This window comes from Pseudonocardia halophobica (assembly GCF_050948485.1).
GTDB classification, from domain to species: domain Bacteria; phylum Actinomycetota; class Actinomycetes; order Mycobacteriales; family Pseudonocardiaceae; genus Pseudonocardia; species Pseudonocardia halophobica.
This window is the reverse complement of record NZ_CP192046.1, coordinates 6,178,408-7,087,306: the sequence shown is the minus strand read 5'-3', so window position 1 is coordinate 7,087,306 and position 908,899 is coordinate 6,178,408. Positions and strand designations below refer to the sequence as shown.

Annotated in this window: 856 protein-coding genes, 8 tRNA genes and 4 pseudogenes (2 of these 868 running past the window's edge); 538 read left to right on the top strand and 330 right to left on the bottom strand. The window is 73.8% G+C overall.

From position 1 onward, the window contains the following. On the top strand, nt 1–345 hold the 3' portion of the coding sequence (locus ACQP04_RS33835; protein WP_433504505.1) for a transglycosylase family protein. It extends 222 nt beyond the left edge of the window; the window shows 345 of its 567 coding nt (coding positions 223–567); its start codon lies beyond the left edge, outside the window; the stop codon is at nt 343–345. A gap of 28 nt (nt 346–373) precedes the next feature. On the opposite strand, the pseudogene ACQP04_RS33830 reads toward ACQP04_RS33835, so the two are convergent. Further along, a pseudogene (locus ACQP04_RS33830) lies at nt 374–1,353 on the bottom strand (molybdenum cofactor biosynthesis protein MoaE). Next, complete coding sequence (gene moaC / locus ACQP04_RS33825) at nt 1,350–1,829, bottom strand: cyclic pyranopterin monophosphate synthase MoaC (protein ID WP_433504504.1); 480 nt, start codon at nt 1,827–1,829, stop codon at nt 1,350–1,352. Before moaC ends, ACQP04_RS33830 begins: the two are co-directional and overlap by 4 nt. A gap of 411 nt (nt 1,830–2,240) precedes the next feature. On the opposite strand from moaC, the gene ACQP04_RS33820 reads away from it, so the two are divergent. Then, nucleotides 2,241–2,840: a transglycosylase family protein gene (locus ACQP04_RS33820; protein ID WP_433504503.1), complete on the top strand. Its 600-nt coding sequence runs from the start codon at nt 2,241–2,243 to the stop codon at nt 2,838–2,840. A gap of 81 nt (nt 2,841–2,921) precedes the next feature. Here the strand turns inward: ACQP04_RS33820 and ACQP04_RS33815 are convergent, their stop codons facing one another. Both ACQP04_RS33815 and ACQP04_RS33810 read right to left on the bottom strand, forming a co-directional pair. After that, on the bottom strand, nt 2,922–3,509 hold the full coding sequence (locus ACQP04_RS33815; RefSeq protein ID WP_433504502.1) for a nucleotidyltransferase family protein: 588 nt from the start codon (nt 3,507–3,509) through the stop codon (nt 2,922–2,924). Further along, nucleotides 3,509–3,688, bottom strand: coding sequence for a hypothetical protein (locus ACQP04_RS33810; RefSeq protein WP_037048688.1), 180 nt, complete (start codon nt 3,686–3,688; stop codon nt 3,509–3,511). The genes ACQP04_RS33815 and ACQP04_RS33810 overlap by 1 nt, the downstream gene beginning before the upstream one ends. Nucleotides 3,689–3,784: 96 nt before the next feature. Between ACQP04_RS33810 and ACQP04_RS33805 the strand changes: the two genes are divergently transcribed. Continuing rightward, on the top strand, nt 3,785–6,028 hold the full coding sequence (locus tag ACQP04_RS33805; RefSeq protein ID WP_433504501.1) for a helicase-associated domain-containing protein: 2,244 nt from the start codon (nt 3,785–3,787) through the stop codon (nt 6,026–6,028). Nucleotides 6,029–6,085: 57 nt separating this feature from the next. Here the strand turns inward: ACQP04_RS33805 and ACQP04_RS33800 are convergent, their stop codons facing one another. The 4 genes from ACQP04_RS33800 to ACQP04_RS33785 all read right to left on the bottom strand — a co-directional run bounded on the left by ACQP04_RS33800 (nt 6,086) and on the right by ACQP04_RS33785 (nt 13,742). Beyond that, nucleotides 6,086–6,688 carry a GTP-binding protein gene (locus tag ACQP04_RS33800; RefSeq protein WP_037048822.1) on the bottom strand — a complete coding sequence of 201 codons (603 nt, stop codon included), beginning with the start codon at nt 6,686–6,688 and terminating at the stop codon, nt 6,086–6,088. 34 nt (nt 6,689–6,722) lie between these two features. Further along, nucleotides 6,723–7,409 (bottom strand): DUF742 domain-containing protein, encoded by a 687-nt coding sequence (locus ACQP04_RS33795; RefSeq protein ID WP_433504500.1) that lies wholly within the window; start codon nt 7,407–7,409, stop codon nt 6,723–6,725. Nucleotides 7,410–7,489: 80 nt separating this feature from the next. After that, nucleotides 7,490–7,912, bottom strand: coding sequence for a roadblock/LC7 domain-containing protein (locus ACQP04_RS33790; protein WP_037048693.1), 423 nt, complete (start codon nt 7,910–7,912; stop codon nt 7,490–7,492). 67 nt (nt 7,913–7,979) lie between these two features. Then, nucleotides 7,980–13,742: a nitrate- and nitrite sensing domain-containing protein gene (locus ACQP04_RS33785; protein ID WP_433504499.1), complete on the bottom strand. Its 5,763-nt coding sequence runs from the start codon at nt 13,740–13,742 to the stop codon at nt 7,980–7,982. A gap of 538 nt (nt 13,743–14,280) precedes the next feature. Between ACQP04_RS33785 and ACQP04_RS33780 the strand changes: the two genes are divergently transcribed. The 10 genes from ACQP04_RS33780 to ACQP04_RS33735 all read left to right on the top strand — a co-directional run bounded on the left by ACQP04_RS33780 (nt 14,281) and on the right by ACQP04_RS33735 (nt 23,555). Further along, nucleotides 14,281–15,942, top strand: a complete 1,662-nt coding sequence (locus tag ACQP04_RS33780) for a DNA repair helicase XPB (protein WP_433504498.1) — start codon at nt 14,281–14,283, stop codon at nt 15,940–15,942. A 117-nt stretch (nt 15,943–16,059) separates the two neighbouring features. Next, nucleotides 16,060–16,278 (top strand): hypothetical protein, encoded by a 219-nt coding sequence (locus tag ACQP04_RS33775; protein WP_358203370.1) that lies wholly within the window; start codon nt 16,060–16,062, stop codon nt 16,276–16,278. Between the two features lie 75 nt (nt 16,279–16,353). Further along, nucleotides 16,354–16,605 (top strand): PspC domain-containing protein, encoded by a 252-nt coding sequence (locus tag ACQP04_RS33770; RefSeq protein WP_433504497.1) that lies wholly within the window; start codon nt 16,354–16,356, stop codon nt 16,603–16,605. Nucleotides 16,606–16,684: 79 nt separating this feature from the next. Continuing rightward, entirely contained in the window at nt 16,685–17,878 is a 1,194-nt protein-coding gene (locus ACQP04_RS33765) for a GAF domain-containing protein (protein WP_433504496.1), read from the top strand. A gap of 14 nt (nt 17,879–17,892) precedes the next feature. Further along, nucleotides 17,893–18,498 carry a response regulator gene (locus ACQP04_RS33760; RefSeq protein WP_433508488.1) on the top strand — a complete coding sequence of 202 codons (606 nt, stop codon included), beginning with the start codon at nt 17,893–17,895 and terminating at the stop codon, nt 18,496–18,498. A gap of 136 nt (nt 18,499–18,634) precedes the next feature. Then, nucleotides 18,635–19,444 carry an ABC transporter ATP-binding protein gene (locus ACQP04_RS33755; protein WP_037048834.1) on the top strand — a complete coding sequence of 270 codons (810 nt, stop codon included), beginning with the start codon at nt 18,635–18,637 and terminating at the stop codon, nt 19,442–19,444. Then, a complete protein-coding gene (locus ACQP04_RS33750; RefSeq protein WP_433504495.1) occupies nt 19,441–20,250 on the top strand; it encodes an ABC transporter ATP-binding protein in 810 nt (269 codons plus the stop codon). The genes ACQP04_RS33755 and ACQP04_RS33750 overlap by 4 nt, the downstream gene beginning before the upstream one ends. Beyond that, complete coding sequence (locus tag ACQP04_RS33745) at nt 20,247–21,125, top strand: branched-chain amino acid ABC transporter permease (RefSeq protein ID WP_037048703.1); 879 nt, start codon at nt 20,247–20,249, stop codon at nt 21,123–21,125. The genes ACQP04_RS33750 and ACQP04_RS33745 overlap by 4 nt, the downstream gene beginning before the upstream one ends. Next, nucleotides 21,118–22,290: a branched-chain amino acid ABC transporter permease gene (locus ACQP04_RS33740; protein ID WP_433504494.1), complete on the top strand. Its 1,173-nt coding sequence runs from the start codon at nt 21,118–21,120 to the stop codon at nt 22,288–22,290. The genes ACQP04_RS33745 and ACQP04_RS33740 overlap by 8 nt, the downstream gene beginning before the upstream one ends. Then, the gene (locus tag ACQP04_RS33735) at nt 22,287–23,555 is read left to right on the top strand and encodes an ABC transporter substrate-binding protein (protein ID WP_037048707.1); all 1,269 of its coding nucleotides are present in this window, start codon (nt 22,287–22,289) and stop codon (nt 23,553–23,555) included. Before ACQP04_RS33740 ends, ACQP04_RS33735 begins: the two co-directional genes overlap by 4 nt. 232 nt (nt 23,556–23,787) lie before the next feature. Here the strand turns inward: ACQP04_RS33735 and ACQP04_RS33730 are convergent, their stop codons facing one another. Then, entirely contained in the window at nt 23,788–24,369 is a 582-nt protein-coding gene (locus tag ACQP04_RS33730; RefSeq protein WP_433504493.1) for a TIGR03086 family metal-binding protein, read from the bottom strand. Between the two features lie 62 nt (nt 24,370–24,431). Between ACQP04_RS33730 and ACQP04_RS33725 the strand changes: the two genes are divergently transcribed. The 3 genes from ACQP04_RS33725 to ACQP04_RS33715 all read left to right on the top strand — a co-directional run bounded on the left by ACQP04_RS33725 (nt 24,432) and on the right by ACQP04_RS33715 (nt 27,225). Continuing rightward, nucleotides 24,432–25,484, top strand: coding sequence for a helix-turn-helix transcriptional regulator (locus ACQP04_RS33725; protein ID WP_433504492.1), 1,053 nt, complete (start codon nt 24,432–24,434; stop codon nt 25,482–25,484). Nucleotides 25,485–26,105: 621 nt separating this feature from the next. Then, a complete protein-coding gene (locus ACQP04_RS33720; RefSeq protein WP_433504491.1) occupies nt 26,106–26,579 on the top strand; it encodes an endonuclease domain-containing protein in 474 nt (157 codons plus the stop codon). A gap of 226 nt (nt 26,580–26,805) precedes the next feature. Continuing rightward, the gene (locus tag ACQP04_RS33715; protein WP_433504490.1) at nt 26,806–27,225 is read left to right on the top strand and encodes a hypothetical protein; all 420 of its coding nucleotides are present in this window, start codon (nt 26,806–26,808) and stop codon (nt 27,223–27,225) included. Between the two features lie 69 nt (nt 27,226–27,294). On the opposite strand, the gene groL (ACQP04_RS33710) is transcribed toward ACQP04_RS33715, so the two are convergent. Continuing rightward, on the bottom strand, nt 27,295–28,923 hold the full coding sequence (gene groL, locus ACQP04_RS33710; protein WP_037048718.1) for a chaperonin GroEL: 1,629 nt from the start codon (nt 28,921–28,923) through the stop codon (nt 27,295–27,297). A gap of 198 nt (nt 28,924–29,121) precedes the next feature. Here groL (ACQP04_RS33710) and moeA point away from each other — a divergent pair, with 198 nt between their 5' ends. The 4 genes from moeA (at nt 29,122) to ACQP04_RS33690 (ending at nt 35,137) form a co-directional block, all read left to right on the top strand. Next, the gene (moeA, locus tag ACQP04_RS33705; RefSeq protein WP_433504489.1) at nt 29,122–30,369 is read left to right on the top strand and encodes a molybdopterin molybdotransferase MoeA; all 1,248 of its coding nucleotides are present in this window, start codon (nt 29,122–29,124) and stop codon (nt 30,367–30,369) included. Between the two features lie 456 nt (nt 30,370–30,825). Beyond that, complete coding sequence (locus ACQP04_RS33700) at nt 30,826–31,731, top strand: phosphatidylserine decarboxylase (RefSeq protein WP_433504488.1); 906 nt, start codon at nt 30,826–30,828, stop codon at nt 31,729–31,731. Continuing rightward, the gene (locus tag ACQP04_RS33695; RefSeq protein ID WP_433504487.1) at nt 31,728–32,732 is read left to right on the top strand and encodes a CDP-alcohol phosphatidyltransferase family protein; all 1,005 of its coding nucleotides are present in this window, start codon (nt 31,728–31,730) and stop codon (nt 32,730–32,732) included. Before ACQP04_RS33700 ends, ACQP04_RS33695 begins: the two co-directional genes overlap by 4 nt. Before the next feature lie 62 nt (nt 32,733–32,794). Further along, the gene (locus tag ACQP04_RS33690; RefSeq protein ID WP_433504486.1) at nt 32,795–35,137 is read left to right on the top strand and encodes an AAA family ATPase; all 2,343 of its coding nucleotides are present in this window, start codon (nt 32,795–32,797) and stop codon (nt 35,135–35,137) included. Nucleotides 35,138–35,212: 75 nt separating this feature from the next. Here the strand turns inward: ACQP04_RS33690 and ACQP04_RS33685 are convergent, their stop codons facing one another. Further along, the gene (locus ACQP04_RS33685; RefSeq protein ID WP_433504485.1) at nt 35,213–35,878 is read right to left on the bottom strand and encodes a LytR C-terminal domain-containing protein; all 666 of its coding nucleotides are present in this window, start codon (nt 35,876–35,878) and stop codon (nt 35,213–35,215) included. A 39-nt stretch (nt 35,879–35,917) separates the two neighbouring features. Next, on the bottom strand, nt 35,918–36,226 hold the full coding sequence (locus ACQP04_RS33680) for a DUF3263 domain-containing protein (RefSeq protein WP_037048722.1): 309 nt from the start codon (nt 36,224–36,226) through the stop codon (nt 35,918–35,920). 159 nt (nt 36,227–36,385) lie between these two features. Between ACQP04_RS33680 and ACQP04_RS33675 the strand changes: the two genes are divergently transcribed. Both ACQP04_RS33675 and ACQP04_RS33670 read left to right on the top strand, forming a co-directional pair. After that, nucleotides 36,386–36,958, top strand: coding sequence for a peptide deformylase (locus ACQP04_RS33675; protein ID WP_433504484.1), 573 nt, complete (start codon nt 36,386–36,388; stop codon nt 36,956–36,958). 368 nt (nt 36,959–37,326) lie between these two features. After that, the gene (locus ACQP04_RS33670; RefSeq protein ID WP_433504483.1) at nt 37,327–38,226 is read left to right on the top strand and encodes a S1C family serine protease; all 900 of its coding nucleotides are present in this window, start codon (nt 37,327–37,329) and stop codon (nt 38,224–38,226) included. Nucleotides 38,227–38,286: 60 nt separating this feature from the next. Here the strand turns inward: ACQP04_RS33670 and ACQP04_RS33665 are convergent, their stop codons facing one another. Continuing rightward, the gene (locus tag ACQP04_RS33665; protein ID WP_433504482.1) at nt 38,287–38,721 is read right to left on the bottom strand and encodes a nitroreductase family deazaflavin-dependent oxidoreductase; all 435 of its coding nucleotides are present in this window, start codon (nt 38,719–38,721) and stop codon (nt 38,287–38,289) included. Nucleotides 38,722–38,794: 73 nt separating this feature from the next. Between ACQP04_RS33665 and thiD the strand changes: the two genes are divergently transcribed. The 5 genes from thiD to ACQP04_RS33640 all read left to right on the top strand — a co-directional run bounded on the left by thiD (nt 38,795) and on the right by ACQP04_RS33640 (nt 44,266). Further along, the gene (thiD, locus tag ACQP04_RS33660; protein ID WP_433504481.1) at nt 38,795–39,655 is read left to right on the top strand and encodes a bifunctional hydroxymethylpyrimidine kinase/phosphomethylpyrimidine kinase; all 861 of its coding nucleotides are present in this window, start codon (nt 38,795–38,797) and stop codon (nt 39,653–39,655) included. A gap of 182 nt (nt 39,656–39,837) precedes the next feature. Then, nucleotides 39,838–42,117, top strand: coding sequence for a xanthine dehydrogenase family protein molybdopterin-binding subunit (locus ACQP04_RS33655; protein WP_433504480.1), 2,280 nt, complete (start codon nt 39,838–39,840; stop codon nt 42,115–42,117). Next, nucleotides 42,114–42,662 (top strand): (2Fe-2S)-binding protein, encoded by a 549-nt coding sequence (locus ACQP04_RS33650; protein ID WP_433504479.1) that lies wholly within the window; start codon nt 42,114–42,116, stop codon nt 42,660–42,662. Before ACQP04_RS33655 ends, ACQP04_RS33650 begins: the two co-directional genes overlap by 4 nt. Then, complete coding sequence (locus ACQP04_RS33645; RefSeq protein WP_433504478.1) at nt 42,659–43,486, top strand: FAD binding domain-containing protein; 828 nt, start codon at nt 42,659–42,661, stop codon at nt 43,484–43,486. The genes ACQP04_RS33650 and ACQP04_RS33645 overlap by 4 nt, the downstream gene beginning before the upstream one ends. 159 nt (nt 43,487–43,645) lie before the next feature. Next, on the top strand, nt 43,646–44,266 hold the full coding sequence (locus ACQP04_RS33640; protein WP_433504477.1) for an antibiotic biosynthesis monooxygenase: 621 nt from the start codon (nt 43,646–43,648) through the stop codon (nt 44,264–44,266). A gap of 264 nt (nt 44,267–44,530) precedes the next feature. Here the strand turns inward: ACQP04_RS33640 and ACQP04_RS33635 are convergent. The 4 genes and pseudogenes from ACQP04_RS33635 to mftM form a co-directional block, all read right to left on the bottom strand. Next, nucleotides 44,531–44,920, bottom strand: a pseudogene (locus ACQP04_RS33635) (carboxymuconolactone decarboxylase family protein); the annotation flags it as partial. Further along, a complete protein-coding gene (locus tag ACQP04_RS33630; RefSeq protein ID WP_433504476.1) occupies nt 44,920–45,270 on the bottom strand; it encodes a hypothetical protein in 351 nt (116 codons plus the stop codon). The gene ACQP04_RS33630 and the pseudogene ACQP04_RS33635, both read right to left, overlap by 1 nt. Continuing rightward, nucleotides 45,201–45,485 carry a VOC family protein gene (locus ACQP04_RS33625; protein ID WP_433504475.1) on the bottom strand — a complete coding sequence of 95 codons (285 nt, stop codon included), beginning with the start codon at nt 45,483–45,485 and terminating at the stop codon, nt 45,201–45,203. The genes ACQP04_RS33630 and ACQP04_RS33625 overlap by 70 nt, the downstream gene beginning before the upstream one ends. 67 nt (nt 45,486–45,552) lie before the next feature. Then, entirely contained in the window at nt 45,553–46,251 is a 699-nt protein-coding gene (gene mftM, locus ACQP04_RS33620; RefSeq protein WP_433504474.1) for a mycofactocin oligosaccharide methyltransferase MftM, read from the bottom strand. A 247-nt stretch (nt 46,252–46,498) separates the two neighbouring features. Between mftM and ACQP04_RS33615 the strand changes: the two genes are divergently transcribed. Continuing rightward, nucleotides 46,499–47,461, top strand: coding sequence for a zinc-binding alcohol dehydrogenase family protein (locus ACQP04_RS33615; protein WP_433504473.1), 963 nt, complete (start codon nt 46,499–46,501; stop codon nt 47,459–47,461). 63 nt (nt 47,462–47,524) lie between these two features. On the opposite strand, the gene ACQP04_RS33610 is transcribed toward ACQP04_RS33615, so the two are convergent. The 4 genes from ACQP04_RS33610 to ACQP04_RS33595 all read right to left on the bottom strand — a co-directional run bounded on the left by ACQP04_RS33610 (nt 47,525) and on the right by ACQP04_RS33595 (nt 53,082). Next, nucleotides 47,525–49,066: a VWA domain-containing protein gene (locus tag ACQP04_RS33610; RefSeq protein WP_433504472.1), complete on the bottom strand. Its 1,542-nt coding sequence runs from the start codon at nt 49,064–49,066 to the stop codon at nt 47,525–47,527. After that, nucleotides 49,067–50,287 (bottom strand): AAA family ATPase, encoded by a 1,221-nt coding sequence (locus ACQP04_RS33605; protein WP_433504471.1) that lies wholly within the window; start codon nt 50,285–50,287, stop codon nt 49,067–49,069. A gap of 183 nt (nt 50,288–50,470) precedes the next feature. Next, nucleotides 50,471–51,763 carry an NDMA-dependent methanol dehydrogenase gene (mdo, locus tag ACQP04_RS33600; protein WP_433504470.1) on the bottom strand — a complete coding sequence of 431 codons (1,293 nt, stop codon included), beginning with the start codon at nt 51,761–51,763 and terminating at the stop codon, nt 50,471–50,473. A 185-nt stretch (nt 51,764–51,948) separates the two neighbouring features. After that, on the bottom strand, nt 51,949–53,082 hold the full coding sequence (locus ACQP04_RS33595; protein WP_433504469.1) for a GNAT family N-acetyltransferase: 1,134 nt from the start codon (nt 53,080–53,082) through the stop codon (nt 51,949–51,951). Nucleotides 53,083–53,272: 190 nt separating this feature from the next. Between ACQP04_RS33595 and mftA the strand changes: the two genes are divergently transcribed. The 6 genes from mftA to mftE all read left to right on the top strand — a co-directional run bounded on the left by mftA (nt 53,273) and on the right by mftE (nt 59,959). Beyond that, nucleotides 53,273–53,374: a mycofactocin precursor MftA gene (mftA, locus tag ACQP04_RS33590; RefSeq protein WP_037048757.1), complete on the top strand. Its 102-nt coding sequence runs from the start codon at nt 53,273–53,275 to the stop codon at nt 53,372–53,374. Next, nucleotides 53,364–53,675: a mycofactocin biosynthesis chaperone MftB gene (gene mftB / locus ACQP04_RS33585; protein ID WP_433504468.1), complete on the top strand. Its 312-nt coding sequence runs from the start codon at nt 53,364–53,366 to the stop codon at nt 53,673–53,675. The genes mftA and mftB overlap by 11 nt, the downstream gene beginning before the upstream one ends. Before the next feature lie 22 nt (nt 53,676–53,697). After that, on the top strand, nt 53,698–54,921 hold the full coding sequence (mftC, locus tag ACQP04_RS33580; protein ID WP_433504467.1) for a mycofactocin radical SAM maturase: 1,224 nt from the start codon (nt 53,698–53,700) through the stop codon (nt 54,919–54,921). Nucleotides 54,922–54,985: 64 nt separating this feature from the next. Beyond that, nucleotides 54,986–57,322: an FAD-dependent oxidoreductase gene (locus ACQP04_RS33575; RefSeq protein WP_433504466.1), complete on the top strand. Its 2,337-nt coding sequence runs from the start codon at nt 54,986–54,988 to the stop codon at nt 57,320–57,322. Continuing rightward, on the top strand, nt 57,322–59,187 hold the full coding sequence (locus tag ACQP04_RS33570; protein WP_433504465.1) for a mycofactocin system FadH/OYE family oxidoreductase 2: 1,866 nt from the start codon (nt 57,322–57,324) through the stop codon (nt 59,185–59,187). Before ACQP04_RS33575 ends, ACQP04_RS33570 begins: the two co-directional genes overlap by 1 nt. 22 nt (nt 59,188–59,209) lie before the next feature. Beyond that, complete coding sequence (gene mftE / locus ACQP04_RS33565) at nt 59,210–59,959, top strand: mycofactocin biosynthesis peptidyl-dipeptidase MftE (RefSeq protein ID WP_433504464.1); 750 nt, start codon at nt 59,210–59,212, stop codon at nt 59,957–59,959. Between the two features lie 110 nt (nt 59,960–60,069). Here the strand turns inward: mftE and ACQP04_RS33560 are convergent, their stop codons facing one another. Then, nucleotides 60,070–61,221: an alkaline phosphatase family protein gene (locus tag ACQP04_RS33560; protein ID WP_433504463.1), complete on the bottom strand. Its 1,152-nt coding sequence runs from the start codon at nt 61,219–61,221 to the stop codon at nt 60,070–60,072. A gap of 62 nt (nt 61,222–61,283) precedes the next feature. Between ACQP04_RS33560 and mftF the strand changes: the two genes are divergently transcribed. The 7 genes from mftF (at nt 61,284) to ACQP04_RS33525 (ending at nt 69,757) form a co-directional block, all read left to right on the top strand. Then, nucleotides 61,284–62,714 (top strand): mycofactocin biosynthesis glycosyltransferase MftF, encoded by a 1,431-nt coding sequence (gene mftF / locus ACQP04_RS33555; RefSeq protein ID WP_433504462.1) that lies wholly within the window; start codon nt 61,284–61,286, stop codon nt 62,712–62,714. 276 nt (nt 62,715–62,990) lie between these two features. Continuing rightward, a complete protein-coding gene (locus tag ACQP04_RS33550; protein WP_358208967.1) occupies nt 62,991–63,503 on the top strand; it encodes a (2Fe-2S)-binding protein in 513 nt (170 codons plus the stop codon). Nucleotides 63,504–63,506: 3 nt separating this feature from the next. Beyond that, a complete protein-coding gene (locus tag ACQP04_RS33545) occupies nt 63,507–65,987 on the top strand; it encodes a xanthine dehydrogenase family protein molybdopterin-binding subunit (RefSeq protein ID WP_433504461.1) in 2,481 nt (826 codons plus the stop codon). Next, complete coding sequence (locus tag ACQP04_RS33540; RefSeq protein WP_433504460.1) at nt 65,984–66,835, top strand: FAD binding domain-containing protein; 852 nt, start codon at nt 65,984–65,986, stop codon at nt 66,833–66,835. The genes ACQP04_RS33545 and ACQP04_RS33540 overlap by 4 nt, the downstream gene beginning before the upstream one ends. 120 nt (nt 66,836–66,955) lie before the next feature. Next, a complete protein-coding gene (locus ACQP04_RS33535) occupies nt 66,956–67,678 on the top strand; it encodes an SRPBCC family protein (RefSeq protein ID WP_433504459.1) in 723 nt (240 codons plus the stop codon). A 581-nt stretch (nt 67,679–68,259) separates the two neighbouring features. Next, on the top strand, nt 68,260–69,288 hold the full coding sequence (locus tag ACQP04_RS33530) for a P1 family peptidase (protein ID WP_433504458.1): 1,029 nt from the start codon (nt 68,260–68,262) through the stop codon (nt 69,286–69,288). Nucleotides 69,289–69,403: 115 nt separating this feature from the next. Next, nucleotides 69,404–69,757, top strand: coding sequence for a hypothetical protein (locus ACQP04_RS33525; RefSeq protein WP_433504457.1), 354 nt, complete (start codon nt 69,404–69,406; stop codon nt 69,755–69,757). 11 nt (nt 69,758–69,768) lie between these two features. On the opposite strand, the gene ACQP04_RS33520 is transcribed toward ACQP04_RS33525, so the two are convergent. The 4 genes from ACQP04_RS33520 to ACQP04_RS33505 all read right to left on the bottom strand — a co-directional run bounded on the left by ACQP04_RS33520 (nt 69,769) and on the right by ACQP04_RS33505 (nt 73,062). Next, entirely contained in the window at nt 69,769–70,038 is a 270-nt protein-coding gene (locus ACQP04_RS33520; protein ID WP_433504456.1) for a MoaD/ThiS family protein, read from the bottom strand. Nucleotides 70,039–70,052: 14 nt separating this feature from the next. Next, nucleotides 70,053–71,114 (bottom strand): GTP 3',8-cyclase MoaA, encoded by a 1,062-nt coding sequence (gene moaA / locus ACQP04_RS33515; RefSeq protein WP_433504455.1) that lies wholly within the window; start codon nt 71,112–71,114, stop codon nt 70,053–70,055. A gap of 176 nt (nt 71,115–71,290) precedes the next feature. Beyond that, the gene (locus tag ACQP04_RS33510; RefSeq protein WP_433504454.1) at nt 71,291–71,611 is read right to left on the bottom strand and encodes a hypothetical protein; all 321 of its coding nucleotides are present in this window, start codon (nt 71,609–71,611) and stop codon (nt 71,291–71,293) included. A 248-nt stretch (nt 71,612–71,859) separates the two neighbouring features. Continuing rightward, nucleotides 71,860–73,062, bottom strand: a complete 1,203-nt coding sequence (locus ACQP04_RS33505) for an acyl-CoA dehydrogenase family protein (RefSeq protein WP_433504453.1) — start codon at nt 73,060–73,062, stop codon at nt 71,860–71,862. Between the two features lie 105 nt (nt 73,063–73,167). Here ACQP04_RS33505 and ACQP04_RS33500 point away from each other — a divergent pair, with 105 nt between their 5' ends. The 6 genes and pseudogenes from ACQP04_RS33500 (at nt 73,168) to ACQP04_RS33475 (ending at nt 77,672) form a co-directional block, all read left to right on the top strand. Next, complete coding sequence (locus tag ACQP04_RS33500; RefSeq protein WP_433504452.1) at nt 73,168–73,572, top strand: TOBE domain-containing protein; 405 nt, start codon at nt 73,168–73,170, stop codon at nt 73,570–73,572. After that, on the top strand, nt 73,569–74,354 hold the full coding sequence (gene modA, locus ACQP04_RS33495) for a molybdate ABC transporter substrate-binding protein (RefSeq protein WP_433504451.1): 786 nt from the start codon (nt 73,569–73,571) through the stop codon (nt 74,352–74,354). The genes ACQP04_RS33500 and modA overlap by 4 nt, the downstream gene beginning before the upstream one ends. A gap of 16 nt (nt 74,355–74,370) precedes the next feature. After that, a complete protein-coding gene (locus tag ACQP04_RS33490) occupies nt 74,371–75,213 on the top strand; it encodes an ABC transporter permease (protein ID WP_433504450.1) in 843 nt (280 codons plus the stop codon). Between the two features lie 50 nt (nt 75,214–75,263). After that, nucleotides 75,264–75,695: pseudogene (locus ACQP04_RS33485) on the top strand (ATP-binding cassette domain-containing protein); the annotation flags it as partial. Between the two features lie 39 nt (nt 75,696–75,734). Further along, entirely contained in the window at nt 75,735–76,307 is a 573-nt protein-coding gene (locus ACQP04_RS33480; protein ID WP_433508487.1) for a TOBE domain-containing protein, read from the top strand. 141 nt (nt 76,308–76,448) lie between these two features. Then, nucleotides 76,449–77,672: a S8 family serine peptidase gene (locus tag ACQP04_RS33475; protein WP_433504449.1), complete on the top strand. Its 1,224-nt coding sequence runs from the start codon at nt 76,449–76,451 to the stop codon at nt 77,670–77,672. A 66-nt stretch (nt 77,673–77,738) separates the two neighbouring features. Here the strand turns inward: ACQP04_RS33475 and ACQP04_RS33470 are convergent, their stop codons facing one another. From ACQP04_RS33470 to ACQP04_RS33450, 5 genes are read right to left on the bottom strand one after another with little or no spacing between them, the layout of a single operon-like run. Beyond that, the gene (locus ACQP04_RS33470) at nt 77,739–79,169 is read right to left on the bottom strand and encodes an aminobutyraldehyde dehydrogenase (protein WP_433504448.1); all 1,431 of its coding nucleotides are present in this window, start codon (nt 79,167–79,169) and stop codon (nt 77,739–77,741) included. Nucleotides 79,170–79,197: 28 nt separating this feature from the next. Further along, entirely contained in the window at nt 79,198–80,244 is a 1,047-nt protein-coding gene (locus ACQP04_RS33465) for an LLM class flavin-dependent oxidoreductase (RefSeq protein WP_433504447.1), read from the bottom strand. A gap of 27 nt (nt 80,245–80,271) precedes the next feature. Beyond that, nucleotides 80,272–80,532, bottom strand: coding sequence for a hypothetical protein (locus ACQP04_RS33460; RefSeq protein WP_433504446.1), 261 nt, complete (start codon nt 80,530–80,532; stop codon nt 80,272–80,274). Next, nucleotides 80,529–82,082, bottom strand: a complete 1,554-nt coding sequence (locus tag ACQP04_RS33455; RefSeq protein ID WP_433504445.1) for an FAD-binding oxidoreductase — start codon at nt 82,080–82,082, stop codon at nt 80,529–80,531. Before ACQP04_RS33455 ends, ACQP04_RS33460 begins: the two co-directional genes overlap by 4 nt. Beyond that, complete coding sequence (locus ACQP04_RS33450; RefSeq protein ID WP_433504444.1) at nt 82,079–83,455, bottom strand: (Fe-S)-binding protein; 1,377 nt, start codon at nt 83,453–83,455, stop codon at nt 82,079–82,081. Before ACQP04_RS33450 ends, ACQP04_RS33455 begins: the two co-directional genes overlap by 4 nt. A gap of 202 nt (nt 83,456–83,657) precedes the next feature. Here ACQP04_RS33450 and ACQP04_RS33445 point away from each other — a divergent pair, with 202 nt between their 5' ends. Both ACQP04_RS33445 and ACQP04_RS33440 read left to right on the top strand, forming a co-directional pair. Then, nucleotides 83,658–84,395, top strand: a complete 738-nt coding sequence (locus ACQP04_RS33445; protein WP_433504443.1) for a FadR/GntR family transcriptional regulator — start codon at nt 83,658–83,660, stop codon at nt 84,393–84,395. Next, entirely contained in the window at nt 84,392–85,099 is a 708-nt protein-coding gene (locus ACQP04_RS33440; RefSeq protein WP_433504442.1) for a cache domain-containing protein, read from the top strand. Before ACQP04_RS33445 ends, ACQP04_RS33440 begins: the two co-directional genes overlap by 4 nt. Nucleotides 85,100–85,152: 53 nt before the next feature. Here the strand turns inward: ACQP04_RS33440 and ACQP04_RS33435 are convergent, their stop codons facing one another. From ACQP04_RS33435 to ACQP04_RS33420, 4 genes are all read right to left on the bottom strand, one after another. Continuing rightward, nucleotides 85,153–85,440, bottom strand: coding sequence for a hypothetical protein (locus tag ACQP04_RS33435; RefSeq protein WP_433504441.1), 288 nt, complete (start codon nt 85,438–85,440; stop codon nt 85,153–85,155). A 7-nt stretch (nt 85,441–85,447) separates the two neighbouring features. Then, nucleotides 85,448–85,918: a (2Fe-2S)-binding protein gene (locus tag ACQP04_RS33430; protein WP_433504440.1), complete on the bottom strand. Its 471-nt coding sequence runs from the start codon at nt 85,916–85,918 to the stop codon at nt 85,448–85,450. Nucleotides 85,919–85,928: 10 nt separating this feature from the next. After that, the gene (locus ACQP04_RS33425; RefSeq protein WP_433504439.1) at nt 85,929–88,289 is read right to left on the bottom strand and encodes a molybdopterin cofactor-binding domain-containing protein; all 2,361 of its coding nucleotides are present in this window, start codon (nt 88,287–88,289) and stop codon (nt 85,929–85,931) included. A gap of 275 nt (nt 88,290–88,564) precedes the next feature. After that, the gene (locus ACQP04_RS33420; protein ID WP_433504438.1) at nt 88,565–89,608 is read right to left on the bottom strand and encodes an isopenicillin N synthase family dioxygenase; all 1,044 of its coding nucleotides are present in this window, start codon (nt 89,606–89,608) and stop codon (nt 88,565–88,567) included. 90 nt (nt 89,609–89,698) lie between these two features. On the opposite strand from ACQP04_RS33420, the gene ACQP04_RS33415 reads away from it, so the two are divergent. Beyond that, entirely contained in the window at nt 89,699–90,298 is a 600-nt protein-coding gene (locus ACQP04_RS33415; RefSeq protein ID WP_433504437.1) for a helix-turn-helix domain-containing protein, read from the top strand. Between the two features lie 194 nt (nt 90,299–90,492). On the opposite strand, the gene serS is transcribed toward ACQP04_RS33415, so the two are convergent. Continuing rightward, the gene (gene serS, locus ACQP04_RS33410) at nt 90,493–91,761 is read right to left on the bottom strand and encodes a serine--tRNA ligase (RefSeq protein WP_433504436.1); all 1,269 of its coding nucleotides are present in this window, start codon (nt 91,759–91,761) and stop codon (nt 90,493–90,495) included. 150 nt (nt 91,762–91,911) lie between these two features. Between serS and ACQP04_RS33405 the strand changes: the two genes are divergently transcribed. Together ACQP04_RS33405 and ACQP04_RS33400 are read left to right on the top strand one after the other, a co-directional pair. Then, a complete protein-coding gene (locus ACQP04_RS33405; RefSeq protein ID WP_433504435.1) occupies nt 91,912–93,570 on the top strand; it encodes an AMP-binding protein in 1,659 nt (552 codons plus the stop codon). A 220-nt stretch (nt 93,571–93,790) separates the two neighbouring features. Next, nucleotides 93,791–94,177, top strand: a complete 387-nt coding sequence (locus tag ACQP04_RS33400) for a cold-shock protein (protein WP_197040872.1) — start codon at nt 93,791–93,793, stop codon at nt 94,175–94,177. Between the two features lie 67 nt (nt 94,178–94,244). Here the strand turns inward: ACQP04_RS33400 and ACQP04_RS33395 are convergent, their stop codons facing one another. The 10 genes from ACQP04_RS33395 to ACQP04_RS33350 form a co-directional block, all read right to left on the bottom strand. Then, nucleotides 94,245–94,577 (bottom strand): EthD family reductase, encoded by a 333-nt coding sequence (locus tag ACQP04_RS33395; RefSeq protein ID WP_433504434.1) that lies wholly within the window; start codon nt 94,575–94,577, stop codon nt 94,245–94,247. Nucleotides 94,578–94,618: 41 nt separating this feature from the next. Then, nucleotides 94,619–95,461, bottom strand: coding sequence for an endo alpha-1,4 polygalactosaminidase (locus ACQP04_RS33390; RefSeq protein WP_433504433.1), 843 nt, complete (start codon nt 95,459–95,461; stop codon nt 94,619–94,621). Next, nucleotides 95,458–96,123: a spherulation-specific family 4 protein gene (locus tag ACQP04_RS33385; RefSeq protein ID WP_433504432.1), complete on the bottom strand. Its 666-nt coding sequence runs from the start codon at nt 96,121–96,123 to the stop codon at nt 95,458–95,460. The genes ACQP04_RS33390 and ACQP04_RS33385 overlap by 4 nt, the downstream gene beginning before the upstream one ends. After that, entirely contained in the window at nt 96,120–97,589 is a 1,470-nt protein-coding gene (locus ACQP04_RS33380) for a hypothetical protein (RefSeq protein WP_433504431.1), read from the bottom strand. Before ACQP04_RS33380 ends, ACQP04_RS33385 begins: the two co-directional genes overlap by 4 nt. Continuing rightward, nucleotides 97,586–99,610 carry a GT4 family glycosyltransferase PelF gene (pelF, locus tag ACQP04_RS33375; RefSeq protein ID WP_433504430.1) on the bottom strand — a complete coding sequence of 675 codons (2,025 nt, stop codon included), beginning with the start codon at nt 99,608–99,610 and terminating at the stop codon, nt 97,586–97,588. Before pelF ends, ACQP04_RS33380 begins: the two co-directional genes overlap by 4 nt. Continuing rightward, the gene (locus ACQP04_RS33370) at nt 99,607–101,625 is read right to left on the bottom strand and encodes a hypothetical protein (protein WP_433504429.1); all 2,019 of its coding nucleotides are present in this window, start codon (nt 101,623–101,625) and stop codon (nt 99,607–99,609) included. Before ACQP04_RS33370 ends, pelF begins: the two co-directional genes overlap by 4 nt. Before the next feature lie 3 nt (nt 101,626–101,628). Beyond that, the gene (locus ACQP04_RS33365; protein WP_433504428.1) at nt 101,629–102,561 is read right to left on the bottom strand and encodes an NAD-dependent epimerase/dehydratase family protein; all 933 of its coding nucleotides are present in this window, start codon (nt 102,559–102,561) and stop codon (nt 101,629–101,631) included. A gap of 254 nt (nt 102,562–102,815) precedes the next feature. After that, complete coding sequence (locus ACQP04_RS33360) at nt 102,816–103,301, bottom strand: DUF2771 family protein (RefSeq protein WP_433504427.1); 486 nt, start codon at nt 103,299–103,301, stop codon at nt 102,816–102,818. A gap of 10 nt (nt 103,302–103,311) precedes the next feature. Beyond that, nucleotides 103,312–105,078: an MFS transporter gene (locus ACQP04_RS33355; RefSeq protein WP_433504426.1), complete on the bottom strand. Its 1,767-nt coding sequence runs from the start codon at nt 105,076–105,078 to the stop codon at nt 103,312–103,314. A 61-nt stretch (nt 105,079–105,139) separates the two neighbouring features. Continuing rightward, nucleotides 105,140–105,934 (bottom strand): glutaminyl-peptide cyclotransferase, encoded by a 795-nt coding sequence (locus ACQP04_RS33350; RefSeq protein ID WP_433504425.1) that lies wholly within the window; start codon nt 105,932–105,934, stop codon nt 105,140–105,142. A 72-nt stretch (nt 105,935–106,006) separates the two neighbouring features. On the opposite strand from ACQP04_RS33350, the gene ACQP04_RS33345 reads away from it, so the two are divergent. The 6 genes from ACQP04_RS33345 to ACQP04_RS33320 all read left to right on the top strand — a co-directional run bounded on the left by ACQP04_RS33345 (nt 106,007) and on the right by ACQP04_RS33320 (nt 113,966). Next, entirely contained in the window at nt 106,007–107,221 is a 1,215-nt protein-coding gene (locus ACQP04_RS33345; protein WP_433504424.1) for a DUF3027 domain-containing protein, read from the top strand. A 20-nt stretch (nt 107,222–107,241) separates the two neighbouring features. Continuing rightward, on the top strand, nt 107,242–110,160 hold the full coding sequence (locus ACQP04_RS33340) for a sacsin N-terminal ATP-binding-like domain-containing protein (RefSeq protein WP_433504423.1): 2,919 nt from the start codon (nt 107,242–107,244) through the stop codon (nt 110,158–110,160). Between the two features lie 30 nt (nt 110,161–110,190). Beyond that, complete coding sequence (gene mshA, locus ACQP04_RS33335) at nt 110,191–111,510, top strand: D-inositol-3-phosphate glycosyltransferase (RefSeq protein ID WP_433504422.1); 1,320 nt, start codon at nt 110,191–110,193, stop codon at nt 111,508–111,510. Nucleotides 111,511–111,542: 32 nt separating this feature from the next. Beyond that, a complete protein-coding gene (locus ACQP04_RS33330) occupies nt 111,543–112,013 on the top strand; it encodes a YbjN domain-containing protein (RefSeq protein ID WP_037053045.1) in 471 nt (156 codons plus the stop codon). A 156-nt stretch (nt 112,014–112,169) separates the two neighbouring features. Beyond that, a complete protein-coding gene (locus ACQP04_RS33325; RefSeq protein WP_433504421.1) occupies nt 112,170–113,123 on the top strand; it encodes a DUF4349 domain-containing protein in 954 nt (317 codons plus the stop codon). Between the two features lie 81 nt (nt 113,124–113,204). Further along, nucleotides 113,205–113,966 (top strand): GntR family transcriptional regulator, encoded by a 762-nt coding sequence (locus tag ACQP04_RS33320; protein ID WP_433504420.1) that lies wholly within the window; start codon nt 113,205–113,207, stop codon nt 113,964–113,966. Between the two features lie 15 nt (nt 113,967–113,981). Here the strand turns inward: ACQP04_RS33320 and ACQP04_RS33315 are convergent, their stop codons facing one another. Next, entirely contained in the window at nt 113,982–114,482 is a 501-nt protein-coding gene (locus ACQP04_RS33315; RefSeq protein WP_433504419.1) for a VOC family protein, read from the bottom strand. Nucleotides 114,483–114,566: 84 nt separating this feature from the next. On the opposite strand from ACQP04_RS33315, the gene ACQP04_RS33310 reads away from it, so the two are divergent. The 17 genes from ACQP04_RS33310 (at nt 114,567) to ACQP04_RS33230 (ending at nt 131,102) form a co-directional block, all read left to right on the top strand. Continuing rightward, the gene (locus ACQP04_RS33310) at nt 114,567–115,070 is read left to right on the top strand and encodes a MarR family winged helix-turn-helix transcriptional regulator (RefSeq protein WP_433504418.1); all 504 of its coding nucleotides are present in this window, start codon (nt 114,567–114,569) and stop codon (nt 115,068–115,070) included. Between the two features lie 41 nt (nt 115,071–115,111). Continuing rightward, nucleotides 115,112–115,846, top strand: a complete 735-nt coding sequence (locus ACQP04_RS33305) for a phosphoglyceromutase (protein WP_433504417.1) — start codon at nt 115,112–115,114, stop codon at nt 115,844–115,846. 131 nt (nt 115,847–115,977) lie between these two features. Next, nucleotides 115,978–117,186 (top strand): sensor histidine kinase, encoded by a 1,209-nt coding sequence (locus ACQP04_RS33300; protein WP_433504416.1) that lies wholly within the window; start codon nt 115,978–115,980, stop codon nt 117,184–117,186. 1 nt (nt 117,187) lies between these two features. Continuing rightward, complete coding sequence (locus ACQP04_RS33295; RefSeq protein WP_037052966.1) at nt 117,188–117,877, top strand: response regulator transcription factor; 690 nt, start codon at nt 117,188–117,190, stop codon at nt 117,875–117,877. A 55-nt stretch (nt 117,878–117,932) separates the two neighbouring features. Continuing rightward, nucleotides 117,933–119,471: a glutamate synthase-related protein gene (locus ACQP04_RS33290; RefSeq protein WP_433504415.1), complete on the top strand. Its 1,539-nt coding sequence runs from the start codon at nt 117,933–117,935 to the stop codon at nt 119,469–119,471. A 567-nt stretch (nt 119,472–120,038) separates the two neighbouring features. Beyond that, nucleotides 120,039–120,347 carry a gas vesicle protein GvpJ gene (gene gvpJ, locus ACQP04_RS33285; RefSeq protein WP_433504414.1) on the top strand — a complete coding sequence of 103 codons (309 nt, stop codon included), beginning with the start codon at nt 120,039–120,041 and terminating at the stop codon, nt 120,345–120,347. 5 nt (nt 120,348–120,352) lie between these two features. Then, nucleotides 120,353–120,913, top strand: coding sequence for a gas vesicle protein (locus tag ACQP04_RS33280; RefSeq protein WP_433508486.1), 561 nt, complete (start codon nt 120,353–120,355; stop codon nt 120,911–120,913). Nucleotides 120,914–121,432: 519 nt separating this feature from the next. Beyond that, nucleotides 121,433–122,716, top strand: coding sequence for a hypothetical protein (locus ACQP04_RS33275; protein ID WP_433504413.1), 1,284 nt, complete (start codon nt 121,433–121,435; stop codon nt 122,714–122,716). A gap of 104 nt (nt 122,717–122,820) precedes the next feature. Further along, nucleotides 122,821–123,831 (top strand): hypothetical protein, encoded by a 1,011-nt coding sequence (locus tag ACQP04_RS33270; RefSeq protein WP_433504412.1) that lies wholly within the window; start codon nt 122,821–122,823, stop codon nt 123,829–123,831. Continuing rightward, a complete protein-coding gene (locus ACQP04_RS33265; RefSeq protein WP_433504411.1) occupies nt 123,828–125,357 on the top strand; it encodes a hypothetical protein in 1,530 nt (509 codons plus the stop codon). The genes ACQP04_RS33270 and ACQP04_RS33265 overlap by 4 nt, the downstream gene beginning before the upstream one ends. Beyond that, on the top strand, nt 125,354–126,214 hold the full coding sequence (locus ACQP04_RS33260; protein WP_433504410.1) for a sugar phosphate isomerase/epimerase family protein: 861 nt from the start codon (nt 125,354–125,356) through the stop codon (nt 126,212–126,214). Before ACQP04_RS33265 ends, ACQP04_RS33260 begins: the two co-directional genes overlap by 4 nt. A gap of 50 nt (nt 126,215–126,264) precedes the next feature. Next, the gene (locus ACQP04_RS33255) at nt 126,265–127,104 is read left to right on the top strand and encodes a thioesterase family protein (protein WP_433504409.1); all 840 of its coding nucleotides are present in this window, start codon (nt 126,265–126,267) and stop codon (nt 127,102–127,104) included. A gap of 50 nt (nt 127,105–127,154) precedes the next feature. Beyond that, complete coding sequence (gene proC / locus ACQP04_RS33250) at nt 127,155–127,967, top strand: pyrroline-5-carboxylate reductase (RefSeq protein WP_433504408.1); 813 nt, start codon at nt 127,155–127,157, stop codon at nt 127,965–127,967. A 172-nt stretch (nt 127,968–128,139) separates the two neighbouring features. Beyond that, entirely contained in the window at nt 128,140–128,373 is a 234-nt protein-coding gene (locus ACQP04_RS33245; protein ID WP_037052988.1) for a helix-turn-helix domain-containing protein, read from the top strand. 246 nt (nt 128,374–128,619) lie between these two features. Beyond that, nucleotides 128,620–128,721 (top strand): 30S ribosomal protein bS22, encoded by a 102-nt coding sequence (locus ACQP04_RS33240; protein ID WP_010241351.1) that lies wholly within the window; start codon nt 128,620–128,622, stop codon nt 128,719–128,721. A gap of 97 nt (nt 128,722–128,818) precedes the next feature. After that, the gene (locus ACQP04_RS33235; RefSeq protein WP_433504407.1) at nt 128,819–129,904 is read left to right on the top strand and encodes an NAD-dependent epimerase/dehydratase family protein; all 1,086 of its coding nucleotides are present in this window, start codon (nt 128,819–128,821) and stop codon (nt 129,902–129,904) included. Between the two features lie 25 nt (nt 129,905–129,929). After that, nucleotides 129,930–131,102, top strand: a complete 1,173-nt coding sequence (locus ACQP04_RS33230) for a lysophospholipid acyltransferase family protein (protein ID WP_433504406.1) — start codon at nt 129,930–129,932, stop codon at nt 131,100–131,102. A 10-nt stretch (nt 131,103–131,112) separates the two neighbouring features. Here the strand turns inward: ACQP04_RS33230 and ACQP04_RS33225 are convergent, their stop codons facing one another. The 3 genes from ACQP04_RS33225 to ACQP04_RS33215 all read right to left on the bottom strand — a co-directional run bounded on the left by ACQP04_RS33225 (nt 131,113) and on the right by ACQP04_RS33215 (nt 134,532). Beyond that, nucleotides 131,113–131,985 (bottom strand): HAD-IB family hydrolase, encoded by an 873-nt coding sequence (locus ACQP04_RS33225; protein ID WP_037053058.1) that lies wholly within the window; start codon nt 131,983–131,985, stop codon nt 131,113–131,115. A 347-nt stretch (nt 131,986–132,332) separates the two neighbouring features. Next, a complete protein-coding gene (locus ACQP04_RS33220; RefSeq protein ID WP_433504405.1) occupies nt 132,333–133,721 on the bottom strand; it encodes a DUF5667 domain-containing protein in 1,389 nt (462 codons plus the stop codon). A 193-nt stretch (nt 133,722–133,914) separates the two neighbouring features. Further along, entirely contained in the window at nt 133,915–134,532 is a 618-nt protein-coding gene (locus ACQP04_RS33215) for a sigma-70 family RNA polymerase sigma factor (protein ID WP_037053070.1), read from the bottom strand. 666 nt (nt 134,533–135,198) lie between these two features. Between ACQP04_RS33215 and ACQP04_RS33210 the strand changes: the two genes are divergently transcribed. The 8 genes from ACQP04_RS33210 to ACQP04_RS33175 all read left to right on the top strand — a co-directional run bounded on the left by ACQP04_RS33210 (nt 135,199) and on the right by ACQP04_RS33175 (nt 144,450). After that, nucleotides 135,199–136,773: an AMP-binding protein gene (locus tag ACQP04_RS33210; protein ID WP_433504404.1), complete on the top strand. Its 1,575-nt coding sequence runs from the start codon at nt 135,199–135,201 to the stop codon at nt 136,771–136,773. Then, a complete protein-coding gene (locus tag ACQP04_RS33205; protein ID WP_433504403.1) occupies nt 136,770–137,009 on the top strand; it encodes a glutaredoxin family protein in 240 nt (79 codons plus the stop codon). The genes ACQP04_RS33210 and ACQP04_RS33205 overlap by 4 nt, the downstream gene beginning before the upstream one ends. Nucleotides 137,010–137,049: 40 nt before the next feature. Continuing rightward, nucleotides 137,050–138,627 carry a molybdopterin-dependent oxidoreductase gene (locus ACQP04_RS33200; protein ID WP_433504402.1) on the top strand — a complete coding sequence of 526 codons (1,578 nt, stop codon included), beginning with the start codon at nt 137,050–137,052 and terminating at the stop codon, nt 138,625–138,627. 92 nt (nt 138,628–138,719) lie between these two features. Next, complete coding sequence (locus tag ACQP04_RS33195) at nt 138,720–139,391, top strand: fasciclin domain-containing protein (protein WP_433504401.1); 672 nt, start codon at nt 138,720–138,722, stop codon at nt 139,389–139,391. A gap of 310 nt (nt 139,392–139,701) precedes the next feature. Continuing rightward, a complete protein-coding gene (locus ACQP04_RS33190; protein WP_433504400.1) occupies nt 139,702–140,487 on the top strand; it encodes a redox-sensing transcriptional repressor Rex in 786 nt (261 codons plus the stop codon). After that, nucleotides 140,484–141,911 (top strand): glutamyl-tRNA reductase, encoded by a 1,428-nt coding sequence (locus ACQP04_RS33185; RefSeq protein WP_433504399.1) that lies wholly within the window; start codon nt 140,484–140,486, stop codon nt 141,909–141,911. Before ACQP04_RS33190 ends, ACQP04_RS33185 begins: the two co-directional genes overlap by 4 nt. Beyond that, nucleotides 141,908–142,912: a hydroxymethylbilane synthase gene (gene hemC, locus ACQP04_RS33180; RefSeq protein WP_433504398.1), complete on the top strand. Its 1,005-nt coding sequence runs from the start codon at nt 141,908–141,910 to the stop codon at nt 142,910–142,912. The genes ACQP04_RS33185 and hemC overlap by 4 nt, the downstream gene beginning before the upstream one ends. Continuing rightward, nucleotides 142,909–144,450, top strand: coding sequence for a uroporphyrinogen-III synthase (locus ACQP04_RS33175; RefSeq protein WP_433504397.1), 1,542 nt, complete (start codon nt 142,909–142,911; stop codon nt 144,448–144,450). The genes hemC and ACQP04_RS33175 overlap by 4 nt, the downstream gene beginning before the upstream one ends. Nucleotides 144,451–145,043: 593 nt before the next feature. Here ACQP04_RS33175 and ACQP04_RS33170 read toward each other — a convergent pair. Then, a complete protein-coding gene (locus ACQP04_RS33170) occupies nt 145,044–145,949 on the bottom strand; it encodes a hypothetical protein (protein WP_433504396.1) in 906 nt (301 codons plus the stop codon). 345 nt (nt 145,950–146,294) lie between these two features. Here ACQP04_RS33170 and hemB point away from each other — a divergent pair, with 345 nt between their 5' ends. The 10 genes from hemB to ACQP04_RS33120 all read left to right on the top strand — a co-directional run bounded on the left by hemB (nt 146,295) and on the right by ACQP04_RS33120 (nt 156,550). Then, nucleotides 146,295–147,269 carry a porphobilinogen synthase gene (gene hemB / locus ACQP04_RS33165; protein WP_433504395.1) on the top strand — a complete coding sequence of 325 codons (975 nt, stop codon included), beginning with the start codon at nt 146,295–146,297 and terminating at the stop codon, nt 147,267–147,269. Between the two features lie 4 nt (nt 147,270–147,273). Further along, nucleotides 147,274–147,564 carry a DUF4282 domain-containing protein gene (locus tag ACQP04_RS33160; protein ID WP_037053007.1) on the top strand — a complete coding sequence of 97 codons (291 nt, stop codon included), beginning with the start codon at nt 147,274–147,276 and terminating at the stop codon, nt 147,562–147,564. Nucleotides 147,565–147,581: 17 nt separating this feature from the next. Continuing rightward, the gene (locus ACQP04_RS33155; RefSeq protein WP_433504394.1) at nt 147,582–148,235 is read left to right on the top strand and encodes a hypothetical protein; all 654 of its coding nucleotides are present in this window, start codon (nt 147,582–147,584) and stop codon (nt 148,233–148,235) included. A 65-nt stretch (nt 148,236–148,300) separates the two neighbouring features. Beyond that, complete coding sequence (gene hemL, locus ACQP04_RS33150; protein WP_433504393.1) at nt 148,301–149,623, top strand: glutamate-1-semialdehyde 2,1-aminomutase; 1,323 nt, start codon at nt 148,301–148,303, stop codon at nt 149,621–149,623. Next, the gene (locus tag ACQP04_RS33145; protein WP_433504392.1) at nt 149,620–150,300 is read left to right on the top strand and encodes a histidine phosphatase family protein; all 681 of its coding nucleotides are present in this window, start codon (nt 149,620–149,622) and stop codon (nt 150,298–150,300) included. Before hemL ends, ACQP04_RS33145 begins: the two co-directional genes overlap by 4 nt. Next, nucleotides 150,297–150,899, top strand: coding sequence for a TlpA family protein disulfide reductase (locus ACQP04_RS33140; RefSeq protein WP_433504391.1), 603 nt, complete (start codon nt 150,297–150,299; stop codon nt 150,897–150,899). Before ACQP04_RS33145 ends, ACQP04_RS33140 begins: the two co-directional genes overlap by 4 nt. A gap of 181 nt (nt 150,900–151,080) precedes the next feature. Beyond that, nucleotides 151,081–151,857, top strand: coding sequence for a cytochrome c biogenesis CcdA family protein (locus tag ACQP04_RS33135; RefSeq protein WP_433504390.1), 777 nt, complete (start codon nt 151,081–151,083; stop codon nt 151,855–151,857). A gap of 23 nt (nt 151,858–151,880) precedes the next feature. Continuing rightward, nucleotides 151,881–153,545 (top strand): cytochrome c biogenesis protein ResB, encoded by a 1,665-nt coding sequence (gene resB, locus ACQP04_RS33130; RefSeq protein ID WP_433504389.1) that lies wholly within the window; start codon nt 151,881–151,883, stop codon nt 153,543–153,545. Next, complete coding sequence (gene ccsB, locus ACQP04_RS33125) at nt 153,545–154,564, top strand: c-type cytochrome biogenesis protein CcsB (protein WP_433504388.1); 1,020 nt, start codon at nt 153,545–153,547, stop codon at nt 154,562–154,564. The genes resB and ccsB overlap by 1 nt, the downstream gene beginning before the upstream one ends. 657 nt (nt 154,565–155,221) lie before the next feature. Next, nucleotides 155,222–156,550 carry a MinD/ParA family ATP-binding protein gene (locus tag ACQP04_RS33120; RefSeq protein WP_433508485.1) on the top strand — a complete coding sequence of 443 codons (1,329 nt, stop codon included), beginning with the start codon at nt 155,222–155,224 and terminating at the stop codon, nt 156,548–156,550. A gap of 18 nt (nt 156,551–156,568) precedes the next feature. On the opposite strand, the gene ACQP04_RS33115 is transcribed toward ACQP04_RS33120, so the two are convergent. Beyond that, nucleotides 156,569–156,796 (bottom strand): hypothetical protein, encoded by a 228-nt coding sequence (locus ACQP04_RS33115; RefSeq protein WP_433504387.1) that lies wholly within the window; start codon nt 156,794–156,796, stop codon nt 156,569–156,571. A 171-nt stretch (nt 156,797–156,967) separates the two neighbouring features. Next, on the bottom strand, nt 156,968–157,189 hold the full coding sequence (locus ACQP04_RS33110) for a BldC family transcriptional regulator (RefSeq protein ID WP_037053018.1): 222 nt from the start codon (nt 157,187–157,189) through the stop codon (nt 156,968–156,970). A gap of 328 nt (nt 157,190–157,517) precedes the next feature. Here ACQP04_RS33110 and ACQP04_RS33105 point away from each other — a divergent pair, with 328 nt between their 5' ends. Further along, on the top strand, nt 157,518–157,949 hold the full coding sequence (locus ACQP04_RS33105) for a DUF4229 domain-containing protein (protein ID WP_433504386.1): 432 nt from the start codon (nt 157,518–157,520) through the stop codon (nt 157,947–157,949). Here the strand turns inward: ACQP04_RS33105 and ACQP04_RS33100 are convergent. The 5 genes from ACQP04_RS33100 to ACQP04_RS33080 all read right to left on the bottom strand — a co-directional run bounded on the left by ACQP04_RS33100 (nt 157,905) and on the right by ACQP04_RS33080 (nt 163,182). Beyond that, nucleotides 157,905–158,786 (bottom strand): 1,4-dihydroxy-2-naphthoate polyprenyltransferase, encoded by an 882-nt coding sequence (locus ACQP04_RS33100; RefSeq protein ID WP_433504385.1) that lies wholly within the window; start codon nt 158,784–158,786, stop codon nt 157,905–157,907. The two genes, ACQP04_RS33105 and ACQP04_RS33100, sit on opposite strands and share 45 nt — an antisense overlap. Before the next feature lie 9 nt (nt 158,787–158,795). Beyond that, nucleotides 158,796–160,553, bottom strand: a complete 1,758-nt coding sequence (locus ACQP04_RS33095; protein WP_433504384.1) for a hypothetical protein — start codon at nt 160,551–160,553, stop codon at nt 158,796–158,798. Nucleotides 160,554–160,686: 133 nt separating this feature from the next. After that, nucleotides 160,687–161,838, bottom strand: coding sequence for an o-succinylbenzoate--CoA ligase (gene menE / locus ACQP04_RS33090; protein ID WP_433504383.1), 1,152 nt, complete (start codon nt 161,836–161,838; stop codon nt 160,687–160,689). A gap of 88 nt (nt 161,839–161,926) precedes the next feature. Then, nucleotides 161,927–162,847, bottom strand: a complete 921-nt coding sequence (locus tag ACQP04_RS33085) for a 1,4-dihydroxy-2-naphthoyl-CoA synthase (protein ID WP_433504382.1) — start codon at nt 162,845–162,847, stop codon at nt 161,927–161,929. Between the two features lie 2 nt (nt 162,848–162,849). Continuing rightward, nucleotides 162,850–163,182, bottom strand: a complete 333-nt coding sequence (locus ACQP04_RS33080) for an ANTAR domain-containing protein (protein WP_156068117.1) — start codon at nt 163,180–163,182, stop codon at nt 162,850–162,852. Between the two features lie 225 nt (nt 163,183–163,407). On the opposite strand from ACQP04_RS33080, the gene ACQP04_RS33075 reads away from it, so the two are divergent. From ACQP04_RS33075 to ACQP04_RS33035, 9 genes are all read left to right on the top strand, one after another. Beyond that, nucleotides 163,408–164,133, top strand: coding sequence for a GntR family transcriptional regulator (locus tag ACQP04_RS33075; RefSeq protein WP_037054602.1), 726 nt, complete (start codon nt 163,408–163,410; stop codon nt 164,131–164,133). Between the two features lie 106 nt (nt 164,134–164,239). After that, nucleotides 164,240–165,052, top strand: a complete 813-nt coding sequence (locus tag ACQP04_RS33070) for an N-acyl homoserine lactonase family protein (protein ID WP_037054600.1) — start codon at nt 164,240–164,242, stop codon at nt 165,050–165,052. Continuing rightward, a complete protein-coding gene (locus ACQP04_RS33065; RefSeq protein ID WP_037054598.1) occupies nt 165,049–166,338 on the top strand; it encodes a hydroxyacid-oxoacid transhydrogenase in 1,290 nt (429 codons plus the stop codon). The genes ACQP04_RS33070 and ACQP04_RS33065 overlap by 4 nt, the downstream gene beginning before the upstream one ends. A 92-nt stretch (nt 166,339–166,430) precedes the next feature. Next, nucleotides 166,431–166,946: an FmdB family zinc ribbon protein gene (locus ACQP04_RS33060; RefSeq protein ID WP_433504381.1), complete on the top strand. Its 516-nt coding sequence runs from the start codon at nt 166,431–166,433 to the stop codon at nt 166,944–166,946. 34 nt (nt 166,947–166,980) lie between these two features. Next, nucleotides 166,981–169,860: an FAD-binding and (Fe-S)-binding domain-containing protein gene (locus ACQP04_RS33055; protein WP_433508484.1), complete on the top strand. Its 2,880-nt coding sequence runs from the start codon at nt 166,981–166,983 to the stop codon at nt 169,858–169,860. 142 nt (nt 169,861–170,002) lie between these two features. Beyond that, entirely contained in the window at nt 170,003–170,755 is a 753-nt protein-coding gene (locus ACQP04_RS33050; RefSeq protein ID WP_433504380.1) for an ATP-binding protein, read from the top strand. An 82-nt stretch (nt 170,756–170,837) separates the two neighbouring features. Then, a complete protein-coding gene (locus ACQP04_RS33045) occupies nt 170,838–171,584 on the top strand; it encodes a DUF998 domain-containing protein (RefSeq protein ID WP_433504379.1) in 747 nt (248 codons plus the stop codon). A gap of 29 nt (nt 171,585–171,613) precedes the next feature. After that, the gene (locus tag ACQP04_RS33040) at nt 171,614–172,447 is read left to right on the top strand and encodes an aldo/keto reductase (protein ID WP_433504378.1); all 834 of its coding nucleotides are present in this window, start codon (nt 171,614–171,616) and stop codon (nt 172,445–172,447) included. Nucleotides 172,448–172,490: 43 nt separating this feature from the next. Beyond that, complete coding sequence (locus ACQP04_RS33035) at nt 172,491–172,796, top strand: adhesin (RefSeq protein ID WP_037053146.1); 306 nt, start codon at nt 172,491–172,493, stop codon at nt 172,794–172,796. Nucleotides 172,797–172,889: 93 nt separating this feature from the next. On the opposite strand, the gene ACQP04_RS33030 is transcribed toward ACQP04_RS33035, so the two are convergent. The 6 genes from ACQP04_RS33030 to ACQP04_RS33005 all read right to left on the bottom strand — a co-directional run bounded on the left by ACQP04_RS33030 (nt 172,890) and on the right by ACQP04_RS33005 (nt 177,045). Continuing rightward, nucleotides 172,890–173,780, bottom strand: a complete 891-nt coding sequence (locus ACQP04_RS33030; RefSeq protein ID WP_433504377.1) for an oxidoreductase — start codon at nt 173,778–173,780, stop codon at nt 172,890–172,892. A 33-nt stretch (nt 173,781–173,813) separates the two neighbouring features. Beyond that, nucleotides 173,814–174,107: a YciI family protein gene (locus ACQP04_RS33025; protein ID WP_433504376.1), complete on the bottom strand. Its 294-nt coding sequence runs from the start codon at nt 174,105–174,107 to the stop codon at nt 173,814–173,816. Then, on the bottom strand, nt 174,104–174,613 hold the full coding sequence (locus tag ACQP04_RS33020; RefSeq protein ID WP_433504375.1) for an SRPBCC domain-containing protein: 510 nt from the start codon (nt 174,611–174,613) through the stop codon (nt 174,104–174,106). The genes ACQP04_RS33025 and ACQP04_RS33020 overlap by 4 nt, the downstream gene beginning before the upstream one ends. Further along, entirely contained in the window at nt 174,610–174,936 is a 327-nt protein-coding gene (locus ACQP04_RS33015; RefSeq protein WP_231498437.1) for an ArsR/SmtB family transcription factor, read from the bottom strand. Before ACQP04_RS33015 ends, ACQP04_RS33020 begins: the two co-directional genes overlap by 4 nt. Further along, nucleotides 174,933–175,307, bottom strand: coding sequence for a VOC family protein (locus ACQP04_RS33010; protein ID WP_433504374.1), 375 nt, complete (start codon nt 175,305–175,307; stop codon nt 174,933–174,935). The genes ACQP04_RS33015 and ACQP04_RS33010 overlap by 4 nt, the downstream gene beginning before the upstream one ends. Nucleotides 175,308–175,413: 106 nt before the next feature. Further along, the gene (locus ACQP04_RS33005) at nt 175,414–177,045 is read right to left on the bottom strand and encodes an ABC-F family ATP-binding cassette domain-containing protein (protein WP_433504373.1); all 1,632 of its coding nucleotides are present in this window, start codon (nt 177,043–177,045) and stop codon (nt 175,414–175,416) included. A 32-nt stretch (nt 177,046–177,077) separates the two neighbouring features. Between ACQP04_RS33005 and ACQP04_RS33000 the strand changes: the two genes are divergently transcribed. The 3 genes from ACQP04_RS33000 (at nt 177,078) to ACQP04_RS32990 (ending at nt 180,833) form a co-directional block, all read left to right on the top strand. Next, nucleotides 177,078–177,794, top strand: a complete 717-nt coding sequence (locus tag ACQP04_RS33000) for a PIG-L deacetylase family protein (protein ID WP_433504372.1) — start codon at nt 177,078–177,080, stop codon at nt 177,792–177,794. 61 nt (nt 177,795–177,855) lie between these two features. Further along, a complete protein-coding gene (gene menD, locus ACQP04_RS32995) occupies nt 177,856–179,535 on the top strand; it encodes a 2-succinyl-5-enolpyruvyl-6-hydroxy-3-cyclohexene-1-carboxylic-acid synthase (RefSeq protein WP_433504371.1) in 1,680 nt (559 codons plus the stop codon). A gap of 353 nt (nt 179,536–179,888) precedes the next feature. Next, nucleotides 179,889–180,833, top strand: coding sequence for a hypothetical protein (locus ACQP04_RS32990; protein WP_433504370.1), 945 nt, complete (start codon nt 179,889–179,891; stop codon nt 180,831–180,833). 55 nt (nt 180,834–180,888) lie between these two features. Here the strand turns inward: ACQP04_RS32990 and ACQP04_RS32985 are convergent, their stop codons facing one another. The 5 genes from ACQP04_RS32985 to ACQP04_RS32965 all read right to left on the bottom strand — a co-directional run bounded on the left by ACQP04_RS32985 (nt 180,889) and on the right by ACQP04_RS32965 (nt 185,103). Next, nucleotides 180,889–181,443 carry a calcium-binding protein gene (locus ACQP04_RS32985; RefSeq protein ID WP_433504369.1) on the bottom strand — a complete coding sequence of 185 codons (555 nt, stop codon included), beginning with the start codon at nt 181,441–181,443 and terminating at the stop codon, nt 180,889–180,891. Continuing rightward, a complete protein-coding gene (locus ACQP04_RS32980; RefSeq protein WP_433504368.1) occupies nt 181,440–181,793 on the bottom strand; it encodes a hypothetical protein in 354 nt (117 codons plus the stop codon). Before ACQP04_RS32980 ends, ACQP04_RS32985 begins: the two co-directional genes overlap by 4 nt. 594 nt (nt 181,794–182,387) lie before the next feature. Continuing rightward, nucleotides 182,388–183,827: a hypothetical protein gene (locus ACQP04_RS32975; RefSeq protein WP_433504367.1), complete on the bottom strand. Its 1,440-nt coding sequence runs from the start codon at nt 183,825–183,827 to the stop codon at nt 182,388–182,390. 51 nt (nt 183,828–183,878) lie between these two features. Continuing rightward, the gene (locus ACQP04_RS32970) at nt 183,879–184,433 is read right to left on the bottom strand and encodes a TasA family protein (RefSeq protein ID WP_433504366.1); all 555 of its coding nucleotides are present in this window, start codon (nt 184,431–184,433) and stop codon (nt 183,879–183,881) included. Nucleotides 184,434–184,548: 115 nt separating this feature from the next. Then, entirely contained in the window at nt 184,549–185,103 is a 555-nt protein-coding gene (locus ACQP04_RS32965; protein WP_433504365.1) for a TasA family protein, read from the bottom strand. A gap of 194 nt (nt 185,104–185,297) precedes the next feature. Between ACQP04_RS32965 and ACQP04_RS32960 the strand changes: the two genes are divergently transcribed. The 3 genes from ACQP04_RS32960 to ACQP04_RS32950 all read left to right on the top strand — a co-directional run bounded on the left by ACQP04_RS32960 (nt 185,298) and on the right by ACQP04_RS32950 (nt 188,117). Continuing rightward, nucleotides 185,298–185,918: a signal peptidase I gene (locus ACQP04_RS32960; RefSeq protein WP_433504364.1), complete on the top strand. Its 621-nt coding sequence runs from the start codon at nt 185,298–185,300 to the stop codon at nt 185,916–185,918. 154 nt (nt 185,919–186,072) lie between these two features. Beyond that, entirely contained in the window at nt 186,073–187,476 is a 1,404-nt protein-coding gene (locus ACQP04_RS32955) for a sensor histidine kinase (RefSeq protein WP_433504363.1), read from the top strand. Continuing rightward, on the top strand, nt 187,473–188,117 hold the full coding sequence (locus tag ACQP04_RS32950) for a LuxR C-terminal-related transcriptional regulator (protein WP_433504362.1): 645 nt from the start codon (nt 187,473–187,475) through the stop codon (nt 188,115–188,117). The genes ACQP04_RS32955 and ACQP04_RS32950 overlap by 4 nt, the downstream gene beginning before the upstream one ends. On the opposite strand, the gene ACQP04_RS32945 is transcribed toward ACQP04_RS32950, so the two are convergent. After that, on the bottom strand, nt 188,114–189,316 hold the full coding sequence (locus tag ACQP04_RS32945) for an isochorismate synthase (protein ID WP_433504361.1): 1,203 nt from the start codon (nt 189,314–189,316) through the stop codon (nt 188,114–188,116). The two genes, ACQP04_RS32950 and ACQP04_RS32945, sit on opposite strands and share 4 nt — an antisense overlap. A gap of 79 nt (nt 189,317–189,395) precedes the next feature. On the opposite strand from ACQP04_RS32945, the gene ACQP04_RS32940 reads away from it, so the two are divergent. After that, the gene (locus ACQP04_RS32940; RefSeq protein WP_433504360.1) at nt 189,396–189,881 is read left to right on the top strand and encodes a DUF3592 domain-containing protein; all 486 of its coding nucleotides are present in this window, start codon (nt 189,396–189,398) and stop codon (nt 189,879–189,881) included. Here the strand turns inward: ACQP04_RS32940 and ACQP04_RS32935 are convergent. Next, a complete protein-coding gene (locus ACQP04_RS32935) occupies nt 189,860–190,657 on the bottom strand; it encodes an inositol monophosphatase family protein (RefSeq protein WP_433504359.1) in 798 nt (265 codons plus the stop codon). The two genes, ACQP04_RS32940 and ACQP04_RS32935, sit on opposite strands and share 22 nt — an antisense overlap. A 156-nt stretch (nt 190,658–190,813) precedes the next feature. On the opposite strand from ACQP04_RS32935, the gene ACQP04_RS32930 reads away from it, so the two are divergent. Together ACQP04_RS32930 and ACQP04_RS32925 are read left to right on the top strand one after the other, a co-directional pair. Next, complete coding sequence (locus ACQP04_RS32930; protein ID WP_433504358.1) at nt 190,814–191,965, top strand: glycosyltransferase family 4 protein; 1,152 nt, start codon at nt 190,814–190,816, stop codon at nt 191,963–191,965. A gap of 1 nt (nt 191,966) precedes the next feature. Further along, nucleotides 191,967–193,064, top strand: coding sequence for a glycosyltransferase (locus tag ACQP04_RS32925; protein WP_433504357.1), 1,098 nt, complete (start codon nt 191,967–191,969; stop codon nt 193,062–193,064). A gap of 123 nt (nt 193,065–193,187) precedes the next feature. Here the strand turns inward: ACQP04_RS32925 and bla are convergent, their stop codons facing one another. Then, nucleotides 193,188–194,075: a class A beta-lactamase gene (gene bla, locus ACQP04_RS32920; protein WP_433504356.1), complete on the bottom strand. Its 888-nt coding sequence runs from the start codon at nt 194,073–194,075 to the stop codon at nt 193,188–193,190. A gap of 87 nt (nt 194,076–194,162) precedes the next feature. Here bla and ACQP04_RS32915 point away from each other — a divergent pair, with 87 nt between their 5' ends. The 18 genes from ACQP04_RS32915 to ACQP04_RS32830 all read left to right on the top strand — a co-directional run bounded on the left by ACQP04_RS32915 (nt 194,163) and on the right by ACQP04_RS32830 (nt 215,311). After that, a complete protein-coding gene (locus ACQP04_RS32915; RefSeq protein WP_433504355.1) occupies nt 194,163–194,738 on the top strand; it encodes a hypothetical protein in 576 nt (191 codons plus the stop codon). Between the two features lie 417 nt (nt 194,739–195,155). After that, nucleotides 195,156–195,848 carry a demethylmenaquinone methyltransferase gene (locus ACQP04_RS32910; protein WP_433504354.1) on the top strand — a complete coding sequence of 231 codons (693 nt, stop codon included), beginning with the start codon at nt 195,156–195,158 and terminating at the stop codon, nt 195,846–195,848. An 879-nt stretch (nt 195,849–196,727) separates the two neighbouring features. Further along, nucleotides 196,728–198,110, top strand: a complete 1,383-nt coding sequence (locus tag ACQP04_RS32905; protein ID WP_433504353.1) for a geranylgeranyl reductase family protein — start codon at nt 196,728–196,730, stop codon at nt 198,108–198,110. 138 nt (nt 198,111–198,248) lie between these two features. Further along, entirely contained in the window at nt 198,249–198,614 is a 366-nt protein-coding gene (locus ACQP04_RS32900) for an NADH-quinone oxidoreductase subunit A (RefSeq protein ID WP_037053122.1), read from the top strand. Between the two features lie 10 nt (nt 198,615–198,624). Further along, nucleotides 198,625–199,176: a NuoB/complex I 20 kDa subunit family protein gene (locus tag ACQP04_RS32895; RefSeq protein ID WP_433504352.1), complete on the top strand. Its 552-nt coding sequence runs from the start codon at nt 198,625–198,627 to the stop codon at nt 199,174–199,176. A 2-nt stretch (nt 199,177–199,178) separates the two neighbouring features. Next, the gene (locus ACQP04_RS32890; protein WP_433504351.1) at nt 199,179–200,033 is read left to right on the top strand and encodes an NADH-quinone oxidoreductase subunit C; all 855 of its coding nucleotides are present in this window, start codon (nt 199,179–199,181) and stop codon (nt 200,031–200,033) included. After that, nucleotides 200,030–201,352, top strand: coding sequence for an NADH-quinone oxidoreductase subunit D (locus ACQP04_RS32885; RefSeq protein WP_433504350.1), 1,323 nt, complete (start codon nt 200,030–200,032; stop codon nt 201,350–201,352). The genes ACQP04_RS32890 and ACQP04_RS32885 overlap by 4 nt, the downstream gene beginning before the upstream one ends. Nucleotides 201,353–201,383: 31 nt before the next feature. After that, the gene (nuoE, locus tag ACQP04_RS32880) at nt 201,384–202,202 is read left to right on the top strand and encodes an NADH-quinone oxidoreductase subunit NuoE (RefSeq protein WP_433504349.1); all 819 of its coding nucleotides are present in this window, start codon (nt 201,384–201,386) and stop codon (nt 202,200–202,202) included. Between the two features lies 1 nt (nt 202,203). Beyond that, the gene (gene nuoF / locus ACQP04_RS32875) at nt 202,204–203,562 is read left to right on the top strand and encodes an NADH-quinone oxidoreductase subunit NuoF (protein WP_433504348.1); all 1,359 of its coding nucleotides are present in this window, start codon (nt 202,204–202,206) and stop codon (nt 203,560–203,562) included. Then, a complete protein-coding gene (locus ACQP04_RS32870; protein ID WP_433504347.1) occupies nt 203,559–206,024 on the top strand; it encodes an NADH-quinone oxidoreductase subunit G in 2,466 nt (821 codons plus the stop codon). The genes nuoF and ACQP04_RS32870 overlap by 4 nt, the downstream gene beginning before the upstream one ends. Before the next feature lie 26 nt (nt 206,025–206,050). Then, nucleotides 206,051–207,319 (top strand): NADH-quinone oxidoreductase subunit NuoH, encoded by a 1,269-nt coding sequence (gene nuoH / locus ACQP04_RS32865; RefSeq protein ID WP_433508483.1) that lies wholly within the window; start codon nt 206,051–206,053, stop codon nt 207,317–207,319. Between the two features lie 3 nt (nt 207,320–207,322). Next, nucleotides 207,323–207,880 (top strand): NADH-quinone oxidoreductase subunit NuoI, encoded by a 558-nt coding sequence (gene nuoI / locus ACQP04_RS32860; protein ID WP_037053108.1) that lies wholly within the window; start codon nt 207,323–207,325, stop codon nt 207,878–207,880. Further along, entirely contained in the window at nt 207,877–208,755 is an 879-nt protein-coding gene (locus ACQP04_RS32855; RefSeq protein ID WP_433504346.1) for an NADH-quinone oxidoreductase subunit J, read from the top strand. The genes nuoI and ACQP04_RS32855 overlap by 4 nt, the downstream gene beginning before the upstream one ends. Next, nucleotides 208,752–209,051: an NADH-quinone oxidoreductase subunit NuoK gene (nuoK, locus tag ACQP04_RS32850; RefSeq protein WP_037053106.1), complete on the top strand. Its 300-nt coding sequence runs from the start codon at nt 208,752–208,754 to the stop codon at nt 209,049–209,051. Before ACQP04_RS32855 ends, nuoK begins: the two co-directional genes overlap by 4 nt. A gap of 11 nt (nt 209,052–209,062) precedes the next feature. Further along, the gene (gene nuoL / locus ACQP04_RS32845) at nt 209,063–211,030 is read left to right on the top strand and encodes an NADH-quinone oxidoreductase subunit L (RefSeq protein WP_433504345.1); all 1,968 of its coding nucleotides are present in this window, start codon (nt 209,063–209,065) and stop codon (nt 211,028–211,030) included. Beyond that, nucleotides 211,027–212,670 (top strand): NADH-quinone oxidoreductase subunit M, encoded by a 1,644-nt coding sequence (locus ACQP04_RS32840; RefSeq protein WP_433504344.1) that lies wholly within the window; start codon nt 211,027–211,029, stop codon nt 212,668–212,670. Before nuoL ends, ACQP04_RS32840 begins: the two co-directional genes overlap by 4 nt. Then, nucleotides 212,667–214,283: an NADH-quinone oxidoreductase subunit NuoN gene (gene nuoN, locus ACQP04_RS32835; protein WP_433504343.1), complete on the top strand. Its 1,617-nt coding sequence runs from the start codon at nt 212,667–212,669 to the stop codon at nt 214,281–214,283. Before ACQP04_RS32840 ends, nuoN begins: the two co-directional genes overlap by 4 nt. A 29-nt stretch (nt 214,284–214,312) precedes the next feature. After that, nucleotides 214,313–215,311, top strand: coding sequence for a polyprenyl synthetase family protein (locus ACQP04_RS32830; protein ID WP_433504342.1), 999 nt, complete (start codon nt 214,313–214,315; stop codon nt 215,309–215,311). A gap of 215 nt (nt 215,312–215,526) precedes the next feature. Here ACQP04_RS32830 and rarD read toward each other — a convergent pair whose 3' ends face one another. Further along, nucleotides 215,527–216,462 (bottom strand): EamA family transporter RarD, encoded by a 936-nt coding sequence (gene rarD, locus ACQP04_RS32825; protein WP_433504341.1) that lies wholly within the window; start codon nt 216,460–216,462, stop codon nt 215,527–215,529. Nucleotides 216,463–216,602: 140 nt separating this feature from the next. Between rarD and ACQP04_RS32820 the strand changes: the two genes are divergently transcribed. Together ACQP04_RS32820 and ACQP04_RS32815 are read left to right on the top strand one after the other, a co-directional pair. Then, the gene (locus tag ACQP04_RS32820) at nt 216,603–217,154 is read left to right on the top strand and encodes an OmpA family protein (RefSeq protein WP_433504340.1); all 552 of its coding nucleotides are present in this window, start codon (nt 216,603–216,605) and stop codon (nt 217,152–217,154) included. Nucleotides 217,155–217,209: 55 nt separating this feature from the next. Beyond that, on the top strand, nt 217,210–217,734 hold the full coding sequence (locus tag ACQP04_RS32815; protein ID WP_433504339.1) for a hypothetical protein: 525 nt from the start codon (nt 217,210–217,212) through the stop codon (nt 217,732–217,734). A gap of 79 nt (nt 217,735–217,813) precedes the next feature. On the opposite strand, the gene ACQP04_RS32810 is transcribed toward ACQP04_RS32815, so the two are convergent. From ACQP04_RS32810 to ACQP04_RS32800, 3 genes are all read right to left on the bottom strand, one after another. After that, entirely contained in the window at nt 217,814–218,887 is a 1,074-nt protein-coding gene (locus tag ACQP04_RS32810) for a 2-oxoacid:ferredoxin oxidoreductase subunit beta (RefSeq protein ID WP_433504338.1), read from the bottom strand. Then, nucleotides 218,884–220,845, bottom strand: a complete 1,962-nt coding sequence (locus ACQP04_RS32805; RefSeq protein ID WP_433504337.1) for a 2-oxoacid:acceptor oxidoreductase subunit alpha — start codon at nt 220,843–220,845, stop codon at nt 218,884–218,886. The genes ACQP04_RS32810 and ACQP04_RS32805 overlap by 4 nt, the downstream gene beginning before the upstream one ends. 144 nt (nt 220,846–220,989) lie before the next feature. After that, complete coding sequence (locus ACQP04_RS32800; protein WP_037054337.1) at nt 220,990–221,748, bottom strand: enoyl-CoA hydratase; 759 nt, start codon at nt 221,746–221,748, stop codon at nt 220,990–220,992. Between the two features lie 38 nt (nt 221,749–221,786). On the opposite strand from ACQP04_RS32800, the gene ACQP04_RS32795 reads away from it, so the two are divergent. Further along, nucleotides 221,787–222,281, top strand: a complete 495-nt coding sequence (locus ACQP04_RS32795) for a hotdog domain-containing protein (protein ID WP_433504336.1) — start codon at nt 221,787–221,789, stop codon at nt 222,279–222,281. 87 nt (nt 222,282–222,368) lie between these two features. After that, the gene (gene htpX / locus ACQP04_RS32790; RefSeq protein ID WP_433504335.1) at nt 222,369–223,250 is read left to right on the top strand and encodes a zinc metalloprotease HtpX; all 882 of its coding nucleotides are present in this window, start codon (nt 222,369–222,371) and stop codon (nt 223,248–223,250) included. 46 nt (nt 223,251–223,296) lie between these two features. Here htpX and ACQP04_RS32785 read toward each other — a convergent pair whose 3' ends face one another. After that, entirely contained in the window at nt 223,297–224,946 is a 1,650-nt protein-coding gene (locus tag ACQP04_RS32785; RefSeq protein ID WP_433504334.1) for a class I adenylate-forming enzyme family protein, read from the bottom strand. 85 nt (nt 224,947–225,031) lie between these two features. Here ACQP04_RS32785 and ACQP04_RS32780 point away from each other — a divergent pair, with 85 nt between their 5' ends. The 6 genes from ACQP04_RS32780 to ACQP04_RS32755 all read left to right on the top strand — a co-directional run bounded on the left by ACQP04_RS32780 (nt 225,032) and on the right by ACQP04_RS32755 (nt 228,859). Continuing rightward, the gene (locus tag ACQP04_RS32780; protein WP_433504333.1) at nt 225,032–225,841 is read left to right on the top strand and encodes an AraC family transcriptional regulator; all 810 of its coding nucleotides are present in this window, start codon (nt 225,032–225,034) and stop codon (nt 225,839–225,841) included. A 51-nt stretch (nt 225,842–225,892) separates the two neighbouring features. Then, nucleotides 225,893–226,390 (top strand): PaaI family thioesterase, encoded by a 498-nt coding sequence (locus tag ACQP04_RS32775; RefSeq protein ID WP_433504332.1) that lies wholly within the window; start codon nt 225,893–225,895, stop codon nt 226,388–226,390. Between the two features lie 53 nt (nt 226,391–226,443). After that, nucleotides 226,444–226,620 carry a hypothetical protein gene (locus ACQP04_RS32770; protein WP_433504331.1) on the top strand — a complete coding sequence of 59 codons (177 nt, stop codon included), beginning with the start codon at nt 226,444–226,446 and terminating at the stop codon, nt 226,618–226,620. Between the two features lie 103 nt (nt 226,621–226,723). Then, nucleotides 226,724–226,978, top strand: a complete 255-nt coding sequence (locus ACQP04_RS32765; protein ID WP_433504330.1) for a hypothetical protein — start codon at nt 226,724–226,726, stop codon at nt 226,976–226,978. A 301-nt stretch (nt 226,979–227,279) separates the two neighbouring features. Continuing rightward, nucleotides 227,280–227,639, top strand: coding sequence for a YciI family protein (locus ACQP04_RS32760; protein WP_433504329.1), 360 nt, complete (start codon nt 227,280–227,282; stop codon nt 227,637–227,639). Then, on the top strand, nt 227,636–228,859 hold the full coding sequence (locus ACQP04_RS32755; RefSeq protein WP_433504328.1) for an RNA polymerase sigma factor: 1,224 nt from the start codon (nt 227,636–227,638) through the stop codon (nt 228,857–228,859). The genes ACQP04_RS32760 and ACQP04_RS32755 overlap by 4 nt, the downstream gene beginning before the upstream one ends. On the opposite strand, the gene ACQP04_RS32750 is transcribed toward ACQP04_RS32755, so the two are convergent. Then, a complete protein-coding gene (locus ACQP04_RS32750; RefSeq protein WP_433504327.1) occupies nt 228,843–229,712 on the bottom strand; it encodes an LLM class flavin-dependent oxidoreductase in 870 nt (289 codons plus the stop codon). The two genes, ACQP04_RS32755 and ACQP04_RS32750, sit on opposite strands and share 17 nt — an antisense overlap. A gap of 107 nt (nt 229,713–229,819) precedes the next feature. Here ACQP04_RS32750 and ACQP04_RS32745 point away from each other — a divergent pair, with 107 nt between their 5' ends. From ACQP04_RS32745 to ACQP04_RS32730, 4 genes are all read left to right on the top strand, one after another. Beyond that, nucleotides 229,820–230,389, top strand: coding sequence for a TetR/AcrR family transcriptional regulator (locus ACQP04_RS32745; protein WP_433504326.1), 570 nt, complete (start codon nt 229,820–229,822; stop codon nt 230,387–230,389). 83 nt (nt 230,390–230,472) lie between these two features. Next, nucleotides 230,473–232,263, top strand: coding sequence for a thiamine pyrophosphate-requiring protein (locus tag ACQP04_RS32740; protein WP_433504325.1), 1,791 nt, complete (start codon nt 230,473–230,475; stop codon nt 232,261–232,263). A 53-nt stretch (nt 232,264–232,316) separates the two neighbouring features. Further along, nucleotides 232,317–233,159, top strand: coding sequence for an MEDS domain-containing protein (locus tag ACQP04_RS32735; RefSeq protein WP_433504324.1), 843 nt, complete (start codon nt 232,317–232,319; stop codon nt 233,157–233,159). Next, nucleotides 233,156–234,097: an anti-sigma factor RsbA family regulatory protein gene (locus ACQP04_RS32730; protein ID WP_433504323.1), complete on the top strand. Its 942-nt coding sequence runs from the start codon at nt 233,156–233,158 to the stop codon at nt 234,095–234,097. Before ACQP04_RS32735 ends, ACQP04_RS32730 begins: the two co-directional genes overlap by 4 nt. A gap of 6 nt (nt 234,098–234,103) precedes the next feature. Here the strand turns inward: ACQP04_RS32730 and ACQP04_RS32725 are convergent, their stop codons facing one another. The 3 genes from ACQP04_RS32725 to ACQP04_RS32715 all read right to left on the bottom strand — a co-directional run bounded on the left by ACQP04_RS32725 (nt 234,104) and on the right by ACQP04_RS32715 (nt 234,975). After that, the gene (locus tag ACQP04_RS32725) at nt 234,104–234,481 is read right to left on the bottom strand and encodes a hypothetical protein (protein WP_433504322.1); all 378 of its coding nucleotides are present in this window, start codon (nt 234,479–234,481) and stop codon (nt 234,104–234,106) included. 84 nt (nt 234,482–234,565) lie between these two features. Continuing rightward, complete coding sequence (locus tag ACQP04_RS32720) at nt 234,566–234,727, bottom strand: hypothetical protein (protein WP_433504321.1); 162 nt, start codon at nt 234,725–234,727, stop codon at nt 234,566–234,568. After that, nucleotides 234,724–234,975, bottom strand: coding sequence for a hypothetical protein (locus ACQP04_RS32715; protein ID WP_433504320.1), 252 nt, complete (start codon nt 234,973–234,975; stop codon nt 234,724–234,726). Before ACQP04_RS32715 ends, ACQP04_RS32720 begins: the two co-directional genes overlap by 4 nt. Nucleotides 234,976–235,181: 206 nt before the next feature. On the opposite strand from ACQP04_RS32715, the gene ACQP04_RS32710 reads away from it, so the two are divergent. Both ACQP04_RS32710 and ACQP04_RS32705 read left to right on the top strand, forming a co-directional pair. Beyond that, nucleotides 235,182–240,797: a SpoIIE family protein phosphatase gene (locus ACQP04_RS32710; RefSeq protein ID WP_433504319.1), complete on the top strand. Its 5,616-nt coding sequence runs from the start codon at nt 235,182–235,184 to the stop codon at nt 240,795–240,797. A gap of 123 nt (nt 240,798–240,920) precedes the next feature. Beyond that, entirely contained in the window at nt 240,921–241,196 is a 276-nt protein-coding gene (locus ACQP04_RS32705) for a DUF4242 domain-containing protein (protein ID WP_433504318.1), read from the top strand. 4 nt (nt 241,197–241,200) lie between these two features. Here ACQP04_RS32705 and ACQP04_RS32700 read toward each other — a convergent pair whose 3' ends face one another. Next, entirely contained in the window at nt 241,201–243,783 is a 2,583-nt protein-coding gene (locus ACQP04_RS32700) for an AAA family ATPase (protein WP_433504317.1), read from the bottom strand. Nucleotides 243,784–243,853: 70 nt separating this feature from the next. Beyond that, complete coding sequence (locus tag ACQP04_RS32695) at nt 243,854–244,594, bottom strand: DUF899 domain-containing protein (RefSeq protein ID WP_433504316.1); 741 nt, start codon at nt 244,592–244,594, stop codon at nt 243,854–243,856. 93 nt (nt 244,595–244,687) lie between these two features. Between ACQP04_RS32695 and ACQP04_RS32690 the strand changes: the two genes are divergently transcribed. Beyond that, nucleotides 244,688–245,146 carry a winged helix-turn-helix transcriptional regulator gene (locus ACQP04_RS32690; protein WP_433504315.1) on the top strand — a complete coding sequence of 153 codons (459 nt, stop codon included), beginning with the start codon at nt 244,688–244,690 and terminating at the stop codon, nt 245,144–245,146. A gap of 316 nt (nt 245,147–245,462) precedes the next feature. Here the strand turns inward: ACQP04_RS32690 and ACQP04_RS32685 are convergent, their stop codons facing one another. Then, nucleotides 245,463–245,954 (bottom strand): YajQ family cyclic di-GMP-binding protein, encoded by a 492-nt coding sequence (locus ACQP04_RS32685; RefSeq protein WP_433504314.1) that lies wholly within the window; start codon nt 245,952–245,954, stop codon nt 245,463–245,465. Between the two features lie 91 nt (nt 245,955–246,045). On the opposite strand from ACQP04_RS32685, the gene ACQP04_RS32680 reads away from it, so the two are divergent. After that, nucleotides 246,046–246,127, top strand: a tRNA-Tyr gene (locus ACQP04_RS32680). 136 nt (nt 246,128–246,263) lie between these two features. Then, nucleotides 246,264–246,623, top strand: coding sequence for an MmcQ/YjbR family DNA-binding protein (locus tag ACQP04_RS32675; protein WP_433504313.1), 360 nt, complete (start codon nt 246,264–246,266; stop codon nt 246,621–246,623). A gap of 19 nt (nt 246,624–246,642) precedes the next feature. Here the strand turns inward: ACQP04_RS32675 and ACQP04_RS32670 are convergent, their stop codons facing one another. The 3 genes from ACQP04_RS32670 to ACQP04_RS32660 all read right to left on the bottom strand — a co-directional run bounded on the left by ACQP04_RS32670 (nt 246,643) and on the right by ACQP04_RS32660 (nt 248,533). After that, nucleotides 246,643–247,305: a VC0807 family protein gene (locus ACQP04_RS32670; protein ID WP_433504312.1), complete on the bottom strand. Its 663-nt coding sequence runs from the start codon at nt 247,303–247,305 to the stop codon at nt 246,643–246,645. After that, entirely contained in the window at nt 247,302–247,898 is a 597-nt protein-coding gene (locus ACQP04_RS32665) for a TetR/AcrR family transcriptional regulator (RefSeq protein ID WP_433504311.1), read from the bottom strand. Before ACQP04_RS32665 ends, ACQP04_RS32670 begins: the two co-directional genes overlap by 4 nt. Nucleotides 247,899–248,032: 134 nt before the next feature. Continuing rightward, a complete protein-coding gene (locus ACQP04_RS32660; protein WP_433504310.1) occupies nt 248,033–248,533 on the bottom strand; it encodes a GNAT family N-acetyltransferase in 501 nt (166 codons plus the stop codon). A 42-nt stretch (nt 248,534–248,575) separates the two neighbouring features. Here ACQP04_RS32660 and ACQP04_RS32655 point away from each other — a divergent pair, with 42 nt between their 5' ends. Together ACQP04_RS32655 and ACQP04_RS32650 are read left to right on the top strand one after the other, a co-directional pair. Further along, nucleotides 248,576–249,289, top strand: a complete 714-nt coding sequence (locus ACQP04_RS32655) for a carbon-nitrogen hydrolase family protein (protein ID WP_433504309.1) — start codon at nt 248,576–248,578, stop codon at nt 249,287–249,289. A 42-nt stretch (nt 249,290–249,331) separates the two neighbouring features. Next, nucleotides 249,332–249,730 (top strand): TOBE domain-containing protein, encoded by a 399-nt coding sequence (locus tag ACQP04_RS32650; RefSeq protein ID WP_037046016.1) that lies wholly within the window; start codon nt 249,332–249,334, stop codon nt 249,728–249,730. On the opposite strand, the gene ACQP04_RS32645 is transcribed toward ACQP04_RS32650, so the two are convergent. Beyond that, the gene (locus ACQP04_RS32645) at nt 249,690–250,490 is read right to left on the bottom strand and encodes a putative protein N(5)-glutamine methyltransferase (protein WP_433504308.1); all 801 of its coding nucleotides are present in this window, start codon (nt 250,488–250,490) and stop codon (nt 249,690–249,692) included. The two genes, ACQP04_RS32650 and ACQP04_RS32645, sit on opposite strands and share 41 nt — an antisense overlap. Nucleotides 250,491–250,509: 19 nt before the next feature. Here ACQP04_RS32645 and ACQP04_RS32640 point away from each other — a divergent pair, with 19 nt between their 5' ends. Next, entirely contained in the window at nt 250,510–250,953 is a 444-nt protein-coding gene (locus ACQP04_RS32640) for a protein-tyrosine phosphatase family protein (protein WP_433504307.1), read from the top strand. A gap of 344 nt (nt 250,954–251,297) precedes the next feature. On the opposite strand, the gene ACQP04_RS32635 is transcribed toward ACQP04_RS32640, so the two are convergent. The 3 genes from ACQP04_RS32635 to ACQP04_RS32625 are packed head-to-tail and all read right to left on the bottom strand — an operon-like array spanning nt 251,298 to nt 252,984. Next, nucleotides 251,298–251,522 carry a hypothetical protein gene (locus ACQP04_RS32635; RefSeq protein ID WP_358211107.1) on the bottom strand — a complete coding sequence of 75 codons (225 nt, stop codon included), beginning with the start codon at nt 251,520–251,522 and terminating at the stop codon, nt 251,298–251,300. A 46-nt stretch (nt 251,523–251,568) separates the two neighbouring features. After that, a complete protein-coding gene (locus ACQP04_RS32630) occupies nt 251,569–251,883 on the bottom strand; it encodes a hypothetical protein (protein WP_433504306.1) in 315 nt (104 codons plus the stop codon). A gap of 18 nt (nt 251,884–251,901) precedes the next feature. Continuing rightward, a complete protein-coding gene (locus tag ACQP04_RS32625) occupies nt 251,902–252,984 on the bottom strand; it encodes a patatin-like phospholipase family protein (protein ID WP_433504305.1) in 1,083 nt (360 codons plus the stop codon). 46 nt (nt 252,985–253,030) lie between these two features. Here ACQP04_RS32625 and ACQP04_RS32620 point away from each other — a divergent pair, with 46 nt between their 5' ends. From ACQP04_RS32620 to ACQP04_RS32595, 6 genes are all read left to right on the top strand, one after another. Then, the gene (locus ACQP04_RS32620) at nt 253,031–253,786 is read left to right on the top strand and encodes an enoyl-CoA hydratase/isomerase family protein (protein WP_433504304.1); all 756 of its coding nucleotides are present in this window, start codon (nt 253,031–253,033) and stop codon (nt 253,784–253,786) included. A 157-nt stretch (nt 253,787–253,943) separates the two neighbouring features. Next, the gene (locus tag ACQP04_RS32615) at nt 253,944–254,867 is read left to right on the top strand and encodes an alpha/beta hydrolase (protein ID WP_433504303.1); all 924 of its coding nucleotides are present in this window, start codon (nt 253,944–253,946) and stop codon (nt 254,865–254,867) included. Continuing rightward, nucleotides 254,864–256,324: a flavin-containing monooxygenase gene (locus ACQP04_RS32610; RefSeq protein WP_433504302.1), complete on the top strand. Its 1,461-nt coding sequence runs from the start codon at nt 254,864–254,866 to the stop codon at nt 256,322–256,324. The genes ACQP04_RS32615 and ACQP04_RS32610 overlap by 4 nt, the downstream gene beginning before the upstream one ends. 122 nt (nt 256,325–256,446) lie before the next feature. Then, the gene (locus ACQP04_RS32605; RefSeq protein ID WP_433504301.1) at nt 256,447–257,727 is read left to right on the top strand and encodes a PucR family transcriptional regulator; all 1,281 of its coding nucleotides are present in this window, start codon (nt 256,447–256,449) and stop codon (nt 257,725–257,727) included. Between the two features lie 20 nt (nt 257,728–257,747). Further along, nucleotides 257,748–258,983 (top strand): serine hydrolase domain-containing protein, encoded by a 1,236-nt coding sequence (locus ACQP04_RS32600; protein WP_433504300.1) that lies wholly within the window; start codon nt 257,748–257,750, stop codon nt 258,981–258,983. A gap of 73 nt (nt 258,984–259,056) precedes the next feature. After that, nucleotides 259,057–259,476 carry a phage holin family protein gene (locus ACQP04_RS32595; RefSeq protein WP_433504299.1) on the top strand — a complete coding sequence of 140 codons (420 nt, stop codon included), beginning with the start codon at nt 259,057–259,059 and terminating at the stop codon, nt 259,474–259,476. Between the two features lie 45 nt (nt 259,477–259,521). Here ACQP04_RS32595 and tenA read toward each other — a convergent pair whose 3' ends face one another. Continuing rightward, nucleotides 259,522–260,190 carry a thiaminase II gene (gene tenA, locus ACQP04_RS32590; RefSeq protein ID WP_433504298.1) on the bottom strand — a complete coding sequence of 223 codons (669 nt, stop codon included), beginning with the start codon at nt 260,188–260,190 and terminating at the stop codon, nt 259,522–259,524. A gap of 244 nt (nt 260,191–260,434) precedes the next feature. On the opposite strand from tenA, the gene ACQP04_RS32585 reads away from it, so the two are divergent. Further along, nucleotides 260,435–260,653 (top strand): hypothetical protein, encoded by a 219-nt coding sequence (locus ACQP04_RS32585; protein WP_037046035.1) that lies wholly within the window; start codon nt 260,435–260,437, stop codon nt 260,651–260,653. Nucleotides 260,654–260,668: 15 nt separating this feature from the next. Here the strand turns inward: ACQP04_RS32585 and ACQP04_RS32580 are convergent, their stop codons facing one another. The 7 genes from ACQP04_RS32580 to mrf form a co-directional block, all read right to left on the bottom strand. Further along, nucleotides 260,669–260,887: a hypothetical protein gene (locus ACQP04_RS32580; protein ID WP_433504297.1), complete on the bottom strand. Its 219-nt coding sequence runs from the start codon at nt 260,885–260,887 to the stop codon at nt 260,669–260,671. A gap of 486 nt (nt 260,888–261,373) precedes the next feature. After that, the gene (locus ACQP04_RS32575) at nt 261,374–263,011 is read right to left on the bottom strand and encodes a class I adenylate-forming enzyme family protein (RefSeq protein WP_433504296.1); all 1,638 of its coding nucleotides are present in this window, start codon (nt 263,009–263,011) and stop codon (nt 261,374–261,376) included. Beyond that, complete coding sequence (locus ACQP04_RS32570) at nt 263,008–264,300, bottom strand: cytochrome P450 (protein WP_433504295.1); 1,293 nt, start codon at nt 264,298–264,300, stop codon at nt 263,008–263,010. The genes ACQP04_RS32575 and ACQP04_RS32570 overlap by 4 nt, the downstream gene beginning before the upstream one ends. Nucleotides 264,301–264,352: 52 nt before the next feature. After that, complete coding sequence (locus ACQP04_RS32565; protein ID WP_433504294.1) at nt 264,353–267,469, bottom strand: helix-turn-helix transcriptional regulator; 3,117 nt, start codon at nt 267,467–267,469, stop codon at nt 264,353–264,355. A 58-nt stretch (nt 267,470–267,527) separates the two neighbouring features. Then, complete coding sequence (locus tag ACQP04_RS32560; protein ID WP_433504293.1) at nt 267,528–267,713, bottom strand: hypothetical protein; 186 nt, start codon at nt 267,711–267,713, stop codon at nt 267,528–267,530. Between the two features lie 91 nt (nt 267,714–267,804). Then, on the bottom strand, nt 267,805–267,987 hold the full coding sequence (gene rpmF / locus ACQP04_RS32555) for a 50S ribosomal protein L32 (protein WP_433504292.1): 183 nt from the start codon (nt 267,985–267,987) through the stop codon (nt 267,805–267,807). Beyond that, nucleotides 267,987–269,246, bottom strand: coding sequence for a ribosome hibernation factor-recruiting GTPase MRF (gene mrf / locus ACQP04_RS32550; RefSeq protein ID WP_433504291.1), 1,260 nt, complete (start codon nt 269,244–269,246; stop codon nt 267,987–267,989). The genes rpmF and mrf overlap by 1 nt, the downstream gene beginning before the upstream one ends. 100 nt (nt 269,247–269,346) lie before the next feature. On the opposite strand from mrf, the gene rpmG (ACQP04_RS32545) reads away from it, so the two are divergent. The 10 genes from rpmG (ACQP04_RS32545) to ACQP04_RS32500 all read left to right on the top strand — a co-directional run bounded on the left by rpmG (ACQP04_RS32545) (nt 269,347) and on the right by ACQP04_RS32500 (nt 272,266). Next, nucleotides 269,347–269,496, top strand: coding sequence for a 50S ribosomal protein L33 (gene rpmG, locus ACQP04_RS32545; protein ID WP_269323010.1), 150 nt, complete (start codon nt 269,347–269,349; stop codon nt 269,494–269,496). Nucleotides 269,497–269,504: 8 nt separating this feature from the next. Next, nucleotides 269,505–269,759: a 30S ribosomal protein S18 gene (gene rpsR, locus ACQP04_RS32540; protein WP_433504290.1), complete on the top strand. Its 255-nt coding sequence runs from the start codon at nt 269,505–269,507 to the stop codon at nt 269,757–269,759. Between the two features lie 4 nt (nt 269,760–269,763). After that, complete coding sequence (gene rpmB, locus ACQP04_RS32535) at nt 269,764–270,000, top strand: 50S ribosomal protein L28 (protein ID WP_433504289.1); 237 nt, start codon at nt 269,764–269,766, stop codon at nt 269,998–270,000. Next, a complete protein-coding gene (rpsN, locus tag ACQP04_RS32530) occupies nt 270,000–270,305 on the top strand; it encodes a 30S ribosomal protein S14 (RefSeq protein ID WP_433504288.1) in 306 nt (101 codons plus the stop codon). Before rpmB ends, rpsN begins: the two co-directional genes overlap by 1 nt. A 391-nt stretch (nt 270,306–270,696) precedes the next feature. Next, nucleotides 270,697–270,772 (top strand) — tRNA-Thr (locus tag ACQP04_RS32525). A gap of 27 nt (nt 270,773–270,799) precedes the next feature. Continuing rightward, nucleotides 270,800–270,872 (top strand) — tRNA-Met (locus ACQP04_RS32520). 48 nt (nt 270,873–270,920) lie between these two features. Next, entirely contained in the window at nt 270,921–271,088 is a 168-nt protein-coding gene (gene rpmG, locus ACQP04_RS32515; protein ID WP_037046058.1) for a 50S ribosomal protein L33, read from the top strand. Nucleotides 271,089–271,093: 5 nt separating this feature from the next. Beyond that, nucleotides 271,094–271,531, top strand: coding sequence for an FAS1-like dehydratase domain-containing protein (locus ACQP04_RS32510; protein WP_358209690.1), 438 nt, complete (start codon nt 271,094–271,096; stop codon nt 271,529–271,531). Continuing rightward, on the top strand, nt 271,528–271,959 hold the full coding sequence (locus tag ACQP04_RS32505; RefSeq protein ID WP_433504287.1) for a MaoC family dehydratase: 432 nt from the start codon (nt 271,528–271,530) through the stop codon (nt 271,957–271,959). Before ACQP04_RS32510 ends, ACQP04_RS32505 begins: the two co-directional genes overlap by 4 nt. A gap of 97 nt (nt 271,960–272,056) precedes the next feature. Then, nucleotides 272,057–272,266 carry a hypothetical protein gene (locus ACQP04_RS32500; protein ID WP_433504286.1) on the top strand — a complete coding sequence of 70 codons (210 nt, stop codon included), beginning with the start codon at nt 272,057–272,059 and terminating at the stop codon, nt 272,264–272,266. A gap of 60 nt (nt 272,267–272,326) precedes the next feature. Here ACQP04_RS32500 and ACQP04_RS32495 read toward each other — a convergent pair whose 3' ends face one another. Further along, nucleotides 272,327–273,565, bottom strand: coding sequence for a pyridoxal phosphate-dependent aminotransferase (locus tag ACQP04_RS32495; RefSeq protein ID WP_433504285.1), 1,239 nt, complete (start codon nt 273,563–273,565; stop codon nt 272,327–272,329). Between the two features lie 199 nt (nt 273,566–273,764). Between ACQP04_RS32495 and ACQP04_RS32490 the strand changes: the two genes are divergently transcribed. From ACQP04_RS32490 to rplA, 5 genes are all read left to right on the top strand, one after another. Then, a tRNA-Trp gene (locus ACQP04_RS32490) sits at nt 273,765–273,840 on the top strand. Nucleotides 273,841–273,901: 61 nt separating this feature from the next. Continuing rightward, entirely contained in the window at nt 273,902–274,252 is a 351-nt protein-coding gene (gene secE / locus ACQP04_RS32485; RefSeq protein ID WP_037046065.1) for a preprotein translocase subunit SecE, read from the top strand. Between the two features lie 64 nt (nt 274,253–274,316). Next, nucleotides 274,317–275,231, top strand: coding sequence for a transcription termination/antitermination protein NusG (gene nusG / locus ACQP04_RS32480; protein ID WP_433504284.1), 915 nt, complete (start codon nt 274,317–274,319; stop codon nt 275,229–275,231). A gap of 65 nt (nt 275,232–275,296) precedes the next feature. Further along, nucleotides 275,297–275,728: a 50S ribosomal protein L11 gene (rplK, locus tag ACQP04_RS32475; protein ID WP_345383506.1), complete on the top strand. Its 432-nt coding sequence runs from the start codon at nt 275,297–275,299 to the stop codon at nt 275,726–275,728. A 64-nt stretch (nt 275,729–275,792) separates the two neighbouring features. Continuing rightward, nucleotides 275,793–276,509 (top strand): 50S ribosomal protein L1, encoded by a 717-nt coding sequence (gene rplA, locus ACQP04_RS32470; RefSeq protein ID WP_433504283.1) that lies wholly within the window; start codon nt 275,793–275,795, stop codon nt 276,507–276,509. 60 nt (nt 276,510–276,569) lie between these two features. Here rplA and ACQP04_RS32465 read toward each other — a convergent pair whose 3' ends face one another. After that, the gene (locus tag ACQP04_RS32465) at nt 276,570–277,664 is read right to left on the bottom strand and encodes a CaiB/BaiF CoA transferase family protein (RefSeq protein WP_433504282.1); all 1,095 of its coding nucleotides are present in this window, start codon (nt 277,662–277,664) and stop codon (nt 276,570–276,572) included. Between the two features lie 88 nt (nt 277,665–277,752). Then, nucleotides 277,753–279,261, bottom strand: a complete 1,509-nt coding sequence (locus tag ACQP04_RS32460; protein WP_433504281.1) for a PLP-dependent aminotransferase family protein — start codon at nt 279,259–279,261, stop codon at nt 277,753–277,755. Between the two features lie 33 nt (nt 279,262–279,294). Between ACQP04_RS32460 and ACQP04_RS32455 the strand changes: the two genes are divergently transcribed. Beyond that, entirely contained in the window at nt 279,295–279,519 is a 225-nt protein-coding gene (locus ACQP04_RS32455; protein WP_156067626.1) for a hypothetical protein, read from the top strand. Here ACQP04_RS32455 and ACQP04_RS32450 read toward each other — a convergent pair. From ACQP04_RS32450 to ACQP04_RS32440, 3 genes are all read right to left on the bottom strand, one after another. Then, nucleotides 279,488–279,799 (bottom strand): hypothetical protein, encoded by a 312-nt coding sequence (locus ACQP04_RS32450; protein WP_433504280.1) that lies wholly within the window; start codon nt 279,797–279,799, stop codon nt 279,488–279,490. The two genes, ACQP04_RS32455 and ACQP04_RS32450, sit on opposite strands and share 32 nt — an antisense overlap. A gap of 109 nt (nt 279,800–279,908) precedes the next feature. Continuing rightward, complete coding sequence (locus ACQP04_RS32445) at nt 279,909–280,319, bottom strand: sterol carrier protein (protein WP_433504279.1); 411 nt, start codon at nt 280,317–280,319, stop codon at nt 279,909–279,911. 101 nt (nt 280,320–280,420) lie between these two features. Then, nucleotides 280,421–281,080 carry a response regulator gene (locus ACQP04_RS32440; protein WP_433504278.1) on the bottom strand — a complete coding sequence of 220 codons (660 nt, stop codon included), beginning with the start codon at nt 281,078–281,080 and terminating at the stop codon, nt 280,421–280,423. 232 nt (nt 281,081–281,312) lie between these two features. Between ACQP04_RS32440 and ACQP04_RS32435 the strand changes: the two genes are divergently transcribed. From ACQP04_RS32435 to rplL, 17 genes are all read left to right on the top strand, one after another. Next, nucleotides 281,313–282,659 (top strand): sensor histidine kinase, encoded by a 1,347-nt coding sequence (locus tag ACQP04_RS32435; protein ID WP_433504277.1) that lies wholly within the window; start codon nt 281,313–281,315, stop codon nt 282,657–282,659. A gap of 184 nt (nt 282,660–282,843) precedes the next feature. Beyond that, the gene (locus tag ACQP04_RS32430; protein WP_433504276.1) at nt 282,844–283,950 is read left to right on the top strand and encodes an NDMA-dependent alcohol dehydrogenase; all 1,107 of its coding nucleotides are present in this window, start codon (nt 282,844–282,846) and stop codon (nt 283,948–283,950) included. A 42-nt stretch (nt 283,951–283,992) separates the two neighbouring features. Next, nucleotides 283,993–284,949: a R2-like ligand-binding oxidase gene (locus ACQP04_RS32425; RefSeq protein ID WP_433504275.1), complete on the top strand. Its 957-nt coding sequence runs from the start codon at nt 283,993–283,995 to the stop codon at nt 284,947–284,949. Continuing rightward, nucleotides 284,946–285,905 (top strand): oxygenase MpaB family protein, encoded by a 960-nt coding sequence (locus tag ACQP04_RS32420; protein ID WP_433504274.1) that lies wholly within the window; start codon nt 284,946–284,948, stop codon nt 285,903–285,905. The genes ACQP04_RS32425 and ACQP04_RS32420 overlap by 4 nt, the downstream gene beginning before the upstream one ends. A 257-nt stretch (nt 285,906–286,162) precedes the next feature. Further along, on the top strand, nt 286,163–287,332 hold the full coding sequence (locus ACQP04_RS32415; RefSeq protein WP_433504273.1) for an ATP-binding cassette domain-containing protein: 1,170 nt from the start codon (nt 286,163–286,165) through the stop codon (nt 287,330–287,332). Nucleotides 287,333–287,444: 112 nt separating this feature from the next. Then, complete coding sequence (locus ACQP04_RS32410; protein WP_433504272.1) at nt 287,445–288,236, top strand: MlaE family ABC transporter permease; 792 nt, start codon at nt 287,445–287,447, stop codon at nt 288,234–288,236. Nucleotide 288,237: 1 nt separating this feature from the next. Next, nucleotides 288,238–289,065 (top strand): MlaE family ABC transporter permease, encoded by an 828-nt coding sequence (locus tag ACQP04_RS32405; RefSeq protein ID WP_433504271.1) that lies wholly within the window; start codon nt 288,238–288,240, stop codon nt 289,063–289,065. Between the two features lie 37 nt (nt 289,066–289,102). Beyond that, the gene (locus tag ACQP04_RS32400) at nt 289,103–290,494 is read left to right on the top strand and encodes an MCE family protein (RefSeq protein ID WP_433504270.1); all 1,392 of its coding nucleotides are present in this window, start codon (nt 289,103–289,105) and stop codon (nt 290,492–290,494) included. Next, the gene (locus ACQP04_RS32395; protein WP_433504269.1) at nt 290,491–291,672 is read left to right on the top strand and encodes an MCE family protein; all 1,182 of its coding nucleotides are present in this window, start codon (nt 290,491–290,493) and stop codon (nt 291,670–291,672) included. The genes ACQP04_RS32400 and ACQP04_RS32395 overlap by 4 nt, the downstream gene beginning before the upstream one ends. Further along, a complete protein-coding gene (locus ACQP04_RS32390) occupies nt 291,672–292,643 on the top strand; it encodes an MCE family protein (RefSeq protein WP_433504268.1) in 972 nt (323 codons plus the stop codon). Before ACQP04_RS32395 ends, ACQP04_RS32390 begins: the two co-directional genes overlap by 1 nt. Continuing rightward, a complete protein-coding gene (locus ACQP04_RS32385; protein WP_433504267.1) occupies nt 292,643–293,986 on the top strand; it encodes an MCE family protein in 1,344 nt (447 codons plus the stop codon). Before ACQP04_RS32390 ends, ACQP04_RS32385 begins: the two co-directional genes overlap by 1 nt. Continuing rightward, nucleotides 293,983–295,290, top strand: a complete 1,308-nt coding sequence (locus tag ACQP04_RS32380; protein WP_433504266.1) for an MCE family protein — start codon at nt 293,983–293,985, stop codon at nt 295,288–295,290. The genes ACQP04_RS32385 and ACQP04_RS32380 overlap by 4 nt, the downstream gene beginning before the upstream one ends. An 11-nt stretch (nt 295,291–295,301) precedes the next feature. Beyond that, nucleotides 295,302–296,528 (top strand): MCE family protein, encoded by a 1,227-nt coding sequence (locus ACQP04_RS32375; RefSeq protein WP_433504265.1) that lies wholly within the window; start codon nt 295,302–295,304, stop codon nt 296,526–296,528. 62 nt (nt 296,529–296,590) lie between these two features. Beyond that, a complete protein-coding gene (locus tag ACQP04_RS32370; protein ID WP_433504264.1) occupies nt 296,591–297,181 on the top strand; it encodes a hypothetical protein in 591 nt (196 codons plus the stop codon). A gap of 57 nt (nt 297,182–297,238) precedes the next feature. Further along, nucleotides 297,239–298,225, top strand: coding sequence for a hypothetical protein (locus ACQP04_RS32365; RefSeq protein WP_433504263.1), 987 nt, complete (start codon nt 297,239–297,241; stop codon nt 298,223–298,225). Nucleotides 298,226–298,539: 314 nt separating this feature from the next. Then, nucleotides 298,540–299,109, top strand: coding sequence for a 50S ribosomal protein L10 (gene rplJ, locus ACQP04_RS32360; protein ID WP_433504262.1), 570 nt, complete (start codon nt 298,540–298,542; stop codon nt 299,107–299,109). Nucleotides 299,110–299,157: 48 nt separating this feature from the next. Continuing rightward, nucleotides 299,158–299,550: a 50S ribosomal protein L7/L12 gene (rplL, locus tag ACQP04_RS32355; protein ID WP_433504261.1), complete on the top strand. Its 393-nt coding sequence runs from the start codon at nt 299,158–299,160 to the stop codon at nt 299,548–299,550. Nucleotides 299,551–299,660: 110 nt separating this feature from the next. On the opposite strand, the gene ACQP04_RS32350 is transcribed toward rplL, so the two are convergent. Further along, nucleotides 299,661–301,325, bottom strand: coding sequence for a class I adenylate-forming enzyme family protein (locus ACQP04_RS32350; RefSeq protein ID WP_433504260.1), 1,665 nt, complete (start codon nt 301,323–301,325; stop codon nt 299,661–299,663). Nucleotides 301,326–301,333: 8 nt separating this feature from the next. Further along, nucleotides 301,334–302,308 (bottom strand): cyclase family protein, encoded by a 975-nt coding sequence (locus ACQP04_RS32345; protein WP_433504259.1) that lies wholly within the window; start codon nt 302,306–302,308, stop codon nt 301,334–301,336. 663 nt (nt 302,309–302,971) lie between these two features. Between ACQP04_RS32345 and rpoB the strand changes: the two genes are divergently transcribed. Further along, the gene (gene rpoB / locus ACQP04_RS32340; RefSeq protein WP_433504258.1) at nt 302,972–306,481 is read left to right on the top strand and encodes a DNA-directed RNA polymerase subunit beta; all 3,510 of its coding nucleotides are present in this window, start codon (nt 302,972–302,974) and stop codon (nt 306,479–306,481) included. A gap of 36 nt (nt 306,482–306,517) precedes the next feature. After that, nucleotides 306,518–310,420 (top strand): DNA-directed RNA polymerase subunit beta', encoded by a 3,903-nt coding sequence (locus tag ACQP04_RS32335; protein ID WP_433504257.1) that lies wholly within the window; start codon nt 306,518–306,520, stop codon nt 310,418–310,420. A 920-nt stretch (nt 310,421–311,340) separates the two neighbouring features. Here the strand turns inward: ACQP04_RS32335 and ACQP04_RS32330 are convergent. Further along, nucleotides 311,341–313,674: an alpha/beta hydrolase fold domain-containing protein gene (locus ACQP04_RS32330; protein ID WP_433504256.1), complete on the bottom strand. Its 2,334-nt coding sequence runs from the start codon at nt 313,672–313,674 to the stop codon at nt 311,341–311,343. A 512-nt stretch (nt 313,675–314,186) separates the two neighbouring features. Between ACQP04_RS32330 and rpsL the strand changes: the two genes are divergently transcribed. The 31 genes from rpsL to ACQP04_RS32175 all read left to right on the top strand — a co-directional run bounded on the left by rpsL (nt 314,187) and on the right by ACQP04_RS32175 (nt 334,404). Then, nucleotides 314,187–314,561: a 30S ribosomal protein S12 gene (rpsL, locus tag ACQP04_RS32325; protein WP_037046087.1), complete on the top strand. Its 375-nt coding sequence runs from the start codon at nt 314,187–314,189 to the stop codon at nt 314,559–314,561. Further along, complete coding sequence (gene rpsG / locus ACQP04_RS32320; protein WP_037046089.1) at nt 314,561–315,031, top strand: 30S ribosomal protein S7; 471 nt, start codon at nt 314,561–314,563, stop codon at nt 315,029–315,031. The genes rpsL and rpsG overlap by 1 nt, the downstream gene beginning before the upstream one ends. Before the next feature lie 48 nt (nt 315,032–315,079). Further along, nucleotides 315,080–317,179, top strand: coding sequence for an elongation factor G (gene fusA, locus ACQP04_RS32315; protein WP_433504255.1), 2,100 nt, complete (start codon nt 315,080–315,082; stop codon nt 317,177–317,179). Nucleotides 317,180–317,310: 131 nt separating this feature from the next. After that, on the top strand, nt 317,311–318,504 hold the full coding sequence (gene tuf, locus ACQP04_RS32310) for an elongation factor Tu (protein ID WP_037046092.1): 1,194 nt from the start codon (nt 317,311–317,313) through the stop codon (nt 318,502–318,504). Nucleotides 318,505–318,936: 432 nt separating this feature from the next. Continuing rightward, nucleotides 318,937–319,242, top strand: a complete 306-nt coding sequence (gene rpsJ / locus ACQP04_RS32305; RefSeq protein WP_003938093.1) for a 30S ribosomal protein S10 — start codon at nt 318,937–318,939, stop codon at nt 319,240–319,242. A 7-nt stretch (nt 319,243–319,249) separates the two neighbouring features. After that, nucleotides 319,250–319,903, top strand: coding sequence for a 50S ribosomal protein L3 (rplC, locus tag ACQP04_RS32300; RefSeq protein ID WP_433504254.1), 654 nt, complete (start codon nt 319,250–319,252; stop codon nt 319,901–319,903). Continuing rightward, nucleotides 319,900–320,577, top strand: coding sequence for a 50S ribosomal protein L4 (gene rplD, locus ACQP04_RS32295; protein ID WP_433504253.1), 678 nt, complete (start codon nt 319,900–319,902; stop codon nt 320,575–320,577). Before rplC ends, rplD begins: the two co-directional genes overlap by 4 nt. Further along, nucleotides 320,574–320,873: a 50S ribosomal protein L23 gene (gene rplW, locus ACQP04_RS32290; protein WP_433504252.1), complete on the top strand. Its 300-nt coding sequence runs from the start codon at nt 320,574–320,576 to the stop codon at nt 320,871–320,873. The genes rplD and rplW overlap by 4 nt, the downstream gene beginning before the upstream one ends. Nucleotides 320,874–320,889: 16 nt before the next feature. Beyond that, the gene (rplB, locus tag ACQP04_RS32285; protein WP_358203664.1) at nt 320,890–321,723 is read left to right on the top strand and encodes a 50S ribosomal protein L2; all 834 of its coding nucleotides are present in this window, start codon (nt 320,890–320,892) and stop codon (nt 321,721–321,723) included. A gap of 16 nt (nt 321,724–321,739) precedes the next feature. Beyond that, nucleotides 321,740–322,021 (top strand): 30S ribosomal protein S19, encoded by a 282-nt coding sequence (rpsS, locus tag ACQP04_RS32280; RefSeq protein WP_020622935.1) that lies wholly within the window; start codon nt 321,740–321,742, stop codon nt 322,019–322,021. Between the two features lie 39 nt (nt 322,022–322,060). Next, nucleotides 322,061–322,480: a 50S ribosomal protein L22 gene (rplV, locus tag ACQP04_RS32275; protein WP_358203667.1), complete on the top strand. Its 420-nt coding sequence runs from the start codon at nt 322,061–322,063 to the stop codon at nt 322,478–322,480. Further along, a complete protein-coding gene (gene rpsC, locus ACQP04_RS32270; RefSeq protein ID WP_232868962.1) occupies nt 322,480–323,304 on the top strand; it encodes a 30S ribosomal protein S3 in 825 nt (274 codons plus the stop codon). The genes rplV and rpsC overlap by 1 nt, the downstream gene beginning before the upstream one ends. Nucleotides 323,305–323,307: 3 nt before the next feature. After that, nucleotides 323,308–323,727 (top strand): 50S ribosomal protein L16, encoded by a 420-nt coding sequence (gene rplP / locus ACQP04_RS32265; RefSeq protein ID WP_037046105.1) that lies wholly within the window; start codon nt 323,308–323,310, stop codon nt 323,725–323,727. Continuing rightward, on the top strand, nt 323,727–323,963 hold the full coding sequence (gene rpmC / locus ACQP04_RS32260) for a 50S ribosomal protein L29 (protein ID WP_037046106.1): 237 nt from the start codon (nt 323,727–323,729) through the stop codon (nt 323,961–323,963). The genes rplP and rpmC overlap by 1 nt, the downstream gene beginning before the upstream one ends. Then, complete coding sequence (gene rpsQ / locus ACQP04_RS32255; protein WP_037046108.1) at nt 323,960–324,232, top strand: 30S ribosomal protein S17; 273 nt, start codon at nt 323,960–323,962, stop codon at nt 324,230–324,232. The genes rpmC and rpsQ overlap by 4 nt, the downstream gene beginning before the upstream one ends. Beyond that, a complete protein-coding gene (gene rplN / locus ACQP04_RS32250) occupies nt 324,229–324,597 on the top strand; it encodes a 50S ribosomal protein L14 (RefSeq protein ID WP_037046109.1) in 369 nt (122 codons plus the stop codon). Before rpsQ ends, rplN begins: the two co-directional genes overlap by 4 nt. A 3-nt stretch (nt 324,598–324,600) precedes the next feature. Beyond that, nucleotides 324,601–324,930, top strand: coding sequence for a 50S ribosomal protein L24 (rplX, locus tag ACQP04_RS32245; RefSeq protein WP_037046110.1), 330 nt, complete (start codon nt 324,601–324,603; stop codon nt 324,928–324,930). After that, nucleotides 324,930–325,493 carry a 50S ribosomal protein L5 gene (gene rplE, locus ACQP04_RS32240; RefSeq protein WP_037046112.1) on the top strand — a complete coding sequence of 188 codons (564 nt, stop codon included), beginning with the start codon at nt 324,930–324,932 and terminating at the stop codon, nt 325,491–325,493. Before rplX ends, rplE begins: the two co-directional genes overlap by 1 nt. Before the next feature lie 3 nt (nt 325,494–325,496). Continuing rightward, a complete protein-coding gene (locus ACQP04_RS32235; RefSeq protein ID WP_433504251.1) occupies nt 325,497–325,682 on the top strand; it encodes a type Z 30S ribosomal protein S14 in 186 nt (61 codons plus the stop codon). Nucleotides 325,683–325,760: 78 nt separating this feature from the next. Beyond that, entirely contained in the window at nt 325,761–326,159 is a 399-nt protein-coding gene (gene rpsH, locus ACQP04_RS32230; protein ID WP_232868958.1) for a 30S ribosomal protein S8, read from the top strand. A gap of 15 nt (nt 326,160–326,174) precedes the next feature. Continuing rightward, on the top strand, nt 326,175–326,714 hold the full coding sequence (gene rplF, locus ACQP04_RS32225; RefSeq protein WP_433504250.1) for a 50S ribosomal protein L6: 540 nt from the start codon (nt 326,175–326,177) through the stop codon (nt 326,712–326,714). A gap of 3 nt (nt 326,715–326,717) precedes the next feature. After that, nucleotides 326,718–327,122 (top strand): 50S ribosomal protein L18, encoded by a 405-nt coding sequence (gene rplR / locus ACQP04_RS32220; protein WP_433504249.1) that lies wholly within the window; start codon nt 326,718–326,720, stop codon nt 327,120–327,122. Nucleotides 327,123–327,153: 31 nt separating this feature from the next. Then, complete coding sequence (rpsE, locus tag ACQP04_RS32215; RefSeq protein WP_412831940.1) at nt 327,154–327,774, top strand: 30S ribosomal protein S5; 621 nt, start codon at nt 327,154–327,156, stop codon at nt 327,772–327,774. Nucleotides 327,775–327,779: 5 nt separating this feature from the next. After that, nucleotides 327,780–327,968: a 50S ribosomal protein L30 gene (rpmD, locus tag ACQP04_RS32210; RefSeq protein ID WP_433508482.1), complete on the top strand. Its 189-nt coding sequence runs from the start codon at nt 327,780–327,782 to the stop codon at nt 327,966–327,968. Further along, entirely contained in the window at nt 327,968–328,417 is a 450-nt protein-coding gene (gene rplO, locus ACQP04_RS32205; protein ID WP_233308030.1) for a 50S ribosomal protein L15, read from the top strand. The genes rpmD and rplO overlap by 1 nt, the downstream gene beginning before the upstream one ends. A 159-nt stretch (nt 328,418–328,576) precedes the next feature. After that, nucleotides 328,577–329,887 (top strand): preprotein translocase subunit SecY, encoded by a 1,311-nt coding sequence (gene secY / locus ACQP04_RS32200; protein ID WP_433504248.1) that lies wholly within the window; start codon nt 328,577–328,579, stop codon nt 329,885–329,887. A 156-nt stretch (nt 329,888–330,043) separates the two neighbouring features. Continuing rightward, nucleotides 330,044–330,595: an adenylate kinase gene (locus tag ACQP04_RS32195; RefSeq protein WP_433504247.1), complete on the top strand. Its 552-nt coding sequence runs from the start codon at nt 330,044–330,046 to the stop codon at nt 330,593–330,595. A gap of 22 nt (nt 330,596–330,617) precedes the next feature. Next, complete coding sequence (map, locus tag ACQP04_RS32190; protein ID WP_433504246.1) at nt 330,618–331,442, top strand: type I methionyl aminopeptidase; 825 nt, start codon at nt 330,618–330,620, stop codon at nt 331,440–331,442. Between the two features lie 102 nt (nt 331,443–331,544). Further along, nucleotides 331,545–332,657: a Re/Si-specific NAD(P)(+) transhydrogenase subunit alpha gene (locus ACQP04_RS32185; RefSeq protein WP_433504245.1), complete on the top strand. Its 1,113-nt coding sequence runs from the start codon at nt 331,545–331,547 to the stop codon at nt 332,655–332,657. Further along, complete coding sequence (locus ACQP04_RS32180) at nt 332,657–333,010, top strand: NAD(P) transhydrogenase subunit alpha (RefSeq protein WP_433504244.1); 354 nt, start codon at nt 332,657–332,659, stop codon at nt 333,008–333,010. The genes ACQP04_RS32185 and ACQP04_RS32180 overlap by 1 nt, the downstream gene beginning before the upstream one ends. Beyond that, the gene (locus ACQP04_RS32175; protein ID WP_433504243.1) at nt 333,010–334,404 is read left to right on the top strand and encodes an NAD(P)(+) transhydrogenase (Re/Si-specific) subunit beta; all 1,395 of its coding nucleotides are present in this window, start codon (nt 333,010–333,012) and stop codon (nt 334,402–334,404) included. The genes ACQP04_RS32180 and ACQP04_RS32175 overlap by 1 nt, the downstream gene beginning before the upstream one ends. A gap of 50 nt (nt 334,405–334,454) precedes the next feature. Here ACQP04_RS32175 and ACQP04_RS32170 read toward each other — a convergent pair whose 3' ends face one another. Further along, on the bottom strand, nt 334,455–335,735 hold the full coding sequence (locus ACQP04_RS32170; protein WP_433504242.1) for an MFS transporter: 1,281 nt from the start codon (nt 335,733–335,735) through the stop codon (nt 334,455–334,457). A 326-nt stretch (nt 335,736–336,061) separates the two neighbouring features. Between ACQP04_RS32170 and infA the strand changes: the two genes are divergently transcribed. From infA to truA, 8 genes are all read left to right on the top strand, one after another. After that, nucleotides 336,062–336,283: a translation initiation factor IF-1 gene (gene infA / locus ACQP04_RS32165; RefSeq protein WP_010228514.1), complete on the top strand. Its 222-nt coding sequence runs from the start codon at nt 336,062–336,064 to the stop codon at nt 336,281–336,283. Nucleotides 336,284–336,307: 24 nt separating this feature from the next. After that, nucleotides 336,308–336,421: a 50S ribosomal protein L36 gene (rpmJ, locus tag ACQP04_RS32160; RefSeq protein ID WP_015883600.1), complete on the top strand. Its 114-nt coding sequence runs from the start codon at nt 336,308–336,310 to the stop codon at nt 336,419–336,421. Between the two features lie 167 nt (nt 336,422–336,588). After that, nucleotides 336,589–336,969, top strand: coding sequence for a 30S ribosomal protein S13 (gene rpsM / locus ACQP04_RS32155; protein WP_037046145.1), 381 nt, complete (start codon nt 336,589–336,591; stop codon nt 336,967–336,969). Then, a complete protein-coding gene (gene rpsK / locus ACQP04_RS32150) occupies nt 336,969–337,376 on the top strand; it encodes a 30S ribosomal protein S11 (protein WP_013677438.1) in 408 nt (135 codons plus the stop codon). The genes rpsM and rpsK overlap by 1 nt, the downstream gene beginning before the upstream one ends. Before the next feature lie 21 nt (nt 337,377–337,397). Next, a complete protein-coding gene (gene rpsD / locus ACQP04_RS32145; RefSeq protein WP_433504241.1) occupies nt 337,398–338,003 on the top strand; it encodes a 30S ribosomal protein S4 in 606 nt (201 codons plus the stop codon). Between the two features lie 103 nt (nt 338,004–338,106). After that, nucleotides 338,107–339,156: a DNA-directed RNA polymerase subunit alpha gene (locus tag ACQP04_RS32140; RefSeq protein ID WP_358203704.1), complete on the top strand. Its 1,050-nt coding sequence runs from the start codon at nt 338,107–338,109 to the stop codon at nt 339,154–339,156. Between the two features lie 2 nt (nt 339,157–339,158). Further along, nucleotides 339,159–339,800, top strand: a complete 642-nt coding sequence (gene rplQ / locus ACQP04_RS32135) for a 50S ribosomal protein L17 (protein ID WP_433504240.1) — start codon at nt 339,159–339,161, stop codon at nt 339,798–339,800. Between the two features lie 16 nt (nt 339,801–339,816). Beyond that, on the top strand, nt 339,817–340,683 hold the full coding sequence (truA, locus tag ACQP04_RS32130) for a tRNA pseudouridine(38-40) synthase TruA (RefSeq protein ID WP_433504239.1): 867 nt from the start codon (nt 339,817–339,819) through the stop codon (nt 340,681–340,683). Here the strand turns inward: truA and ACQP04_RS32125 are convergent. Then, on the bottom strand, nt 340,661–342,547 hold the full coding sequence (locus tag ACQP04_RS32125) for a hypothetical protein (RefSeq protein WP_433504238.1): 1,887 nt from the start codon (nt 342,545–342,547) through the stop codon (nt 340,661–340,663). The two genes, truA and ACQP04_RS32125, sit on opposite strands and share 23 nt — an antisense overlap. Before the next feature lie 86 nt (nt 342,548–342,633). Here ACQP04_RS32125 and ACQP04_RS32120 point away from each other — a divergent pair, with 86 nt between their 5' ends. Continuing rightward, nucleotides 342,634–343,083, top strand: coding sequence for a nucleoside deaminase (locus ACQP04_RS32120; RefSeq protein WP_433504237.1), 450 nt, complete (start codon nt 342,634–342,636; stop codon nt 343,081–343,083). Between the two features lie 171 nt (nt 343,084–343,254). After that, a complete protein-coding gene (gene eccB, locus ACQP04_RS32115) occupies nt 343,255–344,583 on the top strand; it encodes a type VII secretion protein EccB (RefSeq protein WP_433504236.1) in 1,329 nt (442 codons plus the stop codon). On the opposite strand, the gene ACQP04_RS32110 is transcribed toward eccB, so the two are convergent. After that, the gene (locus ACQP04_RS32110; RefSeq protein WP_433504235.1) at nt 344,580–345,452 is read right to left on the bottom strand and encodes a LysR family transcriptional regulator; all 873 of its coding nucleotides are present in this window, start codon (nt 345,450–345,452) and stop codon (nt 344,580–344,582) included. The genes eccB and ACQP04_RS32110 overlap by 4 nt on opposite strands. 89 nt (nt 345,453–345,541) lie before the next feature. Here ACQP04_RS32110 and ACQP04_RS32105 point away from each other — a divergent pair, with 89 nt between their 5' ends. Further along, complete coding sequence (locus ACQP04_RS32105; protein WP_433504234.1) at nt 345,542–346,126, top strand: hypothetical protein; 585 nt, start codon at nt 345,542–345,544, stop codon at nt 346,124–346,126. Here ACQP04_RS32105 and ACQP04_RS32100 read toward each other — a convergent pair. Further along, nucleotides 346,065–347,237: a S8 family serine peptidase gene (locus tag ACQP04_RS32100; RefSeq protein WP_433504233.1), complete on the bottom strand. Its 1,173-nt coding sequence runs from the start codon at nt 347,235–347,237 to the stop codon at nt 346,065–346,067. The genes ACQP04_RS32105 and ACQP04_RS32100 overlap by 62 nt on opposite strands. Next, nucleotides 347,231–348,571, bottom strand: a complete 1,341-nt coding sequence (eccD, locus tag ACQP04_RS32095) for a type VII secretion integral membrane protein EccD (protein WP_433504232.1) — start codon at nt 348,569–348,571, stop codon at nt 347,231–347,233. Before eccD ends, ACQP04_RS32100 begins: the two co-directional genes overlap by 7 nt. A gap of 130 nt (nt 348,572–348,701) precedes the next feature. Here eccD and eccCa point away from each other — a divergent pair, with 130 nt between their 5' ends. From eccCa to glmM, 7 genes are all read left to right on the top strand, one after another. Then, nucleotides 348,702–352,370: a type VII secretion protein EccCa gene (gene eccCa, locus ACQP04_RS32090; protein ID WP_433504231.1), complete on the top strand. Its 3,669-nt coding sequence runs from the start codon at nt 348,702–348,704 to the stop codon at nt 352,368–352,370. After that, a complete protein-coding gene (locus ACQP04_RS32085) occupies nt 352,355–353,515 on the top strand; it encodes a type VII secretion-associated protein (RefSeq protein ID WP_433504230.1) in 1,161 nt (386 codons plus the stop codon). The genes eccCa and ACQP04_RS32085 overlap by 16 nt, the downstream gene beginning before the upstream one ends. Before the next feature lie 91 nt (nt 353,516–353,606). Beyond that, nucleotides 353,607–353,936 carry a WXG100 family type VII secretion target gene (locus ACQP04_RS32080; protein ID WP_433504229.1) on the top strand — a complete coding sequence of 110 codons (330 nt, stop codon included), beginning with the start codon at nt 353,607–353,609 and terminating at the stop codon, nt 353,934–353,936. Between the two features lie 11 nt (nt 353,937–353,947). Beyond that, nucleotides 353,948–354,235: a WXG100 family type VII secretion target gene (locus tag ACQP04_RS32075; protein WP_433504228.1), complete on the top strand. Its 288-nt coding sequence runs from the start codon at nt 353,948–353,950 to the stop codon at nt 354,233–354,235. A 258-nt stretch (nt 354,236–354,493) separates the two neighbouring features. Next, entirely contained in the window at nt 354,494–354,937 is a 444-nt protein-coding gene (gene rplM / locus ACQP04_RS32070; protein WP_037046201.1) for a 50S ribosomal protein L13, read from the top strand. A gap of 32 nt (nt 354,938–354,969) precedes the next feature. After that, the gene (gene rpsI, locus ACQP04_RS32065) at nt 354,970–355,515 is read left to right on the top strand and encodes a 30S ribosomal protein S9 (protein ID WP_063739773.1); all 546 of its coding nucleotides are present in this window, start codon (nt 354,970–354,972) and stop codon (nt 355,513–355,515) included. A gap of 12 nt (nt 355,516–355,527) precedes the next feature. Beyond that, complete coding sequence (gene glmM, locus ACQP04_RS32060) at nt 355,528–356,874, top strand: phosphoglucosamine mutase (RefSeq protein WP_433504227.1); 1,347 nt, start codon at nt 355,528–355,530, stop codon at nt 356,872–356,874. A 34-nt stretch (nt 356,875–356,908) separates the two neighbouring features. On the opposite strand, the gene ACQP04_RS32055 is transcribed toward glmM, so the two are convergent. The 3 genes from ACQP04_RS32055 to ACQP04_RS32045 all read right to left on the bottom strand — a co-directional run bounded on the left by ACQP04_RS32055 (nt 356,909) and on the right by ACQP04_RS32045 (nt 358,371). Beyond that, nucleotides 356,909–357,217, bottom strand: coding sequence for a hypothetical protein (locus tag ACQP04_RS32055; RefSeq protein ID WP_433504226.1), 309 nt, complete (start codon nt 357,215–357,217; stop codon nt 356,909–356,911). Between the two features lie 5 nt (nt 357,218–357,222). After that, nucleotides 357,223–357,471 carry a hypothetical protein gene (locus ACQP04_RS32050; protein WP_433504225.1) on the bottom strand — a complete coding sequence of 83 codons (249 nt, stop codon included), beginning with the start codon at nt 357,469–357,471 and terminating at the stop codon, nt 357,223–357,225. Nucleotides 357,472–357,540: 69 nt separating this feature from the next. Next, nucleotides 357,541–358,371, bottom strand: a complete 831-nt coding sequence (locus ACQP04_RS32045; RefSeq protein WP_433504224.1) for an alpha/beta hydrolase — start codon at nt 358,369–358,371, stop codon at nt 357,541–357,543. 200 nt (nt 358,372–358,571) lie between these two features. On the opposite strand from ACQP04_RS32045, the gene ACQP04_RS32040 reads away from it, so the two are divergent. From ACQP04_RS32040 to ACQP04_RS32010, 7 genes are all read left to right on the top strand, one after another. After that, nucleotides 358,572–358,871, top strand: a complete 300-nt coding sequence (locus ACQP04_RS32040; protein ID WP_433504223.1) for a DUF4333 domain-containing protein — start codon at nt 358,572–358,574, stop codon at nt 358,869–358,871. Nucleotides 358,872–358,901: 30 nt separating this feature from the next. Then, on the top strand, nt 358,902–360,380 hold the full coding sequence (locus ACQP04_RS32035; RefSeq protein ID WP_433504222.1) for an NAD(P)H-hydrate dehydratase: 1,479 nt from the start codon (nt 358,902–358,904) through the stop codon (nt 360,378–360,380). Between the two features lie 818 nt (nt 360,381–361,198). Next, nucleotides 361,199–362,311 carry an alanine racemase gene (alr, locus tag ACQP04_RS32030; RefSeq protein WP_433508481.1) on the top strand — a complete coding sequence of 371 codons (1,113 nt, stop codon included), beginning with the start codon at nt 361,199–361,201 and terminating at the stop codon, nt 362,309–362,311. Nucleotides 362,312–362,313: 2 nt separating this feature from the next. Beyond that, complete coding sequence (locus ACQP04_RS32025) at nt 362,314–363,426, top strand: alpha/beta fold hydrolase (protein ID WP_433504221.1); 1,113 nt, start codon at nt 362,314–362,316, stop codon at nt 363,424–363,426. Next, a complete protein-coding gene (tsaE, locus tag ACQP04_RS32020) occupies nt 363,423–363,878 on the top strand; it encodes a tRNA (adenosine(37)-N6)-threonylcarbamoyltransferase complex ATPase subunit type 1 TsaE (RefSeq protein WP_433504220.1) in 456 nt (151 codons plus the stop codon). Before ACQP04_RS32025 ends, tsaE begins: the two co-directional genes overlap by 4 nt. Continuing rightward, the gene (locus tag ACQP04_RS32015) at nt 363,875–364,591 is read left to right on the top strand and encodes an HAD family hydrolase (RefSeq protein ID WP_433504219.1); all 717 of its coding nucleotides are present in this window, start codon (nt 363,875–363,877) and stop codon (nt 364,589–364,591) included. The genes tsaE and ACQP04_RS32015 overlap by 4 nt, the downstream gene beginning before the upstream one ends. 69 nt (nt 364,592–364,660) lie before the next feature. Further along, nucleotides 364,661–367,531 (top strand): BTAD domain-containing putative transcriptional regulator, encoded by a 2,871-nt coding sequence (locus ACQP04_RS32010; RefSeq protein ID WP_433504218.1) that lies wholly within the window; start codon nt 364,661–364,663, stop codon nt 367,529–367,531. On the opposite strand, the gene ACQP04_RS32005 is transcribed toward ACQP04_RS32010, so the two are convergent. Then, nucleotides 367,470–368,510: a class I SAM-dependent methyltransferase gene (locus tag ACQP04_RS32005; protein WP_433504217.1), complete on the bottom strand. Its 1,041-nt coding sequence runs from the start codon at nt 368,508–368,510 to the stop codon at nt 367,470–367,472. The genes ACQP04_RS32010 and ACQP04_RS32005 overlap by 62 nt on opposite strands. A 138-nt stretch (nt 368,511–368,648) precedes the next feature. Between ACQP04_RS32005 and ACQP04_RS32000 the strand changes: the two genes are divergently transcribed. From ACQP04_RS32000 to tsaD, 4 genes are read left to right on the top strand one after another with little or no spacing between them, the layout of a single operon-like run. Then, nucleotides 368,649–368,792, top strand: coding sequence for a hypothetical protein (locus ACQP04_RS32000; RefSeq protein WP_433504216.1), 144 nt, complete (start codon nt 368,649–368,651; stop codon nt 368,790–368,792). A gap of 24 nt (nt 368,793–368,816) precedes the next feature. Beyond that, nucleotides 368,817–369,500 carry a tRNA (adenosine(37)-N6)-threonylcarbamoyltransferase complex dimerization subunit type 1 TsaB gene (tsaB, locus tag ACQP04_RS31995; protein WP_037046216.1) on the top strand — a complete coding sequence of 228 codons (684 nt, stop codon included), beginning with the start codon at nt 368,817–368,819 and terminating at the stop codon, nt 369,498–369,500. 14 nt (nt 369,501–369,514) lie between these two features. Further along, on the top strand, nt 369,515–369,964 hold the full coding sequence (gene rimI / locus ACQP04_RS31990) for a ribosomal protein S18-alanine N-acetyltransferase (RefSeq protein ID WP_433508480.1): 450 nt from the start codon (nt 369,515–369,517) through the stop codon (nt 369,962–369,964). Nucleotides 369,965–370,020: 56 nt separating this feature from the next. Beyond that, nucleotides 370,021–371,004: a tRNA (adenosine(37)-N6)-threonylcarbamoyltransferase complex transferase subunit TsaD gene (tsaD, locus tag ACQP04_RS31985; protein ID WP_433508479.1), complete on the top strand. Its 984-nt coding sequence runs from the start codon at nt 370,021–370,023 to the stop codon at nt 371,002–371,004. A 94-nt stretch (nt 371,005–371,098) separates the two neighbouring features. On the opposite strand, the gene ACQP04_RS31980 is transcribed toward tsaD, so the two are convergent. Then, nucleotides 371,099–371,812 (bottom strand): ArsR/SmtB family transcription factor, encoded by a 714-nt coding sequence (locus tag ACQP04_RS31980; RefSeq protein WP_433504215.1) that lies wholly within the window; start codon nt 371,810–371,812, stop codon nt 371,099–371,101. Between the two features lie 65 nt (nt 371,813–371,877). Between ACQP04_RS31980 and ACQP04_RS31975 the strand changes: the two genes are divergently transcribed. Next, entirely contained in the window at nt 371,878–373,272 is a 1,395-nt protein-coding gene (locus ACQP04_RS31975; protein ID WP_433504214.1) for an MFS transporter, read from the top strand. Here the strand turns inward: ACQP04_RS31975 and ACQP04_RS31970 are convergent. After that, nucleotides 373,217–374,143 (bottom strand): aldo/keto reductase, encoded by a 927-nt coding sequence (locus ACQP04_RS31970; protein WP_433504213.1) that lies wholly within the window; start codon nt 374,141–374,143, stop codon nt 373,217–373,219. The two genes, ACQP04_RS31975 and ACQP04_RS31970, sit on opposite strands and share 56 nt — an antisense overlap. Nucleotides 374,144–374,329: 186 nt before the next feature. On the opposite strand from ACQP04_RS31970, the gene groES reads away from it, so the two are divergent. Then, on the top strand, nt 374,330–374,623 hold the full coding sequence (gene groES / locus ACQP04_RS31965) for a co-chaperone GroES (RefSeq protein ID WP_093077482.1): 294 nt from the start codon (nt 374,330–374,332) through the stop codon (nt 374,621–374,623). Between the two features lie 100 nt (nt 374,624–374,723). Further along, nucleotides 374,724–376,340: a chaperonin GroEL gene (gene groL / locus ACQP04_RS31960; RefSeq protein WP_433504212.1), complete on the top strand. Its 1,617-nt coding sequence runs from the start codon at nt 374,724–374,726 to the stop codon at nt 376,338–376,340. Between the two features lie 97 nt (nt 376,341–376,437). On the opposite strand, the gene ACQP04_RS31955 is transcribed toward groL (ACQP04_RS31960), so the two are convergent. Beyond that, complete coding sequence (locus ACQP04_RS31955; protein ID WP_433504211.1) at nt 376,438–376,758, bottom strand: WhiB family transcriptional regulator; 321 nt, start codon at nt 376,756–376,758, stop codon at nt 376,438–376,440. Between the two features lie 145 nt (nt 376,759–376,903). Between ACQP04_RS31955 and ACQP04_RS31950 the strand changes: the two genes are divergently transcribed. From ACQP04_RS31950 to ACQP04_RS31930, 5 genes are all read left to right on the top strand, one after another. After that, nucleotides 376,904–378,058: a MerR family transcriptional regulator gene (locus ACQP04_RS31950; protein ID WP_433504210.1), complete on the top strand. Its 1,155-nt coding sequence runs from the start codon at nt 376,904–376,906 to the stop codon at nt 378,056–378,058. Nucleotides 378,059–378,122: 64 nt separating this feature from the next. Further along, nucleotides 378,123–379,481 (top strand): hypothetical protein, encoded by a 1,359-nt coding sequence (locus tag ACQP04_RS31945; RefSeq protein WP_433504209.1) that lies wholly within the window; start codon nt 378,123–378,125, stop codon nt 379,479–379,481. Nucleotides 379,482–379,669: 188 nt separating this feature from the next. Further along, complete coding sequence (locus ACQP04_RS31940; protein WP_037046231.1) at nt 379,670–380,266, top strand: response regulator transcription factor; 597 nt, start codon at nt 379,670–379,672, stop codon at nt 380,264–380,266. 661 nt (nt 380,267–380,927) lie between these two features. Beyond that, a complete protein-coding gene (locus ACQP04_RS31935; RefSeq protein WP_037046233.1) occupies nt 380,928–381,500 on the top strand; it encodes a sigma-70 family RNA polymerase sigma factor in 573 nt (190 codons plus the stop codon). Then, on the top strand, nt 381,501–382,655 hold the full coding sequence (locus ACQP04_RS31930) for an anti-sigma-D factor RsdA (RefSeq protein ID WP_433504208.1): 1,155 nt from the start codon (nt 381,501–381,503) through the stop codon (nt 382,653–382,655). Between the two features lie 63 nt (nt 382,656–382,718). Here the strand turns inward: ACQP04_RS31930 and ACQP04_RS31925 are convergent, their stop codons facing one another. Continuing rightward, the gene (locus ACQP04_RS31925; RefSeq protein ID WP_433504207.1) at nt 382,719–383,096 is read right to left on the bottom strand and encodes a DUF5319 family protein; all 378 of its coding nucleotides are present in this window, start codon (nt 383,094–383,096) and stop codon (nt 382,719–382,721) included. Between the two features lie 248 nt (nt 383,097–383,344). On the opposite strand from ACQP04_RS31925, the gene guaB reads away from it, so the two are divergent. Both guaB and ACQP04_RS31915 read left to right on the top strand, forming a co-directional pair. Next, the gene (gene guaB / locus ACQP04_RS31920; RefSeq protein WP_433504206.1) at nt 383,345–384,850 is read left to right on the top strand and encodes an IMP dehydrogenase; all 1,506 of its coding nucleotides are present in this window, start codon (nt 383,345–383,347) and stop codon (nt 384,848–384,850) included. Between the two features lie 32 nt (nt 384,851–384,882). Beyond that, the gene (locus ACQP04_RS31915; protein ID WP_433504205.1) at nt 384,883–386,007 is read left to right on the top strand and encodes a GuaB3 family IMP dehydrogenase-related protein; all 1,125 of its coding nucleotides are present in this window, start codon (nt 384,883–384,885) and stop codon (nt 386,005–386,007) included. Between the two features lie 9 nt (nt 386,008–386,016). Here ACQP04_RS31915 and ACQP04_RS31910 read toward each other — a convergent pair whose 3' ends face one another. From ACQP04_RS31910 to ACQP04_RS31900, 3 genes are read right to left on the bottom strand one after another with little or no spacing between them, the layout of a single operon-like run. Then, nucleotides 386,017–386,385, bottom strand: coding sequence for a DUF488 domain-containing protein (locus ACQP04_RS31910; RefSeq protein WP_433504204.1), 369 nt, complete (start codon nt 386,383–386,385; stop codon nt 386,017–386,019). Next, nucleotides 386,382–387,005: a LuxR C-terminal-related transcriptional regulator gene (locus ACQP04_RS31905; RefSeq protein ID WP_433504203.1), complete on the bottom strand. Its 624-nt coding sequence runs from the start codon at nt 387,003–387,005 to the stop codon at nt 386,382–386,384. Before ACQP04_RS31905 ends, ACQP04_RS31910 begins: the two co-directional genes overlap by 4 nt. A gap of 54 nt (nt 387,006–387,059) precedes the next feature. Next, the gene (locus ACQP04_RS31900; protein ID WP_433504202.1) at nt 387,060–387,275 is read right to left on the bottom strand and encodes a hypothetical protein; all 216 of its coding nucleotides are present in this window, start codon (nt 387,273–387,275) and stop codon (nt 387,060–387,062) included. A 62-nt stretch (nt 387,276–387,337) separates the two neighbouring features. Between ACQP04_RS31900 and ACQP04_RS31895 the strand changes: the two genes are divergently transcribed. Further along, the gene (locus ACQP04_RS31895) at nt 387,338–387,832 is read left to right on the top strand and encodes a pyridoxamine 5'-phosphate oxidase family protein (RefSeq protein WP_433504201.1); all 495 of its coding nucleotides are present in this window, start codon (nt 387,338–387,340) and stop codon (nt 387,830–387,832) included. A 147-nt stretch (nt 387,833–387,979) separates the two neighbouring features. Here the strand turns inward: ACQP04_RS31895 and ACQP04_RS31890 are convergent, their stop codons facing one another. Both ACQP04_RS31890 and ACQP04_RS31885 read right to left on the bottom strand, forming a co-directional pair. After that, entirely contained in the window at nt 387,980–388,777 is a 798-nt protein-coding gene (locus tag ACQP04_RS31890; protein WP_433504200.1) for an ABC transporter permease, read from the bottom strand. Beyond that, nucleotides 388,777–389,736 carry an ATP-binding cassette domain-containing protein gene (locus ACQP04_RS31885; protein WP_433504199.1) on the bottom strand — a complete coding sequence of 320 codons (960 nt, stop codon included), beginning with the start codon at nt 389,734–389,736 and terminating at the stop codon, nt 388,777–388,779. The genes ACQP04_RS31890 and ACQP04_RS31885 overlap by 1 nt, the downstream gene beginning before the upstream one ends. 96 nt (nt 389,737–389,832) lie before the next feature. Here ACQP04_RS31885 and ACQP04_RS31880 point away from each other — a divergent pair, with 96 nt between their 5' ends. Continuing rightward, nucleotides 389,833–390,591, top strand: a complete 759-nt coding sequence (locus ACQP04_RS31880; protein WP_433504198.1) for a TetR/AcrR family transcriptional regulator — start codon at nt 389,833–389,835, stop codon at nt 390,589–390,591. On the opposite strand, the gene ACQP04_RS31875 is transcribed toward ACQP04_RS31880, so the two are convergent. The 3 genes from ACQP04_RS31875 to ACQP04_RS31865 are packed head-to-tail and all read right to left on the bottom strand — an operon-like array spanning nt 390,576 to nt 394,896. Beyond that, nucleotides 390,576–391,580 carry a zinc-binding metallopeptidase family protein gene (locus tag ACQP04_RS31875; protein ID WP_433504197.1) on the bottom strand — a complete coding sequence of 335 codons (1,005 nt, stop codon included), beginning with the start codon at nt 391,578–391,580 and terminating at the stop codon, nt 390,576–390,578. The two genes, ACQP04_RS31880 and ACQP04_RS31875, sit on opposite strands and share 16 nt — an antisense overlap. Nucleotides 391,581–391,588: 8 nt before the next feature. After that, nucleotides 391,589–392,455 carry a transglutaminase family protein gene (locus tag ACQP04_RS31870; RefSeq protein ID WP_433504196.1) on the bottom strand — a complete coding sequence of 289 codons (867 nt, stop codon included), beginning with the start codon at nt 392,453–392,455 and terminating at the stop codon, nt 391,589–391,591. Continuing rightward, nucleotides 392,452–394,896, bottom strand: coding sequence for a circularly permuted type 2 ATP-grasp protein (locus tag ACQP04_RS31865; protein WP_433504195.1), 2,445 nt, complete (start codon nt 394,894–394,896; stop codon nt 392,452–392,454). The genes ACQP04_RS31870 and ACQP04_RS31865 overlap by 4 nt, the downstream gene beginning before the upstream one ends. A gap of 143 nt (nt 394,897–395,039) precedes the next feature. Between ACQP04_RS31865 and guaA the strand changes: the two genes are divergently transcribed. After that, entirely contained in the window at nt 395,040–396,590 is a 1,551-nt protein-coding gene (gene guaA / locus ACQP04_RS31860; RefSeq protein ID WP_433504194.1) for a glutamine-hydrolyzing GMP synthase, read from the top strand. A gap of 57 nt (nt 396,591–396,647) precedes the next feature. Here guaA and ACQP04_RS31855 read toward each other — a convergent pair whose 3' ends face one another. Together ACQP04_RS31855 and ACQP04_RS31850 are read right to left on the bottom strand one after the other, a co-directional pair. Then, nucleotides 396,648–396,878, bottom strand: coding sequence for a hypothetical protein (locus tag ACQP04_RS31855; RefSeq protein ID WP_433504193.1), 231 nt, complete (start codon nt 396,876–396,878; stop codon nt 396,648–396,650). Next, nucleotides 396,871–398,139, bottom strand: coding sequence for a PspC domain-containing protein (locus ACQP04_RS31850; protein ID WP_433504192.1), 1,269 nt, complete (start codon nt 398,137–398,139; stop codon nt 396,871–396,873). Before ACQP04_RS31850 ends, ACQP04_RS31855 begins: the two co-directional genes overlap by 8 nt. Here ACQP04_RS31850 and ACQP04_RS31845 point away from each other — a divergent pair. Then, nucleotides 398,102–399,532 carry a PspC domain-containing protein gene (locus ACQP04_RS31845; protein ID WP_433504191.1) on the top strand — a complete coding sequence of 477 codons (1,431 nt, stop codon included), beginning with the start codon at nt 398,102–398,104 and terminating at the stop codon, nt 399,530–399,532. The genes ACQP04_RS31850 and ACQP04_RS31845 overlap by 38 nt on opposite strands. Next, nucleotides 399,529–400,209 (top strand): response regulator, encoded by a 681-nt coding sequence (locus ACQP04_RS31840; RefSeq protein WP_037046288.1) that lies wholly within the window; start codon nt 399,529–399,531, stop codon nt 400,207–400,209. The genes ACQP04_RS31845 and ACQP04_RS31840 overlap by 4 nt, the downstream gene beginning before the upstream one ends. A gap of 372 nt (nt 400,210–400,581) precedes the next feature. Here ACQP04_RS31840 and ACQP04_RS31835 read toward each other — a convergent pair whose 3' ends face one another. The 3 genes from ACQP04_RS31835 to ACQP04_RS31825 all read right to left on the bottom strand — a co-directional run bounded on the left by ACQP04_RS31835 (nt 400,582) and on the right by ACQP04_RS31825 (nt 403,911). Further along, a complete protein-coding gene (locus ACQP04_RS31835) occupies nt 400,582–402,888 on the bottom strand; it encodes a hypothetical protein (protein WP_433504190.1) in 2,307 nt (768 codons plus the stop codon). A 313-nt stretch (nt 402,889–403,201) separates the two neighbouring features. Continuing rightward, the gene (locus ACQP04_RS31830) at nt 403,202–403,510 is read right to left on the bottom strand and encodes a hypothetical protein (RefSeq protein WP_037046294.1); all 309 of its coding nucleotides are present in this window, start codon (nt 403,508–403,510) and stop codon (nt 403,202–403,204) included. A gap of 101 nt (nt 403,511–403,611) precedes the next feature. Then, nucleotides 403,612–403,911 carry a chorismate mutase gene (locus ACQP04_RS31825; RefSeq protein ID WP_037046297.1) on the bottom strand — a complete coding sequence of 100 codons (300 nt, stop codon included), beginning with the start codon at nt 403,909–403,911 and terminating at the stop codon, nt 403,612–403,614. 235 nt (nt 403,912–404,146) lie between these two features. Between ACQP04_RS31825 and pcrA the strand changes: the two genes are divergently transcribed. After that, complete coding sequence (gene pcrA, locus ACQP04_RS31820; RefSeq protein ID WP_433504189.1) at nt 404,147–406,486, top strand: DNA helicase PcrA; 2,340 nt, start codon at nt 404,147–404,149, stop codon at nt 406,484–406,486. 202 nt (nt 406,487–406,688) lie between these two features. Here pcrA and ACQP04_RS31815 read toward each other — a convergent pair whose 3' ends face one another. Together ACQP04_RS31815 and ACQP04_RS31810 are read right to left on the bottom strand one after the other, a co-directional pair. Beyond that, a complete protein-coding gene (locus ACQP04_RS31815) occupies nt 406,689–407,483 on the bottom strand; it encodes a M23 family metallopeptidase (RefSeq protein ID WP_433504188.1) in 795 nt (264 codons plus the stop codon). Nucleotides 407,484–407,798: 315 nt separating this feature from the next. Then, nucleotides 407,799–408,773 carry an esterase/lipase family protein gene (locus ACQP04_RS31810; RefSeq protein WP_433504187.1) on the bottom strand — a complete coding sequence of 325 codons (975 nt, stop codon included), beginning with the start codon at nt 408,771–408,773 and terminating at the stop codon, nt 407,799–407,801. A 532-nt stretch (nt 408,774–409,305) separates the two neighbouring features. On the opposite strand from ACQP04_RS31810, the gene sucC reads away from it, so the two are divergent. From sucC to ACQP04_RS31770, 8 genes are all read left to right on the top strand, one after another. Further along, nucleotides 409,306–410,493, top strand: coding sequence for an ADP-forming succinate--CoA ligase subunit beta (gene sucC, locus ACQP04_RS31805; RefSeq protein WP_433504186.1), 1,188 nt, complete (start codon nt 409,306–409,308; stop codon nt 410,491–410,493). A gap of 5 nt (nt 410,494–410,498) precedes the next feature. Further along, nucleotides 410,499–411,386: a succinate--CoA ligase subunit alpha gene (gene sucD, locus ACQP04_RS31800; RefSeq protein ID WP_433504185.1), complete on the top strand. Its 888-nt coding sequence runs from the start codon at nt 410,499–410,501 to the stop codon at nt 411,384–411,386. A 140-nt stretch (nt 411,387–411,526) separates the two neighbouring features. Then, on the top strand, nt 411,527–412,450 hold the full coding sequence (locus tag ACQP04_RS31795) for a DUF5336 domain-containing protein (protein WP_433504184.1): 924 nt from the start codon (nt 411,527–411,529) through the stop codon (nt 412,448–412,450). Nucleotides 412,451–412,704: 254 nt separating this feature from the next. Next, nucleotides 412,705–414,822, top strand: coding sequence for a cell division protein PerM (locus ACQP04_RS31790; protein ID WP_433504183.1), 2,118 nt, complete (start codon nt 412,705–412,707; stop codon nt 414,820–414,822). A 156-nt stretch (nt 414,823–414,978) separates the two neighbouring features. Next, nucleotides 414,979–415,629, top strand: coding sequence for a phosphoribosylglycinamide formyltransferase (gene purN, locus ACQP04_RS31785; protein WP_433504182.1), 651 nt, complete (start codon nt 414,979–414,981; stop codon nt 415,627–415,629). Continuing rightward, complete coding sequence (gene purH / locus ACQP04_RS31780; RefSeq protein WP_433504181.1) at nt 415,626–417,185, top strand: bifunctional phosphoribosylaminoimidazolecarboxamide formyltransferase/IMP cyclohydrolase; 1,560 nt, start codon at nt 415,626–415,628, stop codon at nt 417,183–417,185. Before purN ends, purH begins: the two co-directional genes overlap by 4 nt. A gap of 630 nt (nt 417,186–417,815) precedes the next feature. Next, nucleotides 417,816–418,775, top strand: coding sequence for a hypothetical protein (locus tag ACQP04_RS31775; protein WP_433504180.1), 960 nt, complete (start codon nt 417,816–417,818; stop codon nt 418,773–418,775). A 252-nt stretch (nt 418,776–419,027) separates the two neighbouring features. After that, nucleotides 419,028–420,860, top strand: a complete 1,833-nt coding sequence (locus ACQP04_RS31770) for a DNA polymerase Y family protein (RefSeq protein ID WP_433504179.1) — start codon at nt 419,028–419,030, stop codon at nt 420,858–420,860. A gap of 101 nt (nt 420,861–420,961) precedes the next feature. Here the strand turns inward: ACQP04_RS31770 and ACQP04_RS31765 are convergent, their stop codons facing one another. Both ACQP04_RS31765 and ACQP04_RS31760 read right to left on the bottom strand, forming a co-directional pair. Further along, complete coding sequence (locus tag ACQP04_RS31765) at nt 420,962–422,407, bottom strand: M28 family peptidase (protein WP_433504178.1); 1,446 nt, start codon at nt 422,405–422,407, stop codon at nt 420,962–420,964. Nucleotides 422,408–422,740: 333 nt separating this feature from the next. Continuing rightward, entirely contained in the window at nt 422,741–423,679 is a 939-nt protein-coding gene (locus ACQP04_RS31760; protein ID WP_433504177.1) for a M28 family peptidase, read from the bottom strand. A 161-nt stretch (nt 423,680–423,840) separates the two neighbouring features. Here ACQP04_RS31760 and ACQP04_RS31755 point away from each other — a divergent pair, with 161 nt between their 5' ends. Genes ACQP04_RS31755 through ACQP04_RS31745 form a run of 3 tightly spaced genes read left to right on the top strand, consistent with a single transcriptional unit; the run spans nt 423,841 to nt 427,979 of the window. Continuing rightward, nucleotides 423,841–424,236 (top strand): MerR family transcriptional regulator, encoded by a 396-nt coding sequence (locus ACQP04_RS31755; RefSeq protein WP_433504176.1) that lies wholly within the window; start codon nt 423,841–423,843, stop codon nt 424,234–424,236. Further along, on the top strand, nt 424,233–424,580 hold the full coding sequence (locus tag ACQP04_RS31750; protein WP_433504175.1) for a thioredoxin family protein: 348 nt from the start codon (nt 424,233–424,235) through the stop codon (nt 424,578–424,580). The genes ACQP04_RS31755 and ACQP04_RS31750 overlap by 4 nt, the downstream gene beginning before the upstream one ends. Nucleotides 424,581–424,607: 27 nt before the next feature. After that, nucleotides 424,608–427,979, top strand: coding sequence for an error-prone DNA polymerase (locus ACQP04_RS31745; protein ID WP_433504174.1), 3,372 nt, complete (start codon nt 424,608–424,610; stop codon nt 427,977–427,979). 49 nt (nt 427,980–428,028) lie between these two features. Here the strand turns inward: ACQP04_RS31745 and ACQP04_RS31740 are convergent, their stop codons facing one another. The 3 genes from ACQP04_RS31740 to ACQP04_RS31730 all read right to left on the bottom strand — a co-directional run bounded on the left by ACQP04_RS31740 (nt 428,029) and on the right by ACQP04_RS31730 (nt 430,290). Further along, nucleotides 428,029–428,685 (bottom strand): GPR1/FUN34/YaaH family transporter, encoded by a 657-nt coding sequence (locus ACQP04_RS31740; RefSeq protein WP_433504173.1) that lies wholly within the window; start codon nt 428,683–428,685, stop codon nt 428,029–428,031. A 382-nt stretch (nt 428,686–429,067) separates the two neighbouring features. Next, nucleotides 429,068–429,712: an acetate uptake transporter family protein gene (locus ACQP04_RS31735; protein WP_433504172.1), complete on the bottom strand. Its 645-nt coding sequence runs from the start codon at nt 429,710–429,712 to the stop codon at nt 429,068–429,070. Nucleotides 429,713–430,074: 362 nt separating this feature from the next. Continuing rightward, nucleotides 430,075–430,290, bottom strand: a complete 216-nt coding sequence (locus ACQP04_RS31730; protein WP_433504171.1) for a hypothetical protein — start codon at nt 430,288–430,290, stop codon at nt 430,075–430,077. Nucleotides 430,291–430,305: 15 nt separating this feature from the next. Between ACQP04_RS31730 and ACQP04_RS31725 the strand changes: the two genes are divergently transcribed. After that, a complete protein-coding gene (locus ACQP04_RS31725) occupies nt 430,306–430,548 on the top strand; it encodes a DUF3017 domain-containing protein (RefSeq protein WP_344741194.1) in 243 nt (80 codons plus the stop codon). Between the two features lie 9 nt (nt 430,549–430,557). Continuing rightward, nucleotides 430,558–431,874, top strand: a complete 1,317-nt coding sequence (locus ACQP04_RS31720) for a DUF2252 domain-containing protein (RefSeq protein WP_037046327.1) — start codon at nt 430,558–430,560, stop codon at nt 431,872–431,874. 60 nt (nt 431,875–431,934) lie between these two features. Here ACQP04_RS31720 and ACQP04_RS31715 read toward each other — a convergent pair whose 3' ends face one another. Further along, nucleotides 431,935–434,148, bottom strand: a complete 2,214-nt coding sequence (locus ACQP04_RS31715; RefSeq protein WP_433504170.1) for an NADP-dependent isocitrate dehydrogenase — start codon at nt 434,146–434,148, stop codon at nt 431,935–431,937. A 204-nt stretch (nt 434,149–434,352) separates the two neighbouring features. Here ACQP04_RS31715 and ACQP04_RS31710 point away from each other — a divergent pair, with 204 nt between their 5' ends. From ACQP04_RS31710 to ACQP04_RS31700, 3 genes are all read left to right on the top strand, one after another. After that, the gene (locus tag ACQP04_RS31710; RefSeq protein ID WP_433504169.1) at nt 434,353–434,697 is read left to right on the top strand and encodes a hypothetical protein; all 345 of its coding nucleotides are present in this window, start codon (nt 434,353–434,355) and stop codon (nt 434,695–434,697) included. Nucleotides 434,698–434,758: 61 nt separating this feature from the next. Next, nucleotides 434,759–435,541 carry an exodeoxyribonuclease III gene (locus ACQP04_RS31705; RefSeq protein ID WP_433504168.1) on the top strand — a complete coding sequence of 261 codons (783 nt, stop codon included), beginning with the start codon at nt 434,759–434,761 and terminating at the stop codon, nt 435,539–435,541. After that, nucleotides 435,538–436,320 carry a protein kinase domain-containing protein gene (locus tag ACQP04_RS31700; protein ID WP_433504167.1) on the top strand — a complete coding sequence of 261 codons (783 nt, stop codon included), beginning with the start codon at nt 435,538–435,540 and terminating at the stop codon, nt 436,318–436,320. Before ACQP04_RS31705 ends, ACQP04_RS31700 begins: the two co-directional genes overlap by 4 nt. Before the next feature lie 132 nt (nt 436,321–436,452). Here ACQP04_RS31700 and ACQP04_RS31695 read toward each other — a convergent pair whose 3' ends face one another. Together ACQP04_RS31695 and ACQP04_RS31690 are read right to left on the bottom strand one after the other, a co-directional pair. Beyond that, complete coding sequence (locus tag ACQP04_RS31695) at nt 436,453–436,941, bottom strand: YbaK/EbsC family protein (protein ID WP_433504166.1); 489 nt, start codon at nt 436,939–436,941, stop codon at nt 436,453–436,455. A gap of 315 nt (nt 436,942–437,256) precedes the next feature. After that, a complete protein-coding gene (locus tag ACQP04_RS31690; protein ID WP_433504165.1) occupies nt 437,257–438,084 on the bottom strand; it encodes an alpha/beta hydrolase family esterase in 828 nt (275 codons plus the stop codon). Nucleotides 438,085–438,185: 101 nt separating this feature from the next. On the opposite strand from ACQP04_RS31690, the gene ACQP04_RS31685 reads away from it, so the two are divergent. Both ACQP04_RS31685 and ACQP04_RS31680 read left to right on the top strand, forming a co-directional pair. Then, the gene (locus ACQP04_RS31685) at nt 438,186–440,801 is read left to right on the top strand and encodes a bifunctional FO biosynthesis protein CofGH (RefSeq protein WP_433508478.1); all 2,616 of its coding nucleotides are present in this window, start codon (nt 438,186–438,188) and stop codon (nt 440,799–440,801) included. A 10-nt stretch (nt 440,802–440,811) separates the two neighbouring features. After that, the gene (locus ACQP04_RS31680) at nt 440,812–441,015 is read left to right on the top strand and encodes a hypothetical protein (protein ID WP_433504164.1); all 204 of its coding nucleotides are present in this window, start codon (nt 440,812–440,814) and stop codon (nt 441,013–441,015) included. On the opposite strand, the gene ACQP04_RS31675 is transcribed toward ACQP04_RS31680, so the two are convergent. Beyond that, nucleotides 441,012–442,307 (bottom strand): GGDEF domain-containing protein, encoded by a 1,296-nt coding sequence (locus ACQP04_RS31675; protein ID WP_433508477.1) that lies wholly within the window; start codon nt 442,305–442,307, stop codon nt 441,012–441,014. The genes ACQP04_RS31680 and ACQP04_RS31675 overlap by 4 nt on opposite strands. Before the next feature lie 1,952 nt (nt 442,308–444,259). Here ACQP04_RS31675 and ACQP04_RS31670 point away from each other — a divergent pair. The 4 genes from ACQP04_RS31670 (at nt 444,260) to yhjD (ending at nt 449,055) form a co-directional block, all read left to right on the top strand. After that, nucleotides 444,260–445,486: an MFS transporter gene (locus ACQP04_RS31670; protein WP_433504163.1), complete on the top strand. Its 1,227-nt coding sequence runs from the start codon at nt 444,260–444,262 to the stop codon at nt 445,484–445,486. Between the two features lie 95 nt (nt 445,487–445,581). Beyond that, on the top strand, nt 445,582–446,913 hold the full coding sequence (locus ACQP04_RS31665) for a winged helix-turn-helix transcriptional regulator (protein WP_433504162.1): 1,332 nt from the start codon (nt 445,582–445,584) through the stop codon (nt 446,911–446,913). Between the two features lie 12 nt (nt 446,914–446,925). Then, nucleotides 446,926–447,954, top strand: coding sequence for a tryptophan--tRNA ligase (gene trpS / locus ACQP04_RS31660; RefSeq protein WP_037046362.1), 1,029 nt, complete (start codon nt 446,926–446,928; stop codon nt 447,952–447,954). A 12-nt stretch (nt 447,955–447,966) separates the two neighbouring features. Further along, nucleotides 447,967–449,055, top strand: a complete 1,089-nt coding sequence (gene yhjD / locus ACQP04_RS31655) for an inner membrane protein YhjD (RefSeq protein ID WP_433504161.1) — start codon at nt 447,967–447,969, stop codon at nt 449,053–449,055. 70 nt (nt 449,056–449,125) lie between these two features. Here the strand turns inward: yhjD and ACQP04_RS31650 are convergent, their stop codons facing one another. Further along, complete coding sequence (locus ACQP04_RS31650) at nt 449,126–450,343, bottom strand: D-alanyl-D-alanine carboxypeptidase family protein (RefSeq protein ID WP_433504160.1); 1,218 nt, start codon at nt 450,341–450,343, stop codon at nt 449,126–449,128. 91 nt (nt 450,344–450,434) lie between these two features. Then, nucleotides 450,435–450,881: an SRPBCC family protein gene (locus tag ACQP04_RS31645; RefSeq protein WP_433504159.1), complete on the bottom strand. Its 447-nt coding sequence runs from the start codon at nt 450,879–450,881 to the stop codon at nt 450,435–450,437. A gap of 43 nt (nt 450,882–450,924) precedes the next feature. On the opposite strand from ACQP04_RS31645, the gene ACQP04_RS31640 reads away from it, so the two are divergent. From ACQP04_RS31640 to murJ, 3 genes are all read left to right on the top strand, one after another. Beyond that, nucleotides 450,925–451,302, top strand: coding sequence for a cytidine deaminase (locus ACQP04_RS31640; RefSeq protein ID WP_433508476.1), 378 nt, complete (start codon nt 450,925–450,927; stop codon nt 451,300–451,302). 52 nt (nt 451,303–451,354) lie between these two features. Further along, nucleotides 451,355–452,644 carry a thymidine phosphorylase gene (locus ACQP04_RS31635; protein WP_433504158.1) on the top strand — a complete coding sequence of 430 codons (1,290 nt, stop codon included), beginning with the start codon at nt 451,355–451,357 and terminating at the stop codon, nt 452,642–452,644. 898 nt (nt 452,645–453,542) lie between these two features. Continuing rightward, nucleotides 453,543–455,258, top strand: coding sequence for a murein biosynthesis integral membrane protein MurJ (gene murJ / locus ACQP04_RS31630; RefSeq protein ID WP_433504157.1), 1,716 nt, complete (start codon nt 453,543–453,545; stop codon nt 455,256–455,258). A 52-nt stretch (nt 455,259–455,310) separates the two neighbouring features. On the opposite strand, the gene ACQP04_RS31625 is transcribed toward murJ, so the two are convergent. Both ACQP04_RS31625 and ACQP04_RS31620 read right to left on the bottom strand, forming a co-directional pair. After that, a complete protein-coding gene (locus ACQP04_RS31625; protein ID WP_433504156.1) occupies nt 455,311–457,071 on the bottom strand; it encodes a solute symporter family protein in 1,761 nt (586 codons plus the stop codon). A gap of 264 nt (nt 457,072–457,335) precedes the next feature. Further along, complete coding sequence (locus ACQP04_RS31620) at nt 457,336–458,448, bottom strand: PA containing protein (RefSeq protein ID WP_433504155.1); 1,113 nt, start codon at nt 458,446–458,448, stop codon at nt 457,336–457,338. A 171-nt stretch (nt 458,449–458,619) separates the two neighbouring features. Between ACQP04_RS31620 and ACQP04_RS31615 the strand changes: the two genes are divergently transcribed. Further along, nucleotides 458,620–459,693, top strand: coding sequence for an adenosine deaminase (locus ACQP04_RS31615; protein ID WP_433504154.1), 1,074 nt, complete (start codon nt 458,620–458,622; stop codon nt 459,691–459,693). 63 nt (nt 459,694–459,756) lie between these two features. On the opposite strand, the gene ACQP04_RS31610 is transcribed toward ACQP04_RS31615, so the two are convergent. Then, nucleotides 459,757–461,082, bottom strand: a complete 1,326-nt coding sequence (locus ACQP04_RS31610; RefSeq protein WP_433504153.1) for a primosomal protein — start codon at nt 461,080–461,082, stop codon at nt 459,757–459,759. A gap of 259 nt (nt 461,083–461,341) precedes the next feature. Then, nucleotides 461,342–461,578 carry a hypothetical protein gene (locus ACQP04_RS31605; RefSeq protein ID WP_037046372.1) on the bottom strand — a complete coding sequence of 79 codons (237 nt, stop codon included), beginning with the start codon at nt 461,576–461,578 and terminating at the stop codon, nt 461,342–461,344. A gap of 398 nt (nt 461,579–461,976) precedes the next feature. Between ACQP04_RS31605 and ACQP04_RS31600 the strand changes: the two genes are divergently transcribed. Both ACQP04_RS31600 and upp read left to right on the top strand, forming a co-directional pair. After that, nucleotides 461,977–463,512, top strand: a complete 1,536-nt coding sequence (locus ACQP04_RS31600) for a metallophosphoesterase family protein (RefSeq protein WP_433504152.1) — start codon at nt 461,977–461,979, stop codon at nt 463,510–463,512. Between the two features lie 61 nt (nt 463,513–463,573). Further along, nucleotides 463,574–464,197, top strand: a complete 624-nt coding sequence (gene upp / locus ACQP04_RS31595) for a uracil phosphoribosyltransferase (RefSeq protein WP_037046374.1) — start codon at nt 463,574–463,576, stop codon at nt 464,195–464,197. Nucleotides 464,198–464,204: 7 nt separating this feature from the next. Here upp and ACQP04_RS31590 read toward each other — a convergent pair whose 3' ends face one another. The 3 genes from ACQP04_RS31590 to ACQP04_RS31580 form a co-directional block, all read right to left on the bottom strand. Beyond that, a complete protein-coding gene (locus ACQP04_RS31590; RefSeq protein ID WP_433504151.1) occupies nt 464,205–465,530 on the bottom strand; it encodes an FAD-binding oxidoreductase in 1,326 nt (441 codons plus the stop codon). 54 nt (nt 465,531–465,584) lie between these two features. After that, on the bottom strand, nt 465,585–468,290 hold the full coding sequence (locus tag ACQP04_RS31585) for an ATP-binding protein (RefSeq protein ID WP_433504150.1): 2,706 nt from the start codon (nt 468,288–468,290) through the stop codon (nt 465,585–465,587). Nucleotides 468,291–468,371: 81 nt separating this feature from the next. Then, a complete protein-coding gene (locus ACQP04_RS31580) occupies nt 468,372–468,956 on the bottom strand; it encodes a TetR/AcrR family transcriptional regulator (protein ID WP_433504149.1) in 585 nt (194 codons plus the stop codon). A gap of 180 nt (nt 468,957–469,136) precedes the next feature. Between ACQP04_RS31580 and ACQP04_RS31575 the strand changes: the two genes are divergently transcribed. After that, nucleotides 469,137–469,934, top strand: coding sequence for an SGNH/GDSL hydrolase family protein (locus ACQP04_RS31575; RefSeq protein WP_433504148.1), 798 nt, complete (start codon nt 469,137–469,139; stop codon nt 469,932–469,934). On the opposite strand, the gene ACQP04_RS31570 is transcribed toward ACQP04_RS31575, so the two are convergent. Genes ACQP04_RS31570 through ACQP04_RS31555 form a run of 4 tightly spaced genes read right to left on the bottom strand, consistent with a single transcriptional unit; the run spans nt 469,924 to nt 474,498 of the window. After that, entirely contained in the window at nt 469,924–470,376 is a 453-nt protein-coding gene (locus tag ACQP04_RS31570; protein WP_433504147.1) for a flavodoxin family protein, read from the bottom strand. The genes ACQP04_RS31575 and ACQP04_RS31570 overlap by 11 nt on opposite strands. Before the next feature lie 10 nt (nt 470,377–470,386). Continuing rightward, complete coding sequence (locus ACQP04_RS31565; protein WP_433504146.1) at nt 470,387–471,985, bottom strand: phospho-sugar mutase; 1,599 nt, start codon at nt 471,983–471,985, stop codon at nt 470,387–470,389. A gap of 1 nt (nt 471,986) precedes the next feature. Further along, nucleotides 471,987–472,766, bottom strand: coding sequence for a purine-nucleoside phosphorylase (locus ACQP04_RS31560; protein WP_433504145.1), 780 nt, complete (start codon nt 472,764–472,766; stop codon nt 471,987–471,989). Nucleotides 472,767–472,785: 19 nt separating this feature from the next. Then, complete coding sequence (locus tag ACQP04_RS31555) at nt 472,786–474,498, bottom strand: protein kinase domain-containing protein (protein ID WP_433504144.1); 1,713 nt, start codon at nt 474,496–474,498, stop codon at nt 472,786–472,788. Between the two features lie 346 nt (nt 474,499–474,844). On the opposite strand from ACQP04_RS31555, the gene ACQP04_RS31550 reads away from it, so the two are divergent. Then, the gene (locus ACQP04_RS31550; protein ID WP_433504143.1) at nt 474,845–476,080 is read left to right on the top strand and encodes an amidohydrolase; all 1,236 of its coding nucleotides are present in this window, start codon (nt 474,845–474,847) and stop codon (nt 476,078–476,080) included. A 184-nt stretch (nt 476,081–476,264) separates the two neighbouring features. Here ACQP04_RS31550 and ACQP04_RS31545 read toward each other — a convergent pair whose 3' ends face one another. The 3 genes from ACQP04_RS31545 to ACQP04_RS31535 all read right to left on the bottom strand — a co-directional run bounded on the left by ACQP04_RS31545 (nt 476,265) and on the right by ACQP04_RS31535 (nt 477,892). After that, nucleotides 476,265–476,498 carry a DUF559 domain-containing protein gene (locus ACQP04_RS31545; protein WP_433508475.1) on the bottom strand — a complete coding sequence of 78 codons (234 nt, stop codon included), beginning with the start codon at nt 476,496–476,498 and terminating at the stop codon, nt 476,265–476,267. A 12-nt stretch (nt 476,499–476,510) separates the two neighbouring features. Further along, complete coding sequence (locus ACQP04_RS31540) at nt 476,511–477,212, bottom strand: hypothetical protein (protein WP_433504142.1); 702 nt, start codon at nt 477,210–477,212, stop codon at nt 476,511–476,513. A 230-nt stretch (nt 477,213–477,442) separates the two neighbouring features. After that, a complete protein-coding gene (locus tag ACQP04_RS31535; protein WP_037046394.1) occupies nt 477,443–477,892 on the bottom strand; it encodes a gamma-glutamylcyclotransferase in 450 nt (149 codons plus the stop codon). A gap of 156 nt (nt 477,893–478,048) precedes the next feature. Here ACQP04_RS31535 and ACQP04_RS31530 point away from each other — a divergent pair, with 156 nt between their 5' ends. Both ACQP04_RS31530 and ACQP04_RS31525 read left to right on the top strand, forming a co-directional pair. Further along, nucleotides 478,049–479,452 (top strand): NAD(P)H-quinone dehydrogenase, encoded by a 1,404-nt coding sequence (locus tag ACQP04_RS31530; RefSeq protein ID WP_433508474.1) that lies wholly within the window; start codon nt 478,049–478,051, stop codon nt 479,450–479,452. A gap of 58 nt (nt 479,453–479,510) precedes the next feature. Continuing rightward, nucleotides 479,511–479,858, top strand: a complete 348-nt coding sequence (locus ACQP04_RS31525) for a hypothetical protein (RefSeq protein ID WP_037046400.1) — start codon at nt 479,511–479,513, stop codon at nt 479,856–479,858. A 50-nt stretch (nt 479,859–479,908) separates the two neighbouring features. Here the strand turns inward: ACQP04_RS31525 and ACQP04_RS31520 are convergent, their stop codons facing one another. The 13 genes from ACQP04_RS31520 to ACQP04_RS31460 all read right to left on the bottom strand — a co-directional run bounded on the left by ACQP04_RS31520 (nt 479,909) and on the right by ACQP04_RS31460 (nt 491,640). Continuing rightward, the gene (locus tag ACQP04_RS31520) at nt 479,909–480,412 is read right to left on the bottom strand and encodes a hypothetical protein (RefSeq protein ID WP_433504141.1); all 504 of its coding nucleotides are present in this window, start codon (nt 480,410–480,412) and stop codon (nt 479,909–479,911) included. 222 nt (nt 480,413–480,634) lie between these two features. Beyond that, nucleotides 480,635–481,057, bottom strand: a complete 423-nt coding sequence (locus tag ACQP04_RS31515; protein ID WP_433504140.1) for a GNAT family N-acetyltransferase — start codon at nt 481,055–481,057, stop codon at nt 480,635–480,637. A gap of 64 nt (nt 481,058–481,121) precedes the next feature. Then, a complete protein-coding gene (locus ACQP04_RS31510) occupies nt 481,122–482,894 on the bottom strand; it encodes an acetyl/propionyl/methylcrotonyl-CoA carboxylase subunit alpha (RefSeq protein WP_433504139.1) in 1,773 nt (590 codons plus the stop codon). A 182-nt stretch (nt 482,895–483,076) separates the two neighbouring features. After that, nucleotides 483,077–483,499, bottom strand: a complete 423-nt coding sequence (locus ACQP04_RS31505; RefSeq protein WP_433504138.1) for a hypothetical protein — start codon at nt 483,497–483,499, stop codon at nt 483,077–483,079. Further along, complete coding sequence (locus ACQP04_RS31500; protein ID WP_433504137.1) at nt 483,496–484,386, bottom strand: DUF692 domain-containing protein; 891 nt, start codon at nt 484,384–484,386, stop codon at nt 483,496–483,498. The genes ACQP04_RS31505 and ACQP04_RS31500 overlap by 4 nt, the downstream gene beginning before the upstream one ends. Continuing rightward, on the bottom strand, nt 484,370–485,314 hold the full coding sequence (locus tag ACQP04_RS31495; RefSeq protein WP_433504136.1) for a TIGR04222 domain-containing membrane protein: 945 nt from the start codon (nt 485,312–485,314) through the stop codon (nt 484,370–484,372). Before ACQP04_RS31495 ends, ACQP04_RS31500 begins: the two co-directional genes overlap by 17 nt. 144 nt (nt 485,315–485,458) lie before the next feature. Then, nucleotides 485,459–485,896, bottom strand: coding sequence for a SufE family protein (locus ACQP04_RS31490; RefSeq protein WP_433504135.1), 438 nt, complete (start codon nt 485,894–485,896; stop codon nt 485,459–485,461). Then, the gene (locus ACQP04_RS31485; protein WP_433504134.1) at nt 485,893–486,786 is read right to left on the bottom strand and encodes a sulfurtransferase; all 894 of its coding nucleotides are present in this window, start codon (nt 486,784–486,786) and stop codon (nt 485,893–485,895) included. Before ACQP04_RS31485 ends, ACQP04_RS31490 begins: the two co-directional genes overlap by 4 nt. Nucleotides 486,787–486,830: 44 nt before the next feature. Continuing rightward, nucleotides 486,831–487,463 carry a Maf family protein gene (locus tag ACQP04_RS31480; RefSeq protein WP_433504133.1) on the bottom strand — a complete coding sequence of 211 codons (633 nt, stop codon included), beginning with the start codon at nt 487,461–487,463 and terminating at the stop codon, nt 486,831–486,833. Between the two features lie 62 nt (nt 487,464–487,525). Next, nucleotides 487,526–488,173, bottom strand: a complete 648-nt coding sequence (locus tag ACQP04_RS31475; protein ID WP_433504132.1) for a response regulator — start codon at nt 488,171–488,173, stop codon at nt 487,526–487,528. Then, a complete protein-coding gene (locus tag ACQP04_RS31470; protein WP_433508473.1) occupies nt 488,170–489,288 on the bottom strand; it encodes a sensor histidine kinase in 1,119 nt (372 codons plus the stop codon). The genes ACQP04_RS31475 and ACQP04_RS31470 overlap by 4 nt, the downstream gene beginning before the upstream one ends. Beyond that, nucleotides 489,288–489,800 (bottom strand): hypothetical protein, encoded by a 513-nt coding sequence (locus ACQP04_RS31465; protein WP_433504131.1) that lies wholly within the window; start codon nt 489,798–489,800, stop codon nt 489,288–489,290. Before ACQP04_RS31465 ends, ACQP04_RS31470 begins: the two co-directional genes overlap by 1 nt. An 88-nt stretch (nt 489,801–489,888) precedes the next feature. Then, nucleotides 489,889–491,640 carry a hydrogenase maturation protein gene (locus tag ACQP04_RS31460; RefSeq protein WP_433504130.1) on the bottom strand — a complete coding sequence of 584 codons (1,752 nt, stop codon included), beginning with the start codon at nt 491,638–491,640 and terminating at the stop codon, nt 489,889–489,891. Between the two features lie 823 nt (nt 491,641–492,463). Here ACQP04_RS31460 and ACQP04_RS31455 point away from each other — a divergent pair. The 4 genes from ACQP04_RS31455 to ACQP04_RS31440 are packed head-to-tail and all read left to right on the top strand — an operon-like array spanning nt 492,464 to nt 496,166. Further along, nucleotides 492,464–494,833 (top strand): ATP-binding protein, encoded by a 2,370-nt coding sequence (locus tag ACQP04_RS31455; protein ID WP_433504129.1) that lies wholly within the window; start codon nt 492,464–492,466, stop codon nt 494,831–494,833. Then, nucleotides 494,830–495,231, top strand: a complete 402-nt coding sequence (locus ACQP04_RS31450) for a roadblock/LC7 domain-containing protein (RefSeq protein ID WP_433504128.1) — start codon at nt 494,830–494,832, stop codon at nt 495,229–495,231. Before ACQP04_RS31455 ends, ACQP04_RS31450 begins: the two co-directional genes overlap by 4 nt. 1 nt (nt 495,232) lies before the next feature. Further along, entirely contained in the window at nt 495,233–495,616 is a 384-nt protein-coding gene (locus ACQP04_RS31445; protein ID WP_037046423.1) for a DUF742 domain-containing protein, read from the top strand. After that, entirely contained in the window at nt 495,600–496,166 is a 567-nt protein-coding gene (locus ACQP04_RS31440) for a GTP-binding protein (protein ID WP_433504127.1), read from the top strand. The genes ACQP04_RS31445 and ACQP04_RS31440 overlap by 17 nt, the downstream gene beginning before the upstream one ends. Nucleotides 496,167–496,306: 140 nt before the next feature. Here the strand turns inward: ACQP04_RS31440 and ACQP04_RS31435 are convergent, their stop codons facing one another. Both ACQP04_RS31435 and ACQP04_RS31430 read right to left on the bottom strand, forming a co-directional pair. Further along, nucleotides 496,307–496,570, bottom strand: coding sequence for an acyl-CoA carboxylase subunit epsilon (locus tag ACQP04_RS31435; RefSeq protein ID WP_433504126.1), 264 nt, complete (start codon nt 496,568–496,570; stop codon nt 496,307–496,309). After that, nucleotides 496,567–498,204, bottom strand: coding sequence for an acyl-CoA carboxylase subunit beta (locus tag ACQP04_RS31430; protein WP_433504125.1), 1,638 nt, complete (start codon nt 498,202–498,204; stop codon nt 496,567–496,569). Before ACQP04_RS31430 ends, ACQP04_RS31435 begins: the two co-directional genes overlap by 4 nt. Nucleotides 498,205–498,426: 222 nt before the next feature. Here ACQP04_RS31430 and ACQP04_RS31425 point away from each other — a divergent pair, with 222 nt between their 5' ends. The 3 genes from ACQP04_RS31425 to ACQP04_RS31415 are packed head-to-tail and all read left to right on the top strand — an operon-like array spanning nt 498,427 to nt 500,701. After that, nucleotides 498,427–499,269, top strand: a complete 843-nt coding sequence (locus ACQP04_RS31425; RefSeq protein WP_433504124.1) for a biotin--[acetyl-CoA-carboxylase] ligase — start codon at nt 498,427–498,429, stop codon at nt 499,267–499,269. A 21-nt stretch (nt 499,270–499,290) separates the two neighbouring features. Beyond that, complete coding sequence (locus ACQP04_RS31420) at nt 499,291–499,776, top strand: PH domain-containing protein (RefSeq protein WP_433504123.1); 486 nt, start codon at nt 499,291–499,293, stop codon at nt 499,774–499,776. Continuing rightward, nucleotides 499,769–500,701, top strand: coding sequence for a hydroxymethylglutaryl-CoA lyase (locus ACQP04_RS31415; RefSeq protein WP_433504122.1), 933 nt, complete (start codon nt 499,769–499,771; stop codon nt 500,699–500,701). The genes ACQP04_RS31420 and ACQP04_RS31415 overlap by 8 nt, the downstream gene beginning before the upstream one ends. 97 nt (nt 500,702–500,798) lie before the next feature. Here ACQP04_RS31415 and ACQP04_RS31410 read toward each other — a convergent pair whose 3' ends face one another. Both ACQP04_RS31410 and hisN read right to left on the bottom strand, forming a co-directional pair. Continuing rightward, entirely contained in the window at nt 500,799–501,275 is a 477-nt protein-coding gene (locus ACQP04_RS31410; RefSeq protein ID WP_433504121.1) for a MaoC family dehydratase, read from the bottom strand. A 26-nt stretch (nt 501,276–501,301) separates the two neighbouring features. Continuing rightward, nucleotides 501,302–502,120, bottom strand: coding sequence for a histidinol-phosphatase (gene hisN, locus ACQP04_RS31405; RefSeq protein WP_433504120.1), 819 nt, complete (start codon nt 502,118–502,120; stop codon nt 501,302–501,304). A gap of 54 nt (nt 502,121–502,174) precedes the next feature. Between hisN and ACQP04_RS31400 the strand changes: the two genes are divergently transcribed. The 3 genes from ACQP04_RS31400 to ACQP04_RS31390 all read left to right on the top strand — a co-directional run bounded on the left by ACQP04_RS31400 (nt 502,175) and on the right by ACQP04_RS31390 (nt 505,691). Next, entirely contained in the window at nt 502,175–502,831 is a 657-nt protein-coding gene (locus tag ACQP04_RS31400) for a response regulator transcription factor (RefSeq protein ID WP_037046442.1), read from the top strand. Nucleotides 502,832–502,834: 3 nt separating this feature from the next. Next, nucleotides 502,835–504,106, top strand: coding sequence for an ATP-binding protein (locus tag ACQP04_RS31395; protein ID WP_433504119.1), 1,272 nt, complete (start codon nt 502,835–502,837; stop codon nt 504,104–504,106). 640 nt (nt 504,107–504,746) lie between these two features. Further along, a complete protein-coding gene (locus tag ACQP04_RS31390) occupies nt 504,747–505,691 on the top strand; it encodes an alpha/beta fold hydrolase (RefSeq protein ID WP_433504118.1) in 945 nt (314 codons plus the stop codon). A gap of 6 nt (nt 505,692–505,697) precedes the next feature. On the opposite strand, the gene ACQP04_RS31385 is transcribed toward ACQP04_RS31390, so the two are convergent. Beyond that, nucleotides 505,698–506,231 carry a GtrA family protein gene (locus tag ACQP04_RS31385; protein WP_433504117.1) on the bottom strand — a complete coding sequence of 178 codons (534 nt, stop codon included), beginning with the start codon at nt 506,229–506,231 and terminating at the stop codon, nt 505,698–505,700. Between the two features lie 82 nt (nt 506,232–506,313). Here ACQP04_RS31385 and ACQP04_RS31380 point away from each other — a divergent pair, with 82 nt between their 5' ends. Together ACQP04_RS31380 and purE are read left to right on the top strand one after the other, a co-directional pair. Beyond that, on the top strand, nt 506,314–507,552 hold the full coding sequence (locus tag ACQP04_RS31380; RefSeq protein WP_433504116.1) for a 5-(carboxyamino)imidazole ribonucleotide synthase: 1,239 nt from the start codon (nt 506,314–506,316) through the stop codon (nt 507,550–507,552). Beyond that, entirely contained in the window at nt 507,549–508,055 is a 507-nt protein-coding gene (gene purE / locus ACQP04_RS31375; RefSeq protein ID WP_433504115.1) for a 5-(carboxyamino)imidazole ribonucleotide mutase, read from the top strand. Before ACQP04_RS31380 ends, purE begins: the two co-directional genes overlap by 4 nt. A 279-nt stretch (nt 508,056–508,334) precedes the next feature. On the opposite strand, the gene ACQP04_RS31370 is transcribed toward purE, so the two are convergent. Next, on the bottom strand, nt 508,335–508,733 hold the full coding sequence (locus tag ACQP04_RS31370) for a DUF1801 domain-containing protein (protein WP_433508472.1): 399 nt from the start codon (nt 508,731–508,733) through the stop codon (nt 508,335–508,337). A 56-nt stretch (nt 508,734–508,789) separates the two neighbouring features. Then, entirely contained in the window at nt 508,790–509,470 is a 681-nt protein-coding gene (locus ACQP04_RS31365; protein WP_433504114.1) for a TetR family transcriptional regulator, read from the bottom strand. Nucleotides 509,471–509,556: 86 nt separating this feature from the next. Between ACQP04_RS31365 and ACQP04_RS31360 the strand changes: the two genes are divergently transcribed. Further along, nucleotides 509,557–510,714, top strand: coding sequence for an acyl-CoA dehydrogenase (locus tag ACQP04_RS31360; protein ID WP_433504113.1), 1,158 nt, complete (start codon nt 509,557–509,559; stop codon nt 510,712–510,714). Nucleotides 510,715–510,789: 75 nt separating this feature from the next. On the opposite strand, the gene ilvA is transcribed toward ACQP04_RS31360, so the two are convergent. The 3 genes from ilvA to ACQP04_RS31345 are packed head-to-tail and all read right to left on the bottom strand — an operon-like array spanning nt 510,790 to nt 514,985. Then, the gene (gene ilvA, locus ACQP04_RS31355; protein ID WP_433504112.1) at nt 510,790–512,049 is read right to left on the bottom strand and encodes a threonine ammonia-lyase IlvA; all 1,260 of its coding nucleotides are present in this window, start codon (nt 512,047–512,049) and stop codon (nt 510,790–510,792) included. 52 nt (nt 512,050–512,101) lie between these two features. Further along, nucleotides 512,102–512,818: a TIGR03089 family protein gene (locus ACQP04_RS31350; RefSeq protein WP_433504111.1), complete on the bottom strand. Its 717-nt coding sequence runs from the start codon at nt 512,816–512,818 to the stop codon at nt 512,102–512,104. Nucleotides 512,819–512,843: 25 nt separating this feature from the next. Continuing rightward, entirely contained in the window at nt 512,844–514,985 is a 2,142-nt protein-coding gene (locus tag ACQP04_RS31345) for an LCP family protein (RefSeq protein ID WP_433504110.1), read from the bottom strand. A gap of 263 nt (nt 514,986–515,248) precedes the next feature. Here ACQP04_RS31345 and ACQP04_RS31340 point away from each other — a divergent pair, with 263 nt between their 5' ends. The 8 genes from ACQP04_RS31340 (at nt 515,249) to ACQP04_RS31305 (ending at nt 522,723) form a co-directional block, all read left to right on the top strand. Further along, the gene (locus tag ACQP04_RS31340) at nt 515,249–516,139 is read left to right on the top strand and encodes a tetratricopeptide repeat protein (RefSeq protein WP_051737522.1); all 891 of its coding nucleotides are present in this window, start codon (nt 515,249–515,251) and stop codon (nt 516,137–516,139) included. A 74-nt stretch (nt 516,140–516,213) separates the two neighbouring features. Then, a complete protein-coding gene (locus ACQP04_RS31335) occupies nt 516,214–517,101 on the top strand; it encodes a glycosyltransferase family 2 protein (protein WP_433504109.1) in 888 nt (295 codons plus the stop codon). Between the two features lie 67 nt (nt 517,102–517,168). Further along, entirely contained in the window at nt 517,169–518,239 is a 1,071-nt protein-coding gene (locus tag ACQP04_RS31330; RefSeq protein WP_433508471.1) for a sugar phosphate nucleotidyltransferase, read from the top strand. A gap of 76 nt (nt 518,240–518,315) precedes the next feature. Beyond that, complete coding sequence (locus ACQP04_RS31325; protein WP_433504108.1) at nt 518,316–519,233, top strand: DNA-3-methyladenine glycosylase family protein; 918 nt, start codon at nt 518,316–518,318, stop codon at nt 519,231–519,233. A 25-nt stretch (nt 519,234–519,258) separates the two neighbouring features. Further along, nucleotides 519,259–519,750, top strand: a complete 492-nt coding sequence (locus ACQP04_RS31320) for a glutathione peroxidase (RefSeq protein WP_037046746.1) — start codon at nt 519,259–519,261, stop codon at nt 519,748–519,750. 51 nt (nt 519,751–519,801) lie between these two features. Further along, nucleotides 519,802–520,797: a 2-phospho-L-lactate transferase gene (cofD, locus tag ACQP04_RS31315; protein ID WP_433504107.1), complete on the top strand. Its 996-nt coding sequence runs from the start codon at nt 519,802–519,804 to the stop codon at nt 520,795–520,797. After that, the gene (locus ACQP04_RS31310; protein ID WP_433504106.1) at nt 520,794–522,161 is read left to right on the top strand and encodes a coenzyme F420-0:L-glutamate ligase; all 1,368 of its coding nucleotides are present in this window, start codon (nt 520,794–520,796) and stop codon (nt 522,159–522,161) included. Before cofD ends, ACQP04_RS31310 begins: the two co-directional genes overlap by 4 nt. A 28-nt stretch (nt 522,162–522,189) precedes the next feature. Further along, complete coding sequence (locus ACQP04_RS31305; protein ID WP_433504105.1) at nt 522,190–522,723, top strand: NUDIX hydrolase; 534 nt, start codon at nt 522,190–522,192, stop codon at nt 522,721–522,723. A 15-nt stretch (nt 522,724–522,738) separates the two neighbouring features. Here ACQP04_RS31305 and ACQP04_RS31300 read toward each other — a convergent pair whose 3' ends face one another. Beyond that, nucleotides 522,739–523,509 (bottom strand): site-2 protease family protein, encoded by a 771-nt coding sequence (locus tag ACQP04_RS31300; protein WP_433504104.1) that lies wholly within the window; start codon nt 523,507–523,509, stop codon nt 522,739–522,741. 250 nt (nt 523,510–523,759) lie between these two features. Between ACQP04_RS31300 and ACQP04_RS31295 the strand changes: the two genes are divergently transcribed. Then, on the top strand, nt 523,760–524,014 hold the full coding sequence (locus tag ACQP04_RS31295) for a WhiB family transcriptional regulator (RefSeq protein WP_197040660.1): 255 nt from the start codon (nt 523,760–523,762) through the stop codon (nt 524,012–524,014). A 315-nt stretch (nt 524,015–524,329) separates the two neighbouring features. On the opposite strand, the gene ACQP04_RS31290 is transcribed toward ACQP04_RS31295, so the two are convergent. After that, complete coding sequence (locus tag ACQP04_RS31290) at nt 524,330–524,809, bottom strand: metallopeptidase family protein (RefSeq protein WP_037046466.1); 480 nt, start codon at nt 524,807–524,809, stop codon at nt 524,330–524,332. A 142-nt stretch (nt 524,810–524,951) separates the two neighbouring features. On the opposite strand from ACQP04_RS31290, the gene ACQP04_RS31285 reads away from it, so the two are divergent. The 6 genes from ACQP04_RS31285 (at nt 524,952) to ACQP04_RS31260 (ending at nt 530,456) form a co-directional block, all read left to right on the top strand. Next, on the top strand, nt 524,952–525,326 hold the full coding sequence (locus ACQP04_RS31285; RefSeq protein ID WP_433504103.1) for a DUF3499 domain-containing protein: 375 nt from the start codon (nt 524,952–524,954) through the stop codon (nt 525,324–525,326). A 97-nt stretch (nt 525,327–525,423) separates the two neighbouring features. Then, complete coding sequence (locus ACQP04_RS31280) at nt 525,424–526,785, top strand: phosphomannomutase/phosphoglucomutase (RefSeq protein ID WP_433504102.1); 1,362 nt, start codon at nt 525,424–525,426, stop codon at nt 526,783–526,785. A gap of 126 nt (nt 526,786–526,911) precedes the next feature. Continuing rightward, a complete protein-coding gene (locus tag ACQP04_RS31275; protein WP_433504101.1) occupies nt 526,912–527,121 on the top strand; it encodes a Trm112 family protein in 210 nt (69 codons plus the stop codon). Beyond that, a complete protein-coding gene (locus tag ACQP04_RS31270) occupies nt 527,118–528,212 on the top strand; it encodes an SIS domain-containing protein (protein WP_433504100.1) in 1,095 nt (364 codons plus the stop codon). The genes ACQP04_RS31275 and ACQP04_RS31270 overlap by 4 nt, the downstream gene beginning before the upstream one ends. A gap of 33 nt (nt 528,213–528,245) precedes the next feature. Further along, nucleotides 528,246–529,460 carry a mannose-6-phosphate isomerase, class I gene (gene manA / locus ACQP04_RS31265; protein WP_433504099.1) on the top strand — a complete coding sequence of 405 codons (1,215 nt, stop codon included), beginning with the start codon at nt 528,246–528,248 and terminating at the stop codon, nt 529,458–529,460. A 69-nt stretch (nt 529,461–529,529) separates the two neighbouring features. After that, nucleotides 529,530–530,456 (top strand): cation diffusion facilitator family transporter, encoded by a 927-nt coding sequence (locus ACQP04_RS31260; RefSeq protein ID WP_433504098.1) that lies wholly within the window; start codon nt 529,530–529,532, stop codon nt 530,454–530,456. A 7-nt stretch (nt 530,457–530,463) separates the two neighbouring features. Here ACQP04_RS31260 and ACQP04_RS31255 read toward each other — a convergent pair whose 3' ends face one another. Both ACQP04_RS31255 and ACQP04_RS31250 read right to left on the bottom strand, forming a co-directional pair. Next, nucleotides 530,464–530,958 carry a DUF2505 domain-containing protein gene (locus tag ACQP04_RS31255; RefSeq protein ID WP_433504097.1) on the bottom strand — a complete coding sequence of 165 codons (495 nt, stop codon included), beginning with the start codon at nt 530,956–530,958 and terminating at the stop codon, nt 530,464–530,466. Between the two features lie 21 nt (nt 530,959–530,979). Next, on the bottom strand, nt 530,980–531,489 hold the full coding sequence (locus tag ACQP04_RS31250) for an Lrp/AsnC family transcriptional regulator (RefSeq protein ID WP_037046479.1): 510 nt from the start codon (nt 531,487–531,489) through the stop codon (nt 530,980–530,982). A gap of 113 nt (nt 531,490–531,602) precedes the next feature. Here ACQP04_RS31250 and ald point away from each other — a divergent pair, with 113 nt between their 5' ends. The 6 genes from ald to ACQP04_RS31220 all read left to right on the top strand — a co-directional run bounded on the left by ald (nt 531,603) and on the right by ACQP04_RS31220 (nt 536,881). Continuing rightward, on the top strand, nt 531,603–532,718 hold the full coding sequence (gene ald, locus ACQP04_RS31245) for an alanine dehydrogenase (RefSeq protein ID WP_433504096.1): 1,116 nt from the start codon (nt 531,603–531,605) through the stop codon (nt 532,716–532,718). A gap of 119 nt (nt 532,719–532,837) precedes the next feature. After that, entirely contained in the window at nt 532,838–534,340 is a 1,503-nt protein-coding gene (locus tag ACQP04_RS31240) for an amino acid permease (protein WP_433504095.1), read from the top strand. Between the two features lie 67 nt (nt 534,341–534,407). Then, on the top strand, nt 534,408–534,983 hold the full coding sequence (locus ACQP04_RS31235; RefSeq protein WP_433504094.1) for a hypothetical protein: 576 nt from the start codon (nt 534,408–534,410) through the stop codon (nt 534,981–534,983). Between the two features lie 65 nt (nt 534,984–535,048). After that, entirely contained in the window at nt 535,049–535,561 is a 513-nt protein-coding gene (locus ACQP04_RS31230; RefSeq protein ID WP_433504093.1) for an MSMEG_0572/Sll0783 family nitrogen starvation response protein, read from the top strand. A 124-nt stretch (nt 535,562–535,685) separates the two neighbouring features. After that, complete coding sequence (locus ACQP04_RS31225; protein ID WP_433504092.1) at nt 535,686–535,949, top strand: hypothetical protein; 264 nt, start codon at nt 535,686–535,688, stop codon at nt 535,947–535,949. Nucleotides 535,950–536,053: 104 nt separating this feature from the next. Continuing rightward, nucleotides 536,054–536,881: a carbon-nitrogen hydrolase family protein gene (locus tag ACQP04_RS31220; RefSeq protein ID WP_433504091.1), complete on the top strand. Its 828-nt coding sequence runs from the start codon at nt 536,054–536,056 to the stop codon at nt 536,879–536,881. A gap of 1,216 nt (nt 536,882–538,097) precedes the next feature. Here the strand turns inward: ACQP04_RS31220 and ACQP04_RS31215 are convergent. Further along, nucleotides 538,098–538,781 carry a TetR/AcrR family transcriptional regulator gene (locus tag ACQP04_RS31215; protein ID WP_433504090.1) on the bottom strand — a complete coding sequence of 228 codons (684 nt, stop codon included), beginning with the start codon at nt 538,779–538,781 and terminating at the stop codon, nt 538,098–538,100. A gap of 55 nt (nt 538,782–538,836) precedes the next feature. On the opposite strand from ACQP04_RS31215, the gene ACQP04_RS31210 reads away from it, so the two are divergent. Further along, on the top strand, nt 538,837–539,277 hold the full coding sequence (locus tag ACQP04_RS31210) for a VOC family protein (protein ID WP_433504089.1): 441 nt from the start codon (nt 538,837–538,839) through the stop codon (nt 539,275–539,277). 91 nt (nt 539,278–539,368) lie between these two features. On the opposite strand, the gene ACQP04_RS31205 is transcribed toward ACQP04_RS31210, so the two are convergent. Next, nucleotides 539,369–540,994: a long-chain fatty acid--CoA ligase gene (locus tag ACQP04_RS31205; RefSeq protein WP_433504088.1), complete on the bottom strand. Its 1,626-nt coding sequence runs from the start codon at nt 540,992–540,994 to the stop codon at nt 539,369–539,371. Between the two features lie 118 nt (nt 540,995–541,112). Here ACQP04_RS31205 and ACQP04_RS31200 point away from each other — a divergent pair, with 118 nt between their 5' ends. The 3 genes from ACQP04_RS31200 to ACQP04_RS31190 all read left to right on the top strand — a co-directional run bounded on the left by ACQP04_RS31200 (nt 541,113) and on the right by ACQP04_RS31190 (nt 544,839). After that, nucleotides 541,113–542,462: a glutamate mutase L gene (locus tag ACQP04_RS31200; protein WP_433504087.1), complete on the top strand. Its 1,350-nt coding sequence runs from the start codon at nt 541,113–541,115 to the stop codon at nt 542,460–542,462. 219 nt (nt 542,463–542,681) lie between these two features. After that, nucleotides 542,682–544,184 carry an adenosylhomocysteinase gene (ahcY, locus tag ACQP04_RS31195; RefSeq protein WP_433504086.1) on the top strand — a complete coding sequence of 501 codons (1,503 nt, stop codon included), beginning with the start codon at nt 542,682–542,684 and terminating at the stop codon, nt 544,182–544,184. A 172-nt stretch (nt 544,185–544,356) separates the two neighbouring features. Next, nucleotides 544,357–544,839, top strand: coding sequence for an NUDIX domain-containing protein (locus tag ACQP04_RS31190; protein WP_433504085.1), 483 nt, complete (start codon nt 544,357–544,359; stop codon nt 544,837–544,839). A gap of 55 nt (nt 544,840–544,894) precedes the next feature. Here the strand turns inward: ACQP04_RS31190 and ACQP04_RS31185 are convergent, their stop codons facing one another. Then, a complete protein-coding gene (locus ACQP04_RS31185) occupies nt 544,895–545,530 on the bottom strand; it encodes a dTMP kinase (RefSeq protein WP_433504084.1) in 636 nt (211 codons plus the stop codon). A 107-nt stretch (nt 545,531–545,637) separates the two neighbouring features. Between ACQP04_RS31185 and ACQP04_RS31180 the strand changes: the two genes are divergently transcribed. The 8 genes from ACQP04_RS31180 (at nt 545,638) to secA (ending at nt 558,255) form a co-directional block, all read left to right on the top strand. Beyond that, a complete protein-coding gene (locus ACQP04_RS31180; protein WP_433504083.1) occupies nt 545,638–548,706 on the top strand; it encodes a DUF3427 domain-containing protein in 3,069 nt (1,022 codons plus the stop codon). A gap of 66 nt (nt 548,707–548,772) precedes the next feature. Then, entirely contained in the window at nt 548,773–548,922 is a 150-nt protein-coding gene (locus ACQP04_RS31175) for a hypothetical protein (RefSeq protein WP_433504082.1), read from the top strand. Nucleotides 548,923–548,999: 77 nt separating this feature from the next. Further along, nucleotides 549,000–549,677: an MtrAB system response regulator MtrA gene (mtrA, locus tag ACQP04_RS31170; RefSeq protein WP_037053966.1), complete on the top strand. Its 678-nt coding sequence runs from the start codon at nt 549,000–549,002 to the stop codon at nt 549,675–549,677. Between the two features lie 27 nt (nt 549,678–549,704). Next, the gene (gene mtrB / locus ACQP04_RS31165; RefSeq protein ID WP_433504081.1) at nt 549,705–551,468 is read left to right on the top strand and encodes an MtrAB system histidine kinase MtrB; all 1,764 of its coding nucleotides are present in this window, start codon (nt 549,705–549,707) and stop codon (nt 551,466–551,468) included. Beyond that, nucleotides 551,465–553,189 carry an LpqB family beta-propeller domain-containing protein gene (locus ACQP04_RS31160; protein ID WP_433504080.1) on the top strand — a complete coding sequence of 575 codons (1,725 nt, stop codon included), beginning with the start codon at nt 551,465–551,467 and terminating at the stop codon, nt 553,187–553,189. The genes mtrB and ACQP04_RS31160 overlap by 4 nt, the downstream gene beginning before the upstream one ends. A gap of 144 nt (nt 553,190–553,333) precedes the next feature. Beyond that, the gene (locus ACQP04_RS31155) at nt 553,334–554,218 is read left to right on the top strand and encodes a ComF family protein (protein ID WP_433504079.1); all 885 of its coding nucleotides are present in this window, start codon (nt 553,334–553,336) and stop codon (nt 554,216–554,218) included. A gap of 141 nt (nt 554,219–554,359) precedes the next feature. Continuing rightward, nucleotides 554,360–555,052 (top strand): ribosome hibernation-promoting factor, HPF/YfiA family, encoded by a 693-nt coding sequence (gene hpf / locus ACQP04_RS31150; protein ID WP_433504078.1) that lies wholly within the window; start codon nt 554,360–554,362, stop codon nt 555,050–555,052. Nucleotides 555,053–555,303: 251 nt separating this feature from the next. Next, a complete protein-coding gene (gene secA, locus ACQP04_RS31145; protein ID WP_433504077.1) occupies nt 555,304–558,255 on the top strand; it encodes a preprotein translocase subunit SecA in 2,952 nt (983 codons plus the stop codon). Between the two features lie 580 nt (nt 558,256–558,835). Here the strand turns inward: secA and ACQP04_RS31140 are convergent. After that, the gene (locus ACQP04_RS31140) at nt 558,836–559,258 is read right to left on the bottom strand and encodes an Rv3235 family protein (protein WP_433504076.1); all 423 of its coding nucleotides are present in this window, start codon (nt 559,256–559,258) and stop codon (nt 558,836–558,838) included. Nucleotides 559,259–559,856: 598 nt separating this feature from the next. Here ACQP04_RS31140 and ACQP04_RS31135 point away from each other — a divergent pair. After that, nucleotides 559,857–560,273 (top strand): MarR family winged helix-turn-helix transcriptional regulator, encoded by a 417-nt coding sequence (locus ACQP04_RS31135; protein ID WP_433504075.1) that lies wholly within the window; start codon nt 559,857–559,859, stop codon nt 560,271–560,273. Beyond that, nucleotides 560,270–560,644, top strand: a complete 375-nt coding sequence (locus ACQP04_RS31130) for an HAD-IA family hydrolase (protein ID WP_433504074.1) — start codon at nt 560,270–560,272, stop codon at nt 560,642–560,644. Before ACQP04_RS31135 ends, ACQP04_RS31130 begins: the two co-directional genes overlap by 4 nt. A gap of 49 nt (nt 560,645–560,693) precedes the next feature. Here the strand turns inward: ACQP04_RS31130 and ACQP04_RS31125 are convergent, their stop codons facing one another. The 3 genes from ACQP04_RS31125 to ACQP04_RS31115 all read right to left on the bottom strand — a co-directional run bounded on the left by ACQP04_RS31125 (nt 560,694) and on the right by ACQP04_RS31115 (nt 563,126). Then, nucleotides 560,694–560,921 (bottom strand): antitoxin, encoded by a 228-nt coding sequence (locus tag ACQP04_RS31125; protein WP_433504073.1) that lies wholly within the window; start codon nt 560,919–560,921, stop codon nt 560,694–560,696. 44 nt (nt 560,922–560,965) lie between these two features. Beyond that, nucleotides 560,966–562,186, bottom strand: a complete 1,221-nt coding sequence (locus ACQP04_RS31120) for an alpha-hydroxy acid oxidase (RefSeq protein ID WP_433504072.1) — start codon at nt 562,184–562,186, stop codon at nt 560,966–560,968. Nucleotides 562,187–562,370: 184 nt separating this feature from the next. Further along, entirely contained in the window at nt 562,371–563,126 is a 756-nt protein-coding gene (locus ACQP04_RS31115) for a TrmH family RNA methyltransferase (RefSeq protein ID WP_433504071.1), read from the bottom strand. A 36-nt stretch (nt 563,127–563,162) separates the two neighbouring features. Between ACQP04_RS31115 and ACQP04_RS31110 the strand changes: the two genes are divergently transcribed. Both ACQP04_RS31110 and ACQP04_RS31105 read left to right on the top strand, forming a co-directional pair. After that, complete coding sequence (locus ACQP04_RS31110; protein WP_433504070.1) at nt 563,163–564,575, top strand: WS/DGAT/MGAT family O-acyltransferase; 1,413 nt, start codon at nt 563,163–563,165, stop codon at nt 564,573–564,575. A gap of 16 nt (nt 564,576–564,591) precedes the next feature. Continuing rightward, nucleotides 564,592–565,104, top strand: coding sequence for a DUF6912 family protein (locus tag ACQP04_RS31105; protein ID WP_433504069.1), 513 nt, complete (start codon nt 564,592–564,594; stop codon nt 565,102–565,104). Between the two features lie 814 nt (nt 565,105–565,918). Here the strand turns inward: ACQP04_RS31105 and ACQP04_RS31100 are convergent. Together ACQP04_RS31100 and ACQP04_RS31095 are read right to left on the bottom strand one after the other, a co-directional pair. Further along, nucleotides 565,919–566,731 (bottom strand): crotonase/enoyl-CoA hydratase family protein, encoded by an 813-nt coding sequence (locus tag ACQP04_RS31100; RefSeq protein ID WP_081924629.1) that lies wholly within the window; start codon nt 566,729–566,731, stop codon nt 565,919–565,921. A 12-nt stretch (nt 566,732–566,743) separates the two neighbouring features. Further along, complete coding sequence (locus tag ACQP04_RS31095) at nt 566,744–567,511, bottom strand: enoyl-CoA hydratase/isomerase family protein (protein WP_433504068.1); 768 nt, start codon at nt 567,509–567,511, stop codon at nt 566,744–566,746. A gap of 63 nt (nt 567,512–567,574) precedes the next feature. Between ACQP04_RS31095 and ACQP04_RS31090 the strand changes: the two genes are divergently transcribed. From ACQP04_RS31090 to ACQP04_RS31040, 11 genes are all read left to right on the top strand, one after another. Further along, entirely contained in the window at nt 567,575–568,831 is a 1,257-nt protein-coding gene (locus ACQP04_RS31090; protein WP_433504067.1) for an acyl-CoA dehydrogenase family protein, read from the top strand. Further along, nucleotides 568,831–569,757 carry a cyclase family protein gene (locus ACQP04_RS31085; protein WP_433504066.1) on the top strand — a complete coding sequence of 309 codons (927 nt, stop codon included), beginning with the start codon at nt 568,831–568,833 and terminating at the stop codon, nt 569,755–569,757. The genes ACQP04_RS31090 and ACQP04_RS31085 overlap by 1 nt, the downstream gene beginning before the upstream one ends. A gap of 87 nt (nt 569,758–569,844) precedes the next feature. Then, nucleotides 569,845–570,486, top strand: coding sequence for a TetR/AcrR family transcriptional regulator (locus ACQP04_RS31080; RefSeq protein ID WP_433504065.1), 642 nt, complete (start codon nt 569,845–569,847; stop codon nt 570,484–570,486). A gap of 16 nt (nt 570,487–570,502) precedes the next feature. Then, nucleotides 570,503–571,900 (top strand): phosphotransferase family protein, encoded by a 1,398-nt coding sequence (locus ACQP04_RS31075; protein WP_433504064.1) that lies wholly within the window; start codon nt 570,503–570,505, stop codon nt 571,898–571,900. Between the two features lie 66 nt (nt 571,901–571,966). Continuing rightward, entirely contained in the window at nt 571,967–573,517 is a 1,551-nt protein-coding gene (locus ACQP04_RS31070) for a class I adenylate-forming enzyme family protein (RefSeq protein ID WP_433504063.1), read from the top strand. A 64-nt stretch (nt 573,518–573,581) separates the two neighbouring features. After that, complete coding sequence (locus ACQP04_RS31065; RefSeq protein WP_433504062.1) at nt 573,582–574,544, top strand: SMP-30/gluconolactonase/LRE family protein; 963 nt, start codon at nt 573,582–573,584, stop codon at nt 574,542–574,544. Continuing rightward, nucleotides 574,541–576,217 (top strand): class I adenylate-forming enzyme family protein, encoded by a 1,677-nt coding sequence (locus ACQP04_RS31060; RefSeq protein ID WP_433504061.1) that lies wholly within the window; start codon nt 574,541–574,543, stop codon nt 576,215–576,217. Before ACQP04_RS31065 ends, ACQP04_RS31060 begins: the two co-directional genes overlap by 4 nt. Beyond that, nucleotides 576,214–577,005, top strand: coding sequence for an enoyl-CoA hydratase/isomerase family protein (locus ACQP04_RS31055; protein WP_433504060.1), 792 nt, complete (start codon nt 576,214–576,216; stop codon nt 577,003–577,005). The genes ACQP04_RS31060 and ACQP04_RS31055 overlap by 4 nt, the downstream gene beginning before the upstream one ends. Then, on the top strand, nt 577,002–578,051 hold the full coding sequence (locus ACQP04_RS31050) for a phosphotransferase family protein (RefSeq protein WP_433504059.1): 1,050 nt from the start codon (nt 577,002–577,004) through the stop codon (nt 578,049–578,051). The genes ACQP04_RS31055 and ACQP04_RS31050 overlap by 4 nt, the downstream gene beginning before the upstream one ends. A gap of 94 nt (nt 578,052–578,145) precedes the next feature. Further along, nucleotides 578,146–578,379 carry a DUF7661 family protein gene (locus ACQP04_RS31045; protein WP_433504058.1) on the top strand — a complete coding sequence of 78 codons (234 nt, stop codon included), beginning with the start codon at nt 578,146–578,148 and terminating at the stop codon, nt 578,377–578,379. Between the two features lie 164 nt (nt 578,380–578,543). After that, on the top strand, nt 578,544–579,161 hold the full coding sequence (locus ACQP04_RS31040; RefSeq protein WP_433504057.1) for a GNAT family N-acetyltransferase: 618 nt from the start codon (nt 578,544–578,546) through the stop codon (nt 579,159–579,161). A gap of 72 nt (nt 579,162–579,233) precedes the next feature. Here ACQP04_RS31040 and ACQP04_RS31035 read toward each other — a convergent pair whose 3' ends face one another. The 12 genes from ACQP04_RS31035 to ACQP04_RS30980 form a co-directional block, all read right to left on the bottom strand. After that, the gene (locus ACQP04_RS31035; RefSeq protein WP_433504056.1) at nt 579,234–579,917 is read right to left on the bottom strand and encodes a GntR family transcriptional regulator; all 684 of its coding nucleotides are present in this window, start codon (nt 579,915–579,917) and stop codon (nt 579,234–579,236) included. A 24-nt stretch (nt 579,918–579,941) separates the two neighbouring features. Next, nucleotides 579,942–581,663 carry a gamma-glutamyltransferase family protein gene (locus ACQP04_RS31030; protein WP_433508470.1) on the bottom strand — a complete coding sequence of 574 codons (1,722 nt, stop codon included), beginning with the start codon at nt 581,661–581,663 and terminating at the stop codon, nt 579,942–579,944. A gap of 32 nt (nt 581,664–581,695) precedes the next feature. Further along, on the bottom strand, nt 581,696–582,775 hold the full coding sequence (locus ACQP04_RS31025; RefSeq protein ID WP_433504055.1) for a Glu/Leu/Phe/Val dehydrogenase dimerization domain-containing protein: 1,080 nt from the start codon (nt 582,773–582,775) through the stop codon (nt 581,696–581,698). After that, nucleotides 582,772–583,695: an alpha/beta hydrolase fold domain-containing protein gene (locus ACQP04_RS31020; protein ID WP_433504054.1), complete on the bottom strand. Its 924-nt coding sequence runs from the start codon at nt 583,693–583,695 to the stop codon at nt 582,772–582,774. Before ACQP04_RS31020 ends, ACQP04_RS31025 begins: the two co-directional genes overlap by 4 nt. Before the next feature lie 2 nt (nt 583,696–583,697). Beyond that, nucleotides 583,698–584,921 carry an acyl-CoA dehydrogenase family protein gene (locus tag ACQP04_RS31015; protein ID WP_433504053.1) on the bottom strand — a complete coding sequence of 408 codons (1,224 nt, stop codon included), beginning with the start codon at nt 584,919–584,921 and terminating at the stop codon, nt 583,698–583,700. Further along, nucleotides 584,918–586,348 carry an APC family permease gene (locus ACQP04_RS31010; RefSeq protein ID WP_433504052.1) on the bottom strand — a complete coding sequence of 477 codons (1,431 nt, stop codon included), beginning with the start codon at nt 586,346–586,348 and terminating at the stop codon, nt 584,918–584,920. The genes ACQP04_RS31015 and ACQP04_RS31010 overlap by 4 nt, the downstream gene beginning before the upstream one ends. Continuing rightward, nucleotides 586,345–586,749 carry a hypothetical protein gene (locus ACQP04_RS31005; RefSeq protein WP_433504051.1) on the bottom strand — a complete coding sequence of 135 codons (405 nt, stop codon included), beginning with the start codon at nt 586,747–586,749 and terminating at the stop codon, nt 586,345–586,347. The genes ACQP04_RS31010 and ACQP04_RS31005 overlap by 4 nt, the downstream gene beginning before the upstream one ends. A gap of 150 nt (nt 586,750–586,899) precedes the next feature. Continuing rightward, a complete protein-coding gene (locus tag ACQP04_RS31000) occupies nt 586,900–587,481 on the bottom strand; it encodes a TetR/AcrR family transcriptional regulator (RefSeq protein WP_433504050.1) in 582 nt (193 codons plus the stop codon). Between the two features lie 101 nt (nt 587,482–587,582). After that, nucleotides 587,583–589,148: an ABC transporter substrate-binding protein gene (locus ACQP04_RS30995; protein ID WP_433504049.1), complete on the bottom strand. Its 1,566-nt coding sequence runs from the start codon at nt 589,146–589,148 to the stop codon at nt 587,583–587,585. Continuing rightward, nucleotides 589,145–590,701, bottom strand: coding sequence for an ABC transporter substrate-binding protein (locus tag ACQP04_RS30990; RefSeq protein WP_433504048.1), 1,557 nt, complete (start codon nt 590,699–590,701; stop codon nt 589,145–589,147). The genes ACQP04_RS30995 and ACQP04_RS30990 overlap by 4 nt, the downstream gene beginning before the upstream one ends. Next, the gene (locus tag ACQP04_RS30985; RefSeq protein ID WP_433504047.1) at nt 590,698–592,224 is read right to left on the bottom strand and encodes an ABC transporter substrate-binding protein; all 1,527 of its coding nucleotides are present in this window, start codon (nt 592,222–592,224) and stop codon (nt 590,698–590,700) included. Before ACQP04_RS30985 ends, ACQP04_RS30990 begins: the two co-directional genes overlap by 4 nt. Continuing rightward, entirely contained in the window at nt 592,221–593,804 is a 1,584-nt protein-coding gene (locus ACQP04_RS30980) for an ABC transporter substrate-binding protein (RefSeq protein WP_433504046.1), read from the bottom strand. Before ACQP04_RS30980 ends, ACQP04_RS30985 begins: the two co-directional genes overlap by 4 nt. 437 nt (nt 593,805–594,241) lie before the next feature. Here ACQP04_RS30980 and ACQP04_RS30975 point away from each other — a divergent pair, with 437 nt between their 5' ends. From ACQP04_RS30975 to ACQP04_RS30960, 4 genes are read left to right on the top strand one after another with little or no spacing between them, the layout of a single operon-like run. Further along, on the top strand, nt 594,242–595,186 hold the full coding sequence (locus ACQP04_RS30975; protein ID WP_433504045.1) for an ABC transporter permease: 945 nt from the start codon (nt 594,242–594,244) through the stop codon (nt 595,184–595,186). Next, complete coding sequence (locus ACQP04_RS30970) at nt 595,183–596,076, top strand: ABC transporter permease (RefSeq protein ID WP_433504044.1); 894 nt, start codon at nt 595,183–595,185, stop codon at nt 596,074–596,076. The genes ACQP04_RS30975 and ACQP04_RS30970 overlap by 4 nt, the downstream gene beginning before the upstream one ends. After that, entirely contained in the window at nt 596,073–597,065 is a 993-nt protein-coding gene (locus ACQP04_RS30965; protein ID WP_433504043.1) for an ABC transporter ATP-binding protein, read from the top strand. Before ACQP04_RS30970 ends, ACQP04_RS30965 begins: the two co-directional genes overlap by 4 nt. Next, nucleotides 597,062–598,081 carry an ABC transporter ATP-binding protein gene (locus tag ACQP04_RS30960; protein WP_433504042.1) on the top strand — a complete coding sequence of 340 codons (1,020 nt, stop codon included), beginning with the start codon at nt 597,062–597,064 and terminating at the stop codon, nt 598,079–598,081. Before ACQP04_RS30965 ends, ACQP04_RS30960 begins: the two co-directional genes overlap by 4 nt. 69 nt (nt 598,082–598,150) lie before the next feature. Here ACQP04_RS30960 and ACQP04_RS30955 read toward each other — a convergent pair whose 3' ends face one another. Both ACQP04_RS30955 and ACQP04_RS30950 read right to left on the bottom strand, forming a co-directional pair. Further along, nucleotides 598,151–599,293, bottom strand: a complete 1,143-nt coding sequence (locus ACQP04_RS30955) for an acetyl-CoA C-acetyltransferase (protein ID WP_433504041.1) — start codon at nt 599,291–599,293, stop codon at nt 598,151–598,153. A 105-nt stretch (nt 599,294–599,398) separates the two neighbouring features. Beyond that, nucleotides 599,399–600,019: a TetR/AcrR family transcriptional regulator gene (locus ACQP04_RS30950; RefSeq protein WP_433504040.1), complete on the bottom strand. Its 621-nt coding sequence runs from the start codon at nt 600,017–600,019 to the stop codon at nt 599,399–599,401. A gap of 105 nt (nt 600,020–600,124) precedes the next feature. Here ACQP04_RS30950 and ACQP04_RS30945 point away from each other — a divergent pair, with 105 nt between their 5' ends. The 4 genes from ACQP04_RS30945 to ACQP04_RS30930 are packed head-to-tail and all read left to right on the top strand — an operon-like array spanning nt 600,125 to nt 604,162. Further along, nucleotides 600,125–601,342 carry an acyl-CoA dehydrogenase family protein gene (locus ACQP04_RS30945; protein WP_051738102.1) on the top strand — a complete coding sequence of 406 codons (1,218 nt, stop codon included), beginning with the start codon at nt 600,125–600,127 and terminating at the stop codon, nt 601,340–601,342. Continuing rightward, nucleotides 601,339–602,439 carry an acyl-CoA dehydrogenase family protein gene (locus ACQP04_RS30940; RefSeq protein ID WP_433504039.1) on the top strand — a complete coding sequence of 367 codons (1,101 nt, stop codon included), beginning with the start codon at nt 601,339–601,341 and terminating at the stop codon, nt 602,437–602,439. The genes ACQP04_RS30945 and ACQP04_RS30940 overlap by 4 nt, the downstream gene beginning before the upstream one ends. A gap of 11 nt (nt 602,440–602,450) precedes the next feature. Then, on the top strand, nt 602,451–603,248 hold the full coding sequence (locus ACQP04_RS30935) for an enoyl-CoA hydratase/isomerase family protein (protein ID WP_433504038.1): 798 nt from the start codon (nt 602,451–602,453) through the stop codon (nt 603,246–603,248). Next, on the top strand, nt 603,245–604,162 hold the full coding sequence (locus ACQP04_RS30930) for a crotonase/enoyl-CoA hydratase family protein (protein WP_433504037.1): 918 nt from the start codon (nt 603,245–603,247) through the stop codon (nt 604,160–604,162). The genes ACQP04_RS30935 and ACQP04_RS30930 overlap by 4 nt, the downstream gene beginning before the upstream one ends. Before the next feature lie 19 nt (nt 604,163–604,181). On the opposite strand, the gene ACQP04_RS30925 is transcribed toward ACQP04_RS30930, so the two are convergent. The 5 genes from ACQP04_RS30925 to aroA form a co-directional block, all read right to left on the bottom strand. Next, the gene (locus ACQP04_RS30925) at nt 604,182–604,709 is read right to left on the bottom strand and encodes a DUF1707 SHOCT-like domain-containing protein (protein ID WP_433504036.1); all 528 of its coding nucleotides are present in this window, start codon (nt 604,707–604,709) and stop codon (nt 604,182–604,184) included. A 548-nt stretch (nt 604,710–605,257) separates the two neighbouring features. Beyond that, a complete protein-coding gene (locus ACQP04_RS30920; RefSeq protein ID WP_433504035.1) occupies nt 605,258–606,679 on the bottom strand; it encodes a protein kinase domain-containing protein in 1,422 nt (473 codons plus the stop codon). A gap of 37 nt (nt 606,680–606,716) precedes the next feature. Continuing rightward, a complete protein-coding gene (locus tag ACQP04_RS30915; RefSeq protein ID WP_433504034.1) occupies nt 606,717–607,556 on the bottom strand; it encodes a hypothetical protein in 840 nt (279 codons plus the stop codon). Nucleotides 607,557–607,591: 35 nt separating this feature from the next. Next, nucleotides 607,592–608,617 carry a ribosome small subunit-dependent GTPase A gene (gene rsgA, locus ACQP04_RS30910; protein WP_433504033.1) on the bottom strand — a complete coding sequence of 342 codons (1,026 nt, stop codon included), beginning with the start codon at nt 608,615–608,617 and terminating at the stop codon, nt 607,592–607,594. After that, nucleotides 608,614–609,918, bottom strand: coding sequence for a 3-phosphoshikimate 1-carboxyvinyltransferase (aroA, locus tag ACQP04_RS30905; protein ID WP_433504032.1), 1,305 nt, complete (start codon nt 609,916–609,918; stop codon nt 608,614–608,616). Before aroA ends, rsgA begins: the two co-directional genes overlap by 4 nt. 91 nt (nt 609,919–610,009) lie before the next feature. Here aroA and ACQP04_RS30900 point away from each other — a divergent pair, with 91 nt between their 5' ends. Next, the gene (locus ACQP04_RS30900; protein WP_433504031.1) at nt 610,010–610,822 is read left to right on the top strand and encodes an SOS response-associated peptidase; all 813 of its coding nucleotides are present in this window, start codon (nt 610,010–610,012) and stop codon (nt 610,820–610,822) included. Continuing rightward, nucleotides 610,819–611,511, top strand: a complete 693-nt coding sequence (locus tag ACQP04_RS30895; RefSeq protein WP_433504030.1) for an alpha/beta hydrolase family protein — start codon at nt 610,819–610,821, stop codon at nt 611,509–611,511. Before ACQP04_RS30900 ends, ACQP04_RS30895 begins: the two co-directional genes overlap by 4 nt. Before the next feature lie 65 nt (nt 611,512–611,576). Here the strand turns inward: ACQP04_RS30895 and ybaK are convergent, their stop codons facing one another. Beyond that, on the bottom strand, nt 611,577–612,056 hold the full coding sequence (gene ybaK, locus ACQP04_RS30890) for a Cys-tRNA(Pro) deacylase (protein ID WP_433504029.1): 480 nt from the start codon (nt 612,054–612,056) through the stop codon (nt 611,577–611,579). Between the two features lie 257 nt (nt 612,057–612,313). Between ybaK and ACQP04_RS30885 the strand changes: the two genes are divergently transcribed. Both ACQP04_RS30885 and rsrA read left to right on the top strand, forming a co-directional pair. Further along, nucleotides 612,314–612,937 carry a sigma-70 family RNA polymerase sigma factor gene (locus ACQP04_RS30885; RefSeq protein ID WP_037051817.1) on the top strand — a complete coding sequence of 208 codons (624 nt, stop codon included), beginning with the start codon at nt 612,314–612,316 and terminating at the stop codon, nt 612,935–612,937. Beyond that, nucleotides 612,934–613,269 carry a mycothiol system anti-sigma-R factor gene (gene rsrA, locus ACQP04_RS30880; protein WP_037051758.1) on the top strand — a complete coding sequence of 112 codons (336 nt, stop codon included), beginning with the start codon at nt 612,934–612,936 and terminating at the stop codon, nt 613,267–613,269. Before ACQP04_RS30885 ends, rsrA begins: the two co-directional genes overlap by 4 nt. 71 nt (nt 613,270–613,340) lie before the next feature. Here rsrA and ACQP04_RS30875 read toward each other — a convergent pair whose 3' ends face one another. Continuing rightward, complete coding sequence (locus ACQP04_RS30875; protein ID WP_370467464.1) at nt 613,341–613,415, bottom strand: 50S ribosomal protein bL37; 75 nt, start codon at nt 613,413–613,415, stop codon at nt 613,341–613,343. A gap of 63 nt (nt 613,416–613,478) precedes the next feature. On the opposite strand from ACQP04_RS30875, the gene ACQP04_RS30870 reads away from it, so the two are divergent. Beyond that, on the top strand, nt 613,479–614,978 hold the full coding sequence (locus ACQP04_RS30870; protein ID WP_433504028.1) for a sensor histidine kinase: 1,500 nt from the start codon (nt 613,479–613,481) through the stop codon (nt 614,976–614,978). Nucleotides 614,979–615,207: 229 nt separating this feature from the next. Here the strand turns inward: ACQP04_RS30870 and ACQP04_RS30865 are convergent, their stop codons facing one another. Both ACQP04_RS30865 and ACQP04_RS30860 read right to left on the bottom strand, forming a co-directional pair. Next, on the bottom strand, nt 615,208–615,459 hold the full coding sequence (locus ACQP04_RS30865; RefSeq protein WP_037051753.1) for a WhiB family transcriptional regulator: 252 nt from the start codon (nt 615,457–615,459) through the stop codon (nt 615,208–615,210). 437 nt (nt 615,460–615,896) lie between these two features. Further along, entirely contained in the window at nt 615,897–616,847 is a 951-nt protein-coding gene (locus tag ACQP04_RS30860; RefSeq protein ID WP_037051751.1) for a diacylglycerol/lipid kinase family protein, read from the bottom strand. A gap of 36 nt (nt 616,848–616,883) precedes the next feature. Here ACQP04_RS30860 and ACQP04_RS30855 point away from each other — a divergent pair, with 36 nt between their 5' ends. Then, the gene (locus ACQP04_RS30855) at nt 616,884–617,321 is read left to right on the top strand and encodes a hypothetical protein (RefSeq protein WP_433504027.1); all 438 of its coding nucleotides are present in this window, start codon (nt 616,884–616,886) and stop codon (nt 617,319–617,321) included. On the opposite strand, the gene ACQP04_RS30850 is transcribed toward ACQP04_RS30855, so the two are convergent. Next, the gene (locus ACQP04_RS30850) at nt 617,307–617,795 is read right to left on the bottom strand and encodes an N-acetyltransferase family protein (RefSeq protein ID WP_433504026.1); all 489 of its coding nucleotides are present in this window, start codon (nt 617,793–617,795) and stop codon (nt 617,307–617,309) included. The two genes, ACQP04_RS30855 and ACQP04_RS30850, sit on opposite strands and share 15 nt — an antisense overlap. Before the next feature lie 110 nt (nt 617,796–617,905). Here ACQP04_RS30850 and ACQP04_RS30845 point away from each other — a divergent pair, with 110 nt between their 5' ends. Continuing rightward, nucleotides 617,906–618,418: a L,D-transpeptidase gene (locus ACQP04_RS30845; protein ID WP_433504025.1), complete on the top strand. Its 513-nt coding sequence runs from the start codon at nt 617,906–617,908 to the stop codon at nt 618,416–618,418. 26 nt (nt 618,419–618,444) lie between these two features. Here the strand turns inward: ACQP04_RS30845 and ACQP04_RS30840 are convergent, their stop codons facing one another. After that, a complete protein-coding gene (locus ACQP04_RS30840) occupies nt 618,445–619,032 on the bottom strand; it encodes an acid phosphatase (RefSeq protein ID WP_433504024.1) in 588 nt (195 codons plus the stop codon). 231 nt (nt 619,033–619,263) lie between these two features. On the opposite strand from ACQP04_RS30840, the gene ACQP04_RS30835 reads away from it, so the two are divergent. From ACQP04_RS30835 to ACQP04_RS30820, 4 genes are all read left to right on the top strand, one after another. Beyond that, nucleotides 619,264–619,779, top strand: coding sequence for a hypothetical protein (locus ACQP04_RS30835; protein ID WP_433504023.1), 516 nt, complete (start codon nt 619,264–619,266; stop codon nt 619,777–619,779). Nucleotides 619,780–620,020: 241 nt separating this feature from the next. Beyond that, nucleotides 620,021–621,178, top strand: coding sequence for a globin domain-containing protein (locus ACQP04_RS30830; protein WP_433504022.1), 1,158 nt, complete (start codon nt 620,021–620,023; stop codon nt 621,176–621,178). A 68-nt stretch (nt 621,179–621,246) separates the two neighbouring features. Next, a complete protein-coding gene (locus tag ACQP04_RS30825) occupies nt 621,247–621,600 on the top strand; it encodes an ArsR/SmtB family transcription factor (protein ID WP_433504021.1) in 354 nt (117 codons plus the stop codon). After that, entirely contained in the window at nt 621,578–622,060 is a 483-nt protein-coding gene (locus tag ACQP04_RS30820) for an SRPBCC family protein (protein WP_433504020.1), read from the top strand. Before ACQP04_RS30825 ends, ACQP04_RS30820 begins: the two co-directional genes overlap by 23 nt. Before the next feature lie 31 nt (nt 622,061–622,091). Here ACQP04_RS30820 and ACQP04_RS30815 read toward each other — a convergent pair whose 3' ends face one another. Together ACQP04_RS30815 and ACQP04_RS30810 are read right to left on the bottom strand one after the other, a co-directional pair. Beyond that, the gene (locus tag ACQP04_RS30815) at nt 622,092–622,946 is read right to left on the bottom strand and encodes an SDR family NAD(P)-dependent oxidoreductase (protein WP_433504019.1); all 855 of its coding nucleotides are present in this window, start codon (nt 622,944–622,946) and stop codon (nt 622,092–622,094) included. After that, nucleotides 622,946–624,397 (bottom strand): flavin-containing monooxygenase, encoded by a 1,452-nt coding sequence (locus ACQP04_RS30810; protein WP_433504018.1) that lies wholly within the window; start codon nt 624,395–624,397, stop codon nt 622,946–622,948. The genes ACQP04_RS30815 and ACQP04_RS30810 overlap by 1 nt, the downstream gene beginning before the upstream one ends. 97 nt (nt 624,398–624,494) lie before the next feature. Here ACQP04_RS30810 and ACQP04_RS30805 point away from each other — a divergent pair, with 97 nt between their 5' ends. Beyond that, complete coding sequence (locus tag ACQP04_RS30805) at nt 624,495–625,523, top strand: AraC family transcriptional regulator ligand-binding domain-containing protein (protein ID WP_433504017.1); 1,029 nt, start codon at nt 624,495–624,497, stop codon at nt 625,521–625,523. 39 nt (nt 625,524–625,562) lie between these two features. Here the strand turns inward: ACQP04_RS30805 and ACQP04_RS30800 are convergent, their stop codons facing one another. Continuing rightward, nucleotides 625,563–625,961, bottom strand: coding sequence for a hypothetical protein (locus tag ACQP04_RS30800; RefSeq protein WP_433504016.1), 399 nt, complete (start codon nt 625,959–625,961; stop codon nt 625,563–625,565). Nucleotides 625,962–626,082: 121 nt separating this feature from the next. Between ACQP04_RS30800 and ACQP04_RS30795 the strand changes: the two genes are divergently transcribed. The 3 genes and pseudogenes from ACQP04_RS30795 to ACQP04_RS30785 all read left to right on the top strand — a co-directional run. Further along, the gene (locus ACQP04_RS30795) at nt 626,083–627,747 is read left to right on the top strand and encodes a CocE/NonD family hydrolase (protein WP_433504015.1); all 1,665 of its coding nucleotides are present in this window, start codon (nt 626,083–626,085) and stop codon (nt 627,745–627,747) included. Between the two features lie 74 nt (nt 627,748–627,821). Further along, nucleotides 627,822–628,400: a helix-turn-helix domain-containing protein gene (locus ACQP04_RS30790; RefSeq protein WP_433504014.1), complete on the top strand. Its 579-nt coding sequence runs from the start codon at nt 627,822–627,824 to the stop codon at nt 628,398–628,400. 62 nt (nt 628,401–628,462) lie between these two features. Beyond that, nucleotides 628,463–628,597: pseudogene (locus ACQP04_RS30785) on the top strand (group 1 truncated hemoglobin); the annotation flags it as partial. A 123-nt stretch (nt 628,598–628,720) separates the two neighbouring features. Here ACQP04_RS30785 and ACQP04_RS30780 read toward each other — a convergent pair. The 6 genes from ACQP04_RS30780 to ACQP04_RS30755 all read right to left on the bottom strand — a co-directional run bounded on the left by ACQP04_RS30780 (nt 628,721) and on the right by ACQP04_RS30755 (nt 633,531). Further along, nucleotides 628,721–628,894: a hypothetical protein gene (locus ACQP04_RS30780; RefSeq protein ID WP_433504013.1), complete on the bottom strand. Its 174-nt coding sequence runs from the start codon at nt 628,892–628,894 to the stop codon at nt 628,721–628,723. A 139-nt stretch (nt 628,895–629,033) separates the two neighbouring features. Then, complete coding sequence (locus tag ACQP04_RS30775; protein WP_433504012.1) at nt 629,034–629,831, bottom strand: SDR family NAD(P)-dependent oxidoreductase; 798 nt, start codon at nt 629,829–629,831, stop codon at nt 629,034–629,036. A gap of 24 nt (nt 629,832–629,855) precedes the next feature. Then, nucleotides 629,856–630,653, bottom strand: a complete 798-nt coding sequence (locus ACQP04_RS30770) for an SDR family NAD(P)-dependent oxidoreductase (RefSeq protein WP_433504011.1) — start codon at nt 630,651–630,653, stop codon at nt 629,856–629,858. A 34-nt stretch (nt 630,654–630,687) separates the two neighbouring features. Continuing rightward, the gene (locus ACQP04_RS30765) at nt 630,688–631,587 is read right to left on the bottom strand and encodes an alpha/beta hydrolase (RefSeq protein ID WP_433504010.1); all 900 of its coding nucleotides are present in this window, start codon (nt 631,585–631,587) and stop codon (nt 630,688–630,690) included. A gap of 50 nt (nt 631,588–631,637) precedes the next feature. Further along, nucleotides 631,638–632,684: a helix-turn-helix domain-containing protein gene (locus tag ACQP04_RS30760; protein WP_433504009.1), complete on the bottom strand. Its 1,047-nt coding sequence runs from the start codon at nt 632,682–632,684 to the stop codon at nt 631,638–631,640. A 175-nt stretch (nt 632,685–632,859) separates the two neighbouring features. After that, nucleotides 632,860–633,531, bottom strand: a complete 672-nt coding sequence (locus ACQP04_RS30755) for a class I SAM-dependent DNA methyltransferase (protein ID WP_433504008.1) — start codon at nt 633,529–633,531, stop codon at nt 632,860–632,862. A gap of 92 nt (nt 633,532–633,623) precedes the next feature. On the opposite strand from ACQP04_RS30755, the gene ACQP04_RS30750 reads away from it, so the two are divergent. After that, nucleotides 633,624–634,457, top strand: a complete 834-nt coding sequence (locus tag ACQP04_RS30750; RefSeq protein WP_433504007.1) for a class I SAM-dependent methyltransferase — start codon at nt 633,624–633,626, stop codon at nt 634,455–634,457. A gap of 61 nt (nt 634,458–634,518) precedes the next feature. On the opposite strand, the gene sodN is transcribed toward ACQP04_RS30750, so the two are convergent. Continuing rightward, on the bottom strand, nt 634,519–634,932 hold the full coding sequence (gene sodN / locus ACQP04_RS30745) for a superoxide dismutase, Ni (protein ID WP_037051713.1): 414 nt from the start codon (nt 634,930–634,932) through the stop codon (nt 634,519–634,521). Between the two features lie 76 nt (nt 634,933–635,008). Between sodN and ACQP04_RS30740 the strand changes: the two genes are divergently transcribed. The 11 genes from ACQP04_RS30740 (at nt 635,009) to ACQP04_RS30690 (ending at nt 647,752) form a co-directional block, all read left to right on the top strand. After that, nucleotides 635,009–635,344 carry a S26 family signal peptidase gene (locus ACQP04_RS30740; protein ID WP_433504006.1) on the top strand — a complete coding sequence of 112 codons (336 nt, stop codon included), beginning with the start codon at nt 635,009–635,011 and terminating at the stop codon, nt 635,342–635,344. A gap of 170 nt (nt 635,345–635,514) precedes the next feature. Next, nucleotides 635,515–636,729: an NAD(P)-dependent malic enzyme gene (locus ACQP04_RS30735; RefSeq protein ID WP_433504005.1), complete on the top strand. Its 1,215-nt coding sequence runs from the start codon at nt 635,515–635,517 to the stop codon at nt 636,727–636,729. A gap of 193 nt (nt 636,730–636,922) precedes the next feature. Further along, nucleotides 636,923–639,766: a putative bifunctional diguanylate cyclase/phosphodiesterase gene (locus tag ACQP04_RS30730; protein WP_433504004.1), complete on the top strand. Its 2,844-nt coding sequence runs from the start codon at nt 636,923–636,925 to the stop codon at nt 639,764–639,766. A 131-nt stretch (nt 639,767–639,897) separates the two neighbouring features. Next, a complete protein-coding gene (locus tag ACQP04_RS30725; RefSeq protein ID WP_433504003.1) occupies nt 639,898–640,968 on the top strand; it encodes an ABC transporter ATP-binding protein in 1,071 nt (356 codons plus the stop codon). Further along, nucleotides 640,968–641,618, top strand: coding sequence for an ABC transporter permease (locus ACQP04_RS30720; protein WP_433504002.1), 651 nt, complete (start codon nt 640,968–640,970; stop codon nt 641,616–641,618). Before ACQP04_RS30725 ends, ACQP04_RS30720 begins: the two co-directional genes overlap by 1 nt. Next, the gene (locus ACQP04_RS30715) at nt 641,615–642,373 is read left to right on the top strand and encodes an ABC transporter permease (protein WP_433504001.1); all 759 of its coding nucleotides are present in this window, start codon (nt 641,615–641,617) and stop codon (nt 642,371–642,373) included. The genes ACQP04_RS30720 and ACQP04_RS30715 overlap by 4 nt, the downstream gene beginning before the upstream one ends. Continuing rightward, nucleotides 642,370–643,302 carry an ABC transporter substrate-binding protein gene (locus tag ACQP04_RS30710; protein ID WP_037051705.1) on the top strand — a complete coding sequence of 311 codons (933 nt, stop codon included), beginning with the start codon at nt 642,370–642,372 and terminating at the stop codon, nt 643,300–643,302. Before ACQP04_RS30715 ends, ACQP04_RS30710 begins: the two co-directional genes overlap by 4 nt. A 2-nt stretch (nt 643,303–643,304) precedes the next feature. After that, nucleotides 643,305–644,117 (top strand): MOSC domain-containing protein, encoded by an 813-nt coding sequence (locus ACQP04_RS30705; protein WP_433504000.1) that lies wholly within the window; start codon nt 643,305–643,307, stop codon nt 644,115–644,117. 668 nt (nt 644,118–644,785) lie between these two features. After that, entirely contained in the window at nt 644,786–645,229 is a 444-nt protein-coding gene (locus ACQP04_RS30700) for a hypothetical protein (protein WP_433503999.1), read from the top strand. Nucleotides 645,230–645,383: 154 nt separating this feature from the next. Further along, entirely contained in the window at nt 645,384–646,967 is a 1,584-nt protein-coding gene (locus ACQP04_RS30695; protein ID WP_433503998.1) for a multicopper oxidase family protein, read from the top strand. Between the two features lie 125 nt (nt 646,968–647,092). Then, entirely contained in the window at nt 647,093–647,752 is a 660-nt protein-coding gene (locus ACQP04_RS30690; RefSeq protein ID WP_433503997.1) for a DUF5134 domain-containing protein, read from the top strand. Here ACQP04_RS30690 and ACQP04_RS30685 read toward each other — a convergent pair. After that, entirely contained in the window at nt 647,749–649,050 is a 1,302-nt protein-coding gene (locus ACQP04_RS30685; protein WP_433503996.1) for an Nramp family divalent metal transporter, read from the bottom strand. The two genes, ACQP04_RS30690 and ACQP04_RS30685, sit on opposite strands and share 4 nt — an antisense overlap. Before the next feature lie 178 nt (nt 649,051–649,228). On the opposite strand from ACQP04_RS30685, the gene ACQP04_RS30680 reads away from it, so the two are divergent. From ACQP04_RS30680 to ACQP04_RS30665, 4 genes are read left to right on the top strand one after another with little or no spacing between them, the layout of a single operon-like run. Next, nucleotides 649,229–649,489: a hypothetical protein gene (locus ACQP04_RS30680; RefSeq protein WP_037053182.1), complete on the top strand. Its 261-nt coding sequence runs from the start codon at nt 649,229–649,231 to the stop codon at nt 649,487–649,489. Nucleotides 649,490–649,517: 28 nt separating this feature from the next. Continuing rightward, a complete protein-coding gene (locus tag ACQP04_RS30675) occupies nt 649,518–649,766 on the top strand; it encodes a hypothetical protein (protein ID WP_037053183.1) in 249 nt (82 codons plus the stop codon). 2 nt (nt 649,767–649,768) lie between these two features. Then, nucleotides 649,769–652,504: an FtsK/SpoIIIE domain-containing protein gene (locus ACQP04_RS30670; RefSeq protein WP_433503995.1), complete on the top strand. Its 2,736-nt coding sequence runs from the start codon at nt 649,769–649,771 to the stop codon at nt 652,502–652,504. After that, nucleotides 652,501–652,878, top strand: coding sequence for a hypothetical protein (locus ACQP04_RS30665; RefSeq protein ID WP_037053185.1), 378 nt, complete (start codon nt 652,501–652,503; stop codon nt 652,876–652,878). Before ACQP04_RS30670 ends, ACQP04_RS30665 begins: the two co-directional genes overlap by 4 nt. A gap of 55 nt (nt 652,879–652,933) precedes the next feature. On the opposite strand, the gene ACQP04_RS30660 is transcribed toward ACQP04_RS30665, so the two are convergent. The 5 genes from ACQP04_RS30660 to ACQP04_RS30640 all read right to left on the bottom strand — a co-directional run bounded on the left by ACQP04_RS30660 (nt 652,934) and on the right by ACQP04_RS30640 (nt 660,766). Next, the gene (locus ACQP04_RS30660; RefSeq protein ID WP_197040876.1) at nt 652,934–653,107 is read right to left on the bottom strand and encodes a DUF6104 family protein; all 174 of its coding nucleotides are present in this window, start codon (nt 653,105–653,107) and stop codon (nt 652,934–652,936) included. Nucleotides 653,108–653,114: 7 nt separating this feature from the next. Next, the gene (locus ACQP04_RS30655) at nt 653,115–656,879 is read right to left on the bottom strand and encodes a multifunctional oxoglutarate decarboxylase/oxoglutarate dehydrogenase thiamine pyrophosphate-binding subunit/dihydrolipoyllysine-residue succinyltransferase subunit (protein WP_433508469.1); all 3,765 of its coding nucleotides are present in this window, start codon (nt 656,877–656,879) and stop codon (nt 653,115–653,117) included. 220 nt (nt 656,880–657,099) lie between these two features. Beyond that, nucleotides 657,100–657,891, bottom strand: a complete 792-nt coding sequence (locus tag ACQP04_RS30650; RefSeq protein ID WP_433503994.1) for a hypothetical protein — start codon at nt 657,889–657,891, stop codon at nt 657,100–657,102. A gap of 201 nt (nt 657,892–658,092) precedes the next feature. Beyond that, nucleotides 658,093–659,124 carry an LLM class F420-dependent oxidoreductase gene (locus ACQP04_RS30645; protein WP_433503993.1) on the bottom strand — a complete coding sequence of 344 codons (1,032 nt, stop codon included), beginning with the start codon at nt 659,122–659,124 and terminating at the stop codon, nt 658,093–658,095. A 73-nt stretch (nt 659,125–659,197) separates the two neighbouring features. After that, nucleotides 659,198–660,766 (bottom strand): long-chain-fatty-acid--CoA ligase, encoded by a 1,569-nt coding sequence (locus tag ACQP04_RS30640; RefSeq protein ID WP_433503992.1) that lies wholly within the window; start codon nt 660,764–660,766, stop codon nt 659,198–659,200. A 154-nt stretch (nt 660,767–660,920) separates the two neighbouring features. On the opposite strand from ACQP04_RS30640, the gene ACQP04_RS30635 reads away from it, so the two are divergent. The 5 genes from ACQP04_RS30635 to glmS all read left to right on the top strand — a co-directional run bounded on the left by ACQP04_RS30635 (nt 660,921) and on the right by glmS (nt 669,088). Further along, entirely contained in the window at nt 660,921–661,829 is a 909-nt protein-coding gene (locus ACQP04_RS30635; protein WP_037053191.1) for an ATP-binding cassette domain-containing protein, read from the top strand. Beyond that, nucleotides 661,826–662,677 carry a hypothetical protein gene (locus tag ACQP04_RS30630; protein ID WP_433503991.1) on the top strand — a complete coding sequence of 284 codons (852 nt, stop codon included), beginning with the start codon at nt 661,826–661,828 and terminating at the stop codon, nt 662,675–662,677. The genes ACQP04_RS30635 and ACQP04_RS30630 overlap by 4 nt, the downstream gene beginning before the upstream one ends. A 67-nt stretch (nt 662,678–662,744) precedes the next feature. Then, nucleotides 662,745–666,626 carry an ABC transporter ATP-binding protein gene (locus ACQP04_RS30625; protein WP_433503990.1) on the top strand — a complete coding sequence of 1,294 codons (3,882 nt, stop codon included), beginning with the start codon at nt 662,745–662,747 and terminating at the stop codon, nt 666,624–666,626. A gap of 285 nt (nt 666,627–666,911) precedes the next feature. Next, nucleotides 666,912–667,217 (top strand): hypothetical protein, encoded by a 306-nt coding sequence (locus ACQP04_RS30620; protein WP_358200409.1) that lies wholly within the window; start codon nt 666,912–666,914, stop codon nt 667,215–667,217. Between the two features lie 32 nt (nt 667,218–667,249). Further along, entirely contained in the window at nt 667,250–669,088 is a 1,839-nt protein-coding gene (gene glmS / locus ACQP04_RS30615) for a glutamine--fructose-6-phosphate transaminase (isomerizing) (RefSeq protein ID WP_433503989.1), read from the top strand. Nucleotides 669,089–669,156: 68 nt separating this feature from the next. Here glmS and ACQP04_RS30610 read toward each other — a convergent pair whose 3' ends face one another. Then, entirely contained in the window at nt 669,157–669,810 is a 654-nt protein-coding gene (locus tag ACQP04_RS30610; protein ID WP_433503988.1) for a Clp protease N-terminal domain-containing protein, read from the bottom strand. Nucleotides 669,811–669,870: 60 nt separating this feature from the next. Here ACQP04_RS30610 and ACQP04_RS30605 point away from each other — a divergent pair, with 60 nt between their 5' ends. After that, nucleotides 669,871–670,893, top strand: a complete 1,023-nt coding sequence (locus tag ACQP04_RS30605; RefSeq protein WP_433503987.1) for an alpha/beta hydrolase fold domain-containing protein — start codon at nt 669,871–669,873, stop codon at nt 670,891–670,893. 11 nt (nt 670,894–670,904) lie between these two features. Here ACQP04_RS30605 and ACQP04_RS30600 read toward each other — a convergent pair whose 3' ends face one another. Together ACQP04_RS30600 and ACQP04_RS30595 are read right to left on the bottom strand one after the other, a co-directional pair. Next, nucleotides 670,905–671,591, bottom strand: coding sequence for an MSMEG_0567/Sll0786 family nitrogen starvation N-acetyltransferase (locus ACQP04_RS30600; protein WP_433503986.1), 687 nt, complete (start codon nt 671,589–671,591; stop codon nt 670,905–670,907). Continuing rightward, nucleotides 671,588–672,775 (bottom strand): MSMEG_0568 family radical SAM protein, encoded by a 1,188-nt coding sequence (locus ACQP04_RS30595; RefSeq protein ID WP_433503985.1) that lies wholly within the window; start codon nt 672,773–672,775, stop codon nt 671,588–671,590. The genes ACQP04_RS30600 and ACQP04_RS30595 overlap by 4 nt, the downstream gene beginning before the upstream one ends. A gap of 63 nt (nt 672,776–672,838) precedes the next feature. Here ACQP04_RS30595 and ACQP04_RS30590 point away from each other — a divergent pair, with 63 nt between their 5' ends. Further along, nucleotides 672,839–674,023, top strand: a complete 1,185-nt coding sequence (locus tag ACQP04_RS30590) for an MSMEG_0565 family glycosyltransferase (RefSeq protein ID WP_433503984.1) — start codon at nt 672,839–672,841, stop codon at nt 674,021–674,023. Between the two features lie 96 nt (nt 674,024–674,119). On the opposite strand, the gene ACQP04_RS30585 is transcribed toward ACQP04_RS30590, so the two are convergent. Beyond that, a complete protein-coding gene (locus ACQP04_RS30585) occupies nt 674,120–675,643 on the bottom strand; it encodes a GAF domain-containing protein (protein WP_433503983.1) in 1,524 nt (507 codons plus the stop codon). Between the two features lie 175 nt (nt 675,644–675,818). Between ACQP04_RS30585 and ACQP04_RS30580 the strand changes: the two genes are divergently transcribed. Continuing rightward, nucleotides 675,819–676,592 carry a LuxR C-terminal-related transcriptional regulator gene (locus ACQP04_RS30580; RefSeq protein ID WP_433503982.1) on the top strand — a complete coding sequence of 258 codons (774 nt, stop codon included), beginning with the start codon at nt 675,819–675,821 and terminating at the stop codon, nt 676,590–676,592. Here the strand turns inward: ACQP04_RS30580 and ACQP04_RS30575 are convergent. Together ACQP04_RS30575 and ACQP04_RS30570 are read right to left on the bottom strand one after the other, a co-directional pair. Then, complete coding sequence (locus ACQP04_RS30575) at nt 676,589–677,014, bottom strand: DAK2 domain-containing protein (RefSeq protein ID WP_433508468.1); 426 nt, start codon at nt 677,012–677,014, stop codon at nt 676,589–676,591. The genes ACQP04_RS30580 and ACQP04_RS30575 overlap by 4 nt on opposite strands. Nucleotides 677,015–677,172: 158 nt before the next feature. Then, complete coding sequence (locus ACQP04_RS30570) at nt 677,173–677,574, bottom strand: GlcG/HbpS family heme-binding protein (RefSeq protein ID WP_433503981.1); 402 nt, start codon at nt 677,572–677,574, stop codon at nt 677,173–677,175. A 253-nt stretch (nt 677,575–677,827) separates the two neighbouring features. Between ACQP04_RS30570 and ACQP04_RS30565 the strand changes: the two genes are divergently transcribed. From ACQP04_RS30565 to ACQP04_RS30540, 6 genes are all read left to right on the top strand, one after another. Then, entirely contained in the window at nt 677,828–678,583 is a 756-nt protein-coding gene (locus ACQP04_RS30565; protein ID WP_433503980.1) for an MIP/aquaporin family protein, read from the top strand. Between the two features lie 157 nt (nt 678,584–678,740). After that, a complete protein-coding gene (locus ACQP04_RS30560) occupies nt 678,741–679,190 on the top strand; it encodes a diol dehydratase small subunit (protein ID WP_433503979.1) in 450 nt (149 codons plus the stop codon). Further along, nucleotides 679,190–680,884 (top strand): propanediol/glycerol family dehydratase large subunit, encoded by a 1,695-nt coding sequence (locus ACQP04_RS30555; protein ID WP_433503978.1) that lies wholly within the window; start codon nt 679,190–679,192, stop codon nt 680,882–680,884. The genes ACQP04_RS30560 and ACQP04_RS30555 overlap by 1 nt, the downstream gene beginning before the upstream one ends. Then, nucleotides 680,884–681,459: a propanediol/glycerol family dehydratase medium subunit gene (locus ACQP04_RS30550; protein WP_433503977.1), complete on the top strand. Its 576-nt coding sequence runs from the start codon at nt 680,884–680,886 to the stop codon at nt 681,457–681,459. The genes ACQP04_RS30555 and ACQP04_RS30550 overlap by 1 nt, the downstream gene beginning before the upstream one ends. A gap of 29 nt (nt 681,460–681,488) precedes the next feature. After that, nucleotides 681,489–683,306 carry a diol dehydratase reactivase subunit alpha gene (locus ACQP04_RS30545; RefSeq protein ID WP_433503976.1) on the top strand — a complete coding sequence of 606 codons (1,818 nt, stop codon included), beginning with the start codon at nt 681,489–681,491 and terminating at the stop codon, nt 683,304–683,306. Continuing rightward, a complete protein-coding gene (locus tag ACQP04_RS30540) occupies nt 683,303–683,638 on the top strand; it encodes a glycerol dehydratase reactivase beta/small subunit family protein (protein ID WP_433503975.1) in 336 nt (111 codons plus the stop codon). Before ACQP04_RS30545 ends, ACQP04_RS30540 begins: the two co-directional genes overlap by 4 nt. A gap of 127 nt (nt 683,639–683,765) precedes the next feature. Here the strand turns inward: ACQP04_RS30540 and ACQP04_RS30535 are convergent, their stop codons facing one another. After that, the gene (locus tag ACQP04_RS30535) at nt 683,766–684,194 is read right to left on the bottom strand and encodes a GntR family transcriptional regulator (RefSeq protein WP_433503974.1); all 429 of its coding nucleotides are present in this window, start codon (nt 684,192–684,194) and stop codon (nt 683,766–683,768) included. An 89-nt stretch (nt 684,195–684,283) separates the two neighbouring features. Between ACQP04_RS30535 and ACQP04_RS30530 the strand changes: the two genes are divergently transcribed. Both ACQP04_RS30530 and ACQP04_RS30525 read left to right on the top strand, forming a co-directional pair. Further along, entirely contained in the window at nt 684,284–684,877 is a 594-nt protein-coding gene (locus ACQP04_RS30530; RefSeq protein ID WP_433503973.1) for a helix-turn-helix domain-containing protein, read from the top strand. Then, nucleotides 684,874–685,836, top strand: a complete 963-nt coding sequence (locus ACQP04_RS30525; protein ID WP_433503972.1) for an AIR synthase related protein — start codon at nt 684,874–684,876, stop codon at nt 685,834–685,836. Before ACQP04_RS30530 ends, ACQP04_RS30525 begins: the two co-directional genes overlap by 4 nt. Nucleotides 685,837–686,032: 196 nt before the next feature. Here the strand turns inward: ACQP04_RS30525 and ACQP04_RS30520 are convergent, their stop codons facing one another. Continuing rightward, nucleotides 686,033–686,458: a hypothetical protein gene (locus tag ACQP04_RS30520; protein WP_433503971.1), complete on the bottom strand. Its 426-nt coding sequence runs from the start codon at nt 686,456–686,458 to the stop codon at nt 686,033–686,035. A gap of 135 nt (nt 686,459–686,593) precedes the next feature. After that, nucleotides 686,594–687,619 carry a 6-phosphofructokinase gene (locus ACQP04_RS30515; RefSeq protein ID WP_433503970.1) on the bottom strand — a complete coding sequence of 342 codons (1,026 nt, stop codon included), beginning with the start codon at nt 687,617–687,619 and terminating at the stop codon, nt 686,594–686,596. Between the two features lie 129 nt (nt 687,620–687,748). Here ACQP04_RS30515 and ACQP04_RS30510 point away from each other — a divergent pair, with 129 nt between their 5' ends. Together ACQP04_RS30510 and ACQP04_RS30505 are read left to right on the top strand one after the other, a co-directional pair. Further along, on the top strand, nt 687,749–688,222 hold the full coding sequence (locus tag ACQP04_RS30510; RefSeq protein WP_037044658.1) for a hypothetical protein: 474 nt from the start codon (nt 687,749–687,751) through the stop codon (nt 688,220–688,222). 156 nt (nt 688,223–688,378) lie between these two features. Continuing rightward, nucleotides 688,379–690,454, top strand: coding sequence for a PhoX family protein (locus ACQP04_RS30505; protein ID WP_433503969.1), 2,076 nt, complete (start codon nt 688,379–688,381; stop codon nt 690,452–690,454). 125 nt (nt 690,455–690,579) lie between these two features. Here the strand turns inward: ACQP04_RS30505 and ACQP04_RS30500 are convergent, their stop codons facing one another. The 12 genes from ACQP04_RS30500 to ACQP04_RS30445 form a co-directional block, all read right to left on the bottom strand. Beyond that, entirely contained in the window at nt 690,580–691,383 is an 804-nt protein-coding gene (locus tag ACQP04_RS30500; protein ID WP_433503968.1) for a hypothetical protein, read from the bottom strand. 189 nt (nt 691,384–691,572) lie between these two features. Beyond that, nucleotides 691,573–692,652 carry a DUF3616 domain-containing protein gene (locus ACQP04_RS30495; protein ID WP_433503967.1) on the bottom strand — a complete coding sequence of 360 codons (1,080 nt, stop codon included), beginning with the start codon at nt 692,650–692,652 and terminating at the stop codon, nt 691,573–691,575. Between the two features lie 33 nt (nt 692,653–692,685). After that, nucleotides 692,686–693,441 (bottom strand): hypothetical protein, encoded by a 756-nt coding sequence (locus tag ACQP04_RS30490; protein ID WP_433503966.1) that lies wholly within the window; start codon nt 693,439–693,441, stop codon nt 692,686–692,688. A gap of 1,022 nt (nt 693,442–694,463) precedes the next feature. Beyond that, nucleotides 694,464–694,661, bottom strand: a complete 198-nt coding sequence (locus ACQP04_RS30485; protein ID WP_231498172.1) for a hypothetical protein — start codon at nt 694,659–694,661, stop codon at nt 694,464–694,466. A gap of 1,032 nt (nt 694,662–695,693) precedes the next feature. Continuing rightward, nucleotides 695,694–696,272, bottom strand: a complete 579-nt coding sequence (locus ACQP04_RS30480; RefSeq protein ID WP_433503965.1) for a DinB family protein — start codon at nt 696,270–696,272, stop codon at nt 695,694–695,696. A 17-nt stretch (nt 696,273–696,289) separates the two neighbouring features. Next, nucleotides 696,290–697,831 carry a lipopolysaccharide biosynthesis protein gene (locus tag ACQP04_RS30475; protein WP_433503964.1) on the bottom strand — a complete coding sequence of 514 codons (1,542 nt, stop codon included), beginning with the start codon at nt 697,829–697,831 and terminating at the stop codon, nt 696,290–696,292. Then, on the bottom strand, nt 697,828–699,063 hold the full coding sequence (locus ACQP04_RS30470; RefSeq protein ID WP_433503963.1) for a hypothetical protein: 1,236 nt from the start codon (nt 699,061–699,063) through the stop codon (nt 697,828–697,830). Before ACQP04_RS30470 ends, ACQP04_RS30475 begins: the two co-directional genes overlap by 4 nt. Nucleotides 699,064–699,185: 122 nt before the next feature. After that, nucleotides 699,186–703,253, bottom strand: coding sequence for a molybdopterin-dependent oxidoreductase (locus ACQP04_RS30465; RefSeq protein ID WP_433503962.1), 4,068 nt, complete (start codon nt 703,251–703,253; stop codon nt 699,186–699,188). A 158-nt stretch (nt 703,254–703,411) separates the two neighbouring features. After that, nucleotides 703,412–706,300, bottom strand: a complete 2,889-nt coding sequence (locus tag ACQP04_RS30460) for a SpoIIE family protein phosphatase (RefSeq protein WP_433503961.1) — start codon at nt 706,298–706,300, stop codon at nt 703,412–703,414. A 113-nt stretch (nt 706,301–706,413) separates the two neighbouring features. After that, nucleotides 706,414–706,485, bottom strand: a tRNA-Arg gene (locus ACQP04_RS30455). Between the two features lie 57 nt (nt 706,486–706,542). Next, the gene (locus ACQP04_RS30450) at nt 706,543–707,271 is read right to left on the bottom strand and encodes a DUF305 domain-containing protein (RefSeq protein WP_433503960.1); all 729 of its coding nucleotides are present in this window, start codon (nt 707,269–707,271) and stop codon (nt 706,543–706,545) included. Next, nucleotides 707,268–708,080, bottom strand: coding sequence for a DUF3105 domain-containing protein (locus ACQP04_RS30445; RefSeq protein ID WP_433503959.1), 813 nt, complete (start codon nt 708,078–708,080; stop codon nt 707,268–707,270). The genes ACQP04_RS30450 and ACQP04_RS30445 overlap by 4 nt, the downstream gene beginning before the upstream one ends. Before the next feature lie 114 nt (nt 708,081–708,194). Here ACQP04_RS30445 and argS point away from each other — a divergent pair, with 114 nt between their 5' ends. From argS to ACQP04_RS30390, 11 genes are all read left to right on the top strand, one after another. Beyond that, nucleotides 708,195–709,838 carry an arginine--tRNA ligase gene (argS, locus tag ACQP04_RS30440; protein WP_433503958.1) on the top strand — a complete coding sequence of 548 codons (1,644 nt, stop codon included), beginning with the start codon at nt 708,195–708,197 and terminating at the stop codon, nt 709,836–709,838. Between the two features lie 10 nt (nt 709,839–709,848). Further along, nucleotides 709,849–711,297 (top strand): diaminopimelate decarboxylase, encoded by a 1,449-nt coding sequence (gene lysA, locus ACQP04_RS30435; RefSeq protein ID WP_433503957.1) that lies wholly within the window; start codon nt 709,849–709,851, stop codon nt 711,295–711,297. 138 nt (nt 711,298–711,435) lie between these two features. Next, on the top strand, nt 711,436–712,800 hold the full coding sequence (locus ACQP04_RS30430; RefSeq protein ID WP_433503956.1) for a homoserine dehydrogenase: 1,365 nt from the start codon (nt 711,436–711,438) through the stop codon (nt 712,798–712,800). Nucleotides 712,801–712,840: 40 nt separating this feature from the next. Then, on the top strand, nt 712,841–713,920 hold the full coding sequence (gene thrC / locus ACQP04_RS30425; protein ID WP_433503955.1) for a threonine synthase: 1,080 nt from the start codon (nt 712,841–712,843) through the stop codon (nt 713,918–713,920). Beyond that, nucleotides 713,920–714,966: a homoserine kinase gene (gene thrB, locus ACQP04_RS30420; RefSeq protein WP_433503954.1), complete on the top strand. Its 1,047-nt coding sequence runs from the start codon at nt 713,920–713,922 to the stop codon at nt 714,964–714,966. The genes thrC and thrB overlap by 1 nt, the downstream gene beginning before the upstream one ends. A gap of 328 nt (nt 714,967–715,294) precedes the next feature. Further along, nucleotides 715,295–717,472 (top strand): transcription termination factor Rho, encoded by a 2,178-nt coding sequence (gene rho / locus ACQP04_RS30415; RefSeq protein ID WP_433503953.1) that lies wholly within the window; start codon nt 715,295–715,297, stop codon nt 717,470–717,472. A gap of 170 nt (nt 717,473–717,642) precedes the next feature. Then, nucleotides 717,643–717,861: a 50S ribosomal protein L31 gene (rpmE, locus tag ACQP04_RS30410; protein WP_037044689.1), complete on the top strand. Its 219-nt coding sequence runs from the start codon at nt 717,643–717,645 to the stop codon at nt 717,859–717,861. A 92-nt stretch (nt 717,862–717,953) separates the two neighbouring features. Then, on the top strand, nt 717,954–719,039 hold the full coding sequence (prfA, locus tag ACQP04_RS30405) for a peptide chain release factor 1 (protein WP_433503952.1): 1,086 nt from the start codon (nt 717,954–717,956) through the stop codon (nt 719,037–719,039). Between the two features lie 7 nt (nt 719,040–719,046). Next, nucleotides 719,047–719,907 (top strand): peptide chain release factor N(5)-glutamine methyltransferase, encoded by an 861-nt coding sequence (gene prmC / locus ACQP04_RS30400; RefSeq protein ID WP_433503951.1) that lies wholly within the window; start codon nt 719,047–719,049, stop codon nt 719,905–719,907. Between the two features lie 113 nt (nt 719,908–720,020). Beyond that, on the top strand, nt 720,021–720,680 hold the full coding sequence (locus tag ACQP04_RS30395) for an L-threonylcarbamoyladenylate synthase (RefSeq protein WP_433503950.1): 660 nt from the start codon (nt 720,021–720,023) through the stop codon (nt 720,678–720,680). Between the two features lie 166 nt (nt 720,681–720,846). Next, nucleotides 720,847–721,803, top strand: coding sequence for an endonuclease domain-containing protein (locus tag ACQP04_RS30390; RefSeq protein ID WP_433503949.1), 957 nt, complete (start codon nt 720,847–720,849; stop codon nt 721,801–721,803). On the opposite strand, the gene ACQP04_RS30385 is transcribed toward ACQP04_RS30390, so the two are convergent. Continuing rightward, complete coding sequence (locus ACQP04_RS30385) at nt 721,793–722,491, bottom strand: TetR/AcrR family transcriptional regulator (RefSeq protein ID WP_433503948.1); 699 nt, start codon at nt 722,489–722,491, stop codon at nt 721,793–721,795. The genes ACQP04_RS30390 and ACQP04_RS30385 overlap by 11 nt on opposite strands. A gap of 170 nt (nt 722,492–722,661) precedes the next feature. Here ACQP04_RS30385 and glyA point away from each other — a divergent pair, with 170 nt between their 5' ends. The 17 genes from glyA to ACQP04_RS30300 all read left to right on the top strand — a co-directional run bounded on the left by glyA (nt 722,662) and on the right by ACQP04_RS30300 (nt 739,022). Next, entirely contained in the window at nt 722,662–723,972 is a 1,311-nt protein-coding gene (glyA, locus tag ACQP04_RS30380) for a serine hydroxymethyltransferase (protein WP_433503947.1), read from the top strand. A gap of 22 nt (nt 723,973–723,994) precedes the next feature. Continuing rightward, entirely contained in the window at nt 723,995–725,233 is a 1,239-nt protein-coding gene (locus ACQP04_RS30375; protein WP_433503946.1) for a glycosyltransferase family 4 protein, read from the top strand. Nucleotides 725,234–725,268: 35 nt separating this feature from the next. After that, nucleotides 725,269–725,715: a hypothetical protein gene (locus ACQP04_RS30370; protein ID WP_051737277.1), complete on the top strand. Its 447-nt coding sequence runs from the start codon at nt 725,269–725,271 to the stop codon at nt 725,713–725,715. A gap of 271 nt (nt 725,716–725,986) precedes the next feature. Further along, nucleotides 725,987–726,226: an AtpZ/AtpI family protein gene (locus ACQP04_RS30365; RefSeq protein ID WP_063739738.1), complete on the top strand. Its 240-nt coding sequence runs from the start codon at nt 725,987–725,989 to the stop codon at nt 726,224–726,226. A gap of 57 nt (nt 726,227–726,283) precedes the next feature. Next, nucleotides 726,284–727,066: a F0F1 ATP synthase subunit A gene (atpB, locus tag ACQP04_RS30360; RefSeq protein ID WP_433503945.1), complete on the top strand. Its 783-nt coding sequence runs from the start codon at nt 726,284–726,286 to the stop codon at nt 727,064–727,066. A 75-nt stretch (nt 727,067–727,141) separates the two neighbouring features. After that, complete coding sequence (gene atpE / locus ACQP04_RS30355; RefSeq protein ID WP_037044700.1) at nt 727,142–727,348, top strand: ATP synthase F0 subunit C; 207 nt, start codon at nt 727,142–727,144, stop codon at nt 727,346–727,348. Nucleotides 727,349–727,387: 39 nt separating this feature from the next. Continuing rightward, a complete protein-coding gene (locus tag ACQP04_RS30350) occupies nt 727,388–727,930 on the top strand; it encodes a F0F1 ATP synthase subunit B (protein WP_433503944.1) in 543 nt (180 codons plus the stop codon). Then, nucleotides 727,930–728,760 carry a F0F1 ATP synthase subunit delta gene (locus ACQP04_RS30345; protein ID WP_433503943.1) on the top strand — a complete coding sequence of 277 codons (831 nt, stop codon included), beginning with the start codon at nt 727,930–727,932 and terminating at the stop codon, nt 728,758–728,760. The genes ACQP04_RS30350 and ACQP04_RS30345 overlap by 1 nt, the downstream gene beginning before the upstream one ends. A 39-nt stretch (nt 728,761–728,799) precedes the next feature. After that, nucleotides 728,800–730,446, top strand: a complete 1,647-nt coding sequence (atpA, locus tag ACQP04_RS30340) for a F0F1 ATP synthase subunit alpha (RefSeq protein WP_433503942.1) — start codon at nt 728,800–728,802, stop codon at nt 730,444–730,446. A gap of 13 nt (nt 730,447–730,459) precedes the next feature. After that, on the top strand, nt 730,460–731,473 hold the full coding sequence (locus ACQP04_RS30335; protein ID WP_433503941.1) for a F0F1 ATP synthase subunit gamma: 1,014 nt from the start codon (nt 730,460–730,462) through the stop codon (nt 731,471–731,473). Next, nucleotides 731,473–732,909 (top strand): F0F1 ATP synthase subunit beta, encoded by a 1,437-nt coding sequence (atpD, locus tag ACQP04_RS30330; RefSeq protein WP_433503940.1) that lies wholly within the window; start codon nt 731,473–731,475, stop codon nt 732,907–732,909. The genes ACQP04_RS30335 and atpD overlap by 1 nt, the downstream gene beginning before the upstream one ends. Nucleotides 732,910–732,956: 47 nt before the next feature. Further along, nucleotides 732,957–733,340 (top strand): F0F1 ATP synthase subunit epsilon, encoded by a 384-nt coding sequence (locus tag ACQP04_RS30325; protein WP_433508467.1) that lies wholly within the window; start codon nt 732,957–732,959, stop codon nt 733,338–733,340. A 33-nt stretch (nt 733,341–733,373) separates the two neighbouring features. Beyond that, nucleotides 733,374–733,811, top strand: coding sequence for a DUF2550 domain-containing protein (locus ACQP04_RS30320; RefSeq protein ID WP_433503939.1), 438 nt, complete (start codon nt 733,374–733,376; stop codon nt 733,809–733,811). Nucleotides 733,812–733,867: 56 nt separating this feature from the next. After that, complete coding sequence (locus ACQP04_RS30315; RefSeq protein ID WP_433503938.1) at nt 733,868–734,449, top strand: cob(I)yrinic acid a,c-diamide adenosyltransferase; 582 nt, start codon at nt 733,868–733,870, stop codon at nt 734,447–734,449. Between the two features lie 26 nt (nt 734,450–734,475). Then, the gene (gene murA / locus ACQP04_RS30310; RefSeq protein ID WP_433503937.1) at nt 734,476–735,744 is read left to right on the top strand and encodes a UDP-N-acetylglucosamine 1-carboxyvinyltransferase; all 1,269 of its coding nucleotides are present in this window, start codon (nt 734,476–734,478) and stop codon (nt 735,742–735,744) included. Nucleotides 735,745–736,004: 260 nt separating this feature from the next. Further along, nucleotides 736,005–736,847 (top strand): DUF1206 domain-containing protein, encoded by an 843-nt coding sequence (locus ACQP04_RS30305; protein ID WP_433503936.1) that lies wholly within the window; start codon nt 736,005–736,007, stop codon nt 736,845–736,847. Nucleotides 736,848–737,006: 159 nt separating this feature from the next. Further along, a complete protein-coding gene (locus ACQP04_RS30300) occupies nt 737,007–739,022 on the top strand; it encodes a protein meaA (RefSeq protein ID WP_433503935.1) in 2,016 nt (671 codons plus the stop codon). A 320-nt stretch (nt 739,023–739,342) separates the two neighbouring features. Here the strand turns inward: ACQP04_RS30300 and ACQP04_RS30295 are convergent, their stop codons facing one another. Beyond that, nucleotides 739,343–740,623: a hypothetical protein gene (locus ACQP04_RS30295; protein WP_433503934.1), complete on the bottom strand. Its 1,281-nt coding sequence runs from the start codon at nt 740,621–740,623 to the stop codon at nt 739,343–739,345. A gap of 270 nt (nt 740,624–740,893) precedes the next feature. On the opposite strand from ACQP04_RS30295, the gene ehuB reads away from it, so the two are divergent. Genes ehuB through ACQP04_RS30275 form a run of 4 tightly spaced genes read left to right on the top strand, consistent with a single transcriptional unit; the run spans nt 740,894 to nt 743,984 of the window. Continuing rightward, nucleotides 740,894–741,805, top strand: coding sequence for an ectoine/hydroxyectoine ABC transporter substrate-binding protein EhuB (ehuB, locus tag ACQP04_RS30290; RefSeq protein ID WP_433503933.1), 912 nt, complete (start codon nt 740,894–740,896; stop codon nt 741,803–741,805). 19 nt (nt 741,806–741,824) lie between these two features. After that, nucleotides 741,825–742,553, top strand: a complete 729-nt coding sequence (gene ehuC / locus ACQP04_RS30285) for an ectoine/hydroxyectoine ABC transporter permease subunit EhuC (RefSeq protein ID WP_433503932.1) — start codon at nt 741,825–741,827, stop codon at nt 742,551–742,553. Then, entirely contained in the window at nt 742,553–743,209 is a 657-nt protein-coding gene (gene ehuD / locus ACQP04_RS30280; RefSeq protein ID WP_433503931.1) for an ectoine/hydroxyectoine ABC transporter permease subunit EhuD, read from the top strand. The genes ehuC and ehuD overlap by 1 nt, the downstream gene beginning before the upstream one ends. Before the next feature lie 13 nt (nt 743,210–743,222). Next, the gene (locus tag ACQP04_RS30275; protein WP_433508466.1) at nt 743,223–743,984 is read left to right on the top strand and encodes an amino acid ABC transporter ATP-binding protein; all 762 of its coding nucleotides are present in this window, start codon (nt 743,223–743,225) and stop codon (nt 743,982–743,984) included. Between the two features lie 9 nt (nt 743,985–743,993). Here the strand turns inward: ACQP04_RS30275 and ACQP04_RS30270 are convergent, their stop codons facing one another. After that, nucleotides 743,994–744,881: a transporter substrate-binding domain-containing protein gene (locus tag ACQP04_RS30270; RefSeq protein WP_433503930.1), complete on the bottom strand. Its 888-nt coding sequence runs from the start codon at nt 744,879–744,881 to the stop codon at nt 743,994–743,996. 35 nt (nt 744,882–744,916) lie between these two features. Beyond that, the gene (locus tag ACQP04_RS30265; RefSeq protein WP_433503929.1) at nt 744,917–745,687 is read right to left on the bottom strand and encodes an enoyl-CoA hydratase-related protein; all 771 of its coding nucleotides are present in this window, start codon (nt 745,685–745,687) and stop codon (nt 744,917–744,919) included. 52 nt (nt 745,688–745,739) lie between these two features. On the opposite strand from ACQP04_RS30265, the gene ACQP04_RS30260 reads away from it, so the two are divergent. Together ACQP04_RS30260 and ACQP04_RS30255 are read left to right on the top strand one after the other, a co-directional pair. Further along, entirely contained in the window at nt 745,740–746,441 is a 702-nt protein-coding gene (locus ACQP04_RS30260) for a TetR/AcrR family transcriptional regulator (RefSeq protein WP_433503928.1), read from the top strand. A 4-nt stretch (nt 746,442–746,445) separates the two neighbouring features. Beyond that, a complete protein-coding gene (locus ACQP04_RS30255; protein ID WP_433503927.1) occupies nt 746,446–747,684 on the top strand; it encodes a cytochrome P450 family protein in 1,239 nt (412 codons plus the stop codon). A 124-nt stretch (nt 747,685–747,808) separates the two neighbouring features. Here the strand turns inward: ACQP04_RS30255 and ACQP04_RS30250 are convergent, their stop codons facing one another. Continuing rightward, the gene (locus ACQP04_RS30250) at nt 747,809–748,345 is read right to left on the bottom strand and encodes an NUDIX domain-containing protein (RefSeq protein WP_433503926.1); all 537 of its coding nucleotides are present in this window, start codon (nt 748,343–748,345) and stop codon (nt 747,809–747,811) included. Nucleotides 748,346–748,377: 32 nt separating this feature from the next. On the opposite strand from ACQP04_RS30250, the gene ACQP04_RS30245 reads away from it, so the two are divergent. Both ACQP04_RS30245 and nucS read left to right on the top strand, forming a co-directional pair. After that, a complete protein-coding gene (locus ACQP04_RS30245) occupies nt 748,378–749,346 on the top strand; it encodes a helix-turn-helix transcriptional regulator (protein WP_433503925.1) in 969 nt (322 codons plus the stop codon). Between the two features lie 6 nt (nt 749,347–749,352). Beyond that, on the top strand, nt 749,353–750,012 hold the full coding sequence (gene nucS, locus ACQP04_RS30240; RefSeq protein WP_433503924.1) for an endonuclease NucS: 660 nt from the start codon (nt 749,353–749,355) through the stop codon (nt 750,010–750,012). Here the strand turns inward: nucS and ACQP04_RS30235 are convergent. After that, complete coding sequence (locus ACQP04_RS30235) at nt 749,974–750,630, bottom strand: TetR/AcrR family transcriptional regulator (RefSeq protein ID WP_433503923.1); 657 nt, start codon at nt 750,628–750,630, stop codon at nt 749,974–749,976. The two genes, nucS and ACQP04_RS30235, sit on opposite strands and share 39 nt — an antisense overlap. A 256-nt stretch (nt 750,631–750,886) precedes the next feature. Here ACQP04_RS30235 and ACQP04_RS30230 point away from each other — a divergent pair, with 256 nt between their 5' ends. From ACQP04_RS30230 to ACQP04_RS30220, 3 genes are all read left to right on the top strand, one after another. Next, a complete protein-coding gene (locus ACQP04_RS30230) occupies nt 750,887–752,380 on the top strand; it encodes an aldehyde dehydrogenase family protein (protein ID WP_433503922.1) in 1,494 nt (497 codons plus the stop codon). 110 nt (nt 752,381–752,490) lie between these two features. Beyond that, nucleotides 752,491–754,275, top strand: coding sequence for a 3-hydroxyacyl-CoA dehydrogenase family protein (locus ACQP04_RS30225; protein ID WP_037044751.1), 1,785 nt, complete (start codon nt 752,491–752,493; stop codon nt 754,273–754,275). 136 nt (nt 754,276–754,411) lie between these two features. Further along, nucleotides 754,412–754,648, top strand: coding sequence for a hypothetical protein (locus ACQP04_RS30220; RefSeq protein WP_433503921.1), 237 nt, complete (start codon nt 754,412–754,414; stop codon nt 754,646–754,648). A gap of 54 nt (nt 754,649–754,702) precedes the next feature. On the opposite strand, the gene ACQP04_RS30215 is transcribed toward ACQP04_RS30220, so the two are convergent. The 3 genes from ACQP04_RS30215 to mce all read right to left on the bottom strand — a co-directional run bounded on the left by ACQP04_RS30215 (nt 754,703) and on the right by mce (nt 758,070). Further along, nucleotides 754,703–755,803, bottom strand: coding sequence for a hypothetical protein (locus ACQP04_RS30215; RefSeq protein WP_433503920.1), 1,101 nt, complete (start codon nt 755,801–755,803; stop codon nt 754,703–754,705). A gap of 212 nt (nt 755,804–756,015) precedes the next feature. After that, nucleotides 756,016–757,347 (bottom strand): crotonyl-CoA carboxylase/reductase, encoded by a 1,332-nt coding sequence (gene ccrA / locus ACQP04_RS30210; protein WP_433503919.1) that lies wholly within the window; start codon nt 757,345–757,347, stop codon nt 756,016–756,018. A 249-nt stretch (nt 757,348–757,596) separates the two neighbouring features. Beyond that, nucleotides 757,597–758,070, bottom strand: coding sequence for a methylmalonyl-CoA epimerase (gene mce, locus ACQP04_RS30205; protein ID WP_037044762.1), 474 nt, complete (start codon nt 758,068–758,070; stop codon nt 757,597–757,599). 142 nt (nt 758,071–758,212) lie between these two features. Here mce and ACQP04_RS30200 point away from each other — a divergent pair, with 142 nt between their 5' ends. Together ACQP04_RS30200 and meaB are read left to right on the top strand one after the other, a co-directional pair. Beyond that, nucleotides 758,213–759,397, top strand: coding sequence for an acetyl-CoA C-acetyltransferase (locus tag ACQP04_RS30200; protein ID WP_433508465.1), 1,185 nt, complete (start codon nt 758,213–758,215; stop codon nt 759,395–759,397). 4 nt (nt 759,398–759,401) lie between these two features. Next, nucleotides 759,402–760,349 (top strand): methylmalonyl Co-A mutase-associated GTPase MeaB, encoded by a 948-nt coding sequence (gene meaB, locus ACQP04_RS30195; protein WP_433503918.1) that lies wholly within the window; start codon nt 759,402–759,404, stop codon nt 760,347–760,349. Between the two features lie 77 nt (nt 760,350–760,426). Here the strand turns inward: meaB and ACQP04_RS30190 are convergent, their stop codons facing one another. Then, the gene (locus ACQP04_RS30190) at nt 760,427–760,930 is read right to left on the bottom strand and encodes a MarR family winged helix-turn-helix transcriptional regulator (protein WP_037044766.1); all 504 of its coding nucleotides are present in this window, start codon (nt 760,928–760,930) and stop codon (nt 760,427–760,429) included. A 60-nt stretch (nt 760,931–760,990) separates the two neighbouring features. On the opposite strand from ACQP04_RS30190, the gene ACQP04_RS30185 reads away from it, so the two are divergent. Continuing rightward, on the top strand, nt 760,991–761,302 hold the full coding sequence (locus ACQP04_RS30185) for a thiamine-binding protein (RefSeq protein WP_037044769.1): 312 nt from the start codon (nt 760,991–760,993) through the stop codon (nt 761,300–761,302). After that, on the top strand, nt 761,295–762,005 hold the full coding sequence (locus tag ACQP04_RS30180; RefSeq protein ID WP_433503917.1) for an alpha/beta fold hydrolase: 711 nt from the start codon (nt 761,295–761,297) through the stop codon (nt 762,003–762,005). Before ACQP04_RS30185 ends, ACQP04_RS30180 begins: the two co-directional genes overlap by 8 nt. A gap of 49 nt (nt 762,006–762,054) precedes the next feature. On the opposite strand, the gene ACQP04_RS30175 is transcribed toward ACQP04_RS30180, so the two are convergent. Then, a complete protein-coding gene (locus tag ACQP04_RS30175; protein ID WP_433503916.1) occupies nt 762,055–762,342 on the bottom strand; it encodes a hypothetical protein in 288 nt (95 codons plus the stop codon). A 247-nt stretch (nt 762,343–762,589) separates the two neighbouring features. On the opposite strand from ACQP04_RS30175, the gene ACQP04_RS30170 reads away from it, so the two are divergent. From ACQP04_RS30170 to ACQP04_RS30160, 3 genes are read left to right on the top strand one after another with little or no spacing between them, the layout of a single operon-like run. Next, nucleotides 762,590–763,528, top strand: a complete 939-nt coding sequence (locus ACQP04_RS30170; protein ID WP_433503915.1) for an SCO6745 family protein — start codon at nt 762,590–762,592, stop codon at nt 763,526–763,528. A 56-nt stretch (nt 763,529–763,584) separates the two neighbouring features. Then, on the top strand, nt 763,585–764,592 hold the full coding sequence (locus tag ACQP04_RS30165) for a tetratricopeptide repeat protein (protein ID WP_433503914.1): 1,008 nt from the start codon (nt 763,585–763,587) through the stop codon (nt 764,590–764,592). Between the two features lie 50 nt (nt 764,593–764,642). Continuing rightward, the gene (locus ACQP04_RS30160; protein WP_433503913.1) at nt 764,643–765,875 is read left to right on the top strand and encodes a glycosyltransferase family 87 protein; all 1,233 of its coding nucleotides are present in this window, start codon (nt 764,643–764,645) and stop codon (nt 765,873–765,875) included. Nucleotides 765,876–765,910: 35 nt separating this feature from the next. On the opposite strand, the gene glgB is transcribed toward ACQP04_RS30160, so the two are convergent. The 9 genes from glgB to ACQP04_RS30115 form a co-directional block, all read right to left on the bottom strand. Continuing rightward, nucleotides 765,911–768,280, bottom strand: a complete 2,370-nt coding sequence (glgB, locus tag ACQP04_RS30155) for a 1,4-alpha-glucan branching protein GlgB (protein WP_433503912.1) — start codon at nt 768,278–768,280, stop codon at nt 765,911–765,913. Nucleotides 768,281–768,533: 253 nt separating this feature from the next. Further along, a complete protein-coding gene (locus ACQP04_RS30150) occupies nt 768,534–769,952 on the bottom strand; it encodes a maltokinase N-terminal cap-like domain-containing protein (protein ID WP_433503911.1) in 1,419 nt (472 codons plus the stop codon). Then, complete coding sequence (gene treS, locus ACQP04_RS30145; RefSeq protein WP_433503910.1) at nt 769,949–771,688, bottom strand: maltose alpha-D-glucosyltransferase; 1,740 nt, start codon at nt 771,686–771,688, stop codon at nt 769,949–769,951. The genes ACQP04_RS30150 and treS overlap by 4 nt, the downstream gene beginning before the upstream one ends. 60 nt (nt 771,689–771,748) lie before the next feature. Then, nucleotides 771,749–772,411, bottom strand: a complete 663-nt coding sequence (locus ACQP04_RS30140; protein ID WP_433503909.1) for a GOLPH3/VPS74 family protein — start codon at nt 772,409–772,411, stop codon at nt 771,749–771,751. A gap of 26 nt (nt 772,412–772,437) precedes the next feature. Then, nucleotides 772,438–772,671 carry a hypothetical protein gene (locus ACQP04_RS30135; protein ID WP_433503908.1) on the bottom strand — a complete coding sequence of 78 codons (234 nt, stop codon included), beginning with the start codon at nt 772,669–772,671 and terminating at the stop codon, nt 772,438–772,440. Between the two features lie 4 nt (nt 772,672–772,675). Further along, nucleotides 772,676–773,608, bottom strand: coding sequence for an SPFH domain-containing protein (locus tag ACQP04_RS30130; protein ID WP_433503907.1), 933 nt, complete (start codon nt 773,606–773,608; stop codon nt 772,676–772,678). Between the two features lie 149 nt (nt 773,609–773,757). Then, nucleotides 773,758–775,731, bottom strand: coding sequence for an alpha-1,4-glucan--maltose-1-phosphate maltosyltransferase (locus ACQP04_RS30125; protein ID WP_433503906.1), 1,974 nt, complete (start codon nt 775,729–775,731; stop codon nt 773,758–773,760). Nucleotides 775,732–775,853: 122 nt separating this feature from the next. Continuing rightward, on the bottom strand, nt 775,854–776,372 hold the full coding sequence (locus tag ACQP04_RS30120; protein WP_433503905.1) for a MarR family winged helix-turn-helix transcriptional regulator: 519 nt from the start codon (nt 776,370–776,372) through the stop codon (nt 775,854–775,856). After that, nucleotides 776,369–777,046, bottom strand: a complete 678-nt coding sequence (locus ACQP04_RS30115; protein WP_433503904.1) for an alpha/beta hydrolase-fold protein — start codon at nt 777,044–777,046, stop codon at nt 776,369–776,371. The genes ACQP04_RS30120 and ACQP04_RS30115 overlap by 4 nt, the downstream gene beginning before the upstream one ends. Between ACQP04_RS30115 and ACQP04_RS30110 the strand changes: the two genes are divergently transcribed. The 3 genes from ACQP04_RS30110 (at nt 777,002) to ACQP04_RS30100 (ending at nt 780,857) form a co-directional block, all read left to right on the top strand. Next, nucleotides 777,002–777,589 carry a hypothetical protein gene (locus ACQP04_RS30110; protein WP_433503903.1) on the top strand — a complete coding sequence of 196 codons (588 nt, stop codon included), beginning with the start codon at nt 777,002–777,004 and terminating at the stop codon, nt 777,587–777,589. The two genes, ACQP04_RS30115 and ACQP04_RS30110, sit on opposite strands and share 45 nt — an antisense overlap. 49 nt (nt 777,590–777,638) lie before the next feature. Continuing rightward, on the top strand, nt 777,639–780,149 hold the full coding sequence (glgP, locus tag ACQP04_RS30105) for an alpha-glucan family phosphorylase (protein WP_433503902.1): 2,511 nt from the start codon (nt 777,639–777,641) through the stop codon (nt 780,147–780,149). 270 nt (nt 780,150–780,419) lie between these two features. Then, a complete protein-coding gene (locus ACQP04_RS30100; protein ID WP_433503901.1) occupies nt 780,420–780,857 on the top strand; it encodes an SgcJ/EcaC family oxidoreductase in 438 nt (145 codons plus the stop codon). A gap of 36 nt (nt 780,858–780,893) precedes the next feature. Here the strand turns inward: ACQP04_RS30100 and ACQP04_RS30095 are convergent, their stop codons facing one another. The 6 genes from ACQP04_RS30095 to glgX all read right to left on the bottom strand — a co-directional run bounded on the left by ACQP04_RS30095 (nt 780,894) and on the right by glgX (nt 786,839). Next, complete coding sequence (locus tag ACQP04_RS30095) at nt 780,894–781,115, bottom strand: FmdB family zinc ribbon protein (RefSeq protein ID WP_433503900.1); 222 nt, start codon at nt 781,113–781,115, stop codon at nt 780,894–780,896. 109 nt (nt 781,116–781,224) lie between these two features. Next, nucleotides 781,225–782,004 carry a PadR family transcriptional regulator gene (locus tag ACQP04_RS30090; RefSeq protein ID WP_433503899.1) on the bottom strand — a complete coding sequence of 260 codons (780 nt, stop codon included), beginning with the start codon at nt 782,002–782,004 and terminating at the stop codon, nt 781,225–781,227. Then, on the bottom strand, nt 782,001–782,951 hold the full coding sequence (locus ACQP04_RS30085) for a ParA family protein (protein ID WP_433503898.1): 951 nt from the start codon (nt 782,949–782,951) through the stop codon (nt 782,001–782,003). Before ACQP04_RS30085 ends, ACQP04_RS30090 begins: the two co-directional genes overlap by 4 nt. Nucleotides 782,952–783,131: 180 nt before the next feature. Further along, nucleotides 783,132–784,466 carry a hypothetical protein gene (locus tag ACQP04_RS30080; RefSeq protein WP_433503897.1) on the bottom strand — a complete coding sequence of 445 codons (1,335 nt, stop codon included), beginning with the start codon at nt 784,464–784,466 and terminating at the stop codon, nt 783,132–783,134. Next, nucleotides 784,459–784,656 carry a hypothetical protein gene (locus ACQP04_RS30075; protein WP_433503896.1) on the bottom strand — a complete coding sequence of 66 codons (198 nt, stop codon included), beginning with the start codon at nt 784,654–784,656 and terminating at the stop codon, nt 784,459–784,461. The genes ACQP04_RS30080 and ACQP04_RS30075 overlap by 8 nt, the downstream gene beginning before the upstream one ends. 155 nt (nt 784,657–784,811) lie before the next feature. Continuing rightward, nucleotides 784,812–786,839 carry a glycogen debranching protein GlgX gene (glgX, locus tag ACQP04_RS30070; protein WP_433503895.1) on the bottom strand — a complete coding sequence of 676 codons (2,028 nt, stop codon included), beginning with the start codon at nt 786,837–786,839 and terminating at the stop codon, nt 784,812–784,814. 100 nt (nt 786,840–786,939) lie between these two features. Here glgX and ACQP04_RS30065 point away from each other — a divergent pair, with 100 nt between their 5' ends. From ACQP04_RS30065 to ACQP04_RS30040, 6 genes are all read left to right on the top strand, one after another. After that, nucleotides 786,940–787,704: an ABC transporter ATP-binding protein gene (locus ACQP04_RS30065; protein ID WP_433503894.1), complete on the top strand. Its 765-nt coding sequence runs from the start codon at nt 786,940–786,942 to the stop codon at nt 787,702–787,704. A 76-nt stretch (nt 787,705–787,780) separates the two neighbouring features. Continuing rightward, nucleotides 787,781–788,560, top strand: coding sequence for an enoyl-CoA hydratase/isomerase family protein (locus ACQP04_RS30060; RefSeq protein WP_433503893.1), 780 nt, complete (start codon nt 787,781–787,783; stop codon nt 788,558–788,560). A 92-nt stretch (nt 788,561–788,652) separates the two neighbouring features. Next, on the top strand, nt 788,653–789,573 hold the full coding sequence (locus tag ACQP04_RS30055; RefSeq protein WP_433503892.1) for a ribonuclease Z: 921 nt from the start codon (nt 788,653–788,655) through the stop codon (nt 789,571–789,573). A 426-nt stretch (nt 789,574–789,999) separates the two neighbouring features. Next, a complete protein-coding gene (locus ACQP04_RS30050) occupies nt 790,000–790,953 on the top strand; it encodes a class I SAM-dependent methyltransferase (RefSeq protein ID WP_433503891.1) in 954 nt (317 codons plus the stop codon). Nucleotides 790,954–791,036: 83 nt separating this feature from the next. Continuing rightward, the gene (gene macS, locus ACQP04_RS30045) at nt 791,037–792,173 is read left to right on the top strand and encodes a MacS family sensor histidine kinase (RefSeq protein ID WP_433503890.1); all 1,137 of its coding nucleotides are present in this window, start codon (nt 791,037–791,039) and stop codon (nt 792,171–792,173) included. A gap of 11 nt (nt 792,174–792,184) precedes the next feature. Beyond that, a complete protein-coding gene (locus ACQP04_RS30040; RefSeq protein ID WP_433508464.1) occupies nt 792,185–792,817 on the top strand; it encodes a response regulator in 633 nt (210 codons plus the stop codon). On the opposite strand, the gene ACQP04_RS30035 is transcribed toward ACQP04_RS30040, so the two are convergent. The 3 genes from ACQP04_RS30035 to ACQP04_RS30025 all read right to left on the bottom strand — a co-directional run bounded on the left by ACQP04_RS30035 (nt 792,814) and on the right by ACQP04_RS30025 (nt 794,640). Further along, nucleotides 792,814–793,389, bottom strand: coding sequence for a helix-turn-helix domain-containing protein (locus ACQP04_RS30035; protein ID WP_433503889.1), 576 nt, complete (start codon nt 793,387–793,389; stop codon nt 792,814–792,816). The two genes, ACQP04_RS30040 and ACQP04_RS30035, sit on opposite strands and share 4 nt — an antisense overlap. Before the next feature lie 100 nt (nt 793,390–793,489). Further along, nucleotides 793,490–794,419 carry a nucleoside hydrolase gene (locus tag ACQP04_RS30030; RefSeq protein ID WP_433503888.1) on the bottom strand — a complete coding sequence of 310 codons (930 nt, stop codon included), beginning with the start codon at nt 794,417–794,419 and terminating at the stop codon, nt 793,490–793,492. A gap of 17 nt (nt 794,420–794,436) precedes the next feature. Next, a complete protein-coding gene (locus ACQP04_RS30025) occupies nt 794,437–794,640 on the bottom strand; it encodes a hypothetical protein (protein ID WP_433503887.1) in 204 nt (67 codons plus the stop codon). A 96-nt stretch (nt 794,641–794,736) separates the two neighbouring features. Here ACQP04_RS30025 and ACQP04_RS30020 point away from each other — a divergent pair, with 96 nt between their 5' ends. Continuing rightward, on the top strand, nt 794,737–795,483 hold the full coding sequence (locus ACQP04_RS30020; protein WP_433503886.1) for an acyltransferase: 747 nt from the start codon (nt 794,737–794,739) through the stop codon (nt 795,481–795,483). Here the strand turns inward: ACQP04_RS30020 and ACQP04_RS30015 are convergent. After that, nucleotides 795,470–796,726 (bottom strand): glycosyltransferase family 4 protein, encoded by a 1,257-nt coding sequence (locus ACQP04_RS30015; RefSeq protein WP_433503885.1) that lies wholly within the window; start codon nt 796,724–796,726, stop codon nt 795,470–795,472. The two genes, ACQP04_RS30020 and ACQP04_RS30015, sit on opposite strands and share 14 nt — an antisense overlap. Before the next feature lie 124 nt (nt 796,727–796,850). Between ACQP04_RS30015 and ACQP04_RS30010 the strand changes: the two genes are divergently transcribed. Then, nucleotides 796,851–797,615 carry a trypsin-like serine peptidase gene (locus ACQP04_RS30010; protein WP_433503884.1) on the top strand — a complete coding sequence of 255 codons (765 nt, stop codon included), beginning with the start codon at nt 796,851–796,853 and terminating at the stop codon, nt 797,613–797,615. A gap of 37 nt (nt 797,616–797,652) precedes the next feature. Here the strand turns inward: ACQP04_RS30010 and ACQP04_RS30005 are convergent, their stop codons facing one another. The 3 genes from ACQP04_RS30005 to ACQP04_RS29995 all read right to left on the bottom strand — a co-directional run bounded on the left by ACQP04_RS30005 (nt 797,653) and on the right by ACQP04_RS29995 (nt 800,265). Beyond that, a complete protein-coding gene (locus ACQP04_RS30005) occupies nt 797,653–799,125 on the bottom strand; it encodes a 1,4-alpha-glucan branching protein domain-containing protein (RefSeq protein WP_433503883.1) in 1,473 nt (490 codons plus the stop codon). Further along, the gene (locus tag ACQP04_RS30000) at nt 799,122–799,868 is read right to left on the bottom strand and encodes a methyltransferase domain-containing protein (protein ID WP_433503882.1); all 747 of its coding nucleotides are present in this window, start codon (nt 799,866–799,868) and stop codon (nt 799,122–799,124) included. Before ACQP04_RS30000 ends, ACQP04_RS30005 begins: the two co-directional genes overlap by 4 nt. Nucleotides 799,869–799,950: 82 nt before the next feature. Further along, nucleotides 799,951–800,265 (bottom strand): hypothetical protein, encoded by a 315-nt coding sequence (locus ACQP04_RS29995; RefSeq protein ID WP_433503881.1) that lies wholly within the window; start codon nt 800,263–800,265, stop codon nt 799,951–799,953. Nucleotides 800,266–800,736: 471 nt separating this feature from the next. Here ACQP04_RS29995 and ACQP04_RS29990 point away from each other — a divergent pair, with 471 nt between their 5' ends. The 6 genes from ACQP04_RS29990 to mnmA all read left to right on the top strand — a co-directional run bounded on the left by ACQP04_RS29990 (nt 800,737) and on the right by mnmA (nt 807,235). After that, a complete protein-coding gene (locus ACQP04_RS29990) occupies nt 800,737–801,522 on the top strand; it encodes an electron transfer flavoprotein subunit beta/FixA family protein (protein ID WP_433503880.1) in 786 nt (261 codons plus the stop codon). Between the two features lie 40 nt (nt 801,523–801,562). Then, a complete protein-coding gene (locus ACQP04_RS29985; protein ID WP_433503879.1) occupies nt 801,563–802,510 on the top strand; it encodes an electron transfer flavoprotein subunit alpha/FixB family protein in 948 nt (315 codons plus the stop codon). Nucleotides 802,511–803,120: 610 nt separating this feature from the next. Continuing rightward, nucleotides 803,121–803,882 (top strand): GNAT family N-acetyltransferase, encoded by a 762-nt coding sequence (locus ACQP04_RS29980; protein WP_433503878.1) that lies wholly within the window; start codon nt 803,121–803,123, stop codon nt 803,880–803,882. 32 nt (nt 803,883–803,914) lie between these two features. Then, nucleotides 803,915–804,817, top strand: a complete 903-nt coding sequence (locus ACQP04_RS29975; RefSeq protein WP_433503877.1) for a lysophospholipid acyltransferase family protein — start codon at nt 803,915–803,917, stop codon at nt 804,815–804,817. Between the two features lie 119 nt (nt 804,818–804,936). Beyond that, nucleotides 804,937–806,148, top strand: coding sequence for a cysteine desulfurase family protein (locus ACQP04_RS29970; RefSeq protein WP_433508463.1), 1,212 nt, complete (start codon nt 804,937–804,939; stop codon nt 806,146–806,148). Nucleotides 806,149–806,158: 10 nt separating this feature from the next. Then, nucleotides 806,159–807,235 (top strand): tRNA 2-thiouridine(34) synthase MnmA, encoded by a 1,077-nt coding sequence (mnmA, locus tag ACQP04_RS29965; RefSeq protein WP_433503876.1) that lies wholly within the window; start codon nt 806,159–806,161, stop codon nt 807,233–807,235. A 3-nt stretch (nt 807,236–807,238) separates the two neighbouring features. Here mnmA and ACQP04_RS29960 read toward each other — a convergent pair whose 3' ends face one another. After that, nucleotides 807,239–808,033, bottom strand: a complete 795-nt coding sequence (locus tag ACQP04_RS29960) for a hypothetical protein (RefSeq protein ID WP_433503875.1) — start codon at nt 808,031–808,033, stop codon at nt 807,239–807,241. 164 nt (nt 808,034–808,197) lie between these two features. On the opposite strand from ACQP04_RS29960, the gene ACQP04_RS29955 reads away from it, so the two are divergent. After that, a complete protein-coding gene (locus ACQP04_RS29955; RefSeq protein ID WP_433503874.1) occupies nt 808,198–809,445 on the top strand; it encodes a methionine synthase in 1,248 nt (415 codons plus the stop codon). A gap of 62 nt (nt 809,446–809,507) precedes the next feature. Here the strand turns inward: ACQP04_RS29955 and ACQP04_RS29950 are convergent, their stop codons facing one another. Both ACQP04_RS29950 and ACQP04_RS29945 read right to left on the bottom strand, forming a co-directional pair. Beyond that, nucleotides 809,508–810,872, bottom strand: a complete 1,365-nt coding sequence (locus ACQP04_RS29950; protein ID WP_037044846.1) for an MFS transporter — start codon at nt 810,870–810,872, stop codon at nt 809,508–809,510. Between the two features lie 110 nt (nt 810,873–810,982). After that, nucleotides 810,983–811,606, bottom strand: a complete 624-nt coding sequence (locus tag ACQP04_RS29945; RefSeq protein WP_433503873.1) for a TetR/AcrR family transcriptional regulator — start codon at nt 811,604–811,606, stop codon at nt 810,983–810,985. A 109-nt stretch (nt 811,607–811,715) separates the two neighbouring features. Here ACQP04_RS29945 and ACQP04_RS29940 point away from each other — a divergent pair, with 109 nt between their 5' ends. The 7 genes from ACQP04_RS29940 to ACQP04_RS29910 all read left to right on the top strand — a co-directional run bounded on the left by ACQP04_RS29940 (nt 811,716) and on the right by ACQP04_RS29910 (nt 820,808). After that, on the top strand, nt 811,716–812,546 hold the full coding sequence (locus ACQP04_RS29940) for a MaoC/PaaZ C-terminal domain-containing protein (protein WP_433503872.1): 831 nt from the start codon (nt 811,716–811,718) through the stop codon (nt 812,544–812,546). Further along, nucleotides 812,543–813,364, top strand: a complete 822-nt coding sequence (locus ACQP04_RS29935) for an alpha/beta fold hydrolase (protein WP_433502874.1) — start codon at nt 812,543–812,545, stop codon at nt 813,362–813,364. The genes ACQP04_RS29940 and ACQP04_RS29935 overlap by 4 nt, the downstream gene beginning before the upstream one ends. Next, complete coding sequence (locus ACQP04_RS29930; protein ID WP_433503871.1) at nt 813,361–815,034, top strand: AMP-binding protein; 1,674 nt, start codon at nt 813,361–813,363, stop codon at nt 815,032–815,034. The genes ACQP04_RS29935 and ACQP04_RS29930 overlap by 4 nt, the downstream gene beginning before the upstream one ends. A gap of 50 nt (nt 815,035–815,084) precedes the next feature. Then, nucleotides 815,085–817,418: an NAD-dependent DNA ligase LigA gene (gene ligA / locus ACQP04_RS29925; protein WP_433503870.1), complete on the top strand. Its 2,334-nt coding sequence runs from the start codon at nt 815,085–815,087 to the stop codon at nt 817,416–817,418. 166 nt (nt 817,419–817,584) lie between these two features. Next, complete coding sequence (locus ACQP04_RS29920) at nt 817,585–818,307, top strand: 3-keto-5-aminohexanoate cleavage protein (RefSeq protein ID WP_037044851.1); 723 nt, start codon at nt 817,585–817,587, stop codon at nt 818,305–818,307. Between the two features lie 154 nt (nt 818,308–818,461). Continuing rightward, complete coding sequence (locus tag ACQP04_RS29915) at nt 818,462–819,550, top strand: ferredoxin reductase (RefSeq protein WP_433503869.1); 1,089 nt, start codon at nt 818,462–818,464, stop codon at nt 819,548–819,550. Nucleotides 819,551–819,614: 64 nt separating this feature from the next. After that, nucleotides 819,615–820,808 carry a fatty acid desaturase family protein gene (locus ACQP04_RS29910; protein ID WP_433503868.1) on the top strand — a complete coding sequence of 398 codons (1,194 nt, stop codon included), beginning with the start codon at nt 819,615–819,617 and terminating at the stop codon, nt 820,806–820,808. A gap of 3 nt (nt 820,809–820,811) precedes the next feature. Here the strand turns inward: ACQP04_RS29910 and ACQP04_RS29905 are convergent, their stop codons facing one another. Together ACQP04_RS29905 and ACQP04_RS29900 are read right to left on the bottom strand one after the other, a co-directional pair. Further along, nucleotides 820,812–821,969, bottom strand: coding sequence for a PucR family transcriptional regulator (locus ACQP04_RS29905; protein WP_433503867.1), 1,158 nt, complete (start codon nt 821,967–821,969; stop codon nt 820,812–820,814). A gap of 5 nt (nt 821,970–821,974) precedes the next feature. Next, entirely contained in the window at nt 821,975–822,634 is a 660-nt protein-coding gene (locus ACQP04_RS29900) for an ACT domain-containing protein (protein ID WP_433503866.1), read from the bottom strand. A 255-nt stretch (nt 822,635–822,889) separates the two neighbouring features. On the opposite strand from ACQP04_RS29900, the gene gatC reads away from it, so the two are divergent. From gatC to gatB, 3 genes are read left to right on the top strand one after another with little or no spacing between them, the layout of a single operon-like run. Further along, a complete protein-coding gene (gene gatC, locus ACQP04_RS29895; protein ID WP_037044859.1) occupies nt 822,890–823,201 on the top strand; it encodes an Asp-tRNA(Asn)/Glu-tRNA(Gln) amidotransferase subunit GatC in 312 nt (103 codons plus the stop codon). After that, the gene (gene gatA / locus ACQP04_RS29890; protein ID WP_433503865.1) at nt 823,198–824,703 is read left to right on the top strand and encodes an Asp-tRNA(Asn)/Glu-tRNA(Gln) amidotransferase subunit GatA; all 1,506 of its coding nucleotides are present in this window, start codon (nt 823,198–823,200) and stop codon (nt 824,701–824,703) included. Before gatC ends, gatA begins: the two co-directional genes overlap by 4 nt. Then, nucleotides 824,700–826,205 (top strand): Asp-tRNA(Asn)/Glu-tRNA(Gln) amidotransferase subunit GatB, encoded by a 1,506-nt coding sequence (gatB, locus tag ACQP04_RS29885; protein ID WP_433503864.1) that lies wholly within the window; start codon nt 824,700–824,702, stop codon nt 826,203–826,205. The genes gatA and gatB overlap by 4 nt, the downstream gene beginning before the upstream one ends. 73 nt (nt 826,206–826,278) lie before the next feature. Here gatB and hepT read toward each other — a convergent pair whose 3' ends face one another. The 3 genes from hepT to ACQP04_RS29870 all read right to left on the bottom strand — a co-directional run bounded on the left by hepT (nt 826,279) and on the right by ACQP04_RS29870 (nt 828,299). Next, on the bottom strand, nt 826,279–826,689 hold the full coding sequence (gene hepT, locus ACQP04_RS29880; protein ID WP_433503863.1) for a type VII toxin-antitoxin system HepT family RNase toxin: 411 nt from the start codon (nt 826,687–826,689) through the stop codon (nt 826,279–826,281). After that, the gene (gene mntA, locus ACQP04_RS29875) at nt 826,686–827,063 is read right to left on the bottom strand and encodes a type VII toxin-antitoxin system MntA family adenylyltransferase antitoxin (RefSeq protein WP_433503862.1); all 378 of its coding nucleotides are present in this window, start codon (nt 827,061–827,063) and stop codon (nt 826,686–826,688) included. Before mntA ends, hepT begins: the two co-directional genes overlap by 4 nt. Nucleotides 827,064–827,135: 72 nt before the next feature. Beyond that, on the bottom strand, nt 827,136–828,299 hold the full coding sequence (locus tag ACQP04_RS29870) for a PQQ-dependent sugar dehydrogenase (protein WP_433503861.1): 1,164 nt from the start codon (nt 828,297–828,299) through the stop codon (nt 827,136–827,138). Between the two features lie 52 nt (nt 828,300–828,351). On the opposite strand from ACQP04_RS29870, the gene ACQP04_RS29865 reads away from it, so the two are divergent. After that, nucleotides 828,352–829,263 carry a 2-hydroxyacid dehydrogenase gene (locus tag ACQP04_RS29865; RefSeq protein WP_433503860.1) on the top strand — a complete coding sequence of 304 codons (912 nt, stop codon included), beginning with the start codon at nt 828,352–828,354 and terminating at the stop codon, nt 829,261–829,263. 2 nt (nt 829,264–829,265) lie between these two features. On the opposite strand, the gene ACQP04_RS29860 is transcribed toward ACQP04_RS29865, so the two are convergent. After that, nucleotides 829,266–829,706, bottom strand: a complete 441-nt coding sequence (locus ACQP04_RS29860) for a PPOX class F420-dependent oxidoreductase (RefSeq protein WP_433503859.1) — start codon at nt 829,704–829,706, stop codon at nt 829,266–829,268. A gap of 94 nt (nt 829,707–829,800) precedes the next feature. Here ACQP04_RS29860 and ACQP04_RS29855 point away from each other — a divergent pair, with 94 nt between their 5' ends. Both ACQP04_RS29855 and ACQP04_RS29850 read left to right on the top strand, forming a co-directional pair. After that, nucleotides 829,801–830,382 (top strand): DoxX family protein, encoded by a 582-nt coding sequence (locus ACQP04_RS29855; RefSeq protein ID WP_037045111.1) that lies wholly within the window; start codon nt 829,801–829,803, stop codon nt 830,380–830,382. Further along, nucleotides 830,379–831,251: a phosphotransferase gene (locus ACQP04_RS29850; protein ID WP_433503858.1), complete on the top strand. Its 873-nt coding sequence runs from the start codon at nt 830,379–830,381 to the stop codon at nt 831,249–831,251. The genes ACQP04_RS29855 and ACQP04_RS29850 overlap by 4 nt, the downstream gene beginning before the upstream one ends. Nucleotides 831,252–831,282: 31 nt before the next feature. Here the strand turns inward: ACQP04_RS29850 and ACQP04_RS29845 are convergent, their stop codons facing one another. From ACQP04_RS29845 to ACQP04_RS29835, 3 genes are read right to left on the bottom strand one after another with little or no spacing between them, the layout of a single operon-like run. Continuing rightward, complete coding sequence (locus ACQP04_RS29845) at nt 831,283–832,260, bottom strand: aldo/keto reductase (protein WP_433503857.1); 978 nt, start codon at nt 832,258–832,260, stop codon at nt 831,283–831,285. 40 nt (nt 832,261–832,300) lie between these two features. Further along, nucleotides 832,301–834,142: a dihydroxy-acid dehydratase gene (gene ilvD, locus ACQP04_RS29840; RefSeq protein ID WP_433503856.1), complete on the bottom strand. Its 1,842-nt coding sequence runs from the start codon at nt 834,140–834,142 to the stop codon at nt 832,301–832,303. Between the two features lie 5 nt (nt 834,143–834,147). Continuing rightward, nucleotides 834,148–834,642, bottom strand: coding sequence for a PH domain-containing protein (locus ACQP04_RS29835; protein WP_433503855.1), 495 nt, complete (start codon nt 834,640–834,642; stop codon nt 834,148–834,150). A 321-nt stretch (nt 834,643–834,963) separates the two neighbouring features. Between ACQP04_RS29835 and ACQP04_RS29830 the strand changes: the two genes are divergently transcribed. The 7 genes from ACQP04_RS29830 to ACQP04_RS29800 all read left to right on the top strand — a co-directional run bounded on the left by ACQP04_RS29830 (nt 834,964) and on the right by ACQP04_RS29800 (nt 846,140). After that, nucleotides 834,964–836,913 carry an acetolactate synthase large subunit gene (locus ACQP04_RS29830; protein WP_433503854.1) on the top strand — a complete coding sequence of 650 codons (1,950 nt, stop codon included), beginning with the start codon at nt 834,964–834,966 and terminating at the stop codon, nt 836,911–836,913. Next, nucleotides 836,906–837,415 (top strand): acetolactate synthase small subunit, encoded by a 510-nt coding sequence (gene ilvN / locus ACQP04_RS29825; RefSeq protein WP_037044872.1) that lies wholly within the window; start codon nt 836,906–836,908, stop codon nt 837,413–837,415. The genes ACQP04_RS29830 and ilvN overlap by 8 nt, the downstream gene beginning before the upstream one ends. Before the next feature lie 76 nt (nt 837,416–837,491). Next, a complete protein-coding gene (ilvC, locus tag ACQP04_RS29820) occupies nt 837,492–838,496 on the top strand; it encodes a ketol-acid reductoisomerase (protein WP_433503853.1) in 1,005 nt (334 codons plus the stop codon). Between the two features lie 176 nt (nt 838,497–838,672). Next, a complete protein-coding gene (locus tag ACQP04_RS29815) occupies nt 838,673–839,659 on the top strand; it encodes an LLM class flavin-dependent oxidoreductase (RefSeq protein WP_433508462.1) in 987 nt (328 codons plus the stop codon). 151 nt (nt 839,660–839,810) lie between these two features. After that, nucleotides 839,811–841,418 (top strand): phosphoglycerate dehydrogenase, encoded by a 1,608-nt coding sequence (serA, locus tag ACQP04_RS29810; RefSeq protein ID WP_433503852.1) that lies wholly within the window; start codon nt 839,811–839,813, stop codon nt 841,416–841,418. A 289-nt stretch (nt 841,419–841,707) separates the two neighbouring features. Further along, nucleotides 841,708–844,851 carry a S8 family serine peptidase gene (locus ACQP04_RS29805; protein WP_433503851.1) on the top strand — a complete coding sequence of 1,048 codons (3,144 nt, stop codon included), beginning with the start codon at nt 841,708–841,710 and terminating at the stop codon, nt 844,849–844,851. Nucleotides 844,852–845,087: 236 nt separating this feature from the next. Next, nucleotides 845,088–846,140 carry a 3-isopropylmalate dehydrogenase gene (locus ACQP04_RS29800; protein WP_433503850.1) on the top strand — a complete coding sequence of 351 codons (1,053 nt, stop codon included), beginning with the start codon at nt 845,088–845,090 and terminating at the stop codon, nt 846,138–846,140. Nucleotides 846,141–846,202: 62 nt separating this feature from the next. Here the strand turns inward: ACQP04_RS29800 and ACQP04_RS29795 are convergent, their stop codons facing one another. Next, nucleotides 846,203–846,517, bottom strand: coding sequence for an EthD family reductase (locus ACQP04_RS29795; RefSeq protein ID WP_433503849.1), 315 nt, complete (start codon nt 846,515–846,517; stop codon nt 846,203–846,205). 281 nt (nt 846,518–846,798) lie between these two features. Here ACQP04_RS29795 and cimA point away from each other — a divergent pair, with 281 nt between their 5' ends. Beyond that, on the top strand, nt 846,799–848,418 hold the full coding sequence (gene cimA, locus ACQP04_RS29790) for a citramalate synthase (protein ID WP_433503848.1): 1,620 nt from the start codon (nt 846,799–846,801) through the stop codon (nt 848,416–848,418). Between the two features lie 4 nt (nt 848,419–848,422). Here the strand turns inward: cimA and ACQP04_RS29785 are convergent, their stop codons facing one another. Next, complete coding sequence (locus tag ACQP04_RS29785; protein ID WP_433503847.1) at nt 848,423–849,700, bottom strand: FAD-dependent oxidoreductase; 1,278 nt, start codon at nt 849,698–849,700, stop codon at nt 848,423–848,425. 55 nt (nt 849,701–849,755) lie between these two features. Between ACQP04_RS29785 and gltX the strand changes: the two genes are divergently transcribed. The 4 genes from gltX to ACQP04_RS29765 all read left to right on the top strand — a co-directional run bounded on the left by gltX (nt 849,756) and on the right by ACQP04_RS29765 (nt 851,614). Continuing rightward, entirely contained in the window at nt 849,756–851,228 is a 1,473-nt protein-coding gene (gltX, locus tag ACQP04_RS29780) for a glutamate--tRNA ligase (protein WP_433503846.1), read from the top strand. Between the two features lie 66 nt (nt 851,229–851,294). Beyond that, nucleotides 851,295–851,366 (top strand) — tRNA-Gln (locus ACQP04_RS29775). 37 nt (nt 851,367–851,403) lie between these two features. After that, nucleotides 851,404–851,476: transfer RNA gene (locus ACQP04_RS29770), tRNA-Glu, on the top strand. A gap of 65 nt (nt 851,477–851,541) precedes the next feature. After that, a tRNA-Glu gene (locus ACQP04_RS29765) sits at nt 851,542–851,614 on the top strand. Between the two features lie 435 nt (nt 851,615–852,049). Here the strand turns inward: ACQP04_RS29765 and ACQP04_RS29760 are convergent. Beyond that, the gene (locus tag ACQP04_RS29760; protein WP_433503845.1) at nt 852,050–854,005 is read right to left on the bottom strand and encodes an Hsp70 family protein; all 1,956 of its coding nucleotides are present in this window, start codon (nt 854,003–854,005) and stop codon (nt 852,050–852,052) included. An 86-nt stretch (nt 854,006–854,091) separates the two neighbouring features. Continuing rightward, nucleotides 854,092–854,793, bottom strand: coding sequence for an IclR family transcriptional regulator (locus ACQP04_RS29755; RefSeq protein ID WP_358208503.1), 702 nt, complete (start codon nt 854,791–854,793; stop codon nt 854,092–854,094). A 76-nt stretch (nt 854,794–854,869) separates the two neighbouring features. Between ACQP04_RS29755 and leuC the strand changes: the two genes are divergently transcribed. The 3 genes from leuC (at nt 854,870) to ACQP04_RS29740 (ending at nt 857,610) form a co-directional block, all read left to right on the top strand. Next, entirely contained in the window at nt 854,870–856,282 is a 1,413-nt protein-coding gene (gene leuC / locus ACQP04_RS29750) for a 3-isopropylmalate dehydratase large subunit (protein ID WP_433503844.1), read from the top strand. Next, a complete protein-coding gene (gene leuD, locus ACQP04_RS29745) occupies nt 856,282–856,872 on the top strand; it encodes a 3-isopropylmalate dehydratase small subunit (RefSeq protein WP_433503843.1) in 591 nt (196 codons plus the stop codon). Before leuC ends, leuD begins: the two co-directional genes overlap by 1 nt. Before the next feature lie 150 nt (nt 856,873–857,022). Continuing rightward, nucleotides 857,023–857,610, top strand: coding sequence for an HU family DNA-binding protein (locus ACQP04_RS29740; protein WP_433503842.1), 588 nt, complete (start codon nt 857,023–857,025; stop codon nt 857,608–857,610). Between the two features lie 4 nt (nt 857,611–857,614). On the opposite strand, the gene ACQP04_RS29735 is transcribed toward ACQP04_RS29740, so the two are convergent. Then, nucleotides 857,615–858,535 (bottom strand): NUDIX hydrolase, encoded by a 921-nt coding sequence (locus ACQP04_RS29735; RefSeq protein ID WP_433503841.1) that lies wholly within the window; start codon nt 858,533–858,535, stop codon nt 857,615–857,617. A gap of 15 nt (nt 858,536–858,550) precedes the next feature. Continuing rightward, nucleotides 858,551–860,896 (bottom strand): RNA degradosome polyphosphate kinase, encoded by a 2,346-nt coding sequence (locus ACQP04_RS29730; RefSeq protein WP_433503840.1) that lies wholly within the window; start codon nt 860,894–860,896, stop codon nt 858,551–858,553. A gap of 218 nt (nt 860,897–861,114) precedes the next feature. Between ACQP04_RS29730 and ACQP04_RS29725 the strand changes: the two genes are divergently transcribed. After that, nucleotides 861,115–862,329 carry an FAD-dependent monooxygenase gene (locus tag ACQP04_RS29725; RefSeq protein WP_433503839.1) on the top strand — a complete coding sequence of 405 codons (1,215 nt, stop codon included), beginning with the start codon at nt 861,115–861,117 and terminating at the stop codon, nt 862,327–862,329. Here the strand turns inward: ACQP04_RS29725 and ACQP04_RS29720 are convergent. The 3 genes from ACQP04_RS29720 to cofC form a co-directional block, all read right to left on the bottom strand. Continuing rightward, nucleotides 862,271–863,527: a GNAT family N-acetyltransferase gene (locus ACQP04_RS29720; RefSeq protein WP_433503838.1), complete on the bottom strand. Its 1,257-nt coding sequence runs from the start codon at nt 863,525–863,527 to the stop codon at nt 862,271–862,273. The genes ACQP04_RS29725 and ACQP04_RS29720 overlap by 59 nt on opposite strands. A 159-nt stretch (nt 863,528–863,686) precedes the next feature. After that, the gene (locus ACQP04_RS29715) at nt 863,687–864,724 is read right to left on the bottom strand and encodes a slipin family protein (RefSeq protein ID WP_433503837.1); all 1,038 of its coding nucleotides are present in this window, start codon (nt 864,722–864,724) and stop codon (nt 863,687–863,689) included. 56 nt (nt 864,725–864,780) lie between these two features. Continuing rightward, nucleotides 864,781–865,422 (bottom strand): 2-phospho-L-lactate guanylyltransferase, encoded by a 642-nt coding sequence (gene cofC, locus ACQP04_RS29710; protein ID WP_433503836.1) that lies wholly within the window; start codon nt 865,420–865,422, stop codon nt 864,781–864,783. Between the two features lie 94 nt (nt 865,423–865,516). Here cofC and ACQP04_RS29705 point away from each other — a divergent pair, with 94 nt between their 5' ends. The 5 genes from ACQP04_RS29705 to ACQP04_RS29685 all read left to right on the top strand — a co-directional run bounded on the left by ACQP04_RS29705 (nt 865,517) and on the right by ACQP04_RS29685 (nt 869,975). After that, nucleotides 865,517–866,275: a lysophospholipid acyltransferase family protein gene (locus ACQP04_RS29705; protein WP_433503835.1), complete on the top strand. Its 759-nt coding sequence runs from the start codon at nt 865,517–865,519 to the stop codon at nt 866,273–866,275. Continuing rightward, nucleotides 866,272–867,279 carry an NAD(P)H-dependent glycerol-3-phosphate dehydrogenase gene (locus tag ACQP04_RS29700; protein ID WP_433503834.1) on the top strand — a complete coding sequence of 336 codons (1,008 nt, stop codon included), beginning with the start codon at nt 866,272–866,274 and terminating at the stop codon, nt 867,277–867,279. Before ACQP04_RS29705 ends, ACQP04_RS29700 begins: the two co-directional genes overlap by 4 nt. 85 nt (nt 867,280–867,364) lie before the next feature. Continuing rightward, complete coding sequence (locus ACQP04_RS29695; RefSeq protein ID WP_433503833.1) at nt 867,365–868,471, top strand: cystathionine gamma-lyase; 1,107 nt, start codon at nt 867,365–867,367, stop codon at nt 868,469–868,471. 382 nt (nt 868,472–868,853) lie between these two features. Continuing rightward, nucleotides 868,854–869,357: a YdcF family protein gene (locus tag ACQP04_RS29690; RefSeq protein ID WP_433503832.1), complete on the top strand. Its 504-nt coding sequence runs from the start codon at nt 868,854–868,856 to the stop codon at nt 869,355–869,357. A gap of 57 nt (nt 869,358–869,414) precedes the next feature. Beyond that, nucleotides 869,415–869,975, top strand: coding sequence for a YdeI/OmpD-associated family protein (locus tag ACQP04_RS29685; RefSeq protein ID WP_433503831.1), 561 nt, complete (start codon nt 869,415–869,417; stop codon nt 869,973–869,975). 173 nt (nt 869,976–870,148) lie between these two features. Here ACQP04_RS29685 and ACQP04_RS29680 read toward each other — a convergent pair whose 3' ends face one another. The 3 genes from ACQP04_RS29680 to ACQP04_RS29670 are packed head-to-tail and all read right to left on the bottom strand — an operon-like array spanning nt 870,149 to nt 871,257. Beyond that, nucleotides 870,149–870,673, bottom strand: a complete 525-nt coding sequence (locus ACQP04_RS29680) for a TetR/AcrR family transcriptional regulator (protein WP_433503830.1) — start codon at nt 870,671–870,673, stop codon at nt 870,149–870,151. Next, on the bottom strand, nt 870,663–870,992 hold the full coding sequence (locus ACQP04_RS29675) for a DMT family transporter (RefSeq protein WP_433503829.1): 330 nt from the start codon (nt 870,990–870,992) through the stop codon (nt 870,663–870,665). The genes ACQP04_RS29680 and ACQP04_RS29675 overlap by 11 nt, the downstream gene beginning before the upstream one ends. Nucleotides 870,993–871,026: 34 nt before the next feature. Continuing rightward, nucleotides 871,027–871,257 carry a hypothetical protein gene (locus ACQP04_RS29670; protein ID WP_433503828.1) on the bottom strand — a complete coding sequence of 77 codons (231 nt, stop codon included), beginning with the start codon at nt 871,255–871,257 and terminating at the stop codon, nt 871,027–871,029. 306 nt (nt 871,258–871,563) lie between these two features. On the opposite strand from ACQP04_RS29670, the gene ACQP04_RS29665 reads away from it, so the two are divergent. Continuing rightward, nucleotides 871,564–872,061, top strand: coding sequence for an HNH endonuclease (locus tag ACQP04_RS29665; protein WP_433503827.1), 498 nt, complete (start codon nt 871,564–871,566; stop codon nt 872,059–872,061). Nucleotides 872,062–872,946: 885 nt separating this feature from the next. Here ACQP04_RS29665 and ACQP04_RS29660 read toward each other — a convergent pair. Then, the gene (locus tag ACQP04_RS29660) at nt 872,947–873,504 is read right to left on the bottom strand and encodes a class I SAM-dependent methyltransferase (RefSeq protein WP_433503826.1); all 558 of its coding nucleotides are present in this window, start codon (nt 873,502–873,504) and stop codon (nt 872,947–872,949) included. Between the two features lie 161 nt (nt 873,505–873,665). On the opposite strand from ACQP04_RS29660, the gene ACQP04_RS29655 reads away from it, so the two are divergent. Beyond that, a complete protein-coding gene (locus ACQP04_RS29655) occupies nt 873,666–874,301 on the top strand; it encodes a hypothetical protein (protein WP_433503825.1) in 636 nt (211 codons plus the stop codon). A gap of 168 nt (nt 874,302–874,469) precedes the next feature. Continuing rightward, on the top strand, nt 874,470–875,360 hold the full coding sequence (locus ACQP04_RS29650; protein WP_433503824.1) for a hypothetical protein: 891 nt from the start codon (nt 874,470–874,472) through the stop codon (nt 875,358–875,360). Here ACQP04_RS29650 and ACQP04_RS29645 read toward each other — a convergent pair. The 3 genes from ACQP04_RS29645 to ACQP04_RS29635 form a co-directional block, all read right to left on the bottom strand. After that, entirely contained in the window at nt 875,357–876,811 is a 1,455-nt protein-coding gene (locus ACQP04_RS29645) for an SUMF1/EgtB/PvdO family nonheme iron enzyme (RefSeq protein ID WP_433503823.1), read from the bottom strand. The genes ACQP04_RS29650 and ACQP04_RS29645 overlap by 4 nt on opposite strands. 129 nt (nt 876,812–876,940) lie before the next feature. Continuing rightward, nucleotides 876,941–878,545 carry a kelch repeat-containing protein gene (locus ACQP04_RS29640; protein ID WP_433503822.1) on the bottom strand — a complete coding sequence of 535 codons (1,605 nt, stop codon included), beginning with the start codon at nt 878,543–878,545 and terminating at the stop codon, nt 876,941–876,943. Continuing rightward, nucleotides 878,542–879,687, bottom strand: coding sequence for a M14 family metallopeptidase (locus tag ACQP04_RS29635; RefSeq protein ID WP_433503821.1), 1,146 nt, complete (start codon nt 879,685–879,687; stop codon nt 878,542–878,544). The genes ACQP04_RS29640 and ACQP04_RS29635 overlap by 4 nt, the downstream gene beginning before the upstream one ends. Nucleotides 879,688–880,136: 449 nt before the next feature. Between ACQP04_RS29635 and ACQP04_RS29630 the strand changes: the two genes are divergently transcribed. The 4 genes from ACQP04_RS29630 to ACQP04_RS29615 all read left to right on the top strand — a co-directional run bounded on the left by ACQP04_RS29630 (nt 880,137) and on the right by ACQP04_RS29615 (nt 882,801). Beyond that, the gene (locus tag ACQP04_RS29630; protein WP_433503820.1) at nt 880,137–881,354 is read left to right on the top strand and encodes a S8 family peptidase; all 1,218 of its coding nucleotides are present in this window, start codon (nt 880,137–880,139) and stop codon (nt 881,352–881,354) included. A gap of 73 nt (nt 881,355–881,427) precedes the next feature. Further along, the gene (locus ACQP04_RS29625; protein ID WP_433503819.1) at nt 881,428–881,787 is read left to right on the top strand and encodes a hypothetical protein; all 360 of its coding nucleotides are present in this window, start codon (nt 881,428–881,430) and stop codon (nt 881,785–881,787) included. A 98-nt stretch (nt 881,788–881,885) separates the two neighbouring features. Continuing rightward, nucleotides 881,886–882,431 carry a tetratricopeptide repeat protein gene (locus ACQP04_RS29620; RefSeq protein ID WP_433503818.1) on the top strand — a complete coding sequence of 182 codons (546 nt, stop codon included), beginning with the start codon at nt 881,886–881,888 and terminating at the stop codon, nt 882,429–882,431. 169 nt (nt 882,432–882,600) lie between these two features. Beyond that, entirely contained in the window at nt 882,601–882,801 is a 201-nt protein-coding gene (locus ACQP04_RS29615; RefSeq protein ID WP_433503817.1) for a tetratricopeptide repeat protein, read from the top strand. Between the two features lie 170 nt (nt 882,802–882,971). On the opposite strand, the gene ACQP04_RS29610 is transcribed toward ACQP04_RS29615, so the two are convergent. The 4 genes from ACQP04_RS29610 to ACQP04_RS29595 form a co-directional block, all read right to left on the bottom strand. Then, nucleotides 882,972–883,262, bottom strand: coding sequence for a CD225/dispanin family protein (locus ACQP04_RS29610; protein ID WP_433503816.1), 291 nt, complete (start codon nt 883,260–883,262; stop codon nt 882,972–882,974). 134 nt (nt 883,263–883,396) lie between these two features. Continuing rightward, the gene (locus ACQP04_RS29605; RefSeq protein ID WP_433503815.1) at nt 883,397–884,278 is read right to left on the bottom strand and encodes a toll/interleukin-1 receptor domain-containing protein; all 882 of its coding nucleotides are present in this window, start codon (nt 884,276–884,278) and stop codon (nt 883,397–883,399) included. 581 nt (nt 884,279–884,859) lie between these two features. Then, nucleotides 884,860–885,297, bottom strand: coding sequence for a hypothetical protein (locus ACQP04_RS29600; RefSeq protein ID WP_433503814.1), 438 nt, complete (start codon nt 885,295–885,297; stop codon nt 884,860–884,862). Nucleotides 885,298–885,532: 235 nt separating this feature from the next. Beyond that, nucleotides 885,533–885,964 carry a hypothetical protein gene (locus ACQP04_RS29595; RefSeq protein ID WP_433503813.1) on the bottom strand — a complete coding sequence of 144 codons (432 nt, stop codon included), beginning with the start codon at nt 885,962–885,964 and terminating at the stop codon, nt 885,533–885,535. Nucleotides 885,965–886,963: 999 nt separating this feature from the next. Here ACQP04_RS29595 and ACQP04_RS29590 point away from each other — a divergent pair. Beyond that, on the top strand, nt 886,964–887,101 hold the full coding sequence (locus ACQP04_RS29590) for a hypothetical protein (RefSeq protein ID WP_433503812.1): 138 nt from the start codon (nt 886,964–886,966) through the stop codon (nt 887,099–887,101). Between the two features lie 4 nt (nt 887,102–887,105). Continuing rightward, entirely contained in the window at nt 887,106–887,771 is a 666-nt protein-coding gene (locus ACQP04_RS29585) for a hypothetical protein (protein WP_433503811.1), read from the top strand. A gap of 38 nt (nt 887,772–887,809) precedes the next feature. On the opposite strand, the gene ACQP04_RS29580 is transcribed toward ACQP04_RS29585, so the two are convergent. Beyond that, nucleotides 887,810–889,282: a hypothetical protein gene (locus ACQP04_RS29580; protein ID WP_433503810.1), complete on the bottom strand. Its 1,473-nt coding sequence runs from the start codon at nt 889,280–889,282 to the stop codon at nt 887,810–887,812. A gap of 397 nt (nt 889,283–889,679) precedes the next feature. On the opposite strand from ACQP04_RS29580, the gene ACQP04_RS29575 reads away from it, so the two are divergent. The 6 genes from ACQP04_RS29575 to ACQP04_RS29550 all read left to right on the top strand — a co-directional run bounded on the left by ACQP04_RS29575 (nt 889,680) and on the right by ACQP04_RS29550 (nt 898,144). Beyond that, nucleotides 889,680–890,429 carry a hypothetical protein gene (locus ACQP04_RS29575; protein WP_433503809.1) on the top strand — a complete coding sequence of 250 codons (750 nt, stop codon included), beginning with the start codon at nt 889,680–889,682 and terminating at the stop codon, nt 890,427–890,429. 40 nt (nt 890,430–890,469) lie between these two features. After that, nucleotides 890,470–890,976 (top strand): DUF4231 domain-containing protein, encoded by a 507-nt coding sequence (locus ACQP04_RS29570; protein WP_433503808.1) that lies wholly within the window; start codon nt 890,470–890,472, stop codon nt 890,974–890,976. Then, nucleotides 890,973–891,485, top strand: coding sequence for an SLATT domain-containing protein (locus ACQP04_RS29565; protein ID WP_433503807.1), 513 nt, complete (start codon nt 890,973–890,975; stop codon nt 891,483–891,485). Before ACQP04_RS29570 ends, ACQP04_RS29565 begins: the two co-directional genes overlap by 4 nt. Nucleotides 891,486–891,627: 142 nt before the next feature. Next, entirely contained in the window at nt 891,628–894,975 is a 3,348-nt protein-coding gene (locus tag ACQP04_RS29560) for an Hsp70 family protein (protein WP_433503806.1), read from the top strand. 145 nt (nt 894,976–895,120) lie between these two features. Beyond that, a complete protein-coding gene (locus ACQP04_RS29555) occupies nt 895,121–897,028 on the top strand; it encodes a peroxidase family protein (RefSeq protein WP_433503805.1) in 1,908 nt (635 codons plus the stop codon). A gap of 99 nt (nt 897,029–897,127) precedes the next feature. Continuing rightward, nucleotides 897,128–898,144 (top strand): glycosyltransferase family 2 protein, encoded by a 1,017-nt coding sequence (locus tag ACQP04_RS29550; protein ID WP_433503804.1) that lies wholly within the window; start codon nt 897,128–897,130, stop codon nt 898,142–898,144. Here ACQP04_RS29550 and ACQP04_RS29545 read toward each other — a convergent pair. The 3 genes from ACQP04_RS29545 to ACQP04_RS29535 form a co-directional block, all read right to left on the bottom strand. Then, nucleotides 898,138–898,290 carry a hypothetical protein gene (locus tag ACQP04_RS29545; protein WP_433503803.1) on the bottom strand — a complete coding sequence of 51 codons (153 nt, stop codon included), beginning with the start codon at nt 898,288–898,290 and terminating at the stop codon, nt 898,138–898,140. The genes ACQP04_RS29550 and ACQP04_RS29545 overlap by 7 nt on opposite strands. Then, complete coding sequence (locus tag ACQP04_RS29540) at nt 898,290–898,703, bottom strand: sortase domain-containing protein (protein WP_433503802.1); 414 nt, start codon at nt 898,701–898,703, stop codon at nt 898,290–898,292. The genes ACQP04_RS29545 and ACQP04_RS29540 overlap by 1 nt, the downstream gene beginning before the upstream one ends. 221 nt (nt 898,704–898,924) lie before the next feature. Beyond that, a complete protein-coding gene (locus tag ACQP04_RS29535) occupies nt 898,925–899,524 on the bottom strand; it encodes a dTDP-4-dehydrorhamnose 3,5-epimerase family protein (RefSeq protein ID WP_433503801.1) in 600 nt (199 codons plus the stop codon). 259 nt (nt 899,525–899,783) lie between these two features. On the opposite strand from ACQP04_RS29535, the gene ACQP04_RS29530 reads away from it, so the two are divergent. Both ACQP04_RS29530 and ACQP04_RS29525 read left to right on the top strand, forming a co-directional pair. Continuing rightward, the gene (locus ACQP04_RS29530; protein ID WP_433503800.1) at nt 899,784–901,304 is read left to right on the top strand and encodes a sugar transferase; all 1,521 of its coding nucleotides are present in this window, start codon (nt 899,784–899,786) and stop codon (nt 901,302–901,304) included. A 41-nt stretch (nt 901,305–901,345) separates the two neighbouring features. Continuing rightward, nucleotides 901,346–902,683 carry a glutamate-1-semialdehyde 2,1-aminomutase gene (locus ACQP04_RS29525; RefSeq protein ID WP_433503799.1) on the top strand — a complete coding sequence of 446 codons (1,338 nt, stop codon included), beginning with the start codon at nt 901,346–901,348 and terminating at the stop codon, nt 902,681–902,683. Nucleotides 902,684–902,737: 54 nt separating this feature from the next. On the opposite strand, the gene ACQP04_RS29520 is transcribed toward ACQP04_RS29525, so the two are convergent. After that, nucleotides 902,738–904,060 carry a polysaccharide pyruvyl transferase family protein gene (locus tag ACQP04_RS29520; RefSeq protein WP_433503798.1) on the bottom strand — a complete coding sequence of 441 codons (1,323 nt, stop codon included), beginning with the start codon at nt 904,058–904,060 and terminating at the stop codon, nt 902,738–902,740. Between the two features lie 335 nt (nt 904,061–904,395). On the opposite strand from ACQP04_RS29520, the gene ACQP04_RS29515 reads away from it, so the two are divergent. After that, nucleotides 904,396–905,871: an oligosaccharide flippase family protein gene (locus ACQP04_RS29515; RefSeq protein WP_433503797.1), complete on the top strand. Its 1,476-nt coding sequence runs from the start codon at nt 904,396–904,398 to the stop codon at nt 905,869–905,871. Here the strand turns inward: ACQP04_RS29515 and ACQP04_RS29510 are convergent. Further along, a complete protein-coding gene (locus ACQP04_RS29510; protein ID WP_433503796.1) occupies nt 905,863–906,462 on the bottom strand; it encodes a GNAT family N-acetyltransferase in 600 nt (199 codons plus the stop codon). The two genes, ACQP04_RS29515 and ACQP04_RS29510, sit on opposite strands and share 9 nt — an antisense overlap. Nucleotides 906,463–907,166: 704 nt before the next feature. On the opposite strand from ACQP04_RS29510, the gene ACQP04_RS29505 reads away from it, so the two are divergent. Further along, complete coding sequence (locus tag ACQP04_RS29505) at nt 907,167–908,441, top strand: CpsD/CapB family tyrosine-protein kinase (RefSeq protein ID WP_433503795.1); 1,275 nt, start codon at nt 907,167–907,169, stop codon at nt 908,439–908,441. Next, on the top strand, nt 908,438–908,899 hold the start of the coding sequence (locus tag ACQP04_RS29500) for an O-antigen ligase family protein (RefSeq protein ID WP_433503794.1). 1,077 nt of this gene lie beyond the right edge of the window; only the first 462 of its 1,539 coding nucleotides appear in the window; it begins with the start codon at nt 908,438–908,440; the stop codon falls past the right edge of the window. Before ACQP04_RS29505 ends, ACQP04_RS29500 begins: the two co-directional genes overlap by 4 nt.

Below are 908,899 nucleotides of genomic sequence, written 5' to 3'. Positions count from 1 at the left end.
GGCATGCCCCACACCGCCAGCAAGGCCCAGCAGATCGCGGTCGCCGAGAAGGTCCTGGCGAAGCAGGGCTGGAACGCCTGGCCGTCCTGCTCGAAGAAGGTCGGCGTGCGTGGTGACACCGCCGCGCCGTCGGGCGGCACCACCAAGGTCCGCGCCTCGGCTCCGGCTCCCGCCGCCACCTCGGCCCCGGCCGCTCCCGCCGGCGGGAAGACCTACACCGTGAAGTCCGGCGACACGCTGAGCGCGATCGCCGCCGCGAACGGCACGACGGTCCAGAAGCTGGCTTCGGCCAGCGGGATCGGCAACCCGAACGTGATCGCCGTCGGTCAGGTCGTCAACCTCTGACCCAGGCGCATCGGGCCGAGTGGGTCGCTCAGGTCGAGTTGACCCACTCGTCCGTGCCGTCGGCGAAGGCCTGGTGCTTCCACACCGGGAGCAGCCGCTTGACCTCCTCGACGAGTTCGGAGCAGGTCGCGAAGGCCTCCTGCCGATGGTCCGCGGAGACCGCGCAGGCCAGGGCGACGTCGCCGATCGCGAGCCTCCCGACCCGGTGGCTGACGGCGATCGCGCGCACGCCACGTGCCCGGCCTGCGACGTCCCGCGCCACCTCCGCCACGACGGTCGCGGCGGTCGGATGGGCGCTGTACTCCAGCCCGCTCACCGACCGCCCGCCGTCGTGGTCGCGCACCACGCCGGAGAAGGTCACCACGGCCCCGGCCGCGGCGTCGTCGACGAGCCGGGCGTGCTCGTCGACGTCGAGCGCCTCCTCGGTCACCGTGGCGCGCAACACCTTCACCTCGGTCGTGGATCCGTTGGACCCGGTGTAACCGGTGGTCCGCTCCATCAGTGGTCACCTCCGCGGAGTTGGTCGACCGCATGGTCGAGGACGCCGTCCAGGACGGCCAGGCCGTCCCGGACCCCGCCGGTCGACCCCGGCAGGTTGACGACGAGGGTCCGCCCGGCCACCCCGGCGAGTCCGCGGGACAGCACGGCGGTCGGGACCTTCGGGGCGCCGTACGCGCGGATCGCGTCCGCGAGCCCCGGCACCTCGTAGTCCAGCACGGCGCGGGTGACCTCCGGGGTCGCGTCCGTGGGCGAGATCCCGGTGCCGCCGGTCGTGATCACCACGTCCGTGCCGGCCGCCACGGCCTCGCGCAGCGCGGCGCCGACGGGCTCCCCGTCCGGCACCACCGTCGGGTCGTCCGTCTCGAAGCCCTTGTCGCGCAACCACTCCACGATGATCGGCCCGCCCTTGTCGGCGTAGACACCCTGCGCGGCGCGGTTCGACGCGGTGATCACCCGGGCGCGGCGCACCGCGGTCACGTCCGTCCCCGGGGACTCGAGCTCGCTCATGAGCGGTCCTCCGGCCGGGTCCAGGAGCCGGTCTTGCCGCCCTCCTTGCTCTCCACGCGCACCGCGTCGAGCACGGCGGCGGGGTCCACGGCCTTGACCATGTCGTGCAGGGTGAGGCCCGCGACCGCCACGGCCGTCAGGGCCTCCATCTCCACCCCGGTGCGGTCGGTGGTGCGCACGGTCGCCCGGATCCGGACCTCGGCCTCGCCGGTCTCCAGGTCCAGCGTGACGCCGCTCAGCGCGATCGGGTGGCAGAGCGGCACCAGGTCCGGGGTGCGCTTGGCGCCCATGATCCCGGCGATCCGGGCCGTGGCGAGCGCGTCGCCCTTCGGCAGCCCGTCCCGGCGCAGCAGGTCCACCACCTCGGCGGTGGTCCGCAGTACCCCGGTCGCGACCGCGGTGCGGGCGCTCGGCTGCTTCTCCGAGACGTCGACCATCCGGGCGGCGCCGGCGGCGTCGACATGGGTCAGCTCCACGGGGGAGACCCTACGTGCGACGTGACGGCGGTCGCCGCCGGGGCCCTCTCCAGGTGTGATCTCAATCACAGCGACACAACCGAGTCGTTCCGAATCCGAACCGTTTTCTGGCCGTTATACGTATGTCTGACCTGGGGAAACGGCGACTACCACAGATTTCGCCGGTCCGGGAGGCGGCGCGGGGACACGGTTCCACTCCTGCTTTCGTCCGCCGCCCGTCGCACGTACGGTCGCTCCCGGCTCAGGCGGACTCCCCCATTGCCGCCCGGCCCCGGAACCGCAGCGCTCCCCTGTCCGGCGGTGACGGCCCCCGAAGCACGACGCGGGACAGGGACGGAACACCCGGCGGCCACCCACCGCCGTCGCCTTCCCCAGGGCGACATTCCGCAGGCGCCGCGACGGAGACGTGTCATGGCCCGTTACCGCGGCAAGCACCGCAAGCCGTCCACCGCCGGTCGCACGATCGCCCGCACCGCGCTCGCGGGTGCCGTCGCCGGTGCCCCCCTGGTCGTCCTCGCACCGTCGGCGAACGCGGCCACCGACTCGACCTGGGACCGTGTCGCCCAGTGCGAGAGCGGCGGCAACTGGAGCATCAACACCGGCAACGGCTTCTCCGGCGGCCTCCAGTTCACCGCGCAGACCTGGAAGGGCTTCGGCGGCGGGCAGTACGCCGCGGCCGCCCACCAGGCCACCCGCGCCCAGCAGATCGCCGTCGCCGAGAAGGTGCTGGCGAAGCAGGGCTGGGGCGCATGGCCGGTCTGCTCGCGCAAGGCGGGCGCCACCGGCGAGTCGGCCACCCCGCGCACGGCTCCGAACGCCCCGGTGCAGCAGGTCCGGCTGAGCGCCCCGGCGGCGCCGTCGACCGGCACCTACACCGTCAAGGCGGGCGACACCCTCGGCAAGATCGCGCAGGCGCACGGCATGGCGAACTGGAAGGACCTGCTCGCCAAGAACCCGGCGCTCACGTCCAACCCCAACCTGATCCTGCCGGGCAACGTGCTCCGGGTCTGACCCCTTCTCTCCAGGCCCTGGGACGCGCGCCCGGCCCCCCGCCCACCCCGTCACCGGACCGGTGGCGGGGTGGTCGCCTTCTCAGGAGGCGCCGCGGGCGCGGGCGAGCTGCTCGGGGGTGTCGACGTCGTCCGGGCTGGCGACGTCGCCGCACTCGACGAGCACGAGGTCCGGGTGGCCCTTCAGATAGCCCCGCGCCCCGGCGTCGCCGCGCGCCCCGGCCGCCACGGCGGCCCAGTGGTCCCGGCCGAGCAGCACGGGATGGGCGGGGTGGCCCGCGTAGGCCGCCCGGGCGAGCGCCCCGGGGGCGGCGAGGGCGGCGAGGCGGGCGACCGCCGCGGGCGTGACGCCCGGCAGGTCGACGAGGTGGACGACGACCGCCTCCGGGGCGAGGTCGCGGGCCGCCAGCGCGGCCAGTCCGGCGCGCAGCGAGGCCCCCATGCCCTCGGCCCAGTCCGGCGCGAGGACAACCGCGGTGCCGCCCGGGACCAGCGGGCGCACCCGCTCCGCCTCGGCCCCGAGGACCACGGTCGACGGCGTGCAGCCGCCCTCCGCCAGGACCCGCAGGGCCCGGCGGACGAGCGGCTCGCCCGCCAGCTCGACGAGGGCCTTCGGCCCGCCCATCCGGCGGCCGGCGCCGGCGGCGAGCAGCAGGCCCTCGGCCGGCACTACTTGTTGATCTCGGTGACGGGGTGCTCGTACGGGACCGTGTCGAGCGGGAACTCGAGGTCGCCGAAGGGGGACATGTTCCCCTGCACCGGCCCGAGGAGCTCGGTCAGCGGGTGCTCGCCGTCCGGCAGGTCCGGCCAGTTCGGGTCGATGCGTCCGGACTTCAGCGGCTTCGCCACGGCTCTCCTCCACGGTCTGTCGGGCACGGGCGCCCCCAGTATCCCCGATCGGACGGCCGGGCGGGGCACCCGTCCCGACGACTACCGTGGAGGGCGATGACCGTCCCGCTGGTCGACTGGCTGCGTGCCCAGGACGACGAGACCCTGGCCGCGCTGCTGCGGCTCCGGCCGGACCTGGCCGTGCCCCCGCCCGCCGACATCACCGTGCTGGCCACCCGCGCCGGGATCCGCGCCTCGGTGCACCGCGCGAGCGACGACCTCGACACCGTGGCCCTCGCCGTGCTCGAGGCCCTCGTCGTGGCCGACGCGGACCGGGTGGCCGCCGAGCGCGCCGAGATCGCCCGGCTGCTGGGGCCGGACGTCACCGCCGCGGCCCTCGACGCCGCCCTGGCCGCGCTGCGGGCCCGTGCGCTGGTGTGGGGGGACGAGGCGGGGCTGCGGGTGGTGCCGGCCGCCCGGGACGTCGTGCCCGCCTACCCGGGCAACCTGGGCCGGCGCGCGGGCGGGCCCGCGGCGTCGAGCGAGCTGCCGGGGCTGCTCGAGGGGCTGCCGCCCGAGGAACGCCGGGTGCTCGACGCGCTGATCGCCGGCCCGCCGATCGGCCGTAGCCGGTCCGCGGCGGAGCCGGAGAGCCCGGTGGGGCGGCTGCTCGACAAGGGCCTGCTGATCCGGCTCGACACCGAGACGGTGGAGCTGCCGCAGCAGGTCGGGATCGCGCTGCGCGGCGAGCGGCCGATGGGCCGGATCGAGGCCACCCCGCCGGCGCTGTCGACCCGCGAGCGACCGGTGTCCCAGGTCGACGGGACCGCGGGCGGCGCCGCCATGGAGCTCCTCCGGCGCGTCGAGCGGCTCATCGAGCTGTGGGGCACCACCCCGCCCACCGTGCTCCGTTCGGGCGGGCTGGGCGTGCGGGACCTGCGCCGGACCGCCCGCGAGCTGGAGACGGACGAGGCGGGCGCCGCCCTGATCGTCGAGGTCGCCCTGGCCGCGGACCTGCTCGGGCAGAGCGACTCGCCCAACCCGGACTGGCTGCCCACCACCGCCGCCGACGCCTGGTCCGCGGCCGGGATCGAGCAGCGCTGGGTGGCGCTGGCGCGGGCCTGGCTGGAGCTGCCGCGCCTGCCCGGGCTCGTCGGCCGCCGGGACGACGCCGACCGCCCCATCAACGCGCTCTCCGAGACGCTGCGCCGCCCCGTCGCACCCCGGGACCGGAAACGCGTGCTGGCCGCGCTGGCCGACCTGCCGCCGGGCACCGCCGTCACCACCCCGGAGGCGCTGGGGGACCTGCTCGCCTGGCGCGCGCCGCGGCGGGGCGGGCGGCTGCGGGACGAGATCGTCCGGTGGACGCTGGAGGAGGGCACGCTGATCGGCGTCGTGGCCCTCGACGCGCTCGCCGAGCCCGGGCGGGCGCTGCTCGCCGCGGCGCCGGGGGAGAACGGCCCGGTCGTCGCCGCGCTGCGGGCCGTGCTGCCCGAGCCGGTCGACACCGTGCTCCTGCAGGCCGACCTCACGGCCGTCGCGCCCGGCCCGCTCGTCACCGCGCTGGCGCGGGAGCTGCAGCTGATGGCGGACGTCGAGTCCGCCGGCGGTGCGACCGTGTACCGCTTCTCCGAGGCCAGCGTGCGGCGCGCCCTCGACTCGGGGCGGTCGGTCACGGACCTGAAGGACCTGCTCGAGGCCAAGTCGTCGACCCCGGTACCGCAGGCCCTGACCTACCTGATCGAGGACGTCGGACGCCGGCACGGGCGGCTGCGCGGCGGCGTCGCCTCGGCCTTCCTGCGCTCGGACGACGAGGTGCTGCTCTCCGAGGTCCTCGCGCACCCGGAGACGGCGGCGCTGGAGCTGCGGCGGATCGCGCCGACGGTCGCGGTGAGCCCCGCCCCGCTCGCGGAGCTGCTCGACGGGCTGCGGGCCGCCGGGTTCAGTCCGGCTGCCGAGGACGCCTCGGGCGGCGTGCTGGACCTGGGGCCGCGCGGGGCCCGCACGGACCCGCGACGGCCGCGGAACCGGTCGGTGCTCGCCGATCCCTCGGTGGAGCGGATCGACGCGGTGGTGGCCAAGATGCGCGCGGGCGACGCACTGGCCGCGGCCCGGCGCGGGGCCGGGAACGCGCTGCCCGCCAACGGGTCGAGCCACACCCTGGCCACGCTGCAGGAGGCGGCGCGGGCGCAGCGTCAGGTGTGGATCGGGTACGTCGACGGTCACGGCGTGCAGGGCGAGCGGGTGCTCGCCCCGCTCACCGTCGGCGGCGGGATCGTCGAGGGACGCGACGCGGTCGACGGCGAGGTCTACCGGCTTCCGCTGCACCGCATCACGCGGATCGCCCTCATCGAGAGCTGATCGCGGCGCCGGTCCCGGGCCGGGTGCGTGTCCCGGCCCCGTCGGGTCAGCGCCGGGTCAGCGGCGGGCGCCGGCCGCCATGCGGGCGGCCATGGCGTGCTGGACCAGCGCGATCAGCGTCTGCTTCGTGGACTCCCGGTTGCGGGCGTCGCACATGACGATCGGGATCGACGGGTCGATGGACATGGCCTCGCGGACGTCCTCGACCCGGTGCGGCTGCTGGCCGTCGAAGGCGTTCAGCCCGACGACGTAGGGCAGGCCGCGGTCCTCGAAGAAGTCGATCGCGGAGAAGCAGTCCGCCAACCGCCGCGTGTCGACCAGCACGACGGCGCCGATCGCGCCGCGCACCAGGTCGTCCCACATGAACCAGAACCGGTGCTGCCCGGGCGTGCCGAACAGGTACAGGATCAGGTCCGAGTCGAGCGAGACGCGGCCGAAGTCCATCGCGACCGTGGTGGTCTGCTTGTTCGGCGTGGCGCTCAGGTCGTCGTGCCCGGCGCTGGCCTCGGTCATCACGGCCTCGGTCGTCAGCGGGTCGATCTCCGACACCGAGCCGACGAACGTGGTCTTGCCGACGCCGAAGCCGCCCGCGACCACGATCTTCGCCGAGATCGTGGTGGGCGTCGGACCCGGTCGGGGTGCCGGGGACGGGCGGGACATCGCCGGGGTGACCGGCGGCCCGCCGACGGGGTAACTAGAGCCGACGGAGTCCACTCAACACCCTTTCCATCAGTGCGAGGTCCGGCTCGTTGCCGGTACTGCTCGCGGTCTGGTGCACGGTCACCACGCCGAGCCCGGCCATGTCGCCGAGCAGCACCCGGGCGACACCGAGCGGGATCGACAGCAGCGCGGCGACCTCGGCGACCGAGCGGGGCTGGTCGCACAGGTCCGCGACCGAGCGGTGCTCCATCTGCAGCATCGCCAGCTGCTCACGCCCCTGCGGGCTGGTCGAGACCAGCGTCTCGATCGCGAGGTCGAAGCCGGACTTGGTCCGGCCGCGGGTCCAGGCGTAGGGCCGCACCGCCGACGCCCCGGTCGGGACGGCGGGCGGGAGTGGCTCGTCCCGGATCGGTTCGATGGGGCCGGTCTGGTAACCGCCGTAGCCCGAGCCCGCGAACCCGGTGTCCCCCTGGAAGCCCTGGGAGCTGTGGGAGCCCTGGCTGTAGGCGACCTCGTTGGGGACCGGGCCGGGGGGCGGCGTGGTCGGGTACGCCGGCGGCGGTGCGACCTGCGGGGCCTCCTGCCGCTCGGCGTCCTCGTCCCGGCGGCGCCCCCACCGGCGGCGCTTGCGCGGGCGCCCCGAGTCGAGACTGAACCCGTTCATCACGTCAGCGAACGTCGGCTCCTGCTGACGCGGTGCGTCGTCGGGACCGCTGGTCATGAAACCTCACCTGCCTCGTGCCGGTCGTTCGTCGGACGGATGGACATGGGATCGGGCCGCCGGGGGTCGACGCCGGGGCGTCAGGGCCCGAAGGAGCCCTGCAGCTCGGCCCGCAGCTCCGGGGTGAGCAGCTGGCCGACCCGGTCGACCAGCAGCGTCATCTCGTAGCCGATCAGACCGATGTCGCAGCTCGGGGACGCGAGCACGGCCAGGCACGAGCCGTCGCTGATGGACATGAGCAGGACGATCCCGCGGTCCATCTCCACGACGGTCTGCACCACGCCGCCCGCGTCGAAGCAGCGGGCCGCGCCCTGGGTCAGGCTGACCAACCCGGACGCCACCGCGGCCAGCTGGTCCGCGCGGTCCCGGGGGAGCCGGTCCGACGCCGTGAGCAGCAGCCCGTCGGCGGAGACCACGATCGCGTGCGCGACCCCGGGGACCTTCTCCGCGAAGTTGGTGACCAGCCATCCGAACCGGCTGGGCTGGGTCTGTGGTGCGGTCACGCCGCGGCCTCCTCGACGTCGGTCGGGCCGGTGGGGGCGGCCGCGGGTGCGGTCTCCTGCCCGATCATCACTTCTCCTCGTCCTGCTCGGTCGTGCTCCGGGTCTGCCCGGTGCCGGCACCGCCCGTCGCCGACTGGCGACGCAGCCGGCTCTCCCGGCCCTGCCGGACGCCCTGCTGGTAGCTCGCCAGACGGCCACGGATGGCCTCGGCGTTGCGGGCCGGCCCCGAAGGCGGAGCCAGCACCGCGGATCCTGCCGCGCTGCCCGGTACGAGCCGCGCGCGGGGCCTGCGTTTCGGCAGCCCCGCCTCCGTGGTCTCGTTCGCGCCGCGCTCGGACTCGGCGGCCGTGGCCGCCGCGGTCGCGTCGGCGACCCGCCAGCCCTCGTCCGCCGCGGTGGCGAACCCGGTCTCGCCGCCGGCCACGCGGTCCGTGCGGAGCGAGTCGGCCGGGGCCGCCGCGCCCGCCGGAGCCGGGGTGCCCGGGGCGTCCTCGGCGCCCTCGCCGTCCGTCCAGCGGACCGGGACGGAGCGGTTCGAGCGGAACCAGGCCGACGCGATCTCCTCGAAGATCGGCGTGGTCTGGCCGAGGTCGAAGCGGGTCGGCCCGTCGGCGGACTCGGCCGGGCCGCCGGTGGGTACGGTCGGGTCGGCCGGCGTGGCGCCGAGCGCACCGGCCGGGGCCGGGGTGCCGGTGCCGGGCAGGCCCGGGCCGGTTGCGGCCGGGGCGGACCCGTTGCCGGTTGCGGCGGGGCCGGTGCCGGTGCTGCCGGTGCCGGTGCTGCCGGTGCCGGCGCTGCCGGTGCCGGTGCTGCCGGTGCCGGTGCTGCCGGTGCCGTTCGGGCCGGTCGGGGCGGCGGCCTGGGGACCGGGGCTCGGGCGGCGGGTCGGCAGGCCGGCCGGGCCGGTCGGACCGTTCGTGCCCTGGCCGGCCGCCGTGCCCGGGGCGCCCGGGGTGCCGGTGCCGTAGGCGATGGGGCCGCCGTTGCGGTACGGGCCGGCCGGGTTCGCGGTCGGGTTCGCGGCCGGAGCCGGTCCCTGGGTGGCCGATCCCCGAGACGCCAGGCCGTGGGGACCCGGGCCCTGCGTCGCCGGGGTGTCGGTCGCCGCGGCCGGGTCCGCCGGGCCCTGGCCGAGGGTCCCGCCCGCGGGAGCGGTGCCGCCGGTCTGCTCCGGGCCCGGGGTGGACGCGCCACCCAGGATGTCCGCGGCGTCCGCGCCGGTCGTCGCGGTGCCGTTGGTCCCGGCGACGTCGCCGGTCCCGGTGAGGCCGTCCGTGCCGGGCCGGCGGCCCGACGGGGTCCGCGACTCGAAACCGCCCGGGCGGCGCAGCTGGCCGGTGGTGCTCGTGTCCGCGGGCGTGGAGGCCGAGAAGAGGGCCTCCGTGCCCTCGGTCGACGCCGACATCGGGCGGCCGGGCCGGCGCTGCGGCAGGCCCCCCGGGCCGGTCGGGTAGCTCGTGGGCCGGTTGTCGGCGCCGGGCGCGGCGCCCGACGTGCGCCGGGGCAGACCCTGCGAGCCCTCGACACCGGCGGCCGGGCTGGCCGGGGCCTGGCCGGCCCGGTCCCCGTTCTGGCCGGGTGCGCCCGGGGTGCGGCGCGGGAGCTCGATGCCCTCGGCGCCGGCCTGCGCGCCCGCCGCGGCCGGACGCTCCGGCCGGGCCTCGGGCTCCTCGCCGCGCCGCGGCAGCGCCGGCGGCCGGCTGGGCCGCTGCCCGCCGTTCACACCGGGCGTGCGCCGCGGCAGGCCCGCCGCGGTCGGGGGAACGGGCTCGCCACCCGCGGGCGCTCCGGCCTCGGAGCCGCCCGTCGCACTCGCACCGCCGGTCCCCTCGGGACCCGCGGGCGCGGTGCTACCGGGAGTGCTGTCGGTGCGCTCGGCGGCGGTGGCGGTGCTGTTCGCGCCCCCGGTGCCCGGGGTGGTCGAGTCCGTGGTCCCGGCCGCGGAACTCGCGGTCGGGCCCTCGGTGTCCGCGCCCTTGCCGGGCTCGTCGGAGCGCCCGGAGCGGATGCCGGCGGCGCCGGCGAAGGCGGTCCCGGCGCCCGCGGCGAACGCGGCACCCGTGCGGCCCGGGCGGTCGGTCCCGGCGCGCCCGCCGGCCTCGCTGCCCGTCGCCTCGGTGTCCGGCGCCTCGGTGCCCGCTGCAGTGCTGCCCGCTGCAGTGCTGCCCGCTGCGGCGCGGCCCTCGCTCACACGGCCGTCGGTCGTGCGCTCGTCGGTCGTGCGCTCGTCGGTCTCGCTGCCCAGGGTCGCGGTGCTCTCGGTGCTGCGGCGCTCGGTGGTGCCGCGTTCGGTGCTGCCGGGCTCTGAGGTGCCGCGCTCGATGGTGAAGCCCTCAGGGGCGCGCCCCTCGGGTGCGTCGTCGCGCTCCGTGGCGGTGGGGCCGGTGAGGCCGGTGGGCGCGGTGCCGGGCGTGGCGCCCGGACGCGGGGCCTCCGTACCGGCCGTCGACTCGACAGCGCTCTCGCGCTTCCCGTCCGCCTTCGCGCCGGACGGGACGCCGACCTCGGCGGAGGTGCGGCCCGCGACCGCAGGATCCTGGCCGTTCACGGCGGGGGCGCCGGTGGTGCGGGTGTCGGCCGACAGCACGGTCGTGGCCGCGTCGGCGGTCGGCGAGATCCCGCCGGTCCCGATGACCGGGAAGCGGCTGGTGGCGGGCTCGTCCTCGTCCGCCTCCGCAGTGGAGGTGGAGTCGGCGCCGGGGGTAGTGCCCGCAGCACCCGTAGCGCCCGCGGTGCCCTCGGGGGCCTTCGGCCGGCCGCCGCGGGTCCCGGCCGTGGCCGAGGTGCCGGTGGCGGGGGTGTCCGCGTCGGTGTCGGTGTCCGCGCCGCTCGCTACCGAACCCGCCGGCGGGGTCTGGTCGTCCGCCGACGCGGCGCCGGTGGCGATCCGCCCGGTCTCGGTCGCGCTGTCGTCCGGGTCGGTGCGGTCGCTGGCGGTGCGGTCGCTGGCGGTGCGGTCGCTCCCGGCGCGGTCCGCGGACTCGTCGGAGTCCTTGTCGGACTTGCGCAGCCCCGCCGCACCGGCGAGCCCGGCGGCCGCGCCGGCCAGGGCGGCGCCGGCCGCGGCCACGCCCCGGCCGAGCTTCTCGCCCGGCCGCTCGGAGGCCGTCGACGGCGCGTCGTCCTGCCCCTCGCTGCGCGCCTGCGCCTCGCCGGCCGAGGAGGCGGGCGGAGAGTCGGGCGGGGAGTCGGCCGGCGTGGCGGGACGTTCCTGCTCACGGGTCCGGTCGGTCGCCTCGCCCGACGTGCCGCCCCGCGGCGCACGCCTCGGCAGCGACGGCAGGTCACCCGGGCCGGACGCGGCCGGGGGCTCGCCGTGGAGGGCGTGCCCGTTGGTCGGCCGGGTCGGGACGGTGGAGCCGTTCGGCGGCCGCCGGAGGCTCTCCACCGGCCACGGGCCACGCTCCGGGCCCGCCGGCCGGCCATCGGACGGCTGGCGGCCGCCCTGCCCGTCCTGGGTGCGGCCGTCGGTCGCGCCGCCGCCCTGCTGGGTGGTCCTGCGCTCCTCCCGCGTGTCCTGGTCCGGGGGGGCGGTGGCCTCCGCCTCGTCCCGGCGCTCGGCCGGCGGTGTGGCCGCGCCGGTGCCGAAGGCGTCGAAGCCGTCGTCCGGGCCGGGGCCGTCCTGCGGGGGCACGCCCCCGGGCCGGCGCTGCGGCAGACCCTTCCCGTTGAGCGGCGGGGTCGGTGGGCGTCCGCCGCCGAGCGCCGGAGCGGGGCTCATCGGCCCGTCGTCGCCCGCGACCAGCGAGGACAACGACCGGGACGGGCCGGTGCCGTTGCTGCCCGGACGCGGCGCGGGAACGGTGCTGGGGGCGGCGGGGCCGCCGCCGAAGGCGGACGCTCCCTGCCCGGCGGGGACGGCCGGCGCGGCGCCGGCGCGGACCGGCTGCCGGTCGATCGGCTCGGCCGACGGGACGAGCACGGCGGGCACGGTGACCGAGGCGGTGAGGCCGCCGGAGCCGCCCGTCATGCCGCCGCCGAGCCGGATGCCCAGCCCGTGCCGGTTGGCCAGGCGGCCGACCACGAACAGACCCATCCGGCGCGACGCCGAGACGTCGACCGCGGCCGGGGAGGAGAGGCGCTGGTTGGCCTCGGCGAGCTCGTGCTCCGCCATGCCGACGCCGCGGTCGGCGATCTCGACGAGCAGCGAGCCGTCTCCCGCCCGGGTCGTGCTCATGACGACCTGCGAGTCCGGCGGGGAGAAGTTGGTGGCGTTGTCGAGCAGCTCGGCCAGCAGGTGGACGAGGTCGCTCGCGGCGCGCCCGGCGACCGTCGCGACGGGCGGCGGCTGCACGACGACGCGCTGGTACTGCTCGATCTCGGACACCGCGGCGCGGAGGACGTCGACCACCGGGACCGGGGCGACGTTGCGCTTCGCGAGGTCGGTGCCCGCGAGGACCAGCAGGTTCTCGCTGTTGCGCCGCATACGGGTGGCGAGGTGGTCCAGCTGGAAGAGGTTGGACAGCTGGTCCGGGTCCTGCTCGTTGCTCTCCAGCTGCTCTATCAGCTGCAGCTGGCGTTCGACCAGCGCCTGCGAGCGGCGGGAGAGGTTGACGAACATGTTCGACACGTTCGACTGCAGCGCAGCCTGGTCGGCGGCGAGGCGGATCGCCTGCCCGTGCACCGCATCGAACGCCCGGGCCACCTGGCCGACCTCGTCCCGGCCCGCGAGCGGCACCGGCTCGACCATCGCGTTGAGCGGCTGGCCGGAGCGCATGCTCTCGACGGCCTGGGGCAGCCGGCGCTCGGCGACCTCGAGGGCGGAGCGGCGCAGCACCCGCAGCGACCGGATGAGGCTGCGGGCGAGCAGCACGATGATCGCGATACCGAGCAGCACGCCCAGCATGAGCAGCACGGAGTTGACGCCGGCCTTGTTGCTCGCGTCCTCCTGCGCCTGGGTGGAGGTGGCGGTCAGCTCGTCGGCCACGCCGGAGCCGGCGCGCTCGACGACCTGGGCGGCCTGCTGGTATGCCGCGTCCCACGCCACCGGGTCCGCCGCGAGCGGCCGGTCGGTCGGGGTGGCCATGATCTGGGTCCGCAGCCGCTCGAGCTCGACGTTGGCCCCGTCGGTGGCGAAGTTGCCGTAGCGCGCGAGCTGCTCCGGCGTGAGGCCCACCTGGTAGTCGGCGAACGCCGTGGCGAACGCCGCGGCGGCGCCCGTGACGGTGATCTTGTCCTGCTCGCTCAGCCGGCCGGCGGCGATCGCTCCCGCGATGACGGTGTGCTGCAGGGCCAGCGCCTCGCGGGCCTCGCCGGTCGCGGTGAGCGCGTCGCCCAGGCCGCCGGCGTACGTGGTCTCGCCCTGGCGGACCAGCGCCCGCTCCAGGACGTCCGTGCGCTGCACGATGGTCGTGTACCGGGTGGTGACGTCGTCGACCCGGGCCGGCGAGCCCGCCACGTCCGTGCGCAGCACCGGGAGCTGGGTGAACCCGCCCTCGGCCTGCTGCAGCGCGGTGGTGCTGCTCGCGTCGAGCAGCGAGGGGTCGGACAGCGCCGACCGCACCTCGCCGAGCTTGGCGTCGGTGTCCGCGGCGGCGGCCGCGAGCGCGCCGCGGTCGCCCGTGCGCCCGCCGGCGACGAAGAGCACGGCGCTGTTGCGCTCGGCCTGCAGCGCCTGTGCCGTGGCGGCGACGTCCTGGCGGATCTCCAGCAGGCGGTTGTCCCGGCCCAGCTGCTCGGCCACGCCGGCCTGGTCGGAGATGCGCAGGACGCCCAGCACCAGGGCCAGCAGGGTGGGCACGAGGCCCACGGCCACCAGCTTGGCGGCCAGGCTCCAGTTGCGGGGGTTCAGCCGCTCCGACCACGCGGGGTGGCGTTCGGTGCTGGTCACGTCAACGTCTCCCTGATGTGGCTCGCGACGACCTGACCGACCTTGACACGCGGACCCGACGATTCGCGCCCCGCGGACACCTGGCGGAGCCGAGGTGCCCGTTGGTAGCGGCCAGTGGCCGAGTGGCTCGCACGCGTGTTCGGCGAGGCCGGGGGCGGTGCGGGGGAGCCGGCGGGGAGCGGGGCGGTGATCGTCTGGGCCTTCCGGTCGAGGACCGGCCGCGCGGTCGCGCCCGGCCGAGGCCGGGCCCGGGACGCCGCCGGTCCGCTTCTCCTGCAGCGGGTTCCGCGACACGCGGCCGCTGGGGAGGCCGCCCGCCCGGAACCGGGGATAGGATCGTCGTGGCACACGTACGTACTGCGGACAGTGCCCGGCCAGCATAGCCGGAGGTGGCGCGACGCCCGCCCTGGACGAACGACTCGTCCATCACCCCGATCGGGTGGCGCCGTCGCCGACCGCTCACCGTCCGCGGGAGACCGCCCGACTCACGACGAGTGGCGGGTCGTGCACCGATCGACACCCCCGAAGGGATCCGCGCGTGACCGACGGACCGCTCATCGTCCAGTCCGACAAGACCCTCCTGCTCGAGGTCGACCACCCCACCGCGACCGACGCGCGGATGGCGATCGCCCCCTTCGCCGAGCTGGAGCGCGCCCCCGAGCACGTGCACACCTACCGCGTCACCCCGCTGGCGCTGTGGAACGCCCGGGCCGCCGGGCACGACGCCGAGCAGGTCGTCGACGCCCTGGTCCGCTTCTCCCGCTACGCCGTCCCGCAGCCGCTGCTGGTCGACGTCGTCGACACCATGGGCCGGTACGGCCGGCTGCAGCTCTCCAACCACCCCGCGCACGGCCTGGTCATGACCGCGCTGGACCGGGCGGTGCTGGAGGAGGTGCTGCGGCAGAAGAAGATCGCCCCGATGCTGGGTGCCCGGATCGACCCGGACACGGTCGTCGTCCACCCGTCGGAGCGCGGGCACCTCAAGCAGATGCTGCTCAAGGTGGGCTGGCCGGCCGAGGACCTGGCCGGCTACGTCGACGGCGAGTCGCACCCGATCGAGCTGGTCCAGGACGGCTGGACGCTGCGCGACTACCAGGCCCAGGCCGTCGACGGGTTCTGGGACGGCGGTTCCGGCGTGGTCGTGCTGCCCTGCGGCGCGGGGAAGACGCTGGTCGGCGCCGCGGCGATGGCCCGTGCCGGCGCCACCACGCTGATCCTGGTCACCAACACCGTCTCGGGCCGGCAGTGGAAGCGCGAGCTGGTCGCCCGCACCAGCCTCACCGAGGACGAGATCGGCGAGTACTCGGGCGAGAAGAAGGAGATCCGCCCGGTCACGATCGCGACCTACCAGGTGATCACGCGGAAGACGAAGGGCGAGTACCGGCACCTCGAGCTGTTCGACTCCCGGGACTGGGGCCTGGTCGTCTACGACGAGGTGCACCTGCTCCCCGCGCCCGTCTTCCGGATGACGGCGGACCTGCAGTCCCGCCGCCGGCTCGGGCTGACCGCGACCCTCGTCCGCGAGGACGGCCGGGAGGGCGACGTCTTCTCCCTCATCGGGCCGAAGCGCTACGACGCCCCGTGGCGGGACATCGAGCAGCAGGGCTGGATCGCGCCCGCCGAGTGCACCGAGGTCCGGGTCACGCTCACGGAGAGCGAGCGGCTCGGCTACGCGACCGCGGAGGCCGAGGAGCGGTACCGCATGGCGTCGACCGCACGCACCAAGCTGCCCGTCGTCAAGGCCATCCTGGACCGGCACCCGGACGAGCCGACGTTGGTCATCGGCGCCTACCTCGACCAGCTCGACGAGCTCGGCGAGGTGCTGGACTGCCCGGTGATCCAGGGCTCCACGAAGAACCGGGAGCGGGAGGCGCTGTTCGACGCCTTCCGGGCCGGCGAGCTGAAGCGCCTGGTCGTCAGCAAGGTCGCCAACTTCTCCGTCGACCTGCCCGAGGCCACCGTGGCCGTGCAGGTCTCGGGCACCTTCGGGTCCCGGCAGGAGGAGGCGCAACGGCTGGGCCGGCTGCTGCGGCCCAAGGGGGACGGCCGGCAGGCGCACTTCTACTCGGTCGTGTCGCGGGACACCCTCGACACCGACTACGCCGCGCACCGTCAGCGTTTCCTCGCCGAGCAGGGGTACGCGTACCGCATCGTGGACGCGGACGACCTGCTCGGACCGGCCCTGCCCGAGGTGGGCTGACCGGAGCGTGACGGCGGATCCCCGGGACGGGGGTACCGCCTCACCCCGATGCGGCCGTGCGTCGAAAGGCCAGGTCCGGGACACTCGGTGGCGCAAACCGTGACAGGGAGCCGAGGAATGTCCGTCGCCGGCTGGATCGTCGTCGGGGTGCTGGCCTGGGTGGCCGTCGCCCTGGTCGTCGCGGTGCTCGTCGGGCGGATGGTGCGGCTGCGGGACCGACAGGTCCCCGAGGACCCCTTCCCGCATCCCGCTCCCGCGCCGGAGCAGGACCCGTCGTGGCCGCACACCGGCGGGCGCGCGCCCCGGACCCCGGAGCCCCGCCGACCCCGGCGCTGATCCGGGTCGGTCTCCGGGAGGGATCCGGGGCCGACCCCGAGGTGCCGGCCCGGCGCCGGCGGCAGGCTCGTGGTCATGGAACAGCAGACCACCACCGCCACGCCCGACCAGCCGGCCGTCGTCCCCGCCCCGCGGGAGCAGAAGCCGTTCCGGCTGCACCGCAGCCGCTCCGACAAGATGATCGCCGGCGTGTGCGGCGGGCTCGCCGAGAGCCTGAACGTCGACGCGGGCCTGATCCGGATCGCGCTCGTCGCGCTGACCGTGCTGGGCTTCGGGTTCGGCATCGTCCTCTACGTCGCCGCCTGGTTCCTCGCGCCCGAGGAGTGAGCCCGGAGCAGGTCCGGGACGGGCGCACCTCTGCACTTGGGTGTGTCGCAGCTCACCGGGTGTGTGTCATCGTCCGCGCGTGCGTCCGAACCCCGCGACCGAGCGGGCCGCCGAGCGGCGGCACCTGCTCGACCTGCTGCTCGCCGAGCGCGAGGGCCTGCTGTCCGTCCTGGACCGGGTCCTCGCCCTGCGCGGCACCGCCCGGTTGATCCGTGAGGCCGCCGGCGCCGACGCCGGCTTCCTCGGCGAGCGGGTACCCGGCGGCGGCACCGTGATCCGCTGGACGGACGGCACCCGCACCGACGCCCTGCAGGACCTCGCGGTCGACGTCGGGCGCGGGGTGGGCGGCCGGGCCCTCATGCTCGGCGAGCCCGTCCGGGTGCGGGACTACGTGTCCGCCCCGACGATCACCCACGACTACGACGAGCGCGTCCGCCGCGAGGCCCTGGGCGCCCTCGTCGCGGTGCCGGTCCTGGACCGCGACTGCCCGCTGGCCGTCGCCTACGCCGGGCTGCACGGCCCGGGGACCTTCGGCGACGCCGCCGTCGACGCGCTGCGCCGGGCCGCGGACCGGGCCGTCCCGACCCTGCGGCTGGCCGACGCCGCCGCGGCCAACGTCGACGGCGCCGTCGCCGTCGAGCGCCGGCGGATGCAGGCATCGCTGCACGACTCCGTCGGCGCGATGCTCTTCTCCATCGGCGCCCAGGTCCGCGACCTGCGCGCCGACCTGCCGGACAACCCGGCCCTCGCCGGGCGGCTCACCCGGATCGAGGCCGACGTCTCCGAGGCCTCCCGCGCCCTGCGGGAGGCCCTGCTGGCGTTGGCGGAGAGCTCGCCCGAGCGCGCGCTGCCCGTCGAGCTGGCCGAGCACTGCCGCAGCTTCCAGACCCGCACCGGCGTGACCTGCCGTTTCGTGCAGCTCGGCCCGGTCGCGCCGCTCGACGGCGAGCGCACCGCGATCCTCGTCGCCGTCGCCCGGGAGGGGCTGCTCAACGCCGAGAAGCACGCCGGCGCCAGCACCGTGATCGTCAGCCTCGCGCCGGACGACGCGGGCGGGGTCCAGCTCGCCGTGGCCGACGACGGCGGCGTCACCGAACCGGCGACGTCGGTCGGGACCGGCCTGGGCGTGCGGATGCTCGCCGCCCGTGCGGAGCGGTTCGGGGGACAGGTCGGCCTGATCCACGACGAGGACGGCGGCACCACCCTGCGCGTCGCCCTGCCGGCGCCCCCGGTGCTCCCCGTGCCGCCCGTGCCCCCGGTGCCCGGCCGGTGAGCGCCGCCCGGGTGATGGTCGTCGACGACCATCCCGTGGTGCGCGACGGCGTCGCGCTGCTCCTGCGCGGCGAGCCGTCGCTGGCCGTGGTCGGGTCCGCCGAGTCCGGGCGTACCGCGCTCGACCGGGCCAGGGAGCTGCGCCCCGATCTCGTGCTGCTCGACCTCCGGCTGCCGGACATGCTCGCGCCCGAGGTCGTCGTCGGGCTGCGGGAGGTGTGCCCGGGGGCCCGGGTGGTCGTCTTCACCGCGCACGGCGACCACCACGGCATCCGGGCGGCGCTCGACGCCGGCGCCCACGGCTGCCTGGTCAAGGATGCGGCGGCGACCGACCTCGTCGCCGCCCTGCGCGCGGTGCTCCGCGGGGAGCGCGTGGTGGACCCGCGCATGGTCCCGGCGGCCGACGCCGCGGCGACGGCGCTGGAGCGCACCGGCCTGACCCGCCGCGAGTACGAGGTGCTCCGGCTGGCCGCCCAGGGCCGGACGAACCCGGAGATCGCCGAGGCCACGGGCCTGACCCGCAACACCGTGAAGACCTACCTGCAGTCCGCACTGCACAAGCTGGGGGCCCGCAACCGGGTCGAGGCGATCGGCAAGGCCAGCGAGGCGGGGCTGCTGTAGGCGTCCGTTGTGCACGATGCGTGATCGTGACGCCCCGTTCGTCCGAACCTCTCCACCTGGGGGTGTGGCGAGCCGTGTGACCGGCACCACGATGTGCGCCGACCGGCCGCGGCGGCCGGGGGAGGCGGTGCGACGGGTGCTGAGCGTGCGCGGGCTGTCGGTCCGCTACGGGCGGTCGGTGCGGGCCCTCGAGGAGGTCGATCTCGAGGTCGGCGCGGACAGCGTGCTGGCGGTCCTCGGTGGCAACGGCGCCGGTAAGTCCACCCTGCTCCGCGCGGTGTCGGCGACGCTGCGGCTGCACGGCGGCGGGGTCACGGCCGGCGAGATCCGGTTCCGCGACGAGCGCCTCGACCGACTGGACCCGGCGGCGGTGGTGCGGCGCGGCGTCGTCGCGGTGCCGGAGGGCCGCCAGGTGTTCGCCCGGATGACCGTCGAGGAGAACCTGCGGGCCGGCGGGCTCGGCGCCCGGTCGGCGTCGGTGCGGTCCGCGGCCCGCGAGCGCGTGGCCGAGCTGTTCCCGGTGTTGGCCGAGCGGGCGTCGCAACGCGCGGGCCTGCTCTCCGGCGGCGAGCAGCAGATGCTGGCGATCGGCCGGGCGCTGATGTCCGGCCCCGAGCTCCTGCTGCTCGACGAGCCCTCGCTCGGCCTCGCGCCGCAGATGGTCGGCCGGATCGCCCGGATCATCGGCGAGATCCACGCCCAGGGCACCGCGGTCGTCCTCGTCGAGCAGAACGCGACCATGGCGCTCGAGGTCGCCGACCACGCCGCGGTCCTCGAGGTCGGCCGGATCGCGCTCACCGGCACGGCCGAGGAGCTCGCCGCCAGCGACGACGTCCAGCGCCTCTACCTCGGCGGGCACGCCGAGTCCACCGAGCGGGCCGAGGCCGAGCAGGCCGAGGCGCTGGCCCACCGCCCGCGCCGGTCCCTGACGAGGTGGGCCGGATGACCGCCGCCCCTCCGGAGATCCGGGAGGACGTCCGGACCCTCGCGGTCGACGACGTCACGCTGCGGTTCGGCGGGATCACCGCCCTGTCCGAGGTGTCCTTCGCCGTGCGGCCCGGCACGGTGCACGCCCTGATCGGCCCGAACGGCGCCGGCAAGTCCAGCTGCTTCAACGTGATCAGCGGGCTGTACCGGCCGACGTCGGGCCGGGTCCGGCTGGGCGACACCGACCTCACCGGCACCTCGCCGCACCGGCTGGCGGCCCTCGGCGTCGGCCGGTCCTTCCAGAACATCGCACTCTCGCCGCACAGCACGGTGCGGGACAACGTCCTGCTCGGCCGGCACGCGCTCACCCGCGGCGGGTTCTTCAGCGGCGGCCTGCGGCTGCCGCGGACCGTGCGCACCGAACGCCGGCACGTCGCGCGGGTCGAGGAGATCTGCGCGTTCCTCGGCGTCGCCGACCGGCTCGACGTCCCGGTCGGGGCCCTGCCCTACGGCGTCGCGAAACGGGTCGACATCGCCCGCGCACTGGCCGTCGAGCCCACCCTGCTGCTGCTCGACGAGCCGGCGGCCGGGCTCAACGCCACCGAGACCGCCGAGATGGGCGTGACGATCCGCGACCTGCGGGACGCGCTGGGGATCTCGGTGCTGCTCGTCGAGCACGACATGGGACTGGTCATGGGCATCGCGGACCGGGTGAGCGTCCTGGACTTCGGGCGGCTGATCGCCGACGGGTCGCCCACGGAGGTCCAGGCCGATGCCGAGGTGATCCGCGCGTACCTGGGGACGGGCGGGGAGGAGCCGGAGTGAACACGTTCCTGCAGCTCGTGCTCAACGGGCTGGGCAAGGGCGCGGTCTACGCCCTGCTCGCGCTGGGCTTCGTCGTGATCTTCAAGGCGACCGAGGTGGTGAACTTCGCGCACGGGTCGCTGGTGCTGATCGGCGGCTACATGGTCTACGCCACCAAGGACGCGCTGGGCTGGCCGGCCGCGGCCGCGCTCGGGATCGTCTCGGCGGCACTGGCCGCGCTGCTGATCGAGCGGCTGCTGATCGCCCACGCGCGCAACGCCGACGTCAACAGCCTCGCCCTGCTCACCATCGGCGTCGACGTGATCATCACCGAGGAGATCGTGCGCCGGCTGCGCGCCGACATCCCGTTCATCGGCGACCCGTACGACGCCCAGCCGCTTCAGGCCGCGGGGCTCACGGTCTTCCGCACCCAGCTGGTGGCGCTGATCGTCGGGATCGTGCTGATCACGGCGTTCTTCCTGGCCTTCCGCTTCTCCTCCTGGGGGGTGGCGATGCGGGCCCAGGCGGAGAACCGCGAGGCCGCCGCGCTGATGGGGATCCGCAGCTCGCGGGTCACGGCCACGGCCTGGCTGCTCGCCGGCGCGCTGGCCGGTGTGGCGGTGCTGTTCATGGCGACCCAGGACTTCTCCGGGGCGGGGCTCGGCCGGGGCACGCACGCCATCGCGCTGATCGCCTTCCCCGCCGCGATCCTCGGCGGGCTCGACTCCACCGTCGGCGCGGTCGTCGGCGGGCTGATCGTGGGGCTGACGGAGGCGTTGTCGGCCCAGTACGTCTCCTTCGAGTTCTCCAAGAGCGCGGTGTTCCTGGTGATGCTGCTGATCCTGGTGATCAGACCGAGCGGCTTGTTCGGGACCCGGGAGCTGTCCCGTGTCTGAGGTGACGGTGACGCCGCCCGAGACGGAGGCACCCCCGACCCCGGCGCCCCGCCGGCCCCGAAACTGGCTGAAGATCGCCGGGGTCACCCTGCTCCTCGTGCTGCTGGTGCTGTTCCCGGTGTTCACCGGGACGGACGTGGCCTACCTGAAGGCCGGGCAGTACGTCCTGATCGGCGTGGTCGGGGCGGTCGGGCTGACCATGCTCGTCGGCCAGGCCGGGCAGCTCTCCCTCGCGACGCCGTTCTTCCTGCTGGTCGGCGCGGTCAGCTACGCCGTGCTCGCCGGTGACTCGGGCGACTCCGGGGACCTGGTCGGGCTCGGCCTGCCGCCGGTGGTCGCGGCGGTCGGGGCGGTCGTGATCTGCGGGCTCGTCGGACTGGCGTTCGCGCCGGTGTCCGGCCGCCTTCGGGGCATCTACCTCGGCGTCGCGTCGCTGTCGCTGGTCTTCCTCGGCCTGTACCTGGGCCAGTCGCTGGACATGCTGAGCGGCGGCACCTCGACCGGGCGCCCACCGCCGACCTTCGCGATCTTCGACTTCCGCTTCGCCAACACCGAACCGGCGCCCACGATCCTCGGCGTCGCGGTCCAGAAGCAGCAGCGGCTCTGGTACCTGTTCCTCGTCCTGGCCGTCGGCGCCTACCTGCTGGCGCGGGGCGCGGTGCGCAGCCGGATCGGGCGGGCCTGGCGGGCGGTGCGGGACAACGAGGCCGCCGCCACGGCGATGGGCGTGCACGTCACCCGGATCAAGGCCGGCGCGTTCACGATCTCGTCCGCCTACGCCGGGCTGGCCGGCGTGATGACCGCGCTGTGGCTCGACCTGGTCAAACCCGACGAGAACGAGTTCGTCGGCACCTACTCGATCACCGTCGCGATCGGCTACCTCGCCATGGTGATCATCGGCGGGCTCGGGTCGATCCCGGGTGCCGTCGCCGGCGCGGTGCTGGTCAACGGCCTGCCGCAGCTGCTCACCCTCGGCGCCACCGAGTTCGGCTGGTTCGCCGACGCCCAGTTCGGCGGTCCGTCGCCGGTCCTGATCAGCGCGTTCGTCTACGGCGTGGCCGTCGTGCTGGTCGTGATGTTCGAACCCGGCGGGCTCGCGGCCATCGGCCGCAGGCTCGCCCACGTCAGGGCAGCCCGCCCCACCCGAGGAGGAGATCGAGGATGATCGACAGGCGGAGGCGGCTGGCCGCGCTCGCCGGCGGACTCGCGGCCGGCCTGGTGCTCGCCGCGTGCGGCAGCACCGCGGACAACGCGTCGTCGGGCGGCGGAGCAGGCGGGGTCAAGACCGACAAGGGCGTCACCGACACGACGATCACCCTCGGCGTCATGACCGACCGCACCGGCGTGTTCAAGAACCTCGGCGAGGCCCTGACCGGTGGCAACGAGCTGTGGGTCAAGGACGTCAACGCCGCGGGCGGCATCTGCGGGCGCCAGCTGGCGCTCGAGGTCGTCGACCACGGGTACAAGGCGGACACCGCGAAGACGCTCTACCCGCAGCTCGAGCCCAAGATCCTGGGGATCACCCAGCTCGTCGGGTCGCCGGTGCTCGCGGCGCTCAAGCAGAACCTGATCGACGACAACGTGCTCACCGCGCCGGCGTCGTGGTCGTCGGAGATCCTCAACAACCCCAACGTCATGATGATCGGCACGACGTACGACCTCGAGATCATCGACGGCCTGGCCTACCTGCAGCAGCAGGGCCTGATCGCCGACGGCGACACCATCGGCCACATCTACATCGACGGCGAGTACGGCGGGAACGGCCTGCGCGGCTCCAAGTACTACGCCTCGAAGCACAACATGACGGTGCAGGAAGCGAAGATCACCTCCACCGACAACGACCTGGCCAACATCGTCACCGGGCTCAAGGGCGCCGGGGTGAAGGCGATCGTGCTGACCACGACGCCGGGCCAGACCGCGTCGGCGATGTCGAACAACGCCGCGCTCGGGCTGAACGTCCCGGTGCTCGGCAACAACCCGACCTTCGACCCGGCTCTGCTGCAGAGCCCGGCCGCGGCGTCGCTGGACAAGCTGTACGTGGCGGCGTCGAGCGCGCCGTTCTCGTCGAAGACCCCGAAGGCCGTCGAGGTCGCCAACGAGTACAAGGCCACCTACCCGGACAAGCCGAAGAACGCCGGCGCCCAGGCCGGGTACGTGGAGAGCCTGGTGTGGCAGGCGGTGCTGGAGAAGGCCTGCCAGAACGGCGACCTCACCCGCGCCGGGGTGCAGACCGCGCTGAAGTCGCTGACCTCGGTCACGACGGACGACCTGGTCGCGCCGCTCGACTACAGCATCCCGGGCGCCCCGCCCACCCGCGGCGTCTACATCGCCAAGGTGGACCAGAACGCCGAGGGTGGGTTGACGGAGGTGGCGCCGCTCTTCACCGCCCCCGACGCCCAGGGCTACAAGGCCCCGCACCAGCAGTCCTGACCGGTCCGCGAGTCGGGAGTTCCGGCACCGCGAGTCGGGAGTTCCGGCACCGCGAGTCGGGAGTTCCGGCACCGCGAGTCGGGAGTTCCGGCACCGCGAGTCGGCAGTTCTGACACCGCGAGTCGGCAGTTCCGGCACCGCGAGTCGGCGATGTCGGGAGATCGGGCCGGGGCGCTCACCGCGAGCGCCCCGGCCCTTCCGCCGTCAGTGGGCCCTCACCGGTGGCCGGACATCACCGGCGGCGCCCCGACCAGTTGGCGAGCCGCTCGGTCGGGCCCGCGTCCGGCGTCGGCTCGACCACGGGTGCGAACGGGAAGTCCCCGCCCCGGCCCTCGGCGGGGATCATCTGGCGGGCGACCGCCAGCATCGCCTCGGCCAGGTCTGGATCGGCCTCGGCGTCCTGCCCCGTGGCGACGGCGAGGTCCCAGCCGTGCACGAGCGTCTCGTTGACGTAGCCCCACAGCGCACCGCGGCCGGGGGCGCTGCCCCACTGGACGGTGACCTCGCGGTCGAGCAGGGCGTCGTCGGACCAGACGGTCCACATCCGCGCCTGCGCCTCGGCGAAGGAGGCGGGGTAGTCGGGCGCGGGCGGAACCTGGAACGGCATGGTGAACGGCGAACCGCCCTCACCGATCATGCGGATCTTGTTCACCGTGGCGACGAGGTGCCGGAGCAGGCCCTCGACGTCGAACTCGGGGCAGGGCGTGGCGTCGCGCAGTTGTTCCGGGCGCACCCCGGCGAGCAGCCCGGCGGCCCAGTCGAGGGCGGCGCGGTAGTGGGGGCGGGGGTCCGTGACGATCTCGGTGGTGGTCATGGCGGCAAGCCTCCAGCCGAAACACGACATCCTCTGTCGTGTATCTCTGCCAGTCTTCGGACATGCGCGCGGACCGCCTGCTCTCGCTCGTCCTCCTGCTCCGTCATCGCGGCCGGATGACGGCGCCCGCGATCGCGCGCGAGCTGGAGGTGTCGACCCGGACCGTGCTCCGGGACGTCGAGGCGCTCTCGGCCGCGGGCATCCCCGTCTACGCCGAACGCGGCCGGCACGGCGGGTTCGCGCTGCTCCCGGGCTTCTCCACCGATCTCACCGGGCTGACGCCGGACGAGGCGGTGGCCCTGCTGACCTCGCCCGCCCGCGCGACGTCGGACGCCCTCGGTCTGGGCGAGGCGTTCTCGTCCGCGATCCGGAAAGTGGTCACGGCGCTGCCCGAGGGCTCGCGCGAGGCTGCGACCGACGCGACCGGGCGGGTGCTGGTCCGGCGCGGCGGCTTCCTGCACGACGCCCCCGAGACGCCCGCCGCCGACGCCCTCCACACCGTGCAGCGCGCGGTGTTCACCGGGCACCGGCTGCGGATCCGGTACGCCGCGCGCGGGGCGGAGGAGGGCCGGTGGCGGACCGTCGACCCGCTGGGCCTGGTCGAGGCCGCCGGCGCCTGGTACCTCCTGGCGCTCCACGACGGCGCCGACCGCACCTACCGCATCTCCCGCATCGAGGCGGCGGAGGAGCTCGACGAGCCCGCGCAGCGCCCGACCGGCGTCGACCTCGAGGAGCTGTGGCAACGTCGGCGGGACGAGTTCCGCCGGGCCCTGCCCCACGTCGTCGCGAGGATCCGGGTGCGGGAGCAGCGCCGGGCGGAGCTCACCCGCACCGCCCTCACCGTGACCGACGCCGAGAACCTCGGGACCACTGAGGACACCGACGGCGCCGACGGCGAGGTCGGTGAGGTCGGTGAGGTCGCCGAGCATGGGTGGACCGATCAGGACGTCGAGGCCGGCGGCTGGTCCGTGGTGACCGCGGCGTTCGGCGACCTCCGGCACGCGATCCGCGTGGTGTGGTCACTCGCGCCCGACGCCGAGGCCCTCCACCCGCCCGAGCTGGCGACCGCCCTCCGCACCCGCGCCGAGGCCGTCGTCGCCGCCCATCGTCCGTGATCCGGCGCGCTGCTGCTCCCCATCGTGATCCGTCATGATCCATCCGGCGGTCACGGGAGCACTCTCGCGCTGACGCTCCCGTGACCCTCGGTCGATCACGGGAGCGGTGATCGACGCGAGCGGTACCGGAGCGTCATGCGCGCGACCGCACCGTGTCGCTCGGAAAGATCATGAACGGGCCGGAGCCGGGAGCCGTCCAAGGGGCGTGCTGAATCGACCGTTCCGGGGCTCCGCGGCGGTGGCGGCCGGGTGGGTGACGCCCGGGCAGCTGCGCGGTCCCCGCTTCCACCGGCTGTTCTCCGACGTCTACGTCCCCGCCGCACCCGAGCTCGACCCGTCGCACCTGGCGGTGCGCGCCCGAGGTGCGTACCTGCTCGTCGAGGGACGCGGTGCGGTCGGCGGATGGGCCGCGGCCGAGCTCCTGGGCGCGTCGTGCGGCCCGGCGAACGCGCTCGTGGATCTCGTGGTGCCGGGCGGCACGCAGCGGGGACAGCCGGGCCTGCGGGTGCGCCGCGGCCGGCTCCTCCCGGACGAGACCACGCTGGTCGACGGCGTGCGGGTGACCTCGCCCGGCGCACCGCGTTCGACCTCGCCTGTCGCGGTCCGCTGTGGGACGGGATCGTGGCCGTCGACGCCCTCGCACGGGTCGGGGAGTTCGAGCCGAGCGAGCTGCTGGCGCTGCGAACGCGACACCTCGGTGCGCGGGGGAGCGCGCGCCTTCCGGAGATCGTGCGGCGCGCCGACCGCCGCTCGGGGTCGCCGATGGAGACGCGGATCCGGCTCGCGATCGGCGACGCCGGCCTGCCACGCCCGGTCCTCCAGCATCCGGTCGGTCCGTACGCGCTCGACCTGTCGTACCCGCTGCTCCTGCTCGCCTTCGAGTACAACGGCGGCAACCATCTCGAGCCGGAACGGGCACTGCGCGACCTGGCGCGAGAGGCGCACCTCGCGCGGGCGGGCTGGCGGGTGGTGCGGTTCTCGGCGGTCGAGGTCCACCGGCACCCGGAGCGTGTGGCGGCGAGGGTGCGCCGCGAGCTGGAGGCGGCCTGCCGGGCGCGTGGGCTCGACCCGGCCCGGCTGGCGGGTCACCTCTGAGCGTTCCCATGATCGCTCCGAGCCGCTCATGATCGCTCTGAGCGGGACAGGAGTGCTGCCGCCCCGACGATCACGTGTCACTCGCAATGATCAACGGCGGTGAGAGTCACGGGACTGCCGTGGCAACAGCCGCAGGGTGACGCCCGGAAGGATCACCTGCTGGCCCCCGAGGGCTGTAGTGGTGGCACGACTGCCGTGCGACCTGCGGATTCGTAGCGTCGGGCCCGTGAGGACGACACCGCACCACGATCCCGATGCGGCACGGTGGACCCCGCCCACCGCCCCACCCCCGACCCTTCCCGCACCTCGCCTCCCCACCCATCCCGCCGGCCTGCCCGAGGGGCCCCACGGGCGCCGGCCGGCGCCGTCGGCGGTGCTGGCGACACGGATCGCCGGGCTGACCCTGACGGTCCTCTGCGCCCTCTGGCCCGCCCTGTTCGGCCTGATGGGGATCGCGTTCGGGCTGGGTCTCGCCGATGCGGGCGGCGTGATGTTCGGCGCGGTCATGGGCGCGGTCGCGATCGTCTGGCCGATCGGCTTCTGGTTCGCGACGAGCGGGGCGCCGCGGGTCTGGCCGGTGCTGATCGCGCTGGTCCCGACCTTCCTGGTGGCCGGCGGCAGCGTCTGGCTGTGGGTCGCGGGCTGACCCCGAGAACGCCGCAGGGGCGGCGGGCCGAAGCCCACCGCCCCCGCGGGACGAACCAGGTGGCCGGACTCAGAAGTCCATGCCGCCCATGCCGCCGGTCGGGTCGCCGGCCGGAGCGGCGTTCTTCTCCGGCTTGTCGGCGATGACCGCCTCGGTGGTGAGGAACAGGGCCGCGATCGAGGCCGCGTTCTGCAGCGCCGAGCGGGTGACCTTGGCCGGGTCGATGATGCCGGCCTTGACCAGGTCCTTGTACTCACCGGTGGCCGCGTCGAGGCCCTCGCCCGCGGGGAGGTTGCGCACCTTCTCCGCCACGACGCCGCCCTCGAGGCCGGCGTTGATCGCGATCTGCTTGAGCGGCGCCTCGAGCGCGACCTTGACGATGTTCGCCCCGGTCGCCTCGTCGCCGTCCAGGCCGAGGCCCTCGAACAGACCCGCACCGGCCTGGATCAGGGCGACGCCGCCGCCGGCGACGATGCCCTCCTCGACGGCCGCCTTCGCGTTGCGGACGGCGTCCTCGATGCGGTGCTTGCGCTCCTTGAGCTCGACCTCGGTGGCCGCGCCCGCCTTGATCACCGCGACACCGCCGGCCAGCTTGGCCAGACGCTCCTGCAGCTTCTCGCGGTCGTAGTCCGAGTCGGTGCGCTCGATCTCGGCGCGGATCTGGTTGACGCGACCGGCGATCTGGTCGGCGTCGCCCGCACCGTCGACGATGGTGGTCTCGTCCTTGGTGACGACGACCTTGCGGGCGGTGCCCAGCAGCGACAGGTCGGCGTTGTCCAGCTTGAGGCCGACCTTCTCCGAGATGACCTCGCCGCCGGTCAGGATCGCCATGTCGGCGAGCATGGCCTCGCGGCGGTCACCGAAGCCCGGGGCCTTGATGGCGACGGACTTGAAGGTGCCACGGATCTTGTTGACGACGAGCGTGGCCAGGGCCTCGCCCTCGACGTCCTCGGCGATGATCGCCAGCGGCTTGCCCGACTGCATGACCTTCTCCAGCAGCGGGAGCAGGTCCTTGACCGTCGAGATCTTGGAGGAGACGAGGAGGATGTACGGGTCCTCGAGCTCGACCTCCATGCGCTCCGCGTCGGTCACGAAGTACGGGGAGATGTAGCCCTTGTCGAAGCGCATGCCCTCGGTGAGCTCGAGCTCGAGCCCGAAGGTCTGCGACTCCTCGACGGTGATGACGCCTTCCTTGCCGACCTTGTCCATCGCCTCGGCGATGAGCTCGCCGATCTGCTTGTCGGCGGCGGAGATCGACGCGGTGGCGGCGATCTGCTCCTTGGTCTCGACCTCCTTGGCCGACTTCAGGAGCGCCTGCGAGACGGCCTCGACGGCCTTCTCGATGCCGCGCTTCAGACCCATCGGGTTCGCGCCGGCGGCGACGTTGCGCAGGCCCTCGCGGACCAGCGCCTGCGCCAGCACGGTGGCGGTGGTGGTGCCGTCACCCGCGATGTCGTCGGTCTTCTTTGCGACCTCCTTGACGAGCTCGGCGCCGATCTTCTCCCAGGCGTCCTCGAGCTCGATCTCCTTGGCGATCGACACACCATCGTTGGTGATGGTGGGCGCGCCCCACTTCTTCTCCAGGACGACGTTGCGGCCGCGTGGGCCGAGCGTCACCTTGACGGCGTCGGCGAGGGTGTTCATGCCGCGCTCGAGCCCGCGGCGCGCCTCCTCGTCGAACGCGATCTGCTTCGCCATGGGGGTGGTCCTCCGGTTGGGATGACTCGTCGGTTCGAACACGGCGCCCGCGACGGACGGCCGGCAACCCTGCGCCGGCCTCACCGGCTCGACCTGGCACTCCCGACAGGCGAGTGCCAGCGCCGTTTTTAGCACTCGGGGTGGGTGAGTGCAACCGAACCCGGGTCGACCCCACCGTGGTGTGGGCCCTGCGGCAGGATGGCCGGTGTGAGTGCCGCGAAACCGCCCCGCACCGTCGAGGAGCACCGGGCCGTCGTCGCGGCCCTCCTGCCGCCCACCGGGGTGGAGGTCGTGCCGCTCGCGGAGGCGCGCGGGCGGGTGCTCGCCGAGCCGGTCACCGCGGCGATCTCCCTGCCGCCCTTCGACAACTCCGCGATGGACGGGTACGCCGTCCGGGCCGCCGACGTGGCGGGGGCCACCGCGGACAGCCCGGTCACCCTGCCCGTCGCCGTCGACATCCCGGCCGGTCGCACGGACGTGCCGCCGCTCGAGCCCGGCACCGCCGCCCGGATCATGACCGGCGCCCCGGTGCCCGCGGGTGCCGACGCGATCGTCCAGGTCGAGCTGACGGACGGCGGCACCGAGCGGGTGGCGATCTCCGCGGCGCCTGCGGCGGGCACGCACGTGCGCACCGTCGGTGAGGACGTTTTCGAGGGCACCGCGGTGCTCGACGCCGGCACCGTCCTCGGTGCCGCGCAGATCGGGGTCGCCGCCGCGGTCGGCCGGGCCACGTTGCCGGTGCGCCGCCGGCCGCACGTCCTCGTCCTCTCCACCGGCTCCGAGCTCGTCGCGCCGGGCGAGCCGCTCGCGCCCGGCCAGATCTACGAGTCCAACGGCGCCATGCTCGCCGCGGCGGTGCGGGACGCGGGCGGCACCGCCGACCAGCTCCGCTTCGTCCCGGACGACGTCGAGCAGTTCCGGAAGGTCCTCGCCGAGCGGATCGTCGCGGGCGTCGACCTGGTGGTGACCTCCGGCGGCGTGAGCGCGGGGGCCTACGAGGTGGTGAAGGACGCGCTGACCGGTCACGGCGTGGAGTTCGTCAAGGTCGGCATGCAGCCGGGCGGCCCGCAGGGCGCGGGTGTGGTCGAGTTCGGCGAGGTCAGCTGCCCGGTCGTCACGCTGCCGGGAAACCCCGTGAGCTCGCAGGTCTCCTTCGAGGTGTTCGTGCGCCCCGTGCTGCGCCGGGCGATGGGCCATCCGTACCCCGACCGGCCGGTCGTCACGGCCCGCTCGCGCGAGACGCTCCGCTCGCCCGCCGGGCGCACGCAGTTCCGCCGCGGGACGCTCGACGCGCGGGACGGCACGGTCGGCGAGGTCGGGTCGCCCGCCTCGCACATGCTCGCGGCTCTGGCCAGGGCGGACTGCCTGTTCGTGGTGCCGGCGGAGGCCACCGGCGTGCATCTGGGGGACGAACTCGAGGTGTGGCTGCTCGACAGCGGTCTGTGAGGGGCCTTTAGGGGGTACGGCGCCCCCCTGTCACCCGGAAAGTGGTACGCATCACATGCGGACGGTGCAACACTTCGCGCCGCCAGGACGTCTTACGAGGTGAGTGTTCGGCCGATCGGTGCAGATCATCCAGTTCCTCGCGGATTGATCTGGACGATCGGTCGGGTGCTGGGGATACTTTGAGCGGGGGGCGGGTAACCACCTCTCGACGCACAGGACCTACCGCCCGTCGCTGGGGAGCGGACGAGCGGTTCCAAGGCCGGGGTCGCCGTCTCGGGGGATGGCGGCCCCGGCCCTTTGCTGTCACCGTCCTGTACCGCCCCGTCCGGCCGTCGGGCCCGCAGGGGCCCCACCGCCTGGTCCCGGGATCGCAGTAGCGTGGCGCCCGCGCCCTCCCTCCCGCACCGGCCGGGAGACCGGGAGAACCGGCGTTGCCGACGAGGAGCCGCTGGCACCATGGCCGCGACCACCCCCGCGACCCCGCCCCCGGGCGCCCCCTGGGCCGGCCCCCACGACAGGCCCGGGACCACCTCCGAGCTGCATCCGGCGGGTGCCCCGCCGGCCACCGGCGGCGAGAACCTGGTGCTGCACGCCGCGAAGCTGGTGCGCGAGGCCGTCCCGCCGCTGCACCCCGGCGGCCGCCCGATCATCGCCGCCGTCGCGGCCGCGGCCGGCGCAGTCCGGCTGCTCACGGGCCGGGGCACCGGCGTGGGCCTGCTGGCCACCGCCGCCACCGCGGCCTTCTTCCGCGAGCCGCGGCGTGTGCCGCCGCCGCGCCCGGGCGCCGTCCTCGCCCCGGCCGACGGCACCGTCGCGCTGATCTCCGAGGTCGTCCCGCCCGCGGAGCTGGACCTGCCGCGCGAGCCGGTCACCCGGGTCAGCGTGTTCCTCTCCGTGCTCGACGTGCACGTCCAGCGCATCCCGGTGCACGGCCGGATCCGCTCGGTCGAGTACCGCCCCGGCGCCTTCCTCTCCGCGGACCTGGACAAGGCCAGCGAGGACAACGAGCGCAACGCCCTCGTCCTGGAGACGCAGACCGGGCACCTGGTCGGCGTCGTTCAGATCGCCGGGCTGCTGGCGCGGCGGATCCGCTGCGACGTGAAGCCGGGCGACGAGGTCGCCGCCGGGGAGACCTACGGGCTCATCCGGTTCGGCTCGCGCGTCGACACCTACCTCCCGCCGGGCGTCGCCCCCGAGGTGTCGGTGGGGCAGCGCACCATCGGCGGGGAGACCGTCCTGGCGGACCTCGCCGTGGTGAAGGACGCCGTGGTGAAGGACGCCGTGGTGAAGGACGCCGTGGTGCAGGACGCCGTGGTGCAGGACGCCGTGGTGAACGACGCCGTCGAGAAGGACCGGCCGTGAACACCTACCAGGCGGGCGTGCGGCTGCTGCCCAACGCCGTCACCGTCCTCGCGCTCTGTGCCGGCCTCTCGGCGGTCAACTTCGCGCTGGCCGGCCGGTTCGAGCTGTGCATCGCCGCCGCGGGCGCGGCCGCCCTGTGCGACGCCCTCGACGGCGGCCTCGCCCGCCTGCTCGACGCCAGCAGCCGCATCGGGCAGGAGCTGGACTCGCTGGCGGACCTGGTGTCCTTCGGCGTCGCCCCGGCGCTGGTCATCTACATCTGGTCGCTGCAGGGCACCCGGCTCGGCTGGGTGGTCGCGCTGATCTTCGCCGTCTGCATGGCGCTGCGGCTGGCCCGCTTCAACACCCTGATCGACGACGAGGACCAGCCGCCGTTCGCCAAGGAGTTCTTCGTCGGGGTCCCGGCCCCGGCGGCGGCGCTCACGGCCGGCATCCCGCTCTACCTCTTCCTGCACTTCGGCCCGGGCTGGTGGTCGTCGCCGGTCACCGTCGGGGTGTGGGCGTTGTGCACCGCGGCGCTCATGGTCAGCCGCATCCCCACGCTCTCGCTGAAGACCGCGCGCGTGCGGCCGCGATACGTCGCGCCGCTGCTCGTGCTGGTCGGCGTGGCCGCGGCGATCCTGCTGACCGCGCCCTTCCTCGGGATGGCGCTGATCGCCGTCGGCTACCTGCTGCTCATCCCGTACACGGTGTACCGCTACAAGTGGCTGGAGCGACACCCGGAGGCGTGGGGCATGCCGGTGCGCGAGCGCCGGGCCGTCGCCCGGGCCGCCCGGTCCGCCCGCCGGCTCGGCCTGCGGCCGCCGCTGCGCCGCCGGGTCGCCGGTCGGACCATCGCCGTCGCCCGCAACATGGGCGGGATGGTGCGGCGCCGCAGCGCGGAGGACCCCGTCGAGCCGTTCGACGGCGGCCCCGCGCGCCCGGTCCGGCCGATGCGCCCGCTCGGGCAGACCCGGCGGTTGCCCAGCACCGAGCGCCGCCGGGGGCTGCGGCGCCGCTGAGGGCGCCGTCGAACCGCGCCCGACCCCGCAGGACGCCCCGATCGGATCGATACGGTGAACCGGTGCCCGTGATCACGTTGGTCGCCCGCCTCGCCACGTCCGCCGTCGACGCCCGGCGGGGCGTCGTGCGGCTCCACCCCGAGGTGCTCGACGCGCTGCACCTGCGCAGCTGGGACGCCGTCACCCTCACCGGCGCCCGGATCACCAGCGCCCTCGCCGTCGCCGGCGATCCCGCAGCCGCGCCCGGTCAGGCCCTGCTCGACGACGTCACCCTCTCCAACGCCGGCCTCACCGACGGGTCGTCCGTGGTCGTCGGGCCGGTGGCGGTGGCCCCGGCCCGGCGGGTGGTGCTCGCCGGCTCGCGGCTGGTGCGCAGCGCCGTCCCGCCGGCCACCGCCCGCCTCGCGCTGCTCGGCAAGGTCCTGACGGGCGGCGACGCCGTGTCCCTGCTGCCGCAGGACATCGCGCCGCCGCCCGGGGCGGACGTCCCGAAGGCCCGCCGCGCCCTCGCCGCCGCGATCGGCGGGGCCTGGACCAGCGAGCTGGTCACGGTCTCGCAGGCCGACCCGCCCGGTCCCGTCTCGGTGCACCCGACCACCGTCGTCGGCTGGCTGGACGGCCCGACGACGGCGGACTCCCCGGCGGCCCCGGCCGCCGGGCCGCGGCCGCCGGGCAGGCCCGCCGCGCCGCACCCGGCACCGCCGGCCCCGCCCGGCCCGGACGAGACGGCGGAGCCGACGCTCCCGCTCGACGCCCTGGTCGGCAACACCGCGCCCGCGCGCCGGCTCGTCGAGTGGCTGGAGCTGACCTTCTCGCGGCCCGAGCTGCTGGTCCGCCTCGGCGGCACGCCCCGGCTCGGGGTGCTGGTGACCGGGCCGGAGGGCGTCGGGAAGACGACGCTGGTCCACAGCGTGGCGAGCGCGGTCGGGGCCGGCTGCGTGGAGCTGCCGGGGCCGGCGATCGCGGCGCTGGAGCCGGCGTCGGCCGCGGCGCGGGTGCAGGAGTGCCTGACCCGGGCCCGCGGCGAGGCCGGTGCCGGACGTCCGGTGGTCCTGCTCGTCACGGACGTCGACGCGCTGCTGCCGGCCGCCTCGCCGCCGCCGCTCGCCACCCTGGTCCTCGACGGGCTGCGGGAGGCGATCGGCACGCCGAACCTCGCCCTCGTCGCGACGACGGCGGCGCCCGAGGCCGTCGACCCGCGGTTGCGGGCCCCGGACCTGGCCGACCGGGAGCTCGGGCTGGGCCTGCCGGACGCGTCGGTGCGGGCCGACCTGCTGCGCCGGCTGCTCGCCGACGTCCCGCTGGCCGAGGACGTCGACCTCGCCGCGGTCGCCTCGCGGACCCCCGGGTTCGTCGTGGCCGACCTGGCCGCGGTCCGCCGCGAGGCCGCGGTGACCGCGGCGCTGCGCCACGGGGCCGGGAGCAGCCCCGCCGAGGTCCCCGCCCCGGCCGTGGTCGACGACGCCGCCCCCGGTCCCATGGAGCCCGCGGCCGCCCCGGAGGCGGACGGCGCCCGGATCGAGATGGCCGACCTGCTCGGCGCGGTGGGGTCGGTGCGGCCGATCTCCATGTCCTCCACCGGCACCCTGCAGACCGGCGGCCTCACCCTCGACCAGGTCGGCGACATGACCGAGGTGAAGCAGGCGCTCACCGAGGCGGTGCTCTGGCCGCTGCGGTACCCGGACTCCTTCGCCCGGCTCGGCGTCGAGGCCCCGCGCGGCGTGCTGCTCTACGGCCCGCCCGGCGGCGGCAAGACCTTCCTGCTCCGCGCGCTCGCCGGATCCGGTCAGCTCAACGTGTTCTCGGTGAAGGGCGCCGAGCTGCTGGACAAGTACGTGGGCGAGTCCGAGCGGGCGGTCCGGGAGCTGTTCCGCAAGGCCTCGGACGCCGCCCCGGCGCTCGTGTTCCTCGACGAGGTCGACGCCCTCGCCCCGCGCCGCGGCGGCTCCACCGACTCCGGCGTGGCCGACCGGGTGGTCGCCGCCCTGCTCACCGAGCTCGACGGGGCCACGCCGTTGCGCGACGTCGTGGTGGTCGGCGCGACGAACCGGCCGGAGCTGGTCGATCCCGCGCTGCTGCGCCCGGGGCGCCTGGAGCGGCTGGTCTTCGTGCCGCCGCCCGACGCCGAGGCGCGCGCCGACATCCTGCGCGCGGCGGGCCGCAACACCCCGCTGGCCGCGGACGTGGACCTCGCCGCCCTCGCCGCAGGCCTCGAGGGCTACTCGGCCGCCGACTGCGCGGCCGTGCTGCGCGAGGCCGCGCTGACCGCGATGCGTGAGTCGCTCGACGCCACCGAGGTCACCGCGGCGCATTTGGAGAAGGCCCGCCGGGCCGTCCCGCCGAGCCTCGACCCGGCTCAGGTCGCCGAGCTGGAGGCCTACGCGGCGCGGCGCGCCGCCGACTAGGGCGATACAACGGCGAACGGCGCGCCCCGGGACGGGGCGCGCCGTGCGCTGGGGAGCGGATCGGTCAGTGGGGTGTCACTTGGTCTTGTAGTCCTGGGTGACGATCACGATGAGACCCGGGCTGGCGTCCTGGATGCCCTCGAAGCGCGGCTCCACGCGCAGCCCGTACTCCTGGGCCAGCCGGTCCGCCGAGGCCTGCTCGCTCGTGCCGGGCCGGTAGTAGACCGTGCTGCTCGGGATCACGCCGTACGGGTAGCCGGTGGTGTCGGTGACCGTCCAGCCGCCGTTGCGGAAGTCCGCCGCGGCCCGTGCGGCCAGGCCCTCGACCGTGCTGTTGTTGTAGACGCGCAGCGGCAGCGTGGGGGCGGCCGCCGCGCCGCCGCCGTAGCTCCCGGCGCCGGCGGCGCCCGCAGCGCCCGCAGCGCCCGCGGCCCCGGCGGCCCCGGCGGCACCGCCCGCCACCGGCGGTGCGACCGGCGCGGCCGTCCCGGTCGGCGCGAGCGCGGTGGGGGTGGCGGGGAAGGAGGGCAGCGGGACCTCGTCCGTGCCCGAACCCGGCCCCGGGGTCGCGGGGGCGACCGAGGCGGTGGGCGGGGCCGCGGTGGACCTCGACCCGTCGTCCGAGCCCCCGCCCCCGGTGCCCAGGGTGACCAGCCCGATCACGGCGGCGATCACGGCGACGCCGACGAGCGCGATGCCACCGACCTTCAGCGGCGACGGTCCGGACGCGGGTGCGGTCACGTCAGTCCTCCGGTGCGAGGGCGGCGGGCGGGGTCACGGTCACCACGGCTCCATGCCGAGCCGGCGGGCGGCGCGGGTGCGCTGCCGGCTGGCGCGCAGCCGGCGGAGCCGCTTGACCAGGAGGGGATCGGCGGCGAGCGCCTCGGGGGTGTCGACCAGTGCGTTGAGCACCTGGTAATAGCGGGTGGCCGACATGTCGAACAGCTCACGGATGGCCTGTTCCTTGGCCCCCTGGTACTTCCACCACTGACCCTCGAAGGCGAGGATCTCGCGCTCGCGGCGGTCCAGTTCGCGGACCGGCGGGCCGGCGGGACGGTTCGTCCCGCTGGTTTCCGTGGCGGACTCCATCACGCTCCCTGCACAGTCGCTCCGTCCGGAATGACACGGCTGTCATTCGCGGGCGTCATTGAACCACGATGGACCGACAGAAACGGGGCGGACGCGCCACCCGGCGGCGTGAATCGGGGGAACGCCGGGCGGGTCCCGGGCGGACATTACTGTCTCGGTGTGGCCGTCCGACCCATCGTCATCTTCGGCGATCCCGTCCTGCACACCCCGACCCGCCCCGTCGAGACGTACGACGACGAGCTCCGGGCCCTGGTCGCGGACATGTTCGACACCATGGCGGCGGCGCACGGGGTCGGCCTCGCGGCCAACCAGATCGGCGTCGGGCTGCGGGTGTTCGTCTACGACTGCCCCGACGAGGAGTCGCGGACGATTCGCCGCGGCGTGGTCGTGAACCCGGTGCTCACCACGTCGGACAAGCCGGAGGGCATGCCGGACCCGGACGAGGACGACGAGGGCTGTCTCTCCGTCCCCGGCGAGCAGTACCCGACCGGCCGCGCCGACTGGGCGAAGGTCACGGGCACGGACGAGTTCGGTGAGCCCGTCGAGGTCGAGGGCAAGGGCTTCTTCGCGCGCTGCCTGCAGCACGAGACCGACCACCTCGACGGCCTGCTCTACGTGGACCGCCTCGTGGGGCGCAACCAGCGCGCCGCCAAGAAGATGCTGCGCAGGCACGGCTGGGGCGAGCCCGGCCGGACCTGGGACCCGGCCACCCAGCAGGCCGAGGAGGTCTGACCGGCGCTCCGGGGCCACCCGCCCGGCGGCGGCTCGCGCCCTGTGGCGCGCCCTCGGATGTGCGGGCGAGGACCGCTCGGCATCTCGTTCGGCCGCAGCCGGCCATCGGAGCGGGGGAGCACCACGCGTCGGCGACCTCGCACACCCAACGCGACGTCACACAGGGCGTCGACGGGGTGTGTCGTGCACCCTCCGGGTGTGCAGCGGCCCCGCAGCGGGTGTGCGGCGCTGATTCGGGTGTGTACGGCGCTGGATCGGGTGTGCGGCGCTGAGTCGGGGTGCGGCGGTGCCATGGACCCTGAGCCTGGGAACACGCGGCCCGGCCCCTCCGTTGAGCCTCCTGCAACGCTGTAATCAGGAGGCTCGCCATGGAGGAGCTCGACGCCTACTCCCGCACGGTCAGCACGGTCGCGGCGGAGCTCACGCCCCGCGTCGCGGCCGTCCGGTTCGGCCGCGGCTCCGGTTCGGCGGTCGTGGTCGCGCCGGGGGAGCTGCTGACGAACGCGCACGTCGTGGGCCGTTCCACCCACGGCCGGGCCGACTTCGCCGACGGCGCCCAGGTCCCGGTCCGGGTGACCGGCTCGGACCCACTGTCCGACCTCGCGCTGCTGCGCGCCGACGAGCCGCTCCCGGAGCCCGCGCGTCTCGGCGATGCGGACGCGCTCGTCGTCGGCCAGCTCGTGGTCGCGGTGGGGAACCCGCTCGGGCTGGCCGGGTCGGTCACGGCCGGGGTGGTCAGCGCGCTCGGCCGGGCCCTGCCCACGCGGGACGGATCTGCCGGCCGGGTCGTGGAGGACGTCATCCAGACCGACGCCGCCCTCAACCCCGGCAACTCCGGGGGCGCGCTCGCCGACTCCCGCGGCCGGGTCGTCGGGATCAACACCGCAGTGGCGGGGACCGGCCTCGGGCTGGCCGTGCCGATCAACGCGACCACCCGGCGGATCGTGGAGACGCTGCGCCGCGAGGGCCGGGTCCGCCGCGCCTACCTCGGGGTCGTGGGCGCCCCGGCGCCGGTGCCGGCCGTGGTCGCGGACCGCTACGGGCGGCGCAACGGGCTGCGGCTCGCCGAGGTGGTCACCGGCAGCCCCGCCGAGCGGGCCGGGCTGCGCCGCGGCGACCTGGTGCTCGACGTCGGGCGGAAGCCGGTCGAGGACGCGCAGGGCATTCAGCGCCAGCTCTTCGGCGACGCCATCGGGGTGCCGTTGCCGGTCACGGTGCTGCGCAACGGGGCGATGGTCGACGTCGTCGCCGTCCCCACCGAACTGTGAGCGCCAGGTGCCCCTGGTGGGGCACCTGCCGCTCACGACCCGCTCCGAGCAGGGAAGACGTCAGGACTTGGGGTCCAGCACGAAGACCGGGATCTGCCGGTCCGTCTTCTCCTGGTACTCCGCGTAGGAGGGGTAGGCGTCGACCGCGCGGTCCCACCACGCGGCGCGCTCCGCACCGTCGACCTCGCGGGCGACGTACGTCTTCGTCTCGGTCCCGTCCTGCAGCGGGAACTCGGGGTGCGCCTTGATGTTGTAGTACCAGACCGGGTGCTCGGGGGCCCCGCCCTTGGACGCCACGACCGCATAGCTGCCGTCGTGCTCCACGCGCATCACGGGGGTGTAGCGCAGCTTCCCGGACTTCGCGCCGCGCAGGGTCAGCAGCACGATCGGGCTGCCGAGGACGTCGACGCCCTCGGTCGTGCCCGTCTCCAGGATCTTCTTCGTCTGGTCCTGAACCCAGCCCTCGGGGCTGAGCTCCACCTTCTCGTCGGCCATGCCTCGGAGAACCCGATCTCCCGGCGCGGCATTCCGTGCACGCGGGTGATTCACCCCGGGCTACCGTCCTCGCATGCCCGAACCGTCCCTCGGCACGACCCCGCCCCGCGTCATGACGATCGCGGGGACCGACTCCGGCGGCGGCGCCGGGATCGCGGCGGACCTGCGCACCTTCGCGGCCTGCGGGGTGCACGGCTGCCTCGCCGTGTGTGCCGTCACCGTGCAGAACTCGGTCGGGGTCACGGGCGTGCACACGATCCCGCCGGAGACCGTCGCCGCCCAGATCGCCACCGTGGCGTCGGACATCGGGCTCGACGCGGCCAAGACCGGCATGCTCGCCGGCGCCGAGATCATCGAGGCGGTCGCCGCAGCCTGCGATGCCAACGGCATCGGCGCCGACGGCCGGACGCCGCTGGTCATCGACCCGGTCGCGGCCTCCATGCACGGCGACCAGCTGCTCGCCGACTCCGCGCTCGACGCGTTCCGCGGCCTGCTCTTCCCGCGCGCCACCCTGGTGACCCCGAACCTCGACGAGGTGCGCCTGCTCACCGGGATCGACGTGCACGACCGCGAGGCGCAGTACGCCGCGGCGAAGGAGCTGCACGCCCTCGGCCCGCGGGCGGTGCTCGTCAAGGGCGGGCACCTCGCCGAGGACACGGACGGCTGCCTCGACCTGTTCTTCGACGGCGAGACCTTCACCGAGCTGCCCGGTCCGCGGTTCGCGACCGGCCACACCCACGGCGGCGGCGACTCGCTGGCCGCGGCGATCGCGTCGGGCCTCGCCCGCGGGCTCGCGCTGCCCGAGGCGGTGGGGTTCGGCAAGCGCTACATCGTCCAGGCGGTGCGGCACGCCTATCCACTCGGGCAGGGTCACGGCCCCGTCTCCCCGCTCTGGGCGGTACGTCCCTGGTGGGACACTCCGCCATCTGTGTGAACGTTCGTTCGGTCAGGAAAGGCTGCCCCGAGTGCGGTCCGCAGCTGCGGTGTGCTGCACGCCGGATCGGCCGCTGCAGCGGATCCGTCCATCGAGGCGATCGACTTAGGGCACGCTAACCTGCAGGTCAGGGCCCTGAGGCATGTCGCATGCGGCCGCGCGCGGGGCTAGTGTCGCGCCCGATGAGCATCTTGGGCACGCGCGTTGTCCGTACCGAGGACCCGGTGTTCCTCACACGGGGCGCGACATACACCGACGACCTGACCGACGAGCGGCTCACCGGGGCACTGCACGTGACCCTGGTCCGCTCCCCGCTGGCGCACGCCACGATCAACTCGATCGACGTCGAGGAGGCGCGCAGCGCCCCCGGCGTCGTCGCGGTCTTCACCGGCGCCGACTGCGACATCGCGCCGGCGCTGCTGTTCCCGGCCGCGAACAAGGCGATGCTGCGGCCGTTCCTGGCGACCGACCGGGTGCGCTACGTCGGCGAGGCGGTCGCGGCCGTCCTCACCGAGGAGGCGTACCAGGGCGAGGACGCCGCGGACCTGGTGGACGTCGACTACGAGCCGCTCGACGCGGTGGTCGACATGAAGGAGGCCCTCAAGGACGAGGTCCTCCTGTTCCCCGACGCGGGCACCAACACCGTCACGGGGATGCACCTGGCCAAGGAGGACCCGGGCGACGAGCTGTTCGCCGACTGCGAGGTCGTCGTCAGCCGGGAGATCGTGAACCAGCGGGTCGCGGCGGCGCCGCTGGAGACCCGCGCCGCCTCCGCCTACTGGGGCGAGGACGGCCGCTGCACGATCTTCTGCTCCACGCAGAACGCGCAGAGCGCCCGCGACGAGGTCGCGAGCTGGATGGGCATGGACGCCAAGGACCTCCGGCTGATCCTGCCGGACGTCGGCGGCGGCTTCGGCGCGAAGATCGGCGCCGACCCCGAGTTCGCGCTGGTCGCGTGGCTGTCGAAGAAGGTGGGCCGGCCGGTCCGCTGGAACGAGAGCCGCTCCGAGAACATGACCGGGATGGTGCAGGGCCGTGGCCAGCTGCAGACCATCACGATCGGCGGCGACCGGGACGGCACCGTCAAGGCCTACCGGCTCGACGTCGTGGCCGACGCCGGCGCCTACCCGCGCCTCGGTGTCGTCCTCCCGATGTTCACGCGGATGATGGCGCCCGGCACCTACGACATCCCGAACGTGTTCTCGTCGGCGCAGGTCGTCGCGACCAACACCACGTCGACCGCCGCCTACCGCGGCGCCGGCCGCCCGGAGGCCACCCAGGCCATCGAGCGCGCGATGGACCTCTTCGCGGACGAGATCGGGATGGACCCGGCGGAGCTCCGCAAGAAGAACGTCATCAAGCCCGAGCAGTTCCCCTTCACCACGAAGGGCGGCGCCGAGTACGACTCGGGCGAGTACGCCAAGGCGATCGACCTGGTCTGTCAGGCGGCGGACTACGAGGGCCTGCGGGCCGAGCAGGCGCGCCGCCGCGAGCGCGGGGACGCGCTGCAGCTCGGCATCGGTGTCTCGTCGTATGTCGAGATCACCGGCGGCGGCGCCTTCGTCGAGAACGCGACCGTGCAGGTGCACCCGGACGGCACCGTCACCGTGCTCACCGGCACCTCGCCGCACGGCCAGGGGCACGCGACCGCGTGGGCCATGCTGGCCAGCGAGGAGCTCGGCATTCCGGTCGAGAAGATCACCGTGAAGCACGGCGACACGGACCTGATCCCCACCGGCGCCGGCACCATGGGCTCGCGCAGCCTGCAGACCGGCGGCGTCGCGGTGCACAACGCCTCGGTCGAGCTGGTCGAGCTGGCCAAGCAGCGCGCCGCGGACGTGCTCGAGGCGAGCGTCGGCGACCTGGAGCTGGACAAGGCCACCGGGTCGATCGTGGTCAAGGGCGCCCCGGGCGCGAAGAGCGTCTCGCTGGCCGACCTGGCCGGCACCGAGGAGCTGAAGGTCTTCCACGAGTGGGACGCCAAGAAGCCGACCTTCCCGTTCGGCGCGCACGTCGCCGTCGTCGAGGTCGACGTGGAGTCCGGCAAGGCCACCGTCGAGCGGATCTGGGCGCTCGACGACGCCGGCCCGATCCTCAACCCGCTGATCTTCGACGGCCAGCGGCACGGCGGCATCGCGCAGGGCATCGCACAGGCGATGCTCGAGGAGGTCGTGTTCGACTCCGAGGGCCAGCCGCTCACGGCGACCTTCGCGGACTACGGCATTCCCTCGGCCGCGGAGCTGCCCAGCTTCGACCTGGTCAACATGGAAACCCCCACGACGATCAACTCCATGGGTTTCAAGGGCGTCGGCGAGGCCGGGACCATCGGCTCCTGCCCCGCGGTGCACAACGCGGTGATCGACGCCGTGTCGCACCTCGGCGTCAGCCACATCGACATGCCCCTCACCCCCGTGCGGGTGTGGACCGCCATCCACGAGGCCCAGAAGGAGTCGGCCAAGTGAAGGTAGAGATCACGGTCAACGGCGAGCACACCAGCCACGACGTCGAACCGCGTACCCTGCTCGCGCACTACCTGCGCGAGAACCTCGGGCTGAAGGCCACCAACATCGGCTGCGACACCACGTCCTGCGGCGCCTGCACGGTGCTCGTCGACGGCGAGTCGGTGAAGTCCTGCACGGTCCTCGCGGTCCAGGCCGACCAGCAGTCGGTCACCACGATGGAGGGCCTCGAGGGCGCCGCGCAGGGCGAGCTCGGGCACCCGGTCACCAAGGCCTTCCGCGAGGAGCACGGCCTGCAGTGCGGGTTCTGCACCCCGGGCATGGTGATGTCGGCGATCAGCCTGATCGACGAGAACCCGGACCTGACCGAGAAGGACGTCCGGGAGGGGCTGGAGGGCAACCTCTGCCGCTGCACCGGCTACCACAACATCGTCCGCGCCGTGCTGGTCGCCGCGGGCAAGGACCCCGACGCCGCGCAGGCCGCCGAGGCCGGGTCCGGCGAGCGCACCACGGCACCGGGCTTCTCCACCGGGGAGGGCGACAAGTGATCCCCGTCGGCTTCGACTACCAGCGCCCCGAGTCGGTCGACGCGGCCCTGGCCCTGCTCGCCGAGCACGGCGACGACGCCACGGTGCTGGCCGGCGGGCACTCGCTGCTCCCGGTCATGAAGTTGCGCCTGGCCGCGCCCGAGGTCGTCATCGACATCGGGCGGGTGGCCGAGCTCAACTACATCCGGGTCGACGGCGATGAGGTCGCCATCGGCGCGGGCACCCGCTACCGGGACATCGTGATCTCCGACGTCCTGGCGAAGGAGTGCGCGCTGCTCCCGGCCGTGACCCGGACCGTCGGCGACCCGCAGGTCCGCCACCGCGGCACCCTGGGCGGCGCGCTCGCCCACGGGGACCCGGCCGGCGACCTGCCCGCGGCGATCCTCGCGCTCGAGGGCACGATCGTGCTCCGCAGCCCGCGGGGCGAGCGGAAGGTCCCGATCACCGAGTTCTACACCGGGGTGTTCTCCTCGGTGAAGGAGCCGGACGAGCTGATCGTCGAGATCCGGGTGCCCCGCACGGGCAGCACCGGGTGGGCCTACGAGAAGTTCACCCGGCGCAGCAACGACTGGGCGATCGTGGCCGTGGCCGTGGTGACCGCCGCGGACGGCGCGCGCCGGATCGGGCTGGTCAACATGGGCTCGACCCCGCTGCGGGCGAAGGCCACCGAGGCCGCGCTGGCCGAGGGCAAGAGCATCGAGGAGGCCGCCGCGCTGGCCGCCGAGGGCACCGAGCCCCCGGCCGACAACGCCGGCACCCCCGAGTACCGCCGCCACCTGGTGACGGTGCTGACCCGGCGGGCCCTGCAGACCGCCGCGGGCTGACCCCCGCACGTCCCGGCGTCCCGGTCCCCGTCCGCGGGGGCCGGGACGCCGGCGTTCTCGGGGTCGGTCGGCCCATTGTGTGCCCGGTCTGCCGCGAGGACCCTGACCGGCGTCCGGCGGCGCCGCCGGGGCGCCGCCCCGACCGGAAGGAGGTGGACCGTGTTCGCGCGTTCCACCACCGTCCTGGCCCACCGGGAGAACATGGACCGCGGCATCATGCTGATCCGCGACGAGGTCATGCCCGCGGTGCTCGACATGCCCGGGTGCATCGGCATGTCGATGCTCGCGGACCGGGAGTCCGGCCGCTGCATCGCGACGACGGCCTGGGAGTCCCGCGAGGCGATGGAGGCCTCCGCGACGGCGGTCCGGCCGATGCGCGACCGGGCGGCCGACGCCCTCGGCGGCACCGCGCAGGTCGACGAGTGGGAGATCGGCGTGCTGCACCGCGACCACCCGTCCGCGCCCGGCGCCTGTGTGCGGGTCACGTGGGTGCGGACCGAGCCGGGGACGATGGACCGGGCCGTCGAGTTCTACAAGACGATGCTGCTGCCGGAGATGGAGCAGTGGGACGGGTTCTGCAGCGCCAGCATGCTGCTCGACCGGACCGAGGGGCTCTCCGTCTCGTCCGTGACCTACGACAGTCGCGAGGCCATGGCCGCGGTCCGCGACCGGGCCTCCCGCTTCCGGGACCAGGCCATGCAGGAGATCGGCGGCGAGGTCCTCGAGGTCCGCGAGTTCGAGCTGGCCCTGGCCCACCTGCGGGTGCCCGAGCTCGTCTGACCGTGTGCGTCGGGGCGCCGGCCGGACCGGCCGGCGCCCTGGGCGTGCGCTCGTCAGGCCCCGGGTGCCGGCACCTCGGTGACGGTCCGCGCGGTCGTCGTACTCCAGGCGCAGGGCCCGGCTGATCGTCGCGTGCATCTCGTACAGGCAGGTCACGTAGGTCAGCAGGAGGATCTGCTCGTCGTCGAGGCCGCCCGCCCGCAGCGCCTCGACGACGCCGTCCGGGACCCGGCCGCCGTCGAGCACCGGGGCGTCGGTGTAGGCGAGGACCGCCCGCTCCACCGGGCTCCAGCAGTCCGCGGCCGCCCACGCCGGAATCGCCGCGATCCGCTCCTCCGGCACGTCGAGGGTCCGCAGGGCCTTGCAGTGCTGGGAGAACACGAACGCACTGCCCCGCGCCCAGCCTGCCCGGCACTGGCCGAGCTCGCGCAGCACCGGGTCGAGCCGGGCGCCCCGGTAGAGGGCGAAGCCGTCGACGGCGTGCCGGAAGGTGTCGAGGGACAGCGCGAACACCGTCCACCAGTCACCGGGGGTCCCGGTGGCGGTGCCGGGCTCGGCCACCGGGTCGCGGTCCGGGCCGAAGAGCCGGTCGTAGAACTCGAGGATGCGCGGATCGGTGACCTCCGCGCGCGGGACCTGGCGCAGCCGCGGCATCAGGCGGTCGCCGTCGGGACGCACCGGTCGGCGGCCGTCCGCGGGGCGTGCGTGACGTCCTCGGGCCCGAAGGAGCGGGTCCAGCAGGTGGACTCCAGCAGCTCGCCGTCCGGGCCGGAGAAGTAGAACGACCGCACGAAGACGCCCGGGTGGAACTCGCGCGCCACCGTGCTCGGGCTGTCGTCGTGGTCGAGGATCGGGCTGACGTCGACGCCCTTGGCCGCGAGCCGGTGCCGGTACTCCTCGAACTCCTGCACCGGGACGTGGAAGGCCACGTGGTTCATCGAGCCGGTCGCGCTCGCCAGGTCGCCCTCGCCCGGCTTGACGGCCGGTGCGGAGATGCCGGGCACGCCGTCGGGCGCGTCGGGGAACCAGAAGAAGGCCAGGCAGTCGCCGCCGCCGCAGTCGAAGAAGAAGTGCTGGCCCCGCCGGGCAGCTCGATGGTCTTGATCAGCGGCATGCCCAGCACGCCGGAGTAGAAGTCGATCGTGCGCGCCATGTCCGAGCAGACGAGCGCGAGGTGGTTGATGCCGCCGAGCCGGAACTCGGTGTTGACGGCGCCCATGCCGTGCCCTCCTCCTAAGGCTTCCCCGTCGAGGTGCTCCTGGGGAACCCCGCGGGTGACGGTGACGTCAACGGTCGATAACCAGCCACCCGCCGTGGTGCTCCGAGACCTCGAAGGGCAGGCCGGTCTCCTCGCCGAGCCGCTGCAGCGCGTCGGCGTCGAACGTCGTCACGTGCCCCCAGGTCTCGTTGGGGAGCTGCTCGAACGGCACGGCGACGACGACCCGGCGCCGGGCCAGCCGGATCGCCTCGGCCAGCACGGCCTTGCCCTCCTCGGCGGGCAGGTGCTCGAGCAGGTGCACGGCGAACACGGTGTCGGCGTGGCCGTCGGGCAGCGGGACGTGGCGGGCGTCGGCGACGACGGTGTCGACGGACAGCCCGAGCCGCGGGGCCATCCGGTCGAGCAGGCCGACGGTGCCGGGAACGAGGTCGGTCGCGGTGACCTCGTGCCCGGCCTGCGCGAGCCGCAGCGCGAGGAACCCGAAGCAGGACCCCAGCTCCAGCACGCTCCCGACGGCCAGCTCCTCGGCCCGCTCGTGCACCGGCTTGAGCTCGGCGTTCGTGCCGCCGGGCTCCGGCTCGCCGCGCAGCGCGTTAAGGGTGTTGCGGTAGAACGCGAGCCAGGCCTCCTCGGGGTCCGGGGCGCCCGAGGTGACGATCGCGACGAAGGCCTCCTCGAACCGCTCCGGCGGCAGCACCCCGGGCACGACGAGCGTGCGGTCCAGCCAACCGGCCAGGTCGTTGTCCAGCCGTGCGAGCCCGATCATGGCGCTCCCTTCCGCTCCTCCCCGACGCTAGGGACGCGCGGAGCGGGACGGGACGGCGCGACGCGCGAACCGTCCGGCCCGGCACGGCGAACCGTCCGACCGGGCAGGGCGGGATCGGCCCGTCCGGCGGGCGCACGGGGAGTGCCGGCCCGACCGGCGCCGGGTCAGGGAACCGTTCGATGGTCGCCTCGACCCAGCGGCGCAGGGCGTCGAGCGGGGCGTTGGCGTCCCGGAATACCGTCGCGCCATGAGCACACGCACCACCGCGATCGACGCCTTCACGTTCACCGAGATCGGCCACGAGGTCGCCGACCCCGGCCCGCACGACCTGCTCGTCGAGGTGCGGGCCGTCTCGGTGAACCCGGTCGACACCAAGGTCCGGGCCGGGCTCGACGCCCCGCGCGTCCTCGGCTTCGACGCCGCCGGCGTGGTGCGCGCCGTCGGCTCCGCGGTCACCGCGTACGCCCCGGGCGACGAGGTCTACTACGCGGGCACCATCGACCGGCCGGGCAGCAACGCCGGCCTCCAGCTGGTCGACGAGCACGTCGTGGGCCGCAAGCCGCGCACGCTGGACTGGGCGGAGGCCGCGGCGCTGCCGCTGACCACCATCACCGCCTGGGAGACCCTGTTCGACGCCCTGCGGCTCGGCGCGTCCAGCACGGGGCGCCTGCTCGTCGTGTCGGCGGCCGGAGGGGTCGGGGCGATGGTGACCCAGCTGGCCAAGACGCTGACCGGCGTCGAGGTGATCGGCACGGCGTCGCGCGAGGAATCCGCGGAGTTCGCGCGGAGCATGGGCGCGGACCACATCGCGGACCACCACTCGCTGGTCGAGTCGGTGCGGAAGGTGGTCCCGGACGTCCGGTACGTGTTCTCGTCGGTCTCGGGCAAGAACGTCGAGGCCTACGCGGAGCTGCTCACCCCGCGCGGCGAGATCGTGGCGATCGACGAGCCGCCGGGCATGGACCTGCTCCCGCTGAAGTCGAAGAGCATCACCTGGCACTGGGAGCTGATGTTCACCCGGCCGCTGTTCCAGAAGACCGACGCCACCCAGCGCGAGCTGCTGAACCGCGTCGCGGAGCTGGTCGACGAGGGCCGGATCCGCACCACCCTCACCACCACGTTCGACGGCCTGACCGGGGAGAACCTGCGCAAGGCCCACGAGCAGCTGGAGTCCGGCCACACGATCGGCAAGGTCGCCCTGACCCTCTGAGATGAGCGAACGGCGCTCTCGCTCACCAGGAATGAGCGAGAGCGCAGTTCGCTCATGGGGGAGTCAGCGGCCGATCAGTTCGCCGGCCATCTCGGTGGTGGTCTGCTCCAGGCCGGTGAGGTCCCGGACGACCCGGACGCGGTCGCAGTACTCGGCGTAGTCCGGGAGGTCGCAGCGGCCCAGGCCCCACGAGTAGCGGGGCTCGGGCGTCAGCCAGATGGTCTCCCGGGCGCGCCGGGTGATCTCGACGAACGCCTCCATGTTCGGGTCGTTGCCGTTGCCCCGGCCGTCGCCGAGGATCAGCACCGTCGAGCGCCGGGTCACCGCCGAGCCGTGCTCCTCGAGGAACCGGCCGAAGGCCAGCCCGTAGTTCGAGTTGGCGTCGACGTCGACCACGTCGCCGCCGAAGACCAGCCCGAGCGCGTGCTCCACGGGGTGGTCGGCGAACAGCTCCGTGATCTCGGCGATCTCGTCGACGAACGCGAACGACCGGACCTGCCCGAACAGGTCCTGCAGGCCGTGGACCAGGTGCAACGTGAACCGGGCCGTGGCCCGCACCGACAGCGACACGTCCGTCAGGACGACGAGCCGGGGCTTGTCCTCCTGCCGGCGCACCGTGACCGGGGTGAACGGGACGCCGTCGAACCGCATGTTCTTGCGCATGGTGCGGCCCGAGTCGATCCGGCCCTGCGGGGAGACCCGGCGGCGGTGCGTCAGCGCCCCGTGCAGCGTCTTCGCCAGGCGGCGCAGCGAGTCCTCCAGCTGCATCCGCTCGGTCTCGCCGGCCCGGTCCACCTCGGCGACCCGCCCGTCGCCCTCGCCGCCGTCGATGATCCGCTGCTCGATCTCCAGCAGCCGCTCCAGGTGCGCCTTGATGGCCTCCGGGAGGTTCCGCAGGACGCCGGCGAGCCGGCGGCGCAGGGCCGCGGCGTCGTCCTCCGTCCCCTCCGTGGCGCCGACGTCCTCCTCCGCGGCGGTCAGCCAGCCCAGCAACGCCTCCTGCTCGGCGACGGAGAGGTCGGCGTCGACCTTGGTTCCGGTGGCCGTGGAGATGTCGCCGGGCAGCCCCGCGCCGGAGAGCCGGTCGGTCTCGATCTGCACCCGGTTGCCCTCGGACAGCGGCTGCCCCTGGTTGTCCTTGGAGAAGACGATCTCCTCGGTCATCGCGGCCAGGTCGATCTTGTTGGCCTCCTGGTGCAGGTTGTACTGCTGCGCAAGGTCCTCCGGGTCGAAGTAGTCCCGGATGTCGACGGGCTTGCCGTGCTCGTGGCCCTGCTGCGGGGTCTCCGAGGGGTCCTCGGAGAAGGTGAAGTCGTCGAGCGTGCCCTCGTCTGAGAGGCCGCCGTGGCCGTGCCCGTGACCGTGCCCGGTCTCCGGCTCACCCACCTTGACCAGCGAGAAGAACAGGTCGAAGACCTCGTCGAAGGTCGCCTGGTCCCGCCGGTCCTTCACCAGCGCGACGCGCAGCGCCTCCTTGAGGACCGCCTTGTCGGCCAGCACGCCCGGCTGCGACGCGCACCGCATGGCGTCGACGGCCTCGGAGACCGAGACCCGCACGCCGCGGATGCGCAGCAGCCGGACGAACCGGTGGATGCTGGCCTCCATCTAGAGCGCCCGCTTGCGTCCGAGGCCGAAGGAACGCGAACCCTGGCCCGAGGTGACCGACCGGGGCTTGGCGGGGGCGTCGCGCTCGGATCCCTTGGCGTAGTTCGGCGTGCCGTAGACGCCCTCGCCGTGCCGGCCGGCGGCGTCCCGGTCGGCGCGGACCTGCCGGCCGTCGACGTCCCCGTCGTCGTCCTCGTCGTGCGAGTGGCCATGGCCATGGCCATGGCCGTGCCCGTGGCCGGGCTCCTCGATCCCGGCGTTCGGGTCGACGAGGCGGGGCAGGGCGTCGAGCGCCTTCTTGACGTCCTTGTCGTACTTGACGACCACGGAGACGGTGTCCGAGAGGACCTGCGAGTTCAGCTCGTCGACGCCGAGGACCGCCAGCGTGCGGGCCCAGTCGATCGTCTCGGAGATGCTCGGCGCCTTGCGCAGCTCGAGCTCGCGCAGCCCGCGCACGACGTTGACCAGCTCCTCGGCGAGCGAGTCCGCCAGCCCGGTCTTCTTCGAGCGGACGATCTCCAGCTCGCGCTCGGCGGAGGGGTAGTCGAGGAACAGGTGCAGGCAGCGGCGCTTGAGCGCGGCCGCGAGGTCGCGGGTGTTGTTCGAGGTCAGCAGCACGTACGGGCGCTGCTTCGCGGAGAAGGTCCCGACCTCGGGCACGGAGATCTGGAACTCGCCGAGGGTCTCCAGGAGCACGGCCTCCAGAGCTTCGTCAGCTCTGTCGACCTCGTCGATCAGCAGCACGACGGGCTGCTCGGAGCGGATCGCCTCGAGCAGTGGGCGCGGCGCGAGGAAACGCTCGGAGAAGAACACGCTCTCGTTCTCGCCGATCCGCTCGACGGCCGTGGCCAGGTCCGGGGCGTCCTCGACGACCTGCCCGATCTTCTCGCGCAGGATCTGCGTGTACATGAGCTGCTTGCCGTAGTCCCACTCGTACAGGGCCTTCGTCTCGTCCTGGCCCTCGTAGCACTGCAGGCGGAGCAGCCGGCGGCCGGTCGCCGCCGCGAGCATCTTGGCCAGCTCGGTCTTGCCGACGCCGGCGGGCCCCTCGAGCAGCAGCGGCTTGTCCAGCCGGGTGAGCAGGAAGACCGTCGTGGCGAGCCGGGTGTCGGCGATGTAGCCCTGGTCGTGGAGCGCGGCCACGACCTCGTCGACGGACTCGAACGGCGGGTCGGGATCGGTCTGCGGGCCGTCGGAGAGGCCGTCGGACAGGCTGGTCAAGGCCGGAACTCCTTCCGCGCGGCTCGCCGGCGAGCCGCGGTGGTGCGCACGTGGCGGGAGGCGCTCAGGCGGGCGGGCCCGCCACGGATCCGGTGTGCGCCGGATGCGCGTGACGGACCCACCGAGGCCTGGCGCGGTCGTGGGCGGCAACTGCCCCTGGAGGGGCGGTCGCCACGCACGGGGTCAGCTGAGCAGGTCGTCCAGGTCGCCGTTGATGCAGTGGTCGACGACCGGGCGGACGGTCTCGAAGGTGCACTCCTTGGGGTTGCCGGGGGTGCACGCGTCGCCGAGGACGTGGTTGGTGATCCGGTCGACGTCGGCGGCGTCGCCCTTGATCTCCTTGGCGTTCTCGTAGTACCTGGTCGGGCCCTGGCCCAGCCGGTTCTTCGAGTACGTGTCGGCCTTGACGTCGAGGAAGCGCTCCGGGATGCCCACGTCGCGCAGCAGCCGGATCGCGGCGGCCAGCGCGGCCTCCGCGGCCTGGACCTTGGTCATGCCGTGGGTGTCGATCCCCATGGCCTCCGCGATGTCCGCGAAGCGCTCGTAGGCGACCGGCATGTTGAACGCCCACACACGCGGCAGCGCGATGGCGTTGTTGAGGCCGTGGTGGGTGTCGTAGAAGGCCGACACCGCGTGCGAGATCGAGTGGATGATCCCCAGGCCACCGGAGTTGAACGCCTGGGCGGCGATGTACTGCGCGTACATCATGCCCTCGCGACCGGCCAGGTCCTGGCCGTTCCACACCGCCGCGCGCAGGCTCTGCGCGGTCAGCTTGATCGCGTGCAGCGCGTTGCCCAGCGACGGCTGGAAGTTCAGCCGGGACACGTACGGCTCGGAGGCGTGCGCGAGCACGTCGAACCCGCACTGCGCGGTGTAGTCGATCGGGCAGTCGTAGTAGAGCACCGGGTCGTCGATCGCCAGGCTGGTCACCGAGGCGTCGTCGAACGCGACGTACTTGTGGGGGTTGTCGGGGTCCGTCGTGGTGTCCGTGATGACGTACGCCCACGAGGTCTCCGAACCGGTCCCGGCCGTGGTGGAGACCGCGATGTGCGGCGGGTTCTGCGGGTTCTCGGACTTGTTGAAGCCCTCGAACTCGTTGACGTTGCGGCCGTCGTGGGCCACGGAGACGCGCGCGCCCTTACAGGCGTCGTGCGAGGAGCCGCCGCCGATCGAGACGAACGAGTCGCAGTTGTTCTGCTGGTAGAGGCCCACAGCGTCCATGACGTTGTAGTCCTTGGGGTTCGACTCGACCTTGTCGTACACGACGACCTCGAGGCCGTGGTACTTCATCGACTCGACGATCTTGTGGACGATGTTCGTGCCGCGGAGGCCGGACGTCATCACGAGCGTCTTCTTGAAGCCGAGCTTCAGGGCCTCCGGCCCGATCATCTCGTGCGCACCCGGGCCGAGAAGAGCCTTGGGGAACGGGTGGAACTCCTTGAGCGGGAACGGCTTGAGCAGTTCGTCGACCTGCATGGCAGCCCTTTCTGGTGCAGGTGATGTCGGTCGACTCCGGACGCTAGGACCGGCGTGACGGCGGGCACAGAGGGCCGCGGGCTAAACCGTCAAGAGGTGGGGGCGGAAACCGTCGGGTCGGAGGGGTGGGCCTTCTGCGGCCGACGGGTGCCGCGCCGGAAACGTTGCACGTGACTGGCAACAAGTCAGTCCGTCCGGCCCGCGCTCCACGCCTCGCCGACCTGCCCGAAACCGCGCCGGACGTACCACTCGCGGGGTGTGCCGGCGGCGTCCGCGTGCAGGGCGAGGAGATCGCAGCCAGCCCGTTCCGCGACCCCCATGGCCCCGCTGACCAGCGCGTTCCCGTGCCCGCGACCCCGGTGGGGTGCGGCGGTCTCCACCGCCTCGAGCACCGCGGTGGCGCCGTCGAGGTACAGCGCGGCCGCCGCGACGACCAGGTCGCCCTCGCGCACGGCCAGCACGCGGAGGTCGATGCCCCGGTCCTCCACGAGGTACCGGTCGGGGAGCCGGAGCCGGCGGGGGTCGTCGGCGGGCAGGTCGGGGCGCCAGGCCTCCGCCCAGAGGCTTCGGACGGCGTCGAGGGGCACCTCCTCGGCGGCCGCACCCGGGTCCGCGCCGTCGACGTCGACGGTCCGGGCCAGGACGACGTCGTGCTGCAGCCACCAGCCGGACCGGCCGAGCTCGCGGGCGACCGGTCCGGGGTCGGTGCCCCGGATCGTCACGCAGCGGTGGTCGCGGCCCGCCCCGCCCAGCACCCGGTCCGCCTCGGCGGCGATCTCCTGCGCCGGGGTGCCGTCGTCGACGAACAGGCGGTTGAGCGCGGGCGCCCACGGCACGTCGTCCTGCAGCACGGCGATCCCGCCGGCGACGGGCTCCTCCGCGCTCGCCACGCGCCGCGGCAGGGAGTCGGCGAAGGCGCGCAGCCGCCCGGCGTGGTCGGCGCGGGGCGGCGGTTCGGGCGGCGCGGCGAAGGTGCCGTCGGGCCCGGGGCGGTAGGCCGAGACCGCGACGACGGAGGACACCGGGACCGGCCCGTAGGCGTGGGGAAACCTCATGGCGTCGGGGTCGTCGGGCACGCCGGGCTCGTAGCGGATCTCGCAGCCGACCGTGGCGGCGTCGACGGCGAGCAGCAGCAGGTCTCGCCGCCCGGCGAAGAGCCGGGCGGCCGGGAGGGCCACCTGGACGGCCGTCGAGAGGTGCACGAAGCCGACCTCGGCGAGCGACGGCGGTGTGACGACGCCCGCCCGCAACGCTGTGCGCCACTCGGCGGGCGTGGTCAGGTGCAGCAGGGTCGCGGGTCCGGACACGGGCGTCAGCATGCCCGTCCACCTGCGTCTTCGTCCTCCCCGGGGGCGGGCGTGGAGATCGTCGGGCCGGTCCGCGCCGCCTCTCCTAACGGACAGGGCCCCGCCGGGCCCCTTGCTTCCGGCACCCGGTGCCAATATTGTCCGACCTGCCGGCCGGCACGTCCGACACCGATGTCCACCAGGTCGCACCAGGAGGTACCCGATGGCCCCGATCGAGCAGTCCGAGCAGGTCGAGGACGCCCCCGTCGTCGAGGAGACCCTCGTCGAGGAGGTCTCCATCGACGGCATGTGCGGTGTCTACTAAGAGCGCCGAGAGCGCTGGTGCCGCCGGGGTCGGCGACTTCGACCCCGGCGCCCCCTACCGGTGCAGCCCCCAGGTCTCCCTGCGGCCCGAGCCGTTCGGGGCGCTGGTGTACCACTTCGGCACCCGCAAGCTCTCCTTCCTGAAGACCCTCCCGCTCGTGGAGGTCGTCAAGGGGCTCGAACACCACCCGGACGTCCACTCGGCCATCGAGGCCGCGGGCGTCGAGGAGGCCCAGCGCCCCGCCTACCTGAAGGCCCTGGCCGGTCTGGCCGCCTCGGGGACGATCGAAGCCCGCCAGTAACCACCACACCGGAGTGCCCCCGATGAAGCTGGTCGACCACTTCCAGTACGGCCTCAACTCGCCGATCTGCCTGACGTGGGAGCTCACCTACGCCTGCAACCTGTCCTGCGCCCACTGCCTGTCGTCGTCCGGCCGCCGGGACCCGCGCGAGCTGTCGACCGCCGAGGCAAAGGGCGTGATCGACGAGCTGCAGCGGATGCAGGTCTTCTACATCAACATCGGCGGCGGCGAGCCGACGGTGCGCCCGGACTTCTGGGAGCTGCTGGACTACTCGATCGACCACAACGTCGGGGTCAAGTTCTCCACCAACGGTCTGAAGATCGACAAGAAGCGCGCCGCCCAGCTCGCGGCGACCGACTACGTCGACATCCAGATCTCGATCGACGGCGCGACGCCGGAGGTCAACGACTACGTCCGCGGCCCGGGCTCGTACGACATGGCGATCCGCGCGCTGGAGAACCTGGCCGAGGCCGGGTTCGCGCAGCCGAAGATCTCGGTCGTCATGACCCGGCAGAACGTCGACCAGCTCGACGAGTTCAAGGCCATCGCGGACAAGTACGGCGCCCAGCTGCGGATCACGCGGCTCCGCCCGTCCGGCCGCGGTGCGGACGTCTGGGACGAGCTGCACCCGCTGCCCGGCCAGCAGAAGCAGATGTACGACTGGCTGGTCGACCGTGGCGACCAGGTCCTCACCGGGGACTCCTTCTTCCACCTCTCGGCGTTCGGCGAGGCCCTGCCCGGGCTGAACCTGTGCGGCGCCGGGCGCGTGGTGTGCCTGATCGACCCGGTCGGGGACGTCTACGCCTGCCCGTTCGCGATCCACGAGAACTTCCTCGCGGGCAACGTCCGGGACGAGGGCGGGTTCCAGAAGGTCTGGGAGAGCTCGGAGCTGTTCACCGAGCTGCGCCAGCCGCAGACCGGCGGCGCCTGCTCGTCGTGCATGCACTACGACTCCTGCCAGGGCGGATGCATGGCGGCCAAGTTCTTCACCGGCCTCCCGCTCGACGGCCCGGACCCCGAGTGCGTGCGCGGGTTCGGCGAGCAGGCCCTCGCGGCCCGCGGTGAGGGCCACGTGATCCCGAAGTCCGAGGTCGACCACTCGCGGACCAAGCTCGGCAAGAAGTCGCCGGTCCTGCTGCAGCTGAGCATGGGCCGTCCCGACCGCGCCTGCGAGACCAGCCCGCTCGCCGGGCTGGGCGCCTCGGAGACCGACTCGGGCCTGCGGCTCCCGGTCGCCGGCTCGTAACCCCACAGACCGCCGGCGCCGGACCCGGGGACGACGGGTCCGGCGCCGCGCGACCCACCTTCCGATGCTCACCTCGCCTTTGCAACTCGGCGGTCGATCGGCGCCGTCGCGGATCCTGTTCGGGCCGCACGTCACCAACCTCGGCCGCGGGCGCGTGCTCTCCGAGCGGCATGTCGCCTACTACACCGAGCGGGCCGCGGGCGGGTGCGGGGTGATCGTCACCGAGACGGCGTCGGTGCACGAGTCGGATTGGCCGTACGAGCGGGCGCCGCTGGCCTCGGCGTGCGACGAGGGGTGGCGGGCGATCCGCTCCGCCTGCCACGACGCGCTGGTCCTCGCCGGGCTCGGGCACGCCGGCTCGCAGGGCACCAGCGCCTACACCGGGCGGGCGCTCTGGGGCGCCTCCCGGGTGCCGGACGTCGTGTCCCGCGAGGTCCCGCAGGTCATGGAACAGCCGGAGATCGACGCGCTCGTCGCCGGCTTCGCGGCCGCCGCGGCCGAGGCGGTGGCCGCGGGGCTCGACGGGGTCGAGATCCAGGCGGGCCAGCACTCGCTGCTCCGGCAGTTCCTGTCCGGACTGACCAACCACCGCCCCGACGCCTACGGGGAGGACCGCTCCCTGCTCCTCCGCGAGGTCGTCGGGGCGGTGCGTGCCGCACTCGGCCCGCGTCACGTCCTGGGCCTGCGGCTCTGCTGCGACGAGCTCGCCCCCTGGGCGGGCATCACCCCCACCTCCGCCCACACCCTGCTCTCCACCGCGATCGTCGACGTTTCCGATCCCGCGAGGCGCGCCGTGGCCCCCCGCGAGTCGGGAGATGTGGCACCGCGAGTCGGGACTTCCGGCACCGCGAGTCGGGAGTTCCTGCACCGCGAGTCGGGAGATGTGGCACCGCGAGTCGGGAGTTCCGGCACCGCGAGTCGGGAGTTTCGGGACAGCGAGTCGGCAGACCCGGGAGAGCCGGAGAGCCTCGCGCAGCTCGTCGACTACCTCGTCCCGGTACGCGGATCGGGGCTGACCGTCCCCGCGACCCGGCCCGACCTGCACACCCCGCCCGGCTTCAACCGCCCCCTCGCGCGCAGCTTCCTCGGGCTCGGCGTGCCGATCGTGCTGCAGGGAAGCGTGGTGGACCCGGAGATGGCGGAGGAGGCGCTCGACGACGGGATTGCGCTCGTCGAGATGACCAGGGCGCAGATCGCCGACCCCCGGCTCGTCGCGCACGTCCGGGCCGGGACGCCGGAACGCATCCGCCCCTGCACCCTCGCCAACCAGCACCGCGCCCGCGACCCGCGCAACCCGCTGATCACCGACGAGGCCGAGCCGCGGTCGGGCCACGAGACCCTCGACCCACCGCCGGCACTCGCGCCGGTCGACGGGGTGGGCGACCTGCTCGTCGTCGGCGGGGGTCCGGCGGGGTTGGAGGCCGCCCGGACGGCGGCGCTGTACGGCTACCGGGTCCGGCTGATGGAGCGGGCCCCGCAGCTCGGCGGTGCGCTGCGGTACGCGGCGGTCGTGCACGGCCGCGCCCGCTTCGGGTTGCTCGTCGAGTGGTGGGAGCGCGAGCTCGACCGGCTGGGCGTGGAGGTGGAGCTCGGCGTCGAGGCACGTCCGGCAGATCTGACCGGCGACGTCGTGCTCGCGACCGGGTCCGTGCCCTCGCCCCACGCCTTCGTCGCCGCACCTGACGTCGTCGTGCTGCCGGCGGGCGAGTTCGAGGCCGGGGTCCTCGCCGCGGCCGGGCCCCGCCGCCCGTCCGACCCGCCCGCTCCCGACGCGACGGCGGCCGTGCTGCCCGCCGGCGCACGCGTCGTCGTGCACGACCCGATCGGCGACTGGACGGGTGTGGGGATCGCCGAGCAGGTGGCCGCGGCGGGGCTGCCGTGCGCGCTCGTCACCGCGGATGCCGTCGCCGGCACACAGCTGTCCCGCACCGGCGACCTCGCCGACGCCAACGGCCGCCTCGAGCGCGCGGGCGTCGCGCGGGAGCTGTTCGCGCGGCTGCGGTCGGTCGGTGGCGGGACCGCGCTGCTCACCGACGTCGACCACGGGACGGCCCGGGAGGTCCCCTGCACGGTGGTGATCGACTGCGCCCACCGCCTGCCCGCCGACGACCTGTGGCGCGGACATCCCGACCTCCTGCGCGCCGGTCACGTCGATGCTCCCGACTCGCGGTGCACGACCTCCCGACTCGCGGTGCAGGATCTCCCGACTCGCGGTGCAGGATCTCCCGACTCGCGGGGGGCTGCAGCGCGGCTGATGGTGGCGGGGGACTGCGTCGCGCCCCGGACCGTGCACGAGGCGGTGCGGGAGGGCCGGCGCGCGGTGCAGTATCTGCGCAGCTCAGCCGGGGTCGTGAGGGCCGACAGCCCTTCTACGGGCACTACGCACTCACGGGTGTCGTGATGCTGCACGAACCGCTGCGCCTCGGCCGGCTGACCCTGCGGAACCGGATCGTCTTCACCGCCCACCTCACCGGCTACGCGACGGACGGCCTGCCCACCCCGCAGCACACCGCGTACTACGCCGCGCGGGCCGCGGGCGGCGCCGGGCTGGTGATCACCGAGGAGCACTCGGTCCACCCGCACGACCGCCCCTACGAGAAGCTGATCCGCGGCCACGATCCCGCCGTGCTGCCCGGCTACCGCGCACTCATCGACGCCGTGCACGCCCACGGCGCGGCCGTGCTCGCCCAGCTCAACCACAACGGGCCGCAGTCCTCCGGGATGTACTCCCGTGAGCCCGTCCGCGGCCCCTCCGCCGTCCCCGACCCGATGTTCCGCGAGGTCCCCGTCGCGATGACGGAGGCGGACCTCGACGAGGTCGTGGCCGGCTACGCCCGCACCGCCCGGCACTGCGTCGAGGGCGGGTTCGACGGCGTCGAGCTGCAGTGTTCGCACGCGTCCCTGGTCCGCTGCTTCCTCTCGCCCGCCACGAACCACCGCACCGACGCCTACGGCGGCCCGCTGGAGAATCGCGCCCGGCTGCTCCTGCGGATCGTCGCGGCGGTCCGGCGGGAGCTGGGCGACCGGGTCCTCGGCGTCCGGCTCGGCGGCGAGGAGGGCATCGAGGGCGGCATCGGGCTCGACGAGGGCGTCGCCCTGGCCCGCCTGCTCGAGGCGACCGGCGAGGTCGACCACCTCAACACCTCGATCGGCGTGGCGACGGCGTCGTTGCACCTCATCGAGGCCTCCATGCACACGCCGGCCGACTACGCGACCTTCATCCCCTCGGCCATCCGCGCGGCCGTGCGGATCCCGGTCGTCGCGGTGGGGCGGTTCACCGAGCCCGGCGTGGCCGAGCAGGCGTTGGTCGAGGGGCACTGCGACCTCGTCGGCGTCGCCCGCGGACAGATCGCCTCCCCGGACTTCGCCGCCCCGGACGGCCCGACGCGGGTGTGCGTGGGCTGCAACCAGGAGTGCGTCGGCCGGGTCGGGGTGAACCGGCCGCTGGGCTGCGCGGTCAACCCGCGCGCCGGGCGCGAGTCCGTCCCGCTGCCGACCCCGGGCGTGCCGCGCCGGGTGACCGTGGTCGGGGGTGGGCCGGCCGGGCTGCGCGCCGCCGCGACCGCCGCCGCCCGCGGGCATCGGGTGACCCTCTACGAGCGCGACCGGCTCGGCGGCCAGCTCGCCCTCGCCGCCCTCGCGCCCGGGCGCGGCGAGCTCGCCCACGTCGTCCGGGATCTCGTGGCCGAGTGCGGGCGTGCCGGGGTGGAGATCGTGCACGGGGAGCCGGGGGATCTCGGGAGCGCCGACGTCGTCGTCCTCGCCACGGGAGCGCGGCCCGCCCGCCGGTCCGGCACGCTCGACGTCCGGGACGTGCTCGACGGCAGCGCCGCACCCACCGGCTCCGTGCTCGTCGTCGACGAGCTGGGGTTCCACCACGCCACCTCGGTGGCCGAGCTGCTGGCCGCCCGCGGCTGCGCCGTGGAGATCGTGACCCCGGGGATGGTGGTCGGCCAGGACCTCGGGCTGACGCTCGACCGCGAGGGTTTCCGCCGCCGGGCGCACGCGGCCGGCATCCGGCTCACCACGGACCGGCTCGTGACGGCCGTCGAACCGGGACGGGCGATCCTCGTGCACCATCCCACCGGGAGGACCGAGACGAGGGAGGTCGACGCCGTGGTCCAGGCGGTCCCCGCCGAGCCCGACGATGCCCTGTGGTCCACGCTGCGTCACCGGTCCGGGGTCCACCGGATCGGTGACTGCCTGGCCCCGCGGCGGATGGACGCCGCGGTCCGCGACGGCGAGCGACTGGCGGTGAAACTGTGAAACCTGAGAGTGGTATCCACCTGTGGACCGACACTGTGGACAACTCCGTCGTCGCAGGTCAGCGGTGAGGGCCGACGAGCTCACGTGGAGGGTCCTCACCGACGGTCCACCCCGGACGCTGGTCGTCCCGGTGGGGTCGGTCGAGCAGCACGGGCCCCATCTGCCCTTGACGACGGATGTGCGCGTGGCCGAGCACGTCGCCACCCGGATGGAGCAGCGCGACCCCGATCTGGTGCTGGCGCCCGCCGTGGCCTACGGGGCGGCCGGGGAGCACGAGGGATTCCCCGGGACCGTGTCGATCGGGCACGAGGCGTTGCGGGCCGTGCTGGTGGAGCTCGGCCGCTCGGCCTGCCGGTGGGCGGCCCGGCTCGTGTTCGTCAACGGCCACGGCGGCAACGTCGGCACCCTGGTCGAGGCCGTCCGGCTGCTGCGGTACGAGGGCCGCGATGCCGCGTGGGTGCCCTGCGTGGCGCCGGGCATCCGCGGCGACGCGCACGCCGGCCGCACCGAGACCTCCCTGATGCTCGCCCTCGGAGCCCGGGTCGGCGCCGGGCGCGAACCCGGCGCGACCGCCCCGCTGCGTGAGCTGCTGCCGGAGATGCGGGAGAAGGGCGTGGCCGGGGTGAGCCCCAACGGCATCCTCGGCGACCCGCGCGGTGCCTCCGCCGAGGAGGGCGAGGCCCTGCTCGCCGCGATGACCGACGCGCTCGCCGCCGCCGTCGCGCGGTGGGAGCCGGACGAGGTGACCGGGCGGCTTGCGTTCGGGTCCTGACCCGTTCGCGCTGGTGAACGACCGCGCGTTTCTCGTGTTCGGTCACCAGCGGGCCTGCCTGCGTCTCACCGCTCGGCTCGACGAAGCTCTCCCGGACGATCTCATCGTCCTCACCGCGCGGTAGTCGCCACCAGCAGCGGCACCAGCTGCTCCTCCGCGGTCAACGAGCCGTGCTGGCCGGGCAGGCCGGCGAGGACGGGCTCGGCGACCGTCCGCACCACCCCCGCCGACCCCCGCAGCGCCACGACGAGGTCCCCGATCCGCTCGGCGACGTGCGGCCCGAGCGGGCCGAACCAGTCCGCGGCCACCGCCTCGTCCCGGGTGACGATCCAGGCGTCGTCACCGAGGGTCTCCCGCCAGGCGGCCTGGACCTCGTCGAGCGCTCCCTCCTGGACGTAGACGTGCCGGGCCCGCGGGTCGCCGCCGAGCAGCCGGACGCCGAGCCGCAGCGCGGTGAGCTGGTCGGCGTCGTAGCGGCGGGTCACCTGCACCATGCCGTGGTCGCCCGTGACCGCGAGCAGCGCGTCCGGCGGCAGCTGGTCGGCGATCGTCGCGGCGAGCCGGTCGATCTGCCGCAGCTGGTAGCGCCAGGCGGTGGAGCCGGGGCCGTGCACGTGGCCGAGGGTGTCGAGGTCGGCGTGGTAGCCGTAGCAGAGCCGCCGTCCCGGCCCGGCGAGCGCGTCGACGGCCTCGGCGGCGAGGTCGCCGAGCGCCAGCACGCCGCGGTACTGGCCGCCACGCAGCGCCGCACGGGTGAGACCCGAGCCGCGGAAGGCCCGCGGGCCGACCGAGGTGACCCGCACGCCGTCGGCCGCGGCCCTCTCCAACGCGGTGGGTGCGGGCTGCACCTGCTCCGGCGGCAGGATCTCGCGCAGGTCCGCGGGCTCGGGCTCGCCGTAGGTCGTCCACTTGAGGGAGTCGAGCAGCGCGTCCCCGCAGGCCCGGAAGCTGATCCCGACCACGCCGTGCCCGCCCGGCGGCAGGCCCGTGCCGAGGGAGGTGATGCTGATCGAGGTGCTCGACGGGAACCCGACGGTCAGCGGCTCGCCCCCGAGCGAGGCGAGGAACGGGGCGTCGTCGGCGTGGGCCCGGAGCAGTTCGGCGCCCAGCCCGTCGACCAGCAGGACCGCGGCCGCGCGCACCGGCGGCAGCGTGATCGCAGGTGCGGGGCCCGGCACGCCCAGCGCGGCGAGGACGGCGGGGAACACCTCGGCCAGCGAGCGCTCGCCGTACCGGGGGAGCAGCGGATCACCGGAGGACACGGCGTGAGGGTCCCACGTCACGGGGCGGCGTCGGGACAGCTCCCGCGTGTTTGGATTCCGGGGTGGGTGCGACGGGGCCGGGACCGCTGCCGGACGGGATGCGCGTGGTGCTGGACCGCCGGGTCCGCCGGCTGGCCGGCCGGGACGGCGGATCGGCGCTGCTCGGCGGCGCGCCGCCGAAGCTCGTCCACCTGACCCCGCGGGCGCAGGCCGTCCTCGGCGACGGCGACACGGTGACCGTCGCCGACCCGACCTCGCGCGCCCTGGCCCGCACGCTGCTCGACTCCGGCTTCGCCCACCCGGCCCACCCGATCCCCGGCGGCCCCGGGCGGGACGAGGTCACCGTCGTCGTCCCGGTGAAGGACCGCCCGCTCGACCGGCTGCTGGCCACCCTGCCCGCCGACCTCGGCGGCCTGGTCGTGGTCGACGACGGCGGGTCGGACCCCGAGGCCCTCGCCGCGACGGTCGAGGCCGCGCACGGCCGCGTGATCCGGCACGAGACCCCGCGCGGCCCGGCCGCGGCGCGCAACGCCGGGCTGGCCGCGGCCACGACGCCCCTGGTGATGTTCCTGGACTCCGACGTGGTGCCGCAGGAGGGCTGGCTCGACCCGCTGCTGGCGCACCTCGCCGATCCCGCGGTGGCGCTGGTGGCCCCGCGGATCGTCGCACTGCACCCCGTCCGCGGCCCGATCGCGCGCTACGAGGCCGTGCGCTCCAGCCTCGACCTCGGCCTCGACCCGGCGCTGATCGTGCCGCGCAGCCGCGTCGCCTACGTGCCGAGCGCCGCGATGCTCGTCCGCCGCGACGCCGTCGGCGCCGGCTTCGACGAGGACATGCACGTGGCCGAGGACGTCGACCTCGTGCTGCGGCTGCACAGCGACGGCCGCCGGCTGCGTTACGAGCCGGCCGCCCGGGTCGCGCACGACCACCGGACGTCGCCGCGCGCGTGGTGGCTGCGCAAGGCCTACTACGGCACCGGGGCCGCGCCGCTCGCCCGCCGGCACCGCGGCGCGGTCCCGCCGATGGTGCTCAGCCCGTGGACCGCGGCGGCGTGCGCGGCGCTGCTGGCCCAGCGCCGCTGGTCGGTCCCGGTCGCCGCGGCCGTCACCGGGGTGGCCGCGGAACGGTTGTCCCGCAAGCTCTCCCGGCTCGAACAGCCGCGGGCCTCCGCCGCGCGGCTGGCCGGTCTCGGGCTCTCCGGCGCCGGGCTCCAGGTCGCGAACGCGCTGCTGCGCCACCACTGGCCGGTCGCCGCGGCCTTGCTGCCCGTCTCCCGGCGCATCCGGCGCGCGGTGCTGCTCGCCGCAGTCGCGGAGGGGCTGGGCGACTGGTGGACCCACCGCCGGCACGACCCGGCCGTCCGACCGGACCCCGTGACCCACCTGGTCGCACACCGGCTGGACGACCTGGCGTACGGCGCGGGCCTCTGGTGGGGGGCGTGGAAGGCCCGCGACACGGCCGCGCTGCGGCCCGTCTCGCCCGGTCGGAAGTGACCCCACCCCCCGACAGGACTGGTCCGGACGGGTGATTGGTCTTGTGTGAAACAACCGCGACTGCGGAGCGGCGATGCGCGACGCTCCGCGAGTGCGGAACCGTGTGCGGTGGGCCTCTCTCCGCCGCCGAGAGGGGACCTCAGGCGTCTTGCACCGCATGAAGATCGGGAGTGTGATGTGCTCGCCGCCACAGATCTGTGGACGGTCCGAGAGCGCACCGGCCACCGGTGGCTCTCCCGGAGGACGCGACCACCACCGCGGTTGGGAGAGAGACTCATGGCAGAGGTCCGGGTCACCGTCGACGGCGTGAACTACGCCGACGAGGTGGAGCCCCGCATGTTGCTGGTCCAGTACCTCAGGGAACGGCTCGGGAAGACGGGCACGCTGATCGGCTGCGACACGAGCAACTGCGGTGCCTGCACCGTCCATCTGAACGGGCAGAGCGTGAAGAGCTGTTCGGTCCTGGCGGTCCAGGCCGACGGCGGCGAGGTGCTGACCATCGAGGGCCTGGCCCGCGACGGCCAGCTGCACCCGGTGCAGTCCGCCTTCAACGAGTGCCACGGCCTGCAGTGCGGCTACTGCACGCCGGGCATGATCATGGCGGCCGTCGACCTGCTCGGGGACAACCCCGACCCCGACGAGGACGAGGTGCGCGAGGGCATCGAGGGCAACCTCTGCCGCTGCACCGGCTACCAGAACATCGTCCGGTCCGTGCAGCGCGCGGCCCAGATGATGAAGCCCGGCGCGTCCGCCCCGACCGAGACGCCCGCACCCGTCGCAGGAGACTGAGAGATGACCGCGACCGCCGACACCACCGCACTCGAGTTCGGCAAGGCCCGCGTCCGCAAGGAGGACGCGCGCCTCATCACCGGCCGGACCCGCTACACCGACGCGATCACCCCGCCCGGGACCCTGCACGTCGCCGTCGTCCGCTCCCCGCTGGCGCACGCGCGGATCACGAACATCGACACGGCCGAGGCCAAGCGCGCCCCGGGCGTGCACGGCGTCTACACCCTCGCCGACCTGGGCGCCGAGGAGGTGGGCATGCCGTGCGCCTGGCCGATCACCCCGGACCAGAAGGCGCCGCAGCGCCCCGTCCTGGCCAAGGACACCGTCCACTTCGCCGGTGAGGGCGTGGCCGTCGTCGTCGCGCGCACCGCCGCCGAGGCGAAGGACGCCGCCGAGCTCGTCGAGGTCGACTACGACCCGCTCGACCCGGTCCTCGACATGGAGGCCGCGCTCGCCGAGGGCGCCACCCTCGTGCACCCCGACCTGGGCACCAACGAGTCCGCCACCTGGGTCTTCGACTCGGGCGAGGCCGGCACCGGCGGCAGCGTCGCCGACGCGATCGCCGCGGCCGAGGCCGACCCGGACCAGGTCGTCGTCCGGCGCCGGTTCCGCCAGCAGCGCCTGGTCCCGGCGTTCATGGAGCCGCGCTCCTGCGTGGTCGACCCGACCGGCGAGCAGATCGTCATCTGGTCGGCGACGCAGGTCCCGCACATCCTCCGCACCATGACCACGGTCACCCTCGGCATCCCCGAGTCGAAGCTGCGGGTCATCGCCCCCGACGTGGGCGGCGGCTTCGGCGGCAAGATCGGCGTGCTGCCCGAGGAGATGATGACGGTCCTGCTCGCCCGGAAGCTGGGCAAGCCGGTCAAGTGGACCGAGACCCGCTCGGAGTGCATGCTCACCGCGCACCACGGGCGGGACCAGATCCAGGACCTCGTGATCACCGCCAGGAAGGACGGCACGATCACCGGCCTGGACGTCCGGCTCCTCGCGGACATGGGCGCCTACCTGGGCCTGGTCGGCCCGGGTGTCCCGGTGCTGGGCGCGTTCATGTTCAACGCGATCTACAAGATCCCGGCCTACCGCTTCCAGACCACCAACGTCTTCACCACGAAGACGCTGACGGACGCCTACCGCGGCGCCGGCCGTCCGGAGGCCACGTTCGGCATCGAGCGGATCATCGACGAGCTCGCCGTCGAGCTCGGCCGGGAGCCGCTGGAGCTGCGCGAGCAGAACTGGATCAAGCACGAGGAGTTCCCGTTCACCACGGTGTGCGGGCTGACCTACGACTCGGGCAACTACGAGCAGGCCACCGCCCGGGCCAAGGAGCTCTTCGACTACGACGCCCTGCGCCGGGAGCAGGCCGAGCGCCGCGAGCGCGGCGACCAGGTCCAGCTGGGCATCGGCATCTCGACCTTCACCGAGATGTGCGGCCTCGCGCCGTCGCGCGTGCTGGGCTCGCTGGCCTACGGCGCCGGCGGCTGGGAGGCCGCCAGCATCCGGATGCTGGCCACCGGCAAGGTCGAGGTCATCACCGGCGCCTCCGCGCACGGCCAGGGCCACGAGACCGCGTTCTCCCAGATCGTCGCGGACAAGCTGGGCGTGCCGTTCGAGGACGTCGAGATCCTCCACGGCGACACCGCGTCGTCGCCCAAGGGCCTCGACACCTACGGCTCGCGCTCGCTGGTCGTCGGCGGCATCGCGATCACGATGGCCGCGGACAAGGTCATCGAGAAGGCCAAGAAGATCGCCGCGCACCTCCTCGAGGCCGACGAGGGCGACATCGAGTTCAGCGCCGGGCAGTTCACCGTCCGCGGCACGGACAAGGGCAAGGCGATCCAGGAGATCGCGTTCGCCGCGTTCATGGCGCACGACTACCCGGAGGGCATGGAGCCCTCGCTCGACTCCGACGCCGTCTACGACCCGGAGAACTTCTCCTTCCCGCACGGCACCCACCTCGCGGCCATGGAGGTCGACACCGAGACGGGCCGGGTCACGTTGCGCCACTACGTCTGCGTCGACGACATCGGCAACGTCGTCAACCCGCTGATCGCCGAGGGCCAGGTCCACGGCGGCCTCGCCCAGGGCATCGCGCAGGCGCTGTTCGAGGAGGCCAACTACGACGACCAGGGCACCCTGGTGAACGGCACCTTCGTCGACTACACCCTGCCGTCGTCGGCCGACCTGCCGAGCTTCACCACCGAGATCGTCAGCACCCCGGCCACGTCGAACCCGCTCGGCGTGAAGGGCGTGGGCGAGGCGGGCACCATCGCCTCCACCCCGGCGATCGTCAACGGCGTGCTCGACGCGGTCCGGCACCTCGGCGTCGAGGACATCCAGATGCCGACGACGTCGCAGCGCGTGTGGCGCGCGATCCAGGAGGCGAAGGGCCGCTCCACCCAGGAGACGCCCATCGACACCCACTCGCCGGGTGCCGGCCTCGGCTCCATCGACCCCAACAACCCGCAGGGAGAGGTCCAGTGATCCCCGCCAAGTTCGACTACGTCCGGCCGTCGACGGTCGAGGAGGCCGTCAGCGCGCTCCAGCAGGGCGGGGACGACGCCAAGATCCTGGCCGGCGGGCAGAGCCTGCTGCCGGTCCTCCGGCTCCGGCTCGCCGCGCCGTCGGTCGTGATCGACCTCGGCGGCATCGCCGAGCTGCGCCAGATCAGCGAGGACGGGGACCGGATCGCCATCGGCGCCATGGCCCCGCACCACGACGTGATGCGCGACGACCTGGTCAAGCAGCACGTCACGCTGCTGTCGCAGGCCACCGCGACCGTGGCGGACCCGCAGGTCCGCCACCGCGGCACCCTCGGCGGGGCGCTGGCGCACGCCGACCCGGCCGGCGACCTGGGCGCGGTCGCCCTGGCGCTCGACGCCGAGTTCGTGATCGCCGGTTCCTCCGGGACCCGCACGGTCCCGGCGACCGAGTTCTTCGTCGACTACTTCACCACCGCGATCGGCGAGGGCGAGATCCTCACGCAGGTGCGGTTCCCGAAGTACACCGGCTGGAGCACGCACTACGAGAAGTTCAACCGCACCGCGCAGGCCTGGTCGATGGTGGCCGTCGCCGCCGCGCTGCGGGTCGAGGGCGGATCCATCGCGGAGGCCCGCATCGGCCTGACCAACATGGGCACCACGCCGATCCGGGCCACCGGAGTCGAGCAGGCGCTCGTCGGCCAGCCCGCGACCGCGGACTCGGTCCGCGCCGCCGCCGAACACGCGACGGAGGGCACTGCGGCTCCGAGTGACGCCGATGCCGCGGCCGACTACCGTGAACACCTGGCCAAGGTGCTCACCGGCCGGGCGGTGCTGGCCGCCGCCGGCTGAGGCATTCGCGAGAACGGCTGGACGCCTGCCCGGGCACCCGGGCAGGCGTCCCGCCGTTTCTCCTACCAGGAGCCCGCCCGCACCCGCCGGGCGCGCTCGCCGACGAGGAGACTGGAAGTCATGCAGCTGGAGAACAAGTTCACGATCGCGGCGCCCATCGCGGACGCCTGGGCGGCCCTGAACAACCCGGAGACCGTCGCCCCCTGCTTCCCCGGCGCCACGCTGACGGAGTACACGGGCGACTCCTTCACCGGCACGGTGAAGGTGAAGCTGGGGCCGATCTCGCTCACGTACAAGGGCAAGGGCACCTACATCGAGCGGGACGACGCGAACCACAAGGTCGTCATCGACGCCACCGGGCGTGACTCGCGCGGCAACGGCACCGCCGCTGCCAAGGTCACCGGCAGCATGAAGGCCGACGGCCCGGACAAGACCGAGGTCACGATGGTCACCGACATGACCATCACCGGCCGCCCGGCCCAGTTCGGCCGCGGTGTGATCTCGGACGTCGCCGACAAGATCATCGGCCAGTTCTCGTCGTGCCTCGCCGACAAGCTGACCGAGAAGCACGAGGCCCAGGCCCCTGCCGCGGCCGAGCCGGTCACCCCGGCGACCACGGCTGCCCCGGCCACGCCGACCGCCGGTGGGGTCGCGGGGGAGCTGCCGAAGCCGACCGACACCCCGGCCGCCAGCAAGCCGGCCCCGATGAAGAGCAGTGTCGACGCCATCGACCTGCTCGACACCGCGGGCGCGCCGATCGTGAAGCGGCTCGTCCCGGTCGCGGGCGGTCTCGGTGTGCTGCTCGCGATCTTCCTGATCATCCGCGCCCTGCGGAAGAGCTGACCGCGTCCTGACGCGCCCGAGGGCCGGCGACCCAGAAGGGTCGCCGGCCTTCGGCGTTCGCGGGGGTGAACGGTGAGCGGCTCTCGTCAGTCGGGCGCTCCTCGCGCAGCCCGCGGCCTCAGTGATCACTGTCTCCGTGCGTTGACGGCGGTGCGGTCGACCGTGAGTGCAGGCAACCGGCGCTCACGGGGAAGCGAGCCCGGGAGGCTCGCTCGGTGATCGCCGCCTCCGTGCGCTCATGGCAGCGCGACCGACCTCCAGCGCACCGGGAAGGCGATCAAGGGGGGCACAGTGAGGGCGTGCCCGGTGATCGTTGTCTACGTGCGCTAACGGCAGTGCGACCGGCTTCCAGTGCACCGATGCGGCGATCAGGGACGAAGCGCTGGGAGGCGTCCCTCCGGTGATCATCGTGTGGTGCGCTTGCGGCGGCCCGGCCGACGTCGGTCTCACCGGCACCCTGGGGCGCGTCCATGATCGTTCTCTTAGTGCGCTGAAGGTGGTGCCGCGCACCGTCAGTGCACCGGAACGGTGATCAAGGGATGTCCGTGTGGAGCACGACGACCGAGTGCGAGGATCGGCGCATGCACGCCGGCGCGCACAACGCGATCACCGACATCCCCGGGATCCTGGTCGGGCACGCGGCCGTGACCGGGGAGGACGCGCTGAGCGGCACCACGGTGGTGCGCTGCCCTCGCGGCGGTGCGACGGCCGGTGTGGACGTCCGCGGGGCTGCGCCGGGCACGCGGGAGACGGACCTCCTCGCCCCCGGCAACTCCGTGCAACGCGTGCACGCCGTCGTGCTCTCGGGCGGGAGCGCGTACGGGCTGGCCGCGGCGCAGGGGGTGATGGACCGGCTGGAGGCGGCGGGCGAGGGCTTCCCGGTGCCCGGCGGCGTCGTCCCGATCGTGCCTGCCGCGGTGCTGTTCGACCTCGGCCGCGGCGGCCGCTTCACCGCGCGGCCGACTGCGGAGACCGGGGCCGCGGCCTACGACGCGGCGACCTCCGGCCCCGTCCTGCAGGGTGCGGTCGGCGCGGGCACCGGCGCCGCGGCCGGGGGTCTGAAGGGCGGGATCGGCTCCGCCAGCGTGGTCCTCGACGACGGCACCACGGTCGCCGCGCTCGTGGCGGTCAACGCGACGGGCTCGCCGGTGCACGGCCCCACCGGGCGGCTGCTCGGGGCCCGGCACGGGCTGCCCGGCGAGTTCCCCGACGCCGAGGTCGCGCCGGAGGCGGTCGACGAGCTGGCGGCCGTGTTCCGCCGGCGCCGCACGCTGACCCCGGCCACGGCGACCTCGCTCGCGGTGGTCGCCACCGACGCGACGCTGGACAAGGCGGGCTGCGGCCGGCTCGCGACGGTCGCGCACGACGGCTACGCCCGCTCCCTCGACCCCGTCCACACCGCGATGGACGGCGACGCGATCTTCGCCCTGGCCACCGGCGCCCGCGAGGCCCCGGGGCCCGAGGCGCTGTACGCCCTGCACGCCGCGGCCGCCGACGTCGTCGCCCGTGCCGTGGTGCACGCGGTCCTGGCCGCGCCCCCGGTCACCACACGGGGCGGCTCCTGGCCCTCCTACCGCAGTGTGACCGGCGTCGGGGAGCCCGTGCGCTGAGGGACGGTCGGCGCGCCGCACAGCCGGACGGGGCCGCTCCCCACGACTATGGTTAGCAACAACAATTACTTGCCCGGGAGCGGACGTGTGCCCGCGGGCGGGAAGGAGTGCGGTGGTGGCGCGACGCGGGCGGCGTGCGGACCGGTGGGAGCGCCTGGCGGCCTCGGACCCCGGACTGAACCGGCTCACCTCCGCGGCGCGCGGGGCCTTCGGCGTCGGGGCGGCCCTGGGGATCGAGTACCTCGTGGCCTCGGCCCTCGGCATCCCCGCCATGGTCCCGATAATGATCGGGACCGTCCTCACGATGATGGCGAACACGACGAGCGCCAGGGCCGTGCCGAGCCGAACACCACCCCTGCACCAGCTTGGTGACGGGCTCTGGGCGGCGTTGACCGGACCCGTGGCCGTGACCATCAGGACGACGGCGACGCCGATGCAGGCGCCGGCGAGCGCGCCGCTGACGAGATAGCGGGCGGGTGCTCAGCCGCCGGCGAAGGGCGGCAGCACGTCGACGACGGCGGCCTCGGGCAGCACCCGCTGCGGGTCGCGGACGGCGACCTCGTCGACGAGGTAGGAGCAGCGGGCGAGCACCCGGGCGAACTCGGGGCCGTGCCGCTCGGCGAGCGTGTCGCCGAGGGCCGCGACGGTGGTCCCGTCCGGCACCTCGACGGACTCGGTGTCCCGGCCGGCGGCCGCCTTCGCGGCCGCGAAGTACCGGACCGTCACGGTCCGCAGTGCGGTGGTGGTCACCGGACCCATTCTCCTCACCCGCCGATCGCGCTCATCGGGCGGTCGGGCTGCAGGAAGCCGGGGTCGTCGATGCCGTGCCCGGCGAGCTTGCCCCACATCGCGTACCGCCAGACGTCCGCGATCTCCGCGTCGCTCGCGCCGCCGCGCACCAGGACGCGCAGGTCGGTCTCGGTGCGGGCGAAGAGGCAGGAGCGGACCTGTCCGTCGGCGGTGAGCCGGGTGCGGTCGCAGGCGCCGCAGAAGGGCCGGGTCACCGAGGCGATCACGCCGACGCGGGACGGGCCGCCGTCGACCAGGTAGCGCTCGGCGGGGGCGCCGCCGCGCTCCTCGCCGTCGGGCGTGAGGGTGAAGCGGGTGGCCAGCTTCTCCATGATCTCGCCCGCGGTGATCATCTCCGCGCGCTGCCAGCCGTGCTGGGCGTCGAGCGGCATCTGCTCGATGAACCGCAGCTCGTAGCCGTGCTCGACGGCGAAGGCCAGCAGGTCGGTGGCCTCGTCGTCGTTCACGCCGCGCAGCAGCACGCTGTTGATCTTCACAGGGTCCAGGCCGGCCGCACGGGCGGCGGCGAGCCCCGCCAGCACGTCGGACAGCCGGTCGCGCCGGGTGATGCTGGCGAAGCGCTCGGGGCGCAGCGTGTCCATGGAGACGTTGAGCCGGTTGACGCCGGCCGCGGCCAGCGCCTCGGCCCGGCGGGCCAGCCCGATGCCGTTGGTGGTCAGCGAGATGTCCGGCCGCGGCTCGAGGGCGGCCGAGGCGGCGATGACCTCCTCGAGCCCCTTGCGCAGCAGCGGTTCGCCGCCGGTGAAACGGAGCTCGTGCACGCCGAGGTCGCGGACCGCGATCGTGACCAGACGGACCAGCTCCGCGTCCGTCAGTTGCTCCTCGCGTGGCATCCACTCGAGGCCCTCGGCGGGCATGCAGTAGGTGCAGCGGAGGTTGCACCGGTCCGTCAGGGAGATGCGCAGATCGGTGGCGACCCGGCCGAACCCGTCGATCAGGCGGCTGTCGTCGGGGCGGCCCGGGTCCCGCTTCGCGGTCCCCCGCAGTGCGGGGAGACCCAGCTCGGTTGCCGTCACGTGCACGAGGGTAGCCGCCCGGCATGATCTTCAACCAGGGCACAAAACGCCAGGTCAGAGGGCTCCGCAGATGCGGATCCGGACGCCGTCGCGGACCGCAGGAGCGGGCCGCGACGGCGCCCCCGGCCTGTCCGGAAGGCGAGGATCACCCCGCCCGCCGGACACTGGGTGCGGGGTCAGATCTCGGTCTTGAGGATGCAGATCGCGAGGTGCGCGTCGAGCACGGCCTCGCGGGCCTTCGCGTCGAGGCCCGGGTCGGCCTCGGCCGCCGCCTTCGCACTGTCCGCGGCCTGCTCGAGCTCGACGACGGCGTCGTGCGCCGCCGCCTCGCTCTCGGCCGCCAGCTTTCCCGCCTTCGCGGCCTTCGAGTCGAACTCCCGCACGACGGCGAGCAGCACGACGGACGCGCCCGTGTCCGCCTCGGAGGCGCGCAGCGCGGCGCCGGACTTCTCCCGGCACTCGGCGAGCCGGGTCTGGACGTCGTTGATCGTGAGCATGGGTGACTCCCGTGGTGGGTGCGTGCACGGTCAGGAGCCGGACCCGCGCCCGCCGGAGGCGGGCGGCTGCACGGGCGGGAGGGAGATGGCGGAACCGGGCCCGGACACCGTTCGGCTCCCGCGGGCGGGTGCTCTTCGCACAGGCATCGCCTCCGCTTCGCCGACGTGGCCGGGCGCGCTCCACCGTGGCCCCGTCCGGGGAACCGGACAAGGGCCGTTCGGGGGAGCAATCACCCGGCTGTGCGGCGCTAGTGCTGCGCCAGCTCCTGGCGCGCGACGGAGCGGATGTGCACCTCGTCGGGCCCGTCGGCGAAGCGCAGCGCGCGGGCCCAGGTGTAGAAGTAGGCCAGCGGGAAGTCGTCGCTCATCGCGCCGCCGCCGTGGACCTGCATGGCCCGGTCGATCACCGTGCACGCCATGCGCGGCACCACGACCTTGATCGCGGCGATCTCGCTGGCCGCGCCCTTGGCGCCGAACTTGTCGATCAGCCAGGCGGTCTTGAGGACCAGCAGCCGGGACTGCTCGATCTCCATGCGGGACAGGGCGATCTGCTCGCGGATCACGCCCTGGTCGGCCAGCGGCCGGCCGAACGCGACGCGGTCCTTGGCCCGCTTGACCATGAGATCGACCGAGCGCTCGGCCATGCCGATCAGCCGCATGCAGTGGTGGATGCGGCCGGGGCCGAGGCGGGCCTGGGAGATGGCGAACCCGCCGCCCTCCTCGCCGAGCAGGTTCGACGCCGGCACCCGCACGTCGGTCAGGCGCAGCTCGGAGTGCCCGTGCTGGTCCTGGTAGCCGAAGGTCGGCAGGTGCCGGGTGATCTCCAGGCCCGGGGTGTCGCGCGGGACCAGGATCATCGACTGCTGGCGGTGCTTGGCCGCGTCGGGGTCGGTCTTGCCCATGACGATGAAGATCTGGCAGCGCTCGTCGGCGGCGCCGGAGATCCACCACTTGCGGCCGTTGATGACGTACTCGTCGCCCTGCTTCTCGATGCGGGTCTCGACGTTGGTGGCGTCGGACGAGGCGACCTGCGGCTCGGTCATCGCGAAGGCCGAGCGGATCTCGCCCTCGAGCAGCGGGTTCAGCCACTGCTCCTGCTGCTCGGGCGTGCCGAACAGGTGCAGCGTCTCCATGTTCCCGGTGTCCGGGGCCTGGCAGTTGATCGCCTCCGGCGCGATGACCGGCGACCAGCCGGACACCTCGGCCACGGCGGCGTACTCCAGGTTCGACAGCCCGGAGATCGACGGGAGGAACAGGTTCCAGAGCCCGCGTTCACGGGCCTTGGCCTTCAGCTCCTCGACGACGGGCGGCAGGTCCCACTCCTGCGGGGTCCCGCGGCGCTCGGCGCGGAAGGCGTCGTACGCGGCCTCGGCGGGGAGGACCTCCTCGTCGAGGAACGCGCGCATGCGCTTGGTGTAGTCGGCAGCGGCGGCGCTGGGTTCGAAGTCCACGCGGGAATGACACCACAATGCAGCTGCATTAAACAATGAGCCCGACGTGATGTGCGTCCCCTGCCCGGTAGCGACCCGCGCAGACGCGGACATAGGATCCCTGCCGTGCCGCAATTCCGGATCGCCGAGGCCGCGCGCCTGCTCGGGGTCAGCGACGACACCGTGCGTCGCTGGGTCGACGCGGGCACGTTGCCCGCGCATTCGGACGCGTCGAACCGCAAGGTCATCGAGGGCGCCGTGCTCGCCGAGTTCGCCCGCGACCACGCCAGCGCGCCGTCCGACCCGTCGGGCGGCCGGCGCTCGGCCCGCAACCGCATGGTCGGGCTGGTCACCGCGGTCCTCGTCGACCAGGTGATGGCGCAGGTCGAGATGCAGTGCGGGCCGCACCGGGTCGTCTCGCTGATGAGCAGCGAGGCGGTCCGGGACCTCGGGCTCGAGCCCGGGTCGCTCGCGGTGGCCGTCGTCAAGTCCACGAACGTCGTGGTGGAGATCCCCGGAGGAAGTTCATGAAGCGTCTCGTGGCCGCCGGTGTCGCCGGCCTGGCCGTCGTGCTCGCCGCGGCGTGCAGCTCGCCGTCGCAGGCGGCGGGCAGTGGCGGTTCGGCGGCGGCGCCGGAGCCGCGCACGCTGACGGTGTTCGCGGCGGCGTCGCTGACCGAGTCGTTCACCGCGCTCGAGAAGCAGTTCGAGACCGACAACCCGGGCGTCGACGTCACGCTGAGCTACGGCGGCTCGTCCGACCTCGCCCAGCAGATCGTCAACGGCGCCCCGGCGGACGTCTTCGCCGCGGCCAGCGACTCCACGATGAAGACGGTGTCCGACGCCGGCCTCACCGCGGCCGCCCCGACCGTGTTCGCCACGAACGTCCTGCAGATCGCGACGGCGCCGGGCAACCCCAAGGGTGTCGCCGCGTTCGCCGACCTCGCGAAGCCGGACATCAAGACCGTCGTCTGCGCACCCCAGGTACCGTGCGGGGCGGCCACCAGGAAGGTGGAGCAGAGCACCGGCGTCGACCTGAAGCCGGTCAGCGAGGAGAACGACGTCAAGTCCGTGCTGAGCAAGGTGTCCACCGGCAACGCCGACGCCGGACTCGTCTACGTCACGGACGTCAACGCCGCGAAGGGGCAGGTCCAGGGCGTGAGCTTCCCGGAGTCCTCCGCCGCGAAGACCAACTACCCGATCGCCGTGGTGAAGGACGCCCCGCAGGCCGACCTCGCGCAGAAGTGGGTCCAGCTCGTCGAGGGCGAGAACGGGCGGAAGACGCTCGAGGCCCAGGGCTTCGGCGCGGCGTGAGTCCCCTCGTGAGCACATGACGGCTCCCCCCGCCACGCGGGCGCGGGCCCCGCGGAAGCCCGACCGGCACGAACAGTCGGTCGGGCTCCCGTGGTTCGTGTGGATCCCCGCGGGCCTCGCGTTCCTGCTGATCGCGCTGCCGGTCGTGGGCCTGCTGTGGAAGGCCGACTGGACGCGGATGCCCGAGCTGCTGCTCAGCGACGCCGCGCTCGACGCCCTCCGCCTCTCCCTCGAGACGGCCGCGATCTCCACGCTGCTGTGCATCCTGCTGGGCGGCCCACTCGCCGTGGTGCTCGCGCGCGGGCGACTGCCGGGGCTGCGGACGCTGCGCTCGGTCGTGCTGCTCCCGCTGGTGCTGCCCCCGGTCGTCGGGGGTCTGGCGCTGCTGTTCCTGCTCGGCCGCACGGGCCTCGTCGGCCGTGGGCTGGAGCTGGCCTTCGGGATCACGGTCCCGTTCACCACCGCCGCGGTGGTGCTCGCGCAGACGTTCGTGGCGCTGCCCTTCCTCGTCGTCTCGCTGGAGGGGGCGCTGCGCACCGCGGGCCGGCGGTACGAGGCGGTCGCGGCCACCCTCGGGGCCTCGCCGTCGCTGGCCTTCCGGCGGGTCACGATCCCGCTGGTCCTGCCCGGTCTGGCGTCCGGAGCGGTGCTGGCCTTCGCCCGGTGCATGGGGGAGTTCGGCGCCACCATCGCCTTCGCCGGCAGCCTGCAGGGCACCACCCGGACGCTGCCGCTGCTCGTCTACCTGGAGCGGGAGACGGACGTCGACGGGGCCGTCGCGCTGTCGCTGCTGCTGGTCGTCGTGGCCGTCGTCGTGATCGTCGTGGGGCGGCCGCGCGGGTCGGAGGGGCTCACATGAGTCTCGACGTCGACGTCCGGCTCGACCGGGAGTCCTTCACGCTGGACGTGGCCCTGTCCGCCGCGCCCGGCGAGGTGGTGGCCGTGCTCGGACCCAACGGCGCCGGCAAGTCGACCCTGCTCGGGATCCTGTCCGGGCTGCTGCGGCCCGACGCCGGGCACGTGCGGGTGGGGGACCAGACCGTCACGGACGTGGGGGCGGGCGTGTTCGTGCCGGCGCACCGCCGCGGCGTCGGGCTCCTCGCGCAGCAGGCGCTGCTCTTCCCGCACATGACCGCCGAGGCGAACGTCGCCTTCGGGCCGCGGGCCCAGGGCGTGCCGAAGCGGGAGGCCGAGGCGCGGGCGCGGGCCCTGCTCGCCGACGTCCTGCCCGACGTCCCGGGCCTTCCCGGGCGCAAGCCCGCCCACCTCTCCGGCGGCCAGCAGCAGCGGGTCGCGCTGGCCCGCGCGATCGCGCCGGAACCCGGCCTGCTGCTGCTCGACGAGCCGCTCGCCGCCCTCGACGTCGACGCCGCCCCCGCCATGCGCTCGCTGCTGCGCCGGGTGATCCGGGACGGGAAGCAGACCGCGGTGCTGGTCACGCACTCCGCGCTCGACGCGCTGGTGCTCGCCGACCGGGTGGTCGTGCTGGGGCGCGGGCGGGTCGTGGAGCAGGGGCCCACGCGCGAGGTGCTCGGGCGGCCCCGCAGCGCCTTCACCGCCCGCATCGCGGGCCTCGACCTGATCCCCGGGGTCCGGGAGGCGGGGATGCTGCGCACGGGCGACGGCACGGTGATCGCGGGCCGGGAGACGGGCGGGCCGGCCGGCACCGGGGAGCCGGCGGTCGCGGTGTTCCCGCCGTCGGCGGTCGCGGTCTTCGCCGAGGAGCCGCACGGCAGCCCCCGCAACGTCCTGCCGGTCCGGCTGGCCTCGATCGAGCCGCGCGGCGACGTCGTCCGGCTGCGGGCGGCGCCGCGGGAGGGTGGCCCGGAGTGGCTCGACGGCCTCGCCGCGGACGTCACTCCCGCCGCGGTCGCCGATCTCGCCGCCGAGCCCGGCAGCGCGCTCTGGTTCGCGGTCAAGGCCACCGAGGTGGAGATCCACCCGGCGGGCTAGCGGACGGCGCGATCGCCCGGTCCGGGCGATCACACCGCGGCAGGTCTCGCAACCCACGGTCACCTCTCGGGTCACAGGAGTCACCCGAGCCACTATCGTGTACCTATGTCGCAGGGCGATGGGGGCCTACCGTCGCTTTCCGTGACACGTCAGTTGCTGCGGATCGCCTGCGTCGCGATCGCCGTCGGGCTCCTCCCGGTGACCGGCTCCGCCGCGCTGGCGAGTCCGGCCGACGCCGCGGGGACCGCGCTCTCCGCCGACCTGTCCGTCGGCACGCCGGCATCGACGGGCCTGCCCGGCAACTACGTCGTCCTCGCACAGGACGCGCAGCGGGCGACCGACGCCGCCTCCGAGATCGGGGTCGCGCCGACCACCGTCTTCACCCGCGCGCTGACCGGCTTCGCCGCCCGGCTGACCGCCGAGCAGCTCGCCCACCTGAAGGGGCTGCCGGGGATCCTCGGCGTCGAGGAGGACCGGCGGTTCGACCCGCTGGGACCCCGCGCGGCGCGGCTGCCCGGGCTCACCGAGGCCACGCAGGAGGACCCGCCGAACTGGGGCCTCGACCGCATCGACCAGCGCGACCTGCCGCTCGACGGCCGCTACACCACGCGCGCCACCGGCCAGGGCGTCACGGTCTACGTGGTGGACACCGGCGTCGACGTCACGCACCCCGAGTTCGGCGGCCGGGCGGCCTGGGGCACCAACACGATCGACGGCAACGACACCGACTGCGACGGCCACGGCACGGTCGTCGGCGGGATCGCCGCCTCACGCGACCACGGCGTGGCCAAGGCCGCGCAGGTCCGCGCGGTCAAGGTGCTCGACTGCAACGGCTCCGGCACCCTCTCCTCGCTGCTCTCGGGCATCGACTGGGTGCTGCAGAACCACCGGGGCGGCCCCGCGGTGGCGGTGATGTCCTGGAGCTACGGGCCCTCGGACGCGCTGCTCTCCGCGGTCACGAACCTGATCGACGACGGCGTGTTCGTCGCCTCCTCGGCCGGCAACAGCGGCGCCAACGACTGCGGCGTCGCCCCGCGGGCGGCCTCCGGGGTGCTGGTGGTGGCCAACTCGACGATCGACGACCGCCGCAACAGCTCGTCGAGCACGGGGCCGTGCGTGAGCGTCTACGCGCCGGGGACCAGCATCGTCGCGACCACACCCGGCGGCCGGACCGCCTCCTACACCGGCACCTCGATGGCCGCGCCCTTCGCCGCCGGCGTCGCCGCGCTGTACAAGCAGACCTACGGCGACGCCCCCAGCGCCACGATCAAGAAGTGGATCGTCGACAACGCGGTCCCGGGGAAGATCGCCGGTGGCGACGAGGGCGGCACCCCCAACCGGCTCCTCAACACCGCCGGCCTCTGACCGCAGTATGGAACCACAACGACGAGACTCGCCCTCGACATCGTCGTGATGGTTCCGTGGTGCGATTCAGTACCGCGACATCACGTGCTTGACCCGGGTGTAGTCCTCCACGGAGTAGCCCGAGAGGTCCTTGCCGTAGCCGGACTGCTTGAACCCGCCGTGCGGCATCTCCGCGACCAGCGGGATGTGGCAGTTCAGCCACACGCAGCCGAAGTCCAGGCCCCGGCTCATCCGCTGCGCCCGCGAGTGGTCGGTGGTCCAGACGCTGGAGGACAGGCCGTAGTCCGTGTCGTTGGCCAGGTGCAGCGCCTCCGCCTCGTCGGTGAAGGTCTGCACCGTGATCACCGGCCCGAAGATCTCCTCGCGGACCAGCTCGTCGTCCTGCCGCAGGCCGTTGACCACGGTGGCCGGGAAGAAGAATCCGGGCCCGCCGGCCGGGGAGCCGCCGGCGAGCACGGACGCGTGATCGGGTACCCGCGAGAGCAGGCCCGAGACCTTCTCGAACTGTGCGGCGTTGTTGAGCGGCGGGATGAACAGATCCTCGGACTCGTCTTCGTCGGACGAGAACCGCACCCCGCGGGCGACCTCGGCGAGCGCCTCGGCCAGGTCGCCCGCGATCGACTCGTGGGCAAGCACCCGGGTGGCGGCGGTGCAGTCCTGGCCGGCGTTGAAGAACCCGGCGACGGCGATGTCCTCGGCAGAGGCGGCCACGTCCGAGTCGGCGAACACGACGACGGGGGCGTTGCCGCCCAGCTCCAGGTGCACCCTGGTGACGTTCGGGGCCGCCGCCGCGGCGACCGCCTTGCCCGCCCGCGTGGACCCGGTGATCGCGACCAGCGCGGGGGTGGGGTGCGCGGAGACCAGCGCACCGGTGCTGCGGTCGCCGCACACGACGTTGAGCACGCCCGGCGGCAGGAACTCGGCGAACAGCTCGGCCATCCGCGTCGTCGACGCCGGGGTCGTGTCCGAGGGCTTGAGCACCATGGTGTTCCCGCCCGCGAGCGCGGGCCCGATCTTCCAGGTGGCCATCATCATCGGGTAGTTCCACGGCGTGATCGCCCCGACCACGCCCAGCGGCTCGCGGCGGACCGACGACGTGTGCCCGGCCATGTACTCCGCCGACGCCCGGCCCTCGAGGGTGCGGGCCGCCCCGGCGAAGAACCGGAACTGGTCGACCATGACCGCGATCTCCTCGGAGTGTGTCAGGGCCTTCGGCTTGCCGGTGTCCCGGTGCTCCAGCTCGACGAGCTCGTCGGCGTGCGCCTCGACGGCGTCGGCGATCCTCAGCAGCGCCGCCTGCCGCTCCGAGGGCGTGGTGCCGGCCCAGTGCTCGTCGTACGCGCGCTTCGCGCTCGCGTAGGCGGCGTCGACGTCGGCCTCTCCGGACAGCGGCGCGGTCGCGTAGACCTCGCCGGTCGACGGGTCGACGATCTCGGTCGTGCGCCCGTCCGAGGCGGGGACCGGCTTGCCGTCGACGATGTTGTGGAAGGTCTGCATGGTGCGTGCTCCTCCGACGCGGCGCCCGTCAGGCGAAGGCGGGCATGATCTTCTCGGCGATCAGCCTGAGCTGCTCGTCGACCGTCGGGACCCCGGTGATCTCGCGGCCCATGAACGTCCGGACGAGGTGCGCGTCCGTGATCGCGCAGATCATGTGGTTGGCGCCGCCCTCCTGCATCTCGCGGATCTTGTCGATGCACTCCTCGGGGGTGCCGGCGACGGACAGCTTGTCCGCCAGGTCGTCCGGGGTCGCGTCGATGGACCCGGCCAGGTCGCCCGCCACGAACTTGTCCAGGATCGGCTTCATCTCCGACGGCGAGACGCCGTTGCGCTCCAGCAGGGAGTCCGGCATCGACGACGCGTACAGCCCGACCACCGACTTGGCGGCCTCCTTGGCCTTGGCCGAGTCCTCCCCGACGGTGACCACGCACCAGGCGCCGATGTCGAGGTCGTCGACGCATCTGCCGGCGCGCTCGGCGCCGATCTTCATGTTGTCGTACATGTACCGGTAGGCCTCGCGCGTGTAGCCCAGCGCCAGGTGACAGCCGTCCGAGATCTCGCCGGCGACCTGGAAGGACCTCGGTCCGGCCATCGCGCCCATCTTCACCGGCACCCGCTCGGCGACCGGCCGGGCGAAGGTGAACAGGCCCTTGTACGTGAAGAACTCGCCGTCGTGGGTGATCGCGCCCTCGTCGAGCAGGGTCCGGATGACCCCCACGCCCTCCTTCACCCGGGACAGCGGCTTCTGCGTGCTCCAGTCCATCCCGTACTGCGCGAGCAGGCCGAAGTTGCCGGACGACAGCACCACCTCGGCGCGGCCGCCGGTCAGCTCGTCGAGCGTGGCCGTGGCCTGCGCGATCAGCGACGGCTCGCGCAGCACGACCCCGGACACGCTCGGGCCCATCTTGATCCGGGACGTCTTGTCCGCCGCCGCCGCGAACAACAGCCAGAGGTCCTTGTGCCAGGTCTCGTCCGCGGCGTAGACGGCGTGGAAGCCGAGCTCGTCCGCCAGCTGGATGGACTTGAGCGATTCGGCGAGGGGGTAGTCGGGAAGCATGACGTAGCTGAACTTCATCGAGGGTCTCCCGGTGAGTGGTGGGGTTCAGGCTTCGTTCTCGATCTCGGCGATCAGGTCCGAGCCGGTGATCGTCTTCTGCGCGAAGTGCGCGTGCATCCAGTCGAGGTGGTCGTGGCGGGCGTGCATGATCCGCAACGTGTCCCAGTTCGGGAACGCCTGCTGCAGGACCCAGCGCTCCATCAGCCGCGGGTCCACCTCGAAGACGTGCTCGTGGGTGGTGACCGCGACCTCGGAGGCCCGCTGCGGGGCGGGCGGGGCGTGCTCGTCGGAGTAGCGGTAGCTCATGCCTCACCTCGCAGCTCGGCCAGCTGGGCGGCGAGGTCGCCGCCCCGGTAGGCGAGGTCCAGCAGGTACTTGCCCGGGTTCATGATGTTGTTCGGGTCGAGCATCCGTTTGACGCCGAGCATCACGTCGAACCCGCGCCCCAGCTCGCGCGGCACGAGGTCGACCTCGCCCTCCCGGCACGAGCCGTGGCAGGCGCTGATCGACCCGCCGTGCGCCAGGGCCGCCGCGGCGATGTCCCGCTTGGCCCCGACCCACATCGCCCACGCGTCGTCGTCCAGGCGCTGCTCCCAGATCCCGACGTCGATCTCGGTCAGGTAGTCCACCCCGGTGTCCGCGGAGGTGTAGGCGAACATGCCCCAGTCGTCGAACACGTCCGTCCTCCGGCGCAGGTCGGCGACGATCTCGTGCCAGGCCTTCGTGACGGCCGGGACGTTCGTGTAGTTGACCGCCGCGTCCTCGCAGTGCCAGGACATCGGCACGACCTGCCCGGACTTGGTGCGCCCGTGCAGCGGGGTGGCGTAGCGGTCGTGCCGGGCGGCCCAGTCGCCCTCGGAGATCTCGTCCCCGAGGTAGCGCGCACCGTGCTCCTTCGCGATGCGGAACAGCCGCTTCCCGCCGACCCGGACCTCGTCCTCCCAGCCGTAGAGGACCGCGCAGGTCAGGGCGCGGACGTCCGCGGGCTGGGGGATGTAGGCCTCGTCGTCCCGGCGGAGGTAGGCGACCTTCCACTCGTCGAACAGCACGGCGCCGGCGAAGGTCGCCACGCCCGCGCGGGCCAGCGCGCCGGTGAAGCGGTAGGCGGCGTCGTAGTCGTCGAACGCCCAGAACGGGGACAGCTCGGCCTCGGGCTTCGGGTAGAGCTTCAGCGTGGCCTTCGTGGCGATGCCGAGCGTGCCCTGGTGCCCCATGAACAGGTGCTTGAGCTGGTAGCCGGACGAGGACTTCGAGATCTTGCGCCCGATCCCGTCCCCGACGTGCAGGATCTCGCCCGTCGGCAGCACGAGGTCGAAGCTGAGCACGAGGTCGCGGGTGTGCCCGTAGCGCGCCCCGATCAGCGACCAGCCGGACGTCCCGATCCGGCCGCCGACCAGCGAGCACGGGTACGACGCCGGGTCGTCGGGATAGATCAACCCGTGCTTGCCGAGCACCTCGTTGAGCTTGAGCATGTTGATGCCCGTGCCGACGGTGACCGTGCGGTTCTCCAGGTCCAGCTCGTGGATCTGGTTCATCCGCTTGACGTCCACGACCATCCCGCCGCGCAGCGGCACCGCGCCGTCGGTGAGCCCGGTGCCGCCGTCCCGCGGGACGACCGGGCACTTCAGCTCGTTCGCGATCGCGACGACCGCCGCGACCTCCTCCGTGGACTCCGGAAGCACCGCGAGGTCCGGCACCCGCTCGCGCCAAAGGTGCACCGGGAACGGCGCGGGGACGCGGGCGCGGTTGTAGCGGTCCGTCTTGGCGGTGAGGATCTGGTCGGGCCGCAGCACTCCGGCGAGGCGCTCGACCACGCGGTCGATCAGATCGGCCGGTGGGCGCTCCAGGGTGGTCACTTCGCGCAACCCCCACATCGTCTGTCTCCCACGGCCCCTCGGCTGCCGCCGACCTCGATCCCCAGCGACGCCGCGACGATCTCGTGGATGTCGACCACGTCGACGTCCCGCTTGTCGCCCGCCTCGGAGAGCGGCCGCTCGGACCACGGGCAGGCGCTGACCAGGGTGTCCACGCCCAGCTCCGCGGCGTGCCCGAGACGCCTGTCGGAGATCGCGGCGGTGAGCTCGGGCTTCTCCACCGGCAGGCCCCCGCCCCCGCCGGAGCAGTAGGACCACTGGGTGACCCGGTCGACGTCGTGGAAGGTCAGGCCGGGGATGCTCCGGAGGACCTGGCGGGGCTCCTCCCAGATCCCCTTGCGCTTGTTGAGCCGGCAGGGGTCGTGGTAGGTGATCGTCCGGTTCACCGGGACGGTCGGGGTCAGCTTCCCCTGGGCGAGGAGGTCCGCGAGGACCTCGACCACCAGCACGACCTCGATGTCGAACTCCGGACCGAAGTACTTCGGGTAGTCCTCGGTGAAGCTGATGTAGTCGTGGGGATCGAGCACCAGGACCCGCTTCGTGCCGGTCGCGCGCCAGTTGTCGAGGTTGTGCCGGGCGAAGCGCCTGGCCTGGTCGACGTAGCCCATCTCGGCGGCGGGCCCGCCGCAGCACCACTGCTCGCCCATCAGCCCGAACTCGTAGCCGGCCAGCTGCAGGATCTGCGCGACGGCGCGGGGTACGGCGGTGCGGTAGAAGGCGGCCTCGCAGTCGACGAAGAGAATGGTCTCGCCGCCGATGGGGATGTCCAGCCCCTCGGCCCAGTTGCGGACGTTCTCCTGGCTGATCTCGGTCTCGCCGAGGACCGGCTCGTGCGTCTTGTCGTCCGTCCGTGCGTTCCACGTCCGCCAGTTCGGCTGGTGCACCCCGGACTCGACGGCGAGCGCCCGGACCGCCTTGACGACGTCCACGGTGCGGGTCCGGAACCGGTAGAAGTCGCCGGTGAACAGGGTGTTGGGGCAGCGCAGCTCGCACGCCCCGCACTGGGTGCAGTTGACGTAGTCCGCGGCGATGTCGGCGACCTCGAGCTCGCCCTTCTCCATCGCCACGACGTTGGCGTGGAAGGCGGTCGGGGTCCACGACTCGTTGCGGGTCACCTGCATGACCGGGCAGACCTCGCGGCAGAACTTGTGGCCGGAGGAGTAGCAGTTGTACGAGGCGTTGCGCCATTCGTCGACGAACTCGGCGGTGCGCCGGTCGGTCAGCTCCAGCGGGACCGGGCCGTGGACGGTCTCCGGATAGGTCTCGAGCTCGGGGTCGTTTCCCGGGTCGCCGGGGGTGAAGGGTCTCTGCAGTGCGTCGGGCCGCACGGTGCGCTCGGGTTCGGTCTGCGTCACGCGGTCCTCCGTGTGTGGTGGCGGTCACGTCGGGAGAAAAGCTATGAAATCACATCTCAAAGTTCTCGCCTAGGCTGTCCGGGCCGCGTGACACACTCGTGGCACCCGTGTTACCGCTGGATCTGATCTTGTGGAGGTGCGCGTGCGGCTCCCCGCGGGCGACGCGCGACGTGCTGTCTTCGCTCCCCTGGACGACGGGGCCATGCGCAGCGAGGCCGTCGTGCGCCGGCTGGGCAGCGCGATCGGGCTCGGGATCATCGTCGACGGCGAGCAGCTCCCGTCGGAGCTCCAGCTGGCCGCGTCGCTCAACGTCTCCACGGTCACCCTGCGGGACGCGCTGTCGGACCTGCGGGCGCGCGGGCTCGTCGCGACCCGGCGCGGCAGGGGTGGGGGCAGCTTCGTCGTGGCGTCCGAGGAGGCGCTCACCGAGCTGAGCCGCGGGCGGCTGCGCGAGCTGGGCAGCACGGACCTGCGCGAGCTGGGGGACGTGCGGGCCGCCGTCAGCGGGACCGCCGCCCGGCTGGCGGCGGAGCGGGCCGCGGACTCCGAGATCGAGCGGCTCCGGGAGACCCTGGGGCGGCTCGCGGCGGCGCCCGGCGGTACCGAGCAGCGCCGGATCGAGGGGCGCTGGTTCATCGACATCGCCGCGGCCGCGCAGTCCGTCCGGCTCACCCGGGAGGAGATCGAGCTGCAGTTCGAGCTCGGCCAGCTGCTCTGGGGCACGGAGCGGACGGAGGCCGAGCTCGCGGCCACGATCGCGGACCACCACCGGGTCGTCGACGCGATCGCGGCCCGCGACCCCGCGACGGCACGCCGGCTGGTCGAGGAGCACGTCGCCGCGGTCACGGCGCAGCTGGTGGACGCGCACGTGCGGCTCACCCGGCGCGGCCACCGGCGGGCCGACCACACCGACGCCTACCCCGAGGCGGCCGGTTCGTGAGCGCCCCCGCGGACCAGGCCGCACTCGTCATCGGATCGGTGGTCGAGCGGGTCTTCCGCTCGGTCGCCGAGGTGCACGACGGCCTGTTGGCGGGGTACCGCGCCGCCGGCGCCCGCGGCGCGCGGATGTGCGACCGGGACGTCACCGCGCTCCGGGGGCCCCTGCTGGCCCTGCTCGCCCGGGAGCGGGAGGTCGCCGTCGGGATGGGCGTGATCGTGGCGCCGGGGCTGCTCGCCGACCGGCCCCTGCGGATGGAGTGGTGGCAGGCCGACGAGGCGGCGGGGCGTCCGGCCGAGCCGGTGATGCTGGAGGTGGACCTCAACCCGGCCAGCGTGGGCTTCTACGACTACGCCTCCGCCGAGTGGTTCACGGTGCCGCGGCGCACCGGCCGGCGACACGTCGTCGGGCCCTACGTGGACGTGCACGGCACGGATCGCTACCTGCTCACCCTGACCCTGCCGGTGATCGCGGACGGGGAGTTCGTCGGGGTCGCGGGCGCGGACGTGCCGGTCGCGCGGTTCGAGACCCTCGTGCTGCGCGAGCTGGGGGACCTGGCCGCGGACGTGGTGGTGGTGAACCCGGAGGACCGGGTGGTCTTCTCCACCTCGGCGCGGTGGCTCGCGGGCTCGCGCGCCGATCTCTCCGGAGCGGCGGACGTCCACGCCCTTCCCGAGCCGCACTGGCGCGTCGCCGTCCCCCACTGACACGAGCGGCGCTCTCGCTCAGTAGGTGTGTGCGAGAGCGCCGTTCACCGGGGTCAGTCGAAGGGGCCGTTGAGCAGGCCGCCGGCGGGGCCGTCGAGGTAGTTGAAGCTGGGGTCGGGGAACTCGGTCTCGAGGCCGTCGGCGCCGGTGGGGCCGTTGCCGTTCGCGGCGTCGAGGAACGAGGTGGTGGCGGTCTGGGCGGTGGCCTGGGTGGCGCTGGCGCCCTGGGCGAGGTCCCCGGTGGGGGCCTCGGCCGCGAGGGCGGTGCCGGCGGTGCCGGCGGTGCCGATGGGCAGCAGGGCGCCGCCGAGGGCGAGGGTGCAGAGGATGCGTTTCTTCATTCCGGCCTCACATGTTGTCCGCGCCGGCCTTGATGGCCTCGCGGATGCGGTTGTAGGTGCCGCAGCGGCAGATGTTGCGGATCTCCTCGATGGCCTCGTCGTCGACGTCGCGGCCCTCGCGCTGGCATTGGCGGACCTTGGCGACGGCGGCCATGATCTGGCCGGGCTGGCAGTAGCCGCACTGCGGGACGTCGGCCTCGAGCCAGGCCTGCTGCATCGGGTGCAGCTCGTCGCCGTTGGCGAGGCCTTCGATGGTGGTGATCTCGTCGGAGTCCTTGATGTCGGCGACCTGCACGGAGCAGGGGTTGAAGGCCTTGCCGTTGATGTGGCAGGTGCAGGCCTTGCAGACGTTGATCCCGCAGCCGTACTTGGGGCCGGTGATGCCGAGCATGTCGCGGATCACCCAGAGCAGGCGGACGTCGTCCTCGACGTCCACGGTGACCTTCTCGCCGTTGAGCGTGAACGTGTGCGTGGGCATGAGGGTCTCCTCAGTAGGTGTAGCGGAGGCCGTCGGTCGGCGACTCGGGGATCGGGGGCACGAGCGGCTTGGGCTCGAAGGGGAACGGGTCCTTGTGGTTGATCGGGAAGTACTCGGGCACCTTCCCGGTCGCCCGGGCGTAGGCCGTCGCGATCGCGCCGCACGTAGCCGCCAGGCCGAACTCCCCGGCCCCACCCGGCTCGTCGGCGTCGGAGTCGACGATGATGATGTTGATCTCGGGCGGGGTGTTCCACTGCCGGGTGTAGAAGTAGTTGTCCCAGCTGGCCTCGACGAAGTGCCCGTCGGTCAGGTGCAGGCTGGAGGTCAGGATCAGGGCGATGGCGTCGTTGATCCCGCCCATGATCTGCGCCTCGAGGCCGCGGGGGTTGATCACGAGGCCGATGTCGACGGCGAAGGTCACCCGGGTGACGCGGGGGCCGGTCACGGCCTCGCGGATCTTCCGGTTCACGGTCGCGGGCCGGGTGTCGATCTCGACGAGGGCCGCGGAGACGCCCTTGTACTCGGTGTGGAAGCCCATGCCCTGGGCGGTGCCGGCCTTCATCGACCGGCCCCAGCGGCCTTCCTCGGCCACGGCGTCGAGCACGCCGCGCATCCGGTCGTTCTTGAGGAAGGCCCGGCGGAACTCGTACGGGTCCTTACCCATCCTCGCCGCGATCCGGTCGACCATCAGCTCGCGGGCCGTGGCGACGTTGGGCGAGTAGATGTTGCGCATCGAGGTCGTGTTGAAGCGCATGTCGACCTCGTTGAGCAGCCGGGTCGACACCCCGAAGTCGTAGGGCGTGACCTGGGTGAGCTCGAAGATGCTCTCCGAGAGCGTCAGGTTTCCCAGCGGGGCCTTCACCGCCGCGGCCGTGACCGCCTCGCCGAGACCCGGGTTGACCTGCGTGGCCACGCTGGTGTGCCGCTGCTCGTAGGACAGCACGGTGTCGCCGCTGATCTGTGCGCGGATCCGGCTGGTGGACAGCGGGTGCACGCGGCCCTGGCGCGAGTCGTCGGCACGGGTCCACATCAGCTTCACCGGCTTGCCGAAGGCCTTCGAGCACTCCGCCGCCTCGACTGCGGCGTCGTAGAACAGCTTGCGGCCGAAGGAGCCGCCGCCCTCGGTCACGTGCACGGTCACCGCACTCTGCGGCAGCCCGACGGCCTTGGCGACGTCCGCCTGCGCCGCGATCGGGTTCTTCATCGCGCCCCAGATCTCGGCGCGGTCGTCCCGGACGTCGGCGATCGCCGAGTTGGTCTCCAGCGAGCTGCTGGAGGCGAAGTAGAAGGTGAACGCGCAGTCGATCGTCTCGCCGACGCCGGCCGGGACGGCCAGGGGCAGCTCGGCCGCGCGGACCGTGGCGAGGACCGACTCGTCGTCCTCGCCGTGGACGGTGCCGTCGTTCCACTGCACGCGCAGGGCCCGGACGCCGTCGATGGCCTGCCCGAAGGTCTTCGCCCGCACCGCGACACCGGTGCTCACGACCTCGACGTCCGTGATCCCCGGCATGTTCCGGACCTCGTCGATGTTCTCGACGTCGTCCGGCGTGCCGTTGAGGTCGGGCGCGCGGCAGATGACGGTGGGCAGCGCGTCGGGGATCTGCAGGTCGGTGGCGAAGCACTTGCGGCCGGTGACGATGTCGCGCGCGTCGGTCTTGTTCCGGGGCTTCCCGATGATCGTGAAGTCCTCGCGCGGCTTCAGCGCGACCTCGACCTGCCGGTCGACCGCGCTCGCGGCCCTCTCGGTCAGCGCGGAGAAGGGCACCGAGCCGCCGGTCGCATCGGTGATCAGCCCACCGCGGCTGGTCAACGTGCGCACGTCCTGCTGCAGGAGCTGCGATGCGGCGTCGAGCAGCCGCATCTGGGCCAGCGCCGCCGCCACGCGGATCGGCGTGTAGGTCGTGAAGGTGGTGCTCGAGCCACCGGTGAGCTGGTTGAACAGCAGCTCCGGGCGGGCGTCGGCCAGCGTGACCTTCACCTGGTCGACCTCGAGACCCATCTCCTCGGCGATGATCATCTGCGTCGAGGTGATGATGCCCTGGCCGTTGTCCGAGCGGGGCAGCGCGAACGACACGGTGCCGTCGCGGTTCACCTCGATCCGGATCAGGTTCGCGGTAGGGCGCATGGAGTCGCGCAGGGCGTCGAGCAGGTCGTAGACCTCGGGGGTCTGCGGGCCCGACGGCGTCGCCGCGGCCCAGGCGGTCGACGGGCCGTCGAACACCTGCTGGCGGGTGAACTCGGCCGCGACCACGAGCGTGGGCGCGGCGATCAGGTAGCCGAGGAACTTGCGGCGACCGACCGGCGCGCGACGGCCGGTGCCGAGTTCCTTCGGTGTTCTCGTGGGTGGGGGAGCGAAACGGTGATTGGCCATCCGGGGGTCCTCTTCCTCGGGGACGGAGCAGGACGACGTGGGGAGCGTGCGTCCGTACTTGCGGCGCCAACGACCCCCGGATGCGACAGTGACGTCGCGCGACGTCAGCCATCTGTCGGTGATCGGGTCAGATCCTCCCGGTCTCGATGCAGGTCAGCGCATCGACAGGCAGGGCAGCCTTACCCGAAGGAGCGGCGTCTCGACCGTCAACGTCCCGAATCTGCGGGATTGTTGCGCGCAGCCGATTTCACCCGGTCGGGTGGCACGTGTCGCGGTCAGCGGGACAGGCGGGCGGCCTCGCGGTCCGCGCCCTCGGTGAGCGCGCCGCCGCGGGAGCCCGCGAGCTTGGCCCGGAGGTGCTCGCCCACCGTCACCGGCCCGTACAGCGCGGGGTGCTCGGCGTCGACGCACGTGGGCAGCGGTGCGATCACGGCGTCGACGTCGCCGTCGTGGAAGAAGGCGGCGGAGCGGCGCGGGACCAGGACCCCGTCGACGCGCGGGGCGGCCACGCGGTGCAGGGTCGAGATCCAGCGGTCGTTGGTCCAGCGGGCGAGCGCGTCACCGAGGTTGACCAGCAGGGCGCCGGGCGCCGGTTGGACGGGGTGCCAGCGGCCCTGGCCGTCGAGGATCTCCAGGCCGGGCACCGCGTCGGCCCACAGCACGGTGACGATGCCGTAGTCCGTGTGCGCGCCCATGCCGACCTGCTCGGGCTCGAGCTCGGCGTCGGTCGACGGCAGCCGGTAGTTGATCATCCGTAGGACGTCCACCGAGTGGCCGGTGAAGCGGGCCAGGTGGTCCTCGCCGAGCCCGAGGGCGCGGCCGAACACGCGCGTCATCGTCCGGGCGACCTGGCCCGCGGCGGCGAACCAGGCCTCGACGGCAGGGCGGAAGCCGGGGGTGGCCGGCCAGACGTTGGTCCCGTAGTCCGCCTCGGACAGGTCCAGGCCGGGGAAGTCGCTCGCCTGGGTGCCGACGTTGAACGCCTCGAAGAGGTCGGCGGCGGAGACGAGGCCGAGGCTGTTGGCCAGCGACTCGGACTTCGGCGGGGTGTAGCCGCGGTTCACGCCGGGCGGGCAGCGGTAGGCGGACTTGGCCGCGAGGTCCTCGGCGAAGAACGCGTCCATGGCGGCGGTGAAGGCGTCCAGCGTCCCCTGCGGGATCCCGTGCCCGACGACCTGCATGAACCCGACCGTGCGGGCGGCGTGGTCCGCGGCGCGGGCCGCCGCCTCACGGTCTTCCTCGGTGCCCTCCGCGCGGAACGGGGTGATGTCGATCATCGGGACGTCGAGGACGCCGTCGCGGGTCTCTGCGACTGCCATGATGCTGCTCCTCGGGAGAAGTGATTGCTCTCGACTATCATTCGGAGCGGTTCGACTGTCAGGAACTGTCAGTGTGGTCAGGAGGAGCGGGTGGAGGACGAGGCGGCGCTCAACGCCAGGGTCGGGGCCACGATCCGGGCGCTGCGGGAGAAGGCCGGGCTGTCCATGCGCGAGCTGGCGCGGCGGGCCGGGGTGAGCCAGCCGTTCCTCTCGCAGATCGAGCGGGGCGTCAGCGCGCCGTCGATGATCACGACGTACCGGCTTGCCGAGGCGCTCGGGGAGTTGCCGGGCGCGCTGCTGCCCGCCCCGGACGGCACGGGGATGACCGTGGTGCGGGCCGGCGAGGGGCGCGAGATCCCGGTCGCCAACCGGCCGGACGCGGCGCATGGGCGGGCGCTGGTGATGCAGCCGGGGAACCCGCTCGAGGTGATCGAGTACGTCGTCGCGCCGGGGGAGTACCTCGAGGAGTGGTTCGCGCTGCCCGGCGACATGGCCGTCTACGTGGTCGACGGACGGCTCGAGGTGGAGGTCGAGGCCGCGGGGACGGTGGTGCTGGGGCCGCGGGAGCTCGTCGCCCACCCCGCCTCGGCGCGCCACCGCTGGCGGGTGCACGGCGACGCCCCCGTCCACGCGCTGCTCACCATCGCCCACCCACCAGAGGGTCCCACTCTCCGCCCACCCCGCTCCTGACCCGATCAGCCGGTGTGCGGCGTCCGACCGGCGGGGCTGCAGAGCGCGACTCGCGGTGCCGGAGCTCCCGACTCGCGGTGCCGGAGCTCCCGACTCGCGGTGCCGGAGCTCCCGACTCGCGGTGCCGGAGCTCCCGACTCGCGGAGAGGGGCGCGAGTCGAGGCGTGGCCGCGCGCGAGTCGGGACGTCCGGGGTCAGGCGGGTTCGATGACCTCGAAGCCGGTGTAGGGGACGAGGGCGGGCGGGATGCGAACGCTGCCGTCGGGCTGCTGCCCCTGCTCCAGGACGGCGACGAGGGTGCGGCCGATCGGGAGGCCCGAGCCGTTGAGCGTGGCGGCGAAGCCGCGGGCGCCGTCCTTCGCCTTGGTCCGGATCGCGGCGCGGCGGGCCTGGAAGGTGCCGAAGTCCGAGACCGAGCTGATCTCGCGGTACCGGCCCTGGCTGGGCAGCCACACCTCGATGTCGTAGGTGTACTCGGCGGAGAAGCCGATGTCGCCGGCCGCGAGCCGCACGACCCGGTAGGCCAGCCCGAGCGCCTGGACGACGGCCTCGGCGTGCCCGAGCAGGACCTCCAGCTCCGCGCGCGACCGGGCCGGGTCGACGAAGCGGACCAGCTCGACCTTCGAGAACTCGTGCACGCGGATCAGCCCGCGGGTGTCCTTGCCGTACGACCCGGCCTCCGAGCGGAAGCACGGCGTCTGTGCGGTGTAGGCCAGCGGGAGCTCCTCGGCGGCGAGGGTCTCGCGGGCGTGCAGGTTGGTCAGCGGCACCTCGGCCGTCGGGATGAGGAACAGCTCGCGGTCGGCGACCTCGGTGCGGAACAGGTCCTGCTCGAACTTGGGCAGCTGGCCCGTGCCGGTCATCGTCGGGCGCGTGACCAGCGCCGGCACCGACCACTCGGTGTACCCGTGGCGCTCGGTGTGCAGGTCGAGGAAGAAGCGGGCGAGCGCACGCTCCAGCGCGGCGCCGCGGCCCTTGAGCACGGCGAACCGCGGGCCCGACAGCTTGGTCGCGCGCGCCAGGTCCAGGATCCCGAGCTTCTCGCCGAGGTCGACGTGGTCGAGGGGGTTCTCGACGGCCGGGATCTCGCCCCAGGTCCGGACCTCCTCGGCGTCCTTGTCGCTGGCGCCGTCGGGCAGCTCGTCGGCGGGCAGGTTCGGGATCTCGAGGAGGTACTCGGTGAGCTGGGCCTCGAGCTCGCGGTGCTCCTCCTCCGCGAGGGTGATCGCGGCCTTCGTCTGCCGCGCCTTCTCGACGAGGGCGGGCCGCTCCTCCGGGGACGCGCCCTTGACCGCCTTCTGCAGCCGGTTCGCCTCGGCCCGGGACTCGTCGCCCTTCTGGATGGCCGCGTTGCGGCCGCCCAGGAGCTTCTCGAGGCGCTCGAGGTCGAGGGAGTAGCCGCGGCGCGCGAGCTTGCGCACCGCGTCGGTGGCGGGATCGAGCAGGACGCGGGGGTCGTGCATCGTCCGAGCGTATCGCCCGACCGCGGGGCGTTTTCCCGCTCCTCCCCCACAGGAGGGTGGCGCCCGGGGGCGGGTCGTCGGCAGGATGAGTCGCGATCACGTGACCGGGCGCACGACGTTGCGCCGCCCGACCCTCCGAGGAGGACGCAGGTGACCACCTCCACCCCCGCGCTGCCGTCGTACGCCTCCGGGATCTCCGACGTCCCGTTGCTGGGGGACACGATCGGGGACAACTTCGACCGGACGGTCGCGGCGGACCCGGAGCGGGAGGCCCTGGTCGAGGTTCCGACGGGCCGGCGGTGGACCTACGCCCAGCTGCGGGCGGACGTCGACGCGCTGGCGTTGGGTCTGGTGGCCGGTGGTGTGGTCAAGGGTGACCGGGTGGGGATCTGGGCGCCGAACATGGCGGAGTGGACGTTGTTGCAGTACGCGACGGCGAAGCTCGGCGCGATCCTGGTCAACATCAACCCGTCGTATCGCACGCACGAGTTGGAGTACGTGCTCAAGCAGGCGGGGATCTCGCTGTTGGTGGCGGCGCGGGAGTTCAAGACGTCGAACTACGCGGCGATGATCGAGGAGGTGCGCGGGGACTGCCCGGAGCTCCGCGCGGTGGTGCTGATCGGGTCGGCGGAGTGGGACGGGCTGTTGGAGACCGGGCGCGGCGGGGACCGGGCCGTGCTGGCCGAGGCGCAGGCGGCGCTGTCGCCGGATGACCCGATCAACATCCAGTACACGTCCGGGACGACGGGTTTTCCCAAGGGCGCCACGCTGAGCCATCACAACATCTTGAACAACGGGTTCTTCGTGGGCCGGCTCAACGGCTACACCCCGGCGGATCGGGTGTGTATCCCGGTGCCGTTCTATCACTGCTTCGGGATGGTGATGGGCAACCTGGCGAGCACCTCGAACGGCTGCACGATGGTGATCCCGGCGCAGGGGTTCGACCCGAAGGCGACCCTGGACGCGGTGGCCCAGGAGCGCTGCACCAGCTTGTATGGGGTGCCGACGATGTTCATCGCCGAGCTCAACCACCCGGACTTCGACTCCTATGACCTGTCCTCGTTGCGGACCGGGATCATGGCCGGGTCCCCGTGTCCGGTGGAGGTGATGAAGCAGGTCGTGTCGCGGATGGGTATGGACGAGGTGACGATCTGTTACGGGATGACCGAGACTTCCCCGGTGTCGATGCAGACCCGCGCGGACGACTCGTTGGAGTTGCGGGTGTCGACCGTGGGCCGGGTGCACCCGCACCTGGAGGTCAAGATCGTCGACCCGGACACCGGGCTGACCGTGCCGCGTGGCGAGCCGGGGGAGTTGTGCACCCGCGGGTACTCGGTGATGTTGGGGTACTGGAACGAGCCGGAGAAGACCGCGGAGGCGATCGACGCGGCGCGCTGGATGCACACCGGTGACCTGGGGGTGATGGACGCCGAGGGGTATGTGAACATCACCGGGCGGATCAAGGACATGGTCATCCGGGGTGGGGAGAACATCTACCCGCGGGAGATCGAGGAGTTCCTCTACACCCACCCGGACATCCTCGACGCCCAGGTCATCGGGGTCCCGGACGTCAAGTACGGCGAGGAGCTCTGCGCCTGGATCCAGGTGCGCGAGGGCGCCCAGGTCACCGCCGAGTCGCTGCGTGAGTTCGCCACGGGCAAGCTCGCGCACTACAAGATCCCGCGCTACGTGCTGGTGGTCGACGAGTTCCCCATGACCGTGACCGGCAAGGTCCGCAAGGTCGAGATGCGGGAGAAGTCCGTCGGCATCCTCGACCTCCACGAGGCGGCGTCCGTCCGCAACGCCTGACCTCATGAGTGGCGGCCGGACCGTCGCCACTCACCGGGTGGGGCGGCGAAGGACGGTGCGCGGCACGGTCCGCGCGACTAGGCTGTGACGTAGCGCGTCCCGGTGTCGCTCGGCGAGCCCACCACCCGTGTGCGGCGGACCAGGGAACCCGGGGCGCGTTCGTCGTGCGCGGGGCGTACGGCGGGATTGAGCGGTACCGAACGAGGAACGGGTGAGCAGGGTGCCGACCGGCAGGGTCAAGTGGTACGACGCCGAGAAGGGCTTCGGTTTCCTCTCCCAGGACGGGGGCGAGGACGTCTACGTCCGGAAGGCCTCGCTGCCTGCGGGCGTCGACGCGCTCAAGGCCGGGCAGCGGGTCGAGTTCGGCATGGCGGAGGGCCGGCGCGGCCCGCAGGCGCTGTCCGTGCGCCTGGTCGAGTCGCAGCACTCGGTGGTCGAGGCCAAGCGCCGCCCGGCCGAGGAGCTGCACGGCCTCATCGAGGACATGATCAAGCTGCTGGACTCGCGGGTGCAGCCGGACCTGCGCCGCGGCCGCTACCCCGACCGCAAGACGTGCAAGCTCGCGGCCGAGGTGGTGCGGGCCGTGGCGCGCGACCTGGACGGCTGAGCCGGCTGACCGCCGTGTGCGGGAAGTGGTGCTCCGGCACCACTTCCCGCACACGGGTGAGGAGCGCTCAGCCCGGCGTGCCCTCCACGGGCTCGCCGAGCGACACGGTGAGGCTCACCCCGAACCGTTCGATGATGTCGCCGGCGCACTGCCGCATCGCGGCCCACTCCGGGGACTTCGTGCTCTCCTCGTAGGCCTCCCGGTCCGGGAAGCTCATGATCGCGATCCGGTAGGTGGCGGGCTCGCCGCCCTCCAACCCGTCCGCGGTGCGCGTCGTGACGATCGAGGACAGGTGGGGGACGGCGGAGGCGCGCGGCACGTGGGTGGCCGCGTAGTAGTCCTCGAAGGCCACCTCGTCCTGTGGCTGCGGTGCCGACCAGAACGCGTAGAGGGTGTACATGCCCCCTGCTTAACAGACGTTCGGCGTCAGGGGCAGTGGCATCAGGGGCAGGGCTCTCGGGGAACGGTGAGTTCGCGGGGCTTGCGGATGGACTCGAACCCCATCCCCGTGGTCTCCGCGCAGAAGGCGCTGGTCCCCAGGCCGTACTCCACGTGCAGGACCGGCTTCCCGGCCCGGACGAACGGCTCGAGCTTGCCGCACTCGTCGTACTGGGCGCACTGCTCGTTGACCGCGAAGTCGAAGTCCGGCTCCAGCTCGGCGACCTGGTCGAGGTCGTTCTTCAGCCCGATCGTCAGCGACCGTTCGTGCGCCAGCCGCGCGACGAGCCGGTTGTAGGCCAGCTGGTCCTCCGCGGTCAGGTCGAAGCCCGAGTCGTTGGTCCAGCCGTCGACGTTGTCGGCCTCGACGCCGTCGAAGCCCTTCTCCCGGCACAGGTCGAACCGGCTCGCGAGGAACGGTTCGAGCAGGTCGGTGCGGCGGACGTCGTACCAGAACTCGCCCGGCCAGTCCTCGAGCTCGGTGCCGCGGACCTCGGCGGGCAGGGCGGCGGAGTCGGCGCGCCAGTCCTCCGACGCCCCGACGTTGACGTAGCAGATCACGGTCCGCCCGCCGGCCTTCAGCTCCTCGACGACCGACTCCGGGGTGTCGAACAGGTCGATGACGAACGTCCTGGCCGGCACGGACGTGTCGACGGCGCCCTGCAGCTGGTACTGCCAGCGGGTGTCGCCGCCCGCCCCCGACTCCGACGCCGACTCGGGGGTCGCCTCCGGGGTGGGCCCCGACCCGATCGAGCACGCGGCCGACACCGCGATCGAGGCCGCGACGCCCGCGAGCCTGCGCAGCATCCGCACCAGCGCCGCCCCCTCCCGTCCGGGAGCGTTCACGCGACGACCGCCGATCCGGTCGTGCGCGGCAACCCGTCCCACGGGTTCGGGAGCCTACGGTCCGTGACGTACCCGTGGTCGACGCCGGCGTGGACCATCCACGAACGGGTGGCCTCGATCATGCGTGCGGGGGTGCCGTGCACCAGGTGCCACGTCCGGGCCCGGCCGGCCCGGGGCTCGCCGGGACGCTCGGCGCGGTAGGTCTCCCACGACCCCTCGAAGGTCACGACGACGTCGGCGATCTCCAGGTACCCCTCGTCCGGGCGCACCCCGGGGTTGAGCAGCAGGGGCCCGAGGCCGGCGGTGCGCAGGTCGGCCGCGAGCGCGGTGTAGGCGGGCAGGTGGTCGCGGCCGGACGGCACCTGGTCGGCGAAGACGCCGCGGATGCCGTACCGCTGCGCGTAGGCACGGGCCTCGGCGACGACCTCGCCGGCGGGCCGGGCGCCGTACGCTGTGTCGACGTACCCGGCCACGACCACGCCCGGGATCTCCGCGAGGTCGGCGCAGGCCCGGCGGTACGCCGGGTCCGCCCCGGTGCCGACGCCCGACGCCGGGTTGACCACCACGATCCCGACGGCGCCGGCCCGCGCCGCCGCCGTCAGCCCGGCCCAGTCCGCCGCCTCCCGGTCGGGGTGGAAGTAGGCGGGAACCCCGTCGCTCATCGGTGGTGGACCGGGGTGCCCGCGTGCCGCCGGACCAGCACGGCGTGCACGACCAGCAGGACCGTCGCGACGGCGCCTTGCCAGATGATGGCGGTGACGTCGTCGACGTCGTGGTCGGCGACGAGCTGGAAGGCGAGCAGCGCCGCGACCGCCGCACCCGTCGTCCTCAGCACCGTCTCGATCCGGCCGAGCAGGTTGAGGACCATCCCGGAGAAGACCGCCGTGCCCAGGATCAGGTAGTCGACGCCGAGGACGACGTAGCGGATGTCGTCGAGGTCGAACAGGGCCGCGCTGAGCCCGCCCAGCGCCACGGTGATCGCTGCGAGCGCCGCGGTGAACTGCAGGTGGGCGCGCAGCATGGCCCGGCGCATCCGGCGGGCGAACTCGGCCGTGGTCCGGGAGCCGGCGAGCAGTCGCGCGGCCGCGGCGCGGTGGTCGTGCAGCAGCGTCTCCGCCACCCCCATGCCGAGCACCAGCGGCAGCGCGGCGAGGGTGACCGACAGCGGCAGCGAGTCGTAGTTGCTGACCGCGAGCTCGAACAGCGCCGGGTACAGCACCAGCACCGCGATCATCAGCCCGTACGCGACCTGCAGCAGGGCGTTGACGAAGGTGGTGCGCGGGAGCGGCTGTCGGGGTCGCGCGGCACCGCGGGTGGCCAGCACCGCGAACACCAGCGCCAGCAGCACGGTCGCGGCCAGCCAGCCGAGCTCCCAGCCGCGGCCGGGCTCGCTCGGGCCGGCGATCGGGGCCGCGATCTCGCCGTCGACGGCGTTGAGCAGTGCGCCCACCGCTGCCGGCGCGAGCGCGATCAGCAGCCGCGCCTCGTTGCCGGTCATCAGCAGGGTGGCGGCGGAGAGCAGGTAGACCGTCTGCCCGACGAGCAGTGCCACCGTCCCGAGCGTGACCTGCATGGTCATCGTCCAGACCAGCGACCCGAACACGGCGACGACGGCGACCACGGTGGCCAGGGCGGCGCCGGCGGCGATCGCGCGGCGGAGGAAGCGCCGGGCGGCGGGCACGTCGAGCGCGCCCAGGTAGGACCAGGCGACGTAGCTGACGCCGTAGCCGAGCGCCCAGCTCAGCGCGAGACCGCCGATGAGCAGCCCGGACTCGACGTGGTCGCCGGCCGGGAGCAGCGACAGCGCGACCAGCGCCGGGATCGCGTAGAGCAGCCCGCGGAGGTGGAACCAGGGGCTGGACCCGGGGCCGTGCGGCAGCGCCGGGGCGGGCGGCGGGTCCGCGACTGGCTCGGTCCGCGGGCGGCCCGCCGTGGCGGCGCCGGCGTACGCGGCGAGGGCGAAGACGTCCCGGGCGCCGAAGCGCTCCCGGGCCACGCGGTCGTTGATCCCGACGCTCTCCAGCGTCACGGCGACCTCGGCGGGGTGCGTCGAGGTGGTCGCGGCGTCGGCGAGCTCGGGCGAGAGCGCGGGGCGGCGCGAGCCGGGCGCGTAGGGCGTGCGGCTCATCCGGCCTCACCCACCCGCACCCGGTCCTCCGAGGACCGGGGCGCCGGCGGTCGCACCGGCCCGCGCGGCTTCCCCGCCGGGCGGTGCGCCTGCGCGGGGATCCGGGTGCGGGGCGCGACCGGGGCGATCCGCGACGTCGGCGGGTCGAGCGGCCCCGGGACCCGCGCCATCCGGGCGGTCGGCGGGTCGAGGGACTCGGCCACGGCGGGGATCCGTGAGGTCGGCACCTCGACGGGCTCCTCCCCGGCGGCCGCGACCGCGGTGATCCGCGAGGTGGGCACCTCCACCGGCTCCCTCCGGGCCGCGGCCACCGCGGCGATCCGGGAGGTCGGGACCTCGATCGGCTCGCCCGACGCCGACGCCGGAGCAGCCACCGGGGCCGCGGCGGGGACCGCCTCGATCCGCCCGGTCGGAACCTCGACCCGCTCGGCCGGCTCGACGACGCGCTCGACACGCTCGACGGGCTCGGCCGCCTCGACGGGCACGGCAGGCTCGATGCGCGCGGGCCGCTCCGAGAGCCGCGCGGCCGGCCGCACCGACACCGCGGGCGCGAGGGCCCCCGCCGGCACGGGCAGCTCGACGCTCGGCGCACCGGCGTGGGCCGGGAGCGGGCGGCGCTGCGCGAGCGAGACGTAGACGGACCGGAAGTTCTCCGCGAACCGCTCCAGGGTGAACAGCTCCAGCGCCCGCCGGCGGCCGCGGCCGGCGAGCTCGTGGCGGAGCTCGTGGTTGCGCAGCAGCCGGATGCACGCGGCGGCGAAGGCGGGGGCGTCGCCGGCCGGGACGACCAGCCCGCCGTCGCCGACCGCCTCGGCCATCCCGCCGACGTCCGTCGCCACCGTGGCGCGCCCGGACATGGCCGCCTCGATGATCGTGAGCGGCAGCCCCTCGGACTTGCTGGACAGCACCACGAGGTGCCCGCGCCGGAACGCCTCGGTCACCGGCGAGATCGGACCCTCGAAGGTGACCGCGTCCCCGAGCCCGAGCTCCGCGACGCGGGCCTCACAGCGCCGCGCGTAGTCCTCGTTGCCGGCCGGGACGCCGCCGAACAGCCGCAGCCGCGCCGCCGGGATCGCCCGCCGGACCTGCGCGAACGCCGTGACCAGCAGCTCGATGTCCTTGAGCGGGTCGATCCGGCCGACGAACGCGACCGTCGGCTCGGCCGGCTCCTCGGTGAGCAGCGGCAGCGCCGCCGGGTCCACGCCGTTGTGCATCGTGCGGACCCGCTCCGGCGCCGCGCCACCCCGCCGGGCCCAGCGGCCGTTGAAGCCGGAGACCGGGGCGACGAGGTCGGCGTGCCGGTAGCAGAGCTCGGTGAGCCGCAGGAAGAACCGGATCTGGGCGGCCCGGGCGGCCCGGGAGTCCCCGCTGCGGCGGATCGCCAGCATGCGCTCGCGCAGGTACACGCCGTGCTCGGAGAGCAGCACCGGGGTGCCGTGCGTCCACTTCGCGAGCAGCCCCATCAGCGCGCCAGGCCCGTTGGCCGTGGCGTGCACGAGGTCGGTCTCCAGGACCGGCATGCCCAGCGGGCGCAGGAAGTGCTCCATCAGCTCGGTGACCGCGAGGGCGTCGCCGACCGAGAGCTCGTCGTCGGCCCCGGCCCGATGCCGCGCCCAGACGTCGACGAACAGGTCGACGGCGCGCTGCCCGCGCAGCAGCGGGACCAGCGGCGTGTCCGCGGCGAGGGCGTGCAGGGCGCGCACGGCGGACTCGAAGCCGGCCGCGGAGTGCGGGCCGTCGCCCAGCATCGCCTCGAGCAGCTCCTCGTAGGCGATCGCGAAGCGCGACCCGACCGCCCGCGGCACGCGCCGGTCGCGCGGCGGCGGCGCCCACAGGCCGATCCGCTGCACCGCCGTCACGTTGTCCGGCACGGCGAAGACGGCGGGCTCGCGCCCGGACCCGGACAGGGCGACGACCTCGAACGAGACCTCCGGCAGGCCGCGGATCAGCTGCTCGCACCAGCCGCTCACGCCGCCGGACTGGATCGGATAGGTGCCTTCGGTGACGAGGGAGACCTTCATCGCTGTTCCTCGGTCGTGGTGGGCAGGGTGAGGGTCCGGGGGCCGTCCACGGCGAACCAGCCGGAGCGGACCGTGCCGTAGGCGTCGCCGAACTCCCCGGCGCCCTCGACGCGGGTGCCGGGCGGGGCGGTCAGGGGCACGTCCACGTGGCCGTCCGTGGTCACGTGGACCACGCCGTCGACCACGTAGGCGTCGACGCGGCCCTCGCCGACGGCGCGGGCGAAGGCCGCCCGGCCGTTCAGCACGTCCCGGGTCGCGGTCATGGTCGGGACCAGCAGCGGCCGGTCCTCGGTGAACAGCGCGCGGTAGTCGCCGAGGACCCGCTCGAGGATCGGGTAGAGCGTGCGGTCCTCGGTGAGCTGCGGCTGGTGGACGTAGTGCGGGCGCGGGTCGTTGGCCATGGCGTGCCGCAGCGCGAGGTCGGCCTCGGCCGGCACCACGACGTCCCGGAACCCGGTGCCGGGGTCGGCCGGGGTGATACAGCTGCCGTCGGCCTCGCAGGTCCCGTCGCCGCCGTCGGCCAGGGAGGTGGAGATGAAGTTGTACTGGTCGACGGTCTCGGCCTCGGTGGCCGTGTTGAAGTCGAGGTTGATCGGGTGCCGCGGCACGGTGTTCGCGCCGCCGACCATCCGCTGGCCCGGCTCCGACGAGGCGTCGGAGGCCAGGGTGAGGATGCCGGTGTCGTCGAGCGCGTCGGCGAGGTTCGGGTTGTCCTCCGGCATGCGCGGCGGCTTCGCGAGCCCGCCGTGCTCGCCGGTGACCAGCTCGGCCTCGTCGATCGGCAGGCCGTGCCGCCGGGCGAAGTCGATGTTGAGGCGGATCTCGTCGGCGATCGTGCGCTCGCCGACGTGCCGGGTCCAGCCCAGCAGCGGCACCTCGTCGCACTCCCACGGCGTGACCGAGAAGTCCCGGACACAGCCGAGGTACAGGTGCGACCAGGTGTGGTTGATCCAGCCGAACTCGCCCTTGGCGGCCACGAGCGCGTCCGTGAGCGGGTCCGCGGCGCCGGGTGCCGCCGCCACGCTGCCGCTGCCGTTGTAGGCCATGTCCATGCGGAAGCCGTGCCGACGCTGCCAGTCCACGGCGAACGCGACGTCGTCGGCCGTCATCCGGATGAGCGGCCGCGGGCCGACCTCCGGCGGGCAGTCCGAGCCGGCCGTGCAGTTCGCCTCGGGGACCCAGCGGGCGTTGGGCAGCAGGACGTCGTCGATGTGCACCGCGAACCAGGCCCGCTCGAGGCCGAGGTGCACGCCGCGGGTGAGCCACCGGACCATGCCCGGCGCGAGCACCTGGAACTGGGACGAGTCCGCCCCGTACCCGACGGTCAGGACCAGCTCCTCGCGGCCGCCGTCGCTGCGGACGCCCGCCACGGTGAGCCCGCGCGGGGCGCCGGGCGCGTCGACGGTGACCAGCGGCCGGACGCCCGGGAGCGACCGGGCCGCCTCGGCCCAGCTGTCCGGGTGCGGGCTCGGGTCCTCGAACGGGACCGGGCCGCGGGCGTAGCCGAACTCGGCGCCGAGGGCGTCGGCGCCGATCCGGCCGGACAGGCCGTCGAGCGCACCGCGGAAGGCCGGCTCGTCGGTGCCGGCGGCGGGACCGCCCGCCGCGAGCGCGGAGATCTGCCGGACGTCGAAGCGGCGCTCGAAGGCGTGCAGCGCGGCGAGCTCCGCCGCGGACAGCTCCTTCGGCGCCGGGCCGGGAAGCACGACGCCTTGGAACCTGGCCCGCGCCCGGCCGTCGACCCGGTCGGCCAGGAAGGCCGCGTCGATCCGGGGTCGTGCGGGATCGGCCAGGTCGACGACCTGCACCGGCACGCCGGTGGTGTCGAGCGCGTCGTGGAAGGCCTCGACCTCCCGCGACCCGTCGGTGACGACGAGGACCTGCAGGTCGATCCGGGCGCCGCCGGGTGCCGGCCGGGCGGAGGCCGGGCCCGTGCCCGCGAGCAGCAGGGCGGTCACGAGCAGCACGACGGAGGCGGCGAGGCCGAGCGGCCGCCGCGTCACTGCGAGGGACACCGGCTACAGGCTCCGCATCCAGTCGAGGGTGCGGCGCAGGCCCTCCTCGAGGGCGGTCGGCTCCGGCAGGCCCAGGTCGCGCCGGGCCTCGCGGACGTCGAGGCAGCTGCGCCGGACCTCGCCGGCCCGGGCCGGGGCGAGGATCGGCTCGGCGAGTGCGGGGTCCGCGTCCGCGGCGCGCGTGACGGCCGCGATCAGCTCGCGGACGCTCACCTCACGCCCGGTGCCGACGTTGTAGACCGGCTGCAGCGGGCCCTCGGCCTCGGCCGCGGCCACATTGGCGCGAGCGACGTCGCCGACGTAGACGAAGTCGCGGGTCTGCGAGCCGTCGCCGAAGATCGTCGAGCGGCGGCCGGCGAGCACGGCGTCGCAGAAGATCGCGATCACGCCGGCGTCGCCCTTCGGGTCCTGGCGCTCGCCGTAGACGTTGCCGTACCGGAGCGTCACCACGTCGAGGCCCTTGGCCCGGCGGAACCAGTCGGCGTAGGTCTCGACCGTGCGCTTGCTGAGCCCGTAGGCGGACAGCGGCTCGGTCGGGGCGGTCTCGGGCGTGGGCACCGGGGCGTCGGGGCCGTAGATCGCGCCGCCGGTCGAGGTGTTGACCACCCGCCGGGCGCCGGCCGCGTGGGCGGCGGAGAAGACGTTGACCGAGCCGACGACGTTGCGCCAGGCGTCCTCGGCCGGGTCGGCCATGGAGGCCCGCACGTCGATCTGGGCGGCGAGGTGGAACACGACCTCGGGCCCGAAGGCGGCCATCCTCCGGTGCAGCGCGTCGGCGTCCCGGATGTCGATCTCGGCGAGCTCGGCGCTCGCGCCCGGGCCCTTCAGGTTCTCCGGGCGCCCCCGGCTCAGGTCGTCGACGACGAGGACCTCGGCGCCCCCCGACGCCAGGCGCTCCACGACCGACGAGCCGATGAAGCCGGCTCCACCCACCACCACTGCACGCGTACTCGCGGCCACGAATCCCCCCGGGTCGCTCGGTTCGGCTGTCCGGTATGTGCAGTTTCACCGGTTCAGCCCTCTGAATCCCCATCGGGCGGTAAGCGCGCTCTGTTACGACTCCAGGTCAGAGTGGGGCCGTGCGGAGGTATGTGGATACGCCGATCGGTCCAGGACAGGACCGAGCGGAGTCAGGAAAGGGGGCCGGACGGGTGAGGTAGGACACGCACTCGGCGCACCGCCACCGGGGCTCACGGCTGGGCGACGAGCACCCAGGTCGCGCGCGCGGGGTAGTCCAGCTCGCCGGTGTCGGGGTTGGCGACGGGCGCGGCGCCGAGCAGCTGCACCTGGGCCGTGCCGAGCACGTCGCCCGGCTCGGGCAGCGTGAGCGTGTAGCTGGTCTGTGCGTTCGGGGCGAAGACGGGGCTGCGGCCGTCCGTGCGCTGCCCGTCCGGGCCCGTGTACGAGAACACCACCGACCAGGGCGCCTCGGAGACCTCCTCCGGCACGGTCACCTCGACCGGGGTGCCGGCCGGGACGGCGAGCCGCGCCCGGGCGGCCTCGTCGTTGCTGCAGTCCTTCATCTTGAGGTCGCAGAACTGCGCGGGTCCGATCGACTGCGTGGCCGCACCCGCGGCCCACGTGACCTGCGGCTTCTCGTCGCTCCCGCAGCCGGCCAGCACCACGGCGGTGGTCAGCGTGAGGGCGGCGAGCAGGCTCCGGCGGGTCCGGGACACGCCCACCAGCCTACGGAGCGCCGGACGCGGCCTCCGACGGGGCGGGCCTGCGCTCGGGCAGCGGCTCCTTCAGGCCCAGGCCCGGGACCAGCGTCCGCCCCCGCCACACGAGCGCCGTCTGGATCCCGACGACGGCGACCACCGCGGCCACCACGGCGAACCCCAGCCGGAACCCGCTGTGCGGGAGCAGCACGCCGAGCGCGCCGCCGGACACCCAGGCCAGCTGCAGCACGGTCTCGGAGCGACCGAACGCCGACGCCCGGGACTCCTCGGGCAGGTCGCGCTGGATCACCGCGTCCAGACAGACCTTCGCCAGCGCGCTCCCGGTCGCGGCGACCAGCCCGACGATCGCGGCCGTGAGGATGCCGGGCAGCACGGCGGCCACCGCGGCCGCGGCGCAGGCGGCCGACACGCAGCCGACGACCATCGCCTCGGCCCGCCCGAAGTGGATGCGCGAGCCCACGCCGTTGCCCAGGAAGGACCCGGCGCCGGCCGCCGCGCCGATGATGCCGATCAGGTAGAGCTGCTGCGCCGCGTCGCCCTGCGCCTGCTCCTTGACGACGAACGCCACGAACAGGGTGAGGAAGCCGGTCACCACGCGGGCGGCGCCGTTGCCCCACAGCGCGACCACGACCGAGCGTCCGACGGGACGCCGGCGCGGGCGGCGGGTGCTCCGCAGCCGGGCCGGCACCTCGCCCGCGGTGACCTCGACCCAGCGCGGGATCCGGCTGCACAGCAGCGCGCCCACCACGCCGAGCGCGGCGGTGTAGTAGAGCGCCCCGGGCGAGCCGAACAGGTACGCGACGCCGCCGGCGATGCCGCCGAACACGGCGCCGGCGATCAGGCCGAACGTGGTCAACCGGGAGTTCGTCGTGGCCAGGGTGATGCCCTCGGGCAGCACGCGCGGCGTGACCGCGGCCTTGAGCACGGTGAACGACTTGCTGAGCACCATCGCGCCGAGCGCGGCGGGGTAGAGGATCCAGTTGTCGTAGTTCAGCGCCATGACCACGGCGAGCACCGCGCGGCCGAGCATGGCCACCGCCAGCGCGGCGCGCCGCCCGCGCTGCAGGCGGTCCAGCAACGGTCCGATCACCGGTGCGACCACGGCGAACGGGGCCACGGTGATCAGCAGGTACAGCGCGACGTTGGTCTTGCTCTCCGCCGTGGCGGCGGCGAAGAAGAGGGTGTTGGCCAGCGCGACGGCCACGGCGGCGTCGACCGCGTAGTCCATCATCGAGGCGTAGGTCAGCGAGGTGAGCCCGGAGCGGTCGGCGCCGTCGGCCGTGGCCGCGCGGCGGAAGGTGTTCACCGCCGCGCCCGTGAGCTGGCGGCTGCGCAGCGCGGCGACCCGGGTGACCGTGAGCTTCTTCGGCATCCGGGGTGGGGGCGGGGCCTGCTCCTCCGGCTGCTCCGGGCCGGGGCCGGACGGCGGCGCGGTGGGTCCGGCCGTGGGCGCGCCACCGGGTGCGGTCGGGGGCGCGGCAGTGGGCCCGGCAGTGGGCGCGGCGGTGGGCGCGGGGTCGTCGGCCGGGGCCTGCTCGATCCACTCCGCGAACCGGGTCGGCCCCTCGGGCTCGCGGCGGTACTCGGTGGGGTCGTAGTCCGGGTCGTCGTGCCACGGGTAGCGGCGGCGGACGGTCGGGACGTAGGGCGGCGGTTCCGGTCGCGGCGTCTCCGGCGCCGGCTCCGGCTCGGGGCGCTGGTGGGGCGCGCCGTCGGCGGTGGCCCAGCGCCGCGCGCGCCCGCCCCACCAACCGGTCCGGTGATCGCGCGCCATGCCCTCATTCTGCCCGGCGGACCGGGCCGGCGCGGCCCTCCGGCGCGGTGATCGCGTCACGTCACCCGGGTAGCCGGACGCGGAACGCGGCGGGCCAGAGCTTGCCCATGAGGAGGTACTGGTCGCCGCTCAGGTGGGCGATGCCGTTGAGCACGTCCGTCTCCGCCCGGCGGGCCGGGTCGAGCAGCCCGGACGCGTCGACGACGGCGGTCACGACGCCCGTCGCCGGGTCGATGCGGACGATCCGGTCGGTGCGCCACACGTTCGCCCACACCGCGCCGCCGACGCACTCCAGCTCGTTGAGCTCCGTGACGGGGGCGCCGTCGAGCGTGACCGCGACCGAACCCGTCTCGGCGAAGGTCGCGGGGTCGTGGAAGCGCAGGCGGTCGGTGCCGTCGGAGCGGACGAGCCGGCCGGGTTCGGCGCAGAGGCCCCAGCCCTCGCCCGCGACCGGGACCTGCCGCCGCAGCGTGAAGGTGGCCCGGTCCCACTCCAGCGCCACGCCGTCCCGCCAGGTCAGTTGCCAGATCGACGGCCCGACGACGGTGATCCCCTCGCCGAACAGGCTGCCGGGCAGCGGAACTGCCCGGCGGACGGCGCCGGTGGCGGCGTCGAGCTCGCGGAGCTGGGAGTGCCCGGCCAGGCCGGTGCCCTCGTAGAGCGTTCCCGGGTCCTCGGGGGAGAGCTCCAGGCCCTGGGTGAAGGCGGTCGGGTCGTGCGGCACCTCGGCGAGTACGACCGGGCGGACGGCCGCGGCGGAGCCGAGCGCCTCGGGCGGGGTCGCGGCGGCGCAGGCGGCCACGCCCGCCGTCACGGCGGTGACCGCCGCGACCAGTCCCAGCAGCACCCGTCGCATCGCCCGGGATCCTGCCGCACGGTGCAGGGACGGCGCTCCGACGCACCCGGCCCGGGTGGCACAATCGACCCGATGAGCGCGATCACCGGGATCGACCCCGAGACCAGCCCCGCGGACGCCCCCGCCGTGCCCGGCCCGCTGGCCGGGGCAGTCGAGCGCGCCCGCACCGCCGCCGTCGAGGAGGCCTCGGCGGACATCGGCGAGCACGCCGGTGCGGCGGCGGTCGGCGAGTACCTCGGGTACGTGGTCGAGGACGAGGTCTCGGTGAGCCACCACTTCGCCGCCGACCTCGCCGGCTACCACGGCTGGCACTGGTCGGTCACGCTCGCCGCCCTCGCCGACGGGCCGGTGACCGTCAGCGAGGTCGTGCTGCTCCCGGGCGACGAGGCGATGGTCGCGCCGGCCTGGGTGCCGTGGCAGGAGCGGGTCCGCCCCGGCGACCTCGGCCCCGGCGACCTGCTGCCGACCGACCCGGAGGACTCCCGGCTCGTCCCCGCCTACGTGCAGTCGGACGACCCGGCCGTCGAGGAGGTCGCGGTCGAGATCGGGCTCGGCCGCACCCGCGTGCTCAGCCGGGAGGGCCGGCTCGAGGCCGCCGAGCGCTGGCGGGACGTCCGCGGCCCCGGCTCCGACATGGCCCGCGCGGTCACCGAGGTGTGCGCGACCTGCGGGTTCTTCACCCCGCTCGCCGGGTCGCTGCGCGCCGGGTTCGGGGCGTGCGCCAACGAGTACTCGCCGGCCGACGGCTCGGTCGTCTCCGTGGAGTTCGGGTGCGGCGCGCACTCGGAGCTGAAGGTGGAGCAGGGCTCGCCGGTCCACGTCTCCGCGCTGGTCTACGACGACGGGGTGGACCTGGAGCGGGTCCCCACCGGCACCGCGGCGCCGACCGAGGCCGAGCCCGAGCCGGCCGCCGACGCACCGGTCGAGGCGCCCGCCACGGAGGCCGCGACCGCCGAGGCGGCCGACGCCGGGGTGGTCGTGGAGGAGACGCCGCTGGAGTCCGTCCCGCCCGCGGCCGAGGACGCGCCCGCCGCGGTGGCCGACGCCGCCGAGGCACCCACCGCCACCGCCGCCGTGACCGACACGGACGAGGCGGTGGAGGAGGTCGCGGCGCCGGACGAGGTGGTCGGGACCGCCGGTGAGGCCGCCACGGCCGAGACCGGGACCGCCACCGAGGCGGACGCGGACGAGGTTGCTGCCGAGGCCGGCGCGGGCGAGGCCACCGACGACACCGCCGCCGGCGCCGAGGTCCCGTCCTCCGGGGCCGACGAGGGCGTGACCTCCTGATCGAGGCCCCGGCGGATCTCGTGGGCACGGATCCGTTCGGCACGGCCCCGCTCCGCGCCGCGCTGCTCGCGGCCTGGTCCGACTCGCCGACCCGCTTCCGCGAGGACGCCAACGCGGAGGAGGACCTCGTCCTCGGCGGCTACGCCGAGACCTGGTTCGTCGAGCTCGCCCAGAACGCCGCCGACGCCGCCCGCGCCGCCGGGGCGTCCGGCCGGCTGCACCTCACCGCGGTCGCCGGGGAGCTGCGCGTCGCGAACACCGGCGCCCCGCTCGACGCGGACGGCGTGGCCGCGCTCGCCTCGCTGCGCGCCTCCGCCAAGCGCGACGACCCCGGCGCGGCCGGGCGCTTCGGCGTCGGCTTCGCGGCGGTGCTCCCGGTCTCCGACACCCCGCGGCTGGTCACCGCGCCCGGCACCGGGGTGCGGTTCTCCGCGGCCGACACCGCCGCCGCCGTGCGCGAACTGCCCGGCCCGGCCGCCGAGCTGACCCGCCGCGGCGGGCACGTGCCCGTGCTGCGCCTGGTCTGGCCCGTCGAGGGCGACGAGCCGGGCCCGCCGACGGGGTACGCCACCGAGGTCCGGCTCCCGGTACGCCCCGGCCTCGATGCCGCCGACCTGCTCGAACGCGCTCGCGCCGCGGCCCCGGACCTCCTGCTCGCGTTGCCGGACCTCGCCGAGGTCGTCCTCGCGCCGCCGGACGGGGAGCCCACGGTGCTGCGGCGCGAGGAGGTCGACGGGATCACGATCGTCGGCGACCGGCGCTTCCGTGTGGTCCGCAGCAGCGTCACGACCGAGCCCGGCGCGGCGGTGGAGGAGCGGTACCGCCGCGAGCGCGGGGTCTGCTGGGCGCTGCCGGTCGACGTCCTGGGCGAGCCCGCCCCGCTCGGCCCGGACTCCGGCGAGGTCCTGCACGCGCCGACGGCCGCCGTCGAGCGGCTCGGGCTGCCCGCCCGGCTGATCGCCGACCTGCCGTTGGACCCGGACCGGCGCCGGGTCCGGACCGGACCCACGGCCGACGCGGTGCTCGCCGCGGCCGCCGCGGCCTACCTCGACCTGGTCCGGGCCGTCGCGCCCCAGCACCGGCTCGACCTCGTGCCCGCGCCCGGCTTCCCGCTCTCCGAGCTCGACGGCCGGCTGCGCGCCGCCGTCGTCGACGCCCTGGCCGAGGGCGCGTGGCTGCCCGCCGCGGCCCCCGGGGCCGCATCGGATTCCGCACCGGATTCCGCAGACCTCGTGCCGCGCCGCGCCGAGTGGCTCGACCTGCCCGGCGCCCCGGACCTGCCAGCCCTGCTCGCCGCCGCCGATCCCGCATTCGGCCGGCTCGCCGCCGTCGAGCCCCGGCAGTCGGTGGCGCTCGGCGAGCTCGGGGTCGGGCGGGTCGGCGCCGCCGGGCTGGCGGAGCGGCTGCACGGCGTGGAGCGGGAGCCGCGCTGGTGGTGCGGGCTGTACGCGGCGCTGGAGCCCGCCGTCGAGACCGTGCCCGGGTTGACCGAGGAGCTGCGCGCCCTCCCGGTCCCGCTGCTCGACGGGCGCCTGGTCGCCGGCCCGCCGAGCGTCCTGCTCCCGGGGTCCGGCCTCGACGCCGGCACCCGGGCCGTTGCCGAGCTCGCCCTGCCCGGCCTGCACGTCGCCGATCCGGACGCGGTCCACCCGCTGCTGGAGCGGCTCGGGGCCACCGCCACCGATCCCGGCGCGCTGCTGACCCATCCCGCGCTGCGCGAGGCCGTCGGCCGCTCGCTCGACGACGCCGACGCCGGCCTGGACACCACGCCCCTCGCCGAGGCCGTGCTCGGCCTGCTCGCCGTCACGGTCGCGCCCGGGTTCGGCGCGCTCGCGCTCCCGGACGCTGAGGGCCTGCCCTCGCGCGCCGACGAGCTGATGCTCCCCGACGCCGCGGTCCGGCCGCTGTTCGACGCGGAGGCGCCGATCGGCGTCCTCGACCCCGCATGGGCCGCGCGGATCCCGCGCGAGGCGCTCGTCGCGGCCGGGGTGCTCGACGGGTTCGCCGTCGTCGTCGACGACGAGCCGACGGGGCCGGACCACGACCTGCACGACGAGGACCTCTGGTGGGACGAGGGCGCCGAACCCACCCGGGTCGCCGGGGTCCGGGACCTCGACCTGGTCGCCGACGACGCCTGGCCCGCCGCGCTGGCGCTGCTCGCCGGCCGCCCGGAGACGCGGGCCGCCGTGCTGGAGCCGGGCGGGTACACCGGCTGGTGGCTCGCCCGGAACGCCCTGCTCGGCGGGCACGAGCCCGGGCACTGGCGGCTGCCGGGGGCCGAGCGGCTCGCGGGCCTCTACGACCCGGTCCCGGCCGGGCTCGACGAGCGCCTGCTCGCCGCGATCGGCGTCCGCGCGGAGCTGGCCGTCGGGACCACGGACGAGGCCGCGGACCTGCTCGACCGGCTCGCCGACGCCGAGCGGACCGTCGACGCCGCACTCGCGGCCGACGCGCACGCGGTGCTGGCCGCGGCCGTCGCGGAGGGGGCCGTCGACGTCGAAGCCCTCGACCTACCCGACCGCGTCCGCTCGCTCGCGGGCACGGTCGTGAGCGTCGACGCGGCCGTGGTGCTCGACGCCCCGTGGGCCGCCGCGGTGCTGCCGGCGCACGACCTGATCGTCGGTGGGGTGCCGCACGCGCTGGCCGAGATCCTGGACCTGCCGCTCGCCTCCGACGTCGTGGTGGGGGAGGTCGTCGGCGACGGGCGGCCGGTGCGCTGGTCGGCCCTGCCCGAGGTGGTGGTGGCCTGCCGCACAGCGGGCCTGCCGGTCCCCGCGGGTGAGCTGTGGCTGCACGACACCCTCGAGGTCGACCTCAGCCGCCCCGGGAAGGGCCGCCGGAGCGTCCCGACCTGGATCGATGCGGCCGGACGGGTGCACGCCGCGGACGCCGTGCGGGCCCTGCTGACCCTGTCCGGACGCGTCGGTGAGGACGGGTGACCACCCCGGCCTCGTGCTAGGAAGAAGCATGTGAGAAACCGAGCCGACTCGCACACGTCCCCGCCCGTCCGGGGACGCGTCGCCATCCTCTCGGTCCACACCTCCCCGCTGGAGCAGCCCGGCACGGGCGACGCCGGCGGGATGAACGTCTACATCTCCGAGACCGCCACGCGCATGGCGCAGCGCGGCATCCCCGTCGAGATCTTCACCAGGGCCACGTCGTCGGAGCAGCCGCCGGTCGCGGAGCTCGCCCCCGGGGTGCTCGTCCGGCACATCGCGGCCGGGCCGTTCGAGGGCCTCGGCAAGAACGACCTGCCCGGGCAGCTGTGCGCCTTCACCGCCGGCGTGCTGCGCACCGAGGCGCACCACGAGCCCGGCTGGTACGGCGTGATCCACTCCCACTACTGGCTCTCCGGCCAGGTCGGGTGGCTCGCCCGGGACCGCTGGGGCGTGCCGCTGGTGCACTCCGCGCACACCCTCGCGCGGGTCAAGAACGCCGCGCTCGCGGAGGGCGACCAGCCCGAGCCGATGGTCCGCGTGATCGGCGAGGACCAGGTGGTGGAGGAGGCGGACCGGCTCGTCGCGAACACCGACACCGAGGTGCGTCAGCTCGTCGAGCTGTGCGAGGCCGACCCGCTGCGCACGGTCGCCATCCCGCCGGGCGTCGACCTCGACCGCTTCCGCCCCGCCTCCCGGTGCGAGGCGCGGGAGGCGCTCGGGCTGCGGCACGACGCCGTCGTGCTGGGGTTCGTCGGGCGGATCCAGCCGCTGAAGGCCCCGGACGTGCTGCTCCGCGCCGCCGCCGAGATGCTCCGCCGCGACCCCGCGCTGCGCGAGCGGCTGGTGGTGCTGGTCGTCGGCGGGCCGTCGGGCAGCGGGCTGACCGAGCCGACCGCCCTGCAGGAGCTCGCGGCGCACCTGGGCATCACGGACGTCGTGCGGTTCCTGCCGCCGCAGGCCGGGCCGGCGCTGGGGCGGGTCTACCGGGCCGTCGACGTGGTCGCCGTGCCGAGCCACAACGAGTCGTTCGGGCTGGTCGCGCTGGAGGCGCAGGCCTGCGGGACGCCGGTCGTCGCGGCCGACGTCGGGGGCCTCCCGGTGGCCGTCGCCGACGGCCGGTCGGGGCTGCTGGTCCCCGGGCACGGCGCCGGGCAGTGGGCCTCCGCGCTGGCCGCCGTCGCGCTCGACCCCGCCCGCCGCGAACGGCTCGCCCGCGGCGCCGTGACGCACGCCCGGGAGTTCTCCTGGGAGCGCACCACGGACGCCCTGCTCGCCACCTACGCCGACGCCACCCGCGAGTACCGGGCCCGGCTGCGGGACCGGCTGGTCGCGGGCATCATCGAGGGGTGAGCGCAGCGACGGAGAAGACGGATCCCGCCGAGATCGACGCGGCGGTCGGGAAGGCGCTCGACGAGCTGGAGGTCGGGTACCACCGGCGCGAGGCGGGCCAGTACCTCGTCACGCTGGAGGGCACGAACCGGCTCAACACGCCGACCTGGCTGGTCGTGCGGGAGCAGACCGTCTTCGTGCAGGCCTTCGTCTGCCGTCAGCCGGACGAGAACCACGAGGGCGTCTACCGCTTCATGCTGCAGCGCAACGCTCGGCTCTACGGCGTGCACTACGCGCTCGACCGGGTCGGCGACATCCATCTCGTCGGCCGCATCCCGTTCGTCGCGGTGAGCGCGGACGAGCTCGACCGGGTCCTCGGCCAGGTCCTCGAGGCCGCCGACGGCGACTTCAACACCTTCCTCGAGCTCGGCTTCGCCACCTCCATCCGCCGCGAGTACGCCTGGCGGACCGAGCGGGGCGAGTCCCTGGCCAACCTCAAGGCCTTCGAGCACCTCATCGACTGAACCCCGCGCCGGCGACCGTCCTGAGCGCAGTGTGGATCCTGGACGCTGATCTCGAGGGCTCCTGGCCGCAGTATGGATCCCTGGTGCGGTCCCTCCGGATGCAACCGGATCGCGGCTCTCGTCCGTCCTCCCCCCGACGACGGAGGAGGGCGGGAGATGCGCAGGTGGGCGGTCTGGGTGGCGGCGGGCGTGGTGGTGCTGGCGTCCGCGTCGGTGGTGACGGGCGTGGCGCTGCGGGAGACCGGCGGTGCGTCGGGTTCTGCTGAACCGGAGAGCACGGCCCGGCCCGGGATCGCGGTGGCGCCCGACGGAGGCGCCACGGCGAGCAATGGGTCCGCGCCCGGCTCGGCCCGGTCGGTCCCGCCGGCCGACTCCGCGGGCGCCGTCGCCGGGGAGCCGGGGACCGCCCCGCTGACCGACGTCGCCCCGAGCCGCGACGTCGTCCGCACCGCCGAGCTGACCGTGCAGGTCGGCGACCCCGTCGCCGCGGCCGCCGAGGTCCGGGGCGCGGTCGCTGCCGCGGGCGGGTTCGTGGCCGACGAGCGGGCGGGGAGCGGCTCGGCCGGGTTCACCCTCCGCGTGCCGGCCGACCGCCTCGACGCCTTCACCGAGCGCCTCGCCGGCCTGGGGACCGTGACCTCCCGCACGAGCCGGGCCGAGGACGTCAGCGCCCCGGTCGCGGACCTGGAGGGGCGCGTCGCGGCGCAACGGGCGAGCGTCGCGCGGGTCCGCGCGCTGCTCGACCGCGCGACGACGATCGGCGAGATCGTCTCGATCGAGTCCGAGCTGGCTGCACGCGAGGCCGATCTGGAGTCGCTGCAACGGCGGCTCGCGTTGCTGCAGGACCAGGTCGCGCTGGCGACCGTCGAGGTCGCGTTGCTGCCGGTCCCGCCCCTGGCCGACCCCGGCCCGTCCGGCTTCCTCGGCGGGCTCGCCGTCGGCTGGGAGGGGCTGCGCGCGATCGGCCGGGTGTCGCTGGCCGCGCTCGGGTTCGCGGTGCCGATGCTGCCGGTGGTGGCGGTGCTCGCCGGGATCGTCCTGCTCGGCCGCCGGGTGTACCGGCACCGCCGCCGGCCGACCCCGCCCGCGGACGCCCCCGGAGCGGGGTGAGACCGGCCGCCTTCCCGGCCGGGCCGCGTCACCCGCGGGTTACCCTCGGTCGAACGCCGACGGTCGATCCGGGAGGACGCGATGGCCGCGCGCCCCCTGGTGCGCAAGGGTGCCGAGCCGCTGTGGGCCCAGCTGCTGGCGGACCTGCGCGCGCGGCTCGACGCGCACGAGTTCGACCACTCCTTCCCCGGCGAGCTCGCCCTCGTCGGCGAGTACGGGGTCAGCCGGCACACCGTGCGCGAGGCGCTGCGGCGGCTGCGCGAGGAGGGCGTCGTCGTAGCCGGGCGGGGCCGGGCACCGCGGCTGGCCGCGCCGTTGGAGATCGAGCAGCAGCTCGGCTCGCTCTACAGCCTCTTCTCCGCCGTCGAGTCGACCGGCCGCGAGCAGCGCAGCGTCGTCCGGACGCTCGACGTCCGGGCGGACGGGGTCGTCGCCGCGCGGCTCGGGTTGGAGGAGTCGACGCCGTTGGTGCACCTCGAGCGGCTGCGGCTCGCGGAGGGCGAGCCGCTGGCCGTCGACCGGGTGTGGCTGCCCGAGGAGGTCGCGGCCCCGCTGCTCGACGTCGACTTCACGCACACCGGCGTCTACCCCGAGCTGGAGCGGCTCTGCGGGATCCGGGTCGCGGGCGGCCGCGAGAACATCCGCGCGGTCGTCCCGACGGCCGAGGAGCGGCGCCTGCTGGGGATCGACGCCGGGGTGGCCGCGCTCGCGATCGAGCGCCTCGGCAGCTCCGCCGGGCGGGCCGTGGAGTGGCGGCACACGCTCGTCCGCGGCGACCGGTTCACGCTCACCGCGCAGTTCAGCGCGCGTGACGGCTACCTCGTCGGCGCGTCGGCGAGCTGACCCGTCACGGCTCCGTCACGGCACGGAGACGCCGACCCCGCCCCGGGTCCCGGCGCCGTAGCGCGCGATCTCGCCCTCGAGGTCGAGCGGCCCGGTGCGCATCCCGGTGTCCGGGCCGAGCAGCTCCGCCGGAACCAGCCAGCTGACCTCGAACTCCAGCCCGTCCGGGTCCTTCGCGTAGAGCGCCTTGGTGCTGCCGTGGTCCGACGCGCCGACGAGCGCGCCGTGCTCGCGCAGCACGCCGCGGATCCGGTCGAGCTCGGCGAGGGTGTCGACCTCCCACGCCAGGTGGTAGAGGCCGACGGCGCCGCGGCCGGCCGTGGTGTCCCCGGCGGTCGCACCGATCCCGAACAGGCCGAGGTCGTGGTCGTTGGACGAGCCCTCGGCCTGCAGGAACGCCGCCCGTCCGGGCACGGACGAGACGACCCGGAAGCCGAGGGCCTCGGTGTAGAAGGCGACGCTACGGTCGACGTCGCGGACGTAGAGCACGGCGTGGTTGAGGCGCTGGACGGGCATGGGCCTGCCTTTCTGTGAAACTTCAATCACACCGTAGCCCGCCAACAGATGAATGTTCAAGCGATCCGGCGTAGGCTCGTCCGCATGGACGACACCCGCTGGCTCTCACCCGCCGAGCTGCGGGCGTGGCTGGCGTACGTCGCGGCCACCACGCTGCTCGACGGTGCCCTCGACCGGCAGCTCCAACGCGAGTCGGGCATGCCGCACGCCTACTACCTGATCCTCGCGATGCTCTCCGACGCGCACGAGCACACGTTGCGGATGAGCGAGCTGGCCGCGGCCACGCAGAGCAGCCAGAGCCGGCTCAGCCACGCGGTGACCCGGCTGGAGCGGAAGGGGTGGGTGTGCCGCCGTCCCTGCCCGGACGACCGGCGCAGCACCTTCTGCACCCTCACGGAGGAGGGCTACGCGGCATTGCGTGCGGCGGCCCCGGGGCACGTCCGGACGGTCCGCGAGAACCTGTTCGACGCGCTGAGCCCCGAGCAGGTCACCCAGCTCGAGGAGATCGCCCGCGCGATGCTCGGCCGGCTCACCCGCGATCCCGAGGCGGTGCCGTTGCCCGGAGTGTGCCCGGACCGACAGCCCTGACGGACAGCGCCGACCCGCACCCGTTTGGCAAGCTGTCGCGCATGCCCACACTCGTGCTGCTGCGCCACGGTCAGAGCGACTGGAACCTGAGGAACCTCTTCACGGGCTGGGTCGACGTCCCGCTCTCGGAGGTCGGCGAGGCCGAGGCCCGCCGCGGCGGCGAGCTGATGAAGGAGAAGGGCCTGCTCCCGGACGTCGTGCACACGTCGGTGCTGCGCCGGGCGATCAACACCGCGAACCTCGCGCTCGACGTCGCCGACCGGCACTGGATCCCGGTGCGCCGCGACTGGCGGCTCAACGAGCGCCACTACGGCGCGCTGCAGGGCAAGGACAAGAAGCAGATCCGCGAGGAGTTCGGCGACGAGCAGTTCATGGTCTGGCGGCGCAGCTACGACGTGCCGCCGCCGCCGATCGAGAAGGGCTCGGAGTGGTCGCAGGACGGCGACGCCCGCTACTCCGGCATCCAGGCCCCGCTGACCGAGTGCCTCGCCGACGTCGTGGCGCGGATGCTGCCGTACTGGGACGAGGCGATCGTGCCCGACCTGCGCGCGGGCAAGGTCGTGCTCGTCGCCGCGCACGGCAACTCGCTGCGCGCGCTCGTCAAGGAGCTCGACGGCATCTCCGACACCGACATCGCCGGGCTCAACATCCCCACCGGCATCCCGCTGCGCTACGAGCTCGACGACGACCTGAAGCCCACAGTGCCCGGCGGTGAGTACCTCGACCCGGCGGCGGCCGAGGAAGCCATCCAGGGGGTCGCGAACCAGGGCCGCTGAGCCGGTCCCTCCCCCGTGGGGTGAACGGGCCGTGAACGGAGGCGGAAAACTCCTCGTCCGGGTAGTCAGGCGGCTCACTCGGGGCCTCCGGAGCTGGCGTCGGCCCTGGTCGGGCTGCCTACGATGCCGGTGTGAACGCAGTGGCGTCCGTCGTGCTGGTCGCCGTCGCCCTCGCCGCCGGGCTGTGGGCCGGTGTCCTGATCGGCCGCCGCCGCGCCCGGCCCGCCCGGCCCCGGCCGGACGGCCGACGGGTGCCGACGCTGGCCGAGCTCCTCCAGCGCGTCTTCCGGTCGACCGGGTCCGGGCTCGCCGTGCTCTCCGGCACCGGCGACGTCGTCCTGCACAACCGGCGGGCCGCCGAGCTCGGCGTGGTCCGGGCCGGCCGGCCCGACCCCCGCGCCTGGGCGGCCTGCCAGAAGGTGCTCGAGGGCTCCACCGACGTCGAGGTGGACCTCGCCCCGCTGGAGGTACGCGGCCGCCAGCCCGCCGCCGTCGTCGCGGTGGTGCGGCCGCTGGGCGACGGGTTCACCCTCGTCGAGGCCGCGGACATGTCCGACGCCGTGCGCCTCGAGGCCACCCGGCGGGACTTCGTGGCCAACGTGAGCCACGAGCTGAAGACGCCGGTGGGCGCGGTCGGGCTGCTGGCCGAGGCGGTGCTCGACTCGGTCGACGACCCCGAGTCGGTGAACCGCTTCGCCGGCAAGATCCTGCGCGAGTCGACCCGGCTCGGCGCTCTCGTCACCGAGCTGATCGCGCTGTCCCGGCTGACCGGGGCCGAGGCGCTGCCCGACCTCGAGGACGTGGACGTCGACGACGTCGTCGCCGAGGCACTCGGCCGCTCGCGGCTCTCCGCCGAGTCGGCCGGCATCGAGATCACCGTGGACGAGCCCTCCGGCCTCGAGGTGGCCGGGGACCAGACGCTGCTGGTCACGGCCCTGTCGAACCTCCTCGAGAACGCCGTGGCCTACTCGCCGCCCGACGCGTCGGTCTCGGTGTCCCGCCGGCTCGAGGACGGCTGGGTCGAGATCGCCGTGACCGACCGCGGCATCGGCATCGCGCCGGAGCACCAGGTCCGCGTGTTCGAGCGGTTCTTCCGGGTCGACCCGGCCCGCTCCCGCGCGACCGGCGGCACCGGGCTCGGCCTGGCGATCGTCAAGCACGTCCTCGCGAACCACGGTGGCGAGGTGCGGCTGTGGAGCCGCCCCGGCACCGGATCGACCTTCACCATGCGGCTCCCCGCCACCGGTGCCGCCGTGCCGGCCTCCTCCCCGGAGGACCACGCGGTGGACCCGGCCACCGACCGAGACCCGGCCGGGGCGTCCGGCCGAGCTGGAGGATGAGATGACCAGGGTGCTGATCGTCGAGGACGAGGAGTCCTTCGCCGACCCGCTCGCGTTCCTGCTGCGCAAGGAGGGCTTCACCGCGGCCGTCGCGACGACCGGCCAGGAGGCGCTCGAGGAGTTCGACCGCAACGGTGCCGACATCGTGCTCCTCGACCTCATGCTCCCCGGCATGAGCGGCACGGACGTGTGCAAGGCCCTGCGCTCCCGCTCGGCCGTCCCGGTGATCATGGTGACCGCGCGGGACAGCGAGATCGACAAGGTCGTCGGCCTGGAGCTGGGCGCCGACGACTACGTGACCAAGCCCTACTCCGCCCGCGAGCTCATCGCCCGGGTGCGCGCCGTCCTGCGCCGCGGCGGCGAGAACGGGACCGGCGACGCCGACGGCGCGGGCGTGCTCGAGGCGGGCCCGGTGCGCATGGACGTCGAGCGGCACGTGGTGTCGGTCGACGGCACGGACGTCGCCCTGCCGCTCAAGGAGTTCGACCTCCTCGAGTACCTGCTGCGCAACGCCGGCCGGGTGCTCACCCGCGGCCAGCTCATCGACCGGGTGTGGGGCGCGGACTACGTCGGCGACACCAAGACCCTCGACGTCCACGTCAAGCGCCTGCGCGCCAAGGTGGAGAAGGACCCCAGCGCCCCGCAGCACCTCGTCACGGTGCGGGGGCTGGGGTACAAGTTCGAGAGCTGAGGGCCCGGGGTCGCAGGATCTGCGGACCGCCCCCGGACGGTGCACACTTCGCTCCGTGAGATGGGGCCGGTGGGTTCCGTGGGCGGCCGGGCTGGGCGTCGCGGCGCACGACCTGATCCAGCGCCGCCATGCGCTGCTGCGGAACTTCCCCGTGCTCGGCCACGGCCGGTACCTGCTCGAGGCGGTCGGGCCGGAGCTGCGCCAGTACGTCGTGGCGGGCAACGACGAGGAGCGCCCCTTCAGCCGGGACCAGCGCCGGTGGGTCTACGCCTCGGCCAAGCGCGAGAACAACTACTTCGGGTTCGGCACCGACAACGACGTCGAGCACACCCCCGGCTACGTGATCATCAAGCACCGCACGTTCGGCCGGACCGCGCCCGCGCACCCGCACCCGCAGGGCGAGGACTCGGTGTGGCTGCCGTGCGCGAAGGTCCTCGGCGCCGCCCGCGGCCGGCGCGCGGCCTTCCGGCCCGACTCGGTCGTGAACATCTCCGGGATGAGCTACGGGTCGCTGTCCGGCCGCGCGATCGAGGCGCTCAACCGCGGGGCGGCGGCCGCGGGGTGCCTGCAGAACACGGGCGAGGGCGGGATCGCGGAGCAGCACCGGTGCGGCGGCGAGCTGGTCTGGCAGATCGGCACCGCCTACTTCGGCTGCCGTGACGAGCAGGGCCGGTTCGACCTGCAGCGGCTCAAGGACGGCGTCGCCGCGGCGCCGGTGCAGGCGCTGGAGATCAAGCTGAGCCAGGGGGCGAAGCCGGGTCTGGGCGGCCTGCTGCCCGGGGTGAAGGTCACGGCGGAGATCGCGGCGGTCCGCGGGATCCCGATCGGGAAGGACTGCGTGAGCCCCTCGCGGCACACGGCGTTCAGGGACACGGACGAGCTGCTGGACTGGGTCGAGATGCTCGCCGACGAGACCGGGCTGCCCGTGGGGATCAAGTCCGCCGTCGGCGACATGGAGTTCTGGACGCAGCTCACCGACCTGATGACCCGGACCGGGCGCGGGGTCGACTTCGTGACCGTCGACGGCGGCGAGGGCGGGACCGGCGCGTCCCCGCTGGTGTTCACCGACTCGGTCGCGCTGCCGTTCCGGCTCGGGTTCAGCCGCGTGTACCGGGAGTTCGCGCTGCGCGGCCTGCACGAGCAGGTGGTCTTCGTCGGGGCGGGGAAGCTCGGGCTGCCGGACAACGCCGTCGTCGCGTTCGCGCTCGGGGTCGACATGGTCAACGTCGCGCGCGAGGCGATGCTCGCGATCGGCTGCATCCAGGCCCAGAAGTGCCACACGGACACCTGCCCCACGGGCGTCGCCACCCAGAACCGCTGGCTCGCCCACGGCCTCGATCCGACGCTCAAGTCGGCCCGGCTGGCCAACTACGTCCTGACCCTGCGCCGCGACCTGGGCAAGGTCGCCGAGGCCGCGGGCGTCGAGCATCCCGCGTTGATCACCACGGACGACGTCGAGATCCTCGACGGCCAGACCGTCGCGCGGGGCCTGGGCGAGGTGTACGACTACCGGCCGGAATGGGGGCTGCCGTCGGGCCCGGACCAGGAGGAGATCGTCGCGTTGCTGCGCAAGGGCCGGCCCGCTCGCGTCTGACCGCCCAGATGCCGCCGTCCGGGGACGCCGTGGTTCTGCGTTGTGCGCGAATGGCAGCACGGCGGCCCGACCAGCCTGGGCAACCTGGTGATGCTCTGCACCGTCCACCACCGGCTCATCCACCACTCCCACTGGGAGATCCGGATGATCGACGGACGCCCGGAGTTCCTCCCGCCGAGCTGGATCGACCGCAGCGGGACACCCGGCGAAAACCACCCCCGCTCCTGCGGCCGGTGGGGTGACACGGGGCCGCTCCCCGTCTTCCTGTGCGACCCTCGTGCGAGGCCGGCGGACGTTCGTCGACCTGGCCCACTCATGGTCTCCCTCGGCGTCCTGCCGGCGCAGAGGGGTGGACGCCAGACGTCGCAATTCGCCGAGCGTCCGCGGTTCGCCGAGGCTTTCGAGAGCGGATCGGGTACCCGGTCGGCCGGTCCCGGAGGGGTGCCCGGCTCCTCCGCCGGTGAAGGGAGAGCCCGTGGTCAGGTCAGCGGTGGGTGCGATCCCGGAGCGAGCGGCGCGGCCCGGTGCCCGCGCCCGGACGTCCCGGAGCGGAGGTGGCCCGTGTCCGTGACGACCACCCGTTCGGCCGGTCCACCGGTCCACCGGCACCGGAACGACTCGAACCTCGCCGACGTCGTCGAGCTCATCCTCGACCGTGGCCTCGTGATCGACGTGTTCGTGCGGGTCTCCCTGCTCGGGCTCGAGATCCTCACCATCGACATCCGGATCGTGGTCGCGAGCGTCGACACGTTCCTGCAGTACGCGGAGGCGACCGATCGCCTGTACCTGTACGGCACGAGTGCACGGCGCCGCCTGCCCGCCGGGAACCGGGACAGCGAGGACGACGCCGGGTACGACGCCGAGGACGAGGGGTGAGCGTGATGGCCGACGACGAGAACCCGACGACGCCGCGCCGACGACGGAGCGCCCGGACGAGGTCCGCGCGGGCCGAGAAGGCCGCGCCGGCGTCGGAGGAGGTCCGGGAGGACGACGGCGCGGACACCGCGGAGGAGGAACCTGCCGACGACGGCACCGAGGAGGAGGCCGCGGGTACGGCGGCCGGCGAGGAGGAGGCCGGCGAGGAGGCCGGTGAGGAGGAGTCCGGTGAGGAGGAGTCCGGCGGCCAGGACGGTGCGGCGCGGAAGGGGCGCACCGACGGCTCCGGTGGCGACCGGCCGGGCGGGTCCATCGTCCGGGTGGCACGCCGGGCGGCGGAGCACGTCCGGGTGCTGACCGGGCGGCACCCGGAGAGCGTGGTCTCGATCGAGCCGCGGGACGGCAACTGGTGCGTCGGCGTCGAGGTCGTCGAGACGCACCGCATCCCGGACTCGGCGGACATCCTCGCGATCTACGAGGTGCTCGTCCGGCCCGACGGCGACCTGCTGTCGTACCGGCGGGTCCGGCGCTACACGCGCGGTCAGGTCGACCGGCCGTGGCGGTGACGGGCGGCGCCGAGGCGTCCGCCACGGTCTCCGCCCCGCCGATCGGCCCCCTCGCGTCCCCCTGATCGGCACGTCCGCGCGAGGCGACCGGAGTCTTTTCTCCGCGATCGCGGTGCCCGGGGTTGGCGCGGGCGAGCAGTGGGGGATCCGCCCGCCCGACAGCACCCACGCGAGGAGGAGGCGACGATGTCGTCAGCACAACCCGCCGCCGGATCCGGACCGGCCGCGTCCGGCTCGTCCGAGCGGATCCAGGACGCGATGATCGCGTTCAACGACGAGGTCTTCGAGACCTTGCAGAAGCTGCTCAAGGCCCAGCAGGAGCTGGTCCGCGCCGTCATCGCGGCGTCGGAGCCGGGCTCGGCCGCGTCGGACGGGGGCGGGCAGGACGAGCGCGGGCCGGAGGACTCGGGCGCGGACGACGCGCAGCCGGAGGTCATCTTCCCGCTCGACACCGAGACCGAGTCGCCCGAGAGCGGGGCCGACGAGGGCGCTGAGGCGGAGGCCGACGAGGGCGCGGACGTGGAGAGCGGCGAGGCCGACGGCGACGAGGAGCCGGCGGCCGAGGCCGACGGGGGCGCCGAGGACAAGACCCCGCCCGATGCGGACTGGGTGCTCGACGCCGAGGCCGCCGGAGCCGTCGACGACGAGGACGACGAGGCCGAGAGCGGGGACGCGCTGGACGCCGAGGCCGACGAGGGTGCGGAGGCCGAGGCCGACGAGGGTGCCGAGGACGAAATAGACGACGGTGCCGAGGACGAAGCCGACGAGGACCTGGCCGACGAGGCTGACGAGGGTCCGGAGGACGAGGTCGACGAGGGCGCGGAGGACGAGGCTGACGAGGGTGCCGAGGCTGAGACCGACGAGGGTGCGGAAGACGAAGCTGACGAGGGCGTCGAGGACGAAGCTGACGAAGGCGTCGAGGACGAAGCCGAGTACGAAGCCGACGACGGTGCCGAGGACGAAGCCGACGGCGACCTGGCCGACGAGGCTGACGAGGGTCCGGAGGACGAGGCCGACGAGGGTGTCGAGGCTGAGGCCGACGAGGGTGTCGAGGACGAAGCCGACGAGGGTGTCGAGGCTGAGGCCGACGAGGGTGCCGAGGACGAAGCTGACGAGGGCGTCGAGGACGAAGCCGAGTACGAAGCTGACGACGACCTGGACGCCGAGGCTGACGAGGGTGCCGAGGCCGAGGCTGACGAGGGTGCCGAGGCTGAGGCCGACGAGAGTTCCGACGACGTAGCCGACGAGGGCCTGGAGGACGAGTCCGAGGAGGGCTTGGACGACGAGTCCGAGGAGGGCTTGGACGACGAGTCCGAGGAGGGCTTGGACGACGAGTCCGAGGAGGGCTTGGACGACGAGTCCGAGGAGGGCTTGGACGACGAGTCCGACGAGGGCTTGGACGACGAGTCCGACGAGGGCCTGGACGACGAGTCCGACGAGGGCCTGGACGACGAGTCCGACGAGGGCCTGGACGACGAGGCCGACCAGGGCGCCGAGGACGAGGTCGAGGGGGACGAGGATCCCGACGGGATGTCCGACGAGGAGGTTCGCGTGGTCGCCGACGCGATGGTCGAGGCGCTGAACGCGGCCGCCGCGGACGAGGGCTCCTCGGACGGTCCCGACGACTCCGGCGACACCTCCGCCGCCGAGGACGCAACCGACTCCGCGGACGACCGGGGCGACGGCCAGGACGGTCCGGCCGAGGGTGGGTCCAAGGACTCCGGGCGATCGAAGAAGCGAGCGAAGTCCACGCGGGGCGGCAAGCCCCGCCGGGGCAAGGCGCGCGCGGCGGCCGACGGGTGATTCCCGGGGACGGGGGCGGCACCACCGCCGCCCCCGGCCCACCCGATCAGCGGGTCCGGTCACGGTGCGGGTACGGGGGAGGCACGGGCCGGTAACCTGATCGCGTGCGACTGGGTGTGCTCGACGTCGGCTCCAACACCGTGCACCTGCTGGTGGTGGACGCCCACAGGGGAGGCCACCCGACCCCCGCGACCTCGCAGAAGGCGGAGTTGCGGCTGGCGGAGCACCTGCAACCGGACGGCGCGCTGAGCAGGATCGGCGTCGACTCGCTGATCACCGCGGTGCACACCGCGCGGGACTCCGCTGCCGAGCTGGGGTGCGACGACCTGCTGGCCTTCGCCACCTCCGCATTGCGCGACGCGACGAACTCCGCCGCCGTGCTGGCCAAGGTGCGCGCCGACACCGGGGTCGCCCTCGAGGTGCTGCCGGGCGAGGACGAGGCGCGCTACACGTTCCTCGCCGTCCGCCGCTGGTACGGCTGGTCGGCCGGGCGGCTGCTGTGCCTCGACATCGGCGGGGGCTCACTGGAGCTCGCGGCGGGCCGCGACGAGCACCCGGCGGCGGCCGCGTCGCTGCCGCTCGGGGCGGGCCGGCTGACCCGCGAGTCGTTCACCGGGGACCCGCCGTCCCGCCGCGAGGTCGAGGCGCTGCGGGAGAAGGTCGACGCCGATCTCGCGCCGGTCGCGCGCGAGCTGCGGAAGCTGGGGGAGCCGGACCTGGTCGTCGGCACCTCGAAGACCTTCCGGTCCCTGGCCCGCCTGACGGGTGCGGCGCCCTCCGGCGCGGGCATCCGGGCCCGGCGGGTGCTGACCCACGCGGGGCTGCGGCAGCTCGGGTCGTTCATCAGCCGGATGTCGTCCGGGGACCTCGCGGAGCTGGAGGGCGTGAGCCCGAGCCGGGCGCACCAGCTCGTCGCCGGGGCGGTCGTCGCGGAGGCCGCGATGCGGGCCCTGAAGATCACGGAACTCGATCTCTGCCCGTGGGCGTTACGCGAGGGAGTGATCCTCCGGCGGCTCGACACCCTCGACGGGTCGACCAGGGACGACCGCTCGGCGCAGGACGCGCCCGGATCACTTGGACGCTTGACGTCGTACGAGGCACGGTGTAGCGGATGAGTCCAGAGACCGACCAGCCGAGACAGCGCACGGTCGCCGAGCTGCTCGCCGAGAACGGCGGGGGATCGGCGTCCGGGCGGCGTCGACGGCGCCGCGAGGCCGACGACGCGGGCGCCGAGGCGGCAGGCGGTCCTCCCGCTGCGGAGGGCCCGGGCGTCCCCGGCCGCCACGGCGGCACACAGGCGTGGCGTGCCGAACCGGCCCCGGAGGCATCCGCTGCCCCCGCCGAGCCGTGGCGCACCGCCCAGCCGGCGGGCAACGCGTGGGAGCGCGGCCGCCAGGGCGGCCCGCGCCTCGAGCGCGACGCCGAGGAGGAGACCGGCGACGACCGGGGCACCGGGTTCGGCCCGGGCGCCCGGCCGAACGGCGCGGCCCCGGGCGGTTTCGCTCCGCGCGGCTTCGGCCGCCCGGACGACGACGCCCCGCAGAACGGCTACGCCCACCCCAGCGGCTTCGGTCCCGGTCAGGCCGGTCCACAGCGCCCCGGCCAGAACGGCTTCGGCCCCGCCGGACAGGACGCGCAGAACGGCCTCGGCCGGAGCGCCCCGAACCAGACTGGTGCCGCCCAGAACGGCGCCCAGAACGGCGCGCTCCAGGACGGCGTCCCCACCGGCGTCGGCCAGCCACGCCCCTGGCAGAACGCGAACCTGAACGGCCCCGGCCAGAACGGTCCCGCCCAGAACGGCCCCGCCCAGAACGGCCCCGCCCAGAACGGTCCCGCCCAGAACGGCGCGAGCGTCCAGGATCGCCCCGGCCCGCCCGCACCCGCAGCGAACGAGCCCGACTTCGGCCGCGCCCCCCACCGCCCCGACGCGCCCGCGCAGGGCGGCTGGGCCGGGAACGCGGCGTCGGCCGGCACCGTCGGCCTGCCCACCGAGGCGGGGCGTACCGGTGCACCCGAACGCTCCCCCTGGGCCCCGAACGGCCGGTCCGGGCGACCGGGCGAGCCCGGCACCGAGCAGCTCGGCCGCGTCCGCGCGCCGCAGGACGAGCCGCTGACCGCCCCGTTCGGCTCCGTGTACGGGGGCCCGCCCACCCAGCTCGGCGGCCGGCCCGTCCACGAGGACGAGAACGCCGGCCCGCCCACCCGGTTCGGCGCCCCGCCCCTCCACGACGAGGACGAGGACGACGCCGGCCCGCCCACCCAGCTGGGAGCGCCTGCCCTCGACGACGAGGACGACGACGACACCTACCACGCCCCGGCGGGCCTCGGCAGGCGTGCGCCGGTCGAGCCCGACGAGGAGGACGAGGAGGAGGGCGAGGGCACGCCGCAGGGCTGGGCCGTCGTCATCGGCCAGTGGATCGCGGGCGCCCTGGTCGGCGCCGCGGTCTGGGTCGGCTTCCGCTACCTCTGGTTCAACCTGCCCGTGGTCGCGCTGGCCGCCGCGGTGATCATCACGGTCGGCCTGGTGCTCGGGGTCCGCGCCCTGCTGCGCAACGACGACCTGCGCACCACCGCCTTCGCGGTGGGCGTGGGCCTGCTGTTGACCGTCTCGCCCGCGATCCTGGTACTCCTGGAACGGTGACCTCCCCGCCGGTCGCCCTGTCCACCGCCTCGGTCTACCCGGAGCCCGCCGCGGCGGCGTTCGAGCTGGCCGCGGAGCTGGGCTACGACGGCGTCGAGCTGATGGTCTGGACGGACCCGGTGTCGCAGGACGCCCGGGCCGTCGAGCGGCTCGCGGAGCGGTACGGGGTGCCGGTGCTGGCCGTGCACGCGCCCTGCCTGGCCGTCACGCAGCGGGTGTGGGGGTCGGACCCGATCGCCCGGATCCGCCGGTCCGTCGCGGCCGCGGAGCGGTTCGGGGCGCGCACCGTCGTGCTGCACCCGCCCTTCCGCTGGCAGCGCCGCTACGCCGCGGTGTTCGCCGACGAGGTGGCCCGGGCGGGGGAGCGGTCGGGCGTGCGGCTCGCCGTCGAGAACATGTTCCCGGTGTCGCGGGGCCGGGTCCGCACCGTGCCCTACGCGCCCGGGTTCGACCCGACCGCGGTCGGTCACAGCTTCTACACGCTCGACCTCTCGCACACCGCCGCCGCCGGGTCGGACGCGCTGGCCATGCTCGACCGCATGGGCGACGGGCTGGTCCACCTGCACCTCACGGACGGCTCCGGCGCCCCGCGGGACGAGCACCTGATCCCCGGGCGCGGCACCCAGCCCTGCGCCGAGGTGTGCGAGCGGCTCGCGACGGGCCGGTTCGCGAGCGAGGGCGTGGTGGTCCTTGAGGTGAGCACGCGGCGCTGCCGGACCCGGGACCAGCGGTCGGCGACGCTGGCCGAGGCGCTGGTCTACGCGCGCCTGCACCTGGTCGCGCCGGTACCGCCGGTGTTGACCATCCCGACCATCCCGGAGCAGACGCCCCTGCCGGAGCCCGCCCCGCAGGGCTGAGCGGCGCGCGTCACACCGCCGGAGCGCGTCCGGCGTGATACGACCGTTTCATGGCTCCCACCGATGTGACCGTCGATCGGCCGTTCGCGGCGTCCACCGTGCTGACCGACGACGGCGGGGGCCGCTTCACCGCGGAGCTCGGCACGCTGTTCTCCATCGGCGGCAAGGCCCACGGCGGCCTGCTGATGGTCCTGCTGACCAAGGCGGCGCTCGCGAGGCTGAACGCCGAGCACGGCGGGGACACCGAGCTCGACCCGGTGGTCGTCGGGACGGAGTTCCTGCGCGCCCCGGAGCTGGGCACGGTGGAGCTCGAGACGGACGTGCTGAAGCTGGGCAGGCAGGCGTCGGTCGCCGCCGCCCGGATGACGCAGAACGGCAGGCTCCTGCTCTCGGCCACCGTCACGGCGGGAGCGCTGCCCGACGCCGACCCGAGCTGGCTGGCCGAGTCCCCGATGCCGCTGGAGCCGCCTGCGGACGCGATCGACTTCGTGCCGGACGTCCGAACCCCCGGCGAGGGGCTGGCCGCCGCCACCGAGGCCCGCTACGACCCGGCCACGATGGCCTTCCTGCGCAAGGAGACCGCGGCCCCGGTGGTGCGGGGCTGGATGCGGCCTCGCGGGGAGGACCCGGACCCGTTGTTCGCGCTGCTCGCCGGGGACGCGCTGCCGCCGACCGTGTTCAACCGCGGCGGCGGGCGGGGCTGGGCGCCGACCGTGCAGCTCACCGCGATGCTGCGGGCGCGGCCCGCACCGGGCTGGCTGGCGCTGGAGTCGCGCTCGCAGATGATCGCCGGGACCTGGTTCGACGAGGACTGCACCGTCCGCGACGCGACGGGCCGGGTGGTCTGCCAGGCGCGCCAGCTCGCACTCTCCCCACTCCCGCGCACGTAAGGCGCGCACCCTCCCCGACCAGCCCGGATTCCGGCGGTTACCGTCGATCCATGACACGTATCGCGGTTCTGGGCGCCGGCAAGATCGGCGAGGCGCTCCTCTCGGGGCTGCTCGCGGCGGGCCGGCCCGCGGCGGACCTGGTGTTCACCGAGCGGCACCCGGAGCGGGCCGCCGAGCTGTCCGGGCGCCTCGGGGTGGACTCGGCCGACGTGGCGGGCGCCGCGGCCAAGGCCGACGTCGTGGTGGTCGCGGTCAAGCCGCAGGACATCGCCCCGGTCCTCACCGAGCTGAAGGCGGCGCTGACCCCGGGGACGCTCGTCGTCTCGCTGTGCGCCGGCCTGCCGACCGCGCTGTTCGAGGGCGGCCTGCCCGAGGGGACGCCGGTCGTGCGGGTCATGCCGAACACCCCGATGGTCGTCGGCGAGGCGATGAGCGCGGTGTCCGGCGGCAGCCACGCCACCGCCGAGCACCTGGCGCTGGCCGAGGAGATGCTCGGCTCGGTGGGTCGCGTGGTGCGGGTCCCCGAGGCCCAGCAGGACGCCGTGACCGCCCTGTCCGGCTCCGGCCCGGCGTACTTCTTCTACCTGGTCGAGGCCATGATCGACGCCGGGATACTGCTCGGCCTGCCGCGCGCCGTCGCCGCCGACCTGATCGTCCAGTCCGCCTTCGGCGCGGCCACCATGCTCCGCGAGTCCGACGACCACCCGGTGCTGCTCCGCGAGGCCGTGACCTCTCCGGCCGGGACGACCATCGCGGCCATCCGCGAGCTGGAGCGGCACGGCGTCCGGGCAGCCCTGATCGACGCGATCGAGGCCGCGCGGGACCGCTCGGTGGAGCTGGGACGCTCGGTGCAGAACCGTTGACCCGAACGAAGGATCACGTCTCACCCTGACGCGCGGCTGAATTCCCTGCCCGAGTGGCATGGTGTGTCGAAGGCGTCACACCGGCACCGCTATCCTCACGGGGAACACGCCGCGCGGGGGCCGAGGACCCCGGGCGGGAACGTGGGACTTCTCCAGGGAAGGCGGTGTCCGGATGGCCACGCAGCAGCCAGGGCATTCAGGGCAGCCCGAACGCATCGACAACATCGCCGCGGTGCAGTTCCTCACCGTGGCGGAGGTCGCCGCCATGATGCGGGTCTCCAAGATGACCGTGTACCGGCTGGTGCACGGTGGGGAGCTCCCCGCGGCCCGGGTGGGTCGTTCGTTCCGCGTCCCGAAGCGCGCCGTCGAGGACTACCTGCGGCACGCGTACTTCGACGCGGGCTGAGCGGAGCGGGCGTCCGCACCGAGCGGAAGCCCGCGGAACGGGCGTCCGCACCGACCGCCGGGTCACCCCCGGTAGTCCACGACCTGCCCTGGCGGGTCGCCACGCCGGGCGCCGGGTAGGATCGGCGACCGGTCATCGTCTCGCCGTGTGCACCCGCGTGCGCGCGACCGCCGCGCGGCGGGGACACACCCTCTCGGGCCGGCTCCCGGCCGCGAGCGAAGCAGTGAGCACAGGAGGTACCGGCGCATGGGCTCGGTCATCAAGAAGCGTCGCAAGCGCATGTCCAAGAAGAAGCACCGCAAGCTGCTCCGCAAGACCCGCGTGCAGCGTCGCAAGCTCGGCAAGTGAGGTGTGACCCCGCCCGTCCCCCGCAGGGGCGGGCCGGGGTCCACCGGCCCGGGTCGCACCCGGGGTCCCTGGTCGCACGACGAACGAGGTCGGGTCCGTGACGCGCACGGGATCTCCCCGCGACGCCGACCGCAGCAGCGGCGGCGCCGCTCCCTCCGTCGTGCTTGTGACAGGTGTCAGCCGCTTCCTCGGCGGCAACCTGGCCGCACGGCTCGCCGCGAACCCCGCGATCGAGCGGGTGCTCGGCGTGGACACCGTCCCGCCGTCCCGGGACATGTTGCGCCGCATGGGCCGCGCGGAGTTCGTCCGCGCGGACATCCGCAACCCGCTCATCGCCAAGGTCATCTCCGGCGCCGGCGTCGACACCGTGGTGCACGCCGCCCTCTCCGCCGGCCCCGGCTCGTCCGGCGGCCGCACGGCGATGAAGGAGATGAACGTCATCGGGACGATGCAGCTCCTCGCCGCCTGCCAGAAGTCGGAGCGGGTGCGGCGCGTCGTCCTCAAGTCCACCACCGCCGTCTACGGCTCCGGCTCGCGCGACCCCGCGCTGTTCGACGAGTCGATGACGCCGAAGGACCTCCCCTCCGGCGGGTACGCCAAGGACGCGGCCGAGATCGAGGGCTACCTGCGCGGCTTCGCCCGCCGCCGGCCGGACGTCACGACCAGCGTCCTGCGCTTCTGCAACTACGTCGGCCCGCGCATCGAGACGGTGCTGACCCGCTACTTCTCGCTGCCGGTCGTCCCGACGATCCTCGGCTTCGACCCGCGGCTGCAGTTCCTGCACGAGGAGGACGCGCTCGCCGTGCTCGAGCGGGCCGCCGTGGAGGAGCACCCCGGGGTCTACAACGTCGCGGCCGACGGGGTGCTCATGCTCTCCCAGGCCATCCGCCGGGCCGGCCGGGTGCAGGCCGGGATCCCGGCGCCGCTGGTCGGGCCGGTCGGGCGGTTCCTGCGTGGCACCCGCGTCGTCGACTACTCGCCGGAGCAGATGCGGTTCCTCAACTTCGGCCGGGTGGTGGACACCACGAGGTTGAAGGAACGCTTCGGCTTCCACCCTCGTTGGACCACCGTCCAGGCCTTCGACGACTACGTTCGCGGCCGCGCGCTCCGGCCTGTCCTCGGGGCGGAGCGGATCGAGGCGGCGGAGCGGACGGTCCTGCAGGCCGCGCGGATGCTGCACTAGCGGGCCACGGGGCCGGGGGTAGGGCATGGTGCGGCGGTCGGGGAAATCGGACAACGGCGCAGGTTCGGAGGGGGTTCGGGTGCCGGAAGCGCGCGTCATCCCGTTGCGGGCGGACGAGACCGGGGGACGCACCCGGTGGCGGCTCGGGGAGGGCCGCGACCGGGGCGGGAGCCGCCCGGGCGGACGCACCGGCGCGGGCACGGAGGCACGCGAGCCGGGGCGCGAGACCGGCCGTGAGCCGGGGCGAACCCGTCGTCCGGCCACGACCACGCCCCGTCCCCGCCCGGCGCTCGACGAGGACGGGAGCGGCGGCGCCGCGGTGCCGCCCGTCGCGGCCGTGCCGGACCCGGAGCCCCCGGCCTGGGAGGCCGGCCTCGCGGAGGTGCTGCGCTTCCTGCGCCGCCGCCTCTCCGGCGACTACTCGGTCGACGAGTTCGGCTTCGACGCCGACCTCGCCGACAAGGTGCTCGCGCCCGCGCTGCGCCCGCTCTACGAGCGCTGGTTCCGGGTGGAGACGATCGGCCTGCACCACGTCCCGGACACCGGCGGCGCGCTCGTCGTCGCCAACCACTCGGGAACCCTCCCGCTCGACGCGCTGATGACCATCCAAGCGCTGCACGACGAGCACCCGGCCGCCCGCCGGCTGCGGCTGCTCGGCGCGGACCTCATGTTCAAGCTGCCGGTGGTGGGCGAGCTGGCCCGCAAGAACGGCGCCACCCTGGCCTGCAACGCCGACGCGGAGCGGCTGATGTCCTCCGGCGAGCTCGTCGGGGTGTTCCCCGAGGGCTTCAAGGGCATCGGCAAGCCCTTCAAGGACCGGTACAAGCTGCAGCGCTTCGGCCGCGGCGGGTTCGTCTCGGCCGCGCTGCGCACCGGCGTGCCGATCATCCCGTGCTCGATCGTCGGCGCGGAGGAGACCTACCCGAAGATCGGCGACATCGCGCCGCTGGCCCGGCTGCTCGGCGCGCCGTACTTCCCGATCACGCCGACCTTCCCGCTGCTCGGCCCGCTGGGTCTCGTCCCGCTGCCGTCGAAGTGGTACATCGAGTTCGGCGAGCCGATCTCGCTCGACGCCTACACCCCGGCCGACGCCGAGGACCCGATGCTCGTGTTCAACCTGACCGACCAGGTGCGCGAGACCATCCAGCACACCCTCTACCGGCTGCTCAGCCAGCGGCGGAACGTGTTCCTGGGCTGAGCCGGGGCGCTCAGCGCCGCCGGTACGCCACGCCGGCGGCGACCGCCCCGGCCAGCGCGCCGGCCCCCAGCACCGAGGGCACCCCGATCCGGGCCACCTTTCGTCCGCTGCGGAAGTCCCGGATCTGCCACCCGCGGTCCTTGGCGACGTCCCGCAGCTCGGAGTCCGGGTTGACGGCCACGGCGGTGCCGACCGCGGACAGCATCGGCACGTCGTTCACCGAGTCCGAGTAGGCGGTGCAGCGCCGCAGGTCCAGGCCCTCGGTGGCCGCCAGCGCGCGCACTGCGTGGGCCTTCGCCGGGCCGTGCAGGATCTCGCCGACCAGCCGCCCGGTGTAGTGCCCGTCGACGCTCTCGGCGACCGTGCCCAACGCCCCGGTCAGGCCGAGCCGCCGGGCGATGATCAGCGCGAGCTCGACGGGCGTCGCCGTGACCAGCCAGACCCGCTGCCCGGCGTCGAGGTGCATCTGGGCGAGCGCGCGGGTGCCGGCCCAGATCCGGTCCGCCATCAGCTCGTCGTAGATCTCCTCGCCGAGCGACACGACCTCGTCGACGGGACGGCCCGCCACGAACGACAGCGCGGTGTCCCGGTGCCCGGCGATGCCGTTCTTGTCCTCGCGCCCGCCGATCCGGAACTTGAGCTGCTGCCAGGCGAAGCCGGCGAGGTCGGAGGTGGTGAAGAACTTTCGGGCGGCCAGCCCACGGGCGAAGTGGAAGATCGAGGCGCCGACCATCATCGTGTTGTCGACGTCGAAGAACGCGGCCGCGGTGAGGTCCACGTCGGCCGCCGCGGACGGCGGGGGCTCACCGGCGGCCACGGCGGCGGCCGCGGCGGCCTCGCCCGCACGCTGTGCGCGGTCGAGGGCCGTGGCCTCCTCGATCACGTCGGTCGTCTCGGTGATGCCCGCCACCTCACCGCGAGCACCGTTCCGAAGCGGGTCGGCGGCGCCGTTCCGGCCCGCCCCGCCCGCGCCCTGCGGCTCACCGTGCTCCACAACCACCTCGGGTCCTACCACCTGGGGGGCCTCCCGGTCCGCGCTCGCGCCGGTCCGTGCCCGCCGTGCCGATCCGTCCGCCGGTCCCGCCGGTCCGTGACCGCCCGGGCACCGCGCGTCCAGCCTACTGGGCGACCCCGACCGTACCGACGCGAAACGGCCTCCGGACGCGGAACGGGGCCGCACGGTGTGTCACCGCGCGGCCCCGCTCCGTCGTCGTCCGGGTCGTCCGCCGCTCAGCCGATGGTGATCGGCCCGAGGCCGGGCAGCAGCGGCGGCAGCGTGATCGGGGGCAGGACGCCGCCCCCGCCGCCGCTGGGCCCGTCGGACGAGCTCTGCTCCGTGCTGCTGGACTTCTCCGAGCCGCTCGTCGTGGTGCTCGTCGCACCCGCGTCGCCGGTGCCGGGCAGGACGCCGTCCGGCAGCAGGCCGTTCTCGGTCGCGCTCGGGTCGCCCGACGGCTGCGGGCCGGTGCTGTCCGACGGCGCGGCCGGGCTGGTGCGCGCGGACTGCGGGCTGCCGTTCGGGACCGGCTCGTCGACCGCGCCGCCGCCCTGGCCGGCGTTCGACGCGACCGGGACGCAGGGGCCGGTGGCGGGAATCGGGCCGAGGTCGTCGACGCCGTCGCTGACCTCGCTGCAGCCCATCCGGGCCTGCAGGGCCGCGGCCCGCTCGGACATGCGCTCCACCAGCCGCGCCGACCGGTCGGCGCCCGGGATCTCGCCGCCGGAGGTCCGCAGGGCCTCGATCGCCCGGGCCTGCTTCTGCGCCCAGGCGTCGAGGTCGCCGAGACCGGTGTCGGTCGGCGGCTGGGCGCCGGACAGCATCATTCGGGAGCCCTCGCTGGCCGCCTCGTCGAACGCGGTGAGCGCGGACTCGTAGGTGTCGGCGGACGGCGCGCGGCCGGCCTGCTGCAGTGCCCGCACCTCGTCCAGCCGGGTCGCGGCCAGGTCGAGGTGGCGCTGGGCCTTGGCCGCGTCGCCGAAGGTGAACGCGGTGCCGGTGGACTCGGTCGCGAGCTTGACCGCGTAGAGGCTGTCGCCCGGCAGCGCGTCGCGGCTCATCATCGCCGTGCCGCCGGTGAGGGCGACCAGCGCGAGCGCGGCGGCGCCGCCGACGAGGGCGACCCGCTTGCGCAGGCTCGGCCGCCGCCCGCCCGGGCCGCGGGACCCGCCGGCGCGGCCGGGGTTGTCCGGGTGGTCGGTGGGCAGCACGTGCCGCGGTCCCCGCTTCGACCGCCGGGGTCCGGTGCCCGCCGCGGACGGGGCCGCGACGGTGCGCTCACCGGAGGAACCGGAGCGGGTCGCGCCCTCGGGGCCCTCCGGCCGCAGCGCGGCGGTGAGGTCGGTGGTCTGCTCCAGCGCGTCCGCCGGGACCGGCGCGATCCGGGTGGTCCGCTCGCTGGCGGACTCCTCCGGCGCGCCCCACTCCTTCTCCAGGGCGGCGAAGAAGTTCGAGCGCATGCGCTCGGCGGTCTCGTCGTCCGGGCTCAGGTCGGTACGGCTGCGATCGAGCGCGGCCGCGAGGGCCAGCTCGTGCTCCAGATCGTCGTCCGGCGCGAATCGGGGGTCGAGATGTTCCTCGCCCCACCACTCGTCGTCCGAGCCCCATCGTCCCGCGGGCATGTTCGCCGTCCTCACTGCATCCCTGCACTGTTCGTCAGCGTCCGGCCCGATCGGGGCCTCGCGCTCTGCCGACGTTCACCCACACAACGAGGCGGGCGGTCGTCGGTTACGGCGCAAGGACCGTTCACCGCTTGGTGTGGCTCACTCGTCGCATCCGTAACGACAAGCATGTAGTTCGCGATATAGGCGCCGCTCACCGCAACCCCTCGGGGAGGAGCTGCGCCAGCCGACGGACGGCGCGGTGCTGCAGCGCCTTCACCGCCCCCTCGGCCCGGTTCATCCGCTGCGCGGTCTCGGCGACCGACAGCCCCTGCAGGAACCGCATGCGGATGCAGTCCTGCTGGTCGGGGTTGAGCTTCTCGATCGCCTTGAGCAGTTCGGAGTTCGTGGCGTTCTCGATGACCTGCTGCTCCGGCCCGTGCGTGCTCGGGGAGTGCTCGACCATGTCCGCGGTCGTCGACTCCAGCCGATACCGGCTGGACTTGACGTGGTCGAAGATCAGGTTGCGCGCGATCGTGACGAACCAGGCGCCGATGTCCCGGCCCTGGTAGCTCACCGAGCCGATCCGGCGCAGGGCGCGCAGGAACGTCTCCTGGGTGAGGTCCTCGGCCAGCGTGCGGTCGCCGAGCCGGAACAGCACGTACCGGAAGACGACCTCGTGGTAGCGCGCGTACAGCTCCTTGAAGGCGTTCTGGTCGCCGGCCTGGCACGCCTTGACCAGGGTCCAGGAGCCGCCGCCGTCCGGCTCGGCGTCCGGGCGCGGCTCGGCCGCCTCCGGCGCGGGCTCGGCCGGGCGCGGCGGCGGGCCCACGGGGGGACCCGACGGCGGGGGTCCCGCCGGCGGCGGGACGGCGTGGGGACGGGCGACGGGGGGAGCTGTCACGGGCGCCTGCTGTCGGGTCGGCCGGCCGTCCGGGGCCCGGCCGTCGGCCGGGGCGGTCGGGTCGGGCGCGGACGGGGGAGCGGCGGGTGCCGGTCGGTGGGTCGTGGAGCCGACGGACCGGGCCTGTCGGGGCAGGTCCGACCAGGAGGAGGGGGCCGGGTCCGCACCGGTCGGGTGCGACGGCCCGAACCGCTCCGTGGGGAGCAGCCCGTCGGGACGCATCGAGGAGGTCATGAAGCCCGGTGCACCCGGTGTCGGACAGGGCAGCGCGGGAGGACCCGCGGTGCGCTGGCAACAGGCTGCATGCCACTCCCTTGGGTGAGAACTCGTGCCGAACCCGGCGGTCCGGCGTTGGCAGGTTGTGGGGGCGGACTCTAGGGCAGCCGCTCGGCGCCCAGACGGGTGCCACCGCTCGCCGAATGCCTTATCCGGTGAGCGGACGGTCACGCGCGGTCAACGTGGTCGTGGCGCAGCGTGTTCGGTCGACGCGCCGCGTGACGGCGTGTCGACCTGCCGCCGGGCGCACGGGGGTTGCGCCCGGACGGACTTCACGTCATCAGCGAGGGCGGCCGCGCCGTCTGCCAGACTCGGCGCGTGCAGCCTTCCACCACCCGGAGCCCCGGCCCCGGGCCCGACGTCGAGCACCTGGGTGAGCTGGTCCGGCGGGCGGCGCGCCGCGAGCCCGGCCAGCCCGCGGTCGTCGACGTCACGGCCGGGCGCACGCTGACCTGGGCGGAGCTCGACGCCGCCGCCGACGCGGAGGCCGCGCGGCTCGCCGCCGCCGGGATCGGCCCCGGGGACCGGGTCGTACTGGTGCTGCCCAACGGCGCCGGCTTCTGCGTCACCCTGTTCGGCGTGCTGCGTGCCGGGGCGATCGCCGTCCCCGTCGGCCAGCGGTCGGTGGCCCGCGAGGTCGCCGTGGTCCTCGACGACGCCCGGCCGGCCGCCGTCGTCGCCGACGCGGGGGTCGCGGCCGACGTCGCCGGGGAGGCCGGCGTGCCGGTGCTCGCGCCGCCGCCCGCGGCGCCGGAGGCGCCCGGCGCCCCGGTGCCCGAGGCGCCGGGCGGCGAGGCGATCGCACTCCTCATCTACACGTCCGGCACCACCGGCCGCCCGCGCGGCGTGCAGCTGTCGCACCGCGCGCTGCTGGCCAACCGGGCGCAGACCGCCGCGCTGCGCCCCGCGCCCGTCACCCCGGCCGACCGGGTCCTGCTGGCGCTGCCGCTCTTCCACAGCTTCGGCCTGGCCGCCGGCCTCCTGCAGGTCTGCTGGGCCGGCGCGACCGCCGTGCTCACCGAGCGGTTCGACGCCGCCGCCACGCCGCGGATCCTGCGCGACCACCGGGTCAGCGCCCTGGCGGGCGTGCCGTCGCTCTACCGGGCGCTGCTCGACGTGCCGGCCGAGGACCTGCGCGGCGCGCTCGAGGGGGTGCGCATCTGCACCTCCGGCGGCGCCCCGCTGCCGCCGGCCTGGCTGACCGCCTTCCGCGAGGCCACCGGGATGGAGGTGCTCGAGGGCTACGGGCTGTCCGAGGCCGGCCCCGTCGTCACCTGCAACGTCCCCGGGCGCAGCAAGCCGGGCTCGGTCGGCAGGCCGATCCCGGGCGTCGAGCTGCGCCTGGTCGACGCCGAGGGCGAGCCGCTCGCCGGGCGCGCGGCCGAGGAGGGCGAGGAGGGCGACATCACTGACGTCTTCTCCGACCCGGAGGAGGACACCGGGCTGGTCGCGCTGCGCGGCCCCAACCTCTTCTCCGGCTACTGGCCGGACGGCGCGGGCGGGCCCGACGCGGAGGGCTGGTTCCGCACCGCGGACGTCGGCTACCTCGACGCGGACGGGGACCTGCACCTCGTGGACCGGTCGACGGACCTCGTCATCGTCAACGGGTTCAACGTCTACCCCCGCGAGGTCGAGGAGGTGCTCGCCGGGATGGACGAGGTGGCCGAGGTCGCGGTCGTCGGGGTGCCGGACGACCGGACGGGCGCCGCGGTCAAGGCCGTGATCGTGCCCGCGCCGGGCACGAGCCCGGACGCCGACGCGGTCCGGGAGTACTGCGCGACCCGGCTGGCCCGCTTCAAGCGGCCCACCGTGATCGCGTTCGTCGACGAGCTGCCGCGCACGCCGACGGGCAAGATCGCCCGGCGGGTGCTGGCGGGGACGGGGACGTCATGAGCCGGACGGTCACCGTGCTGAGCAGGGCGAACTGCCACCTGTGCGAGGTCGCCGAGGCCGACGTCGCGCGGATCTGCGCCGAGCTGGGCGTGGAGTGGCGCACCGAGGACGTCGACTCCGACCCGGAGCTGCGCGCCGAGTACGGCGACATGGTCCCGGTGATCCTCATCGACGGGAAGCAGCACGGCTACTACCGGGTGGAGGAGGAGCGGTTCCGCACCGCCCTCACCCGCTGACCGCGCCGGGCCGAACCTCCACCCGCCCCGGGGGCGAACCATGGAGGTGAGCCACACCCTCGCCCGTCCCGCCGCCCCGGTCCTGTCGCGTCCCGTCGCCGCCGCGGTCGCGGTGCTCGCCGTGGGTGCGGCGCTCGGGGTGGGCCAGCTCGTCGCCGGGCTGCTGTCGCCCACGTCGTCGCCCTATCTCGCGGTCGGCGACGCGGTGGTCCGCCTGGCGCCGCCGCCGGTCGTCGAGTTCGCGAAGTCGGCCTTCGGCACCGCGGACAAGCCGGTGCTGCTCGCCGGGATGGCCGTGGTGCTGCTGCTGGTCGCGGTGGCCGCCGGGCTCGCGTCGCGCCGCTCCTCGGTGCCGGCGCAGGTCGTGATCGGGGTGCTCGGGCTGGCGGGGCTCGTCGCCGTCGCCCTCGGCCCGGCGTTCGCGCCGGCGGACCTGGTGGCGCCGCTCGCCGCGGCCGCGGCGGGCCTGTGGGTGGTGCGCACGCTGCACCGGCTCGCCCTCGCCGCGGCGGTGGCCCCCGAGGCACCGGGTGTGCGCGGCCTCCCGCGCCGGGCCGTGCTGATCGGGGCCTCGGCCGCGGTCGGGGTCGGCGCGCTGGCCGCCGGCGGGGTCGGCGTGGCCGTCGGGCGCGGGACCGTCGACTCGCGCACCCGGCTCACCCGGCGGCTCGCCGCCGCGACCGTCGTCCACGAGGCCCCGTTGCCCTCCGGCACGGACTTCGCCGCCGAGCTGGGCACCACGCCCTTCGTCACGCCGAACCCGGAGTTCTACCGGATCGACACGGCCCTGCGGGTGCCGCAGCTGCGCGCCGAGGACTGGAGCCTCCGCGTGCACGGCCGGGTGGCGCGGGAGCTCACGCTGACCGTCGACGACCTGTTCGCCCGCCCGCTCGTCGAGCGGACGATCACGATGACCTGCGTGTCCAACGAGGTCGGCGGCGACCTCATCTCGACCGCCCGGTTCGTCGGCGTCGAGCTCGCGGACGTGCTCCGCGAGGCGGGCCCGATGCCCGGCGCCGACCAGATCCTCTCCACCAGCACGGACGGCTGGACGGCCGGCACCCCGACCGGCGTGGTCCTCGAGCCGGGGCGCGGGGCGCTGCTGGCCCTGGGGATGAACGGTGAGGCGCTGCCCGCCGAGCACGGCTTCCCGGTGCGGATGGTCGTGCCCGGGCTGTACGGCTACGTCTCGGCGACCAAGTGGGTCACCGACCTCGAGCTGACCTCGTTCGCCGACCGCGACTCCTACTGGGTGCAGCGCGGCTGGGGCGAGCGCGGGCCGATCAAGACGGAGTGCCGCATCGACCTTCCCCGCGGCTTCTCGCAGGTGCCGCCCGGGCGGGTGACCGTCGCCGGCATCGCGTGGTCGCAGCCGCGCGGCGTCTCCCGGGTCGAGATCAGCGTCGACGGCGGCCCGTGGACCGAGGCGCAGCTGGCCGCGGAGGTCGGCGGGAACACCTGGCGGATGTGGCGCGGCACGGTCGAGGTGGGTCCGGGCAGCCACACCGTCCGCGCCCGGGCCACGGACGGCCTGGGGAACCTGCAGACCGAGCAGCGCGCCGACGTGCTGCCCGACGGTGCGACGGGCTGGCCGGCGATGATCTTCTCCGCGGCCTGACCGGGCGCCGAGACCTGATCGTGATCCCGCCGGACGGGCGTGCCGGCGGCGGACACGTTAGGCATGGGCAGACCCCGGGAAGGAGAGATGTCGTGCGCAGCATCCAGCGTCTGGTCACCCTCGGAGCGGTCGCCGCCGCCGTCGTCGTGCTGGGGGCGTGTTCCGCGCCCGCCCAGGAACCGTCCACCGCGACGGACGTGCCGCCCGTGCCCACCGTCGCCGCGAAGGGTCCGCTGACCCCGGCGCCGGGCCCGGGCAGCACGAACGCCCTGGAGGTCTTCGGCCCGGGCTGCGCCTCGCTGCCCACCGGCGACGACCCCGGCTCCCTGTCCAGCATGTCGCTGGCCCCGGTCGCGGCCGCCGTCGAGACGAACCCGCAGCTCACCACGCTGACCGCGCTGATCGGCCGGGCGAACCTCACCGAGGCGCTCAACGCCGCGCCCGGCGTCACGCTCTTCGCCCCGACGAACGAGGCCTTCGCCAAGCTCTCCCCGGAGCAGGTCGCGGCCCTGCAGGCCGACCCGGCCCGGCTCGCCGGGCTGGTGCAGTACCACGTGTCCGGCACCCGGCAGAGCGCCGAGGAGCTGCGGGCCGCCGGCACCTCGACCGAGCTCGCGGGCGGCACGGTGCGGATCGGCGGGACGGGCGAGGAGATGACCGTCGCGGGCGGCTCCGGCACCCCCGCGAACGTCCTCTGCGGGAACATCCCGACCGGCAACGGGACGGTCTTCATGATCGACTCGGTGCTCCTGCCGCAGGCCTGACCCGGCATCCGGGGCGCACCCCTGACCGTCACCGCCCCGGGCGTGTCGTACGACACGTGCGGGGCGGTCCGGCGCGGTGAACGGCCGGTACCGGACGACCACCGGTCCGCGCGCGCCGGGCGCGCCCGGAGCACGTCCGGGACCAAGATCGCAACTTTGTGCACGCCTTCACGAGCGACTACCGTGGACGGGCGTCGCCACCGAACGACCCGACCGGCTCCAGTCCGGGCGGGCAGCGCCGGTCGCGCAGGCCGCCGTCGTCCCGGCCGCGGCCCCATCAGGACGAGCACGACGCCCGAGGAGCCGCCGCGTGACGTTGCCGCCGCAGGCCGACTCCTCGACCGCCGAGACCCCCGACACCCCCGAGAACTCCTCCGGCCGCACCCTCAAGGCCATCCCGGAGGCGACGGTCACCCGGCTCGCGGTGTACCTGCGGGTGCTCGGCCAGCTCGCCGAGGGCGGCGCCGAGACCGTCTCCAGCGAGGAGCTCGCGTCCGTCGCCGGCGTCAACTCGGCGAAGCTGCGCAAGGACCTCAGCCACATCGGCAGCTACGGCATCCGCGGCGTGGGGTACGACGTGGCCTCGCTGCAGCACGAGCTCGAGCGGGTGCTCGGGCTCGACCACCCGCAGGCCGTGGCGCTCGTCGGCGTCGGCAACCTCGGCCACGCGCTGGCGGGCTACGGCGGCTTCGGCGGCCGCGGCTTCCCCGTGACCGCGCTGTTCGACGTCGACCCCGACCTCGTCGGGATCAAGATCAACGGGATCGTCGTCAAGCACGTGCGCGACATCCCCACGGAGTGCCCCGCCGCGGGCGTCACGATCGGCATGATCGCGACCCCGGCGCAGGCCGCGCAGAGCGTGTGCGACCAGCTGGTCGCGGCGGGCGTGCGCTCCATCCTCAACTTCGCCCCCACGGTCCTGCAGGTCCCCGAGGAGGTCGAGGTCCGCAAGGTGGACCTCGCCGTCGAGCTGCAGGTGCTGGCCTTCCACGTCGCGGGACGTGGGAACGCCGCCGCCGGGGGTATCAGCACAGACGTCCCGGCCGTCGCCCGGGTCGTGAACGGTCGCAACGGATCGGCGGTGCCGCTCTCATGAGTGTTCTCGTCGTGGGCCTCTCGCACCGGAGTGCGCCCGTCGACGTCCTGGAGAAGGTCGCGGTGTCCGCGGACGACGTGCCCAAGCTCCTCGACGAGATGGTGCGGTGCCCGCACGTGAGCGAGGTGACCCTGCTCTCGACCTGCAACCGGGTCGAGGTCTACGCGGTCGTCGACGCCTTCCACGGCGGGCTCGCGGACGTCTCCGAGGTGCTCGGCCGGCACTCCGGACTGCCGCTGCAGGACCTCACCGAGCACTTCTTCGTGCACTACGCCGGCTCCGCCGTGCAGCACCTGTTCTCGGTCGCCGCCGGGCTGGACTCGATGGTCGTCGGCGAGTCGCAGATCCTCGGCCAGCTGCGCCAGGCGTACGCGACCGCGGACGAGGCCGGCACCGTCGGCCGCGTCCTGCACGAGCTCGCCCAGCAGGCGCTGCGCGTCGGGAAGCGGGTGCACGCCAGCACGGGCATCGACGCCGCCGGCGCCTCCGTCGTGTCCGAGGCGCTGCGGGACGCGTCGACCGTCCTCGGGTACGCCGACGGCGAGCTGACCGGCGCCCGCGCCGTGATCGTCGGGGCCGGGGCGATGGGCGCGCTGGCCGCCGCCCACCTCCGCCGCGCCGGCGCCACCGGGATCACCGTGCTCAACCGGTCCGCCGAGCGGGCCGAGCGGCTCGCGCAGAAGAGCGCCGAGCAGGGCGTCCCGGCGCGCGCCGGGCTGCTCGACGAGCTGCCCGCCGCCGTGGCCGACGCCGACCTGCTGGTCGCCTGCACCGGCGCGATCGGCACGGTCGTCGAGCGCGCCGCGGTCGAGGCCGGCACGGCGGGTCGCACCCGCCCGCTCGTGGTGTGCGACCTCGGCCTGCCCCGGGACGTCGACCCGGCCGTCGCCGAGATCGAGGGCGTGACCGTCGTCGACCTCATCGCGCTGCAGCGCCGGCTCGTCCGCGACGACCCGGGCGGGGCCGCCGACGCCGTGGCCGCGGCCCGCGACCTGGTGGCCGAGGAGGCCCAGAACTACCTGGCCGCGCAGCGGTCCGCGGAGGTCACGCCGACCGTCACCGCGCTGCGCCGGCGCGCCTCCGAGGTGGTCGACGCCGAGCTGCTGCGGCTGTCGTCGCGGCTGCCCGAGCTGTCCGACGACGTCCGCGACGAGTTCACCCGGACCGTCCGGCGCGTCGTCGACAAGCTGCTGCACACCCCGACCGTGCAGGTCAAGAAGCTGGCCGAGGGCCCGGACGGGGACAGCTACGCCGCCGCGCTGCGCACGCTGTTCGAGCTCGACCCGCAGAAGCCCGCCGCCGTCGCGGGCACGGTGGACCAGCCCCTCAGCGGCCACGACGTCGCCGCGGCCCTCGAGGCGCCGCTGCGCCGGGTGGGCCCCGAGGGCGCCGACGCCGGTCTCGGGACCGAGGGCGACCGGTGAGCGCCGTGTCCGACAGCACCCACCGCACCCTCCGCGTCGGCACCCGGCCGAGCCGGCTCGCCGTGGCCCAGTCCGGCCAGGTCGCGGACCTGATCCGCGCCGCCGGGCGGCCCGCCGAGCTCGTCGACGTGCACACCACGGGCGACCGCTCGTCGGCGCCGATCGCCCAGCTCGGCGTCGGGGTGTTCGTCTCGCAGCTGCGGGAGGCGCTCGTGGCCGGCGAGGTCGACGTCGCCGTGCACTCCTACAAGGACCTGCCGACCACGCCGGACCCGCGGCTGACCCTGGCCGCGGTGCCGGCGCGCGAGGACCCGCGCGACGCGCTGGTGGCCCGGGACGGCCGGGTGCTCGGCGAGCTGTCCGCCGGGTCGCGGATCGGCACCGGCTCGCCGCGGCGGGCCGTGCAGCTGCACGCGCTCGGGCTGGGACTGGAGGTCGTCCCGATCCGGGGCAACGTGGACACCCGGATCGGCAAGGTGACCTCCGGCGAGCTCGACGGCGTCGTCGTCGCGGCCGCGGGGCTGCGCAGGCTCGGTCGCGTGGAGGAGGCGAGCGAACTGCTCGACCCCCTGCAGATGCTGCCCGCCCCCGCGCAGGGCGCACTGGCGATCGAGTGCCGGGCGGAGGACGAGGAGCTGGCCCGCTTCCTCGCCGCGACGCTCGACGACGCGGGCGTGCGCGCGGCGGTCACCGCCGAGCGCGCGGTGCTCGCCACCCTCGAGGCCGGCTGCAGCGCACCGGTGGCCGCGCACGCGGACGTCGTCGAGGACCTCGACGACGCCGGCCGCGTGGTGGAGCGGCTGTCGCTGCGCGCGGTCGTGGGGATCGGAGAGGTGGGCGACGGCGCGCTGCTGCGTGCGTCCGCCACCGGAGACATGGACAACGCCGAGAAGCTCGGGGCGGCCCTCGCGCACGAGCTGCTCGACATGGGCGCCGACGACCTGCCGCGGCCGGCAGCGCGCGGTGCCTCGGGAACCGCTGGATCGGGAGCTGGAGAATGACTCGCACACCGCCGACCGCCGGTCGGATCGCCTTCGTGGGCAGCGGCCCGGGTGATCCCGGCCTGCTGACCGTGCGCGCCAAGGAGGTGCTCGCCTCCGCGCCGCTGGTCGTCAACGACCCGGACGTGCCCGAGGCCGTCCTCGCGCTGGTCGCCGAGGGCGCCGAGGTCCGGCCGGCCGTCGGGCAGCCCGCGGACGTCGCGGGCGACCTCCTCGCCGAGGCCCGCGCCGGGCGCCCGGTCGTGCGCCTCGTCGCCGGCGACCCGCTGACCCTCGACGCCGTGGTGGCCGAGGCGCGCGCCGTGGCCGCGGAGGGCGTGGCGTTCGACGTCGTGCCCGGCGTCGCGGCCGGCACCGCCGTCCCCGCCTACGCCGGCGTCCCGCTCGGGTCCGCGCACGTCGAGGCGGACGTCCGCGCCGGCGTCGACTGGGCCGCGCTGGCCGGCGCGCCCGGCACGCTCGTGCTGCAGGCCGCCGCCGCGCACCTCGCCGAGGTCGCGTCCGCGCTCACCGCGCAGGGCCGCCCGGCCGACACCCCCGTCGCGGTCACCGCGCACGGCACGGAGTCCACGCAGAAGACGGTCACCACGACCATCGGGTCGATGGCCTCCGACGCCGCCGACCTCGAGGGCTCGCTGGTCCTCACCATCGGCGCCGAGGTCGCCTCCCGGGCGGACCTGTCCTGGTGGGAGTCCCGCGCGCTGTACGGCTGGCGGGTCCTGGTGCCGCGCACCAAGGACCAGGCGGGCGTGATGAGCGACCGGCTGCGGATGCACGGGGCCATCCCCGAGGAGGTCCCGACCATCGCCGTCGAGCCGCCGCGCTCGCCCACGCAGATGGAGCGCGCGGTCAAGGGCCTGGTCGACGGCCGGTACGCCTGGGTCGTCTTCACCTCGACCAACGCGGTGCGCGCGATCTGGGAGAAGTTCGCCGAGTTCGGTCTCGACGCCCGCGCCTTCTCCGGCGTGAAGATCGCCTGCGTCGGCACCGCGACCGCCGAGAAGGTGCGCGAGTTCGGCATCGTGCCCGAGCTGGTGCCGGACGTGAACGAGGCGCAGAGCTCCACCTCCGAGGGCCTGCTCGAGCTGTTCCCGCCACACGACGACATCCTCGACCCGGTCGACCGCGTCCTGCTGCCGCGGGCCGACATCGCCACCGAGACCCTCGCTGCGGGCCTGACCGAGCGCGGCTGGGAGATCGACGACGTCACCGCCTACCGCACCGTGCGCGCCGCCCCGCCGCCCGCGCCGATCCGCGAGGCCATCAAGACCGGCGGGTTCGACGCGGTGTGCTTCACCTCGTCGTCGACCGTCCGGAACCTGGTGGGCATCGCAGGCAAGCCGCACGCGCGCACGTTGGTCGCCTGCATCGGCCCGGCCACCGCCGAGACGGCCCGGGAGTTCGGCCTGCGCGTCGACGTCCAGCCGGAGGAGGCCCGGGTGCCCACCCTGGTCGACGCCCTGGCCGCGCACGCCGCCAAGCTCCGCGCCGAGGGCGCGCTGCCGCCGCCGAAGAAGGTGAAGGCGCGCCGCCGCTGATCGGTGACGGAGAGGGCCGCACCCGGTCGGGTGCGGCCCTCTCGGCGTTCTGGCGCGGCTCGCACACAGGGTCGGCCCCTCGCACACACGTTCCGCGATGGGTGCGAGGGGCCGACGGTGTGTGCGGGGCGCAGGCACCGCGGCCGAGCGGTTGTCGGGGTCAACGACGGCGCCGATGGTTCGGTGCGTGCCGAGGGGATCGAGCTCCGGTCGGCTGATCCCGCTGGTGGGCGATATGGGATGCGTGTCCGGCCCGGCGCGTCCGCCCCATGATCGTTGCGACCGGGACGCGAGCGCTGCCGCCGGGACGTTGCCGTGACGCCCGGATCGATCACGGCGGCAAGCCCGCCCACCACAGGATCGTTGCGACCGGGACGCGAGCGCTGCGGCGGTGACGCTCGCGTGACGATCGGATCGATCACCGCGGACGAGAGGTACGGGAGCGTCGTCCGGGCAACCGTCTTGTGACGCCGAGATCGATCTTGTTGGCGCCCGGTGTCATCGAGTGCCGATCGGATGGATCGTGCCGGCGCCGGTGTCGCCGGGGGCGGGACGCGGCTCGCGGGCGGCCGGACCCGCCCGCGAGCCGGACGTCAGGAGCCGACGGTGGCGGGCTTGCGGAAGCGGTCCCACCAGCGGCGACGCTCCGCGGCGGCAGCGCGGTCGGCCTCGGCCAGGCGCTGCGCGGTGAGGACCGGGATGGCCTCGGTGGGGGCGTCGTCGACCGGTGCGGCGGGGGTGGTGCCGACCGTGGCCTCGGCCGGGGCCTGAGCGGTGGTGTCGGCGGGCGCCACGACGGGCGCTTCGGCGGTGATCTCCGCGGGGGCCGCAGCGGTGTCGGCCGGTGCCTCGGGGACCGCGTGGAAGTCCGGCGGGTAGGCCGCCCACCGCTCCTCCTGCGAGATCCCGGCGACGGGCTCCCACGGGCCGGCGGCCCGGGCGCGGCCGATGTACTCCGACGCGGCGGCGATCGCGGCGCGGACGCAGTCGCCCCGCGGGGCCACGCCCAGCGACCGGTGCCCGGCGCCCCACGGCGCGAGCCCGGCGTGCTCGGCGACGGTGACCGTGACGACCTCCCAGGCGTAGTCCCGCTCCTGCGCGGCGATGAGATCGCGCAGCTCGTCGGGACCCCAGGTGGCGCTGCCCGCGTCGGTGCCGCCGGTGACGAGCACGACGAACACCCGGGTGGGCCGCTCCTGCTCCGGCATGCCGGCGAGGGACCGGCCGAGGCCGCTGACCAGGGCGCCGAGCGAGTCGCGGACCGCCTCGGTGCTGCGGCCGCGGAGCTTCGGCACGGCCGCGTCGGTGGCCGGGATGCCCCCGCGGAGCTTGCCGGCGCGGCGGCCGGTGGTGGTCAGGTAGACCTCGACCTCACCGGGCAGCCCGGCCTGGTGCGCGAGGAGGTGGGCGGTCGCGGCACGCACGTCGTCGCGGAGCGGGCCGAGCGAGCTGGATCGATCGAGAAGGAGGGCGATGACGCTGCGTCCCGGTTTGGTCACGCGCGCAATATGCCGCATCGGGTGACACTCTCCGTCACCGGCCCCGCCCTCGCGAGGTCCCCGGTCGACGCACTGCTCCGCCCGGCCTCATGGGGCTGGACCTGCGGCAACAGTCGATCTTCCTCCGCTCGCCCCGGCCGCACGCGAAGGGTCACGGCCGACCCCGTCGCACGCCGCGACCGGACGGCCACGCCCGCCCACGCCGCGCCTCTTCCGGCCCCCTCCGCACGAACGGCACCGTGCGCTAGGTCCGCACGAAAGTGCCGTTCGTGCAGGGTAAATCGGCCTCGGGCGCACCGCGGGACCGCGCGACGGCCCGTACTCTCCCGGTCGTACCCTGGCCCCATGGCCTATCCCGCCCAGCGTCCCCGCCGGCTGCGTTCCACCCCGGCGCTGCGCAGGCTGGTGGCCGAGACCGAGCTGCGGCCCCGGCACCTGGTCCTGCCGATGTTCGTCAAGGAGGGCGTCGCGGAGCCGGTGCCGATCTCGTCCATGCCGGGGGTCGTCCAGCACAGCCGGGACACCCTGCGCAAGGCGGCCACCGAGGCCGTGCAGGCGGGTGTCGGCGGGATCATGCTGTTCGGCGTCCCGCAGCACCACGACGCCGTCGGGTCGGGGGCGACCGACCCGGAGGGGATCCTCAACGTCGCGCTGCGGGACCTGCGGGCCGAGCTGGGCGACTCCACGGTGATCATGTCCGACCTCTGTCTGGACGAGTTCACCGACCACGGCCACTGCGGCATCGTCGACGAGCGCGGCTGCGTCGACAACGACGCCACCCTCGAGGTCTACGCACGGATGGGCGTGGTGCAGGCCGAGTCCGGCGCCCATGTCGTGGGGCCCAGCGGGATGATGGACGGCCAGGTCGGCGTGATCCGCGAGGCGCTCGACGAGGCAGGCTTCGCCGACACCGGCATCCTCGCCTACACCGCGAAGTACGCCAGCGCGTTCTACGGGCCGTTCCGCGAGGCCGTCGAGAGCCAGCTGAAGGGCGACCGGAAGACCTACCAGCAGGACGGCGCGAACCTCCGGGAGGCGCTGCGCGAGCTCGCGCTCGACCTCGACGAGGGCGCGGACATGGTGATGGTCAAGCCGGCCCTGCCGTACCTCGACGTGCTGCGGACCGTCGCCGACAGCGCCGACGTCCCGGTCGCCGCGTACCAGGTCTCCGGCGAGTACGCGATGATCGAGGCCGCTGCCGCGCAGGGCTGGCTGGAGCGGGAGCGGACGATCGTCGAGACGCTGACCTCGCTGCGCCGCGCCGGCGCGGACGTGGTGCTGACCTACTGGGCGACCGAGGTGGCGGGTCTGCTGGACTGATCCCATGCGGACCCACCAGGAGCCCGGCGTCCTCGGCGCCCTCACCGACCTGAACTTCGAGCGGTTCGCGACGCCGTCGGTCGTCAAGTTCGTCTACGTCGTGGGCATCGTGCTGACCGCGCTGTGCTACGTCGCGGGCGTCATCGGGTTCTTCGTGCGGGGCTTCGGGCTGGGCGTCGCGGCGCTCGTCGCCGGCGGGGTGGTCGCGGTGTTCGCGCTGCTCCTGCTGCGGGTGACCCTGGAGTTCGTGGCGGCGGTGGTCCGTCTGTCGGAGGACGTCCACCGCCGGGGCTGACCGGTACCGTGGTCACCGTGAGCACCGGCAGCCAGGGTGAGGGACCCCGCTACTACCCGAGCGGACCCTCGACGGGTCAGTACGCGCAGTACCCGCAGAACCCGTACCCGCACGGCGGCCCCCAGGGCGGGCCGCCGCCGAACACGCCCTCCGGCGACGCCCCGCAGTCCGGTCAGTACGCCTACAGCCCGTACTCGCAGGACCCGGCCCCGGCGGCCGAGGAGCCGCGGCAGGTCCGGCGACCGGCCACGATGATCGGCGCGCTGGTCCTGCTCGTGCTGAGCGCGGTGCCGTTCCTGGTGTTCGGCGTGCTCGGGCTGTTCGTGCCGATCAGCCAGGACATGTTCCCACCGGAGCTGGGGCTCGACGCCATGCTCACCCAGTACAACGTCTCGTTCGACCAGTTCCTGCAGGCGGTCCGGCTGCTGCTCGCGCTGGTCGCGGTGCTCGCCCTCGTCTACATCGGCATGGCGGTCGCCGCGTTCGCCGGCAAGTCGTGGGGGCGCATCGCCACCACCGCGCTCACCGTCCTGTTCTGCGGGTTCCTGCTGCTCAACCTCGGTGGCGGCGCGTCGTCGCTGGTCGTGCTCGCGCCGGTGGTGCTCGCCGTCGTCGGCGTGGTGCTGATGTTCCTGCGGCCGTCCGCGGAGTGGTTCGCCGCGCGGCGCTGACCGGCGCCGGACGGAGAGACCGACCCCGCGGGCCGGTGCGCGGCGCGGATGTGAGACTGGAGGCCGTGAGTGCCCCCTTCACCCCGATCACGCCCGAGGTCTCCGCGGGCCTGTTCGCCCGCGCCGCCGAGGTGATCCCGGGCGGCGTCAACTCGCCGGTCCGCGCGTTCAACTCGGTCGGCGGCACGCCGCGCTTCATGGTCTCGGCCCAGGGCCCCTGGCTGACGGACGCGGACGGCCTCCGCTACGTCGACCTGGTCTCCTCGTGGGGCCCGATGATCCTCGGGCACGCGCACCCCGCCGTCGTCGACGCCGTGCGCTCGGCCGCCGGCTCCGGTCTCTCGTTCGGGGCACCGACGCCGGCCGAGATCGAGCTGGCCGAGGCGATCATCGACCGCGTCGCGCCGGTCGAGCAGGTGCGGCTGGTGAACTCGGGCACCGAGGCCGTGATGAGCGCGATCCGGCTGGCCCGCGGCATCACCGGGCGCACGGTCCTCGTGAAGTTCGCCGGCTGCTACCACGGCCACGTCGACGCGCTGCTCGCCCAGGCCGGCTCGGGCGTCGCCACCCTGGGCCTGCCCACCAGCCCGGGGGTCACCGGCGCGCAGGCCGGCGACACCGTCGTCGTGCCGTACAACGACCTGGAGGCGGTCCGGCAGGTCTTCGCCGAGCGGGGCAGCGAGATCGCCTGCGTGATCACCGAGGCCGCGGCGGGCAACATGGGCGCCGTCGCGCCGCGCCCGGGCTTCAACCAGGGGCTGCGCGACATCACCCGCGAGCACGGCGCCCTGCTGGTGATCGACGAGGTGATGACCGGCTTCCGCGTCTCGCCCGCCGGCTGGTTCGGGCTCGAGGGCGTGGCCGGCGACCTCTACACCTTCGGCAAGGTCATGTCCGGCGGGCTGCCGGCCGCGGCCTTCGGCGGGCCGGCCGCGCACATGGCCCACCTCGCCCCGGCCGGGCCGGTCTACCAGGCGGGCACGCTGTCCGGGAACCCCGTCGCCGTCGCCGCCGGGCTCGCCACCCTGCGCCAGGCCGACAAGGCCGTCTACGACGCGCTCGACGCCAACGCCGAGCGCCTGGTCGGCATGATCGGCGGGGCGCTGCGCGAGGCGGGCGTGCCGCACCGGGTCCAGACGGCCGGGAACATGTTCTCGATCTTCTTCACCGAGGACGAGGTCGTCGACTACGAGACCGCCAAGGCCGCGCAGACCTGGCGCTTCCCGCCCTTCTTCCACGCCCTGCTGGAGCGCGGGGTCTACGCGCCGCCCAGCAACTTCGAGGCCTGGTTCGTGTCGGCCGCGCTCGACGACGACACCTTCGCCGTGATCGAGAAGGCGCTGCCCGACGCGGCGCGGGCGGCGGCCGCCGCGGTGCAGCCGGCGTGAGCACCCAGCCCTTCCCCGGCGGGGACCGCACCTCGCCCGAGGCCACCGGGCCCCGGACCGTCGTCCACCTGCTGCGGCACGGGAAGGTGCACAACCCCGACGGCATCCTCTACGGGCGCATCCCGGGCTTCCGGCTGTCCGACGACGGCCGCGCACAGGCCGAGCTGGTGGCCGACGCGCTGACCGACGAGGACATCGCCGCCGTCGTCGCGTCGCCCCTGCAGCGGGCGCAGGAGACGGCCACGCCGATCGCGAAGTCGCACGGCCTGGACGTCGTGACCGAGGACGGCCTGATCGAGTCCGGGAACCTGTTCGAGGGGGAGCGGTTCGGCGTCGGCGACGGGGCGCTCCGCCGGCCGGCGAACTGGCGGCTGATGCGGGACCCGTTCACCCCGTCCTGGGGCGAGCCGTACCTCAAGATCGCGCACCGGATGTTCGGCGCCGTGCACCGCGCCCGCGCGCTGGCGGAGGGGCACGAGGCCGTGTGCGTGTCCCACCAGCTGCCGATCTGGACGCTGCGCCGCTACCTGCTGGGCCAGCGGCTCTGGCACGACCCGCGCTCGCGGCAGTGCGCGCTCGCCTCGCTGACCAGCGTCGAGTTCACCGGCACCACCGTGACCGGGCTGCGCTACAGCGAGCCGGCCGGGTCGAGCGACCCGACGGCGACGGGCGCATGAGACGGATCCTGCCGCTGCTGCTGGGGCTGCTCGTCCTGGCGGGCTGCTCCACCAGCAAGGACGCCGTCTCGAACGGTCAGCAGGAGTTCACGTTCGTCGCGCCCGACGGGCAGACGACGATCATGTACGACCCGCCGGCGTCGCGCGGGGTCGTCCCGGAGCTGTCGGGGGAGTCGCTGCTCCACGACGGGCGGACGGTCGGGCTGCAGGACCACGCGGGCCAGGTCGTGGTGCTCAACATCTGGGGCTCATGGTGCGGGCCGTGCCGGGCAGAGGCCCCCGACCTGGAGTTCGTGGCCCAGCAGACGAAGGATGCCGGCGTCGCGATGCTCGGCATCGACGTGCGCGACGACCGGGACGCGGCCCGCGACTTCGTCCGCGACCGGAACCTGACCTACGACTCGATCTTCGACCAGCCCGGCCGGGTGCTCGCCGCCCTGTCCGGCTACCCGCGCAACGTGGTGCCGTCGACGATCGTGCTGGACCGGCAGCACCGGGTCGCCGCGGTCTACCTCACGCAGATCCGCCCGTCGGACCTGCTGAGCACGGTGCAGCGGATCGCCGCCGAGGAACCCGCCCCGTCGACGCCCGGTTCCTGATCGCACCACGGATCCATGACGCGTTCCGGGCCGCGGCTCGAGCGCAGTATGGATCCATCACGCGTCCCCGGAGCCGGTTCGTGCGCGTTGTGGGTCCACAACGCGGGCCGTGAGGCGTTGCACTACGACTTGTAGAACCCGACGCGCCCGTGCGTGGGTCCAGCACATACCCTGTCCGGTGATGGATGCGTCGACCACCCTCGCGGTCAGCGGCCCGCTGCTCGTCGCAGCGGTGGTCGCCGTTCTCGCGGGGGCCGTCAGCTTCGCGTCCCCCTGCGTGGTCCCGCTGGTCCCCGGCTACCTCGCCTACCTGGCCGGGCTGGTCGGCGCCGACGCCCCGCCCGTCTCGCGCGAGGAGGCCCGCGAGCACCGCCGCGGCCGGTTCCGGGTCGCCGGGGCCGCCGCCCTGTTCGTCGCCGGGTTCACCGTGGTGTTCGGGGCGATCCTGGTCGGCGTCGTCTGGCTGGCCGACGTCCTCGTGCGCAACGAGGCGGTCCTCCAGCGGGTCGGCGGGATCGTGATGATCGTGATGGGGCTGGCGTTCGTCGGCCTCATCCCCGTGCTGCAGAACGAGCGCCGGGTGCACTGGGTCCCGAAGCTCGGGCTCTGGGGCGCGCCGCTGCTGGGCGCGGTGTTCGGCCTGGGCTGGGTCCCCTGCATCGGCCCGACGCTGGCCGGTGTGGTCGCGGTCGCCGCCGGTACCGGCGGCGGGTCGCTGCGCGGGGTCGTGCTCACCCTCGCCTACTGCGCCGGGCTCGGCCTGCCCTTCGTCGTCATCGCCCTCGGCGCCTCCCGCGCGGTCTCCGCGCTGGGCTGGCTGCGCCGGCACACCCGCACGATCCAGATCGCCGGCGGCGTGCTGATGGTGGCCGTGGGCGCGCTGCTGGTCAGCGGGCTGTGGGGGAACCTGCTCGCGCAGCTCCAGGTCGCCGTCGCCGGGTTCACCCCCGCCCTGTGAGCCGCCGACATGAGTGACCGCCGATGAGCAGCCCGCCCACCGCGCCCCCCGCCCCACCCGAGTCGCCGCCGCAGCCACCCCGCCGGCCCGGCGGCGGGCGCGCCGTCCTCGCCCTGCTGCGCAACGCCTGGCGCGGCCTCACCAGCATGCGCACCGCCCTGGTGCTGCTGTTCCTGCTGGCCCTGGCCTCGCTGCCGGGCGCGCTGCTGCCGCAGCGGTCGCTCAACCAGCAGCTCGTCGACCAGTACTTCGCCGACTACCCGCGGCTCGCCCCGCTGCTGGACAAGGTCGGCGCCTTCGAGATCTTCGCGACGCCCTGGTTCGCCGCGATCTACCTGCTGCTGATGATCTCGCTCGTCGGCTGCCTCACCCCGCGGTCGCTGGAGTACCTGCGCGCGATGCGGCAGAAGCCCGTCGCCACCCCGCGGAACCTCGCCCGCATGCCGCACCACGCCGAGGGCGTCGTCGACGGCACGCCCGCCGAGGTCCTCGGGCGGGTCCGGACCGTGCTCAAGGGCTGGCGGCGGGCCGAGCGGGACGAGGACGGCGCCCGGAGCGTCTCGGCCGAGCGTGGCTTCCTGCGCGAGACCGGCAACCTCGTCTTCCACATCAGCCTGGTCGGGCTGCTCGTCGGGATCGCCGTCGGCAAGCTGTTCGGGTACGAGGGCCAGGTCATCGTGCTGGCGAACGGCGGCCAGTTCTGCAACACCTCGATCCTGGGCTACGACTCGTTCAACCCGGGCCTGCGCGTCGACGGCACGGACCTCGCGCCCTTCTGCATCAAGGTCGACTCGTTCGCCGCGGAGTACCTGCCCAACGGCCAGCCCGAGCAGTACACCGCCGAGCTCGGCTACCAGACCGCCGACGACGTCCGGTCCGGCGACACCGCCACGTGGCGCCCGGACACGCTGGCGGTGAACCACCCGCTGCGCCTCGACGGCGAGCGCGTCTACCTGCTCAACCACGGCTACGCCCCGCGCTTCACGGTGACCTGGCCGGACGGGCAGCAGCGCACCGGCGAGATCCAGTGGCAGCCGGTGGACACCACGACCTACCTGTCCCAGGGCGCCACCAAGTTCGAGCGCCCCGGCATCGCCGACGACACCACCCGGCAGAAGAGCTCGATCGCGGTCACCGGGCTGTTCGCGCCGACGAGCTCGGGCGGGCAGGTCGTCACCTCGACCTATCCGGACCTGCTCGCGCCCGAGGCGGCCGTCGACGTCATGCGCGGCGACCTCGGCCTCGACGACGGCCGCGGCCAGTCGATCTTCTCGATCGACCAGTCGAAGGTCGACTCCGGCGAGCTGGTCCGGGTCGCGCGGGAGAACATGGTCCCGGGCCAGGAGATCACGCTCGACGACGGCACCCGGATCCGGTTCGACGACGTCACCCAGTGGGTGGCGCTGCAGGTCAGCCACGACCCGGGCCAGGTCACGGTGCTGGTGTTCGCGATCCTGGTCCTGCTCGGGCTGGGCCTGTCGCTGTCGATCAAGCGGCGGCGGTTCTGGGTGCGCGTGGTGCCGGCCGACGACGGGCCCGACGGCCGGGCGCGCAGCCGGGTCGAGCTGGGCGGGCTGGCCCGGACCGACCGGGCGGGGTACGGCGAGGAGTTCGACCGCCTGCGGGCGGACCTGCTGGAGCCGACGGACGCGGCGGCGCCGGCGACGACGAGGAACGGTGGAGACTGATGCCGGTCGATCCGATGCTCTCCGAGTACAGCGACCTGCTGTTCAAGGGAGCGCTCACGGTCTACGTGCTCGCGATGGTGTTCTACGCCGTCGAGTACGTGTCGAGCCGGGCGCGGGTGCGTACGGCGGTCGCCGAGACCGAGGCGGCGCACGAGCCCGCCGCCGTCGGCGCCCGCGGCACGGGCAGCGCGGACCTCGGCGTGGTCAGCGAGGAGAACGCGGACGTCCCGCCGCCCGCGGCGAAGGCACCGAAGCCCTCCCGGTCGCGGGCGGACCGCTTCGGCCGGATGGGTGTCTCGCTCACCGTCCTCGCCGTCCTGCTGCACCTCGGGTCGATCGTGCTGCGCGGGCTCGCGACCACGCGCTGGCCGCTCGGCAACATGTACGAGTTCACCTCCGCGGTGTGCCTCGCGGCGATGGTGGCGTGGCTGGTCGTGCTGCAGCGGACCTCGAAGCGCACCCGCGGGCTGCGCAAGCTCGGCGTGTTCGTGCTGGCCCCGGTGCTGGTCCTGATGTTCTTGGCCGGCACGGTGCTCTACGCGCAGGCCGCGCCCGTGGTCCCGGCGCTGCGGTCGTACTGGCTGGCCGTGCACGTCACCACGGTCACGCTGGCCTCGGGGCTGTTCTTCGTGCCGGGCGTGGCGAGCATCCTGTACCTGATGAAGCGGGCCGGGAAGCCGGCCGGTTTCACGGCGAAGCTGCCCGAGGCCGACGTGCTGGACCGGCTCGCGTACCGGGTGACCGTCGTCGCGTTCCCGATGTACACCTTCGCCGTCATCGCCGGCGCGATCTGGGCCGAGGCGGCCTGGGGCCGGTTCTGGGGCTGGGACCCCAAGGAGACGGTCGCGTTCGTGGCCTGGGTGATCTACGCGGCCTACCTGCACGCCCGGGCCACGGCGGGCTGGCGGCACGTGGGCGCGGCGTGGATCAACATCCTCGGCCTCGCCGCGATCATCTTCAACCTGTTCTTCATCAACATGGTGGTGGCGGGCCTGCACTCGTACGCGGGCCTGGGGTGACCCCGGAATGGGGCTGAACGGGCGCTCCGCCCGCCCTACCGGGCGAGCCGCACCTCATCACCTCGACCGACGCGGTTCGCGCGACTACCGTCGGCAACCGTGAGTCAGACCGGGCCCGACGAGTACCCCGACGGTTCCGTGGGCCGCTACGTCCGGGAGCGGTGGGCGCAGAACGCCCAGCGCTCGCAGCGGCAGGCCCCCGAGGAGCGGCGCGAGGAGCAGCAGGGCGGGGCGCACGCGCAGCACCCCGGGCTGGGCGCCCGGCGGGACGAGACGTGGGGCGTGGTGCCCGACGACGCCGGCTGGGGCTCCGATCTGCTCGAGCTCGAGAGCGAGCTCGACGAGGCCGGGCCCTACCCCGCCCCGGGCGGGCAGGAGGGCCGGCACGCCGGGCAGGAGCAGCGCCCCGAGCAGCGTCCCGAGCAGCGGCTCGACCCGGGCCCCGGACACGGCCCCGAGCAGCGTTCCGAGCCCGAGCAGCGTGCCGAGCCCCGGCACGCCGAGCCGCCCGCCCAGCGAACGGGGTCGGAGCAGCACCGATCGGTCCCGGACGCGGACCCCGCGGGCGCACCGCCGAACGGCACCCCGACGCACGGCCCGTCGCACGGCCCCGCCTCCCACAGCACGGGGGCGAACGGGGCCCCTCCGAACGGGACCGTGCCGAACGGCACGGCTCCGAACGGCGCCCCTTCCCACGGCACGGCTCCGAACGGCGCTGCTCCCCACGGCGCGGCTCCGAACGGCGCGACGCACGGCCCGGTCCCGAACGGCGCTCCCCGGAGTGCGGCGCCGCACGCCGCCCCGCCCGCCCCGCCCACCCCGCCCGCCGAGCCCCGGGAGGCCGAGCAGGCGAGCCCTCCGTCCGGCCCGCCGCAGTGGCGCACCTCCGAGCAACGGCCCGCCCGCGAGCGCCGGGTCGTGCCCCAGGAGGGCCGCACACCCCCGCGGGGCGTGCCGCTCGGCCCGCCCACCGGCCCGAACCGGCCGATCCGGGACGTCGGGCGCTGGACCGACCCCGGCGCCGTCGCCGCCCAGGAGGCCCAGCAGGCCCGGGCGGACTCGGACGCCGACCTCGCCGACCTGTCCACCGCGCGGCTGCTCAAGCCCAGCCGGCGGCGGCCGCCGCGCACCGGCTGGCGGCGCTTCCTCTACCTGCTCACCGGGCGGCTCATCAATCCCGGCGAGAGCCCGCAGGACATCCGCGAGCGCGAGCTGACCACGCGGATCAACCAGCCCCTGCTCGGCTGCCACAAGATCGCGACGCTGAGCCTCAAGGGCGGTGTCGGCAAGACGACGATCACCGCCACCCTCGGCGCGACGTTCGCCTCGCTGCGGGGCGACCGGGTCGTGGCGGTCGACGCCAACCCGGACCGCGGCACGCTCAGCCAGAAGATCCCGCTGGAGACCAGCGCGACCGTGCGGCACCTGCTGCGGGACGCCCAGCGGATCCGCCGGTACACCGACGTCCGGGCCTACACGTCCCAGGGGCCGTCGCGGCTGGAGGTGCTGGCGAGCGAGCAGGACCCGGCGGTATCGGAGGCGTACAGCGAGGACGACTACCGCCGCACGGTCACGCTGCTCGAGCACTTCTACAACATCGTGCTCACGGACTGCGGCACGGGTCTGATGCACTCGGCGATGTACGGCGTGCTGGGCGTGGCCGACCAGCTGATCATCGTGTCGTCGGGCTCGATCGACGGCGCCCGCAGCGCCTCGGCGACCATGGACTGGCTCGAGGCGCACGACCACGGGGACCTGGTGCGCAACGCCGTCGCCGTGATCAACAACGTGCACCGGCAGGCGGGCGCGGTGGACCTGGAGCGGGTGGCGCAGCACTTCGCCGGCCGTTGCCGGTCCGTGGTGCAGATCCCGTTCGACCCGCACCTCGAGGAGGGCGCGGAGGTCGACCTGGAGCGCCTGTCGCAGCCGACACGGCTGGCGCTGCTGGAGCTCGCGGCCTCGGTGGCCGACGGCTTCCCGAGCTGAGCCCGGGAAGCCGGGAGCTCAGTCCTTCGAGGGTGGCGGCGGGTCGTCGTCGCGGCGCATCGACTCGTCGAGGCTGCGCAGGAAGTCGGGGTCGTCGTCCGGCCCGGTCGGCCGGGTCCGGTGCGGCGGCGCCGCCGGGGGAGTCGTGCCGGTCCCGCGCGGGACGTCCGCCCGGTCGGCGCTCATCGCCCGCCACAGCAGCAGCGCGATGACGGCCGCGACGGCGAACGCGATGAGGTACAGCATCACCAACCACCTCCGGTACCGAGCGTACCGGCGCGCGGGGCGATGCCCGGGTGAAGGCCACTCCTGGAGAGGAGTGGCCGGTCGTGCGCCCGGGGGCGCGGATCCGGGTGGGCGGGAGGCCGGCCCGGATCCGCGGACCGGGGCCACCGGCGGACGCCGGCGGCGCGGACCTCAGTGGCGCTGGGCGCCGATCGTGGCCTCGCTGGTGAGGTCCGCGAGCATGCCGCGCACCTCGGACTCCCGGAAGCGGCGGTGGCCACCAGGGGTCCGGATCGAGCCGATCCGGCCGGCCGAGGCCCAACGGGTCACGGTCTTGGGATCGACACGGAACAGGGCGGCCACCTCACCCGGGGTGAGGAGACGCTCGTTCGAGTTCTGGGTCGGAGCAGACATCCGAAGCCTCCGCATCGTCGATTACCGGGCCATCGTGACACCGGGGACCCCGGGTACTCGAACGGTTGGGCGGAGGTAAAGGGCTCTTAAAGGGCAAAACGGGCAGAGGGTTCAACCCGGTCAGCTGCTCGGAGGCCGCCTGAGAGGGGCCTGAGCGCAGGATGTGGACGGCCTGAGCTGCGGTTCCGCGCCCGGCGTGGTCCCTGCGCCGCCTCCCACCGTGCCACCGGGGGCGTGACGCGGGCGTGTGGAGGGGCCTCCGCTGCGGCCCGTCGGTCGGGCCGGAGCGGCGAACGGTAAAGCCGGGGACGGTCGTACCCTCGACGTCATGGCGACAGGCCCCGACACCGACACGCAGTTCCCGGCCGGCCCGGGCTCCCGGAAGGCCCCCGGCCTGGCGGCCACGGTCGCCCTCTACACGGTCGCGCGGCTCGGGCTGGTCACGGTCATCGCGGCCCTGCTCTCGCTCGCGGGTGTGCCGTTGCTGCTGGCGATCCTGCTGGCGCTGGTGGTGGCCCTGCCGCTGTCGCTGGTCGTGTTCCGCGGGCTGCGCGCCCGGCTGGACCTCGCGCTGGCCGAGTCCGGCCGGCGGCGCGGTGCCCAGCGGGACGCGCTGCGGGCGCGCCTGCGTGGCGACGAGCCCACGCCCGAGGGGAGCGACGGCCCGGACGCGCCCGCGACGCGTGCCGACGCCGACGAGCCGGGCGGGAAGCCGTCAGACCAGCAGGCCGAGGGCGAGACCGATCCCGGTCCCCGCTGACCAGGCCAGCAGCAGCAGGCCGGTGTCGCGCAGCACGCGGATGAGCTTGCGGCCCTCGGCGCCCGCCATGACGCGGCGGACCGGGCCGATCGCGAGCGGTAGCGCGAGCAGGCCCAGCAGCACCGGCCAGCTGAGGACGGCCATGCCGAGCGTGAGCAGGAAGGGCAGCAGCACCAGCGCCGTGTAGAACCGGCGGGTCTCGCGGTCGCCGAGCACCACGGCCAGGGTGCGTTTGCCCACCGCCTCGTCGCCCGCGATGTCCCGCAGGTTGTTCGCGACGAGCACGGCGCAGGTCAGCAGGCCGACGCCGACGGCCCCCACGATCGCGAGCGCCCCGGGCGTCCCGCTCTGCGTGACGACCGTGCCGAGCACGCCGACGAGCCCGAAGAAGACGAAGACCGCGACCTCGCCCAGCCCCGCGTAGCCGTAGGGCTTCCGGCCGCCGGTGTAGAACCAGGCGCCGGCGATGCAGACCGCCCCGACGGCGATCATCCACCACGTGCGGCTCAACGAGACCAGCGTCAGCCCGGCCAGCGCGGCGATGGAGAAGCACACGAGCGCGGCGTTGCGCACCGCGACCGGGCCGGCCAGCTTCGAGCCGACCAGCCGCAGCGGCCCGATGCGCTCGTCGTCCGTGCCGCGGATGCCGTCCGAGTAGTCGTTGGCGAAGTTCACCCCGATCACCAGGGCGACCGAGACGACCAGTGCGAGGACCGCGCGGCCGATCTCGACGGTGCCGGAGCCGATGGCGGCCCCGGTGCCCACCAGGACGGGGGAGACGGCGGTCGGGAGGGTCCGCGGCCGAGCACCCTCGACCCACTGCGCCAGCGTGGCCACGTCCTGAATCTAGTCGCCGGGGGTCGACGCCGGGCGGGGCGCCTCGGCGGTCGTGGTCGCACCGGTGGTGGGCACGGGCGGGGCGGGGGAAGAACCGGTGGGCACGGCGCGGGGGTCCCCGTCGACCGTCGAGGCGCCGGCCCGTACCGCCGCGGACCCACCCACCTCGGCGCTCGCCGCGTCCTGCGCCGCCGGATCCGGCGTCCCGACCGGGCCCGCCACACCCCTCGCGCCGTCACCTGCGCCCGCGCCTGCGTCGGCTGCGCCCGCGCTTGCATCGGCTGCGCCCGCGCCTGCATCGGCAGCGCCCGCTCCTGCGTCGGCGGCACCCGCGCCCGCCGCGACAGCACCGGCGCCCGCCCCGACAGCACCGGCGCCCGCCCCGACGGCAGCGGCACCTGCGTTCGCCGAACCGTCTCCCGCGGTCGCGGCAGCGCCGGCGGCCGGATCCCCGGCGTCCGCAGTGTCCCCGGAGTCCCCGGGAGCTGCGGCGTCCCCGGCGTCCGCGTCGTCCGCGTCGTCCTCGCACACCGGCACGTCCGTCACCCGCGGCAGCACGGAGGCACTGAGGAACTGCCCGTCGCCGATCCGCAGCCAGGCGTCCGACCCGGTGCCCGTGGCGCACTGCACCGGCACGTCGGCGGTGTCCGCGGCCACGCCGACCACCTCCGCGTCGTCCGACGGCGCGGACCGGACCTGCGCGGTGCCGTCCTCGGAGTCCGACTCGACCTTCGACAGCCGCACCGACCCCGTCCACAGGTAGTCGACCTGGACCTGCGAGTTGTCCTTGAGCCCGAGGGCGTCCCAGAACACCCCGTCGGCGAGGTCGATGCCGGCCGGGTTCACGAGCTTGCGGCCGAACTGGTCGTTGCCGCCGTTGTAGCCGTCGCGGAAGGCCGCCTGCGCCTGCGGCACGCCCCGGGGCAGGTCCTTCCACTCCTGGCGCTCGCCGGCCGGGTTCCAGTAGTCGTCCCGGGTGTTCCACGGCCCGACGTCCCACACCGGCGCGAACGCGCAGCGCCCGTTGGGGGCGCACACCCGCACCGAGTAGTCGCTGGTGTCGCGCGGCGAGAGGGCGCGCCGCGAGGGCAGCGCGACGAAGTGGTCCCGCTCGGTGATCACGTGCCCGTTCGAGGTCGTGCCGCCGACGAGCCCCTCACGGGTGGCGAAGACGTTGGCACTGAACGGGGCACCCTCCGTGAGGTCGAGCCCGCCCTCGGTCGCCGGGGCGGAGGCCGCCGTGAGCGTCACGCCGCGCACGGTGGGCGCGGTGCCCTCCACGGTGCCGGTGAGCACGAGCCGGCCCTGCACCTCGGACGTCGAGCCCGGGAGCGTGACGCTCCCGGAGTCCGCGCCCGAGGCCGTCGCCGGGATCCACTCGGTCCAGCCGCCCGCCGGGGTGCGCCCGCGGACGTCGACCGACGCCGTCGTCCCGGGCGGCAGGTCGCCGTCGACGACCGAGTCGACCCGCGAGGTCGGCCGGTCGAGATCCCGCGGGGCGAGCGTGAGCAGTCCGGTCGGGACCGCCCCCGTCGGTGCGGCGTCCTCGGTCATCCCACCCTGCTCGACGGGGGCGGAGAAGGCCGTCGCCGGGTCGAGCCGCACGCCGTCGCCGCCGTCGGTGACCCCCGCGGCCTCGCCGGACGCCAGGTCCGCCGACCACGTGGTGGACGAGCCGCCCCCGCTCGCGCCCGCCGGCGCGACCCCGCCGGCCGCGAGTGCCGTCGCCGCGGCCATCACCAGGCCCGCGCGCCACCTCATCCGCATCCGTGCTCCCCGTCCCCCGTGTGGTTCCTGTGACGGCAGGTGAAGATGTGCCGCATGGGAAGGCAGGCAATCGGATGAAGGCGTAACCGTCAATCAACGGAGAGTGAGCACCACCATGGGGTGTCACCATCCGTCACTGATTCGGGCGGTCTCCCACCGGATCGGGTGTGGACAGCAGGGCGACGAGCGCGGTGCGGTCGGGCTTTCCCACGCCCCGCAGCGGGAGCTCGGGCAGCAGCCGCACCCGTCGGGGGACGGCGGCGCGGCCCTCCGTCGCCCGGACGGCCGCGCGGAGCGCCTCGACGTCCGGTCCGGCCCCCGACGGGACCACGGCGGCCACCACGGCCTGCCCCCATTCGGGGTCCGGCACGCCCACCACGCACACCGCGCCGACGCCGGGCTGGGCCGCGAGGACCCGCTCCACCGCGGCCGGCGCGATCTTCTCCCCGCCGGTCACGATCACGTCGTCCGCGCGGCCGAGGACGGTGAGCCGGTCGCCGACCCACTGGCCGAGGTCGCCGGTCACGAACATGCCGTCGACGAAGGACGCCGCGGTGAGCTCCGGGTCGCCGAGGTAGCCCTCGGCGATCATCGGCCCGCCGAGCGAGAGCCGGCCGTCGTCGGCGAGCCCGACCCGCACGCCGTCGAGCGGCACGCCGTCGTAGACGCACCCGCCGCACATCTCGCTCATCCCGTACGTGGTGACGACGCGGATGCCGACCTCCTCGGCCCGCGCACGCAGGGCCGGGGCGAGCGCCGCCCCGCCGATCAGGACGGCGTCGTAGCCCGCGAGGGCGTACATCCCGGCGCCGCCCTCGTCGAGGACCCGGCCGAGCTGGGTGGGCACCAGGCTGGTGTAGCGGCGGGTGCCGTGCGGCAGCCGGCCGGTGGCGCGGGCGAACCCGGCGGGCCGGAAGCCTTCCCGCAGGTCCTGGACGACGGGCGGGGCGCCGGCGAGCAGGGCGCGCAGCACCACCTGCACCCCGGCGACGTGCTCGGCGGGCAGGGCCAGCACCCAGCGGGCGGGGCCGCCGAGCCGGGCCTCGGTGGCCCGGGCCGACGCCGTCAGCGCCGCCGAGCTGAGCATCACGTGCTTGGGCGTGCCCGTGGACCCCGAGGTGGAGATGACGACCGCGACCTCCTCGGGCACCTCGGGCGCCGGCGCGGTCGCCGCGCCCGGCACCACGGCCGGGCCGGTCCCGTCGAGCGCGGCGTCGAGGCCGTGGACGAGGGCGTCGAGCGACTCCGGGGAGCCGTCGAGCGGGAGTGCGTGCAGGGGCCGCATGATCCCCAGGATCCCACCGGAGGCACCCGTGCCTCCCGGACCTCGTGAGTGGCGATGGTCGCCCGGGCGACCATCGCCGCTCACGCGGTCAGTAGTGCCAGGGGTAGGGCGACCAGTCGGGGTCGCGCTTCTGCAGGAACGAGTCCCGGCCCTCGACGGCTTCGTCTGTCATGTACGCCAGCCGGGTCGCCTCGCCGGCGAACAACTGCTGTCCGACCAGGCCGTCGTCGATGAGGTTGAAGCTGTACTTGAGCATGCGTTGGGCCTGGGGGGACTTGCCGAGGATCTCCCGGCCCCACTGCAGCGCCTCGGCCTCGAGTGAGGCGTGCGGGTAGACGGCGTTGACCGCGCCCATGTGGTGCATGTCCTGGGCGGTGTAGGTGCGGCCGAGGAAGAAGATCTCGCGGGCGAACTTCTGGCCGACCTGGCGGGCGAGGTAGGCGGAGCCGTAGCCGCCGTCGAAGGAGCCGACGTCGGCGTCGGTCTGTTTGAACCGGGCGTGTTCGGCCGAGGCCAGGGTGAGGTCGGCGACGGCGTGCAGGGAGTGCCCGCCGCCGGCGGCCCAGCCGTTGACCACGGCGATGACGGGTTTGGGCATGAACCGGATCAGGCGTTGGCATTCCAGGATGTGCAGCCGCCCGGCCCGGCCGGCGTCGACGGTGTCCGCGGTCTCGCCGGTGGCGTACTGGTAGCCGGTGCGGCCGCGGATGCGCTGGTCACCGCCGGAGCAGAACGCCCACCCGCCGTCCTTGGGGGAGGGTCCGTTCCCGGTGAGCAGCACGGCGCCGACGTCGGCGCTGGTGCGGGCGTGCTCGAGGGCGGTGTAGAGCTCGTCGACGGTGTGCGGGCGGAAGGCGTTGCGGACCTCGGGGCGGTCGAAGGCGATCCGGACCACCCCGCAGTCCACCGCCTTGTGGTAGGTGATGTCGGTGAACGAGAACCCCGGCACGGCCGCCCAGGCCGCGGGATCGAACGTCTCGGACACGAAGTCGGATGCCGCGCTGGTCACGCTCACGAATCTAGTGCGCGCTCTGCCGCCTGCAGCCTGCGCACCTCGTTGTCGAACGCCGCGGCGATGTCGGGCGGGAGCGGCTTGTCGGCCGGCAGCGCCGCGACGATCTCGCCGGCGACCTCGCGCAACTTGCGGTTCGAGCTCTGGGAGACGGCGATCAGCACCCGGAAGGCCTGCTCGTCGTCGCAGCGGTGCACCATCATGATCATGCCCTTGGCCTGTTCGATGGCGGGACGGCTGCGCAGTGCGGTCTCGAGCTGCTCGACGCGTTCGAGCAGCGCGGACTCTCGAGAGGCCTCGTCCGGGCGCGACGGATCGAGGTCGTCGGGCATGTCCACCTGTCCAGCGGGTCTCGGTCTACCGGGGACCGCGGGCCTCGCTGCTGGACCTGCGCCGCAAGACGTTATCAAGCGGGCGGCCGCGCCCCGGAGTGGACACCCCGGGACGACCGGACGTCCACGCGGTGGTGGCCACGCGTCCTCCGGGTGGCGCCGCGGGTCCCGATTGACCGGTGACGTGTCGCATGCCACTCTCGCCCCGGTGCAGGGTGGCACCGGATGAAGCAGCTCCCCGAGACCGCGAGCGTCAACGCGCAGGTCCTCGCCTCGCTCCGCGCCGCGGTGATCACCGGCGAGCTCGCGCCCGGCAGCCTCCACTCGGTGCAGAACCTCGCCACCCAGCTCGGGGTGTCCCGCACCCCCGTCCGCGAGGCCCTGATCAAGCTCGCCCAGCAGGGCATGGTGCGCTTCGAGCGCAACCGCGGCGTCCGCATCCTGCTGACCTCCCTGCACGACCTGGAGGAGGTCTTCGCCCTGCGGCTGCTGCTGGAGCCGCCGGCGGTGCGGCGCGCGGTCACGCGGCTCGACGGGAACCAGAAGCGTGAGTTGCGCCGCATGTTCGCGCACATGGAGAAGGCCGCGAAGGCGGACGACGAGTTCACGATGTTCGAGCACGACCGGCGCTTCCACCGGGTCCTGCTCGAGGCCGCGGGCAACGCGCGGCTGGCCGCGTTCGTCGACGGGCTGCGCGACATGGTGTTGCGCCGCGGCGTGTCGACCGCCCGCGAGTCGCGCAGCCTCGACGACATCGTCGCCGAGCACCGGGCGATCCTCGACCTGATCGAGGCGGGCGACGCCGAGGGCGCGGCGAAGGCGATGCGCGAGCACGTCCGGCACACCGCCGAGCTGCTCATCGCGCAGGAGGCGGGTGCGGACCTGGGGCCGGGACTCGCCGCCGTCGACATCGACCTGGACTGGACGCTGGCCGCCCGTGACCAGGACTGACCGATCGAGACATCGCCATGCGTTGACGAGTGGCATGCCACATGCCACGGTTCCCAGGGAATCGCGCGTGTGACGCGCGCGACCCTCCAGTGCCGAAGGGACCACGATGGCCACTGCGAACAAGCTCAGCGTCATCCCGTGCGGGGCGATGCACGCCGACCTCACGTTCCTGCTGCTCAAGCCCGGGGTGAGCATCCGTGCCCGCTCCGAGAAGGACTCCCAGATCACGTGGACGGAGGTCCCGACGCACTGCGTGCTCGTCGAGACCGACGAGGGCAAGCTGCTGTGGGACACCAGCTGTCCGAGCGACTGGGAGACCCGGTGGAAGCCCACCGGGCTGCAGGAGTTCTTCCCCTACGACCAGGTCGAGGACGACGAGTACCTCGACGCCCAGCTCAACAAGATGGGCGTCGGCCTCGACGAGATCGACTACGTGGTGCTGTCGCACCTGCACTTCGACCACGCCGGCAACGCGCAGATGTTCAAGAACACCAACGCGAAGCTGCTGTGCTCGGACCGCGAGAAGGAGTTCGCCCTGAACTTCGAGGGCGACTTCAACGGCGCCCACCTCAAGGCCGACTACGAGGGCCTGAACTGGGAGACCGTGTCCGGTGACGTCGATCTGCTGCCCGGCGTCAAGCTCATCCAGACCCCGGGCCACACCGTCGGCTGCATGTCCATGCAGGTCGACCTGCCCGACAGCGGGACCATGATCTTCACCTCGGACGCGGTGTACCGCGGCGAGAGCTACGGCCCGCCCGCGGCGCCCGCGGCGATCGTGAACAACCTGGAGCAGTGGTTCCAGAGCGTGGAGAAGCTGCGCGGCATCCAGGAGGAGACCAACGCGCAGATGATCTTCGGGCACGACCCGAACCAGATCAAGGAGCTGCGCAAGGCACCGGAGGGCTCGTACACGTGACCACCCCCGAACTGACCGAGGAGACGATCTTCACCTGGGGTGCTCCGCCCCTGAAGTTCGGCGCCGGCGCGATCGACGAGGTCGGCTTCGAGCTGAGCCAGTACGGCGTGCGGCGGGTGCTGATCGTCACGGACCCCGGGGTCAACGCCCTGGGTGCGCCGCAGCGGCTGGCCGACAACCTCAAGCGCTACGAGATCGAGTCCGAGGTGTTCGACGGCGTGCACGTCGAACCGACGGACGACTCGATGAACAAGGCCACCGAGTACGCCCGGGCGCAGGGCCCGTGGGACGGCTTCGTGGCCGTCGGCGGCGGGTCGGCGATCGACACCGCCAAGGCGATCAACCTGCTGACCAGCCACCCCGGCGAGCTGATGGACTACATCAACAAGCCGATCGGCAACGCCAAGGTGCCGCCGGGCCAGCTCAAGCCGCTGATCGCGGTGCCGACGACGGCGGGCACGGGCTCGGAGTCCACCGCCATGTGCGTGCTGGACATCCTGTCGATGAAGGTCAAGACCGGGATCAGCCACTGGCGTCTGCGCCCGACCCTGGCCGTCATCGACCCGCTGCTCACCATGTCGCTCCCGCCGCAGGTCACGGCCTCGGCGGGGATGGACATCGTCTGCCACGCGCTGGAGAGCTACACGGCGCGGTACTACACGACCTTCGACCGCAAGAAGCCCGAGGAGCGGGTGACCTACTGCGGCTCGAACCCCGTGTCGGACCTGTGGTGCGAGAAGGCGATGAACCTCATCGCGCAGTCGTTCCGCAAGGCCGTGCACGACGGCGCCGAGGACGTCGAGGCGCGGTCGAACATGATGATGGCGGCGACCTTCGCCGGCATGGGCTTCGGCAACTCCGGCGTGCACATCCCGCACGCCAACGCCTACCCGATCGCCGGCATGGTCAAGGACTACGTGCCCGAGGGCTACCCGCCGGACGAGCCGATGGTCCCGCACGGCCAGTCCGTGTCGCTCACCGCGCCGGAGGCCTTCCGGTTCTCCTTCGACAGCGCGCCCGAGCGGCACCTGCGGGCGGCCGAGCTGATGGATCCGCGGGCCGACAAGGTCAACGACCCCAAGGAGCAGCTGCCGTCCGTGCTGGTGCGGCTGATGCAGGACATCGGCATCCCGAACGGGATCGGCGGGGTCGGCTACACCGAGTCGGACGTCCCCGACCTCGTGCCCGGCACGATGAAGCAGCAGCGCCTGCTCGCGACGTGCCCGCGGACCCCGAGCGAGGACGACATCGCCGACATCCTGACGAAGTCCGTCGAGAACTGGTGACCTCGCGCCACCCCCGTTGAGCGAACGGCACTTTCGCTCACACCTAGTGAGCGAAAGTGCCGTTCGCCACCTGAGTCCGAAGGATCGTTCGAGTGCCGATCTACGTCTTCCGGTGCGAGTGCGGTGTGCGCTTCGAGCACCTGGCGTCCATGTCCGACACCACCACCCCGGGCTGCCCCGTCTGCGGCGGCACGACCCGCAAGGTCCCGGCCGGCTTCTCGCTCGGCGGCCAGGCGAGCCCCGGCCTGAGCAAGGACGAGATGCCGCAGACGTGGAAGGGCGTCTACGACGGCAACTCGGAGTACATCGACAAGATGCGCCGGACCTGGGACGCCCGGCAGAAGCTCGAGGAGAAGTACCCCGAGATCGCCGGCGACCAGCGGCCGATCCTGGCCCACGAGGGCAAGTACCACGACGCGCCGCTGCGCGCCGGGGACATCCAGCTTTCCGGCACGGCACCGATGCCCGGCCAGGGCGTCGCGGGGCACGGGCACGGGCACGGACACGGACATGGCCACGGCCACGGCCACGCGGAGAAGCCCGCCACCCCCGCGACGAGCGAGCCCGCCCCCGCTCCGAACCCCACTCCGCCCGGCGGGTCAGACTGAACCCGTGAGTGCGTACGTCCCGACCGACCCCGCCGTGTCCGACGCGGGAACCGAGACCGACGCGGCGGCCGCGCTGGCCGCCGACCTCCGCCGGGTCGTCGGCGGGGAGGTCCGGTTCGACCCCGCGCACCGCGCGATGTGGTCGGCCGACGCCTCGAACTACCGCAAGGTGCCGATCGGCGTCGTGTCGCCGCGGGACGAGGCCGACGTCGCGGCGGCGCTGGCCGTGTGCCGCGAGCACCAGGTCCCCGTCCTGCCCCGCGGTGCGGGCACCTCGATCGCCGGGCAGGCCGTCAACACCGCGGTGGTGCTGGACTTCACCCGGCACATGAACAGGGTGCTGGAGCTCGACCCGGAGGCCCGCACCGCGAGGGTCCAGCCCGGGGTGATCTGCGACCAGCTCCGCGACGCGGCGGCCCCGCACGGGCTGACCTTCGGCCCGGACCCGTCGACCCACAACCGCTGCACGATCGGCGGGATGATCGGCAACAACGCCTGCGGGTCGCACTCGGTGGCCTGGGGCAAGACCGTCGACAACACGGTGGGCCTGGAGGTCCTGACCTACCGCGGCGAGCGGCTCGACACGGCCGCGCCGCAGGGCGAGATCCCGGCGAAGCTGCGCGCACTGGCCGACCGGGTCGGCGACCGCGTCCGGGAGTCCTTCCCCGACCTCACCCGCCGGGTCTCCGGCTACAACCTCGACCAGCTGCTGCCGGAGAACGGGTTCGACCTGGCCCGGGCGCTGGTCGGGGCGGAGGGCACGCTCGCCACCACGGTCGCCGCGACCATGAAGCTGGTCGAGTCGCCGCCGGCGCGCGCCCTGGCCGTCCTCGGCTTCCCCGACGCGTACATCGCCGCGGACAACGTCATGGTCGTCCGCGAGCACTCCCCGCTGACCATCGAGGGCATGGACGCCGGGCTGATCGCCGCGCTGCGCGCCCAGAACCCCGTCGAGACGGGCTGGAAGGCGCTGCCGCCCGGCGGCGGCTGGCTCTACGTCGAGACCGGCGGCGAGACGCGGCAGGAGGCCGAGGACAAGGCGCGCGCCGTCGCGAAGGCGATGAAGTCGTACGGGCTGACCGAGGCCGTCGTCGAGTCCGACCCGAAGCGGATGAAGGCGCTGTGGCGGATCCGCGAGGACGGCGCGGGCATCCTCACCCGCAGCCCGGACGGCGGCGAGGCCTGGCCCGGCTGGGAGGACGCCGCGGTCCCGCCGGAGAAGTTCGGCTCCTACCTGCGGGAGTTCGACCGCGTGCTCGAGCGGCACGGGCGCAGGGGCGTCTACTACGGCCACTTCGGCGACGGCTGCCTGCACGTCCGGATCGACTTCGACCTGCTCACCGAGCCGGGGATCGCGAACTTCCGGGCGTTCATGGAGGACGCGGCCGACGCCGTCGTCGCCCACGGCGGGTCGCTGTCCGGCGAGCACGGCGACGGGCGCGCCCGCTCCGAGCTGCTGCCCCGGATGTACCCGCCGGACGTCATCGCCGCGTTCGAGGAGTTCAAGGGCGTCTTCGACCCCGACGACCGGATGAACCCGGGCTGCATCGTGCGGTCGGCGCGGATGGACGAGGACCTGCGGATCTTCGTCGGGATGCCGACCATGCCGGACGAGCCGCAGCTCGCCTTCACCCACGACCGCGGCTCCTTCACCCGGGCGACCCGGCGCTGCCTGGGCGTGGGCAAGTGCGTGACCGCGCACGGCGGCGTGATGTGCCCCAGCTACCGGGCGACCGGCGACGAGAAGCACTCCACCCGCGGGCGGGCCCGGCTGCTGTTCGAGATGGCCAACGGACAGGTGGTCACCGGCGGCTGGCAGGACGACGACGTCGCCGACGCCCTCGACCTCTGCCTGTCCTGCAAGGGCTGCAAGACCGACTGCCCGGTCGGCGTGGACATGGCCGCGTACAAGACCGAGTTCCTCGCCAACCGCTACAAGAACAAGCTGCGCCCGGCCTCGCACTACTCGATGGGGGCGCTGCCGCGCTGGTTGCGGCTCGTCGGGAAGCTGCCGGCGGGCGCGGTCGACGGGCTGAACGCGCTGGCCCGGGTCCCGTTCCTGGCCGGGCTGGCCAAGCGGGCCGGCGGCATCGCGCCGGAGCGGGGGATCCCGGCGATCGCCCGCGAGACGTTCACCACGTCCGCCCGGTCCCGTGCGCTCGTCGAGGGCCCGGCGCGGCAGGCGCCGCGCGGGCGGCTGCTGCTGTGGCCGGACACCTTCACCGAGCACTTCGACCCCGGCATCGCCGACGACGCCGTGGCCGTCCTGGAGTTCCTGGGCTACGCCGTGGAGCTGCCCCCGCGCACGGTGTGTTGCGGGCTGACCTGGACGTCGACCGGGCAGGTCGGGGCGGCGCGGCGGGTGCTGCGCCGGTCGCTGCGCACGATCGAGCCGTGGCTGACCGAGGGCGTTCCGGTCGTCGGGCTGGAGCCCTCGTGCACCGCGGCCCTGCGCGCCGACGGCGAGGAGCTGCTCCCCGAGGAGCCGCTGGCCAAGGCGATGTCCGGCGGGGTGCGTACCTTCGCCGAGCTGCTGGCCGGGCACGTCGACGAGCTGCGCGAGGCGGTCTCGGGCCCCGGCGCCCGGGCGCTGGTGCAGCTGCACTGCCACCAGTACGCGGACCTGGGCTCGGAGGCCGACCGCGCGGTGATGGCGGCGCTCGGCATCGACGCCGAGGTGCTCGACTCGGGCTGCTGCGGCCTCGCCGGCAACTTCGGCTTCGAGAAGGGCCACTACGAGGTCTCGATGGCGGCTGCCGAGCGGGTGCTGCTGCCGGCGGTCAGGGAGGCGGCGCCCGACGTCGAGGTCCTGGCCGACGGCTTCTCCTGCCGCACCCAGCTCCGCCAGGCGGGCGCCCGGGAGCCGGTGCACCTCGCCCAGCTGGCGGCACGGGCACTGGGCCTGGGGAAGTAAGGGCCGGCTTGCTGTCGGACGGTCGAGCTCACTCGACCGGGTGGACGGTCGACTCGTGTCACCTCCGGCGTAATGCCGACGATCTTCGCGGCGATGTTCCGGATGGAACGGCACGAACGGGAGCACCGCGATGAACGGCCTCATGAGCACGGTCCGGGAGATCACCCAGGCCGGTCCCGCCCGCGGGTCCGCGTCCACCACGTGGCTCGGCTCGCTGGTCGGCACCGTGGCCGAGACGGTGCGGGTGCCCTTCGCCGCCCTCGAGGTCGACGGCCGGATCGTGACCGGCATCGGGGCGTGGCCGGAGCGCGTGGAGCGGGTGCCGCTGGGCTACGGCGTCGAGACCGTCGGCGCGCTCGTGCTGCCGCCCGTCCGACGCCGGGACGCCCTGCTGCTCGACGCCCTGGTGGGCCAGCTCGCGCGGGCCGTGCGGGCCGCGTCGGTGGCCGAGTCCGCCGTGCACGCCACCCGCGAGCTCGCCGGCGCCCACGTGCCGGGCGGCCTGGTCGCGGCCCTCACGGCCGCCGCCCGCGCGCTCGGCGGCGCCGCCGTCGAGGTGTGGCCGCTGCCCGCCCTGGACCCCGCCGTCGAGGCCGCGGCGTACCGGATCGCCGCGGAGGCGCTCACGAACGCCGCGCGGCACGCCCCCGGTGCCCCGGCGCGCGTCCGGATCCGGGCGCGGGGGGACTTCCTCGACGTCGCCGTGACGGACGGCGGCCCCGGCGTACCGGCCGGGTTCACCGCCGGCACCGGCGTGCACGCCATGCGCGGCTGGGCCGCGGCCGTCGGCGGGGTCTGCGTGGTCCGCCGGGGACTGCCCGGCACCCTCGTCGAGGCCATGCTCCCGCTGGTCCCGGCCCCCGTGGTGCCGGCCCAGCGCACACCGGTGGACTGACCGGACGACACGCGGGAACCACGCCGGTACGACAGATCGTTGAACGGTCGACCATCGACCGAGCGACCGGGAGGCCGGACACGTGGAGCGCGACACCGCGGCGACTCGGGACACCGTGGGGCGTGCGTTCGCGCTGGCCGGCCTGGTGGGCGCCGGGATCGCCGTCGTCCTGATCCTGGGGCTCACCCTCGCCGTCGGCCGGGTCGACCCGGTCCGCCGCACCATCAGCGAGTACGCCCTGCACACGGACCTCAAGCCGGTCTTCGACGTCGGCGTTCTGGCCTTCGCCGCCGCGGCCCTGTGCGTGCTGGTCGCGCACGTGCGCGCCGGTCTGGTCCGGGCCGTGTCGGGTGCCTCGACGGGCCTGGTGCTGGCCGCCGTGGGGCTGGTCGCCGTCGTGGTCTTCGAGAAGACGAACTGGGCGGTCGGGCCGAGCGTGGGCGGCACCATCCACCGCTACGCCAGCCTCGTGGCCTTCCTCGCCCTGCCGGTCGCCGCGATCCTCGTCGCCCGCCGGTACCGCCGCGCCACCGCGCCGGAGCGGGGGCCGCGGGCCCGGCCGGCGGCGTGGGTCCGGTGGCTCGCCGTCGCCTCCCTGCTGTGGTTCACCCCGATCCTCGTCGGCTTCGCGCAGCGTCCGTTCACCGGCGTGTCCTGGTGGCAGGCGGTCCCGTTGGGCCTGATCGAGAGGGGTCTGGCACTCACCGAGGTGCTGGTCGTGGTCGCGCTGGGCCTGTGGGCGCTGGCCGCCGCGCGGCGGACGCCCGTCGCGCCTTCCCCGGACGTCGTCGCGGATTCCCGGTCGGGGCGTGAGATGTCCCGCGATTGACCCGCCCGCGCGCGCGGTATCACGGACACATGGTTCCGACGATCACGCTCAACGACGGTGTCCGGATCCCGCAGTTCGGCTTCGGCGTCTTCCAGATCGACCCGGGGCAGGCGACGGTCGACGCCGTGAAGCAGGCGTTCGACGCGGGCTACCGCCACATCGACACCGCTCAGATGTACGGCAACGAGGAGGGCGTCGGGCAGGCGATCGCCGAGTCCGGGCTCTCCCGTGACGAGATCTTCGTCACCACGAAGCTGAACAACAGCCGGCACGGCCGGGACGAGGCGCAGAAGGCCCTCGAGGAGAGCCTCACCACGCTCGGCCTCGACCACGTGGACCTCTACCTGATCCACTGGCCGCTGCCGAAGCGCGACGACTACGTGGAGACCTGGCGCGGGCTCGAGCAGGCGAAGGCCGCGGGCAAGGTCCGGTCCATCGGCGTCTCGAACTTCCAGGTGCCGCACCTGGACCGGCTGGCCGCCGAGACGGACACGGTGCCCTCGGTCAACCAGATCGAGCTGCACCCGACCTTCACCCAGCCCCAGCTGCGCCGCTACCACCGGGACAACGCCATCGCGACCGAGGCGTGGAGCCCGATCGGCCAGGGCGGCGCGCTGCTGAAGGACGAGCTCCTCACCTCGCTCGCGGAGAAGTACGGCAAGAGCCCGGCCCAGATCGTGCTCCGCTGGCACGTCCAGCTCGGCAACGTGGTGTTCCCCAAGTCCGTGACGCCGTCGCGCATCGCCGAGAACATCGACGTCTTCGACTTCGAGCTGGCCGACGACGACGTCGCGACGATCAGCGGCCTCGACAAGGGCGACCCCGGCGCCCGCCTGGGCCCGCACCCGGACGAGTTCACCTGAGCCTGGTCTGCACGCCTGGCCGGTTCTCGGTACGGTCGGTCGAATGCTGGCAATCACCGACACCGCGGCAGAAGCCATCAAGTCCCTGACCACGGACGCCGAGCTGCCGGACGGCGGGGGGCTGCGGATCGCGGCCACCGACCCGGAGCAGGGCCTCGAGCTCTCGCTGGCGGCGCAGGCGGACCAGAGCGACACCGTGCTCACCGGCGAGGGGCTGAACGTCTTCCTCGAGCCGATGGCGGCCGAGGTGCTCGACGACAAGGTCCTCGACGTGCAGCCCTTCACGAACGAGCAGGGCCAGGAGGAGCTGCGCTTCGCGATCGGCCCGCAGGGCGAGCCGCAGGCCTGACGCACCACACGTCCGACAGGGGCGGTCCCTCCACCGGGAGGGGCCGCCCCTTCGCCGTGCTCGGGAATCTGCGGGGCCTTCTGCAGGCCGTGTTCAGCGCCGCACGGGCACGGCGATCGAGACGCCGGTGAGCGCCTCGGCGCGCTCCCAGAGCGCCCGCTGCACCGCGCGGTCGTGCGAGGCGCGGCCGGACCCGACCGGCCGCGGCGCGCCGCGGGTCTCGCCCGGCCCGCCGGGCCCGACGTAGGTGCCGCCGGGCAGGTCCGGCACCGTGGCCGCGTACAGCGTCGGCAGGGCCCCGCCGGCCGCGTCCTGGGCGACGACCCGGTTCGCGACGGCCATGAACCGGTCCTGGACCGTCCCGGTGCGGGTCTGCAGGTTGGTCGCCGCGTAGCCGGGGTGCGCGGCCACCGAGCGCAGCAGCGAACCGGCGGCCACGAAGCGGTGCTGCAACTCGTAGGCGAACATCAGGTCCGCCAGCTTCGACTGCCCGTACGCGAGCCAGCGCTGGTAGCGGCGCCGCTCCCAGTTCAGGTCGTCGAGGTCGATCCGCCCGATGCGGTGCATGAGGCTCGACAGCGTGACCACCCGGTCGGTGATCCGCGGCAGCAGCAGCCCCGTCAGCGCGAAGTGGCCGAGGAAGTTCGTGCCGATCTGCATCTCGAACCCGTCGGCCGTCCGCTGCTCGGGCACGGCCATCAGTCCGGCGTTGTTCACGAGCACGTCGACGGGACGGTCGAGGGCCGCGGCGAACCGGCCGACCGAGCTCAGGTCGGCCAGGTCCAGCTCGCGGACCTCGGTCGAGCCGGTGAGCGAGGCGGCGGCCGCCTCACCCTTCGCCGTGCTCCGGCAGGCCAGGACGACGTGCGCGCCCGCGGCCGCGAGCGCCCGCGCCGCCTCCAGCCCGATCCCGCTGTTGGCGCCGGTGACGACGACCGTCCGGCCGGTCAGGTCGGGGACGTCCGCTGTGCTCCAGGAGGCCATGCGGCGTTCCTACCAGCGGCGCCCCCGACCGGCTCAGCGGGTGACCGCCGAGATCATCGGGAACATCTCGAACCGGGCGACCCCGGCCACGACGGCCGGATCCCCTTCGCCGAGCGCCCGGGCGTCGTCGAGCGACTCGCCGTTGACGATGCCGAGGCCCCACGCCCCGGCGGGGTCGGCGACCGGCCCGAAGAAGATCGTCCGGCCGGCCTCCAGGAGGCCCCGCCAGTACTCGCCGTGCTCCGTCATCGCGGCGCGCTCGCGCTCGTCCATCGTCACGGCGAAGTCCGGGCGCGGCGGCACGAGCCGGTACAGGAACCAGTTCACGGTGCGTCCTCCCGCACGGCGTCGGCGAAGGCGCCGAGGATCGTGGCCCAGCCGCGCTCGAAGGCGCCGCCGGAGTAGCCCCCGGGCAGCGCGCAGGCGGCCCGGAGCTCCTCGAGCGAGAGCCGGTCCCAGCCCCGGTGCTCGAGGTCCACCCGGGTGGTGGTCCCGTCCAGGGCGACGAAGCGCAGCTCGACCTCGGTCGGGGTGCCGGTGACGTTCCACGTCATCGTCAGCCCGACCGGCGGGTCCCAGGCCAGCAGCGTGCCCCAGTCGTGGCTGCTGCCGTCGTGCCAGTGCTCGGTGACCGTGCCCCCGACCCGGCGGTCGACGGTCACCGAGGCGATCCGGTCGCTGCCGCCGAGGGAGAACGGGTCGAGCGGCCACCACTCGGCGAGCCGGTCGACGAACACGCGGAACGTGCGCTCCCGGGTCGCCGCCACCACGGTGGAACGGTGGATGGGTGGGCGGGCGAGGTCGACCACCTCGCCGTAGGTCTCGCTGCTCACGACTCCTCCTCCACGAGGGCGCGCGCCCGGTCGAGCGCGTCGGACCAGATGCCGTCGAGGGCCGCCTGCAGCTCGCGGACCGCCTCCCGTCGGGCACGGTACAGCCGGCGGGTGCCCTCGCGGCGCTCCGCGATCAACCCGGACTCCTTCAGCACGGTGAGGTGCTGGCTGACGGCCGTGCGGGACACCTCGAACTCCGCGGCGATCTCGCCGGCCGCGCGCTCGGTGGTGGCGACCAGCCGCAGGATCGCCCGGCGGCGCGGCTCGGCGAGGGCCCGGAGCATGGCCCCGACCCGGTCGTCGAGCGGAGCGGGAGAGGTCACGATCCCCCCGTCGGTCCCGCCCACAGGCCGACCGTGTTGCCGTCCGGGTCGGCGAACATCGCGAACGAGCCGAACCCCTCGGGCAGGTCGGTGGGCTCCACCAGCCGGGACGCCCCGAGCCCCTCGGCCTTGCCGAGCCAGGCGCCGAGGTCGTCGACCCCGACGTAGAACTTCACCCCGGTGTCCCCGGGCTGGTACGACGGCCCGATCCCGCCCATCAGCGGTCCCGGCTCCGAGTGCGTGTCGACGAGCCCGTAGCCGCCCCAGGCGGGGTCGGCGTTCACGGTCCAGCCGAAGAGCTCGCCGTAGAAGCGGCCCAACCGGTCGGGGTCGGTGCTGACGATCTCGAACATCGCGACCGGGTTCCCCATGACGACCTCCCGAGTTGTTCTGTGCGTGTTCGCTAACGTTAGCAAGAGCTGACAGAATAGGCAACGGTCGGTCCCGCCCGATCAGGCGGTGGGTCAGGCCTGACGGTCAGGCCTCGGTGAGGCGGCCCTCCTCGACGCGCCACCGGCGGGTGGCGCGGACCGTGTCGAGCATCCGGCGGTCGTGCGTGACCAGCAGGACCGTGCCGGGGAAGGCGTCGAGGGCCTGCTCGAGCTGCTCGATCGCGGGGAGGTCGAGGTGGTTGGTGGGCTCGTCGAGCACCAGCAGGTTCACCTCGCGGGCCTGCAGCAGGGCCAGCGCCGCCCGGGTGCGCTCGCCGGGGGAGAGCGACGAGGCGGGCCGCGGCACGTGCTCCTTCGTCAGCCCGAACTTGGCCAGCAGCGTGCGCACCTCGGACTCGGGCCAGTCCGGCACCGCCCGGCCGAACGCCGTGACCAGCGGCTCGTCGCCGAGGAAGAGCCCGCGGGCCTGGTCGATCTCGCCGACGGTCACGCCCGCGCCGAGGCCGGCGGAGCCCTCGTCGACCGGGATCCGCCCGAGCAGGGCGCCGAGCAGCGTGGACTTCCCGGCCCCGTTCGCCCCGGTGACGATCACCCGGTCCGCCCAGTCGACCTGCGCCGTGACCGGGCCGAGGACGAAGTCGCCCCGGCGCACGACGGCGCCGTCGAGCCGGGCGGCGACCGCGCCGGACCGCGGGGCCGCGGCGATCGTCATCCGCAGCTCCCACTCCTTGCGGGGCTCCTCGACGACGTCCAGCCGCTCGATCGCGCGCTGGGTCTGGCGGGCCTTCGCGGCCTGCTTCTCGCTGGTCTCCGCGCGCTTGGCCTTGACGTTCTTGTCGTTGTCCTTCGACTTCCGCCGCGCGTTGCGCACGCCCTGGGTCATCCAGTTGCGCTGCATCTGCGCGCGGTCCTTCAGCGCGCCGAGCTTGTCGTCGTACTCCTCGTAGGCCTCGCGGGCGTGCCGGCGGGCGATCTCGCGCTCGGCCAGGTAGCTGTCGTAACCGCCGTCGTAGACCCCGACCTGCCGCTGGTGCAGGTCCAGCTCCACGATCCGGTTGACGGTGCGGGCCAGGAACTCGCGGTCGTGGCTCACGATCACGGCCGGGCTCCGCAGGCCCTGGACGAACTTCTCCAGCCGCTCCAGACCGTCGAGGTCGAGGTCGTTGGTGGGCTCGTCGAGGAGCAGCACGTCGTAGCGGGAGAGCAGCAGCGCGGCCAGCCCGGCGCGCGCGGCCTGGCCGCCGGACAGTGCCGTCATGGGGGCGTCGAGCGGCACGCCGAGGCCGACCTCGGCCGCCACCTCGCCGGCCCGCTCGTCGAGGTCCGCGCCGCCGAGGGCGAGCCAGCGGTCGAGGGCGGCGGCGTAACCGTCACCGTCCCCGCCCGCGCCGAGCTCCTCGGCCGCGGCGTCCATCGCGACCTGCGCGGCCGCCACCCCGGTGCGGCGGGCCAGGTACTGCGCCACGCTCTCGCCGGGGCGGCGCTCCGGTTCCTGCGGCAGGTGGCCGACCGTCGCGTCGGGCGGACCGAGGGCGACCTCGCCCTCCTCCGGCCGTTGCTCGCCGGCGAGCAGGCGCAGCAGGGTGGACTTGCCGGCACCGTTCACCCCGACGAGCCCGACGACGTCGCCAGGCGCGACCACGAGGTCCAGGCCGCTGAACAGGACGCGGGCACCGTGCCCGGCGGACAGGCCCGTGGCCCGGAGGGTCGCGCTCATGACAGTGCCGAGGGTACGGGGACGATGTGCGCATGACGCTCCAGCCCTTCCCCGACGACTGGTCGCGCGCGCTCGTCGTGGTCGCGCACCCCGATGACATGGAGTACGGCGGGTCGGGCGCCGTCGCCCGCTGGACGGAGGCGGGCAAGGAGGTGACGTACCTGCTGGTCACCCGGGGCGAGGCGGGCATCGACACGATCCCGCCCGTGGAGGCCGGGCCGCTGCGGGAGGCGGAGCAGCGGGCGGCCTGCGCCGCGGTCGGGGTCGCGGAGGTGGAGTTCCTCGACCATCCGGACGGCGTGGTCGAGTACGGGCTCCCGCTCCGGCACGACATCGCCGCGGTGATCCGGCGGCGCCGGCCCGAGCTCGTCGTCACGGGGAACTTCGCCGACCGCTGGCCGGGCGGGTGGCTCAACATGGCCGACCACGTCCACACCGGGCGCGCCGTCCTCGACGCCTGCCGCGACGCCGGCAACCGCTGGGTCTTCCCCGGCGCGGGCGGCGACCCGTGGACGGGCGTGCGGTACCTCGCCGCGACCGGCGCGCCGGAGCCCACCCACGCCGTCGACATCGGGCCGGTGTTCGACCGGGCCGTCGCGTCGCTGTCCTCCCACCGGGCCTACCTGGCGGGGCTCGGCGACGACGTGATGGCCGACCCGGAGACCTACCTGCGGTCGCACGCCGAGGCGGTCGCGCAGCAGTTCCCGGGCGCTGACCTGGCCGTCGGCTTCGAGCTGTTCCCGATGTGACCGGGTGGTGTGAGCAGCGGAGCACGGCGGGACCGGCGCGTGGCGACATAGGGTCGGAGGCGTGAACCCGGCACCGACGAGCGACCCCGCGGCAGGGCCCGTCCAGGCCCGCGTGGTCGTGGACGAGCTGGTGCGCCTCGGCGTCACCGACGCGGTCCTGTGCCCGGGGTCGCGCAACGCGCCGCTCGCCTTCGCCCTGCACGCGGCCGACGCGGCCGGCCGGCTGCGCCTGCACGTGCGCATCGACGAGCGCACGGGCGGGTTCCTCGCGCTCGGTCTGGCGCTCGGCTCGGGCCGCCCGGTTCCGGTGGTCACGACCTCGGGCACGGCAGTCGCGAACCTGCACCCGGCGGTGCTGGAGGCCTCGCACGCGGGGGTCCCGGTGCTCGCGCTCACCGCGGACCGGCCCCCCGAGCTGATCGGCACCGGCGCCAGCCAGACGATCGAGCAGCAGGGGATCTTCGGCGGGGCCGTCCGCCGGGCCGGCACCCTGGCCGTCGCGCGGCTCGCGCCCGGGGAGCCGGGACGCTGGCGCGCCGCCGTCGACCGCATCGTGGCCGCGGCGACCGGCGCCCTCGGCGAGCCGCCGGGCCCGGTCCACCTGAACATCCCGTTCGCCGAGCCGCTGGTCCCCGACCCGGCCGCGGAGGTTCCGCCCGGGCGCCCCGACGGCGCCCCCTGGACGGTGGTGCCGCCGGCGCGGCGGACCGCGCCGCCGCTGCCGCTGGACCCCTCGGCGCCGACCCTCGTGATCGCCGGTGGCGGGGCGGGGGTCGACCCGGCACTGCTGGGCGGGGCCCCGATCGTCGCCGAGCCGTCGTCGCCGCTGTGGCCGCACGCCCTGCGCAGCGGGCCCTGGCTGCTCGGGGCACCCGGCGGCCCGCCGCGGCCCCGGCAGGTGCTCGTCGTCGGGCGGCCGACCCTGCACCGGTCCGTCGCGCGCCTGCTCGCCGCGTCCGACCTGCAGGTCTACGTCGCGGCGGACCCGCAGGGCACGCCGTGGACGGACGTCGCCGGCACCGTGCGGGCGGTCGGCGACGTGCCGTCCCTCGCGCCGCCGCGGGCCTGGGTGCAGCGCTGGCGCGAGGCCGACGAGGTCGCGTCCGCCGCGCTCGACCGGGCGCTGCCCGAGGGGCCGCGAGGACTGTCGCTGGCGCGCGAGCTGGTCGGCGCGCTGCCCGACGGCTCCCGGCTGGTCCTCGGCTCGTCGAACCCCGTGCGGGACGTCGCGCTCGCCGCGGTGCCGCGGACCGGCCTGTCCGTGCTGTCCAACCGCGGGGTCGCGGGGATCGACGGGACGGTGTCGACGGCCGTCGGCGCCGCGCTGACGCATCCCGGCCCGACGGTGGCGCTGCTCGGCGACCTGACGCTGCTGCACGACACCACCGGCCTGCTCATCGGCCCGGACGAGCCGCGGCCGGGTCTGTCGATCGTGGTGCTCAACGACTCCGGCGGCGGGATCTTCGGGCTGCTCGAGCAGGGGGCGCCGGCGCACTCCGCGTCGTTCGAGCGGGTCTTCGGCACCCCGCACCGGGCCGATCTCGCCGCGGTCGCGACCGGCCTCGGCGCCGCACACGTGCTGGTCACCGCGCCGTCGGAGCTGGTCGAGGCCGTGCTGCCGGCCGGTCCGGGGCTGCGGATCGTCGAGGTCCGCGCCGATCGGGCGACGCTGCGCGCGGGCCACGCCGCGCTCGCCGACGAGGTCGCCACCGCCCTGGCGGCCCTGCCCGCCCGGACCTGAGCCGTTCACTACGGCGTTGACCCGCAACAGTTATGAACCGTTCGGCCCAGAGGGCTCGTCCGAGCGGTCACCGTGCGCCAGCTACTGTGCGGTCTGCGTAACGGCCGGTGGTGGAGTGCCGACAGGGGAACGGAGCCGACGCTCCCGGCCTCGCCCGCTCCCCGCGCCCGGCCGCCCGTCGAACGACCGAGGTACCGGTGACTTCCAGCACCCGGAGCCGCGCGGACGCCCCCGCCGCGCGGCCCGCTGCCCCTGACGCATGGCCCAGGGGCCGGCGCCGCCGCGGGGCCGGCCCCGGCGTTCCCGGCCGCGGTGCCGACGCACGCCCGTCCGTCCGCTTCCGTGTGCGGCCGGTGGCCGCGCGGGCCTTCGCGCTCGAGGTCGGCCTGGTCGCCCTGACCGGCGGGCTCGCGTGGACCGCCGTCCGTGGCGTCGACGCCGCGGGGCTGCCGGCCGCGCGGATCGCCTCCGTGCTCGTGTTCGCCGGGGGGATCTCGGCGGCCGTGATGATCGCCGTGGCCGGGCGGGCCTCCGGCAGCCGGCGCGCGGGCCGGATCGCCGCCGCGGTCGGCGGGGCGGCGCTGGTCGGACCGCTGCCCGTGGCGCTCGACCTCGGCGGCGCGGCGGGCCTCTGGCCGGTCGTGGCCGTGGTGGGGCAGCTCGCCGTCGTCGCACTGCTGGTGGTGGCGGTGCGCCGGCGGTCGCCCGCGCACCGGCCCGTCGTGACCCTCGCCGCCGCGGTGCTGGCCTGCGCCGCCGCCCTCGCCGGGACCCTGCACGGCCTCGCCCCCGCCGTCGGCCTGCCCGGCGCGTTCGTCGCCGACGCCGCCCTCGCCGCCTGGGCCGGCACCGGCGCGGCCGGCCTGCTCGCCGTCGGGGCGGGGCTCCGGCGGGACCGCCCGCTGCTGCGCCGGGTCGGCGTCGCCTTCGCACTGCTCGCCGCCTCCCACGCCGTGCGGGCGTCGGGGGCCGCGGTCGTCGTGCCCGTCGCACTGACCTTCGCCGCCACCGCCGCGCTGCTCGCCGCCGCCGTGCCGTTCCTGTTCAGCGCGGTGCGGGGGCTCTGGGAGCAGCGCGAGGCGTACCGGGTGGAGGCGGAGCGGCTGCGCGCCGCTCTCCGCTCGGCCGGATCCGAGACTCGCGCCCCGGCCGTCGCGGAGGTCGTGGCTCTCGCCGACGCGGTCGACGAACGCCGCCCGACGACCCGTGCTCCCCTCCGCCTCGTCACGGCCCCGCCGCCGCGCAGTGAGCCTTCCCCGGAGCCGGAGGGGGCGCCGGGGAAGGTGAGCCGGGGGTAGGTGCTCGCGGGGCGGTGATCCGCTTCGCCGGCCGACACGCCGGCGTTCCTGTGGGTCAGGTGGGCGGGGTGGAGCTGGTGGGGTCGGCGGAGCCCTCCGGCACGACCGCCGGCGCGCTGCTGCCGACTGGCGGGGCGGGAGCGGTCGTCGTCGGGACCGCGGTCGTCGTGGTGACCGGGGCGGGCGAGGTGGTGGTCGTCGGGTCGGCGCCGCCCTCGACGGCCGCGGCGAGGCAGCCGGTGGTCGTGTCGGAGGCGTCGGTGGTGCAGGTCGCGCCGTCGGCGCCGCCGTCGAGCAGATCGGCGCCGGCGCCGCCGTCGAGTGTGTCGGGGCCGGGTCCGCCGGAGAGGCGGTCGGCGCCCGCGTCGCCGGAGAGGCGGTCGGCGCCCGCCCCGCCGACGAGGGCGTCGTCGCCCGTCGCGCCGGACACGACGTCGTCGCCGTCGCCCGTGGACACACAGTCGGCGCCCGCGGAGCCGATCACCGTGTCCGCGACCGGGGAGCCGAGGACCAGGAACGGTCCGGCACTGCCCGGCCGGTCGCGCGCGGCGTCGAAGCTCGGCCGGGTCGCGGTCAGCATGATCTTCTCGACGAAGGAGGCCGCGGTCATCCCGGCCCCCGTGCACTCGGCCGGCAGGTCCGCCGCCGCGACCGGCGTGCCGGTGGGTGCGGTGGTGGACGTGGGCGCGACCGTGCTCGTCGCGTGGTGACGACGGCCGGCGACCGCGGGGTCGGCGACGCGCTCGTCGCGACGCCGAGCGTGCCGGACACGACGTCGGAGAAGCCCGAGCCGGTGGCGCCGTAGGCGTGGACGAGCAGCGGCACGTTCTGGTCCTTCTTCGGCGTCGCGCCGCTCAGCAGGCCGAAGGTGGCCGAGGTCGCCACGGCGGCGGTGCTGCCCGCCGCGACCGAGCCCGCGAGCGTGACCTCGGCGCCGTTGAGCAGGGTGCAGTAGTCCACCGTTGCGCCCCCGAAGGACAACGTGATCGGTGGCCAGGGCCGTCCGCGACCAGGACTTCGTCGACGCCGAGTACGTGCAGAAGGCCGACCAGTACGTCGGAGCCGGCTTGGCCTGCAGCGTCAGGCGCGCAGGGGTGGTGCCGGTGTAGACGACGTTCAGGGTCGCGGAGGACGTCCCGCCGAGCAGGGCTCCGGTGTAGCTCGGCGCCGGTGCCCGGGACGACGTCCCGATCACCACGGTCGCGGCGCCCACGGTGCCCGGGTTCGCCTCGACGTCCGTGTACCGGGCGTAGGTGCCACTGCCCCCGGACAGGGCACACCCGTGGCGGTGACGACCACCGCCCCGAGGGCGTCGTCGAGGTCCTGCCGGGACCGGCGTTCGTCACCAAGGGCGACGCCAATCGCACGAACGACCCGGCGCCCGTCGCGGCGCAGGACGTCCACGGCGTCCTCTGGTACGACGTCCCCTACGTCGGCGGCCTGCGCGACCGCCTCGTCAGCCCAGCCGGCCTCGCCATCGCGGGCGGGATCGTCCTCCTCGCGATCGCCCTCGCCCTCCTCGTGCCGAAGCAGGCGAAGCAGCGGTAGTCCCCGTCAGCCGGTGGGAGCAGCAGAGGCGTCGTCCGGCGCGATCATCGCCGCGCTCGAGGAAGTCGAGGGTGCGGACGCGGCGGGAGCCGGACCGGGCGTCGGGGTGGGATTCACCGTGAGCGGGGGCGACGGCGCGGCCGGCGCTGCCGACGGCGCTGCAGGTGCCGCCGGAACGGCCGGTACCGGAGCCACAGGTGTGGAGGGCGCCGCGATGGTCGGCGCGGTCGTCGCGGACGTGGCCGCGACCGGCGCAGCGCAGTCGCGGCTCCGATCGACCGAGTCGACCACGCAGGTCGCCCCGGCGCTCCCGCCCTCCAGGGTGTCGGCTCCTTCGCCACCGTCGAGAACGTCCGTGCCAGGGCCGCCGTACAGTCGGTCGTCGGCCGCTCCGCCGCTCAGGGTGTCGACCCCGGCGCCGCCGATCAGGACGTCGGCGCCGCCGCCGCCGGCCACGACGTCGTCGCCACCGCCACCCACGATGCAGTCCCCGCGATCCGATCCGGTGATCGTGTCGGCCCCGGCCGTGCCGAGGACGAGGAACGGACCGGCTCCCGCTCCGCGGCGCGCGCCCGCGTCCCAGCTGCGGGTCCGCGCATCGACCGCGACCACCTCGGCGAAGTCCTCCGCGCGCATCCCTGATGCCGTGCACTCCGGCGGCAGCGCAACGGGGGTCGCGGTGGATCCGGCTGCCATGGCCGCGGCCGCCGGGTCGGCGGAGTCCACCACGGCGGTGCCGTCGCCGGACGGTGACAGTGTCGCGCTGAGTGTCGCCGAGGCCGGGGCGTCGGACATCGAGCCGGCAACGGCCTCCTCGGGCCGCGCGGTGCTGAGCGTGATGCTGCCCGCGGCCTCGTCGGTGAATCCACCTTCCGCGTGGATAGTGGCGACGTCGGACTGGTGCAGCCCGAGCGCCACGGCGGTGGCGTCGCTGCCCAGTGTGACGGTGACGGGCACCGTCACGACGGTGTCCGGAGCCGCGGCCGTCGCGAGGGGCAGGCGGGCGCCGGCGTACAGCGAGCAGTAGGAGACGGGCGCACCGTCCCCCGCGCTCAGCAGCAGGGGGACACCGGCCCGGGCGCGCCAGCCGGCGGACGTCCGCTCGCAGAGGGTGGAGTCGGAGTTCGGGGCGACCGTCAGTGACACGTCCGCAGCGATGGTGCCGCGGTAGTCGACGGTCAGAGCGACGGTCTGGGAGGCTCCGGGACGAAGGCCCTCGTAGCCGAGCTGGGGACCCGCACCGTCGTCGCCGAGGGTGACCCTCGCCGCGCCCAGGGTGCCCGGGCTGCTGGCGACGGTCTGGGTGTAGGCGGCGAACGTGGTGCCCACGGCTGAGGCGACGGTGCCGCCGGCAGCGACGGTGGCAGCGCCGAGCAGGCCGGCCACGACGGCGCGAGTCTTCACGGATCCCCCGGATCGAAACAAAGAAGGGTGTCGAGCGAACACGACGAAGGGGTGACGGGCGTAAGGCCCGTCACCCCTGGCGTTGCTATGAGCTCACGCCTGAGTGAGCGTCAGGTTCGAGCTGATGGTGATCGAATCGCCCTGAACGTCGTTCGTAGCATTGTGCGGAAGCGCGAACTTGAACGAGCAGGTCTCCGACTGGCCAGCATTGAGCGCGATCGGCGTGCCGCTGTTGATGAAGTTCTGAGCGGCTGCAGTCGCGGCGGCCACCGTGATTGGGCTCGAGTACGAGCCGCCGCCACACTTGACCTGGACGGTCATCTGATCCTGAAGCTGCCCGTCGTGGGTGTCTACCGTCAGCGATCCGGTGAGCTTGCCGTTGATGGTGCCGCTGTTCTGCACGGTGACCGTTTTCTCCTCGATGGGCTTGCCCGGGTAGAGGTTGGACTCGTTGAACAGGGTCGCTGCGGCGGTCGGGCTCGTGCTGACGTTGAGAGCCAGCGTGCCCGCAGCCAGCGTCCCGCCCGGCCCCGCCTTGGTGTCGGTGAAGGCGGCGTAGGTGCCCGTGCCGAGCGCGAGGCCCGCGACCGCGAGGGCGGCGACGCCGATGCCGATCGCGGCCTTCTTGTTCTTCTGCAGGACGCTCATGAGCGCAGTTCTCCTGTTTCTCGGGGGGATGTCGGGGGAAGTCGGGGATCCGCCGTTGAGAAGGATTCTTCGGCAGCTTGGGGAGTCGCACATACCCCAGGCGCGGTATCCGGGCTCAGCTCGACCGCTGCGAAAGTGTGAAGCTCGAGGTCACGGTCACGGAATCGCCCTGGACAAGGTTGTTGTCCGGACGATGCGGAAGAGTGAAGCGGAAGGAGCAGACCAGGCGCTCGCCGGAATCGAGTGGGACGTTCACCGCGCTGAGGGCGGTCGCCAGGGTCTGCTCGCCGACCACGACCGGCAGGTGAGCGGGGTTGTCGCTCACGCAGGTGTACGAGACGGTGAGCTGGTCCTGAAGCTGTCCACCGTGTCCGTCGGCCGTTCCGGTCACGGTCAGGAGGCCGGGGAGCGAGCCGCTGTTGTGCAGGGTGATCGTACTGGGAGACAACTGCTTTCCGGGCGCGATACCTGACTCGGTGAGGATCGTCGCGGTCTGCGAGGGATTCGTCGTGAGATCCAGCCGAAGGGTTCCCGCCGACAGGGTCCCGGCGGGTCCCGCCTCCGAGTCGGTGAAAGCGGCGTAGGTCCCCGAGCCGAGCGCCAAGGCGGCCGCGGCGGCCGCGGCGGCGCCTACCGCTACTGCCGTCTTCCTGTTTCCCGCTGTTCGCACGCTCGTCCTCCGGGATTCCGGTCGCACCGACGGACGTCGAATGCGATTCGGCTCGCCACGATTTCGGACGGAGCTCGACGGCGCATACCGCAACGGGGGTATCCGGGTGCGTGGCCGCATACCTCAGATGGGGTACGACAGCCTGGCCGGCGCCTCGGCAGGATCGATGAAGTTGTGCCGAGGGGGCGAATACCGTGGAACCCGAGACAGTCCGTATACCTGTGGTCCGGCCCGTGAAAGCGAAGTCGGACGACGCGGCGGGCCAGCGTCGTCATCCGGCCCGGGTGGTGATGCGGTGGTTGGGCGCCCTGCTTCTGGTCGCCGTGGTCGGAGCAGCAGTTGCGGTGACGGTCGTGCCGGCGCTCGCCGGTGCCACGCCCCTGACCGTGCTCTCCGGGAGCATGGAGCCGACGCTCCCGGTCGGGTCGACCGTGGTGGTGCGGCCGGCGCCGGCCGACCGCCTCGCCGTCGGCGACATCATCACCTTCACGGATCGCCAGCCCGGGACGACGGAGACGCGGATCGTGACCCACCGCATCATCGAGGTCCTCCCCGGGCCGTCGTTCCGGACCCAGGGCGACGCGAACGACGCGCCCGATCCGCACGCCGTCGCAGCAGCCGACGTCCGGGGTGGCTACTGGTACGACGTGCCGTTCGTGGGGCTGGTCAAGGACCGGCTGTTCAGCACGACCGGACTGCTCTACCTCGCGGGCATCGTCCTGCTCGTCGTGGCGGCCAACCTCTTGTTGCCCCATACGACCGGCGGCAAGAGTGCGTCGTCCCTCGACCGGAAGTCGCACACGCGCGCTCGGTGACGGCCGATCGGCTTTGGGTCATCAGAATGAATGACTCTCTGACGTCGGTCGTACATCCTCCGTAACACTCAGCGTGTCCGCGGCGAGCGGACAAGTAGGCGCTCCCCAGCTCCCGGCCGGTCTCCCGGCCGTGTTCGGCCTTTCGAGGTAGCACGTGAACAGCAGGATCGGTGCCGTCCGGTTCGTCGCGGGCGGTCGCCTTGCAGCGGACGTCGTTGGCCAGTCGTTACTCATCGGCGGTGCCTGGTTCCTGACCACGAGCCTCCGGGATTCCGTGCTCGTCGTCGAGCGGGCGATGGTCGTACTGACGTTCGCCGCCGGGGTGAGCGTGACCGTCCTGCTCGCCGTGGCCGGCTGGCTCAGCGCGGACCCGGCGGGCAGACGCGTCGCGTGTGCCGTCGGGCTCTACACCGCCGCCTCTCTGTCGGGTGACGCCGTCGGGCTGGAGGCCGGGTCCGTCTGGCGGCTGCTCGGAGCGGCGGCGGGAGCGGTGATCGCCGCTCTCCTCGTCAGGGCCCGAAGGGACCCGGGCGTCGCGCCCGGGCAAGTGCCCGTACGGCTGGTCCTGAGCGTGGCGCCGGCCGGGTTGCTCGTCGTCGGCGCTCTCGCGGTGGCGCGGCCGGAGGCGCGACCCTCGATCGTGGCGGCCGTCGACGTCGTCGTATGGGGCGGGGTCGCGGTAGCCGCGCTCGGCCTGCTCCTCGTGGAGCGGCCACGGGAACGGTCGCTGCTCCGCCGCGCGGGCCTGGCGTTCGTGGTGATCGGGGCCGGACACACCGTCGCCCTGCCGGCGGAGGCGGTGGGGATCACCGGGCTCGCCGGTGTGGCGATGCTGCTGGCCGCCGCCCTCGCCTTCCTCGTGCAGGCCATCGGGATCGTCGGTCGTCAGCAGGCTCGGCTCGCCGAGGCAGAGGCGGCGATGGCCTCCGCGGCCGAGCGTGATCACGAGATCCGCAACCTCGTCGCCGGGCTCTCGGGTGTCGCCAGCGTGCTGACCGGGGACACCGGCCGCGCCAGCTCACCGGTCGGCCAGCAGCTCCTCGTCGCGGCACGGGCGGAGTTCGAACGGCTCCAGCTCATGATGGGGGCGCGTCCCGCGCCGGCGGACGGCTGTCTCGTCGCCGAGGTCGTCCACGCGGTGGTGGCGCTGCACAAGGCCAACGGACTGGATGTCGAGGTCGGCCGGGTCGACGACGTCGAGGCCGGGATGAGCCGCGCGGCACTGACCCAGGTCCTCACGAACCTGCTCGTGAACTGCTCCCGGCACGCTCAGGGGGCCCATGTGTCCGTGGCCGCGGTCCGCCGAGGTGAGCGCGTCCGGCTCGAGGTCCGGGACGACGGCCCCGGTCTCCCGGGACCTGCGGCCGGTCTGCTCGTCCGAGGTGCGCGTGGGGCGGACTCGGACGGGCTGGGGCTCGGACTGGCGATCATCGGTGACCTCGTCCAGCGGCACGGCGGCACCTTCACCATCAGCTCGGTGCGGCCCGGGTGCACCGCGGTGGTCGACGTGCCGCTGGCCCGTCGCGAATCGACCCGACCCATGCGGGTGTGCGGATGACCGCGTCCGCCGTGCTCGTGGTCGACGATCACGCACTGCTGAGTGCGAGCCTGGCGGTCGCCCTACGGGACCGCGGGCTCTCGGCCGAGGCGCTGCGCCCGGACGACATGATCGCGCGGCTTCACGATCCCGCGCCGCCCGGAGGGCTGGTGCTCCTCGACCTCGATCTGGGAGGTGAGACGGACGGGGCGAAACTGGTTTCCCCGCTCCGGCGCTCGGGGTGGCGGGTCCTCGTCGTCACCGGCTCGGTGGACGAAGGGCGGATCGCGACGGCTGTGGCGGCCGGGGCGGCGGGCTGGATGCCGAAGACCGCGCTGTTCGAGGAGCTCGTCGATGCCGCGACCAGGGTGGTGGCGGGGCGGAATCTGGTCGACCCCGCGGAGCGCCGCAGACTGGAGGAGCTCGCCGCGGCGTCGGGAGAGTCGCGCGAGCTGGAGCGCCGCCGGTGGGAACGGCTGACCCCTCGCGAGCGCGAGATCGTCGGGCACATCGCGGCCGGGATGCGGCCGAAGGCGATCGCCGAGGAGTGCGTCGTCTCGGTCGCGACGGTCCGCACCCAGATCAAGTCGATCCTGGGCAAGCTCGAGGTGAACTCGCAGCTGGAGGTGGCCGCCTTCGCTCGCCGGCTGACCGCCTCCTAGCCCTCCAACGCCTCCCGCACCGCGAGGAGCTTGGCGGCGGCCTCCCGGACCTCGGTGTCGGGGTCGGAGTCGGCGACGATCCCGCAGCCCGCGTAGAGGCGGGCGACGGGGCCGTCGAGCTGGGCGCAGCGCAGGGCGACGCCGAGCTCCCCGCCGCCGTCGGCGCCGACCCAGCCGACGGGGCCGGCGTAGCGGCCGCGGTCCATGCCCTCGAGGGCGGCGATGAGGGCGACGGCGTCCTCGCGCGGGGTGCCGCCGACCGCAGCGGTGGGGTGCACCGCGCCGGCGATGCGGAGCAGGGAGGCGTCGCCGCGGACCCGGCCGCGGACGTCGCTGGCCAGGTGCGAGACGTTGTGCAGGGCCAGCACCGTCGGCTCCGACGGCACCTCGAGCGAGCGGCAGAAGGGGCGCAGCCGCTCGGCCAGCGAGTCGACGGCGTAGGCGTGCTCCACGCGGTTCTTGTCCGAGCTCAGCGAGCCCTCGCCCGGCCACACCGTGCCGGCGAGCACCCGCGACTCGACGACCGTGCCGCGCTTGCGCAGCAGCAGCTCCGGGGTGGCCCCCACCAGCCCGTCGACGGCGAAGGCCCAGCAGGTGGGGTAGCGCTCGGCGAGCCCGCGCAGCAGGTGCCGGGGGTCGTGCGCGGCATCGTCGAGCGCGAGGAGGTCGTGGGCGAGGGCGGCCTTGTCCAGCTCGCCCGCCCGCATCCGCCGGACCGCCTCGGCGACGGCGGCGCGGTAGCCCGCGACGGGCAGGTCGCCGTCGGCGTAGCGGAGCCGGGTGCTGGGTCGCACCGGCTCGGCCGCGGTCATCGGGTGCGGGTCGCCGAACTCGGTGACCCACGCGCGCCCGCCCCGCATCCCGACGACCACCCGTGGCACCACCAGCACGGACCCGGGTGAGCGGTCGGCGAAGGTCAGCGACGCGAAGGCGACCGCCCCGGTCCCCGGCAGGCCCACCTCGTCCGTGACGTCGAGCTCGGCGAGCAACCGCCGCCACCAGGCGTCGGCCTCGGCGAACCGGCCCGCGCCGGTGCCGGTGAAGCGCGCGACCTCGCCCCAACCGACCAGTCCCTCGCCGCCGCGCACCCAGGACAGCGCGCCCCGCGCCTCCGGCAGGAGCGACAACAGGCCGCCCGCGGGCGGGTCCACCTCACGGGTCCGGACCTCCAGACCGGTGGGCAGCGCAGCGGTCGTCACGCCGTCGAGCGTAGGCACCGCGACCGGCCGGCGCCCGTCCCCGGCGGGGAGGCGGTAGCCACACTCCTATGCTCGACCCATGGCCGGAGGCGTGGCGGGCGAGGTGTTCGTCGAGGCCGGGCGCACCGCCCGGGCCGTCGGCCGCACCCTGTGGCGGCGGCTGCCGACGATCCTCACGGGACTCGCCGTGCTGGCCACGTTCCTGTCGGTCGTCGGGTTCCTCGGGGCCGTGGCCGACGACGTCGCCATCAACCGCAACCGCGCCACGGCCACCGCCGAGGTGCTGGACGGGTCCACCTTCTCCCGCACGCTCGTGCGGTTCCCGGTGCCCGACGGCCAGCTGCTGGTCCCCGAGCGGGGCGTCTACTACCCGCGCGGCCTGCAGCCCGGCACGACCGTGCTGGTCGAGTACGACCGCGCCGACCCGGACCTGGTCCGCGTGGCCGGGCGCACGGCGTTCTCCGGCCTGCCGCTGACGATCGGGTTCGTCGCCCTCGCGTGGGCGGTGTTCGGCGGGGCGGCGGTGCTCGTCCGCAGGCGGCGTCAGGCCGCCCACCACGAGTAGACCTGCTCGACGACGGCGGGGACCGCCACCAGCAGCCCGTCCGTCGGCATCGGGTCGGGCCGCCTGGCCCGGTCGACGACCACGGCCCCGGCCTCCAGGGCCAGGCAGAGCGCGCCGGCGACGTCCCACTCGTGGTAGTCGTCGATCACCGCGGCGACGGCCCGGCCCAGCGCGACCTGCGTGATCGCGAGCGCGGTCGAGCCCAGCACCCGCACACCCGTGTGGTGCGCGGTCGCGCGCTCCGTGAGCTGCGGCGAGGGCGACTCGGCGCAGACCAGCGCCCCGACGGCGGTGGTGCGGGTCGCCGCGCGCACCGGGGTGCCGTTGGCGCGCACGCCGCGCCCCCGCGCCGCCGCGTAGATCTGCGCGCGGCTCGGGTCGGCCACGACGCCCACGACCGGCCCGTCGCCGTCGACCAGGCCGAGGCTGTAGGCGCACCACGGGAAGCCGGCGACGTAGTTGGCCGTGCCGTCGACCGGGTCGACGATCCAGCGGTAGGCCGAGCCGGCCGCCGTCGCGTCGGCGCCGTACTCCTCGCCCACCACCGGGATGCCGGGGAACTCGGCGGCCAGGACCCGGCGGGTGTGCCGTTCGAGCGTGCGGTCGGTGTCGGTGACCCAGTCGAAGGGATCGGCCTTGGCCTCGGACCCCGGCGCGCGGCCGGCGGTCGCGGCGATCACCTCCGCCGCGTCGTTGGCGAGCCGGCCCGCGACCTCGAGGGCGCGGGAGAGCAGCCCGGGGTCCACCGGGGTCGGGGTGCGGGTGAGGACCGTCATGGCGCCGAGGGTCCGCGAACGGGGTATCGCCGGGGCGTCCCGCCGGTGACGGCCCGGGGTGGGCCCGCGTGAACTCTCGCGCTGTTGTCCGGACGTTCCCCCGCAGGTCATGTCGCCGACGGCGGGCGGCGCGGCGGGCACGACAGCTTCTCTGACGTGCGTGTCGCGATCGTGTCCGAGTGCTTCCTCCCCGTGGTCAACGGCGTCACGAACTCGGTGCTGCGGGTGCTCGAGCACCTGCGCGACGCCGAGCACGACGTCCTCGTCGTCGCCCCCGGCGCCGACGAGCCGGACTCCCACGACGGCGTCCCGGTCGTGCGGGTGCCGGCGCTGGAGCTGCCGGTGGTGAGCTCGATGCCGGTCGGGGTGCCGAGCCGGCGGATCGTGAAGGCCCTGCGCGCCTTCCGGCCCGACGTCGTGCACCTGGCCGCGCCGTTCGTCGTCGGCGCCCGGGGGTTGTGGGCGGCCCGCCGGCTGGGGATCCCGACGGTCGCGGTCTACCAGACCGACGTCGCCGGGTTCGCCTCGTCGTACGGGCTCGGGCTAACCGCCCGCGCCGCCTGGCGCTGGACCTGCCGGCTGCACGCGCAGGCCGACCGGACGCTGGCGCCGTCGAGCTGGGCCACCGAGGCGTTGCGCGAGCGCGGGGTGCCGCGGGTGCACCAGTGGGCCCGGGGCGTCGACACCCGGCGGTTCACCCCGGCCCGGCAGTCGGCCGCGGTGCGGGAGCGGCTGGCGCCGAACGGGGAGCTGCTGGTCGGCTACGTCGGCCGGCTCGCCCCGGAGAAGCAGGTGGAACGGCTGGCGGCGCTGCGCGGGATGCCCGGCACCCGGCTCGTCGTGGTCGGGGCCGGGCCCAGTGAGGAGCGGCTGCGGGCGGCGCTGCCGGGGGCGGCGTTCCTCGGCTTCCGGGGCGGCGACGAGCTGGCCGAGCTCTACGCATCCCTCGACGTCTTCGTCCACACCGGCCCCGCCGAGACCTTCTGCCAGGCCGTGCAGGAGGCGCTGGCCAGCGGGCTCCCGGTCGTCGCACCCGACGCCGGCGGCCCGCGCGACCTCGTCCTGCCCGGCCGGACCGGCTACCTCGTCCCGCCCCTGCCCGACGACGAGGCGGGCCGGCCCGCCGCCGACGCCGCCCTCCGCGCCGCGGTCGACCGGCTGCGTGACCCGGGCCTGCGGACCGAGTTCGGGGCGGCCGCGCGCCGCTCGGTCCTCCGCCGGACCTGGTCGGCGGTGTGCGACGAGCTGGTCGGCCACTACTGCGAGGTCGCCGGGGTGCCGGGGCTCGTCCACGACGAGGCCGCCTGACGTGCGGATCGTCCAGCTCGCCAACTTCTACGGGCCGCGCTCGGGCGGCCTGCGCACGGCGCTCGACGCCCTCGGCACCGGCTACGCCGCCCGCGGCCACGAGGTCGTGCTGGTCGTGCCCGGTCCGCGGGCCGAGGACCGCCGGCTTCCCGGCGGCACCCGCCGGATCACGGTCCCGGCGCCGCGGATACCCGCCACCGGCGGGTACCGGGCCGTCGACCCCTGGCGGGTGCAGCGGCTGCTCGACCGCCTGCGGCCCGACGCCCTGGAGGTCTCCGACCGGCTCACCCTGCGCGGGCTGGGGGCCTGGGCGGCGCGGCGCGGCATCCCGAGCGTGGTGATCTCGCACGAGCGGCTCGACCGGCTGCTGCACCAGTTCCTGCTGCCCGAGGGCACCGCGCGCCGGGTCGCCGACCACGCCAACGCGCGGATGGCGGCCGCCTACGACACGGTCGTGTGCACCACCGGGTTCGCCAGGGCGGAGTTCGATCGGATCGGGGCGCGCAACGTCCGGCAGGTCCCGCTCGGCGTGGACCTCGCGACCTTCTCGCCGCTGCGGCACGACCCGGCGTTGCGGGCCCGGCTTGGAGGCGGTGCCGACGCCGTGCTCGTCCACTGCGGGCGGCTGTCGCCGGAGAAGCACCCCGAGCGCAGCGTGGACACGGTCGCCGCGCTGTGCGACGCCGGGCACCGGGTCCGGCTGGTCGTCGCAGGGGACGGGCCCCGCCGGGCGGCGCTGGAGCGGCGGGCGGCCGGGCTGCCGGTGTCCTTCCTCGGGTTCGTGCCGGACCGGGCGCGGCTGGCGACCCTGCTGGCGTCGGCCGACGTCTCGCTCGCCCCGGGCCCGCACGAGACGTTCGGGCTCTCCGCGCTGGAGTCGCTGGCCAGCGGCACGCCGGTGGTGGTGTCACGGTCCTCGGCGCTGCCCGAGATCGTCGGCGACGCCGGGGCCGAGGACTCCCCGGAGGACTTCGCCCGCGGCGTCACGACCCACCTCGCCGCCGACGAGGGGGTCCGCCGCAGCGCCGCCCGCACTCGCGCCGAGGGTTACGGCTGGCCCGCCTCGGTGGAGCGCATGCTGTCGGTCCTCACCCCGTGAGTGGCAACTGCCCCTAGAGGGGCAGTTGCCACTCACGACCCCTGCTGAGCTGCGGGTTCCGGGCAGCGCCGGGCGCTCGACCTCGGGAGCCCGGGCCTCAGTGGACTGGCTCGGTGGACTGGCTCAGGCGAAGGACCGGGCCACGATCCGGGCGGCCTCGGCGACGGTCGGGGCGGCGTCGACGTCGGGATCGGGCGGCTCGGTGTAGACCGCGATCACCAGCGGGGCCCGCCCGGGCGGCCAGACGACCGCGACGTCGTTGATCTCGCCCCGCGCGCCCGCCCCGGTCTTGTCGCCGACGACCCAGTCCGCGGGCAGTCCCGCCCGGATCCGGGTCGCGCCGGTCGTGTTGGCCTTGAGCCAGCCGACGAGGACGTCCCGGTTGTCGGGGGTGAGGCCGTCGTCGAGGGCGAAAAGGCGGGTGTTCGCGGCCATCCGCGCCGGGGTGGAGGTGTCCAGGTCGCCGTCGCGGACGTTGAGCGCGGTCTCGGTGCGGTCCAGCCGGCTGAGCGGGTCACCCGCGCTGCGCAGGAACGCCGTCACATTCTCCGGTCCGCCCAGCACGCCGAGCAGCAGGTTCATGGCGGTGTTGTCGCTCAGGGTCATCGCCGCGTGGCAGAGCTCGCCGACCGTCATCGACGTGTGCCTGCCGGTCTCGGGGGAGTTCGGGACCAGCGCGCCCGAGGTGTACGGCACCATCCGCTCCAGGATGTCCGGGTCGGCCTCGAACTGCCGGCGGTGCAGGACCGCGGCCGCGGCCAGCAGCTTGCCGGTCGAGCACAGCAGGAACCGCTCGTCGGCCCGGTGTCCGAGCGCGGCGCCGGGGCCGGTGTCCAGCGCGGACACACCGAGGCGGCCGCCGGAGCGTCGTTCGAGGTCGGCCAGTTCGGCCTGGGCGGGGGCGGGGTCGAAGGTGGGCGTGGCCGGTGGGTCGGCGCAGCCGGCTGCGAGGGCACCCAGGCCGGCGAGTCCGGCGAAGAGGACCGCGCGACGGGAGAGCGGGTCGATCATGTGACGCACGGTAGGCGGTCGCGCACCCTCCGTCCTCCGTAGAGTCACGGATGCCCGGTGGTGGTCGTGCGGGCGAGGCTCGTGGGCATGAACAGGACCGTGGTGGTCGAGCCCACCGGCGAGCACGCGACGATCGACACCGCCCTGGCCCGTGACGCGATCGCCGGCCTCCTCGACGCCGACCCGGACGTCCGGCGGCGGGTGGCGGAGCTGGTCGAGCTCGAGCCGGAGCGCGTCGCGCCGCCCGTGCTGTACGCGCTGTCCGAGGTGCTGCTCGACCAGGGCCGCCCCGCCGACGCCGCCTTCTGGTTCTACGCCGGGCAGGTCCGCGCCCGGTTCGACGCCCGCCGCTGCACCGACGCGACCGCCGCGGCCGCCGTCGACGCCCTCGACGAGCGCTTCGGCGGCCCCATCAACCGCTTCGCCTTCACCGACCCCGAGCGGTTGCGGCGCACGGTGATCCGCGCCGTGGCCTGGGACCGCCGCACCCCGCACGCCTACGACCACCGCTGGATCGCGCTGCACGGGATGGGCGCCTACCTCGGCTCCGACGGCCCGCTCTCGGTGCCGGAGGGGGAGTGGGAGGCCCTCGCCGCCCGCACCCGCGCCGAGTACCTCGAAGGCCTCCGCACCGCCCTCCGCACCATCCCCCACCCCCGCTGACCCGACATCGCCGACTCGGTGACCGGGAAGTGCCGACTCGCAGGTGGGAGCCTCGGGGGTGGGGCGCGCCGCGCAGTGGGTGAGGGCCCGACTCGGACACGCGGAGACCCCCGCCTCGGCGCGGAGACCCCCGCCTCGGCGCGGAGACCCCCGCCTCGGCGCGGAGACCCCCGACCTGGCCTGGGGACCCCCGACTCGCTCCCCACAGCTCCCGACTCGCGGTCCGGAACTCGCGACTCGCGGATCCAGTGCTCCCGACTCGCGGAGATGTGGCTGTAGCTCCGCGAGTCGGGAGTTCCTGCAGCGCGAGTCGGGAGTTCCTGCACCGCGAGTCGGGGTGTGGGCTTCGGTGAGTCGGGGCCGGCCGCCCGCCGGTCCACGGGCGGGGTACCGGGGCGGGGCCGTAGGGTTCCGGCTGTGGGCAGGGCCGAGCTCGACAAGGACCCGCACGACGTCGCGGCGATGTTCGACGGCGTCGCGCGGCGGTACGACCTCACCAACACCGTCCTCACCGCCGGGCAGGACCGGCGCTGGCGGCGGTTGACCCGGGAGGCCCTGGAGCTGCGGCCCGGTCAGCGGGTGCTGGACCTGGCCGCCGGGACCGCGGTGTCGACGATCGAGCTGGCGAAGTCCGGGGCGTGGACGGTCGCGGCCGACTTCTCCCTCGGGATGCTGAAGGCCGGGGCGCAGCGCCCGGTGCCCAAGGTCGCCGCCGACGCCCTGCACCTGCCCTTCGCCGACGGCGCCTTCGACGCCGTCACCATCAGCTTCGGCCTGCGCAACGTCGCCGACACCGCGCGCGCCCTCGCCGAGCTCGCCCGCGTCACCCGGCCCGGCGGGCGACTCGTGGTGTGCGAGTTCGGCACCCCGACGTGGACGCCTTACCGGATCGCCTACCAGGACGTGGTGCTGCGTCGGGTCCTCCCGGCGATCGCGCGCCGGGTCGCGTCGAACCCCGCGGCCTACACGTACCTGAGCGACTCGATCCTCGACTGGCACCCGCAGCGCCGGCTCGCGGAGATCATCGCGGGCGCCGGGTGGTCCCGTGTGGCCTGGCGCGACCTCGCCGGCGGGGCCGTCGCCCTGCACCGCGCCACCAGGCCCGCCTGACGAGCGACCCGCACCGCCGAGCTGCCCGACGACCGACCTGAGCAGCCGCTCGGCGCATACCGGGAGCCGGCACATCCGCCGGAGCGCGCGGCACACCCGGGCGAGCGCGGCACACTCGCCGTTGCACGGCCGCACACCCCTCGGGTCGGTCCCACACCAGCACGCGAACGGCGACGGCCGAGGGGCGGGCGCGCAGCTCGGCGACGCCTCCTGCCCGCACAACCGCCGAGCCGCCCACACGCCGTCGACGCCTGCCGCCGACCTTCAGATGCGACAAGGGCTCGGGTGGGTGTGCCACGCTGGCCCGGGTGTGCCGGCGGTCGGTCTCTGAGAGAACGCGGTGCCCAGCCCTGGCGAGGCCTCCGCTCGGCTCTCCTGCTGCCCCGCACAACCGCCCGAGCCGTCCACACCCCGTCGACGCCCTGTGCGGCCGACCCTTCGGGTGTGCGACGGTGCTCGGGCGGGTGTGCCGCGCTCGCCCGGGTGTGCCGATGGTTCCTGTAGGTGTGCCGCTCCGCCCCGATGACGCCCGTCCCTCTCCACCGTGACGTCGCGCCGCCTGCTCAACCCGCCAGGGCGCAGCTTTGCGACCTCGCGGGAGCCCGCCCCCGACTCGCGGGAGCCCGGCCCTCGACTCGCCGGAGCCCAACTCACGACTTGCCCAAGCCCAAGCCCCGACACGCGGGAGCCCAGGCGCCCGACACGCAGGAGCCCAGCCCCGACTCACGGGGTGCGAGGGCGCGGCTCGCGGGCCCTCGCCGATCTTCCTGCTGATCGTTCCCCAGCTCGCGACCCGATCGGTCGGGCGTGCCTGGACATCCCGCCGAACTTCGTGAAACAGTTCACAAGAACCTCGTGAACCAGTTCACAAGGAGCGGAATGCAGGCGCCCGAGCCCACCACCAACGGCGCCGCGGCCCCGCAGGCCGCGGGCTCGCGAGGTGCTGCCGGGCGTACGGCGGGAACGGCGGGTACGGCGGACGCGGACGTGCTCGTCGTCGGCGCCGGACCCGCGGGCTCGACGGCCGCGGCCCACCTCGCGCGCGCGGGCCTGGACGTGCTGGTGCTGGAGAAGGCGACCTTCCCCCGCCCCAAGGTGTGCGGCGACGGCTTCACACCGCGCGGGATGAAGCAGATCATCGACCTGGGCATCGACTGCTCCGAGGGGAACGGCTGGCTGCGCAACCGCGGCCTGCGCGTGGTCGCCGGCGGGGTGAGTCTCGACCTGCCCTGGCCCACGCTCGCGAGCTTCCCGGACTTCGGCGCCGTCCGCCCCCGCCAGGACTTCGACGAGCTGCTGGTCCGGCACGCGGAGAAGCAGGGCGCCCGGCTGCGCGAGGCCACCACGGTCACCGCCGCGGTCACCGACGAGCGGACCGGCCGGGTCGTGGGCGTCGAGGGCCACGAGGGGCCGGACAGGCGGCCGGTGTCGTACCGCGCGCCGCTGACCCTGGCGTGCGACGGCGTGTCGGCGCGGGTCGCGCTCTCGCTCGGCATCGCGAAGGACGACCGCAAGCCCCTCGGGGTCGCCGTCCGGCGCTACTACGAGAGCCCCCGCACCCACGACGACCACCTCGAGACCCACCTCGAGATCTGGGACCGCTCCGACCCGGAGCACCCGCGGCTCCTGCCCGGCTACGGCTGGATCTTCGGGATGGGCGACGGCACGTCGAACGTCGGGCTCGGCGTCCTCGGTACCGACCGCAGGGGTGGCGGTTCCTGGGACTACCGGGCGCTGCTGCGGTCCTGGCTGGACGGGCTGCCGGAGGAGTGGGGCTACCGGGAGGACGACGCCGTCGGCGGCATCGGCGGCGCCGCGCTGCCGATGGGCTTCAACCGGACCCCCCACTACCGCCCCGGCCTGCTCCTCGTCGGCGACGCCGGGGGCATGGTCAACCCGCTCAACGGCGAGGGCATCGCCTACGCGATGGAGTCGGCCACGGTGGCCGCCCGGTGCGCGGTGCAGGCCCTCGCCCGGTCCGGCGACTCCCGCGAGGCCGCACTGGCCGCGTATCCGCGGGAGATCAGCCGGGCGCTCGGCCGCTACTACCGCCTCGGCACCGTCGCCGCCCGCCTGATCGGCAACCCGACCGTCATGCGGGTCGCCACCCGGCACGGGCTGCCGCGGCGGTCGGTGATGCAGGCCCTGCTCAAGCTGCTCGCCAACCTCTACGACGACCCGACCACCGCGCACGACCGGAAGGAGGGCGAGTGGAGCGACCGCATACTCGGCGCGTTGACCCGGCTCACCCCGGCCCTCTGAGATCCCGGGCCCGGGACCGGTAAGGCGGGCCTGACCACCCGGGCGTGACCCCGCACACGTAGGGTCACGCCGCGGACCGGCCGGGTCACCCACCGCCACGTTCAGACCAGTCGGCAGTGCAGACAACGAAGGTGCACGATGCTCGATCCCTATCTCGCGTTGTTCCTGATGTTCGTCCTCGCGGGAGCGTTCGCGCTGTTCTCGGTGACGGCCGCCCCGTACGTCGGGCCGCGGCGGTACAACCGCGCCAAGCTGGACTCCTACGAGTGCGGGATCGAGCCCTCGCCGAAGCCGGTGGTGGGTGCCGGCCGGATGCCGGTCGCCTACTACCTCACGGCGATGCTGTTCATCCTCTTCGACATCGAGATGGTCTTCCTCTACCCGTTCGCGGTGAACGCGGACGCGCTCGGCCTGTTCGGCCTGGTGGAGATCGTCCTGTTCATCGTCACCGTGGGCTTCGCGTACGCGTACGTGTGGCGCCGCGGCGGCCTCGACTGGAACTAGGGGAACCGGAATGGGACTCGAGGAGCACCTGCCCAGCGGTGTTCTGCTGACCAGCGTGGAGAAGCTGGTCAACTGGACCCGCAAGTCGTCGCTCTGGCCCGCCACCTTCGGTCTGGCCTGCTGTGCGATCGAGATGATGACCACCGGTGCGCCGCGCTACGACCTGGCCCGGTTCGGCATGGAGGTCTTCCGGGCGTCGCCCCGGCAGGCCGACCTGATGATCGTGGCCGGCCGGGTGAGCAACAAGATGGCGCCGGTCCTGCGGCAGATCTACGACCAGATGCCCGAACCCCGGTGGGTGCTGGCGATGGGCGTCTGCGCCAGCTCCGGCGGGATGTTCAACAACTACGCCGTCGTGCAGGGCGTCGACCACGTCGTGCCGGTCGACATGTACCTCCCCGGCTGCCCCCCGCGCCCGGAGATGCTCATGGACGCGATCCTCAAGATCCACGCGAAGATCATGGACGAGCCGCTGGGCAGCAAGCGGGCCGCGGAGCTGGCCGCCAGCGGGCACAAGACGGAGCTGATCCCGTCGTCCGTCAAGTACGCGAAGAAGAAGTAGCGATGACCGAACCCACGGGAACGTCCAAGGACGACCAGGAGCCCACCGGCGGGAAGCAGTCGTCGGCCGAGGCGAGCGGTGCGGCCACCGAGGAGCAGCGCACCCGCGGCGGCGAGCCGCCGCGCGAGGGCGAGGTGGAGCAGAGCACGGACGGCGCGGCCGACACCTCGCCGGAGGGCGGCACCCGGCTCGCCCCGACCCGCGAGCGCCGCGGCATGTTCGGCGTCCGCGGCACCGGCGACACCTCCGGCTTCGGCGGGCTCACGCTGCCCGGCTACGCCCCGGCCCCCGCCGAGCGGCCCTACGGCGGCTGGTTCGACGAGCTGGCCGACGAGCTCGCCGAGGCCCTGGACCGCAACGGGATCGCCCGCTCGGCGGTCCGGCAGATCACGATCGACCGCGGCGAGATCACGTTCTACGTGGAGCGCGAGCGGATCCTCGAGCTCTGCCGGCTGCTGCGGGACGAGCCGGCGCTGCGCTTCGAGCTCTGCTCGAGCGTGTCCGGCGTGGACTACACCGCGCCCGACGGGGCCGAGGTCCGCCAGCCGCTGCACGTCGTCTACCAGCTGCTGTCGATGACCTACCGGCGGCGCATCCGGCTCGAGGTCGCGCTCGACGTGGCCGACCCGCACGTGCCCAGCGTCGTCGAGGTCTACCCGACGGCGGACTGGCACGAGCGCGAGACCTGGGACATGTTCGGCGTGATCTTCGACGGCCACCCGGCACTGACCCGGATCCTCATGCCGGACGACTGGGAGGGGCACCCGCAGCGCAAGGACTACCCGCTGGGCGGGATCCCCGTGGAGTACAAGGGCGCCGAGATACCGCCGCCCGACGAGCGGAGGGCGTACTCGTGACCACAGATCCGTACGCGGAGGCGCGGGAGACCACCGAGGGGACCGTCTACACGGTCACCGGCGGGGACTGGGACTCGTTGCTGGACAGCGTGTCCACCGACGAGCACGACGACCGCATCGTGATCAACATGGGTCCGCAGCACCCGTCGACGCACGGCGTGCTCCGGCTCGTGCTGGAGCTCGAGGGCGAGACCGTGACGCAGGCCCGGTCGGTGATCGGTTACCTGCACACCGGCATCGAGAAGAACTGCGAGTACCGGAACTGGACCCAGGGCGTCACGTTCGTGACGCGTATGGACTACCTGGCGCCGCTGTTCAACGAGGCCGCGTACTGCCTCGGCGTGGAGAAGCTGCTCGAGGTGGAGGCCCCGCGCCGGGCGCAGCTGATCCGCGTGCTGCTCATGGAGATCAACCGGATCGGCTCGCACCTGGTGTGCCTGGCGACCGGCGGCATGGAGCTCGGCGCGCTCACCGGCATGACGGCCGGCTTCCGCGAGCGCGAGGAGGTCCTGCACCTGCTCGAGTACCTGACCGGGCTGCGGATGAACCACGCGTACATCCGGCCCGGCGGACTCGCCCAGGACCTCCCGGAGGACTGGAAGGAGAAGGTCACCGATTTCGTCAAGGTGATGAAATCGCGCCTCCCGGACTACGACAAGCTCCTCACCGGCCAGCCGATCTGGAAGCAGCGCCTCGAGGGCGTCGGGTACCTGCCGGTCGACGGCTGCCTGGCGCTCGGCGCCACCGGCCCGATCCTGCGCAGCGCGGGCCTGCCCTGGGACCAGCGCAAGATCGAGCCGTACTCCTGCTACGAGGAGTTCGACTTCGAGGTCCCGACGGCGACCGAGGCGGACTGCTACGCCCGCTACCGACTGCGGGTGGCCGAGATCCACGAGTCGATCAGGATCATCGAGCAGGCCGTGCGGAAGATCGAGCCCGGCCCGGTGATGGTCGAGGACCGCAAGATCGCGTGGCCCGCCCAGCTGTCCATCGGCAGCGACGGCATGGGCAACTCGCTCGAGCACGTCCGCAAGATCATGGGCCAGTCCATGGAGTCCCTGATCCACCACTTCAAGCTGGTCACCGAGGGCTTCCACGTCCCGCCGGGGCAGGTGTACTCGTGCGTCGAGTCGCCCCGCGGCGAGCTGGGCTACCACCTCGTGTCCGACGGCGGCACGCGCCCGGTGCGCGTCCACGTCCGGGACCCCAGCTTCGTGAACCTGCAGACCATGCCGGCGATGAGCGAGGGCGGCATGGTCGCCGACGTCATCGCCGCCGTCGCGAGCATCGACCCCGTCATGGGAGGTGTGGACCGGTGACACCGTCCACGGAGCGCAGCGGAGTGGCGCGATGACACTGCCGGAGGGGACTCCCGAGAAGCTGCCCGGACCGGCGGCACCGGCCGAGCGGACCTGGGAGGCGCAGCCCGACCAGCACCCCGTCTCGCCGACCTTCGACGAGTTGACCCGGCAGCGGGCGAAGGAGGTCATCGCCCGCTACCCGGTGGCGCGGTCCGCGCTGCTGCCGCTGCTGCACCTCGTGCAGTCGGTGGAGGGGTACGTCAGCCAGGACGGCATCCGCTTCTGCGCCGAGCAGCTGGAGCTGACGACCGCCGAGGTCAGCGCGGTGGCGACCTTCTACACGATGTACAAGCGCACCCCGTGCGGCGAGCACCTGGTGAGCGTCTGCACGAACACGTTGTGCGCGGCGCTCGGCGGCGACGCCGTCTACCGCAGCCTCACCGAGGCGCTCGGCGGCCCCGACCGCCCGCTCGGCCACGAGGAGACGGCGGGCGAGCCCGGCACCCCCGGCTCGATCACCCTCGAGCACGCGGAGTGCCTCGCGGCCTGCGATCTCGGCCCCGTCCTGCAGGTCAACTACGAGTACTACGACAACCAGACCCCGGAGTCGGCCGTCGCGCTCGTCGAGGCGCTGCGCCGCGGCGAGAGGCCGCCGCCGACCCGCGGCGCGCCGCTGACGGACCTGCGCACCGTCGAGCTGGAGCTGGCCGGGTTCACCGACGACGAGGCGGTCGCCGCGGCGGCCGTCGCCGGCCCGTCGGCCGCGGTCGAGTCCCTGCGCGGCACCGCGCTGGCCGCCGAGCGCGGCTGGGCCGCCCCCGCGCTGCCCGACGAGCCCCCGGCCCTGCCGCCTCTCCCGGAGAAGTGAGATGACAGGCACCGAGATCACACCGGACACCCTCACCCCGGTCCTCACCCGCCGGTGGTCCGAGGAGCGGTCCTGGACGCTGGAGACCTACGAGCGGACCGGCGGCTATCGGGCGTTGCGCACCGCGCTGGCGGCGCACCCGGACCAGCTGATCACGCTGGTGAAGGACTCCGGCCTGCGCGGACGCGGCGGCGCCGGCTTCCCGACGGGCATGAAGTGGTCCTTCATCCCGCAGGGCGCCGAGGGCCCGGGCGCCAGGCCGAAGTACCTGGTGGTCAACGCCGACGAGGGCGAGCCGGGGACCTGCAAGGACATCCCGACGATGATGGCGGACCCGCACTCGCTCATCGAGGGCTGCGTGATCACCAGCTACGCGATCCGCGCGAACTTCTGCGCGATCTACGTGCGCGGGGAGGCGCTGCACCCGATCCGCCGGGTCCGCGCGGCGGTGGCCGAGGCCTACGCCAAGGGCTACCTGGGCAAGGACATCCTCGGCACCGGGTTCGACCTGGACATCGTGGTGCACGCCGGGGCGGGCGCGTACATCTGCGGCGAGGAGACGGCCCTGCTCGACTCGCTCGAGGGCCGCCGCGGCCAGCCCCGGCTCAAGCCGCCCTTCCCGGCCACGGCCGGCCTGTACGCGTCGCCCACGGTCGTCAACAACGTGGAGACCATCGCGTCGGTGCCGTTCATCGTGGCCGGCGGCTCGGACTGGTTCCGCACCATGGGCTCGGAGAAGTCCCCGGGCCCGAAGATCTACTCGGTGTCGGGGCACGTCGAGCGGCCCGGGCAGTACGAGGCCCCGATGGGCATCACGCTGCGCACGCTGCTGGAGCTGGCCGGCGGGATGAAGGACGGGATCCCGCTCAAGTTCTGGACGCCCGGCGGCAGCTCGACCCCGATGTTCACCGCCGAGCACCTCGACGTCCCCCTGGACTTCGAGGGCGCGGCCGGCGCGGGCTCCATGCTCGGCACCACCGCGGTGCAGGTCTTCAACGAGACCGTCTCCGTGCCGTGGGCGGTCATGAAGTGGACCGAGTTCTACAAGCACGAGAGCTGCGGCAAGTGCACGCCGTGCCGGGAGGGCACCTACTGGCTGGTGCAGATCCTGGAGCGGATGGTGCACGGCGAGGGCACCGCCGAGGACGTCGAGACCATGCTCGACGTCTGCGACAACATCCTCGGCCGCTCCTTCTGCGCGCTGGGCGACGGCGCCACGAGCCCGATCACCAGCGGGATCAAGTACTTCCGCCAGGAGTTCCTGGACCTCATCGCCGAGCAGCCCGCGGTCGCGAGGCCCGCCCAGCTGGCGGACGTGGAACGGGCGGCCGACACCGAGCTGAGCGGAGCCCCCGCATGACACTCGCTCCCGAGAACGAGAAGGCCCCCGTCCCCGAGGGCCACGTGCGGCTGACCATCGACGGCATCGAGGTCGACGCGCCCAAGGGCGAGATCCTCATCCGCACCTGCGAGCGGCTGGGGATCATCGTCCCGCGGTTCTGCGACCACCCGCTGCTCGACCCCGCGGGTGCCTGCCGGCAGTGCCTGGTCGAGGTGGAGATGGGTGGCCGGCCGATGCCGAAGCCGCAGGCCAGCTGCACCATGACCGTGGCCGACGGGATGGTGGTGAAGACCCAGCACACCTCGCCGGTGGCCGACAAGGCCCAGCAGGGCGTGATGGAGCTGCTGCTCATCAACCACCCGCTGGACTGCCCGATCTGCGACAAGGGCGGCGAGTGCCCGCTGCAGAACCAGGCGATGTCCTCGGGGCGCACGGACTCCCGGTTCGTCGAGACCAAGCGGACCTTCCCCAAGCCGCTGCCGATCAGCAGCCAGGTGCTGCTGGACCGCGAGCGCTGCGTGCTCTGCCAGCGCTGCACCCGCTTCTCCGAGCAGATCGCCGGCGACCCGTTCATCGACCTGCTCGAGCGCGGCGCGAACCAGCAGATCGGCACCGCCGAGGACAAGCCCTTCCAGAGCTACTTCTCCGGCAACACGATCCAGATCTGCCCGGTCGGCGCCCTGACGAGCGCGGCCTACCGGTTCCGCTCGCGGCCGTTCGACCTGCGCTCCACCCCGAGCGTCTGCGAGCACTGCAGCTCCGGCTGCGCGCAGCGCAACGACTCCCGGCGCGGCACGGTCATGCGCCGGCTCGCGGGCAACGACCCCGAGGTCAACGAGGAGTGGAACTGCGACAAGGGCCGGTTCGCCTTCCGGTACCTGCAGTCCAAGGAGCGGATCACCCGCCCGCTCGTCCGGGACGCGTCGGGCCAGCTGGTCGAGGCCTCCTGGACCGAGGCGCTGCGGATCGCCGCCGAGGGTCTGCTCGCCGCGCGGGCCAAGCGGGGCATCGGCGTGCTGGCCGGCGGCCGGCTGACCGTCGAGGACGCCTACGCCTACGCCAAGTTCGCCCGCGTCGCCGCCGGCACCCACGACGTCGACTTCCGGGCTCGCCCGCACAGCGCCGAGGAGCTGGAGTTCCTCACCACCACGCTGGGCACCACCCCGGAGACCGGCGTCGGCTTCGCCGCGGTCGAGGCCGCGCCGTCCGTGCTCACGGTCGGGCTGGACCTCGAGGAGGAGGCGGGCATCGTCTTCCTCCGCATCCGCAAGGCCGTGCGCAAGCGGGGGCAGAAGGTCTTCCAGCTCGGCCAGTGGACCACCGAGGGCGCCCGCAAGGCCAAGGCCACGCTCGTCCGGTCGGTCCCGGGCGCCGAGGCCGCGGTGCTGCGCGAGCTCATGACCGCCACGGACGACGCCGGCAAGGAGCTGGTCGACGCCCTGTCCGCGCCGGGCGCGGTGATCCTCGTCGGCGACCGCGCCGCCGAGGTGCCCGGCCTGCACTCGGCCGTCGCCGCGCTGGCCACCCGGACCGGCGCGAAGGCCGCCTGGATCCCGCGCCGGGCCGGCGACCGGGGCGCCCTGGAGGCCGGCGTCGTCCCGACCCTGCTGCCCGGCGGCCGCCCGGTCACCGACGCGGCGGCCCGCGCCGAGGTCGAGCGGGCCTGGGGGCTGCCGGAGGGCTCGCTGCCCGCGGGCCCGGGCCGCAGCACGGACGAGATCGTGGCCGCGGCCGCCGCGGGCGAGCTGTCCGCGCTGGTCGTCGGCGGGGTGGACCCGCACGACCTGACCGATCCGGCGGTCGCGCTCGCGGCGCTGGAGAAGGTCGGCTTCCTGGTCAGCCTGGAGCTGCACGCCTCGGCGGTCACCGAGCGCGCCGACGTCGTGCTCCCGGTGGCGCCCGACGCCCAGCGCGAGGGCAGCTACCTCAACTGGGAGGGCCGGCGCCGGCCCTTCGGTGTCACGCTCGACGCCAGCGGCGTCCTGCCGGACTGCCGGGTGCTCGACACCCTGGCCGTCGAGATGGACGCGGACCTGTTCACGCAGACGCCGGCGGCCTCCGCGGGCGACCTCGAGCGGCTCGGCCGGTACACCGGCTCCGCCGCCGCGCCCACGGCCCAGCCCGGGCACACGCCGCGTCCGGCGCAGGTCGGGCAGGCCGTGCTCGCCACCTGGCGGCAGCTGATCGACGACGGCTCGCTCCTCGTCGACGAGCCCGCGCTGGCCGGCACCGCCCGCCCGCCGCGGGTGCGCACGAACGCCGCCACGGCCGAGCGCCTCGGCCTGGTCGAGGGCGAGGCGGCCGGTGTCGCCACCGACCGCGGCGCGATCACGCTGCAGGTCGAGCTGGCGGACCTGCCCGACGGCGTGGTCTGGCTCCCGGCGAACTCGCCCGGCTCGGCGGTGCGCAGCACCCTCGGCGTCGGGCACGGCGCGCTGGTCCGGGTCGCCCCGGCCGGTCCTCTCGGAGGTGCCCGGTGAACCCGGCGATCGACCCCGTCGACGGCATGACGCGGACCCAGCAGCTGCTGGCGGACGACCCGCTCTGGCTGGTGGTCCTCAAGGTCGTCGTGCTGTTCGCGGTCGGCGTGGTGCTGACCCTGTTCATGATCAACTGGGAGCGCAAGGTCGTGGCCCGGATGCAGCAGCGTCCGGGGCCGAACCGGGTGGGCCCCAACGGCTGGCTGCAGTCGCTGGCCGACGGGCTCAAGCTGGCCTTCAAAGAGGACATCATGCCGGTCCTCGCCGACAAGAAGGTCTACTTCATCGCCCCGGTGATCTCGACGATCCCGGCCTTCCTCGCCTTCTCGGTCATCCCGTTCGGCGGCGAGGTCTCGATCTTCGGCGAGCGCACGGTCCTGCAGCTGGTCGACCTGCCGGTCGGCGTGCTGGTGGTGCTGGCCTGCTCGTCGATCGGCGTCTACGGCATCGTGCTCGGCGGCTGGGCCTCCGGCTCGCCGTACTCGCTGCTCGGCGCCCTGCGCTCGGCGGCGCAGGTGATCTCCTACGAGATCGCGCTCGGCCTGTCGGTGGTCGCGGTCGTGCTCTACGCGCGGTCGATGTCCACCGCCGACATCGTGGCCGCGCAGGGCTCGGGTTGGTACTTCTACCTGCTCATCCCGAGCTTCGTGGTCTTCGTGGTCGCCATGGTCGGCGAGACGAACCGGGCGCCGTTCGACCTGCCGGAGGCCGAGTCCGAGCTGGTCGGCGGCTTCCACACCGAGTACACGAGCCTGAAGTTCGCGCTCTTCTTCCTGGCCGAGTACGTCAACATGGTCACCGTCTCGGCCATGGCGACCACGCTGTTCCTGGGCGGCGGGCGCTGGCCCTGGCCGCTGTCGTCGTTCAACGACAACGGCTGGCTCATGTTCGTCGCGTTCCTGATCAAGACGCTGATCTTCCTGTTCGTCTTCATCTGGCTGCGCGGCACGCTGCCCCGGTTCCGCTACGACCAGTTCATGAAGCTGGGCTGGAAGGTGCTGGTCCCGGTCAGCCTCGGCTGGATCCTGGTGATCTTCGCGATCCGCGCCTACCGCAACAGCACGGGCGGCGAGTCCACCGCGGCGCTGCTGATCACGATCGGCATCGTGATCCTGGCGATCCTCGCGGTCGCCTTCCTGCTGCCGGACCGTGGCACGCCGGACCAGGAGGTCGAGGTCGCGTCGGGCTACCCGGTGCCGCCGCTGGACCTGAAGGTCCCTTCGGCCCCGAAGCGGCGCAGGCCCGTCGAGCGGCGACAGCCCGCCGGTGCGCTCACCGGGAAGGAGGAGGAGTAGACGATGTTCGAGTTCTTCAAGGGCTTCGGCGTCACCTTCTCGACGATGTTCAAGAAGGTCGTCACCGAGGAGTACCCCGAGGACTTCCCGCCCGCCGCGCCGCGCTACCACGGCCGGCACCAGCTCAACCGGCACCCGGACGGGCTGGAGAAGTGCGTGGGCTGCGAGCTGTGCGCCTGGGCCTGCCCGGCCGACGCGATCTACGTCGAGGGCGGGGACAACACCGAGGAGGCGCGGTACTCCCCGGGCGAGCGCTACGGCGCGATCTACCAGATCAACTACCTGCGCTGCATCGGCTGCGGGCTCTGCATCGAGGCGTGCCCCACGCGCTCGCTCACGATGACGAACTTCTACGAGCTCGCCGACGACAACCGGCAGGACCTGATCTACACCAAGGAGCAGCTGCTGGCGCCGCTGCTGCCGGGGATGGAACAGCCGCCGCACCCGATGCGCCTCGGCGCGGACGAGCAGGACTACTACGTGCAGGGCCCGGTCCTGGCGCGGAAGTCCGCCGCGGGTGAGGACGTGCCGGGCGAGCCGGTGGGGGAGCAGGTTCGATGAGTGTCCTCGCGCAGGCCGCCTCCACCGCCGGCGACGCCGGGGTGGGCGAGGCGGTCGTCTTCTGGATCCTCGGGCCGATCGCGCTGGCCGCGGCGATCGCGATGGTCCTCGCCCGCAACGCGGTGCACTCGGCGCTGTTCCTGGTGCTGACGATGTTCTCGCTGGCAGTCCTCTATCTGATGCAGCAGGCGCTGTTCCTCGGGTTCGTGCAGATCATCGTGTACACGGGCGCCGTGATGATGCTGTTCCTGTTCGTGCTCATGCTGGTGGGCCGGGACAGCTCGGACTCCGTCGTCGAGGTGCTGCGCGGCCAGCGGGTCGCGGCGGTGCTGCTCGGCCTCGCGTTCGCGCTGCTGCTGGTCGCGGGCGTCGGCCGGACGGCGTTCCAGATCCCGTCCGTCGGGCTCGGCGTGGCGGCCTGGAACGACAACCTCCCGGGCATCGGGCGGCTGATCTTCACGGACTACCTGCTGCCCTTCGAGCTCACCTCGGCGCTGCTGATCACCGCCGCGCTGGGCGCGATCGTGCTGGGCTTCGCACAGAAGAAGCCGGCGGCGAAGCGGGGCCAGCGGGCGACCGTCATCGCCCGGCTGCGCGGCGAGCACGCCCGGATCTCCCCGCTGCCCGGCCCCGGCGTCTACGCCACGGCCAACTCGGTGGCGGTGCCGGCGCTGCTGCCGGACGGCTCGATCGCCCGCGAGTCGCTCTCCGAGATCATCGAGGGCCACGAGGTCGACGAGCACCCGCGGCCCCCTGCCGACGCGCACGCCCTCACCGACGGGCGGCGGGCCGAGCTGGAGGGCGCGGGGACCGAGGCGCGGACCACGGGCGCTCCCACGGGCGCCGCCACGGGTGGCGAGGAGGAGCGCGCATGAGCCCCACCAACTACCTGCTGCTCTCCGGGCTGCTGTTCACCGTCGGCGCGATCGGGGTGCTGGTGCGCCGCAACGCGATCGTCGTGTTCATGTGCATCGAGCTGATGCTCAACGCGGTGAACCTGTCGCTGGTGACCTTCGCCCGCATCAACGGCCAGCTCGACGGCCAGGTCATGGCGTTCTTCGTCATGGTCGTCGCCGCGGCCGAGGTGGTGGTCGGGCTGGCCATCATCATGTCGATCTTCCGGACCCGTCGTTCGTCCTCCGTGGACGACGCGAACCTGCTGAAGTACTAGGAGCCTCATCGATGACCGCTCCCCCTGAGGTGCTGCCGGCGGGTGGCGCCGCGTCGGCGGCCTGGCTGCTCTTCGCGATCCCCGCCCTTAGCGCGGTGGTGCTGTTCCTGGCCGGGAAGCGCGCGAACGCGTGGGGCCACTGGCTCGGCGTCGGCTCCGTGCTCGCGTCGTTCGCGCTGGGCGTGGTGATCTTCGTCCAGACCCTGGGCGTCGCCCCCGAGCAGCGCACCACCGAGGTGTCGCTGTACTCCTGGATCGCCTCCGGCACGCTCGACGTGGACTTCGGGCTCCGCATCGACCCGCTGTCGCTGACGTTCGTGCTGCTCATCACCGGCGTCGGCTCGCTGATCCACATCTACTCGGTGGGCTACATGGCGCCGCACGAGGGCGCCGAGCCCTCGTCGGACTCCAGCCGGCGGCGCTTCTTCGCGCAGCTCAACCTGTTCGTCGCGGCCATGCTCGTGCTGGTCCTCGGCAACAACTTCGTGCTGCTGTACCTCGGGTGGGAGGGCGTCGGCCTGGCGTCGTACCTGCTCATCGGCTTCTACCAGGACCGGCCCTCGGCGGCGACGGCCGCGAAGAAGGCCTTCCTGATGAACCGGGTCGGCGACGTCGGGCTGGCCCTCGCGATCTTCCTGCTCTGGCTGGAGCTCGGGACGCTGCAGTACACCGAGGTCTTCGCCCGCATCGGCGAGCTCGGCGGCGGCACGATCCTGGCGATCACGCTCCTGCTGCTGCTCGGCGCGTGCGGCAAGTCCGGCCAGTTCCCGCTGCAGGCCTGGCTCCCGGACGCGATGGAGGGCCCGACCCCGGTCTCCGCGCTCATCCACGCGGCCACGATGGTCACCGCGGGCGTCTACCTCATCGCCCGCACGAACCCGATCTACGACCTCAGCGCGACCGGACGCGTGGTCGTCGCCCTGATCGGGGTGGTCACGCTGCTGATCGGGGCGATCATCGGCTGCGCCTACGACGACATCAAGAAGGTGCTCGCCTACTCCACGGTCAGCCAGATCGGGTACATGATCCTGGCCGTCGGGCTCGGCCCGGCCGGCTACGCGCTCGGCATCTTCCACCTGCTCACGCACGGCTTCTTCAAGGCCGGGCTGTTCCTCGGGGCCGGGTCGGTCATGCACGCCATGAACGACGACGTGGACATGCGGCACTTCGGCGGCCTCGGCCGGCGGATGCCGATCACGTTCGTGACGTTCGGCCTCGGCTACCTCGCGCTGATCGGCTTCCCGTTCCTGTCCGGCTACTTCTCGAAGGACGCGATCATCGAGTCCGCGTTCGGCCAGGAGGGCTGGCAGGGCTGGGTGTACGGCGGCGCGGCGACCCTGGCCGCCGGGCTCACCGCCTTCTACATGACCCGGCTGATGATCATGACGTTCTTCGGCGAGGAGCGGTGGCAGAAGCTCACCGCGCCGAACGGCGAGCACTACCACCCGCACGAGTCGCCGCCGGTGATGACCGGGCCGATGATCCTGCTGGCGATCGGCTCGGTGTTCGCCGGCTTCGTGCTCAGCGCGGTCGGGCTGAACCAGTGGCTGGCGCCCTCGCTCGGCGAGCTGGAGGAGTCCACGCACGGGGTGCTCCCGCACGCGCTGGTCCCGTGGCTGGTGCTGGCCTTCTCGGCGCTCGGCGTGCTGGTGGCCTACCTCGTGGTCGGCCGCCGCCCGACGCCGGTCGAGCGGCCCGAGCCGGTCTCGCTGCCGGTCCGCGCCGCCCGGCGGGACCTCTACGCCAACGCCATCAACGAGACCGTCATCGAGCGGCCCGGCATCTGGCTCACCCGCGCGCTGGTCTTCCTCGACAACCGGGGCGTCGACGGGCTGGTCAACGGCCTGGCCGCCGGCCTCGGCGGCGGGTCGGCCCGGTTGAGACGGCTGCAGACCGGGTTCGTGCGCTCCTACGCGCTCTCGATGCTGGGCGGCAGCGTGTTCGTCGTCGCGGCCCTGCTGGCGGTGAGGTTCGCATGAGCACCGCTCCGGACACCGGCGGCAACGTGATGCTGCTGGTCCTGCTCCTCCTGCCGGTCGTCGGCGCGTTGCTGATGTACCCGCTGCGCCGCAACGTCCCCGCCGCCAAGGCCACGGCCATGGCGACGGCGCTGCTGGAGTTCGTCCTCGTCGTCGTGACGTGGGTGGGGTACTCCACGGACGCCGCGAGCTCCGGCGAGCGGTTCCAGTACGTGTTCTCGGTGCCGTGGATCCCGGCCTTCGGCACGCACCTGGCCTTCGGGATCGACGGCATCGCGCTCGTCATGATCGCGCTGACGGCCTTCCTCGTGCCCGGCCTGATGCTCTTCGCCTGGGCGGAGAAGCTGCCGGAGGGCCGCACGGCGTCGGGCTACTTCGCCCTGCTGCTGGCCACCGAGGCCACGCTGATGGGCGTCTTCACCGCCACGGACGTCTTCCTGTTCTACGTCTTCTTCGAGGCGATGCTCATCCCGATGTACTTCCTCATCGGGCGCTTCGGCGGGCCGAACCGGCAGTACGCCTCGGTGAAGTTCTTCCTGTACTCGCTGCTCGGCGGGCTGATCATGCTGGCCTCGCTGATCGGGCTGTACGTGACGAGCGCCGACCAGCTCGGCGCCGGCACGTTCACCTGGAGCGACCTGCAGTCGATCGCGCAGAGCACCCCGACGTCGACCCAGATCTGGCTGTTCCTGGGCTTCTTCGTGGCGTTCGCGATCAAGGCGCCGCTGGTGCCCTTCCACACCTGGCTGCCCGACGCCGGTGCCGAGGCCCCGATCGTGGCCGCGGTCCTGCTCGTCGGCGTGCTGGACAAGGTGGGCACCTTCGGCTTCCTGCGCTACTGCCTGCCGCTGTTCCCGCAGGCCAGCCAGGTCCTGGCGCCGCTGGTGCTGGTGCTGGCGGTCATCGGGATCATCTACGGCGCGCTGCTCGCCGTCGGGCAGAAGGACATGAGCCGGTTCGTGGCGTACACGTCGATCGCGCACTTCGGCTTCATCGCGCTCGGCACGTTCGCCTTCTCCAGCCAGGCCTTCGCCGGCGCGACGCTGTACATGGTCAACCACGGCCTCTCCACCGGCATGCTGTTCGTGATGGTCGGCCTGCTGGTGGCTCGCGGCGGGTCGCGGCTGATCAGCGACTACGGCGGCGTGTCCAAGCTGGCGCCGCTGCTGGCGGGCTGCCTGCTGCTGGCGGGGATGTCGTCGCTCGCGCTGCCCGGCACCAACTCGTTCGTCAGCGAGTTCCTGGTGCTGGTCGGGTCGTTCCCGCGCGAGCCGGTGGCGACGATCATCGCGACCGTCGGCATCATCTTCGCCGCGCTCTACATCCTGTGGTTCTACCAGCAGACGATGCAGGGCCCGGTCCGCGGCAACGCCGTGATCCGGGCGCTGGAGGCCGGCGGCGCGGGCGGGCCGGGGGCGATGATCGACCCGGCCGTGGCCGCCGAGCGCGGCGCCGGGTTCCCCGACCTCACCAAGCGTGAGATCGGCGTGCTGGCCCCGCTGGTCGTCGTGATCGTGGTGCTCGGGTTCTTCCCGGGCCCGGTGCTCGACGTCATCAATCCGTCCGTGCAGGCGACGATCACCGAGGTCGGGCTGCCCGACCCGGTGCCGGCCGGCGGCGTCGTGGGAGGTGTCCGGTGATCGCGCTCGCGCAGGTGGCCCCGCTGACGGCGCCGCCGATCGACTATGCGGCGATCGCGCCGCTGCTCGTCGTGCTCGGCGGCGCGTGCGTCTCGGTGCTGTTCGAGGCGTTCCTGCCGCGGCACCAGCGCTGGCCCGCGCAGGTCGCACTGTCCGTGCTGGTCGTCGCGGTCGCGGGGATCGCGCTCGGCGTCTACGCCGGATCGGCGCCCGTGGCGGGCGTGGTCACCCTGGCCACCGCGCTGTCCGTCGACGGCCCGACGCTGTTCCTGTGGGGAACGCTGCTGGTGCTCGGGTTCGGCTCGCTCCTGCTGATCGCGGACCGCTCGGTCGAGCCGGGCGGCGCGTTCATCGCGTCCGCGGTGGAGCGGGCGTCGGTCGCCGCCGCGCCGGGCACCACGACCGGGCCCACCGGCGTCGACCCGGAGCACGTCGACCGGTCCTACGGGGCGCCCGGCGAGGCGCCGACGATGCAGACCGAGGTCTTCCCGTTCGTGCTGTTCGCGCTCGGCGGGATGATGGCCTTCGTCGCGGCGAACGACCTGCTCACGATGTTCGTGGCGCTCGAGGTGCTCTCGCTGCCGCTGTACCTGGTGTGCGGGCTGGCGCGGCGTCGACGGCTGCTGTCGCAGGAGGCCGCGGTCAAGTACTTCCTGCTCGGGGCGTTCGCGTCGGCGTTCTTCCTCTACGGGCTCGCGCTGCTCTACGGCTACGCCGGTTCGGTCAAGCTCACGGCCATCGCGACCGCCGCGGTGGGCACGCCGAGGTCCGACGCGCTGCTGTTCGGCGGGCTCGCGCTGCTCGTCGTCGGGCTGCTGTTCAAGGGCTCGGTCGGCCCGTTCCACACCTGGACGCCCGACGTCTACCAGGGCGCGCCCACGCCGATCACCGCCTTCATGGCGGCCTGCACCAAGGTCGCGGCGTTCGGGGCGCTCCTGCGCGTGCTCCACGTGGCCTTCGGATCCACGCACTGGGAGTGGCGCGGGGTGATGTGGGTGGTCGCGATCGCCTCCATGGTCATCGGCGCGGTGCTCGGCCTCACCCAGACCGACCTCAAGCGCATGATCGCCTACTCGTCGGTGGCGCACGCCGGGTTCCTGCTGCTCGGGGTCATGGCGATCACGCCCGAGGGCGTGTCGTCGACGCTGTTCTACCTGCTGGCCTACGGCTTCACCACGCTCGCCGTGTTCGGTGTGATCTCGCTGGTGCGCAATGCCGACGGCGAGGCCACGCACCTGTCCCAGTGGGCAGGGCTGGCGAAGCGCTCGCCGATCCTCGCCGGCGTGATGACCTTCCTGCTGCTCGGCCTCGCCGGGATCCCGCTCACCAGCGGTTTCACCGCGAAGTTCGCGGTGTTCTCGGCGGCCCTCGGGGACGGGATGGCGCCGCTCGTCGTCATCGCGCTGGTGGCGTCCGCGGTCGCGGCGTTCTTCTACCTGCGGGTGATCGTGCTGATGTACTTCAGCGAGACGCCGGAGGACGGGCCTACGGTCACGGTGCCGGGCGCGTTCACCACCGTCGCGATCACGCTCGGTGTCGTGGTGACCCTGCTGCTCGGTGTGGTCCCGACACTCGTGCTCGGCTGGGCCGGCGCGGGCGGGCTCACAGGCTGACCGCAGGAACGCCTCGTAGGCTGGTGCGCGTGGAGACGCAGAGCGTGGCGGGTGTGGAGCTCGCCGACCCGGACCTGGCCGCCGCGACGGCGCGCGGGCTCGAACGGGTGGAGGAGCTGCTGCACCGCGAGGTGCACAGCGAGTACCACTTCGTCAGCGAGACGTCCCTGCACCTGATCGATGCCGGGGGCAAGCGGTTCCGGCCGCTGTTCACGCTGCTCAGCGCGCAGATCGGGCCCTCGCCGGACGGGGACGACGTGGTGCGGGCGGCCGCCGTCGTGGAGCTGGTCCACCTGGCCACGCTCTACCACGACGACGTCATGGACTCGGCCACCATGCGGCGAGGCGCGGAGAGCGCGAACCACCGCTGGGACAACACGGTTGCGATCCTGACCGGGGACTTCCTGTTCGCGCACGCGTCGCGGCTCGTGGCCGACCTCGGGCCCGCCGCGGTGCGGATCATCGCCGAGACCTTCGCCGAGCTGGTCACGGGGCAGATGCGGGAGACCCGCGGCCCCGGGCCGTCGGACGACCCGGTGCAGCACTACCTGCAGGTCATCGCCGAGAAGACCGGCTCGTTGATCGCCACCTCGGGCCGGTACGGCGGGATGTTCTCCGGCTGCACCGCCGAGCAGGTCGAGTCGCTGCACCGCTTCGGCGCCACGATCGGCACGGCCTTCCAGATCTCTGACGACATCATCGACATCGCCTCGCCCTCGCTCGACTCGGGCAAGACGCCGGGCACGGACCTGCGCGAGGGCGTGCACACGCTGCCGATGCTCTACGCGCTGCAGGACCCGGGCTGCCCGCCGCGGCTGCGGGAGCTGCTGGCCGCCCCGATCGAGGCGGACACCGAGGTCGAGGAGGCCCTGGAGCTGCTGCGTTCCGGCCCGGGCATCCCGCGGGCCAAGGACACCCTCGCCGGGTACGCGGAGGAGGCCCGCGTCGAGCTGGGCAAGCTCCCCGCCTGCCCCGCCACCGAGGCCCTCGGCACCCTCACGGGTTACACGATCGACCGCATCGCCTGACACCCCGCGAGTCGCCCTGTGGGCTTCCGCGAGTCGGGAGTTCCGGCACCGCGAGTCGGGAGTTCCGGCACCGCGAGTCGGGAGTTCCGGCACCGCGAGTCGGGAGTTCCGGCAGCGCGAGTCGGGAGTTCCGGCACCGCGAGTCCGGAGTTCCGGCAGCGCGAGTCGGGAGTTCCGGCAGCGCGAGTCGGGAGTTCCGGCAGCGCGAGTCGGGGTCAGCGGGTCTCGGGCGACGGTACGGGCTGCAGCTCGCGGTCGGGGCGGACACGGGTGGCCCGGATCAGGTCGACGGTGAAGACCGCCAGGGCGATCCACACCAGCCCGAAGCCGAGCCACCGGGAGACCGGCATGTCCTCGCCGTTGACCAGTACACCCCAGAGGAACTGCATCGTGGGCGTGAGGTACATCAGCGTGCCGAGCGTGGTGAGCGGGATCAGCCGGGCCGCGGCGCCGTAGAGCAGCAGCGGGAGGGCCGTGACCGGGCCGGCGAGCACCATCATCGCCACGTGGAAGCCGCCGAGCTCCGTGAACGTGCCCTGCCCCGTCACCTGCAGGTAGATCACGAACGCGAGGGCGATCGGGCCGACCACCAGGCCCTCGCCCGTCAGGCTCGCCGTCGAGGGCAGGGAGACCTTCTTCTTCAGCAGCCCGTACACCCCGAAGGACACGGCCAGGCACAGCCCGAGCCAGGGCGGGCTCCCGGCGCCCACGCTGATCACGACGACCGCGAGCGCCGCGATGCCGAGCGCCACCACCTGCGCCCGGTTCGGCCGCTCGCGCAGCACCAGCACGCCGAGGAGGACGCTGACCAGCGGGCTCATGTAGTAGCCGAGGGCGATGTCGACGACGCGCTCGATCGAGACGCCGTAGATGAACACACCCCAGTTGACGGTGATCACCGCGGCCGCAGCGGCGACCGTCGACCAGCCGCGCCCCGGCAGGGCCCGCAGCGCGCCCCAGCCCCGCAGCAGGGTCAGCACGCCCGTCATCAGCACCATCGTCCACAGGATCCGGTGCGCCAGGACCTCGACGGGACCCGCCGGGTCGAGCAGCGGCCAGAACGCCGGGAAGAGCCCCCAGGCCACGTGTGCGGCGACGCCGAGGCCGACGCCCCGGCGGTCCAGCTCCGGTGCGGCTTCGGTGACGGTCACGTCCCCCATCAGAACATCCGAGCGCGGATTGTTCGAGCGCGAAACGGCTCGCGCACCCGGCACGCTCTCGTGACGCCGACGAGACCGCCCTGTGATCCGGATGGGTGACCGTCGTCCTTCCGGTCGACGGAAGGGGAGCGGTGGGAACGACCGCGGGAGTCGGCCGGTCGCGGCGTGCGCTCTGGATCGCCGCCGCCGTCCTGGTGCCGGCGGTGCTGGCCGGGATCGGCCTGCTGTGGGTCCGTCCCGCACCCGAGGGCCCCGGCCCCGAGGACCGGGCGGCCGCCACGGCGCCGGCGTCCTCGGCCGCCCTGCCGACGGCTGCCACCGAGCCGCCACCCGCCGTGACCGCCGATCGGTCGGGCGTCGAGCGTCTCCTCGCCGAGGCCCCGCTGCTGTTCGACGGCGAGAGCGCGCAGCTTCGGCCGGTGACCGCCGACACGGTGCGCCGGCTCGGTGGCATGCTCGAGGTGATGCCCGACGTCCCGGTGCGGCTCGTCGGGCACACCGCGGACCTGCCCGGACCGGCCGAGCGGGCGCTGAGGCTGTCCCGGGAGCGGGCGGAGGCGGTCGAGGCGGCGCTGGTCGCGGCCGGGATCGAGCCGCATCGGATCAGTGTCGACGGCGTCGGCGAGGCCGGCCCGCTGGGCACGCCGGAGGCCAGCCGGCGGGTCGAGGTGCTGCTGGGGTAGGCCGGTAGCGGATCACACGGCCGGAGCGATGGACGGGGCAGGGGGGTGGCTGGGCGTGGCGGCACTGTTCGCGCAGATGTGGCTGCTCTGCCTCGCCGCCTTCCTGCTCGGTGCGCTGCTGACCTGGCTGCTGGTGGCCCGCCCGGCCCGGCGGGAGGCGGCCCGGGTCCGGGCCGCGCTCGAGCAGCGCGACGAGCCCGTCGACCCCGTCCGCGCGGCCCAGGCCCCGCCGACGCCGATCCCCGGCGTCCCCCGGCACGCCCGGGCCCCCGGCCCCGGCAACCCCGCGCTGTCGGGACTCGGCCGCCGACGTCGTTCCGGATCGTCCGCCGTGGGCGCCCTGGACCGGCTGCGCCACGGCAGCCCGGACGGGGCGCGGACGGGCGACGGGCCCGTCGTGCCCCGGCAGCCCGGTCCCGGCACCCGTGGCTCCTCCGACCGGCCCGACGACGGCCCCTCCGTGCCGCCGCAGGACCGCGGGCACTCCCTGTTCACCCCGCCCCCGCCGCGCGCACCCGAGCCGGACCGGCCGCCCGACGTCCCGCCGCGCCCCGAGCCCCCGGAGGACCCCGCCCACTGACCCCGCTGACAGACCCCGGACACACCACCGCCCGGCGAGGCGGTGCCTGCCGGGCGGTGGGGGCGTGCGGTGCGGACGGTCAGCCGGCGATCGTCCAGGTGTCGCGGCCGGTCAGCAGGGCCTGCAGGTCCGTGCCGCCCGGCTTCTGGGCGGCCAGGTCCTTGGCCTGCTGCAGCTGGGCGCGGGCGGCGTCGTCGTAGGTGGTGCGGTCGACGTTGCGGAAGATGCCCGTGACGGTGTGGTTGAGGTCCTGGTCCGAGAGCCGGGACAGGGCGAACGCGAGTTCGAGGTTGTTCGCGTCGTGGACCATGATCTCCGACGGGTCGACGTCCGCGGCCTTGACGACCTCGAGCCGGAACCCGCGCTGGACCACGGCGAACTTGTCGTCCTCGGGCCCGAAGGTGATCGGCTCGCCGTCGACGACGTGGACGAGGCGCTGGTCCTTGGTCTCGGGCTTGCGGAGCAGGTCGAAGGAGCCGTCGTTGAAGATCGGGCAGTCCTGGAAGATCTCCACCAGGGCGGAGCCGCGGTGTGCGGCGGCGGCGCCGAGGACCTCGGTGAGGCCCTTGCGGTCGGAGTCCAGCGCCCGGCCCACGAAGCTCGCCTCGGCGCCCAACGCGAGGGAGATCGGGTTGAAGGGGTGGTCGAGCGAGCCCATCGGGGTGGACTTGGTGATCTTCCCGACCTCGCTGGTGGGGGAGTACTGGCCCTTGGTCAGGCCGTAGATCCGGTTGTTGAACAGCAGGATCTTGAGGTTGACGTTGCGGCGCAGCGCGTGGATGAGGTGGTTACCGCCGATGGACAGCGCGTCCCCGTCGCCGGTCACGACCCACACGCTGAGGTCGGGGCGGGAGACGGCCAGGCCGGTGGCGATGGTCGGGGCGCGGCCGTGGATGGAGTGCATCCCGTAGGTGTTCAGGTAGTACGGGAAGCGGCTCGAGCAGCCGATCCCGGAGACGAACACGGTGTTCTCGCGGCGGATCCCCAGGGTGGGGAGGAACTGGCGCACGGCGGCGAGCACGGCGTAGTCGCCGCAGCCGGGGCACCAGCGCACCTCCTGGTCGGAGGTGTAGTCCTTCGCGGTCTGCTTGGCGTCGGTGGTCGGGACGAGGTCCAGCCCACCGATCGACGGCAGACCCAGGTCGGTGCTCATGCCTGGACTCCCAGAGGGGCCCCGTTGCCGGAGCCGTTGGTGCTCGTGCTGGTGGTGTCGGCCGTGTTCGGGTGCGTGCCGGTCAGGTAGTCGAGGAACACGTCCTGGAGCTCCTCGGCCTTGAACGGCAGGCCGGACACCTTGGTGTAGGACTTGGCGTCCACGAGGTACTTGCCGCGCAGCAGCAGGGCGAGCTGCCCGAGGTTCATCTCCGGCACCAGCACGGTGCGGTAGGACGCGAGGACCTCACCGAGGTTGGCGGGCAGCGGGTTGAGGTGCCGGATGTGCGCGGTGGCGATGTTGTGGCCCATGTTCCGCACCCGGCGGGCGCCGGCGACGATCGGCCCGTAGGTCGACCCCCAGCCGACGACGAGCACGTCGGCCTCGCCGGACGGGTCCTCGACCTGCAGGTCCGGCACCGGGATGCTGTCGATCTTGGCCTGGCGCAGTCGGACCATCCGGTCGTGGTTGTCCGGGTCGTAGGAGATCGAGCCGCGGCCGTCGGCCTTCTCCAGCCCGCCGACGCGGTGCTCGAGGCCGGGGGTGCCGGGGATGGCCCACGGCCGGGCCAGGGTCTCGGTGTCGCGCAGGTACGGCCAGAACTCGTTCGATCCGTCCGGGGCGTTCGGCTCGGTGGCGAAGTCCGGATCCACCGATTCCAGGGTGGCGGCGTCCGGGACCTTCCACGGCTCCGAGCCGTTGGCCAGGGCGCCGTCGGAGAGCACGATCACCGGGGTGCGGTAGCGGACGGCGAGGGCGGCGGCCTCGACCGCGGCGTGGAAACAGTCCCCCGGCGAGCGCGGCGCGACGATCGGCAGCGGGGCCTCGCCGTTGCGGCCGTACATGGCCTGGAGCAGGTCGGCCTGCTCGGTCTTGGTGGGCAGCCCGGTCGAGGGCCCGCCGCGCTGCACGTCGATCACCAGCAGCGGCAGCTCCAGCGCGACCGCCAGCCCGATCGTCTCGGACTTGAGCGAGATCCCCGGGCCGGACGTGGTGGTGACCCCGAGGGCGCCGCCGAAGGACGCGCCCAGGGCGGCGCCGACCCCGGCGATCTCGTCCTCGGCCTGGAAGGTGGTCACGCCGAAGGCCTTGTGCTTGGACAGCTCGTGCAGGATGTCCGAGGCCGGGGTGATCGGATACGAGCCCAGGAACACCGGCAGCCCGGTGGTCTGCCCGGCGGCGACGATGCCGTAGGCCATCGCGGTGTTGCCGGTGATCTGCCGGTAGGTGCCCGGCTCCAGCTTGGCCGGGGCGACCTCGTAGGTGACCGCGAACGCCTCGGTGGTCTCGCCGTAGGCGTGCCCGGCCCGGAAGGCCAGGATGTTCGCTTCGGCCAGGTCGGGGCGGCGGGCGAACTTCTCCCGCAGGAACCGCTCGGTGCCCTCGTGCGGGCGGTGATACATCCAGGACAGCAGCCCCAGGGCGAACATGTTCTTCGCCCGCTCGGCGTCCTTCTTCGACAGCCCGGTCTCCTCCAGCGCCCCCCGGGTCAACGTGGCCATGGCGACCTCGTGCACCTGGAACTCGGCCAGGCTGTCGTCCTCGAGCGGGTTGGCCTGGTAGCCGACCTTGGTCAGGTTCCGCTTGGTGAACTCGTCGGTGTTCACGATCAGCACCCCGCCCGGCGGCAGGTCGCCGATGTTCGCCTTCAGCGCGGCCGGGTTCATCGCCACCAGCACGTCCGGCCGATCCCCGGGCGTGAGGATGTCGTAGTTCGCGAAGTGCAACTGGAAGCTGCTGACCCCGGGCAGGGTGCCGGCAGGGGCCCGGATCTCGGCCGGGAAGTTCGGCAGCGTCGACAGGTCGTTGCCGAAACTCGCGGTCTCCGAGGTGAACCGGTCACCGGTCAGCTGCATCCCGTCGCCGGAGTCACCCGCGAACCGGATGACGACCCGGTCCTTCGTGATGACATCGTGCTCGCCGCCGGACGGCGTGACGGCGGTGTCGTTGGACGTCATGTCGAGGTCATTCCCCGGTTCGGCTCGGGAACACAAATGTCCGGACGAGGTTAACGCCCGGTATCGCCCAGTGTCCCCGGCCCCAGTGCGACGTCACATGGTCTCCGTTCGTCCGGGCGGAACGGCGCGAGGATGCGGCCGCCCCTACCGCTTGCTGATGCGTGCCTGGAGCGCCGTGACGCGCTCCCGGAACTCCTCCGAGTGTACGGACGCGGCCTGCGCTCTCACCTCGATCTCGGTCGCCTCCTGGTGGGAGATCGCCCCGGAGGTGACCCGCATCGTGGCCTTCGTGGTCTCGATCAGCGACCGCGGCGCGGCGGCCGCCCGGCCAGCCAGCTCCTTGGCCCCGGCGAGGAGGGCCGCGTCGTCGTCGTACCGCCGCCACACCAGGCCGACGCGCTCCGCCTCGACGGCGTCGAGCACGTCGCAGAACAGGGTCAGGGCCTTGGCCCCCTGAGCGCCGAGCGCGCGGTCGACCATCCAGGTGTAGCCGCCGCCGGGGTGCAGGCCGAGCTGCATGAACCGGGCGTCGAACTTCGCCCCGGGGCCGGCGAGACGCAGATCACAAGCCAGCGCCAGGTTGAGGCCCGCACCGACGGCCGCACCGTTGACCGCGGCGACGGTCGGCAGCGGGCACTGCGCCACGGCGAGGAAGCCTGCGTAGACGGTCTTGAGCCGCGCCGGGTCGGCCCCCTGCAGCTCGGACAGGTCCCCGCCGGCGCAGAAGGCCGGCGGCTCGCCCGTGATCACCACGGCGCCCACGGCCGGGTCGGCGACCGCCGCGTCGAGCGCGGCGACGAGCTTCTCGGACAGCTCGAGGTTCATCGCATTGCGGCGGGCGGGGTTGGAGACTGTGAGCAGCGCGACGCCGTCCTCGACCGTCGTGCGGACTTCGGTGGTCATGGAGTGATCCTGGCATCCCGGCGGGTTACCGTCCGCCGGTGACCGTGAACGACCGTCCGCTGCCCCACGACCGCGCGCCCCGACCGGGGGAGAAGGTGCGCCGCCACCACGACGGGTGCCTCGGCTGCGGGGACGTCGAGCCCGGGCTGCACCTGAGCTTCGTCGCGGGCGAGGACCTCACCGTCACCTCGGTGCTCGACGTCGGGCACTGGCAGCAGGGCGGGCCCGGGGTCGTCCACGGGGGCGTCGTCGCCGCGGCGCTCGACGAGACCATGGGTGCGCTGCAGGCCTTCTTCGGCCGCCCGGCCGTCACCGCCGAGCTGACCACGAGCTACCGCAGGCCGATCCCGGTCGGCACGCGGTTGCACCTCTGGGCCCGGGTCGAGGAGCGCGAGGGGCGCAAGACCTGGACCACGGGCACCGCGCGGCTCGACGGGCCGGACGGGCCGGTCGCCGCCGAGGGCCGCGGGTTGTTCATCGACATCCGCCGCGACCACTTCGACGGGATGCCCGTGCGCGCCGTGAACCCGTGAGTCCGCTGTGAAGCCGGACGGACCGGAACACCGCCTCCGGGCGGGTCGTTGACCCTGCAGGAACCCTGCGGAAGGAGCGGCGAGGCGGTGCACGGTCACGTCAACGGGCACGGTCACCTCAACGGGCTGAAGACGGCGGTCCTGCTGGGTGGGATGAGCGCGCTGGTCCTGCTCGTCGGCGGACTGGTGGCGGGCCGGACCGGGCTGATCATCGCGCTGCTCGTCGCCCTCGGCATGAACGGCTACGCCTACTTCAACTCGGCGAAGATCGCGCTGCGGGCCATGCACGCGCGGCCGGTCACGGAGGCCGAGGCGCCCGGGCTCTACCGGATCGTGCGCGAGCTGAGCCAGCGGGCGCGGCAGCCGATGCCGCAGCTGTACATCAGCCCCACCAACGCGCCCAACGCCTTCGCCACCGGACGCAACCCGCGCAACGCCGCGGTCTGCGCCACCACCGGCCTGCTCGAGCTGCTCGACGAGCGTGAGCTGCGGGCGGTGCTGGGACACGAGCTCAGCCACGTCTACAACCGCGACATCCTCATCTCCTGCGTCGCCGGCGCGATGGCGTCGATGATCAGCTTCCTGGCCAACATGGCGATGTTCGCGGGGCTCTTCGGCGGGGGCGACGAGGACCGGCCGAACCCGTTGGCCGTCATCCTGATCGCGCTGCTGGGGCCGGTCGCCGCGGGTGTCGTGCAGATGGCGGTGAGCCGGTCGCGGGAGTACCAGGCGGACGCGTCGGGCGCCGAGCTGACGGGCGACCCCCTCGCGCTGGCGTCGGCGCTGCACAAGCTGCAGTACGGCACCGCGCTCGCGCCGCTGCCGCCCGAGCCCCAGCTCGTGTCCCAGTCGCACCTGATGATCGCGAGCCCGTTCCGGGCGGGCGACCAGATGGCGAAATGGTTCTCCACGCACCCGCCGATCGAGGACCGCATCCGGCGGCTGCGGGAGATGGCCCGCACGCGCTGACGCGCGGGAAGCGCTGTCGCAGTACCACTTCCCGCGCCCGGCGGGGTCAGCGCAGCTCGCGGCGCAGGATCTTGCCGCTCACCGTCTTCGGCAGCTCGTCGACGACCTCCACGATCCGCGGGTACTTGTAGGCGGCCATGCGTTCCCGGGCGAACGCGATCAGCTCGTCGGGTTTCAGCTCCGTGCCGGCCTTGAGCGAGACCACGGCCTTCACGGTCTCGCCGCGGTACTCGTCGGGCACCCCCACCACGGCGGCCTCGCGTACCGCCGGGTGCCCGTACAGGACGTCCTCGACCTCGCGTGGCCAGATCTTGTAGCCGCCCGCGTTGATCTGGTCCTTCTTGCGGTCGACCAGGTAGAACCAGCCGTCGTTGTCCATGAACCCGACGTCGCCGGTCCGCAGCTCGCCGTCCGGCAGCGCGTGCGCGGTCTCCTCCGGCTTGTTCCAGTAGCCCGGCACCACCTGCGGGCCCGCGATCACGATCTCGCCGACCTCGCCGACGGGGAGGTCGCGGCCCTCGTCGTCGACCACCCGGACCACGGTGTTCGACACCGGGACCCCGACGGACAGCGCGCCCGACGTCGGGTCGACCGGGGCGCGGGCGCCGAACGGGCCCACGTGGCTCGGGCTCGTCGTCTCGGTCAGCCCGTAGGCGTTGTGGATGTACGGGCCGACCCTGCGCTCGAAGGCCTCCACGACCGCCGGCGCGACGGGCGCCCCGCCGCTGTAGACCTTCGTCAGCGAGGAGAGGTCCCGGGTGGCCGCGTCGGGATGCTCCATCAGCGCGATGTACACGGGGATCGCGCCGACCACGAACGTGGCGTGCCAGCGCTCGATCAGCTCGAGGACGGTGCCGGCGTCGAACCGGAAGCCCAGCACCACGGGCGCGCCGGTCAGCGCGGCGACGGCGAGGTGGCCGATCAGCCCGGTGATGTGGAAGAGCGGCGCCACGCCGAGGATCACGTCGTCCGGGCCGAGGTGGATCCAGTCCCGGTAGGTCATGGCGTTGAAGACGACGTTGCGGTGCGTGTTCGTCGCGCCCTTCGGCGGGCCGGTCGTGCCCGACGTGTAGGTGAGGAAGGCGACGTCGTCCGGGCCCGGCTCGGGGACCGCGGGCGGCGGGTCGCCCTCGTGTTGGGCGATCAAATCCTGCAGGTCGAGGGCCGTGGCCGGGCGCTGGCGGCTGCTGCCGGCCAGCAGGCCGGGGACGTCGTCGTCGCCGAGGGGGTCGAGCTCCGAGGTCGTGACCAGGGTGCGGACGGCGGTCGACGGCTGCACCTGCAGTGCGACGGGGTGCAACGACTCCAGCGCCACGAGCACCGAGGCGCCCGAGTCGGCGAGGATCACCTGCAGCTCGCGCTCGCGCAGCATCGGGTTGACCGGCACCACGATGCCGCCGGCCTTCCACACGCCGAGCATCACGACCGCCCACTGCGGGACGTTCTGCAGGTAGACCGCCACGCGGTCGCCCGGTGCCAGGCCGAGCGCGACCAGCCCGGCGGCGAGCGCGTCGGAGTCGGCGTCGACCTCGCCGACCGTGCGGGTGGTGTGGAAGTAGTGGAGGAAGGGGCGTTCGGGGATCGCCTTCGCAGTCGCCCGCCACATCGCGAGGGCGGAGGGGAACTCCGGCTCGACGTCGGCCGGGACGCCCTCGTCGTACCGGGCGAGCCACGGACGGTCCGCGTAGGTGGTCATGACCGACAGTGAACCGCGTGGTGTGACTCCTGTCACTCATGTCCGCGGTCCCGGTTCTGTCGGTGGGGCGCGGCATGCTGTGCGCGTGCTGTCGACCACCAGTGAGTACGGCCTCCTGGGTGTACGGGACGTCGACTTCCGGCTGGACCGGTACCCGCCGTCGCCGGACCTCGCCGAGCTCGTCGAGCGGCACTGGGTGGTCACGTGGGCACTGCCGCCCGGGCGCCGGGCGTCGGTCACGCTGCTGCCGCACCCGTGCGTCAACGTGGTGCTCGACCGCGGGATGCTCGCGGTCGCCGGGGTCGGGCGGGAGCGGTTCACCTACGCCTACACCGGCGAGGGGCGGGTGTTCGGCACCAAGTTCCGGCCGGGCGCGTTCCTGCCCTTCCTGGGGCGGCCCGTCTCCACGATCACGGATGTCACGCTGCCCGCCGCGCGCCTGTGGGGGCCGCCGGCCGACGCGCTCGCGGCGTCGATGACCGGGCCGGTGCCCGAGCTGATCGCGCAGATGGAAGGGTTCCTACGGGCGCGGTGGCCGGAGCCGGACCCGCAGGTCGCGGTGGTCGGACGGATCGTCGCGGCCCTGCTCTGCGACCGGGAGGTGGCGCGCGTCGAGGACATCGTCGCGCGGTTCGAGATCCCGGCCCGGACGTTGCAACGGCTGTTCGCCCGGTACGTGGGGGTGAGTCCGAAGTGGGTGCTGCGCCGCTACCGGCTGCACGAGGCGGCGGCCCGGCTCGCGGAGGAGCAGGATCGGCCCTGGGCGGAGGTGGCCGCGGAGCTGGGCTACTTCGACCAGTCGCACTTCATCCGGGACTTCGGCGCGGCGATCGGGCTGACGCCGGCCGCGTACGCGCAGGCCTGTCGCCGGCGCGAGGAACCGGTCAGCGCCTAGGTTTCTGTTCGCAATCCAGCTAAGGTGGGTGCACCGACCGAGGAGGAGCCGATGACGGACGTCCAGCCCGCCCTGAACGAGCGCACCCACCGCTGGGAGGACCCGGCCGGCATGGCTGCGGCCGCCGGGATGGACGGGCTGTCGGTCCTGCGGGCGGTCATGTCCGGCGAGCTGCCCGCCCCGCCGATCGCGGGCCTGCTGGGCTTCGACCTGGAGTCGGTCGACGAGGGCCGGGCGGTGTTCACCCTCGAACCGGGGGACTACCACTACAACCCGCTCGGCTCGGTCCACGGCGGCGTCTACGCGACCCTGCTGGACTCGGCGCTGGGCTGCGCGGTCCACACCACGCTCCCCGCCGGCGTCCGCTACACGAGCCTCGACCTGGACGTGAAGTTCCTGCGCCGCATCACCACCGCCACCGGTCTCGTCCGCGCCACGGGCTGGGTCGTGCACGGGGGGCGCAGCACCGCCCTCGCCCGCGCCGACCTCCGCGACCAGGCGGGGACGCTGCTCGCCGAGGGCAGCTCCAGCTGCATGATCTTCCGCTGACCACGCGGGCCCGCGGGTGATCCCCGGGCCGACCCGTGGGGCACACTCGTCGCGTGGCAGACGACGACACCTCCACCGCCCTCCCGCAGACCTGCGTCCGGTGCGGGCAGGTCGCCCTGCTGCGGATCGTCGGGCGCTGCGGCGACTGCATCGGCACCCTCGGGCTCGCGGGCGGCGACGAGTACGCGTCATGGCGAGCCGAGGTGAAGGCGGAGTTCGGGGCGAAGTAGGACGTCTCCCGTACCTACTTCTGACGAACCGCGGAGGCGGGAGTGATCCTCTGCTCCGTTCGGTCGTATGTCTGGGCGCCACCCCCGACCGACCGGAGCACGGATGTCTCTCTCGCCCAGCCAGGACCAGCACACCGACTCCACCCCGCCGAGCGGGTCGCCCGACGTCGAGGCCCCACAGTCCGGGACTCGCCGGCGACTGAGTACCCCGTCCATCGTGTACGGCGGCCTCGTAGTGCTCGCGGTCCTCATCGTCGTCCTTGCAGGCGCGGCGAGCTACGACACCGCACTCGGCGGCAGCACCCCGGCGCCGGAGCTGGAGGTCGACACGATCACGGAGACCGGGCACATCCGCTGACACCGAGTCCCTGCGCCACGCCCGGAACTGCCGACTCGCGGTGCCGGAACTGCCGACTCGCGGTGCCGGAACTGCCGACTCGCGGGGGCAACAGCGACTCGCGGGGGCAACAGCGACTCGCGGGGGACGCAGCGCGACTCGCGGGGGGCGACGGCGCCACTCGCGGGGATCGGGGCGACGGTCTGGCACCTGTTTCGCGGGGCGGGAAGAATTCTTGCCGCGACTGTCCCTGACGGCCGGTCCCCGTTCGTCCCTCGGGTGACGCCGGACCCCGCCGGCGCGAGAGATCCAGGAGGATCCGATGCCTCAGTACGCAGCCCTGATCTACAACGCCGACGTCGACTGGAGCCGGCCGGAGTACGCCGACGTCACCAAGGAGTACGGCGAGTTCGGCAAGGCCGCGGCCGCCGTCCTGCGTGGCGGCGCCGCGCTCTACCAGACCGGCACCGCGACCACCGTGCGCGTGCAGGGCGGCAAGGGCGGCGACGTCGTGACGACGGACGGGCCCTACGCCGAGACCAAGGAGGCCCTCACCGGCTTCTACCTGATCGAGTGCGCCGACCTCGACGAGGCGGTGCGCTGGGCCGCGCAGATCCCCGGCGCCTGGGACGGCGCGATCGAGGTCCGGCCGGTGATCGATTTCGGGTCGCAGGCCGGGTGACCGACCAGCCGGCCCGCGCGGCCCTCGTCCGCCTCGTGCGTGACGAGGGCCGCCGGGTCCTGGCCACGCTCGTCCGGCAGCTCGGCGACCTCCCGCTCGCCGAGGACGCGGTGCAGGACGCGACGCTGCGGGCCCTGGAGACCTGGCCCCGCGACGGCGTCCCCGAGCAGCCCCGCGCCTGGCTCACCCTGACCGCCCGCCGCCGGGCGATCGACCTGCTGCGCCGGGAGGCCGTGCGGCCGGGGAAGGAGGCGCTCGCCGTGGTGCCCGAGGACCCGCCCCCGCCCGATGTCGTGCGCGACGACCTGCTCCGGCTGATCTTCGTCTGCTGTCACCCGGCACTCGCCCTCGAGACGCAGGTGGCGCTGGCGCTGCGCACGCTGTGCGGGCTGTCTGTCGCCGAGGTCGGGCAGGCGCTGCTCGTGCCGGAGGAGACGATGGCGAAGCGCCTGACACGGGCGCGCCAGAAGATCGTCAAGGCCGCGATCCCGTACCGCGTTCCCGACACCCATGAGCTGCCCGACCGGCTGCGCGGCGTGCTCGCGACGGTGTACCTGCTGTTCACGGAGGGGTACGACCCGGTCGGCGAGGTCCGCCCGACCCTGGTCGACGAGGCCGTCCGGCTCACCCGGCTGCTGCAGGAGCTGATGCCGGGCGAGCCGTCGGTGCTCGGGCTGCTGGCGCTGGAGCTGCTCACCGACTCGCGCCGCGAGGCCCGGCGTGACGGCGCCGGCCTGCCCGTGCTGCTCGCCGACCAGGACCGCTCGCGCTGGCGCGGCGAGCTGATCGAGGAGGGCGTGCGGCTGGTCGGGGAGGGCCTGCGGCGCAGTCCCGGCCGGCCCGATCCGTACGTGGTGCAGGCGGCGATCGCGGCGTGCCACGCCCTGGCCCCGACCTGGGCGGACACCGACTGGTCTGCGGTCGTGTCCTGGTACGACGTGCTGGTGGAGGTCGAGGACACGCCCGTCGTCCGGCTGAACCGGGCGGCCGCGCTGGCCGAGCGGGACGGGCCGGCCGCCGGGCTGGAGGCGGTCGACGCCGTCGCCGGGCTGGAGCGCTACCCGCTCCGGCACGCGGCCCGGGCCGAGCTCCTCGACCGGCTGGGCGACCGCGTCGCGGCCCGCGCGGCCTACGACGCCGCGCTCGCCCTCCCGCAGGATCCCGCCCAGGCCGCCCAGCTCCGCCGCCGTCGCGACCGCGCGCCTAGACCGACGGCCTGACGAGCTCGTCGGCGACCCAGCGCGCGACGCCGTCCGGGTAGGGCGAGCCCAGCCCGAGGACGACGTGGCGGAAGCCGGCTCCCAGCGCCTCGTCGATCGCCTTCCGTGTGGTGTCCGGCTCGTCGTAGGAGACGGGCAGGTGGATCGAGCGGACGATCGACGCGGGGTCCCGCCCGATCTCGGCGCAGTAGCGGTCCAGCAGGGCGCTGCGGCTCGCGCAGTCCTCGATGTCGCCGCCGGGGATGTTCCAGAGGTCGGCGTGCCGGGCCACGACGCGCAACGTCGCCTTGGCCCGGCCCCCGATCATGATCGGCGGATGCGGGCGCTGGATCGGCTTGGGGTTGCCGAACGCCCCCGTGAGCTGTACGTGCTCGCCGTCGAAGTCGAACGGCTCGGTCTCGGTCCACAGCCGCGTGATCACGGTCAGGGCCTCGGCGAGGCCGTCCGTGGCCGGCCCCGCGTCGTGGAAGGGCAGCCCGTGGGCCGCGTATTCGCGCCGAGCCAGCGGGTGGCTCGGGCGGGACCCGACGCCGATCCCGAAGTCGAGCCGGCCGCCGGACACGACGTCGACGGTCGTCGCGATCTTGGCCAGCATCGCGGGCGGCCGGAAGCGGTTGCTGGTCACGAGCAGGCCGAGCCGCAGTCGTCCGGTCTGGGCGGCGAGGGCGGACAGCAGTGTCCAGCCCTCGAAGATCGGGCCGTCCGGGTCGCCCCAGATCGGCATCAGGTGGTCGAACAGCCACGCGTGTGCGATCTCGGGGACCGCGTCGGCCTCACGCCACACCCGCTGGACGTCCGCGTAGTCGACCTGCATCGGCGCGGTCGCGATGCCGAAGGTCGGGCCGAGGGTCATGGGTCGTTCCTCCTCGAGCGGTCTGCCATCATGGGCAGAAGCGGAACCTTGTTCCGCCAACGATACGGAACGACGTTCCGGTTGTCGAGGAGGGAGTGGGTGCAGGGATGGGCGGGCAGCCCCCGCGCAGGCGTGCCGACGCGCGGCGCAACGAGAAGGCGCTGCTCGACGCGGCGGCCGAGGTCTTCGTCGGCGCCGGGGTGAACGCGCCGGTCCGGGACATCGCGACCCGGGCCGGCGTCGGGACGGGCACGATCTACCGGCACTTCCCGACCCGGGCGGACCTGATCATCGCGGTGTACCGGCACCAGGTCGAGGCCTGTGCCGAGGCCGGTCCGGCCCTGCTGGCGAGCAGCGACACCCCGTACGCCGCCCTGGTGCGCTGGATCGACCGGTTCGTCGACTTCCTGGTCACCAAGCACGGGCTCGCCGCCGTGCTGCGCTCCGACGACGCCGGCTTCGACGCGTTGCACGCCTACTTCCTCGACCGCCTCGTCCCCGTGTGCGCCCGGCTGCTCGACGCCGCGGCCGCGGCCGGCGAGGTCCGGTCCGACCTCGAGGCCTACGAGCTCATGCGGGCCGTCGGGAATCTCTGCATCGGCGCCGAGGACGACCCCCGCTACGACGCGCGCCGGCTGGTCGGGCTCCTCGTCGCCGGCCTGCGTCCGTCCCCGTAGGACCTCCACGCCCGGAGCACCGTGTGTTCCGGGGCGCACCGGGTAGTCGCAGGGGGAGCGTCCGCACCCCTGAGGAGGTCCGCATGGCCGAGACCGTCGGCGACCACGTCCTGCGCCGTCTGCGCGAGTGGGGGGTGGAGCAGGTCTTCGCCTATCCCGGGGACGGGATCAACGGGATCGTGGCGGCCTTCGGGAAGGCCGACGACTCGCCGCGGTTCATCCAGTCGCGCCACGAGGAGATGTCGGCGTTCGAGGCGGTCGGGTACGCGAAGTTCTCCGGCCGGCCCGGGGTGTGCATGGCGACGTCCGGGCCGGGGGCGATCCACCTGCTCAACGGCCTGTACGACGCCAAGCTCGACCACGTGCCGGTGGTGGCGATCGTGGGGCAGACCGAGCGCAGCGCGATGGGCGGGGCGTACCAGCAGGAGGTGGACCTGCAGGCGTTGTTCAAGGACGTGGCCTCGGACTACCTGGTCGAGGTGAACGTGCCGCAGCAGCTGCCGAACGCGATCGACCGTGCCTTCCGCACCGCGCTGACCCGCCGCGCCCCCACGGCGGTGATCATCCCGAGCGACCTGCAGACCGAGACCTGGGAGCCGCCGGCGCACGAGTTCAAGCAGGTGCCGTCGAGCACGCCGGGGCTGCTGGCGCCGACCGTCGTCCCGGACGACACCGACGTGGCCGCGGCGGCGGAGATCCTGAACGCGGGGGAGAAGGTCGCGATCCTGGTCGGGCAGGGCGCCCGCGGGGCCGCGGCCGAGGTCACCGAGGTCGCCGACGTTCTCGGGGCGGGGGTGGCCAAGGCGTTGCTGGGCAAGGACGTGCTGCCCGACACCGAGGCGTGGGTGACCGGGGCGATCGGGCTGCTGGGGACGCGGCCGAGCTACGAGCTGATGCGGGACTGCGACACGTTGTTGATCGTGGGCTCGAACTTCCCGTACTCGCAGTTCCTGCCCGAGTACGGCAAGGCGCGCGCGGTGCAGATCGACCTGGACGGCGCGCTGATCGGGATGCGGTACCCGACCGAGGTCAACATCGTGGCCGACGCCGCCGCGGCGCTGCGGGCGCTGCTGCCCCGGCTGACCCGCAAGACCGACCGCGGCTGGCGGGAGACCGTCGAGAAGAACGTGGCGGGCTGGTGGGAGACCATGGAGCAGCAGGCCATGGTGGCGGCCGACCCGGTGAACCCGATGCGGGTGGTGTGGGAGCTGTCGCAGCGGCTGCCCGAGGACGCGATCGTGACCGCGGACTCCGGGTCGGCGGCCAACTGGTACGCCCGCCAGCTGCGGATCCGCGGGTCGGTGCGCGGCTCGTTGTCCGGGACGCTGGCCACCATGGGCCCGGCCGTGCCGTACGCGATCGGCGCCAAGTTCGCCCACCCCGACCGGCCGGCGATCGCGATCACCGGCGACGGGGCGATGCAGATGAACGGCATGGCCGAGCTGCTGACGATCGCGCGGTACCGGGAGCGGTGGGTCGACCAGCGGCTGGTGGTGTGCGTGCTGCACAACAACGACCTCAACCAGGTGACCTGGGAGCTGCGGGCGATGGGCGGGGCGCCGAAGTTCGAGGAGTCGCAGTCGCTGCCCGACGTCTCCTACGCCGACTTCGCCCGCGGGCTCGGGCTGGAGGCGATCACCGTGCGGGACCCGGACGAGCTCGGGCCGGCCTGGGAGCGGGTGCTCACGGCGGACCGGCCCGCGGTGCTCGACGTGTACTGCGATCCGGAGGTCCCGCCGATCCCGCCGCACGCCACCGTCGAACAGGCGAAGTCCGCGCTGGAGGCGGTGCTCAAGGGCGACCCGTCCGCGGCCCACCTCGTCGTCGAGGGCGCCAAGACCAAGCTCCGGGAGTTCATCCCCGGGCGGAGGTGACCCGGCTCGCGGAGGGGCCCGCGCGGGTGGTCCGCGCCGACCAGGCTCCTCGCGTGCGTGCGACGGGACCGGTCGACGAGGCCCGTGGTCTCGGCCCGGGCGGACACTTCTGCCTGGCGTTCGACGACCGCGCCGAGTTCCGGAGACAGGCCGTCGGGTTCCTGCGCGAGGGTCTCGGGCTGGGTGAGCGGGTGCTCTACGTGGCCGACGCCCCCGAGGCGGAGCTGGCCGAGGTCGCCGCGGAGCTCGGCGCCGGCACTCGCCCGGGTGCCGTCGAGGTCGTCGCCGTACGGTCGGTGTACGGCGCCGACGAGGTCGTCGACCCCGCCGCCCAGGTCCGCACCTACGCCGACGCCACGGACGCCGCCCTCGCGGACGGCTTCACCGGCCTGCGCGTGGCCGCCGAGATCACCGTCCTGGTGCGCGGCGCGGAGCAGCGCGACGCGTTCGCCCGCTACGAGCAGCGGATCGACCGGTACATGACCGGGCACCCGTTCTCCGCGGTCTGCGCCTACGACCGGCGCGTCCTCGGGGCGGCCGCCGTCGCCGAGCTGGCCTGCGTGCACCCGGCCGCCAGCCCCGGCGCCACCCCCTTCCACTTCTTCGCCCGCGAGGGCGTCGGTGCCGTGCTCGGCGGGGAGATCGACCGCACCGGCCGTGCGCTGCTCGCCCGCACGCTCGAGCGCGCCGAGCTCGGCCCGCTCGGCGACGAGCTGGTCGTCGACGCCGCGGAGCTCGGCTTCCTCGACCATCGCGGGCTGCTCCTGCTCGACGAGCTGGGCCGCCGCGAGGAGGTCGTCGTCGCCCTGCGCGGCGCCCCGGGCGTCGTCGGGCGGATGGCCGGGCTGCTGGAGCTCGCGCGGGTCCGTGTCGACGTCGTGGACCCGGCGGCATGACGACCGGGCCGGCGGCGCGCACGGCGGGGTACCACCACGAGGTGGTGCTCCACGGCGCCGACGAGGAGTTCCTGGCCGTGGTCGCGCCGTTCGTGCGGGAGGGCGTGGCGGCCGGCGAGCCCACGATCGTCGCGCTGGGGGACCACGAGGCCGCGCTGCTCCGGCGGGCCCTGCCCCGGGGCACCGGGGTGTCCTGGCTCTCCGCGGCAGCGCAGTACCGGACACCGGCGTCGGCCATCCGCACCTATCGCGAGCAGTTCGCGGAGGCGGTCGGCTCCGGCGTGCCGCAGGTCCGGCTGCTGGGGAAGGTGCCGCACCCCGGGCACGGTGCCTCCTGGGGCGGCTGGCTGCGCTACGAGGCGGCGGTCAACCAGGCCTTCGCGACCTTTCCCGTCTGGTCGCTGTGCTCGTACGACACCCGGACCACGCCCCGCCCCGTCCTCGACGACGTTGTCCGGACCCATCCCCACCTCGTCGGGCCGGACGGCACGCGGCGGCCCAACCCGGGCTTCGTCGACCCGGAGGAGGTGCTGGTCGAGGGCATGACGGCCCCGCTGCCCGCGGAGCCGGGGCCGCCCGCCCTCGTCCTCGACGACCCGAGCCCGGCCACGGCCCGACACGCGCTGCTCGGCCTCGGCGCTCGGCTGGACCGCGGCGAGCTGGAGGACCTGGTCCTCGCGCTGAGCGAGGTCGTCGACAACGCGTGGGTGCACGGCGCCCCGCCGGTGCGGGTCGCGCTGTGGACCGGCGAGCGGACCGTGGTCACGGTGACCGACACCGGGGCCGGCCCGAGCGACCCCTACGCCGGCCTGCTCCCGGCCAAGGGCAGCGCGACGGCCGGGCTCGGGCTGTGGATGGCCCACCAGCTCGGCCGGGAGGTCAGCCTGCACCGCGGGCCCGGGGGCTTCACGGTGCGGATGACCGCGGGCCCCTCCTGACCCAGGTCAGGGCTCGACCACGTTCGTGATCTTGGTCGCGTTCTCCGGGGTGGCCTGGAACTGCTGCAGCACCTGCTGGATCTTCTGCGTCCCCTCGGCGCCGGCCGGGTAGGGCTTGTTCTGCTCGAGGATCTGCGCCCAGTTCTCCGGGTCGTCCACGCCGTTGGTGCGCAGGGCCGCGGCCAGGTCCTTCTCCGACGACGAGCTGATCGACGTCTTCACGGGCTGGCCCGGCGCGGCGGTGACCGTGTTGTCCACACCCGGTTGGTCACTGCCGCTGCGCGACCCACCCGCACAGCCGGCCAGGGCGAGCGCGGCCAGGCCGGCGAGCACGCCCGCCGCGATCCGGCGCGTCGGCGTCGTGGTCCTGCTGCTGGTGGTCATTCGGGCACTCCTCCGGCGTCGGTGACGGCGGGGAGGTACCCGGGACCACACCGGGGACACCTCGGGAAGATCGCGACCCGCGGGTCAGCCGTCGCCGTGTTCCTCACCGGGTTCCATCGGCATGCTCGGCGCGCCCGGGCGCGGGACCTCGGTCGGGTCCGAGTCCAGCGCCTCCGGGTCCTCCTGCTCGGGGAAGTGACGCACCGGCTGGTCCTCGGGCGCCTGCTCCTCGTGCGGTCCGCTCATGGGTGCCTCCTCGTTCCGTGCCCGGGGTGGCGCCGCCGCGCCTCGCCCCACCAGATCGCCCCGGCGGTGCCGACCACCACGGCCGCCACGAGGATCCCGAGGTTCAGCGCCAGCAGCCCCGCGACCGTGAGGGCCACGGCCACCGCCAGGATCACGGCGGCGCCGACGAGCTCGACCCGCGGGTCGAGTTTCCCGGTCCTGCTGCCCGTGACGGCCGCGAGGGCCCGCCACTCGTCACCGTGCGGCACGGCGTCACCTGCTCCCTGAGCTGCCTCGGCATCCCGGCGACCACGACCGTCCGGGAAAGATCTCGTACCCGTTCCCCCGCGTTCCATGCATCCGGCCACGAACTTCCGCCCGCGCCGCGGGAGGCGGGCGCGAGGCCTGCACCGGGGCCCGCGGATCCGGCTACGCTTCGCTTTCCCGGACGGATCGACGTCGGAACGGAGCCTTGATGACCCGGCCCGACGAGACCGTGCGCCCGCAGGTCGCGGAGGAGAGCATCTTCGCGCGCGGTGGCGAGCTCGGCCGGATCATGGCGGGCTGGGACTGGGCCGCGACGTCCGTGGGGCGGCCCGAGACCTGGCCGTCGGCGCTGCGGAACGTCGTGCGGATACTGCTCGGCTCGCGGTTCTCCATGTGGATGGGCTGGGGCCCCGAGCTCGCCTTCTTCTACAACGACGCCTACCAGCGAGACACCCTGCGGGCCAAGCACCCGTGGGCGATCGGGCGGCCGGCCCACGAGGTGTGGGCGGAGATCTGGGAGGACATTGGCCCGCGCATCGCGTCGGTGCTGGAGACCGGCGAGGCGACCTGGGACGAGGACCTGCTGCTCATCCTCGAGCGGTCCGGCTACCCCGAGGAGACGTATCACACGTTCTCCTACAGCCCGCTCGCCGACGACACCGGCGCCATCCCGGGCTTCCTCTGCGTCGTCACCGAGAACACCGACCGGGTCCTCGGCGAGCGCCGGATGTCCATCCTGCGCGCGCTGTCGAGCGCCGTCACCAGTGCGCGCACCGAGAGCGCCGTGCTCGAGGCCGCCTGCGACCTGCTCGCGACCAGCACCCGCGACCTGCCGTTCTCCCTCGTCTACCTGTTCGACGACGACGGTGGGGCCCGGCTGGCCTGCTCGGCCGGGATCGAGGCGGGCACCCCGGCGGCGCCGGAGCGGCTCGGGCCGGACGGGCCGTGGCCGGTCCACGCGGCGCAGGCGGGCCGGACGACCGTGCTCGACGACCTCGGCCTGCGGTTCACCGGGCTGCCGACCGGGGAGTGGGACCGGCCGCCGATCGAGGCCGCGGTCCTGCCGCTCGGCTCCGAGGACGCCGTGGCCGGCCTCGTGGTCGTGGGCCTCAACCCCTACCGCCGCTACGACGAGGGGTACCGCGGCTTCGTCGAGCTGCTGGTCGCGCAGATCGCCTCCGGGCTGCAGGGCGCCCGTGCCTACGAGGCCGAGCGCCACCGCGCCGAGGCGCTGGCCGAGCTCGACCGTGCGAAGACCGACTTCTTCTCCAACGTCAGCCACGAGTTCCGCACGCCGCTCACCCTGATCATGGGGCCGGTCGAGGAGCTGCGGGCGGCCGACGGGATCCCGGCGGAGCGGCTGCGCACGGAGCTCGACGTGATCCACCGCAACGGGCTGCGGCTGGGCAAGCTGGTGAACAGCCTGCTCGACTACTCGCGGCTGCAGGCGGGCCGGATCGAGGCCCGCTTCGAGCCGCTGGACCTCGGGGTCTTCACCGCCGAGCTGGCCGGTGCGTTCCGGTCCGCGATCGAGCACGCCGGGCTCGAGCTCGTGATCGACTGCCCGCCCCTCCCGCGACCGGTGCACGTCGACCGGGACAGCTGGGAGAAGGTCGTCCTCAACCTGCTGTCCAACGCGCTCAAGTTCACCTTCGAGGGTGCGGTCACGGTCCGGCTGCGGGAGGTCGACGGCGCCGCGGTGCTCACCGTCGCGGACACCGGCGTCGGGATCCCGGCGGCCGAGATGCCGCGGCTGTTCGAGCGCTTCCACCGGATCACCGGCACGCGGTCGCGGTCGGCCGAGGGCAGCGGCATCGGGCTGGCGATGGTGCGGGAGCTGGCGGCGCTGCACGGCGGCACGGTGAGCGCGGAGAGCACCCTCGACGTCGGCACCACCTTCACCGTCACCGTGCCGCTGGGCACGGCGCACCTGCCCGCGGACCGGGTCGTGGAGACGCCGGAGGAGCCGCAGCCGGCCTCGTCGCCCGCCTCGTCGCCGGCCTCGTCGTCGCCGGCCTCCTCGTCGATCGAGCCGTTCGTCACGGAGGCCCTGCGCTGGCTGCCGAGCGAGCCGGAGGAGCTCTCGGACGGGACCGTCCCGATAGGGTCGGTCGTGGGCGGCCGGGTGCTCGTCGCCGACGACAACGCCGACATGCGGGACTACCTGCGACGTCTGCTCGCCCCGCGGTACGCGGTCCAGGTGGTGGCGGACGGCCGGGCCGCGCTCGAGGCGGTGCTCGCCGACCCGCCGGACCTCGTCGTGTCCGATGTGATGATGCCCGAGCTCGACGGGATCGCCCTGCTCGGCGCGCTTCGCGCGGACCCGCGGACGGCCCGCCTGCCGGTGGTGCTGCTGTCCGCCCGGGCGGGGCAGGAGGCGGCCGTCGAGGGCCTCGCCTCCGGCGCGGACGACTACCTGACCAAGCCCTTCGCCGCCCGCGAGCTGCTGGCCCGCGTCGACGGGCACCTGCGCCTCGGCCGCGCCCGCGCCGACGCCGAGCGCCGCTTCCGCGCCCTCGCCGACGCCACCCCGGCCCTGATCTGGGCGGACGGCGCCGACGGCGGCCGGCTCTTCGTCAACAAGGCGTGGCGGGAGTACACGGGCGGCGGGGAGGCCGACCTCGGCACCGGCTGGCGCGCCCGGATCCACCCGGACGACCTGGCCGGCTACGACGAGCGCCGCGCCGCCGCGGCGGGCGGCGTCTTCGAGGCCGAGTACCGGCTCCGCCGTGCCGACGGCCACTACCGCTGGGTGCTCGACCGGGGCGCCCCGCTGAACCCGGCGGCGGAGGAGCGCGGGTACGTCGGCGGCTGCCTCGACATCGACGACCGGTACCGCGAGCAGGAGCGCCAGCGCGTCCTCGGCGTGCTGGGCGCGGCGATGGAGCGGGAGAGCACCGTCGCCGGGCGGCGGGACGTGCTCGTCCGCGCGCTCGTCGACGAGGGGGTCGCGGACCTGGTCCGGCTGATCGTCGTCGACGACACGGGCACGTCCCGGGTGGTCGCGCTCGCGGCCCGGGACGCCGCCCAGGAGGACGACCTCGCCCGGCTCGAGGCCGCCTCGCGGTGGGCCGACGAGGTGCTCGCCGACGGTCGCCCCGCCACCGCCGGGGTCGACGAGAGCTACATCGTGGGTGCCTCGGCCGACCCGGAGCAGCAGGACGCGCGCCGCCGGCTCGACCTGCGCACCGTCTCGCTCGTGCCGCTGGTCGCCCGCGGACGGGTGGGCGGGCTGTTGGCGACCGCACGGACCGGCGCCTCCGCCCCGCAGGACGCGCTGGACCTGGCCCTGCTCGAGGAGATCGGCCGGCGCGCGGCGACCGCGATCGACAACGCCCAGCTCTTCGAGAGCGAGCGGGACACGAGCCACCGGTTGACGCTCCTGCAGGAGGCGACCGCCGCCCTGTCCGCCGCCGCGACCCCGGGCCGGGTGGCGCAGACGGCGGTGGCGCAGTTCGCGCAGCTGATGAAGACCTCGTCGGTGGCGCTCTGGGAGGTGCGCGGTTCGGGCACGCTCGAGTCGCTGTACTCCGTCGGCTGGCCGCCGGCCGTGCAGCGGGACTGGGCGAGCATGCCGGAGGACGCGCGCGCCCCCGTCGCCGACGCGGTGCGCCACGGCGCTCCGGTGTGGGTCGAGCGGGACGAGGACTGGGCGCGCGACTACCCGCACCTGCACGGGCTCGTCCGCGAGGAGTACGGCTACTCCGGTGCGGCCGCCGTCCCGCTGCTGGTGGCGGGGCGCTGCATCGGCGTGGTGGCGCTCGGCTTCGTCGAGCCGCGGCGGCTGGCGGCCACCGAGCGGGCGGCGGCCGTGTCGCTCGCCGAGCAGAGCGCGCAGGCGCTGCAGCGCGCCGAGCTGCTCGCCACCGAGAGCGACGCCCGGCTGGCCGCCGAGAACTTCAGCCGGGTCGTCTCGGCGCTGTCCGGCGCGGCGCGGCCCACCGAGGTCGCCGAGGTGATCCTGGGGCACGCCGAGGAGATCGGGGCGTCGTCCGCCGTCGTCGCGGTGCACCGCGCCGACCAGCTGGAGGTGCTCGCCGCCTACCCGCCGCCGCCGGTCCGCTGGATCGCCGCGGACGTCCCGCGCCCGCTGGCCTACGCCGCCCGCACGGGCGAGCCGGTCTGGGTCGGCACCCGCAGCCCGCACGCCTGGTCGGACCGCCGGCTCGACGAGGGCGGCGGCGAGCTGCCCGATCAGGTCGCCGTGCCGCTCTCGCTCGGCGGGACCCCGCTCGGAGTGCTCGGTCTGCGGTTCCCCGACGGCGGCCCGGAGCTGTCCGACGAGGCCCGCGCCGCGTTGCTGACGGTGGCCGAGCAGTGCGCGCAGGCGCTCGACCGGGCCCGGCTGCACGAGGCCGAGCACGAGATCGCGGCCGTCCTGCAGCGCAGCCTCCTCCCGCCGGAGCCGCCGACCTTCCCGCGGCTGCGCAGCGCCACCCGGTACCGGCCCGGCGCGGCCGGGGTCCAGGCGGGCGGCGACTGGTACGACGTCTTCGCCGTCGACGACGACCGGATCGCCCTGTCCGTCGGCGACGTCGTCGGGCAGGGGCCGGCCGCCGCCGCGGTGATGGGCCAGCTGCGGGTGGCGCTGTCCGGTGCCCTCCGCCAGGGGCATTCCCCGGCGGCCGCCCTGGAGATCCTCGACGCGCACGTGTCGTGGATCCCGGGTGCCCGCGCGTCGACCGCGGCCTGCCTGCTGCTCGACCGCGCCTCCGGCACGCTGCGCTGGGCCCGCGCCGGGCACCTGCCGCCGCTGCTGGTCGACCGCGAGGGTGCGCGCTACCTCGACGACACCCTCGGCCCCGTGCTGGGACTGCCCGACCGCTCGCCGTTCACCGAGGGCTCGACCACCATCCGGCCGGGCACCACGCTGCTGCTCTACACGGACGGCCTGGTCGAACGGCGCGGCGAGGTGGTCGACGACGGCCTGGCCCGGCTGGCGTCGGCGGCCGCGCGCCGCGCGGGCGAGGGCCCCGACGAGCTGGTGGACCACCTCCTCGCCGAGGTCGTGGAGCGGCACGGGCACGCGGACGACATCGCGCTCGTCGCGGTGCGGCTGCTCCCGGCACCGCTGCACGCGAGCTACCCCGCGGCCCCCGAGGTCCTGCGCCGGATGCGCGCGGACGTCAGGGCCTGGGCCGAGGAGGCGGCGGTGCCGAAGCTCCTCCTCGAGGACCTGCAGCTGGCCCTCGGCGAGGCCGCCGCCAACTCCGTCGACCACGCCTACCGCAGCAGCGACCCCGAGGGCTTCGCCGTCGCGCTGGAGCTCGAGGCGGACGGCGGGGTCCGGGTCGGCGTGCGCGACCACGGCCACTGGCGGCCGGAGCGGGCCGACAAGGGGTTCCGGGGCCGTGGCCTCGACCTCATCCGGGCGCTCGCCGGCGAGGTCGAGATCGGCCGGAACGAGGCCGGCACGCTCGTCACGTTCCGGCTGGACCCGACCGAGCGGGAGCCCGGGCCCCTGCCGCCCGGCCCGCCCGCCTCGGCCCCCGTCGTCCGGGCCCCGGCGGGCCTGACGGTGGAGCGGGACGGGGCCGGGCTGCGGCTCGCCCTCCACGGCGACCTCGACCTGAGCGGGATCGACGACGTCCGCGAGCCGCTCGAGGCCGCCCTCGCCCCGTCCGGCGCCGCCGCACCCGTGGTCCTCGACCTCACCGGCGTCGGCTACCTGCCCAGCGCGGGCATCGGGATGCTCGTCGACCTCGCCGGCGACGCCCGCGCCCGCGGTGTGGTGCTCCGGGTCGAGCGCCCGGAGACGGGCCCGGTGGCGCGGGTCCTCGCCCTGACCGGGCTCGACGGGGACACGCCGCTGGGCGGTGCCTGATCCCGGGATAGGGAGGGCATGGGCACGGGATGGGTGGTTCCACCGACGCGCCCGCCACCGCGCCGGCCCTACCGTTCTCCCAGGTCAGCGGGACGTCCCCGGGACCGAGACGAGGAGAACACGATGCCCACCTTCCTGATCGAGCGCACCATCCCCGGCGCCTCCGGCCTCACCCCGGAGCAGATCCGTGAGATCGCCTGCACCTCCAACGGCGTGGTCGAGGGGCTCGGCGTGGCCTACACCTGGCACCGCAGCTACGTTGCCGGCGACAAGATCTACTGCGTGCACGAGACCGACGACGCCGAGACGGTCCGCGAGCACGCCCGCCGCGGCGGCTTCCCCGCCGACCTGGTCGTCGAGGTGGCGACCGAGTTCGGGCCGCACAGCGCCGACACCTGACCGGTCAGGCGCGCACGCCCGTCCGGCGGGCGGCCGCGGCCGCCTCGCCGCGCGAGCGCACCCCCAGCTTCGCCAGGACCGCCGACACGTGGTGGTCGGCGGTCCTCGGCGAGATCACCAACCGGGCCGCGATGTCGGCGTTGCTCAGCCCCTCGACGAGCAGCCCCAGCACGTCGAGCTGCCGTGCGGTGAGGCCCGCCGGGTTGGCGCGGGTGGCGGGGGCCGGGCCGCGGGGGATCCCGTTCACCCCGAGCTCGCGCAGCCGGGCGCGGAACCGGGCCGCGACGGCCGCCGCGCCCAGCTCGTCGAGCACGGGGAGAGCGGCGAGCAGGTCCGTGGGGGCGCCGGCGTCCCAGAGGGCGAGGGCGCGCTCGTAGGGCCGGTCGCCCTCGTCCGTGCGGTCCTCCGGCTCCGGCCCGTCGGGGACCGGCGGCAACGGCGGCAGACCGGCCGCGCCCATCCGCGCCGACCAGCGCCGGACCGGGGCGAGGGTCTGGCCACGGCCGCTGAACGGCTCCGCGAGCAGCCGGGCCACGACCGGTTCGGCCAGCCGCGGGTCGGGCCGGCGCAGCAGCCAGGCCTGCTCGGCGAGCGCCGCGACCGCGGCGGCGAGGGCGGCGGGCGCGTCGAGACCCGTCGCGATCCGCCACCCGACGTCGAGGTCCGGGTTGTCCGGGGGCGCCGAACGGCGCGCGGTCAGCACCCCCAGCACGAGGCGCGGCCACAGCCGGCCCAGCGGCATCTCGCCGCGGTCGAGGACGGCGCGCGCGTCCTCCTCGGCCTCGGCCCAACGCCCCTGCAGCAGCCGCAAGCGGGCCCGGACGCCGCGCTGCCACATCGTGCAGATCTGCACGTCCAGCCGCTCGCTCAGCGCCAGGGCGTCCGCCAGCACCGCGTCGGCCTCCGCGAACCGGCCCTGCTCGACGTCGAGGTGCGCGAGGTTGCTCACCGGTGCGGTCGCGAGCTCGTCGAGCTTCCTGCGGACACCGGTGGCGCTCGCGTCGAGGAGATCGGAGCGGGCGGCGACGTCCCCACCGAGCAGGCGTGCGATCGACAGCCCGATCGCGGCGGTGCCGTGCAGGGCCGGGTCGGCGAGCTCCTCGGCGATCTGCTGCGCGTCCTGCCCGGCCCGGGAGGCGCCGGGCCCGTCACCGCGGTGGGCGGCGAGGTAGGCGTGGTTGGCCAGCGCGAACCCCCACTCGCGGGGGTCGTCGGCACCGGCGAGGATCTCGCGCGCCGCGCGGTCGTGCTCAGCCGCGGCGGCGCCGTCGCCGTGGTACCAGGCGTAGTCCGAGATGATCCGGTGCCCCGCGCCGACGGCCACCGCGTCGCCCAGCTCGCGCCGCAGCCCGACGGCGCGGGTCAGCACGTCGATCGCCTCCGCGAGCCGGTCGGTGAGGTAGAGCTCGGTGCCGAGGGCCTCCATGAGCTCGGCGCGGGTGGTGGGCTCGACGAGCGCAGTGGCGGGTTCCGTGTGCTGCGCGGTGATCTGCTCGGTCGCCTCGAGTGCGAGGCGGTACAGCTCGGCGGACTGGCGGTGGGCGCCCGAGCGGGCCGCCTCGGCCGCCGCGGCCCGGGCGTGGCGCAGGACGCGCTGCACGTCGCCGGCCGCCGCGGAGTGGTGGGCGAGCACGCTGGCGTCGCCGCCGGTCGCCTCCAGCGCCGCGATCATGGCGGCGTGCCGGTCCACGGCGGGTCCCGGGGCGGCGTCGAGCACCGCCGAGCGGGCGATCTCGTGCCGGAAGGCCAGCCCGTCGCCGTGGCGGTCGACCAGCCCGGTGCCGATGAGCGCCTCGACGGTCGCGGGCGGTACGCCGAGGGCGCCCAGCAGCGCACCGCCGACCGGCTCGGGCGTGCAGGAGAGCAGCTCCAGGCAGCGGCGGTGCTCCGGGTCGAGCACCGCCGCCCGGGCGAGCACGGCCTCCCGCACGCTCGCCGGCAGCCGTGACTCCGGCTGCGCCACGATCTGGCTGACGTAGAACGGGTTCCCCGCCGTGCGCCGGTGCACCTCGGCGGCGTCGAGCCGGCTGCCGGCGCACAGCTGCTCCACAGCGCCCCGGCTCAGCGGCGCGAGCTGCACGCGGCGGGTGTCCGGCAGCGAGACCAGGTCGCCGACCACCGGGACGAGCGGATGGTCGGCGGCCAGCCCGTCCCGGTACGAGAGCACCAGCAGGAGCGGCAGCGAGGAGATCCGGCGGCCGAGGTACCGCACCAGGTCCGCGGTGGCGTCGTCCGCCCAGTGGAGGTCCTCGATCACCAGCGTCCGCGGCCGCGCCCGCAACGCGTCGAGCACGGCCGCGAACACCTCGTGCGGCGGCGCCCCGTCGGCGAGCAGCGTGGTCACGCCGGGCCCGAGCGCGTGCGCGACGTCCCGCAGCGGGCCGAGCGGCCGCGGCGTGGACAGCGCGTCGCACATCCCCCACAGCACCTGCTCGCGGGGCAGCTCCTCGGCGAGGGCCCGGAGCAGGACCGTCTTGCCGATCCCGGCCTCGCCGGCCAGCAGCACCAACCGGCCGCCGCCCTCGGCCGCCCGCGCCGCCCGGTCGCGCACGACTGCCAACGGGTGGTCGCGCTCCAGGAGACGCACCGGGCGATCGTAGGAGCGCCCGTTCGGCCCGCGGTACGGGCCGAACGGCCCTGGCTCGATCTCCCGGGGCTCAGCTCGTGTAGCCGGGGTCGGCCGCGTGCACGACCGGGGCCCGCCCCTTCGGCTCCTCCCAGTCCTCCTGCCGCCCCAGCGCCGTCAGGTCGAGGAGGTGGTAGCCGTGCATCATCTCCTCGACGCCGCGGCCGTACGCCGACCAGGTGTGGAAGACCTGGTCGCCGTCCCGCAGGAACGTGCTGATCGCCGGCTGCTCGCCGACGTAGTCGACCATCCAGTCGAGACCCGCGGCCGACAGCTCCCCGGCGTCCCGGAAGTTGTAGTTCGCGGGCGCGACGGCCGGGTCGAGCGTCGCGTGGAAGTCGTAGTTGAAGCTGCTGCCCTCGGACGAGTACCAGGGGAAGGTCCAGCCCCGGGCCTCGCGTACGGCCTGCAGCTTCGGGTACGGCGCCCGCGACACCGCGGCGAAGGCCGTGTCCCGCCGGGCCAGGTGGTCGCGCACGCCCTCACCCGTCTCCGCGGCCATGGCGCTGCAGCTCCGGCACGGCTCGTCCCAGGCCGGGTCGTACATGAAGTGCTGCAGGATCAGCTGGCTGCGGCCCGCGAACAGGTCGAGCAGCCCGACCTCGCCCTCCGGCCCCGTGAACCGGTAGTCCTGCTCCACCCGCACCATCGGCAGCCGCCGCCGGTCCGCGGCGAGCACGTCTCGCGCCCGGGTCAGTTCCTTCTCGCGCAACAACAGCGCCCGGCGTGCGGCCAGCCACTCGTCCCGCGAGACCACCTGCGGAAGTGCCATCGTCCTCATCCCCTTCGGGTCGACTTGCGTGAAGCAAGTACGGTAGGGGGTGAGACTTGCATCACGCAAGTGGAATTGGCCTATTCTGGTGCCGTGCTGGGACGCCTGTACGAGCGCGAGAACTGTTCCGCGGCCCGCGCCCTCGAGCTGGTCGGGGAGCGCTGGAGCCTGCTGATCATCCGCAATGCCGTCTTCGCCGGCATGACCCGCTTCTCCGACTTCGAGCGCCGCCTCGGCATCGCACCCAACGTCCTCGCCAAGCGCCTCGAGGGCTTCGTCGCCGCCGGGCTGATGGAGGAACGCCCGGACGGCTACGCGCTCACCCGCAAGGGCCGGGAGCTGGGCACGGTGATCGTCGCCCTCACGGAGTGGGGTGACCGCTGGGCCGCCCCCGACGGCCCCCCGATCCTCTTCACCCACGACGAGTGCGGGGGCACGGTCCACCTCACCACCACCTGCGAGGGGTGTGACGCCGCGCCCGACATCGCCGAGATCGTCGCCGACCCCGGCCCGGGCGCCGACCCCGACCGGATCCCGCGGAGGGCCGGCTGAGGGGTCGCCAATTCGCCTTCTGACGGCGCTGCGCGAGGGCGGCTGACGGTGCCCCACCCGATCGCAGGTCTCAGGGGGCGGACGGAGGACAGGAGTCGACCTCTGCCGAACCCGCCCTCCGCCCGTAGCGGCGGCGTACCACGGCCCCACCAACCCGCTGCCATCGGACTCGGCCGCGGTGCGGGACCTCCTGGCCGACGACCTCCCGGACCACGCCTGGCCGCCGACGACGGGCGGCCACGGTTCCCGACCGGTCGTGCTCGGACGGGCCGCCGGCCTGACACCTCGGCAGGCGCGGTGTCAGGCCGGACGGAGCTCAGCGGTAGTTCGTGAACTGCAGGGCGATGCCGAAGTCCTTGCTCTTCAGCAACGCGATGACGGCCTGCAGGTCGTCCTTCTTCTTGCCCGACACGCGCAACTGGTCGCCCTGGATCTGGGCCTGCACGCCCTTGAGCTTCTCGTCGCGGATGGTCTTGCTGATCTCCTTGGCCTTGTCCGAGGCGATGCCCTGCAGGATCTTGCCGGTGACCTTGTAGATCTTGCCCGACGGCGCGGGCTCGCCCACCTCGAACGCCTTCAGCGAGATGTTCCGCTTGATCAGCTTCTCCTTGAAGACGTCGACCGCCGCCTTCAACCGCTCCTCGGTCCCGGACTCGAGGGTGACCGCCTCCTCGCCGGCCCAGCTGATCGAGGTGTCGGTCCCGCGGAAGTCGAACCGCTGGGAGAGCTCCTTCGCAGCCTGGTTGAGGGCGTTGTCGACCTCCTGCCGATCGACCTTGCTCACCACGTCGAACGACGGGTCGGCCATGGGCTCCTCCTTGCTGACGGCCCCCCTCGTGGGGGCCGGATCTCGCTGTCGTATCCTTCTCCCTGCACGTCGGCGAGGCCGACGGCACCCCGGCAGGTTGCCCGAGTGGCCAAAGGGAGCGGACTGTAAATCCGTCGGCTTAGCCTACGAAGGTTCGAATCCTTCACCTGCCACACCCTCGGGGTACGGCCCCTGACCAGCGGAGACGCGGGTCAGGGGCCATTCTCGTACCTCGACCCGATCCGACGACCGATGACTCCCGCCCGCCGTCGCGGTCCTGTGTGGGCGACACAGGGGGAGGCGGATTTCGTGGCGGTGATCGAGGACGTCCGGTTGCTGGGCACCGAGCTGGAGCGCTCGTACCAGGTGTACGTGCGCGGCAGGTTGAAGTTCCGCGTCAAGCAGATCGTCTACGTGGCGTTCTCCCTCGACGAGCGCGAGATGGGCTTCGCGTTCCCCAAGGAGGAGCGGGCGGCGCTCGTCGCGGGCGAGCCGCACAAGTTCCGGCTGCCGTCGGCGTCGGACATGCGCTTCAACTGGGTCCACGCCGATCTCGCGGCACTGGACGCGACCGAGGCCCGGGAGCTCGTCGTCGACGCGTGGCGGATGGTCGTGCCCAAGAAGGTCTCACGGGCCTACGACCTCACCCATCCCGGCGGCCCGGGCTGACCCGGCCCCGGCACCGTGCTCACGCCTCCAGGCCCTCCTTGCGCAGGTACCAGACGTGCCAGGCGATCAGGCCGGCCAGCGCGGCGAACCACACGACCGTGGTGACCAGGGCGATCAGGTCGATCGGCAGGGTGTGGACGAGCACGACGTGCACCACCGCGTTCGCCAGCAGCACCGCGCCCCAGGCGGCCGTGTCGATGCGCAGCCCGCGCCGGAACCGCGCGTCGGTGTCCCAGCGGGCCGCCCACGCGGCGGCGCCCTCGGCGCCGCGCTTGATCTCCGCGATCGTCCGGCCCAACGTCAGCTGGGCCGGCCTGCCGACGACGACCGTGACCAACATCCAGAGCCCGAACAGCCCGCCGAGGGCGGCGGTCCAGCCCTCGCGGATCGCGAGGGTGCGGGGGTCGTCCGACAGCAGGCCGAGCACGACGGACAGCACCAGGACGCTCAGCGTGACCAGCGCGACGAGGTCGATCCGGCGGTTGCGGACCACCGTCCACACCACGTACGGGGCCGCCACGAGCACCCCGGCCATCAGCGCCCACCACTGGCTCACCCCCGCCGCGCGCAGCCCGTAGAAGAGCGCCATCGGCACGAGGACCTCGAACGCGACGGTCAGCACGTTGGCCCGGACCACCCGACGCAGGCCCGCGTCCGGTGCAGGCCTCCCGTCGACCGTCATGCGGATCCCCCTTCGGACGTGGTCGCGCGGACGTAGAGGTCGGCGAGCTCGCGGCCCAGGCGGGCGAGCTCCGCGGGACCGGGCGGGTCGACGGCCGCGGTGGCGACGACGGCGTCGAGCCCACTGGTGAGCGCGATCGTCACGGCCCGGACGTCGAAGGGGCGGAAGACGCCCGCCTCCTGCCCGGCGCGGAAGTGCTCCTCGAACACGGCCGGGCGGCCGCTGACGCCCGGGCTGGTCGCGGCGCCGTTCCGCACGATGTCGATCAACGCCCGGACGGCGGCGGGGTGCTCGCCGACGAGCGCGACGTTCGACTCGACGTAGGCCCGCAGCTGCGCGACGTGCCCGTCCGCGGCCTCGAGATAGGGCTCCATGAACGACCCGGTCACCCGCTCGATCTCCGCGACGCAGGCCGCGAGCAGGTCGTCCTTGCCCGCGAAGTGGTAGCTGATCATGCCGGTGCTCGACAGCCCGGCGTGCGTCGCGATCCGGCTGAACGACGCCTTGGCGTAACCGACCTCGGCGATCACCTCGATCGCCGCCGTGACGATCTGGGTGCGCCGGCTCGTCTCCGTGAAGGTCCTTGCTCGCACGAGCAAAAATTAGCTCGGCCGAGCAAGTCGCGCAAGGGTGGGACCACGGCAGGAGAACGAGCTTGGCCGTCCGACCGCGGCGGTCGCCGCGTAGGCCGGGTCGAACGGGACGCGGGCCCGGGATCGAGCCGGAGCTAGATGCCGAACGGTGCCGCGTACCTGACCGTCCCCGCCGGCAGGGGGTCGTCGGTGAGGGAGAGGGCCATGAGCGCCTCGTCCGGTACCTCGGCGGAGAGCCGGATGCCGTGGGCCGACGCCCGGCCGAAGCCGAAGCGCGGGTAGTAGTCCGGGTGCCCCAGCACGATCACGAACCGCTCGCCCCGCTCCCGCGCCGCCGCCAGCACCGCACGGACGGCGGCGGACCCGGCGCCCGAACGTTGGTGGGCGGGCAGGACGGAGCAGGGGGCGAGGCAGAGTGCCGGGACCTCGTCGACGTGACAGCGGGTCAGCAGGGCGTGCCCGACGATCTCCCCGTCCGGCGACTCGGTGACCACCGACAGCCCGTCGATCCATGCGGGGTCGGTGCGGAGGGCGTCGACGAGATCGGCCTCACCGGGGGCGTCGAAGGCGGCCAGCACCACCCGTCGCACCGCGGGCGCGTCCTCGGGTTCCTCCGGCCGCGTGGTCCAGTGCATGCGGTGATCCTCCCAGCGGGGGCCACCGGATAGCGTGCGGCCGTGCCTCCGAGGCTGCCCCTGACCGTCGTCGCCGCCCAACCGCCCTGCACCGCGCTGGACGTCGCGGCCAACGTCCGCGCCCACGCCGACACGGTCCGCCGGGCCGGCGCGCGGCTGGTCGTCTTCCCCGAGCTGTCGCTGACCGGCTACGAGCTCGACGCCCCCGCCCTCGATCCCGCCGATCCCCGGCTCGCGCCGCTGGTCGAGGCGTGCGCCGACAGCGGGGCCCTCGCGCTCGCCGGCGCCCCGCTTCCCCTCGAGGGCGGCGGCCGCTCGCTCGGTGTGCTGGTTGTCGACGGCGCGGGAGCGCGGATCGCCTACCGCAAGATGTGCCTGGGCGGGGCGGAGCCGGCGCACTTCACCGCCGGGACCGGACCCGGCGTCGTCGAGGTCGACGGCTGGCGGCTCGGTCTCGCCGTCTGCCGGGACATGGGCGCGCCGGAGCAGGCCGCGCGCACGGCGTCGCTCGGCATCGACGCCTACGTGGCCGGTGCCGTGGACACCCCGGACGACGCCGCGGTGCAGGAGGAACGGGCCCGGCGGATCGGGCGCGACCACGGCGTCCCGGTCGTCGTGGCCAGCTTCGCGGGCCCGACCGGGGGCGGCTACGACCGCACCGCGGGCCGCTCCGGGATCTGGGCGGCGGACGGCACGGTGCTCGCGCGGTGCGGATCCGGGCCGGGCGAGACCGCCCGCGCCGTGCTCGTCGCCTGACCGGCGGAGACGCGACGCCCCGGCCGCCGTAACATCCGCGCGGTGGCGGAGTACAGGATCTCGGAGGTCGCGGGCCTGCTCGGGGTCAGCGACGACACGGTGCGCCGGTGGATCGACGCCGGCACGCTCCCGGTGCACCTCGACGCCTCGCGACGGAAGGTCGTCGACGGGGCCTCGCTGGCGGCGTTCACCCGGGAGCACGCGACGGCGGCGCCGGACCCGTCGGACGTGCACACCTCCGCCCGCAACCGCATGGTCGGCCTGGTGACCGAGGTCGTCACGGACAAGGTCATGGCCCAGGTCGAGATGCAGTGCGGGCCCCATCGGGTGGTGTCGCTGATGAGCCGGGAGGCGGTCGAGGAGCTCGGGCTGCAGCCCGGCTCGCTCGCCGTCGCGGTGATCAAGTCGACGAACGTCGTCGTCGAGACACCCCGGCGCTGATCCCGATCACGACGGTGGCGTCGAGCTCCTCGGAGCGGGTCATCGCGGTACCCATGCCGTGCACGACCATCGCCGCCGCGGTGCCCGGCGCCTGCCGCCGGGAGGTCTCGATCAGCAGGTACCCGCCCGGGCGCAGCCACCGGGGTGCGAGCGCGGCGATCCGGCGGTGCAGGTCGAGGCCGTCGGCGCCGCCGTCGAGGGCGGTGAGCGGCTCGTGGTCGCGGGCCTCGGGCGGCATCAGCGGGACCTCCGCCGTGGGCACGTAGGGCGCGTTGGCGAGCAGCAGGTCGACGCGTCCGCGCAGGTCGGCGGGCAGGGCCGCGTCGAGGTCGCCCTCGTGGACGTGCCCGCCGCGCGGCTCCAGGTTCCGGCGCGCGCAGCGCACCGCCGCGGGGTCGACGTCCGCGGCGTGCACCTCGGCCCCCGGCAGCTCCGCGGCCAGTGCGGTCGCCACCGCTCCAGAGCCGCAGCAGAGGTCCACCACGACGGCGTTCCGAGGAGCCAGCGCCAGCCCCTGCTCCACGAGCAGCTCGGTCCGCCGGCGCGGCACGAAGACCTTCTCGTCGACGACGATCCGCAGCCCGCGGAACTCCGCCCACCCCACGACGTGCTCCAGCGGGACGCCCGCGACGCGCCGGGCCAGCATCGCCTCCAGCTCCTCCGCGGACCCCGCCGACGCCGCCAGGACCTCGGCCTCCTCCTCCGCGAACACGCATCCCGCGGCGCGCAGTGCCCCGACCAGGGCCTCGCTCGATCCCACGGAGGGGCATTATCACGGAATGATCCAGCTGGACGGCGCGGTCCTGCTCCCCGACGGCACCCCGGTCCGCGGCCGGGGCCGCCGTGACCCCCTGCCGGACGGGCCGCTGCCCGAGTTCTCCCTCTGCCTCGGCCGCCCCGGGCACGACGACGAGCCGGACTGGCCCGCGGCCTGGATCGTCTGGCCGGACTTCCGCGTGCCCCGCGACCGGGACGGCGCCACCGCCGCGATCGTCGACGCCTACGAGCGCGCCCGCTCGGGCGTGCGGGTGGAGGTCAGCTGCACGGGCGGGACCGGCCGCACGGGCACGGTGATCGCGTGCATGGCGGTGCTCGCCGGGCATCCCGGCGCCGAGGCCGTGGCCTGGGCCCGGGCGCACTACCGGCCCCGGGCCGTCGAGACGCCCTGGCAGCGGCGGTGGGTCCGGGCGTTCGCCGAACGGGTGGCCCGGCGCGCGACCTGAGGCGCTCCCCGCGGACCGGCGGTGGGTCCGCGCCTCGGCGCTCAGCGCACACACCCGGATGAGCGCTGCACACCCGTCGAGGCGCCGTCGCACACCCGCGGGGTGCGTCGGACATCCGGTCGACGGCCTGTGCGGCGCTCGAGTGGGTGTGCGGGAGGTTTGCGGCGACCCGCCGGGCGCCGTCGCACACCCATTGGTTGCGCCGGACATCCGGTCGACGGGGCTGTGCGGCGCTCGAGCGCGTGTGCGCACGATTCGGGCCGTGCCGGGCGCCCGACGGTCCGAGCGCCGAGCGCCGACTGCCGTGCCCCGGCCCGTCGCCCCCACCTCAGGCCAGGAACCCCTCAGGCCCGGCGGCGCCCGTAGTCCGAGGCCAGGCGGGTGCGGGCGGTGAACAGGTGCCGCGCCACCTCGGCGGTGATGCGGTCCGCGTCGGCGGAGCACCGCCCGGCCCGTTGGTCCTCCGGCAGCCCGCGGTAGGCCGAGGTGAGCTCCTCCAGCGCGCCGAGCAGGTCGGCGATCGCGGCGGACCGCGACTCGGCCTGAGCGACGGTCAGGTCGATGGTCATGCCACTCAGGGTCGCGCGCGCAGGTGTCCGGTGTGGTCCCTCGACGTCACGAACCCGTGACCTCCGTGCACCCGTCCGGGGTCCCGCCTCCCCGCGAGACGGCGAGGATCACCGCCGGGACCGCGCCCGGGTTGTGCACCGTGCGCAGGTTGAGTCCCGTGAACCACAGCACCGAGCCCGCAGCGAACCGCCGGCGCCCGCCCGCGTGGCAGCGTAGTTCGATCTCCCCGGCCTCGAGAACGACGAGCACGCCGCGCCACTCCGCCTCCACGTGCGGTCGCGACTCGCCCGGGGCGATCTCGATCCGCCGCCGGCCGAAGCGGCGGCCGGGTGGCTGTGTCGTACCGCCTCTGCCACCCATGCCGCCTCCCCCCACGCCTCACGCGGGCCGGTCGCTCCCGGTCCGTCGTGGGGTGGACCGCATTGCGTCCCGGAAATCATCGGTGGCGGCCGGATCGTCCGGAACGCCGCTCCGCTGGTGGGCGAGGACGAGCCCGGGGTCGACCGTCCGCAGCACGGCCGCGGCGGCGTCGTGGCCGAGCCGGGAGGCGAGCTCGACGCGCGGGACGTCGATCGTCAGGCCGCGGATGCCCGCGGACCGCTCCGGCGAGATGGCGAACAGGTGGCTGCCGGACCGCTCGGGGTGGGCGGCGTCGGAGAGCAGGTCGAGGCTGTCGGCGTGCCGCCGGACGTCCTGCGTCATCGCGCCGAGCCCGGGGGCGAGCAGGTCGATGGACCGCGCCCACCACGGCGTGCGGCCGGTCGGGTCGGAGCGGCGCAGCTCGGGGACGGTCCGGGTGAGCAGGACCAGGACGTGCGTGGCCCCGTCCCGCAGGGCCCGCGCCACCGGTAGCGGGTCGCCGATCGAGCCGTCGATCCAGCGCCGGCCGTGCAGCTCGACGGGCGGCCCGGTGAGCAGCGGGATCGCCGCCGTCGCGCGCATGGCCAGTCGCCAGTCCGCGGCGGTCGCGAGCCCCCCGAGGGCGTGCGGGGTCATGTCGTCCGCGTCGGTGACCAGGACCCGCAGCGGGGCCGGGCTGTCGCGCAGCGCCTCCCAGTCGGTGGGCTTGCTGTGCACCAGGATCTCGTCGATCAGGTGGTCGAGCGAGACCATCGGCCGGCGCGTGCGGAGCCGGCGCGGGTCGACGAACGCGCGGGTGGCCATGTCGTCGGGGAAGATCCGGGAGGCCTCGTAGCCGTGCCCGAGCAGCAGCGCCGTGGCCACGAAGGCGCCGGCGGAGCTGCCGTAGGCCACGTCGAAGGCCGGGGCCAGTCCCGCCTGCTCGAGGGCCCACACCATGCCGCCCGCGTAGGCGCCGCGCATCCCGCCGCCGCCGACGACGAGCGCGATCCGGTGCTTGTCGGTCCGGGCGCCGGGGCGGCTGCCGGAGTCCCGGCGGCGGAACAGGGCGTGCAGGACCTCGGCGTCGCCCTGGAGATCACCGTCGGCCAGGTCCCCCATGACCCTCATCATGACCCGGCGGGGGTGCCGCGGTCAGGATGACCGGATGAACGTCACCGACGACGGCCCGGTGCGCCGGGTCACCCTCGACCGGCCCGAGGCGCGCAACGCCCTGACCGCGGGCGACGTCCGCGACCTGCACGCGGCCCTCGACCTCGGCCCGGACACCCGGGCCGTCGTGGTCGACGCCGCCGGTCCCGTGTTCTCCGCCGGCATGCACGTCGACGAGTTCCTGGCCCTCTCCTCGGTCACCGACGCGGAGGCCTTCATCGCGCGGCTGCGCGACCTGCTGCGGGCGGTCCGGACGGCGCCGGTGCCGGTGCTCGTCGCCGTCGACGGGCCGTGCATCGGCGCGGCGTTCGAGCTCGCCCTGGCCGCCGACCTCCGCGTGGCGACCACGCGGGCGGCGTTCGGGCTGCCGGAGGTGAAGCTCGGAATCCCCTCGGTGGTCGACGCGGCGCTGCTGCAGCAGCACGTCGGGCTGGCGCTGGCCAAGGAGATCGTGCTGACCGGGGACCTCTACCCGGTCGAGCGGCTCGGCACGCTCTGCAACGCCGTCGTCGAGCCGTCCGGGCTGGCCGGTGCCGTCGAGGAGCTGCTCGCCAAGGTCGGCGGGCACACCCGCACCGTGCTGGCGGCACAGAAACGCCTGTTCGAGACGTGGCAGAACACCGGGCTGGCCGAGGGGGCCGACCGGAGCGTGCAGGAGTTCGCGGGCGTCTTCGCGGAGGAGGAGACGCGGGAGGTGCTCGCGGCCTACCGGGCCCGGCTCGGCCGGCGGGGAGCCTCCCGCGACGGCTGAGGTAGGCGTATCGACGGCTGAGGCAGGCGTATCGACGTGCCGGGGAGACGAAGACGGCGGCGGGTTTCGTACCCGCGGCACGAAGGTCGATTGCGTGACCGATGTCACGGTGCAGGGGACACCCCGAGCCCGTCCGCATCGGACCCAGGAGGCAGCGTTGCCCGTCCACCCCGAAGCCCAGACCCTGCTCGACGCCCTCGCCGAGCAAGGCATGCCGCCGTTCCCGCAGATGACGGTGCCGATGGCCCGCGCCGCGGCGAAGGGCTTCCTCGACCTGCAGGGCGAGCCGGAACCGATCGCGGTCGACGAGCGCCGCATCACGGGCCCTGCGAGCCAGATCCCGGTCCGGATCTACACCCCCGACGGCGACGGCCCCAAGCCGCTGGTCGTGTACTTCCACGGCGGCGGCTGGGTGATCGGCGACCTGGACATCGTCGACCGCCCGCTGCGCAGCATCGCCAACCGCAGCGGCGCCGTGATCGTGTCCGTCGACTACCGGCTGGCGCCCGAGCACGTCGCGCCCGCCGCGTTCGACGACTGCTACGCGGCCACCGTCTGGGCGGCCGAGAACGCCGCGGAGCTCGGCGCCGACCCGAACCGGCTGATCGTCGCCGGTGACTCGGCGGGCGGGCACCTGGCCGCCTCCGTCGCCCAGGCGGCGAAGGACCGCGGCGGCCCCGCGATCGCCGCGCAGCTGCTGCTCTACCCGGTGACCGACTTCGACTTCTCGACGCCGTCGTACGAGGAGAACGCCGACGGCTACCTGCTGACCCGCGGCGCGATGGAGTGGTTCTGGGCGCACTACCTGGGCGCGCAGAGCGACGACCTCGACTACCTGTGCCCCGGCCGCCGCGAGGACGTCTCCGGCCTGCCGCCGGCCTACGTCGCGACGTCGGAGTTCGACCCGCTGCGTGACGAGGGCGAGAACTACGCCCGCAAGCTCGAGGCCGCCGGCGTGCCCGTCACCCTCAAGCGGTTCGACGGCATGCTCCACGACTTCCTCTGGACGCTCGGTGCCACGCCGTCGGGTGCCGGGATCATCGACGAGATCGCCGACGCGGTGCGGAAGGCCGGCGCGTGACGCAGCGGGTCGAGGTCGCGGTCCTGGGCGCAGGACTCGGCGGCCTCGGGATGGCCGAGCGGTTGCTGCAGTCCGGCGAGGAGTCGTTCGTGCTGCTCGAGAAGGCGGGCGACTGGGGCGGCACCTGGCGGGACAACACCTACCCCGGCGCCTCGTGCGACGTGCAGTCGCACCTGTACTGGTTCTCCTTCGACGAGCAGCCGGACTGGAGCCGGGTGTTCGCGTTCCAGCCGGAGATCAAGGCGCACATCGACCGCCTCGTGAACCGGCTCGACCTCGCGCCGCGCATCCGGCTCAACACCGAGGTGACGTCGGCGCACTGGGACGAGGCCGAGGGCGTCTGGCGGATCGCGGTGTCCGAGGGCGAGGACGTCGTCGCCCGGGCCCTGGTCACGGCGTGGGGCCAGCTCAACCGGCCCACCTTCCGCGACATCACCGGCCGGGAGACCTTCCGCGGCGAGTCGTGGCACTCGGCCCGCTGGAACCACGACGTCGACCTGCGGGGCAAGCGCGTCGCGTGCATCGGCAACGGGGCCAGCGCGGCGCAGTTCATCCCCGAGGTGGCCGAGGTCGCCGGCGAGCTGATCGTGTTCCAGCGGACGCCGAACTACGTGGTGCCCCGCGAGGACCGCCCGTACGACCCGGAGGAGCGGGAGAACTACCGCAACCGCGACGCCCTGCAGGAGAGCCGCGACGGCTTCTACTGGGAGCACGAGGGCTGGATGGGGGCGATGAAGCAGGGCACGGACGTGGCCGCCGAGTTCACCGCCGCCGCCCGCGCCCACCTCGAGGCCCAGGTCCCGGACGAGGAGCTGCGCGCCAAGCTCTGGCCGGACTACCCGATCGGCTGCAAGCGGATCATCATCGCGGACACCTTCTACCCGGCGCTGGTGCGCGACAACGTGCAGCTGGTGACCGAGAAGCTCGAGGGCGTGGAGCCCGAGGGCGTGCGGACCGCCGACGGCGTGCTGCACGAGGTGGACGTGATCGTCTACGCCACCGGGTTCGAGACGCTGTCCTTCAACAGCGCGCTCGACGTCCGCGGCCGCGCCGGCCTGCAGCTCGCGGAGGCCTGGCGGGACGGTCCGCACGCCTACCTCGGGATCACCGTCACCGGCTTCCCGAACCTGTTCATGCTCTACGGCCCGAACACGAACCTCGGCCACAACTCGATCATCGCGATGCTCGAGTGCCAGTTCGAGTACGTGCTGCAGGGCCTGGCCGTGGGGAAGGAGAAGGGCGCGGCGCTCTCGGTCCGGGCCGAGGCGCAGGACGAGTACAACGCCGAGCTGCAGCGCGAGCTGCGGGACAGCTCCTTCGCCGGCAGCTGCAACAGCTGGTACAAGACGGCCGACGGACGGATCACCAACAACTGGAAGGGCAGCGTCGAGGACTACCGGGCGGCCACCCGGGAGCTCGACGTGGCGGACTACGACCTCGTACCCACCACCCCCTGACCAGGGCACTCCGCACCGACCTCCGGCCGGGTGCGACGCGGGCAACGGCGCCGGCGTCGCGCCCGGCCGGGCTCGTCCGCGCGGAGACTTGTCAAACGTTCAGCAGAACGTACTGTGTGGGGGTGCCGCCATCGTCGACGGACGTCTCCCCGGCAGGTCTCGCCCAGGTGGGCGGCTGCGTCCGGGCGATCGCCGTCGCCCTGGGCCGGCGGGTCGTCGAGATCGCGCTCGACCTCCGCCAGCTGATGGCCACCGAGATCGCCGAGCTCGACGGCGACCCGCGGATCGTCGAGCTGCTCGGCGCCTCCGTGGAGGGCAACGTCGAGACGATCCTGCACATGCTGGCGCACGAGATCCCGGCCGAGCGGATGGAACCGCCGTCGGCCGCCTTCGAGTACGCCCGCCGGCTCGCCCAGCGCGGCGTCCCGGTCAACGCGCTGCTCCGCGCCTACCGGGTGGGCCACGACCGGCTGCTGCGCTGGATGTTCGCCGAGCTCGACCGGCGCCGGGAGGACCCGGTGGTGGCGCTCGGCGTCGCGCGGCGGATGGTCGGCGACACCTTCGGCTACGTCGACTGGATCTGCCAGCAGGTCGCCGAGGTCTACGAGGAGGAGCGCGAGCGCTGGCTCGCCAACCGGGACACGCTGCGGGCGGGCCGGGTCCGGGCCCTGCTCGACGGCGACGGCCCGGCCGACCTCGACGCCCTCGAGACCACCCTGGGCTACGGGCTGCGCGGGCGGCACCTCGCGCTGGTCGCCTGGTCCGGCGAGGGGGAGGGCGCGGCCGTCGTCCGGCTCGTCGGGACGCTGGCCGAGCGGACCGGTTGCCGTGGGCGCCCGCTCTGCGTGGCCTACGACCATGCGACGACCTGGGCCTGGCTGCCGCTCGGCCGGGACTCCTCGGTGGGGGACCTGACCAAGGCGGTGGAGGCGCTCGCCGAGGAGAACGGGCAGGCCGTGCGGATCGCCGTCGGCGAACCCGGGACCGGGGTGGCCGGGTTCCGGGAGAGCCACCGCCAGGCCGTCCGCGCGCAGACCGTGGCCCTCGCCGCGGGCGCCGACGCCCGGACGATCACGACCTTCGCCGACGTCGGCGCCGTCGCCCTGCTCTGCGCCGATCTCGACGCCGCGCGCACCTGGGTGGCGGACACCCTCGGCGGGCTCGCCGCCGACGACCCGCAGCGCGCCCGGCTGCGCGAGACCCTGCGCGTGTTCCTCGCGGCCGGCGGCAGCTACACCACGGCGGCCGATCACCTGACCATGCACAAGAACTCGGTGCGCTACCGGGTGAGCCGGGCCGAACGGGAGCGTGGGCGACCGCTGACCGAGGGCCGGATCGATCTCGAGCTGGCCCTGCTGGCGTGCCGCTGGCTCGGCCGCGCGGTGCTCACACCCGCCCGGTGATCGTGGGTAGTGTCGAGATCGTGAGCGCTCTGAAGACCGAGGTCGAGCCGGACGAGGTCGGGCTCGACGCGCAGCGGCTGGACCGTGTCGAGTCGCACTTCGCGAAGTACGTCGACGCCGGCAAGCTCGCCGGCTGGTCCGTCGCCGTCGCCCGCCGCGGGAAGGTCGCGTACGTCGCGCACCACGGCCTGCGGGACGTCGAGGCCGGGCTCCCCGTCACCGACGACACGATCTGGCGCATCTACTCGATGACCAAGCCGATCACCTCCGTCGCCGCGCTGATGCTGTGGGAGGAGGGGGCGCTCGAGCTCACCGACCCGGTCTCGCGCTACATCCCGTCCTTCGCCGAGACCCGCGTCTACCGCTCCGGCTCCGCGCTCAACCCCGGCACCGAGCCCGTGGTCGAGCCGGTCCGGGTCCACCACCTGCTCACCCACACGTCCGGGCTCACCTACGGCTTCCACCACGCCCACCCGGTCGACGAGATGTACCGCGGCAAGGGCCACGAGTTCGGCGCCCCGCGCGGCCACGACCTCGCCACCGCCTGCGACACCTGGGCGAGCCTGCCGCTGCTGTTCCAGCCGGGCAGCGAGTGGAACTACGGCGTCTCGACGGACGTGCTCGGCCGGGTCGTCGAGGTCGCCTCCGGCATGTCGCTCGACGCCTTCTTCCGCGCGCGGATCCTCGACCCGCTCGGCATGACCGACACCGGCTTCCACGTCTCCGGCGAGGAGGACCTGGCGCGGCTCGCCACCCTGTACGTGCCGAAGCCCGGCGGCGGGCTGGTCCGGAGCGGGGCGATGGCCGAGGCGATCACCCGCGAGCCGACCTTCCTGTCCGGCGGCGGCGGGCTGGCGTCGACGCTGCACGACTACCACCGCTTCACCCAGATGCTCGCGCGCGGCGGCGAGCTCGACGGCGTGCGCCTGCTCAGCCCGCGCACCCTCGCCTACGCCACGCGCAACCACCTGCCCGGCGGTGCCGACCTGGAGACCGTCGGCCGGCCGATCTTCGCGGAGTCCACCTACCAGGGAACGGGCTTCGGGCTAGGGTTCTCGGTCGTCGTCGACCCCGCGGCGGGCAAGCAGCTGCAGGGGCTCGGGGAGTACGGCTGGGGCGGGCTGGCCAGCACGGCCTTCTACATCGACCCGGTCGAGGAGCTCTCGGTGGTCTTCATGACCCAGCTGATGCCCTCGAGCGCCTACCCGATCCGCCCGCAGCTGCGGGTGCTGGTGTCGCAGGCGGTGGTCTCGTGAGCGAACGTGCGAGCTCACCATTCCCCACAGCAGCGCCGCGAACGCGACCGACGAGCGCCGGCGAGGAGGGCTCGTGAGCTGGGTGGACGAGCGCGAGGGCTCGTGGGTCCTCGCGTTCGTCATCCGGGTGGTCGTGGTCGCGATCGCGCTGTGGGTCGCCACCTGGCTGGTCGACGGCATCGAGCTCGGCGGGACCACGACGGGAGCCCGGGTGGGCACCCTGGTCCTGGTCGCGCTGATCTTCGGCCTGGTCAACGCCTTCCTCAAGCCCGTGATCAAGATCCTCAGCTGCCCGCTCTACATCCTCACGCTCGGGCTGTTCGGCCTGGTGATCAACGCCCTGTTGTTCTGGCTGGTCGGCTCGTTCGCCTCGCGGATCGGCCTGCCGTTCGTGGTCGACGGCTTCTGGCCGGGCTTCTGGGGCGCCATCGTCGTCGCGATCGTCGGCTTCGTCCTGCACCTGCTGATCCCGGACCGCTTCGACCAGCGCTGACGTGTGGGGTGAGTGGTGCTTCCGGCACCACTCACCGCGGCGAGCTCAGACGGGCCAGGTCTCCTCGCGGTAGCCGCCGTCCCAGAACATCCACTCGTACCGGCTGGTCGTGGTGAAGTGCGCCCGCATCCGGGCGAGCTCGGCCTCGGAGACGGACTCGCCGATCCGGTCGGTGGCGGCGAGCACGGCGTCGACGACGGCCTGGAACTCCTCGCCGCCGTAGGTGGCGATCCAGCGGGCGTAGAGCGGGTCGGGCGAGCCGGCTTCGAGCAGGTGCTCGCCGACCTTCGCGTAGATCCAGTAGCAGGGGAGCACCGCCGCGACCGCTTCCGCGTAGGAGCCGGAGTACGCCGTGGCGAGCAGGTAGCTGACGTACGCCTGGGTGGCGGGCGCGACCGGCAGGGCCGCGGCCTGCTCGGCCGTGAGGTCCAGCTTGCCGAGCAGCTCGGCGTGCAGCTCCTGCTCCGCGGCGATCGCGCCGGCCGCGTGGGCGCAGAACATGGCGAGGTCGTCCTCGCCGGGCGCCTTGGCCGCGCACAGCGCGAGCGCGCGGGCGTACCCGCGCAGGTAGTGCGAGTCCTGGACGATGTAGTGCCGGAAGGCCGAGTGCGGCAGCGTGCCGTCGGTCAGCCCGGTGACGAACGGGTGGGCGAGGATCGCGGCGTGGACGCCCTCGACGTCCCTCCACAGGACGTCGGTCGTGCGGGTGCTCATGCCCGGAACCGTAGAGCCCGCGGAACAGCCTTCGGTGTGGCGTGAACCACCCATGGAGTGATCATGTGCGCGAGGGGTAGTCGCTCTCTGACAGTTCGTGCGCTCAGAGTGAGATACTGGTCACTCTTCGGGTAGGATGACACCTGCCGGTAAACGGGGTGAGTCACGATGGAACACCACGGATGGCGACTCAGCGCTGAGCGCGCGCCGGCCCGCACGTCCTTCCTTCACGGAGGTGAGTGGAATGAGTCCCGTCCCCATGGACCATCACGAGAAGATGCGGCTGCGCGCTGCCGCGTTCCGGGTCACCCGCCTGTACCCCGGCCCCGTCGGTGAGGTGCTCTCCCGGGAGCTCCTGACCTGGGAGGAGTTCGGCTACCGGCTCGGCGGCGGTCAGCTCGTGATGCGGCTGGTCGACCACGTGCTCAAGACCCCGCTCAACCAGGACGGCGTCGCGGCCTGACTCCCCGGGCCCGTCCTACGGGGTGGGCTCCTGCAGGGTCGTCACGGTCGTCGCCGCCGGACCGCTCGGCACCGTGCCGTCGGCCGACGCGGCCACGGCGCCGCCCAGCACCAGCATCGCCGCGAGTGTCGCGAGGCTCCCCGCCCGTGCAGCGACCGTGTACGCCGCCGAGGCGGCGCCGTGCAGCGCCGGGGAAACCCGGCGGTGCCCCCGCTCGACGAGCTGTGCCGGCACGCGGCGCAGCACTTCCTCCACCGGTGCCGCCGGGATGCGGTCGGGCCGGTGTACGCCCTGGATGTGCGAGCGGCCAGGGTGCGCTCGGCGGTTCTCACCGCGACCCCCACCGTGCCGCGGACCGCGCTGAGCCGGAACCGCCGGAAGGGCGACGGTCCGCTCCTCCGGTCCGCCTCCGCGCGGGACCGGCACGGGGCGACGGGCCGGGGCGGCGGGGAGCACGGTCACGCCCGGTTCATCGTGACGTCACACACCTCCGTTAACGCGCCCTGCCCGCCTCACCCGATCGGGCTCCTCGCACCTCCGACGACCGGGGATCCGGCCGGCCGGCGAGGGCGGCCAACTACGGCGGCAACAGGCGCCTCCCGATTCCACCCGCCGGGCCACATGACGATCTGGAGCTGAGCCTGCCCGGGTCTGGCGCGCGGATCAGGCCGGGGCTTGGAGGACGGGCGGCGCCGGCGGGCCGACGCCGCCCGACCGTCCCTACAGCCGCTCCCGCAGCTCCCGCTTGAGCACCTTCCCCGCCGCCGACACCGGGATCTCGTCGACGAGTCGGATCTCGCGCAGCCGCTTGTAGGGCAGGACCTGCGCGTTCACCGCCTCCATCAGCTCGGCGGCCTCGGCCTCGGTGCGGCCCGGCGCCACCACGAACGCCACCGGCAGCTCGCCGACGTTCACGTCCGGCCGGCCCACGACCGCCGCCCCGACCACGCCCGGCTGCCGGAACAGCAGCTCCTCAAGCTCGCGGGGGTACACGTTGTAGCCCTTGTAGAGCAGCATGTCCTTCTTGCGGTCGACGATCCGCAGGTACCCGTCCTCGTCGAGGACGCCGACGTCGCCGGTGTGCAGCCAGCCCTCCCGCAGCGCCGCCGCGGTCTCCTCGGGCCGGTCCTTGTACCCGACCATGACCTGCGGCCCGCGGACGCAGACCTCGCCCTCGGTACCCGTGGGCACCGGGTTCCCCTCGTCGTCGACGATCCGGACCTCGGTGTCGGCGACGGGCGGGCCGACGCTCCCGGCCTTGCGCACCGCGGAGCGCGCGGACGGGTTCTGCGTGGCGCCCATCGTGACCTCGGTGAGCCCGTAGCCCTCCACGATCACGAGGTCCTCGCCCAGCCGCCGCTGCAGCGCCTCGATCAGCTCGACGGGCAGCGGGGCCGCGCCCGAGCTGAGCGTCCGGACCGACGACAGGTCCCGCGTGGCGAAGTCCGGGTGCCGCAGCAGCGCGGCGTAGAGCGGCGGGGCGCCGCCCATCGAGGTGGCCCCGAAGCGCTCGACGTCCGCCAGGTAGGCGGCCGGGTCGAAGCGCTCGTGCAGCACGCTGGTGGTGCCCGACAGCAGCGGGATGTTGAGCCCGCCGACCGTGCCCATCGCGTGGAACCAGGGCGTGATGTTGACGACGACGCCGGTGCCGAACCGCACCGGGAACTCCTCGGCCGGGCCCTGGTCGGCCAGCACGAGGCCGCCCCGGTCGTCGAGCTCCGGCCGGGCGCCGGAGCCGGCGACGGCGTACTGCAGGACGTTGACCACCACGTTGCGGTGCGGCAGCTGCACGCCCTTCGACCGCCCGGTGGTGCCGCCGGTGTAGGCGAGGTGGGCGAGGTCGCGGTGGACGTCGATCTCCACGGCCGGCGGCTCGGTGGGCGCCTGCGCGTGGAACTCCTCGAAGTCCGTCGCGCCCTGCGGGGTGAGCCGGACGGCGGGGTCGACGGCCTGCTCACGGTTGGTGACCAGCGCGAACTTGACCCGCGTCTGGTCCCGCACCACGGCGAACGCCGGGTACGCCGCCTCCCAGCTCACCAGGGCGACCGCGCCGGCGTCGGCCAGCTGGGCCGCGAGGTCCGCGGGCGGCAGCAGCGGGTTGGCCGGCGTGAACGTCGCCCCGGCGAGCTGGATGCCGTAGTAGGCGATCGCGTACTGCGGGCAGTTCGGCAGGTGGATCGCGACCACGTCGCCCCGGCCGACGCCCTGCTCGCGCAGGGCGTGCGCGAAGGCCGAGGCCCGGGCGAACAGCTGGGCGTAGGTCAGTTCGCGGCCGTAGTAGTGCACGGCCGCGCGGTCGCCGTAGCGGCGCGCCGAACCGGCGAGCACCGCGCCGACGGGCACCTCGGGGTGGTTCACCGGGCCCCTCCGGCGGTGAAGGCGGCCGGCAGGTGCTTGATGCCGTTGATGAACATCGACCGCAGCCGCTGAGGCTCCCCGGTGACGTGGATGTCCGGGACGCGGCTGAGCAGCTCGCGGAACATCACCCCCATCTCCCGGCGGGCCAGGTGGGCGCCGAGGCAGAAGTGCGGGCCGGGTCCGCCGAAGCCGACGTGCGGGTTCGGTGAGCGCCGGACGTCGAACCGGTCCGGGTCCGGGAAGTGCGCGGGGTCGCGGTTCGCCGCCCAGTAGAAGAGGGCGACCTTGTCGCCCGCGGCCAGCTCCTTGCCGCCGAGCACCGCATCCCGGGCCAGGGTGCGCCGCATGTAGATGACCGGCGAGGCCAGCCGGACGATCTCGTCGATCGCGGTCGGGGTGACGCCGTCGAGGTCGGCGAGCCAGGCCGCGCGCTGCTCCGGGTTGTCCGTGAGGAACTTCAGGCCCCAGCTGATCGCGTTGCGGGTGGTCTCGTTGCCCGCGACCACCAGCAGGACGAAGAAGCTGGCCAGCTCGTCCGGGGTGAGGCGCTCGCCGTCGATCTCCGCGTTGACCAGCGCGGACGTGACGTCGTCCGTGGGGTTCTTCTCCCGCGCCGCGCCCAGGTCCTTCATCAGCGCCGCGAGCTCGCCGCCCGCGGTGAGCAGGGCGGTGATGACGTCCGTGCCCTCCGGCACGTACTCCGGGTCCTGCGCCCCGAGGATCACGTTCGTGCGGTCGAACACGAAGCGGTGCTGGCTCTCGGGGATGCCCATCATGTCGCAGACGATCTTCAGCGGCAGCCGGGCCGAGATCTCGGTGACCGCGTCGCACTCGCCGCGGTCGATGACGTCGTCGACGATCCGGGTCGCCGACCGCTGCACGTCCTCGGTGAGCTGGGCGAGCCGGCGCGGGGTGAAGCCGCGCGAGACGATCCGGCGCAGCCGGGCGTGCCGCGGGTCGTCCATGTTGATCATCGAGCCGAAGAACTCCGCGAACTCCGGCGGCTGGTCGACGACCGAGGTCGAGCCCGAGCCCGAGGTGAAGACCTGCGGGGTCCGGCTGGCCTCGACGATGTCGTCGAGCCGGGTCAGCGCGAAGAACCCCGGGCCCGGCTCCAGGTATCCGAAGTCCGGCTCGGGGTAGAAGGGGATCGGCTCGTTGGTGCGCAGCCACGCGAACGCGGCGGCGCGCTCCTCGACGGGCACGGTCCAGAACCCCTCGACGTCCGAGAGGTCCGGGCGTCCCGGGTCGAGGGCCGTGTGATCCGTGGTGGTCGCGTCAGTGGACATGCATGCGGTCCCTCCTGCCGGTCCGCGGTGACCGGCGCCTCGCACACCATAGTTACTGAACGGTAGATCGGGGAGGGATGAGACCCCGTTCGTACCCGATCGCCACCGCGTCCGTGCGGCCCGCGGCGCCGAGCTTCGCCATGACCCGCGAGAGGTGGACGCTCACGGTCTTCTCGCTGATGTAGAGCGCCTCGCCGACCTGGCGGTTGGTGCGCCCCTCGGCCACCAGGGCCAGGACGGCCGCCTCCCGCGGAGTGAGCGGTCCGGCTCCGTCCGCGGGGGGCTCCGACCGCGTCCGCCGTGACCCCGCGCGCTCGCGGAGGTCCGTGGCCCGCGCCCGGAGCGGTTCGGCGCCCAGCCGCGCGGCCACCTCGATCGTGGCGTCGAGGTCGGCGACGGCCGCCTCCCGCAGCCGGGCGGCCGCCGCCCGGTCCTCGGTGCGGGCCGCGGCGGCGAGCTGCGCCTCGGCCCGCCGGACCCGTGCCTCGGCCTCCCGGTACGGCTCGCCGTAGCCGAACGCCTCGAGCACCCCTGTCCAGGTGGCGGCGTCGGCCTCGCCGCGCACGCGGTCCCGCTCGGCGCGCGCCCGCGCCAGCCACGCCCGCCCTTCGACGCCCAGTGAGCCCGACCGCGGGATGCCCTTCTCGGCGGCCTCCTCCGCCACGCCGAGCAGGCGCTCGGCCAGCTCGTGCGCCCCCTCGGGGACGGCGGCGAGGCCGAGCGCGGCGAGCATGATCGCCGCGATGTGGTGCGGGAGGAGCCGCTCCAGGTCGGCCAGGGCGGTCTCCGCCCGGCGCAGCGCCTCCTCCGGCGCGCCCCGCCAGAGGGCCGCCTCGACGCCGGCGCCGCCGAGGAGGAGGACCACCTGGTCGTCCTCCTGCTCGCGGGAGTCGAGCTCCGCCCAGCGCCGCTCGGCCTCCGCGAGCCGGCCCCGGGCGACCTCGACCAGCAGGCCGGCGGCCGCGAGCCGGCCCGCGACCACCGGGGCCACCATCGCGCCGCCGAGCCGCGCGGTGTGTTCTGCGGCCTCCCAGTCGCCCGCGACGAACTCGCTCATCAGCCGGGCGACCCGCAGGTCCATGCCGTAGCCGCTCCAGGTGGTGCCGGTCTCGGTGGCGCGCCGGCCCCCGGCCGCGAACTCCGCCGCCGCGGCCGCCGCGGAGCCCTCCTCGAGGAACGACATCCCGCGGTTGTAGAAGATCCGCAGCTCCACGCCGATGTTCCCGGAGCCCCGGGCCAGCGGCAGCGCCTCGGACAGCAGCTCCCGGCTGCGCGGGCCGCGGCCCTCGAACTCCTCCGCCACGGCCAGGCTGATCAGCGCGTCCGCCTCGACGGCCGCGACGTCCTGCAACGCCTCCGCGAGCGCCGTGTCCGGGTCCGCGTCCCCGTGTTCGCCGTGGGGCTCGGCGGTGCCGGCGCGCAGGGCCGTGGCGGCCTCCCGCGCGATCCGCAGGGCGGCGGCGCCGTGCTCGCGCACGCCGGGCACGTCGTCCGTCCGCCAGAGGGCGCGGGCCAGGATGGCGTGCGCCCAGGCCAGGTCGGCCGTGGGCGGCCCGTTCCGGAGGAGGTCGACGGCCTCCCGGACGGTCGCCGCAGCGGCCGCGGTCGCCTCGGTGCGCTCGAGCAGGCGGATGGCGTGCCGGACCCGGACCTCGCCGGCGCGCTCGCGGTCTGTGCCGGCGTCGACCAGCTCGAGGGCGCGGGTGCTCAGGGCGATGCCGCGGTCCGGGTCCCCGGTCGCGCTCGCCGACCAGGCCGCCCAGAGCGTGACGGTGATCTCGTCCGCGCCCGCGACCGTCGCGGCGTCGGGCACCGCGGACCACAGCTCGACGGCGCGTTCGGCGTGCCGCAGGACCTCGGCGGGAGCCCCCACCCGGTCCGCCTCGCGGGCCGCGCGCACCGACGCGGCGAGCGCGCGGGGCAGGTCGTGGGCGGCGAGGGCGTGGTGGGCGAGGGCGGCGGCGGGGGAGGTGCCGACGGGCGAGGGCCGGCCGGGCGGGGCGGGCTGCGCCAGCCGCGCGGCGAGCAGGTCGGCGTAGCGGGAGTGGATCCGCGCCCGCTCGCCGGGCAGCAGGTCGCCGTAGACCGCCTCGCGCAGCAGGGCGTGCCGGAAGGCGAGGTCGCCCCGCTCGTCCGGCACCAGGACGTGGTGGGCCACCGCCTCGCGGACGGCCTCCTCGAACTCAACCGTGTCCAGGCCGCTGACCTCGGCCAACGTGGCGTCGGCGACGCTGCGCCCGGCCACCGAGGCGACCCGCAGCACCTGCCGCGCGGGTGCGGGCAGCCGCTCGAACCGCGCCAGCAGCACGTCCGAGAGCGCCTCGGGCAGACCGGCGCCGCCCCCGGCGGCCGACACGAGCTCCTCGGCGAAGAAGGCGTTGCCCTCGCTGCGCCGGGCCAGCCGGTGCAGCTCGCGCTCCTGCAGCCCGAGATCGCCGGCGAGGGCGGTGACCAGGGCGAGCGCGTCGGCGGGCGGCAGCGGCGCGAGCTCCAGCCGCTCGACGGCGGGCAGCCGCACCAGCTCGGCGAGCACCGGCCGCAGCGGGTGCCGGCGGTGCAGGTCGTCCGCCCGGTAGGTGGCCACGACGAGCAGCCGCCCCGCGCCGAGCCGGGAGAGCAGGAAGACGAGGAGGTCCCGGCTCGAGCGATCGGCCCAGTGCAGGTCCTCGAGCACCAGCAGCACGGGCGGCCCCGCGGCCGACACCGTCTCCAGGGCGGACAGCAGCGCCTCGAAGACCTGCAGCTGACCCAGCTCGCGCCCGCCCCGCTCGGCGGACGACTCCCCGGGGACGAGCCGCACCAGCCCGGGATGCCGCTCGGCCAGCTCGGGGTGCTCCGCGAGCAGCCGGCCGACGATCTCGGTGAAGGGCAGGTACGGCAGCTCCACGCCGGCCGTGTCGATGCACCGCCCGAGCAGGACGAGCGCGCCCGGTCCGGACGCCCCTGCCGCCACGGACGACCCGACCTCCTCCGGCGACCCGACCTCCTCCGGCCACCCTGCCGCCTCCGCGGACAGCTCCGCGATCAGCCGGGACTTGCCCACCCCGGCGTCGCCGGACAGCAGGACGCCCGTGCCCCGCCCGGAGCGCGCCCTCTCGAGCGCACGGGCGAGGACGGACCGCTCGGCCCCCCGGCCGACCAGCCCGATCCCCACCCCCGGACGTGGCACGGGCGTCATGCTCGCACGGACCCCCGACGGTTCCGGGCGAGTTCCGCGGGCGTCCCCCTCACGCCGCGCGGCACTGCCGGGTGACCGCGGACTTCTCGTGCGGCACCGGCGGGGGTACGGGAATGCGCGGCGGCTCCCGCCGCCCCTTCCGCCAGAGCCGGGCCAGCCGGGCCGTGCGGATGCGGTCGGCCTCCGCGAGGAGGGTGCTGCGGTGCTCGTCGACCATCGTCTCCAGGAAGAGCATGACGACGACACTCCGCCTGAGGGGTGCCCCCGGACATCGGTCGGTCACGCCGTCCCGGGCCGTCGCCGCGCACCGCGCCTGAGGGGTCGCCTTACCCCTCGGGGTGCAACAGGCCGCTCCGGTACGCGGGCAGCAGGTGCCGGGGCACCAGGTACCGCCGCCCGTCGACCACGATCGGCACCAGGTCCGGCGCCGTGCCGCGGACCGCCCGGCGCCACTGCGCCCGCCGGGACCGGGTGTTGCTGCGCGAGGTCCGCCGCTTCGGAACGGCCATCAGGACTCCTCTCCTCGGGACCGCTCGGCCTCCCGACCGGCGGGTTCGGGGTCGCCGCAGGGGTCGGTGTGCCAGAACCCGAAGGGATCCGGCAGCGCCGGCCAGGTCTCCTCGCCGGCGGCGAGCTCGGCGTCGGTGAGCAGGGCGGACCGCAGGCCGGCCTCGACGGCGTCGAGGCCGTCGGCGTCGAGCGCGTGGGCCAGCACGACGACGTCCTGCGCCCGGTCCCCGAAGCGCGGGTGCCAGCCGAGCGCGGCGAGCGCCCGCCGCTCGTCGGACACCTCGTCCCAGGCCGCGGGGTCCTGCCCCGCGAGCCACTCACCGGCCTGCCCGATCCGCAGGCCGCCACCGGCGGACTCCAGCCACAGGACGTCGCCGGGCCGGGTGGCGAGCCAGATCCGCCCGCGGGTCCGCACCACGCCGTCGAGCAGCAGGTCGATCGCCTCGTGCAGGCGGTCGGGGTGGAAGGGGCGGCGCGCGGAGAAGGCGAGCAGCCGCACCCCGCAGTCGGTGGTCAACGGCGGGGCGCCGCGCAGCAGCGGGCCGTGGACGTCGTCGGGCCGGCCGCGGCGGGCCTGCGCGTGGGTGCGGCGCAGGAGGACCGCGTCGTCGTCGAGCTCGGCGAGCCGGGACCGCGGTGCGGTGGGCGCCAGCCGCTCCAGGACGGCGTCGACCCGGGCGTGCTCCCAGGCCGACGCGGAGCCGGTGTGCACGATCAGGTCCGCGAACTCCGCCTGCGCGACGGCGACCTGGGCCACCGTGCGCTCGTCGTCCGGGAGGTCGGCGAGGCCGCGCTCGGTGACGGGCTCGTCGCCGGTGGCGTCGTCGAGCCAGCGGGCGGCGTCGACGGCGGTGATCACCCCGCGCAGGTCGACGAGGTCGGTGAGCACCACGCCGTGCCCAGGGTCGGCTCCGCCTCCGTCGACCAGGACGTGCGCCAGCGCCCAGCACACCTGCTCGGGCTCCAGGGCGGGGTCGAGGTGCAGGACGACGCGGCGGACCCGGCCGGCGAGCCCGCGCAGCGTCGGCAGGAGGTCCTCGCGCAGCGTGCAGGACAGGCAGCCGTGGGCCAGCTCGAGCTCGGTCCACGTGTCGGTGTCGCGGTCGCGGATCCGGCGGTGCAGCCGCCCGCGGGCGATGTCGCGCAGGTCGTGGTGCACGACCACGACGCCGGGATCGGCGGTCCGCAGCCGGGCGAGGACGCGTTCCACGCCCTCGGTGCACAGGCCCGTGACCACGAGCAGTTCGGTGTCGGGCATGGGCCCTCCTCGGGAAGGGGTCGGGGTCGACGGGTGTTACCGTAAATGACAATCGTTCCCGATACGAGAGGAGGGTGGCGTGGCCGCCAAGTCCGCCGCTGTGCGTCCCGTGGTCAAGATGCGGTCGACCGCCGGCACGGGCACGACCTACGTGACCCGCAAGAACCGCCGCAACGACCCCGACCGGCTCGTGCTGCGCAAGTACGACCCGGTGGTCCGCCGGCACGTCGAGTTCCGAGAGGAGCGCTGAGGCCGAGCATGCGAAGCCGACCATCAGCGCAGCGTCCGGTCCGGTCGCCGCGGAAGAAGGCCAACCCGCTGCACGCCCGCGGCCTCACCGAGGTCGACTGGAAGGACACCGCGCTCCTGCGGACCTTCGTCTCCGACCGCGGCAAGATCCGGGCCCGTAGGGTCACCGGGCTGACGCCGCAGCAGCAGCGGCAGGTCGCCGTCGCGATCCGCAACGCGCGGGAGATGGCGCTGCTGCCGTACCCGCACGCGGGGCGGGGGTGAGCACATGTCCCGCAGGTGTCAGCTGACCGGTCGCGAGCCGGGCTTCGGCCGGACGGTCTCGCACTCGCACCGGCGCAGCCCGCGCCGGTTCGACCCCAACGTGCAGGACCGGCGGTACTGGCTGCCGTCGGAGAACCGGCACGTCCGGATCCGGCTGTCGGCCAAGGCGATCACGCTGGTCGACCGGATCGGGGTCGAGGCCGCGGTGGCGCGCATCCGCGCGCGGGGGGAGAAGGTCTGATGGCGACGACGGCGAAGATCGCCCGCAACGAGCGGCGCAAGGAGGTCGTGGCCCGGCACGCCGAGCGGCGCCGGGAGCTCAAGCGGGTCATCGCCCGGCCCACGACTCCGGACACCGAGCGGGAGGCGGCGCTGCGCGAGCTGCGCCGCCAGCCCCGGGACGCGAGCGCGACCCGGGTGCGCAACCGGGACTCGACGGACGGCCGGCCGCGGGGGTACGTCGGGAAGTTCGGCGTCTCCCGCGTGAAGCTCCGTGAGCTCGCCCACGCCGGAATGCTCCCCGGGGTCACCACATCGTCCTGGTGATCCACCCCGGCCGGAGCGCCGGCCGCTCGCTCGCGGCCGGCTGGTCGTGCCTTCGCCGGCTCGCCCGCGGCCGGCGGGGTGTCGCACACCCGCTCCTGTCGCCCCTCACACCCGCGGATCGCGCCACACACGCCGTCGACGGCCTGTGAAGCGCTTCGGCGGGTGTGCGGGCTCGTGGGCACCCCCGCCTTCCTGAGCCCGGCCTCGTGAGTGGCGATCGTCGCTCCGGCGGTGATCCCCGCTCACGACCCCGCCCCACCCGTTCCACCGACCCCGCGCGCGGGCAGGGGAGCTGCGAGAACGGGGAGGGGGACCCCCGGGTTGGCGGCCCGTCGCGGGGGTTGTGTAGAGTTCTGCAGGTCCGACGGGGAAGTCCCCGGAGGGCCGTGCCGCCCCTTTAGCTCAGTCGGCAGAGCGTCTCCATGGTAAGGAGAAGGTCTACGGTTCGATTCCGTAAAGGGGCTCCAGCGAGGTAGGTGTGACCGGCTTCGCGAGGCGGTGTAGCTCAGTCGGTAGAGCAAGCGGCTCATAATCGCTGTGTCGCCGGTTCAAGTCCGGCCACCGCTACACACACGATCCGAGCTCGAAGCAGGAATTAAGCAGGAGGCACCCGCGATGGCGAAGGCCACCGACGTCCGGCCGAAGATCACGCTGGCGTGCGAGCAGTGCAAGCACCGGAACTACATCACCAAGAAGAACCGGCGCAACGACCCCGACCGGCTCGAGGTCAAGAAGTTCTGCCCGAACTGCGGCACCCACCGCGCCCACCGCGAGACCCGCTGACGGCAGTGCCCGACGAGTCCTTCGTCGGCCGTTCGCTCCCGGCCGCCGGTCCCTTCCAGGTCGGCCGGGAGAAGATCCGCGAGTTCGCCGCGGCGATCGGGGACACCTCCCCGCTGAGCCGTGATCTCGACGTCGCGCGCGCGGCCGGTCACCCCGACCTGGTCGCGCCGCCGACGTTCTCGACGACGTTCACCATGCCGCTGATCGAGGCGTTCCTCCGGGACCCCGACTTCGGCTGGGACTACACGCGGATGGTCCACGGCGACCAGCGCATCACCTTCCACCGCGCGATCCACGGCGGCGACGAGCTGTTCACCACGATCCACGTCGACGAGCTGCGCACGCGCGCGGGCAGCCACATGCTGACCCTGCGCTGCGAGGTGGCCGACGCCGCGGGCGAGCCGGTCGCCACCACGAGCTCGCTGTTGGTGACCCAGGCATGAGCACCCCGCAGAACGCCGCGAAGGGCGACGAGCTGCCGCCGCTGCGGCTGCACCTCACCCGGGCCGACCTGGTCCGCTACGCAGGCGCCTCCGGCGACTTCAACCCGATCCACTGGAGCGACCGCGTCGCGGGCGTGGCCGGGCTGCCCGGTGTGATCGCGCACGGGATGCTGACGATGGCCGTGGCCGGCCGGGTCGTCACCGACTGGGTCGGCGACCCCTCGCTGGTGCGCAGCTACGGCACCCGCTTCACCCGCCCCGTCGTCGTCCCGGACGACGACACGGGGGCCCTCGTGGAGATCACCGGGACGGTCGCGGACGTCACCGAGTCGGACGGTGTGCGCGTCGCCCGGATCGACGTCAAGGCCGTGTCCGACGGCAGGTCCGTGCTGGGCAGGGCCACCGCGGAGGTCGTCCTCCCCGGCTGAGCCGGCGGGCGTGTCCGGTTGCCGTGATCGCCGAGTGGGTCGATGCTGCCTGCGTCCCGGGTCCGCACGGGCCCGCGCCACACGGAGGGAGCACCACGTGAAGTTCGGGAAGCTGGTGGACAAGGCCTGGGAGGAGAAGACGGCGTCGGAGATCCTCTCCGCCCCGCCGTCGGCCCTCGAGGGTCTGACCGAGAAGCACGACGAGGCGCTGGCCGCCCTCGGCATCAAGTCGGTCGGCGACCTGGCCAAGTGGAAGTACTTCCAGCGCGCCTCCGCGCTCGCCGCCCTGGCCGACCTCGACAAGTAGCCCGACGCGACGAGGGGCGGGTGCCGTCGGCGCCCGCCCCTCGTGTGTGTCCAGGGTCCTCTACTGGGCCTCGCGCAGCAGCGCGCCCATCCGCTCGACGCCGGTGCGCAGGTCGTCGTCGCCCAGGGCGTAGGAGAGGCGGAAGTAGCCCGGGGTGCCGAACGCCTCGCCGGGCACGACGGCCACCTCGGCGTGCTCGAGCACGGCGGCCGCCAGGTCGAGGCTGGTCTCGATCTTCTGCCCGCGGATCTGCTTGCCCAGCAGCTCGCGCACGTCCGGGTAGACGTAGAAGGCGCCCTTCGGCGTGGGGCACTGCACGCCGGGGATTGCCGAGAGCAGCTCGACGATGGTGCGGCGGCGGCGGTCGAAGGCGGTGCGCATCTCGGCGACGGCGTCGAGCGGCCCGGTGAGGGCCTCGACCGCCGCGCGCTGCGACACGTTCGCGACGTTCGACGACAGGTGCGACTGCAGGTTCGTCGCCGCCTTGACGACGTCCGTGGGGCCGGCCATCCAGCCGACCCGCCAGCCCGTCATCGCGTAGGTCTTGGCCACCCCGTTGAGCACCACGGTGGTGTCGGCCAGCTCGGGGACGGCGACGGGCAGCGAGACGGCCTCGGCGCCGTCGTAGACCAGGTGCTCGTAGATCTCGTCCGTGACCACCCAGATGCCGTTCTCGAGCGCCCACCGGCCGACGGCCTCGGTGAGCTCGCGCGGGGCGACGGCGCCGGTCGGGTTCGACGGCGAGCACCACAGCAGCACCTTCGTGGCGGGGGTGCGGGCGGCGTCGAGCTGGTCGACGGTGGGCAGGTAGTCCTGCTCCGACCCCGTGACGACGACCTTGGTCACGCCGCCGGCCAGGGCGATGGCCTCGGGGTAGGTGGTCCAGTACGGGGCGGGGAGGATGACCTCGTCGCCCGGGTCGAGCAGCGTCGCGAAGGTCTCGTACACGGCCTGCTTGCCGCCGTTGGTCACGAGGACCTGGTTCGCGGCGATCTCGTAGCCGGAGTCCCGCTTCGTCTTCTCCACGATCGCGGCCTTGAGCTCGGGGAGCCCGCCCGCGGGGGAGTAGCGGTGGTTCTTCGGGTCCTGCGCGGCGGCGACGGCGGCCTCGACGATCGGCTGCGGCGTGGGGAAGTCCGGCTCGCCCGCGCCGAAGCCGATCACCGGGCGGCCCTCGGCCTTGAGCGCCTTGGCCTTCGCGTCGACGGCGAGGGTGGCGGACTCGGCGATGTTCCCGATCCGGGTGGAGATCCGGGGCTTCTGCGACGTTCCAGCGGTCGATGCTGTCGGTGCGGACATGGCCCTCATCCTCGCGCACCGCGCGTACCCTCGCGCGAGCGGGTTTCGGCCCGCGGACCCGCGCGGATCTCTCCCGGGGGGCCGCGGGTGAAGGGCCCGGGAACGGGTGCCGTACACTCGATTCGCCGGGCGCACCGGATCTTCCGGTGTGCCTGCTCCGAACCCGTCGTGTCCCCGACGCGGCGGGCCGGGGCAGCGTAGGGGTGTAGCTCAACTGGCAGAGCAGCGGTCTCCAAAACCGCAGGTTGCAGGTTCAAGTCCTGTCACCCCTGCCACCTGGGACGACAGCAGGAACGAGACGAGGTGCGGGCGTCCGCCCGCCGGTGAGGACGAGCGGTGAGCGACGAGCGTGAGCCCGGGCGGGAGCGCCCGACGTCCGCGGCCGACCGCCGCGGGCGGCGCACGTCGCCGTCGTCGTCCGGTGCCGGTGCGGTGACCACGCCGGGCAAGGGCCGCCCGACGCCCTCGCGCGGCAGCGGGGCGCCCCGCAAGGCGTCGCCGTTCGCCAGGCTGGTCCGCTTCCTCCGCGAGGTCGTGGCGGAGCTGCGCAAGGTCATCTGGCCCACGCGCAAGCAGCTGGTGACCTACACGATCGTCGTGCTCGTCTTCGTCGCCTTCATGGTCGCGCTGGTGTCGCTCCTGGACTGGGTGTTCGGGCTGGGCGTGGAAGCCCTGTTCGGCGCCTAGCCCGCAGGTGAGCCGGGACCGACCGATCGAGCACGACGACGCTGACGAAGGAAGCGAGAAGCACGTGACCTCCCCAGACGGCCGACCGGCCGAGGACGAGACGACGGTGCAGGACACCGACGTCGAGGTGGCGTACGGCGCCGAGGCCTCCGACAGCTCGGACAGCACCGTCGACGCCGACACCGACACCGCCGCAGAGGCGGTGGAGGCCGAGGAGGCGGAGGACGCCCTCGAGGACGACACGGCGGACGTCGACTTCGGGTCGGAGGCCGCCGAGGCCGTCCCCGCGACCGACGAGCAGGCCGACCCGGGCGACCTCGAGGCCGGCGCCGACGCCGCCGGTCCCGAGGAGGAGGTCGACCCGATCGAGGAGATGACGGAGGCGCTGCGCCGCGCCCCGGGCGACTGGTACGTCGTCCACTCCTACGCGGGCTACGAGAACAAGGTGAAGCAGAACCTCGAGACCCGGGTCCAGACCCTGGACGTCGAGGACTACATCTACCAGGTCGAGGTGCCCACCGAAGAGGTCACCGAGATCAAGAACGGCCAGCGCAAGCAGGTGCAGCGCAAGGTGCTGCCCGGCTACATCCTGGTCCGGATGGAGCTCAACGACCAGTCGTGGGGCGCCGTCCGCAACACCCCGGGCGTCACCGGCTTCGTCGGGGCCACGTCGCGGCCCTCGCCGCTGACCCTGAACGAGGTGCTGAAGTTCCTGCTGCCGAAGCAGGAGGCGCCGAAGGAGAAGGCCGCCGCCGCGTCCGGTGCGGGCGGCGCGGCCGCCGCCACCGGCGGTGCGGCCACGGTCGAGGTCGACTTCGAGGTCGGCGAGTCGGTGACCGTCATGGACGGCCCGTTCGCGACCCTCCCGGCCACGATCAACGAGGTCAACGTCGACGCGCAGAAGCTGAAGGTGCTCGTGTCCATCTTCGGCCGCGAGACGCCCGTCGAGCTGGCCTTCAGTCAGGTCTCCAAGATCTGACGGTGCACGAACTCCGTCGCGGCGGGCAGGTCCGCGGCGCGTAGGACGATCACGAGGAATCAAGGATGCCACCCAAGAAGCGGAAGCTCTCCGCGATCATCAAGCTCCAGATCAAGGCCGGCGCGGCCACGCCGGCCCCGCCGGTCGGCCCCGCGCTGGGTCAGCACGGCGTCAACATCATGGAGTTCTGCAAGGCGTACAACGCCGCCACCGAGGCCCAGCGCGGCGACGTGGTGCCGGTCGAGATCTCCGTGTACGAGGACCGCTCGTTCACGTTCGAGCTCAAGACCCCGCCCGCGGCCAAGCTGCTGCTGAAGGCGGCCGGCGTGGAGAAGGGCTCCGGCGAGCCGCACAAGACCAAGGTCGCCTCCGTGACCATGGACCAGGTGCGGGAGATCGCGCAGACCAAGATGCGCGACCTCAACGCCAACGACCTGGACCAGGCCGCGAAGATCATCGCCGGCACCGCCCGGTCGATGGGCATCACGGTCAACTGACCCCACCCGAACGCGTGGGAGAGCCGGGCGCGGCTCCTACCACGATCTTCGCGAAGGACTGAAGATGGCAAAGCGCAGCAAGATCTACGAGCAGGCCGCGGCCAAGATCGACCGCGACTCCCTGTACTCCCCGCTCGAGGCCGCCAAGCTGGCCAAGGAGACCTCGAGCAGCAAGATGGACGCGACCGTCGAGGTCGCCATGCGGCTGGGCGTCGACCCCCGCAAGGCCGACCAGATGGTCCGCGGGACCGTGAACCTGCCCCACGGGACCGGTAAGACCGCCCGGGTCATCGTGTTCGCCGTCGGCGACAAGGCCGCCGAGGCCGAGGCCGCCGGTGCGGACGTCGTCGGCGCCGAGGACCTGATCGAGCGGATCCAGGGCGGTTGGCTGGACTTCGACGCCGCGATCGCGACCCCCGACCAGATGGCGAAGGTCGGCCGCATCGCCCGCATCCTCGGCCCGCGCGGCCTGATGCCGAACCCGAAGACCGGCACCGTCACCCCGGACGTGACCAAGGCCGTCAACGACATCAAGGGCGGCAAGATCAACTTCCGGGTGGACAAGCAGGCCAACCTGCACCTCGTCATCGGCAAGGCCTCGTTCGACACCGAGAAGCTGGTGGAGAACTACGGCGCCGCCCTCGACGAGATCCTGCGGGCCAAGCCGTCCGCCGCGAAGGGCCGCTACATCAAGAAGATCACCGTCTCGACGACCACGGGCCCGGGCATCCCGGTCGACCCGAACCGCACCCGCAACCTGCTGGTCGACGACACCGTCTGATCGTCCGCACGCACGAAGGCCCCCTCCGGATCTTCCGGAGGGGGCCTTCGTGGCTACGGGTCAGGACCAGTCGGCCAGGATCTGGTCGACGGTCTCGGGGTCCGCCGGGCGGCCCGGCACCTCGGTCCGGGTGCGGGAGAAGCGCGGCGCGGGGGCGGCCTGCGGGGTGTCGTCCGGGCTGACGATCGTGTTCCGGGCGGCCATGTGCGGGTGCTGGGCGACCTCGCCGAAGGCCAGGACCGGGGTGGTGCAGGCGTCGGTGCCGTCGAAGATCGCGGCCCACTCGTCGCGGGACCTGGTCTTGAAGACCTCGGTGAAGCGCGCCTTGATCGCCGGCCAGGACGGGATGTCCATCTGTGCCGGCAGGTCGGCGGGATCGATCTCCAGGCCCTTGAGCAGCTCGGCGTAGAACTGCGGCTCGATCGCCCCGACGGCCATGAACTTGCCGTCGGCGCAGGCGTAGGTGTCGTAGAAGGGGGCGTAGCCGTCGAGCATGTTGCTGGCCGGGGCGTCCTGCCAGAACTTCTGCCCGAGCATCCCCCACACCATCTGCACGAGGAGGCTGGCGCCGTCGACCATGGCGGTGTCGACGACCTGGCCCTCACCGGAGCCGCGGGCCTCGTACAGCGCCGCGAGCACGCCGATGACCAGCAGCATCGAGCCGCCGCCGAAGTCGCCGACCAGGTTCAGCGGCGGCACGGGGCGCTCGCCGTTCCCGCGGCCGATGGCGTGCAGCGCACCGGTGAGCGAGATGTAGTTGATGTCGTGGCCCGCCCGGTCGGCCATCGGCCCGTCCTGGCCCCAGCCCGTCATCCGGCCGTAGACGAGCTTCGGGTTGCGGGCGTGGCAGTCCGCGGGGCCGACGCCGAGCCGTTCGGTGACGCCGGGCCGGTAGCCCTCGAGCAGCACGTCGGCCTTCTCGACGAGCTTCAGCACGGTCTCGCGACCCTCGGGGGTCTTGAGGTCGGCGGCCACCCGGCGCCGTCCGCGCAGGGTGGGGTCGGCGTCGCCGCCGATCCTCAGGCCGCCCGGCCGGTCGATCCGGACCACCTCGGCGCCCAGGTCGCCCAGGATCATCGCCGCGTGCGGCCCCGGTCCGATGCCGGCGAGCTCGACGACCCGTACGCCCGCGAGGGGTCCGCTGCGAGTGTCCACTTCCATCCTCCTCATCGATCGATCGTTCAGGACTCTACGGGTCCGCGGGCCCCGGGTCAGCGGCCCAGGCCACAGGACGCCGTCCCGGCTACGCCACGGCGATCTGGTCCGCCGCGCCGCCGTCGGGCTGGTGCCGCAGACCCTGCCAGGCCGCGGTGAGTCGTTCGAGCGCGGCTGCGGCGGGTTCGGGTCGCAGGGTGTAGGGCAGCCGGATGTAGCGCTCGAACGCGCCGTCGACGCCGAAGCGGGGCCCCGCGGCCAGCAGGACGTCGTGCCGGCGGGCGGCCCCGGTGAGCAGGCTCGACACCGGCTCGCCGAGATCCACCCACAGGCTCAGCCCGCCCGCCGGGTCGTTGGGCCGCCACTGCGGGAAGTCCGCGGCGAGCCGGCGGCGCAGGTCGGAGCGGGCGGCGCGCAGCGACTCCTGCCGCTCGGCCACCACCGCCTCGACCTCGCCGAGCAGGCGGGCCGTGACGATCTGGTCGAGCACGGCGCCGCCGAGGTCGATCGACGGCCGCAGCGCGGCCAGCCGCCGCACCAGCGACGCCGACGTGCGGATCCAGCCGATCCGCAGCCCGCCCCAGAACACCTTGCTCGCCGAGCCGATCGTGATCAGCAGGGGCGAGTCGGGCGCGTGCCGGGCGACCGGTTCCGGGGCCGGGACGTCGAGCGGCAGCTCGGTCAGGGTCTCGTCGACGACGAGCGGGGTGCGGGTCCGCCGCGCCAGCTCGACCACGCCCGCGCGGACCTCCGGCGGCATCACCGCGCCCGTCGGGTTGTGGAAGTCCGGCACCAGGTAGCAGAGCGCGGGACGGGTGTCCCGCACGGTGGCGGTCAGCAGGTCGAGGTCCCAGGCCGGCTCCCGGCCGTCGGGACCGAGCGGCACGGGGACCGGCCGGGCGCCGCGGCCGCGGATGGCGTCGAGCGCGTTCGGGTAGGTCGGGTGCTCGACGACGACGCGGTCGCCCGGGCCCGCGAGCAGCGTGAGGACCAGCGCGATCGCGTGCTGCGCCCCGGAGGTGACCAGGACCTGGTCGGGGGTGGTCGGCACGCCGCGCTCGGTGAAGCGCCGCGCCACGGCCTCCCGCATCACCGGGATCCCGGCGAGGGTGTAGCCGTGGCCGCCGATCTGCCCGTCGAGCTCGGTGACGGCGGCCGCCGCGGCCCGCCGGATCGCGTCCGTGGGGGCCGGCAGCGCGGCGTGCGCGAGATCGGTCAGGCCGCCGCCCGTGAGGGGCGAGAACGGGGTCTCGGGGGTCGCCCCCCCGGTCGGGCCGGGCACGCGGGTCCAGCTGCCCGAGCCGCGGCGGCTCTCGAGGAACCCGTCGGCGCGCAACGCCTCGTAGGCCGCGGCCACCGTCGTCCGGCTGACGTCGAGGGCGCCGGCCAGCTCGCGCTCGGCCGGAATCCGGGTGCCGAGCGGCAGCCGGCCGTCCAGGATGAGGAGCCGGACGCGCTCGGTCAGCGCGGACGCGAGGCCGCCGCGCTGGTCCGCCGGGCGCCAGCTGCCCAGCAGCCGGGCGAAGCTCGTGCCGCCGACCCGGCGGGTGCCGGGTTCCAAGGGGTCCAACCGGTCCACCTCCGCGAAATTGGCCATGGAGAATCAGGCCAATAGTGCCAGAGTGGAGTCATGACAGCGACGATCCTGCTCTCGGTCCTGACCCTCATCGCGATCCTGGCGCCGCGCTACGGCGCCGACAGCCGCTCGCTGCGGGAGCGGCCGTTCTACACGGCGACGCCCTGGGGCGACGTGAAGAAGTTCCTCCGCCGGCTCGAGGAGGCGGCGGCGCGCCCACAACGCGCCGGACCGCCGCTGCGGCGGCTCAGGTCCGGTACTCCCAGTGGTTCTGCATGAGCACCTGCTCGGTGCGGTCGGCCTCGTCCCGGACCTCGGCGCGGTAGTAGTACCGACCCGGCTGCCAGCCGTCCTGCTCCGCGACGACCTGCAGGTACTCCGTGGCCCACCGGTGCCATTCGTCGGTGTCGCGGGGCGCGGGGTCCGGGGCGTCGCACACCACGGTCGTGAAGTCGTGGAGCCGGCCGCGCAGCGAGGTCCACATCTGCACGTCGATGTTCAGGGTCTCGGGCAGCCCGCCCGGGGTCCGCTCGCCGGACCCGGTCCGCTCACCGCTCACGCCGCGCCTCCCTGGCGGGCCCGTGGTGGGCCCGCTGGGAGTATCGATCTTCGGTGAGGTCCGGGCCCTGCCGGGTGCGCGGACCTCACCGGATCGTGCGACGCGGGGATCAGGCCGCCAGCAGGTCGCTGCGGCCCTTCTCCTCGAGCATCGCCTTGTACGGCCCGAACAGGCCCTTCGCCAGCGGCAGCACCTTGAGCAGCGTGGCGACCGGGCCCTTCGCGCGGACCTGGCCCTTGGCCAGCGCCACCGGCAGCACGACCTTGCCGAGCCAGAACCGGTTGCCGGTGTCGGCGCTCATGAACAGCTCGACGTTCGGCTCCGGGCCGTTGCCCGCGCCCTCGTGGATCTCCGAGTTCGGCATGTCCACGGTGAGCACGGCCTCGGGGTCGGTGTACGTGATGCGCAGGACGACCCCGGACGGCTTCAGCTTCTCGACCAGCGCCGCGTCCTCCATGCCCAACCGGAAGACCCCGCCCAGGTACTCGTAGACCTCGGCCTCGTTCTGGAACGCCGCCACGTCGCAGCCCCTTTCGCTCGCTTGCCGGGGGAGTCTGGCCCGCCCGGGCCACCGGCGGCGACTCCCCGGCCGGGCCACGCCTGGCCCGCACGGACCGGTCCTCAGGGGCGCTGCTCGTCGAGCAGGCCCGCCCGGCCGGCGAGCGCGGCCGCCTCGATCCGGTTCGCGGCACCGAGCTTGTGCAGCAGCGAGGCGATCATCCGCTTCGCCGTGCGCTCGCTGACCAGCATCGGGCGGGCGATCTCGCTGGTCTCCAGCCCGCGGGCGAGCAGTCGCCACAGCTCGACGTCCCGCTCGGAGAGGGTGTCGAGCACGCCGTCGGCGGTGCGGTCCGCCGACGCCAGCAGCGCCTCGAGCAGCTCGCCGCGGACGACCTTGACCCCGGCGAGCAGCGACAGCAGCGGGGCGACGAGCACCGCGGGATCGGCGGACTTGCCGAGGTACCCGTCGGCGCCGGCGCGCAGCGCGGCCGCGGCCAGGTCCAGGTCCTCGGTCCCGGACAGGGCGAGCACCTTCGTGCCCGGGTAGGCCGCCTTGATCCGGCGGATCGTCTCGACCCCGCCGAGCGGCGGCAGCGCGAGATCGACGACGGCGATGTCCGCGCGGTTCTTCCCGACGAGCGCGACGGCCTCCTCGCCGGCCGTCGCGGAGCCGGCGACCCGGAAGGTGTCGCCGGCGCGGGACTCCAGCAGGAGGGCCAGGCCCTGGGCGAACAGCGCGTGGTCGTCCACGATGACGACGGTGTGGGGCCCCTCCTGCACGGCCCGGAGCCTAGGGCGTGTCTCCCGATCCGCCACCACCGCTCCCGGCGCCCACGCCGCCCCCGGCGGCGTTGCCGGACCGCCCGAACACGCTCGGTATGAGGACGGCCCGGCGCCTTGCCTGGAACGACGTGGATCACCGGGCCCGGCGGCGCCGGATTGGGAGTCACGCCCTGATCGGACCTACTCTCCGTACATCGCTCGACCTGCACCGACGGTGAGGGGAGACCCGGTGACGAGCCCGACGGACGGCAGGGTGGACCCGCTCGCGGAGGCCATGACCGATCCCGGCGCGCTGCGCTGGGACCCCTGGACACGGCGATCCGACTCCGCCGAGGAGCGGGCCGCGGTGGTGATCCGCGCGATCGTCGTGGTCGCCGTCGGGCTGGCGCTCGCGGTGGGGCCCGAGCTCGCCCGCGGCCGCCCGCTGGTGGTGTGGGGCATCGTGGTCGGCACGGCGCTCTACGCCGCCGCGCTCGTGGTGACCGAGTGGGCGGAGTGGCAGCTGCCCGTCCGGCCCGCGGTGATCACCGTGGTCGACGGCGTGCTGGTCCTGGTGGCCTGCGGGCTCACCGGGGGCGCGGACAGCATCTTCGTCGCGGTGCTGCCGCTGATCGCGATCGCGATGTCGCTGCGCAGCGGGCCCGTGCTGGGGCGGCTCGGCGCCCTCGGCGTCGGGATCGGGTTCACCGTCGCGTGCCTGCTCGGCTCGGACCCGGAGGTCACGGTGTCCGAGCGGCTGCTGACGGGGGCCTGGTGGAGCGGGTTCCTGGTCGCGGCCGCGGTGCTGGTCGGCGTGCTGGTGCGGATGCTCGAGCGGCAGCTGCAGGAGGCCGCCGACTCGCGGGCGCGGGCGGCGGCGGAGCACGAGAAGCTGCTCTCGGAGCGGGGGCTGCGGGCCCGGCTCGTCGCGGCACAGCAGGCCCGGCTCGACGGCGTGCGCGTGGTGCTGCACGAGTTCCGCACACCCGTCGCCTCGCTGACCGCGCTCACCACGGACCTGGCGAAGGGCGCGCTGTCCCCGGAGGCCTCGCGCACCGCGACCCGGCTGCTCGCCGAGCACGCGGTGCACCTGCAGGACATGCTCGAGGGCCTCGCCGACCTGGCCGTGCGGGACGGCAGCCCGCTCGGCCGGGTCACCGACCGGCGGGTCGTGCTGGCCGAGCTGGCCGAGGCCGTGCTCGACGCGGCCGCCGTCGCGCCCGGCCGTCGGCGGATCACCGTCGCGCCGTCGGGGGCGGCCGTGCGGTGCGACCCGCAGCGGCTCCGCCGGGTGCTCACCAACCTCGTCGAGAACGCCGCCCGGCACAGCGGGGAGGAACCCGTCGAGCTGGACCTGGGCCACGCCGACGGCACCCTGGTCGCCGAGGTCCGTGACCGCGGCCCCGGCCTCCCGCCGGGCCAGGAGGGCCTGGTCACGGCCAAGGGCGTGGCGCTGGGGGAGCGGCGCGGCACCGCGGGGCTGGGGCTGTGGATCGTCGAGGCGCTGGTCGGGGCGATGAACGGCGAGCTCACCCTGCTCCCGCGCGAGGGCGGGGGCCTGGTCGCCCGCCTCGCCCTCCCCCTCGCCCCCGCCTGATCCCGCGACTCGCGCTGCAGGAACTCCCGACTCGCGGGAACCGCGTGGCCGCCCGCGAGTCGGGAGTTGTGGCAGCGCGAGTCGGGAGCTTCGGCATCGCGTGTCGGGGGCTGGCACGCGGGGGACAGGGCGGGAACTCGCGGCCCGCTGTGGTCCGGGGTGACGCGGGTCATGATCGACGCCCATGAAGACCCGAGCAGCGGTGCTGTGGGAACTGGGCGGCAAGTGGGAGGTCGAGGAGGTCGAGCTCGACCCGCCGGGTCCCGGCGAGGTCCTGGTCGAGCTGGCGGCGTCCGGCCTGTGCCACTCCGACGAGCACCTGGTGACCGGCGACCTGCCCGTCGCCTACCCGATGGTCGGCGGCCACGAGGGCGCCGGGCGCGTGCGCGAGGTCGGCCCGGGCGTGACGGAGGTGGAGGTCGGCGACCCGGTCGTCATGACCTTCCTGCCCAGCTGCGGGCGCTGCAGCTACTGCGTCCGCGGCATGACGAGCCTGTGCGACGACGGTGCGGGCGCCACCCTCGGTCCCCAGCTCGACGGCACCTACCGCTTCCACGCACGCGGCGAGGACGTCGGGCAGATGTGCCTGCTCGGCACGTTCAGCCAGCACACCGTGGTGCCGGTGAAGTCCGTCGTGAAGATCGACGAGGGCTTCCCGCTCGAGCTCGCCGCGCTGGTCGGCTGCGGCGTCACCACCGGCTTCGGATCCGCGGTCCGCACTGCCGACCTGCGGGCCGGCGACTCGTGCGTCGTCATCGGGATCGGCGGCATCGGCGCCAACGCGATCCAGGGTGCGGTCAACGCCGGCTGCCGGTACGTCGTCGCCGTCGACCCGGTGGAGTTCAAGCGGGACAAGGCGATCGAGCTCGGGGCCACCCACGTCGCGGCGAGCATCGACGCGGCCTGGCCGATCGTCTCCGAGCTCACCCGCGGCCAGCTGGCCGACGCCGCCATCCTCACGACGGGCATCGCCGACGGCGACGACCTGCAGCCCGCGCTGCAGCTCGTCGGCAAGCGGGGGCGGGTCGTGGTGACCGCGCTGGGCAAGGCCGAGCAGGAGACGGCCTCGCTGAGCCTGCTGGAGCTCACCCTGTACGAGAAGCAGATCCGCGGCGCCCTGTTCGGCAGCTCCAACGGCCAGCACGACGTGCCGCGCCTGCTCGAGCTGCACAACCTGGGCCGGCTCAAGCTCCGCGAGTTGGTCACCAAGGAGTACACCCTCGACCAGGTGAACGAGGGTTACGAGGACATGCGGTCCGGCCGCAACATCCGGGGCCTCATCCGCTTCTGACGGCGCACCCCACCACCAGCCTCGACGGCAAAGGAGCCGACCATGCGCACCATCGAGCACGGCAAGCGGAACGGGTTCGCCTCCCTCGGGGCGGGCGGGCTGAAGCAGGAGTCGTTCCCGCTGCGCCTGTTCGCCAAGGGGAACGCGAAGCACTGGAACCCGGCGGACATCGACTTCTCGCAGGACGCGAAGGACTTCGCGGCCATGACGGACGACGAGCGGTGGTGGACCTGCGCGCTCGCGGCGCAGTTCCTGGCCGGCGAGGAGTCGGTGACCCAGGACCTGCAGCCCTTCGTGGCCGCGATGGCCGCCGAGGGCCGGTTCGCCGACGAGATGTACCTGACCCAGTTCGTGTACGAGGAGGCCAAGCACACGCAGGCCTTCCGGCTCTGGTTCGACGCCGTCGGGATGACGGGGGACCTCCACGAGTTCATCGAGTTCAACGACGCGTACATGGAGATCTTCACGAAGCAGCTGCCGGACAGCCTGTACGCGCTGCAGCACGACCCGAGCCCGCGCAACCAGATCCGCGCCTCGGTGACCTACAACCACATCGTCGAGGGCACCCTCGCGCTGACCGGCTACTTCGCCTGGCAGAAGGTGTGCGCGAGCCGCGGCATCCTGCCCGGCATCCAGAAGGTGATCAAGCACATCGGCGACGACGAGCGCCGCCACATGGCCTGGGGCACCTTCACCTGCCGCCGGCACGTCGCCGCCGACGACGCGATGTTCGACGTGGTCGACGAGCGCATGCAGGAGCTGATGGTCCCGGCCATGGGCGTGGTCACCGCGACGTTCGACAGGTACGAGGGCGGCGAGCCGCCCTTCGGCGTCGACATCTCGGAGATGGCCGAGTACGCCATGGACAAGCTGGGCCGCCGGCTCGGGGCGATCGAGTCCGCCCGCGGCGCCGACCTGCTCGCGATCGACGTCGACGCCTCGCCCGAGGCGCTCGAGGAGAAGTTCCACGCCGAGGACCAGCTGGAGTTGGCAGGATGACCCGCGCAGGACGCTACGACCGGCTCCGCGAGATCGAGCTGCTGGACCCGGAGACGGATCACCTCGAGATCTACCGGCTGATGTCGATGTACGAGTTCCCCTGGGACATCAACCAGGCGCTCTCGTTCGCGCTGTTCCGCACCTACGCGGTACCGACGATCGGCAAGCTCCTCGCCGAGACCGGCGAGTTCACCGAGCGCGTCCAGAAGCGCTACGACGACACCGGGCTGATCCTCGAGGCCGTCCTCGAGCACGGGTTCAGCGGCACCGGCAAGGACGCCATCCGCCGGATGAACCAGATGCACCGCAGCTACCCGATCTCGGGCGATGACATGCGGTACACGCTGTGCACCTTCGTGGTGTCGCCGATCCGGTGGATGGACGCCTACGGCTGGCGGCCCTTCTCCGAGACGGAGAAGGTCGCGAGCGCGAACTACTACCGCGAGCTCGGCCGGCACATGGGCATCAAGGACATCCCGGCCACCTGGCAGGAGTTCTGCGAGGTGCACGACGCCTACGAGCGCGAGCGCTTCGGCTACGACCCGGGCGGCCGCGCCGTCGCCGACTCCACGCTCGCACTGCTGTGCACGTTCCCGCCGAACGACAAGGCCCCGGCGGCCCTGATCGACGCCTTCTCCCGCTCGCTCATGGACCCCCACCTGCGGGAGGCCTTCCGGTACGAGGCCCCGCCGCGCTGGTTCCGGGCGCTGTCCCGGGCCGCACTGCGGCTGCGCGGCCGGGTCGTGCGGGCGATGCCCGTGCGCACGCGGCCGAAGTTCGTGCGGGACCTGCCGAGCATCCGCAGCTACCCGAACGGCTTCGACGTCCGGGAGCTCGGGACCTTCCCGCAGGGCTGCCCCGTGCCCCACGGGCGGACCTCCCCGGCGGCCGCGACGGACGCGGACACGTACTCCGATCGAGTGGTATCGCCGCAGGTCACTCCATCCGGAGCCTGAGACCCGGGTTGCACCGACCTGGAGCCGGTCGGAGTAACGCAGTGCGACGGGCGACGCCCCGCGGACCGAGATCGATGACGGTGTGTCGATCTCGGTTCACGGGGCGTGTCCGTCGTTCTCAGGAACGATCCGCGGGCCGTCGTCGCCGCGGAATACCCGGCAGTAACCAGACTGCGGCGCGGTCGTTGGGCGCTGCAGGACGAGTGCGTGCTCCGGCAAGGACCGGTGGCGCAGGCTCGAGTGCGCGAGGAGGCGACGTGCCCGGTGTCGAGGTGAAGGTCGAGGGACTGACGAAGTCCTTCGGGCGCGCGAACATCTGGTCGGACGTCACGCTGACGCTGCCGCCCGGTGAGGTCAGCGTGCTGCTCGGCCCGTCCGGCACGGGCAAGTCCGTGTTCCTCAAGTCGCTGATCGGGCTGCTCAAGCCGGAGAAGGGCTCGATCGTCATCCACGACACCGACCTGGTGCGGTGCAGCGAGAACCGGCTCTACGAGATCCGCAAGCTGTTCGGGGTGCTGTTCCAGGACGGTGCGCTGTTCGGCTCGATGAACCTCTACGACAACATCGCCTTCCCGCTGCGCGAGCACACCAAGAAGCCGGAGTCGGAGATCCGCGACATCGTCGCGGAGAAGATGGACATGGTCGGGCTCAAGGGCGACGAGAAGAAGCTGCCCGGCGAGATCTCCGGCGGCATGCGCAAGCGCGCCGGGCTGGCCCGGGCGCTGGTGCTCGACCCGGAGATCATCCTGTTCGACGAGCCGGACTCGGGCCTCGACCCCGTGCGCACGGCCTATCTGAACCAGCTGATCATCGACCTGAACGCGCAGACGGACGCGACGTTCCTGATCGTCACCCACGACATCAACACCGCGCAGACGGTGCCGGACAACATCGGCATGCTCTACCGCAAGCACCTGGCGATGTTCGGCCCGCGCGAGGTGCTGCTCACCAGCGAGGACCCGGTGGTGGCGCAGTTCCTCAACGGCCGCCGCCAGGGCCCGATCGGCATGTCGGAGGAGAAGGACACCGCCCAGGCCGCCCGGGAGATGGCCGAGGTGGACGAGCTGTCCGGGCTGCCCCCGATCAAGCCCCAGCTCGACGCGACCGCGGGCCTGCCCGAGCGCAAGGCCGTGGCCCGCCGGCAGAAGCGGGTGGCCGAGCTGATGCACACCCTGCCGCCCGCCGCGCAGGAGGCGATCCGCCGCTCGCAGGCCGAGAGCGGGCAGGCGGCGCAGCAGCCGGTTCGCCAGCAGGCGGTCGGCGCGGCGCCCTACGGTCGACCCGACGCCCCGCCCGCCGAGGCCCCGACCCAGAGCATCCCGCGGGTGCAGGACGCGCCGCTCGGCCAGCCCGCACCCCCGCAGAACCAGCCCGGCCGCGCCCCCGGCGGCCCGAGCTCCGGCCCCGGCCGGCACCGCTTCCGCTAGCCCCGCACGCCGCCCCGTCGCGGGTGGACGGCCCCCACGGCCCGCCCGCGAACCTGCTCCCCCCGCCGCCCCCGCGCAGCTCCCCACTGCCGTCCGACACAAGGACTCCGCCGTGTCCGCTCCCCAGGCCGGCCCCAGCCCCCTGACCCGCGCCCTCACCCCCGTCGGGCGCCTGTTCGGGCTGGGCGTCGACATCGTGAAACAGACCTTCCGGCCGCCGTTCCAGCTGCGCGAGTACGTCGAGCAGACCTGGTTCGTCACGAAGGTCTCCGCGCTGCCCACGGCGCTGTTCACGATCCCGTTCGGCGCGACGATCGCGCTGCTGCTGGCCGAGCTGACCCGCCAGTTCGGCGCTCAGAGCCAGACCGGCGCGGGGTCGGTGCTCGCGATCGTGCAGCAGGCCGCCCCGATCGTGACGGCGCTGCTGATCTCCGGTGCCGGCGGCAGCGCGGTCTGCGCCGACCTCGGCGCCCGCACGATCCGCGAGGAGATCGCGGCCATGGAGGTGCTCGGCATCTCGCCGATCCAGCGCCTCGTGGTCCCGCGGGTGCTGGCCATGGCCACCACCGCGCTGGTGCTCAACGGCCTCGCCACGGTGGTCGGCGTCGGCGGCGGCTACTTCTTCAACGTCATCATCCAGGGCGGCACGCCCGGCGCGTACATCGCGAGCTTCTCGGCGATCGCGCAGGTCAGCGACATCGTGGTCAGCGAGGTGAAGGCGGCCCTGTTCGGGTTCACCGCCGGCATCGTCGCGGCCTACCGGGGGCTCAACCCGCCCCCGGGGGCGAAGGGCGTCGGCGACGCGGTGAACCAGTCCGTCGTCATCTCCTTCGTCCTGGTGTTCCTGATCAACCTGGTCCTCACCGCGCTCTACCTCGAGCTCGTCCCGCCGAAGGGGATCTGAAGTGGCCCGAGTCAGCACCCTGGTGCGCCGGCCGGTCGACCAGCTCGAGGAGCTGGGCGAGCAGCTCGGCCTCTACGCCCGCGCCGTCGCCTGGGTCCCGCGCACGCTGCGCCGCTACCCGAAGGAGATCTTCCGGCTGCTGGCCGAGGTCAGTTTCGGCTCCGGCGCCCTGATCGTCATCCTCGGCACCGCGGGCGTCATGGCGGCGTTGTCGCTGTTCGTCGGCTCGCTCGTCGGCCTGCAGGGCTTCCGCGCCCTGGACTCGCTCGGCGTCGAGGCCCTGACCGGCTTCATCACGGCGTACTTCAACACCCGCGACATCGCCCCGCTCGTGGCCGCCTCGGCGCTCACCGCGACCCTCGGCGCGGGCTTCACCGCCCAGCTCGGCGCCATGCGGATCTCCGAGGAGGTCGACGCGCTCGAGGTCATGGCCGTGCCGTCCGTGCCGTTCCTGGTGACCACCCGCGTGATCGCCGGGATCCTGGCGGTGATCCCGATGTACACGATCGGCCTGCTCGCGAGCTTCGCCGCGGCGCGGATCAACGTCACGGTGATCAACGGCCTACCGGGCGGGACCTACGACCACTACTTCGACCTCTTCCTGCCCGTCGGGGACATCTTCGCCTCGTACCTCAAGGTGATCATCTTCGCGACGGTGGTCATCCTCATCCACTGCCACTACGGCTACCACGCCAAGGGCGGCCCGGCGGGCGTCGGGGTGGCGGTCGGCCGGGCGGTGCGGCTCTCGATCGTCAGCACGGCGATCCTCGACTTCTTCCTCACCCTCGTGCTCTTCGGCACCTCGACCTCCGTGCGGGTGGCGGGATGACGACGCCCACCGACGTGCTCACTCTCGCGGAGGTGGCATGAACAGGGACACGAAGAAGGTGACGCTCGGTGTCGTCTTCATCCTGGTGATCGCGCTGCTGATCGGCCTGGCCGTGGCACAGTACGCGGGCGCGTTCCGCTCCGGGGTGCCGGTGACGCTGAAGGTCGACCGGGTCGGCACGCAGCTGAACGAGCGCGCGGACGTCAAGATCCGCGGGCTGATCGTCGGCACCGTCGACCGGATCAGCACGGACGGCGACGGCGCCACGATCACGATGTCCATGAACCCGGACCTGATCGACCAGATCCCGGACAACGTCACGGCGCGGCTGCTGCCGAAGACGCTCTTCGGCGAGAAGTACGTGTCCCTGGTCCCGCCGGACCAGCCGGGCGCGATCACGCTCGCCGCCCACGACACCATCCGCGAGGACCGCAGCGTGGCCGGCATCGAGGTCGAGCGGGTGCTCGACGACCTGCTCCCGCTGCTGCAGGCCGTGAAGCCGCAGGACCTCGCCACCACCCTCGGCGCGCTGTCGCAGGGCCTCGCCGGGCGCGGCGAGCAGCTCGGGCAGACGCTGGAGCGGCTCGACACCCTCACCGCGGGCCTGCAGCCGGCCATCCCGGACCTGCAGGAGGACATCACCCAGCTCGCGGACTTCTCGGAGAACCTGTCGAACTCCGCGCCGGACCTGCTCGACGCGCTCGACGACCTCACGGTCACCAGCCGTACGGTCGTCGAGGAGTCGCAGAACCTGCGCGACCTGTACCGGTCGGTGACCGGGGCGTCGGACGACCTGCGGGCCTTCCTCGACGCCAACAAGGACAACCTGATCGGGCTGGCCCACGCGAGCCGGCCGACGCTGGGGACGCTGGCGCGCTACGCGCCGGAGTTCCCCTGCTTCTTCCAGCAGGCCAGCCGGTTGATCCCGTACCTGGACCAGGTGTTCGGCAAGGGCACGGACGAGCCGGGCGTGCACATCACGCTGGAGATCGTCGCGAGCAACGGCAAGTACATCCCCAACCAGGACGAGCCGGCATACTCCGACGACCGCGGACCGCGGTGCTACCCGATCATCATGCCGGGCCCGCAGTACCCGCCGGACGGCCCGTTCCGGGACGGCTCGGTGCCCCCGCCGCCCCCGGCCGGACAGCCGATCGGCCCGCCCGGCAAGTTCGGGGTCGAGGACTACGGCACGTTCGACGGCACGTACTCCTGGGACCTGATCCCCGGCTTCGAGTGGAGCCCGAACAGCCACGCCGGCGCCAGGCCCGCCGCCTACAACATGGGCATCACCAACTCGCCCGGTGAGCAGCAGCAGGTCGCGGAGCTGGTCGCGGCGCGCACCGGCACCACGCCGGCGGCCGTGCCCGGCTGGGGCAGCGTGCTGGTCGGCCCGCTCTACCGCGGGACGGAGGTGCGGATCGCATGAGCCGCGTCCCGATCGGCCCGCTCACCAAGTTCCTGGCGTTCGCCCTGGTCACCGGGCTCGCGACCACGGTCCTCGCGCTGACCATCGCGAACAGCCAAGGCGGCGACAGGACGACCTACTCGGCCCGCTTCACGGACGTCAACGGCCTGCTCCAGGGCGACGACGTCCGGATCGCCGGGGTCGTCGTCGGCTCCGTCGACAAGATCGAGATCGTCGACCGGCGGCAGGCCCGGGTCGAGTTCAGCGTGGACTCGGCGCTGAGCGTCCCGGCCTCGGCCACCGCGGCCATCCTCTACAAGAACCTCATCGGCCAGCGGTTCCTCTCGCTGGGGCAGGGGACCGGGGGCGGCGGCCGGCTCGAGCCGGGCGGCACCCTCCCGGTGCAGCAGACCCGCCCGCCGCTGGACCTCACCACGCTGTTCAACGGGTTCAAGCCGCTCTTCCAGGGCCTCGACCCGGAGCAGGTCAACAAGCTGTCCCAGGAGATCGTCTCGACCCTGCAGGGCGAGGGCGGCACCGTGGACAGCCTGCTCGCCAGCACGGCGTCGCTGACCAGCACCATCGCCGACCGCGACCAGGTCATCGGGCAGGTCATCGACAACCTCGACGGCGTGCTGCAGACGGTGAACAGCCACGACGAGAACCTGAACCAGCTGATCACGTCGCTGCAGCAGCTCGTGTCCGGGCTGGCCCAGGACCGCGAGCCGATCGGCGACGCGATCTCCTCGATCGCCGACCTCACCCAGGTGACCGGCGGCTTCGTCGAGGAGGCGCGGCCGCCGCTGAAGGCGGACATCCGGGCGCTCGGCGACCTCGCCGGCCAGCTCGACCAGGCCCGCCCGACGCTGGAGCACCTGCTGGAGTTCTCGCCGTACAAGCTGAACAAGATCAGCCGCGCGGCGAGCTACGGCAGCTGGTTCCAGTTCTACCTGTGCGGGCTCTCGGGCTCGGTCGGGCTCGGCGACCTCATCCCGCGCCAGGAGATCCCGGTGTTCAAGTCCGACGCCCCGCGGTGCGGCGCCGACCCCGACGGCGTCGAGGGGCAGCAGGCCCCGCTCGTGCCCGGCGTGCCGCCGGCGGTGGACCAGCTCGTCAACGGCGTGCTGCCGAACGGCCTGCCGGAGGACGCCCCCGCCCTGCCGATCTTCGGCACGCTCCCGACGGGGGGTGACCGCTGATGGCCGCCACCGGCGCGCGCCGCCCGGTCCCGCTCGCGATCGCGGGCCTGGTGCTGATCGCCGTGCTCGCCGTCGTCGCCTTCCAGGCGCCGTCGATCTTCGGCGGCGCGACCTACCACGCCGAGTTCGGCGAGGCCGCGGGCCTGCAGGCCGACGACCGGGTCACCGTGGCCGGCGTCGAGGTCGGCCGGGTCACGTCCGTGAAGCTCGCCGGCGACCACGTCGACGTCGCCTTCCGGGTCGACGACGCCTGGGTGGGCGACCGGACCTCGGCCTCCATCGAGATCGCCACGCTGCTGGGCTCGAAGTACCTGGCCCTGGACCCGCAGGGCGACCAGGAGCTCGACCCGGGCACGACGATCCCGCGGGACCGCACGATCTCGCCGTTCGACGTCGTCGAGGCGTTCAACGGACTGACCGGGACGATCGACCGGATCGACACGAACCAGCTGGCGGACAGCCTCCGCACGCTGTCCGACACGTTCAAGGACACCCCGGACGACGTCCGCGGCACGCTCGACGGCCTGTCCCGGCTCTCGACCACGATCTCCAGCCGGGACCAGCAGATCCGCCAGCTCCTCGCCGGCGCCCGGAACCTGTCGTCGATCCTCGCGGACCGCCGCGGCGACTTCGACGAGCTCCTCTCCGACGGCAACCTGCTGCTCTCCGAGCTGCAGCAGCGCAAGGACGCGATCGACCGGCTGCTCGACGGCACCCGGCTGCTCTCGCAGCAGCTGTCCGGGCTCGTCGCGGACAACTCCGACCAGCTGCGGCCGACCCTCGAGACGCTCGACCGGGTCACCGAGGTGCTGCAGCGCCACCAGGACGACCTGGCGGACACGCTGAAGAACGAGGCGGTGTTCGTGCGGCTGTTCACCAACGCCGTCGGCAACGGGCGCTGGTTCGACAACTACATCTGCGGACTGCTCCCGATCCCGACGGTCGGCCCGCTGAACCCCGGAGGCTGCTGATGGTCGGCTCCTGGGCGAACGACCGCCGCGCGCTGCAGATCACGGCGCTGGTCGCGATCGTCGCCGTGCTCGTCGCGACCGGCGTCTGGCTGATCGGCAACGGGGGCGGCCGGAAGATCACGGCCTACTTCGCCAACGCCTCGGCGCTGTTCGAGGACAACGACGTGCGCGTGCTCGGCGTGCCGGTCGGGCAGATCGACTCGATCACCCCGCAGGGCACGCAGGTCAAGGTCGACATGACCATCACCGACCCGGACGCGCACCTCGCGCCCGACGCCAAGGCCGCAGTCGTCTCGCCGAGCCTGGTGACCGGCCGCTACGTGCAGCTGTTCCCGACGGTCGCGGAGGACGCTCCGCAGCTCGGGACCGGTGCCACGATCCCGCTCGAGCGGACCGCGGTCCCGCTCGGCGTCGACGATCTCGCCAAGGCCGCCACGGACCTGTCCCGGGCCCTCGGCCCGGAGGGCGCCAACTCGACGGGCGCGGTGTCGCAGGCCCTCGACGTCGGCGCGCAGAACCTCGCCGGCAACGGCGAGGCGTTCAACGACACCATCCGCGGCCTCGGCAACCTGTCCAACACGCTCGCCGGCTCGAGCGAGGACCTCTTCGGCACCGTCACGGAGCTGCAGAAGTTCACCGAGACACTGGCCCAGGACGACGCGAAGGTCCGGGAGTTCAACGGCCGGCTCGCCGACGTCACCGGCTTCCTCGCGAGCGAGCGGGAGGACCTGGGCGGGGCGATCAGGGACCTGTCGGTGGCCCTCGGCGACGTGGCCGGGTTCGTCCGGGACAACCGGGACACCATCCACTCCAACGTCGACCGGCTCGCCGACGTCACCCAGGTGCTGGTGGACCAGCAGCGGGCGCTCACCGAGATCCTCGACGTCGCGCCGCTGGGCATCTCCAACCTCGCGAACACGTACAACGGCTCGTCGGGCACGCTCGACACCCGGGCGAACTTCAACGAGCTCAGCCGGCCGCCGATCTACTTCCTCTGCGACCTGCTGAAGGACGGCGCGCCGGAACCGCTCAAGCCCCTTCTGCCCGCCTGCCGGCAACTGCCGGACGTGAACTCGCTCCCGACACCGGCGCAGATCCTGAGCTCGGTGACCAGCGGGCAGACCCCGCCCGTCCCCGGCCTCGCGATCCCGAGCGCGCCGCTCGTGCCGCAGAACCCGGCCGCGCCGGAGGCCGGTCAGCCGGCGCCGGCGGTCCCGGGGCAGGCGAACCCCGCCCCCGCCGCGCCGACCACCACGGCCCCGGCCGCGCCGGCGCCGCAGGAGCAGGAGTCCGGCGGCGGGATCGGCGGGTTCTTCTCGAAGCTCTTCGGAGGTGGGTCGTGAGGCGCACGAGGCTCGCGGCCAGGCTCGCGGTCCTGGTGACCGTCGCGTCGGTCGCGCTGAGCGGCTGCGGGGTGTTCTCCGGCGGGCTGCGCGGGGTGGAGCTCCCCGGTGGGGCCGACCTCGGCGACGACCCGTACGACGTGACGATCGAGTTCCCCGACGTCGTCGACCTGGTGCCACAGTCCCTGGTCAAGGTGGCCGACGTCAGCGTCGGCACCGTCCGGTCCATCGACGTGGACCCGGCGACCTGGAACGCGCGGGTCACCGTCGCGGTGAACCGCGGCGTCACGCTGCCGGCGAACTCCGAGGCCCGGGTGCGCACGACCAGCCTCCTCGGCGAGAAGTTCGTCGAACTGGCGGCGCCCGACCAGGGCGGCACCGGCACCCTGTCCGACGGGGCCACCATCCCGATCGAGCGCGCGGGCCGCGCGGTCGAGGTCGAGGAGGTCTTCGGGGCGCTGTCCATGCTGCTCAACGGCGGCGGCGTCGCGCAGATCAAGACCATCTCGACCGAGCTGAACAAGGCCCTCGACGGGCGCGAGCCGCAGATCCGCGGCCTGCTCGACAACCTCGACACGCTGGTCGGCGCGCTCGACGACCGCAAGGGCGAGATCACCCGCGCCCTCGACGGGCTCAACCGGCTGTCCGCCACGCTGAACGACCGACGGCCCCAGATCGCGAACGCAGTGGACAACCTCGGCCCGGGCCTGGCGGAGCTGGAGCGCCAGCGCGGCCAGCTGGTCGACATGTTGAAGGCGCTCGACCGGCTCTCCGGCACCGCCACGGACACGATCAACCGCAGCCGGGACGACGTCCTCGCCGACCTGCGGGCCCTGCAACCCACGCTGTCGAAGCTGGCGGAGTCGGGGCAGGACCTGCCGAACTCGTTGGAGCTGATCGGCAGCTTCCCGTTCACCGACGCCGCGGTCGACGCGTTCGCCGGCGACTACGCCAACCTGTACGTCCGGGCGGACCTGGACCTGACGACCCTGCTGGACAACCTGCTGCGGGCGAAGCAGCCCTTCCCCACGCCGGACACACCGCTGTTCAACCAGCTCCCGCCCGTCGGGCAGCTGTTGTCGCCGCTGCTGGGCGGCAACCCGGACCAGCCCTCCCTGCCGCTGCTCGGCCCGTCGCCGACCCCCCTCGGCCAGGCCGACCCGAACAACCCGCCGCCGACCACTGCGCCGACCACGAGCGCGGTGCCCCCGCCGCCGACGGACGGCAGCGGCACGCCCGGCGGCTCGGGTGAGTCCGGTTCCGGCGGCGGTCTCCTCGGCGGACTCCTCGGAGGTGGCCGGTGATCACCCGGACCATGAGGTGGCAGCTCCTCGCGCTGCTGCTGGTCACGTTGGTCGGAGTCGGGTACACCGGCTTCCGCTACGCGAACTTCGGCGCGATCTTCGGCGCCACGACCTACCCGGTCACGATGAAGCTCGCCGACTCCGGCGGCATCTTCACCGGCGCCGACGTCACCTACCGGGGCGTCAGCGTCGGCCGGGTCGGCCCGCTGACCCTGACCGCCGACGGCGTCGACGCGCAGCTCGACCTCGAGCGCGGCGGCCCGGAGATCCCCGCCGACGTGACCGCCGCCGTGCGGAACCTGTCGGCGATCGGCGAGCAGTACGTCGACCTGCAGCCGGCCAGCGACTCCGGCCCCGGCCTGGAGTCCGGCTCGGTCATCCCGCTGACCCGGGTGAGCACGCCGGTGCAGGTGGACCAGGTCGTGACGAGCCTCGACGGGTTCGTGCGGTCGGTGCCGCTGGAGAGCCTGCGCACGGTCGTCGACGAGCTGGGCAAGGGCTTCGCCAACAGCGGCGTCCCGCTGCAGAAGCTGCTCGACACCACCAGCGAGTTCACGAAGGCGGCCACGGACGCCCTGCCGCAGACCACCGCGCTCCTGAGCGACGGCCGCACGGTCCTGACCACGCAGAACGAGGTCGCCGGGCAGTTCGCCGACTTCAGCTCGAGCCTGAAGCTGCTCGCCGAGCAGCTCAAGGAGTCCGACCCGGACCTGCGGCGGCTGATCCACACCGCGCCCGAGGCCGCGGACCAGATCCGCGGGCTGCTGCGGGAGAGCGGTGGCGGGCTGTCCACGACCGTCGCCAACCTGCTCACGGTCGCCCGGATCGCCGAGCCCCGGCAGTCCAACCTGGAGCAGCTGCTGGTGACATACCCCGGCGTGATGGCCAACGGCTACACCGCGGCGCCCAACGACGGCACCGCGCACCTCGGCCTGGTGCTCAACTTCTTCGATCCCTTCCCCTGCGTGTACGGCTACCAGGGCACCAAGCACCGGTCCGGGGACGAGGTCAAGGAGATCCCCGTCAACAAGAAGGCGTACTGTGCCGAGCCACAGGGGAGTCCGACGAGCGTCCGCGGTGCCCAGAACGCTCCCCCGGCGCCGCACTCGACGACCCCCCGCGCCAAGCCCGGCACGACCGGCAACCCGTCCGCGGGGCTCCTGCTCCCGGCGGGCTCCGACGACCCGCAACCGCTGAACCCGCTCCCCCTCGGAACACCCGCCGGGATCCTGGCCTGACGGCCGGTCCCGCACGCCACACCCCCGATGGCCGACGCCCCACGGCCGGATGGAGTCCCGCAATGACTGCGAGCACGACCGAGAGCACGGCGAACACGACGCCCGCCGACCGGCCCGACCTCGGGCCGTCGGGCGGCAGGAGGCGGGTCGGCGGACCGCGGGCCCTGCAGGTCGCGGCGGCGGTCGCGGTCGTCGCGGCGATCGTGTTCGGCGTGCTGTGGCTGACCACGATGCTGAGCGGGGAGCGGAAGCTCGCCGAGGCGCGCGACGACGTGCTCGTCGCGGCCCGGCAGTCCGCGATCAGCCTCAACACGCTGGACTGGCACGACGTCGACGGCGGCCTGGACCGGTGGGAGCAGACCTCCACCGGCGCGGTCCTCGACGAGTTCCGCACCAACCGGGCGCAGTACGCGCAGTTCGTGGCCCAGTCCAAGCGGACCACCACGGCGACCGTGTCCGACGCGGCGGTCGGCGAGCTCGACGACCGCGCGGGCGTCGCCCGGGTGCTGGTGGGCGTCGACGTGACGGTGACCCCGGACGGGCAGCAGCCCATCCCCACCCGGCAGCGCCTGCAGCTCGAGATGAGCCGCACGGACGACGGCTGGAAGGTCAGCAAGCTCGCGCCGATCCGCGCCCCCGGACAGAGCGGCTGAGCCGGGCCCACCCGCCCGACCCGCACCCGGTCGACCGACGGCCCCCAGGAGGTCACCATGTCCCCCCAGCCCCGCAAGCCCGTCCCCGCCACCGCGTCCCGCCGCCGCGCCACCACCGGCATCCGCCGCCCGCGTGTCGCCGGCCGCCCGGACACCGGCCGGCCCGACACCGGACGCCCGGACGCGCCGGGCGAGACCGCCGAGACCGAGGTCCGGCCGGACGTCACCCGCGCGGACAGCCGGCACGCCCTGTTCGAGCCGGAGACCGAGGCGCTCACCGCCCCGGCCGTCGAGGACGAGGCGGAGACCGTCGCCGTCCCGGCCGCGGAGGAGGCGGACGGCGCCGGGGACACCGGAACGGCGGAGCGACCGGACGGCGCCCGCGCCCGTCGTGCCCGGCGTGCCCGCCGCGAGCGCGCCGAGGCCTTCGGGGAGCCCGCGGAGACGACAGCGCAGACGGCAGGGGAGGCGGCGGGGGACGACCGGCCCCGGCGCGGGCTCACGGACCTGCTGCGGGTCCCGGCCCCGCCCCGGACGAAGCGGGGCACCACGATCCTCGCCGGCGTCACGGTGGTCGCGCTGGCGCTCGCGGTCCTGGCCGGCGTGAGCTGGTGGACCCTGCGGCAGTCGCCCGCGGCGCAGAACACCGCGCTGGTCGACGTCGCGGCCACCACCCAGGTCAGCCAGCAGCTCGGCGACGCGGTCAAGACCGTCTACTCGTACGACTACACCCGGCTCGACCAGAACGAGGCCGCGGCCCGCGAGGTCATCACGCCGGAGTTCGGCCAGCAGTTCGACGCACTGTTCGGCGAGGTCCGCAAGCTCGCGCCGGAGCAGCAGGCCGTGGTCACCGCGACGATCTCGCAGGCCGCCGTGGAGTCGATCACCGGGGACCGCGCGGTGCTGGTGGTCTTCCTCGACCAGCAGGCCACCCGCGCCGCGAGCGACCAGGCGGGCCAGCAGGTCGCCGCCGCGGGCCGGCTCACGGTGACCGGGCAGCTCGTCGACGGCACCTGGAAGATCGCGGACGTCGCCGTCGCGTAGCGGCGCGTCTGCACCGTCGCGTAGCGGCGCGCCGACCCCGTCGCCCGAGAACGGGCACCCCGGCGGCGGGGGCGTCGCCGGGGTGCGTATGCTCGATGCCGGTTCCACCGAAGACCGCAGGTCTGACCCACCGGCCCCGCCGGTGGTCACGAAGGCCCCGCAGCCGCGGGCGTCCCGCGCAGGAGGACGAGGCAAGCAGCCCGGGCGCGCACGCGCGCCCGCACCTCACGCCCCGTGCCCTGCGCACGGGGCGTTCGTCGTCTCCTGGGTCTCGGGACGCGGTGGCACACCGACACCCCGAGAGGAGGCATCACATGGCACGACCCGACAAGGTCGAGGCGGTCGAAGAGATCGCCGACCGGTTCCGGGGCGCGTCCGCCTCGGTGGTCACGGAGTACAGCGGCCTCACCGTGGCTCAGCTGAGCCAGCTGCGCCGCGCCCTGGGCGAGAACGCCAGCTTCCGCGTCGCCAAGAACACCCTGGTGAAGCGGGCGGCGGCCGACGCCGGCGTCGACGGTCTGGACGAGCTCCTGGCCGGCCCGACGGCGATCGCGTTCGTCACCGGCGAGGCGGTCGACGCCGCCAAGGCGCTGAAGAACTTCGCCAAGGACAACAAGGGCCTGGTGATCAAGGGCGGCTACATGGACGGCCGCGCCCTGTCGGGCGCGGAGGTCGAGCGGCTGGCCGATCTCGAGTCCCGCGAGGTCCTGCTGGCCAAGCTGGCCGGCGCCATGAAGGGCAACCTGGCGAAGGCCGCGGGCCTGTTCAACGCCCCGGCGTCGCAGGTCGCGCGTCTGGCCCAGGCCCTGGCCGACAAGCGGGCCGCCGAGGGCGCGTCCGCCGAAGGCGGCCAGGACGACACCGCCGCCCCCACCGAGAGCTGAATCGGCTCCACCCCAGATACACCCCAGACACACGAGAAGGAGCCAGAGATGGCGAAGCTGTCCAGCGACGAGCTGCTCGACGCGTTCAAGGAGCTCACCCTCATCGAGCTCGCCGAGTTCGTGAAGAAGTTCGAGGAGACCTTCGAGGTCACCGCGGCCGCCCCGGTCGCCGTCGCCGCCGCGGGCCCCGCCGCCGGTGCCGCCCCGGCCGAGGCCGAGGCCGAGAAGGACGAGTTCAACGTGGTCCTCGAGGCCGCCGGCGACAAGAAGATCCAGGTCATCAAGGTCGTCCGCGAGCTGGTCTCGGGCCTCGGCCTGAAGGAGGCCAAGGACCTCGTCGAGGCGGCCCCGAAGCCGGTTCTCGAGGGTGTGGCCAAGGACGCGGCCGACGCCGCCAAGGCGAAGCTCGAGGAGGCCGGCGCGAAGGTCTCCCTGGCCTGAGCCAGAGGATGATCAGCGCCGCCTGATCCCCGCCGCGACGCCGCCCCCGGCGGCGCCGGCGGGTCCACGAACGGCACTTCCGCTCGCGCGGAAGTGCCGTTCGTGCGTTCTCAGGAGTTCTCGCGGTCCCGCAGCTCGCGGCGCAGGAGCTTGCCGCTGACCGTCTTCGGGATCTCGTCGAGGAACTCGACCTGCCGCGGGTACTTGTAGGCCGCCATCCGTTCCTTGGCGAAGGCGATCAGCTCCTCGGCGGTGACCTGCTTGCCCGCCCGGAGACTGACGAAGGCCTTCACGGTCTCGCCGCGGTACTCGTCGGGCACCCCGACGACGGCCGCCTCGCGCACCGCCTCGTGCTCGTAGAGCACGTCCTCGACCTCGCGCGGCCACACCTTGTAGCCGCCCGCGTTGATCTGGTCCTTCTTGCGGTCGACGATGTAGAACCAGCCGCGGTCGTCCATGTAGCCGACGTCGCCGGTGTGCAGGGAGCCGCCGGGCAGCGCCCGCTCCGTCTCCTCCGGCTTGTTCCAGTAGCCCTTCACGACCTGCGGGCCCGTGGTGACGATCTCGCCGACCTCGCCGGGCGGGAGGTCCTGCCCGTCCTCGCCGACGATCCGCACGACGGTGTCGTAGACCGGCACGCCCACCGACAGCGCCCCGGAGGCCTCGTCGACCGGCGCCTCGGCGTGCCTGGGGGTGCAGTGGCTGGGCGAGGTGGTCTCGGTGAGCCCGTAGATGTTGTGGATGTACTGGCCGAACGCCTGCTGGAAGGCCTTCACCGTCGACGGCGGGATGGGCGCCCCGCCGGACCAGATCTTGTCGAGCGTGCGCAGCGCGTCCTGGTCGGCGTTGGGGGCGTTCATCAGCGCGATGAACACGGTGATCGAGCCGACCGTGAACGTCGGCCGCTCCTCGCGGATGATGTCGATCGCCGCCGACGGCTCGAAGCGGTGGAACAGCACGAGCGGCGCCCCGAGCAGCATGGCGATCGTGACGTGCCCGATGAGCCCGGTGATGTGGAAGAGCGGCGCGATCCCGAGGACGACGTCGTCGGGGCCGAGCTCGCAGAAGCCGCGGTAGGTCTGCGAGTTGAACACCAGGTTGGCGTGGGTGTTCATGGCGCCCTTGGGCGGGCCCGTGGTGCCCGAGGTGTAGGTGAGCACCGCGGTGTCCTGCGGGTCGAAGGACACCGCCGGCGGCCGCTGCCCGCGGAAGCGCTCCACGAGCTCGCCGAGGTCGACGGTGCCGTCGACCGCGCCGATGCGCTCGACGCCGCCGAGGATGCGCGCGTCGTTCCGGGTCTGGTGGTCGAGCTCGCTGGTGGTGAGCACCGTCCGGACGGACGTGTCGCCGACCACCTTCGACGCGACGTCCCGGTACAGGCTCTCGAGCGTGACCAGCACGCTCGCCCCGGAGTCGGTGAGCAGCAGGTGCAGCTCGCGCTCGCGGTTCATGGGGTTGACGTTGACGGCGATGCCGCCCGCCTTCCACGTGCCGACCAGCGCGATCACGTACTGCGGGTCGTTCTGCAGGAACAGCGCGACGCGCTCGCCCGCGGAGAAGCCGGAGTCGAGCAGGCCGGCGGCGACGGCGTCGGACAGCTCGTCGAGCTCGCGGTAGGTGATCCTTCCGTCGAAGTAGCGGATCGCGTCCCGGTCGCCGTGCTGTTCCACGGTGGCCCGGAACAGCGCCAGCATGTCCGGGAACTCGGGGGTGATCGAGGTGGGCTGGCCCTCGTCGTAGCGGGCGAGCCAGGGCTTGTCGTCGTAGACGGACACCGGGTCTCCTAGCGGATGGCGATGGGGTTGACCGGCGCGCCCGTGCCGTGCACGACCTTCAGCGGGGCGGCCGCGTAGAGGAAGGACCAGCGGTTGTCGGCGGCACAGGCGTCGGCCAGGTCGTCGAGCCAGGCGATCTCGGTGAGGGTCACGCCCAGGTTGCGCATCAGCGCACAGTGCAGGGGCAGCGCGACGCCGGAGTTCGGGTCGGCGGTCACCTCGTTGGCGATGGTGTCGGTGACGAGGTTCGGGATCTCGCGCTGCTGGAACCATTCGACGAGCTCGCGGGAGTAGGTCAGGCCGGGCTCGACGAAGCCGTCGTAGAAGGTCTCGGGGTCGTTGAGCTCGTACCAGTACTTCATCCAGCCGGTCCGGACGACCAGGATGTCGTGGGGCTCGATCTCCACGCCCTGGTTCTTGGCGGCGGCCTCGAGGTCGGTGTGGTCGAAGGTCTCGCCCTTGTCGAGCCACTGCTTGCCGCGGTGCCGGGCCATGTCGATGAGCACGCCGCGCCCGACGACGCCCTTCTCGGCGATGGGCAGCACCGAGGCCTTGTCCATGGCGTCGATGGTGGTGCGGGCGTCGTAGCCGTTCCAGAGCTTGCCGTCGTACCAGACGTGGCCGAGGGCGTCGTACTGGGTCGAGCCCTGCAGGAAGATCTGGGCGGTGTCGTCGGCGTAGTGCAGCCCGCCGGGGAAGGCCGGCGCGGCGGGGGAGTCCCAGGTGGACTCGTCGAGCTCGTTCTGCCGGGACATGGCCTTGCGGCCCGGCCAGATCGGGTCCCCGGGGCTCTCGGTGCGGCCCATCTGGATCTGCAGGGTGAAGACCTGGCCCGACCTGATGTGCTGCACGCCGCGCAGCACCTCGCCGGCGTCGAGGTAGTTCAGGCAACCCAGCTCGTCGTCGGGACCCCACTTCCCCCAGTTCGTGGGGGCGTCCGTGCCCAGCAGCTCGGCCATCGTCGGCACAGTGTTCTCAGCCATTCGTCGACCCCTTCGTCAACGGGTGTGAGGCAGGTGCATGATCACGCCCGATCCTTCTGTCGGCCGTCTGCGGGCGTCAAGGCCGGTGGGCGAGGCGGCCCGACCGGAGGATCGGGCCGGGGCGTACCCTGGGACCCGAACCCACCCCCCGCTGCTCCGGACGAGTGATTCCGTGCGGCGCGACGGGCGGCAGGCCGGGCCCGCGGGCCCGCCGACGGACGGTCCACCGGGGGACCGGGAGCCCTGAGCTGCCGGTCGTCCTCCGGGAGGGACCACTTACCGACGCGTACGGTCTTGACTCGGTGCGCCTGCCGGGTCACTCTTACGTCACGGTGCTTGGCTCCGGTGGTGAGCTGAGCGACGTGTCTCGACAGCGGCTGCCTTCGCGGCTAGACTGACTCTTTGCGCTGCCTCCGCCCAGGTTCGGCGTGCACGCTGTCGGAAGTCCGCCGGTCGAGAAGGCCGGGTCCGGAAGGTCCGCCAGGGTGCTCGGCGGACCTGGTCGGAGCGTGGCGTTCTGACAACGAACGGCGAGTTCAGCTCCCCGGCCACACCCGACACGTCGCCAGATCGCCGGACCGGTACCGGTGCGGTGACGCCGAACGGTAGCGCCTCGGGGGCAGTGCCCGCCAGACGAGAGCGTAGTTCTCGGAAGGACGCATCTTGGCTGTCTCCCGCGCCACCGTGACCACTGCGAACCCGGGGAGCGTCGTCTCGGCGAACCCCAACTTCCCTGGCGCACCCACCCGAGTCTCGTTCGCGAAGATCGCCGAGCCGCTCGAGGTGCCGGACCTCCTCGACCTGCAGATCCAGTCCTTCCAGTGGCTGGTCGGCGACGAGGCGTGGTTCCAGCGCCGGATCGACGCGGGGGACGAGAACCCGGTCGGGGGTCTCGAGGAGATCCTCACGGAGATCTCTCCCATCGAGGACTTCTCGGGTTCCATGTCGCTGTCCTTCTCGGACCCGCGCTTCGACGAGGTCAAGGCCTCCGTCGAGGAGTGCCGGGACAAGGACATGACCTACGGCGCCCCGCTGTTCGTCACCGCGGAGTTCACCAACAACACCACCGGCGAGATCAAGAGCCAGACGGTGTTCATGGGCGACTTCCCGGTGATGACCGACAAGGGCACCTTCATCATCAACGGGACCGAGCGCGTCGTCGTGTCGCAGCTCGTCCGGTCGCCGGGCGTGTACTTCGACCACGCCATCGACAAGACGACCGAGAAGGACGTCTACTCGGTCAAGGTCATCCCCAGCCGCGGCGCGTGGCTGGAGTTCGACGTCGACAAGCGAGACACCGTCGGCGTCCGCATCGACCGCAAGCGCCGCCAGCCGGTCACCGTGCTGCTCAAGGCGCTGGGCTGGACCACCGAGCAGATCCAGGAGCGCTTCGGCTTCTCCGAGACGATCCTCGCCACCCTGGAGAAGGACCACACGGCCGGCCAGGACGAGGCGCTGCTCGACATCTACCGCAAGCTGCGCCCGGGCGAGCCGCCGACGCGCGAGAGCGCCCAGACGCTGCTCGAGAACCTGTTCTTCAAGGACAAGCGCTACGACCTGGCGAAGGTCGGCCGCTACAAGGTCAACAAGAAGCTGGGCCTGGCGGAGCCCACCGAGGTCGGCACGCTGACCGAGGAGGACATCGCCACCACCATCGAGTACCTCGTCCGCCTGCACGCCGGTGAGACCTCGATGAAGGCCAAGGACGGCGAGACCGACATCCCGGTCGAGACGGACGACATCGACCACTTCGGCAACCGGCGCCTGCGCACGGTCGGCGAGCTCATCCAGAACCAGGTCCGCGTCGGCCTGTCCCGGATGGAGCGCGTCGTCCGCGAGCGCATGACCACGCAGGACGTCGAGGCCATCACGCCGCAGACCCTGATCAACATCCGGCCCGTCGTGGCCGCGATCAAGGAGTTCTTCGGCACCTCGCAGCTGTCCCAGTTCATGGACCAGCACAACCCGCTGGCCGGCCTGACCCACAAGCGGCGCCTGTCCGCGCTGGGCCCGGGCGGTCTGTCGCGTGAGCGCGCGGGCTTCGAGGTCCGGGACGTGCACCCGTCGCACTACGGCCGCATGTGCCCGATCGAGACCCCTGAGGGCCCGAACATCGGCCTGATCGGCTCGCTCTCCACGTTCGCGCAGGTCAACCCGTTCGGCTTCATCCAGACGCCGTACCGCAAGGTCGTCGACGGCGTCGTCACGGAGCAGATCGACTACCTGACCGCGGACGAGGAGGACCGCTTCGTCATCGCGCAGGCGAACGCGCCGCTGAACTCGGACGGCTCGTTCACCGAGGACCGCGTCCTGGTCCGCCGGAAGGGCGGCGAGGTCGACCTGATCCCGCCGACGGGCGTCGAGTACATCGACGTCTCGCCGCGGCAGATGGTGTCGGTCGCGACCGCGCTCATCCCGTTCCTCGAGCACGACGACGCGAACCGCGCCCTCATGGGCGCGAACATGCAGCGCCAGTCCGTGCCGCTGCTCCGCTCCGAGGCGCCGCTGGTCGGCACCGGCATGGAGCTGCGCGCCGCGGTCGACGCCGGCGACGTCGTCGTCACCGAGAAGGCGGGCGTGGTCGAGGAGCTCTGCGCCGACTACATCACCGTCATGTCGGACGACGGCACCCGCCAGACGTACCGGCTGAACAAGTTCCGGCGCTCCAACCAGGGCACCTGCAACAACCAGAAGCCGATCGTCGACGAGGGCCAGCGGGTCGAGGTGGGCCAGGTGCTCGCCGACGGGCCGTGCACCGAGAACGGCGAGATGGCGCTGGGCAAGAACCTGCTCGTGGCGATCATGCCGTGGGAGGGCCACAACTACGAGGACGCGATCATCCTGTCGCAGCGCCTCGTGCAGGACGACGTGCTCACCTCGATCCACATCGAGGAGCACGAGATCGACGCCCGGGACACCAAGCTCGGCGCCGAGGAGATCACCCGGGACATCCCGAACGTCTCCGAGGAGGTCCTCGCGGACCTGGACGAGCGCGGCATCATCCGGATCGGCGCCGAGGTCCAGCCCGGCGACATCCTGGTCGGCAAGGTCACCCCGAAGGGCGAGACCGAGCTGACCCCGGAGGAGCGGCTGCTCCGCGCGATCTTCGGCGAGAAGGCGCGCGAGGTCCGCGACACCTCGCTGAAGGTGCCGCACGGCGAGAACGGCAAGGTCATCGGCATCCGGGTCTTCTCCCGGGACGACGACGACGAGCTGCCCCCCGGCGTCAACGAGCTGGTCCGCGTCTACGTGGCCCAGAAGCGCAAGATCTCGGACGGCGACAAGCTCGCCGGCCGGCACGGCAACAAGGGCGTCATCGGCAAGATCCTGCCGGCCGAGGACATGCCGTTCCTGCCGGACGGCACGCCGGTCGACATCATCCTGAACACGCACGGTGTGCCGCGACGCATGAACATCGGCCAGGTCCTGGAGACCCACCTCGGGTGGATCGCCAAGTCCGGCTGGGAGATCGACGGCAACCCGGACTGGGCGAAGATGATGCCCGAGGAGCTCTACTCCGTGCCGCCGAACACGAACACCGCGGTGCCGGTGTTCGACGGCGCCAAGGAGCACGAGATCACCGGGCTGCTCGGGTCCACGCGTCCGAACCGCGACGGCGACCGCATGGTCGGCCCGGACGGCAAGGCGCAGCTCTTCGACGGGCGCTCGGGCGAGCCGTACCCGTTCCCGGTGGCCGTCGGCTACATGTACATCCTGAAGCTGGCGCACCTGGTGGACGACAAGATCCACGCGCGGTCGACCGGCCCGTACTCGATGATCACCCAGCAGCCGCTCGGCGGTAAGGCCCAGTTCGGCGGCCAGCGCTTCGGCGAGATGGAGTGCTGGGCGATGCAGGCGTACGGCGCGGCCTACACGCTGCAGGAGCTGCTCACCATCAAGTCCGACGACGTGGTGGGCCGGGTCAAGGTCTACGAGGCCATCGTCAAGGGGGAGAACATCCCCGAGCCGGGCATCCCGGAGTCGTTCAAGGTGCTCCTCAAGGAGCTCCAGTCGCTGTGCCTGAACGTCGAGGTGCTCTCCAGCGACGGCGCGGCGATCGAGATGCGCGACACGGACGACGAGGACCTCGAGCGCGCGGCGGCGAACCTGGGCATCAACCTGTCCAGCCGCCCGGGCTCGGACTCGATGTCCGTCGACGACGTCGTGAACTGACCCAGCCCAGAGCCGAGACAACGAGAAGGACACATCTTGCTCGACGTCAACTTCTTCGACGAGCTGCGCATCGGCCTGGCCACCGCCGAGGACATCCGCCAGTGGTCGCACGGTGAGGTCAAGAAGCCGGAGACCATCAACTACCGCACCCTCAAGCCCGAGAAGGACGGCCTCTTCTGCGAGAAGATCTTCGGCCCGACCCGCGACTGGGAGTGCTACTGCGGCAAGTACAAGCGCGTCCGGTTCAAGGGCATCATCTGCGAGCGCTGCGGCGTGGAGGTCACCCGCGCCAAGGTGCGGCGTGAGCGCATGGGCCACATCGAGCTGGCCGCCCCGGTCACGCACATCTGGTACTTCAAGGGTGTGCCGAGCCGGCTGGGCTACCTGCTCGACCTGGCGCCGAAGGATCTCGAGAAGATCATCTACTTCGCCGCCTACGCCATCACCTCGGTGAACACCGAGCTGCGCCACCAGGACCTGTCCACGCTCGAGAACGAGATGAGCGTGGAGCGCAAGCGGGTCGAGCAGCGCCGCGACGGCGACCTGGAGGCCCGGGCCCAGAAGCTCGAGTCCGACCTGGCCGAGCTCGAGGCGGAGGGCGCCAAGAGCGACGTCCGCCGGAAGGTCAAGGAGGGTGGCGAGCGCGAGATGCGCCAGCTCCGCGACCGCGCCCAGCGCGAGCTGGACCGGCTCGACGAGATCTGGACCACCTTCACCAAGCTGGACGTGCAGCAGCTGATCGCGGACGAGGGGCTCTACCGCGAGCTCTACGACCGGTACGGCGACTACTTCACCGGCGCCATGGGTGCGGAGTCCATCCAGACGCTGCTGCAGAACTTCGACATCGAGGCCGAGGCCGAGAAGCTGCGGGAGATCATCCGCAGCGGCAAGGGGCAGAAGAAGCTCCGCGCCCTCAAGCGCCTCAAGGTCGTCGCCGCGTTCCAGTCCACCGGCAACTCGCCGATGGGCATGGTGCTCGACTGCGTCCCGGTCATCCCGCCGGACCTGCGCCCGATGGTGCAGCTCGACGGTGGCCGCTTCGCCACGAGCGACCTGAACGACCTGTACCGCCGCGTCATCAACCGGAACAACCGCCTCAAGCGACTGATCGACCTCGGCGCGCCCGAGATCATCGTCAACAACGAGAAGCGGATGCTGCAGGAGGCCGTCGACGCGCTGTTCGACAACGGCCGCCGCGGCCGTCCGGTGACGGGCCCGGGCAACCGGCCGCTCAAGTCGCTGTCCGACCTGCTCAAGGGCAAGCAGGGCCGGTTCCGCCAGAACCTGCTCGGCAAGCGCGTCGACTACTCCGGCCGTTCGGTCATCGTCGTCGGCCCGCAGCTGAAGCTGCACCAGTGCGGCCTGCCCAAGCAGATGGCGCTGGAGCTGTTCAAGCCGTTCGTGATGAAGCGCCTGGTCGACCTGAACCACGCGCAGAACATCAAGTCCGCCAAGCGGATGGTCGAGCGCGGCCGCTCGCAGGTGTGGGACGTGCTCGAGGAGGTCATCTCCGAGCACCCCGTGCTGCTCAACCGCGCGCCGACGCTGCACCGCCTGGGCATCCAGGCCTTCGAGCCGCAGTTGGTGGAGGGCAAGGCCATCCAGCTGCACCCGCTGGTCTGCGAGGCGTTCAACGCGGACTTCGACGGTGACCAGATGGCGGTCCACCTGCCGCTGTCGGCCGAGGCCCAGGCCGAGGCCCGGGTGCTGATGCTCTCGAGCAACAACATCCTGTCGCCGGCGTCGGGCCGCCCGCTCGCCATGCCGCGTCTGGACATGGTCACGGGTCTGTTCCACCTGACCCGGGAGCGGCCGGACGCCGTGGGCGCCGGGCAGTCGTTCAGCTCCGAGGCCGAGGCCGTCATGGCCTACGACCGCAAGACGCTGCACCTGCAGGCCCCGATCAAGATCCGGCTCCCCGGCGTCTCGCCGACCCCGGGCACCGAGCTCGAGGAGGGGGACGTCTGGCGCGCCGAGACGACCCTCGGCCGGGTCATGTTCAACGAGCTGCTCCCGGCGGACTACCCGTTCGTCAACGAGCCGCTGCCGAAGAAGCGTCAGGCCGCGATCATCAACGACCTGGCCGAGCGCTACTCGATGACCGAGGTCGCGCAGGTGCTCGACCGCCTCAAGGACGCCGGCTTCTACTGGGCCACCCGGTCCGGTGTCACGCTGGCGATCGACGACGTCGTGGTCCCGCCGAACAAGCAGGAGATCCTCGACGGCTACGAGGCCAAGGCCGACCAGGTCAACAAGCGGTACCAGCGCGGTGCGCTCTCCCACCAGGAGCGCAACGACGAGATGGTCAAGATCTGGACCCAGGCGTCCGAAGAGGTCGCCAAGGCCATGGAGGACAACTTCCCCGAGGACAACCCGATCCCCACGATCGTGAAGTCCGGGGCGGCGGGCAACATGACGCAGGTCCGGCAGCTGGCCGGTATGCGTGGTCTGGTCGCCAACCCCAAGGGTGAGTACATCCCCCGCCCGATCAAGGCGAACTTCCGCGAGGGCCTGTCGGTGCTGGAGTACTTCATCTCCACGCACGGCACCCGGAAGGGTCTGGCGGACACCGCGCTGCGGACCGCCGACTCGGGTTACCTGACCCGTCGTCTGGTCGACGTCTCGCAGGACGTCATCGTCCGCGAGGTCGACTGCGGCACCTCCCGCGCCGTCACCATGCCGGTCACGGAGGAGACGGCCGACGGCCGCCTCATCCCGCACCGCTACATCCGCACGTCGGTGTACGCGCGGAGCTCGGCGGAGGAGGTCACGGACGCCGACGGCAACGTGATCGTGGCCAAGGGCGGCGACCTCGGCGACCCGGCGCTCGACGCGCTGGTCGCGGCGGGCGTCCGGCAGATCCGCGTGCGCAGCGCGCTGACCTGCGAGTCGGCCACCGGCATCTGCGCGACCTGCTACGGCCGCTCCATGGCGACCGGCAAGCTGGTCGACGTCGGCGAGGCGGTCGGCATCGTCGCGGCCCAGTCCATCGGTGAGCCGGGTACGCAGCTGACGATGCGTACCTTCCACCAGGGCGGTGTCGCGGGCGACGACATCACGACCGGTCTGCCGCGTGTCACGGAGCTCTTCGAGGCCCGTGTCCCGCGCGGCAAGGCGCCGATCGCGGACGTCGACGGCCGCATCCGCATCGAGGACGGCGACCGCTTCTGGAAGATCACTCTCATCCCGGACGACGGGGGCGAGGAGATCGTCTACGAGAAGCTGTCGAAGCGGCAGTGGCTCGCCATGACGGTGGTCGACGGCGAGGAGCGCCCGCTCCGGGACGGCGACCACGTCGAGGTCGGTCAGCTGCTCCTCGAGGGCACGGCGGACCCGCACGAGGTGCTGCGCGTCATGGGCCCGCGCGAGGTGCAGCTGCACCTGGTGCGTGAGGTGCAGAAGGTGTACCGCACGCAGAGCGTGGACATCCACGACAAGCACATCGAGGTGATCGTCCGGCAGATGCTCCGCCGGGTCACGATCATCGACTCGGGTGCCACCGAGTTCCTGCCCGGCGCCCTCGCCGAGCGGGGCGAGTTCGAGTCGGAGAACCGGCGCGTGGTCGCCGAGGGCAACGAGCCGGCCTCCGGCCGTCCGGTGCTCATGGGGATCACCAAGGCCTCGCTGGCGACGGAGTCGTGGCTGTCCGCGGCCTCGTTCCAGGAGACCACCCGGATCCTCACCGACGCCGCGATCAACGGGAAGCGCGACAAGCTCGTCGGGCTGAAGGAGAACGTGATCATCGGCAAGCTGATCCCCGCCGGTACGGGGATCAGCCGGTACCGCAACATCCAGGTGCAGCCCACGGAGGAGGCCCGCGCGGCCGCCTACGCGCTGCCGAGCTACGACGACGGCTACTACAGCCCCGACGTGTTCGGCACGGGCACCGGTGCCGCGGTGCCGCTGGACGACTACGACTTCGGCCGCGACTACCGCTAGTCGCACCGCGTAGTCCGCACGAGGTCAGACGGGGCCGGCGCCTTCGGGCGCCGGCCCCGTCGCCGTTCTCGAGCCGCGACGGTGTGCGGGGTCCCGTGGAGGTGTGCGCCGCCTTCCGGGGTGTGCGCCGCCTTCCGGGGTGTGCGCCGCCTTCCGGGGTGTGCGAGCCCGGCAAGCGTGCGAGGTGCGGGAGGCCCTGCGAGGTGTGTGAGGTCCGCGAGGTGTGGGACGTCCAGTGAGGTGTGGGAGGCCTGCGAGGTGCGGGAACCCTGCGAGGTGCGGGAACCCTGCGAGGTGCGCCGACGCCCGTCGAGGTGTGCGACACCGGTCGGGGTGTGCAAGCCGCCTCCGGTGCGCCTCGCACACCTGGTCCTGCTCGCCACACTCCTTGGGAACGGGCCTCACAACCGGCAGGTCAGCCGCACATCCGGTCGACAGGGTGTGCGGCGCGCGGGCGGGTGTGTCGCGCCTCGGCGGGAAGGGAGAGCGTGCGCCGGGTCGCCCGAGCGAGGGGCCTTGCGGCAGGGCTCGCACACCTGCACGGGCGCGCCACACCCGATCGACAGCCTGTGCCGTCGCCCTCGAGGTTGTGGCGGCGAGGCCTGAGAGGTGTGCGACGCCCGGCGGGCTGTGCGAGCGGGTGCTGGTCGCGGCAGATGCGGCGCGTCCAGCACAGTCGAGAGCCCGCCCGTACCAGCGCCCGGCCGAACCAGCGCCGCCCGAACCAGCGCCCGGCCGAACCAGCGCCCGGCCGAACCAGCGCCCGGCCGAACCAGCGCCGCCCGAATCGACGCCCGCCCGATCCAGCGCCCTGGCCGAGCCGACAGTCGAGCGACCGCTACGCGAGCGGAGCGGGGCCGAGAACGGCGCACCCCTCCGGCGGGCACGTGCCGGAGGGGTGCGTGGCGGGGAGCGGCGGGTCAAGCGGTGAGGTACTCGCCCTCGTCGAGGGTGGAGGTGCGGCGGCGGTACTCCAGCATCGTGCCGGGCCAGTTGTTGGTGATCCGGCCCGAGTCGGTGCGGTACCAGCTCACGCACTCCGTCCACACACTGTCCGTGAGCCGCGACTGCATCTCGGTGTCGTAGGCGGTGGCGGCGTCGGGCCGCACCTCCAGCGAGCGCGTGCCGGTGGCGAGCCGCCGGATGCCTTCGCGGGCGTAGCGGATCTGGCACTCGAGCATGTGCACGATCGAGCCCGAGCCGACGTTGGTGTTGGGGCCGTAGAGCAGGAACAGGTTGGGGAAGCCGGGCACGGTGATACCCAGGTGCGCCCGCGCCCCCTCACGCCACTCCTCGGACAGCTCGCGGCCCTCCCGGCCCACGACCCGCATCGGCGCCAGGAAGTCCTGGGTGCGGAAGCCGGTCCCGAAGATGACGACGTCGGCCGGGTACAGCGTGCCGTCGGCGGCGACCACGCCCTCCTCGGTCACCTCGGAGATCTTCTCGGTGACGACGTCGACGTTCGGCCGGGCGAGCGCGCGGAACCAGTCGGAGGAGATCAGCACCCGCTTGCAGCCGACGGGGTAGTCGGGCGCGACGCGGTCGCGCAGCCGCGCGTCGGGGACCTGCAGCCGCAGCTGGGCGCGGTGCAGCAGGCCGAAGGTCGAGGCGAAGGGACGGATCGCGGTGAAGCCGAGCGCGCCGAACTCGAAGAACCCGGCCCAGAACGTCCGCGCGGCCCGGCTCCAGCCGCGGAACCGCACGGAGAAGGCCCGCGGACCGTACGGGCGGTCCAGCTTGGGGATGACGTACGGCGCCGAGCGCTGGAACACGGTGACCTGCGCGGCGTCGGGGGCGATCGCCGGCACGAACTGGATGGCGCTGGCCCCCGTCCCGACGACCGCGACCCGCTTGCCGCGGAGGTCGACCGAGTCGTCCCAGCGCGCGGAGTGGAACACCGGCCCGGGGAAGCGCTCGATCCCGGGCAGGTCGGGCGTCGCGGGGTGCGAGAGCTGCCCGCACGCCGCCACCAGGGCCTCGGCCTCCAGGTCGCCGCCGCTGGTCCGGATCCGCCAGACGGCGGCGTCGTCGTCCCACGTGGCGTCCGTGACCTCCGTGCCGAGCTTGATGTCCCCCTCCAGGTCGTGGTCGGCCGCGACGCTCTGCAGGTAGCGCAGGATGTCCGGCTGGGGGGCGAATCGACGGCTCCAGTCCCCGGGGGCGAACGAGTACGAGTAGAGGTTCGACGGGACGTCGCAGGCCGCACCCGGATAGGTGTTGTCCCGCCAGACCCCGCCGACCTGCGGCGCCTTCTCCAGGACGGTGACGTCGGCGAGGTCGTCCTCGCGCAGGGCGACGCCCATGCCGATCCCGCCGAAGCCGGCGCCGACGACCGCGACTCGCACCCGCCGGTCGGCCACGTCGCGCCGCAGCGCCGCCCCGAGCTCCCGCAGGTCCGCGTGGGCCCGCCCGAGCAGCCCGGCCTCCAGGACGTGGTCGTGCCACATGCCCTCGGCGCGCGTGTAGGTGACCGTCCCGCCGGCCGCGCGGACCCGCTCGACCAGCCGGTCGGCGTCGCCCACCAGGACCTCGTCCGCCCCGGCGACGACGTGCAGCGGCGGCAGGCCGGACAGGTCGGCCTCCAACGGCCGCAGCTCCGGGTCGACCGCCTCGCCGTCGCGCAGGTAGGAGCGCTTGCCCTCGCGCAGCAGGCCCGGCCCCAGCATCGCGTCCCGCGCGGTGTTGCGGGCGATGGCCGGGTCGGTGAGGTCGAGGTCCAGCCAGGGGGAGATCAGCCCGACGCTCCCGGGCAGCGGCTGGCCCGTCGCGCGCAGCCGCAGGAGCAGGGCCACGGCCAGCCCGCCTCCCGCGGAATCTCCGGCGAGGGCGATGCGTTGTGACTGGTGTCCCGCGTCGAGGAGTGCCCGGTAGGCGCGCTCGGCGTCGTCGAGCGCGGCGGGGTACGGGTGTTCGGGCGCCAGCCGATAGTCGAGCAGGTGCACGGTCCCGCCGGTCGCCTCGGCCAGCCAGGCCCCGAGGGATCGGTGCGAGGCGGGGGAGCCGACCACGTAGCCGCCGCCGTGCAGGAAGAGCACGGGGCGGTCGTCGCGGCTGCCGGGGACCGACACGCGGACCGACGGCCGGCCGCCGAGCGACGAGGGGGTGGAGCGGGTGCCACGAGGCACGGGGAGCAGTCGGCCCTGGAGGTCGACGAGCGCCCGCGAGACCGGGATCGGCAGCCGGGGCGAGAGTGCGGGGGCCACGAGCAACCGGGTGGCGGCCCGGACGGCGGCGCACGGCAGTGTGAGGCGCATGATCGAACCGTAGGGTCGCGCCACGGGCCCGCGGACCGGGGCGGCCGGGGCAGCGGCGGCCCGCGCGGGCCAGGCCGGTGACCGGGCGTCCGCAGGTCGTCGACGTGCGACGAGCGCGAGTCGATCTGCGACGAGCGGGTGAGCCTGCTTGCGTCGGCGCACGGGCTGCGGCAGCCTCCCAGGCGACGCGCGAGTGGCCCGGAGATGGCCGGCGGAGGGCCCGCAGGCCCCGCCGCGGCCCCTGGGCGGACCCGTTTTGACCCTCGTCAGACGGGCCGCGTACCCTTGGGACTCGCGCGCGATCACGCGTGCCCTCGTCCGTCCTGGACGCCTCCGCGGAGTTCCCCGACTCCGGGGCCGGTGCGCAGGGCGCGACACGCCCGACCTCGCGGTCCGGCGGGCCGGGGTGGAAGCGGCCCGTGATCACGATCGGGCGGCGCACGACCGCCCGCCCGGGCAGCCGCACGGGCGAGACACCTGAGCATCACGAGTAGGGAAGAAGCAGAGGGTTCATGCCCACGATCCAGCAGTTGGTCCGCAAGGGCCGCGAGGACAAGGTCGCGAAGACCAAGACCGCCGCGCTCAAGGGCTCGCCCCAGCGCCGCGGGGTCTGCACGCGCGTGTACACCACGACCCCGAAGAAGCCGAACTCCGCGCTGCGGAAGGTCGCTCGCGTCAAGCTGAGCAGCGGCATCGAGGTCACCGCGTACATCCCCGGTGAGGGCCACAACCTGCAGGAGCACAGCATCGTGCTCGTCCGCGGCGGCCGTGTGAAGGACCTGCCGGGCGTCCGGTACAAGGTCATCCGCGGGTCGCTCGACACGCAGGGCGTCAAGAACCGGAAGCAGTCCCGTAGCCGCTACGGCGCCAAGAAGGAGAAGAGCTGATGCCTCGCAAGGGCCCCGCCCCGAAGCGGCCGCTGGTCTCCGACCCGGTCTACAGCTCGCCCCTCGTGACGCAGCTGATCAACAAGGTGTTGAAGGACGGCAAGCGCTCGCTCGCCGAGCGGATCGTGTACGCCGCGCTCGAGGGTACCCGCGAGAAGACCGGCACCGACCCGGTCGTCACGCTCAAGCGCGCGCTGGACAACGTCAAGCCGGCCCTCGAGGTCCGCAGCCGCCGTGTCGGTGGCGCGACCTACCAGGTCCCGGTCGAGGTCCGCGCCGTCCGGCAGACCACCCTCGGCCTGCGCTGGCTGGTGAGCTACGCCGGGCAGCGCCGCGAGAAGACCATGGTCGAGCGCCTCATGAACGAGCTGCTCGACGCGAGCAACGGCCTCGGCGCCAGCGTGAAGCGGCGCGAGGACATGCACAAGATGGCGGAGTCCAACAAGGCCTTCGCCCACTACCGCTGGTGACGGGCCGACCGTCCGCGCCAACCTTTTCCCAGGGGAAGTGAGCTGAACGTGGCACGGGACGTGCTGACGGACCTGACGAAGGTCCGCAACATCGGCATCATGGCGCACATCGACGCCGGCAAGACCACCACCACCGAGCGGATCCTGTACTACACCGGGATCAACTACAAGATCGGTGAGGTCCACGACGGCGCCGCCACGATGGACTGGATGGAGGAGGAGCAGAAGCGCGGCATCACGATCACGTCCGCCGCGACGACCTGCTTCTGGAAAGACCACCAGATCAACATCATCGACACGCCCGGCCACGTCGACTTCACCGTCGAGGTGGAGCGCTCGCTGCGCGTGCTCGACGGCGCGGTCGCCGTCTTCGACGGCAAGGAGGGGGTCGAGCCGCAGTCCGAGCAGGTCTGGCGGCAGGCCACCAAGTACGACGTCCCCCGCATCTGCTTCGTCAACAAGATGGACAAGCTGGGCGCGGACTTCTACTTCACCGTCGGCACGATCCAGGACCGGCTCGCGGCCAAGCCGCTGCCGCTCCAGCTGCCGATCGGCTCGGAGAGCGAGTTCATCGGCGTCGTCGACCTGGTCGAGATGCGCGCGCTGACCTGGCGTGGTGACGTCCAGAAGGGCGAGGACTACACCGTCGAGGAGATCCCGGCCGATCTGGCCGAGAAGGCGGAGGAGTACCGCACCGCCCTCCTCGAGGCCGTCGCCGAGACCGACGACGAGCTCATGGAGCTCTACCTCGGTGGCGAGGAGCTGACGGTCGAGCAGATCAAGGCCGGCGTCCGGCAGATCGTGAAGGACCGTTCGGCGTACCCGGTGCTGTGCGGCTCCGCGTTCAAGAACAAGGGCGTCCAGCCCATGCTCGACGCGGTGATCGACTACCTGCCGTCGCCGTACGACGTGCCGCCGGTCGAGGGCACGCTGACGGACGGGGAGACCCCCGCCAGCCGCAAGCCCTCGAAGGAGGAGCCCTTCTCGGCGCTCGCCTTCAAGATCGCCGCGCACCCGTTCTTCGGCAAGCTGACCTACGTCCGGGTGTACTCGGGCCGGGTCGCCGCGGGCTCCCAGGTCATCAACTCGACCAAGGACCGCAAGGAGCGCATCGGGAAGCTCTTCCAGATGCACGCCAACAAGGAGAACCCGGTCGACGAGGCCCTGGCCGGCCACATCTACGCGGTCATCGGCCTCAAGGACACGACCACCGGCGACACGCTCAGCGACCCGCAGGCGCCGATCGTGCTCGAGTCGATGACGTTCCCGGACCCGGTCATCCAGGTCGCGGTCGAGCCGAAGACCAAGGCGGACCAGGAGAAGCTCTCCACGGCGATCCAGAAGCTCGCCGAGGAGGACCCGACCTTCCAGGTCTCGCTGGACGACGAGACCGGGCAGACGATCATCGCCGGCATGGGCGAGCTCCACCTCGAGGTGCTCGTCAACCGGATGAAGAGCGACTTCAAGGTCGAGGCGAACATCGGTAAGCCCCAGGTGGCCTACCGGGAGACGATCCGCAAGACCGTCGAGAAGTACGAGTACACGCACAAGAAGCAGACCGGTGGGTCGGGGCAGTTCGCCCGGGTCATCATCAAGCTGGAGCCGCTGGACACGGCGGACGGTGCGCTGTACGAGTTCGAGAACAAGGTCACCGGTGGTCGCGTGCCGCGGGAGTACATCCCGTCCGTCGACGCCGGCGCGCAGGACGCCATGCAGTACGGCGTGCTCGCGGGCTACCCCCTCACGGGGATCAAGCTGACCCTGCTCGACGGTCAGTACCACGAGGTCGACTCGTCCGAGATGGCGTTCAAGGTCGCCGGCTCGATGGCCCTCAAGGAGGCCGCGCGCCAGGCGTCCCCCGCCATCCTCGAGCCGATGATGGCGGTCGAGGTCACCACGCCCGAGGACTACATGGGCGACGTGATCGGCGACCTCAACTCCCGCCGCGGCCAGATCCAGGCCATGGAGGAGCGGGCGGGTGCCCGCGTCGTCAAGGCGCTGGTCCCGCTCTCGGAGATGTTCGGCTACGTCGGCGACCTCCGGTCGCGGACCCAGGGCCGGGCGAACTACACGATGGTGTTCGACAGCTACGCCGAGGTCCCCTCGAACGTCGCCAAGGAGATCATCGCGAAGGCGACCGGCGAGTAAGTCCGGACCGCTCGCGAGGCGCGGTCCGCGGACGGGTAGGGTCACCCGCCTGTTCGCGGCCCGCACCTCGAAACCCCCAGACCTGCCGTCAGCACGGCGGAGAAGAAGATCAAGTCCAGGAGGACACTGCAGTGGCGAAGGCGAAGTTCGAGCGGACCAAGCCGCACGTCAACATCGGCACCATCGGTCACATCGACCACGGCAAGACCACGCTGACGGCGGCCATCACCAAGGTTCTGCACGACAAGTACCCCGACCTCAACGAGGCCTCGGCGTTCGAGAACATCGACAAGGCGCCCGAGGAGCGCCAGCGCGGTATCACGATCTCCATCGCGCACGTCGAGTACCAGACCGAGAAGCGGCACTACGCGCACGTGGACTGCCCCGGTCACGCCGACTACATCAAGAACATGATCACCGGTGCGGCGCAGATGGACGGCGCCATCCTGGTGGTCGCGGCGACCGACGGCCCGATGCCGCAGACGCGTGAGCACGTGCTGCTCGCCCGTCAGGTCGGCGTGCCCTACATCGTGGTCGCGCTGAACAAGGCCGACATGGTCGACGACGAGGAGATCCTCGAGCTCGTCGAGCTCGAGGTCCGTGAGCTCCTGTCCTCGCAGGAGTACCCGGGCGACGACCTCCCGATCGTGCGCGTCTCGGCGCTCAAGGCCCTCGAGGGCGACGCCGAGTGGGGCGCCAAGCTCCTCGAGCTGATGGACGCCGTCGACGAGGCGATCCCGGAGCCGGAGCGCGACACCGACAAGCCGTTCCTCATGCCGGTCGAGGACGTCTTCACGATCACCGGTCGCGGCACGGTCGTCACCGGCCGTATCGAGCGCGGCATCGTGAAGGTCAACGAGACCGTCGAGATCGTCGGCATCCGCGAGAAGTCGACCTCGACCACCGTCACCGGTGTCGAGATGTTCCGCAAGATCCTCGACGAGGGTCGTGCGGGCGAGAACGTCGGCCTGCTGCTCCGCGGCATCAAGCGCGAGGACGTCGAGCGCGGCCAGGTCGTCGTGAAGCCGGGCTCCATCACCCCGCACACCGAGTTCGAGGGCCAGGTCTACATCCTGGGCAAGGACGAGGGCGGCCGGCACACGCCGTTCTTCAACAACTACCGTCCGCAGTTCTACTTCCGGACGACGGACGTGACCGGCGTGGTGACCCTCCCGCAGGGCACCGAGATGGTCATGCCGGGTGACAACACCACCATGAGCGTTCAGCTGATCCAGCCGATCGCCATGGAGGAGGGCCTGCAGTTCGCCATCCGCGAGGGTGGTCGGACCGTCGGCGCCGGCCAGGTCACCAAGATCACCAAGTAAGACCCCTCCCGCGGCCCGTGGACCCCTGTGGTCCACGGGCCGCACCCCGGTCGAGGGCCGCACGAACCGGTGTGGCATCCTTGACGGGTTGCGCGCGGACGGCGGGCACACGGAAGCCGGGATCTCCCGGGACTCCGTGAGTCGCCGGAAGCGCCGACCCCGGATCGACAGGCGACCCCTCTGGGGGAAGCGGTGACCCGGGGACCGGTATGCGAGCAGTAGGGCGACACGCCCGACCTCGTGGACCGGAGCCCAGAGGGTGAGACCTGAACAGAGCGCGGACGCCCGGTCCGCATCGGATGCCCGAGTCGGTAGCGGCTCGCGCGCGTCGGTGCCGGTGGTGCGACGTAGTACTGGTCGGGGCTCCCCCCGGGGCGGGACACCCGGAGACACCGTGAAGCAGCGGCAGGAAGAAGAGGACGACCCACGACCATGGCGGGACAGAAGATCCGCATCAGGCTCAAGGCCTACGACCACGAGGCAATCGACGCGTCTGCTCGCAAGATCGTGGAGACGGTGACGCGTACCGGTGCCCGTGTCGTCGGTCCTGTGCCGCTGCCGACCGAGAAGAACGTGTACTGCGTCATCCGCTCGCCGCACAAGTACAAGGACTCGCGCGAGCACTTCGAGATGCGCACGCACAAGCGGCTGATCGACATCCTCGACCCGACGCCGAAGACGGTGGACGCGCTCATGCGCATCGACCTCCCGGCCAGCGTCGACGTCAACATCCAGTAGGGCACCGATGAGCGACAGGCAGATCACCGGGATCCTGGGCCGGAAGCTCGGGATGACCCAGGTATTCGACGAGAACAACCGGGTGGTTCCGGTCACCGTGGTCCAGGCCGGGCCCAACGTCGTGACCCAGATCCGCTCGCAGGAGACGGACGGGTACGTCGCCGTCCAGCTCGCCTTCGGTGCGGTCGACCCGCGCCGGGTGAACAAGCCGGAGACCGGGCACTTCGCGAAGGCCGGCGTGACCCCGCGCCGCTACACCGTGGAGCTGCGCACGACGGACGCGGCGAGCTACGAGCTCGGCCAGGAGATCACCGCCGACGCCTTCGAGGCCGGTGCCGTGGTCGACGTCGTCGGCACCACCAAGGGCAAGGGCACCGCGGGTGTCATGAAGCGCCACGGCTTCAAGGGCCTCGGCGCCTCGCACGGCACCCAGCGCAAGCACCGCTCGCCGGGCTCGATCGGTGGCTGCGCCACCCCGGGTCGCGTCTTCAAGGGCGTGCGCATGGCGGGTCGGATGGGTGTCGCCCGGCAGACCACGCAGAACCTGAAGATCCACCGCGTCGACGCCGAGCGCGGGCTGCTGCTGATCAAGGGCGCCGTCCCCGGCCCCCGCGGCGGGCTCGTCGTGGTGAAGAGTGCCGCGAAGGGTGGTGCCCAGTGAGCACCGTCGAGATCAAGGACGCGACGGGCGCGAAGTCCGGCTCCGTCGAGCTCCCGGACCACGTCTTCGACGTGACCGCCAACGTGCCGCTGATGCACCAGGTCGTCGTGGCCCAGCAGGCCGCGGCCCGCCAGGGCACGCACGACACGAAGACCCGCGGCGAGGTCCGCGGCGGCGGCAAGAAGCCGTACCGCCAGAAGGGCACCGGCCGCGCCCGCCAGGGCTCGACCCGCGCCCCGCAGTTCGCCGGCGGTGGCACCGTCCACGGGCCGACGCCGCGCGACTACAGCCAGCGGACCCCGAAGAAGATGAAGGCCGCCGCCCTGCGCGGTGCGCTGTCGGACCGGGCCCGCGCGGGCCTCGTCCACGTCGTCTCCGGGATCGTCGACGGGGACACCCCCTCGACGAAGTCCGCCCGGCAGGCCGTCGCGGCCGTCGCCGGCGCCGACACCCGCGTGCTCGCGGTGGTCGACCGGGACGACTCGGTGAACCTGCTGAGCCTGCGCAACCTGCCGCAGGTGCACCTCATCGCGCCGGACCAGCTGAACACCTACGACGTGCTCGTCAACGACGTCGTGCTGTTCACCCAGGCCTCGCTGGACGCGTTTCTGGCCGGTCCGGTCGCGGTCAAGACCAAGCGTGCCGAGCGTGCGGAGAAGGAGGAGGGCAAGTGATCCCCGACCCGCGCGACATCCTGCTCGCGCCGGTGGTGTCCGAGAAGAGCTACTCGCTGCTCGACGAGAAGCAGTACACCTTCCTCGTCCACCCCGGCGCGAACAAGACCCAGATCAAGATCGCCGTGGAGCAGGTGTTCGGGGTGAAGGTCGTCAGCGTGAACACGCTGAACCGCCCCGGGAAGCGGAAGCGCTCGCGCACCGGCTACGGCAAGCGCAAGGACACCAAGCGCGCGATCGTCACGCTCTCCGCGGAGAGCAAGGACATCGACGTCTTCGGTGCCCGGGCGAGCTGAGGGAGCGAGCTGACCCATGGGTATCCGTAAGTACAAGCCGACGACTCCCGGCCGCCGCGGTTCCAGCGTCTCCGACTTCGCGGAGATCACCCGGTCCACGCCGGAGAAGTCGCTGATCCGCCCGCTGCACAGCAAGGGCGGCCGCAACGCGCACGGCAAGGTCACCACCCGCCACCAGGGCGGCGGCCACAAGCGTGCGTACCGCCTGATCGACTTCCGGCGGAACGACAAGGACGGTATCCCGGCCACGGTCGCGCACATCGAGTACGACCCCAACCGGACGTCCCGGATCGCGCTGCTGCACTACGCCGACGGCGAGAAGCGCTACATCATCGCGCCGGCGCGGCTCAAGCAGGGCGACAAGGTCGAGGCCGGCCCGAAGGCCGACATCAAGGTCGGCAACAACCTGCCGCTGCGCAACATCCCGACCGGCACCGTGGTGCACGCGATCGAGCTCCGCCCCGGCGGCGGCGCGAAGATCGCCCGCTCGGCCGGCTCGAGCGTGCAGCTGGTGGCGAAGGACGGCCCCTACGCGCAGCTGCGCATGCCGTCCGGCGAGATCCGCAACGTCGACGTGCGCTGCCGCGCCACCGTCGGCGAGGTGGGCAACGCCGAGCACTCCAACATCAACTGGGGCAAGGCCGGCCGGATGCGGTGGAAGGGCAAGCGCCCGACCGTCCGCGGTGTGGCCATGAACCCGGTCGACCACCCGCACGGTGGTGGTGAGGGCAAGACCTCGGGTGGCCGCCACCCGGTCAACCCCGCGGGCAAGCCCGAGGGCCGCACCCGCCGCACCAAGCCGTCCGACAAGTTGATCGTCCGCCGGCGCCGTACCGGCAAGAAGCGCTGAGCAGGGAGGTTAAGACATGCCGCGCAGCCTGAAGAAGGGCCCGTTCGTGGACGACCACCTGCTCAAGAAGGTGGACGCCCTCAACGAGTCCGGCAAGAAGACCGTCATCCGGACCTGGTCCCGACGGTCCACCATCATCCCCGACATGATCGGCCACACGATCGCGGTGCACGACGGCCGCAAGCACGTGCCGGTGTTCGTGTCGGACTCGATGGTCGGCCACAAGCTGGGGGAGTTCGCTCCCACCCGCACGTTCCGTGGCCACATCAAGGACGACCGCAAGGCGCGCAGGCGCTGAGGCGGACCGAGTAGCGACTAGGGAGAGGTGGAGAACAGCATGGCCGACACAGCCAGCAGCACCGCCGACGCCGCGCTCGAGCCCGCTCGAGCGCTGGCGAAGGCCCGGTTCGTGCGCATGTCGCCGACCAAGTGCCGGCGCGTCGTGGACCTCGTCCGCGGCCTGCCGGTGAGCGAGGCCCTGGCGATCCTGCGGTACTCGCCGCAGGCCGCCGCCGAGCCGGTGGCCAAGGTCGTGGCGAGCGCCGCGGCCAACGCCGAGAACAACTTCGACATGGACCCGGAGACCCTCGTGGTCGCCGTCGCCATGGTCGACGAGGGGCCGACGCTGAAGCGCATCCGGCCGCGGGCCCAGGGCCGCGCGTACCGGATCCGCAAGCGGACGAGCCACATCACCATCGAGGTCGAGTCCGCCCCGCAGAAGGCCGGCCGTCGTGGTGCGAAGGGGAGGGCCCGCTGATGGGGCAGAAGATCAACCCGCACGGCTTCCGCCTGGGCATCACCACGGACTGGAAGTCGCGCTGGTACGCCGACAAGCAGTACGCGGAGTACGTGAAGGAGGACGTCGAGATCCGCCGCATGCTCTCCAAGGGCATGGAGCGGGCCGGCATCTCCAAGGTCGAGATCGAGCGGACCCGGGACCGCGTGCGGGTGGACATCCACACCGCCCGCCCGGGCATCGTGATCGGGCGCCGCGGCGCCGAGGCCGACCGCATCCGCGGCAACCTCGAGAAGCTGACCAAGAAGCAGGTCCAGCTCAACATCCTCGAGGTCAAGAACTCCGAGTCGGACGCGCAGCTCGTGGCGCAGGGCGTCGCCGAGCAGCTGTCCAACCGTGTGGCCTTCCGCCGCGCGATGCGCAAGGCCATCCAGTCGGCCATGCGCTCGCCGCAGGTGAAGGGCATCCGGGTGCAGTGCTCCGGCCGCCTCGGCGGCGCAGAGATGTCGCGCTCCGAGTTCTACCGCGAGGGTCGCGTCCCGCTGCACACGCTGCGCGCGGACATCGACTACGGCCTGTTCGAGGCGCGGACCACCTTCGGTCGCATCGGCGTGAAGGTGTGGATCTACAAGGGCGACGTCGTCGGCGGCCGCCGGGAGAACGCTCCCGCGGCCGAGGCGCCGGGCCGCGGCCCCCGCCGCGAGCGTCCGGCCCGCCGTCGTTCCGGAGCCTCGGGCACGACCGCGACCAGCACCGACGCCGGGCGCGCCGCCGCCGAGCAGTCGGGTGGCACCGCCACCGCGACCGCGGAGGCGCCGGCGCCGAGCAGCAACGGGGAGAACTGAGCCATGCTGATCCCCCGCAAGGTGAAGCACCGCAAGCAGCACCGTCCGCACCGGACGGGGATGTCGACCGGTGGCACCCGGGTCACGTTCGGCGAGTTCGGGATCCAGGCGCTGGAGCCGGCCTACGTCACCAACCGCCAGATCGAGTCGGCGCGTATCGCGATCAACCGGCACATCAAGCGTGGCGGCAAGGTCTGGATCAACGTCTTCCCGGACCGTCCGCTGACCAAGAAGCCCGCCGAGACCCGCATGGGCTCCGGTAAGGGCTCCCCCGAGAAGTGGGTGACCAACGTCAAGCCCGGCCGGGTGCTCTTCGAGATGAGCTACCCGAACGAGGCTCTCGCGCGCGAGGCCCTGCGCCGCGCCATCCACAAGCTGCCCATGAAGTGCCGGATCGTGACCCGTGAGGGTGGTGACATCTGATGGCGGCCACCACTGCTGCCGAGCTGCGTGAGCTGACCGACGAGGAGCTCGTGCTGCGGGTCAAGGAGGCCAAGGAGGAGCTGTTCAACCTCCGCTTCCAGATGGCGACCGGGCAGTTGGACAACAACCGGCGGCTGCGTACCGTCCGGCACGACATCGCGCGGATCTACACGGTCATGCGCGAGCGCGAGCTGGGCCTCTCGGCCGCCCCGAGCGACAACGAGGGCGCGGCATGAGCGAGAAGACTCAGGAGCAGCGCGGGGAGCGGAAGGTCCGCGAGGGCCTGGTCGTGTCCGACAAGATGGACAAGACCATCGTGGTCACCCTCGAGGACCGCGTGAAGCACCCGCTGTACGGCAAGGTCATTCGGCGGACCAGCAAGGTCAAGGCGCACGACGAGGCCAACACGGCCGGCGTCGGTGACCGCGTCCGGCTGATGGAGACCCGGCCGCTGTCGGCCACCAAGCGGTGGCGGCTGGTCGAGATCCTGGAGAAGGCGAAGTGATCCAGCAGGAGTCGCGGCTGCGCGTCGCCGACAACACCGGTGCCAAGGAGATCCTGTGCATCCGGGTGCTGGGCGGTTCGGCGCGGCGCTACGCGGGGATCGGCGACACGATCGTCGCCACCGTCAAGGAGGCCATCCCCGCGGCCGGCGTGAAGCGCGGTGACGTCGTCAAGGCGGTCATCGTGCGCACGGTCAAGGAGAAGCGCCGTCCGGACGGCAGCTACATCCGGTTCGACGAGAACGCCGCCGTCCTGATCAAGGACAACGGCGAGCCGCGGGGGACGCGTATCTTCGGCCCGGTCGGTCGCGAGCTCCGCGACCGCCGGTTCATGAAGATCATCTCCCTCGCCCCGGAGGTGCTCTAGAGCATGAAGGTCAAGAAGGGCGACACGGTCCTCGTCATCGCCGGCAAGGACAAGGGCGCGAAGGGCAAGGTCATCCAGGCCTACCCGGACCGCGACCGCGTCCTCGTCGAGGGCGTGAACCGCATCAAGAAGCACACGCGGGTGAGCCAGAACCAGCGGGGCGCGCAGTCCGGCGGGATCGTCACCCAGGAGGCGCCCATCCACGTCTCGAACGTGATGGTCGTCGACTCCGACGGGAAGCCGACCCGCGTCGGCAAGAAGCTCGTCGAGTCCGAGGACGGCGGCAAGGCCAGGCGCGTCCGGATCTCCCGCAAGTCCGGGAAGGAGATCTGATGACCACCACGGAGAAGGTCAACCCGCGCCTCAAGCAGCGCTACGTCGACGAGATCAAGGGCGAGCTGCAGAAGCAGTTCTCCTACGGCAACGTCATGCAGATCCCCGGCGTCGTGAAGGTCGTCGTGAACATGGGTGTCGGCGACGCCGCCCGTGACTCGAAGCTGATCGACGGCGCCGTGCGGGACCTGGCCACCATCACCGGCCAGAAGCCGCAGGTCCGGCGGGCCACCAAGTCCATCGCGCAGTTCAAGCTGCGCGAGGGCATGCCGATCGGCGCGAAGGTCACCCTGCGCAACGACCGGATGTGGGAGTTCCTGGACCGGCTGCTGACGATCGCGCTGCCGCGTATCCGCGACTTCCGCGGCCTCTCGCCGAACCAGTTCGACGGGCGGGGCAACTACACGTTCGGTCTCACGGAGCAGTCCATGTTCCACGAGATCGACCCGGACTCGATCGACCGGCCGCGTGGCATGGACATCACCGTCGTGACCACCGCGACCACGGACGAGGAAGGCCGGGCGCTCCTGCGCCAGCTCGGCTTCCCCTTCAAGGAGAACTGAGAGATGGCGAAGAAGGCGCTTCGCATCAAGGCGGAGAAGACCCCCAAGTTCAAGGTCCGCGGCTACACCCGCTGCCAGAAGTGCGGGCGTCCGCGCGCGGTCCTGCGCAAGTTCGGCCTCTGCCGCGTGTGCGTCCGCGAGATGGCACACGCCGGCGAGCTGCCGGGCGTCAACAAGAGCAGCTGGTAACCACCGAGCTGTCGTTTCGTTCGCCACAGGCCCCTCCCTCGCGGGAGGGGAACCACGGCGGGAAAGAGACACCACACCATGACGATGACCGATCCGATCGCAGACATGCTCACGCGTCTGCGGAACGCGAACTCGGCCTATCACGACCAGGTCGTGATGCCGCACTCCAAGCTGAAGGTCGCCATTGCGGAGATCCTGCAGAAGGAGGGCTACATCGCGAGCCACCACACCGAGGACGCCGAGGTCGGCAAGTCCCTGGTCGTCGAGCTCAAGTACGGGCGCAACCGTGAGCGGAGCATCGCGGGTCTGCGCCGGGTCTCGAAGCCGGGCCTGCGGGTCTACGCGAAGTCGACCAACCTGCCGCGGGTCCTGGGCGGCCTGGGCATCGCGGTCATCTCGACCAGCCAGGGGCTCCTGACCGACAAGCAGGCCTATCGGAGCGGCGTGGGCGGGGAAGTCCTCGCCTACGTCTGGTGAGAAGGGAGTAGAGCGATGTCCCGCATCGGGAAGCTGCCGATCACCGTTCCGTCCGGCGTCGACGTGACCATCGAGGGCCGCACGGTCACCGTCAAGGGCCCCAAGGGCACCCTGTCGCACACCGTCATCGCGCCGATCACCGTCGAGCGCGGTGACGACGGCGAGGTCCTGGTCAAGCGACCGGACGACGAGCGGAAGACCAAGGCCTACCACGGCCTGTCGCGGACCCTGGTGAGCAACCTCGTCGAGGGCGTCACCAAGGGCTACGAGAAGAAGCTCGAGATCGTCGGCGTCGGTTACCGCGTCGCGCTCAAGGGCTCGAACCTGGAGTTCGCCCTCGGGTTCAGCCACCCCGTCGTCGTCCAGCCGGCGGAGGGCATCACCTTCGCGGTCGAGTCGCCCACGAAGTTCTCGGTGAGCGGCATCGACAAGCAGCTGGTGGGCGAGACCGCGGCGAACATCCGCAAGATCCGCAAGCCGGAGCCCTACAAGGGCAAGGGCGTGCGGTACGCCGGCGAGAACGTCCGCCGCAAGGTCGGGAAGACGGGTAAGTAAGCCATGGCCGACACGATTTCTGCGAACGCGAAGAAGCGCACCGCCTCGCGGGTGTCCGCCACCCGCCGCAAGGGGCTGGCCCGCCGGCACGCCCGGCTGCGCAAGAAGATCAGCGGGACGCCGGCGCGTCCGCGGCTGGCCGTCAAGCGCTCCTCGCGCCACCTGCACGTGCAGCTGATCGACGACGTCGCGGGCCACACGCTGGCCGCCGCCTCGTCGCTCGACGCGGACGTGCGCGCGGTCGAGGGCGACAAGAAGGCCAAGGCCGCCAAGGTCGGCGAGCTCATCGCCGGCCGGGCCAAGGCCGCCGGTGTCGAGGCCGTCGTGTTCGACCACGGTGGCTTCGGCTACCACGGCCGGATCGCGGCGCTGGCCGACGCCGCCCGCGAGGGAGGCCTGAAGTTCTGATGAACACCAACATGATGGAAGGGACCGTCTGATGCCGGGACGTACGCGGCGCGAAGGCGGTGGCCCGGGCGGTAACGACCGCCGGGACCGCCGCGACGGTGGCCGTGGCGGGGCGGCCCAGGACAAGACCCCGTACATCGAGCGACTCGTCACGATCAACCGCGTGGCCAAGGTCGTGAAGGGTGGTCGTCGCTTCAGCTTCACCGCCCTCATGATCGTCGGCGACGGCGACGGCCTGGTCGGCGTGGGCTACGGCAAGGCCAAGGAGGTGCCGGCCGCGATCGCCAAGGGTGTCGAGGAGGCGAAGAAGAACTTCTTCCGCGTCCCCCGCATCGGCGGCACGATCGTGCACCGCGTCCAGGGTGAGGCGGCCGCGGGCGTGGTCCTGCTCCGCCCGGCCAGCCCCGGTACCGGTGTCATCGCCGGTGGCCCGGTGCGCGCCGTCCTGGAGTGCGCCGGCATCCACGACGTCCTGTCGAAGTCGCTGGGCAGCGACAACGCGATCAACATCGTGCACGCCACGGTGGATGCGCTGAAGCAGATCCAGCGTCCCGAGGAGGTCGCGGCCCGCCGCGGCCTGCCGCTCGAGGACGTCGCGCCGGCCTCGATGCTCCGTGCCCGCGCCGAGGCCGCCCAGGCTGCGAGGGTGTGAGCGTCATGGCCGACAAGAAGCTCCGCATCACGCAGGTCCGCTCCGCCATCGGCGGCAAGGCGAACCAGCGTGAGTCGCTGAAGGCCCTCGGCCTGCGCAAGATCCGCCAGTCCCAGGAGTGGCCGGACACGCAGCAGGTCCGCGGGCTCGTCAACACCGTGCGTCACCTCGTGACCGTGGAGGAGGTGTCCTGATGAGCGAGACGATCAAGGTTCACCACCTGCGCCCGGCGCCCGGCGCCAAGACCGCCAAGACCCGCGTCGGTCGCGGTGAGGGCAGCAAGGGCAAGACCGCCGGTCGCGGTACCAAGGGCACCAAGGCCCGGAAGACCGTGTCCCCGGCCTTCGAGGGCGGGCAGATGCCGCTGCACATGCGGCTGCCCAAGCTCAAGGGCTTCAAGAACCGGTTCCGGACCGAGTACCAGGTCGTGAACGTCGGCGACCTGGCGGCCCTCTTCCCGCAGGGCGGCGAGATCGGCCCGGCCGAGCTCGCCGAGGCCGGTGCGGTCCGCAAGGGCCAGCCGGTCAAGGTCCTCGGCAACGGGGACCTCGACGGTGTCACGCTCACCGTCAGCGCCCACGCCTTCTCCGGCTCCGCCAAGGAGAAGATCGCGGCCGCGGGTGGCACCGCCACCGAGCTCTGACCTGTCCGAGACAGGGCTTCACCCGGCGACGCCGTCCGAGCGGCCCGCCCCCGTCGAGGGGCGGCCGAGCGGGCGGCGTCGTCGCTGTTAGAGTCGTCTTTCGCCCAGGCCGTCGCGACGCACGGACCGTGCGGGCAGCAGACCAGGAGGATCACCGAGGTGCTCAGCGCTTTCCGGGCGGCCCTCACGACCCCGGATCTCCGGAAGAAGATCCTCTTCACCCTCGGGGTCGTGGCCGTCTACCGGCTCGGGGCGAACATCCCGTCGCCCGGCGTGTCCTACCCGAACGTGCAGGAGTGCATCCGGCAGGTCGAGGGCAGCGACAACGCGGGCATCTACTCGCTCATCAACCTGTTCTCCGGCGGCGCGCTCCTGCAGCTGTCGATCCTGGCCCTCGGGATCATGCCGTACATCACGGCGTCGATCATCATCCAGCTGCTCACTGTCGTCATCCCGCGGTTCGAGGTGCTGAAGAAGGAGGGCCAGTCCGGGCAGGCCAAGCTCACGCAGTACACCCGCTACCTCACGATCGCGCTGGCGATCCTGCAGGCCACCGGGATCGTGGCGCTGGCGGACCGTGGCGCGTTGCTCGGCAACTGCGACCGGCCGATCATCCCGGACTCGGACGTCTTCTCGCTGGCGATCATCGTCATCGTCATGACGGCGGGCACCTCGGTCGTCATGTGGCTGGGTGAGCAGGTCACGGAGAAGGGCATCGGCAACGGCATGTCGTTGCTGATCTTCGCCTCGATCGCGCACCGCATCCCCGCCGAGGGCAAGAACATCCTCGACAACGCCGGTCCGCTCGCCTTCGCGGCCGTCTGCGTGTTCGGCCTGGCCATCATCGTCAGCGTCGTGTTCGTCGAGCAGGGCCAGCGCCGCATCCCGGTGCAGTACGCCAAGCGGATGGTCGGGCGCCGGATGTACGGCGGCACGTCGACGTACCTGCCGCTCAAGGTGAACCAGGCCGGCGTCATCCCGGTCATCTTCGGCAGCTCGCTGCTGTACCTGCCGGACCTGATCTCCCGGCTCCTCGGCAACGAGGGCGGCGCCTTCCAGCAGTTCGTCCAGACCTACCTGGTCGACCAGTCCAACTGGCTGCACATCACCCTGTACGTCGCGCTCATCATCTTCTTCACCTACTTCTACGTCGGCATCACCTTCAACCCGGAGGAACGGGCCGACGAGATGAAGAAGTTCGGCGGCTTCATCCCGGGCATCCGGCCGGGCCGGCCGACCGCCGAGTACCTGAACTTCGTGCTCAGCCGCATCACCCTGCCGGGATCGCTCTACCTGGGCATCATCGCCGTCCTGCCGAACTTCTTCCTCGGAGTCACGGGCAGCGGGCAGAACCAGAACTTCCCGTTCGGCGGCACCGCCGTACTGATCATGGTCGGGGTCGGGCTGGACACCGTGAAGCAGATCGAGAGCCAGCTGATGCAGCGGAACTACGAAGGTTTCCTGCGTTAGAGTCGGGGTAGAGGGCCTTGTTCGACGGGCCGTCGAAGATGCAGTATCGACGCCTCGGCGACCGGGCCCTCGAGCCCGACGGTCCCGTCGAGGATCACCTCGTTCGTCGCCAGAGCAGGCGGCAGAGCAGAAGAGAGCAGGGAGGTCGGGTTCCAAGTGCGACTCGTTCTTGTCGGTCCGCCGGGTGCGGGTAAGGGGACCCAGGCCGAGCGCCTGGCCCAGCAGCTGGACGTCCCCCACATCTCGACCGGAGACCTGTTCCGGGCGAACCTGAAGGACGAGACGCCGCTCGGCCTCGAGGCCCGGTCGTACATGGACGCCGGCAACCTCGTGCCGGACTCGGTCACCGTGGCGATGGTGAAGGACCGCCTCGCGGACCCCGACGCCGCGAAGGGCTTCATCCTCGACGGCTTCCCGCGGACCGTCCCGCAGGCGGACGCGCTGGCCGAGATCCTGGCCGAGTACGGTGTCGACCTCGACGCGGTCGTCGAGTTCGAGGTGGACGACGAGGTCGTCGTGCAGCGGCTCCTCGGTCGCGGCCGGGCGGACGACAACGAAGAGGTCATCCGCAACCGCCAGCAGGTGTACCGGGACGAGACGGCGCCGCTGCTGCGGTACTACGCCGACCGGCTCGTCACGGTCGACGCGGTCGGCGAGGTCCCCGAGATCACCGACCGGGTGACCACCGCACTCGAGGCACGCAAGTAGCACCCATCGACAGGAGGCCCGCATGACCGGCAGGAAGGGCGGCGTGCGCGGCGCGATCGCACGGCTTCGGGGGCGCGACATCGAGCTCAAGAGCCCGGCCGAGATCGAGGCCATGCGGGCGGCGGGGGCCGTGGTGGCCGCCGCGCTGGCGGCGGTCGCCGACCTCGCCAAGCCGGGGGTCTCCACGGCGGAGCTGGACGCGCTGGCGGAGCAGGTCATCCGGGACGCCGGCGCCGTCCCCTCCTTCAAGGGCTACCACGGGTTCCCGGCGAGCATCTGCGCGTCGGTGAACGAGCAGATCGTCCACGGCATCCCGTCGCCGGCCCAGGTGCTGGCCGACGGGGACCTGGTCTCCGTGGACTGCGGCGCGATCCTCGACGGCTGGCACGGCGACTCCGCCGTCACGCTGGCCGTCGGGGAGGTGGCCGCCGCGGACCTCGCGCTGTCGAAGGCGTGCGAGGGTGCGATGTGGGCGGGGATCGAGGCCGTGCGCCCGGGGGCCCGGCTCACCGACATCTCGTACGCGATCCAGGAGGCCTGCCGCGCCGCCGCGATCGCGGACCGGGCGGACTACGGGATCGTCGCCGAGTACGGCGGCCACGGCATCGGCACGTCGATGCACATGGACCCGTTCCTGCCCAACCACGGCGAGCCCGGGCACGGCCCGAAGCTGCGCCCCGGCATGGCCCTGGCGATCGAGCCGATGCTCACCGGGGGCGACCCCGAGACCCGCGAGCTCGAGGACGGCTGGACCGTCGTCACCGCGAACGGCGGGCGGGCCGTGCACTGGGAGCACACCGTCGCCGTCACCGAGGACGGGCATTCCGTCCTCACGCTTCCCGGCTGACCGGCCACCGCGGTCCCCGCCCGGCGGAACCGCCCGGTCGGGCAGGGTCTCGTATTGATCCGGAAAGGGCCTCCCGGCGTCCGGCTGGTCTACGTTCCACGCATGAGTGCTGATGCCGCAGCGCCGCGGCCTCCGGGAGCGACCGTGGGCGTGCCCCGCGAGTCGGGCTCCGGCGAGCGTCGCGTCGCGCTGGTGCCGAAGGTCGTGGAGCGACTCCGGTCGAAGAACGTGTCCGTGGTCGTCGAGTCGGGCGCCGGCCTCGGTGCCCTGATCCCGGACCAGCTGTACGTCGACGCGGGCGCGACGGTCGGCGATCCCTGGTCGTGCGACGTGGTGGTGAAGGTGGCCCCGCCGACCGCGGAGGAGATCGGCAGGCTCCGCCCGGGGGCCACGCTGATCGGCTTCCTGGCCCCGCTGACGTCGCCGGACACGACCTCCGCGCTGCGCGAGGCCGGGGTCACGGCGTTCGCGATGGAGTCGATCCCGCGGATCTCGCGGGCGCAGTCGATGGACGCGCTGTCCTCGCAGGCGAACGTGGCCGGGTACAAGGCGGTGCTGCTCGCGGCGGAGCGCTCGACGCGGTTCTTCCCGATGCTCACCACCGCGGCCGGCACCGTGAAGCCCGCGACCGCCCTGGTGCTGGGCGTGGGCGTGGCGGGGCTGCAGGCGTTGGCCACCGCGAAGCGGCTCGGCGCCCGCACGACCGGCTACGACGTGCGGCCCGAGGTGGCCGACCAGGTGCGTTCGCTGGGCGCGCAGTGGCTGGACCTCGGCATCGACGCGGCCGGCGAGGGCGGCTACGCCCGCGAGCTGACCGAGGACGAGCGGGCCGAGCAGCAGAAGCGCCTCGAGGAGGCCATCACCGGGTTCGACGTCGTGATCACCACGGCGCTGGTGCCCGGGCGCAAGGCCCCGACCCTGGTCACCGCGAAGGCGGTGGAGGGGATGAAGGCGGGCAGCGTCGTCGTCGACCTGGCGGGGGAGACCGGCGGCAACTGCGAGCTGACCGAGCCGGGCGAGGTCGTCGTCAAGCACGACGTCACCATCGCCTCGCCGCTGAACCTGCCGGCCGGGATGCCCGAGCACGCGTCGGAGCTCTACGCCCGCAACGTCTCGGCCCTGCTCGAACTCATGCTCGACGACGGCGGCGCCGTGGCGCCGGACTGGTCGGACGAGGTCCTGGCGAAGTCCTGCGTGACGCGAGAGGCGGAGTGATGCAGAGCGGGTCGCTGCTGGCGAACATCGCGATCCTGGTGCTGGCCGGGTTCGTCGGGTTCGCGGTCATCTCGAAGGTGCCGAACACGCTGCACACGCCGCTGATGTCCGGCACGAACGCGATCCACGGGATCGTGCTGCTCGGCGGGCTGATCGTGCTCGGCGAGCTGGAGAACCCGTCGGTGCTCGACGCGATCATCCTCGTCGTCGCGATCGCCTTCGGCACGATCAACGTCGTCGGTGGGTTCCTGGTCACCGACCGCATGCTGGGCATGTTCAAGGCCAAGCCCGCCGAGAAGGTCAGCGCCTCCGACTCCGAGAAGGCGGCGAGCGACGGTCGGGTGGAGCGCTGATGGGCGCCGCGGTCCTGGACGTCGTCGTCCCGATCCTCTACATCATCGCGTTCGCCCTGTTCATCTACGGCTTGATGGGCCTGACCGGGCCGAAGACGGCGGTGCGCGGCAACAAGATCGCCGCGGTCGGCATGCTGATCGCGGTCGTCGCGACGCTGCTGCGGGTGCACCACAACTGGATCCTGATCGTGGTCGGCCTGGTCGTGGGCGCGGCGCTGGGCTTGCCGTCGGCGCGGCAGGTGAAGATGACCGCGATGCCGCAGATGGTGGCGCTGTTCAACGGCGTCGGCGGCGGGGCGGTCGCGCTCATCGCCTGGTCGGAGTTCCGCACGTCCGGCGGCTTCCTCGACACGGCGACCTACGTCGTCGTCGCCTCGCTGTTCGCGGCGATCGTGGGGTCGGTGTCGTTCTGGGGCTCGTTGATCGCGTTCGGCAAGCTGCAGGAGATCCTGCCGGGCCGGCCGATGGGGCTGGGCAGGGCGCAGCAGGCGGTCAACGTGCTGCTGCTGGTCGCCGCGGTCGTCTGCGCGGTGGTCGCAGGGCTCGGCGGCGCACCCGAGTTGTGGATCGTCCTGGTCCTGCTGCTGGCCGCAGTGCTCGGCGTGATGGTGGTGCTGCCGATCGGCGGCGCCGACATGCCCGTGGTGATCTCGCTGCTCAACGCCCTGACCGGGCTCTCGGCCGCGGCCGCAGGTCTCGCGCTGGACAACACGGCGATGATCGTCGCCGGCATGATCGTCGGCGCGTCCGGTTCGATCCTGACCAACCAGATGGCCGTGGCGATGAACCGGACCATCCCGGCCATCGTGGCCGGCGGGTTCGGCGGCACGGGAGTGGCGGCGTCGGACGACGGCGTGGAGCGGACCGTGAAGTCGACCTCGGCGTCGGACGCGGCGATCCAGATGGCCTACGCCTCGCAGGTGATCGTGGTGCCGGGCTACGGGATGGCGGTCGCGCAGGCCCAGCACGCGGTCAAGGACATGGCCAAGCTGCTCGAGGCCAAGGGGGTGGAGGTCAAGTACGCCATCCACCCCGTCGCCGGACGCATGCCGGGGCACATGAACGTGCTGCTGGCCGAGGCCGACGTCGCCTACGACGCGCTCAAGGAGATGGACGAGATCAACGACGAGTTCGCCCGCACGGACGTCACGCTCGTCATCGGGGCCAACGACGTCACCAACCCGGCGGCGCGCAACGACCCCAGCTCGCCCATCCACGGCATGCCGATCCTCAACGTCGACGAGTCCCGCACCGTCATCGTGCTCAAGCGCTCGATGAACAGCGGCTTCGCCGGCATCGACAACCCGCTGTTCTACGCCGAGCGCACGAGCATGCTCTTCGGCGACGCGAAGAAGTCCGTCATGGAGGTCACCGAGGAGCTCAAGGCCCTCTGACTGCCCCGTGAACGGCGCTCTCGCTCACGAGGAATGAGCGAGAGCGCCGTTCACCGTTCGGGGGCGGGGTCGAGGGGGTGCTGCAGCTCGTCGCGGTGCAGGCGCCAGCCGACGACCGCGGCGACGGCGAGCAGCACGGGGGCGAGGCCGGCGATCGCGAAGGTGAGCGGGATGCCGACCGCCTCCCCGACCGGGCCGGCGAGTGCGGTCGAGACCGGCATCAGCGCGAGCGACACGAAGAAGTCGAGGCTCGAGACGCGGCCGAGCAGGTGCGACGGGACGCGGCGCTGCAGCAGCGTCCCCCAGATCACCATGGCCGCGCCGTGCGCCGCCCCGACCACGCCGACGATCGCGCCCATGACCCACAGCCGGTCGGTGAACCCGATCGCGGCCAGCGGGACGCCGCCGACACCCCACAGCAGGATCATCACCGTGAGGTAGCGGCGCGGCATCCGGCCCGCCGAGGCGATCAGCGAGCCCATTGCGCCGCCCAGCCCGAACGCAGCCAGCACCAGCGCGTACCCGCCCGGCCCGCTCGCCGTCTGGTCCCGGACGGCGAAGGGCAGCAGCACCTCGATCGGGCCGATCACGACCAGCACGAGCAGCACGGCGAAGGCGAGCGTGGCGAAGAGCCAGCCGGTGCACAGCAGGTAGGCGAAGCCCTCGCGCAGGTCGCCGAGGACCGAGCTGCGCTCCCGCTCCTCCTCCGCGGCCGGCGGCACCCGCATGGCGAGCAGCGGCAGCAGCGCCAGCGCGTACCCGGCGGCGGCGCCGCCGAGCGCGATGCCCGGCCCGAACGCGGCGACGAGCCCGCCGGCCAGCGCGGGGCCCGCGGCGTACATCGCGACGGGCCGCAGGACGCCCTCGAGGCCGTTGGCGGCCAGCAGCTCGTCGGCCGGCAGCAGCGTCGGCAGGATCGCCGAGTAGGCCGGGTAGAAGAAGGCCTCGGCCGCACCGACGACGAACGCGACGGCCGCCAGGTGCCAGAGCTGCAGCGTGCCGGTCAGCGCGAGCGTCGCGGCCAGGCCGGCCATGACGATCCGGACCGCCTCGACCAGCCGGAGCAGCAGCCGTCGGGAGACCCGGTCGGCGGCCACACCGCCCAGCAGGACACTCGCCAGCAGGCCGGTGGCCGCGGCCGCGGACACCAGGGACAGGTCCGACGGCCCGCCGCCCAGCGCGATGACCTGGTACACCAGCGCGACGATCCACAGTCCGCTGGCGAACAGCGACGCCGCCATGGACAGCGCGAGCATCGTGTAGTCGCGGTGCCGGAAGGGCCGCAGCGGCCGGGGCAGGCGCTGCGGGACGGGTGCCGTTCCGGTGCTCACGGGGCATACTGGAGCACCTGCACCGGGGTCGAGGTCAACCGGATTCCGGGCGAAGCGGACAGGAGCGGGGCGTCCGGGGCCCGTGTTGCGGGGCCTGTGGCCTCCCGCGCGCGTACCCCATGTGCCGGGCCCTGTAAAGCACACGTACACTGGGTCCTCGGCGCGCCGTGTGGCGCCGGTTCCGCTCGTGCGCGTGCGCACCCTCCGGTCCCGTCCCCGCCCCGTGGTGCGCCCGTAGCAAGGCGAGCAGTACCCCAGAAGTACCCAGCAGTACCTGCAGTACCAGCACGACCGACAACAGTCACCTGTCACGGAACGCGGAGGACATGGCCAAGAAGGACGGGGCGATCGAGGTCGAGGGCCGGGTCGTCGAACCCCTGCCGAACGCGATGTTCCGCGTGGAGCTGGAGAACGGGCACCGGGTCCTCGCGCACATCAGCGGGAAGATGCGGCAGCACTACATCCGGATCCTCCCCGAGGACCGGGTGGTCGTGGAGCTCTCTCCCTACGACCTCTCCCGCGGCCGCATCGTCTACCGCTACAAGTGACGACCAACAGAAGGATCGCCTGACGTGAAGGTCAAGCCGAGCGTCAAGCCGATCTGCGACAAGTGCAAGGTGATCCGCCGTCACGGCCGGGTCATGGTGATCTGCGAGAACCTGCGCCACAAGCAGCGCCAGGGCTGATCGCCGCACTCCACGCGGAGACGCTCACAGCTCAAGAAGAGGAACCCGACGGACCTGCCGCGCCACCCGAGGCGCGGTGACACCTCCGGTACCGGGCCGGTGCCCTGGCCAGTCACCAGGGACGGCCGTCGGGAGTACCCGGCACGACCCAAGGAGACACCAGCCGCATGGCACGACTCTCTGGTGTCGACCTCCCCCGCGACAAGCGGATGGAGGTCGCACTGACCTACATCTACGGGATCGGGCGCTCGCGCTCGCTCGAGATCCTCGCCGCCACGGGCATCAGCGTGGACCTGCGCTCGAAGGACCTGACCGACGAGCAGCTCGCCACCCTGCGCGAGTACATCGAGAACAACTTCCGCGTCGAGGGCGACCTGCGCCGTGAGGTGCAGGCCGACATCCGCCGGAAGATCGAGATCGGGTGCTACCAGGGCATCCGCCACCGTCGTGGGCTTCCGGTCCGCGGCCAGCGCACGAAGACCAACGCGCGCGGCCGCAAGGGCCCGAAGAAGACCGTGGCGGGCAAGAAGAAGGCAGGTAAGAAGTAATGCCGCCCCGCACCCGTGGCGCGGCCGGACCCAAGAAGGTCCGCCGCAAGGAGAAGAAGAACGTCGCGCACGGCCACGCGCACATCAAGAGCACGTTCAACAACACCATCGTGTCCATCACGGACCCGACCGGTGCCGTGATCGCGTGGGCCTCCGCCGGGCACGTGGGCTTCAAGGGCTCGCGCAAGTCCACGCCGTTCGCGGCGCAGATGGCCGCCGAGAACGCCGCCCGCAAGGCGGCCGAGCACGGCATGAAGAAGGTCGACGTCTTCGTGAAGGGCCCGGGCTCGGGCCGCGAGACCGCGATCCGCTCGCTGCAGGCCGCCGGCCTCGAGGTGGGCACGATCTCCGACGTCACGCCCCAGCCGCACAACGGATGCCGCCCGCCCAAGCGGCGCCGGGTCTAAGGGGAGAGGGAGTAACCAGACATGGCTCGTTACACCGGACCCATGACCCGCAAGTCCCGCCGGCTGAAGGTCGACCTCGTCGGCGGCGACCAGGCGTTCGAGCGCCGTCCCTACCCGCCCGGCCAGCACGGCCGGATCCGGATCAAGGAGACGGAGTACCTCCTGCAGATGCAGGAGAAGCAGAAGGCGCGCTTCGCCTACGGCGTGCTGGAGAAGCAGTTCCGCTCGTACTACGAGGAGGCGCACCGCCGTTCCGGCAAGACCGGCGACGAGCTGCTCCGCATCCTCGAGTCGCGGCTGGACAACGTCGTGTACCGGGCTGGCCTGGCCCGTACCCGGCGCATGGCCCGCCAGCTGGTGAACCACGGGCACTTCCTGGTCAACGGCCAGAAGGTGAACATCCCCAGCTACCGCGTCTCGCAGTACGACATCATCGACGTCAAGCCCAAGTCGATGAGCCTCGACCCGTTCGTCATCGCCAAGGAGACCCAGGGCGACCGCCCGATCCCGGCGTGGCTGCAGGTCGTCCCGTCGACCCTGCGCATCCTCGTGCACCAGCTGCCCGAGCGCGCGCAGATCGACACACAGGTCACCGAGCAGCTGATCGTCGAGCTCTACTCCAAGTAGTAGTCCTCACGGTCTCCTGTTCGTCCCCCCGCCCTGCAGTGGGGCGGGGGGCTCACTGCGGCATCAAATAGTGGGTGCCGCGGCACACGAAGGAGACACAGAAGTGCTGATCTCTCAGCGCCCCACCCTGACCGAGGACTCGGTCACCGAGACCCGCTCCCGTTTCGTCATCGAGCCGCTCGAGCCGGGCTTCGGCTACACGCTGGGCAACTCGCTCCGGCGCACCCTGCTGTCCTCCATCCCGGGGGCGGCGGTGACCAGCATCCGCATCGACGGCGTGCTGCACGAGTTCACCACCGTGCCGGGGGTGAAGGAGGACGTCACCGACATCATCCTCAACCTCAAGGAGCTGGTCGTCAGCTCCGAGGAGGACGAGCCGGTGACGATGTACCTGCGCAAGCAGGGCCCGGGCGCGGTCACCGCGGGGGACATCGTCCCGCCGGCCGGTGTCACCGTGCACAACCCGGACCTGCACATCGCCACGCTCAACGACAAGGGCCGGCTCGAGGTCGAGCTCGTCGTCGAGCGGGGTCGCGGCTACGTCCCGGCGATGCAGAACAAGGCCACCGGCGCCGAGATCGGCCGGATCCCGGTCGACTCGATCTACTCGCCGGTCCTCAAGGTGACCTACAAGGTCGAGGCCACCCGTGTCGAGCAGCGCACGGACTTCGACAAGCTCGTGCTCGATGTCGAGACCAAGCCGAGCATCGGCCCGCGGGACGCGCTGGCGTCGGCGGGCAAGACCCTCGTCGAGCTGTTCGGCCTCGCCCGCGAGCTGAACGTCGACGCCGAGGGCATCGAGATCGGTCCGTCGCCGCAGGAGGCGGACACCATCGCGGCCTTCGCGATGCCGATCGAGGAGCTCGACCTCACCGTCCGCTCCTACAACTGCCTCAAGCGCGAGGGCATCCACACCGTGGGCGAGCTCGTCGGGCGCAGCGAGGCGGACCTGCTGGACATCCGCAACTTCGGCGCGAAGTCGATCGACGAGGTCAAGATGAAGCTCGTCGGCCTCGGCCTCGCGCTCAAGGACAGCCCGCCCGGGTTCGACCCGTCTGCGGCCGCCTCGGACTACGGGAGCGACACCGGCGGCTACGACGCCGACCCGTTCTCCGACGACGGCCAGGACTACGCAGAAACGGAGCAGTTGTAGCCATGCCTCAGCCCACCAAGGGGCCCCGCCTCGGCGGTTCGCCCGCTCACCAGCGGCTGATCCTGGCCAACCTGGCGACCGCGCTGTTCCAGCACGGCCGGATCACCACGACGGAGGCCAAGGCCCGCCGGCTGCGGCCCTACGCCGAGCGGCTGATCACCAAGGCCAAGCGGGGCGACCTGCACAACCGTCGCGAGATCCTCAAGGTCATCCGCGACAAGGGCGTCGTCCACCGCCTCATCGAGGAGATCGGCCCGTTCTACGCGGACCGCAACGGTGGCTACACCCGGATCACCAAGACGCTGCCGCGCAAGGGCGACAACGCCCCCATGGCCGTGATCGAGCTGATCCAGCAGAAGACCGTCACGGACGAGGCCAACCGGGCCCGGCGCGCGGCGGCCTCGCAGGCCACGCAGTCCGCCCCGGCGACCGAGGCGACGGCGACCGAGGAGACCGCGGCCGACCAGCCGGTCTCCGAGGAGACGGTGGCCGCGGCGGGTCAGCCGCAGCCCACCGACGCCGAGGCGATCGAGGAGGCCGAGGCGGCCACCGCTCCGGCGTCCGACGCCGAGGAGTCCGCGGGTGCCGAGGCGAAGGCCGAGGACGCGTCGGACAAGGACGACAAGGGCACCGAGAAGGCCTGATCAGGGGTCCACTCGCGTGACCACGCAGTATCCGGACGAGCCCGCCACCCGCGAGGGTGGCGGGCTCGCCCGCTTTCGTCTGGACATCACCTACGACGGCACCGATTTCTCCGGCTGGGCGGTCCAGCCGACCCGCCGGACCGTCTGCGGCGTGCTCATCGACGCGTTGAGCCGCATCCTGCGCACCGAGGTCGGGCTCACCGTCGCCGGCCGCACGGACGCCGGGGTGCACGCCACCGGCCAGGTCGCCCACGCCGACCTCGCGGCCGACGTCGACACCGTGCGGCTCGTCCGCCGGCTCGCCCGGTTCCTGCCGCCCGACGTGCGGGTCCGCGCCGTCACCCCCGTCCCCGCGGCGTTCGACGCCCGGTTCTCGGCGCTGCGCCGGCACTACGTCTACCGCGTCGCCACCACCCCGTACGGGGCCGAGCCGCTGCGCGCGCGGGACACCGTGTCCTGGCCGTACCCGATCGACCTCGACGCCGTGAACGCCGCCTCGGAGCGGCTGCTGGGCGAGCACGACTTCGCCGCCTTCTGCAAGCGTCGCGAGGGCGCGACGACCGTCCGCGCGTTGGAGCGGTTCACGTGGACCCGCGACGCGGACGGGGTGGTGTCGGCGGCCGTGTCGGCCGACGCCTTCTGCCACTCGATGGTCCGCAGCCTCGTCGGCGCACTGCTCGACGTCGGGCGCGGGCGTCGCGCGGTCGACTGGCCGGCCGCGCTGCTCGGCCGGGCGGAGCGGGAGGGCGTGGCCGTGGCCCCGGCGCACGGGCTCACCCTCGTCGGCGTGGACTACCCGGCCGACGCCGGGCTCGCCGCGCGGGCCGAGGTCACCCGCAACCTGCGGGGCCCGACCGGACCTACCGCCCCCGCAGCTCCCTGACGTTCACCACGAGCAGGACCAGCGCCGCGAGAGCCAGCGACCCGGCCAGCACGATCTTCCAGCCGGACAGCAGCGCGATCACCCCGCTGGTGATCACGAGCGCGGTGATCGCGAGCCCGGCCATGGTGGCGGCGAACTCGATCGAGCGGCGCCGGGCCACGGCCTCCACCACGGCGAACAGCACGAGGCCGACGGCGAACCACAGCAGGGTCGACAGGTGCGGCCAGAACAGCAGGGCGCCGAGCCCGCCGATGAGCACCGGGATCGACAGCGCCGCCCACACCCGCAGGAACCGGGACCGGAGGTCCGCCGGAACCACGTACGGCATGTGCGGCCGGCGCAGGTGGGCGTCGGGCGGACCGGGCGGGCGCGGGCCCGCCAGGCGGTCCGCCTGGACGTCGATCTCCTCGGTCAGCCGCACCCGCTCGGCCACCAGCTCCGCCAGCTCGCGCTCCCGCCGTTCGAGCTCCTCCAGGTGGGCGGGCCGGCCGGGGGCGGCGTCGGAGCGGGCGGCGAGGAACCGCAGCTCCGCGTGGAGGCCGCGGACCCCGGCGCGCTCGGTCTCGATCTCGTCCTCCAGCTCGTCGACCCGGGTCTGCAGGACCTTCATCCGCTCCTGCAGCGCCGCGGCCTCCTCCTCGGCCGTCGCGGCCACCTTGTCCAGGCCCGCCCAGCCCAACGGGTCGGCCCAGGAGCGGCGGACCGTCCGGTCGCGCTCGTAGCGGGGTCCGGCGGGGGCGCGCTCGCCGCCGAAGGAGTCGCGGGTGTCGAGCCCCCACAGGCCGCGGAAGTCACGGATCCAGGCCGTGCTGTCGTCGACGAGCACCGCCTTCCAGGACCGGCCCCCCGGACCCAGCCGGACGCCGTCACCGCGGGCGTAGTCGATGAACGGGATGTCGAAGCCGCCGGTCCCGGGTTCGGGCGCGAACGGCATCAACCAGCGCCGCACGCGTTGGAGCGTGCGCAGGACCGCGCGGAGGGCGGGAAGGCCGACGCTGACGACGTAGTCCCCGGCCACGAACGCGTGCGAGTGCGACCCGGCGCCCGGGTAGAGCACGGCGTGCGTGCCGTCCCGGTCGAGCCGCGGGTCGTCCCAGCGGCGGCGCAGGTCGTCGCCGTGGTCGTCGTGCGTGGAGGCGGCGACCCACGCCGGCACGAGGCCCCCGGCCCCGTCCGGCACGAGGTAGACGGCGACGGTCTCCCAGTCGGCCTCGTGGTCGTTGACGCCGTGGAAGGTCGAGCGCCAGTCGTTGAAGGCGTAGAAGAACCAGTACTGCAGCACCGTGTAGCCCGCGGTGCGCACGACGCGCCCGTAGTAGGTCGCGCCGGCCAGGTCGCGGGCGCGCTTGTGGGCGGCCGCGACGAGGCCGTTGGGCACCTTGCCGCGGACGAGCAGGGACAGCCGCAGCAGGACGTCGATCAGCCGGGCGATCACGCCGACCGCGGCGAAGCGGCCGAAGCCGCCCAGCCGCGGGCGCTCGGCGCGGCGCCACCGCTGGACCTCCCGCGCCCCGAGGGACTCCTGCACGAACCGCAGGTGCAGGCGACGTTCCCGGTAGCGGCGGCCGGCCTCGCCGAGGCCCTCGAGCGTGAGCTCGCCGGCCGGGACGAGCGGCTCGCCGGGGCGCTTGCGCTCGCCCGCCGGCTCGTCCCACAGGCTGCAGCGCTGGACGTAGTCCCCGACCGTCACCGGCAGGAACAGCTCACCCTTCGTGTAGCGCAGGACCGGCTCGTACCGGCGGAGCAGCGTGAGGTCGTCGGCCGTGTCGGGGACGGAGTCGGGGGTGGGGGCGGGCGTGGCGACGTCGGCGTCGGGGGCGGCGTCGGTGGTGGACTCACCGGAGGTCTCACGGGGCGTGTCCACGCCTCCCACAGTAGCCAGCGGAACGGTGTGTTTCGCGTGGGTTGCCCGGGCACCGGACGGGCGCCCGGGATGGGAGGCTGGGCCGCGTGGACGCACACGCCGCCCTGGAGATCGCGCTCGAGGAGGCCCGCGCCGGGCTCGCGTCGGGAGGCATCCCGATCGGCGCCGCGCTGCTCGGGCCCGGGGGCGAGGTGCTCGGCCGCGGGCACAACCGCCGCGTCCAGGGCGACGACCCGTCGGTCCACGGCGAGACGGCCGCCTTCCGCAACGCGGGCCGGCAGCGGGACTACCGGCGCACCACCATGGTCACCACGCTCTCGCCGTGCTGGTACTGCAGCGGGCTGATCCGGCAGTTCGGCATCGGCGCGGTGATCATCGGGGAGAGCCGGACCTTCACCGGCGGCCACGACTGGCTCGCCGAGCACGGTGTCCGGGTGACCCTGCTCGACGACGAGCGCTGCGTCCGGCTCATGGAGGACTTCATCGCCGCCCGCCCCGACCTGTGGAACGAGGACATCGGGGTGGCGGAGGAGTAGCGCGAGTCGCGCTCCCGCCCCCGCGAGTCGGGAGTTCCGCCCCCGCGAGTCGGGAGTTCCGGCACCGCGAGTCGGCGGTGTGGGGCGTCCGAGACGGCGATCCCGGGAGGCCGGGCCACGAGTTCTCCCGTTTCGCCTCGGGCGGGGGCGCCGCGGAGCTAGCGTCCGGGCGTGCCGTTCCCGGTCCTGCCGCCCGCGACCCGCGACCAGGCCGACGCCCACCGCTACGCGTTCCGGCGGCTCGAGGCCGCGCTCGTCCGGGCCGACCCGCTGCCGCTGAACGAGCAGCTGCGCGCGCAGCGCCGGGCCACGCTGGTCGGCGTCGTCCTCGCGCTGCTCGGGCTCGGTGCCGCCGCGGTGCAGGCGGTGCTCGCGCCCCGGCCGGACTGGAGCCGGCAGGCGCTGGTGGTCGGCACGCCGTCGGGCGCGGTGTACGTCGTCGCCCACGAGCCGGACCGGCTGGTCCCGGTGCCCGACGCCGTCGCCGGACGCCTCGTCCTCGGCGCACTCGGGCAACCGCCGGGCGAGCCGCGGATGGTGCCGGACGCCGACCTCGTGACTGCGGCGCGGACCCCGCCCGCCGAGCTACCGGGCGCGGTAGGAGTCGCGATCGACGGGCCCGCGGTGCCCGAGCGCTGGGCGGTCTGCGACGCACCGGAGGGCACGACGGTGCTGGCCGGGACGCTGACGCCGGGGACTCCGACGGCACCGGCGCTGTTCGTCGAGGCGCCCGACGGGGAGCGCTTCGCGGTGCTCGACGGGGTCCGGCACGCGGTCGGCGCGGATCCCACCGTGCTGACCGGTCTCGGCCTCGCGGGCGCCGCGCCCCGGAAGGTCGGCGCGTCGACGGTCTCCGCGATCCCCGAGGGACCGACCCTGGCACCGCCCGTCCTGCCCGACGGCCCGGGCCCGCGCGGGGTGCCCGGCCGGCCCGGGGACGTCCTGACGACCACCGGTCTCGACGGCGGCCGCGCCTTCCTGGCGATCGTGCCGGGCGGCGTGCAGGAGGTGCCCGCGACCCTCGCCGAGGTGCTGCGGGCACAGGGTGGCACGGGTCCACGCGAGGTCGAGCCCGCCCGCGTCGCCGAGGCCCCGCGGCTCACCACGCTGCGGACCGCCGGGTGGCCGGACCGGGTGCCCGCGTGGTCGTCGGACGGCGGGATCGTGTGCGCGACGGCGGCCGATGCGCGCCCCGGGGTGAGCCTGACGCCGACGCTGCCGGCGGTCCGGGAGGGTGTGCGGGTGCCGCTGACCGGTGGTGAGGCGGCCGCGGCCGTGCTGTTCGGCGGCGGGCCGGTGCGGGCGGTGTCGCCGACCGGGGGCGGCACGGTCTGGCTGCTGTCGGCGAGCGGGATCGCCCACGGCGTGGCCGACGCCGACACGGCCGCGGCGCTCGGCCTGCCGGCCGCACTCCCGGGCGCACCCGAGGCCGCGCTCCGACTGCTCCCGCAGGGCGGGCGCCTCGACCTCGCCGACGCCCGCCGCGCCGTCGGGTCCTAAGGCCTCAGCTTCATGCGAATGCGGTCGGCCAGGGCACGTGCCGGCCGGCTGAGCCCGGCGAGGTTGCGGGTCGCCAGGACGAGGTCGCGGTCGGCCCAGGCGTCGGCGAGGGGAACGCGGACGAGCCCGTCGGCGATGCTGCGCGCATGCAGGACCGCGATCCCGACGCCCGCTGCGACCGCCCGGCAGACGGACGCGGCGTCGGGGAAGCGGCCGCGGTGCCGGGGATGCGCGCCCAGCGGCAGGGCCTGGCGGCGGAGGTGCTCCTCGAACGCGCTGCCCTCGGCGTAGCCGACGAAGGGCCGGTCGAGGACCTCGGCGAACGTGAGGCTCGCGGTCCTCGCCAACGGGTCGTCGGGGGTGCAGGCGACCTGCAGCGGGTCGGGGCAGAGCCGGACCGTCTCCAGCCCGGCGAGGTCGACGGTGTCGGCGAGGAGGCCGAACTCGGCCCGCCCGGACGTGAGCCCGACGACGATCCGGTGGCTCGGCCGCTCGAGGAGGTCGACGTCGGCGTCGGGATGGTCGGCCAGGAAGCCGATGAGGACGTCCGGTAGCAGGGTCGCCGCGGAGGTGTTGGCCAGCACGGTCACCGTCGCCGGGCGGCCCGCGAGGTCCGCGAGCTCCAGGCGCATCCGGTCGTGGCGCTCGACGATCTCCCGCGCGTGCGCCAGGAGCAGGACACCGGGGCGCGTGGGGACGACCCCACGCCGGTGCCGGTCGAGCAGCGGCGCGCCCGAGGCCGCCTCCATCGCCCGGATCCGGCCGCTCGCCGAGGCCAGCGAGAGGTGCACGAGCTCGGCGGCGCGGGTGATGCTGCCGTGCTCGGCCACCGCGAGGAAGAGCCGGAGATCGAGCAGGTCGAACGCCATGCCCGGACCGTACAGCCTTCGGATGTGCCGAAGTCTCACCCGACGACCGGCACATTGTGCTTCCGTCACGACCAGCCGATTCTCGATGCGTGACACACACCGGGTTCGACATCGAGCGGGTGGCAGCCGTGGTGCGGCGGATCGCGCCGGCCGCGGCACTCGTCGTGCTGGTCGCAGCGGTCCTCCTCGGCGACGCGGCCGGGGCGCGGGCGGTGTACCGCGCGGCGCCGGACCTGCACCGCACCGAGGCGACCACCGTCGCCGGCGCCCCCGTCCGCGCGCCGGACGAGAACGCCCTGGTCTCGCAGGTCCCGGTGCAGGCTGTGTGGCTCGCACCGGACGGCACGGGTCGCCTCGGGCCGGTGACGGTCGAGCCGGGCACCCCCGTGGGCCGGACCGTGCCGCTGTGGGTCGACGCCGCCGGGCGCCCTGTGGCTCCGCCGGCGACGGGCACGGCTGACGCGGTCGTCGTCGGTGGCCTGATCGTGCTGCTCGGCGGGGCGGCGATCGCCGCAGCGGGGTGGCTCACGGCGGCGGCCGCGGCCCGGCAGCGTTCCCGCCGGCTCGCTGCGGAATGGGCCGCGGCGGAGCCGCTGTGGAGCGGGCGTCGGATCAGGGACGGAGCCGACGCACCAGGAGCGGAGAGGCGCCGGCGAGGACGCAGAGCGCCGTGACCGCGGCGATCGGCACCCAGGCGGGCGTCGGGTTCGCGGGCGGGCGGGACGCAACGGCGGAGGTCGCCGGGCGCTGATCGGCCGCGGGGAGCAGGGTCAGGGCGGACAGTGGATCGACGACGCCCGCACCGAGTGCGTCGGACCGACCGCCCGGGACCCGGCGAGCCGTGGCGACCAGACGCTCGGCGACGGCCGTCGCGCCGAGCGCGGGGAAGCGCTGCCGGACCAGCGCGGCCGTGCCCGCGACGATCGGCACCGCGAGGCTCGTGCCCTGCAGGTCGGGTCCGGTGAGCCCGGAGCCGGGTGCGAGCGACCGCAGACCCGTTCCGCGGGCGGCGAGGTCGACCCAGGGGCCGTGGACGGTGAAGGGGGCCGGGGCGTCCTCGGGGGTCGCGGCGGCGACGGCGAGCACCCCGTCGTCGAGCACACCCGGGCCGCCTGCGAAGCCCGCGGCGGCGGGGAGGGGCACCTCGCCCGGCTCGCCCGTGCAGCCGCCGGAGCCGACGTTGCCGGCGGCGGCGACCACGAGCACGTCGGCGGCCTTCGCCGCCCGCACCGCGGCCCGCAACGGCCGCCCGACGACCGCGGCGCGGCCGGCGTCCAGGCAGACGGCCTCGCTGATCGTGACGACCGAGGCGCCGAGGCCGACCGCCCGCAGCACCGCCTGGGCCAGCGAGGCGGTGTCGCCGGCGGGCAAAGTCTCGCCGCTCGCCGTCGTCACCGTGAACGACGGGCTGGCCTGCCGGATGGCGACGACCTCGACTCCCGATGCCACGCCGGCGACGTCGTCATCGGGGCTCGGGGCGGCGGCGAGCAGACCGGCGACCGCGGTGCCGTGGCCGTCGCAGTCGGCGAGTCCGTCGCCGCCGGTGAGGTAGTCGCCGCCGCCGGTCAGCCGGGCCAGGCGCGGGTGCGGGGCGACGCCGGTGTCGATCACCGCGACCCGGATGCCGGTGCCGTCGGCCAACGCGTGCACCTCGGCCAGCGGCAGCCCACCGCCCCGCTCGGTGCCGCCCGCCCCGACGCACTCGGTCACCTGGCTCAGTCCGCCGTCCGGTCCCGGCGCCAGCGCGAGCAGCAGCGCGGCGACCGGGACGAGCCCGCTCACCATCCGCGGACCAGCGCGAACAGGCCGAGCGCCGCCGCCGCGAGCGGGAGGCACGAGGCGGTCACCACGAGTTCGGCGAGGTCGAGGGTGCGGCGGCCGACCGGTCCGGAGCGGCGCGGCCGGGCGTGCAGCGCGAGCACGACGAGCAGGGCGGCCAGGCTCGCGAGCGCCGCCAGGAGACGGATCGGGGCGGGGGCGGCAAGGGTTCCCGCTGCCGCCGCGCCGCACCCGCCGAGCAGCCCCGCCACCTGCAGCGCGCGGGAGGGGATCGGCTCGGCGAACCCCCGGGCGCGCAGTAGGAGCACGACGCAGACGGCCGCCGCGAGGAGCGGCCCCCACGGCCCCGGGGCGGTGGCGGCGAGCCCCGCGCCGCCGGCGGTGGCGACGGCGCCGCCGAGCACCAGACCGGCGAGGTGGCGGCGGGCGAGGTCGGCCCGGAGCTCCGGTCCAAGTGGTGGGTGCGCGGGGTCCTCCGGGCCCGGTAGCCCCGCGAGCCGCAGGGCCAGCCGCGGTAACAGAGGAGCGACGAGCACACCGACGGCCGCGCACGCCGCCCCGGCCGACGCGGGTGTGCCGCGGGTGAGCAGGAGGACGGCGCAGCTCAGGGCCGTCGTCGCGCCGACGAGGGAGGCGGCGGTGAGGACGGGTGCGACGACCCGCACCACGGCCTGCGCGCTCGCCGCGGCCAGGGCGAGGAGCAGCGCCGCACCCAGCACCGCGGCCGTCGGCGAGCCGGGGGCCAGGAGCCAACCCGCCGCGGCGGCGGGCGGGAGGGCGCAGAGAGCGGCCAGGAGCTTCCGCGCCCTGTCCTCGGACCCCGCCGGCGCAGGACCGGCCGCCACACCCCGCCCACCGACCCGCGACACCATCAGAGCACCGACCGCCGCCCCGACCCCCACCACCACCCCGGCCGCGGAGAGGAGCAGCCCGCCCCCGCGCGCCCCCGCGAGCAGCGCCGACACGGCCGTCACCGCGACGAGAACCGCGAGCGGGAGTACCCGGTCGTCGCCGCCCCGCGCCCCGGCCTCGACCGCCGCGGCGAGGGCCTCGGGCAGGTCGTCGTACTGCGGCGGCGGCGGCGGTACCAGAGCGGGACCGATCCGCAGCAGCTCGCCGTCGTGCACGCCGAGCTGCGCGAGCGTGGCGCCCGGCGGGAGCGGCGCCCCGGCGGCGCCGTCGAGCCGCCACGGGACCGGGGCCCGTCCGGCGGCGGGCACGGGCCCGCCCAGCAGCTCCCGCACCATCGGCACCAGCTCGGCCACGGCGAGGTCGGCCGGCAGCGCGACGTCGAGCCGGCAGGCCGGGGCCAGCACCGTCACCCGGCGGTAGGCGTCCACACACGACCTCCCGGTACTCACGACTTCGGCGAAACCGCCCCGCGGGACCGCCTCGCGTTGCGATCATCGGGCCGCAGTATCGGCCGAACGGGGGTCCGCCCGCGGCCGTTCGGCGAAAGTGGGGCACGAGTTGGGGACGGTCGAGGTCGCACGGCACCGCCGGCGCACGCCGCCGCTGCCCACCGGTGAGATCCGGGTGGAGCCGCCGCCGGAGCCGGAGCGCGCGCTCCCGCCCGGGCTGCTCGCCCGGGCCCTGCCGGTCGCGATGCTGCTCGGCTCGCTCGGCGTGGTCGCCGTAGGATCGAGCGAGCCGTCGGCGTGGGTGTTCGGCGGGATGTTCGCCTTGTCGTCGGTCGGCATGCTGCTCACGGGCGGTACCGCCCGCGGCTCCGAGCGAACCGCGACCGTCGACGAGGACCGCCGCGACTACCTTCGTTATCTCGCCCAGCTCCGCGCACGCGCCGACCGCGCGGCCGCGGCACAGCGGGCGGCGCTGGAGGAGCAGTACCCGCATCCCGCCGCCTGGCCCGAGATGCTCGCCGCCGGCCGGCTGTGGGAACGCGACCCCGGCGACGCGGACTTCGCCCGCGTCCGGGTGGGGCGCGGCCCGCAGCAGCTCGCCACCCCGCTGGTGCCGCCCCGCACCGGGCCCGTCGACGGCGTCGAACCGGTGAGCGCCCGGGCGCTCCGCCGCCTGCTGGCCCGGCACTCGGTCGTGCCGGACCTGCCCGTCGCGGCCGACCTGCAGGCGGCGTCGGCGGTGTGGCTCGACGGCGGTCCGGAGCGGGCCCGGGCGGTCGCGCGGGCCGTCGTCGCGGGGTTCGTGCTCGGGCACGGCCCGTCCGACGTCCGCGTCGCGGCGCTCACCGGCGACCAGGCCTGGGAGTGGCTGAAGTGGTTGCCGCACAACGCCCATGCCGCCGAGCAGGACGCCCTCGGCCCGGTCCGCATGATCACCTCCGATCCGGACGAGCTGCGCCGCTGGTGGGCCGCGGACCCCGGCCCGCGGCACCTGCTCGTCGTCGTCGACGGCCCGGTCGACGGGCCGGGTGCGTGGGCGGCGGCGGACGGCGTGACCGTGCTGCGGGTCGGGGTGCCCGCGGCGCGGCGGGAGTCCGCGTCGGTCGTGCGGTTGCGGCTCGACGAGCCCGGCGCCGTCGCGTGCCCGGACGAGCTCGACGCCGCCGACGCGCTCGCCCTCGCCCGCCGCCTCGCCCGGTACCGGCCCGCGGGCACCGAGCGGACCCGGCCGGCGGCGGAGGGCCTGCCGGACCTGCTGGGGCTCACCGGGATCTGCCCCGCGGACGTCGCGACGCTGCGCCGGTCGCGCTCGGCGGCCGACCGGATGCGGATCCCGCTCGGGCTCGACGCCGCCGGCCGCCCGCTCCTGCTCGACCTCAAGGAGTCCGCGCGAGGCGGGAGCGGTCCGCACGGGTTGTGCGTCGGGGCGACGGGGTCGGGCAAGAGCGAGCTGCTGCGGACGCTCGTCGTCGGCCTGGTGCTCGCGCACGGTCCCGACGAGCTGAACCTCGTGCTCGTCGACTTCAAGGGCGGCGCGACCTTCCTCGGCCTCGGCGGGCTGCCGCACGTCTCCGCCGTGATCACGAACCTGGTCGACGAGCTGGCCCTCGTCGACCGGATGGCCGACGCGCTCGAGGGCGAGATCACCCGGCGCCAGGAGCTGCTGCGGGCGGCCGGGAACCTCGCCGGGATCGCCGAGTACGAGCGGGAACGCGCCGCGGGCCGGGACCTGCCTCCGCTGCCCGTCCTGCTGATCGTGGTCGACGAGTTCTCCGAGCTCCTGGCGCGCAGACCGGAGCTGGTGGAGCTGTTCGTGACGGTCGGCCGGCTGGGCCGCTCGCTCGGGCTGCACCTGCTGCTCGCCTCGCAGCGGCTCGACGAGGGGCGGCTGCGCGGGCTCGAGTCGCACCTGTCCTACCGCATCGCGTTGCGCACCTTCTCCGCCTCCGAGTCGCGGGCGGTGCTCGCGGTGCCCGACGCGCACACCCTCCCGCCGATGCCCGGCGCGGCGATCCTCTCCGCGGGTACCGACCAGCTCGTCCGGTTCCGGGGCGCCTACGTCTCCGGGGCCGCGCCCGTCGGCCGCGCGGCCGTCGCACGCCGCGCGCACCGGTTCACCGCGGCTCCCGTCGCCACGCCGGAACCCGGCCCCGAATCCGCGGGGGAGTCGGTGCTGGCTGCCGCGGTCGACGCCGTCGTCGCCCTCGGAGGCCCTGCGGCACATCGGGCCTGGCTGCCGCCGCTCGACGAGCCGCCCCCGATCGACGCGCTCGGCGCCGGGTCCGCGCTGCGGGTGCCGGTCGGCCTCGTCGACCGGCCCGCGCGGCAACGGCGGGACCCGCTCGTCGTCGACCTGGCGGGCGCGGCGGGGCACGTCGCGGTGGCCGGCGGGCCGCGGTCGGGCAAGTCGACGGCGCTGCGCACCCTCGTCGCCGCGCTCGCCCGCGCCCACAGCCCAGGGGAGCTCGGCGTGCACGTGCTCGACCTCGGCGGCGGCGCCCTCGCCGCGCTCGCGGAGCTGCCGCACGTCGGCACCGTCGCGGCCGACCCCGACCTCGTGCGGCGCACGCTCGCCGAGGTGGGCGGGCTGCTCGCGCGGCGGGAGGCGCGGTTCCGCGCGGAGGGCATCGGCTCGGTCGAGGAGTTCCGGGCGCGACGTGCGGTCGGCGAGCTGGCCGACGAGCCCGCGACGGACGTCCTGCTGGTCGTCGACGGGTACGCCGCCCTGACGGCGGGCCCGGCCGACGACCCCGCGGCCCGGCTCGCCGCGCTCGCCGCGCGCGGGCTGGCGTACGGGATCCACCTCGCGGTCTCGGTCGGACGGTGGGGCGAGCTGCGGCCGGCGCTGAAGGACAAGCTCGGGACCCGGCTGGAGCTGCGGCTCGGCGAGCCGGGGGACTCGGAGGTGGACCGTCGCCGGGCCGCCGGCGTCCCGGCCAGGCCCGGCCACGGACTCGCTCCCGACGGCGACGCGATGGTCCTCGCCGCGCCCGGCCCGCTCGTCCACCGGCCCGGGCCCGCCTTCCCGCCGGTGCGCGTGCTGCCCGCGCTCGTGGCCGCGGAACCGCTGCTGGACTCGGTCGACGGCGTCCCGCTCGGCCTCGACGAGGAGCGGCTCGAACCGGTCCTGCTCGATCCCGCCGAGCCGCACCTGCTCTGCTTCGCCGACGCCCGCAGCGGCAAGACCGGTCTGGTGCGGCTCCTGGCCCGCGGCATCGCGGCGCGCCACACACCGGAGCAGGCGCGGATCGTGGTGATCGACCCGCGCCGGTCGCTGCTCGGCGGGCTGCCGACGAGCCACGTGGTCGAGCACGCGGGGACCGCGACCGCGATCGCCGACGCGGGCCGGGAGCTCGCGGGGACGTTGCGTCGCCGACTGCCGGGCCCGGAGGTCACGCCGGAGCAGTTGGCGGCGCGGGACTGGTGGTCGGGCCCGGAGGTCTGGGTGCTCGTCGACGACTACGACCTCGTCGCCCCGGCCGGCTCCACCGCGCCGCACCCGCTGGGACCGCTCGCGGAGTTCCTGCCGCAGGCGGCCGACGTCGGGCTGCACCTGGTGGTCGCGCGGCGGACCGGCGGCGCGTCACGGGCCCTGTTCGACCCCGTCGTCGGGCGGCTGCGCGAGCTCGGTGGGCCGGCGCTGGTGATGCACGGAAGTCCGGACGAGGGGCCGCTGGTCGGCGCCGTCCGGGCCGGACCCCAGCCGCCGGGCCGCGGCCTCCTGGTCGACCGGCGGGGAGCCCCGCGGTTGGTGCAGGTGGCGTGGGCGGAGCCGTGACCTGCCCCGTCGACGCCGGGCGCGGCGGCACGCGGGTCGCCGGCCGGGAGGACGGGCGGACAGTGCTGCACGGTGTGCTCCCGGCCGGCGTCCCACCCGGCGCGACCGCCGCGGCCTTCCTCCCCGGCGTGCGGCCCGTCCGGCCGGCGCCGATCCCCGGCCTCGTCGTCGACGCCGGGGCGTCGGGCACCCGGGTACTGCGCGACGGCCGGCTCGTCCGGCAGCTCCCGGTCGGCGGCATGCACCTCGACGCGGCCGTGCGCGCCCTGCTGCCCGCGGCCCCGCGCCGGGAGGCCGACGTCACGGTGCTGCGCGAGACGCTCTCGCTGCTGCCCGCCGCGACGATCGGCACCGAGGCCGGGCGGGTCCGGATCACCGCCGACCAGGTCCGCGAGGCGCTGGCCCCGCTCCTCGCCGAGGTCGTCGCGGCCGTGCCGCCCGGGCCGGTCCTGCTGGTCGGCGGCGTGGCCCGGACGCCGTTGTTGGCCGCGCTGCTCGACGAGGCGGGACGCGGGCCGGTCACCGTCGCCCCGCGGCCGGAGGTGGCGGCCGTGCTCGCGGGGCACGAGCCGGCAGCCGACCACGACCCGGAGCAGCGACCCACGCTCCTCCCTCCGCCACCCCCGCCCCGCCGCCGGCGCCTGCTCACCGCCGTCCTCGCCATCGTCACGGCGACGGGCCTGCTCGGTCTCGGCCTCCTCCTGCCCGATCCGCTGCCCGCGGACCGCCTGGTCCAGTACGGGTACGAGGTCGCCGTGCCGGACGGGTGGGCGCACGTCGGCGGCGCCCCCGAGCACCGCCGCACCCTGCTCGCCCCGGCCGCCGAGCCGGACGGGACCGGGCTCGTCGCCGTCGAACGCACCCCGCTCGGCTACGACGCCGGCACCGAGGGCGCCCGGGCCCGGGCCGAGCTGCGCGACCGGTACGACCACGCGGTCGCGGCGGGCACGCGGCTGGAGGGCCTCCGCGAGGAGGGCGGCGGGGTGCGCTACCGCGAGATCGACGGCCCGGCGACCGTCGAGTGGCACGTCCGGCTGCAGGGCACGGAACAGCTCAGCGTCGGCTGCCGGTACCCGCCCGGCGGGTCGGCGGCGGTCGAGCGGGCGTGCGCGGTCGTCGTCGCCTCGCTGCGGGTCCGGGAGTGACCACTTCACCATCGCGAACGGTTCGCCCGAAGCGCCCCGGGGCCGGGCCCGCCGCTGCCAGGCTCGCCGCACCGAGTCAGGGGAGGACGTCATGACGAGCGGGACCACCGGGGCCGGCGGGTTCGGCACCACACCGGAGGAGATGGCCAGGGCGGGGGCCCGGGTCGTCGGGACGGACGAGCAGGTGCAGGCCGAGCTGGGCGCGCTGCGCTCCCGGCTCACGCCGCTCGCCGGCACGTGGCGCGGCGAGGCCGCCACGACGTTCGAGTCGCTGATGGCCCGGTGGGACGCCGACGCCCGGGCGCTCTCCGCCGCCCTCCGCGGCATCGGCGAGGCGATCACCGGGTCGGGCCGGACGTACCGGCAGGCCGAGGAGGACCGGTCCGCCTCGCTCTCCGCGATCCGCGCGGCGCTGGGTTGAGGGGACGGACAGTGGGGGAGATCAGGGTCACCTTCGCCGAGCTCGCCGCCGCCCGCACCGCGGTCGCGGGCACCGCGGCGCGCATCGCCGGCCGGCTCGACGACCTGCGCCGCGAGCTGGCCCCGTTGGTCGCGACCTGGGAGGGCGAGGCGGCGACGGACTACGCCGCCCGCCAGAAGCAGTGGGACGCGGCCGCCGTCGACCTCACCGCCGTGCTCGCCCGGATCGGCGAGGCGCTGGGCCGGGCCGAGGAGGGCTACCGTCAGGTCGAGCAGGTCAACGCCCGCCGCTGGGCGTGAACGGCCCGCGCCCGGCCCCCGCGTGGGGAGCCGGGAGCGGGGCGCGTACCCTGTTCGTGCAGGGCGTTCGCGGTCGGAGTGGGGGCGTTTTGACCTCCGTTCCGAGCGGCGGGTACCCTGACTGTTCGTTGTGCGACGGGTGGAGACCCGCGCCGCCGCCGGCCCCGGCCGGTGGTCGGGCGGCGTCCGCACCGGCGCACTCAGAAGAGAGACTGACTTCGAGGCAGCTCCCGAGCCCGAGAACGACGAGGTAGACCCGTGCCCACGTACAGCCCCAAGCCCGGTGAGATCACCCGTGCCTGGCACGTGATCGACGCCACCGACGTGGTGCTCGGTCGCCTGGCCACCCACGCTGCCACGCTGCTGCGCGGCAAGCACAAGCCGACCTACGCCCCGCACATGGACACCGGCGACTTCGTCGTCATCGTCAACGCGGAGAAGATCGCGGTCTCGGGCAAGAAGCGGGACGACAAGTTCGTCTACCGCCACTCCGGCTTCCCGGGCGGTCTCAAGCAGCGCTCGGTCGGCGAGATGATCGAGTCGCACCCCGACCGGCTGGTCGAGAAGGCCATCAAGGGCATGCTGCCCAAGAACCGGCTCGGCCGGGCGATGGCCAAGAAGCTGAAGGTCTACGCCGGCCCGTCGCACCCGCACACGGCCCAGAAGCCGCAGCCGTTCGAGATCACCCAGGTCGCGCAGTGACCTACCCCGAGAGCAACGAAGAGGGACAGAGCGTGAGCACCCCCGAGTCGCCCGAGCAGGAGGTCTACACCTCCGAGGCCTCCGAGGCCGGCGACAACCTGGACTACACCATCGGCGACGCCGCGTCGTACGACACGGCGGAGACCGAGGCCCCGGCCGACGAGTTCGCCGTCGAGGCCCCGATCGTCTCCGACCGCCCGGTGCAGACCGTCGGCCGCCGCAAGGAGGCCGTCGTCCGGGTGCGCCTCGTCCCCGGCTCGGGTCAGTTCACGCTGAACGGGAAGTCCCTCGAGGTCTACTTCCCGAACAAGCTGCACCAGCAGCTCATCAAGGAGCCGCTCGTCACGGTCGAGAAGACCGAGCGGTTCGACATCTTCGCCAACCTCACCGGCGGCGGCACCTCCGGCCAGGCCGGTGCGCTGCGCCTGGCCATCGCCCGCGCGCTGGTCGAGGTGGACTCCGAGGACCGCCCGCCGCTGAAGAAGGCCGGCTTCCTCACCCGGGACGCCCGCGCCACCGAGCGCAAGAAGTACGGCCTCAAGAAGGCCCGCAAGGCGCCCCAGTACTCGAAGCGTTGATCCGGTAGCCGGATGCGTCGACTCTTCGGAACCGACGGCGTCCGGGGCCTGGCGAACGGCGAGCTCCTCACCCCGGAGCTCGCCGTTTCCGTCTCCGCCTCGGCCGCCCGTGTCCTCGCCGCCCACCGCGCCGCCGGCGACGAGCACCGCCCCGTCGCGCTGGTCGGGCGCGACCCCCGCGCCAGCGGTGAGATGCTCGAGGCAGCCGTGCTCGCCGGCCTCACGTCCGCGGGCGCGGACGCGGTCCGCCTGGGCGTGCTGCCCACCCCGGCGGTCGCCCACCTCGTGGACTCCCTGGGCGCGGACCTCGGCGTCATGATCTCGGCCTCGCACAACGCGATGCCGGACAACGGGATCAAGCTGTTCGCCGCGGGCGGGCACAAGCTGCCCGACGCGCTGGAGCTCGAGATCGAGCAGGGGCTCGCCGCCGAGTGGACCCGGCCGACCGGCGCGGACATCGGCCGCGTTCGGGACCTGCCCGAGGCGCTCGAGCAGTACGTCGCGCACCTGCTCGTCGCGACGCCGCGTCCGCTCACCGGCGTGAAGGTCGTCGTCGACTGCGCGCACGGGGCAGCCTCGGAGGCCGCGCCGACGGCCTACACCAAGGCCGGGGCCGAGGTCGTCGCGCTGCACGCGGCGCCGGACGGGCTGAACATCAACGCCGGTGTCGGCTCCACGCACATGGACGCCCTGCAGGCGGCGGTGGTCGAGCACGGCGCCGACCTGGGCATCGCACACGACGGCGACGCCGACCGCTGCCTCGCCGTCGACGCCGGGGGCCGGATCGTCGACGGCGACCAGATCATGGCGATCCTCGCGCTCGCCATGAAGGAGTCGGGCGAGCTGGCCGAGGACACCCTCGTCGCCACGGTGATGAGCAACCTCGCGCTGCACCTGGCCATGAAGGCGGAGGGCGTCACGCTGCGCACCACCGCGGTCGGCGACCGGTACGTGCTCGAGGACCTGCGCGCCCACGGGTTCACCCTCGGCGGCGAGCAGTCCGGGCACGTCGTGCTCCCCGGGCACGCCACCACGGGCGACGGGCTGCTCACCGCGATGCGCCTCATGAGCCGCATGGCCGAGACCGGTCGCACGCTGGCGGAGCTGGCCTCCGTGGTGCAGCCCCTGCCGCAGGTGCTGCAGAACGTGAAGGTCGCCGACAAGGAGGCCGTCGCGGCATCGCCCGCGGTGGCCGAGGCGGTGGCGAAGGCCGAGGCCGAGCTCGGGGAGACCGGGCGGGTGCTGCTGCGGCCGTCGGGCACCGAGCAGCTGGTCCGGGTGATGGTCGAGGCCGGCACCCAGGAGCTCGCCGAGACCACCGCCGGCCGGATCGCCTCCGTGGTGGCCGCAGCCGTCTGACCCGGCGCCGGCGCCGTCCGAGGCGGGCGCCGGCTCAGGCCTGCGGCAGCTCCCGTTCGTCGTCGAGCAGCGGGAGCCGCACGCCGCGCGTCTCCGCGGTCCGCCGGCCGCCCGTGCCCGGCAGGACCGGGCCGACGGCCGCCTCGATCGGCGGCGCGGTGAGTGTGCGGGCGAGCTCGGCGACCGCGTCGGCCTGCCGCTCCAGCTCCCGTCCCACGAGGGCGAGCCGTTCGGCGAACTCGGTGCCGCGGGCGTCCCACCAGCTCACGCGCACGGTCCGGGCGACCCGGGCGGCGTCGGCCGCCGCGGCGCTCAGCCGCTCGACCAGGACGTCGAGCTCCACGCGACTCACGGGCGGTCGAGGACCCGCGCGGTGTCGCTCTCCGCGCGTCGCGCCGAGCCGGCGACCCGCAGGAACACGTCGGTCGCGGCCGCCACCTCCCGCGCGGCCCCGGCGACGACCCGGCCGATGTCGCGACAGTCCTCGACGGACGACTGCAGGTCCCGCGCGAGGTCCTCGAGGTCGAGACCCAGGGCGGCGGCGTGGGCGGCGGCCGCGTCGAGGCCGTCGGGATCGAGGGCGAGGTCCGGACGCACCCGGACAGGATGCGGGCGCCGCACCGCGCGGAGGGTCAACGCGGAGATTCGTTCGCGATCGCGAACGGCTCACGCCTCGGGGGTCTCCAGGACGGTGCCGGGCACCTTGCCGTCGACCAGGTCGTCCACCCGGTCCTCGCCGCACAGCTCCTTGAGCAGGAACGCCGTGACCAGCGCGCGTGTGATGCGGCGGGTCTTCGCGTTCGGGCCGCCGGAGAGCACCAGGTCGGACCAGTGCAGGCCCTCGAGGAAGTCGGTGTGCCCGGCCTTCGGCAGCCGGCGCACCCAGGTGGGGCCCGCGCAGGCCGCGGCGATCTGCTCCGCGTGCCCCGAGATCGGCGCGACGGTGTCCTTCCCCGCGATGACGTGCAACGACGGCACCGAAACCGCCTTGGCCGCCTCGGCCGGCGACGGGCGCGTCTGGGCCGCCGCGATCGCGACGACCGCGGCGACCTTCGGGTGCCCGGCGGCGGCCAGCAGGGCGGCGCCCGCGCCGATGCCATGGCCCGCCAGCGCCGTCCGCCGCGAGTCCACGCTGATCCTGCCGTCGCCGAGCCGGACGCCGGCACAGACGTCGAGCGTGGTCCGCAGGTCGGCGGAGAACCGGGCCACGCTCGGCAGCGGGCTGCCCTGGGAGCCGGGTGCCGCCGCGACGATGCCCCACGAGGCGAGGTGGCGCAGCAGGTCGGCGTAGCGCGAGACCGGCTGCATCCAGTCGTGTCCGAAGGCGACCGCGGGAAGGCCGAGCCCCTCGGCCGGCGCGAACACCACGCCGGGGGTGCCGACGAGCCCGAGGTCACCGCGCAGCACCTCGTTGGGCCCCGGCCGGGACAGCTGCTCCAGCGCGTCCTTGGCGTTCCGCAGGGCGGGAGGACGGGTGAACGTGCTGGTCCGGCTCACAGCGGAACCGTACCGTCGCGCGATCACGCCCGCCCAGCGGCGTACCTCGGACGATCGCCCCGGCCGGGCAGCCCGCCCGCCGTGGGGTGGCCAGTGCGAGCCGCGGGTGTGGTAGCACCACTCCTGTCCCGCGGTGCGCGCGTCAATAGCGTTCTGACCAGGCCGGAAGGGGTCCGGCAACCATCCGAGAGGGACAGACGATGAACGCCAGGATCGCACGTACCATCGGCACGCTGGCCGCCGCCGGGGGCCTGCTCCTGGGCCTGAGCGCCTGCAGCATGTCGGTCTCCAGCGACGACGTGAAGTCGGAGATCACCCGCGTGGTGCAGGAGCAGCTGCAGACCTCGCCGAACTCGGTCGACTGCCCGGCGGGCCTCGACGCGACCGTGGGGGCCACGCTGACCTGCCACGTCGTGATCCCGCAGCGCAGCTTCGACGTCGTCGCCAAGGTGACCGCGGTCGAGGGCAGCGACGTCAAGTTCGACATCAACGAGGTGTAGCCGCCGGTCGCCGCGGCTAGCGTGCGGTCCATGCAGGGTGTGTGGACCGCGCAGCAGATCCGCGAGGCCGAGGAGGTGCTCCTCGCCCGGCTGCCGGACGGGGTGCTGATGCGCCGGGCGGCCCACGGGCTCGCCCTCGGCGTCCGACGGTTCGTCGGGGAGCGACACGGGCGGACGACCGGCAGGCGCGTGACGTTGCTGGTGGGGGCCGGCAACAACGGGGGCGACGCGCTGTGGGCGGGGGCCGAGCTGCGGCGTGGGGGGCTGGCGGTCACCGCCGTCCTGCTGGCCCCGGACCGCGCCCATGCCGCCGGGCTCGCCGCGTTCCGGAGGGCGCGCGGCCGGGTGCTCGTGGGGGAGGACCCGGGGGCGTCGGCAGCGGTGACCGGCGCGAACGTCGTCGTCGACGGGATCGTGGGGATCTCCGGCAAGGGCGCGTTGCGCGAACCCGCGGGGGCGCTGGTCGAGGCCGCGGCGGCGGCCGGGGTGCCGATCGTCGCGGTCGACCTGCCCAGCGGCGTCGACGCGGACACCGGCACCACCGACGGGGCCGCGGTCGCCGCGGCGCTGACCGTGACCTTCGGGGCGCTCAAGCCCGTGCACGTGCTCGCGCGGCCACGATGTGGGGACATCGTGCTCGTCGACATCGGGCTCGGGCCGCACCTGCCCGAGCCGCACGCGTGGGTCCTCGAGGCCGCCGACGTCGGCGAGCACTGGCCGATCCCGGGCCCGACGGACGACAAGTACACGCAGGGCGTGGTCGGGGTCGCCGCCGGCTCGGCCACCTACCCGGGCGCCGCCGTGCTGGCCACCGGGTCCGCCGTGCTCGCGACCAGCGGCATGGTGCGGTTCGCGGGCAGCGCGGCCGACGTCGTCCGCTCGCACTGGCCCGAGGTCGTCGGCACGGACGACCTCGCCCAGGCCGGGCGCACGCAGGCCTGGTCCGTCGGCCCCGGCATCGGCACGGACGCGGCGGGGTACGACCTGCTGTCCGGCGTCCTCGACCGGGACGTCCCGACCTGCATCGACGCGGACGGCATCACCCTGCTCTCCGAGCACGAGGACCTGCGTCGGGCGGTGCACGGCCGGACGGTCGTGGTCACGCCGCACGCCGGCGAGTTCGCCCGGATCGCGGGCGAGGTCGGGCCGGACCGGATCAACGCCGCCCGCCGGGCCGCGGTCGAGCTCGGCGTGACCGTGCTGCTCAAGGGCAACGCGACGGTGGTCGCCGACCCCGACGGACGGGCCCTGGTCAACCCCTCCGACAACGCCTGGGCCGCCACCGCCGGCTCCGGCGACGTCCTCACCGGACTGGTCGGCGCGCTGCTCGCCGCGGGACTCGACCCCTGGTGGGCCGCGGGCTGCGCCGCACACGTCCACACCCGCGCCGCCACCCTCGCCGCCGAGCGGGCGGGTGGGGAGCCGGCGGTCCCCGCCCCCGCCTCCACCCTCCAGGCCGCCATCCCCGCCGCCATCCGGGAGGTGCGGAAGGCGGCGCTGGGGGTGTGAGGGGTGCCGCTCGACGTGATCGGCGGTTAAGTGCGGAGTGAGTTGTGGGGGTGCCGTGGGTGGTCGGAGGCGGCGGCCTCGGGCTTCCGTGAGCGCACCCGACCGATGATCAGCGCCGTCATGATCGCCGATCCCGTGTGTGGAGGGCTGTGCACGCAGCCGTGAGTGCACCGGCTCGCTGATCTTGGCGCCGGTCGGGTTTCCTGCGACCGATGGCGCATCCACTCGGGCCCGGCGACACAGCGGTTGAGTTCGGGGCGCGGGCTGTCGACGGGTGTGGCCGGGTCGGGTGGATGTGCGAGTCGGGCTGCTCGGCGATGACGGGCTCGGGAGTGCCGTACCTGCACGGAACCGGCGATCAGCCTCGGCATGATCGCTGTTTCAGCGCAGCAAAGGCTCTGGCGGATGCCGTGGGTGCACGGGCTTGGTGATGTTGAGGCAAGTCTCGCCGACGAGTGCGCCGGTTCGCTGCGAAGCTCGCCCCGGGACATGTGCCAGCCCGGGGAGTCGGCGGCAGGCTGCGCCGCAAACTGCCCACACCCGCTCGGACGCCGTACACCCTGTCGACGGGGTGTGTGGGTCGCGCCGTGGGTGTGTCGCGGGGCCCGGAACGGTGTGAGGACCCAGAAAATGTGTAAGCGGATCCCTTGTCCCCCTTCACGGCCGTGATCGATACAGCTCCTGTCGGGGGCGGATGTCAGAATGCGGGCGTGTCCTCGCTCCCCGGAACGGCCCAGCCCACCGGAACGGCCCGGCCCACCAGAGCGGCCCAGCCCTCCGGAACAGCGCACGCCGCGGCGCGACCGCGCGCCGAGGCGGTGGTCGATCTCGGGGCGATCCGGCAGAACGTCGCACTGCTGTCGGGGTTGGCGCGGGAGTCGGGTGCGCAGACCATGGCCGTGGTCAAGGCCGACGGGTACGGGCACGGTGCGGCCGAGGTCGGACGGGCCGCGCTCGCCGCCGGCGCCACCTGGCTCGGGGTGTGCACGATCGAGGAGGCCCTGGAGCTGCGCGAGGCCGGCATCACCGCGCCCGTGCTGTCCTGGCTGCACCTGCCGGACGAGGACTTCGCGCCGGCGATCGCGGCGGACGTCGACGTCTCCGTCTCCTCGGTGCGCCACCTCGCCGGGGTGCTCGACGCCGCCCGCCGCACCGGCCGCCGGGCCCGGCTGCACCTCAAGATCGACACCGGGTTGTCCCGGAACGGCTGTCAGCCCGGCGACTGGCCCGAGCTGCTCGACGCGGTGGAGAAGGCGGGCGACGAGGCCGAGGTCGTCGCCGTGTGGTCGCACCTCGCGCACGCCGACCAGCCGCACCACCCGGTGATCGACACCCAGCTCGCGCGGCTGAACGCGGCGTGGGAGCAGGCCCGCCGGCGCGGGTTCGCCCCGCTGCGGCACCTCGCCAACTCCGCGGCCACGCTCACCCGCCCCGACCTGCACCTCGACATCGTCCGGCCCGGCATCGCGGTGTACGGACTGGATCCGCTGGACCGGCCCGTCGAGGCGTCGCCCCTGCGCCCGGCCATGGAGTTCCGGGCGCGGGTCGCGCTGGTCAAACGGGTGCCGGCGGGCGAGGGCGTGTCGTACGGGCACGAGTGGACGACCCCGCACGACACCACGCTCGCCCTGGTGCCGGTGGGCTACGCCGACGGCGTCCCGCGGCGGCTCAACGCCCGCGGACGGATGCGCGTGCACCTGGCGGGCGAGGTCCGCCCGGTCGTCGGCCGGGTCTGCATGGACCAGGTCGTGGTCGACTGCGGCGAGGACGAGGTCCACGAGGGCGACACCGCGGTCCTCTTCGGCGCCGGGGACGGCGGCGGGCCCACCGCCCAGGACTGGGCCACCGAGCTGGGCACGATCCACTACGAGATCGCCACGGGCGTGCACGGGGCCCGGGTCCGGCGGACGCACCTGGGCGCGGGGGAGTGAGCGTGGCCGGCCGGAAGCTGTGGCAGGCGCTCGGCGTTGCGGGCGGTGTCGTCGGGGCGGCGGGCGCCGCCGTCGGCGTCGGGGTGGCGAGCCACAAGCGGCACGAGATCGCCAAGGAGCGCCGCCGCCTCGCCGGCGAGCTCGACTCGGCGGGCCGGCAGCCGGGCGCCGAACCGGCGCCGACGTCGTCGTCGGTCATGACCGAGGACGGCATCCGGCTGGCCTGCGAGGAGCTGCCCTCGCGCACCGGCGAGCCGTTGCTCACCGTGGTCCTGGTGCACGGGTTCGCCCTCGACCGCCGCACCTGGCACTTCCAGCGGGAGGCGTTCCCGTTGATGGCGGACCCGTCCGTGCGCACCGTGCTCTACGACCAGCGCAGCCACGGCCGCTCCGAGCGCGCGCCGCGGCAGAGCTGCACGATCGACCAGCTCGGCCACGACCTGGACTCGGTCGTCCGCGCGCTGGCGCCGGAGGGCCCGCTGGTGCTCATCGGGCACTCGATGGGCGGCATGACGCTGATGGCCCTCGCCGAGCAGCAGCCCGAGCTGTTCGAGGAGCGGGTGCTGGGCGTGGGGTTCGTGGCGACGTCGGCGGGTGAGATGGGCAGCGCGGGCCTGCCGGGCAGCCTGCTCTCCCGGCACAACCCGGTGACCCGCGGGCTCGGCGCGCTGGCCCGGATGCAGCCGCGCGTCGTCGAGGGCGCGCGCAAGGCCCTGGGTGACATCGTCTGGGGCTTCACCCGGCGCTACGCGTTCGGCGACCGCCACGTCGACCCGGCGCTGGTCGACCTGGTCGACACCATGATCAGCGCCAACGCGCTCGACGCGCTCACCGACTTCGCCGACACCCTCGGCACGCACGACCGGTTGGCGGCGCTGCCCGCCCTCGCCGGCTGCGACGTGCTGATCGTCGCCGGCACGGAGGACCAGGTGATCCCGTTCTCGCACAGCGAGCGGATCGCGGCCGAGCTGCCGAAGGCCGAGCTGCTGGAGCTGGAGGGCGTCGGGCACCTGCCCCTGCTGGAGCGGCACGAAGAGGTCCAGGAGGCCCTGGAGGGACTGGTCCGGCGGGCGGCCTCGCGGGCCCCGCGCCGGCGCAGGTGGAGGCGAGCATGACGTGGGACGAGCCGGTCGAGCTCCCGGCGCCGGCCGACACCGAGGCGTACGGCGAGGAGCTGGGCCGCCAGCTGGGCGCCGGCGACCTCGTGGTGCTGTCCGGGCCGCTCGGCGCGGGCAAGACGGCGCTGGTCCGGGGCCTGGCCCGCGGGCTGCGGGTGGCCGGCCCGGTCACGTCGCCGACGTTCGTGATCGCCCGGGAGCACCGGCCGTTGCCGGACGGCCCGGGCGTGCCGCTCGTGCACGTCGACGCCTACCGGCTCGGCGCGGTGGCCTCGGTCGCCGCGGAGCTCGACGACCTGGACCTCGACACCGACCTCACCGAGGCCGTCGTGGCGGTGGAGTGGGGCGAGGGCGTGGCCGAGCGACTGGCGGAGAAGCACGTCCTGGTCCACCTCGAGCGGCGGGAGGACGACGTCCGGGTCGCGCGGGCGGAGCGGGTCGGGTCGTGAGCGGCGTCGAGGCGGTCATCTTCGACTGGGGCGGCACGCTCACGCCCTGGCGCACCATGGACTTCCACGCCGGCTGGCGGGCCTACACCGAGGTCCTGCACGCGGACGAGCCCGAGCGGGCCCGCGAGGTCGCGACCGCCCTGGCCGAGGCCGACACCGCCCGGTGGGCCGCGGTGCAGGACGGGGCCCGGGCCTTCCACCTCGCCGAGGTGCTGGCCGACGCCGCCGTCGACGAGCGTTCCGAGCTGCACGGCGCCGCGCTCGAGGCGTACCGGGAGTTCTGGGTGCAGGCCACGCACACCGACCCCGAGGCCGCGCCGATGCTGGAGGAGCTGCGGGGGCGCGGGCTGCGGCTCGGGGTGCTGTCCTCCACGATGTGGCCCGGTGAGTGGCACGAGGACTGGCTGCGCCGGGACCGGGTGCTGCACCTTTTCGACGGCGTGACCTGGAGCAGCGACCTGGAGTACACCAAGCCGCACCCCGAGGCCTTCCACGCCGCGATGGCCGCCGTCGGGGTCGCGGACCCGGCCCGCTGCGTCTACGTCGGCGACCGCCCGTACGACGACATCAGCGGCGCCAAGAACGTCGGCATGCGGGCGGTGCTGGTCCCGCACAGCGACATCCCGGTGGACCAGCGGGTGCCGGTCGACGTCGAGCCCGACGGCGTGATCCAGCGCCTCGCGGAGCTGCCCGGCCTGCTCCGGGACTGGTAGTCCTGCCCCGTCCGCGGGTGACGATCACGGTCGCGCGGACGAGCCCCCTGCTGACGGGAGGGGGAACCGGTGACGGTCGAGGTCGGCGTGCTCGGCCCGTTGTGCCTGGTCGTCGGGGGTATCGAGGTGCCGGTGCCGGGCCCGAAGCGGCGGGCGGTGCTGGCCCTGCTCGCGCTGGCCGAGGGCCGCGCCGTGACAGTCGACCATCTGCTCGACGCGCTGTGGCCTGCCGAGGTGCCCGAGACCGGGAGGGCCGCGCTGCACAGCCACGTCTCGCGGCTGCGCGGCACGCTGGGCGCCGGAGCGGACCGGCTGGCGACGCTGGAGGGCGCCTACCGGCTCGTCCTCGACGGCGGCGGCCTCGACGCCGCGCGCGCCCGGTCGCTCCTGGCCCGGTCCCGGGAGGCGGAGACCGCGGAGGCCGTCGGGTTGCTGCGCGAGGCCGACGCGCTCTGGCGTGGACCGGTGCTGGCCGACCTGCTCGGCGTCGAGCCTGTCGCCGCCTCGGTCGTCGCGCTCGACGAGCTCCGCCGCACCGTGTCCGACGAGCTGGTCCACCGCTCGATCGAGGCCGGGCGGGCCGCCGAGGTCCTGGACCGGGCCGCCGCGGCCGCCGCCGCCGAGCCGCTGCGGGAGGCGGCGGTGCGGCTGCTCGTCCGGGCCCTGGCCGCGGTGGGCCGGACCGCGGACGCGCTGGTCGCGGCCCGGCAGCACCGCCGGCTGCTGGCCGAGGAGACCGCGCTGGACCCGTCGGCCGGGTTCGGCGAGCTGGAGCGCGCAGTGGCGCGTGGCGAGCCGGCGACCCGTACCGCGCCCGCGCCGACGCCCTTGGTCGGCCGCGAGGCCTCACTGGCCGCCGTGCGCGAGCTCGTCCGCACCGAACGGCTGGTCACGGTGGCCGGGCCGGGTGGCGTCGGCAAGACGCGGCTCGCGCGGGAGGTCGCCGGCGGCGCCCGCACGGTGCTGCTGGCGCCGGTCACCGACCCCGCCGCAGTGCCGCACGCCCTCGCGGCGGCGTTGACCGTGCAGGTCACCCGGGGCGACGTGCTGGCGGCGTGCGTGGCGGTGCTCGCCGCCGAGCGCGGGGTGGTCCTGCTGGACAACTGCGAGCACGTGCTCGACGCGGTCCGCGACGTCGTCACCGCGCTGCTCGACGGCTGCCCGGGCCTGACCGTGCTGACCACCAGCCGCGCACCCCTGGGCCTGGCCGCGGAGGCGGTCCACCGGCTCGGGCCGCTGCCGCTCCCGCTCGGGCGCGCCGGCGACCTGCGGACGGTCCCGGCCGTGGCCGTGTTCCTGGACCGGGCCGCCCGCGCCCGGCCCGGCTTCACCGCCGACGCGGCGGACCTCGACGTCGTCGCGGAGATCGTGCGGCGGCTCGACGGCATGCCGCTGGCCATCGAGCTCGCCGCGGGCCGGCTGTCCGTGCTCGGGCTGCGGGACCTGCACGACCGGCTCGACCGCGCCCTCGACCTGCTCGGCGGCGGCCGCCCGACCGCCGACGCGCGGCACCGCACGCTGCGGGCCACCGTGGACTGGTCCTACGCGCTGCTCCCGCCCGCCGAGCAGCGGCTGTTCCGCCGGCTCGCGGTGTTCGCCGACGGTGTGGACCTCGGGACCGCGGAGGAGATCGCCGCGGCGCCCGGGGCCGACCCGGCCCTCGGACTGGCGCACCTGGCCGACGCGTCGATGCTCGAGCTCGACTTCGCCGGCGGGACCCGCTACCGGATGCTGGAGACCCTGCGCGCCTACGGCCTCGACCGGCTGGCCGCGGAGGGCGAGACCGAGGAGGCCGGCCGCCGGCTGCGGGACTGGGCCGTCGACCTCGTGCGGGCCGTGGACGCAGGGATCGCGACCGAACGCGAGCCGGAGGCCGACGCGACCCTGCGCCGGGAGCTGGGCAACCTGCGGGCGGTGTGGCGGCTGGCGCGGGAGGGGGGCGACCTGGACACGGCGGTGGAGCTCGTCGTCGGGCTGGAGGAGGTCACGGGCTGGCGCGGGATGGCCGAGCTGCAGGGGTGGGCCGACGAGCTCGCCGCCGACCCCGAGCTGGCCGGGCATCCGCGCGCCGCCGAGGTGACGGGAGCGGCCGCCATGGCGGCCTACCACCGCGGCGACCACCCGCGGGCGGACGCGCTGGGCCGGGCCGTGCTGGCCGGCGACCCGGGACCGCACGGCGCCGCGCTCGGCCACTCCGCCCGCCAGCTCGCCGCGCTCAGCCGGGCGGCGTTCGACGAGGTCGCCGAGCACGGGGCCGCCGCGGCGGCGGTCTCGGCGCGGCCCGCCATGAACCTCGGGGTCGCCGCGCTCGCCGCGGCCTACGCCGGCGACCTCGACCGGGCCCGCGAGCTGCAGAGCCGCACCGTCGCGGCGGCGACCTCGCCCACGGGCCGGGCCTTCGCGGAGTACGTCGCCGGCGAGATCGCGAACGCCGCGGGCGAGGTCGACCGCGCCGAACCGCACTACCTCGCAGCGCTCGACCTGGCCCGCACCGCCGGCTCGACCTTCGTCACCGGGATCGCCTCGGTCGGCCTGCTCTCCGCGCGGGCCGCCGCGGGCCGCGTCGCCGACGCCCTGCGGGGCTATCGCGAGGTCGTCGACGGCTGGGCGGCCACGGGCCAGTGGACGCAGCTGTGGGTCACCCTCCGCAACCTCGCCGACCTGCTCCGGCTGCTCGACGACGACGAGGCCGCCGCGCTGCTCGACGCCGCCGCCGACGCCGCCCCGGACGCCCCGCCCCGCCCGCCGGCGGCCCCGTCGCCCGAGTCGCGCGTGGGGCCGGCGGCCGGGCCGGGGCGGGCCGAGGCGCTCGAGGTGGCCCGCCGGGCGCTGGACCGGCACCTCACGGGCGCCCCTGCCGCGGCCCGGGCCCCGCACGTCAGGGCCGGGCCTCGACCACCAGGTGGAACGGGTCCCGGACGGCCACCCGCACCTGCGTGAACCCGGCCTCCTCCAGCACCGCCGTGAGCTGCGCGGCGCCGGCCTGCGCCCCGAGCGCGGTGCCCGCCTGCGCGAGCGCACCCGGGACGCAGAACGCCGTGGACGCGGTGTAGTAGGTCAGGCCGACCGGGTTCAGGTTGTCGTCGAGGGCGTCGCCGGCGCCCGGTTCGACGAGCAGCACGGTCCCGCCGGGCGCGAGCGCCTCCCGGGCGTGCCGGGCGGCACCGACCGGGTCGCCCATGTCGTGCAGGGCGTCGAAGAAGCAGACGAGGTCCCAGCCGTCGGCCGGGTAGTCGGTGGCCCCGCCGACGGCGAACGTCGCCCGCCCGGACGCGGCCTTCTCCGCCGCGCGCACCGACGGCTCGTGCGGGTCGACGCCGTGCACGGTGCTGGCCGGGAAGGCCTCGGCGATCAGCGCGGTGGCGCTGCCGAAGCCGCAGCCGACGTCGAGCACCCGGGCGCCCGCGCGGAGCCGGTCGACCACGCCGTCGAGCGCGGGCAGCCACGTGGTCAGCAGCTCGCCGCGGTAGTCGGCGCGGAAGCAGCGGTCGACCGCGCCCGCCAACCGCTCGTCCTGGTCGCCCCAGGCGATCCCGGCACCGGTGCGGAAGGCCTCCGCGAGCCGGTCGGTGCCGGCCCACAGCGCGGCCGCGAACTCGAACCCGCCGGCCATCGCGGCCGGGGAGTCCTCGTCGGCCAGGACGGCGGCCCGCTCGGGCGGCAGCGTGAACCGGCTCGCGTCGTGGTCGAGGTATCCGGCCGCGGCCTGCGCGGCCAGCCACTCACGCAGGTACCGCTCGGCGAGGCCGGTGCGCCCGGCCAACTCCGCCGCGGTCACCGGTCCGGTGCCGGCCAGCACCGCCCAGAGGCCGAGCCGGTCGCCGACGTACGCCAGCGCCGCCCCCAGCGCCACCGACTGGTCCGTGCCGACCTTCTCCGCGAAGGCGAGCACCCGCTCCTCGAACCCCTTGCCGTCCATGTCTCCTCCTGTGCTCGGTGAACGGGACGGAACGATCGGGGCCCGCGCTGGCACCGCGATGGCAGCGCGGCGACGCCCGGCGCCAGCGCCGTGACAGCGCCGGCGCGCAGGCTCGGCCGCGAACCGAGGAGGAGACCGATGAGCCCGACCGCCGACCCGTTCCCGCCGCTCCCGGCCTCCCCGCCGCACCCGGCGGGGCGTCCCTGCGCAAACCTGTGCACCCCGGACTGCACCGCCGACCCGGAGGAGACGGGCCCGGGCTGGCCCGAGGACGGCTGCTGAGAACGACGCTCGTAGGCTCGTGACGTGCTCGTGCTGGCCCTGGACACCGCCACGCCCGCCGTCACCGCCGGTGTCGTGCGGCTGACCGACGGCCCCGGCGCGCGCGTCGCCGAGCTCGGCGTGCGCGTCGCGCACGACGCGCGCAAGCACGGCGAGCTGCTCATGCCCGGCGTGCAGGGCGCCTGCGCCGACGCCGGGATCCGGCTGCGCGACGTGGAGGCGATCGTCGTCGGCGCCGGTCCGGGGCCCTTCACCGGCCTGCGGGTCGGCATGGTCACCGCCGCCTCGCTGGGCGACGCGCTCGGTGTCCCGGTGCACGGGGTCTGCTCGCTCGACGCGATCGCCCAGGCCGTCGTGCTGCCCGGGAAGCTCACCGGGAACCTGCTGGTCGCCACGGACGCGCGGCGCCGCGAGGTGTACTGGGCGGCGTACGAGGCCGAGGGCGCGCGGCTGACCGGCCCGACCGTCGAGGGCCCCGACTCGGTGGCCGAGCGGCTCGACGGGCTGCACCTGGTCGCCGCGGCCGGCACGATGGCCGACCGGTTCGGGCTGCCCGTGCGCGAGCCGGCGAGCCCGACGCCCGCGGGCCTCGTCGCCGCGGCCGCCCCGGCCCTGGACTCCGGCCGCGACCCCGGCCCGCTCGAGCCCCTCTACCTGCGCCGACCCGACGCCGTCCCGCCCGGGGAGCGGAAGAAGGTGCACACGTGAGCGGCACCGGCACCGTGACGATCGGCCCCCTCTACCGGGCGGACGCGCCGCGCTGCGCCGAGCTGGAGAAGATCCTCTTCCCGGGCGACGACCCGTGGAGCGCCCAGTCCTTCCGCGACGAGGTCTCCCGCGGCCTGCCGTACTTCGCCGCCCGGCTCGACGGTGAGCTCGTCGGCTACGCCGGGCTCGGCGTCACCGCCGGGCCGCCGCAGGCCGAGGCCGAGGTGCACACCATCGGGGTCGACCCGGCCCACCAGGGCCGCGGCGTCGGCCGCCGGCTGCTCGACGCGCTGCTGCAGGTCGCCGACGAGCTGCACGCGACGGTGTTCCTCGAGGTCCGGACGGACAACGACGCCGCCATCGGGCTCTACGAGAAGACCGGGTTCGCCGTCGTAGGGCTGCGGAAGCGGTACTACCGGCCCAGCGGGGCCGACGCCTACACGATGAAGAGGGACCCCCGGTGACGATCGTTCTGGGCATCGAGACCTCCTGCGACGAGACCGGCGTGGGGATCGTCCGGATGTCCGACGCGGGGGTCGCCGAGCTGCTGGCCAACGAGATCGCGTCGAGCGTCGAGGAGCACGCCCGGTTCGGCGGCGTCGTCCCCGAGGTGGCGTCCCGGGCGCACCTGCAGGCAATGGTCCCGGCCGTGCACCGGGCCCTGGAGACGGCCGGGCTGAAGGGCTCGGACGTCGACGCCGTCGCCGTCACCGCAGGTCCCGGGCTCGCCGGGGCGTTGCTGGTCGGGGTCGCGGCGGCCAAGGCCTACGCGGCGGCGTGGGAGATCCCGCTCTACGGGGTGAACCACCTGGCCGCGCACGTCGCCGTCGACACCGTGCAGCACGGGCCGCTGCCGCCCGCGCTCGCGCTGCTCGTGTCCGGCGGGCACTCCAGCCTGCTCGCGGTGCCGGACCTCGCCGGGCCGGTCACCCCGCTCGGCGCCACGATCGACGACGCCGCCGGCGAGGCCTTCGACAAGGTCGCCCGGCTGCTCGGGCTGCCCTTCCCCGGCGGCCCGTGGATCGACAGGGCCGCGCGCGACGGCGACCCGGCCGCGATCCACTTCCCCCGCGGGCTCACCGGACCGCGGGACGCGAAGTACGACTTCTCGTTCTCCGGGCTCAAGACCGCCGTGGCCCGGCACGTCGAGGCGCTGGAGCGGGCGGGGACGCCGATCCCGGTCGCGGACGTCGCCGCGTCGTTCCAGGAGGCGGTGACGGACGTCCTCACGATGAAGACCGTGAAGGCCGCGCAGGAGTACGGCATGGACACCGTGCTGCTCGGCGGCGGGGTGGCGGCGAACTCGCGGCTGCGGGAGATGGCCGAGGAGCGCTGCACCGCGGCGGGCCTGCGGCTGCGCGTCCCGCGCCCGGTGCTCTGCACCGACAACGGGGCGATGGTCGCCGCGCTGGGCGCCCACCTCGCCCACACCGGCGCCACCCCCTCCGAGCTGGGCCTCCCCGCGAACTCGAGCCTGCAGGTCACCGAGGTCCTCGTCCCCTGAACCGCGAGTCGGCACTCCCGGTCGACCGAACGTGCGATCCCGGCAGCGCCCGGGATGTGCGGCCCGGTGACCCCGGAAGTGCCGACTCGCGGGATCAGACGCCGAAGGTGCGGGCCAACCCCTCCTGGCCCGCGTCCGTCACCGTGACGGCGCGGTCCTTCGGCGCGCGTCGCACCCAGTCCAGCTCGACGAGCCGGGCCAGGATCCCGGCGCCCGCGGCGCCGGACAGGTGGTGGGCCTGCTCGGTCCAGTCGACGCAGTAGCGAATCGTGCGGCGGCCGGGGGCGAGGCGGACGCCGAAGTCGTCGAGCCAGGCGTCGCCGTCGGCGGTGAAGCGGTAGTCGACGTCCTGCCCGAACCCGACGGGCGGATCGGCGGGATCGCGGTGCCCGTCGCCGCCGGTGAGCAGGCCGGCGTCGACCAGGTGCCGCATGATCCCGACGCCCAGCTCGCCGGCGAGGTGGTCGTAGCAGGTCCGGGCCCGGCGCAGGGCCCGGGCGCGGGTGCCCTCGCGCAGCGAGGTGACCGGCCGGGGCGGCGCCAGCGCGACCATCGCCTCGAGCAGCCGCCCGACGTGCGGGCCCGCGAGCCGGTAGAAGCGGTGCCGGCCGTGCGTCTCCACGGTGACGAGCCCGCCCTCGCGCAGCTTGCCGAGGTGGCTGCTGGTGGTCGCGGCGCTCACGCCCGCCTCCGCGGCGAGCCGGCTCGCGGGCAGGGCGCGGCCGTCGTCCAGGGCGAGCAGGATGCGGCAGCGGCGCTCGTCGCCGAGCAGCGTGCCGACCGCGGCGATGTCGGCGTCTCCGGGCATGCTCCGAGGCTAGGGCCGGGACGGTTCGACGGCCGTCGAAGCGACCCGTGCTTAGCGTCGACGGCATGTCGACGAGCCTGCGAACCGGACCGTGGACCCTCGTCGCCGCGTCGCTCGGCTTCGGCGTGGTGCAGCTGGACGTGACCGCCGTGAACGTCGCGGTGGAGCCCATCGGGCGGGCTCTCGGCGGGGGTGTCGCCGGCGGGCAGTGGGTGGTCGACGCCTACACCGTCACCTTCGCCGCGCTGATCCTGACGGCCGGCGCGCTCGGGGACCGGCTCGGCGCCCGACGGCTGTTCGCCGGCGGGTTCGTGCTGTTCACGCTGGCATCGGTGGCCTGCGGGCTGGCGCCGGGGCTGGGCACGCTGATCGCGGCGCGGGCCGTGCAGGGCGTCGGCGCGGCGGTGCTGGTGCCCTGCTCGTTGGCCCTGGTCGCGCACGCGCATCCGGCGCCGGGCGCCCGTGCCCGGGCCGTCGGGGTCTGGGCGGCGGGGGCGAGCGTCGCGCTGTCCGCGGGCCCGCTGCTGGGCGGCCTGCTCGTCCAGGTCGCCGGCTGGCGGACGTTGTTCCTCATCAACGTGCCGCCGGGGATCGCCGGGCTGCTGATCACCGCGCGCCGGGTACGGGAGACGCCCGCTTCCGGCGCCCGGGGCGTGGACCTCCCCGGCCAGGCCGCCGCCGCGACAGCCCTGGCGGCGCTGGCCGGCGCGACGATCCTCGGCGGCGCCGCCGGGTTCGCGGCCCCCGCGGTGCTCTGCCTGTACGGGCTCGCCGTCCTCGCCGGGATCGCGTTCGTCGTGGTCGAGACCCGCACCCCCGCGCCGATGCTGCCGCTCGAGCTGTTCCGTCGGCCGGTGTTCGCGGCGGCCTCGGCGATGGGGCTGCTGGTCAACGTCGCGTTCTACGGGCTGATCTTCGTGATCGGGCTGTACCTGCAGCAGGTCCTCGGCCGGTCGCCGCTGGTCACCGGTCTCGCCTTCGCCCCGATGACGATCGCGGTGGGCGTCGCCAACCTGCTCGCCGCCCGCCTCGGCGGTCCGCACCGGACGATCGTCGTCGGCTCGGCGCTGCTCGCCGCCGGCTGCCTGACGGTCCTCGCCACGGACGCGGTCCCGGTCGGGCTGGCGGTCGCCGGGTTCGGGCTCGGGCTCGTGGTCCCCGCGATGACAGCCGCGCTGCTCGGCAGCGTCGAGCCGGCGCGGTCGGGCGTCGCGGCGGGCACCCTCAACACGGCCCGGCAGGCCGGCAGCGTGCTGGGCGTGGGGCTGTTCGGCGCGCTCGCGGCCGGTGGGCTCCACACCGGCCTGCACGCCGCCCTGCTGATCTCGGTGGGGATCGCCGTGGCCGTCGCCGGGCTGGCCCTCCGCCTCCGCCCGAGGATCCTCGACGGTCGTCCGTCGCGGGTCAGGAGCTCACGTGGGAGAGGAGTCGCAGCTCGTCGTCGGCCAACTGCAGGGTGAGCATCGGCAGCAGGTTCTGCAGCTGCTCCACCGTGCGGGCCGACGCGATCGGCGCGGCGACCGTGTCCTGCGCGGCCAGCCAGGCCAGCGCGACGGCCGGGACCGGGACCTCGTGGCCCGCGGCGATCTCGTCGAGCACCGCCAGCACCGCCCGCCCCCGCGGGGCCTCGAGGTACGCCGAGGCGCCCTCGGCCCGCACGCTGTCGACCCGCTCGCCGCGGTACTTGCCGGTGAGGAAGCCCTTGGCCAGCGCGTAGTACGGCAGGCAGGCGATCCCCTCGGAGCGCAGCAGGTCCTGCAGCGAGGACTCGAACTCGGCCCGCTCCATGAGGTTGTAGTGCGGCTGCAGCGCGGTGTAGCGCACCAGCCCGTCCCGGTCGGAGATCTCCAGCGCCGAACGCAGCCGCGCGGCGGCGAAGTTCGACGCCCCGACCTGGCGGACCTTGCCCTCCTTGACCAGCGCGTCGAAGGCGTCGAGCGTCTCCTCCTGCACGGTGTCCGGGTCGTCCTTGTGTGCGTAGTAGAGGTCGATGCGGTCGGTGCGCAGCCGGCGCAGCGAGTCCTCGCAGGCGGCCTTGATGTTCTCCCCGCCCAGGCCGGCGCGCTGCGGCAGCGAGCCCACCTTCGTCGCGACCACCATCGCGTCCCGGTTCCCGCGCGCGGCCATCCAGTTCCCGATGATCGTCTCGGATTCGCCGCCGCTGTTGCCGGGAACCCGGAACATGTACGAGTCCGCGGTGTCGACGAACGTTCCGCCCGCCTCGGCGAACGCGTCGAGCACGGCGAACGAGGCGTCCGCGTCGGCGGTCCAGCCGAAGACGTTGGCTCCCAGACAGAGGGGCGAGACCTCGAGTTCTCCCACAGTCGGCATGGATCCGGAGCCTACGACCGCGATCGGGTGGCGGGCCCGTTGAACGGCTGGCACTCTCGTGGGTAGAGTGCCAACCGCACAGTTCAGGTCGGGTCGCCCCGGCACCCGCGACGGCGGGGCCCCTGGTCGGCTGTCGGTGGACAGTACTACGGACAGTTCGTGAGTCACCCCAGGAAAGGGGAGGTCATCGTGGCGAACATCAAGCCGCTCGAGGACAAGATCGTCGTCCAGGCCAGCGAGGCCGAGACCACCACGGCCTCCGGCATCGTCATTCCGGACACCGCCAAGGAGAAGCCGCAGGAGGGCAAGGTCCTCGCCGTTGGCCCGGGCCGGATCGACGACAACGGCAACCGCGTGCCGCTCGACGTGGCCGTGGGCGACGTCGTCATCTACTCGAAGTACGGCGGCACCGAGGTCAAGTACAACGGCGAGGAGTACCTGATCCTCTCCGCCCGCGACGTGCTCGCGGTCGTCAACTGACGATCCACGCGTGAAGTGAACCCGCCCCGGCGGCGCAGCGCCGATCGAAGGCCTGGGCCCCGGGGCGGTTCCTTCTCCTGACCCAGAACGAGAGGCTCTGATGCCGAAGCAGATCAGCTTCGACGAGGACACGCGGCGCGCGCTCGAGCGGGGTGTCAACCAGCTCGCCGACGCCGTGAAGGTGACGCTCGGCCCCCGCGGCCGCCACGTCGTCATCGACAAGAAGTTCGGTGGTCCGACCGTCACCAACGACGGCGTGACCATCGCCCGCGAGATCGACCTCGAGGACCCGTACGAGAACCTCGGGGCGCAGCTCGCCAAGACCGTCGCCACCAAGACGAACGACGTCGCGGGCGACGGCACCACCACCGCCACCGTGCTCGCCCAGGCGCTGGTCCGCGAGGGCCTGCGCAACGTGGCCGCCGGCGCCAACCCGACCGCCCTCGGCCGCGGCATCGCCGCCGCCGCGGACCGGGTCTCGGAATGGCTGCTGCAGAAGGCCATCCCGGTCAACGGCGCCGAGCACATCGCGCAGGTCGGCACCATCGCCTCCCGCGAGGAGGAGATCGGCCGGCTGATCGCCGACGCCATCGGCTCCGTCGGCAACGACGGCGTGATCACGGTCGAGGAGGGCTCCACGCTCGCCACCGAGCTGGAGATCACCGAGGGCCTGCAGTTCGACAAGGGCTACCTGTCGCCGTACTTCGTCACCGACGCGGAGAGCATGGAGGCCGTCCTCGAGGACACCTACATCCTCCTGCACCGGGACAAGATCAGCTCCATCCAGGACCTGCTCCCGCTGCTGGAGAAGGTGCTGGGCGAGGGCAAGCCCCTGCTGATCATCGCCGAGGACGTCGAGGGCGAGGCCCTGTCGACCCTGGTCGTCAACTCGATCCGCAAGACCGTCAAGGTCGCCGCGGTCAAGTCGCCGTTCTTCGGCGACCGCCGCAAGGCCTTCATGGACGACCTCGCCACCGCCACCGGCGGCACGGTCATCAACCCGGAGGTCGGGCTCAAGCTGTCCGAGGCCGGGCTGGACCTGCTGGGCCGGGCCCGCCGGGTCGTCGTCAGCAAGGACGCCACGACGATCGTCGAGGGCGCCGGCAAGGCGGACGACATCCAGGGCCGGATCGCCCAGATCAAGGGCGAGATCGAGACCACCGACTCCGACTGGGACCGCGAGAAGCTGCAGGAGCGGCTGGCCAAGCTGTCCGGCGGCGTCGCGGTCATCAAGGCCGGTGCGGCCACCGAGACCGCCCTCAAGGAGCGCAAGCACCGCATCGAGGACGCCGTCTCCGCGACCCGCGCCGCGGTCGAGGAGGGCATCGTCCCCGGTGGTGGCTCGGCGCTGGTCCAGGCCGCCGCCGCGCTCGAGGAGCTCACGCTCGCGGGCGACGAGGCCACCGGTGTCGCCATCGTCCGGCGCGCGCTGACCGCCCCGCTGTACTGGATCGCCGCCAACGGTGGCGTCGAGGGCGCGGTCGTCACCTCCAAGGTCGCCGAGCAGGAGTGGGGCCAGGGCTTCAACGCCGCCACGCTGTCCTACTCGGACCTGCTGGCCGACGGCGTCGTCGACCCGGTGAAGGTCACGCGCAACGCCGTGGTCAACGCCGCGTCGATCGCGCGCATGGTGCTCACCACCGAGAGCGCCGTGGTCGACAAGCCCGAGGACGCCCCGCCGGCTCCGGCCGCCGCCGGGCACGGGCACGGGCACTGATCGGGTGCTGACCCGGTAGTACCGCAGACGAAGGGCGGGTGGCCTCGACGGCCACCCGCCCTTCGGCGTTCTCCGGCGCTCCGACGGGCCGTCGGCCTCAGACCGGCTGCACGCCCTTCCGGCCGTCGATCCGGAGCCTGCGGTCGCGGCCGCGGATGATCGCCTCCCGCTCGTGCTCGGACAGGCCGCCCCACACGCCGTAGGGCTCCTGGACCTCCAGCGCGTGCCGCCGGCACATCTCCAGCACCGGGCACGCCGCGCAGATCTCCTTGGCCCGCCGCTCGCGGTTCGACCGCGCCGGGCCGCGCTCGCCCTCGGGATGGAAGAAGAACGAGCTGTCCATCCCGCGGCACGCGCCCTGCATCTGCCAGTCCCAGACGTCGGAGACCGGCCCCGGAAGCCGCCTGATGTCCGCCACCGTCATCACCCACCCGTTCGAAGCGAAGAGTCGTTGCTCGGCAACGAGGTGCCCAGCATAGAAACGCGCCAAACCTTGTTCAAGAGGCCGGTCGGGGAACCGTGTCGCGGTTGCCCCGCCGGGGGAGAGCCCCGACCATGAGCGGGTGACCACGCAGCCGGTTCCGCAGCACGCACCCGATCGCGCCGTGCCCGGGCACGGGGAGCGGGCCGCGCGGATCGACGCGGACGAGCACGGCACACCGGAGGGTCGAATGCGGGATACCCCGTCCGGGGTCGTCGACACCCCCCGGCTCACGGTGGCGGCCGTCGCCCGCCGGCTCGGCATCGCACCGGCGACCCTGCGGACCTGGGACCGCCGCTACGGCCTCGGTCCCTCGGCGCACACCCCGGGCGCGCACCGGCGCTACGGCGCCGCCGACATCGCTCGGCTCGAGCTGATGCAGCAGGCGCTGCTCCAGGGGGCCACGCCCGCCGAGGCCGCCCGGCACGCCCTCGCCGCGACGCTCCCGGAGGTCGGGGCCGGGCGGCCCGTCGGCGTGCCCGGGACGGGGGCCGCGGAGCCCGGGGCGGGGGTGGGTGGCCCGCTGCTCCTCGCCGGCCACCCCACGGACGATGAGCTCGACCTCGGCGCGCGCGTGCGTGTCGGCGGCCGGGTGCTGCGACTGCCCGGAGCGAGCCGGCGGGCCCGGGGCGTCGGGCGGGCGGCCCTGTCGATGGACGCGCCCGCGGTGCGCCGGCTGGTCGACGAGGGCATCGAGGCCGACGGGCTCATCCGGACGTGGAACGACGTCGTCCGTCCCGTGCTGTGCGCGGTCGCCGAGCGGTGGGAGTCGTCCGGCGCCGGGGTGGAGATCGAGCACCTGGTCAGCGAGGCCGTGACCGCGGTGTACGGCGCTCGGTCGCTGGCTGCGGCCCGGCCCGTACCGGACGCCCGCCCGATCCTGCTGGCCGGCTCGCCCGGCGAGTGGCATCACCTGCCGCTCGCCGTGCTCGGCGCGGTTCTGGCCGAACGGCGCGTCGCGTACCGGCCGCTTGGGCCCAACCTGCCGCTCGACGCCCTGGTGGCCGCCGTGCGCCGGACCGCGCCGGCCGCGGTGGTGCTCTGGGCCCAGGGCGCGGCGACGGCCGACCCCGGTCTCTTCGCCGCGCTGCCCCGTACCCGGCCCCGGTTCCGCTCGTTTGCCGCAGGGCCGGGCTGGACGGACGCCGCCCTCCCGGCCCGGACCGGCAGGCTCGGGTCGTTGACCTCGGCGGCCGACGAGCTGACGGACCTGGCGTTGATCACCCACAAGAACTAGTACATGTGGGTGTACTGCGGCTGACTCCTCCCTGAACGGACCCGCCCACTTGGACGACAGCCGCATGAGTGAGGCGGTTGGTCTCGGCCCCCGCGGCGTGTCGGTCGACCGGGCAGGACGAGCGGGGCCCGTCGTGCGCTGGACGGCCGCCGTGGCCCTCGGTGGGCAGGGCCGGTACGCCTCCGCGGCCGCCCTCCTGGAGGACCTCGTACGCGATCCCCGGGTGCCCGTGGAGGTCCGCGCGCACGCCTTCGTCACCCGCGCCTCGCACCTCCGTCAGCGGGGCGGTCACGCCCTCGCCGAGCGGTTCGACGGCCGGGCGCTGGCCCTCGTCGCGACGGTCCCCGACGGGGCGGCCGGGGGCGGCTCCGCGCCGGCTCCGGGTCCGGCCGAGGACGGTTGTCCGCACGCCCGCGGACCGCGGTCCGACATGTGGGCGACCGCGTCCGGCGGAGCTCCGGTGACGGGCGGGCGGAGTCCCTCCGGCGGCGCCGACGCCGGTCGTCCTGCCGACCCCGGCGCCCATCCGGTCGTTGCGGCCACCGGTCCCGCGAGCCCCTGCGCGGACCTTCTGTCGGCCCGGGTGGACGCGCTCACAGGACTCGCGGCCGACGCCCTCGGCCAGGGCCATCTCGACCGCTCCACCTGCCTGCTGAGCAGGGCGGATGCGGTGCTCGCCGCGGGCGTGGCCCAGCTGTCGGAAGGCGCCGGACCGTGGCGGCCGGCCGTCCGGGCGGACTGGGTGCGGGCGGAGCTCGCGCTCGCCCGCGGGGACCTCGACATCGCCGCCACGGCGGCCGCCCGGGCCGTGCGCGGGGCCGCCGCGGCCGGCTCGCCGCGGCACCTGATGAAGTCCCGCCTGCTGGCCGCCGTGGTCGACGCGGTGCGCGCCGGCACGGGACACGACGGTCGTGCGGAGTCCGGGGAGGGCGTCGTCGCGCCCACGCCGGAGGCGGCCCTCGCGGCCCTCGACGCGGTCGCGGAGGACGCGACCGCAGCGGGGTTGCTCCCGCTCGCCTGGGCGGCCCTCCTCGCCGCCGCGGACGCCGCCACGACGGTCGCCCGGCACACCGCCGAGCACCGGACGCCGTCCTCTCCGGACGGCCGCTCCCGGGCCTCGGGGGAGGGCCGCGGAGGCGGAACTCCGTCGGGTTCCCGGAAGCCCCCGGACGGGTTCGTGGACGGCCTCCCGCGGCCGTCCCGGGTGGGCGATCCGCCCGGCGCCACGGCGCGACCGCCGGACCCGTCTTCCGAGGGTCCGGAACGACACGATCGGCGGCCGGATCGGTTGCTCCGATGGACGGTCGGTGCGCCGAACGGTGCGGCTCGCCGACGACACGCCGCGGCAGCCACGCTGAGCGTCATCCGTGCCCGGTCCGAGGGGACGGGGCGGCGCCTGATGGGGGGAGGCGCCTCCGGGTGAGATGAGGCTCGCGGTAGTGTAATTACTCCATTCGGTCCTCAGTCACCCACATGACGAGTGCCGTTCGGCGCAGAGGTCCCGAATGGAGGGCACAAAGTCGCCCTGATCGTGTCAAGGTGATCCGGTCACTCGCCGATGCGGAGGGTGACACATCACCCGGCTGCAGGAAGCTGCAGGAAGGAATCGTCGTGACGACGGTACTCATCTGCGACGATCGTCGCAGCGTCCGCGAAGGTCTCACCCGCGTGATGTCCGCGGTGCCGGGGGTGCACCGGATCGATTGCGTCGCCCATGGGGACGAGTTGCTGGCCCGGTTCTCCCGGCAGCCGGTCGACGTCGTCCTGGTCGGCACCCAGCGCGCGGTGCCCACCGGGGTGGAGGCCACCAGACGTCTGGTGGCGGCCCACCCGCAGGCGAACGTCATCGTGTTCGGCGCCCCCGACGACGCGGGCAGCATCGCCGCCGCCATCGCCGGCGGTGCGCGGGGCTACCTCCGCTGGGACGCCTCCCGGCCCGAGCTGGTGGCCGCCCTCGCCCACACCCTCGCCTCCACCGCGGTCCCCACGCCGCGGGCGCCCGCCGACCCGGGCGTGCAGCTCACCGAGCGCGAGCTGCAGGTGCTGCGCGGGATGAGCCAGGGCAAGAGCAACGGGCAGATCGGGCGCGAGCTCTACCTGTCCGAGGACACCGTGAAGACGCACGCCCGCCGGCTGTTCCGCAAGCTCGGCGTCCGGGACCGCGCCCAGGCCGTCGCGCACGGCTTCCGCCGCGGCCTCGTGTCCTGACGCGGACGACGCGCCGCCGGACCCGCCCGGTTCCGGAGCACCACTGAACCACCGCACCAGCACCCGGACCCGGGGGTCCGGGTGGGAGTGACCGGGCGGACGACGCGGCCGAGGGCCGTGGCTGTCGCAGCGCAGCCACGCACCGGCCGGGTCCGTCCCGCCACGCGCTCCGCACCGCACGGCCGCCGTGCCGCGCCCGTCCGTGGCGCCGTCGGCCGTCGTGCGCCCGCCGCGCGGCCCGCCCCCGCCGCGCGGCCGACCGTCTCCCGGCGCCGCCGTCGCGCGCGCCGGCAGGGGCCGGCGTCCTCGGGCGTCCACGTGTCCCTGACGCCCGTCCGTCGCCTTCGGACCCGCTCCCACCACGCGACCGGTCGCCGCGCGTGACCGACTCGGCAGGGTTCCCGTCGGTGACGCCCCGCGTCCGCGTCACGCCTCGGGATGACCGCTCGCCGATGACGTCCGACACGTCGGCGTCGGCGCCGGTACGGACCGCAACCAGCGCGCCTCTCATCCGTCCTCACTCGTGAGAGCGGTTCCCGGACGCTCCGGGGGCTTCGCTACGGTGGTCGGCACTGAGATCCCGATTCGGCACTCTCCGTAGTCGGCCTCACCGAACGGATGATGACGAACATGCTGCGTAACGCCTGGACGACTCTGCGCGATGAGTGAACCGACAGACGTTCTCGACGAGCTGGTGGCATCTGCTATGGCAGGTGACCGCGGAGCGGTCGAACGTGTACTGGCCACCATCCGGCCGTTGGTCGTGCGGTACTGCCGCGCACGCCTCGGTGGATCGGACCGGTCGTCCGTCTCGGCGGACGACGTCGCGCAGGAGGTGTGTCTGGCCGTGCTGACGGCCTTACCCGGCTACCGCGTCCAGGGACGCCCGTTCCTGGCCTTCGTCTACGGGATCGCGTCGCACAAGGTGATCGACGCGCACCGTGCGGCGGGCCGCAACCGGTCGGAACCGGTGGCGGACGTGCCGGACTCCGTCGAGTCCGGGGACGGCCCCGAGCAGCGCGCGCTGCGCGTCGAGCTGTCCGAACAGATGTCGCGCCTGCTCGACCAGCTCCCCGAGAAGCAACGCGAGATCATCGTCCTACGAGTGGTCGTGGGACTCAGTGCGGAAGAGACTGCGGACGCGGTCGGGTCGACACCCGGTGCGGTCCGCGTGGCCCAGCACCGGGCCCTGGCCCGGTTGCGCAAGAACATGCCCGAGGAGGAGGTGGTCTGAATGTCCGACCGTGACAACCAGGGCGGCCACCCCTTCGGCCGCCCCCGCAACGGGGCGAACGGCAACGGCGGCACCAACGGCCACCGCGCGGGTGGTCCGTACGGCGTGCCGAACCGGCCCATCCCGTTCCCGGCCGGCCGCGGCGGCTCCCACGCCGAGGAGGCCGAGTTCGCCGACGAGCCGTTGGACCTGGTCGCCGTCCAGGCGGACGACGAGCTGATCAACGCTCTCGCCGCCGGGATGACCGTCTCGGCGCCCGGGTACGACGGGTACGACGCGGACGACAAGGTCGTCGCGATGCTCGCCGCCTGGAAGGCCGAGGTCGACGCCGACCCGATCCCCGAGCTGGTCGACCTCGACACCGCGGTGGCGGCCGTCGAGTCCGGCTCGGTGAAGCGGCCCTCGTCGCGGCGCCGGCACCTGATCCCGCTCGCCGGCGCGGCCGCACTGCTGGTCTTCAGCATCGCGGGCGTGTCGATCGGCGCGCAGGACGCGGACCCGGGCAGCCCGCTGTTCGGCGTCACGCAGGTCCTCTACCAGGACGCGGCGAACTCCAAGCTCGCGGCCGTCGAGGTCAAGCAGCGCATCGAGCAGGTCAACGCCAAGCTCGAGCGCGGCGACACCGCGGGCGCGCAGCAGGACCTCCAGGCGCTCGCGCCGCTGCTGGAGCAGGTCCGCCCGGAGGAGGGGAAGACCTACCTCGCCGCCGAGCAGACCTTCCTGGCGCAGAAGGTGCAGGAGACGCCGACCGGTCAGCCGACCGACCCGCGCGCCCCGCTGCGCAACGGCACGCCGCGGCCGCAGGCCCCGGCGACCGAGGGCACCCAGGACCAGCAGCAGCCGGTCGTGCCGCCCTCGGACTCGACGAGCACCACCCCGTCGAGCTCGAACGCTCCGACGTCGCCGGACACCAGCACCGGGGACCCGCGGGACGACCCTCGTACCCAGGACCCGCGGATCGCCGGTGTCCCGGAGTCGCCGAGCAGCTCGACCGCGCCGAGCTCGTCGACCACGCCGCCGCCCCCGAAGACCGAGGGTGGGCAGGACCCGACGACCTCGACGTCGACCACGCCGCCGGCGGGCACGACGACCACGTCGATGGGCACGACCACCACGGCCGAGCCCACCACGGAGTCGACCACCGCCACCAGCTGAGACCGCACGCGCGAAGGCCCCCGACCGATCCGGTCGGGGGCCTTCGCGCGTGTCGGGGAGGAGTCAGTCCTCGTTGAGCGCGGCGTCCGCGTAGCCGCGGCAGTACTCCCAGGTGACGTAGTGCGCCGGGTCCGGGTCGAAGGCCGGCTCGTGCGGGCGCATCTGCCCCTCGTCGAGCAGCTGCTGCAGGCTGGACCGGAGCAGGTTCCACTCGTGGAAGTGCTGCTCGCCGCAGTCCGCGCAGTCGACGAGGATCCCGCGGATGCCGCGGTGCTCGAGCAGCGCCTGGTAGACGGCGAGGTCCGCGAGGTCGGCCACGACCTCCTCGCGCTCCTCCTCGGTCAGCTCCTCGTGCTCCTCGGCGCCGCCCTCGTCGAGCGAGAGGGCAGGGTCGTAGGGATCGCCCGCGAAGGGGTCGGGGGGCAGGCCGTCGAACGCCACGTCCACACGGTACCGCGTCCCGCCGGACGGGCGGGACGCTGTCCACCGGTCCACCCACAGCCCTGTGGACAACTCACCCGGCCTGGGGACGGACGCCCGACGGGCCCGTCGGTCCGGGTGTGTCGGGCGACTCCCGACGGCGGGCCGGGACCGCGCGGCGGCCCGGATACGATGGTGTCCTGCGACGGTGGTCCACCCGAGCCGCGAGCGGGCCGCCTGGACGTCCGGTGAAGGGTGCACGACCAGCCATGACGAGCGAGATCAACGGACTGCCGCCGAAGTTCGCGATGCTCGGCCTCACCTTCGACGACGTGCTGCTCCTCCCCGCGGAGTCCGACGTCGTGCCGAGTGCGGTCGACACGAGCACGCAGCTCTCGCGCCGCGTGCGGATCCGGGTTCCCCTGGTGTCGTCCCCGATGGACACCGTGACCGAGGCGCGGATGGCGATCGCCATGGCCCGCGCCGGCGGCCTCGGGGTGCTGCACCGCAACCTCTCGGCCGAGGAGCAGGCCTCCCAGGTCGAGGTGGTCAAGCGGTCCGAGGCCGGCATGGTGACCGACCCGGTGACCTGCTCGCCCGACGCGACCCTCGCCGAGGTCGACGCGCTGTGCGGCAAGTACCGCATCTCCGGCCTGCCGGTCACCGACTCCGAGGGCAAGCTCGTCGGGATCATCACGAACCGGGACATGCGCTTCGAGGTCGACTTCCAGCGCCCGGTCCACGAGGTGATGACGAAGGCCCCGCTGATCACCGCGCGGGTCGGCGTCACCGCGGAGGCCGCGCTGGGCCTGCTGCGCCGGCACAAGCTCGAGAAGCTCCCGATCATCGACGGCGACGGCGTGCTCCGCGGCCTGATCACGATCAAGGACTTCAACAAGACCGAGAAGTACCCCCTCGCGACCAAGGACCCGGACGGGCGGCTGGTCGTCGGTGCCGCGGTGGGCGTCGGCGAGGACGCGTACGCCCGGGCCATGGGCCTGGTCGACGCCGGGGTGGACGTGCTGATGGTCGACACCGCGCACGGGCACTCCCGGCGCGTGCTGGAGACCGTCGCGAAGCTGCGGGCCGAGGTCGGCGAGTCGGTCGACGTCGTCGGCGGCAACGTGGCCACCTACGCCGGCGCCCAGGCGCTGGTCGAGGCCGGGGCGGACGCGGTGAAGGTCGGCGTGGGGCCCGGCTCCATCTGCACCACCCGCGTGGTCGCCGGCGTCGGCGCCCCGCAGATCACCGCGGTGTACGAGGCCTCGCGAGCCTGCGCGCCCGCCGGCGTCCCGGTGATCGCCGACGGCGGCATCCAGTACTCCGGCGACATCTCCAAGGCCATCGCGGCCGGCGCGTCGACCGTGATGCTGGGCAGCCTGCTGGCCGGTACCGGGGAGTCCCCGGGCGAGCTGATCTTCGTCGGCGGCAAGCAGTTCAAGACCTACCGCGGCATGGGCTCGCTCGGCGCCATGCAGTCGCGCGGCACCGCCAAGTCCTACTCCAAGGACCGCTACGCGCAGGACGACGTGCTCAGCGAGGACAAGCTGGTCCCCGAGGGCATCGAGGGGCGGATCCCGTTCCGCGGCCCGCTGCAGTCCGTGGTGCACCAGCTCGTCGGCGGCCTGCGGTCCGGAATGGGCTACGCCGGCGCGCAGACGATCCCCGAGCTCCAGCAGGCCCAGCTCGTCCGGATCACGGCGGCCGGGCTCAAGGAGAGCCACCCGCACGACATCACCATGACGGTGGAGGCACCGAACTACGCCGCCCGCTGACGCCGCGCCCCGCTCGTCTACGCTGGTCACCCGTGCGTGACCTCGTGGAGATCGGGATGGGCCGGGAGGCCCGTCGTGCCTACGACCTGAACCAGGTCGAGATCGTTCCGTCGCGGCGGACGCGGAGCTCGCAGGAGGTCTCGACCGCCTGGCAGCTCGACGCCTACCGGTTCGAGATCCCGCTCGTCACGCACCCGACGGACGCGGTGGTCTCGCCGGCCACCGCGGTCGCGATCGGCAAGCTCGGCGGCCTGTCGGTGCTCAACGCCGAGGGCCTGTGGTCCCGGCACGCCGACGCGCAGGGTGCCATCGCCCGCGTGGTCGAGGCGGCCGACTCGGACGACCCGAGCGCCGCGGTCCGGGCGCTGCAGGAGCTGCACGCGGCCCCGATCCAGGACGACCTGCTCGCCGAGGCGCTGCGGACCGTCCGGGACGCGGGCGTCACGGTCGCAGCCCGGGTCAGCCCGCAGCGGGCCCGCGAGCTCACCCCGGCCCTGCTCGCCGGCGGCGTCGAGATCCTGGTCGTGCAGGGCACGATCATCTCCGCCGAGCACGTGAGCAAGGGCGAGCCGCTCAACCTCAAGGACTTCATCAACTCGCTCGACGTGCCGGTGGTCGCCGGCGGCGTGGGCGACTACCGCACCGCGATGCACCTGATGCGCACCGGCGCGGCCGGCGTGATCGTCGGCTACGGCGAGTCCAGCGCCACGACCACGGACGAGGTGCTGGGCATCGGCGTCCCGATGGCGACGGCGCTGGTCGACGCGGCCGCGGCCCGCCGGGACTACCTCGACGAGACCGGCGGCCGGTACGTCCACGTGATCGCCGACGGCGGCATCAACGGCTCCGGCGACGTCGCCAAGGCCATCGCCTGCGGGGCGGACGCGGTGATGCTCGGCGAGCAGCTCGCCGACTCCGCCGACGCCCCCGCCGACGGTCTCTACTGGACCTCGGCCGCCGCGCATCCGTCGCTGCCGCGCTCGGACGTCACGGGGTTCGCCCCGTCCGACCGCACGCTGGAGCAGGTCCTCTTCGGTCCGTCGTCCACGCCGTACGGCACCGTGGACATCTTCGGCGCGCTGCGCCGGGCCATGGCGAAGACGGGCTACTCGGACCTCAAGGAGTTCCAGCGCGTGGGGCTGACCGTCCGGGCCTGAGTCGGCGGGTCAGTCCTCGGCCAGCCGCGCGGCGAGATAGTCGCGCAACGCCACGGCGTTGTTGTGGTCCCGGTCCCGGGCGCCGTAGAGCAGGGTCAGGGTGCCGGACCGCGCGGCGTCGAGCAGGGGCCGCCAGGCCTGTGGCCGGGCGTCGAGCTCGGCGAAGTAGCGGCGGCGGAACTCCTCCCAGCGCTCCGGGTCGTGGCCGAACCACTTCCTGAGCTCGGGGCTGGGGGCGACGTCCTTCGCCCACTCGTCCAGCTCGAGGTCGTCGCGGCGGACCCCGCGCGGCCACACCCGGTCGACCAGGACGGACCGGCTCCCCGGATGCGGCTCGTGGTCGTACACCCGGGAGACACGGATGGTGCTCCCGGTCACGAGGCGATGCCCGCCTCGACGGCCACCCGGGTCGCCTCGGCCCGGTTCCGCACGCCCAGCTTCGTGTAGATGTTGCTGACGTGCCGGTTGGCCGTGCGCTCGCTGATGAACAGCGCGCGGGCGAGCTCCATGTTGGTCATCCCCTCGGCGAGGAGGGAGAGGACCTCCTGCTCGCGCGGGGTGAGCTCGAGGACGGCGGGCCGCGGGGCCTCGGGCGGACCGGGCCGCTGCTCGTCGAGGACGTGCCGGGCGATCCGGCCGTCGAGGCCGGCGGCGCCGGAGTCCAGCACGGCGAGGCGGTGCGGGAGCCCGCCCACCTCCGCCGGGTCGCGGACCGGCCGTCCGAGCACTCGGCCCAGCTCGGCCAGGGCGTCGCGCGGGGTCGGCTCCACGGCCCGACCCTGCAGCTCCACCCAGGGCCGCCCGAGCCGGGTCAGGGTGCCCCGGACCAGGGCGGTCTTCCCGATGCCGCCGGGGCCGTGCACGAACCCGACCGCCGGACCCGCGGGATCGAGCCAGGACGCCAGGACCCGCTGCTCCTCCGCCCGGCCGACGAGCTCGGCGGCGCGGGACGCCGCGAGACGGTCCGCGACCAGCGGAGGAGCCTCGTCACCCGGCACGTCCGGAAGCCTAGGACCGGCCGCGTCGGGGCGAACGGGTCGAACGGACCGGGTTCAGCGCGCGACCGCCACCAGGTCGGGCGCGGTGACGGCCCTCGGCGCGGCCAGGACGTCGAACTCCCGGACGGTGATCCCGGTCAGGGCCGGGCTGTCCGTCATCGCCGCCGGATGGCTCCGCGCCGCCCTGCCCGCCGACCGCGGCGGCTTCGGCCTGGACGTGGCCGCGCTCGCGGCGGAGCAGCGCCGCATGGCGCGCTTCTCCCCGGCCACGGCCCTCTCCACCTGCATGCACCCGGACAGGTGCTGTCAGGGATCGGTCGTACGGTCCCGGCATGACCACTTCCTGGCAGGAGTTCGAGAAGGTCGCGCCGCGGATCGCCGAGATCTTCCGCCGGCGGCACGCCGCGACCGGCAACCTGTGCTTCCTGGGGACGCTGCGGCCGGACGGCTACCCGCGCATCTGCCCGATGGAGCCGCGCTTCTTCGAGGACCGGCTCTGGATCAGCGGGATGCCGGACACCGCGAAGTTCCGCGACCTCGACCGGGACCCGCGCTTCACCCTGCACACCGCGACCGTCGACACCCACGTGTCCGACGGCGACGCGAAGGTGTGGGGCACGGTCGAGAACGTGCAGGACCCGGAGCTGCACGCCCGCTTCGCCGACGACCTGTACGCGCAGACCGGCTTCGACCTGCGCGGCCGGACCTTCGACCGCTTCCTCGGCGCCCGGCTCGTCGGGGCGTCGGCGGTCGAGGTGGGCGGCGGGCACCTCGACATCACCATGTGGCGGGAGGGCGGCGTCGAGACGGTGGTCCGGAAGCACTGACGGCTGCTCCGGGCGACCCATCCCGTCGAGCGTGGCCCATCCGCCGTGGCGTCGCGGCACACCCGAGGAGTCCGCCGCACCGGCCGTCGAGGGGGGTGTGCCGCGCCGGGACGGGTGTGCGGCCCCCTCCCGGCGCAGCCGGTGCGGTCAGATGGTGGCCTTGCGGATGGCGCGGATCCCGACGGCCAGCCCCACGAGCGCGGTGACGATGGCGGCGACGAAGCCCCAGAGCACGGTCGTGTCGGCGATACCGCCCGCGAAGAGGACCCGCTCGGCGTCGACGACGTAGGTGAGCGGGTTGAACCTCGACACCACCTGCATCCAGCCCGGCCCGGTCTCGAGCGGCAGCATCATCCCGGACAGGATGAGCAGCGGGAACAGCAGCGACTGCTGCACCGCCCAGAAGATCCACTCCGTCTTGCGGGCGGCGATCGCCAGCGCGTAGGACAGCGCCCCGATCCCCACACCGAACACGCCGAGCAGGACCAGGCCCACCACCACGTGCAGCGGGTACAGCACGAAGCCGAACGGGATCGCCACGAGCGTGATCACCGCGGCCTGCACCACCAGCGGGGTGAGCTCCTTGAGCGCCCGCCCGATCATCAGCGAGGAGCGGGACAGCGGCGTGGCGAGGATCCGCTCGAACGCCCCGGTCATGATCTCGAACTGCAGGTTGGCGCCGGTCATCGACGTGCCGAACATCGTGATCATCACGACGACGCCGGGCAGGAACCACTGCAGCGACGATCCGCCGAACGCCGCCGCCCCGCCCGCCACCCCGGCGAGCAGGGGACCGAACAGGCCGAGGAACACCAGCGGTTGGAGCAGGGAGAAGATCAGCGAGAACGGGTCGCGGACGATGGTGAGCGTCTCCCGCCACCACACGTGTCCGACGTCCGTGAGCATCCCGGTGCGCGGGGGAGCAGGCAGGGAGATCGCGACCATCAGGACTCTCCTTCGCGCAGGCTGCGGCCGGTGAGGTTGAGGAAGACGTCGTCGAGCGTGGGCTGGTGGGCGGACGCGGCGATCACGTCCACCCCGGCGGCCCGCAACCGTTCGAGCACCCCGGGCATGGCGTGCGACGCGGCCTCCACCCGGACGGAGAGGGCGAGGCCGTCGGCGTCGGGCTTCTCGGCCGGCTCGCTGCCCTCGGTGGCCAGCAGGGCCCGCGCGCCGGCGGCCTGCTCGGGCCGGACGACGACGGTCAGCCGGTCGCCCGCCTGCTTGCGCTTGAGCGCGTCGGCGGTGTCGTCGGCGATGATCCGCCCGTGGTCGATGATCACGACCCGCTCGGCCATCGCGTCGGCCTCGTCGAGGTAGTGGGTGGTCAGCACGATCGTGGATCCGCGCTCCTCGCGGATCCGCAGGATGTGCTCCCACAGGTTCGCCCGGTTCTGCGGGTCCATGCCGGTGGACGGCTCGTCGAGGAACAGCAGCCGCGGGCCGTGGATCAACCCGAGCGCGATGTCGAGCCGCCGCTTCTGCCCGCCCGAGAGCGAGCTGACCTTGCGCATCCGCAGGGCCGTGAGGTCGAGCGTCCCGAGCAGGGACTCCGCGGCGGCCTTCGCCTCGGCCTTCCCCATCCCGTAGAACCGGCCCTGCATGAGGAGCTCGTCCCAGACGCGGTAGTTGTGCCCGGCGCCGTCCTTCTGGCCGATGTAGCCGATCCGGCGGCGGACCTCGGCGGGGTGCTCCGTGACGTCGACGCCCGCGACCCGGGCGGTGCCGGAGGTGGGCGGGAGCAGGCTGGTGAGCATCCGCAGCGTGGTCGACTTGCCGGCGCCGTTGGGGCCGAGGAACGCGACGAGCTCGCCCTCGGCCACGTCCAGGTCGATCCCGCGCACCGCCTCGACCGTCTCCTTGCCCACCCGGAAGGTGCGGGTGAGCGACTCCGTGTGGATCATCAGTTCCCCTCGTCCACAAATCTCCGTACGGCGTACTACGTGCCGATCGGATACCATACACCGTACGGAGTGATGGCCGGAAGGGATTTTCGCAACGTGGACGAACCGGACACCGAGTACGGCACGCCGGAGGGGCGCGCCATGATCCGGTTGCTCTGGGACCCACCCCCGCCGCCCAGCCGCGGGCCGAAGCAGCGGCTCACGCTCGAGCAGGTCGTGGCAGGCGCGATGGAGGTCGCTGGGGCCCACGGCGTCGACGAGCTGTCCATGCGCAAGGTCGCCCAGCACCTCGGCGTCGGCGCGATGAGCCTCTACACCTACGTCCCGGGCAAGGACGAGCTGTTCGAGCTCATGATCGACCGCGCCTGGGCGGACCGCCGGCTCCCGGACCGCGCGCTGCCGTGGCGGGCGCAGGTGGAGTTCCACGCGCACGAGGCCTGGCGGATGTACCAGGAGCACCCGTGGCTGATCCGCTCCAACCTCTGGCGGATGCCGCTGGGCCCGCACGTGCTCGACGCGCAGGAGGACCTCTACCGGGCGGTCGCGCTCACCGGATTGCCGGAGGCCACGATCAGCCGGGTCGCGAACCTCGTCGAGTCACACGTCTTCGGCGCGGCCCGCGCCGCCGTCACGGACACCAGCGTCTCGGCCCGCACCGGCGTGACCCAGGACGACTACTACGAGTCCCGGTCGGGCTTCTGGGGCACCTACTACACGCCCGAGCGCTTCCCGACCATGACCCGGATCTGGGAGAAGGGCGGGTTCGACGAGGAGTACTCCGACGACACCTGGGAGTTCGGCCTGGGCCTGCTGCTCGACGGCGTGGAGCGGCTGGCGGGTCACGCCGGGACGTAGGTGGGCCGCGCAATGACGAGGTCGTGCACGAACCGCAGCTTGTCCAGCACGGTGGCGGCGAGCACGAAGGGGTAGAGGTCGGCGTGGCCCATCGAGCGGTTCACGGCGTTGAGCGCGTAGGTCAGCGGGAGCCAGGCGGCGACGATCGCGTCGAAGTCCTTCTCGGACTCGGCCGGCTCGGAGGTGAGGTCCTCACGGGCGTCGAGGGGCCCCTGCACGCTGATCCCGAAGGCCGCCGCGGTCTGCGACGTGTCGCGGATGTGCAGGTAGTGGGCGAAGGTCTCCGCCCAGTCCTCCCACGGGTGCGCCGTGGCGTAGGAGCTGACGTACCGGTCCTCCCACCCCTCGGGCGCCGCGGACGAGTAGTGCCGCTGGAGGGCGTCGGCGTAGGACTCGCGCTCGTCGCCGAACAGCGCGCGGAACTCCTCGTTCCGCCCGGGCCGGTCGACGAGCACCTCCCAGTACCAGTGCCCGGTCTCGTGCCGCAGGTGCCCGAGCAGGGTGCGGTAGGGCTCGGCGAGCTGCACGCGCATCCGCTCGCGGTACCCGGCGTCCCCCTCCGCCAGGTCGAGGGTGACGACGCCGCTCGCGTGCCCGGTCGTCACCGGCTCGTGCGCGCTGGAGAGCAGGTCGAAGGCCAGCCCGCCGCGTGGGTCCTCGTTCCGCCCGACGACGGGCAGCGCGAGGTCGTCGAGCTGGTAGAGCAGCCGCCGCTTGGCCTGCTCGGTGAGGGCGAAGGCGGCCAGGCCGTCGGTGTCGTCGTCGGCGGGGCGGGTGCGGGTGAGGGCGCAGCAGTCGCACAGGGCGCCGGGCCGATCGGCGAACCAGTTGCAGGTGGCGGTCCGGCGGTTCGCGCACCGGTGCCGGCCGTCCGCACGCACGATCGCCTGCTCCTCCCGGGAGAACCCGATCTCCGTGCCGCAGGTGAGGCACACGGAGTTCTCGAAGAACACCAGGGCGGAGCAGTGGGGGCAGGCGAAGGCGCGCACGGGCCTCGTTACCCGGTCCCGGCCGGCACCACACGCTCGAGATCGACCGCCACCGCCATCGTGCTGCGCGCCGAGTCCGCGAAGATCACGCCCTTGAGCGGGGGCACGTCGCCGTAGTCGCGGCCGTGCGCGAGCACGACGTACGAGTCGTCGACGACCCGGTCGTTGGTCGGATCGAGGTCGAGCCAGCCGTCGCCGGTCCAGACCGAGAACCAGGCGTGCGAGGCGTCGACACCGCGCAGCTTCGGCTTCCCGGGCGGCGGGCGGGTCTCGAGGTAGCCGCTGACGTAGCGGGCGGGCAGGCCGCGGGTGCGCAGCGCGGCCACCGCGAGGTGCGCGAAGTCCTGGCAGACCCCCTCACCACCGGTGAGCAGGTCGGACACGGTGGAGCGGACGGTCGTCGAGCCGGTGACGTAGGCGAAGTCCTCGTGGATACGGCGGCACAGGTCGGCGGCGGCCTCCCCGAGCGGGCGCCCGGGCGGGAAGGAGGGCGCGGCGTAGCCGGCGACCTCCGGCCGGGCCGGGAGCCGGGGCGACGGCAGGGCGAAGGGCCGGGCGTCGAGGTCCTTCCGGTCCCGGACCTCCTCCCAGGCACGCAGGGCGGGCGGCAGCACGGTGCGGTCGACCGTCACCGTGCTCTCCGCCAGCACGGCGAGCGCCCGGTGCGGGGTGCGGACGCAGAAGTAGGTGGAGCGGTTGCCGAAGGCGTCGACGTGCTCGCGCAGCTCGTCCGGCGCCGGGTCGACGGCCACCCGGGCCTCGCTGCACCGCTGGTCGGGCTGGGCGCGGGGGAGCACGTGCGCCCGGCCGAAGCTGGTGGTGACCTCGCCGGAGTACTCGTACGCCGTGCGGTGCGTGACGCGGTACGTGGTCACGGGGCCGCCAGCAGCAGGTCGTAGGGGTGCGGGCTGCGCTGCGGCGCGAAGTGCGCGGCGGCGACGTCCTCGGCCAGCCGGTCGAGGTCCGCGCCGAGCCCGGTGAGCAGCGCGCGCAGGGCCGGGCGGGTGCCGTCGGCGGTGTCCCGGACGGCGAGCGCGGCCGGGTCGGCTCCGGCGAGGCGGGCGACGGCGGCGTCGAACGAGGCGGGGACGGCGCCGGGCAGGTGCGCGAGGTCGTCGGCGAGCCGGTCGAGCTGGTGGGCGACGGCCCGCGGGTTGTCCCGGTCGGCGAGCAGCAGGTCGAGCAGCGGGGCGATGCCGGGTCGCCCCGCGTTGCGCCGGCGGTGGGTGATCACGCTCTCCGCCACGATCGTCACGGACTCGACCAGCAGCCGGTCGGCCGGGCCGCGCGGGGCGTCGCAGAGCGTCGCTGCCAGCAGCGCGACGACGTGCTGGGCCCGCTCCACCCGCCGGCCCGCGTCGAGCAGCCGCCAGCCGTCGTCGCGGACCAGGCTCTCCGCGGTGATGCCGGCCAGCGCGAGCAGGCCTTCGAGGACCCGGTTGAGCGCCTCGGACACGTTCCCGGTGTCCGGCTCGGGAGCGGCGGCGAGGCGCTGCAGCACGGTGTCGAGCCGGCCGAGCACGAGCCAGGTGTCGGTGGAGAGCTGCTCGCGCACCGCTTGGGCGGCCCGGGTGAGCCTGTGTACGGCGAAGCCGAGGGTGCCGGGGCGGTTCCGGTCGTAGAGCAGGGAGTGGAGCTCCGCGCCCGGGTCCTCGTCGGCCGGCAGCCCGGCGAAGCCCGGCGTGGTGCGGGTGATCTCGGAGGTCGCCGCGAGCAGGGCCCGCAGCGCACCGGCGCCCGCGGGCTCGGGGGAGGTCCGGAAGTCCGCCCACCGGTCCGTGACGGCGCGCAGCAGCCGCGCGGTGTCCTCGGCCCGCTCCGCGTACCGCCCGAGCCAGAACAGGTCCTCCGCCACCCGCGGCGAGACGCCGGTGGGTGCCGTGGCCGCGACGGCCTCGTCCAGGGCCCCGCGGGCCGCCCGCTCGGGCCGCTCGCCGACGACCCACACGTCCTTGGCCAGCGTGGCCGCGCCCTCGAGCGGGGGCTCGGTGCCGGCCGGGACCGCGCCCAGCCCGCCGTCGAGCACCTCCCAGCCCTCCCCGGAGGCGACGGCGAAGGTCCGCAGCGTGACGGCCCGCGGCTCGGCCCCGGCGTCCGTCACGACCGGCGCGGTGGACAGCACGACCTCCCGCTGGGCCGCCCACGCGTGCGGCTCGGCCTCGATCCGGGCCAGCAGCGCGGCCCGCGCGGCAGGGTCGAGGTCGACGCCACGGATGGGCGCACGGCCCCGCGCGACGGGCGTGAGGACCAGCTCGCCGAGGTGCGCCCGGACGTGCGCGAGCGAGACCGGGTCGCCGCACCACCAGGTCGGCACGCTGGGCAGCAGCAGGTCCTCGCCCAGGAGCGCCCGGCACAACGCGGGCAGGAAGGGCAGCAGCCCGGGGTTCTCCGCCACACCCGCGCCCAGGCCGTTGAGCACGGTGACGGTGCCGAGCCGCGCGGCCTCGAGCAGGCCGGGGACGCCGAGCCGCGAGTCCGGACGCAGGTCGAGGGGATCGCACCAGTCCGCGTCGAGCCGGCGGAGCACGACGTCGACCGGGTCGAGCCGGCCGAGGGAGTGCTGCCAGAGCCGGCCGTCGCGCACGGTCAGCTCGGAGCCGAGCACAAGCGGGAGCCCGAGCAACGACGACAGCAGCGCCTGCTCGTAGGCCGTCTCGGAGTCGGGGCCGGGGTGCAGCAGCACGATCCGCCGGTCGTCCCGGCCGGCCTGCAGGCCCGCCCGGACGGCCTCGAAGAAGGGGCCCAGCCTGCGGATCCGCGACCGCCGGTGCAGGGCGGACAGCACGCGCGCGACCACCCGCCGGTTCGCCATGGCGTAGCCCGCGCCCGACGGCGCCTGGACCCGGTCGCCGAGCACCGTCCACCCCTCGGGCGACCGGCCGAGGTCCACCCCGGACAGGAACAGCTCGCGGCGCGGCGGCGCCCCGGCCGGGCGGCGCCAGCCGTGCAGGTAGCCGGGGTGGCCGTCGACGACCTCGACCGGCAGGAGCCCGCGGGTGATCGTGGCGCGGGGGCCGTAGAGGTCGGCCAGCAGCCGGTCGAGCAGCTCGGCCCGCTGCGCGACCCCGCGTTCGAGGCCCGCCCACTCCGCGCCGTCGAGCACCAGCGGGAGCGGGTCGAGCTCCCAGAGCTGCTCGGACTCGGCGCCGGGTGGGTGGTAGGCCACGCCGTCGTCGGCGAGCAGGCGCAGGGTGTCGGCGCGGCGCGCCCGCAGCCCGGCGGGACCGGCGCCGTCGAGGACCCCGGCGAGCCCGGCCCACGGCGCCCGGACGGTTCCGGCGGCGTCGCGCATCTCGTCGTACGGAACGGGACTCATGGGCGGGGCCCGCGGCGCCGGGCGGGCACGGGTCGGCCGCCCGGTTCGCCGTTCACGGCCCCAGCCTTCCACAGTGCCCCGGCGCCCCGGCCGGTCGCGGGCGCCGGACCGGGTGACGCACGTCGCCGATTACCCTGGACGCCGTGGAGAACCCCACCGTCCTCGTCGTCGACTACGGCGCCCAGTACGCCCAGCTGATCGCCCGCCGCGTGCGCGAGGCGCAGGTGTACTCCGAGATCGTCCCGGCGGAGATGACGGTCGAGGAGATCGTCGCGCGCCGCCCCGCCGCCGTCGTGCTGTCCGGCGGCCCGTCCAGCGTCTACGCGGAGGGCGCGCCGAGGCTCGACGGGCGGCTGTTCGAGGCCGGCATCCCGGTCTTCGGCATGTGCTACGGCTTCCAGGCCATGGCGCAGGCGCTCGGCGGCGAGGTCGCGCCGGACGGGACCCGCGAGTACGGCCGCACCGAGGTGCACGTCGCGCCCGAGGCAGGGGTGCTCCACGACGGGCTGCCGAGCAGCCACCCCGTCTGGATGAGCCACGGCGACTCGGTCACCCGCGCGCCGGAGGGCTTCACGGTCACCGCGTCGACCGACCGGGTCGCGGTCGCGGGCTTCGAGAACCGGGACCGGCGGCTGGCCGGCGTGCAGTACCACCCCGAGGTCGGGCACTCCCCGCACGGCCAGGAGGTGCTGCGCCGCTTCCTCCACGAGATCGCCGGCATCACCCCGACCTGGAACACCGCGTCGATCATCGACGAGACCGTCGAGGCGATCCGCGCCCAGATCGGCGACGGCCGGGCGATCTGCGGGCTCTCCGGCGGCGTCGACTCCGCCGTGGCCGCCGCGCTGGTGCAGCGCGCGATCGGCGACCGACTGACCTGCGTGTTCGTCGACCACGGGCTGCTGCGGGCCGGCGAGCGGGAGCAGGTGGAGAAGGACTTCGTCGCCGCGACCGGTGCGAACCTGCACACCGTCGACGCGCGGGAGCGGTTCCTCGACGCCCTCGCCGGGGTCACCGACCCCGAGGAGAAACGGAAGATCATCGGCCGGGAGTTCATCCGGGTCTTCGAGGCCGCGACCTCCGAGGTGGCGGCGGAGGAGCACGTCGGGTTCCTCGTGCAGGGCACCCTGTACCCGGACGTCGTCGAGTCCGGCGGCGGCTCCGGCACGGCCACCATCAAGAGCCACCACAACGTGGGCGGCCTGCCGGACGACATCGAGTTCGCGCTGGTCGAGCCGCTGCGGGCGCTGTTCAAGGACGAGGTCCGCGCGGTCGGCGCCCAGCTGGGGCTGCCCGAGGTGATCGTGCAGCGCCAGCCGTTCCCCGGCCCCGGGCTGGGCATCCGGATCATCGGGGCGGTCGACGCCGAGCGGCTCGAGACGCTGCGCCAGGCGGATGCGATCGCCCGCGAGGAGCTCACCGTCGCCGGCCTGGACCGGTCGATCTGGCAGTGCCCGGTCGTCCTGCTGGCCGACGTCCGGTCGGTCGGGGTGCAGGGCGACGGCCGCACCTACGGCCATCCGATCGTCCTGCGGCCGGTCAGCTCCGAGGACGCCATGACCGCGGACTGGACCCGGCTGCCCTACGAGGTCCTCGAGCGGATCTCCACGCGGATCACCAACGAGGTCGCCGAGGTCAACCGGGTCGTCCTGGACGTCACGAGCAAGCCGCCGGGCACCATCGAGTGGGAGTGAGCGAACGGCGCTCTCGCTCGGTAGGTCTGAGCGAGAGCGCCGTTCGTGATCCGGTGGTCAGCGCTTTCGGACGCTCGCGACCAGAAGGACCAGGCCGAGCACCACGGCCCCGCCGGCGAGCAGCCAGCGTGCGTCGAAGGCCGACAGGTCCGGCGCGCGGCCGAGGAACCCCGACCCGGCGATCCCCAGGCTGACCAGTCCGACGATCAGGGCCAGCGGGTCCGGCATCCGGCGCGCTGCCCGCTCCTCCTGCGGACCGTCCTGCCGGGTCTCCTGCTGCTCAGACACGGTGCACCTCCACGGAGGCCGCGCCCCCGGTCAGGTCGAGCACGAGCGGCCGGCCGGAGCGGACCCCGTCGGCACCGAGGTCGTCGGTCACGGTGAGCGAGGCGTCGGGGCTGCTGTGGCTGGTGCCGTCGAAACTGATCTCACCGAAGTCGACATGGCCGGTGAGGCTCACGTCGGCGTTGCGCGGCACGCTCACCCGGATGTCGCCGGCGCCCACGCTCACCGCGGTGCGGACAGGGGTGGCGGGCTCGCCCGGTGGCACGCTCAGGTCGAGTCGGCTGAGGTCCAGGTCGACGGTCCCCGCGCCGCGCTCGTAGCTCGGCGCCACCGCGGCGGGGGTCGTGGGGGCGGCCCGCAGGTCGCCGACGCCGGAGCCGAAGTTCGCCAGCGGCACCTTGACCGCGAGTGACGCCCAGGTCAGCACGGCCAGGAGCAGCGCGAACGGGATCAGGCCGCGGCCGCCGCGGGTGAAGGCGCCGAACACCAGGCCCACGCCCAGGATGGCCAACGCGGTCGCGAACACGACCGGCAGTCCGGCCAGGCCGGAGGTCAGCAGCACGACCGCGCCCGCGATGCCGCCGCCGACCAGCGCCAGGGCCAGCGTGACCGGGGTGACCCGGCTGCGCCGGCGCACCGGTGCGGGCTCGGGCGCGGGCGCCGAGGGCTCCGGGAGGTCCCACGCGAACGGCGCCGCGCCGAGCGGGTCCCACGCGGGCGGGGTGCCGCGGTCGAGCGGGTCCGGGCCGAGCGGGTCCTTCACCGGCGCATCCGGCCCGTCGACCACGCCGTCCTCGGCGGACGTGCGGACCGTCGGCGCCTCCTGCGCCGCCTGGAGCCCGCGCTGGCCCCGGCTGCGGTGCAGCAGGAAGAGCAGGACCAGGACGGCCAGCACGGGGAGGACGACGCTGCCGTCGTTGCCCCAGAACAGGCCGCTGGTCAGGAGCAGGGCCAGGACCAGCCCGGCGAGCACGAGCGGCGGCGTGGTGCGGCCGGAGCTGCGCGCCGCGGTGTCCGTGGCGGCCCCGTCGAGCGGGTCGTCCCTGTCCGCGGCGGGCAGCAGGACCCAGCCCACGAGGTAGAGCGCGATCCCGATGCCGTAGAAGGCGGAGACGGCGAAGCCGACCCGCACGAGGACCGGATCGATGTCGTAGCGGCGGGCGAGCGCGGCGGCCACGCCGGCGACCTTGCGGTCCCGTCGCGGCCGCGACGGGCGGGTCTCCCACATGTCCCGCAACGTCGTCCCGACGTCGGTGCTGTTCATACCACCGACCCTCCCCGCCCGCGCGCACCCACGGTATCGGGGAGGACCCCGAGAAGCCCCGGGGACCGACCCCGGTGTCCGGGGTTCCCCCGCGTGTGACCATGGAGCGGTGACCAGCCCAGCCACCCGCGCCGCCCCCCTCGCGCGCCGCCGCTCCGGGCGGCTCCTCGCGGGCGTCGCCGGCGGGGTCGCCGACCACCTCGGCGTCAACGTGCTGTGGGTGCGGGTCGCCTTCGTCGTGCTCGCCGCGGCCAACGGCGCCGGCGTGATCGCCTACGGTCTGCTGTGGGTCTTCGTGCGGCAGGAGGCCGCGGACGTCACCCGGCAGGTCACCGTCAAGGAGCGCCAGCAGGCGATGGGGCTCGCGGCACTCGGGCTGGGCATCGGCCTGGCCGGGGCGGCGCTGCAGAACCAGGTCGTCGGCTGGATCGTCGGACCGCTCGGGGTGGCGGCGCTCGGCGCGGCCGTCGTCTGGCGCGAGGCGGACGAGGCCCAACGGCGGCGCTGGACGAGCGGCGCCCGCAGCGGCTTCCTCGGCGGCCGCACGGCGCTGCTGCGGGTGGTGGCGGGCGGGATCTTCGTGGCCGCCGGCATCACCGTGTTCCTGCTCGGCAACCTCGACCTGGGGCAGCTGCAGTTCGGCGTGCTCGCCGTGCTGGCCACGCTGGTCGGCGTCGCCGTGCTCACCGTCCCCTGGTGGGTGCGGCTCGCCCGCGACTTCGGCGAGGAGCGGCGGCAGCGGATCGTCACGGCCGAGCGCGCGGAGATCGCCGCGCACCTGCACGACTCGGTGCTGCAGACCCTCGCCCTGATCCAGAAGCAGTCCCACGACCCGCGCGAGGTGCAACGCCTGGCGCGCGGGCAGGAGCGGGAGCTGCGGAACTGGCTGTACGGGCCCTCGGGCTACGGGCGCGGGGGCGAGCGGCCCGGGCCGCCGGGGGAGACCCTCGCGACGGCGCTGCAGGCCGCGGCGGCCGAGGTGGAGGACACCTACGCGATCACCGTCAACCCCGTGATCGTCGGCGACCACCCGCTCGACGACGCCGAGGGCGACCTGCGCGCCCTGGTCCTGGCCGCCCGCGAGGCGATGGTCAACGCGGCCAAGCACGCCGGGGTGGACGAGGTGAGCGTCTACGCCGAGGTGGAGAGCGGGTCGGACGGCTCCGACGACTCGGAGGGCGGCTCGGAGGGGACCGAGGTGCACGTGTTCGTCCGCGACCGCGGGAAGGGCTTCGACCCCGACGCCGTGTCCGAGGACCGGCACGGCCTCGCCGACTCCGTGCACGGCAGGATGGGTCGGCACGGCGGCCGGGTCCGGCTGCGGAGCGCGCCGGGGGAGGGCACCGAGGTGCACCTGGAGATGACGATCGACGCCGAGCGGGAGGACGCATGAGCGAGCCAGCGGTGACCGGGGCGATCAAGGTCTTCCTGGTCGACGACCACGGCCTCTTCCGCGCGGGTGTCCGCGCCGAGCTGGAGCGCGGGGCCGCGGGCGACCCGCCGATCGAGGTGGCGGGCGAGGCCGGGTCGGTCGACGAGGCCGTCGCCGGCATCGGGCACCTCAAGCCCGACGTCGTGCTCCTCGACGTCCACATGCCCGATGGCGGCGGCGCGGCCGTCCTCGCCCGGGTGCGGCCGGTGCAGCCCGAGGTGGTGTTCCTCGCGCTGAGCGTCTCCGACGCCGCCGAGGACGTCATCGCCGTGATCCGGGCCGGCGCGCGCGGCTACGTCACCAAGACGATCTCCGCGCGGGAGCTGGGCGACGCGGTGCGGCGCGTGCGGGCCGGCGACGCCGTGTTCTCGCCGCGGCTCGCCGGCTTCGTGCTCGATGCCTTCTCCGACCGCCCCGGCGCCGCGCCCGCCGTCGACCCCGAGCTCGACCTGCTCACCCGGCGGGAGCGCGACGTGCTGCGGCTCCTCGCCCGGGGCTACGCCTACAAGGAGATCGCGGGCGAGCTGTTCATCTCGGTGAAGACGGTCGAGACGCACGTGTCGAGCGTGCTCCGGAAGACGCAGCTGTCGAACCGCTACGAGCTCTCCCGCTGGGCCTCGGACCGCCGGTTGGTGTGAGGGGCGGTCCGGTTCGCAGGTCCTCCGTGGCGGTCGCGGCAGGTCGGGGCGCGCAGCGGTCGAGATGAACCTCAGGGCTTTTCCGGCGCTCGGATTCAGCCCCGACGCTCACCTCGGCGGGTTCCCGGTGTCGGCCTTGCTCGGCTCACCTTTGCAATGCTCGCGGATCGGCGGGCGGGGCTGTGGTGCCGGTCGGACTGTGGGGTGCGCACCCGGCGGAGGCGGATCAGCCGATACTGCTCAGGGTGCCCGGCGCACGCGGATCTGCTGGCCTTGCACAGGTCGCCGGTGAGGGGCCCGGAGCAGGCGGAACGCCGGAGAGACGCGAAGGCCCGCTCCGTGTCGTGGAGCGGGCCTTCGGTCGGAGGATCCTTACTTGTCGCCGAGGAGACCGCCGACCGCCCTGGTGGTGCCCTCGAGCCCGCCCGTGACCGTCTTCGCGGCGCTGCCGGCGCCCTCGGAGGTCTCGCGGAGCAGCGAGCCCGAGCCGCCGGAGCCGTCCGAGCTGCCGGAGCCGGAGTTCGAACTGCCGGAGTCAGAGCTGCCGGAGTCAGAGCTGCCGGAATCCGAGCCGCGCGAGTCGGAGGAGGAGCCGCTCGAGCCGGAACCGGTCGACTCCGAGCCGGAGCCGCGGGAGCCGGAGGAGCGCGCGCCGGCCCCGAAGTCGGTGTCGTCCGAGCCGGAGTCCGCGGTGGACCCCGACCCGCCCGACTGCGACCCGGTGGACCCGGAACCCGTCGCCGAGGACCCGCCCTGCGAACCGGACCCGCCGGACCCGCCACCGAGCAGGCCGCCGACCGCGCCCTGCACCGGGGCCGCGACGGTCTCGACCGCGTCCTTCACCGGCGCCGGCGCGGCGCTGGTCACGGTGTCGACCGCCTTCGTGACGGGCGCGAGCGTCGCGGTCTGCTCGACCGCCGAGCCGGCCTGGCCGGCCGCACCCTGCGCCGCCGCGGCTGCGGGCGCCTGTGAGGCCGGGGTGCTCCGGGTGGCTGCCGACGTGTCGAGCAGGCCGGTGACCGGCGCGGCCGCCTTGAGCAGCGGGTCGGTGACCGGGGCGGTCGCCTTCAGCAGCGGCGCCGTGAGCGGGGCCGCGGCGGACAGCACCGGGGTGGTGACCGGCTCGAGGACGTCGGCGAGCGGTGTCACGGCGGGCTTGAGGGCGTCCGCCACGGGGGCGACGACGTGCCCGGTCACCGGGGCCACGACGTCGTCGACGACCGGTGTGGTGAGCGGGCCGACCGCACCGGCGAGCGGCGCGACGACGGGCGCCGCGGCCGACGAGACCGCTCCGCCGACGGCACCGACGGTCCCGGTCGCGACCTGCGCGACCGGCTGCACGACGGGCTTCACGGCGCCGACGACCTGCTGCGCGGTCTGGTTCACCGGCTCGAGCACGGGCGCCGCGGTCCGGCCGACGTTCTCGACGACACCGGTGACACCCCGGGTCACGGGGGCCAGCGGCGCGGCGGCGTTGTCCACACCACCCACGACACCACCCACCGCCTGGCTCACCGGCGCGACCACACCGCCGCCGACGGCCGAGGTCACGGGCTTGACGACGCCGCGGCCGACCGAGTCGGTCACCGGGGTCAGCACCTCGCCGACGGGCTCGGCGACGCTTCCGCCGATCCCCCCGACCGCGCCGCCGACCGTGCCGACCACGCCACCGACGATGCTGCCGTCGCCCGACCCGCCGGAGCCGCCGGGGGCGGTGCCACCGCCGGTGGACCCGCCGCCCGGCGTACCGCCGCCGGTGGAGCCGCCGCCGAAGATCGGGGACAGGATGTTCGGGGCCGTCGCGGTGCCGCCGGTGGCCGGCGCGACACCGGCGCCGGTGCCGCCTGCGACGGGAGCCGCGGCGACCGGCCCGACGAAGGACGCCGCGCCCGTGCCGGCCGGGGCCGTTCCGCCGGTCGCGCCGCCGAGCGCCGTCGCGGTGACCGGGTCGACCAGCGCCGACGGAAACGCGACCGTCATCCAGGAGGTCGGCGCGGCCTGACCCGCCTCGAGACCGCCGACGCCACCGATCAGGGCGCCCTGGATCCCGTCCCGCAGCGACATGCCGGGGAAGCTGCCGTCCGCGGCGGCCTGCGCCTCGGAGCTGCGGTTGGAGGTCTCGGTGAGGATCGCCGCGGCGAGCACCGAGCCGGTGGCCACGAGCGCGCCCGCGGCGACGGCGGCGCGCCGGGCGCCGGGGTGGCTGCGCCGGCCGAGCTGCGCCGGGCGCGGCTGGATGGGCCGGTCGAGGGCGTGCGGGGCGCGGCCCTCGCGGCGCAGGAGCGCGCCGACGGAGATGATCTGGCTGGGTCGCGGGTCCTCGGGGTCCGGCAGCGCGTGGTTCCCCGTCACCGGGGCGCCCTCGAGGTCCTCGTCGAGGTGGTCGAGGTCTGCGAGGTCCTCGAGCTCGTCGGGTCCGGCGACCGGGAGCGCCGACACGTCGTCGGCCGCGTCGACCAGGTCCTCCGGCGCGGGCCGCGGAGCGGGGATCCGGGGTAGCGGGCGGCGGTCGGCGTTGGACTCGGAGAGACCCTCCGCAGCGGGCGCGGCCGGGGCCGGCGCCTCCGGGGCGTCGGTGGCCGCGCGCTGGGCGGGGACACCGCGACGCAGCAGCTCCGCCACCGTGACAGGGTTCTCCGGCGGCAGCGGATTGCCGACGCGGTGCTCGAACGTGGCCACGACCGGCCGACCTCCTCAGGGAGCGCGGGGAGCGACCCGGTCAGGTCTACCGGAGTCACGCGCTGTTCACCAAGTGTCATTCGCCCGCTCATCGCGGGTGGTTCGTTCGGGTGAACTCCGCTCATCGAAGGAGGTCGACCGCTGGCCGTGCGGTGACCGGCACAAGATCGTCTCACGACCCTGGTTCGCGCAGGTCGGACGGGGTCTGGCGGCCCGTCGTCAGGCCTTCACGGGGCGTGACGAGAGCGCCGATCGTCATGACGTAGCGTCACGTCACGACTCGGACACATTCCGTGCCCGGTCCCGCCCCCGGTCAGCGGGAGGTCGGGTACTTCGCGCGCTCCTGCTGCAGGCCGCGGTAGCCCACGACGCCGCCGCCGGCCGCGAGCAGCATGCCGATGACGTCGGCCGTGAGGCTCGGGCCGCTCGTGATGAGCAGGCCGAGCAGCGCGACGCCGGTGGCACCGGCCGCGACCGGGATGCGGGTGCGGGTGTAGGCGGCGATCTCGGCGCCGGCCGCACCCTTCTTCTTGGCGGCGTTGTTCAGCATCGCCACGTAGCCGACGTGGCCGAGGGCGGCCAACAGCCCGATCAGAGCGATCAGCGAGAAGACGATCCCCATGGACACCACAGTGCCACGGCGGGGCCTTTCCGTGCGGGGGATTCGCCGGGCGGCGACGCGCTCCTCAGCGGGGCCTCAGCCGCCGCGACCGGCGGGCCGCCTCAGCGCGCGCCGAGCCGCCCGCGCCCGAGGCGCAGCAGGAGCATGGCGAGCTCGCGGCCCTCGGCGCCGAGCTCGCGGAAGCGGGAGAGGACCGTGATCTCCCGGCTGTAGACGATGCGCGGCCCGCCGGCCGCCATCCGCGCCGACCCGATCCGCTGCGAGACCTCGGTGCGTCGCTTGACCAGACGCAGGATCTCGGCGTCGAGGTGGTCGATCTCCTTGCGGAGCTCGGCGATCTCGGCGTCGGTCGGGGCCGGGGCGGGGACCTCGGCGGCGGTGTGGTCGTCGGTCACGGACATCGGTCTACTCCTCACGAGGGGCGTCCACCGACCCCGGACAGTAAGAAGCCCCGGGTCCGTGGACTCCGGGGCGTCGGTTCTGCTGCGTCAGCGGGCGACGGGTGCCGGAATCCGGTACCCGTAGAAAAATCGTCCCGTCGACGAGGTGCGGTGCACGCGGACAGTCTGCCACACGGCGCGCGGCCGTGCGCCGATTCCGGTTCCGTCGGGGGACGGCGGTACCGTGTTCGACACGATGAGCGCTCTGTTCGAACTTCCCGCCCAGGCTCCGGTGGAGCCGAAGACGAAGCGCGGCGCGGCACTGCTGGAGGGGCTGAACCCCAAGCAGCGCGAGGCCGTCACGCACGCGGGGAGCCCGCTGCTGATCGTCGCGGGGGCGGGGTCGGGGAAGACCCGGGTGCTCACCCACCGGATCGGCTGGCTGCTCGCCGAGCGGAGCGTGCACCCCGGCGAGATCATGGCGATCACCTTCACCAACAAGGCCGCGGCCGAGATGAAGGAGCGGGTCGACGGGCTGGTCGGCCGCCGGTCGCAGGCGATGTGGGTGTCGACCTTCCACTCCATGTGCGTGCGGATCCTGCGCCGCGAGGCCAAGCACCTGGGCGTGCGCAGCGCCTTCTCGGTCTACGACGCGGACGACACCCGCCGGCTGATCGGGATCGTCGCGCGGGACCAGGAGCTGGACCCGAAGAAGTTCGCCGCCCGGTCGCTGGCCGCGCAGATCTCGAACCTGAAGAACGAGCTGATCACGGCGGAGGACTTCGCCCAGCGCGCGGGCAACGAGCACGAGCGGCGGGTCGCGCAGGTCTACGCGACCTACCAGGAGCGGCTCCGTCAGGCCAACGCCTTCGACTTCGACGACCTGATCATGGAGACGGTGGCGCTGCTGCAGCGGATGCCGGCCGTGGCCGAGTACTACCGCCGCCGCTTCCGGCACGTGCTGGTCGACGAGTACCAGGACACCAACCACGCGCAGTACGCGCTGGTCCGCGAGCTGGTCGCGCCCGCGACCGCGGGCGCGGTGCCGGCCGAGCTGTGCGTCGTCGGCGACTCGGACCAGTCGATCTACGCGTTCCGCGGCGCGAACATCCGCAACATCGTGGAGTTCGAGCAGGACTTCCCGAACGCGACCACGGTCCTGCTCGAGCAGAACTACCGCTCCACGCAGACCATCCTGTCCGCGGCCAACGCGGTCATCGCCCGCAACCCGAACCGCCGCGACAAGCGGCTGTGGTCGGAGCAGGGGGACGGCGAGCGGATCGTCGGCTACGTCGCCGACAACGAGCACGACGAGGCGAGCTTCGTCGGGCAGGAGATCGACCGGCTCGTCGACTCCGGGGAGTTCCGCAACTGCGACATCGCCGTCTTCTACCGGACCAACGCCCAGTCCCGCGTCTTCGAGGACGTGTTCCTGCGGATCGGGCTGCCGTACAAGGTCGTCGGCGGCGTGCGGTTCTACGAGCGCAAGGAGATCCGGGACGCGCTGGCCTACCTGCGCGTGCTGTCCAACCCGGAGGACACGGTCAGCCTGCGCCGGATCCTCAACGTGCCCAAGCGCGGCATCGGGGACCGGGCGGAGGGCCTGGTCGCGGACTACGCCGAGCGGCAGCGAATCTCGTTCAGCCAGGCACTGCGGGTCGCGGCCGAGGAACCGGAGAAGCTGCCCGAGCTCGCCACGCGGAGCCAGCGCAACATCGCCGCGTTCCAGCGGATGCTCGACGAGCTGCGCGAGGGCGTCGACCGCGGCGACGAGACCGCCGAGATCCTCGAGAACGTCTACGGCCGCACCGGCTACACCGAGGCCCTGGAGGCCAGCGAGGACCCGCAGGACGGCACCCGGCTGGAGAACCTCGCCGAGCTCGTCACGGTCGCACGGGAGTTCGCCGGGGACGCGGCGGTCGCGGACCTGGACGACTCGGACGTCGAGGTCGGTGCCCCGGAGCCCGGCTCGCTGGCCGCGTTCCTGGAGCGGGTCGCCCTGGTGGCCGACGCGGACTCCATCCCGGACGACGACCAGGGCATGGTCACCCTGATGACCCTGCACACCGCGAAGGGCCTGGAGTTCCCGGTCGTGTTCCTCACCGGCTGGGAGGACGGGATCTTCCCGCACATGCGCACGCTCGGGGACCCGGACGAGATGGCCGAGGAGCGGCGGCTCGCCTACGTCGGCATCACCCGCGCCCAGCAGCGGCTGTTCCTGTCCCGGGCGATCGTGCGGTCCGCCTTCGGCCAGCCGAGCACCAACCCGGCCTCGCGGTTCCTCGACGAGGTCCCGGCCGAGCTCGTCGACTGGGCGCGTTCCGAGCCCGAGCGGCCGTCGGCGCCGGTGGGTCGGTTCGGGTTCGGCCGCCGGTCCACCGCCACCGACCGCGGGGACTGGAAGGTCCCGCAGCGCGCGCTCAACGCCGAGCTGCACCTCGAGGTGGGGGACCGGGTCAACCACGACAAGTACGGGCTGGGCACGGTCGTCGCGTCCGACGGTGTGGGACCGCGGGCCACCGTGACGATCGACTTCGGCAGCGCCGGCACGGTGCGGCTGATGCTGATCGGCGGCGTCCCGATGCAGAAGCTCTGACCGGCGCCGGCACGATCGCTGTCGGCGTGCGCCGACGGCCGCGCCGTCGCCGCCCGGCGGCTCGCCAGATCACGATGCGAATCCGCCTGAATTCACATCATGGAACCAGAATGCGCGGAAAGACCCGTCCGAAACGCGTTATGGAACCAGAATGCGCGCAAGGGCCCGTCCGGTGCGCGTTATGGAACCATGATGCGCGGAACTAGTCGGGGGAGTTCGCCCCGTCCCCGACGACGCGCAGGCCCATGGCCTGCAGGATCGGCAGCGGGTTCATCTTGTTCTTGCCCGCGTCCCAGATCTCGAAGTGCAGGTGCGGGCCGGTGGACTGCCCGCGGTTGCCGACCTCGGCGATCTCCTCGCCGGCCGAGACAGTCTGCCCGACGCTCACCAGCGAGCGATTGATGTGCCCGTAGACGGTGCGGGTGCCGTCGGCGTGCCGGAGCACCACCCACATCCCGAAGCCGCTGGCCGGCCCGGACTCCTCCACGACGCCGTCGGTGAAGGCGAAGATCGGCGTGCCGATCGGGGCGGCGAGGTCGATGCCGTAGTGTGTGACGCCCCAGCGGGCGCCGAACCCGGAGGTGAACCGGCCGGTGGTCGGCAGGACGTAGGCCTCGCCGTGCTCCAGCACCGCCTGCGGGGCGCCGCCGGAGAGGGCCGCGTTGATCTGTCGGGCGGTCGCGGCGATCCGGGTGCCGATGTCGACGGCCTTGGTGAGGCTCGCGACGTCGAGCTCGGACTTCTCGTCGAGCACCGGCAGCGCCTGCGGCGAGGAGCCGGTCAGCTGGTCGGCGCCGATGGCCCGCGTGGCGGGCGTGGCCGGGTCGATCGAGTCCGCGGTGGGTCCGGCGGTCTCGTCCGCGACCGGCAGCATCGCGTTGGCGGCGAGCTTCTCGTACGGGTCCGCGGCCACGGCGGGGCCGGCGAGCGCCGTGAGCATCGTCTGTCCGGCGGCGACCAGCGCACCGCCCGCACAGGCGGCGACGGTCGCGCGCACGCGCAGCGACACGGCGGGCGGCGCCGGAAGCCGGTGTCCCGCGCGCACCGTCGCGCGGGGGGTCGCGACGTGCTCGGGGACCGGTCGGGCGCCGCGTGGGGAGCGGTGGCGCAAGACCTGCCCTTCTCTTCGTGCCGGGCCTCCGGGGCGCGCCGGCGTGGGTTCGGGGAAACCCTTCGGCGCCGTTCGGGGTCGGCGCCGTGCCGTCGTGATCGCTCCGTGACACGGACGGCTCGAACCTAGCGGGCCGTCCCCGCCGCGTCCAACCCGACCCCCGGGTGTACAGCCGGGTGCCGCCGATCGGACGACGGCGCCTCAGGACGCGGGGGAGGAACGCTCACCCTGCGTGGCGGCGAGCCGTTCCCGGCGCCGCCGGCGCTGACGAAAAGGGTGGATCGGTAGCTCTCCGCGAGTGGCCAGCCCGGTCACCACGGCGTGCACGGTGCGCGGGTCGACGGGCAGGGCGAGGTGGCCGACGTCGTCGAGCTCCAGTTCCGTGACGTCGAGGTCGGGGTGCCGCAGCCGGGCGTTGCGCTGCGGCACGACCATCTGGTCCATCCGGCTCCAGACGGCGAGGAAGCGGGTCGTGCAGTCCGGCGCGGGCCCGGCGAGCTCGGCCATCACCGCGGACCCGGGGCGCAGCTGCCGGGCGAGCGGGGTGGGCAGCAGGTACGCGGTGTTGGTGCCGGTGTGCGGGCTGCCGAGGGTCACGAGCGAGTCGACGAACTCGGAGCCGCCCAGGCGCTGCACGTAGTACCGCGCGATCACGCCGCCCAGCGAGTGCCCCACGATGTGCACCTTGTCGGCGCCGGTGGCCTCGCGCAGCCGGTCGACGTGCTCGCCGACCGCGCGGGCGGCGCTGCGGAGGTCGTCCGTGAGCAGGCTGTAGTTGATCGCGAGCACGGCGCCGAATCCGCGCTTGCGCAGCGCGCGCCGGAACACGGTGAACACCGACCGGTTGTCCATGATCCCGTGGATCAGCAGGACCGGCGTGCCGGCCGCCTCGACGTCGCCGCAGACGAAGCTGCGCTGGACCGGGTCCAGGTCGTCCGTGCGGTAGTGGGTGCGGGGCCGGATCGTCTCGCCGGCGAGCCCGACGGGATAGAGCGCGACGTGCGCGGCGAACCAGGCGTTCTCCAGCACCAGCCCGCGCAGCCCGGCGGGGGAGGCGAAGGTCCGCGCGGCGTACCCGGCGGCCTCCCCGGCGTCGACCAGCACCCGGCCCATGACGGAGCGTGCACCGTCGGCCGTCCTGGCCAGGCGGTGCAGTCCCCTGCGGACCGACGCCATGAACAGACGATAAGTCGGAATCCGGGAACCCGCCGGGTAACGCGACGGAAATATCCGAACGGCCGCGTGACGACCTCCCCGTCCGGCGAGGCGGCCGAACGGACCAGTGCGGCGCGGTGATCGGCGCAAGATTCTCGAGCGGCCGGGTCGGAGCGTCCCCGACGCCGAGGGATGCTGGCCGCCCCGGGTGAGGCGATTCTCGAACGCCGGGTCCCCGTCACAGCGCGTCACCGGCACGGCCGGCCGGGACCACCCGGCTGCCGCGGCCCCGCACGGGTGAGGCGTACGCCTCCCCGTGGACGACTCGTTGGTCACACGCGGCCGGCACCCCGGGCCGATCCGGCAGGCACGACGGGTGTGCGGAGGTTTACTCCGGGGTCGGTGAGGCAGCTCACCTGGGCGGATGTCATGAAGGAGCAGGGGCGTCGCTAGGGTCCAACGTCGGAGTAGGTCTCTACGTGCGGGCACCTCGCAGGGCGGGCACGGCCATCGCCGCGTCCCCGGTCCTCGCGACGCTTGCCGGCACAGCGACGTGAATCGGGAGAGCCGAGTGGACCTGTACGAGTACCAGGCGAAGGACCTCTTCGCCGCCCACGGAGTCCCGGTGCTTCCGGGCAAGACGGTGGACACGGCCGAGGCCGCCGAGGCCGCCGCCGCCGAGCTGGGCACCGCGGTCGTGGTGAAGGCCCAGGTCAAGACGGGTGGCCGTGGCAAGGCGGGCGGCGTCAAGCTCGCCGAGAGCCCGGCCGAGGCCAAGGAGAAGGCGAACGCCATCCTCGGCCTGGACATCAAGGGCCACACCGTGCACCAGGTGCTGGTCACCACCGCGTCGGACATCAGCGAGGAGTACTACTTCTCCTTCCTGCTCGACCGGTCCAACCGCACCTTCCTGGCCATGTGCTCGGCCGAGGGCGGCATGGAGATCGAGCAGCTCGCCGTCGAGCGCCCGGAGGCGCTGGCGCGCATCCCGATCGACGCGATCCAGGGTGTGGACAAGGCCAAGGCGGACGAGATCGTCGCCGCCGGCAAGATCCCGGCCGAGGTCGCCGACCAGGCGTCCGACGTGATCGTGAAGCTCTGGGAGACCTTCGTCGCCGAGGACGCGACGCTGGTCGAGGTCAACCCGCTGGTGCGCGACCCGGAGAACAAGGTCATCGCGCTCGACGGCAAGGTCACCCTGGACGGCAACGCCGACTTCCGCCACCCGCAGCACGCGGAACTGGTCGACGAGCGCACCGAGAACGCGCTCGAGGCGAAGGCCAAGGCCAAGAACCTGAACTACGTCAAGCTCGAGGGCGGCTCGGTCGGCATCATCGGCAACGGCGCGGGCCTCGTGATGAGCACGCTCGACGTCGTCGCCTACGCCGGCGAGAAGCACGGCGGCCAGAAGCCCGCCAACTTCCTCGACATCGGCGGCGGCGCGTCGGCGCAGGTCATGGCGAACGGCCTGGACGTCATCCTGCACGACCCGGACGTCAAGAGCGTCTTCGTCAACGTCTTCGGCGGCATCACCGCCTGCGACGCCGTGGCCAACGGCATCGTCGAGGCGCTGAAGATCCTCGGCGACGAGGCCTCCAAGCCGCTGGTCGTCCGCCTGGACGGCAACAACGTCGTCGAGGGTCGGAAGATCCTGGAGGACGCCAACCACCCCCTGGTCACGCAGGTGGCCACGATGGACGACGCGGCCGACAAGGCCGCCGAGCTGGCCGCGGGAGCCTGAGCACAATGTCGATCTTCCTGAACGAGAACTCCAAGGTCGTCGTCCAGGGCCTCACCGGCTCCGAGGGGACCAAGCACGCCACCAAGATGCTGGCGGCGGGCACGAACATCGTCGGCGGCGTGAACGCGCGCAAGGCCGGCACCACCGTCTCGATCGGCGGCAAGGAGCTGACGGTGTTCGGCACCGTCGAGGAGGCCATCAAGGAGACCGGGGCGGACGTCTCGGTCATCTTCGTGCCGCCGAAGTTCGCCAAGGACGCCGTGCTCGAGGCCATCGACGCCGCGATCCCGCTGGCCGTCGTCATCACCGAGGGCATCCCGGTGCACGACTCCGCCTACTTCTGGGCGCACGCCGTGGCCAAGGGCAACAAGACGCGCATCATCGGCCCGAACTGCCCCGGCATCATCAGCCCCGGCAAGTCCAACGCCGGCATCATCCCGGCCGACATCGCCGGCCCGGGCAAGATCGGTCTCGTGTCGAAGTCCGGCACGCTGACCTACCAGATGATGTTCGAGCTCAAGGAGTTCGGCTTCTCGACCGCCATCGGCATCGGCGGCGACCCGGTCATCGGGACCACGCACATCGACGCCCTCGAGGCGTTCGAGGCGGACCCCGACACCGCCGCGATCGTGATGATCGGCGAGATCGGCGGCGACGCCGAGGAGCGGGCCGCGGCCTACATCAAGGAGAACGTGACCAAGCCGGTCGTCGGCTACGTCGCGGGCTTCACCGCCCCCGAGGGCAAGACGATGGGCCACGCGGGCGCGATCGTGTCCGGCTCGGCCGGCACCGCGGCCGCCAAGAAGGAGGCCCTCGAGGCCGCCGGCGTGAAGGTCGGCAAGACGCCGTCCGAGACCGCCTCCCTCATGAAGGAGATCATGGAGTCCCTGTGACGTCCTGACCTCGATCTTTCCGACGCGCGGGCCCCGGGAACCCTCCCGGGGCCCGCGCGTTGTCGTGACGGGGGCGCGGGCCGGTGGGGGCCGTCGGCTAGCGTCGCCCCGGTTCCACGAGAACGGGCAAGGGAGTGGTCATGAGCCAGACCGGAGCGAGTCCGGAGCCGGCGACCGGGGAGGCCCCGGCGCCGCTGCAGGGTCCCGCGCGCACCCTCGTCATGGCGGGGGCCGGGCTGGCACTCGTCGTCTACCTGCTCGGCTTCTTCTCCCCGCTGAGCAGCCTGCTGTACGGGCCGTCGCTGGTGCTGGCGGGCGGCCTGCTCGCCGCCGCGGCGCTGTTGCCGCGGGCGGCGGGGAAGGTGCTCGTGCCGGGGGCGGTGATCACCGTCGTCGGGTTCCTGTCGCTGGTGCAGGTCGCGGTGGCGGCGGCGCAGTTCGCCGTCGGCGGCATCGAGATCGTGGCGCTCGTGCTCGCGTTCCTCGCGGCCGCGGCGCTGGGCGGCGCGGTGCTGATGGAGGCCGGGCTGCTGAGCATGCCCGCGCGCAGGCCGCAGCAGGCGCCGCAGGGCTACGGCCAGCAGTACGGCCCCTACGGCCAGCAGTACGGCGGGTACCCGCCGCCCGGCCAGGGCGGGGGCTACGTCCAGCAGCCCGGACCGGGTGGCCAGTACGGCTACGGCTGGTCGCCGCAGGGCCCGCCGCCGCAGCAGGCGCCCTACGGCCAGCCGCAGGGGTACGAGGGCGGGCCGTGGGGCCAGCCGCAACCCGGGCCCGGTCAGCAGGGGCCGTCAGGTCAGCCCGGATCGGTCGGCGCGCCGGTGCAGCCGGGCCAACAGGCCCCGCAGCCGGGTCAGGGGCAGCCGCAGACCGGGTGGGCCGGCGCGACCGAGTCCGGTGCGCCGTCGTCGACACCGCCGGGTGGGCAGCCCGGCGAGCTGGAACAGACACGCATCGAGTCGCCCCGGGGGACCGACGAGCAGGGCAGCGGGCGGCACGGACGGCCCGAGGCCGACCGCACCACGCGGATCCCGACCGAGGGCGAGCGCCGCAGCGAGGGCTGATCTCCTCCGGACAGGGGGTACGGTCCCGCGAGTCGGGAGTTCCGGCAGCGCGAGTCGGGAGTTCCGGCACCGCGAGTCGGGAATTCCGGCACCGCGAGTCGGGAATTCCGGCACCGCGAGTCGGGAGTTCCGGTAGCACGGGTCGGCAGTTCTGGTAGCGCGGGTCGGGAGCTGTCCCGGGTGGCGTTCGCCGGACCCGCGGGGCCCCGGCGTGGCGGCCTGACTCCCGGCGCCCGCGCTGCGACGCTGGCGGGGTGACCCGTTCGCTGCGTGCCCCGGACCGTGCGGAGGAGGAGCCGGACGGCGCGCCCGACGCGGCCGAGACGCCCGGACCGGAGGTCCCCGAGGGCCTCGACCGGCTCCGCGTCGTCCTCGCCGCGGCGATGGGCACCGTGCTGGTCAGCTACGCCATGCTCGTGCCCGCGGCCCTGCTCGTGGTGCTCGCGGGCGGTGGCGCGGACAGCTCCGTCGACGGGGCCTTCGCCGCCGCCATCCCGCTCTGGCTGGCGGCCCACCTCATCCCGCTGGCGCTGGAGGGGCAGCCGCTGAGCGTGCTGCCACTGCTCCCGACGGTGGCGGTGATCGTCGTCGTCGCGTGGGGTGCCCGGTGGGCGGCCCGACGACTCGGGCGCCGGATCCGGCAGGACGCCGGTGCGGTCGTCGCCGCCTCGGCCGGGGCGCACGCGGCCGTCGCCGTGCTCGGCAGCGCCCTGCTGCCCACCTCGGCCGCGGTCGGGGCAGCTCCCTGGGCCGCGATGCTCGGCGCGGGGCTCATCGCCGCGGTCGGTGCCGGGATCGGCGTGCTGCGCGCCTGTGGCCTGCCGGCGGACTGGCGGGAGCGGCTGCAGGGCTGGCCGGCCGCCGGGCTCGCGGCCGCGGCGGTCGGTGGTGCCGCACTCCTGCTCGCCGGGGCGCTCGTCGTGCTGGTGGGGCTCGTCGTCGGGGCCGGCCGGGTACACGGCCTCTACGAGGCGCTGGCGCCGACCGGCGGTGCGGCTCTGGGAATGACGCTGCTCGGCCTGGCCTACCTGCCGAACGCCGCGATCGCCGGCGCGTCCTGGCTGCTGGGCCCGGGCGTCGACGTCGGGCTCGGGGCGTGGACGCCGTTCGGCGGCGCACCCGCCCCGCTGCCCCCGCTCCCGCTGCTCGGGGCGCTGCCGACGGTACCGTCGCCGGCCTGGGCCGTCGTCGTGGTGATCGTGCCGGTCGGGATCGGGCTGGTCGTCGGCGGGATCTGCCGGACGGTGCTGGGACCGGAGTCCACGCTGCCGGAGCGGATGCGGGCGGTCGGCGTCGCGTCGATCACCCTCGCCCTGGTCGCGGCGCTCGTCGCCACGCTGGCCGGCGGACGGTTGGCGGCGGGCCGGTACGACCCGGTCGCGATGCCCGCCTGGCTCGTCCTGCTCGCGGTCGTGGTGTGGATCGGCGGGCCCGCGGCGGTCCTCGCACTGGTGCAACGGGGTGGCCCGGGGCGGGAGGCGGCCAGGGACGACGAGGAGCTCGGCTGGTACCGGGACGGGTACGAGGCCGAGGAGGAGATCTCCGCGCGCGAGGACGGCTCGGGTGAGGCGGATCTCGACGACGGGGCGCGGGTCGGGGACGGGGACGACCGGGACCGCGCCGACGGTTCCGACGACCCGGAGGGCGGGACGGACGGCTCCGAGCGCGCTGAGGGCTCCGTCGACTCCGATGACTCCGGCGACTCCGGGCGCGGCGAGGCTTCACAGGACGAGGCGGCCGATCGCGGGGGTGAGGGCACTGAGGGAGGTAATGGCGCTGAGGGCGCTGAGTGGGCTGCAGGCGCGAAGCAGCGCGCCGACGGTGCGGCGGGCGACGGGTCGTCCGTGGACGACCCTGCCGAGGACGGGGCGACCGACCGCGAGGACGCGCCGCGCAGCCGAGCGTCCGGCAGCTCGCGCAGTCACGACGGTCGAGCTCGCGCCGGCGGCGGGCGGGCGGTGGAGCGCGCTCGCGCCCGCCGGCAGGAGCGCAGCAACGGCACCCGCAGCCGTCCGGTCCGCTTCCGGCCGGGCGCTGCTCCACCCCCGGCCCTCCGCGCGGTCGAGGACCTCCCGCACGACGCGGACCGTGAGACCGTCGAGAACCCGGCCGAGATCGTCGAGGAGCGCCTCGCATCGCCCGATCCGGCCGAGCGCACCGAGACCGACGAGCAGTCCGAGCGCGTGAAGCGTGAAGACCGCGCGGACCGGCTCGAGCCGACCGAGGCTTCTGCCGGTCGGACCGCCGCCACGCAGTCCACCGAGCCCGAGCCACGCCCCCGCACGGTGGGTGAGCTCGTCGCCCTGCGGGCGAGGCAGGCGGAAGAGCGCGCCGCTCGCGAGGCCGCAGAACGCGACAGCGACGCTCCATGATCCCCGCCCGGCAGCGGGACGTTCGATTCCCGAACGGTCTCCTTCCCGAACGCGGATCACCGGCTCCTGACCGGATCGGGGCAGGTCCTCGCGCTGTGACCGCCGTCGCGGCCTAGGCTGGAGGGGTCCGTCAGAGCCGCCCGCCCGAGGAGATCCGTGCCCGCCCCGACGAGCGCACAGCCCACGTCGCGGGACGGCCTACCCGGGCGCGCCCGCCTGGTGGTGCTCGCCTCGGGCTCCGGCACCCTGCTGCAGGCGCTGCTCGACGCCGCGCTCGACCCGGCCTATCCGGCGGAGGTCGTCGCCGTCGGGACCGACCGGCCTGGCGTCGAGGCGCTGAACCGGGCCACCCGCTCCGGCGTCCCCGCCTTCACCGTGCGGCCCGCCGAGCACCCGGACCGCCCGGCGTGGGACCGCGCGCTGCTGGCCGCCGTCCGGGAACACCGGCCGGACCTCGTCGTCAGCGCGGGGTTCATGCGGATCCTCGGCGCGCCGTTCCTCGACGGCATCGACCGCCCCATCGTCAACACCCACCCGGCGCTGCTGCCCGCGTTCCCCGGAGCGCACGCCGTCCGCGACGCCCTCGCCCACGGCGTCACGGTCACCGGGACCACCGTCCACCTGGTCGACGCCGGCGTGGACACGGGGCCGATCCTGGCCCAGGAGGCCGTCCCCGTGCTGCCCGGCGACACCGAGGCCGAGCTGCACGAACGCATCAAGATCGCGGAGCGGCGGTTGCTCGTGGCCACCGTCGCGACGCTGAGTACCGGAAAGACGCTGTGCAACCGAGAGGCGAGAGTCCAGTGAGCGAACGCAGGCCGGTCAAGCGGGCCCTGATCAGCGTCTACGACAAGGCCGGGCTGCTCGACCTGGCCACCGGGCTGCACGCGGCGGGCGTGGAGATCGTGTCGACCGGCTCGACCGCGCAGCGGATCGCCGACGCCGGCGTCCCCGTCACGCCCGTCGAGGAGCTGACCGGGTTCCCGGAGTGCCTCGACGGCCGCGTCAAGACCCTGCACCCGCGCGTGCACGCCGGCCTGCTCGCCGACACCCGCAAGCCGGAGCACCTCGAGCAGCTCGAGCAGCTGGGCATCGCGCCGTTCGACCTGCTCGTCTCGAACCTCTACCCGTTCACCGAGACCGTGGCCTCGGGCGCGACGCCGGACGAGTGCGTCGAGCAGATCGACATCGGCGGGCCGGCGATGGTCCGGGCGTCGGCGAAGAACCACGACAGTCTCGCCGTGGTCACCGACCCCGCGAAGTACGCCTGGGCGCTCGAGCAGATCGCCGCCGGCGGGTTCGTGCTGGAGGACCGGCGCCGGCTCGCGGCCGAGGCGTTCCGGCACACCGCGGCCTACGACGTCGCCGTCGCCTCCTGGATGGGGTCGGTGCTGGGCGGCGGCGAGTCGGCCTTCCCGGAGTGGGCGGGCGCGACGTGGACCCGCAAGGCCACCCTCCGCTACGGCGAGAACCCGCACCAGGCCGCCGCGATCTACACCTCCGAGGCCGGCGGGACGGGGCTGGCCCGTGCCGAGCAGCTGCACGGCAAGGAGATGTCCTACAACAACTACGTCGACGCCGACGCCGCCTGGCGCGCCGCACACGACCACGGCGACCGGCCGTCCGTCGCGGTGATCAAGCACGCCAACCCGTGCGGGATCGCGGTGGGCGCCGACGTCGCCGAGGCCCACCGCAAGGCGCACGCCACCGACCCGGTCAGCGCGTACGGCGGCGTGATCGCGACCAACCGCGAGGTGTCGGTCGAGATGGCGCAGCAGGTCAAGGACATCTTCACCGAGGTCGTGGTGGCCCCCGGGTTCGCGCCCGAGGCGCTGGAGATCCTGCGGGCGAAGAAGAACATCCGGCTGCTGCGGATCGACGGCGAGGTCGCCCGGCACGGCGCCGAGATCCGCCCGATCAGCGGCGGCCTGCTGATGCAGCAGCGCGACGCCGTCGAGGCCCCGGGCGACGACCCCTCCTCCTGGAAGCTGGTCGCCGGTGAGGCCGCGGACGAGCAGACCCTCGCCGACCTGGCGTTCGCCTGGCGCGCCTGCCGCGCGGTGAAGTCCAACGCGATCCTGCTCGCGTCGGACGGGGCCGCGGTCGGGGTCGGGATGGGGCAGGTCAACCGGGTCGACTCCTGCCGGCTCGCGGTCACCCGGGCCGGGGAGCGGGCGCGCGGCGCGGTCGCGGCCTCCGACGCCTTCTTCCCCTTCCCCGACGGACTCGAGGTGCTGATCGAGGGCGGCGTCAAGGCCGTCGTGCACCCGGGCGGCTCGATCCGGGACGACCAGGTGACCGCCGCGGCCGCCGAGGCGGGCGTGACGCTCTACCTCACCGGCACCCGGCATTTCGCCCACTGACCCCGCCGGCGGGCGGCGACACGCCGCCCGCCGTGATGGTTTCGAGTGTGAGGGCGATGTCGCGGCTCGGACTGTCCGGTTGCACCCGAAATGATCATGCGGGTGGCGCCGGCCTGAGTGTCGCCCCGTCGGCCTGAGTGTCACCGTGCTGCTGTCGGCCTCGCAGTGAGGTGGCGCTCGGAACGAGCCTGTGCTCGGCGCCCTCCCGGGTCCACCCGATCGCGGGTTGAGGGCGTCGGTGGGCTGGGTTAGAGTTCGAACAAAGGTTCGAACGCCGTCTTCCCCGCGGCGTGCCCGTCGTGCGGGGGAGGTGTGTCGTGAGCTGCCGTCAGGCTGCCCGCGCCGTCCGTGTCCCATCACATCGTGAGCCGGTGTCGCGCGCGGCACCGGTGCCGCTGCGGTGGCCACGGCGGCCCTGTCGGCGACCGATCCGCCTCGCACACCGGCCGGCCAGGCCAGGCCAGCAGGCTGCACACCCCTTTCGCCCCGGCGCACCCGCTCCGGCCGGCCTGCACACCCGAAGCGACGCCGCACAGGCTGTCGAGGGGGTGTGCGACTGCGACAGACGGTGTGCGAAGTTCGTGCCTTCGCCCCCTCGAGGTGTCTTCCGAGTCCGGGCGGCGGTGCGGCGTGGGTGAGGCCAGGGCGCTCGACCCGGATCCCTGGCCGGTCGACTGGCCGGGGCACGGGGAGGGCGAGGACCCGGAGGGCGGCGTGATCGTGGGGAGCGGTCGCCCGCCCGCCGACCCGCGCACCCGGAACCTGCGGGTCCACGGAGCGGGGCGTCCGGTTCGGTCCGGCCGTACGGTGGGGTCGGGAGGATCGGGCGGATCGGGCGGGGAGAGTGCCGCCGAGCGGCTCGCGACGGCCCGCGGGCTGCTGCGTCGGATGGAGGACCGCTCGTCCGCGGCGACCCGTCCCGCGCCGACACCGGGCGACGACGGTCGGGCCCTCCCGGTCGTCGCCCCGCTGGCTCCGCTGCTGCCCGGGGGCGGGCTGCGGCGCGGCTCCACCGTGTCGGTCTCGACCGGCCCGGGATCGACGTCCCTGCTGTTCGGGCTGCTCGCCGAGGCCTCGGCCGAGGGCGCGTGGGCGGGTGTGGTCGGCGCGCCCGGGCTCGGCGCGGTCGCCGCCGCGGAGGCCGGGATCCGGCTGGAGCGGCTCGCGCTGGTGCCCCGGCCCGGCGCGGACCTCGTCGCGATCACCGCCGCGCTGCTCGACGGGCTGGACCTCGTCGTGGTCGCGGGCGCCGAGCGGGCGGGGGTGCGTGCGGCCGACCGGGAGCGGCTGGAGGCGCGGGCCCGGCAGCGGGGTGCGGTGCTGCTCGCGCTGGGTGCATGGCCCGGTGCCGATCTGGTTCTCGGATGCTCGCAGGTGGAGTGGCGGGGCGTCGCGCGTGGCGCGGGCCGGTTGCGCTCGCGGTGCGCGGTGGTGCGGTCGACCGGCCGCGGCACGGGTGCGTCCGGGCGTGAGACGGAGCTGCTGCTCCCGGGGCCCGGCGGCGCGGTCGCGGAGCGCGAGGAGATCCGCCGTGCGACCACGGCCGACGAGCCGGCGGAGGTCCCGGTGGTCCGGGCGGCGGTCTCGTGAGCGCCCCCCGCGATCGACGGCGGCCTCGACCGGTAGCCGGCCGCCTCGGAGATCCCCACCCGGAACCGATGCGCGCCGCTCATGGCCGTGAACGGTCCCGATCGGTGATCACGCCGCTGCAGGTGTCGGAAGATCGCCGCCCCGGACCGAGACGCGCCCCTGACGGCCGTGGATGGTCCCGGCCGGTGATCATGTGCCCCACCACCCCGACTCCGCGGATCCCGGGCCGCCACCCAGGCCGGGAGGACTCTCATGGCTGAGCCCGGCGAGCGGGTGCTGGCGTTGTGGTCCCCGGACTGGCCCGTGACCGCGGCGATGCAGGCCGCGCACGTCCCGGCCCACCGTCCCGCGGCGGTGTTCCTGGCCAACCGCGTGGTGGCCTGCTCGGCGGGGGCGCGGGCGGCGGGGGTGCGGCGCGGGTTGCGCCGGCGGGACGCCCAGACGCGGTGCCCCGAGCTCGCCGTCCTGGCCCCGGACCCGGACCGGGACGCGCGGCTGTTCGAGCCGGTGGTCGTCGCCGTCGAGGAGCTGGCCCCGGGGGTGGAGGTGGTCCGGCCCGGCCTGCTGGCACTCCCGGCGAGGGGCCCGGTCGGGTTCTTCGGCGGTGAGCGCGAGGCGGCCGAGCGGCTGATCGACCAGGTCGCCGCGCGCACCGGCGTGGAGTGCCAGACCGGGTTCGCCGACGGGCTGTTCGCCGCCGTGCTCGCCGCCCGCCGCGGGGTGGGGGTCGAACCCGGCCGCAGCGCGGAGTTCCTCGCCCCGCTCGGGGTGGAGGAGCTCGACCGCGAGCCCGACGTCGACCGCTCCGAGCTGGTGGACCTGCTGCGGCGGCTGGGCCTGCGCAGCCTCGGCGCGTTCGGGGCACTGGCCCAGACGGACGTCGCCTCCCGGTTCGGCGCCGACGCCGTCCTCGCCCACCGACTCGCCCGCGGCCTGGACCCGCGCCCGCCCGTGCGCCGGTGCCCGCCCGAGGAGCTCGCCGTCGCGATCGAGCTGGACCCGCCGGTCACGCGGGTCGACGCGGCCGCGTTCGCCGCCCGCTCGCTGGCCGAGCAGCTGCACCGCACCCTGGCCGGGCACGGCCTCTCCTGCACCCGGCTGGGGGTGTGGGCGCGCACCGAGGGCGGGGAGGAGCTGCTGCGGGTCTGGCGCTGCGCCGAGCCGCTCACCCCGTCCGGGACGGTCGACCGGGTGCGCTGGCAGCTCGACTCGTGGCTGACCCGCGGCGGCTCCGGCGCCGTCGTCGAGCTGCGGCTCACCCCGGAGGAGACGGTCACCGCGGGTGCGCTGCAGCTCGGCCTGTGGGGCGACGTGGGCGAGGCGGACGAGCGGGCCGGGCGCGCGCTGGTCCGGGTCCAGGCGCTGCTCGGCCCGGAGTCCGTGGTCACCGCGGTCCTCGCCGGCGGCCGCGACCCGGGCGAGCGGGTCCGGTACGTCCCGTGGGGCGACGACCCCGAGCCCGGTTCCCGAGCCGCTGGCCCCCTCGAGGGCCCGCCCGCCGAGCCGTCGGTCGAGGGGTTCGGCCCGTACCCGGACGGCCCGTCGGCCGGGCTGCGGGTGGTCGGCGGCGAACCGGTGCCCGTCCTCGACCCGGTCCTCGAACCGGCCCCGCTCCCGCGCGAGACCCCGCGCGGCTTCGCGCCCGACGCCCCCGAGGCCGCGCTCCGTGGCACCGCCCCGACCGCGACCCAGGGTCCGGCCGCCCGCAAGCCCGGCCGTTCGCGGCCGATCCGGACCGGCAAGGCTGCGCGGGACCCCGTCCCGGCCTGGCCCGGCCGTCTCCCGGCGCCGTCGCCGGCGACTGTGCCGGAGGAGCCCATCCCGGTCGAGCTGCACACCGCCGAGGGCAGGCCGGTCGGTCTGCACGAGGCCGACATGCTCGCGGCCGACCCGCGCCGGCTGCTGCTCACCGGGCACCCCCCGCGCGAGGTCCGGGACTGGGCGGGGCCCTGGCCGGTGCGCCGGCGCTGGTGGTCGGCCGACGGCCTCACCGGGTCTCGGCTGCAGGTCGAGCTGGCCGACGGGGTGGCCCTGCTCCTGCTCTACCGGGAGGAGCGGTGGTGGGTCACCGGCATCTACGACTGACGGCGCCACGACCGGCGGCCCCACGACCGGCGGCCCCACGACCGGCCGCCCGTCGACCGGCCGCCCGTCGACCGGCCCTGCGACCGCCGCTACGACCGCAGCTACGACTGCCGCCGGGGCACCCCGGTCAGGTCGAGGGCGAACCGGCCGACCGTGCCCGCGAGGGCGTCGACGTTGCGGTCCAGCGCCGTGCGGTCGACGTTGGCCGTGGTGTCGCAGGCCTGGTGGTAGCAGGCGTCGTACGGACGGTCCGCCTGGCCGCCCCACTGCTGGGCCTGCTGCGCCGACTTGCGCTCCTCGGCCCCGGTGAACAGGCCGCCCGAGGGGATGCCGGCGGCGATGAACGGGCCGTAGTCGGAGCGGCCGTCGAAGTCGGTGCCCGACCCCTGCACGCCCACGGCCGAGAGCTGGTCGAGCAGCACCTGCTCCACGGCCGCCGAGCCCTCGGGACCCGGGCCGGCGCCCTGCTCGTCCGAGTCGTCGCCGTCGTAGACGAGGTAGCCGGCGTTCGGCGACCCGACCATGTCCAGGTTCACGTACAGCGCGATCTTCTGCCGGTCGGCTGGCGTGAGCCCCTCGACGTACCGGGTGGAGCCGACCAGCCCGAGCTCCTCGGCGCCCCACCACGCGAAGCGGACGGCGTTGGCCACCGGCGGCGTCGGGCCGAGCGCGGTCGCGAGCTCCAGCAGCGAGGCCGTGCCGGTGCCGTTGTCGTTGATCCCCGGCCCCTCCGGCACCGAGTCGAGGTGCGCCCCGGCCATCACGACCCGGTTCGGGTCGCCGGTCGTGGTCTGCGTGATCACGTTGCGACTCACGGTGTCCCGCGTGGTGGTGGTCAGCAGCAGGGTGACCGGCGTGCCACCCTTCGTCGCGAGTTCGGCGCCCGCGGACGCGGTCACGCCCGTGGTCGGCACGGTCTCGGTGGACTCGCCCAGCGTGCCGTCGAGCCGCTCGTTCTCGGTGTTGACCACGACCAGCCCCGCAGCGTCCGCCTTCTTCGCGTTCTCGGACTTGGCGCCGAAGGGGCAGGTGCCGCGCTTGACCAGCGCGATCGCCCCGGCGGGCATGCCCGCGAAGTCCTCGGCCTCGCAGCCGGAGGTGGCGTCCTGGGCGACGACGTGCAGCGGCGCGGTCAGCCCGCCCGCCGGGGTGGAGGGGGAGAAGCTCATGACGGTGGACTCGACGGTGCGGCCCTCGACGGTCAGCCGCTGGTCCTGCACGGAGAAGGCGCGGACGTCGAAGGTCGGGGTGTCCACGGTGAACCCCGCGTCGCGCAGCGTCCGGGCCACGTAGTCGACGCTGGCGTCGTAGCCGGGGGTGCCGAGGGCGCGGTTGCCGCCGTTCGCGTCGGCGATCTGCTGCAGCTGTTCCAAGTGGGCGAAGGCGCCGTCGCCGCTCACGGTGGACATGAGCCGGGCGGGCAGCCCCGGATCGGGCGCCACCGCCGTCGTGGGAGGTGGTGCGGGCGCGGTGGGTGCTGCGGAACACCCCGCGAGCACGAGCGCCGCGAGCCCGGCCACCGTCGCCGCCAGTCGTCGTCCCCGCATGGCTCCCCCTCCGTCACCGTGTCGTCGCACAGTGTCCGGCATGGGTGGGGCGCGCGCCGATCACCCCGATCGGGTGGGTCGCCCGGAGCGGTCGGGGTCCACGGGTGTCGCACGGGCGCAGCACAGGTGTTTCTCAGGTGGTGGGAGTGGACTGATCACAGCATCACGGACGTCGTCGGAGCTGGTGACGGAGCCCCGACGACCGCCGGACGCGCGCGACCGGACGCTGGGGAGCCCCCGGTACCGCGCCGCCGGCAGGCCCGGATGACGCCGGTCGGGGGCTGGGGAGCGGCCCGGCCGGCGTCGTCCGGTGGGCGACCGGGTGGACGTCGATCAGGTGGTGGAGGTCGCGAGGCTCCCGAGGGTGCCCGCGGCGGCGTCGCCGAAGCGGTCCAGGGCGACGCGGTCGACGTTGGTGAGGGTGTCGCAGGCCGTGTGGTAGCAGCTGTCGAACACCTGGCCCGCGGTACCGCCCCACCTCGCTGCCTGGTCGGGGGTCTTGACCTGCTCGTCGCCCGCCAGCAGGCCCGCGCTCGGGATGCCGGCCTTCACGAAGGGCGCGTAGTCCGACCCGTCGTCGAACTCCAGGACGTCCGGCGCGGCCCCCAGGGCCGTGAGCCGGGCCGCGAGGTCACGGCTGGCCGGCTCGTCGCCCTGGACGAAGTAGCCCGCGTTCGGCGAGGCCGTCATGTCCAGGTTGAGGTAGAGCGCGATCGCACGGCGATCGGCCGCGGACAGCGAGTCGACGTACCCCTGCGAGCCCTCGAAGTCGCGCTCCTCGGCGCCCCAGAACGCGAAGCGGACGGCACGGCCCACCGGCGGCGAGCCGCCCATCTTCGTGGCGATCTCCAGGAGGTTCGCCACCCCGGTGCCGTTGTCGTTGATGCCGGGGCCGTCGCGCACCGAGTCCAGGTGGGCACCGGCGAGGACGACCTGCCCGGGATCACCGGTGCGGGTCTGCGCGATCACGTTGCGGTGCTGCGCGTCCCGGAAGGTGAACGTCGGGGTGGTGACGTCGAAGCCGGCCCCGCGCAGCACCTCGGCGACGTGGTCGACGGCCGCGTCGTAGCCCGGGCGCCCGGTGGCCCGGTTGCCGCCGTGGGCGTCGGCGATCCGCTGGAGCTCGCTGAGCTGGACATACGCTCCGTCACCGCTGACCTGGGCCACGAGCCCGTCCGAGAAGGCGGACGGCACGGGCGACGGCGACGTGGGCGTGGCGGCGGAACAGGCCACCGCGAGTCCCGCGAGCAGGGCGGCGAGGCTGGTGCGCACGATCCCAGCGTGTGCCGCCCGGTGACGGTGGTCGACCATGACCCTCCGATCGACGGTCCCTCACCCGGATCATGGGGACCGGACGGTGATCCCGCCACTCGAATAGTGGCGTTCACGTCGGCGGCAAGGTCTAGCGTCGGCCGGCGGGAGGGGGACGGACGATGCGGATCGGCGAGCTGGCGGAGCGGGCCGGGGTGAGCCCCCGGGCGTTGCGGCACTACGAGGAGCTCGGGCTGCTGCCTGCGCGACGGCGGGCGAACGGCTACCGCACCTACGGCGAGGAGGACCTGCGGGCGCTCGCCGAGATCCGTGCGTTGGTCGGGCTGGGCCTGTCCCTGGAGGAGACGCGGCCCTTCGTCGAGTGCCTGCGCGCGGGCCACCCGAGCGGCGCGAGCTGCGCCGACTCGATCGCGGTGTACCGGCAGAAGCTCGCCGAGGTCGACGCGTCCCTCGCCCGGCTCGGTGCGGTGCGCGCCGAGCTCGAGGCGCAGCTGCGGTCCGCGCTGCGCGAGCGGGCACCGGTACCCCGGTGCGAACTGTCCGTGGAGGAACCGTGATCGAGACCGTCACCGACGAGACCTTCGAGGCCCGGGTGCTGCGCGCGCCGGGGCCGGTGCTGGTCGACTTCACCGCGACCTGGTGCCCGCCCTGCCGGATGATCAAGCCCGTGCTGGCCGAGCTCGCGGTCGAGCTGGCGGGGCGGCTGGAGGTCGTCGCGCTCGACGTCGACGACTCCCCGAAGGCCGCGGCCGCGGCCGGGGTGATGGGCATGCCGACGCTGAGTCTGTACGTCGACGGGCGGGTGGTCACCCAGGTCGTCGGGGCGCGGCCGAAGGCGGCGGTGCGGGCGGCGGTGGAGCCGTTCCTGCCTGTGGACAACTCCGTCGCGGCGGTCCGGTAGAACAGATGTTCGAGTACGCTCCGGGGCATGGGATGGAGCAACCCGGACGTCACCTGGCAGGAGCTGGAGGCCGCGCTGTCGGGCCGTGCAGGCTCGAGCCTGCGCGGCGGCCCGGAGGCCGACGGCGGCGACTCGCCGGCGTGGTCGCGCAAGCGTGAGCCGTACGAGCCGCCGCCCGCGCACGCCGGTCCTGCGGAGGAGACCGTCCCGTACGCGGAGCTGCACTGCCACTCCAACTTCAGCTTCCTCGACGGGGCGAGCCATCCCGAGGAGCTGGTCGAGCGGGCGCACGAGCTCGGCCTCGAGGCGATCGGCCTCACCGACCACGACGGGATGTACGGAGTGGTCCGCTTCGCCGAGGCCGCGCGCGAGCTGGGCGTGCGCACGGTCTTCGGCGCCGAGCTGAGCCTCGGGCTGCCCGCCCCGCAGAACGGTGTGCCGGATCCGGAGGGCAGCCACCTGCTGCTGCTCGCGCGGGGCCCGGAGGGCTACGGGGCGCTGTGCCGCACGATCAGCGCCGCGCAGCTGCGCGGGGCGGAGAAGGGCCGCCCGGTGTACGACCCGGTGGAGGTCGTCGAGGACACCCGCGGCCGGGTCGTCGCGCTCACCGGGTGCCGCAAGGGCACGGTCCAGCAGGCGCTGCGGGCGGGCGGGCCCGCAGCGGCCGCGGAGGCGCTGCGCGGGTTGGTCGAGCGGTTCGGCCGGGAGAACGTGGCCGTCGAGCTCACCCACCAGGGCCTGCCCACCGACACCGAGCGCAACGACCTGCTGGCCGGGCTGGCGGCCGAGGCCGGCGTCCCGACCGTGGCCACCACCGGGGCGCACTACGCCACGGCCGACCGGTTCCCCCTGGCGTCGGCGCTGGCGGCGGTGCGCGCCCGGCGCAGCCTCGACGAGGCGGACCCCTGGCTGCCCGCCGCCGGCGGGGCGCACCTGCGCGGCGGCGCGGCCATGGCGGCCCGGTTCGAGCGGCGGTACCCGGGCGCGGTGGGCCGGGCGGCGGAGCTGGGCCGGGAGCTGGCCTTCGAGCTGCAGCTGGTGGCACCGGACCTGCCGCCCTTCGACGTGCCGCCGGGGGAGACGGAGGCGACCTGGCTGCGCGCGCTGACCTGGCAGGGCGTCGCGAAGCGGTACGGCAGCCGCGCGGAGAACCGGTTCGCCGCGGACATGGTGGCGCACGAGCTGGCGATCATCGAGGCCAAGAACTTCCCGGGCTACTTCCTGATCGTGGCCGACATCGTGGCCTTCTGCCGGCGGGCCGGGATCCTCTGCCAGGGCCGGGGCTCGGCCGCGAACTCCGCGGTCTGCTACGCGCTGGGCATCACCAACGTCGACGCGGTGCGCCACGGCCTGCTCTTCGAGCGGTTCCTCTCCCCGGACCGGGACGGTTACCCGGACATCGACCTCGACATCGAGTCGGGCCGGCGCGAGGAGGTGATCCAGTACGTCTACCAGCGGTACGCGCGCACGCACGCGGCCCAGGTGGCCAACGTGATCACCTACCGGCCGCGGTCGGCGGTCCGGGACATGGCGAAGGCGCTGGGCTTCTCGCCCGGCCAGCAGGACGCGTGGAGCAAGCGGATCGAGCGCTGGACGGGGCTGGACACCGAGACCGTCCCGGAGGACCTGCCCGTGCCGGTGCTGGCCCTGGCCGACCAGCTGCTCGGCTTCCCGCGGCACCTCGGGATCCACTCCGGCGGCATGGTGATCTGCGACCGGCCGGTGTCCGAGGTCGTGCCGGTGGAGTGGGCGCGGATGGAGGACCGGACCGTCGTCCAGTGGGACAAGGACGACTGCGCGGCCGCCGGGCTGGTCAAGTTCGACCTGCTCGGGCTGGGGATGCTCACCGCGCTGCACCTGATGATGGACCTGGTCGAGGAGCACGAGGGGTACGAGGTCGAGCTGCACGAGCTCGGGGAGAGCGACCCGGCGGTGTACGAGATGCTGCAGCGGGCCGACTCGGTGGGCGTGTTCCAGGTCGAGTCCCGGGCGCAGATGGCCACGCTGCCCCGGCTCAAGCCGCGCGAGTTCTACGACCTGGTCGTCGAGGTGGCGCTGATCCGGCCCGGGCCGATCCAGGGCGGCTCGGTGCACCCGTACATCCGGCGGCGCAACGGGCTCGAGGAGTGGGAGTACGACCACCCGCTGCTGGCGGGCGCGCTGGAGAAGACCCTCGGCGTGCCGCTGTTCCAGGAGCAGCTCATGCAGATCGCGGTCGACGTGGCGGGCTTCTCCGCCGCCGACGCGGACGAGCTGCGCCGCGCCATGGGGTCCAAGCGCTCCACGGAGAAGATGGAGCGGCTGCGGGAGCGGTTCTTCGCGGGGATGGCGACCCGGAGGATCCCGGACGACGTCGCGGAGACGATCTTCCGGAAGATGCTGGCCTTCTCCAACTTCGGCTTCCCGGAGAGCCACTCGATCAGCTTCGCGTCGCTGGTCTACTACAGCTCCTGGTTCAAGCTCTACCACCCGGCGGCCTTCTGTGCGGCACTGCTGAACTCCCAGCCGATGGGCTTCTACTCCCCGCAGTCCCTGGTCGCCGATGCCCGGCGGCACGGGGTCCGGGTCCGCGGGCCGGACGTCAACATCGGTGGCGCCGCCGCGATCCTCGAGCCGGACGAGGAGAGCGCCGGGGGGCGGGCGATCCGCACCGGGCTGCGCGAGATCCGCACGGTCGGCACCGAGCTCGCCGAGGAGATCGAGGCCGAACGGGAGCGCGGGGGCCCGTACCGGGACCTCGCCGACCTGGCCCGCCGGGTGCGGCTCACCGGGCCGCAGGCGGAGGCGCTGGCCACCGCGGGGGCGTTCGGCTGCTTCGGGATCGAGCGGCGGGCCGCGCTGTGGGCGGCCGGTGTGGTCGCGGCGGTGCGGCCGGAGCACCTGCCGGGCAGCGCGGTCGGGCTGGCGGCGCCCGCGCTGCCAGGGATGACGGAGGTGGAGGAGACCGTGGCGGACGTCTGGGCCACGGGGGTCTCGCCGGACAGCCATCCGCTGCAGCACCTGCGTACGGAGCTCGAGGGGCTGGGCGCGGTCCGGATCGACCGGCTGGACGAGGTGGCCCGGCGGGCGGGCGCCGGGGAGCGGGCGGACCTGGGCGATCCGTTCGACCCGGACAACCCCCCGCCCCGGGTGCTGGTCGGAGGCCTGGTCACGCACCGGCAGCGGCCGGCGACGGCCCGCGGGGTCACGTTCGTGAACCTGGAGGACGAGAGCGGGATGCTCAACGTCACCTGCTCGGAGGGGCTGTGGGCGCGGTACCGCACGGTCGCGCTGGGCAGCGCGGCGTTGCTGGTCCGCGGCCGGCTGGAGCGGAGCCCCGAGGGCGTGCTCAACCTGGTCGCGGACCGGTTGCAGCGGTTGCCGCTGAAGGTGGCGGTGAAGTCGCGGGACTTCCGGTGAGCGGTCCCACCGGAAGCCCCGCGAGGTCTCGGGTTCGGACGGCAGCGGGTCAGCGCACCAGCGGCGCGCCCATCGGCCGGGCGCGTCCGCCCAACTCCTGCGTCATGCCGTCGACGAAGATGTACACGGCGGTGAGGCAGAACAACGCCGCGGTGATACCGGCGATGGTGAGCAGGCCGGTCGAGCCGTTCAGCGTGGCCGTGAGCACCAGCGCCACCGTGATCGTGACCAGCGCGAACAGGGTGGTGAAGGCCAGCGGCAGGCGCAGCGTGGCCAGGGTGAGCACCGCGAACACCGCGAGCCAGGCGATGAGGAAGGTCCCCTGCGCGGCGGCGGCGTTCTCCGCCGGGATCTTCAGCCAGTCGTTGACCAGCGAGAGCACGAGGTAGCCGTAGCTCAGCCAGAAGGTCGCGAACACGGTGAAGATCGCGCCGACCGCGCCCTGCCCGATCCGGATCGCCCACACGCCGGCGACCAGGAGGCCCAGGCCGGAGACCAGGAGCGTCATCGGGACGAGAGTGCCCACGGCGGCCGCGGGCAGGTACCCGAACAGGTACAGCGTCAGGCCGATCCCGCCGACGAGGAAGGCGGGCAGCCCGAGCAGGGCGGGGTTGCCGGTCGGTGCGGGCGGGGCGGCGGGCGCCGCGGGGCCGGCGGCGCCCGCCGGGTCGAGGGCGGGTTCGGACAGTCCGTGCTCAGTGCTCATGTCACGCTCCAGACTGGTGGGAATCCGGGAGCGGAGCGTCCAGGGCGCGGGCGAGGAGTGTGCTCCGTCACACACATTCACGTCCACATCGGTCCGGCGTGGTTTCTCAATCTGACACAACAGGCCTCTGACCTGGGCGGAGTCGCCCGAACAGGCGAGTATGGACACGGCGCGGACACGGTCGGGACACGGTCCGGACACGGCGACGCGGGATCACTACTCAAAGGACGCGCGAGACGGCGTCGCGGGAACGGAGATCGCGTGGTCGATCCACCGGTCGTGCATGCGCCGAGGAGACGGGGTGACGAGCGGGGCCCGGACGCCTCGGGGCGAGACGTCCGGGCCCGGTCGCGCGACGGTGCGGCGAGGCGCACCGCCTGCGTCACTTCACCAGCGCGTTGCCCATCGGCATCGGACGACCGCCCAGGTCCTGGGTGAAGCCGTCGAACAGGATGTAGGCGAAGATCGCGCAGAAGACCAGGGTGGTGATCCCGGCAATCGGGAAGAGGCCGGTGTTGCCGGTGCTCACGCCCAGGAACGCGAGCACGAAGGTGATGTCCACGAACACGAAGCCGGCGGTGAAGGCCAGCGGCAGGCGCAGCGTCGCCAACGTGAGCAGGATGAACACCAGGGTGAAGGACAGCAGGTAGGTCCGCTGCACGCTCGCCACGGAGGCGGCGTCGGTCACGCCCCACCAGCCGCTGGTGAGCCCGGTGAGCAGCAGCCCGAAGCTGAGCCAGAAGGCGGAGAACACGCCGAAGATCGCCGACACCGCGTTGGCGGCCACCCGGGCCGCCCACACCGAGGCGATCAGCAGGAAGAGCCCGGCGGAGAGCGAGACGATCGGGATCATGCCGCCCGGCAGGGTGGCGGTGTCCAGGTACCCGAGGAACCAGAGGCCCAGGGTGACCCCGGAGGGCAGGAAGGTGACCAGGCCCAGCAGGGCCGGGTTGGGCGCCGGGGTGGCGGCCGCCTGCGGCTCGGCAGCGGCATGCGCCCCCGCCTGCACGTCGCTTTCCACGCTCATGAAGTGCTCCTCGTCGAGTGGGCCGGCAGGGGAGTCCGTGGACGCCGGCGGTGCGATTGTGCGCGGGGTCACAGCGGTGGCGGACCCTACGAAAGGACGGACCACGACCTCGACCTTCGCGACGCAACGCGGGGACGAGCAGGTCAGCTGACCGTCGGGGCGGGTCACGAAGGGGTGACGCGGGTTGCGCACCGGCCGGGTGGGACCCGGAGTGGGCGCCCTCTGCGAGGATGGCGGACGTGAGCGGCGGCGACCATCTGCGGGGTGACCTGCCGAGCGGTGACGAGCCGACCGCCCCGCTCCGCCGGCCGGAAACCGGCCCCTCGCAGCCCGGCCCCCCGCACCCCGGTCCGCAGCCCGCATCACAGCAGCCCGGCCCGCCGCACCCCGCCCCGCAGCCCGGCTCGCCGCACCCCGGTCCACAGCACGCGCCACCGCAGCCCGGCCCCCCGCGCGTCGGTCCGCTTCCGCCGCCCGTCCCGCCCCCGGGCCCGCCGGGACCGAGCTCGCCGGTCCCGGCGGGCCCGCCGCCGGCCGTCCACGAGCGCGGCGGCGTCCGCGGCTGGCTCGAGGTCCACGGCGCGCTGCTGCTGGTGCTGCTGATCGCGCTGGGCGGCATGGTCCAGGTGCTCACCGAGCACTGGCGCCAGGGCTCCGCCCTGCTCGGCGGGTCCCTGCTGGTGGCGGCGCTGCTGCGCGGCGTGCTCCCGCCCGCGCGCGCCGGGCTGCTGGCGATCCGCGGCCGGGTGGTCGACGTCGTCTGCTACACGGTGTTCGGCATCGCCGTGCTCCTGCTCGCGCTCACGATCACCCGGGGATCGCTCACCGTGGGCTAGGTTCCCGCCATGTCACCTCGGGAGACAGACCGGAGCGAGCGGATCGTCGACACGCTCGTCGACGCGTTCTCCGACCTCATGGCGGCCGACCCGGCGGCCTTCCGCACTAAGTTCCGGAAGATGGCGGCGGACCCGTTCGCCTTCTACCGCGGCAGCGCCTGCCTCTTCTACGCCGACGTCGCCGAGCGGGAGGACCCGTGGGCGGACGAGCGGACCGGCCGGATCTGGATCCAGGGCGACCTGCACGCCGAGAACTTCGGCACCTACATGGACGGCGACGGCCGGCTGATCTTCGACGTCAACGACTTCGACGAGGCCTACATCGGCCACTTCACCTGGGACGTCACCCGCTTCGCCGCCAGTCTCGCGCTGCTGTGCTGGCGCAAGGCGATCCCCGACGACGACATCACCGAGCTGGTCGGCCGCTACGCCCGGGCCTACCTCGACCAGGTCCGCGCGTTCACCGACGTCGACGACGACCGCAGCTTCTCCCTGCGTCTCGACACCTGCGACGGGCCCGTGCAGGAGGCGCTGCTGCGGGCGAAGCTCAGCACCCGCGTGGCCCTGCTCGACTCGATCACCGAGACCGAGGGCTTCGACCGGATCCTGCGGGACGGTCCGGGGGTCCGTCGGCTCGACGACGGTGAGCGCGAGCGGGTGTGCGAGGCCTTCGAGCGCTACCTCGACACCATCCCCGAGTCGAAGCGGGACTCCGGCGTCACCTACGCGATCAAGGACGTCGCCGGGAAGTCCGGCTTCGGGATCGGGTCCGCGGGCCTGCCCGCGTACACGGTGCTGGTCGAGGGCTACAACCAGGCGTTGGACAACGACGTCGTGCTGACGATGAAGCAGGGCAACGTGGCCGCGCCGTCGCGGGTGGTGCCGGAGTCGGAGGTCGCCGCGGTCTTCCACCACCACGGGCACCGCACCGTGCTGTCGCAGCGCGCCCTGCAGGCCCACGCCGACCGGCACCTCGGGTGGACCGACCTCGACGACGTGGGTTTCGTCGTCAGCGAGATCTCGCCGTACGAGTCGGACCTGGACTGGTCGGAGCTCACCGAGCCCGACGAGATCGGCCCGGTCGTGGAGTACCTCGGCCGGGCGACAGCCAAGGTGCACTGCGTGGCGGACTCCGACGCCGACGACTCGATCGTCGACTTCCAGACGGAGGAGGCGATCACGGACGTGGTCGGAGGCCGGGAGGACGAGTTCGTCGGCTGGGTCACCGACTTCGCCCACTCCTACGCCGCGCAGGTCCGCGAGGACCACGCGCGCTTCGTCGACGCCTTCCGCGACGGGCGCATCCCCGGCGTCACCAGCACCTGAATGCTCGAACGGCCCTTTCGTGCGGACCTACCGCACGAAAGGGCCGCTCGTGCAACGAACTCAGAAGCTCGCGAGCGCCTCGTTCAGCGTGCTGCTCGGCTTCATGACCGAGTCGGTCTTGGTCTTGTCGACGTAGTAGTAGCCGCCCAGGTCGACCGGCTCACCCTGCACGCCGTTGAGCTCGCCGACGATGGTCTCCTCCGCCGCAGCCAGCTTCTCGGCCAGCGGCGCGAAGATCGCGGCGAGGTCGGCGTCCTCGGTCTGCCGCGCCAGCTCCTGCGCCCAGTACAGCGCGACGTAGAAGTGCGAGCCGCGGTTGTCCAGCTCGCCCACCTTGCGCGACGGCGACTTGCCGGTCTCGAGCAGCGTGCCCGTGGCCGCGTCGAGCGTCTTGCCGAGCACGCGGGCGCGGGCGTTGTCCGTGGCGTCGGCCAGGAACTCGAGCGAGACGGCCAGGGCGAGGAACTCGCCGAGCGAGTCCCAGCGCAGGTGGTTCTCCTTGACCAGCTGCTGCACGTGCTTCGGGGCGGAGCCGCCGGCACCGGTCTCGAACAGGCCGCCGCCGTTCATCAGCGGGACGATCGAGAGCATCTTCGCGCTGGTCCCGAGCTCGAGGATCGGGAAGAGGTCGGTGAGGTAGTCGCGCAGCACGTTGCCGGTGACCGAGATCGTGTCCTCGCCCGCCTTGGCGCGCTTGAGGGTGTAGCGGGTGGCCTCGGCGACCGGGAGGATCTCGATCGTCAGGCCGTCGGTGTCGAGCTCGGCGAGCTGCGACTTCACCTTCTTGATCAGCTCGGCGTCGTGGGCGCGGGTCTCGTCCAGCCAGAACACCGCCGGCCAGCCGGTGGCGCGGGCCCGCGAGACTGCCAGCTCGACCCAGTTGCGGATCGGGGCGTCCTTGGTCTGGCAGGCGCGCCAGATGTCGCCGGCCTCGACCTCGTGCTCGAGCAGGACCGAGCCGTCGGCGTCGAGGACGCGGACGGTGCCTGCCGACTGGATCTCGAAGGTCTTGTCGTGTGAGCCGTACTCCTCGGCCTTCTGCGCCATCAGGCCCACGTTCGGGGTGGTGCCCATGGTCGTCGGGTCGAAGGCGCCGTTCTCCCGGCAGAAGTCGACGGTCTCGGCGTAGAGCGGGGCGTAGGACGAGTCCGGGATGACGAACTTGGTGTCCTGCTGGGCGTCGTCGGCGTTCCACATCTGGCCCGACGACCGGATCGCGGCCGGCATCGACGCGTCGATGATCACGTCCGACGGCACGTGCAGGTTGGTGATCCCGCGCGAGGAGTCGACCATCGCCAGCCGCGGCCCGGAGGTGTAGCCGGCGGAGATCGCGTCCTCGATCGCCTTCTTCTTCTCCGCGGGGAGCTTCTCCAGCGCGGTGAGGATGGAGGCGAGTCCGTCGTTGGGGTTCGCCCCGACGGACGCGAGGTCCTCGCCGTACTGCGCGAAGACGTCCTTGAAGTAGGCCCGCACGGCGTGCCCGAACAGGATCGGGTCGGACACCTTCATCATCGTGGCCTTGAGGTGCACCGAGAACAGCACGCCCTTGTCGGCGGCGTCGGCGACCTGCTCGGCCAGGAAGGCGTTGAGCGCCGACGCGCGCATCACCGCGGCGTCGACGACCTCGCCCTCGAGGACCTTCAGGCCCTCCTTGAGGACGGTCGTGCTGCCGTCCGCAGCGGTGTGCTCGATCAACAGGGTGGTCCCGGCCGGGATGGTCACGGACTTCTCGGAGTGCCGGAAGTCCCCGTCGGACATGGTCGCGACGTGCGACTTCGACTCCTGCGACCAGGCGCCCATCGAGTGCGGGTGCTTCTTGGCGAAGCCCTTGACCGACGCCGGGGCGCGGCGGTCCGAGTTGCCCTCGCGCAGCACCGGGTTGACCGCGGAGCCCTTGACGGCGTCGTAGGCGGCGCGGGCGGCCTTCTCCTCGTCCGTCTGCGGGTTCTCCGGGTAGTCCGGCACCGCGTAGCTGGCGGCCTGCAGCTCCTTGATCGCCGCCTTGAGCTGCGGGATCGAGGCCGAGATGTTCGGCAGCTTGATGATGTTGGCCTCGGGCGTCCTGGCCAGCTCGCCGAGCTCGGCCAGCGCGTCGGGCACCCGCTGGGCGTCGGTCAGCCGGTCCGGGAACTGCGCGAGGATGCGGCCGGCCAGGGAGATGTCGCGGGTCTCGACGTCGATCCCGGCCTTGCCGGCGTAGGCCTCGATGACCGGCAGGAAGGAGTGCGTGGCCAGGGCCGGCGCCTCGTCCGTATAGGTGTAGATGACCTTCATCGCTGCTTCGCGCCTCGCAAACGTGTCGCCTGGTGGGCTCCGTACGACAGGAGCACGCCGCTCCCCGCCCGACACGCTATCCCGTACGCCCGTCCTGGTGCGTGCCGAGGTCGGTGCCGGATGCCCGCGACGGTGCACGTCACACCCCCGGGAGGGCGGTCGGCTCCGCTACGGTGAGCCCGAGGGTCGTCACGGGGAGGGGTCATGGCGCTGGGGCCGAAGATCAAGGTGCCCAAGCTGGAGGCGTCGTACTTCAAGGGCTGGGCGTTCGTGCTGATCGCCGGCACCCTGCTCGCGGTGATCGCGCTCGTGTTCCGCGGCACCGGCACCACCGGCGAGACCGGCTGCGTGATGGAGGTGCAGGGCAGCGCGCCGCTCGACGTCTACCGCAGCGCCAGCACCCAGTTCGAGCCCGTCGACACCCTGCGCGCCGGCCAGCTCGTCGACGCCGAACGCGGCGTCATCGAGAACGGCTTCCGCAAGCTCGTCGGCGACAACCGGTGGGCCGTCAACGAGCGGCTGGCCGCGACCGCGGGGAGCACGTGCTGACATCCGTCACGCATGACCGGGCGCGCTGCGGGAAGCTCTAGGCGTGCCGACCGTCAGCTCCGTGAACGTCAACGGTGTGCGGGCCGCGTCGACCAAGGGCTTCCTGGACTGGCTCGCCGGGACCGAGGCGGACGTCGTGTGCCTGCAGGAGACGCGCGCGCTGCCCGTCGACCTGCCGTCCGGGTTCCTCGCCGCGACCGCCGGGTGGCACCTGACCCTCGAACCCGCCGCCGCCAAGGGCCGCAACGGCGTGGCGGTGCTGAGCCGGGAGGCGCCCGACGCGGTGCGGACCGGGATCGGTGCGGCCGAGTTCGCCGGCACCGGCCGGTACGTCGAGGTCGACCTGCCGGGGCTGACCGTCGCCTCGCTCTACCTGCCCAAGGGCAGCGCCGGGACCCCGAAGCAGGAGGAGAAGGACCGCTTCCTCGCCGCGTTCGCCGTGCACCTCGCCGAGCGCCGGGAGAAGGCGCTGGCGGACGGCCGGGAGATGGTCGTCGCCGGGGACTTCAACATCGCGCCCGCCGAGGCCGACATCCGCAACTGGAAGGGCAACCTCGCGCACTCCGGCTTCCTCCCGCACGAGCGCGAGTGGATCGCGACGTTGTGCGCGAGCGGCTGGACGGACGTGGTGCGCGCCGTGCACCCGGGCGTCGACGGCCCCTACACCTGGTGGTCCTACCGCGGCCGCGCCTTCGACAACGACGCCGGCTGGCGCATCGACCACGTCCTCGCCACCGCCGAGCTCGCCGGCCGGGCCGAGCACGCCGTCGTCGAGCGGGCCCCGAGCTACGACACGCGCTGGTCGGACCACGCCCCGGTGACCGTGAGGTTCGGGCCGCCGTGATCCCGAGCCGGATGATCGGGGGGCGCTACGTCGTCCTCGACGGGCTGGGCGCGGGGCTGCTCGGCCCGGTCTGGCGTGCCGAGGACCGGCTGACCGGGCGCTACCTCGCCGTGCAGGAGCTGCACGTCCCCGACATGACCCCCGCCGAGCACGCGCGGTTCCGCGAGCACCTGCTCCGCGAGGCCCGGCGGATCGGGGCGCTCGCCGACCCGGGGCTGCTCGCGGTGCACGACGTCCTGTCCGACTGCGGGATCGACCACGTCGTCACCGAGCTCGCCGTCGGGACGCGGCTGAGCGACCACGTCGCCTCCGGTGGTCCGCTCGCCGCCCACGACGCGCTCGACATGGCCCGGGTGCTCCTGCGCACACTGCGCGCTGCGCACCACCGGCAGCTCGTGCACGGCGCGGTCCGGCCCGGGGCGGTCGTGCTGGGCGACGACGGCCGCATCGCGCTCGCCGACGTCGGGCTCGCGCTGCCGGCCGAGGAGGCCGGGGTGCCGATCCGCGACCAGCTGGGTCCGCACGGCGTCGTGGCGCCCGAGCGGGCGGCGGGCGGTCCCGCGACGGCCGCCGCGGACATGTGGGGGCTCGGCGCGACCCTGGCCTTCGCCGGGGCGACCGAGGAGCCGCTGTCGTCGCTGGTCGCGGCTCTGCGCGCGGAGGACCCGGCGGCGAGGCCCACCGCCGACGAGGCCCTGGCCATGCTCGGCCGCAACGGCTCCACCCCCGGCACCGCCGGGCGTTCGTGGTGGAAGATCTGGGAACGCCTCCGCCCCTGACTCCGGCCCGCCCCCCGGCGAATCGCGCTGTGGCCCCGCGAGTCGGGAGATCCGACACCGCGAGTCGGGAGATCCGACACCGCGAGTCGGGAGATCCGGCACCGCGAGTCGGGAGCTACGGAGGAGCCCCGCTCAGGCGACCTCGGCGGGTGTCCCGCCCGTGACCGCGACGAGCTCGGCGAAGGTCGTCGGGAAGACCGCGTGGGCGATGCCGCCCGCGGCCCACACCTCCTCGTAGGCCTCGAGCGCGCGGTCCACCAGGGTGCGCAGCGGTGCCGGATGCCCGACGGGCGCGATCCCGCCGATGGCCTGGCCGGTCGCCGTCGCGACGAAGTCCGGCCTCGCGCGGCGTACCGCCGCCGCGCCGACCAGTTCTGCAACCTTCGCGGTGTCGACCCGGTGCGCGCCGGAGGTGAGGACGAGGAGCGGGTCGCCGTCGGCGTCGAACACCAGCGAGTTCGCAATCGCGCCGACCTCGACGCCGAGCGCCTCGGCGGCCGCGGCGGCCGTGGTGACCGCGTCGGGAAGCACCTGCATGCGCTCGACGTGCTCCTCCGCGGCGCCGCCCTCACGCAGCGCCGCGATCACCTTCTGCACCTTGGGGTGGTCCTGCGCGGGCATGGCCGCATTCCAGCACGGCCCGCGCCGAGGCGGCACTCGGATTCGGAACTCCCGACTCGCGGTGCCGGATCTCCCGACTCGCGGTGCCGGATCTCCCGACTCGCGGGGGCCCACGGTGACGACTCGCGGGGGTGCAGCCCGACTCGCGGGAGGTGTTGGCGCGACTTGCCTGGGCCACAGCGCGACCCGCGGGGGTGCAGAGCGGGACTCGCGGCTTCGGGAACTGCCGACTCGGTGCCGCGGAACTGCCGACTCGCGCTACCAGAACTGCCGACTCGCGGTGCTGGAACTGCCGACTCGCGGGGGGACAGGGGTTCAGGGCGCCGAGAGTTGCGCCCACACCCACCCCGTGGCGTCGGCGGGGTCGGTGCTGGTGCCCGGGCCGGAGGTGGGGGTGGCCCAGGTGTGGTCCCGGCCGGCGAGGACGTCCCGCGCCACGGTTCGCCCACCCGCACACGACCAGCGCGTCACGGTCGCGGGCCCGGTCACGGCTGTCGCCGGGTCCGCGCAGGAGGCGGCGGCGAGGAACGGGGCCAGTGTGGCGTCGAGCGAGGCCCGCCCCGGCCGCCCGCCGATGGGCACCCGCGGGTCCGCCGTCCCGGCCACCGCGGCGACCCGCACCGGCGCGGGCTCCGGGCACGGCACCGTCAGGGCCCCGGCCACGGGTCCGATCCCGGCGAGGTCGCCCGGCCGGGCGCAGGCCCAGGCGTAGCTGAGCATGGCGCCGTTGGAGAACCCCACGGTGTACACCCGCCGCGGGTCGGTCCGCTCCCGTTCGGTGAGCGCGGCGGCGAGTTCGTGCAGGTAGCCGACGTCGTCGACGCCCCGGGCGGCCGAGCTCCCGCAGCACGTGCCCGCGTTCCACGTCCGGTCGAGGCCCTGCGGGTACGCGACGACCACGCCTTCCCGCTCGGCCAGCTCGTCCCACCCGGTCAGGGAGCGCATGCCCTCGGCGGTACCGGTCGCGCCGTGCAGCACGAGCACGAGCGGCGCCCCGGGCTCGGCGGACGCGGGATGGTGCACGAGCGTGGTGCGGTCGCCCTGCGGTGTGGCGAGGGTGACGACGCTGTCGGTCGCCGGGACGTCCGCACACGCCGCCACCAGCACGGCGAGCAGCACGAGGACGCCGGCGCGGAGGCGCACGCGTCGAGGATAGGTCCCTGCGGTATTCCCGGCCGGTCCTGTGATGATCTCGCAGGTCGACCGGGGCGGCGGGCCGGACCTAGTGTGGGCGGATGGCCGAGATGCTCCCCGAGCCCGTGCCCGCCGCCGCGCCGGAGAACCCCGCCCGCCCCGCCGAACCCGCCCCGTCGGAGTCCGCCGTGCGCCGCGCCCTGCGCCGGGCGCGCGACGGCGCCGTGCTCGACGTGACCGAGGCGGCGGTCCTCCTTGCCGCGCGGGGCGAGCAGCTCGACGCGTTGCTCGCCGCCGCGTCGACCGTGCGGGACGCCGGCCTGGTCGACGCCGGCCGCCCCGGCGTGGTCACGTACTCGCGGAAGGTCTTCATCCCGCTGACCCGCCTGTGCCGGGACCGGTGCCACTACTGCACCTTCGCGACGGTCCCGCACCGCCTCCCCGCGGCGTTCCTCGAGCGCGACGAGGTGCTGGAGATCGCGCGGGCCGGCGCGGCGCAGGGCTGCAAGGAGGCCCTGTTCACGCTCGGGGACCGGCCCGAGGACCGCTGGCCGGCGGCGCGCGAGTGGCTCGACGAGCGCGGCTACGACTCGACGCTGGACTACGTCCGGGCCTGTGCGATCGCGGTGCTGGAGGAGACCGGCCTGCTGCCGCACCTCAACCCCGGCGTGCTGTCGTGGGAGGAGCTCACGCGGCTCAAGCCGGTCGCCCCGTCCATGGGCATGATGCTGGAGACGACCGCGACCCGGCTCTGGTCGGAGAAGGGCGGCCCGCACTACGGCAGCCCGGACAAGGAGCCGGCCGTCCGGCTGCGGGCGCTGACCGACGCGGGACGCGTGGGCGTGCCGTTCACGACCGGCATCCTGATCGGCATCGGGGAGACCCGCGCCGAGCGCGCGGACTCGATCTTCGCGATCCGCTCGGCGGCGCGGGCGCACGGGCACGTCCAGGAAGTCATCGTGCAGAACTTCCGGGCCAAGCCCGACACGGCGATGGCAGGCGACCCCGACGCCGACCTCGAGGAGCTCGCGGCGACGATCGCGGTGACCCGGCTGGTGCTGGGCCCGAAGATGCGCGTGCAGGCCCCGCCGAACCTGGTCGGCGAGGAGTTCGCCCTGATGCTGCGGGCCGGGATCGACGACTGGGGCGGCGTCTCGCCCGTCACGCCGGACCACGTGAACCCCGAGCGGCCGTGGCCGGTCATCGAGGAGCTCGCGGCCCGCTCGGCCGAGTCGGGCTTCACGCTGCGGGAGCGGCTCACGGCCTACCCGAAGTACGTGCTGGCCGGCTCGCCGTGGATCGACACCCGGCTGCACGCGCACGTCGCGGCGCTCGCCGACCCGGAGACCGGGCTGGCGGACGAGCAGGCCGTCGTCGAGGGGCGGCCGTGGCAGGAGCCCGACGGCGGGTTCGAGTCGACCGGCCGCACCGACCTGCACAGCACCATCGACACGACCGGCCGCACGGGGGACCGGCGCGGCGACTTCGCGTCGGTCTACGGCGACTGGGACGAGTTGCGCGACGAGCTCGCGGCCCAGCGTTCCCGCGCGCCGGAGCGGCTGACGGGCGACGTCCGCGCCGGGCTGGACCTGGCCGCGTCGAGCCCGGCGGCGCTGCTCGACCCGGCCAACGAGGCGGCGGCCATGGCGGTGCTGACCGCCGAGGGCCCGGCGCTGGAGGAGCTGGCCCGGCTCGCCGACGACGTCCGGCGGCAGGTCAACGGCGACGAGGTCACCTACGTCGTCAACCGCAACATCAACTTCTCCAACGTCTGTTACGTCGGCTGCCGGTTCTGCGCCTTCGCCCAGCGCGAGCGCGACGCCGACGCCTACCGGCTGTCCCTGCCCGAGATCGCCTCGCGCGCGGTCGAGGCCGCCCGGGACGGCGCGACGGAGGTGTGTGTGCAGGGCGGGATCGACCCGCAGCTGCCCGTGACCTTCTACGCCGACCTGGCCCGCGCGGTGCGCGAGGCCGTGCCGGGGATGCACGTGCACGCCTTCTCGCCGATGGAGATCGTGTCCGCGGCGTCGAAGGCCGGGGTGTCGATCCGCGAGTGGCTCACCGAGCTGAAGGCCGCCGGGCTCGGGTCCATCCCCGGGACCGCCGCCGAGATCCTCGACGACGAGGTCCGCTGGGTCCTCACCAAGGGCAAGCTGCCCGCGTCGCAGTGGATCGAGGTCGTCTCCACGGCGCACGAGCTGGGGATCCCGTCGTCGTCGACGATGATGTACGGGCACGTCGACGAGCCGCGGCACTGGCTCGGGCACCTGCGCACGCTCGCCTCGATCCAGGACCGCACGGGCGGCTTCACCGAGTTCGTCCCGCTGCCGTTCGTGCACCACAACGCGCCGATCTACCTGGCCGGGATCGCCCGGCCCGGGCCCACCGAGCGGGACAACCGCGCGGTGCACGCCTTCGCGCGGCTCGCCCTGCACGGCCGGATCGACCACGTCCAGTGCTCCTGGGTGAAGCTCGGCGACGACCTCGCCGCCGACATCCTCCGCGGCGGGGCGGACGACATGGGCGGCACGCTCATGGAGGAGACGATCTCCCGCATGGCCGGCTCCGAGAACGGCTCCGAGCGCTCGGTGGAGGAGCTGACGGCGATCGCCGCGGCCGCCGGCCGCCCGGTGCGGCAGCGGAGCACGACCTACCGCGAGCCCGTCGCGAAGCTGACCCCGGCCGGCCAGGCCGGCCCGACCCTGCTGCCCCTCACCCCGGCGTAGCCTGACGCGCATGGGTGTCCTCGGCGAGCTGTTCCCCGGTCCGAAGATCTCCGACGAGGCGGGCGAGTCCGGCAACGGCGAGAAGTTCCGGCTCGGCCCGATCGACCTCGAGAACGGCGTGGTCCACGTCGTCCGGGCCGGTGGCGCCGAGGACGTGGGGACGGCGGTCGAGGGCCAGCCGGCGGACGCCCCCGGCGGCGGGGACGGCGACTAGGAGGCCTCGGGCTCCGCGCGCGGGGCCTCCGCGGCCTCGGGCTCCCGGCCGCTCTGCGGCGCGTCGCCGTGTGGTGCGGCGCCGTGCTGCGAGCGGTCGGCGATCCGCACGGCGTTGCGGCCCGAGTCCTTGGCCCGGTAGAGCGCGCGGTCGGCGATGGCCATGGCCTGCTCGACGGTCGTGCTGGGCGCCCTGGGCACCATCGTGCCGCCCACCGAGATGCTGAGGTTGCGGATCGAGAGCGGCCCGTCCGGCGTGTCGACCGGCACGACCAGCGTGGTCACCCGCTGCCGGATCCGCTCCGCGACGGCGTGCAGCTCGGCGGCCGCGCGCTCCGCCGGCAGGCCGGGGAGCAGGACCACGAACTCCTCGCCGCCGAAGCGACCCACCAGGTCGTCCCCCCGGACCTCGGCGCGCACGGCGTCGGCCACCGCGGCGAGCACACGGTCACCCGCGAGGTGGCCGTGGGTGTCGTTGACCTTCTTGAAGTGGTCCAGGTCGAGGACCAGCATCGCGAGACTCGTGCGCTCCCGGCGGGCCCGGACCATCGCCTCGCCGGCGCGGGCGTTCCACGCCGTGGCGGTGAGCAGGCCGGTCTTGCCGTCCGTGGTCGCGGCGTCGGCCAGCTCGCGGAACATGACCGCCCGCTGCAGCACCAGGATCGGCACGAACGCGAAGAGCACGAACCACCAGGACACGGTGAGCGTGAGCGCGAGCATGGCGCCGAGGCAGAGCGTGGCGACCTCGACCGCCACGTCGTCGAGGTGGCCGAACAGGTCCGCGGGCTTGGCGTCGGGATTGCTCGTGGCCACGGCCAGGGCGATGAGCAGCGAGTTGACCGCGGCGTAGACGAGCGTGGCGCAGGCGAGCGCCGCCAGCCCCGCGAGGCCCGTGGACCAGGCCTCCGACCCGCCGGTCCGCTCGACGACCTCCCGCGCGGCAACCGCCGCGAGCAGCACCGTCGACGTGGTGAAGGTGTGCCGGAACAGCGGGAACCGCGCCGGTTTCCACACCCGGAACCACAGGTACGTGTAGATCACCGTGATCGTGGCGGTGGCCAGCGCGGCCGGCAGGAGCAGCGCCGCGGCGAACGTCCAGATCGTGGAGAGGTCGGTGTACGACTTCTCGCCGACCCGGCGGCGGGCGCGCTCGACGCCGGTGGCCACCTCGGTGTGCACGATGCCCGACGCGGCCAGCACGAGTGCGAGAACGGCCGAACCGACTGTGGGCCGAAAGGCGGACCAGGACAGGGCGACGAGCACCAACGCCAGTGTCTCCACCACGGCGAGCATCGCGATCACCCGAGTGGGCTGGGCCCACACGGCCCAACGGGTGATCCCGCACCTCCGTCGAGGTGACTGCGCCACGGGAGAGTCTCCTGTCCAGCCAAACTGGTGATGTCGGACCTGAGCGTAGTCAAACGATCACTCGATCCGGATGCCCCGAAACGGTACCGAATCGCGTGTCTCGACTACTCTGGGTAACACACGCTGTGGGCTCGTCGGGCCCGGGCCGGGCGGTGGCGCGCCGCGACCGGGCGTACCCGCCTTCGCCGGCGGTCGTTGCCCGCAGTGTCGGAGCGCGCCGGCCGCCGCGGTCCGGGACCGCCGGTCACCGGTTGATCGCCGGAGCGGCCGCGGCCGTTACCGCCGGTCGGTGCGCGGGGAGGAGGGCGCCGTGCGCGACCGCGCAGGGTGGGACCCGAGACGCCCCCGCGTGCCTGGTTCCCGGCCGCACCCCGTGATGAACCGTTCCCTCCGGCCGTCCGTGACGCCGGGAGGGGCCCCGGGCACGATCCGGCCTGGTGAGAGCCTCCGACAGGACGTACGGACCCGCAACCCGAGGAGACGCGATGCGCAACCGCGCCTGGTGAGCAAGAGCACACGAAACGTGAGCAACCCTCTCCGACGACGAGCCCGAGGGAGGCCCGAGATGCGCAACCGCGCCTGGTGAGCGGCAGTTCCGACCGAGACCCGACGAGCGACGAGGAGGCCCGACGTGCGTAACCGCGCCTGGTGAGACGGCAAGCCCGACGCAGACCTGAGCAGCGAGAAGGAGGCCGGACATGCGCAACCGCGCCTGGTGAGACGGCACGCCCGACAAGGACCTGAGCAGCGAGAAGGAGGCCGGACATGCGCAACCGCGCCTGGTGAGAGCAGCAGTCCGAACCGAGACCCGACGAGCGACGAGGAGGCCCGACGTGCGCAACCGCGCCTGGTGAGACGGCACGCCCGACAAGGACCTGAGCAGCGAGAAGGAGGCCGGACATGCGCAACCGCGCCTGGTGAGACGGCACGCCCGACAAGGACCTGAGCAGCGAGAAGGAGGCCGGACATGCGCAACCGCGCCTGGTGAGACGACCCGCCCGAGACCCGACGACCACGAGGAGCCCGAGATGCGCAACCGCGCCTGGTGAGAGCAGCAGTCCGAACCGAGATCCGACGAGCGAGGAGGAGGCCCGACGTGCGTAACCGCGCCTGGTGAGACGGCACGCCCGACAGAGACCTGAGCAGCGAGAAGGAGGCCGGACATGCGCAACCGCGCCTGGTGAGACGACCCGCCCGAGACCCGACGAGCGACGAGGAGCCCGAGATGCGTAACCGCGCCTGGTGAGACGGCCAGCCCGACGCAGACCTGACCAGCGAGAAGGAGGCCGGACATGCGTAACCGCGCTTGGTGAGACGGCACGCCCGACAAGGACCTGAGCAGCGAGAAGGAGGCCGGACATGCGCAACCGGGCCTGGTGAGACGACCCGACCGAGACCCGACGAGACGAGGAGCCCGAGATGCGCAACCGCGCCTGGTGAGCACCGCACGTCTGACAGTCACCCGACCAGCGAGGAAGAGACCGCAGATGCGCAACCGCGCCTGGTGACCCGGCCACTCACGGGCCAGCACCCCATAGACCCCATAGACCCCACAGACCCCTCCGCAGCCCGCTCCCGTAGCCCCCGTCGAGACCTCTGAACCCGCCGGCCCGCGCCGCCCGCTCCCACTTCCGGGAGGCGCTCCGAGGCCGGCTCCGCACACCCGTCCGCGTGGAAAGGGGTGCGCGGTCCGACGTCCTGGAGCAGGCTGAGGCGACCGGTCACCGCCGAACGACGACCGCCCGCCGAGCGATCCGCCGGGACTCTCCGGCTCCGGTCGCTCACGTTCAGTATCGATCTACGGGCCCGGTGGACCGGGCGGTACGGGCGGCAGCCACCTCGGGGGGATCGTGCGTCGGAGAGTCACGCGACCGAGCGTGTTCCGCAGTGCGGAGTTCCGCGCCCTCTGGGCGGCGGAGCTCGTCTCGATCTGCGGCGATCAGCTCGCGCGCGTCGCGTTCTCCGTCCTCGTCTACGGTCGCACCGGCTCCGCGGCCTGGGCCGCGGCCGTCTACGCGCTGACCTTCCTGCCGGCGCTGCTCGGAGGTGTGCTGCTCGGCTGGGTGGCCGACCGCTTCCGCCGCCGCGAGGTCATGGTGCTGGCGGACGTCGCCCGCGCGCTGCTCGTCGTGCCCCTGGCGGTCCCCGGGATCCCGCTCGCGCTGCTCTGTCCGCTGCTGGTCCTGGTGGTGGTCCTGGCCTCGCCGCACACCGCGGCCCAGGGTGCGCTCCTGCCCGAGGTGCTCGACGGCGAGGAGCTGCTGGAACGCGGCTTCGCCGTCCGGCAGATCACGAACCAGTCCGCGCAGATCGCGGGGTTCGCCGTCGGCGGCGCGCTGTTGGTGTTGATCAGCCCGAGCGTCGCGATCCTGCTGAACTCCGGGACCTTCCTGCTCTCGGCGTTGTTCGTGCGCGTCGGCGTCCGCAGGCGCTCGGCACCCGCCGCGGTGGCCGACGGCGCCGGGCCGGCCGCGCTGTCCTGGCTCGCCGACATCCGCGAGGGCGCGCGCACGGTCTTCGCGCACTCCCGGCTGCGCACGCTGGCCCTCGCCGTCTGGCTGGTCGGCGGCTACGTCGCGCCCGAGGCCCTGGCCGTCCCCCTGGCCGACGAGCTCGGTGCCGGCCCGTGGGCGGTCGGGCTGCTCATGGCCGCCGACCCGGCGGGGAGTGTGCTGGGGGCGCTCGTGATCAGCCGCTGGGTGCCCGAGCGGCTGCGGGAGCGGGCGATCCTGCCCTGCACCGCGCTGGCCGGGGTGCCCCTCGTGGCCTCGATGTTCGTGTCGAACGTCGTGGCCGTCGTGGTGCTGTGGGCCGTCACCGGGGCCCTGTGCACCGCGGCGCTCGTCCCTGCCCAGGCCGTGTTCGTCCGCACGACACCCGGCGAGGTGCGCGGCCGGGCCACCGGGCTGGCGGCGTCGGGCCTGATCGCGGCGCAGGGGCTCGCGATCCTGCTCTGCGGGCTGCTGGCCGAGCGGTGGGGCGCGCCCCTGGCCGTGGGTATCTGCGGGGCGGCGGGCGCGCTGCTCGCGAGTGCGCTGATGCTCACCCGCGGGGCGCGCGCCGAGCGTGCGCCGTACCGCGTGCGCGCGGCCCGGGAGGGGTAGGGGACACGACGCCCGGGGGTGCGGGCAGCCGGGGCCCGCACCCCACTCGGTCGTTCACCAAGAGCGGTTGCGCTGCACGGTGATCTCCCCTGGACGTGTCGACGAGCGCCCTCGATTGTCGGCCTCGCCGCGTCCACCTGCGGGTGAAAAACGGTGACCGCTTCGTCGCTCAGCGTGCATCCGCGCAGGTCCGCGTTGGTCCGACAGGGGCGGTTCCACCTGTCACCGGACCGGGCGGCGGGGTGACCGCGCGCCTCGGCGGCGGCCGCCCCGCCTCACTCGACCCCCCTGGTCGTCGGGCTCGTCGGGCAGGATCTCGCACTACGATCGACAGAGCCAGCACGACGCTACGATCGGGCCCACCGTCCGGTCAAGGGAGAATCCCGGTAGAGGGGGAAGCCGTCACCGACTCGATCGTCACCCGGGAGCCGGTCGCGCCCCGCCCGGGCGCACCGGTCGCGTCGGCGACCTCTCCGCCCCCGGCGGACGGGTCCACCCGGGCCGAGCCCACACCGCTCGACCTGGCCACCGCCCTCCTCGCCGACACCTGGACACTGCTGATCCTGCAGCGGGCGCTGCTCGGTGTGCGGCGGTACGGCGGGTGGAAGTGCGTGCTCGGCATCTCGGACGCGTCGCTGTCCAGCCGGCTCCGCGCGCTCACCGACGCCGGCCTGCTCGAGACCCGCCCCTACCGCGACGGCGGGCGGTCCCGGTACGAGTACCGGCTCACGGCCTCGGGCCGCGACACGTGGGCGCTCCTCACCGCGATCTGGCTCTGGGAGCGGGCGTGGGTGCCCCGCGAGGTGCCGCTGCCGGACCCCGTGCACACCGGCTGCGGCGTCGTCACCGACCTGCTCGTGACCTGCATGCACTGCGACCTGCCGGTGGGGCTCGACGACCTGGACCTCGACCCGGGGGCCCGGGTCCCGATCGTCGGGCCGCCCGGTGCACGGCTGCACCCGCGACGCAGCCGCGCCACCCTGCCGGCGGACCCGCTCTCGGCCTTCCCCGGCGCGATGGAGATCGTCGGTGACCGCTGGGGAGCCGCCGTGCTGTCCGCCGCGATGGTCGGGACCCGGACCTTCTCCGCCTTCGAGCGTGCCCTCGGCGTCTCGCCCGACGTCCTGGCCGACCGGCTGCGCCGGTTCCGTGCGCTCGGCGTCCTCGACCAGGACCCGGACGGCTACCGCCCGACCGCGCGCGGCCGTGCCACCTTCCCGATCCTGACCTGCCTCGCCGACTGGGGCCGGCGGTGGCTGGCGGCCGAGGGCCGGCCCGCGGCGTACGAGGGCGTGCACCGGGCGTGCGGGCGGCCCTTCCGTCCGCGGCTGCGCTGCCGCGGGTGCCGGGAGGAGCTGGCGTTCGGGACCGTCGTGCCCGGGGACCTCGTGCCCGGTGGCGGGCGTAACCGGGTCGACGGCGGTTGAGAGACTGGTCCCATGACCGGGACCGACACGACCGCGCGACGTCCCCGGGTGCTCTCCGGGATCCAGCCGACCGCCGACTCCTTCCACCTCGGGAACTACCTCGGCGCCGTGCGGCAGTGGGTCGCCCTGCAGGAGGACCACGACGCGTTCTACTTCATCCCGGACCTGCACGCGATCACCGTCGACCACGACCCGGCGACGCTGGCCGCACGCACCCGCAACGCCGCCGCGCAGCTGCTCGCTCTCGGTCTCGACCCGGACCGCTGCACGATCTTCGTGCAGTCCCACCTGCCCCAGCACTCCCAGCTGACGTGGATCCTCGACTGCTACACCGGGTTCGGCGAGGCCTCCCGGATGACGCAGTTCAAGGACAAGGCCGCGAAGCAGGGCGCCGAGCGGGCGAGCGTCGGGCTGTTCAGCTACCCGGTCCTGATGGCCGCGGACATCCTGCTCTACCAGGCGGACCGCGTGCCGGTGGGCGAGGACCAGCGCCAGCACCTGGAGCTGACCCGCAATCTCGCGCAGCGCTTCAACCAGCGCTTCGGCCCGACGTTCACGGTGCCGGAGCCGTTCATCCCGGCGGGCGCGGCGAAGATCCAGGACCTGCAGGACCCGACGATCAAGATGAGCAAGTCGGCGTCGACGCCCGGCGGGATCGTCGAGCTGCTCGAGGACCCCAAGCGGATCGCCAAGAAGATCCGCTCGGCCGTCACCGACAACGAGCGGGAGATCCGCTACGACCCGGAGGCGAAGCCCGGCATCGCGAACCTGCTGACCATCTACTCGGCGCTGAGCGACCGCAAGGTCGCCGAGATCGAGGCGGAGTACGCGGGCAAGGGCTACGGCGACCTCAAGAAGGACCTCGCGGAGGTCGTCGCCGATTTCGTTGCTCCGCTGCGGATGCGGGTACAGCAGTACCTGGGGGACCCCGCCGAGCTCGATCGGGTGCTCGCCCGGGGAGCCACCCGGGCGGGTGAGGTCGCCGGCGCGACGCTGGCGGCCGTCCACGAGAGGATCGGGTTCCTGCCGCCGACGAGCTGATGGGGTGAGGGCGTGGCCGGGCCGACGACGGACGAGAAGACCCGCGCGAGCGCGGCCGACGACGGGGCGAAGGACACCGACGACGGCCCGAGCGCGATCGAGAAGGCCCGGGAGCGCATGCCCTGGCTCGACCACCTGATGCGGGCGGGGACGCGGTACACGGACCGGCACGGCGACCACTACGCCGCGGCCATCACCTACTTCAGCGTGCTGGCGCTCGTGCCGATCCTGATGGTGGCGTTCGCCATCGCCGGGTTCGTGCTGCAGAGCCAGCCCCAGCTGCTGCAGCAGATCCAGGAGGGCATCACCGCGCAGGTGCCGGGCCAGCTCGGCGACACGATCAACCAGGTGATCGACCAGGCCATCAGCTCCGCGGGCGCGGTCGGCGTCATCGGCCTCGTCGTCGCGCTGTACTCCGGCATCGGGTGGATGGGCAACCTCCGCGAGGCGCTGTCCGAGCAGTGGGCGCAGCCGCCGGAGACGCCGAACGTCGTCAAGAAGACGCTGTTCGACCTGATCGCGCTGGTCGGCCTCGGCCTGGCGCTCGTGCTGTCGTTCGCGGTGTCGGCGGCGGGCAACGCCTTCGGCCGGCTGCTGCTCGACCTGGTGGGCCTCGGCGGTCAGGCCTGGGCCAGGTTCCTGCTCGGGGTGTTGGCCGTGCTGCTCGGTCTCGCCGCGAACTGGCTGGTCTTCCTCTGGGTCATCGCCCGGCTGCCGCGCGCGCCCCTCGCCGTGAAGAGCGCGATGCGCGCGGCCGTGATCGGCGCGGTCGGCTTCGAGGTCCTCAAGCAGGTCATGACGATCTACCTGTCGTCGGTCACCCAGTCGCCGGCCGGCGTCGCGTTCGGCCCGATCATCGGTCTGCTGGTCTTCGCGTTCTTCACCTCGCGCTTCATCCTCTTCGTCACCGCCTGGGCGGCCACGGCGAAGGAGAACGAGCAGGAGGAGCCGGTCGAGGTGCCGGCGCCGGCGGTGATCCGGCCCGAGGTCGTCGTCCGGTCCGGCCCGAGCCCCGCCGCCGCCGCGGGCCTGCTCGGCGCCGGCGCGGTCACCGCGGTCGGCGGGCTCCTCGGCCTGCGTGCGCTCCGTCCCCGCCGCTGACCCGTGCGCGCCGACCGCCCCTGGAGGGGCAGTTGCCGCTCACGACCCCCGCTGACCTGCGGGAACCCGGTCAGCCGCGACGTCGTCGGGCCAGCACGATCCCCGTCCCCCCGAGGAGCACCAGCGCCACGGTGGCCCCCACGGCCCACGCGCGGACCGGGTGCGTCGCGGGCGCCGGGGCGATCGCCACCGGGGCAGGTGCGGGTGCCGGGGCCGGGGTCGGCTCGACGGGCCGGGCGTCGACGACCGTGCCGACCGAGGCCGTCGGCGGCAGCCCGAAACCGTAGTCGAGCAGGGCCGCGGCCTGCGCCGTCATCCGCACCGGGTGCTGCTCGGCGCGCACGAGCGCGACCACCAGCCGCCGGCCGTTCCGCTCCGCGGCGCCGACGAAGGTGTGCCGGGCGGCGTCGGTGAAGCCCGTCTTGCCGGCGAAGGCGCCGGGGTAGGTGTGGAGCAGCGGGTCGTCGTTGGCCAGCATGAAGCCGGGCCGGTCGGCGAAGCCGGGGAAGGGCACGGTCGGGGTCGCGAGGGTCTCCCGGACCAGCGGGTCCCGCAGCGCCACCCGGAAGAGGACGGCCAGGTCGTAGGCCGAGGTGGACATGCCCGGCCCGTCGAGGCCCGACGGCGTGGCCGGGCGGGTGTCGAGCGCCCCGAGCTGCTCGGCGCGGGCCTGCATCGCCCGCAGGGTGGCCGGGACGCCGCCCATCGTGCGGGCGAGGGCCATGGCGGTGTCGTTGCCCGAGTTCAGGAGCAGTCCGGCCAGCAGCTGTCGCACGCTGTAGTGGCCGCCGGGGCCGATGCCGGCCTTGCTGCCGTCGACCTGGACGTCCTCGGGCGCCACGACGACGTCGGCGTCCGGGTCGAGCTGCGCGCGCGCGACCAGCGTGGTGAGGATCTTCAGCGTCGACGCCGGCCGTTGCCGCCCGTGCGGGTCGTGCGCGGCGAGGACGGCACCGGAGTCGAGGTCGGCGACCACCCAGCCGGCGGCACTGACGGCGGGCGGCGGGGCGGCGCCGTCGGGCAGGACGTCCCCGCACCCGCCGAGCCGCGCCCCGCCGACGGGCTGCTGCGGGACGGCGACCGGGGCCATCGCGACCGTCTCCTCCCGGGCCGGCGGGCCCGGTGGGGCCTCGTGCCCGGGGCAGACGCCCGCGGGGGCCGGTGCGGCGAGGGCGGGCGGCGGGGTGGGAGTGGTGTACGGGGCGGCGCTCGCGGAGGGCGTGGCGAGGGGCAGCGACACGATCGCGGCGACCAGCGCACCCACCGTCGACCGCCGCCACGCGTGCATGATCGCGACCCTACGGCCGTACCGCCCGCGCGCCCATCGGCCGTTCGGCCCGTACCGGCAAGTGCTTCGGCACCACTCGCCGCGCGGCGCGTCAGCGCTCCAGCTCGGCCTTCATCCGCTCGAGGGTCCCGGTCATGCCGTCGACCATCATCCCCTCGCGGTCGCGGCCGAGCAGGCCCGTGCCGGCGAACAGCTTCGCCGGGACCGCGAGGGCGCCCGTGCGTTCGCGCCATTCGGACAGCTGCGTGCCGCCCTCGATCGGCTCTATCCGGAAGCCCCAGGTCATCGCGCTCTCCAGGACCGTGAACGCGAACGCCTTGCCCGGCACGCTCTCGATCACGCGGCAGTGCGTGCGCCAGCGGATCCGCCCGTGCCGGTTGAACCCGACGAACCGCGCCCCGACGACCGGGCCGGTCGCGCCGCCCCGCCACGCCCCGCCGGTGCACTCCGGGCTCCACTCGCCCATGCGCGTGATGTCGCTGACCAGGGCCCAGACCTCGTCGGGGGGCGCGTCCACGATCACGCTCGTCTCGTCCACGATCACATCCTGCACGGCGTCCGGCAGGATCGATCGGGTGACCGTGGGAGATCGGGAGTGGGACCGGCTGCGGGCCGCCGCGGTCGAGGCGGCGGCCGCTGCGTACGCGCCCTACTCCGGCCTGCACGTCGGCGCCGCCGCCCTGTGCGACGACGGCCGCGTGGTGACCGGCTGCAACGTCGAGAACGCCTCCTACGGCCTCACCCTGTGCGCAGAGTGCACCCTCGCCGGCCAGCTGCGGATCACCGGCGGCGGGCGGTTCGTCGCGGTCGCGGTCCGCTCGGGCGCGGGGGACCTGCTCATGCCGTGCGGACGCTGCCGCCAGGTGCTGTTCGAGCTGGGCGGCCCGGAGTGCACCCTCGACACCCCGCGCGGCGTGCGCACCCTCGCCGAGGTGCTGCCCGACGCCTTCACCCTGTGAGCCCGGAGCGGCACCAGCCGCTCACGACCCCACCTGACCAGGGAGGACGCGCGTGACCCACTCCGCCGTCGACGTCATCGCCGCCAAGCGGGACGGCCACCGCCTCACCGACGAGCAGATCGACTGGGTGGTCGCCGCCTACACGCGCGGCGACGTCGCCGACGAGCAGATGTCCGCCCTCGCCATGGCGATCCTGCTTAACGGCATGGACGACGCCGAGACGGCCCGCTGGACCCTCGCCATGATCGAGTCCGGGGAGCGGCTGGCGCTGCCGGACGTCGGCCGGCCGCTGGTCGACAAGCACTCCACCGGCGGGGTGGGGGACAAGCTCACCCTCCCGCTCGCACCCCTGGTCGCGGCGTGCGGGGCGGCTGTCCCGCAGCTGTCCGGGCGCGGACTCGGGCACACCGGTGGCACCCTCGACAAGCTGGAGGCGATCCCGGGCTGGCGGGCGGAGCTGTCGACCGAGGAGATCGCGGTCCAGCTCGCCGAGGTCGGCGCCGTCGTCTGCGCGACCACGCCCGCGCTCGCCCCGGCCGACCGCAAGCTCTACGCCCTGCGCGACGTCACCGGCACCGTGCCGTCGACCCCCCTCATCGCCAGCTCGATCATGAGCAAGAAGATCGCCGAGGGGACCGACGGGCTGGTCCTCGACGTCAAGGTGGGCAGCGGCGCCTTCATGCGGACCCGCGACGCCGCGGAGGAGCTCGCGCGGCGGATGGTCGCGATCGGCGCGGCCGAGGGCCTGCCGACGCGCGCGCTGCTCACCGACATGTCCGTGCCGCTGGGGCGCGCGGTCGGCAACGCGCTGGAGGTCGCCGAGGCGGTCGAGGTCCTGCGCGGCGGCGGGCCGCCCGACGTCGTGGAGCTCACCCTGGCCCTCGCCCGCGCCATGCTCGGGCTCGCCGGGATCGACCCGGAGACCGACGTCGACCCGGCGGAGGTCCTGGCGTCGGGCCGGGCGTTCGAGGTCTGGGAGCGGATGATCGCCGCGCAGGGTGGCGACCCGGGCGCGCCGCTCCCGACGGCCGCGCACGTCGAGACCGTCGATGCACCGGCCTCCGGCGTCCTGACCAGGCTCGACGCGCTGGCGGTCGGCACGGCGGCCTGGCGGCTCGGGGCGGGCCGGGCGCGCAAGGAGCACCCGGTCCAGGCCGCGGCGGGGGTGCGCCTGCTGGCCGGGGTCGGCGACGAGGTGCGGGCCGGCGAGCCGCTGCTCGAGCTGCACACCGAGACCCCCGACGCGGTGCCCGGTGCGCGGGCCGCGCTCGGCGAGGGCCTCGCGATCGGGGACGAACCGGCCGAGCGGGGCCCGCTGCTGCTCGACGAGGTCCGCGCCTGAGACCGTTTCCGCAGCTCATCCGCGCTTCCGCGGCGCGGCGCGCCCGGGCGGGCCCGCCAGGAGGGATCGCGGTCCGTCGGGCACCATGGAAGGGATGCGCGAGTACCGGAGCCCCAGCACGCCGGCTGGTCCCCGGCCCGAGGACCTGCCCGGGCCGGCTCCGGCGCGCGCGGACGACGCGGAGGCCCCCGAGCGGGAGGAACCGCGCGCGGACCGGACGCCGGCCCCGGGGCCTGCTGGCCCGAACGGCCGCCGCGTGGAGGACCCGCCGCAGGACCGGCCCGACGACCTGGCACGGCCCGCGGTGGGGTGGTTCGACACCCGCCGCCTCGACGAGCCGGGCCACGGTCCGGGGCAGCCCGGTGTCCCCGCGGCGGGTCCCGGTCCGGGCGCCGCGCACCCCGGCCCGGGCCACCCTGCTCCCGGCCGGCCCGACGGGTCGCCCGGCTCGGGGCGTCCGAGCGCGAGCCGGTCCGGTCCGCAGCGACCCGGTCAGGGGGACCCGCCGCCCCGCCCGGCCCACCCCGGCCCAGGTGCGTCGCGCACCGCTCAGCCGGGCCCCGATCACGCCGCGGTCACCCAGCCCGCCCCGACCCAGCCCGGTCCCGCCCAGCCCGGCCCGGCTCAGCCCCCTCCGCCCGCGCCCTGGCCCACCGCGCGGGAGCGGGCGCGGCAGGAGGCCCGGACCGGCCGCCCGGGGCCGCATCCCCCTAACCAGCCCCCGCCCGACCGCCGCCCCGGCCCGCCGCCCCGCCCGTCGGGACCCGGCCCCTGGCCGAACCCGCCCGACCCCGACGCGACGGCCCCGGTGCACGGCGGGCCCGCGGCGGACCGGCCCCGCCCGGGCGCCGTGACCCGCGGGCCGCAACGCCGGCCCGTCCCGCCCCCGTGGCAGCGCGTGCCGGGCGGCAACTTCGACGACCCCACCGAGCTGATGGCCCCGCTCGACCGGCCGACCGACGTGATCGCGCCCGTCGACGGCCGGGCGAAAGCCGAGCCCGGTCCGCCGAAGGGCCAGTCCCTCGCCCGGTCGAGCTCGATGATGGCCGTCGCGAACCTGGCGAGCCGGGTCACCGGCTTCCTGCGCCAGATCGCGCTGGCCGCGGTCCTCTCTTTCGGCCTGGTCAACAGCTCGTACACGATCGCCAACACGCTGCCGAACATCGTCTACGAGTTCCTCATCGGCGGCGTGCTGACCAGCGTGATGATCCCGCTGCTGGTCCGCGCCCAGAAGGAGGACGCCGACGGCGGCGAGGCCTACACCCGGCGCCTGGTCACCATGGCCGGCGCCGCCCTGCTCGTGGCGACCCTCGTCGCCATGCTCGCGGCAGGACCCCTGGTCGCCCTCTACATGGGCAGCCAGACCACGGACACGGCGAACCCCGAGCTGGCCACCGCGTTCGCCGTCCTGCTGCTGCCGGAGATCTTCTTCTACGGCATCGGCGCACTGCTGGGCGCGATCCTGAACAGCAAGGGCAGGTTCGCGGCGTTCGCGTGGGCGCCCGTGCTGAACAACGTCGTCATGTTCGCCGTGCTCGTCGTCTACGTCCTGGTGCCGGGGGAGATCAGCCTCGACCCGGTCCGGATGGGCGACACGAAGCTGCTGGTCCTGGGCATCGGGACGACGCTGGGCATCGCGGTGCAGGCGCTCGTCCTGCTGCCCGCGATCCGCCGGGCCGGGGTGTCGCTGAAGCCGCTGTGGGGCTGGGACCCGCGACTGTCGTCGGCGGGCGGGCTGGCGCTCTGGGTGGTCGCCTACGTGCTGGTGGGGCAGGCCGGCCTGATCGTCACCACCCGGGTCGCGACCGCCTCGGACCCCGGCGCCTACGCGATCTACTCCAACGCCTGGCTGCTCCTGCAGGTCCCGTACGGCGTGCTCGGGGTCTCGCTGCTCACCGCGCTGATGCCCAGGATGAGCCGGGCGGCCGCGGAGAACCGGTTCGACGCGGTGGTCTCAGACCTCTCCCTCGGCAGCAGGCTCTCGACGGTCTTCCTGGTCCCGATCTCGGTGCTGCTGACCTTCTTCGGCACCGAGGTGGGCCTCGCGCTGTTCTCCCTCGGCGCGGGCAACGCGGGTGGTGGCGCCGCGAAGCTGGGCACCGCGCTGGCCTGGTCGGCCTTCGGGCTGCTGCCGTACGCGATCACGCTGCTGCAGCTGCGGGTCTTCTACGCGATGACGGACAGCCGCACCCCGACGCTGATCATGATCGGGATCGTGGCGGTCAAGATCCCGATGCTGCTGCTCTGCCCGGTGCTGCTGCCCCCGGAGGACGTCGTCCTGGGGCTGGTCGCGGCGAACAGCCTGTCGTTCGTCTTCGGCGCGATCCTGGGGCAGTGGGTGATCGCGCGTCGGCTCGGGCACGTGCGCAGCCGCGAGGTGCTCTCGACGCTCTGGCGGACCCTCGCCGCCTCGGTCGCCGCCGGGCTCGTGGCCTGGCTGGCCGGCCGCGCGATCCAGTCCGCCGTGGGCAGCGGGTCGGCCGGCACGGCCTGGCTGGTGCTGGCCGTGGCGCTGGTGGTCGCGACGCCGATCCTGCTGGTCGGGATGAAGCTGCTGAAGCTCACCGAGCTCGACCCGCTCTGGCGCCGTCTCCCCGGCCGTCTCGGACGCTGACGGCTCGTGGGTGGCGGTGGTCGCCGGAGCGACCACCGCCACTCACAGGCGGTCACAGCATCGGCTGCCGGGCCCGGTGCCGGGCGGCGGTCGGCGACTCGAAGTGCGCCGCCATCCTCGGGAGCGGCCGGGTCTCGTCGGTGTCGGCCTCGGTCGTCGCGCGCGGGGCGCCCGCCCCGGTCAGCGCCCGGACCTCCATCTCGGCGTGGAGCCGGTCGTCGACGGGGTCGCGGCGGCCGAACCAGGTCCCGAGCGCGCCCAGCAGGAACGACAGCGGGATGGAGACGATCCCCGGGTTGGCCAGCGGGAAGAAGGCGAAGTCCAGGTCGGGCAGCATCGACGTCGGCGCCCCGGACACAGCCGGGGAGAACACGACCAGGACGACCGCCACGGACATGCCGCCGTACATGCTCCACAGCGCGCCACTGGTGGTGAACCGCTTCCAGAACAGCGAGTAGACCAGCGACGGCATGTTGGCCGACGCGCCGACGGCGAACGCGAGCGCGACCAGCACCGCGACGTTCTGCCCGATCGCCACGACGCCGCCCAGGACCCCGAGCACGCCGACGACCAGCGCGGTCCGCCGCGCGACCCGCACCTCCTCGGCCGGCGCGGCGCTCCCGCGCTTGACGATGTTGGCGTACACGTCGTGGGCGAAGGACGCCGACGCGGTGATGGTCAGGCCCGCCACCACCGCGAGGATGGTCGCGAAGGCGACGGCGGCGACGATCCCCAGCAGCAGCTCGCCGCCGAGCCGGAAGGCCAGCAGTGGTGCCGCCGAGTTCGATGCGCCGGGCGACTTCATGATCGTCTCCGGCCCGACGAGCGCGGTCGCCGCGGTGCCGATGACCAGCACCATCAGGAAGAACGCGCCGATCAGCCAGATCGCCCACACGACCGACTTCCGGGCCTGCTTGGCGTCGGGGACGGTGTAGAAGCGCATCAGGATGTGCGGCAGGCTCGCCGGGCCGAGGATCGCGGCCAGCGACAGCGAGATGAAGTCGATCTTCGACAGCTCGGTGCGGCCGTACTGCAGGCCCGGGGCGAGCACCTTGTCGCCCTGCGGGCTGGTCTCGGCCGCCTGGCCGAGGAGGGCGGAGACGTCGAAGCCGTGCCGGCCCAGCGCCCAGAAGGACAGCACGAGCCCGGTGACCATCAGGGCGCAGGCCTTGAGGATCTGGACCCAGGTGGTGCCCTTCATGCCGCCGACCAGCACGTAGACGATCATCAGGCCGCCGACGACCGCGATCACCAGCGCCTGCCCGGCCTTCCCGGTGATCCCGAGCAGCAGGGCGACGAGCCCGCCCGCGCCGGCGATCTGGGCGATCAGGTAGAGCACCGAGACCAGCAGGGTCGAGGTGGCGGCCGCGGCGCGGACCGGGCGGCGGCGCAGCCGGAAGCTCAGGACGTCGCCCATCGTGTAGCGACCGGTGTTGCGCAGCCACTCCGCGATGAGGAGCAGCGCGAACAGCCACCCGACGAACGAGCCGATCGCGTAGAGCATGCCGTCGTAGCCGAAGACGGCCACCGTGCCGGCGATGCCGAGGAACGCTGCGGCGGACAGGTAGTCACCTGCCAGGGCGACGCCGTTCTGCGCGCCCGTGAAGGCGCGACCACCGGTGTAGTAGTCCGCCGCCGTCTGGTTCGCGCGGGCGGCCCGGAAGACCACGACCAGGGTCAGCAGCACGAACGCGGCGAACACCGTGACCGTCACGGTCGGACTGCCGAGGCCGGACTGGGCAGCGCTCGGGACGGCGCCCTCGGCAAGCGGACTCTGGGCAAGTGGACTCTGGGCAAGTGGATTCGACACCATCGGCTCCTCCTGGGCCATATGGTGGATCAGCCACTCGCGTGTGGTGTGCCCCGAATGGCTGTATGGCCCTGGGCCGCTCAACGACGAGGTCACCGGGAGGTCACGTCCGGGCTATCGAAAGGGGGTAGCGGGCGCCCCGAGCGCGTTCCTTCGTGCACGAACGGCGCTCTCGTTCACTAGATTTGAGTGACAGGGCCGCTCACCGGGCCGCACAAGCGGAAAGCCCCCGCCGCGGTGTGCGACGGGGGCTCCGGTGCGCCGGGATCAGTCGTCCGGGTCGTCCGTGACGTCCGTGGCGGAGGCGTGCCCGTTGGAGGAGCTCTTCACGGTGGCGCGGCTGCGGGTGGACCGGCGCTGCGCCGGACGTGGGGGCGGTGGCGGGGTCGGGGCGGGGCCGCCGTGGCCGCGCCCGAGGATGAGCTCGGCGAAGGTGGCCATGGCCTCGTCGAGCTGGCCCGCGTTGCGCCGCTCGGACTCCTCGTTGGCCTTGGTGACGAGCGCGGTGACCGAGGTCGTGTCGGGGCGGGCCCGCAGCACGGAGTCGAGGTCGCCCAGCCGGCCGTCGACCGAGCTGCCCAGGGCGGCGATCTTCTCGTCGACCGCGCCGGTGAGCTCGCCGAGCTTCTCACCCAGCCCGTTCTCGACGGCGTCGACCCGGCCCGCCACCGCCTCGAGCCGGCCCGCGAGGATCTCCAGCCGCTCGGCCAGCGAGTCGAGCGCCTCGGTCGGGTCGACCGCGGGCCGCCCGGCGAGGTCCTCGAGCCGGCGGTGCAGCCCGACGCTCGTGTCGCCGAGCAGGTTGCGGACGCCCTCGTTGGACTCGTCCATCGCGCGCAGGGCGCCGTCGAGCTGCTCGCGCACCAGTTTCTCGACGCCGTCGACCCGCTCCCGGATCGGCGTCGCGACCGCGTTGGGCATCGCGTCGAGCCGCATCTCGTGCCGGTCGAGGCGGTTGTCCAGGTCGTCGAGCCGCTTGTGCAGCCCGCCGAGCCGGTCGTCGAGGCCGTCCATCCGGCCGGAGACGCCCTCGAGGCGCCCGGCCATGCCGTCGAGCCGGCCGTCGAGCTGGGCGAAGGGCTTGGCGAGCTTGTCCGGCAGCGACTCGATCGCCCGGAGCACGGAGGCGAGCACGGCCTCCTGCGCGTCGACCTTCTGGACCGTCTCGTCGAGGCGCTCGGCGAGCACGCCGACCTCGGTGCGGTCCGGCAGCTCGGTGAGCCGCTTGCGGACGGTGCCCAGCGCGTCGAGGGCGGAGAGCCGGGCGTGGATCTCGTCGAGGGAGTCGAAGACCTGTTGCTGCTCGGAGTCGCGGATCTCGGCCGCGCGCATGAGCATGCCGCGCATCCGGTCGAACGACATCGTCGAGTTATCGCTCATTGGCGCCTGGTGCTTCCTGTGATCCGGATGGGGGAGCGGGGAACGCTGCACTGAGGGTAGCGAGCCCGCGAAACCGGCAGACACGGAGTCACCACTAGGCCGACCGGGTGGCACCCGTCCGGCCTGATTCGCCCGATCCGGCCTGGTCGGAAGGGGGTATACGGTGCCCCGGTGACCGCCCCGCTCACCCCGGACTCGATCCGTTCCGCCCCGAAGGTCCTGCTGCACGACCACCTCGACGGCGGCCTGCGGGCCGGGACCGTCGTGGAGCTGGCCGACGCCGTCGGCTACGACAGTCTGCCCACCCGCGACCCCGAGGAGCTGGCCGGGTGGTTCCTCGGCGCCGCCCACTCGGGCTCGTTGGAACGGTACCTGGAGACCTTCGGGCACACGGTGGCCGTGATGCAGACGCGCGAGGCGCTCGTGCGGGTCGCGCAGGAGGCCGCGGAGGACCTGGCCGCCGACGGCGTGGTGTACGCGGAGGTCCGCTTCGCGCCCGAGCTGCACGTGGAGCGGGGCCTGGACCTCGACGGCGTGGTGCAGGCGGTGCTCGAGGGCTTCGAGCGCGGCTCGGCGGGCCGCGCGATCACGGTGCGCTGCCTGCTCACTGCCATGCGGCACGCCGCCCGCTCGCAGGAGATCGCCGAGCTCGCCGTGCGGTACCGGGACGCCGGAGTCGTCGGCTTCGACATCGCCGGCGCCGAGAAGGGCTTCCCGCCCACCCGCCACCTGGACGCGTTCGACTACGTCCGGCAGCAGAACGCGCACGTCACCATCCACGCCGGCGAGGCCTTCGGGCTGCCGTCGATCTGGGAGGCGCTGCAGTTCTGCGGGGCGGACCGGCTCGGCCACGGCGTCCGGATCGTCGACGACATCACGGTCCGGTCGGACGGGACCGCCGAGCTCGGCCGGCTCGCCGCCTGGGTGCGGGACATGCGGATCCCGCTGGAGATGTGCCCGACGTCGAACGTGCACACCGGCGCCGCGACCAGCCTCGCCGACCACCCCATCGGCCTGCTCCGCGACCTGCGCTTCCGCGTCACGGTCAACACGGACAACCGGCTGATGTCCGGCTGCTCCATGACCTCGGAGATGGCCGCGCTCGTCGACACCTTCGGCTGGGGCTGGGAGGACCTGCGCTGGCTGACGATCAACGCCATGAAGAGCGCGTTCCTGCACTTCGACAAGCGGCTGGCGATCATCGACGAGGTGATCAAGCCGGGCTACGACGCGCTCGTGGCGTGAACGAGCGGCGCTCTCGTTCAGTAGGTGTGAGCGAGAGCGCCGTTCACCGGGGTCCGGATCGGGTCAGCGGTGGTGCAGGCGGGCCTCGGTGGCGTGCACCAGCTCCCGCCAGCGGGCGGCCTCGGTGTCGAAGGGCGGGCTGGGCGCGAGCCGGGTGGGGTTGGGCCGGATCACGAAGGACACCAGCCAGCCCAGGCTCTCGGACTCGGCCAGCGCGCGGGCCGGCTCGGGGTCGCCCGCCCACTCGGCGACGTCGAGGACCAGCTCGGTGGCCAGGTCCAGCTGGGTCGGGTCGACCTGCAGGGTGCCCTCGGCGATGTCGTCGTCGATCCCGACGAGCACGTAGTCGTTGAGGTCGTCGACCACCACGTCGAGCTCCCCGACGGCGGCCTTGTCCAGCACGTCCTGCCAGGTCGAGGCGGCGACGAGGTCGTTGTCGTCCTTACCGCCGTCGGCCAGCCAGCGGGCCAGCGCCCGCTCGGAGTCGAACACGTCGACGCGCCCGCCCGAGCCGAGGAACACCGGCTTGTCGTCGAGGTAGCAGCGCAGGGTGACCCACTGGCCCGCGGACGTGGTGATCCGGATCGGGTCGATCCCGATCTCCTCCCAGAACCCGACCGGGCCCTCGGCCTCGTCCTCCGCGAGCTCGGCCTCGTCCTCGGCGACCTGCTCGGTGATCGCCTCCTCGTCGGCGCGCTCGCGGGCGGCCTCCTCGAGGGTCTCGTCGTCCGTGTCGTCCCCCTCGACGTCGTCGACGCCGATCGCGGACTCCGCGTCGGCGATGCGCGCGGCGAGGGCCTCGGCCTCCTTCTCGGCCCCGGCGAGCGCCCGGGCGTCGACCTCGGGGGTGGCGATCAGGGCGTCGAGCGCGTCGACCACCTCGTCCCAGTGGTCCTGCACGGTCTGGGCGAGCTGGGTCCACAGCCGCCGGCCCTCGCGCCCGGCGAACGGCAGGGTGCCCTGGTCGAGCAGCCCGAAGCCGGGGGCCGAGTCGAGGACGGCCGTGACCTCCTCGAGGTCGCAGACGTCGGCGAAGGAGCGGACCATCGCGGTGATCTCGGCGAGCTCGCCGATCGTCCAGGTGTCCGGCTCCTCGGCGACCAGCTCCGGGACGCCGATGACGTCGAAGCGGCGCGTCTCCTCGGGGGTCAGCTCCGCGACGGTCAGCGTGGGCACGGCCGACCAGGCCGGGTGGTCGGCGAGGTCGTGCTCGGTCTCCGTGCGGACGTACGCCGCGAGCCGCGCGACCTCCGGGAACGCGAAGACCGCGTCGTCGTCGCCGAGGAAGGCCTCCCACTCCTCGCCGTCCTCGCGCCACCGGGGCGCCCAGAGGGTGACGAGGTCGCCCTCGGTCAGGGACAGCTGGATCGGGACGATGTCGCTTGCCACGGCGGCGATGCTAGCGGCGGCACCGGAGTGCCGCCCCGTCCGTGCACCGCCCGCCGGCCGGTCCCGGGCAGGCACCACGCGGGGAGGGTCCAGGCGGTCGTTCCCGTAGGGGCGCACCCGCTTCGAGGGGTGTCGCCCTTGTGCCGGGGAGCGTCGGGGGAGCGTGGTGCCGGGTCCGGCACCGATTGTTCCTCGCGGGGCCGGGGAACCGGTGGGCCCGCCCGCGGTGCGGGCGGGCGGCCGGTGCCGGCCCGGAACGTCAGGTCGAGCTGTGCAGACGGACGACGCCCACCGTGACGTCCTCCAGACCGCCGCGGTCGAAGTCCCGACGCAGCTGGTCGGCCTTCACCGTCGCGGTCAGCCCGTCGAACGGCCCGTGCGCGTCCACCTCCCCGGTCTGCGGGTCGACGGCGAGCACCACGTACCCGTCGCACTGGGTGAGCTTCTCGGCGGCAGCCACCAGGGTCTGCTCGTCCGAAGTCGTGTTCTCCGGCACCGGATCACCTCCTTGTCACCTAGTACAGCGTCGGCGACGGCTCCGACGTGACAGTGTTCGTGCCATACCACCCGTTCGGGTCAGATAAATGGCACCTGTGGTCACGGCCGGTGCGGAGCCCGGTGCGATGCGCGCACGATCCAGTTGATCACTGGTGTCACCTCCGGAGGCCGGGCACGCCGCGTGATCGAGATCCGCTCCGAGAAGTCGATCATGGTGTCTCGTGTGCCCAGGGTGGTCGGGGGACCGGATCGAGGGTCGTCCGCGCGGTGCACACGAGGTCCCGCGGACGGCCGCAGGGGGCGCTCGAACGGGGACGCAGGGTGACGAAACCGCGGTCGTCCCCACCCGGACCGGCGGGTGGTCGAGGGGGACGGCCTCCCTGCGACGATCACCGGGTGCACGACCCCTCCCGGCTCGACGAGGCCAACACCGGCTACGGCTGCGAGCATCCTGGCACGGGGATCGCCGCCGTCCCGGGAGGCGCGCGGTTGTCGTGGCTGCGTCCCGCGCCGCTGTGGCGGTCCCGCAACGACCGGCTCGTCCGCCTCCTGGGCGACCCCACGGACGACATGCGCCGGGAGTGGCTGCGCCGGCTCGACGCGGGGCGCGGGCCCGATCCCACCCGGCTCGTCGACCGGTTCGCGGGGCGGGACTCGATCGCGGCCACGCTGCTCGGCGACCCGGGCGAGGGCGACGCGTCGCAGTACTGCGTGGTCCCCGTGCTGCAGCGGGTGGCGGGGGACACCGACCTCGCGGTCGTCGTCTCGGACGTGATCTACCCGGCCGGCGGGCTGCACGAGTACGCGGCCAAGCTGGCCCGCCCCTACGCGGACTACCCGGGCCCGATCTACGGCCTGCCCGGCAACCACGACTGGTACGACGGCCTCACCGGATTCATGAGCTGGTTCTGCGGCACCCCGCCGGAGGAGGCGGCGCCCGCGGACCCCGGCACGGGGTGGACGGCGTTCCTGCGCAGGCTCCTGTGGCGCCGCGGGCCGCGCGGGCGCACCGCCGACCTCGAGGCGGCGCGGGTGTGGCGGCCGGCCGAGGAGCAGCACGCGCTCCAGCCCGGTCCCTACTGCGCGATCGACGCCGGCCCGGTCCGGCTGGTCCTCATCGACACCGGGATCCGCGGGGCCCTCGACCGGGAGCAGGGGGAGTGGCTGCGGGACACCCTCTTCGCCGCCGACCGACCGGCGATCGTGCTCACGGGGAAGCCCCTGATCACCTACGCCGAACACCACCCCTGCCCGATCGAGGGCGGCGGCACGGTGGCGGAGCTGGTGCGCGACCCGCGCGCGTCCGTCGTCGCGGTGATCGGCGGTGACGACCACAACTACCAGCGCTACCCGGTCCGGCTCGCCGACGGCCGGGAGATCCTGCACCTCGTCGCGGGCGGCAGCGGGGCCTACCTCTCCGCCACGCACCCGGTCCCGAACGTCGACGTGCTGGCGCCGGAGTGCACGGAGGAGGACTTCCGCTGCTACCCGCTGCGCGGGGACTCGCTCGCGCACTTCAGTCGCCGCTACGACGCGCTGCGCCGGTTCGGGACCGGCACCGCCGTCGTCTCGCCGTCCGACGCGACCACGATCATGGCCGAGCGGATCGGGATCGCGCCGCCGCGCACGGGCACCCCGCCGGCGGAGATCTCGCCGCGGGCGCGGCAGGCGGCGGAGCGGGTGCTGGGCGGGCCGAAGGGGCGCTCGGAGAACTGGACCTCCGTGCTCTACGACACCGACCGCCCGCCGATGCTCAAGAGCTTCCTGCGGCTGGACGCGACCGCCGCGGAGATCCGGATCGACTGCTGGGCGGCCACCGGCTGTCTGGAGCACGAGCGCGACCCGGTGCTGGAGGACCGGATCGTGGCGCGGCCCGGGGCGGACGGCCGGTGGACGTGGGCGAGCGCGACGCCGGGGCGCGAGCGACCCTGAGGAATCGGTCCTGAGCAATCGGCCCGGAGGAATCGGTACAGCTCCCGCTACTGTCCGGCCCATGGACGTGCGGGTCGTCGACCATCCTCTGGCCAGGGCTCGGCTCACCACGATGCGCGACGCGCGCACGGACAACGCGGCCTTCCGCGCCGCGCTGCGCGATCTCACCCTGCTGCTGATCGTCGAGGCGACCCGCGGCTTCGAGGTGGCGGACTTCCCGCTGCACACCCCGGTCGCCCGCACGACCGGTCACCGGCTCGCGAACCCGCCGGTGCTGGTGCCGGTGCTCCGCGCCGGGCTGGGCATGGTCGACGCCGCGCAGAACCTGATCCCCGAGGCGCAGATGGGGTTCGTGGGCGTGGCGCGGGACGAGGTGACCCACCTCCCCACCCCGTACATGGAGTCGTTGCCGGCCTCGCTCGTCGGGCGCCCGGTGTTCGTGCTCGACCCCATGCTCGCGACCGGCGGCTCGATGGTGCACACCGTGGAGCTGCTCACCGCCCGGGGCGCCGACGACGTCACCGCCGTCTGCGTGCTCGCCGCGCCCGAGGGCGTCCGGGCGCTCGAGGCCAGCGGGCTCCCGGTGCAGCTGGTCACGGCCGCGATCGACGAGCGGCTCAACGACTCCGCCTTCATCGTCCCCGGCCTCGGCGACGCCGGGGACCGGCAGTTCGGCGCGGTCTGAGCGGGCGTCAGGGCACCACGTTCTGGTTGGCGCGGAACACGTTGTCGGGGTCGAGGCGCCGCTTGAGCTCGACGAGCCGCGCGTAGTTCGTGCCGTAGGCGGCGTGGACCCGGTCCCGACCCTCCGCCCCGAGATTGTTGACGTACACCCCGGCCTCGAGGTGCGGGCGCATCGCCGCGGACGCGGCCCGGGCCCAGGCGACGTGCCGGGGCGAGTCGGCCGGATCGGGCCACTGGGCGAGGACGAGGAAGTCGTACTGCGGCGCCCGGTGCGGGAAGGCGGTCGCTCCCGGCGCGACCCGGGCCGCGGCCCCGCGCAGGCCCTGCAGGCCGATGCCGCTGTCGCCGGGTGGCATGGCCTCCGTGACCTCGAGCAGGGTGCGGATCGCGGGGTCGGCGAGGTGCCGGAGATAGGCCGAGCGCCAGTAGTGCAGGCGGCCCGGCGGGTAGCCGGCGTCGGGCACCCGCTGCCAGTCGGCGAAGGGCTGCTCCGCGACGGTGTCGAGGTCCGGGTGCAGTCGCCGGAGCGGCCGCAGGACGGGCCCGGCCGCCCCCGGCGGTCCGCACCAGCACAACGCGATCGTCAGCGCCGGCCGGCCGGAGGGTCCCCGAGCGAGGGACACCGCCGTCGCGAGCTCGTCGGGTGCGGTGGCCACGAGGTCGTCGTGCGCGCGCAGGACCTCGCCCGCGGCCTCCCACCGGAACCCGAGGGCCCCGGCGAGCACGGTGTCGACCGGGTGCAGCCGGTAGGTGAAGGTCGTGACGACGCCGAAGTTGCCGCCCCCGCCCCGCAGGCCCCACAGGAGGTCGTCGTCGACGCCGTCGAGCAGGGTGCCGTCCGCGGTGACCAGCTGCGCATCGATCAGGTTGTCGCAGCTCAGGCCGTGGCTCGGGGCCAGCCAGCCGAGGCCGCCGCCGAGGGTGAGTCCGGCGATCCCGGTCCCGGACATCACGCCGAGCGGAGTGGCGAGGCCGAACGCGCGGGTGGCGCCGTCGAGGTCGCCGAGCAGCGCCCCGCCTCCGGCACTGGCCGTCCGTGCGTCGGGGTCGACCTCGACGGTGCGCATCGGGGACAGGTCGAGCATCAGCCCGCCCTCGCACGCCGCGGTACCGGCGACGTTGTGCCCGCCGCCGCGCACGGAGAGCGCGAGGCCGTGCTCGCGCGCGTACCGGATCCCTCGGGCGACGTCCCCGGACTCACGACAGCCGACGATCACCGCCGGTCGCCGGTCGATCATGCCGTTGAACACCGCGCGGGCCCGGTCGTAGCCGGCGTCCCCCGGCCGCAGCACCGTGCCGGTCAGCTCGCCCGTCAGCCTGCTCGTGCTGGTCATCGTGCCTCCCCGTCCGTGGTGGCCCGAGAGTGGCGGCGCCGGCTAATCGGCGGCTCATCCCGACGCCGTGATCGCGGCTCGCAGCGCCGTGGCCTCGGCGAGCAGGTGCGCACCGCGCCCGGGGTCCAGCCCGGCCAGGCCCTCGAGCGCCGCCGCCCGGCCGGCCCGGTGGCCGATGCGACGGAAGAGGGCCAGCGCCTCGCCGAAGGCCTCCGCGGCCCGTCCGGGGTCGGCAGCGACCCGCCCCGCCAGGAGCGCCGCCGACGCCTCGCCCTCCCGGTAGCCGACCCTGCGGTACTCCGCGAGGGCCGCCTCGACGAGCCGGGACGCCTCCGCCGCGGAGCCCCAGCGGTGCTCGACCGATGCCAGGACGTCGAGCGCGAGGCCACGGGCGAGGGGCTCCCCGAGACCGTCGGCGCGGGCCAGGGCACGCAGGGCGAGCGCGCGGGCGTCGTCCTCCGCACCGCGGTCCCGGTGCAGGCGGGCCAGCTGTGCCTCCTCCAGCGCCGCCCGCCAGACGTCGCCGCCGCGCAGCGAGGCCGCAACGGCCTCCTCGTAGCGGGCGCGGGCCTCCTCGCTCCGGCCGTGCGCCCAGGCCACGGTGGCGGCCATCCCGAGCGCGTCGCCCTCCCACCCGGGCTCCCCGCAGGTGCGGGCCAGGTCCCGCTGCTCCTCGAGCAGACGCGTCGCCGGACCGAACTCGGCGCGTCCGACGTGGAAGAGGACGGCGGCGGAGAGGAGCGGGAGGCGCTGCCGCGGCCCGGTCACGGCGGCGAGGCCGGCGTAGGCCCTGCGGAGCCCCTCCTCCCGGGTCCCCCGCAGGTCCCAGTAGTGCCAGAGGCATCCGACAAGCCGCGCCCCGGTCGCCGGGTCCGCCTCGAACGCCCAGTCCAGCGCCGCACGCCAGTTCTCCCGCTCCCGGTGCAGGCGGTCCAGCCAGAGGGGGGCGTCCGGCCCGAAGAGGTGGGCCGACGCCTCCTCGGCCAGCTCGAGGAAGTACCCGGCGTGCCGGCGGCGCAGCGCATCCGGCTCCTCCGCCGAGCCGGCCAGCCGCTGCGCCGCGAACGCGCGGGTCGTCGCCAGCAGCCGGTACCGCCCGCCGTCGACCTGGACGGTGCTGGCCGAGACGAGCCGGTCGAGCAACTCGGCGACCTCGTCGGCCGCGGGCGCCCCCGCGCCGGTGACGACCTCGGCCGCACGCAGGTCGAAGCCACCGGGAAAGACGGACAGCCGGGCCAGCAGCCGCCGCGCCGGGGGCGCGAGCAGGTCGTGGCTCCAGGCCAGGGTCGCGGCGAGGCTGCGGTGCCGTGGGTCGGTGCTGCGGGCCGTGAGCAGACGGGCCGACGCCAGCCGGGCGGCGAGATCGGGCAGGGCCAGCGACGTCGTCCGGGCCGCGGCGAGCTCGAGCGCCAGGGGCAGGCCGTCCAGCCGGCGGCAGACGTCGAGCACCAGCGCCGCGTCGGCGGGCGCCACCGCGCCGGGCCGGGCCCGGGCGGTGAACAGCCGCACGGCCTCGCAGCCCGCCGCGGTCCGCGAGTCCGCGCCCGGGTCGGCCAGGCCGAGGGGCGACAGGACGTACACCCGCTCACCCGGGACGCGCAGGGCCTCGCGGCTGGTCACCAGGAGGCGGGCCCCGGTCCGCTCGACCACGTCGACGCACCCGTCGAGCACGTGCTCGCAGTTGTCGAGCAGCACGAGGTCGTCCCGCCCGTCGAGCGCGTCGCGGAGAGCGGTGAGCGGCGTCGAGCCCGGACCGCCCCGCACTCCGAGGGCGTCGGCCACGCGTTCGGGCACCTCGGCCGGATCGGCGACGGGGACGAGATCGACGAGATGGACCGGCACGCCCAGTCCACGGGCGACCTCCGCGGCCAGGCGGGTCTTGCCGACCCCGCCCGGTCCGGTCAGCGTGACCACCCGGTGCGCCGCGAGCAGCGCGGCCAGCTCGCGCCGCTCGCGGTCCCGGCCCACGAAGCTGCTCACCGCCGACGACAGCGCGCCCCACACCGGAGGGCGCAGGTCGAGTTCCGGGCTGTGCCGTAGGACCGCCGTCTCGAGCCGGGCGATCTCGCGCCCGGGCTCCAGCCCGAGCTCCTCCGCCAGCACGGCGCGGAGCCGGCGGGCCGCGGCCAGCGCGTCCGCCTGCCGGCCGCTGCGGTACAGGGCGAGCATCAGCAGCGCGGTCGACCGTTCCCGGAGCGGGTCCTCGGCGACCCGCCCCTCCAGCGCGGAGAGGATCTCGCGGTGCCGGCCCTGCGCGAGCTCGGCCTCGTCCCGCAGGTCGGCGCAGTCGGTGCGGAGCCGGTCGAGGCGGGCCGCGGCGTCGCGCGCGAACGGGCGCTCGACGTCGTGCAGCGCCGGCCCCCGCCAGAGGCCGAGCGCCGAGGTCAGGGCGGCCGCGGCGCGGGCCGGCGGGGCGCGACGTCCCTCCGCGAGCAGGTGCTCGAAGAGGTCGGCGTCGATGCGGCCGGGTCCGCGGACGTATCCCTCGCCGCGGCTGAGGACCGCTTGGCGTCCGAGGCTCGCCCGCAGACCCGAGACGGCCGAGTGCACCATCGTCGCGGCGGTCGGCGGCGGGACGCCGTCCCAGATCCGGTCGGCGAGCTCGGCGACGGTCAGGGGCAGGCCGTCGGCGAGCACCAGGGCCGCGAGCACGGCCCGGCGCCGTGGCGAGCCCAGCGGCTGCGACACACCGGCGCCGTCGAGGACGCGGACCGGCCCGAGGATGCCGAACTCGAGCGTGCCGTCGCCCGTGCCCTCCATGCCGCTCACCCCACCCGCGGAGCCGTGCCGGAAGGGTCCCGTCCGGACGGGGGCGGAGCAAGGTCGGCCTGCCGCCGCCTCCTACGCCCGCCAGCCGTCGACCACCGCGCGCAGGACGACCGGGAAGCCCTTCGCCGGGTCGTCGACCGCGTCCGGGGTGTGCGCGTGCAGCTGGAGCGACACCAGCCCGTGCAGCGCCGACCAGAGCCCGAGCGCGACGGTCGGCGGGTGCGCGTCGTGCCGCAGCACCTTGGCGTCGACCGCCCGCTCCACCGCCTCGACGAGCGGGATGAACGCGGCCTCCTGCAGCTCGCGGGACTCGGCGTCGAGCTGGTCGCGGTCGAACATCGCGTCGTAGAGGTGCGGGTCGTGCAGGGCGTCGGCGCGGTAGGCCTCGCCGAGCGCGACCAGCTGCTCGGCCGGGTCGGCGGCGGGCGGGACCGCCGTGAGCGTCCGGCGCAGCCGCCGGAACGCGTCGTCGACCAGGGACTTCACCAGGCCGGGCTTGCCGCCGAAGAGCGCGTAGACCGCCGTGGTCGACGTCCCGACGTCCGCGGCCAGCGTGCGCAGCGACAGCCCGGTCACGCCGTGTGCGCTCAGCAGCTCCGCCGCACGGGCGCGCAGCCTGTCGCGCAACACCTCGTCGTGGACCTTGGGCCGGGGCACCGGCGGAGGCTACCTCTCCTTCCCGGGGTCCCGCCCGTTCACGGTGCGGTCACGGTCCGGACACGGGTGTGTGACGAAGCCGCGCCGGCCCGACCGTCGCGGGCGAGTAACACCCGGGGCCGCTCGGGAGATCTTCTCGTGGGTCGTGCCGATCGGGGCGCGCCCGGTCGGGAGGGCGGCATGCGCGGCTGGCTCGGGGGGCTCCGCTGGCGGGTTCCGTTGCAGCTCACCGCGATGCTCGTCGCGGGCCTGGTCATCGCCGGGATCCCGGCCGACGAGGGCGGCACGCTGCCGGGAGTGCGCACCGCGGGCGAGGGCGCCGGGCCGAAGGCGACGCTGCGGGTCATGCCGCTCGGTGCGTCGAGCACCGAGGGCGTGGGCAGCCCCGCCACCGCCGGGTACCGCGGGCCGCTGTTCGCCGAGCTGGCCGCGGACGGCATCCGCGTCGACTACGTGGGGTCGCGCCACGACGGCCCGCCGGGGATGGCCGACCCGGACAACGAGGGGCACTCCGGCTGGACGCTGGCGAAGATGATCCCGGCGGTCGGCGCCTGGGTGGCCGAGGCCGACCCGGACGTCGTGCTGCTGCACATGGGCACCAACGACGTGAACTCCGGGGCGAAGGGCGGCGTCGCCGCGGCGAGGCTCGACACGTTGCTCGACGAGGTCTTCGTCGCCGCGCCGCAGACGCACGTGATCGTCGCGGGGATCTGGGCGCCGCTGCCCGCCCGGGCCACGGAGCGGGCGGTGCTGGCGCGGCTGACGCCGGACGTCGTCGCCCGGCACCGCGCGCTCGGCCACTCCCTGGAGTTCGTGGACACCTCGTCGCTGCTGTCCGCCGGGGACTTCGTCGACGGCCTGCACGCCAACGCCGGGGGCTACCGCAAGATCGCCGCGATGTGGACCACCGAGGTCGAGGGCTGGCTGGCGCAGCGGCGGGCGGCGCCGGTCCCGCCGGTCCCGGCCGTCACTCGCTGAGCCCCGCGGCCACCGTCGCCCCGAGCTCCCAGCACGCCTCCAGCGCCGCCTTGTCCGGCGGACCCATAACCTCCACCGGGGCGGCGACCTGCTCCCAGCCCATGCCCGACGCGATCGCCCCGACGGCCTTCACCGCACCCTCCACGCCCTGGTTGCCGTGCACGTACAGGCCGTACGGGAGTTTGCGGGTGTCGTCGCCGCAGACGTAGTAGACCTGGTCGAAGAAGTGCTTCAGCGCCCCGGACATGTAGCCGATGTTGGCGGGGGTGCCGAGCACCACGCCGTCGGCCTCGAGCAGGTCCGACGCGGTCGCGGCGAGCGCGGCCCGGCGGCGCACCTGCACCCCGGTGATCTCGGGGTCGCTCGCGCCGCGGACCACGGCGTCGAGCAGCTCCTGGGTGGCCGGCGAGGGTGTGTGGTGGACGATCAGCAGGACTGCCACGCCGCCCGTCCTACCCGATGAGGGCCGTGAACTCCTCCCGGAGCGCCGCCATCCGCTCGTCGGCGCGGGCGCGGGCGGCGTCCAGGTCGTCCGTGGGCGGCTCGACGATCTCCAGGTAGGCCTTGAGCTTCGGCTCGGTGCCGGAGGGGCGCACGACGACCCGTGCCCCCTCCTCCCGCAGCCGCAGCACGCCCGGGGCGGGCCGGTCGGCGCTCCAGCCCGCCGGCGGCGCGCCGGCCAGCCGGGCGATCACGCCATCGCGCTGCTCGGGCGCCATCCGCAACGAGATCCCGACGGTGCGGTGCACGCCGTGGGCGCGGGAGAGCTCGTCGAGCCGGTCGAGCAGGGTGAGCCCGGCGGCCTTCAGCCCGGCCGCGAGATCGGCGGCGACCACGGCCGCGGCGATCCCGTCCTTGTCCCGCACCGCCTCCGGGTCCACGCAGTACCCGAGGGCCTCCTCGTAGCCGTAGACGAGGCCGGGCCCGGCGCGGACGATCCACTTGAAGCCGGTCAGCGTCTCGGCCGACGGGGCGCCGTGGGCGGCGGCGACCTTCGCGAGCATCGAGCTCGACACCACGGTGGTCGCGACCAGGCCGGTACGGCGGCGCAGCAGGTGGTCGCCGAGGAGGACGCCGGTCTCGTCGCCGGTGAGCATCCGCCAGCCGGCGGGCGTCGGGACGCCGAGGGCGCAGCGGTCCGCGTCGGGGTCGAGGGCGATCGCGAGGTCGACCTTCTTCTCCGCGGCCAGCGCGAGCAGCAGGTCGGTCGCCCCGGGCTCCTCCGGGTTCGGGAACTCGACGGTCGGGAAGTCCGGGTCGGGCGCCGCCTGCGCGCCGACCACGTGGACGTCCGTGAACCCGCTGCGCGCCAGAGCATGCACGACCACAGCCCCGCCGACCCCGTGCATCGGCGTGAGCGCGATCCGCAGGCCGGTGGTCGCGGTGCCGAGCCCGGCGACCCGGTCCAGGTACTCCTCGGTCGGGTCGTCGACGGTCGTCGGGCCCTCGGCCGGGATCGCGACGGCGGGGCGCGCGGCGCCGATCGCGGCCTCGATCTCGGCGTCGGCGGGCGAGGTGAGCTGGGCCCCGGGGGCGTCGCTCACGCCCTCGCCGAGGTAGACCTTGTAACCGTTGTCCTGCGGCGGGTTGTGCGAGGCGGTGATCTGCACCCCGGCCGCCGCGCCCCGGCGCTGCACCGCGAACGCGAGCAGCGGGGTCGGCGTCGCCCCGGGCAGGACGTGCACCGCGAACCCGGCCGCGGCCAGGACCCCGGCGGCCTCGCGGGCGAACGCCTCCGACCCGTGCCGCGCGTCCCGCCCCACGACGACCGTGCGACCCCGCGCGCCCCCTGCGACCAGCCAGGCGGCCAGGCCCGCGGTGGCGCGCCGGACCACGGCGACGTTCATGCCCGACGGGCCCGCCCGGACCGGGCCGCGCAGCCCGGCGGTGCCGAACTGCAGGGGACCGGACAGGGCGCCGGCGAGTGCGGTGCTGTCGCCGCCGGTCATCGCGCCGACCAGGAGCTTCTGCAGGTCCGCGCGGGTGGCGGGGTCGGGGTCGTCGGCGATCCAGCGCATCGCCGCGTCCCGCAGCGCGGGGTCGAGACCCATGTCAGACGCGCGCGACCAGCTCGCGCAGCAGCTCGCCCATCCGGGTCGCCGAGGCGCGCCCGGCCTCCAGCACCTCCTCGTGGTCGAGCGGCTGGCCGGTCATCCCGGCGGCGAGGTTGGTGACCAGCGACAGCCCGAACACCTCGACGCCCTCGGCGCGGGCGGCGATCGCCTCGAGCACCGTGGACATCCCGACCAGGTCGGCGCCGAGCGTGCGGAGCATCCGGATCTCGGCCGGTGTCTCGAAGTGTGGGCCGGGCAGCCCGGCGTACACGCCCTCCTCGAGCGACGGGTCGATCTCCCGCGCGAGCTTGCGCAGCCGGACGGAGTAGAGGTCGGTGAGATCGGTGAACCGCGGCCCCACCAACGGCGACCGGGCCGTGAGGTTGAGGTGGTCGCTGATCAGGACCGGCTGGCCGACGGACATGCCCTCCCGGATCCCGCCGGCCGCGTTGGTCAGCACGACGGTGCGGCAGCCGGCGGCGGCGGCCGTCCGGACGCCGTGCACCACGGACTCGACCGGGTGCCCCTCGTAGCCGTGCGTGCGGCCGAGCAGCACCAGGACCCGGCGGTCGCCGATGGTCAGCGTGCGCACCGTGCCGCCGTGCCCCTCGGCGGCGGGCGGGACGAACCCGGGCAGCCCGGCCATCGGGACGTCCGCCCCGGTCCCGATCACGTCCGCGGCGGGCCGCCACCCCGAGCCGAGGACCACCGCGACGTCGTGCGAGTCCACCCCCGTCGCGTTGGCCAGCGCCTGCGCGGCCTCGGTCGCGATGCTCATGCGCGCAGACTACGGGTGATCAACCGGCGGCCGGTGTCGTGAAGGTTGCGGCGAGCGCGGTGAACAGCGCGGCGGACCGGTCGCCCGCGCGCTCGGCCGGCACGGTGAGGGACAGGGCCCACAGGCCGTCGGCCGCCGGGACGGTGCGCAGGACCGTGGTGCGCTGCTGGGAGCCCTCGGTGGTCGTGTAGCGCCGCTCGCGGACGCCGTCGGGGGCACCGGCGACGGGCTCGGCGGGCGTCACGTCGACGGCGTCGACCCCGAGGTGCGGGGCCGTGAGCCCGGCGGTGACCTCGTCCTCCGACCCGGCCCGCCACACCGCCATGGCCTCGGACCCGTCGGCGGAGACGAAGCGGACGACGGGGTTCGTGTCGCCGTCGCGGTACTGCGTCCAGGTCGAGGGCACCGCGACGCTCCACCCGGCGGGGTCGCTGTGCACGGTCGTGGGGCTGCGGTCGGTGGTGACCGTGACCGTCGACGACGGGGACTGCCCGGCGAGCGAGCGGACCACGCTGTAGCCGCCGGCGGCCCCGAGCAGGACGAGCAGCGCCCCCGCGACGGCCAGCGGCAGGGCCCAGCGCGTCGGCATCGAGATCGCGGCGGCGGAGCGGGCGGCGGGTCCGGCCGCCGGGCGGACGGGCGGGCGGGCCGGCGCGTGGGCACCCGTCGGGGTGGGGAGCGGGCCGGGCGAGGTGGCGAGGCCGCGCGCGGCGGGTTGCGGGTCGGCCGCCGGGAGCCGGGTCGAGCCGGCGGGGCCGTGGGTGCCGCCCCACGGCTCCGACGCCCGGACCGGGCCCGACGCGGCCACCCTCGGCTCCGGCACCGCCTCCGGGCGCGCGGCGATCGCGGAGAAGGCCGTCGGCGCGTCGGGCGAGCCGGGGTAGAGCGGGTCGTCCGGGTCGTCGAGCAGCGGGCGCAGCCGGCGGCGCACCTCGTCGAGCGGCATCCGCTGGTCGGGGTCCTTGACCATCAGCGCCGCGATGACCTCGGCGACGGGCCCGTGCTCCCGCGGGCGGGGCACCTCGCCGTCGACCACCTCGGTGATGGTGGAGACGGGGTCGCCCTTGACGTCGTAGGGCGGGCGGCCCTCGATCGCGGCGAACAGCGTGGCGCCCAGGCCCCAGAGGTCCGCGGCGGGGGTGACCGCGCCGCCCATCGCGACCTCGGGGGCGATGTAGGCGGGGGAGCCGAGGACGAGCCCGGCGGTCGTCATCGGCGCGTCCGAGGCGTTGCGCGCGATCCCGAAGTCGGTGAGCTTGATGCGCCCGTCGTGCGCGACGAGCACGTTCCCGGGCTTGACGTCCCGGTGCGTGATCCCGGCGCGGTGCGCGGCCCGCAGCGCCGCCGCGGTGGCGTAGCCGACGACGGCGGCCTGGCGCTGGTTCAGCCGGCCCTGCTCGGAGATGATCGTCGCGAGGTTGCGGGACGGGACCATCTCGAGGACGACGAGCGGCTCGCCGGCCGCGTCGACGACGTCGAACACCGTGATCACGTTCGGGTGCGAGAGCCCGCCCAGGGCGCGCGCCTCGCGGAGCATCCGCTCGCGCATCCCGAGCGCCTCGCGCTCCGGGACCCCGCGGGGGACCTTCAGCTCCTTGACGGCCACGCGGCGGCGCAGGACCTCGTCGTACCCCGACCAGACCGTGCCCATCGCCCCGCTGCCGAGCTGCGCGGAGAGGCGGTACCGGTCGCCGACGACGCGGCCCGGCTGCTCGTCTTCCTGCGTGGACACGGCACCATTGTCGGCGACGACCCGCACGCGTGTGCGGGCGGGTGCGCCTGCGGACGACCCGGACGGGGCCGGGACCAGCACAAACGGGCACGTCACGTGACCGGGTGACGACGCTGTGCAGCCCCTTTCCCGTCGCCGAACGGCAGGGCCGCCCGTTCGTCGCAACCTGCGACAACCGCTCGTCACGGACAGGCTCGCCGTCCGCAGCAGATCGCCGACCCCTCGGCGCGGATACCCGGTGAACGCCCGGTTTCGGGTTGGTACACCGCTGACCGGGTGAGCACCATGGACCAATGCAGGACAGAGCGAAGAGCCCTCGAGGGGCGGGTCGAGCCGGTGATGTCCGGTGACCCTGCTCGAGGCGCACCCCGAGCTCGCGACCAGCGGTGACCAGGTGGTCACCGACCTCGGTGCGGGCACCGGCCCGGCCTGGCTGGACCAGTGGCTCTCGGCCCACCGGTCCGACGTCGTCGCCGTCCGCCGGTCGCTGCACTCCGTACCCGAACTCGGGCGGGACGAGCATCGTACGACCGCCCTCGTGGCCCGCCGCCTGATGGCCGCCGGGCTCGAGCCCCGCACCCTGCCCGGCGGCACCGGCCTCGTCTGCGACGTGGGCCGCGGCGACCGCTGCGTGGCCCTGCGTGCGGACCTCGACGCCCTGCCCCTCGGCGAGGAGACCGGGCTGCCGTTCGCCTCCACCGTGCCCAACGTGATGCACGCGTGCGGGCACGACGCGCACACCGCGATGGTGCTCGGCGCGGGCCTCGCGCTCGCCTCCGCGCCCTCGCTCGCCGGCCGCGTGCGGCTGGTGTTCCAGCCCGCCGAGGAGGTCCAGCCCGGCGGCGCGATCGACGTCGTGGCCGACGGCGCGATGGACGACGTCGAGCGCATCTTCGCGCTGCACTGCGACCCGCGGCTCGAGGTGGGCCGGCTCGGCACCAGGGTCGGGCCGATCACGTCGGCCTGCGACCTCGTCGAGATCCGGCTGACGTCGCCGGGCGGGCACACCGCCCGTCCGCACCTGACCGCCGACCTCGTCGAGGCGCTCGGGCTGCTCATCACGCAGCTCCCGCTGCTGCTCACCCGCCAGGTCGACCCGCGCTCGGGCACCGTCCTGGTGTGGGGCGCGGTGCAGGCCGGCGAGGCCGCCAACGCGATCCCGCAGCACGGCGTGCTGCGCGGCACGCTGCGCACGGCCGACCACGCGACCTGGAGCGAGCTCGAGGACAAGTTCCGCGCGCTGGTCGCGGCCGTCCTCGCGCCGCTCGGCGTCGGGTACGTGATCGACCACATCCGCGGGGTGCCGCCGGTGGTCAACGAGGCCCTCAGCTCCGGCATGCTGCGCGACGCCGCGATCATCACCGGTGGGCCCGACGCCGCTGCCGACACCGAGCAGTCCAGCGGCGGCGAGGACTTCGCGTGGTACCTGGAGAAGGTGCCGGGCGCGATGGCGCGGCTGGGGGTGTGGCCGGGGGTGGGTCCGATGAAGGACATCCACCAGCCCACCTTCGACCTCGACGAGCGCGCCCTCCCCTTCGGCGTCCGCGTCCTGGTGAACAGCGCCCTACAAGCCCTGGCGTAATCCGCGAGTCGGGAGTTCTGGCAGCGCGAGTCGGGGGTTCTGGCAGCGCGAGTCGGGGGTTCTGGCAGCGCGAGTCGGGGGTTCTGGCAGCGCGAGTCGGGAGTTCTGGCAGCGCGAGTCGGGAGTTCTGGCAGCGCGAGTCGGGAGTTCTGGCAGCGCGAGTCGGGAGTTCTGTCTCGGGGTGTCAGGGCCGCTCTCGGTGCCTGCGCGGCTGCAGGGTGCCGATCTTCCGGTTGAGGGTGAGCCCGCGTGCACGAAATGCCGCGTCGAGCTCGCGTTCGACCCGGCTGAGGTCGCGCATGTCGGCCGCCCGGACACGGACGACGATGAAGCCGCGGCGCTCCAGCTCGGCCTGCCGCGCGGCGTCCTCGTGCTCGCGCCCGAGGTGGGCCGCATGACCGTCGTACTCGACTGCGATGCGGTACTCGGGTCAGGCATGGTCGAGAAGGAACAGCACCTCGCCCCTCGCGTCGTGCACGGGCAGGTTGACCTGCGGAACCGGGAAACCCAGGTCGACGAGCCTGAACAGCATCCGGCTCTCCGCCGGCGAGAAGGCCAGCCCGGTGGCCAGGCCCAGCAGCTGCGCCGCCCTGCGTCGCCCGCGGGGGTCGCTGCGGTTCGTGATCCGCTCGCCGACGCGCTGCCGGAAAGCCTCTCGTTCTGCCGGGGCGACCGCGCCCAACGCCTGGTCGAGCACTGCAAGCGCGTCCTGCGGCCGGTCGCGGCACAACAGATCGGCCAGCACCCGATCGAGAGCGAGCACGGGAAGCCCGTCGATCTCGACCGCGTCGTCGGACAGGAGGAGACCGTTGTGGGCCACGAGGCCGGGACGTGCGCGCAGCCAGTGTCCGTACGGCACGGTGAGATGGACCGGCAGCGGGTCGACGGCGGTGCAGCCGTGCAGCCAGGTCGCAGTCCAGTCGCTGATGACGGCCGCGGGCCCGGCGAAGGAACAGGCGGCAGCGGCGACGGTGAGAGGATCGGCCGCGCGCGTTCCGGGGACGAGCACACCGCGCCACTGCGCGTGGAGCTCGCCGGATCTCAGGGCGCCGCGCATCGCGGAATCGCCCATCTGACGTCGGACGTCCGACTTGCGGCGCGCGCCATGGGTCCCGGGCTCGGAGGTGGTCATGTTCCCACCGTGCCGCCGTGGCGTGCTGATCAGCAGATGAGCGTCGAGGCTGTGGATAGATCCACCGGGGTGTGGATGACTCAGGACCCTCTCGACGGCAACGCCGATGTCGACTGCTCGCGACTCGCGCTGTCAGAAGTCCCGACTCGCGGTGCCGGATCTCGCGACTCGCGGTGCCGGATCTCGCGACTCGCGCTGCCGGATCTCGCGACTCGCGGAACGTCTCCGGGTTAGACGCTCTTCTGGCTCGGGCGGTTGCGGAGTTCGGTGACGTAGTCGTCCGGGGCGCCGGCGGCTTCCGCGGCGTCGGCGATCACGCCGAGGTAGCGGGCGCTGGGGAGGCCGCCCTCGTAGGCGTTGAGCACGTAGATCCAGGCGAGCACGCTGCCCTCGAGGGTCTGCACCCGCAGCCGGAGCTTCTTGTGCAGTCCGAGCTCGCCACCCTCCCAGCGGTCGAGCTGGGCGGCGTCGTGGTCCGGGACGTCGTAGAGCACGACGAACACCTGTGAGGTCGGGTCCTCGACCACCGTGGAGAGCGCGCCCTCCCAGGCGTAGTCCTCGCCGCCGAAGGTCAGGCGCCAGCCCATCAGCCACCCGGTGCCCGCCATGGGCGAGTGCGGGGCGCGCTCCTTCATCTGGCCCGGATCCATGTTCGACCCGTAGGCGGCGTACAGCGGCACGGGGACAGGGTAACGGCGCCCGCCTCGTCCGGGTCCTTCGGGACCGCTCGGCGGACACGCGTACGGTATGAACGGGCGCCGGGCGGCGTCCGCACCGGTCGGATCGATCCAGGACCGGCCGTCGGATCTGCTGTCTCGCGGAGGGGCGTGCGTACGGTGACCCGCATCGTGATCATGGGCGGAGGCCCCGCCGGGTACGAGGCGGCGCTGGTCGCGGCCCAGCACGGCAGCGACGTGACCGTCGTCGAGAAGGACGGCATGGGCGGCGCCTGCGTGCTGCACGACTGCGTCCCCTCCAAGACCTTCATCTCCTCCGCCGCGGTCCGCGTGGACCTGCACCGCGCCGAGGACCTGGGTGTGCTCCTCGACCGCAACACCGCCGGAGTCGACCTGCCCAAGGTCAACGGCCGGGTGAAGGGCCTGGCGCTGGCCCAGTCGGCCGACATCCGGGCCCGCGTGGAGAGCGAGGGCGTCCGGATCATCCACGGCGCCGCCTCCTTCCTCGACGAGACGAGCGGCCGCCAGCCGCACACCGTCGAGGCCCGGCACCAGGACGGGACCGTCGAGAAGCTGGCGGCCGACACCGTGCTGATCGCGACGGGCGCCACCCCGCGCGTGCTCGACTCGGCGCGGCCGGACGGCGAGCGCATCCTCACCTGGCGCCAGCTCTACGACCTGCCCGAGCTGCCGGAGCACCTGATCGTGGTCGGCTCCGGCGTCACCGGCGCCGAGTTCGTCTCCGCCTATGTGGAGCTCGGCTGCAAGGTCACGCTGATCTCCAGCCGGGACCGCGTCCTTCCCAGCGAGGACGCCGACGCCGCGGCCGTCCTCGAGGACGTCTTCGCCGAGCGCGGGGTCGACATCCTCCCGAAGGCCCGCGCCGAGTCCGTGGTGCGCGACGGCGACGGCGTGGTCGTCACCCTGGCCGACGGTCAGGTCGTCCGCGGCTCGCACGCGCTGATGACCGTCGGGTCGGTCCCGAACACCCGCGACATCGGCCTGGAGAAGATCGGCATCGAGACCGACCGCGGCGGGTTCATCCCGGTCGACCGGGTCTCGCGCACGTCCGTGCCCGGCATCTACGCCGCCGGCGACTGCACCGGCCTGCTCATGCTGGCCTCCGTCGGCTCGATGCAGGGCCGCATCGCGATGTGGCACGCCCTCGGCGAGGGCGTCGCGCCGATCCGGCTGCGCACCGTCGCGTCCAACGTCTTCACCCGCCCCGAGATCGCGACCGTCGGCATCAGCCAGCGCGCGATCGACGCCGGCGAGGTCCCGGCCCGCACCGTGATGCTCCCGCTGGCCACCAACCCGCGGGCGAAGATGCGCGGGCTGCGCCGCGGCTTCGTCAAGCTGTTCTGCCGCCCGGCGACGGGCGTGGTGATCGGCGGCGTGGTCGTGGCCCCGGTGGCGAGCGAGCTGGTGCTGCCGATCGCGATGGCGGTGCAGAACGGACTGGGTGTCGACGACCTCGCCCACACCTTCTCCGTCTACCCCTCGCTGTCCGGCTCGATCACCGAGGCCGGCCGGCAGCTCATGCAGCACAGCGACCTGGACTAAGGGGCGAGTCGGGGTCATCCCCGATTACGCGGCCTGCAGCCCGGCGGACCGTGGACGCATGACCACTCCCGTCCCCACCCGCGTGCCGGTCCTGCCGGTGGTCGCGGCGGGGGTCGCCGGGCAGCTCGCCGACGACCTCCTGTTCGTGTTCCTGCCCTCCTTCCCGGGCGCCGCGGCGATCCTGGCGATCGTGCTGACCGCCGGCGCCGCCCGGCTGGTCACGGCGAAGCTGCACGGCGCCGCCGTGCCGCGCGCCGGGCTCGCCGTCGGTGCGGTGTCCGCGGGCGTCGGGCTGCTGCTGAGCGGCCTCGGGCTCGTCTCGATCATCGTCGCCGGGCTGACGGTGCTCGCCGGCGTGGGCGGGGCGATCCTCGGTCGCCCGGAGGTCCGCCCGCACCGCGACTGACCACGACGGCGCCCCCGGCGGACGGTGTCCACCGGGGGCGCGATGTCGGCTCAGCCCGCCGCGGCGAGGCCGGGGCCGGGCGCCGTGCGGCACGACGCGAGGACGCACGCCTCGGCCGCCCGCGCGGACCGGATCGGGGACGACGCGGCGGAGAGGCTCCCCGCGAACGGCCACTCACCGGCGAAGCGCTGCAGGTACCAGTAGACGAACAGGTAGTCCTGCGTGTGGGGCTCCGCGACGAACACCGCGCGGCCGGGCAGCCGCTCCACCCAGCGGGCGTAGGCGATCGTCGCGAGGGCCGGGGGACGCGCGGCCCGCCGGGTGGCGAGCCAGTCCCCGGCCCGGGTGCGCCAGTCCTGCAGCGACGCCGGGTGCAGGGTGGCGCCGGGCAGCTCCCGCAGGTTCGCGGTGAACGTCCCGGACGGGACCCCGTCGGCGCGGTGTGCCGCCGAGGTCAGGGTGAGCAGGGAGTGCGGGCCCGGGATGGGCCCGTCGGTGTGGATGTGGGTCGTGACGAACACGGTCGTCGGGTCGGACGGGGTGTCGGGGGGCATGACGGATCCTGGTTCTCGAGTGGTTGTCGAGGACGTGCCCGCGACGAGGTGGCCTCGTGTCGGGCGGGATCCGCGGCGCGGTCCTGGCCGCGTGGCGGAGGGACCGGGCCCCGTGGGGTGATCACACGGGTGCGTGTCGGGCGCTGTGTACTTGTGCAGCACAGGCGCGCCGAACACGGTCGAACCTGGCACTGGGGAGTCAACCCGACACCGGGGGTGACGTCAATCCATGATCAGCAGATCCGGCGCACCGGACCGCGTCGCGAGCCGGGCGGCGGCCGGGCCGGAGCCGCCGCACCGGATCCGCTCCAGACCGAGCCCGCCGGCCGCGAAGCGCAGCACGGCGCCCAGCGCGGCCGACGTCATGCCTCGGCCGCGGGCGCGCTCCAGCGCCCAGCAGGTGATCTCCGGGGTGTCGGTGCCGAGCCCGGTCAGCGCGATCTCACCCAGCATCTCGCCGGTCGTCGGTTCGGCGACCGCCCACGAGCACCCCGTGCCCGACGACCACTGCGCGGCCCGGTGCCGGACGTGTGCGAGCGCGTCGGGCACGCCGGCCTCGGTGAGGGAGGGGACGTCGGTGACCCGGTCGTCGGCACGCAGGGCGCGCAGGTACCAGGTCCCGGCGTTGATCTCGAGGGGTTCCATCGCAGCAGGTCGGACGGGGTCGTGGGTGCCGAGTGCCCCGCTAGGGGCACTCGGCACTCACGGGTCAGTCCTTGATCTCGCAGACGACCGTGCCCTGCGAGATGGAGGAGCCGGCCTCGGCGGACAGGCCGGTGACGGTGCCGTCCTTGTGCGCGGTGACCGGGTTCTCCATCTTCATGGCCTCGAGGACCACGATCAGGTCGCCTGCCGAGACGGTGTCGCCGTCCGAGACCGCGACCTTGATGATGGTGCCCTGCATCGGCGCGGTGACGGCGTCGCCGGAGGCCTTGGCCCCGCCGCCCCCGCCGCGCTTGCGCGGCTTGGCCTTGGCCGCACCGCCGGCGGCACCGCCGCCGCCGAAGGAGATGTCGCCGGGCAGCGAGACCTCGACGCGCTTGCCGCCGACCTCGACGACGACGTTCTGCCGCGGCGCGGCCTCCTCGTCGGCCTCGGCCGCGCCGGTGAACGGCTCGACGGTGTTGTCCCACTCGGTCTCGATCCAGCGGGTGTGGACGGTGAAGTCCTCCTCGCGGTCGGCCGCGAAGGCCGGGTCGGACACGACGAGCCGGTGGAAGTCCAGCACGGTGGCCATGCCGCCGACCTGGAACTCCGCCAGGGCACGGCGGGAGCGCTCGAGCGCCTGGTTCCGGTCCGAGCCGGACACGATCAGCTTGGCGAGCAGCGAGTCGAACTGCCCACCGACGACCGACCCGGCCTCCACACCGGCGTCGACGCGCACGCCCGGGCCGGCCGGGTAGGCGATCGACTCGACGGTGCCGGGCGCGGGGAGGAAGTTGCGGCCCGCGTCCTCGCCGTTGATCCGGAACTCGATCGAGTGCCCGCGGGGCTCCGGGTCGTCGAGGAGGTTGAGCTCCTTGCCCTCGGCGATGCGGAACTGCTCGCGCACCAGGTCCAGGCCGGAGGTCTCCTCGGACACCGGGTGCTCGACCTGCAGCCGGGTGTTGACCTCGAGGAACGTGATCAGCCCGTCCTGCCCGATGAGGAACTCGACGGTGCCGGCGCCGTAGTAGCCGGCCTCCTTCACGATCGCCTTCGAGGCGTCGTAGAGGGTCTTGCGCTGCTCCTCGGTGAGGAACGGCGCGGGGGCCTCCTCGACCAGCTTCTGGAAGCGGCGCTGCAACGAGCAGTCGCGGGTGCCGACGACGATGACGTTGCCGTGGGTGTCGGCGAGCACCTGCGTCTCGACGTGCCGCGGCTTGTCCAGGTAGCGCTCGACGAAGCACTCACCGCGCCCGAAGGCGGCGGTGGCCTCGCGGACCGCCGACTCGTACAGCTCGGCGATCTCCTTCTCCTCGCGCGCGACCTTCATGCCGCGCCCGCCGCCGCCGAACGCCGCCTTGATCGCGACGGGCAGCCCGTGCTCCTTGGTGAACTCGATCACCTCGTCCGCGCCCGAGACCGGGTCGGCGGTGCCGGGGACGAGCGGGGCGCCGGCGCGCATCGCGATGTGCCGCGCGGTGACCTTGTCGCCGAGGTCGCGGATGGACTCCGGCGACGGGCCGATCCAGGTGATGCCGGCGTCGATCACGGCCTGGGCGAAGTCCGCGTTCTCCGACAGGAAGCCGTAGCCGGGGTGGATCGCGTCCGCCTCCGCCTGCTTCGCGGCCCCGATGACCTTGTCGAAGTCGAGGTAGGACTCGGCCGCGGTGGTGCCGCCCAGGGCGTAGGCCTCGTCGGCCAGGCGCACGAACAGCGCGTCCCGGTCCGGGTCGGCGTAGACCGCGACACTGGCAAGGCCCGCGTCCCGTGCGGCCCGGATCACCCGTACGGCGATCTCCCCGCGGTTGGCGACGAGAACTTTGCGCAGTTCAGGCACGTTCGGTCTCCTCGTGGCTCGCGGCCGACCCCCGTTGCGTCGGCGCGTTGGTTACCGCGGAGTCTAGGAGTTCACCCAGCGAACACCGAACGCGAGCGGATGTGGCATCCGTCATCGAACGGTCACGGCTGACCGTCTCTCCGCGCGGAATCTTCCCCGGGAGGGGCGTGCCGAAACGTGGATCAGCGCCGGAAGAGCGCGGCGACCTGCGTGATCAGCCGGCGGCGCGGCGGCCGGACGCCGTCGTAGCGGTAGGCCCGCTCCCGGGCGGCGAGCTCGCGGCGGGCGCCCTCGGTCAGCCGATCCGCCGATCGGGCGGCCAGGGCGACGTCCCAGCCGTCCCGGAACGCCCCCGAAACCGGGCGCCCGGCGAGCACCGCGCAGGCGAACGCGGTCCACTCGGCGCCGAGGCCGGCCGCGAGCAACGGCCACGCCGCGGCGGCCTGCCCGGACCGTTTGCGCAGCAGCGCCTCCCGGGTCGCGGCGAGCCGGTCGGCGGCGAAGCCGGGCGGGTCCGGGGCGCCGTCGACGAGGGCGGCGACGAGGGCCGCCTGCCGTGCAGCGAGCTCGCCGGCGCCCGTCGGACCGGCCCCGCCGGCGCTCACGCGACCGGCTCCGAGGGCGCCGACGGCATCGGCTCCAGCCGCGCCGACGCCGCGATCGCCGCGAGCTCCCCCCGCAGCTCCGCGGCGGGCGGGTAGCGGCCGTCCCGCTCCAGCATCACGGCCGGCGCGGCGCCGCGCTCGCGCACCTCCTCGAGCAGCAGGAGCACGGCCGAGGGAACGGGATCGAGGTGCGTGTCGTGGTACAGCCCGTCGTGGACCGCCCCGCCCGCGACGTGCACATACGCCACCCGACCGAGCGGCATCCGGTCGAGGACGGCCGACGGGTCGTGCCCGCGGTTGCGAGCGTTGGCGTAGAGGTTGGCGACGTCGAGCAGCAGCAGCGCGCCGGTGCGGTCGAGCAGCTCGGTGAGGAAGTCGCCCTCGGCGTACTCGTCGTCCGGCCAGTCGAACAGCGCCGCGATCGGCTCCAGCGCGAGTGGGACCTCCAGCTCGGCCTGCGTGCGCCGGACGCCCTCGACCAGCACGTCGAGCGCCTCGCGAGTGCGCGGCACCGGCAGCAGGTGCCCGGCCTCGCGGCCGCCCGCCCTGACGAACGCGACGTGCTCGCTCACCAGCGGTGGGTCGAGCGCCCGGGCGCAGGCGACCAGGTGGGCGACCCGGCCCGGGTCGACGCCCCCGGCGTCCCCGAGGCCGAGCCACACCCCGTGCGGGACCACCGGGATCCCGCGGTCCCGCAGGTCCGTCACCCCTCGAGACGGACCTGCGGGCGGACGGTCGGGGTGCCGGAGGTCGAGCGACTCCGCGATCACCTCGCAGAACCCGAGGCCGGGCACCCCCGCGACGACCCCGGCGATCTCGGGCCGCCAGCCGACCCCGAGGCCGGCCACCGGCGCCACGCCCGGCGGGCGGTCAGCCGCCGCAGCCACCGCCGCCCCCACCGCCGCAGCTGCTGCCGCCCCCGACGTCGCCCCCGCCGCCGAAGGCCCAGCTGCTGCCGGCGTCCGAGTAGCCGCCGCTCCAGCCGCCGGTGGCGGCCGCGGCCTTCTGCGCGGCCAGCTCGTCGGCGAAGGCCGGGTCGGAGGCCCACAGGGCGCCCATCCCGAAGATCCCGACGCCGAGCGCCGCGACTCCCGCGCCGTGCGCCACCCAGTCCGGCTTCATGCTCGGCGACAGCTCGGAGTGCTTGTCGCGGAGGAACTCCAGGGCGCGCTGCCCGGTCACGGTGCGCTGCGGCACGCGGACCAGCTGGACCAGCCCGATCACGGCGACGACGACGGTCGCGGCCACGAGGAAGCCGATCGGCCGGGCGTTGGCCACCCCGGCGATGATCCGGACCAGCCCGAACACGGCGACCGCGAGCATCCAGCCGCCGATCCGGCGGATCCGGTCGCGCTCGGCCTCGGACAGCAGGAGCTGCTCGGCGACGAGCCGCTCCCGGATCCGGTCGAGCGCCGCGGCGACCGACCCGTGGAACCGCAGCCGGTGCTGCGGGGTCCGCGAGGTCGCCGTCGCGTGGACCGCCCGCTCGAGCTCGGTGGCCCGCGTCTCGGGCCGCCCGACGGCCTGGACCACGCCGCGCCCGGCGGTCGCGATCGTGCCGGACAGGTGCATCGCGCTCAGTGCGGACCAGACGGCCAGCTCCGGGCCGCCGTGCAGGTACGCCACGTCCTGGGGCCGGCCGGAGAGCGGCCCGGCGCGGTCCGCGGGAGTGGTGCGCCCGGCCCCGGCGCCGGCGATCCGCCGCCGCGCCCGCGCGGCCGCGACGAGCACCGCCGCGGCGAGGACCAGGTAGAGGAACAGGAAGGTGGGGCCATCGAGGCCCCAGGTGTCTCCCGGTGCTGCGAGTACCGCCATCACGACCACCCCCCGGTCGGTCGTCCTGTGGGACACCGACAGCATGGGGTGGCGCAGGCCACTGCGGAACGTTCTTGACGAAGGCTTAGGGTTCGCGGCCCGGCCGTCGCCTCAGCGAGCCCTCAGCGACCGACCGGCCGGTCCTCACCCCGCGACCGCGGCCCGCACCTGCTTCTTGATCCGCGCCAGCATCGCCGCCATGCCGCGGATCCGTAGCGGGCTGACGGCCTGGGTGAGGCCCAGCGCCGTGTAGAAGTCGTCCGGCACCGCGAGCACCTCGCTCGCCGGCTCGCCGTCCAGCCCGGTGTGCATGATCCCGGCGAAGCCCCGGGTGGTCGGGGCCTCCGGCGGGGCCGAGAAGAAGAGGTGCACGCGCCGGTCCGCGTCCTTGTCGACCTCGACGGCGAGGAACAGCGGCGACTGGCACTCGTGCACCTGCTCCATCGACCCCGCCGCGTCGGCGTACCGGTCGGGGAGATCGGGGAGCTCCTGGCTGAGCTCGAGGAGGAGCTGGAGGCGGTCCTTCGGACCGACCGCCTCGAAGTCCTCGACGAGCTCCGCCAGGGCGGGAGGGAGGCTCATTTCTCCACGGACCCCTTGTCGGCGCCCTGCACGATCGGCACCCGCACCGAGTTGCCCCACTCGGTCCAGCTGCCGTCGTAGTTGCGGACGCCCTCGAACCCGAGCAGGTAGGACAGCACGAACCAGGTGTGGCTGGACCGCTCGCCGATGCGGCAGTAGGCGATCGTGGGCGCGTCCTTGGCCAGGCCCTGCTCGTCCTCGTAGATCTCCGAGAGCTCCGTGCGGGACTTGAACGTGCCGTCCTCGTTGGCCGCGCGGGCCCACGGCACACTCGACGCGCCGGGGATGTGGCCGCCGCGGACGGCGCCCTCCTGCGGGTAGTCCGGCATGTGCAGCAGCTCGCCGGAGTACTCGCCCGGGGACCGGACGTCGACGAGCTGGCCGCCGAGGTGGCCCAGCACGTCCTCCTTGAAGGCGCGGATCGCGATGTCGTCCCGCTCCACGATCGGGTACTCGACGGGGGTCGGCTTCGGCTGCTCGGTGGTCATCTCGCGGCCCTCGGCGGCCCACTTGGCGCGCCCGCCGTCGAGGATCCGGACGTCCTCGTGGCCGAACAGCCGGAACACCCAGAGCGCATAGGTGGCCCACCAGTTGTTGCGGTCGCCGTAGAACACGACGGTGCTCTCGCGCGCGATGCCGCGCTCGCCGCACAGCTGCGCGAAGGCCTCGGGGTCGACGTAGTCCCGCGTGACCGGGTGGTTCAGCTCGGTGTGCCAGTCCACCTTCACGGCGCCCGGGATGTGGCCGGTGTCGTAGAGCAGCACGTCCTCGTCCGACTCGACGACGACGACGTCCGGGTCGCCGAGGTGCTCGGCCAGCCAGGCCGTGGACACGAGCCGCTCCGGGTGGGCGTACTCGGCGAACTTCGGGTCCGGGTCAGTGGGAGCCATGGCCGCGAGGGTAGTCCCGGCGGCCGCCGCTCCGCCGCCGGTCGTCAGTCCTCAGGGGGAGTTGTCCACAGGTCCGTCGGGGAGATCCCCAACGCCCCCAGCAGACGCCGCACCAGCGGCAGGCTGATCCCGATGACGTTGGACGGATCGCCGTCGATGCCGTCGACGAACCAGCCGCCGAGCCCGTCGAGGGTGAACGCGCCGGCGACGACGAGCGGCTCGCCGGTCGCCAGGTAGGCCTCCAGTTCGGCGTCGGTGGGCGTGCCGAACCGGACGGTCGTGGTCGCGTGCCCCTCGGCGACCCGCTCGATGTCCCCGTCGACGACGTGCAGCACCGCGTGCCCGGTGACGAGCTCGCCGGTCCGCCCGGCCATCGCCTTCCAGCGGGTGCGCGCGGTGTCGACGTCGTGCGGCTTGCCGACCAGCTCCCCGTCGATGAGCAGCATCGAGTCGCAGCCGACGACGACGGCCCCGCCGCCCGTGCCGTCGAGCGTGCGGGCGACGGTGGTGGCCTTCGCGCCCGCCAGCCTGGTCACCTTCTCCGCCGGCGGCGCCCCGGGGATCGCGGCGAGCAACGCGTCCTCGTCGACGTCGGAGACCCGGACGAGGGGATCGAGGCCGGCCGCGCGGAGGACGGACAGCCGGGCGGGGGAGGCGGACGCGAGGACCAGACGCACGCGGCGACTCTACGAGCGCCCCCTGCGGCCGTGCGCGGTCAGGCCGGAGCACCGCGCAGGGATCATCCGCCCGCGAGCCCGTGCCGGTAGGCGTACCGCACGGCCTGGGCGCGGTCGCGCAGCCCGGCCTTGGCGAACAGGTGGTTGACGTGGGTCTTGACCGTCGCCTCGCCGACGACCAGCCGGCGGGCGATCTGCTGGTTGGACAGGCCCTCGGCGATGAGCGTGAGCACCTCCGCCTCGCGCGGGGTCAGCCCGTCCGGCAGGGCGCCCGGAGCGGGCGCCGGTGGCGGGGCGGAGGCGCCGACGAGCCGCGCGGCCGCGACCGGGTCGAGCGTGGTCTGCCCGGCCGCGGCCGAGCGGAGCGCGCGGCCGATGGCCTCGGCGTCGGCGTCCTTGGAGAGCCAGCCCGCGGCGCCCGCGCGCAGGGCGGGGACCACCGCCTCGTCGTCGACGTACGTGGTGAGGACGACGACCGCGGTGCCCGGGTGCTCGGCGCGGACCCGCCGGGTGGCCTCGACCCCGTCGACGCCCGGCATCCGCAGGTCCGTGAGCAGCACGTCGGGGGCGTGCTCGGCGACCAGGCCCAGCGCGGCGGCGCCGTCCGCGGCCGCCCCGACGACCTCGATGCCGGGCAGCAGGCCGAGCAGGGTGACCAGGCCGTCCCGGACGATCCGCTGGTCGTCGGCCAGTACGACCCGCAGTGTCATGGCGCCACCGGGACCGTCAGCCGCACCCGCCATCCGTCCTCCGTCGGTCCCGCGTCAAGCCGGGCGCCGACCAGCGCCGCCCGCTCGGCCATCCCGACCAGACCGTAGCCGCCGGCCCCGGGGTCGGGACGGGCGCCGGTCACGTCGGCGACCTCGAGCTCGACCTCCCCGCCCGCCGACCGGAGCCGCACCGTGACCGGGGCACCGGGGGCGTGCTTGCGGGCGTTGGACAGCGCCTCCTGCGTGGTCCGGACGAGGGTGTCGCGGGCCTCGGGGGAGACCTCCGGCAGGCCGTCGGCCAGGTCGAGGGTGGCGCCGGGATGGTCGGCGGCGAGCACCCGCAGCGCGGTGGGCAGGTCGACGGGGCCGCTGCGCAGCGCGTGCACGGCCCGGCGCGCCTCGGCCAGGCCCTCGGTCGCGAGCCGCTGCGCCCGGTCCACCTGCGCGACGGTGTCCGCGGGCGCGCCGTCGCGCTGCAGCATCAGCCGCGCACCCTGCAGCTGCACCGACAGCGCCGACAGCGAGTGCGCGAGGACGTCGTGCACGTCGCGGGCGATGCGCGCGCGTTCGGCCAGCGCCGCGGCCCGCGCGTGCTCCTCGGCGGCCCGGGTCTCCGCGGCGCGGGCGAGCTCGCGTTCCTCGGCGCGACGGTGCGCGTCCCGCCGGCTCATCCCCAGCAGCAGCACGCTGGCCGTCCCGAGCGTGACGAGCAGCGACTCCGTCAGCTCGCCGCGCGCGATCGTCAGCGCGAGGGTCAGGGACACCGCGGCCGCGAGCGCCACGGCGGGGAGCCGGCCGAGCCGGGCCCCCGCGGCGCCGACGGCCACGAAGCAGAAGGCCACCGACACCGACCAGCTCCCGGCCAGGGCGGCCATGAGGCAGCCGCCGGCGGCCGTCGCGACGAGCCCGGCGGGATCCCAGCCGGGGCGCTCGATGCGGGCCGCCGTGATCACCCAGCCTGCGCTCGCGAGCGCCGTGGCCGCCACCGCGAGCGGGGTCACGGGCAGCCGTGGGGTCCCGGCCCAGGCGGCGGCGACGATGATCGGCAGCCAGACCAGGGCCGCGGCCCGCCGCAGGACGGAGGGCCGCGACCCGGGGCCGGCCGCGTCGAGCATCACCCCCCGATCCTCGCGCGCGGCGACCCGGCCCCGTCAACGCCGGCCGCCGCGGCGATCCGGACGCGCAGCACCCGGCCCTGTACCAGCAGGCTCAGCCCGAGCGAGGCGAGCAGCGTGGCCGACGCGAGCGCGCCCGCCCCCAGCCGGACGGCGAGCAGACCCAGCCCGACCCGCAGCCCGATCGTCAGCACCCAGAGCGCGAGGGTGACCGCGCCGCCGCGCCGGTGCAGCACGCCGTCGCGCACGAACAGCCGCACCGACCGGCCGCGCAGCACCCCGAGCCCGACGACGAGGAGCACCTCGGCGGCCGTCAGCGCCAGGCCGGCGGCGGTCACCGGCGGGTGCGCCCGCAGCAGCGTCAGCACGCCGAGGACCGTCAGCACCAGCGGCACGAGCATCGCGCGCTGCGGCGTGGCGGGCCGGTCGGTCAGCTGCCGGGCCACGACCAGCACGAGCAGCACCCCGACGAGCAGGGCGGTGACCAGCGCGTTCCCCGAGGCGAAGTCCATGCCCCGGAGCGTGCTCCGGGGGCCACCCCGGGTCGTCGGTCCGCGGGTCGATCCCGGGTGGAGCGGCGGCTCCACCCGGGGGTGGAGGTCAGCCCGCGATCTCCGCCACCACCGGCGCGACCTCCGCCTCGGCCGTCGCCTCGCGGACGGAGCGGGCGATCGTCGGGTCGTCGAACGACGTGTCCTTGGCCTTCGCGACGAACTCGTGCCGCAGCCGGGCGTAGCCGAACCGGTCGTCGAACATGTCCCGGCTCATCTCGGCGAGCTCCTGGACCCGGTAGGTCTCCAGCGGGCGGCTGAGCTCGTCGGCCTCCCGGGCGGCCTGCTTGGCGGCCAGGGCGGCGGCGTACCCGTCGCCGGTGGCGAGCCGGACCGCGTGCTCCACGACCTGCTCGTCGAAGGCCGCGCGGTCGCCCTCGAGCACCTCGTCGACCAGGCCGGTGCGCAGCGCCTCGGCCCCGCCGACCGGCAGGCAGTCCCGGGTGAACCGGACGGCGTCGGCCGATCCGACCCGCCGCGGCAGCGCGTAGGTCCAGTACTCCGAGCCGGTCAGGCCCATGTTCCGGTAGTGCGGGTTGAGCACGGCGCCGCGGCGCAGCAGCACGGTGTCCGCGCCGAGCGCCATCATCACGCCGCCCGCGCCCGCCGGCCCGCCCACCGCGGTCACGACGAGCTGCGAGGTGCAGGTGAGCAGCTCGCGGCAGACGTCGTTGATCGCATTGATGTTGCGCCAGCTCTCCACCGTTCCGTCGGGGCGGCCCTCGGCGACGTTGAGGTGGATGCCGTTGGAGAAGATCTCGCCGCCCTCGAAGACCAGGACCTTCGTGTCCTGGGCGGCCGCGTGCCGCAGCGCGGCGGCGACCCGGTGCCCCTGGCTCGCCGACATGGCGCCGTTGTAGAGATCGGCGCGCACCACGCCCACGCAGCCGTCCGGGCCGACCCGGCGGTAGCTGATCTCGCGGTAGCCGTCCGACGGACCGGTGGGCCGCTCGAGCGACTCCGGCACATCGTCGAGGGCGCCCTCGACGGCGCCGCCCAGCACGGTCGCGGCGGGCAGCTTCACCCCGCCCGGGATCCGGGCGTGCCCGATCCACACCGCGCCGTCGCCGGTGCGTACCAGGAGGGCACCGTGCCGGCGCAGCGCGATCGAGCCGGGGGCACCCGGGGTGGCGGAGCCGCGGTGGGCGTCGAACACCGACAGCGCGACGCCGGCGAGCTCCGAGCGCACGCCCGGCGCCCCGTCGCCCGCCCGCACGCGGCGCAGCACGTGGTCGGTCGGGTCCTCCCAGGAGAAGGCGCGGTCGGTCTGCTTCATGGTCGGCCGGAGCCGCCCGATCACCGCGTCGCCGAAGGACTCCGCGGGCTGCGGCTCGAACGCCGGGTCCTGCGCCTTCGCCACGACCTCGCGCGCCAGCTCGACGGCGGCGTCGGCGACCGGTCCGTTGTAGACGGCGGACTTGCGCGGCGGCTCGCCCGGCATCGGGAAGGTCCGGTGGCCCCAGATCGGGCCGGCGTCCATCTCCTCGACGGCCTGCAGCGCGGTGACACCCCACACCGGCTCCGCGTCCGTGATCGCCCAGTCGATCGACGACGGGCCGCGGTCGCCCAGCGGACCCGGGTGGATCACCACGACGCGCTGACCCCGCCACACGTCCTCGGGGACCCGCTCCTTGAGGAACGGGCACAGCACCAGCTCGGGTCGCGTGGTCTCGACGGCCTTGCGGATCGCGGCCTCGTCGTGCGCGAGGCGGACGTCGAGGTGGTGCCCGTCCTCGCGGAGCTCCGTCCAGACGCGCTGGGTCAGCCCGTTGTAGGACGAACAGAGCAGCAGGATTCTCACGTACTTCTCCGGGTGATCGACCAGTGGGGGAGCACTGCCGACCGGGCGCCACGCTGCACCGCGGTCTCCACGACCGCGCGCGGGTTGCCCCCCGGTGCTGCACGTGGACCGCAAGGCACGTTACCTCGGTCGCGCGGGTGATCGACTGGGCCGATCGGCCGAGAAGATCGAGTCCGGGCGGAGGTACCCGACCCGGGAGCGAGAACGTCGTCGCAGGTGGTCAGGGGTCCTGTGGGCCCGGGCTTCCGCACGCCGACACGCCGAAGCGGACGCGGTGAGTCGCCGAGCGGTCACCTCGGGTACCTCGGCCGCTGCTCCGAAGCGGTGAATTCGCCGCGCTCCGGGTTCGCGTGCTCACTCGCGGTCGCCCTCGCGGCGACCCGGTGCCGCACGCGTCCGAAGGGCCTATCGACCGCCTCCGCGGACTCACAGGGAGGGCGGTCCAACGACCGTCCCGGACGTTCTCTCGCCGGATGAACCTCTTTCGCGGCGAGTGGTCGGCAGTCTGAGCCCGGCGGTCGCAACGGCCCCGGACCGGGCACCGCACTCTGCCGAACGGCGGTGTCCGGTTCACCTCGCACAGGGGCGAAAGGCCCGGATTCCGCGACGATCGGCAGTCCACAACGGCGTTGACCGACCGTTCGCACGCGATCGAGTCATGCCCGGGACACGCTCCGTGTACCTTCCGCCGTCGACGCGTGCGAAATCCGGCCGGGCCCCGACCCGATCGGACGACTCCCCGGAGAGGCCCGCGGCCGAGAGTGAGCGGCCCGGCGGCGGCGCGCCACGAGCTGGACGAAGCGACCGAGAGGGTGGCCGACGAATGACGAGGCTGCTGGACTGGCTGCCACGCGGCAACACGCTCGACGAGGCGTCGTTCCGCAGGCGGCATCTTCTGCTGCAGTGGGTCCTGGCGGCCCACATCCCCGTGCTGTTCCTGTTCGGGTGGCTGCTCGACAACCCGCTGGGGCTGGTGCTCGGGGCCGGCATCGCGCCCGTCGTCGTGCTGCTGGTGACCGGGCACTTCGTGACGCAGCGACGCGTCGCGGCCTCGTGCATCAGTGCCGGGCTGGTGTGGTGCTCCATCGCGCTCGTGGCCGTCACGCACGGCACGATCGAGTCGCACTTCCACTTCTTCATCATCATCGGCTTCATCGCGCTCTACCAGGACTGGGTGCCGTTCCTCTGGAACATCCTGCTCACCGGCGTCTCGCACGGGATCGGGACGATCTTCTACCCGACGTTGATCTTCAACCACCCCGCGGCGCAGCGTGACCCGTGGCTGTGGGGCGGCATCCACGCCGGCGCGGTGCTGCTGGCCTGTGTCGGCATGGTGATCTTCTGGCGGATCACCGAGGACGAGCAGCACGAGAAGGAGGAGCTCGGCCGCGAGCTCGTCCGCGCCGACGCCGAGATCGGCCGCCGGCAGTTCACCTCGGACATGCTGGTCAACCTGGCCCGCCGCAACCAGTCGATGCTCTACCGGCAGCTGGACATCATCAACCAGCTCGAGGAGAAGGAGCAGGACCCCGACGCGCTCGCCGAGCTGTTCAAGCTCGACCACCTCGCCACCCGCGTCCGGCGCAACGCCGAGAGCCTGCTCGTCCTCTCCGGCGAGCAGCCGCCCCGCGTCTGGTCGGCGCCGGTGTCGATGCGCGACGTCGTGCGCGCGGCGATCGCCGAGACCGAGGACCTCGAGCGGGTCGAGTTCTCCGTCGACGACCGGATCGCGGTCGCCGGCCACAGCGTCGCCGACCTGACCCACCTGCTGGCCGAGCTCACCGAGAACGCCGTCCGCTTCTCCCCGCCGGACACCGCCGTCACGATCCGCAGCCGCCCCCAGCGGGCCGAGATCGGCGGCCAGATCCTCACGGTCGAGGACTGGGGCGTCGGCATGCCCGACGACGAGCTGGCCGCGGCCAACGAGCTGCTCATCCGGCCCCGTGAGGTCGACCTCTCGGTGTCGCAGCGGCTGGGCTTCCACGTGGTCGCGCGGCTCGCGGCGCGGCACGGCATCGAGGTGTCGCTGTCCACCACGCCGGGCTCGGGGCTGACCGCCGTCGTCATCCTCCCCGCGGCGCTGTTCGTGTCCGACCCGCAGGCCGGGCCGCACGCCGGGATCGGCAGCGGGCCGGAGCAGACCCGCCGGGCCACCGCGGTGCACGAGCAGCCGCCGGCCGAGCACGCCCGCCGCGCCGAGGCCACCGTGACCGCCGAGCGCAGCCCGCTCCCCGGCATCGCGGCCGCCACCGCCCCGGCCTGGTCCCCGCCGGCCCCCGCGACCCCGCAGGACCGGCCGACCCCGGTCGCGCGCCGGGCCCCGGCCTCGCCGGCGACCCCGCCTGCCTCGCCTGCCACCCCGGCAGCGCTACCGGTCACCCGGTCCGCGCCGATCCCGGCTGGGCCGGGCGGCAACTGGTCGGGCTGGTGGGACCCGGCGCCCGCCGACCGTGCCCCCGGCCCGCTCGGGGACGACCGGTCCGGCCGGAACGGCACCGGCCACGCGGCCAACGGGCTCAACGGCCACGGCCCGAACGGCGGCGGCCACAACGGGCAGAGCGCCAACGGCCTCGGTACCAACGGGAACGGCGTCAACGGGAACGGTGCCCACGGCCTCGGGCAGGGCACCGACGGCCACAACGGCACCGGCAGGAACGGCCACGCCCTTCTCGGGGGCGACGGCGCCACCTCCGCCGGCCCGACCCCCGACGCCCGCGCGAACGGCACCGACGGGCACACCGGGCACGCGAACGGGAACGGCGCGGACGGCCACGAGCCGGACCGCGCCACCGACCGGGCCCCCGACCGGGCCACCGAGCGGACCGACGGCGCCACCGACCGCGCCGGCGACGCGGACGGCACCGACACCACCCGGGTCCCGATCCCGACCCCCCGCCCGGCCCCGGCCGAGGGCTCGCGGCCCCCGGCCACCGGCTCCAGCGGGCTGCGACGCCGCGTCCCGCAGGCGTCGCTCGCCCCCGAGCTGCGCGGCGGCACGGCCGAGCCCGTCGCCCCGGCGGCGCCCGCCGCCCCGGCCGGGCCCAGCACCGACGCCGCCCAGGCCCTGTCCCGCTACCAGGCCAGCCGGCAGGCCGCCCAGGCCGTCGCCGACCAGGGCCTCGGCGGGACCGGGATGCACGACCAGCACGACCAGCACGACCAGCACATCACCGACAGGAGGACCAACCCGTGAGCACATCGACCGGCCGGCTGGACTGGCTGCTCGTGGAGTTCACCCGGGACGTCCCGGGCGTCGTCAACGCCGTCGTCGTCTCCGGCGACGGGCTGCGCCTCGCCTCCTCGCCGGGCGTCGGCGAGGCCCTCGGCGACCAGCTGTCGGCCGCGGCCTCCGGCCTGGTGAGCCTGGCCAACGGGACCGCCCAGCTGCTGGGCTCCGGTGCGGTCAGCCAGACCATCCTCGAGATGGAGGCCGGCTACCTGTTCGTCACCGCGGTCAGCCGCGGCGCGACGCTCGCCGTCCACGCCGAGCGCGCCTGCGACATCGGCATGATCGGCTACGAGATGACCCTGCTGGCGTCGCGCGTCGGCCACGCGCTGACCCCGGCGCCACGCACCCCGGCGGGCCGCTGAGGTGCGGGACGGAACGGCGGACGACCAGCCCGTCAGACGGGCGGGCCGGGTCGTCCCGGTCTACGCGGTCACCGGCGGGCGGACCCGCTCGGCCGGCAAGGAGCTGCCCGTCGAGGCGCTCGTGACGGTCACGCACTCGGGCCGGCACGCGGCCGACCTGCAGCTGGAGTACCGGACGATCCTCGGCCTCGCCGCGGCCCCGGTCTCGCTGGTCGAGATCGGTGCGGCCCTGCAGGTGCCGGTGGGCGTGGCCCGGGTGCTGGTCGGCGACCTCGCCGACGCCGGCTACGTCGCGGTGCACCTGCCGCAGGTCGGGGGCGACGGTGCCCCCGGCCCCGAGATCCTGGAGAGACTGTTGGAGGGGCTCCGTGCGCGATCGGCGTGAGCTGTACCCGCTCAAGATCCTCGTGGCCGGTGGCTTCGGGGTGGGCAAGACGACCTTCGTGCGGTCGTTGTCGGAGATCCCGCCGCTGCTCACCGAGCAGACGATGACCTCCGCGTCGGTCGGCGTCGACGACACCGTCGCCGTGCCGGACAAGACCACGACCACGGTCGCGATGGACTTCGGGCGGATCACGGTCGACGAGTCGCTGATCCTGTACCTGTTCGGCACGCCCGGGCAGTCCCGGTTCTGGTTCATGTGGGACGAGCTGGCGCGCGGCTCGGTCGGCGCCGTCGTCCTGGTCGACCTGCGCCGGGTGGACGAGTGCTTCCCGGCGATCGACTACTTCGAGGACCGGCGGATCCCGTACGTCATCGGGGTCAACCGGTTCCCGGGCTCGGACGCGCACTCCGAGGACGACGTGCGCGACGCGCTCGCGCTCGCACCGGAGACCCCGGTGCTGTGGATGGACGCCCGCGAGGCCGACTCGAGTCTCCGGTCGCTGGTGGCGCTGGTCGAGCACGCGCTGTCGCGCACGGCCGTCGCGGGCTGACGCGCCGGGATCCTCCGGCGCGCGTCTTCATCACGGACCCCGCTCCTCGGCGACAGGGCTCCCACCCGCTCGGGTGGGAGCCCGTCGTCGTTCTCGGGGCCTTCCGGGTCCGTGCTCGGCTGGTCCGTACTGGGGGAGGATCAGCGGGGCAGCACCGAGGCGCGCCAGGCGCCCGGGCCGACGTCGAGCGGCCGGCGCACCCGGTCCGCCGGGTTCGACCAGAGGTCGCGCGCCTTCGGCGGCGGCGTGTCGCCACCGCTCGCGGCCGCCGCGAGGACCACGGTCAGCGCCGCCAGCTCCTCCGGCGTCGGGTCACCCTTGACGACCCGGAAGAGCGCGCGGCGCTCCTCCGGGGTCTTCTCGTCCACGTTCTCCCCCGCGCTGTCGCTCACGGCGTCGCTCACAGCGGGATGTTGCCGTGCTTGCGGGCCGGGCCCTGCTCCCGCTTGGTCGCGAGCATCCGCAACGAGCGGCCCACGTACCCGCGGGTGTGCGACGGCGGGACCACCGCGTCGATGTACCCGCGGTCGGCGGCGATGTAGGGGTTGGCGAGGGTGTCCTCGTACTCCTGCTGCAGCTCGGCGCGCTTGGCGGCGAGCTCGTCGCCCTCCAGGCCCTTGAGCTCCTTGCGGTACAGGATGTTGACGGCCCCGGAGGCGCCCGTGACGGCGATCTGCGCGGTGGGCCAGGCGATGTTGACGTCGGCGCCGAGGTGCTTGGAGCCCATGACGTCGTACGCGCCGCCGTAGGCCTTGCGGACGATCACGGTGACCTTGGGGACGGTCGCCTCGGCGTAGGCGTAGATCAGCTTGGCGCCGCGGCGGATGATGCCGTTCCACTCCTGGTCGGTGCCCGGCAGGAAGCCCGGGACGTCGACGAAGGTGAGGATCGGGATGTTGAAGGCGTCGCAGGTCCGCACGAAGCGGGCGGCCTTCTCGGAGGCGTCGATGTCGAGGCAGCCGGCGAACTGGGTCGGCTGGTTGGCCACGATGCCGACCGAGCGGCCCTCGACCCGGGCGAAGCCGGTCACGATGTTCGGCGCCCACAGCTCCTGGACCTCGAGGAACTCGCCCTCGTCGACCACCCGGTTGATGACCTCGCGGATGTCGTAGGGCGTGTTCGCCGAGTCCGGGACGAGCTCGTCGAGCTCGCGGTCGGTGTCGGTGATGCCGTCCTCGATCGAGCCCGCGGTGGGCTCGGGCGCCGGGTAGGTCGGCGGCTCGGACAGGTTGTTCGACGGCAGGAAGCTGAGCAGCTCCTTGACGTAGTCGATCGCGTCCTGCTCGTCGGAGCCGAGGTAGTGCGCCACACCGGACTTGGAGTTGTGTGCCCGGCCGCCGCCGAGCTCCTCCATGTCGACGTCCTCGCCGGTGACCGTCTTGATGACGTCCGGACCGGTGATGAACATGTGGCTGGTCTCGTCGACCATGACTGTGAAGTCGGTGAGCGCCGGGGAGTACACCGCGCCGCCCGCCGAGGGGCCCATGATCAGCGAGATCTGCGGGATCACGCCGGAGGCCCGCACGTTGCGGACGAAGATCTCGCCGTAGAGGCCGAGGGCGACCACGCCCTCCTGGATGCGGGCGCCGCCGCCGTCGTTGATGCCGATGACCGGGCAGCCGATCTTGGCGGCCACGTCCATGACCTTGACGATCTTCTCGCCGTAGACCTCGCCGAGGGAGCCGCCGAACACGGTGGCGTCCTGGGAGAACACGGCGACCGGGCGGCCGTCGATCGTGCCGGTGCCGGTGACGACGCCGTCGCCGAAGGGGCGCTTCTCCTGCATCCCGAAGTTGGTGGAGCGGTGCCGCACGAGCGCGTCGAGCTCGACGAACGAGCCGGGGTCGAGCAGCTGGTCGATCCGCTCGCGGGCGGTCTGCCGGCCCTTCGCGTGCTGGCGCTCCGCCGCCGCCTCGGAGGGCAGGGCCTCGGTGTACCGCTTGTACAGGTCGGCCAGCTTGCCGGCCGTCGTGTGCACGTCCGGCTCGACGTCCGGGGCGTTCGACGGGTCCCCCATCGGCTCCGTTGCAGCGCTCATGGCTGCGGAGCCTAACCCGGCCGTTACGCGCCCGGGCCGCCCGGCGGAGCGGTCTGCGTCACGTTCCCGCCGGTCACCCCGTCGGGCCCGGTCCGGCCGGGGTGCCGCCGGTCGATCGCTCGGCGCGCCGCTCGGCGCACCGGACGCGCCTCCGGCACCGTCGGGCGCCTTCACCACGCCTCGGGCCGGGAAGGGCGGCGCGTACGGAGATAGGTTCCGGCGGTGAGCACCACCGCGCCGCAGCCCTTCGACGAGCACGCGCTGCGACACGCCCTGCTCGGCCCCGCCGGGCGCTGGTCCCGGCTCGACGTCGTCGAGGAGACCGGCTCGACCAACGCGGACCTGACGGCGGCGGCCCTCGCGGGCGCCCCGGACGGCTCGGTGCTGGTCACCGAGCACCAGACGGCGGGCCGCGGCCGGCTCGACCGCACCTGGGAGGCGCCCCGCGGGTCGGGGATCGCCGTGAGCGTGCTGTGGCGGCCCGAGGGCATCCCGGCCGAGCGGCTCGGCTGGCTGCCGATGCTCGCCGGCGTCGCGCTGCTCGACGCGATCAGGGCCGTCGCGCCGGACGTCGCGGCCGGCCTCAAGTGGCCCAACGACCTGCTGCTCGGCCCCGACCGCCGCAAGGGCGCCGGGATCCTCGCAGAGATGACGCCGGTCTCCGGCGGCGGGCCGGGCGTCGTGCTCGGGATGGGGATCAACGTCGACGCCCCGGCCGGGACGCTGCCGGAGACCGCGACCTCGCTCGCCGCCGAGGGGGCCCGGGTGGACCGCTCGGAGCTGCTCGTCGCGCTCCTGCGCAACCTCGCCGAGCGCGAGGCGGCCTGGCGCGCCGCGGCGGGCGACGCCGACGAGTCCGGCCTGCGCGGCGACTACCGTGCCGGCTGCCTCTCGCTCGGCTCCGAGGTGCGGGTCGAGATGCCCGGCGGCTCGGCGCTGGTCGGGATCGCCGAGGACGTCGACCCGCAGGGCCACCTGCTCGTCCTCGAACCCGACGGGCACCGCCGCGCGATCGCGGCGGGCGACATCGTGCACCTGCGACCGGCGGACCGTCCCGACGCGTGATCCCCCGGATACGGTGGGTGGGTGGCCTATCCGGACGAGCTGCTGGTCGAGGGCGAGCGGGTGGTGCTCCACACCCGACCGCACTGGAAGATGCTGGTGCTCCCGGTGCTGGTGTTCCTCGTGGTGGTCGGCGCGGCGTCGTTCCTCGCGGCGCTGGTGAGCGCGCAGAGCTGGGCGCCCGTCGCGTGGGTCGCGCTCGCCGTCGTCGGAGCGGTGCTGGTGGGGCGGTTCACGGTGCTGCCCTTCGTGCGCTGGCGGACCACGCACTTCGTCGTGACCACCCGCCGGGTGCTCGTCCGCGAAGGGGTCCTCTCGCGCAGCGGCATGGACATCCCGATGTCGCGGATCAACACCGTGCAGTTCCGGCACACCGTCGCGGAGCGCATGCTGGGGTGCGGGACGCTCGTCATCGAGTCGGCCTCCGACGAGCCGCTGGAGTTCACGGACGTCCCCGCCGTCGAGAAGGTGCATTCGCTGCTCTACCAGGAGGTCGCCGACGATGCCTGAGCTGCCCATGACCGTGCCCACCGCGGGGCTGCCCGCGCACGTGACGATCTACGAGGTCGGCGCGCGGGACGGGCTGCAGAACGAGAAGGCCGTCGTGCCGGTCGAGGTGAAGGCCGAGTTCCTGTCCCGGCTCGCCGACGCCGGTCTGACCACGCTGGAGGCCACCAGCTTCGTGCACCCGAAGTGGGTCCCGCAGCTGGCCGACGCCGCCGAGCTGCTCGCCGCGCTCGACCGGCGGCCGGGCGTCGACTACCCCGTCCTGGTGCCCAACGACCGCGGCCTCGACCGCGCGATCGAGGCCGGCGTGGAGCACGTCGCCGTGTTCGCCAGCGCCACCGAGACCTTCGCGGCGAAGAACCTCAACCGCACCCTCGACTCGCAGTTCGACATGTTCGAGCCCACCGTGAAGCGGGCCCTCGACCACGGGATGCGGGTGCGGGCGTACGTCTCCATGGCCTTCGGCGACCCGTGGGAGGGCGCGGTCGAGCCCGCACAGGTCGCGGCCGTCGGACGGCGGCTCATGGAGATGGGCTGCTGGCAGCTCTCGCTGGGGGACACGATCGGCACCGGCACGCCCGGGCACGCCGAGGCCGTGATCGACGCGTGCGTGGCGGCGTCGGTCCCCGTCGACGGCATCGCCGTGCACTTCCACGACACCTACGGCCAGGCCCTGGCCAACACCCTCGCCGCCCTGCGTCGCGGCGTGACCACGGTCGACGCCTCCACGGGCGGGCTCGGCGGCTGCCCGTACGCGAAGTCCGCCACCGGCAACCTCGCCACCGAGGACCTCGTCTGGATGCTCGACGGGCTGGGCATCACGCACGGCGCGCACCTCGACGCCCTCGTCGGGACCAGCGTGTGGATGGCGGGGAAGCTCGGCCGCCCCTCACCCTCCCGCGTGGTCAAGGCGCTGTCCGGCGACTGAGGCCCATGATCGTCGTCCGCAGGCGACGGCGGCCGTGCAGGCAGCCGCAGATGCACGCGACCGCCGATCCCTGAGCCCGTCGACGTGGTCGACGGGCTCAGGGGCGGGGGTGCTCCCGCGAGCCGAACATGCCGGTGAAGCGGGCGCGGTAGACCACGTCCTCGCTGTCGGCAGCGCCCCGGCGCATCCAGGCCCGCAGGGTGATCAGGCCCATCCACGGCTTCGACGACGACCGCCGCGCCTCGAGGATCTCGAGCGAGGCGAACAGCTCGTCGCCCGCGAAGACCGGCGCCGGCCAGGCGATCTCGTCGCCGCCGGGGGAGCCGAGGGCGGTCGAGCGCAGCAGGAGGTCGTCGACGTAGAGCCGCATCCACAGCCCGGCCGTGAACCAGCCCGACGCGGCGAGCTGGCCGAAGATCGACTCCTTGCCCGCGGCCTCGTCGAGGTGGAACGGCTGGGGGTCGAAGCGGCGGGCGAACTCGACCATCTCGTCGTGGTCGACGGTCACGGAACCGAAGTCGAAGACCCGGCCCGGCGTGAGGTCCTCGAACGCGATCTCGGGAGCATCCGGCATGAACGAACGTTAACCCGCGCCCTGCCTCAGCCCGCCCCGAGGATCGTCACAGCGGCATCGTGCAGCAGGCCGTTCGACGCGATCCCGTTGCCGCCGGCGAAGCCCGGCCGGCCCTGCAGGTCGGTGAGCCGGCCGCCGGCCTCCTCGAGGATCGGCTGCACCGCGGCGAGGTCCCACGCGTTGGCCTCCGGCTCCACGGCCAGGTCGATGACGCCCTCGGCGACCAGGCAGTGCTGCCAGAAGTCGCCGAAGGCCCGCGTCTCCCAGCAGGCCGCGGTGAGCGCGAGCCAGCCGTCGAGCAGGCCGTGCGCGCGGAAGGTGTTGAGGTCGGTGGTCGAGACGTAGCAGTCGGCCAGCTCGGCCACCCCGGTGACGGAGATCCGCCGCGACTCCCCGCCCGGGCGGTCGCTCGTCCACGCGCCGTGGCCGGCGGCGCCCCACCAGCGCCGGCCCAGCGCCGGGGCGCTCACCACGCCCACGGTGGGCAGCCCGTGCTCGGTCAGCGCGATCAGCGAGGCCCACACCGGCATCCCGCGCGAGAAGTTCTTGGTGCCGTCGATCGGGTCGAGCACCCAGCCGCGCCCACTCGGCGGCAGCGCGTCGAGCGAGCCGCCGCGCTCCTCGCCGAGCACCGCGTCCCCGGGCCGCTGCCCGCCCAGCGCCGCGCGCAGGGCATCCTCGGCGGCGGTGTCGGCGTCGGTCACGGGCGTGCGGTCCGGCTTGCGCGTGACCCGGAGGTCGGTCGCGCGGAAGCGCGGCAGGGTGATCGCGTCGGCGATGTCGGCGAGCTGGAGCGCGAGGGCGAGATCCGCCCGCGTGTCCGAATCGGTCCCGGTGGAGGTCACGGGCGGGGAGCATGCCACGCGAGCCCGGGTGCGGACGGGCCTAAGCTCACCCACGTGACCACCGTCCTGTTGGCGGAGGACGACGCCGCGATCGCGGAGCCGCTCTCCCGCGCCCTGCAGCGCGAGGGCTACGAGGTGGACGTCGCCGCCGACGGCACCACCGCGCTGGAGACCGTCCGGCAGGGGCACGTCGACCTGCTGGTCCTCGACCTGGGCCTGCCCGGCATGGACGGGCTCGAGGTCTGTCGCCGGCTGCGGCCCGACTTCCCCGACCTCCCGGTGCTGATGCTCACCGCGCGGACGGACGAGGTCGACTTCGTCGTGGGCCTCGACGCCGGCGCCGACGACTACGTCGGCAAGCCCTTCCGCCTCGCCGAGCTGCTCGCCCGCGTCCGCGCCCTGCTGCGCCGGCTCACGCCCGAGACCGTCGAGGTCGGCGGGGTCCGGATGGAGCTCTCCGGCCGCCGGGTCCTGGTCGACGGCGAGGAGGTCGGCCTGGCGAACAAGGAGTTCGAGCTGCTGCGCGTGCTCCTGCTGCGGGCCGGGCAGGTCGTCACCCGGGAGGAGATCCTGCGCGAGGTGTGGAACGACCCCGACATGAAGACCTCCAAGACGCTGGACATGCACATGTCCTGGCTGCGCCGCAAGATCGGCGGCGAGCGGCGCATCGCGACGGTGCGCGGCGTCGGTTTCCGGTTCAACCACGGCTGACGCGTGCGCCGCCGGATCCTGCTCTCGACGCTGTTCGTCGTCGCGGTGACGGCGCTGGTCCTGGGCGGGCCGCTGGCCTTCACCACCTGGCGGCTGGTCGACGACTTCACCCGCGCCGAGCTCATCCAGCGGCTCGAGCAGATCGACGACCGGCTCGACGACAAGCCGCCGGGCACCCCGCTCGACTCGGCCGCGATCGCCCTGGCCGTGCCCGCCGGCGGCGAGCTCGTCGTCGACGTCCCCGGCGTGCCGGTCCAGCGGGTGGGCACCGTCGAGAGCCCCGACATCCTGTCCGAGTCGCTGCCCTTCGGCCAGGGCGGCACGATCACGCTCTCCGAGCCGATCTCCGTCATGCGCACCCAGCAGCTCCAGGTCGTGGTGATCGTCATGCTGCTGGTCGTGCTGTCCGTGGGCACCGGCGCGGTGGTCGCCACGGTCACCGCCCGGCGGCTGGCCGAACCGCTGCTCGACGTCGCCGAGCGGGCCGCGCGGCTCGGCGCCGGCGACTTCCGCCGGACCCCGCTCCGCCACGGCATCCCCGAGCTCGACCGGGTGTCCGACGTGCTCGACACCTCGGCCGGCGCCCTCGCCGATCTCGTGCAGCGGGAGCGTGCGCTGGTCGGCGACGTCTCGCACCAGCTCCGCAGCCGCATCACCGCACTCACGCTGCGGCTCGACGAGCTCTCCACCCATCCCGACCCCAGCGCCCGCCGCGAGGCCCTCGCCGCCCTGGAACAGACCGAGAAGCTCTCCGAGGTGCTCGACGAGCTGCTGGAGGCCGCCCGTGCCGCGCGTGCCGCAGGGGCGGAGCCGATGGACCTGCGCTCGGGTCTCACCGAGGTGGCCGACGAGTGGCGCCCCGCCCTCGAGTCCGCCGGGCGGCGGCTCAAGCTGCGGGTCCCGGAAGGCCTGCTCGCCCGGGTCACGCCCGCGCGGATCCGGGAGGCCGTCGGCGCCCTCGTCGACAACGCCCTGCAGCACGGTGGCGGCACCGTCACCATCTCCGCGCGGGAGGGGGCGAACATGCTGGTCGTGGAAGTGAGCGACACCGGCGCCGGGATCCCGGAGGAGCTGGTGCCGCACGTGTTCGACCGGGGGGTCTCGGTGCAGTCGTCGACCGGGTTGGGGCTGGCCCTGGCCCGCGCGCTGGTCGAGGCGGACGGTGGGCGGTTGGAGCTCTCCCGCGCCCGCCCCCCGACCTTCACGATCTTCCTCCCCGCCGCCCGCGCCGACGACGTGGTCGGCACTCCCCGCCCCGCCGTCACCCCCCGGTAGGAGTCGCGGGGCGGGTCCGGCGGTCGGGTGGCGAGGGGCACCACTCCGGCCGCGGTTGCGCCTCCGCTCCGGCCGGCAGCGCATCTGCTGAGCCCCTGGCGCACCCGCTCGGGCTATCGCACATCCGCTTTGGCCGGTGGCGCATCCAGTCGGGCGCGGCACACCCGCCCGAGCGTGGTCTCACACCCGCCGTGTCGGTGGCACAGGTCGTCGACAGGATGTATCGCGCCTCGTCGGGTGTGTCGGCCCTCCTGGATCATGGGCGCCTCGCCGTCCTCGCGGCGCTCCGCCCAGCGATCGCCGGCGCGGATTGCCGTCGCCACACCCTCTCGGCCCTTCCACAGGGCGTCGACCGGGTGTGGCGCGGTACCGGCGATGGTGCGACGGGGTGCCGACGGGTGTGTCAGGTCGACACGAGTCCGGTCCTGGGCCCCACCGCCCCCGAAGCGCGCCTCCACCAGCAGCCCACCACGAACCGACCGCCCGCACACCCACCCCGCCCTCCCACAACCCGTCGACCGCGTGCGACGCGGAAGGGGCGGGTGTGCGGCCGGGGTCGGAGGGGTCTGCCGCCGACGAACTCCGGCCGTCGCCCGACCAGCCACCACTACCTGAACGCCCGCTCGGTTACGGTGCGGGTATGGCGGAGCGGACGGTCGAGGTGGGCGACGGGGTGCGGCTGCGGGTCACCGAGGAGGGCTCGGGCCGGCCGGTGATCCTGGCGCACGGCTTCCCGGAGCTGGCGTACTCGTGGCGGCACCAGCTCCCGGCGCTCGCGGCCGAGGGCTACCGCGCCGTCGCGCCGGACCAGCGGGGGTACGGCGGCTCCTCGCGCCCCGAGCGGGTGGAGGACTACGACATCCACCACCTCACCGGCGACCTCGTCGCGCTGCTCGACGACCTGGGCGAGGAACGGGCCGTGTTCGTCGGGCACGACTGGGGCGCCATGGTCGTGTGGAACCTGGCGCTGCTGCACCCCGAGCGGGTCGCGGGGGTTTGCGGGATGAGCGTGCCGTTCGTGCCCCGCGCGCAGCGGCCGCCGACGGAGATCTGGCGCGAGAAGCTGGCCGGGAAGTTCTTCTACATCCTGCACTTCCAGCAGCCGGGCGTCGCCGACGCCGAGATGGCCGAGGACCCGACGCTCACGATGCGCGGCATGCTCAGCGGCCTGGTCGCCGGGGACGGGACGAGGCTGATCGGCGCGGACGACGGCCGCGGGATCGTCGAGCGGCTGCCGCAGCCGGAGTCCCTGCCGGACTGGCTCACGCAGGAGGAGCTCGACCACTACGCCGCGGAGTTCGCGCGCACCGGGTTCACCGGAGGGATCAACTGGTACCGGAACTTCGACCGCAACTGGGAGCGCACGCCCGAGGTCGCCGGGGCGCACGTCACGGCGCCGAGCTTCTTCCTGGCCGGCGACGCCGACCCGGTGCTGCGGATGACGCCGCCGGACCGGCAGGCGGAGTATCTCGACGACCTGCGCGGGGAGATCCTGGTCGAGGGGGCGGGGCACTGGGTGCAGCAGGAGCGCCCGTCGGAGGTGAACGCCGCGCTGCTGGGCTTCCTGAGCGCGATCGACTGGTGAGCCGGCCTACTGCCCCAGCTCGTCGAGGTGCTCGGGGACGGTGACCTGGCGGCGCACGTTCTCGTCCGGGAACACGAACCGGCGGAAGGCCCACCAGCGGAACGCCATGCCGACGAGCGTGCCGAGGATCTGCCCGCTGACGAAGTCCGCGACCTCCTGGGCGAGCAGCGACACCTCGGGCACCTGCAGGTGGAACACGTAGCGCGAGGCGGCGAGCGGCGCGGAGTACATCGCCACCCCGAGCCCGCTGACGACGAAGAACAGCAGGGCCTCGTGATGCCGCTCACGGCCGCCGCGGGTCCGGAAGGACCACTCGCGGTTCATGACGTACGACACGATGGTGGCCACCAGCACTGCCATGATCTTGGCGGTGAGCGGCTTGGTGTCCAGCACCGTCGTCTTCAGGACCAGGAAGACCACCGTGTCGATCACCCACGTCGCCCCGCCGACGATCGCGAACTTGAGCAGCTCCCGGTGCTTGATGGCGATGCCGCGGAAGGGCTCGGGGATGAGCGCCAGCGTCGTCTCGACCAGGGACACTCGATCGATCGTGCCAGAGCGCCGCAGCGTACCGGCGTCCGGCCCGGGTCTCCCGCGTGTCGGTGGGTAGGCTTCTCCGACCGTGAGCACCTCTGCACCGCGCCGGGACTTCCCGGTCGTCGGGATGGTCGGCGGGGGCCAGCTGGCCCGGATGACGCACCAGGCCGCGATCGGGCTGGGCCAGTCGCTGCGGGTCCTGGCCGTCAAGCCGGACGAGCCCGCGCCCCTCGTCGCGCCGGACGTCGTACCGGGAGGGGCGGACGACCTCGCCGCGCTCGAGGCGCTCGCGGTCGGCTGCGACGCGGTGACGTTCGACCACGAGGGCGTGCCGCAGGAGCACCTGCGCGCGCTGGTCGCGAAGGGCGTGCCGGTGCGGCCGCACCCCGACGCCCTGCAGCACGCCCAGGACAAGCTCGTCATGCGCCGTCGGCTGTCGGCGATGGGGCTCCCGGTGCCGGCGTTCGCCGAGATCACCGCGCCCGAGCAGATCGACGCGTTCGCCGCCGAGCACGGCTGGCCCGTCGTCCTCAAGGCCGCCCGAGGCGGGTACGACGGCCGCGGCGTCTGGTTCCTGCGCGACGCAGATCCCGATCTCGTCCGCGAGCTGCTGGTCGCCGGCACCCCGCTGCTGGCCGAGGAGGCCGTCACCATGCGCCGCGAGCTGGCCGCGCAGGTCGCGCGCTCGCCGTTCGGGCAGGCCGCCGCGTGGCCCGTCGTCGAGACGGTGCAGGAGGCCGGCCAGTGCGTCGAGGTCCTGGCGCCCGCGCCGGACCTGTCCGAGGAGCGCGCGCTCGAGGCCCAGTCGCTCGCCCTGCGGATCGCACAGGAGCTCGACGTGACCGGGCTGCTGGCCGTCGAGCTGTTCGAGACCGCCTCCGGGCTCGTGATCAACGAGCTGGCGATGCGCCCGCACAACTCCGGGCACTGGACGATCGAGGGCGCCCGGACCTCGCAGTTCGAGCAGCACCTCCGCGCGGTGCTCGACTACCCGCTGGGCACGACCACGATGACCGCGCCGGTCGTCGTCATGGCGAACGTGCTCGGCGCGGACCGCGCGCCGGAGATGAGCGTCGACGAGCGCATCCACCACCTCTTCGCGCGGTTCCCGGACGTCAAGGTCCACCTCTACGGCAAGGGCGAGCGGCCGCTGCGCAAGGTCGGGCACGTCAACGTCCTCGGCACCGACCTCGCCGAGACCCGGCGCAAGGCGGTCCTCGCGGCGCAGTGGCTGTCCACCGCGGAGTGGACGGACGGCTGGTCGGTGCACGACGGGGCCGCCGTACCCGCGGAGGTCCCCACCGAGACGGGAGCACGGGTGTGAGCGCGCGCGTCGGCGTGATCATGGGCAGCGACTCGGACTGGCCGGTGATGGAGGCCGCCGGGGCCGCCCTCGCCGAGTTCGACGTCGAGTACGAGGTCGGCGTGTACTCCGCGCACCGCACCCCGCAGCGGATGCTCGACTACGCCCGGGACGCCGCGGGCCGGGGGATCCAGGTGATTATCGCCGGGGCCGGCGGCGCCGCCCACCTGCCCGGCATGGTCGCCGCCGCGACCCCGCTGCCGGTGATCGGCGTGCCGGTGCCGTTGAAGGTGCTCGACGGGCTCGACTCGCTGCTGTCGATCGTGCAGATGCCCGCCGGGGTGCCGGTCGCCACGGTCGCGGTGGGCAACGCGCGCAACGCCGGCTTGCTCGCCGTGCGGATCCTCGCCGCGGCCGATCCGGAGCTGCGTGCGCGGATGGAGAGCTTCCAGTCCGCGCTCGAGGAGATGGTGCTGCAGAAGGACGCGGCGCTTCGCGAGAAGGCGTCCGGGCCGGCCTCCTGATCACACTCCCCAATTTCGTGGCGCGCGGCGGCCCCGCAGTCGTAGGGTGGCGGTACACGAGAAGGGAGGTGGTCCGACGTTGATTAGCGACAGGACTCGTGAGGTGGCTGTCCGCTAGGCACCAACAGGACGTCTTCCTGACGGCCAGTGGAAGCCGGTAGGTGCCGGCGAATCCCAGGCGGTCACCAGTGGTCCCCGGGCCCGAGCCCAGTCCAGCTCGGCGTGCGCTCCCCGTTCCGACGGGGTTGCGGCCCGGGGATCACTCATGTCCGGGGGTCGTCAGACTCCGGCCGCGTCCTGCGGGCCCATGGCCGCCGCCTCCGCCACCAGCTCGCGGAGCACCTGCTCGTCGACCTTCCCGAGCGCGGTGAACCGCACGCACGACTTCCCGATCGACGCCCCGGGCAGCCGGTCCGCGTAGGTCTCGGCCAGGTACCGGCCGTCGACCGAGCAGAGGACGTAGAGCGAGAGGTACCGCTTCTGCGCGGCCAGCCCGATCAGCGTGGCCTCGCCCTCCCGCCCCGTCGCGTAGCGGTAGCGGAAGGGGCCGTAGCCCAGCATCCCGCGCTGCACCACGCGGTCGAGCCCGGGTGCCTCCTCGCGGATCAGGGCGTCGAGCGCCAGGACGTCCGGGCGGCGCTTCTCGTCGACGGCGTCGAGGTACTCGTCGGGGCTCATCTCGCTCACCGGGCGATCGTCGCGTACCCGCCCGGACCGGGCATCGGCCGTCCGGCTCAGCTCGTGCGGCGTTCCAGCGAGCGGGCCGCGCGCTCCAGCCGGCGCGCCACCTCCTCCAGGTCCGGCGCCTGCTCCAGCGGCAGCATGTCGGCGACCTTGCGGAAGTGCGCCCGGCAGGCCTCGGTGTCCTCGACCGTGCCGCCGTCGGCCAGCCAGCGGCGCAGGGCCTGGTTGTGCGCGGCGACGACCGCCGCCCCGGTGACGGCCGCGCGCAGGTCCCCGTCCTCGACGTCGGCGAGCCGCGCCGCGAGCTCCTTGGTGAACAGCCGCCGGTAGCGGTGCACCATGGCCGCCTCCCGGTCGCGCAGCGCGGGCACCTCGTGGACCAGCGTGAACCGCTTCCGGGCGGTCCCCGGGTCGGACAGGTAGAGGTCGAACACCGTCTCCCCGGCCCGCAGCACCACCGACAGCAGCGGCTCGGTGGGGTGCGCGGTCGCGAAGACCTCGGCGATCCGTGCGAGGCCGAGCTCGTGGTCGGGGGAGACCGCGTCCTCCTTGCCCTTGAAGTACCGGAAGAAGGTCCGGCGCCCGACGCCGGCGGCGGCCGCGATGTCGTCGACCGTCGTGTCGTCGTAGCCCTGCGCGGTGAACAGGTCCACCGCCGCGGTGACGAGGTCGCGGCGCACCTCCGCGCGTCCCTCGGCCGAGCGGCCGCGGCGCGGAGTGACACGGGACATGGCACGGAGGGTAGCAGGAGCGTTGTTCTGTGGCACGGAGTGCCGTTAGAGTGGACGCACCCGGACACACCGACGTGGGAGAAGAGATGCTGAACGCCGAGTTCGACGCCTACCGGCTGAGCGAGGAGCACGAGGCCCTCCGCGACGCCGTGCGTGCGCTCGCCGAGAAGGAGATCGCGCCGCACGCCGCGGAGGTGGACGAGCAGGCGCGCTTCCCCCACGAGGCCAAGGACGCGCTGGTCAAGGCCGGTTTCCAGGCCGTGCACATCCCCGAGGAGTACGGCGGGCAGGGGGCCGACGAGCTGGCCGCCTGCATCGTGATCGAGGAGGTCGCGCGGGTCTGCGCGTCGTCGTCGCTCATCCCGGCGGTCAACGGCCTGGGCTCGGTCCCGATCCTGCTCTCGGCCTCGGAGGAGCTGAAGAAGCAGGTCCTGCCGTCGATCGCGTCCGGCGAGGCGATGATCAGCTACGCGCTGTCCGAGCGCGAGGCGGGGTCCGACGCGGCCTCGATGAAGACCCGCGCCCGCCGCGACGGCGACGACTGGGTCCTCAACGGCACCAAGTGCTGGATCACCAACGCCGGCGAGTCCACCTGGTACACGGTCATGGCCGTGACCGACCCGGAGAAGAAGGCCAACGGCATCTCCGCGTTCGTGGTGCACAAGGACGACCCGGGCTTCGAGGTCGGCCCGAAGGAGCGCAAGCTCGGCATCGCCGGCTCGCCGACGCGGGAGATCTACTTCCAGGACTGCCGCATCCCCGGTGACCGGATCATCGGCGCCGAGGGCACGGGCTTCAAGACCGCGCTCGCCACGCTGGACCACACCCGCCCGACGATCGGCGCGCAGGCCGTCGGCATCGCGCAGGGCGCGCTCGACCAGGCGATCGCGTACATCAAGGAGCGCAAGCAGTTCGGCAAGGCGATCGCCGACTTCCAGGGCATCCAGTTCATGGTCGCCGACATGGCGATGAAGGTGGAGGCGGCGCGGCAGCTCGTCTACGTCGCGACCTCGCGCGCCGAGCGCGGCGAGAAGAACCTCGGCTTCATCTCGTCGGCCGCCAAGTGCCTGGCCTCGGACACCGCGATGCAGGTGACGGTCGACGCCGTGCAGCTCCTGGGTGGCGCGGGCTTCACCAAGGACTTCCCGGTGGAGCGGATGATGCGCGACGCGAAGATCACGCAGATCTACGAGGGCACCAACCAGGTGCAGCGCATGGTGATGGCGCGCTCCCTGCTCCGCTGACCCTTGAGCGAACGGCGCTCCCGCTCACACCTGGTGAGCGAGAGCGCCGTTCGTGCATCTCGACCCGGCGTCCGGTCAGAGGATGAAGCGGAAGAGCGGGGAGTCCGGGGGGATCGGCTCGATCTGCGGCGGCGAGGCCTCCATGCGGGCCAGCAGCGGCTCGAGGTCGGCCGGGTCGCCCAGCTCGATCCCCACGAGCGCGGGGCCCGTCTCCCGGTTGCTGCGCTTGACGTACTCGAAGAGCGTGATGTCGTCGTCCGGCCCGAGGACGTCGTCGAGGAAGCGGCGGAGCGCGCCCGGCTCCTGCGGGAACTCCACCAGGAAGTAGTGCTTGCGGCCCTCCCACACGAGGGCGCGCTCGACGATGTCGGCGTAGCGGCTGACGTCGTTGTTGCCGCCGGAGAGCAGGCAGACCGTGCTCGATCCGCGCGGGATGTCCAGCTGGCCCAGCGCCGCCGGGGCGAGCGCGCCCGCGGGCTCGGCGATGATCCCGTCGCTCTGGTAGAGCGCGAGCATCTCGACGCAGATCCGGCCCTCGTCCACGGCGTCGACCGCGATCGACGCCTCGCGCACGATCGGGAACGTGGTCTCGCCGACCCGGCGCACCGCGGCGCCGTCGACGAACGGCTCGACCTCCCTCAGCGTGGTCGGCTCGCCCTTCGTCAGGGCTGCGGCCATGCTCGCGGCGCCGGCCGGCTCGACGCCGATCACGCGGACGTCGGGATACCGTTCGCGCAGGTAGACGAGGGTTCCGGCGAGCAGCCCGCCACCGCCGACCGGGACGATGATCTGGTCCGGCGGGTCCGCGAGCTGGCTGAGCACCTCGCGGACGACCGTGCCCTGCCCGGCCACGGTGCGCGGGTCGTCGAAGGCGGGGACGAGGGTGGCGCCGGTCTGTTCGGCATCGGCGGCGGCGGCCGCGGCGGCGTCGTCGTACGTGTTGCCGACGACCACGACCTCCACGACCTTGCCGCCCAGCCGCGCGACCCGGTCCCGCTTCTGCCGCGGCGTGGTGCGGGGCAGGTAGACCCGGGCCGTGACGTGCAGCCGCGCACAGGCGAACGCGACGCCCTGGGCGTGGTTCCCGGCGGACGCGCACACCACCCCGCGCTCGCGTTCCTCCGGCGAGAGCTGCGCGATCAGGTTGTAGGCGCCGCGGATCTTGTAGGAGCGGACCGGCTGCAGGTCCTCGCGCTTGAGCCACACCTCGCCGCCGACGGCGTCGGACAGCCGCGCCGAGAGCTGCAGGGGGCTCGGCCCGATCACCGCACGCAAACGCCCCGCCGCCGCGTCGACGTCGGAGGCGGTCACGCTCTGGGCGGGGGCGCTGGTCATCACCCCACCGTAGCCAGCCCACCTGCGGGGCTCTTCCGGAGCCCGCCCGCCGTCACAGCCGGGCGGTGCACTTCTCCGTCTCGTACTTGCGCTCCAGGCGCCCCGCGTCGGCGTGCGCGACCTGGACGAGGGAGGCACCGGCGGCGAGGACGGCGAGCAGGCCGTCGACCAGGTCCTCGCGCGCGGCCCAGTCCCGCGTCGACAGCACCCGGTCCGAGCCGGAGAGCCCCAGCTCGACGGCCCGCGCCGCCGCGCGGGCGGCCACCTCCGAGGCCGGCATGCCGTCGAGGGCGGGGGCGTCGGCGGGCACCGGCTCCCAGGGCACGAACTCGTCGCCGTGCAGCCGGACCTCGGTGGCGAAGTCGATCACCCCGGACGGCAGGCCGTCGATCCCCCGGCCGAACGCGTCGAGGGACAGGGCGACCACCCCGCCCGACGGCTCGGCGGCGAGCGCGAGGTCGAGCCGCCCGGCGTCGCACAGCACGAGGTCCGCCTCGGCGGGCTCGCCGACCACCTCGGCCCCGCACGACCACGCCGCGAGCAGCACCGACGCCGTCTGCCAGTGCGCAGGCAGCAGCACGGCGACCCTGCCGCCCGGCTCGACGTCGCACTCGTCCCGCAGCAGGTTGGCGGCCTTGGCCACCCAGTTCGCCGTGGTGACCGCGGACAGCTCGATCCGCTCGCCGGTGGCGTCGTCGTAGAAGGTGATCAGGGGCCGCGCCGGGGCGGCGGCGAGGATCGGGTCGAGCAGGGTGGCGGTCAGCGACACGGACGTCCTTCGCGGGTGCGGGCGATCAGTCGATGCACGGTACGCCGCCCGCGTTGACCTCGGAGGTCGGCGCGGGCACGGAGGTCGAGGAGCCGCCGGTCGTGGTCGTCGCCCCCGTCGTCCCGGTCGTCGCCGCCGCCGAGGAACCCGCGAAGTCGGCCCCGAGCAGCACCTGCACGTGCCCGGACCGCACGCCGTCGGCCTGCTCGACGCCGATCCCGCCGAGCTGCGCGGCCACCGCGCGCGCGGCCTCGTCACCGTCCGACTGGGCGTAGCGGACGACGGAGGTCGAGCGGCTCTCCGAGTTCTCCACCGTGCCGCGCAGGTAGCCCGCCCCGCCGAGCCGGTCGGCGACCTGGGCCGCGAGGCCGGTACCGCCCGAGCCGTTGCCGACGTCGACCGTGACCGTCGTCGGGTCCACCGTGGACGCGGCGGGCGCCTCCGCGGTGGTCTCGGGCTCCTCCTTCGGCGCGGTCCGCTGCTCGACGAACTGGTGGACCTGCGTGGGATCGACCAGCACGACGTCGCCGCGCTCGTTGTTCGCGCCGCCCTGCGTCGGGATCGTCACGAAGTCGATGTTGCCGGCCGCGATGTCCGAGGCCTGCTGGGCGAAGCCGAGCAGGTCCCAGCCGGAGTCGATGACGAGCGACTTCTTCGCCACGTCCATCAGCGCGGAGAGGGTGCCGGTGTTGGTGAGCGTACCGCTGGAGAGGATCTTGTCGGCGACGGCGGCGAGGAACACCTGCTGCCGGCGGATGCGGGACAGGTCGCCCTCGGGCAGCCCGTGCCGCTGGCGGACGAAGGCCAGCGCGTCCGCGCCGGAGATCGTCTGCGGACCGGCGGCGAAACGGGCGCCGGAGAACTCGTCGTCGACCGGGGCCCTGAGGCAGACGTCGACGCCGCCGATGGCCTGGGTCAGGTTGTAGAAGCCGAGCAGGTTGATCTCGGCGTAGTGGTCGATCGTGAGGCCGGTCAGGTCCTGGACGGTGTCGATCAGCGCGGTCCGCCCCGTCGCCGACGACTGCTGGTCGGCGTCCTTCTGGGTCACGCCGGACTTCACCAGCTCCTCGGCCTTGAGCGCCTTGGTGGCCGGGTACGCGGCGTTGATCTTGTCCTTGCGGTAGCCGGGGATGTCGACGTAGCTGTCCCGCGGGATGGAGAAGGCCGTCGCGCTGCCGCCGTCGGCGGGGATGTGCAGCACGATGATCGTGTCCGAGTTGAGGACGCCGGACTCGGCGCCGCTGCGCAGGATGCGCAGCACGTCGTCGGGCAGCGGGTTGCCCTGCGCGTCCGTGCGGCTGTCGACGCCCACGAGCAGGATGTTCTGCTCGCCGCCGGAGGAGCCGCCGGTGATGACGTTGGTCGTGGTCAGGCCCGCGGTGAGGTCGCGGTAGAGGCCCCACGCCGTGCCCGTGACCGCCACGACCAGGGCGGACAGGACGCACAGCGTGATCCGGGTCCGGCGGACGAACCGGCCGGCCGGCCGGGCGGGCGGCGGAGCGGTCGCGGGGCGGGGCCGCGCCGGCGGTGGGGTGCGCGGGCGCGTGCGGGTGGGGGGACGGGTGGGTGCCGTACCCCGCGAGACGTCCCGGGCGGGCCGGCGCGGCGGCGGCTCGACGACGGCCCGGCGGACGGGCCTGCGGGGCTCGTCGCGGTCGGGAGTGGACCGGCGGGCCGACGTGCGGGCGGAGCCCGACCGCGCCGGCGCGCCGCCCGGCTCCCCGTCCCGGTTGGAGCCGGTCCGGCGCCCGCGGGGGACGGACCCCTCGTCGCGCCCCGAGCCATCCCGAGCGGAACCGTCGCGGCCCGAGCCGGTCGAGCGGGGGCGGCCGCTCCCGGAGCCGGAGGACGAGCGGTCGCCGGAGCCGCGGTCACGGGCCGAGGCGCCGGAGGAACTGCTGCGCCCGGAACCCGCCCGGTCCGCCGTGGAGCCCCCGTCCCGGGACGACCGGGCGGAGGACCCCGCCGCGGAGCCCGTGCGGCGTTCGGAGCGCGGCTCCGGCGCGGCGTCCGACCGCCCCGCCGAGCCGGTCGCGCGGGCCCGTGGGGGACGGTCGGGGCCGCCGCCGGACAGGGCGCCGCCCTCACCGAACAGCGCGGAGGCGCCGGCGCGGCGCTCGCGCCGCGGCCCGCCCGAGGAGGAGCGGCCACCGGACGTCGGGTCCACTCCACCTCCTCACCTCGCGCCGGCGTCGGGTCCGGACCCCCGCGGCCGCCACCCGGCCGCCCCTAGAGGGTGCAGCATCCGGAGGCATGATCGCGGCGCGTCGCCCGGCGTGTCGGCGGCTCGAGATCACCGTTGGGCGATCGTCCACCCCGGAGGGTGACCCGTTCGGACCTACGCGTGATCATCTCCGTGACGGACCGCCCCGTCCTGCCGGGCCGCCGGGGGAGTGAGACCATTCACATTCCACGTCGGGAGGGGCCCGCATGACCGCACAGCCCGACGAGGCGGCCCGGACCGACGCCGTCCACCGCATCCCCGTGCCGCCGCCGGAGGGGCCGCTGACGGCCGCGGGCCGGGCGCTGCTGGAGCAGCACCGGGCCTGGGAGGCGGTCGAGCCGTTGCGCCGCGCCGTCGCCTCGCGCGAACCGGGCTCGGCGGACCTGCTCGTGCGCGCCTACCTGGACAGCGGCAGCTGGACCGCGGCCATCGAGTTCCTCGCGCCGCTGGTGGAGCAGGGGCACCTGGAGTTCGCGGGGCGGCTCGGGGTCGCGCTCGCCGAGCTGGGCGACCACTCGCGGGCCGAGCAGGTGCTGCGCCTCGCCGTGGCGCAGCGCGAGCTCCCCGCGGCCAACGACCTCGCCCTGCTGCTGCGTGCCGACGGCCGCTTCGCCGAGGCCGTCCGGGTCCTCACCGACGCCGCCGAGGCGGGCGACCCGCAGGCGCCGGACAACCTCGTCGCGCTGCACCTCGAGGCGGAGGACCTCGCCGCCGCCGTCGTGGCCGCCGAGCGGTACGCGGACGAGCGGCGGCCGGACGCGCTCGTCGCGCTGGCGGACGTGCGGGCCGTGCAGGGCCGGGACGCGGAGGCCGAGTCCCTCTACCGGCGCGCCGGCGAGCTCGGCGCCGTCCGCGCCCACACCGCCTACGCCGCGTTCCTCGTCGCCCGCGGCGACCTCGACGGGGCCGACCGCGAGTACCGCGAGGCCGAGCGGCACAACGAGCCGGGCTGGGCCTGGACCATCGGCCGGTTCCTGCTCGACACCGGGCGGCCCGAGGCGGCGCGCTGGTACCTGGAGATGGCGGTGACCTGGGGCGACCGGGCCGCGGCCGAGGCACTCGCGGAGCTCGACGGCGAGGACCCGGCGGACGACTGAGTCCCCGGACCCGATCGGTCGGCCCCCGGTCCCCGCACCGACCGACCTCCCGGGGCCCGTTAGGGTGACCCGCCATGGAGTCGGCGGTCCGCACGTACGGGGACGAGCTCGCGGTCGTGACCGTCACGTACTCACCGGGCGACACGCTCGAGGCCTTCCTCGACTCGCTCAAGGCGGCGACCGCGCGTCCGATCCGGGTCGTGCTGGCGGACAACGGCTCCGTCGACGGCGCGCCCGAGCGGGCGGCGGAGCGCGACGGTGTGGAGCTGCTCCGGATCGGCGAGAACGTGGGCTACGGCACGGCCGCCAACCGGGCCGTCGCCGGGCTGGGGCCCGAGGTGGGCTGGGTCGTCGTCGCCAACCCGGACCTGGTCTGGGGCGAGGGCGCGATCGACACGCTGCTCGAGGCCGCCGGCCGCTGGCCGCGCGCCGGCGCGCTCGGCCCGCTGATCCGGGAGCCCGACGGCACGGTCTACCCCTCGGCCCGGCTGCTGCCCTCGCTGGGCCACGGCGCCGGACACGCCGTCCTCGGCCGGGTCTGGCCCGGCAACCCCTGGACGCAGACCTACCGGCAGGCAGCCGCGGCGATCGGCGAACGCACCGCGGGCTGGCTGTCCGGCTCGTGCATCCTGGTGCGCCGCAGCGCCTTCGACTCGGTCGACGGGTTCGATCCGCGCTACTTCATGTACTTCGAGGACGTCGACCTCGGCGACCGGCTCGGGCGGGCCGGCTGGCTCAACGTCTACGTCCCGACCGCCGAGGTCGTGCACACCGGCGGGGTCTCCACCTCGAAGCCCGAGGTGTCGGCCCGGATGCTCGCCGAGCACCACCGCAGCGCCTACCGCTACCTCGCCGACCGGCACCCGGGCCCCCGCAACGCCCCGATCCGGGCGGCGGTGCGGGCCGGGCTCGCGGTCCGTGCCCGGGCAACGCAGGCGCGTGGACGAACGTCCACCCGGTGAGACCAGCAGTGTGAGACCGGAGATCCGGACCGGGGGGACCGGCCGGCTGACGAGAGGACCGTTCGTGCTGGACGACGTCGAGGCCGTCGTGCTCGTGGGGGGCAAGGGCACGCGCCTGCGCCCCCTCACCCTGTCGGCCCCGAAGCCGATGCTGCCCACGGCGGGCGTGCCGTTCCTGGCCCACCTGCTCTCCCGGATCCGCGCCGCCGGCGTGCGGCGCGTGGTGCTCGGCACCTCGTACCTCGCGGAGACGTTCGAGGAGCACTTCGGCAACGGGGAGTCGCTCGACCTCGAGCTCACCTACGTGGTGGAGGACCAGCCGCTGGGCACCGGCGGCGGGATCGCCAACGTGGCCAAGCACCTGACGACCGAGAACGTCATGGTCTTCAACGGGGACGTGCTGTGCGGCACCGACCTCACCGCCGTCGTCGACACCCATCGGCGCACGGACGCGGACGTCACCCTGCACCTGGTCCGCGTGCAGGACCCGCGCGCGTACGGCTGCGTGCCCACCGACGCCGACGGCCGCGTGCAGGCGTTCCTGGAGAAGACCGAGGACCCGCCGACGGACCAGATCAACGCCGGTTGCTACGTCTTCCGTCGTTCGGTCATCGAGGACATCCCACAGGGCCGGGTGGTGTCGGTGGAACGCGAGACCTTCCCCGGGCTGCTCGAGGCGGGCGCCCGGGTCAGCGGGCACGTCGACAACGCCTACTGGCGCGACATGGGCACCCCCGCCGACCTCGTGCACGGCTCGGCCGACCTGGTCCGCGGCGTGGCGCCCTCGGCGGCGCTGCCCGGCCCGGCCGGCGAGTCGATCGTGCTGCCCGGTGCCACCGTGGCGAAGGACGCCTTCGTGTTCGGCGGCACTGCCGTCGGGCGGGACGCGGTGATCGGCGCGGGCGCGAAGGTCGAGGGCTGCATGGTCTTCGACGGCGCGGTGATCGAGCCGCACGCGGTCGTCGAGAGCTCCGTGGTCGGTGCCGGCGCCCGGATCGAGGCGGGCGCGCACGTCCGCGACGCGGTGATCGGCGACCGGGCGGTCATCGGGGCGCACTGCGAGCTCAAGGGCGGCGTGCGGGTGTGGCCGGAGGTCCAGCTGCCGCCGCACGGGGTCCGGTTCTCGGCCGACGTCTGACCCCGTGAGTGCGCACTGCCCCGAGAGCGGCAGTAGGCACTCACGACCGCGTTCGGGCTGCCGTTACCGTGGTCGCGTGATCGAGCGCGAGTGGCGGCCGGACTTCCGGCTCGACCTCGCCGGGGTGCTCGCCCCGCTGCGGCGCGGACGGGGTGACCCGTCGTGGCGCTCGGTCGGCGAGGGCTCCGCGATCTGGCGCGTCTCCACCACGCCCGACGGACCCGCGACGGTCCGGATGTCCCGGCGCAGCGACGGCACGGTCGTCGCCGCCGGCTGGGGGCCCGGCGCGCGGTGGGAGCTCGACGGCCTGCCCGCCCTGCTCGGCGCGCACGACCAGCCCGAGTCCTTCGTCGCCCACCACCCGCTGATCGCCGACGCCGCCCGCCGCCTGCCCGGGATCCGGCTCGGCTCCACCCGCCGGGTGTGGGACCAGCTGGTACCCGCGATCCTCGAACAGAAGGTCACCGGCATCGAGGCCCGGCGCTCCTGGCGCGAGCTCTGCTGGCGGTTCTCCGACGCCGCGCCCGGTCCGGCCGGCGCGATGCCGCGGGGCATGCGCGTCCCGCCGACGCCCGCGCAGATCCGCTCCATCCCGGACTGGGAGTGGCACAAGGCAGGGGTGGACTCGGCCCGGCGGCGCGCGATCCTGGCCGCCGCCGCGGTTGCGCACCGGCTGGAGAAGGCGGTCGAGCTGGGCGGCGAGCAGGGCCGGATCCTGTTGCGCCGCATCCCCGGTATCGGGGTCTGGACCGCTGCCGAGGTGGCCCAGCGCGCGTGGGGCGACGCCGACGCCGTCAGCTTCGGGGACTTCCACATCCCCACCGTGGTCGGCTGGGCGCTGGTCGGCCGCCCGCTCGACGACGTCGGGATGCTCGAGGTCCTGGCCCCGTACGCGCCGCAGCGGCACCGGGCGGTGCGGTACGTCGAGATCTCGGGGTTCCGCCGCCCGCGCTTCGGCCCCCGGTTCAGTCCGCGGGACTACCGGGAGATGTAGATCGTTGCGGGGTACGTTCGTGGGCGTGGCCCTTCTCGACTCCCCGATCGCCGCGCTCTCCGCTCTCGACGGCGGCGCCCTCCCGGACCTCGGCGGCAAGGCCGTCCTCGTCGTCAACGTCGCCTCGAAGTGCGGGCTCACCCCGCAGTACGAGGGCCTGGAGCGGCTGCAGGAGCGCTTCGCCGGCCGCGGGTTCACCGTGCTCGGCGTGCCGTGCAACCAGTTCGCCGGGCAGGAGCCGGGCACGGCGGAGGAGATCGCCACGTTCTGCTCCACCACCTACGGCGTCTCCTTCCCGCTCACGGAGAAGGTCGAGGTCAACGGGCCGGGTCGGCACCCGCTCTACGCCGCGCTGACCGCCACCGCCGACGAGGCGGGCGAGGCCGGGGACGTCCAGTGGAACTTCGAGAAGTTCCTCGTCGCCCCGGACGGGACCGTGCGGGCCCGCTTCCGGCCGCGTACCGAGCCGGAGTCCGACGAGGTCGTGGCGGCCGTCACCGAGGTCCTCCCCGGCTGAGCGGAGCGAGCCTCTGCGCCGGTTGTCGGAGGTCCGACGTAGCCTGGCGCCGTGATGGTCACCGTCCTGGTCGGAGGCGTCGGCGGCGCCCGGTTCCTGCTCGGCGTGAAGGCCGCCCTCGGGCTGCCGGCCGTCGGGCCCGGCGAGGGCCCGCACGAGGTCACCGCCGTGGTCAACGTGGGCGACGACGTCTGGATGCACGGCCTGCGGATCTGCCCCGACCTCGACACCTGCATGTACACCCTGGGCGGCGGGATCGACTCGGAGCGCGGCTGGGGCCGGGCCGGGGAGACCTGGGCGGTGCGGGACGAGCTGGCCGCCTACGAGGCCGACCCCACCTGGTTCGGGCTCGGCGACCGGGACGTCGCGACGCACCTGGTCCGCACCCGGATGCTGCGCGCGGGCTACCCGCTCTCGCAGGTCACCGAGGCGCTGTGCCACCGGTGGAAGCCGGGCGTGCGGCTGCTGCCCGCCACGGACGACCGGGTCGAGACGCACGTCGTGATCGACAACCCGGAACCGGCCGACGACGCGCCGCCGCAGGTCGCGGTGCACTTCCAGGAGTGGTGGGTGCGCCACCAGGCCAAGTTCCCCGCCCACCGGTTCGCGTCGGTGGGTGCGGACGAGGCGAAGGTCCTGCCGGCCGCGGCGCAGGCGATCGCCGACGCGGACGTGGTGCTGGTCGCGCCGTCGAACCCGGTGGTCAGCATCGGCACCATGATCCAGGTCCCGGGCATGCCGCAGGCGCTGATCGGCACGAAGGCGAAGATCGTCGGGCTGTCGCCGATCGTGGGCGGGCGGCCGCTGCGCGGGATGGCCGACGCGTGCCTCTCGGCGATCGGGGTCGAGACCACCGCCGAGGCCGTCGGCCGGCACTACGGCGGGCGGGCGAAGGGCGGCCTGCTCGACGGCTGGCTGGTCCACTCGGGAGACTCCGCCGAGATCGAGGGCGCCGAGACCCGGGCCGTCCCCCTGCTGATGACGGACGTGGCGGCCACGGCGGACATGGCGCGTGCGGCGTTCGAGCTGGCCGGGGTCGCCCCGTGAGCGCTCTGCCGGCCCCGTCGCCGGTCCCCGACCACGGCGCCGCCGAGGGGCTGCGGATCCTGCCGGTCCCCGGGCTGCCGGAGTTCCGCCCGGGGGACGACGTGACCGCCGCGCTCGCCGAGGCCGCCCCGTGGCTGGAGTCCGGCGACGTCGTGGTGGTCACCAGCAAGATCTTCTCCAAGGCCGAGGGCCGGCTCGTCCCGGCGCCGACCGATCCCGAGGAGCGGGACGAGCTGCGCCGCCGGCTCGTCGAGGGCGAGACCGAGCGGGTCCTGGCCCGCCGCGGCAAGACGCTGATCGTCGCGTCGAAGCTCGGGATCGTGCAGGCCGCGGCCGGGGTCGACGGGTCGAACGTGCGGCGGGACGAGCTGGCGCTGCTGCCCGTCGACCCCGATGCGAGCGCCGCCCGGCTGCGTGAGGGGCTGCGCGAGCGGCTCGGCGTCGACGTGGCGGTGGTCGTCACCGACACGATGGGCCGGTCGTGGCGGGTCGGGCAGACGGACGTCGCCATCGGGTCCGCGGGGCTCACCGTGCTGCACCGCTACGGCGGCGCGGTCGACGCGGAGGGCAACGAGCTGCTGGTCACCGAGGTCGCCCTGGCGGACGAGGTGGCCGGCGCCGCGGACCTGGTCAAGGGCAAGCTCGGTGGGACCCCGGTCGCGGTGGTGCGCGGGCTCGGCGTGCGCGAGGACGGCTCGACGGCGCGCGACCTGGTCCGGCCGATCGACGAGGACCTGTTCTGGCTGGGCACCGATGAGGCGCTCATGCAGGGTCGGCGCGAGGCCGTGCTGCTGCGCCGCAGTGTCCGGGACTTCGCGCCCGAGGAGGTGCCGGCGGAGTCCGTGCGCCGGGCCGTCGGCGTCGCGCTGACCGCGCCCGCACCGCACCACAGCACGCCGTTCCGGTTCGTGTGGCTGCGCGACCCCGCCCGGCGCACCGCCCTGCTCGACGCGTTGCGCGAGCGGTGGCGCGCCGACCTGGAGGCCGACGGGCGTCCGGCGGACGAGGTCGAGCGCCGGCTCGCGCGGGGCGACCTGCTACGCCGGGCGCCCGAACTGGTGCTGCCCTTCCGCACCGGTGACGGCGCGCACGCCTACCCGGACGAGGCCCGCCGCGCGGCCGAGCGGGACATGTTCACCGTGGCCGGCGGGGCCGCCGTGCAGTCGTTCCTGGTGGCGCTGGCCGCCGAGGGCCTGGCCTCGTGCTGGGTCGGGTCCACGATCTTCGCGCCCGAGGTGGTGCGGGCCGAGCTGGGACTGGCGGAGGACTGGCAGCCGCTCGGTGCCGTCGCGCTCGGGGTGCCCCTCGAGGCGGCCCACCCGCGTCCGCCGGCCGACCCGGCCGCGGGGCTGCTCGAATGGTGAGCCCCGTCCCCGCAGGGGAGACGCCCGCATGGTGAGCCCGGCCGTCGCCGTCGAGGAGCTCCGCGCGTGGTCGCCGCCCGACGCCGGGCAGGCCGCGCTGCAGCAGGCGCTGATCGCCTTCTGCCTCGCCCGCCCGGAGGACGCGTGTGCCCGCGAGTGCGCGGCCGGGCACCTGACCGCGTCGGCGCTGGTTGTCGACGCGGCGGGGGAGCACACCCTGCTCACCCTGCACCCGCGCGTCGGCCGGTGGATCCAGCTCGGCGGGCACTGCGAGCCGGGGGACGCGTCGCTGCGGGCGGCGGCACTGCGTGAGGCGACCGAGGAGTCCGGGATCGCCGGGCTGGAGATCGCCGAGCACCCGCTGCACGTCGACGTCCACCCCGTGACCTGCTCGCTCGGCGTGCCGACCCGGCACCTCGACGTCCGCTACCTGGTGCGCGCGCCGGCCGGGGCGGTGCCCGCGATCAGCGACGAGTCGGTCGACCTGGCGTGGTGGCCGCTCGACGGGCTGCCGCCGGAGTCGGACACCGTGCCGGAGATGGTCGCGCTCGCCCGCGGCTGACGGGCCGGCGGCGGGTCAGCGCCAGAACAGCAGCAGGCTGTAGCCGGCGGCGGCGTACTGCGCGTCGCCGCCGATCAGGGCGAAGAGGAACTGTCCGACCCCGAACAGCACCCGTGACACCCCGGGCACCCCGAGGACCAGCAGGAACAGTACGAGCGGGGCCCACGGGCGCACCTTGTGGCCGAGCTGCTGGGCCTGCGGCGACAGGTAGGGCTCGAGCACGCCGTACCCGTCGAGACCGGGCACCGGCAGGATGTTGAGCACGAACGCGAGGATCTGGATCAGCGCGAGGCAGGACAGTCCGACCGCGAGCCCCTCGTTCATCGGGACGAAGATCACCGCAAGGCTCAGCAGGATCCCGATGACCAGGTTGGTGGCCGGGCCGGCGAAGGACACGAACGAGCGGATCCCCCGCGAGCGCAGCGCCCAGTGGTTGATCCACACCGCGCCGCCGGGCAGCGGGATGCCGCCGAGCAGCAGGAACACCACGGGCAGCACGAACGAGAGCCCGACGTTGGCGTACCGGCGGATGTCGAGGGTGAGGTAGCCGCGGTTCTCGATGCTGTGGTCCCCGCCGCGGTGCGCGACGTAGGCGTGCCCGAACTCGTGCAGACAGAGCGAGACGCACCACCCGCCGAGCACCAGCAGCACCACGCCGGTGGTGAGCAGGACCATCGATCCCTGCAGCGCGGACTCGGTCCCGAAGACGCAGAGCACCCCGCCGACGACCGTCACCGCCAGGAGCAGCAGGAACCACGGGCTGACTCGATTGGAGACTCCGCGCACTTGTCCATTCTGCCGAACGGGTGTCCGAAGGGGTGGAACCCGTCACCCGGTCGGCAGCCCCGGGTTGCGGTGAACCGACCGACACCGCTGTACTTACAGCGGTGTCATTCGCCGGGCGCGGGGAGGTGGGCGAGTGGACGTTTTCACGGACACCGTGTTCGTCACGGGGGCGGGCACGATCGGCGACCCGATCGGAGCGACGGTGGGCGCTCCGGAGAACTTCGGGATCGGCCCCACGGAGGGGCTTCGCCTGATCGACACCCTGGTCGACGGTCAGGACGACGGCGAGCAGGACTGGCAGGAACGCGCACTGTGCGCGCAGACGGATCCGGAGGCGTTCTTCCCCGAGAAGGGCGGCTCCACACGGGAGGCCAAGCGCATCTGCGCGGGGTGCGACGTCCGGGCCGAGTGCCTGGAGTACGCGCTGGCGCAGGACGAGCGCTTCGGCATCTGGGGCGGGCTCTCCGAGCGGGAGCGTCGTCGCCTGCGACGGGCGGCCGGCTGAGGCCGGGGTCCGACGGACAACTTCACCACGACATCCCCTCCCGGCGTACGCAGCGCGCCGGGAGAGGAACCCGAAGGGCGGGCGATGCGGCCCGCCCTCGTTCGAGCCCGGACGCGTGTCCGGCTGCGTGCCCGCAGTCGGCGACGGTCCGGGCTCTCGCGCGTCCGGGCCACGGAACGATCCTCCGGCCCCCTTCGCGTGCTCTGACGCGGCACAACCGGTCGACCGGATGTCTCACGACCTTCCGCGATGTGCGAGCAGGTCGATTCGGGTGTGGGACACAACCCGAGGTGTGCGACCAAGCCGGGCCGCCCCTCAGTCCGCCCCGCCCTCGACGGCGTCGGGCTCGATGTTGAGGTACTCCGCCACCTGCTCGACCAGCACCTCGTGCAGCAGCTCGCCGAGGTCGGCGCCGCCGCGGGCGCGGGCCTCGAGCGGGCGGCGGTAGAGCACGATCCTCGCCCGCGAGGGCAGCCCGGCCTGGTCGACGCCCGCCGGCACCAGCTGGGCCAGCGGGACGCCCGCGTCGGCGAGCACCCCGGTGCCCCACACGACCTCCTCGGGCGAGGTCCGCTCGACCTCCGGCACCTCGTCGACCGCCAGGTCGAGGTCCACCAGCTCCGGGCCCCAGCGCAGCTCGATCGGCTCGAGCGCCTCGAGCACGCGGGCGTCGAACCGCTCGGCCCGGGTGCGGAAGGAGGGCGTGGTCACCGGGTACAGCAGGCCGCGCAGTCCCCGGCCCCGGCGGTCTCGCCTGCGGGGGGAGCGGCGCGGGATGCGGCGCGCGGTCGTCACCCGTCGAATAGTACGACCCGGTGGGCCCGCGCCGTGCCGGTGCGGCGGCCCGGCGTCGCCCGTCCGTACGCGCCCGGGCGGGTGGGGCCGCCCCGCGCGTCGCAGTCGGGAACCGTGCGCGCGGGGGGCTATCGTCGGGGGCGTGCTGAGTGTCCGGAGGTGTTCGCGGAGCGGCTGCACCGAGCTCGCGGTGGCCACTCTCACCTATGTCTACGCGGACTCGACCGCGGTCGTCGGGCCGCTGGCCACCCAGGCGGAGCCCCACACGTACGACCTGTGCACCGCGCACGCCCACCGGCTCACCGCCCCCCGCGGCTGGGAGGTCGTCCGCTTCGAGGGCGAGTTCGCGCCGCCGCAGCACACGGACGACGATCTGACCGCCCTGGCCGAGGCCGTCCGCGAGGCCGGCCGGTTCGACCGGCCCATCGAGGCCTCGCCCACCGTCACCGCCGGTCCCGGCCCCACCACCGGGCGGCGGGGTCACCTGCGCGTGCTGCCCACGCCGCCGGAGGACTGAACCCGCACTCACGGGCCGTCACCGTCGTCGCCCGTCCGGTGCGCGTCGTCGCGGCCGTCCCGCGGGCCGTCGGGGCCGCCCGCTAGGCTCCGGACCCGTGCCCGACCTCTCCCAGATCGTCAAGGCGTACGACATCCGCGGCGTCGTCGGCGAGCAGCTCGACGCCGGCACGGTCCGTGAGGTCGGAGCGGCGGTGGCCCGGCTGCTGCGCGCGGAGGACCCCGCGGTCACCGAGATCGCGGTGGGGCACGACATGCGGGACTCCTCGCCCGGGCTCGCGGCCGCCTTCGCCGAGGGCGTGACCGCCCAGGGGCTCGACGTCCTCGACATCGGCCTGGCCAGCACCGACATGCTCTACTTCGCCGCCGGCAGCCTCGGCGTGCCCGGCGCGATGTTCACCGCCAGCCACAACCCGGCGAAGTACAACGGCATCAAGCTCTGTCGGGCGGGCGCGACCCCGATCGGGCAGGACACGGGGCTCGCCGCGATCCGCGAGGCCGTCGAGCAGGGGGTGCCCGAGGGGCCCGGCGGCGGCACGGTCCGCCGTCGCACGCTGCTCGCCGACTACGCCACCTACCTGCGCGGGCTCGTCGATCTGAGCGGCAGCCGGCCGCTGCGCGTGGTGGTCGACGCCGGCAACGGCATGGGCGGCTACACGGTGCCCGAGGTCCTCGGCGGCCTCCCGCTCGACGTCGTGCCCCTGTACTTCGAGCTCGACGGCACGTTCCCCAACCACGAGGCCAACCCGCTGGACCCGGCGAACCTGGTCGACCTGCAGAAGGCCGTCGTCGCGGAGGGGGCCGACCTCGGCCTGGCCTTCGACGGCGACGCCGACCGCTGTTTCGTGGTCGACGAGCGCGGCGAGCCGGTCAGCCCGAGCGCGATCACGGCGCTGGTCGCGGTCCGCGAGCTGGCGAAGGCGCCCGGCAGCTCGGTGATCCACAACCTGATCACCTCCCGGGCCGTGCCGGAGATCGTCCGCGAGCACGGCGGCACCCCGGTGTGCACCCGGGTGGGCCACTCGTTCATCAAGCAGACGATGGCCGACACCGGTGCGGTGTTCGGCGGCGAGCACTCGGCGCACTACTACTTCAAGGACTTCTGGAAGGCCGACTCCGGCATGCTGGCCGCGCTCCACGTGCTGGCCGCGCTCGGCGAGCAGCAGGAGCCGCTGTCCGGGCTGATGGGCGTCTACGAGCGCTACTCGGCCAGCGGCGAGGTCAACTCCACCGTGGCGGACCAGGCCGACCGGGTCGCCGCCGTCCGCGAGACCTACGGGGCCCGCGAGGGCGTGGAGTTCGACGAGCTCGACGGGCTGACCGTCGCCCTGCCGGACGGCTCCTGGTTCAACCTGCGCGCCTCCAACACCGAGCCGCTGCTGCGGCTCAACGTCGAGGCCGCCGACGAGGCCGCGGTGGCGGCGCTACGGGACGAGGTCCTCGCGATCGTCCGCGCCTGAGCGCGGCGGGCGCCCGTCCGCCCGGGCCCGCGACGAGCCGATCACCGCCGCGCGGGTACCCCGGACGGATGCGGCGCGCCCGCCCGCGCCCTGGCAGCATCAACGGCACGTGAGGTGAGGAGAACCGTGGCCGTACAGCTCGACCCCCAGCTGCTCGAGATCCTGGCCTGCCCGTCGGAGGACCACGCGCCCCTGACGCCGGCGGGGGACCGGCTCGTGTGCACCGCCTGCGGCCGCCGCTACCCGGTGGTCGACGGCATCCCGGTGCTGCTGCTCGACGAGGCCCTGCCCCCGGAGGACGCGCCGGCCCCCGAGCACCCCGGAAACGCCGGGTGACGATCGTGCTCGACGACACCCTGCTCGGCGACCCCGTCGCGCTCGCCTCCGCGGACACCGGCGGCGTGCTGCGCGCGGCGGCCACGGCGGGCGCCCAGATCCGCTCCGCGGCGCAGGCCGCGGTCGAGGCGGGCGTCGCCGACCTGGCGGGGCACCGGCCGCGGGCGCTGGTGTTCCTGCGCCGCCCGGGCTCGTCGGGCGCGGCCGCGGAGATCGTCGGGGCGCTGCTCGGGTCGCTGTGCCCGGTGCCGATCGTGGTGGCCGACGTCGTGCCCGGCTGGATCGGCCCGCTCGACGTCGTGCTGGCCCACTCCGCCGACCCGGCGGACGTCGAGCTGGCCGAGTCGGTGTCGCGGGCGGTCGGGCGCGGGGCCGAGGTGGTGCTGTCGGCGCCGGCCGAGGGCCCGGTGGCGTCCGCGGGCGCCGGCCGTGCCCGGTTCGTCGAGCCCCGGATCCCGGTGCCGCCCGCGCTGGACCTGCCGCGCGCGCTCGCCGTCGCGCTGACCGTCGTCTCCTCGCTGGGGCTGTGGCCGGGCGGGCTCGACCCGTCCCTCGACCCGCTGGCCGACGCGCTCGACGCCGAGGCGGAGCGCAACCAGCCGAACCACGAACCGTTCATGAACCCGGCGAAGTCGCTGGCCCTGCGGCTGGCCGAGCGCACCCCGCTGCTCTGGGGCGCCGACCCGGCCGCGACCGCCGTCGCCGGGCACGGGGCGACCGCCCTGGCCACGCACGCCGGAGTGGTGGCGCACGCGGCGGACATCGCCCAGGCCGCCACGGCCACCGCCCTGCGCCGGGCCGTCGACCTGGCCGACCGCGGCGAGGACATCTTCCGCGACCCGTTCGACGACCCGGGGCCCGACTCGCCGCCGGTCCGCGTCGTGCTGCTCGCGACCGCCGAGGAGGAGCCGGGCCAGGTCGCGGTGCGTCGCACCGGCCGCGGCTGGCCCGCCGACCTGCAGCACCCCGTCGACGAGGTCCCGCGCGGCACCCGGGACGCGGTTCTGCTGCGCACCGCGCTGCTGGCCTCCCGGCTGGAGATCGCCGCCGTCTACCTCGGCCTGGCCACCCGGGCCATCGAACCGGCCTGACGGGCCGACCGCCGCACGAAGCGAGGAAGTGCCTTGGAGCTGCTGGAGAACCCGGTCCGGCCGTACGCGTGGGGATCGCGCACGGTCATCGCCGACCTGCTCGGCGAGTCGGTGCCGTCTCCGCATCCGCAGGCGGAGATGTGGCTGGGCGCGCACCCAGGCGACCCGTCGCGGATCGTGCACCCCGACGGGGGCCGTTCGTCGCTGCTCGACGTGCTGACCGCCGACCCGGAGGGGCTCCTCGGGGCCGAGCGCAGCGCCCGGTGGGAGGGGAAGCTCCCCTTCCTGCTCAAGGTCCTCGCCGCGGACGAGCCGCTGAGCCTGCAGGCGCACCCGAGCCTCGACCAGGCGCGCGAGGGGTTCGCCCGGGAGAACGCCGCCGGCCTCGCGATCGACGCCTCGGACCGCAACTACCGGGACGCCAACCACAAGCCCGAGCTGATCTGCGCGCTCACCGAGTTCCACGCGCTCGTCGGCTTCCGGGACCCGGTCGAGACCCTCGGCCTGCTCCGCGCGCTCGACGTGCCCGAGCTGTCCGCGCACGTCGAGCTGCTGGCCGCCCAACCCGGCCCGGACGGCCTGCGCGCGCTGTTCACCACATGGATCACGTTGCCCCAGTCCATGCTCGACGAGCTGGTCCCGGCCCTGCAGAAGGGCGCCGTCACGCTCGCGGCGGCCGGCGGGGACTGGGCCCGCGAGGCCCGCACCGCGCTCGAGCTCTCCGAGCGCTACCCCGGCGACGCCGGTGTGCTCGCCGCGCTGCTGCTCAACCGGGTGGTCCTGGCGCCGGGTGAGGCGCTCTTCCTGCCCGCCGGCAACCTGCACGCCTACCTGGCGGGTGCCGGCATCGAGCTGATGGCGAACTCGGACAACGTGCTGCGCGGCGGGCTCACGCCCAAGCACGTCGACGTCCCGGAGCTGCTGCGCGTCCTCGACTTCACCTCGGGGCCGCCGCCGGTGCACTCCGGCCAGCCCGAGGGCCCGTGGACCCGGTACGACACGCCCGCCGAGGAGTTCCTGCTGCGCACCTGGTCGTCCGGCGACGGGCTCACCGGCAGCCTCCCGGTGCCCGACGGCGGGGCCCGGATCCTGCTGGCGACCGGCGGGAAGGCGTGCGTCCGGTCCGGGTCGGAGATCCTCGAGCTGCCGAAGGGCGCGGCCCTGTTCCTCGCGGCCGGCGACAGCGGCGTCGAGGTCGAGAGCGCGGCGCCCGGCACCCAGCTCCACCTCGCCAGCGACAGATTGTGAGCGCCCGCGATTGACCGCGGCCCCGCCGGATATCCTTCCGCGGCGTAATCCGGACCGAAGGGGCGAAACGTGTCGGCACACGGCGGTACCAAGGCGATCCTCGCGGCGCTCGGCGCCAACGCCGGCATCGCACTCGCGAAGTTCGTCGGCTACCTCGTCACGGGGTCGTCGTCGATGCTCGCGGAGGCCGTGCACTCGGTCGCCGACACGGCGAACCAGGGCCTGCTGCTGCTCGGCGGCCGCACGGCCCGTCGCGCCGCGACCCCGGAGCACCCGTTCGGCTACGGCCGGGACCGGTACTTCTACTCGTTCGTCGTGGCGCTGCTGCTGTTCACGCTCGGTTCGGTCTTCGCGATCTACGAGGGCATCCACAAGCTGGAGTCGCACGAGCCGCTGACGTCGCCGATCGTCGCGGTGATCATCCTGGTGCTCGCCATCGGGCTGGAGGCCTTCTCCTTCCGCACCGCGATGAAGGAGTCCCGCCCGCTCAAGGGCAACGGCAGCTGGTGGCAGTTCATCCGGCAGGCGAAGGTGCCGGAGCTGCCGGTGGTGCTGCTGGAGGACACCGGCGCGCTCGTCGGCCTGGTGTTCGCGCTCTTCGGCGTCGGCCTCTCGGTCCTCACCGGCGACCCGGTCTGGGACGCCGTCGGCACGCTCTGCATCGGCACCCTGCTCGGGGTCATCGCGATCATCCTCATCGTCGAGATGAAGAGCCTGCTCATCGGCGAGGGCGCCGCGCGGCCGGTGCTGTCGACGATCGTCGGGGAGCTGGAGAAGGGCCCGGAGATCGAGCGCGTCATCCACATCAAGACCCAGTACCTCGGCCCGGAGGAGCTGCTGGTCGCGGCGAAGCTCGCCCTGGCGCCCGGCTCGTCGATCGAGACCGTGGCCCGCGCGATCGACGAGGCGGAGGTGCGGGTGCGCACGGCGGTGCCGGACGCGCGGGTGATCTACCTCGAGCCGGACCTCGACCGCTCGCGCCTGCAGCAGGCCTGAGCCGGGCTCACCCGCCCAGCCGCTCCGCGGTCCAGCGCATCTCCTCGGTCATCAGGGCCAGCGCCCGCTCGGCGACGACGGCCTCGATCGCCGGACCGAGCAGCGGCACCCGCACCTCCACCTCGCCGTCGATGTGCAGCGCACTGCCGGCCGGGTCGGCGCCGATCGTCAGGGTGCCCGCGGCCCCGGCCGGCGCACCGGCCGCGGACAGGGTGAACTCGCCGTCGGCCCACTCGTCCGCGATCCGCCAGCGCTCCTCGCGCTCCAGCACCAGTGCGCCGGCGAGGAAGCGGCGGACCGAGGCCGGCAGCGCGCCCGCCGGCACGCCCTGACGCAGCACGACCCGCAGCCGGTCGCCCTCGCGCTCGAAGGCGACGAGCCCGGCGCCGGGCCCGCCCACGGCGGCGAGCCGGTCGGCGTAGAGATCGCGGTCCAGCAGGCGGGCGACCGCCGCGTCCGGCGGTAGCGGGAAGGTCTCGTCGAGATGAAGCGGGGTGGGCACGGACGCCACGGTAGGGCCGGGTCAGTATCCGCGCCGGGGCCGGACGTGGTCGAAGATCAGGCTGGTCTGAGTGTTGGCGATCTGCTCCCGCCCGTTGAGCTCGACCACGAAGTCACGCAGCGCGGCGGAGTCGGCGGTCGCGACGTGCAGCAGGTAGTCGTCCACGCCGGCGAGGAAGAAGCAGTCGCGCACCTCGGGCAGCGAGGTCACGAACTCCTCGAACTCCCGCATCCGGCGGCGCGCCGCGGCCTGCAGCCGCACGGACACCATCGCCTGCAGCGGGCGCCCGGTCGCCGCCGGGTCGACGTCGGCGTGGAAACCCCTGATCACGCCGCGTTCGCGCAGCGCCCGGACCCGGGTGAGGCAGGTCGACGGCGCGATCCCGACGCGTTCGGCGAGCGCGTTGTTGGGTATCCGGGCGTCACGTTCGAGCTCCGCGAGGATCGCGCGGTCGACGGGGTCGAGGGGCGGCCGCACATCGTTCGGCCGACCGGGCCTCGGCGCCGACGACGGCGTGGATCCTTCGGGCACGAACGCAGAGTACAGAATCTCCTGCGGTGTTGTTCCTACGGAGACGCTGTTTCTTCGATACTGGAGGCAGACAGCCGGTCGCTCAGCCGGACACCAGGAGGAGAGGACGGGTCATGCGCATCGTGGTGCCGCGCGAGGTGAAGGACAACGAGTTCCGGGTCGCCCTGACGCCGGCGGGCGTGCACGAGCTGGTGCGGCGCGGCCACGAGGTCGTCGTCGAGCAGGGGGCGGGCCTCGGCTCGTCCATCCCCGACCAGGAGTTCAAGGCCGCCGGCGCGCAGCTGCTCGCCGACGCCGACGCCGTGTGGAACTCCGCCGAGCTGTTGCTGAAGGTCAAGGAGCCGGTCGAGAGCGAGTACCACCGGCTGCGCGGCAACCTGACGCTGTTCACCTACCTGCACCTGGCCGCGTCGCGCGCCTGCACGGACGCGCTGCTCGCCGCGGGCACCACCGCGATCGCCTACGAGACCGTCCGCACCGCCGACGGCAGGCTGCCGCTGCTCGCCCCGATGAGCGAGGTCGCCGGCCGGCTCGCCCCGCAGGTCGGCGCCTACCACCTGCTGAGCGCTGCCGGCGGGCGCGGCGTGCTGATGGGCGGCGTGCCCGGCGCGCCGCGGGCGCACGTCGTGGTGCTCGGGGCCGGGGTGTCCGGCTCGCACGCCACCGAGATCGCCGTCGGGATGGGGGCGCGGGTGACCGTGCTGGACCTCGACGTCGACAAGCTGCGTGCCCTCGACGCCCGCTACGGCGGCCGGGTCGAGACGGTGCACTCCACCGCCTACGCCGTGGAGCACGCCGTGCTCGACGCGGACATGGTGATCGGCGCGGTGCTGGTGCCCGGCGCGAAGGCCCCGACGCTGGTGTCCAACGACCTGGTGGCGCGGATGAAGCCGGGCGCGGTGCTCGTCGACATCGCCGTGGACCAGGGCGGGTGCTTCGAGGACACCCGGCCGACCACGCACGCCGACCCGACCTTCCGGGTGCACGAGACCGTCTTCTACTGCGTGGCCAACATGCCCGGCGCGGTGCCGCACACCTCCACCCACGCCCTGACCAGCGTCACGCTGCCGTACATCACGCGGCTGGCCGACCAGGGCTGGCGCGAGGCCCTGCGCGGCGACCCCGCCCTGGCCCAGGGCCTGTCCACGCACGCCGGCGAGCTGACCAACGCCGAGGTCGCCCGCGCCCACGGCCTCGAGTCCCGCACGGTGGCCGACATCCTGGCCTGACGCCTGACCCCCACACGAACGGCACTCTCGTGCGGTAGGTCCGCACGGCAGTGCCGTTCGTGCGGACGCTCTTCGCCAGCGGGTGCCGAACGAGTCACGCGGCCGTAATCTCCCTGGCCATGGCGACCGTGGGTGAGCGTCGGGGGATCTGGCGGACGAAGTCCGTCGAACAGTCCATCCAGGACACGGACGAGCCGGACACCAGGCTCCGCAAGGACCTCACGACCTGGGACCTCATCGTCTTCGGGGTCGCGGTCGTGGTCGGGGCCGGCATCTTCACGCTGGCCGCGAGCACGGCCGGCACGGTCGCGGGGCCGTCGGTCTCGCTGGCCTTCGTCCTCGCCGCGATCGCCTGCGGGCTCGCCGCGCTCTGCTACGCCGAGTTCGCCTCGACCGTCCCGGTCGCCGGCAGCGCCTACACGTTCTCCTACGCCACCTTCGGCGAGCTCGTCGCCTGGATCATCGGCTGGGACCTGGTGCTGGAGTTCGCGGTCGGCTCGGCCGTGGTGTCCAAGGCCTGGTCGAAGTACCTGCACCAGGTGCTGTCCGTGATGGGGCTGGACGTCCCGACCTCCTTCTCCCTGGGCGGCTTCTTCGCCTTCGACTGGGGCGCGCTGCTGTTGGTCGTGGTCCTCGCGACGCTGCTGGCCATCGGCACGAAGCTCTCCAGCCGCGTGAGCGCCGTGTTCACGGTCATCAAGGTCGGCATCGTGCTGCTGGTGATCGTCGTCGGCTTCGCCTACGTGAAGGCCGAGAACTACACCCCGTTCATCCCGCCGGCGGCGCCCGGCGGCGAGGGCGACTCCGGGTTCACGCAGTCCCTGCTCTCGCTGTTCGGCGGCGGGGCCAGCAGCACCTACGGTATCTACGGCCTGCTCGCCGCGGCGTCCCTGGTGTTCTTCGCGTTCATCGGGTTCGACGTCGTCGCCACGACCGCCGAGGAGACCCGCGACCCGCAGAAGTCCCTGCCCCGGGGCATCTTCGGCTCGCTCGCCATCGTGACCGTGCTGTACGTGGCGGTCGCGCTCGTGCTCACGGGCATGGTCAGCTACACCCAGCTCGACGAGAACTCCACCCTGGCCACGGCGTTCGGCGAGCTCGGCGTGACGTGGGCGGAGGCGATCATCTCGGTCGGCGCGCTCGTCGGCCTCACGACGGTCGTCATGGTGCTGATGCTCGGGCAGATCCGGGTGCTGTTCGCGATGTCCCGGGACGGGCTGCTGCCGAGCAGGCTCGCGCGGACCGGCCGCCACGGCACGCCGGTGCGGGCGACCGTGCTCGTCGGCGCCGTGGTCGCCCTCGTCGCCACCTTCTTCCCGGCCGGCGCGCTGGAGGAGATGGTCAACATCGGCACGCTGTTCGCGTTCGTGCTGGTGTCGATGGGCGTGATCATCCTGCGCAAGACGCGTCCGGACCTGCACCGCGCCTTCCGGACCCCGCTCGTCCCGCTGGTCCCGATCCTGTCGGTGCTGGCGTGTCTGTGGCTGATGCTGAACCTCAGCGTCGAGACCTGGGTCCGGTTCCTCGGGTGGATGGTGGTCGGCTTCGTGGTCTACTTCGTCTACGGCCGCTCGCACTCGCGGCTCGGCCGGCGTCAGGCCCAGGACGCAACCCGGCGGTAACCGCGCCTCACACGGCCGTGTTCCGGGGGAAACGCCCCGGACACGGCACCTCGCTTGACTGTGCCGCGTGGCGGAGCAGGAGCTGGACGGGACGCACCACGCCGTCCTCGAGCGGGACCGGGTCGCGACCGAGTGGCGGACCCGGCGTTGGGACACGTTCTGCCTGGTCACGCCGAACTGGCAGTGCCGGCTCCCGGGCTTCGCCTACGACGGGCCCGACCCGGACGGCTTCATGGTCCGAGGGCATGCGGCTGCACGGCCGCCTCCTCGGGATTGCGCACGGCCGGCTGCGGTTCGCCGGCGACCTGCGGTCCAACCTCGACGGGCCGACGCCGTCGCCGAGGGGATCAAGGACTCGATCGACCCCTGGATCGAGGCCCGCGGGATCGACGCGCCGGTCGAGGAGCGCCGCCGCCCCGTCTGGGAGCCCGGGCCCGAGGCCGAGGACCCGGCGGAGCTCGACCTCGCCGGCATCTCCACCGTGACGACGCCGGGCACCAGCTCCGCACGAGGTCCGCTGCGGCGCGACGGCGGACGGCCTGCTCCGGCTCGCCGGCACACCCACCAGCACGTTCCCGGAGGCCGCCCACAAGGACATGGGCTCACCGACGAGGACCGGGTCGCGCCACGCACCGTGGCATGACCCGCGAGAGGTTCCACCGCTCCACCCACCCGATCGACCACTGTCCCGGAAGGACGAGAGCCGACATGGCCGACCTGACCGATCTCGAGAAGCAGAGCCTCGAGGAGATCGCCCACCCGTCGATGCCGGAGGGGTCGTCGATCTACGGCGGCACCAAGGTCTTCCCCGACTACCAGGCCGAGAACGGGGAGAGCTACTTCACGCTGGTCCACGGCATCGCGCACGAGTCCTCGGTGAGCTTCGTGGCGATCCTGCAGGCCACCCGGGCGCTGCGGAAGGGTTTCGAGTCCGCGATCTACTTCTACGGCCCGGGCTCGCTGAACTGCCTGGCCACCCGCGGGTTCCCGACCACCGGCAACTCGGCGTTCCCGGGCGAGCACAACATCAACAACTCGCTCAAGACGTACATCCAGGAGGGCGGCAAGGTCTACTGCTGCCGCTTCGGGCTGTCGCTGCACGGCGCCCGTGAGGAGGACCTGATCGAGGGCGTGATCCCGACGCACCCGCTCGACGTCCAGGACGCGCTGATCCACTACGCCCGCAAGGGCGCGATCATCAACTCCACCTACCAGCTCTGAGCACGGCGAACGGCGCTCTCGCTCACCAGATGTTAGCGAGAGCGCCGTTCGTGCAGTCCGACCTGAGGGGGAACGGTCCCGGACGCCCCCGGGACCGTCCCCCTCACGTGCGCAAGGAGGCCGGATGGGCACGCTGCGGATGGCGGCGGTGTCGGCACCGTTCGGACGCGACCTCGTGGAGGGGTTCGCCCGCGTCACCGCGCTGGTCGCGGAGGCCCGGGCGGGCGGGGAGATCCTCGCGTGGACCGGGCAGCGCGAGGGCCTCGCCACCGCCGCGCTCGACGCCGAGGCCGCCGTCGACGCCGCGCGGGCCGGGATGAACTTCCTTCGTGACCGGCGCCCCGACACGTACGCTGCCCCGGACGGGACGCCGTCCGAGGCTGCCTGAGCGGCGAGGACCCGTCGGCGTCGGAGTCGTTGGCGGGGTTGTCGGAGTCGGTGGCAGGGCTGTCGGAGTCGGTGGCGGGACCGCCGGGGCGCGGGGAGGAGCGCGTGGGCGCGCTGAAGATCGGTGCCGTGGCGGCCGCGTTCGGCCGGGACCTGGAGGGCGCCCTCGCCCGGGTGGCGACCCTGATCGACCACGCCCGGCGCTCGCAGGTCGGCCTCCTCGTGCTGCCCGACGCCGCGCTCGGCGGCTACCTCTCCGACTTCGGCGCCGAGGCCGAGGCGGAGCTGCCACCCGCGCTCGACCCGAACGGACCGGAGCTGCGCAAGGTCGCCGACCTGGCCGGCGACATGGTCGTCTGCATCGGGCTGTGCGAGGCGGGGCCCGGCGGGATCCGGTACAACACCGCCGCGTGCGTCGACGGCAGCGGCGTGCTCGGCCTGCACCGCAAGGTCCACCAGCCGGTCGGCGAGGAGCGGGTCTACGCGGCCGGCGACAGCTTCGGCGCCTTCGACACGCCGGTCGGCCGCCTCGGCATGCTCGTCGACTACGACAAGACCTTCCCCGAGTCCGCCCGCGCGCTCGCCCTCGACGGCGCCGAGATCATCGCCTGCCTCTCGGCCTGGCCCACCAGCATCACCAACCGGGCGCCCCGGATGGCGCAGGACCGCCAGTCGCGGCTCTTCGACCTCTACGACCGCTCGCGTGCGGCGGAGAACCAGATCGTGCTGGTGTCGTCGAACCAGACCGGGTCGATGGGCAGGATGCGCTTCCTCGGCCAGGCCAAGGTCGTCGGGCCCGACGGCGAGGTCCTCGCCCGCACCTGGGCCAAGGCCGGCATCGCGGTGGCCGAGGTGGACGTCGAGGCCTCCCTCGGCGCCGCCCGCCGCCGGCTCTCCCACCTCACCGAGCGCCGCCCCGAGGCCTACCGCTGATCCTGCCGCTCGCACTGGCTCCGGAAGCTGCTGTCGGCGGTGCGGTGCGCCGGGTTGATCGGGAGTGTTGTGCGCTGAGGGGGTGCCGAGAGCCGTGGGTGCAGGGGATCGGTGATCTTGCGTCCGCGGGACGCCGACGCGGTCCGCGAGATCGGCGGGATGGTGCGCTGGTAGCACTGCTGGGAGCCGTGCGTGCACGCAACCGGCGATCTCGGTCGGGACATCGAGTCCTGCGGGCGGTCGCCGGAAGCCGTACGTGGACTGAGTTGACGATCTCGTGCCGGGCCGCCGAATGTGCAAGTGATCGGAAGTGTTGGGCGCCGAGGGTGGTGCCGAAAGCCGTGAGTACAGGGGGATCGGTGTGATCTTGGGCCCGCGAGACGCCGAGAGGGTCCGCGAGATCGGCGGTTCCGTGCACCGACGGCGCTGCCGCGAGCCGTGCGTGCACGCAGTTGGTGATCTTGGTCGAGACGTCGGGTCCGGTGGGTGGTGCGGCGCACTCAGGGCGCTGCCGGAAGCCGTAAATGCACCGAGTTGACGGTCTCGTACTGGCGTCTCGGGCCTGCGGGTTGGCGGCGGTGCTGTGCGCGGGGTGGTGCCGAGCCGTGGGGGCACACGGGGTCGGTGAACTTGAGTCCGCGAGACGCCGGCAGGTCGGTGAGATCAGCGGTGCAGTGCGCTCAGGGCGCTGCTGGGAGTCGTGCGTGCACGCAGCAGGCGATCTTGCGTCCGCGGGACGCCGGGCCTTGTCAGTGAGATCGGCGCTGCGGTGCGCTGGCGGTGCTGCTCCGAGCTGTGCGTGCACTTATACGGTGATCTTGTGTCGCGGGTCCTGCGGGTGATCGGACGTGCTGTGCGCTGAGGGTGGTGCAGGGAGTCGTATGTGCACGCAACTGGTGATCTTGCGTCCGCGGGACGCCGCCCTGACCGGAATGACTTGCGGTTCGGTGTGCTCACGGCGCTTCCGGGAGCCGTGCGTGCACGCAACCGGCGATCTCGCGCGGGGTGCCGGCGCGGATGGTGAGATCGGTAGTGCGGTGCACTCAGGGCGCTGCCACGAGCCGTGTGTGCACGCAACTGGTGATCTTGCGTCCGCGGGACGCCGCACCGGTTGGTGAGATTTCGGTGCAGCTAGGGCGCTGCCGGGAGCCGTACGCGCACGCAACCGCCGATCTTGTGTAGGGACGTGGTGGTGGCCGGTCCGGCGAGGGGGACGTCAGGGTCGTTGGGGCGGCCCTGAAGGGCCCTCGTGTCCCTCTCGGTCCCGCGGAGTGCACAGCAGCAGCGCCAGCGAGCGTTCGAGCCAGGCGGCGTAGTGCTCCGGGCTCCAGCCCCGGCGGTGCCGCAGCAGGTCGTGGACCTGCGGGCTGCACAGGGTGAGCAGGACGTCCGCGGCCTCGTCGACGGGGACGGCGAGCTGGCCGTGCCGCTCCATCGCCTCCGCGACGGTCCGCATGTTGGCGGACATGGTGCGCGCGCCCAGATCGTCGAGCTCCCGCATGTCGGCGTCCGCGCCCGAGGACCCCTGGCAGGCGGCGAGCAGCCGCCCGGCCCGTTCGAGCAGCTCGGTGCCCTGGCGTGCCAGTTCCGGGAGGAGCCGGTCGGGGTCCTCCAGCGCCGCCACGAACGCGGGCCGGTCCGCCACGGCGACGGGCTCCTCGTCGCCGGCGGTGGCGACGTCGAGCGCCTCGTGGAAGATCTCCGCCTTCCCGCCCGGGAACGCCGCGTGCACGGTGCGGAGCGCGACCCCGGCCGTCGCCGCGATCTCCTTGACCGTGGTGCGCACGTACCCCTGCTCGACGAACAACGCGGTCGCCGCCTCGCGGATGGCGGCACGGGTGCGGCGCGCGGACTCCTCGCGCAAGGGCGACCGGTACGACCTCTTGACCTGCTCGGGCACGAGGTGCACTCTACACGCATTCGATGCACTACGAGTTCAACGAAAAGAGTGTGTCATGCCGGAACTGACCGGGGTCCGTTGCGTGAAGCTGCCCGTCGCCGACCTGCCGAAGAGCGTCGGGTGGTACCGGCGGGTGTACGGCTTCGCGCCCCTGTACGAGTTCCCCGACGAGGACGGCGTGGTGCGCGGGGTGGCCGGCGACCTGCCCGGAGGCGGGTACACCGGCCTGGCGCTGCGGGAGACCCCGGACGCGACGGGGGTCCCGGGGTTCGAGGTGATGTTCGGCGTGCGGGACCGCGTGGCCCTCGAGGGGTGGGTCGCGCACCTCGACGAGCAGGGTGCCGAGCACTCGCCGATCGTCGAGGCCAGCGTCGGCTGGCTCGTCGTGGTGCACGACCCGGACGGGCACGAGCACCACCTCTACACCGACGAGCGGCACGGCATCGACCAGTCCGGCAGGGCGGGGTACGGGCGGGCGGTCGCGGACCCGGCCTGACCCGCGCCCGCCCGTCGCGGCCCCGGCCCGAGCCGGGCTCACCCGCCGTGGCCCGGCGAGGGGGAGGCCGGGCCACGGCGGGGACGGCCGCTCAGGAGGGCAGCGTGTAGCCCGAGAACTTGTCCCGCAGCGTCTTCTTCGAGAACTTCCCGACGCTGGTCTTGGGCACCTCGTCGATGAACTCCACGGCGTCGGGCAGCCACCACTTGGCCACCCGCGGCGTCAGGAACTCGATGAGCTCCTCACCGGTGAGCGACTGCCCCGGCTTCACCACCACGCAGGCCAGCGGCCGCTCGGTCCACTTCTCGTGCGGGATCGCGATCACCGCGGCCTCGGCGACCGCGGGGTGCGCCATGATCTCGTTCTCCAGGTCGACCGAGCTGATCCACTCGCCACCGGACTTCACGAGGTCCTTCGTCCGGTCGACCAGCCGGACGTAACCCCACTTGTCCACGGCCGCGACGTCACCGGTGCGCAGCCACCCGTCCTTCGTGAACTGCGTGCCGCCGCCCTCGCCGCGGTAGTACTCCTTCGCGATCCAGGGACCCGCGGCCTGCAGCTCGCCGGTCGCGCGGTCGTCCCACGGCAGCTCCTCGCCGCTCTCGGGATCGGCGATCCGCAGGTCGACGAGCGGGACGGGCTGGCCTTGGCGGGCGCGGGCGTCGGCCCGCTCGTCCTCGCTCCAGTCCTCCTGGTGCGACCGTCGGGAGGAGACGCTGGCGATCGGCGAGGTCTCCGTCATGCCCCAGGCGTGCAGCATGGGGATGCCGATCGCCTCGCGGTAGGCCTCGGACAGCGAGCGCGGCACGGCCGAACCGCCGCAGATGATCGCCCGCAGCGAGGACAGGTCGTGGTCGGCGAGCAGCGGCCGCACCCCCATCCAGATCGTCGGCACCCCGCCGGTGACGGTGACCCGGTGCCGCTCCAGCTGCCCGACGATCGCCTGCGGCGTCATGTTCGGGCCGGGGAGGACCAGGTCGGCGCCGGCGAGCAGCGCGCCGTAGGGGATGCCCCAGGCGTTGGCGTGGAACATCGGCACGATCGGCAGGACGACGTCCCGCTCGGCCAGGCCGAACGCGTCGGAGGTCAGGGTGATCAGCGAGTGCAGCACCGCCGAGCGGTGGCTGTAGACCACGCCCTTCGGGTTGCCCGTGGTGCCGGACGTGTAGCACATGGCCGCGGCACTGTTCTCCTCCTCGACCACGAACCGCCCGGCGAACGGCTCGGCCGCGACCAGCAGCTCCTCGTAGTCCCGGACCCGCGGGTCGGCGGGGATCTCGTGCTCCGCGCCGTCGTCGATCACCACGATGTGCCGGACGGTCTCGAACTTGTCCACCAGCGGCCACAGCTGCGGCAGCAGCGAGCGGTCGACGAAGACGACCTCGTCCTCGGCGTGGTTGACGATGTAGACGAGTTGCTCGGGGAACAGCCGGATGTTCAACGTGTGCAGGACGCGCCCGGTGCAGGGCGCGGCGAGGTACAGCTCCAGGTGGCGGTCGGTGTTCCAGCAGAAGGTGCCCACCCGGGCGTCGGCGGACAGTCCGAGCGAGTCGAGGACCGTCGCGAGCCGGCGGACGCGCACGGCCCACTCCGCCACCGTGGTCACCCGCTCGCCGGCGGCTTCGGCGGTGATCAACCTCTTGTGGCCGAAGAGCTGCTCCGCGCGGTGGAACACGTGCGGCAGCGCCAGCGGGCGGTCCTGCATCAGTCCGAGCATCGTCGCTCCCGAGGAGTGTCGTCATTCACGATCACCGTACCGGGGGACCCCGACACCCGGACAGATCCGGCGGTCGGGAGGGCACCGCGCAGCGTCACCGCCGGTACGCTCCCCGTCCATGACGGGTGCGGCTGCGCCGGGCGGCCCTGGGGCGCCTCCGGGGACCGGTGCCGTCTGTCTCGACGTCGGCTCCACCTGGACCAAGGCCGTGCTCGTCCACCCCGACGGCGGGCTCGCCGGGTTCGCCGAGCACCGCACCACCACCGCCGACGTCCTCGAGGGCGTCGACGCCGCCGTCCGCGGGGTCACCGCCGCGGCGGCGCGCGAGCCCGAGCCGGCCGTGCTGGCCTGCTCGTCGGCGGGGGGCGGGCTGCGGCTCGCGGTCGTCGGCACCGAGAAACTGATCTCCACCGAGGCCGGTCACCGGGTCGCGCGGTCGGCGGGCTCGCACGTCGTGCACGTCCACGCCGGGCCGCTCGAGCCGGCCGACGTCCGGGTGCTGCGCGGGCACCGGCCCGGCGCGGTCCTGCTGGTCGGCGGCGCGGACGGGGACGACCCGTCGGTCCTGCTGCACAACGCCGGCAAGCTCGCCCGGGCCCGCGTCCGGTTCCCGATCGTGCTGGCCGGCAACGCCGAGGCGCGCGACGACGCCCTCGCCCTGCTCCGCGCCACCGGCCGGACCGTCGTGGCCTGCGCGAACGTGGCGCCGGCGCCGGGCGAGCTGGTCCCCGGCCCGGCCCGCGCAGCGCTCGCCGAGGTCTTCGCCCAGCACGTGCTCGGCGGGAGGGCGCCCGCTGCGGCGCCCCGCTTCCGGCGCATGGTCCGGTTCATGACGCCCGACGCCGTCCGCCGCGGCACCGCCGAGCTGGCGCGGATCTGCGGGACGCGGGTGCTGGTCGTCGACGTCGGCTGCGCGACCACGGACGTCCACTCCGCCGCTCCGGGCGGGCGGACGCGCCGCACCGTCGAGGGCGACCTCGGGGTGCGGGCCGCCGCCGAGGGCGTGCTGCTGGAGGCGCAGGCCGAGGAGATCGTCGACCCGGTCGAGGCGGACCTGCTCGCCGCGACGGTCCGCGGGATGACGGCGGAGGTCGGCTCGGTCCCGCGGGACCCGGGCAGTGCGGCCGAGGACCGGCGGATCGCGGCGCTCGCCGCCGTCGTCGCGGCGCGGCGGCACCTGCGCGACGAGCTGGCCCCTGAGGACGACAACGCAGACGACGCCGCCGGGTCCGGCACCGTCGGGCTCGTCGTGCTCTCCGGCGGGGTGTTCCGCCAGCGCGACGCCGCAGGCATCGGCGCGGTGGTCGGCACCCTGCAGCAGGACCCGATGCTCGCCCCGCTGCTCACGTCGGCGTCCGTGCTGGTCGACGCGGACTTCGCGCTCGCCCCCGCCGGGCTGCTCGCCGCCCACGACCGGTGCGCCGCGGCCGAGGCGCTGCTGTGCGACCACCTGCTGGGGTCACGTTGAGCCGGGCCCCGGGCCGTGCCATCCTGGACGGCGCACGCACCGCGGGACCGAGAGGCGCTGCAGCGGACGGATCCGTCCGCCACGCTCGGTCCGCGGACTGACGACGAGAAGGGCGCCTCCACCGTTCCGGGAGGAGGCCCGTGTCGTGCCGATCGTCCACCGCCAGCACCGCGGGGCCCTCCCGTCTGCCCTGACCGCAGCACGAGGAGACAGTTCACGATGACCGCCAGCATCACCGACCCGCACGGCCGGCTGCAGGAGCGCAACGGCCTCGACTTCGCCGTCGCCGACCTCGGCCTGCACGAGTTCGGCCGCAAGGAGATCCGGCTCGCCGAGAACGAGATGCCGGGGCTGATGGCGCTGCGCCGCGAGTACGCCGAGGCCAAGCCGCTGCACGGCGCCCGGGTCGCCGGCTCGCTGCACATGACGGTGCAGACCGCCGTCCTGATCGAGACCCTGGTCAGCCTGGGCGCCGACGTCCGCTGGGTCTCCTGCAACATCTTCTCCACGCAGGACCACGCCGCCGCCGCGATCGTCGTCGGCCCGCACGGCACCCCCGAGGAGCCGAAGGGCGTGCCGGTCTTCGCGTGGAAGGGCGAGACGCTCGCCGAGTACTGGTGGGCCACCGAGCAGCTGTTCAACTTCCGGGACTCCAGCGGCGAGCTCGTCGGCCCGAACATGATCCTCGACGACGGCGGCGACGCCACCCTGCTCGTCCACAAGGGCGTCGAGTTCGAGAGGACCGGCGTGGTGCCCACGGTCGACGACGAGGACCTCACGGTCTCGGAGGAGTACCGGGTCATCCTCGACGTCCTGCGCCGCTCGCTCGCGGAGAACCCGCAGAAGTGGACCACGGTCGCGTCGGACATCCGCGGCGTCACCGAGGAGACCACGACCGGCGTGCACCGGCTCTACCAGCTGGCCGAGCAGGGACTGCTGCTCTTCCCGGCGATCAACGTCAACGACTCGGTCACCAAGAGCAAGTTCGACAACAAGTACGGCATCCGGCACTCGCTGATCGACGGCATCAACCGGGGCACGGACGTGCTGATCGGCGGAAAGGTGGCCGTGGTCTGCGGCTACGGCGACGTCGGCAAGGGCTCGGCGGAGGCGCTGTCCGGCCAGGGCGCACGGGTCATCGTCACCGAGGCGGACCCGATCTGCGCGCTGCAGGCGCTGCTCGAGGGCTACCAGGTCGCGCGCCTGGAGGACGTCATCGAGCAGGCCGACATCGTCATCACGACGACGGGCAACAAGGACATCGTCACCGTCGACCTGATGAAGAAGATGAAGCACCAGGCGATCCTCGGGAACGTCGGGCACTTCGACAACGAGATCGACATGGCCGGGCTCGCCCGCATCGAGGGCATCATCCGGATCAACATCAAGCCGCAGGTCGACGAGTGGGTATTCCCGGACGGCCACTCCATCCTGGTGCTGTCCGAGGGCCGGCTGATGAACCTGGGCAACGCGACCGGGCACCCGTCCTTCGTGATGAGCAACAGCTTCTCGAACCAGGTGATCGCGCAGGTCGAGCTGTTCACCAAGCACGAGGAGTACAACAAGGACGTCTACCGGCTGCCGAAGGTCCTCGACGAGAAGGTCGCGAAGATCCACGTGCAGGCGCTGGGCGGCGAGCTCACCAAGCTCACCAAGGACCAGGCCGAGTACATCGGCGTCGACGTCGAGGGCCCGTTCAAGCCGGAGCACTACCGGTACTGAGCGCGGAGCGTGCGGAGCGCGCGTCGGCACTGGGCGCGGAGCGTGCGGAGCGCGCGTCGGCACTGGGCGCGGAGCGTGCGGAGCGCGCGTCGGCACTGGGCGCGGAGCCTGCGGAGGGCGGGTCAGCACCGAGTTCTGGTTGGGGCGGCGGTCGTCGGGTTAGGGTTGACTGATGACCGCCGCTCCCCTTCCCGAGCCGATCCCGACGGGCTCCAGCGGGGACGGCTGGCAGTACTGCGCCCACGGCCACAAGCACTGGGGGCTGTACGGAGCGGCGGGCCTGCTGGTCCGCTCCGGCGACCTGGTGCTGCTCCAGCACCGGGCGCTGTGGAGCCATCACGGCGGTACCTGGGGCATCCCCGGTGGCGCGCGGCACTACGGCGAGTCCGCGGAGTCGGCGGCCCGGCGCGAAGCCGCGGAGGAGTCGGAGCTCGACACCGGCCCGCTGGTCGAGACCGCCCGGTTCGTCGACGACCACGGCGGCTGGAGCTACACCACGGTCGTCGTCTGCGCGGCCGAGGCGCTGCCGGTGGCGATCCGCGGCGGGGAGAGCGTCGAGTTCTCCTGGTTCCCCGCGGCATCGCTCGGCACGTCCGAGGGCCCGCAGCTGCACCCGGGTTTCGCCGCCTCCTGGCCCCGCGTCTCCACCCTGTGAGCGCCGACTGCCCCTGGAGCGGCAGTTGCCACTCACAACGCCCGCTGACCTGCGATTACCGCAGGAGTGTGGCCGCGAGAGCGGGGATGTCGGTGTCGCCCTCAAGCACGGTCCACGGGCTGAGCCACTCCGCGGCCGCGAGCTCCCGGTAGACGGCGTCGGTGCGTTCCTGCAGCCCCTCGTCGGACTCGTAGGCGTCGCGCGCCCGATCCGGATCGGCCGCCGCCCGCCGTTGCGCCCGCTCCGCGGCCACCTCCCGCGGGGTGGCGAGCAGCAGCTGGTGGTCCGGCACGGGGACGCCGAAGCGCGCGATCTCCAGCTCCCGCACCCAGCCGACGACCTCGCCGTCCGCCCTCTGCTTCAGCCGTGCCGCGTTGTAGGCGGCGTTGCTCGCGACGTACCGGTCCACCAGGACGACGTCGTGCGCGCCGAGGAGCTCCCGCAGCTCGGGCGCGGCGTCGCGGCGGTCGAGGGCGAACAGCACGGCCATCCCGTGTACCGAGTCGGCGAGGTCGCCGAGCCGCCCGTACAGGGCGTCGCGCGCCAGCTCGGCGTGGACGTCGGCCTCGTAGCGGGGAAAGGCCAGGGTGGCGACGCGTGCGCCGCGCTCCTGCAGCGCGGTCACCAGCGCGGCGGTCAGCGTGGCCTTGCCGGACCCGTCCAGCCCCTCGATCACGATCAGCCGCCCCACGGAGCCGGACGGTAGCGGAGCGCGCGCCGGTCGTCCGACGTCACCCGATAGCGTGGCCGCCTCGCTGATCTCGAGGGGTGCGCCGGCGGGCGCGGGTGGGGGACGGTGTGCTGAACGAGGGCGTGCACGAACGGCTGCGCACGACGGGGCTCGAGGCCGACCTGGCGCGCGTCGCCGAGCTGGTCCCGCAGTGGGCGTCGGTCGAAGAGGCGGACCAGGCCGAGGTGTTGACCCGGCACGTCGCGGCAGCCGTCGAACGCGCACTGAAGGCGACGCCGTCGGAGGCCGGTCGGGTGGATCTGGTCAACCGCCTGCTCGATCGACTGGATGAGCACGACCAGAGCCTCGCGGACGCCGTCCAACAGCTCGTGGTGCTGACCCGGCGGATCGCGCCCGGGGTGCACCAGCTGGTCCGGCCGGTGACCCCGCTGTCGTCGGCGGCGCTGCTGACCAACGCGCACGGCGAGCCGTCGCTGATGGCGGCGCTGAACTCGGAGCTGGTCTCCGCCGACCGGGTCGACCTGCTCTGCGCCTTCATCCGCTGGCACGGCCTGCGGGTACTCGGCGACGAGCTGGCGCGGCTGCGCGAGCGCGGGATCCCGTTCCGCGTGATCACCACGACCTACATGGGCGCCACCGAGCAGCGTGCCGTCGACGAGCTGGTCCGCCGCTACGGGGCCGAGGTGAAGATCAGCTACGCCAGCGCGTCGACCCGGCTGCACGCGAAGGCCTGGTTGTTCCGGCGGAACTCGACCTTCGACACCGCCTTCGTCGGCAGCAGCAACCTGTCGCGCTCGGCGCTGGTCGACGGCCTGGAGTGGAACGTCCGGCTGTCCTCGGTCGGCACCGGGCACCTGATCCGGAAGTTCGAGACCACCTCCGACAGCTACTGGGCGAACCCGGAGTTCGTGCCGTACGACCCGGACGACCCGGCCGACGTCGAGCGGCTGGCGCAGGCGCTGGGCCGCAACCGGGTGGACGTCGCCCCGCTCACGGGGCTCGAGGTCACCGCGCGGCCGCACCAGGCGCAGATCCTCGAGGCGCTCGCCGCCGAGCGGGACCTGCACGACCGGCACCGCAACCTCGTCGTCGCGGCGACGGGCACGGGAAAGACGGTCGTCGCCGCGCTCGACTACGCCCGGCTCCGGCGCGAGCTGCCGCGCGACCGGCTGCTGTTCGTGGCGCACCGCAAGGAGATCCTCGACCAGTCCCGCCGCACGTACCGGGCGGTGCTGGCCGACGGCGCGTTCGGCGAGGTCCATGTCGACGGTGAGCGGCCGGAGCGCTGGACGCACGTGTTCGCGAGCGTGCAGTCGCTGCACGCGTACGGGATCGACCGGCTCCCGCCCGACCACTTCGACGTGGTCGTCGTCGACGAGTTCCACCACGCCGAGGCCGCGACCTACCGCCGGCTGCTGGCCCGCCTGCAGCCTCGGGAGCTGCTCGGCCTGACGGCGACGCCCGAACGCACCGACGGCACGGACGTCCGGCACTTCTTCGACGGCCGCAGCGCCTTCGAGCTCCGGCTCTGGGACGCCCTCGACGCCGACCTGCTCGTCCCCTTCCACTACTTCGGGGTGGCCGACGAGGTGGACCTGCGCGGCGTCGAGTGGAAGCGCGGCTCCTACGACTCCGCGGCGCTCGACACCCTCTACACCGGGAACGACCTGCGGGCGGCGATGGTCGTCCGGCACGTGCGCGACAAGGTCACGGACGTCCGGTTGATGCGCGCGCTCGGCTTCTGCGTCTCCGTGGCCCACGCGGAGTACATGGCGGAGGTGTTCACGCGGGCCGGCATCCCGAGCCTCGCGGTCTCCGGGGCGACGCCGCGGCCCGAGCGCCAGGAGGCCCTGCGCCGGCTGCGCGAGCGCGAGGTGAACAGCCTGTTCGCCGTCGACCTCTTCAACGAGGGCCTCGACATCCCCGAGATCGACACCGTCCTGCTGCTGCGGCCCACCCAGAGCGCCACCGTGTTCCTGCAGCAGCTCGGCCGCGGGCTGCGGCGGGCGCCGGGCAAGGCGGTGCTCACGGTGCTGGACTTCATCGGGCAGCACCGCCGCGAGTTCCGGTTCGACCTGCGGTACCGGGCGCTGACCGGCAGCTCGCGGCGCCGGCTGATCGAGGACGTCGAGCAGGGCTTCCCGTACCTGCCCGCGGGGTCCGCGCTGGTCCTCGACCCGGTCGCCCGGCGGACGGTGCTCGAGAACGTGAAGGGGCAGCTGCGGCTGCGGAAGGCCGACCTGGTGGCCGACGTCCGCTCGTACGGCGACGTCGGATTGGCCGACTACCTGCGCGAGGCGGACCGGGACCTGGCCGACGTCTACCGCTCCGGCGGCTCGTGGACGGCGCTGCGCCGCGAGGCCGGGCTGCCCGCGCCCGACGCCGGTCCGGGCGAGGCCGCGCTGCTCAAGCGGCTGGCCCTGTTCACGCACGTCGACGACCCCGAGCGGGCGTCCGTCTACGCGCAGCTCGCCGACCCCGCCGGCCCGCGCTACGCCGACCTGACCGAGCGCGAGCAGCGGCTCGCCCGGATGCTGTTCTTCCTGGTCTGGCCGGACCGCGGCGGCTTCGCGCACTACGAGGAGGGCCTCGCCCACCTGCGCCGGCACCCCGCCGTGTGCGCCGAGCTGTGCGAGCTCATCGCCCTGACCCTCGACCGGGCGCGGCACGTCCCGCGCTCCCTCGGCGAGGGGCTGCAGCACGTGCCGCTGCAGAGCCACGCGCACTACCGGCGGGAGGAGGTGCTCGCCGCGCTGGACTGGGCGTCGCTCGAGCGGAAGGCGCACGGGCACGCGGCCGGCGTGGTCTGGGCGCCGGAGACGCGCACGGACGCCTTCTTCGTCAACCTCCGCAAGACCGAGCGGGACTTCTCGCCGACCACGATGTACCGCGACCACGCCCAGCGGCCCGACCTCTTCCACTGGGAGTCGCAGAACGCCACGACCGTCGCCTCCGAGACCGGGCAGCGGTACCTGCACCACCGGGAGCGGGGCACGCACGTCGCCCTGTTCGTGCGCGAGACGAAGAACGACGACATCGGCGCCGCCCCGTTCCTCTGCCTCGGGACCTGCGAGTACGTCTCGCACGAGGGCGAGAAGCCGATCGCGATGGTCTGGCGGCTGCGCCGGGAGATGCCCGGGGAGACCTTTGTCGCGGCGAGCGTGGTGGCGGGCTGATCTGGTCAGGTCTGGTCTCACCGGGAGGCGCGCGCTGCGCTGGCCGACGGCGCCAACCCGCTGTTCGTGTCTGCCGCTGCGGCCCTCCCGGCCCACCACCGCGATCCCTTCGACCGCGTGCTCGTCGCTCAGTCCGGGCTCGAAGGGCTGACGCCGGTCATGGCCGATCCGGCGATCGACGCGTACAAGGTCGTCGTCCTCCCCGCGGCGGAGTGACCCCCGGGCGGTGATCGACACGCGCCGAGTCGCGGGTCGGAACAGGACTGTCGGACCTCAGTGGGATGCTTCCTCCCATGAAGTCGCGCGTTCTGGTGGTCGACGACGACCCGGCCCTGGCCGAGATGCTGACCATCGTCCTGCGGGGCGAGGGCTTCGACACCGCCGTGGTCGGGGACGGGACCCGGGCGCTGCCCGCCGTTCGGGACATGCGTCCGGACGTCGTGCTGCTCGACCTCATGCTGCCCGGCATGAACGGGATCGACGTCTGCCGGGCCATCCGCGCCGAGTCGGGCGTGCCGATCGTGATGCTCACGGCGAAGAGCGACACCGTGGACATCGTGCTGGGCCTGGAGTCCGGCGCGGACGACTACGTGGTCAAGCCGTTCAAGCCGAAGGAGCTGGTCGCGCGCATCCGGGCGCGGGTGCGGCGCACCGAGGCCGAGCCGGCCGAGCAGCTCACGATCGGCGATGTCGAGATCGACGTGCCGGCGCACCAGGTCACTCGCAAGGGCGAGCGGATCGCGCTCACCCCGCTCGAGTTCGACCTGCTCGTGGCACTCGCCCGCAAGCCGCGGCAGGTCTTCACCCGCGAGGTGCTGCTCGAGCAGGTGTGGGGCTACCGGCACGCCGCGGACACCCGGCTGGTCAACGTGCACGTCCAGCGGCTGCGGTCCAAGGTCGAGAAGGACCCCGAGCACCCGGAGGTCGTGCTGACCGTCCGCGGGGTCGGGTACAAGGCGGGGCCGCCGTGATGACGTCCCCGTGTCACTGAGGCACCCGTGTCCGTGAGGTCCTTCGTCGCGCGGCTGCCGCTCGCCCGGCGGGCGAAGCGGGCGGCGGCGTCGGCCGGCGTGCTCGTCTCCGAGATCCGCGCGGTCGCGCTGGCGGCGTGGCGCCGCTCGCTGCAGCTGCGCGTCGTCGTCTCGACCCTCGCCCTGTCCACCGCCGTCTCGCTCGTCCTGGGCCTGGTGCTGCAGACCCAGATCGCGGACAGGCTGCTGCAGGGCAAGTTCGACGCGGCCATCGCGCAGGCCGAGTCCGCGCGTGTGATCTCCGAGCGCGACCTGTCCGGCGTCGACCCGGACCGCGAGGGCGCGCAGGGCACCCTGAACAACGCCCTGGACCAGCTCACCAACCAGTCCACGGCCGACGCGGCGGGCGCACCCACCGCGGGGGAGTTCCGCGCCGCGCTGACCACGGGCACCGGGAGCGGCCCGGAGATCTCGGCGGGCAACCTCGACGACGTCTCGCCCGAGCAGCGGCAGACCGTCGCGAACGGGGCCCTGTCCACGCAGTACACCACCGTGGACGGCATCCCGACGCTCGTCGTGGGCCAGCCGGTGCGCACCGCCGGGCGCGAGCTGCAGCTGTACCTGATGTTCCCGCTCGACGCGGAGCAGCGGACCCTCGGCCTGGTCCAGAGCACCCTGATCGTCGGTGGGCTGGTGCTGATCCTGCTGCTCGCCGGCATCGCCAGCCTGGTCACCCGGCAGGTGGTGCGGCCCGTCCGGCAGGCCGCCGAGGTGGCCGAGCGGTTCGCCGAGGGGCACCTCGACGAACGCATGCCCGTGCACGGCGAGGACGAGGTCGCGCGGCTGTTCGAGTCGTACAACGAGATGGCGAGCAGCATCCAGACCCAGATCCGCCAGCTCGAGGAGTTCGGCGCCCTGCAGCGCCGCTTCACCTCGGACGTCAGCCACGAGCTGCGCACGCCGCTCACCACCGTGCGCATGGCCGCGGACATCCTCTACGCCTCCCGGGACGAGCTGCTCCCGGCGCTGCGCCGCAGCTCGGAGCTGCTGGTCACCGAGCTGGACCGGTTCGAGACGCTGCTCGGCGACCTGCTGGAGATCTCGCGGCTCGACGCCGGCGTGGCCGAGCTGGGCACCGACCGGCTGGACATGCGGCACGTCGTCTCCCGGGCGGTGGAGGCGGTCCGCGGGCTGGCGGAGGAGTCGGGCACGCCCCTGGTCCTCGACCTCCCCGGGGACGTCTACGCCGAGGTCGACTCGCGGCGGGTCGAGCGCATCGTGCGCAACCTCGTCGCCAACGCGATCGACCACGGCGAGGGCCGGCCGGTGCACGTCACCCTGGCCGGCGACGAGCACGCCGTCGCCGTGGTGGTCCGCGACCACGGCGTCGGGCTGCGGCCGGGCGAGGCCGGGCTGGTGTTCAACCGCTTCTGGCGCGCCGAGGAGTCCCGGGCGCGGCGCAGCGGCGGCAGCGGCCTGGGCCTGTCGATCAGCCTGGAGGACGCCCGGCTGCACGGCGGCTGGCTGCAGGCCTGGGGCGAGCCGGGCCGCGGCTCGGCCTTCCGGCTCACCCTGCCCCGCACCGAGGGGGACCTGCTCGAGTCCAGCCCGCTGCCGCTGCAGCCCGAGGGCGACGACCCGGACACCGGGCACCCACTCCCGGCCTCGGTCCCGACCCCGCCGTGGGGCACGCCGATCCCGGCCGAGCTGCGCGACGGGGGGACCGCCGCGGACGACGACGCCGTCGAGCCCGCCGAACCGGCCGTCCTGGACCCGCGGGGGGACCGGTGACCCGCCGGCTGCTGCTGATCCTGGCCGCGCTGCTCGCCCTGACCACCGGGTGCGCGAGCGTGCCCGGCGAGTCGTCGGTGCAGGTCCTGCGCAAGGTCACGGACGGCGACTCCCCGGGCATCCCGGCCGGGCCGGTCGAGGGCACCAACCCCCTCGACCTGGTCCGCGGCTTCGTCTACGCCTCGGGCAGCACGGTGGACAGGCACGGGGCGGCCCGCCGGTTCCTCACCCAGGAGGCCTCGCAGGGCTGGGACGACGGCGACTCCCTGACCGTGCTCGACGAGCAGTTCGACACCGTCTACCCGCCCACGAGCAGCACCGATCCCGACACCGCGACCGTGCGCATCCGCGGCGACCGGGTCGGCTCGCTCGACTCGCTCGGCGCCTTCGAGCCCGCCGAGGCGCCCGTGGAGATCGACGTGACGGTGCGCCGCGCCGACGGGCAGTGGCGGATCGACCGGCTCCCGGCCGGCGTGCTCGTGCGGCTCTCGGACTTCCGCACCAACTTCCGCACCGTGAAGGGGTACTTCGTCGACCCCGCCCGGCGGGCGACCGTCGCCGACCTGCGGTACCTCCCGGCCGTGCCCGCGCAGGCGCTGCCGTCGCGGACCGTCGACATGCTGCTGACCGGCCCGTCGCCCGCGCTGCAGGACGCCGCCGAGTCCGTGGTGCCGCCGTCGGCCCGGTTGCGCACCAACGTCACCGAGTCCCCGGACGGGGCGCTGATCGTCGACCTCACGCAGGTCGGCGACCTCGACGAGGCCCGCCGCCGCCTCATCGCGGCGCAGTTCGTGCAGACCCTCGCCGAGATCAACGTCCCGCGGGTGCGGCTGCTCGTCGACGGCGCGCCGCTCCTGGCCGGCAGGCCCGACCTCACGGCCGACGACGTCGCCGGGGCCGGCGCCTCGGTGCAGCCCGGGGCGGACGCCCCCGCCCTGGTCGTGACGGGTGGCCGCGTGCGGGCGCTGCCCGGCGGCGAGCCGCTCAACGGACAGGCGGGCAACGGGTCCTTCGACATCGCGTCGGCCGCGACCACCCCGGACGGCGCGCGCATCGCCGTGGTCGCCCGGGACGACGGGCGGGTGCGGCTGCTGGTCGGGCCCACGGACGGGATGCTGGAGGCGGTGTCGCTGTCCGGCTCGTCGCTGTCCCGGCCGACCTGGACCCCGACCGGCGGCGAGGTGTGGACGGTGCTGGGCGGCGGCCCGGGCGCGGTCGTCGCGCGGGTCACCGTGGACCAGACCGGGGTGGTGCGGACCGGGCAGGTCAACGTCTCCGCGCTCACCGCGCTGGGCCCGCTCACCGACCTGCGGTTGTCGCGCGACGGCATGCGGGTCGCCGCGGTCGTCGACGGCGGCCTCGTCACCGGGGCGGTCGTGCGGGCGGCCGACGGCGACGTCGCGGTGCGCAACGTCCGGCGGCTGCGCCCGTCGGACCTCTCCGACGTCGTCGGCGTGGACTGGCGGGCGGACGAGTCGCTCATCGTGGTCACGGCCCGGTCGGACCGCCCGGTGTCGCTCGTGTCGTCCGACGGGCTGACCCTCCAGCTGGTGCCGGGCAGCAACCTGACCCCGCCGCTCAAGGCCGTGACCGCCGCGTCGAGCCGGCCGTTCCTGGTCGCGGACCAGGGCGGGATCTGGAGCTACGACGGCGGCGAGCTCGACAGCTGGCGGCAGGTGCTCGGCGCGGCGCCGGACGGGGTGCCGCTCTACCCGGGCTGAGCCGGGTCGGCTCCACGCAGGACCGTGGTGTGAACGACCGTGTGGACGACGTGGGAGCTGGGGGCGAGGCCGGATCTGTGGACAACCCGGCCCGTGCGCCCCGATTCGGGCGGGGCCGTCGGTGCGGGCGGCCAGGGTGGGGGCATGGCTCGCCCCGTCACCGTCCCGCACCGGCTTGGACCGACCCCGGATCCGGCACCGCTCCCGCCTCTGCGCCTGGACCCGCACCTGGCCCCGCACCTGGCCCCGCGCCTGCTCCTCGCCGGCCTGCTCGACCTGCTGCTGCCCGGCTCGTGCGGCGGCTGCGGCGCGGGCGGGGCGGGCTGGTGCCCGGAGTGCACCGCGCGGTTGCCGAACCCGCACCGCGTCGTCCTGCCCGGGGCGCCGGAGACCCTCGCCGCCGGCCGGTACCGCGGGCCGCTGCGCACCGCCCTGCTCGCCTACAAGGAGCGGGGCCGCCGCGACCTGGCCGCGCCGTTGGCGGCGGTGCTCGCCCCGCTCGTACCGCCCGGCGCGCTCCTCGTGCCCGCGCCCTCGCGGCCCGCGGCGGCCCGGGCGCGCGGCGGCGACCACGTGCTGCGGCTGTGCCGGCGGATCGCGCCCGGGCGGACCCTCCGGCTGCTCGGGCTGGCCCGCCGGACCCGGGACTCCCTCGGGCTCGACGCCGCGGGGCGGGCCGCGAACCTCGCCGGGCGGGTGTTCGTGCGGTCGCCGGACAACCCACCCGATGCGGTGGTGCTCGTCGACGACGTGGTGACCACCGGGGCCACGCTCCGTGCCTGCGCCGGGGCCCTGGCGGAGGTCGGGATCGGGGTCGCGGGGGCGGTCGTGCTGTGCGACGCGAGCAGCCGGACGGACCGCCGGCACCGGGCGGGCGAGGCCTCGCCGCAGGCCCGGGCAACCCCACCACGATACGTGTTTGCGCAGGTCAGGGAAAGAGAAACCGTCGATTTCGCCCGGTTCGGCGTCACTCGTCGCTCAGGACTGTTGCCAAAGCGTGATGCGCACTACCGTGCCTGGCACACGTAACCCAGACCACAACGGGAGGGGAACACCGATCGTCCGCTTCGGGTCTCCCCAGGGTCACGCCCCGCTGTCGCGCCCCTTGAGCCGGTAGGCCCGAAAACACCGCCCCGACGCCGAGAACGCACGGAGAGCGAGGGAAGTCGAGTGGAGATCGTCGTCACCGGCCGGAACGTGGAGGTCCCGGATCACTTCCGGATCCACGTCGAGGAGAAGTTGTCCCGCCTCGAACGGTACGACCACAAGATCGTCGGTATGGAGGTCGAGCTCTTCCACGAGCCGAACCGCCGCCAGGCCAAGATCTGTCAACGCGTCGAGATCACGGGACGGGGCCGGGGGCCCGTCGTTCGCGCCGAGGCGTGTGCGCAGGACTTCTACGGAGCACTGGACTGTGCGGTGTCCAAGCTGGAGAGCCGGATGCGGCGCTCCCACGACCGCCGACGGCTGAACGACCGCCGCTCCCGCGTGATGGCGGGCCGGGGCGGGTCCGCCGTCGCACTCCTGGACACGCTGCCGGAGACCGAGGAGATGCTCGGCGCCGCGGAGGTCGAGGTGCCCCGGCCCCGCGGGCACGCCGAGCACCTCGACGACCTGCCGGGCGCCGGCCCCGAGGTGACCGGGTACGACGCGACCGACAGCGAGGAGGACGAGAACGTCCCGGGCCGCATCGTGCGGCGCAAGCAGCACTCGGACGAACCGATCAGCGTCGACGAGGCGCTCTCCCGGATGGAGCTGGTCGGCCACGACTTCTACCTCTTCGCCGACGCCGAGAGCGGCACGCCCTCGGTCGTCTACCGGCGCAGGGGATACGACTACGGCGTGATCAGTCTCGGCGGCTGATCGGGAGGACCCACCGGCCCTGCCCACGAGGGCGTCGGGGTGCGGCACTCCGCCGCGCCCCGGCGTCCGCCCACCGCACGACCCCGGAACCCACACGGGTCCGGGGTCGTTGCACGGTGAGGGGTCGCCGCGCCGATGGCTACCATGGTTCGCGGGTGTCTGCCGTGCGCCGGCGTCCGCCCCGGTCCTCCGGCGCCCGTCGGGGCCCGCAGGACCGCGCCCGAGACCGCGATCGCGAATGAGGTCGACCAGTGCCGTTGTTGAACCGCCTGCTCCGTGCCGGTGAGACGAAGCTGGTGAAACGGCTCGGCAGGATCGCCGCGCACATCGACTCGCTCGAGCCCGAGATCGAGCCCCTGTCCGACGCCGAGCTGCGCGCGAAGACGGACGAGTTCCGCGAGCGGCACGCCGACGGGGAGAGCCTCGACGACCTGCTGCCGGAGGCCTTCGCCGTCGTCCGCGAGGCGGCGAAGCGCACGCTCGGCCAGCGCCCCTTCCCGGTCCAGCTGATGGGTGGCGCGGCGCTGCACCTGGGCAACGTCGCGGAGATGCGCACCGGTGAGGGCAAGACCCTGACCTGTGTCATGCCCAGCTACCTCAACGCCATCTCCGGCGGGGGCGTGCACGTCGTCACCACGAACGACTACCTGGCCCGCCGCGACTCGGAGAACATGGGCCGGATCCACCGGTTCCTCGGCCTGTCGGTCGGCGTGATCCTCGCCGAGATGACCCCGGCGCAGCGCCGCGAGATGTACGCCGCGGACGTCACCTACGGGACGAACAACGAGTTCGGCTTCGACTACCTGCGCGACAACATGGCGTGGAACTCCGCCGACATGGTGCAGCGCGGGCACAACTTCGCGATCGTCGACGAGGCGGACTCCATCCTCATCGACGAGGCCCGCACCCCGCTGATCATCTCCGGTCCGGCCGAGCAGAGCGCCCGCTGGTACCAGGAGTTCGCGCGGATGGCGCCGCTGCTGAAGAAGGACGTCCACTACGAGGTGGACGAGCGCAAGCGCACGATCGGCGTCACCGAGGACGGCGTGGCGTTCGTCGAGGACCAGCTCGGCATCGACAACCTCTACGAGGCGGCCAACACCCCGCTCGTCGGCTACCTGAACAACGCCCTGAAGGCCAAGGAGCTGTTCAAGAAGGACAAGGACTACATCGTCCGGGACGGCAACGTCCTGATCGTCGACGAGTTCACCGGCCGCGTGCTGGCCGGGCGCCGCTACAACGAGGGCATGCACCAGGCCATCGAGGCCAAGGAGAAGGTGGACATCCAGGCGGAGAACCAGACCCTGGCCACCATCACGCTGCAGAACTACTTCCGCCTCTACGACAAGCTCTCGGGCATGACCGGTACCGCCGAGACCGAGGCGGCCGAGCTGCACCAGACGTACAGCATGCACGTCGTCGTCATCCCGACGAACCGCGAGATGATCCGTATCGACCAGGCGGACCTCATCTACAAGACCGAGGCGGCCAAGTTCGAGGCGGTTGCCGACGACATCGCCGAGAAGCACCACAAGGGCCAGCCGGTTCTCGTCGGCACGACGAGTGTCGAGAAGTCCGAGTACCTGTCGAAGCTGCTGCTGCAGCGCCAGGTCCCGCACGAGGTGCTCAACGCGAAGCACCACGAGCGCGAGTCGATGATCGTCGCGCAGGCGGGGCACGCCGGCGCCGTCACGGTCGCCACGAACATGGCGGGCCGCGGTACGGACATCATGCTCGGCGGCAACCCGGACTTCCTCGCCGACCTGGAGCTGCGCGGCCGCGGGCTGGACCCGGTGGAGCACCGCGAGGCGTACGAGGCGGCCTGGGACGAGACCCTCGCGCGGATGAAGAAGCAGGTGGCGGCCGAGGCCGAGGAGGTGCGCGAGGCCGGCGGGCTGTACGTGCTCGGCACCGAGCGACACGAGTCGCGGCGCATCGACAACCAGCTGCGCGGTCGTTCCGGCCGCCAGGGCGACCCCGGCGAGTCCCGGTTCTACCTGTCGCTGGGCGACGAGCTCATGCGGCGGTTCAACGGCGCCATGGTCGAGTCGATCATGAACCGTTTCAACCTGCCCGAGGACGTCCCGATCGAGGCCAAGATGGTCACGCGGGCGATCCGCAGCGCTCAGACACAGGTCGAGCAGCAGAACTTCGAGATCCGCAAGAACGTCCTCAAGTACGACGAGGTGCTCAACCAGCAGCGCAAGGTCATCTACGCCGAGCGCCGCCGGGTCCTCGCCGGTGAGGACGTCCAGGCGCAGACGCGGCACATGCTGCACGACGTGATCACCGCGTACGTGCAGGGCGCCACCGCCGAGGGCTACGCCGAGGACTGGGACCTCGACAAGCTCTGGACCGCGCTCGGCCAGCTGTTCCCGATCTCGATCAAGTGGCAGGACCTCGTCGACGGCGACCCGGAGGAGGGCGGGCTCGACGAGCTCACCGCCGAGCGCATCACGGACGCGGTCATCGAGGACGCCGAGCGCGCCTACTCGGTGCGCGAGGCCGAGATGGACGCGATGATCGGTGCGCAGGGCGGGATGCGGGAGCTCGAGCGGCAGGTCCTCATGCAGGTCATCGACCGCAAGTGGCGCGAGCACCTCTACGAGATGGACTACCTCAAGGAGGGCATCGGCCTGCGGGCGATGGCCCAGCGCGACCCGGTGATCGAGTACCAGCGCGAGGGCTACGACATGTTCACCGCGATGCTCGACGGCATCAAGGAGGAGACGGTCGGGCACCTGTTCAACGTCGTGGTGCAGGTCCAGGAGTCGCCGGGGGCCGAGGCCGTGCCGGCCGGGACCGCGGCGGGGGCCGCGGCGGCGGGTCAGAACGGCGCGCAGAACGGAGCCGGTCAGAACGGTGCCGGTGCCCAGCAGGGCACGCGGGCGGCCGTGGCGAGCGCGCCGGCCGCCGCCGAGCCCGTCACCAGCCGGATCCCGCGGGTGGCCGCGCAGGCCGCCGACGGCCGCCCGGACGACACCCCCACCTCGGTCCTCCCGGCCGCCTTCCGCGCCGGCCCGCCGCAGCAGAACCTCAGCTACAGCGGCCCGAGCGACGACGGCGGCGAGGTCGTCACCCGCGACGGCGGCCAGCGGGCTGGAGGCCAGCGGGGCGGCGGCGCACAGCGCCAGCCGCAGGGTGCCGGCGGCAACCGCGCCGAGCGGCGCCGCCAGGAGCGGGCCTCGCGCAAGCAGCGCTGAGCGGCTCTCCGCGAGTTGCCCGCTGAGCGGGCGGCGCTCGGCGGGTCGCGCGGGCGGTGCTGATCGCGTCTCGCGCGAGTAGGGCCCGCATGCGAGCAGTGTTGGGCGGGGCCGCACGCGAGCACCGCCGAGCGGGCCGTGCGAGCAGGTGGGCCGCGTGCGAGCAGCGCTCTGCGGGCCTCGCCTGCGGATCCGGCATGCCTCGGGCGGTGTTCGCACATCCGTGGTGGAGGCCTGGCCCACGTGTGACGTTCGCGGCACACCTCGTCGACGGGGTGTGGCGCGTCCAGGTGGGTGCGTGAGCGGCGGTCGTCGGTCCGGGTGGACGCGGCGACTCGAAGGTGGCGAGCTTCGGCAGCGAAGCGCAGCCCGAGGCCCAGCGGCGACGTCCTCGCACACCCTGCCGAGCCGACCACACCCGGTCGACGGGTTGTGAAGCCGACCTGGCAGGTGTGCCGGGTGTCCTGGATGAAGGTGTGACAGCCAAAGTGGGTGTGCGGGGCACCGGTGACGCCGGAGCGCGGCAGGCACCTCACCAGTCTCCTTGCCCGATCAGCGCCTCCGCCAGGACCAGGCCAGTTCAGATCACCCGGAGGGCGACGCAACGCCACTCGCCCTGCCCGGTGAGCTCGAGACGGGCGGCGAGGGCGCGGACCCGGGTGCCGAACCGGCAGACGGCGGCGACCTCCGCGGCGGCGCGTCCCGGCAGGCTCACGTGCAGGGAGCGCAGGGACGCCCCTGCTGCGGCGGTGCGCCCGCGTCGCGGGAGGCCGGCGTTGACGTAGCGCAGCACCTCGGGTGCGGCGAACGGGGCCAGATGGTTCACGGGGCGGCGGCCGTCGAGCACCTCCAGCGCGGTGCGGACGACCAACTCCGCCCGACGCCGCGCCAGCAGCGCCCGTTCCCGCTCCCGGCGCAGGCGCCCGTCCGTGGGGCCGGCTCCCGCGTGCGACCCGTCGGTCCCGTTCGAGCCCTTGGGCGCGGGCGTCGGTGGTTCCTGCACAGCGGGCGACACAGCTCCGGTGGCTGCGACCGCGTCCTTCACCGCCGCCCTGCCGACCGCCGAGCCACCCTCGGGTCCCGAAGACGCGCCCTCGACCGCTGCCCTGCCGACCGCCGATGAGCCGCCCACAGGCCCCCTGAGCGCGTCCTTGGCCGCTGCGCTGCGGACGGTCGAGCTGCCCTCGGGTCCCGGAAGCGCGCCCTTGGCCGCTGCGCTGCAGACGGGCGAACCGCCCTCGGACCCTAGAGGTGCACCGATCGCCGCTCGGTCGACCGCCGAGCCGCTCTCAGGCCCCGAGCGCACGCCCTCGCCCGCGACCTCACACTTCGGCTCGGTTGCCGCCTCCCAGGCCGCTTCCCGCCTCTGCTCGACACCGAACGGGACGTCCCCCTCCGCCACCCACTCGCCGTCGTCGAACGGGACGGGGGACTCGAGGGCCGGCTCGTGGTCGACCGTCGCGAAGAGCGGGAGCATCGGGGCCGGGGCGGCGAGCGTCATGGCAGCAGCGTGCGAGCGGGACCACCATCACCGGACCGGATCGCGCTACTTCGTCGCCGAATCGTCTGGGCCCTGATCGTTCGTCAGCTAAGGTGCTGGCGTGGGTGAGCAGCCGCTGGACCGGCTCCTGGTCGCGACCGGCGCCACGCTCGCGCGGTTCCGGCAGCGGGTCGTCGCCGCGCACGGGCTGTCGGCGACCGCGCTCGATCTCCTCACCGTCCTGAGCAGCGAGGGCGGCCTGCCGCACCGCGAGCTCGCCGGGCGGCTCGGCCTCACCCCTGCGACCCTGACCCCGGTCGTCGACACTCTCGAGCGGGCCGGGGACGTCCGGCGCGAACGGGACGCGGACGATCGGCGGGTGGTGCGGGTGTACCTCACGGAGAGCGGCAGGCGCCGGCGGGAGACCGTTGGCGACCAGGTGGACCGCGCGCTGCGGGAGGTCGTGCCGCCGGAGGATCCGGCGGTGCGCCGCTACCTGGGCGAGGTCCTCGCGGCGCTGGAGGGGCGGCTGACGTGACGGGCTTCCGCGGGCTGATCCTCGACTACGGCGGCGTGCTCACCGACGGCCCGGAGATGGCGGACCTGCCGGTCCGGGCCCGGGCCGCGGGACTGCGCGTCGCGCTGCTCTCCGACGCCCACTCCGTGCCGGACGAGTACGTCGAGCGGTTCGACGCCGTCGTCCTCGGCGGTGCGACCGGCGCCCGCAAGCCCGATCCCGAGGCCTTCCGCCGGACCGCGCAGCTGCTGGGACTGGCGCCCGACGACTGCGTGGTCGTCGACGACCTGCCGATCAACGTCCGCGGGGCGAGTGCCGCCGGGGCCGTCGGCGTCCGGCACACCGACCCCGACTCGACGCTGCGCGAGCTGGACATCCTGTTCGACTGGTGAGAACGCGAACGGCGCCGCCCGGTCGGGCGGCGCCGTGGTGGTCAGGGGGTCACTGCTGCGGCGGGGGCGGCGGCTGCTCGCCCTCCGGGGCGGGCGGCGGCGCGGCCGCGGTGTTGCCTTCGCCGGTCCTCTCCTGCAGGAAGTCGACACCCTTGTCGATGTGCTCGTCGTGCCCGGCGTACTTCTGCTTGGCGGCCTCACCGGCCTTGTCGAGGCCCTGGTCGACCTTGTCGTCGTGCTGACCGATCAGCTCTTTCGCCTTGTCCAGGAATCCCATGCAGGCCACAGTGGCCCCAACTCCCCGAGAGCGCCACCCCGCCCTCACCCGATCGGGCGAAGCCGCGCGTGCTCGCGTCGAAGATCATCCACCGAGGTGACGCCGATGAGCTGCATGGTCCGGGTGATCTCGCCGGTCAGGATGTCCACCGCCTTGGCGACGCCGGCGCGTCCGCCCGCCATCAGCCCGTAGAGGTACGCGCGGCCCACCAGCGCTCCGCGCGCGCCGAGCGCGACGGCGGCCACGACGTCCGCCCCGTGCATGATGCCGGTGTCGACGTAGACCTCCGCGGAGTCGCCGACCTCCTGCACCGTCGGCTCGACGAGCTCGACGGGAACCGGGGCGCGGTCCAGCTGGCGGCCGCCGTGGTTGGACAGCAGCACCGCGTCGACGCCGGCGTCGACGACCCGGCGCGCGTCGGCCACGTTCTGGATGCCCTTGATCATCAACTTGCCCGGCCAGGCCCCGCGCAGCCACTCGACGTCGTCCATGGTCAGGGCGGGATCGAAGACCCGGTTGATGAGGTCGGCGACCGTGCCCTCGGTGCGCTCGAGCGTCGCGAAGGTGAGCGGCGAGGTGGTGAGCAGGTCGAACCACCAGTGCGGGTGCAGCGCCCCGTCGACGAACGTGCGCAGGGTCAGCGCCGGCGGGATCGTGAGGCCGTTGTGCACGTCCCGGCGCCGGTTGCCGCCGACGGGGGTGTCGACGGTGAGCATGAGGGTGTCGTAGCCGGCCGCGGCCGCGCGCTGGACCAGGTCCTTCGCGAACGCCCGGTCCCGCCACAGGTAGAGCTGGAACCACTTGCGCGCCGCCGGCGCGGCCTCGGCGACCTCCTCGATGGTCGTGGTGCCCATCGTGGAGAGTGTGTACGGGATGCCGACGTCGGCGGCGACGGACGCGACCGCTGGCTCGCCCTCGGTGCCCATCATGCGGGTGAAGCCGGTGGGCGCGAAGGCGAACGGCAGCGCCGAGCGCGCGCCGAGCATGTCCCGGCCCAGGTCGACGGTGCTGACGTCGCGCAGCACGGTCGGGGTGAACTCGACGCGGGACCAGGCCGCGCGCGCCCGGTTCAGCGAGAGCTCCCCGTCCGCCGCGCCGTCGGCGTAGTCGAACACCGCCCGCGGGGTGCGGCGGCGGGCGATCTCGCGCAGGTCGGCGATCGACGCCGCGCGGCGCAGGCGGCGCTCCGTGGCGTCGCGGACGAAGGGGGCGGGCCGGAGCAGGGGCAGCAGCTCTTTCGGCCTGGGCATCCGACGCTGAACCATCCCCCGAGGCTAGCCCCGCTGAAGCCCCGCTGACGCCCCGCTGATGAGCGAGCGGCGCGCTCGCTCACACCTACTGAGCGGAAGTGCCGTTTCGCTCATGAGGTGTGCCGCTGGATGCCCCGTGTGAGCGAGAGTGCCGTTCGCTCAGTAGGTATGAGCGAGAGTGCCGTTCGCTCAGCGAGGGTCAGCGGCGGCGGTGCAGCTCGTACGCGGCGACGGCGGCGGCGCTGGCGACGTTCAGCGACTCCACCCCGCCCATCAGCGGGATCGCGAGGAGGTCGTCGAGCAGCGGACGCACGGCGTCGGACAACCCGTCGGTCTCGTTGCCGAGGACCAGGGCGACCCGGGGCGGGAGGTCGGCGGTGAGCAGGTCCTCCCCGCCGGCGTCGAGCCCGAAGATCCCGAAGCCCGCCTCCCTGAGCTGGGCGAGCCCCTCCTCGGCGGTCGCGGAGCGGAGCACCGGCGCGGAGAACGCGACCCCCGCCGAGGCCTTGATCACCAGCGGGTCGATGGCGGGCACGCCGCGCCGGGGGAGGAGGACGCCGTCGAGACCCGCGCCCGTGGCCGTCCGGAGGATCATCCCGACGTTCGACGGGTTGGTGACCCGGTCGAGCACGAGCACCGAGGCCGGGCGGCGGGAACCGAGGTCGCACAGGAACACCGGCACCGGCGCCATCCGCGGCGCGACGACGTCCGCCAGCACGCCCTGGTCGTGCCGCCCGTTGCCGGCCAGGACCTTCACCCGGTGCGCGCTCGCCCGCTGCACCGGCACGCCGCGGCGGCGGGCGGCGTCGGTGATGGCGCGCACCGAGTCGCCCCGCGTGCCCTCCGCGATGATCACCTTGTCGACGGCCAGCGAGTCGTCGTCGAGCGCCTCGAGGACGGGCTTGCGGCCGTAGACCGTGATGAAGGAGTCCTTCGGCGAGACCGGCGTTGCCACCCGTGCAGGGTCGCACGCGCACGTAGGATCACGGCCATGCCGCCCCGGCTCTCCGCGCTCGACGCGTCGTTCCTCTACCTGGAGCAGGCGACCACGCCGATGCACGTGGGCGGCGTCGCCGTCTTCAAGCGCGCCGGCAAGGGCGGGCTCGACTACGAGAAGCTGGTCGGGCTCGTCGAGCAGCGGATCGCGCTGGTGCCGCGTTACCGGCAGAAGGTCAAGCACGTGCCGGGCAACCTGGCCCGGCCGGTGTGGGTCGACGACACCGAGTTCGACGTCGCGTACCACGTCCGGCGCTCCGCCTTGCCCCGCCCGGGCACGGACGAGCAGCTCAGCGAGCTCGTCGCCCGGCTGATGTCCCGGCCGCTGGACCACACGCGGCCGCTGTGGGAGATGTACCTGGTCGAGGGCCTGGAGAAGAACCGGGTCGCCGTCGTCACCAAGACCCACCAGGCCATGGTCGACGGCATCTCGGCGATCGACCTGTCCCAGGTGATCTTGGACGTCTCGCCCGACGCGCGGCCCGGCGTCGAGGAGGTGTGGATGCCGCGGCCGGAGCCGAGCGACCTGCGGTTGATCGCCGAGGCGGTGGGCGACGCCGTCGCCCGGCCCGGCGAGATCGTGGACAACGTCCGCGCCGCCACGGGCGACGCCGTCGCGACCGCCACGAAGCTCGCGGGCATGGCCGGCAAGCTGCTCACCATGGCTCGGACGGCGTCGCGCCCGGCGCCCGGCACGCCGCTCAACGTGCACATCTCCACGCAGCGCCGGTTCGCGATCGCCCGCACGGACCTCGAGGCGTACCGGCGGATCCGCGCCGCCCACGGATGCACGGTCAACGACGCCGTCCTCAGCGTGGTGTCCGGCGCCCTGCGGAACTGGCTGCTCTCCCGGGGCGAGCCGGTGACCTCGGGTGCCTCCGTACGCGCGATGGTGCCGATGTCGGTGCGTGGCGAGGCGGACGTGCCCAGCTCGGCGACCTCGGGCTCGCTCGGCAACCGCGTGTCGTCGTTCCTCGTCGACCTGCCGGTGGGCGAGCCCAGCCCGGTCGTGCGGCTGCACCACGTCACGCACGCGATGCGCGAGCACACCTCCACCGGGCAGAACGTCGGCGCCGACACCCTGGTCCGCATCGGCGGCTTCGCCCCGCCGACCCTGCACGCGCTGGGCGCCCGCGCCGCGAGCGGGATCTCCAAGCGGATCTTCAACCTGGTCGTGACGAACGTCCCCGGCCCGCAGTTCCCCCTCTACGCCGCCGGAGCGCGCATGCTGGAGATGTTCCCGGTCGTGCCGCTCGCCAAGGGGCAGGCGCTCGCGATCGGGCTGACCAGTTACGACGGTGGCGTGTACTACGGGTTCAACGGCGACCGGGACGGTATGCCGGACGTCGACGTCCTCGCCGGGCTGGTCGACGAGGCGTTGGACGAGTTGCTGGCCGCGAGCCGCTGAGAGCAGGAGAGAGACCGTGCGGATCTACATCCCCGGGACCTGGCCGATGCTGCGGAAGCTGGTCAAGACCGGACGGTTCGACCCGATCGGGGGGACCGCGTTCGCGCTGACCCCCCGGTTGCGGGAGGCCTACGTGTCCGGCGACGACGAGGAGCTGGAGTACGCCGCGATGGGCGAGGCGGCGCGGGCGTCGCTGCGCCTGCTCGCCGTCGAGTTCGGGCTGGGCGAGGACCAGGTGCCGGCCCGGAGGGTGGTGGTGGCCGCCGACCTCGACGACGTCACGCTGCGGCCGGACCTCGACGACGGCGCCGTCCGCATCTCCGGCGCCGTGCCGATGACCGCGATCGCAGCGGTGCACGTCGACGCCGAGGAGGCCGAGCACGCGGTGCGGGAGGCGGCGGCGGTCGTCGACAAGGCGGACCTGGGCGACCTCGACGCCGAGTTCCTCGTCGGCGAGGCCGAGGACCACGAGCTCGCCTGGTACTCCCCGGAGGAGATCGCTTTCCTGGTGGACCTCGGCGACCTGTGAGCGGCAACTGCCCCTAGAGGGGCAGTTGGCGCTCACGACCCCGGCTGAGCTGCGGAATGCCCGGGCGGCGAGCCCGGGCCGACGTGGGTCTGGTCTCGCCGACGCAGCCGGAGGCTGGCGGCACAACCGGCGGGGCGCTTCACATCCGGTCGGGCGGCCCGTCACACCTGGGTCGAGCGCGGCGCACCCGGTCGACGGCCTGTGAGTCGCTCAGGCGGGTGTGCCCGGTCGTCGACCTCTCGACCGGCCGACGGGCTCGCGGGAGCCGGCACACCCCGAGCTGCGCCGTACACCCCGTCGACGGGGTGTACGGAGGTTGTCGTGGGTGTGCGAGGGCACCGCAGCGGATGTGTGGCGCTCACACGGCTGTCCGAGCAGCCGGAGCGGGTGTGCCGGCCCCGATCGCGACGTCGGCCGACCGCGACATGGCGACGGCGCCCGCCGGCGGCCCAGCCGACCGCGACCAGGCCGACCGCAATGTCGGCTGACCGCGATGCCCCGCTGACCGCGATGCCCCGCTGACCGCGACTCCGGCCTTTTGCGGCGTCCCCCAGTGCCACTCGCCCACGACCCCGCCGACCCGGCCACACAGCCGCCGCCCCCCCGGCCGGCGCGGCGGGTCGCCGAGCTGTTCGCGCATTGCGACGGCCTCGGTGCGCGCGTGGACCGCGGGCCCCATCCGGCCGAGGTCCTGCTGCACGCCCTCCGCCTGCGTTGCACCCCCGCCGACCGCACCCGGCCACGACGCCCCACCCCAGCTCAGCCGGGGTCGTGAGTGGCAACCGCCCCTCTAGGGGCAGTTGCCACTCACGGGTCAGTCCGTGAACCTCGGGGCCCGCTTCTCGAAGGACGCGGTGACGGCCTCCACCTGGTTGGGGCTGCCGATGAGCGCGCCGATCTCGGTCTGCTCGGCGGCGAGCTGGGTGGCGGCGTCGACCCGGCCGGAGCTCTCCAGCAGGCGCTTGGCCGCGCGGACCGCGTGCGGGTTGCGCCCCGCGATCTCCCGGGCCAGCTCGAGGGCCGCCTTCCGGGGGTCGGGGTCGACCCGCGTGGCGAGGCCGAGCGCGACCGCCTCCTCGCCCCGCACCTTCCGGCCCGTGAACGTCAGCTCCTTGGCGACGTCGCGGCCCACGAGCTCGGGCAGCACCTGCGTGCCGGTCATGTCCGGGATCAGGCCCCACTTGACCTCGAGCACGGACAGCGACGCGTCGGGCGCGACGATCCGGATGTCCGCGCCGAGCGCGACCTGCAGCCCACCGCCCAGCGCGTTGCCGGTGATCGCGGCGATGACCGGCACCGGCACCTGCGCCCAGACGGACGCCGCTCGCTGCCCGGTGGCCTTGGCCGGCCCGTCGCCCGGTGGGAGATCGGCCGTGGCGGAGAGCCGCTGCCCGTCCCGCATCGCCTGGAAGGACCCGAAGTCGAGGCCGGCGCAGAAGTCCGGCCCTTCGCCGGACAGCACCACGGCCCGCAGCCCGGGCTCGGTCCGCAGCCGCTCGCCGGTGGTGACGAGGGCGGCGAACATCGCCGGGTCGAGGGCGTTGCGCTTCTCCGGCCGGGCGAGCCGGACGTCGGCCACCCCGTCCGTGATCTCGACGGTGACCCGCTGCGCGGACGTGTCGGACACCTCGGTCAACTCCTACCTCCCCGTGAACCGGGCCGGCCGCCGCTCCAGGAACGACGCGACCCCCTCGGCATGATCCTCCGACGCGAAGCACTCGGCGAGCGCCTCCCGCGTCGCGGCGACGTGGTCGGCCATTCCGACCCCGGCGCCGTCGAGCACGAGCTTCTTGGTCCGGGCCAGCGCGAAGGGCGACGCCGTCGCGATCTTCACCGCCAGCGCCCGCGCCGCCTCCGGAAGCTCCTCGGGCGAGTGCGACGACACCGCGAACCCCAGCGCCACGGCCTCGTCCGCGCCGAGGTCGTCCCCGGTGTAGAGCAGCCGCAAGGCGGCGGGCGTGCCGATCTGGCGCGGCAGCAGCCAGGATCCCGCGCCCGTGTCCGAGACGAGCCCGCGGTGCACGAAGTTCCACCGGAACCGCGCGCGGGTGGAGACGAGCCGCAGGTCGGCCTGGGTGGCGAACTCCGCGCCCATGCCGACGGCCATCCCGTCGACCGCGCAGATCACCGGTTTGGGGCACTCCATCAACGCCGGGATCTCCCGGGAGCGGACCGCGCCGCGCTCGTCCGGCGAGCGACCTGCCAGATCGGCCAGGTCGATCCCGGCGCAGAAACTGCCCGGCACGCCCGTGACGAGCAGCACCGTGACCTCGGGATCGTGCCCGGCCTCGTCGATGCGGGCCGTGAACTCCTCGAGCATGGCGTAGGTCATCGCCCCGCGTTTCGCGGGCCTGTCGATCGTCAGTGTGGCGACCCGCTCCGCCACCTCGTACCGGATCTCCTGCATCCGACCCCTTCCCTCGGCGCCCGTGCCGATGCATCCTAGCTGAACGATCGTTAAGGAGGGCCCGTGGATTTCGCACTGCCGGTGGAGCTGACCCAGAAGCTCGACGAGCTCGACGCGTTCATCGAGCGGGAGATCGTCCCGCTGCAGGCGCAGGACGACAACGAGCGGTTCTTCGACCACCGCCGGGAGTGGGCGCGCACCGACTTCGAGGCCGGTGGCACCCCGCGTCGGGAGTGGGAGGAGCTGCTGCGCGAGATGCGCCGCCGCGCCGACGCGGCGGGCTGGCTGCGCTACGCCCTGCCCAAGGAGGTGGGCGGGCAGGACGGCAGCAACTTCGACATGGCCGTGATCCGCGAGCATCTCGCGCGCAAGGGCCTCGGGCTGCACAACGACCTGCAGAACGAGTCGAGCGTGGTGGGCAACTTCCCGTTCGCGCACATGCTGCTGGGCTTCGCCACCCCCGAGCAGCTCGACGAGTACATGGAGCCGATGCTCACCGGGCAGGCCCGGATCGGGTTCGGGCTGACCGAGCCCGACCACGGCTCGGACGCCACCTGGATGGAGACCCGCGCGGTCCGCGACGGCGACGACTGGATCATCAACGGCGCCAAGCGGTGGAACTCCGGGATGCACTCGGCCACCCACGACGTGGTGTTCGCCCGTACCAGCGGCAACGACGGCGACGCCCGCGGGATCACCGCGTTCTTCGTGCCCACGAACAGCCCCGGGTTCTCGGTGGACTTCCACTGGTGGACGCTGAACATGCCCACCGACCACGCCGAGGTCACCATCACCGACGTCCGGGTGCCGAACTCGGCGATCTTCGGCGAGGAGGGCATGGGCCTGGCGGTGGCGCAGACCTTCGTGCACGAGAACCGGATCCGCCAGGCCGCCTCCGGGGTCGGGGCGGGCCAGTTCTGCATCGACCGCGCCGTGGCCTACGCCCGCGAGCGGGTCACGTTCGGGGCGCCGCTGGCCACCCGCCAGGCCATCCAGTGGCCGCTGGTGGAGCTGCAGACCGAGGCCGAGATGCTGCGCGGGCTGGTCCGCAAGACCGCCTGGGAGCTCGACCGGGTGCCGCACATGGAGATCAGCGACAAGGTCTCGATGTGCAACTACCGGGCCAACCGGTTCGTCTGCGAGGCCGCCGACCGGGCCATGCAGGTCCACGGCGGGCTCGGCTACTCCCGGCACACCCCGTTCGAGCACATCTACCGCCACCACCGCCGCTACCGGATCACCGAGGGCGCCGAGGAGATCCAGATGCGCAAGGTCGCCGGCTACCTCTTCGGCTTCGCCGGGCCCAACAAGGTGCGCTGATGACACGGGACTTCAGGGAGCTGGGCAAGCGCCTGTCGAACTGGGGGAGATGGGACCGCGACGGCGTCCGCGACCAGCGCGGCACCACCAACCTCCTCACGCCCGAGCGGGTCGCCGCGGCGGCCGGGCTCGTGCGTGACGGGCGGATCTTCGACCTCGGCATCCCCTTCGGCCGCGGGGGCCCGCAGCCGGGCGGGGGCCGGATCAACCCGATGATCCTGGTGTCGGAGACGGGCGCGGACCAGAACTACCCGGGCGCCTTCCACTACGCCGACGACTACGTGTTCATGCCGCTGCAGAGCGCCTCGCAGTGGGACGGGCTCGCCCACGTCTTCTACGACGACCAGCTCTACAACGGGTTCCCCGCCTCGTCGGTGAGCCCGCACGGCACCACGGCCAACTCGATCGAGCACCAGGCCAAGGGGATCGCGGGGCGCGGCGTGCTGGTCGACGTCGCCCGGCACCGCGGCGTCGAGTGGCTGGAGGCGGGCGAGGTGATCACCCCGGCCGAGCTCGACGCGGCGATGGCCGCCCAGGGCGTCGCGCTGCGGGGCGGGGACATCCTTCTGGTGCGCACCGGCTGGCGGCGGAAGTTCCTCGTGGAGTCCGACGCCGCCGCGTTCATGGCCGGCGAGCCCGGGCTCGGCCTGGACTGCTGCGAGTGGCTGCACGAGCACGAGGTCGCCGCGGTCTGCTCGGACAACTGGGCGATCGAGGTGCTCCCCGGCGAGCTGCCCGACGAGCAGCTGCCGGTGCACATGGTGCTGATCCGCGACATGGGCATGACGCTCGGCGAGATCCTGGACTTCGAGGAGCTCTCCGCGGACTGCGCCGAGGACGGCCGGTACGACTTCTTCCTCACCGCGCCGCCCATCAAGTTCCAGCGGGCCCTGGGCTCGCCCATCAACCCGTTGGCGATCAAGTGACGCGCGCGGACCTGCTGCGGCGCAGCCCGGTAGCCTTCCCGGAACCGTCCGGGACCCCGGACGGACCGGTGAGCCGGGGAGGGATCGATGGCGCGAGCACACCAGCCCGTCACGCGGCCCCCGAATGCGCCGCCGGGCGACGCGGCGATCCTCGAGGCGTCGATCGCGACCATGGCCGAGCACGGCTACCACGGGACGTCGGTGCGGGACATCGCGCTGCGGGCCGGGCTGAGCCCCGCCGCGCTGTACCACCACTTCCCGTCGAAGCAGGCCGTGCTCGCGATGATCATGGAGCGCGGGATCGAGGCGCTGCTGACCCGGACCCGCGAGGCGCTGGAACGTGCGGGGGACGAGCCGGCCGACCAGCTCAGGGCGCTCGTCGAGGTGCAGGTGCTGTTCCACCTCGAGGACCAGCGCGGCACCCTGCTGGGCACCAGCGAGCTGCGGGCCCTGGAGGAGCCGGTGCGCACCCCGCACCTGGCCAAGCGGCACGCGCAGCAGCGGATGTTCGACGAGGTGGTGGCCCGGGGCGTCGAGCTCGGGGCCTTCCGCACGCCGCTGCCCAACGAGGCGTCGCGGGCGATCGTCGTGATGTGCACGGGGGTCGCGAGCTGGTTCTCGCCGGAGGGGCCCGCCTCGCCGGAGGAGATGGTGGGCCGGTACCAGCGCCTGGCGCTGGACATGGTCGACGCCGTGGACCCCGGTCCCTGGGACGGCCCGCCCGCCTGACGCGTGGGGGTGCGGCATGACCGCCGCCGCGGAGACCCGCAGGCCGACCGGCGACCCCGCCGACCCGGCCGTGCTCGCGGAGCTGCTCTCCGTCCGGCTGACCGAGGTCCTCGACGGCCCGGCGGAGGTCGTCGGGCTGCACCGGTTGACCGGCGGCGCGAGCCGCGAGACCTGGTCGTTCGGCGCCCGGACCGGTGCGGGCACGCAGCGGCTGGTGCTGCGCCGCGACCCGCCCGGGCCGGGCCGGCCGGACGGCATGGCGCTCGAGGCACGGGCGATCGCGGCCGCGGAGCGGGCCGGCGTACCGGTGCCGCCGCTGGTCGACCACGGCACGGACCCCGCCGTCGTCGGGGCGCCGTACCTGGTCACCCGGCACGTCGACGGGGAGACGCTCGCCCGCCGGCTGCTGCGCGATCCCGAGTACGCGCAGGTCCGCGGCACCCTGGCCACCGAACTGGGCCGTGCGGTCGCGCGGGTGCACGCGATCCCGCCGGCCGACGTCCCGGGGCTGGAGCGCCGGGACCCGCTGGAGCACCTCCGGCAGACCTACGACGAGATGGGCGAGCCGCTGCCGTCGATCGAGATCGCGCTGCACTGGCTGGAGAAGCACCGCCCGGCCGAGGTCCCCGAGTCGGTCGTGCACGGCGACTTCCGCAACGGGAACATGATCGTCGCGACGGACGGGCTCAAGGCCGTCCTCGACTGGGAGGTCGTGCACCTCGGCGACCCCCGCGAGGACCTCGGCTGGCTGTGCGTGAAGTGCTGGCGGTTCGGCGCGGCGCCCGCGGTGGGCGGGTTCGGCCCGCTCGACCAGCTGCTCGACGGGTACGCCGAGGTCGCCGGGCACCGCCCGGATCCCGAGGCGGTGCGTTGGTGGCAGGTGTTCGGCACCGCGCGCTGGGCCGTCGGCTGCCGCGGCATGGCCGAGCGGCACCTCTCCGGCGCCGTCCCGTCCGTGGAGCTGGCCGCAATCGGGCGGCGGGTGTGCGAGCAGGAGCACGACCTGTTCCTGGCGCTCGGCCTCCCGGCCGGGGACCTGCCGGAGACCCCCGAGGCCCCGCCGTCGGACCTGCACGGCCGACCCACGAGCCGCGAGCTGCTCGACGCCGTCGGGCTCTACCTGCGCGAGGACGTCATGCCCGGCACGCAGGGCCGGCTGAGCTTCAACGCCCGGGTCGCGGCCAACGTCGTCGACGCCGTCGCGCGGGAGCTCGCCCTCGGGCCGGAGCAGGAGCGCCGGCACCGCGAGCGGCTCGCCCGCTTCGGCCGCGCCGACCAGGCCGACCTGGCCGCCGCGATCCGCGCCGGCGTCGTCGACCCGGAGGACCCGGCGCTGCTCGCGGCGGTCCGGGCGGGGATCACCGACCGGCTCCTCGTGGCCAACCCGAAGTACCTGGCCCACCCGGGCGAGTAGTCCGGCGGTTCCGGCCCCGTGCAGTTCTGACCCCCTGCAGTTCCCACCCCGTGCGAAGGAGCACGAATGCGGATCGGCGACATGTTGTCCTTCACGGCCGCGCGGCGCGCGGACGAACCGGCCCTGATCTTCGAGGACCGCTCCTGGACGTTCGCGGAGCTGGACCGCGACGTCCGCAGGCTGGCGAACGGGCTCACCCGGTACGCCGCGCCCGGGGACCGCATCGCGATCCTCACCGAGAACAACCCGGAGTACATCCAGGCCTACTACGGCGTCCCCGCCGCGGGGATGGCGCTGGTGTTCCTCAACTACCGGCTCAGCCCGCGCGAGGTCGCCCTCAATCTCGACGACTCCACGCCCACGATGCTCATCACGGAGCAGAAGTACCTGGAGACGGCCCGGCAGGCGATGGCGGACGTGCCGTCGATCCGGACCGTCGTGTGCGTGGACGGACCTGCAGACGGGGCGCTGACCTGGGAGGACCTCCTCGGCGACCCCGAGGAACCCCCCGCGGTGGACGAGGACTCCCCGGCCTGGTTGATCTACACCTCGGGAACCACCGGTCGGGCCAAGGGCGCGGTGCTGAGCCACCGCAACGTCGTCGCGGCCGTCATGAACTCGTTGATCAGCTGGGAGCACGACCACGACCCCGGGGTGTCGCTGATGCCGTGGCCGCTGTGCCACATCGCGGGCTACGGCGTGCCGATGGCCCACGTCAAGGGCGACTCGATGGTCCTGCTGCGCCGCTACGACGCCGTCGGGTTCCTGGAAGCCGTGCAAACCCACCAGGTCCGCCAGACGTCCGTGGCGCCGACGATGCTCGCGATGCTGCTGCGCCATCCCCGCTTCCGCGAGTTCGACGTCTCGTCCCTGCGGCGGATCAGCTACGGCTCGGCACCTATGCCCGCCGCGGTGCTGCGGGAGGCGATGGCCGCGTTGCCGGACGTGAAGTGGCAGACCGGGTTCGGCATGACCGAGCTGGCGGGCAACGTCGTCGTGCACGGCTCCGCCGACCACGTCCGGGCGCTGGAGTCCGACGAGTCCCTGCTCACCAGCGTCGGGAAGCCGCAGTGGTTGTCGTCCGTGCGGATCGTCGACGCCGACGGCAACGACACCGCGGACGACGAGGTCGGCGAGCTGCTGATCCGGGGCGACCAGGTCTGCACCGGGTACTGGAACCGGCCCGAGGCGACCGCGGAGGCCAACCGGGACGGCTGGTTCCACAGCGGCGACCTGGCCCGCCGGGACGCCCGCGGCTACTTCTACATCGTCGACCGCAAGAAGGACATGATCCTCACCGGCGGGGAGAACGTGTACTCCCGCGAGGTCGAGGAGGTCCTGTTCCAGCATCCCGACGTGGCCGCGGCGGCCGTCGTCGGGCAGCCGGACGAGGTGTGGGGCGAGATCGTCGTGGCCGTGCTGGAACCGCGCGAGGGCCGCACCCCCACGAGTGAGGACGTGCGCGAGTTCTGCCGCGGCCACCTGGCCGGGTACAAGATCCCGCGCCGGGTCCTGCTGGTCGACGAGCTGCCGCGGACGACGAGCGGGAAGGTGCGCAAGCCCGAGCTGCGCACCCTGGTCCGCGAGTCCGTTGACACCGCGGCGAGCCCTTCCTAACGTGAGCTGAACGCTCGTTCAGCGCGCTTCGTTCCCGCTCTTCCAGTGTCGGAAGGAGAACCGCATGGTCAGCGTCGACCCCGCTGCCGACCCCGCTCCCGTGCTCCGCGAGGTGGCCTCCGGGCTGCGCTTCCCGGAGGGGCCGATCGCCCTCGCGGACGGCTCGGTGGTGCTCGTGGAGATCCGCCGCGGCACGCTCTCCCGGGTGTGGCCGGACGGGTCGGTCGACGTCGTCGCCGAGCTGGGCGGCGGCCCCAACGGTGCCGCCGTCGGTCCCGACGGGGCGATCTACGTGTGCAACAACGGCGGCTTCGAGTGGCACGACCGGCCGGAGGGCATCGTCGCGCCCGGGCACCAGCCGGCGGACTACAGCGGCGGCCGGATCCAGCGCGTCACGCTCGACGGCGAGGTGAAGGACCTCTACACGGAGGTCGACGGGCGGCCGCTGCGCGGGCCCAACGACATCGTCTTCGACTCCGCGGGCGGCTTCTGGTTCACCGACCTCGGCAAGAACCGCGGGCGGGAGATGGACGTGGGGCGGCTCTGCTACGCGCTGCCGGACGGGTCGTCGATCACCGAGGTCGTGCACCCGCTGATGACTCCGAACGGCGTCGGGCTGTCCCCGGACGGCTCCCGGCTCTACGTCGCCGAGACCCAGACCGGGCGGGTCTGGGAGTGGGAGGTCCTCGGCCCGGCGCGGCTGGGCCCGGCCGGCGACCCGCCGCGCGGGCCGGGCGGGGCGCACCTGCTGCACGGCTTCCCCGGCTACCAGCTGCTCGACTCCCTGGCCGTCGACGGCGCCGGCAACGTCTGCGTCGCCACCCTGGTCACCGGCGCGGTGAGCGTCATCCAGCCGGACGGCACGCTCGAGCAGCAGGTCCCGGTGCCCGAGCCGGACCCGTTCGTCACGAACATCTGCTTCGCCGGCGCCGACTCCCGCACCGCCTACATCACCTCCTCCGGGCGCGGGAAGCTGTACGCGATGGAATGGCCCCACCCGGGCCTCGACCTGGCGTTCCGGGCATGACGGTCACGTCGGGCGGGAGCGTGCGGGCCGAGCCCACCGCCGCCCTCACCGCGCCCGGGGCGGAGTTCGCGCTGGTCGACACCGAGGTCCGCGGGATCCCGTGGCGGGTCTACGAGCGCGGCCCGCACACCCTGCGGGAGCTGTTCGAGATCGGCCGGACCTGGGGCGACCGGGTGTTCACGGTGTACCGGGACGAGCACGTCACCTATGCCGAGCACGCCCGGACCGTCGCCGGACTGGCCCGCCTGCTGCACGACGAGTACGGGCTGCGCCGGGGCGACCGGGTCGCCGTCACGATGCGGAACTACCCGGAGTGGGCGCCCTGGTTCTACGCCTGCGCGGTGTCCGGGCTGGTGTTCGTGCCGCTCAACGCCTGGTGGACCGGACCCGAGCTGCGCTACGCCCTGGAGAACTGCGAGGCCCGGCTCGTCGTGGCCGACGGCGAGCGGGCGGCGATCCTCGAGGGCATCGACCTCCCGATGATCGAGGTCCGGGGCGAGGGACGGGGTCGGCCGTGGGCCGAGGTGCTGGCGTCGCTCGACCGCGACGCCGCGCTCCCCGACGTCACCATCGACCCCGACGACGACGCCACGATCCTCTACACCTCCGGCACCACCGGGAAGCCGAAGGGCGCGGTCGGGACGCACCGCAACCACTGCACCAACATCCTCAACACGCTGCTCGGCGCCCGGGTCGCGGCGATCGTCGCGAACGGCGGGACCCCGCCGGAGCCGGACCCGGCGGCGCCGCAGCCGGGCGCGTTGTGCACGTTCCCGCTGTTCCACATCGCCGGGATCACCAGCCTGACCTACACCCCGCTGACCGGCGGGAAGCTCGTCACGCAGTACCGCTGGGACCCCGTCGAGGCCCTCGAGCTGGTCCGCCGCGAGGCGCTCACGGGTGTGTCGGGGGTGCCGACGGTCGGGCGGCAGCTGGTCGAGCAGGCCGCGCGCGAGGGCGGTGGGCTGCAGACGCTGGCCGCGCTCAGCATGGGCGGGGCGCCGATCCCGCCGGACCTCATCGGGCTGATCGACACCCAGTTCGCCTCGGTGGTGTCCCCGGCGAACGGCTACGGGCTCACCGAGACCACCAGCGCCGTCGTCTCCAACACCGGGCTGGACTACGTGACCCACCCGGACAGCGTCGGCCGGCTCGCCCCGGGCGCCGACATCCGCGTCGTCGACCCCGCGACCGGGGAGGACGCCGAGCCGGAGGGGGTGGGCGAGCTCTGGTTCCGCGGGCCCAACGTGGTGCGCGGGTACTGGAACAACCCCGAGGGCACGGCCGCGGCGTTCACCGACGGCTGGTTCCACACCGGTGACCTGGGGTTCTTCCGCGACGGCTGGGTGTATGTCGTGGACCGGATGAAGGACGTCGTCATCCGGGGCGGCGAGAACATCTACTGCGCGGAGGTCGAGGCCGCGCTGTTCGAGCACCCGGCGGTGGCCGACGTGGCGATCGTCGGGATCCCGCACGACCGGCTCGGCGAGCAGGCCGTCGCGGTGGTCAACACCCGGGCCGAGGTCACCGCCGCGGAGCTGCAGCAGCACGTCCGCGAGCGGCTGGCCGAGTTCAAGGTACCCGAGCACGTCGTGTTCCGCGCGGAGCCGCTGCCGCGCACACCCAGCGGCAAGGTCCTGAAGCGCGAGCTGCGCACGGAGGTGCAGGCATGACCGCGAGCCCGGAGACGGCGCTCACCGACATCCGGTACGAGGAGGACGGGCACGTCGGCGTGCTGACGATCGCCCGGCCGGAGGTGCACAACGCCCTGCGCCGCCGGACGTACGACGAGCTGGAGGACCTCGTCCGCACCACGACCGCCCGGGTCCTGGTGATCACCGGCGAGGGCCGCTCCTTCTGCTCGGGCGACGACGTCCGCGAGCTGATGGGCGGGGGCGACCCGGAGAAGCGCCCGCCCCGGCCCGCCCCGCGGCTGACCCCCGCGGCCGGCGCGCTGCTCACGTCGAACGTCCCGGTGATCGCCGCCGTCAACGGCGCGGCGGTCGGCTGGGGCATGGAGCTGGCGCTGATGGCGGACTTCCGGGTCGCGGCGCGGCGCGCCAAGTTCGGCGAGCTGTTCGTCAAGCGTGGGCTGTGCAGCGACGTCGCCGGCATCGCGCGACTCGCCCAGCTCGTCGGCCGGGAGAAGGCGGCGGAGCTGCTGTTCACCGGCGAGATCATCGACGCCGAGGAGGCAGGCCGCATCGGACTGGTCGGCCGCGTCGTCGATGACGAGCAGCTGCTGCCCACCGCGCTGGAGCTGGCCGGGCGGATCGCGGCGAACCCGCCGCTGGCCGTCGGCGCCCTGAAGGCGGGGCTGCGGGAGGCGCTCGACCCGGACTGGTCCGACCTGGGCCGCTGGGTCAGCACGCGGCTGGGCGAGCTGTTCGCCACCGAGGACCACCGCGAGGGCGTGCGGTCCTTCCTGGAGAAGCGGGAGCCGAGGTACGTGGGGCGATGACGAGTTCGACGACGATGGCCGGCCTCGACGCCCCGGCCGTCGAGGCATGGCTGGCCGGGCAGGTCGACGGGTTCGCAGGCCCGGCGCGGTTCACGCTGGTCGCGGGTGGGCGGTCCAACCTGACCTATCGGATCGACGACGCCGCGGGACACGCCTACGCGCTGCGCCGCCCACCCCTCGGAGGCGTGCTCAGCACCGCGCACGACATGAGCAGGGAGTGGCGGTTCATCTCCGCGATGGCGCCGACCGCGGTCCCGGTGGCGCCGCCGCGCGCGTACTGCGCCGATCCGGCGGTCACCGGCGCGGAGTTCTACGTCATGGACTTCGTGGAGGGCACGGTCCTCGCCGACCCCGCGGCCGCGGAGTCGCTGACGCCCGCGGCGCGCGCCCGGGCGGGTGAGCACGTCGTCGAGGTGCTGGCGGCGCTGCACGCGCTCGACCCCGAGGCGGTCGGGCTGGAGGGCTCGCGGAAGGGGTTCGCCGAGCGGCAGCTCGCACGCTGGCACCAGCAGATCCGCAACTCCGGCGTCGAGGGCGCCGAGCTGGCGCTGCTCGACGAGATCCACGCGGCCCTCGCCGCGCACGTCCCGCCGCAGACCCGCGGCGTCGTGCACGGCGACTTCCGGCCGGGGAACATGACCTTCGGCCCGGACGGGACGGTCCGGGCGGTCTTCGACTGGGAGCTGTCCACCCTCGGCGACCCGATGGCCGACCTTGGCTATCTCGTGTCGCTGTGGCAGGAGCCCGGCGACGAGCTGCCCGAGGGCGCCGACCCGGGTCCCACCACCGTCCCCGGCTTCCCGACCCGGGAGGAGCTGGTCGACCGCTACGCCCGGACCACCGGCCGGGACGTGTCGGACCTGCCGTACTGGATCGCCTTCAACCGCTGGCGCTCGGCGTGCATCCTCGCCGGCGTGCAGGCCCGCTACCTCGCGGGCGTGATGGCCGACGACGGCTACGCCGACCAGGTCCGCGCCCGCGTGGCCACCGGCCGGCTGCTCGGCGAGTCCGCGAAGGAGGCGCTGGTGGCGGCCGGGCTGGGCTGAGGGAACGGCGCTCTCGCACAGACGTAGTGACCGAGAGCGCCGTTCGTTCACATGCGGCTGCGCCGGTACAGCGCGAGCCGCGACACTGCCCGGCATGGACACACCGGAGGGTGCTCGGCTGCGCTTCGAGCTGTACGGCCGCGTCGTGGTCGAGGTCGAGCGGCGGGACGGACGCTGGGTCGCCTCCTACGTCGGGGAGGGCCGCCGGCGCCCCGCCGAGGACGTGCGGCTCCCGCCCGAGGCGCCCGCGGACTCCCTCGCCGACCACCTCGACGTGCTCTTCCACGAGTACGCCCGCCCCGGCACGAGCGTCCGCCGCCTCCGCTGACCGTCCTTCGTCGCACCCACGTGGTGAGCGAACGGCGCTCTCGTTCACACGTAGTGAGCGCGAGGGTCGTTCGCCGGTCGGGCGACAGGGGGTTGACAGGCGCCTGACACCGTCGGGCCGCACAGTCGTCGTCGAACCCGTCACCGAGCCGAGGGGAACTCACGATGACGACGACGATCCGGACCACTTCGCCCACCACCGTCCGCAAGGCGGGTCGGAGCGACCACGCCGCGGTCGCCGCGACGCTCGCGGCCGCCTTCGTCGACGACCCGATCTTCGCCTGGATCCACCCGGTTCCGTCGGACCGGGCGGACAGGACGCTGTTCTTCTTCGAGCGTGTCGTCGCGGTGCTCGCGCAGCACGACGACATCTGGGCCGCCGGGCCGGACGCCGCCGGCGCCGCCCTCTGGGTGCCGCACGGCAGCGCCCCGATGTCCGACGAGGAGGGCGAGGCCTTCGGGGGCGCGCTCGCGGAACGCGCCGGGGACGACGCCGAGCGGCTGTTCGCGCTGATGACCGTGATGGAGGAGCACCACCCGCACGAGCCGCACGAGTACCTGTGGTTCCTCGGCGTGCGCCCGGACGAGCAGGGCCGGGGCGTCGGGAGCGCGACGATGACGCCGGTCCTCGCCCGAGCCGACCGGGCAGGTCACCGCGCGTACCTGGAGGCGACGAGCCCTCGCAGCAAGGCGCTGTACGAGCGTCACGGCTTCGTCGCCGAGGCGCCGATCTCGGCCGCCGGCAGCCCACCGGTGTGGCCCATGTGGCGCGACCCGCGGTGATCCCGGAGCGACGCGACCCTCGAGCGAACGGCGCTCTCCCTCACATCTCAGGAGCGAGCGCCTTTCACCGGGTCAGGGCCGGCGGACGAGGATCATCTCGGCGGCGCGGCGGGCGTGCTGGAGCGTGAGCGAGCGGGCGCGCTCGCCCTCGCCGGCGCGGATCGCGGCGGTGATCGCGACATGGTCGTCCGCGTTGCGGTCGAGCAGCCGCGGGTCGCCGGCCAGCCCGGCCCAGGTGAGGTTGCGGGGCAGCCGATGGTGCAGCGCGTCGAGGCTGGCGGTGAGCTGCCGGTTCCCCGCAGCCTCGACGACCGTCGCGTGGAACAGCGAGTTGGTCCGGTACCAGAGCTCGCGGGCCTCCTCCTGCGCGTCCGGGTCCCGCGCCAGCGCGACCACCCGGCGGAAGGTCCCGTCCGTGCCGGCGAGCACCGCGAGCTGGGCCTCGGTGATCCGGTCCGCGGCGAGCTGCGCGGCGTGCCCCTCCAGGACCCCGCGCACCTCGAGGGCCTCGGCGATGTCCCGGGTCGACGGCAGCGTCACCCGCGCGCCCCGGTGCGCCACCATCTCGACGACGCCCAGCGCCTCGAGCTGGCGCAGCGCCTCCCGGACCGGGGTGCGGCTGACCCCGTGCTCCTGGGCCACCTGCTCCTGCCGGATCCAACCGCCGATGGGGATCTCGCCGCTGCCGATCCGCTCCTGGAGCCGGTCGACGATGTCCCGCACGGAGGCGACGTCGGCGGAACCCCGGGCGGCCACGGCGCGATCGTAGTCCGCGGCCGGTCACCGCCCGGCCGCGTAGCCCTGCGCCCCGCGTGGGTTCGCCGCGGCGCCGAGCTGCCCGGTCGCCGGGTCCCGTGTGACGACCGAGAGCCGGCCGAGCGTCCACGGGCCGGACACGGTCACCGCATGCCCGCGCCCGCGCAGCTCCGCGACCACCTCCGGCCCCAGGCGTTCCTCGACGACCAGGCCGGCCGGTGTCCAGGTGCGCGGCCAGAAGGAGCCGGGGACCGCCGTGGTGTGGAAGGCGGGCGAGTCGATCGCCTCCTGCGGCGACTGCCCGCCGACCAGCGTGCGCAGCAGGTAGAGCAGCTGCCACTGGTCCTGCTGGTCGCCGCCGGGCGTGCCCAGCGCGGCGACCGCGGCCCCGTCCCGGAGCAGCAGCGTGGGGCTCAGCGTGGTGCGCGGGCGCCGGCCGGGGTCGAGCCGCGACGGCGAGCGCGGGTCCAGCCAGGACATCTGCAACCGGGTCCCGAGGCAGAACCCGAGGCCCGGGACGGTGGGCGAGGACTGCAGCCAGCCCCCCGACGGCGTCGCGGAGACCATCGTCCCCCAGCGGTCGACCACGTCGACGTGGCAGGTGTCGCCGCGCGTCTCGCCGTTCCGGGCCACCGTCGGCTCACCGGTCCCGGCCGCGGCGCCGCCGTCGACGCGTAGCGGCGGCAGCACCGGATCGCCGTCGAGCCGGCTGGGGCGCAGCTCCCGGGAGGCCCCGGGGCCGATGAGCGCCGCGCGGGCCAGGGCGTGGTCCGGGTCGAGCAGCCGGTCGAGGAGCCCCGGCGCGGCGGCCGCGCCGTAGTGGGCCTCGCGGTCGGCGAGCGCGAGCTTGAGCGCCTCGGCGATCGTGTGCGCGCCCTCCGCGGTCCCCGGGTCCAGCCGGCCGTCGCCGACGTGGTCGAGGATGCCCAGGGCCTGCAGCAGCACCGGGCCCTGGCTCCACGGCCCGGCCTTCACCACGGTGGTGCCGCGGAAGTCGCGGCACACGGGCTCCTCGGTGGTGGCGCGGAAGGCCGCGAGGTCCGCGGCCCGTAGGACCCCGGCGTGGTCGCGGCCGTCCGAGTGCCGGTGCGGCTTCGCCGCGAACTCCTCCAGGGCCTGCGCCACCGCGCCCTCCTGCCAGGCCCGTCGCGCGAGCTCGATGCGCCCGAGGCGGTCGCCGCCAGGGCTGCCCGCGGCGAGCAGGGCGCGCAGCGTGCCTGCGTACTCCGGGTTGGTCAGGGTCGCGCCGGCCTCCGGTACCCGGCCGCCGGGCAGCCACCGCTCCGCCGACGAGGGCCAGTGCTCCCGGAACAGGTCCGCCACCGCGGCGATCGTGGCCGCGAGCCGCGGCACCACCGGGTACCCGTGCTCGGCGAGGTCCAGGGCGTACTCCAGCGCGTCGGCGAGTTCCCACGTGCCGTGCTCGGCCAGCAACCGCAGCCAGGCGACGACGGCGCCGGGCACCGCCGCCGCGAGCGCCCCGGCCCCGGGCACGTGGTCGAGCCCCTCGGCCACGAGGTGCTCCCGGGTCGCCCCGGCGGGCGCCGGGCCCTGGCCGCACAGCACGAACGGCGCACCGCCCGCGGGCGCGACCAGGGCGACGAGATCCCCGCCCGGACCGTTGAGGTGCGGCTCCACCACGTGCAGGACGAACGCCGCGGCCGTCGCCGCGTCCACCGCCGTGCCCCCGCGCTCCAGCACCGACTGGGCGGCGCCGGTCGCGAGCCAGTGGGTCGAGGCGGACATCCCGAAGCGGCCGCGCAGGGTCGGGCGGGTGGTCACGCGGCCGGCTCCACCGCGAGCGACCGCTCGGCGCGCTCGAGCGCGGCCCGCACGCTGCCGACGCCACGGGTCCGGGCGTCGGCGAAGATCTCCGCGAGCGTGCCCTCGATCGCCTCGGCCCGCTTCCGGACCCGCTCGGCGGACCAGCCGAGCACCTCGCGGCCGACGAGGTGGATCGCCCCGCCCGCGTTGGCCACGAAGTCCGGGGCCACGACGGCGCCGCGCGCGGCCAGCACGTCCGCGGCCTCGTCGTCGGCGAGGACGTTGTTGGCCCCGCCCACCACGACGGCGGCGGGCAGGGTGCGGGCCACCCGGGCGTCGATCAGGCCACCGACGGCGCAGGGCACCAGGACGTCGCACGGCGTCCGGACGACCTCCTCGGGAGCCACGACCTCCACGGCCGCCGCGAGCCCGACGGCGCGGGCGACCCGGTCCGGATCGACGTCGGCGACGAGCAGGCGCGCGCCGGCCGCCGACACCGCCCGGGCCACCCGCATGCCGACCGCACCGAGGCCCTGCACCAGGACCCGCAGCCCGGCGAGGCCGGGGTGCCCCGCCTCCCGGGCCGCCGCCCGCACGGCGGCGACGACGCCGATCGCGGTCGCCTCGGCGCTCGTCCCGGACCCGCCGTCGCTCTCCGCGCGGCCGAAGGCGTAGGTCGTGTGCCGGCGCAGCACGTCCATGTCCGTGGTGTCGGTGCCGATGTCGGGGCCGGTCCAGTAGGTGCCGCGCAGGAGCTCGATGTGCCGCGCGTGCGCCTCCAGCGCCCGGTGCCACGTGTCGTCGTCCAGCCGGTGCCGCGGGGCCGGGAGCGTCACCACCGACTTGCCGCCGCCCATCGGCAGGCCGGCGACGGCGACCTTGAGGGTCATCGCCCCGGCCAGGCGCCGGGCGTCGGCGACCGCCGCCGGCAGCGACGGGTAGACCATCGCGCGGGTCCCGCCGACGGCCGGGCCGAGCCGGGTGGAGTGCACCGCGATCACCGACCAGGTCCCGGTCGGCTCGTCGTGGCGCAGCGAGGTGAGCTCGCCCGCCCACGGCGGCAGCGGGCGCGGATCGAGCGGGGTGACGGTCACGGACTGCTCCTCGAGGGGACGGGGACCGCGGCGCGGTCCCAGACGGTGGTCAGGAAGGCGACGACGCGCTCGACCTCGGCCGGGTCGAAGAAGGCCGGGTCGGCGTGGTCGGCGCCGGGCAGCACGACGAGCTCGGCCGGTACCCCGGCGGCCCGCAGGCCCGCGTGGAGCCAACGGCTCTGGGCGAGTCCGACGCGGTGGTCCGCGTCGCCGTGCACGATCAGGAACGGCGGCGCGCCCGGCCCGGCGAGCCGCAGCGGGTTGGCCGGGTCGTCGGCGCCGTCCGGCTCGCGCCCGAGGAACGTGCCGATGACGGCCGCGGTCCCGGCCTGGCCCTGGAGGGTGGGCTCGTGCGCGTCGTCGAGCAGCCGGCCGAGGTCGGCGGGGCCGTAGTGGTCGACGACGGCGTCCAGACCGGCCACGCCGACCCCGTCGCCGACCGGCCGGCCGAGCGGGCGCTCGCCGGACAGCGCCGCCATCGTCATGAGGTAGGCGCCGGCCGAGCTGCCCCAGCCGGCCACCCGGCGCCGGTCCAGGTCGTAGCGGTCCGCGTGGGCCCGCACCCACCGGATCGCCGCCCGAAGGTCCTCGACGGGTTCGGGAAAGGACACCTCGCCCGCCAACCGGTAGCCGACCGACGCGACGGCGATGCCGCGGGCGGGCAGGCCGTGCCACGGGCCGTGCCCGGGCATCCCGCCCAGCCAGCTCCCGCCGTGCGCGTAGACGACGACCGGGTGCGGACCCGGTCCTGCCGGCAGGTGCAGGTCCAGCCGCAGCGCCCGCCAGCCCGGCGGCGTGGCGTAGGGGACACCGAGGTGGCTGAGCGCCCCGGGAAGCACGCGCACCTCGGGCGGGTCGAGGAAGGGCGCCGGGACCAGGGCCGCGTAGTCCGGCACCGGGAGGATCTCCGACGGGTGCACCGTCACACCCGGATGTAGTCGGGGATCGCGGGCAGCGCGCCGGCCAGCTCGAACGCCCCGACGAACGCGTTCTTGGCGTCGATCGAGTCGTGGCTGCCGAAGGTGCGGGCGTTGCGCCAGAACCGGTCCAGCCGGAACCGGTTCGCCGTGCTGCGCGCACCGGTCAGGTCGTGGATCCGGGCGGTCACGTCGAGCCCGGCACGGGTGCTCGCGACCTTGGCCCGGAAGCCCTTGATCGCCATCTCCTCGGGGCGGGTGACCAGCTCCGGGGCCTCCAGCTCGTCGGCCACCGAGAGCAGCAGGGCCCGCGCTGCCGCCAGCTCGCTGGACATCTCGCCCAGCTGGCGGTGCATCAACGGGTCCTCCGTCGCGGTACCGAACCGCGGCATGCTCGGCCGGTTCAGCTCCTGCACGTACGCGACCGCCGCCGCGAACGCGCCCTCACCGATGCCCTGCAGCAACGCGCCGTGCATCAGCATCACCGCGCCGAAGAAGTACGGGTCGGCGACGTGGGCGCGGAAGTGCCAGCCGTCGGGCACGAACACGTCCCGGTAGCGGATGGTCTGGCTGACGGTGCCGCGCTGGCCCATGTTGTCCCAGTCGCCGAGCAGCTCGAGCGCGGGATCGTCGAGCCGGACCAGGGCGTGCCAGCGCGGGGCGGTCTCCACGATCCCGTCGTCGCCGACCAGCGCGAAGCTCACGCTGGCGAGGTCGCGGCCGCCGCCGCCGCTGTTGGTGTTGAAGGTCTTGGTCCCGGACACGACCACACCGCCCGGCACGCGCCGACCGACGACCCGGCCGGTCCCCCCGGTCTCGGCGTTGGACGCGACGAACCGGCGGCCCTCGTACATCAGCTCGTCGGCCAGCTGCTGCTTGGTCTCGTGGGGCAGCTCGTCGGAGGTGAAGAGCTCGCGGGCGACCAGTGTGGTCGTGCTCCAGCACTGGCCGGTCGAGCCGTCCCCGGCGCAGATCTCGATCTGCGCCTCGATCAGCTCGCGCCAGCCGCCGAAGGCGGGGCCGTCCCACAGGCCCCCGAATTCCACCGGCACGTTGATCCGGTGCAGGCCGGCCTCGCCGAGCAGGGCCATCGCGGCGGTGGGGTCGGCGCCGGTCGCGTCGATCCCCGGGCCGGCCTCGGCGAGGAGGGGCCGCAGGGCGCGGGCCCGTTCGACGATCTCGCGCCGGGCGGCCGGGAGGTGCGTGGCGCGCAGCAGTTCGGTGGTCATGACTCGTCCTTTCCTCGGAGGGCCGCCGCGCCGACGCCGTACGCGGCGACGACGAGCAGGGAGAGGGGCATGAGGGCGACGACGAGGGCGTCGCTGCCTGTGACCTCGCTGTAGTGGCCGACGATCAGCACCAGCACCGCGACGAGGACCGTTCCGGCGGCCGCGGGTGCGGCGATCGTCACCCACCGGGACTCGGTCACCCGGCGGCGCAGCGCGGCCACGACGAGGCTGCCGCAGCAGCCGGCCATCATCGCGACCAGGGCCAGCGAGGTGATCCCGGACAGCGCCGGGAAGAGGTTGACGATCGGGTCCGCCTCCGCGATCGCGAACGGGACCAGCAGCAGGACCGCGACGACGGCTTGGGTCCGGCAACCGACGAACGGGGTGTCGTGCCGGTGGTGCACCGTGGCGAGCGCGCGGGGCAGCAGGCCGGACCGGCCGAGGGCGAACAGGAAGCGGGAGGCCAGGTTGTGGAAGGCCACCGCGGCGGCCAGGAAGCTGATCGTGACCAGCCCGCTCAGCACCGGGCCGGACCAGACGCCGAGGTAGCGGTCCGCGGCGGTGACGACCAGGGCGCCGGGGTCCTCAGCGGCCACGGCCCGCACGTCGTCGAACGCCGCTGCGAGGGTCCAGGTGCCGAACGCGAAGACCACCACGAGGATGCCCAGCGCGGCGTAGGTCGCGACCGCGATGCTCCGCCGCGGCGCCCGCGCCTCCTCCCCGTACGCCGCGGTGGCCTCGAACCCCCCGAAGCAGAGCAGGCAGAAGACGAGCGTCGTCGCCAGACCGGGACCGAACGCCGCGGTCGGCGAGAGAGCGGGGACCGCCCAGCCGTCCGGGTTCTGCACGAGGACGGCGACGGCGAGGGCGGCGATGATCGCGAACTGCAGCACCGAGATCCCGGTGGTGACGTGCTGGGCGATCTCCACCCCGCGCACACCCAGCCCGTAGGTGATCGCCAGCGCGACCACGGCGAACGCCCACCACGGCACGTCCGCGCCGGTCAGTGCCGTCCAGGTGAGCGCGGCGAAGTAGCCGGTCGCGGCCACCATGCCGGCCGCGGCGATCGTGTAGGCGAGGGTCGCGACGAACGCCGTGGCCGCGCCCGCACGCCGGCCCAGGCCGAACTCGACGAAGGCCTGGTAGGCGCCCGCGCTGGTCACGTACCGGCTGAGCACCACGTACCCCGCGGCGAACACGGCCAGGACGAGCCCGACCAGCACCAGCAGGAGGACCGTCGAGGGGCCGGTGCCGAAGCCGAGGCTGAGCGAGATGTTCGACGACAGGGCCGTCAGCGGCGCGGTCGCCGCGACGACCATGAAGATCATGCCCGGCACCCCGATCGCGTTGCGACGCAGCGACCCTGCGGTGGCCGGGGCCGGTACGGCGCCAGGGGCGGCGGGTCCGGCGGCCTCCGGGGCCGTCACAGGGCTGATCCGTCGGCGCGCCCGACGCGGCCGCGGTCGTTGAAGACCCACGGCTCGCTCTCCTCGGACGGCGAGGGTTCGAGCAGTTCCACGATGTAGTGGGTCACCGGTTCCGGGCCGAGGTTGCGGATCCGGTGCGGCGGCAGGGGTCGGGTGCGCCCGACCGTGCGGTAGAGGACGAAGCCGGGCTCGGCGTGCTGCACCAGGCCCCAGTCGGGGTCGCCCAGCTCCTGGGCCTGGGCGTCGCCCGCGTCGGGCCACAGCACCACGTGGTCGTGGTGGTGCTGGTGGAAGTCGAACATCCCGCCGGGTGCCAAGGTCATGGACCAGACCCGGACCCGGTCGTTCTCGAAGATCAGGGTGTCCCCGGGGGAGGTGGGGACGTCCGTGCTCGCGGTCATTGCTGTCCTCCATGAGTGCAATCAGATGCAGATTGGATCCAATCTGCGGATCGAGTGCGGTACGGGACGTGCGCCGTGCGCGGGTGGCGGTGGAGGGGGCCTCGCGATCCGATCGACGATCAGGATCGGGAGGTCAGGGGAGAGCGGAAGTCAGGGGCGGGACAGGGCGCGCAGCAGCGCATCGGTGAGGTCGTCGAGATAGCCGGGAGTGAGCGGTACGTGCCGGACCGACAGTCGCCAGTACAGCGGCGCGCCGACGAGGTCGAGCGCCAAGTCCACGTCCACGGCCAGCTCACCTCGCGCCGCGGCCCGGTCGAACACCGGTCTCGCCATGTCGCGGCGCGGGTCGCCGACGGTGCGGCGGAGGGCGTCGGCCAGGTCCGGGTTGCGCACGGCCTCGGAGCTGACGTCCGGCAGGATCCGGGCGATGAGCGGGTGCGTGAGCCACTCGTGCATCGCCTCGACCAGCACGCGGAGGTCACCGCGCAACGTGCCCGTGTCGGGCGTCGGCACGGCCGGCACGCTCAGCTCCGACAGGGCCGCGGTGACCATCTCGGGCTTGCCCGGCCAGCGCCGGTACAGCGCGCTCTTCCCGACGCCGGCGCGCCGGGCCACCGCCTCCATGGCGAGCCGCCCGTAGCCGCTCCCCGCGAGCTCCTCGAGCACGGCCGTGGTGATCGAGGCCGTCTTCGCCGGCTGCAGGACCGCTGCACCGCTGGGCGTGCGTCTCACGGGAACCTCCCGATCGCCGACGGGACGGTACCGTCCCGTTCTGCGCGTGGACGAGACGGTACCGTCCCGACGACATGATCGGAAGGGTCTTCGCGGAACGATCAGGAGGTGGCGGCCTTGGACACCCCGCGGAACTCCGGCCGGTCGGCGAGGAACGGGTGGTAGTCCAGCACGAGCGGTCCGGTCGCGATCGGGGGCGTGGGGAAGTAGAGGATCACCTCGAGTGCCTGCTCGACCACCGCGTTCATCATCCGGTGGAAGGCCGCGGCCCGGGTCGCCTCGTCGCTCGCCGCGACGACCTCTGCCTGCAGCCGTTCGAACTCGGGCGGGGCCGCGCCACCGGGGTTGTTGAAGCCGTCCGCGGTGTAGCGCAGGGCGGTGGTCTGGGCGGGGTCCGCCCGGCCGCCGCCCACGGACGGCAGGCCGTCGCCCTCCTCGCGCACGAAGAAGACGTCGGCGATCTGCGCGCTGTCCATGATGCGGATGCGCATGTCGATCCCGACCGCGGCGTAGAAGTCCTGCAGCGCCTCGGCGTGCTTGCCCTGGTCGCTGCCCGCGGACGCGAAGACCTCGAAGCTGAAGCCGTTCGGGTAGCCGGCCTCCGCGAGCAGCCGTCGGGCGAGCGCCGGGTCGTAGGGGTAGGGGTCCGGCCCGATGTCCGGCGAGTGCGCGAAGCTCCAGTCCGGCACCGGTTGGGCGGCGATCACACCGAAGCCGCGGGCGAGCCCGTCGACGAGGGACTGCCGGTCCACCGCGTGCCAGAGGGCGCGACGCACCCGGACGTCCGCGAAGAAGGGTCGCGCCCGGTTGGGCTGCAGGTAGTAGAAGTTGTTCGTGCGGCCCGCGGCCACGGCGATGCCCGCCCCCTGCGCCTCGGCGACCTGGTCGGGCGACAGGACGGTGGCGTCGATCTCGCCGGTGCGCAGGGCGTTGAGCCGCGTCACCGCGTCGGTGTAGATCAGCATGTCGATCCCGGCCACCCGCACGGCGTCGGGGTCCCAGTAGCCCTCGACCGGCCGGTAGGTGACGCTCGCCCCCGGCCGGTACGCGGTCACGCGGTACATACCCGCGCCGACCGGGGCCTGGTCGAGGTCGGGGTTGTCGAACGCCGCCGGGCTGACCATGGCGCCCGCCCGGTCGGAGAGGATCAACGGCAGGGCGGCGTTGGGCGCGGTGAGCCGCAGCCGGACCCGGAGCGGCCCGTCGACGTCGACCGCGGCGATGCTCGCGAGCTCGGCCCGGACCGCGGAGGCCTGCACGGTCTTGGCCCGCTCGATGTTGGCCTTCACCGCGGCGGCGTCGAAGGCCGTGCCGTCGTGGAACCGCACGCCCTCGCGCAGGTCCAGCTCGAGCGTGCGTCCGCCGTCCGTGGCGCGCCAGGCCGTCGCGAGCCCCGGGACGGCCCGGCCCTCGGTGTCGGTGTGCACGAGCCGGTCGTAGGTGAGGAACAGCAGTGTGTTGTCCGTGCTCGACGAGGCGCGGTGCGGGTCGAAGCGGCTCACGCCGATGGTGTTGGCGTAGCGGAACACGGCGCCGGGATCGGCAGGGCCCGCGGCGGGCCGCGAGGCGCCCGAGGAGCCGATCGGGGCGCAGGCGGCCAGCAACGGGAGCGCGACGGCGCCCGCCAGCACCGACCGCCGCGACAGCTGTGCGGTCCGTGCCGTCACTGGGCCGCCGCCTTGGCCACCCCGCGGAACTCCGGCCGGTCGGCGAGGCCGGGGTGGAAGTCCAGGACCTGCGGCGAGAGCGCCACCGGCGGCGTCGCGTAGTAGAGGATCACCTCGAAGGCCTGGTCGACGAACTCGCGCATCTGGGCGTGCAGGGCGTCGGCGCGGGCGGCCGGGTCGACGGTGCGCAGCACGGTCTCCTGCAGGCGTTGCATCTCCGGCGTGGTGTGGCCGCCGGGGTTGTTGAAGCCGTCCGGCAGGTACCGCAGCCCGGTCGTCTGGGCGGGATCCGGGCGACCGCCGCCCGGGCCGAGCAGGAGGTCGCCCTGCTTGCGCACGAAGAACTCGTCGGTGATCTGCGCGCCCTCCAGCACCCGGCTCGTCATCGTGATGCCGACGGCGGCGAGGTCGGCCTGGATGGCCTCCGCCACGCGCTGCACGTCCGGGCTGGTCGCGACGAGCGCCTCGAACGTGAAGCCGTTCGGCAGCCCGGCCTCGGCCAGCAGCTGCCGCGCCTTCGCGGGGTCGTACGGGTACGGGTCGGGGCCGATCGACGGGTCGTGTCCCGGGCTCCACTCCGGCAGCGGCTGGGCGGACAGCTCGCCGTAGCCGCGGGCGAGGACGTCGACCAGCGCCTGCCGGTTGATCGCGTGCCAGATCGCCCGCCGCACGCGGACGTCGCCGAACGCCGACCGGGTCCGGTTCGGCTGGAAGTACCAGAAGTTGCTGGTCCGGCCCGGCTCGACGCGGACGCCCGACGCCTGTGCCTCGGCGACCTGCTCCGGCGAGAGGACGGCCCCGTCGATCTGCCCGCCGCGCAGGGCGTTGAGCCGGGTCACGGAGTCGGTGTAGATCGGCATGTCGATGCCGGCGACGCGCACCGCCGCCGGGTCCCAGTAGTTCTGCGCCGCGCGGTACTCGATCCGCGCCCCGGGCTGGTAGGCGGTGACCCGGAACATGCCGGCGCCGACCGGGTTCTGGTCCAGGTCGGGGTTGTCGAAGGCGGCGGGGCTGATCATCGCCCCGGCCCGGTCGGAGAGCACCAGCGGCAGCGACGCCGTGGGCGCGGTGAGCACGAACCGGACCCGGTCCGGCGCGAGCACCTCGACCGAGCGGACCGGCCGCAGCTCGGGCGCGACGGCGCTGCCGGTCACGGTCTTGGCCCGCTCGATGTTGGCCTTGACCGCCGCCGCGTCGAACGGGGTGCCGTCGTGGAACGTGACGCCCTGGCGCAGGGTCATGTCCATCGTGGTCCCGTCCGGGCCGAACTCCCACGCGGTGGCGAGTCCGGGCACGGCCCGGCCGTCGGCGTCGGTGTGCACGAGCCGGTCGTAGGTGAGGAACAGGTGCGTGTTGTCGTTGCTGGAGCTGGCCCGGTGCGGGTCGAACCGGCTGAGCCCCACGGCGTTGGCCCACCGCAGGATCGCGTTCGGGTCGGCCGGCCCGGAGGCCTGCTCGGCCCCGCCGCCGGAGGTGGGGATCGGGGCGCAGCCCGCCACGAGGACGAGCAGCAGGGCCGCTGTGACGATCCGGACGGCGCGCAGCGCCCTCATCGGACCGTCACCCCGCGGAACTCGGGCCGGTGCATCAGCCGCGGCACGAGCCCGACGACTCGCGGCGACTGCACCACGACGTCCTCGGGGAACACCACGGGTATCTCCAGGACCTGGTCGACCACCTCGTCGACCAGGTCGTGCATGACGGCGGACCGCGCGGCGGGGTCGGTCGTCGCGAGCGCCTGCCTGTGCAGCTGCTCCAGCCGGGGCGTGGTCTGCCCGCCCGGGTTGCCGAAGCCGTTCGCGGTGTACCGGGTGGCGACGGTCATCGACGGGTCCGCCCGCGGGCCCCACGAGGCGAGCATGGCGTCGTACCGTTCCTGCACGAACATCAGGTCGCCCATGGTGTCGGGTGCGGCCGGCGCGATCTCCATCGTGACGCCGACGGCGGCGAGCTGGGCCTGGATCGCCTCGGCCAGCGGCTGGTAGTCCGAGCCGGTCGGGATCACCGTCGAGAACCGCAGCCCGTCCCCGACCCCGGCCTCGGCCAGCAGCCGGCGGGCGAGGTCGGGGTCGAAGCGGATGGCGTCGTCGCCGAGGTCGGGGTCGTAGGCCCAGTAGCCCGGGACGAACGGCTGCGCCGAGACCGTGGCGAGCCCGCGGTAGACGCCCTGCCGGATCGCCTCCCGGTCGAGGGCGTGGTTGAGCGCGCGCCGCACCCGCAGGTCGCCGAAGGCGGAGCGGGCGCGGTTGAGGACGAAGTAGTTGAAGTTCAGCGAGCCCGCGGTGCTGACCTCGAGCCCGGTCTGTTTCGCCTGGTCGAGCAGGGCGGGCGGCACCCGGCACGCGTCGACGACCCCGGTGCGCACGGCGTTGAGCCGGGTGGCGGCGTCGGCGATGTGGTGGATCTCCAGCTTCTCCGCCGCGGCCGCCGCCGGATCCCAGTACCCGGGGTGCCGCTCGAAGCGGGTGATCTGCCCGCGGTTGTGCTCGACCATCCGGTACATGCCCGCCCCGACCGCGACGGCGTCGAGGTCGACGCCGTCGGCGAGGGCCTTCGGGCTCACCATCGCCCCGGCCCGGTCGGACAGCACGGCCGGCAGGGACGCCGACGGGTACGACAGCCGCAGCACCGCCGTCTGCGGGTCGCGGACCTCGACCGACGCGACCGGGTCCAGCTCGGTCCGCACCGCCGAGCCCTGTACGGTCTTGGCCCGCTCGATGTTGGCCTTGACCGCGGCCGCGTCGAACGGGGTCCCGTCGTGGAAGGTCACCCCCGGCCGCAGGTCCAGGCGCAGCGCGAGCGGGTCCTCCCAGGCCCACGCCCGGGCCAGGCCCGGCTCCGGCTCGCCGACGGGGGACTGGTGCACCAGCCGGTCGTAGGCCGGGAACAGCGTGACCCCGTCCTGGCTGATCGACGCCCGGTGCGGGTCCAGCCGGCTCGGCGTGAGCTCGTAGGCGTACCGGAAGACGCCCGGCGGGCCCTGCGCCGCCGGGCCCGAGGACGGGATCGGGGCGCAGCCGGCGACCGTGACGAGCCCCGCGACGGGGACGAGGCCGAGGAACGTCCTGCGCCTCACTGCTGCTTCCTCACGGCCAGCTTCTGGAAGTCGACCTGGCCGGTCACCAGCAGCTCGAAGCCGGCGATCCGCTGGTTGGTCGCGATGACCGACTCGTCGAGCACGATCGGCACCTGGAAGGCCTGGTCGACGAGCTCGCCGACCTCCTGGTGGATGGTGTCGCGGCGCTTGTCCGGGTCGAGGGTGTCGAGGGCGGTGCGCTGCAGCTCCTCGAGCCGCGGGGTGGTGACGCGGCCGGGGTTGGAGAACCCGGTGGAGGTGAACTGCAGGTCGATGGTCATCGACGGGTCCGGCCGCCCGCCCCACTGCGAGACCAGGGCGTCGCCCTGCTGCTGGCGGTAGTAGACGTCGGCCGTCTGGGCCGCCTCGACGTTGCGGATGGTGGCCTTGATGCCGACCTCGGCCAGCATCTGCTGGATCGCCTCGCCGGCCTGGGTGTAGGTCGACAGCGCGGTCACCAGCATCTCGAACTCGAACCCGTCGGGCAGGCCCGCCTCGGCGAGCAGCTGCCGGGCCTTGGCCGGGTCGTGCGGGTAGAAGTCGCCGGGGTAGGCGGGGTTGTAGGCGTAGTAGTCCGGCGGGAAGGGCTGCACGGTCGGCTGCGCGGCGCCGAAGTAGATGCCCTGCGCGATCGCCTGGCGGTTCACCGCGTAGTTGAGCGCCTGGCGCACCCTGGGGTCGCCGAACTCGGAACGCGCCCGGTTCAGGTACAGCACCAGGTACGTGAGCGTGGTGTCGCGGTGCACCGTCATGCCCGGCAGCCCGCTCGCCTCGCCGGCCAGCCGGCCGGACAGCAGCGCGACGTCGACCTCGCCGGTGCGCAGCGCGTTCATCCGGGTGACCTCGTCGGGCAGGATGCGCAGCTCGATGCTCTTCGCGCCGACCACGTCGCGGTTCCAGTAGTCGGGGTTGCGCTCGTAGACGATCACGTCGTTCGGCCGGTACGAGGTGACCTTGTACATGCCGGTGCCCACCGGGGCGAGGTCGAGATCGGGGTTGTCGAACGCGGTGGGGCTCGCCATCGCGCCGGCGCGGTGGGAGAGCAGGCCGAGCAGCATGCTGTTGCGCTTCGACAGGCGCAGCACGACCGTGTTCGGGTCCGGCGTCTCCACCGAGGTCACGCTCGCGAGGTCCGCGGCCACCGAGGAGCCCTCGACGGTCTTCTCCCGCTCGATGTTGGCCTTGACCGCGGCCGAGTCGAACGGGGCGCCGTCGTGGAAGCGGACGTCCTGCCGCAACGTCATCCGCAGCGCGAGGCCGTCGTCCTGCCACTCCCACGCCGTGGCGAGCCCGGGGATCGGGTCGCCCGCCGAGGACAGGTGCACGAGCCGGTCGTACACGGGGGCGAGGTAGCGGATGTCCTGGCCGTTCGTGGAGCGGTGCGGGTCGAACCGGCTGGGGCCGACGGCGTCGGCGTACCGGATCGTCGCCTCGGGGTCGAGGTCCTCCCGGGCGACCGGTGCGGTGGAGGCACCGCCGCCGCCCTCCGACGGCGAGATCGGGGCGCAGCCGGCCAGCGCGACCGCGAGCAACGCGGTCAGCAGGGCCGTGAACACGGCCGGGACACGACGGATCGGCATGGGCGGTCCACCTTCTCCAGGCCCGCGACGATGCGGGGCGCGAGAATACGAGGGATCGCCGGGGACGTGCCGGCGTGGCGCCATTCTGAGCACGAGTCGCCGTGATTCACAAGTCGCCGTTTCCCCGCATTGTCGGCGGCCACGAAGGTGATCTTGATGCGCCGCGCGGGTCAAGCGGAGGTCAAGGGACGGCGATACGCCCGAGTAGGTTCCCAGCTCAGGCGCCGTTCCTGGTAAAGACCCGGTTGACGGACGGTGTGACGCTTGCTACCTTTCCGAACGATCGTTTAGTGCGGAGGTGCCGCGCGACGGGGGCGTGCCCGGGCGTGGACGACGATTCTCCGCGCCCTTTTCCCGACCGATCCCGAATCCTTCTTCCCCACCACCCGGTCGCAGTTCCCTCGCGACACCGCCGTCCGCTGGGAGGGTGCCCGCCCGTGCTCCGGTACACCGTCCGGCGCGTCCTGATGATGGTCCCGCTGCTCTTCCTCGTGTCCCTCGGCGTCTTCGCGCTGGTCCTGATGATCCCGGGCGACCCGGCCATCACGATCGCCGGCGAGAACGCCACCGAAGCGCAGATCGACGCCACCCGGGAACGCCTCGGCCTGAACGACCCCGTCCTCGTCCAGTACGCCGCCTGGGCCGGCAACGCCCTCACCGGCGACCTCGGCAGCTCGCTGTTCAGCAACGAGTCCGTGACCGGCGCGATCGCCGGCCGGTTCCCCGTCACACTCGCGCTCACCCTGGCCGCCATGCTGATCGCGCTGCTGATCGCCGTGCCGGCCGGTGTGGTCGCGGCCCTGCGGCGCGGCCGCTGGCAGGACCGCGGGGCCACGCTCTTCGCCTCCGTCGGCATCTCCCTGCCCAACTTCTGGGTCGGGATCCTGCTGATCATGGCGTTCGCGCTGGCCTTCCCGATCTTCCCGGCGGTGGGCTACACACCGATCTCCGAGGGCGTCGGCGCCTGGGCCCGCGGCCTGGTCCTGCCCGGCATCACCCTCGGCACCGCGGTGGCCGCCGAGATCACCCGCCAGCTGCGCGGCTCGCTCACCGACACCCTCCAGCAGGACTTCATCCGCACCGCCCGGGCCAACGGGCTCAGCGGGCGCGCCGTGATCCTCAAGCACGGGATGAAGAACGCCGCCGTGCCGGTGGTCACCGTGATCGGCTTCCAGGTCGGCTTCCTGCTCGGCGGCTCCGTGATCGTCGAGCGGGTGTTCGGCCTGCCCGGGCTCGGCGACCTGGCGATCCGCGCCGTGCTGCAGCGGGACATCCCGATGATCCAGGGGATCGTCGTCGTCGCCGCCCTGATCGTGATGCTCGTGAACCTGGTCGTGGACCTGTCCTACGGCTGGCTCAACCCGAAGGTGAGGCAGGCGTGACGGCCACCGCCCTCGACCGGCGCGAGGCGCTCGCGCCGCCCGAACCCAGCGCCCGGGCGCGCTTCGTGCGCCGCTTCCGGCGGCAGAAGCTCGCCCTCGCCGCCCTGGTCTACCTGGTCCTCGTCGTCCTCGCGGCGGCGCTCGCCCCGCTGCTGGCCACGCACGACCCGCTGGCCCAGAACCTGGGCTCGGTGCTGCAGCAGCCCGGCGGCGGGCACGTCCTGGGCACGGACGACCTGGGCCGGGACGTGTTCAGCCGCGCCCTCTACGCCGGCCGGGTCTCGCTGGTCGCCGCGGCCCAGGCCGTGGGCGTCGCCGTGGTGCTCGGCGTGATCCCGGGGCTGATCGCGGGGTACGCCGGCCGCAAGGTCGACGCGGTGATCATGCGGCTCACCGACGCGCTGATGAGCTTCCCGCCGCTGATCCTCGCGATCGCCTTCGTCGGTGTGCTCGGCCCGAGCCTGACCAACGCGATGTTCGTGATCGGCGTGATCTTCGCGCCGCGGTTCGTCCGGCTGGTCCGCGGCACGGTGCTGTCGATCCGCGAGGAGACCTTCGTCGAGGCCTCGCGCTCGATCGGCACCCCGACGCCGCGGGTGATCCTCCGGCACGTGCTGCCCAACGCGCTCTCGCCGCTGATCGTGCAGATCTCGCTGACCGCGGCGATGGCGATGCTCGCCGAGGCGAGCTTGAGCTTCCTTGGCCTCGGCGTGCAGCCGCCCGACGCGAGCTGGGGCTCGATGATCGAGCGCGGCTTCCGCTACACCGCCACCGCGCCCTGGCTGACGGTGTTCCCGGGCCTGCTCATCGCCCTGACCGTGCTCGCGTTCAACATCCTCGGCGACGGCCTGCGGGACTCGCTCGGCCGGGAGATCCGGAGGGGGTCGTGACCGAACCGCTCCTCGTGGTGGAGGGCCTGGAGGTCGAGTTCGCCACCGACCGGGGCTGGGTGCAGGTGCTCGACGGCGTGTCGTTCACCGTCGACCGCGGCGAGACGGTCGGGCTGGTCGGCGAGTCCGGCTCCGGCAAGACCGTCACCAGCCTCACCGTGCTCGGGCTGCTGCCCCCGGAGTCCGCGCGGATCACCGCCGGCAGCATTCGGCTCGACGGCCGCGAGCTCGTCGGGCTGCCGCGCCGGAAGATGGAGGCGCTCCGCGGCGACGAGCTGTCGATGATCTTCCAGGAGCCCATGACCAGCCTCGACCCGGCGTTCCGGGTCGGGGACCAGATCGCGGAGGTGGTGCGGCGGCACCGCGGCGGGTCGAAACGGGCGGCCTGGGCCCGAGCCGTCGAGGTGCTGTCGACCGTCGGGATCCCGCACGCGGAGCGCCGCGCCCGCAGCTACCCGCACGAGTTCTCGGGCGGCATGCGGCAGCGCGTGATGATCGCGATGGCGCTGTCCTGCGAGCCCAAGCTGGTGATCGCCGACGAGCCGACGACCGCCCTCGACGTGACGATCCAGGCCCAGGTGCTGGACCTGTTGCGCGCCATGCGGGACGAGTTCGGCACCGCGGTGGTGTTCGTGACCCACGACCTCGGGGTGGTCGCCGACATCTGCGACCGCGCGGTGGTCATGTACGCCGGGCAGGTCGTGGAGCGGGCCGGGGTCGACGCGCTCTACGAGCACCCGCGCCACCCCTACACCGAGGCGCTGCTGTCGGCGATGCCGCAGCTCACGGCCCGGTCGGGGCGGCTGGCCACGATCCCCGGCTCCACCCCGCCGGCGGGTGCGATGCCCGCCGGCTGCCGGTTCCACCCGCGGTGCGGGCACGTCGTCGACGCCTGCCGGGACACCGCCGTCGCCGAGCACCCGCTCGCCGAGGGCGGCACCAGCCGGTGCCTGCGCGTGTCCGACCTGGCCCTGAAGGGGAGCGCATGACGAACGCGGTGAACGCGTCCGAGTCCGTCTCGCCGCGGGCCGACTCGGCCGGCCCGGTCGCCGAGGTGGAGGACCTGACCGTCGACTTCCGGCTGCGGGGCGGGATCCTCGGCCGCGGCGGCACCCTGCGCGCGGTGCGCGGGGTGAGCCTGGAGATCGGCGAGCGCGAGACGCTCGGGCTGGTCGGCGAGTCCGGGTCGGGCAAGTCGACGACGGGGCGGGCGATGCTGCGGCTCGTCGAGCCGACGGCCGGCTCGGTCCGGCTCGACGGCGAGGAGATCACCGCCCTGGGCCGCGGCGACCTGCGGCTGGTCCGGCGGCGGATGCAGATGGTGTTCCAGGACCCGTACTCGTCGCTCGACCCCGCGATGGTGGTGGGGGAGAGCATCGGCGAGCCGCTCGACGTCCACGAGTCGCTCTCCCGGTCCGAGCGCTCGACCCGGGTGGGGGACCTGCTCGAGCACGTCGGGCTGTCGGCGACGTACGCCCAGCGCTACCCGTACGAGTTCTCCGGCGGGCAGCGGCAGCGGCTGGCGATCGCGCGGGCCATCGCGCTCAACCCGCGGCTGCTGGTGTGCGACGAGGCGGTCAGCGCGCTCGACGTCTCCACCCAGAACCAGATCCTCAACCTGCTCGAGGACCTGCAGGCCGAGTTCGGGCTGTCGTACCTGTTCATCGCGCACGACCTCGCCGTCGTCCGGCACATCGCGCACCGGGTGGCCGTGATGTACCTCGGCGAGATCGTGGAGACGGCGCCGACCGACCGGCTCTTCGACCGGCCCGCGCACCCGTACACCGAGGCGCTGCTCTCGGCCGTGCCGGTGCCGAACCCCCGCCGGCAGCGGGAGCGGGAACGGATCGTGCTGCTCGGTGAGGTGCCCGACGCGGCCAACCCGCCGTCGGGCTGCGCCTTCCACACCCGCTGCCCCCACGTGATGGACGTCTGCAAGGTCGAGGCCCCGCCCGTCGTCACCGCCCCCGGCGGCGGCACGGTGCGCTGCCACCTCCACACCTGAGGACGCACGAACGGCGCTCTCGCTCGGTAGGTCTGAGCGAGAGCGCCGTTCGCCGCGTCGGGGTCCGGGTCAGACGCGCTCGAGGATGGTGGCGTTGGCCTGGCCGCCGCCCTCGCACATGGACTGCAGGCCGTAGCGGCCGCCGGTGCGGTGCAGCTCGTGGATCATCTTGGTGGCCAGGATCGCGCCGGTGCCGCCGAGCGGGTGGCCGAGGGCGATCGCGCCGCCGTTGGGGTTGGTCTTCGCCAGGTCGGCGCCGGTGTCCTGCGCCCACGCGAGCACGACGGGCGCGAAGGCCTCGTTGATCTCGAAGGTGTCGATGTCGTCGATGCCCAGCCCGGACCTCTTCAGCGCCGCCTGGGTGGCCGGGATCGGGCCGGTCAGCATGTAGACCGGGTCGTCGCCGACCACGGCGAGGGTGTGCACCCGGGCGAGCGGGGTGAGCGAGAAGCGGCGGACCGCGTCCTCCGACGCCACCAGCAGCGCGGCCGCGCCGATGGAGATCTGGCTCGCGACGCCTGCGGTGATCGCCCAGCCCTCGCGGAGCGGCTTCAGCCCGGCGAGCTTCTCCAGCGAGGTGTCGCGGCGGGCGCCCTCGTCCGTGTCCAGCCCGGCGAGCGGGGCGATCTGGTCGCGGAAGCGGCCCTCGTCGATCGCGGCGATCGCGCGGCGGTGGCTCTCCAGCGAGAACTTCTCGAGGTCCTCGCGGGTGAAGCCCCACTTCTCGGTGATCAGCTGGGCGCCACGGAACTGCGAGATCTCCTGGTCGCCGTAGCGGTCGATCCAGCCCTGGCCCTTGGTGGAGGTGCCCAGCTCCTTGTTGACGATCCCGTTGGCCGTCATCGGGACCATGGCCATCTGCTCGACGCCGGCGGCCACGACCAGGTCCTGGGTCCCGGACAGCACGCCCTGGGCGGCGAAGTGCAGCGCCTGCTGCGACGAGCCGCACTGCCGGTCGATGGTCACGCCGGGCACGCTCTGCGGCAGCCCGGCCGAGAGCCAGGCGGTGCGGGCGATGTCGCCCGCCTGGGCGCCCGTCTGGCTGACGCACCCCATGATCACGTCCTCGACGGCGGCCGGGTCCACGCCCGTCCGCTCGACGAGCTCGCGCAGCACGTGTGCGCCGAGGTCGGCCGGGTGCACCCCGGCGAGGGCTCCCTTGCGTGTCCCGACGGGTGTGCGGACGGCACCGACGATGAAGGCTTCTGCCACCGGAGGACTCCCCTGCGCTGCGGATTCGGCGAACTGAACGATCGTACATTCAGTTCACCGGTGATCGGGAGTCCCCGGAGCTGTGACGTCCTCGATGGACCGGGATCAGGCCGGGTGGTCGACGATCCGCATGACGATGAGGGTGTAGTGCTCGACGAGCTCCTCCATCGTCACCGGGCCCTCGGGGTCGTACCACTGGGCGATCGCGTTGCAGGCGGCCTGCGCGGCGCGCCGGGCGTCGGCGGGGTGCTCACAGCGGAAGGTGCCCTGCTCGACGCCGGCGTCGACGATGTCCGACCAGATCGTGCTGGCCTTGGTGCGCAGCCCGGCGAGCCGCTCCTCGTGGGCGGGCTCGAGGTTGCGCCACTCCCTGGAGGAGATGTTGCTCTCCGTCTGCCGCTGCACCCGGTACTCGACCGTGGCCCTGACCAGGGCACGCAGCCGCTCCGCCGGGTCCTCCCCGGCGGAGGCGAGCGCCTCGTCGCAGCGGCGGAAGTAGTCGAGGGTGTTCTCCTCGATGAGTGCCGCGAGCAGGTCCTGCTTGCTCGGGTGCCAGTAGTAGAGCGCCGACAGCGACAACCCGGCGCGCTTGGCGATGTCCCGGATCGACGCGCCGTGGTACCCGCGCTGCTCGAAGACCTCGCGCGCGGCCGCCGCGATCGCCTCGCGGCCGCCGCCGCGGGGGATCGGTCCGCCCTCGGGCGATCGGTCTACTGCGGTGCTCACATCGGAGAGGATAAGGCCCGGATGCCCCTTCTGGCGGCTCCACGGCGGTGTTAACTTAACGAGTGATCGTTCAAAGGTCCGCCAGCGACGCCGGGAGGTAAGCGGATGACTGCGGCGACCACCATCGCGACGGGGAGTCCCCCCGATCTCGACGCGTTCCGCGAGCAGGCGCGAGCCTGGCTGCGCGAGCACGCGCCGGCCCCGTCGCCGGTCACCGACATCGAGGCCGCGCGCGCCTTCCAGGCCGCGCTGTACGACGCCGGGTTCGCCGGCATCACCTGGCCGCAGGACGTGGGCGGCCGCGGCCTCTCCACGGCCTACCAGCAGGCCTTCTCCGACGAGGAGGCCGAGTACGAGCTGCCCACCTACCCGTTCACGATCGGGATGGGCATGTGCGGCCCCACCGTCAACGACCTGGGCACGCCCGAGCAGCGCACCCGCTACCTGCCGCGGCTGCTGCGCGGCGAGGACATCTGGTGCCAGCTGTTCTCCGAGCCGGGCGCGGGGTCGGACGTCGCGAGCCTGCAGACCCGCGCGGTCCTCGACGGCGACTCCTGGGTCGTCGACGGGCAGAAGGTGTGGACCACCAACGCCCAGTGGGCGGACTTCGGCGCGCTCCTCGCCCGCACCGACCCCGACCGACCCAAGCACTCCGGGCTCACGATGTTCGTGGTGGACATGCACGCGCCGGGCGTCACCGTGCGGCCGCTCAAGGACATGTCCGGCCGGGCGCCGTTCAACGAGATCTACTTCGACTCCGTCCGGATCCCCGCCGACGCGGTGATCGGCGAGGTCAACGGCGGGTGGCACGCCGCCGTGACGATGCTGGGCCACGAGCGCGTCTCCATCGGGTCGCGGCGCCGACCCAAGACCAACCCGCTCGACTTCACCGCGATCGCCGCGTTGGCGCAGCGGCTGGGGGTGTCGGGCGAGCCGGCCACGCGGGAGCGGCTGGCCGAGCTGTACGCCCGCGAGCGCGTACTGGAGCTGTTCAACGTCCGGCTGCGCCAGGAGGCCGCGGCGGGCATCGCGCCCGGGGCCCGTGGCTCCGTCGCGAAGCTGGCCGGCTCGATGCTGGCACGGCTGGCCGTCGACACCGTCGGCGAGATCGCCGGGCCGGAGATCGTGGCCTGGGACCCGGAGGACACCACCGGGGCCGCGGTGGCGCTGGGGATCAACTCCACGCCGTCGTCGAGCATCGCGGGCGGGACCAACGAGATCCAGCGCGGGATCATCGGCGAGCGGGTCCTCGGCCTGCCGAAGGAGCCGTCGGTGGACAAGGGCGTGCCGTTCCGCGAGCTGAAGGTGGGGACGCAGAAGTGAGACTGGTGCTCACCGAGGAGCAGCAGGCCCTGCGCGCGGCGGTGCGCGACCTGCTGACGGACCGGGCCGCGTCGGCGCAGGTGCGCGCGGCGATGGAGTCCGAGACCGGGATCGACCGGGACCTGTGGACCCGGCTCGGCCGTGACCTGGACGTGCTCGGGCTCGTCGTGCCGGAGGAGTACGGCGGTGCCGGGGCCGGACACGTCGAGCGGGCCGTGGTGCAGGAGGAGTTCGGCCGGGCGCTCGCGCCCACGCCGTTCCTCGGCTCGGCGGTCCTGGCCACGGACGCGCTGCTCGCGCTCGACGACGAGGAGGCCCGCCGCGAGCTGCTGCCGCGCCTGGTCTCCGGCGAGCTGATCGCGACCGTCGCGGTGGCCGAGCCCGGTGCGCCGTGGGGGCCGGGCGCCACCACGGCGACCGCGTCCGGGGACGGCTGGACCCTCGACGGGACCAAGACGCCGGTGGTCGCCGGCGACCTCGCCGACGTGCTGCTCGTCGTCGCGACCACGCCGGACGGGCCGGCCTGGTTCCGGGTCGACGCCGCGGACGTCGAGCGGACCACGCTGACCACGCTCGACCCGACCCGGCGGCTCGCCACGGTCGTGCTGCGCGGCACGCCGGCGCGCAGGCTCGAGTCGGCCGATCCCGCGGGCGCGCTCGAGCGGGTCGCCGACCTCGCCACGATCGCGCTGGCCGCCGAGCAGCTCGGCGGGCTGCAGCGGGTCCTGGAGATGGCCACGGACTACGCCAAGGTGCGGGTGCAGTTCGGCCGCGCGATCGGCTCGTACCAGGCCGTGAAGCACGGGCTGGCCGACGTGCACTCGGACTGGGAGCTGGGCCTGTCCGCGCTGCGCTACGCGGCCTGGGCCGCCGACGAGGCCTCCGACGAGGTGCCGCTCGCGGCGGCGCTCGTGGCCACGTTCTTCGGGCCGGCGTACTTCAAGGCGGCCGAGGCGTGCGTGCAGTACCACGGCGGCATCGGCTACACCTGGGAGCACGACGCGCACCTCTACTACAAGCGCGCCAAGAGCACGGAACTGCTGTTCGGGGCGCCCGGGCGCGACCGGGCGCGGCTCGCCGACCGGCTCGGCGTCTGAGGAAGGGCGACATGACCGAGAGCACGACCGAGAACCCCGTACTCGTCGAGACGGCGGACGGGATCCGCACGGTGACCCTGAACCGGCCGCGGCGGAAGAACGCCTTGAACGCGGGGTCCTGGGACGGGCTGCAGGCGGCCTTCGCCGACGCGGCGAACGACCCGTCCGTCCGGGTGCTGGTGCTGACCGGCGCCGGCGGCGACTTCTGCGCCGGCGCGGACCTGTCCGGCGGCCCGGCCGGGGGCCACCCCCTGAGCCGGATGCACCGCATCAACGAGATCGCGATGGCGCTGCACAGCCTGCCGATGCCGACCGTCGCGAAGGTCAGCGGCGTGGCCGTCGGGGCCGGCTGGAACCTGGCGCTGGGCTGCGACCTGGTGGTGGCCGAGCGCGACGCCCGGTTCTCCCAGATCTTCGCCAAGCGGGGACTGTCGCTGGACTTCGGCGGCTCCTGGCTGCTGCCCAAGATCGTGGGGCTGCAGCAGGCCAAGCGGCTGGCGCTGCTCGCCGAGATCATCGGCGCGGAGGAGGCCGAGCGGCTCGGCCTGGTGACCTACGTCGTCGAGCCCGGGACGATCGACGGGTTCACGGCCGACCTGGCCAAGACGCTGGCCGCCGGGGCGCCGATGGCGCTCGCGCAGTCGAAGCGGATGCTCAACGAGAACACCGACAAGACGCTGCGCGAGGCGCTGGAGAGCGAGGCCCGCGCGCAGACGATCAACTTCGCGGGGACGGACGCGCCGGCCGCCTTCGAGGCCTTCATGGCCAAGCGGGACCCGGTGTTCACGGGCGAGTGGGCGGTCAAGTGACCAGCACCCAGGATCCGGTGACCGAGCAGGCGTACACGGAGATCGCGTACGAGGTCTCCGACGGCGTCGCGACGATCACGCTCGACCGGCCGGACCGGCTCAACGCCTTCACCACCACGATGATGCGCGAGCTGGTCCGGGCCTACGCCGCGGCCGACGCCGACGACGCCGTGCGCGCCGTCGTCGTCACGGGGCGGGGGCGGGGCTTCTGCGCCGGCGCCGACCTGCAGCGGGGCGGGTCGACGTTCAACGCCGAGGACCCGGGCCGGGCCGCGGAGCGTCGCGACATCGGCACCATCGGCGGGGCCCCGCGGGACGGCGGCGGTGTCACGTCGCTGACCACGGCCGCGTGCCGCAAGCCGGTCATCGCCGCGATCAACGGGCCGGCCGTGGGCATCGGCGCCACGATGACCCTGCCGATGGACATCCGGCTGGCCTCGGAGACGGCGAAGTTCGGCTTCGTGTTCGCCCGCCGCGGCCTGGTGCCGGAGGCGGCGTCGAGCTGGTTCCTGCCGCGGATCGTCGGGATCTCGCAGGCCATGGAGTGGGTCGCGACCGGCCGGGTGTTCGGCGCCGAGGAGGCCCTCGCCGGCCGCCTGGTGTCGAAGGTCCTCCCGCCCGAGGAGCTGCTGCCCTACGCCTACGGGATCGCGCAGGAGATCGCGGAGAACACCTCCGCGGTGTCGGTCGCGCTCAGCAAGCAGATGCTGTGGGCGATGCTCGGCGCGGACACGCCGTGGGAGGCGCACCGCGTCGACTCGCAGGCGATCTACCGGCTCGGGCAGAGTGCCGACGTGGTCGAGGGCGTGCAGTCCTTCCTGGAGAAGCGGGCGCCCGCCTTCCCGAACACGGTGAGCGCCGACTACCCGGACATCCTGGAGCGTTGGCCGAGCCGTCCGGCCGGGATGGACTGAGGATTCGCGCCGGGGCGGGTCAGCCGTCCCGGCGCTCCTCGCGCTCCTCGCGCTCCTCGCCCCGTCCGTCGGGCAGCTCGCGGCGGTCCTCGCGCTCCAGCTCCCGCTGGTCCTGCCGGTCCTTGGAGAACCCGAGGGCCCCGACCAGCGGGATCAGCAGGAAGGCGAGCCACGCCATCGGCACGCCCGCGGCGTTGAGCACGAAGAAGAGGATCAACGCGACGATCGGGCTGGCCGCCGCGATCCGGGTGCCCCAGCTGCTGCCGAAGCGCCTCTGCGACACGGCGGCCTGCGGTCGGACGGCGGGGGTGCTGCTCGTTCCGCCCGTTCCGCCCGTTGCGCCGGGGAGGCTGGGGTGCGGCTCGGGCAGGTCGGTGAACAGGGCGGTCAGCTCGTCGGCGGTCACGGCGTTGGCCGCCACCGCCGAGCGGTCCGCGTACTCCTCGACGCCGAGGCGGCCGGCCTCCAGATGCGTGTTGAGCGCCGCCGCCGCGGCCTCGCGCTCGGCCGTGCCGATGCGCAGCTTCCCGTTGCCCCCCGTGGTCATGCCCGCATTATGGAACCAGAACGCGGCGGGGCGGGGGCGCTGTGCGCGTTATGGATCCATAGTGCGCCATGATCGCCGGTGTGGGGGTGCTGTGACGCCGAGGGCGGGCTCGCACACCCCTTCCGGCCGTTCACACCCGTTCCTGCCCGCTCTCACACCCTCGGCGAGCGCCGCACATCCCGTCGACGGGGTGTGGCGCGATCCGACGGGTGTGGGCGGCGGTGTCGGCGCCGCAGTCGGCCCGGTCGGTGAGCCTGCGGAGGGGGTCGGTCGGGCCGGGGGGCGGCTGGGGTCGGTCGGGCCGTGGGCCGGCGTCGCCCTGATCGCACACCCGTCTGCGCGTCGTACAGGCCGTCGACGGCCTGTCTCGCCGGCCTCTCGGGTGTGCCGGGCCTCCGCAGCAGTTGTGCGAGGTCCCACTGGGTGTGCCTGCCTTCCCGGCGGTTGTGCGAACTCAGGTGCGTCATGGATCCATAACGGGGGTCGCGGCCGGACTTCGGCGCGTTGTGGATCGATGACGCCCGGCCGTAGGCGCCCGGGGCGGGGTGTCAGAAGAGCTGGTAGGCGGTGCGGGAGAGGGCGAAGCCGTGTCCGCTGGCCCCGACCCGGCACTCGACGCCGGTCTGCCGGCTGGTGCAGGTCACGTCGCCGACCTGCAGCGAGCGGCCGTAGTCGAGCACCGGACCGGTGCCGAAGACGGTGTCGGAGTGGCACACGAAGTCGGCGCGGTCGGTGCCCGTGATCTGCAGCGAGTCGCCCCACACGCCCTCGCACCCGGTCGGCCGGTCCGGGACCGTCGTCGGATCCCACTCGGCCTGCGCGATGTCGCAGCGCACCGAGTTGGGCTGCAGGTAGCAGGCGATGTTGCCGCTCGGGCTGCTGAAACCCGCCGGCTCGGTGGAGACCCGGACGTCGGACGGCGCCGTGGTCGTCGTGGCCGGGACCGCGCTCGACGGGACTGCGCTGCTGGGAACCACGGTCGGCGGGGCCGCGGTCGGCCCAGCACCGCCCCCACCCTCCCGCAGCGCGATCACCCCGATCACCGCCGCCGCGGCGAGCACCGCCACGGTCGCAACGATCGCCACCGGCACCCTCCAGCGCGGCGCCCGCGCGACCGGCCGCGGCGGCGTGGGCTCCAGCACGGCGGGCAGCCAGCCGCCCGTCGGCCGGTCCTGGGGTCCTGAGGAGAGGGTGGCGCGGATCCGGTCGACGCCCGGTCGTCGGGCGGGGTCGCGGTCCAGGCACGCCCGGACCAGCCCGAGCACCGGCTCGGGGATCCCGGCGAGGTCCGGCTCGCCGTGGACCGTGCGGTAGAGCAGGGCGTTGACGTCGCCGGTGCCGAAGGGCACGCGGCCGGTCGCCGCGTAGGCGAGGACCCCGCCGAGGGCGAAGACGTCGCCGGCGGGTTCGGACCGGGCGTGCGCGATCTGCTCCGGCGCGATGAACCCCGGCGAGCCGACGACGGCGCCGGTGCGGGTCAGCACGGTCGCGTCGGCGGCCCGGGCGATCCCGAAGTCGATCACCTTCGGCCCGTCGGCACCGAGCAGGACGTTGCCCGGCTTGAGGTCGCGGTGCACGATCCCGGCGCCGTGGATCGCGGCGAGCGCGTCGGCCAGCCCGATGCCGAGCAGCCGGACCTGTTCGCCGGGCATCGGCCCGTGGATCCCGACGGCCTCGCGCAACGACGGCGCCGGCACGTACTCCGTGGCCATCCACGGCGGGTCGGCGTCGGCGTCGGCCCCGAGCAGCGCGGCCGTGTAGGGGCTGCGCACGCGGGTCGCCGCCTCGATCTCGTGCCCGAACCGGGCGCGGAACTCCGGGTCGCCCGCGAGGTCCGACCGGACGACCTTGACCGCCGCCTGCACACCGCCCCGACGTCCGAGGTAGACCCGGCCCATCCCGCCCTCGCCGAGCAGGCGCGTGATCGTGAAGCCGCCGATGCTGCGCGGATCGGGGCGGGAGCCGGGCACGGGCCCAGTCAACCGCATCCGATCACGCAACATTCGATCAGGCGGCGGCCCCGGGGGAGGCGATCGCGACGGGCGCGCCCCAGTCGCGGTAGTCCGAGGTCAGGGCCAGGGTGCCGATGCCCGGCATGGTCTGGCGCGTCTCGCTGCGCAGGGGCCGGTTCGCGGCGTCGATCCACAGGGTGGAGGAGATCCGGGTGACGCCGGCGGCGGCCTGGGCCCGCAGCGCGTCCCGCACCTCGGGATCCTGTTCGAGCTCCGCGGCGCGGACCACGTCGACGACCACCAGGTACCGGACCGTCGGCACGCCGTCGACCGTGTCGTCGGCGGCGTCGGCGACCAGCGCGGCGTCCCGGTAGCGGCTGAGGTGGGCGGTGGGATCGGCGCCCGCGACGACGTTGGCCGCGGTGGTCGCCAGGGTCTTCTCCGGCGTTCCGGTGGCCGCCTCGTCGACCCGGGTCCAGCCGGTGCCGTCCTGGCGCCACACCTGCCCGCCGTGCAGCACCACGAACGCCGTGCTCTGCGGGCCGCGGCCGGGCGGGCTCAGGGTCTGGGTGAACTGGGCCGAGATCCCGCCGCCCTGCTCGACGCGCAGCGCGCCGTCCCCGCCCAGCGTGGTCGGGCCGCCGTCCGCGGCGTCGACCTGGCCGGACAGGCGCAGGTGCGCCGTGCGGTCCGCGTGCTGGCGCTGGGTGACGGCCGTGAGCAGGTCCGCGGCCGAGTAGTACTTGGGCAGGCGCTGTGTCCGGCCGGCGTCCTCGGAGTTGCCGCGGGCGCAGGACACCACCGCCACCAGCACCACGAGGACGGCGATCGCCGCGAGCACCAGGGCGAGCGGCGTGCGGACCGGCCCCGCTGCCGACGCTCTCCCGTGCGGCACCTTCCGCCTCCTCCACACCGCCGAAGGCTCCGAGGTTATCGGTCCGCTGCGAGTGCACCGGGCGGAGCAGCCCGCAGTGCGACGAGCACACGGCGCAGAGCGGCGAGCCGCCCCGGACGCAGCGCGCCGTCGCCCACCAGCGCGTCGAGCGCGCATTCCGGATCGGCGGGCGGCCCGAGGTGGCCGCAGCCGCGGGGGCAGTCCTCGACGGCGGCGGCGAGATCGTCGAAGGCGGCGATGACGTCGTCGGGCGTCACGTGGGCGAGCCCGAACGACCGCACGCCGGGGGTGTCGACCACCCAGCCGTGGCCGTCGGAGAGCGGGAGGGCGAGCGCCGCGGTGGTGGTGTGCCGGCCCTTGCCGACGCCCGAGACCCGGCCGGTGCGTTGCTCGGCGTCCGGGAGCAGCGCGTTGACCAGGGTGGACTTGCCGACGCCGGAGTGCCCGACGAGCGCGGACACCCGCCCCTCGAGCAGCTCGGCCAGCGCGGTCGGGAACTCCCCGCGCCGCGTCACGACTACCGGGAACTCCAGCTCGGCGTAGTGCGCGGCGAAGGGCGCCGGGTCGGCGAGGTCGGCCTTCGTCAGGCAGAGCACCGGCTCCAGCCCGCCCGCGTAGGCCGCCACCAGGCAGCGGTCGACGAACCCGGTGCGCGGCTCCGGCTCGGCCAGCGACGTCACGATCACGAGCCGGTCGGCGTTGGCCACGACCAGGCGTTCGTAGGGGTCTGTGTCGTCCGCGGTGCGGCGCAGGACGGTGCGTCGTTCCTCGACCCGCACGATCCGCGCCAGGGTGTCCGGCGCGCCCGACAGGTCCCCGACCAGCCCCACCCGGTCCCCGACGACGATCGGCGTGCGGCCGAGCTCGCGGGCGCGCATCGCCGTGACCGGCGGCCGGTCCGCCTCACCGCCGGGGGCGCAGGTCCAGCGGCCCCGGTCGACCGCGACGACCATGGCCTCCTCGGCGTTCGCGTGGTCCGGCCTGCGCTTGGTGCGCGGTCGGGAGCCGCGGCCCGGGCGGACCCGGACGTCGGACTCGTCGTACTGGCGCGGCCGACTCACGCGATCAAGGAGGCCCAGCGCCCGGGGAAGTCCGGGATGGTCTTGTCGGTGCAGGTCACGTCGTCGATCCGGACGCCGGGGACGACGAGCCCGACGATCGCGCCGGCCGTCGCCATCCGGTGGTCGGCGTACGCGCCCCAGGGCCGCTCGCCGGCATTGAGCCGGGCGGGCCGGATCTCCAGGCCGTCCTCGGTCTCGGTGACCGCGCCGCCGAGCGCGGCGAGCTCGGTGCGCAGCGCGGCCAGCCGGTCCGTCTCGTGCCCGCGGATGTGCGCGACGCCGCGGATCACGCTCGGGCCCTCGGCCAGCGCGGCGAGCGCGGCGACGGTGGGGGTGAGCTCGGAGGCGTCGTGCAGGTCGACGTCCACGCCCTGCAGCCGGTCCGGACCGGCGACGGTCATGCCCGCCCCCGACGCCGTGACGGTGGCGCCCATGCGCTCCAGCACCCCGAGGATCTCGGCGCCCGGCTGGGTGGACCCGGCGGGCCAGCCGGCGACCGTCACCTCCCCGCCGGTGACCGCGGCCGCGGCGAGGAAGACCGACGCGTTGGACAGGTCGGGCTCGACGGCCCAGGTCCGCGCCGTGATCGGGCCGGGCTCGACCCGCCAGGTGTTCGGCTCGGCGTCGTCGACGGTCACCCCGGCCTCGCGGAGCATCGCGACGGTCATGTCGATGTGGGGCAGGCTGGGCACCGGCTTGCCGTCGTGGTGCACGGTCACGCCCTTGTCGAAGCGGGCGCCGGAGAGCAGCAGGCCGGACACGAACTGGCTCGACGCCGAGGCGTCGATCGTCACCGCGCCGCCCGGGAGCCCGCCCGCGCCGTGCAGGACGAAGGGGAGGCGGTCGCCGTCGATCACCGCACCGAGGGCGCGCAGGGCGTCGAGGACGGTGCCCATGGGGCGCTCGCGGGCGTGCGGGTCGCCGTCGAAGACCACGGCGCCGTCGGCGAGCGTCGCGGCGGGCGGGACGAACCGCATCACGGTGCCGGCCAGGCCGCAGTCGACCGCGCCCCCGCCGACGAGGGTGCCCCCGTCGAGGGTGACCGTCTCGCCGTCGCCGTGGACCCCGACCCCCAGCGACCGCAGCGCGCCGCACATCAGCGCGGAGTCCCGGGTGGCGGGCACGCCGTGCACGACCGAGCGGCCCTGCGCGAGCCCGGACAGCAGCAGCGCGCGGTTGGTGACGGACTTCGAGCCGGGGACGGACACCGTCCCGCGCACGGGTCCGCTCGCCGTCGGCGCGGCGTAGGGGCTGGTCTCGGCACTGGACGGGGCACTGGACGGGGCACTGGACGGGGCCACGACCCCATGATTCCCCATGGCGCCCGCGTCGGGACGCGACCCCGAGATCGTGTCCGGTTCGACTGTCGGTGGGACGTGCCACGATGGAGTCATGTGCGGGAGGTACGCCTCGACGAAGGCGCCGACGGACCTGGCGGAGGAGTTCACCGCCGTCGACGCCGTCACCGAGAAGGCCGGCGAGGACCGGCGGCCGGACTACAACGTCGCGCCCACGCGGGACGTGATCGCGGTGGTGCAGCGCCACCCGCGGGATGCGGACGGCAACCCCGACCCGGACACCACCGAGCGCAGCCTGCGGCTCGTGCGCTGGGGGCTGGTGCCGTCGTGGGCGAAGGACCCGTCCGCGGGCGCCCGCATGATCAACGCGCGCAGCGAGACGGCCGCCGAGAAGCCCGCGTTCCGCCGCGCCCTCGCCGCCCGCCGCTGCCTGCTCCCGGCCGACGGCTGGTACGAGTGGCAGCGCCGGGCCGCCACCAAGGACCACAAGGCGAGCAAGCAGCCCTACTTCACGCACTACAAGGACGGCCGGTCGCTGGCGATGGCCGGGCTCTGGGAGTTCTGGCGGCCCAAGGAGGGCGAGCTCCTCGAGAAGTTCCCCGAGGGGCTCGTCACCTGCACGGTGCTGACCACCGAGGCGGTCGGCCCGCTCGCCCAGGTCCACGACCGGATGCCGCTCGTCCTGCCGCCCGAGGCGTGGGACGCGTGGCTCGACCCGGACTCGGACGCGCAGGTGGACGCGGTGAAGCGCTGGCTCGCCCCGCCGTCGACCGACCTGGTGGGCACGCTCGACATCGTGCCTGTCTCGGACAAGGTCAACAGCGTGCGGAACAACGGCAAGGAGCTGCTCGAGCCGCTCGACCCGTCGCAGGTCGAGGAGCCGATCCAGCTGGACCTGCTCGGGTGACGAACCTCCGGCCCGCGGAGATCGCCGAGATCCCCACGCCGCACGGTCCCGCCCGCGTGCACGTCCGGCGCACGCCGGCGACCCCGCGCGGGGCGCTGCTCATGGGGCACGGGGCGGGGGGCGGGGTCGACGCGCCGGACCTGCGCGCCGCCGCCCGTGCCGCGCTCGACGCCGGCCTCCACGTCGTGCTCGTCGAACAGCCGTACCGGGTCGCGGGGCGCCGCGCCCCCGCCCCCGCGACGCAGCTCGACGCCGCCTGGGAGGCGGTGGTCGTGGTACTGCGGGGGACCGCCGGTGTGGGCGCGGGGGGCGCAGGTGCCGGCGATGCCGCTGCCGTGGGTGCGGGTGAGGTCGGCGGGCTGCTCGCGGGGCTGCCGCTGCTGTTCGGGGGCCGCAGCTCGGGCGCCCGGGTGGCCTGCCGGTGCGCCGCCGCGGGCGAGGCGATCGGGATAGTGTGCCTCGCCTTCCCGGTGCACCCGCCGGGCAGGCCGGAGAAGCACCGGATGGCCGAGATCGACGCCGTCGCGGTGCCGGTGCTCGTGGTGCAGGGGGAGTCGGACCCCTTCGGCCGCCCCGGGCCCACCGCGACCCGCGAGGTCGTCCTGCTGCCGGGCGACCACTCGTTGAAGAAGGACGTCCCGGCGGTCGAGAAGGCGGTCGCGGACTGGCTGTCGCGCCGCTTCCCGTAGCGGGGCCACCAGGAGGCCGCCCACCCGCCGCGGCGCAGCGGCTGCACAGGCGGCCGGGCGACCACCTACCCCCGCGCCGCGATGGGGGCGGTGCGGGCGTCGACCACCGCGATCAGATCGCCGGGCGCCAGCTCCACCTCCAGCCCCCGCCGCCCCGCGCTGCAGAACACCGTGTCCCAGGAGGTCGCGGAGGCGTCGACCACCACGGGCAGTCGTTTCTTCTGCCCGAGCGGCGAGATCCCGCCGGCGACGTACCCGGTGGCGCGCTCGGCGTCGGCGACCTCGGCCATGCGGGCCTTCTTCCCGCCGACGGCGGCGGCGAGGGCCTTGAGGTCGAGGGTGGCGTCGACCGGCACGACCCCCACGGTGAGGTTCCCGTCGACCTCGGCGACGAGGGTCTTGAACACCCGCCCGGCCTCGAGCCCGAGGGCGTCGACGGCCTCCTGTCCGTAGGCGGCGCCGCCCGCGTGTTCGTACGAGTGCAGTGTGTGATCGATCTTCTTCCTGGTCAGCAGCGCCGTCGCCGGGGTGCCCCGCCCTGCCACTCGTCCCGCCCTCCTCACCGGACCGGCCGGGAATCGGTGTCCGGCCGGAGGTGTTGAGACCGTACGTGACCTCAGCACTGATGGACGCCCCGGTCGCGGCCCGACCGGATCGGCCGCGCCCGTCACGTCGCGGGCGCGTACGCTCGACCCCCGCAGGCTCACGGACGATCGTGGAGACGGTCGCGGGGGAGAGGAGCGCGGTGCCGGACGAGACGGCGGCCGAGACGGGGCAGGACCCGGGGCAGGACCCGGGGCTGGTGGACGAGAGCGACTCGTTGGACCGGGCCCCGGAAGAGACCGAGGCCGAGCGCGCCTCCCGGTTCGAGCGGGACGCGATGCCGATGCTCGACCAGCTCTACGGCGCAGCCCTGCGGATGACCCGCAACCCGGCCGACGCCGAGGACCTGGTCCAGGAGACCTACCTCAAGGCGTACTCGGCGTTCCGGACCTTCCGCGAGGGCACGAACCTCAAGGCGTGGCTGTACCGGATCCTGACGAACACCTACATCAACGGGTACCGCAAGCGGCAGCGTCAGCCGATCCAGGCGCCCACGGACGAGATCACGGACTGGCAGCTCGCCCAGGCCGGTGAGCACTCGTCGACGGGGCTGCGCTCGGCCGAGGTCGAGGCGCTGGACAACCTTCCCGACTCGGACGTGAAGGAAGCCCTGCAGCGCCTTCCCGAGGACTTCCGGATGGCGGTATACCTGGCCGACGTCGAGGGGTTCGCCTACAAGGAGATCGCCGAGATCATGGGGACGCCGATCGGCACCGTGATGTCCCGCCTGCACCGCGGGCGCCGGCAGCTCCGCGACATGCTCACCGACACGGCTCGGGAGCGCGGCTTCATCCGGGGCGAGCAGGAGGTGACGAGCTCATGAGCTGCGGCAACCACCACGACACCGACTGCTCCGAGGTGCTCGCCGAGGTGTGGCTGTACCTCGACGGCGAGTGCGACCAGGAGCGCAAGCGCCAGCTCGTGCAGCACCTCGACGAGTGCGCGCCGTGCCTGCAGGAGTACGGGATCGACGAGAAGCTCAAGCAGCTCCTCGCCCGCAAGTGCAGCGGCGAGATCGCGCCGGACGGGCTGAAGGACCGGCTGCGCCGGCAGATCCGCACCGCGGTGCTGGAGCAGGCCGAGGTGAGCGTGGAGTCCGGGCCCGGCGGCACCACCGTCGAGGTCCGCACCACGCGGATCGAACGCCGCGCCTGAACGACCACACACGAACGGCCCCTCGGCTCCGAGCGGAGCGGAGGGGCCGTTCGCGTGCCAGGGGCAGGGCCTCAGGTGTTGGGCCGCTTGCCGTGGTTCGCGCCGCCCTTCTTGCGGTCGCGACGCTTGCGCGCGCGCTTCGACATGCTCGTCCCTCCTTCACAAGTACGCAGGACTGGACCCAGTGTCCCACGTGATTGGATGAGCCCGTGTCGACCCTGAGCGAACTGCTGGCCGAGCACACGAGCATCCCCGGGGACGCCGTCGAACACCTGCAGCGGGTCGTCGCCGAGTGGCAGCTGATCGCGGACATGTCGTTCGCGGACTTCCTCCTCTGGATCCCGCTGCCGCAGGACGCCGACGTCGAGATGGCGGGCGGCCCGGAGGAGTTCCTCTGCGTGGCCCAGGCCCGCCCCACCACGGCCCCCACGGCCCACCCGGAGGACGCCGTGGGCGCCCGGGTGAACCCGCTGGACAACCCGCAGCTGCGCCGGGCCGTCGTCGAGGGGCGGATCTGCCGCGAGGAGGAGCCGCGCTGGCACCTGGAGGTGCCGGTGCGCCGCGAGACGATCCCGGTGCGCCACCACGGGCGCGTCATCGCCGTGCTGTCCCGGGACACCAACCTCGCCATGCCGCGGGTGCCGAGTCCGCTCGAGATCGCCTACCTCGGCAGCGCGTCGGACCTCTGCCAGATGATCGCGGACGGCACGTTCCCGACGACGGCGGCCGCTGCCGGTGCCGACACGAGCCCGCGGGCGGGCGACGGGCTGATCCGGCTCGACGCGCACGGCCTCGTGGCCTACGCCAGCCCCAACGCCCTGTCCGCCTACCACCGCATGGGGCACGACACGGACCTCGTGGGCGTCCCGCTGGCGTCGCTGACCAAGAGCCTGACCCGGGACCCGTTCGACGCCAGCGAGGTCGCCGCGCGGATCCAGGCGGCCCTCGACGGCCGGACCTCGCTGCGCATGGAGATCCGCACCCGGGGCGCCACGATGCTGGTGCGGTCGCTACCCCTGCGCCCGCGCGGCGACGCGGCCGGCGCGCTGGTGCTGGTCCGCGACATCACCGACCTGCGCCGCCGTGACCAGGCGCTGCTGAGCAAGGACGCGACGATCCGGGAGATCCACCACCGGGTCAAGAACAACCTGCAGACGGTCGCGGCGCTGCTGCGGCTGCAGGCCCGGCGCACCCCGATCCCGGAGGCCCGCCGGGCGCTCGCCGAGAGCGTGCGCCGGGTGACCTCGATCGCCCTGGTGCACGAGGCGCTGGCCTACTCCGTGGCCGAGATGGTGGACCTCGACGAGCTGGTGGACACCGTGCTGCCGGCGATCGGCGACGGCGCCACGGCCGAGGTGCGGGCCAAGGTGCGCCGGGAGGGTTCGCTGGGCACCCTGGGCTCGGCGCTGGCGACCCCGCTGGTCCTGGTGCTGACCGAGCTGGTGCACAACGCGCTGGCGCACGCCTACGAGCCTGGCCAGGCGGGCGAGGTCGTGGTGAAGGCCAACCGGTCGGCGCACACCCTGGAGCTGATCATCGCCGACGACGGCCGGGGCATGCCGGACGGCTTCGACATCGACCGCGCGGACGGCCTGGGCCTGCAGATCGTGCGCACGCTGCTCGCCGAGCTCGACTCGAAACTGGCGCTGCGGCCTCGTGACGGCGGCGGAACCGAGGCCCTTATCACGGTGCCGATGACGGCGCGATAGCCTTGCAGCGTGATCGCCGATCCCGGTGCCGAGGTCGCGCCGGTGCCGTGCTCGACGGTCACGGGTTCGCGGGGCGTGCGGTGACACTCCTCCGGACCGACGAAGAGCGGGCCCGTCGCCGGTGGCGTCCGGCTTCGGGCCCGCTCTTCCGAGTCTTCTGAGGGAGCTTCCGTGTGAGGGTGGGGATGACCCTCAGGGCACTTCTTCGGTTACTGCGGTTCTTCGGTTCTCAGGCAGTGCGCGCGCGGGTACGGGCGTTGCGTCGCTTGAGGGCGCGACGCTCGTCCTCGCTCATGCCGCCCCACACACCCGCGTCCTGGCCACTCTCGAGGGCCCAGGCCAGGCACTCGGTGACCACCGGGCACCGGCGGCAAACGCTCTTCGCCTCGGCGATCTGCAGGAGGGCCGGTCCGCTCGTCCCCACGGGGAAGAAGAGCTCCGGGTCCTCGTCGCGGCAGATAGCGCGGTGACGCCAATCCATGATCGTCCTACTCCTCGTACTTCGCGATCGGGGTCGCGCCGATCGCACGTCTGTCTGTCACGGTGTTTCCGCGCTTGTGAATGATTTCACGAGCGCCGTCGCTCTTCAAGGGACAAGGTCCGGGCGGGTGAGGAGCCTCACCCACACTTCGCAACGAAGTCCGACACGTTCGGTTACTGCATCGATCCGTGCCGCACGCCGTCGCGAAGTGCGATCGACAGTGTCCCTGCCCAACGGGAGCCGGGTTACCCCGATTCCCGCGGACCATGCCGGGTGACCCCGGCGTAGTCCCTCGCTCTCGCAGGACCTACCTTGGATCACGGTCCGCGCAGGTGCGAGCCCCTAGCTGCTCGGTGGTCGCCGAGCATCGGTGAATGGCCACCACCTGTCACTCGACCGGGTCACGACACCGCCCGAACTGCGACGAGGGGCGCCTCTCACACGACGACGCGTAACGCTCCGGGCACGGAAACGAACTCGACGTCCGTCCTCGAGCCCAGGTGGTCACCGTCCAGCTGGAGGGCCAGCGGCTCCGCGCTGCGGATCCGTACGGAGGGAACGGCGTCCTGCCGCACGATGTTCCGCCCGTGCGGATCCCCGTCCGGGGACAGGATGTGGCGCAACGTGCGTCCGATCGTGGGCAGACCCAGATGGCGCAGTGCGAAGAGGGCGAGCCCTGTGCCGAACGTGGCGCCCGGGTTGGTGCGGACCGCGCGGCCGGCAAGGAAGGTCCACGGGTCGGTGTTGCTCACGAACGCCAGCCGGATCTCCTCCAGCGGGCCGGCCCCCGGCACCTCCACGGTCATCGACGGCGGGCGGCGCCGCTGGCGCAGGTACTCCGCGATGGCCGTGTTGGCGTAGCGGATCGGGGTGGCCTCCCGCCCGGCCGCGCGGGCGCGCTCCACCGCGGCGACCACGTCCGCGTCCCAGCCCATCCCGGCGTTGAACGTGAACCACCGGTCGTCCGCCCGCCCGAGCCCCACCAGGCGGCTGCTGCGCCGTTCCAGGGCCGCCAGGATCGCCCCGGTGGCCTCCACGGGGTCGCGGGGCATGCCGAGGGCCCGGGCGAAGACGTTGGCCGAGCCACCGGGCACCACGGCCAGCGCGGGGGCGTCGGGATCGCTGCCGTCGGGTGCCCGCGGGCCGGTGGCCTCGCGGTCGACCAGCATGCCGTTGACGACCTCGTTGACCGTGCCGTCGCCGCCGAGCGCCACGATCAGCTCGACGCCCGCGGCGCAGGCCGCCGCCGTCGCCTCGGCCGCGTGCCCGCGGTAGGCGGTCTCCAGGACGTCCAGCTTGAGCTCGCTCGCCAGGGCGTGGGTCAGGACGTCCCGCCCCGCCGGGGTCGTCGACGTCGCCCGGGGGTTGACGACGAGGAGCGCGCGCACGTTCCCGAGCGTAACCGGGCCCGTATCCTCGTCGTCGTGACCTCCGAGCCGAGTCAGCAGCCGGGCGGGAAGGCGCGCCGCACCGCACCGGACGCCCCGCCCGTCCAGGTGCGCGCGGCGGCCGCCGTCGTCGGGCTGGAGGGGCTCGTCGGGCTCGGTGCGGCCGTCGTCTTCGGGGTCGCCTCCGAGGGCGGCCTGGGCGACCGGATCGGCGAGGCCTCGTACTTCGTGCTGCTCGGCGGCGCCCTCGTGCTGTGCGCGGTCCTGCTCTGGCGCGGCAGGCACGGGGCCCGCACGCCGTCGATCGTGACCCAGCTGCTGCTGGTCCCGTTCGTCTACTCGCAGCTGGCCGAGGGTCGGCTCGCGATCGGCGTCGTGGCCCTGCTGCTGGTCGTGGGCACGTTCCTGCTGCTGGTCAGCGAGCCCGCGCGGCGTTGGTCGATGGGGGCCGACGAGCGCTCACGCGCCGAGTGAGGCCAGCGGCTGCCCGGTGAGCCGGAAGGTCGTCCACTCGTCCATCGACACCGCCCCGATGGACCGGTAGAAGCCGATCGAGGGCTCGTTCCAGTCGAGCACGGACCACTCCAGCCGCGCGTAGCCCCGCTCCACGCAGGTCGCGGCCAGGGCGGCGAGCAGCTCCCGGCCCAGCCCGGAGCCGCGGTGCGCGGGCTGCACGTAGAGGTCCTCGAGGTAGATCCCGTGCACGCCCTCCCACGTGGAGAAGTTGAGGAACCACAGCGCGCAGCCGACGACCGCGCCGTCGACCTCGGCCACGTGCCCGAACAGCGCCGGCGCCTCGCCGAACAGCGCGGTCCGCAGCTGCTCCGGGGTCAGCAGGCACTGGTCGAGGGCCTTCTCGTACTCGGCGAGCTCGCGCACCAGCCCGACCACCGCCTCGACGTCGCCCGGTTCGACCCGCCGCACCCGATTCGTCCACCACTGCGTCACGTCTGCACGGTATCCGCTGCTCAGCGGCCCAATCTTCACCGGCGAACGGAGCAACCTCTCCTGCTCCCGCTCGTCATACGTGTGGGGGTAGGAACACCAAGGAGTGACGAGTGGGTAGACACAGCGTGAAGCGGACCGCGGCCGGGAGGCTCCGCGGCGCGGCGGTGACGGCGGCCGTCCTCGGCCTCGGCTCACTCGTCGCCGCCCCCGCCCAGGCCGCCCCCGCTCAGAGCGCACCCCGCGGCGACACCGGCACCGCCACAGCGGTCGCGGGCACCCCCTGCACCGCCACCGCGCACGCCTGCGTCGACCTCGCGACCCACCGCGCCTGGCTGCTCGACGGCGGCACGGTCGCCCGCGGGCCCGTGCGGATGATGCCGGGCGACGCCACCGACCCCACCCCGGTCGGCACCTTCCACGTGCAGTGGAAGGACCAGAACCACGTCAGCGACATGCCCAACCACGCGCCGATGCCGTTCTCGGTGTTCTTCGCCGACGGCGGGGTGGCCTTCCACGAGGGCAGCCTGGAGAACTCGTCGTACGGCTGCGTGCACCTCGCCCACGACGACGCCGTCGCCTTCTTCAACACCCTGCAGGTCGGGGACGAGGTGCAGGTGCACTGAGTCGCCGGGCGGCGGGGAGGGCCGGGTTACGGGATCCGGAGGTTGACGGCATCAAGGCGCGGGACCCCGCGCTCGTCGCCGAGGATCGTCCAGGCGGCGGCGTCCATCGCGATGTGCACGCCGCCCTCGGGCGGCAGGCCGATCCAGCGGGCGGTGAGCACCCTGCTGAAGTGCCCGTGCCCGACGAGCACGACGTCGCCCCCGGGGAGGAGCTCCCGGACGTCGGCGAGGAGGGCGTCGGCGCGCGCGCCGACCTGGGCGGCCGTCTCGCCGTGCGGGCAGGGGTGCGTCCAGACCGTCCAGCCGGGCACGTCCTCGCGGATCTGCGGCGTCGTGCGGCCCTCGCAGTCGCCGTAGTCCCATTCGGAGAGCCGCTCATCGACCGCGTCGGGCTGCAGGCCGGCGAGCTTCGCGGTCTCCTGGGCGCGGCTGCGCGGGCTGGTGACCACCCGCACCGGCGGCGGGTCGCCGCGCCGCAGCGCCTCCAGCGTCGGGCCGGCCTGGGTGGCCAGCTCGCGGCCGTGGTCGGTGAGCGGGATGTCGGTCCGGCCCGTGTGCCGGCCCGTGGCGGACCACTCGGTCTCGCCGTGCCGGAGGAGGAAGACGCGTCCCACGCGCGGGAGGCTAGCTCGGTCGGCGGCCGTCGCGCAGGACTTCGGTCCCGACCTCGTCGGAGACGCTGTCCCGCACCGCCACCGCGGGGTATCATCCGAACACTGACTGTGAGCGGGGAGATCGCGATGGCCGGAGGGGTGCTCGATCGCGCGACGGTCCGCATCCTCCAGGCCGGGTGCCGGTGGATGTGGGGCTTCGCGCCCAGGATGATCCCGCATATCGTCGCCCGGATGGGTCCGGGTGGTGCCGTCCGCTGGTTCGCCGCGAACATGCCCCGCTACCTCGTCTCGATGCGGGTCCTCGGGCACCAGCGCACGCACCTGGCCGGCATGGTCATCTCGCTCTACAACGGCTGCCTCTACTGCGCCTACGCGCACGGCTACGCCCTCGAGCTGCTCTACCTGCGCGATCGGGACCGGCTCTTCCCGCTCGACGCGCGGACCCTGGAGGGGTGGATCGGACTGCCGCCGCGGCTGCTCGCCGACCGGGTGCAGGACGTGCTGCGCGCGGCCGGGATGCAGGCCGAGGCGATGTGGGTGGACACCACGATCGCCCTGCTGCACGGCGACCAGCAGCCCGTCGACGGCGAGGAGATGCGCCTCGCGCACCTGGTCCGCATGTTCGGGACCATGAACCGGATCGCCGTCGAGGCCGGCTGCACCGAGCCCGACGAGGCGCAGAACCCGGTCAACAAGGACCGCGCGGTCAAGGAGCGCAACGCCGCCCTGCGCGGCGCCCACGTCTGACGCCGAGCCCGAGGCGCCGCATCGTCGGAGCCGTGATCGTCCGCTGTGGATCGGCAGGTCGATCTGCGACCGTCCGCTCCTCGACCGGTGATCACGCTGCGGCCGGCGCGCCGGAGGTCGCGAGCCGCGCATCCCCGTGCAGACCGAGCGCAGCCCGCCGCCGGACAGGGCAGGCCGGGCTCACCCGTTCCGCGGCGGCGGCTACGCTTCCGCCCGTGGTGGCGGCTCCCCGGTCCCGGCGATGACGACGGAGAGTCGCGCCCTGCCCGGCTCCCTCGCGCCGTACCTGGAGCGGGCCCGGCGCAGCGCCGCGGAGTTCGAGCTCGACGTCGACGACTTCGTCCCGCGCTTCTACCGCACGCTCTTCGGCTACGCGCCGGGCCTGCGCGGGCTGTTCCCGCTGTCGATGACCACGCAGTACGCCCGGTTCGGCCGCGCGCTGGTGCACCTGATCGACGGGCTGGACGACCCGGCGTCGCTGGTGCCGTTCCTGGCCCAGCTGGGCCGGGACCACCGGAAGTTCGACGTCCGGGACGAGCACTACACCGTCGTCGGGCAGGCCTTCCTCGCCGCGCTCGCCGAGACCGCGGGCGAGGCGTGGACTCCCGAGGTCGCCGAGGCCTGGGAGTACACCTTCGCCTTCCTCGCCGGGACGATGCAGAAGGCGGCGCGGGCGGAGGCCGGTCCCGCCTGGTGGCCCGGCGTGGTCGTCGAGCACCAGCGGGTCGACCGGGACACGGCGATCCTGCGGGTGCAGGTCGAGGGCCAGGACGAGCCCGTGCCGTACCGCGCCGGGCAGTACGTCGGCGTGGAGACCCCGCAGCACCCGCGGCTGTGGCGCTACCTCTCCCCGGCGAACGCGCCGGACCCCGCGGGCGTGCTGGAGTTCCACGTCAAGGCGCTGGGCTACGGCAGCGTGAGCCGTGGGATCGTGGCCTCCGCCCGGCCCGGGGACCGCTGGCGGATCGGCCCGGCGATGGGTGCGCTGGACCGCGCCGTCCGCCCGGGCCGGGAGCTGTTGATGATCGCCGGCGGCACCGGCATCACCCCGGTCCGCGCCCTGCTCGAGCAGCTGGAGCGGGAGGGCGGGCGGCCCGAGCGGGTCGTCGTCTTCTACGGCGCGCGGTCGTGGGACGCCCTCTACGCGCTCGACGAGCTGCGCCGGATGACCTACCGCAACGTCTGGCTGGACGTCGTCCCCGTCGTCGAGGAGCAGCCGCCGTACCCCGGCCCGCTGGTGGGCCGGCTCGCCGACGTCGTCACCGGGTTCGGGTCGTGGGGCGACTGCGAGATCGTGGTCAGCGGGTCGCCGGCCATGTTGACCGCCACCGTGCGGGCGCTGCGGGTCGCCGGCGCGGCGCCCGAGCAGATCCACTACGACCCGTTCGTCGCCGACTGAATCCCCTTGCCACCAGGTCGTCGTCGCCGAGGGCTTGACATATTCCTATATGGGAATACGATGGGGGCGTGGCACGGGCGGCGACCACCACCGACGCGTTCAACGCGGTGGCCGAACCGCGGCGCAGGCAGATCCTCGACGTGCTCGCCCGGGGCGAGCGGTCGGTGACGGACCTCGTCGCGGCACTGGATCTCGCCCAGCCGCAGGTCTCGAAGCACCTGAAGGTGCTGCACGAGGTGGGGCTGGTGGCCGTCCGGGAGGACGGGCGGCGCCGGCTCTACCGGCTGGAGGGCCGCGGGCTCAAGCCGATCCACGACTGGGTGGCCGGCTTCGCGCGGCACTGGGAGGACCGGTTCGGCGCACTGGACGCCGTACTCGAGGAGATCACGGGGGAGACCGATGGGAACGACCACGAGGGGTAGCGCCGTCGTCACGCTGCCCGCCGACGACCAGATCCTGATCGTGCGCGAGTTCGCGGCGCCCGCCGCCGCCGTCTACCGCGCCTGGACCGAGCCCGAGCTGGTGAAGCGCTGGTGGGCGGGCTCGATGGGCACGGTGACGTCGGCCGAGATCGACCTGCGGGTCGGTGGCGGCTGGCGCTGGGTGATGGAGGCGAACGGCGGCTTCGAGGTCGCCTTCCACGGGGAGTACCGCGAGCTGGTGCCCGGCGAGCGGATCGTGACCACCGAGGTCTTCGAGGGCATGCCCGACGCCTACGCCGTCAACACCCTCGACTTCGCCGGGTCCGGCGGGCGCACCACGCTCACCATGCTGGTGCAGCACCAGAACCAGGAGCACCGCGACGCTCACATCGAGTCCGGGATGGAGAGCGGCATGCAGACCTCGCTCGACGCCCTGGAGGACGTCGCGGTCTCGCTCTGACGCCGCATCACGGTTCCATGACGCGGGGCGGTCAGCGGGCCAGCAGGGCCGTCAGCTTCTCCAGGACGGGGCCGTAGGAGCCGGGCAGCACGCGGGCCAGGACGTCGGGCACCTTGGCGCTGGAGGCGATGAGCACCCGGGTCCTCCGCTTCTCGACGCCCTCGAGGATCTCCGAGGCGGCCTTCTCCGGCGGGTAGCTCAGCAGCTTCGCGAACGCGGCCTGGTGCCGGGCGATCTCCGCCGGGTCGACGCCGGACCCGATCCGGGCGCTCGAGGCCACGTTCGTACGGATCCCGCCGGGGTGGACCTGGGTCACGCCCGTGCCGGTCTCGACCAGCTCGTGCCGCAGCACCTCGGAGAACCCGCGGATGGCGAACTTGCTCGACGAGTACGCCGACTGCCCGGCCGGCCCGATCAGCCCGTAGAGGCTGGAGACGTTGACCAGGTGCCCGCCCGGGGTCGCGGTCAGGGCGGGCAGCAGGTGGTGGGTGAGGATCACGGGCGCGCGGAAGTTGATGTCCATGACCCACTCGAACTCGTCGAGCGTGAGCTGGCGGAAGCGGCCGCCGAGGGCCACACCCGCGTTGTTGACCAGCAGGCCGAGGCGCGGGTGGTCCGCGGCGACCCGCTCGGCGAGCGAGGTCGTCGCGGCCCGGTCGGCGAGGTCGGCGACGTGCGTCTCGACGGCCCGGGCCGGGTGCGCGCCGCGGATCTTCCCGGCCACGGCCTCGAGCCCGGCGGCGTCCCGGTCGACGAGGACCAGGTCGCTGCCGCGGTCGGCGAGGCCGTAGGCGAGCTGCTCGCCGATGCCGCTCGCCGCCCCGGTGAGGACGGCGGTGTTGCCGGCGAAGCGGTAGGGCTGCAGTGTCGTCCGGGTCGCGGGCATCAGGAGGCCTCCTGCAGGCTGCGGGCGGTCGAGGGGGTGAAGCGCATGTCGCGGGTGAGGTCGGCGCGGGACATCTTGAGCGCGTCGGCCACGTAGTTCTGCTGCACGCGCCACGGCTCGGTGGTGCCCTGGCTCGGGAAGGCGTCGATCGAGCGCTGCACGTAGCCGGAGGTCAGGTCGAGCAGCGGGCGGCGCTCGGCCGAGGCGGGCGCCGTCGGGGCGGCCGCGGCGTAGCCGTGCTTCTCCATGTGGTTCAGCAGCCGGCAGACGTACCGCGACGACAGGTCGGCCCGCAGCGTCCAGGAGGCGTTCGTGTAGCCGATGCAGTAGGCCAGGTTCGGCACACCGGAGAGCATCAGGCCGCGGTAGGAGAACGTGTCGCCCAGCGTCACGGGCTCGCCGTCGACGCCGAGCTCCAGGCCGCCGAGGGGGAGCATGCGCAGCCCGGTCGCGGAGACCACGACGTCGGCCTCCAGCTCCTGCCCGGACCTCAGCAGGATCCCCTTCTCGGTGAACCGCTCGATGTGGTCGGTCACCACGGACGCGGAGCCGTCCCGGATCGACCGGTAGAAGTCGCCGCCCGGCACCACGCACAGGCGCTGGTCCCACGGCTCGTAGCGCGGCGTGAAGTGCTCGTCGACGGCCTGCTCGTCGAGGAACCGCAGGGCGATCCCGCGCAGGACCTTCTTCACGACCTGGGGCCGGCGCCGGGCCAGCTGGTAGAAGCCCTGGGTGGCGGCGATGTTCTTGGCCCGGACGAGCTTGTGCGCGAGCCCGGCGGGCAGCCGGCGGCGCAGGGTGTCGGCGAGCTTGTCCTTCAGCGGCAGCGCGGTCAGGTAGGACGGCGAGCGCTGCAGCATGGTGACGTGGGCTGCCTGCTCCGCCATGGCCGGGATGAGCGTGACGGCCGTGGCGCCGCTGCCGATCACGACCACCCGCTTGTCCGTGTGGTCGAGGTCCTCGGGCCAGGCCTGCGGGTGCACGAAGGTGCCGGCGTAGTCCGCGAGGCCGGGGAAGTCCGGCTGGTGGCCGCGCTCGTAGGAGTAGTAGCCGGCGCAGAGGTAGAGGAACCGGCAGGTCCAGGTGCCGCGCGAGGTCGTGACGGTCCACCGGGCGATGTCCGACGACCAGGAGGCGCTCTGCACCGTGGTCCCGTAGTGGATGTGCCGGTCGATGCCCGCTTCGCGCGCGGTGTCGCGGATGTAGGTGCGGATGCTCTCGCCGTCGGCCATCGACTTCTCGCCGCGCCACGGCCGGAACGGGTAGCTCAGGGTGAACATGTCCGAGTCGGACCGCACGCCCGGGTAGCGGAACAGGTCCCAGGTGCCGCCCATGGCCTCGCGCTGCTCGAGGATCGCGTAGCGGTCCCGCGGTCGCTCCTGCTGCAGCCGGTAGGCGGCGCCGATGCCGGAGAGGCCGGCGCCGACGATCAGCACGTCGGTCTCGTTCATGTCAGCTCCCCTTCGATGCTGGCGACCGGCCCCAGTGTCGTCGCCCGGCGCTGGCCCTCGCTTATCCCTGCGCGACAATGATTTATCCTCACGCGACATGGGTCCCGTCGTGCGCGCCGCGTCGTTGCGCGGCCTCCCCGCGCTGGTCGACGCGCTGGGCGGCGACTCCGTCGCGCTGCTCGCCCGGTTCGGCGTGACCCGCGAGGCCGTGTCGAGCGACGACGCCGTGATCGGCGTGCGCAGCGCCGGGCTGCTGCTGGAGACGGCGGCGGCCGAGCTCGGGCGGCCGGACCTCGGCCTGCTGCTCGCCGAGCGGCAGGACGCGGGGGTGCTCGGCCCGCTCGCCGTCGCGATCGAGAACGCGCGGACCCTCGGCGAGGCCCTGTCCAGCGCGTCGCGCTTCCTGTTCGTGCACAGCCCGGCGTTGTCGATCGCGCAGGTCGCCGACCCCGAGGAGGTGCGCGGCGTGCTGGCGGTGCGCTACGGGGCGGCGGTCGACGGGACCGCCGAGCCCCTGCCGCTCCCGCCGCAGGCCGGGGACCTCGGGCTGGGGCTGCTGCACCGGATCATCCTGCTCCTGCACGGCGGGCCGTACGGGCTGAGATCGGCGCACCTGGCCCATCCGCCACTCGTTCCGGTGACCCGGTACACCGACTTCTTCGGCGCCGACGTCCGGTTCGAGCGGCCCGCTGCCGTGCTGCGGCTGCCCGCGGCGCTCACCGCGGCCCCGGTGGCCGGGGGCGACCGGCTGCTGCGCACCCTCGCGCTGGACTACCTGGAGAGCCACTTCGCCGAGCCCGGGCAGACCGTGGCCGGACGGGTGCGGGGCGCGTTGGCCCGCTCGCTCGGGTCCGCCCCGCCGCAGGTTGGCGACGTGGCCCGGCTCCTGCGGCTGCACCCGCGCACCCTGCAGCGGCACCTCGCCGCCGAGGGCACCACCTTCGAGGCGGTGCTCGACGAGGTGCGTCGCGACGCCGCACACCGCCTGATCACCACGACCGACCTGCCGTTCGCGCAGGTCACGGCGATGCTCGGGCTCGCGGCGCAGTCCGGGCTCACGCGGGCGGTGCGGCGATGGTTCGGCACCACGCCCACCCGGCTCCGCGCAGGTCAGGTGGGGTCGTGAGTGCCGACTGCCCCTCCAGGGGCAGTCGGCACACACGGGTCAGTGGGACGCGAAGAAGGAGTTGGCGCGGGCGTTCCAGAGCAGCAGCAGGATCACGATCCCGACGAGGATGCTGACCAGCGCCTGGGTGACCGTCGAGCCGCTGCCGACGGCGCTGATCGCCGCGATGCCGCCCGCGATCTGCAGGACCACGAGGATCGAGACCAGCAGCCGGGCGCCGTTGCCGCCGCGGCCGAGCCGGGACGCGACCGCGCCGGTGACCAGGCCGAGGATCACGTAGGCCACGCCGATCCCGACGAGCACGCCCGGCGTGAGCCCCGCGGCGCCCGCGGTCACGCTCCCCGCCACGATCAGCAGCAGCCCGCCCAGCACGGCGAGGACCGCGGAGGCCCAGGTGAGCACGACCACCAGGGTGACGCTGCCGGGCCGATCGCTCATGTCGCCGTCCTCGTCGTCGTCGCCGTCGAGCGTCCCTCGGGAGATCCACGGTAGACCCGGCGCGCCGTGGGCCGCACCGGGCCGAACGGCCCGTCGGCGGATCGTGTCTAACCTCGGGGACGTGCACCCCTTGCTGCGCGCGGCCGGGTCCCTGGCCGACCGCGCCCTCGGCCTGACCTCCCCGCCCGTCCCGTACGACCGGACCCGGGTCGACGTGCCGATGCCCGACGGCACCGTGCTCGTCGGCACCCGGTACCGGCCCTCCCGCACCGACGGCCCGCTCCCCGTGGTCCTGATCCGGGTCCCGTACGACCCGCGCGCGGCCGGCATCGTGTTCGCGGCCCCGCTGGCCCGCCGCGGCTTCCAGGTCGTGCTGCAGAGCACCCGCGGCACCTTCGGGTCCGGCGGGCACTTCCGGCCCTTCACCAGCGAGCGCGAGGACGGCCTCGCGACCGTCGCGTGGCTGCGCGAGCAGCCCTGGTGCGACGGCCGGATCGCGACGACCGGCGGCAGCTACCTCGGCTACACGCAGTGGGCCGTCGCGCCCTACGCCGACCCGCCGCTCACCGCGATCTCCCCGCACATCACGGCCGCCCGCATGACCGACACCTTCTACGCGCAGGGCGCCCCGGCGCTGCTCAACGCGCTCGCGTGGACCGCCATGATCGGCACCCAGGAGCGCGGCGGGATCCCGCTGCTGCCGCACCCGATCCGGGCGGCGAAGCTCCGCAAGGCCCTGCGCCGGGTCCCGCTGCAGGCCACGGACGTCGAGGTCGCCGGGGCTCCCGTGCCCTACTGGCGGGACTTCGTCGAGCACGCCGAGCCCGGAGACGGCTACTGGGACGCCACCTACGGCGAGTCGCCGGCGTTCGACCGCGCGGGCCCGGGCTCGCTCGCGAACATGCCGCCGGTCAGCATGGTCACCGGCTGGTGGGACCTGTTCGTCGCGGAGCAGATGCGGGACTACCGGGCGCTGCGCGCGGCCGGGGTGCCGGCGCGGGTCGTGGTCGGGCCGTGGCTGCACGGGGCCCTCGAGGAGGTCCGGACCAGCCTGCGGACGGACGTCGCGTGGCTGGACCACCACCTGCGCGGCGGCCCCGAGCCCGAGGGCGCGCCGGTGCGGCTGTTCCTCCAGCAGGCCGACCAGTGGCTGGAGTTCGAGGAGTGGCCGCCGCCCGCGACCGCCCGGGAGGTCCACCTGCAGGCCGCGGGCCGGCTGGGGGAGCAGCCGGGGACGGGCGTGAGCACCTACGTCTACGACCCGGCGGACCCCACGCCGAGCATCGGCGGGCCGCTGCTGCAGCCGCCGGGTGAGCAGCTCGACCAGTCCGCGGTCGAGGCCCGGGCGGACGTGCTGGTGTTCACCGGGGAGCCGCTGCCCGCCGATCTCGACGTGGTCGGACCGGTCACCGCGGTCGTGCACGTCCGGCCCGAGCTGGACCACGCGGACGTCTTCGTCCGGGTCTGCGACGTCGACGAGCGCGGCGTCTCCCGCAACGTCGTCGACGGCATCCGGCGGCTGGACCCGCGGACCGTGCCCGCCCCGGACGTCACGGCGGGGGCGGACGGCGTCCTGGCCGTCGAGATCGAGCTGTTCCCCACGGCGTACCGGTTCCGGGCCGGGCACCGGCTGCGGGTGCAGGTCGCCGGCGGCGCCTTCCCGCGGTTCGCCCGCAACGTCGGCACCGGCGAGCCGTTCGGCGTCGCGACCCGCGGCAAGCCCGGCGCCGTCGAGGTGCTGCACGACGTCGACCACCCGTCGCGGATCGTCCTGCCCGTCCTGTGAGTGGCGATGGTCGCCACGCACGACCGTCCCTGCCGGTCCGGCACGTTCCCGTGCCGGCCCGGCATGCTGGTGGGGTGGACGACGAGCTGGAGGCGGTGCTCGCCGGGGTCGGCCCCCGGCTGCGCGCGCTGCGCACGCACCGGCAGATGACCCTGGCCGAGCTGTCCGGCGAGACCGGCATCTCGGAGAGCACCCTGTCCCGGCTGGAGAGCGGCGGGCGGCGGCCCAACCTGGAGCTGCTGCTCCCGCTGGCCCGGGCGTACGGCGTGCCGCTCGACGAGCTGGTCGGCGCGCCGCAGACCGGCGACCCGCGGGTGCACCTCAAGCCGGTGCACCGCTCCGGGCGCACCTTCGTGCCGCTGACCCGCCGGGCGGGCGGCCTGCAGGCGTTCAAGATGATCTGTCCGCCGAGCCGTGACGAGCAGCCGGACCCGCGGACGCACGAGGGCTACGAGTGGCTCTACGTGCTGGAGGGGCGGTTGCGGCTCGTGCTCGGCGACCGCGACCTGGTGCTGAAGCCGGGCGAGGCCGCCGAGTTCGACACGCACGTGCCGCACTGGTTCGGCAGCGCCGACGAGCGGCCCGTCGAGCTGTTGTCGCTCTTCGGGACGCAGGGCGAGCGCGCCCACGTCCGCGCCCGCGCGGGACACTGACTCCGCACAGGGGACTCCCTCCGAGGAGTCGGTGACGACCGGCTCCCCGCCTCGAGTCCCACCAGCGCAGCGTCATCGCGGCGGCGATCGGCGGCCCCGCGCTCTACGCGGGGCGCCCGATGAAGGAGGCGCACGCCCGCTTCCGCATCCAGCCGGCGCACTTCGACCTGGTCGTCGGCCACCTCGTGGCACACTGACCGAGCTCGGCGTGCCGGCGGAGACCATCGGCACGATCGGCGAGACCCTCGCCCCGCTCAAGGCGGACATCGCCCCGCCGGAGAACGCACTCGCCTCCTGACCCGGCCCGGCCGGGCCCCGTCTCACCCCGGGACGTACCGGCACATCGCCACCGAGACGGCGACGAGGGCCAGCACGAACAGCAGCGCGCCGACCTCCCGCCACCCGCCGCCGAACGCCCGGCGGATCAGCGGTGGCCGTGGGGGATCGGGCTCCGGCACGGTGTCGCGGGGCGGCTCGCCGGGTTCGCGCGCCATGACGACCTCCGACCACTAGCAGGGCCCGCCGTCGTCCAGTCTGGTGGACTTCGCACCGGTGCACCAGACGGTGCCGGCCGATCGGTGACGCCCCGGGAACAGGGAGCGGCACCGACCGGCCGGCGAGGAGCGGATCGGGTCAGACGGAGTAGCGGCAGAGGGTCTCCCCGCCGTCGACCTTGATCAGGTCGCCGTGGATGTAGCTGGACTCGTCGCTGGCCAGGAACACCGCGAGGTTCGCGATGTCGTCGACCTCGCCCCACCGCTTGAGCGGGATGGACTCGGTGAAGACCTGGTCGAAGTCCTTGTCGTCGAACAGCTCCCGGGTCAGCGAGGTCTTCGCGTAGGTGGGGCAGATGCCGTTGACGCGGATCTTGTCCTGGCCGTACTCGATCGCCAGGCACCGGGTCAGGTTGGCCTGGGCGCCCTTGGAGATGTTGTAGACCGACTGGTTGGGGTGGCCCTGCAGGCCGGCGGTGGAGACGAGGTTGATGATCACGCCGCCGTCGCCCTGCGCGAGGAACTGCTTGATCGCCTCCTGGGCGCCGAAGAAGGTGCCCTTGGCGTTGACGTCGAAGCAGACGTCGAGGTCCTCCTCGCTGAACTCGTGCAGGCGCTTCCCGTTCCGGTAGACCCCGGCGTTGTTGACCATCACGTCGAGCCGGCCGTACGTCTCGACGGTCCGGGCCACGAGGTTCGCCACCTGGTCGGACTTCGTGACGTCGGCCGCGACGTAGACCGCCCGGCCGCCGGCCTTCTCGATGGCCTCGACCGTGGTGAGGTTCCCGTCGGTCTCGAACCCGCCGGTGTTGGGCTTCTCGTGGACGTCCGAGACCACGATCTTCGCCCCCTCCCGGGCGCAGGCGACGGCGATGCCGCGACCGAACCCGGACGCGGAGCCGGTGACGACGACGACCTTGTCCTGCAGACGGGCCATGACGTGCCTTCCTCTTCGAACGGATCAGGGCGCCGTGTAGCCGCCGTCGATGGTGACCATCGATCCCGTGGCCCAGCGCGAGTCGTCGCAGGACAGGAAGACCGCGGCCTTGGCGACGTCCTCGGCGGTGCCCAGCTCGGGCCAGGGGGACTTCGAGTGAAGGACCTCGTTCAGCTCCGGGTCGTCCAGGAACGGGCGGACCATCGCGGTGGCGAGGAAGCCGGGACAGATCGCGTTCACGTTGATCCGCTCCGGCGCGAAGTCCACGGCGAGCTGGCGGGTCAGGTTCACCACCGCGCCCTTGGCGGCGCAGTAGGCCGGCTCGGCGGCGAGCCCGACGAGACCACCGATCGACGCGATGTTCACGACGCGGCCGCGGGAACCGTCGACCGGCTCCTGGGTGAGCATCTGGCGGATGGCGAACTTGCAGCCCAGCCACACGCTCTTGCCGTTGACCGCCATCGTGCGGTCGTAATCGTCCTCGGTCTCGTCGACGATGGTGTGCAGGCCGGTGAAGATGCCGGCGTTGTTCACCATGACGTCGAGCCGGCCGAAGCTGCCGACCGCGGCGTTCACCAGGTTCTCGACCGCGGCGTAGTCCGCCGCGTCGGCCTCGACGTACTCGGCCTTGCCGCCGCGGGCGCGGATGACGTCGTCGGTCGGGGTGCGGATGTCGCCCTCGTACCCGCCCTCGCGGGCCTCGCGACGGATGTCGGAACAGACGACCGACGCGCCCTCCGCCGCCAGCGCGAGCGCGATCGCCCGCCCGTTGCCGGAGCTGGAGCCGGTGACGACGGCGACCTTGTCCTGCAGCTTGCCCATGTCAGGGAGGTCCTCTCGTGACGTGGTCGGGTGATCAGGGCGCGAGGTGCTGCACGAACCAGGCCAGGGCGGGGTTGCTGGAGGCCTCGAAGCCCTCGACGTAGGCGTCGAAGTGGCCGCCCGGCAGGATCTCGAGGCGCTTGGGCTCGCGGGCCTTCTCGTACGCGGCGATCGCCAGATGGGTGGGGGTGAGGACGTCGTTCTGCGCCGGGAGCAGCAGCAGCGGCGTCGGGCTGATCTGGGAGATGTAGTCGACCGGGTTGTACTCGCCCAGCATCTCGACGCTGCGCAGCGTGACCTCGTTGCGCCAGTTCGGGGCGCGCAGCTTGTGGGTCTCGGTGAACCACGTCCACGAGTCCGGGGTGGGCAGCGCCGAGGGCGCCATCGGGTCCTCCGCGACCACCGGCACCATGGCCGGCGGGTCGCCCCGGAACCGGGCGAGCCGGTCCTGGTCGAACATCTCGCGGAACCCGCCGAGGAAGTCCGAGCGGACCAGCGCCCGCACGTTGTCGTAGCCGCTGACCAGGGGGACCTGGCTGACCACGGCCTTCACCCGGCGGTCGATCGCGGCGACCACGAGGACGTTCCCACCGGAGTAGCTCGACCCCCAGACGCCGATGCGGGCGGCGTCGGTCTCGGGCAGCGTCGTCGCGTAGGTGATGGCGTGCCGGTAGTCGCGGACCTGCGCCCACGGGTCGATCTCCTGGCGCGGGGTGCCGTCGCTGTCGCCGAAGTTGCGGTTGTCGTAGACCAGCGCGTTGAGGCCGTTCGCCGAGAACAGCTCGGCGTACCTGTCGAGGTACATCTCCTTCACGGCCGAGAAGCCGTGCGAGAGGACGATCGTCGGGGCAGGGCCGGCGGCCCCCTCCGCGGGGTAGAACCAGCCGCGCAGCGTCACGCCCTCGGCGTCGAACTCCACGTCACGTCGAGCCATCGGGACTCCTCCGGTCGGCGGCCCGGGAGGCGCTCGCGTGGGGCGCCGGCTCAGCCCTGGGCCGGTGTGATCCCAGTCTCCCGGCGGCCCGCGCCGGCGCGATGAACTGCTGCGACAGGTCGTTGCACGGGCGCGCCACCGGCACGGTCGAGGTGCGCCGTGGTGCGGTAGTCGCTCGGCGAGGCGCCGTACCGGGCCTTGAACGACCGGCTGAAGTGGCTGGTGTCCGAGAAGCCCCAGCGGTGCGCGATTGCGGAGATCGGGCGGTCGGACTCGGTGAGCTCCTCGCGGGCCCGGGCCAGCCGGCGCACGCGGATGACCTCGCCCACGGTCTGCCCGGTGGCGTTGAAGATCCGGTTGACCGTCCGCACGGACACCCCGTGCGCGGCGGCGAGGTCCTGCGCGGTCACCGCGTCGAGCAGGTGCCGCTCGATGTAGCGGTCCATCTGTGCCCGCAGCGCCGGCTGGGCCATCGAGGTCGCCGGCACGCCGCTGCCGGAGCGCAGCGCCCCGATGAACAGCTCCAGGGTGGCGTTGCGGGCGGCGCTGATCGCGCCCTGGTCGAGCTCGGGCAACGACGTGCGCAACGTGTCCAGGTACGACGTGAGCAGCCGGGTGGCCGGCCTGCCGCCGTCGAGCCGCACCCCGCCCGACATCAGCGCCCGGCCGGACACCTCCTCCAGCGCCGCGCGGGGGATGAGCAGGCTGCGCTTGGCCAGCGGCTCCCACACGGCGAACCGAGCCGGCCGGGTGCTGTCCCAGGCGACCGCGTCACCGGGTTGCAGGCAGGCCTCGGCGTCGTTCTGGGCGACCGTCTCCTGCCCGGCCAGGGTGATCAGGACGACGACGAACTCCCCGTCGGTCCGGGCCAGCTCGCGGCGGGTCCGGGTGCCGGAGCACGGGCCGCACTCGCAGTCGACCAGCGCGAGGTCGTCGATCCACCAGCGCCGCGCCGACGCGGTGAACCCGGGCGGATCCGCGTCCACCGGGACCGAGACCGTCCACGGCAGGTGCGTGGCCGAGAGCATGTCGCGCCACTCGTCCGTGACCGCGTCGGCCTCGCCGCTCGTGGTCCAGAACTCCTCGTCGCGTTCCATCCGCGTCCCCTCGGCCGACGGCGCTGTCGAACCCCGGCGACCTACGGTAGGCGCTCCGGCAAGGCCACGTCCTCCACCGGGTCTCGATCCGTCGACCCTGCCCACCCGCTCGGTCCACACGTAGAACCGGTGCGCCAGGGCCCGGAACTCCCGCGACAGGCCGGCGAGGTTCGGCTCAGCCGGCGGCGGTCGGCCGCTTGCAGGCGATGAGGGAGGCCTGCGGGATCTTCGTGGCGGCGCTCGCCGGCGCGGGCGCCCGGACGAGCGTCGCGACGAGGTCGAACCCGGCCTCGTCGAGGAGGCCGGCGACCGCGTCGGGCCGGAGCCGGTGGAAGTCCAGCGAGACCTGGTGCCCGAAGGCCTCGTCGAAGTGCAGGACGTCGTCCCCGACCTGGAAGGCCACCAGCAGGTGGCCTCCGTCCTCCAGCACCCGGTGGAACTCGGCGAACACCGCGGGCAGGTGTGCCGGGGGGACATGGATGATCGAGTACCAGGCGACGAGGCCCGCCAGGCTCGCGTCGGACGCGTCGAGCGCGCCCATGTCGCCGACGTCGAACGTGACGTCCGGGTGGGCGCGACGGGCGAGGTCGACCATCGCGGCGGAGAGATCGACCCCGCGGATCGCCAGCCCCAGCTCGCGCAGGTGCCCGGCCACGTGGCCGGGCCCGCTGCCGACCTCGACCAGCCGGCCGTCCGGGTGCCGGTCGGTCACGAGCTCGGCGAAGCCGGCGAGCACGGCGCGGTCGAGCGGGCTGTCGGCGAGCTCGGAGCGGAACGTCTCCTCGTAGGACCGTGCGATCGCGTCGTAGCCGCTGCGGGTGTCGCTCAGGTACGCCGACTCGATCACGACCGCAGCCTAGGGCCGCCGACGAGGGCGACGACGAGGGCCGTCGACGGCAGCGAGGTGGGAGTGGGCGCATGCCCACCTAGGGTGGGCGCATGCCCGCACCACCACCGCCACCACCACCACCGCCGGCGGCCGGGCCCTCCCGCGCGGCCGAGAGCCACCGGATGCGGGATGTCGCCGAGGGGTTCGGCGCCGATGCCGATCGCTACGACCGAGCGCGCCCGAGGTATCCCGCCGCGCTGGCGGAGGCGGTGCTGTCCGAGCTGCCCGGGAGCCGGATCCTCGATGTCGGGATCGGGACCGGGATCTCGTCGCTGCCGTTCCGCGACGCGGGAGCGACGATGCTCGGCGTCGATCCCGATGTGCGGATGGCCGAGGTCGCCCGCGCCCGAGGGTTCGACGTCGACACTGCGACGTTCGAGGACTGGAACCCGCAGGGACGTCGTTTCGACGGCGTCATCGCAGGCCAGACATGGCACTGGGTCGATCCGATCGCGGGCGCGGCCAAGGCGGCCGCCGTGCTCCACCCCGGTGGCCGTCTCGCGGTGTTCTGGAATGCCGGTGACCCGCCGACGGATCTCGCCGCCGCCTTCGCCGAGGTCTACCGGAGCGTCGAGACCGGCCTGCCCTTCACGCCGTGGACCGCGCCGCAGCGCGACGGCTACGCGGCCTTCCTCGACAGGGCCGAAGCGGGTGTCCGGGAGGCCGGGGGTTTCGGGAGGCCGCAGCGGCTGCGCTTCGACTGGGAGACGACGATCAGCCGCGACGCCTTCCTCGAACAGGTTCCGACCGCGGGCGGGCACGACCGGATCGCGCCGGAGAACCTCGCGAAACTCCTCGCGGGGCTCGCGGACGCGATCGAGTCGGCCGGTGGGACCTTCACCATGCGTTACGCGACACTCGCGCTCGTCAGTCCTCTCACCTGACCCGAAAGCGACGCTGACCACGAGGAATCCTCGCTGGTCAGCGCCGCTTCCGGCGCGAGGCTCAGGCAGCCTGCTTGGTCTCCCAGAAGATCTTGTCGATCTGGGCGATGTAGTCCAGCAGCTCCTGGCCGTCCTTCGGGTCGACCGAGGACTTGGTGCCGCCGGGGCCGCCACCGGCCTTCTTGGTGGCCTTGTTGAACAGCTCGTGCAGCTCCGGGTACTTCTCGAAGTGCGGCGGCTTGAAGTAGTCCGTCCACAGCACCCAGAGGTGGTGCTTCACGAGGTCGGAGCGCTGCTCCTTGATCTCGATGGCCCGCTCGCGGAAGACCGGGTCGTCGTTGCCCTGGTACTTCTCCTGGATGGCCTTGACCGACTCGGCCTCGATGCGCGCCTGGGCAGGGTCGTACACGCCGCAGGGGAGGTCGCAGTGCGCGGTGGCCTCCAGCCGCGGGCGGAGAATGCGGGACAGCCGCATGGGTCCTCCCTGGTGGTGATCGTTCTGGCGTGCCCGACCCTACTCCCGGGGGCGGGGGGCCAGCAGGCCGGAAGGTGTGGTGAGACGGGTGTTCCGGACACGGGTCACAGGGCATCACCGCGGGTGGCGCGCAGTGACCGTCCGCGGTCCCTCCATGTCCACGGCCCTGTCCGACGACGACGTCGTGCTGGCCCGGTTCGGCCGGTCCGCCCGGCCGGGTGACGTGGTCCTGGTGCGCTGGCCGGCGCGGCCCGACCAGCTGTCGGTGAAGCGCGCGGTGCGGCCCGAGGGCGCGCTGTGGTGGGTGGAGGGCGACAACCCGTTCGGGTCCACCGACTCCCGCACGCTCGGCCCGGCCGAGGTCGTGGCCGTCGTCACGCGGCGGTTGTGGCCCCGGCCGCGGCGCCTCTGAGGTACGGTCGTCAGCCAGTACCCGACAGCCGATCCCTCGCATCACCCCGCCGCATCCCGCGGGGCGCGGCGAGGGGGCCGTCCGGCACCGATCCGGCGAGACCCTGCCCCCGGTGCACGGCGAGTAGGGACGCGCGCGAGCGTCCACCGCACCCGTACCGGAGTCCTGTCATGACCGTTTCCCCGGAGCGCACCCTGTCCTCGGACCTGTCCACGTCCGCCCCCACCCGCGACGAGATCTTCGCCTCGCACGAGGGCGGCAAGCTGGCCACCGGCCTGTCCGCGCCGCTGCGCGACGCCCGCGACCTGGCCATCGCCTACACCCCGGGCGTGGCCGAGGTCAGCCGCGCGATCGCCGCCGAGCCCGCGCTGGCGCGGCGCTACACCTGGACCGACCGGCTGGTTGCCGTGGTCAGCGACGGCACCGCCGTGCTCGGCCTCGGCGACATCGGCCCGCGCGCGTCGCTGCCGGTGATGGAGGGCAAGTCCGCACTGTTCAAGACCTTCGGCGAGCTCGACTCGATCCCGCTGGTCCTCGACACCACGGACGTCGACGAGATCGTCGAGACCCTCGTGCGGCTGCGGCCGAGCTTCGGCGCGGTCAACCTCGAGGACGTCTCGGCGCCGCGCTGCTTCGAGCTCGAGCGCAAGCTCATCGAGGCCCTGGACTGCCCGGTCATGCACGACGACCAGCACGGCACCGCGATCGTGCTGCTCGCCGCCCTGCAGGGCGCGTGCGCCACCACCGGCCGCCCGCTGTCGTCGCTGCGGATCGTGGTCTCCGGCGCCGGGGCCGCCGGGGTGGCCTGCGCCCGGATCCTGGTCGCGGCCGGGGCGGCGGACGTCGTCGTGCTCGACTCCCGCGGGGTGATCGACGCCGCCCGCGGCGGGATCAAGGCCGAGCTGGCGGCCGGGACGAACCCCCGCGGGGTGACCGGCGGCCTGGCCGACGCGCTGCGCGGCGCGGACGTGTTCGTCGGGCTCTCCAGCGCCACCCTGTCCGAGGAGATCCTGGCCACGATGGCGCCGGACCCCTTCGTGTTCGCGCTGTCCAACCCGGACCCGGAGGTCCACCCGGAGATCGCCGCGCGGTACGCCGCGGTCGTCGCCACCGGGCGCAGCGACTTCCCGAACCAGATCAACAACGTGCTGGCCTTCCCCGGCGTGTTCCGCGGGGCGCTCGACGCCGGCGCCCGCCGGATCACCGAGGGCATGAAGCTGGCCGCCGCGAACGCGATCTTCTCGGTGGCCGCGGACGACCTCGCGGCCGACCGGATCGTGCCCAGCCCGTTCGACCCGCGGGTCGCGCCCGAGGTGGCCGCCGCGGTGGCTGAGGCCGCCCGGCGCGATCCGGCCGCCGGTGTCACTGAAGGTGATCGCCGATAGGGGCTCTACCTGGCGTTCTTCCGCCGCTCGGTCGACCTGATCACGGAGAGTGTAGGCAAGTGCGGTAACTCACTCGGGTCGGAGTACTCCGTTCGAGCGGTGTCCCCGGATCGAGTGGAGCAGTCGCTCGTTGTGCTCCGTGACGGGGGCCTCCCGGGCCCCGGAACACACGGCGAGCACGTGGGGGGCGCGGGTGAGCGGCTTCGGAGGGCGCGGCGAGGCGGCGGACGAGCCAGCCCGGTCGGGCGTCCCCGACGGGGCCGCCCCGGACCCGGTCGAGGACGAGTACGGCGTCGACCCGTCGGACGGGGGGCACCCCGGGCCGGGCGGCACCGATCTGCCCGGCCCGGTGCGCCGGCTCGACCGCCGGCGGGCGGACAACGTCGCGCCGCGGCCCGAGCAGGCCCGCTTCGCCGACCGCCTGGCCCGGGCGATCTCCGCGCCGTCCGGCGGCCAGGTGCCGGGCCAGACCCGCCGCCCGGCGTCAGGATCCTTCGGCCGCGCCCTCCCCGAGCGCGAGGAGCCGGGCGAGCCCGAGGTGCGCACCGATCCCGGCGCGGTGCAGCTCGTCGCCCCGCCCGAGCAGATCAGCGGCCCGCACGCGCTCCCGCTCGAGCCCGGGACGACCGATCCGGGCGGCCTGCCGTCGGTACCGCCCGCCCTGCGGGACGTCGCCTTCGGCACCGCGGCCCTGCCGCCGTCGGCCCTGTTCGGCGAGAGGATCGACGTCGTGCCGCTGCCGGCAGCGCCCGCCGTGGTGTGCGACGGCGCGGACCGGATCCTCCGGGTCAACGACGCCTTCCTGCAGCTCGCGGGCCGACCGGCGGACCCGCTGGGCGTGCGGCTGGACCGGCTGCTCGACGGGCCCGACGCCGACGCCCGCCTGCTGCGCGCGGACGGCACCACGGCCCGGGTGCGCGCGGTCCGCTGGGACCTGCCGGGCGACCTGCACACCGTCGTCCTCGTCGAGCTGGGCGAGCGGGACCGCGGCGACCGGCGCTGGACCGCCGAGCTGGAGCGGCTGGCCCGCGTCGGCACCTGGACGTTCGAGCTGGCCACGGCCACCTTCCGGCGGAGCGCCTCGCTCGAGGAGCTGTACCGGGACGTCGGCGTGGTCCCGGACGGTCCGCACGGGCCGGTCGAGGGCGAGCAGGTGGCCGCGCTCTGCCGGGCGCTGCGCACCGGCTCGGGGCCGACCGACCACCACGTCGAGCTGCGGCTGCCCGGCGACCGGGTGCTCAGCTGCCGGGCCGGCGTGGAGCGTGGTCCCGACGGCCTGCCCGTCCGGCTGGCCGGGATGGTGCGCGACGTGACCGCGCAGCGGCTCGCCGAGGGCGGTCGCCACTCCGCGCGGCGCTTCGCCGACCTGCTCTCCACGGTGCCCGACGGCGTGGGCCTGTTCGACGCCGCCGGCCGGCTCGCCGACGCGAACGAGGCCTTCTGCGCGCTGCTCGGCCGGCCGCTGGCGGAGCTGCGCGGCCGCACCGCGCTCGACCTGACCGCCGATGCCGAGCCGCAGCCCGACGCCGCGCCGGCGATGCTGCCCGGCTGGCTGCGCCGCATCCCGACCGGCGGCGGGCACGGCTACCGGCTCTCGGCCGTCACCCTGCTGCGGGGCGACGGCACCCGGGTGACCGTCGCGCTCGCGGTCACCGCCTCGACGTCCGACGACGGGGACCCGTTCTGGCTGGTCGTGGCCACCGAGATCGCCCCGGCCGCCCCGCGCGAGGCGGGCAGCGCCGTCGACGTCCTGACCCGGCTGCCGAACCGCGCGGCCGCGCTCGACCTCGTCGCCGACCTGCTCGCCGGGCCCGACGGGAACCGGGTCGCCGTCGTCTGCGGCGACCTCGACGACTTCGCCCGCGTCAACTCCTCCCTCGGCCACGAGGCGGGTGACGAGCTGCTGGTCACCACGGCCACCCGGCTGCGCCGGCAGCTGCCCGTCGGCTGCACGCCGGCCCGGCTGGCCGGGGACGAGTTCGTCGTGATCTGCGCCGACCACGACCTGACCGGTGGCCCCGAGGCCCTGGCGCGCACCGTCGCCGAGCTCATGGGCGGCACGCTGAGCGTGCACGGGCGGCCGGTGCAGCTCACCGCGACCGTCGGCGTCGCGACGCCGGACGCCCGTCCGGACGGGCCCGTCGAGGCCGGTGACCTGCTGCGCTACGCCGAGGTCGCGATGCACGAGGCCAAGCGCACGGACCGGGGCGGGGTCGCCACCGCGTCGCCGGCCGTCGTGGGCTCGGCCGACCGGCAGCTCGAGATCGAGGGCGAGCTGCGCGCCGCGCTGACCGAGGACCGGCTGGCGCTGCAGTACCAGCCCGTCGTCGGGCCGGACGGCTCGGTGCTCTCCGCGGAGGCGCTGGTCCGCTGGCCGCACCCGGAGCGCGGGATGATCCCGCCGGGCGACTTCCTGCCGGTCGCCGAGCGCGCCGGCATGCTGCGCGACCTCGATCTGTGGGTGCTGCGGACCGCGGTCAACGAAGCGGCGACCTGGCCGGGGCGCGCCGCGGTGGCCGTGAACCTCGCGGGCCTGCTGCCCAGCGAGCCGGGTTTCCTCGACGAGGTGACCCGGATCGTCTCCGCCTCCGGCCTGCCCTGGGACCGGCTGATCCTCGAGCTGGTGGAGACCAGCCTGGTCGCGCTGCCCCCGGCGGCACGGGACGTCATGGCCGAGCTCACCGCGCGCGGCGTCCGGTTCGCCGTCGACGACTTCGGCACCGGCTACTCCTCGCTGGCCCGGCTCAAGGAGCTGCCCACCCAGACGGTCAAGGTGGACCGGGCGTTCGTCACCGGCGTCGGGTCCGACCCGGCGGACTTCGCGGTCGCCCGGGCCGTCGTCGACATGGCCCGCGCGATGGGCCGGACCACGGTGGCCGAGGGGGTCGAGACGGCCGAGCAGTTCCACGTGCTCCGCGGCCTCGGCGTCGACGCCTACCAGGGCTGGCTGTTCTCCCGGCCGCTGCCGCCGCAGGACCTGCACCGGGTGCTCGCGGACGGCAGGCTCCCGACCCCCGCCCGGTCCGTGGGAGCCTGACCGTCGAATGACCGGACGGGTCGCGGGGCGGTCACACTTGGTCATCCGGCTCGCTCCTGTCGGTGCCTCCGGATAGCCTCGTCGCACCATGGCGGCCGGAAGGCGGGCGCCGGGACGAGGGGGAACCCCGCGTGATCGAGTTCCGCGGCGTGACGAAGCGGTTCCCGGACGGGACCGTCGCGGTCGACGGGCTGGACCTGACGGTGGAGGCCGGGAAGGTGACCGTCTTCGTCGGGCCGTCCGGCTGCGGCAAGACCACGTCGCTCCGGATGATCAACAGGATGGTCGCGCCGACCGAGGGCACGGTCACCGTGGACGGGCGCGACGTGATGGCCGGCGACCCGGCGGAGCTGCGCCGCGGCATCGGCTACGTGATCCAGCAGGCCGGGCTGTTCCCGCACAAGACGATCCGGGACAACATCGCCACCGTGCCGCTGCTGCTCGGCTGGAACAAGCGCAAGGCGCGGGCGCGGGCGGACGAGCTGATGGAGGTCGTGGGCCTGGCGCCGGAGATGGCCGCCCGCTACCCGGCGCAGCTGTCCGGCGGTCAGCAGCAGCGCGTCGGCGTGGCCCGCGCGCTCGCCGCGGACCCGCCCGTGCTGCTGATGGACGAGCCGTTCAGCGCGGTCGACCCGGTGGTGCGGGAGAGCCTGCAGGAGGAGTTGCTGCGGCTGCAGGGCGAGCTGGGCAAGACGATCGTGTTCGTCACCCACGACATCGACGAGGCGGTGAAGCTCGGCGACAAGGTCGCGGTGTTCCGCACCGGCGGCGTCCTCGCGCAGTACGACGAGCCCGGTGTCCTGCTCGACCGCCCGGCGGACGGGTTCGTCGACGGGTTCGTCGGCCGCGACCGCGGCTACCGCAAGCTGGGCTTCCTGTCCGACGAGCTGCCGCTCACCGAGCTGCCCACAGTGCGCGTCGGCGAGCCGGCGCCCGCGGGCTGGTCGCTCGTCGCCGACGCGGACGGTCACCCGGTCGGCTGGGTGAGCGGCGAGGGGACGGTCGAGGAGTCGGCCGTCCTGCCGGGCGGGTCGCTCTACGAGGTCGGGTCGGGCTCGCTGCGCAGCGCGCTCGACGCCGCGCTGTCCTCGCCGTCGGGCCGCGGGGTCGCGGTCGACGGGGACGGTCGCGTCGCGGGCGCGCTGAGCGCCGACGACGTGCTGAGGGCGCTCGCCGCCTCCCGGGCGGACGAGGCGGCCTGATGGTCTGGGACTGGATCCCACGCAATCTCGGCATGCTCGGCGAGCTCCTCGGCGAGCACGTGGTCCTCGCGCTGGTCCCGGTGCTGATCGGGCTGGTGCTCGCCGTCCCGATCGGCTGGGCCGCCGCCGGGAACCGGGCGCTGCGCGCGGTGCTCGTGCCCGCGGCCAGCGTGCTGTACACGATCCCGTCCCTGGCGCTGTTCATCGTGCTGCCGGCGATCATCGGCACCCGCATCCTCGACCCGCTCAACGTCGTCGTCGCGCTCACGATCTACACCGTCGCCCTGCTGGTCCGCTCGGTGGCCGACGCGCTCGGCGCCGTGCCGTCGATGGTCGTCGCCGCGGCCACCGCGATGGGGTACCGGCCGGGCCGGCGGTTCGTCTCCGTCGAGCTGCCGCTGGCGGTGCCCGTGCTGATCGCGGGGCTGCGGGTGGCCGCGGTGTCGAACATCAGCCTCGTGTCGGTCGGCGCACTGATCGGCGTCGGCGGGCTGGGGCAGCTGTTCACCGAGGGCTACCAGCGCAACTTCCCGCTCGAGATCGTCACCGGCATCGTGCTGATCCTGTTGCTGGCGCTGGTCGTCGACGGGCTGCTCGTGCTGATCGGGCGGGTCAGCACGCCCTGGACCCGGGCGGGGGCGAACGCGTGAACGCCCTCTTCTCCTGGCTCGCCGACCCCGCGCACTGGAGCGGGCCCGCCGGCATCCCGGCCCGGCTCGTCGAGCACCTCTGGTACTCGGTCCTCGCCCTGGCGCTCGGCGCCGTGGTGGCCCTGCCGATCGGGGCGCTCGTCGGGCACTCGCGCAAGGGCGGCTTCCTGATCGTCGGCAGCGCCAACGGGCTGCGCGCGCTGCCCGAGCTCGGCCTGCTGACCCTGCTCGTGCTGCTGATGGGGATCGGGCTGCTCCCGGTCACCCTCGCGCTCGCCGTGCTCGCGGTCCCGCCGCTGCTGGCCGGCGCCTACTCCGGCGTGCGCAACGTCGACCCCGGCGCGGTCGACGCGGCGCGCGGCATGGGGATGCGCGAGTGGCAGGTGCTGACCAAGGTCGAGCTGCCCAACGCGCTCCCGCTGATCCTCGGCGGGTTCCGCAGTGCGGCGCTGCAGGTCATCGCGACCGCCGCCGTCGCCGCGTACGTGAGCTTCGGCGGCCTCGGCCGCTTCCTGATCGACGGGCTGCGCACCCGCGAGTACCCGCAGATGGCGGCCGGCGCGGTCCTGGTGGCCGTCCTCGCGCTCGCCGTCGAGGGCCTGCTCGCGCTGCTGCAGCGCGCCGTCGTCTCGCCCGGGCTGCGCGGCGGCGGCCGCCGCTCGCCCACCGCCACCGTCGGGCGGCCCGCGCCGGCCCCCGGTGCCGCGCACCCCGATCCCGTCCCCACCCGAGAGCCCGCAGGAGCAGAACCGTGAAACTCGCCCGTCCCCTCACCCTCGTCGCCGCCGGTGCGGCCCTGGTCCTCGGGCTGACCGCCTGCGGTGGCGGCGGGGGCTCGAACGACCCGCTGGCGTCGGGCAACAGCCAGGCCCCGGCCGCGTCGGACACCATCCGCATCGGCTCCGCGGACTTCCCGGAGAACCAGGTGCTCGCCGAGATCTACGCCCAGTCCCTCGAGGCCAAGGGTGTGAAGGTCGAGCGGAACTTCAACATCGGCAGCCGCGAGGTCTACTTCCCGGCGCTCACCGACGGGTCGATCGACCTCATCCCGGACTACACCGGCGTGCTGCTGCAGTACATCAACAAGAACGCCACCGAGACCGAGGGCGACGCCGTCTACGCGGCCCTGCAGAAGGCCGTCCCGGCACCGCTCACCGTGCTGGACAAGGCGGCGGCCGAGAACAAGGACGCCGTCGTCGTCACCGGCGAGTACGCCCAGCAGAACAACCTGAAGAACATCGGCGACCTCGCCCCGATCGCCGGCCAGGCGTCGTTCGGCGGCCCGTCCGAGTTCCAGACCCGGCCCGACGGGATCCCCGGCATCGAGAAGACCTACGGCGTGAAGTTCAAGGAGTTCAAGGCGCTCGACACCGGCGGCCCGCTGACGGTCGCCGCGCTCAAGGACGGCACCGTCCAGGCGGCCGACCTGTTCACCACCGACCCGACCATCGAGGACAGCGGGTTCGTGGTGCTCGGCGACCCGGACAACAACTTCGCCGCGCAGAACGTCGTGCCGCTGATCAACTCGAGCAAGGCCAACGACACGGTCAAGCAGGCGCTCAACGCCGTCCAGGCCAAGCTGACGACCGAGGGCCTCATCGAGCTCAACCGCACCCTCAACGGCGCGGACAAGCCCGACGTCGGCACGGTCGCCAAGAACTGGCTCGCGCAGCAGGGGCTCTGACGATGACAGCCGGCACCGTCGCCGCCCTGTACCGCTACCCGGTCAAGTCGATGCTGGGCGAGCCGGTCGCGGAGATCGCGGTCGGCCCGCTCGGCGTCGCCGGGGACCGCCGGTTCGCGCTCCTCGACGAGGAGACCGGCCGGGTGGCCACGGCCAAGCACCCGCGGCGCTGGCGGCAGCTGCTGCAGTGCCGCTCCGCAACCGCGTCCGGCGGCGTGCGGGTCACCCTGCCGGACGGACGTTCGCTCGACGCCTCGGAGGCGGACGAGGAGCTGTCCGCGCTGCTCGGGCGGCGGGTCCGGATGGCGGGGAAGCGTCCCGAGGGCGCCGAGGTCGAGCGGCCGGACCCGGTCGACGTGCTCGCCGAGGGGGTCGACGCCGAGGTGGACTACGCGATCCTCGAGATCGCGCAGGGCACCCCCGGCGGCGCCTTCGTCGACCACTCGCCGGTGCACCTGATCACCACCGCGACGCTCGACGCGATCGGCGTCGGCGCGGCGGAGGCGATCCGCTACCGGCCCAACGTCGTCATCCACACCCCCGAGGGCTATCCGCCCTTCGCGGAGAACGACTGGCCGGGCACCGAGATCACCCTCGGCGAGGTGCGCCTGCGCGCCACCCTGCCCACGCCGCGCTGCTCGGTCCCGACCCTGGAGCACGGCTCGCTCGGCCGCGCCCCCGACGCGGTCCGCCCCCTCCTCGACCACCGGGTCGAGGTCCCCGGTTTCGGCCTTCTGCCCTGCGCAGGGGTGTACGCCGAGGTCGTGCAGGGTGGGACGGTTCGCGCGGGGGACGAGGTGCGGGTGGGGGAGTAGGACCGCCAGCTCGTGTTTCACGCTCGATGTGATCAAGGGCGAGGGGTGCTCCCGCGCCTTCCGCCGGCATCCTTCTGCCCTTGATCACGGTCCGCGAGGCCTTCTCGCAGTGATGGCGGGTCTCCCTGGCTCACGGGTGTCGCGCTTCTGCTTCATCTGCTTGGCGGCACACCCGCTCGCGTGGTGACGCACCTGCTCGGGCGCGGTCCCACACCCGCCAGGTCGGTCCCACATCCTGTCGACGGGTTGTGTAGCGCTTCTTCGGGTGTGCGGGCGGGGTGAAAACCTCCGTGGCCGGCGGGAAGAGCGCGTCCGCGGCTCCGCTTCGAGGGCGACCTCCTGCCCGGCCCAGAGTCCGGCACCGGCCGCTCCGGGCGCGACCCGTCTCGTGCCACCAGTCCCACTCCTGCCGGCGAGCTTGCCGCGGGACTACTCGCGCCGTCGGGTGCGACCGTCTTCCCTCGGCACACCCGCTCGTGCGTCGCGCAGGCCGTCGACGGGGTGTGGGACGGACCTCGAGGGTGTGAGGAGCCGCCGGGACGGATGTGCGTGGGCCGGAGCGGGTGTGCGGCCGGCCCTCCACCCCGAGACCCTGACCGGCCCGCTCAGGGAGGGGTCGGGGTTCGTCCCGGATCCCGGCGACGGACTGGATTCCTAGCGTCCCAGGCGTGGACACCACCCTCCCCGGCTCGGAACGTGCGCCGGGTCCCGTGCGTCTGCCCGACCCCCGCCGACCGCGCGCGACGCTGTGGACGCTGCGGGTACTGCTGACGCTGCACGTGCTCGCGGTGCTGGCCCAGCCGCTGCTGGCCGGGCTGTACCTGTCCGGCGACGTCGACGCGATCGCGGTGCACGGGGCCGTCGGCTCCGCCCTGGCGGCGCTCGGACTGGTGTTGATCGCGGCTGCCGCGGCATTCGTCCTGGTCGGCCGCGGGCGGTGGTGGGTGCTGCCGGCCACGGTGGTGCTGTTCCTCGCGGAGGGCCTGCAGGTCGGGCTCGGGTACGCGCGGCAGCTGAACCTGCACGTCCCGCTCGGGGTGCTGGTCGTGACGGTGTCGATCCTGCTCGCCGCCTGGGTCTGGACCCCCGCCGCCCGCCGGGGCCGGCGATGACCGCGCCCACCTCGCCCCCGACGACCCGCCCGACCTCGACCCCGCCGACGATGACCCCGCCCGCGACCGCGTCGACATCACCCGCGCCGACCCCACCCGCGCCGACCCCACCCGCTCCGCCCACCCCCACCCCACCCACCCCCGGCAGCCGGGGATGAGGCGCTCCGCACCCCACCTCACCCGCCGCACCTTCTTCGGCGCCGTGGTCGCGGCGGCCGGGACCGCAGCTCTCTCCGGCTGCGGAGCCCTCGGCATCGACACCCCACCGGGCCAGACCGGCGAGGCGCTCCGCAGCGAACGACCCCTCCCACGCCCCTACGAGGTCCCGCTGCCGCGTCCCCGCACAGCCCGCCCGACCGGCACCCTCACGCTCCCCGACGGCACCACCGCCGACCTGTACGAGATCACCCAGCGCCCGGCGGAGGTCGAGATCCTGCCCGGCCTCCGCACCACCGTCTGGGGCTACGACGGCACCTTCCCCGGGACGACGCTGGAGACGCGGACCGGCCGCCCGGTCGTCGTCCGGCACCGCAACGAGCTGCCGGTCCCGACCGTCACGCACCTGCACGGCGGCCACACCCCGGCCGACTCCGACGGCTGGCCGCTCGACCTGCTGCTCCCCGCCGGGGCTGCACGGCCGCAGCACCACGGCATGCCCGGCGACCTGGCCGCGGGCACCCGCGACCACCACTATCCGATGACCCAGCGCGCGGCCACGCTCTGGTACCACGACCACCGTATGGACTTCACCGGCCCGGCCGTCCACCGCGGGCTGGTGGGTCTGCACCTGGTCCGGGACGACGTCGAGGACGCCCTCCCGCTGCCGCGCGGGGACCGCGAGATCCCGCTCGTGCTCTGCGACCGGTCGTTCGACGCCGACGGCCAGTTCACCTACCCGAGCCTGGACCGCAGCCTGCGCCGCGTCCCGGGCGTGGAGGTCGCGTGGATGGAGGGCGTGCTGGGCGACGTCGTGCTGGTCAACGGCGCGCCGTGGCCCGTCGCCGAGGTCGACGCGGCCCGCCACCGGCTGCGGATCCTCAACGGCGCGAACGCCCGCCGCTTCTCCCTCGCCTTCCAGGTGCCGGGCGCGCCGGACCTCCCGGTCACCCAGATCGGCTCCGACGGCGGCCTGCTCGCCGCGCCGGTCGAGCGGCCGACCGTCGACCTCGCGCCGGGGGAGCGGTGCGACGTCGTCGTGGACCTCGGGCGAGTTCCCGTCGGGACCGAGGTCACGGTCGTCAACCTGCTGGGTACCGGGCCGACCCGCGACGTGCTGCGGTTCCGGGTCGTCCGCGTCGCGCGCGACGACAGCGCCGTGCCGGCCGTGCTGTCCGAGATCGAGCCGCTGGTCCCGGGGCCGGTGCGCCGCGAGTTCGTGTTCCGTCGCGGCGCGGTCGGGGACCACTCCGGCTGGACGATCAACGACCGGTCCTTCGACCCCGACGGCTCGCTGGCCGACGTCCCGCTCGGCACGACGGAGACGTGGCGCTTCCGCACCGACGTCCACCATCCCGTGCACGTGCACCTCGACCCGGTGCAGGTTCTCACCCGCGGGGGCCGCGGACCGGGGCCGTCCGACGCCGGGTGGAAGGACACGGTGGACCTGCGGCCCGGGGAGATCGTGGACGTCGCGACGCGGTTCACCGACTTCGCCGGCCGGTTCGTGCTGCACTGCCACAACCTCGAGCACGAGGACATGGCGATGATGGCGACGATCCGGACCGTCCCCGGCGCCTGACCTGCACCACCCCCGCGGTCGTCACCCGCTGTGGGTACCCGTGCACGGTATGGATTCTTCTGCTCCGATCTGCCTACGCTCCCGGCGACCGATGAGTCCGCACGAGCGAGGGAGTCGACCTTTCCATGGCCTGGTTCAACGCCCTCCTCGCCTGTCTGTCGCTCGGCCTCGGGCTGCTGCACCTCGTCCGCCTCGCCACCGCGCGGCGCGACGGCCGCCCGGTCGCCGGGGAGGCCTCGCACGCCGTGATGGGATTCGGCATGGCGGCGATGTTCTCGCCCGTCGGCGACCCGGTCCCGGCCGCGGTGTGGATCGCCGCCTTCGGCCTGAGCGCGGCCTGGTTCGCGGCGGTCGCCCTGCGGACCGGCCCCGCGTCCGACGACGCCGGGCACCACGTCGTGTGCGGGGTCGCGATGCTGTTCATGCTCTCCTTCGGCCTGGGCGAGCGGGCGTCGGGCGGCGCGCACGCCCACCACGCCGCGGCGGGCCCGGCCGCCTGGACCTCAATCGTCGCGACCGTGCTCGCCGGCTACTTCGCCTGGCACGTCATGCGGTGCGGGGACCGCTTCGCGGCCGCCCGCCGGGCCCGGACGGCCCTCACCGAGCCCGTGCCGGCCGGGATGTCCGCCGAGATCGCCCCACCCATGGTCGACATGGCGAGCTGCGGGCACGGCGGGGTTGTGGTCGAGGGCCGGCTCGCGGCGTTGCGCGCGCCGCAGGCCGCGGCCGTCGCGCACCTGGTCATGGCCACGTCGATGGCCGTCATGCTGCTCGGGATGATCTAGAACCGGTTCACGACGTCCGTCACGAGCAGCGCCAGGAACAGCACGGAGGCGGCGCCGAGGAACAGGTTCGACAGCCATCCCGAGCGGCCCTTGCCACTCACGCGCTTCGAGTTGAGCAGCAGCATCAGCGTGATGGCCAGGAACGGCATGAAGACCGAGCCGAGCACGCCGTAGACGAGCGTGAGGCCGAAGGGCTTGTCGATGAACAGCAGCGCCATCGGCGGGAGCGTCAGCCACAGCAGGTAGCCGCGGAAGGGCAGGGACCGCTCGGTCTCGCCCGACGCGAACCGCTCGATCGTCGTGCCCGTCTCCGCCGCCGTGCCGTGCGGCAGCCGGATCGCCCGCGTCCAGTCGGCGAACATGAACGAGACGCCGTTCCACACGCCGAGCAGGGACGTCGAGGTCACGGCCAGGAACCCGACCAGGAAGAGGATCCGGGCCCAGGCGCCGTACCGGTCGTCGAGCGCGGCGCCCAGCGTGAGCAGGCCGCTGTCGGACTCGGTGAGGTTCTGCCCGAACAGCAGGGTGGAGCCGACGACCAGCATCGCGATCACGAAGATGCCGGTCATGACGTACCCGACGGCGTTGTCCAGCCGCATCATCGACAGCCAGCCGGTACCCCGCCAGCCCTTGGCGAACATCCAGTAGCCGTACGCCGCCATCGTGATCGTGCCGCCGACGCCGCCGATCAGGCCCAGCACGTAGATCGTCGAACCCTCGGGCAGCCGCGGGACCAGCCCCGAGGCGAGGTTCCCCAGGTCGGGCGCGACCAGCACGGCGACCGCGACCACGGTGCAGAACTTGATCAGTACGAGCACCGTCATGAACTTCTCGAAGAAGGCGTAGCGCTGCGTCCACACCAGCACCAGCCCGACGACGCCGGCGATCATCGCCCAGTACCGCACGGACAGCCCGCCGAACAGGGCGTTGAGCGGCAGCCCGACCGCGGACATCGCCGTCGCGCCGTAGACGAAGCCCCACACCACGATGTAGACGCCGAAGAAGACGGTGGCCCACCGCCCGAGCCGCCGCCAGCCGTCGAGCAGGGTGGTCCCGGAGGCGAGGTGCCAACGGCCGACGCCCTCGCCGAGCGCGAGCTTGAGGACGGTGCCGAGGATCGCCGCCCACAGCAGCACGGTGCCGAACCGGGCGCCGGCGACCATCGTGGCCACGAGGTCGCCCGCGCCGACGCCGGTCGCGGCGGCCAGCAGCCCGGGGCCGACCTGGCGGACCTTCGCCCCGAAGCCCGTGGGTGGGGTGAGCTCCGTGGTCCGGTCGACTCCCGGCTGTGTACTCACGGCGACCTCCCGGCACTCGGCGACTCCGATGACCCCGTACGGGGGGAACGGTAGGGATGTCCGGTCCGTCCCGCAGAGTCTGGCTGCGACCGGGCTCACCGATCGTGCCCAGGTGCGCGCTGTAGGTTTCCGCCGTTACCGTCGTACCGGGGTCCAACGAGAGAGGCGAGAAGCGGCCGTGGCGAGCATCGAAGAGGTCAGGGACGGCATCGCGCAGGCCAACGACAAGGCCTCGGAGAGCATGGGGGCGCTGGACCAGGCGCGCTCCAGCATCGAGGAGGCGCAGCGCGCCCTGCAGCAGGTGACCGAGGGCAGCTCGCAGAGCGACGTCGAGCAGGCCAACGCGTACTACGCGGAGGCGGCCAGCAAGATCGACGACGTCCAGCAGGCGATCAACGCGGCGATCGAGGCGGCCGAGGGCGTCGCCGCCCGGCTGTAACACGCGTGCCCGGGCGGAGAGGCACACCGTGAGCATCGCCGAGCTGCGCGCGGCGCTCGAGGGCGTCGGCGGCGCCACCGGCGAGGCCCGCGCCCACGCGCAGCGTGCCGCCGAGCGGCTGGGCGAGGCGGCCGCACTGCTGGCCGAGCTCACCGAGCGGACCGGGGCCGACCTGCCGGTGGCGGCGTTGGAGAAGGCGCGGGAGGAGGTCGACGAGCTGGTGGCGACGGTGGGCCTGGCGGGCGACGCGGTCGCCGACCTGGGCGGTCGGCTGTAGTCGTGGCACCGGGGAGGAAGGCGCGCCGGGACCGCGTCACGGCTGCGTTCGACGCGTTCCACGCGGCCGCCGCGCGGGCGCTCGGCGCGGCCGCGCGGCAGCGCGAGTCGGCCGTGCGCGCGCAGGCCGAGGCCATGTTCGAGCTGTGGCTGCGCCGAGAGGGCGTCGCGGCCGTGCGCGCCGACCCGTCCCTGGCCCCCGCCTTCCGCTCGCCCGTGCTCGCCGCCGCCGTCGAGCGGGCCGAGCGGGACCGGCTGGCCGGGCTCTCCGGCTGGCTGCCGGACGGGCCGCGGGCCCTCGCCGACGTCGTCGCCGACGCCGCCCCCGGCCCCGCCGGCGCGCGCGGCACGGCGTGGCTCGACGAGGTGGTGCGGGCGGCGGACCCGGACGCGTCGGGCACGGACCTGCTGCGCGACGAAGGCGTCAAGGACCACCCGGAGCTGTGGCGGATCGGCGCGGGGCACCTGGAGATCGGCGACGCGTTCCCCGTCGCGCTGCCCCTGCTCGACGAGTCCCACCTGCGGATCGACTCGGTGCCGGAGTCCCGGCCCGCCGCCGAGGCGCTGGTCGAGCAGCTGCTGATGCGGATGCTCGCGTGCTTCCGGCCGGGCATCCTCACCGTCGACGTCTGGGACGTCGGCCAGTACGGCCTGATGCCCGCGCTGTACCCGCTCGCCCGCACGGGCCTGGTCACCTCGCACGACCCGAACCGCCTCGGCGACCTGCTCGACGAGCTGTCCGAGCGGATCCGCAAGGTGCACAGCCGGGTGCTGGTCGGCGGCTTCCCGTCCCTGCGGGCCCACGCCGCGCACGAGGGCCGGCGCAGCGAGCCGTGGGTCGTGGTGGTGCTGGCGGGCAACCGGACCGCCCTGCCCGAGGACCAGCAGCGGCAGCTGCAGCGGATCGCGCGCAGCGGCCTGGCCTGCGGGATCCACCTCGTGATGCTCGACGTCCCGGTGACCGTCGCCGCGCCCGTCGAGACCGTGCGGTTCACCCGGCAGGGCGTGCGGTGCTCGATGACCGGCCAGCACGTGCGGGTGGAGCCGGACCCGCCGCTTCCCCGCCAGCAGGTCACGGACGCGTGCAGTGCGATCGTCCGCGCGCACGAGGCGTGGCGGGCCAAGGTGTCGACCTTCGCCGACCTGCTGCCGAAGGACCGCCAGGGCCGGCTGACGTCGGAGTCCGGGGTGCGCGCCCCGATCGGCTTCACCGACGGCATGCACGTGGAGCTCGCGCTCGACGACGCCTCCCCGCACGCGTTGATCGGCGGGCCGAGCGGGTCGGGCAAGACCAACCTGCTGCTGGCCATGATCGGGTCGATGGCCGCCCGGTACGACCCGGACGAGCTGCACTTCTACCTGCTGGACTTCAAGGAGGGCGTGTCCTTCGCCCAGTTCGCGCCCGGCCGCCGGGACGCCAGCTGGCTGCCGCACGCCCAGCTCATCGGGATCAACGTCAACACCGACCGCGAGTTCGGGCTGGCGCTGCTGCAGTTCCTCGCCGAGGAGATGCGCCGCCGCGCCGAGGCCGCCAAGTCCTTCGAGGTGACCAAGCTCGAGGAGCTGCGTAAGGCCGATCCAGGCGGGCACTGGCCGCGGATCGTCGCGGTGGTCGACGAGTTCCAGTACCTGTTCGCCGAGAAGGACCAGGTCACGCGGCAGGCCACGGCCCTGCTGGAGGACGTCGCCCGGCGCGGCCGCTCGCAGGGCATCCACCTGGTCTTCGCCAGCCAGGACGTCTCCGGGATCGAGGCCTTCTGGGGCCGTCCGGCGATCTTCGAGCAGTTCGTGCTGCGGATCGCGCTGCCGCGGGCGCGGCGCGTGCTGGCGAACCTCAACGACGCCGCGCTCGCCCTGCCGCGCTGGCACGCGATCGTCAACCACGAGTCCGGGATGAAGCACGGCAACGAAGTCGCCCGGATCCCCGACGCAGGCGCCGGTTCGGACCTCGATGAGGTGCAGCGCGCCGCGCACGAGCGCTACACCGGCCCGCCGCCCCGGCTGTTCGACGGCGCCCGGTCGCCCGCGGTGCGGGACCTGCTGGCCGCGGTGCCGCTCGGCGGTGCCCCGCGCGCCCTCCTCGGCCAGGTGATCGACATGGCGGGCAGCGCCGCGGCCGTCGAGCTGCCCGACGCCCCGGGCCGCAACGTCGCCGTCCTCGCGTCGGCCTCGGTCGAGGCGTTGCGGGTGATGGGCGCGGCCGCGGCGGCGCTGGCGGCGAGCGCGCCGGCCGAGGCCCGCTTCGTCGTCGCGCCGCTGGTGGGGGAGCTGCCTGCCGCCGCGTTGGCCGGCCGCGAGGTCGAGACCGTCGGGCTCGACGAGATCCGCGCGCGGATCGAGGAGCTGGCACGGGAGGTGAAGGAGCGGGTGGCCGGCGGCGACCGGCGGCCGGTGTTCGTGCTGCTCCTGGGCGCCGACGCCGCCGATCCACTGCTCGAGCGCTCCGGCACCGAGGCGCTGCGCACCGTGCTGCGTTTCGGCCCGGAGGTCGGGCTGCACGTCGTGGGGTGGTGGCGCTCGGCGACCCGGCTGCGGCAGCTGCTGACCCTCTCGGCCGGGGTCGACGACGTCGGCGCCTGGATCGGGCTCGACGTCCAGGGTTCCGAGCTGGGCGCCCTGGCCCCGGGGCTGGGGACGACGTGGGCGCCGCGCCCGGGGCGCGGGTTGTTCTTCGACCGCGCCGTGCACGCCCGGCCGGAGGTCGTGATCGTGCCGGGGCCGCTGGAGGAGGACGCGTGAGTACGCCGGACCAGCCGGAGTCGCCGGCCGCCGCGTACCGCCGCATCGCGAGCGGGATCGACGAGGCGGTCGGCGCGGTCCGGCGGCAGGACGAGCTGCGCGCGACCCGCCTCGAACAGGCGCTGGCCAAGATCGACGCGCGTATGCGACGAGTGGGCGAACGCGCCGCCCTGACCCGCTTCTCGGTGGAGCTGCACTGGGAGTCGGCGCTGGAGGCGCTGTGGGCGGAGCCGTGGATGACGGTCCGCCCCTTCCCCCGCCCCGACCCCGACGCCGAGCCCGCCCGGCTGGAGGGCTACGAGCGCGAGGTCGACCGCACCTACACCGAGCTCATGGACCTGGTCGCCCGCCGCCGCTTCGGCTTCCGCCGCTGACCACCAGTCGTGAGTGGCGATGGTCGCTATAGCGACCATCGCCACTCACAGGGGGTCAGTCGTCCTCGTCGTCGCGGGCGAGGAAGGTGGCGAGGCGTTCGACCGCGTCCTCGTAGGCGGGGTGGGAGTCGACGAAGGCCCGGAGGCGGGCGGCCAGCCACTCGACGCTGACCGCCTCGTCCCCGCGGCGTTCGACCAGTTCCTCGATGCCCCGGTCGGTGAAGTACACCGGTTCCCTACGAGAACGCCTTGTCGATCAGCTCGCGCTGCTCGACCTCGTGCACCTTCGACGACCCTGCAGCCGGCGCGGCCATCCGGCGGCGGCTGATCCGCGTGAGGCCCGAGAGCCGCTCCGGCAGCTTGTCCGGCAGCTCGAGGCCCATGTGCGGCCAGGCGCCCTGGTTGGCCGGCTCCTCCTGGACCCAGCGGATGTCCTGCGCGTTCGGGTAGCGCTCCAGGACCGAGGCCAGCTGGCGGTCCGGCACCGGGTACAGCTGCTCGAGGCGCACGATCGCCGTGTCGGTGATCTCGCGCTTCTGCCGCTGCTGGTGCAGCTCCCAGAAGATCTTGCCGCTGCACAGCAGGACCTTCTTGACCGACGAGGCGGGCCCGTCCGCGGAGCGGAACTCCGGGTCGTCGATCACCGGGCGGAACCGGCCGCCGGTGAAGTCCGAGATCGGGCTGACGACCGCCTTGTTCCGCAGCATCGACTTCGGGGTGAAGACGACGAGCGGGCGGCGGACGCCGTCGAGCGCGTGCCGGCGCAGGAGGTGGAAGTAGTTCGCCGGCTCCGACGGCAGCGCGACCGTCATCGAGCCCTCGGCGCACAGCTGCAGGAACCGCTCGATGCGGCCGGAGCTGTGGTCCGGGCCCTGGCCCTCCAGGCCGTGCGGCAGCAGCAGCACGACGTCGGAGAACTGGCCCCACTTCGCCTCACCGGACGAGATGAACTCGTCGATGATCGACTGGGCGCCGTTGACGAAGTCGCCGAACTGCGCCTCCCACATGACCAGCGCGTCCGGGTTGGCGACCGAGTAGCCGTACTCGAAGCCGACCGCCGCGAACTCCGACAGCGCGGAGTCGTAGGGCAGGAACCGGCCCTGGTCCTCGGCCAGGTTGCGCAGCGGGTAGTACTCCTCGCCGGTCTTCCGGTCGATCAGCACCGAGTGCCGCTGCACGAACGTGCCGCGCCGGGAATCCTGGCCGGAGAGCCGGACCAGCTTGCCGTCCATCGCCAGCGAGCCGAAGGCGAGCAGCTCGCCGAAGGCCCAGTCGACGTCTCCCTCGCGCGACATCTTCGCCCGCTTGGCCAGCACCGGCTTGACGCGCTGGTGCGGGGTGAAGCCCTCGGGCAGGTGCTCGTGCACGTCGCCGACCCGGTGCACGACCTCGAGCGGGATCGAGGTGTCCAGGTCGCTCGGCACGAGCTGTTCCTTCTCGACCGAGGCGGACACGGCCGGCGGGGTCTTCTCCAGCTCGCGGACCTCGTTGAACACATGCTCGAGCTGGTTGGAGAAGTCCTTGAGCGCGTGCTCGGCCTCCTCCATCGTGATGTCGCCGCGGCCGATCAGGGACTCGGTGTAGATCTTGCGCACCGAGCGCTTGGCGTCGATCACGTCGTACATCGCCGGCTGCGTCATCGAGGGGTCGTCGCCCTCGTTGTGGCCGCGGCGGCGGTAGCAGATCATGTCGATCACGACGTCGTTGTTCCAGCGCTCGCGGTACTCGACCGCCAGCTTGGCCACCCAGACGCAGGCCTCGGGGTCGTCGCCGTTCACGTGGAAGACCGGCGCGCCGATCATCTTCGCCACGTCCGTGCAGTACTGCGAGGAACGCGAGTGCTCCGGCGCGGTGGTGAAGCCGACCTGGTTGTTGACGACGACGTGCACGGTGCCGCCGGTGCGGTAGCCGCGCAGCAGGGCCAGGTTCAGCGTCTCCGCGACCACGCCCTGCCCGGCGAACGCCGCGTCGCCGTGCATCATCAGCGGCAGGACGGTGAAGCCGCCCTCGCCCTTGTCGAGCAGGTCCTGCTTGGCGCGGACGATGCCCTCGAGGACCGGGTCGACGGCCTCCAGGTGCGAGGGGTTCGAGGCCAGCGACACGACCGTCTCGCCGTCACCGAACATCCGGAAGTACTTGCCCTCGGCGCCCAGGTGGTACTTGACGTCGCCGGAGCCGTGGGCCTGGCCCGGGTCGAGGTTGCCCTCGAACTCGCGGAAGATCTGGCTGATCGGCTTGCCGACGATGTTGGCCAGCACGTTGAGCCGGCCGCGGTGCGGCATGCCGATGACGACCTCGTCGAGCTCGTTCTCGGCGGCCTTGTCCAGCACGGCGTCGAGCAGCGGGATGACGGTCTCGCCGCCCTCCAGCGAGAACCGCTTCTGCCCGACGTACTTGGTCTGCAGGAAGGTCTCGAACGCCTCGGCGGCGTTGAGCTTCGACAGGATGTACTTCTGCTCGACCACGGAGGGCTTCTGGTGCGGCACCTCGATGCGCTCCTGCAGCCAGGCGCGCTGCTCGGGGTCGGCGATGTGCATGTACTCCGTGCCGACCGTGCGGCAGTAGGAGTCGCGCAGCAGGCCGAGCACGTCCCGCAGCTTCATGTGCGCCTCGCCGCCGAACCCGCCGACGGCGAAGTCGCGGTCGAGGTCCCACAGCGTGAGGCCGTGGGACAGCACGTCGAGGTCGGGGTGGCGGCGCTGGCGGTAGTTCAGCGGGTCCGTGTCGGCCATGAGGTGGCCGCGGGTGCGGTAGGACTCGATCAGCTCGAGGACGCGCGCGGTCTTGTCGACCTCGCCCTCGGGGAAGTCCTGCACCCAGCGGACCGGCTCGTACGGCACCCGCAGCGAGGTGAAGACGTCGTCGTAGAAGCCGTCGTCGCCCAGCAGCAGGCGGTGCACCCGGCGCAGGAAGTCGCCGGACTCGGCGCCCTGGATGATCCGGTGGTCGTAGGTCGAGGTCAGCGTGATGATCTTGCTGACGCCGATCTGGGCGAGCCGCTCCTCGGAGGCGCCCTGGAACTCCGCCGGGTACTCCATCGCGCCGACGCCGACGATCGTGCCCTGGCCCTGCATCAGCCGCGGCACCGAGTGGTTGGTGCCCAGCGTGCCCGGGTTGGTCAGCGAGATCGTGGTGCCCTGGAAGTCCTCGGCGGTGAGCGAACCGTTGCGCGCCTTGTGGACCATGCCCTCGTAGGCGGACCAGAACTGCGCGAACGTCATCCGCTCGCAGCCCTTGATCGACACCACGACGAGCGAGCGCTGCCCGTTCTTGCCCGGCAGGTCGATGGCCAGGCCGAGGTTGACGTGCTCGGGCTGGACGACGGTGGGCTTGCCGTCCGTCTCGACGAAGTGGCGGTTCATCGTCGGGAAGTCGGCCAGCGCCTTCACCACGGCGTAGCCGATGAGGTGGGTGAAGGAGATCTTGCCGCCGCGGGTGCGCTTCAGCTGGTTGTTGATGACGATGCGGTTGTCGGCCAGCAGCTTCGCCGGGACCGCGCGCACGCTCGTCGCCGTGGGGACGGCGAGCGAGGCGTTCATGTTCTTGACGACGGCGTTGGCCGCGCCCCGGATCGGCAGGACCTGGTCCTGGCTCTCCGCGGCCGGCTTGGCGGCGGCCTTGGAGGTGCTGCCGGCGGCCGGCTTCGTCGCGGGCGGCGCGGCGCCGTTGCTGTTGGACGCGGCGCGGTCGCCGGCGCGGCGGACCTCGGTCGGCTCGGCGGGGCTGGTCGTGGGTGTGCTGGCGGGGGGCACGTCCTGCTTTCCGGTGCGAGAGGAGCCGTTGGTGGTGGTGGCGGAGCGGCCCGGGGCGGCGGTCGGCGCGCCGGCGGCCTCGGCGTCGGCGGAGCGGTCGGCCTCCGCGCGCTCGGCCTCGCCCTGCGCGGTCGGGCTGTCCTCGGCGGGCGCGGCGCCCGACAGCGAGCCGCCGGGCTTGTAGTCCGCGAAGAAGTCGTGCCAGGCCGGGTCGACCGTCTTCGGGTCCTCGAGGAAGCGCTGGTACATCTCCTCGACGAGCCACTCGTTCGGGCCGAACTGGTTGGCGCCGAACTCCCCGGTATGGCCGGTCGTACTACTGGTGGACACGCGCTCTCAACCGCCTTGGTTCGCTTGAAGCTTCTCAGTCGCCGATGACCGCCCTCCCAGGGTAGTCCTCCCCGGGACGGAGCCGGTATGTGCTCGGTCGCGTTGTGACCTCCGTCCGGCGGGTGCCCGTCGGGCCCGGTCAGAAAACCGGGAGGGCCCCGATCGCGGGCACCACGGCGGTGCGCACGGAGGTCTCCGCGATCACGGTGCCCTCCACCAGCCCGCACGTGGAGTCGCGCCGCAGCGTGTCCCGCTCGCCGGCGTACTGCCCGTCGACCGGGTCGACGAGGAGCTCGGTGCGGGTGGGCCCGGCGTCGTGCACCAGCGCGAGGCAGAGGTTCCCGTCGAGGTCCTTGACCTCGTCGACGAGCGAGACGGCCGGGAGCTCGAGCAGGGCGGCGTAGAGCGGCGCGCGCAGGTCGGCCGGGACCGAGCAGGTCCGGAGGGCGTCGACGGCGCTGCGGAACGGGCCGGTGTAGGTGCGCCCCTGCGGCGCGTCGGCCAGCAGCCGGGCGAGCAGCTCACCGGGCTCGCGGGGCAGCAGGGCCAGGAACTCGGGGGTGGGCGTGGCCCAGTTCCCCGCGGGCCGGTGCGGGGCCGAGTCGTGCAGGTCGGCGTAGAAGTCGCCGTACTTCGCGCGGAAGCGGCCGGTGGGCCAGGCGTCCCGCAGGTCGAACCCGGCGTCGTCGGCCGCCTCGCCCGAGCCCGCCAGCCAGGTGACGCGGCCGGTGAGCTCGCGGTCGAGCAGCCAGTCCGCGTCCTGGACCGCGGGCGTCCACTGCTGGAGCAGGTGCTCGGACAGGTGCACGTGCACCGGCTCCGCCGGATCGGGGCCCATGAAGGTGCCCATCCACCACGCGTGCGTCGCGATGTACCGGTACTGCTCCGGTTCCATCGGCTCGTCGGACGTGCGCACGGGAAGGTCGGGCACCACGCAGCTCCCGGGGGTCGGCAGGTTCACCCGGCATTGTGGAACGGGCCCGACACGGCCCGTGACGCCACCCCCGGTTCGCGTGACCGTGCCCTGCTCAGTGCCGATGTTCGCTCCGCGAGCTCCGCTCAGTGCCGATGTTCGCTCCGCGAGCTCCGCTCAGTGCCGATGTTCGCTCCGCGAGCTCCGCTCAGCCCCGGGTCACGGCAGCCACTCGCGCACCTGTCCGAGGACCTTGGGGGCGTCGTTCGTGACCGGGTTGACCTGGAGGTGGGTGACGCCGACCTCGTGCAGCGCGGCGATCCGCTCCTTGACGAACGAGGGCGGCCCGATGAGCGTCGACTTCTCGATGAACTCGTCGGGCAGCGCGGCCGCGGCCTCCTCCTTGCGCCCGTCGAGGTACAGGTCCTGCACCGTCCGCGCGGCGTCCGCCCAGCCCTGGCGCTGCATCACGGTGTTGTAGAAGTTCTTCCCGCGCGCGCCCATCCCGCCGACGTAGAGCGCGAACATCGCCCGCGCCGCCTGCCGGGCCGGCTCCCACATCTCCTCCTCGATCGCGAGGAAGCCGCCGCCGGTCATCTGCAGCGGACCGAGCTCGGGCGCCCGCTTGGCCAGGCCGGCGGCCAGCGGCGCGCCGAAGGCCTCCTGCATCCGCTCGGGGACGACGGCGTGCGGCAGCCAGCCCTCGGCGAGCTCGGCCGTCATCTCGACGTTCTTGTCGCCGAGCGCCGCGATCCAGATCGGGATGTCCGCCCGCTGCGGGTGGTTGATGAGCTTCAACGGCTTGCCGAGCCCGGTGCCGCGGCCCTCCGGGACCGGGATCGTGTAGATGCCCTCGTGCTGGATGCGCTCGCGCCGCCAGACGGCCCGGCAGATCTCGATGACCTCACGGGTCCGCCCGATCGGCTTGTCGAACGGGACGCCGTGGAAGCCCTCGATCACCTGCGGCCCGGACGTCCCGAGGCCCAGGATCGCCCGGCCGCCGGAGAGCGCGTCGAGGCCCGCGGCCGTCATCGCCGTGAGGGTGGGGGTCCGGCTGTAGATCGGCAGGATCCCCGACCCGATCTCGATCCGCTCGGTGCGCGCGGCGAGATAGCCCATGAGGGACACGGCGTCGTAGCTGTAGGCCTCGGCGACCCACACGACGTCGAGCCCGGCCTTCTCGAGCTCGACGATGCGGGTGGCGCCCGCCACCGGGTCGTCGCTGTACGGCAGCTGGGTCGAGAGCTTCATGACAGTGAGGCTGTCACGTTCGGACCGTGAACACCATCAGCGGGGGACGTCGAGGTGGCGGAGAGTCCGGCGCCTAGACGGTCCGGCGCTCCCGGCCCGCCCAGAAGGGGGCCCGCAGGTCCTTCTTGAGGATCTTGCCGGTGGGGTTGCGGGGCAGCTCGGCCACCACGTCCATGCCCTTGGGGCACTTGTACGAGGCCAGGCGCGCCCGGCAGTGCGCGAGCACGGCGGCCTCGTCGAGCTCGGCGCCGTCGCCCGGCACGACGATCGCGCGGGGCACCTCGCCCCACCGTTCGTCCGGCACGCCGATCACCGCCACATCGGCGATCCCGGGGTACTCGGCGAGCACGCGCTCGATCTCGGCCGGGTACACGTTCTCCCCGCCGCTGACGATCATGTCCTTGACCCGGTCGGTCACGTAGACGTAGCCGTCGGCGTCGAGGTGGCCGCCGTCGCCGGAGCGCAGCCAGCCGTCCGGGGTGATCGCGGCGGCGGTGGCCTCGGGCTGACGCCAGTACCCGGCCATGAGCTGCGCGGTCCGCACCCAGATCTCGCCCGGCTCGCCGCTCGGCACCGGCTCGCCGGTCGCGGGGTCCCGGACCTCGATCTCGACGCCGTGGATCGGCGTCCCGGCCGAGACCAGCCGGTGTGCGACGGCCGGGTCCTCGTGGTCGGCGGCGGGCAGCGCGGTGACCACGCCGCACGCCTCCGTCATCCCGTAGACCTGGTGCATCCGCCCCGGGAAGAGCGGCAGACACGCCCGCATCACGGGGAGCGGCATCGGCGAGGCGCCGTAGGAGAGGACCTTGATCGCGGAAAGGTCGCGCGTCTCGACGCCGGGCACCTTCGTGATCGCCGCCAGCAGCGCGGGCACCAGGAAGGTGTGCGTGATCCGCTCGGTCTCCAGCTGCTCGACGACCGCGGCCGGGTCGGGCACCCGCAGCATCACCATCCGCGCGCCGAAGTGGACCGCGAGCAGGGCATAGCTGGTGCCGCCGACGTGGAACAGCGGCATCGCCACCTGGACGACGGCGTCGTGGTCCACCTCGAAGCTCTCGGCCACGTTGGTCGAGTGCGCCAGCATCGCCCGGTGGGTGAGCATCACGCCCTTGGGGAAGCCGGTCGTGCCCGAGGTGTAGAGCTGCACGAAACAGGCGTCCGGGTCGGCCTCGGCCGGACCGTCGTCCGGCTCGTGCGCGGCCAGCCAGGCCTCGTACTCGTCGTCGGGCCCGCCGACCCGGACCAGCCGGCGCAGCGCCGGCGCCTTGTCCCGCGAGGCCTCGGCCGCCTGCGCGAACTCCGGGCCGACGAGCAGGAGCACCGCGCCGGAGTCGTTGAGCACGTAGACGATCTCGGGCGGGGCCAGCCGGAAGTTGACGACGGCGTTGGCCGCGCCGATCCGCGCGCAGGCCAGCGTCAGCTCGAGGCAGGAGGGATGGTTGAGGTCGAGCACGGCCACCCGGTCCCCGGGCCGGACGCCCTCGGCCCGCAGCGCCGCGGCCAGCCGGCGGACCCGCTCGTCGAGCTCGGCCCACGTGCGGCGCACGCCGGCGAACCGCAGCGCCTCGGCGTCGGGCCGCTCGGTGGCCCAGCGTCCCAGCAGGCCGGACACGTCGGCGGGGCGGTCGGGGGACAGCGTCATCGGTGCTCCCTCTGGGGCGTGAGGTGAATCACGGCGGGCGCCACTCTAGCGTCGGCGAGAACCGGAATCGAGGGACGAACCTCGCCGGCCCACCCGCGGGCCCGCGGCCCGCGGAACGGGGGCAGGATGGGGCCCGGCGAGCGTGAGGAGAGGTGTGGGACGCGAACCCGACGGCAGCGGCCGGATCGAGGTGTCCGGCCTGGCCAAGCGGTTCGGCACGGTCGAGGCCGTGCGCGGGCTGTCGTTCACGGTCGAGCCGGGTGCGGTGACCGGCTTCCTGGGGCCCAACGGCTCCGGCAAGACGACGACGCTGCGCGCGATCCTCGGCCTGGTCGCCCCGACCGCGGGGTCGACGCTGGTCGAGGGCGCCCCCTACCCGGAGCTGACCGCGCCCGGCCGGGTCGTCGGCGCCGTGCTGGAGGCCCAGGGCGCCCACCCCGCCCGCACCGCCCGCCGGCACCTGCAGGTCTGCGCCTCGGCGATCGGCGTGGCGGAGGAGCGGGTCGACGAGGTGCTCGCGCTCGTCGGGCTCGCCGACGCCGCCGACCGGGCCGCCGGCGGCTACTCGCTCGGCATGGCCCAGCGGCTCGCCCTCGCGGTCGCGCTGCTCGGCGACCCGCGGATCCTGGTGCTCGACGAGCCGGGCAACGGCCTCGACCCGCAGGGCATCGCCTGGCTGCGGGAGTTCCTGCGCGGCTTCGCGCGCTCCGGGCGGACCGTGCTCGTGTCCAGCCACCAGCTCGCGGAGATCGCGCAGACCGCGGACCGGCTCGTCGTGATCTCGGCGGGGGCCTGCGTCTACCAGGGCGCGGCCGACGGGCTGCACGGCCGGCCCGCCGTGCGCGTCCGCTGCTCCGACCCCGTCCGGCTCGCCGAGGCGCTCGCCGCCCGGGGCGTGCTGGAGATCGACCACGTCGCCGACGGCGGGCTCGCCGTCGCGGCCGACGCGGTGCTCGTCGGCGACACCGCGCTCGCCGCGGGCGTGGCCGTCTACGGGCTGGTCGAGGAGCGCGCGGACCTCGAGGCGATGTTCCTGCGGCTGACCGGCGGGGGTGTGGCGTGACGCCCGACCTGCTCCCCACCGCGGGCGTCCTGCGGGCCGAGGCGCTCAAGGCGCTGTCCGTGCGCACCTGGTGGGCGCTCGCGATCCCGGTGGCCCTGCTCGCGGTGATGGTCAACCTGTTCGGCGGGCTGTTCAGCTCGGCCGTCGCCGGCGTGGGCGACGGTCTCCCCGGGATCCTGCTGGCCTCGCTGGCCTACGCGCTGTCACTGACCACGGTGTTCGCGGCGCTGCACGGCGTCGTGCTGGCCACCTCGGAGTTCCGGCACCGCACCGTGAGCACCACCTACCTGCTGGCGGGGCGGGTGCCGACGTTGCTGGCCAAGTCGGCGGTGGCGGCCGGCGTCGGGGCCGCGTACGCCCTGCTCGCGATCGTGCTCGGGCTGCTCGCCGGCCTGCTGGGCCAGGGCGCCGCGCCGCTGCCGTCGGTCGGCGGGATCCTGGCGCTGAGCGGGATCGGGATCCTGGTGAGTGCGCTCTGGGCGGTGCTCGGGGTCGCGCTCGGGACGCTGGTCGTCAACCAGGCCGGGGCCGTCGTCGCGCTGCTGGTCTACGTGCTGGCGGTGGAGAACCTGGTCTCGCTGATCCTGCGCTCGGGCACGGAGGAGGGCAGCGCGCCGACGGCGGTCGCCCGGCTCACCTCGTTCCTGCCCGCCAACGCGGGGGACGTCGCGCTGTACGACCTGCCCGCCCAGGAGCTCGGCGGCCGGTTCGCGTCCTCGATCGTCGAGGGCCTGGCGGGCGTCGCCGGGCCCCCGCCGGCGTGGGGCGCGCTGCTCGTCCTCGTCGTGTGGGCCGGGGCCGGGGTGGCCGTGGCGTGGGTCGTCGGCGGCCGCCGGGACGTGACCTGAGACGGCTGTGACCAGGGCGGACGTCGTCGGGCGGCGGACTGTCGGACCGGCGTCATAACCTGGGTCCGTGCCCGACCCGCTCCCCACCACCTCGCCCGACCCGGGCACCCGGCCCGCCGGCTGGCTGCGCCGGCTCACCCGCGAGTGCCTGCGGCACCGCCGGGTCACCGTCGGCGCGCTCGTCGCGTCGGTGTTCGGGGTGAGCCTCGACGCGGCGGGCCCGCTGCTCACCCGGGTCGCGGTCGACGACGCGGTGCGGGGCGTCACGGACGTGCTGCTGCCGATCGTGCTGGCGATCCTGGGGCTGGCGCTCGTCCGGTTCACCGCGTCCTTCCTGCGCCGCTACCTCGCCGGGCGGATGGCGCTCGACGTGCAGCACGACCTGCGCCGCCAGGTGTTCGCCGCCGTCCAGCGGCTCGACGGGCGCCGCCAGGACGCGCTGCGCACCGGCCAGGTCGCCTCCCGCGCGATCACCGACCTGCAGCAGGTCCAGTCGCTGCTGTCGATGGTGCCGCTCACCGCCGGCACGGTCGCGCTCGTGATCGCCTCGGTGGCGGCCATGCTGTGGCTGTCCCCGCTGCTCACCGTGGTCTCGCTGATCATGCTGCCGCTGGCGGCGTACATCACCAGCCGCACCCGGCGCTCGCTGTTCCCGGCCACGTGGTCGGCCCAGCAGCGCGCGGCGGACGTGGCGCAGCAGGTCGAGGAGACGGTCACCGGCGTCCGGGTGGTCAAGGGCTTCGGCCAGGAGACCCGTGAGGTCGGCACCCTGGAGGGGCTGGCCCGGCGGCTGTTCGGCGAGCGGATGCGCGCCGCGCGGATGACGGCCCGGCTCAACCCGGTGCTGCTCGCGCTGCCCACGCTCGGCCAGGTCGCGGTGATCGGCATCGGCGGGCTGATGGCGGTGCGCGGGTCGATCTCGCTCGGCACCTTCCTGGCCTTCACCACCTACGTCGCGCAGCTCGTCGGGCCGGCCCGGCTGGTCGGGTCGCTGGTCGTGAGCGCGCAGCTGGCCCGCGCCGGCGTCGAGCGGGTGTACGACCTGGTCGACGCGGAGCCGGACGTGCAGGACCCGCCCGCGCCCCGCGCGTTGCCGGCCGGCCCGGTCGGCGTGGAGCTCGACGCCGTGCGCTTCGGCTACGAGCCCGGCCGGCCGGTGCTCGACGGCGTGTCCCTGCGTGCGGAGCCGGGGGAGACCCTGGCCGTGGTCGGCACCGCCGGCTCCGGCAAGTCCACGGTCGCGCTGCTGCTGCCCCGCTTCTACGACCCCTGGGACGGGGCCGTGCGGATCGGCGGCGTCGACGTCCGGGAGCTGCGGCTGCGGGACCTGCGCGCCGAGCTGGGCGTGGTGTTCGAGGAGGCGTTCCTCTTCTCCGACACCATCCGCGCCAACATCGCCTACGGCCGGCCCGACGCGAGCGAGGAGGAGATCCGCGCCGCCGCGGCGGCCGCGCAGGTCGCCGCGTTCGTCGAGGCGCTGCCCGAGGGCTACGACACCCAGGTCGGCGAGCGCGGGCTCACGCTCTCCGGCGGGCAGCGGCAGCGGATCGCGCTGGCCCGGGCGCTGCTCACCGATCCCCGCGTCCTGGTGCTCGACGACGCGACCTCCGCCGTCGACACCGCCACCGAGTCCGCCATCCACGAGGCCCTGCGCGAGCTGACCGCCGGGCGGACCACGATCCTCGTCGCGCACCGGCGCTCCACCCTCGCCCTCGCCGACCGGATCGCGGTGCTCGACGCCGGCCGGGTCGTCGACGTCGGGACCGAGGAGGAGCTGCGGGGCCGCTGCGCGCTGTTCCGCGAGCTGCTGGCCACCGGCGCGCAGGCGCACGCCGACGAGGAGCCGGCCGAGGAGGCCGGGACCGTCGCGGAGCCCGAGGTCGAGCCCCTGCCGGCGGCCGCGCCGGCGGTCGCCGTGCCCGCCGGCGGTGTCACGCCCGAGCTGTGGCCGGAGGCCGCCGCCGGCGAGGCGGAGTCCGACCGGGCGGTGCGGGCCGCGGCGGAGCAGGCGGGGTCGGCGCGCGCCGGCGGCCCGCAGGCCCGCACCGGGCCCGGCGCGTCGGGCATGGTCGGCGGGATCGCGGCGACCCCGGAGCTCCTCGACGCCGTCGCGAGGCTGAAGCCCGTCACCGAGACCCCGCGCCTCGCCGGGGTCGACCCCACCGCGCCGGACCCCGGCTTCCGCCTCGCCCGCCTGCTGAGGCCGGTGCGCTGGACGCTCGCCCTCGGCATGTCCCTCGTGGCGCTCGACGCGCTGGCGACCCTGGCCTTCCCGTCGGTCGCCCGGTTCGCGGTCGACGGCGGCATCACGGCCGGGTCCACCCGGATCCTGCTGATCGCGACCCTCATCGGGATCGGGATCGTGCTGGCCGACGCGCTGGTGGTCGCCGCGCAGACCGTGGTGACCGCGCGGGCCGGCGAGAGCCTGCTCTACCTGCTGCGCACCCGCAGCTACGCCCACCTGCAGCGGCTCGGGCTGGACTACTACGAGCGCGAGCTCTCCGGCCGGATCATGACCCGGATGACCACGGACGTCGACGCGCTGTCGACGTTCCTGCAGACCGGGCTCGCCCAGGCCGTCGTCAGCCTGCTCACCCTGGTCGGCGTCGCGGTCGCGCTGCTGGTCACCGACGCCGAGCTCGCCCTGGTGGCGCTTGCCGTGCTGCCGGTCCTGCTGGTGGCCACCGTGGTGTTCCGGCGGCTGTCGTCGCGGGCGTACGCGGAGGCGCGGGAGCGGGTCAGCGTCGTCAACGCGGACATGCAGGAGAACGTGACCGGCGTCCGCGTCGCGCAGGCGTTCGTCCGGGAGGAGCGCAGCGCCGAGGCGTTCGGGGCCCGCAGCGACGCCTACCGGCGCACGCGCATCCGGGCGCAGCGCTACATCGCGACGTACTTCCCGGGCGTCGCGTTCCTGTCCGACGTGGCGCAGGCCGCGGTGCTCGGGGTCGGTGCCGCGCGAGTGGCGGCGGGCGACCTCACGCCGGGTGTGCTCACGGCGTTCCTGCTCTACCTCGGGCTGTTCTTCTCCCCGGTGCAGCAGCTGTCCCAGGTGTTCGACGGCTACCAGCAGGCCCGCATCGGCCTGCTGCGCATCGCCGACCTGCTCCGCACCCCGACGTCGGTGCCGGCGGCGCCGGACTCCGACGCCGCCGTCGTCCCGCAGCGGCTGCGGGGCGAGGTGGAGCTGCGCGGGATCACCTTCCGCTACCCGGGCGTCGAGCAGCCGGCGCTCGCCGACGTGAACCTCCGCGTGCGGCCGGGCGAGACGATCGCGCTGGTCGGGGCCACGGGCGCGGGCAAGTCCACCATGGTCAAGCTGCTCGCCCGGTTCTACGACGTCGGAGAGGGCGAGCTGCTGGTCGACGGCGTCGACGTCCGGCGCTACCCGCTCGAGGGCTACCGGCGCCGGCTCGGGTTCGTGCCGCAGGAACCGCACCTGTTCACCGGGGACGTCGCGGCCAACGTCGCCTACGGCCGACCCGGCGCCACGCAGGCGGAGATCGAGGCCGCGGCCCGGGCCGTCGGTGCCCTGGAGATGATCCGCGCGCTCCCCGGCGGGTTCCGGACCGCGGTGGGCGAGCGCGGGCAGGGACTGTCCGCCGGGCAGCGGCAGCTGGTCGCGCTGGCCCGCGCCGAGCTCGTCGACCCGGACGTGCTGATCTTCGACGAGGCCACGGCGGCGCTGGACCCCGCCACCGAGGCGGCGGTGCTCGCCGCCGGCGATCGGCTCACGGCACGGCGCACCGCGTTCGTCGTGGCGCACCGGCTGGCCACGGCGGCGGCGTCGGACCGGATCGTCGTGCTGCACGCGGGCCGGATCGCCGAGGAGGGGCCGCACGCCGAGCTGCTCGCGGCGGACGGGCGATACGCCGCGCTGTGGCGGGCGGGCGAGCTGGAGCCCGCGGCCGACGCGGAGACGGAGGATCTCTCCGCCGCCCGCTCGGCCTGAGCCGCCGGGGGCCGCCCGAGCTGAGTGCCCCCGGACGCCGACGCGTCCGGGAGCCGACGCGGGCCCGGACGCCGGCGCGGGGCCGGACGGTGACGCGCGCTCGGCCTCGACGGCGCGCAGATGGTGACGCGCGCGCCCGGGCGGGCGTAACGGGCAGCCCCTCGCCGTCCGATTTCCCCTACAGATGGGCTCCGCTGCGCCGTCCGTACGCAGTTTTGACGGATTCCTGCCCGAAATCGGGCAGGAATTTGGCGAAGCGGGAGGTGATCGGGCACAGTTCGATCCGTGCACGCCGCCCCGGACCGATCGACGCACCCCGATGCGTTCGCCGGCCCGCACCCGGACCTGGTGCGTCACCTGGTCCGCAGCACCGCGCTCGACCCGGGCGAGGCCGCCCGTGTCGTCGACGAGGTGCTCGCCTACTTCGCGGAGCCGACCGAGGACTTCGTGCGGCGGCGGCACGCGGAGCTCCGCACCCGCGGGCTCCGCAACGACCGGATCTTCACCGTGATCCGGGACGAGCTCGACGCGCGACGCGTGGCGCCCCCGCCGCTGTCGGCGCGTCAGCTCCGGCGGCTGGTCTACGGCTGAGTCGCCGGCGAGAAGCGAGGAGGAACACCACCGTGTGCGGCATCGTGGGTTACGTGGGCGCGCAGGACGCGGCCCCCATCCTGATCGAGGGCCTGAACCGGCTCGAGTACCGCGGCTACGACTCGGCGGGCGTCGCCGTGATCCAGCGCGGCCAGCTCAAGGTGCGCAAGGTCAGCGGCCGGGTCGCCGACCTGCAGGCGGAGCTGCCCGCGCGCTTCAAGGGCGCCCCGGGGATCGGGCACACGCGCTGGGCCACGCACGGCGAGCCCACCGTCGAGAACGCCCACCCGCACGTCGACACCGCGGGCCGCATCGCCGTGGTGCACAACGGGATCATCGAGAACGCCGAGGAGCTGCGGGCCAAGCTGCAGGCCGACGGCGTCGAGTTCGTCTCGCAGACCGACACCGAGACCGTCGCCCACCTCGTCGCCGCGGCCTTCGCGACCGGTGGCGCCGAGGATCTCGAGCAGGCCGTCTGCATCGCGCTGCGCCAGGTCGTCGGGGCCTACGGCATCGCCGTCGTCGACACCGAGCACGCGGACCGGATCGTCGTCGCCCGCAACGGCTCGCCCGTGCTGCTCGGCATCGGAGAGAAGGAGATGTTCGTCGCGAGCGACGTCGCGGCTCTGGTCGGGCACACCCGCCAGGTCGTCTACCTCGACGACGGCGAGCTCGCCACCATCACCGCCGGCGGCTACCGGACCTTCACCCTGGACGCCCGATCCACCGCGAAGACGCCGTCGGAGGTGGACTGGGACGTCGTCGGCGCCGAGATCGGCGACCACGCGCACTTCCTGGTCAAGGAGATCGCCGAGCAGCCGCGCTCCATCGAGCGGGCGCTCCGCGGGCGCCTCGACGAGCGCTTCAACACTGCCCACCTCGGCGGGCTCAACCTGACCGTCCGCGAGGCGCGCGAGTTCCGCCGCGTCAAGATCCTCGGCTGCGGATCCGCCTGCTACGCCGGCGACCTCGGCGCCCAGCTGATCGAGGACCTGGCCCGGATGCCCGCGACGTCGGAGTCGGCGTCGGAGTTCCGGTACCGCAACCCGGTCGTCGAGCCGGACACGCTCTACGTCGCCGTCAGCCAGTCCGGCGAGACCGTCGACACCCTCGCCGCGGTGCAGGAGCTGCAGCGCAAGGGCGGCCGGGTGATCGGCATCGTCAACGTCGTCGGCTCGACGATCGCGCGCCAGGTCGACGGCGGCATCTACATCCACGCCGGCCCCGAGATGTCGGTCGCGGCGACCAAGTCCTTCACCTCGACGGTCGTGGCGTTCGCGCTGCTCGCGGTGCACCTGGGCCGGATGCGGGACCTCGCGCCGACCGAGGGCCGCCGGATCCTCGACGGTCTCGTCGCCCTGCCCGGCCAGATCGAGGAGATCCTCGACTCGGAGAAGCGCACGGGCACGATCGAGGCGGTCGCGCGGGAGATCGCGCAGCACCACAGCGTGCTGTTCATCGGCCGCCGCCGCGGCTGGCCGGTCGCCAAGGAGGGCGCGCAGAAGCTCAAGGAGGTCTCCTACGTGCACGCGGAGGCCTACGCCAGCGCCGAGCTCAAGCACGGCCCGCTCGCCCTGGTCAGCCCGGAGCTGCCGACCGTGGCCTGCGTGCCGGACGACGACCTGTACGAGAAGAACGTCTCCACCCTCGCCGAGATCCGCGCCCGCAAGGGCCCGGTCGTCGCGCTGGCGCACCGCGACCTGTCCGCCGAGCTCGCCGACCGCACCATCGTGATCCCGCGCGGCGAGCCCGAGCTGGACCCGATCCTGATGTCGGTGCCGCTGCAGCTCCTGGCCTACCACGCCGCGGTGGCGCTGGAGCGCGACGTCGACCGCCCGCGCAACCTCGCGAAGTCCGTGACGGTGGAGTAGATCCTCGCCTTCACGCGCCGTGCGCCCCGCTCGTTCTCCGGGCGGGGCGCACTGCTGTGCTCGAACCTTCAGGACGCGGTGCCGCGCTCCAGCCGGGTCAGTCGCGAGCGGATGTCCTCGAGGATCGTCCGCACCGGCGCCGACAGCCCCGACGCCGCCTGCTGGCCCCGCGTGAAGGCCACGCCGGCCACGGCGGAGGCGACCGCCACCCGCAGCTTCTCGAGCTCCGCGCCGGTGGAGACCAGGGCACGGACGACGGCGTCGTCCTCCGGGCCGGCGGCCAGGCCGAGCAGCAGGTGCTCGCAGCCGATGTAGTTGTGCTCGAGGCGGAGCGCCTCGGTGGTGGCCCGCTCGAGCGCGGCGGCCAGGTCGGTGCCCTCGCCCAGCCCACGGGCCTCGGCGAGGACGTCCGGCGGCTCGACGTCGAGCGTCGCGAGCACCGTCAGCGCGAGGTTCCCGCCCTCCTCGACGACGGCCGCGAGAAGGTCGACCGTGCTCGGCCGATCCGCCTCCAGCGCGGCCCGCACCGCGGTCCGCGCCCGCGCGGTGAACCTGTTCCAGCCCGGCGTTCCGCTCATGTCCGCTCCTCCGGCAGGGGGAGCGCCACCGGCCGCCGCGACCGCCTCCGCCAGGGCCTGCTGGCACACCGACGACACCGGGATCCCGGCCTCCTTCACGGCGGCGGCCAGGTCGTCGGGCAGATAGACGTTGATCTTCGGCACGAGCTGCTCCCTGTGTGGGGTTATAACCCCACTTATAACCCCTTCTCGTCCTCGACGACAATGCTCACCACGGTCCGTTGTGTTCCGGCGACGTCCGGTAACGAGCCCGTGCTGTCGAGCGAGCCTGCAGGCGTCGACGAGGACGGAGGGGCCGTGGTTCAGGTCAGCGATATCCAGGCACGGACCATCAGCGCCGCTGCCGCGGCTCACCTGCGGATGACCGAGCCGCTCGTCATCCCCGATGCGGTGCTGACGCAGGAGTACGCCGATGCCGTCAACGACCTGCTCGCGGCTCGGATCCGACCGTTCCTGGACGGCCTCCGCGCACAGTTGGACCTGGCAGTGCGGGAGGAGACGATCGGCGGGACCCGGGTCGTGGTGATCGAGCCGCGCAAGATCCGGCGGAACCGGAAGGGTGTCGCCGGCGTCTTCGCCCACGGCGGCGGCTTCGCACTGCTGAGCGGGCACGACTACAACGCGTACCGGATGGCGCACGATCTCGGGATCGTCGTCTACTCCGTGGACTACAGCCTCAGTCCGAAGGCCCGGTTCCCGGTGGCGTTCGAGGAGACGCAGCGGGCCTACCAGGCGGTGACGCGGCGGCATCGGAGCGTGGTGGTGGCGGGGTCCTCGGCGGGCGCGAACCTTCTGATCGGCACGGTGAGTGCCGCTGCCCGAGGGCGTCGACCCGCGGCCGCAGGATTCTTCGCGCCGGGCGCCGACCTCCGCGTGATCGGGGACAGCTACGTCGCCAACGACGGCCGCGACCCGCTGCTGACCCGGGACACCGCCGAGAAGCTGTTCGCCGCCTACCGCGGCACCGCGTCCGCAGCCGATCCCCGGATCTCGCCCCTCCTTGCCGACTTCAGCGACGGCTTCGTCCCGACGATGATCACCACCGGGACGCGGGACCTGCTGCAGAGCGACGCCGTGCGGTTCACCCGCGTGCTGCGTCAGGCCGGTGTGTCGGTCCGGCTGCGGGTGTGGGAGGGGATGTGGCACGCGTTCGAGAGCGTGCCGGGGCTCCCCGAGGGCGACGAGTGCATGGCCGAGGTCTTCGGTTTCCTCGACCGGCACCTCTGACGCGGCCGGGCTCAGGCGGCGCGGCGGGGGCCGGCGAGCCAGGGGGTCGTCGGGCCCGCGAGGGGGGTGCTCATGGGGATGTGGGGGTGGCCGACGTAGGTCTCGACCGGGCCGTCGGTGGTCCAGCCGAGGCGGTGGAAGAAGCGCTCGTTGGGCAGCTGGACGTGGGCGCGCATCCGCAGGCCGTCGCGGGCGCCGGCGGTTTCGACGGCGAAGCGGACCAGCGGGCCGCCGATCGCGGCGGAGCGGAACTCCCGCAGGACGGCGAGGCGGTCGCCGAGCCACTCGCCGGGGCGGCCGGTCGGGTAGAGGCGGACCGTGCCGGCGGGTCGGCCGAGGTGGGTGGCGAGGACGTGGACGACGTCGTCGCGGGCGTCGTGCGCGTCGAGATCGGAGTCCTCGAACACGCCCTGCTCCTCGACGAACACCGCGTGCCGGATCGCGTGGTGTGCGGCGCGCGCGGCCGGGTCGGTGGCCGGGCGGCAGGCGACCGGGTCGACGCCGACCAGCACGTTGACCGCCCGCACGGGCCGGATCCGGGCCGGACGCACCGTGCCGCCGGACCGCGGGTCACGACGCCGCGGGTTGTCGTCGAGCCGCGGGTCGCCGGGTCGCGCGTCGCCGGGCCGCGGGTCGTCGAGCCGACCGACGCCGTGGGGCGTCGGAGTCCCGGCCGGCTCCGGCATCACGGCGGTCATGCGCCCGGGCGCTTCCCGATCTGCAACAACGGTGCGCCGCCGCCGGAGGCCGACCCGCACGGCGTCGCCCCGTCCGACTGCTGGACCAGGTTGAGCGAGGAGCAGGCCTGGCACCGGGCGCACCCCGCGACGGCGGTGTCCGCGCCCAGCCCGCGCTCGGCGAGGAAGCCGGCGACCTTGCGGTAGATCGGCTCGGTGTACTCCCGGGCCGGCGCCGGCACCGCCTCCATCAGCGACCCCGCCACGGGCCGCAGCGGCACGACGAAGGGGTACACGCCGATGTCGACCGCCCGCCGGCACATCTCCACGGTCAGGTCCGGGTCCTCGCCCATGCCGAGGATCACGTAGGTCGACACCCGGCCCTCGCCGAACAGCTGCACCGCCCGCTCCCAGGTGCGGAAGTAGGTGTCGACGCCGGTGCGGAACTTGCCGGGCGCCACACGCGCCAGGACCGCGGGGTCGAAGGACTCGATGTGGATGCCGACGGAGTCGACGCCCATGTCGTGCACCTGGTGCAGCACGTCGAGCGAGCGGGGCGGTTCGAACTGCACCTCCACCGGCAGCCCCGCGGCCTCCTTGACCGCCTGCCCGCACTTCGCGACGTACAGCGCGCCGCGGTCCGGGGCGACCGACGAACCCGTGGTCAGCGTGGCGTCGACGGCGCTGTCGAGATCGCGGGCCGCGACGGCGACCTCCGCCAGCATCTCGGGCGTCTTCTTCGCGATGGTGGCGCCGGCGGCGAGCGAGACACCGATGCCGCAGAACCCGCACTGGTCGGAGTTGCCCCAGTAGTTGCAGGCCTGGACCACGGTCGAGGCGAGCGAGTCCAGGTGGAGCAGCGCGATCTGGTGATACGGCACGCCGTCGGCGGTCTCGAGGTCGTAGAAGCGCGGGCGCCGCGTCCCCGAGACCGAGGCGACCTTCACGCCGTCCCGGTAGATGCCCTGGCCCTCGTCCTCGGCGCGCAGCGCGTACGGGGAGGTGGTGTTCGGCGGGACCGTGACCGGCACGCCCTCGATCCACAGCATCCCGGAGTCGGACGGGCCGGCGCCGCCCGTGCGCGAGGTCTCCAGCGCCGTCTCGATCCGCAGCCCCACGCTCTGCAGGTCCATGATCAGCGCCGCCGTGTGGCTCGTCGGCGCCTCGACGATGTCGCCCGCCCTGCGCTCGTCGGTCACGGTCATGCGAGAGCTCCTCTACTATCGGACACGGTCGTTTCTCATCAGAGAATTCACTATGGTGGACGCGTGCGCAACATCGTCAACGCGACCGGGTCCGGGGTCACGAGGGTCGCCCTGCTGACCCACTCGACGTCGCCCCGCGGCGGACACGTCCACACGCTCGGCCTGGGCGAGGCCCTGCACCGCGCCGGGCACCCGGTGCACCTGTTCGCGCTCGGCGACCCGGCGAAGGGGCTCTACCGGCCCGTCGACCTCCCGCACACGATCGTCCCGGGGCCGCGCCGCGAGGGGACCACGCTCACCGAGCGGACCCTCGACGGCATCGAGCGGCTCGCGACCGCGCTGGCCGGGCGGATCGGGGAGTTCGACGTCCTGCACGCGCAGGACTGCATCGCCGCGCGGGCCGCGCTCGCCGCCCGGGACCGCACCGGCGCCGCGGTCACGGTGCTGCGCACCGCCCACCACCTGGACGACTTCACCACCCCGGTCCTCGTCGAGTGCCAGCGGCGCGCGATCACCGAGCCGGACCGGGTGCTGGTGGTGTCGGAGCAGTGGCGCGGGATCCTCGCCCGCGAGTTCGGGGTCGACGCGACGATCGTGCCCAACGGTGTGGACCGGCGCCGGTTCGCCGACCCGGTACCCGTGCGGCGGGCGGACGGCCGGTTCCTCCTGCTCGCGGTGGGCGGGATCGAGCCGCGCAAGGGGACGGTGCACGCCTTCCGCGCCCTCGCCCGGCTGCGCCGCGAGGGCCTCGACCCGGTGCTCGCGGTCGTCGGCGGGCACTCCTTCCAGGATTTCGCGCCCTATCGCGAGGCCGCGCTCGCCGAGCTGCCGGAGCTGGGGCTCGAGCCCGGCCGGGACGTCGTCGAGCTCGGCACGCTGACCGACGCCGAGCTGGCCGGCTGGTACGCCGCGGCCGCGGCCGGCGGGGCCCTCTGCTACCCCTCGACGGCCGAGGGCTTCGGGCTCGTCGCGATCGAGGCGATGGCGCTGGGGGTGCCCGTCGTCGCGAGCGACCTGCCCGTCTTCCGCGAGCACCTCACCGACGGGGTCGACGCGCTGCTGCCCGGCGTCGGCGACGACGAGGCGCTCGCCGCCGACCTCCGCCGGGTGATCACCGAACCGGAGCTGCGGGCGTCACTCGTGCGCGGGGGCGCTGTCACCGCGGACCGGTTCACCTGGAAGCACTCGGCCGAGGTGCACGCCGGCGTCTACGCGGAGCTCACGAACGGCACTCTCGCTCACACCTAGCGCACGAACGCGCCGCTCGCTCACACGTGGGGTGCGCGGTCGGGCCCTGAACGAACGGCGCTCTCGCACACACCTGGCGCACGAACGCGCCGTTCGCTACTCCGACAGCAGCCGCGCGACCCGGGACTCGGCGACAGCGCGGCGCGGATCGCCGGCGGGCAGCATGTCGGCGAGCAGCTCGTGGGCCTCGAGGTCGTCCCGCCCCAGGCGGTGGGTGGCGTAACGGTGGACGAGGTCGACGTCGTCCGACTCCAATACGGCGCGGCGCAGCCCGACCTCCATCTCGTCCCGCGCGCCGCGGATCTCCGGGGCGTCGGACCGGGGGAGGAGCGGGCCCGCGCAGGCCCGCAGCGCGTCGGCGATCCGGCCCTCGCGCAGCGCGCGGCGGACGGTGCCGAAGTCCGTGTCGACCACGGCGTCGAGCCGGTACGGGCGGGTCTTCAGCACGTCCGTACCGATCAGCGCGCGCAGCCGGTGGATCTCGCCGCGGACGGTGGTCTGGTTGCCGTCGTCGCCGTAGAGGAGGAAGGCGAGCCGTTCGGCGGTGAGCCCCTCCGGGTGCAGCGCGAGCGCGGTGAGGATCTCGGCGGGGCGCAGGGTGAGCGAGTGGCTCTCGCCGTCGAGCACCATGGTGGGGCTGCCGTCGCCCAGGAACCGCAGCGACAGCGCGTGCCGGGGCGTGTCCACCGCCGTGGTGCGGCCACTGCGCGTCGCGGCGCGCAGCAGGAAGCCCTCGGCCAGCGGCTCGACGTGCATCTCCCGCCCGTCGGCCAGCCGGACCCGGTCGGCGCCCGCGGCGATCTGCTCGAGGTCGACCCGCTCGGGCCACTCCCCGAACGGCTCGCCGGCGATGATCCGCCCGGTGGGCGTGACGAGCGCGCCCGGCGTGCCGCGCAGGCTATGCAGGTGCGGCTGGTTGCGGGCGCGCAGCCGCTCGTCGGCGATCGCGAGCTGCATCCGCATCTGGTTCTCGGCGAGCTGCGCGGTGGCCCCGACCAGCGCGAGCATCGCGGGGTGGATCGTGCGCCGCGGGCCGGTGATGTCGATGGCGCCGACGATCCGGCCGGTGTCCGGGTCCGTGACGGGCGCGGCCACGCACGTCCAGGCGTGCACGGCGCGCACGAGGTGCTCGGTCGAGTGGATCTGCACGGGCCGGCCGACGGCGAGGGTCGTGCCCATCGCGTTGGTCCCGATGGCCTCCTCGGACCAGCAGGAGCCCTCGACGAGGCCCACCCGGTCCGCGGGGCGCAGGACGGCGTTGGCCCCCTCGCGCCACAGCACGATGCCCTGCTCGTCCGTGACCACGACGACGTGCATCGCCTCCTCGGCGATGCTCACCAGGTTGCTGCGCAGCAGCGGCATCACGTTGTGCAGCGGGTGGGCGGCCAGCCGCGCGGCGCTCTCGGACCGGTCGAACCGGAACGGGGGCAGGGCCGTGGCGGGGTCGATCGCGGCGGCGAGGCTGCGTTCCCAGGACTCGGAGACGAGCCGGCGGACCGTGGCGTCGCCCGTGTCGTCGAGGACCGCCTCGAACAGCTCGTCGATCGCGCGGGCGGCGGCCGACGCGGAGGCGGACAGGCCGGACCCGGGCTCGCGCTCGACCACCTTGTCGACTGGCATCGGCTCCCCGACTGTCCGCGTGCTTCCGGCACCCATCATCGTTCACCTCCACCCGGATCAGCAAGGCGAGGTTGCGCCTGTCCGAGCGGGCAGCGTGAGCGTGCAACGAACGGGCAACGTGATTCACCTTACCGTCGCCGCGACAACGACCCGTCGACGTTCGAAAGGCTCAGCGATGACCGCAGAACTCGCCGATATCAGGGTCCTCGACGCGCGCCCGGCGCAGCCCACGCGCATCCCCACGGTCGCCGGGGGCTCGGACACGGGCCGCGGGGACTCCCCGTTCGCCACCGTCCGCACCGGCCGGATCCTGGTCGTCGACGGCGAGGGCATCGTCCGCCTCGGCCTGCGCCAGCTGTTCGCCGCCGAGCCCGACCTGCGGATCGTGGGCGAGGCCGCCACCCCGCGCGACGCGCTCGTCGCGGCGGACCGGCTGCGTCCCGACGTCGTGCTCCTCGACGTGGACCTCGGCCGCGGCGACTCAGCCGGCATCGACGTGGCCCGCGCGCTGCTCCAGCGCCACCGCGGCACCCGGATCCTCGTGCTGACGGCCTGCCGCGACCGGGAGACGATGCTCCGCACGGTCCGGCTCGGTGTGCACGGTTACCTGCGCAAGGGCGCCGACACCGCGGACATCGTGGCCGCGGTCCGCACGCTGCTGCGCGGCGACGCCGTGTTCGACTCGCGGATCACCACGATGATGATGGACGCGCTGCGGGACCCCCGGGAGCCGGCCGTCCCGACCGCCCCGCGTGGCCCGCTGCTGACCGAGCGCGAGAACCAGGTGCTCAAGCTGCTGGCGACCGGCATGTCGAACCGGGAGATCGCCACCGAGCTGGTGATCAGCGAGGCGACCGTGAAGTTCCACGTCCGGAACCTGCGCGACAAGCTCGACGTCCGCCGCCGGACCGAGATCGTCTACACCGCGACCCGGCAGGGGATCGTCTAGGACCCGCGCGACCGGTGTGCCGACGGGGCCGCCGGCCGCGTGACGCACGTGCACGAACGGCACCTTCGCTGACATCTGATGAGCGAGAGTGCCGTTTCGCGCAGACAGTGCCCTGGGTTTCGGACACCGGGCCCGGCGACGGCCGCCGAGGCCCGGAAGAACAGGGCGATGCCGGCGGGCCCGGGGCGGGTTCGCCCTTCGGGCGGTCGCCGACGTAGCTCGCCCGCCCCATCCGCGCGGAGGTCGGCGGTGCGGTCGGCGCCCTCCTGCAGGGCCCGGGCGGCCGCGTCGAGGCCTTGCGGCGCGGCCTCGACGGCCGGGGCCAGGGCGTCGACCGGCGTGCGGTCGCCGACCTGTGCCTCCCCGACGCGCCGGATCGCGGCGCCGAAGGCCGAGGTGCCGCTCTTCTCGAACCGCAGCACCGCGCCGCGCAGCCCCGGCCCTCGCCGCGTCGACGGGATCACGCAGGCCTGAACCGCATTATGGAACCATAACGCCCGAAATCCCGGCTCGAATTCGCATTATGGCTCGATAATGCGGACAGGGGCCGCGGAATTCGGCGTTATGGTTCCGTACCGCGTCAGGTGAGGGCGTCGACCGCCGCCCGCGCGACCTGGGTGTCCTGGTCCACCGAACCGGCGCTCACCCCGACCGCGCCGACCAGCTCGCCGCCGCGGTGCACGGGGATGCCGCCGCCGAAGGCGACCATGCCGCCGGAGAGCTGCTCGAGGCCGTACAGCTCCTGGCCCGGCTGGACGAGCGGGAGGAGGTCGCCGGTCGGCAGGTTCATGAGGATCGACGTGCGCGCCTTGCGCTGCGAGATGTCGATGCTCGCCCGGATCGCGCCGTCCTGGCGGGCGAACGCCAACAGGTGCCCGCCGGCGTCGACGACCGCGATGTTCATCGGCTGGCCGATCTCGTCGGCCTTCGCCAGGCCGGCCTCGATCGCCTTCTGTGCCTCGGCATAGGTCAGGCCACTCATCGTCGAGTCCTCTCTCGCGCTCCGCAGTGCCGCGGCCCCTCCGGTCCGGCGGGCCGTCTCCACCCAACCGGACTGGCGCGGCCGACGACAGCTCCGCCTTGGGTCAGGTTCCTCCTCGCCCCGTGGTGAGGTCCCACCCCCGCGGAGGGTGAGACTTCGCGGGCCGTTGTCGCCCAACCTCTTCCGTCACACAGGTAGCACTGTGGAGCGTATCGCCGGGCCGCGCAGGGCGGCCGGGACAGGGAGGTCCGGCATGACGGCAGGATCGATCGTGTTGTGGGAGGGACTGGGCACCGCGGTGCTCATCCTCCTGGGTGTCGGCGTCGTGGCGAACGTGGTGCTGCGCCCGACGCTCGGGACCGGCGGCGGCTGGCTGATGATCACCTTCGGCTGGGGTTTCGCCGTGTTCGCGGGGGCGAGCATCGCCGAGCCCTCCGGGGCGCACCTCAACCCCGCGGTGACCATCGGCCTCGCGGTGGCGGGTGCGACGCAGTGGTCGATGGTGCCCTTCTACCTGATCGGGCAGCTCGTGGGCGCGTTCGTCGGCGCCACGGTCGGCTGGCTCGCCTACAAGGCGAACTTCGACAAGAACGTCGAGGAGGACCCCGAGGGCAACCGCGACACCCGGGGCATCTTCTGCACCGGCCCCGTCGTCGCGCGGTCGGGCTGGAACGTGGTCACCGAGGTCGTCGCGACCTTCGTGCTGGTGTTCTGGATCCTCAGCAACCCGGCCGCCCAGGCGCCCGACGGCGCGGGGGTGCCCCAGTTCGGCAACGGGGCGCTGGGCTACGCGGCGGTCGCGTTCGTCGTCATCGGCATCGGCTGTTCGCTCGGCGGGCCCACGGGCTATGCGATCAACCCGGCCCGCGACCTGGGCCCCCGCCTGGCCTACGCCCTCCTTCCGATCAGGGGCAAGGGCAGCGCGGAGTGGGGGTACGCCTGGGTGCCGATCGTCGGACCGATCGTCGGCGCGGTGCTCGCGGGCCTGCTCAGCGCGGGTGTGTCGTGACCTCACCGGCAGGAGAGGCGCCGTTCGGGTTGCCCCTGCCCGGAGGGGTTTCCGCTACCTGCGCAACTGCGCAACGGTTGGTGGGTGGCACGGGCGCCGCGGTCGACCGACCGAGCCCCGGCGCCCGCGTCCCGGCGAACGACGAGAGGTGATGCGCGTGTCCGCTCCAGCTTCCGGGTCCGGCCCCGACCTCGGGCCCGCCGACTACCCGCTCTCGCTCAACCGTCAGGACCTCCTGCGCACGCCGACGGGCAAGCCGATCACGGCGCTGACGATGAACGCCGTCGTCGCCGGGGAGATCTCCGCCGAGGACCTGCGGATCGCCCCGGACACGCTCCAGCTGCAGGCCACCCTGGCCGAGTCGGTGCACCGCCGGCAGCTCGCCGCGAACTTCCGGCGCGCGGCCGAGCTCACCGCGGTGCCCGACGCCGAGGTCCTGGCGATGTACAACGCGCTCCGCCCGCGCGCCTCGAGCAAGGCGCAGCTGCTGCAGATCGCCGAGAACCTGGAGGGCAAGTACCAGGCCACCGTGTGCGGTGCCCTGGTCCGTGAGGCGGCCGAGGTCTACGAGCGCCGCGACCTGCTGGCCCGCGACGAGGAGGACTGATGACGACCACGGAGAACCGCCAGTCCAAGCGGACCGAGGTACTCGAGGACCGCCCCGTCAACCTCGACGGGTTCGTGGAGGAGTGGCCCGAGAAGGGCCTCGTCGCCATGGAGTCCGACTTCGACCCGCAGCCCAGCGTGCGGGTCGAGGGCGGGAAGATCGTCGAGCTCGACGGGCGCGCCCGCGCCGACTTCGACTTCATGGACACCTTCATCGCCGACCACGCGATCGACGTGGAGACGGCGGAGGAGGTCAACGCGATCCCGTCCGTCGAGATCGCGCGGGCGCTCGTCGACCCGCGGGCCTCGCGGGACGAGCTGACCCGGATCGGCCGCGGGCTCACCCCGGCGAAGATCCTCGACGTCGTCAAGCTGATGAACGTCGTCGAGATCATGATGGCGATGCAGAAGATGCGGGCCCGCCGCACGCCCGCCAACCAGGCGCACTCCACCAGCGCCAAGGACAACCCGATCCAGGTCGCCGCGGACGCCGCCGAGGGCGCGCTGCGTGGCTTCGCCGAGCTGGAGACCACCCTCGGTGTCGTCCGGTACGCGCCGCTCGTGGCGATCGCGCTGCAGGTCGGCGGCCAGGTCGGGCGGGGCGGCGTGCTCACCCAGTGTGCGCTGGAGGAGGCCACCGAGCTCGAGCTCGGCATGCGCGGCATCACCGCCTACGCCGAGACGATCTCCGTGTACGGCACCGAGTCCGTGTTCGTCGACGGCGACGACACCCCCTGGTCCAAGGCCTTCCTGGCCAGCGCGTACGCCTCGCGCGGGATCAAGATGCGGTTCACCTCGGGCACCGGGTCGGAGGTGCAGATGGGCAACGCCGAGGGCCGCTCCATGCTGTACCTCGAGATCCGCTGCATCCTCATGGCCAAGGGCGCCGGGGTGCAGGGCCTGCAGAACGGCTCCATCTCCTGCATCGGCGTGCCGGGCGCGGTGCCCGGCGGGATCCGGGCGGTGGCCGCCGAGAACCTGATCGCCAGCTGGATGGACCTGGAGTGCGCCTCGGGCAACGACCAGTCCTTCTCGCACTCGGCGATGCGCCGCACCGCGCGCCTGCTGCCGCAGATGCTGCCGGGCACGGACTTCGTCTGCTCGGGCTACTCGGCGGTGCCGAACCCGGACAACATGTTCGCCGGCTCCAACCTCGACACGGACGACTACGACGACTGGAACACCATCCAGCGCGACCTGCAGGTCGACGGCGGGCTGCGGCACGTCCGGGAGACCGAGATCCTGCAGGCCCGGGAGAAGGCGGCCAGCGCGCTGCAGGCCGTGTTCGCCGAGCTCGACCTGCCGCGGATCACCGACGAGGAGGTCGAGGCGGCCGTCTACGCCAACGGCAGCGGCGACTACCCCGAGCGTGACGTGCTCGAGGACCTCAAGGGCGCGCAGTCGGTCATGGACCGCGGGATCACCGGTCTCGACCTGGTGAAGGCGCTGGAGCGCAGCGGCTTCCACGACGTGGCCGAGAACCTGCTGACGGTGCTGCGCCAGCGCGTCTCCGGCGACCTGCTGCAGACGTCGGCGATCCTGACGGACGACTTCGTCCCCCTCTCGGCGATCAACGACGCCAACGACTACGGCGGCCCGGGCTCCGGCTACCGCCTCCAGGGCGAGCGGTGGGAGCAGCTCAAGAAGCTGCGCCACGTGACGAGCGCCGAGAACCCCGAGACCGAGGTGTCGTGATGACCGCCCCCACCGCCGAGCGCACGCTCACGCTGAACGAGGTCGGCCCGGCCAAGCGGGCGTCGCGGCCCGACGAGGTGGTCGTCGCGGTGTCGCCGGCCTTCGCCGACCCGTTCACCAAGACCATCGTCGACGTGCCGCACGCCGAGGTGATCCGGCAGATCCTGGCCGGCATCGAGGAGCAGGGCGTGCACGCCCGGATGATCAAGGTGTGGGACACCGCGGACCTCGCGGCCGTCGCGCACACCGGCGCCCGGCTGTCCGGCTCCGGCATCTCGATCGGCCTGCTGTCCCGCGGCACCGCGATGATCCACCAGCGGGACCTGCCGCGGCTGAGCAACCTGGAGCTGTTCCCGCAGTCGCCGCTGCTCGACGCCGAGGTGTTCCGCCGGATCGGGGCCAACGCCGCCCAGTACGCCAAGGGCGAGTCGCCGGCCCCGGTGCCCACCCGCAACGACCAGATGGCCCGGCCGCGCTGGCAGGCCAAGGCCGCGCTGCTGCACCTCAAGGAGTTCGAGTGCATCGTGGCGGGGCGGAAGCCGGTGGAGGTCGAGCCGGTGATCTCACGCCGGTGAGCTCGCGAGCCGGCCAGACGGCACCGGGCATGACGCGACGGCTGGTCGTCGGCGTCGACATCGGCAACTCGACGACCGAGGCGAGCGTGGCCGCCGTGTCCGGGGACTCCGCGGAGTACCTGGGCACGGCGCTCACGCACACGACCGGGGTCAAGGGGACGCCGGAGAACACGGACGGGGCGGTGTCGGCGGTCCGGCGCGCACTGGAGCGCGCCGGGCGCACGGAGTCCGAGGTCGAGACCGTGCTGCTCAACGAGGCCACGCCCGTCATCTCCGGGCTGGCCATGGAGACGATCTCCGAAACGATCATCACCGAGTCGACGATGATCGGGCACAACCCCGCCACACCGGGCGGGGAGGGGCTCGGGGTCGGCACCACGGTGGCGATCGACGCGCTGGCCGGCGCGTCCGGCCCGACGATCGCGGTCGTCGGGGCGGGCTGGGACTTCGACGACGTGGCGACCGAGCTCAACGCGGCCACGGAGCGCGGTCTCGAGGTCGTGGCCGCGGTCCTCGCGCACGACGACGCCGTGCTCGTCGTCAACCGGCTGCGGGTGGCGATCCCGGTCGTCGACGAGGTCGGCGCGGTGGAGAAGGTGCCGCTCGGCATGCGGGCGGCGGTGGAGGTGGCGCCGCCCGGTCGCACGATCCGGACGCTCTCGGACTCCTACGGCCTGGCGTCGGTGTTCGAGCTGGACCCCGACCAGACCAAGCAGGTCTCGCCGGTGGCGCGGGCGCTGACCGGGAACCGGTCCGCCGTCGTCGTCCGGACCCCGAGCGGTGACGTGACCGACCGGCGGATCCCGGTCGGCACGCTCACCCTCACCGGGGCGGGCAAGACCCTGCAGGTCGACGTCGACGCGGGCGCCGAGGCGATCATGGAGGTGCTCGGTCGGGTCCAGCCGCTCGACGACGCGACCGGCGAGGCCGGCACGCACGTCGGCGGGATGCTCGCGCAGGTCCGGGACACGATGACGGACGTGACCGGGCAGCCGGCCGCGGAGATCCGGATCCGGGACGTGCTCGCCGTCGACACCTTCGTGCCCAAGGAGGTCCGAGGGGGCCTGGCCGGCGAGGTCGCGCCGGAGAACGCCGTCGCGCTCGCGGCCATGGTGCGCACCAGCCGGAGCCGGATGCAGGTGGTGGCCGACGAGGTCGCCGCCGCGCTGGGCTGCCGGGCCGAGATCGGCGGCGTCGAGGGCGAGATGGCGGTCCGCGGGGCGCTGACCACGCCCGGCACGGCCGTGCCGATCGCGGTGCTGGACCTCGGTGGCGGGTCGACCGACGCCGCGCTGCTCGACCGCGACGGTGTCTCCTCGGCCGTGCACGTCGCCGGGGCGGGGGAGCTGGTCACCAAGCTGATCGGCTCCGAGTTGGCGACCGACGACCGGGAGCAGGCGGAGGCCGTCAAGCGGTACCCGCTGGCGAAGGTGGAGAGCTTCTTCCACGTGCGGCACGAGGACGGGACGGTGCAGTTCTTCCCGGAGCCGCTGCCGTCGCACGTGTTCGCGCGGGTGGTCACGATGACGCCCGAGGGCCCCGCACCGGTCGCGACCCGGCACTCGGTCGACCACGTGCGGCGGGTGCGCCGGGAGGCCAAGCGGAGGGTGTTCGCGGTCAACGCCGTGCGGGCGCTCAAGCAGGTCGCGCCGGGCGGCAGCCTGCGGATGCTGGACTTCGTGGTGCTGCTCGGCGGCTCGGCGCTGGACTTCGAGATCCCCGACCTCATCGCCGACGCCCTCGCCGGCTTCGGGGTGGTCTGCGGGATCGGCAACGTCCACGGCAGCGAGGGGCCCCGCAACGCGGTGGCGACCGGGCTGGTCGACGCGCACGTGGCGGGCTCGTGACCGAGAAGCCCGCGATCGTCCTGCGGCACACCGGGTCCCCGGACCCGGTGGTGCTGCGGGAGGTGTGTGCGGGGGCGGAGGAGGAGGGCGTGCCGACGCGGGTGGAGCAGGTCCGGGACGCGGACGTCCTGACGCTCGCCCACGCCGCCGCGCTCGAGTCCCCGCTGGAGACCGGGATCGGGATCGACGGGGCGGGCGGGGTCGCGGTGCACCACGCGTCCCTGCCGCAGGACGACCCGGTGCACCAGGTCGAGGCGGGCTCCCCGCGTCCCGACCTGCGCATCGCCGGTCGCACCGCCGCCCGGATCGTGAAGGTCCTGCCCCTGTCCTAGCCGCCCCCCGGTGAGCGAACGGCGCTCTCGTTCATACCTCCTGAGCGAGAGCGCCGCTCGTGCTTCCGGGGTGGGGTTGAGCGAGCGGCGCTGTCGTTCAGATCTGGTGAGCGAGGGCGCCGTTCGCTCATGCAGGGGCGGGTCGGGCGAAGAGCTCGGGGTCGGCGGGGAGGGCGACGGCGCGGCACCGCTCGTCGTGCAGCCCGTGCATCCGGGCCGGGGTGACCAGCGCGAGGTGGAAGCGGCGCGACGCCCGGTGGTAGCCGGGCATGTCCCGCTCGGCCAGGGCCCGCCCGACGTCGTCGTGCGCCGCCCGCGCCTCCTCGTGGTCGGCGGCCGTGTCCAGTGGGAGTGCCGCGGCGAGCGCGGCCTGCTCCAGCACGCCGCGCACCACGTCCAGCTCACTCAGCTCGGCCACGGTGATCCGCGCGACCGTGTAGCTGCCGCGCGGCCGGTGGTCGACGAGACCCTCGCCGATCAGCGTCCTCAGGGCCTCGCGCACCGGGATCGGGCTCACCCCGAACACCTGCGCGATCTCGTCGAGGGGGATCGGCACCCCCCCGGCGCGGTCTCGCCACGGTCCGTCCCCTCTCCCCGTGCGCCGCGGGTGTCCACCATAGGTGAACGCCGTCTAGGATGGTCAACGTGAGCCGGCCGAGCCCCGCGACCTGGGAGCCCATCGTCGACGCGATCGGCCCCAAGGTGCGCGCCGCCCGCACCCGGCTCGGGCTGTCGTTGCAGCAGCTCGCGGCCCGCGCGGACGTCTCGGCCGCGGCGGTGCACAAGGTCGAGCGCGGCGACATGGTCCCGACGATCACCACGCTGCTCAAGCTGGCGGGCGCGCTGGGGCAGCCCGTGTCGGCCTTCGTCGACGACAGCGGGCTCGAGCCGCCCCCCGCCGTCCACGTGCGGTCGGCGGAGCGGCTGCCCGCGCCGCGCGACTGGGCGCCGGGTGCGCTCGGCGTCGCGGTGGAGGGGCTCGCCGCGCCCACGGACGCGCTGCGGGCCACAGCGGTGGAGGTCGTGGTCGAACCTGGGGGCGAGAGCGGCGACACCAGGCCGCGCCGCCCGGGCGAGGAACTGGTGATGGTCCGGCAGGGCACCCTGACGGTCGAGGTCGCGGGGGAGACCTACGAGGTGGAGGCCGGGGACGTGCTGCACTACCCGACGGACCGGGGGCACGCCTGGCGCAACGCCGGCGACGTCCCGGTCCGCGCTGTCTGGGTGATCCTGCGATGAGCGCGCCGGTCACCGAGACGCTCGCGGAGATCGCCGCGGCCTGCCTCGCCAACCCGGGGCTCGCCGCGAAGGCCGAGATCGCGCTGGTCGGCGAGGTGCTGGGCGGCACGGACTGGCAGGGCGGGCCGGGCGACGACGGCGCGGTCGTCATCGCGCACGGCGGCCCGGTCGTGGCCTGCGGCGAGGCCCTGTTCCCGCCGTTCGTGACGGCCGACCCGTACGGCGCGGGGTTCGCGGCGGTGCTGACGAACGTCAACGACGTCGCAGCCATGGGCGGGATGCCGCTCGGGATCGTCGACACGGTGGTGGCGTCGGAGGACGTGGCGCGCAAGGCGCTGGCCGGGATGCGCGAGGCCGCGGAGCTCTACGACGTCCCGATCATCGGCGGGCACCTCACCCTGCACGAGGGCGACCCGGCCATCTCCGCCTTCGCCGTCGGGGCCACGGCGGCGCCGCTCTCGGTGACCCGCGCCGCGCCCGGACAGTCCCTGGTCGTGGCCGCCGCGCTCGACGGGCGGATGCGCGAGGACTTCCCGTTCTTCCCGGCCTTCGAGTCGCGCGGGCGGCGCAGCGCCGGCGACGTCCGGCTGCTCGGCACCCTCGCCGGCGAGGGCGTCGTGGTGGCGGCCAAGGACATCAGCATGGCCGGGCTCGTCGGGTCGCTGGCGATGCTGCTGGAGCCGGGGCGGCTGGGGGTGACGGTCGACGTCACGGCCGTGCCCGCGCCCGCCGGCGTGCCGCTCGTGCGCTGGTTCAACTGCTTCCCCAGCTTCGGCTTCCTGCTCTGCGTGCCCGCCGGACGCGAGGAGGAGTGCCTCGCCGCCTTCGGCGAGCGGGACCTCGCCGCCGGGGTGGTCGGGCGGCTCGACGACTCCGGCATGCTCGCCCTCACCCGCGGGGACGAGCGGGTGGAGGTGCTGGACCTGCTCTCCACCGCGATCACCGGCCTCCCCCGCTGACCCACCTCCCGACTCGCGCTGCCAGAACTCCCGACTCGCGAGGCCAGAGAGCGACTGGCGGAAGTTGCAGCCTCTGTTCCGCGAGTCGGGAGTTCTGGCACCGCGAGTCGGGAGTTCTGGCACCGCGAGTCGGGGTGTGAACTCCCGCGAGGCGGGGTGGGCTTCGGTGAGTCGGGTGGGCCTCGGGAAGGTGCGCTCAGGGGGCGACGCGGAGGTGGCGGGGCGGGGTCGCGGGGGCCAGGGTCGGGCAGATCCCCTCGCCCATCCCTGCCACCATCCCGACCGCCTTCCCCAGCGCCACGATCGGTGCGGCCGTGCGAGTGCCGCGCAGCGCCGCGTCGGCGGCGAGCGAGAAGATCCGCAGCGCACGCTCCGTGTCCCGCCAGCGGTGCTTCTCCGCGAACTCCACCCAGCGCGCCGGCGGGATCGTGGTCTCCTCCGGATACTCCAGCTCCGACCAGGTCACGGCCGTCTCGAACAGATCGACGACCGCGTCCGGGTCGGTCTCGACGTCGAGCAGCCGGTCGTGGTGGGCCCGCCACGGATGGTCGGCGCGGCACTCCCCGGGGCAGGCGAGCCGGGCCGGGACGGGAATCTGCTCACATGGGGGCTGCTCGGGCACGGCGGGCCTCCGATCCGGCGGGCGCTGGGGACATCCCAGTTCTAGATCCCGACCGGCACCGGGCGATTTCCGGACTGTTTCATCCGGATGAAGGAGCCCTGCGGGCGCGTGACCTGCGCCGCCCGCAGCAACGGATCAGCCGAAGAAGACCTCCGCCTCGGCGTAGAGCGCGGGGTCGACCGTCTTGAGCCGCTTGGTCGCCTCGAGCAGCGGGACCATCACGATGTCGGTGCCGCGCAGGGCCGCCATCGTGCCCCACTCCCCGGCCTCGACGGCGTCGATGGCGTGCAGGCCGAAGCGGGTGGCGAGCCAGCGGTCCCGTGCCGTGGGTGTGCCGCCGCGCTGGACGTGCCCGAGCACGGTCGTGCGGGCCTCCTTGCCGGTGCGGCGCTCGATCTCGTGCGCCAGCCAGTCACCGACGCCGCCGAGCCGGGCGTGCCCGAACGCGTCCTTCTGTGCGCTCTGCAGCACCTCCGCGCCGCCGATCGGCATCGCGCCCTCCGACACGACGATGATCGACGCGTAGCGGTCCCGGAAGCGGCTCTCCACCCACGCCTCGACGCGGTCCATGTCGAAGGGCTGCTCAGGGATGAGGATGCCGTTGGCGCCGCCCGCCATACCCGCGTGGAGCGCGATCCAGCCCGCGTGCCGGCCCATGACCTCGACGATCAGCACACGGTGGTGCGACTCGGCCGTGGTGTGCAGGCGGTCGATCGCCTCCATCGCGATGGAGACCGCCGTGTCGAAGCCGAACGTGTAGTCGGTGCCGCCCAGGTCGTTGTCGATCGTCTTGGGCACGCCGACGACCCGCACCCCGTCGTCGTGCAGCCTGGTCGCGACCCCGAGGGTGTCCTCGCCCCCGATCGCGATCAGCGCGTCGACGCCCTGCGCCTCGAGCGTCTCGCGGATCCGGGCCACGCCGTCGTCGATCGCGAAGGGGTTGGTCCGGGAGGAGCCGAGGATCGTGCCGCCCCGGGGGAGCAGGCCGCGGACGTCCGGCACGCCGAGCGGCCGGACGTCGCCCTCGAGGACGCCGCGCCAGCCGTCGCGGAAGCCGACGAACTCGTGCCCGTACGCCGCCGCGCCCTTGCGGACGATCGCCCGCAGCACGGCGTTCAGACCGGGGCAGTCGCCCCCGCCGGTCAGGACCCCGACACGCATGGCGGGCCTCCGATCTCCATCGATGCAGAAACGCGCCGATGTTACCGTCGTCACAAGAGCGCGGCCGGGTGGGCCCGGGCACCCGGGTGACCCGCGGTTCGGGCCCCGAGGCCGGGGGTACCGATGGGCATGAGCACGACGAACGCCGTCTCCTCCGACGCCGTCTCCCGTTCCGTCGACGCCGCCCACTCCCGCCCCGAGGGGGCCTCGGACGAGCTGGTGGCGGCGGCCGGCAAGTTCTCCGAGATGCTCGAGCGGATCGAGCGCGCCCGCGGTGCCCTCTACGAGTTCCACCAGCTGATGGGCGGGGCGGACGCGATGCTCGACGACGTCGTGGAGCAGCTGCGCGAGTGCGGCCAGCCGGCCTGGGCCGAGCGCATCGAGACCGAGCTGATCGGCCGCAACGCGATCGAGGGCCGGTGGAGCTTCCAGATCGTCGAGGACTTCGACGACAACTACTACACCCCGCTCAAGGACACCGAGCGCGCGCTGCGCGACGACCTCATGGAGGGGCGGCGGCACGTCTTCGAGGCCGAGATGAAGCAGAGCCGCCGCACCCACGGCCACCCCCACCACACCGCCACCCCGGACTCGGAGGACTGAGGCGGGAGACCCGGCGCTTGGGGTCTTCGTCACGTTCACCAGGTCCCTGACCTGCGTCTTTGCCCGTCGTCCATGTGGTGATCACTTCCGGCTCGTCTCGGTTACCTAGCGTCGCGCCGACCCCGAACCGGTGAACCACCACACTGGAGGACGACCGTGGCTCAGCCGTGCGCCTGCGACCACCCGCCCCGTTCCCTGCCGCTGCTGCACCGCGGCCGGCAGGGCCTGACCTGCCGCTACCGCTGCGGGGACGCCTGTGCCCGTCCCGAGCCGAACCGTTCGGCCAACACGTACTTCGGCGAGGTCCTGGGCGCCGTGCTGGACCGGCGCGGTGTGCTGCGGGCCGGTGCGGTGCTCGGCCTGGCGACCGGGGCGACCGCGCTGGTCGGGACGAGTGCGGCGGCGGCCGCCACGCCGGCGGGTCCGCTCCCGGCCGCGCCCGAACGCTCGCGCGCGCCCTACGGGCTGGCCTACGAGACCGTCCCGCCCAACACCGACGACGCCGTCCGCGTCCCGCTCGGGTACGCGCAGCAGGTCGTGGTGCGCTGGGGTGACCCGATCCTGCCCGGCGCCCCGGAGTTCGACTTCGACAACCAGACCGCCGAGGCGCAGGCCCGGCAGTTCGGCTACAACAACGACTTCTGCGGCCTGCTCCTGCTGGAGGGCCCGGCGCGGCGGTGGGTGATGTTCTCCAACCACGAGTACACGATCGAACCGCTGATGTTCCGCGAGTACGACCCGGCGGCCCCCACCGAGGAGCAGGTCCGGATCGGGCTCGCGGCGCACGGGTTGTCCGTCGTGGAGATCGTCCGCGACCGGGACGGCCGGATCACGGTGGACGTCGAGGGCGAGCGCAACCGCCGGTTCACCGGCACCACGGAGTTCGTGCTCGACGGGCCGGCGGCGGGCTCGCCGCTGCTGCGGACGTCGGCAGACCCCACGGGCACGGTCGTGCTGGGCACCTTCAACAACTGCTCCGGCGGCGTCACGCCGTGGGGCACGTTCCTGTCCGGCGAGGAGAACGTCAACCAGTACTTCGCGAACGCCGACCCGGCCGACACCCGGCTGGCCCGCTACGGCTTCGAGGAGGGGGCCTCGGAGCGGGCGTGGGAGACCGTCGAGCCGCGGTTCGACCTGGCGAAGGAGCCGAACGAGGCGAACCGCTTCGGGTACGTCGTGGAGGTCGACCCGCACGACCCGCAGTCCCGGCCGGTCAAGCACACCGCGCTGGGCCGGTTCAAGCACGAGGGCGCCACCGTGCGGCTGTCGAAGGACAAGCACGCCGTGGTCTACCTGGGCGACGACGAGCGCTTCGACTACGTCTACAAGTTCGTGTCGTCGAGGACGATGATGAACGGGTACAGCCGCCGCGCCCGCGAGCACAACAGGTCCCTGCTGTCCGACGGCACCTTGTACGTCGCGAGGTTCACCGGCGACAGCCCGCAGGTCGACGGCACGGGGACGCTGCCCGAGGACGGTGCGTTCGACGGCTCGGGCGAGTGGATCAAGCTCGTGTCCGGCACCACGAGCTTCGTGCCCGGGATGAGCGCCGAGGAGGTCTACGTCTTCACCCGCGAGGCCGGGGACAAGGTCGGCGCGACCAAGATGGACCGGCCCGAGGACGTCGAACCGCACCCGATCACGGGCACGGTGTACCTCGCGCTGACCAACAACACCGACCGCGGCAAGGCGGGCAAGGCGGGGCCGGACGAGGCGAACCCGCGCGTCGACAACAAGCACGGGCACGTCATCGAGCTGACCGAGGCGGACGACGACCCCACCGGTACCCGGTTCGCCTGGTCGATCCTGCTGGTGTGCGGGGACCCGGAGGACCCGTCGACGTACTTCGGCGGCTACGACAAGTCGCAGGTCAGCCCGATCACGTCGCCGGACAACCTGGCGTTCGACCCGCACGGCAACCTGTGGATCTCCACGGACTCCACCGCCGCGCTGGGGCAGAACGACGGGCTGTTCGGTGTCTCGCTCACCGGGGAGACGCGCGGGCGGACCACGCAGTTCGCGTCCGTCCCGATCGGCGGGGAGACCTGCGGGCCCGTCGTGACCGAGGACTTCGTGCTGATCTCGGTCCAGCACCCCGGGGACGTCGACGACGCCTCCCCGGCCAACCCCGGGTCGACCTGGCCGGACGGACCGGGCACCCAGCCGCGGCCCGCGGTCGTGAACATCTGGCACGAGGGCGAGGACGGCCGCCCGGCCCGCATCGGCCTGTAGTGATTGAACGAACGGCGCTCTCGCTCACTGGTATGAGCGAGAGCGCCACTCGTGCAACCGGGCCCGGAGTGAGCGCGAGCGGCGCTGCGGCTCACCAGGTATGAGCGAGAGCGCCGCTCACCGGCTCAGGTGCAGAGGTCGGGGTCGGGTTCGCCGGAGCCCGCGGAGCCCTCGAACGACACGTGCACGTGGTCGAAGTGGTTCTCCGTGGCGTTGCCCCGGTTCTCCATCGACTCCCAGCCGTCGCCGTAGTTGATCCGCTGTTCCCAGATCACGTACGAGATGCCGAGGGCCTCGCGGTTGGCGAGGGCGCAGGCTGCGATCCGGTCGCCGTGCGTACCGGTCGTCATGAGGTCGAGGGCCTTGCCGGTGGGATGGTCGGAGACGCGGCCGCGGCCTGCGACGCCGATCAGGTCCGGCTGGTCGTAGAGGCAGGAGAGGAACCGAGCCGCGTCGCGGACCCACGGCTTCACGGCGCCGAGCTCGGACAGGTCGACCGCGCAGTGCGTGCGGGCCTCGCGGGCCAGCCGCTCCTCCTCGGCCCGTCGGGCGGCGTCGTTGAGCCCCGCGGACTTCAGCAGGTTCTGTGCGGCGACGAGCCCGGGCGGGTCGGCCTCGCGACGGACCGGCAGGACGCTCGCCGCGAGGGCGGCGCCGTCGGCGGCGAACAGCTCGTCGTCGACGACGTCGGCCGACGCCAGGCCCACCTCGGCCGCGTCCACCGCGGCGGACGGGGCCGCGTCCAGCAGCGATGCCGCCGGCGCGACCACGGCCAGCGCGCCGCCCGTGACCGCGGCGGCGGTGGTGCCGCGACGCAACGCCTGACGGCGGGTGCGGGGCGACGGGGCGCCGGCGCGCGCGAGCAGCCGGTGTACGTCGACCGTCCCGCGACCGGGCGCGCCCGCGGCGGGGGAGCGGTGCCGCGACACGTCCTGCCTTCTCGGTGCGAGGCCCGGGCGGACCGCCGGTGCGGGGACACCGGGCGGAGGGCCTCCGGGTCCGTCGGGGGAACCGGGCCGTCGCGTCGTGTCCAGAATGTAGCGGAGAGGTCACGAAACGCCGTGTATCGGTGACTCACCGTGAGTCGTGCGTGCCCGCGCGCGCGGCGAGCGGTCGGCTCACCCGTCGAGCGCCACGATGTCCGCGAGCACCGACGACGGCGTCGGCCGACGGTCCGGCCCGGGGCTGTCGTGCACCACCAGCAGCCGCGCGGGCCCCGGCCCGGGCAGCAGCGAGATGCCCTCGGCGTGGTCCTCGCCCTGCCCGTGCGGGAGCGCGCCGAGCAGCGGGAGCCGGTCGCGGCGGACCAGCTCGCTGCCGCCCGACGCCGCCGCGTCCCGCCAGCGGTGGAGCCGCACCGGACCGGACAGCGCCATGCTCGGTCCGGCGAGGACGAGCAGGTCGTCGCCGTGCGGGCAGAGGTCGCGCACGCCCAGCCCGCCCAGGTCGAGCAGGTGGGTCCGGTACCGCTCGCCGCCCGAGAAGGCACCGAGGACGAGGCGGCCGTCGTCGGTCGGGTCCGGCTGCGGGAGCAGCTCGAGGACCACCGCCCAGCCGCGCAGCACCGGCCCCCGCAGCCCGACGTAGACGGAGTCGCCGAGCACGGCCAGGCCCTCGACGTCGAACCCGTTGTCCTTGCCCGGCACCGCGAGGAACGGGCCGAGCCGCGGGTCGTCGGCGAGCAGGTCCGCCAGGCCGACGCTGCCGGGTGCGCCGACCAGCGCGGAGCTGACGCCGGCCGCCGTGCGCAGCCGCAACTCGGGCGACCCTTCGGTGTACGTCTCGACGGCCAGCCGCGCGAGCACGTACCGGTTCTCCTCGCGGCGGACCTTCGACAGCCGCTTCAGAGCCTTGGTGACGTCGTCGTGCGGGCGGACGCGGCGGCGCTTGAGGCTGTGCGAGCCGATCGCCCACAGGAAGCCGCCGGACCGCGCGAGCCCCTCGACGTCCGCCTCCTGCTCCGGCGGACCGGGCAGCCGGACCAGCTCGGCGAGCGGGAACGTGACGGACTTGTCGGCCACGGCGAGCCCGTGGTCGAACTCGAGCCGCTCGATGGTCGCGGTCTCGTCGCCGGCCAGCCACAGCGTGGACCCCTCGACCCGCACGGCCGAGAGGTTCACGTGGTTGCCCGAGCGGACGGTGTCGCCCGCGAACCGGAGCTCGACCTGCCGTTCGAGCCGGAGGAGACCTGCGTCCATTCCTCCAGTTCTACCGCTGGGGCGGGCTCGAGGTCAGCAGGTCGCCGGCCGCCCGGAGGGCGCCGAGCTGTCGAACGACACGTGCACGTGGTCCTCGTGGTTGGCCGTGGGGCTGCCACGGTCCTCCATGGCCTGCCAGCCGCTGCCGTAGTTGATCTGCTGTTGCCAGATCACGTAGCTGATGCCGAGGGCCTGCATGTTCTGCAGCGCGCAGTCCGCGATCGCGTCGCCGCTCGCCTTGCCGACCATGAAGTCCGCGGCGAGGCCCGACGGGTGGTCCGAGGCGTTGCCCCGGCTGCCCACGCCGAGCGTCTGCGGTCGGCCGAACTGGCAGCCCAGGAACTCGACGGCGTCGGACACCCACGGCTTCACCGCGCCGAGGCTCGCGGTGCTCATGCCGCAGGAGGTGCTGCCCGAGCTGGTCTGCAGCGTGCGGCCGGCGAGCGCCTGCTTCGCACGGTCCTCGGCGGCCGACGCTTCCGCGGCCGCCTCCTCCTTCCTCCGCTCGACCTCGGCGGTGGCGTGCTCGCCCGCGATCCGGGCGGCGTCGGCCAGCGCCGTCATCTCGACGACGGGTGCCTCCCGCTGCGTCGGGATCGCGGGGGCGGGGGCGGGCACGGCCTCGGCGGCGAGCCGTGCCTCGGGCGACGCGCTCGTGGGGAGCGCGGCGTCGACGGATCCCGCCAGCGGGGCGGCGGCGGCGATGACGGCGACGACGCCGCCCGCGGCGAGTGCGAGCGCGGACCCGTGACGGACGGGACCGGGGACCGACCGGACCGCGTCCCCCACCCCTGCGCGACGACGCCGTGGGGAGCTCGGCGCCGGCTGCTGGTGGGGGATCGCGGAGCGGCCTCGTGGGGAGCGATGCCGGGCCACAACGACCTCTCGTGTTCAGCTGTCGGACGGCGACCGGGCCGCGGGCGGTCCGAAGGGGATCGGCCCTGCTGGGGAGGCGGGCGTTCGGGGCGCCCAGGGCCGTTCGTGATCGTTCCGTGATCCGGTCGCGACCGACGCTAGGGGCTTCCGGTCCGGGCCATGCGGGGAGGTTGCTCCTGCTGAGACGATCGGATCGGGCGGAGCGACGAACGGCCGTTCGGGTGGTGGCGGTCTCGCCGGGCGGTCGGCGCGTGGCCGCGTTCACAGGTGCGGTGCCGTTCGGCGCGCCGTTCGCGACGGCTGCGGTAGGGCTTCCACCGAACGACCGGTCCGGACGGGGGTGCGGTGCCTCCGTTCGGGCCAGCGTCCTGAGTGGAGGGGTGCGTGTGGACCGGCTCCTGTGGGCAGAGCTCGTGTGACGGGGGCCGCGGTCGCAGTCCGGATCGGGGGTGTCCCGATCGATCCGTCCTGACCATGATCTGCGTTCGCGTGAGCTCGAGGCTGTCGGGCGAGCCGTGCATGCACGCTGCCGGCGGTAATGGGGAGGGGTGTCGGGCAGGATCCGCGTTCGAGTGCGCTTGCGGCAGCTGGACGAGCCATGCATGCCCGCAGCCGGCGATCATGGACGGGTGCTGGGGTCGGATCTGCGATTGCGTGCGCTGCGGGCTGTCGAACGCGCCGAGTGTGCACGGAGCTGACGATCATGGGGCGGCGTGGCCGGCCTTGCCTTCCCGCGATCATCGGTGATCAGCGATCGGGTGCGCCCAGGGCCGGAGAGCCGACCTTCTCCGCACGTCGACGGTGATCATCCGTGGCGGGGCCAGGTGGTCTCCGCCCCAGGACGACCTCGGGATCATGCCGCGAGACGATCGGCCGGACGGTCCGAGGGGCACCCGTGGGGCGGGAGGACCCTCGGGCGGTCCGTGCGGGCGGCCTCAGGCCCGGCTGGTGCGGTGCCGGCCGCCGAGCGTGCCGGGAAGCCCGCCGCGCTGGATGTACTCGGCCTCCTCGGCGACCTCGCGGGTGGCACACGGCCACGCCGCGGCGATGCCCGACGCCTCGCGGCATTCCCGGCAGTACCCGTGCGGATCGGGGGTGTGCTGCGAGAGCGTGCGCTGCAACAGGTCGGGCATACCGGACAAGATCGACGCAAGCGCCACTGACTGTCACCTCCTGGAACTATGGCCGCGAAGGTAGTGCTCCGACTACGCGAGGTGACAGCCAGGGTCGTTGCGAACCGGTTAACGGAGGCCTGCTATCGGCGTACGGACGTGGCGTCCGACGGGCGATCCGTGGGCGGGCGAAATGGTCGGTCGAGGCTCTTGGCGACGGCCCGCCGAGCACTCCGCCGACGCTCGGACGGAACCACCCGCTCGGGTCTCCGCACACCCGCTCGGGCGGCCTCCCACACCGGCGGTGTCCGCCGCACACCCGGTCGACGGGCGGCGGGACGCTCGAGTGGGTGTGCGGGGCGATCGACGACCAGTGGCCGGCCCGGCCGGGTTCGCCGGCGTAGGGCTGAGCTCCGCTGCGAACCGTCAGCCGGCCGCGCCCTCGCTCGGCTCGCTCGCGCGGACAGCTCGGTGGGGGCCGACCGACCGCCGCCGTCCCGTGCACTCGGACACCGTCCTCGCTGGCGAGGACGGAATCGTGTCGGGCCGCCGCGCGGCCGGATGCAAGGTGGGCCAACCGCGCGCACACCCGCTGATGCGCGACACAGGTCGTCGACAGGGTGTGGGAGTGACTGTTCGGGTGTGCCGCCGGGTTCGAGTGGGTGCGCCGCGCCTCGACGGCGGTGAGGAGTGATCGGGCGGGTGTGCTGCGGGCAGCACCCGCCCGACCCCTGCGGCCTCCAGCCCGGCCGCGCCCGCCTGGGCGTGCCGCGCCGCCCTGCCGCGCTCGCCCGGCTCCGCTCGCCCGGCCGCGCCCGCCAGGCCGCGCTCGCCCTGCGGCGCTCGCCCGGCCCCGCTCGCTCGGCCGCGCCGCCTGGCCGTGCCGCCTGGCCGTGCCGCGCGCCGCCCTGCCGCGCTCGCCCGGCCGCGCCCGCCCAGCCCCGCCCGGCCGCGCCGCGCGCCCTGCCGCGCCGCCTCTGCTGCACCAACGCCGGCCGCGCCGGCCTGCGCCGCCGTGCTCGATATCCGCCGGTGTGCTCGATATCCGCCGACCTACCGGAACCGCTCCGCCTCGGCCTGCACCTTGGCGCGGTACTCCGCCCACCACCCCGCGTCGCCGTCGGCGAGGTTGGAGTTGTCCGCGCGGAGGCCGGCGGTGCCGTCGATGGTCTCGCGGACGATGTCGGCGTGGCCGGCGTGCCGGTGCACCTCGGCGACCACATGGACGAGGATCCGGCTCAGTGTCACCGGCCCGGACCACCACGGGACGTAGCCGGGGGAGTCGAGGTCGAGGGTGTCGATGGTGGCGTCGGCGTGCGCGTTGGCCGCGTGGAACAGCGCGACGATCTGTGACCGGGTCTCGCCGGGCAGGGCCCACATGTCGTCGTTGGGCGCGGCGGTCTCCTCGGCCCACGGCAGCGGTTGCGGGAAGGGCCGGTCGAACACCTCGCCGAAGTATCCCGCGATCACGATCGCGGTGTGCTTGACGAGCCCGAGCAGGTTGGTGCCGGTGGGGGTGAGCGGACGGCGGGCGTCGTACTCGGTGACCCCGTCGAGCTTCCACAGGAGCGCCTCGCGGCCCTGTCGGAAGTAGTGGTGCAGCTCGGCCTTCGGATCGGGAGCGACCGTCATGGCGCCGTCCTACCGGCTCAGGCCGGGACCGGCACCTTCTTTCCGCGCCGCAGGTTGGCGACGACCGCCAGCTCCTCCGCGAACCGGCCCCGCAGCAGCACCAGCACGCCCAGGGCGGCGACGCCCCCGGCGGCGGCCGCGGCGACCAGCGTGAGCACGTCCGATCCGATGGGGCGCACGGCGGCGGCCACGGCCCAGCTCGCCAGCGCGACCGCCACGACGGCCGGCACGTGCTTGACGTACATCCGCAGCACCGCGCCCATCAGCCCCTCCGAGACGCGCGCGGAGAACCGCAGCATCACCAGGAAGTGCGCCAGGATCGCGATGGACGCCCCGACCGCCACGCCGTCGACGCCCCAGAACCGCGCGCCGACCGAGCACAGCACCACGACCTCGGCCGCGTAGAGCCACTGCCGCCACGCCGCCCGGTACACCGCGCCGGTCGCTCGGGTGAGCGAGGTGCTGATCTTGTACGACGTGCGGGGCAGCAGCACCAGCGCGAACACCTGCACCGGCAGGATCACCGCGTCCCACTGCGAGCCGAGCAGGATGTGCACGACCTCGGGCGCGAGCACGAACAGCAGCACGGCGGCGGGCGCGGTCACCAGGGCGACGAGTGACGAGGTCCGGACGTAGGCGTGCCGCAGCCGGGCGCCGTCGTCCCGCACCCTGGCCATGGCCGGGAACAGGGCCTTGTCCGCGGCGCCGCCGATCACGTTGGCCGGCTCGGAGAGCAGGTTGTAGGCCCGCGTGTAGACGCCGAGCGGGCCGGTGCCCAGCACGTTGGCGACGACGAGGTTGTCGGCGTTGAGGGCGATCCAGTTGCCGAGCTGGGTGAGCGAGTACCCCGAGCCGAAGTTCAGCATCGGGCGCAGCCGCGCCCAGGCCGCGGACGGCGCCTCGACCGCCACCGACGGCCGGGTGAGTGCCAGGTAGCCCACGCACTTGATCAGCGCGGCCGCGATCTCCGCCCACGCCAGGGCGGTCGCGCCGAAGCCGAGCAGGGCCAGCACCACGGACACGCCGATGATCCCCGGCCCGGCCGCGAGCAGGTCGACCACGGCCATCGGCCGGAACCGCAGGTCCCGCTGCAGCAGCCCGGTGGGCACGGCGGTGGCGCCGGCCAGCACGAGCGTGACCGACAGCATCCGGAGCAGGCCGGAGTCCGCGGGCAGCCCGACCAGCCCGTTCAACGACGGCGCGAACGCGAACAGCAGCCCGGCGAAGGCCGCGGAGAGCAGGATCGAGAACCAGAAGGCCGCCGCGACGTCCCGGTCGGTGAGCTCCCGGCGGTGCACCAGCGCCGCCGCCACACCCAGCTGTGTGACGAGCTGGGTGAGGCCGACGACGAGCAGCGCCGCCGCGACCGAGCCGAACTCCTCCGGGGTGAGCAGCCGGGCGAGCACCACGGTCGCCGCGATCTGCAGCACCGCCTGCCCGACCGACCCCGTGAAAGACCAGGCGAAGCCGCGGACGGTCCGGGCGGTGAGACTCGGCCTGGACGGGCGTCCGGGGTTCGGGATCGGCTCCGTGGGGGGCTCGGGCGGCAGCGCCGTCATCGGCGCATCGCGGGGTGCACGCGGCCGGCGACGGCGAGCCCGGCGTACCAGGCGAGCTGGGTGGCGGCGCGGCGCACGGTCTCGCCACGGCGCGGGGGCCCGAACAGGCTGTCCGGCGACAGCCCGGACACGGCGGGATGGAACACCGAGTTCCCGACCCCCTTCGTCAGCATCAGGTCCGGCAGGCCGTCGCCCATGCGCCGGAGCTCGCGCGGGACCCCGTGGAAGCTCCAGCACTCCGCGAACGGCGGCACGGGCCCGGGGTAGTCGTGCACGAACTCGAGATCGAGCACCTTGAGACCCGCGTGAGCGTCCCACATCAGGTTGTGGGGGGAGAGGTCGAGCACGAACTTGCCGCGCTCGTGCAGGTCGCGCGCGAACCGGGCGAGCCGGCGCACGACGTCCGGCCGCAGCTGGTGCATCTCCTTGACCCCGGACAGCGGCCGCACGAGGTGTCGGCCGACGTCCGTGTAGAACGGCGTGAGCAGCCAGTTGGGGCCGTGTTCGAGCAGCTCGGGCACCTCGGGCAGGTCCGCGAGCTCCAGGCGGGCCCGCAGCTCCCGCCGGAAGGAGTCGAGCGCGCCCGGCCGGAAGATCTTGCACACCGTGCGGCCGTGCACCGGGTGGTCGACGAGCGCGACGCGCGCCCGGTAGCCGGGGGAGTCCGGCGCCAGCATCCGCACGAGCGGGAACGGCACCGAGCACGCCTCGATCAGTGCGGTGACCCGCGGGAGCAGCCGGGCCTGGACGCCGAGGTCGCCGAGGACCTCCAGGAAGTCCAGCGCCTGCTGCGGCCCGGTCGACACGTGCAGCGGCTCGTAGTGCTGCTGCGGCGGGAGCATGTGCAGCAGGCGGCGAGTGGTGTGCCCGCGGACCTCGGCGATGCGGTCGGCCATGCTCCGCACGCCCTGCACGACGCCGACGGGCGGGGCGACGTCGCAGGCGATCACGAAGGTGTGCGGGCCGCCCCCGGGCACGGGCTTGCCGTTCGGACCCCAGTCGGCGCCGGCCAGCCCGGTGCGGGCGGCGGCGCGCTGCGCGGCGTCGAGCTCGACCACGTCGAGGATCTCCAGGCCGCGCGCGATGCCGGCCACCGCCTCGTCGATCTGGTGCGCCGCGGCCTCGCGGACCACGAACACCACCAGCCCGCGCCAGGCCGGGATCTCGGCCGCGGGCCGGGCCGCGAGGCCCCTCGGCGGCGTGACCGCATCGCGTGCGTCGTCGATCGTCATCGTCCCCCCATCGGCCCAACCGTCGGCCGGACGTGGCGAGCATACGGGTGAGGTGAACTCCGGGTGAAAGAGCCCTGACGGAGCGTCGACGACCGCAGGTTCGGCCCGTGACCAGCGGATGATCAGTAGACGTCGCGCACGTAACGCCCGTCGGCGACCAACTGCTTCACGTACGCCGCGGTGCGGTCGGCGTCCATCCCGCCGTGGGCCGCGACGACGTCGCGCAGCGCGAGGTCCACGTCCTTGGCCATCCGGCTGGCGTCGCCGCAGACGTAGAAGTGGGCGCCGTCGGCGAGCCACCGCCAGAGCTGCGCGCCGTGCTCGCGCATCCGGTCCTGCACGTAGACCTTGTGCCGCTGGTCGCGGGAGAAGGCGACGTCGAGCCGGTCGAGCGTGCCGTCGGCCCGCATGGCCTCCAGCTCCTCGCGGTAGTAGAAGTCCGTGGCGCAGCGCTGCTCGCCGAAGAACAGCCAGTTCGGCGCGGTGTGCCCGCGGGCCCGCCGGTCCTCGAGGAACCCGACGAACGGGGCCACCCCGGTGCCCGGCCCCACCATGATCATGGGCGTGGCGGGGTCGGCCGGCGGCCGGAACCGGGGCGACGACCTCACCAGCACCGGCGTCGACCCCTCGCCCGCCGCGTCGGCGAGGAAGGTGGAGCACACCCCGCGCCGGGAGCGGCCGTGCCGGCTGGTGAAGCGGACCACCGACACCGTCAGCGAGACGGCGTCGGGGCTGGTCAGCGGGCTGGAGGAGATCGAGTACTGGCGCGGCTGCAGCGCGGTCAGCGTGTCCGCCCACTCCTGCGCCGACGCCCGGACCGGGAACTCGGTGAGGACGTCCGGGGCCTGCCGATCCCACGTCCAGCGCGCCAGGTCGGTGCCGTGCCCGGCCCGCAGCAGCTCCTTGAGCACGCGGTCGCCGGTCCGCTCGGCGACGAACCCGAGCAGCGCCGGGGAGATCCGGGTGATGTCCAGGTGCCGGCCCAGGGCCTCGGCGAACGCCATGTCCGTGCCGCGCACCGTGACCGCCTCGTCGGCGGGCAGGCCGGTGAGCTCGAGCCACTCCGCGACCAGGTCGGGGTGGTTGACCGGCCGCACGCTGAGCGCGTCCCCCGCCTCGTAGGTGAAGTCCGCGTCGCCGGCGAGGGTGAACCGGCGGATCTCCTTGGCCGAGCCGGGCAGGCTCAACAGTCGGGCCTCGCGCAGGGTCGCGTCGACGGTCACGCGTGCCGGTTCGGCCGGCGGCGTCGGGACGGCGACCGGACGGCTGGTGACCGGGGCCCGCGCGCCGCCGTCGTCGCCGGTCAGCAGGCTCACGACCTGCTCGGTCCACGCCGCGGCCGCGGCCTCGAAGTCCGGGTCGCAGTCCACGCGGTCGAGCAGCCGGGTGCCGCCGAGCTCGGCGAGGCGCTCGTCGACCCGGCGGCCGTGCCCGCAGAACTCCGAGTAGGTGGGGTCGCCGAGCGCGAGCACCGCGAACCGGACGTCCTGCAGCGGCGGCCGGTCGGCGGCGAGGTCCTCCCAGAAGTCGGTTCCCACGTCCGGGGAGTCGCCGTCGCCGAAGGTGCTCGTGACCACGAGGAGGTCGGCGTCCGGGGGGAGGGCGTCCGGACAGGTGTCACCCATGCAGAGCAACCGCGGATGCCGGCCGGCCGCGGTGAGTCGCGCGGCGACGGCGGAGGCCACGCCCTCGGCGTTGCCGGTCTGCGAGGCCCACAGGACGAGCAGGGGCCGGCCGTCCTCCCCGGTCTCCGCCGCGGCCTCGCCTACCGGGCCGGCGGCGGCGAGCCGGGAGAAGGTCCCGGCCAGCATCCCGTTGATCCACGCGGCGGTCGCGGACCCCACCGGCGCGCCGGAGGGCAGGACCGGCACGCCCGGCGCCCCGCCCCGTTCGACGCCGGCGAGGAACCCCGCGAGGTAGCGCCGCTCCGCGCCCGTCAGCACCGGCGGGGTGAGATCGAGCCCGAGCGCCGCCCCGACCCCTTCCTGGAGGGCGTCCGTGCGCACGGCGGGTTCGGCGGGGGCCACCTTCTCCAGCGCCACCGCGCAGGCCTTGAGCTCGGGCTGCAGCGACGCGGCGTCGACGGCGTCGTTGGTCACCGCGTTGACCGCGAGGTGCTCGCCGAACAGGTCGCTCCAGTGGAACGGCGCCCAGCAGGTGCCCGGTCGCATCCGGTCGGTGACCACCGCCGGCAGCACCGCGCGCCCGCGCCGCGAGGCCACGGCGACCCGGTCCCCGTCGACGATGCCCAGGGCCTCGGCGTCGGCCGGGTTGATCTCGACGAACGGGCCGGGGTTGAGCTTGTTCAGTGCCGCGACCTTGCCGGTCTTGGTCAGGGTGTGCCACTGGTGCTGCACCCGGCCGGTGGTGAGGACGAGCGGGAAGTCGTCGTCGGGCAGCTCGGCCTGCGGCATGTGCGGGCGGGGGAGGAACTGCGCCCGGCCCGACGGCGTGGCGAAGGAGAGCCGCCCGTTCTCCGGCCGCCGCCGCTGGCTGACCCCGTCGTTGAGGTAGCGGACCGGGTTGCGCTCCGGCCCGTCCGGCGCGGCCGGCCATTGAACGGGGGTGCCGCGCAGCCGCTCGTAGGTCACGCCCCGGACGTCGTACCCGGTGGCGGGGTTCCAGGCCTGCTTGAGCTCCTCGAACACCTCCTCGGCCGACGAGTAGGTGAAGTGCTCCGCGTACCCCATCTCGCAGGCGACCCGCGCGATGATCCGCCAGTCCGGCAGCGCCTCGCCCGGCGGCGTGACCGCGGGCCGCAGCAGCGTCATGGTCCGCTCGGAGTTGATCATCACGCCCTCGACCTCGGCCCACATGGCCGCCGGAAGGACGACGTCGGCGTAGGGGTTGGTCTCGGTGGCCTCGAAGACGTCCTGGGTCACCACGAAGTCGCAGCGCTCGAGCGCGTCGATCACCACACCCCGGTTGGGCACGCTCGCGACCGGGTTCGTGCAGACGATCCAACAGGCCTTGATCTCGCCCTCGGCCATCCGCGCGAACATGTCGATCGTGCCGGTGCCGACGTCGGCGCGGATCGTCCCCTCGGGCACCGCCCACAGCTCCTCGACGAACCGGCGGTCGTCGGCGGCCAGCACGGCGCGCTGGCCCGGCAGGCCGGGGCCCATGTAACCCATCTCGCGCCCGCCCATGGCGTTGGGCTGACCGGTGAGCGAGAACGGCCCGGAGCCCGTCCGGCAGATCGCGCCGGTGGCGAGGTGCAGGTTGACCAGGGCGTTCGTGTTCCAGGTGCCGTGGGTGCTCTGGTTGAGCCCCATGGTCCAGCAGCTCGTCCAGTTCGCGGCGCCGCCGATCAGCCGGGCCGCCTCGCGCAGGTCCGCCTCGGGCACGCCGGTGATCGCGGAGACGGCGTCGGGGGCGTAGTCGGCGAGGAACTCCGGCATCGCCTCCCAGCCCTCGGTGAACTCGGCGACGAACTCCTCGTCGACCGCGCCCTGCTCGACGAGCAGGTGCAGCAGGCCGTTGAGCAGCGCGAGGTCGGTGCCGGGCTCGACCTGCAGGAACAGGTCGGCCTTCGCGGCCGTGGCCGTCCGGCGGGGGTCGACGACGATGAGCGTCGCGCCCTGCTTGACCCGGTCCATCATGCGGAGGAAGAGGATCGGGTGGCAGTCGGCCATGTTCGCGCCGATCACCAGGAAGACGTCGGCGTGGTCGAGGTCGGCGTACGAGCCGGGCGGCCCGTCCGAGCCGAGGGACTGCTTGTAGCCGGTGCCCGCGCCGGCCATGCAGAGCCGCGAGTTCGACTCGATCCACTTCGTGCGCCAGAAGCCCTTGGCGAGCTTCGTGGCGAGGTACTGGGCCTCGAGCGTCATCTGGCCGGAGACGTAGAGCGACAGCGCGTCCGGCCCGTGCTCGTCGAGGATCTCGCGCAGCCGGCGGGCGGTCTCGGTGATGGCGGCGTCGACCGGGGCGGGCTCGGCCCCGGCGCCGCGCTCGGGCCGGCGCAGGGCGGTGCGCAGCCGGCCGTCGGCGGCGAGCATCTCGGCGCTGTGCGCGCCCTTCGTGCACAGCCGCCCGGCGTTGGCGGGGTGCTCGGTGTCGCCGCGGACCTTGCGGATCCGGGTGGCCCCGTCCGGGCCGGGTTCGAGGTCCAGCACCATGCCGCAGCCGACGCCGCAGTAGGAGCAGACCGTCCGCACGCTGGTGAGCGGGCCGGGGTCCGGTGTGCCCACGCCTGAAGTCCTCCGTGCCGTCGCGCTGCTGACCTGCGCGGGTTCTCGTCACCCGCCCGGACGACGCTAGGAACGGGGGATTGCCGTCAGGTCAGCGCAATCGGTCCGCCGTGTCACATCCCGCTCACCGCGGCCGGCGTGCCGGTGTGCGGCGCAGGTCAGGACGTGGGCTGGGTCACCCGCACCGCGAGGACCGCGGCGAGCCCGGTGACGTCCAGGGCCCGGGCCGGGGCGCTGCCCGCCGCGACCACCACGGCGAGGTCCGGCCGCAGCGCGACGGCCTCGCTGAGCAGGGCGATCCCCGCGCTGCTGAGGTACGGCACCCCAGCGAGATCGACCACGAGCGGAGCCTCCCCGGAGCGCGCGGCGGGCAGCAGGGCGCGGGCGACCGGCCCGCGCCCGGCGAGGTCGACGTCGCCGGTCACGACGAGGACCTGCGCGCCGCCGGGCCCCGTGCGCCACGTCACCGAGGCGGGGACGGAGGCGACGGGGCGGTGCGGGAGCGTGCCGGCGGGCGCCGGCGGCGCGGTGCCGGGTGACACCCGGAACGCCACGCGCGTACCGGTCCCGCCGCGCTCGATCTCCAGCTCCTCGCCGAGCTCGCGCATCACCCGCAGGCCGTGCCCGCGGTAGCCGGAGTCCGCGGGGACGGGGCGCCAGCGGCCGGAGTCGGCCACGGCGACCTCGACCGCGCCGTCCTCCGCCCGCGCCAGCGACCAGGTGAAGTCGCCGTTGCCCTCGGGATAGGCGTGCTCGACGGCGTTGGCCGCGGCCTCGCCCAGGGTGAGCTGGACGTCGTCGGCGGCCTCCGGCGGCACCCCGGCCTCGATGAGCCACGCGGCGGCCGCGCGGCGCATGCCCCGCAGGCTGGTGGGGTCGGCCGGCAGGGTGGCGGACACCGGGGCCGGCACGGTCCGGACGACGAGGAGGGCGACGTCGTCCGTCGGGGCGTACCCGCGGAGCACCCCGGCCACGACCTGCTCGGTCAGCGCACCTGGATCCAGGTCCGCGTGCTCGCGCACCGTGGCGGCGAGCCGGTCCAGCCCGGCGTCGAGCACCTCGTCGCGGGTCTCGACCAGCCCGTCCGTGTAGAGGACGAGCGAGGTCCCGGGGCCGAGGACCTCCGCGCCCTCCGGCCGCGGCGGCCGGGCGGACGCGCCCAGGACCGTGCCCGCGCCGCCGGCGAGGAACCGGGTGCCCTCCTCGTCGAGCAGCAGGACGGGCGGGTGCCCGGCCGAGGACCAGCGCAGCTCGCCGCTCGACCAGTCGTAGGTCAGGCAGGCGCAGCTGCTGCCGGCCGAGCCGGGGACGTGCGCGGCGAAGCGGTCGAGGCGCTCCAGCGCGGCGGCGGGGGAGCGGCCGTCGAGCAGGTGCCCGGCGAGCGCGCTGCGCAGCTGCCCCATGACCGCGGCGGCCGCGGGCCCGTGCCCGACGACGTCGCCGATCACCAGCGCGACCCGCGTCCCGTCGAGGGGGAGCAGGTCGTACCAGTCGCCGCCGGCGTGCGCGTCCTCCGCCGACGGCGTGTACCGCGCCGAGGCGGCGAGCCGGGCGAGGGCGGGCAGTTCGCGGGGCAGCAGGCTGCGCTGCAGCACGGACGCGATCTCGCGCTCGGCCTCGAGCAGCCGCGCCCGGTGCAGTGCCTGGGCGCACTGGTCGGCGAGCGACTCGGCCGTCGCACGTTCGGTGGGGCTCGGCACCCGGCCCTGTGGCAGGGCGACCGTGAGCAGGTCGGTCCCGCCGTCGGCGGCGCGCAGGGGCAGGCAGCCGAGCGAGCCGTACCCCCGCTGCGCCAGGGCGTCGTGCACCCGGGTGTGCCGGCCGGCCCAGCCGAAGCCGGCCGCGTCGTCCGTCCCCTCCTCGAGCAGCCAGAGCGTCGCCCCGCGCAGGCCCGCGAGCAGCCCGTCGGGCGGTGCCGTCAGCGCCCCGCCGTCCGCCAGCCGCTCGTCCGTCCACCCGGCGACGGCGATGCTGCGCAGCCCCTCGTCGCCCGCGGGCTCCCACACGGCCACCCCGCACGGCCCCAGCAGCTCGCGGACCTGCTCGAGGGCGACCTCGGCGACCCGGGCGGGCGTCGCGGCGGCGGACAGCGCGGCGGTGGCCCGTTGCAGCAGCCCGAGCTGGCGGTTGGCCTCCTGCTCGCGGCGCAGCAGGTGCTCCCGCTCGGCCTCGGCGCGCCGCCGCTCGGTGATGTCGCGGCCGATCGCCTGCAGCCGCTCGCCGGCGAACCGCATGGACAGCTCGACGGGGACGGTGCCGCCGTCGCGCCGGCGCAGCTCCCACACCTCGGTGAGGGGCTCGCCGCCCCGCAGCGCGACGAGCAGCTGTTCGAGCCGGCTCAGGTCGTCCGGCCGCACCACGTCGGCGATCGTGAGCCGGAGGTGCTCCTCGCGGCTGTGGCCGAGCATCGCGCAGGCCGCCGGGTTGACGTCGATGTAGCGCCCGTCGGCGTCGGCGAGCCAGATCCCGTCCGTGGCGCGCTCGGCCAGCAGCCGGTAGCGCTCCTCGCCCTCCCGCACCGCGGCGTGCGCGTGGGCCCGCTGCAGGGACTCCCAGCAGCGCGCCACGACGGCGTCGAGCAGGGCGACGTCGTCCGGGGTCCAGTGCCGGGGCGTCGCGTGGTGCACGGCCATCGCGGCGACGAACCGCCCGCCCTTGTGCAGCGGCGTGCAGATCACGGCCGCGATCCCGGTGCGGTGGTAGATCTCCCGCTGCGCGGGGAGCACCCGGGGATCGGTCTCGGCGTCGTCGAGCACGTAGGGCACGCCCTCGCGCATGCAGCGCAGGGTGTCGGCGCTGAACTCCGACATCGCCATCCGGCCGGTCAGCGGCGGCAGCCCGCGGGCGTAGCCGCCCGTCATCGTGAAGTGGTCCTCGTCGGCCTCGGCCTCGGCGTAGGCGCACCGGTCGACCCGCATGTGCTCGCCCAGCATCCGCGCGACCACCCGCATGATCTCCTCGGGGTCCTCGAGCGGCTGCAGCGCACGTTCGAGCCCGGCCGTGAAGCGGGGATCCGCGGCACCGGGGGCCGCGGGGGAGTCGAGCACCGGAGGATCGTAGCCATCCGCGCCCGGGGTCGCAGGGCGTTCGGTGCCGAAGCCGCTGGTCAGGCCGCGAACGGACCCCGGAAACACGAAAAGCGGCCGAAGCCGCTTCGTCGTGCCCCCGGCAGGATTCGAACCTGCGCTCCCGCCTCCGGAGGGCGGTGCTCTATCCCCTGAGCTACGGGGGCGACTCCCGCTCGCCGCGTTCCCGCGGCGTGCAGGAGAAACCCTACAACACCCCCGGATCAGTTCTGCGGGAGGGGCTGCGCACCCCGCGCGGCCAGCAGCTGCCGCATGAGATCGGCCTCGGAGGTCTGCGCCGAGAACGCCTGCGCGGCGAGGTTGCGGACCTCCGGCAGGGCCGCGCGCTCGGCCGCGTACTGCAGCATGTCGGCGCCGCCGAGGTGGTGGCGCAGCATCAGCTGCAGGAAGAGCGTGTCGAGCTGCGTGCCCGAGGCCGCCCGCAGGTTCCGCAGGTCCTCGTCCGTGGCCATCCCGGGCATCCGGGCGGCGCCGGCCGACGACGCATCGGACATCGAGTGCCCGTGCCCGGCGTCGGCCGGGTCGGCCATCCAGGTCATGTACGGCCGGCCGGTGGGGAACGGGGCGGCGCCCCACAGCCCGAGCCAGCCCTGCATGCGCCCGATCTGCTGCAGCTGCGTGGTCTCGATGTCGAAAGCCAGCTGCTTGACCTGCGGGTCCGACGTGTGGTCCCGGGCCCACGAGGCCATCTCGACGGCCTGCTCGTGGTGCACGGTCATGTCCTGCGCGAACCCGACGTCGACCGAGTCGGCCGACGGCGTGGTGGTCCCCGCGGAGCCGGGCAGGCCGATCAGCATCCCGGCGGCCCCGCCGATGAGCAGCAGCGCCACCGCGGCGGCGATCACCACCAGCGGGCGGACCCACCGCGGCTCGCGGCGGCCGGGGTCGGCCGCCGCGTCCGGGTCGGCGAGGTCCGCGGCCACGGGGCTCACTGGCCGCCGGTGGTCGGGTCGGGCATCGTGCCGCCGGTGGTGCCGGCGCCGCGCTCGGCCACGATCGTGCCGCCGTTGATCTCGGCCACACCCGGGGTCGGCTCGAAGGCCGGTGGGTTGTCCTGGTCGAACGCGCCCGGCCCGAGGGCCTGGCAGGTCGCGCCGATCTCCGGGTAGTTGTACTGGTTGCGGCGCAGCGCGGTGATGAACTGGTCGATCCGCGGGTCGTTCGCGTCGCTCAGCTTGAGCTGGTGGTTCCACGCCTGCAGCGAGATCGGCTGGTCCAGGCCCGGGTAGGGCGCCATCACCGTGTACGGCTGGCCGTCGACCTTGGCGGAGAGGGTGTCGAGCGCCGCCCCGCTGACCTGGTCGGGGTTGTAGGCGATCCAGACGGCCCCGTGCTCGAGCGAGTGCACGAGGTTCTCCTGGCGCACCGCCGTCGGGTAGACGATCCCGGTGCACGCGGCCCAGTACTGGTCGTGGTCCCCGCCGAACGGCGGCGTGTGGGTGTACGCGACGCGCGTCGGCCCCACGACGTGCCCCTGCCCGGACCCGGTGTAGTTGTCCGTGACCACGCCGGCGATCTGGGCGGACGGGTCCCTGTTGGTGTCGCTCGGGGTGTACGCGGCGAGGGCGTCCTGGGCGGCGCTGTTCTCGTTGTTCCTGTAGACGGCGTAGCCGAAGATCGCGCCGGCGAACAGCACGACGACCAGTACGCCCGCGATCAGGCCCCACGGCGTGGACCGCTGGGTGACGACCGAGTTGCGGGCCTTGCTCCGACTCGCCTTGCTGCTCTTGCCGCTGGCCATGAACCGTCCAGTTGATCGGGGGTCGAGCGACCGTCACCCGTCTGGCGGTCGCGCCCAGGCAGTGTAGGAGCGCCGCCTGAGAAACCCCCGAGTGCCACCTCCTATCCTCGTGGGGTGACTCCCGACGTGCTCGCCGACCTGGTCCGTGTCGCCGCGCTGGACGTGCTGGCCGCGCGCGGCCTGGCCGCGGACGCGCTGCCCGCCGACGCGGGCGTCGAGCGGCCCCGCAACCCCGAGCACGGGGACTACGCCACCAACGTCGCGCTGCGCACGGCCAAGAAGGCCGGCGTCGCCCCGCGGGACCTCGCGGGCTGGCTGGCCGAGGACCTCGCCGGTCGCGCCGGGATCGCGTCCGCCGAGGTGGCGGGGCCGGGCTTCATCAACCTCCGGCTGGCCGCCGACGCGCAGGGCGCGCTGGTTGGCGAGGTGCTGGCGGCCGCCGGGTCGTACGGCACCGGCGACGAGTACGCCGGGCGCAACGTGAACCTGGAGTTCGTCTCCGCCAACCCGACCGGCCCGCTGCACCTGGGCGGCACCCGCTGGGCCGCGGTCGGCGACGCGCTGGGCCGGGTGCTCACCGCGCGCGGCGCCAAGGTCACCCGCGAGTACTACTTCAACGACGCCGGCGCCCAGATCGACCGGTTCGTCGCCTCCCTGGTCGCGGCCGCGAAGGGCGAGCCCGCGCCGGAGAACGGCTACGGCGGCGCCTACATCGCCGACATCGCCGCCCGGGTGGTCGAGGCCGAGCCGGCGGCGCTGGGTTCCCCCGACCAGGACGAGATCTTCCGCCGGGTCGGCGTCGGCCTCATGTTCGCCGAGATCAAGCAGGACCTCCACGAGTTCGGCACGGACTTCGACGTCTGGTTCCACGAGAACTCGCTGCACGGGTCCGGCGCGGTCGACGCGGTCGTGCAGCAGCTCAAGGACTCCGGCGCGCTCTACGAGGCGGACGGCGCCTGGTGGCTGCGGTCGAAGGACTACGGGGACGACAAGGACCGGGTCGTCATCAAGAGCGACGGCCGCCCGGCCTACATCGCCGGCGACCTCGCCTACCTGCGGGACAAGCGGGCGCGCGGCTTCGACCTGTGCATCTACATGCTCGGCGCCGACCACCACGGCTACATCGCCCGGCTCAAGGCGGCGGCCGCCGCGTTCGGCGACGACCCCGCCGTCGTCGAGGTGCTCATCGGCCAGCTGGTCAACCTGGTCAAGGACGGCCAGCCGGTTCGGATGAGCAAGCGGGCCGGCACCGTCGTCACGATGGAGGACCTGGTCGAGGCCGTGGGCGTCGACGCCGCCCGCTACTCGTTGATCCGCTCGTCGGTCGACTCCGCGCTGGACATCGACCTGGACCTGCTGGTCAAGCGCAGCAACGACAACCCGGTCTTCTACGTGCAGTACGCGCACGCCCGGCTGGCCTCGCTCGCCCGCAACGCCGCCGACCTCGGCGTCGAGCCGGGGACGGAGTACGGGCTGCTCGAGCACCCGCGCGAGGGCGACCTGATCCGCACGCTGGGCGAGTTCCCGGAGGTCGTGCGCGCGGCCGCCGAGCTGCGCGAGCCGCACCGGGTCGCGCGCTACCTCGAGGCCCTGGCCAGCGCGTACCACAAGTTCTACGACAGCTGCCGGGTCCTGCCGATGGGCGACGAGGAGGTCACCGGGCTGCACCGCGCCCGGCTCGGCCTGTGCGTCGCGGCCCGGCAGGTGCTGGAGAACGGTCTCGGGCTGCTCGGCGTGAGCGCACCGGAACGGATGTGAGGACGGACCCGTGAGAGCGCACCCCGCCGGCCCGCTGCACGGCGGCATCCAGGCGCCGCCGGAGACGGCCGGCCCCCGCCCGACCGGCGCCGCCGAGCTCGACCATCTCGCGCCGGCCGTCTGGCCGCGCAACGCCGCCCGCGGCGCCGACGGCGCGCTGCGCGTCGCCGGTGTCGACGTCCGGGAGCTGGCCGAGCAGTACGGCACCCCGTTGTTCGTGGTCGACGAGGGGGACTTCCGGTCCCGCGCGGCCGAGTTCGCCGCCGCCTTCGGGGCCGAGTCCGTGCACTACGCGGCCAAGGCCTTCCTCAGCACCGAGATCGCGCGCTGGGTGGCGGACGAGGGCCTGTCGATGGACGTCGCGAGCGGCGGCGAGCTGTCCGTCGCGCTGCGGGCCGGCTTCCCGGCCGGGCGGATCGCGATGCACGGCAACAACAAGTCCGTCGCCGAGCTGGCCGCCGCCGTGGAGAGCGGCGTGGGCCGGATCGTGCTCGACTCGTTCCACGAGATCGTCCGGCTCGACGCCGTGGCCGCCGAGCGGGACGTCGTCCAGCCGGTGATGATCCGGGTGACCGTGGGCGTCGAGGCGCACACGCACGAGTTCATCGCCACCGCGCACGAGGACCAGAAGTTCGGCTTCTCCGTCGCCGGTGGCCTGGAGTCCGACGCCGCCGAGGCCGCCCGGCGCGTGCTCAAGGCCGGGAACCTGCAGCTCGTCGGGCTGCACAGCCACATCGGCAGCCAGATCTTCGACACCGAGGGCTTCGAGGTGGCGGCGCACCGCGTCGTGCGCCTGCTGGCCGACCTGCACCGCGAGCACGGCGCGGCCGCCCTCGCCGACCTCGCCACCCTCGACCTCGGCGGCGGCATCGGCATCGCCTACCGGCCGGACGAGGACCCGCTGTCCATCCCGGCGCTGGCGAAGGAGCTGCGCGGGATCGTCGAGCGCGAGTGCGCGGCCGCGGGGCTCGACGTGCCGGAGATCGCCGTGGAGCCCGGGCGCGCCATCGCCGGGCCCGGCGGGATCACGCTCTACGAGGTCGGCACGCTCAAGGAGGTCCCGCTCGGCGTCGGCGCGCGGCGGTACGTCAGCGTCGACGGCGGGATGAGCGACAACATCCGCACCGCCCTCTACGACGCGCTCTACGACTGCCGGCTCGTCTCCCGGGCGTCGGCGGTCGACTCGCTGCCCGGCGGCGACCGGCCGGCGCTCTCGCGCGTGGTCGGCAAGCACTGCGAGTCCGGCGACATCGTGGTGCGGGACTGCTGGCTGCCCGCCGACCTCGCCCCCGGCGACCTGCTGGCCGTGGCCGCCACCGGCGCCTACTGCTATTCGATGGCCAGCGCGTACAACCGGCTGCCGCGGCCGGCCGTCGTCGCCGTCCGCGACGGCGAGGCGCGGGTGATCCTGCGCCGGGAGACGGACGAGGACCTGTTCCGGCTCGAGGTCGGCCCGTGAGGCGGGCCGCGTGCGGGCGGGCGTGAGGGTGGGCACCCCGGACTGTCGCGCGGGACGCCGAGCAGGGATGATCCCCGGTCGGGCCCGGCCCGTCGCATCCGCCGGGATCGCCCGCATGACCGTGTCAGGAGGATCGTCGTGACGTCAGACGCGCCCGTCCGGGTCGCGCTGCTGGGCTGCGGGACCGTCGGGTCCGAGGTCGTCCGGCTGCTCGAGGACCAGGCGGGGGACCTCACCGCCCGCGTCGGCGCGCCCGTCGAGCTCGCCGGGGTGGCCGTGCGCCGCCCGCACCGGCACCCGGACCTGAACCCCGACCTGGTGACCACGGACGCCTCCGCGCTCGTCACGCGGGACGACGTGGACGTCGTCGTCGAGGTCGTCGGCGGCATCGAGCCCGCCCGCACCCTGCTGTTGCAGGCGATCAAGTCCGGCAAGTCCGTGGTCACCGCGAACAAGGCGCTGCTCGCCGAGGACGGGGCCACGCTCGCCGAGGCCGCCGACGCCGCGGGCGTCGACCTCTACTACGAGGCGTCCGTCGCGGGCGCGATCCCGCTGCTCCGCCCGCTGCGCGAGTCGCTCGCCGGGGACCGGATCACCCGCGTGGCCGGGATCGTCAACGGCACCACCAACTTCATCCTCTCCGCGATGAGCGCCTCGGGCGCCGGCTACGCGGAGGCGCTCGAGGAGGCCACCCGGCTCGGGTACGCCGAGGCCGACCCGACGGCCGATGTCGACGGCTACGACGCCGCCTCCAAGGCCGCGATCCTCGCCACCATCGCCTTCCACACCCGGGTCACCGCGGCCGACGTGCACTGCCAGGGCATCCGCCGGGTCACCGCCGCGGACATCGCCGCCGCCCGCGGGCTCGGCTGCGCGATCAAGCTGCTCGCGATCTGCGAGCGCGTCCCCGGCTCCGGCGGTGCGCCCGAGTCCGTGTCCGCGCGCGTCTACCCGGCGATGATCCCGCTGAGCCACCCGCTGGCGGGCGTCGACGGGGCGTTCAACGCCGTGTTCGTCGAGGCCGACGCCGCCGGCCAGCTGATGTTCTACGGCCAGGGCGCGGGCGGCGCGCCCACCGCCAGCGCGGTCCTGGGCGACCTGGTCGCCGTGGCGCGCAACCGGGTCGGCGGCGGGCGCGGGCCGCGCGAGTCCGCCTACGCGAGCCTGCCGGTGCTGCCGATCGGCGACGTGCACACCCGCTACCACGTGAGCCTCGAGGTCGCGGACCGCGCGGGCGTGCTGTCCGCGGTCGCGGGCGAGTTCGCGCGGCGCGGGGTGAGCATCGCCGCGGTGCGCCAGACCGGCGGCCGCGAGGACGGGGACGTGCCGGAGGCCGAGGCCGAGGCCGCGCGCCTGGTCGTCGTGACGCACGGGGCGCCGGACTCCGCGCTGCACGCGACGGTCGAGGCGCTCGCCGGGCTCGACGTGGTCCGCGGTGTGGAGAGCGTGCTGCGCGTGGAGGGGCTGGGCCGTCCGGTCAGCACCCTCGGAGTGGCCGGATGAGTGCGCGGGCGGACGACGCCGCGCGATGACGGGAGAGACTGTGAGCACCGCCGTGAACCGGCTGGCCCCCTGGCCGGGCGTGATCGAGGCCTACCGCGACCGGATGCCCGTCGGGCCGGACTGGGAGATCGTCACCCTGGCGGAGGGCGGCACGCCGCTGCTGCCGGCGCCGGTGCTGTCCGAGCGCACCGGCTGCGAGGTCCACCTCAAGGTCGACGGCCTCAACCCGACCGGGTCCTTCAAGGACCGCGGGATGACCATGGCCGTGACCGCGGCGCTCGCCGAGGGCAAGCAGAGCGTGCTCTGCGCGTCGACCGGCAACACGTCCGCCTCGGCGGCCGCCTACGCCGCCCGCGCCCGGATGACCAGCGCCGTGCTGGTGCCGCGGGGCAAGATCGCGCTGGGCAAGCTGGCCCAGGCCGTCGCGCACGGGGCCCGGATCCTGCAGATCGACGGCAACTTCGACGACTGCCTCGAGCTGGCCCGCAAGACCACCGCGGACTACCCGGCGATCGCGCTGGTCAACTCGGTGAACCCGACCCGGATCGCGGGCCAGGCCAGCGCGGCCTACGAGATCTGCGACGCGCTGGGGCGCGCCCCCGACGTGCACTGCCTGCCGGTGGGCAACGCGGGCAACATCACCGCGTACTGGAAGGGCTACCGCGGCTACCACGCCGACGGGCTGGTCTCCTCGCTGCCGCGCATGTTCGGCTTCCAGGCCGCCGGTGCCGCGCCGCTGGTCCACGGCGCGCCCGTGAAGAACCCCGAGACGATCGCCACCGCGATCCGGATCGGCGCGCCGGCCTCGTGGAACGGCGCCGAGACCGCCCGCGAGGAGTCCGACGGCCGGTTCGCCGCCGTCACGGACGACGAGATCCTGGCCGCGCACCGGCTGCTGTCCACCCGCGAGGCCGTGTTCGTGGAGCCCGCGTCGGCCGCGAGCGTCGCCGGGCTGCTGCAGGCCTCGGCGAACGGCTGGCTGGACCGCGGGCAGCTCGTGGTGTGCACCGTCACGGGCAACGGGCTCAAGGACCCGGACAGCGTGCTGGCCACCGCCCCGGCGCCCGAGATCGTGCCGATCGACCCCACGGCCGTGGCCGCGGCCCTGGAGCTGGCCTGATGGGGCGGCCCACCGAGGTGCGGGTGCGCGTTCCGGCGTCGTCGGCCAACCTCGGGCCGGGCTTCGACTCGCTCGGGCTCGCGCTCGGCCTGTACGACGACGTCGAGGTGTGCGCCACGGCGGAGCCCGGCGTGCACGTCGAGGTCGAAGGTGAGGGCGCCGCGCAGGTTCCGTGTGACGAGACGCATCTTGTGGTGCGCGCCATGCGGACCGCGTGGGCGCTGTTCGGGGACGGGCCGGCGGGCCTGCGGATGCGGTGCCGCAACGCGATCCCGCACTCGCGCGGGCTGGGCAGCTCGGCCGCCGCGGCGGTGGCCGGTGCCGTCGCCGCCTGCGTGCTGTCGGGGCGCGACCCGAAGCTCGAGCAGGAGGCGTTGCTACAGGTCACGGCCGGGATGGAGGGGCACGCGGACAACGCCGCGGCCAGCCTGCTCGGCGGCTTCGTCGTGGCCTGGGAGCAGGTCCAGGTCGTTCCGGGGGGGCGTCGGGGGGCGGAGCCGGTCGTTCCGGGGGGGCGTCGGGGGGCGGAGCCGGTCGTTCCGGGGGGGCGTCGGGGGGCGGAGCCGGTCGTTCCGGGGGCGTGGGGGGCGGAGCCCCCCGACTGTGGGAATACCTCGGCCCGGTTCCACGCTGTACGGCTCGACGTGCACGCCGGCATCGCGCCGGTCGCGCTCGTCGCAGGGGTCGAGTCCTCCACCAGGACGACCCGCGGTCTCCTTCCCGAGCTGGTCCCGCTGCCCGACGCGGCGTTCACCGGGAGCCGGACCGCACTCTCCGTCCTCGCCTTCACCCAGCGGCCCGAGCTGCTGATGGCGGCCACGGAGGACCGGCTGCACCAGGGCTACCGCCGCCCGGCCTACCCCGGGTCCGCGGACCTCGTCGACGCGCTGCGCGCCCACGGCGTGCCGGCCGCGATCTCCGGCGCCGGACCGACCGTCCTGGCGCTGACCACGGACGGGACGCTGCCCGGGAGCGTGGACACCGCCGGTTTCACGGCGCTCCCGCTGCCCGTCGACACGCTGGGTGCGCAGGTCGAGATCGGCTGAGGTCCTGCGCCGACACGCCGGGCCCGACCGAGGGTGTTGTTGCCGCGGAACCCTGGACGGTCTACCCTCGATTGCGCACGGCGATCCACGCGTCATCCGCGTGGCCTCTCGAGCCGGAACCCACTCACTGCAGTCCATGCGGTCGGAATCCGGACCGGACCGAGCGGCCTCTTCCCCGCGACCGTCGCACTGGTCGCCGCCCCTGCACATCGCCGACGGCGGCTCTCTTCATGCCGCCCCGGCGTCGTAGTCCGGCGGAGGAGCCGGACGTGACGTGTGGAATCCGCTGGTCCCGGCACCGCCCGCGGGCCGGTCAGGAAGGAACTTCGTGAGCGAGACCGATCTCGTCAGCACCCCGGCAACGGCAGAGGGTGCTGCCCCCAAGAGGCGGGGCGGACTGTCCGGAATGGTCCTCGCCGACCTGCGCCAGCTCGCCGGGGAGCTGAACATCCCGGACATCGCCGGGATGCGGAAGGGCGACCTCATCGCCGCCATCAAGGAGAAGCAGGGCGGCGCGCCGGCCAAGCGGACCTCGAGGAAGGCCTCCGCCGCCGACCAGCTCCCGCTCGACGGCGGCGAGGACACCGCGCCCGTCAAGCCGCGCCGCACCCGCGCGGCCAAGGCCGAGAGCGTCGAGGCCCCCGCGGCGTCCGCCGCGGAGACCGCGGCCCCGTCGGCGCCCGCCGAGAAGCCGGCCGAGCAGCCGGCCGACGCCCCCGCCTCCGCCGAGGCCCCCGCCCCGACCCGGCGCCGCCGCGCGGCGACCCGGCCCGCGGGCGCCCCGGAGCCCAAGCCGACCCCCGGCGTCAACGGGGTCGCCCCGACCGCCGACGTGGCGAACGGGCAGGTCAACGGGCACGCGCCCGAGCAGGCCGCCAACGGTGCCGCCCCGGCCCCCGAGCAGGCCGGCGGGCAGCCCGCCGAGTCGCCGGAGGGCGAGGAGGGCGGCCGCCGCCGCCAGACCCGCCGCCGCTCCGGCGGCGAGCCGCAGTCGGACACCCTCGAGGCGGTGGCCGCGAGCGTCGGCGTTCCCGAGAAGGAGAAGTCCGACCGCGGCGAGCGGTCCGACCGGGACGGCGAGGGCGGGCGCAACCGCGGCCGCAACCGCAACGACCGCAACGACCGCGGTGAAGGCGGCGGACGCAACCGCAACGACCGCAACGAGCGCACCGACAACCGCGGAGACGGCCGCGCGGACGGCCGGAGCGAGCCGCGGGACTCCCGGGCGGACGACGACGGCGACGAGGACGGCGACGGCCGCGGCCGCCGCGGGCGCCGCTTCCGGGACCGCCGCCGGGGCCGCGACCGCGACACCCGCGGGGGCGGCGAGCGCAACGTCGACACCGAGGTGCGCGACGACGACGTCCTCCTGCCGGTGGCCGGCATCGTCGACATCCTGGACAACTACGCGTTCGTCCGGACCACCGGCTACCTGTCCGGCCCGAACGACGTGTACGTGTCGCTGTCGATGGTCCGCAAGCACGGCCTGCGCCGCGGCGACGCGATCACCGGTGCCGTCCGCCAGCCCCGCGAGGGTGAGCAGCAGCGGCAGAAGTTCAACCCGCTGGTGCGCATCGACAGCATCAACGGGCGCGACCCGGAGTCGGGCAAGCAGCGGCCGGAGTTCACCAAGCTCACCCCGCTCTACCCGAACGAGCGGCTGCGCCTGGAGACCGAGCCGTCGAAGCTCACCACCCGGGTCATCGACCTGGTCATGCCGGTCGGCAAGGGGCAGCGCGCGCTGATCGTCTCGCCGCCGAAGGCCGGCAAGACGATGGTGCTGCAGTCGATCGCCAACGCGATCACCACGAACAACCCCGAGGTCCACCTCATGGTCGTGCTCGTCGACGAGCGGCCGGAGGAGGTCACCGACATGCAGCGGTCGGTGAAGGGCGAGGTCATCGCCTCGACCTTCGACCGCCCGCCGTCGGACCACACCGCGGTCGCCGAGCTCGCCATCGAGCGCGCGAAGCGGCTGGTGGAGATGGGGCACGACGTCGTCGTCCTGCTGGACTCGATCACCCGCCTGGGCCGCGCCTACAACCTGGCCGCCCCCGCGTCGGGCCGGATCCTGTCCGGTGGTGTCGACTCGACCGCGCTCTACCCGCCGAAGCGGTTCCTGGGCGCGGCGCGCAACATCGAGGACGGCGGTTCGCTGACCATCTTCGCCACCGCGCTGGTCGAGACCGGCTCGACGATGGACACGGTGATCTTCGAGGAGTTCAAGGGCACCGGCAACGCCGAGCTCAAGCTGGACCGCAAGCTCGCGGACAAGCGGATCTTCCCGGCGATCGACGTCGACGCGTCCGGCACCCGGAAGGAGGAGCTGCTGATGTCCGGCGACGAGTTCGCCATCAGCGTCAAGCTCCGCCGCGTGCTCGCCGCGCTCGACCACCAGCAGGCGATCGAGCTGGTGCTGGGGCAGCTCCGCAAGACCCGCACCAACATCGAGTTCCTCATGCAGGTCCAGAAGACCACGCCGGGGAACTTCGGCAACGACGACTGACCCGCGCCTCGACGCCCGGCCCCGGTGGGAATCCCCGCCGGGGCCGGGTGGTTGAATGGGTCCGTACGCATCCGGCTCCGGTTCACCCACATCCGGGGGCTCCGCCCCCGGAAGCCCCCGAACGGCGAGGGGTGTGAGACCCGGCGGCCGATCTTCGAGAGGAACATCCCATGCGTGAGGGCATCCACCCCCAGTACGTCGAGACCCAGGTCACCTGCGGCTGCGGCAACTCGTTCACCACCCGCAGCACCAAGACCAGCGGCTCGATGACCGTCGAGACCTGCTCCGCCTGCCACCCCTTCTACACGGGCAAGCAGCGGATCCTGGACTCCGGTGGCCGCGTCGCCCGCTTCGAGGCCCGCTACGGCAAGCGCAAGGCCGCCAAGTAGCTTCCCCGTCCGGCGCCCGTCCCCTCACCAGGGGCCGGGCGCCGTTCGCATGTCAGGGGTGACGACCAGGGAGAGCGGGGTACGTGGTGGCGGTGAGCAGCAGCGCGGCAGGCGTGGACGCGCTGATCGACGAGTACGCCGAGCTGGAGACGCGGCTGGCCGACCCGGCGGTGCACGCCGACGCGACCACGGCCCGCAAGCTCGGCCGGCGCTACGCCGAGCTCGGCCCGGTCGTCGCCGTGGCGCGCGAGCTGGCCGGAGCACGGTCGGACGAGGCCGCCGCGCGCGAGCTGGCCGCCGAGGACCAGGCGTTCGCCGCCGAGGCGGCCGAGATCGCGGCGCGCATCCCGGGCCTGGAGGCTCGGCTGGCCGAGCTGCTGGTCCCGCGCGACCCGCACGACGGCGACGACGTCGTCATGGAGGTCAAGTCCGGCGAGGGCGGCGAGGAGTCGGCGCTGTTCGCGGGCGACCTCGTGCGGATGTACACCCGCTACGCGGAGCGCCGAGGTTGGAAGGTCGAGGTGCTCGACTCCGTCGGCTCCGACCTGGGCGGGTACAAGGACATCACCCTGCTCCTCAAGTCCCGCGCACCGACGCCGGACGGCGTGTGGTCCGCGTTGAAGTTCGAGGGCGGCGTGCACCGGGTGCAGCGCGTCCCGGTCACCGAGTCGCAGGGGCGCATCCACACCTCGGCAGCCGGCGTGCTCGTCTACCCCGACACCGGGGAGGACGCCGAGGTCGAGGTCGACGAGAACGACATCCGGGTGGACGTGTTCCGCTCGTCCGGACACGGCGGGCAGAGCGTCAACACCACGGACTCGGCGGTGCGCATCACGCATCTGCCCACCGGGATCGTGGTGAGCTGCCAGAACGAGCGCTCGCAGCTGCAGAACCGGGCGCGCGCCATGGAGGTGCTGCGGTCCCGGCTGCAGGCGCTGCACGAGGCCGAGCAGGCCGCGGCGGCGTCGGCGGAGCGGAAGTCGCAGGTCAGGACCGTCGACCGGTCCGAGCGCATCCGCACGTACAACTTCCCGGAGAACCGCATCTCCGACCACCGGGTGGGCTACAAGGCGCACAACCTCTCCGCGGTGCTCGACGGCGACCTCGACGACGTCGTCGGCGCGTTGACGAAGGCCGAGCGGGCCGAGGCCATCGCCGCCGCCGAGGAGGGCGCGTGAGGCACGCGTGAGCCGGGAGCCCCTGCGGGTGGCGATCGCGGAGGCCGAGCGGTCGCTGGCGGCGGCCGGGATCGAGTCGCCCCGGGTGGAGGCGGAGTTCCTGGCCTCGCATGTCGTCGGCGTGCCGCGCGGGCGGCTGATGCTGCACCCGCTCGTCGACCCGCCGCAGGTGGAGGAGCTGCGCCGGCTCGTCGCCCGGCGGGCCACCCGCGAGCCGCTGCAGCACGTCCTCGGCACCGCCGTCCTCGGACCCGTCGAGGTCGCCGTCGGGCGCGGGGTGTTCACGCCGCGCCCGGAGACCGAGCTGCTCCTCGAGTGGGGCCTGCGGCAGCTGCGCGGCGTCGAGAACCCGCTGGTCGTGGACCTGTGCACCGGCACGGCGGCGCTCGCGCTCGCCTTCGCCGAGAGCCGTCCCGACGCGCGGGTGCACGCCGTCGACATCGACCCCGGCGCGCTCAGCTGGGCGCGGCGGAACATCGCGGCCCACGGCGACCGCGTGACGCTGCACGCGGCGGACGTCCGCTGGCCGGACCCGCTGCCCGAGCTCGAGGCCCGCGTCGACCTCGTGGTGTGCAACCCGCCGTACGTGCCGGAGGGGACGCCGGTGCCGCCCGAGGTCGCCGAGTGGGACCCGGCCGTCGCCGTGTTCGGCGGGGCGGACGGACTGGCCCTCATCCCGGCCGTGATCTCGCTGGCCGCGACCCTGCTGCGCTACGGCGGCGGGCTCGCGATCGAGCACGACGACACCCACGGCGAGTCGGTCCCCGCCCTGCTCCGGCGGCGCAAGGTGCTCACGGACGTCCAGGAGCACGCCGACCTCAACGGCCGCCCCCGCTTCGCCACCGCCCGCCGCACCACCCCCGCCTGACCCCTTTCCGCACGAACGGCACTTTTGTGCGGTAGGTCCGCACAAGAGTGCCGTTCGTGCATGTCACGGGGGTGCGGACGGGGTACTCCGGGCGCGGTCGTAGGGTGCCCGACGTGACTGCTCCGGCCGTTCCCGTCTACGACTGCTCCGACCCCGACGCCCGCGTCGAGGGGCTGACCGCCGCCGCACGCGCCGTGCGGGCCGGACAGCTCGTCGTGCTGCCGACGGACACCGTGTACGGCCTGGGCTGCGACGCCTTCTCCTCGACCGCGGTCCGCAGCCTGCTCGCCGCCAAGCACCGCGGCCCGGACATGCCGGTGCCCGTGCTGGTCGGGTCGTGGTCCACGATCGACGGTCTGGTCCTCGGCGTCCCCGCGACCGCCCGCGCGCTGATCGAGGCGTTCTGGCCGGGCGGGCTCTCCCTCGTGCTGCCGCACGCCCCGTCGCTGTCGTGGGACCTCGGCTCCACCAAGGGCACCGTGATGCTGCGGATGCCGCTGCACCCGGTGGCGCTCGAGCTCCTCCGCGAGGTCGGCCCCATGGCCGTGAGCAGCGCGAACATCTCCGGCCGCCCGCCCGCGAGCACCGCCGCCGAGGCCCTCGACCAGCTCGCCTCCTCCGTCGCCCTCTACCTCGACGGCGGCCCCAGCGGCGACCCGGTGGCCTCCACCATCGTCGACCTGACGGGCAAGCAGCCCCGCATCCTCCGCGAGGGCGCCGTCAGCCGCGCCCAGGTCGCCGAGGTCGTGGGCCAGGACGTCCCCCTCGGCTGATCGGCTTCGCCGAGAAGGAGCTGAGGGCTCGCAGCGGTCGCCTGATCGACCCTGAGCTCCTGATGATCATGGCTGGGCGCGAGGAGCCGCGGCCAGCGCGGGGCTCGGTGCCGGGTGACCGTGTTCTGGCCCGCGGCGGCGCGGCGGGGGCGGCGAGCGTGCGGGGGTGCTCGACTCACCGTTCCTCGGCTCCGACGCCGTCCGCGCCGGACTGATCACCCGCGGCGTGCTCCGCGGCCCCCGCTTCGTGCGGGTCTTCCCCGACGTCCAGGTGCCGGCGGGTCGCGCGCCGACCTTCGACGTGCTGAGCCGTGCGGCGTTCCTGCACGTCGAGCGGCGGGGCGGCGTGCTCGCGGGCTACTCGGCGGCGCAGCTGCTGGGGGCGTCGTGCGAGCCGCGCGGGGCACCTGCCGAGGTGCTGGTGCCGGCCCATGTCGCGGGCCACCCCGGCCTGCTGGCGCACCAGGGCAGGGCCGCGCCGCACGACCTCCGCCGTGTCGCGACATCGGGTGGGCCCGCGGTCGTGGTCACCGGGCGGGAGCGGACCGCATGGGACCTCACGAGGCGCCTCGACCTGGTCGAAGCGGTCGTCGCTCTTGACGCCCTGGCCCGGCCCGCCCGGCCGGGTGGCCCGCTGCGCTTCGACCCCGCCGCACTGCTGACCCGCCGCGCGGCGAACCCCAGCGCTCGCGGCTCCCGGGGACTCGACCGGGTCGTCGCCCTCGCTGCGCCACGCGCCGAGTCGCCGATGGAGACGAAGCTCCGGCTCGTCCTGGTGCTCGGCGGGCGTGCCGCACCGGTCGTGCGGTACGTCCTGTGCGAGGCCGGCGGTCGGGTCGTCGCCCGGCTCGATCTGGCGTATCCGCAGGCGAGACTGGCCCTCGAGTACGACGGCGGCGACCACGACGACGCCCTCGACCGCGAGCGCGACCTGCGGACCGGTGCGCTCGGGTGGTACACGATGCGCTTCCAGGCCGCCGACATCGTGCGCCACCCGGAGCGCACCCTGCGCCTGGCGAGCGCCCAGCTGGCCGACCGCACCGCGCTCCTCGCCGTCGAGAAGGAGCTCAGAGCTCGACGATCATGCTCGGACAGCCCTGAGCTCCTGATGATCAAGCCGTGAGGCCCACCTCGGTGGCCAGGCGCGTGGAGAGGGAGCGGAAGTGGTCCTCGTGTGCCACGACCACGTTGTGGGTGTGGCCGAAGAGCTCGAAGCCGATGGCGCCGAAGAGGCCCGACCAGGCCAGCACCAGGCGCCCGCCGAGCCCGGTGCCCTCCGGGAGGCCCAGCTCGTCGAGCAGGCCGGGGTGGATGGTGGCGTCGTCGTCGCCGGGCGGGGGAGTGACGGCGCCGGAGGCGATCCCGTCCCGCACCACACCGGCGAGCACGAGCGCGACGCGTCCCGCGGGGCCCGTGGTGTCCTGCGGCGCCGAGTACCCGGGCACGGGGGAGCCGTAGAGCAGCGCGTACTCGTGCGGGTGCGCCAGCGCCCAGCTCCGGGCCGCGGTGCAGGCCGCGTGCCAGCGACCGAGCAGGTCCTCGCGCGCGACGGCGGCCTCGGCGAGCTCGGCGGCCTCGCCCAGCGCGTCGTAGCCCTCGATGATCAGCGTGGTGAGCAGGTCGTCCCGGCTGGGGAAGTACCGGTAGACCGCCGACGACACCATCCCCAGCTCCCGCGCGACCGCCCGCAGCGACAGCGCCGCCGCGCCGGAAGTGGCGAGGTGCGTCCGGGCGACGTCGACGATCTCGGCGGTGAGCTGCGCGCGGACGCGCTCGCGGGCGGTCCGGGGCGCGGAGCGGGGGGAGGTCATGCGGGGAAGTCTCCCAGCGTTCCGGAGCAGTGTCCACGTCAGCGAGCACCGATCCGGAAAGCGACCCGGTTCGTACGGTCCGTGCACGAGCCGGTGACGCTCCGCAGGACCTCGGATTTGTGAGCGGGTCCTCGTCGGACGGGGAGGAACCGCAGGTAGCCTGGTCCACCGTGAGTGCGCACAGCGAGAACGCCCCCGGTCAGGACGTGCCGTTCTGGGGCCCGGACTTCGGAGCCCTGCAGCAGGAGGACCCGGAGATCGCCGGCGTCGTCCTCGACGAGCTGGAGCGCCTCCGCGGCGGACTGCAGCTGATCGCCAGCGAGAACCTCACCAGCCCGGCCGTCCTCGCGGCGCTGGGGTCCACGCTCTCGAACAAGTACGCCGAGGGCTACCCGGGCCGCCGCTACTACGGCGGCTGCCAGGTGGTGGACCAGGCCGAGGAGATCGGCAACGCGCGCACGAAGGCGCTGTTCGGCGCCGAGCACGTCAACCTGCAGCCGCACTCCGGCGCCAGCGCGAACCTCGCCGCCTATGCGGCCTTCGCCAAGCCCGGCGACACCGTGCTGGCCATGGACCTCAAGCAGGGTGGCCACCTCACCCACGGCAGCAAGGTCAACTTCTCGGGCCTCTGGTTCCACGCCGTGTCCTACACGGTGCGCGAGGACTCCGAGCTCATCGACTACGACCAGGTCCGCGACCTGGCGCTGGAGCACCAGCCGAAGATCATCATTGCCGGCGCCACGGCCTACCCGCGGCTGATCGACTTCGCGCGGTTCCGCGAGATCGCCGACGAGGTCGGCGCCAAGCTGATGGTCGACGCCGCGCACTTCATCGGCCTGGTCGCCGGCAAGGCGATCCCGTCGCCGGTGCCGTTCGCCGACGTCGTCACCGCGACCACGCACAAGGTCCTGCGCGGCCCGCGCGGCGGCATGATCCTCGCCCGCGAGGAGCACGCGAAGGCGATCGACAAGGCCGTCTTCCCGTTCTCCCAGGGCGGCCCGCTGATGCACTCGGTGGCGGCGAAGGCCGTCGCGATGAAGGAGGCGGCGCAGCCCGCCTACCAGGCCTACGCGAACCAGGTCATCGCCAACGCCCAGGCGCTGGCGAAGGGCCTCGAGGCCGAGGGCATGCGCGCCGTCTCCGGCGGCACCGACACGCACCTGGCGCTGATCGACCTGCGCCCGATCGGCGTGACCGGCGGCGAGGCCGAGGCCCGCTGCGACCTCGCCCGCATCACGCTGAACAAGAACGCCATCCCGTACGACCCGGCCCCGCCGATGAAGCCCTCGGGCATCCGGGTGGGCTCGCCCAGCACGACCACGCAGGGCATGGTCGAGTCGGACATGGCGGAGATCGCCTCGCTGCTGGCGCGCGCGGTCAAGGCGGAGCACGGCACCACGGCGGGCGACCGCGAGCTGGCGGACGTCGCGCAGGCCGTCTCCGCCCTGGTCTCGCGCGCCCCCGCCTACCCGCGCGGCTGACCCGGCCCGCGCGCACGCGGTGGTGCTCGCCCAGTCCTCGTACGGCCAGTCCTCCTTCGGGTTGGGCCTCCCGATCCGGGAGTACCTGCTGGTCGGGCTGGCCGCCGCCGTCGTGACGTTCCTGCTGGTCGGCCTGGTGCGGGTACTGGCGCTGCGGCTCGGCGCCGTGGCCTGGCCCCGCGGCCGGGACGTCCACGTCACGCCGACGCCGCGGTGGGGCGGGCTGGCGATGTTCGGCGGCGTGCTCGCCGGCATCGGGCTGGCCGCCCAACTGCCCGCGCTGCGCCTGGCCTTCGACTACTCGCGGGACGTCCAGGGCGTGCTGCTCGCGGCCGCGCTGCTGGTCGCGGTGGGCGCCCTGGACGACCGCTTCGAGCTCGACGCGATCACCAAGGCCGCCGGCCAGGTCACCGCGGCGGGCGTGCTGGTGCTGTTCGGCGTGCAGTTCTCGGTGTTCTGGATCCCGTGGGGCGGCGGCGGGACCGGCATCTCCGGCTCGATCCTGTCCCTGGGGCCCGAGCAAGGCGTCGTGCTCACGGTGGTGCTGACCGTCGCCCTGGTCAACGCCATGAACTTCGTCGACGGGCTCGACGGGCTCGCCGCCGGCATCGGCCTCATCGCCGCCACCGCGACCTGTGCCTTCGCGATCGGCCTGGTCCGCGAGAACGGCAACGACGCGGCGGCCTACCCGCCCGCGCTGATGGCGTCCGTGCTGGCCGGGGCATGCCTGGGGTTCCTGCCGCACAACTTCAACCCGGCCCGCATCTTCATGGGCGACTCCGGCTCGATGCTGATCGGGCTCATGCTCGCGGCCGCGACGACGAGCGCGTCGGGCAAGATCCCGATCACCACGACCACCGACGGGACGGACGTCCTGGCGCTCTTCGCCCCGCTCATCGTGCTGGCCGCGGTGGTGTTCGTGCCGCTGCTGGACCTGCTGATGGCGGTCGTCCGGCGCACCCGGGCCGGGATGAGCCCCTTCTCGCCTGACAAGATGCACCTGCACCACCGGCTGCTGGAGATCGGGCACAGCCAGCGGCGCGCGGTGCTCCTGATCTACCTGTGGGCGGGCATCCTCGCGTTCGGCGCGGTGGCGCTCGCCCTGATCGACGACCCGGCCTTCGTGCTGTGGGCGGTCGCGCTCGGCCTGGGCGTGGCGGTGCTCGCCACCGCCGTGCCGCGCGCCCGCACCGCGCGACGGGCCGGGTCCGCGGGGCCGCCCCGACCCGGCGCCCCGCCGCGAGCCACCGGGCGGACCTGACACGAGCGGCCCGTCCCGGCCGACGAGGAGTGACCATGAGCGAGAACCCGGACCCCGCCCCCGCGGCCGAGCAGCCGCACGTCCGCACCGTGCTGCGGCTGGCCGCCGCCATGCAGAAGGCCGCGATCGTGGGTGGTGTCGCGGTCAGCGTGGTCGCGATCGTCCTGTCGGTGCTGCTGCGGGGTGTTCCCGGCCTGATCGGTGGCCTGCTCGGGGTGGTGATCGGGTTGGCCCTCGGGTTCATCGGCACCGCGGTGATGAAGGGGACTGCCCGCGCGACGCCCGGCGGGGTCATGGTGGGCGCGATGGCGTCCTTCGCCGGCAAGTTCGTGATCCTTCTGGTCTTCCTGCTCGTCTTCCGGGGTACGACCCTGTTCGACAACCAGACCTTCGCGTTCAGCCTCCTGGGTGTCACCGTCGGCTGGATCGCCGGTGAGGTCGTCGGGTTCGTGCGCGCGAAGGCTCCGTCCGTCGACGTCTGACGGGGTCGTCCGCACCCGCCCGACCAGGTCGTCGAGCCGCACTCGTTGGGCTGATCGGGTGAAGTTGCGGATCCTGTCCGCGGTGTCCGAGATGTCCGTGATGGCGCTCTCAGAGCGACCTGCGTCACACGCTCCCGGAACTTCTACAGACGATAGAGCGACGTCGGGCGCCCGTGAGGGTGCCGGAGGGTAAGGATCGGGCCGCCCGGGGCCGTCGAGGCAGGTCGTACCGGGTAAGTGAGCCGTAACCCGGCTGATAGGGTCCGTCGTGATGGAGCAGGAACGGCCGCACAAGGCGAGCGGCGGCCCCGGCGGGACGTCGGGGCGCACGCCGCCGCCCGGCGAGGCCTGGACCGCTCTGTCGCACCTCCTGACCGGAATCCTCCTCTTCGGGGGAATCGGGTGGGGGGTGGACGAACTGTTCGACCTACGGGGCTTCACCGTGGCCGGCCTGCTGGTCGGTACGGCGGCCTCGATGTACTTGATCTACGTCAGGTACGTTAAGTCCTGATCGTCTCGATTCCGCAGGTTCCGGCTCCCCGGACGGCGGAACCGGAAGGAGCATTGGGTGACCACGACGGCCACCGCCCCGGCGCCGGGGTTCGAAGCCCCGGGGGTCGAGGACTTCCAGCTGCCGCCGGTCTTCGGGCCCGTGACCAAGCCGGTCCTGGAGCTCGTGCTCGCGGCGGTCATCATCGCCGCGTTCTTCCTGGTGGCCGTGCGCAAGCCTGCGCTCGTGCCGGGGAAGACGCAGTTCCTCGGCGAGGCCTTCCACGGCCTCGTCCGGAACACGATCGCGCGGGACATGATCGGCGGGCGCGACTTCGTCAAGTACGTGCCGTTCCTGACCGCGCTGTTCGCCTTCATCCTGGTGAACAACCTGTTCGGGATCATCCCGTTCATCCAGTTCCCCACCTTCTCGCACCCGGGCGTGCCCTACGCGCTGGCCGCGCTCGTGTACGTCGTCTTCACGTACGCGGGCGTCCGCAAGCACGGGTTCGGCGGCTACATGCGCCTGTCGACCTGGCCGCCGGACGTGCCGTGGTGGGTGCGGATCATCCTCACGCCGATCGAGTTCCTGTCGAACCTGGTCCTGCGGCCGGTCACCCTGTCGCTGCGGCTCTTCGGCAACATGTTCGCCGGCCACCTGCTGCTGCTGCTGTTCGTCCTCGGCGGCGAGTACATGCTCCTGCACGCGGGCGACTGGCAGCTGAAGGTGCTGTCCCCGTTCGCGTTCCTGATGGCGATCGTCTTCACGTTCTTCGAGGCGTTCGTGCAGGTCATCCAGGCATACATCTTCGTCATGCTCACGGCGTCGTACATCGGCACCGTCCTCGCGGACGACCACTAGGTCCCGTCGAGTCCCACCCCAGAGACCCTTCGGAACCGCGGGACGGCCGCGGACCCGGATCGAAAGGAAAGCGCAATGATCACCGGTAACCTGAACGCCATCGGCTACGGCCTCTCGGCCATCGGCCCGGGTATCGGCGTCGGCATCGTCTTCGCGGCCTTCATCAACGGCGTCGCCCGTCAGCCGGAGGCCCGCGGCCAGCTCCAGGGCATCGCGTTCATCGGCTTCGCCCTCTCGGAGGCCCTCGCGATTCTGGGCCTGGTGCTCGCCTTCGCCCTCTGACGCACCCCCTGAACCACAGGTGACGCGGAGGAGCACACCATGACAATCGCCGCGGAGGAGCTGAACCCGCTCGTCCCGCACCTCGCCGAGATCATCGTCGGTCTCGTCGCGTTCGGCCTGCTGTTCTGGGTCCTCGCGAAGACCGTGTTCCCGCAGTTCGAGAAGCTGTACGCGGAGCGCACGGACCAGATCGAGGGCGGCCTCAAGCGGGCCGAGTCGGCGCAGGCCGAGGCCGACGCGCTGAAGAAGAAGTACGAGGACCAGCTCGCGGGCGCGCGGGCCGAGGCGGCGCGCATCCGCGACGACGCCCGTGCCGAGGGCCAGCAGATCAAGGCCGAGCTGCGCACCGAGGCCGAGGAGGAGGCCGCGCGGATCCGGGCGCGTGCCGAGGAGCAGGTCGTGGCGCAGCGCGAGTCCGCGGAGCGGTCGCTCCGCGGCGAGATCGGTGGCCTGTCGGCCGAGCTGGCCGAGCGCATCCTCGGGTCGGAGCTCGCCGACCCGACGCGCCGGTCGGCCACCGTCGACAGCTTCCTCTCGGAGCTCGACGCGATGGTCCCGCGCCAGACGACCGGGGCGAGCTGATGGCGCTCGTCCTGGGTGCCACCAGCCGCGAGTCGCTGGGCGAGGTCTCGCAGCGGTTCGAGACCCGGCTCGGCCCGCTCGCCGCGGGTGACCGGCAGAAGCTGGGCGAGGAGCTCTACGCCGTCACCCGGCTGCTGGTCGCCGAGCGCAGCCTGCGCCGGGCGCTCTCCGACCCGGCCACCACGTCGGAGCAGCGCAGCCGGCTCGCCACCGGCGTGCTGAGCGGCAAGGTCGCGCCGGCCACCCTCGAGAGCGTCGGGGACCTGGTCGCGGCCCGCTGGTCCGGTCCGGCCGACCTGGTCGAGGCGACGGAGTCGCTGGCCCGCACCGCGCTGCTGGCCGCCGCCGAGAAGCAGCGTGCCCTCGACGACGTCGAGGACCAGCTGTTCCGGTTCGGCCGGATCCTGGAGCGGGAGCCGCAGCTCACGGCCCTGCTGTCCGACGCGGACGTGCCGGCGGACAAGCGGGTCCGGCTGCTGGACTCGGTGCTGGGCACCAAGGTCTACCCGGTCACCGCGGCCCTGCTGCGGGACCTGGTGCGGACCCCGCGGGCCCGGCACCTCGACGTCGCCGCGGAGGAGCTGTCCGAGCTCGCCGCGGCCCGGCGCAACCGCTCCGTCGCCTACGTGCGCACGGCGGTCGCCCTGAGCGAGGCCCAGGAGCAGCAGCTCACCGCCTCCCTCACGCGCCTCTACGGCCGGGACATCGCGGTGCAGGTGGAGCTCGACGAGAGCCTGCTGGGCGGCATGGTCATCAGGGTCGGCGACGAGGTCATCGACGGCAGTGTGTCCGGCAAGCTCGCCGCGGCCCGCCGGTCGATCCCGAGCTGACCGCCCCACGTTTTCGAAGAGAAGGAACAGACGACAGCCATGACAGAGCTGACGATCTCCCCGGAGGAGATCCGGAGTGCGATCTCCAGCTACGTCTCGTCGCTGGAGACCGGGACCTCCCGCGAAGAGGTGGGCACCGTCTCCGACACCGGTGACGGCATCGCCCACGTCGAGGGCCTGCCCTCGGCGATGACCAACGAGCTCCTCGAGTTCGCGGGGGGCGTGCGGGGTGTCGCGCTGAACCTCGACGCGCGGGAGATCGGCGCCGTGATCCTGGGGGACTACGGCGGGATCGAGGAGGGCCAGCAGGTCAAGCGGACCGGCGAGATCCTCTCGGTGCCGGTCGGCGACAAGTTCCTGGGCCGGGTCATCGACCCGCTGGGCGCCCCGATCGACGGCCTGGGCGACATCGAGGCCGAGACCCGCCGGGTGCTGGAGCTCCAGGCCGCCTCCGTGATGGAGCGCCAGGAGGTCCGCGAGCCGCTGCAGACCGGCATCAAGGCGATCGACGCGATGACCCCGATCGGCCGCGGCCAGCGCCAGCTGATCATCGGCGACCGCAAGACCGGCAAGACCGCGGTCTGCGTCGACACGATCATCAACCAGCGGCAGAACTGGGAGTCGGGCGACCCCAAGAAGCAGGTCCGCTGCATCTACGTCGCGATCGGCCAGAAGGGCTCCACGATCGCCGGTATCCGGCAGTCGCTGGAGGACGCGGGCGCGCTCGAGTACACGACGATCGTCGCCGCCCCGGCGTCCGACCCGGCCGGCTTCAAGTGGCTCGCCCCGTACACCGGCTCGGCCCTCGGCCAGCACTGGATGTACGCCGGCAACCACGTGCTCATCGTCTTCGACGACCTGTCCAAGCAGGCCGAGGCGTACCGCGCGATCTCGCTGCTGCTGCGCCGCCCGCCGGGCCGTGAGGCCTACCCGGGCGACGTCTTCTACCTGCACTCCCGCCTGCTGGAGCGCTGCGCCAAGCTGTCGAACGACCTCGGCGCGGGCTCGATGACCGGCCTCCCCATCATCGAGACCAAGGCCAACGACGTGTCGGCGTACATCCCGACGAACGTCATCTCGATCACCGACGGCCAGGTCTTCCTCGAGTCGGACCTGTTCAACCAGGGCGTCCGGCCGGCGATCAACGTCGGTATCTCGGTCTCCCGGGTCGGTGGTTCGGCGCAGATCAAGGCGATGCGCTCGGTGTCCGGCTCCCTGCGTCTGGACCTGTCCCAGTACCGCGAGCTGGAGGCCTTCGCCGCCTTCGGTTCGGACCTCGACGCCGCGTCGGCCGCCGCGCTGGGCCGCGGTGAGCGCCTGGTCGAGCTGCTCAAGCAGGCGCAGTACGCGCCGTTCGCGGTCGAGGACGAGGTCGTCTCGATCTGGCTCGGCACCTCCGGTCAGCTCGACACGGTCCCGGTCGCCGACATCTCGCGCTTCGAGAGCGAGTTCCTCGACCACGTCCGCCGCAACCACGAGGGCGTCCTCGGGGAGATCCGGGACACCGGGCTGCTCAAGGACGAGAACGTCGACCGGCTCAAGGGCCTGGTGGACGAGTTCAAGAGGAACTTCACCGCGTCCGACGGCTCCTCCGTGGTCAAGGAGGAGAAGGCCGAGGCCCTCGACGAGGACCAGGTCGACCAGGAGACGGTCAAGGTCAACAAGCCGGCGCCGGCTTCGAGCTGACGGGTAGGGACCGATGGCGGCACAGATCCGTGTGCTGCGGCGGCGGATCAGGTCGACGCAGTCCATCAAGAAGATCACGCGTGCGATGGAGCTCATCGCGACCTCCCGGATCGCGAAGGCCCGGGCGCGGGTCGAGGAGGCCAAGCCGTACGCCGAGCAGATGACGGCCACGCTCACCGAGCTGGCCAGCAACTCGGCGCTCGACCACCCCCTCCTCGTCGAGCGGGAGAACCCGAAGCGGGCCGCGGTCCTCGTCGTGACGAGTGACCGTGGCCAGGCGGGCGGCTACAACGCCAACGTGCTCAAGGAGGCCGAGCAGCTCCAGGCGCTCCTGCGCGACCAGGGCAAGGAGCCGGTGCTCTACGTGGTCGGGCGCAAGGGCGTGAACTACTACCGGTTCCGCCGGCGGCAGATCGAGGCCTCCTGGACCGGGTTCTCGGAGCAGCCGAACTACGAGAACGCCGCCGAGGTGGCACGCACCCTGGTGAAGGCGTTCATGGCGGGGGCGGACGACACCGACGAGTCCGACGGCGACGACGGTGTCCGCGGCGTCGACGAACTGCACCTGGTGTACACGCAGTTCCGGAACATGGTGAACCAGGTGCCGCAGGCGCGGCGGATGGCGCCGATGGAGGTCGAGTACGCCGGCGAGGGCGACGGGATCGACGCCACGACGTCGGAGACGGAGACCGGCGGCGCGACCGGTGTCCGACCCGGCGAGTCGGGCCCGGGCTCCGACGACGGCCCGGCGCGGCTCTACGCCTTCGAGCCGAGTGCGGACGTCCTGTTCGACGCGCTCCTGCCGAAGTACGTCGGGGCGCGGTTGTTCGCGGCGCTGCTCGAGTCGGCGGCGTCGGAGTCGGCCAACCGGCAGCGGGCCATGAAGGCCGCGACCGACAACGCGAACGAACTCATCCGTACCCTGACGCTGGAGGCCAACCAGGCCCGTCAGGCCCAGATCACCCAGGAGATCAGCGAGATCGTCGGTGGCGCCGACGCTCTCGTCAGCGCAGGAAGTGAGAGCTGATGACCGCCACCGTTGAGAACACGGCCGCCGGCACGACAACGGGCCGCGTCGTCCGGGTCACGGGCCCGGTCGTCGACGTCGAGTTCCCGCGCAACGCCGTCCCGGACCTCTACAACGCCCTGCAGGTGAAGGTGGAGTTCGGCGACCTGGCGAAGACGCTGACCCTGGAGGTCGCCCTGCACCTGGGCGACAACGTGGTCCGTGCGATCTCCATGCAGCCGACGGACGGCCTCGTCCGGGGCCAGACGGTCGAGGACCTCGGCCGGCCGATCTCGGTGCCGGTCGGCGACCAGGTCAAGGGGCACGTGTTCAACGCGCTGGGCGACTGCCTGGACGATGTGGACTTCAAGCCGACCGGCGACCTGTGGAGCATCCACCGCAAGGCGCCGAACTTCGACCAGCTCGAGGGCAAGACCGAGATGCTGGAGACCGGCATCAAGGTCATCGACCTGCTCACCCCCTACGTGCAGGGTGGGAAGATCGGCCTGTTCGGCGGCGCCGGCGTGGGCAAGACGGTGCTCATCCAGGAGATGATCACCCGTGTCGCCAAGAACTTCGGTGGTACGTCGGTGTTCGCCGGGGTCGGCGAGCGCACCCGTGAGGGCAACGACCTCATCACGGAGATGACCGAGTCCGGCGTCATCAACGACACCGCCCTGGTGTTCGGGCAGATGGACGAGCCGCCGGGCACGCGTATGCGCGTCGCTCTCTCGGCCCTCACGATGGCGGAGTACTTCCGCGACGAGCAGGACCAGGACGTACTGCTCTTCATCGACAACATCTTCCGGTTCACCCAGGCCGGCTCCGAGGTCTCCACGCTGCTGGGCCGCATGCCGTCCGCGGTGGGCTACCAGCCGACCCTGGCGGACGAGATGGGCGAGCTGCAGGAGCGGATCACCTCGACCCGCGGCCGCTCGATCACCTCGATGCAGGCGATCTACGTGCCCGCGGACGACTACACCGACCCCGCGCCGGCCACCACGTTCGCCCACCTGGACGCGACGACGGAGCTCTCCCGCCCCATCTCGCAGAAGGGCATCTACCCGGCGGTGGACCCGCTGACCTCGACCTCGCGGATCCTCGACCCGCAGTACATCGGCGAGGAGCACTTCCGCGTCGCCAACGAGGTCAAGCGGATCCTGCAGAAGTACAACGACCTGCAGGACATCATCGCGATCCTCGGTATCGACGAGCTGTCCGAGGAGGACAAGCAGCTCGTCGGCCGGGCCCGCCGGATCGAGCGCTTCCTGTCGCAGAACCTGCTGGTCGCCGAGCAGTTCACCGGGCAGCCGGGCTCGACGGTGCCCCTCAAGGAGACCATCGAGTCGTTCGACAAGATCGCCAAGGGCGAGTTCGACGACGTGCCCGAGCAGGCCTTCTTCCTCTGCGGTGGTCTCGAGGACCTCGAGAAGAACCGCAAGAAGCTCGAGGGCTGATCGCGGATGTGCCCACGAGCGACGAAGGAGGTCGTCAGTTGGCGGAGATGACCGTGGAGCTGGTCGCGGTCGAGCGCCGGCTCTGGTCGGGCGAGGCGAGCTTCGTGCTCGCCCGCACGACCGAGGGCGAGCTGGGCATCATGCCCGGCCACGAGCCCACGCTCGCGCAGCTCGAGGAGGCGGGCGTCGTCCGGATCGACCCGGTGGAGGGCTCGCCGCTCACCGTGGCCGTGCACGGCGGCTTCCTGTCGATCTCGCCGGAGCGCGTGTCGATCCTGGCCGAGTTCGCCGAGCTGGCCGACGAGATCGACGTCAGCCGCGCCCGCTCGGCGCTCGACCGCGCGGACACGTCCGACGAGGAGGGCGTGGCGGCGCGCAAGCGGGCCGAGGTACGGCTGCGGGCGGCCGAGTCCGCCGCGGCCGGGCAGTAGGCCCGGACAGCAGGCGGGAGCGTCGACGCAGCAGTGGCCGGGACCGTGGCGATCGTGGTCGGGGTCGTGCTGCTGCTCGCGTGCCTGCTGCTGGGCTGGCTCGCCGTACGACGGGTACGACTCATGCGGGGCGGCGGTGTGGACCTGTGTCTGCGCCGCCGCTTCGCCGTCACGGACTGGCACTTCGGCGTCGGGCGCTACCGGGGGGACGAGTTCGCCTGGTACCGGCTGACGAGCTTCCGGGTGGGCCCGACCGTCGCCATCGACCGCACCGAGGTCGAGATCGTGGACCGGCGGGACCCGCTGCCCGAGGAGTCCTTCGCCATCCCCTACGCCGCCGCGGTGCTCCGGTGTCGCGACCACGGCGAGGACGTCGAGCTGGCCATGTCCCAGGACGTCCTCACCGGCTTCCTGGCCTGGCTCGAGGCCACTCCGCCGGGCCGCAGCACCGGCTACCGGCAGGCCAGCTGAGCGGCCCTGTCCTTCGGGCCGGCGCCCGAGCGGGTTGCGCCGGTTAGGCTCGGCCCATGGCCGTGCACCTGACCAGGATCTACACCAAGACCGGCGACGACGGGACCACCGCGCTCGGCGACTTCAGCCGCGTCCCGAAGACCGACCGCCGGCTCGCGGCCTACGCCGACACGGACGAGTGCAACGCGGCCGTCGGCGTCGCCGTCACCGTCGGGCAGCTTGAGGAGCGGCTCCTGGTGCCGCTGCGCCAGGTGCAGAACGACCTGTTCGACGTGGGCGCCGACCTCTGTGCGCCGATCGTCCCCGATCCGGAGTACCCGCCCCTGCGGATCGACGAGAAGTACATCACCCGGCTCGAGGGCTGGTGCGACGAGTTCAACGCCGACCTGCCCAAGCTGGCGTCGTTCATCCTCCCCGGCGGCACGCCCGGCGCCGCCTACCTGCACGTCGCCCGCACCGTCGCGCGGCGGGCGGAGCGCAGCGTCTGGGCGCTCCTGGAGACGGACGCCGAGCGGACCAACCCGCTCACGGCCAAGTACCTCAACCGGCTCTCCGACCTGCTGTTCATCCTCTGCCGCGCCGCGAACCCGGACGGCGACGTGTTGTGGCAGCCGGGTGGGCCCGAGGGCGGGAGCTGAGCCGGGAGCCGATACCGTCGGGCGTCGTGACGGAGCATTTCGCGGTCCGCGGCGGCGCCCGGCTGTCCGGGACGGTCGACGTCGTCGGGGCCAAGAACAGCGTGCTGAAGCTGATGGCGGCGGCGCTGCTGGCCGAGGGCACGACGACCATCACGAACTGCCCCGAGATCCTCGACGTCCCGCTGATGGCGGACGTGCTGCGCAGCCTCGGCTGCACGGTCGAGGTGGCGGGGGACCGGGTCACCATCGACGTGCCGGCCGAGCCGGGTGCCCAGGCGGACTACCGCTCGGTGTCGCGGCTGCGGGCCTCGGTGTGCGTGCTGGGCCCGCTGGTGGCCCGCTGCCGCAAGGCCGTCGTGCCGCTGCCCGGCGGCGACGCCATCGGCTCGCGGCCGCTGGACATGCACGCCAACGGCCTGCGGAAGCTCGGCGCGACCACGGAGATCGAGCACGGCCGCGTCGTCGCGCAGGCCGACGACCTGCACGGCGCGCAGATCTGGCTGGACTTCCCGAGCGTCGGGGCCACCGAGAACATCCTGATGGCGGCCGTGCTGGCCGAGGGGACCACGGTCATCGACAACGCCGCGCGCGAGCCCGAGATCGTGGACCTGTGCGTGATGCTGCAGCAGATGGGTGCGAAGCTCGAGGGCGTCGGCTCGTCGACGCTCACCGTGCACGGCGTCTCCGGCCTGCAGCCCACCACCCACCGCGTGATCGGCGACCGGATCGTCGGCGCCACCTGGGCCTTCGCCGCGGTGATGACCCGCGGCGACGTCACCGTCCGCGGGGTCGACCCGCACCACCTCGAGCTCGTCCTGGACAAGCTGCGCAGCGCGGGCGCGGAGACCCGAGCGGGCGTCGACGAGTTCTCGGTGTCGATGGCCGGGCGCCCCCTGGCCGTGGACTTCGTGACGCTGCCGTACCCGGGCTTCGCCACGGACCTGCAGCCCATGGCGATCGCGCTGTCCGCGGTGGCCGACGGCACCTCCATGATCACCGAGAACGTGTTCGAGGCGCGTTTCCGGTTCGTCGACGAGATGGTCCGGCTGGGCGCCGACGCCCGCACGGACGGCCACCACGCCGTCGTCCGCGGGGTGGAGCAGCTCTCCAGCGCCCCGGTGTGGGCCAGCGACATCCGGGCCGGGGCAGGTCTCGTGCTCGCCGGGCTGTGTGCGGACGGCGTGACCGAGGTCTGGGACGTCGACCACATCGACCGCGGGTACCCCCGGTTCGTCGAGAACCTGGCGTCGTTGGGCGCCGACATCCGGCGGGTCTCGGCCGACCCCGAGCGGTAGCAGCCGGGGTTCCCTCCGACGGAGCAGTTCGGGATGCCGAATCCCTCCTGACGTGCGACAGTCCGCGTCACCTCCGGGTGATCCCTCACCCGGACGCATGACCGCCGGAGGAACCGATGACCGACGTCAGCCCGGACCGATCGTCCCGAACCTCGCGAAGGCACGGGGCGGGGCGGAGTCCGGACGGGACGTCGGACGCGTCGGCAGAGCCGACGTCGTCGCAGTCCTCGGGGCAGCCGACGGGCGGCGTCGGCGAGAAGGTGGGCGAGGTCGCCGGGTCCGTCGGCACGGCCGCCCGCGGTGCGCACCGGCACGCGGCGAAGGCGGCCCGCAGCGAGCCCGTGCGCAAGGGTGCCCGGGTCGGGATCGCCGCCAACGGCGTGCTGCACCTGCTCATCGCGTGGCTGGCGCTGCAGGTGGCGCTGGGCGGCGGCGGTCAGGCGGACCAGAGCGGCGCGATCACCACGCTCGCGCAGCAGCCCTTCGGGCGGGTGCTGCTGTGGGTGCTGTTCGTCGGCTTCGTGGCCGTGGTCCTGTGGCGGCTGTCGACCGCGCTCTTCGGCTTCGGCTACGTGGAGGACAAGAAGAAGAAGCTGGTCAAGCGCCTGGTCAGTGCGGGCCAGGCGGTGGTCTACGCCGCGCTGGCGGTCCTCACCGTGCGCGCGGCGACGCAGGGGAACGCGGGCGGCGGCGGGGGCAGCAAGGCCACCGCGGGCGTGCTCGGGCTGCCGGGCGGCCAGGTGATCGTCGGGATCGTCGGTGTCGGTGTGGTGATCGGCGGCGCCGTGATGATCTGGCACGGCGCGAAGAAGAAGTTCACCGAGGACCAGGACCTCGCCGGCGTCCACCCGCAGGCGCGGAAGGTCGACGAGCGCACCGGCCAGGTCGGTTTCATCGCCAAGGGGATCGCGATCGGCGTGCTGGGCGGGCTGATCGTCTCCGCGGCCATCACGTTCGACCCGGCCAAGGCCAACGGGCTCGACAGCGCGCTCAAGACGCTGGCCGGCCAGCCCTTCGGCGTGGTGCTGCTCGGTCTGGTGGCGATCGGGATCGCGGCCTACGGCGTCTTCTGCTTCTTCGACGCGAAGTACCACCGGGTCTGACGGCCCCGTCCGATCGGACGGTGTGACCGGTCGGGTGCGTACTTTTCCGCGCAAGTCGCGTACTTTTCCACCCAGACAGGTGTGACGACGTCCGTTCGTCGGGGGTGGCGGAGGCTACCGGCCAGTACGATCCGGGGGTCTTCGACGTGGAGGTGTCCGGTGCCGTACCCGACCGATCGAGAGCGCGACCGCCCCTGGGTGATCCGGACCTACGCCGGTCACTCGTCGGCGGAGAAGTCCAACGCGCTCTACCGGCGCAATCTCGCCAAGGGGCAGACGGGGCTGTCCGTCGCGTTCGACCTGCCGACGCAGACCGGCTACGACCCGGACGACGAGCTCGCCAAGGGTGAGGTCGGCAAGGTCGGCGTGCCGGTCAGCCACATCGGCGACATGCGCACGCTCTTCGACGGCATCCCGGTCGCCGAGGCCAACACCTCGATGACGATCAACGCCCCGGCTATGTGGCTGCTCGCGCTCTACGTCGCCGTCGCGGAGGAGCAGGCCGAGGCCTCCGGGCTCGACCACGCCGAGGTGCGCGCCAAGCTGGCCGGCACCACGCAGAACGACATCGTCAAGGAGTACCTGTCCCGCGGGACGTACGTGTTCCCGCCGGCGCCGAGCCTGCGGCTGATCACCGACATGGTGGCCTGGTCGGTCACCGAGATCCCGAAGTGGAACCCGATCAACATCTGCAGCTACCACCTGCAGGAGGCGGGCGCCACGCCGGCGCAGGAGCTGGCCTACTCGCTGTCGACCGCCATCGCGGTGCTGGACTCGGTGCGCGACTCCGGGCAGGTGCCGCAGGAGCGGTTCGGCGACGTCGTCGGGCGGATCTCGTTCTTCGTCAACGCCGGGCTGCGGTTCGTCGAGGAGATGTGCAAGATGCGCGCCCTCGGCCGACTGTGGGACACGATCACCCGCGAGCGCTACGGCGTCGAGAACCCGAAGCAGCGGCGGCTGCGCTACGGCGTGCAGGTCAACTCGCTCGGGCTCACCGAGGCCCAGCCGGAGAACAACGTCCAGCGGATCGTGCTGGAGATGCTCGCGGTCACGCTGTCCCGGGACGCGCGCGCCCGGGCGATCCAGCTGCCCGCGTGGAACGAGGCGCTCGGCCTCCCGCGGCCGTGGGACCAGCAGTGGGCGCTGCGCATGCAGCAGGTGCTCGCGTTCGAGACGGACCTGCTCGAGTACGAGGACATCTTCGAGGGCTCGCACGTCATCGAGGCCAAGGTGTCCGAGCTGGTCGAGGCCGCGCAGGCGGAGATCGACCGGGTGCAGGAGATGGGCGGCGCCGTCGCGGCCGTCGAGAACGGGTACATGAAGGGCGAGCTGGTCACCTCGCTCGCCGAGCGCCGGCGCCGCATCGAGTCCGGCGAGGACGTCGTGGTCGGCGTCAACAAGTTCGACACCACCGAGCCCAGCCCGCTGCAGGGCGAGGGCGGGGCGATCGAGACCGTCGACCCGGCCACCGAGGCCGCCGCGATCGCCGCGATCGAGGAGTGGCGGGCGTCGCGGGACCAGGCCGCGGTGTCCGAGGTGCTCAAGAAGCTGCAGGACGCGGCCAAGACGGACGAGAACCTCATGCAGGTCTCGATCGACTGCGCCAAGGCGGGCGTGACGACCGGTGAGTGGGCCGGGGCGCTGCGCGAGGTGTTCGGGGAGTTCCGGGCGCCGACCGGGGTGTCGGCGGCCGTCGCTTCGGGGGAGGCGGCCGTGGAGATCGCAGAGGTGCGCGAGCGGGTCCGGGCGACCGGCGACGAGCTGGGGTCGCGGCTGCGCATGCTCGTGGGCAAGCCGGGGCTCGACGGGCACTCCAACGGCGCCGAGCAGGTCGCCGTGCGCGCCCGGGACGTCGGCTTCGAGGTCGTCTACCAGGGGATCCGCCTCACCCCGGCCCAGATCGTCGCGGCCGCGGTGCAGGAGGGCGTGCACGTCGTGGGGCTGTCGGTGCTGTCCGGCTCACACCTCGAGGTCGTGCCGGCGGTCGTCGAGGGCCTGCGGGCCCAGGGCGCCGACGACGTCCCGGTCATCGTCGGCGGCATCATCCCGGCCGACGACGCCGCGGCCCTTCGCGAGAAGGGGGTGGCGGCGGTCTTCACGCCGAAGGACTACCAGCTCACCGAGATGATGGACGAGATCGTCACCCTCGTCCGTCGGGAGCACGGGCTGGACTGACTGCGTGATCCACGGTCGGGAAGCCCGAGATCGGGTGTGCGAGCGGAGAGCTCGACCGACCTCGGAGCAGGAGGGCTGATCGCGTCCGGCGCTTCGCACACCTGGTCGGGCTCGATACACCCTGTCGACGGCATGTGGGGCGCACCTGGCGGGTGTGAGAGCAGGTCACGGGGGTGTGCCGCGCTCGCAGGGGTGCGCCCGGGCTCACCGGGGGGTGTGCCAGGCGCAACCGGGTGCGCCGTCATCGTCCGCGTGCGTTGGTGCCCGCCAGAGCCTGAAGGTCGCGCGTCGCGCCGGTGCGGGGCGTCGGGGCGCCGCGGTCAGGCCTCCTCGCGCTCCTCGCCCCGGCGCCGGAAGAAGCTGAAGCCGGGGATGCCGTTGACGGCCTGTCGCACGCCCTTGAGCTCCTCGAGCAGCTCGTGGACGTCCGGGCCGACCCGGTCGAGCGTGGCGAGGATCGGCATGATGTCGGTCTCGAGGTGCTCGGTGAGCGCCGGGAGCTGGTCGACCATGCGGATCGCGGCGTGCAGCTCCTCCTCGGAGAACTCGTCGACGAACTTCGTGGCCAGCGGCGCGGCACGCTCCGCGATGGGGCGGTAGGTCGCCAGCAGGGCGCCCGCCTGCTCGCTGAGCCCGGAGGCGTCGCCGACGAGCTTGTCGGCGCGGTCGGCGACCGCGGCGGCCCGCTCGATCACCCCGGAGGCGTCGTCGGCGACGGAGCCCGCGTTGGTGACGATGGTCCGGGCGTCCTCCGCCACCGAGCCCGCGGAAGCGACGAGGCGTTCGGCGTCGGCCGCCACGGCCCCGACCCGCGTGATCAGTTCCTCGGCCGATCCGGCGGTCTCGGTCACCCGGGTGATGAGCTCCTGGGCGGACTCGGCGGTGCCACCGACCCGGCCGATGAGCGACTCGGCCGTCTCGGCGGTGCCGGAGACCCGGGTGATGAGTTCCTCGGCGGACTCGGCCGTGCCTCCGACCCGGCCGATGAGCGACTCGGCCGACTCGGCGGTGCCGGAGACCCGGGTGATCAGTTCCTCGGCGGACTCCGCGGTGCCACCGACCCGGCCGATGAGCGACTCGGCCGACTCGGCGGTGCCAGCGACCCGGGTGATGAGCTCGTCCGCACTGCCCGCGGTACTGGTGACCTGCGCGATCAGCTCGTCGGCCGTGCCCGCGGTCCCGCGGACGCCCGCGATCAACCCCTCGGCCTCCTCCGCGACCGCACCGACGCGCGCGACGAGCGCCTCGGCGTCGGACGCGGTGGTGGTGACCCGGGTGATCAGCACCGTCGCCTCGGTGGCGACACGGTCCACACGCCGCACCAGACCCTCTGCCGTGCCGGCGACGAGCTCGACCCGGCCGATCAGCCCGTCGGCACGGTCCGCGACGCCCTCGACGCGGTCGAGCAGCCCCTCGACCCGGCCCGCGATGCCGTTGACCCGGACGAGCAGGGTCGAGACCTCGTCGAGCAGCCCGACGGTCCGCTCCGGCAGCCCGGCCGCGACGCCGACCGCCTCGCCGGTCCACCCGGCGACGGCCCGCGCCCCGCCGAGCAGGTCCGCGGGACCCGGGACGGGCAGGCCGGCGATGCGAAGTGCCATGCGGCGATCCTCCCGTATCCGCGCCGGCGCGGCCGGGCCACCCGCGACCGTCGGGCCGCACCGATCACTCTCCGGCACCACCGCTGCCCCCGGTCGGTGCGGTAAGTCGCCGTTCGTCACAGTCGCGTAACGACCGTAGGTAACCGCCGCCAGACTTTGACCAGTCATGATCGACCACCTACGTTCGATCTCCGTTGCCGGTCACCGACGGGGTGTGTGCGGTCCGGCCAGCTCGAGACGACGTCGTCGACAGCCGAAGGGGTGCCTGCCATGTCCGGATCCGCCTGGACCCGCCGTGAGTTCTTCCGCCGCAGCGCGATCGCGGGGGCCGTCGCCATCGGGGGGCCGGCGCTGCTGTCGGCCTGCACCCAGACCAGCACGGGTGGTTCCGGGGCCGGTGGCACGCTCGACCGCGCGAAGTCGGCCGGCACGATGAAGGTGGGCATCGCCAACGAGGCGCCCTACGGCTTCACGGACAGTAGCGGGAAGGTGACCGGCGAGTCCGTCGAGGTCGGCCGCGCGGTGCTGAAGAGCCTGGGGATCAACGACATTCAGGCGACCACCGTCGACTTCGGCTCGCTCATCCCCGCGCTCAACGCCAACCAGTTCGACATGGTCACCGCGGGCATGTTCATCAACGCGCAGCGCTGCCAGAACGCGGCGTTCTCCACCCCGGACTACACCGCGCCGACGGCCTTCCTCGTGCCGACCGGCAACCCGGACGGCGTCGCCACCTTCGAGGACATCAAGAACAAGAACCTGCGGCTCGCGGTCCTCAGTGGCGCCGTCGAGCAGGGGTACGCCCAGAAGAGCGGCGTGCCGGACAGCCAGATCCAGGTCTTCGACTCGCAGAACACCCTGCTGCAGGCCGTGGCCTCGGACCGGGTCGACGCGGCGGCGCTGACGAACATCTCGCTCAACGACGTCGTCGCCAAGAACCCCGGCTCGAACGTCGAGGTGACCAAGGGCTTCTTCCCCACGATCGACGGTGTCCAGTCGATCTCCGCGGGCGCCTTCGTGTTCCGCAAGGCCGACACCGACCTCGTCAACGCCTTCAACACGGAGCTGACGAAGCTGCACCAGAGCGGACAGTGGCTGCAGATCGTCACGCCGTTCGGGTTCACCGAGGACAACCTGCCGGGCGCGGACGTCACGACCGAGAAGCTCTGCGCGGCCGCCTGAGCGTCGGGCCGGGTCCACTGTGGAGAACCTCCCGCAGATCGTCGGCGTCCTGTCCGACGGCATCGCCGAGACCGTCATCGCGACGCTCGGGGGCGTGCTGCTGACGATCGTCCTGTCGATCGGCGCGGGCCTGCTGCTGCTCTCGTCGTCGCGCACGGCGCGCGGGGTGACCCGGGTGTACGTCGAGGGCTTCCGCGGCACCTCCGAGGTGGTCCAGCTGTTCTGGATCTACTTCGTGCTGCCCGTGCTGGTGGGCGTCCAGCTGCTGCCGCTCTTCGCCGGCATCGTGGTGCTGGGGCTCAACCACGGCGCGTACGGCGCCGAGATCGTGCGCGGCGCCGTCCGGTCGGTGCCGCGGGCCCAGTACGAGGGTGCGATCGCGCTGAGCCTCTCGCCGGCGCAGCGGATGCGGCGCGTGATCCTCCCGCAGGCGTTCGTGGAGATGCTGCCGCCCTTCAACAACCTGTTCATCCAGCTGCTGAAGTCCTCGGCGATCCTCGCCCTGATCACCGTGCCCGAGGTGACCCGGCAGGCGCGGGAGGTGCTGATCCCGAACTTCGGCGCGGACACCCTGCTGATCTTCGGCGTCACCTTCGTGATCTACCTGGTGCTCGCCGCGCTGATCACACTGGTGATGCGGCTGCTGGAGCGGATGGCCTCGGCGCGGCTGGGCCGCAGGCCCTCGCGCGCGGCGCGGGCGGCGGCGCGGGCGGCCGGGCCGACCGGCACCGAGGGGGTCGCGGTCTGATGCCCCTCTGGGACTGGAACTACGCGCTCGAGATCCTGCCGGACCTGCTCTGGGCGCTGGTCACGACGATCGAGATCACGCTGCTCGGCTCGGTGGTCGCGCTCCTGCTCGGGCTGGTGTTCGCCGTGCTGCGGCGCCTGCACATCCCGGTGCTGGACCAGGTGCTGTGGGCCTTCGTCGAGGTCGTGCGCTCGACGCCGCTGCTGGTCCAGGTGTTCTTCCTGTTCTTCGTGCTGCCCCAGTTCGGGGTCACGCTCAGCGCGTTCGTGGTCGGTGTCGTGGGGCTCGGCGTGCACTACGCGACCTACACCTCCGAGGTGTATCGCGCGGGCATCGACGCGATCCCGAAGGGGCAGTGGGAGGCGTGCACCGCGCTGTCGCTGCCGCGCCTGCGGATCTGGACCGGGGTCATCCTGCCCCAGGCCGTCCCGCGCGTGCTGCCGGCGCTGGGCAACTACGTGATCTCGATGTTCAAGGAGGTCCCGCTGTTGCTGGCGATCGGCGTGGTCGAGGTCGTCAACGAGGCGCGGGAGCTCGGCTCGTTGACCTTCCGCTACACCGAGCCCTACACCATCGCCGGCCTGCTCTTCCTGCTGCTGAGCTACCCGGCGTCGATATTGGTCCGACGACTGGAGCGCCGCCGTGTCCAGGCCTGACACCACCGAGCCGATGATCGTCTTCGACGGCGTGGAGAAGCGCTTCGGGTCGAACGTCGTGCTCAAGGAGCTGAACTTCACCGTGGCGCCGGGGGAGCACGTGACCCTGATCGGCCCGTCGGGCTCGGGCAAGACCACGATCCTGCGGCTGCTCATGACGTTGGAGAAGGTCAACGAGGGCACGATCTGGGTGGGCGGGAGCTGCCTGTCCCACATGGAGAAGCGCGGGAAGCGCGTTCCGTCGGACGAGAGACACTGCCGGGAGGTCCGCAAGCGGATCGGCATGGTGTTCCAGCAGTTCAACCTGTTCCCGAACATGACCGTGCGGGGCAACCTGATCGAGGGCCCGACGCGGGTGCTGGGCCTGTCGAAGGACGAGGCGAACGGCCGGGCCGAGGAGCTGCTGGACCTCGTCGGGCTCAAGGAGAAGATCGACGCCCACCCGACCCAGCTCTCCGGCGGGCAGCAGCAGCGGGTCGCGATCGCCCGGGCGCTGGCGATGCGGCCGGACGTGCTGCTGCTCGACGAGGTGACCTCGGCGCTGGACCCCGAGCTCGTCGCCGGGGTGCTGAAGCTGTTGCAGGACATCGGGGACACCACCGACATCACCATCCTCTGCGTGACCCACGAGATGGGCTTCGCGCGGGACTTCTCGCACCGGGTGATGATGTTCGACGGCGGCCGGGTGCTCGAGGACGCGTCGCCGGGCAAGCTCTTCACCGACCCGGACCACCAGCGCACCCGGGACTTCCTGCAGGCCGTCCTCAACCGCTGACGGTGGCCATCACAAGCCGGGTCGACCTGCGCAGATCGCCTCGGTGGTGAGGTCGGAGGGCGGGACGTTCTCGGCCTCGAAGCCGAAGGGCCGCACGAGATCCAGCCAGCGGCCGGAGGCGTGCAGCTCGGCGAGGCCGGCGTCGAAGGCGGTGCGCAGGTCGGTGTCGGCGGGTCGGAAGGCGAAGGCGCCCACCGGGAACACCCGCCGGCCGTCCGCGTCGACCCGCGCGGCGACGCCCGGGGTCACCTGCAGCGGCGTGCCCGGGTTGCGGGCCAGCTCGTCGAGCAGGGAGATGCGGGTGAGGGCGGCTGCGGGGACCTCACCGTTGGCGACGGCGCGGAACAGCGTGCTCTGACCCTCGTAGGTGCGGACCGCCTCCGCCGGTACGCCCGCCGCGAGCGCGAACTCCTGCTCCGCCGACCCCTTCAGCACGCCGACGGTGATCCCCGCGCGCCGCACGCCGTCGAACGTCCGGATCCCGTCCGGGTTACCCGCGGGGACGAGGAAGGCCAACGGCGCCAGGAAGTCCGGACGCGAGAAGGCGACGCGCGCGCACCGCGTCGGGGTGATCGTGGTGCCCGCGGCGACGATGTCGAACTGCTCGTCGAGCAGGCCGTCGAGCAGCCCGACGAACGGGACCTGGATCGCCTCGATCCCGCCCACCCCGAACCCGGCGAGGACGGCCCGGGCGACCTCGGGTGCCTCGCCGGTGACCGTGCCGTCCGTCGCCGAGAAGCCGTAGGGACGTTCGCCGGCGATCCCGATGCGGGCCACGCCGTCCGCCCGCATGCGCTCGAGCGCCGAGCCCGCGCGCGAGCCGCACCCCGCCAGTGCGGCGGCGCCCCCGAGCGCGACCGCCCCGGCGAGGAGCGATCGTCGGGAGACCAGGTGCATCGCGCCGAAGACTAGTGGCCGGGCAGGCAGGCTTCTCAATCCGGCCAGACCGGGTGGCGCTTCTCGAGGAACGCGGCCATGCCCTCCTTGGCCCCCGCGGACTGCGACATCGCCGCCATGACCTCGACGGCGACGGCATAGGCGTCGGCCTCCGGGCGGTCGAGCTGCGCGTAGAGCGTCTGCTTGCCGACCTCCTTGCCGAACCGGCTGCCGCGGGTCGCGCGGGCGAGCAGCTCGTCCGTCTTCGCGTCGAGCTCGGCGTCGGGCACGACGTAGTTGACGAGGCCCCAGTCGGCGGCGGTGCGGGCGTCGATCGGGTCGCCGGTCAGGGCCAGCTCCATCAGCCGCTTGCGGCCGACGTTGCGCGCCACGGGGACCGCCGGGGTGTGGCAGAACCAGCCGCCCTTGCCGCCGGGCAGCGCGAACGCGGCGGACTCGCCCGCGACGGCCAGGTCGCAGGTGGCGACGAGCTGGCAACCGGCCGCCGTCGCGATGGCCTGGACCTTCGCTACCACGACCTGCGGAACCGCCTGGATGGTCTGCATCACCTCCGTGCACAGGGTGAGCAGCTCGCGGACGCCCTTGAGGTCCCGCGCGGCGACGTCGGCGAAGTCGTGTCCCGCCGAGAAGGCCTTCCCCTCCGCGCCGAGCACGATACCGGTGGCGTCGCTGCTGCCGGCGGTCTCGAAGGCGTCGAGCAGCTCGCGGAGGTGGTCCTCGGAGAGGGCGTTGCGGCGCTCCGGCCGGTTCATCGTGATGCGGACGGTCTCCCCGTCCTGCTTGACCAGGAGGTGCTCGTAACCCATGGGTCCACGGTAGTGCCTGGACGGCCGGGTGGAACGGGTCTACCGTGACCGCATGACCGGATCGGCAATTCCAGTCACGAGGTCACGCGAGGACCGGCTCCTCGACGCGGCCGCCGATCTGCTGGTCCGGTGGGGCTACCAACGCGTGACGATCGACGAGGTCGCGCGTCGGGCGGGCATCGGGAAGGGCACCGTCTACCTGCACTTCCGCACCAAGGACGCGCTGTTCCTCGCCGTCCTGATGCGCAGCCACCGCACCGTGACCGCGCGGATGGCGGACCGGATGGAGGCCGATCCCGCCGAGGCGCTGCCGGCCCGCGCCGTCCGCTCGATCTACCGTGAGCTGCTCGACGACCCCGTGACCCGGCCCCTCTACCTCGGCGATCCGGAGGTGCTGGGCCGGCTCGCGCACGAGGCGGCCGAGGCGCTGGGCGGCCTCACCGCCCGGCGCACCGAGGTGGGCCGGCGCTGGTTCTCGCTGATGCGCGAGGCGGGCCGGATGCCGACCGACCTGCCGATCGACGCGCAGATGCACCTGTTCTCCGCCGTCACCACCGGCTTCTTCTTCCTCGACGGCATGCCGTCCACGCCGGGCCCCACCGACCCGGACGCGCGTGCCGACCTGCTCGAACACGCCCTGCGGAGCGCCCTGGAGATTCCGGGTGCGCCGCTCACGCGCGAGTGCGCGGCGGAGTGCGCGGCGCTCTTCCGCGGACTGCTCGACGACATGCCCACCCCGAGCGGAACCAGGTGACCCCATGGCCGTGCTCGACGCGCCCGCCCTCACCGACCCGGAGCTCCTCGCCGACCCCTGGCACGCCTTCGGCCGCCTGCGCGAGCAGGCGCCCGTGCTGCGCAGCCGGTTCGGGCTGGGCGGGGACGAGGCGCCGCTCTGGCTCGTGACCCGCTACGCGGACGTCCGCGCGGTGCTGAGCGACCCGCGGTTCGTCAACGACCCGGCGAACGCCCCCGACGGCCGGGACACGCGCAAGGAGATGATGGCCGCCATCGGGATCACGCCCGAGCTCGCGGACTACATGACCCGCAGCGTGCTCGACGCGGACGGCGCCGACCACACCCGGCTGCGCAAGCTCGTCTCCCGGGCGTTCACGGTCCGCCGCGTGGGCGACCTGCGGCCGCGCGTCGAGGAGATCACCGCGGGGCTGCTCGCGGAGCTGGCCGTGGCGGAGCAGCCGGTCGACCTCGTCGAGGCCTACGCGTACCCGCTGCCGATCACCGTGATCTGCGAGCTCGTCGGGATCCCGGAGGCGGACCGACCGAACTGGCACGTCTGGGGCCGGGAGATGGTCTCGACCGATCCCGCGCGCGTCCCCGGGGCCCTGCAGGCCACCGTGGACCACATTCGCGACCTGATCGGCCGACGCCGGGCCGAGCCGGCCGACGACCTGCTGAGCGCGATGATCCGGGCCCAGGAGGAGGACGGGGACCGGCTGTCGGAGTTCGAGCTGGTCACGATGGTCCTCGCGCTGGTCTTCGCCGGGCACGAGACGACCGCGCACCTCATCGCGAACTCGGTGGCCGCGCTGCTCAGCCGGCCCGAGCAGCTGGCGCGGCTGCAGGCCGAGCCCGACCTGTGGCCGACCGCGGTGAACGAGCTCATGCGGCTGTGGGGGCCGGTCAGCCAGGTCCGCGTGCGGTACGCGACCGAGCCGGTGGAGATCGGCGGGGTGCAGATCCCGGCCGGCGCCGCCGTCCAGCCGATCCTGCTGTCCGCCAACGGCGACCCGCGCGAGTTCGACGACCCCGAGACGTTCGACGTCGGGCGGCGGACCGAGCGGGGGGAGGGGCACCTCGGGTTCGGTCACGGCGCGCACTACTGCCTCGGCGCCGCCCTGGCCCGGCAGGAGGGGGAGGTGGCGCTGCGGGCGCTGTTCACCCGCTTCCCGTCCCTCGAGCTCGCCGTGCCGCCGGAGGAGCTGGTGTGGCAGCCGGTCCCCGGCTCCCGGCGCCTCGCCGCCCTCCCCGTCCGCCTGTAGAGCCGCTGTCGAGCCGCTGTAGAGCCACCCCGGGGGGAACCGGCGAGCGGCGCTGTCGCTCACCAGGTGTGAGCGAGAGCGCCGTTCGTCCACATCGGTGGTCGGTGCGAGCGGCCGTCGCCACTCACCGGGGGCGGCGGTCGTGGAGGACCAGGAGCATGTAGGCGGCGACGGACTGGGCGTCGGTGATCTCGCCGTCCGCGATCATGGCCTCGAACTCGGCGATGGTGAACCAGGCCTGCCGCATGTCCTGCTCGGTGTGCTCGCGCTGGGCCTCACCCTCGGTGAGGTCGGTGGCGAGGTAGACGTGCCCGCGCTGGCTGGACATGCCGGGGGCGACGTCGAGCGTGCCGATCTTCTCCATCCGGCCGGCCTGCAGCCCGGTCTCCTCGACCAGCTCGCGCACGGCGAGCTCGGCCGGGTCCTGGGCGGCACGGTCCGGCGCGGTGCCCGCCGGGAACTCCCAGCGGCGCAGGCCGATCGGATAACGGAACTGCTCGACGAGGTGCAACCGGTCGCCGTCGCGGGGGATCACGAGGGCGTACGTCGGCTTGTCGATCACGCCGTAGACGCCGTCCGAGCCGTCGGGGCGGCGCACGGCGTCCTCGCGCACCGTCATCCAGTTGTTCGCGTAGACCTGCCGGGTCGAGAGGGTCTCCACACGGCCAGCCTCCCACCTGCGACGATCGGACCGTGCGCGCGTCCCGGCTGATGGCCCTGCTCTTCGTGCTGCAGCGGCGCCGCTCGGCCACCGCGGCCGAGCTGGCCGCGGAGCTGGAGGTGTCCGAGCGGACGATCTACCGGGACGTCGCGTCGTTGAGCGAGGTGGGCGTGCCGATCTGGACGGAGCCCGGGCCGGGCGGCGGGATCGGGCTCGTCGAGGGCTGGCGGACCCGGCTCGACGGGCTCACGGCCCAGGAGGCCGCGGCCATGCTGACCCTGGGCGCCCCGCAGCTGCTCGCCGAGCTGGGCCTGGGCACCGCGCTCGCCGGGGCCCAGGCGAAGATCCTCGCGACGCTCCCGGAGGGCCTGCGCGCGCACGCCCGCGTCGTCGCCGAACGGGTGCACCTCGACGCGCCGGGCTGGTTCCAGAACCCCACCGAGGTCACCCACCTCGCCGTGCTCGCCGAGGCGTTGTGGGAGCAGCGCCGGGTCCGGATCGTCTACGGGCCACGACAGGTCCACCGCGAGGTCGAGCCGCTCGGGCTCGTGCTCAAGGCGGGGGTCTGGTACCTGGTCGCCGGGGTGGACGGGGACGTCCGGACCTACCGGGCCGCGAAGATCGCCGAGGCCGAGCCGCTCGACGCGACGTTCGCCCGGCCGGCGGACTTCGACCTGCCGGCGTGGTGGGCGGAGTCGGCCTCCCGGTTCGCCGCGTCGATGCTGCGCGAGAAGGTGCGGATCCGGGTCTCGCCCGCCGGGCTGCGGGCCCTGCCGAGCGTGACCGACTCCGACGCCGCGCACGCCGCCGTCGCCGCGGCCGGCGAGCCCGACGCCGAGGGCTGGCGCGAGCTGCTGCTCGACGTCGAGTCGCTGCGGGTCGCCGCCGGCCAGCTGGTGGCGCTCGGCGGGGAGGTGGAGGCGCTGGAGCCTCCCGAGCTGCGGACGAGGCTCGCCGAGCACGGGCGGGCGCTGGCCGAGCGCAACGCACCTCTAGGGTGACGGCCCGTGCGCCTCGTCATCGCCCGCTGCCAGGTGGACTACGTCGGCCGGCTCACCGCACATCTGCCGATGGCCCCGCGGTTGCTGCTGGTCAAGGCCGACGGGTCGGTCAGCGTGCACGCCGACGACCGCGCCTACAAGCCGCTGAACTGGATGAGCCCGCCGTGCTGGCTCACCGAGGAGCCCGGCGTCTGGACGGTTCGCAACAAGGCCGACGAGTCGCTCGTCATCACCATCGACGAGGTGCTCCACGACTCCTCGCACGAGCTGGGCGTGGATCCCGGCCTGGTGAAGGACGGCGTCGAGGCGCACCTGCAGGAGCTCCTGGCTGCGCACCCGGAGACCTTCGGCGACGGCTGGACGCTGGTCCGCCGCGAGTTCATGACGGCGATCGGCCCGGTCGACCTGCTCTGTCGCGACACCGCGGGCGGGCACGTCGCCGTGGAGATCAAGCGGCGCGGGGAGATCGACGGCGTCGAGCAGCTGACCCGCTATCTCGAGCTGATGAACCGCGACCCGCTGCTCGGGCCGGTGGCCGGGGTGTTCGCCGCGCAGCAGATCAAGCCGCAGGCGCGCACCCTCGCCGAGGACCGCGGCATCCGCTGCGTGACCGTGGACTACGACGCGCTACGGGGCCTCGACTCGAAGGACCTGCGCCTCTTCTGAGGTCCCCTCGTACGGCGGGACGAACGCGCCGCGCAGCTGGAGCAGGACGAAGTCGGCGATGTCGCCGGCCGTCGAGTCCGGCCGCATCAGGACCTGCAGGAGCAGGGCGTTGGTGTGGTAGCGGGCGGTCCGGCCGGTGTCGAGGTCCAGGCCGAGCACATCGGAGGCGTGCTGCAGCGCCGTCTCCAGGATCATCGGGATCTGCGCGATCATGCGGACGTCTCCCGGCCCGCGGGGCGGCCCGTCGCTGCGGATCGCGTCCTCCTGCAGCGCCGCGAACAGCGCGAACGTGAGGGTCCGCCGGACCTTCAGCAGCCGCACCGTCTCGTCGACGGCGACCCGGATGATCTCGTGCGCCGCCGCGCCGGCGGCGATCCGGTCCTCGACCCGCGCGACGGCATCGGCGATCCGCGGCGCGAAGAGGTGCCCGATCAGGGCGTGCTTGCTGCCGAAGTGGTTGTAGCAGGTGGCGGTGGCGACGCCGGCCCGCGCGGCGACCTCCGTGATCCGGGTGCCCTGCCAGCCCTGCGCCGAGAACAGCTGCTCCGCGGCCCGGAGGATGGCCGAGCGCGTCTCCGCGTTGCGCTCCTCGCGCCGCCCGGGCCGCCTCTCGGTCATCGACGGAGGCTAGCCCAGCTCATTCGCGTTGTGGAGTACCTGGAACGCGTTATAGGTTCCTCGTCCGCGCGGCGTCACCGGGACCGCGTGTCCCGAGCGCGGAGCGGGGCGCGGCCCTGTGCGGAGGAGGGGTCCGTGCAGCGCCGCGTCCCGTCCTCCGCGCCCGCTGACCGGCCGGAACGGGGCCGCTCCGGATGGTCCGCCCGGGTCGCCGGAGGCACACGCGGGCCCTCGCGCCCGCCCTACCCTGACCGATGTGACCGCCAGCACCGAGGCTCCGGCCAGGACCAGCACCGACACCTTCGACTCGCTCGACCCGCGGACCGGTGGGGTCGTCGGGACGCACCCGGTCCACGGCGAGGCCGACGTGCTCGCCGCGGTCGCCCGGGCCGAGGAGGCCGCGCGGTGGTGGCGCGGCCTGGGCTTCGACGGTCGTCGCGAGCGCCTGCTGGCGTGGAAGAAGGCGCTGGTCGCGCGGCTGGACGAGGTCGCGGGCGTGGTCTCCGCCGAGACCGGCAAGCCGCTCGACGACGCCCGGCTCGAACTGGTCCTCGCGATCGACCACGTCGACTGGGCGGCGAAACACGCCAGGAAGACGCTCGGCCGGCGGACGGTGTCGCCGGGCCTGCTCGGTGCCAACCAGTCCGCGACCCTCGGCTACCCGCCGATCGGGGTCGTCGGCGTGATCGGGCCGTGGAACTACCCGGTGTTCACGCCGATGGGCTCGATCGCCTACGCGCTCGCCGCGGGCAACGGCGTCGTGTTCAAGCCGAGCGAGCTCACCCCGGGCGTCGGCGAGATCCTCGCCCGCACGCTGTCCGACGCGGTGCCGGAGAAGACGCTGATCGAGGTGGTGACCGGGTTCGGCGAGACGGGGGCGGCGCTCTGCCGCGCCCCGGGCGTCGGCAAGATCGCCTTCACCGGGTCGACGGCCACCGGCAAGCGGGTCATGGCCTCCTGCGCCGAGACCCTCACCCCGGTCCTCATCGAGTGCGGCGGCAAGGACGCGCTGATCGTCGACGCGGGCGCGGACGTCGAGGCCGCCGCCGACGCCGCCGTCTGGGGCGGGATGTCCAACGCCGGGCAGACCTGCGTCGGCGTGGAGCGCGTGTACGTCGTCGAGTCGGTCGCCGAGGAGTTCACCGCGGCGCTCGTGGCCAAGGCGCGCGGGCTGCGGGCCGGCACCCAGTTCGGCCCGATGACGATGGCGTCGCAGACCGAGGTCGTCCGCCGGCACGTGCGCGACGCGCTCGAGAAGGGCGGCCGGGCGGTCGTCGGCGGCGAGGAGTCCGTGAAGCCCCCGTTCGTGGAGCCGGTCGTGATCGTCGACGTGCCCGAGGACTCCTCCGCCGTCACCGAGGAGACGTTCGGCCCGCTGATCGTCGTGAACCGGGTGCCGGACGTCGCCGAGGCGGTCCGGCGCGCCAACGGCACCGGCTACGGCCTGGGCGCCAGCGTGTTCACCGGCTCGGCGAAGGAGGGCGAGCGGATCGCCGAGGGCCTGCGCTGCGGCATGGTGAGCGTCAACGGCGTCATCGCGTTCGCGGGCATCCCGTCGCTGCCGTTCGGCGGGGTCGGCGACTCCGGCTTCGGACGCATCCACGGCGAGGACGGCCTGCGCGAGTTCACCCGCCCGCAGGCGGTGGCCCGGCAGCGGTTCGCGCTGCCCGTCCCGGTCACCAGCTTCACCCGCACGGCGAAGCACATGGGCACCCTGATCGGGCTCGTCCGGGCACGTCACGGCCGGTAGACCCGCCATCCGGACGGGGTGTTCCCGGCCTCATGCGTGGGTTACCAAGCAGCGGGGGATGAGAGGATTACCGCTCGGTACAGACCCTCGAGGCAGCGGGAGGTAACGGCGTGGCACGCGAGTTCCGGACGGTCGGCGTGGTCGGCCTGGGCACCATGGGTGCGGGCATCGTGGAGGTGTTCGCCCGCAACGGCCTGGACGTGATCGCCGCCGAGGTGGACGCGGCCGCCGTCGAGCGCGGGAAGGCGCACCTGGAGACCTCGACGAGGCGGGCGATCGAGCGCGGCAAGCTCACCGAGGAGCAGGCGGGCGAGCTGCTGGGCCGGATCACCACGACCACGTCGCTGGCCGACCTGGCCCCGTGCGACCTCGTGGTCGAGGCGGTGCCGGAGTCGCTGCAGCTCAAGGCGTCGGTGTTCGCCGAGGTGGACAAGCACGTCGGCCCGGAGACGATCCTGGCGTCGAACACGTCGTCGCTGTCGGTCACCGAGCTGTCCGTGCGGACCGCGCGCCCGGGCAAGGTCGTCGGGATGCACTTCTTCAACCCGGCGCCGGTGCAGAAGCTCGTCGAGCTGGTGCGCACGGTGGTCACCGAGCCGGACGTGGTCGAGGACCTCCAGGCCTTCGCCGCCACGCTGGACAAGGTGCCGGTCGTGATCGGCGACCGCGCCGGGTTCATCGCGAACGCGCTGCTCTTCGGCTACCTCAACCACGCGGCGCGGATGTACGAGTCCCGCTACGCGAGCCGCGAGGACCTCGACGCCGCCATGCGCTACGGCTGCGGCTACCCGATGGGCCCGCTGGCGCTGCTCGACCTCATCGGCCTCGACACCGCGTACGAGATCCTCGAGACGATGTACGCGCAGTCGCGCAACCTCATGCACGCCCCGGCGCCGGTGTTCAAGCAGATGATCACCGCCGGGCTGCTGGGCCGGAAGAGCGGCCGCGGCTTCTACACCTACGAGAAGCCGCACAGCAGCAAGGTCGTGCCCGACGCCCTGACCCCGGGCTCGGTCGTGCCCGAGGACGTCCCGACGCGCGACGTCCAGCGGGTCGGCGTGGTCGGCACGGGCACCATGGCCAGCGGGATCGTGCAGGTGTTCGCGCAGGCCGGGTTCGACGTCGTGGTCCGCGGCCGCAGCGACTCCAAGGTCGAGGCGTCGGTCGGGGGGATCCGCAAGGCGCTGGACAAGGCCGTGGTGCGGGGCAAGCTCACCGAGGACGAGCGTGACGCCACCCTCGGGCGGATCACCGGCACCACCTCGCTGGAGGACTTCGCCGACGTCGACCTCGTCGTCGAGGCCATCGCGGAGGAGCTCGAGGTGAAGCGGGCCGTGTTCGGCGCGCTCGACGAGATCTGCAAGCCCGGCGCGATCCTCGCGACCACGACGTCGTCGCTGCCGGTCGTGGAGTGCGCGGCGGCCACCACCCGCCCGGCCGACGTGATCGGGCTGCACTTCTTCAACCCGGCGCCGGTGATGAAGCTCGTCGAGGTGGTGTCCACGATCAGCACCGCGCCGGAGGTCGCGGCCACCGCGCTGGCGCTCTGCCAGAAGATCAAGAAGGTGCCCGTCTCCTGTGGCGACCGGGCCGGGTTCATCGTCAACGCGCTGCTGTTCCCGTACCTGAACGACGCGGTGAAGATGCTGGAGGCGCACTACGCCACGGCGGACGACATCGACGCGGCGATGAAGACGGGCTGTGCGCTGCCGATGGGGCCGTTCGAGCTGCTCGACGTCGTCGGCCTGGACGTGTCGCTCGCCATCGAGCGGTCGCTGTTCTCCGAGTTCCGCCAGTCCGGCTTCGCCCCGGCCCCGCTGCTGGAGCACCTGGTCACGGCGGGCCGGCTCGGCCGCAAGACCGGGCAGGGCTTCCGGGACTACACCTCCCGCTGACCTGTGACCCGCCCCGGTGCCGCCCGCGCGGCGCCGCCGGGCGGTTACGGTCGGATCCATGGCACGCGGTCGACGGCCCCGCCCCTCGGAACGGGGGCGGGGCCGCGCCGTGCCCGCACCTCTGTCGTCGGGGATCGTGACCCGCGCCGAGACGGGGCCCGACGGCGAGTGGGCCGTCCGGCACGTCCCCGGCGGGTCGTCGGTGAAGGACTACCGGTGCCCGGGCTGCGACCAGCTGATCCCCGCCGGCGTCGGGCACGTGGTCACGTGGCCGACGGGGGAGTGGGGCTCGGTGGAGGACCGCCGGCACTGGCACCTGCCGTGCTGGAACGCCCGGGGCCGCCGGCGGCCGAGCCTCCGCCGCCCCCGCTGAGCGCGGTCCTGCCGTCGTCCGGGCCGGCCTCCGTGGGCCGGCCGTGGCGAGGGGTCAGGCGCGGGCCGTGGCCGGGTGGGGGCGCGGACGGCGGCGGGACTGCTCGCTCGCCTGCTCGGGCACCGCGCCCGAACCCGTGCCCGACGCGCCGTCCGTGCGGTCGCCCTCGTCGGCCAGCGGGCCCAGGGCCGCCAGGTCCGCGACGAGCGCGGCGCGGGCGTGCGCGAGCTGCTCGGCGACCCGGCCGCGCAGGTCGGTGAGCTCGGCGACCCGACGCTCGGCCTCGCGGACGAGGCGCTCGGCCTCGCCGCGGGCGTCGGCGACGATCCCGGCGGCCTGCTGGTCGGCCGCCGCGTGGGTGGTCCGGGCGTAGTCGTCCGCCGCCGCGTGGGTGGTCCGGGCGTAGTCGTCCGCCGCCGCACGGGTGGTCCGGGAGTACTCGTCCGCCTCGGCGCGGAGCCGCGCGACCTCCTGCTGCGTCGCCGTGCGCTCGGCCTGCAGCGCCCCGAAGGTCTCGGTGCGCCGCTGGTCCATCGCGATCCGGAAGTCCTCCTCGACCTGCTCGCGCTCGGCGGCGGCGGCGGAGTTCGCCGCAGCGATCGCAGCGGCCGACTCGGCCTGGACCCGGGCGATCGCCTCGTCGTTCGCCAGCTTGTCCTGGGCGGCCTGGGCCTGCAGCGCCTTCGCCCGGGCGACGATCCGCTCCGCCTCGTTCCGGGCCTCGGCGAGCACCGCCTCCCGGCGGCGCTCGGTGTCCGCGCGGCGCTCGGCCAGCTCCTGGTCGCACTCGGCCCGCAGCCGGGTCACGTCCGCGTCCGCCCGGTCCCGCGTCTCGGCGACCTCGTCCTCGGCCAGCCGGAGCATCGAGCGCATTCGTTCGCTGAGGCCCTGGACGCTGTCCGGCGGCCCGGACAGCCGCCGCACCTGCTGGCGCATCGACTCCAGCCGGCCGCGCGTCTCGTCGAGCTCGCGGGTCAGCCGGGTCACCTGCGTGACGGCGGCGTCCCGGTCCGCGGCGAGCAGCCGGACGTCCGCGTCGATCCGGTGCAGGTGCCCGTCGACCTGCTCCTGGTCGTAGCCGCGGCGGACGACCCGGAAGCCGGCCGTGGATTGGTCACCGGCGGTGGGCTGGGGGTTCTCCGGTTCACCGACCATGAACTTCACCGTACCGGGCTACCGCATTCGCGGAGCGTCGCGCGCGGCCCCGGGTGCGCTCCGTCACCCGTCCGGGCGTGGGCCGAATCGGGGTGCCGCCCGTGGAGCATTCGCAGTAAGGCCATAACGCTCGAACCGGTCTGGGGAGAAGTTGGTACGGCTCCGTGACGCACGCGTCGCCCGCTGCGTCACGGAGCCGTGCCGTGGGTGGATCAGACGCCGCGGAAGCGGTTGATCGCGTCGAGGTGCTTGGCCCGCTTCTCCGGGTTCGTCACGCCCAGGCCCTCCTCGGGCGCCAGCGCGAGCACGCCGACCTTGCCCTGGTGGGCGTTCTGGTGGACGTCGTACGCCGCCTGGCCGGTGTCGGCCAGCGGGTAGACCTTGGAGACGGTCGGGTGGACCAGGCCCTTGTCGATCAGCCGGTTCGCCTCCCACGCCTCGCGGTAGTTCGCGAAGTGCGAGCCGACGATCCGCTTGAGGTTCATCCACAGGTACCGGTTGTCGTACTCGTGCATGTAGCCCGAGGTCGACGCACAGGTCACGATCGTGCCGCCCTTGCGGGCCACGTAGACCGAGGCGCCGAAGGTCTCCCGGCCCGGGTGCTCGAACACGATGTCCGGGTCGTCTCCGCCGGTCAGCTCGCGGATCCTGGCCCCGAAGCGCTTCCACTCCTTGGGGTCCTGGGTCTGCGGGTCCTTCCAGAACCTGTAGCCCTCGGCGTTGCGGTCGATGATCAGCTCCGCGCCCATGGCCCGGCAGATGGCCGCCTTCTCCGGCGAGGAGACCACACAGATCGGGGTGGCGCCGCCGTTGAGCGCGAACTGGGTGGCGTACGAGCCGAGCCCGCCGCTCGCGCCCCAGATGAGCACCGTGTCGCCCTGCTTCATGTCCGCGCCGTTGCGCGAGACGAGCTGGCGGTAGGCGGTGGAGTTGACCAGCCCGGGGCTGGCCGCCTCCTCCCAGGTGAGGTGCTCGGGCTTGGGCATCAGCTGGTTGGACTTGACCAGGGCGAGCTGCGCGAGCCCGCCGAAGTTGGTCTCGAAGCCCCAGATCCGCTGCTGCGGGTCCATCATCGTGTCGCCGTGCCCGTCCGGACTCTCCAGCTCGACGGACAGGCAGTGCGCGACGACCCGGTCGCCGGGCTTCCACGCGTTCACCCCGGGCCCCGTCTGCAGCACGACGCCGGCCAGGTCGGACCCCACGATGTGGTACGGCAGGTCGTGCCGCTTGGCCAGCTCGGACTCGCGCCCGTAGCGCTTGAGGAAGCCGAACGTGGACACCGGTTCGAAGATCGAGGTCCACACGGTGTTGTAGTTGATCGCGCTGGCCATCACGGCCACGATCGCCTCGCCCGGGCCGAGCCTGGGGGTGGGCACCGTGTCCAGGTGCAGGCTCTTGCGCGGGTCCTTGTCGCGGGTGGCGATCCCGTCGAACATCTCGGTCTCGTCCGCGTGGACCGTCATCGCCTGGTAGTGGTCGGGGACGGGAAGCCCACCCACGGCGTCGAAACGCTCGGCGAGAATGGCGTCGAGGATCTCCTGCACGGCCTGGCCTCCGGTGGCGTGAGTCGTGTGTCTTGCTTGGGATACCGATCAGTTACCGATCAGTATGGTACCCGAGGCATTGTGGCTGCGCGCTCCGCCGATGGGGCCGATCGTGACGCAGCCCACCGACTGGATCAATGAAGCAGCCCCTCCGACCGGGTGGAAACCGCCTGATCGGAGGGGCCGGGACGCTGCACGAACGGCCCACTCATGCGGACCTACCGCACGAGAGCGCCGTTCGTTCGGGTGTCAGTGCGGGGTGGCCGCCGGCTCCACCAGCTCAACGAGCACGCCGCCGGCGTCCTTCGGGTGCACGAAGTTGATGCGCGAATCCGCCGTGCCGCGCCGCGGCTCCGGGTAGAGCAGGCGCAGGCCCTTGTTCTTCAGCGCCTCCATCGCGGCCTCGATGTCCGTGACCCGGTAGGCGAGCTGCTGCAGGCCCGGCCCGTTGCGGTCGAGGAACTTCGCGATCGTGGAGTCCGGGCGCAGCGGGGCCAGCAGCTGGATCCGCGTGCTGGACGCGGGATCGGCGCCGGGAGCGGCGAGCATCGCCTCGCGCACGCCCTGCTCCTCGTTGACCTCCTCGTGCGTGTTCACCAGCCCGAACACGTCGTGGTACCAGGCGATCGCCTCGTCGAGGTCGGCGACCGCGATGCCGACGTGGTCGATCTGGGTCAGCAGGGATCCGAGCGCGCCGTGGGCCGATTCCGTCTGTGCCGTCATGGTCCGGGAATCTAATGCGCGGTACCGGGCCCGGCCCTCTGTGTGGCTGCTCACCCGTCCGTTCGGGCCGTCTCTTCGCAGGTGACCGACGGGTATGGTCCGGAACCAATCCCGTGTGCCAACGCAGTTGCTGGAGGTCGTCGTGGCGCAGTCCGTGATCGTCGCTGGTTCCCGTACGCCGGTCGGCCGGCTGCTCGGGTCGCTCAAGGGGTTCTCGGGCGCTCAGCTCGGCGGATTCGCGATCAAGGGCGCCCTGGAGAAGGCCGGGGTGGCCCCCGAGCAGGTCGAGTACGTGATCATGGGGCAGGTGCTCACCGCGGGCGCCGGCCAGATCCCCGCCCGCCAGGCGGCCGCCGCCGCCGGCATCCCGATGGACGTCCCGGCGCTGACCGTCAACAAGGTCTGCCTGTCCGGCATCGACGCCATCGCCCTCGCCGACCAGCTCATCCGTGCCGGTGAGTTCGACATCGTGGTCGCGGGCGGCCAGGAGTCGATGACCCAGGCGCCGCACCTGCTGGCCAAGTCCCGCGAGGGCACGAAGTTCGGCGACACCGCGCTGATCGACAGCATGTCCTACGACGGCCTGTTCTGTGCCTTCGACCAGGTCGCGATGGGTGCGTCGACGGAGAAGCACAACAGCCGCTACGACGTCACCCGCGAGGACCAGGACGCCTTCGCGGCCCGGTCGCACCAGCTCGCCGCCGCGGCCGTGAAGAACGGTGTGTTCGACGACGAGATCACCCCCGTCGAGATCCCGCAGCGCAAGGGCGACCCGGTCGTCTTCTCGCACGACGAGGGCGTCCGCGGCGACACCACCGGCGAGAGCCTCGCCAAGCTCCGCCCGGCCTTCGCCGCGGACGGCACGATCACCGCGGGCTCGTCGTCGCAGATCAGCGACGGCGCGTGCGCGGTCGTGGTGATGAGCAAGGCCAAGGCCGAGGAGCTCGGACTGACCTGGCTGGCCGAGATCGGCGCCCACGGCGTGGTCGCCGGACCGGACACGAGCCTGCACGAGCAGCCGGCCAACGCCATCGCCAAGGCGTGCGCCAAGGAGGGCCTCGACCCCAAGGAGCTCGACCTGGTCGAGATCAACGAGGCCTTCGCCGCGGTCGGTCTCGTGTCGACGCGCAAGCTGGGCCTCGACGAGGAGAAGGTCAACGTCAACGGCGGTGCGATCGCCCTCGGTCACCCGATCGGCATGTCCGGTGCACGGATCACGCTGCACCTGGCGCTCGAGCTCAAGCGCCGCGGCGGCGGTGTCGGCGTGGCCGCGCTGTGCGGTGGCGGCGGCCAGGGCGACGCGCTGATCCTCCGCGTCCCGGCCTGATCCCTTGCCTCAGCAGTCCCCGCAGGAGCTGGTCGACCGCGCGCTGGAGGGCCAGCAGCGCGCGGTCGCCCGGCTGATCTCGCTCGTCGAGAGCGGGTCGAAGGACCTGCCGGAGGTCGCCGCGCTGCTCGCCCCGCACACGGGGCGGGCGCAGGTCGTCGGTCTCACGGGCTCGCCGGGCGTCGGCAAGTCCACCACCACGTCCGCACTGGTCGCGGCGTTCCGCGAGCAGGGCAAGCGGGTCGGCGTGCTCGCGGTCGACCCGTCGTCGCCCTTCTCCGGCGGCGCGCTGCTCGGCGACCGGGTCCGGATGGGTGACCACGCGATCGACGAGGGCGTGTTCATCCGGTCCATGGCGACCCGGGGACACCTGGGCGGGCTGGCCTGGGCGACCCCGCAGGCGCTGCGGGTGCTCGACGCCGCGGGCTGCGACGTCGTGCTCGTCGAGACGGTCGGGGTCGGCCAGTCCGAGGTCGACGTCGTCTCGCTCGCCGACACCACGGTCGTGCTGCTCGCGCCCGGAATGGGCGACGGCGTGCAGGCCGCCAAGGCCGGGATCCTCGAGATCGCGGACGTGTTCGTGGTCAACAAGGCGGACCGCGAGGGCGCCGACCAGACCGTCCGCGACCTGCGTTACATGATGTCGCTCGGCGAGCGGCGGGACGCCTGGAAGCCGCCCGTGTGCCGCACGGTCGCGGCCCGCGGCGAGGGCGTCGACAAGGTCGCCGGGGCGATCGACGAGCACCGGGCCTGGCTGGAGTCCTCCGGCGAGGGCCCGCGGCGGCGCCGGCGGCGGGCGGAGAACGAGATCGAGGCGATCGGGCTGGAGAAGGTCCGCGCGCGGCTCGGCGACGTCCGCGGCGGCGCCGCCCTCGAGGCGCTGGCCGAGAAGGTGGTGGCCGGCACGCTGAGCCCCTACGCGGCGGCGGACGAGCTCCTCGACTCCCTCTGAGACTCCCTCTGACGACCGCACCAACGGCACTTTTGTGCGGACCTACCGCACGAAAGTGCCGTTCGTGCGGAGCGAGGTCAGCGGAAGTCGCCGGAGGCCGAGCGGATGCGGCCGAGCAGGTCGAAGAGCGTGGCCTTGCCCTCCGCGTCGAGTCCCACCAGCCCGAAGTCGACGGCGGTGACGGACTTGGTGGCCTGCTCCAGCCTCTCCAGCCCGTCCGGCGTGATCTCGACCAGGGTCGCCCGCCGGTCCGTGGGGTGCGGGGTCCGGCGCACCAGCCCGTCCGCCTGCAGCCGGTCGACGATGTTCGTGACGCTGGTCGGGTGCAGCTGCAGCCGCTCGCCCATCACCCGCATCGGCAGCTTCTTGGCCCGCGAGAAGCTCAGCAGCACCAGCGCCTCGTAGCGGGCGAAGGTGAGGTTGTGCGGCTTGAGCGCGGCGTCGACCGCCGACAGCAGGATCTGCTGCACGCGCATCACGCTGGTGACGGCGGCCATGGTGTCCGACGGGCCGATGCGCTCGGCCCAGAGCTCCGCCGCCCGGTCGATCGGGTCGAAGGGGAGCGGGTCGCGCGAGGCCATGGCCATGCACGCTAGCAGGGCGGACACCCGCGGCCCGAGATCATGGGGCAGGCTGGCGGCATGCTCGTAGCGTTCAGCATCGCGCCGTCCGGCAGCTCCTCCGACGACGGGAGCGTGGGCGACGCCGTCGCCGAGGCCGTCCGCGTGGTCCGGGAGTCCGGGCTGCCCAACGAGACGACGTCCATGTTCACCACCATCGAGGCCGAGACCTGGGACGAGGCGATGGCCGTGGTGGGCCGCGCGGTCGAGGCCGTGCAGGCACGGTCCCCGCGAGTGAGCCTGGTGCTCAAGGCCGACATCCGGCCCGGGTACACCGGCCAGCTCAGCGCGAAGGTGGAGCGGATCGAGAAGGCGCTCGGCTCGGATGGCTGACCCGGCGTTCCTGCTCCTGCACGGGGCCTGGCACCGCGGGTCGAGCTGGGCGCCGCTGCAGGAGGAGCTGCGTGCCCGGGGGCTCAGCTCGGTGGCACCGGACCTGCCGGCCGACGAGCCGGGGGCGGGCGCCGCCGAGTACGTCGCGGCGGCGCTCGCCGCGGCGCCGGCCGAGGGGCCGGTCGTGGTCGTCGGGCACTCGCTCGGCGGGCTCACCGCGCCGCTGGTCGCCGCCGAGCTCGGCCCGCGCACGCGTGCCCTGGTGCTGGTCGCGGCGATGCTCCCGACCCCCGGCCGGGCGCACAACGACCTGCTCCGCGAGGACCGCACGATCATGGCCCCGGGGTTCGGCCCCGGCCAGGAGCGCGGCCCGGGCGGCACGACGAGCTGGCCGGCGGAGGCCGCCGAGGCGTCGCTGTACGCCGGGGTGGCCGAGGAGCTGGGCGCGCCGGACCTCGTCCGGGGGGCGGTCGCGGAGCTCCGCCCGCAGGCGTGGGCGATCGGCAGGGAGGTCACCCCGCTGGCCGCGTGGCCGTCGGTGCGGACGGTGTCGGTCGTCTGCGCGCAGGACCGGGTGGTGAACCCGGAGACCTCCCGCCGGCTGGCCGCCGACCTGGGCTTCGAGGTACGCGAGCTGCCCGGTGGGCACTTCCCGATGCTCACCCGCCCGGCCGAGCTGGCCGATCTGCTCGTCGGTCTGTGACGCACCCTCACGGCCGGCGGGGAGGCCCGCCGGCCGTCTGCGGGGTCGGTCAGGCGATGTTGAGCGTGAAGAAGAAGACGCCGACGAGGATCGCGGCGAAGCCCAGCCCCATCGCGATCTTGGCGAGCTTCGCGATGTCCGGGTTGCGGACCGCGGCGATGCCGACACCGATGGCCGCGAGCCCGCCGACCCAGCCGACGATCGAGATCGGGCTGGCGACCAGCGCGACGATGCCGATGATCAGCGCGACCTTGCCCAGCACGGGGTTCTGCTCGCGCGCGGTCTTCCTGCGGGCCTCCGCCAGCAGGCGGTCGGCGACGGTGTTCTCCTGGCTCATCAGATCCTCCGGTCAGGGGACGGTCCCGGCGCGGAGCCGTGCGGCGTGCCCGCACGGTGACGCGACGTCACTTCCGTCAAGTCAACGAGCGCGCGCCGCCGCTGGTGCTCCGCCGGTCCGGTGATCGGCGCGTCCGCGACCGCGGACCGCGGGTGGGCGCCGCCACCGGATCGGCGCAACGCCGGGCGCTGGATCGGGGATGGTCGGACGTCCTACGGTCGTGGCGGGAACGAGGACGGGAGGCGCCATGACGACCGGGACCACCGCTGCGACCAGCACGGACGCCGCCGACGAGGAGCACCGGGCGCGCCGGCTGTGGCGCGCGCTGGAGCCGTTGCACGCGGTGACCTACTTCGCGCCGGAGGCGCGGTCGGCGGGGGAGTCGCTGGGCCTGCGGGGCTTCTGGCGCGGCTACTTCGGGCAGCGCGCCGCACCGCTCGGACCGGTGCCGGCCGAGGTCGTGACCGCGCTGTTCTACAACTTCGCGCCGGGGTTCGTCGCCCGCTCGGTGCCCGAGGTCTGGTCGGTCGCCACGCCCGCGCAGCTGCTCGACGCCCGGCTCGCGGCCGTCGACGCCGCCCTGGGCCGCGCGCTCGGCGAGCTCGCCGGGTCCGCGGAGGTCGCCGAGGCGGCCGAGCTGGCGCGCACGGCCGCGACCTCGGTGTCGACGGCCGGGCGGGCGCTCGCTGCCGCCAACGCCGCCCTGCCGTGGCCGGACGCGCCGCACCTCGTCCTCTGGCAGGCCCAGACGATCCTGCGCGAGCAGCGCGGCGACGGGCACGTCGCGGCCCTGGTGAGCGCGGGCATCGACCCCGTGGAGGCGCTGGTGGTGTTCGCGGGCGCCCAGGGCCTGCCGGGCGACTGGCTGCGCGAGCGGCGCGGCTGGACCGTCGAGGAGTGGGAGGCCGCGCGGGCCCGGCTCACCGACCGGGGCCTCGTCGAGCCGAACGCCGGGGAGACCGTGACCGACACCGTGCTCACCGACGCGGGGCGGGAGCTCTGCGCCGAGGTCGAGGCCCGCACGGACGCGCTCGCCGACCAGGCCTGGCGCGCCCTCGGCGACGCCCGGGCCGAGCGTCTGGTCGGGCTGGCGGGACCCCTGGTGGAGCGGGTCCTCGCCGCGGGCGACTTCCTGCCGCAGAACCCGATGGGCATGCGCCCGCTGGTGGCGGCCGGCCCCGGCTGATCCGCCGGCACCCGAGGGGGCGGGCGACGGGCGGGCCGGGCGGCGATCGTGCCAGGATGGACGGCGTGTCGCGACCCGATCCTCGTCAGGCAGCCCAGACGGCGGCCCTGTCGTCCGCGTTGGCGGGCGCCGTCGATCTCTCCGCGCTGAAGGCCCGTTCGGAGGCCGCGGCCCGCCAGCAGGCGGCGGGCGGCGCCCAGGGCGGGGCCCCGGCGACCTCCCCCGACGGTGGCGGCGGTGGCGGGTACGTCATCGACGTCACCGAGCAGAGCTTCCAGCGGGACGTGCTCGAGGCGTCCCTGCAGGTGCCGGTGATCGTCGACCTCTGGGCCACCTGGTGCGAGCCCTGCAAGCAGCTCTCGCCGGTCCTGGAGCGCCTCGCGAACGCGAGCGGCGGCGCCTGGATCCTCGCGAAGGTCGACGTCGACGCCAACCAGCGGATCGCGCAGGCCTTCGGCGTGCAGTCGATCCCGATGGTGGTCGCGGTCGTCGCGGGCCAGCCGGTCGACGCGTTCCAGGGCGCCCTGCCCGAGCCGCAGGTCAAGGACTGGATCGCCCGGATCCTCGACGCCCTGCGCGACCGCATGCCGGCGATCGCCGAGGGCGAGCGCAGGGCGGCCGCGGGCGGCGCCGCCGCGCCCGAGGAGGAGCCGGAGGACCCGCGCTTCACCGAGGCCGAGGACGCGCTCGAGCGCGGTGACTACGCCGAGGCCGAGGCCGCCTACCAGCGGATCCTCGACCAGGAGCCGGCCAACGAGATGGCGCTTGCCGCGCTCTCGCAGGTCCGCTTCCTGGCCCGGGCCGAGCAGGCGGACCCGTCGGCGATCGCCCGGGCCGACGCCGCACCCGACGACGTCGACGCCCAGCTCGCCGCGGCGGACGCCGAGGTCGCCCAGGACCGGGCCGAGTCGGCCTTCGGGCGCCTGGTCGCCGCGGTCGGCCGGACCTTCGGCGACGACCGGGAGAAGGTCCGCAGCCACCTGGTCGGGCTGTTCGAGCTGTTCCCGGCGGACGACCCGCGGGTGAGCACCGCCCGTCGCGCCCTGGCGCGCGCGCTGTTCTGAGCGCGGGGCGCGCGGCCGGGCGGGGTCCCGGCCGACTACGGTCGGCAGCCGTGTCGACGACCAGCCCGCAGCCCGTCGCCGATCCGCCGCGGCCCCCGGCCCGGCGGTGGCGGGCGGCCCGCGTCGCCGCGGTCGTGCTCGCGGTGGCGGCGCTCGCGCTGACCGCCGTCCTGCACGCCACGCACCACGACCTGCTGGTGCTCGGCCTGTCGTCGACGGACATGCGGGAGCTGCACGCCGACTTCGACACGTTCTGGCAGTCCGCCGTCGCGCTCACCCACGGCGGCGACATCTACGCGACGCCGGCGAAGCTGCGTAACCTCAACCCGCCGCTGCTCAGCCTGCTGCTGGCCCCGCTCGCGGGCCTCGACGTGGTCGTCGCGTACCGGGTGTTCGCCGCGGTCACCCTGCTGCTGATCGCCGGCGCCGTGGTGCTGGTGTGCCGCGAGCTGCGGTTGCCGTGGTGGTGGACGGCGGGCGCCACGCTGGCGATGCTCGCGTCCTCGCCCCTGCACGGCACGCTCTACCTCGGCCAGATCTACGGGCTGCTCCTGGTCGGGCTGGCCGCGGGCTGGATCGCCGAGCGCCGCGGGCACCCGCTGCTCGCCGGTGTGCTGTACGGCGTCACGGTCGCGCTCAAGCCCTCGCTCGCCCCGGTCCTGCTGCTTCCCGCCGTGCAGCAGCGGTGGCGGCCGTTCTGGGCGGGGATCGGCGGCGCCGTCGTCGCGACCCTCGTGGGTGCGCTGGGCGCCGGGCCGTCGAGCGCCCTGGAGTGGCTGCGGATCGGGTTCGGCGAGCCGGTGCCCGACGTCCTGGACAACGCGGCCCTGCCCGGCGAGGCGCTGCGCCTGGGGCTGCCGTCGGGCGTCGGGACGGTGCTGGGGCTCGTCGCGCTGGTCGGCACCCTGGTCTGGCTCGCGCGCCGCACCCGCACCGGCACGGTGGACCCGGGCGGCACGGCACCGTGGGCGGTGATCGCGGCGGGCCTGCTGATGTCGCCGATCTCCTGGCACAACTACCTGCTGCTGCTGTGGCCGGGCGTGCTCGCCGTGGTGGCGGCGTCGGCGGCGGGCAGCGTGCGCCGCGCCTGGGTGGCCGCGCTGCTGGCGTTGCCGCTGATCCCCGTATCGTGGGGCGAGCTGTGGACGCCGGACGACCCGTGGACGCCGCTCGGCCGCAGCCTCTACTGCGCGATCCTCCTGGCCTACTGGATCACGCTGCTTCGCAACGCCGACCGCACCCCGGCCCCGGAGAAGGCGAACGGCGCTCTCGCTCAGACCTAGTGAGCGAGAGCGCCGTTCGCCGTCGAGTCGGACGGTCAGACGTCCCGGGAGTCCTCGTCGGCCGGGCCGACCTCGGGCTGGACGCCCCGCACCAGGTCCGGGGTGTGCGCGGCGCCGGCGGGCGGTGCCTCGACGGCCGGCTCGGTGGCGGCGGACTGGACGGGTCGCTTCGGGTGCACCGGGCCGCCGGTCTCCTCGGGCACCAACCAGAGCACGCCCGCCGGGGGCAGCCGCAGGACGGCCGACGCCGGACGCCCGTGCCACGCGGCCCGCTCGGCCTCGACCACGCCCAGGTTGCCCACGCCGGAGCCGCCGTAGTTCTCGGCGTCCGTGTTGACCAGCTCGCGCCAGTTGCCCGCGAAGGGCAGCCCCACGCGGTAGTTCTCCTTCGGTTGGCCGGAGAAGTTCGCGATGCAGGCCAGGACCGCCGGGCGGCCGTCATGGTCGGTGCCCTGCCGCAGGAAGCTCAGCACGTTGCCCGCGGCGTCGTTGGCGTCGATCCACGAGAAGCCCTCGGGCGAGTGGTCCGCGGTCCACAGCGCCGGGTGGTCCCGGTAGGTGCGGTTGAGGTCGCCGACGAGGGTCTTGATGCCGCCGTGCAGCCGGTTGCCGAGCAGGTCCCAGTCGAGCGAGCGCTCCTCCGACCACTCGCGGACCTGGCCGAACTCCTGGCCCATGAACAGCAGCTGCTTGCCCGGGTGCGCCCACATGAACGCGAGCAGCGCGCGGACGTTGGCGGCCTTGTTCCAGTCGTCGCCCGGCATCCGGGTCCACAGCGAGCCCTTGCCGTGCACGACCTCGTCGTGGCTGATCGGCAGGACGTAGTTCTCGCTGAACGCGTACATCAGCGAGAAGGTCATCTGGTTGTGGTGGTAGCTGCGGTGCACGGGGTCGCGCCCGATGTAGTCGAGCGTGTCGTGCATCCAGCCCATGTTCCACTTGAACCCGAAGCCGAGCCCGCCCATGTAGGTGGGCCGGGTGACGCCCGGCCACGCCGTGGACTCCTCGGCGATCGTGACGACGCCGGGGTGCTCCCGGTAGACCGTCGCGTTCATCTCCTGCAGGAAGGAGACGGCCTCGAGGTTCTCCCGGCCGCCGTACTGGTTGGGCAGCCACTGCCCGTCCGGCCGCGAGTAGTCGAGGTAGAGCATCGAGGCCACGGCGTCCACCCGCAGCCCGTCGATGTGGAACTCCTCGAGCCAGTACAGCGCGTTGGCGACCAGGAAGTTGCGCACCTCGCGGCGGCCGAAGTCGAACACGAGCGTGCCCCAGTCCGGCTGCTCGCCGCGGCGCGGGTCGGCGTGCTCGTAGAGCGGCGAGCCGTCGAAGCGGGCCAGTGCCCACTCGTCCCGCGGGAAGTGCGCGGGCACCCAGTCGACGATCACGCCGTAGCCGTGGCGGTGCAGCGTGTCGACGAAGTACCGGAAGTCGTCCGGGGTGCCGAAACGGGAGGTCGGGGCGTAGTAGCCGGAGACCTGGTAGCCCCAGGACCCGCCGAACGGGTGCTCGGCCACCGGGAGCAGCTCGACGTGGGTGAAGCCGGTCTCGTCCAGGTACTCGACGAGCTGGTCGGCGATCTCGCGGTAGCCGTTGCCCTGCCGCCACGAGCCGATGTGCAGCTCGTAGACGCTCATCGGCTCGGCGTGCGGCTGGCGGACGGCGCGCGCGGCCATCCACTCCTCGTCGCCCCACTCGTGGGTGGTGGCGGTGACCACGGACGCGGTCGACGGCGGGACCTCGGTGGCGAACGCCAGCGGGTCCGCCTTGTCGCGCCACACACCGTCGCGGCCCAGGATCCGGTACTTGTACCGCGTCCCGACGCCCACGTCGGGCACGAAGATCTCCCAGACGCCGGCGCTGCCGAGCGAGCGCATCGGGTGCGCCCAGCCCGCCCAGCCGTCGAAGTCGCCGGTCACGCGCACGCCCTGGGCGTTGGGCGCCCAGACGGCGAAGCTCGTGCCGGTGACCTGGCCGTGGGCGGTGTCGTAGGTGCGCACGTGCGCGCCGAGCACGTCCCAGAGCCGCTCGTGGCGGCCCTCGCCGATCAGGTGGAGGTCGACCTCGCCGAGGGTCGGGAGCCAGCGGTACGGGTCGTCGGTGACGTCGACGCGGTCGCCGTAGCGGACGCGGATCTTGTAATCCCCGCCCGGCCCGTCGACGACGCCGGAGAACAGGCCGGCGTCGTGCACCTTGACGAGCGGGTGCGCGTCGTCCGGGTCGCCGCCGCGCAGCACCCACACCTCGTCGGCGTGCGGGCGCAGCACGCGGACGACGGTGCCGCCGCCGGCCGTCGGGTGCACGCCCAGCACCCCGTGGGGGTTGTGGTGGGCACCACCCAGGAGCCGGTCGGTCGTCGCCTGGTCCGGGGGGCAGGGGTCGATCGTGCGGGTGTCCTCGTGTGCCACCCCGAAACCCTATTGCGGACCGCTCGGACGCGCCCACTGTGGTCCGCCGAACGGGTTGTGGCCCTAGGTCAGACCTTGTCGGCCCGACGTCTCGACGTGGACGGCGGGTCGGCCGGCCGCCGCCCGGGCGAGCGCGGATCGGAACCCGGGAGCCGTAGGGGTAGCCACCCGCACGGGCAGGCCGGGCAGGATCTCCGCGCACGCCGCACGGAGACGCTCGACCAGCTCCGCGTCCGCCTTGATGTGGCCGATCCTAGAGCGAGATGTGCGGGTCGGACTCCGGGTCCGCGGTGTCGACGCCCTTGTCCTGCGCCTCCTCGACCAGCCGCGCGATCGAGGTGAGCGGGATGCTGGCCCACGTGGGACGCGAGCGGGTCTCGTAGACCACTTCGTACACCGCCTTGTCCAGCTCGTAGGCGCGCAGCACCGCGGCCTCGGCCCGCGGGTCCCGCCCGGCGCCGAACGCGTAGCCGTCGCAGAACGCGGAGCGGTTGCGCACGGCCCACTCGTCGGCGCGGCGGAAGAGCTGCTGTTCCTCGTGCTCGTCCGCGTCCGCCAGCGTGACCTGGTGGTAGACGGCGTAGTCGAAGGACCGCAGCATGCCGGCGACGTCCCGCAGCGGCGAGTCCATCCGGGTCCGCTCGGTGAGCGGCGCCGCGGGCTCGCCCTCGAAGTCGATGAGCAGCCAGCCGCGCGGCGTGCGGAGCGTCTGCCCGAGGTGCAGGTCGCCGTGCACGCGCTGGGTGGGGATCTCGCCGGTCAGCGCGTCGTACACCGCGCGGATGCCGTCGACGTGCTCGCCCAGCGCCGGCACCTGCGACGCGGCCTCGGTCAGCCGGGCGGTGAGCGCGGCCCGCAGTTCGTCCGCGTCCCGGGAGCCCGTGCCCAGCGCCGCGGCCAGCTCCTTGTGCACCACGGCGACGGTCTCGCCGAGCCGCCGCGCCTCGCCGGCGAAGTCCCCGCCGACCTCGTTGGCGTACAGGTCGCCCTCGGCGAACAGGTCCCGCACGCTGGTCAGCGCCATAGCCCAGCCCTCGGCGGAGTTGGACGCGAAGTCCTGCAGCATGCCGAGCGTGGCGGGCTGCCCGTCGAGCGTGCCCTCGACCGCGCCCTGCAGCGACGCCACCTGCTCACTGCCCTCCCCGCGCAGCGCGCGGTGCAGCTCGAGGTCCGGGTTGAGCCCGGGCGCGACCCGCCGGAACAGCTTGAAGATGCTCTTGTCCCCGTAGGCGACGGAGGTGTTCGACTGCTCCACCCCGAGGATCCGGCCGGAGACGCCGGACGGGATCTCGACGCCGGGTTCGGGCACGAACCGGACGTCCCCGTACGTGCGGCCCTCCCGGATCGAGTCGAGCAGGAAGGCCGTGGCCTTGTGGTCCCACATCGCGTCGTAGGCGATCCGGTCGCCGACCGCGCCGATCGTGGCGTACTCCAGGTCCGGCGTCGGCTGGTGGCGCCGCCCGGCCAGCAGCTGGTAGTGCTCCGGCGCGCTGCCGTCGGCGAAGGTCACCCGGAGCAGGCACAGGTCGAGGAGCAGCTCGCCCTCGCCGATCAACGGGGTGGAGCCGGCGACCGCGACGGACTCGACGGGCCGGCCCTTCGCCGGGAACCAGCGCTGGCGCGCCAGGTAGTCGGGCAGATGGGCCGGGAGCTCCTCGGCGAGCGCCGTCATGCAGTGTCCTCCGCGGGCTTGATCGAGAACCAGTAGAAGCCGTGCCCCGGCAGGGTGAGCAGGTAGGGCAGCTGGCCGATCCGCGGGAACGGCACCCCGCCGGTGAGCTCGTGCGGCACGTGCCCCTCCCAGGTCGAGAGGTCGAGCTCGACCGGCTGCGGGAACCGGCTCATGTTGTTCACGCACAGGACCGTGTCGTCGCCGTGCGTGCGGGTGTAGGCCAGCACCGACGGGTTGGACCCGCCCAGCTCGTGGAAGTCGCCGAGGCCGAAGGCGTGGTGGCGCTTGCGGACCTCGATCATGTGCCGGGTCCAGTGCAGCAGCGAGGTCGACGAGTTCGATTGCGCCTCGACGTTCACCGCCTGGTAGCCGTACACCGGGTCCATGATCACCGGCAGGTAGAGCCGGCCCGGGTCGGCCATGGAGAACCCGGCGTTGCGGTCCGGGGTCCACTGCATCGGGCTGCGCACGGCGTCCCGGTCGCCGAGCCAGATGTTGTCGCCCATGCCGATCTCGTCGCCGTAGTACAGGACCGGCGAGCCGGGCAGCGACAGCAGCAGCGCGGTGAACAGCTCGAGCTGGTTGCGGTCGTTCTCCAGCAGCGGGGCGAGCCGCCGGCGGATGCCGATGTTCGCCTTCATCCGCGGGTCCTTGGCGTACTCGGCGTACATGTAGTCGCGCTCTTCGTCGCTGACCATCTCGAGCGTGAGCTCGTCGTGGTTGCGCAGGAAGATGCCCCACTGCGCGCCCGACGGGATCGGCGGCGTCTGGGCCAGGATCTCGGAGATCGGGAAGCGGTTCTCCCGGCGCACCGCCATGAAGATGCGCGGCATGAGCGGGAAGTGGAAGGCCATGTGGCACTCGTCGCCGCCGACCTCGGCGTCGCCGAAGTACTCCACGACGTCCGACGGCCACTGGTTGGCCTCGGCGAGCATGACCCGGCCCGGGTACTCGTCGTCCATCACCTTGCGGCAGCGCTTGAGGAAGCCGTGCGTCTCGGTGAGGTTCTCGCAGTTCGTGCCGTCCCGCTCGTAGAGGTAGGGCACGGCGTCGAGCCGGAAGCCGTCGATCCCGAGGTCCAGCCAGAACCGCAGGACGTCGATCATCGCCTCCTGCACGGCCGGGTTGTCGTAGTTCAGGTCCGGCTGGTGGGAGAAGAACCGGTGCCAGTAGAACTGGCCGCGGACCGGGTCGTAGGTCCAGTTCGAGTGCTCGGTGTCGACGAAGATGATCCGCGCCTCGGGGTAGCGCGTGTCCTCGTCCGACCACACGAAGAAGTCCCCGTAGGGGCCGTCGGGGTCGCGGCGGGAGGCCTCGAACCAGGGGTGCTGGTCCGACGTGTGGTTCATGACCAGGTCGGTGATCACGCGGATCCCGCGCTTGTGGGCCTCGTCGATGAGCACGACGAAGTCCTCGACGGTGCCGAACTCCGGCAGCACCGCGCGGAAGTCGCGGATGTCGTACCCGCCGTCCCGCAGCGGCGAGTCGTAGAAGGGCGGCAGCCACAGGCAGTCCACGCCGAGCCACTGGATGTAGTCCAGCTTCTCGGTGAGCCCGCGCAGGTCCCCGAAGCCGTCCCGGTTCGAGTCGTTGAACGCCCGGACGAGCACCTCGTAGAAGACCGCCGTCTTGAACCACTGCGGGTCGACCTCGAGGGCGCGCGCGTGCCCGTAGTCCTCGGCATCCGGCTCGTTGACGACGAGCTCGCCGCTGTCCGTCTCGACCGTCTCACTCATCGGTTGCGGACTCTATCCGGGCCGGCCCGGTTTCTCAGGTCGGAGCGGCCCGGACCGACCTCACCCTCCGCCGCCGCCCGACGACGTCGCGACGGTGGCGGCATGCTGGGAGTCGACGGCCTTGCGGAGCGCCTTCGGGACGGGGCCGGTGCGGGCGGTGAGGGCCTCGATGCGGTCCTTGCGCTGCTTGCCGTCCGCCCTGCTCACGACGGTGCGCAGGCGGGCCGCGGCGGCGAGGGCGACGGCGGCCGCGTCCGCGTCGGAGATCCCCTCGGGCCGGACGCCGTGCAGGGCGGACCGGGCGGAGTCGGCCAGCCGGCGCACGGCCCGCGTGTCTCGCGGCGTGACGTCGTCGACCGGGAAGATCCCGAGGACCCGGCGCGGCTGCACCCGGATCCACCGGGCCGCCGCCAGCCGGTCGCGCACGAGGCCCCGCGCGTGCCGGGCGCGGTGGCGTACCCAGTGCTGCCAGGTCCGCGGCCGCCCGCTCGTCGCGACCTCCTCGAGCACCAGGGCGAGCAGCGGGTCCTGCGGTGCCCGCACGTGGGGGGCGGCGACGGCCTTGCCGTCCTCGTCGCGCAGGGCGCCGGCGGCCAGCAGCTCGGTCAGCGCGGCGGCCCGCAGCAGCAGGCCGCGCTCGCCGGAGCCGGTGAACCGCTTGCGGTGCGGGTCCCAGCTGAGCAGGTAGAGCCGCTCCGGCAGGGAGATCGGGGTGGTCGGCACGGGGTCACCTCCGGGTGGGTGTGGGCTCAGCCGTCGGGCTCGTCGCCGGGTTCGGGCTCCCGCTCCTCCCGCCGGGGCCGCCCGGGGCGGCGCATCGGCGCCGCCGCCCCGGGCAGCCGGCCGGCGTCGGCCAGCGCCCTGCGGAGCAGGAACTCGATCTGGGCGTTGGTGCTGCGCAGTTCGTCGTCGGCCCACCGGACGAGCGCGTCGTGCACGGCCGGGTCGAGGCGCAGCAGGATCTTCTTGCGCTCGGAGGGCATCCGGTTACGAGTAGAGCGAGCCCGTGTTGACGACGGGCTGGGTGTCGCGGTCGCCGCAGAGCACCACCAGCAGGTTGCTGACCATGCTCGCCTTGCGCTCCTCGTCGAGGTCCACGACGTCCTGCTCGCTGAGCCGGTCGAGGGCCTGCTTGACCATGCCCACCGCGCCCTCGACGATCTGCTCCCGCGCCGCGACGACCGCGCCGGCCTGCTGGCGGCGCAGCATCGCCTGGGCGATCTCGGGGGCGTAGGAGAGCCGGGTGACGCGGGACTCGATCACCGCGACACCGGCCGACTCGACCCGCGCCGCGATCTCCGCCGACAGCCGCCCGGTGATCTCGTCGGCGTTGTCGCGCAGGGAGAGGCCCGGCGCGCCCTGGTTGTCGTACGGGTAGCTGGTGGCGATGTGCCGGACCGCCGTCTCGGACTGGATGGCGACGAACTCCACGAAGTCGTCGACCTCGAAGCTCGCCCTGGCGGTGTCCCGGACCTGCCACACGACGACCGCGGCGATCTCGATCGGGTTGCCGTCCGCGTCGTTGACCTTGGCCAGCTCGGTCTCGTGGTTCCGGATCCGCGTGGAGATCTTGCGCCGCTGCGTGAACGGGTTCAGCCAGCGGAACCCGCTGGTGCGGATCGTGCCGAGGTAGCGGCCGAACAGCTGGACCACGCGGGCCTCGCCGGGCGCGACGGCGGTGAGCCCGGCCGCGAGCACCAGGCCGACGAGCAGGGCGAACCCGCCCACCCCGGCGGCCACGGGCCCGAGCACGCCCGTGAGCGCGAGCAGCGCCACGCCGCCGAGGACGAGCACCAGCACCACCGCGAGCATCCCGAAGCCGCCGGCGCCGGACAGCGGGCGCTCCTCGACGCGCGGCTCGGGCATGTCGGGGAGGTCGCGGGCGGGGAGGACGGGCGGGGCGGCGGGGGAGTCGGGCATGGCGGGCTCCTTTCGTGACATACCCACCATAGCAAAGTGATATCAAATTTTGCCAGCGAGGGGCCGAGCCCGTCGGGTCCTCCGGGCCGGAACGCGACGACGCCGGTCCCGCGGATCGCGGAACCGGCGTCGTCGGAAGGGTGAGGGGCTCAGCCCCGGTGCACGCGCAGGATGTGCGCGACGTTCTCCAGCGGCTGCAGCCGCACGTAGTTGCGCTCCTGCCAGCGGAAGATGTCCCCGGTGATCTCGTCGGTGACCGTGAACTGGTCCTGCCAGTCCAGGCCCAGCTCCGGCATGTCGAGCCGGACGAAGCCCTCGCGCACCTCGTGCGAGTTGAGCGTGACGACCACGATCACCGTGTCGCCGCTCGCCGGGTCCGTCTTCGAGTAGACGAGCAGCTCGGGGTTGTCGACCTCGTGGAAGTGGATCTCGCGCAGTTGCTGCAGCGCCGGGTGGGCGCGGCGGATCTCGTTCAGCCGGCCGAGGAAGGGCTCGAGCGAGCGGCCCTCGTTCAGCGCGGCCTGGAAGTCCCGCGGGCGCAGCTCGTACTTCTCCGAGTCGAGGTACTCCTCGCTGCCCGGCTTGACCGGGGTGCCCTCGAACAGCTCGAAGCCCGAGTACACGCCCCAGGTCGGTGACATGGTCGCGGCCAGCACGGCGCGGATCGCGAACATCGCCGGGCCGCCGGTCTGCAGCGACTCGTGGAGGATGTCCGGGGTGTTGACGAAGAGGTTCGGCCGGGCCTCGTCGGAGCGCTCGGCGTGCATGAGCGCGAACTCGGTCAGCTCCTCCTTCTCCGTGCGCCAGGTGAAGTAGGTGTAGCTCTGGGTGAAGCCCAGCCGCGCGAGCCCGAACAGCCGGGCCGGGCGGGTGAACGCCTCGGCCAGGAACAGGACGTCGGGGTAGCGCGCCTTGACCTGCCAGATCAGCCAGTGCCAGAAGTTCGGCGGCTTGGTGTGCGGGTTGTCCACCCGGAAGATCCGGACCCCGTGCTCGACCCAGTGCAGCACGACCCGCAGCGCCTCGGCGTAGAGCCCGGCCGGGTCGTTGTCGAAGTTGATCGGGTAGATGTCCTGGTACTTCTTCGGCGGGTTCTCCGCGTAGGCGATCGACCCGTCCGGGCGCACCGTGAACCACTCCGGGTGGGCCTCGACCCACGGGTGGTCCGGCGCGCACTGCAGCGCGAAGTCGAGCGCGACCTCCATGCCGAGGTCCTTGGCGCGGGCGACGAACGAGTCGAAGTCGTCGATCGTGCCGAGCTCGGGGTCGATCGCGTCGTGCCCCCCGTCGGCGCTGCCGATGGCCCACGGGGAGCCGACGTCGCCGGGCTCGGCGTGCACGGAGTTGTTGCGGCCCTTGCGGTGCACCGTGCCGACCGGGTGGATCGGCGGGAGGTACACGACGTCGAAGCCCATGCCGGCGACCCGGTCGAGCTCCTTGGCGGCGGTGACGAACGAGCCGTGCACGGCCCGGCCGGTCTCGTCCCGCCCGCCGGTGGAGCGGGGGAAGAACTCGTACCAGGAGCCGTACAGCGCGCGCTCGCGGTCGACGTAGACCTGCTGGGTGCGGCCGCGGGTGATCAGCTCGCGCACCGGGCGCTCGGTCATGATCGCGTGCACGGCCGGGAACATCGCCGGGGCGACCCGGGCGTGCAGCGGCAGGGCGGTGTCGCGGAGCGCGTTGGCGGCGCCGAAGAGCAGGTCGCGGTTGGCGCGCTCGCTGGGCCGCCGGCCCACGCGCTGCAGCAGCCGGGCGCCCGTCTCCAGGTCGTTGGCCAGCTCGTCGGCCGTCTGGTGGACCTTCAGCTTGGCCTCGACGGCGTGCCGCCAGGTGGCCCACGGGTCGCTCCAGGCGTCCACCCGGAAGGTCCACAGCCCCGGTTCGTCCGGCATCACGGTGGCGACGAACCGGTCCGTCCCGACCCCGTCGGGCAGCATCCGCACGTGCTCGGCCTGCGCGGTGGAGCCGAGCCGCTTCCACACCACGTTGGCGGCGACGGCGTCGTGCCCCTCGCGCCACACCGTGGCGCGGACGGGGATCACCTCGCCGACCACGGCCTTGCTGGGATGACGGCCGTCGCCCACCGCGGGACTGACGTCATCGATCCCGAGCCGACCGGTCATCGACAGCACCCCCGCGTTCGTCGTCGGATTGCGCACACGGAAGCCCCGCCATCGTGTGCGTCACAACCGTACCTACCCCGTCCACCGCTGCGCGTAACGGGATCGGGCGCGGCGACACGGGTTCACATGCTCTTCACCGAGCCGTCGTGACCGCCCGGCGACCCGCCGTCGGCGAGCGGTCGGTCCGGCTGCTCAGCGTGACCGGCCGCTGGTGCGCCCGGGTGGGAGACCACCCGTTCGAGCAGCTCGGCGAGCCGCTCACGCTCCACCCGATCGAGCGCCCTGGTCAGCGGCGTGGCGGCCGCCAGCCGGGCGCCGCCGCGCGCGACCACGGCCTCGCCCTCGGGCGTCGGCCGGGTGACCCGCTGCCGGCGGTCCCCGTCGGCCCGCACGCGTTCGACCAGGCCGCGCTCCGCCAGCTCGCGGGTCGGCGCGGACACCCGAGCGGGGTCGATGCCGAGCGCCGCGGCCGGTCGGCCCTGGGGGACGGGGTCGCGCAGGGTCCGGAGGAACCGGGCCTGGAGCGGGGTGAGGCCCTCGGCCGAGGCGGCCTCGTCGAGCAGGGCGGTGAGGCGGGCGGCGGCGAGGAGGACCGCCTCGCCGGCCCGCCGGCCCGACGGGTCGGGCACCGACCCGGTCACGGGGTCCCTCGCAGCAGCCCGGCGAGGGCGTCGGCCAGCCCGGCCCGCCAGCAGGCGAGGTCGTGACCGCCGCGGAACGCCGGTGCCGCACCCGGTCGCCGCGGGCCCGCAGCGCGGAGCGCAGCCGGCGGGTCGGCTCGCGCAGGACCCACTCCTCCGTCCCGACCTCGAGGTGGACGCCGTGGGTGCGCCGCCCGTCGGGCACCACCGAGGTGAGCCACTCGGCCGCGGCGCCGCCGGACGGGGTTCGGCCACCAGAACGAGCCGGACTGGGACAGCGCGAGCCCGAAGCGCTCCGGCGCGACCTGGGTGGCGTAGAGGGCCGTGAGACCGCCGAGGCTCTGCCCGACGACGGCGGTGCGGCCGGGCTCCGCGGACAGCGCACGCCGCTCCGCGGCCCAGCCCAGGACGTCGTCGCGCAGGACGGCCACGAAGGAAGGGTCGCAGGCGAGCTCGCGCGACCGCTGCGCGAGCGGCCCCGACGCCACGCCGCCCGTGCGGACCGGGGGCAGGTCCCCGCGCGCGAGCAGGCCGTCGAGCGTGGCGGGCAGGCCCACCCCGGCCCAGCGCTCACCGTCGAGCACCACCGCGACCGGGAGCGGCTCGGCGGGGTCGGTCCCGGCGGGGTCGTGCAGCCAGACGCCGCGCCCGTCCGGCAGCCGGTCGTCGAGCACGCGATCGCGCCGACGATCGTCCTCGACCACAGCCGGCTCTCGTGGCAGGAGCTGTCCGCACAGCTGGGCCGGGACCTCGGGCGCGGGGCCGAGGCGACCGCGGCCGAGCAGGAGTACACCGCCCGGACCTCCGCGGTCGGCGCCGGGCTGGACACGAGCCGCGAGGCGGTGGCCATGACCGTCACCGACAACGGGTTCAACGTGTTCACGGCGGAGTCGGCCAAGGGCAAGCTGCTGACCGGGCTGGGGCTGCGGCTCAAGGCGGTCGCGCCGTGCGGGGCGTCGGGCCTGGGCGGGTCGGAGGTGCGCCGGGACGTCGTGCCGGTGGCGGGGGAGAACGCGGGCGTCTTCGGCGACGCCTCCCTGTTCTTCGTCAACGCGACGGACGAGGACGTGGCCGGCTTCCGGACCGCCGGGCCGGTGCTCGGGTCGTTGCCGGCCTTCACCGAGAACCGGGTCCACGCGCTCGGCCCGGAGTCCTTCCGGCTCGACCGCTTCAGTGCCGCCGCGGTGCTGGACCGCCTGGAGCAGCAGGGCTCCTGAGGCCCGCTGGATCGGTCACCGTACCGATCCCGTACTAGTCTCCGCCCCCGTGAGAGCCCTCCGCCGCTTCACCGTCCGCGCACAGTTGCCCGAACGGCTGGCCCCGCTGCAGACCCTGGCGACCAACCTGCGGTGGAGCTGGCACCCGGCCACCCGCGAGCTGTTCGCCACGCTCGACCCCGACGCGTGGGAGCGCTCGGGGGAGGACCCGGTGCGGCTGCTCGGCGAGATCCCGACCGCGCGGCTGACCGAGCTGGCCGAGGACACCGAGCTGGTGCAGACCGTCGCCGGCCTGGCCGCCGACCTCGACCGGTACCTCGCCGAGGACCGCTGGTACCAGGGCGAGGAGGGCCTGCCCGCGGGCATCGCCTACTTCTCCATGGAGTTCGGCGTGTCCGAGGTGCTGCCGAACTACTCGGGCGGCCTCGGCGTGCTGGCCGGCGACCACCTGAAGGCCGCGTCGGACCTCGGGGTGCCGCTGATCGGCGTCGGGCTGCTCTACCAGTCCGGGTACTTCCGCCAGTCGCTCTCGCTCGACGGCTGGCAGCTCGAGCACTATCCCGTCCTCGACCCGCAGGGCCTGCCGCTGCAGCTGCTCACGGGCGCCGACGGGGCGCCGGTGATCGTCGAGGTCGCCATGCCCGAGGGCCGCACGCTGGCCGCGCGGGTGTGGCAGGCCGCCGTCGGGCGGGTGCCGCTGCTGCTGCTCGACGCGGACATCGAGGCCAACGACGCCGACCTGCGGACCGTCACCGACCGGCTCTACGGCGGCGACCAGGACCACCGCATCAAGCAGGAGATCCTGATCGGCGTCGGCGGCGTCCGGGCCGTCCGGGCGTACTGCGCCGCGACCGGGCACCCGGAGCCCGAGGTCTTCCACACCAACGAGGGCCACGCCGGCTTCCTCGGCCTCGAGCGCATCCGCGAGCTGCAGGCGGCGAAGCGCCTCGACTTCGACCAGGCGCTGTCCGCGGTCCGCTCCGGCACCGTGTTCACCACCCACACCCCGGTCCCGGCGGGCATCGACCGCTTCCCGGTCGACCTGGTCCGCCGCTACCTCACCGACGCGCTGCTGCCCGGCCTCCCGACCGACCGGCTGCTCGCGATGGGCGCCGAGGACGACCCGGCCATGTTCAACATGGCGCACATGGGGCTGCGGCTCGCCCAGCGGGCCAACGGCGTCTCGAAGCTGCACGGCGAGGTCTCGCGCGGCATGTTCGGCGGCCTCTGGCGCGGGTTCGACGCCGAGGAGGTGCCGATCGGCTCGGTCACCAACGGCGTGCACGGGCACACCTGGGAGGCCGCCGAGGTCTCCGGCCTGATCGGCGAGCCCGGGGCGTCGCTCGACCACGTCGGCGACGCCGAGCTGTGGGGGCTGCGCAACGCCCTGCGCGCCCGGCTGGTCGACGAGGTCCGCCGCCGCGTCCGGGCCGCCTGGCTGGAGCGCGGCGCGTCGACGCCGGAGCTCGGCTGGACCGACCACGTCTTCGACCCGGAGGTGCTCACCGTCGGCTTCGCCCGCCGCGTGCCGACCTACAAGCGGCTCACGCTGATGCTGCGCGACCCGGCCCGGCTGCGCGACCTGCTGCTCGACCCGCACCGCCCGGTGCAGCTGATCGTCGCCGGCAAGTCCCACCCGGCCGACGACGGCGGCAAGGCGCTGATCCAGCAGATCGTCCGGTTCGCCGACGACCCGGCCGTGCGGCACCGCATCGTGTTCCTGCCGGACTACGACATGTCGATGGCCCGCTACCTGTACTGGGGCTGCGACGTCTGGCTGAACAACCCGCTGCGCCCGCTCGAGGCCTGCGGGACGTCCGGGATGAAGTCGGCGCTCAACGGCGGGCTCAACCTCTCCATCCGCGACGGCTGGTGGGACGAGCTCTACGACGGCGGCAACGGCTGGGCCATCCCCACCGCCGACGGCATCGACGACCCGCACAAGCGGGACGACCTCGAGGCCCAGGCGCTCTACGAGCTGCTCGCAACCCAGGTCGCGCCGGCGTTCTACGAGCGCGACTCGGGGGTGCCGCCGAAGTGGACCGGGCTGGTCCGGCACACCTGGGAGACGCTGCGCCCGCAGGTGCAGGCCACCCGGATGGTCCGCGAGTACGTCGAGAACTGGTACGCGCCGGCCGCCGAGGCCGCCCGGACGGTCACCGGCTCGGACTACGCCGGAGCGAAGGAGATCGCCTCGTACCGGGAGAAGCTCAACACGGCATGGACGAAGGTGCAGGTCACCGGCGTCGACGCGTCCGGCCTGCCGGACACACCGGTCGTCGGCGCGCCGATGACCGTGCGCGCCGCGGTCGACCTCGGCGGTCTGTCGCCCGACGACGTGATCGTCGAGGTGATCGTCGGCCGGGTGGACGAGGCGGACGAGCTCGACGACACCGTCCGCGTCGCGATGAAGCACGTCGGCGCCACGGACGGCGCGGACCGGTTCGAGGCCGTGGTCCCGCTGCCCCACGCGGGCCTCGCGGGCTACACGGTCCGGGTCCTCCCGCAGCACCCGCTCCTGGCCTCGCCCGCCGAACTGGGCAAGGTCGTCCTGGCCTAGACCGGGTCTCCCAACCCGCCACCACCGCTCCCGGCGCCCACCCCGTCCCCGCCGGCGTTGCCGGGCCACCCGAATACGCCCGGTATGAGGGCAGCCCGGCTGCCTTGCCGGGAACGACGTGGATCACCGGGCCCGGCGGCGCCGGATTGAGAGACGCGGCCTGGTCGTGAGGTGAACGGCGCTCTCGCTCATACCTGGTGAGCGAGAGCGCCGTTCGTGCATGTAGGCAGGGGTTGACCTCGACTCGGGTCGAGGTCCGAGGGTGTCCGCATGACCTCCGTGACGAGTGCTCCGACCGTGTCCGACGCCGCCGACCACGCCGCCGACCTCACCGCCCTCCGGCAGGTGATCGCCGACGTCGAGACCGGGCTGAACACCAACGACGCCGAGCTGATGACCCGGCACTTCGCCGCGAACGCCGTCGCGGTCGGAGTGAACGGCCGCGCGACCGCGGGTCTCGAGGCGCTGCGCGAGGTGCACGCGCAGGCGGTGAGGGGCTTCCTGAAGGACCAGTACGCCCGCTACGAGATCGACGACGTCACCTTCATGCGGCCCGACGTCGCCCTCGTGCGCAAGCTGGCCCGCGCCGTCGACGCCGAGGGCACGCCGATCGACCTCGACCACACCATGTCGGCGCTCTACGTGCTCGTGCGGGAGCAGGGGCGGTGGTGGATCGTGGCGCGGCAGAACACGCTGATCCCGCGCTGATCGCGTGTGGAACCTGCGCTGATTACCGGGGCCGGGTCAGCCGCAGCCGCACGCCCCGCCGCAGCAGCCGCCTCCGCCGCCCATGGGGGCCATCGCGGGGGCGCCGCCGGCGCGGCCGCCGAGCGAGACGGTGGAGAGGAGCTTCACGGTGTCGCTGTGGCCGTGCGGGCAGTCGGCCGGGTCCGAGGCCGCGGCCATGGGGCGGTCGACCTCGAAGGTCGTGGTGCACTCGCGGCAGCGGAACTCGTAGCGCGGCATGGTCGAGAGGATACGTCGCGAGGTGCGCCGTGGTCACCGGTCGCGGCGGTGATCCACGGCCGGGCGGCGGAGCGCTCGCTCTCCGGACGTTCCGCTGCCGCAACGGAGATCAGCGGGTCGTTTCCTCCGGACTGCCCAGAACCTTGTCGAACCCGTGCCGGAACGCGGCCCACTCGCGGCGGCGCGCGGCCAGGATCCGCTCGCCGAGCGGGGTGAGCCGGTAGCTCCGCCGGGCGGGGCCGAGCGTGATCAGCCGGTCGTTCTTCAGCCGGTGGAGGCGGTGGTAGGTGCCCTGCAGGGAGGGCTGGAACACCCCGTCGCTGCGCTCGCGGAGCAGGTTGTGCACCACGCGCCCGTTCTCCGGCCGCTCCTCGACGATCGCGAGGATCAGCAGGTCCAGCTGCCGGGCGTCGCGCAGCCGCACCTCGCCGTGGCGGGCCCGGCGTGCGGTCGGCCCGGTCCTCCGTCGGGTGCGGCGTGGCTCCGGGAGGCCGTTCCGCTCGTGCCGACGGGTCGTGCCCGTTCGCGAGGGGGTGCGGCCGTTCATCGAGCCGTCCTCGGTGCGTGTGCGGTGATCGGTGCTGTCGTCGGTGGGGATCGGATCGCTCCTCCGGTCTGCGACTGCGGCGTCCGTGTCCGGCTCGGTGTCCGTGTCCGGCTCGCTGTCGGTGTCGGCTTCCGTGTCGGACTCGGTGTCCGTCTCCGTGTCGGTCCCGGTGTCGGTGTCGTTGGCCGTCGCGGTGTCCGTGTCGGTCGCGGTCTCGTCGTCGGTGTCGGTCACGGTGCCCTCGGCGGTGTCGGCGGCGGGGCGGCGCCGTCGTCGCGCGGGACGCAACGCGGCGGCCGCGGACCCGAAGGCCGAGGAGAGGTCCCGGGTCGCCCGGCTCATGCCCGCGCCTTCCGACGGGTGCGCGGACGCTCGGCCTCCTCCGCCGCCTGCAGCGCGGACAGCACCTCGACACCGAGGGCCCGGTAGTCGCCGGCGACGCTCGCGGCCGTCGCCGAGATCCGCTTCGTCCGGGTGCCCGAGCGCAGCTCCTCCCACCAGGCGGGCTGGGCGGCCGCCTCCACCTCGAGCTCGTGGGCGAGCTTGCCCAGGCGCCGCGCGTCCTGGGCGGTGCGCTCGGCGTGCCGGATGCTGGTCTCGAACCGGGGCGACGAGCCGCCGAAGGCCTCGTCGATCGCGGCGAGGGCCTCACCCTGCACCGCCCGCGCGCGACTGCCCGTGGCGAACAGCACCACGCCGAGCAGCCCGAGCCGGGCGTTGATCTCGCGGGCGAGGGTGAACCGCTCGGCGACGAGCGTCATGCCGAGCAGCCCGCCGAGGTCGGACTTGGTGGGCATCAGGACCCAGCGCGCCGACGCCAGCGCGAGGTCGGTGAGGATCGTCGACTCCGGTGGGCAGTCGACGAACACCACTTCGTAGTCGCGCGCGACGGGCGCGAGGACGTCGCCCAGCACCCGGAAGGCGTCGCGTCCGTGGTTCTGGAGCCGGGAGACCATCACGGGGGTCAGGTCCTCGAGACGGGCGCCGCCGCACACCACGTCGAGCTGCGGCCGGATGTCCTGCACCGGGCGCAGGGGGGTCCGGGCGATGATCGAGCCGAGCAGCCCGGCGCCCTCGTCGTCGATCTCCGAGCCGCGGTAGCCGAGGTCGTCGGCGAGGTTGGCCTGCCGGTTGAGGTCGACGAGCAGGCACCGGTAGCCCGCCCCGGCGAACTGCCCGCCCAGGTTCGCGGCGATCGAGGTCTTCCCGACCCCGCCCTTGTCGTTGACGATCGCGATCACGCGGGCGAGCGCGGACTCGCGCTCACGGGTGCTCGGGCGTCTGGCCACGGGCCACCTCCGCAGTCGTCGACGACGGGCGGCCGGGAACGCACCGCCCTGGGTGCAGCGTGCTGCGCTCGTACCCGACCGCACGGACCGACACACCCCCTTGCGACGACGGCGTCCGCTCTGGTCAACGGAAGCGCGCGATCGTCGCAAGGGAGGCTCGGCCGGGCGGCGCAGCGCTGCTCAGTCCGGGTCCGGCCCGCGGCCGCGTCGACGGGCGGTGCGCTCCTTGCCGCCGCGTCCGGACGACCCGCCGCCGCTGCGCTGCGCCCGGGCCCCGCGGCTCGCCAGTCCCCGTTGGCTGGTCACGCGCGACGGGCGCGTGCGCGGGGTCAGGAGGTCGCGGAGCTCGTCCTCGGAGGGGGTGTCGTGGTCGACGGGGCGCTCGGGCTCCTCGGCCTCGTCCTCGGGCCCGCCGCCGGCTTCCTCGTCGGTTTCCTCGTCGGCGCCGTCGTCGGAATCGGCCTCGTCCTCCGCTGCGTAGTCCTCCTCGTCAGCGGCGTCGTACTCGTCGGCGGCCTCGTCCTCGTCCTCCTCGGCGGGCTCGTCCTCGTCGACGAGTTCGTCCTCATCGGCGGGCTCGTCCTCGTCGACGAGGTCGTCCTCCTCGGCGGCTTCGTCGTCGATGGATTCGTCGTCGCCGGAGCCGTCTTCCTCGTCGTCGGGCTCGTCCTCGTCGACAAGTTCGTCCTCGTCGATGGGCTCGTCCTCGTCGTCGGGCTCGTCCTCGTCCTCGAGGCCGTCCTCGTCGACGTCGTCGTCCTCGTTGACAAGTTCGTCCTCGTCGACGTCGTCGTCCTCGTCGGTCGCGTCCGGACCGGCCCCGGCGTCGGAGCGGGCGGCGGGCTCGTCGGCGTAGTCCTCGTCGTCCTCGGCGGGTTCGCCGTCCTCGTCGGCCTCGTACTCCGCGTCGTCCTGGTCGTCGTACTCGGCGTCCTCGTCGGCCTCCTCCGCGTCGTCGGCGGAACCCTCCTCGGCCCCCTCGTCGTCGTCCTCGGGCTCGTCGAGATCGTCGGACTCGTCGTACCCGGCTTCCTCCTCGCCCTCGTCGAGCTCGTCGTCGGCCTCGTCGTCGGCCTCGTCGTCGGCCTCGCTCAGCTCGTCCGCCTCGTCCTCGACCTCGTCCCGCTCGTCGTCGGCCTCGTCCTCGGCGGGCTCGTCCTCGGCGGGCTCGTCCTCGTCGGACCCGTCGTCGGAGTCGTCCTCGGTCTCGTCCTCGTCCTCGTCGGACTCCTCGTCGGAGTCGTCGTACGCGTCGTCGGAGTCCTCGTACTCCTCCTCCGGCTCCTCCGACTCCGTGTCCTCGTCCATGAGGTCCTCGGGGGTGACCTCGTCCTCGAGTTCGTCCGGGCCGGCCTCGGCGCCGGGGGCAGCGGCCTCCTCCTCGCCCTCGAGGTCGGCGTCGACCTGCGCCTCACCCGTCTCCTCGATCCGGATGCGCAGCGTCAGCTTCTTGCTGCCGAGCATGATGTAGCCGCTGATGTCGGCCAGGTCCGAAGACTGCGTCGGGTCAGCCATCGCGCCGCTCCCCACCGGTCGTGCGGGAGGCCCGCGCCGCCGCCACCATCCCCAGCAGGGCCGCACTCGCCCCCGCGACCGGCGTCAGCCACGCCGGACCGGGCCGCCGGTGCGCGAAGAAGAGCCTGCCCACACCGCCGACCAGCGCCCCGACCGCGAGCCCGCGGCCGAGGTGTCGTCCCGTCGTCACCACGCGGTCCTCCTCCCGCTCGCGCGGCGACCGGTGGCCGCCGCGGGCCGCCCACCCGGGCGGCGTGCGCGCGGATGCCCGACTGGTCCGGAGGGACAAACGGGACCGGGTCGAAGTTCGGCCGTTCGCCCGACGGGTGCGGCCGACCGGCGGCGTCAGCCCGGGATGCGCCGGAACAGCAGGAGCGAGTGCGGCGGGAGCGTGATGGTGCTGCGCGGGCGCAGGGGCCGCTCCGCGACCGGGCAGCCGTCCTCCTTCGTGCTGTCGAGCACGGGGAGCAGCGGCGACCCGCCGCCGGGCAGCACGCACGCCGCACCCGAGCCGCCGGCGTGCAGCAGGAACAGCCACTCCCCGGCGAGCAGGCCGAGGGAGCGGGCGTGTGCGTCGTGCCAGTCCTCGTGGGTCAGCGCCCGCCCGGAGGGGTGCCACCAGCGCACCTCCTCGTCGCGGAGGAAGCGGTCGCGGTGCAGGGCGGGGGAGGAGCGGCGGATGGCGGCGACCCGCGCGGTGAACCGGGTCATCGCCTCGGCCGCCCCGGGGTCGAGCTCGTCGGGCGACCAGTCGACCCAGGTGGTCTCGTCGTCGAGGCAGTAGGCGTTGTTGTTGCCGTGCTGGGTCCGCCAGCGCTCGTCGCCGCCGAGGATCATCGGCGTTCCGATCGACAGCAGCAGCGTGCCGAGCATGGCTCGCGCGGCCGCCCGCCGCCGAGCCCGGACGACCGGCGACGACGTCTCGCCCTCCACCCCGAAGTTCTGCGAGCGGTTGTCGTCCGTGCCGTCGTGGTTCTGCTCGCCGTTGGCCTCGTTGTGCTTGCGCTCGTACGAGACGAGGTCGCGCAGGGTGAAGCCGTCGTGCGCGGTCACGAAGTTGACCGACGCCCACGGCCGCCGCCCGGACAGCGCGTAGAGGTCGGAGCTGCCGGTCACGCGCGAGGCCAACTCGGCGATGTGCCCGTGGCCGCGGAAGAAGTCCCGCACCGCGTCCCGGTAGCGGCCGTTCCACTCCGACCATGCGACGCCGAAGCCGCCCACCCGGTAGCCCTCGCCCGTGGCGTCCCAGGGCTCGGCGATGAGCTTGCACGTCGACAGCACGGGGTCCTGCGCGATCGCCGTGAGCAGCGCGGAGTTCGGGTCGAACGGACCGGAGTGCGGCCGGCCGAGCACCGACGCGAGGTCGATGCGGAAGCCGTCGACGCCGTAGCGGGTGACCCAGTGCCGCAGCGCGTCGCACACCAGGCGGATCACCGTGGGGGAGCCGGCGTCGAGGGTGTTGCCGGTGCCGGTGATGTCGGCGTCGTGGCCGAGCCCGCCGAGCGAGTAGTAGGCGCGGGCGTCGAGGCCGCGGTAGGAGAGCGTGACGCCGCCGACGCCGCCCTCGCACGTGTGGTTGGGGACGAAGTCGAGGATCACCTCGATGCCCGCCGCGTGCAGGGCGTCCACCATGGACCGGAACTCGGTGGTCTCGGCGCCCGGGCTGCTCGCGTACCCGCTGTGCGGGGCGAGGAAGCCGAGCGTGGAGTAGCCCCAGTAGTTGCGGGCGCCGCGCTCGAGCAGCGAGGGCTCGGAGGCACTCGCGCACACCGGCAGCAGCTCGACGGCGGTGACCCCGATCCGCTGCAGGTGCTCGACGACGGCCGGGTGCGCCAGCCCGAGGTAGGTCCCGCGCAGCCCCGGCGGCACCTCCGGGTGCCGCGCGGTGTAGCCCTTCACGTGCAGCTCGGTGATCACGGTCTCGGACCACGGGACGTCCGGGCGCGGCGGCAGCGGCGTGCCGTCGGGCGCCTCGACCACGGACAAGGGCACGGCGCCGAGCGAGTCGACGGTGCTCGGCGGGCCGGTCATCGGGTCGTCGACCCAGCCCCGGGCGGCGTCGAGGTCGGTGACGCAGCCGTCGATCCGGCGGGCGTACGGGTCGACGAGGATCTTGTGCGGGTTGAAGCGGTGGCCCTCCCACGGGCGGTAGGGGCCGTGCACGCGGAAGCCGTAGCGCTGTCCCGGCCGGACGTCCGGCACGTGCCCGTGCCACACCCCGAAGGTCCGCTCGGTCAGCTCCACCCGCCGCTCGACGAGCTCGCCGGGCGCGCCGTCCACGAGGCACACCTCGACGGCGTCCGCGCTGGTCGAGGCGACGGCGAAGCGCGCCCCGGTGTCGTCGACGTGGGCACCCAACGGGAAGACAGGCACGATCGGCGAGGATAAGGGGGTGAGTTCCCCCGGATCGCCCGCCGGCGCAGAAACCTCAGTGCAGAGCGTCACACCCGATCTGTCCGATCTCGTGATCCACATGGACGGGGTCAGCGTCCGCCGCGGGAAGACCGTGCTGCTCGACTCGGTCGACTGGCAGGTCGAGCTCGACGAGCGCTGGGTCGTCCTCGGTCCCAACGGCGCCGGCAAGACCACCCTGCTGCGCCTCGCCGCCGCCGAGATGCACCCGACGGCCGGCACCGTCGACGTCCTCGGCGAGCGGATGGGCCGGGTCGCGGTGTTCGAGCTGCGCCCGCGTATCGGCCTGACCTCGGCGAACCTCGGCATCCGGATCCCGGGCGACGAGGTCGTGGCCGACGTCGTGGTCAGCGCCGGGTACGGCGTGCTCGGGCGCTGGCGGGAACGGTACGACGCGATGGACACCCAGCGGGCCGAGCACCTGCTCGAGCAGCTCGGCATGGCCGGGTTCGCCGACCGCGAGTACCGGACGCTGTCCGAGGGCGAGCGCAAGCGGGTGCTGATCGCCCGCGCGCTGATGACCGACCCGGAGCTCCTGCTGCTCGACGAGCCCGCCGCCGGCCTCGACCTCGGCGGCCGGGAGGACCTCGTCTCCCGGCTCTCCACGCTGGCGCTCGACGCCGAGGCCCCGGCGTCGGTGCTGGTCACCCACCACGTCGAGGAGATCCCGCCCGGCTACTCGCACGGCCTGCTGCTGCGCGGCGGGAAGGTCGTGGCCGCGGGCCTGCTCGACGACGTCCTCACCGACGAGAACCTCTCCGCCACCTTCGGCCTGCCGCTCGCCGTGCAGCGCCGGCGCGGGCGGTACACGGCCTGGCTGCGCTGATCGCGGGCTGACCCGGGCCTCCCCGTCGGGTGAGCGGACGGGGCCCGCGCACCGGACGGCGGGTTAGGGTCCGGGCGTGACGGAATTCGTGAGGCTCGAGGTCGACAACGGGGTGGGCACGATCCGGCTGGACCGGCCGCCCATGAACGCGCTCAACCGGCAGGTCCAGGCGGAGCTGCTGCAGATCGCGCAGGAGGCCGCGACCAGGGCGGACGTCCGCGCGGTGATCGTCTACGGCGGCGAGAAGACGCTGGCGGCGGGCGCCGACGTCAAGGAGATGGCGAGCATGTCCTACTCGGACATGGCCCCGCAGGCCCGCGCGCTCTCGGCCGGCCTCGGCGCGCTCTCGATCATCCCGAAGCCGACGGTCGCCGCGGTCACCGGCTACGCGCTCGGCGGCGGGCTCGAGGTCGCCCTCGGCGCCGACCGGCGCATCGTCGGCGACAACGCCAAGCTCGGCTTCCCGGAGATCCTGCTCGGCATCTTCCCGGGCGGTGGCGGCACCCAGCGGCTCGCCCGGCTGATCGGCCCGTCGCGCGCCAAGGACCTGATCTACACCGGCCGGTTCGTCGACGCCCAGGAGGCGTTGGCGATCGGGCTGGTCGACGAGGTCGTCCCGGCCGACGAGGTGTACACCCGGTCCGTCGAGTACGTCTCGCAGTTCACCTCGGGTCCCGCCCTGGCCTACGCCGCCGCGAAGAAGGCGATCGACGGCGGCCTGGACACCGACCTGCGCACCGGGCTGGACATCGAGTCGGAGCTGTTCGCGGGCGTGTTCGCCACCGACGACGCCGCGATCGGCATGAAGTCCTTCGTCGAGAACGGCCCGGGCAAGGCGGAGTTCACCGGCCGCTGACCCCTCTTCCCCTGCACCAACGGCACTCTCGTGCGGTAGGTCCGCACGAAAGTGCCGTTCGTGCAGTCGGGGAGGGCGGTAGCGTCCCGGCTGTGGGTGCGCGGGAGCTGGTGGTGCTGGGGACCGCGAGCCAGGCACCCACGCGGACCCGCAACCACAACGGCTACCTGCTCCGGTGGGACCAGGCCGGGCTCCTCTTCGACCCGGGGGAGGGCACCCAGCGGCAGATGCTGTTCGCCGGCATCGCGGCGAGCGCGGTCACCCGGATCTGCCTGACCCACATGCACGGCGACCACTGCCTCGGCGTGCCCGGCGTGGTGCAGCGGCTCTCGCTCGACGAGGTCCCGCACCCCGTGCACGCGCACTTCCCGGCGTCGGGCCAGGAGTACTTCACCCGCCTCCGGTACGCCACGTCCTACCGTGAGCGCGGGGACCTGCGCGAACACCCGCACGACCGGGACGGCGTGGTCGCCCGGGACGAGGCCGGCACCCTCGAGGTCCGCCGGCTGGAGCACCCCGTCGAGGCCTTCGGCTACCGGCTCGTGGAGCCCGACGGCCGCCGCATGCTCCCCGAGGCCCTGGCCCGCGCCGGGATCACCGGCCCGCGCGTCCGCGAGCTGCAGGCGCGCGGAGAGCTCGACGGCGTGCGGCTGGCGGAGGTCAGCGCGCCGCGGCCGGGTCAGGTGTTCGCGTTCGTCATGGACACCCGGCTGTGCGACGGCGTGTACGCCCTGGCCGAGGGGGCGGACATGCTGGTCGTCGAGGCGACCTTCCTCGACGAGGACCGCGGCCTCGCCCACGCCTACGGCCACCTCACCGCACGCCAGGCCGCGGCCGTCGCGGCCGAGTGCGGCGTGCGCACGCTCGTGCTCACGCACTTCTCCCAGCGCTACACCGAGCCGGAGAGGTTCGCCGCGGAGGCGCGCGAGGTGTTCGGCGGCGAGCTCGTCGTCGCCGAGGACCTGATGCGGGTGCCCGTGCCGGCGCGGGTGGTCGTCGGGCAGCCGACCTAGGAGCTCCACCCGCGCCGGCGTGGGCGTCCAACGACTCGACCAGCACGTGCAGCCGGTCTCGCAGCGCGTTGCGCTCGTCGGCCTCGAGGCCGAACGCCTCGGCCATCCCGACGGGCACCCCGGGCGCCCGGGCCTGCAGGTCACGGCCCTCGTCGGTGAGCACGGCCTCCACGCCGCGCTCGTCGTCCGTCCGCCGGCGGCGCGCGATCAGCCCCGTCCCCCGGAGCCGCTTGAACAGCGGCGTGACCGTGCCGTAGTCGAGGTGCAGGGGGTGGCGACCTCCTCGACCGTGAGGGGACCGACCAGAACGGAGAGCCTGATATGCACGGCGGCGGCTGGGTGTTCGGCAACGCCCAGAACACGGCTGAGCGTGCCCGGCCGGACGCTCTCGGGGTCGCGTCCGGACCCTCGCTAGGGTCCCTACCCATGAGTACGGACCAGGCTCCGAACCCGCACGCGACGGCCGAGCAGGTCGAGGCCGCCTGGCGCGATCCCAAGCTGGCCAACGTGCTCTACCACGACTGGGAAGCGGGCACGTACGACGAGAAGTGGTCGATCAGCTACGACGAGCGCTGCATCGACTACGCCGCCGGCCGCTTCCGCCTGGCCACCGGCTGGGACGGCCGCCCCTACGGGCACGCGCTGGAGCTGGGCTGCGGGACCGGGTTCTTCCTGCTCAACCTGATGCAGGCCGGCGTCGCGGAGAAGGGCTCGGTCACCGACCTCTCGCCGGGCATGGTGCAGGCCGCGCTGCGCAACGCCGAGCACCTCGGCCTCCCGGTCGACGGGAAGGTGGCCGACGCCGAGACCGTCCCGTACCCGGCCGACACGTTCGACCTCGTCGTCGGGCACGCGGTGCTGCACCACATCCCGGACGTCGAGCAGGCGTTGCGCGAGGTGCTGCGGGTGCTGAAGCCGGGCGGGCGGTTCGTGTTCGCCGGCGAGCCCACCATGATCGGCGACGCCTACGCCCGCAAGCTCTCCCAGTGGACCTGGAAGGCCGCCACCACGGTCACCAGGCTGGGCCCGCTGCAGGGGTGGCGACGCCCACAGGCCGAGCTCGACGAGTCCAGCCGGGCCGCCGCCCTCGAGGCGGTCGTCGACATCCACACCTTCGACCCGGCCGAGCTGGAGCGCATGGCCGAGCGCGCCGGCGCCCGCGACGTCAGGGCCGTCACCGAGGAGCTCACCGCCGCGATGCTCGGCTGGCCGGTGCGGACCTTCGAGGCCGCCGTGCCCGCGGGCAAGCTGGGCTGGAACTGGGCGATGTTCGCCTACCACTCCTGGCAGCGGCTCTCGAAGCTCGACGCCGTGCTCGGCAGGGTGGTCCCGCGGGCCTGGTTCTACAACGCGTTGATCTCCGGCACGAAGCCCCGGTAGGACTACGGATCCGGGGTCGCGCCCGGAACTGCAGGCTGGGCCGTGTGTTCCGCCCCGCTCCCGTTCCCGCCACACTGATCGACGTGGAACGCCCGCTCGAGCCGCTGTGGCGCGGCGTCGTCGTCTACCGCGTGCTCACGCTGGTCACGGTGATCGGGGTGTCCGCCTTCCACATGACCGACTACGCCTCGCCGCTGGGCGCGGGGCTGGTGCTCGCGGCGATGACGGTGTGGACGGCGGTCCTCGCTCGTGGCTGGCTCGTCGGCGCGGACGAGCGGCGCGGTCCGCTCGCGCTGGCCGACCTCGCCGTCAGCGCGGGGATCATGCTCACGACCCCGCTGATCGTCACCGATGCCCAGCTCGACGCCTCGGTGCCGGGCATGGGCTCGATCTGGACGTCCGGCGCGGTGCTCGCCTGCGCGGTCGCGTACCGGATCCCCGGGGGCGTGGTCGCGGCGGCGGTGATCTCCGCGGCGCTGGCGCTCGCCAAGTCCCGGGCCACCCTGACCGAGCTCAACGACATCCAGATCCTCGTGCTCGCCGGCCTCACCGTCGGGTACGCCTCGTTGGTGCTGCGCCGGGCCGCGGAGCGGGTGCGCCGGGCCGTCGCCGAGGAGGCGGCCGCTGCGGAGCGGGAGCGGCTGGCCCGCGCGGTGCACGACGGCGTGCTGCAGGTCCTCGCGCACGTCGGGCGTCGCGGGGCGGAGCTCGGCGGCGCCGCGGCCGAGCTCGGCACGCTCGCGGGGGAGCAGGAGGTCGCCCTGCGGACGCTGCTGACCAGCGGCAACGTGCAGGTCGACGCCGAGGGGCGGCGCGACCTCGCCGCCACGCTGCGGGCGTTGGCGTCGGGCCGGGTGACCGTGTCCGCGCCCGCGCACCCGATCGAGCTGCCCGCCGCGACGGTCGGGGAGCTCGACGCCGTGGTCCGCGCCGCGCTGGCCAACGTCGAGCGGCACGTCGGTGCCGACGCCCCGGCCTGGGTCCTCGTCGAGGAGCTCGACGGCGCGATCGAGATCAGCGTCCGCGACGACGGCCCCGGCATCCCCGCCGGCCGGCTCGCGGAGGCCGAGGAGCAGGGCCGGCTCGGGGTCGCGCGCTCGATGCGCGGCCGCGTCGACGAGCTCGGCGGCACCCTCGGCCTCGACACCGGGCCCGGCCGCGGCACCGAGTGGACGATCCGGATCCCCGCCGGGGCGGAGAAGCGCAGGGAGAGCGTGTGACCGTGACCGTCATGGTGGTCGACGACCACCCCATCTGGCGCGAGGGCGTGGCCCGCGACCTCGGCGAACGCGGCCTGGAGGTGGTGGCCACCGCGCCCGACGCCGGGGCCGCCGTCCGGATCGCCCCCGCCGTCCGGCCGCAGGTCGTGCTCATGGACCTCAACCTCGGCGAGACGTCCGGGGCCGACGCGATCGCCGGGATCGTCGAGAAGCTCCCGGACACCAAGGTGCTGGTGCTCTCGGCCAGCGGGGAGCACGCCGACGTGCTGGAGGCGCTCAAGGCCGGCGCGACCGGTTACCTGGTCAAGTCGGCGAGCGCCGAGGAGCTGGTCGACGCGGTGTGCCGCACCGCGGAGGGCGTCCCGGTGTTCACGCCCGGGCTCGCGGGGCTGGTGCTCGGCGAGTACCGCCGCCTCGCCCAGCGGCCGGCGGGGGAGCCCGCGGTGCCGGCGCTGACCGACCGCGAGACCGAGGTGCTGCGGCTGGTCGCGAAGGGCCTCACCGCGAAGCAGATCGGGGAACGGCTGGTGGTCTCGCACCGGACCGTCGAGAGCCACGTGCAGAACACGCTGCGCAAGCTGCAGCTGCACAACCGCTCGCAGCTCGTCCGCTACGCCCTCGAGCAGGGGCTGGCCGACGATTAGGCGAGTCCGTGCTCGATCGCGTACCGGACCAGCGCGGCCCGCCCGGGCACGTCGAACTTGCGCAGGGTCCGCTGGATGTGGTTCTCCACCGTCCGCGGTGAGAGCACGAGCCGGGTCGCGATCTGCCGGGCCGTGAGCCCCTCCACCACGAGCCGCAGCACCTCGGACTCCCGCTCGGTGAGCCGGGGTGTCGCCGCGTCCACCGCCGTGCCGGCCGCGTCGAGGGCCCGCTCGGCCAGGCCCTCGCCGAAGGCCGGCCCGCCGGCGGCCGCCGCCCGGAGGACCTCGGCGAGGGCCGGGTCGTCGCGCAGGACGTAGCCGGTCGCCCCGGCCCGGACGACGTCGAGCACGAGCTCCGGCCCCGGGCCCGTCCCGACGACGGGGAGTTCGGGCAGCTCCGCGGCGAGCGTGTCGACGGCGTGCAGGGCGGCGGGCCCGGCGTCGGCGTCGACCAGCACGACCTGCGGCCGGTGCGCCCGGGCCGCGGCGAGGGCGTCGGCGGGCGGGACGGCGGCGCACACCGCGACCCCGGGGACCGGCAGATCCCCGACGACGAGTACCGCCAGCTCCACCCCGCCCCCTTCCCTGAGGAGAGGATCATGCCGAGCGAATTCCGGCCCGGGGAGTGCCGGAGGTCCGGAATCACCGTTTCGGAGCACGACCGCCGGGTGATCAGTCCTCGAGCCGCGCCGCGATGTCGGCGAGCACGGCCTCGACGTCGGCGTCCAGGGCCACCGCGACCGGCGGCCCGGGCGTGTCCGGCCGGCCGTCGGGCACCACGACCCCGCGCGCCGGGCCGAGATCGCACGCCACGAGCAGCGGCATCGGGGTGGTGTGCAGGATGCCGGGGCGGATCGCCTCCATCAGCGCGACGGCGTCGTGCAGGGCGACGACGTCGCGGCCGTAGTGCTCGCGGAAGGCGACCCGGTACGCCGCGATCACGTCGGCGAGCACCGCCCCGGTGGGACCGCTCGCGGCGAGCCCGGCGACCCAGTCCGCTCCGGCCGCGCAGCGCAGCGTCAGGTCCAGCGGCACCAGCGTGACCGGCACCTCGGGCTGGGTGAGGACCCGCTGGGCGGCCTCGGGGTCGGCGTAGACGTTGAACTCCGCGGCGCCCGCGGTGTTGCCGCCGCGCAGCGAGCCGCCCATGACCAGGAACCGGCCGATCCGGTCGGCCAGCTCGGGGTGGGCGGCGAGCAGCACCGCGCAGTTGGTGAGCGGCCCGATCGCGGCGATCGTGACAGGCTCGGTGGCGGCGCGCAGCACGTCGACCATGAGCTCGACGGCCGGGCGCGGGTCGAGCGGGACCCCGTCCGGCAGCGTGTCGGCGCGCCCGCCGAGTCCGTCCGCACCGTGCCAGCGGGCGGCCCGCTCGAGCTGCGGGTGCACCAGCGGGCGCGCCGCGCCGCGGGCGACCGGGACGTCCGGCCGCCCGGCCAGCGCGACGAGCCGCTGCGCGTTGGGCAGGGTGTGCTCGAGCCCGACGTTGCCGAACGTGGCCGTGACGGCGCGGACGTCGAGCTCCGGGCTGCGCAGCGCGAGGACGAGGGCCACGGCGTCGTCCACGCCCGGGTCGGTGTCGAGGATCAGCGGCGTCGGCACCGCACGAACCTAGCCGCTCACTCGCTGCGGGTCGGCTCGCTCTCGTTCTCGCGGTCGAGCTCACGGGCGGCGTCGTCGGTGGCGCCGGAGTCGTTCCGGTCGCTCGTCGTGCGGGGGTTGCCCTCGTGGTCGTAGTCGCCGCGGGCGGTGCCCGCGCCGCCGCCGGTCAGCGAGGACTCCGCGCCCTCGTCGCCGGGGGCGTCCCCGGTGCGCTCGGTCATGGGACCTCCGTCTGCTCGTGTCCGTGATCGGTGTCGGTGGGTCTGCTTCCCCGGACCGGTCGCCGGGCAAACGCGGGCCCCGGTTTAGGGTCGGCCATGACCTCGATGTGGGGCGCCCCGATCCGGGAGCGCTGGGCGCGACGGCGCCGCGACCCGGAGCAGGTCCGCTTCCTCACCGTCGCCTCGCTGCGCTGGGTGCTGCGGCACCGCGCCTGGACGCCCTGGTACCTGCTCCGCTACTGGCGGCTGCTGCGCTTCCGCGCCGCCAACCCGCACGTCGTGCTGCGCGGCATGGTGTTCCTCGGGCGCAACGTCGATATCGTCGCCCGGCCCGGGTACGGGCGGCTGGAGATCGGCCGCTGGGTGCACATCGGCGACGGCAACTCGCTGCGCTGCCACGAGGGCTCGATGCGGATCGGGGACAAGGTGGTCCTCGGCCGGAACAACACGGTCAACTGCTACCTCGACGTCGAGATCGGGGCCGCGTCGATCGTGGCGGACTGGGTCTACGTGACCGACTTCGACCACCGCACCTCCGACGTCCACGTCCCGATCAAGGACCAGGGCATCGTCAAGGCGCCGGTCCGGATCGGGCCGGACACCTGGATCGGGGTGAAGGTCTCGGTGCTGCGGGGCTCGCGGATCGGCCGCGGCAGCGTGCTCGGCGCGCACGCGGTGGTCCGCGGGGACATCCCGGAGTACTCGATCGCGGTGGGCACGCCCGCGCGGGTCGTCCGGAACCGGGTGGAGGACTACGAGGCCGCAGCGGCCGAGCGGGCCGCGGTGGCGGACATGGCCCGCAAGCAGCGCGCGGCGGTGGAGCGGCGGCTCAACCGGGCGTGAGGACGTTGCCCGACGGGATCTTCGGGCGGGGCAGCTCCTGCGGGCCGCCGTGGGGCGCCGCCGCGTAGACCTCGGCCGTGCGGGCGGCGATGCCGCGCCAGGAGAAGTCGGTGCGCAGCCGCGCCCGCGCCGCGCGGGCCCGCCCGGCCGCGGCCCGGGGGTCGGCGAGCGCCCGGTCGACGGCGGCCGCGAGGGCCGGGACGTCGCCCGGCGGGAAGGACCAGCCGGTCTCGCCCTCCACGACCAGCTCGCCGAGCCCGCCCGCGGTCGAGGCCACCAGCGTGGCGCCCGCGGCCGCGGCCTCCAGCGCCACGATCCCGAACGGCTCGTACCGGCTCGGCAGCACGACGGCGTCGGCGGCGGCGAGCAGGGCGGCCAGGTCGCCGTCGGGCAGGTGCCCGGTGAAGGTCGCCGCCCTGCCGACCCGGAGCCGCCGCGCCTCGGAGCGCAGGAAGTCCCGCTGGGTGCCGGTGCCCGCGACCAGCAGCCGGGCGCCGGGGTGCCGGCGGCGGATCCGCGGCAGCGCGGCGAGCAGGTCCTGCACGCCCTTCTCGTACTCCAGGCGCCCGACGAACAGCAGCAACGGTGCGTCACCGGGCGCGTACCGGTCCCGCACGGCCGCGGCGCGCTCGCGGTCGACCCGCCAGCCCCGGGCGTCGATGCCGTTGTGGACCACGTGGATCGCCTCGAGGTCGAGGTCGAAGAGCTGGGCGGCCTCGGCCCGCATCGCCGCGGAGCAGGTGAGGACGGCGTCCGCCCGGTTCGCCAGCGCCCACTCCACAGAGTGCACCTGCCGGTTGAGCGGTGCGGAGAGCCAGCCCGCGTGCCGGCCCGCCTCGGTGGCGTGCAGGGTGGCGACGAGGGGCGCGCCCAGGACGTCGGCCAGCGTGGTGGCGGGGTGGGCGACGAGCCAGTCGTGCGCGTGCACGACGTCCGGCCGCCAGCCGCCGAGCCGGGTCAGCGCGGTGCGGACGAGGGTGTGGCCCATCGCGAGCGTCCAGGCCACCATGTCGCGCGCGAACTCCAGGTGTGCCGGGTCCTCGGCGGCGCGCAGCACGCGGATCCCGCGGGTGCGCCGGTCGGTGGTGGGGTGGGTGCCCGCGTCCGTCCCGGCCGGCTGCCGGGTGAGGACGACGACCTCGTGCCCGGCCGCCGCGAGCTCGCGGGCCAGCGCGTGCACGTGCCTGCCCAGCCCGCCGACCACGACCGGCGGGTACTCCCACGACACCAGCAGCACGCGCATCGCGGCTGATCCTGGCAGGCCGTCGGCGGACGGTTACCGTTGGGTAGGGATCGCGTGGCGCGCCGGTCGTCCGCCGGTCACGGCTACGGTGGGCGCTCGCACGCCGGACGGACCGGAGGGGTGGATGCGGGGACTCGGGGGAGCGCCGGCGGTGCTGGCCGCGGTGCTCCTCGTCCTCGGGTGTGTCTCCGCCTGTGCCACCTCGCCTCCGCCGCCCGATCCGCCCGCCCGGCCGACCCCGACCGAGGCCGCCGCCGTCGGGGCGTTGTTCGAGGGGTCCGCGACCGGCCTCGGCGACCACTACTGCAGCGGGTCCGTGGTCGACAGCCCGGCCGGCGACCTCGTGCTCACCGCGGCGCACTGCGTGGCGGCCGGCGACGGCACGCCCGCGCGCACCGGCATGTCGTTCGTCCCCGGTTACCACGACGGCGTCCGGCCCCACGGCGTGTGGACCGTGGCGAGCGCCGCGGTGGACCCGCAGTTCCTCGCCGGCGGCGATCCCGACTTCGACGTCGCCTTCCTGACCGTGCAGCCCGCCGACGGCGCCGGGCCGGTCGAGGACGTCACCGGCGGCTTCCCGATCGCCTTCGACCCCGGCGCGGGCGACGCCGTCCGGGCGATCGGCTACCCGGACGAGGACGACGGCCCGACCGTCCGCTCCGGCGTCACGCAGCAGTTCTCGCCGACCCAGCTGGCGCTGCCCGCGCCCGGGCTGGAGGACGGGACAAGCGGCGGGCCCTGGCTGCGGGCGGGCGCGGCCGGGCCTGAGATCGTCGGGCTGACCGGCGGGTACGAGCAGGGCGGCTACTCCTTCGACACCTCGTACTCGACCTACTTGGCGGGGTCCTTCGCGGCGCTGCGGGACCAGGCGGCGCAGGCTCCGGGCTGACCCGGACCCCGACTCGGCCCCCGAACCGGACCCTGACTCAGACCCGCAGCCGCCGGGCGTCGACGTGCCCGAACGGCGCCCGCTCCCAGCCGGCGACGAGTGCGGCGGCCTCCTCGCGCCGGCCCTCGTCGAGCAGGCGGGCGAGGGCGAACACCCGGTCGGCATGCCGGTGGGCGCGCTCGCGGGCGTAGTCGACCGTCGACCCGGTGGTGACCATGAAGGCCCAGTCGCTGGAGAGGGCGAGCAGCGCCTGGTCGGCGAGCGCGTCGAGCAGCGGGTCACGGGCGAACGACCGCCCCTTGCCGACGGCGGTGAGCAGCGCGTCCTGCACGCGGGCATTGAGCTCGACCACGTCGGTGACCGCCGCGCCGGCCCACACGCGCCAGTCCTTGCCCGAGCCCCACGACGAGGGCGGCAGGTCCACCGGCTCCCCGATCAGGCCCGGGTCGGCCAGTGCGCCGCGCACCGTCGTCACCCGCACCCCGGCCTCCGGCAGCGCCCGCAGCACCGCCTCCAACCAGGCCGGACCCTCGTGCCACCAGTGCCCGAACAGCTCGGTGTCGAACGCGGCCACGGTCAGCGCGGGCCGGCCGTGCCTCTCCCGCAACGCGTCGAGCCGGGCGCCGACGGTCGCGACGAAGTCCGCCGCGTCCCGCTCCACCTGCGCCGCGGCGCGGGCGGGGGAGTACGGCGCCTTCTCGTGCGGCGGCACCTCGGGTCCGGTGACCCGGGCGGGCTTGAGGCCGGACGCGTGGTCGTAGGTGTGGAAGTCGCGGTGGTCGCGGTGTCCCGGGTAGCCCTTCCGCGGCGACCAGACGCGGTAGGTGACCTCGAGGTCGCGGCCGACGCAGACGACGTCGGACGTCCCGACCGGCCGGGCGAAGGCCGTCCCGCCGTGCAGTGCGGGCCCGTCGACGAGGAAGTGGGTCACCCCCGCGGCGGCGTACTCCTGCTCCATCCCGGGCGCGAAGCCGCACTCCGGGGCCCAGATCCCGGCGGGCGGGGCGCCGGTCCGCCACCGGGCGTCGGACAGGCCCGCCTCGAGGGCGAACCCGCGGACGCGCGGATCGAGCAGCGGGCCGAACGGGTGCGTGGCCGGCCCGCCCAGCAGCTCGACGACGCCCTCGAGGGACCGGAACACGGGTGAGCCGCCGTGCCGCCAGTGCGTCTCGAACTCCGCGAGCGCGGCCGCCGCACGCCGGTGCTCGTACGCGGCCAGCTCCGGCAGCCGGGGAGCGGCCTCGTGCGCCCGCAGTTGCCAGGTGGCCAGCCAGGTGTGCACGCCCCGCAGGCAGTGCGGGTCGTCGAGCTGGGCGGCGAGGACGGGCGTGACGCCGAGGGTCAGCAGGTCGCGCCGGCCCTGCGCGGCCAGCCGGCGCAGCACGTCGGCCAGCGGGAGGTAGGCCTGCGCCCACGCCTGGTAGAGCCACTCCTCGCCGACCGGCCACCGGCCGTGGTGCGCGACCCAGGGCAGGTGGCTGTGCAGGACCAGGCAGAAGGTGCCCCTCACGGGCGGCTCGCCGTCACCAGCAGGTCGAGGCTCGCGTCGAGGTCGTCCGGGGTGAGGAGGAAGTCGTCGACGGTCACGGACGCGACGTCGGCGAGCAGGTCCGCCGGCCAGGCCTCGCCGGCGACCGCGACGGCCACCTGGGCGTCGACCAGCGAGCCGCCGTGCCGCGCGTCGAGCTCGCGCAGGCGCGGGCCGTGGTGCAGGCCGAGCAGCTCGACGTCCGTGAACCCGGCCTCCGTGAGCAGCTCGGCCAGCTCCTCGGGGGCCAGCTCGCGGGTGTGGAAGGGGTTGAGCGGGGTGTCGCGGCCGGGGGAGAAGGTGAGCCGGTTCGGCGTGGACACCATGATCCGCCCGCCGGGCCGCAGCACGCGGAGGCACTCGCGCAGGAACAGCCCCTGGTCCCAGAGGTGCTCGATGACCTGCAGCGACACCACGGCGTCGAGCCGGGCGTCGGGCACGGGCAGGGCGACCAGGTTGGCCCGGGCGATCCCGACGCGGGGGTAGCGGCGGGCGACGTGCGCGGCCGTCAGCGCGTCGTAGTCGAGCCCGAGGACCCGGTCGGCGACGCCCGCGAGCAGGTTCGCGCCGTAGCCCTCGCCGCAGCCCGCCTCCAGCACCGCCGCGCCCTCGCACCGCGGGAGCAGGGCCGCGTAGACGACCTCGTGCCGGCGGAACCAGTAGTTCTCCTCCGGGATCCCGGGCACGGTCCGTTCGCCGGTCAGCGGGAGGGACGAGGTGCTCACGGGGCCTCCGGTCGGTCGGGGCGGACGGTCCGGACGACGAAACCACGTGGACCGCGGCGCCCCGCCGCCGGGCCGGCGCGCGTCAGGTGGTGCGGGGGTCGGGGCCGGGGTCGTTCGACACGGTGACCACGCCGCCGACCGACTCGTTCAGCCAGGCCAGGAGAGTGTGGTCGTCGAGCGTCAGGGGGACCTCGGGGCCGCCCCAGCCGAGCCGGGTGACGGGGCGGTGGGCGAGGGCGTCGTCGAGGAGGAGGGCGAGGCCGTCGGTCAGCAGGACGGTCACGCCCTCGTGGGTGATCTCGCGGGTGCCCTCCTCGGGGGCGCCTGCGGCCAGATCGGAGCCGGTCCGTACGACGTACCCCTGACCCGTGCGGTCGTCGTAGCCCGTCACCAGCACGCGCGCACCCCCGTCCGCCGGCGCGGCGCCGGCACGGCGATCCTAGGGCGGACGGCCCGCTGCGGAGCCGGACACCGCCCCTGCCCGACGCGGGGAATGTCACTCCGCGGGGGCCGAACCCCTGCTGGTGAGGGGGCTGGTGAGCAGGCTCACCCCGGGCGCCGTTTGCTGTTCGGATACCGCACGGTAACAATCGGGCCCAGGTCAGACGGCATGCCGCGGCCCCTGAGGGCCCCGATCCACGGGGCTCCGCGGGCGGCGCGGGGCCGGCGGACCGGTGGTCCGGGCGGTGTCGTGCCGGCCGCGGACGGAGCCGGCGAACCCGGCGGCACCCGCCCGCGTCGCGATGGCGCACGCAGCCGGGATCGGCGCTAGGTTCGCACGCAGGTTTTGGCAGGCGAGAAGCCGTGGCACCCCCTCGCAGGAAGCGGGGCGGCCGCCGCGCAACCGGCAGGAGGTCGAAGAGGTCCGATGAACATCGTCGTGCTGGTCAAGCAGGTGCCGGACACCTACTCCGAGCGGAAACTGTCCTCGGCCGACCACACCCTGGACCGGGACGCCACGGACGCGGTGCTGGACGAGATCGACGAGCGTGCGGTGGAGTCCGCGCTGCAGCTCAAGGAGGCCAACGACGGGTCCGAGGTGACCGTCGTGGCGATGGGCCCGGACCGGGCCACGGACGCGATCCGCAAGGCGCTGTCGATGGGTGCGGACAAGGCGGTGCACCTGTCGGACGAGGCGCTGCACGGCTCGTGCGCGGTGCAGACGACAAGGGCGCTGGCCAAGGTGATCGGCACCCTGGGTGAGGTGGACCTGATCCTGGCCGGCAACGAGGCCTCGGACGGGCGGATCGGTGCGATCCCGGCGATGGTGGCCGACGTGCTGGGCCTGCCGTCGCTGACCCACGCCCGCGAGCTCACCGTCGAGGGCTCGACGGTGACGGTGCGGCGGGAGACCGACGACGGGGTCACGGTGCTGAGCACCGAGCTGCCCGCCGTGGTGTCGGTGAACGAGAAGATCAACGAGCCGCGGTACCCGTCGTTCAAGGGGATCATGGCGGCGAAGAAGAAGCCGGTCACCACCCTGACGCTCGCGGACGCCGGGATCGACGCCTCCGAGGTCGGCCTGGCCAACGCGCTGACCACGGTGACCTCCTCGCAGCCCAAGCCGCCGAAGTCCGGTGGCGAGAAGGTCGAGGACGAGGGCGACGGCGGCGCGAAGATCGCGGCGTTCCTGGTCGGCCAGAAGCTGATCTGACCCACCCCGGACGAGACTTTTCGAGAAGAGGCACACAGGCATGGCTGAGGTTCTGGTCCTCGTCGACCATCTCGACGGGGAGATCAAGAAGAGCACGTTCGAGCTGCTGACCGCGGCGCGCGCGCTGGGCGAGCCGTCCGCGGTGGTGGTCGGCCCGGCCGGGAGCGCCGGGAAGCTGTCCGAGGGGCTGAAGGCGCACGGCGCGGCGAAGATCTACATCGCGGAGACCGACTCGTCGGACTTCCTGACCCCGCAGGTGTCGGTGCTGGCCGCGCTGGTCGAGTCCAAGGACCCGGCGGCGGTGCTCATCGGCGTGTCCGCGGACGGCAAGGAGATCGCCGGCCGGCTGGCCATCAAGACCAACTCGGCGCTGCTCGGTGACGTCGTGGCGGTGTCCCCGGAGGGTGGCACCCACTCGGTGTTCGGTGGGGCGTTCATCGCCGAGGCCAAGGCCAACACCGGTCACCCGGTGTTCACGCTGCGCCCGGGCTCGGTCGAGGTCGAGCAGGCCGACGGCGCGGGTGCCGAGGAGACCGTCGAGGTCCCGGCCGCGTCGGGCCGTAGCGCCACGGTGCAGTCCCGCGAGCCGGTGACCGTCGGGGACCGCCCGGAGCTGACCGAGGCGTCGGTGATCGTGTCCGGTGGGCGTGGTGTCGGGTCGGCGGAGCAGTTCTCCGTGGTCGAGGGCCTGGCCGACTCGCTCGGCGCGGCCGTCGGTGCGTCGCGCGCCGCGGTGGACTCGGGGTTCTACCCGCACCAGTTCCAGGTCGGGCAGACCGGCAAGACGGTGTCCCCGCAGCTCTACATCGCGCTGGGCATCTCGGGTGCGATCCAGCACCGGGCCGGCATGCAGACCTCGAAGACGATCATCGCGGTGAACAAGGACCCCGAGGCGCCGATCTTCGAGATCGCCGACTTCGGCGTGGTGGGCGACCTGTTCAAGGTCGCGCCGCAGCTGCAGGAGGAAGTCACCAAGCGCAAGAACTGACTGCGCAGAGGTTGTCGCGCGGCCCCGCCCCCCTCACTCCTGGGGGCGGGGCCGCCGCCGTTCTCGGCCCGGCCACCTGCAGCGCTCGCGTCCAAGATCGGCGAAACGGTGTGGTCAAGGCGCCTCGCGCCGCCCCTGCCGCACCCGAACGACGATCATGAGGCGGGCCGGGCTCGTCCCGGCGCCTCCAAGTACTCCGCCGCCCGACTGTCTGCCCGCCGCCCGAAGGAGCCGGGCGCCGCTGCACCAGTTCCCCGCCTCCAAGATTGGCGATTCGGTGCGGTGAGCGTGCTGTGCGCCGCCACTTCCGCACCCGAATGACGATCATGAGCGGGCGGCACTCGTGGCCTCCAAGTGCTGCGCCGGTCGCCTGCCGACCGCCACCAACCCGGCCGAGCGCCGGTGTACCAGGTCTCGCCGCCCTCAAGATCGGCGTTTCGGTGCGTCCCAGGCTCCCAGCGCCGCCCCCACTGCACCCGAATACCGATCATGGTCGCCCTCAGCCCACCCCACTCGTCGGAGTGACGGGCGCGGGGAGGTTCACCGGGCCTTCACGCCCGGGTCGCCGCCGGTGGCGTGCGTGTTCGGACCCGGCCGATACCAAGCACCCGTGACCTCATCCCAGGTTCTGGTCCGGACGCCCGAGGCGGCGGCCACGCGCTACTCGCTGCTGCTGACCACCGACTCCGAGGACGTCGAGGCCGCCCAGCGGCTCCGCCACCGGGTGTTCGCCGGGGAGCTCGGCGCGCGGCTGGACTCCCTGCGCCCCGGCCTCGACGCCGACCGCTTCGACGAGTTCTGCGATCACCTCGTGGTGCGCGAGGACGCGACGGGCGAGGTCGTCGGCACCTACCGCATGCTGCCGCCGCGCCGGGCGCGTACCGCGGGCGGCCTCTACTCCGACGGCGAGTTCGACCTGACGGCCCTCGACCCGATCCGGTCGGGGCTGGTCGAGACCGGGCGCTCCTGCGTGCACCCCGACCACCGGGCGGGCGCGGTCGTCGGGCTGGTGTGGGCCGGGATCGCCCGGTACATGCTGCTCACCGGCAACCGCTGGCTCACGGGCTGCGCGAGCGTCCCGCTCGACGACGGCGGCGCGCTGGCCGCCGGGGTCCGCGACACCGTCTTCGCCTCGCACCTCTCCCCGGCCGAGTACCGCGTGACGCCGCACCACCCGTGGGACGCGGAGGCCGCCACCCGACACCGCCGCACCGCGCTGCCGCCGCTGCTGCGCGGCTACCTGCGGCTCGGTGCCTGGGTGTGCGGGGAGCCGGCCCACGACCCCGCCTTCGGTTGTGCCGACTTCCTGGTCCTCCTCGGCCTCGACCACGCCGACCAGCGCTATCTCCGGTTCTTCCTGGGCGAGCAGTGAGCGAACCGACCGCGCGCCTTCCCGGGCGGGCAGTGAGCGAGCGGACCGCGGACGCGCTGACCACGGCCCTGCGCCTCCGGCGCGCGGTACCTCCGCCCCCGGAGCACCTCCCGCCCGCCGCCCTCCGCACCCTCCACCCCACCCACCCCGGCCTCCCGCCCGTCGCGGACCGACCGGCCTGGACGCCCTGCTCGCCCTGCGGCCCCGACTGCCTCCCCACCGCCGGCCGCCGGGCCGATCCGCGAACCGCCCTCCGCGTGGCGCGCCGGCTCGCCGCGCTGGTCGCACTCCTGCTCGTCGCCCTGCCGGTCCTCCTCATCGGGCCGAACCCGCGGCTGTTCCGGGCGGTGCTGCGCGCCGTCGGGGTCCGCCTCCGGGTCCGGGGCACCACCTACGGCGAGGGCGGGGTGCTCGTCGTCGCCAACCACCTGTCGTGGATCGACGTCGTGGCGCTCGGCGCCGTCGCCCCGGTCCGGATGATCGCGAAGCGGGAGGTGGCCGACTGGCCGCTGATCGGCGCGATCGCCCGCCGCACCGGCGCGCTGTTCGTCGACCGGGGCGGCCTCCGCGGGCTGCCGGACGTCGTCGCCGGGACCGCGACCGCACTGCGCGGCGGTGCGGTGGTCGGCGTCTTCCCCGAGGGCACGACCTGGTGCGGTTCGGCGTCGGGGCCCTTCCGGCGGGCCCCGTTCCAGGCCGCGCTCGACGCCGGACGCCCGGTCCGGCCCGTCCGCATCGACCTCGCCCTGCCCGACGGCAGACCCACCACGGCGGGCGCGTTCGTGGGCGACGAGACCCTCTGGAACTCGCTGCGGCGGGTCCTGCGGCTCGAGCGCCTGGACTGCACGCTCACCCTGCTGCCCCCGCTGCCTCCCGAGGGGGACCGGCGCACGCTCGCCGCCCGGGCCGAACGGGCGGTCATGGCGGCCCGGTAGCCACCCGGGTGGGAGGGCCGTACCGCGGTCCGGCGTCTACCCTGAACGGCGATGAACGACCAGGAGACCGCGCCCACCAGGGGAGCCCGACGCCGAGCGGGGTCCCGGCCGTGACGTACCTGGACCACGCGGCCACCACCCCGATGGTGCCCGAGGCCGTCGCCGTGATGGCGGAGGCCATGGCGCGCACCGGGAACGCGTCGTCGCTGCACTCCGCCGGCCGTCGTGCCCGGCGGGAGGTCGAGGAGTCCCGCGAGGGCATCGCCGCGGCGGTCGGCGCCCGGCCGTCGGAGGTCGTGTTCACCACCGGCGGGACCGAGAGCGACAACCTGGCCGTCAAGGGGATCTTCTGGGCCCGTCGTGCCGCCGATCCCCGCCGCACGCGGGTGCTGGTCTCGGCCATCGAGCACCACGCCGTGCTGGAGTCGGCGGAATGGCTCGTCGAGCACGAGGGCGCCGAGCTGGTCCTGCTTCCCGTCGACGCCGACGGCCGCGTCCGCCCGGAGGTGCTGCGCGCCGCGATCGAGGAGGCGCCCGACGCCACCGCACTGGTCTCCGTGATGTGGGCGAACAACGAGGTCGGCACGGTCAACCCGATCCGTGAGCTCGCCTCGGTCGCGCACGGGTACGGCGTCCCGATGCACACGGACGCGGTGCAGGCCGTCGGCATCCTGCCCATCGACTTCGGGGCCAGCGGCGTCGACGCGCTCACCCTCACCGGGCACAAGCTCGGCGGCCCGTACGGCGCCGGCGCGCTGCTGCTCGGGCGCGAGGTCGCCGCGGTCCCGCTGCTGCACGGCGGCGGCCAGGAACGCGACGTCCGCTCGGGCACCCTCGACACCCCCGCCGTCCTCGGCCTGGCCACCGCCGTGCAGAAGGCGGTCGCCGACGCCCCGCGCCGCGCCGCCGTGCTCACCGGCCTGCGGGACGAGCTGGTGAACCGGATCCGCGCGGTCGTCCCCGACGCCACGCTCAACGGCGACCCGGGCATCGCCGTGATCGACGGCGGCCCCTCGCGCCTGCCGGGCAATGCGCACCTCAGCTTCCCCGGCTGCGAGGGCGACAGCCTGCTCATGCTGCTCGACGCGCACGGCATCGAGTGCTCCACCGGCTCGGCCTGCACCTCGGGCGTCGCCCAGCCCAGCCACGTGCTGCTGGCCATGGGCGCGAGCGAGGCGGTGGCCCGCGGCTCGCTGCGCTTCTCCATGGGGCACACCACGACCGAGGCGGACGTCGCCGCGGTCGTCGACGTCATCGGTCCCGTCGTCGAGCGGGCCCGCCGGGCCAGCGCGGGCGGCACGCGCCGGCGGGAAGCCGCCGGCAGCTCGTGAGGCGGTTCCGATGAGGGTTCTGGCCGCGCTCTCCGGCGGCGTCGACTCCTCGGTCGCCGCGGCGCGGGCGGTCGCCGCCGGGCACGAGGTCGTCGGCGTCCACCTCGCGCTGTCCCGCACCCGGGACGCGCTGCGCTCCGGCTCCCGCGGCTGCTGCTCACGCGAGGACGCCGCCGACGCCGCACGGGTGGCCGACGTGCTCGGCATCCCGTACTACGTCTGGGACCTGTCCGAGGAGTTCGCCGAGGACGTCGTCGAGGACTTCGTGGCGAGCTACGCCGCCGGCGAGACGCCCAACCCCTGCCTGCGCTGCAACGAGAAGATCAAGTTCGCGGCGGTGCTGGACCGGGCGCTCGCACTGGGCTTCGACGCCGTGTGCACCGGCCACTACGCGCGCCTCGAGGGCGGTGTCCTGCGCCGGGCGACCGACGCGGGGAAGGACCAGTCCTACGTGCTCGCGGTCCTGCGCGCCGACCAGCTCGCGCACGCGATGTTCCCGGTGGGCGACACCGCGAAGCCCGCGATCCGCGAGGAGGCCGCGCGGCTCGGGCTGCGCACCGCGGCGAAGCCGGACAGCCACGACATCTGCTTCATCCCCGACGGCGACACCCGCGGCTTCCTGCGCGAGCGCCTCGGCGAGCGGCCCGGCGAGATCGTCGACGCCGCGACCGGCGAGGTCCTCGGCGCGCACGCGGGCGTGCACGGCTTCACCGTCGGGCAGCGCAAGGGCCTCGGCGTCGACCGGCCCGCCGCCGACGGCCGCCCAAGGTACGTCCTCGGTATCGAGCCGGTCAGCGGCACCGTGACCGTCGGCCCGGGGTCGGCGCTGAGCGTCCGGGCCGTGGAGGCCCGGCGGCCGGTGTGGTGCTCGGGCACCGCGCCCGGCGGTCCGTTCGCGTGCACCGTGCAGGTCCGCGCACACGGCGGCACCGCGCCCGCCGAGGCCACCCCGGTCGAGGACGGCGTGCGGGTCGAGCTCGCCGAGCCGCTGCGCGGGGTCGCCCCCGGCCAGGCGATCGCCTTCTACCGGGACGACCCGGCGGGCGCGGTCGTGCTCGGTTCGGCCACGATCACCGCCACCGCGTAGCGCTCAGCTCACCGACACCTCCGCGACCATGCCCCGCATCAGGTGCGGCGGACCCTCGCCGTTGCCGAGCGGGCAGAGGACGAGATAACGCCCCGCGGGCAGGTCGACCAGCATCCCGCCCTGCTCGCCCGGGGCCGCCGTCGCGGCGCCGGGGACCACGTCGACCTGCTGCGCCAGCAGCTCCGGCGGCGTGGTGAGGACCTGCGCCACGGTCACCGCCTGGTCCTTCGGCCGCACGATCAGCACCGCGTGGTAGAGGTTCGCGGTCGACCGGTTCAGCAGCCGGACCGCCGTCGGCCCGGGACGCAGCGTCGCCGGGACGCCGTCGAGGCGGTACTCCGTCGCCGTGACCTGCACCTGCTGGTAGCCGCAGTGCTCGTAGGCCCACGTCTCGTACTCGTTCACGCTCTGCGCGACGACGGGCGCGTCCGCCGGGGCCGCCGTCCCCGTGGCCGCGGCCGACTGCAGGACGCCCTGCAGCGTGGCGAGCGTCGGGCGCAGGTCCGGGGGCGCCGTCGCGACGGCGGAGTCCAGCAACGGCAGGATCTGACCGGCCCACGCCCGCACGGCGGCCGGGTCCGACGTCCCCGGGTCACCCGCGGGCGGCGGGACGGCGTCGATCTTCAGCAGGTTGGTGCAGGTCGTGTCGAGGGGTGCGGGGGCGGGCGCGGCGGCCTCCGCGGCGCCCGCGGCCGGGGCCGAACCGGTCGCGCAGGCGGCCGCTCCGCCGACCAGGGCGACGGCGGCCGTCGCCGCCCCCAGCAGCCGTCTCGTCCGGATGCCCGTCCGTGAGCCCATGAGGTCCCCCAACCCTGAGCGGCGCTCGTGCGGTGGCGAGCATGGGCGCGCGGCGGGGTGCCCGGGCAGGGCCTGAGGACCCCGGTCCGTACGCAGTTCCCGCACGGCCCGCGCAACCGGGCCCGGCGCGGCACGTCGCCGGCCGCAGTGTGAGACTCGCACCCGTGAGCACGCCCGACGATCCGCTGGCCGCCCTCCTCGCCGCCGCCGGCCTGGGCGAGGAGAAGTCCGAAGCCGAGGACGACCCGTTGGCCGCCGCCCTTGCCGCGGCCGGCCTCGGCGACGTCGAGCCCGGCGAGTCGGTCGCCCCCGAGCCGCGCATCCAGGTGAGCGCGGCCCCGGAGGAGCCCGAGGAGGAGGGTCCGAAGGAGCGCTGGCCGGCGGGCGCGGCGACCGGCGTCGGCTCGCTGCCCGGCACCGATCCGCGGGAGGCCGCCGAGACCGTCGCGGGGGAGTTCCCGCTGCTCACGCACCTGCCGGAGTTACCGGCCCGAGGTGTCGGGGCGGATCCCGTCGGCCGGGCCGCCGGGCTGCTCGTCGACCTGGCGGTGGAGGTCGTCCCGACGGCGTGGCGGGTCACCGCGCGCCCGGGCAGGGACCACCGCCGCGCCGTCGACCTGCTGCGCTCGGACCTCGACGCCCTCGACGAGGCCTGCGACCGGACCCGGCCGGACTGGGTGAAGGTGCAGGTCGTGGGCCCGTGGACGCTCGCGGCGTCGGTCGAGCTGGCGAGCGGGCACCGGGTGCTCACCGACCACGGGGCCGTGCGTGAGTTCGCGGTCAGCCTCACCGAGGGCCTGCGCGCGCACGTCGCGGAGGTGGCGGCGCGGACCGGCGCACACGTCGTGGTGCAGCTCGACGAGCCGCGGCTCGCCGCGGTCCTCGCCGGGTCGCTGCCCACGGCGTCGGGCTACGGCACGGTGCGCGCGGTGGCGGAGCCGGACGCCCAGGACACGTTGCGGGACATGATCTCCGCGCTGCGGGTGCCGGTCACGGTACGGGTGCCCGGCGACCGCCCGCCGCTGCGGCTGCTGCGCGACATCGGTGCCGCGGGGCTCGCCATCGACGGCACCCGGCCGTCGATCTCCGGCGACACGGCGGTGCCCGCGGCGCTCGACGCCGTCGGCGAGGTGTGGGACGCCGGCCTGCCGCTCTTCCTCGGCCTCGTCCCGGTGCGCGACCCGGGCGAGCCGCTGGAGACCGCCACCCTGGCCCGCCGGGCCTTCGACCTGGCCGACCGGCTCGGCTTCGACCGGGCGCGGCTGGCCGAGCTGGCCGTCCCGACCCCGGCCGCCGGCCTGGCCCGCGCGACCCCGGCCTGGGCGCGCCGGGCGATGGACCTCAGCCGCGACCTCGGCAAGGCGTTCGCGGACCCGGACGAACTGCCGAGCACCGAGCAGACCGGCCGCTGACCCCCGAACGAACGGCGCTCTCGCTTTCCTAGCGAGCGAAGGCGCCGTTCGTCCGGGTCGGGTCAGGACGCGTGCGCGGCGACCGGGGCGTCGGAGGTCTCGTAGAGGTCCCGGCGGAAGCGCTCCTTGATCGTCGCGACGGCGACGAACGTGACCGCCGCGCCCGCGATGATGTAGAGCGACACCGACCACGAGGCGCCGGTCGCGGCCAGCAGCGCCGCCATGATGAACGGGGCGAGCCCGCCCGCGAACACCGACGCGAACTGGTAGCCGAGCGAGGCGCCCGAGTACCGGACGTCGGCCGGGAACATCTCGGCGTACAGCGTGGCCTGCGGGCCGTACATGGTGGCGTGGATCGTGAAACCGATCAGCAGGGCCAGGAAGACCAGCGGCACGGAGCCGGTGTTCACCAGCCAGAACATCGGGAAGGCGAACAGCGCCATCAGCACGGTGCCGGTCAGGTACAGCTTCTTGCGGGTGCCCATGCGGTCGGTGAGCGCGCCGAAGAAGGGCATCGTGACGACCTGGGTCAGCCCGGCGGCCATCACGCACCACAGGATCGCGGTGCGGGACATGCCGACGGTCTTCGTCGCGTAGTCCAGCATGCCGCTGATGAGGATGTAGAAGGTCGCGTTGACCACGAAGAACGCGCCCGCGGCCTGCAGGATCTCCCGCCAATACCGGCGGACGGCCTGCACCAGGGGCGCCTTGCGCAGCCCGGCCTCGCGCTTCGACTCCGCCGAGCGGTGCTGCAGCTCGCGGAAGACCGGGGTGTCCTCGATCTTCAGCTGCACGTAGATGCCGATCAGCACCAGCAGCAGGCCGGACAGGAACGGCACCCGCCAGCCCCAGGCGTCGAACTGCTCGGGGGTGAGCACCGCGGTGAGGATGAGGAAGAAGACGTTTCCGGCGACGGCGCCGAAGATCGCGCCGGTCTGCACGAGGCTGCCGTAGAAACCGCGGCGCTCCACCGGAGCGTGCTCGGTGAGCAGCAGCGCGGCGCCGCCCCACTGCGCGCCGACGCCCAGGCCCTGCACCAGCCGCGCGACGACGAGCAGGACCGGCGCCCACACGCCGATGGTCGCGTAGCCGGGCAGCACGCCGATCGCGGTGGTCGCGATGCCCATGACCAGCATCGCGACGACGAGCGGGGGCTTGCGGCCGAACCGGTCGCCCACGTGCCCGGCGATGATGCCGCCGAGCGGCCGCGCCACGAAGCCGACGGCGAAGGTCGCGAACGAGGCGAGCGTGCCGGCGACCGGGCTGACCGAGGGGAAGAACTGGTGGCCGAGCACGAGCGCGGCGGCCGTCGCGTAGATCAGGAAGTCGAACCACTCGAGCGTGGTGGCGAAGACCGCGGCCGCGGCGAGCCTTCCCATGCGCGGGGGAGCGGTGTGCTCCGTCCGGTCGAGCTTGTCGGGGGACATGTCGGCAACCTCCGCCACGGTGCGGGTGCGTCGCCCGCGGGGTGCGGACGGCGGTACGAACGATCGTTCTTACCGTAACCGCGGTGTCCCCTGTCGACAAGGGTGGGGGGTCAGGCCCGGGGGAGCGGCGCCTCGAGCAGGGCCAGCGCGTACCGGGCGTGCTGCTCGGCGAGCTGCCCGCGCGAGAGCCGGCCGTCCGGCCGGTACCAGGTGGCGACGGCGTTGACCATCGACAGGATCGCGCGGGCGGCGTCGGCGGCGTGCGGCGTCCGGAACTCCCCACCGGCCACCCCCTGCTCCACGATGTCGGCGAAGATCGCCTGCGTGCGGTCGCGGTCCGCGACCAGCCGCGCCCGGTCCTCGCCCTGCAGGTAGCGCACCTCGGCGGTGGAGACCAGCATCGCGAGCTGCTGGTCCACCACGAACCCGACGTATGCCCGCACCGCCTCGCGCATCCGGGAGGTGGCGTCGTCGCCGGCGTCGGCGACCGCCCGGCGGACCCGCGCCTCGAGCTCGGCGTTGGCGTGCCGCAGCACCTCGGCGAGCAGGCGCGACTTCGAGGGGAAGTAGTTGTAGAGGTTCGACAGGCTCGTGGCGGCGCCCTTCGCGACCTCGCGCATCGAGGCGCCGTTGAACCCCTGCGCGCCGAACGCGGCCAGCGCGGCGTTGAGGATCGCGGCCTCGTTCCCGCGCCCCGTGTCGGCGACCAGCAGCGTCGGGGAACGATCGTTCATGCCGCCAGGCTAATGCAGCCCCGGCGCTTGACGACCGGTGCGGCAGGGTGGTTTCGTCGAACGTGCAAGAACGTTCGTTCGTACACCGTCGTCGACGAGAGGGGTCCGCGTGCCGACCGAGCAGGTCCTGCGACCCGACACCCGGACCGGGCCCGGCCGCCGGTTCGAGGAGTTCACGGTCGGGGAGCGCTTCACGAGTGCGCCCCGGACCGTCACGGCCACCGACCTCGCGGAGTTCACCCGGCTCTCCGGCGACGACCACCCGCTGCACACGGGCCCGGACGGCATCCTGCAGGGCCCGTTCGGCCTGGCCGTCGCGATGGGCCTGCTGCAGTCCCTCGGTCTGCACGGCTCGGCGATCCGCGGGCTGCTCGACACGCACTGGAGCTACCGGCTCCCGCTGCGCGTCGGCGACACGGTGCACCTGGAGATGACGGTCGTGCGCTGCCGGCGCACCCGCAAGGGCGACCGCGGCGTGGTCACCCGGCACATGCGGCTGGTCGACGAGCAGGGCCGCACCGTGCAGGAAGGCACCACCGCCGCGCTGGTCGACGCCGCGGGCCCGGGCCCCGATCCGGTCGGCCGCGCCTTCGGCACCGTCGCGTGGGGCGAGGCGCTCGTCGCCGGGCTGGCGCCGGAGTTCGCCGAGTCGCTGGCCACCTGGGACGGGGCGGTCGGGCTGCGCGCCGGCGAGCACGAGGTCTGCCTGCGGGTCTACCGCGGCAAGGTCATCGAGGTGGCCTCCCGCGCGGCGCTGGGCCCCACGTTCACCGTCGAGACCGACGAGCTCACCTGGACCGAGCTGGTCACCGCCCCGGCCAACGAGTTCACCCGCTTCGCCATGTCCGGCCGGTTCGGGATGCGGGGCAACGGCTACGAGTACCTGCGCCTGACGAGGGCCCTGCACCTGATCGTCGACGCGGCCCGGGGGATCGCATGAGGTACATCGGGATCGGCGGCGCGCTGGCGTTCGTCGAGGAGCACGGGGCGGGCGGGCAGGACGCAGCCGGCACGCCCGTGCTCTGCCTGCACACCGCGGGGCAGAGCGGGGTGCAGTGGCGCCACGTCGCGCCGGCGCTCGCCGCCCGCGGCTTCCGGGTCGTCGTGCCGGACCTGCCCGGCCACGGCCGGTCGGAGCCCGCGCCCGGCGGCCCGGTGACCGACCTGGGCGACTACGCCGCCTGGTGCCTCGAGCTGATCGACGCGCTGGGGCTGGCGCGCCCGTACGTCGTCGGCTGCTCGATCGGCGGGAAGATCACGCTGGACCTGGCCGCGCGCGCGTCGGACCGGCTCGCGGGCGTGGTGGCGATGGCGGCGAACGCCTGGACCGGCGGCACGCCCTCGGAGCGGGGGCTGCGCCGCGAGCTGGCCGACGTCGCCGCCCCGAGCCGGACGGACCGGACCTACCTGGGGACGCTCGCCGTCGTCGGGCGGTCGGTGCCGGCCGAGCGGGCCGAGCTGATCGCGACCATGCACCGCCGCGAGGACCCGGCGATCTCGAACTCGGACCTGATCGGCTGGACCACGCACGACCTGCGCGAGCGCCTCGGCGGGGTGACCTGCCCGGCGCACCTGGTCGTCGGCGCGGACGACCTGTGGGTCCCGGCCGCCGGCACGGCCGCGGCGGCCGCGCTGATCCCCGGCGCGCGGTGCACGGTGCTCGACGGGATCGGGCACTATCCGATGGAGGAGATCGAGGGCTTCGACGGCGTGCTCGCGGGCTGGCTCGCCGAGCTCGGGAACGAGGTGGCGGCATGAGCGAGGTCCCGAGCGGGACGGACGAGGAGCGCGAGCCGCTCGTCGCGCCGCATCACGTGTCCGCCCTCCCGGCGTCCGGCCCGGTGCCGCGGGACCTCCCCGACCTGCTCGGCCGCATCGCCGCGCGGGACTCCGACGCGGTCGTCGTGCTGGACAAGGGCCCGGCGGGCGAGCGGATCCCGGTCACCCGCGGCGAGCTGTGGCGCCGCACCGGCGCGCTGGCCGAGGAGCTGCGCACCCGCGGGATCGCCGCCGGCGACTGCGTCGCGGTGTGGATGCCCAACTGGAGCGACGCGCTGGCCTGGCAGTTCGCCGTCGCTGCGCGCGGGGCGCACGTCATCGGGATCAACACCCGGTACAACGTCGAGGAGGTCCGGCACGTCCTCGAGCGCGCCCGCCCGAAGCTCGTCGCCCTGGCCCACGACTTCCACGGCCTAGACCTGCTCGGCCGGCTGAAGGAGGCGATCGGCGACGGACCCGCCCTGCCGGTGGCCGTCGTCGCCGGACCGGGCCGGGAGGCGCCGGACCCGGCGGTCGCCGACGTCGGCGGGGGTGCCTGGGTGCCGATCCTGACCGAGGGCGACGTGCCGGGATCGGACCCGGCTGACCTCGCCGTGGCGTTCACGACCTCCGGCTCGACGGGCATGCCGAAGCTCGCCGCGCACTCGGCCACCGGCGTGCTCACCCACGCGGCCGCCGACGCCGCCACGATCGGGATCGCCGAGGGCGAGCACGTCCTCTGCGCGCTCCCGCTCTCCGGTGTGTTCGGCTACCAGACCGCGATGGCCGCGCTGGCCGCCGGCGGCGTCTGTGTCTTCGCCCCGGTCTTCTCGGCCGACGCGGTGCTCGACGACATGGAGTCCCTGCGCGTCACCCACGTCGTCGGCGGTGACGACCTGGTGCTGCGGCTCGCCGACGCCTGGCGTAAGGGCCGGCGGGACCTGTCGGCCTGGCGCTGGTGGGGCGTGGCGGACTTCCAGGGCCGCTCCCGCGAGCTCGCCGTGTGGGCGCGGGACGAGTTCGGCACGCTGACCTCCGGCGTCTACGGCTCGTCGGAGCTGTTCGCGCTCACCTCCCACTGGCCGCACGACGAGCCGGAGCCGGCCCGCTGGGTCGGCGGCGGGCGCGTCGTCCACCCCGGGATCGAGGTGCGGGTGGCCGACCCGGTCACCGAGGAGGTGCTCGCCCCCGGGCACGAGGGCGAGCTGCAGTTCCGCGGGCCCAACGTGGTCGACGCCTACCTGGGCGCCGAGGTCCCCGACGCGTTCACCCGGGACGGCTGGTTCCACTCCGGGGACCTCGGCACGATCGTCGACGACGGGGTGTTCGCCTACGTCTGCCGGATGGGCGACGCCCTGCGGCTGCACGGCTTCCTGGTCGATCCCGCGGAGATCGAGGTGCGGCTGGCCGCGCACCCGGACGTGCACACCGCGAAGGTCGTCGGCGTGCCGGACGCGTCCGGGGCCACGGTCGCGATCGGCTTCGTGGTGCCCGAGGAGGGCCGCGCGCCGGACCCGGCCGCGCTCCGGACCTGGTGTGCCGCCGGGCTGGCCAAGTTCAAGGTGCCCGAGACGGTGCACGTCATCGAGGCGATGCCGACCACCTCGGGCACCAACGGCACCAAGATCCGCGCCGCCGCGCTGCGGGAGTGGGCCGCCGCCGCACGGTGAGCGCGCCCGCTCACCCGGAAGTGTCGGTGGGGCCTACTAACCTGCCACCCGTGAGCCCGGACAGCCCACCCACCAGCACCGTTCCCGACGACGCGCGGGAGCGGCACGCCGCCCTGGCCACCGAGGTCGCGGACCACCAGTTCCGGTACTACGTGCTCGATGCGCCCGTGGTCTCGGACGGCCAGTTCGACGAGCTGTGGCGCGCGCTGATCGCGCTGGAGGAGGAGTTCCCGGAGCTCCGCACGCCGGACTCGCCCACCCAGAAGGTGGGCGGCCGGTTCTCCACCGAGTTCACGGCGTACGACCACCTCGAACGCATGCTCAGCCTGGACAACGCGTTCAGCGAGGAGGACCTGCGCTCCTGGGCGGAGCGGACCGTCCGCGAGGTGGGGGCGGACCTGCACTACCTGTGCGAGCTGAAGATCGACGGACTCGCGGTGAACCTGCTGTACGAGAACGGGGTGCTCACCCGAGCGCTCACCCGGGGGGACGGGCGCACGGGCGAGGACATCACGCTCAACATGCGCACCCTCGAGGAGGTGCCCGAGAAGCTCACCGGCACCGAGGAGTTCCCGGTGCCCGAGCTCGTCGAGGTGCGCGGCGAGGTGTACTTCCGGCTCGAGGACTTCCAGCGGCTCAACGCCGCGCTGGTCGAGGCGGGCAAGCCGCCCTTCGCGAACCCGCGCAACACCGCGGCCGGCTCGCTGCGGCAGAAGGACCCGCGGGTCACCGCGTCGCGCAACCTGCGGCTGATCTGCCACGGGCTGGGCAAGCGCAAGGGCTTCACCCCGGTCACCCAGTCGCACTCCTACGAGGCGCTGCAGGCGTGGGGGCTGCCGGTCTCCACCCGCACCACCGTCTTCACCTCGATCGACGAGGTGGTGGCGCACGTCGCGTACTGGGGCGAGCACCGGCACGACATCGAGCACGAGATCGACGGCGTGGTGGTGAAGGTCGACGAGGTGGCCCTGCAGCGCCGCCTCGGCGCCACCTCCCGCGCGCCGCGCTGGGCGATCGCCTACAAATACCCGCCGGAGGAGGCCTTCACCAGGCTCCTCGACATTCAGGTCAACGTCGGGCGCACCGGGCGGGTCACCCCGTTCGCGGTCATGGAGCCGGTGCTGGTCGCGGGGTCCACGGTCTCGATGGCCACGCTGCACAACGAGGACGAGGTGCGCCGCAAGGGCGTGCTGATCGGCGACCGCGTGGTCATCCGCAAGGCGGGCGACGTGATCCCCGAGGTGCTGGGCCCGGTCACGGACGTGCGCACCGGCGAGGAGCGCGCGTTCGTCATGCCCACGCACTGCCCGGAGTGCGGGACGGAGCTGGTGCGACAGAAGGCGGGGGACGTCGACCAGCGCTGCCCCAACGCCCGGTCCTGTCCCGCGCAGCTGCGCGAGCGGCTGTTCCACGTGGCCGGCCGCGGGGCGTTCGACATCGAGGGCCTGGGCTACGAGGCCGCCACGGCGCTGCTGAAGTCCGGTGTGGTGCACGACGAGGGGGACGTGTTCGCCCTCACCGAGGAGGACCTGCTGCAGGTCGACCTCTTCCGCACCAAGGCGGGCGCATTGTCGGCCAACGGCCGCAAGCTGCTGCAGAACCTGGAGGCGGCGAAGGACCGGCCGCTGTGGCGGGTGCTGGTCGGCCTGTCGATCCGGCACGTCGGACCCACCGCCGCGCAGGCGCTGGCCCGCGAGTTCCACTCCATGGACGCGATCGAGCAGGCCGCGGCCACCGCGCGGGAGGAGACCGAGAAGGCCGGGGTGGAGATCACCTCGGACGGGTCCGCGGCCGAGGACCCCGACGGCGAGGCCGCCCCGGACACCGAGGCCACCCCGGACACCGAGGCCGCCGCCGACGCATCGGCCGAGGACGCCGATCCCGAGGCCCTCGCCGCCGAGGCGGAGCGGGCGCAGAAGGCGGCCACGCGCGCCCAGGCGAAGGCGGTCGCGACCGCACTGGCGCCGATCGCAGGCGTCGAGGGCGTGGGGCCCACGATCGCCGCCGCGGTGCGGGACTGGTTCACCGTCGACTGGCACCGCGAGGTCGTCGCGAAGTGGCGGGCCGCGGGCGTGCAGATGGTCGACGAGGTCGACGAGTCCGTCCCGCGCACCCTGGAGGGCCTGTCGATCGTCATCACCGGCTCGATGGAGAACTTCTCCCGGGACGAGGCCAAGGAGGCGATCATGGCCCGCGGCGGCCGGGCCGCCGGGTCGGTGTCGAAGAAGACGGCGTTCCTCGTGGCGGGGGACGCCCCGGGCTCCAAGTACGACAAGGCCGTCGAGCTCGGTGTCCCGGTGCTCGACGAGGAGGGCTTCCGCGTCCTGCTGGACCGCGGCCCGGACGAGGCCACCCGACACGCCGCAGCCGCATCGGGAGCGTGACACGCGTCAGCACTTGGAGGGATCTCCCGGCCCGGTCGCGCGGACCCGCGCGAGGGGCCCACTAGGCTCGCGGCTTCCGCTCCCCGCACGGGTCTGACCGGTCGTCGCGCCGTCCGGTGCCTGCGTGGGTTCGGCGCGGAATCGTTGCGGAGACGGAGGAGGCAGGGTGCTGCAGGCGGTTCTGAACGGTTCGCGTCCGGAGGACGCGCACCCGGCGCTGCCCGTCCTCGCCCGGCACCTCGCCCGGGACGCCCGCGCGGTCGCCCGCCTCGGCGTCGGCTCCGTGCACGTCCACCCGCGCGACCCGCTCGGCCACGAGACGATCGACCCGGTGCACGTGGGTGACGCGGTCGCGCTCATCCGCCAGGAGGCGCCCGGCGTCGAGATCGGCGTGACCACCGGCCGGTGGATCCAGCCGGACCCGAACCTGCGCATCGAGGCCGTGCTGAGCTGGGGCCGGCTCGGCCTGGGCAAGCCGGACGTCTGCTCGGTCAACGTGCACGAGAAGGGCTGGGTCGAGGTCTGCAAGGCGGCGGCGTCGGTGGGCATCGGCGTCGAGCTCGGCGTGTGGACCAGCGGCGACGCGGTCACGCTGCGGCAGAGCGGGGTCCCGCCGCGGACCGTGCGCGTGCTCGCCGAGTCGACCGTGGTGTCGGACCCGGAGACCGCGGTCGCCGAGGCCGTCCGGATCGTGCGCGCGCTCGGCCAGCTGCCCGTGCCGGTGCTGCTGCACGGCGAGGAGGACGGCGCCTGGCCGGTGCTGGAGTACGCGCTGCGGATGGGCGTCGACACCCGGATCGGCTTCGAGGACGTCCTGGTCCGGCCGGACGGCTGGCTCGCCACCGGCAACGACGACCTCGTCCGCGCCGCGCTCGCCATCCGCGTCTGACGGCCGCACGAACGACGGGGAAATCCCCGGGGTTCCCGCTCGGAGCGGTCGTCACCCCTGCCCGTCGAGCTTGTTGGTTGGGCAACAGAAACCAGCCGCACGCCGTGGCTGTGGTCGTGGTCGTGACCGATCCGTGATCCCTACCGTTGACGTCATGAGCTCCGCAAGCCGGTTTCGGGACAGCCGCGTGGCCCGGCGTGTCCGTGCCGCCGCCGGGCTGCTGATCACGCCCCTGGTGCCCGACGACGTCCTGGGCACGCTGAACCCGATGTGGTCGCGGTCCGCGCCCCGCGCCCGCGTGGTGCGGGTGGTCCGCGAGACCCCCGACACCACCACGCTCGTGCTGCGGCCGGGCACACCGTTCGCGCGGCACGTGCCCGGCCAGTACCTCGGGATCGGGCTGCAGGTCGACGGCGTCTGGCACTGGCGGACCTACTCGGTCACCTCGCGACCCGGCGACCCGTTGTTGTCCGTCGCCGTCACCGCGGTGCCCGGCGGGATCCTGTCCGGCCGGCTCGCGCACGGCACGCCGGTGGGCAGCGTCGTCGGGCTGGGCCCGGCCGCGGGGGAGTTCACGCTCCCGGAGCCCACCCCGGAGAAGCTGCTGTTCGTCACCGCGGGCAGCGGCATCACGCCGGTGATGGGGATGCTGCGCTCGCTCGACCCGGCCGCGCTGTCCGGCGCGGTCCTGGTGCACTGCGACCGCACGCCCGGCGACGTCGTGTTCGGCTCGGAGCTGCGCGCGCTGGCCGCGCGCACCGGGCTGCGGCTCGTCGAGCGGCACACCGCCGGGGAGGGCCGGCTCACCCCGGACACCCTCGCCGACGAGGTGCCGGACTGGGCCGTCCGCGAGACCTGGGCCTGCGGGCCCGCCGGTCTGCTCGACACCCTCGCCGAGCACTGGGAGCGGGCGGGCGACCCCGAGCTGCTGCACGTCGAGCGGTTCGCGCCCAAACGTGTCGGGAGCGCGGACGGTACCGGTGGCCGGATCACCTTCGCCACCAGCCGTCTCGTGGCCGACGCCGAGCCCGACACCCCCGTCCTGCTGGCCGGCGAAGCCGCCGGCGCCCTGCTGCCCAACGGCTGCCGCATGGGCATCTGCCACACCTGCGTCGGGAAGCTGCAGGCCGGCGCGGTCCGCGACCTGCAGTCCGGCGAGCTGATCGACTCCGCCGACCAGCCCGGCCGCCCCGTCCGCACCTGCGTCTCCGCTCCCACCGGCGACATCACCCTCGACCTGTAGACCCGTGCGCGCCGACCGCCCCCGGAGCGGCAGCACCACCCTCACCGAGCTGGAGAGACACCGCATGTTTCGTCGCGACCCCCAGGCCCCCGCCGGGACCGCCCCCGAGAACGTCTCCGCCGCCGCGCACCTCACCGACGAGCAGGTCGAGGCGCTCGGCGCGGAGCTCGACGCGATCCGCGAGGAGGTCGTGGCCTCCCGCGGCGAACGCGACGCCCGCTACATCCACGCCGTGATCCGCGCCCAGCGCGGGCTGGAGTTCGGCGGCCGCGGCCTGCTGCTCTTCTCGAAGTTCCCGCCGGCCTGGATCGCCGGGACCGCGGCGCTCTCGGTCGCGAAGATCCTCGAGAACATGGAGCTCGGACACAACATCCTGCACGGCCAGTGGGACTGGATGCGGGACCCGAAGATCCACTCGACGACCTGGGACTGGGACCACGTCGACCCGGCCGAGTTCTGGAAGCGCTCGCACAACTACGAGCACCACACCTTCACCAACATCCGCGGCAAGGACCGCGACCTCGGCTACACGGTCATGCGGATCACGCCGGAGCAGGAGTGGAAGCCCGCGGATCTGCTGCAGCCGCTCACCAACGTCGGGCTGTCCCTGATCTTCGAGTACGGCATCGCGCTGTACGACATCGAGACGGACAAGATCCGCAGCGGCGAGAAGAGCTGGGCCGAGGCGAAGCCGCAGATCGCCGCGACCCTGCGCAAGATCGGCAAGCAGGCGGCCAAGGACTACGTGCTGTTCCCGCTGCTGTCCGGGCCGTCGGCGCTGTCGACGCTCGTCGCGAACTTCACCGCGAACACGGTGCGGAACGTCTGGTCGCACGCGGTGATCTTCTGTGGGCACTTCCCGGACGGCACCGAAACCTTCGAGGAGGAGCGGCTCGAGGGCGAGACCCGGGGGCAGTGGTACATCCGGCAGATGCTCGGCTCGGCGAACCTGACCGGCAGCAAGGCCATGCACCTGATGACCGGTAACCTGTCGCACCAGATCGAGCACCACCTCTTCCCCGACCTGCCCAGCAACCGCTACGCCGAGATCGCGCCGAAGGTCCGCGACATCTGCGAGCGCTACGGTCTGCCGTACAACGCGGGGCCGCTGCCGACGCAGTACGCGAAGGTCTGGCGCAAGATCATCCGGCTGGCCTTCCCCGGCGGACACGAGCGCTACGGTGCCCCGAAGCCCACGCCCCGCAGCCGCATCGGCCGCGCCGTCCGCCGCGCCGCCCCGGCCCGCCTCGCCGCGTAGACCTCAGGGCTTGGCGTCGAGGGCACGCAGGCCGACCGTGAGCTCAAGGCGCTGGGCGGGATCGTCCAGCGCCTCGCCGTAGCTCTCCCGCAGGCTGGCGAGGCGGTAGCGCACCGTCTGCGGGTGCACGTGCAGGGCCGCCGCCGCGGTGCTGACGTCCCCGTGGGCGTCGAGCCACGCCCGCAGCGTCTCCAGCGCCCGCGCCGCCGCCCCGGAGGGCATGTCCTGCAACGGCCCGGTGACCCGGTCCCGCAGGTCGGCGGCGAGATCGGGAGCCCCGAGGAGCAGCAGCTCGACGAGGTGTGTGTCGGCGCGCAGGAGCGGGTCGCCGTCCCGGGCGAGCAGCCCCGCCGCGTGCGCCGGCCACGCGGACCGCGCCCGCGCCGCCGAGCGGTGCGCCTCGGCCGCCGGCACCACCGGACCCAGGACCGCGGACCTGTCCCGCAGGGCGGCGCGCACCACCTCGTCGAGCCCGTCCCGCACCGCGGGCACGAACGCGACCCCGGCCGGGTCGAGATCGGCCGCGACCGCGCCGGGGATCCGCGCGGCGACCTCCACGGCGCCGTCGACGACGAGGGCCGCCAGCCGGGCGGGCACCGTCCAGCCCGCCGCCGTGGCCAGCTTCTCGATCTCCGCCGCCTCGACCGGCGGCCGCGCGACCAGGGCCTCGACGAGGACGTTGCGCCGGGTCTGCAGGGAGCCCGCCTGCATGGCCTCCTCCTGCGCCCACCCGGCGACCGACGCCGCCGAGAGCTGCTCGACGTAGGAGAACAGGGCCTCGGCCAGCGCGAAGATGACGTCGGGCGGCAGGGCCCGGGCGACCGGGCTCTCGCCGACCGCCCGCCAGACGGTGCGGGTGCCGACCTGGTAGGCGCTCTGCAGGGCGGCCAGCGTGCGGCCCTCGCGGTGCTCGACGCGTCCCAGCTCGGCGTAGATCCGGGTGTCCGGCAGATCCGTGTCCGAGCCCAGCAGCCCGACGAACTGGTCCAACGCGACCGAGACGCCCTGCGTGATCCGGTTGCCGAAGTTGCCCTTCAACGGCCGCGCGTACTCCGCGACCTGTGCCCGGACCTCGGCGATGATCTCGTCTGTCGCTCCCACGACGTACGGGCGCAGCGCCTTGCCCGCCGCCGACGGGACGCGCGCCCAGGGCCGGTCCACGGTCGTCAGGACCCGAGGACAGTCGCGACGATGCCGGCGAGGTGGGTCAGCCGCGCCAGCTCCGACGGCCGGAACGCCGGCCCGCCCGGACGCCCGACGACCAGCGCCTTGGCGGGCAGCGAGCTGCCGAACGGCGCGGCGGCCAGCTCGGTGTCGAGCGCGCTCCACGGCTCGGGCACCCAGTGCACCTCGGGGTCGACGATCATCGCCTTGTCCAGCGGGAGCCACGGCAGGTCGCCGGCCCGCGTCTCCGGCGCGGCCGAGGAGTCGGCCAACCGGTAGGAGCGGCCCTCCTCGCGCACGGCGATGATCGCCCAGCCCGCGCGGAACAGCCGCGGGACCTCCTCCGCGAGTCGCTTCAGCCCGTGCTCGGGGTCGGAGGCGATCGCGTCGACCAGCTCGAGCTCGCGGTGGGTGTCCAGGCGTCCGCTGTAGGGCCGCACGGACTCCACCTGCACGCCGGGCACCGACTCGGCCGCGGTGATCAGGACGTCCGGCGGGCGCCCCGACGGCAGCTCGACGGCCAGGTCGTCGACCGCCTGCCCGTCCGTCCGCTCGACGACGTCGACGCCCAGGATGTCCGCCCCGGCGGCGCCGAGGGCCGTGGCGACCGCGCCCAGGATGCCCGGCTTGTCCGGCAGGACCACCCGGAGCAGGAACGACACTCCGCCACGCCTCCCTCTGACCGACCGCACGACACGACGGCGCCCACCCGCCGCGGCCGGGGGCGTCGCCGTGGGTCGATCCTGCCAAACCCGCGGGGGCCGGGCACAGGCGCAGGGGGTTGACAGCGCGGGCGAAACCCGTCGGCGGACCGTCGGTGGGCGCGAATAGACTCGGCAGGGCCGGGCCGCCCGAGCCCGCGGGCGCGAGTGACCAGGTCGCGTCCACCCCCAGAGCCCAACGCCGAAGGAACCCTCATGTCCCCCGACTCCGGGGCCATCTCCCGGGACGAGGTCGCGCACCTCGCCCGGCTGGCCCGGCTGGCCGTCACGGACGCCGAGCTCGACGTCTTCGCCGGCCAGCTCGACGTCATCCTCGGCGCCGTCGCCCGTGTGGGCGAGGTGGCGGCGGACGACATCCCGCCGACGTCGCACGCGGTGCCGCTGCAGAACGTCTTCCGGCCGGACGTCCGGCGCCCCGGGCTGAGCCAGGAGCAGGCGCTCGCGGGCGCCCCCGCCGCCGAGGAGGGCCGCTTCCGCGTGCCCCGGATCCTGGGGGAGGAGCAGTGAGCGAGCTCATCCGGCTGACGGCGTCCGAGCTGGCGTCGAAGATCCACTCCGGGGAGGTCTCGGCCGTCGAGGCCGCGCAGGCCCACCTCGACCGGATCGCGGAGGTCGACGGCGAGGTCCACGCGTTCCTGCACGTCGGGGCCGAGGCCGCGCTGGCCAACGCCGCGCTGGTCGACGAGGCGGTGCAGGCCGGCACCGCGCCCGCGTCCCCGCTGGCCGGCGTGCCGCTGGCGCTCAAGGACGTGTTCACCACCACGGACATGCCCACGACCTGCGGCTCGCGGATCCTCGAGGGCTGGCGCCCGCCGTACGACGCCACCCTCACGGCGCGGCTGCGCGCCGCCGGGATCACGATCCTGGGCAAGACGAACATGGACGAGTTCGCCATGGGCTCGTCCACCGAGCACTCGGCGTACGGGCCCACCCGCAACCCGTGGGACCTCTCCCGGATCCCCGGCGGGTCCGGCGGCGGGTCCGCGGCCGCGCTGGCCGCGTTCGAGGCGCCGCTCGCGATCGGCACCGACACCGGCGGCTCGATCCGCCAGCCCGCGGCCGTCACCGGCACCGTGGGCGTCAAGCCGACCTACGGCGGCGTGTCCCGCTACGGCCTCGTGGCCTGCGCGTCGTCGCTCGACCAGGGCGGTCCGTGCGCCCGCACGGTGCTCGACGCCGCGCTGCTGCACGAGGTCGTCGCGGGGCACGACCCGCTCGACTCCACCTCGATCGACGCGCCGGTGCCGGCCGTCGTCGAGGCCGCGCGGATCGGCGCGCAGGGCGACCTGTCCGGCGTGCGGATCGGCGTGGTCCGCGAGCTGGGCGGCGAGGGCTACCAGCCCGGCGTGCGGGCGTCGTTCGACGCGGCGCTGCGCCGGTTGGAGAAGCTCGGCGCCGAGGTCGTCGAGGTGTCCTGCCCGCACTTCGAGTACGGGCTGGCGGCGTACTACCTGATCCTGCCGAGCGAGGTGTCGTCGAACCTCGCCCGGTTCGACGCCATGCGCTACGGCCTGCGCGTCGACAAGGGCGCCTCGGCCGAGGAGGTCATGGCCGCGACCCGCGAGGCCGGGTTCGGCCCCGAGGTCAAGCGCCGGATCATCCTGGGTACGTACGCGCTGTCGTCGGGCTACTACGACGCCTACTACGGGCAGGCGCAGAAGGTCCGCACGCTGATCAGCCGGGACTTCGCCGCCGCGTTCGAGCAGGCGGACGTGCTGGTCAGCCCCACCACGCCGACCACCGCCTTCCCGATCGGCGAGAAGGTCGACGACCCGCTGGCGATGTACCTCAACGACCTCGCCACCATCCCGACGAACCTCGCCGGTGTCGCCGGCATGTCGGTGCCGTCGGGCCTGGCGGAGGAGGACGGCCTGCCGGTCGGCCTGCAGATCATGGCGCCCGCGCTGGGCGAGGCCGTGATGTACCGCGTCGGCGCCGCCTTCGAGGCCGCGCGCGACGCCGACGAGGGCGGGCCGCTGATCGCCCGCGTGCCGGAGGTCGCGAAGTGACAACCACCGCTCCCGCGCTGGTCGACTACGACGACGTCGTGGCCCGCTACGAGCCCACGCTCGGGCTCGAGGTGCACGTCGAGCTGTCCACCAACACGAAGATGTTCTGCGGCTGCCCGACCGACTTCGGCGCCGAGCCCAACACCCAGGTCTGCCCGACCTGCCTGGGCCTGCCCGGCTCGCTGCCCGTGGTCAACCAGGCCGCGGTCGAGGCCGCGATCCGGATCGGGCTGGCGCTCAACTGCTCGATCGCGCCGTGGGGCCGGTTCGCGCGGAAGAACTACTTCTACCCGGACATGCCGAAGAACTTCCAGACGTCGCAGTACGACGAGCCGATCGCGGTCGACGGCTGGATGGACGTCACGCTGGAGGACGGCGAGGTCGTGCGCGTGGGCATCGAGCGCGCGCACATGGAGGAGGACACCGGCAAGTCGCTGCACGTCGGCGGCGCGGCGGGCCGGATCCACGGCGCGGAGTACTCGCTGCTCGACTACAACCGGGCCGGTGTGCCGCTGATCGAGATCGTCACGAAGATGATCCCGGGCACGGGCGAGCGGGCGCCGGAGGTGGCGCGCGCGTACGTCACGCAGCTGCGGGACCTGATCAAGTCCCTCGGCGTCTCGGACGTCCGGATGGACCAGGGCTCCATGCGGTGCGACGTGAACCTGTCGCTCTCGCCCACGGGCTCCGGCGTGCTCGGCACCCGCACCGAGACCAAGAACGTCAACTCGCTGCGGTCGGTCGAGCGGGCCGTCCGGCACGAGATGCAGCGGCAGGCCGGCGTGCTCGACGGCGGCGGCGCGATCGTCCAGGAGACCCGGCACTTCGAGGAGCAGTCCGGCACCACCCGGCCGGGCCGCCGCAAGGAGACCTCGGAGGACTACCGGTACTTCCCGGAGCCCGACCTGGTGCCGATCGCGCCGAGCGCCGAGTGGGTCGAGGAGCTGCGCGGCACGCTGCCCGAGCTGCCCTGGGAGCACCGCAAGCGCATCCAGGAGGCCTGGGGCCTGTCGGACGAGGAGCTGCGGGACCTGGTCAACGCCGGGGCGCTCGAGCTCATCGAGGCCACCGTCGCCGCGGGCGCGCCCGCCGGCGAGGCGCGCTCGTGGTGGGTCGCGTACCTGGCCCAGCAGGCCAACGCCCGCGGCGTCGAGCTGGCCGAGCTGCCGATCACCCCGGCCCAGGTCGCACGAGTGATCGCGCTGGTCGCTGCCGGCGACCTCAACAACAAGCTGGCTCGCCAGGTGGTCGACGGCGTGCTGGCCGGCGAGGGCGAGCCGGACGAGGTCGTGGAGTCCCGCGGCCTCAAGGTCGTGTCGGACGACGGCGCCCTCATCGCCGCCGTCGACGAGGCCCTCGCGGCCCAGCCGGACGTCGTCGAGAAGATCAAGGGCGGCAAGGTCCAGGCCGCCGGCGCGATCGTCGGCGCGGTCATGAAGGCCACCAAGGGCCAGGCCGACGCCAAGCGCGTCCGCGAGCTGATCATCGAACGCTGCAGCTGAGCCCGCACACCGGGTCCACCACGGCGCCCGCGTCCCCGCTCGGGACGCGGGCGCCCCGGCGCAGGGAATCCCGTCAGCCCTGCAGTGCGACGAGGAAGGCCCTCAGGTCCGCCGGCCCCTGCGTCGCGATCGCGTGGACGCGGCGGAGGTCGGGCGTCGCATAGGCGTGCACCAGGAGGTTCCGGAAGCCTGCGGCCCTGGCGAGCCGGTCCGCGAGCTCCGCATCGATCGTCCCGGCGTCGCGGAGGATCCTGAAGGCGGCCGCGTACGTCTCGGGATTCCCGAGGCCCCGCCGCACACAGGTCGCCACCGCCAGATCGATCACGACCTGCACGGCCTGCCACAGGTGCAGCACCACCGTGTCGGACGCGGACGACATCGGGGTGAGGGCGTCGGGGTCGGCGGGCAGGTGCGCGGCGACCCGGTCCAGGTGTCGGACGACCGCGGCCGAGCGCTCGGCGAGGAGCTGCTCGTCGTCCGTCACCGGGCGCCGGCCCGCAGGTCGGCGAGGAGCCCCGCCTGGGCTGCGCGGATGACCGGACCCGCGTCGCACCAGTAGATCGTGGCGTCGACACGGAACCGCTCGACCACCCCCGGGGTGCGCTCGACCAGGGTGATTCCGTCCCGGGCCGCGCGGTAGCGGAGCAGAGCGCTCGCACGACCCAGGTCCACGACGTCCACCGCCTCGGTCCCGAGCGTGTCGACGAGCAGGGTGACCAGCGACGCGAGATCGGCGCCGTCCGACGAGAGGACACCGAGGTCCCAGTCGGAGTCCTGCCGGTGGTCGCCGCGCGCCCGCGAGCCGTGCAGGACGAGCGCGTCCACACCGGGGAAGTCGCGCAGCACGGCTCCACGCACCGCCCCGCCAGCTCCTCCGGGCTCATGGTGCGCAGCGTACCGACGATCCGTTCGCGCTGGATCTTCGCGCGGTCAGGCGCGGGAGGCCCCGCCGCCGCTGGGGGGCTGGATGCGGATGACACGGTCGTCGCTGGCCACCGGCTTGCCGCCCGACTTGTTGACCGTGCCCAGCCAGAGCAGGCCGTCGGTGCCGAGGGTGGCGGCGGCGAGGCGGCCGTAGACGTTGGCGAGGAGGGTCTCGGGGGCGCCGGAGAAGCTGCCGTCGTCGGCGGGGCGGAGCACCGAGAGCGCCGCGCCGCCGGTCAGCGCGACGGCGACCACCCCCGGCTGGGCCATGCAGCCCGCGACCCCCGGGCGGTCCGGCCAGGTCCACGCGGCGGGGCCGAGCGGGCCGGGCGCGACCCGGAAGAGCACGTCGCGCGACGCCGCCCGGTCGGTGACCCACACCGACTCGTTGCTGGAGTCCGTGCAGATCCCACCCGGCTGGCTCAGGCCCGTGCTCAGCACCGGCGAGCCCGGGCTCGGATTGGCCGCGGCCGGGCGGCCGAGGGTGTCGATCCGCAGCACCTTGCCGTTGAGCGCGGTGGGGGCGGGGGCCGGGTCGCCGGCGTTGCCGGTGGCGACGAGCAGCGTGTTGCCGGCGTCCGTGCCGAGCGCACCGCCGTTGCCCGACGGTCCCTTCGGGATCCCGGTCAGCACCGGTTTGGGCGGCTCGTTGGGTGCGAGCCGGAGCACCCGGTTGTCCTCGGGCGTGGTCGCGTAGGCGTAGACGAGCTGGTCCTCCTGGTAGGTGGGGGAGAGCACCAGCCCGGTCAGCCCGCCGCCGCCGGCCGCGTCGACCGGGACGGTGGTGATCAGCACCGGGTCCTTCCCGCGCTCGACCCGCAGCACCCGGCCGGTCGCGCGCTCGCCCACCAGGGCCGATACGCCGTTGGGCAGCACCGCGAGCGCCCCGACGGGGTCCAGGCAGGTGGCGACGACCTGGGGATCCGGATCGTCGCAGCCCGCGGGCGTCTGCGGGGCGCCGGGATCGGCCGAGTCCCCGTTCTCGTCCCCCTGCTCGCCCCCGGGCGCCTCCTGCACGGACGGCGGGCCGCCCAGTTCGCCCTGCCCCTCGGTCTTCTCCTGCCAGTCCCGCGGGCCCTCGTCCGGGAAGGTCGCGCAGCCCGCGAGCAGCGCGAGCAGGCCGATCAGGGCGACCAGCGCGAGCCGCAGGCGGGGAGGGCGGTGGCGCACGTGATCAGGCTAGGCGCGGTGAGGTGAGCGGCCGGTGAGTAGCGTCGGCGGTATGACCGTGGTCCTGGTCCCGCACCCACGCGCTGCCGACGCCCTCGCCGACCTGCCGAACCTCCGCCCGCTGGTCTACGACCCGGCGAAGCCGCTCCCCGCGGGCGCCGAGGAGGCCGAGGTCCTCGTCCCGCCCTTCCTCGCGACCGGCAGGGTCGTGGAGCTCGCCGAGCAGCTGCCGAACCTCAAGCTGGTGCAGCTGCTCACGGCGGGAGCCGAGGCGTGGATCGGGAAGCTGCGCGACGGCGTCCTGCTCTCGGACGGCAAGGGCGCGCACGGCGGCGCGACGGCGGAGTGGGTCGTCGCGGTGCTCCTCGCGGTGTACCGGGAGCTGCCGGGGTTCGTGCAGGCGCAGGAGCGCGGCGAGTGGACCCAGCACATCACCGACGAGCTCGGGGGCAAGCGGGTGCTGATCGTCGGGGCCGGCGACGTCGCGGAGAACCTCGTGCGCCGCCTCGAGCCGTTCGAGGTCACGATCACGCTGGTCGGCCGACGCCAGCGTGAGGGCGTGCACGGCATCGACGAGGTGCACGACCTGCTGCCGCAGCACGACGTCTGCGTGGTGATCGTCCCGCTGACGGACGAGACCCGTGGCCTGGTCGACAAGGACTTCCTGGCCGCGATGCCCGACGGCGCGGTGCTGGTCAACGGCGCACGCGGACCCGTGGCCGACACGGACGCGCTGCTCGCGGAGCTCCGCAGCGGGCGCCTCCGCGCGGCGCTCGACGTCACCGACCCGGAGCCGTTGCCGGCCGGACACCCGCTGTGGGAGGCGCCGGGGCTGCTTCTGACCCCGCACGTGGGCGGCAGCGTCCCCGCCGCGATGAGCCGCGCCTTCCGCGTGATGCGCGAGCAGCTCGGCTACTTCGCGCGCGGCGAGGAGCCGCCGAACGTGGTGCGCAACGGCTACTGACGCTAGTCCTCGGTGCCGACGTCGTTGCTCTGGTCGACGATCGTCTGCCGCTCGGGCGTGACCCAGAGGATCACCCGCTCGGACTTGATCATGTCGGGCGGGTAGTCCTGGTCGTTGTACTTCCGGGACAGCTCGTCGATGTGGGTGCGGGCCTCGTCGCCGGTCGTCGTGTCGGTGACGCGCCCGCGGACCTCGGCGTACCGGTACGGGTTGTCCTCGTCCCGGATGAGCACGGTGATCCGGGAGTCCCGCCCGACGTTGCGCGCCTTCGCGCGGTGGGTCTCGGTGTTCAGCACGAGCCTGCCGTCCTTGATCCCGCACCAGATCATGTGGTTCTGGATCAGCCCGCTCGGGAAGACGGTCGCCACGGCGGCGAAGTTGGCCCCCTCGGCCAGCTTGCGCGTGTCGTGGTGCAGCGCGGGCCCGTCGAGAGTGTCCGCCATGGTCATCGGGTGCCCCCGCGCCACCGGGCGAAACCTGGCGAACACGCTGGTCGGCGACGCCTACGGCGGGCCGGGCGCGGATACCCTCGGCGCCATGACCGACCCCACCAGGCAGTTCGACATCGGCACGCTCGGCGGGACCCGGCCCCCGGAGCCGGAGACGGACCGGCGGCCGGTCGCGTGGAGCGGCGGGGCCGACATCGGCATGCTGCTGCTGCGCCTCGGCGTGGGCGGGATCTTCGTGGCCCACGGCCTGCAGAAGGTCTTCTCGATGTGGGGCGGCCGGGGCATCGGCGAGACGACCACGATCCTGGCCGGCCTCGGCTTCCGGCAGGCCTCGACGCTGGCGTGGGCGCTCGGCTTCGGCGAGCTGATCCTCGGTGCGCTGCTGGTGCTCGGGCTGTTCACGCCGCTCGCGGCGGCGGGCCTGCTGGCCGTCAAGATCTGCGCGGTCGTGGTCAAGTGGGGCAGCCCGTTCTTCGTCGCGGTCTCCCCGAACGCCCTGGAGCTCGACGTCGCGCTCGGCGCCGGAGTCGCCGCGCTGCTGTTCGTCGGGGCCGGGCGGATCTCGCTGGACAGCGGCCGCACCTGGCAGCGCCGGCCGGTGCCGTGGTCGATCCTGTTCCTGGTCGTCGGGGTCGCCGTCGCGGCGGGCGTGCTGTTCGGCCTGCGGTGACGGACTGGCTCGCCGCCGTCGCCCGACGGCTGGGCGGCACCCCCGAGGTCGTCGGCCGGAGCCCGCTGGCCGGCGGGTACGTCGCGGCGGGCGTCGAGCGCGTCGACCTGCGGGTCGGCGGCCGGCCGGTGTCGGTCGTGGTCAAGCCCGCCGATCCCGTCGAGGTCGCCGCGATGCGCGCGGTCGCCGTGGTCGAGGACGTCGTCGCGCCGCGGATGCTCCACCCCGATCCGCTCGTGCTGACCTGGGTCGACGGCGAACCCGCGGCCGAGGGGGACCCGGTGCCCCCCGAGGTCCGGCGGACCCTCGCCCGGGTGCACCGGCACTGGTTCCGCAAGCGGGCGCGCGGCATCCCGGTGGTCGACGCCGCGTGGTGGGCCGCGCTCTGCGAGCGGACCCTCGTGGCGGTGCGCGGCGGGGCCCGGCGCACCGGCGAGGCGGAGTACGAGCGGGCGGCGGCGCTGGTGGCGGAGTGGGCGGCGGACCCACGGATCCGTGCCGCGCTCACCCTTCTGCCCCGGACGCTCTGCCACGGCGACCCGCACCGCGGCAACATGCTCGGGACCGCGTTGATCGACTGGGGCAACGCCCGGATGGCCCCGGCGGGCCTGGACCTCGCCGTCCTCGAGGCCCAGGGCACCTCGGACGACGCGGCCTACCGCGCCGAGGCACCCGCCCTGCCCGGCCCGCTCGCCGCCGTCGAGCGGGAGTGGGCGCGGGTCCACGTGCACGTGCAGTACCTGGGCTTCGCCGCCGACCACCTCGGCGCCGCCCGGGTCGCCGAGATGATCGAGACGGCGGCGGAATCCCTCTCGCGCCTCGGCCCCGCCCTCACCGACTGCACGAACGGCACTGTCGTGCAGACCTAGCGCACGAGAGTGCCGTTCGTGCAGGTCAGGGTCAGCGGCCGACGGTGCGCTGCAGGTGCTCGGGGTAGCGATCGCCCGCGACACCGGCGCCGACGGCGTCGAGCTCGGTGATCTCCTCGGGCGTGAGCTCCAGGGTCGCCGCCTCGACGTTCTGCTCCAGGTAGGTGCGGCGCTTGGTGCCCGGGATCGGCACGACGTGCTCGCCCTTCGCCTGCACCCAGGCCAGCGCGAGCTGCCCGGCCGTGACGCCGCGCTTCTCCGCCAGGGCCTTCACGGTGTCGACGATCGCGAGGTTGGCGGACAGGTTCTCGGCGGAGAACCGCGGCAGCCCGCTGCGCATGTCCTTCTCGCCGAGCTGGTCCGCGGAGGTGATCGAGCCGGTCAGGAAGCCGCGGCCGAGCGGGGAGAAGGGCACGACGCCGATGCCCAGCTCCGCGCAGGTGGGCGCGATCTCCGCCTCGATGTCGCGGGTCCACAGCGACCACTCGCTCTGCAACGCGGTCACCGGGTGCACGGCGTGCGCGGCCCGGATCGTCGCCGCGCCCGCCTCCGAGATGCCGGCGTACCGGATCTTGCCCGCCGCGACGAGCTCGGCGAGCGCGCCCCAGGTCTCCTCGATCGGCGTGTCGGGGTCGACGCGGTGCTGGTAATAGAGGTCGATGTGGTCAACGCCGAGGCGGGCCAGCGACTCGTCGCAGCACTGCTTCACGAAGGCGGCGTCCCCGCGGGCGGCCTGGCCGCCGTCCGCGTCCCGGACGATCCCGAACTTGGTGGCGAGCACGACCTCGTCCCGGCGGTCCCGGATCGCCCGGCCGACGAGCTCCTCGTTGGCCCCGGCGCCGTAGACGTTCGCCGTGTCGAGCAGCGTGACGCCCAGGTCGAGCGCCCGGTGGATCGTCGCGATCGACTCGGTCTCGTCCCCGGTGCCGTAGCTCTGGGACATGCCCATGCAGCCCAGCCCCTGGGCGGAGACGGTCAACTCACCGAGCGTGCGGGTCGGAAGGGTCATGGAGCCGAACCTACGCCGACCCGCACACGGCTCGACCGCTCTACGGGACGTGCCGGACGGCACCCGTGTCGGCGCTGGTGGCCATCGCGGCGTACGCGCGGAGGGCCTTCGAGACCACCCGGTCGCGGTCCTTCGGGGTCCACGGCCGCTCGCCGGCGTCCATCTTGGCGCGGCGCTCGGCGAGCACCTCGTCGTCGACCAGGATCTGCAGCGTCCGCTCCCGGACGTCGATGAGGATCCGGTCGCCGTCCTCGACCAGGCCGATCGCGCCGCCGGCCGCGGCCTCGGGCGCGACGTGCCCGACCGAGATGCCGCTCGAGCCGCCGGAGAACCGCCCGTCGGTGACCAGCGCGCACTTCGCGCCCAGGCCCGCGCCCTTGAGGAACGCGGTCGGGTGCAGCATCTCCTGCATGCCCGGCCCGCCGGCGGGGCCCTCGTATCGGACGACCAGGACGTCGCCCGGCTGGATCTGCTTGGTGAGGATGACCGACACGGCCTCCTCCTGGCTCTCGACGACCCGCGCCGGTCCCTCGAACCGCCAGATGTCCTCGGGGATGCCGGCGGTCTTGATCACCGCGCCGCGCTCCGCGAGGTTGCCGCGCAGCACGGCCAGCCCGCCGTCCGCGGTGTAGGCGTGCGCCTTGTCGCGGATGCAGCCGCCGGCCGCATCGGTGTCCAGCGACGACCAGCGGTTCTCCGTGGAGAACGCCTCGGTGGTCCGGACCCCGCCGGGCGCGGCGTGGTAGAGCTCGACCGCGGTCTCCGACGGCGACTCCGCGCGGATGTCCCACTCGGACAGCCACTGCTCCAGCGAGGGGGAGTGGACGGAGTGCACGCCCTCGTTGAGCAGCCCGGCCCGCCACAGCTCGCCCAGGATGGCGGGGATGCCGCCGGCCCGGTGGACGTCCTCCATGTGGTAGTCCGAGTTCGGCGAGACCTTGGCCAGGCACGGCACCCGGCGGGAGATCGCGTCGATGTCGGCGAGCGAGAAGTCGATCTCGCCCTCCTGCGCCGCGGCGAGGATGTGCAGCACCGTGTTGGTGGAGCCGCCCATCGCGACGTCGAGCGCCATGGCGTTCTCGAACGCCTCGCGGGTGGCGATGTTGCGCGGGAGCGCGGACTCGTCGTCGTGGGCGTACCAACGCTTCGCCAGCGCCATCACCGTGCGACCGGCCTCGAGGAACAGCTCGCGGCGGGCGGCGTGGGTGGCCAGGGTCGACCCGTTGCCCGGCAGCGAGAGCCCGAGGGCCTCGGTGAGACAGTTCATCGAGTTCGCGGTGAACATGCCCGAGCAGGAGCCGCAGGTCGGGCACGCCGAGCGCTCGACGACGGACAGCCCGTCCTCGTCCACCGCCGACGACGCCGAGGCCGAGATCGCCGTGATGAGGTCGGTCGGCGCGTGCGCCACCCCGTCGACGACGACGGCCTTGCCGGCCTCCATCGGCCCGCCGGACACGAACACCGTGGGGATGTTCAGCCGCATTGCGGCGTTGAGCATGCCCGGGGTGATCTTGTCGCAGTTCGAGATGCAGACCAGCGCGTCGGCCGCGTGCCCGTTGACCATGTACTCGACGGCGTCGGAGATGATCTCGCGGGAGGGCAGCGAGTAGAGCATGCCGCCGTGCCCCATGGCGATGCCGTCGTCGACCGCGATGGTGTTGAACTCGCGCGGCACGCCCCCGGCCTCGCGGATGGCCGAGGCGACGAGGTCGCCGAGGTCCTTGAGGTGCACGTGCCCCGGCACGAACTGGGTGTAGGAGTTGGCGATCGCGACGATCGGCTTGCCGAAGTCGTCGTCGCCCATGCCGGTGGCGCGCCACAGGGAGCGGGCACCGGCGGCGTTGCGGCCGTGCGTGGTGACTCTCGAACGGAGGGCCGGCATCGGGGTCAGGTCCTTTCGGGGGGCGACGGGGGCTCCGGCGGCGGAGCCTCCGCCTGTGCCGGATCGGGCAGCCTGCCGCCGGAGACGGCGGCCAGTACGGGAAGGTCGCGGACGTGGACGGTCGGCAGCGGTAGCTCGGTCCCGTCCGTCAGCATCGCGCTGACCCGGGATTTCTTGCCCAGTCGCAGCGAGCTGATCTCCGTCCACGGTACGCGCCGCGAGGAGAACAGACGACGAGCGGTGACGGACTCGGCGTCGACGACCGTGCGCACCCGCACGATCCAGTACGAGAACGCGAGCGGCAGCACGTAGACCAGCCACAGCCAGGGCGCCCCGAACGCGAACGGGATCGCGGCCACCAGGAAGAACGCGGCACCGGCGAGCGCGAGCGGCGAGCGGCGGAAGGACAGCCGCGTCGGGACCGCCCGCGGGGGCAGCCTGTCGGTCGAGGCGACGTGCCCCTCCGCGATGCCGGGCCTGCTGGTGTGCTCTGCGCTCACGTCCCCATGGTCGCACCTCGCACCGACACTCCACGCGCCGTCCCGGAGCCGCTGCCGGTGCTGCTGTCGGTCCCACGATCCGGGACCCCGCGTCCCAGCCGGTTGACGCCCTCTCCCGCGCGCGTGTTAACGTCGTCGCCATGTCCGCCCTCCGAATTCTCGTACTTCCCAGGCGCGTCCACGCCTGAGTAGCTCCCGAGTACTCGGACCACGACGCGCCACCCTCGTCACGCCTGGCCCAGGCGGCGGGGGTTTTTTCATGTCCAGGGCGCACCCGACACCACCGAGATCATCGGCACCGACAGCAGCGAGGCAGCGCAGATGACCACCGCCACGCCCCGTCCTGGCACCCCGGGACCCAAACCGGCACCGCCGCCGGGACGCGCAGGAGTGCCCGCGGGCCGCCAGAACGGCGCCCCCGGCCAGCGTCCCGACGTCGTGCCCGGGCCGCGATCCGGCCCGGAGCAGGTGACCGGAGCCCAGTCCCTCGTGCGTTCGCTCGAGTCGATCGGGTGCGACACGGTCTTCGGCATCCCCGGCGGGGCGATCCTGCCGGCCTACGACCCGCTGCTCGACTCGACGAGCGTGCGGCACGTCCTCGTCCGGCACGAGCAGGGCGCGGGACACGCGGCCACCGGGTACGCGCAGGCCACCGGCAAGGTCGGGGTGTGCATGGCGACCTCGGGCCCGGGTGCGACCAACCTGATCACCCCGCTCGCCGACGCGCACATGGACTCCGTCCCGGTCGTGGCCATCACGGGCCAGGTGGCCCGGCCGCTGATCGGTACGGACGCGTTCCAGGAGGCCGACATCACCGGCATCACCATGCCGGTGACCAAGCACAACATGCTGGTGACCGACGCCGCGGAGATCCCGCGGGCGATCGCCGAGGCGTTCCACCTGGCCGCCACGGGCCGACCCGGCCCGGTGCTGGTGGACATCTCCAAGGACGCGCTGCAGGCCCGGACGACCTTCTCGTGGCCGCCGGAGCTCAAGCTGCCGGGCTACCGGCCGACCACCCGGCCGCACGGCAAGCAGATCCGGGAGGCCGCGCGGCTCATCGCGGCGGCCCGCAAGCCGGTGCTCTACGTCGGCGGCGGCGTGCTCAAGGCCGAGGCCTCGGCCGAGCTGCGCGAGCTCGCCGAGCTCACGAACATCCCGGTCGTCACCACCCTGATGGCGCGCGGGGCGTTCCCGGACAGCCACCCGCAGCACGTCGGCATGCCCGGCATGCACGGCACTGTCTCGGCGGTCGGCGCGATGCAGAAGTCGGACCTGCTCATCGCCCTCGGTGCCCGGTTCGACGACCGGGTCACCGGCCAGCTGGCGAGCTTCGCCCCCGACGCGAAGATCGTCCACGCGGACATCGACCCGGCCGAGATCAGCAAGAACCGGCGGGCGGACGTCCCGATCGTGGGCGACTGCAAGGAGATCCTCGCCGAGCTGATCGAGGCCGTGCGGGCCGAGCGCGAGCGCCACGTGGCCGACCTGTCGGCCTGGTGGGGGCAGCTCGACCACTGGCGCACCACCTTCCCGCTCGGCTACGACTGGCCGGACGACGGCTCGCTGTCGCCGCAGTACGTCATCGAGCGGATCGGCGCGATCGCCGGCCCGGAGGCGCTGTACGCCGCGGGCGTCGGCCAGCACCAGATGTGGGCGGCGCAGTTCGTCAAGTACGAGAACCCGCGCACCTGGCTGAACTCCGGCGGCCTCGGGACCATGGGCTACGCGGTCCCCGCGGCCATGGGCGCCAAGACCGGCGCGCCGGACAAGGTCGTGTGGGCCATCGACGGCGACGGCTGCTTCCAGATGACCAACCAGGAGCTCGCCACCTGCGCCATCGAGGGCATCCCGATCAAGGTCGCCGTGATCAACAACGGCAACCTGGGCATGGTCCGGCAGTGGCAGACGCTCTTCTACTCGGAGCGCTACTCCAACACCGACCTCGGCACGCACAAGCACCGCATCCCGGACTTCACGCTCCTCGCCGAGGCGATGGGCTGCGTCGGGCTGCGCGCCGAGTCGAAGGACGACGTCGACCGGGTCATCCGGCAGGCCATGGAGATCAACGACCAGCCCGTCGTCATCGACTTCACGGTCGGTGCCGACGCGCAGGTCTGGCCGATGGTCGCGGCCGGCACCGGCAACGACGAGGTCATGGCGGCCCGCAACATCCGCCCGCTGTTCGAGGGCGACGAGCTGTCCGCCGGCGTCGACGAGGTCAGCGAGGTCACCGAGCGGGCTCTGGAGGACGGGGCGTCCGATGACTGAGACCCACACGCTGTCGGTCCTCGTCGAGGACAAGCCCGGTGTCCTGGCCCGGGTGTCGGGCCTGTTCTCGCGCCGCGGCTTCAACATCATCTCGCTCGCCGTGGGGCAGACCGAGACGCCGGGGATCTCGCGGATGACGATCGTCGTCTCCGTCGAGGACTTCCCCCTCGAGCAGGTCACCAAGCAGCTGAACAAGCTGATCAACGTGATCAAGATCGTCGAGCTGGAGCCCACCGCCTCGGTGCAGCGTGAGCTCCTGCTCGTCAAGGTGCGCGCCGACGCGAGCGTGCGCAGCCAGGTCCTGGAGACCGTGCAGCTGTTCCGGGCGAAGGTGGTCGACGTGGCCCCCGAGGCCCTGACCGTCGAGGCCACCGGCACGATGGACAAGCTGAACGCGCTGCTCCGGATGCTGGAGCCCTACGGGATCCGGGAGATGGTGCAGTCCGGGATGGTGGCCGTCGGCCGCGGACCCCGGTCCATCACCGCGACTTCCGCCCGCTGAGGACCTGCTTGTCAGGGTCCGAGCGTCGATACCGATACTTGCGCAAGACCCCTTCGGAGAGGATTCACCACCCGTCATGAGTGTCAACATCTACTACGACGACGACGCCGACCTGTCGATCATCCAGGGCCGCAAGGTCGCCGTGATCGGCTACGGCTCCCAGGGGCACGCGCACGCGCTGTCGCTGCGTGACTCCGGCGTCGAGGTGAAGATCGGCCTCCCGGAGGGCTCGAAGAGCCGGCAGAAGGCGCAGGACGAGGGTCTGGAGGTGCTCACCCCGGCCGAGGCGTCCGCGTGGGCCGACCTGATCATGATCCTGGCGCCGGACACGAAGCAGCGCTTCATCTACGCCGACGACATCGCGCCGAACCTCCAGAGCGGCGACGTGCTGGCCTTCGGCCACGGCTTCAACATCCGCTACGACCTGATCAAGGCCCCGGCGGACGTCGACGTCGTCATGATCGCGCCCAAGGGCCCGGGCCACCTGGTCCGTCGCCAGTACGTCGACGGCAAGGGCGTTCCGGCCCTGATCGCCGTCGAGCAGGACGCCTCCGGCAACGCCAAGGCCATCGCGCTCTCCTACGCGGCCGGGATCGGCGGCGCCCGCGCGGGCGTCATCGAGACCACCTTCAAGGAGGAGACCGAGACCGACCTGTTCGGCGAGCAGGCGGTGCTCTGCGGTGGCGCGGCCGCGCTGGTGCAGACCGGTTTCGAGGTGCTCACCGAGGCGGGCTACGCCCCGGAGATCGCCTACTTCGAGTGCCTGCACGAGCTCAAGCTGATCGTCGACCTCATGTACGAGGGCGGCATCGCCAACGAGCGCTTCTCCATCTCCGACACCGCCGAGTACGGCGACCTCACCCGCGGCCCGCGCGTGGTCAACGCGGCGACCAAGGAGGAGATGAAGAAGATCCTGGGCGAGATCCAGGACGGCACCTTCGCCCGCGAGTGGGTGGCCGAGGACGAGAACGGCCGCCCGAACTTCACCCGCCTGCAGAAGGAGGGTGCCGAGCACCCGATCGAGCAGGTCGGCGAGAAGCTCCGCGGCCTCATGAGCTGGGTGGGCGAGAAGGCCAAGTAAGGCCGCACGCACCTCGGTCTCTCACGAACGGCACTTTCGTGCGGTAGGTCCGCACGGGAGTGTCGTTCGTGCGTTCACGGGTGACCTGCGGAACCCTGCCCGGGCGGAAGAGGACGGGCCCCGACGGCGTTGACACCTGAGTTGTGCCCGCCGGACGAGAGGTGCCCGCCGTGTCCCTGCCCCTGCCGCTGTCGATCCTCGACCTCGCCACCGTCTCCGAGGGCGAGACCATCCGGGAGGGCCTGGACGCGAGCACCAGGCTGGCGCAGCGCGCGGAGCAGTGGGGCTTCCGGCGCATCTGGTACGCCGAGCACCACAACATGCGCTCGATCGCCTCGTCGGCGACCAGCGTGCTCATCGCCCACGTCGCCGCGCACACCGAGCGGATCACCCTCGGCGCCGGCGGCGTGATGCTCCCCAACCACTCGCCGTTGCAGGTCGCCGAGCAGTTCGGCACCCTCGCCGAGCTCCACCCCGGCCGCATCGAGCTGGGCCTGGGCCGTGCGCCCGGCACCGACCAGGAGACCTTCCGCGCCCTGCGCCGGGACCCGACGGCGTCGGAGCGCTTCCCGCAGGACGTCCAGGAGCTGCAGGCCTTCCTCGGCGACACCAGCCTGGTCCCGAACGTGAACGCCTACCCGGGCCGCGGCACCGGCGTCCCGCTGTCGATCCTCGGCTCGTCGCTCTACGGCGCGCAGGTCGCCGCGCTGCTCGGGCTGCCGTATGTGTTCGCCTCCCACTTCGCGCCCGAGGCGCTGCAGCAGGCGGTCGCGCTCTACCGGCAGGAGTTCCGCCCGTCGGCCCAGCTCGCCGAGCCGCACGTGATGGCCGGCGTGAACGTCATCGCCGCGGACTCGACGGAGGAGGCGGAGACCCTGCGCCGGGCCGTGCAGCGCCAGCGCGTGCGGCTCTTCTACAGCCGCGGCGGCCGGAAGCTCACCGACGAGGAGGCCGAGGCCGTGCTCGACACCCACGCGGGCGAGCAGATCCGGTCGATGACGCGCTACACCGCCGTCGGCACGCCGGACGTCGTCGCGAAGTACCTCGAGGACTTCGCCGCCACGGCGGACGCCGACGAGCTCATCGTGGCCGGCCCCGCCGCCGACCGTGAGAGCTGGTGGCGCAGCTGGGAGCTGCTCGCGGACAAGGTCCAGGGCGCCTGAGCAGTGTCCGGTTCGGCCCTTTTCACCGGCTCGTGACCCGGAAGTGGTATCAGCGGACCTACGCCGGGGGTCGTCCTGTCGGACCGTCCACCTAGAATCGACGTCGGTCCGAGTCCTGCCCGCCCCTTGATCCGTGGAGCATCGCGTCGCCGTGAGTACCGCAGCCGCCACCCGTCCCGTCGTCCTGCTCGCGGAGAAGCTCGCGCCCTCCGCGGTCGAGATGCTGGGGACGGACGTCGAGATCCGCCATGTCGACGGCACGGACCGCCCCGCCCTGCTCGAGGCGATCGCCGACGCCGACGCCCTGCTCGTCCGCTCCGCCACCAAGGTGGACGCGGAGGCGCTGGCCGCGTCGACCCGGCTGAAGGTCGTCGCGCGCGCCGGGGTCGGCCTGGACAACGTCGACGTGCCCGCCGCCACCGCGCGCGGCGTCATGGTCGTCAACGCCCCGACCTCGAACATCGTCTCCGCCGCCGAGCACGCCATCGCGCTGCTGCTCGCCACCGCGCGGCACATCCCGCCGGCCGACGCCAGCCTGCGCCAGGGCCAGTGGAAGCGCAGCCAGTTCGGCGGCGTCGAGCTGCAGGGCAAGACCGTCGGCGTGGTCGGCCTCGGCAAGATCGGCCAGCTCGTGGCGCAGCGCCTCGCGGCGTTCGACGTCCGGCTCGTCGCCTACGACCCGTACGTCGCCCCGGCGCGCGCCGCCCAGCTGGGCATCGAGCTGCTGTCGCTCGAGGACGTGCTGCGGGTGTCGGACTTCATCACGATCCACCTGCCGAAGACCCCGGAGACCCTGGGCCTGATCGGCAAGGACCAGCTCGCGCTGACCAAGCCGGGCGTCATCATCGTCAACGCCGCGCGCGGCGGCCTGATCGACGAGGACGCGCTGGCCGAGGCGGTCCGCTCCGGGCAGGTCGGCGGCGCGGGGATCGACGTCTACGTCTCCGAGCCCACCACCTCCAGCCCGCTGTTCGAGCTGGAGAACGTCACCGTCACCCCGCACCTCGGGGCGTCGACGGCCGAGGCGCAGGACCGCGCGGGCACGGACGTCGCGAAGTCGGTGCAGCTCGCCCTGGCCGGCGAGTTCGTGCCCGACGCCGTGAACGTGCAGATCAACGGCGCGGTCGGCGAGGAGGTCCGGCCCTGGCTGCCGCTGGTGCAGAAGCTGGGCACGGTGCTCTACGCCGTCGCCGGCCGGCTGCCCACCTCGGTCACGGTCGACGTCGCGGGCGAGCTCGCCTCCGAGGACGTCTCGGTGCTCTCGCTGGCCGCCCTGCGCGGCGTGTTCACCCATGTCGTCGAGGACCAGGTCACGTTCGTCAACGTCCCGGCGCTGGCCGCGGACCGCGGCGTCTCGGTCGAGCTGACCACCGCCCCGGAGAGCGAGAACCACCGCTCGGTCGTGCAGCTGCGCGCCGCGATGCCCGACGGCGAGGCCATCACCGTTTCCGGCACGCTCACCGGCCGCGCCCAGGTCGAGAAGCTGGTCGAGGTCAACGGCCGGCACTTCGACCTGCGCGCCGAGGGCGAGGTCCTGCTCCTCGAGTACGCCGACCGCCCGGGCGTGATGGGCCGCGTCGGCTCGCTGCTCGGCGAGGCCGCGGTCAACATCGAGGCCGCGCAGATCAGCCAGACCACCGACGGGACGGACGCGATCATGCTGCTCCGCGTCGACCGCGCGATCGACCCGGGCGTGCTCGAGCCGATCGGCGCCTCGGTCGGCGCCCGCACCACGCGCCTGATCAGCTTCGAGGACTGACCCACACCTGAACGAACGGCACTCTCGCTCACCAGGAATGAGCGAGAGTGCCGTTCGTGTGTGCGGACCCGCTCACTCCTCGTGAACGGGGACGCCGTTCCTGCGTCCGGGACCGTCAAGCCGGTCGCTCATGATCACACCCGCCCGTGTACGAAGCGCTCACCCGATGCGGTGTGCACGCCTCGGATCCGCGATCACCCAGCGTCGGCCGATCTAGGTTCTGCTCCGCCGCACCGCGTCCGCCGGTCGGTGGAAGGGGTGGTCGGTGCACGGCGCGCGGTGGCGGAGGGTGACCTGTCTCGGTGTCGCGGGGCTGACGGCCTCGCTGCTCCTGCTCACCGCCGGCCCGGCCGCGGCGCAGGAGAGAGCGCAGGAGAGCACCTCGACCCTGCACACCGTCTTCGTCGAGTTCGACGACACCTCGGCCGTCGCCGACTACACCTCGGCCCTGCCGCGGGGCCGGGACGTCGCCACGCAGGTCGCGGCCGAGACCCGGGCCCGCATCGACTCCAAGGTCGCGGGCCTGCTCGGCGGGCTCGGCGGCACCGAGGGCGAGCGCGAGCTCTACCGCACCACCAACGCCGTCCCGGGCGTCGCGATCCGCGCCGACGCCGATACCGCCGCCCGTCTCGCGAGCCGCCCGGGCGTGCGCTCGGTCCGCCGGATCACCGACGCCCGGCCGAGCAACGCCTCCGCCGACCAGCTCGGTCGCGCCCTGCAGACCTGGCAGGACACCGGCCGCCTCGGGCAGGGCGTCCGCATCGGCATCGTCGACACCGGCATCGACTACACCCACGCCGACTTCGGCGGCCCCGGCACCGTTGCGGCCTACGAGGCGGCCCGCGCCGGCCGCGGCACCTTTCCCACGGACAAGGTCGTCGGCGGGGTCGACCTCGCCGGCGACGCCTACGACTCGGCGGCCACCGACCCCGCGCAGACCGTCCCGGAGCCCGACGACGACCCGCTCGACTGCGAGGGCCACGGCACCCACGTCGCCGGCACCGCCGCGGGCTTCGGCGTGAACGCCGACGGCACCGCCTTCCGCGGCGACTACTCCGGGCTCACCCCGGACGCGTTGAACGCGATGCGGATCGGCCCGGGCGCCGCGCCGCAGGCCGAGCTGTACGCGATCCGCGTGTTCGGCTGCTCGGGCGCGACCGCGCTGACCCCGCTCGCCCTCGACCGGGCCCTCGACCCGGACGGCGACGGCGACTTCTCCGACCGCCTCGACGTCGTCAACCTCTCGCTGGGCTCGGACTTCGCGCCGGCCGACGACCCGGTCAACGACTTCGTGCAGGAGCTGATCGACAACGGGGTCACCGTGGTCGCCGCGGCAGGCAACGGCGGCGACGTCACCGACGCCGCCGGCGCCCCGGCCACCGCACCGGGAGCCATCGCCGTGGCGAACGTCCGGGACGCCGGCGTGCTGCTCGACGGCGCCGACGTCGTCGCGCCCGAACCGCGAAGGGTCGCCGGCCAGTACAGCGTCGACTTCTCCGGGACCCCCGACGCGACCGGCGACGTCGTCGCACTGCCCGCGGCGAACGCCGAGGGCTGCGCGCCCTTCTCGGGGGTCGCCGGGAAGATCGTCTGGCTCGAGTGGCCGGAGGGCGACGGCGCCCGCGGCTGCGGCTCCGCGGTCCGGGCCGACCACGCGCAGGCCGCTGGGGCAGCCGGAGTGCTGCTGACGTCGGAGGCCCCGGAGCCGGGCGGCGTGGGCATCGCGGGCAACGCGACCGTCCCGATGTTCCAGCTCGACGGGCCCTCGACCGCGGCGCTGCGCCCGGCCCTGCAGGCCGGAACGCTGCGGGTGCACCTGGACGGGACGCTCGCCCAGAGCGCGTCCGTGCAGGTCCCGGGCATCGCGGACACGATCAGCGAGAGCTCGGCCCGCGGCGGGCGCGGCCCGGGCGTGAAGCCGGACGTCGCGGCGCCGGGGGAGTCGATCGTCTCCGCAGCCGCGGGCAGCGGGGCGGGGCGGTCGAGCAAGACCGGCACCTCGATGGCCAGCCCGTTCGTCGCGGGAGTGGCGGCGCTGGTGCGGGAGGCGCACCCGGAGTGGACACCAGCGGAGGTGAAGGCCGCCATCGTCACCACGGCCGCCGACGTCCGCAGCCCGACCGGTGACCTGATGGCGCCGATGCGGGCGGGCGCGGGCCGGGTGGACGCGCGCGCCGCGCAGGACCCGCCCGTGCTGGCCGCCGACGCGGAGGATCCCGGTGCGGTGGGCGTCGGGTTCGGCGTGGTCGAGGTGCCTGCCGGCCGGACCGTCACGCTGGCGAGGACGCTGCACGTCAGCGGCGCCGCCCACCTGCGGTACGAGCCGATCACCACGATGCCCGGCGTCACGATCTCCGTCGGGCCGGCGCAGGTCGACGGCCCCGCGGACGTCACCGTGCGGCTCACCGCGCAGGCCGACGCCCTCCGGAAGACCCTCGACCCGACCATGGCCGCGACCCAGGGCGGCCGGGCGCGGCAGTTCGTCGCCGACGCGTCCGGCCGGATCGTGCTCACCGTGGGCGGCCGCGAGGTGCGCGTCCCGGTGACCTCCGCGCCCAAGCCGGTCGCGAGCCAGACCGCGGCCCTCGACGGCGGTGACGTCGTGTTGGCCGGCACCGCCGTGGACCAGGGGAGCGGCGCGCAGGCCTACCGCTCCCGCGCCGGGGTGTTCCGGCTACTGGCGGCAAGTCCCGAGCTGCCGCGCTGCCGGGCCGGCCTGTCGACCCGCTGCGTCGCCAACGACACCGGCCAGGGCGGGGACGTCCGCTGGGTCGGCGCGGCGCGGGCCGGTGACACGATCGGGATCGCCGTGTCGATGTGGGGCACCCTGCCCGACGTCGGCGCGACCACCGTGCCGACCGTCGGGTTCGACGTCGACGGCGACGGGTCCGTCGACCGCGCCGTCGGGCTGGTGAAGGAGGGCGGGACGGACGTGCTGGTGGCGCAGGTCCTGGACCTGCAGCGACAGACCCCGGACGGGCCCGCGGAGGTCGACGCGCAACCGGTCAACGGGTTCGAGGGCGACACCGACACGAACGTCTTCGACACCGACACGTGGGTGCTGCCGGTGCGGCTGTCCGCGCTCGGCATCGACCCCGCCGCCGGCTCGGCGCCGCTGCGGATGCAGGTCGTGGTCGAGGGCGACTACGGCCCGACGGACGTGACCAACCCCGGCGCCGAGCCGACCGCGGCGGTCGACGTCGTCGACGTCCCGGAGGCGTGGGACCCGCTGGCCGAGCCGCCGTCCGCGGAGCCGCTGCTGCGGCCCGCCGACGCCGGCACCCGCATCCGCGCCCCGGACGGCGAGCTGCTCGTCGTGCTGCCGCAGAACGCCACCGGCGGGCACGCGCTCCCCCTCGCCGGTCCTGCCCCGGGTCCCGCGCGCGGGTTCGTCACCGCCCCGCTCGCCCCAGCTGCTGCTCCATCCGGGTGACGAGACGCACAGCGGGTGGGACCCCGCCGTCGGCCGCTCCGAGCCGCAGGCGCACAATCTGACCCGCTCGGGGGTGTGTCGGGCCGGATCGGCGTGCCGGCTGGCACGACTTCACCGCCCCGGGTGACCCCGATGGAGTGGACGGTGGCCGGTCGCCGCCGCACCAGCGGGTAGCGTTCGATAGCCGCCCGATCGCACGCCGTGATGGGGCGTATCGAGAGAGGACATTTCGCAGCATGCGCCTTGCGGTCATTCCCGGCGACGGCATCGGGCCGGAGGTCATCGACGAGGCCCTGAAGGTCTTGACCGAGGTCATCCCGGACGTCCAGACGACCACCTACGACCTCGGCGCAGCCCGGTGGCACTCCACCGGCGAGCTGCTGCCCGAGTCCGTCCTCACCGAGCTGCAGCAGCACGACGCCATCCTCCTCGGCGCGGTCGGCGACCCGTCGGTGCCGAGCGGCATCCTCGAGCGCGGCCTGCTCCTGCGCCTGCGCTTCGAGCTCGACCACCACGTGAACCTGCGCCCGGCGCGGCTCTACCCCGGGGTCCGCGGCCCGCTCGCCGGCAACCCCGAGATCGACATGGTCGTGGTGCGCGAGGGCACCGAGGGCCCGTACGTCGGCACCGGCGGCCTGCTCCGCAAGGACACCCCGCACGAGGTCGCGACCGAGGTCAGCACCAACACCGCGTTCGGCATCGAGCGCGTGGTGCGGGACGCGTTCGCCCGCGCCGAGCGCCGCCCCCGCAAGCACCTGACCCTGGTGCACAAGACCAACGTGCTGACCTTCGCCGGCGCGCTGTGGTCGCGGATCGTGGAGGAGGTGTCGCTGGAGCACCCGGACGTCTCGGTCGCCTACCAGCACGTCGACGCCACCACGATCCACCTGGTCACCGACCCGAGCCGGTTCGACGTGATCGTCACGGACAACCTGTTCGGCGACATCCTCACCGACCTCGCGGCGGCCGTGACCGGCGGCATCGGCCTCGCGGCCAGCGGCAACCTCGACGCCAGCGGCCGCAACCCGAGCATGTTCGAGCCGGTCCACGGCTCGGCGCCGGACATCGCCGGCCAGGGCATCGCCGACCCGACCGCCGCGGTGCTGTCGGTCGCGCTGCTGCTCGACCACGTCGGCCAGCAGGACGCGGCCCGCCGCGTCGAGGCCGCCGTCGCGTTCGACCTCGCGACCCGCGACCACAGCGCGACCGGGCACACCCAGGCGATCGGCGACCGGCTCGCCGCGCTGGTGTCCAGCCGCACCGCGGAGCCGGCCTCCAGCGAGGCCTGAGCCCCTCCGGGACGACGGCCCGGTACCCCACGCGCGGGGTGCCGGGCCGTCGTGCGTCCGGGTCAGACGACCCGCTGGAGCTCACCGATCAGCATCGTGGCGCCGGCCTGGGCGAAGTTCGCCAGGTCGTCGTTGGCGGCCTTGCCCTCCGGGGTCCCCATCGCCTCCTGCATGACCTCGGCCGAGGCGAAGGTAAGGGTCGCGATGAGGTGGTACTGCGGGGCCGAGCCGTCGGGACCGGGGCCCGGCCGGACGATCGTGAACGACTCCAGGTTCGGCAGCTTCGTCGCGAGCGGGGCGTGCACCTCGTCGTAGTGCTTGTCGAACGCGGCCGGGTCCGCGGGCGGGTTGTACAGGACGGTCAAGGAGATCGACACGAACGGTCCTCCGGGGTAGGGGCCGCGGACACCGGCGTCCGCGACGTCTTCCCATCATCGAAGGCGAGTGCATCAGAGCGACAGAGGCTCTCACGATGTGGGACGCGTGTGTGACATCGCGGGATGCGCCGGGCAGACTGCCCGCGTGCGCTTCACCAGCGTGATCATTATCTGCTAGCGCGTCGGCAGCTCCTCGAGCCGACGCGCAGACCTCTCGCATCCGCGGGGGGTCTTTTTTGTTGCCCGCCCCCGCCCGACCCCACCACACACGGAGAACCCGGATGTCCCGCACCACGCCCGCCGGCACCCCGCTCGGCGACGCCTTCCACGTCTACGACACCACGCTGCGGGACGGGGCCCAGCGTGAGGGCATCTCCTACTCCGTCGCCGACAAGCTCGCCGTCGCCCGGCACCTCGACGCGCTCGGCGTCGGGTTCGTCGAGGGCGGGTGGCCCGGGGCGCTGCCGAAGGACACGGAGTTCTTCGCCCGCGCCGCGGCGGGGGAGCTGCAGCTGCGCCACGCCGTGCTCGTCGCCTTCGGCTCGACGCGCAAGGCGGGGGTGCGGGCCGAGGACGACCCGCAGGTCCGCGCCCTGCTCGACTCGCAGGCCCCCGCAGTGACGTTGGTGGCGAAGTCGGACCGCCGGCACGTCGAGCGGGCGCTGCGCACGGACGTCGCGGAGAACTGCGCGATGGTCGCCGACACCGTGTCCTTCCTGCGCCGCGAGGGCCGCCGGGTGTTCGTCGACGCCGAGCACTTCTTCGACGGCTACCGGTTCGACGCCGACACCTCGCTGCGGGTGCTCGACGCGGCCATGACCGCCGGTGCGGACGTCGCCGTCCTGTGCGACACCAACGGCGGGATGCTGCCGCTCGGGCTCGCCGAGGTGGTGCGCGAGGTCGCCGACCGCACCGGCTTCCGGCTCGGCATCCACTGCCAGGACGACACCGGCTGCGCCGTCGCCAACTCCGTCGCCGCCGTCCAGGCCGGGGTCACGCACGTGCAGTGCACGGCCAACGGCTACGGCGAGCGGACCGGCAACGCCGACCTGTTCGCCGTCGTCGGGAACCTGGCGACGAAGCTGGACATGCCGGTGCTGCCGTCGCTGCGCGACCTCACCCGCGTCTCGCACGCCCTGGCGGAGATCGCCAACCTCGCCCCGGACACCCACCAGCCGTACGTCGGGGCGTCGGCGTTCGCGCACAAGGCGGGGCTGCACGCGAGCGCGATCAAGGTCGACCCGGAGCTGTACAACCACATGGACCCCGCCGAGGTCGGCAACACCCAGCGGGTGCTGGTCACCGAGATGGCCGGGCGCGCGTCGGTGGAGCTCAAGGGTGCGGAGCTGGGGCTGGACATGGCGGGCAGCCCCGAGGCCGTCTCGACGGTCGTCGGCACCGTGAAGGAGCGCGAGGCCCAGGGCTGGTCGTTCGAGGCCGCGGACGCGTCGCTCGAGCTGCTGATGCGCGGGGCGCTGGGCGAGGAGTCGCCGGTGCCGTTCGCGCTCGAGTCCTACCGCGTGATCATCGAGAAGCGCGCCGGGGCCGACGCGGTCGCCGAGGCCACGGTCAAGCTGCTGGTCGACGGCGAGCGGCGGATCGCGACGCGGGAGGGCAACGGCCCGGTCCACGCCCTCGACGCCGCCCTCCGCGCCGCCCTGGAGCCCTCCTGCCCGTGGCTGGCGGACGTCGAGCTGTCGGACTACAAGGTCCGCATCCTGACACCCGGCGGCTCGGCGGGCACGCACGCGGTCACCCGGGTGCTGGTGGGGACCAGCGACCACCACGGGGAGTGGACGACGGTCGGGGTGCACTCCAACGTCGTCGAGGCCAGCTGGCTGGCGCTCGTCGACGCCCTCGCCTTCGCCGCCCTCCGCACCCGTGTCCCCGTGGCGGTCTGACCGGTCACACCTCCACAGGCTCCTGCACCGGGGCCTGCGGGCGCCGGGCCCAGGCCGGGGCGTGCTCGGGCAGCAGGCCCAGCCCGAACAGCCGCGCCGGCACGAGCTGCAGCTTCGGGTGTCGCTGGGCGAACTTCACCAGCCGCGGCAGGTCGGTCGCCGGCGGCACCGGGGCGTCGGGGTCGACGTCGAGGGCCGCGCCCAGGATCACCCGGTGCAGCCCGCGCTGGACGCCCTGGATCACCGCCGCCGGCAGCCACCGCCGCGCCTGCACCCCGGCCAGCCGCACCGGCGAGATCGGGCCCGAGCGCAGGGCCGGGCCGACGATCCGGGCCGCGGCGACGGCGTCGGCCACCGCGAGGTTGATGCCGACCCCGCCGACGGGCGACATGGCGTGCGCGGCGTCGCCGATGAGCAGGAGCCCCGGCTTCGACCAGCGGCGGAGCCGGTCGAGCCGGACGTCGAGCAGCGACACGTCGTCCCAGCTCTGCAGCGCGCCGACGCGGTCGGTGGTCCACGGGATCAGCCGCGACAACCGGGTCCGCAGGGTGTCGATGCCCTTCGCGCGCAGCTCCGCGTCGCCGCCCTTGCGGATCAGGTACCCGCACTGCCAGTAGTCGCCGCGGTCGATCATCACCGCGAAGTGCCCGCGGGTGAACCGCCCGACGCCGCCCTCGGGGTCGCCCTCGAGGCGGGGCAGCCGGAACCACTCGACGTCGAGCGGCACGCCGAACGCCCGGCTGCGCAGCCCCGACGCCTCGCGCACCGTGGAGCCGCGCCCGTCGCAGCCGACGGTGAGCGTGGCCTGCAGGGTGTGCTCCTCGCCGGTGACCCGGTCCCGCCAGCGCACGCCGGTGACGCGGTCCTCGTCGGTGAGCAGGCCGGTGACCTCGGCGTTGCGGACCAGGGTGAAGGTCGGCTCCTCCTCGCCGGCCGCGGCGAGCAGGTTGAGGAAGTCCCACTGCGGCGTGAGCGCGATGTAGGGCCGCGGATGGTGGAGCAGCGAGAAGTTCCCGATCTGCACGGTGCCGCCGTCGAGCATCGCCCTGATGCTGTCGACCCGGCGGTGCGGCATCGCGTCGAACCGCTCACCGAGGCCCAGCTCGTCGAGCAGTTCGAGGGTCGAGGGATGAACGGTGTCGCCGCGGAAGTCCCGCAGGAAGTCCGCGTGCTTCTCCAGCACGGTGACCTCGACGCCCGCCCGGGCCAGCAACAGCCCGAGGACCATCCCCGCGGGACCGCCACCGACGACGCAGGCGGTGGTGCGGTCGTTATTCATCATGTGTTGAAATGTACTCCGGATCGCCTCCGGGCGCCAGGGCTACCCTGGCCCCACCATGAGTACAGTTCGCGTCCGCTTCTGCCCGTCGCCCACCGGCACCCCGCACGTGGGACTCATCCGCACCGCCCTGTTCAACTGGGCGCACGCCCGTCACCACCAGGGCGACTTCGTCTTCCGGATCGAGGACACGGACGCACAGCGGGACAGCCTCGAGTCGTACGAGGCGATCCTCGACGCGCTGCGCTGGCTCGGCCTCGATTGGGACGAGGGCCCCGAGAAGGGCGGCCCGCACGGCCCGTACCGGCAGAGCGAGCGGCGCGACCTCTACCGCGACGCCCTCGGCCGGCTCGTGCAGGCCGGCGAGGTCTACGAGTCGTACTCCAGCGCCGAGGAGATCGAGGCGCGGCACCGCGCAGCCGGCCGGGACCCCAAGCTCGGCTACGACAACGCCGACCGCGACCTCGCCGAGGAGCAGAAGCAGGCCTTCCGCGCCGAGGGCCGCAAGCCGGTCTACCGGCTGCGGATGCCGGACCGCGACATCACCTTCACGGACCTGATCCGCGGCGAGATCACGTTCAAGCAGGGCCAGGTCCCCGACTTCGTGCTCGCCCGCGGCGACGGCACCCCGCTCTACCCGCTCACCAACCCGCTCGACGACGCCCTCATGGACATCACGCACGTCCTGCGCGGCGAGGACCTCCTCTCGTCCACCCCGCGGCAGATCGCGCTGCTGGAGGCGCTGCAGCGGGTCGGGATCGGCAACGGGCCGTTCGTGTACGCGCACCTGCCGCTGGTGACCGGCGAGGGCAACCGCAAGCTGTCGAAGCGCGACCCCGAGTCGAACCTCTTCCACTACCGCGACCGGGGCTTCGTCCCCGAGGGGCTGCTCAACTACCTCGCCCTGCTCGGCTGGTCGATCGCCGACGACCGGGACGTCTTCTCGCTCGACGAGATGGTGGCCGCCTTCGACGTCTCCCGCGTGTCGTCGAACACGGCCCGCTTCGACCTCAAGAAGGCCGAGGCCATCAACGCCGCGCACCTGCGGGCGCTCGAGCCGGCCGACTTCGCCCGGCGCCTGGTCCCGTACCTGGCGGCCGAGGGCGTGACCGTCTCCGCGGACGACCCGGTCCTCACCGCCGCCGCGCCGCTGGTCCAGGAGCGCAGCCAGGTGCTCTCCGACGCCGCGCGCATGCTCAGGTTCCTCTTCGTCGCCGAGGAGGACTTCGAGCCCGACACCGACGCCGCGGCCAAGACCCTGGGTCCCGACGCCGACCCGGTCCTCACCGCGGCCGTGAAGGGGCTGGAGCAGCTCGAGGAGTGGACCACGGCGGCCATCGAGGAGTCGCTCAAGGCCTCCCTGGTCGACGGCCTGGGCCTCAAGCCCCGGAAGGCCTTCGGCCCCGTGCGCGTCGCGATCAGCGGGCGGACCGTGTCGCCGCCCCTCTACGAGTCCATGGAGCTGCTCGGACGCGACCGCTCCATGCGGAGACTGGGGGGTGCCGTGCAGGGCTCGGAGGGCGTGGTCTAGAGTCTTCTCTGCAAGGGACGCGGACACCGGAACTGCTCCGGCAGCCCGCCGATGATCGTGTCTCCTTGGGGTATGGTGTAATTGGCAGCACGACTGATTCTGGTTCAGTTAGTCTAGGTTCGAGTCCTGGTACCCCAGCGGAAACACACGTTTCCTCGGTTGTACGGCCAGCCGCGGCCCCGTCGTCTAGCGGCCTAGGACGCCGCCCTCTCAAGGCGGTAGCGCGGGTTCAAATCCCGTCGGGGCTACTCGAAGTTCCTCATCCCGGTTCGCCGGGGTGGGTATCTTCGCTGGTGGTACGTGTGTTGGTCCTGGCCCCGTCGTCTAGCGGCCTAGGACGCCGCCCTCTCAAGGCGGTAGCGCGGGTTCAAATCCCGTCGGGGCTACTCGGAGATCCCCATCCCGCTCGCGGGATGGGGATCTTCGTATTCCGGGTCATTTTATGGGCGACGACGAGGCCGGGCCCACAACGGTTTCCCGCTGTGAGGCGGAACTCAACGAGGCGACGAACCTCCCCGCTTCTCGCGCGCTTTGTGACGAGCACCGGCGCAGTTCCGGAGGCGCGGGAGAGTAGTGGTGCTCATCTCACAGGATGCTCGCCGAGCTGCAGTCGGGCGCCGGGTCGAGATGAACCTCAGGGCTGTCGGACGCGGCCGGAACAGGCCCTGACGTTCATCTCGACCAGGCGCGGCGGTTCTGCCGGCGATCAGCACGCACGGCTCCGCGGTCGGATGGCGGCACCAACCGATGCAGCGTATGGACTCCGCGGCTGGCTGACCCGGCGGCGGCGTCGTGCTGCGTCTGCAAGCGAGGACCGGCTGTTACGGAGCCGTCGTCGTTGTCGTAGGCGTCGTTGTCGTAGGCGGCGTCGTCGTAGTCGGCGGTGGCTGCGTGGTTGGCGGTGGCGGCGTTGTCGTGGGCGGCGGCGGTGCCTGCGTGGTCGGCTGCGTCACGACCGGTGGCGGGGGAAGGACCGGCGGCTGATTCGGGGCCGGCGCCGGGGCGCGTCGCGTAGTCGTCGGACCTGCGTCGTCAGGCGCCGGCTCGGTCGTCGTCGGGTCGAGGGTGGCGGTGGGGGAGTCCGTGGCGGGCTCGGGGGTGGGGACCGGCGCGATCTGGCTGCTGTCGATCCGGCTGGTGGCGTTGACCGGGTTGCTGTCCGGCCACAGCGCCACCGTGGCGACCAGCGCCACCGCCGCGACCAGTCCGCCCGCCCCGATCATGAGGAAGGGGGAGCGGCCCTTGCTCGGCGGGGTGTCGTCGTACTCCGCGTAGGAGTCGAAGAGCCCGCCGCCGACCGCCGGGCGCGCCGGCGGGCCGCCGAACCGGGTGGCGTCGGCGCTGGTCGGCAGCGCCTCGGTGGGTGCCTCGGAGTCGGGGCCGGACCAGACGCCGTAGGCGGGGCCGGTGTACGGGGCCACGCCCTGCGGCGGCCCGGGCGGGCCCCACGCCTCCGTGGCTCCCGGCGCCCACTGGCCCGTGGCCGCGGGGGGCGGCCAGGCCCCGGTGCCGGCGATCTGGGTGGCCGGCCTGCCGTCGGGGCCGACGGCGCCCTGGATGCCGGTGCCACCGAACGCCGCAGCGCCGAGGGCACCGCCCAGCGCGCCGCCCACCGCCGGGTGCGCGCCCGTGGCGCCCAGGAGCGCCTGCGGGAGGAAGGTCAGCACGGCACCCTTGGCGATGGCGTTCTTCGGGTCGGTGTCGACCGCGACCGGGCGCCCGAGCTGCTCGGACACCAGCTGCGCGACGAGCGGGATCCGTGACGAGCCGCCCACCAGCAGGACCGCGGTGAGCGTCTCCGGGTCGGTGCCGGCGGACTCGACGGCCCGGCGCAGCGCGTCGACCGTGTCGGCGATCGAGGGCCGGATGGCCTCCTCGAACTCGCTGCGGTGCAGCCGCACCGACCCGCGGTACGCCGGCATGAGCACCGGGATGGTGACCTCGGTGTCCGCCGACAGGGCCTCCTTGGCCTCGGTGCACTCGCGCCGCAGCCGGGCGACGGCGGCCAGCACGGCCGGGTCGGCCTCGTCGATGCCCGTGAACGCCTCGGGCGCACCCTCGGCCACGTGGTCGAACACGACCTGGTCGAAGTCGACGCCGCCGAGGTGCTCGAGGCCCTCGGGCCGCCCGAGCAGGCCGAAGCCGCCGTCCTTGCGCACGACCGCGGCGTCGAACGTGCCGCCGCCGAGGTCGTAGACCGCGATCGTCGAGCCGGTGGGGACCCGCTCGCCGGCGGCGTAGTGCAGCGCGGCGGCCTGCGGCTCGGCCAGGAACGTGACGGTGAGGCCCTGCGCGTGCGCGGCGGCCGCCATCAGGTCCCGCTTGTGGGTGCCCCAGGAGGCCGGGTGCGTGACGGCGATCCGGTCGGCCGGCCCGCCCTCCTGCACCGCGACCTTGTCCACGACCCAGCGCAGCAGCCGCGCGCACAGCTCCTCGGCGGCCCAGGCGCGGCCGCCGACGACGATCGGGGTCGGGTCGCCCACACGCCGCTTGAACTCGCGCACGACGCGGTCGGGGTCGGTCACCGCGCGACGTTCGGCGGCCTCGCCGACGAGCACCTCGCCGTCGGGGGCCAGGAAGAGCACGGAGGGGACGTCGGTGGAGCGGTCGCCGAGCGACACCATCTCGGGCGACCCGGGCCGGTCGGCACGCGAGACCGCCGCGGCGGTCCTCGTCGTGCCCACGTCGACACCGAGCAGGTAGGTCATCGTCACCGTCTTCGGTCGGTCCTCGGCGCCGACGTGCTTGGGGAGCGGGCGCCCGTCCACTCTGTCCATCGACAGCGTGGGAGATCACGTTAGCGTCACGGATAGCCCGATTCGGGCACGGGGCAACTCCGCTGCGCCACACGGCGCCACCCGATCTACAGACGGTGCTGCAGCGCCTCCGCCGCGGCGAGCAGGTCCGCCGCCCACCGCACACCCGGCCGCCTGCCGATCCGGTCGACCGGTCCGGACACCGAGACGGCCGCCACGACCTGGCCCTGCGCGTCCCGCACGGGCGCCGAGACACTGGCCACGCCGGACTCCCGCTCGGCGACGCTCTGCGCCCACCCGCGCCGCCGGACGTCGACCAGCACCCGTTCGGTGAAGGTGGCGCCGGCGAGCACGGAGCGCTGGGTGGCCGGGTCGGACCAGGCGGCGAGGACCTTCGCCCCCGAGCCGGCGGTCATCGGCAGCCGGGTGCCGACGGGCACGGTGTCCCGCAGTCCGGACGCGGGCTCGGCCGCGGCGATGCAGACCCGGTGGATGCCGTCCCGCCGGTAGAGCTGCACGCTCTCGCCGGTGATGTCGCGCAGCCGCGGCAGCACCGCGCCGGCGGCCTCGAGCAGCGGGTCGGAGTGCCCGCCCGCGAGCTCGGCGAGGGTGGGTCCGGGCCGCCACCGGCCGTCGGAACCCCGCTGCAACAGGCCGTGCACCTCCAGCCCGACGGCCAGGCGGTGCGCGGTGGCGCGGGGTAGTCCGGTGGCCTCACAGAGCTCGGAGAGCCCCATCGGCTCGTCCGCCGCTGCACGCAGCACCCCCACGGCCTTGTCGAGCACGCCGATGCCGCTAGACTGTCTCACGTCTCGATACTAACTTCCCACGATCTGGGAATCCACCACCGGGGCGCAGCGCACATCGACGAAGGAGGCGGCAGCGGTGGGACGCACGCTGGCCGAGAAGGTCTGGGACCAGCACCTGGTCCGCAAGGGCGAGGGGCAGGAGCCCGACCTGCTCTACATCGACCTGCACCTCGTGCACGAGGTGACGAGCCCGCAGGCGTTCGACGGGCTCCGGCTCGCCGGCCGCCCGGTCCGCCGCCCCGACCTCACGCTCGCCACCGAGGACCACAACGTCCCGACGCTCGACGTCCTCGCCCCGATCGCCGACCCCGTCTCGCGCACGCAGGTGGAGACCCTGCGGCGCAACTGCGAGGAGTTCGGCGTCCGGCTCTACCCGATGAACCACGCCGAGCAGGGCATCGTGCACGTCGTCGGGCCCCAGCTGGGGCTGACCCAGCCGGGCACCACGGTCGTCTGCGGCGACTCGCACACCTCCACGCACGGCGCGTTCGGCGCGATGGCGTTCGGCATCGGCACCTCCGAGGTGGAGCACGTGCTGGCCACCCAGACGCTGCCGCTGAAGCCGTTCAAGACCATGGCGATCAACGTCCACTCGTCGGACGGGCGGCTGCGGCCGGGTGTCACGAGCAAGGACGTCGTGCTCGCGATCATCGCGCAGATCGGCACCGGCGGCGGCCAGGGCTACGTGCTCGAGTACCGCGGCAACGTCATCGACAACCTCTCGATGGAGGCCCGGATGACGATCTGCAACATGTCGATCGAGGCCGGCGCCCGCGCGGGCATGATCGCCCCGGACGAGACCACCTTCGCCTACCTCAAGGGCCGCGACCACGCGCCGAAGGGCGCCGAGTGGGACGAGGCCGTCGAGGCCTGGCGCGAGCTGCGCACCGACGCGGACGCGGTGTTCGACGCCGAGGTGGACATCGACGCGGACGCGCTCACCCCGTTCGTCACCTGGGGCACCAACCCCGGCCAGGGCCTGCCGCTGGGCGAGGCCGTGCCGGACCCGGCCGCCATCGTGGACGAGAACGAGCGCGTCGCCGCCGAGAAGGCGCTCTCCTACATGGGCCTCGAGGCGGGCCAGCCGCTGCGGTCGATCAAGGTCGACACCGTGTTCGTCGGCTCCTGCACCAACGGCCGCATCGAGGACCTGCGGGCCGCCGCGGAGATCCTCGACGGCAAGCAGATCGCCGACGGCGTCCGGATGCTGGTCGTGCCCGGCTCGATGCGGGTGCGCTTCCAGGCCGAGGAGGAGGGCCTGGACAAGGTCTTCACCGCGGCCGGCGCCGAGTGGCGCTCCGCGGGCTGCTCGATGTGCCTGGGCATGAACCCCGACCAGCTCGCGCCGGGAGAGCGCAGCGCGTCGACCTCCAACCGCAACTTCGAGGGCCGCCAGGGCAAGGGCGGCCGCACCCACCTGGTGTCCCCGCTGGTCGCCGCGGCTACGGCGGTGCGCGGCACCCTGAGCAGCCCGGAGGACCTGGTCTGATGGAGAAGTTCACCAGCCACACCGGCATCGGCGTCCCGCTGCGCCGCTCCAACGTGGACACCGACCAGATCATCCCGGCCGTCTACCTCAAGCGCGTCACGCGCACGGGGTTCGAGGACGGGCTGTTCTCGGCCTGGCGCAACGACGAGTCCTTCATCCTCAACCAGGAGCCCTTCTCCCGCGGGTCCGTGCTGGTCGCGGGCCCGGACTTCGGCACCGGTTCCTCGCGCGAGCACGCCGTCTGGGCCCTGATGGACTACGGCTTCCGGGTCGTGATCTCGGCGCGCTTCGCCGACATCTTCCGTGGCAACTCGGCCAAGGCCGGGCTCGTCGCGGCGCAGGTCGAGCAGCCGGACGTCGAGCTGCTGTGGAAGCTGCTGGAGAACGAGCCGGGTACCGAGGTGACCGTCGACCTGCAGGAGAAGACGGTGCAGGCCAAGGACCTGACCGTGCCCTTCGAGATCGACGACTACATCCGCTGGCGCCTGCTCGAGGGGCTCGACGACATCGGCCTGACCCTGCGCCACGAGGACGCGATCGACGCGTTCGAGCGCTCCCGGCCCGCGCACAAGCCGGTCACCACGGCCTGATCCCGGCCACCGTCGGCGGACCGCCGCCGGTACTGCGCGTGACCACAGTGGTCACGCACCGTACCGGCGGCGGTTTTTCGTTGTGCCGCAACGGCTCTTCGGCGGGAAGACCCTTGGCGAACGGCCCAGGAGGCTCTACCGTGCGGGGCCATGAACAAGACCCAGCTGGTGGACGCGCTGGCGGCGCGCCTCGGTGACCGGCGCACCGCGGCGTCCGCAGTGGACGGAGTCCTGGACATCATCGTGGACACGGTCGGTTCCGGCGGGTCGGTGACCCTGACCGGGTTCGGCGTGTTCGAGGCGCGGGCGCGGGCGGCGCGCGTGGCCCGCAACCCGCGCACCGGCGAGACGGTCCCGGTGCCGCCGACCACGGTCCCGGCCTTCCGCCCGGGCACCGCCTTCCGGACCACGGTGGCCGGCAACGACGGCGCCGCCGCGACCGCGAAGAAGGCCCCGGCGCGCAGCCCGCGCCCCGCGGCCCGCGCGGCCCGCTCGTCGGGCTCGTTCGCCGCGGAGGAGGCCGTCGAGGCCCCGGCGCCGAAGAAGACGGCCCGCTCCACGGCCGCGAAGGCCACCGCCACCAAGGCCAAGGCCACCGAGAAGGCGCCGGTGAAGGCCGCCGCCAAACCGGCCGCGAGGAAGACGGCGCCCAAGGAGACGCCCAAGGAGGCGGTCAAGGAGGCCGCGGCCAAGGTGGTGAAGGAGAAGCCGGCCAAGAAGGCGAAGGCGAAGAAGTAGGCCCTCAGGTGGGGCTGGGGTAGTAGTCGGCGGTCCGCAGGGCGCCGGTGGGGTCGGTCGTGAGCACCCACGTGCTGCCCTTGCGGGAGGGCACGGGGGTCTTCTCCGGGTCCGGCACGCCCGTGACCAGCGGGTCGTACTCGTCGAGCAGGGTCTCGACGACGTCGGGGATCACCCCGCCCTGGCTGCAGAGCACGGTCAGGCCGGGGCGGGCGAGCAGCTCGCGGAAGCGGGCGAGCCCGGCGGCCGGGTCCTGCCAGTAGCCCTCCTCGCCGAGCAGCGGCTCGCGCTCGATCTTCGCGCCGTGCGCGTCGGCGTACGGGGAGATCGTGTCGACGCAGCGCACCGGGACCGCGGAGTGGAAGCGCTCGGGGGCGAACCGGCCGAGGAAGTCGACCAGGTGCTCGGCCTGCGTGCGCCCGACGCCGGAGAGCGGGCGCAGGTCGTCGTCGCCGTCCCAGTCCTTACGGCTGCCCGCCTTCGCGTGCCGGACCAGGAGCAACACCGAGGTCGGCGCGGTGAACCGCTCGAGGACCTCGACGTCGTGGGCGTAGCTCAGCTGCACGCCCGCCTCGGCGGGCGGGAGCCAGACCAGCTCGTCGATCTCGTCGTTGGCCAGGAACCCGGTGGACTCCCGCGCCTCGGCCGACCAGTACCGGACGAGCTTGCTGCCCTCGGGCACGCGGTAGCGCACGTCGCCGAGCCGGGCGCCGAGCCGCGCCCGCACACCGGTCTCCTCCCACGTCTCGCGCAGCGCGCAGGCGGCCAGGGACTCGCCGTTGTCGAGCTTGCCCTTCGCGAACCCCCAGTCGTCGTACTTGGGTCGGTGCACCAGCGCGACCTGCGGGCCGGCGTTGGTCGCGCGCCACAGGACCGTTCCCGCGGCCAGGACGTCGGCCCCGAGCGCCGCGTACAGATCAGACATCCGGGTGGCCGGCCCTCACTCGTCGACCTGCGACCGCGAGGCGTGCGCGATCATCAGCTCCGCCTGGTGGTCGCGCACCTTCTCGAGGTCGGTGCCCTTCGGCGGGGAGGGCTCCCACGTGCCGTCGCCCTCCAGGACCCAGCAGCGGGTGGCGGGGTCGAGGCACGAGTCGAAGACGTCGCCGAGCTGCCGGGCGAGCTTCGGGTCGGCGACCCGCAACAGCACCTCGACGCGGCGGTCGAGGTTGCGGTGCATCATGTCGGCGCTGCCGAGCCAGTACTCCTCGGCCGCCCCGAAGTGGAAGATCCGCGAGTGCTCCAGGAAGCGCCCGAGGATCGAGCGCACCTGGATGTTCTCGCTGAGCCCCGGCACGCCCGGGCGGATCGCGCAGATCCCGCGGACCACGACGTCGACCGGCACCCCGGCCTGCGAGGCCCGGTACAGCGCGTCGATGACCTGCTCGTCGACCAGGGAGTTGACCTTGATCCGGACGCGCGCGCTGGAGTCCCCGGAGCGGTGCGCCTCGACCTCGTCCTCGATGCGGCGGACGATGCCGCGCCGCACGCCGTAGGGCGCCACCAGCAGGCTGCGGTACGACGTCTGCCGCGAGTAGCCGGTGAGCGAGTTGAACAGGTCGGTGAGGTCGGCGCCGATCGTGGGGTCGGCGGTGAGCACGCCGATGTCCTCGTAGAGCCGCGCGGTCTTGGGGTTGTAGTTGCCGGTGCCGATGTGGCAGTAGCGGCGGATCGTCGAGCCCTCCTGGCGCACGACCAGCGAGGTCTTGCAGTGCGTCTTCAGGCCGACCAGCCCGTAGACCACGTGCACGCCGGACTTCTCCAGCTCGCGCGCCCAGCGGATGTTGGCCTGCTCGTCGAACCGCGCCTTGATCTCCACCAGCGCGACGACCTGTTTGCCGGCCGCCGCCGCGTCGATCAGGGCGTCGACGATCGGCGAGTCGCCCGAGGTCCGGTAGAGCGTCTGCTTGATGGCGAGCACGTTCGGATCCGCCGCGGCCTGCTCGATGAAGCGCTGCACGCTCGTCGAGAAGGAGTCGTACGGGTGGTGGACCATGACGTCGCCCTCGCGGAGCGTGGCGAACACGCTGCGTGGCATCTCCCGCTCGCCGAACGCCGGGTGCGTGGCCGGGCGGAAGGGCTCGTCCTTCAGGTCGGGGCGGTCGGCACCGTAGACCTCCCAGAGGCAGGTGAGGTCGAGCAGCCCGGGCACGGTCACGACGTCGCCGGGGTCGACGTCGAGCTCGCGCAGCAGCAGCTCCAGCACGTGCTCGCTCATGGTGTCGACGACCTCGAGCCGCACGGGCGGGCCGAAGCGGCGGCGGGCGAGCTCGCGCTCGAGGGCCTGCAGGAGGTCCTCGTCGCGGTCCTCCTCGACCTCGAGGTCGGCGTTGCGGGTCACGCGGAAGGCGTGCACCTCCGCGACCTCCAGGCCGGGGAACAGCTCGCCGAGGTGGGCGCCGATGAGGTCCTCGATCGGCAGGAACGTGACGTCCCGGCCCGGCTTGCCCTCGTCGTCCTGCACCCGGACGAGGCGGGGGACGTTGTTGGGCACCTTGACCCGGGCGAAGCGCTCGGTGCGGCTGTCGGTGTCGCGGACCGTGACGGCCAGGTTCAGCGAGAGCCCGGAGATGTACGGGAAGGGGTGCGCGGGGTCGACGGCCAGCGGCGTGAGCACCGGGAAGACCTGCGCGGCGAAGTAGTCCGACAGGCGCAGGCGCTGGGCGTCGGACAGGTCGCTCCAGCGGCGGATGTGGATGCCGTTCTCGTCGAGCTCGGGGCGCACCTCGTCGAGGAACACGCGGGCGTGCGCCTCGGAGAGCTGCTGGCTGCGCTCGGCGATCCGGGCGAGCTGCTCGCGCGGGGACAGCCCGTCGGCGCTGCGCACGGCCAGGCCGGTCTCGTCCCGACGCTTCAGCCCGGCCACCCGGACCATGTAGAACTCGTCGAGGTTGCTGGCGAAGATCGCGAGGAACTTCGCCCGCTCCAGCAGCGGCTGGCTGGTGTCCTCGGCCAGCGCGAGCACCCGGGCGTTGAAGTCCAGCCAGGAGAGCTCGCGGTTGAGGTAGCGGTCCTCCGGCAGCCCGCTCGGCGCGGCCAGGGTGGTGGGCGCGGGCGGCCCGATCGGGGCGGCGCCCGCCCCGTTCGCCGCGGTCGGGGCGGTGGCGGTGGTCGCGCTCGTGGGGACGGGCGCCGGCCCGGGCGCGGCCGCCTCGACCTGGGCGCCGGCCCGCGAGGCGCGCACCGGGGTGGCCCGGCGGCGCGGGGCGGCCTTCTTCGCGGTCGACCGGCGGCTGCCGTTGGTCCCGGCGCCGCCGGTCTCGGTGTTCTCGGGGCCCGTGCTCACCGCCGGGATTCTTCCGCACCGGCCGCTCCTCCGACCCGTCGGAGCGACCGACATCCGGGTGAACTCTCGGTCACGAGCGGATCACGAATGGCGGTTGACCTGCGACGGCGGGGTCGGTTGTGCCGGAAATCGCAACCGTGCCGCGGTCCGCCCGGCCGGATCCCGGTGATCCACGGGCGAAGCCGGCCGGGGAATGCGTCACTGGCACGATGACTCCCATGCGGATCGCGTGCGTCGGCGCCGGGCCCGGCGGGCTCTTCTTCGCTGTTCTGGCGACGAGAATCCCCGGCGTCACCGATGTCACCGTGCTCGAACGGGCCGCGGAAGGCGCGCCGCGCGGATGGGGCGTCGTGTTCTGGCCGGACCTCGTGACACAGGTCGAGGCCGTCGACCCGCCTTTCGCCGAGTCGTTGCGGGAATTCCGCTACACCTGGCACGACCAGGTCGTCGAGGTCGACGGATCCGAGGTGCGGTTCACCGCGTCGGGTTACGCCATGGGGCGCCACCTCATGCAGAAGTTGCTCGTCGACCGGGCGCGCGAGGTCGGGGTGCGCGTCGAGTTCGAGCGGCCGATCGGGCACGCGGCCGACCTCGAGGGATACGACCTGATCGTCGCGGCCGACGGAGTGCGCAGCGCCCTGCGGGACCGGGCGCCCGGCATCCGTACGGAGGTCGTCGAGGGGGGCAACCGCTACATCTGGCTTGGCACGGAGAAGCAGTTCTCCTCGTTCAGCTTCCCCTTCGTGAAGAGCCCGGCGGGCTGGCTGTGGGCGCACGCGTACGCCTTCGGCGAGGCCGGCAGCACCTTCATCGTGGAGACGACCGAGGAGACCTGGCGGGCCCTCGGCCTCGACACGCTCGGTCCGGACGAGACGCTCCGCCTGCTCGAGTCGACCTTCGCCGAGCAGCTCGACGGGCACAAGCTCGTCCTGCAGGAGGAGGCGCGCGGAACTGCCCCCTGGCGGCGGTTCGCCACGGTCCGCAACTCGGCGTGGACGGACGGGACCCTCGCGCTGGTGGGCGACGCCGCGCACACGACCCACTTCAGCGTCGGTTCGGGCACCCGGCTGGCGCTGGAGGACGCGATCGCCCTGGCCCGGCACCTGGAGCAGGCGCCGACCCTCGCGGAGGCCCTCGCCGGGTACGGGCGCGAGCGCGCCGAGGCCCTGGAGGTCACGGCGCGGCAGGCCCGGTCGAGCGCGGCGTGGTTCGAGGCCGTCCCACGGTACGTCGAGCGCCCGGCCCGGGACTTCGCCCGGCTGCTGATCGAGCGACGGCGGCTCGTCGCGCGCCGGACGCCGGGGCTCTACCTGGCGCTGCACCGGCTGACCACCGTGCCGTTGCTCGGCGCCGCGATCAACCGGACGCTCGCGGTCACCCGGACGGTCGCGCCGCGGGTGGTGGGGCCGCTGCGTCGCCGCTTCGCGGGCTGAGCAGGCGGGCGCGCACGTCCTGCACGAGCGCGGCGGCAACCCGTCCGGGCGGCTCGTGCCGGGCCCGCGCGGACAGCACGCCGGGGACGTACCGGGTCAGCAGGGGCGTCGACGCCCGCTTGAGCTCGGCGTAGGCGCGGGTCGCGTGCCGCGCGGCGACCGGGGCCAGGCCGCGGACGGTGCACGGGACGAACCGGGTGTGATGGGTCGTCCCGCGGTCGGCCCAGCGGAGCTTGTAGTCGAAGGCGTCGATGCGGAAGTCGAAGTCGAGGCCGAGGTCGAAGGCCAGCCGCACGCACTCCTCGATCAGGACGTTGCCGGCGCCCAGCGAGGCGCGGGACTCGTCGAACGCCATGACGAAGCCCTCGAGCGCGCGCCCGGAGCGGTAGCAGACCGAGGCCGAGACCAGCTCGTCGTCGAGCGTCACGCCTACAACCAGCGGGCGAACCTCCACACCGGCGGGGGTCGTGTCGAGCAACTCGTGGAAGAACACCTCGCCCGACCCCTCGCTGATCCACGGCGTGGTCTTGTGCCGGCGGACCAGCCACTCACGTTTGCGCGCGAAGATCCAGTCGACCGCCCGGTGCCCGAAGGCAGGATCGCCGGCGGAGCTGCGGAAGGCGACGGTGCCGGCCTTCTGCAGCCGCCTGCGGTTGCGCCGCATCTCCCACCGCAGCTTCTGGGGCCGGGCGGCCAGCCAGGCGTCGAACCCGTCCGCGGGACGGACGGCGAGGGGCGAGGTGGTCGTCGAGGCGAATGCGAGCGCACCGAGACGACCGCCGACCGGGAGCGGTGCCTCGGGCTGGTGGTACACGGCGAGCACGTCGGCGAGCCGGGTCGCGTGCGCGGTCGCAAGCTCGAGGGCCTCCGCGGCGTGCTCGCCCGGCCGGACCAGGGGAGCGGCGTACTCCTGTGTGCTCCGGTTGCCGAGGTGGGTGGCCATCGTGTGGCCGCGCCGGCGTTCGACGTGCAGGGGCCAGATCAGGAGGAGCTCCGCGCCGCGCCGGACGGTGATCACCGCCAGCTCGGCGCCGCGGGGCTCGGCCAGATGCGTCCACGCGACGCGGTTGTAGAGAAACGTCCGGCTCAGCGAATGATCGGGAACCGCGTCGAGTAGTTCGCCCCACCCGCTCTCGAGCGCGTCGAGTTCGGCCGTTGATCGCACCACCTCGACGGCAGAGCGAATGAAGGAATCCATGCCTGGGGAACTCCGACGTCGGGACGGCGCGATTCACGGCGGCCGTGGCGTCTTCTCCACCGATCCGGCTGCCGGGAGAATTGAGCCTAAGGCAGCGTCGCGGGTGCCGCGATTCGGGCCGGAGCGCCCGAATTGTCTTCGGCGAGCTTCCTCCTCGCCTCACACCGACCAGGGCAGGCTGACGTGATGGTCGCCTCCCTCGTGCTGGTCGCCCTCGTCGTGCTCGCCGCCGTCAGCGGGGAGACGGGGCTGGGCGGGGCGGTCGCGCTCGCCGCCGTCGCGGTGCTGTGGTTCCTGGTCAACGGGCGGATGGAGGGGCCGATCCTCCTGAGCGTCGCCCCGACCCACGGGCTCACCGGCGGCGATCTCGCCGGCATCGCCGCCCTGGTGGTCGCCGGCTGGCGCGCCGCCGTGGTCCTGCGTCGGCGACGGTCCGCCTGAGGGGGTCGAACGCTCCAGGAACCGCAGCAGCTCGACGGGGAAGGGCAGGACCAGGGTGGAGTTCTTCTCCGCCGCCACCTCGACGACGGTCTGCAGCAGCCGCAGCTGCAGCGCGGCGGGATTGGCGGCCATCACCTGGGCCGCCTCGGCGAGCTGCTTGGAGGCCTGCAGCTCGCCCTCGGCCGTGATCACCCGGGAGCGGCGCTCGCGCTCGGCCTCGGCCTGCCGCGACATCGAGCGCTTCATCGACTCCGGCAGCACCACGTCCTTGATCTCCACGCGGTCGATGTGCACGCCCCAGCCGACCGCCGGGTTGTCGATCATCAGTTCGAGGCCCTGGTTGAGCCGCTCGCGGTTGGACAGCAGGTCGTCGAGCTCGCTCTTGCCAATGATCGAGCGCAGCGACGCCTGGGCGACCTGCAGGATCGCCGAGCCGTAGTCCTGGACGTCGACGGCCACCCGGACCGGGTCGACCACGCGGTAGTAGACGACGGCGTCGACCCGGACGGTGACGTTGTCGCTGGTGATCCCGTCCTGCGCCGGGATCGGCAGGGTCACGACCTGCATGCTGACCTTCTGCATGCGGTCCGCGATCGGGATGAGCGTCGCGAGCCCGGGCCCTCTCGTCTGCGGCTGCAGCCGGCCGAACCGGAAGACCACCCCCCGCTCGAACTGCTGCACCACCCGGACACTGGTCGCGGCGCTCACCAGCATCATGAAGCCGACGACCACGAGAACCATCCAGAGAACGGTCATCACGCGCCTCCCTGCAGGCCTGGATTATCGACCCGCTCCCGGTCGTTGACCAGGCCTTACCGGCAGACGAAGAGCCCGGCCGTGCGGGGTCCGACGCCCAGCGCGCAGGCCTCGCGGAGGTCGGCCTCGGTGTCGACGTCCCGGCGCAGGCCGGGCAGCTCACCGGTCAGCGGGACGGCGCCGGACTCCTTGTGTGCGATGGCGGAGGCGGGGCCGAAGCGGGGATCGAGGGGGGCACCCGCGGGGGCGAGGAGGAGCGTGGTGCCGTCGCCCTGGGCGTCGGTGCAGAAGGCGCGGGTCGTGGCGTGCGCGAGCGCCTCGTCGAGCGCCTCGTCGAGCTCCTCGGGCTTCAACGCCGGGAGGTCGGCCTGAAGGGCGCCGTGGGCGAGGTCGTGCGGCAGGAGCGCGGCCCCGTGGACGAGGGCGGCGTTGAGGCCCGCCGCCGGCTCGTCGCGCACGATCCGCACACCCGTCCCGGCCAGCTCCCGGCCGACCGTCTCGTCACTCGTCACGACGACGACGGCGGCCACGCGCGTGGCGGCCAGCACGGCGTCGAGGGTGTCCAGGGCGAGCGCGAGGGCGAGCTCGGCGTGCCGGGCCGGGTCGCCCACCCCGCCGTCGGCCGCCCCGCGCAGCCGGGACTTGGCCGCGTCGAGCCCCTTGACGGGCACGACCAGACCCACTTCGCGGCTGCTCACCACCCCATCGTTCCACTCGGGGAGCGTGTCGGTGGACCGCGCCCGGGCGGGCAGGGAAGGATCGGCGTCGATCGACGACAGGAGAGGGGCACCGGTGGCGCGCGAGAAGGGCGGGTTCTGGGTCGGGGTGGCGGCGGCGGTCTTCTACCCGCTGTCGTACCTGACGGGGAGCCCGCACTACGAGGGTCGTGAGCACCTGCCCGCGGAGGGCGGGGCGCTGGTCGTCGCGAACCACATCTCCTACCTGGACCCCGTGTACACGGCGCTGTGGGTGCACACCGCCCGCCGCGTGCCGCGCTTCCTGGCCAAGGCGAGCCTGTGGAAGATCCCGGTCTTCGGGAAGGTGCTGGTCGGCACAGGGCAGATCCCGGTCTACCGCGACTCGGCCGACGCCCAGCAGAGCCTGCGCGCGGGCGTCGAGGGCCTGGCGGACGGCAAGGTCGTGGTGATCTACCCGGAGGGCACCATCACGCGGGACCCGGACGGCTGGCCCATGCACTCGCGCACGGGCGCGGCGCGGCTGGCGCTGTCCTCGGAGGTGCCGGTGTTGCCGATGGTGCACTGGGGCACCCGTGAGGTGTACGACCACTACAACAAGAAGTTCCGGCCGCTGCCGCGGACGCAGATCACGGTGCGTGCCGGTGAGCCGATCGACCTGTCCGCGTACCGCGGCAGGCCCATCGACGCGACGATCCTCCGCGAGGTGACCGAGCTGTTCATGACCCGCTGCAAGGAGCTGCTCGCCGAGGTCCGGGACGAGACGCCGCCGCCGGGCTTCTACCGCCGGGCCGCCGGGGGCCGGACCGCCGAGGCGGCGACCCCCGAGGCCGAGCGGAACGGCGGGCCGGCGTGACGGGCCTGGCGAAGATCGCGGTCCTGGGCGCCGGGTCGTGGGGCACGGCGTTCGCCAAGGTCGTCGCCGACGCCGGGCGCCAGGTCGTCCTCTGGGCGCGGCGGCCGGAGGTGGCCGGCGCGATCCGCGACCGCCACGAGAACGCCGACTACCTGCCCGGTGTCGCGCTGCCCGAGAACCTCTCCGCGACGTCCGACGCCGCGGCCGCGCTCGACGGTGCGGACGCCGTCGTCTTCGCCGTGCCGTCGCAGACGCTGCGGGCGAATCTGGCGGACTGGAAGCCGCTGCTCCCGCCCGGGCGGACGCTGGTGAGCTTGGCGAAGGGCGTCGAGCTGGGCACGCTCAAGCGGATGAGCCAGGTGATCGCCGAGGTGGCGGCGGTGCCGGCGGACCAGATCGCCGTCGTCTCCGGGCCGAACCTGGCGCGGGAGATCGCGCAGGGCGAGCCGACCGCCACGGTGATCGCGTGCGCGGACCACGAGCGGGCGGTGGAGCTGCAGGCCGCCACGTCGAACGACTACTTCCGCTCGTACACCAACACCGATGTCGTGGGCTGCGAGCTGGGCGGCGCGGGCAAGAACGTGATCGCGCTGGCCGTCGGGATCGCGGCGGGGATGGGGCTGGGCGACAACAGCCGCGCCTCGCTCATCACCCGCGGCCTGGCCGAGACCGCCCGCCTGGGCGCGGAGCTGGGCGCGGACCCGTTGACCTTCGCCGGGCTCGCCGGGCTCGGCGACCTGGTGGCGACGTGCTCGTCGCCGCTCTCCCGCAACCGCACCTTCGGCGAGCACCTGGGCCGCGGCGAGACGCTCGCCCAGGCCGAGGCGGCCAACCACGGGCAGGTCGCCGAGGGCGTGAAATCGTGTGTGTCGATCTGCGAGCTCGGGGAACGGCACGGGGTGGAGCTGCCGATCGCCGACGCCGTGCGGCGGGTGTGCCACGAGGGCTACTCCGCCACCGCCATGGCGAAGGAACTGATCTCGCGGGCGCCGAAGCCCGAGTGACCGCGGCTCCGCCGCCCGTGCGCGGTAAGTGGTGCTCTAGCACCACTTACCGCGCACATGCGGCGGAGCCGCTTGAAGGAGGCCCATGAGCGGGGACGGGACGCGCTGCGTCTGGGGCGGGCATTCGCCGGGCGCGGTGGGCGACGCCGCGCACCCCGGCCCGGTGCTGTCGGCGACCTTCGACCTCGGGCTCCCGCACGACCCCCAGCCCGAGTACTTCTACGGCCGCGCCGGCAACCCCACGTGGAGGGCCTACGAGGTCGCGGTCGGCGACCTCGAGGGCGGGGAGTGCGTGGCGTTCGCCTCCGGGATGGCCGCACTGTCCACGGTGATGCGGCTGTGCGCCCGGCCCGGCACCGCCGTCGTCCTGCCGAGCGACGGGTACTACATCGGCCGCCTCGTCGCCTCCGAGGAGCTCGCGCCGATGGACGTCGAGGTCCGCGAGTTCGGGACGGCGGGGGCGTGGGAGCCGCTCAACGGCGCCTCGCTCGTGCTGCTCGAGACGCCGTCGAACCCGGGCCTCGAGGTGTGCGACATCCGGGCCATTGCGGAGGCCGCACACGCCGCCGGCGCGCTGGTGGCGGTCGACAACACCACCGCCACGCCGCTGGGGCAGAAGCCGCTGCCCCTCGGCGCCGACTTCGTGATCGCCAGCGACACCAAGGCGCTGGCCGGGCACGGGGACGTCGTCCTGGGGCATGTGACCTGCGCCGACCCGATCCTCGCCGGACGCGTCCGGGCCGCCCGCACCCGCAGCGGCGCGATTCCCGGTCCGATGGAGACCTGGCTCGCGCACCGGGGCCTCGGGACGCTCGACCTGCGGCTGGAACGGCAGGCGAAGAACGCGCACGCGCTGGTCCAGGCGCTGCTGGGGCACCCCGCGGCGTCGGACGTCCGGTGGCCGGGCCTGCCCTCCGACCCCTCCCACGCGGTGGCGTCGCGGCAGATGCGGCGGTGGAACGGGATCCTGCGGTTCACACTGCCCTCGGCCGAGGCGGTGGGGGAGTTCCTCGCCGCGTCTCGGTTGGTGTCGTCGTCGACCAGCTTCGGCGGGCTCCAGACCTCCGCCGACCGGCGGGCGCGGTGGGGCGATGCCGTCCCGCCCGGCCTGCTCCGGCTCTCTGCCGGCTGCGAGGACACGGACGACCTGGTCGCCGACGTGCTCGGGGCCTTGGACGCGGTGCGGGTCTGAAGTCGTCCACGAGCGTCAGAAGGGCCGTCGCTGAGAGCACAGCGACCGGTCGCGGCCGGACTACATCAGTGGCGCGACCTATCGGAGACAGTGGTTAACGCTCATCGTCCGCTGGACGACCCTGCCGGGGTGAGAACGGCTGGGAACCGGTCGACTGAGCCCCGTGATCACGTCGGTGGCATCCGTGTCGGCTTCGTCCGGGAGGACCTGGGGTGAATGCGAGCATGGCGCAGTGCTTGACGCCCGGAGCTGGCGGCGGCCCACGCAACCGTGCAAGGACGCAAGCGTTCGACGAGTGCGGATGCCTGTCTGTTCACGTGACCGGCCGATGGCGGTAGCGGTTCCACGTCGGCGAATCCGAGTGGCCGTCGCAAGTGTCTTCTTGGCGATCTTCCTCATCGGGGCTGCCGGGTTTCCCGTTTATGTCACGCCGCGGTTGGACGAGCTGCGTCCTGCTGACGCGATCGTTGTCCTGGGTGGGAACGGCTATGAGCGCTACCCGTACGCGCTCGAGCTTGCCCTGCAAGGCTATGCGCCACGGGTGGTGGTCTCCAATCCTGCTGGTGAACAGGATATCTGGCTCACGGACCTCTGCTCTCATCAGCGCTACACGTTCACCGTCACGTGCTTTTCGCCCGAACCCGCGACGACGAAGGGTGAAGCGGAGGAGCTTCACCGCCTGGCAGTGGAGCAGCAGTGGCGTTCGGTCATCGTGGTGACGTTTCGCCCGCACATCTCCCGGGCGCGCTACATCCTGAGTCGTTGTTTCGACGGGCAGTTGATGATCGCGGAGAGTCCCGCTGATCTGTCTTTCGAGTACTGGGTCTGGACGTACATCTACCAGACCGCAGGCTATATCCGGGCAGCGTTGCAGCCGGCTTGCTGACCGATCCTCGTCGAGCGGGCCCGGACCGCTCATGTGAACGGTGGCAGGCTCACCCGGATGAGCAACGACGTTCCCCTCGACGCGACCACCCCGCACGAGTGGCGCGCGTGGCTGGCGGAGCACGCGTCGAGTGCCGGCGAGGCGTGGGTGGTCATCCCGCACGCCCGCTCCGGGCGCCCTGGGCTCACGCAGCGGCAGGCCCTCGAGGAGGCGCTCTGCTTCGGCTGGATCGACGGCCTGTCCCGAAAGCACGACACGTCGTCCCGCAAGCAGAGGTTCAGCCCCCGGAGCCCGCGGAGCGCGTGGAGCACCATCAACCGCGAGCTCGTGGCTCAGCTGATCGCGGAGGGCCGGATGACGCCGGCGGGTCAGGCCGCGATCGACGTCGCAAAGTCCAACGGCATGTGGATGCTGTTGGCCGACGCCCAAGCCGGGATCGTGCCCTCTGACCTGCGCTCAGCGTTGGACGACGATCCGGCGGCAGCCGCGGGGTGGGAGGCGATGACACCCTCCACCCGTCGAGCCCACCTCGAGGCCCTCGCCCGGGCGAAGAAGCCGGAGACGCGGCTTCGTCGCATCGCCGCCGCTGTAGCAGTGGCGCGCGGCGAGGTCGGCTGAACCACGGTGAATTCGGAGATCACGAGCTGATAACGGGGTCCGGGCGGCCGACGAACCACTCGGCAACGCGTAGGACGGCGGCGGGTGTACCCCCTCACAGCACACCCGTCAGCCGGTGCGGCCACGCTGCGGTCATCCCCCCGCCGCAGCGTGGCCGCACGTTCCCCGCTGTGTCACATGTTTCGAGCGCCGAGAATCCGTGCCGCCGTGGACCGGTCGATTCCGCTCGTGGCGGCTCGGAGATAGAGGCCGTTGACGGCGGCGGCAATGAGTTCGGCGCGATCAGGAGCCAAACGTCGGGCCAGCTCGTCCAACGCCCGGTCCCACCGCTCCAGCTCGTCACGGAGGTCGGGTCGGCGGGCGGCGAGCAGGTAGAGGTCGTACTCGGCGATCGTGCGCTCACGGTCCTGGGCCGCGTAGACGGCGATGAGATCGGCCAGGGCGTCGAGAGACTCGATGGTGATCAAGTCGTCGACGTACCGGTCGTTGACCTCCCGAAGCGCGGCGACCAGCAGCTCGTCGACGCTCGCGAAGTAGTACAGCACCGCGCTGGGCGGCAGCTCGGCCTCCGCCGCGACCGCCCGTTGGGTCACCGCCGCCACGCCGCTCCGGCCGACGAGTCGGAGCGTGGCGTCGAGCAACGCCCGCCGCCGCACCGCACCCTTGCGGAGCCGCCCGTCGGCGATCTCAGGCGGCATGCGAGGTCCGACCCAGCTCCAACGCGAGGACCCCGGCGATGACCAGGACGATCCCGCCGACCTGCACCCAGCTGAGCGACTCGCCGAGAAAGAACGCGCCGATGAGGGCGATGAGCGCGACCCCCACGGCCGCCCACACCCCGTACGCGACGCCGATCGGCATCCCGCCGGACAGCGCCCGGGAGAGCGAGTAGAAGGCGATGCCGTAGCCCAGCACCACGATCACCGACGGCCAGAGCCTGCTGAAGCCGTCCGAGAAGCGGAGGGCGACCGTGCCGGTCACCTCGGCCACGATCGCACCGGCGAGCCAGAACCACATGCCCGCCAGATTACTTGAGCGATCGCTCCAGAAGTCAGAGGAACATCATCAGCAGGATCGCGAGCAGCGCCAGCACCGGCAGGGCTGCGGCGGCCCACACCAGCAGGTCTCGACGCCGGCTCACCTCGACGGGCTCGGACAGCTCGGTGAGGTGGTCGTCGAGCTCGACCCGGGGCTCGGGCACGCCGTACCCCGGCACCACGGGCAGGAGTTGGGTGGCGGGCTCGATGTCGGGCAGGACGAGCGGGCGGCGGGGGCTGGACACGGCATTCCTCTCTCGGCGGGACTCAGCAAGCTCATCGCCGAAGGAGGTCCGTGCGTGACACCACATCCCAAGGACTGATGACGCCGCCGTTCGTCGGAGATCAGGAGCCTTCCATCAGCACTGCGTGTCCGCCCCAATATCACACGTGCGTAACCCGGCTCTCGTATGGTCGACTTACCTCATCCGAGCGGAGGTGGTCGCGTGCCGGATCGACAACCCCAACCCCTCGTCGCCGTCCCCGAACCCGGGGAGGGGGAGACGGGGGCAGGGAGTGCCGGGGTGACGGCTCTCCCGCCGGGTTCACGGGTGCTGCTGCTCAACGCGAGCTTCGAGCCTCTCGCCGTCGTCACGGCCAAACGCGCGATCGTCCTGATGCTCTCCGGTAAAGCCGAGTGTGTGCAGGCCGCCCTGGAAGGGGCGGCCTTCCATTCGGAGAACCTGACCGTCCCCGCCCCGTCCGTCATGCGGCTCTCCCGGTACGTGCGGGTGCCCTATCGTCGCGCGGTCCCCATGACCCGGGCCGGCGTGCTGCGCCGCGACCTTCGGCGCTGTGGCTACTGCGGCAAGAAGGCCGACACGATCGACCATGTGATCCCCCGCAGCCGCGGCGGGGCGCACAGCTGGGAGAACTGCGTCGCCGCCTGCAGAGCGTGCAACTCGAAGAAGGCCGACAAGCTGATCGAGGAGATCGGTTGGAGCCTGCGGATCACGCCCAAGCCGCCGAGCCGCGCCGCCGGAGGGGTCCTGGTGCTCGCCGTCGAACCACACCCGGCCTGGGAGCCGTGGCTGGCCCAGGCCGCCTGACGTTCAAACGGCCCGCCCCCGAGCGCGGAGGCGGGCCGTTCGCGCACTGATCGGGGCGGTGGGCCGATCAGTACGACCCGCCGCAGGGCGCGGCGGGAGTCCTATGCCCCGATGTTCGCCCGCGGGTGCTCGTCCGTTAACCCTCCGTGCCGGAGATACCCAGCATTGATGAGGATGCGAGTCATGGCCGGAAGGCGGCGAGCGACGGCAGCGCGGCCCCGTTCCGGTCGAAGCCCTTGGGAGTTGGCTGTAGGGGCTGCCGTCGCCGTGGTCCCAGTCCACCGCTCCGAGGTCACGCCCAGCACGAGCCGGTTCGGTTGAGGGGAGGCCTGAACTAGACCGAACCTGAACGGGCCGCCAGTACGTAGATCTGCGTATACAGGGGGGGTGCGGTGGCAGTTGAAGAATCGGGACATGACGAGGTCCTTCTGGATTCGAGGTGGCCTGATTGCGGCCGCCTCGGCAGCGGCATTGATGATGACTGCGGGGTCGGCATCAGCCGCCGCATTCGTCGAGCACACCAACCCGACGGACAATCCCGGTGCTGCTTCTTCGAACCCGGAGACGTCCCAGGGGTCAATGTTCAGTTCGAGGCGACCTGCACCTTCGTACACGAGCCGACTGGGAACCTGCGAGTTGTCGCCCATGGACAAGTTCCATCCGGCTACACTCTGCAGCAGCCGTTCCGGGGCGCTCTGGACTGCACTATCAATGGCGTCCAGAGCACGGGAACAATCGTTGCGACGAAGAGTGGACAGGTGAACGCCACGTGCGTTGTTCCAGGAGGCGCGTAAATCTGCCGCATCAGCGTTCGAGTGGCGGATCTGATCCGGTAGCTGCCCTTCGAGCGCCGATGTGTCACCGCGGGTCGGTGGTCCGCGAGTCTCATGTCGTAGGCTTGCGGGCCACCAATCGCTCGACGATCCCGAGGGCGAAGCGTTCCCTACGTTCCACCTCGAGCCCGGCCGCGAGGACGTGATCCAGGGGACGCCGACGGAAGTGCTCGCCGCCGATCGGGATCGACACCCATTCCGTCATTCGCTGCACGAGCCGGAGGGGCGCGACCGACGACGCGACGTGGTCGGCGAGCAGAAGCCTGCCGCCGGGTCGGAGCACCCGCACCATCTCGTCGACCGCGCGCCGGTCGTCGGGAATGCCGCAGAGCGAGAAGGTGCACACGACGGTGTCGACGGACGCGTCGGGCAGGTCGAGGTGCTCGGCGTCGCCCACGCGGAGATCGGCGTCGAGGCCCAGTCTCGTGGCGCGCTCCTGCGCCGCTCGGATCATCGCAGGGCTCAGGTCGATTCCGGTCAGCCGCACGTCGGACGGGTAGTGGGGCAGGTTCAAGCCGGTACCCACACCGACCTCGAGGACGGTGCCCGCCGCCTGCCCGCAGACCCAGGCGCGACTGTCGCGGAAGAGCACCTTGTCCAGCCGCTGCATGGAGCGGTCCGTGGCGTCGACGCTCCCGTCCCAGCATCGCGCCCATCGAGCCCTCTGTTTGTCCGTGACCATCCGCCGCCCACCCCCTGCCGCGCCGCTGAATCTTCCCGTACGCGACGACGGAGTGGGCGAAGGCCGAAGCGACCAGTCACACTGGGCCGGTGGGCAGACACTCGCGGCCGGAGCTCGACCCGTCACGGGCCGACACCTTCCGGCTGCTCTTCGTCTGCACCGGAAACCTCTGCCGCTCACCGGCGGCGGAGATCATGACCCGCCACCTGCTGGTCGGGAAGCTCGGGGGCCGCGAGGCGGCGCGTTTCGACATCTGCAGTGCCGGGGTGAACGCCGTGGTGGGGGAGATGATGCACCCCGACACCCGGGACGAGCTCGCTCCCTGGGGCCTCGACGGGCCCGCCCAGGCCGGCGCCTTCCGCGCCCGCCAGTTGCGGAGTCCGATGGTCCGCAAGGCCGACCTGGTCCTGGGGCTCAGCCTGCGACACCGCAGCGCCGTCGTGGAGCGGGAGCCCGCCGGCCTGAAGAACACGTTCGCGCTGAGGGAGTTCGCGGCCCTGGCCGCCGCCGTCGACGAGACCATGCTCCCCGAGGGCGACCCGGTGAAGCGGGCGCACGAGCTGGTGGAGCAGGCCCGGATGAAGCGCGGGCTCGTGCCGCTCGATCGCGAGGAACTGTCGGTGGTCGACCCGATCGGCAAACCCCAGCAGGCGCACCACGATGCCGTCATGCTGATCACGGACGCGGTGTACCGGATCGTCGAGAAGATCGTCCCTTCGCGCTGAGCTCGTTCGGTCGCCGGATGCTGCCCGACGACCGAGCTGTTCCTCCTGCGACGCCCCCGCCCGGACCGGCGGGACTGACGGTCCGTAGCTGTCCATACGCACTTCTCGCACCCAGGACTGGGCCATCGTGGCGATGACGGCCGCGGGCCTGGCTGGGACCCTCGTCCCGTGGCCAGCGAGGACGCGTGCCGTCCCGCCCGGCCCGCCCGCCGGGACGGGTCGCGGCTGGCTCACGTCCTCACGACCGCCGGGGTCGTCATCGTTCTCGCGGGATGCGGATCGACTTCGGAGCGGGTACCGACCCTGCCGACGTTCCCGCCGAGCTACGACTGGTCGCTCGTCGCCGACGTCCGGGGTGAGGATCCCGACGCCCAGGTCTACCGGGCCCTACGGACCGGGTGCGACGCCGGACAGCAGGTGCTGGATTCGCGCTGGGACCAGCTCACCGGTCCACGCGAGGTCCTGCTCTTCACGGCCGCGATCCAGATGTGCCGCGGTGACCAGGCCGGAGCGCTCGCCAGCTACCAGGAGGCCAGCACGTACGGCTGGAACGGGCTCGGTCCCGATCGGATGTCGGCCCGCTGCGCTGTATACACGGCACTGACCGTGACGCTGAACCGCGTCATACCTGCGGCTGTCAGCTGTCCGGCAGGTCTGAGCCCGGGCTTCACGCGATCGGCCAGCGGGGTGGCGGACAATCCGTTGACTCCGGACAACGAAGCCGCTCCGCCGGTAATCCCTCCGGCTGCCCCACCCAGCTCGTCCTCGCGGTCGCCGACCACCACGGCGAACCCGCGCTCCACCACGACCAGGACGCGATCGGAGCTCCCCGTCGCGACGACTAAACCCAAGCCCACGACGGTTGCGCCCGCACCGACGACACGGCCGAAGCCGCCGCCGACGCAGCAGCCGGCCAAGCCGACCACCACCACCACGAAACCGAAGCCGCAGAGTCCCAAGCCGACGGAGATGAGCCCGAACAGCGGCATGACGACCACGAAGGACAGGACCACCACCAAGCCCGGCATGTCCGGCAACGAGATGGAGGAGACGGACTAGATCTCGCAGACCACCCGCATTCCGACACGTCCCTGCCAGCCGCTGAAGTCCGCGTCCATCCCGTCCCGGTAGGCCGACCTGCAGATCGCCGGATTGTGCGACCACGAACCTCCCCGCAGGACGCGGCTCCCGCTGTCGTCCTTCGAGACCTGCCCGTCGGCGCCCGTCCTCCGGTACTCGACGGGTCCGGCGTCGGCGCAGTGCTCCCACACGTTCCCGTGCATCTCGAACAGTCCGAACCGGTTCGGCAGGAACGTCCCCACGGGCACCGTCGCGCCGCGGAAGATCCCGAGAGGCCCCTGGTCGTAGGCTCCGCTCTCGTAGACGACCCCGCCGTACTCGATGCTCGAGACGTCGGCATCGCCGCTCCGACCCGCGACCGCGCCGCCGGTTCCGAGGTAGTTGGCCAGATCCGCTGTGACGGTGGGGCCGACGTGGAAGGGAGTGGTCGTGTGGGCGCGGCAGGCGTACTCCCACTCGACCTCCCTCGGCAGCCGGAGTACGAGTCCGGTCAGCGCCGAGAGCCGAGCACAGAACTCCGTCGCCTCCTTCCAGCTGATCGTCTCCACGGGCAGGTCGGCCCCGCTGAAGGAGGACGGGGCGGGGTCGAGCGACACCGTGACCGCTTCCCGCGCCGCGCCGACGAGCGCCGCCCACTGAGCCTGGGTGACCGCGGTGCGGCCGATCGCGAAGGAGGCGACCGTCATCTGCTGTTGTGGCCCTTCGATGGGCCGCCGGCCCGACTCGTTGTCGGGGGAGCCGATGAGGAAGCTGCCGCCGGGCACGATCGCGAACTGCATCGTCGTGTTCCCGACGGGCAGATCGAAGACGTCCGCGGTCGCGCCCTGATCGGGAAGCCTCGCGCCGGTGGCGTCGACGGAGGCGATCGAGAAGGTTTCGGTCCGGGTGGGTGGCAGCCGACGGCCGACGAGCGTGTCGAGGGCCCAGCCGCCCGCGCCCGCGACCACGAGGGCGCCTGCGCCCACGCCCACCTGCAGCAACGTACGCCGGGAGACTCGTGGACGATCGGGCACGAGATCCGGGCCGGGCTCAGGGGCGGCACCCGTGACCCGGCCGACCACGTCCGCGACGAGATGCCGGATCCGCGGGTCCGCCTCGTTGCCCTGCCACCCCTGAAGATCCGGCGTGTGGATCACGCCGAAGCCCAGCGGCGGATCGGTCCCGTCGAGACTCAGCGGCACGAGCACACCGCGCTTCATGCCGCGCGAGGCCTCGTCCCGCACCCAGGGCGCCTTCACCGAGTGGACCGACCACGCGACCATCACGCAGAGCGCCGCGTCGATCTCCTCGGCGATGACCTCGTCGAAGCGCTCGCCGGCGGCCAGGTCCGGGTCCCACCAGACCTTGAGTCCCTCCCGCTCCAGCAGCCGCACGATCGGCTCGACGCGGGCGCGGTCCTCACGCTTGTAGCTGAAGAAGATGTCGGCCATGTCCTGCCCCGTCCCCCGCGGGGCGGAGGGTATCGGTCCGACCCTCGGCGCAGGAGACGCTGCGCGTACGTACTTCTGCCACCTTGCCCGGCCGGGTCGGTGGGTCCGGGTCAGACAGGGCTGAAGACCTCAGACAGGGCTGAAGACCTCCACCCAGCTCATGCTCGTGCCGACCTGGGCTCCTCCGGCCACCATCACGCGGCCGTCGGCGAGGAGCGTGGCAGCGGGGAACACCCGCGGATGGTGCATGTCGTTGGTCCGGGTCCACGTCCCGGCCACGTGGTCGTAGAGCTCGGCGCAGAAGAGCGAACCCCAGTCGTCGCGTCCGCCGGCCACGAGGACGCGGCCGTCGAGCAGGGGAACCATCGCGAATCCCGCGTCACGGCCGAACAGGAGGTTCCCGGTCACCTGCCAGGTGCCGCCGTCGTAGACCTCGGCGCTGCTGAGCACCTCGCCCTGCGGCCCCGAGCCGCCGGCGACGAGGACGTTTCCGTCGGGCAGGAGCGCGGCAGCGGGACAGCAGACCTCGTCGCTCTGGCGGACGGTGGTCATCGCCCCGGTCGGCTCCCAACCCGGGCCGCCGGGGACGTAGCGCTCGGCGCTCGTCACACCGGCGCTCCCGTCGTTCCCGCCGGCGACCACGACCCGCTCGTCGAGCAGCCGGACCGCGAGATGGCCCGTGCGGGCGGTCGCCATCGGCGGTACAGCCGTCCACTGCCCGGTCGAGGGGCGGTAGAGCTCCGCGCTCGCCACCACGCTCGGCCCGGCGGAGGTCGCGGTCGTGCCGCCGGCGACGAGGACGTCCCCGTCGGCGAGCAGGACGGCGCTGTGCCCGGCGCGGGCGGTGGACATCGCCGGCGTGGAGGTCCACGTCCCGTTCCCCGGGTTGAGCAGTTCCGCACTGGCCAGCGGCGTCTGCCCGGCGCCGTACCCGCCTACCCGCAGGACGCGCCCGTCGGGGAGCGTGGTGAGCGTGAAGCCGGACCCGCGCGCTCCGACCGGGTTCGCGGGGGTCCAGGTACCCGTCGCGGGGTGGAAGATCTCGGCGGAGGTCAGGTCCTGCGGGTTGTGACCGCCCACGACGAGCACCCGGCCGTCCCGCAGACGGACGGCGGTGGCCCGTTCGCGGTCGGTGGTCATCCGCGTGATCCGGGCCCACCGGTTGCCGGGGGCCGGCGCGCGCGGGGTGACGGGCACGGACGGCGCGGAGGCCGGACCGGTACCGGTGCTATTCCGGGCGGCCACGGTGAACGAGTACGGCTGCCCGTTGACCAGCGACGTCGCCCACGCCCACGTCTCGGGGCCCCCGTGGAACACCTGCCCGTCCGACGCGGTGACGACGTGGCCCGTGACCGCCCCCGCGCCGTCCGTCCAGGTCACCCGGGCGAACCCGTCGCCGGCGATCGCGCGCACTCCGGTCGGGGCCGCGGGAACGGCCGCCAGGGCGGCCGTGCTCGCGCCCTCCGGAACGGTGCGGTCCACCGTTCCTCCTGCTGTCGAGCAGGGCCCGTCGCTCATGCGAACCTCGTACTGCGGGCGGGTCATCATCCGTTCGACCTCGGCCAGCCCTCGCCGTTCGATCTCCCCGAGCTGGCTCTCCGACGCCGCGACCACGAGGTGGTCGGGGTGCCGTTCCCACACGTCCAGGCCGAGCGGGACCCTGAGCAGCTCGTCGACGCTCCTCCCCGGAGGTGGCATCAGGCGTGCGACCCAGGTCTCGCCGCCGCCGGTCACCGCTCCGGCTTCTTCAGCACATGGCTGATGAAGGCGTGCGCCGCGGGACGGTTCTCTTCCCAGCACGGCTGGATCTGGCTCGCCGGGAGGATGAACCCACCGGCCATCGCCGACCCCGGGCGCAGCTCGACGGTGAAGGAAGGCGCGTCGTACTCGCCGTAGGTCCAGTCGGTGGTGTCGCCCGCGGTCGGGTACAGCGCGGAGGACGGCTGCGCCGTGTACGCCTGGCCGTGCACGTTGCCGATCAGCTGCTCCATGTCGTAGGCCAGGTCGCGCATCTCGCGGCGATCCGTCTCGTCGAGGATCGGATCGTCCGTGTAGCCCCACGGATACAGAATGAGCTGGGAATAGCTGTGGTAGGTCAGAACACCTCCGAACAACTGGCGAGCGACGAGATCGCGGACGGCGCGCGACTCGGGCTCCGAGAACGCCCGAGGGCCCACGTACGTCTCGTCTGCGGGAGTGTGGCTGGACGTGTCGACGTCGAGAGTGCCCCACATGTATCCGTAGTTGCGGTTCAGGTCGACGCCTGTCGTGCCGTCCCGGTTGCGACGCCGGTTCTTGCGCCACAACCGGTTCCCGGGGGTGCGCGTGAACTCGTGACCGTCCGGGTTCACCATCGGCGCGACCCAGACCTCCCCTTGCTGCAGCCACTCGCGGACGGGGTTCTCCGACGCGTGCGCGAGCAGGTCCTCGGCCAGGAGGAAAGGCACCTCGACCGAGATCCATTCGCGGGCGTGGTGACAGCCGAGGAACGCCACTTTGCGCGAACTCCCACGCCGCTCCCCGATTCGAAGGGCGAGGACGGGTCGTCCTTCGACACTGCGGCCGATCTCGTGCAGCTCGGCGATCTCAGGATTGTCGTCGGCGAGTCGACGAAGGTCCTGTTCCAGGCTCTCCGCGGAGTGGTAGCCGGTGGCGGCCGATTCGGTCGCGAAGTCGGCCAGATAGGACTCGCTCAGCTGGAGCTGTTCGACGCCGTAGCCCATCTCCTCGAGCCGCGAGACCTGCGCCTCACCGGCTTGCAGCACTGCGTGGTCAGGATGCACCTCCCACAGGTCCAGGCCGAGCGGAAGGGTGATGAGACGGGAGAGCGGCGCCCGGGCACTCGTGGGCGTCACCCTCACGATCACACTCGCCATGGTTCCTCCTGAGATCGCGGGGACGGTCCGCCCGGCCCCGACCTCCTGTCGCACCCGTCACGGGTAGACGGAGCCCGGTGCCGGGAGGATGACGATGAGACCCACGACCGCGTTCGTCACGTACGTACATCTACGCACTCGGTGTACGGATCTCGTCACTGCGCCGGTCTCCCGGATGACGCTACGCACAAGTGCGTATCGACGCCCGAACACGGAGGGCCTTCACTCGCTCACCGACGAGATCTGCCGGACCACGCCCTGCCGATCGACCAGGGGCGGATGCACACCAGGTACCCGGCCTCGAGTCGTCGTGCCCGACGGCTGCTCCACGCCCGTTCGGGACTCACCAGGACGCCACGCACCAGGGGGATGCAGTGACCACAGAGAAGTTCGAACCAAGGCTGCTCACTCACATTCAGGACGAGCGGCGCCGGGCACGCGGGCGAGGGGTGAGCGCCGCGGAGGTCGACGACGCCCCGCTCCGCGTCACCATCTCCCACCAGGAGACGATTCTCGCGAGCGAGGACGCCGCGGCGGACCGCAGCACCGCTCTCACCGATCTCAGGAGCGAGACGCGCCGGAGCCAGGAGGACCTGGTCCGGCACATCCGGACCGTTGCTCCGGGCGCCACGCCCAAACAGCACACGCTCACGAACGCCGTGACCGTCGAACTCACGCCTGCACAGCTGGAGGAGATCTCCGACGACGACGAGGTCGCGCTGGTCCGTCTCGAGCGGCTGGACAAGGTGACGGCCATGCGCGAGAGCGTCGAGGTGATGCAGGTCCGGGAAGCATGGGACGAACTCGGCGCGAGCGGCCGCGGGGTGCGGGTCGCCGTGCTCGACAGCGGCGTGGACAGCACGCATCCCGCTCTGGCCGGGCGGGTCGTCGACGAGGTCGACATGACCGGCGAGTCCGTCGCCGTTCCCGGTGATCACGGGACACACGTTGCGGGGACGATCGCGAGCAACGATGCGGTCTTCCGTGGCGTGGCGTTCAACGCGGACATCATCAACATCAAGGTGCTCACGTCGGCCGGCTTCGGTGAGCCCCAGTTCGTGATCGACGGCCTCGAGCAGGCCGTCCGCCGGGACGCCGACGTGGCGAACCTCAGCCTCGGCTGGAGCGAGCCCTTCCACAACTGGGTCTGCAACGACGCCGACTGCATTCTCTGCGTGGCCGCCGACAACGCGATACGGCTCGGGGTCACGGTCGTGGTCGCCGCCGGGAACGAGGGGACCGCGGCGGCGCCGGGTCAGTTCAACATTCGCCATCCCGGCGCCGCCCGACGCGTGGTCACCGTGGGTGCCGTCGACAAGGGCAAGCAGCTCGCGCCCTTCTCGAGCATCGGTCCCGGCAGCGGACGGCTCTCGCCCGGCTCGCCGATCCGGATCACCAAACCGGACGTGGCGGGGCCCGGCGTGGACATCCAGTCGACCGTTCCCGGCGGTGGCTTCGCCTCGCTCAGTGGCACGTCCATGGCGTCGCCGCACGTCGCCGGTCTCGCAGCGTTGATCCTCGAGCAGAACGCCGGCGCCAAGCCGGCCGTGGTCAAGAAGCTCCTCGAGGACACGTGTGAGCGGCTGCAGCTGGCTCCGGACCAGGTCGGATACGGGCTCGTCAACGCGATGGGCGCCTTGATCCGCACCCTGCCCGTGAAGCCCTGACACGCCCTACCCTGGCCCCTCGGGTGGTGCGAGACACCCGGCCGTCACCCGAGGGGCGAGGGAGGTACCCCACATGACCAGCGACGACGCCACCGTCGATCCGGGTGTCTGGCAGGCCTTCGAGAGCCGGGCCACGCAAGGGCCGGAGGAAGCCCGGGTGGCTGTGCTCGTCCAACTCGTCCCACCGGCTCGGGTAGCGGAGCGTTCCGGCGACCCCAGCGCACGGCTGACCACGCTGGAGCGGGAGACGGAAGAGTTGCAGCGGGACCTGCTGGGACACCTGGACCGCCTGGGCGTGACGAGTCCGCCGCGGACGCTGACCCTCGCCAATGCGGTGGCCGTGGAGCTCACCGCGGAGCAGATCCGCAGCGTGGCACAGCGGCCCGACGTGCGTCGGATCGTGCCTGCGGAGCCGAAGCACGTGGCCACCTGAGCGTTGTCCATCGGCGGCGGTGCGAACGACATCTTCATCGAGGGGACGGGCGACGAGGAGCTCGAGGAGACACCCGGTGCCACGCAGCTCGCCGAACAGTGCGCGGGCCTCCTCCAGGCCGGCCAGGCCTGACCACGCTCTACCACCTGGCCCGGGTCGTGACCAGGCGGGGCCGGCTCGACGACGCCGCGGCGCGGTTCGCCCGGCTCTCCCCGCACGCCGCCCGGGTGCTCGGCGACGAGGACCGGCTGGTGCTCGAGGTCCGGCACGGTGCCGCGGTCGTCGAGGCGTTGCGGGGACGGCTGGCCGCGGCCGAGGCGGCGCTGGAGGAGATCCACGCCGTGCGCGACCGGGTCTACGGCTCGGCCGACCCCGACACCCTCGCGACGCGGGACAGCTCACCTGGGTCGTGGGGACGTCGGGGCGGGTGGTCGTCGCCCTCGCCGAGTCGGCCCGGGTCCTCGAGGACACCGGCCGCGCGCTCGGCGAGCGTCGTCCGCACGCCCTCGCCGCCCTCTACCGACGGATCTGGCTGCTCGGGCTCGCCGGTCGCCGGGTGGAGGCGTTCGCCCTGCTGTCGCGGTTCGGGTCGCTGGTCGAGGAGGTCGGAGCCGGGACGGAGCAGCTGCGACTCGCCTCCCTGACGGCCTGGTTGCTGCGGCTCGACGGAAGGCTCGACGAGTCCGAGCAGTCGTCGTTGACCGCCGTGGAGCTGCACACCGAGGTCATCGGGGCGCACGAGGTGGACACCATGCGCAGCCTCGACGCGCTGGGGCTCGTGTACTTCGCGCAGCACCGGGTGGACGCCGCCGGGTGGACGCCGCCGAGACGATCTTCCGGGAAGTCCTCGACCGCCGGATCCGGGAGCTCGGCGACGACCATCTCGACACCCTCGTCGCCCGGGAGCACCTCGCCCGGGTCCTCGTCCGCCGCGGAGAGGCGAGTCGGCCGCCGAGGAGCTGGCGCGGGTCCGGGTCGGGGTACGGGGAGTGGACCCGGAACACCCGCTCGTGAGGAGATTGCCGCAGGTCGGGTGGGGACGGTGAGGCAGCACCTGGGCCGTCGCCAAGGTCAGCGCCCCTGCCATGCAACGCCCTGGTCCGAGGCGGCGGACCGCGGGTGCGAGGCTGGAGCCGGACACGCGCGGTCCACCGGCTTACCGACGGGTCGGCTCTTCTACACGATCAAACACTGCCGAGGTAGGAGAACGTGATGATCACTCCCAGAACCAGGAGGATGATCCCCCAGGTCTTGGCCAGCCCCGCGTTCTTCGCCGCGGCACCCAGGTCCCCCGATTTCAGGTTCTGGTTGACCTGCGCCGAGAAGTAGACGGCGACGAGGCCGATCGGGAACGCGAGGACCGCCGCCGGAACCGTCAGCCCCCACAACGGCGACGGCCTCTGGGCGGGGACCGCCGGCCAACGCGCCTGGCCGCGGTTCATCGGCGGGTGCACAGCCCCGAGATTCGGGTTCACGGGTCCGAGCGGGGGCGGTGCCGTCGGTGGCGGGAACTGCGGCGGCGGGAAGTGTGGGCCGGGCCGACCCTGTGCGGCGTTCTCCTGGTCATGGTTCATCGTCGGTCCCTTTCCTCGATGAGTTGGTGGAAGGCTCAGAGCGGGTCGTCCACGGTCACGCCGTGGTCGGACGCCCACAGGGTCCAGTCCTCGTCGAACCAACGCCATTGGTGACGACGGCTGGGGTCCGGGTACCAGCCGGGAGGGGGCGTCTCCCGGCGGTGATCCGTGGCTCTCTCCCGATGCGGCAGCGTCTGCTTCTCGACGCCGGCGGGTGCGAGAGGAGTGCCGTCCTCCGGTGTCGGGCGCCCGGTTGCCGCCGGAACATCGTGTGCGGCGAGGACGCCTTCGATCTCCTGGTCCGCGCGGACCACCATCCACGGCTTGCCGCGCATCTCCCGCAGCATCCGGAGGATGTCGTTGCGCACCGCATCCTCGTGCTCGTCGGCGAGGGCCCGACGCAGGTCGTCGATGATCCGCATTTGTTCGGCCGGCGCGAGCTCCCCGACGTCGATCTTCTGGCTGAGCGCCAACAGATAGGCGTACGGGATGGGCGGAGGAGGGGGCAAGGGTTCGGGGAGGGGCAATACCCTCGCCCTGGCCTGATGGATCGCCGCGAGCACCGCGAACCCGGACGTGGCGTCGTCGGGCCGGTACTGCACGACCTGCAGGTCGGCCAGGGGCATGGCACGCATCGACGAGACAGGACCGACCTGGACCGGCACGACGGGGCGTCGGAGGGCTCTGGCGTACCCAAGTTCCGCGCGACACGGCTTCGAGCGGTGCAGAGAGACGTCCGACAAGGCGAAGACGAAGACCGAACACGCGCGGATGCGCTCGAGGATCACGCTCCACCAGCTGTCCCCGCCGTGCAGCTCGTGGTCGCGCCAGACGTCCGCCCCACCGGCCTCGAGACCGCGGCTGAGCGCCTTGACCATGTCCTCGTCCAGCCGCGAATAGCTGATGAAGAGCTCCACCCCGCACCTCCGAGGGGCTCGATGCATCCGCCGGAGCGGACACCACCGATGATGAGGAGCCGCGTTACACGCGGCCTGATAGGAGTTGGCGGCCGTCGACAGAGCCAGTGTTTGTCGAGGCACTCTCGTGCCGGGGTCACCTGAGCGTCGGTTCCGGCACCGCCGTGCATCGGGTCCTGAGCCTGTTCGTCAGGCCGGACGGCGCCCCGCCGCGGTCGCGATCACGACTGCGGACGGTCTGGCGGGTCGAGCCGGACTCCAGGCGGTGGAGGCGATGTTGTCGCCGCGGCGGTGTCGTGGGCTCCGTTCTCGTGCCGGCGACCGGTTCGGTGACCAGCTGTGAAAGGGTCCCGCGGCGACGCCGGCATCGTCAGGGTGTGGTCCCCCGCTCGAGATGGTGTGGACCCTGCCTTCGCAGTTCGGGTTGACCCGAGAACCGTCGGCACTTCGCTCAGCTCGATCGGCGCGACTGTGTCGCCACGCAGCAGAGAGCGGCACAGAACTCACCGCGCCGCCGGTGATGCCATCGACGACACCAGTACGTCGGGGCGAAGAACCGTGGAAAACGCTCGCCATGGATTCTACGAGCTGCCCTGCTCGCGCAGAGTCACGTCGAATCCCGAACCCGAAGGCGTGAGGGCGATCGCATAGGTGGCGCCGGCATACGCGTTCAGGGTGCCTCTCCCGCCGAGGTCCACGATCTGACCGTTCACGAGTTGCATCGTCACTGACAATTCGTAGTCGACGGGGCCCGGAGGAGCTGTGACCGGCAGCGTGGCTGTGGGCGACGTGCGGTCGACGTTCAGCGTGCCGACGTTCCTCCCCTGGGAGAAGACAGTGCAGGCCTCGGCAGTCTCGAGGGTGGGATCGAGGGTGTTCACGATCTGGAAACTCACGTCGGTGGGAGTCGTAGAGCCCGATGTCTGTGAGCCTGCTCCGGCACTGCTCGTTCCGGAACTGTTCGCGGCCACCACCACCACAACAACCACGAGGACAACTGCGGCGATGAGGCCCGCCACCCACCCTCGACGTCGGCGATTCGGTGGCGGAGCTGCTGGGGGAGTCGGACCTGCGGCACCGCCGGCGCCCATGCTCGGGGCCGGCGGCGGTGGACCGGGTGGCGGGTAGTGCGGAGGCGGGGGAGGCGGCGGGGGGTACCGGTGGCTTCCCTGCTGCACGCTGCGTCCGCCGTCGGGGGGCGACGTCTGGTCGCTCATCCTTAGCACCTTCTTCTGTGTGCCGAGTCGGACTTCCTCAGGAATCTGGATCCTCGATCACGACCCCGAGGTCGGCTCCGTTCGCTCTCCACATGGAATCGTCGGCGGCAGTGATGAGCAGCGACGCGATGGCGCGCCACGGGTAGACGTCGGTGTTCGTGATCTGAGTGCGGTCATCCGGTCCGTGGACGGTCTCCTCAGGCGGGGGCGGCGGGCCGAACGACGCCTCCCCGGTGTCAGTGAGGTGGGAGATCGGGAGGCTGAACGCGATCTCCAGATCGTCGGAGAGTGCGACCGGCCGATGGCCAGGTACGTCCTCGATCGCGCTGCCCGCGACCGTCTGGTAGCCGTCGGCGCCGGCCGACGACGGCACCGTCAACTCCTCGTCCACCTCGTCGGCAACCTCGGACTGGTTCGACCCGGGGTGCGGCCCCATCGCCACCACGATCTCGTCGTCGAGAATTGACATGTCCCCTCAATGTCGTTACATGGCCAGATAGATTCAGGCGCTTCGTGAAGAGTTGGAACGTGTACTCCGTGATACGTGTTCCCGGGACCGCAGTGCGTCCGTGGACCGGTATCGGGGCGCAGTACTGCGCCTATTGACGGATTTGTCGCCGTGAGAACGACGGAAGACGGGGCCGAGACCGTCATGATCACAGTTGCGCCGCGTGATCACCAGTTCGACAAGGGTGAAGTGTCTGGCCGGTGAGTGTCGGGTTCCTGGACGGCGAGGCGCAATACGTATATGTACGTAGGAGTTCGAGTAGCTGCGTTGAGGTCGGTGCGGTGGATGATTCCGGCGTATCACGGGGGCGCCCATGATGTGATCGATGGAATCCGGCTTCGCTCGACCGGCCTCCGCTCCCGCGGTTCGAGGCGCTGACCCGGGAGATCGGCGCGACGAGCTTCGGTGCGCGTCGCTGACCGTCCGGCGGACCTGCCGCGTGGTGGACGACCTCTTGACCGTCGTTGCGCACTCGCAGGTCGTGCCGTCTCCCGTCCTTCCGGGGCGCCGGCATTCGTGGTGCGGACCGAGCTTCGTCGGCAGGGTGGGTGGCGAAGTCGTGGCTTACGACCTTGCCCGTCAGACCGGCCACAGGTCACCGACGAAGTCCCCGGGGCCGTTGCTGTAGCCCTCGGCGTTCGACCGCACCAGAGCCTGGGTGAGGCGTGGAGTCGTGTTCCGGACGTCCTGGGCGAGGGCCGCACATCCGCCCTCGAACTCGATCGAGGTCCCTTGGCAGTCCGCGCCGATGTTCGTTCCCAGGAGGGTCCGTGTGTCCTCGCCGGTCGCCGGGAGGTACCTCCTGAGCAGGTCTGTGTCGGCGTGGCGTGCGGCACCGCATTCGCTCGATGACAGGCGCAGGAAGGCTGACACAGCCTCGCGGTGCTCGGTCCATGCGACATCGATCGGCGTGCCCGCGAAGTAGGCAACGACGACGCTGTTGCGCTCGACCGTCGTGCCGTGGGTGCGGTCCGGGCCCTCCGAAGCCAGGTAGGGGAGGACCCGGGCGAGGTCGGTGGCGTCACCGAGCTGGAGGGCGCCTTCGCGACCGAGCTGGCCGACGAAGGCCCCGGGGCGCTGGGCGCTGCGCCCCGGTGACGAGGTGACCTTCGGGCGCGGGGAGGACCGCGACATCCGCATCGGCCACGAGCCGCCCGACGACTTCGTCTCCCGCGACGCCGGCTCGCTCACCGGGCTGCGCGGCGGCGTGCTGATCCGCAACACCTCCAGGACCCAGGCGGTGCGGTTCCTGGCCATGCCCGGCCCCGAACTGCGGATCCGTCCCGGCATGGCCGTCGGGTCGATGCCCTTCGAGCAGGTCCGCATCGACATCCCCGGTCGCTACGGCGCCGAGTACACCCTGCACCTCGACGCCCGCGGCATGCTGAGCCCGCCCGACCTCGGCCCGGTCGAGGAGCCCGTGCGGGACAACGGGCAGGTCACCCGCTACGGCGCCTCGCGTCTCTCCGAGCGGGAGCGACGCATGCTCGCTGCCCTCTGCGAACCCGTCCTCACCCTGGCCGGGAGCCGGCCGGCCACGTATCGCGAGATCGCCGAACGCCTCGGTCGCACCACCCCCGCCAGCGTCCGCACCGGACTCGACCGGCTACGCAACCGCCTCAGCGACACCGACGGCATCCCCGGCCTGCGCGGCGACGAGGACGCGGGGGACACCGCCGGGTTCCTCGAGGCGTTGGCGCACTGGGCCATCGAGACCGGGGAGATCGACGGAGGGGTGGTGCGGGAGGTGCTGGCCGGGGCGCCGTGACGTCGCCGGCTTCGTCCGTGGCCTCGACCGCCGCGGGATCACGTCACCGGGCTCAGCCCGAGCACCTGCCCGTCGGGCGAGCGGGACAGCACGACCAGCGTGTGCTCCTTACGGAACCGCTCGACCTCGCCGCCCCATCGGCCGCTCGTGTCGACGATCGTCCGCGTGCGTGAGTTCTCGTTGATCACCGAGCCGCCGCGGTAGTCGACCTTGTCGAAACGCAGGACGGTCCCCCGCGAGTCGACGAAGGTCTCGGTCAGGTAGGCGACGTCGGTCGGGCCGTCGATCGTGTCGCGCATCGCCGGGATCTCCGCGAGGGCCTGGACGGGCTCGGCCGTGGGCGCGGCCGTCGGAGCGGGCGGTGACGTGAAGTGGAGACCGTCGAGCATCCGGGCGGCGGTCTGTGCGTCGCCGGCCGGCGTCAGGATCGCGGTCATCACCGTGTCGGTACCTGCCGGATGGGACTGCTCGTACCGCAACGGCGGGCCCTCGCTGCACGTCACGTCGTAGCCGGTCCGCTCGACGCCTGCGTCGCCGTGGGTGGGGCCGGTCGAGACGGAACGGATACTGCCGGCCCCTGCCGGACCGCACCGGTCGCCCACGGCAGGCGCCGACTCTGGCGCCACCCCGGGTGGGTTGAAACGCGCGACGATCTCGCCGTCGACGCGGACGGCCCGGTAGCCGGTGGGAGCGACCGAGCCGTCGTTCGGGTGGTAGACGTCCACGTCACCAGCTGGGACGGGTACTCGGACGCCCGCGTACTCGACGACACGGCCGGAGGGTCCGTCGCTGACCACGCCTCCGGGATCGACACCCCAGTCCGTGTACTCGACGCCCGCGAGGTGCCCACGGTCGTAGCCGTTCACGTCCATGCGGGTGCCGGGGCTGTAGAAGTCCCGGCCGCCGTCGTCGATCCGGACCGTGCGCACCTCGTCGCCGACCAGCACGTCCGCCTCGACGTACCAGGTGATCCGGCCCTCCGGCAGCCGTGTCTGGAAGACGAGCGGGATCGTCTCGTTCTCCTTCAGCGCGATCGCGAACCCGTCGCCGAACTGCGTCACCGGTGCCCCGGGCTTCTCGGGATCCGTCGAGTGCCGGACGGCGTCGGACACGTCGATCACCGGATCCCCGGGCTGGGAGTAGAGGTCGAATGCGAAGCCGACCGGGTCGAGCGTCCCGGCACCCGGACACCACAGGGCTGCTTCGCCCTCCCCGGGCCCGCGGCTCGTCACCCGCGCCCGCAGGGCGGTCATGGTGACCCCGTTCTTCGCGTCTCCCCTCAGCAGGAGGCGCTGGATGCGCTCGTCGACCGGAAGGGCGCCGCCCTGCATGCCCTGGCGCCACAGCTCGTCGCAGTCGGTGCTGTCACCGGTCCCTACCGGGACCCGTGAAGCGTCGGGTGCCACCAGCATGAAGCCGTTGAAGGCCGGCTGCTCGACCGCGGAGAACTGGGCGAGAAGGGGGTCCTGCTCGGAGAACCACACCTTGATCTCGTCCACGTTGAAGGTCACGAGGGCACCGATCAGCGCGCCGACGACGGTCGTCGCCGTCCACGCGATCGCCTTGCGGTGCCGCTTCGGGGAAGGATCCGGCGGCGGCCCGTTCCGCCCGCGTGGGTGTCCGGCGACCCTGCGCCTCGTACCCGGCCGTTCTCGCTGGTCGGCTCGACGCTCCACGTGTCTCCCTCTCGACGACTGTCCACGGGCCGGCCGGGTCCGACGACGTCACACGCGGCAGCCGGTGAACCACGTTCCGAGAGGTTCGCGTACGTGGGCCGCGACGGGCAGTACGCAGATCTGCGTAGTACGGGTCGTGGTGTCGGTTTTCCGTCCCGGCGGTGGCGCGCCTTCCGACACCGACCGGGTCCGCCGCCGGTAGGGTTCGGGCCTGCGCGAGGCGGGGAGAGCGATGGACGAACCGGCGGGGCCGCTGTCCCGGCGACCATCCGCCTCCGACGGACCGCAGGTCGTCGAAGTCGCGAGCAGTGGCGATCTCCCCGGTGTGCTCGACCGGGCGGGACTGCGTCGATCTCAGCCGGTCCTCGTGCTCGTCGGCGGTGCCGCCGGCATGGACGGCGAGATGCTCGACCGGCTGCAGGGGCTCGTCCGCACCGACCTGGCCCCACTCCTCGACGAGCACGACGTCGCCGTCGTCGACGGCGGTACGGACGCCGGGGTGATGCGCGCGATCGGGCGGACCAGGTCTGCCGCCGGGAGTCGATTTCCGCTGGTCGGAGTGGTTGCCCGCGGCACCGTGGCGCTTCCCGGTGCGAGTTCCGCGACCGATGCCGCGGCTCCCGAGCCGCACCACACCCACCTGCTGCTGGTGCCCGGCGACTCGTGGGGTGACGAGGCCCCGTGGCTCGCGACCGTCGCCGACGTCCTCGCGGGCGGGCGCCCGTCGGTCACCCTGCTCGTCAACGGCGGGGAGATCGCGTACGCCGACGTCGAGCGCAGCCTGGAGCGCGGGCGCCCGGTGATCGTCCTCGCCGGTACCGGGCGTACGGCGGACGCGCTCGCCGCGGCGGTCGCGGGCAGGAAGGCCGACGCCCGCGCGACCGCTCTCGTGCAAAGCGGGCCGATCCGGGTGGTGCCGTTCGAGACGCCGGACGCACTCCGGTCCGTGGTCGCCGAGACGCTCGGAGTCACATCCGGCTAGCCGCGGGCGAGTCATCCCCCAGACGACGAGGGGACGACCGATGAGACGACCGGCGCTGCTGGCGCGGTTCCCGAGCCTGCGGCCGCCCCGACCGCGGAAGCGGTCGGTGCTGGCCCCCTCTGCCGCCGAGGAGTACCCGCAGCTCGCGGCGGACATCGCCCTCGCCGACGAGATCGTCGGGCCGGAGTTCGCGGCCACGGACCACGCGGCGATGGTGCAGCAGAACCGGTACCGCCGGCAGCAGGTCATGATCATCCTGGGAACGGCGGTGCTGACCGGACTCGGCGGACTACAGGCCGTGTTCTCGGACGAGCGCTGGCCCGGGATCCTCGTGGCCGTCCTGGGCTTCCTGCTCACCTTCGCCGGCCGGGCCGCCGGCGAGCTCCGTGCCCTGGACACCTTCCTCGACGAGCGGATCAAGGCCGAACGGCTGAAGTCCGCCTACTTCCGCTTCCTCTCGCGGACCGGGCGCTACGCCACGGAGGACCGCGTCTCGCGGCTGCGCCGGGCGGTCGTCGCGGTCAAGCGGGGCGAGGAGCCGGTGTGAAGACCCGTGACCAGCAGTTCCGCGCGCTGTACCGGCGGATGCGCATCGACGACCAGCGGGCGTACTACGCGGCCCGCGCCCGGGAGTACCGCGCCGCCCACGACCAGGTCGTGCTCGTGCGCAATGCCCTGCTCATGGCGGCGGCCGTGGCCGGGGTCGTCTCGCAGGCGGTGCACGGCACCGCGCGTGCCGCGTGGGCGGTCGGTGCCGCCGTCCTCGGTGCCCTCGCCGGAGCGGTGACGGCGTACGAGTCGCTCATCGGCTTCCCGCAGCTCGCGAAGCTGTACTCCGACGCCGAGCGCAACCTCGAGGAGGCGGGCATCGACTGGGACGAGCCGGGCGCCGACCTCGCGCGCGAGATCGAACGGGTCGAGTGGGTCTTCCGGAGCGAGCGGGGCCAGTGGGGCCAGCTCGTGGTGAAGGCCGCGTCCGCGACCGACCCGGCGGGTGAGGACCGGAAGACCGACGCCGTCGACGAGGACGTGCGAGCTCCGCGGGCGGATCGCTGAGTTCGGAGAAAGGTCAGGTATTCACCACAGGTGATGACCGCTCTGCACGGTGTTAACGCTGTCGAGCGGTGGGGCGAGCCGCCGGTGCACGAGGCATCGACGCTCGGATGCCGCGGTCGGGTGAAAGTGCGAGGGACGGGTCGTGTCGTACAGCCTGGGGGTGGACCTGGGGACGACGTTCGTCGCGGCCGCCGTGAGCACCGGGTCGCGGGTGGAGATGGTCACCCTCGGCGACCGCAGTGTGGTGACACCGGCCGTCGTTTACCTGCGGGAGGACGGCACGGTCGTCACCGGCGACGCGGCCGGGCGGCGGGCGCTGAGCAATCCCGACCGGGTCGGCCGGGAGTTCAAACGCCGCCTCGGCGACCCCACGCCTCTGATACTCGGCGGGGCCCCGCACGCGGTCACCGCGCTGCTCGCGGTCTTGCTGACCGACGTCGTGGCGCGGGTCTCGGCGACCCAGGGCGCCGCCCCGGACTCGATGGTGCTGACCCACCCGGCCAACTGGGGCCCGTTCCGGCGCGAGCTGTTCGACGAGGTCCCGCAGCTGGCCGGGGTGGCCATGCCGCGGATGGTGACCGAGCCCGAGGCGGCCGCGGCGCACTACGCGGCCTCACGCCGGCTGGAGAACGGCGAGATCGTCGCGGTCTACGACCTGGGCGGCGGCACCTTCGACGCCACCGTGCTGCGCAAGCGCTCCGAGGGGATCGAGATCCTCGGCTCGCCGGAGGGCATCGAACGCCTCGGCGGGGTCGACTTCGACGAGGCGATCCTGGCGCATGTCAACTACGCCGCCGGTGGCGCGCTGTCCGAGCTGGACATGAGCGACCCGCAGACCACGGTCGCGCTGGCCCGGCTGCGCCAGGACTGCGTGCTGGCCAAGGAGGCGCTGTCGATCGACACCGAGACCACGATCCCGGTGTTCCTGCCCCACCGTTGCTTCGACGTGCGGCTGACCCGCGCCGAGTTCGAGGACATGATCCGCGCGACGATCGACTCGACCGTCCGGGCGCTCCAGCGCACCCTGCGCTCGGGCGGTGTCGGCCCGGACGAGCTCAGCGCGGTGCTGCTGGTCGGTGGGTCCTCGCGGATCCCGCTGGTGGCGCGGATGGTGTCCGAGGAGCTCGGGCGACCCACGGTCGTCGACGCGCACCCCAAGTACGCGGTCGCCCTCGGCGCGGCATTGCTGGCCGAAGGGCCGGGAGCGACCGTCGAACCGAACGGGCATGCGGTACCCGGTGCGCTGCCGGGAGCGCCCGGCACCTTTCCGGCGGTCGCGGGCGCCCCGCCAAACGCGGAAACCGTCCTCGACGACGACGTCCAGTTCAGCGTGTACCGGCCGAGGGCGGTCCGCCCGGCGACCTGGTCACCCCTTCTGGTGTTCGCGCACAAGACCGAGACCTTCCTGGACCGGACGAGCGGCGCGGAACGCGATCCCTTCGAGGAGGTCCGCACCCGGGTGGAGAAGACGCTCGGGCGGCCACCGGATCCGGGCGACTTCCGGCAGGCGGAGAGCAACCAGGCGCTGCCCCGAGGAGCCGTCCTGCGGATCCGGCCGAAGATCGACCACTGTCTGGTCAACCCGCCGATGGCCACCTTCCGCTGGCAGGACCCGGTGCACGAGGTCCCCTTCCTGGTGTACCCGTCCGTGGCGGCTGCGGGCCGGCGCGTGCGGGGCCGGGTCGAGGTCTGGCTCGGCCCGTTGTTGATCGGCGAGGTCCTCGTCTCGTTCGAGGTCCGGGCCGATGCCGCGGAGCCGTCCATGGAGCCCGAGGCGCCGTCCCGGTACCGGAAGATCTTCGCTTCGTACTCCCACCGGGACGTCGCCGTCGTGGAGGCGCTCGTCCCGGCCCTCGAGCTCCTCGGGGATCGAGTGGTCTACGACCGCCGCGACCTGAGGTGCGCCGAGCACTGGCCGACCCGCATCCTGGAGCTCATCAGGGAAGCCGACGTCTTCCAGCTCTACTGGTCCCACAACTCGATGCGCTCGATCGAGGTCCGTCGTGAGTGGGAGTACGCGCTCAGCCTCGGGCGGCAGGGATTCGTGAGGCCGTTCTACTGGCAGGCCCCCATCCCGAGGGACGACGACAACGGTCTGCCGCCCGAGATGCTGACCAGCCTCCACTGGGCCCAGCTTCCGGATGTCGCCATGCCGGCCGCAGTCCACGCGGCCGCGGTCGCGCCACCACGCTCGGCGGCGGCCGCCCGGTCCGCCCCCGTGGGCCGCCCGGCTGCGGCGGGATCTGTGATGGCGGCACCGTCGGCCACGGCTGCTGCGCCGTCGTACACCGGTGGACCCGATGCCCCTGGAGGCAGTGACGTCGCCGGCGGGAGGCCCGGTGGCCCACCTCCTCCCCGTCCTTCGCGCCCGTCCGGTGCCGGAGGGCGCTCCCGCAAGGCAATGACGGCCGGACTCGTCGCAGCTGTCCTGCTCCTGGGGATCGGCGGGGTGGGTTCGTTCGCCGCGAACGAGTGGGGGCTGCTCGGAGGTGGTTCCAGCACCGCGGCCCCGTCGACGACCAGCCCCGCGCGGGAGAACCCGCTCGGCCCTGCACCGGTCGCGCCGTCGATCGCCACCAGCGTGCCGATCCCGGCGTTGGGCGCCACGATCCCGGTGGGCAGGACCCCTGGCTTCATCGCGCTGTCGCCCAACGGCCGGCTGGCCTACATCGCCAACCGCAACGCCGGCGTCCTCACGGTCATGGACACCGCGTCCGACAAGGTCATCGCGGTGGTCCCCGTGGAGGCCGGTCCGCCGCAGTACCTTGCCTTCGCGCCCGACGGCGAGCGCGTCTACGTCTCGATCTTCAACGATCAGCGGACGATCAACCTGGTCGGCGTGCTCGACACGTCCACGAACGCGATCACCTCGACGATACCGGTCGGGGTCAGGCCCTTCGCCCTCGCGGTGAGTCCCGACGGCTCGAAGCTCTACGTGCCCAACCACGACTCCGGCACGATCACCGTGATCGACACGGCGACGGAGGCGGTGGTGCACGACATCCGGGTCGCGCCGAACCCGCACTGGGTGGCGTTCTCCCCGGACGGCACCCGCGCCTACGCGGCCTGCCACGAGTCGGGTGTCGTCTCGATCATCAACACGGCCGACGACACCGTCGTCGGTGAGGTGAAGGTGCAGACCAGCCCGCACAGCGTCGAGGTGTCGCCGGACGGCAAGCTGGTGGCCAATGTCAACTACGACAGCGACTCGGTCACGGTCATCGACACCGCCACCGAACAGGTGATCGCGACGGTGCCGGTGGGCAGGAAGCCGCAGGACCTAGCGTGGGCACCGGACGGTCGGTTCCTCTATGTCACGAACGTCGAGGGCGACAGCCTGAGCGTGATCAACGCCGGGACGTGGGCGGTCACCGCGACCCTGCCCACCGGTGACGCCCCGACCAGCCTGGCCGTGACGCCGGACGGGAAGAAGGCGTACGTCACCAACCTCAACAGCGGCACCCTCACCGAGGTCCACCTGACGGGCTGACGGGCGGCGCCCGCTCATACGTACACCTGCGTATCCCGTTTCGGTGATCAGAGGGCGACCATGGGTGATCATGACGCGCCTTCCACACGGGAAACCGATCACGGTCGGACAACTCGGCTCCGCAAGGGAGAGCCCCTTCCGGGAAGTGCCCGAACCGCTCGCCTTCGCGGTGACGACGACACCCGATCTCCACGATTTCGATCTCCTCTTCCTGGGGCTGCAGAACGACCCGGCCAATCTGCTGCCCGAGGGCCCCGCGACCGTCGCCGCGCTGAAGCGGCTTGCGGAGACGATGGCCGATTTCGACGGGCAGGACTCCTCGGAGAACTCGCCCGTCCCGGCCGCGTATACCTACTTCGGGCAGTTCGTCGACCACGACATCACGCTCGAGGTGGTCTCGGGAGCGGCGTCGGAGGACGCCGGTGGACTCTTCGCTCCGAACGCCGTGCCGCTCCCGCTCGACGAGATCCGCGAGAACCTGCGGAACGGCCGGACGGCTACGCTGGACCTCGACAGCGTCTACTCGCCGCCGGCACCACGGGACCCCATGAACCCCGCGAAGATGCTGGTGGGCAGCGTCTCCGAGCTCGGCAACGCCGATCCGCCGTTGGCGCGGCCGGCGGGAAAGGGTATCGACAACGACCTGCCTCGCGAGCCCCGCAGCGCGGACCCGGCGCACGACCGCGCGGCCCTGATCGGGGATCCGCGCAACGACGAGAACACGATCATCTCGCAGCTGCACGTCGCGTTCCTGAAGGGCCACAACCGGCTCGTCGACGAGGGGCACGACTTCGACCAGGCCCGCCGGATCCTCCGGCAGCACTACCAGTTCGTCGTGATCGACGACTTCCTGAAGCGGGTCGCAGATCCCACAATCGTGGCCGACGTCGTCGAGAACGGGAACCATTGGCTCGATCCGGCTGCCGAGCCCTTCTTCATGCCGCTGGAATTCACGGCGGCTGCCTATCGATTCGGGCATTCGATGGTCCGTCCGGGCTACGACTTCAACATCAATTTCCATCTCGACGGACCTGGCGGCCCGGCCACACTTGACCTCCTGTTCACCTTTTCCGCCCTGAGCGGGCAGCTCGGCTTTCCTTCGGCAACCGCCGATGCCTCTGCCGGCGGAACCGGGACCCTGCCCGAGAACTGGATCATCGAGTGGGAGCGCATCATCGGTCCCGGGGTCGGACCGGGAGGGCACGCACGCCGCTTCGACACCAGGCTCGCCGCGATCACCGGGGGCCAACGGCAGGCGTTGTTCAATCTGCCCACAGTGGAGGGCACCCCGGACCGAGGCCTGGCGGCCATGCTGTCCGCCCGGAACCTCCTCCGCGGCTACCGCCTCCGGATGCCCACCGGGCAGGCCGTGGCGCGGCACCTCGGCCTGCCGGTGCTCAGCCCGGACCAGCTGCGGGCCGCCGTCGGGCAGCGCCAGGCCGCCGAGCTCGCCGCGGGTGGCTTCCTGGACCGCACGCCGTTGTGGTTCTACCTGCTGGCGGAGGCGCGCAGCCTCGGACAGGGCGAGCGGCTCGGGCCGGTCGGGAGCACTCTCGTCGCCGAGGTGCTCGTCGGGATCTGCCGCCGCAGCGCGGACTCCATCCTGCGCACGCCCGGCTGGACGGCGTCGCTCCCGGCTCAGCGCCCGGGGCACTTCGACCTGGCTGACCTCCTGCGCTTCGCCGGCGTGCTGCCCGGCGGTGCCCCGACCGTGCTGCACACGGTGGTGCCGGGCGAGACGCTGAGCAGCATTGCGACCGCCGAGCTGGGGGACGCGGCGCGCTGGGTGGAGATCTTCGCCTTCAACCGCAACACCGTGCGCCATCCCGACCGGATCAGGGAGGGGCAGGTGCTGATCATGCCGTCCGGCCCGCCGATGATCCCGCCGCCGCGTTTCCATGTCGTGCAGCCCGGCGAGACCCTCGAGTCCATCGCCACCGCGGAACTCGACGACGGCTCGCGGTGGCGGGAGATCTTTGCCCTCAACGGCGACGTGATCACGTCCATCGACTCGCTCGTCGCCGGGCAGGTGCTGGCGCTTCCGGTGAAGTAGGCGGAGCGGGGCCACACCTACGGCGCGGCCGGGCGGATTGCGAAGAGGAACCGCCCGGCTGCGCTAGCACCCCGCTGTCCGGCGCCGAGTACGGCGAGTATGCGAGCTGTCGACTCCGCGGCCCGGCCCGCGTTGAGCATCCTCTCCGCAGTCCACGACACCGAGGCGTATCTGGCCGAGATGATCGACTCGGTGGTCGAGCAGACCGTCGGGGACTGGGAGCTCGTCGTCGTCGACAACGGGATGTCCGACGAGGTCGTCCGGATCGTCGAGAAGTACGCCGACGACGAGCGGATCCGGCTGGTGCGCCAGGAGTTCCAGAGCCCGGCGGGCGGGATCAATGCGGCGGCAGCGGCAGCGCGTGGCGCCTACTACGCCGTCCTGCCCGGTGATGGGCGGCTCAAGCCCACCTTCTGCGAACGCGTCGCCAAGGTGCTCGCCGAGCATCCCGAGATCGACGTGCTCTGTGTCGACGCGCTCCCCTTCCTCGACGGCGAGGACCAGCCGCCCACCTTCCGGCAACGCTGCGGGATCACCGCCGAGCCGGGTGTCGAGCATCGGGTCCCGCTCGTCGAGGTTCTGCGTGGCGCGGCGCTGTACACCACGGCCGCCATCCGGGCGTCGGTCTGGGAGTCGGCCGACGGCTGGGCTGCCGACACCCCGCTGGTGGAGAGCCTCGAGTTGTGCCTGCGGATGTTGGCTGCGGGGCGCGATTTGCGGGTGTTGCCGGAGCCGCTGGGTCAATACCGGCTTCACCCCGACAATCCCGACCACGAACCTGCCGACTGGGACGAGTACGACGACAGCGTGGAGCGGACGTTCGCCCGCGTCGGCACGCTGACGGACGATCCCGAGGTGCTCGCGCACCTGCGCACGACGCTGCGGAACCTCCGCTACGAGAAGGCGCTCCGGCGGAGTCGCGAGGCCATGCGCAGGTCCGACTCGAAGACTGCGCGGCAGCAGGCCCGGGCGGCGTTGCGGCAGCGCCCCTCGGTGAGGCCGGCGGTGATGTGGGCGGTGCTGCGGGTCGCACCGGGCGGCACCCGGTCGCTGAAGAGCGCGAAGGCGCGGATCACCGGTCTCGTCCGGTCGTTGGCGGGTCGCGCCGCTCAGTGAGCGACGGTGGCATCGTCCAGCAGGTGGTCGACCGCCGGGAACACGAAGTGGAGAAGGAAGAACGCCACGGCCGCCACGAGGAGGAACGCGATCACGACGCGAATCGCGAGTGGGCCGGGGAGGTGACGCCAGATCCAGGCGTACATCAGGCGGGCCTTTCCTGAGCGGGGGTCGTCGGGCTGGTCTCGGTCAACACCGCGTGCAGGACGAGCCGCTGTCGCGCCGAGAAGCGGGGGTGGCAGGTCGTGAGGGTCAGGAGGCTCGCCGGGACCGCCGGAACGAGCTCGGGCCGGTCGGGCACGGCGGCGAGGACGGCGGTTTCGGTGGGCGCGACGATCTCGCGACCGACCACGCCGTCGTAGGGCTCGGGCAGTCGTGGCATCGAGCTGCACCCGGGCCCGAGCACCTCACCGGGGATCGGCAGCACCCGGTAGGTGAAGACCGCATCGCGGGTCTCGAGCCGAATCGGGTCGCACGAGGTCAGGGTGTCGAGGGCGTCGAACGGCGCACCGCGACCCACCCGATGCCCCGCAATCCGGGCGGACCGGGATCGGCTCACAGACGAGGATCGCGCTGACCGCCACGCCCTGTTGTCGATAACTCACCCTGCGCAACATCGTTGTTGCAGGTCACACCCCTTACTCTGGACGGCACGCCGTGGTGGGGATGGCTGATCGTGGCCTGGCTGGCCCTGGGTCTCCTCGTCGCGCTTGCCTTCGGGAGTCCTCGCTGGCGGCGGTGAGCGGTCCTTGGAGGACGAAGCCCGGGACGGTCGACGTGCTACACGCCGGCCGGCGTCGCCTCTGTCGCCTTCGGAGCGAACCGAACCCCGTTCACCTGCACGGCGCGGACCAGCTCCGACCACGGACCGGCCGCGGCGTCTGCGGCACTGAGCACCTCGACGGGCTCCGGCCACGGGATGCCGAGCTCCGGGTCGTCGTAGCGGACAGAGAGGTTCTCTGCCGGATCGTGCTCACGGTCGATCCGGTAGCAGACGTCGCTCTGCTCGGTGAGGGACTGGAAGCCGTGCAGGAAACCCGGCGGCACGAAGAGATGGCAGAAGTCGCGGTCGTCAAGAACGATCTCGTGGCGGCGCCCGAAGGTGGGCGACCCCACGCGCACGTCGACGACGACGTCGAACACGGCGCCGCGGGCGCAGCGGACGAGCTTCGCCTCGCCCCGGCCGCTCCGGGTGTGCATGCCGCGGACGGTGCCCCGCCGCGACCGGGACTGACTGTCCTGCACGAATGATCCGGGCGAGATGCCGTGCGCCGCGGCGATCCGGGAGTCAAACGTCCGGGTGAAGAAGCCCCGGTCGTCGTGATGCGGGGTCGGTCGGAAGACCAGGACGCCCGGGAGGGGCGTGTCAAGAACCTCCATGTCGTGGTGCTCGGTCAGGAGGACCCTCCCGTTAGGGCTTCCTCTCATGAAGAATGCCTAGTCCGATCAGCCCGCCTCGTTACCCTGTGTGTACGAATCGTGACGACTCCTGGGTTTTCATGTACGGGGTGTAACACCCGTGACTAATCCATCGAGCAAGACCGCGAGTGCCCGGAACGGCGTATCCGGGCACTGCTTCTGAGGCCGAGGACCAGATGAGCGAGCCGGTCGTCGGTGTGCGCGATTGGGGAGGGGTGCCGTGGGGTTCGACGCGGGCCTGGACGACTCGAGAGATCGAAACGCGAGCGATGTGACGTTCTCCCGAATACCTCCCTCGCGGGTCTCCACCGTGAGGCCGCTGACGATCCCGCTCGGAGAGAACCGGTGGGAACGTCGGTACTCGCTCCTGGTGGTCGCCGGAGACCTCACTGCGATCGTGGCGAGCGTCGTCCTCGGGTACGTACTGAACCTCGGCACCTACATCCCCTGGCTGGGGCACGTCTCCGCGTTCGTGGGCGTCGTCGCCGGGCTCCTCACGGTCGTCTGCCTCTACCTCACCCGGGTGTGGGAGCCCAAGGTCCTCGGACAGGGTGCCGAGGAGTTCAGCAGACTGCTTCGCGGTTTCGTGACGAGCGCGGTCCTGCTCGGTCTGCTCGGGCTCAGTACCCAGGCGCTCGCAGTACGTCCCTGGGTCTTCGGCCTGATCCCGCTGGCCGGCGCGATGGCTCTCGCCATCCGGCTCGCGTTGAGAGCCCGGATCCACCGCTTGCGGGCCCGCGGGCGCTGCTCCCTCCCGGTGCTCGCGGTGGGCGCTCCTGAATCGGTGGCGGAGCTCGTCGCACGGACGCGGCGCGACACCGATCGCGGCTGGGTGGTGGTCGCGGCCTGCACTCCCACGGGAGTCGGCGAGGGTGGCAGCCAGAAGGTCATGGGTGTGCCGGTGGTCGGCGACCTGGACGGGGTGGCCCGGAACGTCCGCCGCGGCGGCCACCGGATCGTCGCGGTGGGACAGGCACCGGGCTGGACCCCCCGTCGGCTGCACGAGCTGTCCTGGGACCTCGAGGGCTCCGAGACGGAGATCGTGGTCGACCCCGGCCTGATGGACATCTCCGGCCCCCGTCTGCACGTCCAGCCGGTCGACGGCATGCTCCTGCTGCGGCTGACCAAGCCCACCTTCAGCGGCGTGTCCTGGCTGATCAAGCAGGTCGTGGACCGGGTCGGCTCGGCCTTGCTGCTGCTGGTCATCGCCCCCGCGCTCGTGGCCCTCGCCATCGGGGTCAAGTTGGACGGCGGCCCGGTCTTCTTCCGTCAGAAGCGGGTCGGCCGGCACGGCCGCGAGTTCGCGATGATGAAGTTCCGCTCGATGGTCGTCGACGCCGAGGCGCGCCTCGCGGAGCTGAAGGCCGACAACGAGGGCGCGGGTCCGTTGTTCAAGATGCGGGACGACCCTCGGATCACCCGCTTCGGACAGTTCCTGCGCAAGTACTCCCTCGACGAGCTCCCGCAGCTGTTCAACGTGCTGATCGGACAGATGTCGCTCGTCGGTCCGCGTCCGCCGCTGCCGGCCGAGGTCGTGCAGTACGGGCCCGACGCGAAGCGCAAGCTCCTCGTCCGGCCCGGGCTCACCGGGCTCTGGCAGATCAGCGGACGCAGCGACCTCACCTGGGAGCAGTCCGTCCGCCTGGACCTGCGCTACGTCGAGACCTGGAATCTCGCCCTCGACGGGCTCATCCTGTGGCGCACACTCGGCGCCGTCGCCCGCAGCTCGGGTGCGTACTGAACGCTGCCCCATCGACCCCGGTCGCCTCCCGGAAGGACGACATGACCAGTTTCGACCGCTCGACAGAACTGCAGGACCGGCTGCACCGCGTGGTACCGGGGGGTGCACACACCTTCGCCAAGGGGCCGGACCAGTACCCGGAGCGGATGGCGCCTGTGCTGAGGCGGGGGCGCGGCGCACGGGTCTGGGACGTCGACGGCAACGAGTTCGTCGAGTACGGCATGGGGATGCGGGCGGTGACCCTCGGGCACGGCTACGAGCCGGTGATCGAGGCGGTGAAGGCGGTTCTGGCGGACGGGATCTCGTTCACCCGGCCGACCGAGCTCGAGCTCGCCGCGGCCGAGGACTTCCTGTCCCTGGTGCCCGGGGCCCACATGGTCAAGTTCGCGAAGAACGCGTCGGACGCCACCGGCGCCGCCATCCGGCTCGCCCGCGCCGCCACCGGCCGCGATCTGGTCGCCTACTGCCACGACCAGCCCTACTTCAGTGCTCAGGACTGGTTCGTCGGCACCCTGCCGATCAATCGCGGGATCCCGGAAGCCGTGCGCTCACTGAACCGGTCGTTCGGCTACAACGACCTCGACTCGCTGCGCGCGGTCCTCGAGGCCGACGAGGGCCGGGTCGCATGCGTGATCCTCGAGGCGGCGAGCGCGCTGTCCGAGCCGGCGCCCGGCTTCCTCGAGGGGATCCGCCGGCTCTGCGACCAGCACGGAGCCGTCCTGATCTTCGACGAGACGATCACCGGGTTCCGCTGGTCGGCAGGCGGGGCCCAGGCCGTCTACGGGGTCACGCCCGATCTCTCGACCTGGGGTAAGGCCATCGGCAACGGTTTCCCGATCGCCGCGCTCGCCGGGCGGCGCGAGCTGATGGAGCTGGGTGGGCTCGCGACCGACGAGGAGCGGGTCTTCCTGCTCTCCAGCACGCACGGCGCGGAGACAGCGTCCCTGGCGGCCTTCCGGGCCGTCGTCCGGGCCTACCGTGACACCGATCCGGTGGGCACCATGGAGCGTCAGGGCGCGAAGCTCGCCGAAGGCGTGAACAGGGTGGCGGCGGAAGCCGGTATCGACCACGCGCTCTCGGTAGTAGGGCGGCCGTCGTGCCAGATCTTCCGCACGCTCGACGCCGACGGCTCGCCGTCGCAGCCGATGCGCACGCTGTTCCTGCAGGAGATCCTGCGGCGCGGGGTGCTCGGTCAGTCCTATGTGATCTCGGCTGCGCACACGGACCTCGACGTGGAGCAGACCGTCGACGCCGCGGCGGGTGCCGTGGCCGCCTACCGCAAGGCGCTGGAGACCGGGCGGCCCGAGGATCTCTTCGAGGGCCGACCCGTGGCGCCCGCGCACCGGCGCTACGCGGAGCCCCGTCGACTGGCTGGATGAGCCGACCGGCCGAACGAGGGTGAGGGGGAAGCCGCTGCGGCTTCCCCCTCACCCTCATGTGAGGATGCTCGGGTCGGCGAGGTCCCGCTCCACGGCGGCGAAGACCTGCTCGAAGGCATCGCGACTGCGTGCGACCTGCTCGTCCGCCCGAATCCTCAGCGGCTCCCGCAGCGCCGGCGCCTTCTCCCATGCGTCCGCGACGGCCGACGACAGCCGGCTCTGCAGGTCCGGCTCGTCGAGCCGCACGATCGACAGCCCGTCGCCGAACATCTCGGCGAGTCCGAGCAGCTTGTCGTCGTAGTACGCGGACGAGGTGAGGCCGACGACCGGAATCCCCTGCGACAGGGCGAACACGGCGAGGTGGTACGCCCCGGTCACCACGACCCGGCACCGCGAGACGCGGGCCGCCACCTCCCGCGGCCCGGCGAAGCGGGGGAGCGGAGGTACGACGTCGGCGAATCCCGTGGTGAGCGGCAGTGTGGACCGGCGGTCCTCCGACCGGTACTCCGAGATGATCAATGGGACGAGCGCCGCTCCGCGCTCCGTGGCGGTTGTGCGCACGACCGAGCCGACGGCTGCCTTCGCCCGGGTCGCGACGGGGGAATAGCCCGCCACGCGGAGGCAGACGCCGAGATCCTGCCCGATCTCGGCGCGCCGGGCACCGGTGGCGAGCTCGATCGCGTCGTCGCCGGTCACGATCACCTGGTCGGACGCGACGCCGAGCTCGGCGAGCAGGGAAGGGCCGCGCCGGCCCTCGCGCAGGGCGATCAACGTCGTGCGCGGCAACACCGCCGCGGCGGCCTCGCGGAGCCGCTCGTCCCGCAGCGGCCCGAAACCCTGGCCGACCAGCGCCGCCGGCGATCCGGAGATCACGGCCTGCTCCAGGAACCTGAACGTGCGGGCTGCCTGCTCGGCGTCCACATCGGTCAGATACCCGCCTCCGACGGCGAGCAGCAGATCCGCTCCGCGGAGGGCGCGTCGCTCGGCTCGTGACGAATCGCACGCACGCGCCGGCTCGGCATTTTCGACGGCGTGGGGGGTGACATCCCGGAACCGCTTCGATGCGTAGCGTAAAGCGCGCCGTGTCCACATTCGAGGGACTTCGCGAGCGCTGATGAAACCGATGGAGAACGGGCCGACGACGGACGGTGACAAACGGGCGGCGATTCGCCCGATCGGTCCGTTCCCCGTCCGCCGGGCGAGTCGGCCGGGAACGATGGCCTCGACATCGGGGTGGAGGGCTCGCAGGAGCGCCGGAGTGCTGGTCAACACCCCGATACGTGCTGCGGGCCAACGGCGACGCAGGCGCGCCAACGTGACCTCCAGCATAGCCAGATCGCCCTTGTTGAGCAGCCAGTACTCACCGTTCTGCACCACGACGGACGGGGATCGGACGGCCCTTGCGCGTGACCGTGAATCGTGATCGGCGATTGTCATCGGGCTTTCCCTCGTCGTTGCCGTGGAGGCGGTTGGGGAGACGGCACCAGAAGGGTGCGACAGGGGGAAGCATAGCGGGCGTCAGGAGCGGGAAACACCGTCCGTGACCATCGGTGCTGCCCGATCCGGATCGGCTAACGCGCGACCACCCTCCGCCGACACCACACCCGGTGGCCCGCGGGGCCATGCCCGGGGGACCGGGTGGGCGGCGGAAGGCGTACGTGCCGATGACGGCGACAGGTGCAGGGGCGGAGCCCACGAGCGGACCTCCCTCCATGCGCAGCAGGATCGCCAGGGTGGCGATGGCCTCGGCCGGAGCCCAGGTGATCGGCGAGATCATCTCGCTCGTCCAGACGATCGTGCTCGCCCGGGTGCTCGGGCCGGAGATCGTCGGCGTCTTCGCCGCGGGAACAGTCCTCACCACCTTCCTGGCGAACTTCGCCGAGGGTGGGATGCGCTCGGGACTGATCCAGCGCGAGCGGGATCTGGCCGACGCGGCGGAGACCGTGTTCAGGGGCACGATCGTGACGGGGTTCCTGATGAGCCTCGGGGCGCTCGCCGCGGCGCCGCTCGTCGCGATCGTGTTCGACAGCAGCACCGCGGGCGTGGTCGCTGCCACGTCGTCGGGTGCTCTCCTGCTCTACTCGTTGACCAACGTGCCGGAAGCGATGCTCCAGCGCGAGTTCAGCGTCAAGCGCCGGCTGATCGTCGGCCCCACGGTCGCCATCAGCTTCGCGATCGTCTCCGTGACGATGGCGCTACTGGGTTTCGGTGTGTGGAGCCTGATCGTCGGGACCTATGTCTCCTACGTCGCGTGGGTGGCCGCCGTCTGGCTGATCACGGACTGGCGACCCGGCCGCGGCAGGGCGAGCTTCCGAATGTGGCGTGAGCTCGCCCGGTTCGGCTTCCCGCTGGTCATGGGCTTCGTCGGAGCACGCTTCCAACAGATGGTGGAGTCGATCGTCGTCGGCCGGGGGCTCAGCACCACGGCGCTCGGCTACTACCGCTACGGCGTACGCATCTCGCGGATCCCGGTCAATGCCACGCTCGAGGTGGTGTCGAATGCGCTGTTCCCGGCCTTCTCCCGGATCGCCGGCGACACGGCCCGACTCCGCGCGAGCTTCCTGCAGGCGCTGAGCTTCCTGACCTTCTTCGCCGCCGCGATCGCGGGTCTCGCCATCGCCCTCGGGGTGCCGGCCGTCGTGATCGTCCTCGGCGAACCGTGGCGGGGGGCCGGCGTGGCGGTGATGGCCATGGCGGGTCTCGGGCTCGGCAAGGCCTTCACCGCGGTCTCGGAGGAGACCATGAAGGGCTGCGGACGCACGCCGCTGCTGAACTACCTCACCGTGACCGAGGTGGTGCTCGGCATCGGCCTGCTCCTCCTGATCATCCCGTTCGGGCTCGTCGGCGTCGGGCTGGCGATCTCGTTGACCGCGCTGGCCGTGGGTACGCAGGGGCTCGTGCTCGTCCGTCCGCTCGCGGGGATCACGGGGGCGGAGGTCCTGCGGATCGTCGTACCGGCGCTCCTCGCCGCCGCGATCGCGACCGCGTCGACGGCGGCACTCGAGCACCTCGTCCTGCACTCGGACACCAGGCCCGTGGTTCTCGGACTGGCCTTCCTCGTCGTCGACGTGCTGGCCTTCCTGGCGGTCTACGTGCCGTTGATGCTGCTCCTCGCCCCGCACACGGTCCGACCGATCGTGCGCACGATCGTCCGCGTCCTAGGCCGGCTCCGGAGCCGCCTAGCCTGACGCCGGCCGGGCGTCGCGCCGAGGTCCGCGCGCTCGGCTCGCCTCGGTGGTCGCGAACGCCAGCATCCCGCCTTCGGGCAGGTCGTCTCGGGTTATGGCCCACAGGTGGTGGGCCCGGCGCCTGCCGCCCACGTCGAGATAGCCGGCCATCAGGCCCTCGCGCCGCATCCCCAGCCGCTCGGCGCCCCATGCCGCGAGGTCGTTGCCGTCGGCGATCGGCGCGGACAGCCGGTGCAGGCCCAGGGGCCCGAACGCGTAGTCGACGACGGCAGCCGCGGCCACGCCCGTCAGGCCCGTCGCGGCGATCGCCTCGTCGAGCCAGATGCCGAGCTCGGCGTTGCCGTTATGCGGGTCTATCCATTCGAGATTGCACTGGCCGGTGAATCGACCGTCGACCTCGACGACGAGGGGAAGCGCCTTGCCCGCGATGGCCGCCCGCCGCGCGTGCAGGTAGTGCGACATCCATTCCGCGTCGCTGTGTCGCTCCTCCCACGACAAGGACGACGAGACCCACCAGGGCTCGATGCGCTCGCGGTTCAGTATCCGCAGCCGCCTCCACTCGGCCGCATCGGCCAGTCGCGGGCTGCGCACGTGGACGGTCCGGGCGCCGACATCGAAGGGTCCGAGGACGACTCCCCACGTGAGTGACGGGGGTGCGCCGGGCCGTGTCCGCTCCATCAACCGCCGGACCGGCCGGAGGTGGAAGCGCACACCGGTGCGCCAGGCGGCCAGTGAGATCGAACCTGGGAGCGAGGTCACGCGTAGTCGCCTTCCTCGGCGGGAGATCGTCGGAATGAGCATCGCGCGCCGTCAACTCCGCGTTAACCGGACGACTGTGCCCACCGCCGCTTACTCGTGCAACGGCGAGGTTTTCGACCCGTCCGCCCACTGTCGATCGGCACCGGAGTAACGACTCCTGCCCCGATCCGACCCCTATCACCGAGGGCCGGGGAGCACCACCGAGCCCGATGGGGGACACCGTCGTGGTCGGTCCGCCGGACGACAGGTCGCCCGGACCGCCGAGAAAGGCAACAATGAGCCCGTTGCGCGTGTACCTGGACCGCATCCGGCACCACCTCCTCGTCGTGGCGGTGGTGGCGGGAGCTGCCCTGGTGTTGACCCTCGCCTCCGTCTGGAGCCAGGGGACCACCTACACCGGGAGAGCGGCCCTGTCCCTCGGCTCCGCGACCCGGGCGCCCGAGCAGGACGCCGTCCTGGCGCAGGGCTATGCGGACTACTTCAACGAGGTGTCCTACCAGCAGAAGCTCCGCGCGGACGCCCACGTCCCGCCCGGGGTGACCCTCGAGGCCCGCCTGGCGGGCGCCAGCCCGATCATCTACGTGGAGGCGACCAGTTCCGACCGGGCAGCGGCGGAGTCCGCGGCGTCGACCGTGGCGGCGGCCTTCCGCACGGACGTCAACGCCAACCGCGAGGCGGCGAAGCAGGGCACGATCGATCTGACGCACAAGGAAATCGACACCCAGCTCGCCCTTCTCAAGACGCTGCCGCCCGGCAGTTCGGCAGCCAGCTCCATCACGGCCGCGATCGGTTACCTGCAGGGCAGGATCAGCGACATCCAGGCCGACACCTCGAACCAGCTCCAGGATCTCCAGCTCGACGCCGGCGTCTCGTCGACGAAGCCCAGTCTGCTGATCAACGCCGCGCTCGGCTTGATCGGCGGCCTGATCCTCGGTTGCCTCGCCGCCCTCGTCGTCGCCGGTGTCCGGGATCGGCTGACGAGCCCGGCCGAGGTGACGGAGCGGACCGGGCTCACGCCGCTCGCCGAGATCCGCGCGGGTGACGCGGTCGCGATGCGGCAGAGCCGGGTGCAGGCGCTCCAGCGGCTCGCGAACTTCCTGACCCGGGCCGGATCGGCCAAGCCGATGATCGTCGCGGTGACGGCCCCGCACGCCACGGAAGGAGTCGCGCAGGTCGCCTTCGGTCTGGCGTCGCTCCGGGCGACGCAGGGCGATCGCGTCCTGCTGATGCGGACGGACTTGCACCGGCACGACGATGCCGATCCCGGGCGTCCGGGAGTCAGTGACGTGCTCGACGGCCGGGCCGGAGAACTGGAGAGGATGACCGTGGCGGGGTCGAACCCCAATCTGCACATCCTTCCGGCCGGCGTCGCGATGTCCGATCCCTTCGAGCTGTTCACGCCGGCTCGCGTGGAAGCTCTCGTGACGCAGGCCCGGGGCGGTGTCGACCTCGTGATCGTCGAGACGGCGCCGATCCTCGACGCGGCCGAGGCACAGACGGTCTGCGCCGCGTCGGACGCGACCCTGCTGGTCGTGGAGGCGGGGAAGACGAAGGCCGGGGATGCGACCCAGGCGAGTGCCCTGCTCGACGACGTCGGCGTCGCCCCACTCGGAGCGGTGCTGGTCGCCGACGGCGTCGACCTGCCGACCGCCACGGAACCCGAGCGCCCCATCGACGACGGGACCTCAGCGGCAGACCCCGAGGCGACCTGTCGTCTTCCGCGCACGGGTGCGTACGAGCACGCGGACGACGAGCACGTGGGTAAGAAGCTGTCGGCGCTCGTGCGCGTCGGCCACGTACTGCGGCGATGACGCCGCAGTTCGACGGCATGGCAGCCTGGGCGCCCGCGCGGCCCCACAGCGGTGCGGGCGCTCTCGTCGCGCCCGCCGTCGTCGGCGGCGCGGTCCTGGTCGTCGCCGGTCTTGCGGGGTTCGTGGCCCCGGCGCACGCCGGAGCGATGGTCCTTCTGGGTGGGGTCGGCGCGGCCGTCGCAGCGATCGGGCTCGGCAGCCCGGTCGTCGCGGTGACCGTGCTCCTCGTGGCACAGGCGGTCCGGCTCGCACTCCCCGAGGGACCGCCCAGCTCGATCTTCCTCGTCGCCTTCGTCGGTGTAATCGCGTCGGCGACGCTGGCCGTGGCACGGCGAGCGGTCCCCACGCCCCGCCCCGACGGCATCGAGCTCGCCATGGTGCTCTACGCCCTGTGGAACGTCGGGTCCGCCTTCGCGGACCACGCCTATGCGGCCACTATCCCCCTGACGGGGCAGACG

Bases quoted from the DNA above. Each gene is read 5' to 3' on its own strand.
- ACQP04_RS33820 (WP_433504503.1), top strand. From the start codon at position 2,241: ATGGCCCGTTACCGCGGCAAGCACCGCAAGCCGTCCACCGCCGGTCGC.
- ACQP04_RS33805 (WP_433504501.1), top strand. From the start codon at position 3,785: ATGACCGTCCCGCTGGTCGACTGGCTGCGTGCCCAGGACGACGAGACC.
- ACQP04_RS33800 (WP_037048822.1), bottom strand. From the start codon at position 6,688: ATGTCCCGCCCGTCCCCGGCACCCCGACCGGGTCCGACGCCCACCACG.
- ACQP04_RS33795 (WP_433504500.1), bottom strand. From the start codon at position 7,409: ATGACCAGCGGTCCCGACGACGCACCGCGTCAGCAGGAGCCGACGTTC.
- ACQP04_RS33775 (WP_358203370.1), top strand. From the start codon at position 16,060: ATGTCCGTCGCCGGCTGGATCGTCGTCGGGGTGCTGGCCTGGGTGGCC.
- ACQP04_RS33770 (WP_433504497.1), top strand. From the start codon at position 16,354: ATGGAACAGCAGACCACCACCGCCACGCCCGACCAGCCGGCCGTCGTC.
- ACQP04_RS33760 (WP_433508488.1), top strand. From the start codon at position 17,893: ATGGTCGTCGACGACCATCCCGTGGTGCGCGACGGCGTCGCGCTGCTC.
- ACQP04_RS33750 (WP_433504495.1), top strand. From the start codon at position 19,441: ATGACCGCCGCCCCTCCGGAGATCCGGGAGGACGTCCGGACCCTCGCG.
- ACQP04_RS33735 (WP_037048707.1), top strand. From the start codon at position 22,287: ATGATCGACAGGCGGAGGCGGCTGGCCGCGCTCGCCGGCGGACTCGCG.
- ACQP04_RS33730 (WP_433504493.1), bottom strand. From the start codon at position 24,369: ATGACCACCACCGAGATCGTCACGGACCCCCGCCCCCACTACCGCGCC.
- ACQP04_RS33725 (WP_433504492.1), top strand. From the start codon at position 24,432: ATGCGCGCGGACCGCCTGCTCTCGCTCGTCCTCCTGCTCCGTCATCGC.
- groL (WP_037048718.1), bottom strand. From the start codon at position 28,923: ATGGCGAAGCAGATCGCGTTCGACGAGGAGGCGCGCCGCGGGCTCGAG.
- moeA (WP_433504489.1), top strand. From the start codon at position 29,122: ATGGCCGGTGTGAGTGCCGCGAAACCGCCCCGCACCGTCGAGGAGCAC.
- ACQP04_RS33700 (WP_433504488.1), top strand. From the start codon at position 30,826: ATGGCCGCGACCACCCCCGCGACCCCGCCCCCGGGCGCCCCCTGGGCC.
- ACQP04_RS33680 (WP_037048722.1), bottom strand. From the start codon at position 36,226: ATGGAGTCCGCCACGGAAACCAGCGGGACGAACCGTCCCGCCGGCCCG.
- ACQP04_RS33670 (WP_433504483.1), top strand. From the start codon at position 37,327: ATGGAGGAGCTCGACGCCTACTCCCGCACGGTCAGCACGGTCGCGGCG.
- ACQP04_RS33665 (WP_433504482.1), bottom strand. From the start codon at position 38,721: ATGGCCGACGAGAAGGTGGAGCTCAGCCCCGAGGGCTGGGTTCAGGAC.
- thiD (WP_433504481.1), top strand. From the start codon at position 38,795: ATGCCCGAACCGTCCCTCGGCACGACCCCGCCCCGCGTCATGACGATC.
- ACQP04_RS33655 (WP_433504480.1), top strand. From the start codon at position 39,838: ATGAGCATCTTGGGCACGCGCGTTGTCCGTACCGAGGACCCGGTGTTC.
- ACQP04_RS33625 (WP_433504475.1), bottom strand. From the start codon at position 45,485: ATGGGCGCCGTCAACACCGAGTTCCGGCTCGGCGGCATCAACCACCTC.
- mftM (WP_433504474.1), bottom strand. From the start codon at position 46,251: ATGATCGGGCTCGCACGGCTGGACAACGACCTGGCCGGTTGGCTGGAC.
- ACQP04_RS33615 (WP_433504473.1), top strand. From the start codon at position 46,499: ATGAGCACACGCACCACCGCGATCGACGCCTTCACGTTCACCGAGATC.
- ACQP04_RS33610 (WP_433504472.1), bottom strand. From the start codon at position 49,066: ATGGAGGCCAGCATCCACCGGTTCGTCCGGCTGCTGCGCATCCGCGGC.
- mdo (WP_433504470.1), bottom strand. From the start codon at position 51,763: ATGCAGGTCGACGAACTGCTCAAGCCGTTCCCGCTCAAGGAGTTCCAC.
- ACQP04_RS33595 (WP_433504469.1), bottom strand. From the start codon at position 53,082: ATGCTGACGCCCGTGTCCGGACCCGCGACCCTGCTGCACCTGACCACG.
- mftA (WP_037048757.1), top strand. From the start codon at position 53,273: ATGGCCCCGATCGAGCAGTCCGAGCAGGTCGAGGACGCCCCCGTCGTC.
- mftC (WP_433504467.1), top strand. From the start codon at position 53,698: ATGAAGCTGGTCGACCACTTCCAGTACGGCCTCAACTCGCCGATCTGC.
- ACQP04_RS33575 (WP_433504466.1), top strand. From the start codon at position 54,986: ATGCTCACCTCGCCTTTGCAACTCGGCGGTCGATCGGCGCCGTCGCGG.
- ACQP04_RS33570 (WP_433504465.1), top strand. From the start codon at position 57,322: ATGCTGCACGAACCGCTGCGCCTCGGCCGGCTGACCCTGCGGAACCGG.
- ACQP04_RS33550 (WP_358208967.1), top strand. From the start codon at position 62,991: ATGGCAGAGGTCCGGGTCACCGTCGACGGCGTGAACTACGCCGACGAG.
- ACQP04_RS33545 (WP_433504461.1), top strand. From the start codon at position 63,507: ATGACCGCGACCGCCGACACCACCGCACTCGAGTTCGGCAAGGCCCGC.
- ACQP04_RS33535 (WP_433504459.1), top strand. From the start codon at position 66,956: ATGCAGCTGGAGAACAAGTTCACGATCGCGGCGCCCATCGCGGACGCC.
- ACQP04_RS33530 (WP_433504458.1), top strand. From the start codon at position 68,260: ATGCACGCCGGCGCGCACAACGCGATCACCGACATCCCCGGGATCCTG.
- ACQP04_RS33510 (WP_433504454.1), bottom strand. From the start codon at position 71,611: ATGCTCACGATCAACGACGTCCAGACCCGGCTCGCCGAGTGCCGGGAG.
- modA (WP_433504451.1), top strand. From the start codon at position 73,569: ATGAAGCGTCTCGTGGCCGCCGGTGTCGCCGGCCTGGCCGTCGTGCTC.
- ACQP04_RS33490 (WP_433504450.1), top strand. From the start codon at position 74,371: ATGACGGCTCCCCCCGCCACGCGGGCGCGGGCCCCGCGGAAGCCCGAC.
- ACQP04_RS33480 (WP_433508487.1), top strand. From the start codon at position 75,735: ATGCGCTCGCTGCTGCGCCGGGTGATCCGGGACGGGAAGCAGACCGCG.
- ACQP04_RS33470 (WP_433504448.1), bottom strand. From the start codon at position 79,169: ATGCAGACCTTCCACAACATCGTCGACGGCAAGCCGGTCCCCGCCTCG.
- ACQP04_RS33465 (WP_433504447.1), bottom strand. From the start codon at position 80,244: ATGAAGTTCAGCTACGTCATGCTTCCCGACTACCCCCTCGCCGAATCG.
- ACQP04_RS33460 (WP_433504446.1), bottom strand. From the start codon at position 80,532: ATGAGCTACCGCTACTCCGACGAGCACGCCCCGCCCGCCCCGCAGCGG.
- ACQP04_RS33445 (WP_433504443.1), top strand. From the start codon at position 83,658: ATGCGCAGCGAGGCCGTCGTGCGCCGGCTGGGCAGCGCGATCGGGCTC.
- ACQP04_RS33435 (WP_433504441.1), bottom strand. From the start codon at position 85,440: ATGAAGAAACGCATCCTCTGCACCCTCGCCCTCGGCGGCGCCCTGCTG.
- ACQP04_RS33430 (WP_433504440.1), bottom strand. From the start codon at position 85,918: ATGCCCACGCACACGTTCACGCTCAACGGCGAGAAGGTCACCGTGGAC.
- ACQP04_RS33425 (WP_433504439.1), bottom strand. From the start codon at position 88,289: ATGGCCAATCACCGTTTCGCTCCCCCACCCACGAGAACACCGAAGGAA.
- ACQP04_RS33420 (WP_433504438.1), bottom strand. From the start codon at position 89,608: ATGGCAGTCGCAGAGACCCGCGACGGCGTCCTCGACGTCCCGATGATC.
- serS (WP_433504436.1), bottom strand. From the start codon at position 91,761: ATGCACGACCCCCGCGTCCTGCTCGATCCCGCCACCGACGCGGTGCGC.
- ACQP04_RS33395 (WP_433504434.1), bottom strand. From the start codon at position 94,577: ATGTACACCCTCTACGCGTTCTGGTCGGCACCGCAGCCACAGGACGAG.
- ACQP04_RS33385 (WP_433504432.1), bottom strand. From the start codon at position 96,123: ATGAGCGACGGGGTTCCCGCCTACTTCCACCCCGACCGGGAGGCGGCG.
- ACQP04_RS33380 (WP_433504431.1), bottom strand. From the start codon at position 97,589: ATGAGCCGCACGCCCTACGCGCCCGGCTCGCGCCGCCCCGCGCTCTCG.
- pelF (WP_433504430.1), bottom strand. From the start codon at position 99,610: ATGAAGGTCTCCCTCGTCACCGAAGGCACCTATCCGATCCAGTCCGGC.
- ACQP04_RS33355 (WP_433504426.1), bottom strand. From the start codon at position 105,078: ATGGCGCGCGATCACCGGACCGGTTGGTGGGGCGGGCGCGCGCGGCGC.
- ACQP04_RS33350 (WP_433504425.1), bottom strand. From the start codon at position 105,934: ATGCGACGGGTGCTGCTGGGACTGGTCGCGGCGGTCACCGCCGTGACG.
- ACQP04_RS33345 (WP_433504424.1), top strand. From the start codon at position 106,007: ATGAGCGCGATCACCGGGATCGACCCCGAGACCAGCCCCGCGGACGCC.
- ACQP04_RS33325 (WP_433504421.1), top strand. From the start codon at position 112,170: ATGCGCAGGTGGGCGGTCTGGGTGGCGGCGGGCGTGGTGGTGCTGGCG.
- ACQP04_RS33320 (WP_433504420.1), top strand. From the start codon at position 113,205: ATGGCCGCGCGCCCCCTGGTGCGCAAGGGTGCCGAGCCGCTGTGGGCC.
- ACQP04_RS33315 (WP_433504419.1), bottom strand. From the start codon at position 114,482: ATGCCCGTCCAGCGCCTCAACCACGCCGTGCTCTACGTCCGCGACGTC.
- ACQP04_RS33310 (WP_433504418.1), top strand. From the start codon at position 114,567: ATGGACGACACCCGCTGGCTCTCACCCGCCGAGCTGCGGGCGTGGCTG.
- ACQP04_RS33305 (WP_433504417.1), top strand. From the start codon at position 115,112: ATGCCCACACTCGTGCTGCTGCGCCACGGTCAGAGCGACTGGAACCTG.
- ACQP04_RS33295 (WP_037052966.1), top strand. From the start codon at position 117,188: ATGACCAGGGTGCTGATCGTCGAGGACGAGGAGTCCTTCGCCGACCCG.
- ACQP04_RS33280 (WP_433508486.1), top strand. From the start codon at position 120,353: ATGGCCGACGACGAGAACCCGACGACGCCGCGCCGACGACGGAGCGCC.
- ACQP04_RS33265 (WP_433504411.1), top strand. From the start codon at position 123,828: ATGAGTCCAGAGACCGACCAGCCGAGACAGCGCACGGTCGCCGAGCTG.
- ACQP04_RS33255 (WP_433504409.1), top strand. From the start codon at position 126,265: ATGGCTCCCACCGATGTGACCGTCGATCGGCCGTTCGCGGCGTCCACC.
- proC (WP_433504408.1), top strand. From the start codon at position 127,155: ATGACACGTATCGCGGTTCTGGGCGCCGGCAAGATCGGCGAGGCGCTC.
- ACQP04_RS33245 (WP_037052988.1), top strand. From the start codon at position 128,140: ATGGCCACGCAGCAGCCAGGGCATTCAGGGCAGCCCGAACGCATCGAC.
- ACQP04_RS33240 (WP_010241351.1), top strand. From the start codon at position 128,620: ATGGGCTCGGTCATCAAGAAGCGTCGCAAGCGCATGTCCAAGAAGAAG.
- ACQP04_RS33230 (WP_433504406.1), top strand. From the start codon at position 129,930: ATGGTGCGGCGGTCGGGGAAATCGGACAACGGCGCAGGTTCGGAGGGG.
- ACQP04_RS33220 (WP_433504405.1), bottom strand. From the start codon at position 133,721: ATGCCCGCGGGACGATGGGGCTCGGACGACGAGTGGTGGGGCGAGGAA.
- ACQP04_RS33205 (WP_433504403.1), top strand. From the start codon at position 136,770: ATGAGCCGGACGGTCACCGTGCTGAGCAGGGCGAACTGCCACCTGTGC.
- ACQP04_RS33200 (WP_433504402.1), top strand. From the start codon at position 137,050: ATGGAGGTGAGCCACACCCTCGCCCGTCCCGCCGCCCCGGTCCTGTCG.
- ACQP04_RS33185 (WP_433504399.1), top strand. From the start codon at position 140,484: ATGAGTGTTCTCGTCGTGGGCCTCTCGCACCGGAGTGCGCCCGTCGAC.
- ACQP04_RS33175 (WP_433504397.1), top strand. From the start codon at position 142,909: ATGACTCGCACACCGCCGACCGCCGGTCGGATCGCCTTCGTGGGCAGC.
- hemB (WP_433504395.1), top strand. From the start codon at position 146,295: ATGGCCTATCCCGCCCAGCGTCCCCGCCGGCTGCGTTCCACCCCGGCG.
- ACQP04_RS33160 (WP_037053007.1), top strand. From the start codon at position 147,274: ATGCGGACCCACCAGGAGCCCGGCGTCCTCGGCGCCCTCACCGACCTG.
- ACQP04_RS33140 (WP_433504391.1), top strand. From the start codon at position 150,297: ATGAGACGGATCCTGCCGCTGCTGCTGGGGCTGCTCGTCCTGGCGGGC.
- ACQP04_RS33135 (WP_433504390.1), top strand. From the start codon at position 151,081: ATGGATGCGTCGACCACCCTCGCGGTCAGCGGCCCGCTGCTCGTCGCA.
- resB (WP_433504389.1), top strand. From the start codon at position 151,881: ATGAGCAGCCCGCCCACCGCGCCCCCCGCCCCACCCGAGTCGCCGCCG.
- ccsB (WP_433504388.1), top strand. From the start codon at position 153,545: ATGCCGGTCGATCCGATGCTCTCCGAGTACAGCGACCTGCTGTTCAAG.
- ACQP04_RS33115 (WP_433504387.1), bottom strand. From the start codon at position 156,796: ATGCTGTACCTCATCGCGTTCGCCGTCGCGGCCGTCATCGCGCTGCTG.
- ACQP04_RS33110 (WP_037053018.1), bottom strand. From the start codon at position 157,189: ATGTCTGCTCCGACCCAGAACTCGAACGAGCGTCTCCTCACCCCGGGT.
- ACQP04_RS33105 (WP_433504386.1), top strand. From the start codon at position 157,518: ATGGCGACAGGCCCCGACACCGACACGCAGTTCCCGGCCGGCCCGGGC.
- ACQP04_RS33095 (WP_433504384.1), bottom strand. From the start codon at position 160,553: ATGCGGATGAGGTGGCGCGCGGGCCTGGTGATGGCCGCGGCGACGGCA.
- menE (WP_433504383.1), bottom strand. From the start codon at position 161,838: ATGCGGCCCCTGCACGCACTCCCGCTCGACGGCTCCCCGGAGTCGCTC.
- ACQP04_RS33080 (WP_156068117.1), bottom strand. From the start codon at position 163,182: ATGCCCGACGACCTCGATCCGTCGCGCCCGGACGAGGCCTCTCGAGAG.
- ACQP04_RS33075 (WP_037054602.1), top strand. From the start codon at position 163,408: ATGAAGCAGCTCCCCGAGACCGCGAGCGTCAACGCGCAGGTCCTCGCC.
- ACQP04_RS33070 (WP_037054600.1), top strand. From the start codon at position 164,240: ATGGCCACTGCGAACAAGCTCAGCGTCATCCCGTGCGGGGCGATGCAC.
- ACQP04_RS33050 (WP_433504380.1), top strand. From the start codon at position 170,003: ATGAGCACGGTCCGGGAGATCACCCAGGCCGGTCCCGCCCGCGGGTCC.
- ACQP04_RS33040 (WP_433504378.1), top strand. From the start codon at position 171,614: ATGGTTCCGACGATCACGCTCAACGACGGTGTCCGGATCCCGCAGTTC.
- ACQP04_RS33035 (WP_037053146.1), top strand. From the start codon at position 172,491: ATGCTGGCAATCACCGACACCGCGGCAGAAGCCATCAAGTCCCTGACC.
- ACQP04_RS33030 (WP_433504377.1), bottom strand. From the start codon at position 173,780: ATGGCCTCCTGGAGCACAGCGGACGTCCCCGACCTGACCGGCCGGACG.
- ACQP04_RS33010 (WP_433504374.1), bottom strand. From the start codon at position 175,307: ATGGGGAACCCGGTCGCGATGTTCGAGATCGTCAGCACCGACCCCGAC.
- ACQP04_RS33005 (WP_433504373.1), bottom strand. From the start codon at position 177,045: ATGAGCGCGACCCTCCGGGCCACGGGCCTGTCCGCCGGGCACGGTGCC.
- ACQP04_RS33000 (WP_433504372.1), top strand. From the start codon at position 177,078: ATGACGCTCCAGCCCTTCCCCGACGACTGGTCGCGCGCGCTCGTCGTG.
- ACQP04_RS32985 (WP_433504369.1), bottom strand. From the start codon at position 181,443: ATGACCGCGGCCTCCTTCGTCGAGAAGATCATGCTGACCGCGACCCGG.
- ACQP04_RS32970 (WP_433504366.1), bottom strand. From the start codon at position 184,433: ATGAGCGTCCTGCAGAAGAACAAGAAGGCCGCGATCGGCATCGGCGTC.
- ACQP04_RS32950 (WP_433504362.1), top strand. From the start codon at position 187,473: ATGACCGCGTCCGCCGTGCTCGTGGTCGACGATCACGCACTGCTGAGT.
- ACQP04_RS32940 (WP_433504360.1), top strand. From the start codon at position 189,396: ATGGCCGGAGGCGTGGCGGGCGAGGTGTTCGTCGAGGCCGGGCGCACC.
- ACQP04_RS32935 (WP_433504359.1), bottom strand. From the start codon at position 190,657: ATGACGGTCCTCACCCGCACCCCGACCCCGGTGGACCCCGGGCTGCTC.
- bla (WP_433504356.1), bottom strand. From the start codon at position 194,075: ATGATCGACCCGCTCTCCCGTCGCGCGGTCCTCTTCGCCGGACTCGCC.
- ACQP04_RS32915 (WP_433504355.1), top strand. From the start codon at position 194,163: ATGAACAGGACCGTGGTGGTCGAGCCCACCGGCGAGCACGCGACGATC.
- ACQP04_RS32905 (WP_433504353.1), top strand. From the start codon at position 196,728: ATGCAGGCGCCCGAGCCCACCACCAACGGCGCCGCGGCCCCGCAGGCC.
- ACQP04_RS32900 (WP_037053122.1), top strand. From the start codon at position 198,249: ATGCTCGATCCCTATCTCGCGTTGTTCCTGATGTTCGTCCTCGCGGGA.
- ACQP04_RS32895 (WP_433504352.1), top strand. From the start codon at position 198,625: ATGGGACTCGAGGAGCACCTGCCCAGCGGTGTTCTGCTGACCAGCGTG.
- ACQP04_RS32890 (WP_433504351.1), top strand. From the start codon at position 199,179: ATGACCGAACCCACGGGAACGTCCAAGGACGACCAGGAGCCCACCGGC.
- nuoE (WP_433504349.1), top strand. From the start codon at position 201,384: ATGACACTGCCGGAGGGGACTCCCGAGAAGCTGCCCGGACCGGCGGCA.
- nuoF (WP_433504348.1), top strand. From the start codon at position 202,204: ATGACAGGCACCGAGATCACACCGGACACCCTCACCCCGGTCCTCACC.
- ACQP04_RS32870 (WP_433504347.1), top strand. From the start codon at position 203,559: ATGACACTCGCTCCCGAGAACGAGAAGGCCCCCGTCCCCGAGGGCCAC.
- nuoH (WP_433508483.1), top strand. From the start codon at position 206,051: ATGACGCGGACCCAGCAGCTGCTGGCGGACGACCCGCTCTGGCTGGTG.
- nuoI (WP_037053108.1), top strand. From the start codon at position 207,323: ATGTTCGAGTTCTTCAAGGGCTTCGGCGTCACCTTCTCGACGATGTTC.
- ACQP04_RS32855 (WP_433504346.1), top strand. From the start codon at position 207,877: ATGAGTGTCCTCGCGCAGGCCGCCTCCACCGCCGGCGACGCCGGGGTG.
- nuoK (WP_037053106.1), top strand. From the start codon at position 208,752: ATGAGCCCCACCAACTACCTGCTGCTCTCCGGGCTGCTGTTCACCGTC.
- nuoL (WP_433504345.1), top strand. From the start codon at position 209,063: ATGACCGCTCCCCCTGAGGTGCTGCCGGCGGGTGGCGCCGCGTCGGCG.
- ACQP04_RS32840 (WP_433504344.1), top strand. From the start codon at position 211,027: ATGAGCACCGCTCCGGACACCGGCGGCAACGTGATGCTGCTGGTCCTG.
- ACQP04_RS32810 (WP_433504338.1), bottom strand. From the start codon at position 218,887: ATGAGCACCGACCTGGGTCTGCCGTCGATCGGTGGGCTGGACCTCGTC.
- ACQP04_RS32805 (WP_433504337.1), bottom strand. From the start codon at position 220,845: ATGACGTCCAACGACACCGCCGTCACGCCGTCCGGCGGCGAGCACGAT.
- ACQP04_RS32800 (WP_037054337.1), bottom strand. From the start codon at position 221,748: ATGACCACCGAAGTCCGCACGACGGTCGAGGACGGCGTCGCGCTGCTC.
- ACQP04_RS32785 (WP_433504334.1), bottom strand. From the start codon at position 224,946: ATGACCACCTACGCGGACCGTCCGTGGCTCGCCCGGTACGACGAGGGC.
- ACQP04_RS32775 (WP_433504332.1), top strand. From the start codon at position 225,893: ATGACGGACGTCCAGCCCGCCCTGAACGAGCGCACCCACCGCTGGGAG.
- ACQP04_RS32765 (WP_433504330.1), top strand. From the start codon at position 226,724: ATGTCTCTCTCGCCCAGCCAGGACCAGCACACCGACTCCACCCCGCCG.
- ACQP04_RS32760 (WP_433504329.1), top strand. From the start codon at position 227,280: ATGCCTCAGTACGCAGCCCTGATCTACAACGCCGACGTCGACTGGAGC.
- ACQP04_RS32750 (WP_433504327.1), bottom strand. From the start codon at position 229,712: ATGACCCTCGGCCCGACCTTCGGCATCGCGACCGCGCCGATGCAGGTC.
- ACQP04_RS32745 (WP_433504326.1), top strand. From the start codon at position 229,820: ATGGGCGGGCAGCCCCCGCGCAGGCGTGCCGACGCGCGGCGCAACGAG.
- ACQP04_RS32740 (WP_433504325.1), top strand. From the start codon at position 230,473: ATGGCCGAGACCGTCGGCGACCACGTCCTGCGCCGTCTGCGCGAGTGG.
- ACQP04_RS32730 (WP_433504323.1), top strand. From the start codon at position 233,156: ATGACGACCGGGCCGGCGGCGCGCACGGCGGGGTACCACCACGAGGTG.
- ACQP04_RS32725 (WP_433504322.1), bottom strand. From the start codon at position 234,481: ATGACCACCAGCAGCAGGACCACGACGCCGACGCGCCGGATCGCGGCG.
- ACQP04_RS32720 (WP_433504321.1), bottom strand. From the start codon at position 234,727: ATGAGCGGACCGCACGAGGAGCAGGCGCCCGAGGACCAGCCGGTGCGT.
- ACQP04_RS32710 (WP_433504319.1), top strand. From the start codon at position 235,182: ATGACCCGGCCCGACGAGACCGTGCGCCCGCAGGTCGCGGAGGAGAGC.
- ACQP04_RS32705 (WP_433504318.1), top strand. From the start codon at position 240,921: ATGCCCACCTTCCTGATCGAGCGCACCATCCCCGGCGCCTCCGGCCTC.
- ACQP04_RS32695 (WP_433504316.1), bottom strand. From the start codon at position 244,594: ATGGCACTTCCGCAGGTGGTCTCGCGGGACGAGTGGCTGGCCGCACGC.
- ACQP04_RS32685 (WP_433504314.1), bottom strand. From the start codon at position 245,954: ATGGCCGACCCGTCGTTCGACGTGGTGAGCAAGGTCGATCGGCAGGAG.
- ACQP04_RS32670 (WP_433504312.1), bottom strand. From the start codon at position 247,305: ATGACGGTCGACGGGAGGCCTGCACCGGACGCGGGCCTGCGTCGGGTG.
- ACQP04_RS32660 (WP_433504310.1), bottom strand. From the start codon at position 248,533: ATGCACTGGACCACGCGGCCGGAGGAACCCGAGGACGCGCCCGCGGTG.
- ACQP04_RS32640 (WP_433504307.1), top strand. From the start codon at position 250,510: ATGATCCAGCTGGACGGCGCGGTCCTGCTCCCCGACGGCACCCCGGTC.
- ACQP04_RS32635 (WP_358211107.1), bottom strand. From the start codon at position 251,522: ATGACCATCGACCTGACCGTCGCTCAGGCCGAGTCGCGGTCCGCCGCG.
- ACQP04_RS32630 (WP_433504306.1), bottom strand. From the start codon at position 251,883: ATGGGTGGCAGAGGCGGTACGACACAGCCACCCGGCCGCCGCTTCGGC.
- ACQP04_RS32625 (WP_433504305.1), bottom strand. From the start codon at position 252,984: ATGGGGGACCTGGCCGACGGTGATCTCCAGGGCGACGCCGAGGTCCTG.
- ACQP04_RS32620 (WP_433504304.1), top strand. From the start codon at position 253,031: ATGAACGTCACCGACGACGGCCCGGTGCGCCGGGTCACCCTCGACCGG.
- tenA (WP_433504298.1), bottom strand. From the start codon at position 260,190: ATGAGCACCCGCACGACCGACGTCCTGTGGAGGGACGTCGAGGGCGTC.
- ACQP04_RS32585 (WP_037046035.1), top strand. From the start codon at position 260,435: ATGAGTCCCGTCCCCATGGACCATCACGAGAAGATGCGGCTGCGCGCT.
- ACQP04_RS32570 (WP_433504295.1), bottom strand. From the start codon at position 264,300: ATGTCCACTGACGCGACCACCACGGATCACACGGCCCTCGACCCGGGA.
- ACQP04_RS32560 (WP_433504293.1), bottom strand. From the start codon at position 267,713: ATGCTCTTCCTGGAGACGATGGTCGACGAGCACCGCAGCACCCTCCTC.
- rpmF (WP_433504292.1), bottom strand. From the start codon at position 267,987: ATGGCCGTTCCGAAGCGGCGGACCTCGCGCAGCAACACCCGGTCCCGG.
- mrf (WP_433504291.1), bottom strand. From the start codon at position 269,246: ATGCCCGACACCGAACTGCTCGTGGTCACGGGCCTGTGCACCGAGGGC.
- rpsR (WP_433504290.1), top strand. From the start codon at position 269,505: ATGCGAAGCCGACCATCAGCGCAGCGTCCGGTCCGGTCGCCGCGGAAG.
- rpmB (WP_433504289.1), top strand. From the start codon at position 269,764: ATGTCCCGCAGGTGTCAGCTGACCGGTCGCGAGCCGGGCTTCGGCCGG.
- rpsN (WP_433504288.1), top strand. From the start codon at position 270,000: ATGGCGACGACGGCGAAGATCGCCCGCAACGAGCGGCGCAAGGAGGTC.
- rpmG (WP_037046058.1), top strand. From the start codon at position 270,921: ATGGCGAAGGCCACCGACGTCCGGCCGAAGATCACGCTGGCGTGCGAG.
- ACQP04_RS32505 (WP_433504287.1), top strand. From the start codon at position 271,528: ATGAGCACCCCGCAGAACGCCGCGAAGGGCGACGAGCTGCCGCCGCTG.
- ACQP04_RS32495 (WP_433504285.1), bottom strand. From the start codon at position 273,565: ATGTCCGCACCGACAGCATCGACCGCTGGAACGTCGCAGAAGCCCCGG.
- rplK (WP_345383506.1), top strand. From the start codon at position 275,297: ATGCCACCCAAGAAGCGGAAGCTCTCCGCGATCATCAAGCTCCAGATC.
- rplA (WP_433504283.1), top strand. From the start codon at position 275,793: ATGGCAAAGCGCAGCAAGATCTACGAGCAGGCCGCGGCCAAGATCGAC.
- ACQP04_RS32460 (WP_433504281.1), bottom strand. From the start codon at position 279,261: ATGGCCAATTTCGCGGAGGTGGACCGGTTGGACCCCTTGGAACCCGGC.
- ACQP04_RS32455 (WP_156067626.1), top strand. From the start codon at position 279,295: ATGACAGCGACGATCCTGCTCTCGGTCCTGACCCTCATCGCGATCCTG.
- ACQP04_RS32430 (WP_433504276.1), top strand. From the start codon at position 282,844: ATGAAGACCCGAGCAGCGGTGCTGTGGGAACTGGGCGGCAAGTGGGAG.
- ACQP04_RS32425 (WP_433504275.1), top strand. From the start codon at position 283,993: ATGCGCACCATCGAGCACGGCAAGCGGAACGGGTTCGCCTCCCTCGGG.
- ACQP04_RS32420 (WP_433504274.1), top strand. From the start codon at position 284,946: ATGACCCGCGCAGGACGCTACGACCGGCTCCGCGAGATCGAGCTGCTG.
- ACQP04_RS32400 (WP_433504270.1), top strand. From the start codon at position 289,103: ATGAACAGGGACACGAAGAAGGTGACGCTCGGTGTCGTCTTCATCCTG.
- ACQP04_RS32395 (WP_433504269.1), top strand. From the start codon at position 290,491: ATGAGCCGCGTCCCGATCGGCCCGCTCACCAAGTTCCTGGCGTTCGCC.
- ACQP04_RS32390 (WP_433504268.1), top strand. From the start codon at position 291,672: ATGGCCGCCACCGGCGCGCGCCGCCCGGTCCCGCTCGCGATCGCGGGC.
- ACQP04_RS32385 (WP_433504267.1), top strand. From the start codon at position 292,643: ATGGTCGGCTCCTGGGCGAACGACCGCCGCGCGCTGCAGATCACGGCG.
- ACQP04_RS32375 (WP_433504265.1), top strand. From the start codon at position 295,302: ATGAGGTGGCAGCTCCTCGCGCTGCTGCTGGTCACGTTGGTCGGAGTC.
- ACQP04_RS32370 (WP_433504264.1), top strand. From the start codon at position 296,591: ATGACTGCGAGCACGACCGAGAGCACGGCGAACACGACGCCCGCCGAC.
- ACQP04_RS32365 (WP_433504263.1), top strand. From the start codon at position 297,239: ATGTCCCCCCAGCCCCGCAAGCCCGTCCCCGCCACCGCGTCCCGCCGC.
- rplJ (WP_433504262.1), top strand. From the start codon at position 298,540: ATGGCACGACCCGACAAGGTCGAGGCGGTCGAAGAGATCGCCGACCGG.
- rplL (WP_433504261.1), top strand. From the start codon at position 299,158: ATGGCGAAGCTGTCCAGCGACGAGCTGCTCGACGCGTTCAAGGAGCTC.
- ACQP04_RS32345 (WP_433504259.1), bottom strand. From the start codon at position 302,308: ATGGCTGAGAACACTGTGCCGACGATGGCCGAGCTGCTGGGCACGGAC.
- ACQP04_RS32330 (WP_433504256.1), bottom strand. From the start codon at position 313,674: ATGCGCCTCACACTGCCGTGCGCCGCCGTCCGGGCCGCCACCCGGTTG.
- rpsL (WP_037046087.1), top strand. From the start codon at position 314,187: ATGCCCACGATCCAGCAGTTGGTCCGCAAGGGCCGCGAGGACAAGGTC.
- rpsG (WP_037046089.1), top strand. From the start codon at position 314,561: ATGCCTCGCAAGGGCCCCGCCCCGAAGCGGCCGCTGGTCTCCGACCCG.
- rpsJ (WP_003938093.1), top strand. From the start codon at position 318,937: ATGGCGGGACAGAAGATCCGCATCAGGCTCAAGGCCTACGACCACGAG.
- rplC (WP_433504254.1), top strand. From the start codon at position 319,250: ATGAGCGACAGGCAGATCACCGGGATCCTGGGCCGGAAGCTCGGGATG.
- rplB (WP_358203664.1), top strand. From the start codon at position 320,890: ATGGGTATCCGTAAGTACAAGCCGACGACTCCCGGCCGCCGCGGTTCC.
- rpsS (WP_020622935.1), top strand. From the start codon at position 321,740: ATGCCGCGCAGCCTGAAGAAGGGCCCGTTCGTGGACGACCACCTGCTC.
- rplV (WP_358203667.1), top strand. From the start codon at position 322,061: ATGGCCGACACAGCCAGCAGCACCGCCGACGCCGCGCTCGAGCCCGCT.
- rpsC (WP_232868962.1), top strand. From the start codon at position 322,480: ATGGGGCAGAAGATCAACCCGCACGGCTTCCGCCTGGGCATCACCACG.
- rplP (WP_037046105.1), top strand. From the start codon at position 323,308: ATGCTGATCCCCCGCAAGGTGAAGCACCGCAAGCAGCACCGTCCGCAC.
- rpmC (WP_037046106.1), top strand. From the start codon at position 323,727: ATGGCGGCCACCACTGCTGCCGAGCTGCGTGAGCTGACCGACGAGGAG.
- rpsQ (WP_037046108.1), top strand. From the start codon at position 323,960: ATGAGCGAGAAGACTCAGGAGCAGCGCGGGGAGCGGAAGGTCCGCGAG.
- rplX (WP_037046110.1), top strand. From the start codon at position 324,601: ATGAAGGTCAAGAAGGGCGACACGGTCCTCGTCATCGCCGGCAAGGAC.
- rplE (WP_037046112.1), top strand. From the start codon at position 324,930: ATGACCACCACGGAGAAGGTCAACCCGCGCCTCAAGCAGCGCTACGTC.
- ACQP04_RS32235 (WP_433504251.1), top strand. From the start codon at position 325,497: ATGGCGAAGAAGGCGCTTCGCATCAAGGCGGAGAAGACCCCCAAGTTC.
- rpsH (WP_232868958.1), top strand. From the start codon at position 325,761: ATGACGATGACCGATCCGATCGCAGACATGCTCACGCGTCTGCGGAAC.
- rplF (WP_433504250.1), top strand. From the start codon at position 326,175: ATGTCCCGCATCGGGAAGCTGCCGATCACCGTTCCGTCCGGCGTCGAC.
- rplR (WP_433504249.1), top strand. From the start codon at position 326,718: ATGGCCGACACGATTTCTGCGAACGCGAAGAAGCGCACCGCCTCGCGG.
- rpsE (WP_412831940.1), top strand. From the start codon at position 327,154: ATGCCGGGACGTACGCGGCGCGAAGGCGGTGGCCCGGGCGGTAACGAC.
- rpmD (WP_433508482.1), top strand. From the start codon at position 327,780: ATGGCCGACAAGAAGCTCCGCATCACGCAGGTCCGCTCCGCCATCGGC.
- rplO (WP_233308030.1), top strand. From the start codon at position 327,968: ATGAGCGAGACGATCAAGGTTCACCACCTGCGCCCGGCGCCCGGCGCC.
- map (WP_433504246.1), top strand. From the start codon at position 330,618: ATGACCGGCAGGAAGGGCGGCGTGCGCGGCGCGATCGCACGGCTTCGG.
- ACQP04_RS32185 (WP_433504245.1), top strand. From the start codon at position 331,545: ATGAGTGCTGATGCCGCAGCGCCGCGGCCTCCGGGAGCGACCGTGGGC.
- ACQP04_RS32180 (WP_433504244.1), top strand. From the start codon at position 332,657: ATGCAGAGCGGGTCGCTGCTGGCGAACATCGCGATCCTGGTGCTGGCC.
- ACQP04_RS32175 (WP_433504243.1), top strand. From the start codon at position 333,010: ATGGGCGCCGCGGTCCTGGACGTCGTCGTCCCGATCCTCTACATCATC.
- infA (WP_010228514.1), top strand. From the start codon at position 336,062: ATGGCCAAGAAGGACGGGGCGATCGAGGTCGAGGGCCGGGTCGTCGAA.
- rpsM (WP_037046145.1), top strand. From the start codon at position 336,589: ATGGCACGACTCTCTGGTGTCGACCTCCCCCGCGACAAGCGGATGGAG.
- rpsK (WP_013677438.1), top strand. From the start codon at position 336,969: ATGCCGCCCCGCACCCGTGGCGCGGCCGGACCCAAGAAGGTCCGCCGC.
- rpsD (WP_433504241.1), top strand. From the start codon at position 337,398: ATGGCTCGTTACACCGGACCCATGACCCGCAAGTCCCGCCGGCTGAAG.
- rplQ (WP_433504240.1), top strand. From the start codon at position 339,159: ATGCCTCAGCCCACCAAGGGGCCCCGCCTCGGCGGTTCGCCCGCTCAC.
- ACQP04_RS32110 (WP_433504235.1), bottom strand. From the start codon at position 345,452: ATGGCGTTCGACCTGCTCGATCTCCGGCTCTTCCTCGCGGTGGCCGAG.
- ACQP04_RS32100 (WP_433504233.1), bottom strand. From the start codon at position 347,237: ATGGTGAGCGGGCTCGTCCCGGTCGCCGCGCTGCTGCTCGCGCTGGCG.
- ACQP04_RS32080 (WP_433504229.1), top strand. From the start codon at position 353,607: ATGACGAGCGGGACCACCGGGGCCGGCGGGTTCGGCACCACACCGGAG.
- glmM (WP_433504227.1), top strand. From the start codon at position 355,528: ATGCGTCGACTCTTCGGAACCGACGGCGTCCGGGGCCTGGCGAACGGC.
- ACQP04_RS32040 (WP_433504223.1), top strand. From the start codon at position 358,572: ATGAACGCCAGGATCGCACGTACCATCGGCACGCTGGCCGCCGCCGGG.
- ACQP04_RS32035 (WP_433504222.1), top strand. From the start codon at position 358,902: ATGCAGGGTGTGTGGACCGCGCAGCAGATCCGCGAGGCCGAGGAGGTG.
- tsaE (WP_433504220.1), top strand. From the start codon at position 363,423: ATGACGTGGGACGAGCCGGTCGAGCTCCCGGCGCCGGCCGACACCGAG.
- ACQP04_RS32005 (WP_433504217.1), bottom strand. From the start codon at position 368,510: ATGGACGGCAAGGGGTTCGAGGAGCGGGTGCTCGCCTTCGCGGAGAAG.
- ACQP04_RS32000 (WP_433504216.1), top strand. From the start codon at position 368,649: ATGAGCCCGACCGCCGACCCGTTCCCGCCGCTCCCGGCCTCCCCGCCG.
- tsaD (WP_433508479.1), top strand. From the start codon at position 370,021: ATGTCCGACGCGGGGGTCGCCGAGCTGCTGGCCAACGAGATCGCGTCG.
- ACQP04_RS31980 (WP_433504215.1), bottom strand. From the start codon at position 371,812: ATGCCCGGAGACGCCGACATCGCCGCGGTCGGCACGCTGCTCGGCGAC.
- ACQP04_RS31975 (WP_433504214.1), top strand. From the start codon at position 371,878: ATGTCGACGAGCCTGCGAACCGGACCGTGGACCCTCGTCGCCGCGTCG.
- ACQP04_RS31970 (WP_433504213.1), bottom strand. From the start codon at position 374,143: ATGCCGACTGTGGGAGAACTCGAGGTCTCGCCCCTCTGTCTGGGAGCC.
- groL (WP_433504212.1), top strand. From the start codon at position 374,724: ATGCCGAAGCAGATCAGCTTCGACGAGGACACGCGGCGCGCGCTCGAG.
- ACQP04_RS31945 (WP_433504209.1), top strand. From the start codon at position 378,123: ATGAGTGAGGCGGTTGGTCTCGGCCCCCGCGGCGTGTCGGTCGACCGG.
- ACQP04_RS31935 (WP_037046233.1), top strand. From the start codon at position 380,928: ATGAGTGAACCGACAGACGTTCTCGACGAGCTGGTGGCATCTGCTATG.
- ACQP04_RS31930 (WP_433504208.1), top strand. From the start codon at position 381,501: ATGTCCGACCGTGACAACCAGGGCGGCCACCCCTTCGGCCGCCCCCGC.
- guaB (WP_433504206.1), top strand. From the start codon at position 383,345: ATGACGAGCGAGATCAACGGACTGCCGCCGAAGTTCGCGATGCTCGGC.
- ACQP04_RS31895 (WP_433504201.1), top strand. From the start codon at position 387,338: ATGACCACTTCCTGGCAGGAGTTCGAGAAGGTCGCGCCGCGGATCGCC.
- ACQP04_RS31890 (WP_433504200.1), bottom strand. From the start codon at position 388,777: ATGGTCGCGATCTCCCTGCCTGCTCCCCCGCGCACCGGGATGCTCACG.
- ACQP04_RS31885 (WP_433504199.1), bottom strand. From the start codon at position 389,736: ATGATCCACACGGAGTCGCTCACCCGCACCTTCCGGGTGGGCAAGGAG.
- ACQP04_RS31865 (WP_433504195.1), bottom strand. From the start codon at position 394,896: ATGAGTCCCGTTCCGTACGACGAGATGCGCGACGCCGCCGGAACCGTC.
- ACQP04_RS31845 (WP_433504191.1), top strand. From the start codon at position 398,102: ATGTCCCGCAACGTCGTCCCGACGTCGGTGCTGTTCATACCACCGACC.
- ACQP04_RS31850 (WP_433504192.1), bottom strand. From the start codon at position 398,139: ATGAACAGCACCGACGTCGGGACGACGTTGCGGGACATGTGGGAGACC.
- ACQP04_RS31840 (WP_037046288.1), top strand. From the start codon at position 399,529: ATGAGCGAGCCAGCGGTGACCGGGGCGATCAAGGTCTTCCTGGTCGAC.
- ACQP04_RS31830 (WP_037046294.1), bottom strand. From the start codon at position 403,510: ATGGGGATCGTCTTCTCGCTGATCGCTCTGATCGGGCTGTTGGCCGCC.
- ACQP04_RS31825 (WP_037046297.1), bottom strand. From the start codon at position 403,911: ATGTCCGTGACCGACGACCACACCGCCGCCGAGGTCCCCGCCCCGGCC.
- pcrA (WP_433504189.1), top strand. From the start codon at position 404,147: ATGAGCGCTCTGTTCGAACTTCCCGCCCAGGCTCCGGTGGAGCCGAAG.
- ACQP04_RS31810 (WP_433504187.1), bottom strand. From the start codon at position 408,773: ATGGCGTCGGTCCGCAGGGGACTGCACCGCCTGGCCAGGACGGCCGAC.
- sucD (WP_433504185.1), top strand. From the start codon at position 410,499: ATGTCGATCTTCCTGAACGAGAACTCCAAGGTCGTCGTCCAGGGCCTC.
- ACQP04_RS31795 (WP_433504184.1), top strand. From the start codon at position 411,527: ATGAGCCAGACCGGAGCGAGTCCGGAGCCGGCGACCGGGGAGGCCCCG.
- ACQP04_RS31770 (WP_433504179.1), top strand. From the start codon at position 419,028: ATGGCTGAGCCCGGCGAGCGGGTGCTGGCGTTGTGGTCCCCGGACTGG.
- ACQP04_RS31765 (WP_433504178.1), bottom strand. From the start codon at position 422,407: ATGCGGGGACGACGACTGGCGGCGACGGTGGCCGGGCTCGCGGCGCTC.
- ACQP04_RS31755 (WP_433504176.1), top strand. From the start codon at position 423,841: ATGCGGATCGGCGAGCTGGCGGAGCGGGCCGGGGTGAGCCCCCGGGCG.
- ACQP04_RS31745 (WP_433504174.1), top strand. From the start codon at position 424,608: ATGGGATGGAGCAACCCGGACGTCACCTGGCAGGAGCTGGAGGCCGCG.
- ACQP04_RS31740 (WP_433504173.1), bottom strand. From the start codon at position 428,685: ATGAGCACTGAGCACGGACTGTCCGAACCCGCCCTCGACCCGGCGGGC.
- ACQP04_RS31735 (WP_433504172.1), bottom strand. From the start codon at position 429,712: ATGAGCGTGGAAAGCGACGTGCAGGCGGGGGCGCATGCCGCTGCCGAG.
- ACQP04_RS31720 (WP_037046327.1), top strand. From the start codon at position 430,558: ATGTCACCTCGGGAGACAGACCGGAGCGAGCGGATCGTCGACACGCTC.
- ACQP04_RS31715 (WP_433504170.1), bottom strand. From the start codon at position 434,148: ATGAAGGTCATCTACACCTATACGGACGAGGCGCCGGCCCTGGCCACG.
- ACQP04_RS31710 (WP_433504169.1), top strand. From the start codon at position 434,353: ATGGCGCTGGGGCCGAAGATCAAGGTGCCCAAGCTGGAGGCGTCGTAC.
- ACQP04_RS31695 (WP_433504166.1), bottom strand. From the start codon at position 436,941: ATGCCCGCGCAGGACCACCCCAAGGTGCAGAAGGTGATCGCGGCGCTG.
- ACQP04_RS31685 (WP_433508478.1), top strand. From the start codon at position 438,186: ATGCTCCCCGAGCCCGTGCCCGCCGCCGCGCCGGAGAACCCCGCCCGC.
- ACQP04_RS31680 (WP_433504164.1), top strand. From the start codon at position 440,812: ATGGGTGTCCTCGGCGAGCTGTTCCCCGGTCCGAAGATCTCCGACGAG.
- ACQP04_RS31675 (WP_433508477.1), bottom strand. From the start codon at position 442,307: ATGCTCGCCGTGGTGGAGACACTGGCGTTGGTGCTCGTCGCCCTGTCC.
- trpS (WP_037046362.1), top strand. From the start codon at position 446,926: ATGACCGGGACCGACACGACCGCGCGACGTCCCCGGGTGCTCTCCGGG.
- ACQP04_RS31650 (WP_433504160.1), bottom strand. From the start codon at position 450,343: ATGCACGCGTGGCGGCGGTCGACGGTGGGTGCGCTGGTCGCCGCGATC.
- ACQP04_RS31625 (WP_433504156.1), bottom strand. From the start codon at position 457,071: ATGGTGTCGAATCCACTTGCCCAGAGTCCACTTGCCCAGAGTCCGCTT.
- ACQP04_RS31620 (WP_433504155.1), bottom strand. From the start codon at position 458,448: ATGAGCGATAACTCGACGATGTCGTTCGACCGGATGCGCGGCATGCTC.
- upp (WP_037046374.1), top strand. From the start codon at position 463,574: ATGGACGTGCGGGTCGTCGACCATCCTCTGGCCAGGGCTCGGCTCACC.
- ACQP04_RS31590 (WP_433504151.1), bottom strand. From the start codon at position 465,530: ATGACCAGCACGAGCAGGCTGACGGGCGAGCTGACCGGCACGGTGCTG.
- ACQP04_RS31585 (WP_433504150.1), bottom strand. From the start codon at position 468,290: ATGGAGGGCACGGGCGACGGCACGCTCGAGTTCGGCATCCTCGGGCCG.
- ACQP04_RS31575 (WP_433504148.1), top strand. From the start codon at position 469,137: ATGCGCGGCTGGCTCGGGGGGCTCCGCTGGCGGGTTCCGTTGCAGCTC.
- ACQP04_RS31565 (WP_433504146.1), bottom strand. From the start codon at position 471,985: ATGGGTCTCGACCCCGCGCTGCGGGACGCGGCGATGCGCTGGATCGCC.
- ACQP04_RS31560 (WP_433504145.1), bottom strand. From the start codon at position 472,766: ATGAGCATCGCGACCGAGGCCGCGCAGGCGCTGGCCAACGCGACGGGG.
- ACQP04_RS31540 (WP_433504142.1), bottom strand. From the start codon at position 477,212: ATGACCACCTCCGAGCCCGGGACCCATGGCGCGCGCCGCAAGTCGGAC.
- ACQP04_RS31525 (WP_037046400.1), top strand. From the start codon at position 479,511: ATGACCACTCCCGTCCCCACCCGCGTGCCGGTCCTGCCGGTGGTCGCG.
- ACQP04_RS31520 (WP_433504141.1), bottom strand. From the start codon at position 480,412: ATGCCCCCCGACACCCCGTCCGACCCGACGACCGTGTTCGTCACGACC.
- ACQP04_RS31515 (WP_433504140.1), bottom strand. From the start codon at position 481,057: ATGGAACCCCTCGAGATCAACGCCGGGACCTGGTACCTGCGCGCCCTG.
- ACQP04_RS31495 (WP_433504136.1), bottom strand. From the start codon at position 485,314: ATGGCGGTACTCGCAGCACCGGGAGACACCTGGGGCCTCGATGGCCCC.
- ACQP04_RS31490 (WP_433504135.1), bottom strand. From the start codon at position 485,896: ATGAGCCTCCCTCCCGCCCTGGCGGAGCTCGTCGAGGACTTCGAGGCG.
- ACQP04_RS31485 (WP_433504134.1), bottom strand. From the start codon at position 486,786: ATGGCTCCCACTGACCCGGACCCGAAGTTCGCCGAGTACGCCCACCCG.
- ACQP04_RS31475 (WP_433504132.1), bottom strand. From the start codon at position 488,173: ATGACACTGCGGGTCGTACTGGCCGACGACCAGCGGATCGTCCGGGAC.
- ACQP04_RS31470 (WP_433508473.1), bottom strand. From the start codon at position 489,288: ATGCTCGACGCGGCCGGCCCCGGGTCGCGGCCCTCCGTCCTGCGGCGG.
- ACQP04_RS31465 (WP_433504131.1), bottom strand. From the start codon at position 489,800: ATGGACTTCGCCTCGGGGAACGCGCTGGTCACCGCCCTGCTCGTCGGG.
- ACQP04_RS31455 (WP_433504129.1), top strand. From the start codon at position 492,464: ATGACGAGGCTGCTGGACTGGCTGCCACGCGGCAACACGCTCGACGAG.
- ACQP04_RS31430 (WP_433504125.1), bottom strand. From the start codon at position 498,204: ATGAGCGCTGCAACGGAGCCGATGGGGGACCCGTCGAACGCCCCGGAC.
- ACQP04_RS31415 (WP_433504122.1), top strand. From the start codon at position 499,769: ATGCCTGAGCTGCCCATGACCGTGCCCACCGCGGGGCTGCCCGCGCAC.
- ACQP04_RS31410 (WP_433504121.1), bottom strand. From the start codon at position 501,275: ATGCCGGATGCTCCCGAGATCGCGTTCGAGGACCTCACGCCGGGCCGG.
- ACQP04_RS31390 (WP_433504118.1), top strand. From the start codon at position 504,747: ATGGCGGAGCGGACGGTCGAGGTGGGCGACGGGGTGCGGCTGCGGGTC.
- ACQP04_RS31370 (WP_433508472.1), bottom strand. From the start codon at position 508,733: ATGAGCCCCGACGAGTACCTCGACGCCGTCGACGAGAAGCGCCGCCCG.
- ACQP04_RS31365 (WP_433504114.1), bottom strand. From the start codon at position 509,470: ATGTCCCGTGTCACTCCGCGCCGCGGCCGCTCGGCCGAGGGACGCGCG.
- ACQP04_RS31360 (WP_433504113.1), top strand. From the start codon at position 509,557: ATGCTGAACGCCGAGTTCGACGCCTACCGGCTGAGCGAGGAGCACGAG.
- ilvA (WP_433504112.1), bottom strand. From the start codon at position 512,049: ATGACCAGCGCCCCCGCCCAGAGCGTGACCGCCTCCGACGTCGACGCG.
- ACQP04_RS31340 (WP_051737522.1), top strand. From the start codon at position 515,249: ATGACCGCACAGCCCGACGAGGCGGCCCGGACCGACGCCGTCCACCGC.
- ACQP04_RS31335 (WP_433504109.1), top strand. From the start codon at position 516,214: ATGGAGTCGGCGGTCCGCACGTACGGGGACGAGCTCGCGGTCGTGACC.
- ACQP04_RS31305 (WP_433504105.1), top strand. From the start codon at position 522,190: ATGGTGAGCCCGGCCGTCGCCGTCGAGGAGCTCCGCGCGTGGTCGCCG.
- ald (WP_433504096.1), top strand. From the start codon at position 531,603: ATGCGCATCGTGGTGCCGCGCGAGGTGAAGGACAACGAGTTCCGGGTC.
- ACQP04_RS31240 (WP_433504095.1), top strand. From the start codon at position 532,838: ATGGCGACCGTGGGTGAGCGTCGGGGGATCTGGCGGACGAAGTCCGTC.
- ACQP04_RS31230 (WP_433504093.1), top strand. From the start codon at position 535,049: ATGGCCGACCTGACCGATCTCGAGAAGCAGAGCCTCGAGGAGATCGCC.
- ACQP04_RS31225 (WP_433504092.1), top strand. From the start codon at position 535,686: ATGGGCACGCTGCGGATGGCGGCGGTGTCGGCACCGTTCGGACGCGAC.
- ACQP04_RS31210 (WP_433504089.1), top strand. From the start codon at position 538,837: ATGCCGGAACTGACCGGGGTCCGTTGCGTGAAGCTGCCCGTCGCCGAC.
- ACQP04_RS31205 (WP_433504088.1), bottom strand. From the start codon at position 540,994: ATGCTCGGACTGATGCAGGACCGCCCGCTGGCGCTGCCGCACGTGTTC.
- ACQP04_RS31200 (WP_433504087.1), top strand. From the start codon at position 541,113: ATGACGGGTGCGGCTGCGCCGGGCGGCCCTGGGGCGCCTCCGGGGACC.
- ahcY (WP_433504086.1), top strand. From the start codon at position 542,682: ATGACCGCCAGCATCACCGACCCGCACGGCCGGCTGCAGGAGCGCAAC.
- ACQP04_RS31190 (WP_433504085.1), top strand. From the start codon at position 544,357: ATGACCGCCGCTCCCCTTCCCGAGCCGATCCCGACGGGCTCCAGCGGG.
- mtrA (WP_037053966.1), top strand. From the start codon at position 549,000: ATGAAGTCGCGCGTTCTGGTGGTCGACGACGACCCGGCCCTGGCCGAG.
- ACQP04_RS31155 (WP_433504079.1), top strand. From the start codon at position 553,334: ATGGCTCGCCCCGTCACCGTCCCGCACCGGCTTGGACCGACCCCGGAT.
- ACQP04_RS31125 (WP_433504073.1), bottom strand. From the start codon at position 560,921: ATGGGATTCCTGGACAAGGCGAAAGAGCTGATCGGTCAGCACGACGAC.
- ACQP04_RS31120 (WP_433504072.1), bottom strand. From the start codon at position 562,186: ATGGTTCAGCGTCGGATGCCCAGGCCGAAAGAGCTGCTGCCCCTGCTC.
- ACQP04_RS31110 (WP_433504070.1), top strand. From the start codon at position 563,163: ATGCCGCCCCGGCTCTCCGCGCTCGACGCGTCGTTCCTCTACCTGGAG.
- ACQP04_RS31095 (WP_433504068.1), bottom strand. From the start codon at position 567,511: ATGCAGGAGATCCGGTACGAGGTGGCGGAGCGGGTCGCCACACTGACG.
- ACQP04_RS31085 (WP_433504066.1), top strand. From the start codon at position 568,831: ATGACACGGGACTTCAGGGAGCTGGGCAAGCGCCTGTCGAACTGGGGG.
- ACQP04_RS31080 (WP_433504065.1), top strand. From the start codon at position 569,845: ATGGCGCGAGCACACCAGCCCGTCACGCGGCCCCCGAATGCGCCGCCG.
- ACQP04_RS31075 (WP_433504064.1), top strand. From the start codon at position 570,503: ATGACCGCCGCCGCGGAGACCCGCAGGCCGACCGGCGACCCCGCCGAC.
- ACQP04_RS31070 (WP_433504063.1), top strand. From the start codon at position 571,967: ATGCGGATCGGCGACATGTTGTCCTTCACGGCCGCGCGGCGCGCGGAC.
- ACQP04_RS31065 (WP_433504062.1), top strand. From the start codon at position 573,582: ATGGTCAGCGTCGACCCCGCTGCCGACCCCGCTCCCGTGCTCCGCGAG.
- ACQP04_RS31060 (WP_433504061.1), top strand. From the start codon at position 574,541: ATGACGGTCACGTCGGGCGGGAGCGTGCGGGCCGAGCCCACCGCCGCC.
- ACQP04_RS31055 (WP_433504060.1), top strand. From the start codon at position 576,214: ATGACCGCGAGCCCGGAGACGGCGCTCACCGACATCCGGTACGAGGAG.
- ACQP04_RS31050 (WP_433504059.1), top strand. From the start codon at position 577,002: ATGACGAGTTCGACGACGATGGCCGGCCTCGACGCCCCGGCCGTCGAG.
- ACQP04_RS31045 (WP_433504058.1), top strand. From the start codon at position 578,146: ATGGACACACCGGAGGGTGCTCGGCTGCGCTTCGAGCTGTACGGCCGC.
- ACQP04_RS31040 (WP_433504057.1), top strand. From the start codon at position 578,544: ATGACGACGACGATCCGGACCACTTCGCCCACCACCGTCCGCAAGGCG.
- ACQP04_RS31030 (WP_433508470.1), bottom strand. From the start codon at position 581,663: ATGTCCGCCTCGACCCACTGGCTCGCGACCGGCGCCGCCCAGTCGGTG.
- ACQP04_RS31015 (WP_433504053.1), bottom strand. From the start codon at position 584,921: ATGACCACCGAACTGCTGCGCGCCACGCACCTCCCGGCCGCCCGGCGC.
- ACQP04_RS31005 (WP_433504051.1), bottom strand. From the start codon at position 586,749: ATGACCGCGAGCACGGACGTCCCCACCTCCCCCGGGGACACCCTGATC.
- ACQP04_RS30990 (WP_433504048.1), bottom strand. From the start codon at position 590,701: ATGAGGGCGCTGCGCGCCGTCCGGATCGTCACAGCGGCCCTGCTGCTC.
- ACQP04_RS30980 (WP_433504046.1), bottom strand. From the start codon at position 593,804: ATGCCGATCCGTCGTGTCCCGGCCGTGTTCACGGCCCTGCTGACCGCG.
- ACQP04_RS30960 (WP_433504042.1), top strand. From the start codon at position 597,062: ATGACGAACGCGGTGAACGCGTCCGAGTCCGTCTCGCCGCGGGCCGAC.
- ACQP04_RS30945 (WP_051738102.1), top strand. From the start codon at position 600,125: ATGACTGCGGCGACCACCATCGCGACGGGGAGTCCCCCCGATCTCGAC.
- ACQP04_RS30935 (WP_433504038.1), top strand. From the start codon at position 602,451: ATGACCGAGAGCACGACCGAGAACCCCGTACTCGTCGAGACGGCGGAC.
- ACQP04_RS30925 (WP_433504036.1), bottom strand. From the start codon at position 604,709: ATGACCACGGGGGGCAACGGGAAGCTGCGCATCGGCACGGCCGAGCGC.
- ACQP04_RS30900 (WP_433504031.1), top strand. From the start codon at position 610,010: ATGTGCGGGAGGTACGCCTCGACGAAGGCGCCGACGGACCTGGCGGAG.
- rsrA (WP_037051758.1), top strand. From the start codon at position 612,934: ATGAGCTGCGGCAACCACCACGACACCGACTGCTCCGAGGTGCTCGCC.
- ACQP04_RS30865 (WP_037051753.1), bottom strand. From the start codon at position 615,459: ATGGATTGGCGTCACCGCGCTATCTGCCGCGACGAGGACCCGGAGCTC.
- ACQP04_RS30835 (WP_433504023.1), top strand. From the start codon at position 619,264: ATGGGTCCGGGTGGTGCCGTCCGCTGGTTCGCCGCGAACATGCCCCGC.
- ACQP04_RS30830 (WP_433504022.1), top strand. From the start codon at position 620,021: ATGACGACGGAGAGTCGCGCCCTGCCCGGCTCCCTCGCGCCGTACCTG.
- ACQP04_RS30820 (WP_433504020.1), top strand. From the start codon at position 621,578: ATGGGAACGACCACGAGGGGTAGCGCCGTCGTCACGCTGCCCGCCGAC.
- ACQP04_RS30815 (WP_433504019.1), bottom strand. From the start codon at position 622,946: ATGCCCGCGACCCGGACGACACTGCAGCCCTACCGCTTCGCCGGCAAC.
- ACQP04_RS30810 (WP_433504018.1), bottom strand. From the start codon at position 624,397: ATGAACGAGACCGACGTGCTGATCGTCGGCGCCGGCCTCTCCGGCATC.
- ACQP04_RS30805 (WP_433504017.1), top strand. From the start codon at position 624,495: ATGGGTCCCGTCGTGCGCGCCGCGTCGTTGCGCGGCCTCCCCGCGCTG.
- ACQP04_RS30800 (WP_433504016.1), bottom strand. From the start codon at position 625,961: ATGAGCGATCGGCCCGGCAGCGTCACCCTGGTGGTCGTGCTCACCTGG.
- ACQP04_RS30780 (WP_433504013.1), bottom strand. From the start codon at position 628,894: ATGGCGCGCGAACCCGGCGAGCCGCCCCGCGACACCGTGCCGGAGCCC.
- ACQP04_RS30775 (WP_433504012.1), bottom strand. From the start codon at position 629,831: ATGGCCCGTCTGCAGGACAAGGTCGTCGTCGTCACCGGCTCCGCGTCC.
- ACQP04_RS30770 (WP_433504011.1), bottom strand. From the start codon at position 630,653: ATGGGCAAGCTGCAGGACAAGGTCGCCGTCGTCACCGGCTCCAGCTCC.
- ACQP04_RS30765 (WP_433504010.1), bottom strand. From the start codon at position 631,587: ATGGCTCGACGTGACGTGGAGTTCGACGCCGAGGGCGTGACGCTGCGC.
- ACQP04_RS30760 (WP_433504009.1), bottom strand. From the start codon at position 632,684: ATGGAACGCGACGAGGAGTTCTGGACCACGAGCGGCGAGGCCGACGCG.
- ACQP04_RS30750 (WP_433504007.1), top strand. From the start codon at position 633,624: ATGCCCGCACCACCACCGCCACCACCACCACCGCCGGCGGCCGGGCCC.
- sodN (WP_037051713.1), bottom strand. From the start codon at position 634,932: ATGCGGCTGTCCCGCATTCTCCGCCCGCGGCTGGAGGCCACCGCGCAC.
- ACQP04_RS30735 (WP_433504005.1), top strand. From the start codon at position 635,515: ATGACCGTTTCCCCGGAGCGCACCCTGTCCTCGGACCTGTCCACGTCC.
- ACQP04_RS30720 (WP_433504002.1), top strand. From the start codon at position 640,968: ATGGTCTGGGACTGGATCCCACGCAATCTCGGCATGCTCGGCGAGCTC.
- ACQP04_RS30705 (WP_433504000.1), top strand. From the start codon at position 643,305: ATGACAGCCGGCACCGTCGCCGCCCTGTACCGCTACCCGGTCAAGTCG.
- ACQP04_RS30695 (WP_433503998.1), top strand. From the start codon at position 645,384: ATGAGGCGCTCCGCACCCCACCTCACCCGCCGCACCTTCTTCGGCGCC.
- ACQP04_RS30690 (WP_433503997.1), top strand. From the start codon at position 647,093: ATGGCCTGGTTCAACGCCCTCCTCGCCTGTCTGTCGCTCGGCCTCGGG.
- ACQP04_RS30655 (WP_433508469.1), bottom strand. From the start codon at position 656,879: ATGTACCAGCGCTTCCTCGAGGACCCGAAGACGGTCGACCCGGCCTGG.
- ACQP04_RS30645 (WP_433503993.1), bottom strand. From the start codon at position 659,124: ATGAAGCTCTCGACCCAGCTGCCGTACAGCGACGACCCGGTGGCGGGC.
- ACQP04_RS30640 (WP_433503992.1), bottom strand. From the start codon at position 660,766: ATGACGCTGTCCCCCGACCGCCCCGCCGACGTGTCCGGCCTGCTGGGA.
- ACQP04_RS30605 (WP_433503987.1), top strand. From the start codon at position 669,871: ATGCTCACCACGGTCCGTTGTGTTCCGGCGACGTCCGGTAACGAGCCC.
- ACQP04_RS30600 (WP_433503986.1), bottom strand. From the start codon at position 671,591: ATGACCGCCGTGATGCCGGAGCCGGCCGGGACTCCGACGCCCCACGGC.
- ACQP04_RS30595 (WP_433503985.1), bottom strand. From the start codon at position 672,775: ATGACCGTGACCGACGAGCGCAGGGCGGGCGACATCGTCGAGGCGCCG.
- ACQP04_RS30585 (WP_433503983.1), bottom strand. From the start codon at position 675,643: ATGCCAGTCGACAAGGTGGTCGAGCGCGAGCCCGGGTCCGGCCTGTCC.
- ACQP04_RS30580 (WP_433503982.1), top strand. From the start codon at position 675,819: ATGACCGCAGAACTCGCCGATATCAGGGTCCTCGACGCGCGCCCGGCG.
- ACQP04_RS30570 (WP_433503981.1), bottom strand. From the start codon at position 677,574: ATGAGTGGCCTGACCTATGCCGAGGCACAGAAGGCGATCGAGGCCGGC.
- ACQP04_RS30565 (WP_433503980.1), top strand. From the start codon at position 677,828: ATGACGGCAGGATCGATCGTGTTGTGGGAGGGACTGGGCACCGCGGTG.
- ACQP04_RS30555 (WP_433503978.1), top strand. From the start codon at position 679,190: ATGACGACCACGGAGAACCGCCAGTCCAAGCGGACCGAGGTACTCGAG.
- ACQP04_RS30550 (WP_433503977.1), top strand. From the start codon at position 680,884: ATGACCGCCCCCACCGCCGAGCGCACGCTCACGCTGAACGAGGTCGGC.
- ACQP04_RS30545 (WP_433503976.1), top strand. From the start codon at position 681,489: ATGACGCGACGGCTGGTCGTCGGCGTCGACATCGGCAACTCGACGACC.
- ACQP04_RS30525 (WP_433503972.1), top strand. From the start codon at position 684,874: ATGAGCGCGCCGGTCACCGAGACGCTCGCGGAGATCGCCGCGGCCTGC.
- ACQP04_RS30515 (WP_433503970.1), bottom strand. From the start codon at position 687,619: ATGCGTGTCGGGGTCCTGACCGGCGGGGGCGACTGCCCCGGTCTGAAC.
- ACQP04_RS30510 (WP_037044658.1), top strand. From the start codon at position 687,749: ATGAGCACGACGAACGCCGTCTCCTCCGACGCCGTCTCCCGTTCCGTC.
- ACQP04_RS30495 (WP_433503967.1), bottom strand. From the start codon at position 692,652: ATGGACGCAGGTCTCCTCCGGCTCGAACGGCAGGTCGAGCTCCGGTTC.
- ACQP04_RS30485 (WP_231498172.1), bottom strand. From the start codon at position 694,661: ATGCCCGACCTGTTGCAGCGCACGCTCTCGCAGCACACCCCCGATCCG.
- ACQP04_RS30480 (WP_433503965.1), bottom strand. From the start codon at position 696,272: ATGACGGTCGCTCCCGATCCGAAGGCCGAGCTGCACCACTACTTCCGA.
- ACQP04_RS30475 (WP_433503964.1), bottom strand. From the start codon at position 697,831: ATGACGGCGCTGCCGCCCGAGCCCCCCACGGAGCCGATCCCGAACCCC.
- ACQP04_RS30470 (WP_433503963.1), bottom strand. From the start codon at position 699,063: ATGACGATCGACGACGCACGCGATGCGGTCACGCCGCCGAGGGGCCTC.
- ACQP04_RS30445 (WP_433503959.1), bottom strand. From the start codon at position 708,080: ATGGCCAGCGGCAAGAGCAGCAAGGCGAGTCGGAGCAAGGCCCGCAAC.
- thrB (WP_433503954.1), top strand. From the start codon at position 713,920: ATGGGGCGGCCCACCGAGGTGCGGGTGCGCGTTCCGGCGTCGTCGGCC.
- rpmE (WP_037044689.1), top strand. From the start codon at position 717,643: ATGCGTGAGGGCATCCACCCCCAGTACGTCGAGACCCAGGTCACCTGC.
- ACQP04_RS30385 (WP_433503948.1), bottom strand. From the start codon at position 722,491: ATGACCTCCCCCCGCTCCGCGCCCCGGACCGCCCGCGAGCGCGTCCGC.
- ACQP04_RS30370 (WP_051737277.1), top strand. From the start codon at position 725,269: ATGAGCGAGAACCCGGACCCCGCCCCCGCGGCCGAGCAGCCGCACGTC.
- ACQP04_RS30365 (WP_063739738.1), top strand. From the start codon at position 725,987: ATGGAGCAGGAACGGCCGCACAAGGCGAGCGGCGGCCCCGGCGGGACG.
- atpE (WP_037044700.1), top strand. From the start codon at position 727,142: ATGATCACCGGTAACCTGAACGCCATCGGCTACGGCCTCTCGGCCATC.
- ACQP04_RS30350 (WP_433503944.1), top strand. From the start codon at position 727,388: ATGACAATCGCCGCGGAGGAGCTGAACCCGCTCGTCCCGCACCTCGCC.
- ACQP04_RS30345 (WP_433503943.1), top strand. From the start codon at position 727,930: ATGGCGCTCGTCCTGGGTGCCACCAGCCGCGAGTCGCTGGGCGAGGTC.
- atpA (WP_433503942.1), top strand. From the start codon at position 728,800: ATGACAGAGCTGACGATCTCCCCGGAGGAGATCCGGAGTGCGATCTCC.
- ACQP04_RS30335 (WP_433503941.1), top strand. From the start codon at position 730,460: ATGGCGGCACAGATCCGTGTGCTGCGGCGGCGGATCAGGTCGACGCAG.
- atpD (WP_433503940.1), top strand. From the start codon at position 731,473: ATGACCGCCACCGTTGAGAACACGGCCGCCGGCACGACAACGGGCCGC.
- ACQP04_RS30325 (WP_433508467.1), top strand. From the start codon at position 732,957: ATGACCGTGGAGCTGGTCGCGGTCGAGCGCCGGCTCTGGTCGGGCGAG.
- ACQP04_RS30315 (WP_433503938.1), top strand. From the start codon at position 733,868: ATGGCCGTGCACCTGACCAGGATCTACACCAAGACCGGCGACGACGGG.
- ACQP04_RS30295 (WP_433503934.1), bottom strand. From the start codon at position 740,623: ATGGCACTTCGCATCGCCGGCCTGCCCGTCCCGGGTCCCGCGGACCTG.
- ehuB (WP_433503933.1), top strand. From the start codon at position 740,894: ATGTCCGGATCCGCCTGGACCCGCCGTGAGTTCTTCCGCCGCAGCGCG.
- ehuD (WP_433503931.1), top strand. From the start codon at position 742,553: ATGCCCCTCTGGGACTGGAACTACGCGCTCGAGATCCTGCCGGACCTG.
- ACQP04_RS30275 (WP_433508466.1), top strand. From the start codon at position 743,223: ATGATCGTCTTCGACGGCGTGGAGAAGCGCTTCGGGTCGAACGTCGTG.
- ACQP04_RS30270 (WP_433503930.1), bottom strand. From the start codon at position 744,881: ATGCACCTGGTCTCCCGACGATCGCTCCTCGCCGGGGCGGTCGCGCTC.
- ACQP04_RS30265 (WP_433503929.1), bottom strand. From the start codon at position 745,687: ATGGGTTACGAGCACCTCCTGGTCAAGCAGGACGGGGAGACCGTCCGC.
- ACQP04_RS30260 (WP_433503928.1), top strand. From the start codon at position 745,740: ATGACCGGATCGGCAATTCCAGTCACGAGGTCACGCGAGGACCGGCTC.
- ACQP04_RS30255 (WP_433503927.1), top strand. From the start codon at position 746,446: ATGGCCGTGCTCGACGCGCCCGCCCTCACCGACCCGGAGCTCCTCGCC.
- ACQP04_RS30235 (WP_433503923.1), bottom strand. From the start codon at position 750,630: ATGACCGAGAGGCGGCCCGGGCGGCGCGAGGAGCGCAACGCGGAGACG.
- ACQP04_RS30215 (WP_433503920.1), bottom strand. From the start codon at position 755,803: ATGGTCGGTGAACCGGAGAACCCCCAGCCCACCGCCGGTGACCAATCC.
- mce (WP_037044762.1), bottom strand. From the start codon at position 758,070: ATGACGGCACAGACGGAATCGGCCCACGGCGCGCTCGGATCCCTGCTG.
- ACQP04_RS30190 (WP_037044766.1), bottom strand. From the start codon at position 760,930: ATGGCCTCGCGCGACCCGCTCCCCTTCGACCCGATCGACCGGGCGGCG.
- ACQP04_RS30185 (WP_037044769.1), top strand. From the start codon at position 760,991: ATGCTCGTAGCGTTCAGCATCGCGCCGTCCGGCAGCTCCTCCGACGAC.
- ACQP04_RS30180 (WP_433503917.1), top strand. From the start codon at position 761,295: ATGGCTGACCCGGCGTTCCTGCTCCTGCACGGGGCCTGGCACCGCGGG.
- ACQP04_RS30175 (WP_433503916.1), bottom strand. From the start codon at position 762,342: ATGAGCCAGGAGAACACCGTCGCCGACCGCCTGCTGGCGGAGGCCCGC.
- ACQP04_RS30170 (WP_433503915.1), top strand. From the start codon at position 762,590: ATGACGACCGGGACCACCGCTGCGACCAGCACGGACGCCGCCGACGAG.
- ACQP04_RS30165 (WP_433503914.1), top strand. From the start codon at position 763,585: ATGGACGGCGTGTCGCGACCCGATCCTCGTCAGGCAGCCCAGACGGCG.
- ACQP04_RS30150 (WP_433503911.1), bottom strand. From the start codon at position 769,952: ATGACGGCGCTCGCCGAGGAGCTCCCGGCCCATCTGCCCGACTACCTG.
- treS (WP_433503910.1), bottom strand. From the start codon at position 771,688: ATGAGTGAGACGGTCGAGACGGACAGCGGCGAGCTCGTCGTCAACGAG.
- ACQP04_RS30135 (WP_433503908.1), bottom strand. From the start codon at position 772,671: ATGCCCTCCGAGCGCAAGAAGATCCTGCTGCGCCTCGACCCGGCCGTG.
- ACQP04_RS30130 (WP_433503907.1), bottom strand. From the start codon at position 773,608: ATGCCCGACTCCCCCGCCGCCCCGCCCGTCCTCCCCGCCCGCGACCTC.
- ACQP04_RS30125 (WP_433503906.1), bottom strand. From the start codon at position 775,731: ATGACCGGTCGGCTCGGGATCGATGACGTCAGTCCCGCGGTGGGCGAC.
- ACQP04_RS30100 (WP_433503901.1), top strand. From the start codon at position 780,420: ATGACCTCCGTGACGAGTGCTCCGACCGTGTCCGACGCCGCCGACCAC.
- ACQP04_RS30095 (WP_433503900.1), bottom strand. From the start codon at position 781,115: ATGCCGCGCTACGAGTTCCGCTGCCGCGAGTGCACCACGACCTTCGAG.
- ACQP04_RS30090 (WP_433503899.1), bottom strand. From the start codon at position 782,004: ATGAGCCGGGCGACCCGGGACCTCTCCTCGGCCTTCGGGTCCGCGGCC.
- ACQP04_RS30080 (WP_433503897.1), bottom strand. From the start codon at position 784,466: ATGGCTGACCCGACGCAGTCTTCGGACCTGGCCGACATCAGCGGCTAC.
- ACQP04_RS30065 (WP_433503894.1), top strand. From the start codon at position 786,940: ATGGACGGGGTCAGCGTCCGCCGCGGGAAGACCGTGCTGCTCGACTCG.
- ACQP04_RS30050 (WP_433503891.1), top strand. From the start codon at position 790,000: ATGAGTACGGACCAGGCTCCGAACCCGCACGCGACGGCCGAGCAGGTC.
- ACQP04_RS30040 (WP_433508464.1), top strand. From the start codon at position 792,185: ATGGTGGTCGACGACCACCCCATCTGGCGCGAGGGCGTGGCCCGCGAC.
- ACQP04_RS30025 (WP_433503887.1), bottom strand. From the start codon at position 794,640: ATGACCGAGCGCACCGGGGACGCCCCCGGCGACGAGGGCGCGGAGTCC.
- ACQP04_RS30020 (WP_433503886.1), top strand. From the start codon at position 794,737: ATGACCTCGATGTGGGGCGCCCCGATCCGGGAGCGCTGGGCGCGACGG.
- ACQP04_RS30015 (WP_433503885.1), bottom strand. From the start codon at position 796,726: ATGCGCGTGCTGCTGGTGTCGTGGGAGTACCCGCCGGTCGTGGTCGGC.
- ACQP04_RS30010 (WP_433503884.1), top strand. From the start codon at position 796,851: ATGCGGGGACTCGGGGGAGCGCCGGCGGTGCTGGCCGCGGTGCTCCTC.
- ACQP04_RS29990 (WP_433503880.1), top strand. From the start codon at position 800,737: ATGAACATCGTCGTGCTGGTCAAGCAGGTGCCGGACACCTACTCCGAG.
- ACQP04_RS29985 (WP_433503879.1), top strand. From the start codon at position 801,563: ATGGCTGAGGTTCTGGTCCTCGTCGACCATCTCGACGGGGAGATCAAG.
- mnmA (WP_433503876.1), top strand. From the start codon at position 806,159: ATGAGGGTTCTGGCCGCGCTCTCCGGCGGCGTCGACTCCTCGGTCGCC.
- ACQP04_RS29960 (WP_433503875.1), bottom strand. From the start codon at position 808,033: ATGGGCTCACGGACGGGCATCCGGACGAGACGGCTGCTGGGGGCGGCG.
- ACQP04_RS29950 (WP_037044846.1), bottom strand. From the start codon at position 810,872: ATGTCCCCCGACAAGCTCGACCGGACGGAGCACACCGCTCCCCCGCGC.
- ACQP04_RS29945 (WP_433503873.1), bottom strand. From the start codon at position 811,606: ATGAACGATCGTTCCCCGACGCTGCTGGTCGCCGACACGGGGCGCGGG.
- ACQP04_RS29935 (WP_433502874.1), top strand. From the start codon at position 812,543: ATGAGGTACATCGGGATCGGCGGCGCGCTGGCGTTCGTCGAGGAGCAC.
- ACQP04_RS29930 (WP_433503871.1), top strand. From the start codon at position 813,361: ATGAGCGAGGTCCCGAGCGGGACGGACGAGGAGCGCGAGCCGCTCGTC.
- ACQP04_RS29915 (WP_433503869.1), top strand. From the start codon at position 818,462: ATGAGCTCCGCAAGCCGGTTTCGGGACAGCCGCGTGGCCCGGCGTGTC.
- ACQP04_RS29910 (WP_433503868.1), top strand. From the start codon at position 819,615: ATGTTTCGTCGCGACCCCCAGGCCCCCGCCGGGACCGCCCCCGAGAAC.
- gatC (WP_037044859.1), top strand. From the start codon at position 822,890: ATGTCCCCCGACTCCGGGGCCATCTCCCGGGACGAGGTCGCGCACCTC.
- ACQP04_RS29865 (WP_433503860.1), top strand. From the start codon at position 828,352: ATGACCGTGGTCCTGGTCCCGCACCCACGCGCTGCCGACGCCCTCGCC.
- ACQP04_RS29860 (WP_433503859.1), bottom strand. From the start codon at position 829,706: ATGGCGGACACTCTCGACGGGCCCGCGCTGCACCACGACACGCGCAAG.
- ACQP04_RS29855 (WP_037045111.1), top strand. From the start codon at position 829,801: ATGACCGACCCCACCAGGCAGTTCGACATCGGCACGCTCGGCGGGACC.
- ACQP04_RS29845 (WP_433503857.1), bottom strand. From the start codon at position 832,260: ATGACCCTTCCGACCCGCACGCTCGGTGAGTTGACCGTCTCCGCCCAG.
- ilvD (WP_433503856.1), bottom strand. From the start codon at position 834,142: ATGCCGGCCCTCCGTTCGAGAGTCACCACGCACGGCCGCAACGCCGCC.
- ACQP04_RS29830 (WP_433503854.1), top strand. From the start codon at position 834,964: ATGACCACCGCCACGCCCCGTCCTGGCACCCCGGGACCCAAACCGGCA.
- ilvN (WP_037044872.1), top strand. From the start codon at position 836,906: ATGACTGAGACCCACACGCTGTCGGTCCTCGTCGAGGACAAGCCCGGT.
- ilvC (WP_433503853.1), top strand. From the start codon at position 837,492: ATGAGTGTCAACATCTACTACGACGACGACGCCGACCTGTCGATCATC.
- ACQP04_RS29800 (WP_433503850.1), top strand. From the start codon at position 845,088: ATGCGCCTTGCGGTCATTCCCGGCGACGGCATCGGGCCGGAGGTCATC.
- cimA (WP_433503848.1), top strand. From the start codon at position 846,799: ATGTCCCGCACCACGCCCGCCGGCACCCCGCTCGGCGACGCCTTCCAC.
- ACQP04_RS29785 (WP_433503847.1), bottom strand. From the start codon at position 849,700: ATGATGAATAACGACCGCACCACCGCCTGCGTCGTCGGTGGCGGTCCC.
- gltX (WP_433503846.1), top strand. From the start codon at position 849,756: ATGAGTACAGTTCGCGTCCGCTTCTGCCCGTCGCCCACCGGCACCCCG.
- ACQP04_RS29760 (WP_433503845.1), bottom strand. From the start codon at position 854,005: ATGGACAGAGTGGACGGGCGCCCGCTCCCCAAGCACGTCGGCGCCGAG.
- leuD (WP_433503843.1), top strand. From the start codon at position 856,282: ATGGAGAAGTTCACCAGCCACACCGGCATCGGCGTCCCGCTGCGCCGC.
- ACQP04_RS29740 (WP_433503842.1), top strand. From the start codon at position 857,023: ATGAACAAGACCCAGCTGGTGGACGCGCTGGCGGCGCGCCTCGGTGAC.
- ACQP04_RS29735 (WP_433503841.1), bottom strand. From the start codon at position 858,535: ATGTCTGATCTGTACGCGGCGCTCGGGGCCGACGTCCTGGCCGCGGGA.
- ACQP04_RS29725 (WP_433503839.1), top strand. From the start codon at position 861,115: ATGCGGATCGCGTGCGTCGGCGCCGGGCCCGGCGGGCTCTTCTTCGCT.
- ACQP04_RS29720 (WP_433503838.1), bottom strand. From the start codon at position 863,527: ATGGATTCCTTCATTCGCTCTGCCGTCGAGGTGGTGCGATCAACGGCC.
- ACQP04_RS29715 (WP_433503837.1), bottom strand. From the start codon at position 864,724: ATGACCGTTCTCTGGATGGTTCTCGTGGTCGTCGGCTTCATGATGCTG.
- ACQP04_RS29695 (WP_433503833.1), top strand. From the start codon at position 867,365: ATGAGCGGGGACGGGACGCGCTGCGTCTGGGGCGGGCATTCGCCGGGC.
- ACQP04_RS29685 (WP_433503831.1), top strand. From the start codon at position 869,415: ATGAGCAACGACGTTCCCCTCGACGCGACCACCCCGCACGAGTGGCGC.
- ACQP04_RS29680 (WP_433503830.1), bottom strand. From the start codon at position 870,673: ATGCCGCCTGAGATCGCCGACGGGCGGCTCCGCAAGGGTGCGGTGCGG.
- ACQP04_RS29675 (WP_433503829.1), bottom strand. From the start codon at position 870,992: ATGTGGTTCTGGCTCGCCGGTGCGATCGTGGCCGAGGTGACCGGCACG.
- ACQP04_RS29660 (WP_433503826.1), bottom strand. From the start codon at position 873,504: ATGCAGCGGCTGGACAAGGTGCTCTTCCGCGACAGTCGCGCCTGGGTC.
- ACQP04_RS29645 (WP_433503823.1), bottom strand. From the start codon at position 876,811: ATGGCCGACATCTTCTTCAGCTACAAGCGTGAGGACCGCGCCCGCGTC.
- ACQP04_RS29635 (WP_433503821.1), bottom strand. From the start codon at position 879,687: ATGGCGAGTGTGATCGTGAGGGTGACGCCCACGAGTGCCCGGGCGCCG.
- ACQP04_RS29625 (WP_433503819.1), top strand. From the start codon at position 881,428: ATGACCAGCGACGACGCCACCGTCGATCCGGGTGTCTGGCAGGCCTTC.
- ACQP04_RS29595 (WP_433503813.1), bottom strand. From the start codon at position 885,964: ATGTCAATTCTCGACGACGAGATCGTGGTGGCGATGGGGCCGCACCCC.
- ACQP04_RS29575 (WP_433503809.1), top strand. From the start codon at position 889,680: ATGGACGAACCGGCGGGGCCGCTGTCCCGGCGACCATCCGCCTCCGAC.
- ACQP04_RS29570 (WP_433503808.1), top strand. From the start codon at position 890,470: ATGAGACGACCGGCGCTGCTGGCGCGGTTCCCGAGCCTGCGGCCGCCC.
- ACQP04_RS29550 (WP_433503804.1), top strand. From the start codon at position 897,128: ATGCGAGCTGTCGACTCCGCGGCCCGGCCCGCGTTGAGCATCCTCTCC.
- ACQP04_RS29545 (WP_433503803.1), bottom strand. From the start codon at position 898,290: ATGTACGCCTGGATCTGGCGTCACCTCCCCGGCCCACTCGCGATTCGC.
- ACQP04_RS29535 (WP_433503801.1), bottom strand. From the start codon at position 899,524: ATGGAGGTTCTTGACACGCCCCTCCCGGGCGTCCTGGTCTTCCGACCG.
- ACQP04_RS29525 (WP_433503799.1), top strand. From the start codon at position 901,346: ATGACCAGTTTCGACCGCTCGACAGAACTGCAGGACCGGCTGCACCGC.
- ACQP04_RS29515 (WP_433503797.1), top strand. From the start codon at position 904,396: ATGCGCAGCAGGATCGCCAGGGTGGCGATGGCCTCGGCCGGAGCCCAG.